Origin of the sequence: Novosphingobium resinovorum (genome assembly GCF_001742225.1) — a bacterium.
GTDB classification, from domain to species: Bacteria; Pseudomonadota; Alphaproteobacteria; order Sphingomonadales; family Sphingomonadaceae; genus Novosphingobium; species Novosphingobium resinovorum_A.
In genome coordinates this window covers 1,297,044-2,210,114 of record NZ_CP017075.1, presented here as the reverse complement: position 1 = coordinate 2,210,114, position 913,071 = coordinate 1,297,044, and the positions used below count along the sequence as shown (strand labels likewise).

The 913,071-nt window shown below is 65.6% G+C and carries 858 protein-coding genes, 11 tRNA genes, 1 other RNA gene, 4 pseudogenes and 4 riboswitches (2 of these 878 running past the window's edge); of the genes and pseudogenes, 474 read left to right on the top strand and 400 right to left on the bottom strand.

What is annotated here, in order from left to right:
- From BES08_RS10265 to BES08_RS10245, 5 genes are all read right to left on the bottom strand, one after another.
- On the bottom strand, positions 1-261 hold the beginning of the coding sequence (locus BES08_RS10265) for a nucleotidyltransferase family protein (protein WP_008832597.1). It extends 294 nt beyond the left edge of the window; 261 of the gene's 555 nt are visible here — the first part of the coding sequence; it begins with the start codon at positions 259-261; its stop codon lies off the left edge, out of view.
- A complete protein-coding gene (locus BES08_RS10260; protein WP_008832598.1) occupies positions 258-1,283 on the bottom strand; it encodes an XdhC family protein in 1,026 nt (341 codons plus the stop codon). The genes BES08_RS10265 and BES08_RS10260 overlap by 4 nt, the downstream gene beginning before the upstream one ends.
- Entirely contained in the window at positions 1,283-1,900 is a 618-nt protein-coding gene (locus BES08_RS10255) for a TetR/AcrR family transcriptional regulator (protein WP_008832599.1), read from the bottom strand. The genes BES08_RS10260 and BES08_RS10255 overlap by 1 nt, the downstream gene beginning before the upstream one ends.
- A 77-nt stretch (positions 1,901-1,977) precedes the next feature.
- On the bottom strand, positions 1,978-2,694 hold the full coding sequence (locus BES08_RS10250; protein WP_036526369.1) for a murein L,D-transpeptidase catalytic domain-containing protein: 717 nt from the start codon (positions 2,692-2,694) through the stop codon (positions 1,978-1,980).
- A gap of 129 nt (positions 2,695-2,823) precedes the next feature.
- Positions 2,824-4,068: a polyhydroxyalkanoate depolymerase gene (locus BES08_RS10245; RefSeq protein ID WP_036526367.1), complete on the bottom strand. Its 1,245-nt coding sequence runs from the start codon at positions 4,066-4,068 to the stop codon at positions 2,824-2,826.
- A gap of 256 nt (positions 4,069-4,324) precedes the next feature.
- Here BES08_RS10245 and BES08_RS10240 point away from each other — a divergent pair, with 256 nt between their 5' ends.
- From BES08_RS10240 to BES08_RS10175, 14 genes are all read left to right on the top strand, one after another.
- The gene (locus BES08_RS10240; protein ID WP_069709215.1) at positions 4,325-6,124 is read left to right on the top strand and encodes an ABC transporter transmembrane domain-containing protein; all 1,800 of its coding nucleotides are present in this window, start codon (positions 4,325-4,327) and stop codon (positions 6,122-6,124) included.
- A gap of 249 nt (positions 6,125-6,373) precedes the next feature.
- Positions 6,374-8,524, top strand: a complete 2,151-nt coding sequence (locus BES08_RS10235; RefSeq protein WP_069708217.1) for a M13 family metallopeptidase — start codon at positions 6,374-6,376, stop codon at positions 8,522-8,524.
- A gap of 220 nt (positions 8,525-8,744) precedes the next feature.
- Complete coding sequence (locus BES08_RS10230; RefSeq protein WP_008831597.1) at positions 8,745-9,557, top strand: undecaprenyl-diphosphate phosphatase; 813 nt, start codon at positions 8,745-8,747, stop codon at positions 9,555-9,557.
- A gap of 4 nt (positions 9,558-9,561) precedes the next feature.
- The gene (ppk2, locus tag BES08_RS10225) at positions 9,562-10,350 is read left to right on the top strand and encodes a polyphosphate kinase 2 (RefSeq protein WP_069708216.1); all 789 of its coding nucleotides are present in this window, start codon (positions 9,562-9,564) and stop codon (positions 10,348-10,350) included.
- Between the two features lie 156 nt (positions 10,351-10,506).
- Positions 10,507-10,674: a 50S ribosomal protein L33 gene (gene rpmG / locus BES08_RS10220; protein WP_008831595.1), complete on the top strand. Its 168-nt coding sequence runs from the start codon at positions 10,507-10,509 to the stop codon at positions 10,672-10,674.
- A 42-nt stretch (positions 10,675-10,716) separates the two neighbouring features.
- On the top strand, positions 10,717-11,373 hold the full coding sequence (locus BES08_RS10215; RefSeq protein WP_037520569.1) for a LolA family protein: 657 nt from the start codon (positions 10,717-10,719) through the stop codon (positions 11,371-11,373).
- Between the two features lie 601 nt (positions 11,374-11,974).
- Positions 11,975-12,763, top strand: coding sequence for an exodeoxyribonuclease III (gene xth, locus BES08_RS10210; RefSeq protein WP_008829120.1), 789 nt, complete (start codon positions 11,975-11,977; stop codon positions 12,761-12,763).
- Entirely contained in the window at positions 12,760-13,821 is a 1,062-nt protein-coding gene (ribA, locus tag BES08_RS10205; RefSeq protein WP_037518491.1) for a GTP cyclohydrolase II, read from the top strand. Before xth ends, ribA begins: the two co-directional genes overlap by 4 nt.
- Before the next feature lie 135 nt (positions 13,822-13,956).
- Positions 13,957-14,769: a bifunctional DNA-formamidopyrimidine glycosylase/DNA-(apurinic or apyrimidinic site) lyase gene (gene mutM / locus BES08_RS10200; protein WP_008829122.1), complete on the top strand. Its 813-nt coding sequence runs from the start codon at positions 13,957-13,959 to the stop codon at positions 14,767-14,769.
- Positions 14,770-14,985: 216 nt separating this feature from the next.
- Complete coding sequence (gene rpsT, locus BES08_RS10195) at positions 14,986-15,246, top strand: 30S ribosomal protein S20 (protein ID WP_008829123.1); 261 nt, start codon at positions 14,986-14,988, stop codon at positions 15,244-15,246.
- A gap of 592 nt (positions 15,247-15,838) precedes the next feature.
- Positions 15,839-17,275, top strand: coding sequence for a chromosomal replication initiator protein DnaA (gene dnaA, locus BES08_RS10190; protein ID WP_008829124.1), 1,437 nt, complete (start codon positions 15,839-15,841; stop codon positions 17,273-17,275).
- A 229-nt stretch (positions 17,276-17,504) separates the two neighbouring features.
- A complete protein-coding gene (locus BES08_RS10185) occupies positions 17,505-18,356 on the top strand; it encodes a GGDEF domain-containing protein (protein WP_008829125.1) in 852 nt (283 codons plus the stop codon).
- A gap of 61 nt (positions 18,357-18,417) precedes the next feature.
- On the top strand, positions 18,418-18,834 hold the full coding sequence (locus BES08_RS10180; protein WP_008829126.1) for a DUF983 domain-containing protein: 417 nt from the start codon (positions 18,418-18,420) through the stop codon (positions 18,832-18,834).
- Positions 18,831-19,622, top strand: coding sequence for a HesA/MoeB/ThiF family protein (locus BES08_RS10175; RefSeq protein WP_008829127.1), 792 nt, complete (start codon positions 18,831-18,833; stop codon positions 19,620-19,622). Before BES08_RS10180 ends, BES08_RS10175 begins: the two co-directional genes overlap by 4 nt.
- A 91-nt stretch (positions 19,623-19,713) precedes the next feature.
- Here the strand turns inward: BES08_RS10175 and BES08_RS10170 are convergent, their stop codons facing one another.
- Positions 19,714-20,415: an NAD-dependent deacylase gene (locus BES08_RS10170; protein WP_036526351.1), complete on the bottom strand. Its 702-nt coding sequence runs from the start codon at positions 20,413-20,415 to the stop codon at positions 19,714-19,716.
- Between the two features lie 93 nt (positions 20,416-20,508).
- On the opposite strand from BES08_RS10170, the gene dapB reads away from it, so the two are divergent.
- The 3 genes from dapB to BES08_RS10155 all read left to right on the top strand — a co-directional run bounded on the left by dapB (position 20,509) and on the right by BES08_RS10155 (position 22,364).
- On the top strand, positions 20,509-21,237 hold the full coding sequence (gene dapB / locus BES08_RS10165; protein WP_008829129.1) for a 4-hydroxy-tetrahydrodipicolinate reductase: 729 nt from the start codon (positions 20,509-20,511) through the stop codon (positions 21,235-21,237).
- A complete protein-coding gene (gene nth / locus BES08_RS10160) occupies positions 21,234-21,893 on the top strand; it encodes an endonuclease III (protein ID WP_008829130.1) in 660 nt (219 codons plus the stop codon). Before dapB ends, nth begins: the two co-directional genes overlap by 4 nt.
- An 81-nt stretch (positions 21,894-21,974) precedes the next feature.
- The gene (locus BES08_RS10155) at positions 21,975-22,364 is read left to right on the top strand and encodes a hypothetical protein (RefSeq protein WP_008829131.1); all 390 of its coding nucleotides are present in this window, start codon (positions 21,975-21,977) and stop codon (positions 22,362-22,364) included.
- 120 nt (positions 22,365-22,484) lie between these two features.
- On the opposite strand, the gene BES08_RS10150 is transcribed toward BES08_RS10155, so the two are convergent.
- Together BES08_RS10150 and dapE are read right to left on the bottom strand one after the other, a co-directional pair.
- Entirely contained in the window at positions 22,485-23,804 is a 1,320-nt protein-coding gene (locus tag BES08_RS10150) for a dicarboxylate/amino acid:cation symporter (RefSeq protein WP_008829132.1), read from the bottom strand.
- Between the two features lie 148 nt (positions 23,805-23,952).
- Entirely contained in the window at positions 23,953-25,110 is a 1,158-nt protein-coding gene (gene dapE, locus BES08_RS10145; RefSeq protein WP_008829133.1) for a succinyl-diaminopimelate desuccinylase, read from the bottom strand.
- A gap of 51 nt (positions 25,111-25,161) precedes the next feature.
- Here dapE and BES08_RS10140 point away from each other — a divergent pair, with 51 nt between their 5' ends.
- The 3 genes from BES08_RS10140 (at position 25,162) to BES08_RS10130 (ending at position 28,568) form a co-directional block, all read left to right on the top strand.
- Entirely contained in the window at positions 25,162-25,608 is a 447-nt protein-coding gene (locus tag BES08_RS10140) for a cupin domain-containing protein (protein WP_008829134.1), read from the top strand.
- Between the two features lie 93 nt (positions 25,609-25,701).
- Positions 25,702-26,097, top strand: coding sequence for a peptide-methionine (R)-S-oxide reductase MsrB (msrB, locus tag BES08_RS10135; RefSeq protein ID WP_008829135.1), 396 nt, complete (start codon positions 25,702-25,704; stop codon positions 26,095-26,097).
- A gap of 245 nt (positions 26,098-26,342) precedes the next feature.
- Entirely contained in the window at positions 26,343-28,568 is a 2,226-nt protein-coding gene (locus BES08_RS10130) for a PBP1A family penicillin-binding protein (protein WP_008829136.1), read from the top strand.
- A 220-nt stretch (positions 28,569-28,788) separates the two neighbouring features.
- Here BES08_RS10130 and BES08_RS10125 read toward each other — a convergent pair whose 3' ends face one another.
- The 3 genes from BES08_RS10125 to hflK form a co-directional block, all read right to left on the bottom strand.
- Positions 28,789-30,330 carry a Do family serine endopeptidase gene (locus BES08_RS10125; RefSeq protein WP_008829137.1) on the bottom strand — a complete coding sequence of 514 codons (1,542 nt, stop codon included), beginning with the start codon at positions 30,328-30,330 and terminating at the stop codon, positions 28,789-28,791.
- Between the two features lie 171 nt (positions 30,331-30,501).
- Entirely contained in the window at positions 30,502-31,356 is an 855-nt protein-coding gene (gene hflC / locus BES08_RS10120; RefSeq protein WP_037518486.1) for a protease modulator HflC, read from the bottom strand.
- A complete protein-coding gene (hflK, locus tag BES08_RS10115; RefSeq protein WP_008829139.1) occupies positions 31,353-32,513 on the bottom strand; it encodes a protease modulator HflK in 1,161 nt (386 codons plus the stop codon). The genes hflC and hflK overlap by 4 nt, the downstream gene beginning before the upstream one ends.
- Before the next feature lie 215 nt (positions 32,514-32,728).
- On the opposite strand from hflK, the gene BES08_RS10110 reads away from it, so the two are divergent.
- The 6 genes from BES08_RS10110 to BES08_RS10085 are packed head-to-tail and all read left to right on the top strand — an operon-like array spanning position 32,729 to position 40,900.
- Positions 32,729-33,733 carry an Mrp/NBP35 family ATP-binding protein gene (locus tag BES08_RS10110; protein WP_008829140.1) on the top strand — a complete coding sequence of 335 codons (1,005 nt, stop codon included), beginning with the start codon at positions 32,729-32,731 and terminating at the stop codon, positions 33,731-33,733.
- Positions 33,733-36,003 carry a xanthine dehydrogenase family protein molybdopterin-binding subunit gene (locus BES08_RS10105; RefSeq protein ID WP_069708215.1) on the top strand — a complete coding sequence of 757 codons (2,271 nt, stop codon included), beginning with the start codon at positions 33,733-33,735 and terminating at the stop codon, positions 36,001-36,003. Before BES08_RS10110 ends, BES08_RS10105 begins: the two co-directional genes overlap by 1 nt.
- Positions 36,000-37,031, top strand: coding sequence for a ferrochelatase (gene hemH / locus BES08_RS10100; RefSeq protein ID WP_008829258.1), 1,032 nt, complete (start codon positions 36,000-36,002; stop codon positions 37,029-37,031). Before BES08_RS10105 ends, hemH begins: the two co-directional genes overlap by 4 nt.
- A gap of 60 nt (positions 37,032-37,091) precedes the next feature.
- Positions 37,092-38,048 (top strand): helix-turn-helix domain-containing protein, encoded by a 957-nt coding sequence (locus BES08_RS10095; protein WP_008829257.1) that lies wholly within the window; start codon positions 37,092-37,094, stop codon positions 38,046-38,048.
- Between the two features lie 54 nt (positions 38,049-38,102).
- Positions 38,103-39,728, top strand: a complete 1,626-nt coding sequence (locus BES08_RS10090; protein WP_008829256.1) for an NAD(P)/FAD-dependent oxidoreductase — start codon at positions 38,103-38,105, stop codon at positions 39,726-39,728.
- Positions 39,725-40,900: a BaiN/RdsA family NAD(P)/FAD-dependent oxidoreductase gene (locus BES08_RS10085; protein ID WP_008829255.1), complete on the top strand. Its 1,176-nt coding sequence runs from the start codon at positions 39,725-39,727 to the stop codon at positions 40,898-40,900. The genes BES08_RS10090 and BES08_RS10085 overlap by 4 nt, the downstream gene beginning before the upstream one ends.
- 153 nt (positions 40,901-41,053) lie before the next feature.
- On the opposite strand, the gene BES08_RS10080 is transcribed toward BES08_RS10085, so the two are convergent.
- Both BES08_RS10080 and BES08_RS10075 read right to left on the bottom strand, forming a co-directional pair.
- Positions 41,054-42,124, bottom strand: a complete 1,071-nt coding sequence (locus BES08_RS10080; protein ID WP_008829254.1) for a LacI family DNA-binding transcriptional regulator — start codon at positions 42,122-42,124, stop codon at positions 41,054-41,056.
- A gap of 60 nt (positions 42,125-42,184) precedes the next feature.
- Positions 42,185-43,513, bottom strand: coding sequence for an MFS transporter (locus tag BES08_RS10075; protein ID WP_008829253.1), 1,329 nt, complete (start codon positions 43,511-43,513; stop codon positions 42,185-42,187).
- Positions 43,514-43,686: 173 nt separating this feature from the next.
- On the opposite strand from BES08_RS10075, the gene BES08_RS10070 reads away from it, so the two are divergent.
- The 3 genes from BES08_RS10070 to BES08_RS10060 all read left to right on the top strand — a co-directional run bounded on the left by BES08_RS10070 (position 43,687) and on the right by BES08_RS10060 (position 50,804).
- Positions 43,687-44,835 carry a glycoside hydrolase family 68 protein gene (locus BES08_RS10070; protein ID WP_069708214.1) on the top strand — a complete coding sequence of 383 codons (1,149 nt, stop codon included), beginning with the start codon at positions 43,687-43,689 and terminating at the stop codon, positions 44,833-44,835.
- Between the two features lie 16 nt (positions 44,836-44,851).
- Positions 44,852-45,754, top strand: a complete 903-nt coding sequence (locus BES08_RS10065; RefSeq protein ID WP_008829251.1) for an ROK family protein — start codon at positions 44,852-44,854, stop codon at positions 45,752-45,754.
- A gap of 316 nt (positions 45,755-46,070) precedes the next feature.
- Positions 46,071-50,804 carry an NAD-glutamate dehydrogenase gene (locus tag BES08_RS10060; RefSeq protein ID WP_008829250.1) on the top strand — a complete coding sequence of 1,578 codons (4,734 nt, stop codon included), beginning with the start codon at positions 46,071-46,073 and terminating at the stop codon, positions 50,802-50,804.
- Between the two features lie 55 nt (positions 50,805-50,859).
- On the opposite strand, the gene BES08_RS10055 is transcribed toward BES08_RS10060, so the two are convergent.
- On the bottom strand, positions 50,860-51,324 hold the full coding sequence (locus BES08_RS10055; RefSeq protein ID WP_008829249.1) for an Lrp/AsnC family transcriptional regulator: 465 nt from the start codon (positions 51,322-51,324) through the stop codon (positions 50,860-50,862).
- 106 nt (positions 51,325-51,430) lie between these two features.
- Here BES08_RS10055 and phhA point away from each other — a divergent pair, with 106 nt between their 5' ends.
- The 4 genes from phhA to maiA all read left to right on the top strand — a co-directional run bounded on the left by phhA (position 51,431) and on the right by maiA (position 54,685).
- Positions 51,431-52,285 (top strand): phenylalanine 4-monooxygenase, encoded by an 855-nt coding sequence (gene phhA, locus BES08_RS10050; protein WP_036526326.1) that lies wholly within the window; start codon positions 51,431-51,433, stop codon positions 52,283-52,285.
- Positions 52,282-53,382 (top strand): 4-hydroxyphenylpyruvate dioxygenase, encoded by a 1,101-nt coding sequence (hppD, locus tag BES08_RS10045; protein ID WP_008828271.1) that lies wholly within the window; start codon positions 52,282-52,284, stop codon positions 53,380-53,382. Before phhA ends, hppD begins: the two co-directional genes overlap by 4 nt.
- A gap of 77 nt (positions 53,383-53,459) precedes the next feature.
- Positions 53,460-54,014 (top strand): VOC family protein, encoded by a 555-nt coding sequence (locus BES08_RS10040; RefSeq protein ID WP_069708213.1) that lies wholly within the window; start codon positions 53,460-53,462, stop codon positions 54,012-54,014.
- Positions 54,015-54,019: 5 nt separating this feature from the next.
- Positions 54,020-54,685: a maleylacetoacetate isomerase gene (maiA, locus tag BES08_RS10035; protein ID WP_197524355.1), complete on the top strand. Its 666-nt coding sequence runs from the start codon at positions 54,020-54,022 to the stop codon at positions 54,683-54,685.
- Here the strand turns inward: maiA and BES08_RS10030 are convergent.
- The 6 genes from BES08_RS10030 to BES08_RS10005 form a co-directional block, all read right to left on the bottom strand.
- Complete coding sequence (locus tag BES08_RS10030) at positions 54,663-55,340, bottom strand: HAD family hydrolase (protein ID WP_008828274.1); 678 nt, start codon at positions 55,338-55,340, stop codon at positions 54,663-54,665. The genes maiA and BES08_RS10030 overlap by 23 nt on opposite strands.
- Before the next feature lie 102 nt (positions 55,341-55,442).
- Positions 55,443-56,696, bottom strand: a complete 1,254-nt coding sequence (locus BES08_RS10025) for an N-succinylarginine dihydrolase (protein WP_069708212.1) — start codon at positions 56,694-56,696, stop codon at positions 55,443-55,445.
- Positions 56,697-56,804: 108 nt separating this feature from the next.
- Positions 56,805-57,815, bottom strand: coding sequence for an arginine N-succinyltransferase (locus BES08_RS10020; RefSeq protein ID WP_008828276.1), 1,011 nt, complete (start codon positions 57,813-57,815; stop codon positions 56,805-56,807).
- Positions 57,812-59,017: a hydrolase gene (locus BES08_RS10015; RefSeq protein ID WP_069708211.1), complete on the bottom strand. Its 1,206-nt coding sequence runs from the start codon at positions 59,015-59,017 to the stop codon at positions 57,812-57,814. Before BES08_RS10015 ends, BES08_RS10020 begins: the two co-directional genes overlap by 4 nt.
- Entirely contained in the window at positions 59,014-60,435 is a 1,422-nt protein-coding gene (gene astD / locus BES08_RS10010; protein WP_069708210.1) for a succinylglutamate-semialdehyde dehydrogenase, read from the bottom strand. The genes BES08_RS10015 and astD overlap by 4 nt, the downstream gene beginning before the upstream one ends.
- Positions 60,432-61,454 carry a 2-oxoadipate dioxygenase/decarboxylase family protein gene (locus BES08_RS10005; RefSeq protein WP_008828279.1) on the bottom strand — a complete coding sequence of 341 codons (1,023 nt, stop codon included), beginning with the start codon at positions 61,452-61,454 and terminating at the stop codon, positions 60,432-60,434. The genes astD and BES08_RS10005 overlap by 4 nt, the downstream gene beginning before the upstream one ends.
- A 154-nt stretch (positions 61,455-61,608) precedes the next feature.
- Between BES08_RS10005 and BES08_RS10000 the strand changes: the two genes are divergently transcribed.
- A complete protein-coding gene (locus BES08_RS10000) occupies positions 61,609-62,673 on the top strand; it encodes an NAD(P)H-dependent flavin oxidoreductase (protein ID WP_008828280.1) in 1,065 nt (354 codons plus the stop codon).
- Positions 62,674-62,898: 225 nt separating this feature from the next.
- On the opposite strand, the gene BES08_RS09995 is transcribed toward BES08_RS10000, so the two are convergent.
- The 5 genes from BES08_RS09995 to zwf form a co-directional block, all read right to left on the bottom strand.
- Positions 62,899-65,709, bottom strand: coding sequence for a phosphoenolpyruvate carboxylase (locus BES08_RS09995; RefSeq protein ID WP_008828281.1), 2,811 nt, complete (start codon positions 65,707-65,709; stop codon positions 62,899-62,901).
- Entirely contained in the window at positions 65,709-66,335 is a 627-nt protein-coding gene (gene eda / locus BES08_RS09990) for a bifunctional 4-hydroxy-2-oxoglutarate aldolase/2-dehydro-3-deoxy-phosphogluconate aldolase (RefSeq protein WP_008828282.1), read from the bottom strand. Before eda ends, BES08_RS09995 begins: the two co-directional genes overlap by 1 nt.
- Positions 66,335-67,312 carry a glucokinase gene (glk, locus tag BES08_RS09985; protein ID WP_008828283.1) on the bottom strand — a complete coding sequence of 326 codons (978 nt, stop codon included), beginning with the start codon at positions 67,310-67,312 and terminating at the stop codon, positions 66,335-66,337. The genes eda and glk overlap by 1 nt, the downstream gene beginning before the upstream one ends.
- Positions 67,309-69,123 (bottom strand): phosphogluconate dehydratase, encoded by a 1,815-nt coding sequence (gene edd / locus BES08_RS09980; RefSeq protein WP_008828284.1) that lies wholly within the window; start codon positions 69,121-69,123, stop codon positions 67,309-67,311. Before edd ends, glk begins: the two co-directional genes overlap by 4 nt.
- Before the next feature lie 131 nt (positions 69,124-69,254).
- Positions 69,255-70,697: a glucose-6-phosphate dehydrogenase gene (zwf, locus tag BES08_RS09975; RefSeq protein WP_008828285.1), complete on the bottom strand. Its 1,443-nt coding sequence runs from the start codon at positions 70,695-70,697 to the stop codon at positions 69,255-69,257.
- Between the two features lie 313 nt (positions 70,698-71,010).
- On the opposite strand from zwf, the gene BES08_RS09970 reads away from it, so the two are divergent.
- Entirely contained in the window at positions 71,011-71,997 is a 987-nt protein-coding gene (locus BES08_RS09970; protein WP_008828286.1) for a sensor histidine kinase, read from the top strand.
- A gap of 114 nt (positions 71,998-72,111) precedes the next feature.
- On the opposite strand, the gene BES08_RS09965 is transcribed toward BES08_RS09970, so the two are convergent.
- Positions 72,112-73,530 (bottom strand): OprO/OprP family phosphate-selective porin, encoded by a 1,419-nt coding sequence (locus BES08_RS09965; protein WP_069708209.1) that lies wholly within the window; start codon positions 73,528-73,530, stop codon positions 72,112-72,114.
- A 466-nt stretch (positions 73,531-73,996) separates the two neighbouring features.
- Here BES08_RS09965 and BES08_RS09960 point away from each other — a divergent pair, with 466 nt between their 5' ends.
- Genes BES08_RS09960 through phoB form a run of 6 tightly spaced genes read left to right on the top strand, consistent with a single transcriptional unit; the run spans position 73,997 to position 79,506 of the window.
- The gene (locus tag BES08_RS09960) at positions 73,997-75,043 is read left to right on the top strand and encodes a substrate-binding domain-containing protein (protein ID WP_008828288.1); all 1,047 of its coding nucleotides are present in this window, start codon (positions 73,997-73,999) and stop codon (positions 75,041-75,043) included.
- A gap of 30 nt (positions 75,044-75,073) precedes the next feature.
- On the top strand, positions 75,074-76,447 hold the full coding sequence (pstC, locus tag BES08_RS09955) for a phosphate ABC transporter permease subunit PstC (protein WP_008828289.1): 1,374 nt from the start codon (positions 75,074-75,076) through the stop codon (positions 76,445-76,447).
- Positions 76,440-77,327, top strand: a complete 888-nt coding sequence (pstA, locus tag BES08_RS09950; protein ID WP_069708208.1) for a phosphate ABC transporter permease PstA — start codon at positions 76,440-76,442, stop codon at positions 77,325-77,327. Before pstC ends, pstA begins: the two co-directional genes overlap by 8 nt.
- 4 nt (positions 77,328-77,331) lie before the next feature.
- A complete protein-coding gene (gene pstB / locus BES08_RS09945) occupies positions 77,332-78,093 on the top strand; it encodes a phosphate ABC transporter ATP-binding protein PstB (RefSeq protein ID WP_008828291.1) in 762 nt (253 codons plus the stop codon).
- A 25-nt stretch (positions 78,094-78,118) separates the two neighbouring features.
- The gene (gene phoU, locus BES08_RS09940) at positions 78,119-78,820 is read left to right on the top strand and encodes a phosphate signaling complex protein PhoU (protein ID WP_008828292.1); all 702 of its coding nucleotides are present in this window, start codon (positions 78,119-78,121) and stop codon (positions 78,818-78,820) included.
- Entirely contained in the window at positions 78,817-79,506 is a 690-nt protein-coding gene (gene phoB, locus BES08_RS09935; protein ID WP_008828293.1) for a phosphate regulon transcriptional regulator PhoB, read from the top strand. The genes phoU and phoB overlap by 4 nt, the downstream gene beginning before the upstream one ends.
- A 172-nt stretch (positions 79,507-79,678) precedes the next feature.
- Here the strand turns inward: phoB and BES08_RS09930 are convergent, their stop codons facing one another.
- From BES08_RS09930 to BES08_RS09920, 3 genes are all read right to left on the bottom strand, one after another.
- Complete coding sequence (locus tag BES08_RS09930; RefSeq protein ID WP_069709213.1) at positions 79,679-80,254, bottom strand: TMEM165/GDT1 family protein; 576 nt, start codon at positions 80,252-80,254, stop codon at positions 79,679-79,681.
- Positions 80,255-80,260: 6 nt separating this feature from the next.
- A riboswitch (yybP-ykoY riboswitch) is annotated at positions 80,261-80,460 on the bottom strand.
- A 107-nt stretch (positions 80,461-80,567) separates the two neighbouring features.
- Positions 80,568-83,270 (bottom strand): TonB-dependent receptor domain-containing protein, encoded by a 2,703-nt coding sequence (locus tag BES08_RS09925; RefSeq protein WP_069708207.1) that lies wholly within the window; start codon positions 83,268-83,270, stop codon positions 80,568-80,570.
- Positions 83,271-83,361: 91 nt separating this feature from the next.
- Positions 83,362-84,975, bottom strand: coding sequence for a beta-helix domain-containing protein (locus tag BES08_RS09920; RefSeq protein ID WP_069708206.1), 1,614 nt, complete (start codon positions 84,973-84,975; stop codon positions 83,362-83,364).
- Between the two features lie 305 nt (positions 84,976-85,280).
- On the opposite strand from BES08_RS09920, the gene BES08_RS09915 reads away from it, so the two are divergent.
- The 8 genes from BES08_RS09915 (at position 85,281) to virB11 (ending at position 93,330) form a co-directional block, all read left to right on the top strand.
- On the top strand, positions 85,281-85,658 hold the full coding sequence (locus tag BES08_RS09915; RefSeq protein WP_008830130.1) for a hypothetical protein: 378 nt from the start codon (positions 85,281-85,283) through the stop codon (positions 85,656-85,658).
- A gap of 278 nt (positions 85,659-85,936) precedes the next feature.
- On the top strand, positions 85,937-86,281 hold the full coding sequence (locus BES08_RS09910) for a TrbC/VirB2 family type IV secretion system protein (protein ID WP_008831074.1): 345 nt from the start codon (positions 85,937-85,939) through the stop codon (positions 86,279-86,281).
- 18 nt (positions 86,282-86,299) lie between these two features.
- On the top strand, positions 86,300-86,581 hold the full coding sequence (locus tag BES08_RS09905; protein WP_008831075.1) for a VirB3 family type IV secretion system protein: 282 nt from the start codon (positions 86,300-86,302) through the stop codon (positions 86,579-86,581).
- A gap of 31 nt (positions 86,582-86,612) precedes the next feature.
- Positions 86,613-89,030, top strand: a complete 2,418-nt coding sequence (locus tag BES08_RS09900; protein ID WP_069708205.1) for a VirB4 family type IV secretion/conjugal transfer ATPase — start codon at positions 86,613-86,615, stop codon at positions 89,028-89,030.
- Positions 89,031-89,035: 5 nt separating this feature from the next.
- Positions 89,036-90,286, top strand: coding sequence for a TrbL/VirB6 family protein (locus BES08_RS09895; protein WP_008831077.1), 1,251 nt, complete (start codon positions 89,036-89,038; stop codon positions 90,284-90,286).
- Complete coding sequence (locus BES08_RS09890; protein WP_008831078.1) at positions 90,283-91,170, top strand: TrbG/VirB9 family P-type conjugative transfer protein; 888 nt, start codon at positions 90,283-90,285, stop codon at positions 91,168-91,170. The genes BES08_RS09895 and BES08_RS09890 overlap by 4 nt, the downstream gene beginning before the upstream one ends.
- A gap of 3 nt (positions 91,171-91,173) precedes the next feature.
- Complete coding sequence (locus BES08_RS09885) at positions 91,174-92,274, top strand: TrbI/VirB10 family protein (protein WP_069708204.1); 1,101 nt, start codon at positions 91,174-91,176, stop codon at positions 92,272-92,274.
- A gap of 6 nt (positions 92,275-92,280) precedes the next feature.
- Positions 92,281-93,330: a P-type DNA transfer ATPase VirB11 gene (gene virB11 / locus BES08_RS09880; RefSeq protein WP_008831080.1), complete on the top strand. Its 1,050-nt coding sequence runs from the start codon at positions 92,281-92,283 to the stop codon at positions 93,328-93,330.
- A gap of 144 nt (positions 93,331-93,474) precedes the next feature.
- Here virB11 and BES08_RS09875 read toward each other — a convergent pair whose 3' ends face one another.
- Together BES08_RS09875 and BES08_RS09870 are read right to left on the bottom strand one after the other, a co-directional pair.
- Positions 93,475-94,983 carry a Ppx/GppA phosphatase family protein gene (locus BES08_RS09875; protein WP_008831081.1) on the bottom strand — a complete coding sequence of 503 codons (1,509 nt, stop codon included), beginning with the start codon at positions 94,981-94,983 and terminating at the stop codon, positions 93,475-93,477.
- A 191-nt stretch (positions 94,984-95,174) separates the two neighbouring features.
- Positions 95,175-97,346, bottom strand: a complete 2,172-nt coding sequence (locus BES08_RS09870; protein ID WP_008831082.1) for an RNA degradosome polyphosphate kinase — start codon at positions 97,344-97,346, stop codon at positions 95,175-95,177.
- Positions 97,347-97,469: 123 nt separating this feature from the next.
- Between BES08_RS09870 and BES08_RS09865 the strand changes: the two genes are divergently transcribed.
- The 3 genes from BES08_RS09865 (at position 97,470) to BES08_RS09855 (ending at position 104,374) form a co-directional block, all read left to right on the top strand.
- A complete protein-coding gene (locus BES08_RS09865) occupies positions 97,470-100,838 on the top strand; it encodes a transglutaminase family protein (protein WP_008831083.1) in 3,369 nt (1,122 codons plus the stop codon).
- Between the two features lie 165 nt (positions 100,839-101,003).
- Positions 101,004-103,493, top strand: a complete 2,490-nt coding sequence (locus tag BES08_RS09860) for a circularly permuted type 2 ATP-grasp protein (protein WP_008831084.1) — start codon at positions 101,004-101,006, stop codon at positions 103,491-103,493.
- Positions 103,493-104,374 carry a transglutaminase family protein gene (locus tag BES08_RS09855; protein ID WP_008831085.1) on the top strand — a complete coding sequence of 294 codons (882 nt, stop codon included), beginning with the start codon at positions 103,493-103,495 and terminating at the stop codon, positions 104,372-104,374. The genes BES08_RS09860 and BES08_RS09855 overlap by 1 nt, the downstream gene beginning before the upstream one ends.
- A gap of 227 nt (positions 104,375-104,601) precedes the next feature.
- Here the strand turns inward: BES08_RS09855 and BES08_RS09850 are convergent, their stop codons facing one another.
- The 5 genes from BES08_RS09850 to ccmA all read right to left on the bottom strand — a co-directional run bounded on the left by BES08_RS09850 (position 104,602) and on the right by ccmA (position 108,624).
- Positions 104,602-105,048 (bottom strand): hypothetical protein, encoded by a 447-nt coding sequence (locus tag BES08_RS09850; protein ID WP_008831086.1) that lies wholly within the window; start codon positions 105,046-105,048, stop codon positions 104,602-104,604.
- A 456-nt stretch (positions 105,049-105,504) separates the two neighbouring features.
- The gene (locus tag BES08_RS09845) at positions 105,505-106,125 is read right to left on the bottom strand and encodes a carboxymuconolactone decarboxylase family protein (RefSeq protein ID WP_008831087.1); all 621 of its coding nucleotides are present in this window, start codon (positions 106,123-106,125) and stop codon (positions 105,505-105,507) included.
- A gap of 14 nt (positions 106,126-106,139) precedes the next feature.
- Entirely contained in the window at positions 106,140-107,267 is a 1,128-nt protein-coding gene (locus BES08_RS09840; RefSeq protein WP_008831088.1) for a sulfotransferase family protein, read from the bottom strand.
- Positions 107,268-107,389: 122 nt separating this feature from the next.
- A complete protein-coding gene (locus tag BES08_RS09835) occupies positions 107,390-108,034 on the bottom strand; it encodes a heme exporter protein CcmB (RefSeq protein ID WP_008831089.1) in 645 nt (214 codons plus the stop codon).
- Between the two features lie 8 nt (positions 108,035-108,042).
- Positions 108,043-108,624 (bottom strand): heme ABC exporter ATP-binding protein CcmA, encoded by a 582-nt coding sequence (gene ccmA / locus BES08_RS09830; RefSeq protein ID WP_008831090.1) that lies wholly within the window; start codon positions 108,622-108,624, stop codon positions 108,043-108,045.
- A 47-nt stretch (positions 108,625-108,671) separates the two neighbouring features.
- Between ccmA and BES08_RS09825 the strand changes: the two genes are divergently transcribed.
- Positions 108,672-108,962 carry a 4a-hydroxytetrahydrobiopterin dehydratase gene (locus tag BES08_RS09825; RefSeq protein ID WP_008831091.1) on the top strand — a complete coding sequence of 97 codons (291 nt, stop codon included), beginning with the start codon at positions 108,672-108,674 and terminating at the stop codon, positions 108,960-108,962.
- A 496-nt stretch (positions 108,963-109,458) separates the two neighbouring features.
- Positions 109,459-110,313: an OmpA family protein gene (locus BES08_RS09820; protein ID WP_008831092.1), complete on the top strand. Its 855-nt coding sequence runs from the start codon at positions 109,459-109,461 to the stop codon at positions 110,311-110,313.
- 43 nt (positions 110,314-110,356) lie between these two features.
- On the opposite strand, the gene BES08_RS09815 is transcribed toward BES08_RS09820, so the two are convergent.
- Entirely contained in the window at positions 110,357-110,974 is a 618-nt protein-coding gene (locus BES08_RS09815) for a DNA-3-methyladenine glycosylase family protein (protein ID WP_008831093.1), read from the bottom strand.
- Between the two features lie 108 nt (positions 110,975-111,082).
- On the opposite strand from BES08_RS09815, the gene BES08_RS09810 reads away from it, so the two are divergent.
- From BES08_RS09810 to BES08_RS09645, 34 genes are all read left to right on the top strand, one after another.
- Positions 111,083-111,400 carry a 2Fe-2S iron-sulfur cluster-binding protein gene (locus tag BES08_RS09810; protein ID WP_008831094.1) on the top strand — a complete coding sequence of 106 codons (318 nt, stop codon included), beginning with the start codon at positions 111,083-111,085 and terminating at the stop codon, positions 111,398-111,400.
- A 179-nt stretch (positions 111,401-111,579) separates the two neighbouring features.
- Positions 111,580-112,605, top strand: coding sequence for a cysteine synthase A (locus BES08_RS09805; RefSeq protein ID WP_051211523.1), 1,026 nt, complete (start codon positions 111,580-111,582; stop codon positions 112,603-112,605).
- 39 nt (positions 112,606-112,644) lie between these two features.
- A complete protein-coding gene (locus BES08_RS09800; RefSeq protein WP_008831096.1) occupies positions 112,645-113,028 on the top strand; it encodes a hypothetical protein in 384 nt (127 codons plus the stop codon).
- 25 nt (positions 113,029-113,053) lie between these two features.
- Positions 113,054-113,812 carry a Gldg family protein gene (locus tag BES08_RS09795; protein WP_036526272.1) on the top strand — a complete coding sequence of 253 codons (759 nt, stop codon included), beginning with the start codon at positions 113,054-113,056 and terminating at the stop codon, positions 113,810-113,812.
- A 354-nt stretch (positions 113,813-114,166) separates the two neighbouring features.
- Complete coding sequence (locus BES08_RS09790; protein ID WP_036526270.1) at positions 114,167-114,673, top strand: division/cell wall cluster transcriptional repressor MraZ; 507 nt, start codon at positions 114,167-114,169, stop codon at positions 114,671-114,673.
- Positions 114,670-115,686: a 16S rRNA (cytosine(1402)-N(4))-methyltransferase RsmH gene (gene rsmH, locus BES08_RS09785; protein ID WP_036526268.1), complete on the top strand. Its 1,017-nt coding sequence runs from the start codon at positions 114,670-114,672 to the stop codon at positions 115,684-115,686. The genes BES08_RS09790 and rsmH overlap by 4 nt, the downstream gene beginning before the upstream one ends.
- Positions 115,683-116,237 carry a hypothetical protein gene (locus tag BES08_RS09780; RefSeq protein ID WP_036526265.1) on the top strand — a complete coding sequence of 185 codons (555 nt, stop codon included), beginning with the start codon at positions 115,683-115,685 and terminating at the stop codon, positions 116,235-116,237. Before rsmH ends, BES08_RS09780 begins: the two co-directional genes overlap by 4 nt.
- Positions 116,234-118,009, top strand: coding sequence for a peptidoglycan D,D-transpeptidase FtsI family protein (locus tag BES08_RS09775; protein ID WP_036526263.1), 1,776 nt, complete (start codon positions 116,234-116,236; stop codon positions 118,007-118,009). The genes BES08_RS09780 and BES08_RS09775 overlap by 4 nt, the downstream gene beginning before the upstream one ends.
- Positions 118,006-119,466, top strand: coding sequence for a UDP-N-acetylmuramoyl-L-alanyl-D-glutamate--2,6-diaminopimelate ligase (locus BES08_RS09770; RefSeq protein WP_036526260.1), 1,461 nt, complete (start codon positions 118,006-118,008; stop codon positions 119,464-119,466). The genes BES08_RS09775 and BES08_RS09770 overlap by 4 nt, the downstream gene beginning before the upstream one ends.
- A 3-nt stretch (positions 119,467-119,469) precedes the next feature.
- Entirely contained in the window at positions 119,470-120,927 is a 1,458-nt protein-coding gene (locus BES08_RS09765; protein ID WP_036526258.1) for a UDP-N-acetylmuramoyl-tripeptide--D-alanyl-D-alanine ligase, read from the top strand.
- Between the two features lie 17 nt (positions 120,928-120,944).
- Positions 120,945-122,015, top strand: a complete 1,071-nt coding sequence (gene mraY, locus BES08_RS09760) for a phospho-N-acetylmuramoyl-pentapeptide-transferase (RefSeq protein ID WP_036526256.1) — start codon at positions 120,945-120,947, stop codon at positions 122,013-122,015.
- A gap of 13 nt (positions 122,016-122,028) precedes the next feature.
- A complete protein-coding gene (gene murD, locus BES08_RS09755) occupies positions 122,029-123,381 on the top strand; it encodes a UDP-N-acetylmuramoyl-L-alanine--D-glutamate ligase (protein WP_008830204.1) in 1,353 nt (450 codons plus the stop codon).
- Positions 123,381-124,571: an FtsW/RodA/SpoVE family cell cycle protein gene (locus BES08_RS09750; protein WP_008830203.1), complete on the top strand. Its 1,191-nt coding sequence runs from the start codon at positions 123,381-123,383 to the stop codon at positions 124,569-124,571. Before murD ends, BES08_RS09750 begins: the two co-directional genes overlap by 1 nt.
- Entirely contained in the window at positions 124,568-125,827 is a 1,260-nt protein-coding gene (murG, locus tag BES08_RS09745) for an undecaprenyldiphospho-muramoylpentapeptide beta-N-acetylglucosaminyltransferase (protein ID WP_036526255.1), read from the top strand. Before BES08_RS09750 ends, murG begins: the two co-directional genes overlap by 4 nt.
- Positions 125,824-127,245 (top strand): UDP-N-acetylmuramate--L-alanine ligase, encoded by a 1,422-nt coding sequence (gene murC, locus BES08_RS09740; RefSeq protein WP_036526254.1) that lies wholly within the window; start codon positions 125,824-125,826, stop codon positions 127,243-127,245. The genes murG and murC overlap by 4 nt, the downstream gene beginning before the upstream one ends.
- Entirely contained in the window at positions 127,242-128,141 is a 900-nt protein-coding gene (gene murB, locus BES08_RS09735; protein ID WP_008830200.1) for a UDP-N-acetylmuramate dehydrogenase, read from the top strand. Before murC ends, murB begins: the two co-directional genes overlap by 4 nt.
- The gene (locus BES08_RS09730) at positions 128,138-128,653 is read left to right on the top strand and encodes a DUF4262 domain-containing protein (RefSeq protein ID WP_008830199.1); all 516 of its coding nucleotides are present in this window, start codon (positions 128,138-128,140) and stop codon (positions 128,651-128,653) included. The genes murB and BES08_RS09730 overlap by 4 nt, the downstream gene beginning before the upstream one ends.
- Positions 128,650-129,594, top strand: coding sequence for a D-alanine--D-alanine ligase (locus BES08_RS09725; protein WP_036526253.1), 945 nt, complete (start codon positions 128,650-128,652; stop codon positions 129,592-129,594). Before BES08_RS09730 ends, BES08_RS09725 begins: the two co-directional genes overlap by 4 nt.
- Positions 129,591-130,544 (top strand): cell division protein FtsQ/DivIB, encoded by a 954-nt coding sequence (locus BES08_RS09720; protein ID WP_008830197.1) that lies wholly within the window; start codon positions 129,591-129,593, stop codon positions 130,542-130,544. The genes BES08_RS09725 and BES08_RS09720 overlap by 4 nt, the downstream gene beginning before the upstream one ends.
- Positions 130,544-131,824 carry a cell division protein FtsA gene (gene ftsA / locus BES08_RS09715; RefSeq protein ID WP_008830196.1) on the top strand — a complete coding sequence of 427 codons (1,281 nt, stop codon included), beginning with the start codon at positions 130,544-130,546 and terminating at the stop codon, positions 131,822-131,824. The genes BES08_RS09720 and ftsA overlap by 1 nt, the downstream gene beginning before the upstream one ends.
- A 179-nt stretch (positions 131,825-132,003) precedes the next feature.
- Entirely contained in the window at positions 132,004-133,539 is a 1,536-nt protein-coding gene (gene ftsZ / locus BES08_RS09710; protein WP_008830195.1) for a cell division protein FtsZ, read from the top strand.
- 254 nt (positions 133,540-133,793) lie between these two features.
- Positions 133,794-135,794 carry an SPOR domain-containing protein gene (locus tag BES08_RS09705; RefSeq protein WP_231957940.1) on the top strand — a complete coding sequence of 667 codons (2,001 nt, stop codon included), beginning with the start codon at positions 133,794-133,796 and terminating at the stop codon, positions 135,792-135,794.
- A 166-nt stretch (positions 135,795-135,960) separates the two neighbouring features.
- Entirely contained in the window at positions 135,961-136,479 is a 519-nt protein-coding gene (locus BES08_RS09700) for a type III secretion system chaperone family protein (RefSeq protein WP_008830193.1), read from the top strand.
- Between the two features lie 137 nt (positions 136,480-136,616).
- Positions 136,617-137,426, top strand: coding sequence for a pyrroline-5-carboxylate reductase (gene proC / locus BES08_RS09695; protein WP_008830192.1), 810 nt, complete (start codon positions 136,617-136,619; stop codon positions 137,424-137,426).
- A gap of 161 nt (positions 137,427-137,587) precedes the next feature.
- The gene (locus BES08_RS09690) at positions 137,588-138,334 is read left to right on the top strand and encodes a Bax inhibitor-1/YccA family protein (protein ID WP_008830191.1); all 747 of its coding nucleotides are present in this window, start codon (positions 137,588-137,590) and stop codon (positions 138,332-138,334) included.
- 163 nt (positions 138,335-138,497) lie between these two features.
- The gene (locus BES08_RS09685; RefSeq protein WP_156799823.1) at positions 138,498-139,268 is read left to right on the top strand and encodes a hypothetical protein; all 771 of its coding nucleotides are present in this window, start codon (positions 138,498-138,500) and stop codon (positions 139,266-139,268) included.
- Positions 139,269-139,387: 119 nt separating this feature from the next.
- A tRNA-Ala gene (locus BES08_RS09680) sits at positions 139,388-139,463 on the top strand.
- Between the two features lie 168 nt (positions 139,464-139,631).
- A complete protein-coding gene (gene obgE / locus BES08_RS09675) occupies positions 139,632-140,690 on the top strand; it encodes a GTPase ObgE (protein ID WP_008830189.1) in 1,059 nt (352 codons plus the stop codon).
- Between the two features lie 188 nt (positions 140,691-140,878).
- Positions 140,879-142,021: a glutamate 5-kinase gene (proB, locus tag BES08_RS09670; RefSeq protein ID WP_069708203.1), complete on the top strand. Its 1,143-nt coding sequence runs from the start codon at positions 140,879-140,881 to the stop codon at positions 142,019-142,021.
- Positions 142,018-142,956, top strand: a complete 939-nt coding sequence (locus tag BES08_RS09665; RefSeq protein ID WP_069708202.1) for an NAD-dependent epimerase/dehydratase family protein — start codon at positions 142,018-142,020, stop codon at positions 142,954-142,956. The genes proB and BES08_RS09665 overlap by 4 nt, the downstream gene beginning before the upstream one ends.
- A 16-nt stretch (positions 142,957-142,972) precedes the next feature.
- Entirely contained in the window at positions 142,973-143,959 is a 987-nt protein-coding gene (locus tag BES08_RS09660; RefSeq protein WP_069708201.1) for a bile acid:sodium symporter family protein, read from the top strand.
- Positions 143,960-144,124: 165 nt separating this feature from the next.
- Positions 144,125-145,297: a hypothetical protein gene (locus tag BES08_RS09655; RefSeq protein ID WP_069708200.1), complete on the top strand. Its 1,173-nt coding sequence runs from the start codon at positions 144,125-144,127 to the stop codon at positions 145,295-145,297.
- Between the two features lie 11 nt (positions 145,298-145,308).
- The gene (locus tag BES08_RS09650) at positions 145,309-146,499 is read left to right on the top strand and encodes a sulfotransferase family protein (protein WP_069708199.1); all 1,191 of its coding nucleotides are present in this window, start codon (positions 145,309-145,311) and stop codon (positions 146,497-146,499) included.
- A complete protein-coding gene (locus tag BES08_RS09645; RefSeq protein WP_069708198.1) occupies positions 146,496-147,512 on the top strand; it encodes an alcohol dehydrogenase catalytic domain-containing protein in 1,017 nt (338 codons plus the stop codon). The genes BES08_RS09650 and BES08_RS09645 overlap by 4 nt, the downstream gene beginning before the upstream one ends.
- A gap of 117 nt (positions 147,513-147,629) precedes the next feature.
- Here the strand turns inward: BES08_RS09645 and BES08_RS09640 are convergent, their stop codons facing one another.
- Positions 147,630-148,856 carry an MFS transporter gene (locus BES08_RS09640; RefSeq protein WP_069708197.1) on the bottom strand — a complete coding sequence of 409 codons (1,227 nt, stop codon included), beginning with the start codon at positions 148,854-148,856 and terminating at the stop codon, positions 147,630-147,632.
- A 205-nt stretch (positions 148,857-149,061) separates the two neighbouring features.
- On the opposite strand from BES08_RS09640, the gene BES08_RS09635 reads away from it, so the two are divergent.
- Genes BES08_RS09635 through BES08_RS09620 form a run of 4 tightly spaced genes read left to right on the top strand, consistent with a single transcriptional unit; the run spans position 149,062 to position 153,123 of the window.
- A complete protein-coding gene (locus BES08_RS09635) occupies positions 149,062-149,589 on the top strand; it encodes a Csu type fimbrial protein (RefSeq protein WP_008830181.1) in 528 nt (175 codons plus the stop codon).
- Positions 149,589-150,287, top strand: coding sequence for a fimbrial biogenesis chaperone (locus BES08_RS09630; protein ID WP_008830180.1), 699 nt, complete (start codon positions 149,589-149,591; stop codon positions 150,285-150,287). The genes BES08_RS09635 and BES08_RS09630 overlap by 1 nt, the downstream gene beginning before the upstream one ends.
- A gap of 17 nt (positions 150,288-150,304) precedes the next feature.
- The gene (locus BES08_RS09625) at positions 150,305-152,626 is read left to right on the top strand and encodes a fimbria/pilus outer membrane usher protein (RefSeq protein ID WP_069708196.1); all 2,322 of its coding nucleotides are present in this window, start codon (positions 150,305-150,307) and stop codon (positions 152,624-152,626) included.
- Between the two features lie 2 nt (positions 152,627-152,628).
- Complete coding sequence (locus BES08_RS09620; protein ID WP_069708195.1) at positions 152,629-153,123, top strand: Csu type fimbrial protein; 495 nt, start codon at positions 152,629-152,631, stop codon at positions 153,121-153,123.
- A gap of 157 nt (positions 153,124-153,280) precedes the next feature.
- Here BES08_RS09620 and BES08_RS09615 read toward each other — a convergent pair whose 3' ends face one another.
- The 4 genes from BES08_RS09615 to BES08_RS09600 all read right to left on the bottom strand — a co-directional run bounded on the left by BES08_RS09615 (position 153,281) and on the right by BES08_RS09600 (position 155,947).
- The gene (locus tag BES08_RS09615; protein WP_008830177.1) at positions 153,281-154,054 is read right to left on the bottom strand and encodes a sulfite exporter TauE/SafE family protein; all 774 of its coding nucleotides are present in this window, start codon (positions 154,052-154,054) and stop codon (positions 153,281-153,283) included.
- 169 nt (positions 154,055-154,223) lie between these two features.
- Positions 154,224-154,400 carry a YezD family protein gene (locus BES08_RS09610; RefSeq protein WP_008830176.1) on the bottom strand — a complete coding sequence of 59 codons (177 nt, stop codon included), beginning with the start codon at positions 154,398-154,400 and terminating at the stop codon, positions 154,224-154,226.
- 103 nt (positions 154,401-154,503) lie between these two features.
- Complete coding sequence (locus BES08_RS09605; protein ID WP_008830175.1) at positions 154,504-154,956, bottom strand: RrF2 family transcriptional regulator; 453 nt, start codon at positions 154,954-154,956, stop codon at positions 154,504-154,506.
- A 250-nt stretch (positions 154,957-155,206) separates the two neighbouring features.
- Positions 155,207-155,947, bottom strand: a complete 741-nt coding sequence (locus BES08_RS09600; RefSeq protein ID WP_069708194.1) for an energy transducer TonB — start codon at positions 155,945-155,947, stop codon at positions 155,207-155,209.
- A gap of 150 nt (positions 155,948-156,097) precedes the next feature.
- On the opposite strand from BES08_RS09600, the gene BES08_RS09595 reads away from it, so the two are divergent.
- The 4 genes from BES08_RS09595 to BES08_RS09580 all read left to right on the top strand — a co-directional run bounded on the left by BES08_RS09595 (position 156,098) and on the right by BES08_RS09580 (position 159,077).
- Positions 156,098-156,367, top strand: a complete 270-nt coding sequence (locus tag BES08_RS09595) for a GlsB/YeaQ/YmgE family stress response membrane protein (protein WP_008830173.1) — start codon at positions 156,098-156,100, stop codon at positions 156,365-156,367.
- A gap of 129 nt (positions 156,368-156,496) precedes the next feature.
- Complete coding sequence (locus BES08_RS09590) at positions 156,497-156,772, top strand: hypothetical protein (RefSeq protein ID WP_008830172.1); 276 nt, start codon at positions 156,497-156,499, stop codon at positions 156,770-156,772.
- Between the two features lie 256 nt (positions 156,773-157,028).
- Positions 157,029-157,631, top strand: a complete 603-nt coding sequence (locus tag BES08_RS09585) for a superoxide dismutase (protein ID WP_069709212.1) — start codon at positions 157,029-157,031, stop codon at positions 157,629-157,631.
- A gap of 267 nt (positions 157,632-157,898) precedes the next feature.
- Positions 157,899-159,077 carry an MFS transporter gene (locus BES08_RS09580; RefSeq protein WP_069708193.1) on the top strand — a complete coding sequence of 393 codons (1,179 nt, stop codon included), beginning with the start codon at positions 157,899-157,901 and terminating at the stop codon, positions 159,075-159,077.
- On the opposite strand, the gene BES08_RS09575 is transcribed toward BES08_RS09580, so the two are convergent.
- Positions 159,055-159,603, bottom strand: a complete 549-nt coding sequence (locus tag BES08_RS09575; protein WP_008830169.1) for a sigma-70 family RNA polymerase sigma factor — start codon at positions 159,601-159,603, stop codon at positions 159,055-159,057. The two genes, BES08_RS09580 and BES08_RS09575, sit on opposite strands and share 23 nt — an antisense overlap.
- Entirely contained in the window at positions 159,596-159,781 is a 186-nt protein-coding gene (locus tag BES08_RS32790; RefSeq protein WP_155986315.1) for a NepR family anti-sigma factor, read from the bottom strand. Before BES08_RS32790 ends, BES08_RS09575 begins: the two co-directional genes overlap by 8 nt.
- 272 nt (positions 159,782-160,053) lie before the next feature.
- Here BES08_RS32790 and BES08_RS09570 point away from each other — a divergent pair, with 272 nt between their 5' ends.
- Both BES08_RS09570 and BES08_RS09565 read left to right on the top strand, forming a co-directional pair.
- On the top strand, positions 160,054-161,736 hold the full coding sequence (locus tag BES08_RS09570; protein ID WP_069708192.1) for a CHASE domain-containing protein: 1,683 nt from the start codon (positions 160,054-160,056) through the stop codon (positions 161,734-161,736).
- A gap of 93 nt (positions 161,737-161,829) precedes the next feature.
- A complete protein-coding gene (locus BES08_RS09565; protein ID WP_008830167.1) occupies positions 161,830-162,177 on the top strand; it encodes a PilZ domain-containing protein in 348 nt (115 codons plus the stop codon).
- 137 nt (positions 162,178-162,314) lie between these two features.
- Here BES08_RS09565 and BES08_RS09560 read toward each other — a convergent pair whose 3' ends face one another.
- Both BES08_RS09560 and BES08_RS09555 read right to left on the bottom strand, forming a co-directional pair.
- A complete protein-coding gene (locus tag BES08_RS09560; RefSeq protein WP_036527215.1) occupies positions 162,315-163,397 on the bottom strand; it encodes a glycosyltransferase family 4 protein in 1,083 nt (360 codons plus the stop codon).
- Positions 163,394-164,299 (bottom strand): UDP-2,3-diacylglucosamine diphosphatase, encoded by a 906-nt coding sequence (locus tag BES08_RS09555; protein WP_008830165.1) that lies wholly within the window; start codon positions 164,297-164,299, stop codon positions 163,394-163,396. The genes BES08_RS09560 and BES08_RS09555 overlap by 4 nt, the downstream gene beginning before the upstream one ends.
- 275 nt (positions 164,300-164,574) lie before the next feature.
- On the opposite strand from BES08_RS09555, the gene BES08_RS09550 reads away from it, so the two are divergent.
- Complete coding sequence (locus BES08_RS09550; protein WP_008830164.1) at positions 164,575-165,249, top strand: response regulator transcription factor; 675 nt, start codon at positions 164,575-164,577, stop codon at positions 165,247-165,249.
- A gap of 145 nt (positions 165,250-165,394) precedes the next feature.
- Here the strand turns inward: BES08_RS09550 and BES08_RS09545 are convergent, their stop codons facing one another.
- Positions 165,395-166,003 carry an LON peptidase substrate-binding domain-containing protein gene (locus tag BES08_RS09545; protein ID WP_008830163.1) on the bottom strand — a complete coding sequence of 203 codons (609 nt, stop codon included), beginning with the start codon at positions 166,001-166,003 and terminating at the stop codon, positions 165,395-165,397.
- A gap of 5 nt (positions 166,004-166,008) precedes the next feature.
- Positions 166,009-166,911 (bottom strand): tetratricopeptide repeat protein, encoded by a 903-nt coding sequence (locus tag BES08_RS09540; protein ID WP_069708191.1) that lies wholly within the window; start codon positions 166,909-166,911, stop codon positions 166,009-166,011.
- 214 nt (positions 166,912-167,125) lie between these two features.
- On the opposite strand from BES08_RS09540, the gene BES08_RS09535 reads away from it, so the two are divergent.
- The 3 genes from BES08_RS09535 (at position 167,126) to BES08_RS09525 (ending at position 167,846) form a co-directional block, all read left to right on the top strand.
- Positions 167,126-167,200 (top strand) — tRNA-Gly (locus tag BES08_RS09535).
- A 111-nt stretch (positions 167,201-167,311) separates the two neighbouring features.
- Entirely contained in the window at positions 167,312-167,656 is a 345-nt protein-coding gene (locus tag BES08_RS09530) for a VanZ family protein (protein WP_008833224.1), read from the top strand.
- 115 nt (positions 167,657-167,771) lie between these two features.
- A tRNA-Gly gene (locus BES08_RS09525) sits at positions 167,772-167,846 on the top strand.
- A 128-nt stretch (positions 167,847-167,974) separates the two neighbouring features.
- Here the strand turns inward: BES08_RS09525 and BES08_RS09520 are convergent.
- A complete protein-coding gene (locus tag BES08_RS09520) occupies positions 167,975-169,321 on the bottom strand; it encodes a TldD/PmbA family protein (RefSeq protein WP_069708190.1) in 1,347 nt (448 codons plus the stop codon).
- Positions 169,322-169,404: 83 nt separating this feature from the next.
- Entirely contained in the window at positions 169,405-169,842 is a 438-nt protein-coding gene (locus BES08_RS09515) for a hypothetical protein (RefSeq protein WP_069708189.1), read from the bottom strand.
- Positions 169,843-170,041: 199 nt separating this feature from the next.
- Between BES08_RS09515 and lptB the strand changes: the two genes are divergently transcribed.
- The 3 genes from lptB to BES08_RS09500 all read left to right on the top strand — a co-directional run bounded on the left by lptB (position 170,042) and on the right by BES08_RS09500 (position 173,335).
- On the top strand, positions 170,042-170,827 hold the full coding sequence (gene lptB, locus BES08_RS09510; protein WP_036527225.1) for an LPS export ABC transporter ATP-binding protein: 786 nt from the start codon (positions 170,042-170,044) through the stop codon (positions 170,825-170,827).
- 131 nt (positions 170,828-170,958) lie between these two features.
- Positions 170,959-172,467: an RNA polymerase factor sigma-54 gene (rpoN, locus tag BES08_RS09505; protein WP_069708188.1), complete on the top strand. Its 1,509-nt coding sequence runs from the start codon at positions 170,959-170,961 to the stop codon at positions 172,465-172,467.
- A gap of 181 nt (positions 172,468-172,648) precedes the next feature.
- Positions 172,649-173,335 carry an energy transducer TonB gene (locus tag BES08_RS09500; protein ID WP_069708187.1) on the top strand — a complete coding sequence of 229 codons (687 nt, stop codon included), beginning with the start codon at positions 172,649-172,651 and terminating at the stop codon, positions 173,333-173,335.
- A gap of 299 nt (positions 173,336-173,634) precedes the next feature.
- On the opposite strand, the gene dinB is transcribed toward BES08_RS09500, so the two are convergent.
- Complete coding sequence (dinB, locus tag BES08_RS09495; RefSeq protein WP_069708186.1) at positions 173,635-174,762, bottom strand: DNA polymerase IV; 1,128 nt, start codon at positions 174,760-174,762, stop codon at positions 173,635-173,637.
- Positions 174,763-174,853: 91 nt separating this feature from the next.
- Between dinB and BES08_RS09490 the strand changes: the two genes are divergently transcribed.
- On the top strand, positions 174,854-176,119 hold the full coding sequence (locus tag BES08_RS09490; protein WP_231957939.1) for a multidrug effflux MFS transporter: 1,266 nt from the start codon (positions 174,854-174,856) through the stop codon (positions 176,117-176,119).
- 18 nt (positions 176,120-176,137) lie between these two features.
- On the opposite strand, the gene BES08_RS32785 is transcribed toward BES08_RS09490, so the two are convergent.
- The 6 genes from BES08_RS32785 to crtY all read right to left on the bottom strand — a co-directional run bounded on the left by BES08_RS32785 (position 176,138) and on the right by crtY (position 181,245).
- Positions 176,138-176,284 carry a lmo0937 family membrane protein gene (locus BES08_RS32785; RefSeq protein WP_008829807.1) on the bottom strand — a complete coding sequence of 49 codons (147 nt, stop codon included), beginning with the start codon at positions 176,282-176,284 and terminating at the stop codon, positions 176,138-176,140.
- Between the two features lie 180 nt (positions 176,285-176,464).
- Positions 176,465-177,418: a phytoene/squalene synthase family protein gene (locus BES08_RS09485; RefSeq protein WP_069708184.1), complete on the bottom strand. Its 954-nt coding sequence runs from the start codon at positions 177,416-177,418 to the stop codon at positions 176,465-176,467.
- 123 nt (positions 177,419-177,541) lie between these two features.
- Positions 177,542-178,135: an LOG family protein gene (locus BES08_RS09480; protein WP_008829805.1), complete on the bottom strand. Its 594-nt coding sequence runs from the start codon at positions 178,133-178,135 to the stop codon at positions 177,542-177,544.
- Position 178,136: 1 nt separating this feature from the next.
- Entirely contained in the window at positions 178,137-178,574 is a 438-nt protein-coding gene (locus tag BES08_RS09475; RefSeq protein ID WP_069708183.1) for a hypothetical protein, read from the bottom strand.
- The gene (locus tag BES08_RS09470) at positions 178,571-180,049 is read right to left on the bottom strand and encodes a phytoene desaturase (protein WP_069708182.1); all 1,479 of its coding nucleotides are present in this window, start codon (positions 180,047-180,049) and stop codon (positions 178,571-178,573) included. The genes BES08_RS09475 and BES08_RS09470 overlap by 4 nt, the downstream gene beginning before the upstream one ends.
- Entirely contained in the window at positions 180,046-181,245 is a 1,200-nt protein-coding gene (crtY, locus tag BES08_RS09465) for a lycopene beta-cyclase CrtY (protein WP_069708181.1), read from the bottom strand. The genes BES08_RS09470 and crtY overlap by 4 nt, the downstream gene beginning before the upstream one ends.
- A gap of 38 nt (positions 181,246-181,283) precedes the next feature.
- On the opposite strand from crtY, the gene BES08_RS09460 reads away from it, so the two are divergent.
- From BES08_RS09460 to BES08_RS09450, 3 genes are all read left to right on the top strand, one after another.
- Complete coding sequence (locus BES08_RS09460; protein ID WP_083274645.1) at positions 181,284-181,865, top strand: GNAT family N-acetyltransferase; 582 nt, start codon at positions 181,284-181,286, stop codon at positions 181,863-181,865.
- A 20-nt stretch (positions 181,866-181,885) separates the two neighbouring features.
- Positions 181,886-182,464, top strand: a complete 579-nt coding sequence (locus tag BES08_RS09455; protein ID WP_069709210.1) for a DUF2585 domain-containing protein — start codon at positions 181,886-181,888, stop codon at positions 182,462-182,464.
- A gap of 66 nt (positions 182,465-182,530) precedes the next feature.
- Positions 182,531-183,388: a MipA/OmpV family protein gene (locus tag BES08_RS09450; RefSeq protein WP_069708180.1), complete on the top strand. Its 858-nt coding sequence runs from the start codon at positions 182,531-182,533 to the stop codon at positions 183,386-183,388.
- Here BES08_RS09450 and BES08_RS09445 read toward each other — a convergent pair.
- The 3 genes from BES08_RS09445 to BES08_RS09435 all read right to left on the bottom strand — a co-directional run bounded on the left by BES08_RS09445 (position 183,376) and on the right by BES08_RS09435 (position 185,624).
- Positions 183,376-183,984 carry a uracil-DNA glycosylase family protein gene (locus BES08_RS09445; protein ID WP_008829798.1) on the bottom strand — a complete coding sequence of 203 codons (609 nt, stop codon included), beginning with the start codon at positions 183,982-183,984 and terminating at the stop codon, positions 183,376-183,378. The genes BES08_RS09450 and BES08_RS09445 overlap by 13 nt on opposite strands.
- A 46-nt stretch (positions 183,985-184,030) precedes the next feature.
- On the bottom strand, positions 184,031-184,900 hold the full coding sequence (locus BES08_RS09440; RefSeq protein WP_069708179.1) for a DUF1838 family protein: 870 nt from the start codon (positions 184,898-184,900) through the stop codon (positions 184,031-184,033).
- Positions 184,901-184,997: 97 nt separating this feature from the next.
- Complete coding sequence (locus BES08_RS09435; protein ID WP_069708178.1) at positions 184,998-185,624, bottom strand: SOS response-associated peptidase family protein; 627 nt, start codon at positions 185,622-185,624, stop codon at positions 184,998-185,000.
- Between the two features lie 43 nt (positions 185,625-185,667).
- Positions 185,668-185,778: riboswitch (TPP riboswitch) on the top strand.
- A gap of 63 nt (positions 185,779-185,841) precedes the next feature.
- On the opposite strand from BES08_RS09435, the gene thiC reads away from it, so the two are divergent.
- Complete coding sequence (gene thiC, locus BES08_RS09430; RefSeq protein ID WP_069708177.1) at positions 185,842-187,716, top strand: phosphomethylpyrimidine synthase ThiC; 1,875 nt, start codon at positions 185,842-185,844, stop codon at positions 187,714-187,716.
- A gap of 109 nt (positions 187,717-187,825) precedes the next feature.
- Here thiC and BES08_RS09425 read toward each other — a convergent pair whose 3' ends face one another.
- Positions 187,826-188,617, bottom strand: coding sequence for a response regulator (locus BES08_RS09425; protein WP_008832962.1), 792 nt, complete (start codon positions 188,615-188,617; stop codon positions 187,826-187,828).
- A gap of 457 nt (positions 188,618-189,074) precedes the next feature.
- Between BES08_RS09425 and BES08_RS09420 the strand changes: the two genes are divergently transcribed.
- The 3 genes from BES08_RS09420 (at position 189,075) to BES08_RS09410 (ending at position 190,516) form a co-directional block, all read left to right on the top strand.
- Positions 189,075-189,740 carry a sigma-70 family RNA polymerase sigma factor gene (locus BES08_RS09420; RefSeq protein ID WP_008832963.1) on the top strand — a complete coding sequence of 222 codons (666 nt, stop codon included), beginning with the start codon at positions 189,075-189,077 and terminating at the stop codon, positions 189,738-189,740.
- Positions 189,741-189,765: 25 nt separating this feature from the next.
- Positions 189,766-190,176: a response regulator gene (locus tag BES08_RS09415; RefSeq protein ID WP_036527291.1), complete on the top strand. Its 411-nt coding sequence runs from the start codon at positions 189,766-189,768 to the stop codon at positions 190,174-190,176.
- Between the two features lie 79 nt (positions 190,177-190,255).
- Entirely contained in the window at positions 190,256-190,516 is a 261-nt protein-coding gene (locus BES08_RS09410; RefSeq protein ID WP_069708176.1) for a hypothetical protein, read from the top strand.
- 207 nt (positions 190,517-190,723) lie between these two features.
- On the opposite strand, the gene BES08_RS09405 is transcribed toward BES08_RS09410, so the two are convergent.
- A complete protein-coding gene (locus BES08_RS09405; protein ID WP_069708175.1) occupies positions 190,724-191,188 on the bottom strand; it encodes a pyridoxamine 5'-phosphate oxidase family protein in 465 nt (154 codons plus the stop codon).
- A gap of 103 nt (positions 191,189-191,291) precedes the next feature.
- A complete protein-coding gene (locus tag BES08_RS09400; protein WP_008833645.1) occupies positions 191,292-191,774 on the bottom strand; it encodes a hemerythrin domain-containing protein in 483 nt (160 codons plus the stop codon).
- A gap of 116 nt (positions 191,775-191,890) precedes the next feature.
- Between BES08_RS09400 and BES08_RS09395 the strand changes: the two genes are divergently transcribed.
- Positions 191,891-192,898: a DNA topoisomerase IB gene (locus BES08_RS09395; protein ID WP_069708174.1), complete on the top strand. Its 1,008-nt coding sequence runs from the start codon at positions 191,891-191,893 to the stop codon at positions 192,896-192,898.
- Positions 192,899-193,023: 125 nt separating this feature from the next.
- On the opposite strand, the gene BES08_RS09390 is transcribed toward BES08_RS09395, so the two are convergent.
- The gene (locus BES08_RS09390) at positions 193,024-194,220 is read right to left on the bottom strand and encodes an MFS transporter (protein WP_069708173.1); all 1,197 of its coding nucleotides are present in this window, start codon (positions 194,218-194,220) and stop codon (positions 193,024-193,026) included.
- 259 nt (positions 194,221-194,479) lie between these two features.
- Between BES08_RS09390 and BES08_RS09385 the strand changes: the two genes are divergently transcribed.
- The 4 genes from BES08_RS09385 (at position 194,480) to BES08_RS09370 (ending at position 199,067) form a co-directional block, all read left to right on the top strand.
- On the top strand, positions 194,480-194,971 hold the full coding sequence (locus tag BES08_RS09385; RefSeq protein WP_008833648.1) for an asparaginase domain-containing protein: 492 nt from the start codon (positions 194,480-194,482) through the stop codon (positions 194,969-194,971).
- Between the two features lie 379 nt (positions 194,972-195,350).
- Positions 195,351-196,796, top strand: a complete 1,446-nt coding sequence (locus BES08_RS09380; RefSeq protein ID WP_083274749.1) for a sensor histidine kinase — start codon at positions 195,351-195,353, stop codon at positions 196,794-196,796.
- On the top strand, positions 196,786-197,256 hold the full coding sequence (locus BES08_RS09375; protein ID WP_008831436.1) for a response regulator: 471 nt from the start codon (positions 196,786-196,788) through the stop codon (positions 197,254-197,256). The genes BES08_RS09380 and BES08_RS09375 overlap by 11 nt, the downstream gene beginning before the upstream one ends.
- Before the next feature lie 35 nt (positions 197,257-197,291).
- Positions 197,292-199,067, top strand: coding sequence for a putative bifunctional diguanylate cyclase/phosphodiesterase (locus BES08_RS09370; protein WP_069708172.1), 1,776 nt, complete (start codon positions 197,292-197,294; stop codon positions 199,065-199,067).
- A gap of 3 nt (positions 199,068-199,070) precedes the next feature.
- Here BES08_RS09370 and BES08_RS09365 read toward each other — a convergent pair whose 3' ends face one another.
- From BES08_RS09365 to BES08_RS09350, 4 genes are read right to left on the bottom strand one after another with little or no spacing between them, the layout of a single operon-like run.
- The gene (locus tag BES08_RS09365) at positions 199,071-199,400 is read right to left on the bottom strand and encodes a type II toxin-antitoxin system RelE/ParE family toxin (protein WP_008831434.1); all 330 of its coding nucleotides are present in this window, start codon (positions 199,398-199,400) and stop codon (positions 199,071-199,073) included.
- Positions 199,397-199,621 carry a type II toxin-antitoxin system ParD family antitoxin gene (locus BES08_RS09360; RefSeq protein ID WP_008831433.1) on the bottom strand — a complete coding sequence of 75 codons (225 nt, stop codon included), beginning with the start codon at positions 199,619-199,621 and terminating at the stop codon, positions 199,397-199,399. The genes BES08_RS09365 and BES08_RS09360 overlap by 4 nt, the downstream gene beginning before the upstream one ends.
- 51 nt (positions 199,622-199,672) lie before the next feature.
- Positions 199,673-202,237, bottom strand: a complete 2,565-nt coding sequence (locus BES08_RS09355) for an HWE histidine kinase domain-containing protein (protein WP_008831432.1) — start codon at positions 202,235-202,237, stop codon at positions 199,673-199,675.
- Positions 202,230-202,796, bottom strand: coding sequence for a biliverdin-producing heme oxygenase (locus tag BES08_RS09350; RefSeq protein ID WP_036527240.1), 567 nt, complete (start codon positions 202,794-202,796; stop codon positions 202,230-202,232). The genes BES08_RS09355 and BES08_RS09350 overlap by 8 nt, the downstream gene beginning before the upstream one ends.
- A gap of 291 nt (positions 202,797-203,087) precedes the next feature.
- On the opposite strand from BES08_RS09350, the gene BES08_RS09345 reads away from it, so the two are divergent.
- The 4 genes from BES08_RS09345 (at position 203,088) to BES08_RS09330 (ending at position 208,589) form a co-directional block, all read left to right on the top strand.
- Complete coding sequence (locus tag BES08_RS09345) at positions 203,088-203,840, top strand: Crp/Fnr family transcriptional regulator (RefSeq protein ID WP_008831430.1); 753 nt, start codon at positions 203,088-203,090, stop codon at positions 203,838-203,840.
- Positions 203,841-203,991: 151 nt separating this feature from the next.
- Complete coding sequence (locus BES08_RS09340) at positions 203,992-206,451, top strand: PhoX family protein (RefSeq protein WP_069708171.1); 2,460 nt, start codon at positions 203,992-203,994, stop codon at positions 206,449-206,451.
- A 228-nt stretch (positions 206,452-206,679) separates the two neighbouring features.
- The gene (locus tag BES08_RS09335; protein WP_197524353.1) at positions 206,680-208,107 is read left to right on the top strand and encodes an aromatic ring-hydroxylating oxygenase subunit alpha; all 1,428 of its coding nucleotides are present in this window, start codon (positions 206,680-206,682) and stop codon (positions 208,105-208,107) included.
- A 77-nt stretch (positions 208,108-208,184) separates the two neighbouring features.
- The gene (locus BES08_RS09330) at positions 208,185-208,589 is read left to right on the top strand and encodes a hypothetical protein (protein ID WP_008830404.1); all 405 of its coding nucleotides are present in this window, start codon (positions 208,185-208,187) and stop codon (positions 208,587-208,589) included.
- Between the two features lie 6 nt (positions 208,590-208,595).
- On the opposite strand, the gene BES08_RS09325 is transcribed toward BES08_RS09330, so the two are convergent.
- From BES08_RS09325 to BES08_RS09320, 3 genes are all read right to left on the bottom strand, one after another.
- Complete coding sequence (locus tag BES08_RS09325) at positions 208,596-209,174, bottom strand: hypothetical protein (protein ID WP_231957937.1); 579 nt, start codon at positions 209,172-209,174, stop codon at positions 208,596-208,598.
- A gap of 342 nt (positions 209,175-209,516) precedes the next feature.
- The gene (locus tag BES08_RS31760) at positions 209,517-210,464 is read right to left on the bottom strand and encodes an SIR2 family protein (RefSeq protein WP_197524352.1); all 948 of its coding nucleotides are present in this window, start codon (positions 210,462-210,464) and stop codon (positions 209,517-209,519) included.
- Positions 210,465-210,896: 432 nt separating this feature from the next.
- On the bottom strand, positions 210,897-211,181 hold the full coding sequence (locus BES08_RS09320) for a hypothetical protein (RefSeq protein ID WP_036528601.1): 285 nt from the start codon (positions 211,179-211,181) through the stop codon (positions 210,897-210,899).
- A gap of 105 nt (positions 211,182-211,286) precedes the next feature.
- Between BES08_RS09320 and BES08_RS09315 the strand changes: the two genes are divergently transcribed.
- Positions 211,287-212,663 carry an IS701 family transposase gene (locus tag BES08_RS09315; protein WP_008833256.1) on the top strand — a complete coding sequence of 459 codons (1,377 nt, stop codon included), beginning with the start codon at positions 211,287-211,289 and terminating at the stop codon, positions 212,661-212,663.
- A gap of 49 nt (positions 212,664-212,712) precedes the next feature.
- Here the strand turns inward: BES08_RS09315 and BES08_RS09310 are convergent, their stop codons facing one another.
- Positions 212,713-213,534 (bottom strand): IS5 family transposase, encoded by an 822-nt coding sequence (locus BES08_RS09310; RefSeq protein WP_036526716.1) that lies wholly within the window; start codon positions 213,532-213,534, stop codon positions 212,713-212,715.
- A gap of 950 nt (positions 213,535-214,484) precedes the next feature.
- Between BES08_RS09310 and rpsL the strand changes: the two genes are divergently transcribed.
- From rpsL to tuf, 4 genes are all read left to right on the top strand, one after another.
- Entirely contained in the window at positions 214,485-214,856 is a 372-nt protein-coding gene (rpsL, locus tag BES08_RS09305; protein WP_007011879.1) for a 30S ribosomal protein S12, read from the top strand.
- Between the two features lie 185 nt (positions 214,857-215,041).
- On the top strand, positions 215,042-215,512 hold the full coding sequence (gene rpsG / locus BES08_RS09300; protein WP_008828242.1) for a 30S ribosomal protein S7: 471 nt from the start codon (positions 215,042-215,044) through the stop codon (positions 215,510-215,512).
- A gap of 117 nt (positions 215,513-215,629) precedes the next feature.
- On the top strand, positions 215,630-217,714 hold the full coding sequence (gene fusA, locus BES08_RS09295; RefSeq protein ID WP_008828241.1) for an elongation factor G: 2,085 nt from the start codon (positions 215,630-215,632) through the stop codon (positions 217,712-217,714).
- A 125-nt stretch (positions 217,715-217,839) separates the two neighbouring features.
- Entirely contained in the window at positions 217,840-219,030 is a 1,191-nt protein-coding gene (gene tuf, locus BES08_RS09290) for an elongation factor Tu (protein ID WP_008828240.1), read from the top strand.
- A 195-nt stretch (positions 219,031-219,225) separates the two neighbouring features.
- Here tuf and BES08_RS09285 read toward each other — a convergent pair whose 3' ends face one another.
- The gene (locus BES08_RS09285) at positions 219,226-219,726 is read right to left on the bottom strand and encodes a hypothetical protein (RefSeq protein WP_156799821.1); all 501 of its coding nucleotides are present in this window, start codon (positions 219,724-219,726) and stop codon (positions 219,226-219,228) included.
- A 213-nt stretch (positions 219,727-219,939) separates the two neighbouring features.
- On the opposite strand from BES08_RS09285, the gene rpsJ reads away from it, so the two are divergent.
- The 24 genes from rpsJ to BES08_RS09165 all read left to right on the top strand — a co-directional run bounded on the left by rpsJ (position 219,940) and on the right by BES08_RS09165 (position 234,065).
- Entirely contained in the window at positions 219,940-220,251 is a 312-nt protein-coding gene (rpsJ, locus tag BES08_RS09280) for a 30S ribosomal protein S10 (protein ID WP_007011873.1), read from the top strand.
- Between the two features lie 334 nt (positions 220,252-220,585).
- Complete coding sequence (rplC, locus tag BES08_RS09275; RefSeq protein ID WP_008828238.1) at positions 220,586-221,341, top strand: 50S ribosomal protein L3; 756 nt, start codon at positions 220,586-220,588, stop codon at positions 221,339-221,341.
- A 2-nt stretch (positions 221,342-221,343) separates the two neighbouring features.
- Positions 221,344-221,970 (top strand): 50S ribosomal protein L4, encoded by a 627-nt coding sequence (gene rplD, locus BES08_RS09270; RefSeq protein ID WP_008828237.1) that lies wholly within the window; start codon positions 221,344-221,346, stop codon positions 221,968-221,970.
- Positions 221,963-222,271, top strand: a complete 309-nt coding sequence (locus BES08_RS09265; protein ID WP_008828236.1) for a 50S ribosomal protein L23 — start codon at positions 221,963-221,965, stop codon at positions 222,269-222,271. Before rplD ends, BES08_RS09265 begins: the two co-directional genes overlap by 8 nt.
- 6 nt (positions 222,272-222,277) lie before the next feature.
- Entirely contained in the window at positions 222,278-223,114 is an 837-nt protein-coding gene (gene rplB, locus BES08_RS09260) for a 50S ribosomal protein L2 (protein WP_008828235.1), read from the top strand.
- Between the two features lie 6 nt (positions 223,115-223,120).
- Positions 223,121-223,402, top strand: coding sequence for a 30S ribosomal protein S19 (gene rpsS / locus BES08_RS09255; protein WP_008828234.1), 282 nt, complete (start codon positions 223,121-223,123; stop codon positions 223,400-223,402).
- Positions 223,399-223,776: a 50S ribosomal protein L22 gene (rplV, locus tag BES08_RS09250; RefSeq protein WP_008828233.1), complete on the top strand. Its 378-nt coding sequence runs from the start codon at positions 223,399-223,401 to the stop codon at positions 223,774-223,776. The genes rpsS and rplV overlap by 4 nt, the downstream gene beginning before the upstream one ends.
- A 3-nt stretch (positions 223,777-223,779) precedes the next feature.
- Positions 223,780-224,475, top strand: coding sequence for a 30S ribosomal protein S3 (gene rpsC, locus BES08_RS09245; RefSeq protein ID WP_008828232.1), 696 nt, complete (start codon positions 223,780-223,782; stop codon positions 224,473-224,475).
- Between the two features lie 21 nt (positions 224,476-224,496).
- The gene (rplP, locus tag BES08_RS09240) at positions 224,497-224,931 is read left to right on the top strand and encodes a 50S ribosomal protein L16 (protein WP_008828231.1); all 435 of its coding nucleotides are present in this window, start codon (positions 224,497-224,499) and stop codon (positions 224,929-224,931) included.
- Positions 224,931-225,134 carry a 50S ribosomal protein L29 gene (gene rpmC / locus BES08_RS09235; RefSeq protein ID WP_008828230.1) on the top strand — a complete coding sequence of 68 codons (204 nt, stop codon included), beginning with the start codon at positions 224,931-224,933 and terminating at the stop codon, positions 225,132-225,134. Before rplP ends, rpmC begins: the two co-directional genes overlap by 1 nt.
- 11 nt (positions 225,135-225,145) lie before the next feature.
- Entirely contained in the window at positions 225,146-225,415 is a 270-nt protein-coding gene (rpsQ, locus tag BES08_RS09230; protein ID WP_008828229.1) for a 30S ribosomal protein S17, read from the top strand.
- 195 nt (positions 225,416-225,610) lie between these two features.
- The gene (gene rplN / locus BES08_RS09225; protein ID WP_008828228.1) at positions 225,611-225,979 is read left to right on the top strand and encodes a 50S ribosomal protein L14; all 369 of its coding nucleotides are present in this window, start codon (positions 225,611-225,613) and stop codon (positions 225,977-225,979) included.
- Positions 225,979-226,296, top strand: coding sequence for a 50S ribosomal protein L24 (gene rplX, locus BES08_RS09220; protein WP_008828227.1), 318 nt, complete (start codon positions 225,979-225,981; stop codon positions 226,294-226,296). The genes rplN and rplX overlap by 1 nt, the downstream gene beginning before the upstream one ends.
- The gene (gene rplE / locus BES08_RS09215) at positions 226,289-226,870 is read left to right on the top strand and encodes a 50S ribosomal protein L5 (RefSeq protein ID WP_008828226.1); all 582 of its coding nucleotides are present in this window, start codon (positions 226,289-226,291) and stop codon (positions 226,868-226,870) included. The genes rplX and rplE overlap by 8 nt, the downstream gene beginning before the upstream one ends.
- Before the next feature lie 26 nt (positions 226,871-226,896).
- Positions 226,897-227,202, top strand: a complete 306-nt coding sequence (gene rpsN / locus BES08_RS09210) for a 30S ribosomal protein S14 (RefSeq protein WP_008828225.1) — start codon at positions 226,897-226,899, stop codon at positions 227,200-227,202.
- 12 nt (positions 227,203-227,214) lie between these two features.
- Positions 227,215-227,610 (top strand): 30S ribosomal protein S8, encoded by a 396-nt coding sequence (gene rpsH, locus BES08_RS09205; RefSeq protein ID WP_008828224.1) that lies wholly within the window; start codon positions 227,215-227,217, stop codon positions 227,608-227,610.
- Positions 227,610-228,143: a 50S ribosomal protein L6 gene (gene rplF, locus BES08_RS09200; protein WP_008828223.1), complete on the top strand. Its 534-nt coding sequence runs from the start codon at positions 227,610-227,612 to the stop codon at positions 228,141-228,143. Before rpsH ends, rplF begins: the two co-directional genes overlap by 1 nt.
- Complete coding sequence (gene rplR / locus BES08_RS09195; RefSeq protein WP_008828222.1) at positions 228,143-228,481, top strand: 50S ribosomal protein L18; 339 nt, start codon at positions 228,143-228,145, stop codon at positions 228,479-228,481. The genes rplF and rplR overlap by 1 nt, the downstream gene beginning before the upstream one ends.
- A gap of 2 nt (positions 228,482-228,483) precedes the next feature.
- A complete protein-coding gene (gene rpsE, locus BES08_RS09190) occupies positions 228,484-229,218 on the top strand; it encodes a 30S ribosomal protein S5 (RefSeq protein WP_008828221.1) in 735 nt (244 codons plus the stop codon).
- A gap of 5 nt (positions 229,219-229,223) precedes the next feature.
- Positions 229,224-229,400: a 50S ribosomal protein L30 gene (gene rpmD, locus BES08_RS09185; RefSeq protein WP_008828220.1), complete on the top strand. Its 177-nt coding sequence runs from the start codon at positions 229,224-229,226 to the stop codon at positions 229,398-229,400.
- Positions 229,401-229,690: 290 nt separating this feature from the next.
- A complete protein-coding gene (locus BES08_RS09180) occupies positions 229,691-230,890 on the top strand; it encodes an ankyrin repeat domain-containing protein (RefSeq protein ID WP_069708169.1) in 1,200 nt (399 codons plus the stop codon).
- 397 nt (positions 230,891-231,287) lie between these two features.
- Positions 231,288-231,767: a 50S ribosomal protein L15 gene (gene rplO, locus BES08_RS09175; protein ID WP_036527309.1), complete on the top strand. Its 480-nt coding sequence runs from the start codon at positions 231,288-231,290 to the stop codon at positions 231,765-231,767.
- A gap of 242 nt (positions 231,768-232,009) precedes the next feature.
- A complete protein-coding gene (secY, locus tag BES08_RS09170) occupies positions 232,010-233,377 on the top strand; it encodes a preprotein translocase subunit SecY (RefSeq protein ID WP_008831159.1) in 1,368 nt (455 codons plus the stop codon).
- A 40-nt stretch (positions 233,378-233,417) separates the two neighbouring features.
- Positions 233,418-234,065 (top strand): adenylate kinase, encoded by a 648-nt coding sequence (locus BES08_RS09165; RefSeq protein ID WP_008831160.1) that lies wholly within the window; start codon positions 233,418-233,420, stop codon positions 234,063-234,065.
- 42 nt (positions 234,066-234,107) lie between these two features.
- Here the strand turns inward: BES08_RS09165 and BES08_RS32780 are convergent, their stop codons facing one another.
- Entirely contained in the window at positions 234,108-234,272 is a 165-nt protein-coding gene (locus BES08_RS32780; protein WP_155986321.1) for a hypothetical protein, read from the bottom strand.
- Between BES08_RS32780 and BES08_RS09160 the strand changes: the two genes are divergently transcribed.
- The 11 genes from BES08_RS09160 (at position 234,271) to BES08_RS09110 (ending at position 245,317) form a co-directional block, all read left to right on the top strand.
- The gene (locus BES08_RS09160) at positions 234,271-234,933 is read left to right on the top strand and encodes an SRPBCC family protein (RefSeq protein WP_231957936.1); all 663 of its coding nucleotides are present in this window, start codon (positions 234,271-234,273) and stop codon (positions 234,931-234,933) included. The genes BES08_RS32780 and BES08_RS09160 overlap by 2 nt on opposite strands.
- A 351-nt stretch (positions 234,934-235,284) precedes the next feature.
- Entirely contained in the window at positions 235,285-235,653 is a 369-nt protein-coding gene (gene rpsM, locus BES08_RS09155) for a 30S ribosomal protein S13 (RefSeq protein WP_008831162.1), read from the top strand.
- 60 nt (positions 235,654-235,713) lie between these two features.
- Positions 235,714-236,103 carry a 30S ribosomal protein S11 gene (rpsK, locus tag BES08_RS09150; protein WP_008831163.1) on the top strand — a complete coding sequence of 130 codons (390 nt, stop codon included), beginning with the start codon at positions 235,714-235,716 and terminating at the stop codon, positions 236,101-236,103.
- A gap of 105 nt (positions 236,104-236,208) precedes the next feature.
- Positions 236,209-237,276: a DNA-directed RNA polymerase subunit alpha gene (locus BES08_RS09145; RefSeq protein ID WP_036527247.1), complete on the top strand. Its 1,068-nt coding sequence runs from the start codon at positions 236,209-236,211 to the stop codon at positions 237,274-237,276.
- Between the two features lie 127 nt (positions 237,277-237,403).
- Positions 237,404-237,820 carry a diacylglycerol kinase family protein gene (locus tag BES08_RS09140; RefSeq protein WP_069708167.1) on the top strand — a complete coding sequence of 139 codons (417 nt, stop codon included), beginning with the start codon at positions 237,404-237,406 and terminating at the stop codon, positions 237,818-237,820.
- A gap of 126 nt (positions 237,821-237,946) precedes the next feature.
- Entirely contained in the window at positions 237,947-238,369 is a 423-nt protein-coding gene (gene rplQ, locus BES08_RS09135; RefSeq protein WP_036527248.1) for a 50S ribosomal protein L17, read from the top strand.
- A gap of 205 nt (positions 238,370-238,574) precedes the next feature.
- The gene (locus tag BES08_RS09130; RefSeq protein ID WP_231958227.1) at positions 238,575-240,695 is read left to right on the top strand and encodes a prolyl oligopeptidase family serine peptidase; all 2,121 of its coding nucleotides are present in this window, start codon (positions 238,575-238,577) and stop codon (positions 240,693-240,695) included.
- Positions 240,696-240,782: 87 nt separating this feature from the next.
- Positions 240,783-241,361, top strand: a complete 579-nt coding sequence (locus tag BES08_RS09125) for a hypothetical protein (RefSeq protein ID WP_069708165.1) — start codon at positions 240,783-240,785, stop codon at positions 241,359-241,361.
- A 160-nt stretch (positions 241,362-241,521) separates the two neighbouring features.
- Positions 241,522-243,084 carry a class I adenylate-forming enzyme family protein gene (locus BES08_RS09120; RefSeq protein ID WP_069708164.1) on the top strand — a complete coding sequence of 521 codons (1,563 nt, stop codon included), beginning with the start codon at positions 241,522-241,524 and terminating at the stop codon, positions 243,082-243,084.
- A gap of 86 nt (positions 243,085-243,170) precedes the next feature.
- Positions 243,171-244,004 carry an IclR family transcriptional regulator gene (locus tag BES08_RS09115; RefSeq protein WP_008832939.1) on the top strand — a complete coding sequence of 278 codons (834 nt, stop codon included), beginning with the start codon at positions 243,171-243,173 and terminating at the stop codon, positions 244,002-244,004.
- Between the two features lie 263 nt (positions 244,005-244,267).
- Positions 244,268-245,317: a phosphotransferase family protein gene (locus BES08_RS09110; protein ID WP_231957935.1), complete on the top strand. Its 1,050-nt coding sequence runs from the start codon at positions 244,268-244,270 to the stop codon at positions 245,315-245,317.
- On the opposite strand, the gene BES08_RS09105 is transcribed toward BES08_RS09110, so the two are convergent.
- A complete protein-coding gene (locus BES08_RS09105; protein ID WP_008833602.1) occupies positions 245,314-245,937 on the bottom strand; it encodes a trimeric intracellular cation channel family protein in 624 nt (207 codons plus the stop codon). The two genes, BES08_RS09110 and BES08_RS09105, sit on opposite strands and share 4 nt — an antisense overlap.
- Before the next feature lie 87 nt (positions 245,938-246,024).
- Between BES08_RS09105 and BES08_RS09100 the strand changes: the two genes are divergently transcribed.
- Positions 246,025-247,326, top strand: coding sequence for a cytochrome P450 (locus tag BES08_RS09100; protein ID WP_231957934.1), 1,302 nt, complete (start codon positions 246,025-246,027; stop codon positions 247,324-247,326).
- 35 nt (positions 247,327-247,361) lie between these two features.
- Here BES08_RS09100 and BES08_RS09095 read toward each other — a convergent pair whose 3' ends face one another.
- The 12 genes from BES08_RS09095 to BES08_RS09040 all read right to left on the bottom strand — a co-directional run bounded on the left by BES08_RS09095 (position 247,362) and on the right by BES08_RS09040 (position 261,755).
- Positions 247,362-248,324, bottom strand: a complete 963-nt coding sequence (locus BES08_RS09095) for a quinone oxidoreductase family protein (RefSeq protein WP_069708161.1) — start codon at positions 248,322-248,324, stop codon at positions 247,362-247,364.
- Positions 248,325-248,408: 84 nt separating this feature from the next.
- Complete coding sequence (locus BES08_RS09090) at positions 248,409-249,152, bottom strand: TorF family putative porin (protein ID WP_083274642.1); 744 nt, start codon at positions 249,150-249,152, stop codon at positions 248,409-248,411.
- A 35-nt stretch (positions 249,153-249,187) separates the two neighbouring features.
- Positions 249,188-249,619 carry a hypothetical protein gene (locus BES08_RS09085; RefSeq protein WP_069708159.1) on the bottom strand — a complete coding sequence of 144 codons (432 nt, stop codon included), beginning with the start codon at positions 249,617-249,619 and terminating at the stop codon, positions 249,188-249,190.
- A 110-nt stretch (positions 249,620-249,729) separates the two neighbouring features.
- Positions 249,730-251,196, bottom strand: a complete 1,467-nt coding sequence (locus BES08_RS09080) for a DUF4403 family protein (protein WP_069708158.1) — start codon at positions 251,194-251,196, stop codon at positions 249,730-249,732.
- A 68-nt stretch (positions 251,197-251,264) separates the two neighbouring features.
- On the bottom strand, positions 251,265-251,609 hold the full coding sequence (locus tag BES08_RS09075; RefSeq protein WP_069709206.1) for an endonuclease domain-containing protein: 345 nt from the start codon (positions 251,607-251,609) through the stop codon (positions 251,265-251,267).
- Positions 251,610-251,820: 211 nt separating this feature from the next.
- A complete protein-coding gene (gene lpdA, locus BES08_RS09070) occupies positions 251,821-253,230 on the bottom strand; it encodes a dihydrolipoyl dehydrogenase (RefSeq protein WP_036527261.1) in 1,410 nt (469 codons plus the stop codon).
- 115 nt (positions 253,231-253,345) lie between these two features.
- Positions 253,346-254,578, bottom strand: a complete 1,233-nt coding sequence (odhB, locus tag BES08_RS09065) for a 2-oxoglutarate dehydrogenase complex dihydrolipoyllysine-residue succinyltransferase (RefSeq protein WP_069708157.1) — start codon at positions 254,576-254,578, stop codon at positions 253,346-253,348.
- An 8-nt stretch (positions 254,579-254,586) separates the two neighbouring features.
- Positions 254,587-257,436 (bottom strand): 2-oxoglutarate dehydrogenase E1 component, encoded by a 2,850-nt coding sequence (locus tag BES08_RS09060; protein WP_008832365.1) that lies wholly within the window; start codon positions 257,434-257,436, stop codon positions 254,587-254,589.
- A 197-nt stretch (positions 257,437-257,633) separates the two neighbouring features.
- On the bottom strand, positions 257,634-258,524 hold the full coding sequence (gene sucD, locus BES08_RS09055; protein ID WP_008832364.1) for a succinate--CoA ligase subunit alpha: 891 nt from the start codon (positions 258,522-258,524) through the stop codon (positions 257,634-257,636).
- A gap of 137 nt (positions 258,525-258,661) precedes the next feature.
- Complete coding sequence (gene mdh, locus BES08_RS09050; RefSeq protein WP_036527266.1) at positions 258,662-259,624, bottom strand: malate dehydrogenase; 963 nt, start codon at positions 259,622-259,624, stop codon at positions 258,662-258,664.
- A gap of 457 nt (positions 259,625-260,081) precedes the next feature.
- Positions 260,082-260,426: a hypothetical protein gene (locus BES08_RS09045; RefSeq protein WP_008832361.1), complete on the bottom strand. Its 345-nt coding sequence runs from the start codon at positions 260,424-260,426 to the stop codon at positions 260,082-260,084.
- 150 nt (positions 260,427-260,576) lie between these two features.
- Positions 260,577-261,755, bottom strand: coding sequence for a cell wall hydrolase (locus BES08_RS09040; RefSeq protein ID WP_309141569.1), 1,179 nt, complete (start codon positions 261,753-261,755; stop codon positions 260,577-260,579).
- 287 nt (positions 261,756-262,042) lie between these two features.
- Positions 262,043-262,234: riboswitch (cobalamin riboswitch) on the top strand.
- 106 nt (positions 262,235-262,340) lie between these two features.
- Between BES08_RS09040 and BES08_RS09035 the strand changes: the two genes are divergently transcribed.
- The 4 genes from BES08_RS09035 (at position 262,341) to BES08_RS09020 (ending at position 267,065) form a co-directional block, all read left to right on the top strand.
- Positions 262,341-264,203, top strand: a complete 1,863-nt coding sequence (locus tag BES08_RS09035; protein ID WP_069708155.1) for a TonB-dependent receptor plug domain-containing protein — start codon at positions 262,341-262,343, stop codon at positions 264,201-264,203.
- Between the two features lie 143 nt (positions 264,204-264,346).
- A complete protein-coding gene (locus tag BES08_RS09030; RefSeq protein ID WP_069708154.1) occupies positions 264,347-265,360 on the top strand; it encodes an ABC transporter substrate-binding protein in 1,014 nt (337 codons plus the stop codon).
- Positions 265,357-266,322: a FecCD family ABC transporter permease gene (locus BES08_RS09025; RefSeq protein WP_069708153.1), complete on the top strand. Its 966-nt coding sequence runs from the start codon at positions 265,357-265,359 to the stop codon at positions 266,320-266,322. The genes BES08_RS09030 and BES08_RS09025 overlap by 4 nt, the downstream gene beginning before the upstream one ends.
- A complete protein-coding gene (locus BES08_RS09020) occupies positions 266,319-267,065 on the top strand; it encodes an ABC transporter ATP-binding protein (protein ID WP_008833418.1) in 747 nt (248 codons plus the stop codon). Before BES08_RS09025 ends, BES08_RS09020 begins: the two co-directional genes overlap by 4 nt.
- Positions 267,066-267,068: 3 nt before the next feature.
- Here the strand turns inward: BES08_RS09020 and BES08_RS33600 are convergent, their stop codons facing one another.
- The 5 genes from BES08_RS33600 to BES08_RS09000 all read right to left on the bottom strand — a co-directional run bounded on the left by BES08_RS33600 (position 267,069) and on the right by BES08_RS09000 (position 269,957).
- Positions 267,069-267,227, bottom strand: a complete 159-nt coding sequence (locus tag BES08_RS33600; RefSeq protein WP_172705215.1) for a hypothetical protein — start codon at positions 267,225-267,227, stop codon at positions 267,069-267,071.
- Between the two features lie 49 nt (positions 267,228-267,276).
- Positions 267,277-267,864: a septal ring lytic transglycosylase RlpA family protein gene (locus BES08_RS09015; protein WP_069708152.1), complete on the bottom strand. Its 588-nt coding sequence runs from the start codon at positions 267,862-267,864 to the stop codon at positions 267,277-267,279.
- Positions 267,865-267,942: 78 nt separating this feature from the next.
- Positions 267,943-268,332, bottom strand: coding sequence for a hypothetical protein (locus tag BES08_RS09010; protein WP_069708151.1), 390 nt, complete (start codon positions 268,330-268,332; stop codon positions 267,943-267,945).
- A 110-nt stretch (positions 268,333-268,442) separates the two neighbouring features.
- Positions 268,443-268,850: a hypothetical protein gene (locus tag BES08_RS09005; RefSeq protein WP_069708150.1), complete on the bottom strand. Its 408-nt coding sequence runs from the start codon at positions 268,848-268,850 to the stop codon at positions 268,443-268,445.
- 120 nt (positions 268,851-268,970) lie between these two features.
- A complete protein-coding gene (locus tag BES08_RS09000) occupies positions 268,971-269,957 on the bottom strand; it encodes a hypothetical protein (RefSeq protein WP_197524351.1) in 987 nt (328 codons plus the stop codon).
- A 169-nt stretch (positions 269,958-270,126) separates the two neighbouring features.
- Between BES08_RS09000 and uvrA the strand changes: the two genes are divergently transcribed.
- The 3 genes from uvrA to BES08_RS08985 are packed head-to-tail and all read left to right on the top strand — an operon-like array spanning position 270,127 to position 273,738.
- The gene (gene uvrA / locus BES08_RS08995) at positions 270,127-273,030 is read left to right on the top strand and encodes an excinuclease ABC subunit UvrA (RefSeq protein WP_008832441.1); all 2,904 of its coding nucleotides are present in this window, start codon (positions 270,127-270,129) and stop codon (positions 273,028-273,030) included.
- 2 nt (positions 273,031-273,032) lie between these two features.
- Positions 273,033-273,587, top strand: a complete 555-nt coding sequence (locus BES08_RS08990) for a hypothetical protein (protein ID WP_069708148.1) — start codon at positions 273,033-273,035, stop codon at positions 273,585-273,587.
- Positions 273,556-273,738, top strand: coding sequence for a hypothetical protein (locus BES08_RS08985; protein WP_069708147.1), 183 nt, complete (start codon positions 273,556-273,558; stop codon positions 273,736-273,738). Before BES08_RS08990 ends, BES08_RS08985 begins: the two co-directional genes overlap by 32 nt.
- 121 nt (positions 273,739-273,859) lie before the next feature.
- Here the strand turns inward: BES08_RS08985 and BES08_RS31755 are convergent, their stop codons facing one another.
- On the bottom strand, positions 273,860-274,711 hold the full coding sequence (locus BES08_RS31755; RefSeq protein ID WP_083274640.1) for a RelA/SpoT domain-containing protein: 852 nt from the start codon (positions 274,709-274,711) through the stop codon (positions 273,860-273,862).
- Between the two features lie 60 nt (positions 274,712-274,771).
- Here BES08_RS31755 and BES08_RS31750 point away from each other — a divergent pair.
- A protein-coding gene (locus BES08_RS31750) for an IS5 family transposase (RefSeq protein WP_156799818.1) occupies positions 274,772-275,532 on the top strand; the annotation gives its coding sequence in 2 pieces (ribosomal slippage) (positions 274,772-275,105 and positions 275,105-275,532; 762 coding nt in all).
- 398 nt (positions 275,533-275,930) lie between these two features.
- Positions 275,931-277,211, top strand: coding sequence for a hypothetical protein (locus BES08_RS08975; protein ID WP_069708145.1), 1,281 nt, complete (start codon positions 275,931-275,933; stop codon positions 277,209-277,211).
- An 88-nt stretch (positions 277,212-277,299) separates the two neighbouring features.
- Here BES08_RS08975 and BES08_RS08970 read toward each other — a convergent pair whose 3' ends face one another.
- The 6 genes from BES08_RS08970 to BES08_RS08945 form a co-directional block, all read right to left on the bottom strand.
- Positions 277,300-277,764: a septal ring lytic transglycosylase RlpA family protein gene (locus BES08_RS08970; protein WP_036523491.1), complete on the bottom strand. Its 465-nt coding sequence runs from the start codon at positions 277,762-277,764 to the stop codon at positions 277,300-277,302.
- Between the two features lie 155 nt (positions 277,765-277,919).
- A complete protein-coding gene (locus tag BES08_RS08965; RefSeq protein WP_069708144.1) occupies positions 277,920-279,140 on the bottom strand; it encodes an argininosuccinate synthase in 1,221 nt (406 codons plus the stop codon).
- Positions 279,141-279,215: 75 nt separating this feature from the next.
- Positions 279,216-280,463, bottom strand: a complete 1,248-nt coding sequence (locus tag BES08_RS08960; RefSeq protein WP_069708143.1) for an SAM-dependent methyltransferase — start codon at positions 280,461-280,463, stop codon at positions 279,216-279,218.
- Between the two features lie 64 nt (positions 280,464-280,527).
- Entirely contained in the window at positions 280,528-281,265 is a 738-nt protein-coding gene (locus BES08_RS08955; RefSeq protein ID WP_069708142.1) for an SDR family oxidoreductase, read from the bottom strand.
- 289 nt (positions 281,266-281,554) lie between these two features.
- Positions 281,555-281,881, bottom strand: a complete 327-nt coding sequence (locus tag BES08_RS08950) for a glycine zipper 2TM domain-containing protein (RefSeq protein ID WP_008833099.1) — start codon at positions 281,879-281,881, stop codon at positions 281,555-281,557.
- A 232-nt stretch (positions 281,882-282,113) separates the two neighbouring features.
- Positions 282,114-282,536, bottom strand: a complete 423-nt coding sequence (locus tag BES08_RS08945; RefSeq protein WP_069708141.1) for a glycine zipper 2TM domain-containing protein — start codon at positions 282,534-282,536, stop codon at positions 282,114-282,116.
- 164 nt (positions 282,537-282,700) lie between these two features.
- Between BES08_RS08945 and BES08_RS08940 the strand changes: the two genes are divergently transcribed.
- Positions 282,701-283,543, top strand: coding sequence for a PhzF family protein (locus tag BES08_RS08940; protein WP_069708140.1), 843 nt, complete (start codon positions 282,701-282,703; stop codon positions 283,541-283,543).
- A gap of 129 nt (positions 283,544-283,672) precedes the next feature.
- On the opposite strand, the gene BES08_RS08935 is transcribed toward BES08_RS08940, so the two are convergent.
- The 3 genes from BES08_RS08935 to BES08_RS08925 all read right to left on the bottom strand — a co-directional run bounded on the left by BES08_RS08935 (position 283,673) and on the right by BES08_RS08925 (position 286,149).
- Positions 283,673-284,836 (bottom strand): FAS1-like dehydratase domain-containing protein, encoded by a 1,164-nt coding sequence (locus BES08_RS08935; protein ID WP_008833096.1) that lies wholly within the window; start codon positions 284,834-284,836, stop codon positions 283,673-283,675.
- Positions 284,837-284,844: 8 nt separating this feature from the next.
- Positions 284,845-285,360 carry a nitroreductase/quinone reductase family protein gene (locus tag BES08_RS08930; RefSeq protein WP_069708139.1) on the bottom strand — a complete coding sequence of 172 codons (516 nt, stop codon included), beginning with the start codon at positions 285,358-285,360 and terminating at the stop codon, positions 284,845-284,847.
- Positions 285,361-285,531: 171 nt separating this feature from the next.
- Entirely contained in the window at positions 285,532-286,149 is a 618-nt protein-coding gene (locus BES08_RS08925; RefSeq protein ID WP_008833094.1) for a TetR/AcrR family transcriptional regulator, read from the bottom strand.
- A 65-nt stretch (positions 286,150-286,214) separates the two neighbouring features.
- Between BES08_RS08925 and BES08_RS08920 the strand changes: the two genes are divergently transcribed.
- The 4 genes from BES08_RS08920 (at position 286,215) to BES08_RS08905 (ending at position 291,124) form a co-directional block, all read left to right on the top strand.
- Complete coding sequence (locus BES08_RS08920; RefSeq protein WP_069708138.1) at positions 286,215-287,669, top strand: efflux transporter outer membrane subunit; 1,455 nt, start codon at positions 286,215-286,217, stop codon at positions 287,667-287,669.
- Positions 287,662-288,801 (top strand): HlyD family secretion protein, encoded by a 1,140-nt coding sequence (locus BES08_RS08915; RefSeq protein WP_069708137.1) that lies wholly within the window; start codon positions 287,662-287,664, stop codon positions 288,799-288,801. Before BES08_RS08920 ends, BES08_RS08915 begins: the two co-directional genes overlap by 8 nt.
- Positions 288,801-290,351, top strand: coding sequence for a DHA2 family efflux MFS transporter permease subunit (locus BES08_RS08910; protein WP_008833090.1), 1,551 nt, complete (start codon positions 288,801-288,803; stop codon positions 290,349-290,351). The genes BES08_RS08915 and BES08_RS08910 overlap by 1 nt, the downstream gene beginning before the upstream one ends.
- Positions 290,352-290,518: 167 nt before the next feature.
- Complete coding sequence (locus BES08_RS08905) at positions 290,519-291,124, top strand: DUF938 domain-containing protein (protein WP_069708136.1); 606 nt, start codon at positions 290,519-290,521, stop codon at positions 291,122-291,124.
- Here BES08_RS08905 and BES08_RS08900 read toward each other — a convergent pair.
- Positions 291,111-292,436, bottom strand: coding sequence for an MATE family efflux transporter (locus tag BES08_RS08900; RefSeq protein WP_069708135.1), 1,326 nt, complete (start codon positions 292,434-292,436; stop codon positions 291,111-291,113). The two genes, BES08_RS08905 and BES08_RS08900, sit on opposite strands and share 14 nt — an antisense overlap.
- 537 nt (positions 292,437-292,973) lie before the next feature.
- On the opposite strand from BES08_RS08900, the gene BES08_RS08895 reads away from it, so the two are divergent.
- Positions 292,974-293,858: an alpha/beta fold hydrolase gene (locus BES08_RS08895; RefSeq protein WP_231957932.1), complete on the top strand. Its 885-nt coding sequence runs from the start codon at positions 292,974-292,976 to the stop codon at positions 293,856-293,858.
- A 4-nt stretch (positions 293,859-293,862) separates the two neighbouring features.
- Here BES08_RS08895 and BES08_RS08890 read toward each other — a convergent pair whose 3' ends face one another.
- On the bottom strand, positions 293,863-295,122 hold the full coding sequence (locus BES08_RS08890) for a cytochrome P450 (RefSeq protein WP_069708133.1): 1,260 nt from the start codon (positions 295,120-295,122) through the stop codon (positions 293,863-293,865).
- A gap of 14 nt (positions 295,123-295,136) precedes the next feature.
- On the bottom strand, positions 295,137-295,463 hold the full coding sequence (locus BES08_RS08885; RefSeq protein ID WP_069708132.1) for a 2Fe-2S iron-sulfur cluster-binding protein: 327 nt from the start codon (positions 295,461-295,463) through the stop codon (positions 295,137-295,139).
- Positions 295,464-295,587: 124 nt separating this feature from the next.
- Here BES08_RS08885 and BES08_RS08880 point away from each other — a divergent pair, with 124 nt between their 5' ends.
- The gene (locus BES08_RS08880) at positions 295,588-296,232 is read left to right on the top strand and encodes a TetR/AcrR family transcriptional regulator (RefSeq protein ID WP_197524350.1); all 645 of its coding nucleotides are present in this window, start codon (positions 295,588-295,590) and stop codon (positions 296,230-296,232) included.
- A gap of 124 nt (positions 296,233-296,356) precedes the next feature.
- Here BES08_RS08880 and BES08_RS08875 read toward each other — a convergent pair whose 3' ends face one another.
- From BES08_RS08875 to BES08_RS08870, 3 genes are all read right to left on the bottom strand, one after another.
- Positions 296,357-298,438: a putative bifunctional diguanylate cyclase/phosphodiesterase gene (locus tag BES08_RS08875; RefSeq protein WP_069708131.1), complete on the bottom strand. Its 2,082-nt coding sequence runs from the start codon at positions 298,436-298,438 to the stop codon at positions 296,357-296,359.
- A 384-nt stretch (positions 298,439-298,822) separates the two neighbouring features.
- Positions 298,823-298,993, bottom strand: a complete 171-nt coding sequence (locus BES08_RS33595) for a hypothetical protein (protein ID WP_008833082.1) — start codon at positions 298,991-298,993, stop codon at positions 298,823-298,825.
- 87 nt (positions 298,994-299,080) lie between these two features.
- On the bottom strand, positions 299,081-300,667 hold the full coding sequence (locus tag BES08_RS08870) for an isocitrate lyase (RefSeq protein ID WP_069708130.1): 1,587 nt from the start codon (positions 300,665-300,667) through the stop codon (positions 299,081-299,083).
- A gap of 295 nt (positions 300,668-300,962) precedes the next feature.
- Between BES08_RS08870 and BES08_RS08865 the strand changes: the two genes are divergently transcribed.
- Positions 300,963-302,360, top strand: coding sequence for a helix-turn-helix domain-containing protein (locus tag BES08_RS08865; protein WP_069708129.1), 1,398 nt, complete (start codon positions 300,963-300,965; stop codon positions 302,358-302,360).
- 133 nt (positions 302,361-302,493) lie between these two features.
- On the opposite strand, the gene BES08_RS08860 is transcribed toward BES08_RS08865, so the two are convergent.
- From BES08_RS08860 to BES08_RS08840, 5 genes are all read right to left on the bottom strand, one after another.
- Positions 302,494-303,810 (bottom strand): cytochrome P450, encoded by a 1,317-nt coding sequence (locus BES08_RS08860; protein ID WP_083274637.1) that lies wholly within the window; start codon positions 303,808-303,810, stop codon positions 302,494-302,496.
- The gene (locus BES08_RS08855; RefSeq protein WP_069708128.1) at positions 303,810-305,009 is read right to left on the bottom strand and encodes an amidohydrolase family protein; all 1,200 of its coding nucleotides are present in this window, start codon (positions 305,007-305,009) and stop codon (positions 303,810-303,812) included. The genes BES08_RS08860 and BES08_RS08855 overlap by 1 nt, the downstream gene beginning before the upstream one ends.
- 204 nt (positions 305,010-305,213) lie before the next feature.
- Positions 305,214-306,398 carry a thiolase family protein gene (locus tag BES08_RS08850; RefSeq protein WP_069708127.1) on the bottom strand — a complete coding sequence of 395 codons (1,185 nt, stop codon included), beginning with the start codon at positions 306,396-306,398 and terminating at the stop codon, positions 305,214-305,216.
- Positions 306,395-306,784: a Zn-ribbon domain-containing OB-fold protein gene (locus tag BES08_RS08845; protein WP_008831634.1), complete on the bottom strand. Its 390-nt coding sequence runs from the start codon at positions 306,782-306,784 to the stop codon at positions 306,395-306,397. Before BES08_RS08845 ends, BES08_RS08850 begins: the two co-directional genes overlap by 4 nt.
- Positions 306,784-307,992, bottom strand: a complete 1,209-nt coding sequence (locus BES08_RS08840; RefSeq protein WP_069708126.1) for a CaiB/BaiF CoA transferase family protein — start codon at positions 307,990-307,992, stop codon at positions 306,784-306,786. The genes BES08_RS08845 and BES08_RS08840 overlap by 1 nt, the downstream gene beginning before the upstream one ends.
- Positions 307,993-308,109: 117 nt before the next feature.
- Between BES08_RS08840 and BES08_RS08835 the strand changes: the two genes are divergently transcribed.
- The gene (locus BES08_RS08835; protein WP_069708125.1) at positions 308,110-309,180 is read left to right on the top strand and encodes a phosphotransferase; all 1,071 of its coding nucleotides are present in this window, start codon (positions 308,110-308,112) and stop codon (positions 309,178-309,180) included.
- A 108-nt stretch (positions 309,181-309,288) separates the two neighbouring features.
- On the opposite strand, the gene BES08_RS08830 is transcribed toward BES08_RS08835, so the two are convergent.
- The gene (locus tag BES08_RS08830; protein ID WP_069708124.1) at positions 309,289-311,853 is read right to left on the bottom strand and encodes a TonB-dependent receptor; all 2,565 of its coding nucleotides are present in this window, start codon (positions 311,851-311,853) and stop codon (positions 309,289-309,291) included.
- A gap of 337 nt (positions 311,854-312,190) precedes the next feature.
- The gene (locus BES08_RS08825) at positions 312,191-312,910 is read right to left on the bottom strand and encodes a dienelactone hydrolase family protein (RefSeq protein ID WP_231957931.1); all 720 of its coding nucleotides are present in this window, start codon (positions 312,908-312,910) and stop codon (positions 312,191-312,193) included.
- Between the two features lie 134 nt (positions 312,911-313,044).
- Here BES08_RS08825 and BES08_RS34480 point away from each other — a divergent pair, with 134 nt between their 5' ends.
- The 4 genes from BES08_RS34480 (at position 313,045) to BES08_RS08805 (ending at position 316,217) form a co-directional block, all read left to right on the top strand.
- Entirely contained in the window at positions 313,045-313,773 is a 729-nt protein-coding gene (locus BES08_RS34480) for a TonB family protein (RefSeq protein ID WP_083274636.1), read from the top strand.
- 91 nt (positions 313,774-313,864) lie between these two features.
- Entirely contained in the window at positions 313,865-314,911 is a 1,047-nt protein-coding gene (locus tag BES08_RS08815) for a mannose-1-phosphate guanylyltransferase (protein WP_069709202.1), read from the top strand.
- Positions 314,912-314,921: 10 nt separating this feature from the next.
- Positions 314,922-315,758 carry a class I mannose-6-phosphate isomerase gene (locus BES08_RS08810; RefSeq protein WP_069708122.1) on the top strand — a complete coding sequence of 279 codons (837 nt, stop codon included), beginning with the start codon at positions 314,922-314,924 and terminating at the stop codon, positions 315,756-315,758.
- An 18-nt stretch (positions 315,759-315,776) separates the two neighbouring features.
- Positions 315,777-316,217 (top strand): DUF2721 domain-containing protein, encoded by a 441-nt coding sequence (locus BES08_RS08805; RefSeq protein WP_008831255.1) that lies wholly within the window; start codon positions 315,777-315,779, stop codon positions 316,215-316,217.
- A 16-nt stretch (positions 316,218-316,233) separates the two neighbouring features.
- Here the strand turns inward: BES08_RS08805 and BES08_RS08800 are convergent, their stop codons facing one another.
- Entirely contained in the window at positions 316,234-317,610 is a 1,377-nt protein-coding gene (locus BES08_RS08800) for an IS701 family transposase (protein ID WP_008833256.1), read from the bottom strand.
- Positions 317,611-317,715: 105 nt separating this feature from the next.
- On the opposite strand from BES08_RS08800, the gene BES08_RS08795 reads away from it, so the two are divergent.
- Together BES08_RS08795 and BES08_RS08790 are read left to right on the top strand one after the other, a co-directional pair.
- A complete protein-coding gene (locus BES08_RS08795) occupies positions 317,716-318,000 on the top strand; it encodes a hypothetical protein (protein ID WP_036528601.1) in 285 nt (94 codons plus the stop codon).
- Positions 318,001-318,250: 250 nt separating this feature from the next.
- Entirely contained in the window at positions 318,251-319,504 is a 1,254-nt protein-coding gene (locus BES08_RS08790) for an MFS transporter (RefSeq protein ID WP_069708121.1), read from the top strand.
- Positions 319,505-319,557: 53 nt separating this feature from the next.
- On the opposite strand, the gene BES08_RS08785 is transcribed toward BES08_RS08790, so the two are convergent.
- Positions 319,558-321,318: a fatty acyl-AMP ligase gene (locus BES08_RS08785; protein WP_069708120.1), complete on the bottom strand. Its 1,761-nt coding sequence runs from the start codon at positions 321,316-321,318 to the stop codon at positions 319,558-319,560.
- A gap of 150 nt (positions 321,319-321,468) precedes the next feature.
- Here BES08_RS08785 and BES08_RS08780 point away from each other — a divergent pair, with 150 nt between their 5' ends.
- The 5 genes and pseudogenes from BES08_RS08780 to BES08_RS34620 form a co-directional block, all read left to right on the top strand.
- Positions 321,469-322,044: a regulatory protein RecX gene (locus BES08_RS08780; RefSeq protein ID WP_069708119.1), complete on the top strand. Its 576-nt coding sequence runs from the start codon at positions 321,469-321,471 to the stop codon at positions 322,042-322,044.
- Positions 322,045-322,536 (top strand): DUF192 domain-containing protein, encoded by a 492-nt coding sequence (locus BES08_RS08775; protein WP_036523565.1) that lies wholly within the window; start codon positions 322,045-322,047, stop codon positions 322,534-322,536.
- Positions 322,537-322,815: 279 nt separating this feature from the next.
- Positions 322,816-323,562 carry an SDR family oxidoreductase gene (locus BES08_RS08770; RefSeq protein ID WP_069708118.1) on the top strand — a complete coding sequence of 249 codons (747 nt, stop codon included), beginning with the start codon at positions 322,816-322,818 and terminating at the stop codon, positions 323,560-323,562.
- A 60-nt stretch (positions 323,563-323,622) separates the two neighbouring features.
- Complete coding sequence (locus BES08_RS08765; protein WP_008830824.1) at positions 323,623-324,030, top strand: NADH:ubiquinone oxidoreductase subunit NDUFA12; 408 nt, start codon at positions 323,623-323,625, stop codon at positions 324,028-324,030.
- Positions 324,031-324,154: 124 nt separating this feature from the next.
- Positions 324,155-324,454, top strand: a pseudogene (locus BES08_RS34620) (DUF2155 domain-containing protein); the annotation flags it as partial.
- A 35-nt stretch (positions 324,455-324,489) separates the two neighbouring features.
- On the opposite strand, the gene aat reads toward BES08_RS34620, so the two are convergent.
- On the bottom strand, positions 324,490-325,299 hold the full coding sequence (gene aat / locus BES08_RS08755) for a leucyl/phenylalanyl-tRNA--protein transferase (RefSeq protein ID WP_197524441.1): 810 nt from the start codon (positions 325,297-325,299) through the stop codon (positions 324,490-324,492).
- 113 nt (positions 325,300-325,412) lie between these two features.
- Here aat and BES08_RS08750 point away from each other — a divergent pair.
- From BES08_RS08750 to BES08_RS08710, 9 genes are all read left to right on the top strand, one after another.
- A tRNA-Trp gene (locus tag BES08_RS08750) sits at positions 325,413-325,488 on the top strand.
- A 248-nt stretch (positions 325,489-325,736) separates the two neighbouring features.
- The gene (locus tag BES08_RS08745; protein WP_008830821.1) at positions 325,737-327,272 is read left to right on the top strand and encodes a hypothetical protein; all 1,536 of its coding nucleotides are present in this window, start codon (positions 325,737-325,739) and stop codon (positions 327,270-327,272) included.
- A gap of 133 nt (positions 327,273-327,405) precedes the next feature.
- A complete protein-coding gene (gene secE, locus BES08_RS08740; protein WP_008830820.1) occupies positions 327,406-327,600 on the top strand; it encodes a preprotein translocase subunit SecE in 195 nt (64 codons plus the stop codon).
- Between the two features lie 28 nt (positions 327,601-327,628).
- Positions 327,629-328,165 (top strand): transcription termination/antitermination protein NusG, encoded by a 537-nt coding sequence (nusG, locus tag BES08_RS08735; RefSeq protein WP_008830819.1) that lies wholly within the window; start codon positions 327,629-327,631, stop codon positions 328,163-328,165.
- A 213-nt stretch (positions 328,166-328,378) separates the two neighbouring features.
- A complete protein-coding gene (locus tag BES08_RS08730) occupies positions 328,379-329,308 on the top strand; it encodes an acyltransferase family protein (RefSeq protein ID WP_069708116.1) in 930 nt (309 codons plus the stop codon).
- Positions 329,309-329,312: 4 nt separating this feature from the next.
- Positions 329,313-330,377, top strand: a complete 1,065-nt coding sequence (locus BES08_RS08725) for an acyltransferase family protein (RefSeq protein ID WP_008830817.1) — start codon at positions 329,313-329,315, stop codon at positions 330,375-330,377.
- Between the two features lie 169 nt (positions 330,378-330,546).
- Positions 330,547-330,978 carry a 50S ribosomal protein L11 gene (gene rplK / locus BES08_RS08720; protein WP_008830816.1) on the top strand — a complete coding sequence of 144 codons (432 nt, stop codon included), beginning with the start codon at positions 330,547-330,549 and terminating at the stop codon, positions 330,976-330,978.
- 4 nt (positions 330,979-330,982) lie between these two features.
- A complete protein-coding gene (gene rplA, locus BES08_RS08715; protein ID WP_008830815.1) occupies positions 330,983-331,681 on the top strand; it encodes a 50S ribosomal protein L1 in 699 nt (232 codons plus the stop codon).
- Positions 331,682-331,834: 153 nt separating this feature from the next.
- The gene (locus tag BES08_RS08710; RefSeq protein ID WP_008830814.1) at positions 331,835-332,683 is read left to right on the top strand and encodes a TauD/TfdA dioxygenase family protein; all 849 of its coding nucleotides are present in this window, start codon (positions 331,835-331,837) and stop codon (positions 332,681-332,683) included.
- Positions 332,684-332,865: 182 nt separating this feature from the next.
- Here the strand turns inward: BES08_RS08710 and BES08_RS08705 are convergent, their stop codons facing one another.
- The 4 genes from BES08_RS08705 to rimO form a co-directional block, all read right to left on the bottom strand.
- Complete coding sequence (locus tag BES08_RS08705) at positions 332,866-333,423, bottom strand: hypothetical protein (RefSeq protein WP_036523580.1); 558 nt, start codon at positions 333,421-333,423, stop codon at positions 332,866-332,868.
- A complete protein-coding gene (locus tag BES08_RS08700; protein WP_036523583.1) occupies positions 333,413-334,174 on the bottom strand; it encodes a competence/damage-inducible protein A in 762 nt (253 codons plus the stop codon). Before BES08_RS08700 ends, BES08_RS08705 begins: the two co-directional genes overlap by 11 nt.
- 244 nt (positions 334,175-334,418) lie before the next feature.
- Complete coding sequence (gene tenA, locus BES08_RS08695; protein WP_069708114.1) at positions 334,419-335,081, bottom strand: thiaminase II; 663 nt, start codon at positions 335,079-335,081, stop codon at positions 334,419-334,421.
- A 290-nt stretch (positions 335,082-335,371) separates the two neighbouring features.
- Entirely contained in the window at positions 335,372-336,751 is a 1,380-nt protein-coding gene (gene rimO / locus BES08_RS08690; protein ID WP_069708113.1) for a 30S ribosomal protein S12 methylthiotransferase RimO, read from the bottom strand.
- A gap of 131 nt (positions 336,752-336,882) precedes the next feature.
- Between rimO and BES08_RS08685 the strand changes: the two genes are divergently transcribed.
- Positions 336,883-337,275, top strand: coding sequence for a DUF1761 domain-containing protein (locus BES08_RS08685; protein WP_008833528.1), 393 nt, complete (start codon positions 336,883-336,885; stop codon positions 337,273-337,275).
- Positions 337,276-337,419: 144 nt separating this feature from the next.
- Here BES08_RS08685 and BES08_RS08680 read toward each other — a convergent pair whose 3' ends face one another.
- The 4 genes from BES08_RS08680 to serS form a co-directional block, all read right to left on the bottom strand.
- Positions 337,420-338,445 (bottom strand): potassium channel family protein, encoded by a 1,026-nt coding sequence (locus BES08_RS08680; protein WP_069708112.1) that lies wholly within the window; start codon positions 338,443-338,445, stop codon positions 337,420-337,422.
- On the bottom strand, positions 338,442-339,524 hold the full coding sequence (locus BES08_RS08675) for a LysM peptidoglycan-binding domain-containing M23 family metallopeptidase (protein WP_069708111.1): 1,083 nt from the start codon (positions 339,522-339,524) through the stop codon (positions 338,442-338,444). Before BES08_RS08675 ends, BES08_RS08680 begins: the two co-directional genes overlap by 4 nt.
- Positions 339,524-340,285 (bottom strand): 5'/3'-nucleotidase SurE, encoded by a 762-nt coding sequence (gene surE / locus BES08_RS08670; protein ID WP_008833525.1) that lies wholly within the window; start codon positions 340,283-340,285, stop codon positions 339,524-339,526. The genes BES08_RS08675 and surE overlap by 1 nt, the downstream gene beginning before the upstream one ends.
- Before the next feature lie 211 nt (positions 340,286-340,496).
- On the bottom strand, positions 340,497-341,777 hold the full coding sequence (serS, locus tag BES08_RS08665) for a serine--tRNA ligase (protein ID WP_069708110.1): 1,281 nt from the start codon (positions 341,775-341,777) through the stop codon (positions 340,497-340,499).
- A gap of 177 nt (positions 341,778-341,954) precedes the next feature.
- On the opposite strand from serS, the gene BES08_RS32770 reads away from it, so the two are divergent.
- Positions 341,955-342,158 carry a hypothetical protein gene (locus BES08_RS32770; RefSeq protein WP_156799816.1) on the top strand — a complete coding sequence of 68 codons (204 nt, stop codon included), beginning with the start codon at positions 341,955-341,957 and terminating at the stop codon, positions 342,156-342,158.
- Positions 342,159-342,217: 59 nt separating this feature from the next.
- Here BES08_RS32770 and BES08_RS08660 read toward each other — a convergent pair.
- Positions 342,218-342,292, bottom strand: a tRNA-Val gene (locus tag BES08_RS08660).
- 78 nt (positions 342,293-342,370) lie between these two features.
- Here BES08_RS08660 and BES08_RS08655 point away from each other — a divergent pair.
- A complete protein-coding gene (locus BES08_RS08655) occupies positions 342,371-342,700 on the top strand; it encodes a DUF3297 family protein (RefSeq protein ID WP_069708109.1) in 330 nt (109 codons plus the stop codon).
- A 67-nt stretch (positions 342,701-342,767) separates the two neighbouring features.
- Here BES08_RS08655 and BES08_RS08650 read toward each other — a convergent pair whose 3' ends face one another.
- Complete coding sequence (locus BES08_RS08650) at positions 342,768-343,421, bottom strand: CHAP domain-containing protein (protein ID WP_069708108.1); 654 nt, start codon at positions 343,419-343,421, stop codon at positions 342,768-342,770.
- A 109-nt stretch (positions 343,422-343,530) separates the two neighbouring features.
- Positions 343,531-343,719, bottom strand: coding sequence for a hypothetical protein (locus tag BES08_RS32765; protein WP_156799815.1), 189 nt, complete (start codon positions 343,717-343,719; stop codon positions 343,531-343,533).
- On the opposite strand from BES08_RS32765, the gene der reads away from it, so the two are divergent.
- A complete protein-coding gene (der, locus tag BES08_RS08645; RefSeq protein WP_008833521.1) occupies positions 343,718-345,097 on the top strand; it encodes a ribosome biogenesis GTPase Der in 1,380 nt (459 codons plus the stop codon). The genes BES08_RS32765 and der overlap by 2 nt on opposite strands.
- Positions 345,098-345,256: 159 nt before the next feature.
- Here the strand turns inward: der and BES08_RS08640 are convergent, their stop codons facing one another.
- The 5 genes from BES08_RS08640 to BES08_RS08620 all read right to left on the bottom strand — a co-directional run bounded on the left by BES08_RS08640 (position 345,257) and on the right by BES08_RS08620 (position 349,809).
- Positions 345,257-346,411, bottom strand: a complete 1,155-nt coding sequence (locus BES08_RS08640) for an AI-2E family transporter (protein WP_069708107.1) — start codon at positions 346,409-346,411, stop codon at positions 345,257-345,259.
- Between the two features lie 234 nt (positions 346,412-346,645).
- Positions 346,646-347,134, bottom strand: a complete 489-nt coding sequence (gene bfr, locus BES08_RS08635; RefSeq protein ID WP_069708106.1) for a bacterioferritin — start codon at positions 347,132-347,134, stop codon at positions 346,646-346,648.
- 72 nt (positions 347,135-347,206) lie between these two features.
- On the bottom strand, positions 347,207-347,401 hold the full coding sequence (locus tag BES08_RS08630) for a (2Fe-2S)-binding protein (protein ID WP_008829348.1): 195 nt from the start codon (positions 347,399-347,401) through the stop codon (positions 347,207-347,209).
- Positions 347,402-347,467: 66 nt separating this feature from the next.
- On the bottom strand, positions 347,468-348,763 hold the full coding sequence (locus BES08_RS08625; protein WP_083274635.1) for a DUF418 domain-containing protein: 1,296 nt from the start codon (positions 348,761-348,763) through the stop codon (positions 347,468-347,470).
- Positions 348,742-349,809 carry an SPOR domain-containing protein gene (locus BES08_RS08620; RefSeq protein ID WP_069708105.1) on the bottom strand — a complete coding sequence of 356 codons (1,068 nt, stop codon included), beginning with the start codon at positions 349,807-349,809 and terminating at the stop codon, positions 348,742-348,744. Before BES08_RS08620 ends, BES08_RS08625 begins: the two co-directional genes overlap by 22 nt.
- 218 nt (positions 349,810-350,027) lie before the next feature.
- Here BES08_RS08620 and BES08_RS08615 point away from each other — a divergent pair, with 218 nt between their 5' ends.
- Positions 350,028-350,747 (top strand): AAA family ATPase, encoded by a 720-nt coding sequence (locus BES08_RS08615; protein ID WP_069708104.1) that lies wholly within the window; start codon positions 350,028-350,030, stop codon positions 350,745-350,747.
- Between the two features lie 15 nt (positions 350,748-350,762).
- Entirely contained in the window at positions 350,763-352,043 is a 1,281-nt protein-coding gene (locus BES08_RS08610) for an SPOR domain-containing protein (protein WP_069708103.1), read from the top strand.
- A 129-nt stretch (positions 352,044-352,172) separates the two neighbouring features.
- On the opposite strand, the gene BES08_RS08605 is transcribed toward BES08_RS08610, so the two are convergent.
- Together BES08_RS08605 and BES08_RS08600 are read right to left on the bottom strand one after the other, a co-directional pair.
- Complete coding sequence (locus tag BES08_RS08605) at positions 352,173-353,426, bottom strand: dihydroorotase (RefSeq protein WP_069708102.1); 1,254 nt, start codon at positions 353,424-353,426, stop codon at positions 352,173-352,175.
- Complete coding sequence (locus tag BES08_RS08600; protein ID WP_036523605.1) at positions 353,423-354,403, bottom strand: aspartate carbamoyltransferase catalytic subunit; 981 nt, start codon at positions 354,401-354,403, stop codon at positions 353,423-353,425. Before BES08_RS08600 ends, BES08_RS08605 begins: the two co-directional genes overlap by 4 nt.
- Before the next feature lie 155 nt (positions 354,404-354,558).
- On the opposite strand from BES08_RS08600, the gene sppA reads away from it, so the two are divergent.
- Positions 354,559-356,457 (top strand): signal peptide peptidase SppA, encoded by a 1,899-nt coding sequence (gene sppA, locus BES08_RS08595; RefSeq protein ID WP_069709199.1) that lies wholly within the window; start codon positions 354,559-354,561, stop codon positions 356,455-356,457.
- Positions 356,458-356,661: 204 nt separating this feature from the next.
- On the opposite strand, the gene BES08_RS33590 is transcribed toward sppA, so the two are convergent.
- Positions 356,662-356,826 (bottom strand): hypothetical protein, encoded by a 165-nt coding sequence (locus tag BES08_RS33590; RefSeq protein ID WP_172705199.1) that lies wholly within the window; start codon positions 356,824-356,826, stop codon positions 356,662-356,664.
- A gap of 144 nt (positions 356,827-356,970) precedes the next feature.
- Between BES08_RS33590 and BES08_RS08590 the strand changes: the two genes are divergently transcribed.
- Together BES08_RS08590 and tig are read left to right on the top strand one after the other, a co-directional pair.
- Positions 356,971-357,055, top strand: a tRNA-Leu gene (locus BES08_RS08590).
- Between the two features lie 75 nt (positions 357,056-357,130).
- Positions 357,131-358,705: a trigger factor gene (gene tig, locus BES08_RS08585; protein WP_069708101.1), complete on the top strand. Its 1,575-nt coding sequence runs from the start codon at positions 357,131-357,133 to the stop codon at positions 358,703-358,705.
- A gap of 188 nt (positions 358,706-358,893) precedes the next feature.
- Here the strand turns inward: tig and BES08_RS08580 are convergent, their stop codons facing one another.
- The 3 genes from BES08_RS08580 to BES08_RS08570 all read right to left on the bottom strand — a co-directional run bounded on the left by BES08_RS08580 (position 358,894) and on the right by BES08_RS08570 (position 361,631).
- Positions 358,894-359,538, bottom strand: a complete 645-nt coding sequence (locus BES08_RS08580; protein WP_008833073.1) for a hypothetical protein — start codon at positions 359,536-359,538, stop codon at positions 358,894-358,896.
- A 143-nt stretch (positions 359,539-359,681) separates the two neighbouring features.
- Complete coding sequence (locus BES08_RS08575; protein WP_069708100.1) at positions 359,682-361,136, bottom strand: amidase; 1,455 nt, start codon at positions 361,134-361,136, stop codon at positions 359,682-359,684.
- Between the two features lie 129 nt (positions 361,137-361,265).
- On the bottom strand, positions 361,266-361,631 hold the full coding sequence (locus tag BES08_RS08570; RefSeq protein ID WP_069708099.1) for a hypothetical protein: 366 nt from the start codon (positions 361,629-361,631) through the stop codon (positions 361,266-361,268).
- A gap of 433 nt (positions 361,632-362,064) precedes the next feature.
- Between BES08_RS08570 and clpP the strand changes: the two genes are divergently transcribed.
- From clpP to BES08_RS08555, 3 genes are all read left to right on the top strand, one after another.
- Positions 362,065-362,733, top strand: a complete 669-nt coding sequence (gene clpP, locus BES08_RS08565) for an ATP-dependent Clp endopeptidase proteolytic subunit ClpP (RefSeq protein WP_008828343.1) — start codon at positions 362,065-362,067, stop codon at positions 362,731-362,733.
- A 120-nt stretch (positions 362,734-362,853) separates the two neighbouring features.
- Positions 362,854-364,116 carry an ATP-dependent Clp protease ATP-binding subunit ClpX gene (clpX, locus tag BES08_RS08560; protein WP_008828342.1) on the top strand — a complete coding sequence of 421 codons (1,263 nt, stop codon included), beginning with the start codon at positions 362,854-362,856 and terminating at the stop codon, positions 364,114-364,116.
- A 148-nt stretch (positions 364,117-364,264) separates the two neighbouring features.
- Positions 364,265-365,116 (top strand): VOC family protein, encoded by an 852-nt coding sequence (locus BES08_RS08555; protein ID WP_069709198.1) that lies wholly within the window; start codon positions 364,265-364,267, stop codon positions 365,114-365,116.
- Here the strand turns inward: BES08_RS08555 and BES08_RS08550 are convergent.
- Entirely contained in the window at positions 365,113-366,069 is a 957-nt protein-coding gene (locus tag BES08_RS08550; protein ID WP_069708098.1) for a cation diffusion facilitator family transporter, read from the bottom strand. The two genes, BES08_RS08555 and BES08_RS08550, sit on opposite strands and share 4 nt — an antisense overlap.
- Positions 366,070-366,425: 356 nt before the next feature.
- Between BES08_RS08550 and BES08_RS08545 the strand changes: the two genes are divergently transcribed.
- The gene (locus BES08_RS08545; protein ID WP_069708097.1) at positions 366,426-369,023 is read left to right on the top strand and encodes a TonB-dependent receptor; all 2,598 of its coding nucleotides are present in this window, start codon (positions 366,426-366,428) and stop codon (positions 369,021-369,023) included.
- Between the two features lie 412 nt (positions 369,024-369,435).
- On the opposite strand, the gene mtgA is transcribed toward BES08_RS08545, so the two are convergent.
- The gene (gene mtgA, locus BES08_RS08540; protein ID WP_069708096.1) at positions 369,436-370,101 is read right to left on the bottom strand and encodes a monofunctional biosynthetic peptidoglycan transglycosylase; all 666 of its coding nucleotides are present in this window, start codon (positions 370,099-370,101) and stop codon (positions 369,436-369,438) included.
- A 183-nt stretch (positions 370,102-370,284) separates the two neighbouring features.
- Here mtgA and BES08_RS08535 point away from each other — a divergent pair, with 183 nt between their 5' ends.
- The gene (locus BES08_RS08535; protein ID WP_069708095.1) at positions 370,285-371,517 is read left to right on the top strand and encodes an MFS transporter; all 1,233 of its coding nucleotides are present in this window, start codon (positions 370,285-370,287) and stop codon (positions 371,515-371,517) included.
- A gap of 67 nt (positions 371,518-371,584) precedes the next feature.
- Here the strand turns inward: BES08_RS08535 and rpoH are convergent, their stop codons facing one another.
- Entirely contained in the window at positions 371,585-372,490 is a 906-nt protein-coding gene (rpoH, locus tag BES08_RS08530) for an RNA polymerase sigma factor RpoH (protein ID WP_036523631.1), read from the bottom strand.
- Positions 372,491-372,579: 89 nt separating this feature from the next.
- A complete protein-coding gene (locus tag BES08_RS08525; protein ID WP_069708094.1) occupies positions 372,580-373,521 on the bottom strand; it encodes an RluA family pseudouridine synthase in 942 nt (313 codons plus the stop codon).
- 18 nt (positions 373,522-373,539) lie between these two features.
- Here BES08_RS08525 and BES08_RS08520 point away from each other — a divergent pair, with 18 nt between their 5' ends.
- The 4 genes from BES08_RS08520 to rnpB all read left to right on the top strand — a co-directional run bounded on the left by BES08_RS08520 (position 373,540) and on the right by rnpB (position 375,808).
- A complete protein-coding gene (locus BES08_RS08520; protein ID WP_037517688.1) occupies positions 373,540-373,932 on the top strand; it encodes a M67 family metallopeptidase in 393 nt (130 codons plus the stop codon).
- 38 nt (positions 373,933-373,970) lie between these two features.
- On the top strand, positions 373,971-374,612 hold the full coding sequence (locus BES08_RS08515; RefSeq protein WP_008828332.1) for a histidine phosphotransferase family protein: 642 nt from the start codon (positions 373,971-373,973) through the stop codon (positions 374,610-374,612).
- Between the two features lie 21 nt (positions 374,613-374,633).
- Positions 374,634-375,338 (top strand): N-acetylmuramoyl-L-alanine amidase, encoded by a 705-nt coding sequence (locus BES08_RS08510; protein ID WP_008828331.1) that lies wholly within the window; start codon positions 374,634-374,636, stop codon positions 375,336-375,338.
- A 9-nt stretch (positions 375,339-375,347) separates the two neighbouring features.
- Positions 375,348-375,808: RNase P RNA component class A (rnpB, locus tag BES08_RS08505), an RNA gene on the top strand.
- Between the two features lie 25 nt (positions 375,809-375,833).
- Here rnpB and BES08_RS08500 read toward each other — a convergent pair.
- Complete coding sequence (locus BES08_RS08500; protein ID WP_069708093.1) at positions 375,834-376,622, bottom strand: metallophosphoesterase; 789 nt, start codon at positions 376,620-376,622, stop codon at positions 375,834-375,836.
- A gap of 245 nt (positions 376,623-376,867) precedes the next feature.
- Between BES08_RS08500 and BES08_RS08495 the strand changes: the two genes are divergently transcribed.
- Positions 376,868-377,632, top strand: coding sequence for a TorF family putative porin (locus tag BES08_RS08495; RefSeq protein WP_008828329.1), 765 nt, complete (start codon positions 376,868-376,870; stop codon positions 377,630-377,632).
- Between the two features lie 53 nt (positions 377,633-377,685).
- On the opposite strand, the gene BES08_RS08490 is transcribed toward BES08_RS08495, so the two are convergent.
- The gene (locus tag BES08_RS08490; protein WP_231958207.1) at positions 377,686-378,441 is read right to left on the bottom strand and encodes an SIMPL domain-containing protein; all 756 of its coding nucleotides are present in this window, start codon (positions 378,439-378,441) and stop codon (positions 377,686-377,688) included.
- A gap of 95 nt (positions 378,442-378,536) precedes the next feature.
- Between BES08_RS08490 and BES08_RS08485 the strand changes: the two genes are divergently transcribed.
- From BES08_RS08485 to BES08_RS08460, 6 genes are all read left to right on the top strand, one after another.
- The gene (locus BES08_RS08485; RefSeq protein WP_008828327.1) at positions 378,537-378,968 is read left to right on the top strand and encodes a VOC family protein; all 432 of its coding nucleotides are present in this window, start codon (positions 378,537-378,539) and stop codon (positions 378,966-378,968) included.
- 101 nt (positions 378,969-379,069) lie between these two features.
- Positions 379,070-380,527, top strand: a complete 1,458-nt coding sequence (locus BES08_RS08480) for a glycosyl transferase family protein (protein WP_069708092.1) — start codon at positions 379,070-379,072, stop codon at positions 380,525-380,527.
- A gap of 239 nt (positions 380,528-380,766) precedes the next feature.
- Positions 380,767-381,609: a hypothetical protein gene (locus BES08_RS08475; protein ID WP_231958206.1), complete on the top strand. Its 843-nt coding sequence runs from the start codon at positions 380,767-380,769 to the stop codon at positions 381,607-381,609.
- Between the two features lie 46 nt (positions 381,610-381,655).
- Positions 381,656-382,570 carry a sulfite exporter TauE/SafE family protein gene (locus tag BES08_RS08470; protein WP_036523649.1) on the top strand — a complete coding sequence of 305 codons (915 nt, stop codon included), beginning with the start codon at positions 381,656-381,658 and terminating at the stop codon, positions 382,568-382,570.
- Positions 382,567-383,319, top strand: a complete 753-nt coding sequence (locus BES08_RS08465; RefSeq protein WP_008828323.1) for a TIGR02186 family protein — start codon at positions 382,567-382,569, stop codon at positions 383,317-383,319. The genes BES08_RS08470 and BES08_RS08465 overlap by 4 nt, the downstream gene beginning before the upstream one ends.
- Positions 383,320-383,410: 91 nt before the next feature.
- Entirely contained in the window at positions 383,411-385,072 is a 1,662-nt protein-coding gene (locus tag BES08_RS08460) for an ATP-binding protein (protein ID WP_069708090.1), read from the top strand.
- 1 nt (position 385,073) lies between these two features.
- Here the strand turns inward: BES08_RS08460 and BES08_RS08455 are convergent, their stop codons facing one another.
- From BES08_RS08455 to BES08_RS08445, 3 genes are all read right to left on the bottom strand, one after another.
- Positions 385,074-386,513: an MATE family efflux transporter gene (locus tag BES08_RS08455; protein ID WP_081798900.1), complete on the bottom strand. Its 1,440-nt coding sequence runs from the start codon at positions 386,511-386,513 to the stop codon at positions 385,074-385,076.
- The gene (locus BES08_RS08450; RefSeq protein ID WP_069708089.1) at positions 386,510-387,256 is read right to left on the bottom strand and encodes a 7-carboxy-7-deazaguanine synthase QueE; all 747 of its coding nucleotides are present in this window, start codon (positions 387,254-387,256) and stop codon (positions 386,510-386,512) included. Before BES08_RS08450 ends, BES08_RS08455 begins: the two co-directional genes overlap by 4 nt.
- A gap of 389 nt (positions 387,257-387,645) precedes the next feature.
- Entirely contained in the window at positions 387,646-390,336 is a 2,691-nt protein-coding gene (locus BES08_RS08445; RefSeq protein WP_069708088.1) for a valine--tRNA ligase, read from the bottom strand.
- A 160-nt stretch (positions 390,337-390,496) separates the two neighbouring features.
- On the opposite strand from BES08_RS08445, the gene BES08_RS08440 reads away from it, so the two are divergent.
- The 5 genes from BES08_RS08440 (at position 390,497) to BES08_RS08420 (ending at position 394,971) form a co-directional block, all read left to right on the top strand.
- Positions 390,497-391,612, top strand: coding sequence for an ABC transporter permease (locus BES08_RS08440; RefSeq protein ID WP_069708087.1), 1,116 nt, complete (start codon positions 390,497-390,499; stop codon positions 391,610-391,612).
- Positions 391,609-392,517, top strand: coding sequence for an ABC transporter ATP-binding protein (locus BES08_RS08435; protein WP_069708086.1), 909 nt, complete (start codon positions 391,609-391,611; stop codon positions 392,515-392,517). The genes BES08_RS08440 and BES08_RS08435 overlap by 4 nt, the downstream gene beginning before the upstream one ends.
- 11 nt (positions 392,518-392,528) lie before the next feature.
- On the top strand, positions 392,529-393,467 hold the full coding sequence (locus tag BES08_RS08430) for an MlaD family protein (protein ID WP_008832575.1): 939 nt from the start codon (positions 392,529-392,531) through the stop codon (positions 393,465-393,467).
- 11 nt (positions 393,468-393,478) lie between these two features.
- Complete coding sequence (locus BES08_RS08425; protein WP_036523664.1) at positions 393,479-394,087, top strand: ABC-type transport auxiliary lipoprotein family protein; 609 nt, start codon at positions 393,479-393,481, stop codon at positions 394,085-394,087.
- A gap of 335 nt (positions 394,088-394,422) precedes the next feature.
- On the top strand, positions 394,423-394,971 hold the full coding sequence (locus tag BES08_RS08420; RefSeq protein WP_069708085.1) for an outer membrane protein: 549 nt from the start codon (positions 394,423-394,425) through the stop codon (positions 394,969-394,971).
- Between the two features lie 84 nt (positions 394,972-395,055).
- Here BES08_RS08420 and BES08_RS08415 read toward each other — a convergent pair whose 3' ends face one another.
- Genes BES08_RS08415 through BES08_RS08385 form a run of 7 tightly spaced genes read right to left on the bottom strand, consistent with a single transcriptional unit; the run spans position 395,056 to position 398,973 of the window.
- Positions 395,056-395,763, bottom strand: a complete 708-nt coding sequence (locus tag BES08_RS08415; protein WP_069708084.1) for an ATP12 family chaperone protein — start codon at positions 395,761-395,763, stop codon at positions 395,056-395,058.
- Complete coding sequence (locus tag BES08_RS08410; protein ID WP_008832571.1) at positions 395,760-395,987, bottom strand: hypothetical protein; 228 nt, start codon at positions 395,985-395,987, stop codon at positions 395,760-395,762. The genes BES08_RS08415 and BES08_RS08410 overlap by 4 nt, the downstream gene beginning before the upstream one ends.
- Positions 395,984-396,634 carry an HAD-IA family hydrolase gene (locus BES08_RS08405; protein ID WP_008832570.1) on the bottom strand — a complete coding sequence of 217 codons (651 nt, stop codon included), beginning with the start codon at positions 396,632-396,634 and terminating at the stop codon, positions 395,984-395,986. Before BES08_RS08405 ends, BES08_RS08410 begins: the two co-directional genes overlap by 4 nt.
- On the bottom strand, positions 396,631-397,911 hold the full coding sequence (locus BES08_RS08400; RefSeq protein WP_069708083.1) for an RluA family pseudouridine synthase: 1,281 nt from the start codon (positions 397,909-397,911) through the stop codon (positions 396,631-396,633). Before BES08_RS08400 ends, BES08_RS08405 begins: the two co-directional genes overlap by 4 nt.
- Entirely contained in the window at positions 397,908-398,315 is a 408-nt protein-coding gene (gene crcB / locus BES08_RS08395; RefSeq protein WP_069708082.1) for a fluoride efflux transporter CrcB, read from the bottom strand. Before crcB ends, BES08_RS08400 begins: the two co-directional genes overlap by 4 nt.
- Before the next feature lie 41 nt (positions 398,316-398,356).
- Positions 398,357-398,743, bottom strand: coding sequence for a type II toxin-antitoxin system VapC family toxin (locus tag BES08_RS08390; RefSeq protein WP_069708081.1), 387 nt, complete (start codon positions 398,741-398,743; stop codon positions 398,357-398,359).
- On the bottom strand, positions 398,740-398,973 hold the full coding sequence (locus tag BES08_RS08385) for a type II toxin-antitoxin system Phd/YefM family antitoxin (RefSeq protein ID WP_008832566.1): 234 nt from the start codon (positions 398,971-398,973) through the stop codon (positions 398,740-398,742). The genes BES08_RS08390 and BES08_RS08385 overlap by 4 nt, the downstream gene beginning before the upstream one ends.
- A 223-nt stretch (positions 398,974-399,196) precedes the next feature.
- Here BES08_RS08385 and rpsU point away from each other — a divergent pair, with 223 nt between their 5' ends.
- The 8 genes from rpsU to gatB all read left to right on the top strand — a co-directional run bounded on the left by rpsU (position 399,197) and on the right by gatB (position 405,165).
- The gene (rpsU, locus tag BES08_RS08380; protein ID WP_008832565.1) at positions 399,197-399,403 is read left to right on the top strand and encodes a 30S ribosomal protein S21; all 207 of its coding nucleotides are present in this window, start codon (positions 399,197-399,199) and stop codon (positions 399,401-399,403) included.
- A 165-nt stretch (positions 399,404-399,568) separates the two neighbouring features.
- Positions 399,569-400,129, top strand: a complete 561-nt coding sequence (locus BES08_RS08375; RefSeq protein ID WP_069708080.1) for an FKBP-type peptidyl-prolyl cis-trans isomerase — start codon at positions 399,569-399,571, stop codon at positions 400,127-400,129.
- Positions 400,126-400,608 carry an FKBP-type peptidyl-prolyl cis-trans isomerase gene (locus BES08_RS08370; RefSeq protein WP_069708079.1) on the top strand — a complete coding sequence of 161 codons (483 nt, stop codon included), beginning with the start codon at positions 400,126-400,128 and terminating at the stop codon, positions 400,606-400,608. The genes BES08_RS08375 and BES08_RS08370 overlap by 4 nt, the downstream gene beginning before the upstream one ends.
- A gap of 229 nt (positions 400,609-400,837) precedes the next feature.
- The gene (gene gatC / locus BES08_RS08365; RefSeq protein WP_008832562.1) at positions 400,838-401,140 is read left to right on the top strand and encodes an Asp-tRNA(Asn)/Glu-tRNA(Gln) amidotransferase subunit GatC; all 303 of its coding nucleotides are present in this window, start codon (positions 400,838-400,840) and stop codon (positions 401,138-401,140) included.
- 134 nt (positions 401,141-401,274) lie between these two features.
- Positions 401,275-402,759, top strand: a complete 1,485-nt coding sequence (gatA, locus tag BES08_RS08360; protein WP_069708078.1) for an Asp-tRNA(Asn)/Glu-tRNA(Gln) amidotransferase subunit GatA — start codon at positions 401,275-401,277, stop codon at positions 402,757-402,759.
- A gap of 207 nt (positions 402,760-402,966) precedes the next feature.
- The gene (locus BES08_RS08355) at positions 402,967-403,254 is read left to right on the top strand and encodes an AbrB/MazE/SpoVT family DNA-binding domain-containing protein (protein ID WP_008832560.1); all 288 of its coding nucleotides are present in this window, start codon (positions 402,967-402,969) and stop codon (positions 403,252-403,254) included.
- 26 nt (positions 403,255-403,280) lie between these two features.
- Positions 403,281-403,661 (top strand): type II toxin-antitoxin system VapC family toxin, encoded by a 381-nt coding sequence (locus BES08_RS08350; protein WP_156799814.1) that lies wholly within the window; start codon positions 403,281-403,283, stop codon positions 403,659-403,661.
- A 1-nt stretch (position 403,662) separates the two neighbouring features.
- Entirely contained in the window at positions 403,663-405,165 is a 1,503-nt protein-coding gene (gene gatB / locus BES08_RS08345; RefSeq protein ID WP_069708076.1) for an Asp-tRNA(Asn)/Glu-tRNA(Gln) amidotransferase subunit GatB, read from the top strand.
- Positions 405,166-405,547: 382 nt separating this feature from the next.
- Here the strand turns inward: gatB and BES08_RS08340 are convergent, their stop codons facing one another.
- The 3 genes from BES08_RS08340 to BES08_RS08325 all read right to left on the bottom strand — a co-directional run bounded on the left by BES08_RS08340 (position 405,548) and on the right by BES08_RS08325 (position 409,503).
- Positions 405,548-405,853 (bottom strand): hypothetical protein, encoded by a 306-nt coding sequence (locus BES08_RS08340; RefSeq protein WP_036523690.1) that lies wholly within the window; start codon positions 405,851-405,853, stop codon positions 405,548-405,550.
- Positions 405,850-408,780 carry a M16 family metallopeptidase gene (locus tag BES08_RS08335; RefSeq protein WP_069708075.1) on the bottom strand — a complete coding sequence of 977 codons (2,931 nt, stop codon included), beginning with the start codon at positions 408,778-408,780 and terminating at the stop codon, positions 405,850-405,852. Before BES08_RS08335 ends, BES08_RS08340 begins: the two co-directional genes overlap by 4 nt.
- Positions 408,781-409,047: 267 nt before the next feature.
- Positions 409,048-409,503, bottom strand: a complete 456-nt coding sequence (locus tag BES08_RS08325) for a nuclear transport factor 2 family protein (RefSeq protein ID WP_069708073.1) — start codon at positions 409,501-409,503, stop codon at positions 409,048-409,050.
- A 272-nt stretch (positions 409,504-409,775) separates the two neighbouring features.
- On the opposite strand from BES08_RS08325, the gene clpB reads away from it, so the two are divergent.
- Positions 409,776-412,355, top strand: a complete 2,580-nt coding sequence (clpB, locus tag BES08_RS08320; RefSeq protein WP_069708072.1) for an ATP-dependent chaperone ClpB — start codon at positions 409,776-409,778, stop codon at positions 412,353-412,355.
- Between the two features lie 70 nt (positions 412,356-412,425).
- Here clpB and BES08_RS08315 read toward each other — a convergent pair whose 3' ends face one another.
- Together BES08_RS08315 and BES08_RS08310 are read right to left on the bottom strand one after the other, a co-directional pair.
- On the bottom strand, positions 412,426-415,407 hold the full coding sequence (locus BES08_RS08315; protein ID WP_231958204.1) for a TonB-dependent receptor domain-containing protein: 2,982 nt from the start codon (positions 415,405-415,407) through the stop codon (positions 412,426-412,428).
- A 281-nt stretch (positions 415,408-415,688) separates the two neighbouring features.
- Positions 415,689-418,742, bottom strand: coding sequence for a TonB-dependent receptor plug domain-containing protein (locus tag BES08_RS08310; RefSeq protein ID WP_069708070.1), 3,054 nt, complete (start codon positions 418,740-418,742; stop codon positions 415,689-415,691).
- A gap of 468 nt (positions 418,743-419,210) precedes the next feature.
- Between BES08_RS08310 and BES08_RS08305 the strand changes: the two genes are divergently transcribed.
- From BES08_RS08305 to BES08_RS08295, 3 genes are read left to right on the top strand one after another with little or no spacing between them, the layout of a single operon-like run.
- Positions 419,211-419,996, top strand: coding sequence for an SDR family oxidoreductase (locus BES08_RS08305; RefSeq protein ID WP_036523705.1), 786 nt, complete (start codon positions 419,211-419,213; stop codon positions 419,994-419,996).
- A gap of 6 nt (positions 419,997-420,002) precedes the next feature.
- Positions 420,003-420,653 (top strand): TetR family transcriptional regulator, encoded by a 651-nt coding sequence (locus BES08_RS08300; protein WP_008830337.1) that lies wholly within the window; start codon positions 420,003-420,005, stop codon positions 420,651-420,653.
- The gene (locus BES08_RS08295) at positions 420,653-420,916 is read left to right on the top strand and encodes a hypothetical protein (RefSeq protein WP_008830338.1); all 264 of its coding nucleotides are present in this window, start codon (positions 420,653-420,655) and stop codon (positions 420,914-420,916) included. Before BES08_RS08300 ends, BES08_RS08295 begins: the two co-directional genes overlap by 1 nt.
- Before the next feature lie 10 nt (positions 420,917-420,926).
- Here the strand turns inward: BES08_RS08295 and BES08_RS08290 are convergent, their stop codons facing one another.
- From BES08_RS08290 to BES08_RS08255, 8 genes are all read right to left on the bottom strand, one after another.
- On the bottom strand, positions 420,927-421,613 hold the full coding sequence (locus BES08_RS08290) for a pentapeptide repeat-containing protein (RefSeq protein WP_008830339.1): 687 nt from the start codon (positions 421,611-421,613) through the stop codon (positions 420,927-420,929).
- Between the two features lie 123 nt (positions 421,614-421,736).
- Positions 421,737-422,750, bottom strand: a complete 1,014-nt coding sequence (locus tag BES08_RS08285; RefSeq protein WP_008830340.1) for a type II secretion system F family protein — start codon at positions 422,748-422,750, stop codon at positions 421,737-421,739.
- A 10-nt stretch (positions 422,751-422,760) separates the two neighbouring features.
- Positions 422,761-423,732: a type II secretion system F family protein gene (locus BES08_RS08280; protein ID WP_008830341.1), complete on the bottom strand. Its 972-nt coding sequence runs from the start codon at positions 423,730-423,732 to the stop codon at positions 422,761-422,763.
- Between the two features lie 28 nt (positions 423,733-423,760).
- A complete protein-coding gene (locus tag BES08_RS08275) occupies positions 423,761-425,029 on the bottom strand; it encodes a P-loop NTPase family protein (protein WP_069708069.1) in 1,269 nt (422 codons plus the stop codon).
- 5 nt (positions 425,030-425,034) lie between these two features.
- A complete protein-coding gene (locus tag BES08_RS08270) occupies positions 425,035-425,673 on the bottom strand; it encodes a CpaD family pilus assembly protein (protein ID WP_069708068.1) in 639 nt (212 codons plus the stop codon).
- 18 nt (positions 425,674-425,691) lie between these two features.
- A complete protein-coding gene (locus BES08_RS08265) occupies positions 425,692-427,215 on the bottom strand; it encodes a type II and III secretion system protein family protein (RefSeq protein ID WP_197524439.1) in 1,524 nt (507 codons plus the stop codon).
- Between the two features lie 47 nt (positions 427,216-427,262).
- Positions 427,263-428,270 carry a Flp pilus assembly protein CpaB gene (cpaB, locus tag BES08_RS08260; protein WP_008830345.1) on the bottom strand — a complete coding sequence of 336 codons (1,008 nt, stop codon included), beginning with the start codon at positions 428,268-428,270 and terminating at the stop codon, positions 427,263-427,265.
- Between the two features lie 102 nt (positions 428,271-428,372).
- Positions 428,373-429,083 carry an A24 family peptidase gene (locus BES08_RS08255; protein WP_069709197.1) on the bottom strand — a complete coding sequence of 237 codons (711 nt, stop codon included), beginning with the start codon at positions 429,081-429,083 and terminating at the stop codon, positions 428,373-428,375.
- A 97-nt stretch (positions 429,084-429,180) separates the two neighbouring features.
- Here BES08_RS08255 and BES08_RS08250 point away from each other — a divergent pair, with 97 nt between their 5' ends.
- From BES08_RS08250 to BES08_RS08240, 3 genes are all read left to right on the top strand, one after another.
- On the top strand, positions 429,181-430,146 hold the full coding sequence (locus BES08_RS08250) for an alpha/beta hydrolase (protein WP_069708066.1): 966 nt from the start codon (positions 429,181-429,183) through the stop codon (positions 430,144-430,146).
- 5 nt (positions 430,147-430,151) lie between these two features.
- Positions 430,152-431,237: an NAD(P)/FAD-dependent oxidoreductase gene (locus tag BES08_RS08245; RefSeq protein ID WP_069708065.1), complete on the top strand. Its 1,086-nt coding sequence runs from the start codon at positions 430,152-430,154 to the stop codon at positions 431,235-431,237.
- An 83-nt stretch (positions 431,238-431,320) separates the two neighbouring features.
- A complete protein-coding gene (locus tag BES08_RS08240) occupies positions 431,321-431,503 on the top strand; it encodes a YegP family protein (protein ID WP_008830349.1) in 183 nt (60 codons plus the stop codon).
- A gap of 3 nt (positions 431,504-431,506) precedes the next feature.
- Here the strand turns inward: BES08_RS08240 and BES08_RS08235 are convergent, their stop codons facing one another.
- From BES08_RS08235 to ispH, 4 genes are all read right to left on the bottom strand, one after another.
- Entirely contained in the window at positions 431,507-432,610 is a 1,104-nt protein-coding gene (locus BES08_RS08235; RefSeq protein WP_197524438.1) for an FUSC family protein, read from the bottom strand.
- A 140-nt stretch (positions 432,611-432,750) separates the two neighbouring features.
- Entirely contained in the window at positions 432,751-433,185 is a 435-nt protein-coding gene (gene rnhA, locus BES08_RS08230) for a ribonuclease HI (protein ID WP_069708064.1), read from the bottom strand.
- Positions 433,182-434,168, bottom strand: a complete 987-nt coding sequence (gene thrB / locus BES08_RS08225; protein ID WP_069708063.1) for a homoserine kinase — start codon at positions 434,166-434,168, stop codon at positions 433,182-433,184. The genes rnhA and thrB overlap by 4 nt, the downstream gene beginning before the upstream one ends.
- Positions 434,169-434,171: 3 nt before the next feature.
- Positions 434,172-435,146: a 4-hydroxy-3-methylbut-2-enyl diphosphate reductase gene (ispH, locus tag BES08_RS08220; protein WP_069708062.1), complete on the bottom strand. Its 975-nt coding sequence runs from the start codon at positions 435,144-435,146 to the stop codon at positions 434,172-434,174.
- A gap of 68 nt (positions 435,147-435,214) precedes the next feature.
- On the opposite strand from ispH, the gene BES08_RS08215 reads away from it, so the two are divergent.
- Positions 435,215-435,874 (top strand): hypothetical protein, encoded by a 660-nt coding sequence (locus tag BES08_RS08215; RefSeq protein ID WP_008830354.1) that lies wholly within the window; start codon positions 435,215-435,217, stop codon positions 435,872-435,874.
- A 171-nt stretch (positions 435,875-436,045) separates the two neighbouring features.
- Here the strand turns inward: BES08_RS08215 and BES08_RS08210 are convergent, their stop codons facing one another.
- The 6 genes from BES08_RS08210 to BES08_RS08185 form a co-directional block, all read right to left on the bottom strand.
- Positions 436,046-436,810, bottom strand: a complete 765-nt coding sequence (locus BES08_RS08210; RefSeq protein WP_069708061.1) for a lysophospholipid acyltransferase family protein — start codon at positions 436,808-436,810, stop codon at positions 436,046-436,048.
- Positions 436,811-436,818: 8 nt separating this feature from the next.
- Positions 436,819-437,262: a Fur family transcriptional regulator gene (locus BES08_RS08205; RefSeq protein WP_008830356.1), complete on the bottom strand. Its 444-nt coding sequence runs from the start codon at positions 437,260-437,262 to the stop codon at positions 436,819-436,821.
- 191 nt (positions 437,263-437,453) lie between these two features.
- Complete coding sequence (locus tag BES08_RS08200) at positions 437,454-437,900, bottom strand: Ros/MucR family transcriptional regulator (protein ID WP_008830357.1); 447 nt, start codon at positions 437,898-437,900, stop codon at positions 437,454-437,456.
- A 167-nt stretch (positions 437,901-438,067) separates the two neighbouring features.
- Entirely contained in the window at positions 438,068-438,526 is a 459-nt protein-coding gene (locus BES08_RS08195) for a GNAT family N-acetyltransferase (RefSeq protein WP_069708060.1), read from the bottom strand.
- Positions 438,523-439,152 (bottom strand): tRNA (adenosine(37)-N6)-threonylcarbamoyltransferase complex dimerization subunit type 1 TsaB, encoded by a 630-nt coding sequence (gene tsaB / locus BES08_RS08190; RefSeq protein ID WP_008830359.1) that lies wholly within the window; start codon positions 439,150-439,152, stop codon positions 438,523-438,525. Before tsaB ends, BES08_RS08195 begins: the two co-directional genes overlap by 4 nt.
- Positions 439,153-439,186: 34 nt before the next feature.
- Positions 439,187-439,762 (bottom strand): NifU family protein, encoded by a 576-nt coding sequence (locus tag BES08_RS08185; RefSeq protein WP_036523735.1) that lies wholly within the window; start codon positions 439,760-439,762, stop codon positions 439,187-439,189.
- A 129-nt stretch (positions 439,763-439,891) separates the two neighbouring features.
- Here BES08_RS08185 and BES08_RS08180 point away from each other — a divergent pair, with 129 nt between their 5' ends.
- From BES08_RS08180 to BES08_RS08170, 3 genes are all read left to right on the top strand, one after another.
- Complete coding sequence (locus BES08_RS08180) at positions 439,892-442,843, top strand: M16 family metallopeptidase (RefSeq protein ID WP_069708059.1); 2,952 nt, start codon at positions 439,892-439,894, stop codon at positions 442,841-442,843.
- A 274-nt stretch (positions 442,844-443,117) separates the two neighbouring features.
- Positions 443,118-444,491, top strand: coding sequence for a class II 3-deoxy-7-phosphoheptulonate synthase (locus BES08_RS08175; protein ID WP_036523741.1), 1,374 nt, complete (start codon positions 443,118-443,120; stop codon positions 444,489-444,491).
- A 272-nt stretch (positions 444,492-444,763) separates the two neighbouring features.
- Entirely contained in the window at positions 444,764-446,656 is a 1,893-nt protein-coding gene (locus BES08_RS08170; protein ID WP_069708058.1) for a CocE/NonD family hydrolase, read from the top strand.
- A gap of 183 nt (positions 446,657-446,839) precedes the next feature.
- Here BES08_RS08170 and BES08_RS08165 read toward each other — a convergent pair whose 3' ends face one another.
- The 9 genes from BES08_RS08165 to BES08_RS08125 all read right to left on the bottom strand — a co-directional run bounded on the left by BES08_RS08165 (position 446,840) and on the right by BES08_RS08125 (position 457,087).
- Positions 446,840-448,591 carry a chloride channel protein gene (locus BES08_RS08165; protein WP_069708057.1) on the bottom strand — a complete coding sequence of 584 codons (1,752 nt, stop codon included), beginning with the start codon at positions 448,589-448,591 and terminating at the stop codon, positions 446,840-446,842.
- Between the two features lie 175 nt (positions 448,592-448,766).
- Complete coding sequence (locus BES08_RS08160; RefSeq protein WP_069709195.1) at positions 448,767-449,561, bottom strand: SDR family oxidoreductase; 795 nt, start codon at positions 449,559-449,561, stop codon at positions 448,767-448,769.
- Positions 449,562-449,697: 136 nt separating this feature from the next.
- Positions 449,698-450,141 carry an Rrf2 family transcriptional regulator gene (locus tag BES08_RS08155; protein ID WP_069708056.1) on the bottom strand — a complete coding sequence of 148 codons (444 nt, stop codon included), beginning with the start codon at positions 450,139-450,141 and terminating at the stop codon, positions 449,698-449,700.
- A 135-nt stretch (positions 450,142-450,276) separates the two neighbouring features.
- Positions 450,277-450,930: a YjbE family putative metal transport protein gene (locus BES08_RS08150; protein WP_008831171.1), complete on the bottom strand. Its 654-nt coding sequence runs from the start codon at positions 450,928-450,930 to the stop codon at positions 450,277-450,279.
- Entirely contained in the window at positions 450,927-451,997 is a 1,071-nt protein-coding gene (locus BES08_RS08145) for a D-alanine--D-alanine ligase family protein (protein ID WP_069708055.1), read from the bottom strand. The genes BES08_RS08150 and BES08_RS08145 overlap by 4 nt, the downstream gene beginning before the upstream one ends.
- Positions 451,990-453,063, bottom strand: coding sequence for an AbrB family protein (locus BES08_RS08140; RefSeq protein WP_069708054.1), 1,074 nt, complete (start codon positions 453,061-453,063; stop codon positions 451,990-451,992). Before BES08_RS08140 ends, BES08_RS08145 begins: the two co-directional genes overlap by 8 nt.
- Before the next feature lie 102 nt (positions 453,064-453,165).
- Positions 453,166-454,467, bottom strand: a complete 1,302-nt coding sequence (locus tag BES08_RS08135; RefSeq protein ID WP_069708053.1) for a CitMHS family transporter — start codon at positions 454,465-454,467, stop codon at positions 453,166-453,168.
- Between the two features lie 41 nt (positions 454,468-454,508).
- Entirely contained in the window at positions 454,509-455,993 is a 1,485-nt protein-coding gene (locus BES08_RS08130; RefSeq protein ID WP_069708052.1) for an OprO/OprP family phosphate-selective porin, read from the bottom strand.
- Entirely contained in the window at positions 455,990-457,087 is a 1,098-nt protein-coding gene (locus BES08_RS08125) for an ABC transporter substrate-binding protein (RefSeq protein WP_008831176.1), read from the bottom strand. Before BES08_RS08125 ends, BES08_RS08130 begins: the two co-directional genes overlap by 4 nt.
- A 96-nt stretch (positions 457,088-457,183) precedes the next feature.
- Between BES08_RS08125 and BES08_RS08120 the strand changes: the two genes are divergently transcribed.
- The 4 genes from BES08_RS08120 (at position 457,184) to BES08_RS08105 (ending at position 461,362) form a co-directional block, all read left to right on the top strand.
- Entirely contained in the window at positions 457,184-457,849 is a 666-nt protein-coding gene (locus tag BES08_RS08120) for a response regulator (RefSeq protein WP_008831177.1), read from the top strand.
- Positions 457,846-459,219 carry a sensor histidine kinase gene (locus BES08_RS08115; protein ID WP_008831178.1) on the top strand — a complete coding sequence of 458 codons (1,374 nt, stop codon included), beginning with the start codon at positions 457,846-457,848 and terminating at the stop codon, positions 459,217-459,219. The genes BES08_RS08120 and BES08_RS08115 overlap by 4 nt, the downstream gene beginning before the upstream one ends.
- Positions 459,220-459,323: 104 nt before the next feature.
- Positions 459,324-460,001, top strand: a complete 678-nt coding sequence (locus BES08_RS08110) for a response regulator transcription factor (protein WP_197524437.1) — start codon at positions 459,324-459,326, stop codon at positions 459,999-460,001.
- Positions 459,998-461,362 carry a sensor histidine kinase gene (locus BES08_RS08105; RefSeq protein ID WP_069708051.1) on the top strand — a complete coding sequence of 455 codons (1,365 nt, stop codon included), beginning with the start codon at positions 459,998-460,000 and terminating at the stop codon, positions 461,360-461,362. Before BES08_RS08110 ends, BES08_RS08105 begins: the two co-directional genes overlap by 4 nt.
- 305 nt (positions 461,363-461,667) lie before the next feature.
- Here BES08_RS08105 and BES08_RS08100 read toward each other — a convergent pair whose 3' ends face one another.
- From BES08_RS08100 to BES08_RS08075, 6 genes are all read right to left on the bottom strand, one after another.
- On the bottom strand, positions 461,668-464,163 hold the full coding sequence (locus BES08_RS08100; RefSeq protein ID WP_069708050.1) for a TonB-dependent receptor: 2,496 nt from the start codon (positions 464,161-464,163) through the stop codon (positions 461,668-461,670).
- Between the two features lie 198 nt (positions 464,164-464,361).
- Positions 464,362-465,384, bottom strand: a complete 1,023-nt coding sequence (locus BES08_RS08095) for a CorA family divalent cation transporter (RefSeq protein WP_083274630.1) — start codon at positions 465,382-465,384, stop codon at positions 464,362-464,364.
- A 75-nt stretch (positions 465,385-465,459) separates the two neighbouring features.
- A tRNA-Gln gene (locus tag BES08_RS08090) sits at positions 465,460-465,534 on the bottom strand.
- A gap of 101 nt (positions 465,535-465,635) precedes the next feature.
- Complete coding sequence (gene yghU / locus BES08_RS08085; protein ID WP_069708049.1) at positions 465,636-466,481, bottom strand: glutathione-dependent disulfide-bond oxidoreductase; 846 nt, start codon at positions 466,479-466,481, stop codon at positions 465,636-465,638.
- Between the two features lie 351 nt (positions 466,482-466,832).
- Positions 466,833-467,933 (bottom strand): branched-chain amino acid aminotransferase, encoded by a 1,101-nt coding sequence (locus tag BES08_RS08080; RefSeq protein ID WP_069708048.1) that lies wholly within the window; start codon positions 467,931-467,933, stop codon positions 466,833-466,835.
- 785 nt (positions 467,934-468,718) lie between these two features.
- Positions 468,719-469,330, bottom strand: coding sequence for a hypothetical protein (locus BES08_RS08075; RefSeq protein ID WP_008832512.1), 612 nt, complete (start codon positions 469,328-469,330; stop codon positions 468,719-468,721).
- Here BES08_RS08075 and BES08_RS08070 point away from each other — a divergent pair.
- The 8 genes from BES08_RS08070 (at position 469,329) to BES08_RS08035 (ending at position 474,947) form a co-directional block, all read left to right on the top strand.
- Positions 469,329-470,105, top strand: a complete 777-nt coding sequence (locus BES08_RS08070; RefSeq protein ID WP_069708047.1) for a TlyA family RNA methyltransferase — start codon at positions 469,329-469,331, stop codon at positions 470,103-470,105. The genes BES08_RS08075 and BES08_RS08070 overlap by 2 nt on opposite strands.
- Positions 470,106-470,194: 89 nt before the next feature.
- Positions 470,195-470,749, top strand: coding sequence for a TspO/MBR family protein (locus tag BES08_RS08065; RefSeq protein WP_069708046.1), 555 nt, complete (start codon positions 470,195-470,197; stop codon positions 470,747-470,749).
- Positions 470,750-470,790: 41 nt separating this feature from the next.
- Positions 470,791-471,042, top strand: coding sequence for an accessory factor UbiK family protein (locus BES08_RS08060; protein ID WP_008832515.1), 252 nt, complete (start codon positions 470,791-470,793; stop codon positions 471,040-471,042).
- Between the two features lie 79 nt (positions 471,043-471,121).
- On the top strand, positions 471,122-471,385 hold the full coding sequence (locus BES08_RS08055; RefSeq protein ID WP_069708045.1) for a hypothetical protein: 264 nt from the start codon (positions 471,122-471,124) through the stop codon (positions 471,383-471,385).
- Positions 471,386-471,412: 27 nt separating this feature from the next.
- The gene (recO, locus tag BES08_RS08050) at positions 471,413-472,018 is read left to right on the top strand and encodes a DNA repair protein RecO (RefSeq protein ID WP_069708044.1); all 606 of its coding nucleotides are present in this window, start codon (positions 471,413-471,415) and stop codon (positions 472,016-472,018) included.
- Between the two features lie 10 nt (positions 472,019-472,028).
- A complete protein-coding gene (gene leuB / locus BES08_RS08045) occupies positions 472,029-473,072 on the top strand; it encodes a 3-isopropylmalate dehydrogenase (protein ID WP_069708043.1) in 1,044 nt (347 codons plus the stop codon).
- Positions 473,073-473,130: 58 nt separating this feature from the next.
- Positions 473,131-474,327 (top strand): glycosyltransferase, encoded by a 1,197-nt coding sequence (locus tag BES08_RS08040; RefSeq protein ID WP_008832550.1) that lies wholly within the window; start codon positions 473,131-473,133, stop codon positions 474,325-474,327.
- Positions 474,312-474,947, top strand: a complete 636-nt coding sequence (locus BES08_RS08035; RefSeq protein WP_069709192.1) for a DUF2238 domain-containing protein — start codon at positions 474,312-474,314, stop codon at positions 474,945-474,947. The genes BES08_RS08040 and BES08_RS08035 overlap by 16 nt, the downstream gene beginning before the upstream one ends.
- On the opposite strand, the gene BES08_RS08030 is transcribed toward BES08_RS08035, so the two are convergent.
- Positions 474,934-476,214, bottom strand: coding sequence for a phospholipid carrier-dependent glycosyltransferase (locus BES08_RS08030; RefSeq protein WP_069708042.1), 1,281 nt, complete (start codon positions 476,212-476,214; stop codon positions 474,934-474,936). The genes BES08_RS08035 and BES08_RS08030 overlap by 14 nt on opposite strands.
- Before the next feature lie 208 nt (positions 476,215-476,422).
- On the opposite strand from BES08_RS08030, the gene BES08_RS08025 reads away from it, so the two are divergent.
- From BES08_RS08025 to BES08_RS08010, 4 genes are all read left to right on the top strand, one after another.
- A complete protein-coding gene (locus tag BES08_RS08025; RefSeq protein ID WP_008832554.1) occupies positions 476,423-477,631 on the top strand; it encodes a trans-sulfuration enzyme family protein in 1,209 nt (402 codons plus the stop codon).
- A gap of 74 nt (positions 477,632-477,705) precedes the next feature.
- Positions 477,706-477,780, top strand: a tRNA-Asn gene (locus BES08_RS08020).
- A gap of 86 nt (positions 477,781-477,866) precedes the next feature.
- Positions 477,867-478,265 carry a Co2+/Mg2+ efflux facilitator ApaG/CorD gene (gene apaG, locus BES08_RS08015; RefSeq protein WP_008831267.1) on the top strand — a complete coding sequence of 133 codons (399 nt, stop codon included), beginning with the start codon at positions 477,867-477,869 and terminating at the stop codon, positions 478,263-478,265.
- Between the two features lie 37 nt (positions 478,266-478,302).
- Positions 478,303-479,085 carry a LysR family transcriptional regulator gene (locus BES08_RS08010; protein ID WP_008831268.1) on the top strand — a complete coding sequence of 261 codons (783 nt, stop codon included), beginning with the start codon at positions 478,303-478,305 and terminating at the stop codon, positions 479,083-479,085.
- 148 nt (positions 479,086-479,233) lie between these two features.
- Here BES08_RS08010 and rlmN read toward each other — a convergent pair whose 3' ends face one another.
- Positions 479,234-480,562, bottom strand: a complete 1,329-nt coding sequence (rlmN, locus tag BES08_RS08005; RefSeq protein WP_069708041.1) for a 23S rRNA (adenine(2503)-C(2))-methyltransferase RlmN — start codon at positions 480,560-480,562, stop codon at positions 479,234-479,236.
- A gap of 290 nt (positions 480,563-480,852) precedes the next feature.
- Between rlmN and BES08_RS08000 the strand changes: the two genes are divergently transcribed.
- A complete protein-coding gene (locus BES08_RS08000) occupies positions 480,853-481,524 on the top strand; it encodes an outer membrane protein (protein ID WP_037520291.1) in 672 nt (223 codons plus the stop codon).
- A 53-nt stretch (positions 481,525-481,577) separates the two neighbouring features.
- On the opposite strand, the gene BES08_RS07995 is transcribed toward BES08_RS08000, so the two are convergent.
- The 5 genes from BES08_RS07995 to BES08_RS07975 are packed head-to-tail and all read right to left on the bottom strand — an operon-like array spanning position 481,578 to position 485,663.
- Positions 481,578-482,072, bottom strand: a complete 495-nt coding sequence (locus BES08_RS07995) for a hypothetical protein (RefSeq protein ID WP_069708040.1) — start codon at positions 482,070-482,072, stop codon at positions 481,578-481,580.
- Positions 482,073-482,849 (bottom strand): TSUP family transporter, encoded by a 777-nt coding sequence (locus tag BES08_RS07990; RefSeq protein ID WP_231958202.1) that lies wholly within the window; start codon positions 482,847-482,849, stop codon positions 482,073-482,075.
- Positions 482,846-483,325: a transcription elongation factor GreB gene (gene greB / locus BES08_RS07985; RefSeq protein ID WP_069708038.1), complete on the bottom strand. Its 480-nt coding sequence runs from the start codon at positions 483,323-483,325 to the stop codon at positions 482,846-482,848. Before greB ends, BES08_RS07990 begins: the two co-directional genes overlap by 4 nt.
- A gap of 30 nt (positions 483,326-483,355) precedes the next feature.
- Positions 483,356-483,652 (bottom strand): hypothetical protein, encoded by a 297-nt coding sequence (locus BES08_RS07980; RefSeq protein ID WP_008831274.1) that lies wholly within the window; start codon positions 483,650-483,652, stop codon positions 483,356-483,358.
- A 19-nt stretch (positions 483,653-483,671) separates the two neighbouring features.
- Positions 483,672-485,663, bottom strand: a complete 1,992-nt coding sequence (locus tag BES08_RS07975; protein ID WP_069708037.1) for a lytic transglycosylase domain-containing protein — start codon at positions 485,661-485,663, stop codon at positions 483,672-483,674.
- A gap of 100 nt (positions 485,664-485,763) precedes the next feature.
- Here BES08_RS07975 and dapA point away from each other — a divergent pair, with 100 nt between their 5' ends.
- Positions 485,764-486,645, top strand: coding sequence for a 4-hydroxy-tetrahydrodipicolinate synthase (gene dapA / locus BES08_RS07970; protein ID WP_008831276.1), 882 nt, complete (start codon positions 485,764-485,766; stop codon positions 486,643-486,645).
- A gap of 49 nt (positions 486,646-486,694) precedes the next feature.
- On the opposite strand, the gene BES08_RS07965 is transcribed toward dapA, so the two are convergent.
- Positions 486,695-488,647: an alpha/beta hydrolase family protein gene (locus BES08_RS07965; protein ID WP_069708036.1), complete on the bottom strand. Its 1,953-nt coding sequence runs from the start codon at positions 488,645-488,647 to the stop codon at positions 486,695-486,697.
- 225 nt (positions 488,648-488,872) lie between these two features.
- Here BES08_RS07965 and smpB point away from each other — a divergent pair, with 225 nt between their 5' ends.
- The 7 genes from smpB (at position 488,873) to BES08_RS07930 (ending at position 498,340) form a co-directional block, all read left to right on the top strand.
- Positions 488,873-489,355 carry an SsrA-binding protein SmpB gene (smpB, locus tag BES08_RS07960; RefSeq protein ID WP_008831278.1) on the top strand — a complete coding sequence of 161 codons (483 nt, stop codon included), beginning with the start codon at positions 488,873-488,875 and terminating at the stop codon, positions 489,353-489,355.
- A gap of 6 nt (positions 489,356-489,361) precedes the next feature.
- Positions 489,362-489,949, top strand: a complete 588-nt coding sequence (locus BES08_RS07955) for a DUF2062 domain-containing protein (protein WP_069708035.1) — start codon at positions 489,362-489,364, stop codon at positions 489,947-489,949.
- A gap of 13 nt (positions 489,950-489,962) precedes the next feature.
- Positions 489,963-492,398: a hybrid sensor histidine kinase/response regulator gene (locus BES08_RS07950; RefSeq protein WP_069708034.1), complete on the top strand. Its 2,436-nt coding sequence runs from the start codon at positions 489,963-489,965 to the stop codon at positions 492,396-492,398.
- A 122-nt stretch (positions 492,399-492,520) separates the two neighbouring features.
- Positions 492,521-493,591 (top strand): recombinase RecA, encoded by a 1,071-nt coding sequence (recA, locus tag BES08_RS07945; protein WP_008831281.1) that lies wholly within the window; start codon positions 492,521-492,523, stop codon positions 493,589-493,591.
- Positions 493,592-494,173: 582 nt separating this feature from the next.
- Positions 494,174-496,822, top strand: a complete 2,649-nt coding sequence (gene alaS / locus BES08_RS07940; protein ID WP_069708033.1) for an alanine--tRNA ligase — start codon at positions 494,174-494,176, stop codon at positions 496,820-496,822.
- Positions 496,819-497,301, top strand: a complete 483-nt coding sequence (locus BES08_RS07935; RefSeq protein WP_069708032.1) for a hypothetical protein — start codon at positions 496,819-496,821, stop codon at positions 497,299-497,301. The genes alaS and BES08_RS07935 overlap by 4 nt, the downstream gene beginning before the upstream one ends.
- Before the next feature lie 106 nt (positions 497,302-497,407).
- Complete coding sequence (locus tag BES08_RS07930) at positions 497,408-498,340, top strand: glutaminase (protein WP_069709191.1); 933 nt, start codon at positions 497,408-497,410, stop codon at positions 498,338-498,340.
- 109 nt (positions 498,341-498,449) lie between these two features.
- On the opposite strand, the gene BES08_RS07925 is transcribed toward BES08_RS07930, so the two are convergent.
- Positions 498,450-499,388 carry a DMT family transporter gene (locus BES08_RS07925; RefSeq protein WP_069708031.1) on the bottom strand — a complete coding sequence of 313 codons (939 nt, stop codon included), beginning with the start codon at positions 499,386-499,388 and terminating at the stop codon, positions 498,450-498,452.
- A gap of 113 nt (positions 499,389-499,501) precedes the next feature.
- On the opposite strand from BES08_RS07925, the gene BES08_RS07920 reads away from it, so the two are divergent.
- Positions 499,502-499,978, top strand: a complete 477-nt coding sequence (locus BES08_RS07920; RefSeq protein ID WP_008831287.1) for an Lrp/AsnC family transcriptional regulator — start codon at positions 499,502-499,504, stop codon at positions 499,976-499,978.
- Here BES08_RS07920 and BES08_RS07915 read toward each other — a convergent pair.
- Positions 499,975-501,753 (bottom strand): cation:proton antiporter domain-containing protein, encoded by a 1,779-nt coding sequence (locus BES08_RS07915; protein WP_069708030.1) that lies wholly within the window; start codon positions 501,751-501,753, stop codon positions 499,975-499,977. The two genes, BES08_RS07920 and BES08_RS07915, sit on opposite strands and share 4 nt — an antisense overlap.
- Positions 501,754-501,853: 100 nt before the next feature.
- On the opposite strand from BES08_RS07915, the gene BES08_RS07910 reads away from it, so the two are divergent.
- From BES08_RS07910 to ligA, 5 genes are all read left to right on the top strand, one after another.
- The gene (locus BES08_RS07910) at positions 501,854-502,648 is read left to right on the top strand and encodes an outer membrane protein assembly factor BamD (RefSeq protein ID WP_008831289.1); all 795 of its coding nucleotides are present in this window, start codon (positions 501,854-501,856) and stop codon (positions 502,646-502,648) included.
- 444 nt (positions 502,649-503,092) lie between these two features.
- Entirely contained in the window at positions 503,093-505,630 is a 2,538-nt protein-coding gene (locus BES08_RS07905; protein WP_069708029.1) for a TonB-dependent receptor, read from the top strand.
- Positions 505,631-505,889: 259 nt separating this feature from the next.
- Positions 505,890-506,042 (top strand): hypothetical protein, encoded by a 153-nt coding sequence (locus tag BES08_RS32760; RefSeq protein ID WP_156799812.1) that lies wholly within the window; start codon positions 505,890-505,892, stop codon positions 506,040-506,042.
- A 74-nt stretch (positions 506,043-506,116) separates the two neighbouring features.
- On the top strand, positions 506,117-507,781 hold the full coding sequence (recN, locus tag BES08_RS07900) for a DNA repair protein RecN (RefSeq protein ID WP_069708028.1): 1,665 nt from the start codon (positions 506,117-506,119) through the stop codon (positions 507,779-507,781).
- A gap of 45 nt (positions 507,782-507,826) precedes the next feature.
- Positions 507,827-509,962, top strand: a complete 2,136-nt coding sequence (gene ligA / locus BES08_RS07895) for an NAD-dependent DNA ligase LigA (protein WP_069708027.1) — start codon at positions 507,827-507,829, stop codon at positions 509,960-509,962.
- A gap of 114 nt (positions 509,963-510,076) precedes the next feature.
- On the opposite strand, the gene sciP is transcribed toward ligA, so the two are convergent.
- Positions 510,077-510,379 carry a CtrA inhibitor SciP gene (gene sciP / locus BES08_RS07890; protein WP_008831293.1) on the bottom strand — a complete coding sequence of 101 codons (303 nt, stop codon included), beginning with the start codon at positions 510,377-510,379 and terminating at the stop codon, positions 510,077-510,079.
- 231 nt (positions 510,380-510,610) lie between these two features.
- Here sciP and BES08_RS07885 point away from each other — a divergent pair, with 231 nt between their 5' ends.
- Positions 510,611-510,886: a hypothetical protein gene (locus tag BES08_RS07885; RefSeq protein WP_008831294.1), complete on the top strand. Its 276-nt coding sequence runs from the start codon at positions 510,611-510,613 to the stop codon at positions 510,884-510,886.
- A gap of 21 nt (positions 510,887-510,907) precedes the next feature.
- On the opposite strand, the gene BES08_RS07880 is transcribed toward BES08_RS07885, so the two are convergent.
- On the bottom strand, positions 510,908-511,810 hold the full coding sequence (locus tag BES08_RS07880) for a 50S ribosomal protein L11 methyltransferase (protein ID WP_069708026.1): 903 nt from the start codon (positions 511,808-511,810) through the stop codon (positions 510,908-510,910).
- Positions 511,807-512,703 (bottom strand): subclass B3 metallo-beta-lactamase, encoded by an 897-nt coding sequence (bla, locus tag BES08_RS07875; protein WP_069708025.1) that lies wholly within the window; start codon positions 512,701-512,703, stop codon positions 511,807-511,809. Before bla ends, BES08_RS07880 begins: the two co-directional genes overlap by 4 nt.
- A gap of 150 nt (positions 512,704-512,853) precedes the next feature.
- Between bla and sdhC the strand changes: the two genes are divergently transcribed.
- The 6 genes from sdhC (at position 512,854) to BES08_RS07845 (ending at position 518,536) form a co-directional block, all read left to right on the top strand.
- Positions 512,854-513,249, top strand: a complete 396-nt coding sequence (gene sdhC / locus BES08_RS07870) for a succinate dehydrogenase, cytochrome b556 subunit (protein ID WP_008831297.1) — start codon at positions 512,854-512,856, stop codon at positions 513,247-513,249.
- A 12-nt stretch (positions 513,250-513,261) separates the two neighbouring features.
- A complete protein-coding gene (gene sdhD / locus BES08_RS07865; RefSeq protein WP_008831298.1) occupies positions 513,262-513,648 on the top strand; it encodes a succinate dehydrogenase, hydrophobic membrane anchor protein in 387 nt (128 codons plus the stop codon).
- Positions 513,648-515,456 carry a succinate dehydrogenase flavoprotein subunit gene (gene sdhA, locus BES08_RS07860; protein WP_036523815.1) on the top strand — a complete coding sequence of 603 codons (1,809 nt, stop codon included), beginning with the start codon at positions 513,648-513,650 and terminating at the stop codon, positions 515,454-515,456. Before sdhD ends, sdhA begins: the two co-directional genes overlap by 1 nt.
- Positions 515,457-515,691: 235 nt before the next feature.
- Positions 515,692-516,279, top strand: coding sequence for an HdeD family acid-resistance protein (locus tag BES08_RS07855; RefSeq protein WP_008831300.1), 588 nt, complete (start codon positions 515,692-515,694; stop codon positions 516,277-516,279).
- A 56-nt stretch (positions 516,280-516,335) separates the two neighbouring features.
- The gene (locus tag BES08_RS07850) at positions 516,336-516,734 is read left to right on the top strand and encodes a BlaI/MecI/CopY family transcriptional regulator (protein ID WP_069708024.1); all 399 of its coding nucleotides are present in this window, start codon (positions 516,336-516,338) and stop codon (positions 516,732-516,734) included.
- Positions 516,731-518,536, top strand: a complete 1,806-nt coding sequence (locus BES08_RS07845) for a M56 family metallopeptidase (RefSeq protein WP_069708023.1) — start codon at positions 516,731-516,733, stop codon at positions 518,534-518,536. The genes BES08_RS07850 and BES08_RS07845 overlap by 4 nt, the downstream gene beginning before the upstream one ends.
- Before the next feature lie 49 nt (positions 518,537-518,585).
- Here BES08_RS07845 and BES08_RS07840 read toward each other — a convergent pair whose 3' ends face one another.
- Genes BES08_RS07840 through ypfJ form a run of 3 tightly spaced genes read right to left on the bottom strand, consistent with a single transcriptional unit; the run spans position 518,586 to position 520,948 of the window.
- The gene (locus BES08_RS07840; RefSeq protein ID WP_069708022.1) at positions 518,586-519,323 is read right to left on the bottom strand and encodes a Cif family virulence factor; all 738 of its coding nucleotides are present in this window, start codon (positions 519,321-519,323) and stop codon (positions 518,586-518,588) included.
- Between the two features lie 10 nt (positions 519,324-519,333).
- Entirely contained in the window at positions 519,334-520,062 is a 729-nt protein-coding gene (locus BES08_RS07835) for a hypothetical protein (protein ID WP_231958201.1), read from the bottom strand.
- Between the two features lie 10 nt (positions 520,063-520,072).
- Positions 520,073-520,948: a KPN_02809 family neutral zinc metallopeptidase gene (ypfJ, locus tag BES08_RS07830; protein WP_069708020.1), complete on the bottom strand. Its 876-nt coding sequence runs from the start codon at positions 520,946-520,948 to the stop codon at positions 520,073-520,075.
- A gap of 203 nt (positions 520,949-521,151) precedes the next feature.
- On the opposite strand from ypfJ, the gene BES08_RS07825 reads away from it, so the two are divergent.
- The 4 genes from BES08_RS07825 (at position 521,152) to BES08_RS07810 (ending at position 526,138) form a co-directional block, all read left to right on the top strand.
- Positions 521,152-522,702 carry a M28 family peptidase gene (locus BES08_RS07825; protein ID WP_083274629.1) on the top strand — a complete coding sequence of 517 codons (1,551 nt, stop codon included), beginning with the start codon at positions 521,152-521,154 and terminating at the stop codon, positions 522,700-522,702.
- Positions 522,703-522,817: 115 nt separating this feature from the next.
- Positions 522,818-524,275 (top strand): IMP dehydrogenase, encoded by a 1,458-nt coding sequence (gene guaB, locus BES08_RS07820; RefSeq protein WP_069708019.1) that lies wholly within the window; start codon positions 522,818-522,820, stop codon positions 524,273-524,275.
- Between the two features lie 141 nt (positions 524,276-524,416).
- The gene (locus tag BES08_RS07815; RefSeq protein ID WP_069708018.1) at positions 524,417-525,583 is read left to right on the top strand and encodes an RsmB/NOP family class I SAM-dependent RNA methyltransferase; all 1,167 of its coding nucleotides are present in this window, start codon (positions 524,417-524,419) and stop codon (positions 525,581-525,583) included.
- A gap of 12 nt (positions 525,584-525,595) precedes the next feature.
- Positions 525,596-526,138, top strand: coding sequence for a tetratricopeptide repeat protein (locus tag BES08_RS07810; protein WP_008831309.1), 543 nt, complete (start codon positions 525,596-525,598; stop codon positions 526,136-526,138).
- 180 nt (positions 526,139-526,318) lie between these two features.
- Here BES08_RS07810 and BES08_RS07805 read toward each other — a convergent pair whose 3' ends face one another.
- Positions 526,319-526,801, bottom strand: a complete 483-nt coding sequence (locus BES08_RS07805; protein WP_008831310.1) for an RNA pyrophosphohydrolase — start codon at positions 526,799-526,801, stop codon at positions 526,319-526,321.
- 252 nt (positions 526,802-527,053) lie between these two features.
- Between BES08_RS07805 and BES08_RS07800 the strand changes: the two genes are divergently transcribed.
- From BES08_RS07800 to BES08_RS07790, 3 genes are read left to right on the top strand one after another with little or no spacing between them, the layout of a single operon-like run.
- Positions 527,054-529,012 (top strand): 2-oxoacid:acceptor oxidoreductase subunit alpha, encoded by a 1,959-nt coding sequence (locus tag BES08_RS07800; RefSeq protein ID WP_069708017.1) that lies wholly within the window; start codon positions 527,054-527,056, stop codon positions 529,010-529,012.
- A 35-nt stretch (positions 529,013-529,047) separates the two neighbouring features.
- Entirely contained in the window at positions 529,048-530,061 is a 1,014-nt protein-coding gene (locus BES08_RS07795; RefSeq protein ID WP_069708016.1) for a 2-oxoacid:ferredoxin oxidoreductase subunit beta, read from the top strand.
- A 58-nt stretch (positions 530,062-530,119) separates the two neighbouring features.
- Positions 530,120-531,070 carry a metal-dependent hydrolase gene (locus BES08_RS07790; protein WP_008829724.1) on the top strand — a complete coding sequence of 317 codons (951 nt, stop codon included), beginning with the start codon at positions 530,120-530,122 and terminating at the stop codon, positions 531,068-531,070.
- Here the strand turns inward: BES08_RS07790 and BES08_RS07785 are convergent.
- Positions 531,027-531,716: a phosphatase PAP2 family protein gene (locus BES08_RS07785; RefSeq protein ID WP_231958200.1), complete on the bottom strand. Its 690-nt coding sequence runs from the start codon at positions 531,714-531,716 to the stop codon at positions 531,027-531,029. The two genes, BES08_RS07790 and BES08_RS07785, sit on opposite strands and share 44 nt — an antisense overlap.
- A 66-nt stretch (positions 531,717-531,782) precedes the next feature.
- Here BES08_RS07785 and BES08_RS07780 point away from each other — a divergent pair, with 66 nt between their 5' ends.
- Together BES08_RS07780 and BES08_RS07775 are read left to right on the top strand one after the other, a co-directional pair.
- Positions 531,783-533,150, top strand: coding sequence for a cryptochrome/photolyase family protein (locus BES08_RS07780; RefSeq protein ID WP_008829726.1), 1,368 nt, complete (start codon positions 531,783-531,785; stop codon positions 533,148-533,150).
- A 254-nt stretch (positions 533,151-533,404) separates the two neighbouring features.
- Positions 533,405-534,712, top strand: a complete 1,308-nt coding sequence (locus BES08_RS07775; RefSeq protein ID WP_036523825.1) for an SAM-dependent methyltransferase — start codon at positions 533,405-533,407, stop codon at positions 534,710-534,712.
- A 158-nt stretch (positions 534,713-534,870) separates the two neighbouring features.
- Here the strand turns inward: BES08_RS07775 and BES08_RS07770 are convergent, their stop codons facing one another.
- The 3 genes from BES08_RS07770 to purF form a co-directional block, all read right to left on the bottom strand.
- Positions 534,871-535,209, bottom strand: a complete 339-nt coding sequence (locus tag BES08_RS07770) for a PilZ domain-containing protein (RefSeq protein WP_008829728.1) — start codon at positions 535,207-535,209, stop codon at positions 534,871-534,873.
- Between the two features lie 77 nt (positions 535,210-535,286).
- Positions 535,287-535,997 carry an SDR family NAD(P)-dependent oxidoreductase gene (locus BES08_RS07765; RefSeq protein ID WP_069708015.1) on the bottom strand — a complete coding sequence of 237 codons (711 nt, stop codon included), beginning with the start codon at positions 535,995-535,997 and terminating at the stop codon, positions 535,287-535,289.
- Positions 535,994-537,439, bottom strand: coding sequence for an amidophosphoribosyltransferase (gene purF / locus BES08_RS07760; RefSeq protein WP_008829730.1), 1,446 nt, complete (start codon positions 537,437-537,439; stop codon positions 535,994-535,996). The genes BES08_RS07765 and purF overlap by 4 nt, the downstream gene beginning before the upstream one ends.
- 682 nt (positions 537,440-538,121) lie before the next feature.
- Here purF and BES08_RS07755 point away from each other — a divergent pair.
- The 5 genes and pseudogenes from BES08_RS07755 (at position 538,122) to BES08_RS07740 (ending at position 542,498) form a co-directional block, all read left to right on the top strand.
- Positions 538,122-539,363 (top strand): lipoprotein-releasing ABC transporter permease subunit, encoded by a 1,242-nt coding sequence (locus BES08_RS07755; RefSeq protein ID WP_069708014.1) that lies wholly within the window; start codon positions 538,122-538,124, stop codon positions 539,361-539,363.
- Positions 539,356-540,039: an ABC transporter ATP-binding protein gene (locus tag BES08_RS07750; RefSeq protein WP_008829732.1), complete on the top strand. Its 684-nt coding sequence runs from the start codon at positions 539,356-539,358 to the stop codon at positions 540,037-540,039. The genes BES08_RS07755 and BES08_RS07750 overlap by 8 nt, the downstream gene beginning before the upstream one ends.
- A 155-nt stretch (positions 540,040-540,194) precedes the next feature.
- A complete protein-coding gene (locus tag BES08_RS07745; protein ID WP_008829733.1) occupies positions 540,195-540,473 on the top strand; it encodes a hypothetical protein in 279 nt (92 codons plus the stop codon).
- Between the two features lie 9 nt (positions 540,474-540,482).
- Positions 540,483-540,971, top strand: a pseudogene (locus BES08_RS31735) (glutathione peroxidase); the annotation flags it as partial.
- 135 nt (positions 540,972-541,106) lie between these two features.
- Positions 541,107-542,498 carry a carboxylesterase/lipase family protein gene (locus BES08_RS07740; RefSeq protein WP_069709189.1) on the top strand — a complete coding sequence of 464 codons (1,392 nt, stop codon included), beginning with the start codon at positions 541,107-541,109 and terminating at the stop codon, positions 542,496-542,498.
- On the opposite strand, the gene BES08_RS07735 is transcribed toward BES08_RS07740, so the two are convergent.
- Complete coding sequence (locus BES08_RS07735) at positions 542,495-543,706, bottom strand: GGDEF domain-containing protein (RefSeq protein WP_069708013.1); 1,212 nt, start codon at positions 543,704-543,706, stop codon at positions 542,495-542,497. The two genes, BES08_RS07740 and BES08_RS07735, sit on opposite strands and share 4 nt — an antisense overlap.
- A 333-nt stretch (positions 543,707-544,039) precedes the next feature.
- Here BES08_RS07735 and dnaE point away from each other — a divergent pair, with 333 nt between their 5' ends.
- Positions 544,040-547,642 (top strand): DNA polymerase III subunit alpha, encoded by a 3,603-nt coding sequence (gene dnaE, locus BES08_RS07730; protein ID WP_069708012.1) that lies wholly within the window; start codon positions 544,040-544,042, stop codon positions 547,640-547,642.
- 40 nt (positions 547,643-547,682) lie between these two features.
- On the opposite strand, the gene BES08_RS07725 is transcribed toward dnaE, so the two are convergent.
- Together BES08_RS07725 and BES08_RS07720 are read right to left on the bottom strand one after the other, a co-directional pair.
- Entirely contained in the window at positions 547,683-547,952 is a 270-nt protein-coding gene (locus tag BES08_RS07725; RefSeq protein WP_069709188.1) for a hypothetical protein, read from the bottom strand.
- Between the two features lie 93 nt (positions 547,953-548,045).
- Complete coding sequence (locus BES08_RS07720; protein ID WP_069708011.1) at positions 548,046-549,116, bottom strand: PA0069 family radical SAM protein; 1,071 nt, start codon at positions 549,114-549,116, stop codon at positions 548,046-548,048.
- A gap of 98 nt (positions 549,117-549,214) precedes the next feature.
- Between BES08_RS07720 and BES08_RS07715 the strand changes: the two genes are divergently transcribed.
- Positions 549,215-549,796, top strand: a complete 582-nt coding sequence (locus tag BES08_RS07715) for a TetR/AcrR family transcriptional regulator (protein WP_008829740.1) — start codon at positions 549,215-549,217, stop codon at positions 549,794-549,796.
- Between the two features lie 154 nt (positions 549,797-549,950).
- Entirely contained in the window at positions 549,951-550,799 is an 849-nt protein-coding gene (locus BES08_RS07710; protein ID WP_069709187.1) for a TauD/TfdA dioxygenase family protein, read from the top strand.
- A gap of 204 nt (positions 550,800-551,003) precedes the next feature.
- Here BES08_RS07710 and BES08_RS07705 read toward each other — a convergent pair whose 3' ends face one another.
- Entirely contained in the window at positions 551,004-552,227 is a 1,224-nt protein-coding gene (locus BES08_RS07705) for an NADP-dependent isocitrate dehydrogenase (protein WP_008829742.1), read from the bottom strand.
- 156 nt (positions 552,228-552,383) lie between these two features.
- On the opposite strand from BES08_RS07705, the gene BES08_RS07700 reads away from it, so the two are divergent.
- The 6 genes from BES08_RS07700 to BES08_RS07675 all read left to right on the top strand — a co-directional run bounded on the left by BES08_RS07700 (position 552,384) and on the right by BES08_RS07675 (position 558,050).
- Positions 552,384-553,145: a crotonase/enoyl-CoA hydratase family protein gene (locus BES08_RS07700; protein WP_069708010.1), complete on the top strand. Its 762-nt coding sequence runs from the start codon at positions 552,384-552,386 to the stop codon at positions 553,143-553,145.
- A gap of 233 nt (positions 553,146-553,378) precedes the next feature.
- Positions 553,379-554,413, top strand: coding sequence for a glycosyltransferase family 61 protein (locus BES08_RS07695; RefSeq protein WP_069709186.1), 1,035 nt, complete (start codon positions 553,379-553,381; stop codon positions 554,411-554,413).
- Positions 554,406-554,960, top strand: coding sequence for a serine O-acetyltransferase (locus BES08_RS07690; RefSeq protein WP_083274627.1), 555 nt, complete (start codon positions 554,406-554,408; stop codon positions 554,958-554,960). The genes BES08_RS07695 and BES08_RS07690 overlap by 8 nt, the downstream gene beginning before the upstream one ends.
- On the top strand, positions 554,957-556,522 hold the full coding sequence (locus tag BES08_RS07685; RefSeq protein ID WP_069708009.1) for an AMP-binding protein: 1,566 nt from the start codon (positions 554,957-554,959) through the stop codon (positions 556,520-556,522). Before BES08_RS07690 ends, BES08_RS07685 begins: the two co-directional genes overlap by 4 nt.
- A gap of 11 nt (positions 556,523-556,533) precedes the next feature.
- Positions 556,534-556,770 (top strand): acyl carrier protein, encoded by a 237-nt coding sequence (locus tag BES08_RS07680; protein ID WP_008829747.1) that lies wholly within the window; start codon positions 556,534-556,536, stop codon positions 556,768-556,770.
- Complete coding sequence (locus BES08_RS07675) at positions 556,767-558,050, top strand: type III PLP-dependent enzyme domain-containing protein (protein WP_069708008.1); 1,284 nt, start codon at positions 556,767-556,769, stop codon at positions 558,048-558,050. The genes BES08_RS07680 and BES08_RS07675 overlap by 4 nt, the downstream gene beginning before the upstream one ends.
- Before the next feature lie 57 nt (positions 558,051-558,107).
- On the opposite strand, the gene BES08_RS07670 is transcribed toward BES08_RS07675, so the two are convergent.
- Positions 558,108-558,182: transfer RNA gene (locus BES08_RS07670), tRNA-Val, on the bottom strand.
- A gap of 132 nt (positions 558,183-558,314) precedes the next feature.
- Positions 558,315-558,689 (bottom strand): cell cycle two-component system response regulator CpdR, encoded by a 375-nt coding sequence (cpdR, locus tag BES08_RS07665; RefSeq protein WP_008829749.1) that lies wholly within the window; start codon positions 558,687-558,689, stop codon positions 558,315-558,317.
- A gap of 171 nt (positions 558,690-558,860) precedes the next feature.
- On the opposite strand from cpdR, the gene BES08_RS07660 reads away from it, so the two are divergent.
- The gene (locus tag BES08_RS07660) at positions 558,861-559,826 is read left to right on the top strand and encodes an N-formylglutamate amidohydrolase (RefSeq protein WP_083274746.1); all 966 of its coding nucleotides are present in this window, start codon (positions 558,861-558,863) and stop codon (positions 559,824-559,826) included.
- Between the two features lie 364 nt (positions 559,827-560,190).
- Here the strand turns inward: BES08_RS07660 and BES08_RS07655 are convergent, their stop codons facing one another.
- A complete protein-coding gene (locus tag BES08_RS07655) occupies positions 560,191-561,003 on the bottom strand; it encodes a SapC family protein (protein WP_008829751.1) in 813 nt (270 codons plus the stop codon).
- Between the two features lie 124 nt (positions 561,004-561,127).
- A complete protein-coding gene (locus tag BES08_RS07650; RefSeq protein ID WP_069708006.1) occupies positions 561,128-562,573 on the bottom strand; it encodes an FAD-binding oxidoreductase in 1,446 nt (481 codons plus the stop codon).
- Between the two features lie 153 nt (positions 562,574-562,726).
- Between BES08_RS07650 and BES08_RS07645 the strand changes: the two genes are divergently transcribed.
- Entirely contained in the window at positions 562,727-563,311 is a 585-nt protein-coding gene (locus BES08_RS07645; protein WP_036523835.1) for a hypothetical protein, read from the top strand.
- A gap of 176 nt (positions 563,312-563,487) precedes the next feature.
- On the top strand, positions 563,488-564,873 hold the full coding sequence (locus BES08_RS07640) for a DEAD/DEAH box helicase (RefSeq protein ID WP_069708005.1): 1,386 nt from the start codon (positions 563,488-563,490) through the stop codon (positions 564,871-564,873).
- 215 nt (positions 564,874-565,088) lie between these two features.
- On the opposite strand, the gene BES08_RS07635 is transcribed toward BES08_RS07640, so the two are convergent.
- Together BES08_RS07635 and msrA are read right to left on the bottom strand one after the other, a co-directional pair.
- A complete protein-coding gene (locus BES08_RS07635; protein ID WP_156799810.1) occupies positions 565,089-566,171 on the bottom strand; it encodes a choice-of-anchor A family protein in 1,083 nt (360 codons plus the stop codon).
- 277 nt (positions 566,172-566,448) lie between these two features.
- Positions 566,449-566,979 (bottom strand): peptide-methionine (S)-S-oxide reductase MsrA, encoded by a 531-nt coding sequence (gene msrA, locus BES08_RS07630; RefSeq protein ID WP_069709184.1) that lies wholly within the window; start codon positions 566,977-566,979, stop codon positions 566,449-566,451.
- 121 nt (positions 566,980-567,100) lie between these two features.
- On the opposite strand from msrA, the gene BES08_RS07625 reads away from it, so the two are divergent.
- The 4 genes from BES08_RS07625 (at position 567,101) to BES08_RS07610 (ending at position 569,526) form a co-directional block, all read left to right on the top strand.
- Positions 567,101-567,961 carry a class I SAM-dependent methyltransferase gene (locus tag BES08_RS07625; protein ID WP_069708004.1) on the top strand — a complete coding sequence of 287 codons (861 nt, stop codon included), beginning with the start codon at positions 567,101-567,103 and terminating at the stop codon, positions 567,959-567,961.
- Between the two features lie 48 nt (positions 567,962-568,009).
- A complete protein-coding gene (gene aguB, locus BES08_RS07620) occupies positions 568,010-568,891 on the top strand; it encodes an N-carbamoylputrescine amidase (protein ID WP_069708003.1) in 882 nt (293 codons plus the stop codon).
- Between the two features lie 33 nt (positions 568,892-568,924).
- A complete protein-coding gene (folK, locus tag BES08_RS07615) occupies positions 568,925-569,422 on the top strand; it encodes a 2-amino-4-hydroxy-6-hydroxymethyldihydropteridine diphosphokinase (RefSeq protein ID WP_069708002.1) in 498 nt (165 codons plus the stop codon).
- Positions 569,423-569,450: 28 nt separating this feature from the next.
- Positions 569,451-569,526: transfer RNA gene (locus tag BES08_RS07610), tRNA-Lys, on the top strand.
- Between the two features lie 130 nt (positions 569,527-569,656).
- On the opposite strand, the gene BES08_RS07605 is transcribed toward BES08_RS07610, so the two are convergent.
- Positions 569,657-571,096 carry an aromatic ring-hydroxylating oxygenase subunit alpha gene (locus tag BES08_RS07605; protein WP_008828428.1) on the bottom strand — a complete coding sequence of 480 codons (1,440 nt, stop codon included), beginning with the start codon at positions 571,094-571,096 and terminating at the stop codon, positions 569,657-569,659.
- Between the two features lie 251 nt (positions 571,097-571,347).
- On the bottom strand, positions 571,348-573,633 hold the full coding sequence (locus tag BES08_RS07600; RefSeq protein ID WP_231958199.1) for an ATP-dependent helicase: 2,286 nt from the start codon (positions 573,631-573,633) through the stop codon (positions 571,348-571,350).
- Positions 573,634-573,750: 117 nt separating this feature from the next.
- Here BES08_RS07600 and BES08_RS07595 point away from each other — a divergent pair, with 117 nt between their 5' ends.
- Complete coding sequence (locus BES08_RS07595) at positions 573,751-574,389, top strand: hypothetical protein (RefSeq protein ID WP_069708000.1); 639 nt, start codon at positions 573,751-573,753, stop codon at positions 574,387-574,389.
- 656 nt (positions 574,390-575,045) lie between these two features.
- Here BES08_RS07595 and rsmD read toward each other — a convergent pair.
- Together rsmD and BES08_RS07585 are read right to left on the bottom strand one after the other, a co-directional pair.
- Entirely contained in the window at positions 575,046-575,603 is a 558-nt protein-coding gene (rsmD, locus tag BES08_RS07590; protein ID WP_008833304.1) for a 16S rRNA (guanine(966)-N(2))-methyltransferase RsmD, read from the bottom strand.
- On the bottom strand, positions 575,600-577,060 hold the full coding sequence (locus BES08_RS07585) for a pseudouridine synthase (RefSeq protein WP_069707999.1): 1,461 nt from the start codon (positions 577,058-577,060) through the stop codon (positions 575,600-575,602). Before BES08_RS07585 ends, rsmD begins: the two co-directional genes overlap by 4 nt.
- A gap of 94 nt (positions 577,061-577,154) precedes the next feature.
- On the opposite strand from BES08_RS07585, the gene BES08_RS07580 reads away from it, so the two are divergent.
- Positions 577,155-578,465: an AmpG family muropeptide MFS transporter gene (locus BES08_RS07580; RefSeq protein ID WP_081798926.1), complete on the top strand. Its 1,311-nt coding sequence runs from the start codon at positions 577,155-577,157 to the stop codon at positions 578,463-578,465.
- Between the two features lie 97 nt (positions 578,466-578,562).
- Here the strand turns inward: BES08_RS07580 and BES08_RS07575 are convergent, their stop codons facing one another.
- The 4 genes from BES08_RS07575 to trpB form a co-directional block, all read right to left on the bottom strand.
- A complete protein-coding gene (locus tag BES08_RS07575) occupies positions 578,563-579,879 on the bottom strand; it encodes a bifunctional folylpolyglutamate synthase/dihydrofolate synthase (protein ID WP_008833301.1) in 1,317 nt (438 codons plus the stop codon).
- Between the two features lie 138 nt (positions 579,880-580,017).
- The gene (trpA, locus tag BES08_RS07570) at positions 580,018-580,794 is read right to left on the bottom strand and encodes a tryptophan synthase subunit alpha (RefSeq protein ID WP_008833300.1); all 777 of its coding nucleotides are present in this window, start codon (positions 580,792-580,794) and stop codon (positions 580,018-580,020) included.
- A complete protein-coding gene (locus BES08_RS07565; protein ID WP_008833299.1) occupies positions 580,794-581,045 on the bottom strand; it encodes a hypothetical protein in 252 nt (83 codons plus the stop codon). Before BES08_RS07565 ends, trpA begins: the two co-directional genes overlap by 1 nt.
- Positions 581,042-582,280: a tryptophan synthase subunit beta gene (gene trpB / locus BES08_RS07560; protein ID WP_008833298.1), complete on the bottom strand. Its 1,239-nt coding sequence runs from the start codon at positions 582,278-582,280 to the stop codon at positions 581,042-581,044. The genes BES08_RS07565 and trpB overlap by 4 nt, the downstream gene beginning before the upstream one ends.
- Positions 582,281-582,596: 316 nt before the next feature.
- On the opposite strand from trpB, the gene BES08_RS07555 reads away from it, so the two are divergent.
- Entirely contained in the window at positions 582,597-583,064 is a 468-nt protein-coding gene (locus BES08_RS07555) for an outer membrane beta-barrel protein (RefSeq protein ID WP_008833297.1), read from the top strand.
- 173 nt (positions 583,065-583,237) lie between these two features.
- Here the strand turns inward: BES08_RS07555 and BES08_RS07550 are convergent, their stop codons facing one another.
- On the bottom strand, positions 583,238-583,879 hold the full coding sequence (locus BES08_RS07550) for a phosphoribosylanthranilate isomerase (RefSeq protein WP_008833296.1): 642 nt from the start codon (positions 583,877-583,879) through the stop codon (positions 583,238-583,240).
- Positions 583,880-583,953: 74 nt separating this feature from the next.
- Between BES08_RS07550 and BES08_RS07545 the strand changes: the two genes are divergently transcribed.
- The gene (locus BES08_RS07545) at positions 583,954-584,352 is read left to right on the top strand and encodes a DUF4019 domain-containing protein (RefSeq protein ID WP_008833295.1); all 399 of its coding nucleotides are present in this window, start codon (positions 583,954-583,956) and stop codon (positions 584,350-584,352) included.
- Between the two features lie 7 nt (positions 584,353-584,359).
- On the opposite strand, the gene BES08_RS07540 is transcribed toward BES08_RS07545, so the two are convergent.
- From BES08_RS07540 to radC, 6 genes are all read right to left on the bottom strand, one after another.
- The gene (locus tag BES08_RS07540) at positions 584,360-585,115 is read right to left on the bottom strand and encodes an SIMPL domain-containing protein (protein ID WP_008833294.1); all 756 of its coding nucleotides are present in this window, start codon (positions 585,113-585,115) and stop codon (positions 584,360-584,362) included.
- A gap of 294 nt (positions 585,116-585,409) precedes the next feature.
- Complete coding sequence (gene pyrF / locus BES08_RS07535; RefSeq protein ID WP_008833293.1) at positions 585,410-586,087, bottom strand: orotidine-5'-phosphate decarboxylase; 678 nt, start codon at positions 586,085-586,087, stop codon at positions 585,410-585,412.
- Complete coding sequence (locus tag BES08_RS07530; RefSeq protein ID WP_008833292.1) at positions 586,084-586,422, bottom strand: LapA family protein; 339 nt, start codon at positions 586,420-586,422, stop codon at positions 586,084-586,086. Before BES08_RS07530 ends, pyrF begins: the two co-directional genes overlap by 4 nt.
- Positions 586,423-586,609: 187 nt before the next feature.
- Positions 586,610-587,920: an adenylosuccinate lyase gene (gene purB / locus BES08_RS07525; RefSeq protein WP_008833291.1), complete on the bottom strand. Its 1,311-nt coding sequence runs from the start codon at positions 587,918-587,920 to the stop codon at positions 586,610-586,612.
- 94 nt (positions 587,921-588,014) lie between these two features.
- Positions 588,015-588,764 (bottom strand): NRDE family protein, encoded by a 750-nt coding sequence (locus BES08_RS07520; protein WP_008833290.1) that lies wholly within the window; start codon positions 588,762-588,764, stop codon positions 588,015-588,017.
- A 4-nt stretch (positions 588,765-588,768) separates the two neighbouring features.
- Positions 588,769-589,506, bottom strand: coding sequence for a RadC family protein (gene radC / locus BES08_RS07515; protein ID WP_008833289.1), 738 nt, complete (start codon positions 589,504-589,506; stop codon positions 588,769-588,771).
- Between the two features lie 53 nt (positions 589,507-589,559).
- Between radC and BES08_RS07510 the strand changes: the two genes are divergently transcribed.
- The 8 genes from BES08_RS07510 (at position 589,560) to BES08_RS07475 (ending at position 596,449) form a co-directional block, all read left to right on the top strand.
- The gene (locus BES08_RS07510) at positions 589,560-592,826 is read left to right on the top strand and encodes an intermembrane phospholipid transport protein YdbH family protein (protein WP_008833288.1); all 3,267 of its coding nucleotides are present in this window, start codon (positions 589,560-589,562) and stop codon (positions 592,824-592,826) included.
- Between the two features lie 47 nt (positions 592,827-592,873).
- A complete protein-coding gene (locus BES08_RS31730) occupies positions 592,874-593,116 on the top strand; it encodes a YnbE family lipoprotein (RefSeq protein WP_051211603.1) in 243 nt (80 codons plus the stop codon).
- The gene (locus tag BES08_RS07500; protein WP_008833286.1) at positions 593,116-593,493 is read left to right on the top strand and encodes a YdbL family probable chaperone protein; all 378 of its coding nucleotides are present in this window, start codon (positions 593,116-593,118) and stop codon (positions 593,491-593,493) included. Before BES08_RS31730 ends, BES08_RS07500 begins: the two co-directional genes overlap by 1 nt.
- 349 nt (positions 593,494-593,842) lie before the next feature.
- Positions 593,843-594,163, top strand: coding sequence for an AtpZ/AtpI family protein (locus BES08_RS07495; protein ID WP_008833285.1), 321 nt, complete (start codon positions 593,843-593,845; stop codon positions 594,161-594,163).
- Positions 594,164-594,217: 54 nt separating this feature from the next.
- Complete coding sequence (locus BES08_RS07490) at positions 594,218-595,000, top strand: F0F1 ATP synthase subunit A (RefSeq protein WP_008833284.1); 783 nt, start codon at positions 594,218-594,220, stop codon at positions 594,998-595,000.
- A 48-nt stretch (positions 595,001-595,048) separates the two neighbouring features.
- Entirely contained in the window at positions 595,049-595,273 is a 225-nt protein-coding gene (locus tag BES08_RS07485; protein ID WP_008833283.1) for a F0F1 ATP synthase subunit C, read from the top strand.
- Positions 595,274-595,377: 104 nt separating this feature from the next.
- Positions 595,378-595,872, top strand: coding sequence for a F0F1 ATP synthase subunit B family protein (locus BES08_RS07480; protein ID WP_008833282.1), 495 nt, complete (start codon positions 595,378-595,380; stop codon positions 595,870-595,872).
- Positions 595,865-596,449 (top strand): F0F1 ATP synthase subunit B family protein, encoded by a 585-nt coding sequence (locus BES08_RS07475; protein ID WP_008833281.1) that lies wholly within the window; start codon positions 595,865-595,867, stop codon positions 596,447-596,449. Before BES08_RS07480 ends, BES08_RS07475 begins: the two co-directional genes overlap by 8 nt.
- A 184-nt stretch (positions 596,450-596,633) precedes the next feature.
- Here the strand turns inward: BES08_RS07475 and BES08_RS07470 are convergent, their stop codons facing one another.
- The 7 genes from BES08_RS07470 to BES08_RS07440 all read right to left on the bottom strand — a co-directional run bounded on the left by BES08_RS07470 (position 596,634) and on the right by BES08_RS07440 (position 603,859).
- On the bottom strand, positions 596,634-597,353 hold the full coding sequence (locus BES08_RS07470; RefSeq protein ID WP_051586711.1) for an alpha/beta family hydrolase: 720 nt from the start codon (positions 597,351-597,353) through the stop codon (positions 596,634-596,636).
- Between the two features lie 48 nt (positions 597,354-597,401).
- Positions 597,402-598,049 carry an inner membrane-spanning protein YciB gene (locus tag BES08_RS07465; RefSeq protein WP_008833279.1) on the bottom strand — a complete coding sequence of 216 codons (648 nt, stop codon included), beginning with the start codon at positions 598,047-598,049 and terminating at the stop codon, positions 597,402-597,404.
- Positions 598,049-599,002 carry a signal recognition particle-docking protein FtsY gene (gene ftsY, locus BES08_RS07460; protein WP_008833278.1) on the bottom strand — a complete coding sequence of 318 codons (954 nt, stop codon included), beginning with the start codon at positions 599,000-599,002 and terminating at the stop codon, positions 598,049-598,051. Before ftsY ends, BES08_RS07465 begins: the two co-directional genes overlap by 1 nt.
- Positions 598,999-600,177, bottom strand: a complete 1,179-nt coding sequence (locus BES08_RS07455; RefSeq protein WP_008833277.1) for a MiaB/RimO family radical SAM methylthiotransferase — start codon at positions 600,175-600,177, stop codon at positions 598,999-599,001. Before BES08_RS07455 ends, ftsY begins: the two co-directional genes overlap by 4 nt.
- Positions 600,174-601,004, bottom strand: a complete 831-nt coding sequence (dapF, locus tag BES08_RS07450) for a diaminopimelate epimerase (protein ID WP_008833276.1) — start codon at positions 601,002-601,004, stop codon at positions 600,174-600,176. The genes BES08_RS07455 and dapF overlap by 4 nt, the downstream gene beginning before the upstream one ends.
- A gap of 171 nt (positions 601,005-601,175) precedes the next feature.
- Positions 601,176-602,786 (bottom strand): putative bifunctional diguanylate cyclase/phosphodiesterase, encoded by a 1,611-nt coding sequence (locus BES08_RS07445; RefSeq protein ID WP_008833275.1) that lies wholly within the window; start codon positions 602,784-602,786, stop codon positions 601,176-601,178.
- A gap of 137 nt (positions 602,787-602,923) precedes the next feature.
- A complete protein-coding gene (locus BES08_RS07440; protein ID WP_008833274.1) occupies positions 602,924-603,859 on the bottom strand; it encodes an isopenicillin N synthase family dioxygenase in 936 nt (311 codons plus the stop codon).
- A gap of 98 nt (positions 603,860-603,957) precedes the next feature.
- Here BES08_RS07440 and BES08_RS07435 point away from each other — a divergent pair, with 98 nt between their 5' ends.
- The 3 genes from BES08_RS07435 (at position 603,958) to BES08_RS07425 (ending at position 605,042) form a co-directional block, all read left to right on the top strand.
- Positions 603,958-604,365 carry an EVE domain-containing protein gene (locus BES08_RS07435; RefSeq protein ID WP_051211604.1) on the top strand — a complete coding sequence of 136 codons (408 nt, stop codon included), beginning with the start codon at positions 603,958-603,960 and terminating at the stop codon, positions 604,363-604,365.
- A 120-nt stretch (positions 604,366-604,485) separates the two neighbouring features.
- Positions 604,486-604,668 (top strand): CsbD family protein, encoded by a 183-nt coding sequence (locus BES08_RS07430; protein WP_008833272.1) that lies wholly within the window; start codon positions 604,486-604,488, stop codon positions 604,666-604,668.
- Between the two features lie 164 nt (positions 604,669-604,832).
- The gene (locus BES08_RS07425) at positions 604,833-605,042 is read left to right on the top strand and encodes a hypothetical protein (RefSeq protein WP_231958197.1); all 210 of its coding nucleotides are present in this window, start codon (positions 604,833-604,835) and stop codon (positions 605,040-605,042) included.
- A 119-nt stretch (positions 605,043-605,161) separates the two neighbouring features.
- Here the strand turns inward: BES08_RS07425 and BES08_RS07420 are convergent, their stop codons facing one another.
- Positions 605,162-606,475 carry an MFS transporter gene (locus BES08_RS07420; RefSeq protein WP_008833270.1) on the bottom strand — a complete coding sequence of 438 codons (1,314 nt, stop codon included), beginning with the start codon at positions 606,473-606,475 and terminating at the stop codon, positions 605,162-605,164.
- A gap of 122 nt (positions 606,476-606,597) precedes the next feature.
- Between BES08_RS07420 and pgsA the strand changes: the two genes are divergently transcribed.
- Together pgsA and BES08_RS07410 are read left to right on the top strand one after the other, a co-directional pair.
- Positions 606,598-607,191, top strand: a complete 594-nt coding sequence (pgsA, locus tag BES08_RS07415; RefSeq protein WP_008833269.1) for a CDP-diacylglycerol--glycerol-3-phosphate 3-phosphatidyltransferase — start codon at positions 606,598-606,600, stop codon at positions 607,189-607,191.
- A 134-nt stretch (positions 607,192-607,325) separates the two neighbouring features.
- Entirely contained in the window at positions 607,326-608,489 is a 1,164-nt protein-coding gene (locus tag BES08_RS07410) for an MFS transporter (protein ID WP_008833268.1), read from the top strand.
- A 104-nt stretch (positions 608,490-608,593) separates the two neighbouring features.
- Here the strand turns inward: BES08_RS07410 and BES08_RS07405 are convergent, their stop codons facing one another.
- The 3 genes from BES08_RS07405 to BES08_RS07395 all read right to left on the bottom strand — a co-directional run bounded on the left by BES08_RS07405 (position 608,594) and on the right by BES08_RS07395 (position 611,272).
- Complete coding sequence (locus tag BES08_RS07405) at positions 608,594-609,490, bottom strand: hydrogen peroxide-inducible genes activator (protein WP_008833267.1); 897 nt, start codon at positions 609,488-609,490, stop codon at positions 608,594-608,596.
- A gap of 187 nt (positions 609,491-609,677) precedes the next feature.
- Complete coding sequence (gene rnd, locus BES08_RS07400) at positions 609,678-610,871, bottom strand: ribonuclease D (protein WP_008833266.1); 1,194 nt, start codon at positions 610,869-610,871, stop codon at positions 609,678-609,680.
- Positions 610,872-610,936: 65 nt separating this feature from the next.
- On the bottom strand, positions 610,937-611,272 hold the full coding sequence (locus BES08_RS07395; RefSeq protein WP_008833265.1) for a hypothetical protein: 336 nt from the start codon (positions 611,270-611,272) through the stop codon (positions 610,937-610,939).
- 270 nt (positions 611,273-611,542) lie between these two features.
- Between BES08_RS07395 and aspS the strand changes: the two genes are divergently transcribed.
- From aspS to mltG, 4 genes are all read left to right on the top strand, one after another.
- Entirely contained in the window at positions 611,543-613,351 is a 1,809-nt protein-coding gene (aspS, locus tag BES08_RS07390) for an aspartate--tRNA ligase (protein ID WP_069707998.1), read from the top strand.
- Between the two features lie 289 nt (positions 613,352-613,640).
- The gene (locus tag BES08_RS07385) at positions 613,641-613,877 is read left to right on the top strand and encodes an acyl carrier protein (protein ID WP_007679564.1); all 237 of its coding nucleotides are present in this window, start codon (positions 613,641-613,643) and stop codon (positions 613,875-613,877) included.
- Between the two features lie 179 nt (positions 613,878-614,056).
- The gene (gene fabF, locus BES08_RS07380; RefSeq protein WP_008833263.1) at positions 614,057-615,316 is read left to right on the top strand and encodes a beta-ketoacyl-ACP synthase II; all 1,260 of its coding nucleotides are present in this window, start codon (positions 614,057-614,059) and stop codon (positions 615,314-615,316) included.
- Positions 615,317-615,320: 4 nt separating this feature from the next.
- The gene (mltG, locus tag BES08_RS07375) at positions 615,321-616,295 is read left to right on the top strand and encodes an endolytic transglycosylase MltG (RefSeq protein WP_008833262.1); all 975 of its coding nucleotides are present in this window, start codon (positions 615,321-615,323) and stop codon (positions 616,293-616,295) included.
- Between the two features lies 1 nt (position 616,296).
- On the opposite strand, the gene BES08_RS07370 is transcribed toward mltG, so the two are convergent.
- On the bottom strand, positions 616,297-616,707 hold the full coding sequence (locus BES08_RS07370; protein WP_008833261.1) for a hypothetical protein: 411 nt from the start codon (positions 616,705-616,707) through the stop codon (positions 616,297-616,299).
- Between the two features lie 95 nt (positions 616,708-616,802).
- Here BES08_RS07370 and BES08_RS07365 point away from each other — a divergent pair, with 95 nt between their 5' ends.
- The 6 genes from BES08_RS07365 to BES08_RS07345 all read left to right on the top strand — a co-directional run bounded on the left by BES08_RS07365 (position 616,803) and on the right by BES08_RS07345 (position 619,681).
- Positions 616,803-617,366, top strand: a complete 564-nt coding sequence (locus tag BES08_RS07365; protein WP_081798907.1) for a 2'-5' RNA ligase family protein — start codon at positions 616,803-616,805, stop codon at positions 617,364-617,366.
- A 108-nt stretch (positions 617,367-617,474) separates the two neighbouring features.
- A tRNA-Met gene (locus tag BES08_RS07360) sits at positions 617,475-617,551 on the top strand.
- A 141-nt stretch (positions 617,552-617,692) separates the two neighbouring features.
- Entirely contained in the window at positions 617,693-618,916 is a 1,224-nt protein-coding gene (locus tag BES08_RS07355; RefSeq protein WP_069707997.1) for a tyrosine-type recombinase/integrase, read from the top strand.
- 24 nt (positions 618,917-618,940) lie between these two features.
- Positions 618,941-619,159, top strand: a complete 219-nt coding sequence (locus BES08_RS34680) for a helix-turn-helix transcriptional regulator (protein WP_083274626.1) — start codon at positions 618,941-618,943, stop codon at positions 619,157-619,159.
- Positions 619,156-619,395 carry a hypothetical protein gene (locus BES08_RS07350; protein WP_069707996.1) on the top strand — a complete coding sequence of 80 codons (240 nt, stop codon included), beginning with the start codon at positions 619,156-619,158 and terminating at the stop codon, positions 619,393-619,395. Before BES08_RS34680 ends, BES08_RS07350 begins: the two co-directional genes overlap by 4 nt.
- Positions 619,396-619,447: 52 nt before the next feature.
- A complete protein-coding gene (locus tag BES08_RS07345) occupies positions 619,448-619,681 on the top strand; it encodes a hypothetical protein (RefSeq protein WP_156799809.1) in 234 nt (77 codons plus the stop codon).
- A gap of 28 nt (positions 619,682-619,709) precedes the next feature.
- Here BES08_RS07345 and BES08_RS33585 read toward each other — a convergent pair whose 3' ends face one another.
- Together BES08_RS33585 and BES08_RS31720 are read right to left on the bottom strand one after the other, a co-directional pair.
- Complete coding sequence (locus BES08_RS33585) at positions 619,710-619,970, bottom strand: DUF6953 family protein (protein ID WP_069707994.1); 261 nt, start codon at positions 619,968-619,970, stop codon at positions 619,710-619,712.
- Positions 619,967-620,143 carry a YodC family protein gene (locus BES08_RS31720; RefSeq protein ID WP_083274625.1) on the bottom strand — a complete coding sequence of 59 codons (177 nt, stop codon included), beginning with the start codon at positions 620,141-620,143 and terminating at the stop codon, positions 619,967-619,969. Before BES08_RS31720 ends, BES08_RS33585 begins: the two co-directional genes overlap by 4 nt.
- A gap of 400 nt (positions 620,144-620,543) precedes the next feature.
- On the opposite strand from BES08_RS31720, the gene BES08_RS07335 reads away from it, so the two are divergent.
- The 18 genes from BES08_RS07335 to BES08_RS07250 all read left to right on the top strand — a co-directional run bounded on the left by BES08_RS07335 (position 620,544) and on the right by BES08_RS07250 (position 639,240).
- Positions 620,544-621,284 carry a DUF1441 family protein gene (locus BES08_RS07335; RefSeq protein ID WP_069707993.1) on the top strand — a complete coding sequence of 247 codons (741 nt, stop codon included), beginning with the start codon at positions 620,544-620,546 and terminating at the stop codon, positions 621,282-621,284.
- Positions 621,277-621,504, top strand: coding sequence for a hypothetical protein (locus BES08_RS07330; protein ID WP_069707992.1), 228 nt, complete (start codon positions 621,277-621,279; stop codon positions 621,502-621,504). The genes BES08_RS07335 and BES08_RS07330 overlap by 8 nt, the downstream gene beginning before the upstream one ends.
- Positions 621,501-623,696, top strand: coding sequence for a phage terminase large subunit family protein (locus BES08_RS07325; RefSeq protein ID WP_083274623.1), 2,196 nt, complete (start codon positions 621,501-621,503; stop codon positions 623,694-623,696). The genes BES08_RS07330 and BES08_RS07325 overlap by 4 nt, the downstream gene beginning before the upstream one ends.
- Positions 623,697-623,745: 49 nt before the next feature.
- On the top strand, positions 623,746-623,973 hold the full coding sequence (gene gpW, locus BES08_RS07320) for a gpW family head-tail joining protein (RefSeq protein WP_069707991.1): 228 nt from the start codon (positions 623,746-623,748) through the stop codon (positions 623,971-623,973).
- Positions 623,970-625,685 (top strand): phage portal protein, encoded by a 1,716-nt coding sequence (locus BES08_RS07315; RefSeq protein WP_069707990.1) that lies wholly within the window; start codon positions 623,970-623,972, stop codon positions 625,683-625,685. Before gpW ends, BES08_RS07315 begins: the two co-directional genes overlap by 4 nt.
- Positions 625,686-625,775: 90 nt before the next feature.
- Entirely contained in the window at positions 625,776-627,080 is a 1,305-nt protein-coding gene (locus BES08_RS07310; RefSeq protein WP_069707989.1) for a S49 family peptidase, read from the top strand.
- Positions 627,081-627,092: 12 nt separating this feature from the next.
- Positions 627,093-627,575 (top strand): hypothetical protein, encoded by a 483-nt coding sequence (locus BES08_RS07305; RefSeq protein ID WP_069707988.1) that lies wholly within the window; start codon positions 627,093-627,095, stop codon positions 627,573-627,575.
- Positions 627,576-627,610: 35 nt separating this feature from the next.
- The gene (locus BES08_RS07300) at positions 627,611-628,726 is read left to right on the top strand and encodes a major capsid protein (protein WP_069707987.1); all 1,116 of its coding nucleotides are present in this window, start codon (positions 627,611-627,613) and stop codon (positions 628,724-628,726) included.
- A gap of 58 nt (positions 628,727-628,784) precedes the next feature.
- A complete protein-coding gene (locus BES08_RS07295) occupies positions 628,785-629,090 on the top strand; it encodes a hypothetical protein (protein ID WP_069707986.1) in 306 nt (101 codons plus the stop codon).
- 7 nt (positions 629,091-629,097) lie between these two features.
- On the top strand, positions 629,098-629,463 hold the full coding sequence (locus tag BES08_RS07290) for a hypothetical protein (RefSeq protein WP_069707985.1): 366 nt from the start codon (positions 629,098-629,100) through the stop codon (positions 629,461-629,463).
- Positions 629,460-630,080: a hypothetical protein gene (locus tag BES08_RS07285; protein WP_069707984.1), complete on the top strand. Its 621-nt coding sequence runs from the start codon at positions 629,460-629,462 to the stop codon at positions 630,078-630,080. Before BES08_RS07290 ends, BES08_RS07285 begins: the two co-directional genes overlap by 4 nt.
- Positions 630,080-630,646: a hypothetical protein gene (locus BES08_RS07280; protein ID WP_069707983.1), complete on the top strand. Its 567-nt coding sequence runs from the start codon at positions 630,080-630,082 to the stop codon at positions 630,644-630,646. The genes BES08_RS07285 and BES08_RS07280 overlap by 1 nt, the downstream gene beginning before the upstream one ends.
- Before the next feature lie 708 nt (positions 630,647-631,354).
- A complete protein-coding gene (locus BES08_RS07275) occupies positions 631,355-632,125 on the top strand; it encodes a phage tail tube protein (RefSeq protein ID WP_069707982.1) in 771 nt (256 codons plus the stop codon).
- A 13-nt stretch (positions 632,126-632,138) separates the two neighbouring features.
- Complete coding sequence (locus BES08_RS07270) at positions 632,139-632,615, top strand: phage pre-tape measure protein (RefSeq protein WP_069707981.1); 477 nt, start codon at positions 632,139-632,141, stop codon at positions 632,613-632,615.
- A 23-nt stretch (positions 632,616-632,638) separates the two neighbouring features.
- Positions 632,639-632,857 (top strand): hypothetical protein, encoded by a 219-nt coding sequence (locus BES08_RS07265; protein ID WP_069707980.1) that lies wholly within the window; start codon positions 632,639-632,641, stop codon positions 632,855-632,857.
- Between the two features lie 4 nt (positions 632,858-632,861).
- Positions 632,862-637,058, top strand: coding sequence for a peptidoglycan DD-metalloendopeptidase family protein (locus BES08_RS07260; protein ID WP_069707979.1), 4,197 nt, complete (start codon positions 632,862-632,864; stop codon positions 637,056-637,058).
- Positions 637,058-638,434, top strand: coding sequence for a hypothetical protein (locus tag BES08_RS33580; RefSeq protein WP_069707978.1), 1,377 nt, complete (start codon positions 637,058-637,060; stop codon positions 638,432-638,434). Before BES08_RS07260 ends, BES08_RS33580 begins: the two co-directional genes overlap by 1 nt.
- Positions 638,431-639,240: a phage BR0599 family protein gene (locus BES08_RS07250; RefSeq protein WP_069707977.1), complete on the top strand. Its 810-nt coding sequence runs from the start codon at positions 638,431-638,433 to the stop codon at positions 639,238-639,240. The genes BES08_RS33580 and BES08_RS07250 overlap by 4 nt, the downstream gene beginning before the upstream one ends.
- 158 nt (positions 639,241-639,398) lie before the next feature.
- Here BES08_RS07250 and BES08_RS07245 read toward each other — a convergent pair whose 3' ends face one another.
- Positions 639,399-639,881 carry a J domain-containing protein gene (locus BES08_RS07245; protein ID WP_069707976.1) on the bottom strand — a complete coding sequence of 161 codons (483 nt, stop codon included), beginning with the start codon at positions 639,879-639,881 and terminating at the stop codon, positions 639,399-639,401.
- Between the two features lie 116 nt (positions 639,882-639,997).
- Between BES08_RS07245 and BES08_RS07240 the strand changes: the two genes are divergently transcribed.
- The 4 genes from BES08_RS07240 to BES08_RS07225 are packed head-to-tail and all read left to right on the top strand — an operon-like array spanning position 639,998 to position 643,831.
- Entirely contained in the window at positions 639,998-640,231 is a 234-nt protein-coding gene (locus BES08_RS07240) for a hypothetical protein (protein WP_069707975.1), read from the top strand.
- Positions 640,228-640,419 (top strand): hypothetical protein, encoded by a 192-nt coding sequence (locus BES08_RS07235; protein WP_069707974.1) that lies wholly within the window; start codon positions 640,228-640,230, stop codon positions 640,417-640,419. Before BES08_RS07240 ends, BES08_RS07235 begins: the two co-directional genes overlap by 4 nt.
- 1 nt (position 640,420) lies before the next feature.
- Positions 640,421-643,147 carry a phage tail protein gene (locus tag BES08_RS07230; RefSeq protein WP_069707973.1) on the top strand — a complete coding sequence of 909 codons (2,727 nt, stop codon included), beginning with the start codon at positions 640,421-640,423 and terminating at the stop codon, positions 643,145-643,147.
- 12 nt (positions 643,148-643,159) lie between these two features.
- A complete protein-coding gene (locus BES08_RS07225; RefSeq protein ID WP_069707972.1) occupies positions 643,160-643,831 on the top strand; it encodes a DUF2793 domain-containing protein in 672 nt (223 codons plus the stop codon).
- Positions 643,832-643,909: 78 nt separating this feature from the next.
- Here BES08_RS07225 and BES08_RS32755 read toward each other — a convergent pair whose 3' ends face one another.
- The 6 genes from BES08_RS32755 to BES08_RS07200 all read right to left on the bottom strand — a co-directional run bounded on the left by BES08_RS32755 (position 643,910) and on the right by BES08_RS07200 (position 646,804).
- Positions 643,910-644,167: a hypothetical protein gene (locus tag BES08_RS32755; protein WP_156799808.1), complete on the bottom strand. Its 258-nt coding sequence runs from the start codon at positions 644,165-644,167 to the stop codon at positions 643,910-643,912.
- Entirely contained in the window at positions 644,164-644,535 is a 372-nt protein-coding gene (locus BES08_RS07220; RefSeq protein WP_156799807.1) for a hypothetical protein, read from the bottom strand. The genes BES08_RS32755 and BES08_RS07220 overlap by 4 nt, the downstream gene beginning before the upstream one ends.
- Entirely contained in the window at positions 644,532-644,834 is a 303-nt protein-coding gene (locus tag BES08_RS07215; protein ID WP_069707970.1) for a hypothetical protein, read from the bottom strand. Before BES08_RS07215 ends, BES08_RS07220 begins: the two co-directional genes overlap by 4 nt.
- Before the next feature lie 58 nt (positions 644,835-644,892).
- Positions 644,893-645,132: an Acb2/Tad1 domain-containing protein gene (locus BES08_RS07210; protein WP_069707969.1), complete on the bottom strand. Its 240-nt coding sequence runs from the start codon at positions 645,130-645,132 to the stop codon at positions 644,893-644,895.
- A gap of 62 nt (positions 645,133-645,194) precedes the next feature.
- Positions 645,195-645,758: a hypothetical protein gene (locus tag BES08_RS07205; RefSeq protein WP_069707968.1), complete on the bottom strand. Its 564-nt coding sequence runs from the start codon at positions 645,756-645,758 to the stop codon at positions 645,195-645,197.
- Positions 645,755-646,804, bottom strand: a complete 1,050-nt coding sequence (locus BES08_RS07200) for a hypothetical protein (RefSeq protein WP_156799806.1) — start codon at positions 646,802-646,804, stop codon at positions 645,755-645,757. Before BES08_RS07200 ends, BES08_RS07205 begins: the two co-directional genes overlap by 4 nt.
- A 151-nt stretch (positions 646,805-646,955) precedes the next feature.
- Here BES08_RS07200 and BES08_RS07195 point away from each other — a divergent pair, with 151 nt between their 5' ends.
- From BES08_RS07195 to BES08_RS34675, 9 genes are read left to right on the top strand one after another with little or no spacing between them, the layout of a single operon-like run.
- Positions 646,956-647,324, top strand: a complete 369-nt coding sequence (locus tag BES08_RS07195; protein WP_069707966.1) for a hypothetical protein — start codon at positions 646,956-646,958, stop codon at positions 647,322-647,324.
- Between the two features lie 4 nt (positions 647,325-647,328).
- A complete protein-coding gene (locus tag BES08_RS07190) occupies positions 647,329-647,589 on the top strand; it encodes a DUF7940 domain-containing protein (protein ID WP_069707965.1) in 261 nt (86 codons plus the stop codon).
- Positions 647,576-648,172, top strand: coding sequence for a glycoside hydrolase family 108 protein (locus BES08_RS07185; protein WP_069707964.1), 597 nt, complete (start codon positions 647,576-647,578; stop codon positions 648,170-648,172). Before BES08_RS07190 ends, BES08_RS07185 begins: the two co-directional genes overlap by 14 nt.
- Before the next feature lie 47 nt (positions 648,173-648,219).
- Positions 648,220-648,504, top strand: a complete 285-nt coding sequence (locus BES08_RS07180) for a ubiquitination-like system serine protease family protein (RefSeq protein ID WP_231958196.1) — start codon at positions 648,220-648,222, stop codon at positions 648,502-648,504.
- Positions 648,504-648,932 carry a hypothetical protein gene (locus tag BES08_RS07175; RefSeq protein WP_156799805.1) on the top strand — a complete coding sequence of 143 codons (429 nt, stop codon included), beginning with the start codon at positions 648,504-648,506 and terminating at the stop codon, positions 648,930-648,932. The genes BES08_RS07180 and BES08_RS07175 overlap by 1 nt, the downstream gene beginning before the upstream one ends.
- On the top strand, positions 648,929-649,204 hold the full coding sequence (locus tag BES08_RS07170) for a hypothetical protein (RefSeq protein WP_069707961.1): 276 nt from the start codon (positions 648,929-648,931) through the stop codon (positions 649,202-649,204). The genes BES08_RS07175 and BES08_RS07170 overlap by 4 nt, the downstream gene beginning before the upstream one ends.
- Entirely contained in the window at positions 649,201-649,539 is a 339-nt protein-coding gene (locus tag BES08_RS07165) for a hypothetical protein (RefSeq protein WP_069707960.1), read from the top strand. Before BES08_RS07170 ends, BES08_RS07165 begins: the two co-directional genes overlap by 4 nt.
- Entirely contained in the window at positions 649,526-650,770 is a 1,245-nt protein-coding gene (locus tag BES08_RS07160; RefSeq protein ID WP_069707959.1) for a hypothetical protein, read from the top strand. Before BES08_RS07165 ends, BES08_RS07160 begins: the two co-directional genes overlap by 14 nt.
- A gap of 44 nt (positions 650,771-650,814) precedes the next feature.
- The gene (locus tag BES08_RS34675; protein ID WP_083274619.1) at positions 650,815-651,372 is read left to right on the top strand and encodes an HNH endonuclease; all 558 of its coding nucleotides are present in this window, start codon (positions 650,815-650,817) and stop codon (positions 651,370-651,372) included.
- Positions 651,373-651,635: 263 nt separating this feature from the next.
- Here the strand turns inward: BES08_RS34675 and BES08_RS07155 are convergent, their stop codons facing one another.
- The 20 genes and pseudogenes from BES08_RS07155 to BES08_RS07060 form a co-directional block, all read right to left on the bottom strand.
- The gene (locus BES08_RS07155) at positions 651,636-651,902 is read right to left on the bottom strand and encodes a hypothetical protein (RefSeq protein WP_069707958.1); all 267 of its coding nucleotides are present in this window, start codon (positions 651,900-651,902) and stop codon (positions 651,636-651,638) included.
- Between the two features lie 51 nt (positions 651,903-651,953).
- On the bottom strand, positions 651,954-652,334 hold the full coding sequence (locus BES08_RS31710) for a helix-turn-helix domain-containing protein (protein WP_083274618.1): 381 nt from the start codon (positions 652,332-652,334) through the stop codon (positions 651,954-651,956).
- 87 nt (positions 652,335-652,421) lie between these two features.
- Positions 652,422-653,084 carry an MT-A70 family methyltransferase gene (locus tag BES08_RS07145; protein WP_069707956.1) on the bottom strand — a complete coding sequence of 221 codons (663 nt, stop codon included), beginning with the start codon at positions 653,082-653,084 and terminating at the stop codon, positions 652,422-652,424.
- Positions 653,081-653,464, bottom strand: a complete 384-nt coding sequence (locus BES08_RS07140; protein WP_069707955.1) for a hypothetical protein — start codon at positions 653,462-653,464, stop codon at positions 653,081-653,083. Before BES08_RS07140 ends, BES08_RS07145 begins: the two co-directional genes overlap by 4 nt.
- A 2-nt stretch (positions 653,465-653,466) precedes the next feature.
- A complete protein-coding gene (locus tag BES08_RS07135) occupies positions 653,467-653,724 on the bottom strand; it encodes a DUF2312 domain-containing protein (RefSeq protein WP_069707954.1) in 258 nt (85 codons plus the stop codon).
- Positions 653,725-653,894: 170 nt separating this feature from the next.
- Positions 653,895-654,914, bottom strand: a complete 1,020-nt coding sequence (locus BES08_RS07130; protein WP_069707953.1) for a ribonucleotide-diphosphate reductase subunit beta — start codon at positions 654,912-654,914, stop codon at positions 653,895-653,897.
- Positions 654,915-654,926: 12 nt separating this feature from the next.
- A complete protein-coding gene (locus BES08_RS07125; protein ID WP_069707952.1) occupies positions 654,927-655,409 on the bottom strand; it encodes an RNA polymerase sigma factor in 483 nt (160 codons plus the stop codon).
- A 27-nt stretch (positions 655,410-655,436) separates the two neighbouring features.
- Complete coding sequence (locus BES08_RS07120; protein ID WP_156799803.1) at positions 655,437-656,117, bottom strand: deoxynucleotide monophosphate kinase family protein; 681 nt, start codon at positions 656,115-656,117, stop codon at positions 655,437-655,439.
- Positions 656,114-656,779, bottom strand: a complete 666-nt coding sequence (locus tag BES08_RS07115) for a 3'-5' exonuclease (protein ID WP_069707950.1) — start codon at positions 656,777-656,779, stop codon at positions 656,114-656,116. The genes BES08_RS07120 and BES08_RS07115 overlap by 4 nt, the downstream gene beginning before the upstream one ends.
- Positions 656,776-657,180, bottom strand: coding sequence for a hypothetical protein (locus BES08_RS07110; protein WP_156799802.1), 405 nt, complete (start codon positions 657,178-657,180; stop codon positions 656,776-656,778). Before BES08_RS07110 ends, BES08_RS07115 begins: the two co-directional genes overlap by 4 nt.
- Entirely contained in the window at positions 657,149-657,424 is a 276-nt protein-coding gene (locus BES08_RS07105) for a hypothetical protein (protein ID WP_069707948.1), read from the bottom strand. Before BES08_RS07105 ends, BES08_RS07110 begins: the two co-directional genes overlap by 32 nt.
- Complete coding sequence (locus BES08_RS07100) at positions 657,421-658,263, bottom strand: thymidylate synthase (protein ID WP_156799801.1); 843 nt, start codon at positions 658,261-658,263, stop codon at positions 657,421-657,423. Before BES08_RS07100 ends, BES08_RS07105 begins: the two co-directional genes overlap by 4 nt.
- Positions 658,264-658,991: 728 nt before the next feature.
- Positions 658,992-659,207 (bottom strand): annotated as a pseudogene (locus BES08_RS33920) (BRCT domain-containing protein); the annotation flags it as partial.
- Between the two features lie 422 nt (positions 659,208-659,629).
- Positions 659,630-660,199 (bottom strand): hypothetical protein, encoded by a 570-nt coding sequence (locus tag BES08_RS07090; RefSeq protein WP_069707945.1) that lies wholly within the window; start codon positions 660,197-660,199, stop codon positions 659,630-659,632.
- Positions 660,196-660,453, bottom strand: coding sequence for a hypothetical protein (locus tag BES08_RS07085; RefSeq protein WP_069707944.1), 258 nt, complete (start codon positions 660,451-660,453; stop codon positions 660,196-660,198). The genes BES08_RS07090 and BES08_RS07085 overlap by 4 nt, the downstream gene beginning before the upstream one ends.
- Positions 660,446-660,634, bottom strand: a complete 189-nt coding sequence (locus tag BES08_RS07080; protein WP_069707943.1) for a hypothetical protein — start codon at positions 660,632-660,634, stop codon at positions 660,446-660,448. Before BES08_RS07080 ends, BES08_RS07085 begins: the two co-directional genes overlap by 8 nt.
- On the bottom strand, positions 660,631-660,888 hold the full coding sequence (locus BES08_RS07075; protein ID WP_156799800.1) for a hypothetical protein: 258 nt from the start codon (positions 660,886-660,888) through the stop codon (positions 660,631-660,633). Before BES08_RS07075 ends, BES08_RS07080 begins: the two co-directional genes overlap by 4 nt.
- Positions 660,889-660,926: 38 nt before the next feature.
- Positions 660,927-661,232, bottom strand: coding sequence for a hypothetical protein (locus BES08_RS07070; RefSeq protein ID WP_069707941.1), 306 nt, complete (start codon positions 661,230-661,232; stop codon positions 660,927-660,929).
- A gap of 41 nt (positions 661,233-661,273) precedes the next feature.
- Positions 661,274-661,840 (bottom strand): nucleoside triphosphate pyrophosphohydrolase family protein, encoded by a 567-nt coding sequence (locus BES08_RS07065; RefSeq protein WP_197524434.1) that lies wholly within the window; start codon positions 661,838-661,840, stop codon positions 661,274-661,276.
- A gap of 2 nt (positions 661,841-661,842) precedes the next feature.
- Positions 661,843-662,022 carry a hypothetical protein gene (locus BES08_RS07060; RefSeq protein WP_069707939.1) on the bottom strand — a complete coding sequence of 60 codons (180 nt, stop codon included), beginning with the start codon at positions 662,020-662,022 and terminating at the stop codon, positions 661,843-661,845.
- Positions 662,023-662,361: 339 nt separating this feature from the next.
- Here BES08_RS07060 and BES08_RS07055 point away from each other — a divergent pair, with 339 nt between their 5' ends.
- On the top strand, positions 662,362-662,922 hold the full coding sequence (locus BES08_RS07055) for a hypothetical protein (RefSeq protein ID WP_069707938.1): 561 nt from the start codon (positions 662,362-662,364) through the stop codon (positions 662,920-662,922).
- A 196-nt stretch (positions 662,923-663,118) separates the two neighbouring features.
- Here BES08_RS07055 and BES08_RS07050 read toward each other — a convergent pair whose 3' ends face one another.
- The 10 genes from BES08_RS07050 to BES08_RS07010 all read right to left on the bottom strand — a co-directional run bounded on the left by BES08_RS07050 (position 663,119) and on the right by BES08_RS07010 (position 670,214).
- On the bottom strand, positions 663,119-663,349 hold the full coding sequence (locus BES08_RS07050; protein ID WP_069707937.1) for a hypothetical protein: 231 nt from the start codon (positions 663,347-663,349) through the stop codon (positions 663,119-663,121).
- Positions 663,350-664,234 carry a hypothetical protein gene (locus tag BES08_RS07045; protein ID WP_069707936.1) on the bottom strand — a complete coding sequence of 295 codons (885 nt, stop codon included), beginning with the start codon at positions 664,232-664,234 and terminating at the stop codon, positions 663,350-663,352.
- A 37-nt stretch (positions 664,235-664,271) separates the two neighbouring features.
- Positions 664,272-664,574: a hypothetical protein gene (locus BES08_RS33575; protein ID WP_197524433.1), complete on the bottom strand. Its 303-nt coding sequence runs from the start codon at positions 664,572-664,574 to the stop codon at positions 664,272-664,274.
- Positions 664,575-664,585: 11 nt separating this feature from the next.
- On the bottom strand, positions 664,586-664,903 hold the full coding sequence (locus tag BES08_RS32750) for a hypothetical protein (RefSeq protein WP_156799798.1): 318 nt from the start codon (positions 664,901-664,903) through the stop codon (positions 664,586-664,588).
- A 12-nt stretch (positions 664,904-664,915) separates the two neighbouring features.
- Positions 664,916-665,104: a hypothetical protein gene (locus BES08_RS07035; RefSeq protein ID WP_069707934.1), complete on the bottom strand. Its 189-nt coding sequence runs from the start codon at positions 665,102-665,104 to the stop codon at positions 664,916-664,918.
- A 245-nt stretch (positions 665,105-665,349) separates the two neighbouring features.
- On the bottom strand, positions 665,350-665,724 hold the full coding sequence (locus BES08_RS07030) for a hypothetical protein (RefSeq protein ID WP_069707933.1): 375 nt from the start codon (positions 665,722-665,724) through the stop codon (positions 665,350-665,352).
- Positions 665,725-665,726: 2 nt separating this feature from the next.
- The gene (locus BES08_RS34475; RefSeq protein ID WP_268957458.1) at positions 665,727-665,861 is read right to left on the bottom strand and encodes a hypothetical protein; all 135 of its coding nucleotides are present in this window, start codon (positions 665,859-665,861) and stop codon (positions 665,727-665,729) included.
- A 1,028-nt stretch (positions 665,862-666,889) separates the two neighbouring features.
- Entirely contained in the window at positions 666,890-667,345 is a 456-nt protein-coding gene (locus BES08_RS07020) for an NADAR family protein (protein ID WP_083274617.1), read from the bottom strand.
- Entirely contained in the window at positions 667,342-669,870 is a 2,529-nt protein-coding gene (locus BES08_RS07015; protein ID WP_069707931.1) for a VapE domain-containing protein, read from the bottom strand. The genes BES08_RS07020 and BES08_RS07015 overlap by 4 nt, the downstream gene beginning before the upstream one ends.
- A 38-nt stretch (positions 669,871-669,908) precedes the next feature.
- Positions 669,909-670,214 carry a hypothetical protein gene (locus BES08_RS07010; RefSeq protein WP_069707930.1) on the bottom strand — a complete coding sequence of 102 codons (306 nt, stop codon included), beginning with the start codon at positions 670,212-670,214 and terminating at the stop codon, positions 669,909-669,911.
- 173 nt (positions 670,215-670,387) lie between these two features.
- On the opposite strand from BES08_RS07010, the gene BES08_RS07005 reads away from it, so the two are divergent.
- The 16 genes from BES08_RS07005 to BES08_RS06930 all read left to right on the top strand — a co-directional run bounded on the left by BES08_RS07005 (position 670,388) and on the right by BES08_RS06930 (position 688,484).
- Positions 670,388-670,945 (top strand): hypothetical protein, encoded by a 558-nt coding sequence (locus BES08_RS07005; protein ID WP_069707929.1) that lies wholly within the window; start codon positions 670,388-670,390, stop codon positions 670,943-670,945.
- A gap of 112 nt (positions 670,946-671,057) precedes the next feature.
- Complete coding sequence (locus BES08_RS07000; protein WP_069707928.1) at positions 671,058-672,245, top strand: DUF2800 domain-containing protein; 1,188 nt, start codon at positions 671,058-671,060, stop codon at positions 672,243-672,245.
- Positions 672,246-672,282: 37 nt separating this feature from the next.
- Positions 672,283-673,002 carry an ssDNA-binding protein gene (locus BES08_RS06995; RefSeq protein ID WP_069707927.1) on the top strand — a complete coding sequence of 240 codons (720 nt, stop codon included), beginning with the start codon at positions 672,283-672,285 and terminating at the stop codon, positions 673,000-673,002.
- Positions 673,003-673,273: 271 nt separating this feature from the next.
- The gene (locus tag BES08_RS34670) at positions 673,274-673,465 is read left to right on the top strand and encodes an endonuclease domain-containing protein (protein ID WP_069707926.1); all 192 of its coding nucleotides are present in this window, start codon (positions 673,274-673,276) and stop codon (positions 673,463-673,465) included.
- Positions 673,462-675,213: a DNA cytosine methyltransferase gene (locus tag BES08_RS33570; protein WP_069707925.1), complete on the top strand. Its 1,752-nt coding sequence runs from the start codon at positions 673,462-673,464 to the stop codon at positions 675,211-675,213. The genes BES08_RS34670 and BES08_RS33570 overlap by 4 nt, the downstream gene beginning before the upstream one ends.
- Positions 675,210-677,279, top strand: coding sequence for a hypothetical protein (locus BES08_RS06980; RefSeq protein WP_069707924.1), 2,070 nt, complete (start codon positions 675,210-675,212; stop codon positions 677,277-677,279). Before BES08_RS33570 ends, BES08_RS06980 begins: the two co-directional genes overlap by 4 nt.
- A gap of 45 nt (positions 677,280-677,324) precedes the next feature.
- A complete protein-coding gene (locus tag BES08_RS06975; protein WP_069707923.1) occupies positions 677,325-677,636 on the top strand; it encodes a hypothetical protein in 312 nt (103 codons plus the stop codon).
- Positions 677,633-677,887, top strand: coding sequence for a hypothetical protein (locus BES08_RS06970; RefSeq protein WP_069707922.1), 255 nt, complete (start codon positions 677,633-677,635; stop codon positions 677,885-677,887). The genes BES08_RS06975 and BES08_RS06970 overlap by 4 nt, the downstream gene beginning before the upstream one ends.
- Entirely contained in the window at positions 677,884-678,618 is a 735-nt protein-coding gene (locus BES08_RS06965) for a hypothetical protein (RefSeq protein WP_069707921.1), read from the top strand. Before BES08_RS06970 ends, BES08_RS06965 begins: the two co-directional genes overlap by 4 nt.
- Positions 678,615-680,141: a DEAD/DEAH box helicase gene (locus BES08_RS06960; RefSeq protein ID WP_069707920.1), complete on the top strand. Its 1,527-nt coding sequence runs from the start codon at positions 678,615-678,617 to the stop codon at positions 680,139-680,141. Before BES08_RS06965 ends, BES08_RS06960 begins: the two co-directional genes overlap by 4 nt.
- Positions 680,138-680,551 carry a hypothetical protein gene (locus BES08_RS06955; RefSeq protein ID WP_069707919.1) on the top strand — a complete coding sequence of 138 codons (414 nt, stop codon included), beginning with the start codon at positions 680,138-680,140 and terminating at the stop codon, positions 680,549-680,551. Before BES08_RS06960 ends, BES08_RS06955 begins: the two co-directional genes overlap by 4 nt.
- A gap of 80 nt (positions 680,552-680,631) precedes the next feature.
- A complete protein-coding gene (locus BES08_RS06950) occupies positions 680,632-681,321 on the top strand; it encodes a helix-turn-helix domain-containing protein (protein WP_156799797.1) in 690 nt (229 codons plus the stop codon).
- A gap of 73 nt (positions 681,322-681,394) precedes the next feature.
- Complete coding sequence (locus tag BES08_RS06945; RefSeq protein ID WP_156799796.1) at positions 681,395-683,947, top strand: hypothetical protein; 2,553 nt, start codon at positions 681,395-681,397, stop codon at positions 683,945-683,947.
- Positions 683,948-684,223: 276 nt separating this feature from the next.
- Entirely contained in the window at positions 684,224-685,831 is a 1,608-nt protein-coding gene (locus BES08_RS06940) for a phospholipase D-like domain-containing protein (RefSeq protein ID WP_081798939.1), read from the top strand.
- 229 nt (positions 685,832-686,060) lie between these two features.
- Entirely contained in the window at positions 686,061-687,134 is a 1,074-nt protein-coding gene (locus tag BES08_RS06935) for a helix-turn-helix transcriptional regulator (RefSeq protein ID WP_036524256.1), read from the top strand.
- Positions 687,135-687,356: 222 nt separating this feature from the next.
- Complete coding sequence (locus BES08_RS06930; protein ID WP_051586745.1) at positions 687,357-688,484, top strand: tetratricopeptide repeat protein; 1,128 nt, start codon at positions 687,357-687,359, stop codon at positions 688,482-688,484.
- On the opposite strand, the gene BES08_RS06925 is transcribed toward BES08_RS06930, so the two are convergent.
- The 6 genes from BES08_RS06925 to BES08_RS06900 all read right to left on the bottom strand — a co-directional run bounded on the left by BES08_RS06925 (position 688,470) and on the right by BES08_RS06900 (position 697,112).
- Positions 688,470-689,846 carry an efflux transporter outer membrane subunit gene (locus BES08_RS06925; RefSeq protein WP_008829567.1) on the bottom strand — a complete coding sequence of 459 codons (1,377 nt, stop codon included), beginning with the start codon at positions 689,844-689,846 and terminating at the stop codon, positions 688,470-688,472. The two genes, BES08_RS06930 and BES08_RS06925, sit on opposite strands and share 15 nt — an antisense overlap.
- A 5-nt stretch (positions 689,847-689,851) precedes the next feature.
- Positions 689,852-691,801, bottom strand: coding sequence for a MacB family efflux pump subunit (locus tag BES08_RS06920; RefSeq protein WP_008829566.1), 1,950 nt, complete (start codon positions 691,799-691,801; stop codon positions 689,852-689,854).
- A gap of 8 nt (positions 691,802-691,809) precedes the next feature.
- The gene (locus tag BES08_RS06915; RefSeq protein WP_008829565.1) at positions 691,810-693,012 is read right to left on the bottom strand and encodes an efflux RND transporter periplasmic adaptor subunit; all 1,203 of its coding nucleotides are present in this window, start codon (positions 693,010-693,012) and stop codon (positions 691,810-691,812) included.
- Between the two features lie 120 nt (positions 693,013-693,132).
- On the bottom strand, positions 693,133-693,987 hold the full coding sequence (locus BES08_RS06910; RefSeq protein WP_008829564.1) for an SMP-30/gluconolactonase/LRE family protein: 855 nt from the start codon (positions 693,985-693,987) through the stop codon (positions 693,133-693,135).
- A gap of 155 nt (positions 693,988-694,142) precedes the next feature.
- On the bottom strand, positions 694,143-695,939 hold the full coding sequence (locus tag BES08_RS06905) for an IlvD/Edd family dehydratase (protein WP_008829563.1): 1,797 nt from the start codon (positions 695,937-695,939) through the stop codon (positions 694,143-694,145).
- A 21-nt stretch (positions 695,940-695,960) separates the two neighbouring features.
- Positions 695,961-697,112, bottom strand: coding sequence for an aldose epimerase family protein (locus BES08_RS06900; RefSeq protein ID WP_008829562.1), 1,152 nt, complete (start codon positions 697,110-697,112; stop codon positions 695,961-695,963).
- 156 nt (positions 697,113-697,268) lie between these two features.
- Between BES08_RS06900 and BES08_RS06895 the strand changes: the two genes are divergently transcribed.
- A complete protein-coding gene (locus tag BES08_RS06895) occupies positions 697,269-698,582 on the top strand; it encodes a sugar MFS transporter (RefSeq protein ID WP_036524260.1) in 1,314 nt (437 codons plus the stop codon).
- 257 nt (positions 698,583-698,839) lie between these two features.
- Here BES08_RS06895 and BES08_RS06890 read toward each other — a convergent pair whose 3' ends face one another.
- Entirely contained in the window at positions 698,840-699,595 is a 756-nt protein-coding gene (locus BES08_RS06890) for a FadR/GntR family transcriptional regulator (RefSeq protein ID WP_008829560.1), read from the bottom strand.
- Positions 699,596-699,706: 111 nt separating this feature from the next.
- On the opposite strand from BES08_RS06890, the gene BES08_RS06885 reads away from it, so the two are divergent.
- From BES08_RS06885 to BES08_RS06850, 8 genes are all read left to right on the top strand, one after another.
- Positions 699,707-701,236 carry an aldehyde dehydrogenase (NADP(+)) gene (locus tag BES08_RS06885; RefSeq protein WP_036524262.1) on the top strand — a complete coding sequence of 510 codons (1,530 nt, stop codon included), beginning with the start codon at positions 699,707-699,709 and terminating at the stop codon, positions 701,234-701,236.
- Positions 701,237-701,297: 61 nt separating this feature from the next.
- The gene (gene araD1 / locus BES08_RS06880; RefSeq protein ID WP_008830208.1) at positions 701,298-702,293 is read left to right on the top strand and encodes an AraD1 family protein; all 996 of its coding nucleotides are present in this window, start codon (positions 701,298-701,300) and stop codon (positions 702,291-702,293) included.
- A 3-nt stretch (positions 702,294-702,296) separates the two neighbouring features.
- Complete coding sequence (locus BES08_RS06875; protein ID WP_008830209.1) at positions 702,297-703,223, top strand: Gfo/Idh/MocA family protein; 927 nt, start codon at positions 702,297-702,299, stop codon at positions 703,221-703,223.
- A gap of 21 nt (positions 703,224-703,244) precedes the next feature.
- Entirely contained in the window at positions 703,245-704,822 is a 1,578-nt protein-coding gene (locus BES08_RS06870) for an alpha-N-arabinofuranosidase (RefSeq protein WP_008830210.1), read from the top strand.
- A complete protein-coding gene (locus BES08_RS06865; RefSeq protein WP_008830211.1) occupies positions 704,822-705,826 on the top strand; it encodes an arabinan endo-1,5-alpha-L-arabinosidase in 1,005 nt (334 codons plus the stop codon). Before BES08_RS06870 ends, BES08_RS06865 begins: the two co-directional genes overlap by 1 nt.
- 132 nt (positions 705,827-705,958) lie before the next feature.
- Entirely contained in the window at positions 705,959-707,380 is a 1,422-nt protein-coding gene (locus BES08_RS06860) for a glycoside hydrolase family 43 protein (RefSeq protein WP_036524822.1), read from the top strand.
- A 329-nt stretch (positions 707,381-707,709) separates the two neighbouring features.
- The gene (locus tag BES08_RS06855) at positions 707,710-710,550 is read left to right on the top strand and encodes a TonB-dependent receptor (RefSeq protein WP_008830213.1); all 2,841 of its coding nucleotides are present in this window, start codon (positions 707,710-707,712) and stop codon (positions 710,548-710,550) included.
- A 281-nt stretch (positions 710,551-710,831) separates the two neighbouring features.
- Positions 710,832-712,817 (top strand): MGH1-like glycoside hydrolase domain-containing protein, encoded by a 1,986-nt coding sequence (locus BES08_RS06850; RefSeq protein ID WP_231958193.1) that lies wholly within the window; start codon positions 710,832-710,834, stop codon positions 712,815-712,817.
- Positions 712,818-712,925: 108 nt separating this feature from the next.
- Here BES08_RS06850 and BES08_RS06845 read toward each other — a convergent pair whose 3' ends face one another.
- Both BES08_RS06845 and BES08_RS06840 read right to left on the bottom strand, forming a co-directional pair.
- Positions 712,926-713,699, bottom strand: a complete 774-nt coding sequence (locus BES08_RS06845) for an ABC transporter ATP-binding protein (protein WP_008832862.1) — start codon at positions 713,697-713,699, stop codon at positions 712,926-712,928.
- Entirely contained in the window at positions 713,693-714,694 is a 1,002-nt protein-coding gene (locus BES08_RS06840; protein ID WP_268957459.1) for a FecCD family ABC transporter permease, read from the bottom strand. The genes BES08_RS06845 and BES08_RS06840 overlap by 7 nt, the downstream gene beginning before the upstream one ends.
- 80 nt (positions 714,695-714,774) lie before the next feature.
- Here BES08_RS06840 and BES08_RS06835 point away from each other — a divergent pair, with 80 nt between their 5' ends.
- A complete protein-coding gene (locus BES08_RS06835; RefSeq protein WP_036524269.1) occupies positions 714,775-715,623 on the top strand; it encodes an ABC transporter substrate-binding protein in 849 nt (282 codons plus the stop codon).
- On the opposite strand, the gene bluB is transcribed toward BES08_RS06835, so the two are convergent.
- The 6 genes from bluB to BES08_RS06805 form a co-directional block, all read right to left on the bottom strand.
- A complete protein-coding gene (gene bluB, locus BES08_RS06830) occupies positions 715,610-716,251 on the bottom strand; it encodes a 5,6-dimethylbenzimidazole synthase (RefSeq protein WP_036524272.1) in 642 nt (213 codons plus the stop codon). The genes BES08_RS06835 and bluB overlap by 14 nt on opposite strands.
- A gap of 129 nt (positions 716,252-716,380) precedes the next feature.
- Complete coding sequence (cobO, locus tag BES08_RS06825) at positions 716,381-716,989, bottom strand: cob(I)yrinic acid a,c-diamide adenosyltransferase (protein WP_036524829.1); 609 nt, start codon at positions 716,987-716,989, stop codon at positions 716,381-716,383.
- A 2-nt stretch (positions 716,990-716,991) separates the two neighbouring features.
- Positions 716,992-720,813, bottom strand: coding sequence for a cobaltochelatase subunit CobN (cobN, locus tag BES08_RS06820; RefSeq protein WP_036524275.1), 3,822 nt, complete (start codon positions 720,811-720,813; stop codon positions 716,992-716,994).
- Between the two features lie 232 nt (positions 720,814-721,045).
- Positions 721,046-722,095: a cobalamin biosynthesis protein CobW gene (gene cobW, locus BES08_RS06815; protein WP_008830494.1), complete on the bottom strand. Its 1,050-nt coding sequence runs from the start codon at positions 722,093-722,095 to the stop codon at positions 721,046-721,048.
- Positions 722,096-722,279: 184 nt separating this feature from the next.
- Positions 722,280-722,521: riboswitch (cobalamin riboswitch) on the bottom strand.
- Positions 722,522-722,560: 39 nt separating this feature from the next.
- Positions 722,561-723,865, bottom strand: coding sequence for a fumarylacetoacetase (fahA, locus tag BES08_RS06810; protein WP_008830493.1), 1,305 nt, complete (start codon positions 723,863-723,865; stop codon positions 722,561-722,563).
- A gap of 147 nt (positions 723,866-724,012) precedes the next feature.
- Positions 724,013-725,314 (bottom strand): sensor histidine kinase, encoded by a 1,302-nt coding sequence (locus tag BES08_RS06805; protein WP_008830492.1) that lies wholly within the window; start codon positions 725,312-725,314, stop codon positions 724,013-724,015.
- Positions 725,315-725,600: 286 nt separating this feature from the next.
- Between BES08_RS06805 and BES08_RS06800 the strand changes: the two genes are divergently transcribed.
- Both BES08_RS06800 and BES08_RS06795 read left to right on the top strand, forming a co-directional pair.
- Entirely contained in the window at positions 725,601-726,236 is a 636-nt protein-coding gene (locus tag BES08_RS06800) for a Dabb family protein (protein ID WP_008830491.1), read from the top strand.
- Positions 726,237-726,252: 16 nt separating this feature from the next.
- Positions 726,253-726,555 carry a putative quinol monooxygenase gene (locus BES08_RS06795; RefSeq protein ID WP_008830490.1) on the top strand — a complete coding sequence of 101 codons (303 nt, stop codon included), beginning with the start codon at positions 726,253-726,255 and terminating at the stop codon, positions 726,553-726,555.
- Positions 726,556-726,662: 107 nt separating this feature from the next.
- Here BES08_RS06795 and BES08_RS06790 read toward each other — a convergent pair whose 3' ends face one another.
- Both BES08_RS06790 and BES08_RS06785 read right to left on the bottom strand, forming a co-directional pair.
- Positions 726,663-727,184, bottom strand: coding sequence for a DUF6438 domain-containing protein (locus BES08_RS06790; protein ID WP_069707916.1), 522 nt, complete (start codon positions 727,182-727,184; stop codon positions 726,663-726,665).
- Between the two features lie 10 nt (positions 727,185-727,194).
- Positions 727,195-730,398, bottom strand: a complete 3,204-nt coding sequence (locus BES08_RS06785) for an autotransporter outer membrane beta-barrel domain-containing protein (RefSeq protein ID WP_008830488.1) — start codon at positions 730,396-730,398, stop codon at positions 727,195-727,197.
- Between BES08_RS06785 and BES08_RS06780 the strand changes: the two genes are divergently transcribed.
- A complete protein-coding gene (locus BES08_RS06780) occupies positions 730,327-730,902 on the top strand; it encodes an endonuclease domain-containing protein (RefSeq protein ID WP_327195173.1) in 576 nt (191 codons plus the stop codon). The two genes, BES08_RS06785 and BES08_RS06780, sit on opposite strands and share 72 nt — an antisense overlap.
- Before the next feature lie 99 nt (positions 730,903-731,001).
- Here BES08_RS06780 and BES08_RS06775 read toward each other — a convergent pair whose 3' ends face one another.
- The 9 genes from BES08_RS06775 to BES08_RS06735 form a co-directional block, all read right to left on the bottom strand.
- Entirely contained in the window at positions 731,002-733,428 is a 2,427-nt protein-coding gene (locus tag BES08_RS06775; protein WP_008830486.1) for a TonB-dependent receptor, read from the bottom strand.
- 4 nt (positions 733,429-733,432) lie between these two features.
- Positions 733,433-734,359: a FecR family protein gene (locus BES08_RS06770; protein WP_036524832.1), complete on the bottom strand. Its 927-nt coding sequence runs from the start codon at positions 734,357-734,359 to the stop codon at positions 733,433-733,435.
- Between the two features lie 69 nt (positions 734,360-734,428).
- Positions 734,429-734,953, bottom strand: a complete 525-nt coding sequence (locus BES08_RS06765; protein WP_036524282.1) for an RNA polymerase sigma factor — start codon at positions 734,951-734,953, stop codon at positions 734,429-734,431.
- Positions 734,954-735,086: 133 nt separating this feature from the next.
- Positions 735,087-735,341 (bottom strand): RNA-binding protein, encoded by a 255-nt coding sequence (locus tag BES08_RS06760; protein ID WP_036524835.1) that lies wholly within the window; start codon positions 735,339-735,341, stop codon positions 735,087-735,089.
- Between the two features lie 60 nt (positions 735,342-735,401).
- Complete coding sequence (locus tag BES08_RS06755) at positions 735,402-736,805, bottom strand: UdgX family uracil-DNA binding protein (RefSeq protein ID WP_008830482.1); 1,404 nt, start codon at positions 736,803-736,805, stop codon at positions 735,402-735,404.
- Positions 736,802-738,043: a putative DNA modification/repair radical SAM protein gene (locus tag BES08_RS06750; RefSeq protein WP_036524284.1), complete on the bottom strand. Its 1,242-nt coding sequence runs from the start codon at positions 738,041-738,043 to the stop codon at positions 736,802-736,804. The genes BES08_RS06755 and BES08_RS06750 overlap by 4 nt, the downstream gene beginning before the upstream one ends.
- Positions 738,044-738,329: 286 nt before the next feature.
- Positions 738,330-740,819 carry an ATP-binding cassette domain-containing protein gene (locus BES08_RS06745; protein WP_008830480.1) on the bottom strand — a complete coding sequence of 830 codons (2,490 nt, stop codon included), beginning with the start codon at positions 740,817-740,819 and terminating at the stop codon, positions 738,330-738,332.
- The gene (locus BES08_RS06740) at positions 740,816-741,691 is read right to left on the bottom strand and encodes a branched-chain amino acid ABC transporter permease (protein ID WP_008830479.1); all 876 of its coding nucleotides are present in this window, start codon (positions 741,689-741,691) and stop codon (positions 740,816-740,818) included. Before BES08_RS06740 ends, BES08_RS06745 begins: the two co-directional genes overlap by 4 nt.
- A gap of 4 nt (positions 741,692-741,695) precedes the next feature.
- Positions 741,696-742,880, bottom strand: a complete 1,185-nt coding sequence (locus BES08_RS06735; RefSeq protein ID WP_069707915.1) for an ABC transporter substrate-binding protein — start codon at positions 742,878-742,880, stop codon at positions 741,696-741,698.
- Positions 742,881-743,113: 233 nt separating this feature from the next.
- Between BES08_RS06735 and BES08_RS06730 the strand changes: the two genes are divergently transcribed.
- The 5 genes from BES08_RS06730 (at position 743,114) to BES08_RS06710 (ending at position 750,664) form a co-directional block, all read left to right on the top strand.
- Positions 743,114-743,905: a GntR family transcriptional regulator gene (locus BES08_RS06730; RefSeq protein WP_008830477.1), complete on the top strand. Its 792-nt coding sequence runs from the start codon at positions 743,114-743,116 to the stop codon at positions 743,903-743,905.
- Positions 743,902-744,546 carry a flavin reductase family protein gene (locus BES08_RS06725; protein ID WP_008830476.1) on the top strand — a complete coding sequence of 215 codons (645 nt, stop codon included), beginning with the start codon at positions 743,902-743,904 and terminating at the stop codon, positions 744,544-744,546. Before BES08_RS06730 ends, BES08_RS06725 begins: the two co-directional genes overlap by 4 nt.
- Before the next feature lie 599 nt (positions 744,547-745,145).
- On the top strand, positions 745,146-748,436 hold the full coding sequence (locus BES08_RS06720) for a TonB-dependent receptor (RefSeq protein ID WP_231958191.1): 3,291 nt from the start codon (positions 745,146-745,148) through the stop codon (positions 748,434-748,436).
- 20 nt (positions 748,437-748,456) lie between these two features.
- Positions 748,457-749,827 (top strand): amidohydrolase, encoded by a 1,371-nt coding sequence (locus tag BES08_RS06715; RefSeq protein WP_231958190.1) that lies wholly within the window; start codon positions 748,457-748,459, stop codon positions 749,825-749,827.
- An 87-nt stretch (positions 749,828-749,914) separates the two neighbouring features.
- Complete coding sequence (locus BES08_RS06710; RefSeq protein ID WP_036524288.1) at positions 749,915-750,664, top strand: sulfite exporter TauE/SafE family protein; 750 nt, start codon at positions 749,915-749,917, stop codon at positions 750,662-750,664.
- A gap of 121 nt (positions 750,665-750,785) precedes the next feature.
- On the opposite strand, the gene BES08_RS06705 is transcribed toward BES08_RS06710, so the two are convergent.
- A complete protein-coding gene (locus BES08_RS06705) occupies positions 750,786-751,709 on the bottom strand; it encodes a cation efflux transmembrane domain-containing protein (protein WP_008829204.1) in 924 nt (307 codons plus the stop codon).
- Complete coding sequence (locus tag BES08_RS06700) at positions 751,706-752,269, bottom strand: transporter substrate-binding domain-containing protein (RefSeq protein ID WP_231958188.1); 564 nt, start codon at positions 752,267-752,269, stop codon at positions 751,706-751,708. Before BES08_RS06700 ends, BES08_RS06705 begins: the two co-directional genes overlap by 4 nt.
- Between BES08_RS06700 and BES08_RS06695 the strand changes: the two genes are divergently transcribed.
- Positions 752,263-753,069 carry a transporter gene (locus BES08_RS06695; protein ID WP_162177368.1) on the top strand — a complete coding sequence of 269 codons (807 nt, stop codon included), beginning with the start codon at positions 752,263-752,265 and terminating at the stop codon, positions 753,067-753,069. The two genes, BES08_RS06700 and BES08_RS06695, sit on opposite strands and share 7 nt — an antisense overlap.
- A 96-nt stretch (positions 753,070-753,165) precedes the next feature.
- On the top strand, positions 753,166-753,315 hold the full coding sequence (locus BES08_RS32745; protein WP_008829207.1) for a hypothetical protein: 150 nt from the start codon (positions 753,166-753,168) through the stop codon (positions 753,313-753,315).
- A 45-nt stretch (positions 753,316-753,360) separates the two neighbouring features.
- On the opposite strand, the gene BES08_RS06690 is transcribed toward BES08_RS32745, so the two are convergent.
- The 11 genes from BES08_RS06690 to BES08_RS06640 all read right to left on the bottom strand — a co-directional run bounded on the left by BES08_RS06690 (position 753,361) and on the right by BES08_RS06640 (position 766,249).
- On the bottom strand, positions 753,361-753,999 hold the full coding sequence (locus tag BES08_RS06690) for a glutathione S-transferase family protein (RefSeq protein WP_036524842.1): 639 nt from the start codon (positions 753,997-753,999) through the stop codon (positions 753,361-753,363).
- 404 nt (positions 754,000-754,403) lie between these two features.
- Positions 754,404-756,128 (bottom strand): FAD-dependent oxidoreductase, encoded by a 1,725-nt coding sequence (locus BES08_RS06685; RefSeq protein ID WP_008828083.1) that lies wholly within the window; start codon positions 756,126-756,128, stop codon positions 754,404-754,406.
- Positions 756,125-756,715 carry a gluconate 2-dehydrogenase subunit 3 family protein gene (locus tag BES08_RS06680; protein ID WP_008828082.1) on the bottom strand — a complete coding sequence of 197 codons (591 nt, stop codon included), beginning with the start codon at positions 756,713-756,715 and terminating at the stop codon, positions 756,125-756,127. The genes BES08_RS06685 and BES08_RS06680 overlap by 4 nt, the downstream gene beginning before the upstream one ends.
- 1 nt (position 756,716) lies before the next feature.
- Complete coding sequence (locus BES08_RS06675) at positions 756,717-757,619, bottom strand: 3-keto-disaccharide hydrolase (protein WP_008828081.1); 903 nt, start codon at positions 757,617-757,619, stop codon at positions 756,717-756,719.
- Positions 757,616-757,993: a c-type cytochrome gene (locus tag BES08_RS06670; protein WP_008828080.1), complete on the bottom strand. Its 378-nt coding sequence runs from the start codon at positions 757,991-757,993 to the stop codon at positions 757,616-757,618. Before BES08_RS06670 ends, BES08_RS06675 begins: the two co-directional genes overlap by 4 nt.
- 61 nt (positions 757,994-758,054) lie before the next feature.
- A complete protein-coding gene (locus BES08_RS06665) occupies positions 758,055-759,005 on the bottom strand; it encodes an MBL fold metallo-hydrolase (RefSeq protein WP_008828079.1) in 951 nt (316 codons plus the stop codon).
- A complete protein-coding gene (locus BES08_RS06660) occupies positions 759,005-760,111 on the bottom strand; it encodes an LLM class flavin-dependent oxidoreductase (RefSeq protein WP_069707912.1) in 1,107 nt (368 codons plus the stop codon). The genes BES08_RS06665 and BES08_RS06660 overlap by 1 nt, the downstream gene beginning before the upstream one ends.
- On the bottom strand, positions 760,108-760,617 hold the full coding sequence (locus tag BES08_RS06655) for a V4R domain-containing protein (RefSeq protein ID WP_051586748.1): 510 nt from the start codon (positions 760,615-760,617) through the stop codon (positions 760,108-760,110). Before BES08_RS06655 ends, BES08_RS06660 begins: the two co-directional genes overlap by 4 nt.
- Positions 760,614-762,032 carry an FAD-binding oxidoreductase gene (locus BES08_RS06650; protein WP_081798944.1) on the bottom strand — a complete coding sequence of 473 codons (1,419 nt, stop codon included), beginning with the start codon at positions 762,030-762,032 and terminating at the stop codon, positions 760,614-760,616. The genes BES08_RS06655 and BES08_RS06650 overlap by 4 nt, the downstream gene beginning before the upstream one ends.
- Positions 762,025-763,338, bottom strand: a complete 1,314-nt coding sequence (locus BES08_RS06645; RefSeq protein WP_008831203.1) for an MFS transporter — start codon at positions 763,336-763,338, stop codon at positions 762,025-762,027. The genes BES08_RS06650 and BES08_RS06645 overlap by 8 nt, the downstream gene beginning before the upstream one ends.
- 109 nt (positions 763,339-763,447) lie before the next feature.
- Complete coding sequence (locus BES08_RS06640; RefSeq protein ID WP_008831202.1) at positions 763,448-766,249, bottom strand: TonB-dependent receptor; 2,802 nt, start codon at positions 766,247-766,249, stop codon at positions 763,448-763,450.
- A 192-nt stretch (positions 766,250-766,441) separates the two neighbouring features.
- Between BES08_RS06640 and BES08_RS06635 the strand changes: the two genes are divergently transcribed.
- The 5 genes from BES08_RS06635 (at position 766,442) to BES08_RS06615 (ending at position 775,679) form a co-directional block, all read left to right on the top strand.
- Positions 766,442-767,143 carry a GntR family transcriptional regulator gene (locus BES08_RS06635; RefSeq protein WP_008831201.1) on the top strand — a complete coding sequence of 234 codons (702 nt, stop codon included), beginning with the start codon at positions 766,442-766,444 and terminating at the stop codon, positions 767,141-767,143.
- 50 nt (positions 767,144-767,193) lie between these two features.
- Entirely contained in the window at positions 767,194-767,970 is a 777-nt protein-coding gene (locus BES08_RS06630; protein WP_162177369.1) for an HpcH/HpaI aldolase family protein, read from the top strand.
- A 129-nt stretch (positions 767,971-768,099) separates the two neighbouring features.
- Complete coding sequence (locus tag BES08_RS06625) at positions 768,100-770,904, top strand: TonB-dependent receptor plug domain-containing protein (RefSeq protein WP_069709179.1); 2,805 nt, start codon at positions 768,100-768,102, stop codon at positions 770,902-770,904.
- A 71-nt stretch (positions 770,905-770,975) separates the two neighbouring features.
- Complete coding sequence (locus BES08_RS06620) at positions 770,976-773,429, top strand: arylsulfatase (protein WP_083274614.1); 2,454 nt, start codon at positions 770,976-770,978, stop codon at positions 773,427-773,429.
- Positions 773,430-773,915: 486 nt separating this feature from the next.
- Positions 773,916-775,679 (top strand): site-specific integrase, encoded by a 1,764-nt coding sequence (locus BES08_RS06615; RefSeq protein WP_156799795.1) that lies wholly within the window; start codon positions 773,916-773,918, stop codon positions 775,677-775,679.
- A 15-nt stretch (positions 775,680-775,694) separates the two neighbouring features.
- On the opposite strand, the gene BES08_RS06610 is transcribed toward BES08_RS06615, so the two are convergent.
- The 3 genes from BES08_RS06610 to BES08_RS06600 form a co-directional block, all read right to left on the bottom strand.
- Positions 775,695-775,874 carry a hypothetical protein gene (locus BES08_RS06610; protein WP_197524431.1) on the bottom strand — a complete coding sequence of 60 codons (180 nt, stop codon included), beginning with the start codon at positions 775,872-775,874 and terminating at the stop codon, positions 775,695-775,697.
- A gap of 377 nt (positions 775,875-776,251) precedes the next feature.
- The gene (locus BES08_RS06605; RefSeq protein ID WP_069709177.1) at positions 776,252-777,667 is read right to left on the bottom strand and encodes an argonaute/piwi family protein; all 1,416 of its coding nucleotides are present in this window, start codon (positions 777,665-777,667) and stop codon (positions 776,252-776,254) included.
- The gene (locus BES08_RS06600) at positions 777,664-779,538 is read right to left on the bottom strand and encodes an SIR2 family protein (RefSeq protein WP_197524430.1); all 1,875 of its coding nucleotides are present in this window, start codon (positions 779,536-779,538) and stop codon (positions 777,664-777,666) included. The genes BES08_RS06605 and BES08_RS06600 overlap by 4 nt, the downstream gene beginning before the upstream one ends.
- A 35-nt stretch (positions 779,539-779,573) precedes the next feature.
- On the opposite strand from BES08_RS06600, the gene BES08_RS06595 reads away from it, so the two are divergent.
- Complete coding sequence (locus BES08_RS06595; protein ID WP_069707908.1) at positions 779,574-779,813, top strand: hypothetical protein; 240 nt, start codon at positions 779,574-779,576, stop codon at positions 779,811-779,813.
- Positions 779,814-779,821: 8 nt separating this feature from the next.
- Here the strand turns inward: BES08_RS06595 and BES08_RS06590 are convergent, their stop codons facing one another.
- The 3 genes from BES08_RS06590 to BES08_RS31695 all read right to left on the bottom strand — a co-directional run bounded on the left by BES08_RS06590 (position 779,822) and on the right by BES08_RS31695 (position 784,363).
- Positions 779,822-781,726 (bottom strand): UvrD-helicase domain-containing protein, encoded by a 1,905-nt coding sequence (locus tag BES08_RS06590; protein WP_069707907.1) that lies wholly within the window; start codon positions 781,724-781,726, stop codon positions 779,822-779,824.
- A 2-nt stretch (positions 781,727-781,728) separates the two neighbouring features.
- On the bottom strand, positions 781,729-783,711 hold the full coding sequence (locus tag BES08_RS06585; RefSeq protein ID WP_231958186.1) for an ATP-dependent nuclease: 1,983 nt from the start codon (positions 783,709-783,711) through the stop codon (positions 781,729-781,731).
- A 196-nt stretch (positions 783,712-783,907) separates the two neighbouring features.
- Entirely contained in the window at positions 783,908-784,363 is a 456-nt protein-coding gene (locus BES08_RS31695; protein ID WP_083274613.1) for a hypothetical protein, read from the bottom strand.
- A 123-nt stretch (positions 784,364-784,486) separates the two neighbouring features.
- Here BES08_RS31695 and BES08_RS33910 point away from each other — a divergent pair, with 123 nt between their 5' ends.
- Positions 784,487-786,022, top strand: coding sequence for a gamma-glutamylcyclotransferase family protein (locus tag BES08_RS33910; protein ID WP_069709176.1), 1,536 nt, complete (start codon positions 784,487-784,489; stop codon positions 786,020-786,022).
- 267 nt (positions 786,023-786,289) lie between these two features.
- On the opposite strand, the gene BES08_RS31690 is transcribed toward BES08_RS33910, so the two are convergent.
- From BES08_RS31690 to BES08_RS06560, 5 genes are all read right to left on the bottom strand, one after another.
- The gene (locus tag BES08_RS31690) at positions 786,290-786,709 is read right to left on the bottom strand and encodes a GIY-YIG nuclease family protein (protein ID WP_083274612.1); all 420 of its coding nucleotides are present in this window, start codon (positions 786,707-786,709) and stop codon (positions 786,290-786,292) included.
- A 54-nt stretch (positions 786,710-786,763) separates the two neighbouring features.
- Positions 786,764-787,309 carry a hypothetical protein gene (locus BES08_RS06575; protein WP_069709175.1) on the bottom strand — a complete coding sequence of 182 codons (546 nt, stop codon included), beginning with the start codon at positions 787,307-787,309 and terminating at the stop codon, positions 786,764-786,766.
- A 78-nt stretch (positions 787,310-787,387) separates the two neighbouring features.
- Entirely contained in the window at positions 787,388-788,251 is an 864-nt protein-coding gene (locus BES08_RS06570) for a 3'-5' exonuclease family protein (RefSeq protein WP_069707905.1), read from the bottom strand.
- Positions 788,252-788,563: 312 nt separating this feature from the next.
- Entirely contained in the window at positions 788,564-789,223 is a 660-nt protein-coding gene (locus BES08_RS06565; protein ID WP_069707904.1) for a hypothetical protein, read from the bottom strand.
- A 46-nt stretch (positions 789,224-789,269) separates the two neighbouring features.
- Positions 789,270-789,920, bottom strand: coding sequence for a hypothetical protein (locus tag BES08_RS06560; RefSeq protein WP_069707903.1), 651 nt, complete (start codon positions 789,918-789,920; stop codon positions 789,270-789,272).
- 584 nt (positions 789,921-790,504) lie between these two features.
- On the opposite strand from BES08_RS06560, the gene BES08_RS06555 reads away from it, so the two are divergent.
- The 6 genes from BES08_RS06555 (at position 790,505) to BES08_RS06535 (ending at position 795,046) form a co-directional block, all read left to right on the top strand.
- Positions 790,505-790,855: a hypothetical protein gene (locus tag BES08_RS06555; protein WP_156799792.1), complete on the top strand. Its 351-nt coding sequence runs from the start codon at positions 790,505-790,507 to the stop codon at positions 790,853-790,855.
- A 9-nt stretch (positions 790,856-790,864) separates the two neighbouring features.
- The gene (locus BES08_RS06550; RefSeq protein WP_069707901.1) at positions 790,865-791,527 is read left to right on the top strand and encodes a hypothetical protein; all 663 of its coding nucleotides are present in this window, start codon (positions 790,865-790,867) and stop codon (positions 791,525-791,527) included.
- Between the two features lie 58 nt (positions 791,528-791,585).
- Positions 791,586-792,128 (top strand): AAA family ATPase, encoded by a 543-nt coding sequence (locus BES08_RS06545; RefSeq protein ID WP_069709174.1) that lies wholly within the window; start codon positions 791,586-791,588, stop codon positions 792,126-792,128.
- 80 nt (positions 792,129-792,208) lie between these two features.
- A complete protein-coding gene (locus tag BES08_RS32735) occupies positions 792,209-792,364 on the top strand; it encodes a hypothetical protein (RefSeq protein ID WP_156799791.1) in 156 nt (51 codons plus the stop codon).
- A gap of 218 nt (positions 792,365-792,582) precedes the next feature.
- Positions 792,583-793,248 (top strand): hypothetical protein, encoded by a 666-nt coding sequence (locus tag BES08_RS06540; RefSeq protein ID WP_069707900.1) that lies wholly within the window; start codon positions 792,583-792,585, stop codon positions 793,246-793,248.
- Positions 793,249-793,672: 424 nt separating this feature from the next.
- Entirely contained in the window at positions 793,673-795,046 is a 1,374-nt protein-coding gene (locus BES08_RS06535; protein ID WP_197524429.1) for a hypothetical protein, read from the top strand.
- Between the two features lie 448 nt (positions 795,047-795,494).
- On the opposite strand, the gene BES08_RS06530 is transcribed toward BES08_RS06535, so the two are convergent.
- Together BES08_RS06530 and BES08_RS06525 are read right to left on the bottom strand one after the other, a co-directional pair.
- Positions 795,495-796,145, bottom strand: a complete 651-nt coding sequence (locus BES08_RS06530) for a DUF4276 family protein (protein ID WP_069707898.1) — start codon at positions 796,143-796,145, stop codon at positions 795,495-795,497.
- Positions 796,142-797,242: an AAA family ATPase gene (locus tag BES08_RS06525; protein WP_069707897.1), complete on the bottom strand. Its 1,101-nt coding sequence runs from the start codon at positions 797,240-797,242 to the stop codon at positions 796,142-796,144. The genes BES08_RS06530 and BES08_RS06525 overlap by 4 nt, the downstream gene beginning before the upstream one ends.
- Positions 797,243-797,676: 434 nt before the next feature.
- Between BES08_RS06525 and BES08_RS06520 the strand changes: the two genes are divergently transcribed.
- On the top strand, positions 797,677-797,919 hold the full coding sequence (locus BES08_RS06520) for a RidA family protein (RefSeq protein ID WP_420873463.1): 243 nt from the start codon (positions 797,677-797,679) through the stop codon (positions 797,917-797,919).
- A gap of 28 nt (positions 797,920-797,947) precedes the next feature.
- Here the strand turns inward: BES08_RS06520 and BES08_RS06515 are convergent, their stop codons facing one another.
- Together BES08_RS06515 and copC are read right to left on the bottom strand one after the other, a co-directional pair.
- The gene (locus BES08_RS06515; protein ID WP_156799789.1) at positions 797,948-798,805 is read right to left on the bottom strand and encodes a CopD family protein; all 858 of its coding nucleotides are present in this window, start codon (positions 798,803-798,805) and stop codon (positions 797,948-797,950) included.
- Positions 798,806-798,809: 4 nt separating this feature from the next.
- Positions 798,810-799,187: a copper homeostasis periplasmic binding protein CopC gene (copC, locus tag BES08_RS06510; RefSeq protein WP_069707896.1), complete on the bottom strand. Its 378-nt coding sequence runs from the start codon at positions 799,185-799,187 to the stop codon at positions 798,810-798,812.
- A 172-nt stretch (positions 799,188-799,359) separates the two neighbouring features.
- Between copC and BES08_RS32725 the strand changes: the two genes are divergently transcribed.
- The 5 genes from BES08_RS32725 to BES08_RS06490 are packed head-to-tail and all read left to right on the top strand — an operon-like array spanning position 799,360 to position 803,411.
- Complete coding sequence (locus BES08_RS32725; RefSeq protein ID WP_156799788.1) at positions 799,360-799,623, top strand: hypothetical protein; 264 nt, start codon at positions 799,360-799,362, stop codon at positions 799,621-799,623.
- 11 nt (positions 799,624-799,634) lie between these two features.
- A complete protein-coding gene (locus BES08_RS06505) occupies positions 799,635-800,066 on the top strand; it encodes a periplasmic heavy metal sensor (RefSeq protein ID WP_069707895.1) in 432 nt (143 codons plus the stop codon).
- Positions 800,067-800,072: 6 nt separating this feature from the next.
- A complete protein-coding gene (locus BES08_RS06500; protein ID WP_231958183.1) occupies positions 800,073-800,645 on the top strand; it encodes an RNA polymerase sigma factor in 573 nt (190 codons plus the stop codon).
- Between the two features lie 31 nt (positions 800,646-800,676).
- Positions 800,677-802,452, top strand: a complete 1,776-nt coding sequence (locus BES08_RS06495; RefSeq protein WP_069709171.1) for a copper resistance system multicopper oxidase — start codon at positions 800,677-800,679, stop codon at positions 802,450-802,452.
- Positions 802,452-803,411 (top strand): copper resistance protein B, encoded by a 960-nt coding sequence (locus tag BES08_RS06490; RefSeq protein ID WP_083274610.1) that lies wholly within the window; start codon positions 802,452-802,454, stop codon positions 803,409-803,411. The genes BES08_RS06495 and BES08_RS06490 overlap by 1 nt, the downstream gene beginning before the upstream one ends.
- Positions 803,412-803,494: 83 nt before the next feature.
- Here BES08_RS06490 and BES08_RS06485 read toward each other — a convergent pair whose 3' ends face one another.
- The 12 genes from BES08_RS06485 to BES08_RS06430 form a co-directional block, all read right to left on the bottom strand.
- Positions 803,495-804,739, bottom strand: coding sequence for an FAD-dependent oxidoreductase (locus tag BES08_RS06485; protein WP_069707893.1), 1,245 nt, complete (start codon positions 804,737-804,739; stop codon positions 803,495-803,497).
- Positions 804,740-804,904: 165 nt separating this feature from the next.
- The gene (locus BES08_RS06480; RefSeq protein WP_083274609.1) at positions 804,905-805,630 is read right to left on the bottom strand and encodes a cupin domain-containing protein; all 726 of its coding nucleotides are present in this window, start codon (positions 805,628-805,630) and stop codon (positions 804,905-804,907) included.
- A 37-nt stretch (positions 805,631-805,667) separates the two neighbouring features.
- Positions 805,668-806,297 carry a hypothetical protein gene (locus tag BES08_RS06475; RefSeq protein WP_069707892.1) on the bottom strand — a complete coding sequence of 210 codons (630 nt, stop codon included), beginning with the start codon at positions 806,295-806,297 and terminating at the stop codon, positions 805,668-805,670.
- Positions 806,294-807,040 (bottom strand): HupE/UreJ family protein, encoded by a 747-nt coding sequence (locus BES08_RS06470; protein WP_069707891.1) that lies wholly within the window; start codon positions 807,038-807,040, stop codon positions 806,294-806,296. The genes BES08_RS06475 and BES08_RS06470 overlap by 4 nt, the downstream gene beginning before the upstream one ends.
- 60 nt (positions 807,041-807,100) lie before the next feature.
- Positions 807,101-807,478: a hypothetical protein gene (locus BES08_RS06465; RefSeq protein ID WP_069707890.1), complete on the bottom strand. Its 378-nt coding sequence runs from the start codon at positions 807,476-807,478 to the stop codon at positions 807,101-807,103.
- Positions 807,479-807,503: 25 nt separating this feature from the next.
- The gene (locus tag BES08_RS06460; RefSeq protein ID WP_069707889.1) at positions 807,504-808,244 is read right to left on the bottom strand and encodes a DUF4198 domain-containing protein; all 741 of its coding nucleotides are present in this window, start codon (positions 808,242-808,244) and stop codon (positions 807,504-807,506) included.
- A gap of 149 nt (positions 808,245-808,393) precedes the next feature.
- A complete protein-coding gene (locus BES08_RS06455) occupies positions 808,394-809,554 on the bottom strand; it encodes a M20 aminoacylase family protein (RefSeq protein ID WP_069707888.1) in 1,161 nt (386 codons plus the stop codon).
- Positions 809,555-809,562: 8 nt separating this feature from the next.
- Positions 809,563-810,057 carry an Lrp/AsnC family transcriptional regulator gene (locus BES08_RS06450; protein ID WP_069707887.1) on the bottom strand — a complete coding sequence of 165 codons (495 nt, stop codon included), beginning with the start codon at positions 810,055-810,057 and terminating at the stop codon, positions 809,563-809,565.
- A gap of 7 nt (positions 810,058-810,064) precedes the next feature.
- The gene (locus tag BES08_RS06445) at positions 810,065-811,474 is read right to left on the bottom strand and encodes an aspartate aminotransferase family protein (RefSeq protein ID WP_069707886.1); all 1,410 of its coding nucleotides are present in this window, start codon (positions 811,472-811,474) and stop codon (positions 810,065-810,067) included.
- A gap of 206 nt (positions 811,475-811,680) precedes the next feature.
- Positions 811,681-812,757 (bottom strand): tartrate dehydrogenase, encoded by a 1,077-nt coding sequence (locus BES08_RS06440; RefSeq protein WP_069707885.1) that lies wholly within the window; start codon positions 812,755-812,757, stop codon positions 811,681-811,683.
- A 29-nt stretch (positions 812,758-812,786) separates the two neighbouring features.
- Positions 812,787-814,250, bottom strand: coding sequence for an NAD-dependent succinate-semialdehyde dehydrogenase (locus tag BES08_RS06435; protein WP_069707884.1), 1,464 nt, complete (start codon positions 814,248-814,250; stop codon positions 812,787-812,789).
- 84 nt (positions 814,251-814,334) lie between these two features.
- Complete coding sequence (locus BES08_RS06430; RefSeq protein WP_069707883.1) at positions 814,335-815,192, bottom strand: GNAT family N-acetyltransferase; 858 nt, start codon at positions 815,190-815,192, stop codon at positions 814,335-814,337.
- Positions 815,193-815,388: 196 nt separating this feature from the next.
- On the opposite strand from BES08_RS06430, the gene BES08_RS06425 reads away from it, so the two are divergent.
- On the top strand, positions 815,389-816,864 hold the full coding sequence (locus BES08_RS06425) for an aldehyde dehydrogenase family protein (protein WP_083274742.1): 1,476 nt from the start codon (positions 815,389-815,391) through the stop codon (positions 816,862-816,864).
- A gap of 49 nt (positions 816,865-816,913) precedes the next feature.
- On the opposite strand, the gene BES08_RS06420 is transcribed toward BES08_RS06425, so the two are convergent.
- The 24 genes from BES08_RS06420 to BES08_RS06305 form a co-directional block, all read right to left on the bottom strand.
- On the bottom strand, positions 816,914-817,465 hold the full coding sequence (locus BES08_RS06420; RefSeq protein ID WP_069707881.1) for a cytochrome b: 552 nt from the start codon (positions 817,463-817,465) through the stop codon (positions 816,914-816,916).
- 122 nt (positions 817,466-817,587) lie between these two features.
- Positions 817,588-818,730 (bottom strand): NAD(P)/FAD-dependent oxidoreductase, encoded by a 1,143-nt coding sequence (locus tag BES08_RS06415; RefSeq protein WP_069707880.1) that lies wholly within the window; start codon positions 818,728-818,730, stop codon positions 817,588-817,590.
- On the bottom strand, positions 818,727-820,127 hold the full coding sequence (locus BES08_RS06410) for an FAD/NAD(P)-dependent oxidoreductase (RefSeq protein WP_156799787.1): 1,401 nt from the start codon (positions 820,125-820,127) through the stop codon (positions 818,727-818,729). Before BES08_RS06410 ends, BES08_RS06415 begins: the two co-directional genes overlap by 4 nt.
- Entirely contained in the window at positions 820,127-820,435 is a 309-nt protein-coding gene (locus tag BES08_RS06405) for a (2Fe-2S)-binding protein (protein WP_069707878.1), read from the bottom strand. Before BES08_RS06405 ends, BES08_RS06410 begins: the two co-directional genes overlap by 1 nt.
- Positions 820,432-822,255 carry an ABC transporter ATP-binding protein gene (locus BES08_RS06400; protein WP_069707877.1) on the bottom strand — a complete coding sequence of 608 codons (1,824 nt, stop codon included), beginning with the start codon at positions 822,253-822,255 and terminating at the stop codon, positions 820,432-820,434. Before BES08_RS06400 ends, BES08_RS06405 begins: the two co-directional genes overlap by 4 nt.
- Positions 822,252-823,082, bottom strand: coding sequence for an ABC transporter permease (locus tag BES08_RS06395; protein ID WP_069707876.1), 831 nt, complete (start codon positions 823,080-823,082; stop codon positions 822,252-822,254). Before BES08_RS06395 ends, BES08_RS06400 begins: the two co-directional genes overlap by 4 nt.
- Positions 823,079-824,074 carry an ABC transporter permease gene (locus BES08_RS06390; protein WP_420873465.1) on the bottom strand — a complete coding sequence of 332 codons (996 nt, stop codon included), beginning with the start codon at positions 824,072-824,074 and terminating at the stop codon, positions 823,079-823,081. The genes BES08_RS06395 and BES08_RS06390 overlap by 4 nt, the downstream gene beginning before the upstream one ends.
- On the bottom strand, positions 824,071-825,633 hold the full coding sequence (locus BES08_RS06385) for an ABC transporter substrate-binding protein (RefSeq protein WP_069707874.1): 1,563 nt from the start codon (positions 825,631-825,633) through the stop codon (positions 824,071-824,073). Before BES08_RS06385 ends, BES08_RS06390 begins: the two co-directional genes overlap by 4 nt.
- Complete coding sequence (locus tag BES08_RS06380; RefSeq protein ID WP_069707873.1) at positions 825,633-826,934, bottom strand: NAD(P)/FAD-dependent oxidoreductase; 1,302 nt, start codon at positions 826,932-826,934, stop codon at positions 825,633-825,635. The genes BES08_RS06385 and BES08_RS06380 overlap by 1 nt, the downstream gene beginning before the upstream one ends.
- Before the next feature lie 26 nt (positions 826,935-826,960).
- A complete protein-coding gene (locus BES08_RS06375; protein ID WP_069707872.1) occupies positions 826,961-827,626 on the bottom strand; it encodes a haloacid dehalogenase type II in 666 nt (221 codons plus the stop codon).
- Between the two features lie 234 nt (positions 827,627-827,860).
- A complete protein-coding gene (locus BES08_RS06370; RefSeq protein WP_069709169.1) occupies positions 827,861-828,787 on the bottom strand; it encodes a 2-hydroxyacid dehydrogenase in 927 nt (308 codons plus the stop codon).
- A gap of 99 nt (positions 828,788-828,886) precedes the next feature.
- Positions 828,887-831,052 carry a TonB-dependent siderophore receptor gene (locus BES08_RS06365; protein ID WP_069707871.1) on the bottom strand — a complete coding sequence of 722 codons (2,166 nt, stop codon included), beginning with the start codon at positions 831,050-831,052 and terminating at the stop codon, positions 828,887-828,889.
- A 247-nt stretch (positions 831,053-831,299) separates the two neighbouring features.
- Entirely contained in the window at positions 831,300-832,508 is a 1,209-nt protein-coding gene (locus BES08_RS06360) for an acetyltransferase domain-containing protein (protein ID WP_083274608.1), read from the bottom strand.
- 193 nt (positions 832,509-832,701) lie between these two features.
- The gene (locus BES08_RS06355; RefSeq protein ID WP_069707870.1) at positions 832,702-835,920 is read right to left on the bottom strand and encodes an efflux RND transporter permease subunit; all 3,219 of its coding nucleotides are present in this window, start codon (positions 835,918-835,920) and stop codon (positions 832,702-832,704) included.
- Positions 835,917-837,068, bottom strand: coding sequence for an efflux RND transporter periplasmic adaptor subunit (locus BES08_RS06350; RefSeq protein WP_069707869.1), 1,152 nt, complete (start codon positions 837,066-837,068; stop codon positions 835,917-835,919). The genes BES08_RS06355 and BES08_RS06350 overlap by 4 nt, the downstream gene beginning before the upstream one ends.
- Positions 837,065-838,333, bottom strand: coding sequence for a TolC family protein (locus tag BES08_RS06345; RefSeq protein WP_069707868.1), 1,269 nt, complete (start codon positions 838,331-838,333; stop codon positions 837,065-837,067). Before BES08_RS06345 ends, BES08_RS06350 begins: the two co-directional genes overlap by 4 nt.
- Positions 838,334-838,393: 60 nt before the next feature.
- Complete coding sequence (locus tag BES08_RS32720) at positions 838,394-838,870, bottom strand: hypothetical protein (RefSeq protein ID WP_197524428.1); 477 nt, start codon at positions 838,868-838,870, stop codon at positions 838,394-838,396.
- Between the two features lie 528 nt (positions 838,871-839,398).
- Positions 839,399-840,721 carry an NAD(P)/FAD-dependent oxidoreductase gene (locus BES08_RS06335; RefSeq protein WP_069707866.1) on the bottom strand — a complete coding sequence of 441 codons (1,323 nt, stop codon included), beginning with the start codon at positions 840,719-840,721 and terminating at the stop codon, positions 839,399-839,401.
- A gap of 105 nt (positions 840,722-840,826) precedes the next feature.
- Entirely contained in the window at positions 840,827-841,540 is a 714-nt protein-coding gene (locus BES08_RS06330) for a cupin domain-containing protein (RefSeq protein ID WP_083274741.1), read from the bottom strand.
- Between the two features lie 40 nt (positions 841,541-841,580).
- Entirely contained in the window at positions 841,581-842,777 is a 1,197-nt protein-coding gene (locus tag BES08_RS06325) for an acetyltransferase domain-containing protein (protein ID WP_069707865.1), read from the bottom strand.
- A 38-nt stretch (positions 842,778-842,815) separates the two neighbouring features.
- Positions 842,816-843,235 (bottom strand): RidA family protein, encoded by a 420-nt coding sequence (locus BES08_RS06320; RefSeq protein WP_069707864.1) that lies wholly within the window; start codon positions 843,233-843,235, stop codon positions 842,816-842,818.
- On the bottom strand, positions 843,232-844,317 hold the full coding sequence (locus tag BES08_RS06315; protein WP_197524456.1) for an alanine racemase: 1,086 nt from the start codon (positions 844,315-844,317) through the stop codon (positions 843,232-843,234). The genes BES08_RS06320 and BES08_RS06315 overlap by 4 nt, the downstream gene beginning before the upstream one ends.
- 201 nt (positions 844,318-844,518) lie before the next feature.
- A complete protein-coding gene (locus BES08_RS06310) occupies positions 844,519-846,054 on the bottom strand; it encodes an ABC transporter substrate-binding protein (protein WP_197524476.1) in 1,536 nt (511 codons plus the stop codon).
- A complete protein-coding gene (locus BES08_RS06305) occupies positions 846,051-847,490 on the bottom strand; it encodes an aldehyde dehydrogenase family protein (protein ID WP_069707862.1) in 1,440 nt (479 codons plus the stop codon). The genes BES08_RS06310 and BES08_RS06305 overlap by 4 nt, the downstream gene beginning before the upstream one ends.
- 137 nt (positions 847,491-847,627) lie before the next feature.
- Between BES08_RS06305 and BES08_RS06300 the strand changes: the two genes are divergently transcribed.
- From BES08_RS06300 to BES08_RS06295, 3 genes are all read left to right on the top strand, one after another.
- A complete protein-coding gene (locus BES08_RS06300) occupies positions 847,628-848,533 on the top strand; it encodes a LysR family transcriptional regulator (RefSeq protein ID WP_069707861.1) in 906 nt (301 codons plus the stop codon).
- A gap of 206 nt (positions 848,534-848,739) precedes the next feature.
- Entirely contained in the window at positions 848,740-848,946 is a 207-nt protein-coding gene (locus tag BES08_RS31685; protein WP_083274607.1) for a hypothetical protein, read from the top strand.
- Positions 848,947-849,002: 56 nt separating this feature from the next.
- Positions 849,003-849,269, top strand: coding sequence for a GlsB/YeaQ/YmgE family stress response membrane protein (locus BES08_RS06295; RefSeq protein WP_069707860.1), 267 nt, complete (start codon positions 849,003-849,005; stop codon positions 849,267-849,269).
- Between the two features lie 241 nt (positions 849,270-849,510).
- Here BES08_RS06295 and BES08_RS06290 read toward each other — a convergent pair whose 3' ends face one another.
- The 3 genes from BES08_RS06290 to BES08_RS32715 all read right to left on the bottom strand — a co-directional run bounded on the left by BES08_RS06290 (position 849,511) and on the right by BES08_RS32715 (position 851,141).
- On the bottom strand, positions 849,511-850,560 hold the full coding sequence (locus BES08_RS06290; protein WP_231958182.1) for an AI-2E family transporter: 1,050 nt from the start codon (positions 850,558-850,560) through the stop codon (positions 849,511-849,513).
- Positions 850,561-850,677: 117 nt separating this feature from the next.
- Positions 850,678-850,875 (bottom strand): hypothetical protein, encoded by a 198-nt coding sequence (locus BES08_RS06285; protein WP_069707858.1) that lies wholly within the window; start codon positions 850,873-850,875, stop codon positions 850,678-850,680.
- 5 nt (positions 850,876-850,880) lie between these two features.
- Complete coding sequence (locus tag BES08_RS32715) at positions 850,881-851,141, bottom strand: hypothetical protein (protein WP_156799784.1); 261 nt, start codon at positions 851,139-851,141, stop codon at positions 850,881-850,883.
- Between BES08_RS32715 and BES08_RS06280 the strand changes: the two genes are divergently transcribed.
- From BES08_RS06280 to BES08_RS06260, 5 genes are all read left to right on the top strand, one after another.
- Positions 851,134-851,973: a transglutaminase-like domain-containing protein gene (locus BES08_RS06280; protein WP_069707857.1), complete on the top strand. Its 840-nt coding sequence runs from the start codon at positions 851,134-851,136 to the stop codon at positions 851,971-851,973. The genes BES08_RS32715 and BES08_RS06280 overlap by 8 nt on opposite strands.
- Positions 851,974-852,853: 880 nt before the next feature.
- Positions 852,854-853,423: an RNA polymerase sigma factor gene (locus BES08_RS06275; RefSeq protein ID WP_069707856.1), complete on the top strand. Its 570-nt coding sequence runs from the start codon at positions 852,854-852,856 to the stop codon at positions 853,421-853,423.
- Positions 853,416-854,384, top strand: a complete 969-nt coding sequence (locus BES08_RS06270; protein ID WP_069707855.1) for a FecR family protein — start codon at positions 853,416-853,418, stop codon at positions 854,382-854,384. The genes BES08_RS06275 and BES08_RS06270 overlap by 8 nt, the downstream gene beginning before the upstream one ends.
- 109 nt (positions 854,385-854,493) lie before the next feature.
- Positions 854,494-857,079, top strand: coding sequence for a TonB-dependent receptor (locus BES08_RS06265; RefSeq protein ID WP_069707854.1), 2,586 nt, complete (start codon positions 854,494-854,496; stop codon positions 857,077-857,079).
- Positions 857,073-859,214: an Atxe2 family lasso peptide isopeptidase gene (locus BES08_RS06260; RefSeq protein ID WP_069707853.1), complete on the top strand. Its 2,142-nt coding sequence runs from the start codon at positions 857,073-857,075 to the stop codon at positions 859,212-859,214. Before BES08_RS06265 ends, BES08_RS06260 begins: the two co-directional genes overlap by 7 nt.
- A 14-nt stretch (positions 859,215-859,228) precedes the next feature.
- On the opposite strand, the gene BES08_RS06255 is transcribed toward BES08_RS06260, so the two are convergent.
- The 6 genes from BES08_RS06255 to BES08_RS06235 all read right to left on the bottom strand — a co-directional run bounded on the left by BES08_RS06255 (position 859,229) and on the right by BES08_RS06235 (position 864,121).
- Positions 859,229-860,998 carry an asparagine synthase-related protein gene (locus BES08_RS06255; protein ID WP_156799783.1) on the bottom strand — a complete coding sequence of 590 codons (1,770 nt, stop codon included), beginning with the start codon at positions 860,996-860,998 and terminating at the stop codon, positions 859,229-859,231.
- 10 nt (positions 860,999-861,008) lie between these two features.
- Positions 861,009-861,665: a lasso peptide biosynthesis B2 protein gene (locus BES08_RS06250; protein WP_069707851.1), complete on the bottom strand. Its 657-nt coding sequence runs from the start codon at positions 861,663-861,665 to the stop codon at positions 861,009-861,011.
- A gap of 96 nt (positions 861,666-861,761) precedes the next feature.
- Positions 861,762-861,890 carry a benenodin family lasso peptide gene (locus tag BES08_RS32710; protein ID WP_156799782.1) on the bottom strand — a complete coding sequence of 43 codons (129 nt, stop codon included), beginning with the start codon at positions 861,888-861,890 and terminating at the stop codon, positions 861,762-861,764.
- Between the two features lie 111 nt (positions 861,891-862,001).
- Positions 862,002-862,643, bottom strand: a complete 642-nt coding sequence (locus tag BES08_RS06245) for a GntR family transcriptional regulator (RefSeq protein WP_069707850.1) — start codon at positions 862,641-862,643, stop codon at positions 862,002-862,004.
- On the bottom strand, positions 862,643-863,296 hold the full coding sequence (locus BES08_RS06240) for an acyl-homoserine-lactone synthase (protein WP_069707849.1): 654 nt from the start codon (positions 863,294-863,296) through the stop codon (positions 862,643-862,645). Before BES08_RS06240 ends, BES08_RS06245 begins: the two co-directional genes overlap by 1 nt.
- A gap of 57 nt (positions 863,297-863,353) precedes the next feature.
- Positions 863,354-864,121 (bottom strand): helix-turn-helix transcriptional regulator, encoded by a 768-nt coding sequence (locus tag BES08_RS06235; RefSeq protein ID WP_197524427.1) that lies wholly within the window; start codon positions 864,119-864,121, stop codon positions 863,354-863,356.
- Between the two features lie 251 nt (positions 864,122-864,372).
- Here BES08_RS06235 and BES08_RS06230 point away from each other — a divergent pair, with 251 nt between their 5' ends.
- The 7 genes and pseudogenes from BES08_RS06230 to BES08_RS06200 all read left to right on the top strand — a co-directional run bounded on the left by BES08_RS06230 (position 864,373) and on the right by BES08_RS06200 (position 870,782).
- Positions 864,373-864,573: a transcriptional regulator domain-containing protein gene (locus BES08_RS06230; protein ID WP_069707847.1), complete on the top strand. Its 201-nt coding sequence runs from the start codon at positions 864,373-864,375 to the stop codon at positions 864,571-864,573.
- Positions 864,542-865,159 carry a DNA -binding domain-containing protein gene (locus BES08_RS06225; RefSeq protein WP_069707846.1) on the top strand — a complete coding sequence of 206 codons (618 nt, stop codon included), beginning with the start codon at positions 864,542-864,544 and terminating at the stop codon, positions 865,157-865,159. Before BES08_RS06230 ends, BES08_RS06225 begins: the two co-directional genes overlap by 32 nt.
- A gap of 874 nt (positions 865,160-866,033) precedes the next feature.
- Positions 866,034-866,933 (top strand): annotated as a pseudogene (locus BES08_RS33905) (ArdC family protein); the annotation flags it as partial.
- Between the two features lie 230 nt (positions 866,934-867,163).
- The gene (locus BES08_RS06215; RefSeq protein WP_083274605.1) at positions 867,164-867,616 is read left to right on the top strand and encodes a DUF2958 domain-containing protein; all 453 of its coding nucleotides are present in this window, start codon (positions 867,164-867,166) and stop codon (positions 867,614-867,616) included.
- Between the two features lie 148 nt (positions 867,617-867,764).
- Positions 867,765-869,954, top strand: coding sequence for a ParB/RepB/Spo0J family partition protein (locus BES08_RS33900; protein ID WP_069707844.1), 2,190 nt, complete (start codon positions 867,765-867,767; stop codon positions 869,952-869,954).
- A 195-nt stretch (positions 869,955-870,149) separates the two neighbouring features.
- A complete protein-coding gene (locus BES08_RS06205; RefSeq protein ID WP_069707843.1) occupies positions 870,150-870,359 on the top strand; it encodes a hypothetical protein in 210 nt (69 codons plus the stop codon).
- Positions 870,360-870,494: 135 nt separating this feature from the next.
- Positions 870,495-870,782 (top strand): hypothetical protein, encoded by a 288-nt coding sequence (locus BES08_RS06200; RefSeq protein ID WP_069707842.1) that lies wholly within the window; start codon positions 870,495-870,497, stop codon positions 870,780-870,782.
- 1,082 nt (positions 870,783-871,864) lie between these two features.
- Here the strand turns inward: BES08_RS06200 and BES08_RS06195 are convergent.
- Positions 871,865-872,500, bottom strand: a complete 636-nt coding sequence (locus BES08_RS06195) for an SOS response-associated peptidase (RefSeq protein ID WP_069709165.1) — start codon at positions 872,498-872,500, stop codon at positions 871,865-871,867.
- Between the two features lie 205 nt (positions 872,501-872,705).
- On the opposite strand from BES08_RS06195, the gene BES08_RS06190 reads away from it, so the two are divergent.
- Positions 872,706-873,536 carry an aldo/keto reductase gene (locus tag BES08_RS06190; RefSeq protein WP_083274603.1) on the top strand — a complete coding sequence of 277 codons (831 nt, stop codon included), beginning with the start codon at positions 872,706-872,708 and terminating at the stop codon, positions 873,534-873,536.
- A 21-nt stretch (positions 873,537-873,557) separates the two neighbouring features.
- Here the strand turns inward: BES08_RS06190 and BES08_RS06185 are convergent, their stop codons facing one another.
- The 6 genes from BES08_RS06185 to BES08_RS06160 all read right to left on the bottom strand — a co-directional run bounded on the left by BES08_RS06185 (position 873,558) and on the right by BES08_RS06160 (position 881,828).
- A complete protein-coding gene (locus BES08_RS06185) occupies positions 873,558-874,358 on the bottom strand; it encodes a S1/P1 nuclease (RefSeq protein ID WP_069707841.1) in 801 nt (266 codons plus the stop codon).
- Between the two features lie 66 nt (positions 874,359-874,424).
- The gene (locus BES08_RS06180) at positions 874,425-875,303 is read right to left on the bottom strand and encodes a 3'-5' exonuclease (protein WP_069707840.1); all 879 of its coding nucleotides are present in this window, start codon (positions 875,301-875,303) and stop codon (positions 874,425-874,427) included.
- 102 nt (positions 875,304-875,405) lie between these two features.
- Positions 875,406-878,666, bottom strand: coding sequence for an error-prone DNA polymerase (locus tag BES08_RS06175; RefSeq protein ID WP_069707839.1), 3,261 nt, complete (start codon positions 878,664-878,666; stop codon positions 875,406-875,408).
- Positions 878,666-880,483, bottom strand: coding sequence for a DUF6504 family protein (locus BES08_RS06170; RefSeq protein WP_338043852.1), 1,818 nt, complete (start codon positions 880,481-880,483; stop codon positions 878,666-878,668). Before BES08_RS06170 ends, BES08_RS06175 begins: the two co-directional genes overlap by 1 nt.
- Positions 880,401-881,177 (bottom strand): ImuA family protein, encoded by a 777-nt coding sequence (locus BES08_RS06165; RefSeq protein ID WP_083274602.1) that lies wholly within the window; start codon positions 881,175-881,177, stop codon positions 880,401-880,403. Before BES08_RS06165 ends, BES08_RS06170 begins: the two co-directional genes overlap by 83 nt.
- Before the next feature lie 399 nt (positions 881,178-881,576).
- On the bottom strand, positions 881,577-881,828 hold the full coding sequence (locus BES08_RS06160) for a hypothetical protein (protein WP_069707838.1): 252 nt from the start codon (positions 881,826-881,828) through the stop codon (positions 881,577-881,579).
- A gap of 249 nt (positions 881,829-882,077) precedes the next feature.
- On the opposite strand from BES08_RS06160, the gene BES08_RS06155 reads away from it, so the two are divergent.
- The 3 genes from BES08_RS06155 (at position 882,078) to BES08_RS31675 (ending at position 884,384) form a co-directional block, all read left to right on the top strand.
- Positions 882,078-882,353 carry an HU family DNA-binding protein gene (locus BES08_RS06155; RefSeq protein WP_036530793.1) on the top strand — a complete coding sequence of 92 codons (276 nt, stop codon included), beginning with the start codon at positions 882,078-882,080 and terminating at the stop codon, positions 882,351-882,353.
- Positions 882,354-882,435: 82 nt separating this feature from the next.
- Positions 882,436-882,906 carry an aminoglycoside 6'-N-acetyltransferase gene (gene aac(6'), locus BES08_RS06150; RefSeq protein WP_069707837.1) on the top strand — a complete coding sequence of 157 codons (471 nt, stop codon included), beginning with the start codon at positions 882,436-882,438 and terminating at the stop codon, positions 882,904-882,906.
- A gap of 371 nt (positions 882,907-883,277) precedes the next feature.
- Positions 883,278-884,384, top strand: coding sequence for a Ros/MucR family transcriptional regulator (locus BES08_RS31675; RefSeq protein ID WP_083274601.1), 1,107 nt, complete (start codon positions 883,278-883,280; stop codon positions 884,382-884,384).
- A gap of 238 nt (positions 884,385-884,622) precedes the next feature.
- On the opposite strand, the gene BES08_RS06145 is transcribed toward BES08_RS31675, so the two are convergent.
- From BES08_RS06145 to BES08_RS06135, 3 genes are all read right to left on the bottom strand, one after another.
- Positions 884,623-885,738 carry an AI-2E family transporter gene (locus tag BES08_RS06145; RefSeq protein ID WP_083274600.1) on the bottom strand — a complete coding sequence of 372 codons (1,116 nt, stop codon included), beginning with the start codon at positions 885,736-885,738 and terminating at the stop codon, positions 884,623-884,625.
- A 776-nt stretch (positions 885,739-886,514) separates the two neighbouring features.
- Positions 886,515-887,153, bottom strand: a complete 639-nt coding sequence (locus tag BES08_RS06140; RefSeq protein ID WP_069707835.1) for a glutathione S-transferase family protein — start codon at positions 887,151-887,153, stop codon at positions 886,515-886,517.
- 262 nt (positions 887,154-887,415) lie between these two features.
- Positions 887,416-888,081 carry a DUF1345 domain-containing protein gene (locus tag BES08_RS06135; RefSeq protein ID WP_069707834.1) on the bottom strand — a complete coding sequence of 222 codons (666 nt, stop codon included), beginning with the start codon at positions 888,079-888,081 and terminating at the stop codon, positions 887,416-887,418.
- 1,001 nt (positions 888,082-889,082) lie between these two features.
- On the opposite strand from BES08_RS06135, the gene BES08_RS06130 reads away from it, so the two are divergent.
- The 22 genes from BES08_RS06130 to BES08_RS06030 all read left to right on the top strand — a co-directional run.
- Complete coding sequence (locus tag BES08_RS06130) at positions 889,083-889,403, top strand: DUF736 domain-containing protein (protein ID WP_069707833.1); 321 nt, start codon at positions 889,083-889,085, stop codon at positions 889,401-889,403.
- Between the two features lie 321 nt (positions 889,404-889,724).
- Positions 889,725-889,955 (top strand): helix-turn-helix domain-containing protein, encoded by a 231-nt coding sequence (locus tag BES08_RS06125; RefSeq protein WP_069707832.1) that lies wholly within the window; start codon positions 889,725-889,727, stop codon positions 889,953-889,955.
- Positions 889,952-890,572 carry a S26 family signal peptidase gene (locus BES08_RS06120; RefSeq protein WP_069707831.1) on the top strand — a complete coding sequence of 207 codons (621 nt, stop codon included), beginning with the start codon at positions 889,952-889,954 and terminating at the stop codon, positions 890,570-890,572. Before BES08_RS06125 ends, BES08_RS06120 begins: the two co-directional genes overlap by 4 nt.
- Positions 890,569-891,699, top strand: a complete 1,131-nt coding sequence (locus BES08_RS34665) for a lytic transglycosylase domain-containing protein (protein ID WP_420873461.1) — start codon at positions 890,569-890,571, stop codon at positions 891,697-891,699. The genes BES08_RS06120 and BES08_RS34665 overlap by 4 nt, the downstream gene beginning before the upstream one ends.
- Before the next feature lie 247 nt (positions 891,700-891,946).
- Positions 891,947-892,360 (top strand): hypothetical protein, encoded by a 414-nt coding sequence (locus BES08_RS06110; RefSeq protein ID WP_231958181.1) that lies wholly within the window; start codon positions 891,947-891,949, stop codon positions 892,358-892,360.
- 619 nt (positions 892,361-892,979) lie between these two features.
- On the top strand, positions 892,980-895,022 hold the full coding sequence (gene rlxS, locus BES08_RS06105) for a relaxase/mobilization nuclease RlxS (protein ID WP_069707830.1): 2,043 nt from the start codon (positions 892,980-892,982) through the stop codon (positions 895,020-895,022).
- A 693-nt stretch (positions 895,023-895,715) separates the two neighbouring features.
- On the top strand, positions 895,716-897,920 hold the full coding sequence (locus tag BES08_RS06100) for a conjugal transfer protein TraG (RefSeq protein ID WP_083274598.1): 2,205 nt from the start codon (positions 895,716-895,718) through the stop codon (positions 897,918-897,920).
- Between the two features lie 2 nt (positions 897,921-897,922).
- Positions 897,923-898,318: a type II toxin-antitoxin system HicB family antitoxin gene (locus tag BES08_RS06095; RefSeq protein ID WP_069707829.1), complete on the top strand. Its 396-nt coding sequence runs from the start codon at positions 897,923-897,925 to the stop codon at positions 898,316-898,318.
- A gap of 110 nt (positions 898,319-898,428) precedes the next feature.
- The gene (gene trbB, locus BES08_RS06090) at positions 898,429-899,427 is read left to right on the top strand and encodes a P-type conjugative transfer ATPase TrbB (protein WP_069709160.1); all 999 of its coding nucleotides are present in this window, start codon (positions 898,429-898,431) and stop codon (positions 899,425-899,427) included.
- Positions 899,428-899,492: 65 nt separating this feature from the next.
- A complete protein-coding gene (locus BES08_RS06085; protein WP_083274736.1) occupies positions 899,493-899,807 on the top strand; it encodes a TrbC/VirB2 family type IV secretion system protein in 315 nt (104 codons plus the stop codon).
- The gene (locus tag BES08_RS06080) at positions 899,804-900,091 is read left to right on the top strand and encodes a VirB3 family type IV secretion system protein (RefSeq protein WP_069707828.1); all 288 of its coding nucleotides are present in this window, start codon (positions 899,804-899,806) and stop codon (positions 900,089-900,091) included. The genes BES08_RS06085 and BES08_RS06080 overlap by 4 nt, the downstream gene beginning before the upstream one ends.
- Positions 900,085-902,565, top strand: coding sequence for a conjugal transfer protein TrbE (gene trbE / locus BES08_RS06075; protein WP_069707827.1), 2,481 nt, complete (start codon positions 900,085-900,087; stop codon positions 902,563-902,565). Before BES08_RS06080 ends, trbE begins: the two co-directional genes overlap by 7 nt.
- Positions 902,565-903,326 carry a P-type conjugative transfer protein TrbJ gene (gene trbJ, locus BES08_RS06070; protein ID WP_069707826.1) on the top strand — a complete coding sequence of 254 codons (762 nt, stop codon included), beginning with the start codon at positions 902,565-902,567 and terminating at the stop codon, positions 903,324-903,326. The genes trbE and trbJ overlap by 1 nt, the downstream gene beginning before the upstream one ends.
- A gap of 252 nt (positions 903,327-903,578) precedes the next feature.
- On the top strand, positions 903,579-904,877 hold the full coding sequence (gene trbL, locus BES08_RS06065) for a P-type conjugative transfer protein TrbL (RefSeq protein ID WP_069707825.1): 1,299 nt from the start codon (positions 903,579-903,581) through the stop codon (positions 904,875-904,877).
- Between the two features lie 3 nt (positions 904,878-904,880).
- Entirely contained in the window at positions 904,881-905,696 is an 816-nt protein-coding gene (gene trbF / locus BES08_RS06060) for a conjugal transfer protein TrbF (RefSeq protein WP_069707824.1), read from the top strand.
- Entirely contained in the window at positions 905,693-906,556 is an 864-nt protein-coding gene (trbG, locus tag BES08_RS06055; protein WP_231958180.1) for a P-type conjugative transfer protein TrbG, read from the top strand. Before trbF ends, trbG begins: the two co-directional genes overlap by 4 nt.
- Positions 906,553-907,854: a TraB/TrbI/VirB10 family type IV secretion system protein gene (locus BES08_RS06050; protein WP_231958179.1), complete on the top strand. Its 1,302-nt coding sequence runs from the start codon at positions 906,553-906,555 to the stop codon at positions 907,852-907,854. Before trbG ends, BES08_RS06050 begins: the two co-directional genes overlap by 4 nt.
- A 1-nt stretch (position 907,855) precedes the next feature.
- Entirely contained in the window at positions 907,856-908,071 is a 216-nt protein-coding gene (locus BES08_RS06045; protein WP_069707822.1) for a DUF2274 domain-containing protein, read from the top strand.
- 99 nt (positions 908,072-908,170) lie between these two features.
- Positions 908,171-909,073, top strand: a complete 903-nt coding sequence (locus BES08_RS06040; protein ID WP_069707821.1) for a nucleotidyltransferase domain-containing protein — start codon at positions 908,171-908,173, stop codon at positions 909,071-909,073.
- A gap of 871 nt (positions 909,074-909,944) precedes the next feature.
- Positions 909,945-911,051 carry a Fic family protein gene (locus BES08_RS06035; protein ID WP_069707820.1) on the top strand — a complete coding sequence of 369 codons (1,107 nt, stop codon included), beginning with the start codon at positions 909,945-909,947 and terminating at the stop codon, positions 911,049-911,051.
- On the top strand, positions 911,048-911,314 hold the full coding sequence (locus BES08_RS32700; RefSeq protein WP_156799781.1) for a hypothetical protein: 267 nt from the start codon (positions 911,048-911,050) through the stop codon (positions 911,312-911,314). Before BES08_RS06035 ends, BES08_RS32700 begins: the two co-directional genes overlap by 4 nt.
- Positions 911,301-913,071, top strand: partial view of a DEAD/DEAH box helicase family protein gene (locus BES08_RS06030; RefSeq protein WP_069707819.1) — the start only. It continues 3,392 nt past the right edge of the window; 1,771 of the gene's 5,163 nt are visible here — the first part of the coding sequence; it begins with the start codon at positions 911,301-911,303; the stop codon falls past the right edge of the window. The genes BES08_RS32700 and BES08_RS06030 overlap by 14 nt, the downstream gene beginning before the upstream one ends.

Sequence of the window (913,071 nt, the reverse complement as noted above, 5' to 3'; positions counted from 1 at the left end):
TCCGGCCGCCGCGATGCCGGCCTTCAGTGTCTCGGACAAGGCATCGCTCTCCAGCCGCAGTGTCTCCACCGCAGGCGTGCCGGGCCATTCGCCCGTATCGAGCCCGGGCCGCGCGACGACGATCACTCGCTCGACAGGTGCGGCGCGGGCGATGCGGATCGCGTGATGGAGCAGGGGCTCGCCATCGAGCCGGGCGGAGAGCTTGTCGCTGCCGAATCGGGTCGAGCGCCCGGCTGCGAGCACCAGTGCGACCGCGCTCAAGCCCGTTCCCGCGCCGGGTTCAGCGCCTGCATGATTTCGGCGATGATGCCGGTGGCGACTTCCCAGGGCGACTTGCCCAGCCCGGGGACGCCCGGCGAAAGCTGCAGCCGCGCCAGTTCCTCCGCGCTCGCGCCTGCCGCTTCCAGCGCGCCGAGGCGTTGGGCCGCGCGCGATTTCGCGCCGATCATGCCGACATAGCCCGCTCCGCCGCGCAGTGCGGCAAGGCAGCCGCCGAGGTCGTGGTGATCCTCATGCGTGGCGCCGAGGTAGGCAGTCCAGCGATCGACCTTCAGGTGGGCGAGGGCGTCTGCAGGCTCTTCGCGCAAGTAACGCGAGACGGGGAAGGGCGGCGGCGCATGCGGGCCGCCGGGGCGCAGCAGGATCGTCTCGAACTGCGCCATCGCCCCGAGCTTCGCGGCGGCGAGCGCGCCGGGATCGCCGCCCGAGACGATCAGGCGGCGCGGCGGATCGTATCGGCGGGCGATGCGGAACGGGTCTTCGTGAAGCGCGAGCAACGGGCCGTGGTCCTCGCGCGCCTCTTGCGTTTCGCCGTCGCTCGCCCAGAGGCAGGTGCGGCGCTCGGCGGCGTGGTCCAGCAGCGCGGCGGCGGCGGGCGAATCCGGCGCGATCCGTTCCAGCAACACGTGCAGCGCGCCGCCGCAGCGCAGGCGAAGGTCGATCCAGGGGCTGCCCATGCCGTAATGCAACCGCTTCGGCTTGCCGTCGGCAAGCACTTGCGCGGCGTGGTTGGCGACGTCGCCCTCGATGCAGTCGCCCGAGAAATAGCCGGTCGCCGCCACGTGCCCGCCGGCCCCTGCCGCGAACAGCATCTGCGCACCGGGACCGCGCGGGGCGCTGCCCGCGACCTTGTAGAGTGTCGCCAGCGCCACCGGACGGCCTGCCGCGAGGGCCGCGCGCAAAGCGGGGCGCACGTCGTCGATCCAGCCGAACTCGGGCCAGTCCGCGTCCTCGATCATGCCGCTGAGGGCAGGGTTAAGGACAGGGTCTTCGGTCAGCGTCATCACGCGCGCGCCGCCTGGCGCTCCACAGTGTCGCCGATCAGCGGGGCGATGACCAGACGGTGCAGGATCGTCGCCACTTCCTCGGGGCTGCGGGTGGAGGCAGGCTTGTCCCCGCCCTGCGCCAGCCACCACGCAAGGATGTCGATGGTCGCGCCGGTGCCGTGAATGGTCCCGAGGTCAGAGGGCAGCCAAGGGTGGTGCGACTGAGCGCTTTTCGCAAGGCCCAGCGCCTGGCGGATGAACTCCTCACGTACGATGCCCGCTGCACCGCCGGTCAGCAGTGCTGACCACAGCATCGCGTGCTCGTGGACATGGCGGCAGACTTCCAGCGTCGATTCGTAGCTGTTGGCGGCGTAGAGAATCGGAATCGTGCGGCCGAGCAGATCCTCGATCTCGTGCGCGGCGACGTCGGCCAGCAGCGCTTCCTTGGTCGGATAATGTCGGAAGAAAGTGGCGTACCCGGTCCCGGCGCGGGCGCTGATCTCGCGGATCGTCAGTTGGTCGAACGGCTTGATTTCAAGCAGCGCCAGCAACGCCGAGGTCAGCGCCTGCCGCGAGCGGACCTGTCGTGCATCGGTGGGAGCCTCGCGCTTGAGGCCGGTCAGGCTGGTGTCCATGATACGATGCGTATCATTGCGACGGAGGCGTGTCTAACCGCAGGCGCCGTGAGACAGTCGCAACGCGGCGTTGAGATTCATCCTTCGCCGATGCGATCCGCGAACAGCAGGCGACCGCCGGAAAGGTGCCAGAGCGCTTCGTTGAAATCGTTGTCGCTCATGGCGAAGCAGCCCTCGCTGCGACCGAGCTTGCCCCACTTGTCGATCATCGAGGAGCCGACGTACCAAGCCGGATGCATGACGATCGCGCGCGGCAGCGCCATCGAATTGTCGTTGTCCAGACCCATCAGACGGATCGAGGTGCCGTACTTGCCCTTGTACCACTCGGCGGTGAGGTAGGCACCGCGCGAGGTCGCTTCCGAGCCGGGAACGTTGGAAAAGCTCTGCAGCCAGCCGCTGTGTGCCGGGTCGGAACCGCGCCCGTGCGCGACGAGGAACGAGCGCATCGTCCCGTTTTCCAGATTGGCGAAGTGGAGGCGCGGTTTCCACGAAGGCTGCGCAAAATCGACGATTCCGACCACGTCGGCGCGCCACAGATGATTGCGCACGCGCCCGGCCTGCTTCGACGCGACGTCGAGTACACGGCGCTCGTAAAGCGATAGTCCAGTGGGCGATGCGGGAACCGATGTCAGGCTGCTTGGAAAGGCACCGGCGAGCGGCGCAAGAGCCTCACCGGGCGCGGTCGAATCGGGAAGGACACCTTCGGAGGCGAAAGCCCGCGCGGGCAAAGCCAGACCGATGCCGGCGACAAGCCCGCCCTTCAGTATTTTCCTTCGACTATGTGCGCGATCCATAGTGGCGGTAATACCACAATCGGTCCCGGTGATCCACCATCTCGTCGCGCGATCGGCGCTGGGCGGGAGCGTTCCGCCGCAAAAAACGTTTGACGGGGCCGCGACTTAGGCGCGACCCCACCACAAAAATCAGGCAACCACCTTGAGCGCCTTGCGCTGGTGCTGGGCGATCCAGTCCTCCAGAACCGGGGCGATTCGCGTCCGCCACTTGCTGCCGTTGAAGATGCCGTAGTGGCCCACCTCGGCGGCGAGGTAGTACTTCTTGCGCTTCTCGGGCAGGTGGCTGGCAAGGTGCAGCGCGGCGCGGGTCTGGCCGATGCCGGAGATGTCGTCCCTCTCGCCCTCGATCGCCAGCAGCGCCGTGTCGCGGATGCCGGACAGGTCGATCCGCTCGCCGCGATGGACGAACTCGCCCTTGGGCAGCGAGTGGTTCTGGAACACGTGTTCGATCGTCTGCAGGTAGAATTCCGAGGTCATGTCGCAGACCGCGCGATATTCGTCGTAGAACGCCTTGGTGGCATCGGCGCTGTCACCGTCGCCCGCGACCATGTGCTTGAACATGCCGTAGTGGCTCATCATGTGGCTGCCGAGGTTCATCGCCATGAACCCGGCAAGCTGCAGGAAGCCCGGATAGACGCGGCGGCCGCCGCCCGGATAGGTCGCCGGAACTGTGGCGATGACGTTCTGCTGGAACCACGAAAGCGGCTGCTGCATCGCCACGTCATTGACGCTGGTGGGCGCCTCGCGCGTGTCGATCGGGCCGCCCATCATGGTGAGAGTGGCGGGACGGCAGGGGTGCTCCTTGGCGCCCATGATCGCGGCGGCGGCGTAGGCCGGAACCGAGGGCTGGCACACCGCGAGGACGTGGGTGCCGGGGCCGATGTGTTCGAGGAAAGAAATGACGTAATCGATGTAGTCGTCGAGATCGAAGCGCCCGGCGCTCATCGGCACCAGCTTCGCGTCGGCCCAGTCGGTGATGTAGACTTCGGCGCTTTCCACCATGCGCGCGACGGTGCCGCGCAGCAGGGTGGCATAGTGGCCGCTCATCGGTGCGACGATCAGGAGCTTGGGCGCGTCCTTGCCGAGTCCGGGATGCTCGAATCGAAGCAGGTTGCCGAACGGCTTGTGGAGCACGATCGATTCGGTGACCGGCTGGATCTTGCCGTCGACGGTCACGGTCTCGATGTCGAAGGAGGGCTTTCCGCGGGGGGAAGCGGCGTGCGCGAAGACGTCCAGTGCGGAGGCCATGACCGGGCCGAGACCCGAATAACCGAATGGAAGCGAGGGGTTGGTCAGCAGTTCGGCGCCAACCGACGCCCATGCGGCAGCGCTGCTCATCATGGCGCGCTGCAACTCGTAGGCATTGTAGAGCAAGTCGATTCTCCTGGCCGTTTCGGGGGCGAACGCGGCCTGTGTGCGGGGGTCTTACCTCATGATTAGGGAACTAGAGGTTACCGTTGCAACGCGGCAATTCCGATTTCAGGCAGGTGATCTTCGCAAGAGAGACACGTTTCGCCGCGAATCGGGCAGTATGTCCATGGCTACAAGGAAGCCTTTTCCTCCGCTTCGCTAGGCTGTAAGGCGCGGCGCCATGGATGGGACGCAAGGCAATGCCCCGGGGCAAGAGACCATGATCGAAGAGCCGAAGCGGCCCCGCCGCAGTCTCGGCCCGCTGCGCATGGTCTGGCGCGAGATGCTCAAGTATCCGGGCCGGATGGCCACGGCGGGCGGGGCGCTGATCACGACGGCGACCTCGACGCTGGCGATCCCTTATGGATTCCGGCAGATCATCGACAAGGGCTTCGCGCAAGGCGCCGACCCGAACGCGATCCGCTCGTGGTTCCTGATGCTGATGGGCGTGGTCGTGGTGCTGGCCGTTGCCACCGCGATCCGGTTCTACTCGGTCTCGTGGCTGGGCGAGCGCGTCGTCGGCGACATTCGCCTGCGCGTGCAGCGCCACCTGCTGACCTTGGCGCCGAGCTTCTTCGAGGAGAACAGCCCCAAGGAAATCTCCTCGCGCATGACCGCCGACACCGCGATCATCGAGCAGATCGTGGGCACCACCGTCTCGGTCGCGCTGCGTAACGCGATCATGGCGCTGGGCGGGGTGATCTATCTCTTCGCGCTGGAGCCGGGGCTGACGGCGTGGCTGGTCATCGCCATTCCGGTGGTGATCCTGCCGATCGCCGCTTTCGGTCGCAAGCTGCGCGCCGTCTCGCGATCCAGCCAGGACCGCGTGGCAGACATCGGCGCGCTGACTGCCGAAGTGCTGGGCGCATTGAAGGTCGTGCAGGCGTTCAACCAGGAAGGCCGCGAGCAGGGCCGCTTCGCCGCCGCTGTGGAGCGCACGTTCGATACCGGCCGTCACCGCATCATGATCCGCGCGATCATGACCGCGGTGATCATGTTCCTGATCTTCGGATCGATCACCATGATCATGTGGCGCGGCGCGATCGGCGTGGCCGAGGGCTCCATCACCGGCGGCACCATCGCCGCCTTCGTGGTAACGGCGGGCATCGTCGCAGGCGCGTTCGGCTCGCTCACCGAGGTCTACGGCGATCTCGTGCGCGGCGCGGGTGCGGCCAGCCGCCTCGCTGAACTGCTGAGCGAACATCCGACGATCGCCCCTCCGGCGCGCGCTCTGGTGCTGCCGAGCCCGGCGCGCGGCAAGCTGGCGTTCGAGCGCGTGACCTTCCGCTACCCCTCGCGGCCCGAACTTCCGGCGCTGCACGACTTCAATCTGACCATCGAGCCGGGCGAGACCGTCGCTATCGTCGGCCCCTCGGGCGCGGGCAAGTCGACGCTGTTCCAGCTGGCCGAGCGGTTCTACGATCCGCAGGGCGGCGCCATCAAGATCGACGGCGTGCCGCTCGCCTCCGCCGACCCGGCCGAGATTCGCGCGCGCATCGCTCTGGTCCCGCAGGAAGGCGTGCTGTTCGCCGCCTCCGCGCGTGACAATCTGCGCTACGGCAATTGGCACGCCGATGACGAGGCGATCTGGCAGGCGGCCCGCGCGGCCAACGCCGAAGGTTTCCTGCGCGCGCTGCCGCAAGGCCTCGACACGTTCCTCGGCGAAGACGGTGCGCGCCTTTCGGGCGGCCAGCGCCAGCGCATCGCCATCGCCCGCGCGCTGCTGCGCGACGCGCCGATCCTGCTGCTCGACGAAGCCACCAGCGCGCTCGACGCCGAGAGCGAGCGGCTGGTGCAGGACGCGGTCGAGACGCTGATGGCGCAGCGCACCACGCTGGTCATCGCTCACCGCCTCGCCACCGTGCGCAAGGCGGACCGTATCGTCGTGATGGATGGCGGCCGTATCGTCGAGCAGGGCACGCATGAAAGCCTGAGCGGGCAGGGCGGCCTCTATGCGCGGCTGGCCTCGCTACAGTTCGACGCTGTCGTCTCGGGGCAGCCGATCGCGCCGCTGGGCTGAGGCGCCCCTTTCGTCATTGCGAGCGCAGCGAAGCAATCCAGGGCAGCACTACGCCGCCCTGGATTGCTTCGCTGCGCTCGCAATGACGACGTGAGGGGAGCGTCCTCCCTGCCAGACAACGCGCGATTTACCTCCATCACTGCTGCTTTTTCACTGGCGTTGCGCGCGCGTGTAACTAAGTTACGCGCCATCGCCGGTCGTCCTGATCCGGCCGAAATATCCTGTCGCCCCCGTCCGAAAGGTCACGACATGCTTCGTTATGCCGGCAAGGCGCTCCTTGCGAGCGCCGCGCTTTCCGTTCTCGCCTTCTCCGCTCCCGTCTTCGCGCAGGACGCTGCGCCCGCAGCCAAGCCTGCGCTCGCGCCCTCGGCCGACTGGGGCAAGTTCGGCGTCCAGACCCAGTGGATCGACACTGGGGCCAAGCCGGGCGACGACTTCGACGCCTACGTCAACGGCGTGTGGAACAAGACGGCGGTGCTTCCCGCCGACCGCACCCGCTGGGGCTCGTTCATCGAACTGAGCGACCTTTCGGAAAACCGCGTCCATGGCATCCTCGACGATCTGCTTGCCGCCAACCCGGCGCCCGGCAGCGACGCGGCGCGTATCGCGGCGGCCTACAAGGCGTTCATGGACGTCGATGCAATCAACAAGGCGGGCCTCGCCCCGGCGCAGCCCTACCTCGCCGCGATCAAGGCGGCGAAGACCCCCACCGACATCGCCACGCTGTTCGGCAAGCCCGGCTATGCCTCGCCGATCGGCCTCTATGTCGGCGCCGACGACAAACAGAGCGACATCTACGCGCTCAATGCCAATATCTCCGGCATGGGCCTGCCCGACCGCGACTACTACCTGAAGACCGACGCACGCTCGATCGAACTGCGCGACAAGTACAAGGCCTACCTGACGTTCGTGCTCGGCAAGGCGGGCTACGCCGATGCCCCGGCCGCCGCCGCTTCGGTGCTGGCGTTGGAAACGCAGCTCGCCAAGGCCGACTGGGACCGTGCCGCCGCCCGCAACCCGGACCTCACCTACAACAAGGTGCCGCTCGCCGAATTCGAAGCAATGGGCTCGCCCGGCGTCGTCAAGGCGTTCCTGTCGGCCGTGGGCGCGGATAAGGCCAGCTACGTGCTGATCGGCGAGATGCCGCCGACGGCCGAGGAGTTCAAGGCCGCCGGGATCGACCCGACCAAGGCGGGCGACCAGTTCGGCCCCGGCATGCCGGCCGTCGTCAAGCTGATCGAGACCACCCCGATCGCCACCTGGCAGGCCTACCTCGCCGCGCACTTCCTGCGCGACAACGCCTCGGTCCTGCCCGGCGACATCGATACCGCCACCTTCGATTTCTACGGCAAGACCCTGAGCGGCCAGCCCGAGCAGCGCCCCCGCTGGAAGCGCGGCATCGCGGCGGTCGAGGGCATGGCGGGCGAACTCGTCGGCAAGCTCTACGCGGCGAAGTACTTCCCGCCCGCGCAGAAGGCGGCGATGGCCGACCTCGTCGCCAACTTGCGCAAGGCGATGGCCGCCAACCTCAAGGATCTCAAGTGGATGAGCCCGGTCACGCGGGTAAAGGCCGAGGAGAAGCTCGACGCCTTCACCCCCAAGATCGGCCAGCCGGACGTGTTCAAGACCTATGAGGGCCTGACCTTCTCGCCCACCGACCCGTTGGGCAACACCATGGCGGCGGGCAAGTGGCAGACCGCCTTCGACATGAACCGCATCGGCGGTCCGGTCGATCGCACTGAATGGGGCATGCTGCCGGAGACGGTGAACGCCTACTACAACCCAGCGATGAACGAGATCGTGTTCCCGGCGGCGATCCTGCAGCCGCCGTTCTTCAACCTCTCGGCCGACCCGGCGGTCAACTACGGCGGCATCGGCGCGGTCATCGGCCACGAGATGAGCCACGGCTTCGACGACCAGGGCGCCAAGTACGACGGCACCGGCAACTTGCGCGACTGGTGGACGCCGCAGGATCTCGCCGCGTTCCAGAAGCTGCAGGCGGCGCTGGCGGCGCAGTACGATGCCTTCTGCCCGTTCGACGACGGCAAGGATGGCAAGGCCTGCGTCAACGGCAAGCTGACGATGGGCGAGAACATCGGCGATCTCGGCGGCCTCAGTCTCGCCTACCGCGCCTACAAGCTCTCGCTGAACGGCAAGGAAGCGCCGGTGATCGACGGCGTCTCCGGCGACCAGCGCTTCTTCATGGGCTGGGCGCAGGTCTGGCGTTCGAAGGTGCGCGAGGCGCAGGCGCGCCAGTTCCTCGTCACCGACCCGCACTCGCCGCCGCAGTACCGGGTCAACGGCATCGTGCGCAACTTCGACGAATGGTACAAGGCGTTCGGCGTGAAGCCGGGCGACAAGCTGTACCTCGCGCCCAAGGACCGCGTGCGGATCTGGTAAGGCGGAAGAAGGCCGACCCCTCCCGCAAGCGGGAGGGGAGCAGGTGAAGTACGCCCTCCCGCTTGCGGGAGGGCAGGGAGGCTTGAGAGCGAAGCGAACTAGCCGGACGGGGTGGGCACCGCCGCGCAGCGCCACCCCAACCCGTCTTCCACCTCACATTTCTGCAATGCAGCACGTCCCCGGTTGACTTGCCCGCCCGGTGCGGCATGACCTCCAGCTTATGGACCTGACCCTAACCGCGATCCTCCTCGGCATTGTCGAGGGCCTCACCGAGTTCCTGCCCGTCTCCTCGACTGGCCATCTCATCCTTGCCACCCGCCTGTTCGGCTATGATTCGAGCCAGTGGGCGACCTTCAACATCGTCATCCAGCTGGGCGCGATCCTGGCCGTGATCGTGCAGTTCTGGCGCACGTTCTGGGCCGTGGGCATGGGGCTGCTCAAGCTCAACCCCACCTCGATCCGCTTCGTGCGCAACGTGCTGCTGGCCTTCATCCCTTCGGCGGTGCTGGGCCTGCTGTTCAACAATTATATCGAGGGCCTGTTGGGCGAGCCCGCGGTGGTCGCCTGGGCGCTCATCATCGGTGGCATCGCGATCCTCGGCATCGAGAAGGTCGCCAAGCCCGGCCCGCTTACCGGCGTTTCGGAACTGCCCGCAGTCAAGTGCATCGGCGTCGGTTTCGCGCAGTGCCTCGCCATGGTGCCGGGCGTCAGCCGCTCGGGCGCGACGATCATGGGCGCGCTGTCGATGGGGATCGAGCGCCGGACGGCGGCCGAGTTCAGCTTCTTCCTCGCCGTGCCCACCATGGTCGGTGCCACGACTCTGGAACTTCTCAAGCACCACAAGGAACTGATGGCGGGCGCGGGGCCAGTGGGCTGGAACGAGATCGCGGTCGGCTTCGTCGTCTCGTTCATCGTCGCGCTGGTGGTGATCAAGGCGTTCATGGCCTTCGTCAGCAAATCCGGCTTCGCACCCTTCGCGTGGTATCGTATCGTCGCCGGCGCACTGGCGCTGTTCCTGCTGTCGAGGATCTGAAGACATGAGCAAAGAGGAGAAACTCGGCCGCAAGGATTACGAGAAGCTCCTCGAGCCGATGGAGGAGGAACTCGTCGGCATGGCGCGCTGGGCGCAGAAGAAGGGCGCGCGCATCGTCATCCTGTTCGAAGGGCGCGATACGGCGGGCAAGGGCGGCGCGATCAAGGCCGTCTCCGGCCAGCTCAACCCCCGCCAGTGCCGCACCGTGGCGCTGGCCGCGCCGAGCGAGCGCGAGCAGGGCCAGTGGTACTTCCAGCGCTACGTCGATCACCTGCCGGCCAAGGGCGAGATCGTCCTGTTCGACCGCTCGTGGTACAACCGCGCCGGGGTCGAGAAGGTGATGGGCTATGCCACCGAGGACGAGGTCGATGCGTTCCTGCGCCACGCGCCCACCTTCGAGAAGATGCTGATCGACGACGATATCCTGCTGTTCAAATACTGGCTCTCCTGCGATCAGGACAAGCAGGAGGAGCGCCTGCACGAGCGGCTGGACGACCCGCTCAAGCGCTGGAAGCTGTCGCCGGTCGATATCGCCGCGCGCGACAAGTACGGCGAATATACCAAGGCGCGCGAGGCGATGCTCAAGGCCACGCATACCGATCATGCGCCGTGGACGCTGGTGGACTTCAACGACCAGCGGCTCGGCCGTCTGATCCTGATTCGCGATCTGCTGGCGCGGCTGCCCGATACGAAAGTGGAAGCGCCCGAACTCGACCTGCCGCCGCTCGATGCCGAACCGAAGCGCGAGAAATTCGGCGTCCTGGAGCCGATAAAGCCGTTTCCGCTCTCCTGAGCATCACGCGAATCGGTGCCGCGCCCTTGACTTTGCGAGGCCAATCCAGCAAGGGGCGCAACCTTGAAGGGCGGCGCCTCGGTGTCGCCCCTTTATAGTTTTTCGTAACGCCGGCCTGCCAGGGCGGCTGCAACTTAGAAAGTACAGGATACCGCCATGGCGAAGCCCGCAACCGTCAAGATCCGTCTTGTCTCGACCGCCGACACCGGCTTTTTCTACGTGACCAAGAAGAATCCGCGGAACACGACCGAGAAGTTCAGCTTCAAGAAGTACGATCCCGTCGTGCGCAAGCACGTCGAGTTCAAGGAAGCCAAGATCAAGTAAGGTTCACGGTCGGTTCAAGGCTGTGGACCCAACGGGAAAGCCATGAACCACGTGACAAAAACCTTTCGATCCTGTGTGAGCGCGGCCGCTTTGGCCGCGCTTTCCGTGTCCGCCGCTCTCGTCCCCGCGCAGGCTGTCGCAGCCGCGCCCGATGACGCGAAACAAGTCGAGCAGGCCGTCGCGGCCTTGCGCGGCATCGGCACGATGAAGGCGGACTTCGTCCAGACCGACCGCTCGGGCCAGACCGTCAGCGGCGTGCTGACGATGAAGAGCCCCGGCAAGATCCGCTTTCAGTACCAGCCGAGCGCCAAGATGCTGATCGTTGGCGACGGCAGGGCGCTGAACTTCATCGACTACGAAGTGCGTCAGGTGCAGCGCTGGCCGATCAAGAACAGCCCGCTCGGCGCGCTGCTCGATCCCAGCCGCGACGTCGCGAAGTTCGGCAAGCTGATCCAGACCGGCAATCCGGGCGTCGTCAGCATCGAGGTGCGCGATCGCTCGCACCCCGAGTACGGCGTGATCACCCTGATCTTCACGCGCAAGGCGTCGGCCCCGGGCGGGCTGGAACTGACCTACTGGGTCTCGCTCGATTCGCAGAACAAGCGCACCACCATCAGCCTGTCCAATCAGCGCTATGGCGTCCCGGTGACCGACAACGACTTCCGCTGGAACGACCCGCGCCCGCGCAATCGTCGTTAAGAGCGTCTGGAAAATGCCTGCAGGGCATTTTCCACTGCGGCACCGGCCCACGCCCCCACCCGGCCTCCCATCAAGTATACTTCCGTGGGAGGCCGGGTAGGGGCGTGGGCCGGTGCCGCAAAATCCGCTTTCGGCGGATTTCAAACCCAACCCCTGATCGTCGATGACGGAAGGCGTTTTATCGCCGAATGTGCGGCTCTAGCGACAAACGGCGACAGTTTTCTTAACTTCGTTCACTTGGCAGTCAGGAGCCACGCCCCATATAGGTCTTGTCGGAACGGTTGTGAGGCGGGTTTCCCCCCTGTTGCCCGCGCCTCCTGAGTGACCGCTCTGATACTAGCGTGACGAACGCTTACAGGAACCCTCGAGCCTCTGCCCCCGGCTCGAGGGTTTTCTGTTTTCTTGGGTCAGGATTGGCCCATGCCGGGCTGCGAACGGCACCGTTCTCGCTCCGGCCTGAGCCAATCCTGACCCAAGAAAAGCACACGCATCCTCCCCGGAACGGGGAGGGGGACCATCCGCAGGATGGTGGAGGGGCACCCTCGGTTTATGCGAGGTCGGGGACTGGCAATTCCCGCAGGCGATGCCTAAAGCCACGCGCATGAAGATCGCCACCTGGAACATCAACTCCGTCCGCCTGCGCATCGACCAGGTCGAACGTTTCCTCACCGAGCAGGCCCCCGACGTGCTGTGCCTGCAGGAGATCAAGGTGGCGGAGCCCCTGTTCCCCCACGAGATGTTCGAGCGCCTCGGCTACACCCACCGCGCCATCCACGGCCAGAAGGGCTATCACGGCGTCGCGACGGTCTCGAAAGTGCCGTTCCGCGACTTCTCGAAGCACGACTGGCAGGACAACGGCGAGGCCCGCCACATCGGCGTCGAACTGCTCGGCCCCGGGCAGGGCATGGTGCTGGAGAACGTCTACATCCCGGCAGGCGGCGACATCGCCGACCGGGAGGTGAATCCCAAGTTCGGCCAGAAGCTCGACTTCCTCGAACGCATGTCCCGCTGGGCCGACAAGATCGACCGTCCGACCCTGATCGTCGGCGACTTCAACATCGCCCCGCTCGAATCGGACGTCTACGATCACAAGGCGCTGCTCAAGGTCGTCAGCCACACACCCATCGAGGTCGAGACGCTGAAGCGCCTGCAGGACGCGGCGGGCTTCGATGATCTCGGCCGCCGCTTCATCCCGGCGCCGGAACGCAACTATTCCTGGTGGTCCTACCGCAGCTACTGGCGCCAGAAGGACCAGGGCCGCCGCCTCGATCACATGTGGGCCTCGCCCGACCTCGCCCCGCAGGCGCGCGGGCACCACTTCGTCGAGGAAACGCGCCGCTGGGACCAGCCGAGCGACCACATCCCGCTCGTCACCGAGTTCGAACTCTGAGCGAGGAGGTCGCCTCGACGCGCCGCGTGGCGCTGGCGCTCGACGCGCTGCGCCATGGCTGGCCGGTGCGGGTGGCCGGCGCGGTGCTGCTTCCCGCCGAGACGGCCTTCGCGCCCGGCGTCACCGCCCCGCGCATGCTGATTTCGGCCGCCCGCGCGGCGACGCTGAAGCTCGCCAACCAGCGCGAGGCCGCCGTGCCCGAAGCGCCGGTCCTGATTCGCGCCGCCGAGCCCTTCGACCTCGACACCGGGCGCGCGGTGGCCGATCCTGCGCTCGACCTCGCCTACCCGATGAAAGGTCCCTTCGCGGCCGAGCATATCGAGGATGGCAATGCGGCGCACACCGCGATGGAACTGGCGCGGCTTGCCGGTATCCTGCCCGCCTTCCTCGTCGCGCCGAATCAGGATGGCGAGGCGCAGGACGTTTCCAGTGCCGACCTCGCCGCGTGGAAAGACACCGCGCACCTCGCGATAGCCTCGCGAGCGAAGCTGCCCGTCGAGGCGGCGGAGAATGCCGAGATCGTCGCCTTCCGCGCGCTCGACGACTTGCGTGAGCACGTCGCGCTCGTCATCGGCACGCAGGACGGCGACCGGCCGCCGCTGGTGCGCCTCCATTCCGAATGCCTGACCGGCGACATTCTCGGCAGCCTCAAGTGCGACTGCGGGCCGCAACTGAACGCGGCGCTGCGGGCAATGTCGGCGGAGGCCGGAGAGGGGGGCTGGGGCGTGCTGCTGTACTTGCGGCAGGAGGGGCGCGGCATCGGCCTCGTCAACAAGCTGCGTGCCTATGCGCTGCAGGATGCGGGCTACGACACGGTGGACGCCAACAACCGTCTCGGTCTGCCGACCGAGGCGCGCGATTTCCCGGTGGCGGCGCGGATGCTGGACCTGCTGGGGGTGCGGGCGATCCGGCTGATGACCAACAACCCGGCCAAGGTCGCGGCGCTGAAAGGCGTCGGTGTCGAGGTAGTCGAGCGGGTGCCGCACCAGTTGCCGCCCAACCCGCACAACGCGCGCTATCTCGAAACCAAGCGCGACCGGACGGGGCATATTCTCTGACCCTTCGACAAGCTCAGGGTGAGCGAGTTTGCGCTATACTCCCAGTCCCGCTCAGGCTGAGCTTGTCGAAGCCCCATCGGCAAAGCGCCGCGTTCACGATTGGCGTCCGGCCTCAAGCACCCTATCTACGGTCCGATGCCTGAACTTCCTGAAGTCGAAACCACCGTGCGCGGCCTCGAGCGCTTCCTCGACGGTGAGCGAATCGCGCGCGTCACGCTCAACCGTGCGGACCTGCGCCGTCCGTTCCCGCCCGATCTGGTGCAGGTACTGACCGGCGCGCGGGTTACCGGTATGGGGCGGCGGGCCAAGTACGGGCTGATCCATACCGACCGCGAACAGACCATGGTGTTCCACCTCGGCATGTCTGGTCGCTGGCGGATCGAGCCGGAGACGCCTGACAAGCACGACCACCTCGTGCTGGAGACGGGCTCCGGTCACGTATTGGCGCTCAACGATGCGCGGCGCTTCGGTTCGGTCGATCTGGCTCCGACCGCGACGCTCGACGCCTGGGGCGCGTTCGCTTCGCTCGGGCCGGAGCCGCTGGGCGAGGGCCTGACTCCGGCGCATCTGCGCGCGGCCTTCGCGGGGCGAATCGCGCCGATCAAGCAGATGCTGCTCGACCAGACCATCGTGGCGGGGCTCGGCAACATCTACGTGTGCGAGGCGCTGTTCCGTGCCGGGATACGGCCGGACAAGGAGGCGGGGCGCGTCAGCCTGCCCGCGCTGGCCCGGCTGGTGCCCGCGATCAAGCAGGTGCTGGGCGAATCGATCGCGGCGGGCGGCTCGACCATCAAGGACTACGCGCAGCCGAACGGCGAACTCGGCTACTTCGCGGCGTCGTGGCAGGTCTATGGGCGTGAGGGCGATCCTTGCGGTTGCGGCGCGCCGGTCCTGCGCTTCGTGCAGGGCGGGCGGAGCACCTTCTGGTGCCGGCGCTGCCAGCGGTAGCGCCGCACCGGAATGTACTATGGCCGCGCGGCGTCTGAGCGTGGCCGCTTGCGGCCACGAACGCCAGAAACAGGCGGTTTCGCGCCGCCGCCTCGGCTTGACGGAACCCCGCCCGAACTGTAAGGGGCGCGCTTTCCGGCGAGTCCGTTCGCCGAATAGATTCGTTAGGCAATTGGGGCCGCTCACCGTGTTGGCCGCCCAGACAGAGGAATATCGATGGCCAATACGCCGCAAGCTCGCAAGCGCATCCGTCGCAACGATCGCCGTGCAGAGATCAACACCAACCGCGTGAGCCGCATCCGCACCTTCCTGAAGAAGGTCGAAGGCGCCCTGGCCGGTGGCGACAAGGACGCGGCTGTTGCCGCCCTCAAGGAAGCGCAGCCCGAGCTGGCTCGCGGCGTTGCACGCGGCGTGCTCCACAAGAACACCGCAGCGCGCAAGATGTCGCGTCTGACGAAGCGCGTCGCCGCTCTCTGATTCGAGCCACCCTCTCCGATTCGAGAGGGTGATTCGCCGACTGGGATAGGTTGCTAGCTACCTGTCTCAGGACGAAACAAGAACGGAGCCGGGGTCGCCTGACCTCGGCTCCGTTCTCGTTTTTGCGGCATCGCAACATGGGGCAAAGCAAAGCCCCGGAAACACTGCGATTCGGAGTGCTGCAATGCGCAACGCGCTGATTTTTAAGCGTATTACAGTTTGGCTACGGATTTTAGGCACTCCCACGTGAGTCAACCTTCATAATTTTTTTTATTTGGGGATCGCCGTCTTGCCTGCGCTGCAAACCGGTTCCTAAAAGGGTCCCCGGCCGTTGCGGAACGGGCCGGGGATACAGCGATTCACAGTGGAACAACCGCCGCGGACAAGCGTTCGCGGTGAGGGGAAGTTTTTACTTTGGATGCGCTGGTCGCTCTGTTTCGCGTCACCGGCGGGATCACGCCAACACACGCGAACAAGGGGGTTCGAAACGATGTCGAATACATCAGCAGGACACCCCTCGGTGAATCCCCCAGTGACCGCGATGGTCGAAGGTACGAACTTGAATAGGAAGTCGAAGGCGGTGCGAGTGGCGATGGAAGAGGATCAGGAAGCCGTAAACCTGGCGGCGGACTGGGCGGACATCAGCCAGGGCCTGCGCAAGGATCTTGGGCATCAGGCTCACAGCCAGTGGATCAAGCCGATCCAGCCGGGCAACTGGTGCAAGGAAACCGGTACGCTCGATCTGTATCTGCCGACGGAGTTCTCGGCGAACTGGGTCAACGACCGCTTTGCCGATCGTCTGTCGCTGGCATGGAAGATCGCGCGGCCCGACGTGCGTCACGTGCGCATCCTCGTGCATCCCGGCCGTCGCCAGCTGCCCGAACTGCGTCTGGGTGGCGGTGGTGGCCGTCCCGCCAGCGCACCGGCCAACGATTCGGCCGCCGGCGTCGCGGACCCGCTGTCGGTTGCGCTTGCAGGCGAATCGTTCGCCTCGCTCGGCCAGGGTCCTGCAGGCATCGACGCTTCGCAGACCTTCACCAGCTTCGTCACCGGCACCTCCAACGTGCTGGCCTGCAACGCCGCGCAGCGCATGGCCGCTACCGAGCAGCCGCAGTTCTCGCCGCTCTACCTCAAGGCCGCTACGGGTCAGGGCAAGACGCACCTTCTGCACGCGATCGGTCACGCCTATCTTGCAGCGCACCCCCATGCGCGAATCTTCTACTGCTCGGCCGAGCGTTTCATGGTCGAGTTCGTGCAGGCGCTGCGCCAGAACCAGATGATCGAATTCAAGTCGCGCCTGCGCGGCTTCGACCTGCTGCTGGTCGACGACATCCAGTTCATCATCGGCAAGGCATCGGCGCAGGAAGAACTGCTCTACACGATCGATGCGCTGCTGCAGGAAGGCAAGCGTCTGGTCTTCGCCGCCGACCGTGCGCCCCAGGCGCTCGACGGCGTCGAGCCGCGCCTGCTCTCGCGCCTGTCGATGGGCCTCGTTGCCGACATCCAGCCCGCCGACATCGAACTGCGCCGCTCGATCCTCGAGAATCGCCTCGGCCGCTTCGCCTCGGTCGAAGTGCCTGCCGACGTCATCGAGTTCCTGGCGCGGACCATCAATCGCAACGTGCGTGAACTGGTCGGCGGCCTCAACAAGCTGATCGCCTATGCGCAGCTGACCGGGCAGGCGGTTTCGCTCCAGCTCGCCGAAGAGCAGCTGACCGACATCCTCTCGGCCAACCGCCGCCGGATCACCATCGACGAGATCCAGCGCACGGTCTGCCAGTTCTACCGCATCGACCGCACCGAGATGAGCAGCAAGCGCCGCGCGCGCGCCGTCGTGCGCCCGCGTCAGGTGGCGATGTACCTCGCCAAGGTGCTGACGCCGCGTTCCTATCCGGAGATCGGCCGCAAGTTCGGTGGCCGCGATCACTCGACGGTGATCCATGCGGTGCGCCTGATCGAGGAATTGCGCACGCGCGATGCCGACATGGACGGCGACGTACGCTCGCTGCTGCGCCAGCTCGAAAGCTGAGGCTTGTCCCGGCGCCATGCCGGGATATGAACGCCTTTGCACGGACTTGTCCGCGCATTTGTCCACAGGGGCCGAGGACGTGTTCCTCGGCCTTTTCGTTTGGGCGCCGTCAAAGGTTAACCGCCCGTTTCATCACGTAATTTAACGTTTGCATAAGATTCGGCTCCGTAAGCGGGAGGCGGCGCAATCGCGTTTCATTCTCAGCTTCAGCAGAAGAGGCATTCCCCCCATGCGCTTCTACCAGGCCACGACTTTCCTGTTCCCCCGCAGTTATGAGCGGCGGCTTCTTTTCGTATGCTTCGGCGCCGTTCACGTGCCTCTGATCGCCTGCATCGTGCTGCAGGCGACGACCGGGCATTGGCAACTCGATACCCTGCTCACGCTCCTCGTCGCCACGTTGGTGGGCACGGGCCTGGGGCTTGCGGCAATTCATGCGCTGCTCGCCCCGATCGCGCAGGCGACGACGATGCTCCAGTCGATCCAGATGGGCGAGCGGATCCCGCTGATCCCGCAAGGCGCGGACGATCTCGTTGGCCGCCTGCTGACCGGGGTGACCACGGCTGCGCATGAAAACGCGGCGCGCATCGAGCGCCTTGTCGATGCGGCCGAGCGTGATCCGCTGACCGGCATCCGCAACCGCCGCGGGTTCCTTGATTCGGCCAAGCAGATACTGCGCGGGCGCTCCAATGCAGTGCTGGCGCTGATCGACATCGATCATTTCAAGCGCATCAACGACGAGTGCGGCCACGATGTCGGCGACCTCGTGCTCAAGGCGCTGGCCCGCCGCATCGAGGACCACGTGCGCCGCAGCGATGTCGCCGCGCGCTGGGGCGGCGAGGAATTCGCCGTGCTCCTGCCCGACACCACGCTCGACGAGGCGCGCCTCGTCATGGAGAGGCTGCGGGCGACGGTCGCGCTCGATACCAATCTGGGCGTCGAGGATCGCGCCGTGACGTTCTCCTGCGGGCTGGCGTCGGTGCGGGACTTCGCGCTGCTGGAAGATGCCACGAAGCATGCGGACGCGGCGCTCTATGCGGCCAAGCACGGCGGGCGCAACCGCGTCCACGTGCTCAGGCCCTGACCCTTTTGCCGCCGGCGCAATCTGCTTCACCGTCCTGCCCGTATGATGTAGGCGCTTGGACATGATTCCCGCCACGTTCTCGCAGGCCCTGCTTCGCGGCCTTCGCAGCCGTTGCCCGCGTTGCGGCGAGGGCAGTCTGTTTTACAAGTGGCTCAAGCCGCGCGAGCGTTGCCCGGTCTGCACCATGGACCTCACGCCGCAACGTGCGGACGACTTTCCGGCATACATCTCCATGATCGTCACCGGCCACCTGATGGCGCCGCTGATCATAGCGCTTTCGGTGGACTACGACCTGGGGCCAATGGCGATGTTCGCGATCCTGGTGCCGCTGGCCATCGCGATGATGATCGGCATGCTCCAGCCCGCCAAGGGCGGCGTCATCGCGGTGCAGTGGTGGTTCGGCATGCACGGGTTCGTGAAGGAGCGGCTTGTGGAAGCGGCCGTGCCTGAAGCGCCCGGAGACGAACAGGCGAAATGACGCTCACCGCCGATCGTCTCGGCCGCTTCGCGCGGCATATCGTCCTGCCCGAAGTCGGCGGGGCCGGACAGGTCGCGCTGAGCGAGGCGCATGTGGTGCTGGTCGGCTGCGGCGGGATTGGCAGTCCTGTCCTGCAGTATCTCGCCGCAGCCGGCATAGGCCGTCTCACGCTGGTCGATGATGACGTGGTCGACGTCAGCAACTTGCAGCGCCAGACGATTTATACGCCATCGGATATCGGCAGGCCCAAGGCGGAAGCGGCGGCCGAATGGGTGCGGCGTTTTGATCTTGGCCTGAAGGTCGATCCCGTCGTTGCGCGGCTGGGGGATGACAACACGCGTGACGTCCTTTCCGGCGCGGACCTCGTACTGGACGGCTGTGACAACTTCGCGACTCGGCTCCTCGTGTCAGATACGTGCGTAAAATTGGGCATTCCGTTGACGACGGCGGCGATCGGGCGGTTCCAGGGGCAGGTCGCGAACTTCGCAGGTCATTTGCCGGGGTACGCCTGCTACCGTTGTTTCGTGGGCGATGCCTTCGACGCGGTGGACTGCGATACCTGCGCCGCCGACGGCGTGCTCGGGGCGATGGTCGGCATGGTCGGCACCTTCGCGTCGATGCACGCGATGCGGGTGCTGCTGGCGGGACACACGGTGCTTGGGGAGCCTCAGTTCGGGACCTTGCATCTGATCGACGGGCTGGCACCGTCGATGCGGCCGCTCAGGATCGCCAAGGATCCGGCATGCCGGGGCTGTAATGCGCATGGGGCTTCGACAAGCTGTGCTTGACCCTTCGACAAGCTCAGGGTGAGCGGAGGTAGTGCAAGTTTCCCAATTCCGCTCAGGCTGAGCCTATCGAAGCCCCGTGCGGCAGGGCGCCTTACCGTGACAGAACCTCCTCCACCCACGCAGGCACCAGTGCGCTTGCCGGTCCATGCCGCGCCTCGTCGAACCATCCGGTGCCTTGCGAGGGTTCGAGATTGAGTTCCAGCGTCTCGACGCCCAGTTCCCGCGCGTTGCGCACGAAGCCCGCCGCCGGATAGACCGCGCCGGACGTCCCGATCGAGACGAACAGGTCCGCCTCTTCCAGCGCCGCGAATATCTCGTCCATGCGATAGGGCATTTCCCCGAACCATACGATGTCCGGCCGCAGCGCCGCTTCTCCGCATTCGGGGCAGGCGGGGCGGTCGATCAGTGGGCCGGTCCAGCGCGGGCGTTCGTCGCAGGCCATGCACCAGGCGTTCAGGTGCTCGCCGTGCATATGGAGCACGCGTTTCGCTCCGGCGCGTTCGTGCAGGTCGTCCACGTTTTGAGTGACGATCAGCAGGTCGCCTTCCCATTCCGCGTCCAGCTTTGCCAGCGCGCGGTGGGCAGCGTTGGGCTGCTTGGTCTGGATCGCTTCGCGGCGCATGTCGTAGAAGCGCAGGACGAGGTCGGGGTCGCGCGCGAAGGCCTCGGGCGTGGCGACGTCCTCGACGCGGTGCTGCTCCCAGAGACCGCCGCCGTCGCGGAAGGTGTCGATGCCGCTCTCGGCCGAAACGCCCGCGCCGGTGAGAATGACGATGTTGCGGATGCTGCTCATGGCTCACCTTAGCGTGCGCGCGGCGCTTGTCGAACCGGCGCGTTTGCGCCATGCGGCCGTGACAGGACTTTACGCCCGGACGGAGACAGCAGCGTGGCACGAATCGGAATCATCGGCAGCCAGGGGCGCATGGGGCAGGCGATCGCGGCCGCCATTGCCGATGCGGGCGAGGATCTGGCGGGCGGCGTCGACAAGGACGGTGACACCTCGGCCGTCGCAGCCAATGCCGACATCCTGATCGATTTCTCCAGTCCCTCGGCGCTCGAAGGCAACCTCGATGCCGCCATCGCCGCCAAGCTGCCGATCGTCATCGGCACCACCGGGCTGGAGGAGCGCCACCACTGGCTGATCGATTCGGCGGCCGAGCACATTCCCGTCCTGCAGACCGGCAACACCTCGCTCGGCGTCACGCTGCTCGCGCATCTGGTGCGCGAGGCGGCGACGCGGCTGGGAGAGGACTGGGACATAGAGATCGTCGAGACGCATCACCGCATGAAGGTGGACGCTCCCTCCGGCACCGCGCTGCTTCTGGGTGAGGCAGCCGCCGACGGACGCGGCGTCGGGCTGGCGAACAGCGCGGTACGTGGCCGCGACGGCATCACCGGCAAGCGCGAGGCGGGCACCATCGGTTTCGCGGCCCTGCGCGGCGGCACCGTCGCGGGCGACCACACCGTCCATTTTCTTGCCGACAACGAGCGTCTCTCGCTCTCGCACCTCGCCGAGAACCGGGGCATCTTCGCGCGTGGAGCGGTGAAGGCGGCGCAGTGGCTGCTGGCGCAGGGGCCGGGCCGCTACACGATGCCGCAGGTGCTGGGCCTTTGAAGAAGGCGGACGTCTTCGAGTTCTTCCGCCGTCTGGCGGAGGCCAATCCCTCGCCCGAGACGGAGCTGGAATTCGGCAACACCTATCAGTTGCTCGTCGCCGTCACGCTCTCGGCGCAGGCGACCGACGTGGGCGTCAACAAGGCGACGCGTGCGCTGTTCGAGTATGTGAAGACGCCGCAGCAGATGGTGGACCTCGGTGAAGAGGGGCTGAAGGAGCACATCAAGACCATCGGCCTGTTCAACACCAAGGCCAAGAACGTCATCGCCCTTTCGCAGATTCTGGTGGACCGGCACGGCGGCGAGGTTCCGGCGGATCGCGACGCCATGGTCGAGCTGCCCGGCGTCGGCCGCAAGACTGCCAACGTGGTGATGAACTGCGCCTTCGGGGCCGAGACCTTCGCGGTCGATACCCATATCTTCCGCGTCGGCAACCGCACGGGGCTCGCCAAGGGCAAGACGCCGCTGGCGGTGGAGAAGCAGCTCGAGAAGAAGGTGCCGCAGCCATTCCGGGTCGGCGCGCATCACTGGCTGATCCTTCACGGCCGCTACATCTGCAAGGCGCGCACGCCCGAGTGCTGGCGATGCCCTGAGGTGGACTTGTGCGCCTTCAAGGACAAGGTGCTCGACCGGGGTGCGAGGAAGGCTGCGGCCTGAGGCCTACGTCCTCTTGACGAAGGCGGCATTCGGGGAGCCAATGGGGCTTGCCGGACGTTCGCCCAGCGAGAGGATGAGCCGATGAGAACTCCCGTTGCCCTGCTGCTTGCCACCGTTGCCCTCGCCGCCTGTTCGCAGGAAGGTCCGGGTGAGACGCTGCCTCCCGAACCTGCCGCAGAGGCGACTGGGGCCGCCGTCGATTGCCTGTCGGTGACGCGTTTCAATACCACCCGCATTCGCGACGATCACACGATCGACTTCATCGGCGGTGCGGGCGGGCAAGTCTGGCGGGTGACGCTGCCCAACCGGTGCAGCGGGCTAAAGTCGGCGGGCACGTTTACGTATGAGACGTCGCTCTCGCAGCTGTGCCGACAGGACATCATCTATCCGCTGCAACAGATCGGCAACCAGTGGCAGCGCATGGGCGGCTGCGGCATGGGACCGTTCGTGCCGGTGAAGCTGGCGAAGTAGCGGGGCTTTTCGATCAGCGGATGACCGAGGGGGCTTCGACAAGCTCAGCCTGAGCGGGATTTAAAGACCTGCTCTCAAAACCGCTCAGGCTGAGCCTGTCGAAGCCCCCTCGGCCTATCCTTACCCCTCGTACTGCTCGGGATCGATGTTGAGCCCGCGCCGCCCGTCGGCGACGGTGTGCGAGGGTGAGTGCAGCACTTCCGCATCGGGGTCCATCAGCGGCTGCAGCATGCCTTCCGAGCGGGTGATCACCGCCGTCGCCACTGCGTTGCCCACCACGTTGGTGGCCGAGCGGCCCATGTCGAGGAAAGTGTCCACGCCCAGCAGCAGCGCGATGCCTTCGACCGGCAGGCCGAACTGCGTCAGCGTCGCGGCGATCACCACGAGGCTGGCGCGCGGCACGCCGGCGATGCCCTTGGAACTGACCATCAGCGTCAGCAGCATCAGGATCTGCGTCATAATCGGCACATGGATGCCGTAAGCTTGGGCGATGAACATCGACGCGAAGGTCATGTAGATCATCGAGCCGTCGAGGTTGAAGCTGTAGCCCAGCGGCAGGATGAAGCCCGAGATGCGGCGCGGCACGCCGAAGCGGTCGAGCTGCTCGAACAACTTGGGCAGGCTCGCTTCTGAGGAGGCAGTCGAGAACGAGAGCAGCAGCGGCTCGCGGATATAGCGGAACAGCGTGACCACGCGCTTGCCCAGGAACAGGCCGCCCGCGCAGAACAGCAGCACCCACAGGAGAGCCATCGCAAGGTAGAACTCGCTGACCAGCACACCGTAGGTCACGATGATGCCGAGGCCCTGCGTGCCGATGACGGCGGCGATCGCGCCGAACACCGCGAAGGGCGCAAAGCGCATGACGTAGCCGGTGATCTGCAGCATCAGTTCGGACAGCGCTTCGGTGGCGCGCACGATCGGCGCGCCGCGCTCCCCGATGGCGGTGAGGCCGACGCCGACGAAGACCGAGAAGACCAGGATCTGCAGGATGTTGTTCTCGGCCATCGCCGCCAATGGGCTGGCCGGGAAGATCTCGAGGATGAAGTGGCGCAGCGTCAGCTCGCCCATCTCGAGGTCCCCCACGTCGGCGCTGCTTTCGAGGCCGACACCGACGCCGGGCTGGAACAGGTTGACGAGGATCAGGCCGAGGCTGAGCGAGACGAGGCTGGCGGTGATGAACCAGCCCAGCGCCTTGCCGCCGATGCGGCCGAGCGCGGCGCTGTCGCCCATGCCCGCGATGCCGGTCACGATCGTCGCGAAGACCAGCGGCGCGAGGATCATCTTGATCAGCTTGAGGAACACGTCGGGCAGCAGCCGGAAATAATCGGCCCACTGCTTGAGGTGCGGATCGTCCGCCGGAAGGCTCGCGTGGAGCATGTAGCCCGCGGCGATGCCGAGGACCATGCCGATGAGAATGTAGAGCGTCAGGCGCCTGCCCATTGCGAACCCCTTGTTAATGGTGGCGTCGTGAAAGCGCCGGAGCCTATCAGTGTGGCCGGTGCGGTCAATGACGGGGGCGAGGTTTCACCCGGTTGCAAGACGCAGGGCCTTGCGTTTCGGCCCGCTCGCCTCCGAAACAAATCCCCCGTCAGCCCGCCAGAGCGGCCAGCGTCACCTGCTCGTAGATGCGGGCGAGGGCCTCGAGGTCGGCCACGGCCACGGCTTCGTCGCGCTTGTGCATCGTCGCGTTGCACAGACCGAACTCGATCACCGGCGAGAGATCCTTGAGGAACCGCGCGTCCGAAGTGCCGCCGCTGGTCGAGAGTTCGGGCTCTACCCCGGTCTCGGCGCGGATCGCTTCGGCCAGCATGGCGGAGAACGCGCCGGGCTGCGTCAGGAACGCCTCGCCCGAGATCACGGGGCGGGCGGTGCCGCCGTGCCGCTGCGCGATCTCGGCGACGCGCGCGGCAAGGCCCTCGCCGGTGTGCAGGTCGTTGAAACGGATCGAGATGCGCGCCGAAGCCTTCGCCGGGATCACGTTGGTGGCCGGGTTGCCGCAGGAAACGTCGGTGACTTCGAGGTTGCTCGCCTGGAACCAGTCGGTGCCCTCGTCGAGCACGATGGCGTCGAGTTCGGCGAGCATCGCCACCAGCTTGGTGATCGGATTGTCGGCGAGGTGCGGGTAGGCGACGTGGCCCTGCACGCCCTCGACTTCCAGCCAGATGTTGACGGAACCGCGACGGCCGACCTTCATCATGTCGCCGAGGCGGTTCACCGAGGTCGGCTCGCCGACGAGGCAAAGGTCGGGAATCTCGCCCTTTTCGCGCATCAGGTCGATGAGGGCGAGGGTGCCGAAGCGCGCCGGGCCTTCCTCGTCGCCGGTGATGATGAAGCTGACAGTGCCGGTTTCAGGCGGGATATGCGTGACGGCCGCGACCATGGCCGCGATCGAGCCCTTCATGTCCACGGCGCCGCGCCCGTACAGCAGTTCCTGCCCCTCGGGACCGCGCCTCTCGGGCAGGAACGGCGCGCTGGTCCAGCCTTCGCCCGGCGGCACCACGTCGAGGTGGCCGGCGAAGGCGAAGTGGCGCGAACCCTCGGGGCCGCGACGGATCGCGAAGAGATTCTCGACCGGGCCGTCCGGCGCTTCTCCCGCGATGAAGCGGGTGACCTCGAAGCCGAGCGGCGCCAGCTGGTTTTCCAGGCAGTCGAACACCATGCCGGTGGCCGGGGTAACGCTGGGGCAGGCGATCAGCGCCTCGGCGAGATCGGCGACGGTTGCGGCGAGAGGAGCGGTCTGGGACATAGGGGCAGCGCCATCGCATAATAGGCGCACCATGACCATAGGAGACCGTCCATGCCCCGGCTCGACATCGAGGCCATCCCGCAGGCCAACCGCACCGGCTATCCGGCGCCTTTCGACGCGGCGGTGGAGGGCCGCTGGTGGCGGCGCCTCGCTCCTGCCGGCGGACTGACGCAGATGGGCGCGAGCCATGTGGTGCTGAAGCCGGGCGCCTGGTCCAGCCAGCGCCACTGGCACGACGACGAGGACGAATTGCTGGTCATGCTCTCGGGCGAGGCGGTGCTGGTGGAAGACGGCGGGCGCACGCTGCTGCGCGCGGGCGACGTCTGCGCCTGGGCGAAAGGCGTGCGCGACGGGCACCACCTCGTGAACGAAAGCGAGGCCGACTGCACCTTCATCGCGATCAGTGCGGGCGATCCGAACGGCAGCGGCGCCTATTCGGACATCGACATGAAGTTCGACGGCGAGGGCTACTTCCACAAGGACGGCGCCCCGTACTGATTGGTCGTCGTCCCGGACCTGATCCGGGACGACGGACTCACTGGAATTTGGCCTCGTTCCGCCCCATATCGGCGCCAAAGGAGAGCCTCCCCGATGACCGACAAGATGCACCTCACCGACGAAGAATGGCGCGAGCGCCTGAGCCCAGAGCAGTACTATGTGCTGCGTCAGGCAGGCACCGAGCGGGCCTTCACCGGCAAATACGACGGCAACAAGCAGCAAGGGCTCTATACTTGCGCGGGCTGCGGTGCGCCGCTGTTCGAATCCGATGACAAGTTCAATTCGGGCTGCGGCTGGCCGAGCTACACCGCGCCGGTGGACGAAGCCGCGATCGACGAGCACCGCGATACCTCGCACGGGATGATCCGCACCGAAGTGACTTGTGCGAAGTGTGAAGGACACCTCGGCCACGTGTTCCCGGATGGCCCGGCGCCGACGGGGCTGCGGTACTGCATCAACAGCGCCTCGCTGGACTTCGAGCCGAAGTGATCGGTTCCTCCCCGAGCTAGTCTCGGGGAGGTGGCAGCGCGTCAGCGCTGACGGAGGGGGAAATGCCTCGCCTCTTCCCCTCCACCACCGCTTCGCGGCGGTCCCCCTCCCCGAGACAAGCTCGGGGAGGAAGTTCTTGCTCTGCCCTTTCCCCCGCACCCGTGTTCACCTCGGGTTACAAATCGCCATGCAAAGTGTAGGAGCGACCCGACACATCCGTCCTTATTGGGGTTTGCATCCTACCCATGGCCAAGAATTCCGGCCGCAGCCGCGCACCCCGCGGCGCATCGTCGCAAGCTGAAAGCAAGCCGCTCTGGCGCCGCATCCTGCGCGGCGTGTTCGTATGGGGCGGCGCGCTGGCGCTGCTCGGCGCGATCTTCCTGGGCACCGCCGTGTTCTTCACGATGCGCGAACTGCCCGACTATTCGGCGCTGAAGAGCAGCCAGAACGGCCAGATGATCGTCGTGCGCGCGCGCGACGGGCGCGAACTCGTCTCGCTCGGGCCGAGCTACGGCAAGTGGATGCCCTATGACGAGATCCCCGCGATCATGCGTGATGCCATCGTCTCGGTCGAGGATCGCCGCTTCCGCGAGCATCCCGGCGTCGATGTGATCGGTCTGGCCCGCGCGGTCTACATGTCGATCACCACCGACAGCCGCGCCAAGGCGACCTCGACGCTGACGCAGCAGCTGGCGCGCAACATCTTCCTCACCAACACCCGATCGTGGAACCGCAAGGCGCGAGAGATGGTGCTGGCGCTGGCGCTCGAGAGGAAGTTCACCAAGGACCAGATCCTCGAACTGTACCTCAACAAGGTCTACTTCGGCGGCGGCGCCTATGGCATTGACGCGGCGAGCCGCAAGTTCTTCGGCCACCCGGCCACCGAACTTTCGACCGCCGAATCGGCGATCATCGCCGGACTGGTGAAGGCTCCGTCGAACTACTCGCCGACCGCCGACGTCGAGGCTGCCAAGGGGCGCGGCAAGGTCGTGCTCGGCCTGATGGCGCGCGAAGGCGTGATCTCGCAGGCGGAGGCCGACAGCGTCGATTTCTCGGACGTGCAGGTCGCCAAGGAAAAAGGCCAGAACTCGGTCCGCTATTTCACCGACTGGGCGCTGCCGCAGCTCGACATGTTGCTCCCTGAGAACAACGAGCCGATCGAGGTGTGGACCACGCTCGACCCGGCGATGCAGGACGCGGCGACCAAGTCGATCGACGCCAACGTGCCCAAGGGGGCGCAGGGCGCGCTCGTCAGTCTCGACAAGGATGGCGCGGTGCTGGCGATGGTCGGGGGCACGGATTACGTGAACTCGAACTACAACCGCGCCACTTCGGCGCTGCGCCAGCCGGGTTCGTCGTGGAAGCTGTTCGTCTACCTTGCCGCGCTGGAGGCGGGCTACACCCCCGACGACCGCGTCGTGGACGAGCCGGTGACGATCCAGGGCTGGAGCCCGCAGAACGACGGCCGCAACTTCGCCGGCCAGATCGACGTGCGCACCGCCTTCGCCTATTCCAAGAACACCGTCGCCGCGCAGCTGGGCAACGAGGTCGGCTTCGGCACCGTCGCCAGCATGGCCAAGCGCTTCGGCATCACCACCAATATCAACACCAAGCCGGCGATGGTGCTGGGGACCTCCGAAGTGCGCGTGATCGACATGACACGCGCTTTCGCGGCGGTCTCGGCGGGCGGCACTTCGGTGGAGCCTTACGGCATCACCAAGGTCACCACGACTTCGGGCGAGCTGCTCTACGAGCACAAGTCGGTGCAGGGTCAGGTGCTGGTGCCGCATTACGTGGCGGCTGGCATTACCGACCTGCTGCAGACCGCCGTGGCGATCGGCACGGGCCGCGCCGCGCAGATCGGGCGGCCGGTGGCGGGCAAGACCGGCACCACCAGCTCGAACAAGGACGGCTGGTTCCTCGGCTTCTCCAGCGGCATCACCACCGGCGTGTGGATGGGCCGTGACGATGCCAAGCGGGTTGCGGGGCTCTCCGGCGGCCATGCTCCGGCGCGGGCGTTCTCGGACTATATGAAGGTCGCCGTCGCCAAGCGCCCGGTCGAGCAGTTCGACACCGAACTCAAGCTGCCCGAATGGCAGCTGGAGCCCGATGACGAGCAGATGCAGGGCAACCCTGACGACTATTATTACACCGACGAGAATGGCAACCTCGTCCACCCTGACGGCGCCACGCCGGACCAGCCGCCTTATGGAGGGGTTCCGAACGGGCAGGCGCCGAACGGCGGCGTGGTTCCGCCGGACTACGGGCCGCAGGGTGCGCAGGCCGGGCCGCCGCCCGCTGCGGGCAACGACTTCCTCGACCGCGCCACCGGGCGCGAGCGGGAAGATCCGGGCCTGCGTCCGGGGCAGGGCACCGGGGCCTATCCGGGGGCGCGTCCCACGCCGGTCCCGCGCGTGATGCCGACGCCGCGTCCTACGCCGACCCGGATACCCGGTACAACGCAGCCCTGACCGCCGCGTCGTTTCAAGCCAAACCGCGTCATCCCAGCGAAGGCTGGGACCGCTCGCCTATTACTGCCAACTATCGTTAGGGCGCCCTGCCGGTGGTTGGGTTTTACGCGGCCAGCGGTCCCAGCCTTCGCTGGGATGACGTTGGCCCATCTCCCACACACGAAAAGGCCCGCCGGATCGCTCCGGCGGGCCTTTTCCATTTACGCCTCGGCGCGTCGTGTCAGCGCAGGCGCACCGGCACGAAAGTCGCCTGCTGGCCACGCGGCTGGACGCGCAGGAGGAGGGCCGAGCGGCCTTCCGCCTTGGCGGCGTTGATCGCTGCGGTCAGGTCCGCTGCGGTCGTCACCGGACGGCCGTTGGCCTGCAGGATGATGAAGCCGCGCTGGAAGCCCTTCTGGCCCGCGTCCGAGTTCGGATCGACCGCGACGATGACCACGCCCTTGGTGCCGTCGGCCGCGCCGAGCTGGCGGGCGATGGTGGCCGTCAGCGGGGTCACGGTCAGGCCCAGCGAGTTCTCGATCACGCCCTTTTCCTGCTTCTGGGGCGGATTGTTGAACGCATCGCCGTCTTCGTCGCCATCGGGCGTGAAGGACTGCGAAAGCTCGTCCTCGCTCGGGCGCTTGGCGACCGTGGCGGTCAGCGTCTGGCGCTTGCCGCCGCGGATCACCTCGACCGGGATGCGTGCGCCCGGCTTGGTGTTGGCGACGATGTAGGACAGCGTCTGGTCCTTGGTGACTTCCTTGCCGTCGACCGTGACGACGACGTCGCCCGCCTGCATGCCGGACTTGGCCGCCGGACCGTCAGGCTCGACCATCTGGATGAACTCGCCCTTGTTGTGAGCGATGCCCAGCGAATCGGCGATGTCCTCGGTCACCGGCTGGATGCGCACGCCAAGATAGCCGCGCTCGATCGCCTCGCCCTTGATGAGCTTCTGGACGAGCGGGGCCGCGATCTCCGCCGGAATGGCGAAGCCGATGCCGACGCTGCCGCCCGTGGGCGAGAAGATCGCGTTGTTGATGCCGATCACCTGCCCGTTCATGTCGAACATGGGGCCGCCCGAGTTGCCCCGGTTGATCGCCGCGTCGGTCTGCAGGTAGCGGTCATAGGCGCCGCCGCTCTGGGTGGAGCGGTAGACGGCCGAGACGATGCCCGAGGTCACCGTGCCGCCGAGGCCGAACGGGTTGCCGATCGCGATGATCCAGTCGCCCACGCGCGCCTTGCGGCTGTCACCGAACTTGACGAACGGCAGGCTCTTGCCCGCGTCGATCTTGAGCACCGCAAGGTCGGATGCGGCGTCCTTGCCGATCAGCTTGGCGGGATACTCGGCGCCGTCGGGCATGGTGACGGTGATCGATTCGACCTGGCCCTTGCCCTCGGCGGTGATGACGTGATTGTTGGTCACGACATAGCCGTCCGCCGAGATGATGAAGCCCGAGCCGAGCGACTGGGCCTCACGCGTCTGGGGCGCGCCGTTACCGCCACCCTGTCCGCCGAACAGCCCCTCGAACGGAGTGCCCGCGAAGGGGTTGGCGCCGCCGCCCGCGACCTGCACCTTCTGGCGGGTCGAGATATTGACGACGGCGGGTTGCAGCTGCGCGGTGAGATCCGCGAAGCTGGCGGGGGCACCGGCACGCGGCACCACCTTCGAAATTTCGCTGGCCTCGTTCTGGGCCACCTGGGCACCTGCGGGGTAGCCGGTGACGAGCGATGCGGTAGCGCCTCCGATGAGGAGCGCTGTGGTCAGTCCATAGGCATATCGCACTGGCTTCACGTCCTTTGATTCCTCCGTTTCGGCGGCTTGCGCCAAGATCCGACTGGTAACCCCGAAGCGGTTTCACGCCCCGCGAGCTTAACCGGATTTGAATGATGCGGAAATCCGCCACTTTTACGAAGTTCCGGCCGCCAACTCCCGATGGGCAACGGCCGAAACCGCTCACGGCTCCCTGAAATGATTCAGATAGGCATTGTCCGGCGAGAGCAGGATGGTCTTGGCGCCGTTCGGGCTGCCGGGCGCGCCCTTGCCGAACGACACCGCGTAGCTCTGCATCGCGCGGTAGAAGTCGTAGAACTGCGCGTCCTTGCCGAAGCTGTCGGCGTAGATTTTCGCGGCCTGGGCCTCGGCTTCGGCGCGGATGATCTGCGCGTCGCGCTGGCCCTGCGCGGCGATCGTCTTAGCCTCTTCCTGGCGGCCCGCTTCCATGCGCACGAAGGCGGCGGCGAGCGCGCCCTCGGGCAGGTCGGCGCGCTTGATCCGCACGTCGACGACCTGCGCGCCGTATTCGGCGGCCTCACGGTCGAGCAGCTTGCGGATGTTCTCCATCGCCGCGCCGCGTTCGGCGGTGAGCAGCGACTGGAAGGTCCGCTTGCCCAGTTCCTGGCGCACGACCGAGGAGAGGATCGGTTCGAGCTGCTGCGTCACCCGCTCGCTGGTGCCGGCGGAGCGGACCATCTTGATCGGATCGACGATGCGGTAGCGGGCATAGGCGTCCACGTTCAGCCGCTGCTGGTCGGTGGAGAGCACCTGCTGTTGCTGCATGTCGACCGAAAGCAGGCGCTTGTCGATGCGGATCACCTGCTCGACCAGCGGGATGCGCCAGTGCACGCCCGCGCCGGTCTGCCCGTAGGCCGCGTTGGCGATATAGGGGTTGTAGACCCGCACCGGGCGGCCGGTCTGGACGACGACCGCCTGCTCGTCCTCGGGAACGACGATGGTGCTCATCATCAATCCGACGACGACGACGCCCGCCGCGATCCACGCGGCCTTGTAGTCATGCCACAGGTTCATCACTGACCTCCCGTGCTGGTCGGTACGCTGACCGAGGTGTCGGGAGCGGGTGCGGCACGGCGCTGCATCTCGGGCAGCGGCAGGACGGTGTTCACGCCCTTTTCGCCGACCACCGTGTCATTGTCGCGCAGGACGCGTTCCATCGTTTCGTAGTACATGCGGCGCTTGGTCACTTCGGGGGCGAGCCTGTATTCCTCGTAGACCTTGTCGAACGAGCTGGCATCGCCCTGGGCGCGGGCGATCACCTGCTGCGCCCAGGCGCGGGCTTCGGAGCGGTCGCGTTCGGCTTCCTGCTGGGCGACGTTGACGTTGTCGAACGCGCCCTTGGTCTTGGCCGGCGGATCGGCCTTCTTGATCTCGACGCCCTGGATGGCGATGCCCGAGCGGTAGAAGTCGAGGATGCGCTGCATGCGCTCGCCCACGTCCTGCTCGACTTGCGCACGGCCTGCACCGGACAGAGCCTGGCCCAGCGAGACTTGCGCGATCGAGGCGCGCATCGCGGCCTCGGCCACTTCCTGTACGGTGCCGTCTGGGTCGGCGAGGCGGAAGGTGTAGTCCTTCAGGCCCTTGATGTTCCAGCGCACGAGGTAGCTGAGATCGACCAGGCTCTTGTCGCTGGTGAGCATCAGCTTCTCGTTCTCGTTGTCGGGCACGGCCACGACCTGGAACGAGCTGACGTCGACGACCTTCACCTGCTCGATCGGCCAGGGGAGGGTCAGGCTCACGCCCGAATCGACGGTGCGCGAATACTGGCCGAGCGTGGTGACCACGCCCTGTTCCTTGGGGCCGAGCATGTGGACGCTGGAGAAACCGAGCACCACCAGCACGGCGGCGCCGATGCCGAGCGGCAGCCACGACTTGCCGTCCGGACGGCGCGGCAGGTTGGGGAAGCCGCCGGGGCCGCGCGGGCCGCCGCCTCCGCCACCGGGGCGCCGCTGGTCGCCGCGCCGAAAGATATCTTCGATGCTGGCCGAGCGGCGGGGCGGGGCGCCCTCTCCGCTGGGGAGCCAGGGATTGCGGGGGCCTTTGCGCTCGGGGGTTTCGGACTGCGGCTCGTCGGGCTGGCTGCCGGATGCGTCTGCGCCGTCGGACCCGTCGCCGTCTCCGCTACCGCCGCCGTCATTGCCGCCGCCGCCCCACGGGCTGTTGCGTCCCGTCATCTGGGAAATTCCCGTTCCGTCCCCCGGCACGCCGCCAGGCGTGTCTGCACCACCGATAGCTGTCATGAGGCTATCTATAAGAACCCCTCGGGCAAATAACAGTGCCTCTCTTGCCCTTTTTCCCCGCGTACGCCACCTGAGCGGCGAGCGCCGGGGTATCCCTCGGCCATGACGGACACGCCGGAAACGAACCGGCAATCTACTGGAGACGACGAGTGAGCAGCGCCGAAGGTCTTGGGGCAGGCACCGAAAGCGACGATCTCAAGGCGCTGCTTCGGCCCGATGCCGCAGCGCGTGTCCAGTCGCTGCGCGCGGCGGACGGCCGCGCGACGCTGGTTCTCGATGCGACCGGCCTCGATGCGGCGGCGCGGGCAGGACTGGAAGCGCATGTGCGCGATGCGCTTGGCGGCAAAGTCGCCGAAGTGCGCGTGGCGATGATGGCGGATAAAACTGAGCCCGCACCACCCAAGGGACCACGCATCATCGCGGTTGGATCGGGCAAGGGCGGCGTCGGCAAATCCACGCTTTCGGCCAATCTCGCGGTGGCGCTGGCCCGGATGGGACGGCGTGTTGGCCTCGTCGATGCGGACATCTACGGCCCCTCGCAGGCGCGTCTGCTCGGCACCGAGGGCCAGCGCGCCACGGCGCACGAAGGCAGGCTGGTCCCCGTCGAGAGCCGCTGGGGCGTCCCGGCGCTGTCGATGGCGCACCTCTCCAATGCCGGGCAGGCGATCGCCTGGCGCGGGCCGAAGATTTCCGGCGCGCTGCTCCAGCTGGTCGAGGGGCACTGGGAAGGCGCCGAAGTGCTCATCGTCGATCTGCCGCCCGGCACCGGCGACGTGCAACTCACCATGCTCCAGCGCTGCAAGCCTGCGGGCGCGGTGATCGTCTCCACCCCGCAGGACCTCGCGCTGATCGACGCGACCCGCGCGGTCGAACTGTTCGAGAAAGGCGGCGTCCCCGTCGTCGGCGTGGTCGAGAACATGGCGGGCTATGCCTGCCCCCACTGCGGCGAAGTCAGCGATCCCTTCGGCTGCGGCGGCGCGGAAGCCTCCGCGAAGGAGATGGACGTGCCCTTCCTCGGCCGCATCCCCCTCGACATCGCAATCCGGCGCGAGGCTGATGCGGGCACGCCCACCGCGGCCGGGACCGGCCCGCAAGCCGAAGCCTTCACCGGGCTCGCCGCGCAAGTCGCGGCCTGGCTGGACGCCAACCCCTGATGGCGGTGAGCCGCCGTAACGTGCTCATCGGAGCGCTGGCAGGCGGCGGGCTCGCGCTCGGCTACATGCTGCGCCCACGCAGCTATCCGCTGCCGCTGCAGCCGCGCGAGGGTGAATTCGCTTTCGATGCGTGGATCAGGATCGGTACGGACGGTGTCGTCACCGTTTCGGTCCCGCAAGTGGAGATGGGGCAGGGCGTCACCACGCTCATTCCGCAGATCGTCGCGCATGAACTCGGCGCGGACTGGCGGCAGGTCGCCGCCGAGCCAGCCCCCGTCAGTGCCCTTTACGCCAACCTCGCGCTGGCGGCGAAGTGGGCTCCGCTCTGGATGCCGCTGCTGCCCTCGCTGGCGGATGAACCGGACGACCTCCTGACCCGCCGCTGGGCCGAGAGCCACGTCTTCGACGTCACCGCTGACGGCACGGAAATCGCCGCCTACGAAGCCGGAGCCCGCGCCGCCGCCGCCTCTGCCCGCGCGATGCTGGCGCAGGCCGCCGCCGCCCGCTGGAGCGTCGCCTGGGAGGAGTGCGAGGTCGCGAACGGCTTCGTCACGCACGAAAACAAGAAGCTGCCTTTCGGCCCGCTGGCCTCCGAGGCTGCCCGCTTTTCCCCGCCCTCGACCCCGCCGCTGCGCCCCGAAGCCATGGCCGAGCGTCCCGGCGAATTCCCGCCCGGCGGGCGCCTCAGCTATCCGCGTCTCGACCTGCCCTCCAAGGTCGATGGCTCGTGGACTTTCGCAGGCGACGTGCGCCTGCCCGACATGGTCTTCGCCGCGATCCGTCACGGGCCGATCGGCAGGAAGACCTTCCTCTCCGACCTCGACGAGAGCGCGGCGAAGGACATGCTCGGCTTCCTGCGCACCGTCCGCAGCCCGGAAGGAGACGCCGCATGGGTCGCCGCCGTCGCCACCGACGGCTGGGCCGCCGAGCAGGCGCTGACCCGCATGGAACCGGGTTTCCGCGTCGCTGCCGGGGCTGAATCCGACGCCGTGGACACCGCGATGGACGAGGCGCTGCACAATGCCGACGCGCACCGCATCCATTCGGCGGGCGACATGGCGCTGGTGAAGGACCGCCTGCCGATCCAGCTCGGCTACGAAGTCTCTCCCGCAATCCACGTCACCATCGAAACCGCCGCTGCGACTGCGTGGCTCCACGACGGCAAGCTGGAACTCTGGGTCGGCACGCAGGCCCCGCAAGCCACGCGCGAGGCTGTCGCGGCGGCACTCGGCATGGCGGTGCGCGACGTCGTGCTCTACCCCGTCGCGATCGGCGGCAGCTTCGACCGCCGCCTTGAATTCGGCCATGCCGTGGAGGCCGCGCTGATCGCCAGGGAGGTGGGCAAGCCCGTCCAGCTCACCTGGTCCCGCCGTGAGGAATTCCGCGCCGGACTGCCCCGTGCGCCGGTCTCGGCGGTCATGGCCGCGCGTCCCGATACCGATGGCCAGATCGCCGGCTGGCGCGCGCGCATCACCGTACCCGCGACCGCGCGCGAGTTCGGCCGCCGCCTGCTGGGCGGCGCCGCGCCTTACGAAGCGCTGGAGTCGGTCGCGCTCGATGCCGATCCGATGGCGCTCGAAGGTGCAGTGCCGCCTTACGCCATTCCCAACTTCGCGATCGACCACGTTCCCGTGCGCGTCGACCTGCCCACCGCCCGGATGCGGGGCAATGCCCACGGCTGGACCGCCTTCTTCAACGAGAGCTTCGTCGATGAACTGGCCCACAAGGCCGGGCGCGAGCCCTTGTCCTATCGCATGGCAATGCTGGGCCACGACCCGCGCCTCGCCGCCTGCCTCCAGCGCGTCGCGGCGCTGGCGCAATGGGGCGGTGGCTCGGATGCCAGCGGGCAGGGGCTTGCCTGCCACGTGATAGGAAACGGCCGCATCGCCGTCATCGCCAGCGCCCGGCGCGAGGCCGAGGGCGTGCGCGTCGACCGCCTGAGCGCCGTCGCCGACGTGGGCCGCATCGTCAATCTCGACATCGCCCGCCAGCAGATCGAGGGCGGGCTGGTCTTCGGCCTCGGCCTCGCGCTCGGCTGCGCGGTGCGTTATGCAGGCGGGCGACCGGACAGCGAGAGCCTCGCCGCAATGGGCCTGCCGACGCTGGCCGACTGCCCCGCGATCGAGGTGGACTTCATCGAGAGCAAGGAAGACCCCGCCGATCCGGGCGAGCTGGGCGTCGCCGCCGTCGCCCCGGCCGTCGCCAACGCACTTTTCTCGGCGACGGGCCTGCGCCTGCGCCGCCTCCCCTTCTTTGCCGAGGACGTATGAAACCGCCTGAGCTTCCGCCAGAACACCCGTCCGTCGCGACCGGAGGCGTCGGCGTCCTTCTCGTCAACCTCGGCACGCCCGATGCGCCGACGCCCGATGCGGTGCGCCGCTACCTTGCCGAATTCCTCTCCGACCCGCGCGTGGTGGAGATCCCGGCGATCGCGTGGAAGCCGATCCTCCACGGCATCATCCTGCGCACCCGTCCGGCGAAGTCCGCCCATGCCTACAGCCAGGTCTGGACGCCCGAGGGTTCGCCGCTCGCCGCCATTACCGCCGCGCAGGCCCGCGCGCTTCAGGAGCGGCTGGGCGATACGGTCACCGTGGATTGGGCAATGCGCTACGGCAATCCCTCGCTCCCCTCGCGCCTGCAGGCGATGAAGGATGCAGGGATCGATCGTATCCTCGTTGCCTCGCTCTACCCGCAGTATTCGGGCGCGACGACGGCCTCGGTGATGGACAAGCTGGGCGACGCCCTGCGCGCCATGCGCTGGCAGCCCGCGCTGCGCACGCTGCCGCCCTACCACGACGATCCGGCCTATATCGCCGCGCTGGAGGAAGACGTCGTCGCGCATGTTTCCGCGCTCGATTTCACGCCCGAAGTGCTGCTGCTATCCTACCACGGCATGCCCGAGCGCACGCTGCACCTCGGCGATCCCTACCATTGCCACTGCCGCAAGACTTCGCGCCTGCTGACCGAGCGGCTGGCCCTGCGCCTGCCGGACCTGCGCGTCGAGACCAGCTTCCAGTCCCGCTTCGGCCGCGCCAAATGGCTCGAACCCGCGACCGAGACCGTGCTTGCGGCCGAGGCAAAGGCCGGCACCCGGCGCCTCGCCATCCTGGCCCCCGGCTTCTCGGCCGACTGCGTGGAAACGCTGGAGGAACTGGCGATCCGCGGCCGAGAGGTCTTCGAGGAAGCGGGCGGCGAGCGCCTTGCCGTCCTCCCCTGCCTCAACGCCCGCGAACCGGGCATGGCGATGCTCGAAGCCCTCGCGCGGCGCGAGTTGTCGGGCTGGGTTGCAGCAATTTAACTGTCGGTAGCGGCGCGTTTGTTCCAATTCTGTTCCCGTTCAGAGCGAAGGATTTGGATCATGCGCGCGGCGGACTATCTCCAGCCCGACTTTGCCTATGGCGGGCCGGAGAAATCGGCGTCCGGCGGCCCGGGCGTGGCGCTGTCGATCTACGCCAACCGCGCTCACTTGCGCGCAACCTTGCGCGAGGATGCCGACGCGGCCGGCATGCGCATCGTCGCTGCCGCACCCCTTGCCGACCTCGTTACCATGGGGGAAGGGCTGGCGCAGGCCCGCCTTGCCGACGTTGTGCTGGTCGATTGCCCGCAGGTCGATGCGGGGGTGCTGGCGGCGCTCGCTCGGCTGGACTTGCGCGCGGCAGGCGGCGCGACGCGGCTGATCGTCTCGACCGGGGTGGAGGCTCTGGACGATGTCTTCGCCTGCATGGACCAGTCCTCGCCCGTCTTGCTTGTCGATCCCGACCGCGCGGAGCGGGTACTGGCGCTGGGCCGCGTGCTGGCGACGATGCCCTCCGGACGTGTTCGCGAACTTTCCGACGACGACCGCCTGATGCTGCTGCGCCTGACCGAGCAGGTGGGCCAGATCGCGGGCCGTATCGATCGCCTTGATGCGGGCGGTATCCCCGCGCCGCTCCCCGCCGTCCCCGCCGCCGGTTTCTCGCCGGGTCAGCTTCCCGATGCGAGACTGGTCCGGCGGATCATCCGCCAGCGCCAATTGCGCGCGCGGTTCCTCGACAACGATCTCTTCGCCGATCCCGCCTGGGATATGCTGCTGGACCTCACCGCCTCGCGCCTCGAAGGCAAGCGGGTCTCGGTGACCTCGCTCTGCATCGCTTCCGGAGTGCCGCCGACCACGGCGCTGCGCTGGATCGGCCAGATGGTCGATGCGGGCCTTTTCGTGCGCCTCAGCGACGGCGCCGACAAGCGCCGCGCCTTCATCGACCTCAGCGAAAAGGCGCTGCAGGCCATGGCCCGCTATTTCACGGAGATCGCCCTCACGGCCCCGGCGCCGATCTGAGCGCCGCATACGCAGCCATGGCGTTCGGGCGCGCCAGCGTATAAAGGCGCGCGGATGCTTCGCCTCACCGACATTGCCCTGCCGCTCGACCATACGCCCGCCGACCTCGACGCGGCGGTCGTCCAGCGCCTCGCCATCACGTCTGCCGACCTCGAGCGCGTCACAGTGTTTCGCCGGGGCAACGACGCGCGGCGCAAGAATGCGATCAAGCTGGTCTATGCGCTCGACGTCACGGTGAAGGATGAAGCCGACGTGCTCGCCCGCTTCGCCGACGACCAGCATGTGCGGCTCACCCCGGACATTGCCTACAAGTTCCCCGTCCGCGCGCCCGAGGGCTGGGAAGGACCGCGCCCGGTCGTCATCGGCGCAGGCCCGTGCGGCCTTCTCGCCGCGCTGATCCTCGCGCAGATGGGCCTAAAGCCCATCATCATCGAGCGCGGCAAAGCGGTGCGCGAACGCACCAAGGACACCTGGGGCCTGTGGCGCCGCTCGGAACTGAACCCGGAAAGCAACGTGCAGTTCGGCGAGGGCGGGGCGGGCACGTTCTCCGACGGCAAGCTCTACAGCCGCATCAAGGACCCGCGCCATCTCGGCCGCAAGGTCCTGACCGAATTCGTCAAGGCCGGCGCGCCCGAGGACATCCTCACCGAAGCGCACCCGCACATCGGCACGTTCCGCCTCGTCACCATGGTCATGTCCATGCGCGAGACGATCGAGCAGCTCGGCGGCGAATACCGCTTCAGCACCCGCGTCGAGGATTTCGAGATCGAAGGACAGGGCGACGAACGCCGGCTCAAGGGCCTGCACCTCTCGACCGGCGAATACCTTCCCGCCGAGCACGTCATCATGGCTGTGGGCCACTCCGCGCGCGACACTTTCGAAGTGCTGCACAATCGCGGCGTCTCGATCGAGGCCAAGCCATTCTCCATCGGCGTGCGCATCGAACACCCGCAAAGCTGGGTGGACAAGGCGCGTTACGGGGCCTGCGCGGGCAACCCGATCCTCGGCGCGGCGGCCTATGCCATCTCGCACAAGGCGAAGAACGGGCGCACCGTCTATTCGTTCTGCATGTGCCCGGGCGGCCGCGTCGTCGCGGCGGCGAGCGAGGAGGGCGGCGTCGTCACCAACGGCATGAGCCAGTATTCGCGCGCAGAGTTCAACGCCAATTCCGGGCTGGTGGTGGACATCAGCCCCGAACGCGACTTCCCCGGCCATCCGCTCGCCGGGATCGCGCTGCAGCGCAAGTTCGAGAAGCTGGCCTACGTGGCGGGTGGATCGGACTATCGCGCGCCGGGCCAGAAAGTGGCGGATTTCATGGCGGGCCGCGCCTCGACCGAACTGGGTGAGGTCAACCCCAGCTACCAGCCTGGCATTCGCCTGACCGATCTGGCTGAGTGCCTGCCCGACTATGTGGTCGAGGCGATCCGCGAGGCGCTGCCGGTGTTCGGCCGCCAGGTGCCCGGTTACGATCATCCCGACGTCGTCATGACCGGGGTGGAAACGCGCTCCTCCTCGCCGGTCCGGATCGGTCGCGGCAAGGGCTGCCAGAGCCTCAACACGCGCGGCCTCTACCCGGCGGGTGAAGGCGCCGGCTATGCGGGCGGCATCCTCTCCGCCGCCGTCGACGGCATCCGCGTGGCCGAGGCGCTGGCGCTGGAACTGGTCGGTACGCCCGAATGATCGCGCATTACGATGCCATCGTTCTCGGCGCCGGGGCCGCCGGTCTGCTGTGCGCCGCCACCGCCGGGCAGCGCGGCCGCCGGGTGCTGCTGATCGACCACGCACCCGAGCCGGGTCGCAAGATCGTCATTTCCGGCGGCGGGCGGTGCAACTTCACCAACATCCACACCGCGCCCGACCGCTACCTGTCGAGCAACCCGCACTTCGCCAAGTCCGCGCTCAGCCGCTACACCGCCGCCGATTTCCTCGCGCTGGTCGAAAGCTACGACATCGCCTGGCACGAGAAGACGCTGGGCCAGCTGTTCTGCGACGGTTCGGCGAAGCAGATCGTCGCCATGCTGCTGGAGGAATGCGCCAAGGGCATGGTCGAACTCCGCTGCGGCGAGGCCGTGGGCGAGGTCGAGCATGCTGACGGCCTCTACCGCGTGCGCCACGGCGAGCAGTCATCGACTGCCCCCGCAATGGTGGTCGCCACCGGCGGACCGTCGATCCCCAAGATGGGCGCGAGCGGGTTCGCCTATGACCTCGCGCGCAAGTTCGGGCTCAAGGTGGTGCAGCCGCGTCCGGCACTGGTGCCGCTGACCCTGCCGGGCGACGAAGCGCTGTTCCGCGAACTCTCCGGCGTCTCAACCGAAATCGTGGCGCGATGCGGAAAGGCGGCGTTCCGCGAGGCGGCGCTGTTCACCCATCGCGGGCTGTCCGGTCCCGCCATCCTGCAGATTTCCAGCTACTGGAAGCGCGGAGACACCGTGACCGCGCAGTTCCTGCCCGACCGACCCGATGGCTGGCTACGCACGCTGAAGCGCGAGCGTCCGCGCCTCTCGTTCCGCAAGGCACTGGGTGACGGCCTGCCCGAGCGGCTGGCCGAAGCGCTGTGTGGGCGGCTCGGTCTCGAAGGCGAACTGGGCACCCTGACCGACAAGGCGCTGGGAAGCGCGGAAGCGCGGCTGGCGCGGTGGCCTTTCCTGCCCGATGGTTCGGAAGGTTTCGCCAAGGCGGAAGTCACCGCAGGCGGCATCGACACCGCCGAACTCTCGTCCAAGACCATGGAGGCGAAGCGCGCGCCGGGTCTCTACGCGATCGGCGAGGCAGTGGACGTCACCGGCTGGCTGGGCGGTTACAACTTCCAGTGGGCCTGGGCTAGCGCGCGGGCAGCGGGGCTGGCGCTTTAGCGCGCGATCTCGTTTAATCGAAATATGCGTAGTCATCCCCGCGCAGGCGGGGGCCCATCTGATGCCGGTGAAATAGGCTCTATTAGAAGATGGGTTCCCGCCTTCGCGGGAATGACCAAGATGTAATCCTGGCGATCACGCCCTGTTTCGTGGTCACGACCGCGTCGTATCGCGCGCAATGAGCGTCGGGGGCATGACCTTGCTGTGGCGCGTCTCGCCCTCGATCAGGGCGCGGATCTTCTCGACCATGACCTTGGCGCCCTGGCCGATCTCCTGCCGCACGGTGGTCAGCGGGGGGGAGGTCAGGCGAGCGAGCGGAAGGTCGTCGAAGCCCACGATCTGGACGTCGCCGGGTATCCTGCGGCCGCTTTCGTGCAGGACGTGCAGCGCCGACATGGCGATGAGGTCGGATGCGGTGACAATGCCGTCGAAGTCCGCTTCGGCGTCGGCGAGGGCGGCTTCGAGCTGCGGTCCCATCTCGGCGTCGGCGAGCTTGATGGGGACGTGCTTGATATGCAGGCCCGCAGCCTCTGCGGCCGCGCGCGCGCCGCGCAGGCGCATGGCGATCTCGATGCCTGCCGTATCGCCGAAGAAGGCGAGGCGCCGGGCGCCGCAGGCGATCAGGTGCTCGGCGGCGAGGCGGCCGCCCAGTTCGTTGTCGGTGCCGACGACGACGTGCTTCTGCCCTTCGCGGTGATTGCCCCAGGCGACGAGCGGGCGGTAATGCGAGACGACCTGATCGATCACGTCCGACTGGTCGGACTGGCCGATCAGCAGCACGCCGTCCACCATGCCCGAGCCGGTGATGCGCTCCAGCCAGTCGGTCGTCCCGTCCGGGATCGCGCGGCTGAGCATGAGGTCGTAGCCCGCCTCGGTCAGCTGGTCAGCAAGGTGGCCGAGCAGGGTCAGGAAGAACGGGTCGGAAATCTGCTGGCGCTTCTCATGCCCCAGCGGAATGACCACGCCGATGACGCCCGTGCGCCGCGAGCGCAGCTTGCTGGCCATCTGGTTGGGACGAAAGCCATATTGCCGGGCGAGGGCCTGGATCCGCTCACGAGTCTCGGCGTTGACGAGGGACTTGCCCGCCAGCGCGCGCGAAACCGTGCCTGCGGAAACGCCGGCCACGCGGGCCAGATCGGCAAGCGTGCGCACTTCCACATCAGGACCGGGTACATCCGGGCCAGACGCGTCCGTGCCGTCGTTCCCCACGTTGTTCTCTTCCATCCCTGCCGCCATGTTGCACAATGCCTTAGCACCCGGATTGGCGCGCCGGAAGTAACTTGTTCAGTTAGTTGCCAGTTTCGGCTCCGGCCTGCCTCCGGCCTCGACGAAGACGGTGGCAATTGCACCCGCCACCATCAGCAATCCGGCAAGTATCAGCGCATTGCGCGGGTCGTTGCCGAGAATGGGGCCGTAGATGAGCGGCATCGTCAGTGCCTCGATCAGCATGGGGATGACGATGAACAAGTTGAAAACCCCCATGTATATGCCGTTGCGCTGGGGAGGGATCGAATCGGCGAGGATTACGTAAGTATTGCCCATCATGCCCGCCCATCCGAAGCCGATGCCGATCATCAGCAGGCCGAGCAGCGGCAGTTCGCTGGTCGAGGGGATCACCAGCATCGACAGCCCCGATGCGGCGAGACAACCGACGTGCACCGATCGTGCGCCAAACCGGCTAACCACCGGGATCAGCCCGATCGCCGCGACGAAGGCGACCGAATTGTAGAGCGCGCCCAGTTGCTGCTCGGTCAGCACCGCCTCGCGGAAGCGGGCCGAATGGACGTCCCCGGTGCCGAACAGCGAGCGCGAGATGGCGAAGGCGATGTATTGCCAGTAGACCATCATCGCATACCACTGGCACAGCATGGCGAGCGCCAGCTGCCGCATCGGCCGCGGCATCTCGACCACGGCGTCGCGTACTTCACGCAAGGTGGCGGGCAGGGTAAGGGGAGAGGCGGCGATGCGCTCCTGCTCCTCGGGTGTGAGCGGAAGCTCGGGCACGCGGGTGATCGACCAGATCACCGTCGAGATCGACAGCACCGCGCCGATCACGAAGGCCATGCGCACGATCACGGGGATGCCGTTCGGTCCTAGCAGGTCGCGGTCCACGAACGTCGCCATGATCGAGGGCGCAAGGTAGGACAGGGTATGCGCCAGTCCGGTGAAGGCGCTCTGCACCATGAACCCGGTGGGCCGCTGGTGCGGTGCCAGTCGGTCGGCGACATAAGCGCGGTAAGGCTCCATCGTCACGTTGTTGCCGGCATCGAGCACCCAGAGCAGCCCCGCCGCCATCCACAGCGTGGAAGAATTGGGCATCGCCAGCAGGCTGAGCGAACACAGGATCGCCCCGATAAGAAAGTAAGGCGTGCGCCGTCCGAGGCGGGAGCGGGTACGGTCGCTCATCGCGCCGATCAGCGGCTGGATGATCAGGCCCGTCACCGGTCCCGCCAGCCACAGCAGCGGCATGCGCCCCTCGCTCGCGCCGAGGTAGCCGTAGATCGGCCCCATGTTCGCCTGCTGCAGGCCGAAGCTGAACTGCAGGCCGAAGAAACCCAGGTTCATCTCAACGATGCGGGGCAGCGACAGATGCGGCTTGAGGCCGAAGGGCATCCGCTTCTCCGAGTGCGACCGTTCCATGCCAGGCACCCCGGCAAGAACCCGTTGAATACCGGATGATATTCGTAAAGGCCAAGAAGAGATTGCACCACTTTCCCGCACTGCGAGCGCAATAATGGAGCAATTAACATTTGCAGATATTGCAAACGATTGTACATCAGCCGCCCATGAACCCTCACCCTGCGACGCTCGAGTCATATCCCACCTTGCAATGGACGGCTCGGGATCTCGCCCGGCTACGGGACATTTCAATCCCGCGCGCGCCCGTCTTCACGCCTTCCGACGTGCGCCGGATTGCCGGGAATCTCGACGTCTGGGACGCATGGCCGCTTGCCTCCATGCACGGAATTCCGGTGCGCTGGCGCGGCGGTGAACTGTGGTTCGCACTCGCCGCTCCGGCCTTCGATGATCCGGAGGAGCGGCACGGCGCCGCGCGGATTCATCACTTCCACCGGATCGACGGGCAGTTCCGCCATATTGGCGCGACTTTCGAGGAAGGGTTCACGCCCGGCAGCCGCGAATGGTCCGGTTCGGCGCTATTCGAGGACGGAGTCGTGACCTTCTACTTCACCGCCGCCGGAGAGCGGGGCGAGACGGAGCCGACCTTCCGTCAGCGCATCTTCGCCTGCACGACCGGGCTGGCCGAGACCGGCGACGCGGTCTTCACCGGCTGGTCCGATCCGGTCGAGCAGGTGATCCCCGCCAATATCGTCTACATGACTCGGCACGACGGCACGGGCGAACTCGGCGAGATCAAGGCGTTCCGCGATCCCGCGCCGTGGCGGGCCGAAGACGGCGTGGATCACCTCCTGTTCACCGCGTCATCGGCGCGGCATCTCGGGCTTCACAATGGCCTCATCGGCTGCGCGCGGCGCGGCGATGCCGATCCGGAAGGCGGCGTGTTCGAGAAGAGGCCGCCTCTGGTCGATGCCACGGGCGTCAACAACGAACTGGAGCGCCCGCATATCGTCGCGCATGGCGGGCGGCTCTATCTGTTCTGGTCGACGCAGGCGAAGGTCTTCGCGCCCGGTATCGACGCGCCGACCGGGCTCTATGGCGCGGTCGCGGACGGGTTCGCGGGGCCGTGGCGCCTGCTCAACGGCCATGGCCTCGTCTTCGCCAACCCGCAAGGCGAGCCGTTCCAGGCCTATAGCTGGTGGGTGCTGCCCGACCTTTCCGTGACCAGCTTCGTGGATTACTGGGGGATCGACGATGCCGCAGCGAAGCGCAAACCCGAAGGGCGCGCGCACTTCGGCGGAACCTTCGCCCCCTTCCTGCACTTGCGTCTGGAGGGCGACGTCGCCACGCTGAGGTGAAGGACGGAGAGCGATCATGCACAAGCTCGCGGGGATCGAACTGGGCGGCACCAAGACCGTAGTGGTCCTCGGCGCGCCGGGCCGCATCGACGAGCGGCTGGAATTTCCGACTACCGACCCGGCGGAGACGCTCGGCCGTGCGGTCGAGGCGATCGAGGGCTGGCGCGACGACAAGCCGGTGGACGCCGTCGGCATCGCCAGCTTCGGCCCGATCCGCGTCTCGCGCGAGGCGGCGGACTACGGCACCATGCTCGACACCCCCAAGCTGGGCTGGGCGGGGGCCGAAGTGCGCGCCAAGGTGGCCGAGGCGCTGGCCTGTCCGGTCGCGCTGGACACCGACGTCAACGGCGCCGCCATGGCCGAGCACCGCTTCGGTGCCGGGCAGGGCTGCGAAACCATGGTCTACCTCACCATCGGCACCGGCCTTGGCGGCGGCGTACTGGTCGGCGGGGTGCCGGCTCATGGCATGCTGCACCCCGAGATCGGCCACGTGCGCCTGCGCCGCGCCGCTGCGGATCGCTTCGAGGGTGCCTGCGCCTTTCACGGCGACTGCATCGAGGGCCTGTTGAGCGGCCCCGCGCTCGCCGCGCGGCTCGGCACGCACCCCTCGCGCGTCGATCCCGACAACCCGCTGTGGGAGCCGGTTGCGCACGATCTTGCCGAACTGCTGGCGATGCTGGTGCTGACCGTCTCGCCCCAGCGCATCGTCATCGGTGGCGGGGTCGCCGGTCGCCAGCCGCACCTGCTGCCGATGGCGGTGGCGCGCATGCCCGGCCTGCTCGGCGGCTACTTGCGTGACTGCACGCGCGAGCGGCTCGCGGGCATGGTGGTGCCGCCGCTGCTGGGCGACGACGCCGGGCCGATGGGCGCGCTGCTGCTGGCGGCGAAAGCGTTCGAAGGGCATGTCGTGGCGGCTTGAGGTCGCGCTGGCCTACTCCCGACCCCTCCCGCAAGCGGGAGGGGAGAAGAAGAGATCAGCCCTCCCGCGTGCGGGAGGGTTGGGAGGCTTGGCCCGAAGGGCCTAGCCGGACGGGGTGGGCATCGCGCAGCCTCACCAAAACGCCCGCGAACGAATATTGCGCGGTCAAGAAATCGTGTTACACCCGCCACCCATTGAAAAATCCTGCCATCACACGGATGCAGGATCAGTCCTATCGGCCTATATGGTCACAAAGCCGCAGTCCTGACGCGCAAGAAGCAGGCACGGCACACGTTGGAAGATCGCGGAGAAAGCAATGAGCGCAGGCGAACTGACCGTCCCCAAAAAGGCTTCGAAGAAGCGGGGGGCTCTCTCGCCCGCCGCCTTGCACAAGGCGCTTGCCGGAGAGGTCTGCGACGCGCTGCTTCCCGGCGATGATCCGGAAGGATCGTGGATCGACGAGGCCGTGCGCTTCCTGCTCGCCACCGCCGAAGTGCGCGAGGCGGGCGAGCCGGTCATCGACCTGACTTCCGCCAGTGAGGAGCGCCGCATCCTGCGCATCGCGCTGATCAACGACGACATGCCGTTCCTCGTCGACTCGGCCGCCGCCGTGCTGGCCGAGGCCGGGCTGGTGATCGATCGCCTCGCGCATCCGGTCGTGCCCGTGCGCCGCGACGACAAGGGCCGCCTGATCGACATTCCCGCCGACCCGGCCGAGGCGACCGGCCGCGAGTCGATGATCTACATCGAGACGCCGCGCGGCGATGCCCGCCAGCGCCGCGAACTGCTGCGTGCGCTCGAAAGCGCCATGGCCGACGTACGCGCCGCCGTCACCGACTGGCCGCAGATGGTCGAGGCGATGCGCGCCGATGCGGACCGGATCGAGGATACCGAGGGCGCCGAACTGCTGCGCTGGTTCGCCGGGACCATGCTGACCCAGCTCGGCCACGTCACGCGGGGCCGGGACGGCAGCCGCAAGCAGCGCCTCGGCATCTGCCGTCGCCGCCAGGAGGACGTGCTCTCCGACGCCAGCTACGACCGCGCTTTCGCGGCCTTCGACGAGGCGCTTGCCGCAGGCAAGGTCAGCGCGCCGCTGGTGGTCAAGGCCAACCGCATCGCCACCGTCCACCGCCGCGTGCCGATGGACCTGTTCCTCGTCCCCGTGATCGAGGACGGCAAGGTCGCCGCGCTGTCCGTCCACGCGGGCATCTGGACCAGCGCCGCGCTCGCCACCCCGCCCGACCGCGTGCCGCGCCTGCGCCGCCACCTCGCCGCCTTCGCCGAGCGGCTGGAGTTCGACCCCAAGGGCCACACCGGAAAAGCGCTCGCCCATGCGCTGACCAGCCTGCCGCATGACCTCGTGCTGGGGCTGGGCGAGGCCGACGTCGAGCGTCTGGCGATGACCATGACGGGCCTTGTCGACCGTCCGCGCCCGCGCCTGCTGCTGACGCGCTCGCCGCTGATGCGCCATCTCTTCGCCTTCGTGTGGCTGCCGCGCGACCTGCTTTCCACCCAGATGCAGCGCCGCATCCAGACCATGATCGAGGAGGCCGCGCAGGCCCCGACGCTCGACTGGAGCATGCAAGTCGAGGCGGGCAACCTCGCGATGCTGCGCTATACCCTCGATATTCGCGACGGCGTGCACGAGCCTTCCGAAGAGGAACTGGACCACAGCCTCCAGACCCTGCTGCGCGGCTGGACCGAGGCGGTCGAAGCGGCGCTGGCGACGATGCTGGAGCCGGGCCGCGCGGCCGCAGTCGCGGGCCGTTATGCCGAGGCGTTCCCGATCGGTTACCGCACCGATTTCGGCCCGCACGAAGCCGCGACCGACATCGCCGTGCTGCGCCGCATCGCGGTCGGCGAAGGCACCGAGGGTGAGGCCGCCGCGCACCGCGACGTGCGCTTCCACAAGCGCGAGGGCGATCCTGAAACCTGGGTCCACCTCAAGATCTACCAGTCCGAAGGCGGCTTGCCGCTGTCCGATGCGGTGCCTGCGCTGGAAAACTTCGGCTTCCGCGTCATCGCCGAAGTGCCCACCGCGCTGGAGAAGGGCAAGCTGGGCGTGATCCACGACTTCGTGCTCGAAACGCTCGACGGCCGTGCCCCGGCTGAAGTGCTGGATCAGGCCGCCTCGATCGAGGACGCGCTGCGCGCCGTGCTTAACGGTTCGGGCGAGAACGATGCGTTTAATCGCCTCGTCCCCGGCCTCGGGCTCGATAGCGGCGAGGCGAACTGGCTGCGTGCCTGGTATCGCTACTTGCGGCAGGCGGGAACGCATTTCGGTATCCCCACCGTGGTCGATGCGCTGCAGGGTGCGCCTGCCGTCACGACCGCGATCATCGCGCTGTTCCGCGCCCTCCACGACCCCGCGTTCGAGGGTGACCGGGCCGAGGCGCGCGCGCGATCTGAAGAGGCTATCCGGGTCGGGCTGGCGAACGTCAACGCGATCAACGACGACCGTTTGCTGCGCGCCTATCGCGACATCGTGCTGGCCATGCTGCGCACAAATGCCTTTGCCGCAGCAGGCGAGACGGCGCTGGCCTTCAAGTTCGATTCCGCCCTTGTCCCGGGCCTGCCCAAGCCGGTGCCATGGCGCGAGATATTCGTCTATTCGCGCCGGGTGGAGGGCATCCACTTGCGCGCGGGACCGGTGGCGCGCGGCGGCCTGCGCTGGTCCGACCGCCGCGACGACTTCCGCGTCGAGATCCTCGGCCTGATGAAGGCGCAGCGCGTCAAGAACGCGGTGATCGTGCCGACCGGGGCCAAGGGCGGGTTCTATCCCAAGCAGTTGCCCGACCCTTCGCGCGACCGCGCCGCATGGGCGGCCGAAGGTCAGGCGAGTTACGAGGTCTTCGTCGACACGCTGCTGTCGATCACCGACAACATCGTCGGCGACAAGGTGGTCCACCCCGAGGGGGTCGTGATCCGTGACGGCGAGGACCCGTATTTCGTCGTCGCCGCCGACAAGGGCACGGCCAAGTTCTCCGACGTCGCCAACGGCATCGCCGACCGCCGCGACTTCTGGCTTGACGATGCTTTCGCCAGCGGCGGCTCGAACGGCTACGACCACAAGGCGATGGGCATCACCGCCAAGGGCGCGTGGCTCTCGGTCCAGCGCCACTTCCTGGAAATGGGCGTGGACGTGCAGGTCGATCCGGTCCGCGTGATCGGCTGCGGCGACATGTCCGGCGACGTGTTCGGCAACGGCATGCTGCTGTCGAAGGCGCTCAAGCTGGTCGCGGCCTTCGACCACCGCCACATCTTCCTCGACCCCGAACCCGATCCGGCGAAGGCCTGGGCAGAGCGCCAGCGCCTGTTCGACCTGCCGGTGTCGAGCTGGAACGACTACGACAAGGCGCTGATCTCGAAGGGCGGCGGCGTCTTCCCGCGCAGCCTCAAGTCCATCCCGCTGAGCGAGGAAGTGCGCGCGGCGCTGGACATCTCGGCCACCGAGATCGACCCGGATTCGCTCATCACCGCAATCCTCTCGGCGCCGGTGGACCTGCTGTGGTTCGGCGGCATCGGTACTTACGTGAAGTCCTCGGCCGAAAACAATGTGCAGGTCGGCGATCCCACCAACGACGCCTTGCGCGTCAGCGGCAACGAGCTGCGCGTGAAGGTGATCGGCGAGGGCGCGAACCTCGGCGTCACGCAGACGGGCCGCATCGAGTTCGCATCGAAGGGCGGGCGCATCAACGCCGACTTCATCGACAACTCGGCGGGCGTCGACTGCTCGGACAACGAGGTCAACATCAAGATCGCGCTCGCCGCCGCCAAGCGCGCGGGTAAGCTGCCCGAAAAGAAGCGCGTCGAACTGCTGCGCGCGATGACCGACGAGGTCGCGGCACTGGTGCTGGAGGACAACCGCCTCCAGGCGCTCGCACTCTCCATCGCCGAGCGGGGCGGGGCGCAGGCGATCCCCTCGCACATCCGCCTGATCGAGACGATGGAGGAAAGCGGCCACCTCGATCGCAAGACCGAGGGGCTGGCCGACAACGATGTGCTTAGCCGCCGCGTGCAGGACGGGCGGGGCCTGACCCGGCCGGAATTGGCGGTGCTGCTCTCCAGCGGCAAGCTGCAGCTTCAGGCCGCGATCGAGGACAGCGCGCTGGCCGCCGATCCGGCGCTGACCGGGCTGCTGCTCGCGGCGTTCCCGCAGCCGATGCAGGACAAGTACGGCAAGTTCATCAAGGGCCACCGCCTCGCGAAGGAGATCATCGCGACCAAGCTGGCCAACCGCATCGTCAACCGCCTCGGCATCGTCACGCCGTTCGAACTGGCGGAAGAGGAGGGCGCGCACCTCTCGCAGGTCGCTGCCGCCTTCGCGCTGGCGGATGGCCTGTTCGGGTTGACCGCGCTGTGGGAGACGCTGGAAACCGCGCCCATGGCCGAGACGGCGCGCGTTGCGCTGTTCGATACCGTCGCCGTCGCGGTGCGGGGGCACATGGCCGACCTGCTGCGCGCGGGCGCGGGCCAGATCGCCCCTTCCGAACTTTCCGCAAGGCTGCAGAAGGGCATTGCGGCGCTCTCGACCGACACGGCGGAACTTCTCGGCGAGCGCATCGCCGCGCATTCGCGCAAGCTGCGTGACGGGCTGGTCGAACTCGGCGCGCCCGAGGATGTGGCGACCGAAGTGGCGCATCTGTTCGACCTCGACGGCGCGGTGGGGATCGCCTCGCTCTCGGCCGAGACGGGGATTGCGCCGCGCCGTCTCGTCACCGCCTTCACGCGGGTCGGTGCGGGGCTGGGCCTCGACTGGGCGCAGGCTTCGGCGGCGCTCATGAGCCCGTCGGACCCGTGGGAGCGCTTGCTGGTTGCGGGCCTCGCGCGCGATTTCCAGCAGATGCGGCTGGACTTCCTGCGCGGGCTTGCCCGGACCAAGGCGGGCAAGAGCGATCCGCTCGCCGCCACCGAGGAATGGGGCCGCCAGCACAAGAGCGCCATCGATGCCTTCCGGGGCATCGTCCACCGCGCGGAGAATGCGGTGGCGATCACGCCCGCGATGCTGGCGCAGATCGCCAGCCAGGCGCGGAACCTGCTGGGGCGGTGATTCCGCCCACCCCCAACCCCTCCCGCTTGCGGGAGGGGTTGGGGGTGGGCCTTTTCTATATTTCCACCGGAACCGCGCGGTCTTCCTTGATCGTCTCCAGCACGATGATCGACTTCACGTCGCGCACCCCCGGGATCCGCAGCAAGGTGCGCAGCGTGATCTGCGAGAGATGCTCCACGTTGCGCGCGATCACCCGGACCAGATAGTCCATGTCCCCGGTCACCGCATGGCAGGCGATCACGTAGGGATTGTCGGCGATCGCCTGCTCGAACCGGGCGATGTTCTCGTCCACATGGGCGACGAGGTTGATCAGCACGTAGGCTTCCAGCTCGAAGCCCAGCCGCCTCGGGTCGAGCACAGGTGCATAGCCCCGAATCACACCTTCATCCTCCAGCCGCTTGATGCGGCGGCTGACCGGCGTTGCGGAAAGCGCCACCCGCTCCGCCACTTGCGCCACCGGCATGCGCGCATCTTCCTGCAACGCCGCGATGATCCCGCGATCGAATTCGTCCAGTTGCACGGATCACCTCTCTAGGCTGGTTTTATTGGGTGATTCCACCAATAGCACGTCTCTATGCCCTCGCAATCGCACGGAACTGAAGCGGGGCCTCTGGTATTGTACTCCTATGAAGAAGCCGTCGACGATCACGTCAAACAGCGGCCTTCGGGGAGAGTACGACCGGGCCGCCGACGACTATACCGTCGCGCAGGACTGGCATGCCTATACCCCGGAGATGCATGCGCGCTGGCGCCGCCTCTACGCGCGCCAGTCCGCGCTGGTCCGCACCCATGCCTGTGCATCGTTCCGCGAGGGGCTGGCACGGCTGGACTGCGCCGAGGGCATCCCGCGCTTCGCCGACGCCAACCGCGTGCTTCAGGCGGCGACCGGCTGGCGGCTGGTGGCGGTGCCCGGCTTCATCCCCGATGCGGTGTTCTTCGACCACCTCGCGCACCGCCGCTTCCCGGTGACCCGCTGGCTGCGCGAGGAGCACGAGCTGGACTATCTCGCCGAGCCGGACGTGTTCCACGATTTCTTCGGCCACGTGCCGATGCTGCTCGATCCGACCATAGCCGATTTCCTGGAGCTTTACGGCAAGGCCGGGGCGCGGGCGATGGCGATGGGCGCGCTGGACATGCTGGCGCGCATCTACTGGTACACCATCGAGTTCGGACTGGTGCGGGAGGACGGCGCGCTGAAGGTCTTCGGCGCGGGGATCATCTCGTCGGCGGGCGAGACGCGCTTTTCGATCGAGGACCGCGAGGTGCTGCGGCTGCCGTTCGACCCGGTGCGGGTGATGCGCACCAGCTACATGATCGACAGCTTCCAGAAGACCTACTTCGTCCTCGAAAGCCTGCCGCAACTGATCGAGGCGCTCGTCAGCCTCGATTTCGGCCCCGTCTACGAAACCTGGCGGCACGAACCGCCGTTACCGGCAGGCGAAGCGTTGCCGGAAGAAACCCCGATAGGAGCACTCGCATGACCGACCTTTTCGACAATCCCATCGGTCTCGACGGGTTCGAGTTCGTGGAATTCTCCGCGCCGGACAAGGGCGTGCTGGAGCCGGTGTTCGAGGCCATGGGCTTCACCCGGATCGCGCGCCACCGCTCCAAGGATGTGGAACTGTGGCGGCAGGGCTCGATTAACTTCATCACCAATTACGAACCCGGCAGCCCCGCGTGGTTCTTCAGCCGCGAGCATGGCCCGTCCGCCTGCGGCATGGGCTTTCGCGTGCGCGATGCGCGCGCCGCCTATGCAGAATTGCTGGCACGCTCGGCCGAGCCGGTGCAGGTGGCGACCGGGCCGATGGAACTGCACCTGCCGGGCATTCGCGGCATCGGCAATTCGATCATCTACCTGATCGACCGCTACGAGCGCGGCGGGGACGGCGCGCTGTCGATCTACGACATCGACTTCGATTACCTGCCCGGCGTCGATCGCCACCCGGCGGGCGCGGGCTTCGCGGAGATCGATCACCTCACGCACAACGTCTACGGCGGGCGCATGGCCTACTGGGCGGATTACTACGAGAAGCTCTTCAATTTCCGCGAGATCCGCTACTTCGACATCAAGGGCGAATACACCGGCCTGACCAGCCGCGCGCTGACCGCGCCCGACGGCAAGATCCGTATCCCGCTCAACGAGGAAGCCGAAGGCGGGAAGGGCCAGATCGACGAATTCCTGCGCGCCTTCAACGGCGAGGGCATCCAGCACATCGCGCTGATCTGCGACGATCTTCTCGGCGCGTGGGACAAGCTCAAGGCGCTCGGCGTGCCGTTCATGACCGCGCCGCCCGAGACGTACTACGAGATGCTGGAGGAGCGCCTGCCCGGCCACGGCCAGCCAGTCGAGGCGCTGAAGATGCGCGGCATCCTGCTCGACGGTACGGTCGAAGGCGGCCAGCCCCGCCTCCTCCTGCAGATATTCGCCGAAGCGCGCGTCGGGCCGGTGTTCTTCGAGTTCATCGAGCGGCGCGGCGACGACGGTTTCGGCAATGGCAACTTCAAGGCGCTGTTCGAGAGCATGGAACGTGATCAGATCCGGCGCGGTGTGCTCAAGGTTAGCGAGCCGGCGGAGTGACATGACCCACCCCCTCTCGTCATTGCTTCGCTACGCTCGCAATGACGGGGCAAGGGGGAAAGATCGGGAGAGAACCTATGACCAATACCGCACCCACCCTCGGCGGCATCCATCACGTGGCTTACCGCTGCAAGGACGCCAAGCAGACCGTGGACTTCTACCGCGACGTACTCGGCATGGATTTCATGCTGGCGATCGCCGAGGACACGGTGCCCTCCACCGGCGCGCCCGATCCCTACATGCACGTCTTCCTCGACTGCGGCGGCGGCAATGTGCTGGCCTTCTTCGAACTGCCCAATGCGCCCGACATGGGCCGCGACGAGGCCACCCCCGCATGGGTCCAGCACATCGCCTTCAAGGTGGAGAGCGAGGGCGACCTCGTTTCCGCCAAGGCCCGCGCCGAGGCCGCCGGGCTGGAGGTGATCGGCCCGACCCACCATGGCGTGTTCAAGTCGATCTACTTCTTCGATCCCAACGGCCATCGCCTCGAACTCGCCTGGCAGTTCGGCACCGTGGACCAGATGGCGTTCCTGCGCGCCGTCGCCGACGACATGCTCGACGAATGGGCGCGCACTCGCAAGGCGCCGCGCCATGCGGCGTGGCTGCACGAGAAGATCGCGGCGGAAAGCTGAGTGCCATGCTGCGGCTCCACGGCTACTGGCGCAGTTCGACGAGCTACCGGGTCCGCCTTGCGCTGAACCTCAAGCGGCTCGATCATGAGAACGTGCCGGTGAACCTGCTGGCGGGAGAGCAGCGGGGTGAGGGTTATCGGGCGCTGAACCCTTTCGCGGGCGTGCCGGTGCTGGAAGCGGACGGTGCGGTGCGGGCGCAGTCGATGGCGATCCTCGAATGGCTGGACGAGCGCTATCCCGAACGCCCGCTCTTGCCGGAGGGCATCGAGGAGCGTTTCGCGGCGCGCGAACTGGCCTCGGCTATAGCCACCGAACTGCACGCACCGCTCAACCTGCCGGTGCTGCAGTACCTAAAGCACGACCTCGGCCATGCTCAGGCGGACGTGGACTTGTGGTACTGGCACTGGCTGGAGAAGACCCTGACCGGCGTGGAGGCGCGGCTGGCGCAGCGCGGCTCGGGCGATTTCCTGTTCGGCGCGCCGGGCTACTTCGAGTGCGTCGCCTTGCCGCAGCTCTACAATGCGCGGCGCTTCGCGTTCGACCTCTCGGGCTATCCGCGCCTCACGCGGATCGAGGCGGCGTGTCTGGAACTCCCGGAATTCCTGGCGGCGCACCCGGACCATCAGCCCGAAGCGAGCGGGACGACAATCAGCCCTCGACCGGCGCCATGAGCAATTCGCGCAGGGCGTCGAGGCTGGGCAGAACGGTCGCTCCGGCAGCCGTCATAGCCTCGGTCGCGGGCAGCAGATCGGGAACCATGACCGTGGCGATGCCCGCCGAGGTGGCGGACAGCACGCCCGCGTAGCTGTCCTCGATGGCAACGCAGTGCGCCGGATCGACGCCGAGGCGCTCGGCGGCCAGCAGGTAGGGTTCGGGGTGCGGCTTGGCCTGCGACACGTCGCTGCGGGTGACGATGACGTCGAAGTAGCCGAGCAGGCCCGCCTTCTCCAGTCGCGGCGGCACCAGTTCGCCCGCCGTCGATGTGCAGAGCGCCAGCGGGATGCCCGCCGCGAGGAAATGTTCGAGGATCGGCACCGCGCCGGGGCGCAGGTCGACGCCTTCGTCCAGCATGGCCATGAACAGCGCGTCCGCCTCTTCATAGAAGCGCGCCAGCGGGAACTCGGGGCCCAGGCGCTGGGCGAGCATGACCTCGTTGAGATCGCGGCTGACGCCCACCATCGTATCGAGAATCTCCTCCCCCAGCGGCCAGCCGATCGCCTGGGACGTCAGCGCATAGCTGCGATGGTGCGCGGCCTCGGTGGCGATGAGGGTGCCGTCCATGTCGAAGATGGCGGCGCGGATGGGATCGGGGAAGGACTTGGGCATAGTCTCAATATGTAGGCGCGGTGCGGCGGGGCTATTGCAAAAAACGGAACTTGGCGGAGGGTTTGTGCAAGTGAGGCCACCCCGTCCGGCTAGGCCTGAACCTTACCCCGCGAGTTCCTCCAGCCCCAGTTCCACGCACAGGGCCGAGCGTGCTTCCACGCAGGCGGCCCACAGCGCCGGGCTGGCGAGGTCCCCCACCGCGATGTGCTCGGGCCACAGCCTTGCGACCAGTGCCTCGATCCGGTCCAGCTTTTCCGGCGTCGCGATGAAGCGCGGGTCTACCGTCGCCGGGTCCGCCACCACCCGCAGGCGCAGGCAGGCGGGGCCGCCGCCGTTGGCCATGCTTTCGCGCAGGTCGTGGACGAAGAGGTGGCGGATCGGGCCGTTCCCGGCGACGTGCGCTTCCAGCCAGCGCCAGACCGAGGGCGTCTCGCGCGCCTCGCCGGGGAGCACCAGCGCGGCCTCTCCCGAGGGCAGCGTCACCAACTGGGCGTTGAACAGGTAGGAGGTGATCGCGTCCGCAAGGCTGACCTCGGCGGCGGGGACTTCGACGATCTCGATCTCCGGCAGCTTCGCACGCAGCTCCGCATAGAGCGCATCGCGGTCAGCGAAAGCGAGTTCGTGGGTGAACAGCACCCGCTCGTTGGCCACGGCGACGACATCGTTGTGGAACGCGCCCGCCGCGATCGCCTCGTCCGACTGGCGGGCGAAGACAGTGCGCGTCGGCGAGAGGCCGTGAATGCGCGCGACGGCTTCGCTTGCCTCGCGATGCTGGCGGGCGGGGTAGGGGCCTCCGGTCACGCCATAGACGAAGACTTCGATGCCCGGCGTGTCGTGGCCCGCGCACAGCCGCATGTGGTTGGCCGCGCCCTCGTCGCCGAAGGGCGCAGGGATCGGCGCGTGGACGGCGAAGTGCGCCTCGTTTGCGAAGGCGATCTGAAGTTGCGCCAGCGTTTCGCGCCATTCGTGGCTGCGGTGAGGCATCGTCACGAGGTTGGCGACGGTGAGGTGGCAGCGTCCGTCCGCCGTGTCTGCCGCGGGCGAGACAGTCGCCGCGTTCGCCGCCCACATCGAGGAGGCCGACAGGGAGTTGGCGCGCAGGACCGCGTCTGCGGCCTCGACCGTGGTGCCGAGCTGGTGCAGCCACACCTCGTCGGGGCGGCGCTGGGGGAGGAAGAAGCCCTGCGCCAGCCCGCGCTCGAGATTGGCGCGCATCTTCGCCAGCCCCTGCAGCGCGGCGGTGCGCGGGGCGGACACCTTGCCGAAGTTCTTCGTCGAGGCGAGGTTGCCCAGGCTCAGTCCTGCATAGTTGTGGCTGGGGCCGACGATGCCGTCGAAGTTGATCTCTGTGCGCATGGAATTGAGCCTAGCTGGATGGGGTTATTGCGCAAGGCCCACCCCGCTGCGACTAGCGCGCGAGACTTGGCAGCTTGCTGCCTAGCCGCAGCGGGGTGGGTTAGGCGTTCACGCCGGAGCGACCGTCACCGCATCGCCCACGCCGAGGCCAAGCAGCGCCGCCGCCGCCTCGTCCAGCGCGCCATCCTCGCTCACGCAGCCGAGGCAGGCACGGAATTCCGCCAGCCGCCCGGTCGCGATCAGGTGCGTCGGTTCGTCCTCCCGCACCGGGACCACCGCCGATACCGTCACCGTCTTCGCCTGTTTCACCGTGCGGATGCCATCGGTCTTCGCGATCATCGTCGGGCCGCCGTCGAAGATGTCGATGTAGTTCTGGAAGGCGAAGCCCTCGCTTTCCAGCATCCGCATGGCCGGGCGGCCGGAATAGTGCGGCTGGCCCATCACCTGCCGTGCGCCTTCGGAGAGCAGCGCAGTGTAGATCGGGTGCTTGGGCATCAGGTCGGCGATGAACTGGTTGCCGTGCTTGGCGTTGAACTCGTCGGCGTCGCGGAAACTCATGTCGAAGAAGCGGCCCGCGAGGCCGTCCCAGAACGGCGAGTTGCCCGCATCGTCGATGGCGCCGCGCAGCTCGGCCAAGGTCGTCTCGCCGAAACGCTCGCGGTGCATGGCGATGAACAGGTAGCGGCTGCGGGCCAGCAGCTTGCCGACACCCGCCGAACGCTCGGTAGCGTCGAGATAGAGCCCGCCGACTTCGCTCGCCCCGTCGAGGTCTGTGGACAGGGTCAGCATCTCGGCGCGGAAGGTGCGGTCGAGTTCCTTGGAATGCTGGGTGATGCGGCCGATGCGGTAGGAGTAGAACGGCAGTTCGGTGCCCACTTGCGAGAACGCCTGACAGGTGCCACGCACCTTCCCGGTTTCGGTGTCTTCGAGGATGAAGGCGAAGAGGTCGTTGGCGATTTCGCCGTCATCGCGGGCGAAGCATTTGGCGGCGCGTTCCAGCTTGCCTTTCAGCGTCGGCTTGTCGGGCGGCAGGTTGGTGAAGCCGCCGCCGGTGCCCTTGGCCATGCGGTAGAGCGCTTCGAGATCGCCCTCGCGCGCGGTGCGCAGCAGGAAGGTCATGCGTGTAGTGCTCCCCTGTCGAGACGGTGCAGGACGAGGGCCGTAAGGCGGGCGCGGGCGTCTAGCGAACTGGCGATCATGAACTCCTGCGGTGAATGGATCGAGCCCCCCAGCGCGCCCATCGTGTCGAGCACGGGAACGCCGCAGGCGGCGATGTTGTTGCCGTCGCACACGCCGCCGGTGTCCTGCCAGCGCATCGGCTGGCCCAAATCGGCGGCGGCCTTGCTGACGAGGCCGAACAGCGCCTCGGTCTTCGGCGTGATCGGCTTGGGCGGGCGCGAGACGTGGCCGTGGAGGTGGATATGGACGTCGTGCACCGCGCTGACCTCGGCGACGGCGGCCTCCAACAGCGCGCGGGCGACTTCCGCCAGTTCCGGTGAGCGGGGGCGCAAGTTGAAATGCAGGATCGCGAGGTCGGGCACAGTGTTGTTGGGCGCGCCGCCCTCGATCCGGGCAGGGTTGATGGTGAGGCCGTCACGAATGCCCGCCGCAAGCCGCAGCCCGAGGTCGCCGGCGGCGAGCACGGCATTGCGCCCGTCCTGCGGATTGCGCCCGGCATGGGCGGAAAGCCCGGTGACGACGGCGGCGTAATTGCCCGAACCCGGCCGCGCGCGGGCCATCGAGCCGTCGGGAAGGCCGGGCTCATAGGTCAGCGCGGCCAGCTTGACTTGCGCCAATTGTGCGATCAGCGCGGCGGAGGACAGCGAGCCGGTCTCCTCGTCGCTGTTGATGAGCACGTCGTAGCCCATCATCGGCGTACCCTGCTCGAAGGCGAGAAGTCCGGCGAGCATCAGCGACAGGCCGCCCTTCATGTCGGCGGTGCCGGGGCCGTTCAGGGTGTCCGCGTCGAGCCAGGTGCAGCTCTGGAACGGGTGCTCGCGGGCGTAGACGGTGTCCATGTGTCCGGTCAGGATCACCCGGTGGTCGGCCTCGGGGCGGACCGACAGGACGAGGTGGCGACCGTGGCCGACCTCGCGCAACTGGCCCTTGCCGTCGACTTTCTCGACCGGCGCGGGATCGACGAGGCGGACCTCGCCCGGCAGCGCGGCGAAGGCGTGGGCCAGCCGGTCGGCCATCGCCGCAAGGCCGTCCAGATTGCCCGTGCCGCTGTTGATCGCGGCCCAGTCCAGCGTCCGGTCGAGGATCGGCGCGTGCTCGATCGCTTCGAGCAGGTCCAGTTCCTCGCCCGACAGCGCGCTCATGGCCTGAGCTTGCCGTTCAGGGCGCCTGCGTTGCCCGAGGCGTCCGTCGCCTCGAAGCTGGCGACTGGGTAGGCGCAGTAATCGGCGGCATAGTAGGCGCTCGGCCGGTGGTTGCCGCTCTCGCCAAGCCCGCCGAAGGGCATCGAGCCCGCCGCGCCGGTGGTCGGGCGGTTGCGGTTGACCACGCCCGCGCGGCATTCGACGAGGAAGCGCTCCCACAGTGCGTCGTCGGCGCTTACGAGCCCGGCGGAGAGACCGAAGCGGGTGTTGTTCGCGGCTTCCATCGCGGCGTCGAAGTCCGGCACGCGGCTGACCTGCAGGACGGGGGCGAAGATTTCCTCGTCCGGCACGAACACGCCGGTCACGTCGAGCATGGCGGGGGTGACGAAGGCGGCGGAGCGGCCCTCGACCCCGGTGAAGGGGCGGATGACCTGCGCGCCGCGTGTCACGAGGCCGTCGAAGCGGGCCTTCGCGGCGGCGGCAGCAGCATCGGAGATCAGCGGGCCAATCCACGGCTCGGGCGTCTCGTTCCAGGCACCGATGACGATGCGGTCGGCGAGGGCCGCGACGGCCTCCACCAGCGCGGAGCCGAAGGCGGTGTCGGGCACGATCAGCCGCCGTGCGCAGGAGCAGCGCTGGCCGGTGGTGATGAAGGCCGATTGCACGACGACCGACGCGGCCTCGTCGACGTCGCCGTCCCAGGCCACCAAGGGATTGTTGCCGCCCAGTTCGAGGGCGAGGATCACGTCGGGCCGGTCGGCGAAGACGCGGCGGAAATGCGCGCCCGCGCCCGCCGAGCCGGTGAAGAGCAGCCCGTCGATCGCGCCCGCGACCAGCGCCTCGCCGGTTTCGCGCCCGCCCTGGATGCACTGGAAGACGTGGGGGTGATCGGCAAGGGCCTCGGCCCAGCACTCGGCCATCAGCGCGCCGGTGGCGGGCGTCATCTCGGAGGGCTTGAAGACCACCGTGTTGCCCGCGAGGAGGGCTGGCACGATGTGGCCATTGGGCAGGTGGCCGGGAAAGTTGAACGGACCGAGCACCGCCATCACGCCGTGGGGACGGTGACGCAGCACGGCCTGCCCGAACGGCATGTCGGTGCGCTTCTCGCCCGCGCGCTCAGCCTGCGCCGCGATCGAGATACCGACCTTGCCGATCATCGAGGCGACTTCGGTGCGGGTTTCCCAGAGCGGTTTGCCGGTTTCGCGCGCGATGGTCTCGGCGAGCGCGTCCTTGCGGACTTCAAGCGCGCTTCTGTAGCGTTCTGCCGCCTTTGTGCGGGTTTCCACAGGGAGTGAGCCCCAGTGAGCAAATGCCTTGCGCGCGCGAAGAAGCGCGGCCGAAACCACTTCGGAATCGGCAACTTCGCCTTCCCAGACAAGCGTGCCGTCAACCGGATCGAAGGATTTGAGGGTGGTCATGCCTGCTGCCTCGTCACCGCGAAGATTCCGGTCGCATTGCCACTGTCGAACGTGAGGTCGAGCAGGCCGGTTTCCGGGTCGATGTCGCGCGAAATGAACTCGTAGAACGACCCCGGAACTTCGCGGATGACCTCGCTGCCGTCGGGCAGGCGGAAGGGCCGGGCGACTTTGTCGGCCAGGATGGCGGTCTGCCGCACGCGGCCATTGCGGGAAATCTCGACGGCCGGTTTCAGCGGATAACCCTCTGATTTCAAAGACTCGGAATGAGCCTCGACGTCGGGGACGCGGGTGGTCGCATGGTTGAAAGCATTGCCCTCGGTGGCGATCCAGGCACCTTCCTTGCTATGCTCCAGCAGCGCTTCGTAATCCGCCAGCGTCGGGGCAGCGTGCTGCCGGTCGAAGGCACGCAAGGCCCCGCGCAGAATGGTCACCCCGTCCTCGATCGAACAGTCCCCATCGCGCGCGAGCACATCGAGTGCGGCCCACTCGGCCTCCCCCAAGGGATCGACGGAAGCGCCGAATATGGCGGCCGCGGCGGCCTGTGCGGTGTCGGGAAGCTGGTCGATGTGAAGTTCGGAGACGAAGAACTGCGGCACGGAGGCGGGCAGGTCGACCTGCACATAGGCGCGCCCGGTCATCGTCAGCGCGGGCAGGGGGTAGAGCCCGCGCACTTCATAACCCAGCGGAGCGAGGAAACGGCCGAATGCCTCATGTCCCGAGGGGAGCGCGCCGGTCGCACCGTCGATCGTGCGCAGGGCGCCGTGGTCGAAGACGATCGGTTCACCGGCGGCGCGCATCCGCTCGATATAGCGCGCGGCGGTCGGCACTCGCTCCAAAAGGTCGAGGAAAAGCACGGCGTTGAGCGCCATGGCCACTTGCGCGCGGCTGGCGCGCTCGGCCGATCCGGCCAGTTCCGGTGCGATCCGAAGCGTCTCCAGAGCGTCTTGCGCCTTGGCCTCACCGACAATCGGCCCGAGCAGGCGAGCGAGCGTTCCAAAGTCCGAAGATACAGGAATCATCGATCCCCCGTTGTTCATTTATTGCGTGTACGGGAAACATAGGAAAGCCATTTGCGGAAGTCCATGCCCCTGCGAAAGAAGCCTGCGAGGCAGCATCTTTGTGTTTTCACGGTAGGCGCTTAGAAGGCCATCAGGTCAATGGATGGAGCGGGTTATGGTGTTTCTCGAAAGGCTCGGCGTGAGCCTGCCCCTCATTCAGGCACCGATGGCTGGGACCAGCACTCCGCTGCTGGCGGCGGAAGTCTCGAACGCCGGGGCGCTCGGCTCGATCGGCGTCGGCGCGACGGATGCGGGCGGCGCGCGGGCCATGATCGGGGAACTGTGCGAGCGTACGGATCGCCCCTTCAACGTGAATCTGTTCGTCCATCGCACGCCAGTTGCCGACGCCGCATGCGAGGCGGCGTGGCTGGACTGGCTGCGCCCGCTTTTCGCCGAGTTGGGGGCCGAGCCGCCACAAGCTCTGCAATCGCCTTATACGAGCTTCGCGGACGATCCTGCGATGCTGGCGATGTTGCTGGAGACCCGGCCGCCGGTGGTGAGCTTTCATTTCGGCCTGCCCGCTGCCGATGCCATCGCCGCGTTGCGCGAGCGGGGCATCGTGATGCTGGCGACGGCGACGAATATCGATGAGGCGCGCGCCATCGCGGCAGCCGGGATTGACGCCGTGGTCGCGCAAGGAATCGAGGCGGGCGGTCATCGCGGTATGTTCGATCCCGGAGCGCCCGATCCCGGGCTCGGCACTATGGCGCTGACGCGGCTGCTGGTGCGCGAAGCCGGACTACCGGTGATTGCCGCGGGCGGCATCATGGACGGCGCCGGGATCGCCGCCGCGCTCGATCTCGGCGCGGTGGCGGCGCAACTCGGGACCGCCTTCATCGATTGCCCGGAATCGGCGGCGGACGAGGGCTATCGTGCAGCGCTCAAGGGGCCGGGTGCGTGGCACACGACACTGACGCCGCTGGTGTCGGGGCGCCCCGCGCGGGCGCTGGCGAACCGGTTTACGGCGCTCGCAGCAGAGGTGGGCGGGCGGCAGGTGCCGGACTATCCGATCACCTATCACGCCGGGAAAGCACTGAATGCTGCGGCCAAGGCGAAGGGCGAGTACGGGTTCGGAGCGCAGTGGGCCGGTCAGGGCGCACCGCTGGCGCGGACAATGCCCGCAGCCGAGATGGTCGCGGTTCTGATGGCGGAACTGAAAGCCGTGAGGACGCGGGGCTAGCCCGGACCCGCGATCTTTCACCCATTTCCCGTTACCCTGAACTCGTTTCAGGGTCCATTTCGCCGATAGCGCGGTAGCTGGATCAGCAAACCGACAGCGCGGCGTAAGCAGCGACGCTCCGGCACCAATTGCTCGATGGACCCTGAAACGAGTTCAGGGTGACGGGGGCGTTACAGGTGTGGGAGGGCGTGGTTCCGGCTCGGGAACCACGCCCTCAAATCCCCATCACCCGTGCGCGCCGAACTCGTTCGCCAGCGCGGTGGTGATCCGCAACGACAACGCATAGGACCGCGCGATCGGGTCGATGAAGTCCTTGTGGATCTGCGCATAGCCCGTCGCGCTGGAATCCGGGTAGTCGCTGGGGGCGTCCACCGCGAAGTCGCTGATCGAGGGGAAATGCACCGGGAAGGCGCGGCGCAGCTGGGCCAGGCCGTCCTCGACGCGCAGGGTGAAGAACATCTCCAGCACGTCGTCGCGGCTGATGTCGTTGGCGCGGCTGAACTGCGGGGTCATCACCGAGCGCAGGAACATGTGCTGGAACAGCGCGATGCGCAGCGCATGGAGCACGCCGAGCGAACGGCGCGTATGCTCGCGGTCGGCCTGCGGGGCCTCGTCCGGGACGAGATCGAGCAGGCGGTGCAGCTTCAGCGCATCGACACGCAGGCGCGAGGCAAGGCGGCGGTAGACCCCGGCACGGTCGTCCTTGGTCAGGTACTCGGCCAGCTTGAGGCAGGCGTCGGCGATGTTCTCCTCACCACCGCGATAGGGGCGGCTGGCCCAGTAGGCCGAGTTGAACAGCTCGCCATAAGCCGAGACGGTCTTGATCGAGGCCAGCGCATTGGCGGCGCGGGCAAGGCGCACGATCTGGCGGCCGCGTGCGGATTCGCGCAGGAGCCCGGCGATTTCCTCGCGGTTTCCGTCCGCCGCCGTGCCGATGCCGGCGATCACGTTCACCGGGTAACCCAGCTGCTGCAGGATCGCGTTATGCGGGATCGCGCGAATCTGGCGCAGGTTCATCGAGCGGTCGGAGGCAAGGTCAGACTGGCGGCGCGACTTGCGGCTGCCAGTATCGTTCAGCAGGCCGAGGCCGAACGCGGTGATCGCGCGGCTGTAGGTCGAGCTTTCCAGATGCTCATGCTGGACCGAGCGGATTGCGCGGTAGAAGTCGAGGCTGAGGTCGGTGCGGCGATAGAACAGGTCCGTCGGCACGTTGACGTCGGCATCCCACAGCGGGCGCTCGGCCATGCGGGTGAGGGTGGCCAGCGCCAGTTCGTCCGAGCCGAACCAGAGGTAGCCGTCGCCGCCTTGGAAGCTGACTTCGGGCTCCAGCCTGATCCCTGCACGCAGGAAGCGGCGGCGGGCCCAGGGCGACATCTGCCAGTCGAACCGGTCGTCGATGCTGGAGGGGTGGCAGCCGCGACCCATCGATTCGCCGCCGGTGTTGAAGATCAGCGCGCAGACGTCTGACAAGCCGTTGGCGGCCATGGCTTCCGACAGTCGGCCCTGCAGGCGTTCGATGGCTAGCGCGGCAGGCACCTGACCGACGAAGCGGCCTGCGTCGGAGAAGCCGGTCTGGATTGAGACGCGGCCACGCCGCCTTGCGTAGTCGCGGTAGGCGGGCTCGGCCAGCACCGCGTCGAGGAAGCGGCCGCCGTGTTCCAGCGCGGTTTCGGTCTCGAACAGCGGGGAGACGTCGACCTTCTCGTCGATCCCGAACATGCGCGCGAAATAGAGCGCGGCAAGCACGGTGGTCGGCTCCTCGCACTCGGCGACCAGCATGCGGATCGGCGCGTCGGCGTCGATGTGGCCGAGGATCTGCGCCATCGCGAGGAACTGGCGCACGGCGGTGCTGTTCTCGATCGCGAGCGCGGCGAAGTTGGACTTGAGCGGCTTCACTTCGGCCAGCAGCTCGCGCATGCGCACCAGCGCGGCCTGACTGGCAAGGCTGAGCTTGCCGTCCGGATCGATGCGGCGGCGGATCGCGTTCTGCAGCTGCGAGGCGTTCACGCGGAAGTGGATGCCGCCCATGCCGAGGCCGTCGGCGCGCATCGCGGCGGCGGTGACGAGGAGGGCGCGGGCCTGCTCCTGATCGGCGTGGCGGGCCTCGTCCTCAAGCCGGGTGATGATGGTTTCGAGGCTGACGATCTTGTCGGCGTGCTCGGCGGTGAGGCCGTTGGCGGCGGCGGACAGCGCCTCGGGATCGGTGAGATCCTGCCTGAACGCGGCCACGGCCTCTGCGGTGTGGGCGTGGGCGCGGGAGAGCTGCGCCGCGATTTCCGGTGCGGCCTGCTCCAGCGCCTCGGCGTAACCGGCCAGACGCTGGGCCTTTTCCTCCAGCCGGTAGCGGATCGAGGTGGACCACGAGATGTCGGTGCGGCCGTCCATGTCGTAGCCGACCCAGTGGGCGAAGCGCACCGGCATCGGGTTCAGGCCCTTCCAGCGCTTCGGCCAGCGGGCGGCGGCAAGGTCGAACAGGCGGGCGTTGATGCGATCACGCGCCTTCTGGCCGCGCGCCATCGCCGTCATGGCGGCTTCATGCTCGGAATCGAGCGTGATCGTGTCGCGCGCAGGCGAGGCGACGCAGACCGAGGCCACGCTGAAATCGCCGTTGGAGGCGGACGTGGTGACGGCTTCGGTCTGCGCGGCGGTCAGCAGAAAGGTCGGGTGCGCGGTGAAGACGACGTGCGCGGCCGGGCGCTGCCAACGCACGGCGAAGGCGGTGAAGTCGTCGTCATCGGCGGTCTTGGCGGCAAGGGCGTCGAGCGCCTTGTCGTTCTCCGCGATGGGCATGGTGCCGAGAATGCGGTCGAGCCGGGAAGCGCGGGCGCGCAGCCCCTCGCAGTCCATTTCGGAAACGAGCGCCTCGATGTCGTCGAGGGACATCTCGCCGTTTTCCAGTGCCCGCGACAGTTCCAGCCCAAGCTGGAACACCGGGTTGAACAGCGGCGTCACCGCCGTGAGCTTGTGCAGCTCCTTGAGGCGGGCGTCGAGAGCATCGACGGTGCCCAGCGCCAACTGGCCCGACCCGACCGCCATCAGCGGGCGAGGCCCGCTGCGAGGCGTGCTTCGGCCTCGATCTTGGCGACGTCCGGCTTGCCCTTGGGGACCATCCAGCTGCCACCGACGCAGATCACCGCGTCCAGCGCCAGCCATTCGGGCGCGTTCTGCGGAGTGACGCCGCCGGTCGGGCAGAACTTCGCGGCCATCAGCGGGGCGGAGATCGCCTTCAGCGCGGGCGGGCCGCCAGCTGCCATCGCCGGGAAGAACTTCAGGCGATCGAACCCGCATTCCAGCGCGAACATCACGTCGCTGGCGTTGGCGGTGCCGGGAAGGAAGGGGATCTTCGACTTGTAGGCGGCTTCGGCCAGATTCGGCGTCAGGCCGGGCGAGACGATGAATTCGGCGCCCGCGTCGATCGAACGCTTGAGGTCGTCAGGCGTCAGCACCGTACCCGCGCCGACGACGGCGCCGGGGACCTGCTTCATGATCTTGATCGCCTCGATCGCGCATTCGGTGCGCAGCGTCACCTCCAGCGCGGGCAGGCCACCGGCGACGAGCGCCTCGGCGATCGGCAGGGCGTGCTCGATGTCCTCGATGACCAAAACCGGGATCACCGGGGCGAGGCGCATGACCTTTTCGACGGCTTCGGATACGGTAGTCATTACTGGAGGTGCTCCCTTGCGAAGGCGGCCGCTGCGCCGAACAGGCCGGGCTGCGGATGAGTGATGAGCTTGACGGGCAGGGTGGCCATCAGGCCGGCGAAGCGGCCTTTGGCGCGGAACCGCTCGGCAAAGCCCGAGGTCTTGATGGTCTCGCGGATGCGGTAGCCAAGGCCACCGGCGATGACGACGCCGCTGGCGCCCTGCGCCAGCGCGCAGTCGCCCGCCGCCGCGCCGAGCGCGAGGCAGAAACGGTCCACGGCGGCGACGGCAAGGCTGTCCGTGCCTTCCGCGGCGGCGGTCCAGATCTGCACGTCGGTCAGTTCGTGGATCGCCTTGTGCTCCATCGCGGCCAGCGTCGCGTAGATATCGACGATGGCCGGGCCGGAGACGACGCGCTCCACCGAGACGCGGGTGTGGCGCTTGCGCAGGCGGGCGAGGATGGCGTCCTCGATCTGGTCGAGCGGGGCGTAGTCGGTGTGGCCGCCTTCGGTCGCCTGGACGTGGTAGCTGCCCTTCCCATCGCGGTAGAGGTGCGCCACGCCAAGGCCGGTGCCGGGGCCGAGGATGCTGAGCGTGCCCGATGCGGGCAGTGCCTCGTCCGGGCCGGTCAGATAGAGGAAGTCGCTCTCGTCCGCGCAGGCGACGGCGTGGGCGACGGCCGCGAAGTCGTTGATGATGGTCTGGCGCGTGGGGCCAAGCATCTCCTGGATCTTCGCGGGGCGCAGGATCCAGGGATTGTTGGTGAACTTGATGACCTCGTTGCCGACCGGGCCCGCCACCGACATGGCGACGGCATCGGGCAGGGTGCCGCCGTTCATGGCGCGGAACGCCTCCCACGCCAGCTGGAAGCTGCCGTGGTCCTTGGTGTGCAGGGTGGCGGGTTCGCCAAGCGTGATCCGGCCGTCATCGCCGATAGTGGCGATGGCGAAGCGGGCGTGAGTGCCGCCGATGTCGACGGCTACGATTTCCGTCGTCACAGCCCGGCAACCTCCAGCATCGACGAACCGCCGTGTTCGGCGCTCGACGCGTTGATGCGGAACATCGCGAAGAGTTCGCGGCCGGTGCCCATCGCGGGCGGCGGGGTCGGCGCGGGTTCGCGGCCCGAAAGGTCGGCGGTGGTGGAGATCGTGCCGTCCTCTGCCGAGAGACGCACGATATCGCCATCGCGCAGGTACGCCAGCGGGCCGCCTGCGAAGGCTTCCGGGGTGACGTGGATGGCGGCGGGCACCTTGCCCGAAGCGCCCGACATGCGCCCGTCCGTCACGAGCGCGACCTTGTGGCCGCGATCCTGCAGGACGCCCAGCGGCGGGGTCAGCTTGTGCAGCTCGGGCATGCCGTTGGCGCGCGGGCCCTGGAAGCGGACGACGACGATCACGTCCTTGTCCAGCTCACCGGCCTTGAACGCCTTCGCCACGCCTTCCTGATCGTCGAACACGCGGCACGGGGCCTCGATCGTCCAGCGTTCGGCATCGACCGCGCTGGTCTTGAAGGTGCCGCGGCCCAGGTTGCCGTCCACCAGACGCATGCCGCCATCGGGCAGGAACGGGTTGGAGACCGGGCGCAGCATCGTGTCGTCGCCGCTGACCGCCGGGGCGGGGGTCCAGCCGAGTTCGCCATCGACCATCACCGGCTCGTCCGCGTAAGCGCTCATGCCGCCTTCGGCCACGGTCAGGATGTCCCGGTGGGCGAGGCCGCTGTCGAGCAGCTCGCGGATCACCCAGGCCATGCCGCCCGCCGCGTGGAAGTGGTTCACGTCGCCCGAACCGTTGGGATAGGCGCGGGTGATGAGCGGGACCACGCCCGAAAGCTCGTCGAAGTCCTGCCAGTCGATCAGGATGCCGCCCGCGCGCGCCATGGCGGGCAGGTGGATCGCGTGATTGGTCGAGCCGCCGGTGGCGAGCAGACCGGCGATGGCGTTGACGATCGCCTTCTCGTCGACGACCTTGGCCATCGGGCGATAGTCCTCGCCCTTGCGGGTCATCGCCGCCAGACGGTGCGTGGCCGAGCGGGTCAGCGCGGTGCGCAGCGGGGTGTTCGGCGGCACGAACGCGGCGTTCGGCATGTGCAGGCCCATCATCTCCATCATCATCTGGTTGGAGTTGGCGGTGCCGTAGAAGGTGCAGGTGCCCGGCGAGTGATAGCTGGCGCTTTCGCTGGCGAGCAGTTCCTCGCGGCCGACCTTGCCTTCGGCGTAGAGCTGGCGGACCTTCTGCTTCTCCTTGTTGGAGATGCCGGTGGGCATCGGGCCGGACGGCACGAAGATCGCGGGCAGGTGGCCGAAGCGCAGCGCGCCGATGACGAGGCCGGGGACGATCTTGTCGCAGATGCCCAGCAGCGCCATGCCGTCGAACATCGCGTGGGACAGGGCGACGCCGGTGGACAGCGCGATGACGTCGCGGCTGAACAGCGACAGCTCCATGCCGTCGAAGCCCTGCGTTACGCCGTCGCACATGGCGGGCACGCCGCCCGCGACCTGGGCCGTGGCGCCCACTTCACGCGCGAACAGCTTCATCTGCTCGGGGTAGCGGCCATAAGGCTGATGCGCCGAGAGCATGTCGTTGTAGGCGGTGACGATGCCGAGGTTGACCGCCTTGTTCCCGGCGATCGTCGCCTTGTCCTCGCCCGAGGCGGCGAAGCCGTGCGCGAGGTTGGAGCACGAGAGGAAGCTGCGGTCGGAATGGCGGTCCGTCTCGCGGGCGATCATGTCGAGATAGCGCGCGCGGCTGTCCTTCGACCGTTCGATGATACGATCGGTGACGCGCGCGACCACCGGGTGGAGGTTGGTCATGGTCTACTCCTGGTCTTTCGCGACATCCGGCTTCTTCCCGCCCCGCATGTGCGCGGGACGGTAACCGGTGTCAATCGCTATATTCCGGCCCGTATGGGCCTGCTCAAGCAAACTTCGGTGCTGGCACGAGGTCACTCGTGCCAGGTTACTCCGTCACGTTCGGCGAGGGCGATCGCGGCGGACGGCCCCCAGCTTCCGGCAGTGTAAGTCTTGGGCTCCTGCGCCTGTTCCTCCCAGCCGGAGCGGATCGCGTCGATCCATTCCCATTGGGCTTCCACTTCGTCGCGGCGCACGAACAGGGTCTGGTCGCCTTCGATGAGGTCGAGCAGCAGGCGTTCGTAGGCGATGCGGCGCTGGTGGTCGGCGAAGGCGTCGGGGCGGGTGATCGCCAGCGGCACCGAGCGCAGGCCGTAGCCGTCGCGGTCCAGCCCGGGCACCTTGGCCATGAGCGAGAGGGTGATGTTCTCTTCCGGCTGGATGCCGATGACGAGGCGGTTGGGCACCGTCTTCGCGCCGCGACCGTGGAAGATCGAGTGCGGCACGTCGCGGAACTGCACGACGATCTCGGTCGTGCGCTTGGGCAGGCGCTTGCCGGTGCGCATGTAGAAGGGCACGCCCTGCCAGCGCCAGTTGTCGATGAAGCCCTTGATCGCGACGAAGGTTTCGGTGTTCGAATCCTTGCCGAGTTCTTCATCATAGCCGGGCACGGCCTTGCCGGTGATCGCGCCTGCGCGGTACTGGCCGGTGACGGTTTCCTCGGGCTTCACCTTGCGCAGCGAGTGAAGGACCTTGACCTTCTCGTTGCGGATCGAGGTGGCATTGTACGAAACCGGCGGCTCCATCGCCACGAGCGCGAGCAACTGGAGCATGTGGTTCTGCACCATGTCGCGCAGGGCGCCGCTGTCGTCGTAATAGGCGACGCGCGATTCGAGGCCCACGGTCTCGGCCACGGTGATCTGCACGTGGTCGATGTGCGCGGCGTTCCACAGCGGCTCGAACATCAGGTTGGCGAAGCGCAGCGCCAGGATGTTCTGCACCGTCTCCTTGCCGAGATAGTGGTCGATCCGGAAGATCCGGTCCTCGGGGAAGGCGCTGGCCACCGCGTCATTGATGACCTTGCTCGATGCGAGGTCCACCCCGAGCGGCTTTTCGAGCCCGATGCGCACGTTGCCGCTGGCAAGGCCGCTCTTCTCCAGACCGTGGATGGTCGGTTCGAACAGGCTGGGCGCAGTGGACAGGAAGATCGAAAGGCCCTGCTTCGGGGTGCCCACCTTCTCGGCCAGCGCGTGAAAGCTGTCGATGTCATTGGCGTCGAGCGGCTGGTAGCTCAGTCGGTTGAGGAACTGCGCCAGGCTGCCTCGGCGACCGGCGGGCAGGAACTGCTCCAGCGATTCGCGCGCGAAGTTGCGGAAGCCCTGGTCGTCCATGTCCGACCGGGCCGTGCCGATGATTTCGATGTCAGGACCCAGCAGGCCTTCCGCGTCGAGCGCGCAAAGCGAGGGGAGGAGCATCCTGCGTGAAAGATCGCCCGTGGCGCCGAAGAGGAGCAGGCGATCGGAAGTGAATTGCGTCACGGTACCCTTTCCACCGGACGACCGCGCTCCTCCTCGCAGCCGTTGATGATTGTTCTCAAGGCTGCACGGCGTCATGTCCACTTGTGGGCGGACCGCCATGCGGTTGCGCCATAACAAAGGCCGCCGCCGAGCGCTAGGGCGCTGAAGGCATGCAAGCACGTTTTCCAAACTCGCCGAGGGGCGAATGGACACGGAAATGTCATTTCCGGCGTTGGTGAATACGAATGTTGCAACAATAGTGTCTTGGAACCATGTCACGCGCGGATTTGAATCTTCGGCGCACACCCACCGCGACCTCAGGAGCATTACAGGCATGAGCATCGAGGGCGTCCACCTCCTCGAACATCTCCAGACCCCCGCGATGATGATCGTGCGGGGGCAGGTGCGCTTCGCCAACAGCGCGGCGAAGGCACTGCTGGGCGCCCATATCGTCGGGCAGGACGTGCGCATCGCCATTCGCGAGCCGCGCGCGGTCGCCGCGATTCTCAGCGACGAGGGCGGTTCGGCGCGGGTCAAGGGGCTGTCCACCGGCGGGTCGGTGTGGGAAGTCGACTGCAAGGTCGTCGGCCTCTACGAGCGGCTGGTCAGTCTCTATGACTTGTCGGAGCGGGTCAGCGTGGCCAAGTCCCACGCCGATTTCGTCGCCAATGCCAGCCACGAACTGCGTACCCCGCTCGCCAACGTCATCGGTTATTGCGAGACGCTGATGAACCCCAAGGCGGGCGGCGACGAGGGGCTGCGCAACCGGTTCCTCGGCACCATCCGCCACGAGGCGCAGCGGATGCAGGCGCTGATTTCGGACCTCATGTCGCTTTCGCGGATCGAGGCGGTGAAGCACGAGGCGCCTTCTGACACCGTCGATGTCGTCGCACTGGCGCATGAAGTGGCGGGCGAATTCAAGGGCACGATGGAAGTCCATGTCCGGGCCAACCAATCCGAAGCGGTCATCGCGGGCGATCGCGGCCAGCTTTCGCAGGTCCTGCGCAATCTCATCGACAATGCGCGCAAGTATGCGAAGCCCGAAGGCCCCGTGGAAGTGTCCGTGGAGGCCGCCAGCACCGGCTGGGTGCTCGTCACCGTGCGCGACGAGGGCGAGGGCATCGGCCCCGAACACCTGCCGCGCGTGACCGAGCGCTTCTACCGCGCCGATACCAGTCGCAGCCGCGCGGTGGGCGGAACCGGGCTGGGCCTGTCGATCGTCAAGCATATCGTCGAGCGCCACCGCGGCCGCTTCGACATCGAGAGCCGGCAGGGCATCGGCACCACCGCCTCGCTGATGCTGCCGCTCAAGGGAGAGTAAGATACGGCCGAGGGAGCTTCGACAAGCTCAGGATGAGCGGAGGCAGGGTAAACTTCCCAATTCCGCTCAGGCTGAGCTTGTCGAAGCCCCCTCGGCGCACAGCGTCACCCAGTCTCAGAAATCAAGCTCGAAGCGCGTGCCCACCACGTTGGCATCGTAGCTGCGCTCGCCCGAGGGCAGCGCCGCCGCTCCGTTATAGCGCATCAGCGCGTAATTGACGTTGAAGCGCAGGTACTGGATCGGCGACCACACCAGTGCGGCGATATAGCCGTTCTGCGTGCCGCCGCGAATGTCGCGGTCGTTGAGGTCCAGCCAGTCGTAGCGCAGCGCCACCTGGATCGAGCCGGGGCCGTCCTTGTCGAGCGGATGGGCAGGCGCGTTGGTCGTGAAGATGCCGCCCTTGTACCCGCGCGAATCGCCCTCGGTGAGGAAATAGCCGACTTCGCCGTAGGCCCCCTGGAAGCCCACGGTTGGCAGGCCCACGCGGTCGGCGGCGAGGTGGTAGTATTCCGCCGCGCCCCACCAGCGGCCGGAGATCGCCGCCATTTCCGCGCCGTACATCGTCTCGTCCTCGACATTCATCGCGGGCGTGCCGATCAGGCGGGTGTTGGTGCCGTGGGCATAGGGACGCTGCCGATAGCGGGTGCTTGCCTCGGCGAGACGCCCGAGCCGGCGCCAGTGCGCCGAGCCTGCCAGATGCAGCTGGATCTCGCCCAGCCTGGGCGCGAACACCAGCCGTCCATCGACCGAATAGCTGTTGTTCTCGTCCCCGCCGTTGACCCCGTCGCTGGAATTGGCGAGCGAACTCGGATCGTCGGTGAACACGCCCAACTGCGCGATCCACGGACCCTTGCCGTACTGCATGCCAAGGCCGAGGCGGCGCTCGAAGTTGAAGGCGTCGGTGAAGGCAGCCCGCTCCATGACGCTGCCCGAGGTGTCGCCGGTCAGTTCGTCGAGCGACCAGAACGCATTCTGGTTGCCAATCTGCACCTGCCACGGCCCGTTCCTGTACGTGATGAAGGTATCGACGAGGTCCACCGCGTTGTCGGAAAGCTCGAACTCCAGTTTGTACGAGAGATTGCGGGCCAGCGATCCCTCGCCGCCAAGCCTCAGGCGGCGCATCTCGCTGGAGAAACCCAGTCCCCGGTCGTCGAGTCCCCCGGGGACGGAAACGAATCCGGCATCGGCCTGGATGCGGCCCTTGACCTTGAAGGCCTTGCCGCCTTGCGTGAATTGCGGACTGCCCTTCCATGCGATTGCGGTTTCGTCGTCGGACTTCACAATCGGATCGGTCGTGGCGGCGAGAATGGGCGCCGAGGTGTTGGTCTGCCGTGTGGCGGGGTCCGTTGCTGCGGTCTGCACGTCCGGTGTCGAACCAAGTCGGCGTTCCAGGGCTTCGAGCCGAGCGCGAAGAGCCCGGACCTCGGCACGCAGCGCTTCGGCGTCCTCCCCGTTCGCGGGGTGTGCAAAGGCAGGCACGGCCATGGTTGTCATGACGAGGGCCATGGCGGTTCCGGCAGCAAATGTGCGCATCGGCGTCGGTTTCTCTCGCAAGGAATCGGGTGTCTTGCAGGTGGCCAGTATGTCCTCAAAATGACGGTTAAATGACATTTCCGAGACAGCTTCTCGCATTCCGCCGGCGGATGGGGCCGTTTTTGCGGCGTTACGGAAGGTTTCGGTGCGAGAACGTTGCAAAATAATGACAGGTGCTTGCGTCTTCGACCGATGCGCGCCCTGATGCGTCAGGGCGATTCGAAGGCGGCAAAGCGCTTTCATCGACGTGCTTGCCATCGGTTGCGCTCACTCGTAGACCCCGTTCAAGCGCATGTATCTGCAAGGTCGGGCAAAACCCGTCCGGGCATGGCGGGGAAACGGCCGCCTGGGCACCGTTGGGACGGGCAATTTTATCAGGCCGCGCAACGATGTCATCTTTTTGTCATGGAAGTGTCATTGAAGCCCAATAGGGGCGTCCCAGGATAGAAGCCCAAGGGGTTTATCAATGCGTACGACCAAGACTTTCATTTTCGCCGCCGTCTCGCTTGCCGCTCTCAGTGCTTGCGGTGGTTCGGGTGGTTCCTCGGCCGGTTCGCGCGATTTCGTGCGCGCCGTCGGTTCCTCGACCGTCTACCCGTTCGCCACTGCGGTTGCGGAAGGCTACGCCAAGGCTGCTGGCGTGAAGTCGCCGGTCATCGAATCGACCGGCACGGGCGCGGGCATGAAGCTGTTCTGCGCCGGCGTCGGCGCCCAGCACCCCGACATCGAGGACGCCTCGCGCCGGATGAAGAAGTCCGAGTACGAGGAATGCCAGAAGAACGGCGTCAAGGAGATCGTCGAGATCCAAGTGGGCATCGACGGTATCGCCTTCGCCGAATCGAAGAGCGGCCCCGGCTTCCAGCTGACCCCGACCGACATCTACAAGGCGCTGGCGGCCAACCCCTTCGGCAAGCCCAACACCGCCAAGACCTGGAAGGACGTCAATCCGTCGCTCCCCGCCGAGCCGATCCTCGTCTACGGCCCGCCCTCGACCTCCGGCACGCGTGACGCGCTCAAGGAACTGATCCTCGAGGCCGGTTGCAAGACCGATGCCGCCACCAAGGCGCTCAAGGACAGCGACAAGAACAAGTACGAGGCAGTCTGTCACGACATTCGCGAGGATGGCCCTTATGTGGACGCCGGCGAGAACGACAACCTGATCGTCCAGAAAATCTCGCAGAACCCCAAGGCCGTCGGCATCTTCGGCTACTCGTTCCTCGAAGAGAACCCGGACAGCCTGAAGGGTATCCCGATGTCGGGCGTGACGCCGACTTACGCGACGATCTCGGACTATTCCTACCCTGGTGCGCGTCCGCTCTACATCTACGTGAAGAAGCAGCACCTCGCGCCGATCAAGAGCCTGCAGGGCTACGTCGCCGAGTGGGTGAAGTCGTGGGGCCCCGATGGCCTGGCCCAGAAGAAGGGCATGGTCATTTCGCCGGACGACGTGCGCAAGAAAAGCGCCGACATCGTCGCGAACATGACCCCGCTCGACCCTGCCGAGCTGAAGTAAGCACTTGAGGAAAGGGCCGGGCGGCCAGACATGATACTCACCGGAGTTCTCCTGGCCGTCCTCGGCCTCGGCCTTGTCGGCTGGTTCGCCGCGCGCGGCCGGGCGCGGCTGCTCTATACCGGCCGGGGATCGATGCACTCGATGCCCGCCTATCACGGCTGGCATCTGGCGCTGTGGATCGTCGTCCCGGCGCTGGTCGCCTGGCTGGTATGGCAGGCGGTGATGCCCGGCCTCGTCCAAGGCGCGGTCTTCGCCACCCCCGCCGCGCATGGCCTGCCGACCGACCCGTTCCAGCTGGGCGCCATCGTCGCCGAGGCGCAGACCATCGCCTCCGATCCCAATGCCGTCGCCTTCAACCCGGAGGCGCAGGCGCTGGTCGAGCCGTTCCGGCAGGCGCAAGTGAAGTTCGGCCTGATCGGCGCGGTGATCGTGCTGATCGTCGCCTTTGCGGGCGGCGCCTTCGGCTTCACGCGCATCCGCCCGGATTTCAAGGCGCGCACCCACGTCGAGCGGCTGGTGCTGGGCGTGCTGCTGGCGGCTTCGCTGCTGGCGATCCTGACAACCTTCGGCATCGTCGCCTCGCTCGTGTTCGAGGCGGGCATGTTCTTCAAGGACGTGTCGCCGATCGCCTTCCTCACCGGCACCCACTGGTCGCCGGCGAGCACGATGGGCGACAACATCAACAACAACTTCGGCGCGGTGCCGCTGTTCTGGGGCACGATCTACATCGGCGCGATCATCGCCATGGTCGTCGCGATCCCGCTCGGCCTGATGAGCGCCATCTATCTGACCCAGTACGCCACGCGCGACGTGCGCAAGTGGGTGAAGCCGATGCTGGAGATTCTGGCGGGCATTCCCACCGTGGTCTACGGCTACTTCGCGGCGCTGACCGTCGCCCCGCTGATCCGCGACTTCGCCGCCTCGATCGGCATGCAGAACCCCTCCACCGAAAGCGCGCTGGCCGCAGGTCTGGTGATGGGCGTGATGATCATCCCCTTCGTCTCCTCGATGGCCGACGACGCGCTGGCCGCGGTGCCCCGCGCGATGAGCGACGGTTCGCTGGCCCTTGGCGCCACCCGCTCGGAGACGATCAAGAAGGTGCTGCTGCCCGCCGCGCTGCCCGGCATCGTCGCGGGCGTGATGCTGGCGATCAGCCGCGCCATCGGCGAGACGATGATCGTCGTCATGGCCGCCGGTGCCGCCGCCAACCTTTCGGCGAACCCGTTCGCCTCGATGACCACGGTGACCTACCAGATCGTCCAGATGCTGACCGGCGACCAGGAGTTCAACAGCCCCAAGACGCTGTCGGCCTTCGCGCTGGGCCTGGTGCTGTTCATCGTCACCCTCATCCTCAACATCGTCGCCCTGCGCGTCGTGAAGCGGTTCCGCGAAGCCTATGAGTAAGTCAGACTGGAATTCGCCCGAGGCGGTCCGCCGCCTCGCGAAGCGCCACGCCGCGGAGAAGCGGTTCAAGGTGATCGGCCTCGGCGCGATTGTCCTGAGCCTCGGTTTCCTGGCGCTGCTGCTCGTCATCATGCTAAAGAACGGCCTCGGCGGTCTCGACTGGGATTTCCTTTCGGGCTCGGACTCCACCGATGCCAGCGCGGCTGGCGTGTGGGGGGCGGCCAAGGGCTCGCTGCTCACCATGATGGTGACGCTGCTGCTCAGCTTCCCGATGGGCGTGCTCGCCGCGATCTATCTGGAAGAGTTCGCGCCCAAGAAGAAGTGGATCGAGTGGGTGGAGGTGTCGATCAACAACCTCGCCGCCGTGCCTTCGATCATCTTCGGCCTGCTGGGTCTGGCGGTGTTCATCAACACCTTCCAGATGCCGCGTTCGTCGCCGCTGGTCGGCGGTCTGACGCTGGCGCTGATGACCATGCCGGTCATCGTCATCTCGGGCCGTAACGCGATCAAGGCGGTCCCGCCCTCGATCCGCGAGGCCGCCTACGGCATCGGTGCGAGCAAGGTGCAGACGACGTTCCACCACGTCCTGCCGCTCGTGCTGCCGGGCATCCTGACCGGCACCATCATCGGCATGGCCCGCGCGCTGGGTGAAACCGCGCCGCTGCTGATGATCGGCATGCGCGCCTTCGTCGTCACCCCGCCCGACAGCCTGACCGCCCCGTCGAGCGTGCTGCCGATGCAGATTTTCCTGTGGTCCGACGAAATCGACAAGGCTTTCGTCCAGAACACTTCCGCCGCCATCATCGTGCTGCTGGTCTTCCTGCTCGCCATGAACGGCATCGCCATTTACCTTCGAAACAAATTCGAAGTCCGCTGGTAGAACCATGACCGAAGCCAAGATCACCGCCCGCAACGTCGACGTCTTCTACGGACAGAAGAAGGCGATCAACGACGTCTCGATCGACATCGACAACGGGATCGTCACTGCCTTCATCGGCCCCTCGGGCTGCGGCAAGTCGACGTTCCTGCGCACCCTCAACCGCATGAACGACACGATCGCCGGCGCCCGCGTCGACGGCCAGATCCTGCTGGACGGCGAGGACATCTATGCGTCCACCATGGACTCGGTCGCCCTGCGCGCCCGCGTCGGCATGGTGTTCCAGAAGCCGAACCCGTTCCCCAAGTCGATTTACGAGAACATCGCCTACGGCCCGCGCATCCACGGCCTCGCCAGCGCGAAGTCGGACATGGACCGCATCGTCGAGAACGCGCTGACCAAGGCGGGCCTCTGGGAAGAGGTCAAGGATCGCCTGACCGACGCCGGCACCGCGCTGTCGGGTGGCCAGCAGCAGCGCCTGTGCATCGCGCGCGCCATCGCCGTCAGCCCCGAAGTCATCCTCATGGACGAGCCGTGTTCCGCGCTCGACCCGATCGCCACCGCGCGCATCGAGGAACTGATCGACGAGCTGAAGGAGAGCTTCGCCATCGTCATCGTCACCCACTCGATGCAGCAGGCCGCGCGCGTGTCGCAGCGCACCGCCTTCTTCCACCTCGGCAGCATGGTGGAATACGGCGAGACCGACCAGATCTTCACCAATCCGCGCGAAACGCGCACCAAGGACTACATCACCGGCCGCTACGGCTGAGTGTTGGCATAAGCAGGGACACGCCATGGTAGACCATACCGTCAAGGCCTTCGACTCCGAGATCGGGCAGCTTCGCGGCCTCGTCGCCGAGATGGGCGGGCTCGCCGAAGTCGCCATCCGCGACGCCATCACCGCGCTCGTCCATCATGACGAGGAACTCGCCGCACAAGTCGTCGCCGCCGACGCCAAGCTGGATGCGCTGGAGGCCGAGGTGGACCGCCTCGCCGTGCGTACCATCGCGCTGCGTGCTCCCATGGCCGACGATCTGCGCGACGTCATCGCCGCGCTCAAGATCTCGGGCGTGATCGAGCGCATCGGCGACTATGCCAAGAATATCGCCAAGCGCGTCAATGCGCTGGAAGGCCGCACCAAGATCGACCCGGTAACGCTGGTCCCGGCCATGGCCGAGATCGCCGAGTCCATGGTGCGCGATGTATTGAACGCCTACGGCTCGCGCGATGCGCAGCTGGCGGTGGAGGTCATCAAGCGCGACCAGAAGCTGGACCAGTTCTACAACACGCTGTTCCGCTCGCTGCTGACGCACATGATGGAGAACCCCGCGACGATCACCAGCGCCGCGCAGCTTCTCTTCATCGCCCGCAACCTGGAGCGCATCGGCGACCATGCCACCAACGTGGCGGAGATGGTCTATTACGCCGCGACCGGCGAGTACTGCACGGAGCGTGACTCTTTGACGGATGATACCAGCTCGGGAATGCTGTCGTGAGCGCGGCCTCGATCCTCGTCGTCGAAGACGACGTCGCCCTCAGCGAACTGCTGACCTGGAACCTCTCGGCCGAAGGCTACGACGTGCGTTCCACGCCCGACGGTGAGGAAGCCCTCGTCATGGTGCGCGAGCAGACGCCCGATGCCATCGTGCTCGACTGGATGATCGAGCAGGTGCCCGGCATCGAGGTTTGCCGCCAGCTGCGCAAGGACAAGGAAACCGCCTCGGTCCCGATCATCATGCTCACCGCGCGCGGCGAGGAAGAGGACATGATCCGCGGCCTCAAGACCGGCGCTGACGACTATGTCACCAAGCCGTTCTCCCCGCGCGAACTGATGGCCCGCATCGAAGCGCTGCTGCGCCGCGCGCGGCCGTCGCTGGCGGGCAGCGTGCTGTCGTGGGGGGATATCGAACTCGACGCCACCAGCCACCGCGTGCGTCGCGGCGGCGAGGCGCTGCATCTGGGTCCGACCGAGTTCCGCCTGCTGCGCTATTTCATGGAACGTCCGAACCGCGTGGTCTCGCGCCAGCAGATCCTCGACGGCGTCTGGGGCATGGACTCGGATATCGACGAGCGCACGGTGGACGTTCACATCCGCCGCCTGCGCAAGGCGATCAACCGCGACGGCGAGACGGATCCGATCCGCACCGTGCGCGCGGCGGGCTATGCGATGGACGTGGCGTAAGGCCTGGGCTGAAGGGGCTTCGACAAGCTCAGCCTGAGCGGAATTGGGAGACTTACTCTACCTCCCGCTCACCCTGAGCTTGTCGAAGGGTCAGGCGCAGCCTGTCGAAGCCCCATCGGCATCAACCGACGCAATCATAAAGGGGCCGCCTTGCCGCGGCCCCTTTTGCGTTTCAGCCCAGCAGGCCCGCCGTCTGTGCGAGCAGCCACAGGCCGATCACCAGGAACAGCAGCGCCGCCACCGTACGCACGACGTTCAGCGGCACCTTCTTGATGAGGGCATTGCCGAGGAACACCGCCGGCACGTTGGCGATCATCATGCCGATGGTGGTGCCCATCATCACCGGCACCACGCTCTGGAAGCGGGCACCCAGCGCGATCGTGGCGATCTGGGTCTTGTCGCCCATCTCGACCAGGAAGAAGGCGATGGCGGTCGCCAGGAAGGGGCCAAAGCGGCTGGGCTTGGCTTCCTCGTCTTCGTCGAACTTGTCGGGGATCAGCGTCCAGCCAGCCATCAGGATGAAGCTGGCGGCGACGAGGTAGCGGAACCACTGCCCGTCGAGGAAGGCGGCCGCCTGCTCGCCCACGAGGGCGGCGAGGAAGTGGTTGGCGATCGTCGCCACGAAGATGCCCGCCACGATCGGCCAGGGCCGCTTGAAGCGCGTGGCGAGGACGATGGCGAGAAGCTGGGTCTTGTCGCCGATCTCGGCGAGGGCGACCACAGCGGTCGATGCGAGCAGGGCTTCCAAGGTCATGGTACTCCGGGCCGGGCGGAAACGAAACGCAACGACGCATTCGGAATCCGCCCGGCCGAGCGAAACCGCATGCGTCATTGGTCTCGCCCGGACGTTTGGAAACGTCCTCCTGCGCGCCATGGCCTCTCGACCAAGTGTGTTGACGGCAGGTCCCGCAAAATGCGCGGGCGGCTACTCCCCAGATGACGGACCCGCGCTTACCGATGTTCTGCCGTTTTGGGAAGCGCAAAAAGAAAGGCCCGGTCGCTGGGCGACCGGGCCATGAGGTTGCCGTCGGGAGGGCAGGTGCCTCCCCGGAAAAGACGGCTTAGAAAGTGATCGATGCCGAGAGCGAGAACATCCGGCCCACGTCGTAAGTGTTGTAGTTCACCCGCCCATCGTCGAACTGCTGGTATTCGAAGTGGCCGCGACCGGTAAGGTTGCGCCCTTCGGCCTTCAGTTCGATCTGCTTGTCGCCGATCATGATGCCCTGGCGGATCACCACGTCGATGGTGAAGCCGGGATACTCGAAGATGTCGGGCTGGTTCGAATTGGCAAGGCCGCGGCTGACCGCACGCTTGCTCGCGTAGTTGAGCAGGATCGTCTGCTGCGACAGGTTCTGCGTATCCTCAAGGCCGATCTGGACGTTGGCGATGTGCTCCGACTGGCCGGTCAGCGGCGCGCCGTCGCGGAAATAGTCGCTCGCCAGCGAGGCGCCGGTGCCCGCGCCGTAGACGCGTACCGTGTCACTGGCACCGACCTTCAGCTTCGACTTGGTGTAGGTGTAGTTGCCGATCAGGACGAGGCGGCGATCCGTGAAGAACTTGCCCATGCCATCGAGATACACGTACTTCTGCACTTCGGCCTCGGCACCGTAGAGGTCGGCCTTGGGGGCGTTGGCATACGAGGTGATGAACGCCTCAGGCCCGGTCAGGAACGATTCGATCGGTTTGTCGATCCGCTTCCAGAAGGCGCCGAACGCGAAACGCTGCTCCGGTGCGAAGTACCATTCGGCGCGGCCCTCCACGTTGGTCAGCTTGCTGTCGGTGAGGAACGGGTTGCCCTGGTAGGAGCGGTTGGTGTCCGGATCGAAGTACGGTTGATACAGCAGCTCGCGGAACTGCGGGCGCGCGATCGTCTTCGAGGCGTTCAGGCGAACCTGCATGCCGGGCTGGACTTCCCAGGTCAGCGTGCCGCCGGGCAGGAAGTATTCGTTCTTCAGCGCGGTCGGCTGGCTGGCGGTGCCACCGATCGGACGCAGGATGGTGGTTTCCTTTGCCCATTCCCAGCGCACGCCCGCATCGAACGACAGGGTATCGGTGAGCTGGCCGTCGATCTTGCCGTAATAGGCGTGGTTGAGCAGGCGCGAATCGAAGTTCGCCACGCTGGCTCCCGGCTCGCGCAGCTGCAGGCTGTAATCGACGCCGTTGTTGCCGAGGGCCCACATGCCCGGCTGGAGCAGGTAGTCGAGACGCAGCGTGCCGAAGCCGGAGATCAACTCGGGATCCCCGCTCGCAAAGATCGCGAACGAACGGCGCGAATTGGTGCGTGCGTTGAGCTGGTAGGCATAGCCGACCGTACCGGTCCATCCATCGAAGAAACGGTGCGAGACGTCGAGGCCCGCCGACCACACGTTCTCGTTCAGGCGCGAGAACGTGACGTTGGTGGGATCCTGGTTGCCGTTGCCGAGGCGGTTGACGAACATGTCGCCATAAGGATCTGCCGCCGCATTGGTGCGAAGGTACTGGGCCTCGATTTCGAAGGGCGCGAGGCGCTTCGAATTGGCATAACCCACACGCACGTCGATCGAGGTCTTGTCGTCCGGCTTGAACTCGCCGACCAGCTGCGTGTCGATGAGTTGGCGTTCATACCACGCGGTCGTCTGGTCCATGTAGTCGGCGGTGCGGTTGTTGTTGCGCTTGCCGATGCTCAGGCTGGAATGCTTGTCGGTGTCGTGGATATAGACGTTGGTCCAGCGGATCTGGTTCTCGTCCCATTCCAGGCCGACGGTGACGAGCGCGTTGGCGACGATGCGGTTGTCCGTGTTGACCGCATTGCCGTCTTCCCAGAGCTGTTCCGGGTTGGCGGTGGTGCCCTGCGCGCGCTGGCGCAGGATCGCCTTGGTCTGGGTCGAGTTGGAGTAACCGCCGGTGGCGATGACGCCCAATGTCGCGCCGCCCAGGTCGAACGACGTGCCGGCCGAAAGGCTCGCCGAGAAGTTCGGCTGGGTCTTGTCGATCCGCTGCAGCACCGCGTTACGGCTGGTGACGAGCGATCCGCCCAGTTCCTGCGCCTGCGTGCTGCCCGGGTTGATGACCGTACCGCTGTTGAAATAGTCCTGTAGCGCCGACGGGATCGAGCGGTTGCCGTTGTCGTAGCCCGTCCAGTCGGTCTTGCTGCCGTAATAGCCGTAGGAGAGCTTGTTGGTGCTCTCGGTGTCCCAGGTAACGCCGCCGCCGATCTGGAGGAAACTTTCGGTCGGGATCGCTTTGGTCGTCAGGTTGATGACGCCGCCGCCGAATTCCCCGGGGAAGTTCACCGAATAGCTCTTCTGCACCAGCGAGGATGCGACGATGCTGGTCGGGAACAGGTCGAGCGGGACCACGCGCTTGAGCGGCTCGGGGCTGGGCAGCGGCGAACCGTTGAGCAGCGCCAGCGAATAGCGGTCGCCGAGGCCGCGCACGTAGACGTAGCCGTTGCCGACCACCGAGAGGCCGGTGACGCGGCCGAGGGCGCCGGCGATGTCGCCTTCGCCGGTGCGGGCGATCTGCTCGCTCGACAGCACCGAGATGACCTGCGGCGCGGTGCGCTCGATGTTGCGGTTGCGCTGGCCGGTGACGATGATGGCGCCGCCCGGGATCGAGACGTCAGGCGCTTCCTCGCCACCGGACGCGTTTTCGTCGCCGATTGCCGGCGCTTCGGGGCTGGCGTTGCCAGTGGTGGTGGGTGCGCTCTCCTGAGCGGCGGCGATCGAAGGCGCCAGCATCGCGGTGGAGAGCAGCAGCAGCGAAATCAGCCGCGGCTTGGTCATTGGATGTCCCCCTGGAACAAGTATCGGATACGTAAGAAAGGGGCGGCCTGAATGGACCGCCCCCCCTTTCGTTATGCAGCGGGCGGTCGGATCAGGTGGTGGGCAGCGCCGTGCAGGCCTGGCCCGAGCCGAACGGCGCGGTAGCCGTGTCGCAGGTCCAGCCCTTGTACCAGACATCCGCGGCGTCCTTGACGGCGCCGATGTAGGTCACCTGGTCGAAGAACGAGGACAGCGCCTTGAGGCCGGTGTACCCGGCGACACCGCTTTCCGCCGAACCGTTGACGAAGGTGTTCGTTAGCGTCGAGGTGAAGGCGTCGTTGTTGAGGTTGCTGCCCGAACCGAAGACGGCAGCCGCCGAGGTCGCGTTGTACGAACCGCCGCCGATGTACTTGGGCGTGCCACAGGTCATGACCGTGCTGTACGCCTTGAGCGTGGCCGGGGTCGTGCCGGTGCCCTGAAGGCTGAGGCACTCGTTGTTCGGCGTATTGATGATGCCGTTGACCCAGGTGATGTCCGAGTTGCCGCGGATCAGCGTAGAAGCCTTGTCGCTGCCTTCGTTGTTCGAACTGGTCACCGGCTGGATCGCGGTGAAGTTGGCGACGATGGTCTTCTGGCGGGGGGTTTCCTCTTCCTTGCCGCCCGTGTCGATTTCCATCAGCGCGTCGCCCTGGCCGCTCTTCTGCAGCAGGAGCACGTACTGGAAGTAGCCTTCGAGGCCCGTGTCGATGTCGAGGCTGTCGTCGTCGGCGTTGACGGCGATGTAGTGCTTGAACTGCACCTTGCCGCCGAAGAACTCCATGCCGTCGTCCGAGCTGTTCACCGACTGGACGTAGTCCAGCGTGGTGCCGCTGCCGATGCCTTCGGTGGTCAGGGCCTGAAGTTCCTTGCCATCGCTCAGCAGGTAGCCCGAATAGCGGATCTGGACATACTTCATGATGCCGGCGTTGTACGTGTTGTCGATACCGCCGAAGACGGCCTTGGCAACAGCACCTTCGGTGTCGCGCTCGCACGTGTGCGATGCGAGCGAGGCATTGGTCGCGCCGTAGTTGCAGTCGGTCACGACGCCGCGGCCGAGCAGCACGATGCCGCCCCACTTGCCGTTCGTGGATTCACTGGCCGTGCCGACGACGTTCTCGCGCGCGGTGAAGATGATCGGCTTGTCGGCGGTGCCTTCGGCATTGATCTTGTTGCCGCGGTTGACCGCGATCCAGGCGGCCTCGGACGTGTTTTCGCCGTAAAGGATGACACCCGGATCGATGGTCAGGGTGACGTTGGTGTCGGCCGTGAGCGAGCGGCTGGCGCAGGTCGCGGTGGTGGTGGTGAAGGGAGCCGCAGCGGTCGGCGCCTTGAAACCGCCGTCGCAACCGACATCGACGCGGCCGTTGATGCGGTAGAGCACGCCGGCGAGCTTGGGCAGGCTGGTGCTCTTGTCGATCAGCGCGGGCAGGGTGCAGATGCGCCAGGTGCCCTCGGGTCCGGGGAGCACGCCGCCATTCGTGAGGCCGCCGGTAGCCGCGATGGTCGGGCAGCTGTCCGCAGCGACCACGGTGCCGGTGCCCGGCGTCGGGGTGGGTGCCGGCGTGGGGGTCGGATTCGGATTGACGACCACGCCGCCGTTGCCGGGCGAGGCGATGTCGTCGGCGCCGCAGCCGGCGAGAGCGAGAGCGCTGCAGCCCATGAGCAGCAGACCGGAAATTTTCTTCACGATGAATCCCCCGTGTTCAGGTCGAACAGATCGAACGGGGGCGATCACGATTCCGCCCCTCGCTGACCGAGGCGTCTAGGCTTCACGGGTGACGCTTTGTTGGCATTACGATGACAGTAATATGCACTTATACGACGGTAATACGACGTTGCGTATTAGCCGCAGTTAGCTGCGATTGAGTCGACTCAGGGTAAGGCGATCACAGGTTGATTGCATTTTTATGACACTAACGTCATTTTCTTGATGGGCAGCGGATTTGGGCGGACGATGGACGCATACCGACATAGTTCACGGGAGAAATCGCCATGTCCCTTACCGCCCTCGCCACCGCCGTCCTCCTGGGCCAGTCCGCGTTTTCACTCGCCGTGGAAACGCCCGCGCCGCCGCAGGCGCACGATGTCGCCTACACCGAGCTTGCTTCGGGGCGCACGCAGGAGGCCATCAGCAAGCTCGAAGCGGGCGGCGCGGCCAAATCCGATGATCCGGCCACGCTGATCAACCTGGGCGCCGCCTATGCCCGCGCCGGTGCGAGTGCCAAGGCCCTTTCCGCCTATCGCGCCGCCGTATCCACGCCGGTGCGCTACGATCTCGAACTGGCTGACGGCAGCTGGGTCGATTCCCGTTTCGCGGCGCGGCGCGCGCTCAGCGGCATGCTGGCGGCGAACCGGATGGCTTCGCGCTGAGGTCTTCTTTTCGATGGGGATGAGGGGCGTTCCGAGAGGGGCGCCCCTTTTCTGCGAGGCTTGCCCTGTCCAATTTTTCCCGAGTGCTTGATCCGCTCCCCTTCGAGGTCGCGGCAGCCACGACGGCGCGCATATAAACAAAGCCAAGCGCCGCGTGGATGCCTCTGAAATAAAACCGTCATCCGTTCATCATCTGCGACGAGATTTACGATCCGTTCGCAGCACTGTCGTCACACACCTGTCATCCTGCTAGCGCACTGCGCGCTCATACGGAGGGTATGGTGATTCGATACGCACATCTTCGCAGCCGTTTCGCGCGCTGCTTCTACGCAGTTTCAGCCGTGGTCGCGGCCCAGCTTTCGCCTTCGCTGGCCCATGCTCAGGCCGTTGCGGCCGATCCTGCCGGTTCCGGCCCCATCGTCGCGGCACTCGGCTGGCTGCAGGGCACGCTGCTCGGCAACGTGGCGACCGCGGTTGCCGTCATGGCGGTGGCGGCCGTCGGTTTCATGATGCTGACCGGCCGGATGAACTGGCGCTTCGGCGCGACCGTGATCATCGGCGTGTTCATCCTGTTCGGCGCGGGTGCGATCGTGACCGGCATCCAGTCGGCGGCAGTGGGCTGAGCCCATGAGCCCGATCCTATGACTTTGGCCCGCTATCCGGTTCACCGCGCGCTGACTCGCCCGCAGATGTTCGCGGGCGTGACTTACAGCTTTTTCATTATCAATTTCGCCGTGGTGACCGAGATATTCCTCATCACCAAGAGCTTCTGGACGCTGCCGGTCATGCTGGTGATCCACGGCATCGGCTATCTCGCGTGCCTGCGCGAGCCGCGGGTGTTCGATCTGTGGATCGCCAAGGTCAGCAAGTGCCCGCGCGTCGCCAATTGGCAGCGCTGGGGCTGCAACAGCTACGCGCCGTAAGCGACTGCGCGCGCGGGGGACGACAGTTTTTATGGCCAAGAGCTTCAAATCGCCGTTGAAGGGCTGGGGAGCCAAGGAAGTGCTCGCCGGCGACCGCCTGCCTTACGCCGGGCTCGTGGACGATAACGTCGTGCGCCTGCGCGACGGCTCGGTCATGCTCTCGCTCATGGTGCCCGGCCTCGCGTTCGAGACTGCCGACAGCGACGAACTCAACGCCCATGTCGCCACGCGCGAGGTGCTGCTGCGCTCATCGCTCGATGCGCGCTTCGTGCTCTATCACCACGTCATCCGCCGCCGCGTCGAGATCGAGATGGCGGCGCAGTTCGACGATCCGCTCGCCGCGCATATCGACGCGCGCTGGCGGGCGCGCACGGGTTCGGGCGCGCTGTTCGTCAACGACCAGTTCATTACCCTGGTGCGCCGTCCGGCGCGCGGCAAGGCGGGCTGGGCGGACAAGCTCAGCCGCTTCATGAGGAACAAGGGTTCGGAAAACGCCGAGGTCGATCCTGGCGACGTTCGAGCGCTCAAGGCCGCTGCATCGGCGATGGTCGCCTCGCTTGGCGCCTATGGAGCGCGCCTGCTGGGCGACTACGACGCGCCTGCGGGCCGCTGCTCGGAAGTGCTCGAACTGCTTTCCGCGCTCTACAACGGCGAGATGCGCCCGGTGCGTCGTCCCTCGGACGAGACCGACATCGGCCACATGCTGCCTTACCGCCGCGTGAGCTTCGGCATGGACGCGCTGGAACTGCGTGGCGCGACCGGCGGCACCTTCGGCTCGATCGTGAGCCTCAAGGACTACCCCGATTCGACTGCGCCGGGCCTCACCGACGCACTGCTGCGCCTGCCTTGCGAACTGGTGCTGACCGAAACATACGCTCCTGCCGACCGGCAGATCGCGCGCGAACGCATCGACCTCTCGATCCGCCGCCTGCGCAGCGCCGACGAGGAAGCCGTGGCCGAGCGCCGCGAAATGTCCGCCGCGCGCGATGCGCTGGGCACCGGCTCGGTCGGTTTCGGCGATCATCACCTCTCGGTTCTGGTCCGCGCCGATTCGCTCGATGCGCTGGACGAGGTTACCGCGATGTGTGCCGCCTCGCTGGCCGACGCGGGCGCCGTCGCGGTGCGCGAGGAAGTGAACCTCGAACCCGCGTTCTGGGGTCAGCTTCCCGGCAACGAGAGCTTCATCGTGCGCCGCGCGCTGATCTCCAGCGCCAACATGGCCTGCTTCGGCAGCCTGCACGGTTTCGCGATGGGACAGGCGAGCGGCAATCACTGGGGCGACGCGGTCACGCTGCTGTCCACCACCAGCGCTACGCCGTTCTTCTTCAACTTCCATCAGGGCGACCTCGGTAACTTCACCGTCATCGGTCCGTCGGGTTCGGGTAAAACGGTCGTCATGAACTTCCTCGCCGCGCAGGCGCAGAAGTTCGGCCCTCGCACCATCCTGTTCGACAAGGATCGCGGCGCCGAGGTGTTCCTGCGCGGCATCGGCGGCACCTACAGCCGCGTCGCGGCGGGTCATCCGACCGGCTTCAACCCGCTCGCGCTGCCTGACACCGCCCACAACCGCGCCTTCCTGCGCGACTGGCTCGGCGTTCTGCTCGCAGCCAAGGGACCGGAAGAACTCTCGACGATCGCCAGTGCGGTCGACGCGGCCTATCACAACGATCCGTCGCTGCGCCGCCTCTCGCACTTCCGCGAATTGCTGGCGGGCGCGCGCCGTCCGGAGCCGGGCGACCTCGCCTCGCGCCTCGACGCCTGGCTGCAGGGCGGCGAGCATGGCTGGCTGTTCGACAACCAGCACGACCGCCTCGACCTGAGCCAGCGCGTGCTCGGCTTCGACATGACCGCGCTGCTGGAAAGCCCGCGCCTGCGCACGCCGGTCATGATGTACCTGTTCCATCGCATCGACGAGCGCCTCGACGGCGAGCCGACGATGATCCTGATCGACGAGGGCTGGAAGGCGCTCGACGACGAGGTCTTCGCCGCGCGCATCCGCGACTGGCTCAAGACGCTGCGCAAGCGCAACGCGCTGGTCGGCTTCGCGACCCAGTCGGCGCGCGACGCGCTGGATTCGAAGATCGCCACCGCCCTTGTCGAGCAGACCGCGACGATGGTGTTCATGCCCAATTCGCGTGCGCGGGCCGAGGATTACTGCGAGGGCTTCGGCCTGTCACAGCACGAACTCGACGTCATCCGCACGCTGCCCGCGCATTCGCGCTGTTTCCTGATCCGCCAGTCGGATTCTTCGGTGGTGGTGCGCCTCGACCTTTCGGGCATGCCCGAGGTGCTCACCGTCCTGTCGGGCCGCGAGAGCACCGTGCGCAAGCTCGACACCCTGCGCGAACGCTACGGCGATGCGCCGGAAAGCTGGTATCCGGTGCTCACCGGCATGCAGTGGCCGGGGGAACTGGACGAAGACGCGCCCTGGACGGCGGCGGCGGAGTAAGCCTCATGGCGAACGCCTGCGAACAGCTCACCGAATACGCATCCGCCGGGGTCGCCCCTGCGCTGCGCGCGGTCGATTGCGTGGCGAACGAGATGGCGGCGGGCGCCTTCGGGCGGCTGTTCGGGGCAGGGGGCGCGATGGCCCCGGTGCTTACGATCGTCCTGACGCTCTACATCGCGTTCTTCGCGTTCTCGCTGCTGACCGGGCGTTCCAGCCTCGGCATCTCGGCGCTGAGCCCGCGCATGCTGCGGCTCGGCGTGGTGCTGACCTTCGCGACGAGCTGGGTTGCCTATCAGGGCGTCGTCTGGAACCTCGCGATCGGCGGGCCGGACTGGATCGCCGGCATGCTGATGGGCGCCAAGGGCTCGGCGACGCAGCTGTTCGGCGACCGCATCGACATCGTCTTCTCCGCGATCAACCAGATTTCCGAAGCGACCTCGCAAGGCGCGCAGGCGGCCAAGGAGGGCGGCGAAGCTGCTGGCGGAGCCGCAGGCGCGGCCATCGCCGCCAAGGGCGCGGGCGGGCTGTTCACGCCCGAAAGCGTCATGTGGATGGGCGCGCTGTTGCTGCTGCTCGGCACCGTGGGCGTGCTGCTCACGGCGCGCATCGCGCTGGCGGTGCTGCTCGCGCTCGGGCCGATCTTCGTGGTCATGGCGCTGTTCGGCGGCACGCGCGGCCTCACCGCGGGCTGGCTGCGCGGCGTCGTGCTGACCGCGATCACGCCGCTCTTCGTGGTGCTCGGCGGCGGTATCACGCTGGAACTGCTGGTGCCGATCATCTCGGGCCTGGTCGAAAGCGCCAATGCGGGCGAGATCGACGGGCGCGGTGCGATGGCGTTCTTCCTCGTCGCCTCGGTCCACGTCGCGCTGATGGTCATGGTGGTGAAGGTCGCCGCGACGATGGTGACCGGCTGGCAGGTCTTCGGCCTCGGCGCTTCCGAGCGTGATCGCGACGCGCCGCAGGGCCACGCCGCTGCTCCGGCCCCGGCCGCCGCGCCCGCATCCTCTGTATCCGCCTACCAGAGCCGCACCTCGACCGTATCTGCCGCTGCCGCGGCGGCGGCGGGTGCTTCGGTGACGGGTGGCGAGAGTGCAGCACGTTCAAGCGACCGGCGAACCGTGGTAACCCAAGTCGTGGGCGGGGGAATCGAACCTCTGCGTCAGGGCGATTCGGCCACGCGCGCCAAGGGGATCGGCAGCCGGTTCCGCAGTGCCTCGAACGACACCGGCAAGTTGCCGAAGGAGAAGACACGATGACCCGCGCAACGCTGCGCAAGACCGTCCTTGCGGGCAGCCTGATGGCGCTCGCGCTGGCGGCTCCCGCCCGGGCGGACGACCGCCTGCTCGCCCACGCCTACAGCGAGAGCGAAGTCGTGCGCATCGACGGCAAGGCCGGCGTGCAGGCGACCATCGCCTTCGGCGAGGGCGAGGCGATCGAGAACGTCGCGGTCGGCGATTCGCAGGCTTGGCAGATCACGCCGAACAAGCGCGCCGACCTGCTCTTCGTGAAGCCGCTCGAAGCCACCGCGCGCACCAACATGACGGTGGTGACCAACCGCCACACCTATTTCTTCGACCTCGTCGCCTCGACCAAGGCGAAGCCGCTCTACATGCTGCGCTTCACTTACAAGGATGAGCCCAAGCCGCAGGCCGCGCCTGCCGCCGCAGGGCTGGATGCATCCGAGGCCGGGCTGGCGCTGGGCGATCCTTCCGCCGTGCCCGCCGATCCGGCTGCGCTGAACTTCGCGTGGAAGCGCGTCGGGTCGGAAAAGCTGCTGCCCTCGCGCATCTATGACGACGGCCAGTCGACCTACCTGCTGTGGCCCGAACAGACTTCGGTTCCCGCGATCCTCGTAACCAACGAGAAGGGTGACGAAGGCCCGGTGAACTATGCGGTGCGGGGCGCGACGATCGTGATCGACGAAGTGCCGAACACGCTGATCCTGCGTTCGGGCAAGACCAAGGCGGAACTGGTGAACACGCTGCCGCTCGCCTCGCGTCCGGCCAAGCCCCTGAGCCAGCCTGCGCCGGTTGCACCAGCAGCGGTGCCGACTGTCGCGGCGAATTCACCTGCACCGCAAGCTGCGCCGACTGTCGCTCCCACTGCACCCGCCACTGCACCCACGTCACAGGGAAACTGATCCATGGCGCCGAATTCCTCGTCCAACTCGGCCTTTCCTGAGCGCTTTTCCGGCGATGCGGCTACCGACCCGCGTGAGGGCGAAGGTGCGCAGGTCATCGATCTGGCGACGCGCAACGTCCTGCCGCAAGTCACCCAGCGCAAGAAGGCCGACGGCCTCGGCCTTGCCGCCGGTGTGCTGATCGTGGCGGCGCTCGGCGGCCTGACGCTGTGGTCGATGGATTCGGCCCGCAACGGCACTGCCGACCTCAAGCCCGCCGCACCCGCGCCGCAGCCCGCAGCGCCCGTCGCCGTCCCCGCGGCCGTGGCGCCTGCCGTTCCGGCCCCGATGCCCGCGCCGCTCCCGGCCCCTGCGCCCGCACCGGTGCTGGCCGCCGCGCCGGGGACCGAGATCGCACCTCAGGCCAACCGCTTCGCCAGCCCGACCGTCGTGTTCGACGCGGGCACCGGCGCCGCCGTGCCCGTCGCGGGTGTTGCCGGAGAAGTCGCCAAGGCAGGCGGCGGGACCGCCAACGACGACTTCGCTGCGCGCATCGGCGGCCCCGGCTCGACCGCTTCGGCCGCACGCTCGTTCGATCCGGCCACCACGGTCACGCAGGGCACGCTGATCCCCGCCGTGCTGGAAACCGCGATCGACACCGACGTCCCCGGCTATGTGCGCGCCATCGTCTCGACCGACGTGCGCAGCTTCGACGGCAAGCGCGTGCTCGTCCCGCGCTCCTCGCGCCTGATCGGCCAGTACAAAAGCGGGCTGACGGCGGGCCAGAAGCGCGCCTACGTGATCTGGAGCCGCCTGATCCGTCCGGACGGCGTCTCGGTGAACCTCGGCTCGCCCGCGATCGCGTTCGGCGGCGAGACCGGCCTGCCGGGCAAGGTCAACACGCACTTCTTCGAACGCTTCGGCTCGGCCATGCTGCTCTCGGTAGTCGGCGGGCTGACGACGCTGGCGTCGAGCGGTTCCAACGTCGTCATCGGCGGCGGCACTTCGGCGGCCTCGGCGGCGGTGCAGAGCGGGTCGAGCATCGGCCCGACCATCCGCGTGCGCCAGGGCGAGCCGATCCGCGTGTTCACCGCCAAGGACCTGGACTTCAGCGCGGTTCAGTGAGCGATCATGGCCGAAGTCCTCACCTTGCAGCCTGCTGCTGCGCATGCGTCCGTGACTGTGGCGCCCATGGCTGACACGCCCATCCATGCGGAGCCGCGCAGCGTCTATCTCGACGCCTACCTCGCGCCGCTGCGCCCGTGGCTCGACAAGGAGACGGTGACCGAAATCCTCGTCAACCGCCCCGGCGAGATCTGGGTGGAAGACGCGGCGCTGTCCGGCATGCAGTGCATCGCGCTGCCGCAGATGGACAATCGCCTGCTGCAGCGTCTCGCCGAGCAGGTCGCGCGGATCAGCCACCAGGGCATCAACCGCGAGCATCCGCTGCTCTCGGCGACGCTTCCGGCTTATGGCGGGCACTCAGGCGCGCGTATCCAGCTGGTCGGGCCGCCCGCCACGCGCGCGAACTGGGCGCTGGCGATCCGTCGGCATCGATTGCTGGAACTGCCGCTCGATGCCTACGATCGCGGCCCGATCCCGCCGCATATCGAGGAACCCGCGCCCGACGCCATGCTGGAGCCGATCGCCTTCCTGCGCGACGCGATCCGGCGGCGTCGGACGATCCTGATCTCGGGCGGCACTTCGACCGGCAAGACCACGTTCCTCAATGCGATGCTGTCCGAAATCCCGGAGCATGAGCGCGTGGTGCTGGTCGAGGATACCGCCGAACTGCGCCTGCCGGGCGCGAACGGCGTCGGCCTCATCGCCGTGAAGGGCGAACTGGGCGAGGCCAAGGTCTCGGCCAACGACCTCCTGCAAGCGGCGCTGCGCCTGCGTCCCGACCGCATCGTGCTGGGCGAACTGCGCGGCACCGAGACGGTCAGCTTCCTGCGCGCCATCAACACGGGCCACCCGGGTTCGTTCTCGACCGTCCACGCGAACACTCCGCGCGGTGCGCTGGAGCAGATCGCGCTGATGTCGATGCAGACCGGTATCGGCCTGACCCGCGCGGAGACGCTGGAATATGCGTCCTCGGTGATCGACATCGTGGTGCAGCTCGACCGCAGCGGCGGCAAGCGCGGCATCTCGGCGATCGCGGAGAGCAAGACGCTGGTGTGATGCGCTTGTTGGGTTTCGTTGATGGGGCTTCGACAAGCTCAGGCTGAGCGGGTTTGAGAGCGGGTCTTTAAATCCCGCTCAGGCTGAGCCTGTTGAGGCCCCACCAACGCGCAACGAGGTTTCCGGATCAAGCCGGGATCAACATCACGCCTCGATCGCGGACCCTTGTGCGTCCTGCACCCGGCATCCCAGTCTTAGCCAGTCGGCCAGCGCTTTCAGGTCCTTGCCGTTGCCCGCGCCGTAGAGCGGCCGCACGGCGTCCTGCACGGTCAGCACCAGCGTGCCCTGCTCCACGGCCAGCGAGGTCGCGGCAAGACCGCCCGCAACGCCGCCGGTCAGGCGTCGGCACAGGCGCACCGCGAGGCCCCAGCCAATCGCGCGGCGCAAGTCCTCGTCGCTGGCCAGCTTGGTGAACTGCGGCGGCACCTCGGTCTCGCCGGAGTTCGCAAAGACGGTCATCGCCATCATGCCGCGCCCGCGCATGTCGAGGCCGATCCAGCGCTTGCGCAGGGCCCAGGTAAGCGCTTCCTCGGTGCGCATGTTCGGTTCGGTGCGCATCGCGGCGAGGGCGAGCAGGCTGGCGGCCTTGCGCAAGTCGGCGTCGGTCCGGGCCTGCGTGCAGGCGGGGGCGGTCCATTCGGCGATGCGCACGGCGTCGTCGGCGCTGACGCGGGCGGTCTGCGCGAAATCGGCGACGCTGGCCAGCATCGGGCTTTCCTGACGGATGCTCTCGGGAAGCTGCATGTGCAGCAGCCCTTCGCGCAGGCCCCAGGACGAGAAGATCAGGCGTGAGGGATGCAGTTGCCCGACCATCTGCGCCATCAGCGCGGCGGCGTCGGGCAGTGTGGCAAGGCGCGAGGCAGAGATGCGCGGATCGGGGTTCTCGAGCTTGCCCTTGGCGAACTGCCGGGCGAGATGCATCGCCTCGGACGGGGCGAGTTCGAAGCCATGCGGATCGTCCACCGGCCAGTCGAGCACGCGCATCGCCTGCAGCGCCAGCGCGCGCCACGAACCGCCGACGATGTAGAGCGGTATCCCGCGGCCGCCGTGGTGACCATTGACGCCCCAGCCCCGCGCGGAAAGGCCGTCGCGCACGGCAGCGGCGAACTTCTGCTGGCCCAGCGCGCGCAGGTCCGGCAGGCGCAAGGTGCCGAAGGGAAGGGTGATCCCGCCCGGAGCGATGCCGCCGGGAACCGCCGCGTCGATCTCCACCAGTTCGAGGCTGCCACCGCCGAGGTCGGCCGCGATGCCGCGCGCGCCCGGGAAGGCGGCGATGACGCCGGTGGCGCTGGCGCGGGCTTCCTCCTCGCCAGAAAGCAGGCGGGGAGAGAGACCGAAGCCGCGCACGGCCTCAAGGAATGCAGGTCCGTTGGAGGCATCGCGCGCGGCGGCGGTGGCGACGCATTCGACGTCGTCCACCCCCTGCAGCCGCAGCAGCGTGGCGAATCGCGCCAGCGCGGCGAGGGCCGTGCGCATCGACTTCTCGCCGATCGCGCCGGTGCGGCCGAGGTCCTTGCCGAGCCGGGCGTTGACCTTCTCGTTGAGCACGACGACCGGCGAACGCGGCGGCCCGTTGTAGACGACGAGGCGTACCGTGTTCGATCCGATGTCGATGATGGCGCGCCGGGCGCTGGACTGGCTGATGCCGATCATTCTGGTCAATACTTACCACAAGGGCCCAAGGTTGCGATGCGCTCTTTAGAGCGGCGCTGACGCAAGGTGAAGTGTGAGGGGTCACATTTGTCCCCTCTCTCGTCATCTTTGCGCGGGAATGTGAACCTGTCGTTCGTCATTGCGAGCGCGGCTTCGCTGCGCTCGCAATGACGAAGGGGCTGGGCATCGTGTCAGATGTTGCCACGCCTCAGCGACAGCTTCGGCACCTTTCGTCCACTGTCGAGTGCTGCGCCGCGTCCGGAAAGCGACGGGTTGGTCATGAAATAGCGGTGGAGATTGAAGGGGTTCTCCACTTCGCCGACGCGGTCGTAGGAACCGTCCGGCGCCAGATCCCAAGACTGTTCGGAGTCCAGCAGGTTCGCCAGCATGACCTGGTCGAGCACCTGGTCGTGCACCGTCTTATTGCGGATCGGCAGCAGCACTTCGACGCGGCGGTCGAGGTTGCGGCTCATGCCGTCGGCCGAGGTGATGAACAGCTTGGCGCGGCGGTTTGGCAGGTAGGCGCCGTTGGCGAAAGCCCAGATGCGCGCGTGTTCGAGGAAGCGGCCGATGATCGACTTGACCGCGATGTTCTCCGACAGGCCCGGCACGCCCGGACGCAGGCAGCAGATGCCGCGCACGACGAGGTCGATGTCCACGCCCGCCCGGCTGGCGGCATAGAGGCGGTCGATCAGGTCGGGGTCGGTCAGCGAGTTCAGCTTGGCCCAGATCGCCGCGGGCTTGCCGGCTTCGGCATTGGCGATCTCGGCGTCGATGCAGTCGTTGAGGGTCGAGCGCAGTGAGATCGGGGAGATCGAGAGCATTTCGAGGCTCTTGGGCTCGACGTAGCCGGTGATGAAGTTGAACAGGCGCACCACGTCGCGTCCCGCCGCCGGTTCGGCGGTGAAGTACGACAGGTCGGTATACACGCGCGCGGTGATCGGGTGGTAGTTGCCGGTGCCGAAGTGGCAGTAGGTCCGGTACGAACCGTTCTCGCGCCGCACCACCGCCGAAACCTTGGCGTGGGTCTTCCAGTCGACGAAGCCGTAGATCACCTGGACGCCCGCGCGTTCGAGCTGGCTGGCCCAGAGGAGGTTCTGTTCCTCGTCGAAGCGGGCTTTCAGTTCGACCACGGCGGTCACCGACTTGCCCTGCTCGGCCGCCTGGATCAGCGCCGAGATGATCGCCGACTGCTTGCCCGCGCGGTAGAGCGTCTGCTTGATCGCCACCACGTCCGGGTCGAGCGCGGCCTGGCGCAGGAAGTCGATGACGACCTCGAAGCTCTCGTAAGGATGCTGGACGACGATGTCCTTCTCGCGGATCGCCGCGAAGATGTCGCCGTCATGTTCCAGGATGCGCTCGGGGTAGCGCGGGGTGTAGGGCTCGAACTTCAGCTCGGGCCGGTCCTCGTCGCAGATCGCCGACAGGCCCGAGAAGCCGATGATGCCGTCGGTCTTCATGATGAGGGCCTTGTCGAGGCCCAGCTGCGTGCGCAGGATTTCCTCGGCGGCCGGGTCGAACTTGCCCTGCAGTTGCAGCACGATGACGAGGCCGCGGCGGCGGCGCTGGATCGCGGTGCGGAAGTAGCGCACGAGGTCCTCGGCGTCTTCCTCGACCTCGAGGTCGCTGTCGCGCAGGATGCGGAACACGCCGTGGCCGTTGAAGCGGAAGCCGGGGAACAGCTCCTCGGTGTTGCGGCAGATCAGGTCCTCGATCGAGATCCAGGATGCCTCGGCGCCCGGAATGCGCACGAAGCGCGGCAGCGGCGAGGGGATCAGCACCATCTCCATCACCGACGCCTCGTCCGCCTCGCGCGTCAGCGAGAACAGTACGCCGATGCCCTGGTTGGCGACGAAGGGGAAGGGGTGCGCCGGGTCGATCGCCTGCGGGGTGATCACCGGCATGACCTGTTCGATGAAGTATTCGCGCAGCCACTTCTCGCGCTCGCGGTCGAGCTTGTCATCCTCGCCGACGACGGTGATGCCTGCTTCGCCGAGCTGGGTCTTGAGGGTGGACCAGGTTTCCTGCTGGATTCGCTCCAGCTCCATCACTTTTTCGTGCGTGACCGCGATCGCCTGCGACGGGGTGAGGCCGTCCATCGAGATTTCCTCGATCTGGCGGCGCACCTGCGCGTGGAAGCCGGCGACGCGCACCATCAGGAACTCGTCGATGTTGTTGCCCGAGATCGACAGGAAGCGCAGCCGCTCCAGCAGCGGATAGTTCGGGTTGCAGGCCTCGGCCAGCACGCGCTCGTTGAAGGCGAGCCAGCTCAGTTCGCGGTTGAAGTAGCGCGAAGGCAGGGTGGCGAGGTCTTCGGTTTCCTCCACGTCCTGCGCGGGTTCGTTGGCGGTCAGCATGTCCATGGTATTCACGAGAAGCCCTTTCGCACGCAAGAATGACACAAGTGCGACGGTGTGGGGAAGGTTTTACGCCCACTGTTGAACAATCGTTGCAGTGCAGCATTGAATCGCGCACACTCCGTTTCGATGATCAAGGCAGCCCTGCACCATCTCACCCGCTACCGCTATTCGCGGCGCATCCGTCTCGGCCCCCAGGTCATCCGGCTTCGCCCGGCGCCGCACAGTCGGACGGAGGTGCCCAACTACTCGCTGAAGATCAGCCCGCCCGAGCATTTCCTGAACTGGCAGCAGGACCCGCACGGCAACTGGCTGGCGCGCGTGGTGTTTCCCGATCCGGTCGATCATTTCTCCATCGAGGTCGATTTGCTGGCGGAACTTGCCGTCATCAACCCGTTCGACTTCTTCGTGGAGCCGGAGGCGGAGGAATATCCCTTCGCTTATTCGGAAGGCATGAAAGCGGACCTTTCCGCCTATTTCGAGGTCGAGGAGCAGGGCCCGCTGTTCGAGGCGCTGGTCGCCCAGCATGCCGACTACGAAGGCCGCACGGTCGATTTCCTCGTCGACATCAACAGCCGCCTGCAGCAGCGCATCGACTACGTGATCCGCATGGAGCAGGGCGTGATGACGCCCGAGGAGACGCTGAAGGTCGGCATCGGATCGTGCCGCGATTCGGCGTGGCTACTGGTGCAGCTGCTGCGGCGCCTCGGCTTCGCGGCGCGGTTCGTGTCCGGCTATTCGATCCAGCTGGTCGCCGACGTGCTGCCCAAGGAAGGGCCGGTCGGCGTGCTGGAGGACGTCACTGACCTCCACGCCTGGGCCGAGGCTTATGTGCCCGGCGCGGGCTGGATCGCGCTCGACGCCACGTCCGGCATGTTCGCGGGCGAGGGGCACATTCCGCTTTGCGCCGCGCCGCATTACCGCTCCGCCACCCCGATCGAGGGCATGGCCGAGCCCGCCGAAGTCGATTTCGACTTCAAGATGAACGTCAGCCGCATCGCCGAAGCGGTGCGCATCACCAAGCCTTTCACCGACGAGCGCTGGGACGGCCTGCTGGCGCTGGGCGACAAGGTGGACGCGGACCTCACCGCCTGGGGCGTAAACCTGACGATGGGCGGCGAGCCGACCTTCATCGCCGCCACCGACTTCGAGGCGCCGGAGTGGAACAGCGCCGCGGTCGGCCCGACCAAGGCTGCCTATGCAGACAAGCTGATCCGCCTGCTGCGCGCGAAGTTCGCGCCGGGATCGCTGCTCCACCACGGGCAGGGCAAGTGGTATCCCGGAGAGACGCTGCCGCGCTGGGGCTACTCGATCTACTGGCGCAAGGACGGCGTGCCGATCTGGCATGACGACAGCCTGATCGCAGGGGAGAAGCCGCTGGAGAAGGGCGGCGATCCCGATCCGGTGCCCACCATCGACGTGCTCGCCGCCGCCAACCTGCTGGCCGGAGCGGCGCAGGGGCTGGGGCTGGAGCGCGGCTACGTCCAGCCGGTGTTCGAGGATCGCGGCGTCTGGATGCTGCGCGAGGACGAACTGCCGGTGAACACCACGCCGCTCGACCCTGCGATCGAGGACGAGGAACTGGCCCGCCGCTTCCGCCGCACGTATCGGCGAGGGGTGGAGCAGCCGGTCGGCGTCGTACTGCCGGTGCAGCGCTGGAACGCGAAGGATAAGTCCACGCCGCGCTGGAAGAGCGAATACTGGCGCGTGCGCAAGGGCGTGCTGACGGCGGTTCCGGGCGATTCCGCGCTGGGTTATCGCCTGCCGCTGGGCTCGCTGCCCTATGTGGCGCCGGCCGACTTTCCCTACATTCACCCGCGCGACACGGCAGAGCCGCGCCAACCCCTCGCCGATTTCCGTCTCCAGGCGATCGAGCGCGGCAATCAGGGGCGCGAGGTCGGCACGGCGCAGCGTTCCCAGGCGGTGCCCGAGCCGCACAGCTTTACCGGTCCGGCGGTCGATCAGGACATCATCGAGGGCGCCGTGCGCACGGCCGTCACGGTCGAGCCTCGCGGCGATTACCTGGCCGTGTTCATTCCCCCGGTTGAGGCGCTGGAGGACTACCTCGAACTCGTCGCCGCGATCGAGGCGGTGGCCGAGGTGCAGAAGCTGCCGATCCGGATCGAGGGCTATGCGCCGCCGCCGGACCCGCGCCTGATGGTGCTCAAGGTCACGCCCGATCCCGGCGTCATCGAAGTCAACATCCATCCTTCCGCCAGCTGGCGCGAGACGGTGGAGATCACCGAGACGCTCTACGACTGCGCGCGCGAGATCGGGTTGACCGCCGACAAGTTCATGGTCGACGGCCGCTCGATCGGCACCGGCGGCGGCAATCACATCGTGCTGGGCGGGCCGACCTTGCTCGACAGCCCGTTCATCCGCCGCCCGGACCTGCTCAAGAGCTTCGTCACCTACTGGCAGCGGCATCCCTCGCTCAGCTACCTGTTCTCCGGCCTGTTCATCGGCCCGACGAGCCAGGCGCCGCGCATCGACGAGGCGCGGCACGACGCGCTCTACGAGCTGGAAATCGCGCTCTCGCAGGTGCCCGGTCCGCACATGCAGCAGCCCGCGCCGTGGGTGGTGGACCGCCTGTTCCGCAACCTTCTGGTGGACGTGACCGGCAACACCCACCGCACCGAGATCTGCATCGACAAGCTGTTCTCGCCCGATGGCCCGACCGGCCGCCTCGGCCTCGTCGAGTTCCGGGGCTTCGAGATGCCGCCCGAGGGCCGCATGTCCTGCGCCCAGCAGCTGCTTCTGCGCGCGCTGACGGCGTGGTTCTGGCGCGAGCCGGTGGAAGGGCCGCTGGTGCGCTGGGGCACGCAGCTGCATGACCGCTTCATGCTCGGCCATTACGTCTGGGCCGATTTCCTCGACGTGCTGGATGACCTGCGCCGTGCGGGTTACGACTTCGACCCGTCGTGGTTCGAGGCGCAGCGCATGTTCCGCTTCCCGGTCCACGGCGAGGTCGAGGGCGGCGGCGTCAACCTCGAGATCAGCCACGCGCTCGAACCGTGGAACGTGCTGGGCGAAACCGGCGCGATCGGCGGCACCGTGCGCTACGTGGACAGCTCCACCGAGCGCCTGCAGGTCAAGGCGACAGGGCTTGTCGAAGGCCGTCACGTCATCACCTGCAACGGCCGCCGCGTGCCGCTGACCAAGGTGGCGCACGGCGAAGGCGTGGGCGGCGTGCGCTACAAGGCGTGGTGGCCGTCGGAGAGCATGCATCCGATGCTGCCGCCGCATGCGCCGCTGACCTTCGACATCTACGACTTGTGGAACGGCCGCTCGCTGGGTGGCTGCGTCTATCAGGTCGCGCATCCGGGCGGGCGCAGCTACGACACGGTGCCGGTCAACGACTACGAGGCCGAGGCCCGGCGCAAGGCGCGGTTCCAGGATCACGGCCACTCTCCGGGGCCGCTGCCGGTGCCTGCGGAGGAGCTGCCGAGTGAATTTCCCTACACTCTCGACCTCAGGCGGCCCTCGCGGCTAATGTAGGGGCATGTTCGAGGGGTGCAGCGCGCATAGATCATTCGTCGTCCCGGACTTGATCCGGGACCGCTGGCTGTCTTTAGGCAGGTGCCATCGGCAAGGCGCCTCGATGCCAAGCGGGTTGGTCACGGCCAGCGGTCCCGGATCAAGTCCGGGACGACGAGGTTTGCCATGGTGACCCGTCCTGCTTCCGGCCCCGATCTCGCCCCGACCGCGAGCTGGCTTGACGGCTATGCCGCCGAAGCCTCGCGCGGGGACCTGTTCGGCGATGCCAGCCGTCCGGTCGCCGACGTGTGGCGCAAGGTTGCGGCCGGGCTCGCCGCGGCGACCGATGGCGACCCTTCGGCGCTGCAGGACGCCACCGCGCGCCATGCCGCCGACCTCGGGCTCGCCTTCCGTCTGACCGGGGACGAGGACGAGCGCTCATGGCCGCTCAACGCGATGCCGCTGATCGTCGGCGCGCAGGAGTGGAGCCAGGTCGAACGCGGCCTGATCCAGCGCGCCGAGCTGATGGAAGCGATCGCCACCGACATCTATGGCGAGCAGAAGCTGGTGGCGGACGGCCATCTTCCCGCCGCCGTCGTCGCCGGCAGCCCGTTCTTCGCGCGGCGCATGATCGGGCGCACGCCTCATGAGGGCCGCTTCATCCACGTCTACGCCGCCGACCTCGCACGCGGGCCGCGTGGGCAGTGGCGGGTGCTGCAGGACCGGGTGCGCGTGGCCGGCGGGATCGGCTATGCGCTGGAGAACCGCCTCGCGATGTCGCGCGCGATCGGCAACCTGCTGGCCGATGCCCATGCGCGGCGCCTGTCGGAGTTCTTCTCGGGCATGGTAGAGGGCATGGCCGCCGCCTGCCGCCGCGAGAACCCGCGCATCGCGCTGATGACGCCCGGCCGCTTCAACCAGACTTATGCCGAGCAGGCGCACCTCGCCCGCTACCTCGGCCTGCCGCTGGTCGAGGGGCGCGACCTCACCGTGCTCGACGAAAAGCTCTACGTCGGGACCATTGCCGGGCCCAAGCGCGTGGACGCGGTGTGGCGCTGGATCGATACCACCGCGCTCGATCCGCTGTCGTTCGACGCGAAATCGCAGCTGGGCGTGCCCAACCTGTTCGGGGCGTGGGCGGGCGGCGGCGTCGAGATGGTCAACTGGCCGGGCGTCGAAGTACTCGAATCCGCAGCCTTCGCGGCCTTCATGCCGCGCCTGTGCCGCACCCTGCTGGGCGAGGCGCCGATCTTGCCCAACGTCGCGACATGGTGGTGCGGGCAGGCGGTGGAAAGCTCCACCGTTGCCGCGCGGCTTGAGGAACTGGCGCTGGTTCCCGCATTTGGGCAGCCGGTGGAGGCGCTGGCGAACCGCAATCCGATCGCCGGGGCCGGGCTCGACGGCAAGTCCCGCGTCGCGCTGATCGACGCGCTGTGGCGCCGCCCCATGGACTATTGCGGGCAGGAGATCGTCCACCTTTCCACCACGCCCGCGATCATCGACGGGCAGATCGTGCCGCGCCCCTTCACCGTCCGCGCCTTCGTAGCGCGCACGGCCGAGGGCGGCTGGACGGTCATGCCCGGCGGCTTCGCGCGCCTGTCTTCCAGCACCGCGCTGCCGACCTCGCTAATGGGCGACGGCGACTTGTCGGCGGACTTGTGGGTGGTGGACGACAAGCCCGCCGCCGCCCACCTCGGCAGCCGGGTGGCCGGAGAGCCGCCGATCTCGCGAGGGGGCGGCATCCTCGCCAGCCAGGCGGCGGACAACCTGTTCTGGTTCGGCCGCTACAACGAGCGCGCCGAGGCGATGGTGCGGGTGGTGCGCGCGATCCTCGCCAACCCGGCGGACAGCGACGGCAACGTCGATGCCGAAGGCGCCGCGCTGCCGCGCCTCGCCGCGCTCCTGGTCGAAGGCGGAGCGATCGAGGCGGCGACGGCGAAGCTCCCGATCGCGAAGATCTGCGCCCGCGCGCTTACCGAGACGCGGCTGGCCGGCGGCGTCGCCACGCTCATGCGCCGCCGCCAGCAGGTCGGCATGGCCCTGCGCGAGCGGTTCGCCCGCGATTTCTGGCGCATCGTCAGCCGCCCCATGCCCTCGATCAACGTCGAGCGCCCGCAGTCGATGCTGTCGAGCGCGCGCTGGCTGACCGAGCATTTCAGCGCCCTCGCGGGGCTGATCTCGGAGAACATGGTGCGCTCGGCCGCGTGGCGCTTTCTCGAGATCGGGCAGCGGCTGGAGCGCGCGCAGGCGATCTGCCGCACCGCGCGGCAATTGACGAAGGCGGGCGACGTCACATCGCTAGGCCTCCTGCTCGACTTGTGCGACAGCCAGATCATCTATCGCAGCCGCTACCTCACCGGGCCGTCGCTCAACCCCGTGCGCGATCTCGTGCTGCTCGACCCCGACAACCCGCGCGCGCTGGTGTTCCAGGTGGCGCAAGTCGTCGCGCACCTTTCGGCGCTGCCGTCCTCCCGCGACGACAATATCCCCGAGCCCCCCTTGCGCGCCGCCCGCGCGCTGCTGGGCGAACTGCAGGCGCTGCTGGCGACCGACATGACGCCCGAGCGGCTGGCGGCGATGGAAGCGCAGTTGCTGGCGCTGTCGGATGCGATCTCGCTGCGCTACTTCCTGCAGCTGGACAACGAGGACGCCGAACGCAGGACCCCGCTGCTCTGATGCGCTATTCCGTAAGCCATATCACCACGCTCAAGTACGCGCAGGCGGTCAGCATGGCGCAGTTCAACGTGCGTCTGAAGCCCGCCCCCTGGAACGGGCAAGTGGTGAGCGACTACAAGCTGACGCTCGATCCCTCGCCTGCGCAAGTGGTGGAGGGGCAGGGCGGCTACCACGTCAACGAGGCGCGCTTCGCGCTGCGCGAGGTGACTTCGCAGGTCCAGATCGAGAGCCGCTTCACGGTGGAAGTCGAGCCGCTGCCGTTCTTCGTCGAGGATGCCGCCGGGCCGGGTCTTGCCGAACTGCGCGAGCGGGCGATGAAGAAGCCCGACCTCTCCGATCTTGCGCCCGCGTCGTACATCTTCGCCTCGCCGATCGCGCAGCCGCAGCACGAAATCGGGCGGTGGGCGGGGTCGCTGCTCAATGAGGCGATGCCGGTGATGGAGGCCGGGCGGGCGCTGATGTCGGCGATCCACGGCGAATTCACCTTCGATGCGGACGCGACCGAGACCGACACGCCGCCGATCGAGGCGTTCAACCGGCGTCACGGGGTCTGCCAGGACTTCAGCCACATCATGATCATCGCCGCGCGCGCGCACGGCATCCCGGCGGCCTACGTCAGCGGCTACTTGCGCACGCTGCCGCCGCCGGGGCAGGAGCGGCTGGTCGGCGCCGACGCCATGCACGCCTGGGTCAACTTGTGGTGCGGCGAGGAACTGGGCTGGGTCGGTTTCGATCCCACCAACGACAAGCTGGCGGACACCGACCACATCTTCCTCGGCATGGGCCGCGACTATTCGGACGTGGCGCCGCTCGACGGCCGATTCCGGGGCGCGGGGACGCAGGCGATGTACGCTTCGGTGGATGTCGCGCCGCTGGATTGAGGTTTGGCCGCAAGGAAGGCCCACCCCCGGCCTCTCCCGCAAGCGGGAGGAGAACAAGGCCCCCTCCCGCTTGCGGGAGGGGCAGCGAGACTTGGCAGCTTGCTGCCTAGTCGCAGCGGGGTGGGCGCGGTCGCGCACCCATTCGCGCAAGAGTGAAGCCGGACCGCGTCAGCGCCTATCTAGCACGGGCCGACTTCACTCTTGCGCGAATGGGTCAGTGGCTGATTTCAGTGGCTGCGGCCGGGATTGGCGACGGGCTCGCCGGGAAAGATCCCCGCGATGGCGAGCGCCGCGCCGATCTTCGACAGCGTTTCGAGCATGTCGCCCACGCTCTCCTCGGTCACCACCAGGTCCAGCGTCTCGCGAGTCGCGGTGGGGCCGCGGTCGCGCAGCGAGGTGATCAGTTCGAGAATCACCGCCTCGTGCTCCGACACATGGCTGCAGCCCATCGGGCAGAACGCCAGCGTATCGAGTGCGTCGCGGTTGAGCAGCACCATGGCGCGGTGGAACGGCTGCAAGCCCCCGATCATGCGCCAGCGCGCGAAAGCCGGGGCGAGAAGCTGCGCCGGGCACCGCTTGTGGCCGATCGCGGTGACCCACGCCCGCATGGACCAGACGAGGAACCGGCAGCCTTCGTCGAGGCTGCTGAGCGGGCGGTCGACGTACTTGTACATGGCGGGTCTCCTTTTAGGGCTTGCACATGCGAATGATTATCATTAGCTAGTGTTGCGCGGCTTGCTCCTCTCGTCAAGCCTGCACCAAGCCCGGAGAAACGCTTGTCATGGGGCGTTTCTCCCATCCTGTGACCTTGGCCGGGGCGGCTCCTTGCCTTGCCCGCCCCGGCCGTCTTTTCTTCAGGGTCACGGAGACGGCGAAAGGCCGCCAATTTCGCCAACATCGGCCAAATGTCGGTCGGATTATCGCCCAAATGCCGTCATCCCAGCGAAGGCTGGGACCGATATCAGTCTTTAGGCGCGAACTGTCGTGAGAAGGATTCCCACGCCAAGTGGGCTGTTCACCGCCAGCGGTCCCAGCCTTCGCTGGGATGACGGTTCGATTATGCTCCGATTGTCCGCTGCTTATCCACAGGGGTTTCAACAGAATCGGCCACAGCGTCGCCCACCGCCGAATCAGCGGTAGTCGAAACCACCCTTCGGCTGGATCTTGAGCGAATTCTGCTGCAGCGCCGTCATCAGGTACGAGCCGACGAGCAGCGGGAACTCCAGCATCTGCTTCTCGTCCCAGCTTTTCGCCAGCGTCGCCCATGTCGAATCGCTCAGGCAGTGGTCGGCGACCAGTTCCTCCACGCCGCGCAGGACCGCCGATTCGTGCTCGGTCCAGCCGGGCGCGGCGGAGCCTTCCAGCACGCGCTCGATTTCCTCGGCCGTGACCCCGAAGGCCTTGCCGATATCGACGTGCTCGCTCCATTCGAAGGGCGCGCGGGCGAGCCAGGCAAGGCGCAGGACTGCCAGTTCACGATCGCGCCCGGGAATCGCGCCCTTCGCCAGTTCGATGCCGAGCACCATCTGGCCCTTGAACATTCCCGGATGGCGCAAGGTGATGAGGCTGACGTCGGGGAAGGGGCGGCTGTCGGGGATGGAGAACGCGGCGCGGATGACCTGCACTTGCTCCATGCCCTCGGGGGTGACGTCCTCCAGCCGCAGCGGCGCGTAGCGCGGGCCATTGGCGACGGTCTGCGCCATGCGCGCGTCGGCGTCGAAGTCGTACTTGCCGGTGATCGGTTCGGGCATTCGGGTTCCTCTTATCAAGCGGCCCACTGGTCCATGTGGTTCAGGTAATCGGCGAAGCGTGCGCGCACGGCCTGAGGGTCGAGGCCGAAGCGGGCGGGATCGGGCTTGGCCATGCGCTCGGCGGCGGTGTTGCTCTCCCACCATGTGGCCATGGCCTGCGCGAAGGCGGGCGAGACCGTCTCGCCCAGCCAGTCGTAAAGGCGGCGCACTTCGCCGAGCGGGTCGGCCTGCATGGCGCGGAAGTGGATGTCGAAGAAGCGATGGTCGTTGCCGGCCTCGCGAAAGGCGATGGCGCGGGTCATCGCCTCCGACCAGCACTGGACGTTGAGTTCGCCGATGTAGGCATGGTCGACATGGTCGGTGAACTTGCCGATGATCTCGGCATAGACGGTCGCGACCGAGAGCATCACGTCGGTCGGATCACGGTGCGTCATCACGAAACGCGCGTCGGGATAGGCAGCGTCGAGCGCATCCAGATAGAGCATGTGCGTCGGCGCCTTGAGGCGCCATGGCCGCGCGGGCTCACCCCACTGCAGGAGCCTCAGGGTACGCTTATGGTACGCGTAGGTGCCGCTGTGTGCCGTCTCCAGCAGCCACTGCGAGTAACTGGGCACCTGGGCGAAGGCCTGGAAGATCTGGCTGCGGAAATCGAGCGCCATGAGATCCTGGCACTCCATGGCCCCGTCGATCCCGGAAGGCGTACGGCTGCCGCCCTTGAGCGTCTCGTCTGCGGCGCTGGCCGTGGCGCCCCGGCGCGGGTCCGGTCCCTCGACCGTCGAAGGCGGCGGGCAGGGCCGCGAACTCTCCCAGACGCGCAGGTAACGCACCCCCGGATCGCTGGAGAGCAGGTAGGACAGCGCCGAGGAACCCGTGCGCGGCAGGCTGACCCCGAACAGGGGGCTGCGAATGTCCTCGTACTCGATCTCGGGGTGGCGGGCGTACCAATCCTCGATCATCAGTCGCTGGCGCAAGTGCAGCAGGATGCGGTCGCGCAGCGCATGTTCCCCGGTCGAGGTAAGCCGCGCCTCGGTGTTCAGCGCCAGGACCAGCCGTTCGAGGCCCTCGCGAAAACCGTCATCACCGAAATCGGCGAGCCCGGTCTGGCCTTGCGCGGCGGCCATCAACTCTGTGGCGGTTTCCATGGCGCTCTCCCCTCGGTGGGCCGATGTACTCGGCTCGGGGAGGCACTATGCGCGGGGTCGGAGAGAGCGCCAAACGCTGCGGCGATTTCGCCTCGTCGTCCCGGATCAAGTCCGGGACGACGTCAGCCGCGCGAGGCTCTGACCGCAGCTCCGCCTGCGAACGGCGCGATGGCGATCAGTACGAGGCTGGCTGCGGCAGTGAGGGCAAGGCCGCTCTCGCCGCCGGTGCCGAGGCTTCCCGCGCCGAAGATCAGCACCGGGATGGCCATCGGGATGACCAGAAGGCCCGAAAGCGCCGCGCCTCCGCGCAGGCCGGACGTCAGTGCCGCTACCGTCACGCCGAGCGCCGCAAGGCCGGGAGTTCCCGCCAGCAGGCCGATCTCGACGATGCGCAGGCTATGGCCGTCCAGCCCCAGCAGGGCAGCGGCGGGAAGGGCGGCGAGCATCAGCGGCGGCCCGAAGCTCAGCCAGTGGGCGAGCACGCGCACCGCGATCACCAGCTCCTCGGAGATGCCGCGCAAAGCCCACTGGTCGAACAGGCCCTGTTCGATATCGGGCTCGACCAGGCGGTCGAGCGGCAGGATCGCGGCGAGCAGCGCGGCGACCCAGATCACCCCGCCGCCTGTCTTCGCCAGCAGCGGTGCATCCGGCCCGACCGCGAAGGGGTAGAGCATCGACACCGAGAGGAAGAACAGCACCGGCAGCAGCGCCCCGCCACCGCGCCCGCCGAGGAGCAGCCGCGCAAGGTCGCGGCGCAGCAGCGCCATGACCCGGCTCACGCGGCGAACTCCGAGAGGTGGAGCGTGCGCAGGCCCGGCAGGCGGAACGGCTGGTGCGAGGCGATCACCGTGACGCCGCCGCTCGCGCAGTGCTCGGCGGTGATGGCCTCGGCGAGTTCGACGGCGTGCCCGTCGAGGCCGTTGAGTGGTTCGTCCAGCAGCCAGACTTTCGCGCCCTGGCCCAGCAGACGGGCGAAAGCGGCGCGTTTCTTCTGCCCGGTGGAGAGGTAGCGCACCGGCACGTCGAGCAGCGTGGTGAGGCCGAGGCGCTTGAGGTGAGCCTCTTCGCCAGCGCTATCAAGCTGTCGCCAAAAGCCGAGCGCGCGGCCCAGCGGCAGTGCCGGATCGAGGGCGGGGCGCTCGTCGAGCAGGCCGACGGCGCCGTCTACCGCGACGGTGCCTTCGAACGCGGGCGCCAGTCCGGCGAGAATGCGCAGCAGGCTCGACTTGCCGATACCGTTGTGGCCGGCGACCTGCATGGCCCCGCCTTTGCCAAGCGCGAGCGAAAGCCCGGCAAACAGCAACCTGTCGCCCCGACGGCACGCGAGATCGGTTGCGCTGACCACTGCCCCTTGCATGGGCGGGAGCCTTAGGGGAAACGCTGCGGGCTGCCAAGGAGACCGAAATGGCTATTGTTCGCCTCACCGACGCCCAGCGCGATGCCGCGCTCGCCGAATTGCCGCGCTGGAACTTGCGGGCCGACGGCCTCGCCATCGAAGCCGAGCTTAAATTCGGCGATTTCAACGAGGCGTTCGGCTTCATGACCCGCGTGGCGATCTATGCCGACAAGGCCGACCACCATCCGGAGTGGTTCAACGTCTATTCCACCGTGCGTGTCACGCTGACCACGCATGATGCCGATGGCCTCAGCGAAAGGGACGTGGCGATGGCGCGTTTCATCGACAGTATTGCCTGAAGTCGCGGGTGCCATCCGCCTCTCGTATCGGGCGGGTGGTCAGCAGTGCTGTCGATTTTACGGGGCATGTCTCGCGATGCTGCACTATTCGTGAAAATCCAAAAGGTTGCATCATGAAGAAAAAAATATAATGCTCGTGGGGATCGCTACTCGTTGAATCGACCTGCTAACCGGCGAAGCAATGCTGGCCAGATATAGTGATCGATAGTCCCGGAGCATGATCGGATGCTTGCCGGGACACAGTCTGCAACGGTTCGTCGCACGTTGCTCTCCCATTACCGGCCTCGCGCTGCTGTTGCGGCGCGCGTTCATCTGCCCGCAAGGTGAACCTGAACACGCAGAACATCCATGGTGATCAGGTGTCGCTCCGCCGCACATCTTACGAAGCTGAATGGACGGGTTCCGGCAACCCGAGGCGCTTTCAAGCGCTAGGTGGCCGGACGAGAAAAGCTGCGAACCCGCAGGCCCGATTGGTCGTGTTTGAAGGAGTAACGCAATGAGTGTCATTTCAAAGAGCCCCCGGTTCCTCCTGATGGCTGCCCTGCTGGGCGGCGCCGCGTCGGTCAGCGTTTCGGCGCAGGATTCCGATCTCGCGGTACAGGTTACCGATACCAGCCCCGAAATGGTCAAGGGGCCGGAAGTAAAGGGTATCATCTCCGCACGTAGCGGTGACCGCATGCAGGTCACCTCGGACGACGGCACCAAGACGGTCGTGACCATCAACGATGCCACCAAGATCAAGGCCAGCAGCGGCTTCCTGGGTCTGGGCGGCAGCCGCATCGCCGCGACTTCGCTGCTCAACGGCATTCCGGTCGAGGTCGAGACGCTGCAGGGCGGCGGCGGTCTGCTTGCCAGCAAGATCGATCTGAAGGGCAAGGACTTCAAGACCGCCAAGATGATCCACAACGGCACCGACCAGCGCTTCGCCTCGAACGAGGCGGCCACCGAAGGTCTGAAGGCCCGCATGGGTGACATCGACAAGTACAACATCAAGGGCACGACCAACGTGAACTTCGACACCGGCGTGTCCAAGCTGTCGCCGGAAGCGAAGGCGAACCTGTGTCAGGCTGCGACCCAGGCGGAAGGCATGGACAATGCCCTCCTGCTCGTCGTCGGCTACACCGATTCGACCGGTCCGGAGGAAGTGAACCAGGTGCTCAGCGAGAAGCGCGCCAGCGCAGTGGTCAATTATCTGCAGCAGGCCTGCCACTGGAAGCCCTATCGCATGCTGACGCCGACCGGCATGTCGATGGCCGATCCGGTCGCTGACAATTCGACCGAGGAAGGCAAGGCGCAGAACCGCCGCGTGGCCGTGAACATCATGGTCAGCAAGGCCGTCGACGGCATCTGATAAAGTTGGGGTGGGCGTCGCGCCCACCCCTTTCTTTACGGCGTCAAAGCGCCGGATTGTTGTAGCAGTGCCAGGTGAAGATCGCCGCCGCCCCGCGATGCGGGCGCCAGGCTTCGGCGAGTTCCCGCGTCTGTTTTTCGCTCGGCCGCTCCGGCAGGCCCAGCAGTTTCCCCAAGCCCACCTGCACCGCCAGATCGCCCGCCGGCCAGATGTCGGGGCGGCCTTCCGCGAAGAGCAGGTAGATTTCTGCCGACCAGCGGCCGATCCCCTTGATCTGCACGAGATGCGCGATCGCTTCCTCATCGTCGGCGGGAAGACTGTCGAAGTCGAGGCTACCCGCCACCACCAGTTCGCACAGCGAGCGCGCATAGCCCTGTTTCTGGCGCGACAGGCCGCAGCCGCGTAGGGCGTCGAACTCGGCCGCCAGCAACGCTTCGGGTGCCATCGTCTCGCCTAGCAGAGCCTCCAGCCGGTTCCATACCGAGGCGGCGGCGGCGACGCTCACCTGCTGGCCGACGATCGTACGCAGCAGCGTCGCATAGCCGGTCGCGCGGATGCGCGGTTCGGGGTAGCCTGCAATTGCGATCGCTCGCGCGATCGCGGGTTCTTTCCCGGCGATGGCGTCGAGGCCAAAGCGTAGTTCGTCTGCCGTCAAACCCATGATTTTCGCCACCTTGCAAAACGGGGTTGCAGCCTTTAGCAGCCTGCGGCAAGTCCGCATACAAAGACAATTACGATACAGGGTGTATCACAAGGGGAATCGAGAGCCATGCCGCAGATCATCGTCGTCAATCATGCTGGTGAAGAGAAGTCCGTAGACGCTGCCGAGGGTCGCACCCTGATGGAAGTGATCCGCGACGACGGCTTCGACGAACTGCTGGCGCTGTGCGGCGGCTGCTGCTCGTGCGCGACCTGCCATGTCTTCATCGACCCCGCCTTCGCCGACAAGCTGCCCGCGATGAGCGAAGACGAGAACGACCTTCTCGACAGCTCTGACCACCGCAACGAAACCTCGCGCCTGTCGTGCCAGGTGCCGGTTACCGCCGACCTTGAAGGTCTGCGCGTCACGATCGCTCCCGAAGACTGACGTTTTTCCGCGCTGGCGCACGGACGCGGCACCGGCCCTCACCCCCACCCGGCCTCCCATCAGAATACACTAGTGGGAGGCCGGGTGGGGGTGAGGGCCGGTGCCGCAGCTTTCGACGGATGTCGAAAGCGCACCGAAACAGATTGCACCTCGCGCCTTGGCTTCCTAACTGTCGCGCCATGACCGCGACTTTGGCCACTGCCCCGCAACCCCGTGCTTCCACGCTCGACCTGATCGGCAATACCCCGCTGGTGCTCCTCGAAGGCCCCAGCGAGGCCGCCGGGTGCGAGATCTGGGGCAAGTGCGAATTCGCCAACCCCGGCGCCTCGGTGAAGGACCGCGCGGCCCTCTGGATCGTGCGCGACGCCGAGGAGAAGGGCCTGCTCGAGCCGGGCGGCACGATCGTCGAGGGAACGGCAGGCAACACCGGCATCGGTCTGGCGCTCGTCGCCAACGCGCTGGGCTACAAGACCGTCATCGTCATGCCCGAGACTCAGTCTCGCGAGAAGATGGACACGCTGCGCGCGCTCGGCGCCGAACTTGTGCTGGTCCCCGCCGCGCCGTTCTCCAACCCCGGCCACTTCGTCCACACCTCGCGCCGTTTGGCCGAGGAGACCGAAGGCGCGATCTGGGCCAACCAATTCGACAACATCGCCAACCGCAAGGCGCACATCGAATCGACCGCGCCCGAAATCTGGGAGCAGATGGGCGGCCGGATCGACGGCTTCACTTGCGCGGCGGGCACCGGCGGTACCATCGCGGGCACCGGAATGGGCCTGAAGGCCTTCGACGAGAACATCGTCGTCGCCCTGACCGACCCGCACGGCGCGGCGCTCTACAACTACTACGCCAACGGCGAACTCAAGGCCGAGGGCAACTCCGTCGCTGAAGGCATCGGCCAGGGCCGCATCACCGCCAACCTCGAAGGCGCGCCGATCGACACCCAGTTCCGGATCTCGGACGAGGAGGGCCTCGAATGGGTCCGCCGCCTGCTGAGCGAGGAAGGGCTGTGCTTGGGGCTGTCGTCCGGCATCAACGTGGCGGGCGCGGTGGCGCTCGGCCGCAAGCTGGTCGAGGAAGGTCGCGAGGACCCGCGCGTCGCTACGATCCTGTGCGATACGGGTTTCCGCTACCTCTCTTCACTGTACAACGCCGAGTGGCTGGAAGCGAAGAATCTCCCCGTCTTCCCTTGGCTCGCGAGGTGATGTAAACCTGTCACACACGGCAGGAAATCGTCCGCCCATATGATCGAGTCGCATTCTATTCTGGAACCCTTGCAGACGGCGCAGCACTTCGCGCCGCCCTCCGCCCGCGAACTGAGATCGCAGGCCGTCTATCGGCTGCAGATCGGGCTTTTCGGCCTCTGCGCGATGCTGCTGATCGTCGGTCTCGCCAACGTGATTCGCGACCGTATCCGGCTCACCGATACGGTCGATCCGATCCAGCAGGTGGTCGCGGTCGATGCCAAGCCGACCAAGGCCGCCAGTGATCCGCTCGCGGACATCGGCGTGGTCCCGGCGGCCGATCCCAGCCCTACGCCGACGCCTGCCCAGAATCCGGGCGCCTCGACGTCCCCGACGCCGGGTATGGACATGACCGGCTCACCCTCGGCGCAGACCGCGCCCTGACTCGTCCTTTCGGGGTTTCGTGCTGATGTGGCGGCGTGCAGCATCCCTGTTCGCCGTGGCCCTGCTCACCGCATGCGGGCAGGGCGCTGCGCCTCGGTCGCAGGGCGAGGAGGTGATCGGCCTCTACTCCAGCCTGCCCATCGCGTGGAACGAGAGTGAGGACATCAAGGGTCTTCTTGCCGACGACGGCGCGCCGCACTGGGCGCTGGAGGTCCTGCGTGCGCAAGGCCGCGTGATTCCGCTCGATACGCTGGCCAATGCGCAAGGCGTGCTGCCGCTGCCCGAGAATGGCGTGCTGGTGCTCGCCCAGCCGCGTCCATTGACGGCGCACGAGAACGTCGCACTCGACGCCTGGGTGCGTGGGGGCGGGCGGGTGCTGCTGTTCGTGGACCCGATGCTCACCGTGCATTCCCGGTTCGGCCCCGGTGATCCCCGGCGGCCGCAGGACATCGCAATGCTCTCCCCGATCCTTGCGCGCTGGGGACTGGACCTGCAGTTCGACGACACGCAGGAGGCCGGAGAGCGGCTGGAAGGCGACATTCCCGTCAATCTTGCGGGGCGGTTCCAACCTTTGGGGAAATCCGGGGGTGGCTCGGGGAAAGCCGGGGATGCGGTTGCCGAGTGCCGAATCGAGGCGCGGGGATTGCTCGCCGACTGCGTCTCGGGGAAGGGGCGCATTCTTGCGCTGGCAGATGCGGCCGTGCTCGAAAATCCTGATGAATTGGCAGATTTGGCCGCCAGGCAGGCGCTTCTGGCCGATTTTCTGCATCGTCTCGCCAAGTAGCAACCCGCCGGGAATATTGGGGACGAACTCCCTGAAACCGGGGATGGCGCGGGATCAGCGCGGGAAAGATGGAATCTTTCTGATTCTCAACGATATTGTGCGATAGCCGGCGCTCCAGATTCATGAAACGTTCCGCCACGGTTCGCCGCAAGTCCCACATTTCGGCGCAAAAGTGCCCGTTCATCCCCATATTTCCCTTTAATCCCCGACATTCCCGATATAGAACCACTGTCAATCGGAAAGGCTGATTCCTGCCGTGCCCGTCTCGGGTCACGGAAACCGGCGCGCATGCGTCGCCGGGCGAGGGGGTCTTCATGTTCCGGGACGGCAACTTAGGGGCGATTTCGGACAGTCATGGCGGGGCAGCCATACATCTACAGCGGACCGGGCTTCTCGCTTCTGCGCGACAAGAACCGCTTCGTGCTGCCCAAGGAGCTTCGCTCTCCCGTACGGGATTCGAGCGGCAAGGACGTCCTGTGCCTTGCCAAGCACGCCGACTGGAAGTGCCTCGTCGGTTTCGGCCTCTCCCGCGTCGAGGATTTCGAAACTCAGCTCGATGCCGAGCAGGTGCGTGCAGACACCGCCGGCAAGCCCTTCAATCGCGATAGCCGCGCGATGCAGCTCTACAACTTCCAGCAGGTGCCCTTCGACGGCAGCGGCCGCTTCACCATGCCCGAGGCGCTCGCCGGTCTCGCCGCGGTGGGGGAGCAGCTGTTCTTCCAGGGCATCGGCCGCACCGGCATCCTGATCTGGAACCCCGAAGAACTCTACAAGCACGCCGAAGACCCCGCGTTCGAGGCCGCCATCGCCACCTGCCGCTCGCTGCAGGAAGCCGAAATCGCAAAGGCCAAGAAGTCGTGAGTGCCCCCGGAATTCCGCATATCCCCGTGCTCCTTGAGGAGGTGGTCGCCGCCCTGAACCCCCGGGGCGGCGACCTCATCGTCGATGCGACGCTGGGTGCCGGTGGCTATACTCGCCGCCTGCTCGACGAGGGCGCGACGGTGCATGCCTTCGACCGCGATCCCGATGCGATCGCCGCTGTGCAAAACAATCCGGGGAAATGGCCCGAACTCGCCAGCAATCCGCCGCGCCTCGTGTTGCACGCCCGCCGCTTCTCCGAAATGGTCGAAGGCCTTGGAGATGTGGGGGTCGACAAGGTTGACGGCGTGGTGATGGACATCGGCGTGTCCTCGATGCAGCTCGATCAGGCGGGGCGCGGGTTCGCGTTCGGTTCTGACGGCCCGCTCGACATGCGCATGAGCCAGGACGGCATGTCCGCCGCCGACTTCGTCAACGAAGCGGACGAGGCGCAGATCGCCGACGTGCTCTATCTCTACGGCGAGGAACGCCAGTCGCGCCGTCTGGCCCGTGCGATCGTGGCCGCGCGGCCGCTGGAGACGACCGGCGACCTCGCCCGCGTGGTGCGCAAGGCACTGGGCTACAATCCCGCCTACAAGGGCAGCAATGCGCCCAAGGACCCGGCGATCCGCACCTTCCAGGCGATCCGCATCCATGTGAACGGCGAACTGGACGAACTGGACGCGGCGCTAGAGGCTTCCGAGACGCTGCTGCAGGGCGGCGGGCGGCTGGCGGTGGTGACGTTCCACAGCCTCGAGGACCGCAAGGTGAAGCGCTTCCTGCGCGATGCCAGCAGCGCCGGTCAGTCCACCTCGCGCCATCTGCCGCAGACGGCCACCGCGCCCGCACCTTTCGAGAAGGTGTCGAAGGGCGTGCGTCCCGGCGAGGCGGAGCTGGAAGTGAACCCGCGCTCGCGCTCCGCCACGCTGCGTAGCGCCGTCCGTACAACTACCCCCCCCAGGAATCCAAGCTCACCCGAGCCTTATGGCACCCCCGGCCGAAGGAAAGTCGCATGAACCTTACCAGTGATCGGATCCGATCGATCGGCTGGGTCTCGGTCCTCGTTGTCTGCTTTGCGGGCACTGTGGGCCTGACGCTGCGCGTGAACGCGGTAAAGAGCCAGGTCCACGATACCGACAAGAAGATCGTCTGGGTCAAGCGCGACATCGACTTCCTCCAGACCGAGTTCCAGACCCGCTCCAACCAGCAGGCGCTGCGCGACCTCAACGATCTGGAATTCGGCTACAAGGCGCCCACCGCCGGCCAGTACATCGAGGGCGAGCGCCAGCTGGCCGCGCTTGGCGTGCCCGCGGGCCCGGGCGCGCCTGCGCCCATCCGCTACGCCAATGCCGAAGTGCAGGGTGGCGCTTCGGGCGATGGCTCGAAGGGTGAGGGCGGCTCGCTCCTCGCGATGGTTTCGCCGGTCGCGGGGGCGACGGCGGCTGCCATTACCGACAAGCCGAAGTCGGAAACCCGCGACCCGGAGCGCGAGGCGATCGCGCGTGACGCCGCCGCGCTCGGCAAGCGTCTGGCCCGCATCGAAGTGGCGGAGGCTGCCCAGCAGTGAACGCCCCGGCGTTTCCCCTCGGGACGATCCCCACTACCGTCTCGGTCGGCCGCCGCCGTCTGGTGAACGTGCGCCAGCGCTCGCTGCTCACGGCGAAGGCGCGCATGCTGTGGATCCTGGCCGTCTTCATGCTGGTGACGGTGCTGGCGCTGTTCCGCATCGTCTATCTCGGCTTCACCGGCGTCGGCCCGCGTCAGGGCGATCTGGCGGACATGCTGATCCCCGCGCGCGGCGACATCGTCGACCGCAACGGCGTGCCGCTGGCGCGCGACTTCCGCGTCTATTCGCTCTGGTACAACCCCAAGGCGATGACCGAGGGTTCGGCGCTGATCCACTCGCCGGAAGAGGTGACCGCGGGCCTGCTGCGCATCTTCCCCGACCTCGACCGCGACGAGATCCTCGCCAAGCTGCGGGCCGGAAAGCCTGCGTACTTGCGCAAGTCGCTGCTGCCCGAGGACGCGAACAAGGTTCACGCGCTGGGCGAACCGGCGCTGGAATTCCCGCTGGAGGCGACACGCTTCTACCCGCAGGGGTCGATGGCGGCGCACGTGCTCGGCTATGTCGACAGCTACGGCAAGGGCAAGGTCGGCATGGAGGAGGCCTTCAACGACCAGCTCATCAGCCACGAAGGCCGCACCGGCCACGCGACGTTGTCGATCGACTTCCGCGTGCAAAGCGCACTCGAGGACGAACTGGCCCGCGCGATGCAGCTCAGCGCTGCCAAGGGCGCGGCGGGCGTCGTGCTCGACGTGGACAGCGGCGAGATCCTCGCGCTGGCCTCGCTGCCCTCGTTCGATCCGAACCACGTGAAGCCGACCGACATGGTGATCTCCGCCGAGGAAGCCCGCAACGGCGACGTGCCGCACGGCTTCAACCGCGTGACCAACCAGGTCTACGAACTGGGCTCCACCTTCAAGCCGATCACCGTCGCCGCCGCGCTCGACGCGGGCGTGGTGACCGACCTTGGCAAGCAATGGCCCGCGACGCCACTGCACGTCGGCCGCTTCACCATCCATGACCTGCACAACTACGGCGCCTCGCTGAACGTGCCGGAGACGCTGATCCATTCGTCCAACACGGTGACCGCGCGCATCGCCGACGAACTGGGCGGCGTGCGGCTCAAGAAGACGATGGAAGCGCTGGGCATGAACCAGCGGCCTTACGTGGAACTGCCCGCGAAGGGCTTCCCGATCTGGCCGCGCGGCGAGTGGCCGCGCCTGCGCACGATGACCGTGGCTTATGGCCACGGCATCGCGGTGACGCCGCTGCATCTGGCCTCGGCTTATGCGGCGCTGGTCAACGGCGGCATCTGGCGTCCGGCCACGCTCAAGAAGCTGGCCCCTGCCGATGTGCCCGCCGGTCGCCGCGTGTTCACTGCCGCCACCAGCGCCCGCGTGCGCCAGCTGCTGCGCATGATCGTGCAGTACGGCACCGGCCGCAAGGCGGACGCTCCGGGCTTCCGCGTCGGCGGCAAGACGGGTTCGGCCGAGAAGCCGGGCGTGGGCGGCTATCGCCATCACTCGCTGATCGCGACGTTCGCCTCGGCCTTCCCGATGGACAAGCCGCGCTACGTCGTCATCGCCATGATGGACGAGCCGCAGGGCACTGCCGCCACCTCGTACCAGCGCACCGCCGCCTGGAACGCCGCCCCGGTGATTCAGCGCGTGGTCCCGCGCATCGGGCCTTTGCTGGGTGTCATGCCCGACGAAACCCGCGACATCGACACTACCGATCTGCGGCCTCTGGTGCCGCAGGGGAGCGACGGAGAATGAAGCTTTCAGGCCTTTGTGCTGCTGCCGGACTGCCTGCGATAGACGGCGACGCCAACGTCACCGGTTTCGCGATCGACAGCCGCAAGGTCGCGCCGGGCACCGTGTTCGGCGCATTTCGCGGCACCAAGTTCAATGGCGAGGACTTCATCACCGCCGCCGTCAAGGCGGGCGCGGTGGCGATCGTCGCGCATCCCGACGCCGTGGTCGAAGGCGCGATCCACTTCGCTGCCGAGGAACCGCGCCGCCTCTTCGCGCAGTTGGCCGCGCCGTTCTTCGCGCCGGTGCCCGAAACGCTGGTGGCGGTGACCGGCACCAACGGCAAGACCTCCACCGTCGAACTGACCCGCCAGCTGTGGCGCATGGCGGGCGAACGCGCCGCCTCGATCGGCACGCTGGGCGTGACGACAGGGGACGAAACCGTCTCCACCGGCCTGACCACGCCCGATATCGCGACATTCCTCGCCAACCTCTCGGGGCTGGCGCGCGAGGGTGTCACGCATGTCGCCTACGAAGCGTCGAGCCACGGGTTGTCGCAGTTCCGCATTGAGGGGCCGCGCGTGATGGCGGGCGCCTTCACCAACCTCAGTCGCGATCACCTCGATTATCATGCGACGATGGACGAGTACTTCGCCGCGAAGATGCGTCTGTTCGACGAAGTCGTGGTTGACGGCGGCACGGCGGTCGTCTGGGCCGACGACGTGTGGTCAGACAAGGCGATCGAACATGCGAAGGCGCGCGGCCTCACGCTATTCACCGTAGGCGAGAAGGGTGAAGCGATCCGCCTCGTCAAGCGCACGCCCACGAGCCTCGGCCAGACGCTGGAGATCGAATATGCGGGCAAGGTCCGCAAGATCGACCTGCCGCTGATCGGCGCCTATCAGGCCGCCAACTCGCTTGTCGCTGCAGGTCTGGTGATCGCCAGCGGCGGCGATGCCGACGCGACGTTCGATGCGATGAAGCGCCTCGTAACGGTACGCGGCCGGATCGAGCGGGCGGGCCTGAACACGAACGGCGCGCCGATCTACGTCGATTACGCGCATACGCCCGACGCGCTGGAAGCCGCCATCGCGGCGCTGCGGCCGCATGTGACGGGCAGGCTCATCGCCGTGTTCGGCGCGGGCGGCGATCGGGATCAGGGCAAGCGCCCGCAAATGGGCAAAGTGGCGAGCGCGGGGGCGGACCTCGCCATCGTCACCGACGACAATCCGCGCGGGGAAGACCCGGCGACCATCCGGGCGATGATCCTCGCCGGGATGGAAGCGGGTGCGCGGGAAGTGGGCGACAGGCGCGAGGCCATTGGTCTCGCCGTCGCCGAGGCCGGTGCGGGGGACGTCGTCCTCATCGCCGGCAAGGGGCACGAACAGGGGCAGATCATCGGCAGCGGCGACAGTGTGCGCGTCCTGCCATTCGACGACGTCACCGTGGCCAGGGAAATGGCCGGTTCACTGGGAAGGTAGGACATGAACGCCATCACCCGGATCCTCGACTGGCCCGCCGCGCCGCTGGAGGACAATCCGCTGGTCCTGTGGGACGCAGACGCCATCGCGCGCGCGGTGAAGGGGGAGGCGAGCACGGACTTCACCGTCTCCGGCGTCGAGATCGACAGCCGCGACGTCCAGCCCGGCGACTTGTTCTTCGCGCTCAAGGGCGAGGCGATGGACGGCCACCGCTTCGTCGAGGCCGCCTTCGCCAAGGGCGCGGCGGCCGTGGTGGTGGACCGCCCGGTCGATGGCCCGCATATCCTTGTCGAAGACACGATGGAGGCGCTCGAACGCCTCGGCGCGGCGGCCCGCCTGCGTGCGCGCGGCCCGATCATCGGCGTCACCGGCTCGGTCGGCAAGACGGGTGTGAAGGAGATGATCTTCGCCGCGCTCGACCGCTCCAGCCGGGGGGACGCGCACCGTTCGGTCAAGAGCTACAACAACCACGTCGGCGTCCCGCTCAGCCTTGCCCGCATGCCCAGCCGCGCACGCTACGGCATTTTCGAAATGGGCATGAACCACGCGGGCGAGATCGCCGCGCTGACCCGGCATGTTCGCCCGAACGTCGCGCTAATCACCACGATCGCCCCCGCGCACATCGAGATGCTGGGTTCCGAAGAGGCCATCGCCGACGCCAAGGCGGAAATCTTCGAGGGACTGGAAGAGGGCGGAACCGCCGTCATCCCCGCCGACAGCCCGCACTTCCTGCGCCTGCGCGATGCGGCGCTGGCACTGGGAGCCAAGGTCGTGTCGTTCGGCAAGGCGGCGGATGCGGACGTGCGGCTGCTCGACGCGGTGCCCGCGATCGGCGGCGGCTCGCTCGTCACCATCGACATGGGCGACCGGCGCGTGTGCTACACCGTCGCCGCGCCCGGGGAGCATCAGGCGATCAACTCGCTGGCCGTCATGGCTGCGGTACGTGCCGTTAAGGGCGACTTGGGTGCCGCTGGGGTCGCGCTTGCCGAGATGGGCGGGCTGGCCGGTCGCGGTGCACGGATGGAGATCGATGTTGAGGGCGGCAAGGCCCTGCTGATCGACGAAAGCTACAACGCGAACCCCGCCTCGATGCGCGCCACGCTGGCGCAGCTGGGCCGTACGCCCGCCAAGCGCCGGATCGCCGTTCTCGGCGCGATGAAGGAACTGGGCAGCCACGGTCCCGACTATCACGCCGGCCTCGCCGAACCGATCCGCGAGGCGGGTGTCGACTATGCGATTCTTGTCGGCGATGAGATGAGTGCTTTGGCGGTGGAACTGGGGAAATCCGGGGCTTCCGGCCTTGGCAAACCGGTGGCATTCGCCCATTGCGCAACTGTGCGGGAAGCTGTCGAAACCTTGCGCGCTTTCGGCCTCGAACGGGATGACGCCATCCTCGTCAAGGGCTCGAATTCGGTGGGTCTGGCGGCACTCGTGACGGCGCTAGGAAAGACGGAAGGGTAGGGGCGAAAGCCCGCAAGATGCTGTATCTCATCGCAGAATGGTTCCACTACGAGGGACTGTCCAACCTCTTCCGCTACCAGACGTTCCGTTCGGGCGCCGCCTTCATGACGGCGCTGGTGATCGGCCTGATCATCGGCCCCAAGTTCATCAACATGCTGCGAGTCCGTCAGGGCAAGGGCCAGCCGATCCGCGAGGACGGTCCGCAGAGCCACCTCGCCAAGCGCGGTACGCCCACGATGGGCGGCCTGATGATCCTTACCGCGCTGATCGGCTCGATGATCCTGTTCATGGACGTGACCAACCCGTTCGTCTGGGCCTGCGTGGCGGTGACGGTGGGCTTCGGCGCAATCGGCTTCCTTGACGACTACGACAAGGTGACCAAGCGCCACCACGCCGGATTGTCGAGCAAGATCAGGCTGTTGCTGGAATTCGTGGTGGCGGGCATCGCGTCCTACATCATCGTCAGCCAGCTGAATACGAACCTTTACGTGCCGTTCCTGTCGGGCCGCTACATTCCGCTCGGCCCGTTCTACTACGTCTTCGCCGCCGTGGTAATCGTGGGTGCGGGCAACGCGGTGAACCTGACCGACGGCCTCGACGGCCTCGCGACGATGCCAGTCATCATCGCGGCGGGCACGTTTGCGATCATCTGCTACCTCGCGGGCCGCGTCGACTACGCCACGTACCTCGGCATCCCGCATGTTCCGCGCGCGGGCGAACTGGCGATCTTCTGCGCCGGGATCATGGGGGCGGGCCTCGCCTTCCTGTGGTTCAACGCGCCGCCTGCCGCCGTGTTCATGGGCGACACCGGCAGCCTCGCCCTCGGCGGCGCTTTGGGGTGCATCGCGGTCGCCGCGCATCACGAGATCGTGCTGGCGGTGGTCGGCGGGCTGTTCGTGCTGGAGGCGGCCTCGGTCATCATCCAGGTCTTCTGGTTCAAGCGCACCGGCCGCCGCGTGTTCCGCATGGCGCCGATCCACCACCACTTCGAGCAGAAAGGCTGGAAGGAATCGACCGTCGTGATCCGCTTCTGGATCATCTCGATCGTCCTTGCGGTGCTGGGCCTCGCCACTCTGAAACTGCGTTGAGGAGGGCAGGCGCGTGATCGTCTCCCCCATCTTCGCCGGCAAGCGCTACGCGGTCCTCGGCCTTGCGCGTTCGGGCCTTACCGCCGTCGCAACGCTGGTGGAGAGCGGGGCGCACGTCATGGCCTGGGACAGCCGCGACGAGGCGCGCCAGCAGCTGTGCGAGTGGACCGACTGCGGCAAGGTGGAACTGGCCGACCCGGTCAGCGCCGACATTACCGGCTATGACGGCGTCGTCGTCTCGCCCGGCATTCCGCTGAACCGCCACCCCATCGCCGAAGCGGCCGAGCGTGCAGGCGTGCCGGTGATCGGCGATATCGAACTTTTCGCGCTGGCCCGCGCCAGCCTGCCCGCGCACCGCGTGGTCGGCATCACCGGCACCAACGGCAAGTCCACCACCACTTCGCTGGTCTGCCACCTGCTCGAAGTCGCGGGCGTTCCGGCGCGCGCGGGCGGCAACATCGGCGTGCCGGTGCTCGGCCCTGAGCCTTTGCCCGAGGGCGGCGTCTACGTGCTCGAACTGTCGAGCTACCAGATCGACATCACCCGCAGCCTCGACTGCGACGTGGCGGCGCTGCTCAACATCACCCCCGACCACCTCGACCGCTACGACGGGTTCGAGGCTTACGCCGCCTCCAAGGGGCGCCTCTTCTCCATGCAGGGGCGCGAGCGGCAGGCCGTGTTCGGTGTCGGCGACAAGGAGACGCGGTCGATCGCCCATATCGAGGCCGCGCGCCGCGCGCCCGGTCTGGTGCGCTTTGCGGACGGGGCCGACCTCGTCGAGATCCAGAAGGAATGGCCCTCGCTGCAGGGGCCGCACAACCTCCAGAACGCCGCCGTGGCCGTCGCCATCGTCGAGGCGCTGGGGGTGAAGAAGGCGCAGTGGCGCAAGGGCCTGCGCACCTTCAGCGGCCTCCCGCACCGCATGGAGCGCGTCGCGGTGGCGAACGGCGTCACCTACATCAACGATTCCAAGGCGACCAACCCGGCCTCCACCGCGCCCGCGATCGCGGCATTCCCGCCGGATCCGGAGCCGCGCATCCACTGGATTCTCGGCGGTCTGCCCAAGGGCGACAACCTCGACGAGTGCAAGCCGTTCTTCGGCAACATCGCCGCCGCCTATACCATCGGTGACGCGGGACCGCTCTTCGCGGAAATCCTCTCGCCCTACACGCAGGTCCATCGCAGCGAGATGATGGCCGAGGCGATCCGTCAGGCGATGGCCGCGGCCAAGCCCGGCGACGTCGTCATGCTGTCACCGGCCTGCGCCAGCTTCGACCAGTTCCGCGACTATGAGGCGCGGGGTGACGTGTTTCGCCAGATCGTCGAGGCGCTTTTGGCCGAAAACGCCAAAGGGGAGCAGGACTGATGGCCACCCTTGCGCAAGGCCCGAACGCGCAGCGCTACAACCGCAACCGTCGCAGCCAGATCGCGATCTGGTGGCAGGAGATCGACCGGCCTACGCTGGTCCTCGTGCTGATCCTGATGGCGATCGGCGCGGTCGCCGTGGCGGCGGGTTCGCCCGCGAGCGCCAAGCGTCTCTCGACTTCGGTGGAGAAGCTGCGTTCGCTGCACTTCTTCTACCTGCACATGCGCTGGCAGTTGCTGGGCCTTGCGGCGATGTTCTGGGCCTCCAGCCTGACCAAGGAGAGCGCCCGGCGCTTCGGCATCCTGCTCGGCGCGGCGATGCTGTTCGCGCTGGTGCTGGTGCCGATCGTCGGGTCCGAGGTGAACGGTGCCAAGCGCTGGCTGCGCTTCGGCATCTCGCTCCAGCCGTCGGAGTTCCTCAAGTGCGGCTGGCCGATCCTGCTGGCATGGATCGTCTCGTGGCGCGCGCGTGATCCGCAGATTCCGGTCGTCGGCATCTGCTTCGCGGTGATGGGCCTGCTCGGCGCGCTGCTGATGCTCCAGCCGGACTTCGGCTCGACGATGCTGTTTTCCGGCGCGTTTCTGGTGATGATCCTGCTGTCGGGCATCGACGTGAAGCGCATCGGGATGTTCGCGGGCGCAGGCATCGCGGGTCTTGTCCTGATGTATTTCACTTATGACAACGGCCGCAACCGCATCGACAACTTCCTGTTCGGCGGCTCGGCCTTCGATCAGGTGGACCTCGCCCAGCGCACGCTGCTCAACGGCGGGTGGACCGGGCTTGGCTTCTGGATGGGCACGCGCAAGATGGCGCTGCCCGAGGCGCATACCGACTACATCTTCTCCGTCATCGGCGAGGAATTCGGGTTGCTCGCCTGCATGGTCATCGTGATCCTCTACCTGGCGATCCTGACGCGGGTGATCCTGCGGCTGGTGGACGAGGAGGACCTGTTCACGGTGCTCGCCGCATCGGGCTTCGCCGCGCAGTTCGGCGGGCAGGCCTTCATCAACATCCTCGTCAACCTGCAGTTGTTCCCGTCCAAGGGCATGACCCTGCCGCTCATCAGCTATGGTGGTTCGTCCACCGTGGCGATGTGCCTCTCCATGGGCCTGCTGCTCGCGGTGACCCGGCGCAACCCGTTCATCCAGCGCGAGAAGTTCAGCCTGCGCGCCATCGGAGATATGTCATGAGTTCGGTTTCGCGCCACTACGTGCTTGCGGCCGGCGGCACTGGCGGACACCTGATCCCCGCCTTCGCGCTCGCCGCCGAACTGCACGCGCGCGGCCACCACGTCGCGCTGGTGACGGATCAACGCGGGGCCGCGATCCCCGGCAAGCCTGATTACCTCACCACCCACGTCCTGCCGCAGGGCCGCATCGCGGGGAAGAACCCGCTCGGCTGGCTCAAGGGCGCGAAGGGCGTGCTGGCCGGTCGCCGCATGGCGCTGCGCCTGTTCGAGAGCTTCGAGCCGACCGCCGTGGTCGGCTTCGGCGGTTATCCGGCGATGCCGACGATGCTGGCCGCGCGCGCCGCGAAGCTGCCGATCGTGCTGCATGAGCAGAACTCGGTGCTGGGCCGCGTGAACCGCTGGTTCGCCAAGAAGGTGGACGCCATCGCCACCTCGGCCGAGAAGACCGAGAAGCTGGATCCGGCGCTGGCCGGCAAGGTCACCGTCGTCGGCAACCCGGTGCGCGAGGATGTGCTGCGCCTGCGCGAGCAGCCGTACCCCGAATTCACCGAGGACAGCCTGTTCCGCATTCTCGTCACCGGCGGCAGTCAGGGCGCGCGGGTGCTCTCTGACGTCGTGCCCGAAGGTCTGGCGATGCTGCCCCCGGCGCTGCGTTCGCGCCTGCAGGTGATCCAGCAGGCCCGCGCCGAAGACATCGAGCGGGTGCGCGAACGCTACGCCGCGCACGGCATTCCGGCGGAACTGGCGACCTATTTCGAGAACATGGCCGAGCGCCTTGCAGGGGCGCACCTGTTCATCGGCCGCTCGGGCGCCTCGACGATCGCGGAACTGACCGCCGTGGGCCGTCCGGCGATCCTGATCCCGCTGCCCTATGCGATGGACGACCACCAGAGCGTCAACGCGCGCGAGATGGTCGCAGGCGGCGGCGCGCGGGTGATCCGCCAGCCTGCCGTCACCACCGAGAATCCCGACGCCTACAAGGGCGACAAGCGCAATGCGCTGCTCAGCGAACAGGCCGAGGTCCATCAGAAGATGGCCAAGGACTTGTGCCTGCAGATCCAGGCGATCGCCCAGCATCCCGAGACGCTGGCGAACGCCGCGCATGCCTCGTGGAACTGCGGCTATCCGAACGCCGCGCGCGATCTGGCCGACCTCGTCGAGAGCTTCGGCGCGGCGCCGATCATGGACGTCATTCGCATGGAGAAGGCCAGTGCAGCCAAGGGCGGCGAAGCACTGGCGATGGAGAATATGAAGTGAAGGGCGTCGGCACCGAAATCGGGACCATCCATTTCGTCGGGATCGGCGGCATCGGCATGTCGGGCATCGCCGAGGTCATGCACAACCTCGGCTACTCGGTGCAGGGCAGCGACATTGCCGAGGGCTATGTCGTCGAGGGCCTGCGCGCGCGCGGGATCAAGGTGATGATCGGCCACGCCGCCGAGAACGTCGAGGGCGCGGCGGTGGTCGTCACTTCGACGGCGGTGAAACGCGAGAATCCCGAGGTCGTCTACGCCCTTGAACACCGCATCCCGGTGGTGCGCCGCGCGGAAATGCTGGCCGAACTGATGCGGCTCAAGAACACCGTCGCGGTGGCGGGTACGCATGGCAAGACCACCACGACCTCGATGGTCGCGGCGCTGCTCGATGCGGGCGGCGTAGACCCGACGGTCATCAACGGCGGCATCATCAATTCCTACGGATCGAACGCGCGCCTCGGCGCGTCGGACTGGATGGTGGTCGAGGCCGACGAGAGCGACGGTTCGTTCCTGCGCCTCGACGGCACGATCGCGATCGTCACCAACATCGACCCCGAGCACCTCGATCACTACGGCTCGTTCGAGAGGATCAAGGAATCCTTCGTCGAATTCATCGAGAACGTGCCGTTCTACGGCGCGGCGATGCTGTGCATCGATCACCCCGAAGTGCAGGCGATCATCCCCAAGGTGCGCGACCGCCGCGTGGTGACGTACGGCTTCTCCGCCCAGGCCGACATTCGCGGCGAGAACGTGACGCCGATCCCCGGAGGCAACCGCTTCGACGTGGCGCTGCGCCAGCGTGACGGCAGCTTCCGCCGGATCGAGGGCATCGAACTGCCGATGCCGGGCCGCCACAACGTCCAGAACGCGCTCGCCGCCGTGGGCGTGGCGGTGGAGATGGGCTGCTCGGACGCCTGCATCCAGACCGGCTTCTCCAAGTTCGGCGGCGTGAAACGGCGTTTCACCAAGGTCGGTGAAGTGGAACTGGATGGCGGCAGCGTCACTGTGATCGACGACTACGGCCACCACCCGGTAGAAATCCGCGCCGTGCTCGCCGCCGCGCGCGAGGGCGTCCAAAACCGCGTCATCGCAGTGGTGCAGCCGCACCGCTTCACCCGCCTGCGCGACCACATGGAAGATTTCCAGGGCGCCTTCAATGACGCCGACGTGGTCTATGCCGCGCCGGTCTACGCGGCGGGCGAGCAGCCGATCGAGGGCGTGGACAGCGCGGAGATGGTCTCGGGCATGAAGGCGCGCGGGCATCGTTCGGCGCAGGTCATCGCGGGCGCGGACGCGCTGGCGGAGGTGCTGGCGGGCTCGATCCAGCCGGGCGACATGATCGTGTGCCTCGGCGCGGGCGATATCACCAAGTGGGCAGCCGGCCTTGCCGACAGCATTCGCGTGCGGAGGGCGGGGTGACACTCACGTTCGATCAGACGGCGGTTCGGGGCAAGCTGACGGCCAATGCGCCGCTGGCCCCGCTCGTCTGGTTCAAGGCGGGCGGCCATGCGCAGTGGCTGTTCGAGCCAAAGGATCTGGCCGACCTGCAGGATTTCCTGCGCGCTCTGGACCCGGCGGTGCCGCTGATGGCGCTGGGCCTCGGTTCCAACATGATCGTGCGCGACGGCGGCGTTCCGGGCGTGGTGATCCGGCTGGGCAAGGCCTTCGCCAAGGTCACCAAGGTGGATGACGTCACGCTCGACTGCGGCGGCGGTGCCTCGGGCATCCTCGTGTCCTCGACCGCGCGCGATGCAGGGATCGCGGGCGTGGAATTCCTGCGCTCGATCCCCGGCACCGTGGGCGGTTTCGTGCGGATGAACGGCGGCGCCTATGGCGGCGAGGTCAAGGACATCCTGATCGACTGCGACGTGGTGCTGCGCTCGGGCGAGCTGGTGACGCTGGGCAATGCCGATCTCGGCTATACCTACCGCCATTCCCAGCTGCCCGAGGGCGCGGTGGTCGTCTCCGCGCGCTTCAAGGGCCGTACCGGCGAGCCTGCCGCGATCCAGGCCGAGATGGACCGCATCTCCGCCGCGCGCGAGGCGTCGCAGCCGCTGCGTTCCAAGACCGGCGGCTCCACCTTCAAGAACCCCGAGGGCCACGCCGCGTGGAAGCTGGTGGACGAGGCTGGCTGCCGCGGTCTCACGCTGGGCGGCGCGCAAGTGAGCGAGAAGCACACCAACTTCCTCCTCAACACCGGCGAGGCCACCAGCGAGGACATCGAGAACCTCGGTGACGAAGTGCGCCGCCGGGTGAAGGACACCTCCGGCGTCGATCTCGAATGGGAAATCCAGCGCGTGGGGAAGCGGCCGTGAGAGACGACCGCCTCAGCCGCCACGAACAGCAGATCCTCGACAATATCGAGGAATTCGGCTGCCACATCACCGTCGTCACCCCGCCCGATGAACCGGATGAGGACGACGAGGATGAGGGCGAGGAACGCTTCGCCTATTCGGTCGGCTTTCGCACCAGTGTCAGCCAGCCCGAGGTGATCGTCTTCGGTTTCTCGACCGAACTCTCCGCCGCCGTCATCAACGGCTTGCTCGACATGTGCCGCGAGGGCTTCGAGATGGAGGACTGGAAGGTCGTCGATGGTCTCCTCAAGGGCCACCGCTGCGTGCTGCGCGAAGTCGAGCCGGAATGCCTGATCCCGCACTACTTCAACTCGGCGATGTGGTACGCCGAGCATGAGGGCGAGGAGATGTCCCGCGCGATGCAGATCGTCTGGCCGGGCGTCGACGACGGCCTCTTCCCCTGGGACAAGGGCTGCTCCGAAGCCGTCCGCGACCTGCAAACCCCGCTTTACCGAACGAGTCTGAATTCATGAGCCTGAATCCCCTCCATGTCGCAGTCCTGATGGGCGGTTGGTCGAGCGAACGCCCGGTCTCGCTGATGAGCGGCGAGGGCGTGGCCAAGGCTCTGGAATCGAAGGGCCACACCGTCACCCGCATCGACATGGACCGCGACGTTGCGCTGCGTCTGGCCGAGGCGAAGCCCGATGTCGTGTTCAACGCGCTCCACGGCGCGCCGGGCGAGGACGGCACAGTGCAGGGCATGATGGACCTGATGGGCCTGACTTACACGCATTCGGGCCTCGCGACTTCGGTGATCGCGATCGACAAGGAACTGACCAAGCAGGCGCTGGTCCCGCACGGCGTGCCGATGCCGGGTGGCCGCGTGGTCAAGTCCGCCGACATTCACGTGGCCGATCCGCTGCCGCGTCCTTATGTGCTCAAGCCCGTGAACGAGGGATCGTCGGTCGGCGTCGCCATCGTCACGGCTGAGGGCAACTACGGTAACCCCATCGCGCGCGACGTGACGGGGCCGTGGCAGGAATTCGCCGAACTGCTGGCCGAGCCCTACATCCGTGGACGCGAACTGACGACTGCCGTAATCGGCGACCGCGCCCTGCTGGTCACCGAACTCAAGCCCAAGTCGGGCTTCTACGACTTCGATTCCAAGTACACCGACGGCATGACCGAGCATGTCTGCCCGGCCGACATCCCCGACGAGATCACGCAGGCCTGCAAGGACATCGCCTTGCGCTCGCACCAGCTGCTGGGGTGCAAGGGCACCAGCCGTTCCGACTTCCGTTGGGATGATACGCAGGGGATCGAGGGGCTGTTCCTTCTCGAAGTGAATACCCAGCCGGGCATGACTCCCTTGAGCCTCGTGCCCGAGCAGGCGCGCGCCTGCGGCATGGACTATCCCGAACTCGTCGAGGCGATCATCGCCGAGGCGCTAAGCGACAAAGCAAAGGCCAAATGAGCCAGACCATCCGGCGCAAGGGCACCACCGCCCGCAAGGCCGCCGCGCAGGCAGGCGCGCAGCGCAAGGTGCGCGTGGCCAAGGCGCGGACCGGGTCGGCGCTCGATTCTGTCATGGCCTGGCTGCCGTTTTCCGAAGGGCAGCTGCACAAGATCTTCCTCGTCGCCATCCTCGGCGGCGCGGCGGCGCTCGTCTGCGTGGTCGCCAGCTTTGCCGGGCTGCCGGGGCTGGCCGGGCACCAGATGGCGCTGGTCGCGGGCCAGACCGGCTTCGAGGTGAAGCGGGTCGAGGTGCGCGGCGTCAAGAACATCAATGAACTCAAGGTCTACGAGAAGGCGCTGGCCGAACGCGACCGGGCGATGCCGCTGGTCGATATCGAGGCGCTGCGGCAGGATTTGCTGACGCTGTCGTGGGTCAAGGACGCGCGCGTCTCGCGCCAGCTGCCCGATACGCTCGTGATCGATATCGTCGAGCGCGAGCCGCATGCGGTGCTGCGCAAGGCCGATCGCTTCGTGCTGATCGACGAGACGGGCCATGAACTCGAAGCCATCAGTCGCAAGGATGCGGGCGGCAAGCTGATCGTCTCCGGCCCCGGCGCGGGTCAGCAGGTGATCGCGCTCGGGCACTTGCTGGAGGCCGCGCCCGCGATGAAGCCGCGCGTCGCCGAGGCGGAATGGATCGGCAATCGCCGCTGGAACCTGACGTTCCAGTCGGGGCAAGTGCTTGCGCTGCCCGAGGGAGATCGCGAGTCCGCCGGGGCGCTGGTTACCTTCGCGCGGCTCGACGGCACCAACCGCCTGCTCGGCGGCAAGGTCACCGCATTCGACATGCGCGCCAAGGACCGAATCTACATGCGCGTGCCGGAGCAGGACGGGCAGGAACTGGCCTTGAAGGCGGGCTCGGTTCCGCATACCGGCGCCACCGAAACGACGGCGGGGGAAGAACAGTAATGGCCAACCAGCGCATCACCCGCGTGTTCGGCGCGGTCAACATCGGCTCCTTCCGGATTTCCGCGATCGTCGCGGGTATCAACGAGGTCGGCGACATGGTCGTGCTCGGCTCGGGCCACCGCGCCAGCCAGGGCATCAAGCGCGGCTTCGTCACCGACATGGCCGCCGCGACCTATGCCGTGCGCGATGCCATCGACCGGGCCGAGAAGATGGCCGACACCGCCGTCCAGAAGGTCTGGATCGGCTGCTCGGGGGCAGGGCTCGCCAGCCGTATCGACCAGTTCGACGCCGAAATCGGCGGTCGCCGCATCGAGCAGGAGGATATCGACCAGCTGCTCATCTCCGCCAAGGACGTGATCCAGCCGGATGGCCGCATGGTGCTGCACGCGCAGCCCGCGCAGTACCGCCTCGACGGCGCGCACGGGGTGATCGACCCCAAGGGCCTGCACGCAGAACGCCTCGGCGTCGACATTCACATCATGCTGGCGGACGGCGCCCCGATCCGCAACCTGACCGAAGCGGTGCAATCCGCGCACTTAGAGGTGGAGGCCGTCGTCGGCTCGCCCATCGCGGCGGGGCAGGCGTGCCTCTCGCCCGAGGAGCGCGATCTTGGCGTCGCCCTCGTCGAGTTCGGCGGGGAGGTGACGAACGTGGCGATCTATGAGCAGGGCATGCTCAAGGACATGATGTCGATCCCGATGGGCTCGGCCGATATCACCGACGCCATCGCCTCGGCCTTCGGTATTCGCCGCTTCCAGGCGGAGCGGCTAAAATGCGTGAACGGCTCGGCCATCGCCAGCCCGCACGATCACCGCGAGATGATCCCGGTCAACGCGCCGGGCGAGGAGGGCACCGGCCCGATCGCCCGCCATGCCGACGACAAGAACCGCATCCCGCGCGCCGAATTGATCGGCGTCATCACCGGCCAGCTCGGCATGCTGATGGAAGAGGTGAACAAGGCGCTCAAGACGATGCGCTTCACCGGGCAGCGCGGCAAGCAGGTGGTCTTCACCGGCGGCGGCGCGGAACTGGTGGGCCTGGCCGACTATGCGCAGGCCGCGATCGGCAAGCCCGTGCGCATCGGCCGCGTGGCGCACCTCTCGGGGCTGGCGGAAGCGCATGTGAAGCCGGGCTTCTCGACGCTGGCGGGACTGGTGCTTTACGCGGCGGCCGACCCGCAGGACATCCGCTCGCTGGGGCGCAGCCACCAGAGCACGGTGCGGCTCGGCAAGCTGGGCATGGTCGGACGGGTCTATCAGGCTTTGCGCGAATACTTTTGACCGTTTCGAAGGCCTTGAAGACCAGCCGTGCAAACCGGACGACAAACGCGGTGGAAATGGCGGAATTGGCGGCTTTGGCTGTGGACAAAGGGTTATGGTCCTTTGCCTAGACGAATCGAAGCGTGCAATCAGAGTGGTCAAGGAATTTTCTTCGCGCGACGTGCCTGCAGGAGAGCGAAATGAGCATTAACATCGGACCGCCGGCTATCGAGGAGCTTCGTCCTCGCATTCTCGTCATCGGCGTCGGCGGTGCGGGCGGAAACGCGATCGCCAACATGATCGGCGCCCAGATCGAGGGCGTGGACTTCGTGGTGGCCAACACCGACGCACAAGCGCTGAACAACTCGATCGCGGAAACGCGCATCCAGCTCGGCCCAGAGATTACCCAGGGCCTCGGCGCCGGTGCGCGCCCCGAAGTGGGCCGTGCGGCGGCAGAGGAAACCCGTGAGGAGCTGGAGCGCCTGCTCGACGGCGTCCACATGGTCTTCATCGCGGCCGGCATGGGCGGCGGCACCGGCACGGGTGCGGCCCCGATCATCGCGCAGGCCGCGCGCGAGAAGGGCGTCCTGACCGTGGGCGTCGTCTCCAAGCCGTTCATGTTCGAAGGCACGCGCCGCATGCGCGCGGCCGACTCGGGCATCGAGGAACTGCAGAAGCACGTCGACACGCTGATCGTCATTCCCAACCAGAACCTGTTCCTGGTGGCGAAGGCGGAAACGACCTTCAAGGAAGCCTTCACGCTCGCCGACGAAGTGCTCCAGCAGGGCGTCCGCTCGATCACCGACCTGATGATCATGCCGGGCCTCATCAACCTCGACTTCGCGGACGTGCGTTCCGTGATGGGCGAGATGGGCAAGGCGATGATGGGCACCGGCGAGGGCGAAGGCCCCAACCGCGCGCTCGAAGCCGCCGAACGCGCCATCGCCAATCCGCTGCTCGACGGCGTGTCGATGCAGGGCGCGAAGGGCGTCATCATCTCGATCATCGGCGGCGACGACATGAAGCTGCTCGAAGTCGACGAGGCCGCGAACCACATCCGCGAGCTGGTCGATCCCGATGCGAACATCATCTGGGGTTCGGCGTTCAACCCGGACCTGCAGGGCAAGATCCGCGTCTCGGTCGTCGCCACCGGCATCGAGCAGACCACGGAAATGGCCGAAATCGCCTCGCGTCCGCTGAATCTCGGCGCTTCGCGCGGGATCGCGCGTCCGGCGCTGCACTCGCCGCCGCCGGCGCCGACCTATCAGGCGCCTGCTGCTCCGGCACCCGCTCCGGTCGCGCAGCAGCCGGCTCCTGCCCCGGCGCCCGCGCCGTTCGTTTCGCCTTCACAGGCGTTCGAACCGTCGGCGGAGCTGGAACTCGGCGCCGAGGACGAGGCTCAGTCAGCGCCTGCGTCCACTCCCGGCTTCGCGGGCCTTCGCGGCATCCAGAAAGAGCCGCTGGACCTCAGCTTCGAGGCTCCGGCCGAGCCGGCACCGGCCCCGCGGCGCGCGCAGGACGAACTGCTGCTCGACGGCGGCCAGGCGGCTCAGTCTCCGGCTCAGGCGCCCGCCGCGCCCCGCGCCAAACCGGCTGGCGGCGGCAGCACCCTGTTCGAGCGCATGACCAGCCTGTCGCGTCCGCGCCCGGGCGCCGAAGCGGCTTCCGGCGAGGATGACGGTGACGCCGGATCGATCAGCATCCCGCGCTTCCTCGGTCGTCAGAACAACCAGTAAGTGGTGAAAGGCGGGGCAGCAGTGCTCCCGCCTTTTTCTCCTTCGGGTCGCAACCTGTCGAAGGAAGCTCGTCCAGCGCGGGCGCGTTCGCTTGAAGTTCATCTGCGCCGGTCCATGGGCGCAGGCGCGCGCAATCGGTGCGTATGGAGTCGTGCGACATTCCGGCCTGTCGTGCGGCCGTCCGGTTCATGAAGTGTCGGCAGCCGTCGTGGGGAGGGCTGCCTGCAGGGTCGGGAATGACAGAGGACGTGCGGGTGAATCACTTGGTTTCGCGTTTGCTCGGCGGCGCAGCGCTGGTCGGCGCGCTCTCGGGTGCTCCGGCATTCGCGCAAGGCGCGCCCAGCGTTTCGCGGCCGGTGGTCCAGGCCGTGCCCGGCGAGGACAACAAGAAGCTCAGTGCCGCACTAGCCCGCCTCGGTCGCGATTCCCGCGACGTCGCCGCGCTGATCGACGCCGGCGATGCCGCCCGCGCGCTGCAGGACAGTGCGGCCGCCATCGGCTTCTACCGCCGCGCCGACGAAGTCAGCCCCGGCAACCCTCGGGTGCAGGCCGGGCTGGGCAGCGCCTTCGTCCATAACGGCGACCCGGTAAGCGCGATTCCCTATTTCGATGCGGCCGAGAAGGCGGGCGCCGGTGCTGCGCTGATCGCGGCGGATCGCGGTCTCGCCTACGACCTCGTTGGCGACAATGCCTTGGCGCAGCGTTACTACGCGGCGGCGATGACGAGCGCTTCGGGCGACAAGGCCGACGAACTGCGGCATCGTCTGGCAATCAGCCAGGCGATCGGCGGGGACGTCGATGCGGCCTATACGACGCTGCTGCCGCTGCTGAACAGGCAGGACAAGCCGGGCTGGCGGACGCGCGCGTTCACGCTTGCGATCGCAGGCGACGCAGACAAGGCGGTCGAGATCACCAACACGATCTTGCCCGGAAAGCTGGCGCAGAGCATTGCGCCGTACTTGCGTTACATGCCGCGCCTGACCAGGGCGCAGCAGGCGGCCGCAGCGGACCTCGGCCGGTTTCCGCGCGCCTCGGAGATCGGACGGGATGACGCCCGCATCGCGGCTTACGCACCGCCGCGCAGTTCGGCTGCCGGTGGAGGACTGATCCCCAAGGGCGAGCCGCTTGGCGGCACGAAGCTGGCCAAGGCGACAAAGACCTCGCGAACCCGCAGCGCGCGTACGGACACGGCGCAGGCGGCGCGGCAGCAGGGCCAGTCCACCCGTCCCACGAGTCTTGCGTCGGTCGATCCGGACCGGGTCGCGCCGCCCGAGCCGAAACCCGCGATCGAACGCGACACCGGCGAACTGCCCCCGGTCGGGCGCAGTGCCGAGCCTGCCAGGGTTGCGGCAGCGACGCCGGCGCCCGTTCCCGGATCGGCATCCGTTTCCACTCCGGCGGTCACGCCTTCCGCGGCGCCTGTGCGCACCGCTGCCCCCGCGCCCACCCAGGTTGCGCAGGCGACGGGGCCCTCCACGCCGCCGGCGCGGTCAACTGCTCCGGGCTTCGATCTCGGTCGTCTTCCCGCCTCGCAGGCGCCCGCTATGGGGGTCGCGCCTGCCAGCGCGCTGGCAGCGAAGACGCCGCCGGTATCCGCCCCGGCAAGCCCGCCGCCGGTTCCGGGACCGAACCAGCTTTCGCTTTCCGAGATATTCGCGGACATCGGCAAGCCGACCGTGGACGTGATGCCGACCTCGGGCGCCGTCGACATCCGGCTGATCACCCCTGCGGCGCCGCCACCCCCGCGTGTCCAGCTGCCGAAGGTCGAAGAGGCAAAACCGGCCGAGATAAAGCTGGCCGAGACAAAGCCGGTTGAAGCCAAGGCTGCCGAAGCCCCGGTCGCCGAAGTCAAGGAAGCCAGGGCGACCAAGGCCAAGACCGCCGCGGCCAAGGCTGCCGAGACTAAGGCGAAGGCCAAGGCGGACGCAGAAGCCAAGGCCAAGGCCGAAGCCGCGGAGAAGGCGAAGAAGCCCACGCATCCCAGCCGGATCTGGGTCCAGATCGGGGTCGGACGGGACAAGAGCGCCATCGCCTTCGACTGGCGGCGCTACACGCGTGACAGCGCCGCGCTGCTCAAGGGCCGCAGCCCCTACGTCAGCGAGATGGGGCGGACCAACCGCGTGCTGATCGGTCCTTTCGCTACGCAGAAGGCGGCCAGTGCTTTCCTTGCGGATGCCAGGAAGCAGGGCTTCGCCGACGCGCTGCCCTGGACCAGCCCGGCGGGTCAGGTCGTGGATCCGCTCTCCTCCAAGTAAATCTGCGGGTTTGTGGGGTTGGCGACGGCCTTGTGTTAACGCGTATTCACATTTATCCACACGCTGTGAACAGGCTTGTGCAGTTATGCGCAGGCGATGTCGGGCGGGTGGATTGTGCTCCCCCACCCACAGGCAGCATCCATGCACCCGTATTCTCGGAGGGCTGATGTCGCAGATTATGAGGACCGTTCAGGACGATATCGACCGGGACGAAGAGGCTGCCCCCGTGGAAATGCTCGCCTCGCTTTTCGAGGCGCGCGACTGGCCCTTCGAATATGCCGGTGAGGACGAAATCTCGGCCGAGATCAAGGGCGCCTGGGCGACGTACCAGTTGCAGGCGATCTGGCGTCCGGAAGACCGGGTGCTGCAACTCCTGTGCCTCCCCGACATCCGCGTGGCCGAGGCCAAGCGTTCCGCCGTGTTCGAGGCGCTGGCGCTCATCAACGAGCAGGTCTGGCTCGGACACTTCGACATGTGGTCGAACGGCGGCGTCGTGCTCTATCGCCATGGGCTGATGCTCGGGCCGGACGGGCTGCTCGGACCGGGGCAGGCGCAGATGGTGGTGGAGGCCGCGATCGAGGAGTGCGACCGCTTCTACCCGGTGTTCCAGTTCATCCTGTGGGGCGACAAGACGCCGTCCGAAGCGCTCGCGGCGGCCCTGGTGGACGCGGCCGGGGAAGCCTGACCGCTCGTCACTGCGGTTCGCAGCGTGGTTGGCTATGCCAGCCCGCTGGTCCCGCTGCGCATGGCACGCATGGCCCTTGTGGCCTGTGATCGGCTCGCCTAAGTCGCGGGCCGATCCAGTTTCAAGGGAATATGCGCATGGACCGGTTTCAGAACATCCTGCTCGTGGGCTGCGGCAACATGGCAGGGGCCATGCTGACGGGCTGGCTGGCGGGCGGCATTCCGGCCTCGCGCTTCACCGTCGTCGATCCGCACCGCGATAGCGTGCCTGAAGGTGTCGCGCTGCTGTCCGAACTGCCTGCGGAAGGCCGCTTCGATGCGGTGATGCTGGGGGTCAAGCCGCAGGGCCTCGACGCTGTCGCACCGGCAGTGGGCGCGCTCGTCGGACGTGAGACCGTGCTGTTCTCGATCCTCGCGGGCGTCGAATTCGACAGCCTTGCGGCGCGCTTCCCGCAGGCCGGCGCGCTGGTGCGGATCATGCCGAACCTGGCGGCCGCCATCGGCAAGTCGCCGATCGCACTCGACGCGCGCGGCCTCGACGAGACCGGCCGCGCGGCCGTGACTGCGCTGATGGAGCCGCTCGGCACGCCTGAGTGGCTGGCGGGCGAGCATCTGTTCGACGCGGTCACCGCGCTGGCCGGTTGCGGCCCGGCGTTCGTCTATCGCTTCATCGATTCCCTCGCCGCGGGCGCGGTGGCGCTCGGCCTGGATGCGGGCCAGTCGCAGCGGCTGGCGCTCGCGATGGTCGAAGGGGCGGCGCAGCTCGCCGGCGCTTCCGAGTTCTCGCCGGGCGAACTGGCGGACAAGGTCGCCAGCCCGGGCGGTTCGACCCGCGCGGGTATGAACGTGCTGGACGAGGGCGGCGCGCTGGCCGGCGTTGTGCTCGAAGCGATGACCGCCTCGCGCGATCGCAATGCCGAGATGGCAGCCGAGGCCCGGCGCGGCTGATCGTCGTGGTTTGAAGCCGGAGCCAAGAAGAAATAGGTCCGTTTTACACTTTGTCACAAATGGCGCGGGCCGGTTCTTCTTGAAACTTTCGCGTTCGAGCGCGATATTCCCTCCTGAGCGGGACCGCATTTGGCTGGCTTCTCCGCTAAAGGGAGTTTGAAATGGCGAATTGGAACGACCCCCAGCCCCGTCAGGGCTTCGGTGCGTCTCCGAGCCGTGACGGCAGCGATCTCGGTCGCACCGCCGGCCGGACCGCTTACGATGCGGGTCTGCGTCGGCACATGCTGTCGATCTACAACTACATGGCCTCGGGCGTGCTGCTTTCGGGCATCGTCGCGATGCTCTTCGCGCCTTACGCGATCGCTATGATGCAGTCGCCGATCAAGTGGCTGGTCATGCTGGCCCCGCTGGGCTTCGTCTTCGCGATCAGCGGCGGCGCGCAGCGGTTCAGCGAAGGCACGCTGAAGGTGCTCTACTGGGCGTTCGCGGCCGTGATGGGCGTATCGCTCTCGACGATCTTCGTGATCTACACGGCGACCTCGATCGCGACCACGTTCTTCGCGACGGCGGCGGCTTTCGCGGGCCTCAGCCTCTATGGTTACACCACGAAGAAGGACCTGTCGGGCTTCGGCACCTTCCTGATCATGGGCGTGGTCGGTATTTTGATCGCCTCGCTGGTGAACATCTTCGTGGGTTCGAGCGTGCTGCAGCTGGCGATTTCGATCCTCGGCGTGCTGATCTTCGCAGGGTTGACCGCCTATGATACGCAGATGCTCAAGAACCAGTACTATCACCTGCGCGGCACAGATTTCGTCGGCAAGGCCGTGATCCTCGGCGCGCTGAGCCTGTACCTGGACTTCATCAACATGTTCCAGTTCCTGCTGAGCTTCCTCGGCCAGCGGGACTAAGGGCGGCGGTTAATCGCAACCGGAATGGAGATAATTTTCCTCCGAAGCGATTAATCCACAGTGCAGTTTCACCTAAGCATGATGCCCGGTGCGTTTTATCGCACCGGGCATTTGCTTTATGACTCAGCGGGGTTAGACCGTTTGCCGCGATGGAGAACGATGCGTGTACCGAGGGCTTGAGATGATCGACAACGGGCAGGGGCGTCGTCGCCTTTCCTTGCTGGCGGGCTCGGCGGTGGCCGTCACGCTTGCCGCGCTGGCAGGCTGTGCGAAGCCGCCTCCGCCCCCGCCACCCCCGCCGCCGGTCGTGGTGATCCCGCCGATGCCGACGCCGCCGATGGGCGCGCCGCTCGAAATGCGGGTTCCGGCCAAGGCAGAGGATGGCACGCGCCAGACCGTGAATTACGGGATTTCCACGTCGCAGACGATCTGGAACTTCCGCTCGGCCTATAACGTGGCTGCGCTCAACTGCGTCGAGGTTCAGTTCACCCCGATCCTTGAGGGCTACAAGCGTTTCCTGAAGGTCTACGACAAGTCGCTCGACCGTGCGAGCAAGGAAATCGACGCGAGCTTCCGTACGCAGCATTCCGGCCGCGCCGCGATCGTCGCGCGCGAGACCTACCAGACGCAGGTCTACAACTTCTTCTCGCTGCCGCCGGTGGACTCCAGCTTCTGCCAGGCAGCGATGGAAGTGAGCGCCGAATTGAACACGGTGGAGCCGAGCCAGTTCGACAACTGGTCGTACACCGGCCTCGCCAAGCTGGAGGCGCCGTTCAAGGCGTTCTTCGATGCTTATGACCAGTACCGCGCCGATCTGGCCGCATGGCAATCGCGCTACGGATCGAACGGCCTCATCACCGTGCGTCCGAATGCGGAGCAGGTCATGGCCCAGCCCGTCGTCCAGCCGCAGGCGAGCGTGCCGCAAGCACAGTGACGTCGGCAGCGGGTGCGAGAATCTTCGCGCCCTCCCATTTTTGCTCTTCCGCGCGGGAGGCGTCTTCGCTAAGGGGACGCTCCCGAGCGCGGTGACGCAATCGGACTTGATACTGGAACGGGGCCGTAGCTCAGCTGGGAGAGCGCGTCGTTCGCAATGACGAGGTCAGGGGTTCGATCCCCCTCGGCTCCACCAGTATCGCACAATTCAGGCGTGTCCGGACGAACCGGGCATCACCCGGCCCGAGACACGGCCGGGTTTTTTGTTTATCTGCGGCCAGCGGCGTTCAGCGGAGGGAAAACCTCCGGCGACCGGGACCGGTCGCGAAGGGGCGCTTCATCAGCGCTGGAAGCGATAGGACCGATGCATTTTCTCGACCAGGCCAAGATCTACGTGCGTGCAGGCGGCGGTGGCCCCGGTGCGGTCAGCTTCCGGCGTGAGAAGTACGTCGAGTACGGCGGCCCCAACGGCGGCAACGGCGGCAAGGGCGGCGACATCATCTTCGAAGCCGTGCCCGGCCTCAACACGCTGATCGACTTCCGCTATACCCAGCACTTCAAGGCTCCGCGCGGCGGCCACGGCATGGGCCAGAACCGCAACGGCGCGGCAGGCAAGGACCTGGTCATCAAGGTGCCGATCGGCACCCAGGTCATCGCCGACGACGAAGGGCGCGACACCGTGCTGCTCGACCTCACGGAGCCGGGCCAGCGCGTCACCTTCATCGAAGGCGGCATGGGCGGGCGCGGGAACGCCAGCTACAAGACCAGCACCAACCGCGCTCCGCGCCAGCACCAGCCCGGCATGCCGCCGATCGAGCAGTGGGTGTGGCTGCGCCTCAAGCTGCTGGCGGACGTTGGCCTCGTCGGCATGCCCAACGCGGGCAAGTCCACCTTCATCAACGCGCTGTCGAACGCCAAGGCGAAGGTCGGCGACTACGCCTTCACCACCCTGCGTCCGCAGCTCGGCGTCGTCATGCACAAGCACCGCGAGTTCGTGCTGGCGGACATTCCCGGCCTGATCGCAGGCGCGGCGGACGGCGCGGGGATCGGCGATCGCTTCCTCGGCCACATCGAACGCTGCCGCGTGCTGGTCCACCTCATCGACATCTCCAACACCGATCCGGTGGAGGCGATGCAGGTCGTCGAGGAGGAACTGGAAGCCTACAGCGAACTGCTGGCCGACAAGCCCCGCCTGGTGGCGCTGAACAAGGTCGACCTGGTCGATGACGCACTGGCGGAGGAATACGCCAAGGAACTGCTCAAGGCCGGCGCGGACGAAGTGTTCCCGATTTCCGGCGCGACCGGCAAGGGCATGCCGCGCCTGCTCGACGCGGTGATCGACTACCTCCCCGCCGCCACCGTGACCGAACGTCCCACCGGCGAGCGCGAAGAGGCTGACGACACGCCCTGGTCGCCGATCTGACGGGTTGAAGGCCCACCCCCGACCCCTCCCGCAAGCGGGAGGGGAGAAGAGGGCTTTCGTCCTCTCGCTTACGGGAGGGCCGCGAGAGTTGCCGAGCCTCAGGCGAGGTTAGTTGCAGCGGGGTGGGCATCGCCGCCCAACCTTGCGCTTTCCTCAACTGCACCTTTCCCCTAGAGGCTGGCACGCCCATGCCTATTGCCCGACTCTCAGACCTCGCCGATTCCTCCCTCGCGCCGCGCCTTGTCATCAAGGTGGGTTCGGCGCTGCTCGTCGGGCCGGAGGGCGTCCGACGCGCATGGATCACGCAGCTGGTGGCCGAGATCGCCGAGGCGCGCGGGCGGGGGCAGGACGTGATCGTCGTCTCCTCGGGCGCGATCGCGCTGGGCGCGGCGACGCTGGGGCTGGAGAAGGGGGGGCGCGGCAGCCTCGCCGATGCGCAGGCCAGCGCCGCCGTCGGCCAGATCGCGCTTTCGGGCCTCTGGGCCGAGCTTCTGGGCGCGCATGGCATCACTGCCGCGCAGATGCTGCTGACGCTGGAGGATCTGGAGGACCGCCGCCGTTACCTCAACGTCACGGCCACGCTGACCCGCCTGCTCGATGCCGGCGCGGTGCCGGTCATCAACGAGAACGATTCGGTGGCGACCCAGGAAATCCGCTTCGGCGACAACGACCGCCTCGCCGCGCGCGTGGCGCAGGCCGCGCAGGCGAGTGCGGTGGTGCTGCTTTCCGATATCGACGGCCTCTACGATCGCCACCCCAAGCTGCCCGGTGCGAAGATGATCCCGGTGGTCGCGGGTGTCACCGCCGAGGTGCGGGCGATGGCCAGCACCGAATCGAATTCCGGCATGGGCTCGGGCGGCATGGTCTCCAAGCTGCAGGCGGCCGAGATCGCGGAGCTGGCGGGCATCTGCCTTGTCATCGGTAACGGCCAGCACGAACGCCCGGTGGCGCGCATCGTGGGCGCCAAGGATCGCGAGGGCATCGGCACCCTGTTCGTGCCCCGACGCAAGGCCGCCGCGCGCAAGGCGTGGCTGGGCGGCCGCTTGCGTCTCAAGGGTGAGATCGTGGTGGACGACGGTGCCGCAGCGGCACTCGGGCGCGGGTCCAGCCTGCTCGCCAAGGGCATCACGGCGGTCGAAGGCGTGTTCTCGCGCGGCGATCCCGTCGCCATCGTCGACGGCGCGGGCAAAGTGCTCGCCCATGGCCTTTCCGAATACGACGCCGCCGAATGCGCCGCCATCGTCGGCCTGCATTCGAGCGAGCAGGAACAGGTGCTCGGCTATTCGCCGCGCTCCGCTGTGGTCCACCGCGACCAGATGGTGTTGAAATGAACCGCCGCCGCAATCTCATCGACCGTCCGGTCATCGCGCTCACTGGCGCCACCGGCTTCGTCGGACTGGCCGTTCTGGAAGCGGCCATCGAGGCTGGCTTCGCCGTGCGCGCACTCACCCGCCGCAGCCAGCCCGAGCGCGAGCATGTCGACTGGGTCGGCGGCGAGCTGGGCAATCCCGCCTCGCTGGTCGAACTGGTGCGCGGGGCCGAGGCGGTGATCCACGTCGCGGGCGTCGTCAATGCGCCCGATGCGGCCGGGTTCGAGGCGGGCAACGTCACCGGCACCCTCAACCTCATCGAAGCGACCGTGGGCGAGGGCGTGCGGCGCTTCGTCCATGTCTCCTCGCTCTCCGCGCGCGAGCCGGAACTGTCGGCCTACGGCGCCTCCAAGGCGCGGGCCGAGAAGATCGTCATGGCCAGCCCGCTCGACTGGACCATCGTGCGCCCGCCCGCGATCTACGGCCCGCGCGACAAGGAGATGTTCGAGCTGTTCCGCGTGGCGCGCTGGGGCTTCATCCCGATGCCGAAGCAGGGCCGTGCCTCGATGATCCATGTCGACGACCTGGCGCGGCTGCTCGTCGCGCTGGAGCCGGGCGGGCTGTCGGTGACCGGCAAGGTCTTCGAGCCGGACGACGGCAAGCCGCAGGGGTGGGAGCATTTCGAACTCGGCCTCGCGATCGGCTGGGCGCTGGGCAAGCGGCCGCGCGTGATCGGGCTGTCTCCGGCGATGCTCCACCGGGCTGCGCGCATCGACAATTTTTTGCGCGGCCCCCGTGCAAAAATGACGCTCGACCGCGCCGCCTACATCAGCCATCCGGACTGGGTGGTCTCGCCCGAGGCCGCGCCGCCGGGCAAGCTCTGGCGTCCCCGCATCGAGACGCGCGAAGGGCTGAAGGCCACGGCGCAATGGTATCGTGAGCACAAGTGGCTCTGAAGAGGTAACGCCCCGCATGAACCGCCTGCTCGCCCGCCTGAACATCGACCCATTCCTGCTGATGCTGCTGGGCACGGTGGCGCTGGCGACGGTGCTGCCGGCGCAGGGCGTGTGGGCGCGGGTCGCGGGCGGCGTGGCGGATGCGGGCATCGCGCTGCTATTCTTCCTCCATGGCGCCAAGCTCTCGCGCGAGGCGATTCTCGACGGCGCCAAGGCGTGGAAGCTGCACCTGACCGTCGGCGCGACGACCTTCTTGCTGTTCCCGATCATCGGCCTTGGCGTGCGGGCGATCCCCGGTATCGAGCCCTCGCTGGCGACGGGCGTGCTGTTCCTGACACTGTTGCCCTCCACCGTGCAGTCCTCGATCGCCTTCACCGCGATCGCCGGGGGCAATGTCGCGGCGGCGGTGGTGAGCGCCTCGTTCTCCAACCTCGCGGGGATATTCATCACGCCGCTGCTGACGGCGCTGTTCATTACCGGCCGGAGCCATGGGTTCTCGACGGACCCGATCATCGACATCTCGGTGCAGTTGCTGCTGCCGTTCCTGGCGGGGCATTTCCTGCGCCCGTGGATCGGCGGCTTCGTCACCCGCAACAAGAAGGTGCTGGGCTACGTCGATCGCAGCTCGATCCTGCTGGTGGTCTACACCGCGTTCGGCGCGGCGGTGCTCGAAGGGCTGTGGCACAAGGTGACGGTGGGCGAACTGGCGCTGATTGCGGCGATTTCGCTGGGCGTGCTGGCGGTGGTGATGGTGGTGTCGAGCTTCGTTGGGAAGGCCATGGGCTTCTCGCGCGAGGATCGGATCGTGCTGCTGTTCTGCGGCTCGAAGAAGAGCCTCGCGACCGGCGTGCCGCTGGCGGGCGTGCTGTTCCCGGCGGCGCAGGTGGGTGCGATTATCCTGCCGCTGATGTTCTTCCACCAGATCCAGCTGATGGTCTGCGCCGTACTGGCGCGCCGGTTCGCGGCGGCGGAGGAAAAGGCGGCGTCGTCGTCCCAGACTTGATCCGGGACCGCTGCGCGTGACTGGCCCGCGTCGCTGGGCGCGCACCTGAAGACAGCCACCGGTCCCGGATCAAGTCCGGGACGACGCAGGAATTCGCCCGGGCGATGGGCAGCATCTCGTCAATCTAGATAGTGCATACTATCAAATTGGCAGGGAGAGCCTGCCATGCACATCGAACCTGCCATCCTGCCCTATCTCGCCGACCTCGAAGGCGCGGTCGCGAACCTTGCGGATACCTGGCGGCCTGACGATCCGGCCTACCGTGCCGACGTCTACCGCCAGACCATGGCGAGCCTGTCCTATTCCTACTTCATGTACTTCCACGCCGATGCCGAACATCCGGACTGGGCGCCGCTGTGGAACCCGGTCTACACGCTCCAGCCCAACCCGGACGACATCTACACGCAGTCGCCGATCCGAGGCGACCTGACCTACCGCGTTTCCGGCAACCGGGGGACATGCCGCATCCTGTCGTTCACCACGCAGGCCGCGCTGTCGGGCACGGTGGACGCCATGCCGCGCCCCAATGGCCACAACGAGTGCGACACCAACGACCTCGGCATCGCTCTGGGCGAGGACTTCTCCATCGTGTTCAGCGCCGAGCGGCCCGCCGGATACGAGGGTCACTGGGCACCGATCGACCGCTCCGCGCGCGGCATGTTCACCCGCTTTCGCATGTACGACTGGGAGCGCGAGGTGGACCCGGTGCTGTCGATCGAATGCCTCGACCCGGTGCCGCCCAAACCGCGCCTCGCGCCCGAGGAAATCCTGCGCCGCATCGGCGAGATGGCGAAGCTGCCGCGCCGCAAGACCGACCTCTACTACCCCATGCAGAACGGGGTGAAGGAGCGTGTCGGCTTCAACGTGTTCGAGCCGGTGCGCTATCCCGGCGCGCTGGTGAAGCAGACCTACTGGCCCGCCTGCTTCCAGCTGGAAGACGACGAGGCGCTGATCATCGAGACCGAGATTCCCGCCCGCGCGCCCTACTGGAACGTGCAGCTCAACGACCCGTACTTCAACGCGCTGGAATATGTGTACCGCCTCAGCAGCACGAATGGCGCGATGGCGCGGCTGTCGAGCGACGGGAAGTTCCGCGCCGTCATCGCGCTGACCGATCCGGGGGTGCCCAACTGGCTCGACCCCGCAGGCTACAACGAAGGCGGCATCTACGGTCGCTGGTACGATTGCGACAGCGAGCCGGTGCCCACGATCACCCGCGTCAGGCTGGCGGACCTGCGCTCCCATTTGCCCGAGGACACGCCCGTGGTCACCCCGGCCGAGCGCTCCGAGGAGATCCGCCGCCGCGTCGCCGCGTGCCAGCGGCGGCGGCGCTGGTGAGAGGCTGAGCGATGGACCTCGGCTACGATCCGCCCGAAACCTTCCGCCATGCGCTCGGCCAGTTGCACGATACCGTCATCGCCGAGACCGGCAGGGACGATTTCGGTACGGCCGACTACCTGCCGGGCCTCACCGTGCTGCTGCAGTCGATGGACTACGACCCGCGCTTTTCCGAACAGGGCAGGCGCGCTGCATGGGGCATGGTCGTCGGCGTGCTGCGCGGGCGGGTGCAGGCGGTCGCGGCGATGAAGGCGAACCCCGGCTTCGATGCGGCCCCGGTGCTGTCGCCGGTGGTCATCACCGGGGTGCCGCGCACCGGCACGACGGCGCTGCACCGGTTGCTTGCGGTCGATCTGCGCTTTCAGGGGCTGCAGACGTGGCTGCTCGACAGCCCGATGCCGCGCCCGCCGATGGCGCGCTGGGCGGAGTATCCGCAGTATCGCAAGACCCTCGCCGGGCTGGATGCGCAGTATGCGGCGCTGCCCGATGCCAGGGCCGCGCATTTCCGCGCTGCCGAGGAAGTCCACGAATGCTGCATGCTGCTGCGGCAGTCGTTCGTCTCGAACTTGTGGTCGTGCGGGTGGTCGGCGGCGACTTACGATGCGTGGTGGCAGTGCCAGAGCGAGGCGGCGGCCTATTCTCACTTCGCGCGGTGCGTCCGGCTGATCGGTATGAATGATCCCGACAAACGCTGGCTGCTCAAGAACCCCGGTCATATCGCGCATCTCGACCTGCTGCTGGCGGTGTTCCCCGACGCCCGCGTGATCCAGACTCACCGCGACCCGGGCAAGGCGGTGCCCAGCCTCGTCTCGCTGCTGATGAACATGAACGGGCTGATGGAGCCCGACCGCAAGCAGCAGCGCGCGGAAAACCTGCTGCGCCGCGAAGTCGCCAAGTGGGCCAATGCGGTGGAGAAGTGCGAGGCGGTGCGCGCGCGGTATCCGGGTCAGGTGCTCGATGTGGTCCACACCGATTTCCACGCCCGCCCGATGGAGACGGTGGAGGCGATCTATCGCTTCATCGGCATGGACATTCCCGAGGAAACCCGAGCCGCGTTGCACCGCCGGATCGAGGAGAAGCCCGAACTCAGCCACGGCGTCCACCGCTATTCCATCACCGACTACGGTATGACCGCCGATGAGGCGCGCGAGCCTTTCCGCGCTTACATAGAGCGCTACGACCTGCTGGAGACGCGGGCATGAAGGCGGCGATCTATCCCGGCAGCGGCCAGCCGATCGTGATCGAGACGATCGCCGACCCAAAGCCCGGCCCCGGCGACCTGCTGATCCGCGTGGACCGCTGCGGCATCTGCGGCACCGACCTTGCCATGACCAGGGGCGGCGCGTGGGACTTCGGCGCCGGTGTCCAGTTCGGGCACGAGTTCGCCGGAACCGTGGTCGAGGTCGGCCGCGGGGTCGAGGGCTGGAAGGTCGGCGATCCGCTGGCGGTGCTGCCCTCGGTCGCCTGCGGGGAGTGCGAGACCTGCCGCGCCCATGGCAACAATGTGCTGTGCCGCGAGAGCCCCGCGCGGGCCTCGGTCGGCTTCGCGCAATACGCCCGGATATCGGCTAGCGTCGCCACTCCGCTGCCGAAGACGCTTTCCATGGCTGACGGGGCGCTGATCGAACCCTTGGCGATCAGCCTTTACGGCACGCAGATGGCGCGAATACGGCCGGGCGAGCGGGTGCTGGTGCTCGGCGGCGGGACGGTGGCGCTCTATGCGATCTGGTGGGCGCGGCGGCTGGGAGCGGGGCGGGTGACCGCGATGTCGCGCTCGTCGCGGCGGCGGGACTTGTGCCTGCAGATGGGGGCGGACGCCTTCGTGGCCTTCGGGGACAACGAGGCGGGCGAAGTCGTCGAGGCGCTGGGCGGTGCACCGCAGGTGGTGCTGGAGGGCGTGGGCGCGCCGGGGATGCTTGGCCGCGCGGTCCAGCACGCTGCGCCGTTCGGGCGGATCGTCAGCCTGGGGTTCTGCACCGCGCCCGACCCGGTGATCCCGGCGATCGCGAGCTACAAGTGCGTGTCGATGCACTTCGCGGTCGGCTATTCCATGCGGGAGTTTCTTTTCATCGCCGACCTTCTGGGACGCGGCCATGTCCATGCCGATCCCAAGGCGATCGTCACCGACACCATCGCCTTGGAGCAGTTGCCTGCGATGTTCGAGACCCTGCGCGGCCCGAATGCGGAAACCAAGGTCCACGTGCGCTGCGATTAGGTCGTCGTCCCGGACTTGATCCGGGACCGCTGGCTGTCTTTAGGTAAGAGCTAGCTGCGCGCGCCCGCGAGGTGGGCTGTTCATGGTCAGCGGTCCCGGATCAAGTCCGGGACGACGTCAGGCCGGCACCGGTTCCCCCAACGCTTCCTCCACCTGCGGCCCCTTGCGCAGCATGAGCAGCAGCAGGGCGCCTGCGAATACCGACGTGCCCACGGTCACCAGGAACGTGTCGAAACTGCCGGTCCGCGCCAGCGTCCAGCTCAGCAGCGCTGCTCCCGAAGCGGCCGCCAGCGAGCACACCCCCGTCAGCAGCCCGAGCACGCTGGAATAGATTCGCGTCCGGAAGTGCCGCGCGACGAGGAAGGCGAGGATATCCCCTTCCGCCCCCACCGCGAAGCCGAGGCTGAAGATCGCCGCGGTCACCACTGCCGGCGCGTCCCAGTTGCTCGCCAGCACGAACAGCCCGAGCCCCGGCAGCGCCAGCATCACGAACGACACCACTTGCGGCGCGAAGCGGTCGAGCGCCACGCCGGTCACGAAGCGGCCCAGCAGCATCCCCACCGCCAGCGCGGTGAACATGATCGAGGCGCCTTCGCCGCTGATCCCCTGATCGAGCACCAGCATCTTGAGCTGCACGAGAATCAGCGTCAGTGGCAGGTTGCACAAGTACATCGCGCCGAACAGGATCCAGAACGCCCGCTCGCCGAAGATCTCGGGATAGTCGTCGCGCGCGCGGCGCTTGGGCGCGGTGACGAGGGCCGCATGCGCTCGTCCGCCGGGGATGAGCAGGAACACGACGATGCCGGTGAGCACCGTGAACAGCGCCAGCATCCGGTACGTCGCCGACCAGCCGTGCGCCTCGACGAACTCGTTGATGACCGGCCCGCCGATCGCGGCGAACAGGGCCGGGCCGCAGGCGACGATTGCAAGACCGAGGCCGCGCGCGTGCTCGATATGCTGGACGACGAGGCGCGTGTAGACCGTCGCGGTGGTCGTCACGCAAATGATGCTCTGGAAGATGAAGATCGCCAGATAGGCCTCGAACGAGCCGCCGATGAGGCTGAAGCCCAGCATCGTCAGCGGCATGGCGACGATCCCGATCAGCGCGGTCAGCTTGACCCCGAAGAGGTCGGCGAGGCGGCCGATGAAGGGCATCGACAGCGCCGTCAACATGCCGAGCATGCCGGTCATCGCGAACTGCGCCTTGGACCACCCGGCATCGGCGACGAGCGAGGGCGCGATCGCGCTGGTGACGGTGCCGATGATCGACATGCCCGTACCCATGCCCAGCGTCGCCGCCAGCAGCGGGCGCCACGCGGCACCGATTTCCGATAGATAGCGCAAGGTCAGGTCTCTCCGGGGCGATTTTCGTTATGCCCGCCAGCTTGCCACCTGACCGGCCGGGGCAAAAGCGCAGGACCGCCCCGCACGGGCTATTTCACGCCGGGGCAATCGGAAATCGCCGGAGCGTTTGGTTGCCGCGTTCCTAGGTGAACCACCGGGGAGGGCGTTGGAAGGCTGGGCAACCCTGACTTGGTAAACGATTGCCATGAGCAACGTTCACCATGCCCGCGGCGCTCGCCGCCTTCGCCCGCTTGCCGCAGGGTTCGCCCTTGCCGCAGGTATCGTCCTCGCGCCCCAGGCCGCGTCCGCCGCGACGGTGACCGACACCATCACGGTGACGGCCAACGTGCAGTCGGCCTGCGTCGTCGCCGCCAGCCCGCTGGCTTTCGGCAACTACAACCCGACGTCGTCCTCGAACGTCGACGCGACCACCACCGTCAACGTCACCTGCACGCAGGGCACCCCCTACAACGTCGGCCTCAATGCGGGCACGACGACCGGCGGCACGACTACCGTGCGCAAGCTCAATTCCTCCGGCCATACCCTCAACTACGCGCTCTATTCCGATTCCGGCCGCACCACGAACTGGGGCAACACCGTCAATACCGACACCGTCGCGGGCACCGCCGGGACTTCCGCCACCGCCTACACCGTCTACGGCCGCATCCCCGGCAGCCAGAACACCACGGCGGGCGCCTACACCGACTCGGTGACCGTCACGGTGACCTACTGATGACCTTTCGGCGCGCTCCGGTACTGCTGGCGGCCCTGTTTGTTGCCATGTGGGGCGGCTTTGCCGCCCCGGCGCGGGCGGGTTCGCTCAGCGTGATGCCGGTGCGCGTCGATGTACCTTCGGGCCGCCGCTTCTGCTCGCTGACGCTGGGCAACGATTCCGACCGCGCGGTGACCGTGCAGGTGCGCGGCTTCGCATGGAGCCGCGACGAGGGCGGTGCCGACATTCTCGATCCCGATACCGACTTCGTCGTCAATCCGCCGATCGCGACGATTGCGCCGCACGGCACGCGGCTGGTGCGCTGCAGCCTGCCCGCCGATACAGGGGCGCAGGCGGAAAGGCAGTGGCGCCTGATCGTCGACGAACTTCCCGACCCCACGCAGGCCCAGCCAGGCGTGGTGCAGACCTTGCTGCGCCTCTCGGTCCCGGTGTTCCGGGGCGCCGAGGGCGTGGCACCGCAGTTCACCGCCTCCACCTCGCCGCTGGGGCTGCGCCTTGCCAATACGGGCAGCGGCCACGCCCGGATCGTGGCGCTCACTCTGCAAGGGGCGAGCGAGACGGTAACGCTGGACAAGCCGTTCTATCTCCTTGCCGGAGGTGCGCAGCTGATCCCGGCCGAGCGCCTGCCGCGCGGTCTGTTCTCCATCCACGTGCGTGCCGAGGAGGGCGAGTATACCGTCGCCCTCCCTGCGCCGTGAGCTGATGGTCGCCTCCGGTGAAGCGCACCTCCCGCCGCCTTGCGGCAGCCCTTTCGGCTGCGCTTGCCCTGTCGCCTGCGATCGGCGTCGGAACTGCCTGCGCGCAGTCGGTGGCCGAGGCGGCGCCCATGCCGGTCGGCGTCGTCCTCAACGGGCAGGCGATCGCCGAGCCCGGCCTGCTCATCGTGCATGACGGCCACCTCCTTGCGCGGCGCAGCGACATCGAGAGCTGGGGCCTCGCCGCCCATTCCATGATCGCGTCCGAGACGCTGGGCGGCGAAAGCTACGTCGCGCTGGACCGCGTGAAGGGTCTTGTCGCGCGGCTCGACGCGGACGGGGCGACGCTGCTGGTCGATGCCGACGTCAGCCTGTTTCCGCGCTACACGTTCGATCCCGGCCGCCATGTCGTGCCGCTGGCGCAGACGATCCCGGCGCAGTTCCTCGATTACGACCTGACGCTGTCCGACTGGAACGGCCACGCGCGGCTTGGCGGTTTCGTCGATGCGGGCGTTTCCGGACCTTGGGGCGTCGCCGACTCCAGCTTTCTCGTCGACAGCGACCGGGGAGGCGTCGTGCGGCTGGATACCGCGCTGCGCCGGGACTTTCCCCAGCAGCGGATGCGGCTGGTGCTGGGCGACACCGTCGGCACCGGCGCGCCGTGGAGCCGTCCGGTGCGGTATGGCGGGGTGTTCCTCGGCACCGATTTCTCGCTCGATCCTCAGAGCATCAACTTCCCGCTGCCGGTGATCTCCGGGAGCGCGCTGACGGCTTCGACCGTTGAACTTATGGCGCAATCGTCGCGCCAGTCGATGGACGTCGGGCCGGGCGCCTTCGACCTCACCCTCCAGCCGCGCCTTACCGGGGCCGGGCAAGTGACGATGAGCGTGCGTGACCTTGCGGGCAATACCCGGCAGGTGACGCGCAGCTTCTACGCGAGCCCGAGCCTGCTGCGCCCCGGCCTCTCCGAATTCGCGATCGAGGCGGGCGCGCTGCGGAGGCGCTTCGGCTTCGACAGCTTCGCCTATGGCCCTCTGTTCGCGGCGGCCGGACTGCGGCGCGGGATCACCAATGCGCTGACCCTCGAAGGGCGCGTGGAGGTCAGCGGTCGCACGCGCATGGCGGGCCTTGGCGCGGCGATGGTGCTGGGCGCGGTGGGCGAGGTTTCGCTTGCAGGCGCGGTGTCGCAAGGGTCAGCGGGGACCGGGACGCTGGTGCGCGCGCAAATGCAGCGCGTCACGCCGGTCTATACCTTCACCGCCAGCTACGAACGCGCCGACGCGCAGTTCCGGCAGGTGGGCGAGGGCCGCTTCAACGGCGGCGGGCGCAGCGAACTGGCGGTCGCGGGAGGGCTTTCGCTCGGACGGATCGGCAGCCTCAATGCCAGCTATGCGCGGCTGACGCAGGGTATCGGCGGGGAAGGACAAACCCGCTACGATCTCGCCTCGGCCTACTACACGGCGAACCTGCGCGGCGGCTATCTCTCGGCGGGCGTGCAGTACACCGCCTATCGCGCGGGGCGGCGCGACGCGGGACTGTTCGGCTCGCTGACCATTCCGCTGGGACCGCGACGCAATGCTTCGGTGATCGCCGAGCCCGGCCGTGCGGCCGCGACTTTCACGCAGAACCTGCCCGACCGCAGCGGCTTCGGCGCGCGGGCGCTGGCCGGGCGCGATAGCGGCGCGGCATGGCTGGAGGGCGGGCTCGGCTATCGCAGCGGCGCGGGCGACATCCGCCTAGACGCGGCGCAGCGGCGTGGGCAGCAGGGCGTGCAGCTCAACGTGCGCGGCGGCCTGCTCAGGGTGGACGGAACGCTCGTCGCCAGCCAGCACATCGACGACGGCTTCGCGCTGGTCGACGTGGCCAGCGACGCCCCGGTCACCGTCACCGTCGAGAACCGCCCGCGTCCGACCAAGGCCGGGCGCGGGCGCGGCGTGATCGTCACCGGCCTCCAGCCTTATGCCGAGAACCACATCGGCATCGACGCCGCCGAAGTGCCGATCGCGGACGACCTCGACACCGCGCAGCAGGTCGTCGCGCCGGGCTGGCGGCAGGCGGTGCGGGTGCGCTTCGGCACCGTGGGCGGGCAGGGCGTGCGGCTGCGGGTGCTCGATACGCAGGGAATTCCGCTCCAGACCGGATCGAGCATCGCTTGGGCAGGCGGGGTGGGCGTCGTAGGCTACGACGGGGAAGTCTGGCTCGAAGGCTATCGCGGCGGTGCGGGCACGCTCAGCGTCTCGGGTGCGGGCGGGACGTGCCTGGCGCCGATCCCGGCGCTGGGCGAGGACGCGCGGCTTGCGGCAACGCCGGTCACTTGCGTGCGCGGGAACGAAAGGACGTGAAGATGCGGCTTGCCACTCGGTTCCTCGCGGCGCTGGGGGGACTGGCGTGCGGGCTCGCGCCCACTGCGGCGGCGGACGCGGCGGGGTGCCTCGTGTGCATCTGCTCGGTCTCGACCACCAATCTCAGCTTCGGGACGTACAACCCGGCCAATACCTCGCCGACCACGGCGACGGCGACGGTCACCGCCAACTGCATCTCGGTCAGCGTGCCGATGAACGCGACGGTCGATCTTGCGCTGAGTGCGGGCACGTCGGGCAACGCGGCGGCGCGGCAGATGGCGAACGGGGCCGCGCGGCTGAACTACAACATCTATCAGGACGCAGGCTACGCCACGGTCTGGGGGAACAACAGCAATGGCGGCTCCTCGCAGTCGATGCTGATCAACAACCTGCTGAATTTCAACGCGACCAAGATGGCCTATGGGCGGATTCCGGCGGGGCAGTACGCGAAGACGGGGGGCTATTCGGACCCGGTCGTGGTGACGTTCACGTTTTGACGTCAGGCCCAGCCCGTCCGGCTAGTTCGCTTCGCTCCCAAGCCTCCCGGCCCTCCCGCAGGCGGGAGGGCTGACGCGATTTTCCCCTCCCGCTTGCGGGAGGGGCAGCGAGACTTGGTCCGCAGGACCTAGTCGCAGCGGGGTGGGCAAGGCGTCCTCAGAAGATCGGCCACGACTTCCAGATGCTGAACACGCTGGTGGCGATCAGCACCACCGAGACGGCCGCGAGCAGCGTGCGCGGCTTGATGCGCTTGGCGAAGAGGGCGCCGAAGGGCGCAGCTACGACGCCGCCGATGATCAGGCCGACCGTCGCCACCGTGAAGGCCGAAAGCCCGATGGTGGAGATGAACGCGATCGAGATCGAGGTGGTCAGCAGGAATTCGGCGGTGTTGACGGTGCCGATCGTCTTGGCCGGTTCGCCGCCCTGCACCAGCAGGTTGGAGGTGACCACCGGACCCCAGCCGCCGCCGCCCGCCGCGTCGAGGAAGCCGCCCGCCAGCGCCAGAGGGGCGGTGTACTTGGGGTCCGCGAAGCTCGGCTTGCGCATGCGGATGGCGCGGAACATCAGGTAGATGCCGATGCCGGTGAGGTAGATCATGACGTAGGGCTTGGCCACCGAGGCGTCGATGCTCGACAGCAGGTAGGCACCGGCGACGCCGCCGATGATGCCGGTCGGCACCAGCCGCAGGAACAGGCCCCAGTTCACGTTGCGGTGCAGGATATGGCTGATGCCCGAGGTGCCGGTGGTGAACAGCTCGACCAGGTGGACGCTGGCCGAGGCCGCTGCCGGAGGAACACCGACCACGCTGACCAGCAGCGTCTGGGTGATCACTCCGAAGGCCATGCCGAGCGCGCCATCGACGATCTGCGCGGCGAAACCGATGGCGATGAAGGGAGCGATTTCGGCCAGTGTCGGCAGCGAATCGAGCATTCTTACTCCTCCTGGGGTGCAGGTTGGATCTGGTCGCGGCCTGTTGGCCCCATTTACTGGCCCATCTACTGGCTAGGCGAATGCCGCGCGGATGGGAACCGCGCGGATCAATCTCCAGGCAGAAGCCGCCCGGTCGTCCGGTGTGCTCGGCCTCTTCCGGTGACGTGGATCAGTGGTTGAAGCGGCGGCGCTCGGTGACGTCGACCTGCATCAGCTTGCCGTCGTGGACGGTCAGCTGGATCACGCCGAAGCGCAGGCGCTGCAGCGCCTCGATAACGTGCTGGACGCCTTCGTTGAGCAGCGGGTGTTCGGTTGCGGTCGCATCGGCGGGCTTGGCAATTCGCATGCGCATCTCCTCTCGCAGCGGGGGCGGATGCGGGCTTGGTATTCTCTATCGTAAAAGTTGACAATGGGGTCGCGGGAGAAGGTTTGCTTTCAGCCGCTAAAGCTCAGACGTCCTCGACCGCTTCCAGCCCTTCGGCGGCGGGCACAGGGTCGATCTTGTCCGACAGCCGCATCCCGTCGAGGAGGCCCGCCGTGGCGTCGCGGACCTGCAGCATCAGCGCGCGGGTGCGGCAGTCCTTTTCCTCGACGCAGTTCTTGCAGGTCTCGTGCGCGAAGCGGCTGGCGCAGGGCACCAGAGCCAGCGAGCCTCGCATCACGCGGATGAGATCGCCGTAGGTGATGTCGATCGGGGGCACGCCCAGCCAGTAACCGCCGTCCTTGCCGCGCTGCGAGGCGACGATGCCGTAGCGCGACAGTTCCGACAGGATGACGGTGAGAAACTTCGCCGGGATGTTCTGGGTCTCGGCGATGTCGGTCAGCGGGATCGGACCCTGGCCGTACTTGTCCGCGAGGTGCTGCATGGCCCGGATCGCATAGCGTGTTTTTTGCGAAAGCATCGGTGCAATTCTCGCGAGGACTTCGAAGGGGTGTCTTGGCTCCATTGGCGTGGGTGCGTCAAGCTGCGCCGTGTCGGATTACGGGGGTAACGCGCGGGGGAGGGGTTGGTGTCCCGATCTTGCCCACCCCTGCCCCCTCCCGCGAGCGGGAGGGGAATGAGAGCACTGCGCCTTGCCCTCCCGCTTATGGGAGGGCCGGGAGGCTTGCGAGCGCAGCGAACTAGCCGACGGGGTGGGCACCCCACCACTTTCAAGGCGTGTCCTCCGGCGGAAAATACCACCCGTGGGTCTCGACCATGATTGCAGCCACCGGCTCTCCCGCACGGTTACGCGAGGGCTTGAAACGGAACCGTTCAGTGATCAGCCGGCAGGTCGTCGCATCGAGGTCGGGGCGACCGCTTGAGGTGAGGATGCGGCAGTCGCTGACCCGCCCGTCCACGCCGATGCGGTACTGCAGCTTGAGTTCGCCGCCGCTTTTGGCTTCGCGCAGGTCCGGCGGCAGGTCGGAGAAATGCAGGCGTCCGCGGATCTGGCGCGGGCGGGTGAGGGTATCGTCGCCTTCGCCCGCGCCGTTGCCGCCGCCGCCGTCACCATCGCCGATCCCGCCCGCGCCCTGTCCGGGGCCGATCCGGTCCGAGGCGCCGCTTTGCGCGGCCGAACCGATACCGGCCTTCGGCGCGGTGACAATCGGTGGCGGCACGATCAGCGGGGGCAGCTTCGGCGGCGGGGCGACCACCTGCGTCGCCTTGTTGCGCAAGTTGGGAGGTGAGGGACGGCCCTTCGCGGCGGTGGAATCCGCCTTGGCCGGGATTTCCTTCGGCCGGGGTTTCTCCGGCTCCTCGCGCAGGGGAATGATCGCGGCGAGCGTCTCGCGGCGTTCCTGCGGTGTCATGCGCGCAGCAAGTCCCGCCATCATCGCCGCCAGCCCGCCCGCCACGATCAGCAGCGAGGCGAGGGCGGACGCCGCGCGGTTCCGGGCCGAAGTATACACGTCTCGCGCCTCCTTGCTGGCCAGAACCCGGCGGGCGCGCGGTTGGTTGCGGCAAAGTTCACGTTGCGACGAGGCGTTCGTATTGTTGCGGAACCTTGCGCGCTACTGCCCGTTATTAGGGTCAGCAAACTCAATTCGGAGACGGAAACCATGACCCTCCTTCTTATCCTCCTCGTCGGTGGCATCATCGGCTGGCTCGCTTCCATCCTGATGCGCACCGATGCGCAGCAGGGCATTTTCCTTAACATCGTCGTCGGCGTCGTCGGCGCGGTGATCGCCGGCTTCATCATCACCCCGCTCATCGGCGGTGCGCCGATCACCAGCGGTGCCTTCGACATCATGTCGCTGTTCGCCTCGTTCCTGGGCGCGGTCGTCCTGCTGGCGATCGTCAACCTCTTCCGTCGCGGCTCGGTTCGCTAAGAACCGCACGGTCCCGACGACCTCGAAGTGAGGCCCGCTTCGGCGGGCCTTGCGGCGGGAGGTGGCGCGTCCTCCCCTCGGCATCTTCAACGCGCCCGATACCATAAACAGGGAAAAGGATTCCTCGCCATGAAAGCCACTGCCACTTCGCGTCTTGCCATGATTGCCGTCGCTGCCGCTTCGCTGGGCCTTGCCGCCTGCAACAGCCCGCAGCAGGAAGCGACCGAGAAGGCGGCCGACGCCGTTGAGGCCCAGTCCGACGCCGCCGCCGACGCGATCGACGCGCAGGCCGATGCGACCACCGGAGCCGCCGAAGATGCGCTGGAAAACAAGGCCGACGCGGTCAAGAAGGCAGGCGACGCCAAGTCCGACGCGATGAAGGACGCTGCCGACAAGCAGAACTGACGAACCTGACGGCCGGATCACACGGCCGGTATGGGTTGGCTCGCCGGCGTTTGCTCCCCTTGCAGGACGACGGCGACCACGGGAGAGGATGGCGGCAACCCCGCCATCCTTTTTCGCATGAGAAATTCAAAATGCCGCGATTGCGCGCTTGAATTGTTGCGCTGCACGTCAGACATAGGCCGCGATCTTTTCTGCGCTTTTTCGGTTTCCCGCCGAAGTGCAGGCCAGCTTCAATAACCTGAAAAAGGACATGACCATGACCATCGCCCTCATGCCGCTGCCCTATGCGCAGGACGCGCTCGAACCGCACATCTCGAGCAAGACGCTGGAAATCCACCACGGCGCCCATCACAAGACTTACGTGGACAAGCTGAACGCCGCGATCGCCGGCACCGAGAACGAAGGCAAGTCGGTCGAAGAGATCGCCAAGTCGGCTTCCGGTCCGCTGTTCAACAACTCGGCCCAGACCTGGAACCACGGCTTCTACTGGCACTCGCTGTCGGGTGAGAAGACCGCGCCGAGCGAGAGCCTGGCCGCTGCCATCACCGCCGACTTCGGTTCGATCGACGCGCTGCTCGAAGCGCTCTCGAACGAGGCGGTGAACCACTTCTCGAACGGCTGGGCCTGGCTCGTCGTCGAAGGCGACAAGCTCAAGGTGATCTCGACCCACGACGCCGACAGCGCGCTCGTCAAGGACGTCGTGCCGCTCCTGACCGTCGACGTCTGGGAGCACGCCTACTACATCGACCAGATGAACAAGCGTCCGGCTTACGTGAAGGCGGTCCTCGAGAACATCCTCAACTGGAAGTTCGCTTCGGACAACTTCGACCGCGGCACCGCCTGGACCTACCCGGCGTAAGCCGAAGGCCAGACAGGCTTTTCAAGGCCCCCGCATCCGGCAAGGGATGCGGGGGTTTTGTTTTTTCGGGGTGCGGTTAGCCCACCCCGTCCGGCTAGGCAGCAAGCTGCCAAGCCTCCCGGCCCTCCCGCGAGCGGGAGGGCATGACGTTATTCTCCCCTCCCGCTCATCCTGAGCCTGCCGAAGGAGGGAGGGGTTGGGGGTGGGCCTTTCCTTAGTCCGCCGCACCTGCAACAAACCCGTCTTCCGACAAGGGGGACGGCTTCGATGAATCGCGCGTGGTTGACGCTGGCACTGGTCCTGTGCGGCACCATCATCGGCATGATGGGCGTCGATCTCGTCCTGCCCGCCGTGCCGCTGCTGCCCGAGGCGCTGGGCGGCGATCCGTCGCAGGCACAACTGGTGCTGGCAGCTTACGTCGGAGGCACCTGTATCGGCCTGCTCGGCTACGGCGCGCTGGGAGACCGGGTCGCGACATCGCGGCTGATCGTGGGCTCGCTGCTGGCGACCGCCGCCGTCTCTCTGGCCTGTGCGATGGCCCCGAATATCGAGGCGCTCATCGGGCTGCGCGCGCTGCAGGGCATGGTCGCGGCAGGTCCCGCCGTCTTTGCGCCGGGCATCGTCAAGGCCATGTTCGACGAGACCCGCGCGGTCCGGGCGATCGGCCTGCTGGGCAGCATCGAGGCGCTGGGGCCGGCCCTTGCCCCCGTGGCGGGCGCAGGGCTGCTGGCGCTCGGCGGCTGGTCGCTGAATTTCGAAGTCATGGCCGCCGGAGCCTTCGCGGCCGCGGTGTTGGTCATGCTCACCGGCGGCTTGCCGCAAGTGGGACGGCGCGGGCAGGGCAGCTTCATGGTGTTGCTGCGCGACCCGACGTTCCTGCGCTATGCGCTCAGCCAGGCGAGCGTGCTGGGCGGATTGCTGGTCTTCGTGTTCGGGATGCCCACCGTCTTCGTGCGCGTGCACGGCGGGACACTGGCGGACTTCATCACGATGCAGATGAGCGGCGTCGTCACCTTCATCATCGCCGCCAACACCGCCGCGCATTGGGGCGACAGGCTGGGCGCCGAGCGCGTCATCGCCTTCGGCACCGGTCTCTCCGCACTCGGAGCGGCAGGGCAGTTCGCCTACGCGCTCTCGGGCGGGACTTCGGCGCTGGTGATCACGGCGCTGTTCATCCCCGTCAACACCGGCCTCGGCCTGCGCGGTCCGGCGGGGTTCTTCCGCGCGATCCTGGCGAGCCGCGGCGACGATGCCCGCGCCAGCGCCCTGGTGATCCTGTGCATCCTGACCGCCGCAGCGCTGGGCACGAGCATCGTCTCGCCATGGATCGAGCGCGGCACCGTGCCGCTGACGGCAGCGGCGCTCGCGTTTCATCTGGCGGCGTTGGTATGTCTGGTCGCACTGCCGCCGTTGCGGCAGCCGGTCAGCCCGTCTTGCGCGCCTTGACCTCGACCTGCTGCGGCTGATCGCCGTCGAGCATCCGGGCAAGATCGGCGCGGGCACGGGCGACACGGCTCTTCATCGTGCCGATCGGGCAACCTGCGATCTCGGCCGCTTCCTCGTAGCTGAAGCCCGAGGCGCCGACGAGCAGCACCGCCTCGCGCCTTTCGGGGGCCAGCTTCTGCAGCGCGGCTTCCATGTCGTCGAGGTGAAGCGGGCCTTCCTGATCCGCTTCCATCACCAGCATCTTCTCGACCACGCCTTCGTCGAGGTCGGTCTGGCGGCGGGAGCGGCGCAGCTCGGACAGATAGTGGTTGCGCAGGATCGCGAAAGTCCAGGCGCGCATGTTGGTGCCGGCCTGATAGCGCTCGCGCGCGGTCCACGCCTTGATCGCGGCTTCCTGTACGAGATCGTCGGCAAAGTCCGGCCGTCCCGACAGGCCTCGGGCAAATGCGCGGAGATGGGGGAGGACGGAGAGCAGTTCCTTGCGGAAGCCTTCGTCCGCGGCGCTGGGCGCTATCCGGTCAGGCATCGCCGTCGTCGTCCAGCTTCTTAAGGAGATCCTTGAAGCTGTCCGGCAGCGGCTCTTCCACCACGGAGTTGTAGAGCTTCCTCAACCCCCCGGCCCAGCCGGGTTCTCCGTCTCGACGGACTTCGGGCGGCAAGCCGGGCACAGGGCCGGAGTCACCACGTCCATTGGGCTGATTCAACACGAACTCCCTTTCACCGAAAGCACACTTGCGGCGAGACCGGGGAGCGGTCAAGCCCGGCGCGCGGCCCAATGTCTTCGCGTGCAAGGCTGGCGGAAGGCGGGGCGCTGTCTCGGGCATCGTCCGGTCTGCAAGCCGAGCGGACGTCGTTTGCAGATGGAACAATCGATGCCGAGCATGGTTCCCCTCAGCGTAAAGTGTTGGCATAGCATGATGCTTGCGTTCATAAGTGATCGCAACGCGACGGAGTTTATGGTGCAGGACGTTGCCGGGTGATTGACCAGGCTCTGCTCGACAGGGTTCAGAAGCAGGCGTGGTTCCACAGGTATCCGCGCGGCTGGCCGTTCCTGCTGTTCCTCATCGCCAGCATGACCACGGCGGTCTCCGTCATGGCGATCGAGCGCGCGGACAAGCAGACGCGCGCGATCGAACTCGACCGTCAGCTCACCGAGATTTCCTCCGCCCTCCAGCGCCGCGTCACCGAGAACATAGCGCTGCTGCGCGCAGGCAGCGCGCTGTTCGCGACCCAGGACGTCGTTTCGCCCGAACAGTTCGCCGAATTCGCGCGCGACCTGCAAGGCGACGTTACGCTCTACGGCTCGCTCGGCATGGGCTGGGCGCCGCTGATCCCGGTGGACAAGCTGGCCGCTTTCGAGTTTGCGGTGCAGGGCGGCGGACGGCTGGACTTCAGCGTCGATCCGCGCCCCGAGCCCGGCCAGAACTATGCCGTTCCGGTCTATTACCTGGAGCCGCAATCGCCGGGCAACAAGCGCGCGCTGGCCTTCGACATGTACTCCGAGCCCGTGCGCCGACAGGCGATGGAGCGGGCCATGGCCCGGCGTGGCCCGGCGGCGACGGGTGTGGTCCACCTCGCGCAGGACGGCTTCCGCCACCCGGCGCGAGATCAGCAGACCGACGCGGCGTTCCTCATCTATATGCCGGTGACGCTGGAGAGAGGCGGGCGGCGGTGGGTCAAGGGCTTCGTCTATAGCCCGTTTCGCGCGCAGACTTTCCTCGGCTCGGCCAGTGAACTCTACCGCAACGACAGCATCGACATCGCCATCTACGACGACCACGTCGCGCCGGAGACATTGCTGGCGGAACAGCGCGGCGCCGACGGGCTGACCGGCCCCACCATAGAGCGACGCATCGACGTGGCGGGGCAGGCCTGGATCGTCGAGGTCGGCGACCGTCAGGCCAACGCGCTTTCGCCGCTCTCGCGCCTGACGCTGTTCTTCGGAGCGCTCGCCTCGCTGATGGTGATGGCGATCGGGCGGCTGATCACCAAGCGCGCCGCAGAAGACCGCGTCGTTCTGGAGTGGCTGACCAGCCAGGCCTCGATCCGTAATTCGCTGACGCGCGAGTTGAACCACCGCGTCAAGAACACGCTGGCGAACGTGCTGTCGATCGCAGCACTGACGCGGCGGCGCTCGAAAGGCATCGACGATTTCACCGAAAGCCTGACTGCGCGCATCCGGGCCCTGTCGGCCACCCACGACCTGCTCTCGCAGTCCGACTGGGGCCACGCGGCGCTGGGCGACATCGTACGCTCGGAACTGGCGCCCTACATGGAAGGTAACGAGAGCCACGTCGTCATGGCCGGGCCGGGGATCAAGCTGGCGCCCAACGATGCCATGTCGCTGGGTCTGGCCATCCACGAACTGGCGACCAATGCCGCCAAGTATGGCGCGCTCAGCACGATCGAGGGGCGCATTCACGTGCAATGGACGATGGCCTCGCCCGACCTCGCGGAGATTCACTGGCGCGAGGAAGGCGGCCCTCCGGTGGCCGAGCCGACCAAGCGCGGTTTCGGGCGCGATCTTATCGAGAAGATCGTGGCGCACGAACTAAAGTCGGAAGTGGATCTCAGGTTCGAGCCGGGCGGCGTGGAATGCCGGCTCAAGGTCCCGGTCCGCGCCTCGCGCGAATTCGTGCTTAGGAACGAGCGGCGCTAGCGTCGTTCTCCGGGCCGCACCAAGCGGGGCCATTATCGATTGCTTAAGCCGTGACGCAGTAATGCCCTCGCCAGATCATCGGGGGCAATTGCGATGGAAGCGCGTAACTGGAGCCGTCATATCGTCGAGAAGGACGTCGCCTGTCTCGTCGAAGGGGCGAGGGAACAGGTGTTCCTCTACGACCTTTCCATGGGCGGCTGTATGTTCGAGATGGCCTGCGACCGCGACATGCGCGAACGGTCGGCGACGCTCGATCTGCAGGGGCAGGGCATCGTCCAGGGACAGGTGGTATGGCAGGTCGGTCGCTGCATCGGCATGCGCTTCGAGGCATTGATCCCGCAAGCCGTCGTCCGGCGTCTGGGCTTCACGCCGCCGGTCGAGGATTTCCTCGGCCGCCCGGTACGTGAACCCAGCGGACACGCTCCCCAACCGCCGCTGTGATCGGGGTCTGGCCGGGCGCGATCCGGCTTGGACTGCCTGTACCTTGGTCCCATCGCGTAAGCACCTGACAGGCGGCGCATCTCAAACCTGACCCTGGCCTCCCGCCTTCGGAGATGACAAGGCACGGGGAGGGGACGCTAGGCCGCTGACCGAAGGCCGCGTTCGGCGCTGTCCAGCGCGCCCTCGATCGCGGCGAGGAACTGGTCGGTGGCGCGTTCCCACGAATAGAGCGAGCCCAGCGCGGCGGCGTCGGTCCGCTCCACCGTCAGTGCGCCCTCGACCGCGCGGGCGAGCGAGGTATCGACCGCGCCCGCCGCCCAGCCGACACGGTGGTCCACGCCCCGTCCGTCAGGCCCGAGGATGTCGATCGGCCCGGTCACCGGGTACGCTGCCACCGGAGTGCCGCAAGCCAGCGCCTCGATGACGACGAGGCCGAAGGTGTCGGTCAGGCTGGGAAACACGAAGCAGTCGGCGCTGCGATAGGCAGAGGCCAGCGCCTCGCCCGACAGTGCGCCGAGGAACAGCACGTGCGGATAGCGGCGGCGCAGGTTGTCGAGCGCAGGGCCGTCTCCGACCACCACTTTGCTGCCGGGCACGTCGAGGTCGAGGAAGGCCTCGAGGTTCTTCTCCGGCGCGACGCGGCCAACGTTGAGCAGGACAGGACCGGGCCGCATCGCCTTCAGCGCGGTCATCTCCGCAAGGCGCGGGCCGTCGGGGCGGAACAGGGCGTGGTCGATGCCCCGGCTCCACGCGCGGGTCGGGCCGATGCCGCGTTCTTCCAGTTCGGCGGCGAGGCTGCGGGTGGAGACCATGACCGCCTGACTCTGCGCATGGAAACGCTGCAGGATCGGCCAGAAGTACTCGGCGGAGAGCCCGGTGCGCACCGCGCAGTATTCAGGAAAACGCGTGTGGAAGGCCGAAGTGAAGGGCACCCCGCGCGCCAGGCACCAGCCGCGCGCGGCCCAGCCGATCGGGCCTTCGGTGGCGATGTGGACGATGTCCGGCGCCGCCTTGTCGAGCATCCGGCGTACGCCGAAGCGCGGCGCCATCGCCAGCCGGATCGAGGCATAGCCCGGCATCGGCATCGTCAGGAAGCGGTCGGGCGTGATCGTCTCGACCTCGTGCCCGCGGGCAGTGAGGTGTTCGACGGTCGAGGTGAGCGAGCGGACGACGCCGTTGACCTGCGGCAACCAGGCGTCGGTTGCCAGGGCCAGCTTCACGATACGGCCTCCGGGGTGGCTTCCTTGTCTGCGGCGTGCTCCTCGGCGGCCGTTTCGGCGATCGTGTGGCCGCCGGTTTCCTTGACCCAGTCGATCAGCGACATGTGGCCGGTGAAGTCTTCCGCCAGTGCGGTGCAGCTTTCGACCCAATCGCCGTCGTTGTAATACGTGATGCCGCCGAATTCGCGGATCTCGGCGCAGTGGATGTGGCCGCAGACGACGCCGTCGAACCCGCGCGAGGTGGCCTCGTTGGCGACGGCTTCCTCGTAGCTGCCGATGAACTGGACGGCGTTCTTGACCTTCTTCTTCATGTAGGCCGAGAGGGACCAGTACGGCATGTGAAAGCGGCGGCGCACGGCGTTGAACACGATGTTGGCGCGCAGCAGCATCGAGTAGGCCTGGTCGCCCAGGAACGCGAGCCACTTGTGGTAGAGCACGACGCCGTCGAAGGCATCGCCGTGCGTCACCAGCAGGCGGCGGCCGTCGACGGTGGTGTGGACGTATTCCAGCGCCAGTTCGACCCCGCCGAAGCTGAGGCCCGCATAGTCGCGCAGCATCTCGTCGTGGTTGCCGGCGATGAAGATCACGCGGGTGCCGCGGTGCGCCATCTTGAGGATGCGGCGCACGACTTCGTTGTGGGCGTCCGGCCAGTACCAGCCCTTGCGCAGCCGCCAGCCGTCGACAATGTCGCCGACGAGGTAGAGCGTCTCGCACTCGTGCGCCCGCAGGAAGTCGACCAGCATGTTCGCGTTGCAGCCGCGCGTGCCGAGGTGGATGTCCGAGATCCAGATCGTGCGGTACTTGCGCTTGGGCCGGAAGCCCTTGGGATCGGGAAGGTCGAGCCAAGCGGGAATCCCGCTGTTGTTGCCACGTCCGATGAAGTCTTCGATCTGCTCGCGCATGGTCGTTCGTCCCCAAATTCCCTGCGATTTCGGGGCCTATGACAGCAGGCGGTTGCGGCGGCGTGACGGTTGCGGGTCAATTCGATGACAAGTGCCAAGCGGCGTGTTGATAAGCGATATTTCCCGATTGTTTCCGTCGTCGGGGCCGGTTTTGCGAATTCATGACCGTGTCACCGATATGTCACCGGGTCGTCATACTCGGGAGGCAAAAGCCGCGCGTACAAAGGGTCCTGACCCTGGGGGCAGACTATCTCGAAAAGGCGGACAACGGGGCGATGCGGCGGATCGACATATTGCTGGCGAGCGAACTTTCGGGTGGGCTCGCGCCGTTTCGGCATGACCAGTTCGATGTCATGCTGCATCGCTGGACCGACTTTGCCGAGCTGCCGCTGATTGAGGGGGCCTTGTGGGTCTTCATCGACTGGGTGCTACCCGAGATGTCCGGCCTCGAACTGTGCCGCCGCCTGCGCGCGGACAGCCTGACCGCCCATGCCCATGTGACCATGGTGCTGGAGGAGGACAACCAGGAAGACCGCAAGCGTGCGCTGCGCATGGGCGCGGACGACTACATGGTCGGCCCGCTGACGCGCAATGCACTGCTGGACCGGGTGCTCGGCGCCAACCTCGGCGAGCAGGACAGCGCGGGCATACGCGTCGTCACGCAGGGCGAGCTGATGGTGGACGTCGCCGCGTTCCAGGCGCGTTTCCAGGGCAAGCCGATCTCGCTCATGCCCAACGAACTGCGCCTGCTGCGCTACTTCATCGAGCACCCCGGCCGGGTATTCAGCCGCACGCAGCTGATCTCGGCGCTCGGCAAGCAGGAGCCGCCGGTGGACGAACGCACGGTGGACGTGTGGATCGGCCGCCTGCGCCGGGCGCTAAAGGGCGTGGGTGCGGGTAACCCGCTGCGTACGGTGCGTTCGCTGGGGTATGTGTTCGATACGGTTTGAGGGGAAGAGCCTGTGATGGCTCTGCCCACCCCGTCCGGCTAGGTCGCTTCGCTCCCAAGCCTTCCGGCCCTCCCGCAAACGGGAGGGCTGCAGGTCGCTTCTCCCCTCCCGCTTGCGGGAGGGGTTGGGGGTGGGCCTCGCCGCCCTACTGCAACGTCGCCCCATCCTCGTCACCATCGCCCGCGCGGCCGAAGAACTGCATCAGCTGCACCAGCAACTCGCACCGCGCCGAGAGCCCCGAGGCTTCCAGCAGCGCCTGCTTGGCGGCCGGATCGAACGGCGCGATCTGCGAGACGCCGTTGATCAGCGACATGTCGTCGAGCCGCCCGACCTGCTCCCAGTCGACCACATAGCCCTGCGCCTGCGCGAACCGCTTCGCCTCGCGCTCGAAGCTGGCGCGCTCGATCGGGGCGAGCACTTCCTCGGGCTCTTCCAGCAGCTCCGCCTCGACCTGACGGAACGGCGTCGTCACGTCGAGTTCGCGCAACACGCGGAAGCGTTTCTCGCCGTCGAGAATGATGTTGAAGCGGCCGTCTTCCAGCGCCTCGACATCGCCGATGCGGCCCAGGCACCCCACCGCGAAGAGCGGGGCGCCCTCGAAGCCCTTCTGCGGCTGGATCATGCCGATCAGCCGGTCGCGTGCGAGGGCGTCGCTCACCATCGCGCGGTAGCGCGGCTCGAAGATGTGGAGCGGCAGTTGCAGCCCCGGATAGAGCACCGCGCCGGTCAGCGGGAAGATGGTGATCCGCGCCAACCGCGTCAGCCGAACAGGACGGTCGAGAGCTTGCGGCGCGTGGCCGAAACCCAGGGATCTTCCAGCCCGATCGCTTCGAAGATCTGCAGCAGCTTGGCCTTGGCCGCGCCCTCGTTCCATTCGCGGTCGGCGGCGATCATGCGCAGCAGCGTTTCGGCGGCGCCGTCGCGCTCACCGGCGGCGAAGGCGGCACCGGCGAAGGCGAACTGCGCTTCCATGTCGGCGGGGCGCTCGGCTGCGGCGGCGCGCAGGGCGGCCAGTTCGCTGTCCTCGGGCTTGTCCTTGGCGAGTGCCAGCACGCCGCGCGCGCGCTCCACATGCGGGTCGGTGGAGAGCGGTTCGCCCAGCGAATCGAGAACCTGCTCGCCTTCCTCGATCCGCCCGGCGGCGACGAAGGCGCGGACCAGGCCGCCGAGCACTTCGCCGTTGTCGGGCGCCATCTCGAGGATCTGCATGAAGATGCTGGCGGCGCGTTCGCCGTCACCCTCGGCCAGCGCTTCCTCGCCCATGGCGATCAGCGGGGCGAGGTCAGGCGCGGGCTCGGCGCCGCCCGGCTGTACCGGCAGCTTGGCGAGCAACTGATCGAGCATGCCCTTGAGCTGCGATTCGGTGCGGGCGCTGGTGAGGTCCGCCACCGGCTGGCCCTGGAAGATCGCGTAGACGGTCGGGATCGACTGCACGCGGAACTGCGCGGCGATGAACTGCTCCTCATCGACGTTGACCTTGGCGAGCATCACGCCCTTGTCGGCGTATTCGGCGGCGACCTTTTCCAGCACCGGGGTCAGCGCCTTGCAGGGGCCGCACCACTCGGCCCAGAAGTCCAGGATCACGAGCTGGGTCATCGAAGGTTCGGCGACCGCCTTGCGGAACCGGTCCACGGCCTTCTGCTCGTCGAGGTTGAGACCCATGCTGGCCAAGATTCGTGCTCCAATTACGAAAAATCAATTCCCTAGATTGGCCTTTCGCGCGCGTTTGTGAAGGGAGAATGCGCCAATTCGGCCCGTTTCCGAGGCTGTCGCAAAAACTTTGTCTTTTATGCTTGCCGACCTTTCGAACCGCTGCTAGTGGGCCGCCTCCACACCGGACGGGCCGCTTTCCAGCAGGCCTTTTCGAAACGCCAGAGCGGGCGTAGCTCAGTGGTAGAGCACAACCTTGCCAAGGTTGGGGTCGAGGGTTCGAATCCCTTCGCCCGCTCCAGTTTCCCTACATCGCAAAAATACCTCCCTGAAGGGACCCGCGGTGTTCTGCGCGTCCGGGATCGGGCAAGTTCAGTTTGAATTTGCTGCGCCGCACCACGATAGTGGTGTCATGCAGAACCTCTTCCGAATCCTGTTCTGGCTGGCGCTGGTCTTTGCCGTGACGATGGCCGTGCTGCCGCATCCGCCGCACTTTCCCGGTGAGCCCAGCGACAAGTTCCAGCACATGATGGCCTTTGCGACGCTCTCGGTGCTGGGCGTGCTCGGCTATCCGCGCGTGCCCAAGCTGGCAATCGCGGCAGGGCTGGTGCTGCTCGGCGCGGGAATCGAGGTGGTGCAGATGATCCCGGCGCTCCACCGCGATGCGGAACTGATGGACCTCGTCGCCGACACTTTCGCGATCCTCGTCATGCTCGGCGCGATCAGCCTTGCGTTGGGGCTGCGCAAGGCTCGGTAAAATGTGTGACGCATTTTTTGTGACGGGGGGCTCTTGCAGAGGTCGCGAACCGCTGCTAGTGGCCCCTCCACCCGGACGGAAGCGGTCTTCATCGCGCTGTCCGTCAAACGCCAGAGCGGGCGTAGCTCAGTGGTAGAGCACAACCTTGCCAAGGTTGGGGTCGAGGGTTCGAATCCCTTCGCCCGCTCCAGTTTGACCTTCCAGACATCGATGGTGCGGAGGCGTTATACGCCGCCGCTTGAGCCAAGCGCCCGTAATCCCAGCTTTCGCTGGGATGACGGGGTTTGTTTGAGGCGTTGATGCGTACCGGCGAGGGAATCAATCCCCCGCCATGGTCATCCCGTCCACGCGCAGCGTCGGCACGTTGATCGCGCGGTGCCATTCGAGGTCGTTCGCCGCCGTCAGCTGCGCGAACATGCGCAGCAGGTTGCCCGCCACGGTGAATTCCGCCACCGGCCCGGCCAGCTCGCCATCGACGATGCGGAAGCCCGCGGCGCCGCGGCTGTAGTCGCCGGTGACGCCGTTGACGCCCTGGCCGATCAGTTCGGTCACGTAGACCCCGTCCTTCACGTCCGCCATCAGTTCTTTGGGCGACAGCGTCCCCGCCGCGAGGTGGACGTTGCCGGTCGATACGCCCGGAGCGCCGCCGCCGTTGCGCGCGGCGTGGCCGGTCGGCGCAAGGTTCAACTGCCGCGCCGAGGCCGAATCGAGCAGCCAGCCGGTCAGGCGCCCGTCCTCGACAATATTGCGTGCCGAGGTGGCGAGGCCCTCGCCATCGAACGGGCGCGAGCGCAGGCCGCGCGGGGTGTGCGGATCGTCGGCGATCAGGATGCCGGGGGCGAAGATCTGTTCGCCCAGCTTTTCCAGCAGGAAGCTGGAGCGGCGCGTGATGGCGCTGCCGGTGATCGCGCCGAGCAGGTGGCCGACCAGCGAACTGGACACGCGCGGGTCGAAGATCACCGGCATGGCGCCGCTCTTGAGCTTGCCGGAGCCGAGCTTGGCGACGGTGCGCTCCCCGGCAAGGCGGCCGATTTCGGCGGGGGAGGGCAAGTCTGCATGGTGGTGCGTGCTGCGCCAGGCGTTGTCGCGCTGCTTGTCCGAGCCGTCGCCGCCGACGACCGAAGCGCTCAGCGAATGGCTGGTCGAGCCGTAGGCGCCAGAAAAGCCGTGGCTGGTGGCGAGCGCGAAGACGCCGTGCCCGAAGCTGGCGGTGCCGCCGTCGGAATTGGTGATGCCGGATACCGCGCGCGCGGCGTCCTCGGCCTCCAGTGCGGCTTCGCGCAGGGCCTCGGGGCTGGGTTCGTGCGCGTCGATCAGATCGAGGTCGGGCCAGGGGCCGCGCGTCAGCAGTTCATCGGGGGCGAGGCCGGCATAGGCGTCCTCGGGCGCGGCGCGGGCCATGTCGATGGCGCGGGCGGCCAGTTCGTCGAGCGCGGCGGGGGAGAGGTCGGACGAGCCGATGCTGGCCGAGCGCTTGCCCACGAAGACGCGCAGCGCGATGTGCTCACTTTCGGAGCGTTCAACGTCCTCCAGCTTGCCGAGACGGACCTGGATGCCTTCGGAGGAACTGGCGCCATAGACCGCGTCGGCGGTCTCGGCCCCGGCGCGGCGCGCGCGCTCCACGAGGTCAAGCGCGCGGTCCCTTGCCTGATCCGGACTGAGCATGACCTGTGAAACTCCCGATAAAAAGCCGAACTTGCGGCCTTGCCCTAGTCGCGGTGCAGGCGAAGGGCAAACGGGAGTTGCGATCAGGCGAAGAGGAGGGCCAGTCCCTTGAACAGTGCGGTGAGGGCGAAAGGCAGGCCGATCGCCAGAAGCCACAGCGCCAGCCGGTCACGTCGGTAGTAAGGCGCGAGGGCCGGGTCGTGCGCCTGTTCGTCGGTCAGCCCGTTCCAGCGCGCTTCGAAGCGGCGGCACGCCGGGATGATCGCGACGACGAGGATCACCAGCGCGAAGTACGGCAGCAGCGAGCCGCCATGCGCCTTGAGCGCGCCGATGGTAACGAAGATCTGCAGCGCCGTGTAGACCAGCAGCGCATAAGCGATGTGGTCGCTCATCTTGCGGCGCCAGTCTGCAATTGGCGAATCCGTCACCGGTCCGCCGTATGATCCCGAGTGCGACTGCTCGGGGTGGGAACTGGAACCTCGCACCGGCTGGTGCGCTGCATGGTCCGTCATCCTGTCCATAAGGGCGATTCTCCTCGACCTCTTGATGCTGAGTACATCACCGAAAGGCGTTCATGACAAGTTCAGTTCCAGATTCCGCAAGTGCGAAGGGCTCCGCAGTCCGATTTCCCCCGAGTCATGCACGAAACCTGCCAGTCGCGTCGCCTAAGCGGAAATGCCGTCTTGCGGGGGCGTGCCTGCCTGCGGTAAGTGCCCGGCGATGACGGCAGAATTTCAGCAGGATCACGGCCCCGCAGCCACCGACTCCGCACTTCTGGCGGAGCGTGGCGGGCTGGAGGTCATCTCAATCGCCAAGAGCTACGACAAGCGCGCAGTTCTCACCGACATTTCGCTTTCGGTCGCGAAGGGCGAAGTGCTGGGCCTGCTCGGGCCGAACGGCGCGGGCAAGACGACGTGCTTCTACTCGATCATGGGGCTGGTCCGGCCCGACTCCGGGCGTATCCTGATGGACGGCGTCGATGTGACCCGCCTGCCGATGTACCGCCGTGCGATCCTGGGTCTGGGCTATCTGCCGCAGGAAACCTCGATCTTCCGGGGCATGACGGTGGAACAGAACATCAGCGCGGTGCTCGAACTGAACGAGCCCGACCGCGATGTGCGGCAGGCCGAGCTTGACCGCCTGCTCGACGAATTCGGCCTGACCCGCCTGCGCACCAGCCCGGCGATGGCGCTCTCGGGCGGTGAACGCCGCCGCTGCGAAATTGCCCGCGCGCTGGCCGCCAAGCCCTCGATCATGCTGCTCGACGAGCCGTTCGCGGGCATCGACCCGCTTTCGATCTCGGACATCCGCGACCTCGTGCGCGATCTCAAGACGCGCGGCATCGGCGTGCTGATCACCGACCACAACGTGCGCGAGACCCTCGACATCGTCGACCGCGCCTGCATCATCTACGGCGGCCAGGTGCTCTTCGCCGGCAGCCCGGAAGCGCTGGTGGCGGACGAGAACGTGCGGCGCCTCTATCTGGGCGAAGGCTTCACGTTGTGATTCTTCGGCGTGCCGGGGCCAATCGTGGTGCAGGTGCTTCGACAAGCTCAGCACGAGCGGGGTTGGGGGTGGATTTCCTTTTCCCGCTCATCCTGAGCTTGTCGAAGGATCACAGCACGGACCTCTGATCGATGGCGCTGGGGCCGCGCCTCGATCTCAGGCAGAGCCAGTCGCTGGTCATGACGCCGCAGCTTCAGCAGGCGATCAAGCTGCTGGCGCTGTCCAACCTCGAGATCGAGACTTTCATCGGAGAGGCGCTCGACGCCAACCCGCTTCTTGACGTGGGCGCGCAGGCGCCTGCCGCCGAGACGGTGGAGGCACCCGCCGAGGCGCGCGTAACGGCGCTGGAGACGTCCGGCGTGGATCGCCTGATCGGCGAGGGCCGCGCTGCTGACGATCGCCCGCTCGACATCGATACCGGCGCTTTCGACCGTGACCGCGACACCGGCGACGGCGCCGTCCGCGACGAGACATGGGGCGCGGACCTGCGGCTCAGCGGAGCATCGGGCGGCGAGGAAGGCCCCGGCATCGACGAACGCGCGGCCCTCGGCGGCACGCTGGCCGAACACCTCGAAGCTCAAGTCGGCGCGGTCGCGCGCGATCCCTTCACCGAGGGCGTCGCGCGCTACATCATCGGCCAGCTCGACGAGGCGGGCTACCTGCCGGTGAGCCTGTCCGAACTTGCGGGCGACCTCGGCGTCGATCCCGGCGAGATGGAGGAAGGGCTGGCGCTGGTCCAGGCGCTCGACCCCACCGGCGTCGGTGCGCGCAGCCTGTCCGAATGCATCGCCCTGCAGGCGCGCGAGGCGGACCGCTACGACCCGCTCATGGCGAAGATGATCGAGAACCTCGATCTGCTGGCAAAGGGCGAACTGCCCCGGCTCAAGCGCATCTGCGGGGTGGACGACGAGGATTTCGCCGACATGCTGGCGGAACTGCGCAGCTACGATCCCAAGCCCGGCCTGCGCTTCGGCGGCGAGCCGAGCGGCGCGGTGACGCCCGATATTCTGGTGACGCCCCGTGCCGATAGCGGCTGGGACATCGCGCTCAACCAGGCGACCTTACCGCGCCTGATCGTCAATCGCGGCTACTACATCGAGCTGAAGGGCGAGTGCGACGACAAGGCTTCGCGCGCGTGGCTGTCGGACAAGCTGGCGGATGCGAACTGGCTGATCAAGGCGCTCGATCAGCGGCAGAAGACCATCCTCAAGGTCGCGGCCGAGCTTGTGAAGCAGCAGGACGGCTTCTTCCGCAATGGCGTCTCGCACCTCCGGCCGCTGACCCTGCGCGCGGTGGCGGAAGCGATCGGCATGCACGAATCGACCGTCAGCCGCGTGACCTCGAACAAGTTCCTCAACTGCCCGCGCGGGACTTACGAGCTGAAGTACTTCTTCAGTTCGGGCGTCGCCTCGGCGGACGGCGAGGGCGGGGCCTCGGCCGAGGCGGTCAAGGCGGCGATCCGCCAGCTCATCGATGCCGAGGATGCGAAGGCGATCCTGTCCGACGACGCGCTGGTGGATCTGCTGAAGGGCAAGGGCTTCGAACTCGCCCGGCGTACCGTCGCCAAATACCGCGAGGCGATCGGGCTCGGCAGTTCGGTGCAGCGTCGCCGCCAGAAGGCACTCGCAGGCGCGCGTTGATTTCGCGCGCTATTGCAATGCAGCGCATGCTAACCACGCTGATCATGTGGGCGCCCTGTTAAATACTTGGCATGTTTAGTAAAAAGTAATTTGCAAGAATTATGACTGTGTTATCTTCTCGCTGACCGGTGCCGTACCTGCGGTGAACGGCAGGATACGGGCCGCTGTTGAGGAGAAGCCCATGTCTTATGTCGACGGGAATTCCGGAAGTACACGCAAGGCTCTGACTGGTGGTGCCGTCGTCCTGATCCAGGGCGGTCTGGCACTGGCGCTGATCAACGGTTTCGCGGTGACCTTCTTCGAGAAGGAGAAGCCGCCGCACCTTGCCAGCGAGTTCTTCCCCACCAAGCCCGTCACCCCGGACCTGCCGCCACCTCCGACCGCAGAGCCGGACCAGAAGCTGGTGCGAGACACGCCGATCAGCGCGCCGCTGCCGCGCTTGGACATCACGCCCAAGGCCGCGATCACCGGCGTCACCGTCGATCCGATGCCGGTAAGCGGCGCCACCGAGTTCAGCAGCGACTTCGTGCTGCCCTCCACCGCGCCGAGCGAACCGGCGGCCCGTTTCACGCCCAAGGTCGCCCGGCCGCGTGGAAATGTCGCGGGCTGGGTCACCACTGCCGACTACCCGACCGCTGACATTCGCGCAGGGAATACCGGGACGGTGCGCTTCCGCCTCGCCATCGATGCCGATGGCCGCGTGTCGGCCTGCACGGTCACGCAGTCGAGCGGCTTTCCCGGCCTCGATGCGGCGACCTGCCGCAACGTCACGCGGCGCGCCCGCTTCGATGCGGCGAGCGATGCCACCGGCGGCAGGGCTGCAGGGACTTACGACGGGACCATCCGCCGGGTGATCCCGAACGACTGAAGCGCCCTTGGCGGCCTTCGGGTCGCCCGGCCGGGGTGTGGCTCGTTCCGCCAACCAGAGCCCGCTCCGGCCGTCAATTATGGCGGGAACTTGTGGGGCGGACGCGGGTTTAGTGATTGTGTCCCCGGTCAAGGGCGGTCTTCAGGGGCCGCCCTTCCATTTTTTGGGGCCGCTTATCCTCCCTGTCGCGCAGCGATGGGGAGGTGGCAGCCCGCAGGGCTGACGGAGGGGTTTCTCCCCCTCCACTCCTCGCTACGCGAGCGGTCCCCCTCCCCATTCCTTCGGAACAGGGAGGATTCCTACAACAGCGATAACTGCCCGTCCTTCGCGGGCCTCGCGTCTTCCTCGCGCTGCTCCAGCGCCGAAAGCGTCAGGCCCATCAGGCGGATCGGCTGGGGCAGGGGCAAGTGGTCCTCCAGCAAGGCATGGCCGATCGCCGAGAACTCCGCCTTGTCCGCCACGAAATGATGCAAAGAGCGGGCGCGGGTGAGGGTCTGGAAGTCGGCGTAGCGCAGCTTCATCGTCACCGTCCGGCCGCGCGCGCCGGAACGTTCGATGCGCTCCCATACCACGTCGACGATGTGGTCCATGGTTTCGCGCAGGGCCACCGGGTCCTCGATGTTCTCGAAGAAGGTGCGCTCGCCGCCTACCGACTTGCGCGGGCGATCGGCACGTACCTGGCGCAAGTCGACGCCCCGTGCGGCGCGGAACAGGTACTCGGCGAAGCTGCCGAAGTTGGCGCGCAGGAAGGCGAGGTCCTTGCCCGCAAGGTCGGCGCCGGTCTCGATGCCGAGGCGCGCCATCTTCTCCGCCCCGCGCGGGCCGACGCCGTGGAAGCGGCGCACCGGTAGCCCGGCGACGAACTGCGCGCCCTCGCCGGGGCGGATGACGCAGAGGCCATCGGGCTTGTTCTGGTCGCTGGCGAGCTTGGCGAGGAACTTGTTGTAGGACACCCCGGCACTGGCGGTCAGCTGTGTGTCGGCCTTGATCCGGCGGCGGATTTCCTGCGCGATGCGGGTGGCCGAGCCGATGCCCTTGAGGTCGGCGGTGACGTCGAGATAGGCCTCGTCGAGCGAGAGCGGTTCGACATGGGGGGTATAGTCGAGGAAGATCGCGCGGATCTGCTGGCTGACCTCGCGGTAGACCTCGAAGCGCGGCTTGCGGAACACGAGGTCCGGGCAAAGGCGAACGGCGCGGGCGGAGGGCATTGCCGAACGCACGCCGAACTTGCGCGCTTCGTAGCTCGCCGCCGCCACCACGCCCCGTCCGGACGAGCCGCCGACCGCTACGGGAAGCCCCCGGATCGAGGGATCGTCACGCTGCTCGACGCTGGCGTAGAAGGCGTCCATGTCGACGTGAATGATCTTGCGCAGGCCGTCGGCCTCGTCCTCTCCCGATCCGGGGCGATGATCGTCCTGCGAAAACATGTGATATCATATAGCGCTGTTCGGGCCGAATGCGCCATCCGGAGCGGGATTTCACTGGCCATCCAATGCCAAGTGCGGCATGCGCCAGCGCATGACCTCCCCCGCACCACGCTCCGACAAGTTCCCGATGGGGGAGCTCGAATTCGTCGTCATGATGGCCTCCTTCCAAGCCCTGCAGGCGCTGGCGATCGACGTCATGCTGCCGGCGCTCGGCGCGATTGGCACCGACCTGCACCTGGCCGACCCCAACCGGCGCCAGCTGATCGTCGGCGTGTTCCTGATCTGCTCGGGGCTCGGTTCGCTGTTTCCGGGGGCGCTGGCCGACCGTTTCGGGCGGCGTCCGGTGGTGCTGACGGCGATCACTTCCTACGTGCTGCTCTCCATGGTCTGCGCGGTTTCGGCCAGCTTCGAGTTGCTGCTGATCGCGCGCGGCATGATGGGCTTCGTGACCTCGGCGATGATCGTCATGCCGATGACCATCCTGCGCGACCGGTTCGAGGGCGACCGCATGGCGCGCAGCCAGTCGCTGATCGCGATGACCTTCATGGTGGTGCCGATGATCGCGCCGATGCTGGGGCAGACGGTGCTGCTGTTCGCGGGATGGCGCTGGATCTTCGGGATCATGGGCGGCCTTGCCGCCTGCGTCTTCGCCTGGGCGTGGACTCGCCTGCCGGAAACGCTGCACCCCGATTTCCGCCAGCCCGTGCGCTTCGGCGTGATCGCGGGGAACATGGGGCTGGCGCTGAAGGAGCGCGCGTCACTCGGCTATTTCCTGGGCGCGGCCTTCGTGCAGGCGGCGCTGTTCGGCTACATCAACAGCGCGCAGCAGCTGGTGGGCGAGCACTTCGGCGCGGGCACGATGTTCCCGGTGATCTTCGGCTGCATGGCGCTGGTGATGGCCTGCACCAACTTCGCCAACGCCCGCATCGTCGAGCGGTTCGGTGCGCGGCGCGTCTCGCACGCGGCCCTGCTGTGCTACATCGCGGTGGGCGCGCTTCATCTCGCGCTGGCGATGCGGGGCGAAGGGCTGTGGACCTTCCTGCCGCTGATGACGCTGTCGATGTGCATGCTCAGCTTCATCGGCTCGAACTTCCAGGCGATCTCGCTGCAGCCTTTCGCGCGGATCGCGGGGGCGGCGGCCTCGGTCATGGCGTTCGTGCGAATGGTGCTGGGGGCGACGCTGGGGTCGCTGATCGGACAGGCTTACGACGGCACCGCGCGGCCGATCATGGCGGCCATGGTGATCTGCGGGCTCATCGCGCTGGTACTGGTGCTCTATTCGGAGGGCGGACGGCTGTTCCGCCGGCTCAACCCGCCGGAGTATTACCGCAATGCGCCTCCGCCAGTCGGTCACTGACGGGGCGCACGCGCTTTTTTATACCCTGCGGCCGCGGAACAGCTGCACGAGACCCACGACGATGGCGATCACCAGCAGCACGTGGATCAGCGCGCTGGAAACATGGAACACGACGAAGCCGAGCAGCCAGAGCACGATGAGGATGGCGGCGATGGTGAATAGCATGGACGTAGCTCCCAACAGTTGTGTGCGTGGGTAACGCCGGGTCCTACGGATTTGTTTCCGGTCTATTGCTTAGAGGGTTTCACGTCGTCCCGGACTTGATCCGGGACCGCTGGCCATGAACGGTCCACCTCGCGGCGCGCGCAGCACTGTTCCGGCCTAAAGGTCGCCAGCGGTCCCGGATCAAGTCCGGGACGACGAAAGGCCTGCCAGTTCGCGGCGCGATGGCCGGGGTATCGGCGCGGGTACGGGCTCACGCTTCGCTTCGAAGAAAGCGCCGGCAATCAGGCGGAGCTTTTGCGGCATGCTCACCCTAGCGCGGTGATCCCATGCATGGGCGCCGAGCCGCTCCACCTCCCGCGCGATGCCGCCGTAGATGCCTGCCGCCGAGAGCACGGCCCAGCGCTGCCGGAACGCCAGCTTCGCCGCGCCGACGCGGGCGGAGGCCTCGTATTCGCGCGCCATCGCGCAGGCCCGCGCGACTTGCGGGACGAGGGCGTGGCGATAGTGCGGCTTGGTGATCTCGCCGGGGGGGATGTCGGCCTCCACCAGCCATTCGACCGGCAGGTAGCAGCGGCCGTTGGCGTCGTCCTCCCACACGTCGCGCACGATGTTGGCGAGCTGGAAGGCGATGCCGAGGTCGCAGGCGCGGTCGAGCGTGTCCTCGTCGTCGGCGGGCACGCCCATGACGGCGGCCATCATCACCCCCACCGCGCCCGCTACGTGGTAGCAGTAGCGCAGCATGTCGGTTTCGGAGCGCGGGCGCCATTCGGCGGCGTCGAGCGCGAAGCCGGCGAGCACGTCCTCGACCATGGCGGGGGTGATCGGCGTCTCGCGCATGAGCTGGCCGAGTGCGTCGAAGGCGGGCGAGCCGGTCGCCTCCCCGGCCATCGCCAGTTCGGTGAGGGTGCGGATCGTGGCGAGGCGCGATTCGGGGTCGAGCTTGCCGGGGGTGGACATACCGCCGTGATCCTGCTCGTCGGCGATGTCGTCGCAGGCGCGGCACCAGGCGTAGAGCAGCCAGACCCGCTCGCGCGTTTCGCGGTCGAACAGGCGGCTGGCGGCGGCGAAACTCTTCGAGCCGCGCCGGATGGACTCGTGGGCTTCGGCCACGAGGGCGGCACGGTTAAACGGCATTCCTGCTCCCCTCCCGCTTGCGGGAGGGGCTGGGGGTGGGCTTGGGTGCCACTGACTTGCGGGAAACAGGCCCACCCCCGGCCCCTCCCGCAAGCGGGAGGGGAGACAGGCAGGCCACGCTTTTCACAGCGTGTTCGGGTCCATGTTCACGATCGGCACGATCGGCTGGTGCGCATGCATCCGGTCGAGCAGTGGGGCCAGTTCGGTATCGGCCAGCAGGATACCCTGGTGCGCCGGGCGCACGAAGCCGACTTCGGCCATGTGGCGGTTGAACGCCAGCAGTCCGTCGTAGAATCCGAAGGCATTGAGCACGCCGACCGGCTTGTTGTGATAGCCCAGCTGCGCCCAGCTGACCGCCTCCCACAGCTCGTCCATGGTGCCGACGCCGCCGGGCAGGACGAGGAAGCCGTCGGACAGCTCGGTGAACTTGGCCTTGCGCTCGTGCATGGTCTTCACGATCGTCAGTTCGCAATCGTAGTTGGCGACTTCGCCGCCCTTGCCGTCCTTGCCGGTGAGCGCTTCGGGGATGACGCCGATGCACTCGCCGCCCGCCGCCAGCGCGGCGCCCGCGACGGCGCCCATGAGACCCAGACGACCGCCGCCGTAGACGACGCCGATGCCCTGCGTGGCAAGCGCGGTGCCGACGTCCGCGGCAAGCTGCACGTAGCGGGGATCGGCGGGAGTGGCGGAGCCGCAGTAGACGGCGAGACGCTTCATGTCAGTCAACTACCTTGATATTAACCAGCGCGCCCTCCGGAAGATCGCGCGTCTGCCGGGCGAGGTCACCCGTGATTTGGATGAGGCGGACGAAATCGATCCGCACCAGATGTTCGTGGGCATAGTCCCCGGCGACGAGCGCCTGCGGGGTGAGGCTGTAGACCTCGCCCGATGCGGGAGGCCCTAGCCGCTTTACCGCCGCATCGACAAGGGCGTCCGCGCGCCAGATCGCCTTCGTCTCGTCCAGGGCCATGTGCGCCTTGGCCTCCGCCTCGGTGCCGAGCGGGGTGACTTCGCCGAGATCGGGATCGACGTAATGGAACGCGCCCGCATCGTCGGTGACGAGCATGTGCCCCATCAGGCTGTGCGCGACGACCTCGGCGAAGTGCACGCCGGTCCAGCCCCATGCGGCATTGAGGGCGTGGACTTCCCGGCTCACCTGAGGTCTTCCAGCATAAGCTTGGCGGTGGCCTTGGCGCTGCCGACGACGCCGGGAATCCCCGCGCCCGGATGCGTGCCCGCGCCGACGAGGTAGAGGTTCTTCAGCTTGTCGTCGCGGTTGTGGCCGCGGAAGAAGGCGCTCTGCGTCAGGATCGGCGAGAGGCTGAAGGCATTGCCCTTCCACGCGCCGAGGTCCGCCTCGAAATCGGGCGGGGCGTAGTGGAAGCGGGTGACGATGCGGTCCTCGATGTCGGGGATCAGGCGGCGGCCGACTTCGCGGATCACGCGCTGTTCCAGCACCGGGCCGACTTCCGCCCAGTCGATCGGCAGCTTGCCCATGTGGGCGACGGGGACGAGCGCGTAGAAAGTGCTCTTGCCCGGCGGCGCCATCGAGGGATCGGTGACGGTCGGGTGATGGAGATAGATCGAGAAATCGCGCGGCAGCACGCCATGCTCGAAGATGTCGTCGAGCAGGCCCTTGTAGCGGGGGCCGAACAGGATCGTATGGTGCGGGATGCCGGGCCAGGTGCCCTCCAGCCCGAAGTGCACGACGAAAAGGCTGGGCGAGAAGCTCTTCTTGGTCAGGCTCCTGGCCATCTCCTTGCCGCGCACCGTGTCGCCGAGGAGGCTGGCGTACGTATGCATGAGGTCGCCGTTGGAAGCGACCGCGTCGAAGCGTTCGCGCCAGCCGCTCTCGCATTCCACTTCGGTGACCTGGTCGCCGATGGTGTGGACCTGCCGGACCTTGTCGCCGATGCGCAGCGTGCCGCCGAGCCGCTCGAACAGGTTCGCCATGCCCTGCGCCAGCTTGTTGGTGCCGCCCTTGGTCCACCACACGCCGCCGTCCTTTTCCAGCTTGTGGATCAGGGCGTAGATCGCGCTGGTGCTCATCGGGTTGCCGCCGACCAGCAGGGTGTGGAAGGACAGCGCCTGCCGCAGATGCTCGTCCTTCACGTAGTGCGAGACCATCGAGTAGACCGAGCGCCACGCCTGATAGCGCATCATCGCGGGCGCGGCCTTGATCATGCTGGAGAAGTCGAGGAACGCCTCGTGCCCCAGCTTGACGTAGCCTTCCTGCCAGACCCCGGCGGCGTAGCGTTCGAACTCCTCGTACCCGGCAAGGTCGCCGGGGGCGACGCGGGCGATCTCGCGGCGCAGGGAACCTTCGTCGTTCGAGTAGTCGAAAGTGACGCCATCGGTCCAGTTGAGGCGATAGAACGGCATGACCGGCATCAGCGTCACGTCGTCGGCGATGTCGTGGCCGGAGAGCTTCCACAACTCGCGCAGGCATTCGGGGTCGGTGACGACGGTGGGGCCGGCATCGAAAGTGAAGCCCTCGCGCTGCCAGGAGTAGGCGCGGCCGCCCACCTTGTCGCGCGCTTCGATCAGGGTGGTGGCGATGCCGCTGCTCTGGAGCCGGATCGCGAGGGCAAGGCCGCCGAAACCGGCGCCGATGACGCAGGCCTTCTTCACGATACGGCTCCCAGATCAGCCAGCGGACGCCCGCGTCCGGTCAGGCTGGCGAGCGCCGCGCCCACCGGCACCGGCGGCTTTCCGGCCAGCACCCGCGCCATGTCGAGCGGGGTCGAGCGGCCTGCGTAGAACCGTTCGATCAGCCCTTCGGGCAGCGTGTAGAAGCGCGCCAGCATGCGCCAGCGATCCGGGCCGTGTGCGGCGCCGAAGAGCATCCTGCTCAACATTCGATAGAAGCGCCCTTGGCGCCAGTGCTGTGCGGCCCTGTCATGACTGGTCCTCAATAGGGCGGACCCGGAGAGATTGTCGAGGCTGGTCAGGTAAAGCGCGAATCTTGTCGCATCGGGAATCGAGTAGGATGTCAGCGGATGGCACAAGGCGGCGCGGGTTCCGGCACGCGGCAGGGGGCTTCCGGCGCGCCAGAACGCCTCGAAATCCCCCTCGGCGATGACGGGAAGGACGCCGGTTTCCTCGTAGGCAACACTCTCGACCTGCCAGCCTTGCGCGCGGGCATAGTCGGCGATGCGGGTGCGCAGGGCCGGGAGGTCGAGGTCGGAGGTATCGGAATAGTACGTATCCTCGACGAAGACCTCGGTATCGGAGAAGGGCAGGCAGTAGACGAAGCGGTAGCCGTCGATCTGCGCGACGGTGGCATCCATCACCACCGGCCGCGCCAGCCCATGCGGCGAAGCGAGGCGCAGCGACAGCCCGACGAACTTCTGCCAGCCGCCTGCCATGTGCGGCAGGCCCCGGCTCCCCCGCGCGTCGATCACCGCCCCGGTGGCGAAGCGGCGACCATCGGACAGGGTGACGCTGGTGGCGTCGGCGTGCCCGACTTCGAAGCCGGTGACGATGGCGTCGGCGGGCAGCGCTGCGCGCACCGCCGCGTCGAGCTTTGTGCCCGTTGCGCTCCGGTAGGGTGTCGTTAGGTGCCGCCTGGTGCCGGGAAAACGCACCTCGTAATCGTCCCAACGGGCAACGACGATGGGGTCCAGCAGCGCCTCGCCGCCTTCGGGCAGGTCGCTGGCGAAGAAGGACCAGACGTGTTCCCCGCCAAGTCGTTGATCACGCTCGAATATCGCCACACGAAGGTCCGGTCGCCGCGCCGCGAAGGCAAGCGCGATCAGCCCGCCGGCAAGGCCGCCGCCGAGTATCGCGAGGTCACAGAACGCCGGATCGGCCGATTTTTGCTGCATCGCGGCGTTGTTTAGGCACTGCGAACGATTGCTGCAACTTGGCAGACCCCTCGCTTTACTGCATGTTCGTGACGATGACAGGGCAACTGACAGTTTGCGACGCCGCGTCGGGGGATGCGGCCGCAATAGCCGAGATTTACGCGCACTACGTGCTGGAAAGCACCGCGACGTTCGAGACCGAGCCACCTGACGAGGCGGAATCGGAACGGCGGATCTGTGAGCTTATCAAGGGCGGCTATCCCTTCCTCGTCATGCGCGACGATGACGGCAAGGTGCTCGGCTTCGGCTTTGCCCAGCGCTACGGCCCGCGTGCGGGCTATCGCTACAGCGTCGAGACGACGATCTACGTGTGCCAGGACAGCCTGAACCGCGGGATCGGCAGCGCGCTGCTTCAGGAACTGCTCACCGAGTGCGAGAAGCGCGGTTTCCGGCAGGCTTTTGCGGTGATCGCGGCCTCGGAACCGGCCTCGGTCGTGCTCCACGCGCGGGCGGGGTTCCTGCCGGTCGGTACGCTGACGGCGGCGGGCTGGAAGCACGGTCAGTGGATCGACGTGTTCCTCATGCAGCGCCGCCTCGGCGACGGCAACGAGACGCTGCCCGAAGGTGCCGCGGCATCCTGAACCTCGCGGGACGCTCGCCCCTGCTGCCGCATCGTCCGGCGGCGTGGCTGGCGCTTTGTCTTGGCCTTGCGCTGCTTTTGGTTGAGCTTGCGATGGGCCGCCCGGGCATCTGCCCTTGCGGCGTCGTCCGGTTCTGGGCGGGGGATGTGCAGTCGGACCAGAACAGCCAGCAGGTGGCTGACTGGTACAGTTTCAGCCACGTCATCCACGGGCTCATCTTCTACGGAATCGCGCGTGCGCTCTGGCGGTGGACTGCGCTGGGCCGCGTCCTGTCGCCGCGCTGGGCCTTGCCGCTGGCGGTGGCGTTCGAGGGAGGCTGGGAACTGCTGGAGAACTCGCCCCTGATCATCGATCGCTACCGTTCAGTCACGATCAGCTACGGTTACAGCGGCGACAGCGTGCTCAACTCGCTGAGCGACGTGGGGTGGATGGCGCTGGGTTTCATTGTCGCCGCGCGCCTTCCGGCCCGTGCCAGCGTGGCTCTGGCGCTTGTGTTCGAGGCGTTCACGCTGTTCATGATCCGGGACAACCTGACCCTCAACGTCCTGATGCTGGTGCACCCGATCGAGGCGGTGCGTGACTGGCAGTCGTCGGTCTGAAAGCCACGCGAGGCAACTGTTAGGTCCCGCAAAGCGTTGGTCTCTCAAGATCTTCAGGGGACCGTCATGAATTCACGCCTTGTCTTACGGATTTGCACGGCATCTGCCGCCCTTCTTTCGATGCCCGCCATCGCGCAGGAGGCGCCGCAGCAACAGCCGACCGAGAACGTTCTCGACGGTGATTACCTGACGGTCGGTGTCGGCGCCGTCTATGTGCCCAGCTATCGTGGCTCGGATGACTACATCCTCTCGCCGGTGCCGCTGGTGCGCGGCCATTTCAAGGGCGTGGACATCAATCCGCGCGTTGCGGGCGTGGCGCTGGACTTCATTCCCGACGACAAGGATTCGGGCATCGGCTTTTCGCTGGGGCCGGTCGTCACGGCCTCGTTCAATCGCAACCGGCGCGTGCGGGACGAGGTCGTGCGGGCGGCAGGCAAGCTCGATCCGGCGATCGAGGTCGGCGTCAGCGCGGGCGTGACCAAGTACCGCGTGCTGCACGACTACGATACGCTCACGCTGTCGAGCGACGTGAAGTGGGACGTGAACGGCGCCTACAAGGGCATGGTCTGGTCCCCCGCGATCAGCTACACGACGCCCCTGAGCCCGGCGGTCGTCACGGTGCTGGCGGTCAGCGCCCGCCGTGTCGATGACAAGTTCGCGCGCTACTATTACTCGGTGAATCCGGGGCAAAGCCTTGCGAGCGGGCTGCCGGTCTACAATGCCAAGGGCGGCTGGGACAGCGTCAACACCTCGCTGCTGATGGCTTATGACCTCTCCGGCGACGTGCGCGACGGTGGGCTTTCGGTGTTCGGAGTGGCGAACTATTCGCGCATGCTGAACGACGGCAAGGACACGCCGTTCACCTCGCTGCGGGGCAGTGCGAACCAGTGGGTCCTGGGCGCGGGCGTGGCCTATACGTTCTGATGCGGGGAGCCTTCGACGGCTTCGATCACCTTTCGGCGCAAGTCAGGCAGCACTTCCGCTTCGAACCACGGGTGCTTCGCCATCCACAGCCGGCTGCGCCACGCCGGATGCGGAAGGGGGAACAGTCCTTCCGGTGCCTCGCGCCACCGTCGCACCGTTTCGGTGAGGTTGGGCGCGAAGCCGCGCGGCAGGTAGCGTTTCTGGGCGTACTGCCCCACCAGCAGGGTCAGGCGCCGCTGCGGCAGTTCGGCCAGTAGCGGCGCGTGCCAGCGCGGGGCGCATTCGGGGCGAGGGGGCTTGTCGCCGCCGCTCGCCTTGCCCGGATAGCAGAAGCCGGAGGGCATCTGCGCGACTTTCGCGGTGTCGTAGAACATGGCCTTGTCGAGCCCCAGCCAGCCGCGCAGCCGGTCGCCGCTGTCGTCGTCCCAGCCTATGCCGCTGGCATGGACCTTGCTGCCTGGCGCCTGCCCGATGATGAGCAGGCGCGCGGAGGGGCTGGCCGCGACGAACGGGCGCGGCTCGAAGCCCAGCGCCGTCTCGCACAAGCGGCAGGCGCGGATTTCGCCGAGGAGGGCGTCGAGGGTCGCGGAGGCCATCTACCGCAGATGGCCACCTTCCTTGCCTGAGACAAGGCGTGTCCTGTTACCCCGCCTTGTCGAGAGCGGCGATGGGGTCCTTGGCGATCTGCGGATAATACGTCTCGAGCATGGCGTGCCAGTCCGCCGGAAGGTCCTCGAAGCGCTTCACCTTGCCGCCGTTGCCGAACAGATTGAGCGTACCGGGGCGATCGCCCATCCGCAGCCATTCTGGCCAGCTGCGCACGTCATTGGACTGCACTCGCGTGTCGACGTTGGTGACCGCCGGGTCCAGCACCAGCGCGCTCGGCGCGGACAGGGTGCTCACTTCGTTCAGATAGGACACCGAGCCGTCGGGGGCGGTCACCCGGGCGTGCGAGCGGTCGCGTACCGCGATCTCGCCGGTGCGCAAGGTGAAGGGCACGGCGGGGGTGTGGACGTGCTCGAAGCGGGGCGTACCCGGGACGTCGGGAATGTCGATCTCGTTGGTCGCCGAAACCCGCACGCGCGTGGGGATCGGACCGCGACCGCCGACTTTCACGGTCTCTCCCGTGATCGGGTTGCGGAGGTCGGTGAGGCGACGGCCGGTGTCGATATCGACGCGGAAGCTGATCTCCAGGTCGATCAGCTCGAAACTGCCGTCGGCGTTGTGCGTGATGCGCTGGATTGATCCGAGATTGATCGCATAGACCGGGATCAGGTCGCCGCCCGTCGCGGCCATGTACGGACCCTTGATCCACGAGAAGACGAGGCCGTCGTCCGTGCGATAGCGCAGCTTGCGATAGATCAGCGAGGCATCGGCCGCATTGGCGGGATCGAGCAGGCGCTTCTTCGGCGTTGCGGCCGCCGCCGGAAGCGAGGCTGCGGCAAGCGCGGTGGCGCCCAGTCCCAAGGCGGTTCGTCGGTTCAGTTTTGCTGCGTCGTTCTGCTCGATCATTTTACACTCCCCTTACTGCGATCGAGAAAGTTGATCGTTATCGGAGGAGCAACAAGCATGCGGCACGGGATTGGTCGCGTCTCGGATAGCGATGGGCTCAGCCCGCCACGCGCATCTCCATGAGGGACGAGGAGTAAGGCACGATGAGGCTCTTCGCGCGGTCCCAGGCGCCGCGCAGCCAAGTGTCCTGCACGGCCGGATCGGGTGGGAGGATCACCGGCATCGTCTCTCGCCCCTCTGCTCTCAGTGCCGCGTTCGCTTCGCAGGCGAGGAGGGCGAAGGAGGGAATCTCGCTGTCCTTCCATACCGCCGCCATGGCGAAGACCGGTTGGTCGGCGCAGGCGAACCAGCACTGGCGGCGCTTGCCATCCGTGGGCGAGGGGCGGCCCCACTCCATGAAGGCGGTGGCGGGCACCAGGCAGCGGAACTCGCTGTTGCGCAAGTTGCCGATCCAGAACGGGCTGTCGAGGTTGCGCACCGTCAGGATGCCGCGCTGCTCGTGCACCGAGGGCGGCGGCGGTACGCCCCAGAGGCGCGGGATCATCCGGCGCGGGGTGCGATAGTGGGGCCTCGGCCCGGCGATCGCCTCTCGCCCAGCCGTGATGACCGGCGCGAACTGCCCGGGCGCGACGTGGCCGCCGTCCCACGGGTCATTGCCGGATTCGGCCCCGAAGGAGCGCGCGACATGCGGCGCGGGCGCGTCGAGGCGATAGAGCATCGGCATGGGCTCAAGCCTCTAGACCCCGCCGATATGCGCGTCTATCACTGCGCCGTCCCCGGGGAGCCAGCAAGTGGCTGAGAGTTGTGGGTATGCTCCACAAGACCCGTCGAACCTGAACCCGTTAGTACGGGCGGAGGAAGTGGAGCGTCGGGTTTGAGCACGAATCAACACCCGCAGTCCGTCTCTTTTTCCGTCCCATGGAGAGAAAGAGAGGCAATCCATGGCAGACATCAATTCCAAGCTCGAGATCGGCGTGACCACCGGCGCCATCCGTGGATCGAGGAAGATCCACGTCGGCCCGCTGGGTGTGGCGATGCGCGAAATCCACCTCGAACCCGGCAGCGGCGAGGCCCCGGTGCGGGTCTACGACACCTCCGGCCCTTATACCGATCCCGATGTCACGATCGACATTTCGGCGGGCCTCGCCCCCAACCGGCGCGAATGGATCACGGCGCGCGGCGACGTGCAAGATTACGCCGCGCGCGAGGTGAAGCCCGAGGACAACGGCCTCAAGGGGCCTGACCGTTCGGCAGGGGTTCCGGCCTTCCCCAACGTCGTCAGGCGGCCCTTGCGCGCGAAGGCGGGCATGAACGTCAGCCAGATGCACTATGCCCGGCGCGGGATCATCACGCCGGAGATGGAATATGTGGCGGAGCGCGAGAACCTCGGCCGCGCGATGCTCAAGGAATACGTGCGCGACGGGCAGGCCAGAGATGGTGAAAGTTGGGGCGCATCGATCCCGGACTACGTGACGCCCGAGTTCGTGCGCGAGGAAGTCGCGCGCGGCCGCGCCATCATCCCCTCCAACATCAATCACCCCGAAAGCGAGCCGATGGCGATCGGGCGCAATTTCCTGGTCAAGATCAACGCCAATATCGGCAACTCTGCTGTCGCGTCGGACGTGGCGAACGAGGTCGACAAGATGGTCTGGTCGATCCGCTGGGGCGCCGACACCGTCATGGATCTTTCGACCGGGCGCAACATCCACGACACGCGCGAATGGATCATCCGAAACTCGCCCGTGCCCATCGGCACCGTGCCGATCTATCAGGCGCTGGAGAAAGTCGGCGGCATTGCCGAGGACCTGAACTGGGAAGTCTTCCGCGACACCCTGATCGAACAGGCCGAGCAGGGCGTCGATTACTTCACCATCCACGCCGGGGTTCGCCTGCCCTTCGTGCCGCTGGCGGCGAAGCGCGTCACCGGCATCGTCAGCCGCGGCGGCTCGATCATGGCCAAGTGGTGCCTGGCGCATCACAAGGAATCGTTCCTCTACGAACGCTTCGACGAAATCACCGAGATCATGAAGGCCTACGACGTCGCCTACTCGCTGGGCGATGGCCTGCGCCCCGGCTCGATCGCGGATGCCAACGACGAGGCGCAGTTCGCCGAACTCTACACGCTGGGTGAACTGACCAAGCGCGCCTGGGAGCAGGACGTGCAGGTCATGATCGAGGGGCCGGGCCATGTGCCGATGCACAAAGTCAAGGAGAACATGGAAAAGCAGCTGGCCGCCTGCGGCGAGGCGCCGTTCTATACCCTCGGTCCGCTCGTCACCGACATCGCTCCAGGCTACGACCACATCACCAGCGGCATCGGTGCGGCGATGATCGGCTGGTACGGCACGGCGATGCTCTGCTACGTGACGCCCAAGGAGCACCTCGGCTTGCCCGACCGCGATGACGTGAAAGTCGGCGTGGTTACTTACAAGCTGGCCGCCCATGCCGCCGATCTGGCGAAGGGCCACCCGGCGGCCAAGGTCCGCGACGATGCATTGTCCCGCGCCCGTTTCGAGTTCCGCTGGCGCGACCAGTTCAACCTGTCTCTCGATCCCGACACGGCGGAGCAGTACCACGACCAGACGCTGCCTGCGGAGGGCGCGAAGTCGGCGCATTTCTGCTCGATGTGCGGGCCGAAGTTCTGCTCGATGAAGATCAGCCAGGAAGTGCGCGAGTTCGCCGCGAAGCAGAACCAGCCGGTCGAAACCTTCGTCGCAGCCGAAGAGGCGGAGGCCGGCATGGCCGAGATGAGCAAGGTGTTCCGCGAAACCGGCAGCGAACTCTACATGGGTTCGGGGGGGCGCGAGCACGACTGAAACGATACGTGTCCGCCGTCATTCCCGCCCGGGCGGGAATGACGGCGTCGCATCGGAAGGCGCGCGCTACCGGCGGTCTACGAGCGATGTTCCCGGAGGCGCCGGGCCTTCAGGCCTGCGGGCGCGTCGAGTTGAAGAACAGCGCCTGGCTAATCGTTGCGCGCACGGTGGTTTCCTGGAACGGCTTGGTCACGAGGTAGGTCGGCTCCGGCCGCTCGCCGGTCAGCAGGCGTTCCGGGTAGGCGGTGATGAAGATCACCGGCACTTCGCCGAACTTGAGCAGGTCTTCCACCGCATCGATGCCCGAGCTGCCGTCGGCCAGCTGAATATCGGCAAGGACGAGGCCGGCGGGGTGCTTCTCGAAGATTTCGATCGCCTGCTTGTGCGTGGCGGCGGTGCCGACGACGGTATGGCCAAGGTCGGTCACCAGGCCTTCCAGCTGCATCGAGATCAGCGGCTCGTCCTCGATGATGAGGACGCGGGTTGCGCTTTCCCCTTCGATCTCTGCAATCGCCTGGGAAACCAGCGCATCGACTTCCTCGACCTCGAGGCCGAGGATCGTCGCGGTTTCCTCACGCGTGAATTCCTCCACCGAGGTCAGCAGCAGGGCCTGGCGGTGCGTCGGCGCGACGGCGGCGAGGCGCTCCTGCGCGGCCTGCTCGTGCCCGCCGCCGATGTCGCCCGCGGGTTCCTCGACATGGCCGGTCGACCAGATGCGGGTGAAGGCCTCATACAGCGCGGCGCGGCTGCGGGCGATGGCATCGCGCAGCGAGCGGTCGGCGAGGGCCGCTTCCAGCGTCGCGCGGACATAGGCGTCGCCCGAGTGCTGCGAGCCGGTGAGGGCGCGCGCGTAGCGGCGCAGGTAAGGCAGCTGGATCGCAATCTGATCAGAGACGGACATTCAAGTTCCTCAAGGCCTATGGGGGAAGTTGGCTTCCCGATTGCACGTCGATGGGCGCCCTTTGCGCCTGAAGGCCGGTGTCGTTTGTCTGACTCCGCCGGGCGTATAGGGCAACCGGAAAATTTTTTGCGGTGAGACGCTTTTTCGGGAACCAACGAAGGGGCGCTACGTTCCCACAATATCACCACTGGCTCCCCCACCCCCCCCGCAAACCGGTGGTGATCCGATCCCGGAGGCCCTCGCCCACTCAAGTGGACGGGGGCCTCAATTTTTATGGGCCATGATTGTTCCGCCGATCCTGCGGAAATACGGCAAAGTTTTTCGGGAAGTTTTTCGGTCTGGCGCTGATTTCTTTCGCTTCCGCAACGAAATGGGCGATTTCAGGACATTGCCGGGAACTATTTTCGCCGCACTGCCGTTAGCTATCCGACTGGTTTTCTCAGAGGAGGGTAACGCAATGTCGACTGTTGTCGAAGCAGGCGTCGAAGGGGTCCAGCCCGAAAAGGTCGCGCTCAGCGACCGTGATTTCCGCCGCGCGCTGGCAGAGGTAGCGCCGCACCTGCGTGCATTCGCGCGCGGTCTGTGCGGCTGCCGTGACCGCGCCGACGATCTGGCGCAGGAAGCCATGCTGCGGGCATGGGCGGCGCGTGAGCGCTATGCCGCCGGCACCAACTTCAAGGCATGGACCTTCACCATCCTGCGCAACCACTTCTATTCCGAGGCCCGCCGCGCCCGCTTCCATGGCGAGTACGACGAACTGGCCGCGGAACGCATCCTGCGCGCCGAAGCCAGCCAGGAAAGCGCCGTCGAACTGGCGGACGTCCTGCGCGCGCTGACCGCCATTCCCGAAACCTATCGCGAGGCCCTCGTGCTCGTAGCGGCCGGCAACCTCTCCTACGAGGAAATCGCCGATATCTGCGGTATCGCGCTTGGCACCGTTAAGAGCCGCATCTGCCGCGCCCGCGCGATGCTCTCCAAGATCATCGAATCCGGCCAGCTGCCGGACTTCCGCCACAACTTCGTGCTTGGCGGCGAGGCGATCGACGCCTTCTTCGGCGAACTGGTGAAGATCGCCAACGTCAATGCCGACACCGCTCGCCTCGCCCAGCGCGTGGCTGCCTGAACCGGGACAACGTACCTTGGATGCGATGGTGGCCAACTCCGGGAAAATCCTCATCGTCGAGGACGAGTTCCTGGTAGCGCTGCAACTGGAAGATATCCTTGCCGATGGCGGCCATGCCGTCGTCGGCACGGTTCCGGACATGGCATCGCTGGGGATGCTGGGTGATGTTCCTGATGTGGCGCTCGTCGATCTCAACTTGCGCGACGGGCTCACCGGCCCGGCCATCGCACGCGATCTCTCCGGCCGTTACGGCGTGCGGGTGATCTACGTCACCGCCAATCCCGGCCAGATCGACACCCCGGCGCCTACCGCGATCGGGGTCGTCCAGAAACCCTTTACACGACAGGCGATCCTCGCGGCGATCTCCTATGCCCTTGCCGGATGCCCCGACAGCGCCCGGCCACAGGAACTGGAGCCGCTGCAACTGCGCACCTGACGTTTCACGAGTAGGAGAGGGGCCGCAAGAGCCCGGGCCTGATGACAAACACAACAGGGCCTGAGAAGAAGGCGAGAGGATGAGCCAAGTCGTCCTGCAATGCCTGCAATACTATTGCGCCGCTGCGGGAACCGTGGCGGCGCTTATCGTATCGCTCGACCTCGGCCGCAAATGGACCGGCTGGGGCTTCGTCATTTTCGTCACCAGTTCGATCGCCCTGGTGGCCTGGGGATTCCTCGACGACAAGGCCGAGGGGATCGGGCTGCAGAACGTGGCGCTGTTCGCGATCAACTGCGTGGGCGTGTGGAGGTATTTGCTGCGGCGAAAAAGGCCCGGCTGACCCTTATCCTCCCTGTCGCGCAGCGATGGGGAGGTGGCGCCGACGAAGTCGGTGACGGAGGGGGTTTTGTATTCCCCAAGCCCCTCCACCACCCGCTGCGCGGGCGGTCCCCCTCCCCATCGCTGCGCGACAGGGAGGACAAGCGCGAAGGGCGTGGCGGCCTGAACCGCCACGCCCCCGCTGCTCAGGCATCGGTCCTAGAGGGTCTCAGACCGCGCCGAGCGCGTGCTCTCCGGCCTCGCCCTGCTTGATGGGCTTGCCGGTCAGGAGCTTGAAGGCGCCCTTGAGGCCCATTTCCGAAGTCCAGACTTCGGCGTCCTCGATCTCGAATCGCAGCATGACGACCGAAGCGTCGGCCTTGCCGCCGGGAAACCACGCCTCCACGGCGTTGTTCCAGTGCTTGTCGCGCACGGCCGGATCGGTTTCCTCGACCAGCGTACCGTCGATGCAGGCGAAAACCTCGTGCCCCCGCGTCATCACCTGACCCATCGCCTTGCCGCCGCCGCCGATGCGGTTGTCGCGCTTGGTGAAGAACCAGATCGCGTGATGGGCGTCCTTGTCGAGTTGTGCCGTCATCGGCTCGGCGTGGGCATGTCCGGCCTGAAGGCTCATCATGATGAACGGGCTGGTCTGGAACGCTTTCCAGAAATGCTCGCGGATGTCCTTGTCCATGGTCCTTCTCCGTTATGGTTGATCGAGAAGGCAACGCGCCGCCGGGGCCGGGCGTTCCCCCGCGTTCGCCGCAGGGGAGGCCCGAGCCGGCGTATTGCCGGCTTTATTCGCGCGCATCGCCGGGCAGTTCCTTTTCGGCCGTCGCCAGTTCCTTCGGCTTGCGCTTCTCGAACACTTCGGCGAGTTCCTTCTCGGTTTCGGCCGAGAGCTTTTCTGCCGCTTCGGGGAACATCTCCTCCTCTTCCTCGTCGATGTGGTGGAGGTAGCGGTGGCGCATTTCCTTGAACTTGGTCAGCCACGCGGACGAACTCATGTCGATCTCGAACAGTTCGCCGAGGAAGTCGTCGATTTCCTTGTGCTCGGACACCGAGTGGCGCGCCTCGTCGCGGAGGTCCGGGTTGCCCAGCATCGTCGCATAGAGCGATTCCTCCTCGGCGGCGGCGTGGGCCTGGAGTTCCTTACGCAAGGCTTCGAACAGGTCCTTGCGCTCGTCGCTGGCGCCCTGGGTTTCGCCCAGCTGTTCCAGCAACTTGCGGTGCTTGTCGTGGTCGGCCTTGAGATCGCGGAAGATGCGTGCGTCTGCCATGGGTGTCTCCTGTGGTTTGTCTTTGCAGGAAGGAACGGCGGGATCGCGTTCCGGTTTCCGACAACCCGTTTGCCCCTCGCGCGTTCTCGAAAGGGAGAGACAACGGACAAGACCCCATGCTGATGACGCGCCAGACGATTTCGCGCCTGAAATTCGCCGATGACGGCGCCCCCGGCATCACCCGCAGGCCGGTGCGCGGCAGCAAGTGGGCCTACTTCGACGCGGACGGAGCGCGGATAAAGGATCGCGCTGAGATCGACCGGCTCAACGCCATCGCCCTGCCGCCCGCCTACGAGCGGTGCTGGTTCTCCGCCGACCCCGAGGTACATCTGCTGGCGACCGGCTACGATGCGCGCGGGCGCAAGCAGTATCGCTATCATCCCGACTGGCGCCAGTCGCGCGAGACGATGAAGTTCGACCGCTGCGCCCTGTTCGGCGATGCGCTGCCGGTGCTGCGGGCGCGGGTGGACGCGGACATCGCTTCACGCAAGCTGACGCGCGAGCGGGCGATCGCCTCGGTCGTGGCGCTGCTCGATACCGGGGCGATCCGGGTGGGGAACGAGTGCTACGCCAAGGCCAACAAGAGCTTCGGGGCGACCACCCTGCGCAACCGGCACGCGAAGATAGAGCGCGGCGCGCTGATGCTGCGCTTCAAGGGCAAGTCGGGCAAGCTGCAGCAGATCACCTGCGACGATCCCGGCCTCGTGCGCTGTGTGCGCAAGATGCAGGACCTGCCCGGCCAGCACTTGTTCCAGTACGTCGACGAGGAGGGCGAGGCGATTCCCGTCCACAGCCACGACGTCAACGCATACCTTGCCGAGACGATGGGCGAGGGCTTCACCGCCAAGCACTTCCGGACATGGGCGGCGAGCACGATGGCCTTCGCGATGCTGGTCGGGAACCCCGGCCTGTCATTGCGGGCGATGCTGGACGAGGTTGCGCAGTGCCTCGGCAATACGCCCGCGATCGCGCGGAAGTCCTACGTCCACCCGGACGTGATCGCGGCGGCCAAGGGCGATCGGGGCGCACCCGAGGTGCCCGAAAGCCTGCCGCGCAAGACCCGCTGGATGAGCCGCGAGGAGCGCGGGTTGCTGGCGTTTCTCACTTCGTCGTTCCGGACCTGATCCGGGACCGGTGGCTGTCTTTAGGCGCGTCATGTCGCGGGGGCTTCGACAAGCTCAGGGTGAGCGGAGTTAGTGTAATGCCTCTCAAACCCGCTCAGGATGAGCTTGTCGAAGCCCCCGCAGTCTCAGCGCGACGACGTCCGGTAAGCCCCCAATGTTCCGATCAGCACCAGCACGCCGATGAGCGCCACTCCCGAGCAGGCGAGGGCGAGGTCGGAATTGCCGGTCGCGTCCACCATCCACCCGAACAGCGGCGGACCGAACGCGGCGCCGAGGCTGAACAGGCCAAGGATGGCGCCGTAGGTCGCTCCGTAGTTTTCCAGTGCGGCGTAGCGGCTGGTGAAATAGGCGAGCATGTCCACTTCCGCCCCGGCCGCGAGGCCGAGCAGCAGCGCGGCCGGGATCGCGGGGCCGTCGAGCCACAGGATCACGCAGGCGATCACCGGCGAAGTCAGGAACAGCACTGCCACGCGCGGGGCGTGGAAGCGGTCGAACAGCCAGCCGACGAAAGCGCGGGCGAAGACCACCGCGATGCCGATGAAGGCGGCCACTCCGGCGGCCTGCGCGGGCGGCACCCCCCGGTCCACCAGCATCGGCACGAGATGGACGATCAGAGCCGCGACGATGACGCCCAGCAGGAAGCCGATCAGGGCGATTTGCAGCGTCTTGCGGGTGATCTCGATGCTGCCGCGCTCGCGCTTGTCGGCGGCGACGCGCTCCCCGCGCCCGGTCAGGAGGCTGACGGGGATGCCGATCACGGCGATCACGATGGCGATGGCATGGAGGCCGGTGCGCCAGCCCTGCACCGCGATCACCGGGCCGAGCAAGGCGGGCGCGAGGATCGCCGCCATGCCGGAGCCCGTCAGCATCAGCCCCAATGCGAAGCCGCGCCCGGCATCGAAGCGCAGCGAGACGACGCGCGCCCAGATCGCCGGGGTCGTCCCGCAGCCCGCCAGAGAGACGAGCAGCCACAGGCCGTACCACTTGGTCAGCGACGGCCCGGTCTCGGCCAGCGCCACCAGGGCGAGCGGCGTGGCCAGATAGCTGGCGATGGCGATGGTGCGGTTGCCGAAGCGGTCGGCAAGGCGTCCCACGACAGGGGCGGAGAGGAAGATGCCCAGCTGCTGGAACGTCGCCGCGCCCGAGACTTCGGCGCGGGTCCAGCCGAACTCGGCCTGAAGCGGCGTGACGAACAGGCCCAGCGAGTAGAACCCGACGCCCATCATCCCCACCCCGATCGCCAGCGCGGCGGCAAGGACGGTCGGCCATCCGGCGGCCAGTTCGCTGCGGGCGGTAAGCGAGGGTGACGCAAGGGTGCTCATGGTCGCAGTGGTGCCATGGATCGGCGCGGTTGTGCAGATGCGAGATGGCGGGAGATCGCAGGGCGAATATCCGTGCGGCGTGTGCGGCGGGGGCTTCGACAGGCTCAGCCTGAGCGGAATTGATAGGGCATTACGCTACTCCCGCTCACCCTGAGCTTGTCGAAGGGTCAGGCACAGTCTCTCGAAGCCCCATCGGCAAAGCGCGCCCCTTACCTACGAAGGAATTGGAAACCCGCGCGTCCCGCAGTAAGGAACGCGCATGAACCAGGCACCCATTCTCGTCATCACCACCGGCGGCACCATCGACAAGCAGTACTTCGACGCGCTGAGCGAGTACCAGATCGTCGAGAGCGTGATCGGCAAGCTGCTGGCCACTGCCCGCGTGGCGCATCCGTTCCGCGTCGTCGAACTGCTGCGCAAGGACAGCCTCGAACTCACCGACGAGGACCGCGCGCTGATCGCCGCGACGGTCGCCGGGGCGCCGGAAAGCCATGTCGTCATCACCCATGGCACCGACACCATGACCGACACCGCCGCCGCGCTCGCCCATATCGAGGGCAAGACCGTCGTGATGTGCGGAGCCATGCAGCCCGCCCGTTTCGCCGAGAGCGACGCGGCATTCAACCTGGGCATGGCGTTCGGCTGCTGCCAATCGGCCGGCCCGGGCATCTGGATCACCATGAGCGGCACCGTGTTCGACGCGCTGAAGGTCCGCAAGGACCGCGAGGCAGGCAAGTTCGTCGCGCGCTGAGGGCAGTTCTTGGGTATTTGACGTCGTCATTCCCGCGAAGGCGGGAACCCATCTCCTGACGTTTCGTGTTGCACTGGCATCAGATGGGTCCCCGCTTTCGCGGGGATGACGAAAGTGCTGCGCGCGGCCCCGAGCGCATGGACAGCGGCCGCTCTCACACAAATTTAACCACTGCAATCGTTGCGACAGGCCGGGTCTAGGGACAGCTCCCTAGGTCTGGCTTCGCAGGTCGATAACCGCCCCGGTGTACCCCTCGTCGGGTACGGGGGCCGCAGCGCGGTTTCCGGCGCTCCACCCGGAGGCCGTGGCTGCAACGAAGTTCAAGCTCGTTCGGCATCACGTCTCCCGCAGGACAGGACACGCGATGCTGGCGACGCCGATGACGACAACCGACATCCACGCGCCGCTGGTCCATGCCCCGATCGCCGCGCTGATCGTCGATGCGGCGGGCGTGGTCGCCTTCGGCAATGCCGCTGCCGCCTCGCTGCTGGCCGAGCCCGATGCCGAGGCGCTGCGCAACAGCCTGTTCTTCATGTGGTTCGCCGAAGACGATGCCGAGACGCTGCGGCAGATGTTCGAGGTCTTCTTCAAGGTTTCGATGGAGACGCGCGGCACCTGGTCGCGCCAGATGGTGCTGCACGGCGCCGACGGTTCGCGCCCGACCGTCACGATGACCCTTGCGCCCGTCGCGGGCGAGGAGGGCGACCGCGCGGTCGTCTACTTGCGCAACATGACGCGCGAGATCACCGCCGAGCGCCGCTTCACCCAGATGTTCGAAAGCATGCCGCTGGGCGTGGTGGTGGTGGACGGCAAGGGCCGGATCGCGCAGGCCAACGCCATGCTCGCGGTCCAGTTCGGATGGAAGGTGGAGCAGATGATCGGCCAGCCGATCGACATGCTGCTGCCCGAGCGATACCGCGCAAGGCACGGCGAGCAGATCGCCGGATACGCGGCCGCCCCCAAGTCGCGCCTCATGGGCGGCGACCGCGACGTCACCGCGCTGCACCGCCACGGGCGCGAGTTTCCCGTCGAGATCGCGCTCACCAAATTCGAGAGCAGCGCCCAGCCGCTCTACATGGCGATCGTCAGCGACATTTCGCACCGCAAGCGCTCCGAACGCGCGCTGCAGCAGACCAATGCGCAGCTGGAGGAGTTCACCTATGTCGCCAGCCACGACTTGCGCTCGCCGCTGCGGGGTATCGCCGACCTGGTAAGCTGGATCCGCGAAGACCTCGAAGGCACCGAACTGCCCGAGGACGTGGTGCACAACTTCGACCGCATCGCCCAGCGCATCGAGCGCTCCGAGCAGATGATCGACGACCTGCTGGCTTACGCCCGCGCCGGGGTGCGCGATTCCCGCATGCACCGCATCGATCCGCACGAACTGGTCGAGGAAGCGCTGGAACTTACGGCAATCCCCGAGGGGTTCGAGGTCGATGTCGACGTGCAGGGCACCGACATCGTCGCTCCGCGTGCGCCGCTTTCCACTTCGCTGCGCAACCTGCTGTCCAACGCGGTCAAGCACCACGGCGGCAAGGAAGGCCACATCCGCATCGCCGTGCGCGAGGAGGGGCGCTTCACCGTCTTCACGGTGGAGGACGACGGGCAGGGCATCCCGCCCGGCAACGAGGACCGCATCTTCAAGCTGTTCCACCGCGCCTCGCCGGGGACCGACGGCGACGGGGTGGGGCTCGCCTTCACGCGCCGCATGATCAACGCCCACGGGGGCATGGTGACCGTCCAGGGCCGGGGTCCCCTCGGCGGCGCCAGGTTCGAAGTCCACTGGCCCCGCATACTTCTGCGAGAGAACGAAGATGATGATTGATCTGGTCGCACCCCGATCCGCACCAAAGAAAACTGCCAACTACAACGACGTGACCGTGCTGCTGGTGGATGACGACGACGTCGCGCGCGAAGGCGTGCTGCGCTCATTCCGCAAATACGAGGTGCCCTGCCGCACCGTCACGGCGGGTGACGGCGGGGAAGCGTTGGCGATCCTCACCGGCCGCCATCCGGACAAGCAGATAGAAACGCCGGTGATCGTGCTGCTGGACCTCAACATGCCGGGCATGGACGGTTTCCAGTTCCTCGACGCCCTGCGCGCCGACCCGGACCTGCGCCGCACGGTGGTCTTCGTACTCTCCACTTCGGCCCGCGATCAGGACCGCAGCCGTGCCTACGACGGGCACGTCGCGGGCTACATGGTCAAGTCCGCCGTCGGTCCGCAGTTCGCTCGCCTCGCCGATTTCATCGGCAAGTATGCCCGCACGCAGGAGCTGCCCTGACGGCGCCCCCCCTCACGCAAGGATTCCTTCCTCCCATGGACCACCTGCACAACGGTACTCAGGATATTCACGCGCTGATCGTCGATGACGACGACGTCGACCGGGAGAAATTGCTGCGCCTGCTGCGCCGCGTTCCCCGCAACATCACCGTGGCGCAGGCCGCCTCGCAGGCCGAGGCGCTGGGCATGATCCGCGATCCGCAGGCGCATTTCGACATCGTCTTCCTCGACTTCGGCCTGAAGGACGGCGACGGGCGCGACCTGCTGCCCGAGATCCGCGCCGAGATCGACCCCGACGTGCCGATCATCGCCGTCACCGGCCATACCGACGAGCAGATCGCGGCGGACTCGATCAAGTCGGGCATGACCGAGTTCCTGTCCAAGCGCTCGCTCTCTCCCGAGCGGGTCGCGGCGTCGGTCGAGGAGGGGATCGCCTGGCGCAAGTACCGGCAGGACATGCGCCGCGCGGAAGAGGAACTGACGCACCGCTCGCTCCACGATCCGCTGACCGACCTGCCCAACCGCACGCTGTTCGCCGACCGGCTCTCGCAGGCCTGCGCGCGGGCGCGGCGCAGCGGCGATCCGTTCGCGGTGATGATGATCGACCTCGACCGCTTCAAGGAGATCAACGACAGCCTCGGCCATGCGGCGGGCGATGCGGTGCTGATCACGCTGGGCCGCCGGATGCGCGAGCACTTGCGCGAGGTGGACACGATCGCCCGCCTCGGCGGGGACGAGTTCGCGGTCCTGCTGCAGAACGTCGATGGCGACGAGTCCGCGCTGGCCGTCGCCACCAAGCTGACCGAGCTGATCGAGCAGCCGATCGTCCACGACGGGCGGTTGCTCTACGTCGGCGCCTCGATGGGCATCTCGCTGTGCCCGCAACTGGGCTATTCGCCCGAGGGGTTGGTGGAGGCCGCCGACGAGGCGATGTACGAGGCCAAGCGTGGGGCCAAGCGCAGCACCGAAAAGGCGGTGATCGCGCGCGGCGAACAGCGCCGCACGGTGCGCGCCGACGAGCGCACAATGCTCCACGATATCGAGGACGCCATGGGCGCGCGAGCCTTCAACTGGCACTGGCAGCCCAAGGTGGACATGCGTTCGGGGCAGGTTCTCGGCTTCGAGGCGCTGGTGCGCTGGACTCACCCGGACAACGGCCCGGTCGCGGCCGACGCGCTGATCGAGACGGTCGAGCAGTCGCACCTCCTGGAAGACTTCACGTACCTGACGCTCGATACCGTGCTGGGCCAATACGCGCGGCTGGAGCCGGGGCTGGACGGCGCCGGTATCTCGATCAACGTCTCGGCGCGGATGCTGGAGCGGCCGGGCTTCGTCGGTCACGTCGTTGAGGCCATCCGCACGCACGGGGTCGATCCCGCGCATGTCGTGCTCGAACTGACCGAGACCGCGCTGATCGCTCACCCCTCGCAGGCCAAGCGGGTGATCGAGCAGTTGCAGGACCACGGCGTTTCGCTCTCGATCGACGATTTCGGCGCGGGGTTCACCTCGTTCGGCTACTTGCGCGAGTTCGCGGTGCGCGAGATCAAGATCGACCGCTCCTACATCGCGCGCTTTACCGAAAGCCGGTTCGACCAGTCGCTGGTGACTTCGCTGGTGGTGCTGTGCGACTGCCTCGGCATTCCGCTGGTGGCCGAGGGGGTGGAGAACCCGGAGACGCAGGCGATGCTGGTGGCGATGGGCTGCACTTGCGGCCAGGGCTACGGCATCTGCCGCCCGATGCCTTACGAGGACGTGCGCGGCTGGGTCGACGGCTGGAATGCCACGCATGGGGAGCAGCGGATGCGGGCGTGAGGGCTACTCGTCAGCCTCCGGAGCCAGCTGCTGGGGAATATCTCGCCGGGCATCGAGCACGCGCCAGACGTCGATGTGGTCGGGCTGTTCGATATAGAACACGATCTGCGGGAAGTTCCGCAGGCGGCGATGACGCAGCCCGGGCACGTCGAGTTCATGGGCATAGCGTGGTGAGCCGATGCCCGGGTGCTCGCCGATGGTGCGATAGGCCGCCTGCAGCGCGTCGATGAAATCGAGCACAACCGGGGCCCCCGCATCGCGCATGTAGTGATCGATGGTGTCCCGGACGTCGAGATGAGCCCGTTCGCGCGGGACTACGGGCTTGGCGGTCATTCCGAGTGGCGGACCCGGCTTCTCAAATCCTGAAAGTAGGCATCGTCCGCCGTTGCACCTGGAGCGGATCGGGCACCGTCAAGCAGCAGGTCGCGCAAGGACTGGCGGTCCTGTTCCTTGCGGATCAGGTCACGCACATACTCGCTGCTGCTGTCGTAGCCGCCGCCGGAAACCTGCCGATCGACGAACTGCTTGAGCGGTTCCGTAAGCGAGATGTTCATCGTGGTCATCCCGTAAAATCTACGCCCATGGCAGAGTTTGGCAAGGGGCTCCTACCGCCCCTTGATCACCCGCCCGATCGCCGAGCGCACGTCGCGTTCGCCGTAGGGTTTGGTCACTACCGGAACGCTCTTGAACGCGCCGGACTGCAGCGAGCGTTCGCCGTAGCCGCTGGCGAAGATGAAGGGGATCGCCCGCGCTTCCAGTTCGTGGGCCACCGCCTCGCTGGTATCCTTGCCGAGGTTCACGTCGAGCATCGCGAAGCTCACGTCGGAGCCTTCGAGAATGCCGAGCGCGGCGTTGACGGAGCCGGCGATGCGGCAGTCGGTGAAGCCGAAGCCGCGCAGCACGTCTTCCGCCTCCATGGCAATGATCACGTTGTCCTCGACGATCAGCGCCGCGCCGGAGCCCAGTTCCTTGGTGAACTCGGCGGGTTGCGGAGGCTCGCTCACCGGCTCGCGCAGGACCGCGCCGGGGGTCTCGAAGCCGGAGATATGGTCGGAGGGGATCAGGAACAGCGCGTGCAACCCGTCCACCGGGTAGATCACCGAGGCCGAGCCGCCCAGTTCGTGCGGAATCGTGCGCTCGATGATGGTCGAGCCGAAGCCGCGCCGGGTGGGTTCCCGGACTGGCGGACCGCCTTCCTCGCGCCAGTCGATCTCCAGTGCGCCGTCGTCGCTGCGGTTCAGCGTCACGGTGACTTGCCCGTGCGAATCCGACAGCGCGCCGTACTTGCACGAATTGGTCATCAGTTCATGGATCACCAGCGCCAGCGTGGTGAAGGCGGCGGGGGCGATCAGCGCGTCCGGCCCATCGATCACCACCCGGTCCAGCGAGTGGCTGGCATAGGCGTCGGTCTCGGTGCGGATCAGGTCGTAGAGCGAGGAGGGCGACCAGTCCTTGCGCGTCACCTGATCGTGCGCGCGGGCGAGGGCATGGATGCGGCTGCCGACGATCTCGGCGAATTCGTCGATCGTGCGCGCGCCTTCCTTGCTCTGGGCGACGAGGCCCCGGATCAGGTTGAGGATGTTGCGCACGCGGTGGTTCAGTTCCGCGATCAGCATGTCCTGCTGCTGGCTGGCCTGCTCGCGCTCGACGTTGGCGGCGTCCGACAGGCGCAGCACGACTTCGAGCAGGGTGATGCGCAGCGCTTCGGCGGAGGAGACTTCCTCGTCGGTCCAGGGACGCGAATAGCCGCGCCGTTCCTCGCGCCAGATCTCGAAGCTCTTGCGCGGGGTCAGGCGCGCGCCGTTGGGGCCGAGTTCGATGGCCTTTTCGGGGTTGCCGGCCCACTTCACCTCACGCACCGCCTCGCCCCGGAACAGCACGATGTAGTCGCGCGGGGAACGGCTGACCGGCAGGGCCAGCAGGCCCGATGCCTTGTCCGCCCATTCCGCCGCAGGCGGGTAGACCGCGGAAATGTTGTCCGATGCCCAGACCGTGCTGGCTCCGGCGGTGTTGAGGAACCGCGCGAGGGTGGCGAACTGCGTCTGATCGGGCACCGCACCGTGGCCGATGAAGCGGCCGTCCACCCAGCCGACGACGCCGTCGAAGGGGATCACCTGCCGGATCGAATCGGTGAAGTCGTCGAAGGCTTCCAGCAGCGATCCGCCGCCGGCGACGCGGGCCATGATCTCGTCGTGGAGGCGCATCGATTCCGCGCGCTTCTCGGTCGAGAAATCGGTCTCCTTCTGCTCCAGCAGGTAGGAGAAGAATTCGCCGAACAGCTCGCTCGCGGTGCGTACCGAATAGGACAGCGTCAGCGGCGAATAGTGGTGGCAGGCCATCAACCCCCACAGCTTGCCGCGCCGCATGATCGAGACCGACATCGACGCCTTCACGCCCATGTTGCGCAAGTATTCGATGTGGATCGGCGACACCGCGCGCAGGCCCGACATCGACAGGTCGAGAGGATCGCCGTTGGGATTGGTCGCGGGGATGATCGGCACCGTCGGGTCGTCGACGTCGCTGATGATGCGCAGCAGGTTGCGGGTGTAGAGCTTGCGCGCCTGCGCCGGAATGTCGGACGAGGGGAAGTGCTGGCCCTTGAAGCTGTCGACCATGCCGTTCAGGCTCTCGGCGATGACTTCGCCCGCGCCGTCGCCCTCGAAGCGGTAGACCATCACCCGGTCGAAGCCGGTGAGGCCGCGCAGATGGCGCGCGGCGCTGGAGCACAATTGCTCGATGGAGGGCGACTGGCGGAGCCGCTCGATCATCGGGCGCACGTAGGAAACGAAGTCGCGGCGCTTGCCGCCTTCGTGGGGCTCGATCTCCAGGATGAAGGAGCGGCCGGAATTGTGCACGGCGACGTCGAAGACGCGGCCGTCGCCGATCAGGTCCACCTCGAACATGCGCTCGACGGTGCCCGCGCTGCCGAGGATCTGCAGGCGCGTGCGGATGTCGTGCAGGGCTTCCTGCGACAGGAACTCGGTGGCGGAAAGGCCGACGAGATCGCGTGCGTCGCGGCCGAACAGGTCGGTGCAGTTCACCGAGACGTGGTTGATGATCCAGTCGCTGGAGAACGACAGCAGCCAGCCGAAGCTCTGGATGCGGCCGATGATGTGGATCGGCTCGAGGTCGCAGGTGGACAGGTCTACCTGGTGCATCGCGTCAGCCATCGACACGCGCCGCGAGGCCGGCACTGGCGGCGAATGCGCGCGAGAACGTCTCGAACGCGGCGAGGGCGGCGGTGCGCAGCGCCTCCGCCTGATCGGGCGCATACGCGCGGGTCCGCAGGACCGGGACAAGCGCCTTCCACGCGTCGTGGCCGCGCCCGTCGCTCATGTAGGCAGAGCGGAAGCCCTTCGACTCGCCCCAGTAGCCGCGCTGGCGAATGACCACGAGGCCAAGGCGCGAGCCGGAGACGACATAGGCGATGCCTGCCTCGCCGCCTGCCGCATCGAGCCCGGCAGGCGTCTCGATAGAGGGCACGGCATCGACGCCGAGAGCATCGAGATCGGCGCGCAGCATGGCCGGATAGTCCGGGCATTCGAGGCCGAGTTCGCTCTCCAGAAAGGCGCGGAAGGCGGGGAACATCGGCTCCAGCCCGGCGGCGTGCGCGGCAAGGAAGCGCCCGAGCCCGTCGCGGGTCATCAGGTCCAGCGCGCCGAAGGATGCGTCCAGCCGCTCGTGAGAGGGGCCGGTCGCTTCGCGCAGCACGGTCAGCATGTCGGGCATTACGGGCGATCCGAGGGCGTCTTGCATGATTATCCGAATAAGGCCGCGAGGGCCGTTTGCAAGCGGACCGACAAGGCACGCCTGGGTCCGGGAACAGATGATCCCGGATAATGTTCCTGAGTAACACATAGCATCTCTGAAACGGACGGTCTGTTCACTTATGACCGCATCCTGGAACCGTAGGCCCTTGGCTGGGTTGTCGTTTCCGGACGGCGCAGGATTGCGACCCTTTGCGTCGGCCCTTCCGGTCGTCACGCCCATGCGTCACGCCGAGCCGCCCAAGGAGCACAAATGAGCACGATCCCGCAGACAAGCCCGGTTTCCGCCGCCGCGATCGCCGGCAGCGACCTGCTCACGGCGCTGCGGCAGGACGACTTCGCGCTGATCGAGCCTAAGCTGGGCGAGTGCCGGTTGAAGTCGGGCGAAATCATCTACCAGCCCGGCGACAGCGTCGATTACTGTTATTTTCCGACCGGCGGCGCGATGTGTTCCTACTTCGTCGAGATGGAGGACGGCACGGCGGTCGAAACCATCCTCGTGGGCCGCGAAGGGGCGCTGGGCGGGATCGTCAGCCACGGCTCGCTCCCGGCCTATGCGCGGGCCAACGTGCTGCACGACGGGGTGTTCCTGCGCATCGCCTCGCGAGATATCGAGGCGGCCAAGGAGCGCTCGCCCGCGATTGCGCATCTTTTCGCACGCTATGCCGATTGCGTGATGGCGCAGGTGTTCCAGTCGATCGCCTGCAATGCCGTCCACACGATCGAGCAGCGCGCGGCGAAGTGGCTCTCGGCGGCCGTCGACCGGATCGGGCGCAACGACGTGACGATGACGCAGGAGCAGCTCGCCTCGATGATGGGCATCGGCCGCAGCTATGCCAGCCGGGTGCTGCAGCGTTTCAAGCGCGACGGCATGGTGCGCACCCGTCGCGGCGGCATCGAGGTGCTCGACCGCGAAGGGCTGAAGAACCGTGCCTGCGCCTGCAACGATCAGGTCGAAGGGCATTTCCGCCGCGTGCTCGGGGACGTCTATCCCAAGGAGGGATAAGGCCCGCGCGACGGGCCGCTTTGGGCCGTCGTCGCAATATGGTCAGAATAACGACATCGATTTGCCATCGAACCTGCACTTTCGCGTCATGAATGGCCCCTAGCACTCGCCCCTGCGACCAATAAGCGCGACCAATAAGGGGGCAATAACCATGACCGAGATGAATCCGGTCACCGCGTATACGGACGGTGACGTCGATACCAATGACACCACGCAGCGCTCGCTGGAGAGCATGGCCGCGGAGCGTTACTCGCGCCGCAACGCCATGTTCCGCGGCGCCGGTGCGACCACGATGGCCTTCATGGGCACCAGCCTTCTTTCCGCATGCGGTGACGACGGCCAGGGCGGCACCATCGGCGGCGCCGTCTCCGTCTCGGCGGGCAGCAGCGTTGCCACCAGCGCGGGCCGCGTCGTCACGCTGACCGGCACCGTCTCTGGCAACGGCCAGGATGCCGGCTGGACGCAGCGCACCGGTCCCGCAGTCGCTCTGAGCGGCGGCGGTGCCACCGTGAGCTTCATCGCCCCGGCCGTCGCGGCCGCCACCGACCTCGTCTTCCAGTTCAGCGCCAAGCCGCTGATCGGCGAGGCGGTGACCGCCACCACCACCGTGCGCGTTTCGCCTGCGGTTCTCGGTTTCAGCGCCGTCGCCCATTCGCTGGCCGACGTGGTCGTGGTTCCCGAGGGCTACTCGGTCACCGTCATGGGACGGCTGGGCGATCCGATCGTGGCCGGAACGGCTGCCTACAAGAACGACGGTTCGGACGCCGACTTCGACAAGCGCATCGGCGACCACGGCGACGCGCTGCACTTCTTCGGCCTGTCTGCCGCCAACAAGCCGGACCGCAACATCTCGACGCGCGGCCTGATGGTCCAGAACCACGAGAACATCTCGGAGCAGTACCTCCACCCGAACGGCCCGACCCCGGCGCCGCGCCCGCTGGCCGAAGCGATCAAGGAGATCGAGTGCCACGGCGTCTCGGTCACCGAGTACATCGACAACGGCAGCCGCAAGTGGAGCCTGGTACAGGGCGGCGCGCTCAACCGCCGCATCACCCCCAACACGCCGATGGCGTTCAGCGGCCCGGCGGCGGGCTCGCCGTTCCTGGTCACCGCCTACGGCAAGGACGGCAAGATCGGACGCGGCACCATCAACAACTGCGCCAACGGCGTCACCGGCTGGAACACCTACCTCACCTGCGAGGAGAACTACGCCGGCTACTTCCGCCGCGACGCTTCGGACGATGCAGCGCGCACGGTGGCCGAGATCGATTCGCTGAAGCGCAACGGCATCACCAGCCGCTCCGGCAACAACGACTGGTCGACCGCTTCCGCCACCGACGATCGCATCACCCGCTGGAACGCCACGATCAAGGGCGCCACTGCGGCCGACGACTTCCGCTACGAGCCGAACCAGTTCGGCTGGGTGGTCGAGATCGATCCCTACGATCCCAAGTCGACCCCGCGCAAGCGCACCGCGCTCGGCCGTTTCGGCCATGAAGGCGCCTTCGTGCGCGCGGTGGCCGGGCAGAAGCCGGCGTTCTACATGGGCGACGATTCGCGCGGCGAGTACCTCTACAAGTTCGTCTCCGCCGCGACCTGGGTGGAAGCCGATGCCGACGCCGCCGACCGTCTCGCGATCGGCGACAAGTACATGGACACCGGCACGCTCTACGTCGCCCGGTTCAATGCCGACGGCACCGGCACCTGGATGCCGCTGGTCTACAGCCCGACTTTCCCGAAGCGTGCCGCGAGCGGTTCCTATCGGGAGTACACGTTCACCAGCCAGGCCGACATCTGCGTCAACACCCGCTTCGCCGCCGACGCGCTGGGGGCGACGCCGATGGACCGTCCGGAGTGGACGGCGGGCAACCCCGCCACCGGCGAAATCTACCTGACGCTGACCAACTCGAACAATTCGTTCCGTCCGGTCACCGGCACCAACGCCGCCAACCCGCGCTCGTACAACGACCCCAAGGGGCCGTCGAACTCGGCGCAGACCGGCAACCCGAACGGCCATATCGTGCGTCTTCGCGAAGACGGCGACACCACCAGCGCCACGACGTTCAAGTGGGACATCTACCTGTTCGGCGCCGACGCGACCGATGCCAATCCCACCAACGTCAACATCTCGGGCCTCACTACCGCCAACGACTTCTCCAGCCCGGACGGCGCCTGGTTCTCGCGCGCCAGCAACCCGGCGGGGCAGATCAACCCGCTGCTGTGGATCGAGACCGACGACGGCGCGCTGACCGACCGCACCAACTGCATGCTGCTCGCCGCGATCCCCGGTCACGTCGGTGACGGCGGTGCCTACACGGTGAACAACGCGGGCAACACGCAGAACACCTTTGTCGGCGCCAAGGCGACCGCGGCCAACCTGCGCCGCTTCCTCGTCGGGCCGAGCCAGTGCGAAATCACCGGCATCGACTCGACGCCGGACGGCCGCACGCTGTTCGTCGGCATCCAGCATCCGGGCGAAAGCGGCTCGGTGACGGCGCCGGGCAGCAACTGGCCCGATACCCAGAGCAACGCCTCGGCCGCCAAGACGGTGCGTCCGCGCTCGTCGATCGTCGCGATCACCCGGAACGACGGCGGCGTGATCGGTCTCTGATCGAGGCTCCTTCGGGAGAATGCCCTAAGGGAAAATGCAGGGGAGGGGGCGCCGATGAGCGCCTCCTCCCTTGGCGTTTGTGGGCACGCCATCGCCCCGGCGTTGCGCGCATGGCCCTCTGGAAACCGGCGGAGGCTTGTCCTAGTAGACAGTGGTGTTGAATAATGGCGTGCCCGGCCACCGCGTCCCCGCCGCGAAAGGACGGGCCGGACGCCAAGGGAGACGACCATGAACAAGCCAGAGGCTTTCGAGCCCTCGCGCCTGACCGCCGCCGATATGGACGCCGAAGTGCTCGCCACTTACCCGACCGAGGCGTTTCTCTCGAAGGACTACCTCGCGGCGGAGAAGACGCTGCTGTGGCCCAAGGTCTGGCAGATGGTCGAGCGCGAGAGCGACCTGCCGAACCCCGGCGACTGGCTGACTTACGACGTCGCCGACGAATCCGTGATCGTGCTGCGCAAGGACGACGGTTCGCTGAAGGCCTTCCACAACGTCTGCCCGCACCGGGGACGCCAGCTCGTCTCTGTGCCGGACATGCTGCCGGGAAAGGTCCATGATGTCCGGGGCTCGAACCGGCGCAACTTCATCTGCGGCTTCCACGGCTGGACCTTCGATCTGGAGGGCCAGAACACCTACATCCTCGACCCGCAGGACTGGCAGAACAAGCTGACGGCAGAGATGACCTGCCTGTCGGAAGTCCAGGTCGATACCTGGGGCGGCTACATCTACATCACGATGGACCCCGACGCCGTGCCACTGGCCGAGTGGATGGGCCGTGCGGGAGAAATCCTCTCGCACTTCCAGCTGGAGAAGATGCACTACAAGTGGCGCCAGTGGGCGATCTACGACTGCAACTGGAAGACCGCGATCGAGGCGTTCCTCGAACCCTACCACGTCGCGGGCACGCATACGCAGCTGCTGGCCTATGGCGATTACTACGCGCTGAGCCGCCAGTACGGGCTGCACTCGGTCTCCAGCTACGACACGCGCGATGCCAAGTTCGAGATGAGCGAGAGCGCCGGCACCACCCGCGCCGGCAAGGGCGACGACCCGCGCGTTTCCACCTACGAGCTGATCCGCGAGAACTACGAGACGGTGAACTACTCCGCCTCCACCGAGACGCTGGTGAACGCCGCCGCTCGCCTCCAGATCGAGCTTCCGGAGGACGCCACCCCGCAGGAATGCATCGCCCACTGGCTGAAATCCGCCAAGGCCGCCGACGCCGCGCGCGGAGTGATCTGGCCCGAGGTTCCGCCCGAGATCAAGAAGGAAGGCGGCCTCGCCTGGGGCCTGTTCCCCAACCAGAACATCCTCCACGGCGAGACCTTCGCGCTGTGCTACCGCGTGCGCCCCTACAAGGACGATCCGGACAAGTGCGTGTTCGAAAGCTACGCCCTCGAACGCTTCCCGGAAGGGGAGGCGCCGCAGACCGAGTGGACCTATGCCGACCCCATCGGCGAGAACTGGGGATCGGTGCTGGCGCAGGACTTCTCCAACATGCAGTTCGTGCAGAAGGGCATGAAGTCCAGCGGCTTTCGCGGACCCTTGCCCAACCCGCACCAGGAGCAGAAGGTCATCAACCTCCACCGCAACCTGGCGAACTTCATGGGCGGGCGAGGGGCTCCGACCAAGCTGGACGTCTGGCCCCGGAACTGAGCTACATACTCGGGAGTTTTACGAGGGTTAACGGGCGCGCCGTCCATTTTTGACGCGCCTCCTCGAAAGGCTCGTCCATGAACACGAAGATTCTCGCCCTGGCCCTTGCCGGCTCCACCGTGGCGCTCAGCGCCTGCGCCACGGACGGCTATGGCGGCGGCTATGGCTACAGCTCGGTCGGCTGGGGCACGCCTTATGCCTATGACGGCTATTACGACGGGTACTACGGCCCGATCCACGACGGCTACTGGGGCAGCGACGACTACTTCTACTACCGCAACAACGACCGCGACCACCGCTACCGCCGGGGCGACCGCAACCACATCATGCGCGCGCCCCCGCAGGGCCAGCACAACTACCAGCCGTTCCGGGGCGAGATGCGCCCGCAGCAGGGCATGAAGATGCCGATGTGGCGGGGCGGCGGCGATCATGATGGCGGCGGGCGCGGCGACGGCCGCCGACCGGGCCGCGGCCACCGCTGAGGCGGCTCAGCCGTCCTCTTCCCGCGTGCGCCGCGCCTCGATGGTCCGGCGCAGCTGCTCCAGCTTGGCGTCGATCACCGCGCGCGTCTCCGCCACGGTGGGCATCTGCGCCTCGATGTCGCGCCGCACCCGCTCGTAGAGCGCCGAGCCCGGCCGCGCGTCCTGCGTAGGCGGCGCTGCATAGCGCTCCGGCATGCGCTGGCGCAGCAGGAACAGCATGAGCGCGGTGTCGTGGCGGGTATAAGTGGCGACCACCTTGCCCTGGCTCGCCACCGGGCGTTCCTCGCCCAGGATCGCGCGTTCGAGCGCGCAGTCCTGCAGCCGCAGCATGCCCCGGTCGACCGCCTTGTCCCACGCGGCCGAGAACCCTTCGGCGCCCTTCATCAGCCGCAGCTTGTAGAGCGCCTCGAGGCTCGCCCCGATCGCGCGGGCCGCCTGCGTGACGATCCCGCTGGCGGCGAGCGCGGCGATGAACATGCGCTGCCGATCGGGCGTGATCGAGTTGCGGCGCGGACGGCTGTGCAGATAGGGCGCGAAGCCGAGCAGCGGATCGTCCGCCTCGGGCAAGTCCTCGAAGAAGGCCATGGCCGAAGTGCGCCGCGAAGGCCGCACCGACCGGCACCCCACACGTTCCTCCCCGAGCTTGTCTCGGGGAGGGGGACCGCCGACGCAGTCGGTGGTCGAGGGGCCCATGGTTTTGGAGGGAGCGCGAGATCGCCCGGCCTCACCGCCGGGCGCGGGATCGTCAGAAGGTTTCACGCGAAGCCGCGAAGCCGCAAAGGATTTGCCGCCGCGCCGGCGCTCGGGATGTGCCGGGGGCGTGGAGGATCGGTCCGTCATAAGGCGTGGAACTCCATGGGGTGTTGGAGTGGATGCCCCTCATGGCGGACCTATGTATCGCGGGCCGGGGTGTGTAGGAAAGTGGTTTCACCAGTTGGAGAACGTTAAAATGTCCTCTTTGAGTACCAGCTCAGTATTTCCACCAAGCTGACTATCCCAAAACTCTACGCGGGCATCTTCAAATCCGGCGCCTAACCACTCTATGACCCTTACTTTTTTAGATTTTCGACGTTGATTAATTATCTGATTGAGATGAATGTCATTTCCAGAATATCCAAAAAGTACGATTTCATCAGACTCGTCGATTGCGATTTTAAGAAATTCCCAATATATTTTTAATATTTCTGAGGAATCTATAATGGACCTCTTATGAACGGCGTGTGTTAAAACGATGTGGCGGCCAACATTTTTTAGTCCTGAGGAAGACCTTCTTAGCGACGACCTTTTGAGTTTAGTGATTTTTGACTTGTCCGGACTTGAAAATAATGGGCATCCGTGAAGGTGCAAATACCAACTACCTTGCTCTGATTTCCTAAATAAATTGGATTTGTCGAATTTCTCGTTCAAAAATCCATCACGTAAAGCGCCTGATTTTGTCAGTATCTCGGCTTGCTCGAATGCCGACGATAGTAATCCGTCATAATTTAGTGTCGCTACATGAGACTCTGTCTTTCTGATGAAGGACGTTAAGTTATCGCAAAAGTTCTGTGGTAACGAGTATGGGGTGCCACTTGAGGTTTCGGCATTAAAGATGTGCCGGGCAACCTCAAAGGCGAAACGGTGGACTGCGTCAGGGAATGCTTGCCCTTGGCTCGATAGCCAATGTCCTGGGTGATTAGGTCTGATGCGCAGTAATTTCTCGCAAGCGCTAACTGTCTCTTGGAGTTGCCCAAGCTGTTCCTCAGAGACCGGCCTGTCAGCTTCCTCCGGAAGGCAGCTTCGAATCAGCTGCTTTTGATCGTAGGAAATTATATCTCCATCCCAAACTTTTGACATGGCAGAATAAAGGCTAAAAACTTCAGGGGCCAGTGCCATGCCAAGCCCGTTCCCGAATATAAGTAGCTTCCTCATATCCCGTGAGACTGCTCTAACCAGCTTGCAATAGTTCGAGATAGAGACTCGACTGCTACTGATGCTGTATTAGATATTTTTCCGTATACTTTCTTTTGGACTGTGTCGAAAATCTTATAATCATAGTTCGGCGCGCTTTTCCGGAAAGCCTCGCGTAAAATAAAGCATCCTATGCTTGCGCGACCTGCATCCATAGAAGGCGTTTGAGGAGTCCAAAAATGGTAGACGCTCATGCCGCTAGCGCTCTCCACCATAAAGGTTGGGCAAACCCTTATCCCTAACGCGCCATTTGCTAATCGCAGCACAGAGTCTTTATCAAACTCCGAAATCTTCTTAGTTTTTCCAAACTTTTTGTAAAATGCTTCGTATGCTAAGCTCGACTTTGTACGTTTTTGGTCAGGTCCAGGTCCAGAAGATGCTGTTTTCAGCAACGTGGTCGAGTGCTTGATCGAGGGGCAAGACGCATCCGCCCATATCATCGATATTTTCCCATTTTCGCTGGTGTGACCAGTAGCCGAGCCTGACTTCGTCACGCGTGCCGACAGGCTTGAGGCGGGCGATCGGTGCCTCGGTTGCCAGCAGATAGAGATGGTAAGCGCCTTTGTTCTCATACCATCCGACGCCGCCGCCGTTGGCCGCGTCGAACGTTTCGATGCGCAGAATGATTTCCTCGTCTTTCATGGTGCATCCATTGCCGCCGTCAGGTCACAGCATATCCGAGTCACCTCACCGCATGGCAACAGCCTAAGCGTTGCAACGTGCTTCAGTCAGGACTCGAAGCATGGGATGTTGGACCAGAACAAGGCCGTGATCGGCGATCCCGTCCCCCAGATCCTGCGCCAATGGCTGCAGGCATGGCGTCCCTGCTTTACGGCTCCCAGTTGGGAGCATGTACTTGTTCTTGTGATGGGGGGCGTGCTGGCCACGGGCAAACGGACCGTCACGTCTTGCCTGCGCGTGACCGGCCGGGGCGATGCTGCCAACTTTGCAACCTATCACCAGATCCTCAACCGCGCCCGCTGGAGCTCCCGTGCCGTTGCCAGGCGTTTACTGGGCATTGTGGTCGAACGGCTCGTGCCCGATGGTCCTGTGGTCATCGGTATGGACGACACCATTGAGCGGCGATGGGGGCGCCGGATCACCGCACGGGGTATCTACCGCGACCCGGTCCGCTCCAGTCACGGCCATTTCGTCAAAGCTAGCGGACTGCGCTGGCTCAGTTTTATGGTGCTCACCCCGGTGTCATGGACCCGCCTGATCAAAGCGCTGCCAGTCTTGACGTTGCTCGCTCCTTCGGAACGATCGAACCGTCAACGCGGCTGTCGTCATAAATTGCTGACGGACTGGGCGCGGCAGGGCGCGCTACAGCTGTCTCGCTGGCTGCCGGGTCGGCGGATCATCTTCATTGGCGACAGCAGCTTTGCTGTCCACGAACTGGCACATGCAATTGTCCGCCGGGCCACACTCATCAGCCGACTGCGGCTCGATGCCAACTTGTTTGCACAGCCTGCGGGGCGAACGGCACGCACGATGGGGCGCCCCGCACAGAAAGGGCGAGCATTACCAAAACTCAAGACCCTGCTCGCCAACCCGGCGACACGCTGGACCAGCATTCTCGTCTCTGCCTGGTATGGCCATGCGGGCGGCAAGACGCTCGAGATCACATCTGACATCGCCCTATGGTACAGGCCCGGCACCCCGGTCTTGCCGGTCCGCTGGGTCCTGGTTCGCGATCCTGACGGAAAGCGCGACCCGCAGGCCTTCTTCAGTACCGACATCACCCTCGAGCCCGCCGAGATGATCGCCCTCTACGTCCGCCGATGGCAGATCGAGGTCACCTTTGCAGAAACCCGCGCTCACCTTGGTGTCGAAACACAGCGCCAGTGGACCGACAAAGCCATAGCGCGAACCACGCCGGCGCTGCTGGGTCTCTACAGCCTAATATCGCTATGGGCCTGCGATCTGTTGACCATTAAAAGCACCCCTTATTCCGCCGCCTGGTATCGAAAAACCAACCTGACATTCAGTGACGCCATCGGAGCTGTCCGTCTCCAACTCTGGGTCGGCGACATTAATCAACACTCCCCGCCGCACCCAGAACCGAACTATATTCCCACAACCCGCCTAAAACGTATGGCTCAGGCACTATGCTTCGCTACCTGATCGTACAAAGTCGAGCTAAGTGTCTGATTCAAAATTGCGGGCGTGGCAATCAGGGCCTTGCGATGCGGCGAGCATATAGCTGGATGGATGCGATAAAGAGCCAAGCTGTGGCGGACGCGATGGTTTCCTCGAAGTCCTTTGCCAGACGCCGGTTGCGGCTCAGCCATGCGAACGTTCTTTCGACGACCCATCGTCGCGGCAAGACCTCGAAGCCCTTGGCAGTATCGGACCGTTTGATGATTTCGACGGTCCACTTTCCGATCCGGCGCAGGGCCTCCCTGAGCTTGTTTCCGGCATAGCCGCCGTCTGCAAACACGTGACGCAGCCAGGGGAAGCGCCTGACGATTTCTCCAAGGACCAGCGGTGCCCCGTCCCGGTCCTGAATGTCGGCGGCGTGCACAACGGCATGGACAAGATTTCCATCGGTGTCGGTCAGGATGTGCCGTTTGCGTCCTTTGATCTTCTTCGCTGCATCGTAACCGCACAGGCCACCGCTTTCGGTCGTCTTGACCGACTGGCTGTCGATCACGCCAGCGCTGGGAGAAGCCTCTCGCCCATCAGCTTCTCGGGCCATCATCAACAAGGTGTGGTTTATCGTCAGCCACAGCCCGTTGTCTCGCCACAAGTAGAACCAATGCCGCACGCTCGACACCGGCGGAAAGCAAGGCGGCAGCATCCGCCATGGCAGGCCTCCGCGCAGTAGGTACAGAATTGCCTCGACGATGCGTCGTAATGGCCATTTGCGGGGCCGTCCGACACGAGACGCAGGTGGAAGCAATGGCTCCAGCAGCGCCCACTCGGCATCCGTCAAATCGCTTGGCAAAGCTAGCCCTCTTCGCGCATGAAGGGCGCGAGTGGTATCGGTCCACATCGTTGAATCCATGGTAGTTTTTGGCGAAACCCATGAATCAATGACAGGCCAAAGCGTCAAGCTAACCTGCTGATACCACTCAACTTATTTTCTGATCAGGCTCTAATTTATTATAAATAACTTCATCGGGGCGTGAGGCGCTATTGAGAATATACTCAATTTCGTCGGACGATTTGCCTTTGATGTGTGCGCGCACCGAAGTCTCAAGATTTCGGTAGAAATTATACCCGCCGCTTTGCTGGAGCCTTCTGTTGACTTCAACAAACTGCTTTGCTGTGTCCAAAGCGTAAATCTTGATGAAGCTATTTAGTGAAAGTGTTAACAGCGGCTTTTGGTGTAGCATTAGTGGCATCCGGCTGCGGCAGAGGCTGTGCGAAGACTAGCTCTAAGTGAATGCCCTATGTAGCTGTTAAGGCAAGCTGTGTCCCGGCGTCTTCAAGATAATTCTGGAAATCTTAAGCTCATGGGTTCCCTTGACCCCATCCCCCCAATCCCCTAAAGGCGCGCATCCCTCGCGGGCTTGCTCGCGGTGGATATACAGAGCTGAACATTGCCGTTCCGGCGCGTTTCTCGCAGCTTTTCCGTGGCTTTCGGGCCTCGGGCAAGCGGTGAAGCACGGATCGCTCCTTTCATCCGAATCGGGTGAGGGCGCATCCCTCGGGCGGGCGGCAAAGTAATCCGGCAGCGCTCATCGGCGGCCGGGTGGAGTGTTTTTCGGCTCACGGGTGCGGCCTTCCTCGTTGAACGAGGGAGCAGGGCAAACCGATGGCGGTCCCAGCCTTCGCTGGGATGACGGCTTCGCGTTTTCCTCCTGCATCGCGTGATCGTCTACTCTTCTCCCGTCATCGCAGTTGTGGCCCTCCCGGCCCGGTGACCACCGGGGTGCGACGGGTCGATACCGATGGTTTCGGTGTCGATCCATCGCACTCCCATTTGAAAGAAGAGTATAGATGCCCACTATCAACCAGCTGGTCCGCAAGGGCCGCGAACCGCAGAAGGCCAAGTCCAAGGTTCCTGCGATGGAGCAGAACCCGCAGAAGCGCGGCGTCTGCACCCGCGTCTACACGACCACCCCGAAGAAGCCGAACTCGGCACTTCGCAAGGTCGCCAAGGTGCGTCTGACCAACAGCCGCGAAGTCATCTCGTACATCCCGGGTGAAGGCCACAACCTGCAGGAGCACTCGGTCGTGCTCATCCGCGGCGGCCGCGTCCGCGATCTTCCCGGCGTTCGCTACCACATCCTGCGCGGCGTGCTCGACACCCAGGGCGTCAAGGATCGCAAGCAGAGCCGCTCGAAGTACGGCGCCAAGCGTCCGAAGTAAGCCACTCACAAGGCTCGCGGCGGGGCACCCGTCATCCCGGCGCAGGCTGGGACCGCTGGCAGCCTAGAAGCGGCCTTGAAGTACTAACACTTACCGAGCGCCCAGTGAGGCCAGCGGTCCCGGATCAAGTCCGGGATGACGGCTGAAGACCTCCGCTACGCTCCGGACCATTTGGAGTTTAAAAAATGTCACGTCGTCGTCGTCCCGAGAAGCGGGAAATCCTGCCTGATCCCAAGTTCGGGGATCTCATCCTGTCCAAGTTCATGAACAACCTCATGTACGACGGCAAGAAGTCGGTCGCCGAAGCGATCGTCTACGGTGCCATGGAAACCATGGAAACCCGCGCCAAGTCGGACCCGATCCAGCTGTTCCACGACGCCCTCAACAACGTCGCGCCGCAGATCGAAGTGCGTTCGCGCCGCGTCGGTGGTGCGACCTACCAGGTCCCCGTCGAGGTTCGTCCCGAGCGTGCGCAGGCTCTCGCCATCCGCTGGCTGATCACCGCCGCGCGCAACCGTCCCGAGACCACCATGTCGGCACGCCTCTCGGGCGAGCTGCTGGACGCCTCGAACAACCGCGGCAACGCGGTCAAGAAGCGCGAAGACACGCACCGCATGGCGGACGCGAACCGCGCCTTCTCGCACTACCGCTGGTAATGTGCTGAGTGTGCGCCCGGATGAGTTGGTCATTCGGGCGTCACACTTTTATTTCAGGGGGCAAGGGTCTATCTGAAGGCCGCTCTCGCTCCCGAAACCCTCGCTAAGGATTCTCCCATGGCACGCAGCCATCCGCTGAATATGTACCGTAACATCGGTATCATGGCGCACATCGACGCTGGCAAGACCACGACGACCGAGCGCATCCTCTACTACACCGGCAAGTCCTACAAGATCGGCGAAGTCCACGACGGCGCTGCGACCATGGACTGGATGGAGCAGGAGCAGGAACGCGGCATCACGATCACCTCGGCTGCCACCACCTGCTTCTGGACCGCAGAGGGCCAGGAATACCGCATCAACATCATCGACACCCCGGGTCACGTCGACTTCACCATCGAAGTCGAACGCTCGCTGCGCGTGCTCGACGGTGCGGTGGCATGCTTCGACGGCGTTGCCGGCGTGGAGCCGCAGTCGGAAACCGTATGGCGCCAGGCCGACAAGTACGGCGTACCGCGTATGTGCTTCATCAATAAGCTGGACCGTACCGGCGCGAACTTCAAGTATTGCGTCCAGTCGATCATCGATCGTCTTGGTGCTACTCCGGCCGTGCTTTACATTCCTATTGGTTTGGAAGCCGACCTTAAGGGTCTCGTTGACTTGGTGCACAACCGCGCGATCGTCTGGAAAGACGAGTCGCTTGGTGCCGAATTCTTCTACGAAGAGATTCCGGCCGAGCTGGCTGACGAAGCCGCCGAGTACCGCATGAAGCTCATCGAACTCGCCGTCGAGCAGGACGACGAGGCGATGGAAGCGTATCTCGAAGGCAACGAGCCCGACGTCGCGACGCTCAAGAAGCTGATCCGCAAGGGTACGCTGGGCCATGCGTTCGTGCCGGTCGTCTGCGGTTCGGCGTTCAAGAACAAGGGCGTTCAGCCCCTGCTCGACGCCGTCGTCGATTACCTGCCTTCGCCGCTCGACATCGAAGACGTCCAGGGCGTCAAGGTCGATAGCGACGAGCCTGACAGCCGCCCGCCGGCCGACGACGCGCCGTTCTCGGCTCTCGCGTTCAAGGTCATGAACGACCCGTTCGTGGGCTCGCTCACCTTCGCTCGCATCTATTCGGGTACGCTCTCGAAGGGCACGTACCTGAACTCGGTGAAGCAGAAGAAGGAAAAGGTCGGCCGTATCCTCGAGATGCACGCCAACGAGCGTAAGGACATCGACGAGGCCTTTGCGGGCGACATCGTTGCTCTTGCCGGCATGAAGGAAACCACCACGGGCGACACGCTCTGCGCCGAACGCGCGCCGATCGTTCTCGAACGTATGGAATTCCCCGAGCCGGTCATCGAGCTGTCGGTGGAGCCCAAGACCAAGGCCGACCAGGAGAAGATGGGCATCGCGCTCAACCGTCTCTCGGCCGAGGATCCCTCGTTCCGCGTCTCGACCGACCACGAGTCGGGCCAGACCATCATCAAGGGCATGGGCGAACTTCACCTGGACATCATCGTCGACCGTATGCGTCGCGAGTTCAAGGTCGAGGCGAACGTCGGTGCGCCGCAGGTGGCTTACCGCGAATACCTCGGCAAGGCTGTCGATGTGGACTACACCCACAAGAAGCAGTCGGGCGGTACGGGTCAGTTCGGCCGCGTGAAGGTCAAGGTCACGCCGGGCGAGCGCGGTGCGGGCATCACCTTCAAGGACGAGATCAAGGGCGGTAACATTCCGAAGGAATATATCCCCGCGATCGAAAAGGGCATGCGCGAAACCGCTGCCTCGGGCTCGCTGGTCGGCTTCCCGATCATCGACTTCGAAATCGTCCTTTACGACGGTTCGTACCACGACGTCGACTCGAGCGCGCTGGCGTTCGAAATCGCCGGTCGCGGTGCCATGCGTGAAGTCGCCCAGAAGGCCGGCATCAAGCTGCTCGAGCCGATCATGAAGGTCGAGGTCGTGACCCCGGAAGAGTTCATGGGCGACGTCATCGGCGACCTCAACTCGCGTCGTGGCCAGATCCAGGGCACCGACAGCCGTGGTAACGCACAGGTCGTGGAGGCGAACACGCCGCTCGCGAACATGTTCGGCTACGTGAACTCGCTGCGCTCCTTCACCCAGGGCCGCGCGAACTACTCGATGATCTTCTCCCACTATGACGAAGTCCCGGCGAACGTCGCGGCTGAAGTCAAGGAGAAGCTCGCCTAAGGGCGGGCGGGATCAAGCATACTCTTGCCTGACGGCAGGATTGGTTATAGGGGCGGCGCCTGCATCCGCGGGCTCCGCTCCGATACCCCGCAGATTCGAAATCAAGACGAAAGAAGGTTTGAAAGATGGCCAAGGCTAAATTTGAGCGGAACAAGCCGCACTGCAACATCGGCACCATCGGTCACGTCGATCACGGCAAGACCACGCTGACCGCCGCGATCACCAAGGTGATGGCTGAAGCGTTCGGCGGCACCGCCGTTGACTTCGCGAACATCGACAAGGCCCCCGAAGAGCGCGAGCGCGGCATCACCATCTCGACCGCGCACGTCGAGTACGAGACCGACGCCCGCCACTACGCGCACGTCGACTGCCCGGGTCACGCTGACTACGTCAAGAACATGATCACCGGTGCCGCCCAGATGGACGGCGCGATCCTCGTCGTGAACGCTGCTGACGGCCCGATGCCGCAGACCCGCGAGCACATCCTGCTCGCTCGCCAGGTCGGCGTGCCGCAGCTCGTCGTGTACATGAACAAGGTCGACCAGGTCGACGACGAAGAACTGCTTGAGCTGGTCGAACTCGAAGTTCGCGAACTGCTCTCGTCGTACGACTTCGACGGCGACAACATCCCCGTCGTCAAGGGTTCGGCTCTGGCCGCTCTCGAAGGCCGCGACGACAACATCGGCAAGGAATCGATCCTTGAGCTGATGAAGGCCGTCGACGACTTCATCCCGCAGCCGCCCCGCCCGACCGACAAGCCCTTCCTGATGCCCGTCGAAGACGTGTTCTCGATCTCGGGCCGTGGTACGGTTGTGACCGGCCGCGTCGAGACCGGCATCGTCAAGGTTGGTGAGGAAGTCGAAGTCGTCGGCATCCGCAACACCCAGAAGACCACCGTCACCGGCGTCGAAATGTTCCGCAAGCTGCTCGACCAGGGTGAAGCCGGCGACAACATCGGTGCACTGGTTCGCGGTCTGAAGCGTGAAGACGTCGAGCGCGGCCAGGTTCTGGCCAAGCCGGGCACCGTGACCCCGCACACCGAGTTCTCGGCAGAAGTCTACGTTCTGTCGAAGGACGAAGGCGGTCGTCACACCCCGTTCTTCGCGAACTACCGTCCGCAGTTCTACTTCCGCACCACCGACGTGACCGGCGAAGTGATCCTCCCCGAGGGCACCGAGATGGTCATGCCGGGCGACAACGTCTCGCTGTCGGTCAAGCTGATCGCTCCGATCGCCATGGACGAAGGTCTGCGCTTCGCAATCCGCGAAGGCGGCCGTACCGTCGGCTCGGGCGTCGTTGCCTCGATCACGAAGTAATTCGTCGATCGGCCAACAACGGCTGAAAGTGATTGGCCCGGCGTCTCGAAAGAGACGCCGGGCTTTTCGCATTTATGGTGCGCATCGTCTCGTCATTGCGAGCGCAGCGAAGCAATCCAGGGCGGTGCAGCACTGCCCTGGATTGCTTCGCTGCGCTCGCAATGACGGAAGGGGAGGGCGTTCAGACGGTGCGGCTCAGGGCTGCCGCAGTTCGCCCTGTGCGATCTTCCACGCATCCGACCCCTTGGGCGCCTCGGGAATGGACTTCAGGTCGATGTAATAGACGGGCTCCGGCACTTTGCCGAACGGTATGGTGATGCACGGGCCGAGGCAGCCCGGGAGGTTCCACAGGTCCGGCGGATGCAGCGCCCCTGTGCGCGTGCTCTCGTCGACGGATTTCGATGCGGGAACCCGCTCGCTGGAGCCGTCGCCGCCGTGGGAGCAGACGACGATCGTGCCGTCGTTGCCTCCATTGCTGGCGCGGGCTGCGTCGCGGCAGGCATCGTCTATCGGGCCGCCCCTTGGGTCGGGTATGTCGACGTGGGCCGTGAGAACGTCGGTGTCGTCGAGATCGATGGGAATTTCGCTTCCGGTGGGGCCGTAGGCAGAGCCTGCGGCGGCAGCGGGCGCGGAAGCAAGGCAAGCGAGGGTCAGCGCGGCAAGCACGCTGGAAATTGTCGTGGTAGTGGAGGGCATTGGCAGCGGCTTCTGTTAGGCGTCGCGATGCCAACCTAGGGAGTGCATCGGGCGCAGGGAAGGGCCGATGCGACGAACCGCGCTTCGTGCCGCCGAAAACCTGCCGATCCGCGTAAAATCAGGGCTTGCCCGACTCGCACTTGGCGTGTAGGGGCGCGGTTCGAATTTGACGGGACCTCGTGTCCTATGGCTCTTTCTCATCGGTAGTAGGTAATGGAAGCTCAGAACATCCGTATCCGCCTGAAGGCGTTTGACCATCGCGTGCTCGACCAGGCTACTGGCGAAATCGCTGACACGGCCCGCCGCACCGGCGCTCTGATTCGTGGCCCCATTCCGCTGCCGACCAAGATCGAGAAGTTCACGGTCAACCGTGGTCCGCACATCGACAAGAAGTCGCGTGAGCAGTTCGAAGTCCGCACCTACAAGCGTCTGCTTGATATCGTGCAGCCGAACGCCGCTACCGTCGACGCTCTGATGAAGCTGGACCTCGCGGCCGGCGTGAACGTCGAGATCAAGCTGGCCTGAAGCCGGTTTAATGGGGTGATCTGAAAAGGTCGCCCCGATGGTCCTTTCCGATCGGACCCTAACTAGATCGAGGACTATCTTGTCGGCTTCGCTAGCCGGCTTTGCGGGGAGAAACCCGCAGAGACAGCGCCCTGAGGGAAAAGCCCGAAGGGACACAAGGGATACCTCCGGCGACGCCTTCGGGTTTCGTTCGGGAATGCGTCCCCCGTCTCGCTTCCGTCAGTCCTTCGGGGCTTGCAGGGAGCACCTGACCCGGACGGGGTTCGTATCACACACAGGGTTGGACATGCGTGCGGGGGATGGTCCTGCGTACGCCTCTGTAAGGAGTAAGGTCATGCGTACCGGCGTGATCGCAAAGAAAGTCGGGATGACCCGCCTGTTCCAGGAGGACGGTCGCCACGTGCCCGTCACTGTCCTGGCGCTGGAGGATTGCCAGGTCGTCTCAGTCCGTACCGAAGAACGTGACGGCTACGTCGCCGTTCAGCTCGGTGCCGGCGAAGCGAAGCAGAAGAACGTTGCCAAGCCGCAGCGCGAACACTTCGCCAAGGCTCAGGTTCCCCTCAAGATGCGCGTCGCGGAATTCCGCGTCGCCGACGACGCCCTCCTCGAGGTTGGCGCGACGATTGCGGCTTCGCACTTCGTCCCGGGCCAGCTCGTCGACGTGGGCGGCCACACCCAGGGTAAGGGCTTCCAGGGCGCTATGAAGCGCTGGGGCTTCGGCGGTATGCGCGCCACCCACGGTGTGTCGATCTCGCACCGTGCGCACGGTTCGACGGGTAACCGTCAGGATCCGGGCAAGGTGTTCAAGAACAAGAAGATGGCCGGCCACATGGGCGACCGTCAGCGCACCCAGCAGAACCTCGAAGTCGTCCGCGTGGACGATGAGCGCGGCCTGATCTTCGTCAAGGGCTCGGTCCCGGGCGCGAAGAACTCGTGGCTGACCGTTGCGGACGCCGTCAAGGTCGACCGTCACGGCGAGGCTCCGTACCCCGCCGGCATCAAGTCGGTTGGCAACACCAACGACACGGCCGCTGCCGACACGCCTGCTGAAACCGCGGCGCCCGAAGCGACCGAAGGCCAGGAGGGCTAATCATGAAGGTTCAGGTCCTCAACATCGACGGTTCGACCGCCAACGGCGACATCGAGCTTTCGGACGACGTGTTCGGCCTCGAGCCGCGCGCGGACATCCTGCACCGCGTCGTCACCTGGCAGCTCGAGAACCGTCGCGGCATCGCCCGCGCGACCCGCGAGCGTTCGGAAGTCGCGCGCACCGGCAAGAAGTTCGGCAACCAGAAGGGTGGTGGTACCGCTCGTCACGGCGACCGCGCTGCTCCGGTGTTCATCGGCGGTGGTAAGGCTCACGGTGCCCGTCGCCGCGAGTTCAACATCTCGCTCAACAAGAAGATCCGTGCGCTCGGTCTGAAGATGGCCCTCTCGGCCAAGGCTCAGAACGGCCTCGTGATCGTCGACTCGCTCGACGTTGCCGACGCCAAGACCAAGGCTCTGGCCGGTCAGCTCGCCAAGGCGAACTTCGGCAAGAAGGTTCTCGTCATGGACGGCGATCAGGTCAACGAGGGCTTCGCCCTGGCGGCCCGCAACATCGTCGGCGTGAACGTTCTCCCGGCTGTCGGCGCGAACGTCTACGACATCCTGAAGCATGATACGCTGGTGCTGACGCGCGCCGCTGTCGAGAAGCTGGAGGCGCGTTTCAATGGCTAAGTCCGTCGACATTCGTCACTATGACGTGATCGTCGCCCCGCACATCACCGAGAAGTCGACCCTGCTTTCCGAGCAGAACGCAGTCGTCTTCAAGGTGGCCGACAAGGCGACCAAGCCCGAGATCAAGGCTGCCGTCGAGGCAATCTTCGATGTCAAGGTGACCGGCGTGAACACGCTCGTCGTCAAGGGCAAGACCAAGCGCTGGCGCGGTAAGGCTTACCGTCGCAGCGACGTGAAGAAGGCGATCGTCACGCTGGCCGAAGGCCAGTCGATTGACATCACCGAAGGCGCGCGGGGTTAATTTCCGATGGCACTCAAGCATTATAACCCGACCAGCCCCGCACGCCGCGGCCTGGTCCTCGTCGACAAGTCGTCGCTCTGGAAGGGCAAGCCCCTCAAGGCGCTGACCGAAGGCAAGAGCAAGACCGGCGGCCGCAACAACAAGGGTCACGTGACCTCGCGCGGCATCGCTGGCGGTCACAAGCAGAAGTACCGCTTCATCGACTTCAAGCGTCGCAAGTGGGACATGGAAGCCACCGTGGAGCGGATCGAGTACGATCCCAACCGCACCGCGTTCATCGCGCTGGTGAAGTACACGGACGGCGAACTGACCTACATCATCGCGCCGCAGCGTCTGGCAGTCGGTGACGTCATCGTCGCCGGCGAGAAGACCGACGTGAAGCCGGGCAACGCCATGCTTCTGTCGCAGATGCCGGTCGGCACGATCTGCCACAACGTCGAGATGAAGCCCGAGAAGGGCGGCCAGATCGCACGTTCGGCAGGGACCTATGTCCAGGTCGTCGGTCGTGACCGCGGCATGGTCATCGTCCGCCTGAACTCGGGCGAGCAGCGCTACCTGCGCGGCGATTGCATGGGCACGGTTGGCGCGGTCTCGAACCCCGACAACTCGAACCAGACCCTCGCCAAGGCCGGTCGCGGTCGCTGGCTGGGCCGTCGTCCGCTTACCCGCGGCGTCGCCAAGAACCCGGTCGACCACCCGCACGGTGGTGGTGAAGGCCGTACCTCGGGTGGTCGTCACCCGGTTACGCCTTGGGGCAAGCCGACCAAGGGTGCCCGCACCCGCAACAACAAGCAGACGGACAAGCTCATCATCCGTTCGCGTCACGCCAAGAAGAAGAGGTAAGTCACGATGGCACGTTCCGTCTGGAAAGGCCCCTTCGTCGACCTCTACCTTCTCAAGAAGGCCGAAGTCGCGCAGGATGCCGGCAGCCGCGCTGGTCCGATCAAGACCTGGTCGCGTCGCTCCACCATTCTCCCGCAGTTCGTTGGTCTCACCTTCCAGGTGTACAACGGGCACAAGTTCATTCCCGTTGCGGTCAACGAGGACATGGTCGGTCACAAGCTGGGTGAGTTCGCTCCCACCCGCTCGTTCCCCGGCCACGCCGCCGACAAGAAGGGCAAGCGCAAGTGAGCAAGCAAGCAGCACCCCGCCGCGTAGGTGACAAGGAAGCTCTTGCGGTCAACACGAACATTCGTGGTTCGGCCCAGAAGCTCAACCTTGTCGCTGCCCTGATCCGCGGCATGCGCGCGGAAGACGCGATGAACGTCCTGGCCTTCTCCAAGAAGGCCATGGCGGTCGACGCCCGCAAGGTTCTCGCCTCGGCGATCGCCAACGCGGAAAACAACCACAACCTCGACGTCGACGCTCTCGTCGTCGCCGAGGCGTCGGTCGGCAAGTCGGTGACCATGAAGCGTTTCCACGCTCGTGGTCGCGGCAAGTCCACGCGCATCCTGAAGCCGTTTTCGCGCCTGCGGATCGTCGTTCGCGAAGTCGAGGAGGCCTGATCCATGGGTCATAAGAGCAATCCGATCGGTCTGCGCCTGCAGATCAACCGTACCTGGGACAGCCGTTGGTTCGCCGAAGGCCGGGACTACGGCAAGCTGCTTGAGGAAGACCTCAAGATCCGCAAGTTCATCATCGAGACCCTGCCGCAGGCTGCGATCTCGAAGGTGGTGATCGAGCGTCCGGCCAAGCTGTGCCGCATCTCGATCTTCGCTGCCCGTCCCGGTGTCATCATCGGCAAGAAGGGCGCGGACATCGAGAAGCTGCGCAAGCAGCTGGCCGCGATGACCTCGAGCGAAGTGAAGCTGAACATCGTCGAAATCCGCAAGCCGGAAGTCGATGCCAAGCTGATCGCCCAGGGTATCGCCGACCAGCTGATCCGCCGCGTGGCGTTCCGCCGTGCGATGAAGCGCGCGATGCAGTCCGCCATGCGTCTGGGTGCCGAAGGCATCAAGATCATGTGCGGTGGCCGTCTCGGCGGCGCTGAAATCGCCCGTCTGGAGCAGTACCGCGAAGGTCGCGTTCCGCTTCACACGCTGCGTGCGAACATCGACTATGCCGCTGCCGAGGCGCTGACCGCCTACGGTATCATCGGCATCAAGGTGTGGGTCTTCAAGGGCGAGATCCTTGGTCACGACCCGATGGCGCAGGATCGACTGATGATGGAGGCTCAGACCTCCGGCGTCCGTCCGGCCCGCTGAGTCTAGGATAGAGTTAGCACCATGCTGCAACCGAAAAAGACCAAGTTCCGCAAGGCCTTCAAGGGCCGGATCAAGGGCGACGCCAAGGGTGGCACCGACCTGAACTTCGGTTCCTACGGCCTCAAGGCCATGGAGCCCGAGCGGATCACCGCCCGCCAGATCGAAGCGGCCCGCCGCGCGATCACGCGTCACCTCAAGCGCCAGGGTCGTCTCTGGATCCGCGTCTTCCCGGACGTGCCGGTTTCGAAGAAGCCTGCCGAAGTCCGTCAGGGTAAGGGCAAGGGTTCGGTCGAATACTGGGCGGCCCGCGTCAAGCCCGGCCGTATCCTGTTCGAAGTGGACGGTGTTGCCGGCCAGCTCGCCGCCGAGGCTTTCAGCCGCGCCGCGATGAAGCTGCCGATCAAGACCAAGGTCGTCGCCCGCCTCGGTGACACCTCGCACCTGGGAGGCGAATAATGGCCAAGACCGAAGATCTTCGCGCCAAGACCGACGACCAGCTCACCGCTGACCTCGTCGATCTCAAGCGCGAGCAGTTCAACCTGCGTTTCCAGGCTGCTACGAGCCAGCTCGAAGCCCCGGCACGCATCAAGGAAGTCCGTCGCGACATCGCCCGCATCAAGACGCTCCAGGCTGAGCGTTCCGCCGCGGCGAAGGCGTAAGGAGAAACACGATGCCCAAGCGTATTCTTAGCGGGACTATCGTCTCCGACAAGACGGACAAGACCGTGACCGTGCTCGTCGAGCGCAAGGTGAAGCACCCCCTCTACGGGAAGATCATCCGCCGCTCGAAGAAGTACCACGCCCACGACGAGGACAACGCCTTCAAGACCGGCGAGAAAGTCCGGATCGAGGAGACGGCGCCTTACTCGAAGACCAAGACCTGGAAGGTTCTTGACCGTCTTCAGGCGAGCAAGGGTACGGCACTCGAAGCCGAGGTTTGATCCTCCGCTGAGATCGAAGCCGGGGCTGCAAAGTCCCGGCTTTGGCCTTACCTGACACAAGTGTTGACCTTCGCGGGTGAATGCGGCAAAGGGCCGCCTTCGCCCGCGCAGGGCGACTCGGGCCTCTTCGGGGGCCTGTCTTTTTAGGAACTGCCGGACTGGTTCCGGCAAGCCAGATGAGAAGGACTCGGATCGATGATCCAGATGCAATCCAATCTCGACGTGGCGGACAACAGCGGCGCGAAGCGCGTCCAGTGCATCAAGGTACTGGGTGGCTCCAAGCGTCGTTTCGCCGGCGTCGGCGACATCATCGTGGTGTCGATCAAGGAGGCGCAGCCCCGCGCTCGCGTCAAGAAGGGCGACGTTCACCGTGCTGTGATCGTGCGCACCCGCAAGGACGTGCGCCGCACGGACGGCAGCGTGATCCGCTTCGACAGCAATGCTGCCGTGCTGATCAACAAGAACGAGGAGCCGATCGGCACCCGTATCTTCGGCCCCGTGGTGCGCGAACTGCGCGGCCGTGGCTTCATGAAGATCATCTCGCTCGCGCCGGAGGTGCTGTAATGGCCGCCGCTAAGATCAAGAAGGGTGACTCCGTCGTCGTCCTGTCCGGCAAGGACAAGGGCCGCACCGGCACCGTGCTGCAGGTTCAGCCCAAGGACGGCAAGGTTGTCGTCGAAGGCGTGAACGTTGCCACCAAGCACCGCAAGCCCACCCAGCAGAACCCGCAGGGCGGCATCGACCGCGTTCCCGCGCCGATGCACATCAGCAAGGTCGCTGTTGCGGACAAGGACGGCAAGCCGACCCGCGTTCGCTTCGAAATCAAGGACGGCGTCAAGGTCCGCGTGGCCGTGAAGTCCGGGGAGACGATCGATGGCTGAGCAGTACACTCCGCGTCTGCGCACTAAGTTCGACGCTGAAATCGCGAAGGCGATGACCGAGAAGTTCGGTTACAAGAACGTGATGGAAATCCCGAAGATCGAGAAGATCACGCTCAACATGGGCGTCGGTGAAGCCAGCCAGGACAAGAAGAAGGTCCAGACTGCCGCTGCCGAGATGGAACTCATCGCCGGTCAGAAGCCCGTCATCACCAAGGCCCGCAAGTCGATCGCACAGTTCAAGCTGCGCGAAGGCATGCCGATCGGCTGCAAGGTGACGCTCCGCCGCGAGCGCATGTACGAGTTCCTGGATCGTCTCGTCACGATCGCGATGCCCCGCATCCGCGACTTCCGTGGCCTGAACCCCAAGTCGTTCGACGGCCGTGGCAACTACGCCATGGGCCTGAAGGAGCAGATCATCTTCCCGGAGATCAGCTACGACAAGATCGACAAGGTTCGTGGCATGGACATCATCGTGACCACCACCGCGAAGACCGACGACGAAGCGCGCGAGCTGCTGCGTCTGTTCGGTTTCCCGTTCCCGGCTGAAGAGTCGGAACAGCAGGAGGCGGCGTGAGCCGCTGAGGAAGAGAGCTTAAGTCCATGGCGAAACTGAGTTCCGTGAACAAGAATGAGCGTCGCAAGAAGCTCGTCAAGAAGTATGCAGGCAAGTACGAGCGCCTCAAGGCGGTCGCTGACGATCAGTCGCTCGATGAAACCGAGCGTCTCATTGCTCGCCTGAAGCTGGCCGAGATCCCGCGCAACGCAAACCCCACCCGGGTTCGCAACCGTTGCGCCACGACCGGCCGTCCGCGCGGTTATTACCGCAAGTTCGGCCTGTGCCGCGTCGAGCTGCGTGATCTTGCCAACAAGGGCATGATCCCCGGCGTGACCAAGTCGAGCTGGTAAGGGTTAGAAGCAATGGCATTGACCGATCCCCTGGGTGATATGCTCACCCGCATCCGCAACGGCCAGCAGGCGAAGAAGGACTCCGTCCTCTCGCCGGCCTCGAAGCTGCGTGCGCGCGTCCTGGAAGTTCTCCAGCGTGAAGGCTACATCCGTGGCTTCTCCGACGACGCCACCGGCGCCCACCCGCAGCTGCGCATCGAGCTGAAGTACTTCGAAGGCGAAGCCGCCATCAAGCACATCGCTCGTGTCTCCAAGCCCGGCCGCCGCGTCTACTCGGGTTCCAAGGAACTCCCGGTCGTTCGCAACGGTCTCGGCATCACCATCGTCTCGACGCCGCGTGGCGTGCTCTCGGATGCCGAAGCACGTGCACAGAACGTCGGCGGCGAAGTGCTGGCGGAGGTGTTCTAATGAGCCGCATCGGTAAGAAGCCGGTGGCCGTTCCCAACGGCGTCACCGCCAACATCGACAACGGTGTTCTCTCGGTAAAGGGCCCCAAGGGCACCCTGACCCTGGGTCTGTCGGACCTCGTCACCTACTCGGTGGACGACGGTGCGATCGCCGTGCAGCCCATCGGCCAGTCGAAGCAGTCGCGCAGCCACTGGGGCCTTCAGCGCACCCTCGTGTCGAACCTGATCGAAGGCGTCACCAACGGCTTCACCAAGATCCTCGACATCAAGGGCGTCGGCTACCGTGCCGCTTCGCAGGGCAAGACCCTGAAGCTGCAGCTCGGCTACTCGCACGACGTCGACATCGCCGTGCCGGAAGGCATTGAGGTCAAGACCCCGGATAACACCACGGTCGAAATCTCGGGCATCGACAAGCAGAAGGTCGGCCAGCTTGCGGCCGAAATTCGCCGCTGGCGCAAGCCTGAGCCCTACAAGGGCAAGGGTATCGCCTACCGCGGTGAGTACATCTTCCGCAAGGAAGGGAAGAAGAAGTAATGGCAAAGCTGTCTCTCTTCGATCGCCGCGCGCGCCGCGTTCGCACCGCGCTCAAGGCCCGTTCGGGTGGTCGTCCCCGTCTGTCGGTGCACCGCACCGGCCGTCACATCTATGCGCAGATCATCGACGATGCGCAGGGCCACACCGTCGCTGCAGCCAACACGCTGGGCGCCAAGGGCACCGACCTCGACGCCGCGACCCGCGTTGGCAAGGAACTCGCCGAGGCCGCCAAGAAGGCGGGTGTTACCTCGGTCGTGTTCGACCGCGGTGGCTTCCTGTATCACGGCCGCGTCAAGGCGCTTGCCGAAGCCGCCCGTGAAGGCGGGCTGGAGTTCTGATCATGGCTGACGAAAACAACAACACGCAGCCGGTTTCGGCTGAAGCACCCCAGGGCGGCGCGCCGTTCGAGGGTAACCGCGAAGGCGGCCGTGGTCGTGGCGGCCGTGGCCGTGGCGGCAACGATCGCGGTGGTGAGCGCGGTGGCCGTGGCGGCCGTCGTGACGACCGTCGCGGCAACCGCAACGCCGACGAGGAGCAGGGTGAAGAGCTGATCGAAAAGCTCGTTCACATCAACCGCGTCTCCAAGACCGTCAAGGGCGGTAAGCGCTTCGGCTTCGCCGCGCTCGTCGTCGTCGGTGACGGCAAGGGCCGCGTGGGCTTCGGTCACTCGAAGGCCCGCGAAGTTCCCGAGGCGATCACCAAGGCGACTGCCTCGGCCAAGAAGAAGATGATCCGCGTCGCGCTGAAGGAGGGTCGTACCCTCCATCACGACGGCAAGGGCCACTTCGGCGCCGGCAAGGTGAACGTGCGTACGGCTCCGGCCGGTACGGGCATCATCGCCGGTGGTCCGATGCGCGCCGTGTTCGAGAGCCTGGGCGTCGCTGACGTCGTCACCAAGTCGGTGGGCACCTCGAACCCGTACAACATGATCCGCGCCACCTTCGACGCGCTGACCACGCAGACTTCGCCGAAGTCGGTGGCCCAGCGTCGTGGCAAGAAGATCGCCGACCTGCTTGGTCGCGGTGGTGCTACCGAGGTAGAGGCCGAGGCCGCTGCCGAAGCCATCGTGGAGTAAGCATCATGGCGAAGATCAAGATCCAGCAGATCGGTTCGCCGATCCGTCGCCCCGAGAGCCAGAAGAAGATCCTCATCGGTCTCGGCCTCGGCAAGATGCACCGTATCGTGGAGCGCGAAGACACCGCCGAAGTGCGCGGTGCCATCGCCAAGCTGCCGCACATGGTGAAGATCGTCGACTGAACCTTCACAGGTTCACGTTGAACGAGACAGAAGGGCCTCGGTGGAAACACCGGGGCCTTTTTGCGTGGGTGGCCGGCCCTTCGACAAGCTCAGGGTGACCCTTCGACAGGCTCAGGGAGAGCGGGGCTAAGTGCAAACCTCCCAATTCCGCTCAGGCTGAGCTTGTCGAAGCCCCAGGGGCATGGTGGGCCTTCCCGCAAGTAATGCTCTTCCAACAGCGCGCGGCTATGCTATTCGCGCCAGCTTCATCGGCGCCGTGAGGCGCCACGGATTCCAATCGGGGACAGGTCTTGATCGGCAAGCGGCTTCTGACGGCCACCATCCTGTGCATGGGCGCGCTGACGACGGCCGCGTGCTCGGACGACGCGCCCAAGGGGAATCTCGGTGTCGAGGGCGCCTCGGTAACCCAATGCGGCGACCTGCGTGCGGATACCGCGTTCCTGGACAAGCTGCGCAAGGGTGACCGCTCGCTGCGCCGCAAGCTGAAGGACGGCAGCGCCAACGCCGTGGCCGAAGCGCACAAGGCGCTCGACATGGGCGACTTTCGCCTGATCGCAGCGACCACGCCGACCGGCATCTCCACCGAGGCTTACGGCGTACAGTGCCGCATGCTCGGCGGCCTTTCGCCATGGACCGTGCGCGCGGTGGCCTTCGTGCCGGAGGGCAAGGTCGAGGGCGGGCAGCAGAAGCCCGACGATACCGTCACCGGCTTTGGTCGCCGCTACAACGCCGCGATGCTGGCCGATTCGCGCTATCCTTATGCCGACGTCTGCCGTGCGGTCGACAAGGCCGGGCCGGCGCCGACGATGCCGGACAATCCCGATGCCGGGATCGAACAGCCCTACGGTTTCGCCGAACTGGGCGTCGCGCGCATGGAGCACGGGCTCGGCGCGGCGGCGCGGCGCGGCTCGATCCGGGATATCGGCATCCTGCTGGAGCGCGATCCCAAGGGCATCGACAAGCCCGATCTGTTCGGCCTCACCCCGCTCGCCTGGGCGGTCGCCTACCATCGCTGGCCTGCGGCGCAGGCGCTGCTGCGGGCCAAGGCCGACCCGATCGGCGGGACGTGCCAGACCACCATCGACCGCCAGTCGCCGTTGCAGATCGCGCGCGTGATGCGCTGGTACGGTGTCATCCGCGCGATGCGGCCGCTGGTGACCGAAGAGCAGTTCGCCAGCCTGCGCCAGAAGCCGCGCTGGGATGACGCCAGCCTCGTCGAGTTCAACCATGCGCTCACCGAACTCAAGGAGCGTTACGATACGCAGCTGAAAGCCAAGCCGTTCGGCCGCTACGACCTGAACTTCCAGGTGGACGAGCAGGGCAACACGACAGAGTGCAAGATGGATCCGGCATCCGTCTCGCCCGCGTTCGACAAGGAACTGTGCGGGCTGGCGGTGGAGATCGTGCGCTGGGCGCCTGCGCGCGACGCCTTCGGTACACGGGTGCCGGAGAGCGCGAAGTTGCTGGTGGGCTTCGGCGGCGGCAGCTGAGGCATGTCCTACATGCCGTGATTCATGCGATAGAGGATCGGTGAGGGCGCGCGCTGTCGCCTTCCCCCCTTTTTCCGTCATCCCCGTGAAGGCGGGGACCCATCTGATGTCTTCGCAACAGGCAATGTCAGGAGATGGGTTCCCGCCTGCACGGGAAAGACAGTTATGATGATGAAGATAGCTTCTGAAGCGGAGAAGGGCGTACGCGAAAGGTCACAGGGAATGGGCGCAAGTCATTCACTGTAAAGGAACAATCTCGGGGTTTCACAGGCTCTTCTGTGTAAACCGGGATGTGGGATGACCCGCTCTTCCCGAATCCGGGGTGACAAGCGCGCCCTCATCCGCTAGGGGCGCCGCTTCCTATCAGCGCGACTCAAAGCGAAAGCGAGTGCAGAACATGAAACTGAATGACATCCGTGACAACGCCGGCGCCCGTCACCGCCGCATGCGCGTCGGCCGTGGTATCGGCTCGGGCAAGGGCAAGACCTCGGGTCGCGGCCAGAAGGGTGCCAAGGCACGCTCGGGCGTTTCGATCAACGGCTTCGAGGGTGGCCAGATGCCGCTCCACATGCGCCTGCCGAAGCGCGGCTTCTCGAACAAGAAGTTCGCCAAGGACTTCGCGGAAGTGAACCTGGGCCTCGTCCAGAAGTTCATCGACGCCGGCAAGCTGGACATCACCGGCGTGGTCGATCACGCGGCGCTCAAGGCCGTCGGCCTGGCCCGTGGCGGCAAGGACGGCGTGCGTCTCCTCGCCAAGGGTGAATTGACCTCGAAGGTCACCTTCAACGTTGCTGGCGCTTCGGCCGGTGCCGTTGCCGCGGTCGAAAAGGCCGGCGGTTCGGTGATCGTTCCCGCCAAGGAAGAGGCTGCGGCCTGATTTCCGGCGCGACACGCTAAGGCATAAGGAGAGGGCGGGCGCCGGGCGCTTCGCCCTCTCTTGCTGTAAGGTGTCGACAAATGTGATGCGCGGGCGGCACACTGGAGCCGATTCGTGCGGGACGGGTCTTCCCGACATCGTTCCAATGTCTATATGGCCAGTTTCCTTCCCGGGTTCGACAAGGCAGGCATGAGCCGCTAAGGGCGAGTCCGATCAGATTCTTCGAGGCTTTTTAGAACGTCATGGCTTCACGCGCCGACAACATCGCCAGCACGCTCAGCCTGGCCAATTTCTCCAAGGCCACCGAGCTGAAGAACCGTATCTGGTTCACCATCGGCGCGCTCATCGTGTTCCGCTTTTTGAGCTTCGTGCCGCTGCCGGGTGTGAACCCGGTCGCGCTGCGCGATCTCTATCTGCAGACGCAGGGCGGCATCCTTGACCTGTTCAACACGTTCTCGGGCGGTTCGCTTTCGCGCATGAGCCTGATCGCGCTCGGCGTGATGCCGTACATCACCGCCTCGATCGTGGTGCAGTTGGCCGCCTCTCTCCACCCGGCGCTCGTCGCGCTGAAGAAGGAAGGCGAAGCCGGACGCAAGAAGCTCAACCAGTACACGCGCTACGGCACCGTGCTGCTGTGCATCGTGCAGGGCTACGCGATCGCCACCGGTCTTGAGGCGCTGTCGACCTCGCGCGGTCTTGGCGCCGTGGTCGATCCGGGCATCCCGTTCCGCGTCGGCGCGGTGATCTCGCTGATCGGCGGCACCATGTTCCTGCTGTGGCTGGGTGAGCAGATCACCTCGCGCGGGATCGGCAACGGCGTTTCGCTCATCATCATGGCGGGTATCGTCGCGCAGATGCCGACTTTCGCCAGCAACCTGGGCTCGGCCTACTCGGCGGGCGACACCGGTTCGATCCTTATCATCGCGCTGATCGCGCTGGTGGTGGCGATGATCCTGATGATCTGCTTCATGGAACGCGCCACGCGCCGCCTGCTGATCCAGTATCCCAAGCGCGCCACGCAGCGCGGCATGATGCAGGCCGACCGCAGCCACCTGCCGCTCAAGCTCAACACCGCCGGCGTGATCCCGCCGATCTTCGCCAGTTCGCTGCTGCTGCTGCCGCTGACGATCAGCCAGTTCGCCGGCAAGTCGCTGACGCCGGATTCGACGATGGGCAAGATCGTGGTCTCGCTCAACCAGTACTTGGGCCACGGCAAGCCGCTCTACATGCTGCTCTACGCAGCGGGCATCATTTTCTTCTGCTTCTTCTACACTGCAGTCGTCTTCAATCCGGAAGAGACCTCCGACAACCTGAAGAAGAACGGCGGCTTCATCCCGGGTATCCGTCCGGGCAAGAACACCGCAGTCTATCTCGACTACGTCCTGACGCGCATCACCGTGATCGGTGCGGCCTACTTGGTCATCGTCTGCACGGTGCCTGAGTACTTCCTGTCGATGACGGGCTTGCCGCTGCTGTTCATGGGTGGCACGAGTCTGCTGATCGTCGTCAACGTGACCGTGGATACGATCACGCAGATTCAGTCGCACCTGCTGGCGCACCAGTACGGCGACCTCATCAAGAAGGCCAAGCTGAAGGGCCGCATGCGCTGAGGCGCGTGCCGATAACGTAAAACCGAGGGGGATTCAGGGCGTGAACATTATCCTGCTGGGACCGCCGGGGGCGGGCAAGGGAACCCAGGCGCAGCGTCTCGTCGACAAGCATGGCATGCGCCAGTTGTCGACCGGCGACATGCTGCGCGCCGCAGTCAAGGCGGGGACGCCGACCGGGCTCGAAGCCAAGGCGGTCATGGAGCGTGGCGAGCTGGTGTCGGACGCGATCGTCTCGGCGCTGATCGGGGACGAACTCGACGCGATGGGCGTGGATACCGGCGCCATCTTCGACGGCTATCCGCGCACCGAAGCGCAGGCGGAATCGCTTGACGGCATTCTGGAAGCGCGCGGCCGCAAGCTCGATCACGTGATCGAACTGGAAGTGAACGAGGACGCGCTGGTCGAGCGCATCACCGGCCGCTTCACCTGCGCCACTTGCGGCAAGGGCTACCACGACACCTTCGAGAAGCCTAAGGTCGAAGGCACTTGCGACAAGTGCGGCGGGCACGAGTTCAAGCGGCGTCCCGACGACAATGCCGAGACCGTGCGCACCCGCATGGCCGAGTACCGCGCCAAGACCGCGCCGATCCTGCCCGTCTACGAAGCGCGCGGCATCGTCGCCAAAGTCGACGGCATGGCTGACATGGACGAGGTGACGGCGGCGATCGAGGCGATCCTCGCGGGCTGATCCTGCTCCAGAGTGAACCGAACAATGAAACCCGGAAGTGCCTCAGGTCGCTTCCGGGTTTTTCATTTTGTCGTCGAAGTGCGCGGCAGGGATGACGGGCTTCATGCGATCTGGCATGGACGGTTTCGCGACATTGACGGGGCCTTCACGGCCGGGCAGGGGCAGCTTTATGAAGTCTTTCGCATTTGCGCTGGCGGCGGCCGGCATGGCGCTCGTTCCTTCGGCGGCAAGCGCGAGCGTCGCGCAAGTCGAGGCCAATGGCTTCGTCGTGCGCCATGTCGCGCAAGTTTCGGCGACGCCCGAGGAAACCTGGGCTGTGCTGGTGAAGCCGTCGGTCTGGTGGGACTCCGATCACACTTGGTCCGGCGATGCCGCGAACCTCACGCTCGATGCGCGGGCGGGCGGCTGCTTCTGCGAAGTGCTGCCCAACGAAAGCTCGCCCAAGGCAACGCCGCGCGGCAGCGTCGAGCACATGCGGGTGATCTACGTGGAGCGCGGCCGCGCCCTGCGCATGAGCGGGGCGCTCGGCCCGCTGCAGTCGGACGCGGCGATCGGCACGCTGACCGTGCAACTGAAGCCGGACGGGAAGGGCGGTACGCAGGTCCTGCTCGAATACGTCGTGGGCGGCTTCACCCGCACCCCGTTCGAGAAACTGGCGCCGGCGGTCGATGGCATGCTCGGCGGACAGCTCCAGCGCCTGACGGAGAAGCTCGGCGGCGCCTTCGCGGCGGCCTTCCCGAAGATCGAGACGGACGTTGCCGACCGGCCTGCCGAGGAGCCTGCAGCGGCGGATCCTGCGGCCGGGCTCGACATCGTGCCGCTTTCGAGCAAGCCGACGACCAGTGATGGGCCGCTCGTCGGACGCTAGGTCCGATGCGTGCGGTGCCGCCATGGGACAGGGCCGGGTGCTACGCACTTTGACTGGCCTCGCGATTTGCGTTAAACAGTCCTCACAGGCGCGACATCCGCCCCGTCGATCAGGCGGAGGGCGGCGCCCGGTCGATGCCGCAGGCGTTGACGCGGAACGTTGACTCTGCGCGCGAATCGTTTTAAGCGCCCCCTTCACTCGTCAGTAAACGGCAGTCCGGAAGGCCCATACCGCGTGTCCAAAGCACCCGCGTGTAACCGCCAACCGGGCCTTTTGCCATTTCACTTCCCCGAGTGTTTTCGCGATGAGATGGAGGTGCGCGCTCGCACCTCTGTGGAGCAGGAGAATTAAGTGGCTCGTATTGCAGGGGTAAATCTCCCCACCAACAAGCGCGTTATCATCGCGCTGACGTATATCCACGGCATCGGCCGTACCAAGGCTCTCGAGATCGCCGACAAGCTCGGTATCGATCACACTCGCCGTATCCAGGATCTCTCGGACGCCGAAGTGCTCCAGATCCGTGAGACCATCGACGCCGACCACACGGTCGAGGGTGACCTTCGTCGCGAGACCGCGATGAACATCAAGCGCCTGATGGACCTCGCCTGCTACCGCGGCCTGCGTCACCGCAAGGGTCTGCCGGTTCGTGGCCAGCGCACGCACACCAATGCGCGCACCCGCAAGGGCAAGGCCAAGCCGATCGCCGGCAAGAAGAAGTAAGCCGAGGGAGCCGTTAAGGCTTTCGGTTTCCCGCAGCGATAATTCGACAGGATATACGATATGGCACGCGAACCTCAGCGCATTAAGCGCCGCGAGCGCAAGAACATCACGAGCGGCATCGCCCACGTGAATGCTAGCTTCAACAACACCATGGTGACCATCACCGACGCCCAGGGCAACGCGATTTCGTGGTCTTCGGCCGGCATGATGGGCTTCAAGGGCAGCCGCAAGTCGACCCCGTACGCCGCTCAGGTGGCTGCGGACGACGCCGGCAAGAAGGCCGCCGAGCACGGCGTCCGTACCCTCGAAGTCGAAGTCAAGGGCCCGGGTTCGGGCCGCGAGAGCGCCCTGCGCGCCCTGGCTGCCGTGGGCTTCACGATTACCTCGATCCGCGACGTCACGCCGATTCCGCATAACGGCGTGCGTCCCTCGAAGCGCCGCCGCGTCTGATCGAGCTAATGCGGGCGGTGACCGGTCACCGCCCGTCTTCGGAACGTCCCGGGCCTCTCCACCAGGCCTTCGGGACGCAACCGCCATCACTCCCAGGGGAAGTCCATGACTGTCAACATCAAGAACTGGCAGGAACTCAAGAAGCCGAACAGCCTTGAGATCAAGCCGGGACCAGACCCCAAGCTGAAGGCGACCTTCGTCGCCGAACCTCTCGAGCGCGGCTTCGGCCTGACGCTCGGCAACGCGCTGCGTCGCGTGCTGCTCTCTTCCCTCCAGGGCGCGGCGATCACCTCGATCAAGATCGAGAACGTGCTCCACGAATTCTCGTCGCTCGCAGGCGTGCGTGAAGACGTCACGGACATCGTCCTGAACGTCAAGCAGATCGCGCTCAAGATGCAGGGCGATGGTCCGAAGCGCCTCCAGCTTTCGGCAACCGGTCCGGCCGCTGTCACCGCCGGCGACATCGCCGTCACCGGTGACATCGAGGTCATGAACAAGGATCTCGTGATCTGCCACCTCGACGATGGTGCGACGCTCAACATGGAGCTGACCGCCGACTCGGGCAAGGGTTACGTTCCCGCCGTGTCGAACCGTCCGGTCGACGCGCCGATCGGCCTGATCCCGGTCGACTCGCTCTACTCGCCGGTTCGGCAGGTGAGCTACAAGGTCGAGAACGCCCGCATCGGCCAGGAGCTGGACTTCGACAAGCTCAACCTGACGGTCGAGACCGACGGCACCGTGACCCCTGAAGATGCCGTGGCTTATGCTGCACGCATTCTGCAGGACCAGCTGGCGCTGTTCGTCCACTTCGAGGACATCGCCCCGGTTGGCGCCTCGCCGATGATCGGTGTGGCTGTCGGCGGCGCGGCGGCTTCGGAAGAGAGCGACACCAACCAGCTCAACCGCTACCTTCTCAAGAAGGTGGACGAGCTGGAACTGTCGGTCCGTTCGGCCAACTGCCTCAAGAACGACAACATCATCTACATCGGCGATCTGGTCCAGAAGACCGAAGCCGAGATGCTGCGCACGCCGAACTTCGGCCGCAAGTCGCTCAACGAGATCAAGGAAGTGCTTTCCTCGATGGGTCTGCGCCTCGGCATGGACATCCCGGGCTGGCCGCCCGAGAACATCGAAGAGATGGCCAAGAAGCTCGAGCAGGAACTGCTCGGCTGATTGGACCTTCGGGTTTCGAAATGAAGAGGGCCTCGCGGGTGACTGCGGGGCCTTTTTCTTTGGGGTACGATCTCCCGCATCGAACCTTTGTGCGTCATCCCCGCGATAATGCCCTACGTTTGACGGCATGATCGAATCGCCCAACGCATTGAAATCTGCAAGCCGCTTCACCATCGCGGCGCGGCTCAGGAGCTTCATCTTCGCATGGCGCGGCCTGCGCTGGCTGGTTTACAACGAGCACAATGCGCGGGTGCACCTGGCGGCGTCGATTGTCACGATGGGGGCAGGGCTGTTCCTGAATGTCTCCGCAAACGACTGGCGCTGGCTGTTGCTGGCGATAGGGCTGGTCTGGCTGGCCGAAGCCTTCAACACCGCCATCGAGCAGATGTGCGACCGGGTCGAACCGAACTTCGATCCGGTCATCGGCCGGATCAAGGACATCTGTGCCGGAGCGGTGCTGATGGCATCGATCGTGGCCGCAGGTATCGGACTTCTGACGCTTGGCCCGCCGGTTTGGGCGATGCTCGACGGCATCCGCCCTTGACTCCCGCCCCGTTTTCGTATTGAGGGCGCGCTTCACAAATACGTGAACAGGCTTTGGGCGATGGTCTAACCGCATCGCCCGGCAGGCAGTACCTTGAACGGCTGCCTGACGAACGGAGTAAAGAATATGCGTCACAAGATGGGCGGCCGCAAGCTGCAGCGCAAGTCCGGCCACCGCGCGGCCCTGCTGCGCAACCTGGCCGCAGCGCTGATCAAGCACGAGCAGATCCAGACCACTACGCCGAAGGCGAAGGAACTGCGTCCCTACATCGAGAAGCTGATCACGCTCGCGAAGAAGGGCGGCCTTTCGAACCGTCGTCTCGCGCACGCGCGCATTCTCGACGAAGCGCAGGAAAAGAAGCTGTTCGAAGTCCTCGCCGAGCGTTTTGCCGGTCGCGAGGGTGGCTACACCCGCATCATCAAGGCCGGCTACCGCGCTTCGGACGCCGCTCCGATCGCGATTATCGAACTGGTCGACCGCGACGTCGATGCCAAGGGCCAGGACTCCGGTCCGGTGCACACCGACGCCGAGGAATTCGCCGAGGCGTAAGCCACTCGGCGTCCCTGACGGGATAGAGAAGCGGTCGCGGACTTCGGTTCGCGGCCGCTTTTTCATGCGAGCTTTCCCCGGAACGCCGATGTGCTAGACAGCATGCTCAAAAGCAGGGTCGGGAGGATGTGTGAAGACTAGCGGTCTGCAGGTGCTGGCGGCGCTCTTGCTGTCGGGGGCGGCGACGCCCATCTGGGCAGGGCCTATGTCCGACATCAGCTATCCACAGACCCGCCGCGACACTGTCGTAGAGACCCAGTTCGGCGAGGCCATCGCCGATCCCTATCGCTGGCTCGAGGATGACGTACGACATTCCTCCGAAGTCGCCGACTGGGTGAGCCGTGAGAACGCCGTCACCGAAGACTATCTGACCGCACTCCCCCAGCGCGCGCAGTTCCAGCGCCGCATCCGCGCCTTCATGGATTACGAGCGCTTCGGCATCCCGGTGAAGGCGGGCGGCAGCTACTTCTACACCCGTAACACCGGCCTGCAGAACCAGGCGCAGTTGTTCGTACGCAAGGGGCTGGACGGCAAGCCGCGCCTGCTGCTCGATCCCAACGCCTGGGCGAAGGACGGGGCGACGGCGCTCGATTCCTGGGAGCCCTCGCAGAAGGGGCGCTATCTGCTGTATAGCGTTCAGGACGGCGGCAGCGACTGGCGCATCCTGCGCGTGATCGACGTCAAGACCGGCGAGCCGCTGCAGGACGAGGTGCGCTGGGCCAAGTTCACGGGCCTCTCATGGGTGGGCGAGGAAGGTTTCCTCTATTCGCGCTTCCCGGAGCCGAAGGAGGGGGCGGCGTTCCAGTCGCTGAACTACAATCAGGCCGTGTATTTCCACCGCATCGGCACGGCTCAGGACGCGGACGAACTGGTCTATGCGACGCCCGACGCGCCCGACCGGGGGCATGTGGCGGACGTGACGCAGGACGGGCGCCTGGCGCTCATCACCAGCCACGTCGGCACCGATGCGCGCTACGAAGTGCGGGTGATCGATCTCGACAAGCGCAAGCGCGACGGATGGAAGGCAGTGCCGCTCGTCTCCGGTTTCACCAATGACTGGAAGCTGGTCGAAGGTGCCGGGCGCAAGCTGTGGTACGTGACCAACCGGAACGCGCCGCGCTATCGGCTCGTCGGCATTGATCTCGATGCACCCAAGGCCGAGTGGACCGAGATCGTCGCTGAGCGTGAGGATATTCTGGAGCGCGCCGGGATCGTCGGGGACCGGCTCGTCCTCAACTACATGCGCGATGCGGCGAGCCATGCGGAAATCCTGGCGCTCGACGGCAGTGTCGGCAAGACGCTGTCGCTGAACGGCATCGGCACCGCTTCGGGCTTTCGCGGGAGGCCGGGCGATCCGGAGACGTTCTACGCCTTCACCAGCTTCAACTGCCCGGCATCTATCTACCGGATGGATCTGGCGACCGGGGTGACGACGCCCTTCGCGACGCCGAAGATGTGCTACGATCCGGGTGCCTACGTGGTCGAGCAGCGCTTCTTCACGTCGAAGGACGGCACCCGCGTACCGATGTTCATCGTGCGCAGCCGCGTGGTGGCCAAGGCGAAGCAGCCGGTGCCGACGCTGCTCTATGGATATGGTGGCTTCGACGTTTCGCTGACCCCCGGCTTCTCGGCGACGCGCATGGCGTGGCTGGAGGCGGGCGGGGCCTTCGCGCTGGCGAACCTGCGCGGCGGCGGCGAGTACGGGCGCGAGTGGCACGATGCGGGGCGGCGGCAGAACAAGCAGAACGTCTTCGACGACTTCATCGCGGCGGGCGAGTTCCTCGTGAACGAGGGCATCGCGAAGAAGGACGGCCTTGCCATTCAGGGCGGCTCGAACGGTGGCCTGCTGGTGGGTGCGGTGGTCAACCAGCGGCCGGACCTGTTCGCGGCGGCGGTCGCGCAAGTGGGCGTCATGGACATGCTGCGCTTCGACCGCTTCACGGCCGGGCGTTACTGGACCGACGACTATGGGAGGCCGGACCGGGAAGACGACTTCAAGGTCCTGCGCGCCTATTCGCCCTACCACAACATTCGCGAGGGTGCGCAGTATCCGGCGATCCTGGTTACTACGGCGGACACCGACGACCGCGTGGTGCCCGGGCACTCGTTCAAGTACACGGCGGCGCTGCAGCACGCGAACCTCGGGGCCAGGCCGCGTCTCATCCGCATCGAGACCCGCGCCGGACACGGCTCAGGAAAGCCCACGGACAAGGCGATCGAGGAGGGTGCGGACATCCTTGCCTTCGTCGCGCAGTGGACGGGGCTGCGCCTTTCGGCCGAAGCCAGTGTCGCTCAGGCCGGAGAGCCGACCGCCGCGACGCCGTGAAGCGGTTCATGCATAGGACAGCATGAGCGGCGTACGTTCCGTGACTTGGGCGGCGCGGACCGTGCGCGCCGGATAGGGTTTCTCCCGATGAAGATGTTGCGTTCGCGTGCCGCCGTATCCCTTGCCGCGCTCGCGGTGCTTTGCGTCACCGCCACGCCGGTTCTCGCACACGGCCGGGACGAGTGGAGGGGCCATCGCCACTATCGCGGCGGCGGCATCGATGGCGGGGACCTTCTGGCCGGGCTGCTGGTCGTCGGCGGGGTTGCCGCGATCGCTTCTGCCGTCAGCAAGAACAGCGCCGACAAGCGTGGCGGCGAGCACGCGCCCTATCGCTATCCGGGCGGCCCGGAAGCGGGGGACGATGCGGACTATGGCGCGCCGCCGGCTGACAATGGCGATACCGCGCCATATCCGGGCGGCCCGGTGAGCGGCCGCGACTATTCGGACGAGCCTGCCGGGGCCGGATCGCTGGGCGGCGCGGTCGACGCCTGTTCTGCGGAACTCGAGCGCGGTGACAAGCGCGTCGAATCGGTGGACTCGGTGCGGCGCATGGGCGAGCGCTACAGCGTCGAGGGGCGCCTGCAGGACGGCCGCCCGTTTGCCTGCAGCGTCGATGGCTCGGGGCACATTCGCTCGGTGGCCGTCGATGGGCATGGCATGATCTGAGCCGAAACGCCCGCGCGGTATCGACGCGCGCGGGCGTTGCGCTTCAGACAGTTTTCCGGAATATCGACTCCTGATTTGAAATGGCGAACTGCTTGAGCGGTTGCCAGTGGTCGTGCCCGGCGCCCTTCGTGTCGGCACGGCCGAGAGGAGAGCCGGGAACGTGAACACCGAGGCCGCCGCCCACACCGTTGCAGACCTTCCGGGGGATGCACAGACGTTCCCCAGCCTCATTCGGGCTGTCGCTGCCGCCTATGGCGATGCCGTCGCGGTGACGCTGGAGGAAGGCGAGGAGACGGTGGCCTGCGTCACTTATCGCGAGCTTGAGGCGCGTTCGGCCATGCTGGCGCGCGGGTTGCTGGCGCGCGGGATCGGCAAGGGGGCGCGGGTCGGCTTCATTCACGGCAACGGACCGGAATTCGCGGTGATGCTGGCGGCGGTGAGCAGGATCGGCGCCGTCGCAGTGCCGGTCAGCACGATGATCCGCGCCAACGAACTGGTCCGCGTGCTGCGCCAGTCGGATGTGCAGGGGCTCATCCTCCAGCGCACGATGCTGGGCAAGGACTATGCCGAGCGCGTGCTGGAGGCGCTCCCCGAACTGGACGGGCAGGAGAGCGGCGCGCTGCGGCTTGGCAGGGCGCCGTACTTGCGCTGGATCGCCTCGGACGGAGAGGGATTGCCTCCCAGCATCACACCGCTCGACTGGCTGGCCGGGGCCGCCGCGACGGTAGGCGAAGACCTGCTGCGCGAGGTCGAATCCGAAGTCCATCCGACCGACCAGATGGTCGAGATCTACACCTCCGGCTCGATGGCGCTGCCCAAGGGCGTGCGCCATGCCCATGGCCCCGTCTGCTTCCGCAGCCATACGATGCGCGAGATGATGGGGCATGTGCCCGGGAAGCGCGTGGCCTGCATCCTGCCGATGTTCTGGGTCGGCGGCATGATGATGTACCTCGTGCCGGGGCTGGAAGCGGGGGCGACCGTCGTGTGCACCGAGCGCACGCTTTCCAACAGCCGCTTCGCGATGGGCTCGGTGCTGGCGGAGGAAGATCTTGCGGCCATGCGCGGACCGAAGCCATGGTGGGGCCTCGGCATGAGCGAGACGCTGGGGCCGTACTCGTGGGGCGATGACTTCCGCGCGCCGGGGCGGCCGGTCTGTGCACCGATGGACCATTTCGGGCCGGGCTACGAAATCCGTATCGCAGATGCCGAAAACCGCCCGGTCGCGGCGGGCGAGGCGGGGGAGATGCAGGTGCGCGGCTATCCCGTCGCCAGCGGCCTCCACAAGATCGAGCGGGCGGAGCACTACACACCCGACGGTTACTATCGCACCGGCGACATGTGCGTGATGGAGGACCGTCCGGAAGGACGCCGGGTGCATTTCGTCGGGCGCGGGGGGGACATGATCAAGGTGTCCGGTTCCAACGTCTCCCCGGCCGAAGTGGAGATGGAACTGCAGTCGCTGGACGGAGTGCACACCGCTTACGTGGTCGGCCTGCCGGACCGCGAGCGCGGCGCGCTGCTGGTCGCGGCGGTGATCGCGCGCGACGGGCTGGAACTCGATTTCGCCGTGATCGAGGCGGAATTGCGTCGGCGTCTCTCCAGCTACAAGGTGCCGCGTGCCTATGTTCCGCTGGAACGCGAAGAGATACCGCTCCTCCATTCCAACAAGGTGGCCCGGCGCGAGTTGGCGCGGATGATGGAGGACCGGCTCGGGCGCGGCTGAAGTTCGCTTTAATGAACAGGCGTGCCTATTGACGAACCGTGCCGATTGCCAATAGGCCCGAACGGTTCGAAATATCGAAAGCAGCCATGTCGCGTTCCTCTCCCGGTGTCGCCCGCGTCGCGGCCATCCTCAACTTCATCGCCGACCATCCCGGGCAGGCGTTCGCTCTGACCGATCTGGTGCGGGCATTGAAGTTGAGCCGCGCGACCTGCCATGCGCTGCTGACCGGCCTCGTCGATGTCGGCTACCTCTATCGCACGACCGACAAGACTTACGTGCTCGGCCCCGCGCTGGCGGCGATCGGGCGCACGGCGGCGGCGCATTTTTCGCCGCTGCAGGTCGCGCAGCCCGAGATGCGCAGCCTGGCCGACGAATTCGACGTGGTCTGCGGGGCCTACTTCCTCGAAGGCGACGTGATCCATCTGCGGGAACGCGCGGCCTCACTCAGCCATATCGGCTATCCGGTGCCGCTGGGCACGCGCATGCCGCTGCGCTGGATTCAGGCGATGACCTTCTTCGCCCGTTCCGCGCGGGACGCCGATGCATGGGTATCTCGGGCCGATCCGCCGCTCGGTGAGGAGAATCTCGGCCAGTTCCGCGCAGGGCTCGAGTTCGTGCGCGCGCACGGCTACCTCGCGCTATTGCGCCGTCCAGGCAGCGAAGAGGAACTCGGCGTGCGCTCGGGCACCGAGGACCCGCCGGTGGTGCCGCTCGTCGAGGTCGACGGGCAGCGGGTCTATCCGCTCGTGGCGCTGATGGCGCCGATCTACGACAGCCGCAACCGGGTGGTGATGGCGCTGGTCATGGCCGGCTTCCACGGCGCCATGAACGGCACGGCGCTGTCCGAGGCCGGTGCCCGCCTGGCCCATGCTTGCGAGCGCATCTCCGGCTTCCTGGCCGGCGGCGGCGAGAGCGACTGACTTCGCGGTAACGGGCTTGCCCCGGGACCGCTGGCTGTGAACGGCCCGCCTGTCGCTTCGATGCCTTCCGCATGAACTGCAGCTAAAGACCGCCACCGGTCCCGGATCGAATCCGGGGCGACGGCAATCCCGCCCGGGCGAGGCGCGCCTTGCTTGACCGCGCGCGCTTGCCAGCATATCAATTATCGCGAAAATAAATTCGCGATACCGAACCATCGATATGCGCTATCGAAATTCAGGCATCGCCGGGTGGGAGAGAGCCTGTGTCTGACGTGATCGTTGCCCCCGAAACGCGGGATCTTGCCGAACTGGCCGGGCGCCTCGAACATTGGCTCGGCGGTTGCTTGCCGCGCGCCATCGGCATCGCCGTCACCGATCTCGCCTATCCGCGCGGTGCCGGGCAGAGCCATGAGACGGTGCTGTTCGATGCACACTGGACCGAGGGTGGGCAGCCGCGCACGCAAGGCTGCGTGGTCCGGATCAAGCCGCGCACCTTTACCGTCTTCCCGGACAACCTGTTCGACGAGCAGCACGCGATCATGAAGCTGCTGTCGGACGAAGGACTTGTCCGCGTTGCCAGGCCGCTGTGGTTCGAGGAGGACCCGTCGATCCTCGGCAATCCGTTCTTCGTGATGGAGAAGAAGCAGGGCCGCGTGCCCGTGTCGATCCCGCCTTATGGGCGCGAGGGCTGGCTGCACGACGCTGCGCCACAGCAGCGGCGCAGCGTGTGGCGCAGCGCGGTCGAGCAGCTCGCGGCGATCCAGCGCGTGCCGGTGACGAGCGCGGGGTTCCTCGGCGGCAAGGGGGCGGCGGCGCGGGGGTTGGCGCAGGAGTGGGACAAGTACCAGCGCTTCACCGCCTGGCTTGAGGAGACCGCGCCGCAGCCGGTGCTGCGCGATGCGCTGGCAAGGCTAGAGAGCGCATGGCCTGCCCACGATCCCGAGGGGATCGTCTGGGGCGACGCGCGCATCGGCAACATGATGTTCGACGACGACTTCCGGGTCGTCGCGGTGATGGACTGGGAACAGCCCTCGCTCGGCGGCGCGCTGCACGATCTCGCCTGGTTCTGCACCTTGTCCGAGACGATGCACGGCCGCAATTCGACGTACGGCGCGTATCTCGAAGGCATGGGCACGCGGGAGGAGACGATCGCGCTGTGGGAGGAGATCAGCGGCAAGTCTGCGATGGGCCTCGAATGGTACGAGGATTTCACTCACTTCAAGATGACGTGCACCGGCGTGCGCCTCGGCCAGTTGCGGGGCACCGCCATGATGGATGAAGCGGCGATGCGGCGGCGGTTGAAGGTGGCCTAATCATCCTCGCCCGGATGGAGCGGCAGGCCCAGCGACCAATGGATCGCCGCGCCGCGTAGCCCGAAGCCGGCGATCACGGCGATCGCCCAGGTCATCGCCGGGGACAGGCCCGCGGCGATGCCTGCTGCAGCGACCCCGGAGGCGAGCGCGGCTGCCGTCACGTAAAGTTCGGGCCGCATCAGGATCGAGGGCTGGCCCGCCAGCACGTCGCGCACGATGCCGCCAATGCAGCCGGTGATCACCCCCATCAGCATCGCGGGGACCGGCGGGACGCCCCAATGCAGCGCCTTGATCGTGCCGAACACGGCATAGACCGCGAGACCCAGCGCGTCGGCCCACTCCAGGATATGCCCGCGCCACCAGCGGACCGGCGTGAACCACGCGAGCAGCGCTACGGCGAGACACACCGGCGCCACCAGCGGGTCGTGGACCCAGAACACCGGCGCCCCGATGAGCAGGTCGCGCAGGGAACCGCCGCCGACCCCGGTGATCAGCGCGAAGAAGGCCACGGTCACGAAAGTCTGGCGCAGCTGCGCGGCGGCGAGGGCACCCGTCAGCGCGAAGACCGCGATGCCGACAAGGTCGAGCGCAGGGGGCAGGGCGGGGGAAGGCGGGATCATGCCCCGGCTCCTAGCACGCAGTGCGCCGCTTGACCCAATCGGATTTTACGATACACAAAGGATCATAAAAGTATGGGAGCGAGATGCGTGTCCTACGAGAAGGCCGACTGGTACACCGACATTGCGCTGGTGGACGATCCGCATGCCTACTTCGACTATCTGCGTGCGCAGGGACCTGTCGTGCGGCTCCCGCATCGCGGCGCGGTGGCCGTCGTGGGTTATGAGGAGGTCGTCCAGGTGTCGCTCGACACCGAACATTTCTCGGAGATCAACGGCGTCACCGGCGGCATGGTCGACCTGCCGTTCGTGCCGGAGGGCGACGATATCGGCGACGAGCTGGAGGCCCATCGCAGCAAGATCGCCTTCGCCGACCAGATAGTCTGCGAACAGGGCACGCGCCACGCGAACTTGCGCTCGATTCTCTCGCGCCTGTTCACGCCCAGCCGGCTGAAGCAGTTGCAGCCCCGGCTTGCGGCCACGGCGGAGGGGCTGATCGACGAGTTCCACGGCGACGGGCAGGTCGATATCGTGCGCCAGTACGGCGGGCCTTACGGCGCGCTGGTGATCTCCGACCTGCTGGGCTTGTCCGAGGCCACGCGCGCTCGTTTTCGCAAGTTGCTGGAAGGGGCGATCCCCGTGCCGATGGATGCCACGCACGAGGAGATGATGAAGAACCCGCTGGTCCCGGTGGGCAAGGAACTGTTTGGCCTCATCGCGCGGCGACGGATTGCCGGTCATCCGCTGATGCGGCCTTTTCGCACCTTGCTGGCGCGGGAGGACATTCTGGGGGAACTGGCGAAGGCCACGTATCCGGATGGCTCGAAGCCTTCGCTCGTCGACGTGACGGGGCTGGCGGCGTTCCTGTTCGGCGCGGGGCAGGACACCACCAACCGCCTTCTGGCGAACGGTTTCAAGGTGATCACCACACGCCCCGACATCCAGACCGAACTGCGCCGCGATCCCGCTCGCATTCCCGACTTCGTCGAAGAACTGCTGCGCTACGACGGCTCGGTGAAGAGCGCGGGGCGGCTCTGCCGCAAGACCACGACGCTGGGCGGGGTCGAGATCAAGGCGGGCACGCCGATCCTCATGAGCCACATGGCCGCCAACCGCGATCCGGCGCGCTTTCCCGATCCTTCACGGTTCGATATGGACCGGCCCCGGATCAAGGAGCACCTTGCCTTCGGACGCGGCGCGCATACCTGCATCGGCGCGCCGCTGGCCCGGCGCGAGGTGGCGGTCAGCATAGAGCGGTTGCTCGCACGCATGGGCGAGATCCGGCTGTCGGAGGAACACCACGGCCCCGAGAGCGCGCGCCGGTTCGATTATGAGCCGACGTATGTGCTGCGCGCTCTGAAGTCGCTGCACCTCGAATTCGATCCGCTGTGACCATTCCTCCCCGAGCTTGTCTCGGGGAGGATAGGCTAAATCCGCATCACCACACGGCCGAACGGATGCCCCTCGGCAACGAAGCGGTGCGCCGCCACGGCTTCGGCGAGGCCGAATTCCCGCTCGATCGGCATCGCCAGTTCGCCTGCGTGGACTTTCGCCAACAGGTCCGCCAGCAGGGCGTGGACGCGCGGGGTGTGCATGTCGCGGCCGAAGGAGATGCCGGTGACCTGCATCGCCTTGCGGATCAGTTCGAAGAACCCGAAGCTGGGCAACGTCCCTTCCGCCGCGCCGACCACCGCATAGCGGCCGTGGCCGCGCAGCGCCTCTACCAGAGCATCCTTGCCCGCCCCGCCGGCAAGATCCAGCGCAAGGTCGATGCCCTTGCGCGCGGTGATCTCCTTGCACCGCGCGGCGATGTCCTCCCGCCGATAGTCGATGCCGTGCGTCAGGCCGAAAGGTTCCACCCGGGCAAGGCGTTCAGGGCTGGAGGCCGTGCCGATCACCGTAGCGCCCGCCTGCGAGGCGAGTTGCACGGTGGCGAGGCCCACTCCGCCCGCCGCGCCCTGGACCAGCACCGTCTCGCCTGCGACCAGTCCGCCGTAGGTGAACAGCGCATCGTAGGCTGTCCCGAAGGCGATCGGCACCACCGCCGCGAGGGCAAGGTCCATCCCCTCGGGCACCGGATAGGCGTAAGTTTCGGGCACCGCGAAGAGTTCGGCATGGCTGCCGCTCCAGTTGAAGCCGACCACCCGGTCTCCGACGGCGAAGCGCGTCACTTCCGCGCCCACCGCCGCCACCGTTCCCGCCGCCTGGTAACCGGGGACGAAAGGCGTGTGCGCAGGCGGCGTGTGGATTCGGTTGAGCAGGTCGCCGCCCTCGATCGAGATGACGTTGACCCGGATGAGGACGGTTCGCGGGCCGACTTCCGGATCCGGCTGCTCCCCGAAGTGCATGACCTCGGGGCCGCCGTTCTCGTTGTACCAGACTGCCTTCATCGCGCTCTCCCGTGCGTTTGTCGTCGCCTAGTGCCAGCCCGGCGCCCTGCCGCGCATCTGGTCAATCGGAGAGGGCGTGCAGGTTCATGGCGTGAAGCGCAAGTAAGCCATCACGCGCGAACCGTAATGCCGATCGGTCCAGCGCGAGAGCGGATCGACCTCGTCCTTCCCGATCGAAGTGCCGGAATAGCGCAGCCCCGCAGCGAAGTTGGCGTCCGTGTACTCGGCGCCGACATGGTGGTCGAGGTAGTCGCCGCCCGGTCGCAGGCGGGCCGCGCGCGGATCGCCGTTGGAGGAACCGCTGGTGTGGCCGACACCGCCGTAGAGCGTCACCGGCGTGCCCGGTATGCTGGCCGAAAGCTGCGCGTCGAGGGTGAGGTTGCTGCCGCCGATGGCATCCTGCGAGGGCGCGAACGCGGCGCTCAGAACCAGCTGCGCCGGGCCGAGCGTGCGCGCGATCTCGCCGGTCAGCTCGGCATAGCTGGTGCCCGCGCGGCCGACGAAGACATTGCCACGCACCCCGGCGGACAGGTCCCACCCCCCGCTGCGCAAAGCGTAGCGCGGCGCCAGGGTCAGACCGATATCCGCGCCGCCGTGCCGTGCGCTGCCGCGCAAGGTCACGGCATCGAGGTCTATTCCGAGATCGTAGGTGACCGGCACCGAGGCAGAGACGCCGAGCGCGGCCTTGCCGTCGCTTCCGCTCAGGCCCCGTTCGCGGTGATCGGTTTCGGCCTCGAAGGATACGGTGGAACCTGCCGATTGCGCGTTGGCATCAGCAAAGACGAGGCCGCCGCATACCGCGACGGCCATACCGAGAAAATATCGCATCCGATTGATCTAGCAATCTTTCCTGGCAGTGTCCGTCAGTTCGCGGCGAAGTGATGCGCGGCGTCGATAGCAGCGAGGGCGTGCTCGCGGTCGGCGCTCGCCGCTTCGGCTAGGTGTGCGGTGATGGCGGGGGTCTTGTCATCGACGAGCCGGGCCAGTTGGGCGTCGCGGCTACGGCAGTCGCCGGGCAACTGGCGGGTGAAGGTCTCCTTGCCGGGCAGCGCTGCGGTCAGGGCGTGTCCGCCGTCGGCGATGACGCGTTCGACCGAGACGCTTGCGGTCATCACGCAGCGCTGCGTGCTCTGGCGTGCGGGCGGGGCAATGCCGATGGTGCGCATGCTGGTCTCGACGCGGGCGCGGTAGTCGACGCTGTAAGTGCTGCCGCGGTGATCGACGGAGACGCTGTGTACGGGCGCGGCGGTGGCGGCGAGAGCGCCAATGAAACCGAAAGCGGCGAGCAGGCTCATGTTTCCTCCCAAGACGTGCCTAAATATTAGGCAATAATGCACAATCCTTGTGCAAATGGAGGTAGGTGGCAAATGCTGCCGGCTTGTTGCCGAACCGTGATGATGTCTGTTCAGCGTGTCACGGTGATCGACGCCGTGCCGTCCGCCCAGACCGGCAGGTATAGGCCGCGCCCCGCTGCCTGGATGCGGCCAGTGCGGGTGCGGGTTACCTCGGCACGGATGACGAGGTCGCCTTCGCGCTTGTCCTCGATCGCGCGGCCGATCTTGCCGAGGAGCTTGCCGTAATCCTTCTCGAAATTCTGGGCCAGCGCGCCCGCGATCGTCGCGCTCATGCCCGGCGTGTTGGCGAGGCGCAGGATCAGGTCGCCGCCGCGCATGTCGGTGGTGCCGCTGACCTCGAAATCCTCGAAGCCGATCCGGCGCGAATCCTCGGCATTGACGGGCACGCCGGTCATCCAGACGGTGCCTTTGGTTGCACCGAGCTTGCCCGCCTCGTCACGCGCGGTGAAGTCGAGGCCGACGGCGATGCGTCCGCCGGTGGTGCCGTAGATCGTGGCCTTGCGGAAATCGGTACGCACCGGACCGACGCCGGGTACGGTGAAGGGGCGTGTGGAGCGCTTGCGCAGCGCCTTCATCAGCACCGGTTCGAGTTCATGGTAATCGGCGACGACCGGGATGAAGAAGGCGAGGCGTCCGGCCTGTGCTTGCAACGGCTTGACCGGCGGCAGCGGGGTCGGCGCGGGATCTTCGGGACGCCGACCGACGAAGGTTTCGGTCACCGCCTTCACGCCGAGGCGCAGCAGCATACGTTTGCCGTCGAGTTCGTAGCCGCCGTACTGCAGTTCGGTGGGTTTCACGCGCATCCACACCGGCGGGTTCTCGCGGTTGAGCGACAGGGTGGTGAAGGCCGAATTCCACGCCTGCTCTACCTGGCGGCGCAGTTGCAGGCGGCCGAGCTGGCCGGGCAGTTCACGCTCCAGCTTGGCTATCACCGGGGCCAGCTTGCGGTCGGCCTTTTCGGTGAAGTCGATGCGCTGGCCGAGAAATTCCGCATGCGGGGAGTTGGTCCAGTCATAGCGGATGTCCACGGTCCCGCGCGGCGTCCAGTCGTCGGCGAGGGTGATGCGCACGGTGGCTTCCGCCACGGCGTCGGCGGTTGCGGTCTCGCGCTTGAGCATGCCGCCGATGTCCTCGGCGCGCAGGACGGCGTGGAGCGGCATCGTCAGGCGGATTTCCTTGCCGCGCCCGGCGAAAGTCATCGGGCCGCGGGTCACGTCCCCGACGATCCGGCACTTGAGCGCCGGGGTCTTGAGGGTGGTGATGCCGAGATCGACCTGCTTCGACTTCACGCAAGTCTGGCCGGGCTTGTCGATGGTCCAGAGGGTGCGGGGTATCTCCCGGTCGAGCGCGGCGGCGAGTTCGGTGAGGTCCGCCGTGACCGGGACGGTGATGAGCGACGCCTGCGGTTCGATCCGGACTTCGTCGTGGGCGCGCGGCGGAGGCTGGAAGCGTTCGCGCTTGCAGGCGGTGAGTGCGAGGGTGCCCGCCAGAACCGGCAGGATAATGCGCAAGGTCATGCGTGGAACGCCCCGTGGAACCATAGTCGCGGTGAAATTCGCGAGCGGCTGGCGGGTTCCAATTCAGGTTATCGTTGGCAGGTGCTTACGAGTGCGGCGACGGCGGTTTCAGGTGTGCGCAGCACCTCGCGGGCGGGGATGCGGATGATGGCGATGCCGTGTTCGCACAGCCAGGCGCCGCGATGGAGGTCGTGCTCGGGGTTCTCGCCCATGTCGTGAACCGCGCCGTCGATTTCGATGCCGGTCTTTGCGGAGGGGCAGTAGAAGTCGAGCACGTAGGGGCCGATCGAATGCTGGCGGCGGAACTTCAGGCCCATGGGAGAGCGGCGCAAGTGTTGCCAGAGGATTACCTCGGGCGGGGTCATGGTGCGGCGGAGTTTGCGCGCGCGACGGATCGTCTGGATTGGCGGCATGCTGTCCCCCTCCACCACCGACTGCGTCGGCGGTCCCCCTCCCCATTGCTTCGCAACAGGGAGGATAGGAAGTTAGAATGCCTTAATCCTCCCTGTCCCGCAGGGATGGGGAGGGGGACCGCCCGCGCAGCGGGTGGTGGAGGGGGCCCAAGCGCAAACGAAAAAGGCCGGCGCTTTCGCACCGGCCCCTTCGCTCAGCCTGACGGCGCGATCACATGTGGATCGGCTTGCCCGTCACGGCCATCGCCGCTTCCTTGATCGCTTCCGAGTGGGTCGGGTGCGCGTGGCAGGTGTAGGCGATGTCTTCCGAGGTCGCGCCGAATTCCATGGCCTGCGCGGCTTGTGCGATCATCGTGCCCGCCACCGAGGCGATGCACCACACGCCGAGCACGCGGTCGGTCTCGGCATCGGCGATGACCTTCACGAAGCCGTCGGGCTCGTGGTTGGTCTTGGCGCGCGAGTTCGCCAGCATCGGGAACTTGCCGACCTTGATCGCACCGCGCTCCTTGGCGGCTTCCTCGGTCAGGCCCACGCCCGCGATCTCGGGCTGGGTGTAGACCACGCCGGGGATGACGTCGTGGTTCACGATGCCGGTCAGGCCCGCGATGTTCTCGGCGACGGCGATACCTTCGTCCTCGGCCTTGTGCGCGAGCATCGGGCCGGGGATCACGTCGCCGATCGCCCAGACGCCGTCCACCTTGGTGGCGAAGTCGTGGTCGGTCTCGATCTGCGCGCGGGCGTTCAGCTCAAGGCCGATGTTGCCGAGGCCGAGGCCCTCGGTGTTCGGACGACGGCCGATCGAGACGAGGACGACGTCGGCCTCGATCACTTCGGCGTCACCACCCTTGGCGGGCTCGACGGTGACCTTGGCGCTCTTGCCCCCATTCACTTCGGCCACGGTCACGCCGGTGACCTTGGTGCCGAGCTTGAGGGCCATGCCCTGCTTCTTGAAGATCTTGGCGGCTTCCTTACGGACGTCGCCATCCATGCCGGGGAGCAGCTGGTCGAGGAATTCGACCACGGTGACTTCCGCGCCGAGACGACGCCACACCGAGCCCAGTTCCAGACCGATCACGCCGCCGCCGATGACGACCATCTTCTTCGGCACCGAAGCCAGTTCCAGCGCGCCGGTGGAGTCAACCACCACGCCGCCTTCGTTGTCGATCTCAACGCCCGGGAGCGGGGTGACCGACGAGCCGGTGGCGATGACGATGTTCTTGGCGGTCACGGTCTTGCCCGCGACCTCGACGCTGTGCGCGTCCTTGAACTGGGCGTAGCCCTTCAGCCAGTCGACCTTGTTCTTCTTGAAGAGGAACTCGATGCCGCCGGTCAGGCCCTTGATCGCGTCGAGGCGCTGGCCCTGCATGGTGGGCAGGTCGAGTTCGGGGGTGACCTTGATGCCCATCGCGGCCATCGCGCCGCCCTTGGCCGCCTCGAAGTATTCCGAAGCGTGGAGCAGGGCCTTCGAGGGGATGCAGCCGACGTTGAGGCAGGTGCCGCCCAGCGTCTCGCGCCCTTCGGCGCAGGCGGTCTTCAGGCCCAGCTGCGCTGCGCGGATCGCCGCGACATAACCGCCGGGGCCGGCACCGATGACAAGGACGTCGTAGTCGTAATCAGCCATTGTAGGCCTCCTCACGCTCGTGCTTCGCACAATCAGTCACGAGCGGTAATAATCGTTTCAGCGCAAGTGAAAACCCCGCCCGACCAGAGTTCGGGGCGGGCGGGGCTTGTCAGTCTCAGAGGTCGATCAGCAGACGGGTGGGGTCTTCGATCGCTTCCTTGATGGTCTTGAGCGCGGTGACCGCCTCGCGGCCGTCGATCAGGCGGTGATCGTAGGACAGCGCGATGTACATCATCGGGCGGATCACGATCTCACCGTTGCGGACGACTGCACGGTCCTCGATGCGGTGGAGGCCCAGCACCGCCGACTGCGGCGGATTGATGATCGGGGTGGACATGAGGCCACCGAACACGCCGCCGTTCGAGATGGTGAAGGTGCCGCCGGCCATGTCGGCCATGGTCAGCGTGCCTTCCTTGGCCTTCTTGCCGAAGTTCGCGATGGCCTTCTCGATGCCGGCGAACCCCAGCTTGTCGCAGTCCTTGACGACCGGGACGACGAGGCCGTTCGGGGCCGAGACCGCGATCGAGATGTCGACGTAGTCGTGGTAGACGATCTGGTCGCCGTCGATCTGCGCGTTGACCGCCGGGATGTCCTTCAGCGCCAGGACCGAAGCCTTGGCGAAGAACGACATGAAGCCCAGTTTGATGCCGTGCTTCTTCTGGAACACGTCCTTGTACTTCTCACGCGCCTCGATGACGGCGGACATGTCGACGTCGTTGAAGGTGGTGAGGAGGGCGGCGTTGTCCTGCGCGGACTTGAGGCGCTTGGCGATCGTCTGGCGCAGGCGCGTCATCTTCACGCGCTCTTCGCCGCGCGCGGCGGGAGCGGCAGCAGCAGCCGGGACCGACGCGGCAGGCGCCGAGGCTGCGGGCTTGTTCTTGGCGGCTTCGAGGACGTCGTCCTTGGTGATGCGGCCGTCCTTGCCGGTGCCCTTGATCGACGCGGGGTCGATACCGTGCTCCAGGATCGCGCGGCGCACGGCCGGCGAGAGGACCGATGCACCGGCCGAGGCTTCGTCAGCCGCAGGAGCGGCTGCGGGAGCCGGGGTGGGAGCAGGGGCCGAGGCGGCGGGAGCCGCAGCGGCGGGCTTGGCGGCTGCGGGAGCGCCTGCGCCTTCTTCGATCGTGGCGATCAGCGCGCCGACGACGACGGTGTCGCCTTCGGCCACGAGCTGCTGGCCCATGGTGCCCGCGTGGGGCGCCATGACGTCGATCGCGACCTTGTCGGTCTCGAGGCTGGCGATGGGCTCGTCAGCGGCAACGGCTTCGCCGGGCTGCTTCAGCCACTGGCCGATGGTGGCTTCGGCGACGGATTCCCCAAGGACGGGGACCTTGACTTCGGTGGTCATGATTTATCTCAAGCCTTCTGCTTGCGACGGAGTTCGGAACGGACGGAAAGGTGCAGCGCGTCGGCGACCAGCGCCGCCTGTTCGGCGGTGTGGCGCTTGGCGAGGCCGGTGGCCGGGGAGGCCGAGGCCGAGCGACCCGCATAGCGCGGACGCGGAGCCTTGACGCCCGCCTCGACGGCGGCGGCTTCGACCAGCGGCTCGACGAAGAACCAGGAGCCGTTGTTCTTCGGCTCTTCCTGGCACCAGACGATCTCTTCGAGGTTCGGCATCTTCGACAGACGCTTGGCCAGCGGTTCGCCCGGGAAGGGGTAGAGCTGCTCGATGCGGATGATCTGGGTGTCGTCGATCTCGGCGGCATCGCGCGCTTCGAGCAGGTCGTAGAAGACCTTGCCCGAACACAGCACGACCTTCTTGGTCGCCTCGTCAGCCGAACCCTTGGGGTCGGAGAGGATGCGCTTGAAGTCGCCTTCGAGGAACTCCTTCGCCGAGGACTTCGCCAGCGGGTGGCGGAGCAGCGACTTGGGGGTCATGATGACGAGCGGCTTGCGGAACGGACGGCGCATCTGGCGGCGAAGAACGTGGAAGTAGTTCGCCGGGCTGGTGATGTTGCAGACCTGGATGTTATCCTGCGCGCAGAGCTGCAGGTAACGCTCCAGACGGGCCGAGGAGTGCTCGGGTCCCTGGCCTTCGTAACCGTGCGGCAGCAGCATCACCAGGCCGTTCGCGCGCAGCCACTTGGACTCCGCCGATGCGACGTACTGGTCGATAATGATCTGCGCGCCGTTGGCGAAGTCACCGAACTGCGCTTCCCACAGCACCAGCGTCTTCGGATCGGCGCTGGCGAAGCCATACTCGAAGCCGAGCACGCCGTATTCCGACAGCGTCGAATCCAGCACCTCGAAGCGGCCATGCGGCAGCGTGGTGAGGGGCACGTACTTGCGCTCGTCGGTCTGGTCGGTCCACACCGCGTGGCGCTGCGAGAACGTACCGCGGCCGCAGTCCTGGCCCGACAGGCGAACGCCGTAGCCTTCCGAGACGAGGCTGCCGAAGGCGAGTGCCTCCGCCGTTGCCCAGTCGAAGCCTTCGCCCGACTTGAACATCTCTTCCTTGGCGGCGAGCACGCGGGCGAGCGTCTTGTGGACGGTGAGGTCCGCAGGAACGGTCGTCAGGGTACGGCCCAGGCTTTCGAACAGCTTGGGCTCGACCTTGGTGTCGACGTTGCGGCGCGCGGTCTCGGGGTCGGCGGGCTTGTGGAAGCCGCTCCACTGACCGGAGAACCAGTCGGCCTGGTTCGCCTTGTAGGTCTTGGCCGCCTCGAACTGCTCTTCGAGATGCTCGGTGAACGCGGCCTCGGTCTGCGTCAGGAACGCATCGTCGATGACGCCTTCCGACTTCAGCTTGTCGGAATAGATCTTCGACACCGGCGGGTGCTGGCGGATCTTCTGATACATCAGCGGCTGGGTGAAGCCCGGCTCGTCGCCCTCGTTGTGGCCGAAGCGGCGGTAGCACCACATGTCGATCACGATGTCGCGTCCGAAGGTCTGGCGGTAGTCGATCGCCAGCTTGCAGGCGAACGTCACGGCCGCCGGATCGTCGCCGTTGACGTGCAGGATCGGCGCCTGGACGCCCTTGGCGACGTCCGAGGGATACGGCGAGTTGCGCGCGAACTGCGGGCTCGTCGTGAAGCCGATCTGGTTGTTGATGATGAAGTGGACGCAGCCGCCGGTGTTGTAGCCCTTCACGCCCGAGAGGCCGAAGCACTCCCAGATGATGCCTTGGCCCGCGAAGGCCGCGTCACCGTGGATGAGGACCGGCAGCACCTGCTTGTGCTTGGCGTTCGGGCCGACGTCGTCGCCGATGTCGTCCGCGATCTGCTGGTAGGCGCGGACCTTGCCGAGCACGACCGGATCGACGGTTTCGAGGTGCGAGGGGTTCGGCATCAGGCTCATGTGAACCTTGGTGCCGTCGAACTCGCGGTCCGTCGAAGTGCCGAGGTGGTACTTCACGTCGCCCGAGCCGCCCACGTCCTCGGGGTTCGCGGTCCCCCCTGAGAATTCGTGGAAGATCACCTTGTAGGGCTTGGCCATCACGTTCGCGAGAACGTTCAGGCGGCCGCGGTGGGCCATGCCGTAGACGATTTCCTTCACGCCGAGCTGGCCGCCGTACTTGATCACCGCCTCGAGGGCAGGGATCATCGACTCGCCGCCATCCAGGCCGAAGCGCTTGGTGCCGACGTACTTCTTGCCGAGGAACTTCTCGTACTGCTCGCCGCGCACGACGGCCGCGAGGATCGCCTTCTTGCCTTCCGGCGTGAACTCGATTTCCTTGTTCGCGCCTTCCATCCGGTCCTGGAGGAAGCGGCGCTCCTCCGTGTCCGAGATGTGCATGTATTCGAGGCCGACCTTGCCGCAGTAGTTGGCACGCAGGATCTGCACGATCTCGCGCACGGTCGTCCACTCGAGGCCGAGCGCGCCGCCGACGTAGACCTTGCGGTCTTGCGCGGCGCCCGCGAAGCCGTGGTATTCCGGCGTCAGGTCGGCAGGCAGCTTGCGCTGGTTGAGGCCGAGCGGGTCGAGGTCCGCCGCGAGGTGACCGCGCACGCGATAGGTGCGGATCAGCATCATCGCGCGGATTGCATCGGCCGCCGCTTCGTCTATGCGGGACTGGTCGATCGGGGCGCCGCCTTTCGCGGCCGCCTTCTTGATCTCGGCCTTCAGGACGGTGGGATCAAGTCCCTGCGTCCAGTCGTCCTCGGCATCGCCGCCGACGAGGGGCCAGTTGCCGCGCTGCCAGCTGGGACCGGCCTGAACTTCGTCCAGTGCCGCGTCCGGGGTGAAATCGAAACTCTCGTCGCCCATAGGAATCACCTATCGCCACGCCCGGACAGGGTTGTCCGACGTTTTCAGTTTGGCGGGCTGACGGATTTTTCCGGGGAGGGAGGGCCGCTAGTCCGCTAGGTACTCACGCCGGGACCGGATGCCCCTTGCGCGTCATGGTAAGCGCTCCGGGGCGGCGCGGTTTCCGAAGAAAACGCCGCCCCGTTGCACCTATAGTGTCAGGCGAAAGCCTTGATGGCTTCCACCAGCGTCTCGCCGAGCAGCGAGGGGCTGGCCGAAACCTTGATGCCGGCTTCTTCCATCGCCGCGATCTTTTCCTCGGCGCCGCCCTGGCCGCCCGAGACGATCGCACCGGCGTGGCCCATGCGGCGGCCCGGAGGGGCCGTACGACCGGCGATGAAGCCCGCCATCGGCTTGCGACGGCCGCGCTTGGCTTCGTCCTTGAGGAACTGCGCGGCTTCTTCTTCGGCCGAGCCGCCGATTTCGCCGATCATGATGATCGACTTGGTGGCTTCGTCAGCGAGGAAGAGTTCGAGCATGTCGATGAAGTTGGTGCCGTTGACCGGGTCGCCGCCAATGCCGACAGCCGTGGTCTGGCCGAGGCCTGCCGCAGTGGTCTGGAACACGGCTTCATAGGTCAGCGTACCCGAGCGCGAGACGACGCCGACCGAACCCTGCGAGAAGATGCTGCCGGGCATGATGCCGATCTTGCACTCGTTGGGGGTCAGGACGCCGGGGCAGTTCGGGCCGATCAGGCGCGACTTCGAGCCGGTGAGGGCGCGCTTCACGGGCACCATGTCGAGAACGGGGATGCCCTCGGTGATGCAGATGATCAGTTCGATCTCGGCGTCGATCGCCTCGAGGATCGCGTCGGCGGCGCCGAACGGCGGCACGTAGACGCACGAGGCGTTGGCGCCGGTGGCAGCCTTGGCTTCGTGGACCGAGTTGTACTGGGGCAGACCGATGTGGGTCTGGCCGCCCTTGCCGGGGGTCACGCCCGCGACCATCTGCGTGCCGTAGTCGAGCGCAGCCTGGGTGTGGAAGCTGCCGGTCGCGCCGGTCATGCCCTGGGTGATGACCTTGGTGTTCTTGTTAACGAGGATCGACATCGGTTTTCCTGTTCCTGATCGTGGAAGCAGCCGGATTGGGCCGGGGAGGTTCCAAGAAACTATTTTGCCCCCGCGCTACCCATCATTGTGAGAGTATCAACAATGAGGGGCAGTCGCGGGGGCGGTATTCAAAAAACTCAGGCGAGGGTGCCGTCGATGCCCTTGCAGGCGACCAGCAGTTCCTTGACCGCGTCGACCGAGACCTGGAGGTTGCCCTTGGCTTCCTCGTCCAGTTCGATCTCGACGACTTCCTCGACGCCGTTCGCGCCGATGATTGCGGGCACGCCGACGTAGAGGCCGTCAACGCCGTACTGGCCATCGACATAGGCCGCGACGGGCAGGATGCGCTTCTGGTCGCCCAGGTAGGCTTCGGCCATGGCGATGCCCGAGGCGGCCGGTGCGTAGAACGCCGAGCCGGTCTTCAGCAGGCCGACGATCTCGCCGCCGCCCGAACGGGTGCGCTGCACGATCGCGTCGATCTTTTCCTGCGTGGTGCGGCCCATCTTGATGAGGTCCGGAACCGGGATGCCATTGACGGTCGAGTACTGCACGACCGGGACCATGGTGTCGCCGTGGCCGCCGAGCACGAAGGTGTTCACGTCGCGGATCGAGACGCCGAATTCCCAGGCCAGGAAGGTCGAGAAGCGGGCCGAGTCCAGAACGCCGGCCATGCCGACGACCTTGTTGTGCGGCAGACCCGAGAATTCGCGCAGCGCCCAGACCATCGCGTCGAGCGGGTTGGTGATGCAGATGACGAAAGCGTCGGGTGCGTTGGCGGCGATGCCTTCGCCGACCGACTTCATCACCTTGAGGTTGATGCCGAGCAGGTCGTCGCGGCTCATGCCGGGCTTGCGGGCGACACCGGCGGTGACGATGATGACGTCGGCGCCGGCAATGTCGGCATAGTCGTTGGTGCCGGTGATCTTGGCGTCGAAGCCTTCGACCGGACCACACTGCGAGAGATCGAGAGCCTTGCCCTGCGGGAGACCTTCAGCGACGTCGAACAGGACGATGTCGCCCAGTTCCTTCTGCGCCGCGAGGTGCGCCAGCGTACCGCCGATGTTGCCGGCGCCGATAAGGGCAATCTTCTTACGAGCCATGATCCGTTCGTGTCCTTCCCGAGGGCGGGATTTCTCGGACTTCAAGGCGGCCTGCGCTAATCCCGCAAATGGCAGGTGCCGGTGTTTGCGAGGGCGGCCCTACGCCCCTTGGAAGACCATTGCAACCGGCAAAGGGGTCTTTGCATCAGCTTTTATCTGATAATAGTTCGCAATTGCAATAAAGGGGGTGAAATGGCGGAAAGTCGCCTGTTTGTTCACCTGTCGGCAATGTTGCGAAAGGGTTTAGCGGCGCTGGGGATGGTATCGAACGGGGATATGGCGAGCGCAAGTCGCTTTGGGTGCGACTCGTCGAAACTCTCATCCTCCCTGTCGCGAAGCGATGGGGAGGGGGACCGCCGACGTAGTCGGTGGTGGAGGGGGATTGCAACCCACCCCTCCGTCAGTCGCTTCGCGACTGCCGCCTCCCCATCGCTTCGCGACAGGGAGGATTAGGCGTTCAACTCGCGAGGCGCTTGGCCAGAGCGGCGGCCATGCGGCGGTCGAGGTGGCGGCATATGCTCAGCCAGCGGGCGCGTGCGGCGGTGTCGCCGCGTTCATGGGCGGCCTCGGCCTCGACGCGGGCCTGTTCGGCGGCGGAGAGGCCGTGGCGTGCGAAATGCATGAGGGCTTCGGCAATGCCGGCGTCGATCTCGGCGGCAGGCTTGCTCTCGATGGAGCGCAGGCTAGGGCGCGGGAGAAGGGGGCCGTTGTCGTTGACCGCGCCCAGCGGCGCGCCGGTGCAGAGCACTCCGGCAATGGCCGGCATCGTCCCGTTCATGGCGGCGGCGAAGCGGATGGTCATGGGCGGATAGTCTCTCTTCTTGGTGGGTGTCGACGGATCAACCCTCTACCCCGGCAGCGATGAACCCATCATGCAGGGACGTGGTTTCTCAAGTCTTGACGATACCACCTAGGGACATTCCCCGGGTGCCTCCGTTGCAATCGATTATCTTCAATTTGCGGGCTGGGTGATCCAGCGGCCGGAGTTTGCGTACTCGGCCTTGATGCCCTGCGAACCCGGCAGATTCCGGGCGGTATAGAGCGAATCCCCGCCGCGCTGCTGCACTTCGCTGGAATAGGCGGGGCTGGGCTGGATGGGCATGGTCGGGCTGGTTGCCTGCGCGACCGGCTCTGCCTTCACGGGCTGGGCCGTGCCGAATGCGCGCTGGACGGCGAGCGGGTCGAGCGCCGCTGCTGCAGCGGCGGCATCGGCGCTGTCGTCATGGCGATGCGGAGCGGCCATCGGCTCGCCGCCGAGGTAGGCGAAGCGGAACGTCGCCGCGCTGCCCGCCGCGCCGCGCAGCGCGTAGAAGCGGTGCGCGCCGATGGTGGAAAGGTACTGCAGGCTCGGCGCCCAGTAGGGGTGCACCTGGACAGTATGATAATGCGTGGCGAGGCCGATCGGCGTGTAGACGTAGCCTGCCAGCGCCTGGCGCGCGACGTTTTCGGCGCGGTCCCAGAACATGCGCTGCGGGCGACGGGCGAGCGAGCCGTCGCAGGTGAACGAGAACTGGCAGCCTGTCGAACGTTCCGACCCCTCGTAGACGACGCCGCAGACGGTCTTGGGATAAGCCGGGTGGGCCATGCGGTTGAGCACGACCTGCGCCACCGCGCGCTGGCCCGCATCGGGCTCGCTCGCGGCTTCGTAGTAGATCGCGGCAGTCATGCACTGCAGCGCGCGGGTGCGGTCGACGCCGGAGTTGTCGATGTAGATCGGCCGCGCGGTAGCCAGCGGGCCGGAGACGCTGTCGTCGGCGTCGGAGCGGATGCCTTCGCCGACCTGAAGCGGGGCCTTCTCGGCTTCGAGGTAATAGAAGGCCGAACCGGGGAAGCTGGCGCCTGCCTGCTCGAACGGCATGGGCAGTGCTTCGGCGCCTTGCGAGGCGGCGTCGGCGATGGCGAAGCTGTCCCAGCCTTCCGGCGCGGCGAAGGCGGGAAGGGCGACGGCGGCGAGCGCGGTCACGGCGAAAGTCCAGCGGCGGCGCAGGACGACCGGGCGGTGGCCGACACCGCGGGCGCGGCGCGGATAGCGGCCGACGAAATCGCGCGGGCGTTCGAACGGAGCGCCTTGCGAATCCATCACCGGCGCCGGGGCGGCGTCTGGTCCGGGAATGGAAGGGGCAGGGCTCACTCGGTTCCTTTCGGCCGCAATTCGGCAGCACCGGCCTAGCCTGTGCCCGGTGCGCGCGCATCCGGGCATTCCGGGCCGTCCCGTTGCGGTACAGCCACGCTCTGTACGCTTAAGGGCTTAAGATTTGGCTGCGCCTCGTCGTCCCGGACTTGATCCGGGACCGCTGGCCGTGAACGGCCGCCCTTGCGGCGTGGCGCCTTGCCCATGGCTCGCGCCTAAAGACCGCCACCGGCCCCGGATCGAGTCCGGGACGACGAATGCTTGCCAACCCCTGTATGCCGCACTATCCGCGCGGTTACGTCATGGGTTGCCCGCAAGGGCCTAAGAGGGAAGCCGGGTGCGAATACCGGCGCTGCCCCCGCAACTGTGACCGGGGAGGCCGCCTCCACCATGCCACTGGCCCGTATGAGGGCCGGGAAGGCGGATGGCGCGACTGACGATCCGGGAGCCAGGAGACCTGCCCGAGACGGTCGTTCCGCAGCCGGACGGGGTTCTTCCGGGTGCAGCGAGTGTGACGCGCCATGAGGAAGGCGCGCATGCCTCCGCCGTGAACGGCACAAGCACGTTCAAAGGTTCGGAGGACATATGAAGTATCTGTTTTTGCTCGGCACCGCGCTTGCCGTGAGCACCCCCGCGATGGCGCAGGACGCGGTTGCGATCGGCGAGCAAATGGCGGCGGGCGACCGTGCGATGGCGCGCACCGACATCACCGTCACCGCGACCCGTGAGCCGACGCCGATCACCCAGGTCGGCCAGTCCGTCAGCGTCGTCACCCGCGACCAGATCGAGCGCACGCAAGCGACCACCGCCACTGACGTGCTTGCCCGCATCCCCGGCATCTCGACCGTGCAGTCGGGCGGTTTCGGCCAGCCCGCGAGCGTCTTCGTGCGCGGCGCCGAGAACGCGCAGTCGCTGGTGCTGATCGACGGTGTGCGCATCAACGATCCCGGCGACGTCGGCGGCGGCTTCGACTTCGGCGCGCTGCCGATCGGCCAGTTCGACCGTGTCGAGGTCGTGCGCGGTTCCTCGGGCGTGCTGTGGGGCAGCCGCGCGGTGGGCGGCGTCATCAACTTCATCACCGCCCGCCCGACCGAGCAGTGGACCGCGCGCGGCCAAGCCGAGTATGGCTGGCGCGACCGCAAGCAGGCGAGTGTCTCGGCGGCGGGTCTCGTCGGCCCGGTCGGGCTGACGCTGGGCGGCAACTGGCTCAAGGGCGACGGCTTCTCGGCCTTCAACGAGCGCCGCGGCGCCACCGAGAAGGACGGCTTCGAGAGCAAGAGCGCCAATGCCCGCGCCTCGATCGAGTTCGCGCCGGGCCTCTCGGCCGATGCGGGCGGGTTCTACACCAAGGCGAACTACGACTACGACAACACCGGTGCCGATGCCCTCAACGTCGGGATGAAGCGCGATACGCTGGGCTATGCGAACCTGCGCTATGCGGGCCTCGACGGAAGGCTGAACGCGCGCGTCGGCTATGGCATCAACGACACGCGCCGCATCTCCGATGACGCGGTGTTCGGCCCCTACACCACCAACGGCCGCACCGAGCGCTTCGAGGGCCAGGTCAGCTTCGCACCCATAGAGGAGGCCAGCGTGCTGGTCGGCGGCGAGACCGAGAAGCAGAAGTTCGACGACAATTACGGCTCGAAGGATTCGACCACCATCGACAGCTTGTTCGGCAACCTGACGCTGCGTCCGTTCGCCGGCCTGACGCTGAACGGCGGCCTGCGCTACGACGACAACTCGGACTTCGGCGACCGCACGACCTTCGCCGCCAACGGCGCCTGGGTGATCGGCGGCGGTGACAGCGCCCCGGTCCTGCGGGCCAGCTACGGCGAGGGCTTCAAGGCGCCGTCGCTCTACCAGCTCTACACCAACGCGGGCTTCCGCGCGCTCGATCCCGAAACGTCGAAGAGCTGGGATGTGGGGCTGGAGCAGCCTTTCGCCGAAGGGACCGGCCGCTTCACGGTGACCTACTTCGATCGCAAGACGAAGAACCTGATCGACTACGACCTTGCGAACTTCAATTACTACAATGTCGGCCGGTCGCGGGCGCAGGGTGTGGAACTGGGGATGCAGGTGACCGACTGGCAGGGCTTCGACGTGAACCTCGCCTATACCTACCTCGACGCCGTCAACGAGGACACCGGCGCGCAGCTCGCGCGTCGTCCGAAGAGCAACCTCTACGCCAGCATCGACAAGGCGTGGGCGGTCGGCCTGAAGCTGGGCGCGGACCTGCGCGTCGGCGGCGGGCGCTACGACGATACCGCGAACGCGCAGTACGTCGGCGGCAACGTAGTCGTGGGCCTGCGCGGCGCCTTCGCGGTGACGCACAATGTCGAGGTCTATGGCCGCGTCGAGAACCTGTTCGACGAGCATTACGAAGTGGTGCGCACGTACGGCACGCCGGGGCGCTCGGCCTATGCCGGCATCCGCGTGAAGATGTGAGCGAAAGGGCGGTTCCCGGCAGGCGTCGTCCCGGACTTGTTCCGGGACCGCTGGCCGTGGACCGCCCTCCTCGCGATATTTCCCTGACCCCTCGTCATTGCGAGCGCAGCGAAGCAATCCAGGGGCGCGTAAACCGCGCTGGATTGCTTCGCTGCGCTCGCAATGACGAGGGAGGGGGAGCGCAAGCGGGCTTCGGGTGGCTTGCCGTTACCCCGCTGCTCCTGACGCTCGCCGCCTGCCAACCCTGGTCGGACCCGCCGGTCGAGGGATCGGTGCGGCCGCGCATCGTTTCGCTCAACCCCTGCACCGATGCGGTGCTGGCGGAGGTGACGTCGCCGGGGCAACTGCTGGCGATCTCCCACTACAGCCACGATCCCTCGGCCAGTTCGATGGATCTCGCCCGCGCCGCGCAGTTCGCCGAAGTGTCGGATGCGGTGGAGGATGTCGTCGCGCTGGAACCCGATGTCGTGGTGGCGAGCAGCTACACGCCGCCGGCCACCGCGCAGGCCCTGCGCGACATGGGGCTGGAGGTCGTGCTCGAGCCGCTTCCCGCCGACCTTCCCGAAGCGCTCGCGCAAGTGCGGCGGCTGGCGAAGCTGGCGGGCAATCGTTCGGAAGGGGAGGAACTGGCCGGGCGGATGGAGGCTGCCGTCGCCCGTGCCAAGCCGCCGACCGGCGTGCGGCCGGTGCAGGCGCTGCTGTGGGAATCCGGGGGCATCGTCGCAGGCGACCACACGCTGATCGCCGATCTCATGCGCCGCGCCGGCTTCGCCAACGCCGCTGCCGCGCGCGGGCTTGCCCAGGCCGATTACCTGCCGCTGGAACGCGTGGTGGCCGATCCGCCGCGCGTGGTCTTCACCGTGGGTTCGCCCGCCGGCGAGGAGGACCGGATGCTGCGTCATCCCGCTCTCGCCAAAGTCCGGGGCATGATCCGCGCGCCGCTCGACCGTTCGTTGATCTGGTGCGGCGGGCCGACCGTGCCCAAGGCACTGGCGCGGTTCGCGCAAGTGCGGCGATCTCTCGATAACCCCAGGTCCCGAGGTCATCTCGGGCCCTTCGACAAGCTCAGGGTGAGCGGGGATGAGGGGAATCGCACAAGCTCCGCTCATGCTGAGCTTGTCGAAGCACCCGGCACAACGGCAGACCTTCATCCATGAACTGCCGCCTGATTCCGATCCTCGTCGTCCTGCTCGCGCTCGCCGTGCCGCTGTCGCTGCTGGCGGGGCGAGTGTGGATCGATCCCTTTGCGTCCGACACGCACAATGCCTCGGTTATCCTGCTGTACTTGCGCCTGCCGCGCGCGTTGCTGGCGCTGATCGTCGGCGCCGGACTTGGCGGGGCGGGGGCGGCGATGCAGGGCTACTTGCGCAATCCGCTCGCCGATCCGGGCCTGTTCGGCATCGCGCCGGGCGCGGCGCTGGGTGCAGTGCTGAGCTTCTGGACCGGCTATGCCGCGTCGGTCTGGCTGCTGCCGGTCTTCGCTCTCGTCGGCGCGGGCGGGGCGATGGCGCTGCTGGCGTTGATCGCGGGGCGTGAGGCGGGCGTCGCACTGTTCACGATGGCGGGGCTGATGATCTCCAGCCTGGCGGGGGCGCTGACGAGCCTTGCGATCAGCCTTTCGCCCACGCCGTTCGCGATGAGCGAGATCGTGACCTGGCTGATGGGCGCGCTGGCCGACCGTTCGTGGCGCGAGGTCGTCATTGCCGGGCCGTTGACGCTGCTGGGACTCGGCGTACTGCTGGCGGCCGGGCGGGGGCTCGACGCGCTCACACTGGGCGAGGCGGCGGCCCGTTCGCTGGGCTTCGAGCCGAGGCGGCAACAGGCGCTGATGATCGCGGGCGTGGGCCTGACGGTGGGCGCGGCGGTTGCGGTGGCGGGTGTGATCGGCTTCGTCGGACTGATGGTGCCGCATCTCGTCCGGCCGCTGACCGACCGGCGGCCGTCCTCGCTGCTGGTGCCGAGCGCGCTGGCGGGGGCACTCCTGCTGCTCGTTGCCGATGCCGGCTGCCGCGTCCTCCCGCTTGCGGGCGGAGAGTTGCGGCTGGGGATTGCGCTGGCTCTGATCGGAGCGCCGTTCTTCCTTGCGCTGCTGCTGCGCATGCGGCGGGGGCTGGCATGACCGGGACGCTGAACACGGTGGGGCTCGGCATCGCGGGACGGCTGCGCGACCTGACGATGACCATCCATGCGGGGGAAGTCACTGCGATCTGCGGACCGAACGGCGCGGGCAAGTCGACGCTGCTGTCCTGCCTGGCGGGACTGGTGGAGCCCGATACCGGCGTTGCCGCGCTGGGCGGGCGAGTGATGCATGCGGTGCCGCCGCGGGAACGCGCGCAGTGCATCGGCTATCTTCCGCAAAGCCCCGAAGTGGCGTGGGACGTCACGGTCGAAGTGCTGGTCGGGCTCGGCCGCCTGCCCTGGCAGGATACAGGTACGGGCGGTGGGCGGACCGCGATCGATGCCGCGATCGCGACGATGGACCTCGAGGCATTCCGAAAACGGCCCGTCTCGCAGTTGTCGGGAGGTGAGCGGGCGAGGGCGCTGATGGCGCGGGTGCTGGCGACTGGCCCGGCCTGGCTGCTGGCGGACGAGCCGCTGGCCAATCTCGATCTCGGCCATGCGCTCGCATTGATGGGGCGCCTGCGCGAGCAAGGCCGCCAGGGCCGCGGCGTGGTGCTGGTCCTGCACGACCTGGCAACCGCGATGAACTACGCCGATCGCGTCATGGTGCTGCACGAGGGAAGGATCGCTGCTGACGGAGAGCCCGGCCACGCCTTGTCCGAAGACGTCATCCGGAACGTTTGGGGCTGTCCGGCCCGCTGGTTGGGCGAACCGGGAGCGCGTGCGCTTTCGCTGGGGTGAGCGTCAGCTTTCGACGAAGTGGCCCTTCGACCAGATGCGCATGGGCTCTTCGCGCTTTTCCGCCTCGCGCTGGTGCATCTCGCGCTGGCGGTCGAACAGCAGCGATCCCGTGCCACGGGCGAAACGGCTGCGACGGAACGGAATTTCGGCGCCTGAAGTCATCATCTCTCTCCTTTGGAGAGATAACGCGCAGCGCTTGCGTCCGGTTCCCTCAGCGCGTGCCGACGCCGCGCGCGAACTGTTCCTGCAGATTGGACAGCGTGCGGGCCGGGACCGGGGCGAGCGACCTGGCGGTCTTGCCCTTGCGCAGCGCGGCGCGGTCCTTCTCGTCGGGCTCGATGGCGCGGACCCGCACCGCCGCCTTGCCCTGCGTGCGGATGCCCAGCTCCTCCGCTGCGCCGCGCGAAAGGTCGATGATGCGCGCGCTCTCGCCATACGGGCCGCGGTCGTTGATACGCACGATGATGCGCCTGCCGGTGTCGAGCGAGGTGACTTCCACATAAGCGGGCAGGGGCAGCGTCTTGTGCGCGGCGGTGATCCAGCCGGGGCGGAAGCGTTCTCCGTTGGCCACCTGGTTGCCGCTTTCCGAACCATACCACGTCGCATAGCCGAGCATGTCGTAGCCGGGCTGCGCGGCGGGAGTATAGGTTACGCCGCGCACCTTGTAGGGAGGGCCGATGCGGACGGGCACGTCGCTGACGGGGCGGTACTTCACCCCGCCGCCGCATGCCGCGAGCATGGCGACGAGGGACAGAACGGCAATGTTCCGTAAGGGGGCGCTGCGGATGAGGCCGGGCATGGCGGGCAGACTAGCCCCCGAGCGTCCGTGCTCCAATGCGGGCGATGCGGCTATCCACAAGCGAGACCGGCACCGGTCCTACCTTGTGCAATGGTCGTAATACCCCGCCCGGCAGGCCGCGACGTCCTGACGCCATTCGCGCATGTCCCGCTCGTAGCGGCGACGCTCCTCGGCGTAATCTGCGCGGGCGTCATCGTAGTCGCGACGATCGGCGGCGTAGCCTTCGTCCTCGACATCCCGCCGCCCGCGCGCCGAATCGTAATCGCGCCAGCCTTGCGCATACCCGGCATCGCGCTGGCGCACATAGTCCAGCTGATCGCGGTTCATGCGGCGGATCGTCGCGGCATCACGGGCGATCGCTTCTGGTGTCATGGTCGGATCGCGCGGATCGTCGGCAAGCACCGGCGCAGCCATGCCCACAACCAGCGACAGCGCCACCACGCGCCCGAACAGCTTTGCAGCCCCCATTATTCAATTCCCCTGAGCCTGATCGGCGCACCCGATGGGCGCTATCTGCCAGCAGGCTTGGGGGCTTGCAAAGGACTTGCGACAAGCGGTTCGTCGCGTGGCGAGGGCGCTCAGCTGCCGCCGGAGCCGGGCGCCTGCGGGTCGGCGGGGCATTTCACGGCATTGCCGTTCCAGCAAGCCGGGTTCCTGACCTCCCACTGCTTGCGGTCGGTGCGATAGTCCTGCTCGGCGGCATCGTGGCGATCGAGCGTGGCGTCGTAGGCGGCGGCATCGCGGGCGGTCTTCATGTCGTTGAGGGCGACGGCGGCGTCATGTTGGGAGCGGCTGGCTTCGTTGCGCGCAAGCTGTTCCTGTGCAGCGGCGGCCTGCTCGGCATTGAGCATCCGGCGCTTTGCTTCCGGATCGCCCGCTTCGGGTGCGCTGGCAGCGGGCCGCTCAGTCGTGTCCTGCGCGGAAGCGAAGTGCGGCACGGCAAAGGCGATCACCGCCGCAGCGGCAAGTTTCGGGATATGGCGCATGGCTTTCTCCTGATCTGGCAAGCCGCCATGGAAGCGGCTTCGGTTAGTCGGAAGAAACGTGCGCGAAAGGGCAGGGTTTCCGGCTTGTCGCCCGGATGCCCCGCCCCGTCGTCTTCAGCCTTAAGGCCGCCTGCCGATGTAGTGTCCGACGTAGCGTGATCCGTCACTATCGCGTGAGAACTCGAACACGATGGCCAGTTCGGCGCGGTTAGGCCCAAAGTTGCGTCCAAGGAAGGTGCCGCGAAAACCGTTGACCTGATCGACCAGCGTGCCGCTCCAGCTATTGGTCGCGCGGTCGAATCTGCCTTCCGCCGCCAGCAGGCCGATCTGGACTTGCGTTCTGTCCTCGATGATCGACAGCGGGATCGATCCGAATATGAACGTGCTCGACGGCGTATAGGACCAGTAGACCTCCCGATCGTTGCCGGGAATGTTCGAGAGTTCGAGTTTCCTGGTGCCAGGAATGCCGCCGTAGAGCGTCACGCCGCCGGTATAGCCGAGGGAGTCGGGGAGCGGATCGCTCGGCGAGGACGGGCTGCCCATCAACGCCACGCGGTATTGATAAGCGGGATGCGCAGTGCCGTCCGTATCGGTGATGGTCCGAGCGGCGCGCCACATGGTGAGTGCCGTATACCGGGGCTGGGCAGGCAGTCCCAGGGACGTCAGCAGCAACTGGTTGGCCCGCTGATCTTTTTCATAAAGGGCATAAGTCAGACCCTGCACCCGATCCTGCGCGGTGAAGCTGACGGTCGCGCCATCGTGCAGAAGGTCCAGGCGTTCGGGCTCATGGGTGTAGTTGAACGCGGCGCCGTGTGTCTCGTCGATGAGAGCGCCCGAGACGAAAAACAGCTTGTCCGCTTCCGCGGTCTGGCTCGGGTCGATGATGACGTTCGCGAGATAGGCGAGGTTCGAGTTCAGCGCGAAGTCGGCGGAGTAATCGGTCACGACGTAGCTCGGCGTCGGCGTTGGAGCCGGGGTGGGGGCAGGCGTCGGTGCCGGTGTCGGCGCAGGCGTGGGTGTCGAGCCGCCGCCCGAACCGGAGTCGCCACCTCCGCACGCGGTAAGCGCCAGCACGCTTGCCGCGAGAGCAAGATTCAGAAATCGCAATGGTATTCCCCCGTAGTCGCAGCGGGAACTAGACACCTCGTGAAGCGGCGCGCAAGTGGGCGCGGAGATGTCCACAAGACTTGCCTTGTGCGCCCCGCACCCCATCTACGGCAAAACCCGCGATGCGCCCCCTTGAAGCGCGCGAACAAATCTGGAACACGTGCCTCCCATGAGTCTCACCCACATCACCGTGCGCGGCGCGCGCGAGCACAACCTCAAGGGCTTCGACATTGCGCTCCCGCGTGAGAAGCTGATCGTCATCACCGGGCTGTCGGGCTCGGGCAAGTCGAGCCTCGCCTTCGACACGATCTATGCGGAGGGGCAGCGCCGCTATGTCGAGAGTCTCTCGGCCTATGCGCGCCAGTTCCTCGAGATGATGCAGAAGCCGAACGTCGAGCATATCGACGGCCTCTCGCCCGCCATCTCGATCGAGCAGAAGACCACCAGCCGCAATCCGCGTTCGACGGTGGCGACGGTGACCGAGATCTGGGACTACATGCGCCTGCTGTGGGCGCGCGTGGGCATTCCCTATTCCCCCGCCACCGGCCTGCCGATCGAGGCGCAGACGGTCTCTAACATGGTCGACCGGGTGATGGCGCTGCCGGAAGGCACGCGCCTCTACCTGCTCGCCCCCGTGGTGCGCGGCCGCAAGGGCGAATACCGCAAGGAACTCGCCGAGTGGCAGAAGGCGGGTTACACCCGCGTGCGCATCGACGGTGAGTTCTACGCCATCGAGGACGCGCCTGCGCTCGATAAGAAGTACAAGCATGACATCGAGGTCGTGGTGGACCGCATTGCGGTGAAGGAGGGCATCCAGACCCGCCTTGCCGACAGCTTCGAGCAGGCCCTCAAGCTGGCCGAAGGGCTGGCCTATGCCGACATGGCCGACGGCAACGTCCCCGGCCGCGAGGAAGAGGAGCAGGGCAAGAACCTGAAAGGCGCCGGCCTCCCCGCCAACCGCATCGTCTTCTCGGAAAAGTTCGCCTGCCCCGTCAGCGGCTTCACCATCGAGGAGATCGAGCCGCGCCTGTTCTCGTTCAATGCCCCGCAAGGCGCCTGCCCGGCCTGCGATGGCCTTGGCGAGAAGCTGCTGTTCGACCCGCAGCTGGTCGTGCCGAACGAGCACCTGACGCTCAAGCAGGGCGCGATCGTGCCCTGGGCCAAGTCCAACCCGCCCAGCCCCTACTACATGCAGGTGCTCTCCAGCCTGGCCGCGCACTTCGGCTTCAACCTGACGACGCCGTGGGACGAACTGCCCGGCGAGATCAAGCTGGTGATCCTCTACGGCACCGGCGGCAAGGCCGTGCCGCTCACCTTCAAGGACGGGCGCAAGGAATACACCGTCAACAAGGCGTTCGAAGGCGTCATTGGCAACCTCAACCGCCGCATGCTGCAGACCGACAGCGCCTTCATGCGCGAGGAACTGAGCAAGTATCAGACCGCGCAGCCCTGCGAGACCTGCGACGGCAAGCGCCTCAAGCCCGAGGCCCTCTCGGTCAAGATCGCCGGCAGCGACATCGCTGACGCCGCGCGCCTCTCGGTGGCGGACGGTTTCGCGTGGTTCGGGCAGCTGGAAGGCAAGCTCACCAACCAGCAGCAGCAGATCGCCAAGGCCATCCTCAAGGAGATCAACGAGCGGCTCGGCTTCCTCAACAACGTCGGGCTCGACTACCTCAACCTCGACCGCACCTCGGGCACGCTGTCGGGCGGCGAGAGCCAGCGCATCCGCCTCGCCAGCCAGATCGGCTCGGGCCTCTCGGGCGTGCTCTACGTGCTCGACGAGCCCAGCATCGGCCTGCACCAGCGCGACAACGACATGCTGCTCGAAACCCTCAAGCGCCTGCGCGACCTCGGCAATACCGTGATTGTGGTGGAGCATGACGAGGACGCCATCCGCACCGCCGACTACCTCGTCGATCTCGGCCCCGGCGCGGGCGTCCACGGCGGGCAGGTGGTCGCCGAGGGCACGCTCAAGCAGGTGCTCAAGAGCAAGGACAGCCTCACCGCCCAGTACCTCAACGGCACCCGCCGGATCGAGGTGCCGAAGGAACGCCGCAAGGGCAACGGCCACTTCGTCACCGTCGAGAACGCCCGGGCCAACAACCTGACCGGGGTGACCGCGAAGTTCCCGCTCGGCACATTCTGCTGCGTGACCGGCGTGTCCGGCTCGGGCAAAAGCTCGCTCACCATCGACACGCTGCAGGCCGGCGCCTCCCGCCAGCTCAACGGCGCGCGGGTGATCGCGGGCGCACACGACAAGATCACCGGCCTCGAAAAGTGCGACAAGGTGATCGAGATCGACCAGTCCCCGATCGGCCGCACCCCGCGCTCCAACCCCGCGACCTACACCGGCGCCTTCACCCAGATCCGCGACTGGTTCGCCGGCCTCCCCGAATCCGAAGCGCGCGGCTACAAGCCCGGCCGCTTCAGCTTCAACGTCAAGGGCGGGCGCTGCGAAGCCTGCCAGGGCGACGGCCTCATCAAGATCGAGATGCACTTCCTCCCCGACGTCTACGTGACGTGCGAGGAATGCCACGGCAAACGCTACAACCGCGAAACGCTGGAAGTGAAGTTCAAGGGCATGTCCATCGCCGACGTGCTCGACATGACGATCGAGGACGCCGAAGAATTCTTCAAGGCCGTCCCCCCCATCCGCGACAAGATGCACATGCTGAACGAGGTGGGCCTCGGCTACGTCAAGGTCGGCCAACAGGCGACGACCCTGTCCGGCGGCGAGGCGCAGCGCGTGAAACTGGCCAAGGAACTCGCCCGCCGCTCCACCGGCCAGACGCTCTACATCCTCGACGAACCCACCACCGGCCTCCACTTCGAAGACGTGCGCAAACTCCTCGAAGTGCTGCACCGACTGGTCGACCAGGGCAACTCGGTGGTCGTGATCGAACACAACCTCGACGTCATCAAGACCGCCGACTGGATCATCGACATGGGGCCGGAGGGAGGCGTCCGCGGCGGCCAGATCGTCGCCGAAGGCACGCCCGAAGAGGTGGTGAAGGTCAAAGGCAGCTTCACCGGAAGCTACCTCAAGCCCCTGCTGGGAAGCTGGGCGAAGTAGGGATGCACGGCTGGCGCGCGCAGTTCGAGAACGCCCTGCGTGTCCTCGCGCGCATCAGCCGGGCGATGGACGAAGCCGGCCACCGCCCGCCGATCCTCGTCGGCGGCGCGGCGGTCGAAATCTATACCGGCGGGCAAGTCACCACCGGCGATTTCGACTTGTCCTGCGGGCGGCAGGATCTGCTCGAAGAACAGTTGGTCCGCTTCGGATTCCAGCGGCCCACCGGCGCCGGCAAGGCCACGCGCGGCTGGGTCCACCCCGAACTCGGCCTCGGCTTCGAAGTCGTCTCCGACACCCTGCTCGACGGCATGGCCGACCGCGCCATGGTCCGCATCCTCGAACTCGACGCTGACGGTGACGTCGCCATCATCGCGCCCGAAGACATCATCGCCGACCGCATGGGCCAGTACGCCTCGGGTAGCGCCCCCGACATGCTCGGACAGGCGAGGGCGCTCTACGGCCTTTGCGAAGACCTCGACTTGGCCTATATGGAACGGCGGATTTCAGAGGAAACGGCTGGCGGCCATGGCCTTCAAGACCTTGCAGACGAAGCGTGAGCCACTGACGCTCGAAACGCTGGCGCAAAGCATCGCCCGCCGCCGCGCCGCTGCGCCCGAAATCGTCGTCCCCCGCAACGAAGGCAAACGCCGGACCGCGTCCAAGCAGGCACTGCTGGAAGCGATCGCCGAAACCGGCACCAAGTGGTGACCCATTCCTCCCCGTTCCGGGGAGGGGAACCATCCGAAGGATGGTGGAGGGGCACAGGCAATTCAGGCGAAGGGGGAGAGAGAAGGCAAAAATGCGAGGGCCATCGCCCTCGCGCTCCCTTTCAAAATTGAACGGCACCGTCAAGAAGGCTCACGAAGTCAGTTGTGTCTGCAAAATAATTTCTAAATGTCACTCTGACATTTTCGAAAGTATCTGCTCGGACTAAAACAACATCTGCCTTATTTTGAAGTTCGTCTTCTAGTTCGTTGTATCTTTGGATTGCGCGAAATACATTGCTGTAGGAATACACTTCGAGGTTGCTTGCATTTTCTTCATTTTCTGGAACATATGGAAACACAAGAATATTATTCTTGCGAAAATCGATGTCCACGACTTTGGTATTTACGCGCCTAAATAGATCGATTATTCGTGTTTCTATTTCGCAGAAATGAAATCTATCAATAAGATTTTCGAGCGGAATATCCGGATAGCAGGATGTGCTGCCTTCATAGCGCCGTGCTAAAAGCTCGCTCGCTAATCTGAACTGCTCTATCAGAATTTCATTGCCTTGGCCAAATTTAGGTTTGTCGTGAGTTAGGAGGCCGGCAACTTCAACTGCAGTAGACCAAGCATGTTGGATGATAGTTCGGAATTGTATTTCTACATTCAAACCATTCCAGGTTTTTCCGCCCTCAGATCGAACATCATATTCATATACTTCGTGAATGCCACGGTATCCATCAGGCTTAGGGTGAGTAAGGTAGTTCCATCTTCCCTCCTGTCCTGCTCCTCTTCGCTTGTGCTTAAAGCGTGCTTTATGAAAGTGAGCGCGGAAATCTAATAGCTCTTCGACCGTAGGAAAGATGATACGACATCCGGCGATATCGTGCATTCGCGATAACTGCATGTCCGGAAATCGACGCAATTTGTTCTCGATTGTTGGGCGGCGTTTGAGCCTAGGGCGCAAACTCATAAATCGGGTTGAGTTGTCGGCCTTGGCGTGATTCAGGCGGCCTTCGGAAACGGAGGGCGTATGACGCGGTGGCGATATGAACTGACGGACAAGGAATGGCTCATCCTCAAGCCGTTGCTGCCCAACAAGCCGCGTGGAGTGCGCCGCGTCGATGACCGCCGGGTGCTGAACGGGATACTTTGGCGTTTCCGTTCTGGTGCTCCGTGGGCAGAGGTCCCGGAACGCTATGGTCCGTCGACGACCTGCTACAACCGGTTCATCCGCTGGCGAAAGGCTGGAGTGTGGGACCGATTGTTGGCGGCGGTTTCCGCCGGTTTCAACGGCGAGTTGGTGATGATCGATTCCACTTGCATGCGCGTCCACCAGCACGGTGCGACGGGCAAAAAGGGGGATCCAGCGATCATGGCATGGGACGTTCCCGGGGCGGCCTTACGACCAAACTCCACGCTCTTGTCGACGCTGATGGACGTCCTGTCGGACTGCGACTGACGGGTGGCCAGGTCCATGATGCATGCGAAGCTGAAGCGCTGATCGAGGCCATTCCCGAGGGTGCCACCCTGCTCGGTGATAAGGGCTATGACAGCACGGCCATTCGCGAGGCGGCCGCGGCCAGAAACATCTGGGCCAACATTCCCAACCGCTCCAACCGTAAGCAGCGCTTCGGCTTCTCGTCATGGCTCTACCGCCAGCGTAATCTCGTCGAGCGCTTCTTCAATCGGATCAAGCAGTTCCGGGGCATCGCCACCCGATATGACAAGGATGCTGCCAACTATCTCGCGGCCATCAAGCTCATATGCGTCAGGCTGTGGTGCAATGCGTAATGAGTCCACGCCCTAGTTCCCACAACAGCATCTGAGTTTCGAGTTCTGTCGCGTAAGTTAGCTTGAAATGTATTAAGAATATAAGCGTGCGATGCCCGCCAGTTCTCAATTGCTTCGATATCTTCTTCGCTAGAATTACCAGAACCTATGGCATTTCCAGCCCGATTGACACGATTTTTTGAAAACTTGAGAGAAACCCAGCTGACCATTTTTGCCCTAAGTATGTAATTATGAGATCAATGATAGGCTAGATGCTTGTAAGTCGTAAAGCCGTTTTAAGTGAGTTTCTTTCCCTTTCCTACACTCCCCCACATACGATAACTAATCCGTCCCCCACGACGCGCCTGTCCGGGCTGCGTCGTGGCCTTTCGTGGCTTTCCTCTTGCGCGAGGTGGACGATGACGGACTTTTCCAGCAGCTTCGGTGTCGACGGTGGGGCGGGGGATCGGCCTGTGCCTCTCGACCCTGTGCCCCTCCACCATCCTCCCTTCGACAAGCTCAGGGTGAGCGGAGATGGTCCCCCTCCCCCGCAGGGGGAGGAACAGGGTGCGCCTCGGTTCGGGCGGGGGTGGGTTCCCGCCTCGCGCGACATTGGTATTCCGGGCGAGCAGGCGGGCGCTTCGTCGGCCTCGGGCGCGACGGAAAGGGTCCGGGAGCGCGAGGGCGATGGCCCTCGCATTTTCTCTTCTCCTTCTCCCTATGTCTCGCACACGGCGTGGGACGCCGACCGCAAGGTGCGGTTCCTCGACCAACTCTCGCAGAAGGGCGACGTGCGGGCCGCGTGTGCTTTCGTGGGGATGAGCCGGACTTCGGCTTATCTGCTGCGGCGGCGCGATGCGGTGTTTGCGGATGCGTGGACGGCGGCTCTGGTGCTGGCGCGGCGGCATGTCGAGGAGGTGCTGGCGACGCGGGCGCTCGACGGGGTGGATGAGGCGGTGTGGTTCCGGGGGGAGCTGGTCGGGGTGCGGCGGCGGTATGACTCGCGGTTGTTGCTGGCGCATCTGGCGCGGCTCGATGTGGCGGGGGAGGGGCATGAGGCTCTGGCCGAGCGGTTCGACGAGGTGCTGGCGCTCGTCGCCGGGGAGGCGCCTTGTGTGGATGTGCCGGGGATGGAGGAGGGCGCGGCGTTGCCTCCGGAGCGGGCGGACTATGTCGCGGCGGCGGGGGAGGCGCGGTTCGGCGATGCGCGGGAGGCGTGGCTCGACGCGGTGGATGCGATCGATGCCGCGGCCGGGTACGTGCAGCCGCTGGACGATGAGGAGGCGGCAGCCGGGGACGCGGGGGAGGCGCCGGACTATCCGGAGGCGCCGGTGCGCGGGCCTTTCCTGCGCGAGAGCGGCGCGCAGTGGGATCGCTGGCAGGCGCGCGCTTTCGCCCGGGTGGACGGGGCGCTCTCGGGCGGGGAGGGCGCGGCGCCGATGGAGTACAAGTCGCTCGGGGGCGGGGCCGGAGTTAGCGCTCTGGACTGTGTAAACCGTGTAAACCTGCTCGCGCCTCGTCGATGGGGAAGCACGGTTCGGCAAAAGTGCATGGGGTCCGGGAACGGTTGTCCCGCTGCGCTGTTATCGAGTGTGAAGGCCGGCGCGGCGCTTCCCCCACCCCCTCCCAGCTGCGCCGGCCGACCTTTTTCCTTCAGATCAGGCGGCGGTGCTATCCACCCTTCGACAAGCTCAGGGTGAGCGGGGATTGTGATGGATGCTATCAATTCCGCTCAGGCTGAGTGCTGAGCCTGTCGAAGCATCGAAGCCCCCGCAGAAAAACCCAGCCTCAGTTGCCGAGGACGGCCAGTTCGACCTTGCCGCTGCCCATGCGGGTGATGCCGAGTTCGTCGGCGGCGGCGTCGGACAGGTCGATCACGCGGTTGCCGTGGAAGGGGCCGCGATCGTTGATGGTGACGACGACGACTTCGCCATTGGCTGGATTGGTGACCTGCACTTGCGTGCCGAAGGGCAGGGTGCGGTGCGCGGCGGTCAGTCCGTCGGGCGCGTAGCGTTCGCCGCTGGCGGTGCGGGCGCCCTTGAGGTGGCGGCCGTAGAAGCTGGCGATGCCGCCCGCGATGGGGGTGACCTGGATGTCGTCGTCTTCGGGCGCGGTGAGGACGGCGGGAACTTCTGCGGCGGCGACGGCGTTGACGCCAGCGACAGGAGCAAGAACGAGAGCTTGCGAAGCTACCGGGGCTTCGGCCTGAGCGGGGCCTGCGAAGGGCAGGACGACGGCAGCGCACAGCGCCATCAGGCTTACGGCTCGAACTTGCAAAACTTACCCCGCTTCGTCGTTGACGATGGCGGGAGTCCTACCTGTGCGGTTCCCCGAAGGCCATATAGGCAAAAGCGGCCCGTCGCGCTTTGGCAACGGGCCGCCGGACTCTGTTAACCTAGGGGCAATGTTTACTTGGCGTCACGCTGGGCCAGCAGGCGCAGGCGAAGGGCGTTGAGCTTGATGAAGCCCGCCGCATCCTTCTGGTCGTAGGCGCCGGCATCGTCCTCGAACGTGACGTGGCGTTCGGAGTAGAGCGAGTCGGCGCTCTTGCGGCCGACGACCGAGGCACAGCCCTTGTAGAGCTTGAGGCGCACGGTGCCGTTGACGCGGGCCTGGCTGTGGTCGATCGCGGCCTGCAGCATCTCGCGCTCAGGGGCGAACCAGAAGCCGTTGTAGATGAGCTCCGCGTACTTCGGCATCAGCTCGTCCTTGAGGTGAGCGGCGCCGCGGTCGAGCGTGATCTGCTCGATGCCGCGATGGGCGCGGGCGTAGATCTCGCCGCCCGGCGTCTCGTACATGCCGCGCGACTTCATGCCGACGAAGCGGTTCTCGACGAGGTCGAGGCGGCCGATGCCGTGCTTGCGGCCCAGCTCGTTCAGCTGGGTGAGGAGGGTGGCCGGGCTCATCGCCACGCCGTTGAGGGCGACGCCGTCACCCTTCTCGAAGTCGATGGTGATGTATTCGGGCGCATCCGGCGCGTCTTCCGGGTTGACGGTGCGCGAGTAGACGTAGTCAGGAGTCTCTTCCCACGGATCTTCCAGCACCTTGCCCTCGGACGAGGTGTGCAGGAGGTTGGCGTCGGTCGAGAAGGGGCTTTCGCCGCGCTTGTCCTTGGGGACGGGGATCTGGTGCTGCTCGGCCCACTGGATGAGGGCGGTGCGGCTGGTCAGGTCCCACTCGCGCCAGGGGGCGATGACCTTGATGTTCGGGTCGAGCGCATAGGCCGAGAGTTCGAAGCGGACCTGGTCGTTGCCCTTGCCGGTGGCGCCGTGCGCGACGGCATCGGCGCCGGTCTCGTGGGCGATCTCGATCAGGCGCTTGGAGATCAGCGGGCGGGCGATCGAGGTGCCGAGGAGATAGTCGCCTTCGTAGCGGGCATTGGCGCGCATCATCGGGAACACGAAGTCGCGCACGAATTCCTCGCGCAGGTCGTCGATGTAGATGTTCTCGTCCGGCAGGCCCATCAGCTTGGCCTTGGCACGGGCGGGTTCGAGTTCCTCACCCTGGCCGAGGTCGGCGGTGAAGGTCACCACCTCGCAGTTGTAGGTGACCTGGAGCCACTTGAGGATGACGCTGGTGTCGAGGCCGCCGGAGTAGGCGAGGACGACCTTCTTGATGCTGTCGGACATGGGCACGGGCTTTCGCGGCATGAGCGGTGGAAGTTTGGGCGCGCGGCTAGCAGGTGCGCCCAAACTTCGCAACGTTTACGCGCCCAGCAGCACTTTCTCTCCTTCCGTGATGTAGTCGCGGGTGAGGGGCAGGGCGTGGCGCGAACGGGTGTACTGGATCTGGTAGTTGCACATGCCGCCGCTCTCGAAGGCGGCGGTCGCGCCGGAGAGGTAGAAGATCCACATGCGGTAGAAGCGCTCGTCATGCAGCTTGACGATGGCCTCCTTGTTGGCGACGCAGCGCTTGTACCATTCGCGCAGGGTCTTGGCGTAGTGGAGGCGCAGGTTCTCCACGTCGGTGGCGATCAGGCGGACCTTTTCGCTGGCCTCCACCGTCTCGCTCAGCGCCGGGATGTAGCCGCCGGGGAAGATGTACTTGCGGGTGAAGGCGTCGGTCGAGCCGGGCCCGCCCATGCGGCCGATGGTGTGCATCAGCATCACGCCCTCGTCGTCCAGCATCGTCGCGCAGTCGCGGAAGAAGCGGTCGAACTGGGCCTGGCCGACGTGCTCGAACATGCCGACCGAGACGATCCGCTCGAACTTGTCGCCGCGCGCGGCGAGGTCGCGGTAGTCGATCAACTCGAAGTCGATGCGGCCCGAGACGCCCGCTTCCACGGCGCGCTGGCGGGCCAGCACCAGCTGTTCCTCGGAGAGCGTGATGCCCTTGACCGAAACGTCGAAGTGTTTGGCGAGATAGATCGCCATGCCGCCCCAGCCGCAGCCGATGTCGAGCACTTTCTGGCCCGGCTCGATCGCCAGCTTGGCGGCGATGTGGGCGAGCTTGGCGGTCTGCGCCTGCTCCAGCGTGATGTCGTCGCTGGGCCAGTAGGCGCAGGAATACTGCATGTGCTCGATGTCGAGGAACAGGTTGTAGAGGTCGTTGCCCACGTCGTAGTGGTGGGCGATGTTCTTCTTGGCGCTGGCGGCGCGGTTGATGCCGTCGACGAGAGTGACGACCTTGCCGACCACCTTCTTGAGCGGGGTATGCTCCTTCAGTTCGCCGCCCTTGTCCCACCGCGCGTTGGCGCGCAGCAGGTAGACGAGGTCCATGATGTCGCCCTGCTCGACTTCGAGCTGACCGTCCATGAAGGCTTCGGCGGCGCCCAGGCGCGGATCGCGCAGGATGCGGCGTTCGGCGCCCTTGTCGGTCAGGCGGATGCGGACGTGGGGAAAGCCTTCTGCGGGGGTTCCAAAGCGACGGAGGGAGCCGTCGGGGCGGGCCAGTTCGAGCACGCCCTGTCGGACGCCGCGCTCGAGGAAGCGGTCAAGTATGCCGAGTGCCATCAGGGGTTTGTGCGGGGGTAATTACCCGCATGCAAGGGGGCTTGTGTTGATAAATGCACAATCCTTACTCCCGCGCCAGAAACAGCACATCACGTTCCTGGGCCAGCAGGTGCTGTCCGGAATCGACGTAGAGCGTCTGGCCGCTGTCGAGCCAGCCTCCGGCAAGGAACAGGGCTGCCCCCGCTACGTCTTCGGGCGTCGCACGGCGACCCAGCAGGTTCATGCGGTGGGAGATTTCGGCTTCCGCCTCGTTCTGGTCGTGGCTGGCGAGGATGGCGCCCGGCGCGATGCCGTAGACGCGGTCTTCCTCTGCCCGCCGGGCCATGGAAAGCATCGGGATCGTCGCGGAAAGCGCGTGCTTGCTCATGGTGTAGGAGAAGAAATCCGGATTCGGATTGAGCAGCTTCTGGTCGGTAACGTGGATCAGGCGTCTGCCGACGGAGGTGCGGGCATGGGCAAGGAACGTCTGTCCCAGCCGGGCGGGAGTGGCCGCATTCACCCGCATCGCGGCGGTGAAGATATCCGGTTCCAGCGTTTCGGCGGTGTCGAGGTCGAAGACGCCCGCGCAGTTCACCAGCACCCGCCAATCGTTCAGACGGGCAGCCAGTGCCTCGACCATGGCAGGGCCTTCATCCCAGTCGTCGAGGTCGCACGAGACGATCTCGGCGCTGGGCAGGCTCGCCGCGAGCGCTTCGGCCTGCGCCCGCGACCGGCCGTAGTGGATCACGACATGCCAGCCTGCCGCTCCGAAGGCGCGGGCGATGGTCGCGCCGATCCGCTTGGCGCCGCCGGTCACTAGCATGGCGGGGCGGCTCACTGCGCGGCCTCACAAGGTGACACATCAGGTTTACACGGTTTACACTGTCCTGAAGAGAAACTCCCGCCTCTCCGAAGGGGGCTTTCCGTAGCGAGGACAGACGAGCCGGTCATGAATGCAAGTCGCTGAAACATGGCGGCATTGGAGCATAGCCAGCCGCTGTAGGAAAGCCGGGATGCACCGATCGCACCGGCGGAGGGCCACGGCACGGACAAAGCAAAAGGCGCGCCGCCTTTCGGACGACGCGCCTTTCGCAAGGGACCGGGGATAAGGATCAGCGGCAGCGCGGACGGTCGCCGCCACGGTCGATCTCGCGACCCAGGACGGCGCCGCCGGCAGCGCCGAGCAAGGTGCCGACAGTGCGGTCACCGCGGGTGTCGATCGCACGACCGGCAAGGGCGCCGGCAACGCCGCCGATCAGCAGGCCGGTGGTGCCGTTCGACTTCTTGCAGTAGTAGCGGCCGTTGTTGCCGCGCCAGTACTTGACGCCGCGGTCGTTGTGGTAACGACGGTGATCGCGCGCTTCTGCCGGAGCGGTGAAAGCGACGGTCGCCGGAATGGTGAGCGCCATCATAGTGGCGGCGAGAATGGTCTTACGCATGATATGTGCCCTCATCGTAGCGTGGGAATGATCTGGTAACGCGGCTTTTCGTTCATTGATCCACAACGTCAGATGAACGAACGGCCGCTGCTGGAAATCCGTGACGAACTGCGCTGGTACAGCGATGAAGCGAGGGAAATGTTTCTTTCGGAAACAAAAATACCACCTCAACGCGAAAGCGCGCGGCCTTTTTGGACCGCGCGCTTCTCGTCTCAGGGCCTGAAATCTCAGTTCAGCGGCACTGGATGTCGCCCTTGTCGATCTCGCGCCCCAGCGCTCCGCCGAGGACGCCGCCCAGGATCGTGCCGATGGTCTTGTCACCACGGCCGGCGATCTGGTTCCCCGCCAGCGCGCCAACGCCGGCGCCGATGATCAGGCCGGTCGTGCCGTTGTCGCGCTTGCAATAGTAGCGTCCGTCATTGCCGCGCCAGACACGGTCGTTGCGGGTAAGGCGGCGCGGTTCACGATACCGGCCGCGCGAATCGTACATGTCACGGCGGTCGTAGCGATCGTGACGGTCATTGCGGTAGTACCGGTCATGGTCACGGCGACCGTGCGCGGGCGCCCAGGGCGGCGGGTCGCCAAGCACCGGCGCGACGGGCAGGGCAGTGATGGTGGCGGCGAACGCAGCCATCGCCAGCAGGGACTTCTTCATGGTTCAAACTCCTGCGAAAATTCCTGTTCGAGAACCCGATCGGTCTGGACCCGCACTTCGCAACGCGCGATGAACCGCCGGGCAGGTCGGGAGCGCAAGGGACAAGATGGACCCGGACTGCGACGAAACGTTCAAAAGTGCAATTAGCTCCGGAAAGGTATGCCATGTTTCTCGATCTCGTCGACGTCTTCGGCTCCGGCCCGCTCAGTGGCAATCCGCTGGCGGTCGTGCATGGGGGTGAGGGGATGAGCGACGCGCAGATGCTGCGGCTGACGCAGTGGCTGGGCTATTCGGAGACGACCTTTCTCCTGCCGCCGACCGACCCGGGGGCCGATTACCGGGTGCGTATATTCTACCCGGCGGGCGAACTGCCCTTCGCCGGGCACCCGACGCTGGGTAGTGCCCATGCGTGGCTCGCCGCCGGAGGAAAGGCGAAGGAGGACGGATGCGTGGTGCAGGAATGTGGCATAGGTCTCGTGGAGGTGCGCCGGGATGGCGAGCGGCTGGCGTTCCGCGCGCCGCCGCTGATCCGGTCGGGGCCGCTCGATGCCGAGGACCGCGCGGAAACGCTTCGCCTCACCGGGACAGACGAGGCGCAAGTCGTCGCCGCGGTCCATGCCGCCAACGGGCCGGGCTGGAAGCTGCTGCACCTTGCTTCGGCGGAGGCGGTGCTGGCGGCTGAGCCCGTCTCGCGTGCGCCGAAGGGGACCGACGTGGCGCTGCTGGGCCCGTGCGCTCCGGGTGGTGCGGCGCAGTTCGAGTTGCGGGCGTTCTTTGCCGATCCGGCAGGCAAGATGGTCGAGGACCCGGTGACCGGCAGTCTCAACGCGGCGGTGGCGCAGTACCTTTTCGCGAGCGGTCAGGCCGAGGGCAACTATGTCGCCGCGCAGGGCCGCAAGGTCGGGGCGGACGGGCTGGTCTATTGCTCCCAGGATGAGAGCGGCGACGTCTGGATCGCCGGGCGCGTGGAGACCGTAGCGACGGGCGGGGCGTTGTTCCCGGCGTAACAGGTTTGTGCTGCGTATGGCACTCTCCCCACCCCGCTCATGCTGAGCTTGTCGAAGGCCCCGAGGCGAAGCGCCAGGCCCGATGCTTCGACAAGCTCAGCATGAGCGGTGTGGGGGGAGTGTGGTCATTCAGCCCGTCTTCTTCGGCAGGGCGACCTCCGCGCTGCCCGTGCACATTGTCGTGCCCTTCTGGTTCTTCATCAGGTGCTTGACGTGGATGAGATGGCGGCCGTCTGCGTCCACCGACTTCTCGGTGACCTCGGCGGTCTGGATCGTCACGTCGCCGGTCAGCGCAGGGCCGCGGTAGTTGGCGACTGAGTGCACCACCATGCCGTGCTGCCCCGCCCAGCCCGAAAGGTAGTCGGTCACCCACGAGCCCATCGAGGCGCCGTAGCCGTAGCCGCGCGGCATGCCGATGCGCCGGGCATACTTGGCGAACAGGTGCCCGCGCGAGGGGCCGTAATAGGCGCCGTCGGTGAGGAACGGGTTCACCTTGAGCATGTCGGGGTCGTTCTCGTACCCGGCCATCTCGCGCGTGAAGCCGAGGCCTTCGAGGTCCTGCTTGCGCAAGTCGAGCGTGCCCCAGGTGTTGACGATATAGGCGCGCCACTCGGTCGCGAAGCTGGCGATGGAGTGGGGGCCGAAGACGCGCTCCGGCAACTGGTCGCCGACCGCGACGTCGTCCCACCAGCGTTCCTTGTTGCCGAGGTCATGGAGCATGCGGACCCAGGCGAAGCGGCGCTCCTCCATCTCCTCCAGCGCTTCGTCGGTCCATTCGGGCTCCTCGAAGTCGTCGGTCTTGACGTTGTCGCCGCCCGCCGCCGCGCGGTAGCGGATCGAGGTGGAGCGCTGGCGGGCGATCTCCTCGCCCTTCTGGTTGGAGTAGTTGTTGTCGCCGCGCTGGAAGCAGGTGGGGCCGAAGCCGGTCTGCTTGACCGTGTAGTCGAACGGTATGCGGGTGTTGGTGATCACGTCGCCCGGCTCGATGCGCGGGCCGTAGAACCACCACTCGTCGCCGCCGAACAGGAGGTGCGAGTTTGCGATCTTGCCGACGCAGGCGGGCGCGGCGCCGTGGCCGTCGTCCGTCGCGATGGCGAAGCTCTGCGGCGCGACGAGGCGGCCCCATACGCTCGCCTCGGCATGACCGGGATCGAAGTGGGCGAGGTTGGGGTAATGCATCGCATGGACCCAGCGGCGGATGTCGTTGGGTGCGATGGCCTCACGCAAGGGCGAGAAGTCCATCGTCTTGCCGAGATGGTTGTCGATGTCGGAACAGTCGAAGTCGTCGCTCATGTTTTCTCTCAGAATTGCCTGATGCCGGTGGCGTCTTCGGCCTTGAACACGGGGACCGGTTCGATGGCCTTGAGCATGACCAGCGGGATCACGCGGTCGGTCGATTGCTGGTAGGTCGCGTAAAAGGGGTGGCAGTCGGTCACGAAGGCCCAGACCTTGTCGCGCTCGACCCCTTCGGGTTCGCGCCAGGTGGCGCGGAAGGCTTGCGTGGCGATCTGGAAGTCGACCGTCTCGGCCTCGCGGATGTTGAGATACCAGGCAGGGTGATGGTCGGCGCCGCCCTTGGAGGCGCAGATCACGACCTCGCCGCCGATGTCGGCATAGCAAAGCGGCGTGATGAAGACCTTGCCGCTCTTGCGGCCGACGTACTTGACGAGGCAGTGGGTGGCGAAGGAGCGGCCGCCGACGGGCGTGATGTCCATGATGTGCCCCTGCGCGCCGCCCGAGGACAAGTACATGTCGCGGTGCTCGACCACCCAGTCCTTGCGCGTGTCGCGGATCGCGGCCGACGTGTCGTCGCTCATGGGCTTCTCCTCTCCTCCCGAGCTGAGAGGATGGGGGAGGGGAGAGCCTTGCGTCCAACCCCGAATGGGGGCGCCGGGCAGTAATCGCCGGGGCGGTTGGAGTCTGTTTGGAAAATGCCAGCGGGCATTTTCACCGGTGCCGTAAAATCCGCGTGCGGCGGATTTTCAAACTTACGCCGCGTCCTTCTCCGGCGGCCAGACGCTGTGCGAGAGCAGGTTGTCGACGAAGGCCTCGTGCTGGGCCTGCCCGACGGGGTCGGGGCGCAGCAGCACGTCGGTGCGATAGCCCGTAACCGCAGACATCGTGAGCTGTGTCAACTGCTGCGCTTCATCGACATCGAAGCGCGTGGCGAAGAAGTCTGCGATGGCGCAGCGCAGCTTGACCGGGCCGCGCGTGTAGAAGGTCTCCTTGATCTCGGGAAACCGCTCACCCTCGCTCACCACCAGGCGGTAGAGCATGACCGAATTGTCGCGCAGCAGGCAGTCGATGAAGCGCAGGCACGCGCGGCGCAGCGCCGGGACCGAGAAGGTCTGCCCGGTCAGCACGTCTTCCACGTCGCGCGCGAACGCCTCGACGTGAAGGTCGACGACGGCGGTGAACAGCTCTTCCTTCGAGGCGAAGTGCGCCCACAAGGTCGCCTTCGATCCGCCCACGGTATCGGCGATCGCGGACATCGTCGTCTCGGCGTAACCTTGTTCGAGGAACATGCCCGAGGCGACCTGCACGATCTCCGCGCGTTTGCGGGCCTTGTTCGCCTCGCGCTTTGAAATTCCGGTCTTTTCCATCATGGTGTACTCTCTAGTACAGTTTTTTATTGACAGAAACAAGCCGGCAAACGATTTGGACCGTACCGATGAGTACAAAATTCTCCCCCCGAGTCGCGACGGCCGCGCTGCTGATCGCCTCCAGTTCGCTCGCCGGGTGCGGTGCGCCCGACCTTGGGCCACGTCCCGAGCTGCGCCCGCCGTCGACCCTCGACAGCGCCGCCTCGATCCAGGGCACCGCTGCCGAATGGCCGCAGGAGCGCTGGTGGACCGCTTACGGCGATCCCCAGCTCGACGGTCTGGTGGATGAGGCGATCAAGGGTTCGCCCGACGTCGCCACCGCGCTGGCCCGCATCCGCCAGGCGCAGGGCGCGCTAGAATCCTCGCGTGCCGCGCTGCTGCCCAGCATCGGCGGGCAGGGCTCGGCCTCGGTCGAGAAGCAGAGCTACAACAACGGCACTCCGGTCGCCGCGCTGCCCAAGGGCTGGAAGGACTATGGCATGCTTGCCCTGTCCGCCAACCTCAACCTAGACATCTGGGGCAAGAACCGCGCACTGCTTGCGGCCGCGACTTCGGCTGCCGAGGCCGCCGTCGCCGACGAGCGGCAGGCCGAACTGGTGCTCGCCTCGGAAGTCGTGTCGTCCTACTTCGACCTCGGCCGCCTGCTCGAACGCCAGAAGGTGCTCGACGAGACGCTGGCCGCGCGCGAAGGTTCGGCCAAGCTGGTCGGCCAGCGCGTGACGCAGGGCCTCGACAACCAGAGCCCGCTGCGCCAGTCCAACGCCGAAGCCGCCCGCGCGCGCATCGACGTCGCCGCCAACCGCGAGCAGATCGAGAAGCGCCGCCACGCGCTCGCCGCGCTGCTCGGCGCCGGTCCCGATCGCACCCTGACGCTCACCCCCCCGTCCATCGCGACCATCGCCGCGACGCCGGTGCCGGCCGATGCGGGCATCGCGCTCGCCGGTCGTCGCCCCGACATCGTCATGTCGCGCAAGCTGGTGCAAGCGGCCGACAAGGGCGTCGAGTATGCGAAGAAGTCGTTCCTTCCCGACATCTCGCTGAGCGGCCTCATCGGCCTCAGCTCGCTGGGCATCTCGCACTTGTTCGACGGCGGTTCGGACTATGGCAGCGCGGGTGCGGCGGTGAGCCTGCCGATCTTCCAGGGCGGCGCGCTTTCGGGTCGCTATCGCCTGGCACGCGGCGGCTACGACACGATGGTCGCCAGCTACAACAAGTCGGTGATCGGTGCGCTGCAGGAAGTCGCCGACGCGCTTTCCACCCGCACTTCGGCCGGTGAGCAGGAGCGCCACGCGCTCGAAGCCCGGACCGAGGCGAACGCCGCCTATGGCCTCGCGCTCCAGCGCTACAAGGGCGGTCTGAGCACGTATATCGACGTGCTCAGCGCCGAAACCACCGCGCTCGACACCCGCCTCGGCGCGGTCGACGCCCATTTCGCCACGCTCGCCAGCGAAGTCGCGCTCAAGCGCGCCCTGGGCGGCGGTTATGCAGACGCTTCAGCCAAGAAGGCCACCCCCGATGAGTGACGAAACCCCCAACGACGCCGGTTCGAGCACCGTCGTGGACAAGAGCAAGCGCAAGAACCTTCTGCTCGGCCTTGGCGGCGCAGTCGTCGTGATCGGCGGGCTTTGGTTCCTCTACGCGGAGTTCATCGGCAGCCGCACGGTCTCGACCGACAATGCCTATGTCGCCGGTGAGAACGCGCAGGTCACCCCGCTGACTTCGGGCCGCGTGGTCGAGGTGCTCGTCACCGACACCCAGCCGGTGCGCAAGGGCCAGCTGCTGTTCCGCATCGAGGACTCCGACCAGAAGATCGCGGTCCAGCAGGCCGAAGCCAACCTTGCGATGATGCAGCGCCGCTACGGCCAGTCGATCGCCAACAACGCGGCGCTGGGCGCCGCCGCCGGGGCGAGCGACGCGCAGATCAACACCGCGCGCGCCGGGCTCGCCTCCGCGCAGGCGACGCTGACCAAGACCCAGGAAGACTACAAGCGCCGTGCGGCCCTTTCGGGCACCGGCGCGGTGTCCAATGAGGAACTGACGACCGCGCGCCAGGCGCTGGACTCGGCAAAGGCATCCTACCAGCAGGCCCAGGCGGCCGTCGCGCAGGCGCAGGAAAACGCCCGCAGCGCCCGCCGCCAGGAAGAGGCCGCCGTCGCGCTCACCAAGGGCACGACCCTGCAGACCGCGCCGGAGATCCTGCAGGCGCAGGCCCAGCTGGAGCAGGCGAAGCTCGACCTCGAACGCACCATCGTGCGCGCGCCGATCGACGGCGTCGTGTCCCGGCGCAGCATCCAGGTCGGCCAGCGCATCCAGAGCGGGCAGGCGGCGATGACCGTCGTGCCGGTGGGTGAACTCTACGTCGACGCGAACTTCAAGGAAGACCAGCTCGGCAAGGTCCGCTCGGGCCAGAAGGCTACGCTGACTTCCGACTTCTACGGCGGCAAGGTCGAATACCACGGCAAGGTCGTCGGCTTCTCGGGCGGCACCGGCGCGGCGTTCTCGCTGATCCCGGCGCAGAACGCGACCGGCAACTGGATCAAGGTGGTGCAGCGCCTGCCGGTGCGCATCCAGCTCGATCCCAAGGAGCTGAAGGAGCATCCGCTGCGCATCGGCCTGTCGATGGAAGCCGAGATCGACCTGACGGACAACGACTGATGGCCGGCGGCGCTCCGGCTGCAGCGGCGCAGGAAGGCGGACCACCGCTGACCGGCGCCAAGCTGATCCTGGCGGGCTTCGTGCTCGCCATGGCCAACTTCATCGTCGTGCTCGACACCACGATCGCCAACGTTTCGGTGCCGCACATCGCGGGCGGCCTTGCCGTCTCGGTGTCGAGCGGCACCTGGGTCATCACGTCCTACGCGGTCGCCGAGGCGATCTGCGTGCCGTTGACGGGCTGGCTCGCCAACCGCTTCGGCGCCTTGCGGGTGTTCATGTTCTCGCTGGTCGGCTTCGGGATATTCTCGACGCTGTGCGGGCTTTCGGGGACGCTTTCGGCACTGGTCATCTTCCGTCTCGGGCAGGGCTTCTGCGGCGGGCCGCTGATGCCGCTGACGCAGACGCTGATGCTGAAGATCTTCCCCAAGGAGATGCAGCCCAAGGCGATGGCGATGTGGGCGATGACGGTCGTGACCGCGCCGATCGCCGGTCCGATCCTGGGCGGATACATCTCCGACAACTGGTCGTGGGAGTGGATCTTCTTCATCAACGTGCCGATCGTGGCGCTGATCTTCTTCGGCGTGGCGGTGCTGCTGCGTGGACAGGAAACGCCGACCCAGAAGCTGCCGATCGACAAGATCGGGCTGGCGCTGATGGTGATCTTCATCGGCGCGTTCCAGATGATGCTCGACCTCGGGCGGGACGAGGACTGGTTCTCGTCCACCAAGATCGTCGCGCTGGCGTGCATCGCGGGCGTGTTCTTCATCGCCTTCCTGATATGGGAGCTGACCGAGGAACACCCGATCGTGAACCTCAGCGTGTTCCGCTATCGAGGGTTCTCTGCGTCCACGGCCTCGCTGACGATTGCTTTCGGTACGTACTTCGCCTCGATCGTGGTCATCCCGCAGTGGCTTCAGACCTCGATGGGTTATACCGCCACGGAGGCGGGGCGGGCGATGGCCTTCTCGGGCGTATTGGCGGTGGTCGCATCGCCCTTCGTGCCAGCGCTGATGAAGCGGTTCGACCCGCGCCTGCTGGTGTTTATCGGCGTCTCGTGGATCGGTGTCTGCGCGCTGATGCGCATGACATGGTCTACCGACATCACGTTCTGGACGATTGCCATCCCGCAGCTGCTGCAGGGTGTCGGCGTCTCGCTGATGATCGTGCCGCTCACCACCATCAGCCTCAGTTCGGTGCAGCCGCACGAGACCGCCTCGGCCGCCGGTATCGCCAACTTCGGGCGAACCCTGGCAGGCGCGGTGGCGACGGCGATCATCACCACCGTGTGGAGCGACATGTCGCGCTCGCGCAGTGCCGACCTGTCGGGCGTGCTCAACGGGGCGGACGCGACCTCGCAGGCGCTCCAGCAGCAGGGCTTCAGTGCCGAGCAGGCGCGCGTGGCGATCGCGCAGATGGTCGAGAATCAGGGCACCGCGGTGGCCACGGGTGAGCTGTTCGTGATCAGCGCCATCGCCCTGTTCCTTGCCGCGATGACCATCTGGCTGGCTCCGCGCCCGCCCAAGAACGTGAAGCCCGCCGCAGGGCACTGAGTTACCAGACAGCCGGTGTCGCCGCCCCCGAAACAGGCGGCACCGGCGCGTCGGCCGGACCGAAAGCACAGACAGCCCCCCAGTCCCCCCGCTTTCCGTCCGGCCGACGCACCCTTCGGGCGCAGGTCGCTCTTGCCGAACCGGGGCGGCGATCCCATTGCAAGGCAATGGAAAACGACGCCCGCCGAGAGGCTCCCGCCACTGCCCGCAACCGTGACCCGATCCTGTCGGTCCTGCGCGACGTGCTGCCGGTATCCGGCCATGTGCTGGAGATCGCCAGCGGCACCGGCGAGCATGCCATCCACTTCGCCGCCGCCTTGCCCGACCTCGTCTGGCAGCCGACCGATCCCGACGACAACGCCCGCGCCTCGATCGCGGCGTGGGGGGAGCAGGCGGAGCTCGCAAACTTGCGCGCGCCGCTGGAACTGGACGCGGCCTCGCATGAATGGCCGATCACGGAGGCACAGGCGGTCGTCTGCATCAACATGATCCACATCAGCCCCTGGACCGCGACCGAGGGCCTCATGGCCGGCGCCGCGCGGGTGCTGGAATCGGGCTACCCGCTGGTGCTGTACGGCCCCTATCGGCGAGAGGGGCTGACGCTCGAGCCCAGCAATGCGGCCTTCGACGAGGACCTCAAACGGCGCAATCCGGAATGGGGCCTGCGCAGCGTGGAAACCGTGCGCGCCTGCGCTCTGGACAATGGCCTGGCGTTCGACAGTGTCGTCGAGATGCCCGCCAACAACCTGATGCTGGTCTTCAGGAAGCGCTGAAACTGCGCCGGATCAGGCGCGGCAGGACCAGCGCCTGGCCCACCGCGCGGCCGCCGAACAACACTGCGAAAGCCGCCCAGAGCCCATGATTGCCGAGCGGCTGGAGCGTCCATAGCAGGACGAGGTAGGCCGCCATCGCCGCCGCCATCGTTCCCAGCATCGCCCGGGTCCAACCGGCGCCGACGAACACCCCGTCGAACACGAAGGACGACACGCCTAGCACCGGCAATAGTGCCAGCCAAGGCGCATACTGCGCGGTCGCGGCAACTACGGCAGGGTCGGTGCTGAACGCCGCCGCGAGCCGGGCGCCCGCCAGCGCGTAAAGCGCCGCGACGGCAAGCCCGGTCACGCCGCCCCATACCAGAGCGGAGCGCACGGCGGCGGTGAAACGCGCTCGCGACTGTGCGCCGAGCGCCTCGCCGCAGAGCACTTGCGCGCCGCTCTCGAACCCGTCGAGTAGGAGTGTCGCTAGCATGAAGATCTGGAACAGCACGCCGTTGGCAGCCAGCGTGACTGGCCCGGCGCGCGCACCGACGCGGGCGAACAGCAGGATCGAGCCGGTCAGCAGCAGGGTGCGCACGAACAGGTCGCGGTTGAGCGCGAAGAGCCGCGCGAGTTCGCTCCGTGCCCACGTCCCCTTGCGGCCGAGGGCCGCCAGCGCATCGCGCGCCGCGCCCTCGCGCACGACGATCGCGGCCAGCAGGAGGAATTTGAGGGCTTCGGAACTCACCGTCGCCGTCGCTACCCCGGCCACGCCCCAGCGCACGACGAGCACCAGCAGCAGGTCGAGGGCGATGTGGACGAGGTTCGCGATGATCTCGACCACCAGGACATGGCGAACCTTGCGTTGTCCGATCAGCCAGCCCACCAGCACGCAGTTCGCCAGCCACACCGGCCCCGCCCAGTAGCGCACCGCGACGTAGCTGCGGGCCGCCTCGCGCACCGGCCCCTCGGCGCCCAGCACGTCGAGGCCCAGCGGGATCGCGAGCGGCATGGCCGTGAGCAGCACCGCGCCGATGCCGAGCGCCACCGCCATCGCGCGTGCCAGCGTCTCGCCCGCGTCGCCGTCACCGCGTCCGCTACTTTGCGCGGTCAGCGCGACGGTGCTGGTGCGCAGGAAATTGAAGACGTTGAGCAGGCCCAGCATGAACTTGGCCCCCAGTTCGACCGCGCCTTGCGCGGGGGCGTCGCCGAGCCGTCCTATCGCCCACATGTCGGCAAGGCCGAACAGAGCGGTGGCCACGTTGGTCAGCATTGCGGGCAGGGCGATGGCCCAGAGCTGGCGGGCGGGAGAGGGCGGGGAGACGGTCACGGAACCAGGATCTAGCCAAGCGCACCCGCAGGGGCAAACGAACCGAAGAATCGCCGCTGCGATCAGGACATATTGTCCCACCTTCGCGAATCACTCGAGGAGCAGGATCGGCGGTTTTCCTAAGGACACGGCATGTTGCAGTGCGATACCCGGCTGAAGGTACAAGGAAAGCGCACGCAATGAGGGCTTGCCAAACCCGCGTAAATCAGGGAGATTGTTGAAAGTTGGTGGATCAGGCAGCTTCTGCTGCATATGCGAAGAAATCGGCGCGCCGGAGTGATTTCTCATCCCCGGCGCGCTCTCTCCCAACACCGGTAAGGTTACATGAACCTTTCACCGACCACATTGCACAAGAATCCGGCTTTGGCAAAGCGGGAAATGCATTTCATGCTGCGCAGCATGCAATTTTTCCTTCGCCCATTTCCCGCGCGTTTCTGCGGTGTTGCATGTCCTGCGCTGTCATCCCGGCGATGATTGCGGGGTGCCTGTTGCGCATCGTCTCCTGCGATGATCCGATGGGGATCGAAGGAGAGAGGCATGACCCGAATGGGCACCGACACCGGCAAATTCGAGCAGAGTACCGGCCCGGCCATCTATCTTGATTCGCTCGAGTCGCAGGCGAGGCGGGTCCAAACTCCGTGCGGCGACGGGACGATGGCATGGCGAATCTGGGGCGAAGGGGCGCCGATTGTCCTTGCACATGGCGCGCAAGGGTCCTGGACGCACTGGGTCCGCAACATAGAGCGACTGTCTCGCCACCGGCGGCTGATCGTGCCCGACCTGCCGGGCCACGGGGATTCGGCCATGCCCGCGAGCAACGACCATGCAGGCATCTCGGCCGCGCTTGCCCGGGGATTGTCTGCGATCCTCGGCGCGGAAAAGATGCCTGCCGATTTGTGCGGCTTCTCGTTCGGCGGCGTCGCGCTGGCGCATCTGGCGGCGCTGCATCCGGGCACGGCGCGCAGGCTGGTGATCGTCGGCTGCGGCGGGCTGGGAACGCCGATGGGTCACCCGCGCCTCGGCCGGATCAGCGGTCTGGTTGGGGAGGAGCGCCGCGCCGCTCTCAAGGCCAATCTGCTCGGGCTGATGCTCCATCACCCCGAGAGCGCCGACGACCTTGCGATTCACATGCTGCTGCCGACTGCCAAGGCTGCGCGGCTTCATGCACCGCCGCTGGTGCTTCCCGACAGACTGGTCAAAGTGCTTCCGGAGGTCCGCGTCGCTGTAGACGCGATCTGGGGCGCGTTCGACCTGCCGCATCCCGACCCGGCCACGCAGGAGGCGGCGCTGCGTACCGTCCAGCCCGACGCCGAGTTCCGCGTCGTCGAGGACGCCGGGCACTGGGCGATGTACGAGCGCCCCCAAGCGTTCGAGGCGGCCTTGCTGGATATTCTCGCAAGGCCGCCTCGCAAGGTGGGCTGACGGGCTACCAGACCAGCGGCAGGTGCTCCGGCCCGATGACGCCGCCGGGGCGGTACTCGATCCGCGTGCCCGGCTTCACCGAGAATGCCGGGATGCGCTTCAGCCATTCCTGCAGCGCGATCTTCACTTCCAGCCGGGCGAGGTGTGCGCCCATGCAACTGTGGACGCCTACGGTGAAGGCCAGGATCGTCTTGCGCGGGCGGTCGAAGTCCACCTCCTTGGGGTTCGGGAACACTTCGGGGTCGAAGTTGCAGGCGGGCAGGACAAAGGTGACGCGGTCCCCCTTCTTCATCTGCACGCCGCGCATCTCGTAGTCCTTGTCGAGGACCCGACCCGAGAACGTCACCGACCAGCGGCGCAGCAGTTCTTCGACGATCTTGTCGATGTCCTGCGGGCGGCTGTGGATTTCCGCGAGCTTGTCCGGATTCTCGGCAAGGTAGAGCCAGATATTGTTCAGCGTCGCGAACACGGTGTCGAGCCCGGCGATGAACAGGAAGCAGGCGAAGCCGAAGATCTCCTTGTCCGAGAGCGGCACGCCGTCCGGCGCGGAGTGGGCGATGCGGCTGACGACGCCGTCGTCGGGATTCGCCTTCTTGTCCTCGATCGCCTGGCGCAGATAGGCGGTGATCTTGCCCATCGTCTCGCCCATCACCGCGCGGTCGTTCGAATGGAGGAGTTTCATCGCCCAGTCCACGAACTCGTCGCGCATGTCCTGTGGCAGGCCCATGATGTCGAGGAACACCGTGACCGGCAGCGGGCGGCCGTAGTCCTCGGTGAACTCGCAAGTCCCTCCGGCGGCGACTTTCGCCTCGATCTCGTCGATCAACCCGTTGGCGCGCTGGCGGATCTGTTCCTCCAGCTTGAGCACGCCCTGCGGGCTGAACACCGGATCGACGATGTTGCGGTACTTGCGGTGATGCGGCGGGTCGATCTCGATCGGGATGAAGTAGAAATAGTCGTCCGGATCGCGCGGGAAGGGCGTGGCGCCCTCGTTCGAGAAGATGTCCGGGTGGCGCAGGCCGAACAGCGCGTCCTCATGCTTGATGAGGTGCCACATGTTCCCCATCGGGCTGACGTCGTAGTAGATGGGCGGCTGCTTTTCATGCAGCGCGGCCATGAAGTCGTGCGGGTTCGCAAGGAAGTCCGGCCCGACGGTGAGGCCCGACTGGCGGATCAGTTCGGGCGGAACGTGGGCGGGCACCTGGTCCATCCCGACATTGCGCGGGAAGCTGGGGGGCACGGGATTGGCGGCGTCGATAGGCATGTCGTCCTCTCCCTTCAGAACTGCGTTTCGGGCAGATGGATGATCAGCCCGTCCAGCGCGGAGGTGATCTCGATCTGGCATGAGAGGCGGCTGGCCGGTCGCAGTTCGGTGGCTACCGCTTCGAGCAGTTCGGCCTCGGTGTCGGACGAGGGACCGCCCACCGTATCGACCCAGTCCTCGTCCACGTAGCAATGGCAGGTCGCGCACGAGAGGCCGCCGCCGCATTCGCCGACGATGCCCTCGATGCCGTTGTACAGCGCCCCGCGCATGACATTCTCGCCAAGCGGTATGTCAACGCGCGTCTGGTGTCCGTCGTGATCGACGTAAGTGATCTGCGGCATGGTTTCCTCTCTCGTTGTCCTGTGAGAACATTGTTCTCATTCTTGTACGCGCTTGAGGGCGGCCAAGTCAATCGCATCGACGCAGGACTGGACCGGGGCCCCACGCGGGCGTAGCGCTTCAAGGATGACGACCGCCTATCCGCCGCTGTTCACCGCGCCCGAAGCACCCGAGGGCGACCGCGCGTTGCTGCTCATCCGTGCCGCCTACGACCTGCTCGACGAATCGGGGCTGGAGGGCCTGACGATCCGCGCGGTGCTGGCGCGGGCAGGGTTGGCGCGGCGGGCGTTCTATGAACGGTTCCAGGGCAAGGACGACCTCGTGCTGGCGGTGTTCGACAGCTCGCTGCGGACGGCGGCACTGCAGTTCCGAGACATTACTGCGCGCTGCGAGGGGCCGGTGGAGGCGCTGCGGGCGATCGTGACGGGAATCGTGGTCGGCCAGCTCGGGCAGGACCGGTTGGGCGCGAACCGGCGCGGGGCGGCGCTCAGCCGCGAGCACTTGCGGCTCGCCCAGACGCGGCAGGGGGAATTGAACTCGGCGCTGGAGCCGCTGCTCGACCTGATCGCCGGGCATGTCGCGGACGGCATCGCCGTCGGGGCCTTCCGGCGGGCCGATCCGCAACTGCAGGCACGGCTGGTCTACAACCTCGTATCGACCACCGTGCATACGGTGCTGCTGGCGGAGGAGGAGGGTATTCCCGACCGCACCGGGCGCGAGGAACTGGCTGGCGAATTGTGGCAGTTCTGCCGCCGGGCCTTGGCGGCGTGAGGTTCACCCAACCTTCGTCATTGCGAGCGTAGCGAAGCAATCCAGGGCGGCGTTCAACTGCCCTGGATTGCTTCGCTACGCTCGCAATGACGAAATGTGGGAGACGAAGGGCGGCGGGATTACCTTAATTGGTCATCGCCGGCATCGCCTTGCCGAACAGATAGCCCTGTCCCTGCGTGCAGCCTTCGTCGCGCAGGTATTCGCGCTCCATGTCGCTCTCGATCCCCTCGGCGGTGACGATCAGGCCGAGACTGCGGCCGAGCCCGATCACGGCGCGGATGACAGCGCGTGAATTGGCTTCATGGTGCAGGTTCAGGATGAACGACTTGTCGATCTTGATCTTGGTGAAGGGGTAGTTGAGCAGGTAGCTCAGCGAAGAGTAGCCGGTTCCGAAATCGTCGAGCGAGATGCCGATGCCGAAGGCGCGCAAGTTGCGGATGATCGCTGAAGGACGCGGGCCTTTCTCCATCAGCACCGCCTCGGTGATCTCCAGTTCCAGACGCTCGGCGGCGAGGCCGGAGGTGGAGAGAGCGTTGATCACCGTGCTCAGCAGGTTGCCGTTGCGGAACTGCAGCGGCGAGACGTTGACCGCGACCTTGACGTGGTCTGGCCATTGCATCGCTGCGCTGCAGGCGCTGCCGAGCACGAAGCGGCCGATCTGGTCGATCAGGCCGATCTCCTCGGCGAGCGGCACGAAGACGTCGGGCGGCACCGCGCCGCGCTCGGGATGGTTCCAGCGCAGCAGCGCTTCGTAGCATTCGACCTGCCCGCTCTGGAGATCGACGATCGGCTGGTAGTGCACTGCCAGCCCGCCCTCGCGCACGGCGGCGCGCAAGTCGATCTCGAGGCGGTTCTTCTCCTGCGCGGCGGCGTCCATCCCGGCTTCGAAGCTGCGGCAGGTTCCGCGCCGCTCGCCCTTGGCAGCGTAGAGCGCAAGGTCGGCGTAGCGCAGCAGCGTCTCGGGATCGCGGGTATCGTAAGGCGCGGAGGCGAAGCCGATCGTTGCGCCGATGTGGATCATGTGGCCCTGCACGAAGAAGGGCTCGGACAGGGTGGTGATGATCGACTTGGCCACCAGTTCCGCCTGCGTCAGACTCGAGCGGCGGAAGATCAGCGCGAATTCGTCGCCGCCGATGCGGCACAGCAGGGCCTCGGGCGGGATCAGCTCGCGCATGCGCCGCGCCGCTTCGGTCAGGACGATGTCGCCGAAGTGGTGGCCGTAGGTGTCGTTGACCGGCTTGAAATGATCGAGGTCGATCATCGCCAGCGTTGCCGTTTCCTGCGGGCCGGCGTTCGTCAGCAAGTCGTTGAGCTGGGCGCGGCAATGGGCGCGGTTGGCGAGGCCGGTCAGTTCGTCGTGGCGTGCCATGTGCGCCATGCGCTGCTCGATGCGGCGTCGTTCGGTGACGTCGAAGATCGAGACGATGGTGCCGGAAAAGCCCTCGAGGTCGGAGACGCGCGTGGCGATCACGGTCTCGATCGCGGTGCCGTCGCGCCGCAGCATCTTCCAGCTGTCGCCGGTATCGGCGCGGTCGGTGACGAGCAATTCCGCAGCGTGGGCGCGCGAAGTCTCGGGGAACAGATCACCGGCCGGGAGGTCCGCCATTTCGCGCGGGGTGTAGCCGAACAGGGCGCAGGCGGCCTCGTTGGCGGTGCGGATGCAGCCGCTTTCGGGGTCGTAGACGAACATCGCCAGCGGATTGCGTTCGAACAGCAGGCGGAAGGCGTCTTCCTTCTGCTTGAGGTCGGTGATGTCCACGCGCACGCCGATCGAGCCGCCGCTTTCGAGGCGGCGTTCCTCGATCATGATGCAGCGGCCGTTCGACAGCCACTGCTCGTGGCGGTGCGAAGGCTGGCGCAGCAGTGCGAGGCGGCTGGCGAGCCATTCCTCCTCGCGCCCGGCCGCTTCGGGGTAGTCGCCCCGCGCGATGCCGATGCGCAGCGCGTCGCCCAGCTTGGCGCCGGGCACCAGCAGGTCGGCCGACTTCTCGTAGATCTGGGCGTACTGCTCGTTCCAGAGGATGTAGCGATCCTCCTCGTCAAGGAAGACGATGCCTTGCGGAATTGCCTCGATCACCTCGCGCAGCCGCGTCTCGGCGAGCGAGGCCGCCTGAAGCGCGGTGTCGAGCGAAGGCAGGTCTCCGCGCTCCGCGATGGCGAGCGCGAGTTCCTCGCCGGTTACGTCCTGTTTAAGCCCCAAATACAACGCAGATCCCCATCTGGTTTGGAGCAGGCTATGAGGCAGGTGGTTAATTTTCTGCCCTATGGCGACAAAGGTATGACGAAGCGGGGCGCGCAATTTCAAGGGTCTGGAGCATGAACTTTTGGTAACCGCGGGGCGCCGATCGCCCGGAATTCGGGCAGTCGGCTAACGCTGGAAGCGAACCTTCGCACTTCGTTGCATCCTTGATTCCGGTGACGTCGCAAGGCGCAGGTTAGGCCGATATGATTGACGCAAGCTGACCGGGCGCCTTCGCAGTTGCGCGAAGACGGCCGTTCATGTCCCCCCTCTTCGCTCCAATGCAAATGGCCCGCCGCACACGGGTGCGACGGGCCAAGCTTTCCTCCCCAGGAAAACTCTTGAGCTGCCTCAGCGGCGGATCGCGCTGCCGAGACGGTGATAGAGGTTGGAGTACTTGGACGAGATCGGATCGTCCTCGTGTGCCTTGAGATAGAAGACGACGGCTTCCTGAAGAAGCTTGAAGTCCTCGTTCGAGAGCACCGCGCGAGCGCGGGTCGGTTCTGCGGTCATGGTGGTCATGCTATGTCCTTTCCTTGCTTGCTTATCGGGTTGCTTCCCCAAGTTGCCGGGGGACCGTCCCCCGGCTTCCTCCAAGTGTGGTGCGGCTCAGGCCGCGAACTGGTTCATCGTGTTGTGCGCGCCGCCGGCCTTCAGGGCGGCTTCACCCGCGAAGTATTCCTTGTGGTCGTCGCCGAGGTCGGAGCCGGCCATGTTTTGGTGCTTCACGCAGGCGATACCCTGGCGGATCTCCTCGCGCTGCACGCCCTTCACGTAGCCGAGCATCCCGGCATCACCGAAGTATTCCTTCGCCAGATTGTCGGTCGACAGCGCGGCGGTGTGGTACGTCGGCAGGGTGATGAGGTGGTGGAAGATGCCCGCCTCGCGCGCCGCGTCCTTCTGGAAGGTGCGGATGCGCTCGTCGGCCTCTGCCGCCAGCTCGGTGGCGTCGTAGTCGATGCTCATCAGGCGCGCCCGGTCGAAGGCCGAGACGTCCTTGCCCGCCGCCTGCCAGGCATCGAAGACCTGCTGGCGGAAGTTGAGCGTCCAATTGAAGCTGGGCGAGTTGTTGTAGACCAGCTTGGCGTTTGGGATCACCTCGCGGATGCGGCTGACCATTCCGCCGATCTGGCCGATGTGCGGCTTCTCGGTCTCGATCCACAGCAGGTCCGCGCCGTTCTGCAGGGCGTGGATGCTGTCGAGCACGCAGCGGTCCTCGCCGGTTCCCGAACGGAACTGGTAGAGGTTGCTGGGCAGGCGCTTGGGGCGAAGCAGCTTGCCGTCACGGCTGATCAGGACGTCGCCGTGGCCCACCGTCTCGACTTCCTCGCAATCGAGGAAGGCGTTGTACTGGTCGCCGATGTCGCCCGCTTCACGGGTGAAGGCGATCTGCTTGGTGAGGCCGGCGCCGAGCGAGTCGGTGCGCGCCACGATCAGGCCCTCATCGACGCCCAGTTCCATGAAGGCGTAGCGGACCGCGCGGATCTTCGCGATGAAGTCCTCGTGCGGGACGGTGACCTTGCCGTCCTGGTGGCCGCACTGCTTTTCGTCCGAGACCTGGTTCTCGATCTGGATGCAGCAGGCGCCCGCCTCGATGAACTTCTTGGCGAGGAGGTAAGTCGCCTCCGCGTTGCCGAAGCCCGCGTCGATGTCGGCGACGATCGGCACAACGTGCGTTTCGTAGGCGTCGATGGCGTGCTCGATGCGCTTGGCCTCGACTTCGTCGCCGCCCTCGCGGGCCTTGTCGAGATCGCGGAACAGGCCGCCCAGCTCACGCGCGTCAGCCTGGCGCAGGAAGGTGTACAGTTCCTCGATCAGCGCCGGAACCGACGTCTTCTCGTGCATCGACTGGTCGGGCAGCGGGCCGAACTCGCTGCGCAGCGCCGCGACCATCCAGCCCGAGAGGTACAGGTAGCGCCCCTTGGTGGTGCCGAAGTGCTTCTTGATGGAGATCATCTTCTGCTGGCCGATGAACCCGTGCCAGCAGCCCAGCGACTGCGTGTAGTTGGCGGGGTCGAGATCGTAGGCCGCCATGTCCTCGCGCATGATGCGCGCGGTGTAGCGGGCGATGTCGAGGCCGGTCTGGAAGCGGTTCTGCAGGCGCATGCGGGCGACCGATTCGGCCTCGATCCCGTTCCAGTGGGTCTCGGTGCCGATCGTATTACCGGCTTCGATGATCTTGCTCTGGTAGGTCACGCTTCAGTTCCTCTTCGCGGATGCGATTGCTTTCGATGGAGCCGAGGTAGTCGCGATGACGGCGCGGCGGAATGCCTTGCGAGGTGCTGTTGTCAAACTTTACAGATGTTCCTTGTAAAGTTGTGTGGTAGTTACAAAACGGTTGTAAAGGCCACCCGTCATCCCAGCGAAGGCTGGGACCGCTGGCCTGTTACGACCAACTATCGTCCGGGCGCTCTTCCGAGGGTTGGGCTTTGCGCGGCCAGCGGTCCCAGCCTTCGCTGGGATGACGGGCGCGTGTTGGATAGGGAGTGCAATGGCAGAGAATCGTCCCCTGTACCTCGGCCCGCGCCTGCGCCGTCTGCGCCGTGAACTCGGCCTGACGCAGCTGGCGATGGCCGATGATCTGGAGATCTCGCCCAGCTACGTCGCCCTGCTGGAGCGCAACCAGCGGCCGGTTACCGCTGATATGCTGCTGCGCCTCGCGAAGACGTACCGCCTCGACATCGCCGACATCGCCGGCGACGACGGGGAGGACTACGCGCGCCGCCTGACCGATGTGCTGCGCGACCCGATCTTTGCCGACATCGACCTGCCCAAGCTGGAAGTCGCCGACCTTGCCACCAGCTTTCCCGGCGTCTCCGAAGCGCTGCTCCGGCTACATCAGGCCTACACCCGCGAGGCGCAGGCGCTGGCCGAGCAGCGCGCCGCCGGGCCGATGGCGGACGAGAACGAGCCCGTGCGCGAAGCGCAGCGCTTCCTCGCCGCCAACCGCAACTACTTCCACGCGCTCGACACCCGCGCCGAGGAACTGGCGGGCGAGATCGAAAAAGCGGGCGGGGCGACCGAGTGGCTCGCCGCCAAGGCCGTGCGCGTGCGTTTCCTGCCGCCTGACGTGCTCATGGATTCGCTGCGCCGCTTCGACCGGCACAACCAGCAATTGCTGATCGCCGACACGCTCGACCATGCCAGCCGCGCGTTCCAGGTCGCCACGCACATCGCCCACACCGCGCTGCGATCCGAGATCAAGCAGACGATCCGGGCCGACAGCTTCTCCAGCCGCACCACCGCGACGCTGCTGCTGCGCGCGCTGGCGGGCTATGCGGCGGCGGCAATCGTCATGCCTTATGGCCGCTTCGCCCGCGCGGCGGACCAGCGGCGCTATGACATCGATGCCCTGTGCGCTCTGTTCGGCGCCAGTTTCGAGCAGGTGGCCCACCGTCTCACCACGCTGCAGAGGCCGGGGGAGGAGCGCGTCGGCTTCTTCTTCATCCGCGTGGACGAGGCGGGCAATGTCTCCAAGCGGCTCGACGGCGCGGGCTTCCCCTTCGCCGCGCACGGCGGCGGGTGCCCCTTGTGGAGCGTGCATCAGGTGTTTCGCCGTCCGGGCGAGATCGTGCCGCAATGGCTCGAGCTGCCGGGCGGGGAGCGCTTCTTCTCGATCGCGCGCACGGTGACTGGCGGGGCGGCAGGTTACGGCGGTGCGCGGGTCGTGCGCGCGGTGGCGCTCGCCTGCGCGGCGGAGCAGGCGGGGCGGCTGGTCTATGCGGGCGGTACGGACCCGACGAGCGCGCCGACGACGCCGATCGGCGTCACCTGCCGTCTGTGTCAGCGTGCGGAATGCACCGCCCGCTCCGTCCCGCCGATCGGGCGCGACGTGCTGGCGGACGACTACCGCCGTGCCGCGCAGCCCTATACGTTCGCGGAGAGTTGAAACCTTTTCCCGTCATCCCAGCGAAAGCTGGGACCGCTGGCCTGTTACGGCCAACTATCGTTCAAACGCCCTGCCGAGGGGTGGGCTTTACGCGGCCAGCGCTCCCAGCCTTCGCTGGGATGACGGGGTAAGGTTACCGCAGCAACACCGGCAGCCCGGACACGCCCTGTTGCTCCAGCCCGCCAGTCATGAACGGCGCGCGCGCTTCGGGATCGAGCCGCAGGTTCGGGAAGTGGTCGAGCAGCGCGTTGATGCCGCGATTGATCTCCACCCGCGCCACGTTCATGCCGAGGCATCGGTGCGTACCGAACCCGAAGGCAAGGTTGGTCTTCTTCGGCCGGAACAGGTCGTATTCGTCGGGCCGCTCCCAGCGCGCAGGATCGCGGTTGGCCGGGCCGAGGCCGAGTTCCAGCACTGCGCCCTTGGGGATCGCGTGGCCGTAAAGCTCGGTATCCTCCATCACCATGCGGTAGAAGTAAGGCGCGGTCGGATACCAGCGCAGGCTTTCCTCCACCGCATCGTCCACCAGCGAGCGGTCGGCGCGGACCGCCGCCAGTTGCTCGGGATGGGTGAGCAGGGCGTAGAGCGCGATGCCCATCTGCCGCCACGAGGTGCCGCCGCCCGCGACCATCACCAGCTTGACGTGCGCCATGATCTCGCGGTCGGTGAGGGCACGCGGTTCCTCGCCCGGCATCAGCAGCTTCATCGTGATGAGGAAGCTGACGAGATCGTCCTTCGGCTCCTGACGGCGGCGCGCGATCAGGCCCAGCACGGTGCTCTCGACGATCTTCGCGTTGGCCTGCCGCTGCTCCATCGTCACCGTCCGGCTCGAACTGGTGGAGTTGAGGTAGGCGTGACGGAAACGCAGCGCCTCGTCGCCGTCGAGGCCGATGGCGGTGGTGATCGTGTAGACCGGGATCCGCGCGCAGTAGTCGAGGTTGAGGTCGGCGCGATCACCCCGGCCCATGCGGGCGATCAGGCGTTCGATGATGGTGTCGATGGTGTGCTCGCGCCACCAGCCCATCGCCTCGGGCATGTTGAAGCGCGGCTGGATGGTGCGGCGATAGGCGCGGTGGACCGGCGGGTCCATTTCGAGGATGCCCATCGTCTTCTCGCCCGCCGGGTTGTCGTGGCCTTGCACCGAGTTGGAGAACACCGCGGCATTGCGCAGCGCGGCTTCCACCGCCTCGAACGACAGCACCGTCCAGTGCGGACGTCCGGCCGCCCGCGCATGGCGCTCGTGCAGCGGCAGGCCGAGCAGTTCGCGCAGGCGACCTTTCAGCACCGGGCCTTCATCGCGCAGCGCGTGAATGCGCGGCATGATTTCCGCCACTTCCACAAGGTTGCCGATCGCCTCTGCCTCGCGGCGCACGTCGTAGAGTTCCTCGTAGAGCGGGTCGTCGGCGGTGAGGACATCGTCGTTCTCGGGCGCGGTGGGGGTGTCCAGCATCAGGCGATCCCCAGCAGCTTGCAGGCGTTGTCGTGGATGATCGCGCGCACGTCCGCCTCGGGCACGCCTTCGAAGTCGCGCAGGATGACCTCGCGCGATTTGGGGAAGGTCGTCTCCGAGTGCGGATAGTCCGAGGACCACATGATGTTGCGCGCGCCCGGGAGGTCGCGGTTGAGGATGCCGGTGCGGTCCTGGATGAACGAGCCGTAGACGTTGCGGTCCATGTAGTAGCTGGGGGGATGCTTGAGCTGGCTCTCGGTCCAGAAGCGCTGCCGTTCCCAGGTGCGGGTGATGTATTCGGTGTACCACGCGAACCAGCCCACGCCGCTCTCCATGCTGCCGATGCGCAAGTCCGGGAAGCGGTCGAAGATGCAGTTGAAGATGAAGATGCCGATCGGTTCGGCCATCGCCATCTTGCTCATCGGCATGTCGGGCAGGAAGAACTCCTTCTGCCCGAAGCGCGGCACCCGCGCGCCGAGGTGGAAGGTGATGACGAGGCCGTGGTCGCACACGGTCTTCCACAGCGCGTCGAACGCCGGGTCGGAATATTGCAGCGCGCCCTTGCTGTCGCCGGTCAGCGCCGAGACCTGGCCATCCTTCATCGCGGCGATGCCGGACGAGGTCTTCCAGGCGTCGGGGTTCTGCGGGAAGGCGGGCAGGTTGATGGCGCGAAAGCCCTTCTTCGCGAGCCGGGTGACGTGCGCGCAAGTCTCGTCGATGTCGCGCATCGGCACGTAACCGACGGGATATAGCCGGTCAGGCGCCACCGAGGCGAAGTCCATCACCCAGTTCTGGTACGCCTCGTAGCTGGCGACGTAGAGTTCGTTGTCGAACGAGCCCAGCGGCCCGCCGCCGAACAGCAGCGCGGCATCCATGCCATCGGCGTCCATGTCGGCGAGGCGGGTGGCGGGCTCCCATACCGTGCGCTGGTCTGCAAGGCGGCCCTTCATCTTGAAGTTCTTGCCCTCGCGACCGGCCTGGTTGTTGATCATCATGAAGGGGCGGCGATTGCCCTCGAAGCAGATGTAGTCCCCGTCCTCGGCGTGCTCGATGAAGGGCGCGCGGTCCTTGAGGTGGGCGGGGAGGTAGTCCTTCCACATGTCGTGCGGCGGATCGATGTGCGCGTCGGCGTCGAAGATCGGGCCGTACTGCCAATCGGTGGCCGCATTCGTGCGGATCGCGGGATCTGCTTCGCTCATGTCCGGTTCCTCTCGTCCCGATCTATTATTCTAAATTGCGAATTGATTATCGCATTAGTGAATGAGTCGGTCAAGCAGAGAGCAGACGCCACCGCCCGGGCGTATGCTCCCTTGCTTCGTCATTGCGAGCGCAGCGAAGCAATCCAGCGCAACATCACCCCGCCCTGGATTGCTTCGCTGCGCTCGCAATGACGATAAGGTGGGTCAATCCCGCCGCAGGATCATCGCGCCGTAGCCATAGCCGCCGTTGGAGACGATGCAGGTCCGCGCGTCCCGCACCTGCCGTCCGCCGCCGCGGCCCCAGAGCTGGACGGTAGCCTCATGGATGTGGCCGTAGCCGTGGAACCTCCCGGCGGAGAGCTGGCCGCCGCCGGTGTTGAGCGGCAGTTCGCCGTCCAGCGCGATCCGCTGCCCGCCCTCGGTAAAGCGGCAGGCCTCTCCCTTCGGCACGAGGCCGAGCGCCTCCAGCCACATCCACACGTGGATCGAGAACCCGTCGTAGATCTGCGCGCAGTCCATATCGGCGGGCGTGAGGTCGGTGCGCTCCCACAGCATCGCTCCGGCGCGGTGGGCGGCGGGTAGTTCGGTGAAGTCGCCCTCGTGGCGGCCAACCCACAGCCCGCCCACCGCCATGCCCATTGCCTCGATATGGAGCGGCGGATTGCGCAAGTCCTTCGCCGCATCCCGGTGCGACAGGACGATCGCGGTCGAGCCGTCGATATGGCTGTCGCAGTCGAACAGCCTCAGCGGCGAGGAGATCACCCGCGCCGCAAGATAATCGTCGAGGGTGAGCGGCTTGCGGTAGATCGCATTGGGATTGTGCGCGGCGTTGGCGCGGTTGTTGACGGCGATGGCGCCCAGTTGCGCCTCGTCGGCGCCGTACTTGTCGAAATAGGCCTGCGCATAGAGCGCGAAAGTGTTGATCGGCGAAAGCGCGTTGTAGGGCACGGTCCAGGCGTTGTTGCCGTCCACCCTGTCACGCGCGCCGGACATCAGCGTGGATGCGCGCGACACCAGCCGTGCCTGCGCCTGCGCGACGCTGCGGAACACCACGACATGACGGGCGAGGCCGCAGGCGATCGCGGTCACCGCGTTGAAGATCGGCGCCATGTGGCTGAACCCCTCGGCGGAGGCGAGAATCCAGCGTGGCTCGATGCCGAGCACGGCGGCCGCTTCGGAGGGGCTGACGGGCGCGATCCCCCCGCCTTCGCTGCTCTTGCCGGGATATGTGGCGATGCCGTCGATGTCCGAGGGAGAGAGCCCCGCGTCGGCAATGGCGGCGAGGCAGGAGTCGGCGGTCAGCTGCAGCGCGGTGCGGGGGGAGGGACGGCCGACCTCGGACTGCGCGGCGCCGGTGATGCACACCTGCTTTTCGGGGAGAAGGGTCATTCCCTGTCCTCCCGGAACATTGGCAGCCAGACATCGTCGTGGTGCTCGAACTCGACCGTCAGCGGCATGCCGATGCGCACCTCTTTCCCAAGGACATTGGTGAAGACGTAAAGCTGTGCCTGCTCCGCCAGCTCGACGACGCCGAACACGAAGGGCACGTCCAGCCCCGGCACCCACGCCTCATGGTTCACCGTGTAGCTGGCGAGGCGGCCCTTGCCGGAAACCGGCGCGGGGGCGACGGCCTCGCTGCCGCAACCCGAGCAGCGCGGGAAGGGCGGGTGCTGGTAGGTTCCGCATTGTCCGCAGCGCTGGATGCGCAAGCGCCCGTCCGCTCCGCAAGTCCAGTAGAAGGCGGTTTCCGGCTCCAGCTTCGGCAGCTTGCGCATCAGAACACCACACCCTGCACCTTGAGGTCGATGATCTCGTCCTCGGAGTAGCCCAGGCTCTCAAGCACCGCGTCGCTGTCGGCACCGAGGTCGGGCGAGCGGGTGGAGGACAGCGGCATGCCGTCGAAGACCATCGGCAGGCCGATCATCGGGATCTGCGTGCCGTCGCTGTAGTCCACGCGCTTGAGGTAGCCGTTAGCCTGCGCCTGCGGATCGTCCTTCATTTCGCCGACGTCCTGCACGACGTCCCACTGGCCCGACTGGCGCGAGAGGATCACCTTCCATTCGGCGAGCGTCTTGCCGGCGAACAGCGCCTTCACTTCGGCATAGCAGGCATCGATGTTCGCCTTGCGTGCGGCGGCGTCGGCGAAGCGGGGGTCGGCGGCGAGGTCGGGCCGTCCGGCGGCTTCGCAGAAGGGCGCCCAGTACTTGTCCGCCTGCAGCATGCAGAGCGCGAGGAAACGCCCATCGGCCGTGCGGTAGTTGCTGACGAGCACGTTGTTGGGCTTGTCGGCGGGCGGCTTGGGGAACTTCTGCACCCCGTCCGCCGTCGCCTGGCAGACGTAGCGCTGCATCGACCACAGGGCGGTGCCCAGCAGCGAGACGTCCACAGCCGAAGCCTCGCCGGTCAGCGCCCGCTTGGCGATGGCGGCGCAGATCGCGCCCGAGAGCATCGCGCCCGATATCGTATCGCCGAATGCCGGTCCCGGCGGACCTACCGGATGCGGCGCCTCGGGCTCGGTCAGCGAGGACGAGATGCCCCCGCGCGCCCAGAAGGTGATGGCATCGTAGCCGCCTTTCTCATGGTCGGGGCCATTGGGGCCGAGCGCGCTGCCGCTGGCGTATATAAGGCCGGGATACTCCGCCCGGATCGTCTCCTCGTCGATCCGCATCGCCCGCCGCGCCGGAGGCAGCAGATTGGTGAGGAACACGTCGGCGTCCTTCAGCAACCGATCCAGCACCGCGCGCCCGGCCTCCTGCTTGAGATCGAGCGTCACCGAGCGCTTGCCCCGGTTGTAGCTCTCCCACGAATAGTCGATTTTCCCGCCGCCAAGACCGCCGATCGAAAGCCCCCGCAGCGGATCGCCGGTCGGCGGCTCGATCTTGATCACGTCGGCGCCAAGGTCCGCCAGCATCCCGCCGCAAGCCGGCACGAAGGCCCACATCGCGACTTCCACGACCTTGATGCCTTCCAGCGGCTTGCCCATCGGCCTCTCCCGTTCTGTTACCATCGCTTGACCGATGAAATTCTATATTGCGAAGGATGGACCGAAATGGCGAATTAGGTCAAGCCGAACGGACATATATCGGGAAAGGGAAAAGGCATGTCTCAAGTCCTCGAAAGGCCGCGCCCGGCGCAGCCGCAAGTCACGGTTCCGGCGACGCTGGAACAGGCGCTCGATCCGCAGTGGCTGGCGGGAGCGCTGGGCAAAATCGCGGCCGGGCGCGCCATCGCGCAGGTCGAAGAGGTGGAGGTGATCCGCACCGTCGCCACCAAAGTGCGCTTCGCGGTGACCTTCGAAGACGGTCAGCGGCTGGGCTTCTGCCTCAAGGGCCTGCTCGACGTGGACGCGATGACCGCGCGCGGCGGGCCGACCTGCGTGCTCGAATCGGACTTCTACAACAAGGTCGCGCCCGTGATCGCCGTGCGCGTGCCCGATTGCGTCGCCACCGTGATCGACCGCGAGGCGCATCAGGCCGTGACGATCATGCGCGACCTCATCGCCGATGGCGCGCGGTTCTGCTCGGCGCTCGATCCGTTCACGGCGGACGATGCGCTAGAGAGCCTGCGGCAGTTGTCGTTGCTCCATGCGCGAAGCGATTTCCTCGATGGCGCCGACTGGATTCGGCCGCGCGCCGCGGAACTGGCGAAGATGAGCTATGTCACGCCGGAGGCCCTGCAGGACCTGCTCGACGGACCGCGCGGCGACAACCTATCGCCCCGCGTGCGCAGCGCCGCCAATCTTGCGGCGGCGATCAGGGAACTCGCCGCGCGCGACGGCGGGCGGCCGCAGTTCATGATCCATGGCGACGCCCATGCGGGCAACGTCTTCCGTACGCCCGAGGGCATGGGCGTGATCGACTGGCAACTGCTCCAGCGCGGGGGCTGGGCGCTCGACGTGGCCTATCACCTGAACGCGGTGCTGCCGACCGAAGTGGCCGAGGTCGAGGAGCGCCGCCTGCTGGGCGAGTACCTCTCGATGATGCGCGGGCACGGGATGGACATGCCGTCCGAAGCGGACGCCTGGATGCAGTACCGCGAAGGCGTGACCTACGGCTATTACCTATGGTCGATCACCCGCCGCGTCGATCCGCCGATCATTGTCCAGTTCGTCGATCGGCTCGGCAAGGCGGTGATGCGGCACGACAGCTTCGGGCTGCTGGGCGCCGCCTAGCTTCCCATGAAAAGGGCCACGCCGGTGACGGCGTGGCCCAAGGTCCGGCCGCGAGGGCCGTAACGAAACCCCGCGCACTCGGCGGCGCGGGGTTCGTGTCGTGCAAGATCAGCGCCCGAAGGCGTACTTGAGGCGCACCCCGTACATGCGCGGCGGGCCGTACATGAAGTCGCCGATACCCGAAGAATCGTAGCCGCCGCCCGACGTGGTGCGATAGTGCTTGTTCGTCACATTCTGCGCGAAGACGACCACGTCGAAGCCCGAGCCGCCCACGTCGGTGATGCCGGCATTGAGGTTCAGCAGGCTGTAGCCGGGGATCTGCAGGTTCCCATCGACGAACTGCTTGGCCGTATACGTGAAGACCGCCCCGAAGTTCAGCTCACCGACGTTGTCGCCCAGCGGAACCGAGTAATCGCCCGAGAGCGTCAGCTTGTGCTTGGGCGAGTAGGTCAGCGGACCTCCGATCCGCCCGCGCGGGATGATCTGCAGGAAGGGGCTGTCCGCCGAGAGCGTGGGCGTGATGAGGTCCTTGAGCTTGGTGTCGAGATAGGCATATCCCGCCGAGAGCCGCAGCCCCTGGAACGGGGTCACGCCTGCATCCACCTCGACGCCTCTGATGACGGATTTACCCGCGTTGATGATCGCCGAGCCGCCGACCAATCCGCTTTCGGGCTTGGGAATGAGCGCGCCGAATACCTGCTGGTTCGAGAAATCGTTCCAGAACCCGGCGACGTTGAGATAGCCGGGCAGGGCTCCGCGGAATGTCAGCTTGGCGCCGACCTCGTAGGCATCGACTTTCTCGGGAAGGGCGGTCTCCAGCCCCGGATTGGTGAAGTTCACCGTACCCTGGCGATAGCCGCGCGCGTACTTGGCATAGATCAGGGTATCGGGCGTCGGCTTGAAGTCGAGGTCGATCAGCCACGTCGGCTTGTTCGACTTGACGGTGATCCGCGTGCCGCATGCCGTCAGGTCGCCGCCGTTGGCGATCAGATTGACGGTCGCATGGTTCAGGTTGTCGTTGCACACCCAGTTCGAAAGCACGTAGCCGACACTGGGCACGCTGGCGAACACGCGGCGATTGCTTTCGGAATAGCCCGCGATCTTGTCGAACGTCCAGCGCCCGCCAAGGGTCAGTGCCAGCTGGTCCGTGAAGCGATAGGTGCCTTGCGCGAAGACGCCGTGGTTGTCGAACGCCAGTTGCGTGCGCGATTCCGAGATGATGGTGCCCGGGATCGGGGCGCTGTCGGACAGTGGCAGGCCGCCCGAGCAGTTCAGGACCCCCGGATCAACGCAGTTGCCGTAGATTCCGGTACGTTGCTGGTTGTAGCCGAGCGGCCGGCTGAATTCGAGATAGCCGCCGACCACGAAGTTGAACTTGCCGTCGGCCGAGCGCCCCTGGATCTGCAGTTCCTCGGTGGTGGTGGATTCTGCGGCCGCATCGTGGCCGGGCTGGGTGCCGAGCTGGATGTAGTCGAACGGCTGGCCGATCTGCGGGCCTCTGCGCGCCGCGTAATAACGGGTGATCGCCGTGTCCGGCACCGTGAAGTTGTCGCTGTAGAGCTGGAACTGGCTCTGCTCGCGGTATTCGCCGTAACTGACGATGTTCTTGATCGTGATCGTGTCGCTGGCTTGCCAGGTCGTCGTGTTGATCGCCTGCCAGGTGCGCAGGAACATGCGCGGGTCGGGATCGCTCACATCGACGTCGAGAGGGCCGTCGCCGCGCGCGGTCTGACGGGCGATCTGGTCGCAGGCGGCCAGCGAGGTGTAGTAGCGGCTGATGCTGTACTTGCTGCCGTTCGGGTTGATGGGGGAGATCGTCGCCGGGTTGATCTGACGCGGATCGCCGGGGTTGGAATCGCAGAACTCGTAGTGCGAAGCATAGCCGTTGGTGTCCGAACGGCTGTAGTGGAAGATCGTGTAGTTCTCGAGGTTCGGGGTCAGGTCCGCAACGACGCTGAGACGGCCGTAGAAGTAATTGACGTCGTTGAAGTCCTTCGGGCCGACGCCGGAATGGTTTTTCATATAGCCGTCGCGCTCGTTGCGGTCGATCGCGACGCGGACCTTGAAGGTATCGGCCAGCGGTGCGTTGAACATCGCCTGGACGCGCTTCTGGTCGTAGTTGCCGTAAGTCCCCTCGATCGAGGCTTCGAGCAGGTCGGTGGGCTTGGCCGGCACCAGCAGCACGGCGCCGCCGGTGGTGTTGCGGCCCTGCAGGGTGCCTTGCGGGCCTTTCAGCACCTGCACGTTCTGGAGGTCGGTGAAAGCGCCCGCGCCCACGGTGTTGCCGCCTGCCGTGCCACCCTGCGCGCGCACGCCCACGACGTCGGCGAAGTATACGCCCACGGTCGGCGCGGTCGAGGCGTCCTGGTTGAAGCCGCGGATGGAGAACGTCGATTTCTCAGGCCCGTAACGCGTGTTGACCGAGAGCGAAGGGGTGAAGACCGCAAGGTCGGAGGCGACCGCGATGTTGCGCTTCTGGATCTGGTCGCCGCTGAACACGGTGATCGAGATCGGCACGTCCTGCAGGCGTTCTTCGGTACGACGGGCGGTGACGATGATCTCGTCCGGGTTGATGCCCTGCGCCATTAGCGGCGTCGCCGTCAGCCCCGCAAAGGCGATTGCCGGGACCGCAACGCTGCTGGTGAGCCGGCTCCTGAAATTCCTTGCACTCATGATTTCTCCTCTCCTCCGGAAACATTGTTCTCGTTATCGGCAGACGGTTCTGCGGGACGGCCGGCTGTTGCCGGTCCGCGCGGGAGTTTGGGGATAATCGAAATGGGGAAGCGTCCGGATCCGGCATGGCCGGCCAGCGATCGACGCCCCCGTCAGCGCCTGTTCTCTCTCCCTGGTGCCGATGCCCGGCAGACCTTCTTGCTTGAGGGAAACATTACGAATCCCTCGTCTGTTTGCAAGGATAACTGTGAGACATTCAGTTCACAATTGGGAATTATACATCGAAAATACGAATTAATCCGAGAGCGTGGCGCAATTGTAACACCTGTTCAGCAAATCATGCCGAAAGGATCACTTCGAGCAGGGCGAGAGTGCCGCTCCAGGCAATTCGATGTGCCGCCGCGTCATATTCTATCCCCTCGGCGATACCGTCGTGATCGGGGTCGGTGAAGGCGTGGCGGGCGCGTGCGAACTCGGTCGCGGAGTAGTTCGCACCGGCCAGATCGAGTTCTGCGCGCACCGCATCGAAGTCGGCGCGCGGCACGTAAGGGTCGCGGCCGCCGGTCCAGATGGCTATGTGCGGCGTGACAGTGCCGGGCGCAGCCGGTGCATGCGTGGCGAGGAGGCCATGAAAGCTCGAAACCGCCCGGACCGGTGCGCCGCTGCGGGCGAGTTCGAGGACGCACTTGCCGCCGAAGCAATAGCCCACCGCTGCGACCCGCTCGGGATCGACGCCGGGCAGGGCGCACACCGCCTCGAACCAGGCGACGACGCGTGCGCGCAGGACTTCGGGCCGTTCCATCAGGTCTGCGAAGTGCCGGCCCGCCGCCTGCGGAGTCGAGATGTCGGCGCCGCGCGCGTACATGCTGGCAGCGACCGCGACGTAGCCGGCCTTGGCAACCGCCTGCACCGCCGCTTCGAAGCTGAGGCCAGGGCCAGTGGCTCCCGGGATCATCAGCACCGCCGCATGGGGGCCGTCGCTTTGCGGCCGGGCCACGAAACCTTCCAGTGCGATCCCTTCGTGGTTGCAGGCAACCGGTTCGAATCTGTCGTCCATCGCCATGGCTGCTCCTCATTATCGCATATGTGAATGATGTGTCGCAGAAAGGAATGATCGGTGGCCCGGGCCTTGTCAAAGCCGGACCTTGTCAAAGGTTGCGCCGGCTTGCACGCCCGTGCGATCACCGGGCGATGATGCGCAGCGGATATCGGCAGGAGCACAAACCGCGCTGGAAGATCGCGGCGGTCGTGCTGCTGATCCACGTCGTCGTGATTGCCGGGCTGGTGCGGGCGTTCACCCCGGACCTCGCCGCGCAAGTGGCGCGATCGGTGACGCGGGCCTTCACGATTGCGGCCGAACCTCCGCCGCCGCCCGCGCCTGTCCCCTCTTCCGCACCGAGCAGCGCAGCCCCGCGCGAAGAGGGCGCAGCCGCGGCTGCGGGTCGCAAAGCGGACCCGCGCCCGGTCCCGGCGCCCAGGACGCCCGTGGTCGTCCGCCCCGCGCAAGCTCCTCCGGTGGCGGGCAAAGGCGCGGAAAACGCTGCCGGAGCCACCGCGCAGGGCGAGGGCACGGGGGCGTCGGGCTTCGGTTCGGGCACCGGCGCGGGCGCAGGCGGGGATGGCACCGGCGGCGGCGGCGCATCGCCGACGGTGAAGGTGGCGGGAGACATCAATTCGGCGAAGGACTACCCCCGCGCCACCCGGGACTTGCGGGTCGGGGCATCGGTGACCATCGACCTCAGGGTAGGAACCGATGGCCGCGTCGCCGCCTGCCGGATCGTGCAGCCCAGCCCGGACCCGGAGGCGGACCGCATTACCTGCGACCTCGCGATGCGCCGTTTTCGCTTTCGCCCGGCAAAAGATACTGGCGGAAAAACAGTAGAAGCGATTTATCGCTGGCGTCAGCGCTGGTTTTATTGACGTAATATACACGCGCGACGTTGCATTGCAGCATTGGGCGGCTATGACCATCGAACTGGTATCCGTCAGCGGACGAGCGAAACTTTACCCTATGTCGATCCTTGTTCCCGTCATTCTCTGCGGAGGCAGCGGCACGCGCCTGTGGCCGCGCAGCCGGGCCGCGATGCCCAAGCCGTTCCTGCCGCTGGTCGGCGACAGCACCCTGTTCGAAGCGGCGCTGGCCCGTTGTCCCGGCTCGGGAGGCTTCGCGGCCCCGGTCGTGGTGACCGGCCACAAGCACCTCGCCCACGTCGAGGCGCAACTCGGCGTGGTCGAGGGGGCGCAGGTCATCGTCGAGCCTTCGGCGCGCAACACCGCCGCCGCCATTGCGCTCGCCGCCTGCCGCCTGCCCGAGGACGCGGTGATGCTGGTCTGTCCGAGCGATCACCACATCGGCAATACCGAGGCTTTCGCGGTCGCCGCAGCCGCTGCGGCGGGGTTGGCGCAGCAGGGCTGGCTGGTGTCCTTCGGCATCGAGGCGACGGCGCCCGAAACCGGCTTCGGCTACCTCAAGCGCGGCGAGGCAATTCCCGAGCACGGCGGTTTCCGCACCGCGCAGTTCGTCGAGAAGCCGGATCTGGAGCGCGCCAAGGCGTTCCTTGCCGAAGGGATCTACGCCTGGAACGGCGGAATCTTCGCGTTCCGGGTGAAGGACTTCCTCGCCGAACTGACCGCGCACCGCCCGGACGTCGCCACCAGCGTCGCGGATGCGGTGGCGAAGGGCGCCGAGGACGGCCAGCGCTTCCATCCCGATGCGGCGACCTTTGCCGAAGTGCCCAGCGTCTCGGTCGACTACGCGGTGATGGAGAACACCACCCGCGCGGCGATGGTGCCCGCCGACATGGACTGGTCGGACATCGGCAACTGGCAGGCGCTGCACGAGGCGCTGGAAAGCGATGAGCACGGCAATTCGGTGCGCGGTTCGGGCACGGTCGAGATGGTCGACTGCCGCGGCGTGCTGGTCGACAGCGACGGCCCGCGCGTCTCTGTGATCGGGCTGGAGGACGTGATCGTCGTCGTCGATGGCGATGACATCATGATCACTACGGTTGCCGGCGTGCAGAAGGTGGGCAATCTTTCCGGCGCCAGGAATCAGTGAGTATTCGCCGATGACCAACGCCCGCGCTTCCTCCTCGCTGCCGATCCGACAGGTCGAGAAGCCCTGGGGCCTGGACGTCCTGCCTGCGCCGTTCGAGGCGCCCGAGGGCCAGCGCATCGGCGAAATCTGGTTCGAGCCGCCCGCCGCTCTGCCCGAGCTTCTGGTCAAGTACATCTTCGCCAGCGAGGCGCTGTCGGTGCAGGTCCACCCTTCGGACGCGCAGACGCTGGCCAAGGGCATCGGGCGGCAGGGCAAGGAGGAATGCTGGCTGATCGTCGCTGCCGAGCCGGGCGGCAAGCTGGGCATCGGCTTCGACCGGGAGATCGGCGAGGACGCGATGCGCGCCGCCGCGCTCGACGGGTCGATCGAACACCTGATGACCTGGCACGAGGTCGCGCCGGGCGATTTCTTCTATATCCCGGCCAACACCGTCCATGCCATCGGCGCGGGCGTCAGCCTGATCGAGGTGCAGCAGAACAGCGACATTACCTATCGCCTCTACGACTACGGCCGCCCGCGCGAGCTGCATCTGGAGGACGGGATGGCGGTATCGCACGGCGAGCCGTACTCGCGTGAACAATGGTTCAAGCACGTGCCGCTGGACGGTTCGCAGGTGCTGGTCGATGGCCCGCTCTTCGTGCTGGACCAGGTCGCGGGCGTGCCGTCGCAGGAGATCGCAATGCGCTATCCCGATGCACTGCTGGTGATCCCGCGCGAGGGCGCGGTCGAAGTCGCCGGCGAGTCCATCGCGCCCGGCAGCTGTGCGCTGGCGATGAGCCTCGCCGACGTGCGATTTGCGGAAAACGGCGTTTGCCTGCTGACGAGGCCCTGTAAAATCGCGTCCTGACGGTGCATGAAGGGGAACATGATCGTCCAGACCATCCAGTTGGCACTGACGCCGGTGTTCGTGCTCGTGGCCATCGGCAATATCCTCAACATCCTCTCGACGCGGCTCGGGCGCGTGGTCGATCGCGCGCGGCTCCTGCAGGAGCGGCACGGCACCACGCAGGGCATGGAGCACGACATCGTCGTCAGCGAATTGCGGCTGGTGAACCGGCGCATGACGCTGATCACCCAGGCGGTGCGCTTCATGGTGCTCTCGGCGCTGGCGATCGGCGTGACGGTGGCGGTGCTGTTCCTGTCCGGCCTTGGCGGGATGGACTGGCATGCGGCGGCGGCGGTGACCTTCCTTGCGGCGATCGTGCTGCTGCTCGTCGCGCTCGTGCTTTTCCTGCGCGAAACGCAGGTGGCGGCCGACGCGCTGCGCATTCCCAGCGACTATCTGGAACTTCATCGCCACATCTGAGCTCGACTTTGTACGATCAGGTAGCGAAGCATAGTGCCTGAGCCATACGTTTTAGGCGGGTTGTGGGAATATAGTTCGGTTCTGGGTGCGGCGGGGAGTGTTGATTAATGTCGCCGACCCAGAGTTGGAGACGGACAGCTCCGATGGCGTCACTGAATGTCAGGTTGGTTTTTCGATACCAGGCGGCGGAATAAGGGGTGCTTTTAATGGTCAACAGATCGCAGGCCCATAGCGATATTAGGCTGTAGAGACCCAGCAGCGCCGGCGTGGTTCGCGCTATGGCTTTGTCGGTCCACTGGCGCTGTGTTTCGACACCAAGGTGAGCGCGGGTTTCTGCAAAGGTGACCTCGATCTGCCATCGGCGGACGTAGAGGGCGATCATCTCGGCGGGCTCGAGGGTGATGTCGGTACTGAAGAAGGCCTGCGGGTCGCGCTTTCCGTCAGGATCGCGAACCAGGACCCAGCGGACCGGCAAGACCGGGGTGCCGGGCCTGTACCATAGGGCGATGTCAGATGTGATCTCGAGCGTCTTGCCGCCCGCATGGCCATACCAGGCAGAGACGAGAATGCTGGTCCAGCGTGTCGCCGGGTTGGCGAGCAGGGTCTTGAGTTTTGGTAATGCTCGCCCTTTCTGTGCGGGGCGCCCCATCGTGCGTGCCGTTCGCCCCGCAGGCTGTGCAAACAAGTTGGCATCGAGCCGCAGTCGGCTGATGAGTGTGGCCCGGCGGACAATTGCATGTGCCAGTTCGTGGACAGCAAAGCTGCTGTCGCCAATGAAGATGATCCGCCGACCCGGCAGCCAGCGAGACAGCTGTAGCGCGCCCTGCCGCGCCCAGTCCGTCAGCAATTTATGACGACAGCCGCGTTGACGGTTCGATCGTTCCGAAGGAGCGAGCAACGTCAAGACTGGCAGCGCTTTGATCAGGCGGGTCCATGACACCGGGGTGAGCACCATAAAACTGAGCCAGCGCAGTCCGCTAGCTTTGACGAAATGGCCGTGACTGGAGCGGACCGGGTCGCGGTAGATACCCCGTGCGGTGATCCGGCGCCCCCATCGCCGCTCAATGGTGTCGTCCATACCGATGACCACAGGACCATCGGGCACGAGCCGTTCGACCACAATGCCCAGTAAACGCCTGGCAACGGCACGGGAGCTCCAGCGGGCGCGGTTGAGGATCTGGTGATAGGTTGCAAAGTTGGCAGCATCGCCCCGGCCGGTCACGCGCAGGCAAGACGTGACGGTCCGTTTGCCCGTGGCCAGCACGCCCCCCATCACAAGAACAAGTACATGCTCCCAACTGGGAGCCGTAAAGCAGGGACGCCATGCCTGCAGCCATTGGCGCAGGATCTGGGGGACGGGATCGCCGATCACGGCCTTGTTCTGGTCCAACATCCCATGCTTCGAGTCCTGACTGAAGCACGTTGCAACGCTTAGGCTGTTGCCATGCGGTGAGGTGACTCGGATATGCTGTGACCTGACGGCGGCAATGGATGCACCATGAAAGACGAGGAAATCATTCTGCGCATCGAAACGTTCGACGCGGCCAACGGCGGCGGCGTCGGATGGTATGAGAACAAAGGCGCTTACCATCTCTATCTGCTGGCAACCGAGGCACCGATCGCCCGCCTCAAGCCTGTCGGCACGCGTGACGAAGTCAGGCTCGGCTACTGGTCACACCAGCGAAAATGGGAAAATATCGATGATATGGGCGGATGCGTCTTGCCCCTCGATCAAGCACTCGACCACGTTGCTGAAAACAGCATCTTCTGGACCTGGACCTGACCAAAAACGTACAAAGTCGAGCTGAGAATCCGTTTGGAAATTCGCCGCAGGCGAATTTCGCGGCACCGGCCCACGCCTCCAACCGGCCTCCCACGGAAGTATACTTGATGGGAGGCCGGTTGGAGGCGTGGGCCGGTGCCGCTAAGAAAATGCCCTCTTGGGCATTTTCCAAACAGACTCTGAAACGCTATCGCCGCCGCGATTGGAGTTCACGCGCTTTGCCCTAGTCTCTCCGGCGGGAGAGACAATCATGGGCGACGGCAGGGCACTACAGGAATGGAAGCGCGGCTGGCCGGTGGTCGCCGCGGCGATGGCGGGGTTCTCGTTCTTCTCGGTGCTGATCTCGGCGACCGGGCTGTTCATCGAGCCGCTGGAACGGGCTTTCGGGTGGGACCGAGCGACGCTGTCGATGGGACCGGCGATCGCGACCGCAGTGACGGCGCTCCTGTCGCCGTTCTACGGTGCACTGATCGACCGCTTCGGCTCGCGGCGGCTGGGACTGCCGGGGGTCGTCGTGACGATGGCGGGAACCTGCATGTTCGCCTTCGCGAGCGGATCGAAGCTGCAGTGGGTGGTGATGTGGATCGCCTTCGGGCTGATCCTGACGTCCATCAAGTCGACGATCTGGACGACGGCGGTAGCAGGAACGTTCGACAAGGGCAGGGGCCTTGCGCTCGGCCTTGCCGTGACCGGCCCGGCCATCGCGCAGACGCTGGTGCCGCCGCTCGGCAACTTCCTGATCGAGAGTTTCGGCTGGCGCGCCGCCTATGTGTGGTTCGGGCTCGGCTGGGGCGGGGTGACGCTGCTGGTATGCTGGCTGTTCCTACGCGATGCCCACGATCGGCGGCCGAAAGCGGACGGGGCCGCGCGCGCCGTGCTGCCGGGCCTGCACAAGCGTGAGGCACTGCGAAGCCGGGCCTTGCTTCAGGTGGCGGTGTCGTCCTTCGTGGTGATGGCGATGACCATCGGGCTGGGCATCCACCTTTTTCCGATCCTCACCGAAGCGGGCGTTGCGCGCAGCGAGGCGGCGTGGCTGCTGTCGCTGGGCGGCATCGCCGGGATCGTCGGCAAGCTGGTGACCGGGGCGCTGCTCGACCGGTTCAGGCCGAACTGGACCGGCAGCCTGACGATGGGGGTGACGGCGGTGACGTTCGTGGTGCTGATCCGCTTCCTCGATTCGATGCCCGCGCTGATCGCGGCGCTCGTCATCAACGGCTATGCGGCGGGCTCCAAGACGCAGATCACCGCGTTCCTGACCGCCGGATATGCGGGGATGCGCAATTTCGGGATGATCTACGGCGTCATGTCGGCGCTGGTGGCGCTGGCTTCCGGGCTTGGCCCGTGGATCGCAGGGAAGGTCTACGATACCTCGGGCGGGTACGAGCCGTTCCTCTGGGCGGGTGCGGTCGGCTGCGTACTGGGCGGCGCGCTGCTGCTGGCGCTGCCGCCGATGCCGAAATGGGATCAGGCAGAGGCTGAGTCCTCCCCTGAACGCAGACAATAAAAAAACGGGGCGCCTTCCGACGCCCCGCCTTCTGTTCCATTGTACCGGAACGATCAGGCCGCCAGCTTGAACGGCTCGATCTCGCCCGAAAGGTACAGCTTCTTGGCCTTTGCGCGGCTGAGCTTGCCCGAGCTGGTGCGCGGCAGGCTCTTGGGCGGCACCAGTTCGACCACGCAGTTCATGCCGGTGATCGAGCGCACCTTGTCACGGATCAGGTCGCGCAGTTCGACGCGCTTGACCGGATCGGAGACGCGGCAGTGGACGAGCACGGCGGGGGCTTCCTCGCCGTTGTCCGTCTCCACAGAGAACGCCGCGATGTCGCCGTGGTTGAAGCCGGGAAGCTGCTCCACGGCCCACTCGATGTCCTGCGGCCAGTGGTTCTTGCCGTTGATGATGATCATGTCCTTGGCGCGGCCGACGATGAACAGGTAGCCGTCCGTCATGTAGCCCATGTCGCCGGTGTCCAGCCATCCGTCGACGAGGCACGCGGCGGTCGCCTCGGGGTCGCGGAAGTAGGAATGCATCACCGACGTGCCGCGGCACCAGACCTTGCCGATCTTGTGGTCGCCCAGCGTGTCGCCGTTTTCGCCGCGGATCACCACTTCCATGTCGCGCACGGCCTTGCCGCAGTTGACGATGGCGCGGTAGCGGGCCGGGCGGTTGAGATCGCGCGGCGCGCCCGAGAGGCGCTCCTCCTCGACCAGTTCGACGCGGATGCCTTCGCCCGGCGGCATGACGGTGACCGCCAGCGTCGCTTCGGCCAGGCCGTAGCTGGGCAGGAACGCGGATGCCTTGAAGCCCGCATCGGCGAAGGCGTTGACGAAGCTCTGCATCACGTCTGGGCGGATCATGTCCGCGCCGTTACCGGCGATGCGCCAGCGCGACAGGTCGAAGCGATCGCTGACCGGGCTCTGGCTGGAGATGCGACGTGCGCAGATGTCGTAGCCGAACGTCGGCGAATAGGACGCCGAAGTGCCCTTGTTGCGGGTGATGAGGTCCAGCCATGCCAGCGGGCGACGCGCGAAATCCTCGGTCTTGAGGTAATCGGCGGAGACCTGGTTGGCGATCAGCGACAGGAAGCAGCCGACGAGGCCCATGTCGTGATACCACGGCAGCCACGAGATGCAGCGGTCGCTGTCCTGGAACTGCATGCCGTGCGCGTGGCTGGCAAGGTTCGACAACAGCGAGCGGTGAGTCACCGCGACGCCGTGCGGGAAGCGGGTGGAGCCCGAGGAATACTGCAGGTAGCAGATATCGTCCGGATCGGCCTTGGGCAGCGCGACTTCGGGCGCATCTTTCGCAGCGAAATCGGCCCAGGTGGCATGGGCACAGCCCTGACGCTCGGCCGCAGCGGCGGTCATCGTGGCGATCTCGTCCGGACCGATCAGCAGGATCGGGTCGGAGCTGGAGAGCTGCACGGCCAGCTGGTCGATGTAGTTGTCCTTGCCGCCGAAGCTGGTGGGCAGCGGCAGCGGCACCGGCCAGGCGCCCGCGTAGACCGCGCCGCAGAACAGCGCCGCGAAGTCCACGCCGGTTTCGGCGATGAGGGCGATGCGATCGTCCTTCTTCACGCCGCGCGCGATCAGCGCATAAGCGACCTTGAGCGCGTCTTCACGCAGCTCCGAGAAGGGGTAGACGCGCGTGAGCGTGCCGCGCGGATCGTGGAAATTGAACCCGCGTTTGCCTGTGGCGGCATAGTCCAGGGCGTCGCCGAAGGTGGCGAAATCGGCGAAAATGCGCGGCAGCGCATCCTCGTTGGGGGTGGAGATAAGTGCCTGCCCCGTATTCGGCACCAGTTCGATGGTGTCGGCCATATGATCTAACCCGTTGTAGTTATACCGTTACTCTCGCGAGACCGGCGCTTCTATCCGGTCCAATCTGAACCGGAGGTAGCTGTGTTGCGTCCCAGTACGGTCTCACGCACTCTCCCCAATCCAAGCCGACTGTGGCACGAATAGGGCAGCATGTCGGACAAGCGTCGCAATCCACAGCGTGGACCACACCCACTCGACCCATCCCGTCTGGAGGAACTGGCGCTGGCCTATGTCGCGCGTTTCGCCACGACGCAAGCCAAGTTGCGCGGTTATCTGCAGCGCAAACTGAGGGAGCGGGGCTGGTCGGAAGAGGCCCAGTCGGAAGGAGGGGGCCCCGATGTGGAGGCGCTGGTCGAGCGCTATGCACAGAAGGGCTACGTCGACGATGCCTCGTGGGCGCGGATGAAGGCGGGCAGCCTGCTGCGGCGTGGCTATGGCGCGCGCCGGGTGGGCGAGGCGCTGGGGCAGGCAGGCGTGGACGAAACCCTGCGCGCCGAGGCGCGGCCCGGCATTGCCGAGCAGCGCCGCGCGGCGCTGGTGCTTGCGCGGCGGCGCCGATTCGGTCCTTTCGCCGTTCAGGTTGCGGAAGACCCCAAGGTGCAAGATCGGCAACTCGCCGCGATGCTGCGCGCCGGGCACCCGCTCGACATCGCGCGCCGGATCGTCGAGAGCGAGGACGCCGACGCGCTCGAGGAATGGTGCGAGTCGGAATTCGGAGACTATTGAATGCGCCTTACCCGCTCCACGCTTGCCGTTTCGCTGCTGCTGGCCTTCGCCGCGTGCTCGCAAGGGGGGCAGGAGGCCACGGCCAAGGCGTCACAGGCACAAGCTGCGGTGCATCCGATTTCCGGGCTGCCGGTCAAGGACCTCAAGGTGAAGTCGGCGAACGGCACCCACGCGTTCCGGGTGGAGGTCGCCTCGACGTTCAAGGAGCAGGAGCACGGGTTGATGTTCCGCTCCGAGATGGGCGCGGACGAGGGCATGATCTTCCCGAACAAGCCGCCGCGCCGCTCCGCTTTCTGGATGCGCAATACGGTGATTCCGCTCGACATCATCTTCATCGGCACCGACCACCGCATCCTCAACATCGCGGCGAATGCGGTGCCTTATGATGAGACGCCGCTGCCTTCGGATGGCATCGCTGCGGGCGTGCTGGAACTGAACGGCGGCCGCGCGGCGCAGCTCGGCATCAAGGCGGGCGACAAGGTCAGCTGGTAAAGGGTCAGCTGGTAAGCGGGCGTCATCCCGGACTTGCTCCGGGACCGCTGGCAGTGAACCGCCCTCTTCGCGGCGAGGCTGCGCGTGACCCTTCGACAAGCTCAGGGTGAGCGGGGTTCGTGTAACGATCGTTGAACAGCAGCCTTTTAAGACTGGCCTTTCAAATCCGCTCAGACTGAGCCTGTCGAAGTCCCCACGGCAGGGTGCTGCCCAATAGGCGAGGTGCCGCCCGCGTCCCGTCTGCCCTAGCTTCCCTCCCGAACGACACGGGAGAGACGGATGGGTTCGCTGACGGGAAAGACGGCGCTGGTGACCGGCGGTTCGCGCGGGATCGGCCGGGAGGTGGCGCTGAGGCTCGCGGCGGACGGCGCGCGGGTCTGCATCAACTACAACAACAATGCGGCCGCTGCCGAAGAGGTCGTCTCGGCGATCCGCGATGCCGGGGGCGACGCCTTCGCCCTGCAGGCCGACGTCGGTTCGGCCGAGGCCATCGCGGCGATGTTCGCGGCCTTCGATAAAGAGGCGGACGGCCTCGACATCCTCGTCAACAACGCGGGCATCGGCGAGATGGCGACGATCGCCGAGACGGACGAGGCGCTCTACGACGCGATGATGCGGGTGAACGCCAAGGGGCCGTTCTTCGTCACGCAGGCGGCGCTGTCCCGGCTGCGGGACGGTGGGCGGATCGTGAACCTTTCGTCCATGGTGGCGCGTGCGGCTTATGCCTCGTGCGTCGCCTATGCCATGAGCAAGGCGGCAGTGGAGCATTTCACCCGCTCGCTGGCGCAGGAGCTGGGCGCGCGCGGTATCACCGTCAACGCGGTGGCGCCGGGCGCGACGATCACGGATTTCGCGCCCGCGCTGTTCAACGATCCGGCGACGGTGGACTATCTCGCCTCGGTCGCGGCGCTCGGGCGGGTGGGGCAGCCGGGCGACGTCGCGCGGGTGATCGGCTTCCTGTGCGGCCCGGACGGCGCATGGGTGACGGGTCAGGTGATCGAGGCGAGCGGCGGGATGCATTTGTAGCACCCGAAGGTGCCTCTTCGCGCTTGCGTTGGGGGGCGCTTCGGGGCTAGTGCGCGGCACATGGGAATCCTGTCCAAGATCTTCACCTGGTGGGACGGCGCCACCATCGGCACCTCGCTCTGGAGCTCGCGCAATGGCGAGCATGTCGGCACCGACGCGCAGGGGAACAAGTACTATCGTTCCAAGAACGCGAAGGTGAAGACCACCGAGGGTTGGGATCGCCGCTGGGTGATCTACGCCGGCGCCAACGACGCCAGCAACGTCCCCGCCGAATGGCACGGCTGGCTGCACCACTCGTACGATGGCGTGCCCGAAAGCCATCTGCCCGCGCCGCGCATCTGGGAAGTGGACTACACCCCCAACGCCACCGGCACCGCGACCGCGTATCGCCCGCAGGGCGCGCTGGAGCGTGGCGGCCGCCGCGCTGCCGCCACCGGCGACTACGAAGCCTGGTCGCCGGAAGCCTGAGGGCTCACGCGTGATTCGCTGGAGGGCTTTGACAGCACTCTCGTTGCTGTCGGTCCTGACGGCCTGCGGTGGTGAGCCTGCGCCCGAGGCGCAGGACACCAGCGTCCCGGATGCCATCGCCGGAATGCAGGCCGGGCCTGCACAGGCCGCGAAAGGCCAGCAGATCGGCACGCCCAACAAGGACCGCGTGGTCACGCTGGGCGTCCTCAACAAGCGCAACAACCTGACGCAGGACCTGGTGATGAAGCCGGGCGAATCGCGCCGCCTCGGCAATCTCGTCGTGAAGGTCGCCACCTGCGAGAAGACGCTGCCCTGGGAAAAGCCGCAGGAAGAGGGCGCCTTCGTCCAGGTCTTCGTCGAACAGCGCCGCACGACCGAGGAAAAGCTGGCGTGGAACAAGGTGTTCTCCGGCTGGCTGTTCAAGAACAACCCCGGCGCCAACGTGGTCGAGCACCCGGTCTACGACGTCTGGGTCAAGAGCTGCGCGATGAGCTTCCCGGGCGAAGAAGCCAGTCCGCAGGACGACGCGTCGCCGAGCAGGGCTTCGAACGCCTCGGGCAGTGAGAGCACTCCGGCCCCTGCCGCGTCGCCGAGCGCTTCTCCGACGGCGGCCGATCCCGAGCCGGTCGAGGAACCCGCTGTCGAGCAATAGCCCGACTGGGCTGCCTGCAGCAGCGACAAATATTTTTTCTGCGGCATCTCCACCGCGCCCAGCGAGGCGAGGTGCGAGGTCATGAACTGGCAGTCGAGCAGGGTGATGCCGCCCCGTCGCAGCGCCGCCACCAGCCAGCACAGCGCTACCTTCGACGAATCGCTGACGCGCGAGAACATCGATTCGCCGCAGAACACACGGTCGAAGCCGACGCCGTAGAGCCCGCCGACCAGTTCGCCATCGCGCCAGACCTCGATCGAATGTGCGTGGCCGAGGAAATGCAGGTTCTCGTAGCTGGCCTGGATGCGGTGGCTGATCCAGCTGTCTCCCCCGTCATCATTGGCATCCCCGTCGCGCGCCTGTCTCGGCGCTGCGCATTCGTCCATGACTTGCGAGAAGGCGCGGTTGCAGGTGACCTCGAACTTCCCGCGCTTGAGGGTGCGCGCGAGCGATGAGGATACGCGAAGCCCATCGAGCGGCAGGATCGCGCGCAGGCGCGGCTCGATCCAGAAGATCTCCGGATCGTCGCGCGCGTCGGACATGGGAAATATCCCGCTGCGATAGGCGAGCATCAGGAGTTCGGGCTCGATGATCGGATTTGAGCGGGGCGCGTGCACGAAAGCGTCCTAGCAGATGGGGATAACGAGCGCGAATCGACATATTCGCTCCGCCGGTCCACAATCGCCGCTTGCCATCGCGCAAGTCCTTCATTAGAGGCCCCCGAGCCCGCAGGAGTGTAGCTCAGTTGGTAGAGCATCGGTCTCCAAAACCGAGGGCCGTGGGTTCGAGTCCCTCCACTCCTGCCAGCATCTTCCCAAGATCGCGATAATCTTCCCTTCGGGGAGATCCGGATGCGGGGCGCCGAAGTGTGCCTTGCACGATGGTGCTTCGACAAGCTCAGCATGAGCGGAAACGGGAAGACGGCTTCTTCATTCCGCTCATGCTGAGCTTGTCGAAGCACCATCGTCGGGTCACGACGTTCAATTGCGGGCCAAGTTGCTTTACGAGAGCCCGTTCGCCGATTCGGGCTACTAGCGGGAAGACACAGTCGTACATGCACGCCAGCGCGCATCCTGACGCCGTGGAGGCCGAAGCGGCCACCTCCAACTCCGGCACCGACACTTACAAGCGTACGCGCCACGAAGCCTTGTGGATGGGCATCGTCCTGTCGCTGCTGGCGATGCTCCCCGCGATCGTCGCCTGGGCGCCGCAGATGACCGACTATCCCTCGCACCTCGCCGGGTTCAAGGTCATGCTCGATCACGGGCACGACCCGTTCCTGACGCGCTATTTCCTGTTCAAGTGGGAATGGACCGGCAACCTCGGCGCCGAACTGCTGATGGTGCCGCTGACGAAGATCATGGGGCTGGAAGCTGCGGGCCGCTTCATCGTCGCGGCCATTCCGTTCCTGACCGGCATGGCGATCATGGCGGTGGAATGGAGTCTCAGGAAGCGCATCGGTGTTGGCGCGATCCTGGCCTTCGCGATGATCTGGTCGCCCTCGTTCCTGATGGGCTTCCTCAACTATTCGCTGTCGATTGCCTTCGCGCTGTTCGTGCTGGCGGGCTGGGTGCGGCTGGAGAACTGGCGCTGGCGCTGGGCGGTGATGATCCCGGCCAGCTTCGTGGTGTGGCTGTGTCACGTCTCGGGCTGGGGCGTGATGGGCGTGCTGATCTTCGGCTATGAATGGTCGAAGCGTGCAAGCTGGCGCGACTGGCGGCCGTTCCTCAGGCCCTGGCCGCTGATCTTCCCGCTGCTGCCGATGCTGCTTGGCGTGGGTTCGAACTCCAAGGTGTCCTACGGGCGCTTCGGCGTGCTCGAATACAAGTGGCAGATCCTCTACCGCGCGATGCGCAGCTACGACATGACCTTCGACATCGCCAGCCTGTGCGTGGTGGTGGCGGTGATCGTGGCGGCGCTGGCGATCCGCCGCTTCGACGGGCGCGTCGGCTGGGCGGCGTTGATCCTGCTGATCCTGACGCTGGTGGTGCCGCGCCAGATCTTCGGCGGCGACTATGCCGACTATCGCCTGAGCACCGCCGCGCTGCTGGTCGCGTGCCTCGCGATCGACTGGCCGGTGCCGCGCTGGGGCCTCGCGCTGGCGGGGCTGCTGTTCACCGCGCGCATCGCCGTCACCACGGTGGTCTGGTATGAGGATGCGCAGACCGCGCGCCAGCTCGTCACCGCGCTCGATTACGTTCCCGAAGGCTCGCGCGTGGCGACGGCGATCGCGATTCCGCGCCGCCAGTGGTTCTTCGGCCCGTTCGAGCACTTCGGCAGTTACGCCGTGGTTCGCCGCAGTTCGATGGAGAATTCCAACTTCGCGTTGCCCGACGTCCACATGCTTTCCATGCGAGAGACGCGCTACCGTTTCAACGACCCGACCCAGCGTATTCTCTACAGCGACAGCCAGCGGATCGACTTGCGCAAGTTCAAGCCCGCGCGCCATGCCGACTACCTCTGGTACATCGGCACGAAGGCGCCGGTGGCGATCCCGGACGGGGCGCGGATCGTCTTCGCGACGCCCAACTCGTTCCTTGCACGCCTGCCGGACTCGGTGGACCTTGCAAATCCGGACAGTGGAAGCTAAATCCCCGTTTCCTCCCGACAGGCGGACTTCATCAGCCCCTCCCGGCCTCGGCCGGGGTGGCGATGGCCCCTAGGCGGAAGAATCGCAGAATTTTCCGTGACCAAAGCGGCATAGCTAAGAGAGCGACGTTAAGATGGCCAAGATCACCCCCGGCGAATTCATGCGCCAGGTTCAGGCGGAAACGCGCAAGATCCACTGGCCTTCGCGCCAGGAGACGGTCACGACCGCGATCTTCGTCGGCCTGATGACGGTGCTGCTGGCGGTGTTCTTCCTGGGCATCGACGCGCTGTTCGGCTGGGTCGTCAGCGCTCTGCTGAACGCCCTTTGATCGCCAGAATACAGGACTGAGAGAACACATGGCCCGCTGGTACATCATCCACGCCTACTCCGGCTTCGAGAGCAAGGTTAAGGAAGCCATCATCACCGAGGCCGAGCGCATCGGTCTTTCGCAGCTCGTCGAGGACGTGCAGGTTCCTTCGGAAACCGTCACCGAAGTGAAGCGCGGCAAGAAGGTCCAGACCGAGCGCAAGACGATGCCCGGCTACGTCCTCGCCAAGCTGACGCTGAACGACGACGTCTACCACCTCATCAAGAACACCCCGAAGGTCACCGGCTTCCTGGGTGCCAACAACAAGCCGCAGGCGATCAGCGAGAGCGAGGCCTCGCGCTACTTCGGCGCCGCCGAAGCCGCTGCCGCCGCGCCGCGCAAGACCGTCTCGATCGATTACGAGATCGGCGATTCGGTCAAGGTGCTCGACGGCCCGTTCGCGAGCTTCAACGGCATCGTCGAGGAACTCGACTTCGAGAAGAGCCGCGTCAAGGTGGCGGTCTCGATCTTCGGCCGCGCCACCCCGGTGGAGCTGGAATTCGAGCACGTCGAACTCAGCAAGTAAGGCGCGGGCGGGGGGCTCCCCGGATCCTTCGACACGCTCGCAGATGAGCGGTGTTGGGGTAAGGGGCGCTCTCAGTCCCGCTCATGCTGAGCGTGTCGAAGCACCATGGCCCTCGGTGGCCGGTGCAGGATAACGCAGACGCCCCGCCCGAGTGCGGGGCGTTTCGCGTTTCGGGAAACGGCGAATTAACCACTCCGGGTGCATGGATGCCCCATGCACAGGGGGCGCCTCGACGGACTGGATGGCTTGCGCGGGATCGCCGCGCTGTGCGTGTTCCTCTCGCACGTCTTTCCCGGATACCCGACCAGCGCCTATCTCGCGGTCGATTTCTTCTTCATGCTCAGCGGCTATGTCATGGCGCGCAGCTACGAGCAGCGGCTCGCGGCGGGCGGCGGGCGCGCCTTCATGCTGGCGCGCGTTCGCCGCCTGTGTCCGACGATCCTGCTGTCCGGCCTTTTCGCGCTTCCCTGGCTGCTGAGCCAGCCGGACACGAGCGCGACTTTCGTGCTGGTCTGCCTTGCGCTGCCCTTGCTCATCAACTTCCCGGCGTGGTCGATCGGCGCGGAGCTTTTCGCCAACCTCGTCCACGCGCTCGGCCTAGCGCGGCTCGGTACGCCGCGGCTGGCGCTGCTCGGCACGGTGTCGTTCGCGGCACTGGTGGTTACCGCCTGGGGGCATGGCCTCGATTTCGTGCCCGGCCGGGCGGTCTGGTGGGCGATCGGCCTGCGCGCACTGGTGCCCTACATCGCGGGCATCGTCCTCCATCGGCTGTGGCGGGACCAGCCGCCTTTCGCGCCCAGTGCTTCGCTCACTTTCGCGGCGATGCCCGTCGCCCTTGCGCTCGCCACCCTGTTTCCGGCCACGCGCGGCTGGGCAGACCTGGCGTTCATGGCGCTGATCTGCCCGCTGTTGATCGCCGGAGGGCTGCGCCGCGGGCAGGGTAGCCGCCTCGCGCAAGTGGCAGGCGCCTTTTCGTTCCCGCTCTACGCTGCGCATGCCCCTGCGATTCTGACGCTGCAGGCATTCGGCCTCGGCTGGCCATGGCGCCTTGCCGCCGGGCTTGCGGCCGGCGCGCTCGTCATGATCGTGATGGAGCGCATGCACACTCACTCGACCGGCGCACCGGTTCTGAAAGCTGCGTGAAGACATGACCACGGAACCCGTCCCAGCGAAATCCGGCACGCGGCTTACGGCGCTCGACGGCTTGCGGGGCATCGCCGCTGCCGGGGTCGCGTTCCTCTACCACCCGCTGCTGGAACTGGACCCGGCGGTCATGGCCAAGGCGCCCGCGCCGATCGTCTGGCTGCGCGACTGGGGCTGGAGCTTCGTCGATCTGTTCTTCCTGATCTCGGGCTTCATCTTCGCCCATGTCTATTTGCGTGAGCGGCGGCTCGACCGCGCGGGCCTTGCGGACTTCGCGGTCGCGCGCATCGCCCGGCTCTATCCGCTGCATCTGCTGACTTTCGCGATCTGCGTCGTGCTGTTCCTCGGCGCGCCGGAGAACACCTGGTATGCCTTCTTCGCGCACCTGTTCATGATGCAGGCTTTCGTCGAGCCGCTGGGCCACACCTTCAACGGGCCGAGCTGGTCGATCTCGGTCGAGCTGGCCTGCTACACCCTGTTTGCGCTGGGTGCGGTCAGCGGCGAGCGGACGCTGCGCTGGGTAACGGCGGCGGCGATCCTTGTGCCGGTCGGCTATCTCGTATTCTTCGCCAGCGCAGGCGGCCCGTGGATCGCCGACTGCATTCCGCGCGGCCCCTTGGGCTTCTTCCTCGGGCAAGTGCTGTGGCGCTGCCGGGAGCGGATCGCGTGCGTTCCCGCTATTGTGCTGGTCGCGCTCATGGCGACGGGCCTGCTGCTCGAAATGGGCCGCTTTTCGCCCTTACTGCCGCTGTGCCTGCTCGCATGGCCCGCCGCGCTGTGCCTGTCGCTGCGCATTCCGGCATTGGCGAGCCGTCCGCTGCTGTGGCTTGGGGATCGCAGCTATTCGATCTACCTCGTCCACTTCCCGCTGCTTCTCGTCTGCATCCCCACGATCGAGAGCACCACCAGCGGCTTGACGGCGAGCGCCATGCTGCTGGCCTTCGCAGCCGTGGTGCTGGTGCTTGGCGACTTGGCCTATCGCCGCCTCGAAGTGCCTTCGCGCCGCGCGATTCGCGGGCTATGGCAGCGCCGCCGCAAAGTTGTGGCGCAAGGCGCGGTTGCCGCCTGAAACGGGCTCTTTCCTTTCCTGCGCTTTTCCTATAGGGGCGCCCCCTTCGGACATGGCCTTGCCGTGCCCGATTCCCTGCGGGAGGGGCGCTGATCACACGGCGCCCCGCCAAAACCGCTAGACATGAGCCTCGGGAAACCGGGGCGACAGTGTGAAAAGGAGCGGCCCCATGGCCAAGAAGATTACCGGTTACATCAAGCTGCAGGTTCCTGCAGGCAAGGCCAACCCGTCGCCGCCGATCGGTCCGGCTCTGGGTCAGCGCGGCGTGAACATCATGGAATTCTGCAAGGCGTTCAATGCCGCCACGCAGGAACTCGAGAACGGCATGCCGATCCCGACCATCATCACCGTTTACGCCGACCGCAGCTTCACCTTCGTCACGAAGACGCCGCCTGCCACCTTCCTCATCAAGAAGGCCGCCGGTCTGAAGTCGGGCTCGAAGGAGCCGGGCAAGATTTCCGCCGGTAAGATCGCGCGTTCGAAGCTGTCCGAGATCGCCCAGGTCAAGATGGCCGACCTCAATGCCAACGACATCGAGGCCGCAACGAAGATCATCGAAGGTTCCGCTCGCGCGATGGGCCTCGAAGTGGTGGAGGGCTGAGCCCATGAAGCAGACCAAGAACCAGAAGGCTCTCGCAGCCAAGCTCGGCGACAACATGAAGCTCTACGGCGTTGACGAAGCGCTGCAGACCCTGCGTGACGTCAAGGCCACCAAGTTCGACGAGACCATCGAAGTCGCGATGAACCTGGGCGTCGATCCCCGCCACGCCGACCAGATGGTCCGCGGCATGGTCTCGCTGCCCGCAGGCACCGGCAAGACCGTTCGCGTCGCCGTGTTCGCCAAGGGTGACAAGGCTGCCGAGGCTCTCGCCGCCGGTGCCGACAAGGTTGGCGCCGAAGACCTCATGGAAGACATGCAGGCCGGCAACCTCGACTACGACCGCGTCATCGCCACCCCGGACATGATGGGCGTCGTCGGCCGTCTCGGCAAGCTGCTGGGCCCCAAGGGCCTGATGCCGAACCCGAAGCTGGGCACCGTCACCCCGAACGTGACGCAGGCCGTGAAGGACGCCAAGGGCGGCCAGATCGAGTTCCGCGTCGAGAAGCAGGGCATCATCCACGCCGGCATCGGCAAGATGTCGTTCTCGGATGCCGACCTGAAGACCAACTTCTCGGCTTTCGTGGACGCCATCGTCAAGGCGAAGCCCTCGGGCGCCAAGGGCAAATACGTCCGCAAGATCTCGCTCTCGTCCTCGATGGGCCCGGGCCTCAAGATCGACACCACCGAGATCGCCGGCGCCTGATTTCAGCGCTGACGTAAACGGACTTGAAGGGCCGGGAGGGAAACCTCCCGGCCCTTTTCGTTTGTGCGATATCTGTGCCGTTTACGCTCGCCGCGATCGGGTGTATTGGCGTGCTGTACACATGTTCAGCATAACGCCGGGAGAGACGGCCAGATGGCTATCCGTTTCGAAGACATCAAGGAATTCATCGGTTCGCGCGTGCTCTGGGACGACCGCGCCGACTTGTTCACGCCCGAGGCAGCCGCAGCGATTCGCGCCAAGGTGGAGGAGCGCACCGTTGTGGTGTTCCCGCAGGCGAACCTAACCGACCAGGAGCAACTCGCCATCACCGAGGCGATGGGCGAGAAGATCCGCCTGACCGCGCGCAACAACGTGCAGAACAACGACCAGGACGTCTACCAGGTCACGCTGGACGAGAAGATCAATCCGCAGCCCGAATACGTGCTGGGCACTTTCTTCTGGCACATGGACGGCATCACCGTGGACATGCCGCCGCCCTTCGCGACGCTGCTGTCCTGCCGCATCGCGCCCGACAAGGGCGGCGAGACCGAGTTCGCCAGCACGTATGCCGCTTACGAGGGCCTTCCCGAAGAGGAGAAGCAGGCGCTCGAGGGGCTGAAAGCGGTGCATTCGGTGCGCGCGAGCCTCTCGCCGATCGCCGACGCCATCCCGGAAAAGCACCGCGAGAAGGTGCTCGGCATTGGCCTGATCAAGGAGCATCCGCTGGTGTGGACGCACGAGTCGGGGCGCAAGTCGATGGTCATCGGCACCACGGCGGACCACATCGTCGGCATGGAAGTCCCGGCGGGCCGCGCCATGCTGATCCGCCTGCAGGAATGGGCGGCGCAGCCCGCGTTCTCGCTGCGCCACAAGTGGACCAAGGGCGACTTCGTGATCTGGGACAACACCGGCGCGATGCACCGGGCGATCCCCTACGACAAATCGACCGGGCGCATGATGCACCGCACCTCGATTGCCGGGACCGAGGCGGTCGCGGCGTAACGTTACGTCGTCCCGGACTTGATCCGGGACCGCTGGCGGTGAACGGCTCCATAGAGCCGCGTGGGATGCGGGGGCTTCGACAAGCTCAGCCTGAGCGGGATTGATAGGGCATTACACTAACTCCGCTCACCCTGAGCTTGTCGAAGGGTCGCAGCTGAGCTTGTCGAAGCCCCCGCCGACGATCAGCGCAGGTTGGCCGCCGTGTAGCACTCGACAAGGTAAGCCAGCGGGCGTCCGTCGGGCAGGACCAGCATTGCCTGATGCGTCGAGATCGTGTCCGCCGGGCAATTCTCCGCCGGTCCCGCCACAGTCGCGAGCGGACGCCGCTTGAACCCGAGCGGGGCGACGACTTTGCCGAACGGCGTATTCGTCACGCGCAGAGCCTCGTTCATCGCGGGCGTCAGCCGTGCCGGGACGTACCAGTTCCACGCGACCGAAAGCACCGTGCCGCCGCAGCTCAGGCGCACATTGCGCAAGGCGAAAGTCTCGCCGTCCGCAAGCCTGAGATGCTCGCGCATCGCTGCGGGAGGAGCCTCGCCGCCGGTGGCCAGCGTCTGCGCGGTGATCCGCGGATCGGTGACGCCGCGCATGCCGCACCATTCCTCCAGCGCCAGGGTTGCGCTGTCGTGGCGGCGCAGGACCGTCTCGAACTGTTCCAGCGTGGCGGCGGGCATTGCAGGCGAAGTTGCGGAAGCCATCACGGCCATGATCGCAGCAGGCGCCGCAAGCTCAAATGCCACCGGGCACCGCCGGGCGGCCCATCGCCGCCAGTCCTTCGACGAGCGCGCGGGTGCAGGCGGCGAGATCCTCGGCGCTGACCGAACGGATCACGAAATTCGCGCCGGTGCGCCCTTCGCCCCAGAACGGGTAGGAGCCGATCTGGCAGGTCTCGAACGTCTTTTCGGTTTCGCGCAGCAGTTCGGCCACTTCGCTTTCACCCACCCAGCACCCGACCGTCTCGGACAGCAACGGCGCGCCGCCCTCAAGCTGGCCGGAGAGCGCGTCGAGCATCCCTGCGGTGATGCTGGGCACGCCGGCCATGATGAACACGTTGCCGCAGCGGATACCCGGCGCGCCGGTGTAGCGATTGGGGATCAGGCTGGCACCGTCCGGCGTGCGCGCCATCCGTAGGCGTGCCTCGGTCAGGCCGCCGCGCGTTGTGTAGTATTCTTCCAGGATCGCGCGGGCTTCGGGATGGACGATGACCGGCACGCCCAGCGCCTCGGCGATGGCGTCCACGGTGATGTCGTCATGCGTGGGGCCGATGCCGCCGGTGGTGAAGCAGTAGTCGTTGCGCGCGCGCAGGGTGTTCACCGCCTCGACGATGGATGGCGTCTCGTCGGCGACGACGCGCACTTCCTTCAGGCGGATACCCTGGATCTGCAGCCAGGTGGCGACCTGGGCGATGTTCTTGTCGTGCGTGCGGCCCGAGAGGATTTCGTCGCCGATGACGACGAGGGCGGCGGTGAAGATTCGCTGCTGGGAAGCCATGGCGGTATCGCTAGGGCAAATGGGCGCGCGGGGCTAGGGGGCTCGCAAATCTGCTCGCGGGTGCAAAAAGAAAGGGCCGGTCCGAAGACCAGCCCTGTAGAAGTTTTGGGAGAGGATGCCTGAAAGGCGAGTTCCTTATGTTCGGAATCCCGCTTTGCTGCAAATGCGAAAAGATTGAGCAAAGTTGCAAGGAATGCAACTTGAAGCGTGTACGTGGGAAACCGTGGTTTTGTGCGGTTGCACGTCAGATCGGCCAGATTGCGCGATGATAGGCGGAATCCCAGAACATCCATTCGAAGCGCGTTGCATTGCGGAACGCGGTGACCATGGCCGCGCGCGTCGCGGCCGTGGCGTTTTGAGCGGCTTCATCGACAAGGGCGCGGACCCGGTCGGTCGCTTCGCCGAACGCGGGCGCGGCGTACGTGTCGATCCAGGCGGCATAGGGATTGGGCGAGGCGGCGCGCGGCTTCACGTCGCAGCCGACCTCCCAGTAGACCCAGAAGCACGGGAGGATGCCCGCGATCAGTTCCTCGTAGCTGCGCGTTGCGGCCAGTGCGGACAGGTAGCTGGTGTAGCCGAGGCATGCGGGCGTCGGCTCGCTGGCCGCCGCGATCTCGGCGGTGACGCCGAACTGGGCGAAGAATGCCTGGTGCAACGCTTCCTCGACCTGCACGGCGACTTTGGCTCCGTCGGAGAATTCGAGGCGGCCGCTCGCGGTCGGTGCGCGCGCCGCGGCGAGAGCGAGGGCGCGGGAATACTCGGCGAGGTAGAGGCTGTCCTGCACGATGTAATGCCGGAAACTTTCGGGCGCGAGCGTTCCGGCGGCCAGTTCGTTCAGGAAGGGGTGATCGAGGATCGCCCGGCGCAGCGGTGCGACGTCTTCCCAGACCGTTTGGCAAAAGCTCATGCGCGAAGTTCCCTCGGATGCGAAAGTCGGGCGCGCTTAAAGCAGGATCAATTGCGAATGACCATCTTCGTCGCTGCGATCGCAATGACGAAAGTGCCGGGGGACCATGCCTCGCGGCGCGGAACGCAGGCAAAAAGAAAGGGCCGGTCCGAAGACCAGCCCTGTAGAAGTTTTGGGAGAGGATGCCTGAAAGGCACCCCCCATATGCTTTCGGAGGGTGATTCCCGCAAACGCGAAAACCATTACATAAGTTGCATGTCTTGCAACGATCGCCCTCTGTGCGCTGAGCGTCAACTTTGTAAAACGGCCCCATAGAGGTCGTGCTCGTCCGCATCTTCGACGAGAACTTCAACGATATCACCGACTTGCAGCCCACCAGCGTCGCGCAGGAAGACGTTTCCGTCGATCTCTGGCGCGTCCGCCTGCGAGCGGCCGGTTGCACCGACGTCACCGTCTTCGTCCGCTTCGCCCACTTCGTCGATGATGACGGGCAGCACGCGGCCGACCTTGGCGGCGAGCTTCGCGGCGCTGATCGCGGCGGTCTTTTCCATGATCCGCTGGTAGCGCTCTTCCTTGACCTCTTCCGGCACCGGATCGGGCAGGTGGTTCGCCGAGGCACCCTCGACCGGTTCGAAGCGGAAGGCGCCGACGCGGTCGAGCTGCGCTTCGTCGAGCCAGTCGAGCAGGTACTGGAAGTCCGCCTCGGTCTCGCCGGGGAAGCCGACGACAAAGCTGGAGCGGATCGCGATGTCCGGGCAGATCTCGCGCCACTTGTGGATGCGGTCGAGCACCTTGGCCTCGTTCGCCGGGCGCTTCATCGCCTTGAGCACCGACGGCGCCGCGTGCTGGAACGGGATGTCGAGGTAGGGCGTGATCAGCCCTTCGGCCATCAGCGGGATGACGTTGTCGACGTGCGGGTAGGGGTAGACGTAGTGCAGGCGCACCCACGGCTTGCGGCCCTGTCCGTCCTTCAGACCGCCGAGTTCGCGGGCAAGGTCGGTCATGTGGGTGCGGACCGCGTGGTCCTTCCACATGCGTTCCTCGTGGCGAACGTCGACGCCGTAGGCCGAAGTGTCCTGGCTGATGACGAGCAGTTCGCGCGTCCCGGCCTGCACGAGCTTCTCCGCCTCGCGCAGCACCGCGTCGATGCGGCGGCTTGCCAGCTTGCCGCGCAAGCTGGGGATGATGCAGAACGAGCAGGCGTGGTTGCAGCCCTCGGAGATCTTGAGGTAGCCGTAGTGGCGCGGCGTCAGCTTCACGCCGGCGTCGTCGTAGGCCTGCGGGATCAGGTCGAGGTAGGGCGAGAGTTCGGGCGGGGCCGCCTCGTGCACCGCCTCGACGACCGCCTCGTACTGATGCGCGCCGGTCACCGCGAGGACTTGCGGGAACTTGGCGCGGATCGCCTCGGCCTCGTTGCCCATGCAGCCGGTCACGATCACGCGGCCGTTCTCGGCGATCGCCTCGCCGATGGCGGCAAGGCTTTCTTCCTTGGCGGAGTCGAGGAAGCCGCAGGTGTTGACGAGCACGACGTCGGCACCGGAATAGTCCGGGCTCATGTCGTAGCCGTCCGCGCGCAGGCGGGTGAGGATGCGCTCTGAATCGACGAGCGCTTTCGGGCAGCCGAGGCTGACCATGCCGACTTTCGGCGGGGAGGGGAGTTCGATAGCCATGGGATTGGCGCGCCCGATACCCGCAAATGACGTCCGAGTCACGAAAAACGAATTTTGCGGGTGATTCGCAAAACTTGCACAAGTGCACGGAGCCTGCAAGACAGGGCGCCGCACTTAGGGAAGGATTGGAAATGGGTCCGGTGAACTGGCTGGCGGTCGTGCTGGCCGCAGCGCTCGCGGTAGCGGCGGGCGTCGTGTGGAACACCGTGCTGTTCCGTGACGGACGCCAGATCGTCCCCGGCAGTTCCGAACGTGCGGGCGGTTACATCACCATGGCCGTGGTGTTCCTCATCAGCGCGGCGATGCTGGGGCATGCGCTTGCCCGGATCGGCGCCGAGACGCTGGCGGCGAAGCCTTGGCTCTACTTCATGCAGAGCGGCGGACTGGCGATCGCCTTCGTGATGCCTGCGGTGTGGCTGACGCACTCACGCAGCCGCACCGAACCGGCGCGGCGGGTGATCGACTGCGCGTTCTGGCTGGTCGCCTACCTGGCGATGGGGCTGGTGTTCTGGGTATTCGGGTAAGGTTGCTGCAAACACTGTAGTCATCCCAGCGCAGGCTGGGACCGCTGGCGGCTGTGCGCCCAACCCTCGTCAAAGCGCCCTCACGCTACGCAGGTTTTTTGCGGCTAGCGGTCCCAGCCTGCGCTGGGATGACGAGAATGGCCCTCAAGGCGTGACCGCGATCTCCACGATCACATCACCCGGTTCCAGCACTTTCGCGCCGGGCTCCCAGAAGCCGATGCACTGCTCGCCGCGATAGATGCGCACGCCCTTGCCGGTGGCCAGTTGATCGAGCGACTTGCCCACTTCCTCCGGCCGGACAGGCCGTTCGACCAGCTGCACCCGCCCGTCCACGGACGCGAGGTCGGACATGTACTCGGCGATGTGCTGCCCCTCCGCCGAGCCCGCCAGCAGCAGGCCGGTGAAGCGCACGGGATTGATGACGTTGTCCGCACCCGCCTGCCGCGCCAGCAGTTCGTTGTCGTCGGCGCGCACCACCACGGTGATCGGCACGCCGGGGGCGAGGTGGCGCGCGGTCAGCACGATCAGGATCGAGGTGTCATCGCGCCCCGCCGAGACGAGGATCGTGCGCGCAGCGTCGATCCTCACGGCGGCCAGCGTCTCGTCGCGGGTGGCATCGCCTTCGAGCACGTTGCAGCCCTGCTGCTCGGCATGGCGTAGCCGTCCCGCGGACGGATCGACGACGACGATGCAGGCCGGGTCGGTGCCGCGCGCGATCAGTTCCTGTACCGCCTGCGAGCCGCTGACGCCGAAGCCCAGCACGACGACATGGTCGGACAGGCGTTCCTGAATGCGCTTCATGCGCCAGCTCTCCCAGCTATGCTTGATGAAGTAATTGTAGGCGGTGCCCACGAAGATGAAGATCACCGCGAAGCGGATCGGCGTGACGATCACCGCCTCGATCAACCGCGACTTGTCGCTGACCGGCGCGATGTCGCCGAAACCGGTAGTGGTGATCGAGATCATGGTGAAATAGAACACGTCGAGGAAGCTGACGGTCCCGTCGTGCGTGTCCTTCAGGCCGTCGCGGTCGATCCAGTGGAGCAGCACCACAAGCATCACCAGCGCGAAGGCGCCGCCCAGCCTGAGGCCAAGGTCCGCCCATACCGGCAGGTCGACCGCGCGCTTGAGCGGTTTCGCCAGCTTGGGAGGCAGTTTCGGCTTCTTCACGGAGCCTTGGGCAACTGGCCCAGCGGATCGACGGGCTGGCCGTCCTGGCGCACTTCGAAGTGCAGTTCGCTGCCCTTGGCGCGCCCGGTGTCACCGACCAGGCCCACGCGTTCCCCGGCGGCGACTTTCGCGCCTTCCTTCACCGTGACGCGGCTGAGGAAGCCGTAGGCGGTGAACCAGCCGCCGCCGTGGTCGAGCACGACGAGGTTGCCGAACTGGTTCTTCTCTGCCCCCGCGAACTTGACGGTTCCGGCAGCGGCCGCACGGACCATCGTGCCCTTGGCGGCGGGAATGTCGATGCCGTCGTGGTAGTCGGAGCCCGTCGTGTACCCGCGCCGCACGGTGCCGGTCAGCGGCCACGCGAACCGCGCGGAGCGAGGTGCCGGGGCCGCAACCACCGGCTTGGGTGCGGGCACGATGGTCTTCGCGGCACCCTTGGGTGGTTCGATCAGCGTCGGGATCAGCAGGTTCTGGCCCGGCTTCACCGGTGCGGCCGGATCGAGGCTGTTGGCGAGCGCGATCTGCTCCCACGGAACGGCGGTGTCCATCGAGATGGAGAAGCCGGTTTCCCCCGCCTTGACCAGATGGCGGCCGGTGCGCGGAATCCGCAGCTTCTGGCCGACGCGCACGTCATAGGGCGGCTGCAGGCCGTTGGCTTCGGCGATGAGGATGCGGGGCACCTTGGCGCGCGCGGCGATACCGCCGAGCGTTTCGCCGGTGGCGACGAGGTGTTCGGTCTCATACTCGGGCGCACCTGCGGCGGCCGGGGTGCGAGCCTCGATCACGCGGGCGGCGGTGGCGACCTTCTTCGCGGCAGGCGCTGCGGTGTCGGCAGCGCGGGCTACTTGCGCGGCTTTGCCGTCACGCGGGATTGCCAGCTTCTGGCCGACGCGGACCACGTAAGGTTCCTTGAGCGCGTTGGCCTTGACGATGGCGCTGGTCGAAACGCCCGCGCGGTTGGCGATGCCGTTCAGGGTTTCGCCGGACGCGACGACGTGGACCGTCTCTTCCTCTTTGGGAGCGGCGGCATAAGCGGGCGTGCTCGCAAGGGCGGCAGCGAGGAAGAGGGCGCGCTTCATCAGGCGAAACGCTCCGCCAGCGCCTGCATCGAGGCGTCGTGCGTAAGGTCGAGGTGCAGCGGCGTCACCGCAATGTAGCCCTCCGAGATCGCCTCGAGGTCGGTGTTGTGGCCCAGCGTGTGCTCGATGCCGTGGAGGCCGAACCAGTAATACGGGAAACCACGCGGATCGCGGCCCTCGACGACCGATCCGCGCGCGTAGTCGTGGAAGCCCTGACGCACGACGCGGATGCCCTTGATCGCATCGGCGGGCAGCGCCGGGAAGTTGACGTTGACCAGCGTGCGCGGCGCGAACGGCTGATCGAGCAGCGGGCGCAGCACTTTGGCGCCCCATGCCTCGGCGGCGGCGAAGTCCACGCCGTCGCCCATGTCTTCGCGCGAGGGGACCTGGCTGAGCGCGATCGAACGGATGCCCGCCAGCGCGCCTTCCAGCGCGGCCGAGACGGTGCCCGAATACGTCACGTCATCGCCGAGGTTGGCGCCGCGATTGACGCCCGAGAGGATCAGGTCGGGCGGTCCGGGCAGCGCCTTGCGCAGGCCCATCGTCACCGAATCGGTCGGCGTGCCGGTCACCGAGAAGCGCTTTTCCGCGTGCTGGCGCATCCGCACCGGGCGAGTGAGCGTCAGCGAGTGCCCCGCGCCGGACTGTTCCTCGCTCGGCGCGCAGATCCAGATGTCGTCGGAAAGCTGCGCGGCGATCTTCTCCAGCACATAGAGGCCGGGGGCGTTGATGCCGTCGTCATTGGTGAGGAGAATGCGCATATTCATGCCTTTAACCATAGTTGCGCAAGGGAGGCTACGCGAACCCGTTGCGGCACCGTATTTTCTTTCGTCATCGCGAGGGCCGCAGGTCCGTGGCGATCCAGGGCGGAATCGAGCTGCCCTGGATTGCTTCGCTATGCTCGCAATGACGAGGAAGGGTGGGACGAGGAAGGGTGGGACGAGGAAGGGTGGGACGAGGAAGGGTGGTCGCTCAGACCAGCGCTTCCAGCTTCTCGATCCCGCCCATCCACGGCTTGAGCACCTCGGGCACCAGAACCGAGCCGTCCTCCTGCTGATAGTTCTCCAGAACCGCGACCAGCGTGCGGCCGACCGCGAGGCCCGAGCCGTTGAGCGTGTGCACGAACTCGGTCTTCTTCGAGCCTTCCGGCTTGTAGCGCGCGTTCATGCGGCGGGCCTGATAGTCGCCGCAGTTCGAGATCGAACTGATCTCGCGATAAGCGGCCTGACCCGGCAGCCAGACTTCGAGGTCGAAGGTCTTTCGTGCGGTGGCGCCCATGTCGCCCGCGCAGAGCAGTACCTTGCGGTAGGGCAGGCCGAGTGCTTCGAGAATGCCCTCGGCGGCCTTGACCATACGCTCGTGCTCCGCCTCGCTCTCTTCCGGCTTGGCGATGGTGACGAGTTCGACCTTCTCGAACTGGTGCTGGCGGATGAACCCGCGCGTGTCACGCCCGGCCGCGCCCGCTTCCGAACGGAAGCAGGGGGTGAGGGCGGTCATGCGCAGGGGCAGTGTCTCGGGATTCAGGATTTCGCCCGAGACCGCGTTGGTCAGCGAGACTTCGGCCGTCGGGATCAGCCAGCGGCCGTCCGTCGTCCTGAACAGATCCTCGGAGAACTTGGGCAACTGTCCGGTGCCGTAGACGGCCTCGTCCTTGACCAGCAGCGGCACGGCGCATTCCATGTAGCCGTTGGTCGCCGTCTGCGTGTCGAGCATGAACTGCGCGAGCGCGCGGTGCAGGCGCGCCATCTGGCCCTTGAGGAAGGTGAAGCGCGCGCCCGACAGCTTCGCGCCCGTCTCGAAATCGAGGCCGAGTGCGGGGCCGAGGTCGGCATGTTCCCTGGGCGTGAAGGCGAATTCGCGCGGCGTGCCCCAGCGCGAGACTTCGACGTTCTGCGATTCGTCCTCGCCGTCCGGCACTTCGGCGACGGGAATGTTGGGCAGGCCCGCCAGCGCGTCCTGCAACTGCGCGGAAAGTGCCTTCTCCTCGGCTTCGAGCGCGGGGAGGGTATCCTTGAGCGTCGCGACTTCGGCCTTGAGCGCCTCGGCCGTGGCGGTGTCGCCCGAACCCATGGCCTTGCCGATCGCCTTGGAGGCTTCGTTGCGGCGGTTCTGCCCCTCCTGCATGCGTGTCGCGACGGCGCGGCGCTGCTCGTCGAGGGCGACGAGGCTGGCGGCAACGGGCGCTACGCCCCGGCGAGCGAGGCCGGCGTCGAAGGCTTCGGGATTTTCGCGGATCTGGCGGATGTCGTGCATAGTGCCGCTGCCTATGCCGCGCGGGCGTTGCGCCCGCAAGACGCCGCGCCGGTTTATGACGCCGATCGGCCGTTGAAACGTGCTTATGGCCCGACATTGCAATCGGCAACAACGCGGCAAGGGGATCGTTGCACCGGTGACAGCCGCCGCAGGGCTGTCGGACCCGGAGTGCGTGAATTGCTCGAAGAAGACCCGAACGATCCGATGAACGAACGCCACGCCTCGCCCGGCACGCGCAAGGGCGTGCGAAAGATCGTCTGGATGGCGGCGGGGCTTGCCGTGATGTTCGTGATCGCGGCGGGAATCGCCGCCACCCCGATCGGTGTCCTGCAGCGTCCCGGTGCCGATCCGGGCGCCGTGCAGAAGGCACCGGCCGACTAGGACGCAAGATCAGTTTCAGGAAGATCGTCGGAGGCGAAGTCACCATCCTTGGAGAAGGATGGTGGGCGCGACAGGGATTGAACCTGTGACCCCACCCGTGTGAAGGGTGTGCTCTACCGCTGAGCTACGCGCCCGCTCCGTTAGCGGAAGCGCGCCTTTAGACAGGCCGGATCGAATTGACAAGCGGGGAATGCAAGATAAATCGCTGCGACATGACTGAAGATAACACCACGCCCGAATCCGCCCCCGTCGCCTCCGGTACGCCCAATGCCGGTTCCGACGTGCCGCCCGATCACCTCGCGATCAATCCGCGCAGCCCCTTCTTCGATCAGGACAAGCTGCAGCGCGGCGTCGGCATCCGCTTCAAGGGCACCGTGCGCACCAATGTCGAGGAATATTCCATTTCCGAAGGCTGGGTACGCGTGCAGGCGGGCAAGACGCTCGACCGCAAGGGCAATCCGCTTACCGTCAAGCTGATGGGGCCGGTCGAGGCATGGTACGAAGACCTCGGAGAGAACCCGCCGATCGCCAAGAAGGACTGAAATCCCGTAACGAAAAAGCGTGCCGTCGCAGAGGCGAGGGCGCGCTTTTCCCGGGGGGATGAGAGGGTTAGAAGTTTCCGGCGATGATGTCGCCGATGGGGTCGCTGCGGCGGCCCTTTTTCTTTGCCGGACTGCCATCGCGGGCAAAGGCAAGGCGAACTTCGCCGCGATCGGGCTCTGCATCCCTGAACTTCGTGCCGGGCTTGGCGTTGTAGATGAATCCCGAGACCGGCCAGTGCGTGTTGCCCAGATTGCGCGAGGGGCCGTACCAGATGCGCACCTCGCTCCAGTCGTTGTTCGGCGAGACGTCGAGCGCGGTGACGTTGCGCTCGATCTCGCCCGGCACCGACCAGTTGGCGTGGCTGAGCAGCACTGTGCGCGCATCGACTATGCGGCTGACGGTGGCGACGTGGCCGAGCTTCGAATTGTTGAACGGCTTGATCGCCATTACCGCGCCCACGCGCGGCGATCCGCCGGTGGCGTAGCGGCCCTTGGCCTGACCCCACCAGGTCCACGCATCGCCATAGAGCTGGATGCCCGAAGTGGTGCGCGCATAAGGCACGCATTCGAGGTGGCCGGGGGTATTGGGCACGCTCACGGCCGAGCCCGCGCCGCCGTCGCGCGCGCCGTCCGCGTCGATGACGGTCGCGGCCATGGCGGTTGCGGGAAGCACGCTCGCCAGAGCCAGCGCTGCAACGGTGATGTGTCGAAAAGCCCTCATGAACGCCGTTTTGCCCTCGGAACATTGCCATGCGTCTTCCGGGGTTGGTTAACGACGAGCGGCCGAAAGGTTCCGGTCGAGTTGCTCAAATCGGCTCGAACATTGAACATCAATCGATTGCATCGACGTTAACGCGGATTTTCGCCCTTTTCCTGATGCCTTTGTAAATGCAGGCAATCGGCGGGCTTTTCGCGAAGTGGCCGGGGCTGACGCCGACGCGTCCTGCTCTTGGCAGGGCAGCGCGAATCACCGCAAAGCTTGCTAAATTCGCCGGAAATCCCCAAGCGGTGGGAATCATGCTTCCCCAAGTTATCATCATAGGCCGACCCAACGTCGGCAAGTCCACGCTGTTCAACCGACTCGTCGGCAAGAAGCTGGCGCTGGTCGACGACCAGCCCGGCGTCACGCGCGACCGTCGTTTCGGCGATGCCGAGCTTATCGGCCTGAAATTCCAGATCGTCGACACCGCCGGCTGGGAGGACGACGAGGCCGAGACGCTGCCGGGCCGTATGCGCAAGCAGACCGAGGCCGCGCTGGCGACCGCGGATGTCGCGCTGTTCGTGGTCGATGCGCGCGCGGGGCTCACCCCGCTCGACGAGGAGATCGGCAACTGGCTGCGCGCCTCGCCGGTGCCGGTGATCCTGCTTGCCAACAAGGCCGAGGGCCGCGCGGGCGAGGGCGGGCTGCTGGAAGCCTATTCGCTGGGCCTCGGCGATCCGATCGGTGTCTCCGCCGAACACGGCGAAGGCATGGCGGACCTGTTCGAGGCGCTGTTGCCGCACCTCGATCCGCTGCAGCCGCCCGAAGACGAATTCCCCGAGGAAGAGGACGAGGAAGCGCGCCTGCTCGCGCCGCTCAAGCTGGCGATCGTCGGCCGTCCGAACGCGGGCAAGTCCACGCTCATCAACAAGCTGCTGGGCGAAGACCGCCTGCTCACCGGGCCGGAGGCGGGGATCACCCGCGATTCGATCACCATCCACTGGAACTGGACGGACCCCAAGACGCAGGACACGCGTGAGGTTCACCTGATCGACACGGCCGGCATGCGCAAGCGCGCCAACGTGGTCGAGAAGCTGGAGCGCATGGCCGTGGCCGACGCGCGCCATGCGATCGATTTCGCCGAAGTCGTCGTGTTGCTCCTCGACGCCACGCGCGGGCTGGAGCACCAGGACCTGACGATCGCCTCCAAGGTGCTGGAGGAGGGCCGCGCGCTGATGATCGCGATCAACAAGTGGGACGTGGCCGAGGATGCCTCGGGCCTGTTCAACGGCATTCGCGCCGCGCTGGATGATGGACTGGCGCAGGTTCGCGGTCTGCCGCTGCTGGCGGTCTCTGCGCGCACCGGCAAGGGGCTGGACGAGATGATCGCCGCGGCCTTCTCCATCCGCGAGGCGTGGAGCAAGCGCGTGCCGACTTCGGCGCTCAACCGCTGGTTCGACGATGCGCTGGGCGCCAACCCGCCGCCGGCGCCGGGCGGCAAGCGCATCAAGCTGCGCTACATCACCCAGGCGAAGACCCGCCCGCCGGGCTTCGTGGTCTTCGGCACGCGCCTCGACCTGCTGCCGGAGAGCTACAAGCGCTATCTCATCAACGGGATGCGGCGTGAACTGGGCTTCGAATCGGTGCCGATCCGCCTGAACTTGCGCAGCGCGAAGAACCCGTTCAAGAAGGACTGAGGGCAAGGCCGGGGTATGAACTCCGGCCTTGTCGTTTCCGTCGTCCCGGACTTGATCCGGGACCGCTGGCCATGAGCGGCCCACGTCGCTGCGTGCGCCTGCGGCCTATCGCCTCAAGATGTGCCAGCGGTCCCGGATCAAGTCCGGGACGACGGGGCGTCATGAAGGATGCGCCACCGCTTCCTCTACCGCCTTGGCCGCACCCGCTTCGGTCTGCACCGGGATCGGCGAGCCTTCCGCCACAGCGGCTTTGGCTTCGCGCCGGTCGCGATGCTGGTTCCACACCGCGATGAACAGGGCGGCGATGACCGGGCCGATGATGAAGCCGTTGAGGCCGAACAGTTCCAGCCCCGAAAGCGTCGCGATCAGCACCACGAAGTCGGGCAGGCGGGTGTCGCGGCCGACGAGGATCGGGCGCAGCACGTTATCGACCATGCCGATGATGAACACGCCGCAGAACACCACGATGCCGCCGTGCACAGTGTTGCCGGAAGCGAAGAGGTAGATCGCGGCGGGCACCCAGATGATGCCGGTCCCGACGGCCGGCAGCAGCGAAAAGAACCCCATCAGCACGCCCCAGATCACCGCGCCCTCAATGCCCAGCACCGAGAACAGCAGACCGCCGAGCAGCCCTTGCACCACCGCGACGACCACGGTGCCGCGCATCGTCGCGCGCACCACGAGCAGGAAGTTCTGGATCAGCGAATCGCGCGTGTCGGCGTGGAGCGGCATGCTGGTGCGCACCATCTCGCCGTAGCGGTCGCCGTCACGCAGCAGGAAGTAGCTGAGGTAGAGCATCACGCCCAGCGCCGCCACGAAGCTCAGCGCACCCTGACCGACCGAGAGCACCCGGCCTGCGACGGTCTGCAAACCGCTGGTGATGCTGGAGCCGAACTGGCGGCGGATCGTCTCGAAATCGTTGAGGCCGAATTCGGCGACCATGCTGCGCACGCGGTGCGGCAGAGCGCCCTGGACCTGCTGGACGATGCGGCCGAAGTCGATCTGGCCGGTGGTGATCTTCTGGTAGAGGACCGTCGCCTCGTTGACGATGCTGATGCCAAGCAGGATCGTCGGCACCACGAACAGTGCGATCAGGCCGAACAGAACGATCGAGGCGGCAAGGTTCTTGCGCCCGTTCAGCCGTTCGGCGAGCTTCGCGGTCATCGGCTGGAACATGATCGCGGCGACCACGCCCCACAAGACAGCGCCGAAATACGGGGCGAGCAGATAGGCCCCGGCCAAGGAAATAAGCACTACGAGGACGGCGAAGCCGACATCCTCGGTCTGTAACCCACGCTTTTCGTCAGATCCCATTACCACCCCTTACAACGCAAAACCGCCGCTGCCATCCGATAAACGACGGCAGCGGCGGCGGTTCCCGTTAGGGTCTGTCGGTAAATCCGCCGCAGGCGGATTTTGCGGTACCGGCCCCAAATGCGAGCATCCGGCCCACCCGACCTCCCACGAGCGTACCATAGATGGGAGGTCGGGTGGGGGCGTGGGCCGGTGCCGCATGAGAATGCCCCGCAGGGCATTCTCACAAGCAAATCAGGATTCCGATTCGCCGGCCGGCTTGCTCTGGAGCTGGCAGTAGTTCTGGATGCCCATGCGGGCGATCATGTCGAACTGCTTTTCGAGGAAATCGACGTGCTCTTCCTCGCTTTCGAGGATGCGGGCGAAGATCTCGCGGCTGACGAAGTCGCGCACGGTCTCGCAGTGGGCGATGGCTTCCTTGAGCATCGGGATCGCGTCGTATTCGAGCGCGAGGTCGGCCTTGAGGATTTCCTCGACCGTTTCGCCCACGCGCAGCTTGCCCAGGTTCTGGAAGTTGGGGAGGCCGTCGAGATAGAGGATGCGATCGGCTAGCACGTCGGCGTGCTTCATTTCGTCGATCGATTCGTGGCGCTCGTACTCGGCGAGCTTCTTGATGCCCCAGTTGTGCAGCATGCGGTAATGCAGCCAGTACTGGTTGATTGCGGTGAGCTCGTTGAACAGCGCCTTGTTCAGAAACTCGATAACCTTGAGGTCGCCCTTCATCGCGCGGAAACTCCTATTCTGGAGCCGCGGCCTATATCCGGCAATGTCGAGTCGGGCAAGTCAGGTCATGAATTACGCGGCGGCAGCTATTCCCATTCCGGCGGACGAAACTTCGTCGGCGATGATGTCTTCGGCTTCGTCCAGGCACTGGCGGCACTGCGGGGTGCGGCCGAGCGAGCCGTAGATCGCTTCGGCATTGCCACGCACACGGCGGGCTGCGCAGCGAAGTTCGGTCTCTCGGATGGCATTGCAGATGCACACGTACATGAGCGAATCCTTGTGTTCTTCGCTCAATATATGCGAGTGCGAATGGATCGCAATAGCGAAAATGCATCACGCCATACGATTGTTCAGCGGCTTATTGTTCAAAAGGCGGTGCTCCACGAGCGACCGCCAGAGCCATTCGAGCGGCCCGCGCCGGAAATGCCGCAGCCAGACCGGGCTCCACGCCAGCATCAGCGCCCAGCCGCCCAGCACGAACAGCCATTGCCGCGCGGGCGGGACCTGACCGTAGAGCCCGAGGCCCCAGCCGTAGAACACGAAAGTCATGAGGAGGCTGGTGGCGATGTAGTTGCTGAACGCCATGCGTCCGGCGGCGATCAGGCGGCGGCCGAGCCACGTCGGCGCGATTCGGGGTGCGGCGAGCACCAGCAGCCCGGCATAGCCGACGCCGCCCAGTACGTGTGGCATGGCGAGCCCCCATACGAGCGCGGCCTGCATGGCGACGGCCGGGAAATGGCGCGGCCAGGCCCAGCCGAGGAACATTAGGGTCAGGGCCATCCCCGCGAACGTGCAGGCGAGCGAGACTTCGATCAGGCGCTTGCGGCGCAATGTTCCATCGAACAAGCCGGCCCGATAGAGCGCCATGCCGATCAGCATCAGCGGCAGCGTTTCGGAGAACGAGCCCGATATCATCTGGATCTGCCAGAAGGGGCGTTCGATCAACTTGACCCGCAGGAGGTCGAGCCAGCCAAGCCGGGCCTCGTGCACTTCCTGCGCTGCCCAGTCGTACATCGGCTGCAGTCGGGCCGCGAGCAGGCGCAGTTGCTCCGTCGTGGCGACGTGGTCGCGCACGGCGTGTTCGGCGTCGATGGCGGTGGCGGCGTCGAACATCCCCCAGATGTGCCAGGCGTAGTAGAGAGCAAGGGCGATCCACAGCAGCATCCGGTCGCTGAGCGGGCGCATCAGCAGCGCCGCGATGCCGCAGGCGGCGTAGAGGAACAGGATGTCGCCCCACCACAGCAGCAGGTAATGCGCGATCCCCAGCAGCAGCAGCCAGCCGAGCCGTCGCAGCTGGATCTGGTCGCCGTCGCGCCCAGCCGCCTCCGCGCGTTCGTGGAACAGCACCAGCCCGGCGCCGAACAGCAGCGTGAACAGCGCCCGCATCTTGCCCTCGAAGAACAGGAAGCTGAACGCCCATGCGGCCTCGTCCAGCGGGCTGACGGGATGGAGGAGCGTCGGCGTCGTCGTGCCGATCATCGGCCCGGCGAACCCGGCGATATTGATCGCCAGGATGCCGAGCACGGCGACGCCGCGGATCAGGTCAAGCGTTTCCAGCCGCGCCGGGGCAGCGGCGGGCGCATCCTCTTCGGCGAGGTCGGAGAGGGTCAGTCCCTGCTCGCCAGACACCCGAAGCCACCGGCGGTCAGGCGGGCACAGGCAGCGTCGGCCTCGGCCTTCGAGGCGAAGCCGGTGGCCTGCAGCTTCGTCAGCCGTCCTGCGGGCACCAGCGCGCGCGGATGACCGGCAAGTTCGGGGCGGCCCTTGATCTTGCCCCACAGCGCCTCGGCATTGCCGGGCACGCCGAAAGCGCCGAGCTGGACGCGCCACGGGCCGGAGGCTGCGGGTTTTGGTGCTGGGGGCTTGGGGGCAGGTGCCGGTTGCGGCCCAAGTGGCTTGACCGGCGCGGGCTTGATTGGCGCAGGAGCGGCGCTGCGGGGCAGGGTATCGCTCGTTCCGGCGGCGCGGGCGGCTTCGGTGACGGCGCGCTTCGCCTCGGTCACCTCTGGCGCGCGGACCGGCTCGGCCATGGCGAGGCGGGTGCCGAGTTCGGCCGAGGCGCTCTGGCGCTGGAGGTTCGCCTGCGTTTCGGCCGCGATCTTCTGGGCGAGGACGACGCTCTTCTGACGGTCCGCCAGGGGGATGTTGCGGTCCATCTGCTCCAGCGCGCTCTTGGCCTGCGGGAGCCCGGCGGCCTGCGCGAGACTGGCCAGCGCATAGGCGCGCACCCAGTCCTTGGGCACGAGGTCGCCGTTGAAGTGCGCGACGCCGAGAATGTATTGCGCGCGCGGATCGCCGCGAGCGGCCGAGTTCTGGATATAGGGCAGGGCGCGCTGGCGCTCGCCGCGCTGGAACAGCAGGAGGCCGTAGGCGTCGGCGGCCTGCACATGGCCCTTGGCGGCGGCCTTGCCGTAAAGATCCTCGGCGCGGGTCAGGTCGAGCGGTTCGCCGCGTCCCAGCTTGTAGGCCTGCGCCAGGTTGAACTGCGCGTCGGGGTCGCCCTGGTTGGCGAGCGGCTGCCAGATGCGCACGGCGTCGTCGTAATTGCCGCTGGACCACGCATCGACGCCGTCCTTTACACTGGTTCCAGCCATGTCGGCGGCGAGTCCCGCGCTCCATGCGGGCACGGCGAGCGCCACCATGGCGGCGGTGAGTATCGGGAGAATCTTGCTCACGTCGTCGGTGTTCCGCTACTGCCCCGTAGAAGGTCCAGGATCCCCATGAACCACGGATTGTGGTAAGCTAAAAGCGTTAACGTGGGGTGCACTCTGAATCGTCACACTTGCGCCGGTGAACGCCCGGTTTCGCCCCTCTAAGCAATTAACCGTAAATTAGGAACGATCTGGCACTCCCATCGGCAGGGCACGGCGCCCGCCGTATAGGGGAATCGGTTTTGCGCGTTTTGGCTTTGGCATCGCAGAAGGGCGGATCGGGCAAGACGACGCTGTCCGGCCATCTTGCCGTGCAGGCGCAGCGCGCCGGAGCCGGTCCGGTCGTGCTGATCGACATCGACCCGCAAGGCTCGCTTTCCGACTGGTGGAACGAGCGCGAGGCGGAGATGCCGGCCTTCGCGCAGACTACTGTGGCGCGCCTTGCCGCAGATCTTCAGGTGCTGCGCCAGCAGGGTTTCAAGCTGGCGGTGATCGATACGCCGCCCGCAATTACCCTCGCGATCCAGAGCGTCATCGCCGTCGCCGAACTCATCGTCATCCCGACCCGCCCCAGCCCGCATGACTTGCGCGCGGTGGGCGCCACCGTCGACTTGTGCGAGCGGTCGGGCAAACCGCTGGTCTTCGTCGTCAACGGCGCCACGCCCAAGGCGCGCATCACCGCCGAGGCCGCCGTCGCGCTCTCGCAGCATGGCACCGTGGCGCCGGTCACCGTGCACCAGCGCACCGATTTCGCGGCCTCGATGATCGACGGCCGCACCGTCATGGAGATCGACCCGAACGGTCGCTCCTCCGCCGAGATGGCCGCCTTGTGGGCCTATGTCGCCGACCGTCTCGAAAAGAATTTCCGCCGCACGATCTTCGCCGCGCCTGCTGTCGGACAGCCGGTGCAGGGAGGCGTGCTGCGTCCGGTGGGCGGTTTCGGCCGCCGTGTTCCGGCCTGATTTGGGGTAGATGCCATGAAGAACCGCCACAGCAACAGCGCCCGTAACGCAGGCTTCACCTTGTGCTCGGCCATGGTCGCGGCGCTGCTCGCGGGCTGCGCGGGTGGGCCGCACGGTGTCGCCAGCGCGGGTGACACGCGCGTGGCCGAGGGGCAGGTCGCCGGAGTGGACGAGGGGGCCCTTTCCAAGGTGGAGGCGCGTGTCGCCAAGTCACCGCGCGACATGGGTGCCCGCTCGGCATTGGCGCAGGGCTACCTTGCCGCCGGTCGCTTCAATTCAGCCGCGACGACCTTCGAGGACGCGCTGGCGCTGGGCGACCGCAGCCCGCGCACGGGGCTCAGCCTCGCGCTCGCCTACATCGGTTCGGGCCGCAAGGCCGAGGCGCTCGACGTGCTGCAGCGCTTTGCCAACAAGCTCCCGGCGAGCGACTACGGCCTCGCCGTGGCGCTGGCGGGCCAGCCTGCGCAGGGCGTCGAGGTGCTTTCGCAGGCCGTGCGCGGCGGCGAAAACAACGCCAAGACGCGTCAGAACCTTGCCTATGCTTATGCCCTCGACGGCCGCTGGGCCGAGGCGCGGGTGATCGCGTCGCAGGATGTCTCGGGCGATGAACTCGAAGCGCGCCTGCAGGATTGGGGCGCGAAGGCGAGCCCCGAACAGGGCCGCGCACGCGTCGCAGGCCTGCTGGGCACGCCGCTGCGCCTCGATCCGGGCCAGCCGACGGCGCTGGCACTGAACGGTATCGATCATACCCCGCGCGTGATGATGGCTGCGGCCGAGCCGGTTGAGCCTGTCGCCGAACTTCCCGCAACCGAAGAGGCCGCGCCTGCTCCGGTCTTTGCCGAAGCACCTGCGCCGGTCGCTCCGGCGTTCGCGGACGAGGCGCCGCGCCGCTCGATCGAGCGCGCTTTCGACGGCAGCCTCGCGCGCATGCAGAAGCCGCAGGTGAAGAAGGCGGCGGCGAAGGCCGCTCCGGTTAAACAGGCCGTGACTGGCCAGTCGGGGAGCCATCTGGTGCAGCTCGGCTCGTTCAGCACGATGGACGGCGCCAAGCGGGCCTGGGCGATCTTCCAGAAGCGCGACCCCTCTCTGCGTAGCCATGCGCTGCGGATCACCGAGGCCGACGTCAACGGGCGTCGCTATTACCGCGTCGCCGCCGAAGGTTTCGCGCGCGGCGTGGCGCAGTCGATGTGCTCGACCGTCAAGGGACGCGGCGGCGAATGCCTCGCCTATGAGGACGGCCGTTCGCTGCCGGGCGCGGTCGCCGCGCGTGGCAGGCCGATGCTGGCGAGCCGCTGATCACATGACGTCGTCCTGGACTTGATCCGGGACCGCTGGCCGTGAACAGCCCACCTCGCGGCGCGCGCAGCAAAGTCGCACCTAAAGACAGCCACCGGTCCCGGATCAAGTCCAGGACGACGGCGGGTCTTAGCCGCCGATCTTCTTCATTCGCACCGCGACGCCGCCCTTGAACAGCGCGAGGACGCGGCCCTGCACCGGCTGGCGGTCGAACGGGGTATTGCCCGCGGCCGCCGCCATCTTGTCCGAATTGACGATCCACGGCCGCTCGGGATCGAGCACGGCGATGTCGGCTTCGGCGCCGACCGCCAAGCTGCCTGCGTTCACGCCCAGCAGCTTCGCCGGGTTGGCGGCGATCAGTTCAAAAGCGCGGGCCATGTCGATCACGCCGTCGCGCACGAGGCTCATCGTCAGCGGCAGCAGCGTCTCCGCGCCCGCCATGCCGGGGGCCGAATCGCTGAACGGCAGGCGCTTGTCCTCGGGGCCGCGCGGATCGTGGCCCGAGGCGATCACATCGATGGTGCCGTCGGCGATGGCGCCGACCACCGCCTTGCGATCCGCCTCGCAGCGCAGCGCGGGCGAGAGGTGGGTGAAAGTGCGGAACGCCCCGATCGAAAGGTCGGAGAGCATGAAGTAGGCCGGGCTGACACCCGCCGTGACCCTAGCCCCGCGCGCCTTTGCCGCGCGCACCAGTTCCAGCCCGGCGGCGGTCGTGACGTTGCGGAAGTGGATCGCGGCATTCGCCATATCGGCCAGCGCGATGTCGCGGGCGATCGCGAGAGCCTCTGCCTGCGCAGGTGCGCTGGGGAGGCCGAGGCGGGTCGCCATCTCGCCCGCCGTGGCGACAGCATTGCCGACGATCCCGGCGTCCTCGGCATGGGCGATGACGACCATGCCCAGCATCCCGGTGTACTGCAGCAAGCGCAGCATCGTGCCCGAATCGCCGATCCAGCGCCGCCCGGTGCAGACCGCGCGCGCACCGGCATCGCGCATCATCGCGATCTCGGCGAGCGCCTTGCCCTCCAGCCCCTGCGTCGCGGCGGCGAGCGGGTGGACCCAGAAGTCCGGCTTGCCCGATTGCGCCGCGAACCGCACTCGCGCCGATACGTCGAGCGGTGGGTTCTGGTCGGGCATGAGCGCGGCGCGAGTGATGCCGCCGAAGTGGAACGCGGGCTTGTCGATCGCGAAGACGCCGATGTCGACGAGGCCCGGCGCCACGATCTGGCCCCGCGCGTCATGCACGGTGTCGCCGTCCTGCGGGGCGACGTCCGCGCCGATCGCGGTGATGAACCCGCCTTCGCAGCGCACCGCGCCGGTCTGGATCGAGCCGTCGGCCAGCAGCACGCGGCCATTGGTGACGGTAAGGGGTGCGTGAAGGCTCATGCCCAGCCCTCCATCTTGCGGCCTTTTCGGGTGAGGACATCGAGGCAGGCCATGCGGATCGCCACGCCCATTTCCACCTGCGTGGTGATCATCGAGCGCTCCACATGGTCGGCGACGTTGCTGTCGATCTCGACGCCGCGATTCATCGGGCCGGGGTGCATGACCAGCGCGTTCGATTCGGCCAGTTCCAGCCGGTCGAGCGTCAGCCCGTAGAGGTGGCGGTATTCGCGCGGGGAGGGGATGAACTGGCCTTCCATGCGCTCCATCTGCAGGCGCAGCATCATGACGACGTCCGCGCCCTTCAGAGCCGCGTCGAAGTCGTGGAACACCGTCACGCCCATCTGCTCGATATCGGCGGGCATCAGTGCAGGCGGCGCGCAGACCCGCACGTCGGCGCCCAGCGAGGCGAGGCACAGGATGTTCGAGCGCGCCACGCGGCTGTGCAGGATGTCGCCGCAGATCGTTACGCGCAGCCCGTTGAACGCGCGCTTGGCCTGCCGGATCGTCAGCGCATCGAGCAGCGCCTGCGTCGGGTGCTCGTGCTGGCCGTCACCGGCGTTGAGCACCGGGCAGTCCACCTTGTCGGCGATCAACTGCACCGCGCCCGAGGAGGCATGGCGGATGACGATGGCGTCGGCGCGCATGGCGTTGAGCGTCATCGCCGTGTCGATCAGCGTCTCGCCCTTCTTCACGCTGGAGGTGGCGACCGCCATGTTCACGACGTCGGCGCCGAGGCGCTTGCCCGCGATCTCGAAGCTCAGGAGTGTGCGCGTCGAGTTCTCGAAGAAGGCGTTGATAATGGTCATGCCGGACAGCAGCTCGACCCGCTTCTGCGCGCCCCGGTTCATTTCGACCCACTGTTCCGCCTCGTCGAGCAGGAACCAGATCTGGTGCGGGGCAAGGCCCGCAATGCCCGTGAGGCCGCGATGCGGAAAGGCGAGAGCGCCTGCCGGATAGGTGTATTCTGGAGGTGTCATTAAAGACCACGCCATAGGCGGGGAGCCGGGGGTGAGCAAGGGCGATCCAGCCATTCCTCCCCCGATGCGAAAAGGAATGGAACCGCTTTGGTGCCCGCCCCTTTCCCATTCCGCACCGCAGCAGGTAAGGCTGCATGCGAAAGGCAGGTCGTTACATGAGATTCGCGCGCAAGGTCTGGAAGTTGCTGGTCGCCGTGAAGGATGCGCTGGCGCTGCTGTTCCTGCTGGCTTTCTTCGGGGTGATCTACGCCGCGCTCTCGGCGCGGCCGGTCGGCGGCAAGGTGGAGAACGGGGCTCTGCTGCTCGAACTCGACGGCACCGTGGTCGAGGAGAAGAGCAAGGTCGACCCGCTCCAGCTGCTGACGTCCGGCGGCGAGCAGGTCCACGAATTCCAGGCCCGCGACGTCGAGCGGGCGCTGCGGCTGGCGGCGAGCGACAAGCGGATCAAGGCGGTCGTCCTCGACCTCTCGCGCTTCATGGGTGGGCGCTATGTCCACCTGCATGATATCGGCGCGGCCATCGACGAAGTGCGCAAGGCGGGCAAGCCGGTGCTGACTTTCGCCAATCTCTATGCCGATGACGGCGTGCAGCTGGCGGCCCACGCCAGCGAGGCCTGGGTCGACCCGATGGGCGGCGCCTTCGTGGCGGGCCCGGGCGGCAACCTGCAGTTCTACAAGGGCCTTTTCGACAAGTACGGGGTCAACGCGCATGTCTACCGCGTCGGCACCTATAAGTCGGCGGTCGAGCCCTACATGCGCACCGACCTCTCGCCCGAGGCGCGCGAGGACTTCAAGCTGATCCTCGATTCGCAGTGGAACGCCCTGCGTGCCGAGATCGCCAAGGCGCGGCCCAGGGCGCAGCTCGATCGCATGGTCGCGGACCCGGTCGGCTGGAACAAGGCCCACGGCAACGACATGGCCGAGGCCGCGAAGGCGGCGGGCCTGATCGACCGCATCGGCGACCAGACCGAGTTCGAGGCCCGCGTCGAGAAGCTGGTGGGCGAAACCACGATCGGCCATTCGGACAAGGACGCGCCGGACTACGCGCATACCGGGCTGGCGACCTGGCTGGCGGCGAACCCGGTGAAGGGGGAGGGCGCCAAGATCGGCGTCGTCACCATCGCCGGAGAGATCGTCGACGGTGAGGCTGGTCCCGGCACGGCGGGCGGCGACCGCATTGCCGCGCTGCTCGACGAGAACCGCGAAGAGGGCATGAAGGCGCTGGTTGTGCGGATCGATTCGCCGGGAGGCTCGGTCATGGCGTCGGAGCGTATCCGCCGCGCGATCCAGCGCTGGCGCGATGCCAAGATCCCGGTCGTGGTGTCGATGGGCTCAATGGCAGCGAGCGGCGGCTACTGGGTCTCCACGCCCGGCCAGCGCGTGTTCGCGGAACCCGCGACGATCACCGGCTCGATCGGCGTCTTCGCCTTCGTGCCCAGCTTCGAGAAGACGCTGGCGGACTTCGGCGTGACCAGCGACGGGGTGCGCTCCACGCCGCTGGCCGGGCAGCCGGATATTCTCGGTGGCTTCACGCCTGAGGTCGAAGCCATGCTTCAGGGCTCGGTGGAGAGCATCTACGGCAAGTTCCTCGGCATCGTCGGCAAGGCGCGCGGCAAGACGCCGCAGCAGGTCGACGCGATCGCTCAGGGCCGCGTGTGGCCGGGTGCGGACGGGCAGCGGCTCGGCCTCGTCGACCAGATGGGCGGGCTGGACGATGCGCTCGCCTATGCCGCGAAGCTGGGCGGCGTGGGCAACGGCAAGTGGCAGGCAGTCTATCTGGAGGAACCGGAGGATTCGTTCAGCGCCTTCGTGCAGAGCATGACGTCCGGTTCGCAGGAGCAGGCGGCAGCCTACGACTTCGCCGGGCTGGTGGCGCAGCGCCAGCGGCTGCAGATGGCGCAGGCGGTGGCGCGGCTCGACGGTGTGCTGGGCGCGCAGGGCGTGCAGGCATACTGCCTCGCCTGCGCGGCCGGGCCGGACTATCGCGCGGTGGCAAAGCCGGCGGGCGAGGGTTCGACCGTGGCGATGCTCGCGCGGCTGGCGGGATGGAAGTAGGCTGACAGGGCGGCGCGCGGCCCTTCGACAAGCTCAGGGCGAGCGGGGTCGAGGTAGTTCGCTTTCCTCTCCCCGCTCATGCTGAGCCTGTCGAAGCACGAGCGGAAGCACCCGCCCATCGTCATTGCGAGCGAAGCGAAGCAATCCAGGGCCATATAAACCGCCCTGGATTGCTTCGCTTCGCTCGCAATGACGAGATGAGGGTCAATCCGGCGGCGGCAGTTCCACCGGCGCCTCATCGGGCTGGTCGAAGTCCGGCCCTTGCGGCGGTGTCTCATCCGGACCGCCGGGAACGCCGGGGTCGTTTCCGGGCGTCGGGATTTCCGCAGGCGTGTCGCCGGGGCTGTAGACGGGTGGCTGGGTGGCCATGGTGATCTCGCTCCTCTCGCCCCCTCGCACACATAACCCAGCGTGGCGGCGATCCGTTCCGTGACACCATAGCGACTCGTCGCACTTGCCCTTTTCTCCGGCTGCCATTAATGGCCCGTCCCTTGAGTTTCAGGCTACACTCATGCGGGCGTGGCGGAATTGGTAGACGCGCTGGTTTTAGGTACCAGTATCGAAAGATGTGGGGGTTCGAGTCCCTTCGCCCGCACCAATCCGCCGCCTGTGCGAGGGAATGCCGCGTAATGCTGGCCGAGAGGCCCTTTGGATTGCACAGGAAGGCATCGAAATGCAGATCGTCGAAACGACCAACGAAGGCCTGAAGCGCGCCTATACGGTCACCATCCCCGCCGCCACCATCACCTCCAAGGTCGAGGGTGAGGTCAAGAAGATCGCCCCGCAGGTGCGCATGCCCGGCTTCCGCGCCGGCAAGGTTCCCGCGAACCTCGTCAAGAAACTGCACGGCCCGGCGATCCACCAGGAAGCGCTGAACACCTCGATCCGTGAAGCCATGGACAAGCTGGTGGCCGACAACGCCCTGCGCCCGGCGATGAACCCCGACGTCAAGCTGACCGACGGCTACGAAGAGGGCAAGGACGCCGAGCTGACCGTCAGCCTCGAAATCCTGCCGACCATCGCGGCGCCCTCGCTCGACGGCCTGAAGCTCGACAAGCTGACCGTGCCCGTCTCGGATGAAGCCGTGACCGAAGCGGTCGCGAACATCGCCAAGCAGCAGCAGCGCTTCGAGACCAAGGACGGCGAGGCCGCCGAGGGCGATCAGGTCATCATCGACTTCACCGGCAAGCTCGACGGCGTCGAGTTCGACGGCGGCAAGGCCGAGAAGGCCCCGCTGGTGATCGGCGCCGATCGCTTCATCCCGGGCTTCGAAGAACAGCTCAAGGGCATCAAGGCCGGTGACGAGCGCACCATCACCGTGACCTTCCCCGAGGACTACCCGGCCGAGAACCTCGCCGGCAAGGAAACCACCTTCGACATCGTCGCGCACGAAGTGAAGGCGCCTGCCGAATCGAAGCTCGACGACGACTTCGCCAAGGAACTGGGCCTCGAGAGCCTGGAGCAGCTCACCGGCCTGCTGCGCGGCCAGCTGGAGCAGGAAACTGCCGGCCTGACCCGCACCGCCATGAAGCGCTCGCTGCTCGACCAGCTGGCCGCCGGCCATGACTTCGACGTGCCGCCGACCATGGTGGAAGCCGAATTTTCGCAGATCTGGCAGCAGCTGATCCAGGAAGCGCAGAACGAGGAAGACCCGGCCGCCGCGCTCGAAGAGATCGAAGCCGAGAAGGACGACTACCGCAAGATCGCCGAGCGCCGCGTGCGTCTGGGCCTGCTCCTTTCGGAAATCGGCCAGGCCAACGGCGTCGAAGTGACCAGCCAAGAAATGGGCATGCTGATGCAGCAGGCTGCGCAGCAGTACCGCCCCGAAGATCGCCAGCGCTTCTTCGAATACGTCCAGCAGGACCCGATGATGGCCGCCCAGCTGCGCGCTCCGCTCTATGAGGACAAGGTCGTCGACTTCCTCATCGAGACGGCCGAAGTCACCGAGCGCGAAGTGACCCGCGACGAGCTGCAGGCCGCGATCGAAGCCGACGCCGACGGCGAGAAGCCCGCTGCCGAGGCGAAGCCGAAGAAGGCTCCGGCCAAGAAGGCTGCCAAGAAGGACGAAGCGGAAGCCGCTCCGGCCCCCGAGGCAGAAGCGGAAGCTGCCGCCGAGGAAAAGCCGAAGAAGGCTCCGGCCAAGAAGGCTGCCGCCAAGAAGGACGACGCTGAAGAGGCTCCGGCCGACGAAGCCAAGCCCGCCAAGAAGGCGCCGGCTAAGAAGAAGGCCGCTGCCAAGGAGGACTGATCCCTCCCTTGCGGTTCGACCGATAACCAAAAAGCCCCGGTGCAGCGATGCACCGGGGCTTTTTGTGTTTGGACGCGGGGCCTTCGACAAGCTCAGGCTGAGCGGGATCGAGGGCAAACAGGCGAAGGAAAACCCAAACCCCGCTCAGGCTGAGCTTGTCGAAGCCCACCCGCGGCTTTGGGCCATTCTCAATCCCCGATCTTCCCGAACGGCACCAGCTTGCGCGCCAGTTCCGCCGCCGCCTTGCCGTTGTTCGCCCGCAGCGAGGGCAGGACCGAGAGCGCCGCGCGCTTCATCAGGGCATCGAGGGGAGTCGCCGCCTGCCCGGTCGCGGCGGCTTCGGCCCAGCGCCTTGCCTGTGCGATGTCGCTCGGGTCGTTGCGGATCTGCAGCAGCGCGGCGAGGCCGGGGTAGAACGCCCGGTCGCCGCCGAGCGCAACGGCCTTCGCCAGCGCCGTCTCCCCTGCCGAGACCCGCGCGCCCAGCGCCGTGCGCGCCAGAAACCCGCCGAGTTCATCCACCGCGCCAAGATGCCATCCGGCGATCACGATCTGCGCCTCCGGATCGCGCGGATTGGCCGCCGCCAGCTTCTGGAACACGTCGAGCGAGGCCCGCACGTCCGAGCGGCTGCGGGTCAGCTTGCCGCGATAGCCGATGGCGATGGCCCGCTGCAGCGTCGCCTCATGATCGTTCGGCCGCGCGGCGAGGATGCGATCCGAAGCGGTGATCGCCTGCGCGACCAGCTTGAGCGCCTGCGGTTTGGTGGCAGTCTGGAAAGCGGCGGTCGTGAGCAGTTCGCGGGGCGTGTCGGCCAATGCCGCAGCCGGAGCCATGGAAACGATTGCACTGAGGGCTAGCAACGAAGTTCGGTACACAGGGTCTCCTGCGAGGCTGGAACTGGGCAAGATGGCCGAGAGCGAGGGCGCCCGCCAGTCCCTATCGTCGCGGCGCGCATCCCGATCGTCCCGTTTTCGGTCTATTGCGCCCAGTTGCGCAAGGCTGGAGCGGTCAGTGTGGCACTGCGCGACCGTTCGTAGCCGGCGCCGATGCGCAGCACTTTGGCATCGTCCCATTTCCCGGCCATGAACGAAATTCCCACCGGCAATCCCTCGACCGTGCCCATCGGCACCGAGAGATGCGGATAGCCTGCGATGGCTGCCAGCGATCCGGCACCGACGTCGACGAAATTGTCGCCGAGCACCGGGTCGATCGGCCAGGCCGGGCTGGTGGTGGGAGCAACTAGGACATCGACGTCGTACTTCCTCAGAAGCGCGTCGATCCCCTCGGTCCCCGCGAGGCGCTGGGCATCGGCGCGGGCCTTGGCGTAGGCGGCGGGATCGGTGGTCGTCAGCGCCTTCTCGAAAGTCTGTTGCCCGTACCAGCGCAGTTCTTCCGCGGCGTGTGCCTTGTTGAAGGCGATCAGCCCGGCAAGGTCGCGCGCGGGTGCCGGGCGGGGCAGGTCGCCTAGGTAGGCGTCGATGCCCAGCCGGAACTCGTGCAGCATGATCGTGAATTCGGCCTCACCGAGCCGCTCGTCGGGCTCGAAATCGATCTCCACCACTTGCGCCCCGGCGCGCTTCATGTCGGCGAGCGCGGCATCGAACAGCACGGTGAGCGCCGACATGTGTCCGGCCTGACGGCGCAGCACGCCTACGCGCACGGCCTTCAGGCTGACCCTGCCCAAACCGACGGTGAAGTCCGGCTTGTGCCGGTCGGCATCGGCGGTGGCCGGATCGGCGGGGTCGCTTCCGGCCATTGCGTTGAGCAGCAGCGCGGCGTCGGCGACGCTGGTGGTCATCGGCCCGGCGGTATCCTGGCTCGAACTGATCGGCACCACGTAGGTGCGGCTGACCAGCCCGACGGTCGGCTTGAATCCGACGAGCCCCATCACCGAGGCGGGGCAGGTGATCGAGCCGTCGGTCTCGGTGCCGATCGCCGCCCACGCCATGCCCGCCGCCACCGCCGCGCCGCTGCCCGAGGACGAGCCGCAGGGGCTGCGGTCGAGCGCGTAAGGGTTCTTCGTTTGCCCGCCCACCGCGCTCCAACCGCTGGAGGAGTGCTCGCCGCGAAAGTTCGCCCATTCGGAGAGGTTAGTCTTGCCCAGGATGACCGCGCCCGCCTTGCGCAGCTTCGCCACCAGCGGTGCGTCGCGTCCCGTGGCGTTGTCCTTCAGCGCGAGGCTGCCCGCGGTCGTGGGCATGTCGCGCGTCTCGATGTTGTCCTTCACCAGCAACGCGCGCCCGGCGAGCGGGCCTTTGCCCTTGATGGCCAGCGATTCCGACGGGGCCACGGCGACGACCGCATGGATCGCCGCGCCGCTGTCGTCTATCGCCTCGATCCGCTTGAGGTAGGTTTCCGGCGTCTCCTGCGCGGCGACGGGAAGCGGAGACGCGGCGAGAAGGCCGAGGGCGAGGATGAAGGGGCGGTTCACGTAAAAGGCTCCGGCGGGGTGGAGCGCAGCACGATGGCCGAAGCGGCGTCGCGGTGCCAGCGCCCATTGCGGGTTTTTCGATGCGGGCGACCGGGGGGGCGGGATGACGGCAATGGGTGGTTTGCGGACTTACGTGGGCGCGCCCTTGCCGGTGCATCTAACCTCTTTGAACTGACTGTTATCCCTATCGAACACCACAGAAATGTCGCCACATTTCGGGTCGAAAATCCACGGCAGCTTTTGCCAATCTTCCAGCCAAAACCGCTCTCCGGCATTAATCAACGGCACTCCATCAGCAACGCAGCGGACACGCGATGAACGGGCGAGGTCATCTTTCATCCTATCACAGACCTGATTAGCCTTCTGGGCAAGCAGGTCAGGAAGAATGAAAACAGCCACGATGTCATTGTCGGGGCCCTGACTATAATATTTCGCATAGTCAGCAATTGGGTGAGCGTCGTGGGGAAGAACTACGGCTTCATCAATTGCCGCCATGTATTTGGCTTGAGGTGATAGAGGGCTGCCACATCCCACGAGAAGCCCAATAGACACCACTGCTGAAAAAGACCGCATACGGCATCTTGAGCACGAATGCTCATGTCCACAATGGGGCGCTTCCGGAAAGTCCGCTTTCCTACATCCTACGCCGTCCCATACACTGCGCCGCATGCCCCATCCGACCGCCCAAAACCGCACAAGGTTACACCGCAAGGTGACACTTCCCCTCACAAGGTGACACTTCCCGGCCCAAGGTGACACCTTCTCCCTCTGGACAGTGTAAACCGTGTAAACCTGCGTCACCTTGTGGACCTCGGGTAGCGCCTCCAGCGGCTTCTCCCCCGTCCATTCACGCCTGATAGGTTAACCCCCTTGAACATCGCGCATTGCCACGCGACATAGGCGAGGCAAAATCGCAAAGAGGACTCCCATGCTCGACCTGTTCGGCGCTTCGAACGCCCAAGGAAAGTTCACCACCGATCCCGTGACGGGCGCACTCGTGCCGATGGTCGTCGAGCAGACCAGCCGCGGCGAACGTTCGTTCGACATCTACTCGCGCCTGCTGCGTGAGCGCATCGTGTTCATCACCGGCCAGGTGGAAGACCACATGGCCTCGCTCATCGTCGCGCAGCTGCTGTTCCTGGAATCGGAAAACCCGACCAAGGACATCTCGATGTACATCAACTCGCCGGGCGGCGTGGTGACGGCCGGCATGGCGATCCACGACACCATGCAGTACATCAAGCCGCGCGTCTCGACCGTGTGCATCGGCCAGGCCGCCTCGATGGGCAGCTTCCTGCTCGCCGCAGGGGAACCGGGCATGCGCATTGCGCTGCCGAACGCGCGCATCATGGTCCACCAGCCCTCGGGCGGTGCGCAGGGCATGGCCAGCGACATCGAGATCCAGGCGCGCGAAATCCTGCGCATGCGCCGCCGCCTGAACGATCTCTACGTGAAGTACACCGGCAAGTCGCTCGACGAGATCGAGAAGGCGATGGACCGCGACACGTTCCTCGAAGCTGACGAAGCGCTGGCATTCGGCCTCGTCGACAAGGTCTTCGAGACCCGCCCCGACGGCGACAAGCCGGCGGAAGCGTAACGTCCTGAAGCGGGACCGGCGCCTTCAGTCTCCGTCAAGCATTTGGCGGTAGGATTGCAAAGCCGGTCCCGGGCAGGCTAGAGTGAGCGAGTCGCCTCGGTTGGAGGCTAAAGACGGAAAATGACGAAATTGAGCGGATCTGACGCGAAAAGCACCCTATACTGCAGCTTCTGCGGTAAGTCGCAGCATGAAGTGCGCAAGCTGATCGCGGGCCCAACGGTGTTCATCTGCGATGAATGTGTCGAGCTTTGCAACGACATCATCCGCGAAGAAACCAAGGCGGGCATTGCCGGTCGCAAGGAAGGCGAGATCGTCTCCCCGCGCGACATCTGCGAGATGCTGAACGACTACGTGATCGGCCAGGAACGCGCTAAGCGCGTCCTGTCGGTGGCTGTCCACAACCACTACAAGCGCCTCAAGCACAGCGGCAAGCAGGGCGACGTCGAGCTGTCGAAGTCTAACATCCTGCTGGTCGGGCCGACCGGTTCGGGCAAGACGCTGCTCGCGCAGACGCTCGCGCGCACCTTCGACGTGCCGTTCACGATGGCCGACGCCACCACGCTGACCGAAGCCGGCTACGTGGGCGAGGACGTGGAGAACATCATCCTCAAGCTGCTGCAGGCGTCCGACTACAACGTCGAGAAGGCGCAGCAGGGCATCGTCTACATCGACGAGATCGACAAGATCAGCCGCAAGGCCGAGAACCCGTCGATCACGCGCGACGTTTCCGGTGAGGGTGTGCAGCAGGCGCTGCTCAAGCTGATGGAAGGCACCACCGCCTCGGTTCCGCCGCAGGGTGGTCGCAAGCATCCGCAGCAGGAATTCCTGCAGGTGGACACGACCAACATCCTGTTCATCTGCGGCGGCGCTTTCGCGGGCCTCGACAAGATCATTGCCGACCGCCTGCAGAAGCGTTCGATCGGCTTCGGCGCGCATGTCGCCGATCCGGACAAGCGCCGCGTGGGCGAACTGCTCCAGAAGGCGGAGCCGGAAGATCTCCTCAAGTTCGGCCTGATCCCTGAATTCGTCGGCCGCCTGCCGGTGATCGCGACCCTCAACGACCTCGACATCGAGGCGCTGGTCAAGATCCTCAAGGAACCGAAGAACGCGCTGATCAAGCAGTATGCGCGCCTGTTCGAGCTGGAAGACGTGGAGCTGACCTTCACCGACGACGCGCTCGAAGCGATCGCCAAGAAGGCGATCGAGCGCAAGACCGGCGCGCGCGGCCTGCGCTCGATCGTGGAAGGGCTGCTGCTCGACACCATGTTCGACCTGCCGACCGAGCGCGACATCGCCGAAGTCGTCGTCGACAAGGACGTGGTCGAGGGCCGCAAGGAACCCGTCCGCGTGCTCAAGGGTGACAAGGCGGAAGCTGCGGCTTAAGAGCGCAACTGACCGATCATGAAAACGCCGTCCGCCGCAAGGTGGGCGGCCTTTTTCGTTGGGGGCGATATCGCCGGGACGCGTGGCGCGCGGCTTGGCAATGCTCGCAGGTGCCCGCACTCTGCCGGAAAAGGCAGGGGAGAGGTTCATGGCTGCGCGTATTCCGGTTTCGCGGATAATCCACACGATCCACGCGGTCAGCGACATCCATGCCGCCCGCGCGCTCTATCAGGATGCGCTGGGCGGGCTGGTCTTTGCCGAGAACTACTTCCCCGCCGAGGACCGCGACGCCGCGCTGCTCTACGTCACCGATCACATGGTGGAGCCGATGGCGCCGCGTCATGCGGAGGACCTGACCAAGCCCTTCGCGCGCCAGTTCGCACGGATCGGGCAGGCGTTCCACTCGTTCGAAATCAAGGTCGCCGACGGCGAGGCCGCCAGCGCCGCCTTCCGTGAAGCGGGCTGCACCGTCGCCGCCGATTACGGCGTGTTCTTCTTCGTTAAGCCCGAATCGACCGGCGGCGTCCTACTGGAAGTGTGCGAACTGCCGATGCCCAACGATCCGTGGGAGCGGGGCAACTGGAACCCAGCCGTTGGGGCAGGGCATCACTGCACCGTCACCGCCCTCGACCACATCGCCTGCGTCACCGCCGATATCGAGACGGCGCTGCGCTTCTTCACAGAGGTCGTCGACGGCGAAGTGCTGGAGGATGCCCGGACCGAACTGCCCCAACCCGCCCGCCGGGTCCTGCTGCAAGTGGGCGACACGCGGGTCGCTTTCGTGCAGCCGGATGACCTTGCGGGCGGCCCGCTCGGTGCCTTCCTGAAAGCCGCGCAGAACGGCATCTATGCGCTCGTCTGGAAGGTCGCCGATGCAGGCGGGGCGAAAGCGCATTTCGCTGACAAGCTGAAGCTGCGCCTGACCACGCAGGGCTGCATAAGCCCGGGCTTCGCGATTCAGCCCGAGGACTTCCTCGGCGCCCGGCACGAGTTCGTCTAGACGACCGCCTCGCTCTCGAGCGCGCAGGGGCTGTGGCCGTCGGTCTCGATCTGGATGGTCGGGTGGCCGATGCCGAACGCGTGCTCGAGGTCATGGGCAAGCGCATGGAGGAAGCCGTCGCCCGGTTGTCCGCCGGGCATGACGAGGTGCGCGGTAAGGGCGGTCTCGGTCGTGCTCATCGGCCAGATGTGGAGGTCGTGGACCCGCTCAACCCCCGGGCGCGCTTCGAGGAAGGCGCGCACGCGCACGCCGTCGATGCCTTCGGGCACGCCCAGCATCCCCATCCGCAGCGAATCGCGCAGCAGGCCCCAGCTCGACCAGGCGATGACCACGGTGATGACCAGCGAAGTCACCGGATCGAGGATCGCCCAGCCGGTCCAGGTGATCAGCAGCCCCGCGATCACCACGCCGACCGACACCAGCGCATCGGCCATGAGGTGCACGAAGGCGGCCCGCAGGTTCAGGTCGGACTTCGAGCCCTTGGCGAAGAGCAGTGCGGAGAGGCCGTTCACCGCGATGCCTATCCCTGCGACGATCATCATCGTGGTGCCACCCACCGGCTCGGGATCGGCGAGGCGACGCACTGTCTCGACCAGGATCGCGCCGATCGCGACCCACAGCAGCGCCGCGTTGGCGATCGCGGCGAGGATCGAGGAACTCTTGAGCCCGTAAGTGAAACGCTCGGAAGGCGGGCGGGCCGACAGCACCGCCGCTGCCCAGGCGAGCGCCAACGACAGCACGTCCGACAAGTTGTGCCCCGCATCCGCCAACAGCGCCATGGAGCCGCTGACGAAGCCAGCGACGACCTCGGCGATGACGAAAATCAGGTTCAGCGATACAGCGATGGCGAAGGCGCGGCCGGGATTTGCCGGCGCCGCATGCGTGTGATGATGCCCGTGGCCATGATTATGCCCATGCCCATGATGATGCCCGTGATGATGACCTGCGCTCATGGCCGACGAGTGGCACGAGCGCCCGGTCGGCATCAAGCGATGACGTAACATCACGGCCGTGTTACGTTTTTGCAGTGTTGCAGGCGCAGCAGTACTTTCCCTTTCCAGTGACATTTATGCCGCAGTGCAATATCGCACGCGCACCATAAACTACTGAAATATTTTTGTTTTTCTGCAATAAATTGTGTTGTGTTACGCTTGTGTCACAAAATTTCGCGTTTGCGCACGCATTTGAGTCCCCACCGTCAGAAAGTTGTCATATCCCGCTGCTCTTAGCAGCCGCAGCAAATGCGGCGGGGCTGAAGCGTTCGTCGCACATTGTGACCACTCTAGTCTGACAAGATCAGGGGCATAAAATGAAACTCACCTCCCTCCTCTCCTCGGCGACCAGCACGATCGCCGTTGGCGCCGCCTTCCTCGCGGTTCCCGCTTTTGCGCAGTCGACCGGTTCGGCCGACTTCGACGGCGACACCATCATCGTGACCGGCGGCCGCGTGAACCAGACCATTGGCGTGCGCACGCCCGACTCGCCCAAGGCGAAGGTAGAGATCGGCCAGGAACTGATCAGCGCGCAGCGCGCCGGCCAGTCGGTCAACGAAATCATCAACATGGTGCCGGGCGTCAGCTTCACCAACAACGACCCCTGGGGTTCGTCGGGTGGTTCGTTCACGATCCGCGGCTTCGATTCGACCCGCATCTCGCAGACCTTCGACGGTATCCCGCTCAACGACTCGGGTAACTATGCGATCTATTCGAACCAGCAGGTCGATGCCGAGCTGATCGAGCGCGTCAACGTCAACCTGGGTTCGACCGACGTGGACAGCCCGACGCCTGCGGCGGTCGGCGGCACCGTCAACATCAACACCAAGGTTCCTGACGACCAGTTCGGCGTCATGACCAGCATGTCCTACGGCGATATCGCCGCGAAGGGTTCGGGCGGCGAAGACCGTTCGTTCCAGCGCTTTTTCGCCAAGGTCGAGACCGGCGAGTTCACCTCGATCGGCACCAAGGCCTGGTTCTCGGGTTCGTATGCACGCAATGGCGCCACTTTCGCCAACTACGGCAAGGTCGAGAAGAAACAGTTCAACGCCAAGATCTATCAGCCGATCGGTGTGGACGGCGACTTCATCTCGATCGCCGGTCACTATAACGTGAACCGCAACAACTTCGGCGGCTCGCCGCTGAGCGCGCAGGCGATCACGCTCGACAAGTCCGAGCGCTTCTACGACGTTGCCGGCGGCATTCCCTGCACCACCGGTCCCAACAGCGACACGCCGGGCTACACGGGCGCTTTCCCCGACGCGCCCAACGGCTGCGGTTCGTCGTTCGAGCGTCGCTACAATCCGTCGAACACCGGCAACATCCGCCTGAACTCGCTGTTCCACCTGACCGACAAGCTGACCTTCTCGGTCGACGCGGCCTACCAGACCGTCAAGGCCAACGGCGGCGGCACCAGCGTCGGGATCGAAGGCTACAACTCGCAGGGCTACACCGGCGTGTTCTTCGGTTCGGAGCCCACCCTGAGCAGCAGCCGCGCAGCCTACTACTACTACGGCAACGTCGACCTCAACGGTGACGGCGTGACCGGTTCGGGCGATGCGGTTCGCATCCTCACCCCGAGCCAGACCAACACCCGCCGTTTCATCGCGATCGCCAACCTTGCCTACGAGATGGACGAGAATAACAGCGTCCGCCTGTCGTACAGCTTCGACCGCGCGCGCCACCGCCAGACCGGCCCGGGCGGCTTCCTGAAGACCAACGGCGAACCGTTCGACGTCTTCCCGATCAACGACCCGATCCTGGACGAGTACGGCAACCGTATCGACAAGCGTGACCGCCTGTCCTACGCGACGCTGAACCAGGTCTCGGGCGAATATCGCGGCAAGTTCTTCGACGAAGCGCTGACCGTCCTGCTGGGCGTGCGTGCACCGTTCTTCAGCCGCGAGCTGAACCAGAACTGCGTGACCACCGACGCCAGCGGCAATGTGAACTGCGTAGGCGCCAGCGAAGTGCCCGCCTACCTCGCCGCCAATCCGAGTGCGGTCGGTCCGCTGAAGCGCACCGTCAGGTACGACAAGGTCCTGCCGAACGTCGGCGCCGTGTTCAAGCTGACCCCGGAACTGAGCCTGGCGGGCAGCTACGCGAAGAACATTTCTTCGCCGAGCACCGACGCGCTCTACGGTACGTTCTTCTACGCTCCGAACGATCCGCTCGCGCGTCGTAACCCGGAAACCTCGGACAGCTTCGACCTTAGCCTGCGCTACAGCACGCCCGTGGTCCAGGCATCGATCGTGGGCTGGTACTCGAAGTACAAAAACCGCATCGTGACCGCGACCGACATCGACGGCAACTCGACCGACACCAACCTCGGCCCGGTCAAGAAGTACGGTGTGGATGCCAGCCTCGGGATCAATCCGATCCAGCCGCTGTCGCTTTATGCCTTCGCGTCGTACATCAAGTCGGAAATCCAGAACGACATCCTGGTGGGCAGTTGCTCGGCAACCAGCGACATCGCTCTCGACAACCTGTGCTACGTTCAGGACGGCAACGCCTACCTGCGCACCAGCGGCAAGCGTGAGCGCGGTGCTCCCGAATGGCTGGTCGGCGGCCGTGCGGAACTCACCCTCGGTGATTTCCAGATTGGCGCACAGGCCAAGTATACCGGCGACCGCTTCCTGAACGATATCAACGGTGATCGTTTCACCCGTCCGAACGGTACGACCGGTTACTCGGGTGCGAAGTTCAAGAGCTACACTGTGGTTGACATGAACGTGCGATACAAGCTGCAGAGCCTCGGCCTCGCCAACAGCGAGGTCCAGCTCAACGTGACGAACCTGTTCGACAAGTTCTACGTCGGCTCGTTCAGCGGCGCGGTCGCGCAGTCGGCCAGCTCGGCCTTCGTGAACTTCGGTTCGCCGCGCGCCGTCAGCGCCACCCTCGTGATGGGCTTCTGATCCATCACGATCCGGTAAGGGAAAAAGAGAGGGGAGGGACCGCAAGATTCCTCCCCTTTTTCTTTGCCGGTCCGGCACGTTTTTTCTTGCCCGGAGTAGGGCGAGGTTCAGGTGCGATCCGTTTTCCTACATCGGCGAGCGGGCGTAGAACGCTTACATGAAAACTCGCCTGTCGATTTCCCACATGCGCGCGATGAAACGCGATTGTCGCAAGTTCGAGTTCTGCTCTGGCGCAGTGCCTAGCTGCGGGCAAGGTGACGCCTTCTCGGGACAAGATGACGCTTCACCCTTGCAAGGTGACAGATTACCGCCCCAAGGAGACGCCTTCCCCGCTGGACAGTGTAAACCGTGTAAACCTGTCACCCTGCAGGGAACCGCCCGGCAGGTGAGCGTCGATGCGGTAGGGATGGCCCTATTCGTAGACACAGGCGTCGTAGCCGCCGCGCTTCACGGTGCCGATGCGCGCGGCGATCGTATTGCCGTAGCGCCGCGTGAAACCGGCGGGGCTCTTGACCGAGCGGGTCTTGGGGCTGGGCAGGGCAGCGGCCATGCGCCCTGCCTCGGCGGGAGAGAGACTGGCGGCAGACTTGCCGAAGTAGCGCTGCGCCCCGGCCTCGACGCCGTAGGTGCCGATGCCGGTCTCGGCGACGTTGAGGTAAACCTCCATGATCCGGCGCTTGTCCCACAGGTTCTCGATCAGGAAGGTGAACCAGACCTCGAAGCCCTTGCGTAAGTAGCGGGTCCAGCCTTCGCCCTGCCACAGGAACACGTTCTTCGCGGTCTGCTGGCTGATCGTCGAGCCGCCCCGGATACGACCTCCCCGGGCATTGCGCTCCATGGCCTTTTCGATGGCCTGCGTGTCGAAGCCGTTATGCGTGCAGAACTTACCATCCTCGGCGGCGACCACAGCGGCGACCATGTTGCGGTCGATCCGGCTGAGCGGCACCCAGTCCTTGGTGATGCCGTTGCCGTCTACCAGCATCGTCACCGTCACCGGCGGCGGCACAAAGCGGTAGAGCACCGTCAGGCCCACGCTGATCGCAATGAACCACACGATGATCTTGGCAAGGAGACGCATGGACGCAGGAAGCCTCTGAAACGGTCGGGAAGCTTCTCTCTAGTCGAAATGCCCGGCATTGCGCCAGCACCGGCGCGCGCTACGCCCGGCCGATACATGTATTCGTAATATCGACGTTTCATTTGCAGTATGGACAATACTCCCGGATACATCCTCGCATAAGAGGAACGGGAGAACAGACGCATGGCGGCATCCTTCGGCTTGGGGTGGAGGCAGGTCGCGGTCGGCTTCATGCTGTTGGCGGCGACGGGTATGGTGGCGGCGACGTACTCGATCGTCGCGGTGCCGCTGGCGCGCGAGTTCCGGCCGAGTCGCACTGTGCTAATGCTGGCGATGACGGTGATGTCGGGCACCAGCGCGGTACTGGCGCCGCTGCTGGGGACGCTGATGGACCGCTTTCCGTTGCGCCGCCTGATGGTGACGGGCGGGCTGTGCCTGGGGGCGGGCTACGTGGCGATTTCCCTCGCGGCCTCCTTCACGCAAGTACTGGTGATCTTCGCCGTGCTGATCGCGCCCGCCAACGTACTCATGGGGCCGGTGGCGATCACCGTGCTGCTCTCGCGCTGGTTCGCGCAGAAACGGGGGAGGGCGGTCGGTATCGCCATTGCCGGGATTTCGGCAGGCGGCTTCGTGTTTCCGCTCATCATCTCCGGTCTGATGGCGGCGTTCGAGTGGCGACTTGCCTTGCGGGCCTTGGCCGTCGTGCTGCTGCTCTGGACGATCCCGATGGCAATGCTGGTGGTGGACCGGCCATCCGACAAGCGCCTCAATCCCGACGGCGCGGACGAACCGCCGCTGCAGGCGCGGGAAGAACTGGCGAGGAACCCGATCTCCGCGCGGGAAATCCTGACCGACCCGGCTTTCTGGATGATCGCCCTGACCGTCTCGATCGTGACAGCGGGCCTGAAAGGCATGATCACGAACTTGGCGCCGCTCGCCATCGATACCGGGGCGACGGCGGCGCAAGCGGCACCGCTGATCTCGATATATTCCGCGTGCGGGTTCATCGCGAAGCTGAACTTCGCGGCGCTTTCCGACAAGGTCGGGCCGAAAGTGCTGATGTTCTGCGGCCTTGGCGGATTCGCGGCGGGGATGGTCTGCCTGACGCAGGCGGAAGCAGGCTATGGCGTGATCGCGCTGGGGGTGGCGATTACGGGGCTGTTCGGCGGACTGATGGTTCCGGCCGAAAGCTACCTCGCCCCGCGCATCTTCGGTCAGCGCGGCGTCGGGCGAGCGATGGGGATGCTCTCCGGCGCGATCCTTTTGGCGATGCTGGCGACGCCGCCGCTCTACGGACTGATGTACGACGTGACGGGAAGCTACACCGGCATGTTCTGGATATTCGCAGCTGCTGCAGTGGCGGCGCTGTTCTGGGTTCCGATGCTGCGGCTGCATCCGCGCGAGCAGGCGGCGTGAGGGCAAAGAAAAACCGGGCCATCCTTCGCGGACGGCCCGGCCTCTCGTTATGCCTGGTTGCTCCGGATCAGGCCGGGAGCAGGCGCTTCTCACCGGCGATGCGGTTCATCGCCTTCTGCAGCTTCTCGAAGGCGCGCACCTCGATCTGGCGCACGCGCTCGCGGCTGACCGAGTAGACCTGGCTCAATTCCTCCAGAGTCTTGGGATCGTCGGTCAGGCGGCGCTCCGTCAGGATGTCGCGCTCGCGCTCGTTGAGCGAACCCATGGCCTCGATCAGCATGTCGTGGCGCACCGAGGCTTCCTCGGCGTCCGCGACGGTCTCGTCCTGCAGCGGGCGGTCATCCTGCAGGATGTCCATCCACTGGCCTTCGCCTTCTTCACGCAGCGAGACGTTGAGCGAGGCATCGCCGCCCATCATCATGCGGCGGTTCATGTTGACCACCTCGGTCTGCGAGACGCCCAGCGTCGTCGCGATCTTGGCGACGTCGTCGGGGTGCAGGTCGGTGTCCTCGTAGGCGTCGAGGTTCTTCTTCATGCGGCGCAGGTTGAAGAACAGCTTCTTCTGCGCGGCGGTGGTGCCCATCTTCACGAGGCTCCACGAACGCAGGATGTATTCCTGGATCGAAGCCTTGATCCACCACATCGCATAAGTCGCGAGGCGGAAGCCGCGTTCGGGCTCGAACTTCTTGACGCCCTGCATCAGGCCGATGTTCCCTTCGGAAATCAGCTCGGACACGGGGAGGCCGTAGCCGCGATAGCCCATGGCGATCTTGGAAACGAGTCGCAGGTGGCTGGTGACGAGCTGCGCTGCAGCTTCCGGATCCTGATGCTCCGAATAGCGCTTCGCCAGCATGTATTCCTGCTCAGGAGCCAGGATCGGGAACTTGCGGATCTCCGACAGGTAGCGGTTGAGGCTTTGCTCACCGCCCAGGGCCGGGACACTCGGCAGGTTTCGATTATTGCTCACGATCATCCGTCCTTTCTAGGTCGGTCACGGTCTAGGACCCTTCATAGGCGTCTTAGCTTGTGACCACCTCTATACGTTAGCATGGATTTGCGATTTCAGTGTCGCAGTTCGTCGATCAGTGTCCGCATGTCGTCGGGCAGCGAGCTGGCGAAATGGACCCTTTCTTGTGAAACGGGGTGAACGAACCCGAGTTCCGCAGCGTGGAGCGCTTGGCGGGAAAAACCGAGTCGGGAGAGAATCGGTCGAAGCGGAGAAGGAGTTCGCCCATAGACAGGGTCTCCCAATAGCGCATGACCGATTGACGCCATGTGAACACGGACCTGATGCGTTCGTCCCGTTTCCAGCCTGCATTCGACGAGAGTGGCGCCGCGCAGCGCCTCCAGCGTGCGGAAATGCGTGATCGCGTGCTTGCCGCGCCCGTCCTCCACCAGCGCCATCTTCTTGCGATCATGCGACGAGCGGGCGATCGCGCCGCGCACGGTTCCGGCTACCGGCACCGGCCTGCCGCCGACGACGGCGTGATAGGCGCGTTCGATCGAGTGATCGGCGAACTGCACGGCCAGCCCTTCGTGCGCCTTGTCGGTCTTGGCGACGACGAGCAGCCCCGAAGTGTCCTTGTCGATGCGGTGGACGATACCGGGGCGCGCTACGCCGCCGATGCCGGACAACTGGCCCCGGCAGTGGTGGAGCAGGGCGTTCACCAGCGTTCCGTCGAGATTGCCCGCGGCCGGGTGGACGACGAGTCCGGCGGGCTTGTCCACGATGATCAGGTGTTCGTCCTCGTAAACCACGACAAGGGGAATGTCCTGCGGCACCGCCTCTGCGGGCGTAGCCTCGGGCACGTCGATGGCAAACGGTGTTCCGGCATCCACTTTCAGCGAGGCCTGTGCCACGGGCTTTCCGGCGAGCGAGACGCGGCCTTCACCCATCAGCGCCTTGATGCGTTCGCGCGACAGGCCGCTGACTTCGGCCAGGGCCTTGTCGATCCGGCCGCCACTGGCGACTTCGCCTTCGATGATGTTTGTAAGCGCCCCCATTGCGCGTAGGATTTGGGGATGATCGTCGAACTGACAAGTGGTGTTCTTGCAACATTGCATGAAGATGCTCGCAGGGCTGCTCCCGAAGAATGCTGCGGACTGTTGCTGGGGCGCGGTCAACGGATAGACGAAGCGCGGGCTGCGGCGAATCTGGCGGAAAACCGCCATGTTCACTTCGAGATCGACCCCGTTGTGCTGCTGGCGGCGCACAAGGAGGTGCGGGCGGGTGGGCCGGAAGTGATCGGCTACTATCACTCTCATCCTACGGGGATTTGCGTGCCTTCGGCGACCGATCGGCAACATTCCACCGGGGATTCGCGCATCTGGGCGATCATCGCGGAGAGCGAGGTTGCTTTCTGGCGCGATAACGCCAATGGATTCGAGGCCCTGCCGTTCCGCGTCGTCGAATAGGGGGCCGCGTCAGAAGTACGAAAGAGCAGTCCAAGCCCATGACCACGAGTTCGATCGAACTTGCCAGCCTCCTGTGTTCGCGCCTTTGCCATGACATGCTCAGCCCGGTCGGCGCGCTGACCAATGGCCTTGAACTGCTCGCGGACGAGAAAGACCCGGAGATGCGCCAGCGCTGCTTCGAACTTCTTGACCAGAGCGCGAGGATTTCCACCGACAAGCTCAAGTTCTTCCGCCTGGCCTTCGGTGCGGCGGGCGGCTTCGGCGAGATGGTGGCGGTGAGCGAGGCCAAGGTTCTCGTCGATGCGCTGGTGGCGAACAATCCGCGCGTCACGCTGGCCTGGGCACTGCCGAGCGATTCGCTGCCGAAGGCGGCGATCAAAACGCTGCTCAACTTCGCACTGATTGGTCTCGAGGCACTGCCGCGCGGCGGTACGCTGGAAATCGCGGCCGAGTATCGCGACAATCACAGCGAACTGGTGGTGCGTGCTGCCGGTCCGCGTATCGCTTTCGACCGTTCGGTCGGCGCCGCGCTTGAAGGCGCTCTGCCGGAAGGTGAGCTTTCGAGCCGTACCGCGCCTGCGGCGATGTTGCGCCAGTTGGCCGTGGAATTGAAGGGCAAGCTTCAGTTTGCGCTGGCGGACGATGCGCTGGTGCTTGGCGCGATGCTGCCAAGGGCCTGACGGGAAGGAGGCGCGACGAAGATGAACCGTTGGCTCGTCAATCGCACCGTCGCCTCCCCCAACTGGAACGAGCGCAAGCTGCCGATCACTATGGTCGTGCTGCACTATACCGGCATGAAGTCGGCCGAGGAGGCGCTGGAGCGGATGTGCGATCCGGCCGCCGAAGTCTCTGCCCACTATATGATCGACGAGGAGGGGATGATCACCTCACTCGTTCCTGAGGACAAGCGGGCCTGGCACGCGGGCCGTTCCTACTGGCGCGGTGAGACAGACGTGAATTCGGCCAGTATCGGCATCGAACTGGTCAATCCCGGACATGAATGGGGCTATCGTCCGTTTCCCGAACCGCAGATGGACGCGTTGCTGCCGCTGCTGGCGGATATCATGGACCGGCACGACATTCCCCGGGCCAACGTGGTCGCGCACTCCGATATCGCGCCTGCCCGCAAGCAGGACCCGGGCGAATACTTCGACTGGAACCGCCTTGGCGAACTCGGCCTTGCGCTGGAGATTCCCCAGGCGAAGATGAACCTGTTCTACGACAACCCCGGCGCCTTTTATCTGGCGCTGGAGCGGTTCGGCTACGACATCACCGACGGGCGGGCCGCCGTCACCGCGTTTCAGCGCCGCTGGCGGCCGATCTTCATGGATGGCGAGATCGATGGAGAAATCGGCGGCATCCTGTTCGAACTCCTGTTGGAACGCGATACCGGCCGTGCTAGGTGACCGCCCGCGCCGGGGAGCCGGGCAGCCGCGGGGTCGCCAAGGAAACTTGGATGACCGCGAGGAAAGTCCGGGCTCCACGAAACAAGGGTGGCAGGTAACGCCTGCCGGGCGAGGGCGGTTTTCAGACCGTCCGAAGCCTAGGGAAAGTGCCACAGAGAGCAAACCGCCGATGTTTTCCTCGGAAAGCAGGTAAGGGTGAAAGGGTGCGGTAAGAGCGCACCGCGCTGCCGGTAACGGTAAGCGGCTTGGTAAACCCCACCCGGAGCAAGACCGAATAGGGGCTGCGCGCCGGCGTCTCGCGAAAGCGGGGGAGATCGGCGGGTTCGTTTCGAACCCAGGCAGCCCGGGTTGGTCGCTTGAGCGAGGCAGCGATGTCTCGCCTAGAGGAATGGCTGCCGCCGCGGCGTAAGGTCCCTCTCTTTGGGAGACCACGTCAGGAACAGAACCCGGCTTACAGGCTCCCCGGCGCATTCAGGGCCTTGAAATTCCGGCTATTCAGGCCGCTTCGCTGCAGCCGGCGGCATTGTCGCTCGCGGTCAGGAACCAGCGGTCGGTTCCTTGCAGGCCGAGGGCAGTCAGCGTGCCGTGAAGGAATGCGCCGGTGTCGATGCCGATGCGGTTGCCGCGCTCGTCCGGTTCAGGCGTGATCGTATGCCCATGCACCACGAACGCCCCGAAATCGCCGCGATGGCTCAGGAAAGGCTCGCGAATCCAGCGGCAGTCGCGGCCGAGCTGGTGTTCGAGCGGTGTATCGGGGCGGACACCTGCATGGACGAACACGTAGTCTCCTACGCGGTGCATCTTCTTGAAGCTGTCGAGGAAGTCGAAGTCGTCCTGCGGAATCGCCTCGTTCATCAGGCGCTGCATCTCTTCGGCATCGGCTGCGAGCAGTGTGTCCTTGTCGATACCGTAGGACAGGATCGTCTCCAGCCCGCCGAACTTGAGGAAACCGCGCATGGCCTCGGCATCCTTGCTGGCAACCAGCAGCATTTCCTCGTGATTGCCCTGGATGAACTCCACCTCACGCTCGCGGCCCCACTGGCGCGCGCGGGCTACGACCCCGGCACTGTCGTCGCCCCGATCAATTAGGTCACCCAGGAGAACGACGGTCGTATGCGCACGTCCGCGCGCCGCATCATCCTGCTCGATCGTGTGGATGAGATGCTCGAAAAGATCGGCACGGCCATGGATATCGCCCACGGCGTAAACCCGTTCACCGGAAGGGATCCAAGGGGCTCGCCGTTGGTCGGCCCGGCCCATGAGCTTTCGTATCGTGTTCAGCATTTATTGCGCTGCAGTATAAACTGCCCCGCTCCCCCGCACAACCCGTAGGAAACACCAGAGGGTGCAGTGGCAAAAAATCCACACATCGTTTCTTGAATGTTGCTGTATTGAAATTTTTCTTGTGCGTCTTCTAGCTGCAGTGCAGCAATATTGTGCCGTCGCAAGGGAGATCCGGAACGAGACTCCATGCAGCGGACGCAGGTGGGACGAGGCATCAAAGACAATAAATTTGTGAGGGAAACACCATGCTCTTGTCCGTCCGCGGCGTTGTCGCCGCCTCTCTCCTTGCGGGCACTGCGCTTTCCGCAACTCCGGCATTTGCGCAGGACGCCGAGGCGCCCAAGGAAATCACCATCACCGGCAGCGCGGCTCTGACCAGCGACTACCGCTTCCGCGGCGTCTCGCAGTCGGCCGGCGACATTGCGATCCAGGGCGGCATCACCGTTTCGCACGCCAGCGGCTTCTACATCGCAACCTGGGGCTCTTCGATCGACCTGGGCTCCACTTACGGCAGCACCGAACTCGACATCTTCGGCGGCTGGACCGGCGAAGTGACGCCTGGCCTGACGCTCGATGCGGGTCTGCTCTACTACGCCTATCCGAACGGCCACGTCGGCACCGCGGAGTTCTTCGAGCCCTATGCCTCGGTCTCCGGTCAGGTCGGCCCGGCCAAGGTGAAGGTCGGCGCCAACTACGCCTGGAAGCAGACGGCACTGCCGAACTTCGCGGGCACGGCCAAGCATGACAATCTCTACGTCTATTCCAACGTCGATATCGGTATTCCGAACACGCCGCTGACGGTCTCGGGTCACCTCGGCTACACCGACGGCGCGCTGGCTCCGTGCTACTACTGCAACGCCGACAAGACCGGCATCGACTGGTCGATCGGCGCTTCGGCGACCGTTTACGGCCCGCTTTCGGTGAGCCTGTCCTACGTCGGCGTCAGCGGTCCGAGCATCGACAGCTATACCGACGACACTGTGGTCGCGACGCTCACCGCAGCGTTCTGATCGTCAACGCATAGCAGGACGAAGCCCGTCCGGAACGATCCGGACGGGCTTCCTCATTTCAGGTAGAAGTCGATCGTCGTGACGACGCGCACCTTCTTGTAAGGCGTGTCGGACTGTCCCCAGCTACCGCCCGAATCGCCGTCCCGCGCCTCGATCGAAAAGTAGCCTTGAGCGGCATTCTTGATCGCGCCGACTTCGGCGCCGCTGTCCTTGGCGAACTGTTCGGCGGCCGAGCGCGCATCCCGGGTCGCGGCGGCGACCATCTCCGGCTTGATGCCGTTGAGCCGGGTGAAGGTATACGCCATGCCCGAACCTTCCTCGAGCATCACGCCGCGCCGCACGAGGTCGAACTGGCGGCGCACGGCATTCTGCGCGCGCTTTATGTCAGTGGTGCGCAGGCTCACCCGCTGGCGCACGGTGAAACTGACGACGCCATTGTCCTTGGTCTGGTTGACGTTGACGCCGGTTGGCTGGAGCGCCTCGGCCGGGAATCCGAGTTCGCGGAAGAATGCGCGGATCTGGACGGTGTCGCGGTCCACGCTCGCCTGTGCGGTGGCAAGATCGGGTGCGGTCGCGGAATAGCTGATGGTCCAGGTGGCGAGATCGGCGGTGACGTCACGTTCGGCGAGGCCCTTGACGGTGACCGCACGGTCCGCGCGCTGCGCCCGCTTGATGCCGTCACCCAATGCGAAGCCGCCGATGACGATGCCCACCGCCAGGATCGTGGCGCTCGCCAGCCATCGACCGGTTATACCTCCGAGGCGGGCAATGCCCTTGTGCTGACTTTCGGCGGAACTATCTTCGCTCATCGCTCTCTCCCTGATCGTCGCCGCGTCATGCAGGCTGGCGGCTGTATGTGCGATGAATTGTTCCACAGTGTCGATGAAATGAAGAAAGCCATCCCATGACCCGCTACCTTCACACCATGATCCGCGTGACCGATCCGGATGAGACGATCCGCTTCTTCGAACTCGTCGGGCTCAAGGAAACGCGCCGGTTCTCCAGCGAACAAGGTCGTTTCACGCTGATCTATCTTGCCGCGCCGGGGCAGGAAGAGGCAGAGGTCGAACTGACCTACAACTGGCCTGCAGAGGATGGATCGGCTGAGGCTTACCCCGGCGGTCGCAATTTCGGTCACCTCGCGTTTCAGGTGTCCGATATCTACGAGACCTGCCAGCGGTTGCAGGACGGCGGCGTGACCATCAACCGCCCGCCGCGCGATGGCCACATGGCCTTCGTGCGCACGCCGGACGGCATTTCCATCGAACTGCTGCAGGATGGTCATCTCGAACCTGCCGAGCCGTGGGCGAGCATGCCCAACGTCGGATCCTGGTAAGTATCGTCAAGACGCCGTTAACTTTCTGAAACGGCGTGCCTTCGCGTTTGCGAAGAGAGCGTCCCTGCCGATAATCTGCGCCCAGTGGTCGATCGTAGGGGATGATCGACCACTGGCCGTGGCTGGGGGACGAAGTGCGGGGATCGCAGGCGCTCATTGATATCGTCGCCCATGTGCAGGCGTTCGAGCAGGAATTGCTGCTGTTCGTGGCATTCTGGCTTGTCCTTGGCGCCTTGGACGAATTCATGATCGACGCGTTGTGGATCGGACTTCGGTTGACGGGACGCTCGCCGGATTCGCGCATCACGCAGGCAGAAGCCACCGCACCGCTCTCCGGACGCGCCGCCGTGTTGATCGCTGCCTGGCAGGAAGCAGAAGTAATTGGGCACACGGTTCGCCATGCGCTGGCCAATTGGCGGCAGGACGAGTTCACACTGTACCTCGGCTGCTATTGCAACGATCCGGACACGATCGCGGCGGTCGCCGCTGCGGCAGGCGGTGACTTGCGGGTTCGTACGGTGATAGGCGACTGCCCAGGGCCGACTACCAAGGCGGATTGCCTCAATCGAATTTACGCCGCGCTCTGCGCTGACGAGCTTCGCTATGGCTGGCGCTATCGATCCGTCGTGCTCCACGACGCGGAGGACATGGTGCATCCGGCGGAACTCGCCGTGATCGACCGGGCGCTGCGCCGGGCAGACTTCGCGCAGCTTCCCGTGCGCCCCGAACTGCAGCCAGCCTCGCCATGGATCGCGGCGCACTATGCCGATGAGTTCGCCGAGTCGCACGGCAAGGCCATGGTCGTTCGCGATGCGCTGGGAGCAGCGATGCCGGCGGCAGGCGTAGCGTGTGGTTTTTCGCGCGATATGATCGCGCGCATTGCGCTTCGTCGCGGTCGCGACGGCGGCCCGTTCGCGGCCGAGTGCCTTACCGAAGACTACGAGCTCGGGCTGCTGGTGCAGCGGGAAGGCGGAACTTCGCGCTTCTTGAGGGTTCGTGACGAGACTGGCGGATTGGTCGCGACGCGGGCCTACTTCCCATCAAAGCTCGCCGACGCTGTGCGTCAGAAATCGCGGTGGATTCACGGGATTTCGTTCCAGGGGTGGGACCGGCTTGGTTGGGGCAGCGGAGTTATCGACCAGTGGATGGCACTTAGGGACCGGCGTGGCCCGCTCACGGCTCTGATCCTCGCGTGCGGTTATGGGTTGCTGCTGATCGAGGCGGCATTGAAACTGGCCGAACGTGAAGGACTCGTACAAGGCACGGAGCTTTCGCCTTTGCTGCAGGCGCTGTTGGCCATCTGCCTGGCGAGTTTCGTCTGGCGAAGCGGTTTGCGGTGCTTCTTCACCGCAAGCGAATACGGGCTGGTCGAGGGGCTTGGCGCGATTCCGCGTATCGTCGTTGCCAATGCAATCGCCATTCTGGCGGGCCGCCGCGCGCTCTTCAGCTATGTGATGACCTTGAGGGGAAATCCCGTACGTTGGGAGAAGACCGAGCACGTAGGGCACCCGACACTGCTTGAGTTGGCGCCGACCCGTTCAAGGCTGGCTGCGTCGTGAGCGGCGGAGCGATTTCACGCGGGCATCCACTTCTGGCCCTGCTGGCCTTGTTGGGGGGCTGGGTTGGAGGGCGCGCTGCGACATGGGAACCGCTGGTCTCAAAGGCCGCGCCAGCCGTCGTTGCGGGTAGTGAAGTCGGCTTAGGGCTCCAGTCCCTTCCGAGCTATGCCGGCGATGATCCTAGAGCCTATGACATTGCGCCCGATTTTGGCGTTGGCCGGCCTGCGGTGCGTTATGTCATGACCTATTCCGCGCCGGCCGCGCCTGCGGTGTCGTCCGGCATTTCCGCTCTGTCGATCATGCCGCACTTGCGCGAGGACTTTGGCGCCTTGCAGCCCTTGCCGCGTTTCTACGCACCCGACGTGCCCGGGACGGTCGCCGCACCTCAGCCGACCGGGCTGCCGATCGTGCCTTGGCGGCCGCGCCGCTGGTCGATGGACGCATGGGCGCTGATGCGACGGGACAGTTCCGGTGCTCCAGCTTCGCCTGGGGCGATTCCCGGGATTTACGGCGCTAGTCAGGCGGGCGGAGTGCTGCGCTACCGGCTGGCATTGGCCAGTAGGCATCGGCCGACGGTCTACTTGCGAAGCACCTCGACGACCGGGCAAATCCGAGAAACCACGGCGGCAGTTGGTTTGTCGGCCCGGCCGATCACTGCGTTGCCTGTCGTCGCGGCGCTGGAGGGGCGGATGACCGACCAGATGGGGCAGCGCCGGATACAGGGCGCAGCGATGGCGATCACCGAATTGCCGCTATTCCCGCTGCTCGCCGGCTTCCGAGGAGAGGCCTACGCGCAGGCAGGATATGTCGCCGGGCGCTACGCGACAATGTTCGCTGACGGTCAGTTCCGCGCGGATCGGGGATTGCTGACTGTGCGGGCAGCGGACGTGCGGATCGGTGGAGGGCTTTGGGGCGGAGCGCAGAAGGGCGCGGCGCGGCTCGATGCGGGACCGACCGCCTCGGTTGCGATGCCGCTCGGGCGCGGCATCGATGGGCGGGTCGCGGTGGACTGGCGCTTCCGCCTTGCCGGTGACGCCGTGCCCGGCTCCGGCCCCGCCCTCACGCTATCCGCAGGATTCTGAAACGCGCCTTTTCCGCGACGCCATGCTGCGGTAGCGAGTGGGGGCAATGGACGTCTACCTCCCCATCGCCAACCTTTCGGTCAACGGCCTCATCATCGTCGCGCTGGGGGCGCTGACCGGCGTGCTGTCGGGCATGTTCGGCGTGGGCGGCGGGTTCCTGACGACGCCGTTGATGATCTTCTACGGTATCCCGCCTACGGTCGCTGCAGCATCGGCAGCCAGCCAGGTGACCGGCGCCAGCGTCTCGGGCGTCTTCGCGCATACCCGGCGGGGCGGCGTGGATTACCAGATGGGCGCGGTCATGGTAGCCGGCGGCATCATGGGCACCGGGCTCGGCTCGCTGTTGTTCAACCTGCTCGAGCAGTTGGGCCAGATCGATACGGTCATCAACATCCTCTACGTCGTGCTGCTCGGCTCGATCGGCGGCTTGATGGCCAAGGAGAGTATCCAGTCGATCCGCGCCGAGCGGACCGGGATTCCCATCGCCGCCAGGAAGCGCCGCCATCACCCGATGGTCGCCAGCCTGCCGATGCGCTGGCGGTTCTACCGCTCGGGCCTCTACATCTCGCCGCTGGCGCCGCTGCTGCTGGGGATCGGGACCGGCATCCTGACCATGCTGATGGGCATCGGCGGCGGCTTCGTGCTGGTCCCGGCGATGCTCTATATTCTCGGCATGAGCGCCAATGTCGTCGTCGGCACCTCACTGTTCCAGATCCTCTTCGTGACGATGGCGACGACGATGATGCACGCGCTGACCACTCACGCCGTCGATATCGTGCTGGCCTCGCTGCTGCTGCTGGGCTCGGTGTCGGGCGCTCAGGTCGGCGCGCAGTTCGCGCAGAAGGCCAGCCCGGTGAAACTGCGCCTTATCCTCGCCGTCATCGTGCTGCTGGTCGCCGGGCGCATGGCGCTGGGCCTCGGCTATCGGCCTGACGAGATCTACACGGTTGCGCCGCTGTGAGGGTGTGGCTCGCACTGCTGGCGCTTGTCGCGCTGACCGGTGCGCGCGACCCGATCCTCGTACCCGAAGTCTCGCAGCACGAAGTCGATCTGCAACAGGGCTTCACCGGCACCGAACTGCTGCTCTTCGGCGCTGTGTTGACGCCCGAGGGCTCGCGCGCGGCGCAGGACTACGACATCGTCGTCGTGCTCAAGGGGCCGACCCAGTCCATCGTCCTGCGCGAAAAGCAGAAGGTCGCGGGCGTCTGGATCAACGCCGCCAGCACCGAACTGCGCAGCGCGCCGAGTTACTACGCCATCGCCTCGAGCCGGCCGATCGCTGACATCGTCGACGACAAGACGGCGGCGATCTATGAGCTTGGGCTCAAGTGGCTTCAGCTGTCGCCGATCGGCGCGATCGATCCCGACGAACAGGCGCGTTTCTCCTCGGGGCTGGTCGATCTCAACCGCCGGATCGGGCTCTACCGCGAGGAGGAGGGCGGCGTCACGGTCAAGGAGCAGGTGCTTTACCAGGCCCGGATCGAACTGCCCTCGCGCGTGCCGACGGGCATCTATACCGCAGAAACTTTCGCCATTTCCAAGGGCCGGGTAGTCGCGTCGGCGAGCAGCCAGGTCGAGGTGCGCAAGCTCGGTATCGAGCGCGCCATCGCCAATTTCGCGGAGGATTACGGCTTCGCTTATGGCCTGCTGGCGGTATTCGTTTCGGTGGCGATGGGCTGGCTGGCCGGGCGTCTTTTCGCGCTGATCTGATATACGATGCCGTTTTTAGGCGGAAATTAACCTCGTCGCTGGTAGCCACCGCAATCGGTTGCCATACAAATGCGATGGGTTGACGAAGCGGATGCATCTCGACGGTCTCGACAGATTTCAAGACCCCCGGACCGATGCGGAGCCGGCCGTCGCGCCTGGGCTCGAGCCGATCGGCGTCGTCCTCGACGTGAGCGGCGCGGGCAGCCGCATCGCCTTCGATCTCGAGCGCCTGAACGAGATAACCGCCGCGGATGATCCCTCGGTGGCGATGTCCGGGCAGGTGAGCAGCCAGGTCAAGATTCGCGTCGGCACCGGCTGGCTGCTGGCCAGCGTCCGTAACCAGAAGCAGGACGGCCGCGTGGCGGGCGTGTTGTCCGAAGTCGATTTTCTCGGCGAGGGTCTAGAGGAGCGCCATACCGGCCGCATCCACGGGTTCCGGCGGGGCGTCACGCGCTTCCCGATCCCGGGCGCGCTGGTCTACCCGGCGACCAGCGACGACCTTCGGCAGATCTACGCCAGCGACGGACGCTCGGCGATCCAGGTCGGCAACGTCTATCCCACCCGCGACATTCGCGCGGGGCTTTACGTCGATGCGCTGCTGGGCAAGCACTTCGCGCTGCTCGGCTCGACCGGCACCGGCAAGTCGACCAGCGCCGCGCTGATCCTCCACCGCATCTGCGAGCATGCGCCCGAAGGCCATATCATCATGGTCGATCCGCACGGCGAATATGCGGCAGCGTTCCGCGATACCGGCGTGATCCTCGACGTCTCGAACCTGCAGATGCCCTACTGGCTGATGAACTTCGAGGAGCACTGCGAGATTCTGCTGACCTCTCGCGGAGACGAGCGCCAGCTTGACGCCGAAATCCTCGGCAAGGCGCTGCTGGAGGCGCGCTCGAAGAATCGGCTGGCCGAGCAGATGGGCAAGATCACGGTGGATTCGCCGATTCCCTACCTGCTGTCGGACCTCGGCAATATCCTGAACAACGCGATGGGCAAGCTTGACAAGGGCCATACCAGCGCGCCGTACCTGCGCATCCGCAACAAGCTGGACGAGATGAAGTCCGACCCGCGCTATCAGTTCATGTTCTCCGGCATGCTGGTGGGCGACGTGATGGCGGACTTCATTTCCAAGCTGTTCCGCCTGCCGTCGCGCGGGCGGCCGATTTCGATCATCGACGTTTCCGGCGTGCCGACGGAGATCACCTCCACCGTCGTCGCGGTGCTCAGCCGCATGGTCTTCGACTTCGCCGTCTGGGCGCGCGAGGAGGAGACGCGGCCGATCCTGCTCGTCTGCGAGGAAGCGCATCGCTACGTTCCGAACGAGCGGAATGCCGACGGTTCCTCGGTGGGCCGCATCCTCTCGCGCATCGCCAAGGAGGGGCGCAAGTACGGCATTTCGCTGGGCCTCATCACGCAGCGGCCGTCCGATCTGGCCGAGGGCGTGCTGTCGCAGTGCGGCACGATCATCTCGATGCGCCTGAACAACGAGCGCGACCAGGCCTTCGTGCGCGCCGCCATGCCCGAGGGTGCACGCGGGTTCCTCGATTCGATCCCGGCGCTGCGCAACCGCGAGTGCATCGTCTGCGGCGAGGGCGTGGCGATCCCGATGCGCGTTTCGTTCGACGACCTCGAGGAGAACAAACGGCCGGCTTCGGCGGACCCATCGTTCACGCAGCTGTGGAACCGCAGCGGCGGCGAGGAGGAGATGGTCCTGCGTACCGTCCAGCGCTGGAGGGCGCAGGGGCGTTGAGCTAGCCCTTGAAGGCCCTGCGCCACCGGCCTGTGCTGTAGTAGGCCAGCGTCAGGATCACCGTCAGCGATGACCCAACCGGATAGGCCCACCATACCGCCTCGCTGCCGATGAACGGGCGGGCCAGCGCATAGAAGCCGAGGCGCCCCGGATAGAGACCGAGGAACAGCAGTACCAGCGGCGCTACCACGGCGCCGTACGCGCGCATCGTGCCGGTCAGGATCATGGTGATCGACACGATCACGAACGAGGCGGTGCAGACCACCTGGATATGCTCGGCGATGGGCAGGGCGGGGCTCTGGCCGCCGAGGAACAGTGCCAGCAGCGGTCGGTCGAATCCGACGATCAGCGCGGCCACGGCGGTCGACATGACGAGGTTGGTGCCCATGCCGGTCAGCGTCACCTTGCTGACGCGGCCATGGTCCCCGGCGCCCAGCGACTGCGCGACCATCGCGCTGACGGCCGAGCCGATCGCGAAGGCGGGCATCTGCAGGTAGTTCCACAGTTGCAGCGAAGCGCCGTAGGCGGCCGCCGCGTCCAGCCCCTCGCGGTTGACGAGGCTCACCATGATGAGGCCTGCCGAGGACACGATCAGCATCTGCGCGCCCATCGGCAGACCCTTGGCCAGCACATAGCGAAGGTCCTCTCCGCGCGGGGTGAGATAGCCGAGTTCGGGGCCGCGCAGGCGCAGCGGCAGGTCCTTGCGGTAGATCACCCAGATCTGCAGCACCATGCCTGCGGTGTTGGCGATGGCGGTGGCGATGGCCGACCCTGCGACGCCCAAGGTCGGCAGCGGGCCGACACCGATGATCAGCAGCGGGTTGAACACGATGTCCAGCACCACCGCCAGGATCATGGCGTAGAGCGGCGTCTTGGAATCGCCGACGCCGCGCATGCCCATCGAGACGATCATGTTCACGCTCGCCAGCGGGATCGTCACGAAGATCACCTGCAGGTAAGCGAGCGCATCGGCGCGGCTGGCGGCCGGTGTGCCGAGCTTGTCGAGCAGTGCTCCCGCACCGAACCAGCCGATCACGCCGGTCGCGATCGAGATCAGGATGCAGAAGCCGACGCCGGTGCCGAACGTGCGCCGCGCCGCGACGATGTCACGCGCGCCGAAATGCTGGCCCACGCGCACCGTCGTCGCCATGCCGAAGCCGAAGACGGCGGCGAAGACGAGGAACATCACGATGTTGGCGTTGGCCGTCGCCGCCAGCGCGCTCTCGCCCAGCAGGCGGCCCACCCAGATCGCGTTGACCGAACCGTTCAGCGTCTGCAGCACGTTGGACAGCAGCATCGGGATCGAGAAGAACAGCAGCGTCTTCAGGATCGGGCCTTTGGTGAGATCGCCGCGCATCGCCGGGCGCGCGGGCGCTTCGACCTGCGGAGTGTCGGCGGTCGAGCTGTCCTCGCACAGCGGGATGGGCGATGCTTCGTTCATGTGCCTCTCGTGTCGCCCCAAAGATGGATGTGCAAGCGGTCCGTGAACCGCAAGCCATGCTGCGAGCAGAAATCCGCCAGCCAGCCCGACCGTTCCCGGATGACATCGCTGGAGCGGCCTTCGGGCATCAGGAACAGGCGGGCGCCGGGGATGGCGTAAGTCTGTTGCAGGGCCATGACTTCGTCGAGGTCGTCGCGGGTGGCGACCACGAACTTGAAGAAGGCTCGCGGTTCGGCGGCCCAGGCGGCGAGGCGTTCGGGCAGCAGCGCGAGGGTATCGGGGTTGCCGCTGTGCGCCAGCTTGGGGCTGACGTTGTACTGGTCGATCCGCGCGTCGAGCGCGGGGTGCGGCGCGACGGTGGAGTTCGTCTCGACCTCGACGTGCATGCCGGGGCGGATTTCGTCGAGCGCCTTGACCATGCGGGCGAGCGCGGCGCCCTGCAGCAACGGCTCACCGCCGGTGATGACGAGGCGGTCGGGCACGAGGTCGGCCACGGCCTGCGCGAGGTCGGCTTCCTCCATCGTCACCTGATTCTCGCGCCGCTCGAAGGCGAGGTCGTCGCGGTGGAAGCGGTTGTCGCCGGTGAAGCGCCAGGTGTAGGCGGTGTCGCACCACTGGCACGCGAGGTTGCAGCGCGAGAGGCGCACGAAGGTGCTCGGTCGGCCCATCGAGGGGCCTTCGCCCTGCAGCGAGGCGAAGATTTCCGGCTGGCCGGGGGTGGTGGTGGCTAGGGTCAGGGTCATGGTTTCAGTGTCGTAAGGTGACGCAGGTTTACACGGTTTACACGGTCCAGAGGGAAAAGGTGTCACCTTGGGCCGATTTGGCGGTGAAAGTGTCACCTTGTGGGCGAAACCTGTCACCTTGCGGTGAAAAAGTGTCACCTTGCAGCACGAGAAGTGTCACCTTGCGCGACGTGCATGTGTAACCTTGGGGAGAAGCGGACATGGCGCGATCATGGCAGAGGCCGCCGCTGTAGGACAGCGCATCCTCCCCGGTACGGGGAGGGGGACCACCCGCAGGGTGGTGGAGGGGCACAGGCGGCTTACGTGACGCCTGCCTGCAGACATCACGCGAACCGAGGGTGCCCCTCCACCATGCTTCGCATGGTCCCCCTCCCCCGATGGGGGAGGATTCAGCCCAGCCGCGCCAGTGCCGCCGCCAGACGCTCTGCCTCGGCCGAGTGCGCGGCGTGGTCGGCGCGGGCCTTCTCGACCGCCTCGGGCTTGGCCTTCTGCGCGAAGGCCGGGTTGTCGAGGCGCTTGCCCAGCGAATCCCGCTCCTTGATCGAGGCGGCGTGGGCCTTTTCCAGACGGGCCTTCTCGGCGGCGATGTCGATCACGCCTTCGAGCGGGATCGCCAGCATCGCGTCGCCTGCGCCCACCTGCATCGCCGCACCGGCAGGCGCCGCTTCGAAGCGGATGCCGTCGAGGCGGGCGAGGCGGTCCACCACCGCCGGGTTGCGCTCGATCACGGCGCGGGTCGCGTCAGAAGGATCGGCGAGGTACGCGGTCAGGCGCGCGCCGGGCGAGATGCCCAGCTCGGCCTTGGCGCCGCGCAGGTTGCCGACCAGCGCGATCAGCCATTCGACCTCGGCCTTGGCTTCGGCGTCCACCGCAGCCTCGGGCGCAGGCCATGCGGCGACGATCAGTTCGGCCTCGCGGGTGCCGGTCTTGCTCCACAGCTCCTCGGTGACGAAGGGCATGAAGGGGTGCAGCATGACGAGGATCTGGTCGAGCACCCAGCCGGCGACGGCCTTCGTCTCCTCGTCGAACGAACCCTTGATGAGTTCGATGTACCAGTCGCAGAACTGGTTCCAGACGAAGTGGTAGATCGCGTTGGCGGCGGCGTCGAAGCGCAGGTCGGCCATCGCCTTGTCGAGCGCGGCGACGGTTTCCACGACTTCACCGATGATCCAGCGGTTGACCGCCGAGGTCGCCTTCGGCGCGGCTACCGAAGTGCTGCCGACGATGCCGTTGGACTGGCAGAAGCGCGCGGCGTTCCACAGCTTGGTGGCGAAGTTGCGATAGCCCTCGACGCGCTTCTCATCCATCTTCACGTCGCGGCCCTGGCTTTCCATGGCGGTCATGAAGAAGCGCAGCGCGTCGGCGCCGTACTGGTCGATGAGGCCCAGCGGATCGACGACGTTGCCCTTGGACTTGGACATCTTCTGCCCGTCGGCTGCGCGCACGAGGCCATGGAGGTAGAGCCGCTTCCACGGCACTTCCTTCATGAAGTGGATGCCCTGCATCGCCATGCGCGCATCCCAGAAGAACAGGATGTCGAAGCCCGAGACGAGCAGGTCATTGGGGTAGTGCTTCTTGAGCAGCGCCGAATCCTGATCGGGCCAGCCCAGCGTCGCGAATGGCCACAGCGCCGAGGAGAACCACGTGTCGAGCACGTCGTTGTCGCGGGTCAGCGCCTTGTTGCCGGCGAGGGCCTGTGCCTCTTCCTCGGTCTCGGCGACGAAGATCTCGCCGTCTTCGGAGTACCACGCGGGGATGCGGTGACCCCACCACAGCTGGCGGCTGACGCACCACGGTTGGATGTTCTCCATCCAGTTGAAGAAGGTCTTCTCCCACGACTTCGGGACGATCTCGATCGAGCCGTTGCGCACCGCTTCCATCGGCGGAATGGCGAGGGTGGCGGCATCGACGTACCACTGGTCGGTCAGCCAAGGCTCGATCACCACGCCGCCGCGGTCGCCGTAGGGCGTAGCGATGGTGCGCGGCTCGGCGTCGTGCTCGACTTCGTTGCCTTCCTTGTCCTTGGTGACGTGCGGGATCAGGAGGCCCAGTTCCTTCATCGCTTCGACCACGGCGGCGCGGGCGTCGAAGCGGTCCATGCCGAGGAAGTGGTGCGGGATCAGGCCGTCCGCCGTCTGGCAGACCTTCGCCTCGGCATCGAGCATGTTGAGCATGTCGCGCGCTTCGATCCCGGCGCGCTTGCCGACTTCGAAGTCGTTGAAGTCATGCCCCGGGGTGATCTTCACCGCGCCCGAGCCCAGTTCCGGGTCGGCGTGCTCGTCCGCGACGATGGGGATCTCGCGGCCGGTGATCGGCAGGGTGACGGTGGCCCCGCGCTCCAGCAGCGGCTTGTAGCGCTCGTCGGCGGGGTTCACCGCGACCGCCATGTCGGCCAGCATCGTCTCGGGGCGCGTGGTGGCGACCTCGATATGGCCCGAACCGTCCGAGAGCGGATAGTTGAAGTGCCAGAAGTGGCCCTGGATCTCGCGCGTCTCGACCTCAAGGTCGCTGATCGCGGTCTTGAGCTTGGGGTCCCAGTTCACCAGCCGCTTGTCGCGGTAGATCAGGCCCTGCTTGTGCAGGTCGACGAAGACCTTGACCACGGCCTTGGTGAAGTGCGGGTCCATGGTGAACTGCTCGCGGCTCCAGTCCATCGAGCAGCCGAGGCGGCGCAGCTGGCCGGTGATAGTGCCGCCGCTTTCGGCCTTCCATTCCCAGACCTTCTCGATGAAGGCTTCGCGCGTGTAGTTGGTGCGCTTGTCCTGGCGCTGTTCCATCTGGCGTTCGACCACCATCTGCGTGGCGATGCCCGCATGGTCGGTGCCGACCACCCACAGCGCGTCCTTGCCGCGCAGGCGCTCGTAACGGATCACCACGTCCTGCAGCGTGTTGTCGAGCGCGTGGCCGATGTGCAGCGAGCCCGTCACGTTCGGCGGCGGATTGACGATGGTGAAGGGCGCGGCGTCGGGGCGCTCGGGGCGGAACAGGTTGTTCTGTTCCCAGTGGGCGTACCACTTGGCCTCGATCCCGGCGGGGTCGAAAGTCTTGTCGAGAGCGGGTTCGGAAACGATTTCGGTCATGGCTGGGGCCATGCCAAAGCGACGGTTTTGGCGCAAGGTCGCATTGCCACGCGATTGCCGCATTCGCGTGCGAACCCTTCGCAGAAATCGAACTGACACATCTCGTCGCCACCATGGAACATCTTGCCGGTCCATGGTTTTTCCCCCAAAGCGAGCGAACATGCGGGAATGGGCTGAATTCACCCTGTCGGAAAACGACCAAGGCGCCGACCATGTCCTGGCGCTGAAGGGACCGCTTTGCGTCCATTCGCTGGGCAATCTCGACGCCAAGCTGCATGGCCTGAGCGGGAATTTCACCCGCGTGGACATGTCCGGCGTCACCGATATCGACACCACTGGCGCATGGCTGGTCACGCACTATGCCAACCAGCGCGGGCTGGAGATCACCGGAGAGAACGAGCAGGCGCGCCGCCTCTTCGCCGCCATTGGCAACATGCACGAGCATGAGGCCGAGCCGGAACCCAAGCTGTCCTTCATCACCCGCCAGTTGGACGAACTCGGCGATCTGATGGCGAACTGGGGGCGGGGCATCGTCAAAGTGCTCGACTTCCTGGGCGAACTGATCCTCGCCCTCGGCGCGGTGATACGCCGCCCGTCGAAGCTGCGCGGCACGGCGCTGGTGTTCCACATGCAGTATGTGGGCATCAACTCGCTGTGGATCATCGGGCTGATGAGCTTCCTCATCGGCATCGTCATCGCGCAGCAGGGCGCGGTGCAGCTCGCGCAGTTCGGCGCGGAGTTCTATACGATCAACCTGACCGGCCGCCTGTCGATGCGCGAACTGGGCATCCTGATGACCTCGATCATGGTCGCGGGTCGTTCGGGATCGGCCTTCGCCGCGCAGATCGGCACGATGAAGCTGACCGAAGAAGTGGACGCGATGCGCACCATCGGCGTTTCGCCGGTGCAGGCGCTGGTGGTGCCGCGCGTGCTCGCCTCGATGCTGATGATGCCGCTGCTGGGCTTTTACAGCTCGGTCCTTGCGATCATCGGCGGCGCGACGATCGGCGGCCTTGCGCTCGACATTCCGTTCTGGACTTTCCTGCAGCGCACGCAGGAAGTGGTGCCGATCACCGACGTCTACATCGGCCTCATCAAGGCGCCGGTCTTCGCGCTGATCGTGGCGCTCGCGGGGTGCTACCAGGGCATGCAGGTGACCGCCAACGCCGAGGAAGTCGGCGCGCGCACGACGCAGGCGGTGGTCACCGCGATCTTCACGGTGATCGTGCTCGACGCCTTCTTCGCCATCTTCTTCACGAAAATCGGTTGGGCATGACGGACCTCTCGGACGATTATCAGGGCGAGTACCCGATCCTCGTCGAAGGGCTGCGCAGCGCCTTCGGTGAGCACGTGATCCACGAGGACCTCGACCTCAAGGTCCGCAAGGGCGAGATCCTGGGCGTCGTCGGCGGTTCGGGCACCGGCAAGTCGGTGCTGATGCGCTCGATCATCGGGCTGCAGCAGCCGGCCGAGGGCAGCATCACCGTGCTCGGCCACAAGATGGGCGAGGCGACCGAGGACGAGGATATCGACTTGCGCTCGCGCTGGGGTGTGCTGTTCCAGGGCGGCGCGCTGTTCTCGACCCTGACCGTGGGCGAGAACGTCGAAGTCCCGCTCAAGCAGTTCTTTCCCGAGATCACCGACAGCTTGCGGGCCGAGATCGCCCGCTTCAAGGTGCGCCTTTCGGGGCTCCCGGAAAACGCCGCGTTCAAGTTCCCGAGCGAGCTTTCGGGCGGCATGAAGAAGCGCGCCGGGCTTGCCCGTGCGCTCGCGCTCGATCCCGAACTGCTGTTCCTCGACGAGCCGACCGCGGGCCTCGACCCGATCGGCGCTGCCGCCTTCGACAGCCTGACGCGCGAGCTGAAGGAAACGCTGGGGCTCACCGTCTTCCTCATCACCCACGATCTCGACACGCTCTACGCCATCTGCGACCGCGTGGCGGTGCTGGCCGACAAGAAGGTCATCGCGGTGGGGACGATCCCGGAACTGCTGGCGCTCGACCATCCGTGGATTCAGGAATACTTCAACGGCCCGCGTGGTCGTGCGGCGCTTGCCGCGAAGGACGATCCGCCGATGTCCGAACAGGCATTGCCGGAACACATGAAATCGGAACATGGGGCCGCCGAGGCGGTTCAAGCTAGTTCGCCGTCCGACACGGACAGCAAGAAGTCGGAGGCATAGGGGCGCAGGCGATGGAAACCAAAGCCAATCACGTCTGGGTCGGAGTCGTCACGCTCGTCCTGCTGGCGGCGCTCGCGGCGTTCGTCATCTGGATCGCGCGGCTCAACGAAGGCGCCCAGAACGAATACGACATCTTCTTCAAGCAGTCGGTCGACGGCTTGGCCAAGGGGTCGGAAGTCGGCTATGCGGGCGTGCCTTCGGGGCAGGTCACGCAGATCGAGCTGTGGCCGCAGGATCCCAGCTTCGTGCGCGTGCGCGTCAAGGTCGATGAGAAGGTGCCGATCACCGTGGGCACCACCGCGACCATCCAGGGCAGCTTCACCGGCGTTTCCGACATCCAGCTGGAAGGCGCCGTCAAGGGCGCGCCGCTGCTGACCGAGCCGGGGCCGGAAGGTGTGCCGGTCATCCCGACCAAGCGCGGCGGCTTCGGTGAGCTGCTGACCAACGCGCCGCTGCTGATGGAACGCCTCGCCACGCTGACCGAGAACCTCAACCAGCTGATGAGCGCGGAAAACCGCAAGTCGATCACCGGCATCCTCGCCAATACCGACAAGATGACCAAGGACCTGTCGCAGGCGACACCACAGCTGCGCGCGACGATGAGCGAACTGCAGGGCTCCCTGCAGCAGGCGACGCGCACCCTCGCCGCGTTTGAAGGCGTGGCGCACAAGGCTGACAACCTGCTGGGCGACGAGGGCAGTTCGCTGGCCGACCAGCTGCGCAAGACGCTGGCTTCGGCGCAGAAGTCGATGGACCAGCTCGACAAGACGATGGCTCACGCGCAACCCGCCCTGGATCAGGTGTCCGAGCAGACCCTGCCCGCCGCCGAGAGCGCGATCCGCGATCTGCGCGCCACCAGCAAGGCGCTGCGCAGCCTGACCGAGAAGATCGACGAGCAGGGCGCCGGAGCGCTGCTCAAGGGGCAGAAACTGCCCGACTATAAGCCGTGAGGGGTATCGCGATGAACCGCCACTATACGAAAAGGCTGGCTTGCGGGCTGCTCGCAGCTGTCGCCGCTTTCTCCGTCGCCGGCTGCGTCAGCCTCGGCAGCGATCCGCCGGACGACCTGTTGAAGTTGACCCCGCAGGAAAGCGCCCCTGTAGGCACCACCACCACCGGGACGCTCAGCGACGCCATTGTCGTGCTCGACCCGGAGGCCGATCGCGGCCTCGACGTGTTGCGCGTGCCGGTGACGGTCAATGCATCCAGCGTCGCCTATCTCAAGGAAGCGCTGTGGGTGGAAAAACCGACGCGCCAGTTCCGCTCCCTGCTGGCGGAAACACTGCGCGCCCGCACCGGCCAGCTGGTGGTCGAGGGCGGCGACTTCGAGGTCACCGGCAAGACGCTCATCGGCGGCCGCCTGCTGCAGATGGGTTATGACGCGCAGCGCAGCGCCGTCGTGGTACGCTTCGATGCGGTGCGCTCGGAGCGCGGCGGCGGCCCGCTGCAGACGAAGCGCTTCGAGGCCGTGGTGAACGGCGTGGAGGCCAAGGCCAAGCCGGTGGGCGCAGCGCTCAACCAGGCGGCGAACGACGTCGCGCGGCAGGTGGCGGACTGGGTCAAGGGTTGACCGCCTCGCTGCGTGGAGCGCAGGCGGAGTTTCGCCAAGGGCCAGGATTAATTTAAAAAGTCCATGGGAAGCGCCTTCGCGATATAAAAGAGACGAACGTAAAAAGTTTTCGTTCGCATATCGCGCTTAAATCACGGCAAACGAATGAATTGACGGGAAACGGTTGAAAATACCGTTTCTCGACATTTGTTTCTGTTGCTTGCCGGCAACAGTGACGCTTTGATGACAATCCAGAAACAACTCTTTGGTTTGACGGCAATTTCGCTCCCGCTAAGGGGCGCCTCCCTGCTGCCGGTAACGGTGCGGGTGCGACAAGAATATTGCAGGAGCATACCATGAAGAAGTTCGTCCCGGTGGCCGTTGCCGCCGCGCTGTTCGCCGTTCCGGCCGCCGCCCAGGCACAGGCTTTCGTGCAGGTGGAAACCGGTCTCGACTCGATCTCGGTCGGTGGCGAATCGGACGAAGGCGTCACCTACGGCATCAGCGCCGGCTACGACATTCCCCTGTCGAACGGCCTGTTCGTCGGCATCCAGGGCACTGCCGCCGACAGCACCACCAAGGAATGCGCGTCGGCCGGTGCCGAGCGTCTCTGCATCAAGACCGGCCGCGATCTCGCCGCTGTCGTGCGCCTCGGCACCCAGGTCGGTGAGCGCAGCAAGATTTACGTGCTCGGCGGCTACACCAACGCCCGCCTGCGCGTGACTTACACCGATGGTGTCGACAGCTACGGTGAAGGCGCCAATGGCGACGGCTTCCGTCTCGGCGCAGGCGCTCAGTACGACTTGTCGGACCGCCTTTTCGTTAAGGCCGAGTACCGTTACTCGAACTACGAAAGCGATTTCAGCCGCCACAACGCGCTCGTCGCGCTGGGCGCCAAGTTCTGATCTCAGGACATGGGGCGGGCGCCGTAGGCGTCCGCTCTTGCCAAAAGACCCGCCCGGCTCTCGCCGCGGCGGGTCTTTTCCGTTTCAGCGGGAGAGTGTGGCCAGTGCGATCGCCAGCCTGAACGCCTCGAACCGGGCGGCGCGGCGTTCGGTGGCTTCCCAGTCCTCGCCCCAGAGTTCGACCTGCCAGTCGGCCTCCAGTTCGGCGGCCTTCCACAAGGCTTCGGCATCGGCGCCGGGACGGATCGCCTCCAGCGCGATGACCAGCGAGGCGGAGAGGCTCGACAGCATCTTGAGCGCGGCCAGTTCGAAATCGCTGCAGGCGTCCAGTTCGCTGCGCAGACACGCCAGCGTCGGTCCCGGCTGCGGCTTGTGGATGATGCCGGAGATGCGTGTGAAAGTGACGCCAAGCCGCGCCTCTGCGGATGAGAGCACGGGTTCCCACATTTCCATCTGCCGCTTGTAGAGCGCCTCGTCCGGGTCGGCGCGGTAGCACAGGGTGTCGGTCTCGGCGTAAGGCAGCAGTTCGGCGATGACGGTGCCGCGCGCGGGCGCGACGGCGTCGATCGCGAAGTCGGCAAGGTCGCGGTAGTGGAAGGTCGCGGTGTCGATCTCCTCGCCCTGTCTGGCCCATTCGGCGGCCAGCGCCTGCGCCAGCGCCTGCGTCGGCACGACTTGCGGGCGACCGCCTGCGGTGCGGATTGGGCGGCCGTCGAGGACCGCGCGCCAGCCCGAGTCTTCTGGGCCGTTTTCGGTCTGCTCGGCGGTCGCTTCCTTGTAGAAACGCTTCATTTGGGTGTGCGCCACTTTCTGATGAGAATCGCGGGCAGGACGAAGGCGTCGATCAGCCCGTTGGCGAGGAGGAGGTAGGCGACCCATGCCGGTGCGCCGGGAAAGATACGGCCTTGCGTCATCAGCAGGCCGAGCACGACGAAAGCGACACCGGCGATGCGCACGATATTGATGATCGCGAAGCGCAGCGCTGCGGGATCGCGATCGGGTTTCGGCTGGCTCACCTGAGCAAGTGCTCCAGCAACTGCGCCGGGGTCTCGGCGACCATTTCGGCGCCCGCTTCGGACAGTTCGCGCGGGTGGTGATAGCCCCAATCCACGCCGACCGCGCGGACTTGCGCGGACGTCGCCATCTGCATGTCGTAGGCCGTGTCGCCGATCATCACGGCTTCCGACGCCTGCGCGCCCGCTTCGAACAAAGCCTCTTCCAGCATCGCGGGGTGGGGCTTGGAGGGATGACGGTCGGCGGTCTGGAGCGTCACGAAGAGGTCGGCGATGCCGTTCGCCTCAAGGCAGAAGCCGAGGCCGCGATCCGACATGCCGGTGGCGACGCCCAGCGTCCAGCCATTCGCATGAAGGGCGCGCAAGGTGTCCTCGATCCCCGGGAACAGCGGCTGGGCGACACGGCCCTGTTCGCGCGCGGTGCGGAACGAGAGCTTGTAGGCCTCGGCCATGGCGTGTTGCTGCTCGGCGTCCGAATCGGGCAGCAACTGGCGGATCGCCTGAGGCAGCGAAAGCCCGACCGCACGCCGGATGCTCCCGCGCGTCGGTGAAGGCAGCGAGAAGGCGGCGAAGGCCGCCTCCATCGCCTCGCAGATCGGCGCCTGCCCATCGACGAGGGTGCCGTCGCAGTCGAAGACCGCCAGTTTCACCGGGACCTGCCTCGCGGCGCGCCGCCGGGCTTGGGGCCGGAGCGCGCTGCGCCCGTGCGCGGACCGGAAGGCTTGCCACCGGGACGTGCGGGCTTGCCGCCCGGCTTCCCGAACGACTTGCCCGCAGGCTTTCCGGGCGCCTTTCCGCCGGGCTTGCTGCCGGGCTTGCTCAGCCGCGTCTGGCCCGAGCCGGGGCCATCGCTGCGCTTGCGGCGCTCGCCCCGGCGTTCCTTGCGGTATTCCTTGGCGTGCTGCTTGGCGGCCTTCTTCTGGTCTTCCTTGGTGAACTCGGCCGGAGCCTCGATCTCGGTGTCGCCTTCCGATTCGACGAAGCCCAGCTGCTCCAGCGAATTGGCGAAGTGCTCAGGGAGAGGGGCGGTGACGTCCAGCGGGGCGCCGTCCGGGTGCTCGATCAAGAGGCGGCGTGCGTGGAGGTGCATCTTGCGGCTGATCGATCCGGTCAGGAATGCCTCCTGGCCGCCGTATTTGCCGTCGCCGACGATCGGGTGGCCGATCGCCGCCATGTGGACGCGCAGCTGGTGGGTGCGGCCGGTCAGCGGGTGAAGCTCGACCCAGGCGGCGCGGTTGCCGGCGCGGTCGATCACGCGGTAGCGGGTGCGGGCGGTCTGGCCTTCCTTCTCGTCCACGTGCATCTTCTCGCCGCCGGTGCCCGGCTGCTTGGCGAGCGGCAGTTCGATCATGCCGTCGTTGATGCTCGGCACGCCGACCACCAGCGCCCAGTAGATCTTCTTGGCGGTGCGGCCGGAGAACCGCTTCGAGAAGAACGCCGCGCTGCCCGGGGTGCGGGCGATCAGCAGGACGCCCGAGGTGTCCTTGTCGAGTCGGTGGACGAGGCGCGGGCGCGGGCCTTTCTCGACATAGGCGTCGAGCAGGCCGTCGACGTGCTCCTTCATGCCCGAGCCGCCCTGCGTGGCGAGGCCCGGCGGCTTGTTGAGCACGATCGCGGCGCGGTCCTGCGTCAGCACCATCGAATCGGCGAGTTCGATCTCCGCCTCGGTCAATTCGCGGCGCGGGCGTTCGCCGCTCGCCGAAGCCTTCTGCTCGCCGCCGGGCGGCACGCGCAGGGTCTGGCCCGCTTCCAGCCGGGTGTCGACGTCGGCGCGCTTGCCGTCGACGCGAATCTGGCCGGTGCGCGCCCAGCGCGAGACCATCGCGAAGCCCACCTTGGGCAAGTGCCGCTTGAACCAGCGGTCGAGGCGGACGCCGTCGTCATCCTGACCGACGGTGAATTGGCGGACGATATCGATATTGCTCATGCCACGCTCCGCATAACAAAAAGGCCGAGGAACAGGCCGCCGAATCCGGCGAGCAGTGACAGGGCGGTATAAAAGGCAGCGGTGGCGATCTCGCCCCGCTGGATCAAGGTGGCGAAATCGAGGCTCATCGACGAGAACGTCGTGAAGCCGCCGAGCACGCCCACGGTGACGAACAGGCGGGTGCCTTCGCCGGTATTGCCATGACGGGCGAACCAGCCGGTCACCAGTCCCATCAGCAGGCTTCCCACGACATTGACGGTCAGCGTGCCATAAGGAAAGACGCCCGCGCGCACCGGGCCGAGCGCAGCGGTCCAGCCGCGCCCGACGAGGAAGCGCAGCCACGAGCCGAACGCGCCGCCGAGGGCCACATAAAGAGAGGCCAGTATAAAGGAAGATTGGGGCATGGCGCCGCCTTAGCCGCGAATCGCCGGAATTCCAATCCGCCCTACCAGAGCCGCTGCACTGCAAATCCGTCGAACAGCGCTTCGTAGGAAATGAGCACCATGTCTTCGGCCTGCGCCTGTGCAATCAGCAGGCGGTCGAACGGGTCCTTGTGAGCGATGTTCATCTGCCCGGCGAGGCGGGCATGCGTGATGCTGATCGCCAGTTCGTCGAACCCTTGCGCCGCGATGATGCTTTCGAAATCCCGCGCGAGCACGGCCGCGCCGTCCAGCTTGCCGATCCGGTGCTTGGTGGCGATCTCCATCGCGGAAGCCGCGCTGATGGCTACAGTGTTGGTGGTATCGGCGATCGCCTCGCGGGCGCGAACCGACAGATGATCGTCGCCCGCCAGCCACCAGATCAGTGTGTGCGTGTCGAGCAGCAGCCTCAATCGAGGTTCCAGGCGCCGAGTTCATCAGCGGGAAGTGGCTCGAAGAAGGCATCGTCCACGCTGATCGCGCCCTTGAGCGCGCCGAACTTGCGTTCGCCGATCGGATTTATCGGGACCAGACGCACGGCAGGAACGTTGCCGCGTGCGATCACCACTTCTTCGCCCGCCAGCACGCTGACGATCAGGCGGGATAGGTTGGTCTTGGCCTCGTGGACGGAAACCTGAGTCATCGTGATGCTCCTTAGCCAGATATATAGCTAAGGAGATGCATTGCGGCAAGCTGCAGGCTTTGCGGGTGATTGGTCTTGTCTTCGAGCCGTCACTTTGCTAACGGGCCGCTCAATCAGCTGCCTCCGAGTCCGGCGGCGGCCTTTTATTGGCTCTAGATTCGCAGCACGCCGCGCCGAACCGGATGCGTGGCGGCTTCGTCTGTTTTGTGAGGTGTTTCGGTTTATGCAGATTCTCGTCCGCGACAACAACGTCGATCAGGCTCTTCGTGCGCTCAAGAAGAAGCTGCAGCGTGAAGGCGTGTATCGTGAGATGAAGCTGCGCCGTCACTTCGAGAAGCCGTCGGAAAAGCGCGCTCGCGAAAAGGCTGCCGCCGTTCGCCGCGCTCGCAAGCTTGAGCGCAAGCGCGCCGAGCGCGACGGCTCGAAGTAAGAGCTTTCCTGCGCTTTTGCGCAGGGCATCTTTAAATCTGGATCAGCGGCTTGAATGCCGCGCCGGGTTGAGCCATGAGGGCGCGGAATCACCATTCCGCGCCCTTGGTGCATCTGCAAGGGATGCCAGCCCGGGCGCTTCAAAAGAATACGAGGGCCACAGACGATGACAGAGATCACCCGCGTTGCGCTGCAGCCGATCGAAAAGGGCGCTGTTTCCAAGATCTGGATCGGTGTCGTCGCGATCGCTCTGGCCTCGGCCGGTGTGGCCTATGCCGCGCTGCCGCCCGCGCCCACCGTCAAGACGCTGACCGCCGGCACCGGCGCCCCGCCGACGATGGAAGACGTCGTGCTCATCAATTACAAGGGCATGTTGACCGACGGCAAGGTGTTCGACGAGAACAAGAACTACCCCAACCCTGTCGCGCAGTTCGTGCCCGGCTTCTCCAAGGCGCTGATGAAGATGCAGCGCGGCGGCAAGTACGACGTCACGATCCCCGCCGAGCTGGCCTACGGCGCCAACCCGCCCGCCGGTTCGCCGATCCCCGCGAACGCCGACCTCAAGTTCGAAGTCGAGCTGATCGACTACAAGAGCCTTGCCGAAATCCGCCAGCAGCAGCAGATCCTGCAGCAGCTTCAGCAGATGCAGGGCGGCGCTGGTGCTCCGGGTGCCCCGGGCGCGATGCCTCCGGGTGCGGCTGCTCCGGCTCCGGTTCCGGCGCAGTGAAGTCAGCGATCGCGGCGCTGCTCCTCGTGGCAGCGCCCTCGGCGGTGTTCGCCCAAGCTGCCGTTCCGGCGGCGACGCCTGCGGCTCCGCAGGTAAAGGTCGAGGCGATCAAGGCCGGGACCGGCGGCAAGCCGCCCGAGCATGGCTATGTGCTCATCAACTACAAGGGCATGCTGCAGGACGGCACCGTGTTCGACCAGAACGAGCAGATGCCGATGGCGCTGGACGAAGTCGTCCCCGGCTTTGCGCAAGGGTTGCTCCAGATGGAGCGTGGCGGGCGTTATCGCCTGACCATTCCGCCCGAACTGGGCTACGGTCCCGAAGCATCCGGCCCGATCCCGGCGAATTCCACGCTGGTCTTCGAGATCGACCTGCTCGACTTCAAGACGCCTGAGGAAATCCAGGCGATGATGGCGCAGATGCAGGCTCAGGCCCAGGCGGCCCAGCAGCAGGGCGAGGCGGCCAAGCCCGCGCAGTAAATACGTCGTCCCGGACTTGATCCGGGACCGGTGGCTGTCTTTAGGCGCGGCCTTGCAGCGCGCGCGGTCAGGTGGGCTGTTCACGGTCTGCGGTCCCGGAGCAAGTCCGGGACGACGCACGCTTGAAGCCGCGTCGCCCCGCTGCTAGCGCACCGCTATCGAATTTCCGCCCGCCGTGCTTCCATGCGCGGCGGGCTCAACCGTAAAAAGGCCAAGGGACAAAAAAGCCATGTCGGTCGATACCGCAACCGTGGCGAAGATCGCCAGTCTCGCGCGCATCAAGGTGAGCGAGCAGGAACTCGAGGCCATGGTGCCCGAACTGAACGGCATCCTCGCTTGGGTGGAGCAACTCGGACAGGTCGACACCGACGGTGTCGAGCCGATGACCGCCGTGATCCCCAATACCCTGCGCCTGCGCGACGACGTGATCGACGCCGACCCGCTGACCGGCGGCGACAAGCGCGACGCGGTGCTGGCCAATGCGCCCGCCGCGCAGCACGGCTTCTTCGGCGTGCCCAAGGTGATCGAGTAAGCCTTTGGATTATCCCGATCCTTCGACAAGCTCGCAGATGAGCGGAGTTGGGGGAGAGAGACTTTGAATCTATCCCCGCTCATGCTGAGCTTGTCGAAGCAAGCACGGGCAGCACACAAAATCTGGAATGCAGCATGACTGACATTACCGACCTTGGCGTAGCCGCCATCCGCGACGGCGTCGCCGCCGGAACTTTCTCCGCCGTCGAAGTGGCCGAGGCGTTCAACGCCAACGTCGCGGCGGCGCAGGACGCGCTGAACGCCTTCATCGTCGCCACCCCCGATCACGCGATCGCCGCCGCGAAGACCATCGACGCCAAGCGCGCCGCCGGCGAAGCGCTCGGTCCCATGGGCGGCGTGCCCATCGGCATGAAGGACCTGTTCACCACCAACGGCGTGCAGACCACCGCCGCCAGCCACATCCTCGAAGGTTTCGTGCCGCAGTACGAATCGACCGTCTCGCAGAAGCTGTGGGATGCGGGCGCGGGCCTGCTGGGCAAGCTCAACCTCGACCAGTTCGCGATGGGCTCTTCGAACGAGAGCAGCCATTTCGGCTCGGTCGTGTCGCCCTGGCGCCGGCCTGGCAGCAATGCGCCGCTGACGGCGGGCGGCTCCTCGGGCGGTTCCTCGGCGGCGATCGCGGCGCGGCTCGTGCCTGCCGCCACCGGCACAGACACCGGCGGCTCGATCCGCCAGCCCGCCGCCTACACCGGCACCACCGGCATCAAGCCGACTTACGGGCGCTGTTCGCGCTGGGGCGTGGTGGCCTATGCCAGCTCGCTCGACCAGGCGGGCGCCATGGCGCGCGACGTGACCGACTGCGCGATCCTGCTGGAAAGCATGGCCGGGTTCGACCCCAAGGACGCGACCAGCCTGAATCTGCCGGTGCCGGACTGGACCGCCGCTCTGTCGGGCGACCTCAAGGGCAAGAAGGTCGGCATCCCGAAGGAATACCGCGTCGAGGGCATGCCCGCCGAGATCGAGGCGATCTGGGAGCAGGGCATCGCCTGGCTCAAGGACGCGGGCGCCGAAGTGGTCGAAGTCTCGCTGCCGCACACGCAGTACGCGCTGGCGACCTACTACATCATCGCGCCTGCCGAAGCCTCGTCCAACCTCGCGCGCTATGACGGCGTGCGTTACGGCCTGCGCGACCTGCCCGACGGTGCGGGACTGCAGGACATGTACGCCGCCACCCGCGCCGACGGTTTCGGGGCCGAGGTCAAGCGCCGCATCCTGATCGGCACTTACGTGCTGTCGGCGGGCTTCTACGACGCCTATTATACCAAGGCGCAGAAGGTGCGTGCGCTGATCTCGCAGGACTTCACGAAGGCGTTCGAGCAGGTCGACGTCCTCCTGACCCCGACCGCGCCGAGCGCCGCCTTTGCCCTTGGCGAAAGCAACGAAGACCCGATCGCGATGTACCTCAACGACGTGTTCACGGTCCCGGCGTCGCTGGCGGGCCTGCCTGCCATGTCGGTGCCGGCCGGCCTCGACGCGCAGGGGCTGCCGCTGGGTCTCCAGATCATCGGCCGCCCGCTCGATGAGCAGGGCGTGCTGAACGCAGGGCTGGCCATCGAAGGCCGCGCGGCGTTTGCGGCGAAGCCGGAGAAGTGGTGGTAAGCTGGTTCGAACTGGTCGTCTCAGTCATTGAAGGGCTGGGCGACCTGTTCGCGCGGCCCTCGCGCGAAAAGGCCGCGCGGCGGCGTGAGGCGCCTGCGAAGGCGGACGCGCCGCCCCGCTCGCGCCATGGGTTCCTACGTCCGAAACGGAGGCATCGGCCCAGTCGCTGCGTTGACGGTAATGCGGGCGAGAGGTAATACTTCCGCCGTGAAGTTCGAGTCCAACATGACGGTCAAGGGCCAGGTTACGGTGCCCAAGGACATCCGCGATGCGCTGGGCCTCAAGCCCGGTCAGGCGGTGGCCTTCGAGTTGGACGGCGACGGCAATGCCCGCATCATCCGTGCCGACGATCCGGCGCGGATCGAAGCGCGCAAGGAAGCATTTCTGGGCCGCCTGCACGAAACGCGAGCGAAATTTGCGGGCAAGGCGCTGGATCCGGACATGGACGGGCTCGAATACCAGCGCATGATGCGCGGCGACGGGCCGGAAGTGTGATCTTCGATTCGAATGTCGTCATCGACATGCTCGGCAACCGCGCTCCCGACTATTTCCACCAGCGGATCGCCGATCTGGGCGCGGCAAGCGACCTGTTCGTCAACGAGATCATCTTCGCCGAGATTTCCGGCAATTATGCCTCCGCGCAGGACGTTGCAGACCTGCTGAACGGCTTCGGGCTGAATACGGCGCGGCTTTCTCTGGCCGATTGCCACCGGGCCGGAACGGCATACAGGCAATACCGGCGCAACGGCGGCGTCCGCACCAGCATCCTGTCCGATTTCCTGATCGGCGCGCAGGCGGCGAACCGGGGCTGGCCTATTGTCACGCGGGACCGTAAGGGGTTCGCGACGTATTTTCCCGAGGTCGACTTGATCGACCCGTACATCGACACAAGTAAGGCTTGAGATGTCCACTTCCACCTATCGCATCCAGGGCGCCACCGGGGACTGGGAGGTCGTGATCGGCCTCGAAGTCCATGCGCAGGTCACGTCCAATTCCAAGCTGTTCTCCGGCTCGGCGACGGCGTTCGGCGCGGAGCCGAACACGCAGGTCTCGCTGATCGACGCGGCGATGCCGGGCATGCTGCCCGTACCAAACGGTGAGTGCATCCGTCAGGCGGTGCGCACCGGCATGGCGATCGACGCGCAAATCAACAAGTGGTCGCGCTTCGATCGCAAGAACTACTTCTATGCCGATCTTCCGCAGGGCTACCAGATCAGCCAGCTCTACCACCCGCTCGTCGGCGAAGGCTCGCTGACGATCGAGGCGGACGAGAAGGCGGGTATCCCCGAGGACAAGGTCATCGGCATCGAGCGCATCCACGTCGAGCAGGATGCGGGCAAGCTGATGCACGATCAGCACCCGACGATGTCCTATGTGGACCTCAACCGTTCGGGCGTGGCGCTGATGGAGATCGTCAGCCGCCCGGACATGCGCTCGCCCGCCGAGGCCGGCGCCTATGTCGCCAAGCTGCGCACGATCCTGCGCTATGTCGGCTCGTGCGACGGCAACATGGATCAGGGCTCGATGCGCTGCGACGTCAACGTCTCGGTCCGCAAGCCCGGCGACGAGTTCGGCACCCGTACCGAGACCAAGAACGTCAACTCGGTGCGCTTCGTCATGCAGACGATCGAGCACGAGGCGAACCGCCAGGTCGACGTGATCGAGGGCGGCGGCAAGATCGTGCAGGAAACCCGTCTGTTCGACCCGAACAGCGGCACCACCCGCTCGATGCGCTCGAAGGAAGACGCGCACGACTATCGCTACTTCCCCGATCCCGACCTGCTGCCGCTGGAACTGGACGATGCGTTCCTGGAGGCGTGCCGCGCCTCGCTGCCCGAACTGCCGGACGCCAAGCGCGCGCGCTACGAAGGCGAACTGGGGCTGTCGGCCTACAACGCCGCGGTGCTGACCACCGACGTCGACACGTTCCAGTGGTTCGAGGCGCTGCTGGCCGAGACCGCTTCGGCGCAGGGCAAGGCGCCTGCCGAAGTCGCCAAGCAGGCGGCGAACTGGCTGATCTCGGAGTTCTTCGGCGCGCTCAACAAGCTGGGCAAGAGTCTCGAGGATTCGCCGGTCAGCCATGCGCAGGCCGCCGAACTGCTGGCGCTGGTCGGCAAGGGTACGATCTCCGGCTCGATCGCCAAGCAGGTGCTTGAGATCATGCTCGAGACCGGCGACGGCGCGGGCGTCATCGTCGAGCGCGAGGGGCTGAAGCAGGAATCGGACACCGGCGCCATCGAGGCCAAGGTGGACGAGATCCTCGCCGCCAACGCCGACAAGGTCGCGCAGTACCGCGAGGGCAAGGTGGCGCTGTTCGGCTTCTTCGTCGGCCAGACGATGAAGGCGATGCAGGGCAAGGCCAACCCGCAGGTCGTCAACGAGATCTTGAAGGCGAAGCTCGGCTGACGCTTAACAAGCCTCACGAAAAAGCCGCCGTGCCGTTTCTTCGGTCCGGCGGCTTTTTTGTGTCCGCTGTGCAACTCTTGTTGTCCCGGGAAGGGACTGTTCGCAATAATCCGCTTGTATTCGCAATTCCCGGTGCTATCGATTGCGCGAAGACCGGGGGGGTCTTTCCAACAATTTCGCGCTGGCGTGCCCAAGGGGCATCGTCCGCGCATTCGGCGACGCGGGGCATCTGGCTCCGTGCGCTGCACGAGCTCACCTGGGGGGGTGAGGGGGCCCGGCATTGCGCCACAGTGGAGCGCGCGGTGTCGGGCCTTTGCAGTTTTCCGGAAGTATTCGCACGCAATGACGAGGGGAAAGTAGGGGACGAGTGTGGTGTGATGGCTCAGCCCGCGCGCCGCGTTCCCGTCAGTTCCATCGCGCCGAACATCCCGGCCTTTACCGTCCCCGTCAGCGCATCGCCCTCGACCGTCGCGGAACAGTCGAGGTCCATCGGCATCGGCAGGGTCATCTTCATCGACCACGTCAGGGTCTGCCCGGCAATGCGGCCGTTGGTCACGTCCATGCTGCCAAGGTCGCCGGTGATGTTCCCGGAGAAGCTGTCGCCTGCTCCGGGCTCGATGGTGAGGACGCCCTTCTGGCGGCCCAGCGGGGTATTGGTGACGCAGTCGTACGTGCCGGCAACGGTCATTCGGAAGCTCCTTCGCTCTCGTTCTCGCCCGCGACGCTGGGTGCGGGGCGGACCTCCACGGGCAAACCCAGGGCCTTGAGCTGCGGTTCCACGATCTTGCGGTCGCCGACGATCACCCAGGTCAAGTCGGCGGGCTGCAGATACTGCGCCGCCGCGCCGCCGATCCGCTTCGCGTCGATGCCGCGATAGGTCTGCGCGAGCTTCACATAGTAATCTTCAGGCCGTCCCAGCCGGTCGTTCTTGACGATGGCGGCGAGCACTTGCGCATTCGTCTCGAAGTCGTTGGGCAAGCTGCGGATCGCGCCGTCGGTGACGCGCTGGTACTCCTCGGCCGAAATCGGCTGCTTCGTCGGCAGGGCGCTCATGTCGGCGATGATGGCGCGGATCGAATCGCCCGTGCGGTCGGCCTGCACGGGCGCCATGACCTGCATCGTCACCGGCCCCGTCGCTTGGCTGATGCCCGAGCGTACGCCGTAGCTCCAGCCCTTTTCCTCGCGAATGTCGAGGTTCAGGCGCGAAAGGAAGCCGTTGCCGACGACGTCGTTCGCCAGCATCAGCGATTCCTCGTTCGGCGTGCGGCCGGTCAGCGGCAGCACCCGCCCGGCGAGGATCACCGACTGCGGCGAGTTCGGCCGGTCGATCAGCACTACGCGCGATGCGGGTGCGGGCGTCGCGGTGTCGAGCGATTTCACCGGCTTGGGTGCGGCCGGGGCCTTCCAGCCGCCGAACGCCTTTTCCAGCAGCGGCTTGAGCTGCTCCATGGTCACGTCGCCGACCACGGTGATCCGCGCGAGGTCGGGGCGCAGCCACTTGGCATGGGCGGCGCGCAGCGCCTCGGGCGTGAGGGCGGCGAGCGCGGTATCGCTGCCGAGGCCGTCGCCGGGCTGGGCATAAGGATGAGTGCCGAAGAGTTCGCCGCTCATCGTACGCGAGGCCAGCGCGCTTGGCGTCGATTGAGCCTGCGCCAGTTCGGCCTGCGCCTGTCCGCGCGCGCGATCGAAGTCGGCCTGCGCGAAAGCCGGATGCAGCAGCACGTCGGAGGCCAGCGCCAGCGAGGGCGCGAGGTTGTCGCTGAGCGCACTCAGCGTCAGGCTGCTGGTGTCGAGGCTGGCACCGGTGCCGATCGAGGCGCCGAGGCGCTCCTGTTCCTCGGCGATCTGGGTGGCGTTGCGGGTCTTGGTGCCTTCCTCGAGCATGCCGAGCATCAGCCCCTGCGTGCCCGGCGTGTCGAGCGCATCGGCCGCGTACCCGGCGTCGAAGTCGATCGACAGGACCAGCTTGGGCACCGTGGTCCGCCGCGCCAGCGTGACGGGGATGCCGTTCGAGAGCGTGGTGCGCTCGATCGCCGGGAAGGCGAGGGCGCTGACCGGTGCGACCGGCGGCGCACTGCGCCTGGGCGCGGGGGCGAGCTTTGGGGCTTTGGCGGCCTTGCCTGCCGCTGCGGGCGGGTTGGCGGCTTCGTCACCCCAGCCGCCCATCTTCGCGCCGTCCTCGGTGCGTGCACCCGGCACCACCGCGATCTTATAGACCGGGCGGCCGAGCCACCTGGACATCGCGGTGCGCACGGCGTCGGGCGTCAGCGCGGCGATGGCCTGCAGGTCCGCCTTGTACTTGGCCGGATCGTTCGAATAGACTTGCCCTTCGGCGAGGGTCGCGCCCTTGCCGGAGAAGCCGCCGACCTGCTCCAGCCCGCCGATCTCGCTCGACAGGATGGAGGTGACAGCGCGGCGCACTTCGTCCTCGCTCGGCCCCTTGGCGACGAAATCGGCGATGACTTTGTCGAGCGCGGCTTCGGCCTTGGCGCGCTGGACGCCGGGCTTCACGTCCATCGAGGCGTCGAGGAAGCTGGCCTGCTCGAACGTCTGGGCAGAGGCGGTGACGGAGACGGCAAGCTGCTGCCCGCGCACCAGTTCGTTGTCCAGCCGTGAGCTGGCGAGGCCGCCGAGGATGTGCATGCCGATGCGCAGGGCGGCGGCGTCCGCATCGTTGAGCCCGGGGCCGCTCCAGTCGCGGCTGAGGCGCACGGTCGGCACCTGATCGGTCAGGTCGCGCGAGATCGGCGCGGACAGGGTGACCGGCCCGGCCGCGACGGGGGCGACTTCAGGCCCCTTCGGGATCGCGCCGAACCACTTCTCGACCTTGGGCTTCGCGGTCGCCGCGTCGATGTCGCCCGAGAGGACGAGGACGACGTTGTTGGGGCCGTAATGGTCGGTGAACCACTTGCGCACGTCGGTCAGGCTGGCGGCGTCTAGGTCGGCCATCGAGCCGATCGTCGAGTGGTGATAGGGGTGGCCGACCGGGAACAGGCCCTCGGCCACCGCATATTCGGCGAGGCCGTAGGGCTGGTTGTCGCCCTGCCGCTTCTCGTTCTGGACGACGCCGCGCTGCTTGTTGAGCTTGTCCTGCGTGACGGCGGGGAGCAGCGCCCCCATGCGGTCGCTCTCCATGAACAGCGCAAGGTCGAGCGCGCCGGTCGGCACCGTCTCGATGTAGTTGGTGCGATCGTACCAGGTGGAGCCGTTGGTCGAGGTGGACCCGGCCGCTTCCAGCGGAATGTCGAAGTTGGGCACGTTGGATGAGCCGCCGAAGAACAGGTGCTCGTACAAGTGCGCGAAGCCGGTCTTGCCGCGCGGCTCGTTCTTGGAGCCGACCTTGTAGTAGAGCGTGACGCCCACGATCGGCGCCTTGCGGTCGGTGTGGACGATGGTGGTGAGGCCGTTGGCGAGGACGAACTTGTCGTAGGGGATGTCGACTTTGGCGACCAGTTCCTGCGGCGATGCGGCGGCGGGCCGAGGCGGTGCGGCCTCCGGTGCAGGCGGCGCCGTCGGCGTGCTGGCGACAGGCCTGCCGGAGGGGGCGGCAGCGCAGGCGGAGAGGAGAAGGGCGGCGGCGAGAGCGCTCAGGCTCGACGTGGATACGGATCGCATGAGCGGGAGGTTAGCAGCTTGTTTCGGCGTGGCCAGCGGCAAACTTTACGCGCACTTCCGGCTTTCGTGCATGCAGTGGGGGCTTCGACAAGCTCAGCCTGAGCGGGAATTGGAAAACTGCTTTGAAAACCTGTCCGAGCTAATTGAGCAGGAACAGGAGACCCGCTCTCAAATCCGCTCAGGCTGAGCCTGTCGAAGCCCCATCAGCCACCCACTGCCCGAAGACCGCCAGCGATCCCGGAGCAAGTCACCGGCGACGAAGGTGCTTTACCCCCGCTTGAAGATCTGCCCCGAATCGAACAGCGAGATCCGCCACTCGCCATCGGCATCGCGGCGGCATTCCATCTTCACGTCGGCGACCGCGAGCGGGTCGCAGTACTTGTCGAAAGGCCCGTCGCCCAGCGCCGCGAAGAACACCAGCAGGTAGCCGACTTTCGCATGGTCCTCGCCCTCGAAACCGACCCGCAGCGAGGTGATGATGTGGCGCATGGTCATGAGGCCGGCGCCCGCCTTCATGGTCTCGGCGCGGCCCTTGTAGAACGCCTCGACCGCCGCCAGCCCCTCGCGCCACTGGCCGCCGACGTTGTAGCGCACATCTTCGGCGAGGCAGTCGGTCTCGCGCATCTTCAGGCCGTTGTGGATGTCGAGTTCGTCGCCCCACTCGTAGATCACCTGCTTGATCGCGAGGACGTCTGCCGCCTGCTGGGGTGTGAATTTCGCCATTGAGCCTCTTCCCGTGGGGTTATCGCGCGAAGGCTAGGGCAGGGCTTCGGGCGGGGCTAGGTCGGCGGGTGCTTTACCGCCCCGGCGAAACGCCCTCTGGCAAATCGGCAACGGGCACCCATCTTTGCCTCGGCAGCCGGCTCCGGCCTGCTCCTGTTGCGCCCGATCAACGACTTCGGGCATTTCACCGACTAAGGAAAAATTCGGGCGCCCAGCCCTTGTGTTGCATATAAGCAACACCATATGAGCGGGATCAGGAGGCACATTCCACAATGAATCTCGAAAAGTTCACTGACCGCGCAAAGGGGTTTCTCCAGGCCGCGCAGACCGTCGCGATCCGCCTGAACCACCAGCGCATCGCGCCCGAGCATATCCTCAAGGCCCTGCTCGACGATCCCGAAGGCATGGCCGCCGGGCTCATCAAGCGCGCCGGTGGCAACGCGGTGTTCGCGACGCAGGAACTCGACAAGGCGCTGGCGAAAATCCCCGCCGTTTCGGGCAGCGGCGCGGCCGGTTCGCCGGGTCTGGACAACGATGCCGTCCGTGTCCTCGACGCCGCCGAGCAGGCTGCGACCAAGGCGGGCGACAGCTTCGTCACCGTCGAGCGGCTGCTGCTGGGCCTGGTGCTGGCGACGACCACGGCGGCGGGCCAGGCGCTCAAGGCGGGCAATGTCACGGCGCAGGCACTCGAAGCCGCGATCACGGAGCTGCGCGGCGGCCGCACCGCCGACAGCGCGGGCGCGGAGAACGCCTACGATGCGATGAAGAAGTACGCCCGCGATCTCACGCAGGCGGCGAAGGACGGCAAGCTCGACCCGGTCATCGGCCGCGACGAGGAGATCCGCCGCACTATCCAGATCCTCGCGCGGCGCACCAAGAACAACCCCGTGCTGATCGGTGACCCAGGCGTCGGCAAGACCGCCATCGCCGAAGGGCTCGCGCTCCGCATCGCCAATGGCGACGTGCCCGACAGCCTCAAGGACCGCAGCCTGATGTCGCTCGACATGGGCTCGCTGATCGCGGGCGCCAAGTACCGCGGCGAGTTCGAGGAGCGCCTGAAGGCCGTGCTCGACGAGGTGAAGGGCGCTGACGGCCAGATCATCCTGTTCATCGACGAGATGCACACGCTGATCGGCGCGGGCGCCTCCGAAGGCTCGATGGACGCGGGCAACCTGCTCAAGCCCGCGCTGGCACGCGGCGAACTGCACTGCATCGGCGCGACCACGCTCGACGAATACCAGAAGTACGTCGAGAAGGACGCCGCGCTGCAGCGCCGCTTCCAGCCCGTGTTCGTGGGCGAGCCGACGGTCGAGGACACGATCTCGATCCTGCGCGGGCTCAAGGAAAAGTACGAGCTGCACCATGGCGTGCGGATCACCGACGGCGCGATCGTGGCGGCGGCGACGCTGTCCAACCGCTACATCACCAACCGCTTCCTGCCCGACAAGGCGATCGACCTCATGGACGAGGCCGCCAGCCGCATCCGCATGGAAGTGGAAAGCAAGCCCGAGGAGATCGAGAAGCTCGACCGCCGCATTGTCCAGCTCAAGATCGAGGAAATGGCGCTCGGCAAGGAGAGCGATTCCGCGTCGAAGGACCGGCTTGCCGCGCTGCGCGTGGAACTCAGCAACCTCGAACAGCAGTCGAGCGAACTGACCACCCGCTGGCAGAACGAGCGCGACAAGATCGCGGCGGAAGGCAAGCTCAAGGAACAGCTCGACGCCGCGCGCATCGAACTCGAGCAGGCGCAGCGCGGCGGCGACTACGCCAAAGCGGGCGAGCTGTCCTACAGCACCATCCCCGCGCTGGAGGCGAAGCTGGCGGAGGCGCAGGCCACCGCCGGGAACGCCTTGCTGCGCGAGGAAGTGACCGAGGACGACATCGCCGGCGTCGTCAGCCGCTGGACCGGGGTTCCGGTCGACCGCATGCTGGAAGGCGAGCGCGAGAAGCTCCTCAAGATGGAGCAGATCATCGGCGGCCGCGTGATCGGCCAGACCGATGCCGTCGCCGCCGTCTCCAAGGCGGTGCGGCGCGCGCGCGCGGGCCTGCAGGACCCGAACCGGCCGCTCGGCTCGTTCCTGTTCCTCGGCCCCACGGGCGTCGGCAAGACCGAGTTGACCAAGGCGCTGGCGGGCTTCCTGTTCGACGACGACACCGCGATGGTGCGCATCGACATGTCGGAGTTCATGGAGAAGCACGCGGTCGCCCGCCTGATCGGCGCGCCTCCGGGCTATGTCGGCTACGAGGAAGGCGGCGTGCTGACCGAGGCGGTGCGGCGGCGGCCTTATCAGGTCGTGCTGTTCGACGAGGTCGAGAAGGCGCATTCCGACGTCTTCAACGTGCTGCTGCAGGTGCTCGATGACGGGCGCCTGACCGACGGGCAGGGCCGCGTGGTGGACTTCACCAACACGCTCATCATCCTGACCAGCAACCTCGGCAGCCAGTACCTTGCCGGGCTTGACGAGGGCGTGGACGTCTCCACCGTGGAGCCGCAGGTGATGGAAGTGGTGCGCGGGCATTTCCGGCCCGAGTTCCTCAACCGTCTCGACGAGATCGTGCTGTTCCACCGGCTGGGCCAGGAGCACATGGCGCCGATCGTCGATATCCAGGTGGCCCGCGTGCAGAAGCTGCTCAAGGACCGCAAGATCGTGCTCGACCTGTCGGACGCGGCGAAGCGGTGGCTGGGGCGGGTGGGTTACGACCCGGTCTACGGCGCCCGGCCATTGAAGCGCGCGGTGCAGCGGTACTTGCAGGACCCGCTGGCGGAGAAGCTCCTGGCAGGCGAGGTGCCGGATGGATCGCACGTCCGGATCGAGGACGGCGACGGCGCGCTGGCGATACGCGTGGAATAAGTCACTGAAAAAGGAAGGGCGGGATCTTGCGATCCCGCCCTTTTTACATGAGCTGCGATTGGAAGTTCCGTTACCGGGCGCCGCCGAACAGGTCAGCCAGCTTCACCTTGGCGCCCATGAAGAAGTAACGACCGATCGCGCTGACCGGCGTGTTCAACGAGGCGAAGTCCGGCTTCTGGTCGAACAGGTTGTTGATGCCGCCGTAGATCGTGAATTCGTCACCCACATCATACGTGAAGCTCAGGTCGTGCGAGAAGCGCTCCTTGATCTTCATGTATTCCGGCGCGACGACGTCCGGGTTGTTGGCGACCGTCTGGCGATCGTACCGGTACATCTTCGAGTAGTAGTTGATCTGCCAGTCGAGGCTGAACGGTCCCTTGGCCCAGGTGATGTCGGTGGTGACCTGGAACTTGGGCGCGATGTTGCCCGCGACGTAGGCGTTGTTGACGGGATCCGCACCGGGGATGGGAATCTCCGTCAGGCGGTGCAGATAGTTGCCCACCACGCGCGCGCCGAACACGCCGTACTTGTCGGTCGGCACCGTGTAGTTGACCTGAAAGTCGAGGCCCGAGGTGTGCATGTTCGCGACGTTGAGCGGCCCGACCAGGAAGCTGGTGATGTACCCTGCATTCTGGCCGCCGTTCTGGCGCGTGATGGTGGAGCAGTACTGGTTGTCGAGCGATGCCTGATCGACGCACAGGTCGGCCACGGTCTGCGCATCGACAGTGGTGATCGCGTTCTTGATGCGGATATCGTACCAGTCGGCAGTGATTGTCAGGCGCGGGATGAACGAGGGCTGGAGCACCACGCCCGCCGTCCAGGTCTTCGCGGTTTCCTCACGCAGGTCGGGATTGCCGCCCGAAAAGCCGGGGATGTTGCTGCCGCGCGTGTCGTTGTAGTTCGCGGGATCGGCAACGCCGAGACCGCTGAGCAGGGCCTGACAATTGGTGACGCGGTACTGGGTGCCGTTCTGCAGGTAGTCGCTGCCGCACGGATCGTCGATGAACTCGTAAGTCTGCGACTGCTGGCCGTACAACTCACCGATGTTCGGTGCGCGCACGGCCTTCGAGTACGTGCCGCGGAACGTGATGTCGCGCGCCGGGGCCCATTCGCCGCCGACCTTCCAGGCATTGGTCGAACCGATGCTGGAATAGTCCGAATAACGGAATGCGCCGTTCAGGCCGAGGCGCTTGGCGAACGGCATGTCGGCCAGAATCGGCACGTCGACTTCGCCGAATGCCTCCCACACGTCGAACTGGCCCTGAGTGTTGCCCAGCGAGTTGGTGAAGGTGAGGCCCTGCGCTGCCAGTTCGTCGGCAACGAAGCTGCTCTTTTCCTTGCGGTATTCGCCGCCGACCGCGAAGCCGATGGCGCCGCCGGGCAGTTCGAACAGGCCCTCGGTATTGCCGGTGAGCGAGCCGCTGACGACATGCTGGGTCAGCGTGGTGCGATCCACCGTATCGGCCATGATCCAGTCGAGCGCGGCGCGATTGCTCGCGTTGTTCTCACCGAACAGGTTAAGCGGCATGCAGTCGCCGGACGAGAAGGTCGTCGGCGGAATGATGCTGCGCGTGCCATAGTCGCCGAAGGGCTGGTTCGGCGTCCAGGTCGGGTCCAGGTTGACCCGGCAGGTGGCGCCGCCGTTCCCATCGCTCACCGCATCGATCGCCGCCAGGTAGCGGTCGGTGATCATGTTGTTGGTGTAGTGCGAGCGCACCTTCGTCTGGCCGTAAACGTAGCTGACGTCGTAGGACAGGTTCGGGCTGATCTCGCCCCGGGCGCCGATCACGCCGCGCAGGGTCTTGCGGGTGATATCCTCACCGCGGCGGCCGAAGTCGAAGTTGTCGCGGTTGACCAGGACGCCGCCGTTGGCGGGATCGATGGCGGCGCGCACGGCATCCGGGATGTACGGGTTGTCTTCGGGGATGAAGAGGTAATAGTCCCAGGTCGGCTGCGCGAGCGAGAAGGAGCGGCTGCGCGCGTACTTGCCTTCGGCATAGAGCTTGAAGGCGTCGCTGAAGTCGAAGTGGAACAGGCCGCTGACGACGTCGCGGTTGATCTCGGGCAGCAGGTCGTTGCCGTAAAGCGAGGTGAGGGTGCCCGAACCGCCCTGCTGGTAGAAGTTGGGAACGAACACGCCCGGGTCGTACCGCTGGCCCAAACCACCCACGAAGTCCGGTGCGAAATCGAAATCGACGTCGATCGCGCCCGCCGGGGACGTGTCGTTGTAGCGCACGCCCTTGAGCGGAATGTAGTCCGGGATGCCGTCATTGTTCTGGCTGCCCGTCTCGGTGTCGTCGGCGTTGAGGTAGAAGCCGGTGCGGTTTTCTCCGTCGAGATATTTGCGGCGGTGCGAGCTGAGGCGATCTTCCTCGGCGTGTTCCCAGGCCACCGCGAAGTTGCCGCGACCATCGGCGAAGTTATGGCCCGCTGTGAGCGAGATCAGCCGCTGGCCGGCATCGCCGTACTTCGAGATACCGGTCTGGACGCGGCCGGTGACGCCCTCGAAATCCTTCTTCTGGATGAAATTGACGACGCCCGAGACGCCGTCCGCACCGTAGATCGCGGAAGCGCCGCCGGTGAGCACTTCGACGCGTTCGAGCAGATCGCTCGGGATCGTGTTGATGTCCACGGCCTGCGTGCCGTCGACCGATGCGACCTGGCGGCGGCCGTCGATCAGGACCAGCGTGCGCTGATAGCCGAGGTTGCGCAGATCGAGCAGATTGAGGCCGGTGAAGCCGATCGCGGCGCGATCACCGGAGTTGTTGTAGGAACTGAGCGAAGCCTGCAGCGCCGGGATCGTCTTGAGATAATCGGTGACGTTGGTGGTGCCGGCGTCGGTCAGGTCCTTGGAGGTCACGACCGTGACCGGATTGGCCGTATCAAGGCCGGGCCGGGCGATGCGCGTGCCGGTCACGATGATGGAATCGGCGGTGTCGCTGCTCTCGGCAGCCTGCGTGCTGTCCTGCGCGCGCGCCGGTGCGGCGGCCACAGCGGCGATCGCCGGAATCGCGGCGACGCCAAGAAGCAGGGCGCTTCTAGCGGTTTTCATCATAAGTCCCCTTGTTGCCCATGCGTTGCCCATGCGGAGCTGGAAGTCCGCGACCCGGCCGGAAATCCGGGTAATGAGATCATCCTGCAGGTCCTGTTCGCGACTGCAACAAGGATGTGCCGCAAATGTGCAACATTTCCGCCCTCAGTTGTAACATTACAACATATTGCGATGAAACGGTTTTCGCCAGGGATGAGGCGTTTGAGGTGCGGGCATGCAAAAAGGGCGGCCTCTTGCGAGACCGCCCTTCCTGTAGATTTCCATGCGGAACGCAGGAGACTTTAGAAGTCGACCTTCGCACCGATACGGATGTAGCGGCCGATAAGGTTCGGGCCTGCAAACGCCGGGTTGTAGTTCGAGATACCGTAAGCAGCGTTCGGATCGAACGGCGCCTTGATGTCGAACACGTTCAGGAAGTTCGCGTAGATCGAAAGGTTGTCGTTGACCTTCTGGTTGATCGACAGGTCAAAGTTCCAGATGTCCTTCGACTTGCACATCACTGGCGTACCGCCGTAGGCGGGCGTGGTGCCGATTGCAGGCGACGTGTCCTGGTAGTGAACCGAGCTAGTGCAGGTGCCGCGCTCGCCGCCGGCGTCGAGCTGGTCGCTCAGAACGCCCTTGGTGTAGTACGCGGTCAGCGTCACCGAGGTGTTCTTGTAAGCCAGGGTGTTCTGCCAAGTACCGCGCAACTTGGGAGCGCCCGAGCACGAAGTGATGTTGCAGGGGCTCAGAGTGCCCTCATAACGGTACGAGACACCGTCTGGATCGACCAGCTTGTACTTCATCGTGTACGAAGCGTCGAGCTGGCTGATGAAGGTCAGATCATCGGTCAGATCGTAGCTGGCGTTGATGCCGAAGTCGATGCCGCTAACGGTCTGCGAGCTGGCGTTGATGAAAGAGCTCTGCAGGAACCCGAGCAGCGGAAGCGCGTTCGGCTTTTCCTGATCGATCGAACCCGGGATGGCGACGGCACCCGGCGTGGTGATGACGCCATTGTTCAGGTAGTACTCATCTTCATACACCTTGGTGCTGGGCAGACCAATGATGAGATCCTTGGTCTTGATGTGCCAGAAATCGACGCTGAACGAAACGTTGCGGATCGGCTCGAAGACGACACCGGCGGTGAACGAGGTCGATTTCTCCGGCTTCAGCTGCGGGTTGCCCGCAGTGGTGAGGCCGACGCTGTAGGTCCCGCGCGGCACGTAGCTGTTCAGATCACCGTTGTCGTTCCGGTGCGCATTACAGAAGTCGATATATACGCCGCAGTCGATCGTCTTGTTGACGTAGCCGGTGGTCGGCAGACCGAAGGCTTCGTTGAACGACGGGATGCGGAAGCCCTTCGAGAAGGTGCCGCGCAGCACGAGTTCGTCAACCGGCTTGAACTTGATGCCGATCTTCGGCGAGAAGTTCTGCTGGCCGGTCGAATACTTGTCGTAACGACCCGAAGCGGTCAGTTCGAGTTGGTCGATAACCGGGGCGGAGAGTTCGAAGAACGCCGACTTGACGTTACGCGAACCTTCCGCACCGACGGCGTTGATCGTGTAGTAGCGATCATACGGCGAAGCGTCGTTGGCCGGGTTGGCCGAAGGCGCGTTGATCGATTCCTTGCGGTAGGCGACGCCGACGGCTGCCTGCAGCGGCCCACCGGGCAGTTCGAACAGGTCCTTGGCGAGGGTGCCCTGCACCTGCCACAGCTTCGAGACCGACGTGGTCACGCTCTGCGGGGCGACGTAGTTCCACACATCCTGCGAGTTCGCTAGCGGGTCGGCGAAGTTGAAGCCGCCGGTCGCCGCCAGGTTCATGATGCGCTGCGGAATCAGGTAGTTATCCTGATAACGCTTGAGGCGAACTTCCGAAGCCGTGAAGTTCGCGCTGTAACGCCAGTCGTTGCCAAACGAGCCATCGATGCCGGCGACGCCGCGGAGCGAGCGGGTGCGGGTCTCGTCGGTGCGGGTGAACGGCGACGACAGCAGCATCTGCGCGCGCTGGCCGCTGGCCGCATAAGGGTTGTACGGGTTGAGCGTGCCGTTGGTGGCGTCGCAGCCGGTGCCCAGGCCGCTGACGGTGCCGACGCCTGCAGCGCAGACGTAAGCCGGAAGCAACACGTTGTAGAGGGCCGGAACTTGACCGCTCGGCGAAGCCGCGGGGCGGCCGTTGAATGCAGCCGGAGCCAGCGTCGCCAGAGTGTTGGTCTGGTAGTAAGTGCCCATTGCGTAAAACTGCGCGCGGTCACCCAGATTGACGGTTGCGCGGCCGGTGAAGCCATAGCGTTCAATGTCCGGCTGAAGCATTCGGTAGTTGTACTGGGTATCGACTTCGCATGCGCCCGAAAGCGGGGCCGAGGTCGAGGCGCCGATGTTCGGGTTTAGCGGGAACTGGCCGCAGCCCAGTGAGGGGTTGAGGTAGCTGAAACGGCCGTTGCCGGTGGTTCCGTCGGCAGCGACGGGGCGAACGAGCGGAATGCCCGGCGTGCCGAACATGCCGTTGAACGCGCCCGTCTCCGGCGTGTAGCCGTTGAGGTTGCCGTTGTTCATGCAGGTCTGGGCGCCTGGGCTGTTCGGATTTTCGCTTACGCCGCAGATGCCGGTGAGGTCGAGCGAGTTGTTCGGATAACCGCGCTGGCGGGCTAGCAGAGCATCGTTCTTCTGGTATTCGCCCGAGACGTAAACATTGAAGCCCTGCTCGGCGAGATCGCCGTAGCCCACGGTCAGGTCGATGCGCTGCTCGCCCGAGTCCCCACGATCCGAGACGCCCAGCGAACCATTCGCGTGGATGCCCTGGACTTCCTTCTTGGTGATGATGTTGACCACGCCCGCGATAGCGTCGGCGCCGTAGGTCGACGAAGCGCCGTCCTTGAGGACTTCGATGCGCTCGATGATCGCGTTGGGGATTGTGTTGAGATCGACGAAGTTGCGCTGGCCGTCATCCGCAAGCGGGTACGGAGCGAGGCGCAGGCCATCGACGATCGAAAGGGTGTTCTGCACGGTCAGGCCGCGCAGCGCCGGGGCGTTGGCGCCGGCCGCGAAGTTCGAACCGTTGTTCCAGCCGCTGGCGATCGTACCCGCGCCGTTGGCGCTGAGGCGCTGGAGAGCTTCGGACGCGGTGTTGATGCCGCGCTTTTGCAGGCTGTCCGACGACAGCACGGTGACCGGCGAAGCGGTTTCCTTGTCGGTCTGGCGCAGGATCGAGCCGGTGACGACAATGGTGTTCGCATCATCGACGGCATCGGCCGCTTGCGGAACTGCGTTCTGCGCGTGTGCGGTGCCGCACAGCAATGCGCAAGCCGTAAGGCTTGTCGCGCCGCGCAGTGCGGCCTTCTGGATCGTGGTTTTCACTTTTGTGTCCCTTGTTGCTTCGTTCAGCAGGCGAATGCGTGACCAAGTTCGCCTGATGACCCGTTGCCGGCTTTCGGATGCGCGCACGCATCGTGATGCCATGTGAAATGTTGTTGCGCCGGAGGGATCGCCTTTCAACGGAATTTGCCAAGTTGGGAGAAATGGGTTGGCGATTGTGGCAATGACGCAACAGCCATGCGCGATGAACCGTGGCCGTTCTGCAACCGCGCAAGGATTCCAGCCGATTAGTTGGAACAATAGACCTGTTGCATATAGGCATTGTCCACAGAGTTTCTTGCGCACGCCATCGCCCCGGTGAAATCCTGTTGCGTTGCTGCAAATCGATCTTGCGCAATGGATTGACCGGCCCTCTCGAGGCATTTAACCGATTGATTAAATCGCCTCGGACAAAATCGATGGTCTGCTTCGCCGGATCGGCATAGGGCGCGACAGGAAAAGGAAATCGGCATGAAACTCGACAACTCCATGGCCGCAGTGGTCACCGGCGCGGCTTCCGGACTTGGCGCGGCGACGGCGCGGGCGCTCGCGGCGCAGGGCGTGAAGGTCGCGATCTTCGACCTCAATGCCGAAGCTGGCGAAGCGCTTGCAGCCGAGATCGGCGGCGTGTTCTGCGCGGTCAACGTGACCGACGAGGACAGCGTGATCGCCGGATTCGCGAAAGCACGCGCGGCGCATGGGCAGGAGCGGGTGCTGGTCAATTGCGCAGGCATCGCGCCGGCCGCCAAGACCGTCGGCAAGAATCGCGAGACGGGCGAGCCCAGGTCGCACGACATGGCGCTGTTTGAGAAGGCGATCGCGATCAACCTCGTGGGCACCTTCCGCTGCATCAGCAAGTCGGCGGCGGGCATGGCGACGCTGGAGCCGCTCGACGCGGCCGGTTCGCGTGGGGCCATCGTCAACACCGCGAGCGTCGCGGCGCAGGACGGCCAGATCGGGCAGGCCGCCTATGCCGCGTCGAAGGGCGGGGTACTGGCGATGACGCTGCCGGTCGCGCGCGATCTCATGAGCGAGGGCATTCGCGTCAACACGATCCTGCCGGGCATTTTCGAGACGCCGATGATGGCGGGAATGCCGCAGGGCGTGCAGGATGCGCTGGCGGCGATGGTGCCGTTCCCCAAGCGCCTCGGCAAGGCGGAAGAGTACGCGAAGCTGGCGTTGTTCATGCTGGAGCACGACTATCTCAACGGCGAATCGATCCGTCTCGACGGTGCGATCCGCATGGGGCCGAAGTAAGCGCCGATGAAGGAACGTCCCGTCTCCCTGACCGCCGGCGCCGTGGAAGTCGCGCCTCCGGGCGCGCGTGCGATGCTGCTCGACACGGCGAGTGCGATCATGCGCGACGGCGACGTGATCGACATCTCGCTTTCCGAACTGAGCCTCCGCTCCGGGTTGAACTCGGCGCTGGTGAAGTACTACTTCGGCAACAAGGCGGGGCTGCTCAAGGCGCTGCTCGACCGTGACTGGGAGGCGATCGTCGTCAGCGTCGACGCGCTCGTCGCCAAGGACGGGTGGGAGCCGGAGGCCAAGCTGCGGCGGCACTTGTGGAAGGTGGTCGATACCTTCTACGAAGTGCCGTATCTCAATCGCCTGACCATGCGCATGGTGCGCGAGAGCGACGATACCGAGGCGCGGCGCATCGCCAATTGCTACCTCTCGCCGATCTACCGCGCTTACGAGCAGTTGATCGGCGACGGCGTGCGGGCAGGGGTGTTCCGCGAGATCGACCCGCAGTTGTTCTACTTCACGGTGACGGGGGCGGTGGACCGCTTCTTCTCGGCGCGGCTGGTGCTCAAGCACTGTTTCGACCAGGACAGCCTGACCGAGGAACTGCGGGACCGTTACCGCGAGCATACGATCGACATCATCATGGCAGGCATCCTCGCGCACTGATGGCCCGCAAGAAGAAGCGTTATCTCACCGCGACGATGGCGGACGGCTACGTCAAGACCATCGGGCCGACGACCGATCCTTTCACGCATTACTGGCGCGTGGTGGCCGAGTTGCAGAACGGCAGGACCGAGGTGTTCTGGGGGCACGCCCGCTCGCTGGCGGAGGCGAAGAAGAAGCGCCTTCCGCTGGACGAGGCGGCGAAGATGCGCGGGTGGAAGGGGTTCGCCTTCGAGATCGCGGAACTGGTAGAGACGGACGGCTGAAACGCCGCCGTCAGCGCACCTTCAGTCCCACTTCGCCCAGCAACAGGGCAGCCTGATCGCGTGAGATCGTCGCGCCGCGGAAGCGCCGCGCATCGCCGAGGGTCACGCCGCCCAGATCGGCGCCGCGCAAGTCTGCACCCTCGAAGCGCGCGCCGTCCACTTGCGCATCGCGCAGGCTGCAGCCTTCGAAAGTGGTCATCCGGAAATCCACCTTGCGCAGGTCGGCCTGTGAGAAGTCGATGCGCTGCAGGGTCGTCTTGCGGAACGACAGGCCGGGCAGCTTCGCACCGACGAGCAGGGTTTCGTCGAAATGGACTTCCAGCGCCTTGAGATCGGACATGTCGGCGCCCGTCAGCTTGCTGCGGGAAAAGCGGGTTCCCTGCAGCATGGCGCGCCGCAGCGCAGAATTGTTGAAGTCGCAGGCGGTGAATGCCGCGTCGCTGAGGTCGCAGCCGATGAAGTCTGCGAAGGCGCCCCGGCACGAGCGCCAGCGGGTCTGCTCCAGTTTCGCGCCGGACAGTTTCGCATGGCGCAGGCTGCACTGTTCGAAGGTCCAGGCGGACAAGTCGAGACCCGACAGGTCCGCCTCATCCAGATCGCAGTTCGTGATGTGCCAGGGACTGCCGACAAGCGCTTCGACATCGCGCCGTTCCAGCTTGCGATCGCGAACTGTCTGCGCGGCGAAAAGGTCATCCATGGCTGGCAAGTAACCGCAACGACCGGCAGAGACCAGAGGTGCGGGAGAACTTCGCGCGCTGCGCCGACAGTACCGGGAGCGCGAGGGTGCTGACCCTCGCGTCCACCCTTATTCTTCTGGCCTTTATCCCGCCTTGCCTGGACCCGTCCCCGAGAACGCATCGCCGATCGAGCACGCCGCCGGGCCGAGGATGACGACGAACAGCGTCGGCAGGATGAACAGGATCAGCGGCACGGTCATGATCGCGGGCAGGCGCGCCGCCTTTTCCTCGGCGCGCATCATGCGTTCGTTGCGGAATTCGGCCGAGAGCACGCGTAGCGCAGAGGCCAGCGGGGTGCCGTAGCGTTCGGTCTGCACCATCGTCGTCACCACGCCCTTCACCGCGTCGAGGTTGACGCGGTAGGCGAGGTTCTCGAACGCGGCGCGGCGTTCGGTGAGGAACGAGAGTTCGATCGAGGTCATCGAGAACTCGTCGCCCAGTTCCGGGTAGGCGCGGCCCAGTTCGCGTGAGACGCGCTCGAAGGCGGCGTCCACGGTCAGGCCCGCTTCGGCGCAGATGACGAGCAGGTCGAGCGCGTCGGGCAGGCCCTTGCGGATCGCGTCGGTGCGCTTGGACACGAGGTTCTGGATGTAGATGTCCGGGCCTTTGTATCCGGCTAACACCATCGCGGCGAAGGCCATGAACTTCTTGAAGTCCGACCACTGCGGAAAATAATCGATCCCGTAAATCACCAGCGCGGCGAAACCGCCCAGCACGATCGGCGCGACGAGGCGGGCGAGGACGACCGCGACGGCCCATTCCTTGTTGCGGATGCCGGCCTGCGCCAGCTTCTGCTGGATGGTCTTGATCTGGCTGTCCTGCAGCATCCGCGCCTTGCCGAGGAACGCACCCATCTTGTCGGTGGTGTCGTTGCGGCGGATCAGGCTCTGGCGCTTGCGGGCGGTGGTGATGATGCCCGCCTTGAGATGCTCGCGCCGGGCGTTCAGCGCCTTGACGCGCTTTTGCATCGGGTCGCGGATGGTAATCGCGGTGTAGATCGCGAAGAGCACCGCGGCGGCCGCGACGATGGTGAGCAGTGTCCCGACGTAAGTGACGTCGAAGCCGAGGAGGGTGGGACCGGCGGGTTGTTCGAGCATGTGCTGGTCCTCAGATCTCGAAGCTGACCATCTTGGCCATGATGAAGGCACCGATGCCCATCCAGATGGCGCCGCCGATGCCGGCGACCATCAGGCGCTCGTCGATGAAGAACTGGCCGATGTACTGGGGGCTGATCCACCAGATCATGAAGAAGACGATGAACGGCAGCGAGCCGACGATGTAGGCCGAAGCCTTGGATTCCGAACTCATCGCACGGATCTTGAGCTTCATCTGCGCGCGCTTGCGCAGCACGTCCGACAGGTTCGCCAGCGTCTCCGCCAGGTTGCCGCCGGTCTCGCGCTGGATGGCGAGGGTGATGCAGAAGAAGTTGAATTCGGGCATGTTCAGGCGGTCGGCGGTTTCCTGGAGGGCATCCTCCATGGTCTTGCCGACTTTCATGCGGTCGGTGATCAGCTTGAATTCCTCGGCGACGGGGCCGGGGATTTCCTGCGAGACGATGGTGAGCGTCTCCGAGACCGGCAGGCCCGAGCGCAGGCCGCGCACGAGCAGGTCGATGGCGTCGGCGAACTTGACGGTGAAGGCGTTGGAGCGGCGCTTGATGAAGTGGCTGACGACCATGTGCGGCAACCCTGCGCCGATGAAGACGCCGAAGGCGAGGGCAAGGAACAGCGCGCCCGTCTTCATCAGGATCAGCAGCGTTATCACCGCGCCGAGGCCGATCGAGCCGTAGAGATACTGCTGCAAGGTCCAGGGCAGGCCAGAACGGTGCAGACGCAGCGCCAGCGCCTCCGCGCGCGAGGCGGAGCCGGCGATCTGGTGGATCCTCGGCTTGCGGGCGGCAACGGCGCGGCGCATCTGCGCCTCCAGCCGGTCGCTGGCGTTGTTCGAGTGGCGGAAGCGCACCGACTTCAGGCGCCGGGTCGATTCCTTCTTGGGGTTTGGCCCCGAAAGAAGCGCCCAGACGAGCAGCGCGAAGCCCGTGAGCCCCGTCGTCACCATGATGACCTGAAGGAAGTTCATATCCTGTCGAACCTTGCGAACATGCGCCTTACGAGGACGCGGGAGCCTTCTTCTTCGCCTTGGGCATCATCGCCTTGAGGTCGAACTTCCCGAGCAGCGAGGGCTTGGCGGCGGCGCCGTCGTCCTCGGCGATATCGGCGATGTCGCGGGCAAGGTCGCGCAGCACGGCGCCGGCCTTGGTGGCACGGTTGGCGTCGGCGAAGGTCTGACCCAGCTTTGCGGCCATCGATGCGGCCTTGAGGTCATAGGGGATCGAGACGTCGATCCTGGTCTCGATCGAGGCTTCGAAGTCGGCCTTGCTGATCTCTGCCATCGCCGTCTGCACTTTGTTGGCGACGATGATCACGCGGGTCTGCGGCGCATTGGCCTTGAACCACGAGAGCAGGCGGATGGTGTCGCGCGCCGAGGCCAGTGTCATCTCCGTCACCAGCACCGCGACGCCGAGGTCGGCGACGAGCTGGGGGAAGTTGATCAGCATGTTGCGCGGCATGTCCACCACGGTCATCTCGAACGCGGCGCGGAGTTCCTCCTCGAGCTGTACGAAGGCGGAGCCGTCGGTCAGCAGCGGTGCGTTGATCGGCGCTTCGGCCGAGAGGATCGCGAGGTTGTCGTTCGCGCGGATCATCGCGCGCTCGATGAACAGGCCGTCGATGCGGCTGGGGTTCTCGATCGCGTCGGTCAGGCCGCGGCCCGGCTCCAGATCGAGGCAAAGCGCGCCGGTGCCGAAGTGGATGTCGAGGTCGAGCAGCGCGGTCGGCAGCTTGTGGTCGGTGCTGAACAGCCACGCCAGCGACGTCGCCAGCGTCGATGCGCCGACACCCCCGCGCGTGCCGATCACGGCGGTCGAGATATGCCGCTTGCCCGCCGCGACGTCATGCGTGCGCGGGGTCGAGAATACCGACTGCGCCTGGGCCAGTGCGTCGCGCACGGCGGCGGACTGCAGGGGCTTGAGCAGGTAGTCGTGGATACCGCTGGCGATGAGGTCGCGGTAGAGGCGTACGTCGTTGACCTGGCCCACCGCGACGACGACCGTGCCCGGCTCGCAGACTTCGGCGAGGGCGTTGATGTCGCTCAGCGGGTCGCCGCTCTCCGAAAGATCGACGAGCAGGATGTTCGGGCTGGCCGAGATCGACAGCGACTGCACGGCATTGCGCAGGCCGCCCTTGTGGCACTTCTCCGGCTGCCAGCCCATCTCGATGGCGATGGGGCGTAATACGTCGAGCGAGGCCTCGTCGCACAGGAATGCGGCGAACTGGTCGCGGCCGCCGGGGCCGCCCGTCTTCCAGGGAGCGTTCATGGCCATCAGTTGCCCTTGCTGCCGGTCGCGGAGACCGAGTTGCCCTTGCCGGTCGGCGCGGCGGCGCGATAGGCGTCGATCGCCTTGTTCGACGTCATTACCGTGGTCGATCCGGTGTCGGTCTGGCCGTGGATCAGGTCTTCCGGATTGGCGACCATAGCGGCGAGATTCGAGTTCACCGAGCAACCGTAGTTGGTCGAAGTGGCGTTGCCCGGGTTGAAGTCGCTCTTGGCCGACCAGTCCGGGCAGCCCGGGACATAGGCCTTCGCGCGGCTGATCGTGACGCGGGTGGTGCCTGCGGGCACGGTGCCGCTCGGGGTGGTGGCTTCGTCGAGGACGAGCCCATAGTGCTCCGCCACTGCCGCGATGGCGCTGCGGGTGGCGGTGCTCATGCTCGGATCGTCGACCGAGATGCGGTCGCCGTACTTGAGGCCCATGGCCTCGAACCAGCCGGCAAGGCGGCCTTGCTCGCCATAGGCGAGGCCCGCGCCGCTGCTGGTCACGTCGATGCGGTAGTCGGACTTTTCGACCACCGGCTGGTGGACCGAATAGACCGAGCGGTTGTCCGGCACGCCGCCGCAAGCGGCCAGCGAGAGGCCGAAGCCGAAGGCGATGGCGGTACGGGCGAGAGTAGCTTTGCGCATGGTGATCCCCTTTCTCGCTTAGAAGCTGAAGCCGGGCTTGGCGGAGTCGTCGGCGGCGGTGCGCTTGGTCTTTTTGTCCTTCGACGGGACAGGGGTAGCCGCGCCGATGCCCGGACCCGTGGCTCCAGACGGAGTCTTCGTCGCTTCCGGACGCTTTTCGCCGCTGGCGCCGTCGCTATCCATGTTGCCCAGGATGCGCTGCAGTTCGTTGGGCGACTTGAAGCCGTCGGTCGGCAGCGCGATCTGCGAGGCCGAATTCATCGGGTTCACCAGATAGGGGGTGACGATGATGACCAGTTCGGTCTCGCCGCGCTTGTACCCGGTCGAACGGAACAGCGAGCCCAGGATCGGCAGGTCGCCTGCGCCCGGCATCTTCTGGATGGAGTTGGCGGTATTGTTGCTCAGCAGTCCGGCGATCATGAAGCTCTGGCCCGAGCCGAGTTCCACCGTGGTTTCGGTGCGGCGCACGGTGAGGGCCGGGATCGAATAGCCGTTGAGCGTCACCGCGCCTTCGCTCGAAAGTTCCGAGACTTCCGGCCGCACGCGCATCGAGATACGGCCGTTGGCCAGCACCGTGGGCGTGTAGCTGAGGCTGACACCGTACTTCTTGTACTCGATCGAGGTCGCGCCGAGGCCCTGGCTCAGGGGAATCGGGAACTCGCCGCCGGCCAGGAAGTCCGCCGTCTCGCCCGAGAGGGTGGTAAGATTGGGCTGCGCCAGCGTGCTGACGAGGCCGACCGTCTCGCCCGCGTCGAGCGCGCCGAGGATGTTGACCCCCAGCAGCTTGCCGGTGAGGCCGAGGGTAGTGCCGGTGGCGAGCCCGGCAATTGCCGAGCCATTGCTCGGCGGAGTCAGATTGCCGACGCCGAGTGGTCCGCCGGGAACGTACTGCTCGCTGACGGCATTGCCCTGACCCACGCCGATCTTGAAGCCATTGGTCTGGTCGACCGTAGCAAGGCGGACACCGAGGCTTTTTACCAGCGAGCGGCTGACTTCAGCGATGCGCACCTGCAGGTTGACCTGCAGCGGCGTGGCGATGCGCAGGCGGCTGATGACGTTGGCTTCCTTGCCCGCGTAAGCCGTGACGAGGCGTTCGGCCTCGGCGGCGTCTTCGGGGTTCTTGATCGTGCCGGTCAGCAGGAAGGTGCTGGAGCCCATCGTCGAGACGCCGATGTTGGCGTCCGGTATCGCGAGGCGCAGCATCGAATCGACGCTGTCGAGGTTCGATCCCACGCGCACCGTGCCCGACCACACCACCGCGCCCGCCGCATTGCTGGCGTAGACCGTGGTGGTGCCGCCGGCCTTGCCGAACACGTAGAACTGCTTCGACGACTTGACCTGCACGTCCGCGACCGCATCGTTGGCGACGAAGACGTCGGCCATCGAACCGGGAACGTTGACGAGCTGGCCGCTGCCGATCGACAGGCTGACGTCCTGCGCGGGGTGGACGACCGAGGCCGTCTGCGCCTGCGCCGGGGCGGCGGTCATGGGGGCCAGCATGGTGGCGGCGATCAGTGCGGACTTGAGAAGACGCTGCTTCATCGAATTGCCCTCAAAGGGTGACGGACGGTGCGTGGACGCGGTCATCGTTACTTGCCCACCGGCTCGACGGTGGTGTCCTTGCCGCGGGTCACGCGGACCACGGGGCCGACATGGACCGGCGCTGCGGCAACCTGCGGAGCGGCGCCGACGGCGGGAGCGGGGGCCGGAGCGCCGCCGCCCTGTGCCGGGCGGCTGGAACGCTGGAAGCGCGAGACGTCGGCGCCGGTGACGTAGGTGGTGGCGCCGTCCATCGGGCGGTTCATGGCCTGGCTCATGAACTTCTCTTCCTGCTCGCGGGTCGCACCCTCGGGCAGCTTGACGTCGCCGCTGGCGAGAATACGGTCGAATTCGCCCTGGTTATCGGCGATCGCGCGCAGCGACAGGCTGAGCGTGCCTATGGTCTGCGCGACGGCAACCTTCTCGGCGATGCGCGGGGTCACTTCGAGGGTGACGGTGCGGAAGCCCTGCACGACCGTCTTGCCGTCCTCCACCGTGCTAGCGGTCGCCTGGTCCGTCGCGAGGACGCGCAGGTTACGCAGGATCGTCTCGGCGGTACGCAGCGAGTCGCCTTCGCCCTTCACGTCCTGCGTGAGGACGAGGTCGATGCGGTCGCCCGGGAAGACGAAGCCGCCGACGCCGGTGTCGGCCGAGACCGAGATGGTGACGGCGCGCATGCCCGGTCCGAGCGCGGCGGCTAGGAACCCGCGGTCGCCCGGCGCGACGAGCGCTCCTTGCGTCAGCGGCTGGCCGGCGGTGATCGGAAAGCGCACGACGGTGCCGAGCAGCTTGGTCATGTCGGCCTTGCCATCGACGTAATAGGCGTCCTGGACGAGGTTGTCCGGCCAGCTCTGGAACGAGACCGAATCGGCGGTGATGATCGTGCCCACCGGCAGCGCGCGCTGGGCGACCAGCACTTTGGGGCCATTCTGGTCGGCGGCCGGAACGGCTCCGGCCTGCGGCGCGCCCCCGCCTGCGAACATCGTCCTCGCAGCAAATGCGGTGAAGGCTGCGACGAGCAGCGCAACCGCGAGCAGCACCACTTTCTTCCTGTCCATGGCTTGGAAAGCCCCTTAGCAAAATCCCCGAACTGTTCGGACTTATGAGGTAAATTGGTTAAGAACGGGTTCACCCCGTTGCTTGCGTAAACCGCGTTAGCTTCAGCCTGCGATTCCGGCGGAATGCGCGGCGCTGAGCGTCTGCGAACCCATCACCCACAGCGATGCGGCGGCGATGGCGATGCCGTAGGGCACCTCGATTCGCGACTTCTGGCGGCGCATGATGTGGCGCATCCCGAAGAGGAACAGGCCCAGCACCACGATCGCGGCGAGGGGGATCGCCCAGAGGCCCGGCAAGACCCCGGCGACGGCCTCCATGGTTGCGGGCTCCACCACCGGGCGATGCGTCGCGATGGCGAAGACGATGGCGCCCGCGCACCACACCCAGGCGAAGGCGACGAGCCCGGCGAGGGCGTCGCGCACCATCTCCTTGCGCCCCGGTTGCATGTTGAATGCGGCCATTGCCAGCGAGGCGCCGCCGCCCAGCACCGCCATCAGCACGACCAGTTGCAGGAACGCGGCAGGCGAGAACCACAGCGCCAGCGCGGTCAGCAGCTTGACGTCGCCGCCGCCCATCTGGCCGATGGCGAAAAGCACGCAGGCCACCGCGAACGTCGCCGCCGCCAGCCCGATCTGCACGCCGATGTCGAAAGGGCCGAGCCCTATCGCCAGCCACCACAGCGGCGCGGCGACCGCGATGCCCAGGTTGAGCCAGTTGTCGATGTGCCGCGCGCGCAAGTCGGTGAACGCCGCGACGAGCAGCGCCGTTGCCAATGCGGCCAGCAGTGCGTAGGAAAATACAGCGCCCGTCATGCTTTTCATCCTATCGGATCGAGAGCGCTCTACCTCGGCAACCGCTACCAAATAGTAACCACGACACATCGATCACGAACCGGGGCTTTCCATCATAGTGACCTCCGCCGTCGAAAGTCTCGTCAAGTCCCCCGCGCGCCGGGCGATTCCCGCCGAAGCCCGCGAATCGCGCTGGGCCTTGCCCGATGGCCACCTGCTGCGCCGGATCGACTGGCAGGGCGGCGGGCGCGGCTCGATCCTGTTCATGCCCGGGCGCGGCGACGCTTACGAGAAATGGCTGGAAACCCTCGACGGCTGGCACCGCGAGGGCTGGAACGTTACTTCGGCCGACTGGCGCGGCCAGGCGGGTTCGGGCCGCCTCGGCCGCGATGCGGCAACGGGCCACGTGCCCGACTTCGCGCTCTGGGTGAAGGATTACGCCGCGCTCTATGCCGACTGGGCCGCCTCGACGCCGGGACCGCACATTGCCATTGCGCATTCGATGGGCGGGCAGATCGTGCTGCGCGCGGTGGCCGAAGGCGTCGTGCGGCCCGACGCGCTGGTGCTCTCCGCACCGATGCTGGGCATTCATCCGACGTGGATTCCGGCAGGCGTGCTGCACCGGGTCGCACGGGGCATCGTGCGGCTCGGCGATCCGCGCCGCCCGGCATGGAAAGGCGGCGAGAAGCCCGGCGCCCAACCCAAGGCCCGCAGCCTGCTGCTCACTCACGACGAGAGCCGCTACGACGACGAGGACTGGTGGCGCCGCAAGCGCCCGGTCATCGGCATGGGCGCGGCCAGCTGGGGCTGGATCGAGCGCGCGCTCGCCTCGATCCGCTCGCTGGAGCGGCCCGGCGTGCTGGAGGCGGTCGAGGTGCCGGTGCTGCTGCTGGGCACCAGTATCGACGGCCTCGTCTCCTGGCGCGCGATCCGCCGTGCCGCCGGGCGCTTGCCGCATGGCGAACTCGTCGCCTTCGGGTCCGAGTGCCGCCACGAAATCCTGCGCGAAGTCGATCCGGTGCGCACTCGTGCGCTCGATGCCATCAGGGACTTTCTCGATCGCCGTGCCCCCGCTAGGGGCTGACCGCGATGGAAGCAGCGTTCGATATCGTCGTCGTCGGGGCCGGCATGGCCGGGGCATCTCTGGCCGCGGCCATCGGCACGCGCGCAAGGGTGCTCATGCTGGAAGCCGAGGAGCGGCCGGGCTATCACGCCACTGGCCGTTCCGCCGCCTTCTGGACCGAGAGTTACGGCGGTCCCGGGGTCCAGCCGCTGACTACCGCGTCCGGGCCGACCTTGCGCGAACTCGGCGTCCTGACCCCGCGCGGCGCGCTGACGCTCGGCCGGGCCGGGCAGGAGCGTGACGTCGAACTCTTCGCCGAACGCTACCGCACGGCAGGGGTGGAAATGCACCTGCCGAGCCGTGCGGAGATCGTCGCCCGCGTGCCCGGCCTGTGCCCCGAATGGACTTGCGGTGCACTGGAGCCGAGCACGTGCGACATCGACGTGGCCTCTCTTCATCAGCACTACCTTGCTGCGGCACGCCGCGCAGGTGTCGAGTTATGGTGCCGCGCCGGACTGACGGCGGCGCAGCGCAACGCCGATGGCTGGGCGCTGACGCTCGCGGACGGGCGGCAGGTGCAGGCGGGCGTGCTGGTGAACGCGGCCGGAGCCTGGGCGGACGGCGTGGCAAGGCTGGCGGGCATCTCCCCGCTCGGCATCGCGCCCTATCGCCGCACGATCGCGCAAGTCGCCGTCGCCGCCGATGTGCCTGACGACCTGCCGCTGGTCCTCGACGTGGCGGAGACGTTCTACTTCAAGCCCGAGAGTGGCCGCCTCTGGCTCAGCCCGCATGACGAGACGCCGAGTGCGCCGTGCGACGCCGCGCCCGAGGAGATCGACGTGGCTCTCGCGGTCGACCGCTTCGAACACGTCGTCGACTGGGCAGTCGAGCGGGTGGAGCATCGCTGGGCGGGCCTGCGCTCCTTCGCGCCGGATCGCCTGCCGGTCTACGGCTTCGCGCCGGACGAGCCTGCGTTCTTCTGGTTCGCCGGGCAGGGCGGGTTTGGCATCCAGACTGCGCCCGCCGCCGCCGATCTGGGCGCGCGGCTACTGATGGGAGAGGCGCCGGGCGAGGTCGATCCGGCTCCGTTCGCGCCGGGTCGCTTCGGCTGAGTTCGACCTTCGCGGCGCTTGCGTCCATGCGCGCAAATTGCTCATCTGCGGCTGGGAAATGACACCCGCATGGAGAGTCGCAAATGGCCCATCGTTTCGAAATCCGGAAGAACAAGGCCGGAGAGTTCGTCGCCTACTTCTGCTACAATTCCGAGACCATGTTCTGGACCGAAGGCTATTCCAGCAAGGCCAGCGCGAAAAGCGCGATCGAATCGCTCAAGAAGAACGGGCCCGGCGCCGAAGTGGTTGATACGACCACCGACTGAGCATCATTCCGCGTTCGGGGCGTCCGGGGAGCCTTGCGGCACCTTGCGCCCCGGCGCGACGAAGTGCCAGGCGAGCAGCACCGGTTCCAGTACTGCCATGCCGACGAACACGCTCAGCAGGCGCTGCGCAGCGGGGCCGGCAGCGGCATGCTCGTAGCTGTCGGGCACCAGCACGACCAGCACCGCCAGCGTGAACTGCAGGCCAAGGTAAGTGACCTTGGGCAGACCGTTCTCGATATGACGGCCGATGACGATGCCGAGGCCGGTGCCGGCGATGAGCACCGGTGCGCTTCCTTGCGCCAGAAGCAGCACGACCAGCGCCAGCCCGCCACCTGCGATACACCCGAGCGCGCGCTGGAACAGCCGCCGGGATACGGGGACGAAGCCGCTGGCGCCGATCCCGGCGACCGGCACGATCATCACTGCCATGATCGTCACTGCTGCCTGCGGTAGCTCGGGCAGGTCGAACAGCGCGTGGAGCAGGGGCAGCATCGCGATCGCAAGCCCCGCCTGCGAGGCATGGCGCGCCGCGTGAGGGTGCCAGCGCATCCGTTCCGGCGGGGCCTTGCGATCCATCCACCAGCGCTTGCCCGTCAATGCGCCCGCAGCGAGGCTTACCAGCGTGCAGGCGACGGTGCCCGCGACGACTTCCAGCAGGCGCGTCTGGGCGAAGTGGATAGTGTCGAGGTCCGGCCGCTCGATCTTGTCGAACAGGATCATCTCGAAGGTCAGGCCGAACAGCAGCCAGGCGTAAGCGCGCCGCGCCGTCAACATCCCGTAGAGACCGATCGCGCCGACCAGTTCGGCTGCGATCATCGCCAAAGGCAGCGAGCGCGCGGCATAAGGCACCACCAGCAGTGCAAGGCCCGAGCCTATCGCCGTGCCGACGATCCGCATCACCCCGCGCACAAGCGTCTCCGCCACGTCGCTCTTGAGCAGGACGAAGGCGCTGAAAGCCGCCCATGACACCATCTCCGCGCCGATGGCACGGGCGATGACGATCGCCAGCAATACGGAGGCGACGCAGGCCCACTCGTCCGCCATACGCGGGCCGGGGGTGACGAGCGCGCGGATTTCGGTCTTCAGGATCGGGGGAAGAGAGAGCATCGCGGTGACCTTAGAAAACCCACCCCGCTGCGACTAGGCGATAAATCGCCAAATCTCGCGACCCTCCCGCAAGCGGGAGGGCAAGTTCATGTCTCCCCTCCCGCAAGCGGAATGGGCCGGGGATGGGCCTTCGCTTTGCGTTAAGCCGCCGCCTTCGCCGCGTCGCTCGCCAGCTTGTCCACGCGCTCGTTCTCGGCATGGCCGCTGTGGCCGCGCACCCATTGCCATTCGACCTTGTGGCGACCGGCGGCCTCGATCAGATCGTGCCACAAGTCGGCATTGCGGACCGGCTGCTTGCTGGCGTTGACCCAGCCCTTCTTCTTCCAGCCGTGGACCCACTTGGTGATGCCGTCGATGACGTACTTGCTGTCGGTGAAGAGGGTGACGTCGCAAGGCTCGATCAGGGCGCTCAGGCCCTTGATCGCGGCCGTCATCTCCATGCGGTTGTTGGTGGTGTCGGGCTCGCCGCCCGACATCTCCTTCTCGTGCGGACCCATGCGCAGCAGCACGCCCCAGCCGCCAGGGCCGGGATTGCCCTTGCAGGCGCCGTCGGTGAAGATCTCGACCTGCTTCATGCGAATACTCCCGCATTTTCCGGGTTCGCGTAGAAATCCAGACGCCGGGCGAAGGCCATCGGGTCCTTGGGCGTCACGAGCGCATCGGCAGGCGTATTGAGCCAGTCGTAGGCTCGTGTCGCCAGGAAACGCATCGCCGCGCCGCGCGCGAGCAAGGGCAGCGCCGCGCACTCGACCTCGCTGAGCGGGCGCACCGCGGCATAGCCCTCGAGCAGAGCGCGGGAGAGCGCCGGGTCGAACCGGGCACCGTCGGAACTGAAGCACCATGCCGCGTGTGTCACCGCGACATCGTAAGCGAACAGGTCGGTGCAGGCGAAGTAGAAGTCGATGAGTCCTGTAACCTTGTCGCCGAGCATCAGGACGTTGTCGGGAAACAGGTCGGCATGGATCACGCCGCGCGGCAGATCGGCGGGCCATTCGGCGGCCAGCAGCGCCAGTTCGCGCTCGACGATTCGGCCAAGTTCAGGGTGGATCGATTCGAGCGCCTCGCGCCCGCAATCCTTGAGCAGTTGCTGCCAGGCCGGGAGCGCCAGCGAGTTCTCGCGCGATGCGGGGAAGTCAGCCGCCGCCAGATGGATCTGCGCGAGCGCTCCGCCGACCGCACGGGCTTGCTCGGGCGTCGGCTCGGAGACCGAGACGCCGGGCAGGAACTCGATCAGCGCGAGCGCCTTGTCGCCCTCGGGCGTGCGGTGCAGGCGGTGGCTGGCGCCCTCGCAGTCGTGCATGGTGCGGGCGACGGGCGCGCCGTGCGCGGCGAGGTGATCGAGCAGGTCGAGGAAGAACGGCAGGTCCGCGATCTCGGTGCGGCTCTCGAACATCGTCAGGATGAAGCGGCGCGCGGTTCCGGCCTGCTCGGTCTCGATCAGCCAGTTGCTGTTCGAGACGCCTTCGGCGATGCCCTTGGCGGACGTCAGCGTGCCAACTTCGAATGCCGCGATGATCCCGGCCATCTCTTCGGCGCCAAGCCTTGTGTAGACTGCCATGGTTCAGCGGGCCAGCTGGCGGGGGAGCTTGAAGGTCATGTGCTCGCGTTCGGTCACGATTTCCTCTGCCGCGACGGTGCGCAGCTCCTTGATGCGGGCGATCACTTCGTTGACCAGTTCCTCGGGAGCGGAAGCCCCTGCGGTGAGGCCGACGGTGGCGATGCCTTCCAGCCATACCGGATCGATCTCGGCCGCGCGCTGGATCATGTGCGCAGGCGTGCCGCAACGCTCGGCGACTTCGACGAGGCGCAGCGAGTTGCTGCTCTTGGGCGAGCCGATCACGATCACCAGTTCGCACTGCGGCGCGATCTGCTTGACCGCCGCCTGCCGGTTGGAGGTGGCGTAGCAGATGTCCTCGGCCTTGGGCGCGACGACCTGCGGGAAGCGCGCCTCGATGGCCTTGATGATGGCGTGGGTGTCGTCCACCGACAGCGTCGTCTGCGAGAGGTAGGAAAGCTCGGTGCCGGGCGCGAATTCCAGCGCGGCGACGTCCTCGACCGTTTCCACCAGCGTCATGTTGCCCTCGGGGACCTGCCCGAAAGTGCCGATGACCTCGGGGTGCCCGGCGTGGCCGATGAACAGGATGTGGCGCCCGGCCTCGATCTGGCGCTCGGCCTGGCGGTGGACCTTGCTGACCAGCGGGCAGGTGGCGTCGAGCCATTCCAGCCCGCGCGCACTGGCGGCTGCGGGGACCGCCTTGGGCACGCCGTGGGCGCTGAAGATCACCGGCACGCCGTCCGGGACTTCGTCCAGTTCCTCGACGAAGACGGCGCCCTTGGCCTTCAGGCTGTCCACCACGAACTTGTTATGGACGATCTCGTGGCGCACGTAGACGGGCGCGCCGTAAAGCTCGATCGCACGCTCGACGATCTCGATGGCGCGGTCTACCCCGGCGCAGAAGCCGCGCGGGGCGGCGATCAGGAGGCGGATCGGGCTGTCGGCGGCACTCGCCGTCGTGGACTGAAAGGGCGCGTTCATGTTCGTCCCCCTAGCGCTTTGCCGCGCGCCTCGCTAGGGCAAGCGCACGCCATTCGAGGAAGTTCACGATGAATGCACGCCGCCTGACCGCTACTGTCCTGTGCTCCGCCGCCGCGATGACCGCGCTGAGCGGGTGCAAGACCAAGGGCGAGATCGTGGTCGATCAGGGCGTCGGCATCACCGCCGTGCGCTCGAAGTGCCCGGCGGTCGGCATTCCCGACTACACCGGCGACATCACCACCTTCCGTGGACCGGCAAAGACTGCCGACGCGATCGACGTCACTGCCTCGATGACCCAGGTGCGTGCGCAGTGCGACGAAGCCGTGGGCGAGAAGGTGACTTCGACGGTGACGTTCCAGGTGCTCGGCCGCCGCAGCGACACGGCCGGGGCGCGTCAGGTGACGCTGCCGTTCTTCGTGAGCGTGCTGCAGGGCGGCACTTCCGTGATCTCCAAGCGCGTGGGCAACGTGACGCTCAGCTTCGCGGATGGGCAGGCCCGTGCGCAGGCGAACGTGAGCACCAACGCCTTCATCGATCGCGCCGCCGCGACGCTGCCCGACGAGATTCGCGACCGCATCACCCGCAAGCGCAAGGCCGGCGACACCGACGCTGCCGTCGATCCGCTGTCCGAGCCCGAGGTCAAGGCTGCGGTCGCCCGCGCTTCGTTCGAGGTGCTGGTCGGCTTCCAGCTCGACGAAGGCCAGCTGGCTTACAACGCCACGCGTTGAGGGTGTGGCTGGGGCGTGTGAGCCTCGCCTTCTTCCGCGTGATGCTTCCGATTGAAAGTTTGCCGTCATCCCCGCGAAGGCGGGGACCCAACTGACGCCCGTTCGACAGGCACCATCAGGAGATGGGTTCCCGCTTTCGCGGGAATGACGACGATATAATCGAAGCTGGGGTCAGAACCCCGTTCGCGCCGCTTCGATAGCTGTTCGAGCGGCCGCCGCCATGCGCTTGCGGTCGGCGCGATCCTCGGGCGAGAGCGGCGGCAGGAAGTGAAGCGTCAGGTCCACCGGCCGCCAGCGCGCCAGAATGGCGAGAGCATTATCGAGCCCCGGTTCCTCGCCCACCCAGGCCACCGTGCGGGTTTCCGCACCGTAGTCGAGCCACACCGGCTGCACCGGAATATCCGAATCGCCCTCGATCGCGGAAAGCAGCGAGGACTTGAATGCCAGCGTGCCGGTTCCGTCCGAAGTCGTGCCTTCGGGGAAGATCGTCAGTGCGCCGGTATCGCTCAGCGCGGCGCGAACCTGCTCGATTTGAGCGGAGACGCTGCGGCGTTCGTGCCGGGCGACGAAGACGGTGTCGTTCATTTCGCACAGCCAGCGCAGCGGGCCGATCTGCGCGAGGCCGTCATGCGCGACGAAGGCGCTGCCGGTGCGCCCGGCGATGGCGAGGATATCCAGCCAGCTGACGTGATTGGCGAGGAAGAAGGTGCGCCGGGCCGGACGGGCGCCGCGAACCTGCACGCGAAGGCCCGCGATGGCGCCAACACCGCGCAGGAACCGGCGCGGGACCGGGTTGCGCGCGGTGAACGGTGCGAAAATGTAATAAAGCGCCACGCTCGCCACCAGCAATGCCAGCATGGCGGCAAGGCGCAGCGCGATCAGCGGCCAGCCCCAGGCCGCGATACGGCGGTCGGCGAGGGGCATGGTCGTGGTCATGGTATCGCTTAGCGGCGCGGAGTGGTCTCGCCGTCCTCGCGGTCGAGGCGGACGCCGTAGAGTTCCATGCGATGATCGACGAGGCGGTAGCCCAGGCGCTCGGCGATCTGGCGCTGCAGGGCTTCCAGTTCGGGATCGACGAATTCGATGACCTGGCCGCTCTCGACGTCGATCATGTGATCGTGGTGCGCCTCGGGCGCGGCTTCATAGCGGGCGCGGCCGTCGCCGAAGTCGTGGCGATCGAGAATGCCTGCCTCTTCGAACAGGCGCACGGTGCGGTAGACCGTGGCGATCGAGATGCCGGGGTCGATCGCGGTCGCACGTTCGTGCAGCTTTTCGACGTCGGGGTGGTCGGTGCTTTCCGATAGGACCTTGGCGATCACGCGACGCTGTTCGGTGATGCGCAGGCCACGCTCGGCGCAGAGGGCTTCGATGTCGATGGGTTGGTTCACGGTGGACCTGTAAGTAAAGAAGAAGGCGCACCGCCTAGATAAGGCGATGCGCCTGCAATCACAACCGAGTTGGACGGTCGGTTACCGGACCCTGGCAATCGATCGCACCCTTTGTCCCCGGAAAATCGAATTTCCGTAACGTGAGTGCGGGTGCGTCGGAGGTCAGGCCTCGGGCGACCGCCCAAGAAGGATCAGGCTGCGGCGGTCTTGGGCTTGCGACCGCGGCGCGCGTTCGACTTGCGGCCCAGGCCGATCTTCTTCGCCAGTTCGCGGCGCTTCTCGGCATAGTTGGGGGCGACCATCGGGTAATCGGCGGGCAGGTTCCAGCGCGCGCGGTAGTCTTCCGGGGTCATGTTGTAGTGCGTCATGAGGTGGCGCTTGAGCATCTTGAGCTTCTTGCCGTCTTCAAGGCACACGATGTAATCGGGCTTGACCGAGGCGCGGATCGAAACGGCAGGCTCGGGCTTCTCTTCCTCGACCACGGGGGCGCCGCCGAGGCCGGCGAGGGCACCGTAGACGTTGGTGATGAGAGTGGGAAGATCTTCGACCGAGACGCTGTTGTTGCTGACGTGCGCGGCGACGATGTCCGACGCGAGCGTGATCAGCGTCTCGTTCAGGTCGGTCTGGATGGTTTCCATTTCTACTACGTCCTTTGGTGCGACCAAGTTATTCAGGCGGCAAACCTTTGCAGGTCTGCCTGTGCGACGCAATGAACGATTTTCACGACGAGTGCAAGTTCGATTCAAAGTTGCACGTGACTTGCATTAATCGATTCATGAATGAAAAGGGCCACTTCGACCCTATTTCAACCGATGTCGCAGGCAAATGTAACAGCGTCGAGCCGCTGACCGCTTGGAGTGCGATAGTATTCGCGTCTTTCGCCAATCGGGTAAAAGCCGAAATTTCTGTAAAGTGTTTCGGCGGGATTACCTCTTCTCATTTCGAGAAGCAGCCGATGCGCGCCGCGACTGATAGCGCCGATGCGAAGGTTTTGGAGAAGTGCGCGCCCAAGTCCTTGTCCGCGACTTTCGGGGGTTACCGCAAGGAGCAGAAGTTCTTCTTCTTCAAATCCGGTGCGCGACAAGAAAAAACCCGCGGCCGATTCGGTCTCGTCCGGTATGTGACCTTGCGCACACAAGACTTCGTAATGGCAGTTCCCGAACTTCAGCGCGTCCTCGACTTGGCGGCGATTCCACGCTTCGCCGTAGACCGGGTCGAACGATGCGGTCATGATCGCCATGATCCGGTCGATATCGTCGATCATGCCGCCCCCGCAGGCAACTTGGCATCGGGGCCGCGTCCGTAGAGCGGATGAGTTTCCGTCAGCAGCGCCGTCTCGGGCAGGAGCAGAAAAGCGCGCGCGTCGGGAAGCAGGGGCAATGCCCGCCCGGAGCCTCGCGCCGCGATCAATGCCTGCGCCTGGCTGCCGACGACGAGTTCTTCGGTCACCGAAGTGGCGGCGGCATCGGGGCGCAGCGAGGCGAGGGCGTGTGTGCCGGTGCCGTCGGCGGCGAAGCTCTCGACGAACCATTCGCCGTGCCCGCCCGAGGTGGCGACGGCAAGCGGCCGGTTCCCTTCGCTGCCGCGGGCCATGGCTGCGATGAGGGCCAGTGTGGGATAGCCGACCGTGTGCGCTCCCCAAGCCAGCGCCAGCGCGCGAGCGGCGGCGAGGCCGACGCGTACGCCGGTGAAGCTGCCGGGGCCGAGCGCGACGGCGATGCGGTTCGCGCGGCCCTTGCCGGGCAAGGCGGCGATCATCGGCACCAACGCTTCGGCATGGCCGCGCCCAAGCAGGCGATATTCACCCGCGACGAGGGTATCGCCCGAGAAGAGCGCGACCGAACAGGCGTCGGTCGCGCTGTCGATCACCAGGGTGGAGGCGGCCGTCACGCGAATATCCCGCGCCGCGTCGTCATCGCGCCGTTCAGGCCGCGCGGACTTCGCTGACTTCGGGGACGTAATGCTTGAGCAGGCTTTCGATGCCATGCTTGAGCGTCGCCGATGAGGACGGACAGCCCGAGCAGGCGCCCTGCATCGAGAGGTAGACGACGCCTTCGCGGAAACCGCGGTAAATGATGTCGCCGCCATCGTTGGCGACGGCCGGGCGCACGCGGCTTTCGATCAGGTCCTTGATCTGGGCGACGATGTCGGCGTCGGCCGGGTCGTCGCCATAATCCTCGTCCTCGGCCGGCACCGAGAAACCGCTGGCGTCGCCGCCGGTGAACAGAGGGGCTTCCGAAACGAAATGGTCGAGCAGGATCGCGACCACCTGCGGGCGCAGCGAGGGCCACTCGACGCCGGGCGCCGCCGTAACCGCGATGAAGCTGCCGCCGAAGAACACGCTGACCACGTCACCGAGGTCGAACAGCGCCTGTGCCAGCGGCGAGGTTTCCGCATCCTCGGGCGAAAGGAATTCGCGCGTGCCCGAAGTCATGACCTGCCGGCCGGGCAGGAACTTGAGCGTCGAGGGATTGGGCGTTGCTTCGGTTTCTATGAACATGGTGATTGCGATTTAGGTGAAGTGTCGGGAGGGTCAAGGGTACAAGGGCCATGAAAGCGGCGAAACGAGCGCCGAAATGACGGCGCTATTCACTGGCCCTTAAGGAGAGGCCTCCCTATACCTTGCGTAATGACGACCTCCCCGCGCGCCGCTCGCTCGCTCGCCTGCCTGCTTCTCCTTGCCCAGGCTCCGATTCCGCTCCTGTTGGTGCCGGAGGCGCAGGCGCAAACCGCGCAGCCTCAGTCGGTGCCCGATACTGCGCCGATCGTGGCCCCCTCGGTCGGCCAGGCCGATCCGTGGCTCTATCGCGGCAGCGACATTCCGCATGATCCGGAATGGCACTTCGGCGAACTGCCCAATGGCATCAAGTATGCGGTGCGCAAGAACGGGGTGCCGCCGGGCCAGGTCTCGATCCGCATCCGCGTCGATGCCGGTTCGCTCTACGAGACCGATGGCGAGCGCGGCTATGCGCATTTGCTGGAGCACATGCTGTTCCGCCAGTCGAAGTACATCCCCGAGGGCACCGCGATCGCCGCGTTCCAGCGCCTCGGGGCGACTTTCGGCAGCGATACCAATGCGGTGACTTCCACTACGCAGACCGTGTTCAAGCTCGACCTGCCCAATGCCACGCCGACTTCGCTGGACGAGACGTTCAAGCTGATGAGCGGCATGGTCACCGCGCCGACGCTCTCGGCCTCGAACCTCAAGCAGGACCTGCCGATCGTGCTGTCCGAAATGCGCGAGCGGGGCGGTGCCTCCAAGCGTGTGTCCGACGCGATGCAGAAGGTGCTCTATGCCGGGCAGCCGCTGGCCAACCGGGAGCCGATCGGCACGCTCGAATCGCTGACTTCGGCGACGCCGCAAAGTGTGCGGGCGTTCTATTCGCGCTGGTATCGCCCGGACAACGTGGCGGTGATCGTCGCCGGTGACGTCGATCCTGCGATGCTGGAAAGCTACGTCAAGAAGTGGTTCACCGACTGGAAGGTGCCCGGTCCCAAGGCTGTGGCCCCCAGCTTTGGCGATCCCGAGGCACCTGCGGGCGCCGATCCGAAGAATCCGGTGGGCGAGACTCGCGTGCTGGTCGAACCCGACCTGCCGCCCTCGCTGATGTACGCGGTGCTGCGCCCGTGGCGGCAGGTTATCGACAACATTCCCTACAACCAGGGCCTGATGACCGATGCGCTGGCTCAGGCGATCATCAATCGCCGCCTTGAATCCAAGGCGCGGGCAGGGGGCAGCTTCCTGTCGGCCTCGGTCAATCAGGACGATGTCGCGCGCTCAGCCGACGCGACGTTCGTGTCGGTGACGCCGCTGGGTGATGACTGGCAGGCCAGCCTTCGCGACGTGCGCGCGGTGATCGCCGATGCACTCACCCGTGCGCCGACGCAGGCGGAGATCGACCGCGAGGCGGCCGAGATGGAAGTCGCTTTCCAGGTCCCGGTCGAGCAGCAGCGCATCCTGCCCGGCAGCAAGATCGCCGACGACCTCGTCAACGCGCTCGACATCCGCGAGACGGTGGCCGCGCCGCAGGACGTGCTGGACATCTTCCGCAAGTCGAAGCCGTTGTTCACCCCGCAGGCAGTACTGGAGCACACCCGCAAGCTGTTCACCGGCAACGTCACCCGCGCCCTGTTCACCGTGCAGAAGGACGGCGCCGCCACCGACAAGGCGCTGCAGCTTGCGCTCTCCGAGCCGGTCAAGGCGGACGCCAGCGTGCGCGCGGCGCTCAAGCCGATCTCGTTCGAAAAGCTGCCCGCGATCGGTGCGGCCAAGAAGGCCGTCAGCGACGTACCGACCGGCCTCCTCGAAATCGAGGAACTGACTTTTGCCAACGGCGTGAAGGCGATGCTGTGGCCGGTGGTCGAGGAGCCGGGCCGCGTCATGGTCAAGGCGCGCTTCGGCGGCGGCTACCGCTCGATCGACCCGAAGGACGCAGCTTACATCACGCTGGGTAACTATGCGCTGGTCGGCTCGGGCCTTGCCACTTTGGGGCAGGACGATCTCGATCGCATCTCCACCGGCCGCAAGATGGGCTTCGACTTCGAGGTGCAGGACGCCTCGTTCCAGCTCTCCGCAGAGACGCGCCCGTCCGACCTTGCCGATCAGCTCTACCTGTTCGCGGCCAAGCTGGACCTGCCCAAGTGGGACGTCGCGCCCTTCACCCGCGCCAAGGCCGCGGCGGCGATCCAGTACGCCACGTTCAACACCTCGCCGCAGGGCGTGCTGAACCGCGACCTGCAGTTCTACCAGCGCGGTCAGGACAAGCGCTTCGCCACCCCCACGCCCGACCAGATCGAGGCGACGACGGCGGACGGCTTCAAGCGCGTCTGGAGCAAGGCGCTCAAGGAAGGCCCCGTCGAAGTCCAGATCTTCGGCGACTTCGACAAGGCCGCCGCCATCGCCGCGCTGGAGAAGACCTTCGGCGCGCTCAAGTCGCGCCAGCCCGCGCCGGTCAGCGCGGTGCAGGCGAAGATCGACGTGCCGCAGCCGTCGGACAAGCCGATCGAGTTGATCCACCACGGCGACCCGGATCAGGCGGCGGCGGTGGTTTCCTGGCCGACCGGCGGCGGTGTCATGGGCATCCGCGAATCGCGCCAGCTGGAAATCCTCACGCAGCTGTTCACCAACCGCCTGATGAACGCGGTGCGTGAGAAGCTGGGCGTGTCCTATGCGCCTTACGTCTACTCGCAGTGGCCGGTGGACCTCGCCGCAGGCGGCTCGATCACGGCGGTGGCGCAGGTCGATCCCAAGTCGGTGCCGGTGTTCTTCCAGACCGCCGACGAGATCGCGCAGGACCTCATCGCCAACCCTCCCACGGCGGACGAACTGGCGCTCGTCACCGAGCCGCTGCGCCAGCAGGTGACCCGCGCGGCGTCGAGCACCTCGTTCTTCATGAGCCAGCTCGAAGGCGCGACGACCGATCCCACCCGCATCGGCACCGTGCGTTCGGTGCTGAGCGACTATACGGTGACCACCCCGCAGGCGATGCAGGCGCTGGCGGCGCGGTATCTCGGCCGTGACCATTCGTGGCGGCTTGAGGTCATGCCCGAGGGCAAGGAAGGCGGCGTGGCGGGGAAGTAACTCTTCCCTCGTCATTGCGTGCGCAGCGAAGCAATTCAGGGCGGTCTAGGATGCCCTGGATTGCTTCGTCAGCTTCGTTTCCTCGCAATGACGAAGTTGGGGGGGAGGGGGCGGGTAGTCCATCACGCAACCGATCACCATGATCGCCAAACCCGGCTTTGCAAAAATTGCCGACAAGCGCTAAAGGCCGCGCCTTGCTTGCGCTGCCCGGGAGGACCTGCAGCGCTTGGAAAAGCCCACACAATCAGGTGACGGGCCAGAGGAGTACGATACAGTGGCTACCAACTGGACACCGGAGAGCTGGAAGACGCAAGAGGCGCGCCACCTCCCGGTTTATGGCGATCAGGCGAAACTCAGCGAGGTCGAGGCCACGCTTGCGAAGTTTCCGCCGCTCGTCTTTGCCGGTGAAGCCCGTGCTCTGAAGGCCGACCTTGCCGAAGTCGCCGCCGGTCGCGGTTTCCTGCTCCAGGGCGGTGACTGCGCCGAGAGCTTCGCCGAATTCAGCGCCGACAACATCCGCGACAGCTTCCGCGTGCTGCTGCAGATGGCGGTGGTGCTGACCTTCGCCAGCAAGCAGCCGGTGGTGAAGCTGGGCCGCATGGCCGGCCAGTTCGCCAAGCCGCGCTCGGCCCCGACCGAGATGGTCGGCGGCGTCGAGATGCCCAGCTACTTCGGCGACATCATCAACGGCATTGAAGGCAACGCCGAGGCGCGCCGCAACGATCCCGAGCGCATGCTGCGCGCTTACGGCCAGTCGTCCTCGACGCTGAACCTGCTGCGCGCCTTCGCGCACGGCGGCTATGCCAACTTGCGCCAGGTCCACCAGTGGACGCTCGACCACATCGGCCGCAGCCCCTGGGGCGAGAAGTTCTCGCAGATGGCCGATCGCATCGGCGAAGCGCTCGACTTCATGGCGGCTTGCGGTGTCGAACCCAGCTCGGTCCCGCAGCTTCAGGGCACCGACTTCTACACCAGCCACGAAGCGCTGCTGCTCCCTTACGAGCAGGCGCTGACCCGCCGCGATTCGCTGACGGGCGACTGGTACGACTGCTCGGCGCACATGCTGTGGATCGGCGACCGCACCCGCTTCGAGGGCTCGGCCCACGTCGAATACCTGCGCGGCGTCGGTAACCCGATCGGAATGAAGTGCGGTCCGTCGCTTGAGCCGGACGCGCTGCTGCGGATGCTCGACACGCTGAACCCGGGCCGCGAGCCGGGCCGCATGACGCTCATCAGCCGCTACGGCCACGACAAGGTCGAAGCCGGCCTGCCCAAGCTGGTGCGCGCGGTGAAGCGCGAAGGTCATCCGGTGGTGTGGTCCTGCGACCCGATGCACGGCAACGTCATCAAGTCGGACAGCGGCTTCAAGACCCGTCCGTTCGACCGCATCCTCGCCGAAGTGCGCGGCTTCTTCGCGGTCCACCGCGCGGAAGGCACGCATGCAGGCGGAATCCATATCGAGATGACCGGGCAGGACGTGACCGAGTGCACCGGCGGCGCCATCGCCATCACCGACGAGGCGCTGAAGGACCGCTACCACACGCACTGCGATCCGCGTCTGAACGGTGCGCAGTCGATCGAACTGGCGTTCGAGATGGCGGACCTGCTGAACCTTGAGGCTACTCAGGGGCAGAAGCAGGCGGCTTGAAGTTGAAGGGGAAGGCAGGGGTTTACCACCCCTGCACCCCGTGAAATGGCTTCGGTGTGCGCGCAGTTATGGCCCACACCGAAGCCCAAACTTCGTCATTGCGAGCGAAGCGAAGCACCCCAGGGCCGTGTAGTGCTGCCCTGGGTTGCTTCGCTTCGCTCGCAATGACGGATTGGGGAAGCGATGCCGATATACGGGGCCTGCGGAACGTAAACCCCTGCGTCTCTCTTCCCGTCTTGACCCCAGGAAATGCACGGTCCACCCATGCGACCATGACAAAGCATTTCCGCCCCCTCGGCTATACTGCCGCCGCCGTCGCGGCCCTCGCTCTTGCCTCGTCGCTTTCCGCGCAGGCGCCCACCGACACCATGATGAACGAGCAGGTGAAGTCGTACGACTGGGTTCGCCCTCAGGCGGACTACGTGCGCAAGACGGTGATGATCCCGATGCGTGACGGGACCAAGCTGTTCACCGTCATCATCTACCGCAAGGGCACGCAGGACGGCCCGATCCTGCTCAGCCGCACGCCGTACAATGCGGACAAGATGAGCAGCCGCAACCGCAGCCAGAAGATCGAGGAAATCCTGCCCGTCGCCGACGCCGAATTCGTCAACGACGGTTACATCCGCGTCTATCAGGACGTGCGCGGGCTGGACGGGTCGGAGGGCGACTACGTCATGAACCGGCCTTTGCGCGGGCCGCTCAACAAGACGAAGGTCGATCACGCCACCGACGCCTACGACACGATCGACTGGCTGGTGAAGAACGTGAAGGAAAGCAACGGCAAGGTCGGCATCACCGGCTCGTCGTATCTGGGCTTCACCTCGCTGATGGCGCTGATCGATCCGCACCCGGCGCTCAAGGCGGCCGTGCCGCAGAGCCCGATGGTCGATGGCTGGATGGGCGACGACTGGTTCCACAACGGCGCCTTCCGCATGTTCGGCTTCGATTACGACCTCGGCCAGACGGTGAAGAAAGGCGGCGGCGACGTTCCGCGCGGCGGCGGTGACGATTACACCGCCTACCTCGAAGGCGGCTCGGCGATGGACTATGCCAAGGCCTATGGGCTGCTCGACCTGCCGGTAGTGCGCAAGGTGCTGGAGCACCCGAGCTACGACGCATGGTGGCAGGGGCAGGCGGTCGACAAGCTGCTTGGCGCGCGCAAGCTGACGGTGCCGACGATGCTGGTGGTCGGCCAGTGGGACCAGGAGGACAGCTACGGCGCTCCGGCGGTCTATCAGGCGCTGAAGGCGGGCGGCAACGACAACGTCAGCCTCGTCATTGGTCCGTGGCGGCACTCTCAGGTGAACTACGAGGCGCGCGAACTTGGCCCGCTGAAGTGGGAGGGTGACACCGGCCTGCAGTTTCGCACGCAGTACATGAAGCCGTTCTTCGACTGTCACCTCAAGACGAACGCGCCCGCGTGCGATACGCCGCCGGTGCTGACGTACGCGACGGGCGAGAACAAGTGGGAGGTGTCGCAGGCATGGCCGGCGGGCGCCTATACGCCGCTCTACCTCGGCGCGAATTCCTCACTGTCGTGGACCAAGGGCGCGTCGGGTTCCGACAGCTACGTCTCCGACCCGGCCAAGCCCGTGCCGATGCTGCCGCGCCCCGTCCACATGAAGGGTGATGAGTGGAAGACCTGGCTGGTGCAGGACCAGCGCTTCGCTGACGGCCGTACCGACGTGCTCAGCTACCAGACCGGCGTGCTCGACAAGCCGGTCCACATCAAGGGCGCACCCAAGGTGGACTTGCGCGCGGCGACGTCCGGGCAGGACAGCGACTATGTCGTCAAGCTGATCGACGTCTACCCGCAGGAGAACACCGCCGATCCGAAGATGGCGGGCTACCAGCTGGGCATCGGCATCGAGATCTTCCGTGGCCGCTACGTCGGCGGTTTCGACAAGCCGCAGGCGCTGGAACCGGGCAAGGTCTACGACTTCAAGTGGGCACTGCCCAACGTCGATCATGTGTTCCTGCCGGGGCACAAGATCATGGTGCAGGTCCAGTCCAGCCTGTTCCCGCTCTACGATCGCAATCCGCAGAGCTGGGTGCCCTCGATCATGGACGCCAAGCCCAAGGACTACGTGAAGGCGACCGAGACGGTGCACTTCGGCGGCGATCAGGCCAGCGCGGTGTGGCTGCCGGTGGCTCAGGACTGATCTGAAAGGGACACCTCCTGCCAGCGGGAGGTGTCTCTCCAATTCAAAATTACGTTGTCACCCCCGCGAAGGCGGGGGCCCAGCTGATGACCGTGCAACATGCGATGTCATCAGTTGGGTTCCCGCCTTCGCGGGAATGACGAGGTAGGAAGACGACGGACCGGCCGGGCGCACCGCGCGCCCTCAATTCTCCCCGAACAGCTCCCGCTGCGAGGCTTCGATTTCCTCGAAGTAGCGCCGCCTCGCATGCCGTTCGGTCACCACGCCGACGACGTTGCCGACGCCGTCCACCACCGCCAGTTCGTCCGCCACGGCAAGGTCGAAGGCTTTCAGCATCGCCCGGATGTCCGTGACCGGCGATAGGGTGTTCGCCTGCAGCGTCGCCAGCGTGCCCACTTGTGTATCGGGCGCCAGTTCGGGATTGTACGCCGAAGCCGTCGCCACGATCCCGGCGTAGTGCCCCTCGTCATCGAGCAGGATCGCCTTGCTCGTCGAACCCAGCGGCACTTGCGCGCGGAAGTCTGCGACCGAGAGGCTGGCCGCTGCGCTCTTCCAGTCCTTGCGCATGATGCGCCCGGCCGTCAGCGCCAGCATCCAGCCGATATCGCGCGGGGACCGGATGATCGAGCCGCGCACGTGCAGGCGCCAGGTGGAGAACGAATAGCCGAAGGTCTCGCGGGTCAGCGCGCTCGACACCAGCGAGGCGGTCAGCACAACGCCCATCAGCGCGAAGTCGTGGGTGGTCTCCAGCATCAGCATGGCGAGCGTCATCGGGCCGCCCACCACCGAGACCGCGAGCGCCGACATGCCGACCAGCGCTGCGTCGTTGATGTCGAGCGCGATACCAGCCATCGATGCGAGCGCGGCGAAGATCAGCCCGACCAGCGAGCCGATGAACAGCGAGGCGAAGAACAGGCCGCCGCGAAATCCGAAGGCGATCGAGATCGCGGAGGCCAGCACCTTGAGCACCAGCACGGTGACGAGGAACTGCAGCGCCGGTTGCATCGCGATGTTAAGGTGCATCGCCCCGTGCCCGGCGGAAAGCGTCTGCGGGGTCACCATGGCGAGCGGCATCAGCAGGAATCCGCCGATCACCGGCTTCCAGCGTGCGATGCGACCGCTTACGCCCTGCATCTTCTGCTCCGCGAACGTGACGAGGCGCATCATCGCGATGCCCACCAGCGCGCAGGCGAGGCCCAGGATCGTGTAGATGAAGTAGTCGCCGGTAGTCAGTGTCCGGTCGGCGGCGGTGGCGATGAGGTAGGGCTCCACCCCCAGCGCCCGCGTCACGAAGGCGGCACCCAGCGCGGCAGCCACGACCGGAGCGATCGCGGCGGGCGTATATGTTCCGATGACGATTTCGAAGGCGTAGAACGCGCCCGCCAGCGGCGCTCCGAACGCGGCGCCGACCGCTGCGCCCGCGCCCGCGCCGACAAGGGTGCGCATGTCCGAGCGGCGCAGCTTGAACCACTGCCCCAGCACCGAGGCGACGCCGCCGCCCATCTGCGCATAAGCCGCCTCCAGCCCCACCGATGCACCCGCGCCGTTGGAGAGGATCGTCTGGACCGAGATCACCAGGTTGTCGACGAAGGGAATGCGGCCGCTGTGCAGCGCGTTGGCCTCGACGACGTCGATCGGGGCGCGGCGGCGGGCTTTCAGGAAATGCGTCATTGCCACCAGCACCAGCCCGCCCAGCGGCAGCGCCAGCAGCCGCCACCAGTTGCGGATCTCGCCGAGCGCACTCAGCCGGTTGTCGCCGATGCCGTAGAGCAGTCGCTGGATGCCGTGGGCGATGAAGCCCTGCAGGTTCGTTAGCCAGCCCGCCGCCAGCCCGGCGACGAGGGCCAGCACGATGAAGGCCATTTCGCTCGACCGCAGCCGCTGGCGCTGCCGGATGGCCAGGGCCTTGAGAGCGTGAATCCCCATGCGTCGCATCGGGCCGATTGGGCCGGGCAGGGAGGGGGAGTCAAGCGGAAGTAAGATGGGAAAAGACCCACCCCCAGCCCCTCCCGCAGGCGGGAGGGGAGAAACAGCGCCACGCTCTCCCGCCCGCGGGAGGGCCGGAAGGCTTGGGAGCGCAGCGACCTAGCCGTACGGGGTGGGTGTTCGCTTACTTCGGCGGCATGCGGATCGCGCCGTCGAGGCGGATGCATTGGCCGTTGAAATAGATGTTGCGCACCAGTTCGAGCACCAGCGAGCCGAACTCCTCCGGATTGCCGAGACGGCGCGGGAAGGGCACCGCCTTGCCGAGGTTCTCGTACACTTCGGGCGCATGTTCCTTGACGCGCAGCATTGGCGGCGTCGCGAAAGTGCCCGGCATGATCGCGTTGACGCGGATGCCGAGGTCCATGAGGTCGCGCGCCATCGGCAGGACCATCGCGTTCACCGCGCCCTTGCCGCCGCCGTAGGCGACCTGACCGATCTGTCCGTCCTCTGCGGCGGCCGAGGAGGTGAGGATGATCGTGCCGCGTTCGCCGTCCTCGTTCAGGGTTTCCGCCGTTGCCATGCCCAGCGCCGCGATCGAGGCGACGCGGTAGGAGGCGGTGAAGATTCCTTCGGCCGACTTGGCGATCTGCTCGGTCGGCGTGCGCTTGTAGCCGCCGGTCTTCTTGTCGAACGAGACGGTCTTGCCGCCGCCCGCGACGATTGCGCAGTGGACGACGATGCGCTCCTGCCCATGGGCCTCGCGCGCCTTGGCGAAGCCGGCCTCGACGCTCTCCTCGCTGGTGATGTCGACGTTGCAGAACACGCCGCCGATTTCCGCCGCGAAGGCTTCGCCCGCTTCCTCGCTGATGTCGAAGATGGCGACCTTGACGCCTGCATCGGCCAGCGCCTTCGCACTCGCCCGGCCAAGGCCCGAGGCGCCGCCGGTGACCACGGCGGCAAGGGTGTTGTCGATCTTCATGTTCATCTCCCCGAATCGTATCGAGGGTCTGGCTAGCGCAGCCCGCTCCGCCGTGTCGCGGCGCCGATGCTAACCCGGTGCAAGTATCGCTCGGGCGTCCCCGCGGTTCTGGCGCCCAGGCCCTCGGACGGCGTCGTCAGAGCGCCTGATCGGTCGGGGCGAAAGCGCGGAAAATACGCCGCAGATCGTCACGGCGGGTCAGTGCATCGGCCAGTGTGTAACGGTCAAGCACGTCGAGGAAGGCGCGCGTCGCCTCGTTGAAGACGCGCGGCAGGGTGCAGGCGGTGCGCACTATGCAGTTTGTACAGTCGACCAGCTGGAAGCCGGTTTCGGTATGACGTACGACCTCGCCGACGGTGATCTCGTTCGCCTGGCGGCCCAGCCTTAGCCCGCCGCCACGACCGCGCACGGTTTCGAGAAACCCGGCCTGGCCAAGATCCTGCACCACTTTCATCAGGTGGTTGCGTGAAATGTCGTAAGTCTGCGCGATCTCGGCGATAGAGGAGAGGTCCCCTTCGTCCCGCGCACCGACATGCAGCAGGACGCGCACGGCATAGTCGGTGTAACGGGTCAGTTGCACGCAGGCGTTCCGAAGCTGGTCATCGGATACTCATGCCGTGCAAGTGCAGTGCGATGCAACCCGTGCCGATACAATGTCTCATCGCGGGGCGGTCGGACGGCAGGCGGTTCGCCGCCTGCCGTCCGCATCTATCGTTCAGAACAGGGCAATGATTCCGCGCGAAGGATCGACGAGGCCCTCCCAGATCATCTTGCCCGCGACCCACAGGATCACCAGCAGGCCGACGTAGGCGAGCCAGCGATAGGTCTCGATGACGCGCGCCAGAACGTTGGCGGCGATGCCCATCAGCGCGACCGAGAGGATCAGGCCGACCGCGAGGATGCCGGGGTGGTCGCGCGCGGCGCCCGCGACGGCCAGCACATTGTCGATGCTCATGCTGACGTCGGCGACGGCGACGGCCCATGCCGCGCCGGCGAAACTGCGCGGGGCGACCTTGGCGATGGTCGAGTCGGGTTCGTCGTCGCTGCGGTCCTCGCGCAGTTCGCGCCACATCTTCCATGCCACCCAGATCAGCAGCAGGCCGCCCGCGAAGACGAGCCCGACGATCTGCATCAACTGGCTGACCACGAGCGCGAAAGCGACGCGCAGCACCAGAGCGGCGATCACGCCGATCATGATGACCTTGCGGCGCATCGCGGCCGGAAGCCCGGCGGCGAGCGCGCCGACGACGATCGCGTTGTCGGCGGCCAGCATGATGTCGATCAGCACCACCTGCCCGAAGGCGGACAGCGCAGCCGGTGAGCCGATGTTGGAGAAGTCGGCAACAATGTGCTGCCAAAGGTCAGTCATGCGATATTGTCCCTGTTGGTCCACGCGCCGCGGATGGCTGCGACGAGGAGGTCTGCGTAGCGCCAGCCTATGGCGGCGGCGGCGATTGTGGAAAGGCTGTCCTCATGGTCGCGGCCAGGTCGGCCCGCGCCGGTGAGGTTGGGTTTGATGTTGACGTCGAACAACAGGTAGTCGCCGGTCGCGTCCTGGCGGCAGTCGATCCGCATCGGGGTGCGGATTCCGATGATCGCGGCGGCCCGTTCGCAGGCGGCGGTGACCGCGACGATGGCCGGGTCAGCGCATTCCTCGCCCGTCATCGCCGCGCTGTTGGTGCTGACGGGGACGTCGCCGTTGTAGGGCGCGACGTCGTCATGCTGGTCGAATCGGCGGACCGGGGGCAGGGCGAAGGGCTTGCTCTCGCCTTCGCGTGCGGCTGCGGGCATGACCGTGATGGTGATTTCCTGACCCGGCAGGAACTGCTCGATCATGATCGCGGTGCCGAACTTGCCGCCTGCGACGATGGCGCGGGTGGCTGCAATCATCTCTTCAACGCTGCGCGCGACGCTGACGCCCTGACTGCCGCGACCGCGCAGGGGCTTCACCACCAGCGGGAGGTGCCCGGCGAAGGCGGCAAGCTGTGCCTCGATATCGGGCGCGGCGCCGTCGACCACCCAGGAACCGGCGACGGGCAGGCCCTCGGCGGCGAGGCGGGCGTTGGTGGCGGCTTTGTCGTCCACCTCTTGCATGGTGCGCGGATCGGCGCTGACCACCCATGCGCGGCGGCTGGCGGCTTCGATCGGGTGGCCGTCGAACACGACGGTGTTGGCCCAGAGCAGCGTCGCGCCTGCTGCCAGCGCGGCGTCGATGCCGTCGGGCGTGTCGGGCCAGACCCAGTCGAACACCGATGTGGGATCGGGATCGGCCACCGGCGTCACCAGCGTGCAGCCGACCGAGCGCAGCGCGACGCCCATGTCGGCGCCGCTGTCAGAATAGCCGCCGGGCTTGGCGTCCTTGCGCTGGCCGTCGATCACCGGCGGTTCGATCGCCTGGTAGAGGATGGCGATCTGTTCGCGGAAGGGATCAGGCATCTGGCGACCTCATGAACGTGAACGCGGCGGGCGCGCCGATGATGACCAGCACCACGCGGACGAGGTGGTGGACGACCACGAAGCTTGCCTCCAGTGCGAGGCTGAGGGCCACCATGCTCATTTCCGCCACGCCGCCGGGCGAGTAGGCCAGCGTCAGCAGCGCCGGGTCCAGTCCGGTAGCCCAGCCGATGCCGAATGCCCAGACGAAGGTTATGACCAAGAGGATCGCGGTCGATCCCGCCGCCAGCATCAGCGTGCGCAGCAGCGTCGGCAGGTCCAGCCCTACGAAACGGCAGCCGATCGTCGCGCCGAGGCCGACCTGCGCGGCGGCGATGGCCCATGCCGGGATGTGGAAGTCGCTGAGGCCCGTCAGGTGGACGGCGGCGCTGACGAACAGCGGCCCCATCAGGTGCCACGCGGGGAGTTTCAGCGCGCGGCCGATCACGCTGCCGACGATCATGCAGCCTAGCGCCCATGGCAGCAAGGTCCAGTCGGCCACGCCCGAAACCTGGGGAGGAAGCGGGGCGTGGCCGGTCTCCGCCTCGAACAGGCGGATGAGGAAGGGGAGGATGAAGACGACGAGGAAGATCCGCGCGCCGTGTATCAGGCCGATCGTGCGCTCGTCCGCGCCGCGCTCGGAGCCGAGGACGACCATCTCGGCGATGCCTCCCGGCATTCCGGCGAAGTAGGCGGTGGGCGGGTCGAACTTTGCGATCTTGCGGAAATAGAAGACGCAGGCGATGGCGGCGCTGGTCAGGAACAGCGGTAGCAGTGCGATCGGCACGATCCACTGCGCCGCCTGCGCGGCTATGCCGGGGTGGAACGCACTGCCCAGCACGACGCCGAGCACGGCCGACATCGGCCTGCGGGTGGCGGAATTCGCGGCGATCGGCAGGCGCGCGATGCTGCCCGCCGCGCACGCGGTCATCGATCCCAGCACCCACGGCAGCGGGGCATGGATCGACCAGAAGAAGGCGCCGCCGCACGCGCCGACGGCGAGTGCGGCGATGAAGCGCAGGATGACGCCCAGCGTCCCCGCGTCACCGATGATCCCCCGCACCGTCATTGCGAGCCCCGCAGGGGCGCGGCAATCCAGCGCGGCATGAGGCCGCCCTGGATTGCTTCGCTATGCTCGCAATGACGAAGGGGAGAGATCATCATGCGGCATTCACCCCACGAACGGGAAGGCCAGCACCGCCATGCCCACCACGGTCATGACGAGGCAGCACAGCGCCGCCGGGACCAGCGTGAACTTCTGGTGGTCCGCCAGATCCACGCCGGCAAGGCTCACCAGCAGGTAGGTCGAGGGCACCAGCGGGCTGAGCAGGTGGACCGGCTGGCCCATCAGCGAGGCGCGGGCGATCGCCATCGGCTCGACGCCGTAGTGCGCACCGGCTTCGGCCAGGATCGGCAGCATGCCGAAGTAGAAGGCGTCGTTCGAGATGAAGAACGTGCCCGGCAGGCTGATGAGGGCGGTGATCGGCGCCATGTAGGGGCCGAGGACCGGCGGGATCAGCCCGACGACTTCCTTGCTCATCGCCTCGACCATGCCGGTGCCTGAGAGGATGCCAGTGAAGATGCCCGCCGCGAAGATCAGCGAGACGACCGAGAGGACGTTGCCCGCATGCGCGCTGATGCGCTCCTTTTGCGACTTGGTGTCCGGGTAGTTGGCGATCATCGAGATGGCGAAGGCCAGCATCATCAGGATCGGCAGCGGCAGCACGCCCCAGACCAGCAGCACCAGCAGCGCGATGACGAGCGCGCCGTTGAACCAGATCATCTTCGGGCGGCGCGCCTCGGGCCACTGCGAGACGGCGAGGTCGCTCGCCTCCAGCGCGGCGAGGTTCTCCACCTTGCCGATGCGGCGGCGCTCCTTGCGGCCGAAGTAGATGGCAAGGCCGATCAGGAACGCGAGGCCCGCGATCATGCCGGGAATCAGCGGCAGGAACAGCGCGGCGGGATCGAGCTTCAGGGCGCTGGCGGCGCGCGCCGTCGGCCCGCCCCACGGCGTCAGGTTCATCACGCCGCTCGTCACCATCAGCAGGCAGACAAGGTAGAGGCGGTTCATGTCGTAGCGCTTGTAGAGCGGCAGCATGGCGGCCATCGTGATGATGTAGGTGGTCGACCCGTCGCCATCGAGGCTGACGAGCGCGCACAGGACGACCGAGCCGATCAGGATCAGCATCGGGTCGCCATGGACCAGCCGGATCAGCTTGCCGACCAGCGGGTCGAACAGGCCGGTGTCGGTCATCGTGCTGAAGAACAGGATCGCGAACAGCAGCATGACGCCGGTTGGCGCAAGGTTCTTGACGCCGTCGATCATCATGTCGCCCAGCCCGGCGTGGAAGCCGGCGAGAAGCGCGAACGTGGTGGGCACGACGCTCAGCGCGACCAGCGGGGTCATCCGCTTGGTCATGATGAGCGTCATGAAGGTGGCCACCATCAGGAAGCCGATAAGGGCGAGACTCATTGTTGGTCCCCGGTTCTGGTCATGGTTTGAAAGGGAAAGGCTTAGAAGGTGACGCCGACGCGCGCGGTGAGCGTCTCGCCGTCATCCTTGCCGGTGTAGATCCCGGCGGTGTTCTCGGTGTTCCAGTGGATCGCGTTGACCTGGAAGCGCACGAAGCTGTTGAGATACCAGTTCGCGCCCAGCGTCGCCGCCCAGCCCTGAGCAGGCGTGGCGATGTCCTTGAATTCCAGGTTCTCGTAGCGCGCGGTCAACTCGATCGCGCCCGGGCCGCCGTCGAAGACGGGGCGCAGCACCTTGGGCTGGCCGAAGCTGCCGAGGCGCGGGTTGTAGGGCGGCAGGTCGCCGGTGATGAAGAAGCCGCCCGAGACGCTCCATGCCTGCGTGACGAAGTCCGGGCGTCCGTTGTCGAGCCGGGCGTGGCGTTCGCCTGCCTCGGCCATGACCCACAGCGGGCCGGTGTAGCCGCCGAGTTCCGCGCCGTAGCCGGTGGTGCCGGTGCCGCCGATGATGTCGCCGGTCGACAGCCGCAGCGCGCCGTTGAAGCGGCCGCCGATCACGGTGTTGCGGCCCAGCGTGTTCTTGCCCGGCTGGAGGTGCTCGTCGAAGCCCCAGATGCCGAGGTGGAGCACCTGACGCGGGCTCTTGATCGGGTTCCAGTGCGCGCGGGCGATCACGGTGCGGTTGTCCGAGGTGGACTGGTCGCCGTCGATGCGGTCGCCGGTGACGGTGAGCGAGGCGTGGCCGGTCTTCCAGAACAGGCGCGGCATGATGCCGAGGCCATAGAAGGCGCGCTGCGGGATGATCGCGGTGGCGACCACGGTGCGCTCGGCGAACGGGGTGGAGTCCGAACCGGTCGAGCCTTCGAAGCTGCGGTCGTTGAACAAGTGGCCGACGCGCACGTCGTAGTCGAGGCCGGGCGCGATCTTGTTCTTCCAGCCGATGAAGGCGGTGACGACGTCGACCGCGTTCTCGGAGAAGTCGCTTTCGAACTGGTAGAACAAGTGGCTGCCGACGGTGCCCTCAAGGCCCATGCGCAGCGCGCGCATGCCGGTGGTCGTCAGGTTGCGGCCGTCGTACTTGGAGCCACGGGTGGTGCTGACGTCGGTGATGATGCGGCCGCGCGGCTTGAAGCTGAAGGTGCCGTCGCCCGAGTGGAATACCGGCAGGCCCTGGCCCCATTCGGTCGTCACGTCCGTCGCGGCGACGGCGGTGGCGCGCACGCGCTCGATGTCGCGCTCGGCGGGGCCGGGGGGAAGAAGCTGGGCCGCATAGGGCTGGGTCGAGAGGATGGTCGGCGCGGCCTGCTCGGGTTCGGCGGCAGCGACTACGGGAGCGCTTTGCTGCGGCGCTGCTGCAGCGGTGCGGGTGGCTTCCAGCGCATCGACGCGCTGGCGCAGCGAGGCGATCTCGGCGGCCTGCGCGCGCACCAGATCGGCGAGTTCGTCGCGCGTCGGCGCTTGCGCCAGCGCGGGGTTGGCAACTGCCAGTGCAAGGAATGCTGCACTGGCCATCAGAGTACGGGTCATGGTTTTTGTTCTCTCCCTGTGACCAGAGCGGCGTTCCATTCGCGCAGGAATCGCTGCCGGGTCAGGTGATCCAGATTGACGAGAAGTTGAGGGCCGACGCGCACTACGCGCGTCTGCTGCGTAGGCAGGCGGCGGGCGGGTACGTCGGTGCGCACCGGCCACAGACTGTGCCGGGCAAGCTGGGCCTGCCCGGCGCGCGAAAGAAGGAAATCGAGGAACAGCTTCGCCGCCGCCGGATGGCGCGCGTCCCGTCCGATGAAGGCGATGCGCGAAGTGACGAGCGTGTAGTCCTTGGGGAACACCACACCCAGCTGCGGACTGCGGCGCGCCTGCTCCAGCGCGTAGGAGCCGATGACATTGTACGCGATCGCCAGCTTGCCGGAGGCGACGCCCGCCAGCATCGGCTGGGTGCTGATTTCCAGAACGGGGCGCGTCGCGCCGATCGCCTCGACCAGCGAGCGGGTGTCGCGCGTCGCGAGGAAGTCCTGCGAGAGATAGAGATAGCCGGTGTTGGAGCGGGCCGCATCGAACGTCGCGACCTTGCCGGTGAATTCGACGCGGCGGCGGCGGAGCAATTCCTCGAGTGCCTGATGCGTGCGCGGGGCCTGTGCGTCCGATATGATCCTGCGGTTGTAGACGAAGCCGATCGGCTCGGCGGTGACGCCGTAGCCCATGTTCTTCCACACCGCCGTTTCGGGCAGGGCGGGCTTCTCGGGGCTGGCGTACTGCTGCGCGTAGCCGTCGTTGATGAGCTTGATCTGCTGGTCCATCGCCGAGGACCACACGATGTCGGCCGAATACTGGCGGCTGCGCGTCTCGCGGGTGTAGCGCTGGTACATCTCGGTCGAGCCGATGTCGGCGTAGTAGACCGCGATGCCGGGGAAGAGCCGTTTGAACTCCGCCACCACCGGCACCATCTCGGCGCGGTCGGCATTGGCGTAGATGCGTACCTTGCCGTCGGCGCGGGCGTCGGCGATCAGCGTGTCGTAGCTGCGCGGATAACCGGAGGGGCGCTGCGGCGCCTCGGGCTTCTGCGCGGCTGCGGGTCCGGCCAGAAGGACCGCTAGTGCCAGAACAGGGGTGAAAGAACGCATTGTCGACTCCTCTCGCTTTCCGCCTCTATGTTCGGATAAGCAGCGCTCGATGATGTACGTTTTCAACCTGTCACTGACCTTTCATGGATTTCGATCGTGAGAATCCTCATCGTTGAAGACGACGCGGCACTGGCACGGGGCATCCTTTCGCTGCTGCGCGCGGCGGGACACGCGGTCGATCACGTGGCGGGCGGGGAGGAAGCGCTGTCGGTTTCGGCGACCGAGCCGTATTCGCTGGTGATCCTCGACGTCGGCCTGCCCGACATCGACGGGTTCCAGGTGCTCGCTCGCCTGCGCGCGCGGGGCGACCAGTCGCAGGTGCTGATGCTGACCGCGCGTGACGGCCTCGACGACCGGGTGCGCGGCCTCGACCTCGGCGCCGACGATTACTTGCGCAAACCCTTCGAGGTGGAGGAACTGGAGGCCCGCGTGCGTGCGCTGGGCCGCCGCCGGGGCGGCGACGCCGCGCCCGAGATCGCCATCGGGGCGATGACGGTGAACCGCTCTACCGGCCGCGTCGAGGTGGCGGGGCGCCTGATCGAACTGCGCCGCCGCGAATGGGCGGTGCTGGAGGCTCTGGCGGCGCGGGCGGGCCAGATCGTCAACCGCGAGACCTTGCAAGCCGAGGTCTTCGGCTTCGACGATCCGGTCGGTTCCAACGCGCTGGAGGTCAACGTCACCCGCCTACGCAGCAAACTCGCACCCGACGGCCCAGCGATCCGCACCGTGCGCGGGGTGGGTTACATGCTCGACCGGTCATGAGCGGCGGTGCGGGCAGAGCCATTTCCCTGCGCTTCCGCCTTCTGCTGGCGATGTTCGGGCCGCTGGCGGCGCTGGCGCTGGTGCTGGGACTGCTCGGCTGGGTACTGATTTCCGACGTCGTGCGCCGCACCAACGACCGCGTGCTCGGCGGTGCGCTGGGCGCCATCGCCGAGACCGTGCAGGTTGAGCGCGGCGAGGTTACTCTCGACCTGCCGCCCGCCGCTTTCGGCATGCTGGAGAACTCCGAGCGCGACAACGTCTACTACCGGATCGCCGTGGGCAATACGTTGCTCACCGGCTACGCGGATCTGCCCGCGCCCGACATTTCCGTGCTCTCCGTCGATGAGCCGCGCTTCCGTTTCGCGCAGTTTCGCGGCCAGCGCATCCGCATAGCCGAGATCCGCCGCAACCTGCCGCGGATCGATGCGCCGGTCGTGGTGCAGGTGGCCGAGACGCTGCAGAACCGTAATTCCCTGCGCGACAAGCTGATGATCGCGCTGCTGATCGGCGAGTGCGTGCTGGTCGGCATCGTGCTCCTGCTGATCCGCCCCGCGCTCGGGTGGAGCCTGCGGCCACTCTCGGACCTGCGCGGCGTGATCGAGGCGCGTGATACCCGCGCCGCACCCGATCTCTCGCCGCTGCGCACCGGACCGTTGCCGACCGAACTGCGCCCGCTGTCGCGCTCGTTCGACCGGCTTCTGGCGCGGCTTGACGATGCCACCACCGGCATGCGCCGCTTCACCGCCGATGCTTCGCACCAGATGCGTACGCCGCTCTCGGTGCTCAAGGTGCAGGTCGCGCTGGCGCGGCGCGGCTCGGGCGAGGCGCTGCACGAGATCGAGGAGGCGACCGACCGCCTCGAACGCCTGCTGACGCAGCTCCTCACGCTTGCCCGTGCCGACGAGGCGGGGGTGCTGCCGCCTGACCACGAGATCGATCTCAAGGAACTGAGCCAGCACGTGATCTCCCGCCGCATCCGGCAGGCGATCGAGGCGGACGTCGAATTGCTACTCGAGGCCGGAGACGGGCCTTACCGCATCCACGGACATCGCACGCTGGTGTTCGAGATGCTGTCCAACCTCGTCGACAACGCGATCCGCTACAATCGCCCCGGTGGCATGGCGCAGATCGAACTGAGCGCGGAAGCGGGTGTGGTCCGGCTCGCGGTGGTCGATACCGGCCCCGGCATTCCGGCCGAACTGCGCGAGATGGCGATGTCGCGCTTCGCCCGGCTGCAGGGCGAGCGCGGGCCGCCCGGCAGCGGCCTCGGCCTGGCCATCGTCAAGTCCACCGCCGAGCGCATGGGCGCACAGCTCGAACTCGGCGATGCGAAGCCGGGCCTGCGGGTGACGGTGACTTTCACGGTTTGACGATCGCTGCCATCTCGCTGGTGGTCATGCGGAAATCCGGGCACTATGATGGGGCAATTCACCCTCGCGCTTTCATGGAGCGCAATTTCACGGGGCACGTCCGCATGAGCCTGCAGATCCTCCTGGTCGAGGACGATTCCCACCTTCGTCGCCAGCTTACCGAGCAACTCGGGCATTTCGAGCACGAGGTGCAGCCGGTCGGGGACGGGCAGGAAGCGCTGTCGCTGCTGGGCAGACGGCCCTTCGACGCGGTTGTGCTCGACTGGATGCTGCCGACGATGGACGGCGTCACGCTGCTGCGGGAGATGCGCGGGCAGGGCATGACCATGCCGGTGCTGATGCTGACCGCGCTTGGCCAGACGCTCGACAAGGTCGAGGGGCTGGAGGCGGGTGCCGACGACTACGTGGTAAAGCCGGTCGATCCGCTCGAACTGAACGCGCGGCTCAATGCCCTCGTGCGGGCGCGGCGGACGACCGAGCAGCCCAGTGATACGATTGCTGCGGGCGATATCGTGATCAGCCCCTCGCGCCTCATGGTCTGGCGCGGCGGGCAGCCGCTGGCGCTTTCGCAGACCGAGTTCCGGCTACTGCTGGCCCTCGCACGCGATGCCGGCGAAGTGGTGACGCGGCCCATGCTGATCGAGCGGATCTGGGGGCAGGACTTCGAGACCACGACCAACATCGTCGATGCCCATATACGCCAGTTGCGCGTCAAGCTGTTGCAGCACGGTGACGATCCGATCGCCACCGTGCGCGGCATGGGGTACGTGCTGCGGGCATGAGGCCGCTCCCCCGATCCCTGCGCGGCCTCACCGTGGTGTTCCTCGCGCTGTTCCTGACGGTGACGGCGCTGGCGGGGTTCGGAACCTTCTTCGCGACCGCCTCGATGGTGCGGGTGCTGGTGGATGAGCGCATCGAGTCGGAGAGCGAGACGCTGGTGCCGAGGGGGACCACTCCGAACCGTGCGGAACTGAGCCAACATATCATGGAGATGGCGCGGCAGCGCGATACCGGCGACCTCGGCGTGCTGCTGAGCGATGCGCACGGGAACCCCATCGTCGGCAATGTCCGGCTGAACCGGGAACTGCCGCTGGGTTACTCCACGCTCGGACGGCAGGACCGGATCGCGGGGCTCAGCGCGGGCCGCGTGCTGATCCGCGAGATCGGCGGCGGCATGCGCCTTGCCATCTTCGCCGAGACGGAGCCGGTCGACAACTATTTCGCCGCGCGCCGCCGGATCTACTTCGCCGGGTTCGGCGCCATCGTGCTGGTGGTGCTGTGGGGACTGCTGGCATTCCGGCGCCTGGTCGGCAAGCGCATCGACGCGGTGCGCCACACGGCGGAATCGATCATCGAGGGCGACCTTGCCCAGCGCGTCCCGATGCCCGGCGACGGCGGCGAGTTCGACCAGCAAGCGGGTGCCTTCAACCGCATGCTCGACCGCATCGGCCAGCTTATGGGCGAAATCCGCAACGTCTCCAACGACATATCGCACGAGATGCGCACCCCGTTGGCGCGGCTGCGCAACGAACTGGCGCTGCTGGAACAGAGCGCCGCCGCCGAGCCCGTGCGAGATCGCGTGGCGATGGCGCGCATGCAGGCCGACGAACTGCTCGGCATGTTCGCCGCGATGCTGCGGATCGCCGAGATCGAGGACGGCTCGCGCCGCGCCGGTTTCCGGCCGCTCGACATGGGCGAACTGGCGGCCGAGATCGTCGAGATGGTGCAGCCCGTCGCGCAGGAGCGCGGCCAGCGCGTGCTGATGGAACGCGCCGACGAGGCAAAGCTGGTCGGCGACCGGCAGCTTCTGTCGCAGCTTCTGGTCAACATGCTGGAGAACGCGGTTCGGCATACCCCTTCGGGCACGCGGATCAGGGTTTCGGTCGCGCGCGAGGCGCAGGCGGTGGTGCTTGTCGTCACCGACGATGGCCCGGGTATCCCCGCAAGCCAGCGCGAGCATGTGATGCGCCGGTTCGGACGGGTCGAGCGGTCGGGCCAGAATGGTGGGCATTATGGTGGGCAGGGCGGTGGCCATGGCCTGGGTCTGCCGCTGATGGAAGCGATCGTGCGCCTCCACCGGGGAACGTTGGCGCTTGAGGATGCCGGGCCGGGGCTGCGCATCGTGGCGCGGTTGCCGGTTTGAAGCACCGTCGTCATCCCAGCAAAGGCTGGGACCTCATGCCGACAAAACCCAACTGTCGACAGGTCGTCTGAACGACAGCGAAGGGTAACACGCCAGCGGTCCCAGCCTTCGTTGGGATGACGGGCTATATCTCGTGGCTCTCTGCAAACGCAAAAAGACCGGCGTAACGCGGGGGATGCGTCACGCCGGTCCAGTAGCAGATCGCGCGGGAGGCGGTTTGAGCGCCTTTCCCATCGTGAAAGGGCAGGCACTCGCCCGCGCGATCCGCAGTGTCCCCCCGGCCCGCGAAAGCCGGGGGAATTCGCTTAGAACGCGACGCTGGCGTCGATGCCGAAAGTGCGCGGCGCGTTGAAGTTGCCGTAGTCGCCCAGCACGTTGGAAATGCTACCGACGGTGACGTTGGTGGTCGGGGCGCCGGGCAGGCTGTTCGACGGGTCACGGCGGAACACGTACTGCTCGTTGAAGAGGTTGCGGCCCCACACGCCCAGCGTCAGCTTGTGGTCACCCACGCCGATGTCGGCGAGCGAGATCCGGCCGTTGAAGATGAGCGAGGCGTCGTTCTTGGTGGCGAACTGGTCGAAGGCCTGCGTCGCCTGCGAGTAGTTGCCGTCGATGTGGAACTTGATCTTGGTGTCCTGCGCACCGATCGGCAGCACGTAGTCGATCGAGCCGCTGGCCGCATTGCGCGGGGTGAACACGATGTAAAACTGCTGGTAGACGCTGGTGGAACGGCCCGCGGTATCCGCCGCGGTGATGAGCACCGGCGGGATCTTGGTATAGGTGTAGGCGTACGATGCGTTCAGCGTCAGGCCGTCGATCGGCTCCAGCGTCAGGTCCGCCTCGATGCCGCGGATCTTGGTGATGCCGGGAGCATTGATGGTGACGAGGTTGTTGAAGCTGCTCGAACCCACGAACTGGATCGAGCTGATGTCGACCTGGCTGTTCTTGCGGTCCATGATGTAGCCTGCCAGGTTGAAGCGGGCGCGGTGATCCCAGAAGTCCGACTTCAGGCCCACTTCGTAGGACTTCACGTCCTCCGGATTGAACGACTGGTAGTTGGACGTGCGCGAGCTGGCGCCGCCGGCGCGGTAGCCGGTGGCGTACTTGGCATAGACGTGCATGTCGTCGGTCACGTCGTAAGCCACCGTCGCCATCGGGTTGAAGCGGTTCCAGGTCGCATCGAGCGGCTTGTAGCCGACGCTCGCGGCGGGCGGGTTGGTGTCGTAGTTGACGTTGCGCGAGAAGTGCAGGACGCCCTTCTTCTCGTCATGCGTGTAGCGGCCGCCGACGGTGACGTGCAGCTTGTCGGTGGCGTTGTAGGTCAGCTGGCCGTAGGCAGCGTAGCTCTTGGACCACACTTCCGAGGCGCGGTCGATCGAGCGGCAGCCGACGTCCGAACCGAACCCGCCCGAACCGGTGCACGAATTCAGGATGGTGTAGACCGGCTGGCCGGCGGCATTGAGGTACACGCCGTTCGAGTTCGGCGTCGCCGCATCGTCGCTGACGTGCTCATTGAAGTAGAACAGACCCGCAACGTAGTCGATCTTGCCGAAGGTGCCCACGGCCTGCAGTTCCTGGCTGAACTGGCGCTGGCGCAGGTCGGCAAGGCTGTAGCGGCTGAAGGCGCACGGAGCGGTCTGGGTGCAGGCCGAGGTCAGGCTGACCAGCGGCGGACGGTGCGCGCCGCCCGAGTTGTCCCACTGCGTCGCGTCGACGCCGCGCCATGCGGTGATCGAGCGGATTTCGATCTCGGGGGAGGCTTCCCACTTCAGGGTGTTGGTGAAGCCGTGGGTCTTGTCGACGCTGACCTGCTGCGGCACGCCGATGTCGGCGGTCTTCATGCGGGTGTCGCCGTTGACGACGACGCCCGGCATCAGCGGCTTAACCGTGCCGGTGATGGTGGTGTAGTCGGTGCCGGGCAGCTTGCAGGCGGCGTTCGCGGCCTGAGTGCCGGCGACGCAGCCGTTGGGGTTGTAGTTCAGCAGCTGGCTGTAGAACGGCGTGTTCTCATCGCGCGCGACGTCGTAGGAGAAGTCGTTGGTGATGGTGCTGGTCGGCTGCCAGCGCACGGCCACGCGGCCGCCCTTGCGGTGGTACTGGTTGAAGCCGGCCTGGCCTTCGAGCGGGTTCTTGGTGGTCGGGTCCTGGTGCTGCAGCACGCCGTCGAGCTTGACCGAGAAGCCTGCGAACTTGGGCAGGTCGACGTGGATCGCGCTGTTGTACGAACCGTAGTTGCCCAAGCCGCCTTCGATGCGGCCGCCGAACTCGCCGGTGGGGGCCTTCGAGACGATGCTGAGCGCGCCGCCTTCGGTGTTGCGGCCGAACAGGGTGCCCTGCGGGCCCTTGAGCACTTCGACGCGCTCGACGTCGAACAGCGCGGCGTTGAGGCCGTGCTGGCGGCCCATGTAGACGCCGTCGACGTAGATGCCGACGCCCTGTTCACGCGCGGGCTGGTTGGCGTCGAGCGGCACGATGCCGCGAATGCCGATGGTCAGCGCGCTCTGGCGGGCTTCGAAGGTGGCGATGCGCAGCGACGGCACGGCGCCGTCGGCGAGATCGTAAAGGCTCTGGACGTGGCGATCCTTCAGCGCGGCCTGGTTGACCACGTTGATCGAGATCGGGGTTTCCTGAAGATTGGTCTCACGCTTGGTCGCGGTGACGACGATGTCGCCAAGACCCGAATCCGCTGCTGCGTCCGCCGCCGTGTCGGCTGCAGGAGCATCGGCCCAGGCGTTCGAAGCGCTCATGCTGGCGAGGATCGAGCCGGCGAGCAGCGTCGCGCGGACAACCTTATTCATCATGTTGAATTTCCACCCTTTTTTGGCAGAATTTGTCTGCCTCGGGGCGGCTAATATGGCTGCATCACGACAGTTGTATGGAAGTTCGATGACACTGGAGTCGCGCGACCTTCATCTTCGCCTCATCTTCTAGGCAAGTGATTGAAAGGTAGTTGTATTCCGTCACCGCAACATTTCGAAAAAATCTCACGTTCCTGCAACCTAGCGGAAGAATCCCTTGCTCCTGAGGAACAGGTAAGTCGCCAGAGCGGTGCCCGCAGCGATCCCGGTGGCGACGAGGGTGCCGTGCGCTCCGCTGAAGGGAAGGCCCCCGGTGTTCATGCCGAACAGCCCGGTTACCAGCGTGGCGGGCAGCATCAGCGCAGTCATGACCGATAGCAGGTAGAGGTTCTGGTTGGTGCGTTGGTCCTGCTGCAGGTCGAGTTCGTCACGCAGCAGCCGCAACTGCCCTTGCACGGCGAGGGCGTCGGCATCGAGGCCCTGCAGTCGCTGCGACAGTTTCTCGACCGTGGGCTGCAGCGTCTCGGGCAGTTCGTCATCCTGCTCCAGCCGCCGGAACACGCGCTGGGCACCGTCGAGCATGCGATGGATCTGCGCAAGGCGGCGGCGGATGTCGAGGAGGTTGCGGCTGGTCGGCGGGTGGTGGCCTTCGAGGAAGGCGTCCTCGGCGGCCTGCATGTCGGCGGACAGGTTGCGGATGACCATGTCGATGTTTTGCGCCAGCGCGCCCACCAGCAGGTCGAGCGCGGCGGCCGCCCCGGTCACCCGCGCGCCGCCGCCGACACGCTGCATGACGATGTCGGCGGCGCCCAGCGGATGGCGCCGGGCGGTGACGATCAGCCCGCCCAGGATCGCCACGCGCAGCGCGCCGACCCGAGCGGTGGCGCGCACGTCGAAGTCGCGTTCGAAATCGTGGAGGATACAGCACACCGCGCCGCTCTCGACGAGGGCGCGCTGGTGCGAATCGGACGACAGCAGGAGTTCGCGCGCGGCCATCGGGAACAGCGCCGGCTGTTCGATCCATGCCCGGGTGCCATGGTCGGCAAGGTTGAGGTGCAGCCAGCGGAACCGTCCCTCCGGCGCGGGGCCGCAGGGCGCGGGTTCGTGGCTGCCGTCGGGTGCGAAGTCGAGGCCCCAGATCAGCCCGGGCGCAGCCGCTCCCGCCGCGCCGAGCGCAGCGCTGAAATCCAGTGCAGGTCTGGCGGTCGGCTTGGCCGTAAGCATCTCACGCGAACGAGGAGAGTGCCTGCGCCTATAGCACAGGCGCGCGATGGATCGAGGCGGGTCTGGGAGAAAAACTGGCTGGGGCGGCAGGATTCGAACCTGCGAATGCCGGTACCAAAAACCGGTGCCTTACCACTTGGCGACGCCCCAGCGGATCGGACGCGTGCAGCGCCGACGATCGGGAGAGGCGCGCTTAGCGTGTTGTCCCGGCGCTGGGAAGAGGTTTTTCCCCAGCGCCGGGCACATCATTCTCAGGTGTTCAGCACCGCGTCGATGTCGGCGGCGCTGTGGCGCTCGGGCACGAAGCCTTCGCCCTTGCGGTTGACGATGCGGCCACGGCGCACCGGCTCGCGGGCGCCCAACTCCTCGCCCCAGCGCATGAGGTTCTCATAGCTCGGCACGTCGAGGAAGGTCGCCGCGTCGCCATAGGCGTCGCCGCGCACGAAGCCGCCGAACCAGCCGTAGGCGGCGATGTCGGCGATGGTGTACTCGTCACCCGCCAGATAGCGCGTTTCGCCGAGGCGCTTGTCAGCGACGTCGAGGATGCGCTTGGCCTCCATCGCGTAGCGGTCGATCGGGTATTGGTACTTTTCCGGCGCATAGGCGTAGAAGTGGCCGAAGCCGCCGCCCAGCATCGGCGCGCTGCCCATCTGCCACATCAGCCAGTTCATGCATTCGGTGCGGCCGGGGCCGGAGGTTGGCATGAAGGCGCCGAACTTCTCGGCGAGGTGGAACAGGATCGAGCCCGATTCGAACACGCGCACCGGCTCCGGGCCGGACAGGTCGAGAAGGGCGGGGATCTTGGAGTTCGGGTTGATCGACACGAAGCCCGAGGAGAACTGGTCGCTGTCCGAGATCGAGATCAGCCAGGCGTCGTATTCGGCTTCGTAGCCCGCCGCGAGGAGTTCCTCGAGCATGATCGTCACCTTCTGTCCGTTCGGGGTGCCGAGCGAATGGAGCTGGAAGGGGTGCTGGCCGCGCGGCAGTTCGCGTTCGAAGCGGGCGCCGGCGGTCGGGCGGTTGATGCCGGCGAACTCACCGCCGTTGGGCTGGTCCCAGGTCCAGACCTTGGGCGGGGTGTAGGTGAGATCGGCCATGCGGGAACGCTCCTTGGGAGATGGAAGACGGCGCACAGGTAGGTTCGCGCAGGAGCGCCGACAAGGCGGGAAGCGGTTATATAAGCGCTTCGTCCGGATGTTCGATGAAGGGCGCGGATCGACGCGGCGCCAATTTGCAGTCATCCCGGGCTTGATCCGGGATCGGTGCCTGTCTTTAGGCGCGAGGTTCGGCGGGGGCTTCGCCAAGCTCAGCCTGAGCGGGATTGGGCGCTTGGCGCAACCTCCGCCCACCCTGAGCTTGTCGAAGTGCCACGTCTGGCGAAGAGGTGGGCTGCTCATGGCCAGGGGTCCCGGATCAAGTCCGGGACGACGCCATCCTCAATGCCAGCTTCAGCCGATCTTGCGGATCCAGCTGTGAGTGTCCGGCGCTTCGCCGCGCTGGATCGATACGAGGCGGTTCTTCAGCTTGCCGGTCAACTGGCCGGGGCCGCCGGTGCCGATGGTGAAATCTCCATCGCGGCCCGAGACCTTGCCGACCGAGGTGACGACCGCAGCGGTGCCGCAGGCGAACGTCTCGATCAGCTTGCCCGAAGCAGCATCCGCGCGCCACTGGTCGAGGCTGTAGCGGCCTTCCGTCACCGTCAGGCCCTCTTCGCGGGCGAGTTGCAGCAGGCTGTCACGGGTGATGCCGGGCAGGATGGTGCCGGTCAGTTCAGGAGTCAGCAGGGTGCCGTCGTCGAACGCGAAGTAGAGGTTCATGCCACCCAGTTCCTCGATCCACTTGTGCTCGGCGGCGTCGAGGAAGACGACCTGGTCATGGCCGCGCGCGATCGCTTCGGCCTGCGGCACGAGGCTGGCGGCATAGTTGCCGCCGCACTTGGCTGCGCCGGTGCCGCCGGGGGCGGCGCGGGTATAGTCCGAAACCCAGATCGACACGGCAGGCGCGCCCGACTTGAAGTAGTTGCCCGCCGGGCTGGCGATGACGATGAACTTGTACTGCTTGGCCGGGCGCACGCCGAGGAACGCCTCGGTCGCGATCATGAACGGGCGCAGGTAGAGCGACGCGCCTTCGCCCTCGGGAATCCAGGCGCGGTCGATCTGCACCAGCTTCTCGATGGCTTCGACGAACACGCTTTCGGGCAGCGCGGGCATGGCGAGACGCTCGGCCGACATGTTGAAGCGCGCGGCATTGGCTTCGGGGCGGAACAGCGCGATGGCGCCGTCGGCCTGCTTGTAGGCCTTGAGGCCCTCGAAGATTTCCTGCGCATAGTGCAGCACCGCCGCCGCCGGATCGAGCGGGATCGGCTGGCGAGGGCCGATTACCGCGTCATGCCAGCCCTGACCTTCAGTCCACTCGATCGTCACCATATGGTCGGTGAAATTGGTGCCGAAGCCGGGGTTCGCCAGCACGGCCGCGCGCGTCTCGGCGCTGGCGGGGGCGGGGTGGGCAAGGGTGGTGAAAGTCAGGCCGGCATCGGCGAGAGTCGCCATCGAACGTATCCTCAAGTCTGCAACAGAATTGCGCCGTTGAACGAAAATTTCTCAGAATGCAACCCGGAAGCAATATTGCTACTCTAGCATTCAGTCTTAGCACGATGGCCCGGGGAGGCAAATCATCGAAGAATACCCCTCCGTCAGCGACTTCGCCGCTGCCACCTCCCCATCGCTTCGCGACAGGGAGGATCAAGCCCATCCTCCCTGTCGCGAAGCGATGGGGAGGGGAACCGCCGACGCAGTCGGTGGTGGAGGGGCGTACAAATGAGAAGGGCCGCACCGGCTTGCCGGTACGGCCCTTCGCATGGTCAGCGGCCGGGAAGTGCCGCCAGCGAAGCCTTTATCGCTTGTTTATCAGCGATAATGCCTCGCGACGGAAATTGCCGACCTCTCTGCTGAACCATGAGACATCGGATCACCTCCTTTCGCGCTGTTTAGCCATAGTGCGCCGCTTTCGCGGCTGGGACTTCGGCTGCTTCCCGGGCGCGTATCCCGAAAGGCCGTCGTCTTGAGTGAAATCTGGTACATCCCGCAGCGCACAACAAGTCTTGAAAACTAATTTTTTGCGGTCATGATCTTCGCTTCCGGCCAGTTATCCCCAGCCGCGCGGTGATTTGAAATCGCTGCTTTTGGGGGCTCTGGAGTGCGGCCTGAAATCGCCCTTTTTGATGTTGCGCGCGGCTTGGCTCCGTTCGACAAGCTCAGCCTGAGCGGGATTCAAAAGTGACCTTTCAATCCCGCTCAGGCTGAGCTTGTCGAAGCCCCGTCGTTAAGGCGCTCCCTCAGCGGCAATCCTCGATCACACGCGAGATTTCGGTCCAGCTCGGCAGGTAGAGCGTGGGCTCCCCAGTCACTGATACGGCGAAGCGGCCGCGACTGAACGCCATGGCGTCGAGCGCCGAATCGCGGGCGGGCAGGGTGACGACCACGCCGCGCGGCGTGGCGGTGCCGGTCAGCGCGCGTGCGCCGGTGGAACTGGTGATCGACATGCCCACCGCTCCTGCCCGGGGCGCTGCGGCGCGCAGGAGGGTGACGGTGCGCGCGGTGTCGCACTGGACGATGAACTGGCCGTTCCCGAACGTCGCGCCCGAGGCGCTGCCGTTGCCCGCGTAGCTCCAGCTGCCCGGCGTCTGCGGTGCATCGCGCCAGTCGGCGGCCATTGGCGAGGGCGGCGGGGCGGTCGGAGTCGCCGGGCGGGGCTGCGGTGCATGCGTGGCGCCGGGCCGCGGGGCGGGCGTGCTCGGCGGCGGCGGTACGCATCCCGACAAAGCCGCCGTTGCAGCGAGACCGGTAAGAAGCAGGGCGGAAAGAGGGGTGGCGCGGCTGCGCGGATTTGCCTTCATGCCCGTGGTATGGAATGAGGCGCCGCCCATCTCAAGTGCATACCATCCCATGACCGACACGCCTCGCCCCCGTTCCCCTGACAAGAAACCTGCCAAAGTGCGGGTCGACCAGCTGCTGGTCGATCGCGGGCTGGCGGAGAGCCGTACCCGCGCGCAGGCGCTGGTGCTGGCGGGCCTCGTGTTCTCGGGCGAGACCAAGATCGCCAAGCCGGGCCAGTCGGTGAAGGACGACGCAGCCATCGAGGTGCGCGGCCGCGACCATCCCTGGGTCTCGCGCGGGGGGATCAAGCTGGCCCACGCGATCGAACATTTCGGGCTCGATCCGAAGGGTGCGGTCGCCATGGACATCGGCAGTTCGACCGGCGGCTTTACCGACGTTCTGCTCACCAATGGCGCGGAGCGGGTGTTCGCGGTCGATTCGGGCACCAACCAGCTCGCGTGGAAACTGCGCACCGATCCGCGCGTCACCGTGCTGGAGCAGACCAGCGCCCGCATCCTCACCCCGGAGCAGATCGACGCGCCGTGCGACTGGGTGGTGTGCGACGCCAGCTTCATCGGCCTCGCCAAAGTGCTCGAAGTGCCGCTCCGCCTCGCCGCGCCGCGCTGCCGGGTAGTCGCGCTGATCAAGCCGCAGTTCGAGGTCGGGCGCGGCGAAGTGGGCAAGGGCGGCGTGGTCCGCGACCCGGCTCTCCACGCCCGCGTGTGTGAGGAAGTGCGCGAATGGCTGGAGGGCGACGGCTGGGAGATCCAGGGCATCGTCGAAAGCCCGATCAAGGGTCCTGAAGGAAACGTGGAGTTTCTCGTTTCGGCACACCGGGGTCACTGACTGTTCGCTAACGATTGCGCAGCGGCCCGCCGCGTACCACAAACCGCGCCATTCTTGGGTAAATTCCTGATTCGGGACCTTTTGCGCGCATGAACCTGTTAGCTTCCCCCGGCCAGTTGCGCGCCAGCCTGATGCGCTGGCTGCTGGTATGCGTTCCCGTCGTGCTGCTGCTGGGGTTCCTCTCCGGACAAATGGCGGGAAGCGGGCCGGGCAATTCATGGTTCGACGCATTGGTGAAGCCCGCCGTCTATCCGCCGCCGGTGACTTTCGCGATCGTGTGGTCGGTGCTCTACGTGATGATGGGAGTGGCGCTGGCGATGGTGCTCGCGGCGCGCGGCGCGCGTGGACGCGGGATCGCGGTGCTGGCCTTCGCGGTGCAGTTCGTGCTGAACCTGGCGTGGTCGCCGGTGTTCTTCGGCATGCACCGGATGAGCGCGGCGCTGGTGCTGATCGCGGCGATCCTGCTGGCGGCGGTGGTGACGATGATACTCTTCGCCCGCGTGCGCACCGTAGCGTCGGCGCTGCTGCTGCCTTACGTATTGTGGCTGGTCTTCGCGACTTATCTCAACTTCGCGTTCCTGCAGGCCAACCCGGGCATGGACGGCGTGCAGCGTTCGAGCGCAGTGGAGCGGTTCGACATCTGATACCCCTTGCGCCTTGCCTTCGCGCGCTCCATTTAGGGCCCATGCAAAGCGAAAACCCCTTCGTCGCCGACTTCGCCAAGATGTTGAACAGTGCCGCCGGCACTCTTGCGGGCATGGGCCGCGAGGCGCGCGATTCCGCGCGTGAGCGCGTGAAGGAGTTCATGGGTGACATGGACTTCGTCAGCCGCGAGGAATTCGACGCGGTCAAGGAACTCGCCGCCACCGCGCGTGCAGAGACGGAATCGCTCAAGGCGCGGCTCGACGCGCTCGAGGCCAAGCTGGGCGCCAACTGATCAGCTTGCGTTATGTGCGCCGGGAACGTTTCTCGCGCACGCAGGGTTGAACATCGCGATAGCCCATGAAAGGCACGCGATGTTCACGCAGCTCAATCCTACCATTCCGCTTCACGTCGTCGGCAAGGACGATGGCTATGCCATCGGCATGATCGACTACGGGCAGGAGCATAATCTGATCTGGGTCACCGCTCTCGACGGTTCGGGCGAGATCTGGTGTGCGCCCAACCAGACCGTCCGCCTCGGTCGCAACTGGACGATGGGGCGTGTGGAAAACCCCCTCATCACCAAGGACAAGCAGGCCGAGCACGCGCGCGCCGAGGTCGAGGAAATTTGCAACTGACGCATTGAACCGGCAGAGGAAGGCGCGATGCACTTTCGCGCCCCCGCCCTTGTCTGCGCCGCCCTGCCGCACGGCGAGAACGCCGTCATTGCGCGCCTGCTGACCGCCGACCACGGCCTCGTCGCCGCCTTCGTCGCCGGGGGCAGGGGGCGCGAACTGCGGCCGGTCCTGATTCCCGGCAACACCGTCGAGGCGGACGTCCGCTCGAAGTCCGACACCCAGCTTCCCTTCGCCCGCCTTGAACTGCTCCAGAGCCGCGCGCCCTGGATCACCGAGCCGCTGCCCGCCGCCGCGATCGGCTGGGTCACCGCGCTCGCGGCCTCGGTCCTGCCCGAGCGCCAGCCGTTTCCCGCTCTCTATGATGCGCTCTCGGGCGTGCTGGAGGCGATCTGCGTCGCGCCGTCCGCGCGCGGCTGGGCGCTGGGGCTGCTGCGCTATGAAGTGCTGACATTGCGCGAACTGGGCTACGGCGCGCGAATTGCGCGCCCGCCGGAGCACGATTGGCCCGCGCTGCTGGCCACCTTCGATGCCGTTGGTCGAGAATTGGCCCGCTACCCGCTTGCCGATCGCAGAAGAGACGTTATGGCGGCGCGCGTCCTGCTGCGCGAGCGGCTGGCTCGGATCGAGGCTTGAGGAAACGACTATGCGCATCGCTGTATTTGCCGGAGACGGGATCGGTCCCGAAGTGACTGCCGAGGCAGTCCGCGTGCTCGAAGCGCTGCAGATCGACGGTCTTGAGCTGGTCGAGGGCGACGTCGGCGGCGCGGCCTATCGCAAGCACGGCCACCCGCTGCCCGCCGCGACGCTCGAGATCGCGCGGTCTTCCGACGCGATCCTGTTCGGCGCAGTGGGCGACTTTTCGCTCGACCACCTGGAGCGTGCGCTACGCCCTGAACAGGCGGTGCTGGGCCTGCGCAAGGAACTGGGCTTGTTCGCCAACCTGCGCCCCGCCACGGTGTTCAAGGGCCTCGAAGACCTCTCCACCCTGCGCCCGGAAGTCGCCGGCAAGATCGACCTGCTGATCGTGCGCGAACTCAACGGCGACGTGTACTTCGGCGAGAAGGGCACCCGCACGCTGGAAGACGGCCGCCGTCAGGGCTGGGACATGATGTCCTATGCCGAGGACGAAGTGCGCCGCATCGCCCACGCTGGCTTCAAGGCCGCGCAGGGGCGCTGCGGCAAGCTGTGCTCGGTGGACAAGGCCAACGTGCTGGAAACCTCGCAGCTGTGGCGCGACGTGGTGATCGAGGTTTCGGCCGAATATCCTGACGTCGAACTGACGCACATGTACGTCGACAACGCGGCGATGCAGCTGGTGAAGAACCCCGGCGCCTTCGATGTGATCGTCACCGGCAACCTGTTCGGCGACATCCTGAGCGATCAGGCCAGCATGTGCGTCGGCTCGATCGGCCTGCTCGCATCGGCCAGTCTCGCGGAAGGCACCTTCGGCCTTTACGAGCCGATCCACGGTTCCGCCCCCGACATCGCGGGCAAGGGCCTGGCGAACCCGATGGCGACGATCCTGTCGGCCGCCATGCTGCTGCGCCACTCCTTCGGTCTCGAAGCCGAAGCCGCCCGCATCGAAGCCGCCGTTGCCGCCGCGCTCGCGGACGGCATCAAGGGCGGCGACCTCGGCGGCTCGGCCGGCACGAAGGAAATCGGTGACGCGGTGCTCGCGCGCCTGTAAAGGTTGCGCCGCTACGCAATAATCGTTTCTTGACGTTTACAACCTAAAAACAGGGCGCATGAACATTTCCACGACCGATCTCGCGCAGGCTTCCGAAGCCGCCGTTCGCGCAGTTTCGCCGCAGGCGAAGCCGCTGGAACTGGCGGTGGTCCTGCCGACCTACAACGAGCGCAAGAACATCGCGACGATGATCGAGCGACTCGACAAGGCGCTCGCCGGAATCGCGTGGGAAGCCATCTACGTCGACGACAACAGCCCCGACGGCACCTCGGACGAGGCGCGCCGCCTGTCGCTGTCCGATCCGCGCGTGCGCTGCATCCAGCGCATCGGCCGCCGCGGCCTCGCCAGCGCCGCGATCGAGGGGATGTGCTCCACCGCCGCCCCCGTGGTCGCGGTGATGGACGCCGACCACCAGCACGATCCCGCGCTGCTGCCGGGCATGCTCAAGGCCGTCGCCTCGGGCGAGTACGACCTCGCCTATGCCTCTCGCTTCGCCGAGGGCGCCAGCACCGAGGCATGGGGCCGCCCCGACCGCGTCAAGGCATCAGGCTTCGCCAACCGCATCGCCAACAAGGTGACCGGAGTGGAGCTGACCGACCCGATGAGCGGCTTCTTCATGCTGCGCACCCAGACCCTGCGCGCCGACGCGCACCGCTTGTCGGGCGTCGGCTTCAAGATCCTGCTCGACATCCTGGCGACGGTGGACACCCCGCTGCGCGTCAAAGAATTCCCCCTCAACTTCGCCGCGCGAGCAGAAGGCGAAAGCAAGCTGGACCAGACCGTCGTGTTCGAATTCCTCGTGGGCCTTTACGACAAATGGCTGGGCCGGATCATCCCGACCCGTTTCGCGCTGTTCGGCACCGTGGGCGCCATGGGCGTGGTGGTGCAGTTGGCGGTGCTGTGGACGATGCTCCACGTCGTCTTCGGCGAGCGTTTCGTCTACGGCAACTGGTCCGAGAGCACGACCTTCAACATTGCGAACACGATCGCCGCGCTGGTGGCGATGACGTTCAATTTCGTGCTCAACAACGAACTGACTTATTCGGACAAGCGCCTGCGCGGCTTCGCACCGCTGATGCGCGGCTGGGCGCAGTTCGCGCTGACCTGCTCGCTGGGCCTGCTCACCAACATCGGTTCGGCCGCCGTGCTCAAGACCATTGGCATCCACGACGTGCTGGCGGTGATCACCGGCGTGCTGCTGGCCTCGGTGTTCAACTTCGCGCTCTCGTCGAAGTTCGTCTGGGGCAAGTACTGAGCCCGAACCGCACGCAAGCGGTTCTGCTGGGGCTGACGGCGCTATGGGCGCTCGTCAGCCTCATTGATTCGCCGTACCCGAGCCTCGCACCGCTGCAGAACCTGCCGACGCTGGTGATCGTCGCGGGGTTGTGGCTGGCGCTGCGGCGCTGGCCGATGCCGACGAGCGCTGTAGCCTGCGCCTGCCTGTTCCTGTGGCTGCACACGCTGGGCGGTCGCTACATCTATTCCTTCGTTCCCTATGAGGACTGGGCGAGGGCGCTCGGCCTGCCGTCGCCCGCTGCGACGCTGGGATTGCAACGCAATTCGTGGGACCGGCTCGTCCATTTCAGCTTCGGGGCCTGCTGGGTCCATCCCATCTCGGCCTGGCTGGCACGGCACCGCAAGCTCTCGCTTTCACTGGCGACTTACATCGCGGTCGAGTTCGTGCTGGCGGGCAGCGCGATCTATGAAATCTTCGAGTGGCTGTTGACCGTGTTCATGGCCGGGCCCGACGCGCTTGCCTACAACGGGCAGCAGGGCGATCCGTGGGACCCGCAAAAGGACATGGCGCTCGCCGGGATAGGCGCGGTGGCGGCGGCAGGGTTCCTGCGGCTGCGCACGCGGCTTACCGCCAGCTAGGCAGCCACATCCACAGGTTGTAGGCGTCCTTGAAGGGCAGCGGCCAGCCCGAGATGATCGGGTAGAACACCACGAACAGCGCCAGCGACAGGCCGAAGACCCACCGCGCCACCAGTCGCCAGCGGTCGCGCCGGTCCCACAAGGCGTCGAGGCCGAGCGCCAGCAGCGCCATCAGGAACGCGCCGGGCAGCAGGTAGTGGTAGTAGAACTGCACCGGCTTGCCGTTCACCGCCCACATGCCCACGCACACGAAATAGAGCACCGCGAAGAACAGCACGTCCCGGCGGCCGCGGAAGAGGGCGGCCCACACACTCCAGAAGAACGCGAGGAGGCCCGCGATCATCGCCATCGGATTGCCGATCATCACCACGCCGCGGTGCGCGCCGTCGACGTTCTGGAACAGATACCAGATGCCCCGCCAGTCGACGATCCACTGATACCAGTACGTCTTGTAGGGGTGCGGCTTCTTCACGCTATCCTGCAGGCGTACCATCAGTTCGTGCTGCTGGACGAAGCCCCAGGGCGAGAGGGTATGGTGCGGGTAGAACATCGCCGGGATGAACGTCGCCCAGTAGACGGCGATTGGAAGCAGGCCGAGCCACAGCGCGGCCTCGATCAGGCTCACGCCCTTGATCGGCCCGGCCCCGCGTTTGCCGATGAAGACCGGCCCGGTATCCGCGATACGCATCGCCAGGAAGGCGAGGCCCGGCATCGCCAGCGCCGGAGCGCCGCTCCACTTCGCGCCCAGCGACAGGCCGAGGGCCAGACCGCTCAGGATCAGGTGCAGGCGCGCGATGCCGGTGCGCTTCGCGCGCCAGGCGGCGGCGAACTGCCACAGGCCCACCATGCACATGCCTGCGGCGATCATGTCGAGCATGGCGATGCGGCTTTGCACGAACCACATGAAGTTGGTGGCCAGCAGCGCCGTCGCCAGCACCGCCGCGCGGCGCAGCTGCGTCACGTGCCAGACCAGCCGCGCAAAGGCGAACAGGCCGAGTCCGCCGAACAGTGCCGGGCCGAGGCGCCACGCCAGCGGCTTGTCGCCCAGCAGGTGGATGAAGCCGGCGATCACTTCCTTGGCGAACAGCGGATGTTCGCGGTTGGCGGGGATCAGCTCCAGCAGCTTGAGCGCGGCGGGGACGTAGTGAACCTCGTCGAAGTAGTAGCGCGAGGGGATCGTCAGCCGCCACAGCACCAGCGCCTCGAACGCCGCGACGATGAGAAGGCACCAGCCGAGCGGATCGCGATTTTGACGGGAGAGTGGCATCGGATGCGCGGATAAAGAGGGGCGCGGGTTTCGGCAAGCGCTTGAGCGGTTCGCCCCTCCCCGTCCGGCTAAGCCGCTTCGCGGCCAAGCCTACCGCCCATCCCGCATGCGGGAGGGGTAGCGAGACTTGGCAGTTTGCTGCCTCGTCGCAGCGGGGTGGGCCCAGCGCGCTTGCACAGACTCGCGCGCGCCCTTAGAGGCTTGCGCCATGAAACGCACCACCGGACAGGACCGCAGCCAGACCCAGAGCTGGCGCCCCGCAACCCGCGCCATCCGCGGAGGCACCTGGCGCTCGGAAATGGGCGAGACCAGCGAGGCGCTGTTCCTGACGTCGGGCTACAGCTACGACGATGCCGCCACGGTCGCCGCCCGCTTCCAGGGCGACGAGGAAGGCATGACCTACTCGCGCCTGCAGAACCCGACGGTGGCGATGCTGGAGGAGCGCATTGCTCTCCTCGAAGGCGCCGAGGCGTGCCGCACCCAGGCCACCGGCATGGCGGCGATGACCGCCGCGCTGCTGTGCCAGCTTTCGGCGGGCGACCACATGGTGAGCGCGCGCGCCGCCTTCGGTTCGTGCCGCTGGCTGGGTGATCACCTGCTGCCGCGCTTCGGCGTCGAGGTGACGCTGGTGGACGCCGGTGACACCGCGCAGTGGGAAGCGGCGATCCGCCCGAACACCAAGGTCTTCTTCTTCGAGACCCCCGCGAACCCGACCATGGGCGTCGCCGACCTCGCCGCTATCGCCGAGATCGCCAAGGCGCACGGCATCACCACGGTCGTCGACAACGCCTTCTGTTCGCCCGCTCTCCAGCGGCCGATGGAGTTCGGCATCGATGTCGTCGCCTACTCCGCGACCAAGCTGATGGACGGGCAGGGGCGTGTGCTCGCGGGCGCCGTCTGCGGTTCCGAACAGTTCATCAACGACGTGCTGCTGCCGTTCCAGCGCAACACCGGGCCGAACCTCTCGCCCTTCAACGCCTGGGTCGTGCTCAAGGGCCTTGAGACGCTGGACCTGCGCGCCAAGAAGCAGAGCGAGAACGCGCTGGCTCTCGGCAAGTTCATGGAAGATCGCGTGCCCACGATCCTGCACCCCTGGCTCGACAGCCACCCGGCGCAGGCGCTGGCGATGAAGCAGATGGACGCCTGCGGGCCGATCTTCTCCTTCGTGCTCGACGGCGGCCGCGAACAGGCACACGGGTTGCTCGATGCGCTCAAGCTCATCGACATCTCGAACAATATCGGCGACTCGCGTTCGCTGATGTGCCACCCGGCCTCGACCACGCACCACAACATGGGGCCGGAAGGCCGCGAGGCGATGGGCATCGGCGAAGGCATGCTGCGCATCAATGTCGGCCTTGAGGACATCGAAGACCTCAAGGAAGACATGGATCAGGCTTTGAAGGCCATCGGCCTTTAAAGTAGCGCCGACGCGGTCGCGTTGAAGAGCGACTGCCAGTTTAGCCTGCCAGCCCCCCGACGCTGGCAGGCCGTTCCCCGATAGCTCAGCGGTAGAGCATTCGACTGTTAATCGAATGGCCGTAGGTTCGAATCCTACTCGGGGAGCCAAAGTCCGATAGCGGAGCAGATTGCCGGAACCTGCTCACTTCTACACGGTTGTAGCCTGAAAGAATCGTGGTTAGGTTGCCCGTGTCATGAAGGAACTGTTCCAGCACTCCGCGATCACCGACGGCCTCACCGTGCGTGTGGCCGTCAATTTCCTGCCCGAGCAATCGCGTATCGAGGCGGGTAAATGGTTCTGGGTGTATCACATCCGGATCGAGAACGAGACCGACCACACGCTGCAACTGATGACCCGTCACTGGCGCATCACCGATGCCAACGGCAAAGTCGATGTGGTCGAGGGTGAGGGCGTCGTCGGGGAACAGCCGTTGCTCGAACCGGGCCGGAGTCACGACTACGTCTCGGGATGCCCGCTTTCGACGCCGCAGGGTTCGATGGAGGGGTATTACACCTTCCGCCGCGATGACGGCACCGAATTCCGCGCCAGCATCCCCTTCTTCCCGCTTGCTGCGCCCGCGACCGCAGGCTGATATTGCCCCGCGCGACTGTGGCGCTTAGGGAAGCGTCATGAAGCGCACGCACCTGCCCCTCAACGCCCTGCGCGTCTTCGACGCAGCGGCGCGCCATCTCTCCTTCACCCGCGCCGCCGACGAACTGGCGGTGACTCCCGCCGCCGTCGGCCAGCAGATCCGCGCGCTGGAAGACCTGCTCGGCGTGGTGCTGTTCCGCCGCACCAGCAAGGGGCTGGAACTGACCGAAGAGGCGGGCGCCGGCCTTGCCGCGCTGCGCAGCGGGTTCCTCCATTTCGAGGACGCCGTGCAGGCTATGCAGGCGGGGCAGTCGAGCCACGTCTACACCATCGCCTGCCCGCGCGAGTTCTTCGCCGCCTGGCTGGCACCGCGCCTTGCCGCATTTCGCGCTGCTAATCCGCAAGTGCGATACGTGCTGGTCGATGGCGAGATGACGGATTTCACAGAAGCTAACCTCGACCTCGCGGTGCGCTGGACGGATGGGCCGGGCGACCTTGAGGGCGTGGCGCTCGGTAGCGCCGAATGGGTCGAAGTGGGCTCGGGCGACTGGATCGGCTGGCCGGGCGACCCCGAGCCGGACGGTGAGGGAGAAGAGGCCAAGCCGCCGGTCGTGGTGAGCGATGCCGGGCAGGCGATCGCCGCCGCGCTGGCCGGGATCGGCCGTGCGCGCATTCCGGCGCTGCTTGCGGCGGGCGTCGCCGGGCGCGATGCGGCTGTGGGTGAGCCAACGCCGAGCCGTCGTGGCTATTGGCTGGTCGCGCCGACGCCGCAGTGGCGGCAGAAGAAAGTCAAGGAACTCGTCGCGGCGCTGACGGAGTGAGTTGCCCACCCCGTCCGACTAACTCGCTGCGCTCGTAAGTCTCCCGGCCCTCCCGCCAGCGGGAGGGCAAAACAGACCTCTCATTCCCCTCCCGCTGGCGGGAGGGGGCAGGGGTGGGCTTTCATCATTCATCAGCGGTGGGCTTCCCTCAGCCCAGCAGCGCCGCTTCCTTCTCCGCCAGCAGGCGGTCGATCTCGGCGCGGCTCTTCTTTTCCGCTGCCGTCTTGAGCTGGCCGCAGGCCGCATCGATGTCGCGTCCGCGCGGGGTGCGCACCGGCGCGGAAATGCCGCCCTGGAACACGATCTCGGAGAACGAACGGATGCGCTCGGGCGTCGAGCATTCGTAAGGTGCGCCGGGCCAGGGGTTGAACGGGATCAGGTTCACCTTGGCGGGCAGCTTGTAGTGCTTGAGCAGGCGGACCAGTTCGCGCGCGTCGTCGTCGCTGTCGTTCTTGTCCTTGAGCATCACGTACTCGAAGGTGATGCGCCGGGCGTTGGAGGCGCGCGGATAGTCGGCGCAGGCCTGCAGCAGCTGCTCGATGCCGTACTTCTTGTTCACCGGCACGATCTCGTCGCGCACTTCCTTGGTCACCGCATGGAGCGAGACGGCAAGGTTCACGCCGATCTCCTCACCGCAGCGTTCCATCTGCGGGATCACGCCCGAGGTGGAGAGGGTGATGCGGCGCTTCGACAAGGCGAGGCCGTCACCGTCCATCACCAGCTTGAGCGCATCGCGCACGTTGTCGAAGTTGTAGAGCGGCTCGCCCATGCCCATCATCACGATGTTGGTCAGCAGGCGGCCGCTGGGGTGGTAGCCGCCTTCCTCGTCATCGTCGTCACCGATGTCGTCCATCAATGCGGCGAGGCGGCGACTGTCTTCGGCGTTCTTGGGCCACTCACTGAGCGAATCGCGCGCCAACATGACCTGGCCGACGATCTCGCCCACGGTCAGGTTGCGCACGAGGCGCATGGTGCCGGTGTGGCAGAAGCGGCAGTTGAGCGTGCAGCCGACCTGCGAGGAGACGCAGAGCGTCCCGCGATCGGCGTCGGGGATGAACACCATCTCGAAGTCGTGCGCGTCCGCCGTGCGTAGCAGCCACTTGCGGGTGCCGTCGCTGGAGTGCTGCGCCTCGACGATCTCCGGGCGGCCGATGACGAAGCGCTCCGCCAGCCAGGGACGCATGGTCTTGGCGATGTCGGTCATCGCCTCGAACTCGGTCACGCCGCGGTGGTAGAGCCAGTGATAGACCTGCTTGGCGCGCAGCTTGGCGGCCTTCACGTCCAGCCCGGCGCCTTCGAACAGTTCGGCGATGCGCTTCTTGGGAAGGCCGATGAGGTCGATGCGCCCGTCTTCGCGCGGGGTCACGCCGTCCACCAGGGAGGGACGCGCCACGGTCATCGGGTCGACGTTGCCCGGGATCGGCGTGAGGCCGGCGGCGGTCGAGACCGCTGCGGTGGAGATGTGCTGCTCTGACATGATCGGCGGGCATATAGTGCATATCGCCCCGAAACGGAAGATGCCCGCCCGCGCGAGCCTGCGCGAACGGCGAGCGCTTTGTCAGGTTCCCGTCACACATCGCGCCAGATACTCCATCCATCGACGCAGTGTTGCCGAAAAACATCAACGTTTTCGTTGTGTTAGGTTCAGGAAACTCCGGGCGGTCCATCCGCTTTTGACCAGTCCAAGGCGGGGCGACCCGCTTGCTGGAAGCCCGATGGGCAAGCGGGAACAGCCCGCCTCACGGGATCGTTTTTGGAGTACCGTTTATGAAGAAGATCCTTGTTTGTCTTGCCGCAGGAACCGCGATGGCCTCGGCCGCTCCGGCTTTCGCGCAGAATGTCGCGCCGGTCGATCCGTTCTCGCAGTTCCACGTCGAGGCGCTGGGCGGCTACGACGCCACCAAGGCGGGGAGCAGCGTTGACGACGACGTCAACGAGGACAACAACAAGACGGTCGACGGGTTCACCTACGGCGTCGGCGCGGGCTACGACTTCCGCGCGGGCAACCTGGTGGTCGGCCCCGAGGCGGAAGTGACCTGGTCCACCGCCAAAACCCGCTTCAACGACGGCGAGTTCGAGGGCTTCGGCCTCGGCAACGTCAAGGCGAACCGTGATCTCTACGTCGGCGCGCGCGTCGGTTACGTGATCAGCCCGAAGACGATGCTCTATGCCAAAGGTGGCTACACGAACGCCAAGTTCGACGTGCGCAGCACCTTCGGCACGGTCGACACCAATCGCGACATCGATGCCGACGGCTGGCGCATCGGTGCGGGCGTCGAGCAGGCGGTGACGAACAACGTCTTCGCCAAGATCGAGTATCGCTACTCGAACTACAGCAAGGGCGAGATCGACTACACGAACGAGATCCCCGACAGCCAGCGCTTCAACCTCGACCTCGACCGTCACCAGGTCATGGCGGGCGTGGGCGTGCGCTTCTAAGGTTTCACGACCTCATGGCGAGGGAAGGGCGGGGCCGTGGCTCCGCCCTTCTTCTATCTGAGCCGGGCGCAGCCGATCAGCGCGGCGTCCATGGCGGAAGCGGCCCCGGGCAGGACATACGTATCGCCGAAAGGCAGCCCCCGGTCGTCGCGCGCGCCGATGGTCATCGTGCGGGCAGAGCGCATGGCGGCGCTGATCGCGGCGTTGTCGGCATCGCTGCGCGGCCATGCGTCGCCGCCGCCGCCGGTCAGTTGCAGGCGCCTGTCACCGATGCGAAGGGTGATCACCGCATTCTGCGCGAGCTTGCGCGACAGCCGGAAATGCACCTGCCCCCGCGCTCCGCGCCTCGGCCACGTGCCGATCGCCGCGTAAGGCTGGTAGTCACGCCGCTTTGCGCTCGGCTCGGCCTTGGCGATGGCGTAGCAGCGCGGGACGAGCGGATCGCGAAAGGCGCCCCAGGTCCCGTAGAGGCCGAGGCTCTCGCGGGCGTGTGCCGAGGGGGCGAGCGCAAGGCATGACAGGGACAGGAGAGCCGCGAAGCGAAGCATTCAGAACAAGCTCCACAGCGGGTTCTTCGGGTCGGAGAGCAGCTTCACCGTCAGTGCGAAGGACATGACGACGAGCAGCGGCCGCACGCCCTTGCCGCCGTAGCGGATCGCGAGGCGCGCGCCGACCTGGTTGCCCGCGACGTTCGCCGCCGCCATGCCCGCGCCCAGTAGCCACAGCACCTTGCCGCCCGCGATCATCGCCAGCAGCCCGGCGACGTTGGTGGACAGGTTCAGGAACTTGGTATTGGCGATCGCGCGAACGAGGCCAAGTCCGCCCAGCGCCACCAGCGCCGTCGTCAGGAACGAGCCGGTGCCGGGGCCGAAGAAGCCGTCGTAGAAACCGATGCCGCTGGTGATCAGCGTCAGCCCCACGCGGCCGACGCGGGCGTGGCGATCGACCTCGCTCATCGGCGGGGCGAGCAGGAAGTAGAGCCCCATCGCGATCAGCAGCACCGGCACGAAGGCGGCGAGGAACTTGGGATCGACGAACTGCACCGCAGTTCCGCCCGCTACCGAGCCGACGAAGGCGCCGAGCGCCGGAAAGGCGAAGGCCTTGAGGTCGACATGCCCGGCGCGGTGGAAGGTCAGGAAGGCGGAGGACGTGCCGATGGTGCTCTGCAGCTTGTTGGTCGCCAGCGCAGAGACGGGCGGTATGCCCGCTGCCATCAGCGCCGGGATCGTCAGCAGCCCGCCGCCGCCCGCCAGCGCGTCGACCCCGCCCGCAAGAAAGGCGATGGCGATGAGGAAGCCGATCGCTTCGACGCTCAACTCCATCATGGGTAGCTCACCGCCATGATCTCCCACTCCTTCTCGCCGGACGGGAGGCGCACGATGCGCAAGTCGCCCACGCCTGCGCCGCGCAGGGCGCGGGCGATCGGGGCGCTCCAGCCGATGCGGCCGGTGGAGGCGTCCTGTTCGTCGTCGCCGACGATGGTGATGGTCAGGCGCTCGTCGTCCTCGTCGGCGAGTTCGACGGTGGCGCCGAAGAAGACTTTGCCGCGCTCGGTCTGGTCGGCCGGATCGACGACCCGCAGCACCTTCATGCGGCGGGCGAGGAAGGCCAGTTCGCGGTCGATCTCGCGCATGCGCTTGCGGCCATAGAGGTAGTCGCCGTTCTCGGAGCGGTCGCCGTTGCCCGCCGCCCACGATACGATCTCCACGATCTCCGGGCGCTCCTTGCCGAGCAGGTGGTCGTAGCGGGCGCGCAAGGCGGCCATGCCAGTGGGAGAGATGGGAGGACCGGCGGGTTTCATGTCGCCGCTGATAGGGCGAGTGCGGCTCGATTAGAAGCGGCGTTTGCGCGTCATCAACCACGCCAGCGCGCAGGTGCCGACGAGCGGGCCGATCCAGTCGATCCACTGGTCCAGCTTGGGCCAGACGCGCAAATCGAACGGCCCCCACCACGGCATGTTCGCGCGCAGGCCGTGGCCGAACTGCTCGATCCAGCGATACTCCGCCTGCGCCGCCTCGCGCCCGATGAAATAGGCGCTGGCGAGTGCCGCGCCGGTCCACCAGTTGCCGGTCAGGCGGGCGACGAGGACCTGCACCGCCAGCGCCAGCAGCAGATGTTCGAGGTACATCACCGGGCGGGCGCAGCGATCAGCCCGGCGCGCGCTTGCCCGGCATCAGTCGCGAGAGCTTGTTCGCGCCGTTGTAGTCCGATTTCTCCGGATACATCGTCTCGTAGACCACGGCGTTCTCCAGCACGCGCTGGACGTAGTTCTTGGTCTCGTAGATCGGGATCTGCTCCAGCCAGTCGAGCCACTCCACGGAGCCGGTGCGCGGATCGCCGTTGGCGCGCAGCCACTTGTTCACGTTGCCGGGGCCGGCGTTGTAGGCGGCAATGGCCAGCGGAAGCGCACCGCCAAAGTAGTCCTTCACGCGGCGGAAGTAGGCGTCGCCCAGCAGGATGTTGTAGCTGGGATCGCTGATCAGCGCGCCTTCGTCATAGGCGAGGCTCATCTTGCCCGCCTGCTCGCGCGCGGTGCCGGGCATCAGCTGCATCAACCCGCGTGCGCCCGCGTGGCTGAGCGCGTTCTGGGCGAACTGGCTCTCCTGCCGGGCTAGGGCGTGGACCATCGTCCAGTCGGTGCCCTGGGGGGTGGGCACCAGCGGGAACGAAATCTTGCCGAACTGGTCGAACCCGCCCGCATGCGCGCTCTGGCCCATGATGACGGCGAGGTCGCGGCGGCCGATCTCACGCGCCAGATCGGCGACGAGCACGTAGTCCTCGGCGGTCTGCGCCTGGTTGGATATCTCGCGGTAGAACTGCACGCCGGTGCGCCAGTCGGCGTCGCGGGCTACGTCGCGCACCGCCCGCGTGATCGGCAGCGAGGCGAACGAGGTGCGCTGGGCCATGCTCGGCACCGCGCTCGGCCGGGTGTCGAGGTTGGGGATCGGGCGGCTCAGCCGTTCGAGCGAAAGCTGGCCGTAGAAGTACTGCGGATACTGCGCCGCCATCTCGAAGTAGCGGTTGGCGCCCGCCGTGTCGCCGCCCATCGCGGCGGCGCGGCCAGCCCAGTAGAAGCCCTTGGAGCGCGTGCCCGGCGTCTGCGCGGCGGCGCCGTAGCGGTAGAACAGCGGTGCGGCCTGACGCGGGCTGGAGAGGCTGCACAATGCCTTGGTCCCGCCCAGCCACATCAGCGTGGTGTAGTCGTCGCGCACCCGGAAGGACTGGCGGCTGACGTCGGTGCCGGGGGCGAAGGCGTCGTCGATCGAGGTGGCGATGCGCACCGCGCTCGATGCGTCGGCGGCTTTCGCGGCGGTGAGCAGTTCGCGCACCCACTGCTCGGGCTGGGCTACCGGGCGCGATAGCGGCGGGCGATTGGCGAGCAGGCTCACCGCACCGGCGCTGTTGCCCGAACGGCGCGCCTGCACCGCGCGGTTGTAGATATAGCCGGGGTCGGACGCGATGCCGGAGGGCAGGCTCATCCCCAGCGTACCGGGGGCGGAGCCTTGCAGCAGCGTCAGGCGCTCCATGAACTCGGAGCGGCGCGCGGCGGAGACGAAGGAAATCTGCCGCTCGGCCTGCGCGGTTTCGCCCTGCCACAGCAGCGCATCCATGCGCGCGTCGTGATCGGCGGCGGTGAACTGGCCTCGATAAAGGCCGAGGAGGGTGGCCTCGTCCGAATCGATCAGCGCTCCCATGCGCCAGGCGGCGACGGCATTGGTCGCGGCATCGGCGCGGCGCATCGTCGAGAGCGCCACGGCATAACGGCCCGCCGCGCGGCTGCCGATCGGGGCGAAGCGGTCGAAGTAGCCGATCACCGCCTGGGCCGAGGGCGATTCGGTCAGCAGCGCCTTTTCGGCATAGCCCCTGATCTTGTCCTGCTGCGGATAGCCCGGATAGGTCAGCAGGAACGAGGTATAGGCGGCGAAGCCCATGCGGTCGTTGGCGCTCAGCAGCTTCCACTGGTCGATCGACTGGTGGACGTTCATGTCGTGCGTCTGCATCGACTGCGCCCTTGCCGCATCCCATTCGCGGCCGTCCGGCGTCCCGTAGGGCGACGTTGACTGGGCGAGTGCGGGAACGGCAAAAACGGTGAAAGAAATGCTCAGCAGCAGGTGGGGGGCGCGCAACATGCTGGACATTTTCTCAAGAGGCTCCTTATCAGGCGCTGAACGTGACGTTCGGCAAGCGGGGTTGTTCCCCGGCTGAGCGATCATTGAGCATCGCTAAGAGGTAAAGTCCATGTTCTCCGGCTCGATTCCCGCGCTTGTCACACCGTTTCGCGACGGGGCGTTCGACGAACAGGCTTTCCGCCGCCTCGTCGACTGGCAGATCGAATCGGGCTCCTCCGCGCTCGTCCCCTGCGGCACCACCGGCGAGAACTCGACGCTGTCGAACGCCGAGCACCACCGCGTCATCGAAGTCTGCATCGAGCAGGCGGCGGGCCGCGTGCCGATCATCGCCGGATGCGGCAGCAACGACACGATGAACGCGCTGCTGCACATGAACTTCTCGAAGAAGTGCGGCGCGGCCGCCGCGCTGCTGGTCGCGCCTTACTACAACCGCCCGAGCCAGGCGGGCCTGCTGGCGCACTTCAGCTACCTTGCCGAGAACAACGACTTGCCGATCGTGCTCTACAACGTGCCCGGCCGCACCGTCACTGACCTGTTGCCCGAGACGGTCTGCGAACTCGCCCGCCGCTTCCCCGGCCGCTTCATCGCCATCAAGGACGCCAGCGGCGACCTCAGCCGCGTGACCGACCACCGCATGGGCATCGGCAAGGACTTCGTGCAGCTTTGCGGCGATGACGAACTGGCCCTGCCGTTCAATGCGGCGGGCGGCGTCGGCTGCATTTCGGTGACCGCCAACGTCGCGCCCGCGCTCTGCGCCGAGTTCCAGGCCGCCTGCGCCGCCAATGATCTGGAGAAGGCGCGCGAGTTGAACGACCGCCTCTACCCGCTGCACTACGCCATGTTCGAGGACAGCTCGCCGGGGCCGTGCAAGTACGCGCTGGCGCAAGTCCACGACTGGATCGAAAACGAACTGCGCCTGCCGCTCGTCACGTGCGGCGAAGCGGCGATGAAGTCCGTGGACGAGGCCTTGGTCCACGCCGGGCTGGTGTAAGGCTTCCGCGGGGCCCCGGCACAAGTCTGGGGCGCCGCGCCTTTTCGCCTCACTCCGCTGGATTGTGCTGCTGAACGAAGCGCATCGCCGCTGCCAGCATCTGCTTGCGGGTCTCCTCGCGCGAGAGCCAGTGGTCCTCGCCTGCCAGCGTGACCAGTTCGTAGGGCTTACCGGCATCCTTCAGCGCATCGGCCATGACCAGGCTCTGGCGGTAGGGGACGACCGTATCGTCCTTGCCGTGGATCAGCAGCACAGGCGCATCGGCCCGTGCGGCGAAGCGGCGCGGCGATGCGGCGTCGAAGCCCTTGCGGTCGCCGAGTTGCTCGACCAGTGAACGGCCCAGCATCTTGGACCCCCCGCTTTCGCGAAGATCGGTGTCGTACATCAGCTTGATGTCGGCGACGCCCGCCACCGAGACCGCGCACTTGTAGAGCCCCTGCTGGATCGTCACCCCGGCCAGTGCGGCATAGCCGCCGTAGCTCGCGCCGACGATGCAGGCCCGCTTCGGATCGACGATGCCGCGCCCGGCCAGTTCGGCGAGGCCGTCTGAAATATCGGTCTGCATCTTGCGGCCCCACTCGCCGTCACCGGCATGGCGAAAGGCGTCTCCGCGTCCGGTCGAGCCCCGGAAGTTGGGCTGGAACACTGCATACCCGCGCGAGGCGAAAGCCTGCGCCCACCAGTCGAACGCAGGCTTGTCGTAGGCGGCCGGGCCGCCGTGGGGCAGCACGACGAGCGGCAGTCCCTTGGCCTCGCGTCCCGGTGGCAGCGTGAGGATGCCGTCCATCTCCAGCCCGTCCTGCGCCTTGTAGTCGATGGCCGAGATCGGTCCGACCTGCTCGGGAGCGATGCTTGGCCTTTCGTCGCCGACCGGATCGGCCCGGCGCTGCGCGACGTCGACGAGATACCAGGTGCCGCTGTCCTGGTTGCCGCTGGTGCGCAGCAGGACCTTGGAGAAGCCCGGCGTCCAGTCGATCAGGTCAACCTGCCTGCCCGCGAAGGCTTTGAAGATGCGGGTGATGGCGTGCTGCTGCACAGGATCGTCCATGACCGTGCGCGGCACTTCCTCCATCGTGCGGTAGCCGATGAGGATGCCGGTGGTGCGGTCTACGAAAAGGCGATCGATGGCGATGCCGGGCAGATACTCCTGAGGCGTTCCCCCGGCGAGGGGCACTTCGAACCAATGCTGGACGCCGTCCTTGTCCTCGATCTGGTAGATCACGCTCGCCCCGCCGCGCCCGAAGGCGACGAGGCTGACGTCGCCGGTCGGGTCGACGCCGCGCACCAGTTCCTTTCCGCGCAGCGTGTCGATCGTCCACAGGCCGCTTTCCTCCGCGATGTCGAGCGTGACCGAGACCGTGCCCGAGGCATCGACGAGCCAGTCGCGATAATGGTTTTCCGAGGCAGGAGGAGCGACCACGCGCGGTTTGTTGGTGGCGATGTCGACGGCGTAGAGCGTCGTGCGCCCGTGCTTCCAACTCGGCTCGCCACGGGTGGTGGTGTCGAGTGCGATGCCGCCGAAGAAACCTACCGTGCGCCCGCCGATGGTGCGCAGGCCATAGCGGCCGCGCGTGGCATTCACGATCGCGCGGTTCTTGCCGAAGACCAGCCCGGTCTCGTTCCCCGCCTTGAGCGGGATCAGGACGGTGCCGTTCATCTCCACCTTGTCTGCGGTGAAGCCGAACAGCGGCACGGTGGCACTGTTGGTGAGGAGCAGGGTGTCGGCATCGGCCCAGTCGATCCGCCGTATCTTGTTGGTGCCGCTGGCGGCGTTGAAGCGAACCTTGCCGTCCCGGGTGACCACCAGGATCCGGCGTTCGCCCTGGGACTGGGCGACGCTGGCGATGGAACCGCCGTCAGGCGAGAGGGCGGCATCCTCCACGCGCGGCAGTTCCCCATAGGCATCGAGCGGTGGCGGCTCGACCGTCGCCGCCGAAGCTGCCGGCAGCACTTGCAGGAACAGAAGGGCGGTCGGAACGGCCGCCCGCAGGACTGTGCGCATATGAGAAATTCCCCCGAATTTGCACGCGATATTCCCGCAATTCCGGGCGTTTGCAACGCAAGGTTGATCCGGAAGGCGATGACAATCCGTTAACACCGCCGTTCATTCGCGAGCGCGGCTGTCCATCCGGTTCGGCCGCTTCGTGGCGCGTGGAGGATTTCTCGCGCTGAACCGGATCAAAGGGGCGTTTTCTTTTCGCCGTCTTGTCCCTACATGCGGCTGATCATGGCACGCCCTCAAAACTCCGTATTCGACAAGTTCAAGACCGTTGCGGAAAACCGCAAGGCACGGTTCGACTATTATATCGAGGACAAGTTCGAGGCCGGCATCGCGCTCACCGGCACCGAAGTGAAGTCGCTCCGTTTCGGCGAGGGTTCGATCGCTGAATCCTTCGCCGAGATTCGCGGCGGCGAATGCTGGCTGGTCAACGCCAACGTGCCTGAATTCAGCCACGGCAACCGCTTCAACCACACGCCCAAGCGCCCCCGCAAGCTGCTGCTGCACGAACGGGAAATCTCCCGTCTGCAGGGCGCGGTGGAGCGCAAGGGCATGACGCTCGTGCCGCTGTCGATCTACTTCAACAGCCGGGGCCGCGCGAAAGTCGAACTGGCGCTCGCCAAGGGCAAGAACGCCGCCGACAAGCGCCAGACGATCAAGGACCGCGACTGGAAGCGCGACCAGGCCCGCATCATGCGCGACCACGGCTGAGCCGGGATGAGCGCAATCCTCCACCGCATGTCCGTGTGGCTGCACCGGCAGATGCCCACTCACGCCCAGCTTGAGGGGAATCGCTTCACCGCGCCTTTCGCAAGGCGGCAGGAACTGTTCCGCTTTACCCGCCGCTCGGTCCCGCGCGGCATGGCAGTGGGCATGTTCATCGGCATCTTCGCGCTGATTCCGGGCGTACAGATCGTCGGCGCGGCGCTGATGTGCGTGCCGTTTCGCGGCAACATCCCGCTCGCGGCGGCGGTGACCTTCATCTCCAATCCGTTCACGACGCTGCTGATCATCCTCCCGCTCGCGGTCGCGATCGGCAACAGCTTCGGCTATCACGCCGACATCGCCACGGTGAACGCGATGGTTCGTGAGGGCGCGGGTTTCCAGCAGTGGTGGCACTGGCTGCTTTCCGATACCGCACCCGCCGTGGTGATCGGCCTGTTCATCCAGTCGGTCATCGCCGCTTTCGTCAGCTATTTCCTGACCTTGTGGTTCTGGCGCTGGTGGATCGGCCACAAGCACCGCGCTCGCCGCCTGCGGCCGAAACGGGATCGCATCGAAACCCCGACGGAAACCCCCGCATGAATGAAGTCTCTGCATGAACTCTGGCATACCGCGCCCCGGACTGCGCACTGACGTCCTCGTCGTCGTCGGAGCCCTGCTTCTGAGCGCCGTGCTGATCTGGACCGTCTCGGGCGACGTGCTGCTGATGGCGACGTTCCTTGCCGCGATCCTCGTGTTCGGTGCAGGCGCATGGGCGCTTGCCCGCCGCCGCGCGCCGGCCGCCGAGGTCGAGTTCGCCCAGCCCGACTGGTCGGTCACCGTCGCCGGGATCGAGCGCGCCGACATGGCGATCGCCGTCACCGACCGTGCCGGGCGCCTGACTTGCGCCAATTCCTGTTTCGAGAACTGGTTCGGCCCCGCTGCCGCGCCGCCCAGCCTGCCGGTTCTGCCGATCTCGCTCGAACGCCTCGCCGAAGCCACTCGTCGCGCCTGGCGCGACGGTCACGGCACGGCCGAGATCGCCAACGAGGACGGCGTCCACTGGCGCGCAGACGTGCGCCGCACCGGCAGGGGCGACGATTTCCTCGTCTGGCGCATCGGCGCCATCGGCTCCAGCGACCCGGTCGGCGAACTCGTCGCGCAGCTTGATGGCAAGCTGGGACGCGGCCTTTCCAAGGCGGGCATCGCCGCCGCGCTGGTCGATCCCGACGGCACTATCCGCGCCGCGAGCGCCGGTTTCGCCCTGCGCGCCACCGGTGATGCCCATGCCGACATGACCGGCGCCGACTTCGTCGCGCTGCTCGGCCAGGAGGAGGGCGAGCGGATCGGCTGGGCGCGTGATGGCGGGCGCGGCGGCGCGCTGGTGCTCTATCACGTCCCCGTCACCGACCCTGACCGTACCGACGAGGCCGACCCCAACACGACCCCGTCGCTGATGCTCGTGGTCGAGGCCTCGCAGGGCATCGGCACCGGAGGCGGCGGCACCGGCTCCGCGCCGCATCTGGAGGCACTTCTCAGCCAGCTCCCGCTTGGCCTCGCCATGGCCGACCGCGACGGACGCCTCCTCTTCGCCAACCCGGCCTTCATGCGCGCGGCCGGCCACGAAGGGCAGGAGCCGCCGACCTACCCGACCGACCTCGTCGTCAAGGATGACAAGCGCGCGCTGTCCGAAGCGATCCGTCGCTTCGCGCAAGGCCCGGCTGCGGCGGGAGACCTCGCGATACGCCTTACCAGTCAGCCGGATGATCCCGTCTCGCTCAGCCTCGCGGGCGTGCGCGGCCTTGGCGATGCCGCCGTGTTGCTCGGGCTTACCGATACCTCTGAGGAAATGCGCCTCAAGCGTCAGGTCGCACAGGCCACCAAGATGCAGGCGGTGGGCCAGCTTGCGGGCGGCGTCGCGCACGATTTCAACAACGTGCTCACCGCCATTCTCGGCACCTGCGACCTCATGCTGATGCGCCATACGCCGGGCGATTCGGACTATGACGACATCCAGCAGATCCGCGCCAACTCCAACCGCGCCGCCTCGCTGACCCGCCAGTTGCTCGCCTTCTCGCGCCAGCAGACGCTCCGGCCCGAGGTAATCCAGGTGCCCGACGTCGTCGCCGACGTCTCGCAGATGCTGCGCCGCCTGATCGGCGAGAAAATCCAGCTTGCCGTCACCCACGACCGCGATCTCGGCCCCGTCCGCGCCGACCCGACGCAGCTCGAGCAGGTCATCGTCAACTTGTGCGTCAACGCCCGCGACGCCATGCAATCGCGCGGCGACGGTGCGGGCAAGCTGACGCTCGCGACCCGCCGCATCACCACCACCGACGTGCGCGCGATGCGGTCCGAGATCATCCCGGCGGGCGAGTACACCGCGCTCATCGTCGAGGATACCGGCGGCGGCATCCCGCCCGAAATCCTCGGCAAGATCTTCGAGCCGTTCTTCACCACCAAGGAGCAGGGCAAGGGCACCGGCCTCGGCCTCTCGACCGTCTACGGCATCGTCAAGCAGTCGGGCGGCTTCATCTTTGCCGAGACCGACGTGGGCCAAAATGGCAAAGGCGGCGGCACGCGCTTCACCGTCTATCTCCCGGTCCACCATGCGACCCCCGGCAGTCTCCCTGAAAAGGCGATCGTCGCCCCCACCCCGCCGCCGACGCAGTGGGCGGGCGGCGGCTCGATCCTGCTGGTCGAGGATGAGGACCCGGTGCGCATCGTCGCCGAACGCGCGCTCACCCGGCAGGGCTACCAGGTCACCTGCGCGCGCGACGGTGAAGAGGGCCTCGAACTGGTGGAGGAGGGCGGCCAGTTCGACCTCGTCGTCTCCGACGTCGTCATGCCCACGCTCGACGGTCCAGCCATGGCGCGCGAGATTCGCCGCTTCGCGCCCGACCTGCCGGTGCTGTTCATGTCGGGCTATGCGGAGGAGCAGCTGCGCAAGCAGATCGGCATCCCCAACGCCTGGTTCATGCCCAAGCCGTTCTCGGTCCAGCAGCTCTCCGAAAAAGTCGGGGAAGTTCTGGCGCAGACCGCCAAGGGCTGATTCCCGCGTTAAAAAACGGAAATCTGCCGAAGTTCCTATCTTGTTCTGGTGGAACGAAGCGAGTACAGGTCGCTTCGTGACGTTGACCTTTCCGGTCAGCTAGGTAGCAGGAGGTAAGTAATATGGCCGCTCAGCTCAAGCTGATCCAGGAAGGCAAGGAAAAGGACTCCATGGACCGTCAGAAGGCGCTCGAAGCCGCGCTCGCACAGATCGACAAGGCGTTCGGCAAGGGCTCCGCGATGAAGCTGGGCTCGAAGGAGACCATGCAGGTCGAAGCGATCTCCACCGGCTCGCTCGGTCTGGATATCGCACTTGGCGTCGGCGGCCTGCCGCGCGGCCGCGTGATCGAGATCTACGGTCCGGAAAGCTCGGGCAAGACCACGCTCGCGCTGCACTGCATCGCCGAAGCGCAGAAGACCGGCGGCACCGCCGCCTTCATCGACGCCGAACACGCGCTCGACCCGGTCTATGCCAAGAAGCTGGGCGTCAACATCGACGAACTGATCGTCTCGCAGCCCGACACCGGTGAGCAGGCGCTGGAGATCGTCGACACGCTGGTGCGCTCGAACGCGATCGACGTGCTGGTGGTCGACTCGGTCGCCGCCCTCGTCCCCCGCGCCGAAATCGAAGGCGAGATGGGCGACAGCCACGTCGGCCTCCAGGCTCGCCTGATGAGCCAGTCGCTGCGCAAGCTGACCGGTTCGATCAGCCGCTCGCGCTGCATGGTGATCTTCATCAACCAGCTGCGCATGAAGATCGGCGTCATGTACGGCAACCCGGAAACGACCACGGGCGGCAATGCGCTCAAGTTCTACGCCTCGGTCCGTCTCGACATTCGCCGCACCGGCGCGATCAAGGACCGCGACGAAGTCGTCGGCAACGCTACCCGCGTCAAGATCGTCAAGAACAAGGTCGCCCCGCCGTTCAAGCAGGTCGAATTCGACATCATGTACGGCGAAGGCGTCTCCAAGATCGGCGAAATCCTCGACCTCGGCGTCAAGGCCGGCCTCGTCGAGAAGTCGGGCGCGTGGTTCAGCTACGATTCGATCCGCATCGGGCAGGGGCGTGAAAACGCCAAGACCTACCTCAAGACCAACCCCGAAGTCTGCGACCGCCTCGAAAAGGCGATCCGCACCAAGACCGACGGTCTGGCGGAGGAAATGATGGTCGGACCTTCCGAGGACGACGCCTGATCCGATAACGAACCCCGGCAGGAATGTCGGGGTTTTTTGTTTCGGGAAGAGATTGAAGTATGAATGCGAGGGTTAACACCCTCGCGCTCCCGGGACTGTCGGCCTTGTGCCTTGCAGTTGCCTTGGCTCTGCGGATTAGAGGTGGGACAGGGCCAGGATGGTACCGGCTACTGTCACGGCGGCGCCGATGCTCAGTTGGATGGGATTGGTCAGGCGCCGCAAGGGCAGGGCGAGGGATTGTTCGATCTTGGTCATCCTCTGAATATACGACTGAAGCGCTTGCAGTGCTCACGCAGAGAATCGTTCACAGTCATGCGCTTTCTGCGGCGAAGCCGCTTTTCATGTCGAAATGGCCCGCGGCAGCATGATCCACGAAGGCAATGCGCACCCGGCGCTGCTGCACGCACGACGACGACAGGTAACGGGGGTGCAGGGGGCTATGCTCCCCTGCTTTGTCTTCCCTTCTTCCGTAACCGACCCGCCACTATGGTGCAAAAACCGGCGTATCATCGCAATTCCCGACCAGTCTGACCGCAGACTCCCGCTTGCCGCCGCGCGCGGTGTCCATTATCGGCGCAAATCATGCAGACTACGAACGACATCCGCCGGTCCTTCCTCGACTACTTCGCCAGCAATGGTCATGAGGCCGTGCAGTCCGCGCCGCTCGTTCCTTACAACGATCCGACGCTGATGTTCGTCAATGCGGGCATGGTGCCGTTCAAGAACGTCTTCACCGGCCTCGAAACCCGCGCCACGCCGCGCGCCACGTCGTCGCAGAAGTGCGTGCGCGCGGGCGGCAAGCACAACGATCTCGATAACGTCGGCTACACCGCGCGTCATCACACGTTCTTCGAGATGCTCGGCAATTTCTCGTTCGGCGATTACTTCAAGGAGCAGGCGATCACCCATGCGTGGACGCTGCTGACGAAGGAGTGGGGCCTGCCGGTCGAGAAGCTGCTGGTCACCGTCTATCATACGGACGACGAAGCCTTCGACTTGTGGAAGAAGATCGCCGGTCTGCCCGAGCAGAAGATCATCCGCATCCCCACGAAGGACAACTTCTGGGCGATGGGCGACGAAGGCCCGTGCGGTCCGTGCTCGGAAATCTTCTTCGACCATGGCGACCACATCTGGGGCGGCCCTCCGGGATCGCCGGAAGAGGATGGCGACCGCTTCATCGAGATCTGGAACCTCGTGTTCATGCAGTTCGAGCAGTCTGCGGGCGAGATCGTCGGCAACCTGCCCAAGCCCTCGATCGACACCGGCATGGGTCTGGAGCGTATCTCCGCCGTCATGCAGGGCGTCCACGACAACTACGACATCGACACCTTCAAGGCGCTGATCGCCGCGTCGGAAAGCCTGACCGGCGTTCCCGCCGAGGGTGACACTCGCGCCAGCCACCGCGTGATCGCCGACCACTTGCGCTCGACCAGCTTCCTGCTGGCCGATGGCGTGCTGCCTTCGAACGAGGGCCGCGGCTATGTCCTGCGCCGCATCATGCGCCGCGCCATGCGCCATGCGCACCTGCTGGGCGCGCGCGATCCGCTGATGCACCGCCTGGTGCCCGCGCTGGTCGCCGAGATGGGCCAGGCCTATCCCGAACTCGGCCGCGCGCAGCCGCTGATCGAAGAGACGCTGGAGCGCGAGGAAGTACAGTTCCGCCGCACCCTGTCGCACGGCATCAAGCTGCTCGACGAGGCGACTGCCGGCATGGGCGAGGGCGGCGAACTTCCGGGCGAAACCGCGTTCAAGCTCTACGACACTTTCGGCTTCCCCTATGACCTGACCGAAGACGCCCTGCGTTCGCGCGGCATCGCCGTCGACAAGGCGGGCTTCGATGCCGCCATGGCGCAGCAGAAGGCCGCCGCGCGCGCTGCGTGGAAGGGCTCGGGCCAGGCCGCAGACAGCGAAGTGTGGTTCGACATCGCCGAGCGCGAAGGCGCCAGCGAGTTCACCGGCTACACCTCGACCACCGGCGAAGGCCAGGTCGTGGCGCTGGTGAAGGACGGCAAGGAAGTCCAGTCGGCGAGCGCGGGCGACGCGGTCGTCGTGCTCACCAACCAGACCCCGTTCTACGGCGAATCGGGTGGTCAGGAAGGCGATCGCGGCTCGATCTCCGGCGCGAACGGCCTCAAGATCACCGTGATCGACACCGCCAAGCCGCTCGGCCGCCTGCACGCGATGAGCGGCACGGTCGAGGCGGGCACGATCAAGGTCGGTGATGCCGTTGCCATGGCGGTCGATGTCGAGCGCCGCGATGCCGTGCGCGCGAACCACTCGGCGACGCACCTGCTGCATGCGGCGCTGCGCGGCCGTCTGGGCGATCACGTCACGCAGAAGGGCTCGCTCGTCGCGGCCGATCGCCTGCGTTTCGACTTCTCGCACCCCAAGGCGCTGACCGAAGAGGACATCGCCGCGATCGAGGCCGAGGTTAACGCCGAAGTCCGCGCCAACGAGCAGGTGCTAACCCGCCTGATGACGCCTGACGATGCCATCGAGGCAGGCGCCATGGCGCTGTTCGGCGAGAAGTACGGCGACGAAGTCCGCGTGCTCTCGATGGGCCGCCATTCCGGCGATCGCACCTATTCGGTCGAGCTTTGCGGCGGCACCCACGTGCGCGCCACCGGCGACATCGGCGTGTTCCGCATCGTATCGGAAAGCGCGGTGTCCTCGGGTGTGCGCCGTATCGAGGCGATGACCGGCGAGGGCGCGCGCCAGTGGCTGGTCGGCCGCGAGGATGCGCTCAAGAACGCCGCCAGCTTGCTGCGCACGACGCCGGAGGACGTGGAAGCCCGCGTCGCCGCGCTGCTCGACGAACGCCGCAAGCTGGAGCGCGAACTGGCCGAGGCGAAGAAGGCGCTGGCTCTTGGCGGCGGCGGCGCGAAGGCCGAGGCGGCCGATGAGGACGTGAACGGCGTCAAGTTCTCCGGGCAGGTGCTCGAAGGGCTCGACCCGAAGGAACTGCGCGGGCTGCTCGATCAGGCCAAGCAGCGCCTCGGTTCGGGCGTGGCGGCGATCGTCGCGGTGAACGAGGGCAAGGCGAGCATCGCCGCTGCCGTCACTGAAGACCTCACCGGCACCGTCAGCGCCGTGGAACTCGTGCGCAAGGGCGTCGAGGCGCTTGGCGGCAAGGGCGGCGGCGGCCGCGCCGACATGGCGCAGGGCGGCGGTCCCGACGGTGACAAGGCGGCGGACGCCATCGCGGCGGTGAAGGCGGCGCTGGCGGGGTGATCCTGAAGGAGGGCGCCCGCAAGACTCTGGCCTTTGCAGGCTGCGGGTTCTGGCTGGCGTCCTCGTTCATGCCTTTCTTCGGTGGCTTGGCGAAGCATCAGGTTCAGTGTCGCGGGCGGAGCTTCACCGGCGATTTCGACGACTGCTTCAACGATTACATCCCGCTTCTGGAGCTTTCGGCGCCGTTGTTCGTACTGGCGGGGCTCTATATCTTCATGCGTCTGGCTTTTGCGATATGGTCGCCGGAGCCGGGCAATCGCCGGATGCGGTGGCGTCTTGCCCCGAAAGACTACCATACCGGATATGCCGCGCTGGCGGTCATGGGCGGCCTTTGGGCATTCTGGAGGGCTGCACTCTATCCGCTCGATGGTGTGACGGCGCCGTTCATGGGATTCTGGCTGGGTTTCGCCATCTGGTTCCTCGCCGGAGCATGGTGCGCATGGCAGGCCGGGGCGGACGAGGCGTCGTCCCGGACTTGATCCGGGACCGGTGGCGGGCTTTAGGTGAGGCCGGGCTGCGCGCGCGGCAAGGTGGGTCGTTCACGGCCAACGGTCCCGGGTCAAGCCCGGGATGACGGGAGATGACATGGAGCCGATTGCCCGGATCGTCGCCGATATCGCCGCGGAAATGCGCGGCATTGCCGAGCGCGGCACCGTCGCCTTCTATATTCCGCCGCTCGCGTCGGTTCCGGCCGACAAGTTCGGCATCGCCGTGGTAATGGCCGACGGCACGGTTCACGCTGCAGGCGATGCGGACGAGGCGTTCTCGATCCAGTCGATCTCCAAGGTCTTCGCGCTGACGCTGGCGCTGGGCGCGGTGGGGGACCAGTTGTGGAACCGGGTGGGCCGCGAGCCTTCGGGGTCGGCGTTCAACTCCATCGTGCAGCTGGAAACCGAGCACGGGATCCCGCGCAATCCCTTCATCAACGCCGGGGCTATCGTGGTGTGCGATGTGCTCCTTGGCCGGTTGCAGCCGCGCGAGGCGATCGGGCAGATGCTGCGTTTCGTGCGCGAACTGGCGGGCGACGACGATACGATCCACATAGACGAGACGGTCGCCCGCGCCGAGCAGGAGACCGGCTTTCGCAACATGGCGCTGGCCAATTACATGCGCGCCTTCGGGAACATCCATGGCGACGTGGAACTGGTGCTGGGCACCTATTTCCACTTCTGCGCGCTGGCGATGAGCTGTCGGCAGTTGGCAATGGCGGGGCGCTTCCTGATGGGGGACGGGCGTGTGGAGGGGCACCGGGTGGTCACTGCACGGCGGGCGCGGCGCATCAATGCGCTGATGATGTCCTGCGGGCATTACGACAATTCGGGCGACTTCGCCTATCGCATCGGCCTGCCGGGCAAGTCGGGGGTCGGGGGCGGCATCTTGTCGGTGGCTCCGGGGATCGCCAGCATCGCGGTGTGGTCGCCGGGGCTGAACGAGGCGGGCAACTCGCACCTCGGGCAACTGGCGCTGGAACAGCTTGTCCACCGCACGGGATGGTCGGTGTTCGAGCCGAGGGGATAGGCGCCAAGCCAGACCCTTAGACAAGCTGAGGGCGAGCGGACGTTATTGTGAGAACCTCTCAAATCCGCTCAGGCTGAGCTTGTCGAAGCCCCGGCTGCGCATGCAGCGGTTAATGCCTCCGATGCGCCGAAAGGCAGGTGACCACGCTCGCCACTACCAGCGCGAAGGCCGCCAGTTCCATCGGCGTCGGCAGGCGGCCTTCCCATGCGAAGCCGTAGATCAGCGCGAACAGCGTTTCGAACAGGATCATCTGGCCGACGAGGGTGAGTGGCAGCAGGCGGCTCATCCGGTTCCACAGCGCATTGCCGAGAATCGAGGCCAGGAGCGCGACGACGACGCAGACGGCCGCGAAAGTCAGCCATTCGGGGGCCGGGCGGCGCCAGTCCTCCAGCACGAGCGAGACGGGGAGGAGGAGCAGGGCCTGCGCTCCGGTGACGAGGCCGGTCAGCAGGTTCCACTCATGGACTGAGACTTTGGTACGCACGAGGCAGCGGGCATTGCCAATCGCAAACGTGGTCCACGAGGCGAGGGCACCGATGGCGCAGGCGAGGCCGGTCAGTTGCGCAGTCGTCGATCCGGAGGCGGGCGAGGCCAGCGACTGCCAGCCGATGCAGACCGCTCCTCCGGCGCAGAGCAGCAGCGAGGGCGCGAGGCGGCGCAGCGGTACGGCACCATGGTCGCGGCTGCCCACGATGGTCACCGCTACGGGCAGGAAGCCGATCACCAGCGAGCTCATCGCGACCCCGCCCGATTGCACGGCGCTGGCGAGGAACACGAAGTAGGCGGTGTTGCCGAGCAGGGCGAGCCAGGCAAGGCTCCACCACTCGCGGCGGGTCAGCGCGGCGAAGACCTGGCGGCGGCGGGGCGCGATCAGCAATGCCGACGCGGCTCCGTAGCACAAGTAGCGGCCGATGCTCAGCTGGAGGGGGGAGAAGCTGCCCGCCAGTTCGGGGGCGAGGAACACGAGGCCCCACAAGGCACCCGCGCCGATGCCGCAGAGCACGCCGGTCAGGCGGTTGTCAGTGGGGGTTGCCGTGCCTGTGGTCATCGTGTGGTAGCTTTATGTGCCGCTGAGTGCCGTTATGTGCCGTGAGCGAATATCACCTGGACAGCGGGTTGTGCGCTCTTGATTTGGCCGCGAAACGCAACAAAAACTCGCATATGCCCAAGAAGACCGCCCCGCTCGACGCCTTCGACCGTGAAATCCTGCGAATCCTGCAGCGTGACAACAAGACGCCGCAGCGCGCGATCGGGGAAGCGGTGAACCTCTCGGCGGCGGCGGTGCAGCGGCGAATCGCGGCGATGGAGCAGTCGGGTACGATCGCCGCCAACGTCGCGCTGGTCGATCCGGCGGCGCTCTCGCTGACGGTCACCGCGATCGTCGAGGTGTTCCTGCGGGACGAGCGCACCGCCAGTATCGATCGCGCCAAGGCGCTGTTCCGCGAGACGCCGGAAGTGCAGCAGTGCTACTATACGACCGGTGGTACCAGCTTCGTTCTGGTGGTCGTCACTACGGACATGAGCGCCTATGAAGTGCTGACACGGCGGTTGTTTTCCGACCACGAATGGGTGGCTAGCTTCCGCACGCTGGTCGCCCTCGACCGGGTCAAGAGCGGCGCGGAAGTGGTTGTTCCCTAAGCTCTTTCCGCCTCACGCAGCTGGCCGGATTTCAGCGAGGGCTTCTCCGAAAGGCCGCCGCGTTCCATGATCATCTCGCGGAATTCGTCGCGCTTTTCGTGGATCGAGGCGATGATCGGCCCCATCGCGACGCCGGTTTCGACCAGCGCTGCCTCGGAAAGCTGCAGCGAACTTTCCAGCGTTTCGGGCACGGCATAGCTCGCTCCGGCGCGGTAGAGCTGGGCGGCGTGGTCGGCGTCGCGGGCGCGGGCGAGAATCGGCAGGTCGGGGAACTGCAGGCGCAACTTGCGCACGATGCGCTGGGCGGTGACGGGCTCGTCCATGGTGAGGATCACCGCCGCCGCGTCCGCCGCGCCGAGCCGCACCAGGGCGTCGCCGCGACCCGCGTTACCGAAGGCGACGGTGTAGCCGAGGCGCCGGCCGTGGGCGACGAGGTCGGCGTCGCTGTCGATCGCGAGATAGGGCCGCCCGTGCCGGGTCAGCATGTCGGCAACGAGGTGGCCGACGCGGCCGAAACCGACGATCAGCGTGCGCGGGCGGGTGGCGTCGTCGGCGGGACGGTGCGGCGTTTCGGCGCCGTCCACGCGCTTGCCCATGACCTTGCCGGCCATCGCCAGGAGCGGGGTCACCGTCAGGCCGAGCGCGGTGACGATCTGCCAGAACTGCGCCGTGCCGGGCTGGATCAACTGGGCGGTGCTGGCCGCGGTCAGCACGATCAGCGTAGTCTCCGAAGGGCTCGACATGAGGATGCCCGCTTCGGTCGCAGTGCCGCGCCGGGCGCCCATCACCCGCAGCATCACGCCGGTCACCACCGATTTGAGCACGATGACCACTACTGTTGCGATCAGGATCGAGGCGAGGTTTTCCCAGACGACATAGAGGTCGATGCTCATGCCGATGGTGATCAGGAAGACGCCGAGGGCGAGGCCCTTGAACGGTTCGGTGATCTGCTCGACCTCGGAATGGTACTCGGTCTCGGCGATCAACAGCCCGGCGACGAGGGCGCCGACTATGGGGGAAAGCCCGGCGGCGGCGGTCGCCAGCGAGGCGACGATCACCACCAGCAAACTCGCGGCGAGGAACAGTTCGGGGCTCTTGGTGCGAGCGGCCTGCGCGAACAGTGGCGGCAGCAGGTAGCGGCCGAAGATCAGCAGGCCGCCGACCACCACGGTGCCCCATAACAGGGTGTTGAGCAGGTCGCTGACACCGTCCCCGGTGTGCGGGCCGAGCGCGCCGAGCAGGAAGATGATGGGGACGAGGGCGATGTCCTCGAACAGCAGCATCGCCAGTGCGGCCTTGCCGACCGGCGTGGTCGTCTCGGTGATCTTGAGCACCAGTGCGGTGGACGACAGCGCGAGGGCGAGACCCAGCGCCATGGCGCCGGAAAAGCTCTGGCCGATCGCCGCAAGGATGAAGGTCAGCGAGGCGGCGATGACGATCAGTTCGAGCGAGCCCAGCCCGAAGACCATGCGCCGCATCTCCCACAGGCGGGCGAAGGACAGCTCCAGACCGATCGAGAACAGCAGTAGGATGATGCCGAATTCGGCGAAGATATCCAGCCCGTCCGGGTCGGTGATGGTGATGTAATGCAGCCAGCGATGGTCGAACACATGGCGGCCGAGCCCGAACGGACCGACCAGCAGGCCGACGAGAATGAAGCCGATGACGGGCGTGATGCGGAACCGGTTGAACACCGGGATGACGATGCCTGCCGCGCCCAGGATCACCAGGGCGTCGGACATCATCGGGGAATAGAGATCGCTGCTGCCTGCCATGCGGGAAGCCTAGAGGTTGTAGCGGCTTGCGACAATTGCGCTGTCCACTCTTGCGCAACTTCACTTGGCGTTCAGCGAAGCGCTGGTTATAGACCCGTCCATGTTCGCACGCTCGTCGCTCAAGACCGCCATCCTCGCCGCCGCTACCGGGGCGATCGTTCTCACTGCCGGTTGCGGGGGACGGGCGAAGAATCGCGATACCGCCTACGTCGCGCGCGACGTCGATACGCTCTACGCTGCGGCTCAGCAGCGCCTGGAAACCGGGCGCACCAAGCAGGCCGCCGCGCTGTTCGACGAAGTCGAGCGCCAGCACCCCTATTCGCCCTGGGCACGCCGCGCCCAGTTGATGAGCGCGTTCAGCTATTACGCCGCGCGTGACTACAACAAGGCGATCCAGTCGGCGCAGCGCTTCCTGTCGATCCACCCGGGCAACAAGGACGCGCCTTACGCCTACTACCTGATCTCGATCTGCTATTATGAGCAGATCAGCGACGTCACCCGTGACCAGAAGACCACGCAGCAGGCCAAGCAAGCATTGACCGACGTGATGCGCCGTTACCCCGGCACAACGTATGCGCGCGACGCCAAGCTCAAGATCGACCTCGTCGACGATCACCTCGCGGGCAAGGAAATGACCATCGGTCGCTCTTACGAGCGCAGCGGCAAGTGGCTGGCGGCGACGCTGCGCTTCCGCAATGTGGTCGATAACTTCCAGACCACCAGCCACACGCCCGAGGCGCTCTATCGCCTCGTCGAGGGCTACCTCTCGATGGGCGTTCCCGAAGAGGCGCAGAAAGCGGCTGCGGTGCTGGAGCACAACTACCCGAACAGCGACTGGTACGGCCGCGCCTACAAGCTGATGGAAAAGCACGCGCCGCAGAACGTCGCGGCCTGATCTTCGCCCCTCTTTCCGGGCTTGCTCGGGGGAGGGAGGCTCAAGTCATCCATTTATCTTTCTCAAGCGGCCCGCCTCCCCGGCGCGGCCGCTTTTTCGCGTGTGTTTGTCGTGGGGGGACACGCCGCCGCGATGCCTCGCCTCGTCGCTGCGCAGTTTCGCTTTAGCGCCTGATAGCTGAAGTCTATTGTCCACCAATTAAGTTGAGATTAGAAAAGCTCAACAAGAGGCGAAACGGCCTGGAGGGCAAATCACATGAGGGCGACGCGGTGCGGCCGCAGGCATTCCATGATCCCTTCCGGCCGGACCTGCAAGCGGCGCATTCGACCACGAAGCGCCGCTTGCAAGCCTCGAGCCATACCTGCCGGCCCTGAAGGGGGCAGGCCGACCAGGTGCACACCGGATCGCCGGATGCATTCAATTCCCTGACAGAGGATTTGAATAATGACTTCGTTCGTCCGCCGGACTCTTCTGGCAACCACCGTACTCGCCTCGGCGACGATCGGCTTCTCTGCGGCGCATGCCGAGGATACCGCTCCCGCCGCCGCAACCACGACCGCTGCCGCAGATGAGCAGGACAACCCCACTTCGGTCGGCACCGGCGCGCGCGATCGCGGCGCCGACATCGTCGTCACCGCGCGGCGTCGCCAGGAATCGAGCCAGGAAGTGCCGCTCGCAATCTCGGTCGTTGGCGGTGAGCACATCGATTCGACCGGCTCGTTCAACGTCGGCCGCCTGCAGCAGCTGACGCCGACGCTTCAGTATTACTCATCGAACCCGCGCAACACCGCCGTCAACATTCGTGGCCTCGGCGTTCCGTTCGGGCTGACCAACGACGGCATCGAGCAGGGCGTCGGCATCTACGTCGACGACGTCTACAACTCGCGCGTGGCCTCGGCGACGTTCGACTTCCTCGACGTGGCGCAGGTCGAAGTGCTGCGCGGCCCGCAGGGCACGCTCTACGGCAAGAACACCACGGCAGGCGCGATCAACATCACGACCAACCAGCCGACCTTCGACTTCGAGGGCAAGGCCGAGGTCTCGATCGGCAATTACAACTTCAAGCAGGCCAAGGCGGCGATTTCCGGCCCGCTGACCGACAATCTGGCGGCACGCATCGCGGTGTCCTCCACCAGCCGCAAGGGCACGATCTACAACGTCACCACCGGCGAGCACATCCAGAGCCAGGACAACCTCGGCCTGCGCGGCCAGTTGCTGTGGAAGCCGACCGATACCATCGACGTGACCCTCGCGGGCGACTTCAGCAACCAGGACGCCAATTGCTGCGGCTCGGTCTACGTCCGCACCGGCGCCACCCAGCGAGCCATCAACCGGCAGTTCGCCGCGCTCGCTGCCGCGCAGGGCTATGCACCGCCGAGCCTGAATGCGTTCGACCGCCTGACCGATCTCGACACCGACCTGCGCGCCAAGAACAAGATCGGCGGCGCTTCGCTGCGTGTGAAGTGGGAACTGGGCGAGGGCACGCTGACCTCGATCACCGCCTGGCGCTTCTGGGACTGGGATCCCTCGAACGACCGCGATTTCACCGGCCTGCCGATCGTCGCGCTGTCGCAGAATCCGTCGCAGCAGGACCAGTACACGCAGGAACTGCGCTACAACTACAGCAGCGACAAGATCGACTTCGTCGTCGGGGCTTTCGGCTTCTATCAGCGCATCGACACGCAGGGCACCGAGGCGCAAGGCGCGGCCGCGAGCCGCTGGAGCATCAATCCGGGCAGCGTCGCCGCCGTTCCGCCGGGCTCCTCAGGCTGCGGGCCGAGCGCGTCGAACCAGCTCGCCTGCGATCCCACCGTGCTTGACGGCCTCGTCGCCTACAACACGCAGTACCTCAAGAACACCAGCGCCGCGCTCTACGGCCAGCTGAGCTGGCACATCACGCCGGAGCTGACCCTGCAGCCCGGCGTTCGCCTCAACTACGACAAGAAGGAAGGCTACTACCAGCGCCGCGTGTTCGACGGGCAGGGCAACGAACTGCTGCTCGGCCTGCCCAGCTACACCGCGCGGCAGAGCGCGCAGCTGGCGATCTATACGCCGCAGGAAATCTCGCCGACGTTCAGCGACTGGAACTTCAGCTACGACTTCACCGCCAGCTACAAGGTAGCGCCGGACGTGCTGCTCTATGCGACCTATGCGAAGTCGTTCAAGTCGGGCGGCATCAACCAGAACGGAGTTCCGGTGGACGGCAGCAACAACCCGATCCTGGCGACCGCGACGGTCAAGCCCGAGTCGGTCCACCATTACGAAGCGGGCATCAAGACCCAGTTCTGGGACCGCAAGGCGACGCTCAACGTCTCGATCTTCCGCACCGATATCGCCAACTACCAGGCTAACGTGAACAACGGCCAGTACGGCGTGCTGCGCGGCTATCTCGCCAATGCGGGCGCGGTTCGTTCGCAGGGTGTCGAGGCGGACTTCTCGGTCCGTCCGAGCGAGCGGTTCAACGCCTACGTCAACGGCGCCTATACCGACGCGACCTATCGCAAGTTCACCGACGCGCCGTGCCCGCCGGAGCTTTCGGGCGGCACCACTGTCACGTCGACCACGACCGTCAGTCCTGCGGGCACGCCGGGCGGCATCAGCCCCGAGAACTGCGATATCTCGGGTCAGCGCCTGCCGGGCGTCTCGAAGTTCTCGTTCTCGTTCGGTGCCGAGGTCAACGCCCCGGCCAAGCTGCTCGGCAAGGAGGGTGAGGTCTACTTCGGCTATGACGGCTCAGTCCGGTCGAACTTCTCGTCAAACCCTTCGCCCTCGGCCTACACCTGGATCGATGGCTATAGCCTGCACAACTTCCGCGCAGGTTTCCGAACCGAGAGCGGGTTCGACGTCTACGGCTGGGTCCGCAATGCCTTCGACCAGAACTATTTCGAGCAGCTGATGGTTGGGCCGGGCAACACCGGCCTGATCGCCGGTCTGCCGGGCGATCCGCGCACCTGGGGTTTCACGATCAAGTCCGCCTTCTGAGAATCACCCGTCGACCCCGTGCCCCCGCGCCGCTCGAGCAGCGCGGGGGCCTATTTATTTCGTCCAGCTGGGAACTTTTTGCGACGGGCTGATCTGAAAAACCGCTTAAATCGATTGCACTGTGAACCTTAAGTAATTTCTCAAATCCGATGATTATCCTTATGGTGGTTTTTACCAACTAAGGTGAGCCTACGTAGAGGGAACCCGGAGAAAGCCGGATGAACCGACAGGCTGGGGATGGGTCGCATAATCAATGGATATGAAGCACGATTTTCCGTTTGAGCCCGATATCCGCGTGGAGGCTCTCCAGCCGAGATCGTGGCGGCCTGAACTCGTCGCTATCGTTGCCATCTTCATTACCGTGTGGGCCGCGCTCCTCGTCCATTACCTGAGCGACAGTACCGGCTGGTAAGCCGGACTTGTGCTCAACCTGAGTGCGAAGCGGGGTGACGGGCGTTCGCGCATCCGCTAGAACGCTTCGCGAACATGCTTAGCCAGCTTTCCATTCGCAACATCGTGCTGATCGAGGCGCTCGACCTCGATTTCGCTCGTGGCCTCGGCGTCCTCACCGGTGAAACCGGTGCGGGCAAGTCCATCCTGCTCGATGCGCTGGGTCTCGTGCTCGGCAATCGAGCGGATAGTGGACTTGTGCGCGGGGGAGAGGACCGGGCCAGCGTTACCGCCAGCTTCGATGCGTCGGCGTTGCCCGCTTCGGTGCTGGCGATGATCGACGACGCCGGGTTCGAGCTTGAACCGGGCGAGCCGCTCATCCTCAAGCGCCAGCTCAAGGCGGACGGCGGTTCGAAGGCGTTCCTCAACGACCAGAGCGTCGGCGTCGCCCTGCTGCGCGAGATCGCGCCCGCGCTGGTGGAAATCCACGGCCAGCACGACGATCGCGGTCTCGTCAACGCACGCGGCCACCGCGCGCTGCTCGATCGTTTCGCAGGCGGCGAGGTCGCCGGCGTCGAGGCGGCGTGGAAGGACTGGCGCGGCGCGCAGGATGCATTGGACCTTGCACGCGAACGCGTCGCCCGCGCCGCCGAGGATCAGGACCTGCTGCTCGCGCATCTCGCCGAACTGACCACGCTCGCCCCCGTCGAGGGGGAGGAGGACGAACTCGCCGGTGCCCGCGCGCAGATGCAGAAGGGCGAAAAGCTGGCCGACGATCTTTCGGCCCTGCAGCACTTGTGGACCGGCTCGGACTCGGCGCTCGCGCAATTGCGCACCGCTTCGCGCCGCCTCGACCGCATCGCCGGAGAGCACGAACTGCTGGAGGAAGCGCTGGCCGCGCTCGACCGCGCCGTGATCGAGGCGAGCGAGGCCGAGGACAAGCTCGACAAGGCGGCCGAAGCGCTCGCCTTCGACCCGGCCGAACTCGACCGCATCGAGACGCGCCTGTTCGACTTGCGCGCGGTTGCCCGCAAGCAGGGCTGCCAGGTCGATGACCTGCCCGCGAAGATGACCGAGATGCGCGCCGCGCTCGACGACATCGAAGGCGGTAACGAGCATATCGTCGAACTGGAAAAAGCGGCGCAGAAGGCCGCGCTGGCCTATCGCGAGAAGGCGGGCGCGCTCCACGATTTGCGGCGTGCGGCGGCGAAAAAGCTCGACGCAGCCGTAGCGACGGAACTGGCGCCGCTCAAGCTGGATGCCGCGAGGTTCCAGACCTCGGTGGTGCGTCTTCCCGAGGAGCGCTGGGGCGCTTCGGGCATGGACGCGGTGGAATTCCTCATCAGCACCAACCCCGGCTCGGACTTCGCGCCGCTCGGCAAGATCGCCAGCGGCGGCGAATTGTCGCGCTTCATCCTCGCGCTCAAGGTCGCGCTGGCCGAGGAGGGCGGTGCGGCGACGGTGATCTTCGACGAGATCGACCGCGGCGTCGGCGGTGCAGTGGCCGACGCCATCGGCGAACGCCTCTCGCGCCTTGCGTCCAGCGGGCAGCTGCTGGCGGTGACGCACTCGCCCCAGGTCGCGGCGCGGGGGGACAAGCATTACATGATTGCCAAGTCCAGCCAGGGCACTGTCACACGCACCTCGGTGACGCCGCTTTCGGATGCTGAACGCAAGGAGGAGATCGCCCGCATGCTCTCCGGCGCGCAAGTGACCGACGAGGCGCGCGCGCAGGCGGACAGGCTGCTGGTGCGGGTGTAAGCAGCAGACTGGTCCCGGCCCGCGCAACGTTGCATAGCGCAAATCATGACTGCCGATTCCCCGAACGAAGCCGAAGCCGCCAACGAACTCATGCGGCTTGCGCGCCAGATCAACCGCGCCAACCGCCTCTACCACGCCGAGGATGCGCCGGAGATCACCGACGCCGATTACGACGCGCTGGTGCGGCGTAATGCGGAGCTGGAAGCAGCGTTCCCGCATCTTACGAGACCCGATTCGCCCAGTTGCAAGGTCGGTCACGAAGTCGCTGCCTCACCGCTCGGCAAAGTGACGCACGAGGTTCGCATGATGAGCCTCGACAATGCCTTCACCGACGAGGAAGTCGGGGAGTTCCTGACGCGCGTGCGGCGGTTCCTGTCACTTGCCGCCGAGGAACCACTGGTGATGACGGCGGAGGACAAGATCGACGGCCTCTCCTGCTCGCTGCGCTATGAGCACGGCAAACTGGTGCGCGCCGCCACGCGCGGGGACGGGCAGGTGGGCGAGGACGTTACCGCCAACGTCGCGCATATCGCCGACGTCGTGCAGGAACTCGAAGGCGAGGACATTCCCGAGGTCTTCGAGGTGCGCGGCGAAGTCTACATGGAAAAGGGGGCGTTCCTCGCCCTTAACACCCAGTTGATGGATGAGGCGCGCGCGCTGGCCGACAGCAAGGGCGAGGCGTTCGACGACAGCAAGGTCCGGCAGTTCGCCAACCCGCGTAATGCGGCTGCCGGCTCGCTGCGCCAGAAGGATGCCAGCGTCACCGCGAGGCGCCCTTTGCGCTTCTGGGCGCACGGTTGGGGCGCCGCCAGCCATGTGCCCGGCGCGAGCCAGCACGAGGTCATCCGTCGGATTGAAAGCTGGGGCCTGCCGGTCTCGCCGCAATTCCGCCAGTGTCACTCGCTCGAAGAAATGCTGGCCGCCTACCGCGCCATTCGTGATGGCCGCGCCGCGCTGCCGTTCGAGATCGACGGGGTGGTCTACAAGGTGGACCGGCTCGACTGGCAGCAGCGGCTGGGCTTCGTCGCCAAGGCGCCGCGCTGGGGCATGGCGCACAAGTTCCCCGCGGAGCGAGCGGAGACCACGCTCGAATCGATCGATATCCAGGTCGGGCGCACCGGCAAGCTGACGCCGGTGGGACGCCTCAAGCCGGTGCTGGTGGGCGGCGTGACGGTCACCAACGTGACGCTCCACAACCGCGACGAAATTGCCCGCCTCGGCGTGCGCCCCGGTGACCGGGTGGTGCTCCAGCGCGCGGGCGACGTCATCCCGCAGGTGGTGGACAACCTCTCTCGCGAGGAGGAGCGCGCCGCTTACGTGTTCCCGGATCATTGCCCGCAGTGCCAGTCCGAGGCGGTCGCGGCCGAGGGTGAAGTCGATGTGCGCTGCACTGGCGGGCTGATTTGCCCGGCGCAGCGGACCGAGCGCCTCAAGCACTTCGTCAGCCGCGCCGCACTCGACATCGAGGGGTTGGGCGAAAAGACCATCGACGAATTTTTCGCGCAGGGCTGGCTCGAAAGCCCGGCCGACATCTTCCGCCTGCGCAAGCGCCGCGAGGAAATCCTGGCCCTCGAAGGGTGGAAGGACAAGTCTGTGGACAACCTGTTGGCGGCTGTGGAAAGCAAGCGCAGCCCCGACGCCGCCCGGCTCCTGTTCGGCCTCGGCATCCGCCACGTCGGGGCCGTGACCGCGCGCGATCTCCTCAAGCGCTTCACGACGCTTCCCGAATTGCGTGCTCTCGCCGAGCAGGCGCAGGTCAAGCAGGTCGAGGACGAAGTGAAGGCAGCAAGCGACGCCTATGCCGAATTGATCTCCATCGACGGCGTCGGCCCGGTGGTGGTCGAGGCGCTGGGAGACTTCTTCCACGAGGAGCACAACCGTGCTGTCTGGGACGACCTGTTGAGCGAGGTGTCGCCGCCGCCTTACGTCGTCGAGACTAAGGAAAGCGAAGTCTCGGGCAAGACCGTGGTATTTACCGGCAAGCTGGAGACGATGAGCCGCGACGAAGCCAAGGCACAGGCCGAGCGGCTGGGCGCCAAGGCTGCGGGATCGGTATCGCCAAAGACGGACATTCTGGTCGCGGGACCGGGGGCGGGCTCGAAATTGAAGAAGGCGGCCGAGTTGGGGATTCGGGTGCTCAGCGAAGAAGAATGGGCCGAGATCGTTCGCGCGGCGGGATAAGGTAAAGCAAAGCCCTCCCGCGAGCGGGAGGGCCGGAAGGCTGGCCCCGAAGGGCTGGCCGGAATGCTTCTCAGCTACGCGCGACGTGCAGGGGGATACCGCAGCGCGATAGGCTCAACTGTAACGGCCGCGGCGCTCGTGCACCTGACGGTAATGCTGGACGCGCGTGGCGCGCAGACCAGCCATTCCTTCGCGTTCGATCGAGCGCTGCCAGGAGGCAAGCTCTTCGAGCGTAAGATCGTAGCGCTCGCACGCTTCCGCGATGGTCAGCAGTCCACCGCTGACTGCGGCGACCACTTCCGCCTTTCTGCGAACCACCCAGCGTGAAGTGTTGGGCGGCGGCAAGCTGTCTATGCTCATCGGTTCGCCGAGCGGACCGGTTATGACCGTCGGACGGTCGTTCTTAACGTCTTCCATGGTTGGCCTCGTGAAATCTGGCTGCCAACCCCCTGTCGATGTCTATTCTGCGTATTAAACCTTAACTTGAGGCAATCGCGGTTGGTTAATTGATATTTACGATGTTTTACATATTCTCGGGGAAAAATTCATAAAAATGCAATCGATACAGCCGCCAAATCTTTACCGACCGTTTACCAGTGTTAATTACCTTTACCTCCAGACCAGATCCATTGCTCAAGAGAGGTAAACGTGCAGAGCCGCCGCAAGCTGTCGACGCATGCTTCCGCCGTGGCGCGGCACGTGACTTCGGACGGCTGCCAGTTCGTGATCGAGCGGGCAGGCGTGGCTGCGGGACAGTGCTTCAGCTTCGTGGTGGACGATTATCCGCCGGTGCGCGGCACCGTGCGCTGGGTGGTCAAGGACCGCATCGGCTTCGCCTTCGACCGGCCGATCTCACGCGACGCACAGGCCGCGATGCTGCGACGCAGCCGCGTGGTTCAGGGGCTGGAACTGCTTCTGGTGTGAGATGGCGCGGTCAGGGGCGCGTTAACGCCCCCGCTTGCGCATCCACAGGATCGACCAGTCGCCGTTGACCATGCGCGCGGCGAGGCGCAGGCCCGCCTTGCGGCAGGCGGCGCGCACGGCGGCTTCCTGCGTTTCCAGCAGGCCCGCCAGCAGCAGGTGCCCGCCCGGAACCAGCGCCTTGCCGAAATCGGGGGCGAGGTGGACCAGCGGCCCGGCGAGGATGTTGGCGAGGATCAGGTCATAAGGCCCGCGGGCCTCCAGCACCGGATGGGCCATGCCGTCCGCCACCGTCATCACCAGTTCGCCGCGTCGGGCGCCCATGCTCACGCCGTTGGCCCCGGCATTGTCCTCGACCACATTGACGCAGACGGCATCGATGTCGCTCGCGATCGCCAGCGTGCGCGGCCAGAGCGAGAGTGCGGCGAAAGCAAGCAGGCCGGTGCCGGTGCCGATGTCGGCGCAATTGCGCACGACGAGCCCCTGCGCCTTCATATGGGTCAGCATCGCCAGGCACCCGGCGGTAGTGGCGTGATGGCCAGTGCCGAAGGCCTGGCTGGCGGGGATCGCGAAGTCGAAGACGCCGGGCTCGTCCACCGCCGGGTGATCGGGGGTGTGCACGTGGAAGCGGCCCGCGCGGATCGGTTCCAGCCCTTCCTGGCTGGCGACGAGCCAGTCGGTTTCAGGCAGTTCCTCGGCGATCAGCTTGGGTTTCGTGTCTGCAAACAGCGCCGTGATCGCGACGTTGTCGGCCTTGCTGGGCTTGCGATCGAGCCAGGCTTCGAGAACCCAGTCCTCGGGTTGGTCCTCGGCGACTTCGCGGCCGGAGAGAACGATCTCGTGATCCCAGTCCCAGGCGTCTTCATGCGCGACGAGAGCTGCCTCGATGACGGGGCGGGCGGCGAAGACGGTGACTTTCCAGCTCACTTGGCATTTTCCTTGGCAAGACGCTGGGCAAGGCGCCCCTCCGCGAATTTCGCATAAGCGGGGCAGGCGTTCTTGTCCGCGAGCGGCTTCGTTCCAGCGAAGCGCTCCATCATGTCGCTCTGGCCGGGATGCGGGGTGAGCAAGACGTCGCAGGGCAGGGCGGCCATCACCGGCAGGCCCTTGCGGATCGCCGCGACGCGCGCCGGGTGGTCGGTGAAACGGTAGCCGTCCGACGAGATCGTCGACGAGCTGTCAGCATAGGCAATCTTGCGGCACCCGGCCTCGGGCGCGCAGGAAGTCCAGGTCCAGCTTGTCGAGCCGGGCGCGTGAACCGGCGTCGCATGGGCGGTCAGGACAAGATTGCCGACAGTGACGGTGTCTCCGTTCTTCAGCACGCGATCGACGCGAACCGGGGCCATAGGGTCGAGACCGTTGAATTGCGGGTCGTCGGCGCTCGGCTTGCCGCTGGCGAGAGCCGCTTTCTGCGCGGGCAGGGCTGCAACTTTTGCACCCGTTGCCTGCTGCAGTGCGGCAAGGGCGCCGACATGGTCGAAGTGCTCGTGACTGGCGACGATCCAGCGCACGTCTCTGGGATTGAACCCGGCGCGCCGGATGTTCGCCAGCACCAGCGGGGCAGCCTTGGTCACGCCGGCGTCCACCAGCACATGTCCCTTGTCGCCCGTCACCAGGATCGCGGAAATGCCGCAGGTTCCCACGTACCAGGTATTCGCGAAGATGCGCGCAGGGGGAGCGGGGTCCGCCCATTCCTCCTTGCCCTCGCATGCCTTGGCGAGCGTCGCAGGCGTTACCGCTCCTTGCTCTGCGGCGCGGGCCACGAAGGGAGAAATGGCCGTCAGGGCAGCCAGCGCGATAGCCAGGGAGGTGCGACTCATGCGCGATGCTTTACGGCGCGCCTGTAAGATAGGCCAGTCCACCACGCAGATGTTGCGCCGCAGAACTTGCACCGTCCCTCGATTTGTCTAAGGGGGCTTGCAATAGGGCAGTTCATGACACTGCCGCAGGCAAGGGGATTCGTAAGCGCCATGGCAAACGCCGGGACCAAGAACCGTCCGCTCTCGCCGCACCTCCAGATCTGGAAGTGGGGCCCGCACATGTTCGTGTCGATCCTCCACCGCGTCACCGGCGATGGCATGGCATTCGCCGGCCTCGCTGTGCTGCTGTGGTGGCTGGGCGCGCTCGCCGGAGGCCCGGCCTCCTACGCGACGTTTGCGTGGGCGATGACGACGCCGATCGGCTATCTGGTGCTCGTGGGCATCTCGTGGGCCTTCTTCAGCCACATGGCGAGCGGCATCCGCCACTTCTTCCTCGACGTCGGCGCCGGCTTCGAACTGCAGGCGAACCGCCTGTGGTCGATCCTGTGCCCGGTCCTGGGTGTCGTTCTCACCGCCGCCTTCTGGGCGCTCCTGCTGCTTCGCTGAGGGTAACGAACAATGGGTAACGGAACCTCAATCGGCCGCGTGCGCGGCCTCGGCTCGGCAAAGGGCGGCGTCCACCACTGGCTGCTGCAGCGCTTCACCGCGATCGGCAACCTGATCTCGGTGCTGTTCCTGATCGTCTCGCTGGTGCTGCTGCCGGACTATTCCTACGGCACCATCGTCGAATGGATCGCACGTCCGGTCCCGGCCGTGATGATGATCCTGCTGGTCGTCACGACCTTCTGGCACGCACGCCTCGGCCTGCAAGTGCTGGTCGAGGACTACCTGCACGACCACGCCAACAAGTTCGCCGCCATCGCCGCGCTGAACCTTGCCGCTTGCGGCGGGATCGCGTTCGGCGTGTTCTGCATCGTCCGTATCGCGCTGGGAGCACACGCCTGATGTCCGCGCCTGCCTACAAGATCATCGACCACACCTACGACACCGTCGTCGTCGGCGCCGGCGGCTCGGGCCTGCGCGCCACGATGGGCTCGGCCGAAGCCGGCCTGAAGACCGCGTGCATCACCAAGGTGTTCCCCACACGAAGCCACACCGTTGCGGCGCAGGGCGGCATTGCCGCCAGCCTCAAGAACAACACGCCGGACCACTGGACCTGGCACATGTACGACACCGTCAAGGGGTCGGACTGGCTGGGCGACCAGGACGCCATCGAATACATGGTGCGCGAAGCTCCCGCAGCCGTGTACGAGCTGGAGCACGCAGGCGTGCCCTTCAGCCGCAACGCCGACGGCACGATCTACCAGCGTCCGTTCGGCGGCCACATGCAGAACATGGGCGAAGGCCCGCCGGTGCAGCGCACTTGCGCCGCCGCCGACCGTACCGGCCACGCCATGCTCCACGCGCTGTACCAGCAGTCGCTGAAGTACGACGCGGACTTCTTCATCGAATACTTCGCGATCGACCTCATCATGGACGGCGGCAAGTGCGTCGGCGTGATCGCGCTGTGCATGGATGACGGCACGATCCACCGCTTCCGCTCGCAGGCCGTCGTGCTCGCGACCGGCGGCTACGGTCGTTCGTATTTCACCGCGACGTCTGCCCACACCTGCACCGGCGACGGTGGCGGCATGGTGCTGCGCGCCGGCCTGCCCCTGCAGGACATGGAGTTCGTCCAGTTCCACCCGACCGGCATCTACGGCGCCGGCGTTCTCATCACCGAGGGCGCACGCGGCGAAGGCGGCTACCTGACGAACTCCGAAGGCGAGCGCTTCATGGAGCGTTACGCGCCTTCGGCGAAGGACCTTGCCAGCCGTGACGTCGTCTCGCGCTCGATGGCGATGGAAATCCGCGAAGGCCGGGGCGTCGGTCCGCACAAGGACCATATCTACCTGCACCTCGATCACATCGATCCCAAGGTGCTGGGCGAGCGTCTGCCGGGCATCACCGAGAGCGGCAAGATCTTCGCGGGCGTGGACCTTACCCGCCAGCCGCTGCCGGTCGTCCCGACCGTGCACTACAACATGGGCGGCATCCCGTGCGACTATAACGGCCGCGTGATGACCATCGGCCCCGACGGCGATCCCGAAACCGTGGTTCCGGGCCTGTTCGCGGTGGGTGAGGCGGCTTGCGTCTCGGTTCACGGCGCCAACCGTCTGGGCTCGAACTCGCTGATCGACCTCGTGGTGTTCGGCCGCGCGACCGGCCTGTACCTCAAGGAAAACCTGACGCCGAACGGCACGCAGGCGGAACTGCCCAAGGATTCGGCCGATCTGGCGCTCACCCGCCTCGACCACTTCCGCAATGCCAACGGCTCGTCCTCGACCGCGGAAATCCGCACCGAGATGCAGCGCACCATGTCGCTCCACGCGGCGGTGTTCCGCACCGACGAACTGATGGTCGAGGGCAAGGAAAAGCTCGCCGCGACCTATCAGAAGATGAACGACATCAAGGTTACCGACCGCGGCCTGATCTGGAATTCGGACCTGGTGGAGACGCTGGAGCTGGACAACCTGATCTCGCAGGCCACCGTGACCCTGCACGGCGCGCAGAACCGCAAGGAAAGCCGCGGCGCGCATGCGCACGAGGACTTCCCGAACCGCGACGACGTGAACTGGATGAAGCACACCGCGACCTGGTTCGACGGCTGGGGCGGCAAGGGCGGCGACGTTCGCATCGACTATCGCCCGGTGCACGAATTCACGCTGACCGACGACGTCGAGTACATCAAGCCCAAGGCCCGCGTGTACTGATATCGGCTGAGGTTGAAAACGAGAGGAGGGCGGCGCAGCGGCAAGGCTGCGCCGCCCTTTTTCGTTTCACCCCCAGCCCCTCCCGCAAGCGGGAGGGGAGAAAGTGCGAGAATGCCCCTCCCGCAAGCGGGAGGGGAGCGAGACTTGGGCCGCAGGCCCTAGTCGCAGCGGGGTGGGCGTACCGGCGCGCAACCCTTCGCCCTGCCGTGCATTGCAGCGGGTGAAAGGAACCCCCATGCAACGCACCGACGTCGATCCCCTGCTCGAGCCCAACGTGCACCGCGACCCGCTCGTGCGCGAGATGGAGCGCGCGCCCGGCAGCACCTGGGGCTGGGTCATGGCCTATGGCGTGCTGCTGATCCTTGCCGCGTTGATCGTGCTGCTCAATCCGCTGGTGGCGGGCGTGGCGACCGGGCTGATCCTCGGCGTAATCCTCATCGTCGCAGGCGTGGCAGCCGTTGCGGCGGGCTGGACCTCGCTGTCGAGTCGCGCGCGGTGGACGGAGATCCTGCTCGGCGTTCTCGCGCTGCTGGCGGGCATCTTCGCCGTGGCAGACCCGGTTGCGGGCGCGCTGTCGCTGGTCATCGCCATCGGGCTATGGCTGGTCGTCTCCGGCGTGTTCCAGATCGCCTTCGCGCTCAAGGCCCGCCACGACAAGGGCTGGCGCCTGCTACTCGGCGTGCTCGACGTGGTGCTGGGGATGGTGCTGCTGTTTTCGAGTGCGGCGACGGGCCTCGCTTTCCTCGCTATCATCGTCGCGATCAGCCTGACGGTGCGTGCGGTTTTCCTGATCCAGCTGGCCCTGCTCCTCAAGCGCAGCTGAGTTGACATTCACCCACCGTTCATGTTTACAGACGTAGTCGATTACGTGTGTAGACGATGGAGAGATGGGTGTCCGAGTCCCCTGAACAGCCCGACCGCATTTCCGAAGCCGAGCATGCGGTGATGGAGGCGCTGTGGCAGCGCTCCCCGCTCACCGCCCAGGAAGTCTGTGAGGAAGTCTGCGGACCGCGCGGCTGGAGCCTCGCCACGGTCAAGACGCTGCTGTCGCGCCTCGTCGCCAAGCAGGCGGTCGAGACCGAGCCTGACGGCAAGCGCTTCCTTTACTCGCCCCGCATCGCGCGTACAGTCTATGTCGGTGCGGAAAGCCGCCGCTTGGTAGATCGCCTGTTCGGCGGCCGCGCGGCGCCGCTTTTCGCGCATTTGGCTGAGAGCGAACAACTCAGCGACGACGACATTGCCGAGATTGAAGCCCTGCTGAAGGAGCTGAAGTCATGACCGAGTGGCTTACCGATACGCTTCTGGCGACCGGCGTGCTGATGGCGCTGGTGCTGCTCGTCCGCCGCCCCGTCGCGCGCTGGTTCGGTCCGGGCGCGGCTTATGCGCTCTGGGCGCTGCCGATGATACGGTTGGTGCTGCCTCCACTGGCGCTGCCCCGCTTCATGGAGCATGGCTTACTGTCCAATCTTCGCTTCGGTGTAGAGCCGATCACGGCGTCTGCCGCAGGGTTTCAGGCTGCGACGCCGGTCGAGACGGTGCTGCTGCCAGCAGCCGGCCCGGTTGCGGAAGGCGCTGCCGCGCTGCCCGCCGCTGAGGTGCTGACGGCCGCTTCGATCGAGCCGGGGCTGCTGGCACAAGTGCCGTGGGCGACAGTTGCCCTGGCCGTGTGGCTCGGCGGTGCGGCGCTGTTCCTCGTTTGGCGGACGGTGACTTACCGCTGGATGCGCCGCGATCTGCTTGATGGCGCGCGCGTGGTTGCTCGATCCGACACCGTGCGGATCGTCGAAACGCCCGCGATCACCGCGCCGCTCGCCTTCGGGGTATTCGACAAGGTCGTCGCTCTGCCGCAGGGATTTCTGGCGGAGGCTGACTCCGAAACCTCCGACTTCGCCATCGCGCACGAGATGGAGCATCACGCGGGCAGCGACCTGCTGGCGCTGATCGCGATGCAGCCTCTCTTCGCGCTGCACTGGTTCAATCCGATCGGCTGGGCCGGTTGGCGCGCGGTGAGGGCTGATCAGGAGGCCTTCTGCGACGCCCGGGTCATGGCTGGCCGGACCCGTGCCGAGCGCGCCCGCTACGGCCGCCTGATCGCTTCGATGGCTGGGGGGACGCGGCTCGGCCTTGCCGCGCCGATGGCCGGCCCGCTCTCGGGAGAGAAGCCGATAATCCAGCGTCTGAAGGCACTGGCGGCGGCCGACGTCAGCCCGACGCGGCGCGTGCTCGCCCGCAGCCTGTTCGCGCTGGCCGTCGTCGCGGTGCCTGCTACGGCGACGGTCAGCTATGCCGCGATGGACGAGGCGGAAGCCGATCCCGTCTCCGCGCCGGAAGCAGTCCCGCAGGCGCAACATTCGCGGGTGCCGCACGCTCCGCAGCCGCCGGTGCCGCCTGAGGCTCCTGAAACACTGGCTGAGGCCGAACTGCCGGAGCCCCCAGAAGCGCCGGAGCCGCCCGAAATGCCGGAAGTCGATGTGGCTGAAGGTATCGCGCCGCCGGTGCCGCCGGTTCCTCCCGTACCTCCGGCTCCCCCCGCCGCCCCCTCCGCTCTCGCCGCACCGGCGCCTCGTCCGATGCCGAACGCCCGAGTCACGATGCGCAAGACGATGACGGTCGACGATGTTCGCCAGATGCACGACCGCTTGCGCAGCGCGGCGGATGCCCAGCGCAGCGTGGCCGATGCACAGCGCCGTTCGACGGAAGCACAGCGCATGGCCGCAGAAGCCTTGGCGCGCGCGCCCAAGGTGGAGGAATCGGTCTCGGCCGATGGCAAGCGGCATACCATTCGCATCGTGCAAAAGGACGGCTCGCGCGTTTCGACTCGGACCATGGTGCTCGACGAGAATTGCCCCGCCGACAGCCGCCGCCGCGAGGCGAGCCGCGAAAGCAACGGGTCTAGTGCATCGGTGGTCATCTGCACCGGCGAGCCCAGGGCCGCGAAATTCGCGGCAGTGAATGCCTTGCGCAGCGCCCGCGCCTCGATCGCGGCAGACCGTGCGCTGGATGCGAAGGTCCGCTCGGAAATCCTCGCCGACCTCGACGGAGAGATCGCCGACGCCCATCGCGAGGCGAACGCTAACTGACGCTCATAATGCGGGAGGCCGGCAGCCGGGGGCTGCCGGCTTTCTTACGTCAAGCCGGTCGCAGCTTCGCCGAGGTGATGTGCCAGCCTTGCGAAATACCCATGCCGCGGTTGATCTGGCGCAGATCATAACTGCCGGTGAATCGCTGACGTCGGCCGTCGTCGAGTTCTGCATCGACCGTTACCGGGACGGTGACGTAGATCGACCCGGCGCCGCCCTCGACGTCTGACACCTTGCCGATATCCACGTGAACGCGGCGGGAATGGGCGTAGCCGTCGCTGAAAGCCTGCAGGGTCTGGCCGCCGGGCCCGCCGTCCGGTCCCCACAGGGTCCATGCCGAGGCATAATCGCGCGCGTTGATTGCGGCGTAGTAGCGCTTCACCATGTCGGCGGCGGCTTCCTTGCCGATGGGATCTATTCCGCCGCATTCAGGAGTTTTTGCCGCATCCTCACCGAGAATGGCGCATCCGCGGGCCACTTCGTTGCGGATCATCGCGCAGGAGTTTGCGGCGTTGCACGGCGGGCGCGTCGCGGGAGAGACGGCAATGCACTGCGCGACCAGCTTGCGCGCTGCCGCCTCCCCGATTTCGGACGAGCAGGCGATCGGTCCGGCATCGGCGGCAGGGGAGGAGGGTGCGCTTTGTGGCAGCGCTTCGATAGGGGCCGCGCTCAACGTTTCAGGAGCGGGTGAGGAAGGCGCCTCGCCCGTCGCCGTGGCAGTCGGCTCGCCGCCGCATGCGGACAGCAGCAGCACGAGCGCGCTTGCCGCAGGAAGTGCCCGAAGCATCAAGCAGCCGTCAGTTCTTGGGAGAAGGCTGGCGGGCGTCGGGCTCGGTCTTGAAGGCGAGATCCCGGTCTGACTTCGCGTCGGCTTTGGCCTCGGACTTCGCCTTCTTCTTCGCGTCCTTTTCCTGCTCCATCGCCTTGAGTTCGTTCACGCGGGCCTGGACGACGCTGGCGGGGGCGGGGGATGCGGGATAGCGGCAACCCTTGGCCGAGCCGACGCCCTTGAGGAAACCGCGGCGCGTCAGGCCCGCCTGGATCGCCGCATTGACCTTGCGGTCCTGCGCGTTGGCGCCCGAGACTTCGCGGATCAGGCCGCGAAACGGGATGAACGAGGCGACCACCCACTTGCCCACGCGCCCGGCGCTGATGCGGTCGCGCTCTTCGGCGGGGAGGTCGATGTCGGGGCCGAGGACTTCGTCGAGCTGCTGGATCGCCCCGGCGATCTGGCGGCATTTTGACAGGCCGTGCAGCGTGTAGGGCTCCGCCGTGGCATTGACGAGGAGGGGGGGGATTTCCCCGTCGCGCCCCACGTTGAGGTCGGTCATCGGCGTCTTCGCCACGTCCACCGCATCGGGATCACGCGAGGTGATCGGCTTTTCATCTTGCCTGGCTGCTGCCGGAGCAGCCAGTGTGCCTGCGCTCAGGCTCGCAACGACGATCGCACCCAGCCACTTGCGGCTCATGTCCCTGTTCTCCTGTCCCCGGCGCGCGGTCGCCGATCCGCCACCGGGTCCGCTCACGCCTGTGATGTCATCCTGTTGAAGAGAACGTGTCACATGCGTCCTCGTTCCCGGTTTCGAGGCCGCGCTTGAGCCAGCGCATGCGCTCGGCGCTGGAGCCGTGGGTGAAACTCTCCGGCGTCACCGCCTGTCCGGCGTTCTTCATCAGCGTGTCGTCGCCGATCGCGCTGGCGGCGGTCAGACCTTCCTCCATGTCGCCTGGCTCGATGCGGTCGCGGTTCCTGGCGGCCCAGACGCCCGCGTAGCAGTCTGCCTGCAGTTCCATCTTCACCTGCAGGGCGTTCTCCTGCCGGGGGTTCTGCTGCTGCGCCTTGCGGACCTGCTGGTCGAGGCCGGTGAGGTGCTGGACATGGTGCCCGTACTCATGCGCCATCACATAATAGCGCGCGAAGTCGCCCCGGGCGCCGAGTTGCTTGTCCATCTGGTCGTAGAAGCTGACGTCGATATAGATGCCCTGATCGGCGGGGCAGTAGAACGGCCCCATTGCGCTGCTCGCCGCGCCGCAGCCGCTGCGGGTGCCGCCGGTGTAGAAGTGCAGCATCGGCTGCTCGAAGGGCACGTTGGCCTTCTGGAACAGCGGCTGCCAGGTCTTGTCGAGCGAGGACAGCGCATTGCACGATTCGCGCGAGTAGGCATTTTGCGTGCAGATCTCTGTCGCGCTGCGCGAGCCGCCCACCGGTTGCTGCGCGGTGGTCGGCGTCTGCTGCTGCACGTTCTCCAGCGTGCCGAGCATTTGTCCCGGGTCCACGCCGAAGACTAGGGCGCCGATCAGCACGATGATCAGGCCGCCGCAGCCCAGCTTGCCGCCGCCGAGGGAAAAGCCGCCGCCGCGGCTGCCGCCTTCGGTGACCTTGATGTTGTCGGGGTCGAAATCGTCCAGCCGCATGGGTGCCGTATCCTCTTTTCGCCGTTGCCGGGCAGCGTCTCGCGTGCAGATCAATTCGCAGAACTCGGGGGTGTTCCGCAAGTCTCCCGAGTGTTGCGCGGCTGCGTCATTATCGCCGGATGAAGCGGGAAATGTTGCAACTGCACGCGATTGGAGGAAATTTTACAACCGTGCTCGAAAATGTGTCGTATAGGTGCAGCGCAATGAAGTCGGGCATCCGGGCAGTGGGACGTGCAGCAGGGAAAAGTGCGTGGAGGACGGCAGCGTTCTTCGCGCTTTTCGCCGTAGGAGTTCCCATCGGCGTCGTTGCCGCCAGCGTCAGCCGCGCCGACCGCGAGATCGAGGACCGGCTGCGCGCGCATATCCAGATCCTCGCCAGCGACGATTTCGATGGCCGTGAACCCGGCACCGATGGCGAGGCGAAGACGCTGCGCTACCTTGCCAAGCAGTGGTTCGACATCGGCCTTGTCTCGGGCACAAATGATCCGGGCAATGAGTGGTTTGCGCCGGTTACTGTCGTCGCTCACGAACCGTCGAGCGGTTCCGCCCGCTTCCTGCGCAAGGGCTTCCGCGCCACCATCGCGCCAAGCGACGTGCTGGTCTTCACCTCTGGCAAGCGTTCGCTGGTGCGCAATGCGCCGCTGCTCTTCGTCGGCCGCGCGCGCAGCCAGGACTTCACGCGCAACGAACTGGCCGGCCGCATCGCCGTAGTGCTCGACGGGAATACGCCCGACAGTGCGCGCCAGAACGAACTGCTCGCGCTGGGCGCCTCGGCCGTGCTGACCGTGCTCGACGGCGAGCGCACGCTGGACGAGGTAGCGGCCCGGCGTCGGCGTTCGGGCTACGCGCTCTCGGACGAAGCGCTGGGCGGCGACCTTGAGGCGTTCATCGGCCGCGCGACGATGGAAACCCTGCTCAAGGGCACCGCGCATACTTTCGATGATCTGGAGCAGGCGGCGGGTAAGGATGATTTCGCGCCCATCGTGCTGGACGTCACCGCCTCGCTGGAAGCCGCGACGGACGAGACGACGATCCGAACGCATAACCTGATCGGCAAGCTGCCGGGGCGCAGCAAGCAGGCGGGCGCGGTGCTGTTCGTGGCTCATTGGGACCATTTCGGAGAATGCGGCGAGCCTCCCGCCGAGGACGTCATCTGCAACGGTGCGGTGGACAACGCCAGCGGCGTCGCAGCGCTGACCGAAGTGGCGCGCCGTCTGTCGCGCAGCCCGCAGATGGACCGCGACGTCTATTTCCTCGCCACCACAGCGGAGGAACTCGGGCTGCTGGGCGCGCACGCCTTTGCCGAGAGCCCACCGCTGCCGCTGGAGCGGATCGTCGCGGCCTTCAACATCGATTCGGTCGCCATCGCGCCGCGCAAGACGCCCTTCGCCATCGTCGGACGGGGCATGACCGGGCTCGACAAGGACATCGCCAAGGTCGCCAAGGCGGAAGGCTTCAAGCTGCGCGAGAACAACGACGCCAATGAATATGTGAAACGGCAGGATGGCTGGGCCTTGCTGCAGCACGACATTCCCGCCGTCATGGTGACGACGTCCTATGGCGACATCGAGCGGATGCGTGCCTTCTTCGACGGCGACTATCACCGGCCGAGCGACGACCTGTCCCACCCGATCGAGCTTGGCGGGGCCAGCGACGACGTGAAGATGCTGACTGCGCTGGGCCGCTGGTTCGCCGATACGCGCAAGGTGCCGGTCACGCCCATGGTGGCAAAGGCGCCGGTCTCGGCGAAATAGCCGGACCTGTCGCACCAGAAACCCGAAAAACATGGGATTCGCCCCCTAGCCCAAACCGCCCCCTTTGATTACATGAGCCGCCACGATTCTCCCCTCGAAGGCATTGGTGGCGCACATGGATATCCAGCTCGGACTCACTTTCGACGACGTACTCCTGCGTCCCGCCAAGTCCGACATCGTGCCGACCCAGGCCGATACCCGCTCCATGCTGACCCGCACCATCGGGCTGAACATCCCCGTGATCTCCTCCGCCATGGACACCGTGACCGAGGCGCAGATGGCGATCGTCATGGCGCAGATGGGCGGGATCGGCGTGCTGCACCGCAACTTGTCGATCGAGGAGCAGGTTGCCGCCGTCCGCCAGGTCAAGCGCTTCGAGAGCGGCATGGTCGTCAATCCCATCACCATCGGCCCCGATGCCACGCTGGGCGAGGCGCAGGCGCTGATGACCGCGAACCGCATCAGCGGCATCCCGGTGGTCGAGGCGTCGGGCAAGCTCGTCGGCATCCTCACCAACCGCGACGTGCGTTTTGCCGCCAACGCCGCGCAGCCGGTGCGCGAACTGATGACGCATGAGAACCTCGCAACCGTTAAGGTCGGCGTCGATCAGGACGAGGCGCGCCGCCTGCTGCACGCCCGCCGCATCGAGAAGCTGCTTGTCGTCGATGAGGGCTTCCACTGCGTCGGCCTCATCACCGTCAAGGACATCGAGAAGGCGGTCCTGTTTCCCGAGGCCACCAAGGACGAGGCAGGCCGCCTGCGCGTCGCCGCCGCCACCACCGTGGGCGACAAGGGCTTCGCGCGCACCGAGGCGCTGCTGGCGGCCGAGTGCGACGTCGTCGTCATCGACACCGCGCATGGCCACAACCGCGACGTCGCTCTGGCGGTCGAGCGGGTGAAGAAGCTGTCGAATTCGGCGCAGGTCATCGCCGGCAACATCGCCACCGCCGAAGCCGCCAAGGCGCTGATCGACGCGGGCGCCGACTGCGTGAAGGTCGGCATCGGCCCGGGCTCGATCTGCACCACGCGCATCGTCGCAGGGGTAGGCGTGCCGCAGCTCACCGCCGTGATGGAAGCCGCCGAGGAAGCCGAGAAGGCGGGCGTGCCGGTCATCGCCGACGGCGGCCTGCGCACTTCGGGTGACGCCGCCAAGGCGCTGGCCGCCGGTGCCTCGACGATCATGGTCGGCTCGATGCTCGCAGGCACCGAGGAAGCGCCGGGCGAGACGTTCCTGTACCAGGGCCGCGCCTACAAGTCGTACCGCGGCATGGGCTCGGTCGGCGCGATGGGCCGCGGCTCGGCGGACCGCTACTTCCAGGGCGACATCAAGGACCAGATGAAGCTGGTGCCCGAGGGCATCGAAGGCCAGGTCGCGTTCAAGGGCGCCGCCAAGGACGTCATCCACCAGCTGGTGGGCGGCATCAAGGCGGCGATGGGCTACACCGGCTCGGCGACGATCGAGGACTTGCGCAAGAACTCCAAGTTCATCCGCATCACCAATGCGGGCCTGCGCGAGAGCCACGTCCACGACGTGACGATCACCCGCGAGGCACCGAACTATCCGACGCGCTGAGGCAGCTAACCCCCTCCCGCAAGCGGGAGGGGTAGCGAGACTTGGGCCGCAGGCCCTTAGTCGCAGCGGGGTGGGCACTGACGCCGACCTCGCGTTCTCATGCGCCCACCCTCGGCCTCTCCTGCAGGCGGGAGGGGTGAATTGACCCCCGCAGCCCGCATTCAGGCAGCCATTGAGGTGCTCGATCTCGTCATCGAGGCCGCGCGGTCCAACGGCGCGCCTGCCGACCGCCTGATTTCCGAGTGGTTCCGGGCCCGCCGCTGGGCAGGCAGCGGAGACCGCCGAGCGGTACGTGAACTCGCCTACCGCGCCATCCGCGCCTGCGGGGAAATCCCCGCGACCGGCCGGGCCGCGATGCTGCGCGTCGCGGATACCGACCCGCAACTCGCCGCACTGTTCGACGGATCGCGCCACGCGCCCGCACCGATCGACGCCGCTGAGCCGATGGCTGAGGCCGGTGTCGCTCCGGCATGGTTGATGCAGCGCCTCGCCGACAGCGGCGTCGAACATCCTGAAGCCCTGCTGGACCGCGCGCCGCTCGACATCCGCGTCAACACGCTCAAGTCCGGCAGTCTCGACCTCCCCGAAGGCGGGGAGAAGACCGTCGCCGCGCACGGCTGGCGCTACCCGCCCGAGACGAAGATCGAGCAGTCGCCCGCTTACCTCGAAGGCATGATTGAGGTGCAGGATGCGGGCTCGCAACTCACCTGCGAGGTCGTGGCCGCGCGGCCGGGCGAGACGGTGATCGATTTGTGTGCCGGGGCAGGGGGCAAGACCCTCGCGCTCGCCGCCGCGATGGAGAACGCCGGGCGGCTCGTCGCCTGCGATGCCGACCGCGCGCGCCTGCAACGCCTGCCGCCCCGCGCCGAGCGGGCCGGGGCGACCGGGATCGAGACTTTGCTCCTCGACGCCAACCGCGAGATGCAGGCGCTTGAGCCTTTCGTCGGCGCGGCCGATGCGGTGCTCGTCGATGCGCCGTGCTCGGGTACCGGCACCTGGCGCCGCAACCCGGAAGCGCGCTGGCGCCTGACCGACAAGCAGCTTGAACGCTACGTGGCGATCCAGTCACGCCTGCTCGACATCGCGGCGACGCTGGTGAAGCCGGGCGGGCGGCTGGTCTTCGTGACCTGCTCGCTGCTCGACGCGGAAGGCGCGGATCAGGCCGAAGGTTTCTTGACCCGCCATCCCGACTGGCGCGCCGAACTGCCTGTTTTGCCCGCCGGAACCCCGCGCGGCGCCGGCCTGCGTCTCTCTCCCTCGCGCGATGGAACCGACGGGTTTTTCGTCGCGCGCTTCGTCAGGCTGTGATAGCGTCACGTCATGATGAGGACGAAAACCTCGGCCAAGGACCTGCTGATGCGTTATACGCCCGTTGCCGTTGCCCTTTCCCTGCTAGCCGCCACGTCCTCCAGCGTCCTTCTGTCGCAACCGCCCGAGCAACTCGATCCGCGCGCCAGCATGCTGCTGAGCGAGGGCCGCGCTGCCGCTGCGGCGGGCAACATTGACGGGGCGATCGACGCCTATGAATCGGCGCTGACGGTCGAGCCCGGCAGCGTGACCGTGCTGCTGTCGCTGGCCGACGCCACGCGCCGTCAAGGCATGCAGGGCAAGGCGCTGCATTACTACCGTGTCGCGCTGACCAGCGATCCGCGCAACGTCACGGCGCTTGCCGGCGAGGGCATGGCGCTGGCCGAAAAGGGCGCAACCGAGAAGGCCAACCGCAATCTCGCGCGGCTCCAGACCCTGTGCGGCAAGGACTGCGCAGAGGCGCAGTCGCTGGCAGGCGCGATCGCCAAGGGGCCGACGCCGCGCATGGTCACCGCCGATGCGGTCACGCCGAAGACGGCGGTTTCGGAAAACTGAAGCGCGGCGCTATCTGCGCGGGGGCTTCGACAGGCTCAGCCTGAGCGGGTTTGCCGCCCCCGTCGTCCCGGACTTGATCCGGGACCGGTGGCAGTCTTTAGGTGTGAGCGTGTTGCTCGCGCAGCAAGATCGGTGGTTCACGGCCACCGGTCCCGGATCAAGTCCGGGACGACGTAAGCCTCAGATCAGCGTCTTGAACTCTTCCAGAACAGCACGATAGACACGCTTCTTGAAAGGCACGATGAGGTCCGGCAGCAATGCCGCCTCGACCCATTTCCAGTCGCAGAACTCGGCTGGCTTGTGCGCATTCAGGTCGATGTCGGCATCGCTTCCTTCGAACCGGGCGAGGAACCAATGCTGGCGCTGCCCCCGATATTTGCCCTTCCACAGCTTGCCGACAAGTTCAGGCGGCAGGTCGTAGAGCAGTTCCTCGCGGGTCTGCGACAGCAGCTTGACATGCTTCCTGGTGACGCCGGTTTCCTCGTGCAGTTCGCGAAAGGCGGCTTCCTTAAGGTCTTCGCCGTCGTCGACGCCGCCTTGCGGCATCTGCCACCAGTCGCCTTCACGCGTGTCGATGCGCTTGCCGACGAAGACCTTACCGTCGGCGTTGACGAGCATGACCCCGACGCAGGGGCGATAGGGCAGGGACGAGAAATCGTTCATCGAGATAGGCGAATCCGAATTGAAGGGGAGGGGCTCTCTACGCGATTCGACAGGAATTGCACCCATGTCTGCCTCATGGCCACAGGATGGCGGAACCACCGGCGCTTGACTAGCCCGCATTGAGGTCCACACTCCTCCGATGCTGACAAACCGGAAGTTTGTTCGCTCAAGAGAAAACTAATTTGTCATTGGGAACCTGAGTCCGCAGCCTCGACGCAGAAACCGGCGCGGACCGGCAGCAGAGGATAGACCATGGCGACACTGGCCGGAGAGCACGATACCGACGCGTCCGCTGTCGAGACATCGCCCGTAGAAGCGGTCGTCGTTCGCTTCGCGGGCGACTCGGGTGACGGGATGCAGTTGACCGGCGGCCAGTTCACGCTGTCCACGGCGCTTGCCGGCAATGACCTTGCCACATTCCCGGACTTTCCCGCCGAGATCCGCGCGCCGCAGGGCACGCTGTTCGGAGTCTCCGCCTTCCAGATCAATTTCGGCTCGCAGGAGATTACCACCGCAGGCGATGCGCCGGACGTTCTGGTGGCGATGAACCCGGCGGCGCTGAAGGTGAACGTCGGCGCGCTCAAGCCCGGCGGCCTCGTGATCGCCGACACCGGCGAGTTCAACAAGCGCAACCTCGAAAAGGCGAAGTACGCAGAAAACCCGCTGGAGGACGGCAGCCTCGCGAAGTGGGACGTGCTGGCCTTCGACATCTCGGCGCTGACACTGGAGGCGGTGAAGCCTTTCGGGCTTGGCAACAAGGAGGCGCTGCGCTGCAAGAACATGTGGACGCTGGGCCTGGCGCTGTGGATGTTCGACCGCGACCGCCGCCCGCTGGTCGACTGGCTCCATGCCAAGTTCGCGAAGGCGCCGGTGCTGGCCGAGGCGAACATCGCCGCGCTCAATGCCGGGCACGCCTATGGCGAGACGGCGGAACTCACCGGCCCGCTGCGCAAGCTGCACATCGATCCGGTGCCGACCGAGCCGGGCCTCTACCGCACGGTGACCGGAGCGGAGGCGATCTCGCTCGGGCTGGTGGCGGGAGCGCAGCTGGCCGGGCTGGAGATGTTCTTCGGCGGCTATCCGATCACGCCCGCTTCGGCAGTGCTGCACCATCTGGTGAAGATGAAGGAGTTCGGCGTCACCACATTCCAGGCCGAGGACGAGATCGCGGCCATCTGCGCGGCGATCGGCGCGTCCTATGCCGGGCATTTGGGGGTTACGTCCTCATCGGGGCCGGGCATCGCGCTCAAGGGGGAGGCGATGGGGCTGGCGATCATGACCGAACTGCCGCTGGTCATCGTCAATTCGCAGCGGGGAGGGCCGTCCACCGGGCTGCCGACCAAGACCGAGCAATCGGATCTCTATCAGGCGGTCTACGGCCGCAACGGCGATGCCCCGCTGCCGGTGATCGCCGCGCGCTCGCCTGCCGATGCCTTCGAATGCGCGATCGAGGCCTGCCGCATCGCCACGCAGTTCATGACGCCGGTGATCCTGCTGACCGACGGCTACATCGCCAATGCCTCCGAGCCGTGGAAGGTGCCTGATCCCGGCGGCTTCACCCCGTTCCCGGTGGAATTCCTGACCGAGACCAACAACCCGGAAGGCAAGCCCCTGCCCTTCAGGCGCGACCGGCGCGGAGTGCGCCCGTGGATCAGGCCGGGGACGCCGGGGCTGATGCACCGCATCGGCGGCATCGAGAAGGCCGTGGATACCGGCAATATCGACTATGCCCCCGACGTCCATCAGGCCCAGACCGACGCACGCAAGGCCAAGGTGGAGGCCGTCGCGGACGCCGTGCCGCCGCAGGAGGTGGCGCTCGGGGCGGCGTCGGGAAAGCTGGCGGTGGTCGGCTGGGGATCCACCTTCGGGCCGATCCATCAGGCGGTGCGCCGGGCGCGGCGCAAGGGGCTGGACGTCAGCCACATTCATGTCCGCCACATCTGGCCGCTGCCCCGGAACCTCGGCGAGATGCTGGCCGGATTCGAGCAGGTCGTGGTGCCGGAAATGAACACCGGGCAGTTCAAGACGGTCCTGCGCGACCACTTTCTGGTCGATGCGGTGCCGCTCTCCAAGACCAGCGGCCAGCCCTTCGCCATCGCCGAGATCGAGGCCGCCATCGCGACCTTCTTCGATGCGGTCCCCGGCAACGAGGGCGGCGAAGTCTCGGTCAACGAGACGCAGCTTCCGGCACCGGAAATCGAAAAGCCCTGAGCGCTTAGGCCCAATTCGTCAGGATAGATCTCATCATGAACGACATGACCCCGATCCAGACCACGCTGAAGGACTGGGAAACCGACCAGGAAGTACGCTGGTGCCCCGGCTGCGGCGACTATGCGATTCTCAAGGCGGTGCAGCGCACCCTGCCGATGGTCGGTGCGGACCCGAAGAACACCGTGTTCGTATCGGGCATCGGCTGCTCCAGCCGCTTCCCGTATTACGTCGAGAGCTATGGCTTCCACACCATCCACGGCCGCGCCCCGGCCGTCGCGACGGGGATCAAGCTGGCCAATCCCGAACTCGACGTGTGGATCGTCACCGGTGACGGGGACGGCATGTCGATCGGCGGCAATCACACGATGCACGTCCTGCGCCGCAACCTCGACTGCCAGATCCTGCTGTTCAACAACGAGATCTACGGGCTGACCAAGGGGCAGTACTCGCCGACGAGCCGGGTGGGAACGCCGTCGCCGACCTCGCCGATCGGCTCGGTGGATCGTCCGGCGAGCCCCTGCGCCTTCGCGCTGGGGGCCGGCGCAAGGTTCGTGGCGCGCGGCTACGACGTGTCCAGGGACCTGCCGGACGTTCTCAAGGCCGCCTATGCGCACAAGGGCGCGGCGTTCCTTGAAATCTTCCAGAACTGCATCGTCTATAACAAGGATCGCTTCGACGACTTCACGGCCAAGGCCGTCGCATCGGATATGCAGATCATCTGCCAGGACGGCGAACCGCTTTTGTTCGCAAAGAAAACCAAAGGGTTGTCACTCGATCTTGAGACCCTTTCGCTAAAAGTCGTCGATGTGGGCGATGGCGACTGGCGGGCGGCGGGGGTCGCGGTTCACAATGTGCGCAACCGGGGCCTCGCGCATATGCTGGTGGAGATGCCTTTCGGTCCGTTCCCGATGGCGCTGGGGGTGATCTACGACGATCCCGCACCGACGTTCGAAAGCGCCGTCGTCGCCGAGCGGGCGAGCCTTACAGCGGGCAAGAGCGCGGACCTCGGCAAGCTGCTGGGCAAGGGGCAGACCTGGACGGTGGAGTGAGGCTTGTAATGTCGCATCGCAAACCCGATAAGGTTCGCGATGCAATTACCTGCCATTCATGGATAATCTGACGCACAGCCTGGTCGGCTGGACGCTCGCCGAAACCGGGCTCAAGCACCGGACACGCAAGGGGCTGGCGGCCTGCGTACTCGCGGCGAACATGCCGGATATCGACGTATTCTTCGGCAGGGCTTCCTGGGCACCGCTGGCGATGCACCGGGGTTTCACGCATGGGCTGGTCGGCGGGGTGCTGCTGATGCCGCCGCTGCTGGCGGGACTGCTCTGGCTGCTCGACCGCTGGCAGGCGTCTCGCGGTACCACCTTCCGCAGCGGATTGCCGATGCGGTTCGGATGGCTGCTGGCGCTGTGCTATCTCGGCGCGCTGACCCATCCGCTGCTCGACCTGCAGAACACTTATGCGGTGCAGCTGCTTTCCCCGGCCAGCGGGCGCTGGTTCCACACCGACGGGCTGTTCATCGTCTCGCCCTGGTTGCTGGCAATGATGGGCGCGGGGCTTTGGCTGGCGCGCCGTTGGAAGTCGCCGAAGCCCGCCGTCGGGGCGCTGGCGGGCGTGATCGGCTTCATTGCGCTCAACATCGGGATTTCCGCCATGGCATGGTGTGCGCCGCGGCAGAAGGACTCGGCCTTCAATCCCGACCGGATATTCGCCTCGCCCGAGCCTGTGCTGTTCTGGCGGCGCGACATGATCTGGCGGCAGGAGGGGCGCATCTCCTACGGCCGTTACGATCCGCTCCGTGATCCGGTGGGGCTGGTGTCCGCCGAGCCGTCGATAGCCGACAACATGGCCGACCCGCTGGCGCGCAAGGCCGCCTTCGCCACGCCGGAGGTCGTCAAGTTCCTCGCGTGGTCCCAGCTGCCGATGGCGCGGATCGAGCGGCAGGGGTGCAGCGCCGTGGTGACTTTCGGCGACGCGCGGTTCACGGGGCCGCGTCTCAGCCGCAACTTCAATGTTTCGGCGAGGGTTCCGGTGGACTGTCCAAGTCGCTGATCGCTTCGGCAGCAAGCTGCGCGGGGCGCTGGAACAGGGCGCAGGCGAGGAAAGCCCAGCCGGCACCGCCCAGCCATCCGGCGATCGCGTCGCTCGGCCAGTGGACGCCGAGCCAGACGCGGCTCCAGGCGATTGCAAGGGTGCCGACGATCGCTGCGCCGACCAGCGTGCGGTGCACCGACGAACGGTTGCTCATCGCCGCAAAGGCCAGTGCCATAGCGATATAGACGACCGCCGCGTTGAAGCTGTGCCCGCTCGGAAAGCTGTTGCCGCCCGCTTCGGTGAGGTGGGGGACGATCTCGGGGCGCGCCCGCCCGACCAGCGCCTTGAGGCCGCTGTTGACCAGCCATCCGCTCATCACGGTCAGCGCGAAGAGGGCAGCGTCGCGCCGCTGGCGCAGGAACAGCAGCGCTGCGACCGCGCCTATGGCAAATAGGTTGCGCAAGAACACGCCGCCGAGTGCCGTCACGTCGCGCACGGCTTCGAGCAGTCCCTTCGGGCCGAGCGGTTGCATAGTGTCGCCACGCCAGAACAGCAGGCCCGCCCGATCAAGGGCATCGGCATTGCCGCCGTGAACCGCGATCGCAATCGCGGCGACGCCCAGCCAGCACAAGGCGGCGGCAGGGATCAGGACTCTTCGGTTCATGGGCCGGTGCATCGAATGTGTCATCGCGCTAGGGAACGCCGGTTATCGAAGGACGTTGCCCCGCTCATGAGTTCTCCTGTCATCGTCTGGCTGCGGCGCGACCTGCGCCTTTCCGATCAACCTGCCATCGCCGAGGCCGCGCGCAAGGGGCCGGTGATACCTGTCTACATCCTCGACGACGAGACGCCCAGGCATCGCGCCATGGGCGGCGCCTCGCGCTGGTGGCTGCACCATTCGCTCGAGAGTCTTGGCGCGGCCTTGCAGGAGAAGGGCTCGCGGTTGATCCTGCGGCGGGGCCGGAGCGACGAGGTGCTGGCAAAGCTCGCCGAGGAAACCGGCGCGCAGGAGGTCCACGCGCTGCATCACTACGAACCGTGGTGGCGCAATGCCGAAAAGGCGGTGGGCAAGGTGCTGACGCTTTGCCTGCACCACGGCAACTACCTCGCCCCGCCGGGCTCGGTGACGACCGGCTCGGGCGGGCTCTACAAGATCTACACGCCGTTCTGGCGCGCCCTGCGCGAGCGGATGCCGCCGCATGATCCGCAGCGGCGGCCGCAGACGATTGCTGTGCCGTCGAAGTGGCCGGAGTCGGATACGCTGCCCGACTGGAAACTACTCCCCACCACGCCCGACTGGGCGGGCGGCATGCGCGCGATGTGGGAACCGGGAGAGAAGGGCGCGCGCAAGCGGCTGCACGCCTTCGTCGAGGAAGCCTCTGCCTATGAGGGGCAGCGTAACCTGCCGGGTGTGGAGGGCACCTCCATGCTCTCGCCGCACCTGCACTTCGGGGAGATCTCGCCCGCGCAGGTCTGGCATGCGGTGGCGGACGCGGGAGGATCGGTCGCGACGTTCCTCGGCGAGATCGGCTGGCGTGACTATGCGCAGAACGTGATCTTGCAGTATCCCGACTACGGCGGCCGCTACGCGCGCGATCCCTTCGGCGCGTTCCCCTGGCGCACCAGCACGCGCGATCTGGAGGCGTGGCAGCAGGGGCGCACCGGCTATCCCATCGTCGATGCCGGGATGCGGCAGTTGTGGCACACCGGCTGGATGCACAACCGCGTGCGGATGATCGCGGCGAGTTTCCTCGTGAAGCATCTCCTCATCGACTGGCGCGCGGGCGAGCAGTGGTTCTGGGACACGCTGGTCGATGCGGACTACGGCAGCAATGCGGTGAACTGGCAGTGGACCGCCGGATCAGGGGTGGACGCCAACATGTTCGTGCGGATCATGGCCCCGCTCACGCAGTCGGAGAAGTTCGACGCGGCAGGCTATATCCGCGAATGGGTGCCGGAGCTGGCGGACCTGTCCGACGCGGATATCCACGATCCGCCCTCGGGCAAGCGGCCGAAGGGCTACCCGGACCGGTTGATCGAGCATCGCGACGCGCGTGAGCGGGCGCTGTCGGCGTGGCAGCAGGCGAAGGGTAGCTGAAGCGATGTCGTCCCGGACTCGATCCGGGACCGGTGGCTGTCTTTAGGCGCGCGCCTCGTCTCTGGGGCTTCGACAAGCTCAGCCTGAGCGGAATTTAAAAATCTGCTTGGAATACCGCTCAGGCTGAGCTTGTCCAAGCCCCCTAGGCGCAAACCGTCACCGGTTCCGAATCAAGTCCGGGACGACGTTCTTGGGCAATCGGCTTCGCATCTTGAGCAATTGCCCAGGCGCAAAATCGAGTCCATCATCGCGCCATGAACGCACAGGCGCCGGGCAGAGGTGGGGAACTTGTGGGGGGAGGACGCGCGATCGGCGTCGGCTCCCAGTTGCTGGCGCGGCTGTGGTCGGGCGGGGTGCACCGGATTCTCGACCGCATTGATCGCGGGCTGGAGCGCGGTTCGATCATGGCGACGCTGCCCGGCGGTCAGACCCGGCTGCTCGGCGGTCGTCAATCCGGTTTCGACGCCGTGGTGGAGATCACCAGCTGGCGCGCGCTGCTGCGGCTGGCGACGGCGGGCTCGGTCGGCTGGTATCAGGCCTGGGACCTTGGCGAGTGGGACAGCCCGGACCCGGTGCCGCTCTTCGCGCTGTTCATGGACAATGCCATGGCGCTGGGAGACACCGGCCGTGCGCATGGCCCGTGGCGGCTGCTCACCCGCGCGCTCCATGCGCTTCATCGCAACACGCGCAAGGGCTCGCTGAAGAACATCCACGCGCACTACGACCTCGGCAACGACTTCTATGGGCAGTGGCTGGGCGAAACGATGCTCTATTCCAGTGCGCTCTATTCCGAAGTCGTGTCGGGGCCGAACCCTTATGCCCAGTTCGTGACAGAGCTGGACGTCGCGCAGTCGGCCAAGGCGGGCGCCATCGTCGAGCGGCTGGAGCTGGAACCGGGCGACCGGGTGCTGGAGATCGGCTGCGGCTGGGGTACGCTGGCGGCCTTCGTCGCCAGCCATGCCGAGGTGCATGTCGATGCGATCAGCCTCTCTGACCAGCAGCTTGCCTATGCGCGCGAGCGCTGGACGTTCGAGCGAAGCGACGGGCGCGGCAGCGTCGATTTCCGCAAGCAGGACTATCGCGACGTTATCGGCCAGTACGATGCGATCATGTCGGTGGAGATGGTCGAGGCTGTCGGGCAGGCTTATTGGCCGGAGTTCCTCGACTGCATCGCGCGCAATCTGAAGCCGGGCGGGCTGGCGGCGCTGCAACTGATCTCGATGCCTGATGCGATCTTCGAAGGTTATGCCCGCAGCGCCGACTTCATCCAGACCTTCATCTTTCCCGGCGGCATGCTGATACGCGAGAGCGAGTTCCGCGCGTTGGCCGAGGAGAGGGGGCTGGTCTGGGAAGATCGCGTCGGTTTCGGGGCGGACTATGCGCGCACCTTGCGCGAATGGCGGGCGAACTTCGATCTCGCGGTGGAGGAAGGGCGTTTGCCCTCGGGTTTCGACGAGCGATTCGTGCGGCTCTGGCGGTTTTATCTGATGTACTGCGAGGGAGGATTCCTCGGCGGAGGGATCGATGTGGCGCAAGTGACGCTGGTAAAGGCGATGGGTTGAGGGGCGACCGTCGAGATCAAAAGCCCGTCATCCCAGCGAAGGCTGGGACCGTTATGACCATGATGTGTGCCATCGGGACGGCGCTGCTGATTTCAGCAGAGCCTCGCCGAAATCTCCAAATATGCCGAGAGCGATCCCAGCCTTCGCTGGGATGACGGTTAGCGCCGATCGCGGTTCCAGCGCGTCATGACCGCATCCAGTTCGTGCGGCTCCAACAACTGCTCGAAAGCGCAGCCGACAAGCCCGTTGTCCCACCATACCACTTTTGCTGGAAGCGCCTCTTCCCTGCCGGGCAGCGTCAGCCAGCACATCGTACGCGGCGCGATGTGGCTCATCGCCGTCGCCGAGAAGCCCGAGAGCGACAAGTCGCGCACCGCCGTCTGGAAACTTTTGGACCCGGAGGGGCGCAGCGTGGCAGGGATCGAAATGCGGTTGCGATGCGCGCTGCGATCTTCCTGCGCGGCGGCGGCGTAGCGTTCCTGCTGGGTGTGATCCATGGGCGACCTCGCGCAAATTACGACGTGTCTACAACGCCAATTTGCCCGATGTGTCCCAGTTTGGGGTTACGATCCGGTTATTGCGGCTGGTTAACGGTTTCCCGGTGGCCCGTCGCGAAACTCTCTCCGAGCAGCGTCGTGAGGCGGTCCGCCACGACTTCGGGCGGCTTGACCGAGGCTGGTGCCTCGCCCGGATAGGCCCGCGCGCGCATGGCGGTGCGGGTGGCGCCGGGGTTGACGATGGCGACGCGAATGTTCGAGGTCTTGGCGGTTTCCTGCGCGTAGCAGTCCAGCAGCACTTCGAACGCGGCCTTGGTGGCGCCGTAGGCACCCCAGTAGGCGCGCGGTGCCTGCGCGACGGTGGTGGTCAGGCCGACCACGCGCGCGTTCGGGCTCTTCTTCAGCAGCGGATCGAAGTTCGCGATCAGCGCCTGCGTCGAGAGGACGTTGGTGGTCAGCGCCTTGTTGAAGGCGCGCTGGTCGATGTCGGCGACGCTGGTGAGTTCGGGCAGAATCGCCGCATTGATTACCAGCACGTCGAGCCGGCCCCAGCGGTCCTGCACGGCACTGGCAAGGCGGGCGATGCCGTCGGGCTCGACCAGATCGACCGGCGCGATCGTGGCCGATCCGCCCGCCTCGTAGATGCGCTCCTCGACGCGTTCGAGCGCCTTGGTATCGCGCCCGGTCAGGACGACATGCGCGCCCTCAGCGGCCAGCGCGACGGCAGTGGCTTCGCCGATACCCCGGCTGGCGCCGGTGACGAGTGCGACCTGATCCTTAAAGGTCACGCTGCATCGAGTTCCGGGAAGCGGTCCGAGAAGTCGGTCAGCTTGGTCGGGTATTCGCCCGAGAAGCAGGCGTCGCAGAACTGCGGGCAGCTCTTCTTGCGCTCCGATTCGCCGACGGCGCGGTAGAGGCCGTCGATCGAGACGAAGGCCAGGCTGTCGGCCTTGATGAAATCGGCCATCGCCTCGGTGTCCATCGTCGCGGCGAGCAGCTTGGAGCGCTCGGGCGTATCGACGCCGTAGAAGCATGAGTGCTCGGTCGGCGGGCTGGCGATGCGCATGTGCACTTCGGCGGCACCCGCATCGCGCATCATCTCGACGATCTTCTTCGAGGTCGTGCCGCGCACGATCGAATCGTCGATGAGGATGATGCGCTTGCCTTCGACGACGGCGCGGTTGGCGTTGTGTTTGCGCTTCACGTCGGCATGGCGGGCGGCGTCACCGGGCTGGATGAAGGTGCGGCCCACGTAGTGCGAGCGGATGATGCCCAGCTCGAACGGGATGCCCGATTCCTGCGCATAGCCGATCGCGGCAGGGACGCCGCTGTCGGGCACCGGGATCACCACGTCGGCGTCGGCGAAGGATTCCTTGGCCAGTTCGACCCCGATCTGCTTGCGCACCTGGTAGACCGAAAGGCCGTCCATGACCGAGTCGGGGCGCGAGAAATAGACGTGCTCGAAGATGCACGGGCGCGGCGAGGGATTGCCGAAGGGGCGATGGCTGGAGATCGTGCCCTTGTGATCGACCTGCACCATCTCGCCCGGCTCGATCGTGCGCACGAAGTCGGCGCCGACGATGTCGAGCGCGACGGTTTCGGAGGCGAAGACGATGGCGTCGCCGATGCGGCCCATCACCAGCGGGCGGATGCCCAGCGGATCGCGGCAGGCGATCATGCCCTCGGTGGTCATGCAGATCAGCGAGTAGGCGCCTTCCACCATGCGCAGGGCATCGACGAAGCGATCGACGAGCGTGGGATAGCGGCTGGTGGCGACCAGGTGGATGATGACTTCGGTGTCCGAGGTCGACTGGAAGATCGAGCCCTTGGAAACCAGATCGCGCTTGAGCGTCATCGCGTTGGAGATATTGCCGTTGTGGGCGATCGAGAAGCCGCCGTCGGCAAGGTCGGCAAACAGCGGCTGGACGTTGCGAAGCCCCGAGCCGCCGGTGGTGGCGTAGCGCACGTGACCCGAGGCCATCGAGCCGGGCAGGGTGTCCACTTCCTTCTGGCGGAACACTTGCGCCACGTGGCCGATGCCGCGGTGCGAGTGGAACTCCGCGCCGGAGAAGCTGGTGATGCCCACCGCCTCCTGCCCGCGATGCTGGAGCGAATGGAGTCCGGCTGCAGTGATGGCCGCAGCTTCCTTTGCCCCGATAACGCCGAAAATACCGCACTCTTCGCGCAGTTTGTCCCCGTCGACATCAAGGAAGGGGTGAGTCATGTTCATGGTATTTTTCCAGCCCGACTGGCGCGTCCAAACGCGACGCGCATTTGGCTGCGATCGCGTCGAAAAGCAAGGGGGAAGGGACGGGCCGTTGAGGGCGGTGGTTCCTGCGCCCGTTTGGTGACGGGAAGATGACGGGTTTGGGTGGGAAGTTGCTGCTTCAGAAACAGACCGTCATCCCAGCGAAGGCTGGGACCGTTGTGACCATGATGAGCCCTATCGGCAGGGCAGTGCGAACTTTATCCCGGCCTCGCCGAGAAGCAGCATGATGACGAGAGCGGTCCCAGCCTTCGCTGGGATGACGATGATGTTTGGACGACGACTTTGAGGCGCTTCCAGACAGTCCACTTTCCTACAGTACCCGCAATCCCATACCATGTGTTCATGGCCAGCCCGTTCACTCCCGGCAGCACAAGTTTACACCACAAGGTGACACCTCCACCCCACAAGGTGACACATCGCATTCGTAAGGTCACACCGGTCACCACGCGCCACGCTCAAAACCCACGCAAATCCGCTCTTCACCGGCGATCAAGGATCATCGGTTCACCCATCAGACAGTGTAAACCCTGCAGACCTCCCGCATTCGCACGACCCCCTCGGGAACCATCCGCGCCCCCGCAGCTTGCCAGCACCGCCCGCGCATCCTAATGCCTCTTCACCTTTTCAAGACGGACCTCCTCGCTTGATCCTATCCCCCTTCGAATGGACGATCGCCAAGCGCTACATGCTGCCCGGAAAGGGCGAGCGCTTCATCGCCCTCGTCGCCGGCATCAGCCTCGTCGCGGTCATGCTCGGCGTTGCCGCGCTGGTCATCGTCATGAGCGTGATGAACGGTTTCCGCGCCGAGCTGTTCGACAAGATCGTCAACCTCAACGGCCATGCCATCATCCAGGCTTACGGCGGCCGCCTCGACAACTGGCAGAGCGTCCTTGAGGACGTGCGGGGGACGCCCGGCGTCACCCGCGCCTCGCCGCTGATCGAGCAGCCGCTGCTGGCCAGCTTCAACGGCCGGGTCGAGGCGATCCTGGTACGCGGCAACACCGGTGAGGACATCAACCGCCTCGCCGACAAGGTGAAGGCGGGCAATCTCCCCGAACTCAGGACCGGGTCCGACAACGTCGCGATCGGCAAGCAACTGGCGCAGAACCTCGGCGCGCAAGTGGGCGACGTGATCACCATCATCAACCCGGCGGGCCGCTCGACGCCCTTCGGCACGGTGCCGCGCCAGATCGCCTACCGCATAGCCGCGATCTTCGAGATCGGCGTCTACGACTACGACAACGCCTTCGTGGTCATGCCGATGAAGGACGCGCAGACGCTGCTGCTGACCGGCGACCAGATCGGCATGATCGAGGTCACCACCAACAACCCCGACCGGGTGGGCGAGATCCTCGCGCCGCTGACGCGCCAGCTCTCGGGCCGCGCCGTGGTCACCGACTGGCGGACCATCAACGCCTCCTTGTTCGAGGCACTGGCGGTGGAGCGGGTGGCGATGTTCGTGATCCTCTCGATCATCGTGCTGGTGGCGGTGTTCAACATCCTCTCCTCGCTCATCATGCTGGTGCGCGCCAAGACCCGCGACATCGCGATCCTGCGCACGATGGGGGCGACGCGGCACTCGCTGCTCAAGGTCTTCGTCACCGCCGGCTTCTGCATCGGCGCGATGGGCACAGTGGCGGGCGTGATCATCGGCTTCATTTTCCTCTATTTCCGCCAGCCGATCGTGCATCTGGTGGAGATCCTGACGGGCCAGAACCTGTGGGACCCCTCGATCCGCTTCCTGACCGAGCTGCCCGCGCGCTCCGACCCGGTGGAGATCGCCACGATCTGCATCATGGCGCTGGTGTTCAGCTTCCTTGCCACGCTCTACCCCGCCTACAAGGCGGCGAGCACCGATCCCGTGCAGGTGCTGCGCTATGAATGATATCGTTGACCCTGTCGTCCGCCTGACCGACGTGACCCGCAGCTTCGAGCAGGGCGGGGTGAAGATCGACGTCCTGCGCGGCGTGAACCTCGAAGTCCGCCCCGGCGAGATCGTCGCGCTGCTCGGTCCCTCGGGGTCGGGCAAGTCGACGATGCTGCAGGCGATCGGCCTGCTCGAAGGCGGCTTCGGCGGCAAGATCGAGATCGCCGGGATCGACGCCAGCAAGCTGGGCAAGGACCAGCGCGCGGCGGTGCGTCGCGATCACATCGGTTTCGTCTATCAGTTCCACCATCTGCTGCCCGACTTCAACGCGATCGAGAACGTCGTGCTGCCCCAGCTGATCACCGGAAAGCCGCGTACCGAGTGCGATGCGCGAGCGACCGAACTGCTCACTGCGCTGGGCCTCGGCGCAAGGCTGGAGCATCGTCCGAGCAAGCTCTCGGGCGGCGAGCAGCAGCGCGTCGCCGTGGCCCGCGCGCTGGCCAACCGCCCGCACATGGTGCTGGCCGACGAACCCACCGGCAATCTCGACGAGGCGACGGCGGACAAGGTCTTCGCCCAGTTCCTCGCGCTGGTGCGCGGAGAGGGCAGCGCCGCGCTCGTCGCCACGCACAACGAGCGGCTGGCGGCGGCGATGGACCGGGTGGTGCGACTGCATGACGGGGTGCTGACCTGAGCGGCGCAAGCGCAGTTCTCTCATGCCCCTCCCGCTGACGGGAGGGGCAGGGGTGGGCAATCTCAGGTTCCTGATTCTTCGCCGGAACCGCCGTTGAACTCGCGGTTTTCCTTTCCCACATTGCTTAATCCAGGCGATAAGAAAGGAACCCGCCAATGAGCGACATCCCGTCCACTATCGCAGCCGGCAGCACTCCGCCTCGGAGCTTCGGCTGGGACGACACGGCCGAACTGCACAAGTGCGAGGACGGCGGCGGGCTGTTCCACAACTTCAAGACGATCCGCCGCGGCACCGTGGCGGAACTGGTCGCCTTCGTGATGGGACTGCCCGAGGCGAAGCAGGACGACTATGCGATCGAGAAGGACGGCGATCACACGATGCGCATCGGTGAGATCCGCCATTTGTCCCGCCGCGCCGACTTTCCGGCTTCCTGAGCGCCATTGGTGAGTAAAGACCCCCGAACCATCGCGGATTTCACCGCGACCCTTCCCAACGGCGAGACGACCAGTCTTGCCGATCGGCTGGGCAGGGTGGTGCTGGTGGTCAACACCGCCAGCAAGTGCGGCTTCACTCCGCAGTACAAGGGGCTGGAGGAACTCTGGCGCAAGTACCGCGAACAGGGGTTCGAGATCATCGCCTTCCCCTGCAACCAGTTCGGCGGGCAGGAACCCGGCGATGCCGCCGAGATCGCGGCGTTCTGCGAGGTGAACTTCGGCCTCTCGTTTCCGCTGATGGGCAAGGTCGAGGTCAACGGGCCGGACACTGTGCCGCTCTACGACTGGCTCAAGGCCGAGGCGCCTGGGCTGCTCGGCTCCAAATCGATCAAGTGGAACTTCACCAAGTTCCTCATCGACCGCGAAGGCAAGGTCGTGCGCCGTTTCGCCCCGACCGACAAGCCCGCTGCGCTCGACAAGGAGATATCTAAGTTGCTGTCGTCGTCCGGACTTGATCCGGGACCGGTGGCGGTCTTTAGTCTGGAGCGTGCGCCGAACGCCCTGTCGAAAGGTGGGTTGTTCACGGCCAGCGGTCCCGGATCAGGTCCGGGACGACGACGTCAGGAGACCTTCTTGAAAGCCCCCACTTTTCTATCGGCCATCATTCTTGCTGCCACCGCCTGTTCACCGGTAGCCATCGCCGACCCGGTTGCCGTGACGCGCAGCGGAGAAGTCCGGGGTGAGGCGAACAAGGGCGTGGTCAGTTGGAAGGGCATTCCCTTCGCCGCGCCGCCGGTGGGTGACCTGCGCTGGCGCGCGCCGCAGCCGGTCGCGGCATGGGCCGGTGTGCGTCCGGCGACTGCCTACGGCCACGACTGCATGCAGAAGCCGTTTCCCAGCGACGCCGCACCGCTCGGCACGCCGCCCGCCGAGGATTGCCTCTACCTCAACGTCTGGAAGCCGGAGGGCGCGAAGGCGAAGCTGCCGGTGGTGTTCTGGATCTACGGCGGCGGCTTCCTGAACGGTGGTGCTTCTCCGCCGACCTATTCAGGCGCGGAACTGGCGCGCAAGGGCGTGATGGTGGTGAGTTTCAACTACCGCGTTGGCCGTTTCGGCACTTTCGCTCACCCGCAACTGACCAAGGCCGATGCCGACGGCGGGCTACTGGGCAACTACGGCACGCTCGATCAGGTCGCCGCGCTCAAGTGGGTGCATCAGAACATCGCGGCTTTCGGCGGCGATCCCGCGAACGTCACGATTATCGGCGAGAGCGCGGGCGGCATGTCGGTGCACATGCTGATGACTTCGCCGCTGACGCAAGGTCTGTTCGCCCGGGCGGTCGTCATGTCCGGCGGAGACGGCACTGCACTCGGAGCGGGCGGTCTGGCCGAGGCGGAGAAGACCGGCACGGCTTTCGCCGCCACCAAGGGCATCGCGGCCGACGATCCGCAGGCGCTGGCAAAATTGCGCGCGCTCCCGGCGGAGCAGGTGGTCGATGGTCTGAATCTCGAGGCCCTGTTCGCAGCGAAACGCCCGGCGTTCTCCTCGCCTTTCGTCTATGGTCGCATCGCGGTCGATGTGGCGAAGGCCTATACCGAAGGTAAATTCACGAAGGTGCCGGTGATGATCGGGGCGACCAGCGCCGACATGGGCGGCCCGGACGGTTTCATGATCAAGGGTGCCCGCGACGTGGCGCGAACGCTGTCGCAGGCAGGCGCCCCGGTCTACGCCTATCGGTTTTCCTACGTGGCATCCTCGGTGGGCAAGCCAGGGGCAGGACACGCCAGCGACATTCCTTTCTTCTTCGATACACAGACGATCAAGTATGGCGATGTCACGACGGCTCGCGACGATGCGATGGGCGGCACGATCAGTGATGCGCTCGTCGCCTTTGCCACCAGCGGCGATCCCAGTGGCGGCAAGCGGCCGGTCTGGCCGCGCTACGATCCGGCCAGTGACATCATCATGGACTTCGCCGCCGACGGCGAAGCGCGCGTCGGCCACGATCCGTTGACGGCGCGCTAAGCCGAAGCGCGGCGCTCGGCGGCAACTGCCCGCAAGTCGATCGGAGGCGGGGCCGCGCGCTGGCCAGGCGTTGCCAATACCGTGCGATTGCGCCCGAGGTGCTTGGCCAGGTAAAGCGCTTCGTCAGCCGCGGTGAAGCGCGCAGAGTGATCGTCGCCGGGTTCCATCATCGCCACGCCAACGCTGATCGTGCAGCGCCGCGATTCGCTTCCGCTGACATGGCTGCGTGCCTCGAAGGCGATGCGCACGGCTTCGGCGCGGGTCATGACCGCCTCGGGCGTGCGCGCCTGGATGATGGCCGCGAACTCCTCGCCGCCCACGCGAAAAACGTTTCCGGCACCCAGCGTCTCGCGCGCCACCATCGCCGCGCCGACGATCACGATGTCGCCAAAGCCGTGGCCGAGTTCGTCGTTGATCGCCTTGAAACGGTCGATGTCGAGCAGCGCAACGGCGACGCAGTCTTCGCCGCGCGGCGACCGGGCCAGCGCCTCGATGCGATCGTCGAGGGCGCGGCGATTGCCGATCCCGGTCAGTGGGTCGATGGAGGCCAGGCGATAGTGCTGTGCTGCCAGTTGCTCACGCCCCAGCGCGGTCAGGAACACGCCAAGCAGCAGGCCCTGCAATACGATCAGGAAGTTGAACAGCGCGATCGACCAGACCTGCGTTTCCTTCGGTCCGAACGGCGCGGGCAGCGAGAGCGAGAAGGGCGTGCGCAGCAGTTCGAACACGCAGAACACCGCGAAGATCCAGTACAGCGTCGTCGCCGATTGCAACTGCGGCTGGCGCATCCGCATGAATTCGCGCGCGGCCAGACCGTCGAACAGCGCGAAGAGCAGGACGCGCGGCATCATGCGCAGCTCTGCCATGGCATCGTCCGCACCGATGGTCGCCGAGAAAAGCAGCACCGCCACGCAGGGCAGCAGCATCAGCAGCGGCCGGGGCTTGCGTCCCGCCGTCACCCGCGCCGCCAGCCAGGCGGAGCCGTAAACCAGCGTCAACGCGAACCAGCCCAGCCTCAGGCCAAGCGGGCCGGGCAATATTTCCGGATAAGTCAGAAGGACACCGGCCGGCACTGCGATCCCGAACGGTGCGAACTGCCAGCGCCGCTGCACCGGGCGACCGTCCTTGAACCACGACAGCAGGATGGCAATGCACATGATTGCGCCGAGTGCCGTGCTGCACGCGGCGATCGTGGTGATATCAGGCATCGGCGGCGTCAGCGATGCCTTCGAAGCGGATGCGACAGATGAGTCATCGGCAGGTCCGTTCCGAAGGTCGAATCACGTCCGGCCTCTCCGGACGTCCACATATGCACCTAACGCAATGTCGTTAACGCTTCGTGTTGGCGCGGCGCAAGAGGCTGGCGTTGCAAATCGTTGCTCGAACGGGACTTTCACGGGAGAATGGCTGCTCGCTCGAACGTTTCGGGCCGTGGGATGAAGGCCGCTTCATCGTCCAGGGTTAACCATGTCCCGATGTATCCCCTGCCTTGTCACGCGATGGCCTTGATCGGGCCGGGGGGCAGTGCATAGATTTGCCGGATGCCGCATGCTCCCTTCGTACCGCTCCGCATCTTCTCCAGCTTCACCATGCTGGACGGCGCGATCGACCCGAAGGCGATCGCCAAGCTGGCCAAGGAGCGCAAGTTCCCCGCCGCGGGGCTATGCGACCGTAACGGGCTCTATGCCGCGCCGATCTTCGCAGGGGCGGCGAAGGGCGCGGGTGTGCAGCCGATCGTCGGCACTTTCCTCGCGGTTGCCCGTCCGGGTGCCGCCAAGCAGGGACAGGAGCGCGCGATCGACTGGCTTGCCCTGTTCGCGCAGAACGAGGCGGGCTGGCTAAACTTGTGCGATCACGTCAGCCGCGCCCACCTTGGGCGCCCGCTGGAACTGGACCCGCACGTCGAGCTGGAATCGCTGCGCGGCCATACCGACGGACTGATCTGCCTGACCGGCGGCAATGAGGGCGCGCTGGCGCGCCTTTTCGCGGCGGGCCGTCACGAACAGGCGGAGAGCTACTGCGACACGCTGCAGTCCCTGTTCGGCGACCGCCTCTATGTCGAGATCACCCGCACCGGCGAGCCCGAGGAGGACGAGAGCGAGGAAGACCTGATCGCGCTCGCCTACAACCGCGACATCCCGCTTGTCGGCACCAATCCGGCGCAGTTCTCCGACCGCAGCTTCCACGCCGCGCACGACGCGTTGCTGTGCATCGCCAACTCGACGCAAGTGGACGCCGCCGATCGCCCGCGCTCCTCGTCCGAGCGCTGGGTGAAGCCCGCCGCCGAGATGGCGGAGCTGTTCGCCGATCTGCCCGAGGCGCTGGCGAACACCCTCGTCGTCGCGCAGCGCTGCGCCTACGTGCCGCCGCGCCGCAAGCCGCTATTGCCCAGCCTTGCCGGTGACCGCGAAGGCGAGGCGCGCATGCTCGCCGACGATTCGCGCCGTGGCCTTGCCGCCCGTCTGGCGCCCTACTGGCCCGAGGTGACCGAGCAGGAACTGGACGAGGCAATGGCCCTCACCGGTGACGAACGCCGCGCCGCCTATGAAATCCTGCGTGAGAAGGGCGTCACCGAGGACTTCCTGGAATATGCCGAGCGCCTCGATTTCGAGGTCAATATCATCGTCGGCATGGGCTTCCCCGGCTACTTCCTGATCGTCGCCGACTTCATCAAGTGGGCGGGCGACAACGGTATTCCGGTGGGGCCGGGGCGCGGTTCGGGCGCGGGCTCGCTGGTCGCCTGGGCGCTGACCATCACCGGCCTCGACCCGCTGAAGCTGGGCCTGCTGTTCGAACGCTTCCTCAACCCGGAACGCGTCTCGATGCCCGACTTCGACATCGACTTCTGCGAAACGCGGCGCGGCGAAGTGATCCGCTACGTCCAGAAGAAGTACGGGCATGACCACGTCGCGCAGATCATTACCTTCGGTAAGATGAAGGCCCGCGCGGTGCTGCGCGACTGCGGCCGTATCCTGCAGATGGGGTATGGCCGCGTCGATTCGCTGTGCAAGATGGTCCCGAACCACCCGACCGATCCCTGGACGCTGACCGAGACGATCCAGGGCCGCAAGGCGCACGGCGTGACCAAGGATCCGCCGGTCGCGGAGTTCAAGCGCGAGTACGACAACGACCGCGAAGTGCGCCGTCTGGTCGATCTGGCGGTGCAGCTGGAAGGCCTGCCGCGCAACTCCTCGACTCACGCGGCGGGCGTCGTGATCGGCGACCGTCCGCTGGCGCAGCTGGTGCCGCTTTACCGTGATCCGCGCTCCGACATGCCGGTGACCCAGTTCGACATGAAATATGTCGAGGACACCGGCCTGGTGAAGTTCGACTTCCTTGGCCTCAAGACGCTGTCGGTGCTGCGCAAGGCCTGCGACCTGCTCGAGAGGCGCGGGATCACCATCAATCTCTCGACCCTCGCGTGGGACGATCCGGGCGTCTACGAACTGCTCAAGCGCGGCGACACCGTGGGCGTGTTCCAGCTGGAATCGGAAGGCATGCGCCGCACACTGGCAGCAGTGAAGCCGACCAACTTCGGCGACATCATCGCGCTCGTCTCGCTTTATCGTCCGGGTCCGATGGACAACATCCCGCTGTTCGGCCAGCGCAAGAACGGCCTCGCGCCGATCGAGTATCCGCACGACAAGCTGGCGGGCATCCTCGGCGAAACGTATGGCATCTTCGTCTATCAGGAGCAGGTCATGCAGGCCGCGCAGATCCTGGCAGGCTACTCGCTGGGTGACGCCGACCTTCTGCGCCGCGCGATGGGCAAGAAGGTCCAGGCTGAGATGGACAAGCAGCGCCAGCGCTTCGTTGACGGCTGCAAGGAAGTCTCGGGGATCGAGGCGGCCAAGGCCAACGAACTGTTCGACTTGATCGACAAGTTCGCCGGCTACGGCTTCAACAAGTCGCACGCCGCCGCCTACGCGCTGCTGGCATACCACACCGCCTGGTTCAAGGCGCATTACCCGCACGAATTCTATGCCGCCGCGATGTGCTTCGACATGCACCAATCGGAAAAGCTGGCGATCTTCGTCGATGACGCACGCCGTAACGGCATCGAACTCGCCGCGCCTGACATCAACAAGTCCGAAGCCGAGTTCATCGTCGAGGAAACGGCGGAAAGCCATGCCGTGCGCTATGCGTTGGCGGGCATCCGCAACGTCGGTGAAAAGGCGATGGACGCCATCGTCGCCGAGCGTGAGGCGAATGGACCTTTCGTCGATCTCGACGATGTGTTCCGCCGGGCACCTGCAGGTTCGATGAACCGTCGTCAGCTTGAAAGCCTTGCCGCTGCGGGGGCTTTCGATGCGCTGGAGCCCAATCGTGCTAAGGTTCTCGCCAACGCCGATACCTTGCTGGCCGAAGCGGATCGTTCCTCGCGCGAGCGCAATTCGACACAGGGTGGCCTCTTTGGCGGCGAGGATCACGTCGAGCAGGGGCTACGCCTCGTCGAAGCGGACAAGTGGGACCGTGCCGACCAGATGGCCAAGGAGCGCGAGACCTTCGGTTTCTACTTCGCCGCGCATCCGGTGGAAGCGTATCGCGCGGTAGCATCGGCAAACGGTGCTCGGACCTACTCTAGTCTCATGGCAGGCGGAGGCGGCGGTGGCCGCACCGGCGCGGTGATGGCGGCGATGGTCGAGAACGTCCAGAAGCGAAAGACCCGCAAGGGCAAGGACTTCGTGATGGCCGATTTCTCGGATTCGTCAGGCAATTTCTCGGCCTCGTGCTTCGAGGAGAGCCTGGTCGAGAATTTCGTGAAGTGGGCCAAGGAAGGCGCCTGCATCCTGCTCAACGTCGAACTGGACTCGCCGAGCCCGGACGAACCCCCGCGCATCACCGTGCGGGGTGGCAAGCCGCTGAACGAAGTGAAGGCCGATGCGCGCATGGTCCTCAAGCTCGACATCGATCGGGTCGAGGCGGTGCAGGAACTGGCTCTGCTGATGCGTCCCGGGGAGCGCGGTGCGGGTGAAGTGATCGCGACGCTGCACCTCGGCGACGGGCGGACGCAAAAAGTCCGGCTTGGCCGCGACTTCGCGCTCGACGGTGAATTTGCCGAGCACCTTCAGAGCGTGGAAGGGATCACCAACGTTTCGCTGACCGCCAAGCGCGGGCCGGAGCGGGTGGCGATGGCGGCGTGACATGGCGGCAGCCCCCGGCGCGGGGCTGCCTTCGCCGAGGTCACTTGTCGGTCTTGACCGCATCCTGAGCGGCATCGCCGACCTTGGTGGCGGCATTGCCCACATCGTTGGCGGCTTCTGCGATCGCGTTGTCCTTGGCGGTCTCGCTGTTCTGGCTGAACAGGTAGATGCCGCCGATGATGGCGACGAGCAGCACGAGGGCCATGACGATGCCGGTGCCGCCGCCCGTGGTCCGGGTTTCGCGGATGATGGTGGTGTGACCCGGTGCCGCAGTCGTCGGCTGTTCGGTGGTGACGGTTTCTTCTGCCATTATGAACTCCTGTCCCTTGAGGCTTTCTGGCAGGAGCAACGCGCGGTTTTCAGCGAAGTTGCCTGAAACGCGGGCCAAGGGCGGATCGGCCTGTCAAAGCAGCGAGAGTTGCCCGTCCAGCGAGGGGCGGCGAAACTGCGTGCAGTCGAGCGCGACGTGCGGGGTGTTCATACCCAGCCGGGAGGCCGCGACGCGGAACCGGCGACGAAACAGGTCGGCCCAGACGCCTTGCGGCTTCATGCGGGTTACGAAATTCGGATCATTGTCCCGCCCGCCCCGGATCGAGCGGATTGTCGCCATAACCTTGCCCGCACGCTCCGGGAAATGCGCCTCGAGCCATTCACGGAACAGCGGCGCGACTTCGTGCGGCAGGCGGATCACGATCCATGAGGCCGAGCGAATGCCCCGCGCGGCGGCGTCCTCGAGAATGCTTTCCATGAAGCTGTCGGTGATCGAGGGAATGACCGGCGCGATCGAGACATGGGCCGGAACCCCGGCTTCGGCCAGTCGCCCCAGCGCGGCCATGCGCTTGGCAGGAGAGGCGGCGCGGGGTTCCAGTTTCTGCGACAGCACCGGGTCGAGGCTGGTCACCGATATACCGACATGGATGAGATTGCGCGTGGCCAGTTTCTCAAGAAGGTCGAGGTCGCGCAGCACGCGGTCGGACTTGGTGGTGATCGTCACCGGATGGCCCACGTCTAGGCAGAGTTCCAGAACCTCGCGCGTGATGCGATAGCGCGTCTCGATCGGCTGGTATGGGTCGGTATTGGTGCCCATTGCGATCGGTGCGGGATTGTAGCCAGGCTTTGCCAGCGTCTCACGCAGCAGCTTCGCGGCTATGGGTTTGGCGAACAGCTTCGTTTCGAAATCGAGGCCGGGCGACAAGTCATGGAAAGCGTGTGTGGGGCGGGCGAAGCAGTAGATACAGCCATGTTCGCAGCCCCGGTAGGCGTTCACCGACCGGTCGAACGGAACGTCGGGCGACTTGTTGAACGAGAGGATCGAGCGCGGGTGTTCTTCCGTCACCGTCGTGGCGGGATTGCGGGACGGGCCATCCACCGTCTCCATCGCATCGAGCCAGTCGCCGTCCGCTTCGCGCGCAGACAGGTTGAAGCGCGTGCTTGCTGCGCCGCTGACCGCTCCTCTGCCCTTGATCGTTTCCATGCAAGACATGTGAACAAAATAAGAACAAAAGTCAATCTGCCCCTGACAGGTTGATCTTGCTGCGCTGCACCCTTAGGCGGGCACGAAAGGGGAATTTCATGGCAGGCGCAGCGCGCAGGGTCGGAGCCGAAACGTCAGCGACACGGGCGCTTATCGTCGAGGCTACCAATCAGTTGATCCGCGACGAAGGCTACGCCTCCGTCAGCACGCGGCGCGTGGCTGCGCGGGCGGGGCTCAAGCCCTCGCTGGTGCATTACTATTTCCCGACCACAGACGATCTGCTGGTCGAAGTTTCGCGCCAGGGCGCCGCGCAGAGCGACCGCATGATCGAGGAAGCGCTGGCCTCCGATGATCCGCTGCGGGCGCTGTGGGGTTTCTTCATCGACACCAGCCGAGTGGCAATGGCGCTGGAATTCATGGCGCTCGCAAACCACCGTCCGGCCGTGCGCGAATACATGGCGCAGCACAGTGAGGAGATGCGCGCCCGGCAGGTCGAGATTCTCAAGCACATGCTTGGTGACAGGCTGGACCGGCTCGACGGTTTCGATGCCGCCGGGTTCAGCGTGGTCCTTGCGGGCATCGGCCGCGCGGTGGTGATGGAGCAGGGGCTTGGCGTGAAGACCGGCCATGCCGAAGCGATCCGCATCGTCGAAGGCTGGCTGGACAAGCTGGCGGCCTGATACACCCGTCTGGATACGGGCCGAACACATAACGCGCGGGCGCTGATTCGCCTTGCGCTTGGCGCGGTGCGCGCAAGCCTGCTTGATTCTCCCGGATGCGGGACGAAGAACGTGATAACAGCGTTCTCATACGGCATCCTTGGGAGACATGACCATGACGGTCGCCACCACGACGACTCAGTTGAAGACTGAGCATATCAAGCCTCAGATCGGCAGCCGCATCCTCAACTCGAAGGAAGAACTGCTTTCCGGCGAACTCGCCGCGCAGCTTCGCGAGGAACTGGAAGCGCGCGGTATTCTGGTATTCCCGCAAGTGGGCTTCGACGACGCGGAGCAGATCGCCTTCACCAAGACGCTCGGCGAATATGCGCCCGAGGGTCCGGACGGTGGCCCGAGCAAGATCACGCTCGACGTGAAGGAAAATCCGGCCAGCGCCGAGTATCTCAAGGGCTCGCTCTACTGGCACATCGACGGCACCCGCAACGAAGTGCCGATCCTCGCCTCGCTGCTGTCGTGCAAGGTGCCGAGCCCGAAGGGCACGGGCAACACCGGGTTCTCGAATACTTATGCCGCCTACGACGCGCTGTCGGACGAGGACAAGGCGTACTACGACGACTTGCGCGTGCTCCATGGACCCTGGGCCTCGCTGTTCTACTACGAGCCGGAGCCGAGCCTCGCGAAGCTCAAGATCATGCAGGGCATCGGCGAGAAGGTGCTGCCGCTGGTGTGGAAGCACGCCTCGGGGCGCAAGTCGCTGGTGCTGGGCTGCACCTGCCATCACGTGCAGGGCGTCGACCACCTGGAGAGCGCGCGGATCATCCATGGCCTGCGCGAATGGGCGACGGGGCCGGAGTTCACCTATAGCCACGAATGGTCGGTGGGCGATCTCGTAATCTGGGACAACACCGGCACCATGCACCGCGCCGAAGCCTACGATCCGAACTGCGGGCGGATGATGCACCGCACCAAGCTGGAGGGCGAGGAGCCCTGGGCGGTGGAGTAGCGCTGAACGATTTCTCCCCGCGCGTGTCTCGGGGAGGGGGACCGCCGCCGTAGCAGGTGGTGGAGGGGGAGCGTTCGAACAATTCCCCCTCCGTCAGCCCTGACGGGCTGCCACCTCCCCGAGACAAGCTCGGGGAGGAACAAAAGAAAAAGCCCGCCCCCTCGTCTGAGGGGGCGGGCCTTTTTCATTCAACCGACCGAAGGATCAGGCCCAGGTGGCCATTTCGGTCTCGAGGTTCTCGACGATAGCCTCGAAGAACTGCTCGGTGGTCATCCAGCTCTGGTCCGGACCGATCAGCAGCGCGAGATCCTTGGTCATCTTGCCGCTCTCGACGGTTTCGATGCAGATGCGCTCGACGGTCTCGGCGAACTTCACGACGTCCGGCGTACCGTCGAACTTGCCGCGATAGGCAAGGCCGCGGGTCCAGGCGAAGATCGACGCGATCGGGTTCGTCGAGGTCGCCTTGCCCTGCTGGTGCTGGCGGTAGTGACGGGTCACGGTGCCGTGCGCGGCTTCGGCCTCGACGGTCTTGCCGTCGGGCGAGAGCAGAACCGAGGTCATCAGGCCCAGCGAGCCGAAGCCCTGCGCGACGGTGTCCGACTGGACGTCGCCGTCGTAGTTCTTGCAGGCCCAGACGAACTTGCCCGACCACTTGAGCGCCGAGGCGACCATGTCGTCGATCAGGCGGTGCTCGTAGATGATGCCGGCGGCGGCGAACTTCTCGGCGAAGCCTTCCTTGTCGAACACTTCCTGGAACAGATCCTTGAAGCGGCCGTCATAAGCCTTGAGGATCGTGTTCTTGGTCGACAGGTAGACCGGCCAGCCCAGGTTGAGGCCGTAGTTGAACGAGGCGCGCGCGAAGTCGCGGATCGATTCGTCGAGGTTGTACATCGCCATGGCGACGCCCGGAGCCGGGAAGTCGAACACGTCGAGGTCGATCTTGTCGCCGTTCTCGCCGTCCCACACCAGGCGCAGCTTGCCGGCGCCGGGGATCAGGGTGTCGGTGGCCTTGTACTGGTCGCCGAAAGCGTGACGGCCGACGACGATCGGGTCGGTCCAGCCCGGAACCAGGCGGGGCACGTTCGAGATCACGATGGGCTCGCGGAAGACGACGCCGCCGAGGATGTTGCGGATGGTGCCGTTGGGCGACTTCCACATCTTCTTGAGGCTGAATTCCTCGACGCGGGCTTCGTCGGGGGTGATGGTGGCGCACTTGACGGCGACGCCGAATTCCTTGGTCGCGTTGGCGGCGTCGATGGTGATCTGGTCACCGGTCTCGTCGCGCTTCTCGACCGAGAGGTCATAGTACTTGAGGTCGATGTCGAGGTAGGGGAGGATCAGACGCTCGCGGATCCACTGCCAGATGATGCGGGTCATTTCATCGCCGTCCATTTCGACGACGGGGTTCACAACCTTGATCTTTGCCATTCTAAAGGGACTCCCCTGGGGTGAGAATTGCGGCAGTCTCTAGGCACGGCTGCGCCCCATGGCAAGGCCGAGACTGGGGTGTGACAGCACCGACAGCGGCTTTGCAGGCCGGGTTCGTCCCCGTGCCTGTCACTAAGTGCAGGAGAGGAGGGCAGGATGAGCGAGGAAGTGTTGCTGGCCGAGTGCGATGGCGTGCTGGAGGTCACCATCAACCGGCCCGAGCAGCGCAATGCGATGACAAAGGTGGCGGCGGCGGGAATCGCGGCGGCGATGGACCGGCTCGAATCGGCGGATCACCTGCGCTGCGCGATCCTGACGGGCGCGGGTGGCAGCTTCTGCGCAGGCATGGACCTCAAGGGTTTCCTGAACGGCGAACTGCCGGTGGATGAGCGCGGCGGCTTCGGCGGCATCTGCACGTGGACCCCCGGCAAGCCGATCATCGCGGCGGTCGATGGGCCGGCGCTGGCAGGCGGCTTCGAACTGGCACTTGCATGCGATCTCATCGTCGCGAACAAAAATGCACGCTTCGGCATTCCCGAGGTCAAGCGTGGGCTGGTCGCGGCGGGAGGCGGTCTGGTGCAACTCCCGCGCCTGTTGCCCCGCGCCCTGGCGATGGAACTGGCACTGACCGGCGAGCCGATCGGAGCCGAGAGGGCGCTCGAACTGGGCCTCATCAACCGCGTCACCGACGGCCCGGCGGTCGAGGTCGCGCGTGAACTGGCGCGGGCGATCGCGGCGAACGGTCCGCTTGCGCTGGCGGCATCCAAGGGGATCGTGCGCGATTCATGGCTGTGGCCGATTGATCGGATCAACGAACACCAGACGCCTTATGTGGAGCATGTCTTCACGTCCGAGGACGCGAGGGAGGGCGCGCGTGCCTTCGCGGAGAAGCGCACACCGGTCTGGAAAGGCCGATAAGCGCGGTGCGCCGGTCTCATCGTCGGCGGCTGGGCAATTCTACTAGGGCCTTTGCCTAAGGGATACTCCGTTCCGGTCGCCTCGGATACGCAGAGGGCGGGTCGTGTGGAAGTATTTGCGGGAGAATATCGCAAATATTGAACAGGACCCGACAGTGATCGATGCACGCCGTTTCAATGCCATGATCCGCGAATTGCGCATGGGTTGCCGTTGAAGCCGGAAGGTCGGTGATCATGCGCCCCTCCATTCGTCCGACCCTGCAGGGATTGTCGCGCCTCTTCGGCCGCAAGCCCGACGACATCGTGGTGCGCGCCAGCGATCGGTGGGAGGTCGCACCGGGCGGCGCGGTCTACGTGAAGCCGGCGCTGATGCTCTCCAACCAGATCGAGCGCATCCGGGGGGCCGAATTCGCCACGGTGGCCGAGGTTGTCCGCGACTTTCGCGGCGGCTTCGACGTGCCGCAGAACCCGACGATGGGTTACGCCTTCCGCAAGGCGCTGGTGCTGGACGGCGTGCTCTACGCCGGTGCGGCGACGCGCCACCTGAGGCCGCGCGCGGGTCGCCGGCCGCTGGGCATGGTGCGGCGCGTGGCAGGGCGATCGGCCTTCTACGAAAGCTGGGTCGGCAATCGGTGGTTCGGTAACTGGCTGAGCGACGACTGCCTGACCTACCGCTTGGCCGAAGGCGCAGGCGTGCCGATGGCGACGCTGCCTGCGAAGGGGCATCAGCCCGACTATGAGCGCAGGCTCGGCATGGCGGCGACGCGGGCAGGGGCGGTGCTGTTCGACGAACTCGTGGTGTTCGACGACGTGCCGCACAACGATCACAAGCGGCGCCGGGCGGACGATCTGCGGCGGCGGCTCGTCGGTCACGATCGGAGCGGGCATTGCGGGGTCTTCCTCCTGCGTGGCACGACCGGCGACCGGCGGGTGCTCGGCAACGAGCGGCAGGTTGCGGAGCATCTGGCGGCGCGGCACGGCTTTCGCGTGCTCGACCCTTCGAACGCGACGCTGGAGGAGATCGTCGATGCCTGCGCGGGCGCACAGGTGGTCGCGGGGGTCGAGGGAAGTCATCTTGTTCATGGGCTGGTGATGATGCCGGCCAAGGCACGGGCGCTGGTGATCCAGCCTCCTTCGCGAGCGGTGGTGGCGCTCAAGTTGCTGACCGACCGGCAGGGTCAGGACTATTCGGTGGTAGTGGGTACGGGAGGCGACGATGTTTTTTACGCGGATACCGACGAAATCGATAGAACGCTCGATCTTGCCTGACACCGCCGCGCACGGCGAGCGCGCGCGGCGTCCCTCGGCCTGGCAGACGATGCGCGAGGATTATCGGCGGCACGGCAGTTCGGTCACCAACGGGGCGTTCATCTCGCTGTGCGTTTATCGCTTCGGCCGATGGGGGCTGCAGCGGCGCAGCGCTTTGGGCCGCAAGCTGGCTTCGAAGGTCTATGGCTTCATGAACCTGTTCGTGGCCAACATCACCAAGATCTGGATTCCGCCGCAGGTCACGATCGGCGACGCATTCCATATCGTCAACAACGAGGGGTCGCTCTCGATCCACCCCGAGGCGGTCATCGGCGACCGGCTGGGGGTGATGCACAACGTCACCATCGGCACCAACATGAAGCGGGGCGTGCCGACGATCGGCGACGACGTCTTCATCGGTACGAATTCGACGGTGCTGGGCAACATCCGCATCGGCGACCGGGTGCGCATCGGCGCCAACACGGCTGTGTCGACCGACGTGCCTTCGGACTCGGTCTGCGTTGGCTCGCCTGCCCGGATTTATCCTCGCCTGGGGCCGCTCCTGTGAGCCGCGCCGTCCGCACCGTCTTCGATCTGTTCGCGCACAACCTGCCCGAACACGCGGCCAAGACGTTCCTCGTCGATCCCGACCGCAGCTGGACTTACGCCGAGGTCGCCGCCGAAGTGGGCCGCGTCTGCGCCTTCCTCGCGGCGAGCGATCTGCAGCCCGGCGACCGCGTGGTCGTGCAGGTTCGCAAGGGCATGCGCGAGGTGGCGGCGATGCTGGCGGTGAGCCGGATCGGCTGCGTTTTCGTCAACGTCAACACCGTCTGGGCCGGCGAGCAACTCCACTACGTCATCGAGGACAGCGGCGCGCGCGGGGCGATCCTCGAAGGCGGAGCGGCGGCCGCGCTGCCCGGAGGCCATGCGCTGGCGGTGCTGGTCGCGGGCGGGGCGCCCGCCGCAGGCATGCAACTCTGGGACGATCTGCCCGCAGCCGAGCCCGAAGTGCCGATCTCGCGCGATGACGGCGACCTTGCGGCGATCATCTACACGTCCGGCTCGACCGGGCGGCCCAAGGGGGTGATGCTCACGCACGCGAACATCGTCAGCGGCGCGCGTTCGGTCACCGCCTATCTCGAACTGCGGGGCGATGACAGGCTGCTCAGCGTGCTGCCCTACAGCTTCGACTACGGCTTCAACCAGCTCACTACCATGATGCTCGTCGGCGGCACGGTGGTCCACCAGCCCGTCGCGATGGCGACCGAGATCGTGCGCGTCATCCGCGAGCAGCGAGTGACCGGCTTCGCGGCGGTGCCTCCGCTCTGGATCCAGTTCATCCGCCTGCTCGACGCCTCGGGCGAGGTGCTGCCTTCGCTGCGGCTCGTCACCAATTCGGGCGGCAAGATCCCGCTGAACATCCTCGAGCGGATGCCTGCGCTGCTGCCGGATACGCGCATCTATCTCATGTACGGTCTCACGGAGGCGTTCCGCTCCACCTACCTGCCTCCCGAGAAGTTCGCCGCCAAGATGGGCGCGATCGGCCGCGCGGTGCCGGAGAACGAAGTCTACGTCATCCGTGAAGGTATCGGCATCGCCGGACCGGGAGAGCAGGGCGAACTCGTCCACCGCGGCGCCTTCGTCAGCCAGGGCTACTGGAACCGCCCGGACGCCACGGCCGAGAAGATCAGGCCCTGTCCCGAACTCGCCGCGCTGATCGGCGAGGAGCCGGTGGTCTACAGCGGCGACATCGTGCGCGTGGACGAGGACGGTGACTTGTGGTTCGTCTCGCGCCGCGATGCCCTGATCAAGAGCAGCGGCTTCCGCATCAGCCCCGACGAGGTCGAGGACATCGTCCACCGCAGCGGCATGGCCGCCGACGTGGTCGTCTTCGGTGTCGCCGACGACCTGCTCGGCCAGAGCGTCCAGGTCGCCGCCACGCTCGCCCCCGGCGCCACGCGCGAGGGGCTGCTGGCCTACTGCCGCAAGGTCATGCCTGCCTACATGGTGCCGCGCGCGATCCATGTCTGGAACGCGCCGATGCCGCGTACCGCCAGCGGCAAACTGGCCCGGCCGGAGGTGGTACGCCTGAGCACCCCGGGCGCCGAACGTCCGCAACTTTCGATCTAGGAGCAATGCACATGGCCCTCACCACCGACAGGATCATCCAGAACCTTCAGGCGATCTCCGGCTACGACGGGGTCGTCGATCCCGACACCTGCCTGTTCTCGTCCGGCATGCTCGATTCGATCGCGATGATCTCCCTCATTGCCTTCGTCGAGCAGGAGGCCGGGATCGAGATTCGCGCCGACGAGGTAACGCTGGAGAACTTCGACACGCCCGCGCGCATCACCCGCTTCGCTGGCGAACGGGTATGAACGCGGCGGATCGCGACACCTGGCTGGCGGCGGCGGCCGAGCAGTTCGGCACTCCGTCCTTCGTGTACTTCACCGAGGCCATCGCCGAGAGGATCGCCGCGCTCCGCCATGCCCTCGACGACCAGCTGGCGCTCAGCTTCGCGGTCAAGTGCAACCCCAACCCGGCACTGCTGAAATGGATGGTCGGGCGGGTCGACCTGCTTGACGTCTCGTCCATCGGCGAATTCCGGCTGGCGCTGCAGGCCGGGTGGGACCCGGCACTCGTGAGCTTCACCGGCCCCGGCAAGCGCGAATTCGAGATTCGCGAGGCAGTCCTCGGCGGGGTCGGCCTGCTGGTGCTCGAATCCTTGCGCGAAGCTGGAATTGCGGACGAGGTTGCCCGCGCCGCAGGCCGTGTCCAGCGGGTGCTGCTGCGGATCGCGCCCGATTCCGTCCCGCGCGGCTTCGGCGACCAGATGGCCGGGCGCCCGAGCCCGTTCGGCATTGACCTGCCCGATGCCCGCGAGGCGCTGGAGCAGATCGTCGCAATGCCAGGCCTGCGCCTTGCCGGGCTGCACATCTATTCCGGCACCCAGTGCCTGAAGCCCGACGCCATCGTCGAGAACTACCGGGGCTTCCTCTCGATCTTCGCCGACTTGTGCGAGGCTGTGGACCTCGCACCCGATAGCCTCGTCCTCGGCTCGGGGCTGGGCGTGGCGTACCACGAGGGAGACACGCCGCTGCCGCTGGAGGCCGTGGCCTCCGCGATCCTGCCCGACATTGCGAGCTTCCGCGCGGACCCGCGCTTCGCCCACACCCGGCTAAAGCTGGAACTGGGCCGCTATCTCGTGGCCGAGGCGGGCTATTTCCTCGTACGGGTGGTTTCGCTCAAGCAGTCGCGGGGCGTGTCCATCGCAATCTGCGACGGCGGCATGAACAACCACCTGCCTGCCTCCGGGCATTTCGGCATGGTGATTCGCCGCAACTACAAGATGCACCGTGTCGGCGGCGGAGCGGAGACGGGCACCTACGACGTGACCGGGCCGCTGTGCACCTCGATCGACCGGCTGGCGGGCGGGGTGGTGCTGCCGACGCTGAGCGAAGGCGACGTGATCGCGGTCCACAACAGCGGTGCCTATGGCCTGACGGCCAGCCCCATCCACTTCATCGGCCATGCGCCTCCGGCGGAACTGATGGTGGTCGATGGGGCGCTGCACGACGTCTCGCGCTTCTTCGAGACGACGACGGCGTGGCCGGGCGTGCCGTCTCCGGAAGGGCAGGGCGCTCTCGCTACGGCCTGAAGATTCGCGGCTAAAGAAAAACCCCGCCTGGTCGCAAGACCGGCGGGGTTTCTGGAATGGTGGGCGTAGCAAGGATTGAACTTGCGACCCCTACGATGTCAACATAGTGCTCTACCACTGAGCTATACGCCCATTCCATTCATGGTTTCCTGCGGCGAACCGTAGGTCTCCATTAGAGCGCTCCGGCGAGTGTCCCCGCCGGAGGACTGGCCCTCTAGCTGCGCTTCTTTTGGCTGGCAAGGGCCTTGTGAGAAAAAATTTCGCTCAGAGCGTGGCGTGCTCGGCAAGGCCGAAGACGCGCTGCACTTCCATCACGATATCGCGCAGGTGGAAGGGCTTCGAGAGCACCTTGGCCTGGGGCGCCTCGCGGCTGGCACGCAGGGTCACGGCGGCGAATCCGGTGATGAACATCACCTTGGTCGAGGGCGAAATCTCGGCGCACCTTTGCGCAAGCTCGATCCCGTCCATTTCGGGCATGACGATATCAGACAGCAACAGGTCGAAATCGTCGTTCTTCAGATGGGGGATCGCCTCGGTCCCGCGATCGACCGCGACCACGCTGTAGCCCGCGTTCTGCAGCGCGCGGGCCAGGTAGGTGCGCATTGCGTCGTCGTCTTCGGCGAGGAGGATGCGGATCATCGCAGGTGTCCAGTCTTGTGCGTTGTGTTCTGGCATCGGCTTCGCCGTGCGTCTGTCCGTAGGCATACAGGGTAAGCGTTTATATTTCTTGTCCCTATTCGGAGGTGACCGGTATCGGGACGCTTTGACAGGACGGTATGAAACGCACAGCTTGAAGGGATGAGCGGGGCATTGGGTGAGAACGATTCGCAAGCCGGGTGGCAAGGTGTGGGCCAGGGTACGGGCGGCGGCCGAATTCCCGGCGCTCCCGGTGTTCCGGCGTTCTTTCTCGCCGAGGTCAACCCTTCCGCGATCCCGGTCCTGATCGCGGCGCCGCATGGCGGGCGTCATTATCCCCGGGCACTTCTCGCCGATTTTCGCCATGGTCCGACGGCGGCGCTCAAGCTCGAGGACCGTTATGTCGACCTCATGGCGCGCGGCATTGCCGAGGCCACGGGCGCGAGCCTGATCGTGGCCAACGCACCGCGCGCGATGATCGACCTCAACCGTGCGCCGGACGACATCGACTGGGAGATGTTCCAGCGCGAGGCTCGGCCATCGGAGGGTGTTCCCACGGCAAGTCGGCGTGTTCGGGGTGGGCTGGGCCTCATTCCCCGGCGCCTCCCCGTGCAGGGCGATCTGTGGCGGCGGCGGCTGGGAGCGGCCGATCTTGCCGAGCGGCTCGCCGGAGTGCACGAACCCTACCACGCAGCGATCGCCAAGGCGCTGTCGACGCTGCGCGAGCGGTGGGGTGCGGCCTTGCTGATCGATCTGCACTCGATGCCGCCGCTGCCGTCGCGGCCCGGCGTCGCCAGCGCGCAAGTCGTGATTGGCGACCGCTTCGGGGCGAGCAGTCATGGCAGCGTCGTCGCTTCCGCCTTCGCCCATTTCGCCCAAGTCGGGCGCGAGGCGGCGCACAATCGTCCTTACGCCGGTGGTTATGTGCTGGAACGGCATGGCGATCCGCGCGGCGGCATTCACGCGCTGCAGATCGAGGTGGATCGCAGCCGCTATCTCGATTCGGCGCTGGTCGAACCGTCCGAGCAGATGGTGGGGATGATCGAGGATCTGGCGGGGCTGGTGCGCCGTCTGGGCAGCGTCGTTGCGGAACTTGGGCGTGACGCGGGCGCGCAGGACTGGTCGCTGGCGGCGGAGTAGAGCGTGATTTCGTTTGACTGAAACACCGTTCGCCATACCCGCGAAGTCGGGCAGCCATCGATTATAACGCTAGAGCCGATCACGCGTTAGTCAGCGAGTAATTCCTTGAGGGCATTAAAAAACCACCTCGTGCGATGCACGAGGTGGCCAAGGTTCAGGGAGGAGGTGCACAATGTGCACCAACCCGAACGGGCCATGAGGGTAGCGCCGGCCGGGCAAGACCTACATAGGCCGACCCGATCCGACATTCAAGCGATTCGTGAAGCAGGACGCATAAGAAATGTCCAGCGAACTATCCGTAACGCTAATCGAATGGAGCGGGACTGTGACAAAAGTGTCATAACGCCCGCTCCACGAAGGTGAATCAGGCGTTCACGTCATCCGCGACGCCGTCCGCGACCGGTGCGGCGGGCGGCGTGAAGTTCGGCACCTTGCCCTGCGATGCCTGGCGGCCGAAGATGTCGCGGACAAGTTCCAGCGAGAACAGGTGCGCGTAGATCAGGCCGAGCAGGCCGTTCTGGTTCCACTGGCGCAGGACGTCGCCGCGCACTTCGCGCAGCTTGTTCTCGTCGACCATCTGGAAGCCGCGGTAGTTGAAGGGCTGGGCCGCGCCCACGTCGATGTTCAGTTCGCCGTCCATGAGCAGCTTGTGCTTCTCGAGTTCGGCCATGAACTGCGCTGTCTTGTTGCCCGCGATCTCGAAGTTCTCGCAGAACTTGAGCATGTTGGTGGTGGTGTCGGTCGGCTGGCCTTCGTCGTCGAACAGGCGCTCGCCTTCCTCGATCTCGCCGACGAGGTCGCTGGACGGGTCGACGCAGAGCGAAAGCTCGTCTGAATCCGGGCGCAGCTTGGCCAGCATGAAGGGGTAGCGGCGCACGTAGGCGGGGATGTAGACGGGGGTGTTCACCGTGCCGTCTTCATCGACGAACACGTTGGTGCCTTCGTTCATGCCCATCAGCACCAGCGGAATCGGGTTCTCGCCTGCGGTGAAGATGATCGGGAAGTTGCGCTGGGCCTGCGGGAATTCCTCGACCGTCAGCGGCACCGAGTTGATGCCGGCCAGCCAGGTGGCCTTGTCGGTCGAACGGGTCTTCCAGTTGGCGTGCTGCTGCGAGTTGAGCGGGATGAGGTCCTTGTAGAACAAGGGCAGTGCAGGATTCTGAGGCACGCTGGCCATGGGTACTCTCCGCGAGGGGTGGTCAGTCTTTGGAAGGGCGTGGCTTTAGAGGCTGCGGGGCGGCCGCGCAAGCGCGAGACCTCCCCATATCCGGCGATTCGGTGCAGGATGTTTCGTTGCCGCGTCAGACGAGCTTGCCGGGGTTGAGCAGCCCCCGGGGGTCGAGCGCCTGCTTGACCGCGCGCAGCATCGACAGCGCCACCGGATCGCCCAGCCGGGCCAGTTCGTCGCGCTTGAGCTGGCCGATCCCGTGCTCGGCCGAGATCGAGCCGCCCCATTGCGTCACGAGATCGTGGACCCTGCGGCTGATCGCCTTGCCCTCGGTCGCGTTCCAGGCGCGCGCGTCGGCGGCTCCCGGGGCGATGACGTGGTAGTGCACGTTGCCGTCGCCGAGGTGGCCGAAGGCGATCGCCTCGGTGCCGGGGAACTCGGCTTCCAGCATCGGCGCGGTCGTCTCCACGAAGGCGGGCATCGCCTCCACCGGCACCGAGATGTCGTGCTGCACCGCCGGACCGCGTGCGCGCTCGGCGGGGGGGACGGTCTCGCGGATGAGCCAGAACGCCTCGGCCTGCGACTCGCTGGCGGATAGGGCGGCGTCTTCGACAAGATCCTTCTCGAAGGCTTCGGCCATCATCGCCTCGCAGCGGTCGCGCAAGCTGTCCGCCTGGGCCCGATCGGCGACGACTTCGATCAGCACGTGCCACGCATGGCGCCCCTCCAGCGGGGGGCGGGCGGTGGGGAGGTGTTCGACGACGGCGTCGATGCTGGCCTGCGGCATGACCTCGAAGCCTTCGAGCGCCTCGCCCTCCATCGCGTCGCAGTGAAGCAGCAGCGTCCGGGCAGCGGGCAGGGAGGAGACCCCCGCCCAGATCACCACCCGCTCGGCAACGGCGGGCAACAGGCGCAGGGTCGCGGCGGTGACGATGCCGAGCGTGCCTTCCGATCCGATCAGCAACTGCTTGAGGTCGAAGCCCCGGTTGTCCTTCTTGAGGGGGGTGAGTTGGGAGAAGACCTGTCCGTCGGCGAGCACCGCCTCCAGCCCCAGCACCAGGGCGCGCATCGATCCGTGGCGCAGCACCTGCGAGCCGCCCGCGTTGGTGGAGATCAGCCCGCCCACCGTCGCCGAGCCCTTGCCGCCCAGCGTCAGCGGAAAGCGCAGATCCTGCGCCTCGGCGCTTTCGTGGAGCGTCTGGAGAATCACGCCCGCCTCGCATGTCGCGCGGCCCGATTCGGTGTCGATCTCGCGAATCGCGTTCATGCGGCGCAGCGAAAGGAGCAGCGCGGTGCCGCTCTCGTCGGGCGTGGCGCCGCCGGACATGCCGGAATTGCCGCCCTGGGGCACGATCGGCACGCCATGTTCGGCGCAGAGGCGTACCAGAGCGGACACCTCCTCGACATTGGCAGGAGAGGCGAGGGCGCAGGCCCGGCCGGTAAACCGTCCGCGCCAGTCGGTAAGCCAGGGCGCCACGAGTTCAGGATCGGTCGTCAGGCCGCGCGGGCCGAGCAGGGCGGCGGCTTCCTTCAGAAAGCCGGCGGGTGCGGTGTCGTTCATCCTGGCGATATGGCACATGCTGCATGGGGTTTCATCACCGACGCGCGATAATTGCGAAGGCGGTTCGGGCGCTCGGTGGCGGACAAGTTAAGCGTCGGTTCAAGCTCTTGCCGTAAGGCGGACATGTCGGCATCGCTATGCGGCGTCGATTCCGGGGATACGAAAGACGACATGAGTTTTGCCTCCGCACTGCTGTATCCGTTCCTCCTGCTGCTCCCGGCGGCAGGGGGCGGCGACGGCGTGCCGCGCCCGGAAGATGCGGGCGTGGAGCCTGCCGAGGTGTCGCTCTGGCCCCCGATAGAAGCCGGCGTGCTGGCCGCCGATGCGCCGTTCGCGATCAGCCTGCTGCCCGAGGTCGCGCCGCAGGATGCCTGGCAGGTCCGCATCGAGCAGCGCATGACGATCCGAATCTCGCCGCCGCGCGCGTCGGTGCCGATGCCAGACATGTTCTTCGGCATGCCGACCGATGGCGGGGTGGAGTTCGCCGAGCGCAAGATGGGCAATTGCCTGCCCGCTTCCGGCATCGTCAGCGTGCGCCCCGATCGCGGCAACCGGTTGCTGCTGTTCATGCGCGACCGCCGGGTGGTCAGCGCCGAACTCGCCCGGTCCTGCCGTGCGCGCGATTTCTACTCCGGCTTCCTGATCGAGCGTAACGAGGACGGGCGGGTCTGCGTGGATCGCGACACGCTGCTGTCGCGCAGCGGAATGAGCTGCACCTTGACCCGCATAAGGCAGTTGGTGGAGCAGGATCGCTAACGGGCATTCGGTCCGTATCGGAAGAACTGGCGCTCCCTAGCGGATTTCCTTGACTTTCCCGCCTTTTTCCGCAAATGGCCCGCTGTCGCGCGGCATGTGTCGCGGGCGGCGCATTGGCCCGCCCCGGCTTCGTTCCGCAGCTTTACTTGAAATTTTTCCGGAAAAACCAAACGCCTATGAGCTTTGCCGATCTCGGCCTGTCTGACGAATTGCTGCAAGCGGTGGAGGCTGCGGGCTATACCGAGCCGACTCCGATCCAGGCACAGACGATCCCCCCGGTCCTGATGATGAAGGATCTGATCGGCATCGCCCAGACCGGCACCGGCAAGACCGCTGCCTTCGTGCTGCCGATGATCGACATCCTCGGCCATGGTCGCCGCCGCGCGCTGATGCCGCGCTCGCTGATCCTCGAACCCACGCGCGAACTCGCCGCGCAGGTGGCCGAGAACTTCGAGAAATACGGCAAGAACCACGACCTCAAGATGGCGCTGCTGATCGGCGGCGTGCAGATGGGCGACCAGCTCAAGGCGCTGTCCGCCGGTGTCGACGTGCTGATCGCCACGCCGGGTCGTCTGATGGACCTGTTCGAGCGTGGCAAGATCATGCTCACCGGCTGCGAACTGCTCGTCATCGACGAAGCCGACCGCATGCTCGACATGGGTTTCATTCCGGACATCGAGACGATCTGCTCGAAGTTGCCGGCGAATCGCCAGACGCTGCTGTTCTCGGCGACGATGCCGCCGGTCATCAAGAAGCTGGCCGACCGCTTCCTGACGAACCCCAAGTACGTCGAAGTGGCACGTCCCGCCTCGACCAACCTCAACATCGTCCAGCACAAGGTCATGGTGCCCGCGCGCAAGAAGCGCGAGGCCCTGCGCCAGATACTGCGATCGGACAACGTCACGTCCGCGATCGTCTTCGCCAACCGCAAGACCACGGTGCGCGAACTGGCCAAGAGCCTGAAGCAGCACGGCTTCTCCGCCGGCGAGATTCACGGCGACATGGACCAGCCCGCGCGCAACGCGGAGCTGGAGCGTTTCAAGGCGGGTGAGGTCAGCATCCTGTGCGCGTCCGACGTCGCCGCGCGCGGTCTCGACGTGAAGGGCGTCAGCCACGTCTTCAACTTCGACACGCCCTGGCACCCGGACGACTATGTCCACCGCATCGGCCGCACCGGTCGTGGCGGCGCGACCGGCCGTGCCTTCACGTTCGTCGCTCCCGAGGATGCCGAGGCGATCGGCAATGTCGAGAAGCTGACGGGCGGCCCGATCCCGCTCTACCAGCTGGACGGTGAAGTCGAGAGCGAGGCCGTTGAGGCGAAACCCGCCCGCGCCGCAAGGCCCGCTCGCGAGGCGAAGCCTGCGCGCGAAGCCAAGCCCGTGCGCGAGGAGAAGCCGAAGCGGGAAGCTCGCCCGGAGCCCCGTGCCGAGCGCGCTCCGCGCCGCGAGCCGAAGGCGGAAGAACCGCGCCGCAGCCGTCGCCGCGACCCTGTCGAGACGCACGACGACGGCAGCTGGAACGGTCCGGTGCCGAACTTCCTGGGTGTTTCCGCGCTGAACTGAGGCGCGGCTTCCGGGCAAAGAAAAAGGCAGGGGAAACTCTGCCTTTCTCTTTTGGATGTTGGTCCTGCTTGTTTGATCGCCGTCATTCCCGCGAAGGCGGGAACCCATCTCCTGACGGTGCCTGTTCATTCGGCATAAGATGGGTCCCCGCCTTCGCGGGGATGACCCCCTGTTTTATCCAGACAAGATCAAAACTGTAGCGCCCCGTAGTGGCCTCAGGCAGCGCTGGCGCGGCGGCGGCGCCAGTACATGAGTCCGCCCACCGCTGCGGCGAGCATGCCCAGCATGCCCGGCTCGGGCACTTCGGTGCCGCCCGAGGACGAGGAAGACGACGATCCCTCGGTCGGCGTGCCGGGGTCGGTCGGGGTCGGCGTGTAGTTGCCGGTGTAGGTGCCGACGTGCATCTCGCCGTTCTGCACGAGGCTGCCGAACACAGCTGAGCCCTGGATGTAGTTTCCGGTCGTCGCGGCCGCCCCGGGTGCCAGCACCGAGCCGCCCCATGCCGTGGTCAGCGACAGGTCCTTGGCTTCGTAGAAATTCCAGACCACGTGTTCGCCGAGGTTCTGGGTGCCGCCCAGGAAGTTGTCGTTGAGCGTGATCGACCCGCCCGAGACGTTGACGATGGCGGTGTCCGCGCCGTTGAGGTTGAACTGGATCTCGCCGATCTTGTCGAGGTCGGCGGCCGAGATGTTGAACACCGCGACGCCGTTCGCACCGGGCTGCGCGTCGAAGGTGCCGCGATTGCCGCTGATCGATAACTGGCTGTTCGCCGTCTGGGTGCTCATGTCGTGGCTGAGGCCGGTCATCGAGGTCTCGATGAGGCTCGCCTGCTGCGTCAGGTTCTGGCTGAACGACGGATCACCCGAGGCGAGGCCCGAAGTCACGGTGTTGTTGTTGACGTTGGTGTTGCTGATCGAACCGCCCACCAGCACCGTCTGCGCCGCGCCGTTGAGGTTGAGGCCGCTGTTGACGTTGCCGCCGACCACCGCTCCCGAACCGTTGTTGAGGTTCTTCGCGCCGCCGTTGACGTCGCCCACGACCGTGAGGCCGGGGGTGCCGGTGCTCGACGCCGGAATGGCCTGGATCTGGTAGTTCGACGAATTGCCGTTGAGGTCGCCGCCGACGAACGTGCGCCCCTCGACTTCCGAGGACGAGGTGAGATCGCCCAGCACCACGAGGTTCCAGGTCTTCAGGACGTCTATCCCTGCGATCATGCCGGAATCGGCGAGGAGCGGGGTGGCTGAAAGGGCGGCAGCCATGGCGGCCAGCGAAAGCGAAACGGTACGGATGGAAGCCACGGCGTGTGTCCCGAAATGGCGTGAGTGACGACCGGGACCAGTATATTTACTTGGGGTTTTGGAAAGCACGGGTTTTGCACTGTCCCTCGGTGGAACAGGGGAGGGCGATTACTCGCGAATTTACCAAATTTGAAGAATTAGCGTCTGGTTGTTTATTTGTGAGGTCCACCCCCAAGCCAGAGGCCCACCCCCAACCCCTCCCGCAAGCGGGAGGGGAGCAGGCCGGCGCTTCATTCTCCCCTCCCGCTTGCGGGAGGGGCCGGGGGCGGGCCTCAGTTCAGGCCTTCACCTTGTTCTGGAAGCTCTTGCGCAGCTTCATCAGTTTGGGCGGGATCACTGCGAGGCAGTACGGATTGCGCTGGCCTTCGCCGTCCCAGTACTCCTGGTGGTAATCCTCGGCCGGATACCAGGGGGCTGGGCCTTCGATCGTGGTGACCGCCTTCTCGCCCGAATGCTCCGCGTCCCAGCGGGCGATCGCGGCAGGAGCCTCTGCGGCCTGCGCATCGTCCAGCGGGAAGATCGCCGAGCGGTACTGCGTGCCGATGTCGTTGCCCTGGCGGTTCAGCTGCGTCGGATCGTGCGTGCCGAGGAACACGTCGAGCATTTCGGCATAGGAGATCACCGCAGGGTCGTACGTGACCTTGATCGCCTCCGCATGCCCGGTCTCGCCCGAGCAGACTGCCTTGTAGGTGGGGTTCTCCACCGCGCCGCCGATATAGCCGCTTTCCACGGTGCTTACGCCCACAACGTCGCGGAATACCGCTTCGGTGCACCAGAAGCACCCGCCAGCTACGATTGCCGTTTCCATCTTCGTCACATGTCCTCAAGTCGAAAGGATTGGCAGGTAGATAGGTACGCGGTGTCCGCTTGTCATTGGCCTGTTGTCGGCTAGTCTCGGCGCCGCTTCAAATCCACGTGGAGAGAACCCGATGCGCCGCGCCCTGCTGACCCTGTCCTCGCTTCTCGGCCTCGTCGCCGCTCCGCTCTCCGTCCAGGCTGCCGAGAAGAAAGCCCCGGTCGAAGCCTGCAAGGGCTGCGAGGCGCTGCTCGAACTCGCCGCCGCCAGCCCGCTGCGCAAGGACGACCGTGCCCGCGACGCCGCGCGCCATCCGGTCGAGACGCTGTCGTTCTTCCGCGTCGGCCCGCAGATGAAGGTCGGCGAATATGCGCCGGGCGGCGAGTGGTACTCGCGCTTCCTCGGCCTTTACCTCGGCCAGCAGGGGCATCTGGTGGGGCTCTACTTCGACCCCACCAGCGGCGCGTTCAAGGCGGACAGGCAGGACGGCATTCGCAAGGCCGCCGCCCAGTACCCTGCCGATGTCGCCAAGTTCACCGGCATGTCGGCGGACAAGTTCTCCGCCTATACCCTCGACGCCGTGCCGGAAGCCGAGAAGGGCACCTTCGACGTCATCGTCATCCCGCGCATGATGCACAACCTGTTCAACTGGAACATCGCCGACAGCGAGATCAAGGCGATGCGCGGGTTGCTCAAGCCCGGCGGCCTCGTCGGTATCGAGCAGCACCGCGCCAAGGCCGACGCGCCTTATTCCTACACGGACGGTTCGAAGGGCTACCTGCGCGAGGCGGACGTGATCCGCTTCATGGAAGTGAACGGCTTCGACCTCGTCGGCAAGTCGGAGATCAGCGCCAACCCCAAGGATACCGCGAACTGGCCCGACGGCGTCTGGACGCTGCCGCCGACTTATGCGCTCAAGGACCAGGACAAGGCGAAGTACCAGGCCATCGGCGAGAGCGACCGCATGACCCTGCTGTTTCGCAAGCGTGACTGATACGGCCAACTCTGGACTTCATGCGGTCCAGTCCATAACTGAGGCCGCATGACCCGCCAGATCCCCTCCCGTCAGCTGACTGTCGCCGCCCTGCAACTCGCCCTCGGTTCCGTCGACGAGGCCGAGAACATCGCCGCCGTCTCCGCATTGGTGGAGGAAGCGGCCGGGAAGGGCGCGCAGGTCGTGCTGCCGCCTGAACTGTTCTCCGGCCCCTATTTCTGCAAGACCGAGGACGAGGCGCTGTTCGCGCTCGCCCGCCCGACGCTGGAGCATCCCTCGGTCATCGCCATGAAGGCGCTGGCGGCAAAGCTGAAGGTCGCGATCCCGACCAGCTTCTTCGAGCGTGACGGGCATCACTATTACAACACCCTCGCCATGATCGGCGCCGACGGCGAGATCATGGGCACGTACCGCAAGAGCCACATCCCTGACGGTCCGGGCTACGAGGAAAAGTACTACTTCCGCCCTGGCAACGACGGTTTCAAGGTCTGGGACCTGTTCGGAACCCGCATCGGCGTGGGCGTGTGCTGGGACCAGTGGTATCCCGAATGCGCGCGCGTCATGGCGTTGATGGGCGCGGAACTGCTGTTCTACCCCACCGCGATCGGCTCGGAGCCTTACGACGCCACGCTCGACACCAGCCGCATGTGGCGCCGAGCGATGGTGGGGCATTCGGTGTCCAACTGCATGCCGGTGATCGCCGCCAACCGCATCGGCGCCGAAACCGAGTGCGGCAGCGCGCAGACGTTCTACGGCCATTCGTTCATCACCGACGAATGGGGCGACTTTATCGCCGAATTCGGGCGCGAGGAAACCGGCGTCCTCGTTTCAACGCTGGACCTCGACCGCGCGGCGACGCATCGTGCGGGCATGGGCTTCTTCCGCGATCGGCGGCCGCAGCTTTATACGCGCGTTGCCCAGGATATCTGAGCGCCGCACATCTGATCGAAGAGGGGGGCGTCAATGGGCAAGCATCGCTATCTTGTGGCGCTGGGGTCCAACATGCGCCACCACCGCCACGGGTGCCCGCGCAAGGTGCTGGGCGCCGCGCTGAAGGCGCTCGACCATGGCAAGCTGGAACTGCTCGCGGCCTCTCCGGTGATCGAGAGTGCGCCGCTCGGCCCCTCGCGCCGCCGCTATGCCAATGCCGTGGCGCTGGTGCGCTCTAAGCGCGAGCCGGACGAACTTCTCCACAAGCTGCAGAAGATCGAGCACAAGTTCGGCCGCCGCCGCATGGGCAAGCCCTGGAGCGCGCGGGTGCTCGACCTCGACATCGTGCTGTGGAACGGCGGTGCGTACGGCGCCGACGACCTCGTGATTCCCCATCCGGCCTTTCGCGAGCGGCGCTTCGTGCTTGACCCGGCGGCGAAGATCGCAGGTCGCTGGCGCGATCCCTTGACGGGCTTCAGCATCGGACAGTTGCGTGCCCGCTTGACCAAGCCGCGCATGGCCCCTAGGTGACCCCGACCGTCACGGTATGCTTCAGTGGGGGCCCGTAGCTCAGTAGGTAGAGCAGCTGACTTTTAATCAGCGGGTCACAGGTTCGAATCCTGTCGGGCTCACCATCTTTCGCGCATCGTGACATGAAAAAGGCCCCGCAGGTTCCGCCTGCGGGGCCTTTTTGCGTTCCCGCACCCGTCATCCCCGCCTTCGCGGGGATGACCAGGGGTATTTGAAGCAAGCGGTGCTCTGGTATCAGAACCCCAGGTCCTCGATCTTCCCGTCGAAGTTGCCGCCCAGCTTGTTGTTCGCCGCCGCCAGCTTCTCGCCCGGCACGCCGGCGAGGTAGCCGTCGATGATGCGCTGGTAATTGCTGATCAGCCCCTCGACCTGGCTGGAGAGGCGCATGAACTCGAAGCCCGAGGCGTGCAGGCCCTTCTGCTGGAGCGGGATGTTGGAGTAGTCCTGCCGGGGGATCGGCGGGAAGTCCTGGCTGTCGAATGGAAGCACGATGGGTTCCATGACCGGCTCGGGCTCCTGTCCTTCGGGGAAGAAGGTCAGTGACCACAGTTCGAAGAAACAGCTTTCCGGCCCCAGCGGGCGAATGCGGTAGGCCGACATCGAACTGAAGTAAGGCAGCAGGAAATAGTTCGGGAACAGGAACTCGACGGCGTTGATCGGGTCCGACTGCGACACCGCGATGAGGTCGGGAATCGGTTCGCCGCGTTCCTTCAACTGGGCCGAGACCTGGTGCATGACCATGCCCAGCCACATCATCATGGCCTGGCTCTTGTCCTCGGGCAGCCCCTGCGTCGCGTGCTGGAGCGATCTGGCGATCTCCACTTCCTTCTCGTGGAGCATGCCGGCCATGCCTTCGCTGAGCAGTTCCATGTTCTTGATCTGCGCGGCGATGTTTTCCTCGAGGGTCAGCGCGGGGTCGGCCAGCATAGGCGCGCGGCTGGGATTGTCGGCCATCGCGTACATCGAATTGTACATGGTCGGCACCGCGTGTTGCAGCTGCGGGTGCGTCTGCATGACGTGGTAGCCTTCCATGAAGGCTTCCATCGCGATCTTCCAGTTTGCCGGGAGCACGGTGCCGTAGCACCACTCCGCGCGCAGCTTGTGCAGGTTGTGTGCTTCCAGCCGCTCCGCCAACGGGCCGATGCTCTCGCGAACGGAGGGCGCGTCGTCATCGTGGTTGATCCATACGCAGCCGCCGAAGACTTCGGCGCGGCAGGGGATGAGGTTGATGTCGTCCTCGTCCAGCTGGCGCTCGGAGAACAGGTGCTTGCCGTAGACCATGGTGTTCTCGCCATCCATGTTCCAGCGCCAGCCGTGGAAGGGACAGACGAAGCCCGATTTCGCGCAGTTGCCATGCGCCGTCGCGTGCGAGGAGCCCAGTGGTGATCCGCCCGCGAAGGGTACGCCGCGGTGGCGGCAGGCGTTGTTGAAGGCCTTCACGCCGGTCCTGGTGCGCACGATGATGACCGATCTGCCGACGTTCTCGTACTCGATCCAGTCGCCGACCTCGGGAATCTGCTCCTCGCGGCAGGCCATCTGCCAGACGTTGGGCCACAAGTGGTCCAGCTCGGCCTGGTAGAATTCGGGGTCGTAGTAGCGCTTGACCGGGATGCGTTCGGGATCGTCGATCGGGAACGGCACCGGCCGCAGGCCGCCGTCTGCTGATTTGAGCACTTCCCAATACCTCTCGCTGTTACTCTCGTTCGTATTGAACCAGTGTATAGCGTGAGGAGCGGGAGGCAATCACCACCCGGCTGACGGTAATCGCGGGCGCGGTAATTGGAGGCGATCGAGAGGGCGAGGGGGCTTCGACAAGCTCAGCCTGAGCGGAATTTAAAGACCTGATCTCGATACCGCTCAGGCTGAGCTTGTCGAAGCCCCCGCCGATAGCGCGCACCTGCAAGCCGTCCGCGACGACGAATCCGTCACGCCGGCTTCACGAAGCTGTCGAGCACGCGCTTGTTGCCCGCCTGCTCGAATTCGATCTCCAGCTTGTTGCCTTCCTGCGCCATCACCGCGCCGTAGCCGAACTTCTCATGGAAGACGCGCGCGCCCACGGCGATGTCGGAGCGCGGCTTGGCGGCGAAGCTGGCGGCGGAGCGGGTGCTTTCGACCACGCGCTTGGGGCTGGCGTCGTATTCCTTGGCGGCAGCGCGCTGCCAGCCGGGGCCGCGCGTGACGATCCGCGAGGGTTGCATCCGCGCCACGTCGGCGAAGGGATCGGCGTGCTCCGACCACTGCGCCCGCCACAGCGAGGCGCCGCCCGACAGCGTCGTCTCGGAGTCGACATGCTCCTCAGGCAGTTCGGCGATGAAGCGCGAGGGGATCGAACTGGTCCACTGGCCGTAGATGCGCCGGTTGGCCGCATGCAGGATCGTGCACTTCTTCTTCGCCCGCGTGATCGCGACGTAGGCGAGCCGGCGCTCCTCCTCCAGACTGGCGAGGCCGCCTTCGTCGAGCGAGCGCTGCGAGGGGAACACGCCTTCCTCCCAGCCGGGCAGGAACACGTTGTCGAATTCCAGCCCCTTGGCGCCGTGCATGGTCATGATCGTGACCTTCTCCTCCTCGGCCGCGTTCTCGTTGTCCATGACGAGGCTGACGTGTTCGAGGAAGTCGCCGAGGCTGTCGTATTCCTCCATCGCGCGCGCAAGTTCGACGAGGTTCTCAAGCCGCCCGTTGGCCTCGGCGGTCTTCTCCGCCTGCAGCGCGTCGGTGTAGCCGCATTCGTCGAGCACGGTGCGCAAGAGGTCGGCGGGGCCTTCGGTGGCGGACAAGTCGCGCCAGCGCGCGAAGTCGCGCATCAGCGCGAGGAAGGTGTTGCGCGCGCGGGCGGGAAGTTCGTCGGTGTCGGCGATCTCGATCGCGGCGTTCGACAGCGGAATGCCGCGATTTCGCGCCAGCCGGTGCAGCGCCTCCAGCGCCTTGGCGCCGAGGCCGCGCTTGGGGGCGTTGTAGATGCGCTCGAACGCGAGGTCGTCGGCCGGCTGGGCGATCACGCGCAAGTATGCCAGCGCGTCGCGGATCTCCGCGCGTTCGTAGAAGCGGAAGCCGCCGACGATGCGATACTTCATGCCGATGGAGATGAATCGGTCCTCGAATTCGCGCGTCTGGTACTGCGCGCGCACGAGGATGGCGATCTGGTCGAGCGGGGCGCCCTGACGCTCCAGCCGCTCGATCTCGTCACCGACGCGGCGGGCTTCCTCCGGCCCGTCCCAGACGCCGACGACCTGCACCTTGTCGCCCGCGTGGCGCTCGGTCCACAGGGTTTTGCCTAGGCGCTGGGTGTTCTCGTCGATCAGGCCCGATGCGGCGGCGAGGATCTGCGGCGTGGAGCGGTAGTTCTGCTCCAGCTTGATGACCTTGGCGCCGGGGAAGTCCTTCTCGAAGCGCAGGATGTTGGCCACTTCGGCGCCGCGCCAGGAATAGATCGACTGGTCGTCGTCGCCGACCACGCAGATGTTCTGGCGGCCCTGCGCGATCAGGCGTAGCCACAAGTACTGGACCTGGTTGGTGTCCTGATATTCGTCCACCATGACGTACTTGAAGCGGTTTTGGTATTGCTCGAGCACATCGCGGTGGGTGCGCAGGATGTTGAGCATGTGCAGCAGCAGGTCGCCGAAATCGCAGGCGTTCACCGCCTTCAGCCGGTCCTGATAGAGCTTGTAGAACTTCTGGCCCTTGCCGTTGGCGTAGCTTTCGTTCTCTCCGGCGTCGAGGTCCTGCGGGTTCAGGCCGCGGTTCTTCCAGCGATCGATGCAGCCCGCCAGCTGGCGCGCGGGCCAGCGCTTCTCGTCCAGCCCCTCGGCCTGGATCAGCTGCTTGAGCAGGCGCAGCTGGTCGTCGGTGTCGATGATCGTGAAGTTGCTCTGCAGGCCCACCAGCTCGGCGTGGCGGCGCAGCATCTTGGCGGCGACGGCGTGGAAGGTGCCGAGCCAGGGCATGCCCTCCACCGCCGGGCCGATCAGGTGGCCGACCCGCTCGCGCATCTCCCGCGCGGCCTTGTTGGTGAAGGTGACGCACAGGATCTCGCTCGGCCAGGCAAGGCGACTGTGCACGAGATGGGCGAGGCGGCGGGTGAGCGCCGCCGTCTTGCCGGTGCCCGCGCCCGCGAGCATCAGCACGGGGCCTTCGGTCGTCAGCACGGCCTCGCGCTGGGGATCGTTGAGGCCGTCGATCAGCGGATCAGAGGAGGGAGCTTGCAGGTTGTTCACCGTGAACAACTAGGGAACGGCATGGCCCGGTGCAAGCCCGGTTCGTCGCAGCGGAGGAACAATTGCCGGTGCGCTTCGTCGTTCGATCACAACGAAGACATAAACGGAGAGTGAGAAATGCGTAAAGTTCTGCTCGCCGGCTCTGCTGCCCTCAGCCTGTTGGTGGTCCCCGCCGCCATCCATGCCCAGAGCGACCCTGCCGCCCCCGCCACTTCCGAAATGCCCGCCGCGCCGCCATCTGCTCCGGCTCCGGCCATGGCGCCTCCCGCCGCCTCCAGCGCCGCGCCGACGCTCACGCCCGAGCAACAGGCCACGTACGACAGCTGGACCCCGGCGCAGAAGTCCGACTACGAAAGCTGGCCGAACGACTACAAGGTCTATTACTGGACGCTGAGCATGGATCAGCAAAAGGGCTATTGGGCGCTGACGGCCGACCAGCGCGGCCAGATCTACAAGATGACACCCGAACAGCGGCAGATGGCCTGGAATTCGGTGCTGCAGCAGCTCAAGGGCGAGACGCCTGCGACGCCTCCGGGGCAGGCCAACCCTCCGGGACCGGGCGTGCCGACCGAAGGCGTCCCCGATCCGCAAGCCGCGAACCAGGCCGCGCGCCCGGCGATGCCTGCGGATGAGAACTATCAGGGCGGTCCGTACAAGGGCGCGCTGACCCCGCCGCCTGCGACCGCGATGGACAAGACTTATCCGGTCTGCAGCAAGACGGTGACCGATGGCTGCCGCAATCGCGGCGGGAAGTAGGACGTGTAAATTCCTTCCCGGGACAAGCTCGGGGAGGGATTTGCAAACAAAGCCCGTCATCCCACAAATCCCGTCATCCCAGCGAAAGCTGGGACCGCTGGCCTGTTACGGCCAATTATCGTCAGGACGCCCTGCCAAGGGTTGGGCTTTACACGACCAGCGGTCCCAGCCTTCGCTGGGATTACGGGGTTGTGCGTGCAGTTAGCGCACGCAGAAACGCCCGCTGGCGAGTGCAGGCATTACGCCGGGGAATTCAACGCAACCGAAGTGAACATCGGGTCGGCGTCGGGAGCGTCCTCACCGGGACGCGGTGTTTTGTTTTCCGTGAAGCTCTGGCGAGCGGCCGGGTAACTCACGGTGCAGCCCGGCTCGACCTGTATTCCATCGGAAAGTCCCATGTGGCCATCGTTAGGGTTCGCAGCGTTATCGGCCGAAGGCTATCCGGGATGGCCGTCCCAAGTCCTGCCGTGTGTCGCAGGAACGTATGGACGGCGTTTCCGGTAGCGCAGAGACAGTCCGGGTCTTCGATGGACGCGTGGTTTGCGTAGCTACGGCTGAAACCGCATCCCGGCCCACGACGCCGACCCGATACACCGAAAGCGGCTTGTACATCACCGCTCGGATGTTGGGGTATATATCCTATTTGGTTATAAATGTCAAGATGTACGGCGCAGGAGGTGCAGCCTGGCCTTGCCGACATCACGCGTGGCGTCGGCTTCGAAGCCCTTGATCGCCACGCTTTCACCCTTACCGGTTTCGAGGCTCACCCAAGTGCCTTCGCCGATCCAGCCGAGCCGCGCCAGCTTGTCCACCGCCACCTGACCCGCGCCGGTATCGTAAGGCGGGTCGAGCAGCACGAGGTCGAGCGGCTCCTTTGCGGTCCCCAGCGACATCACCGAGGAGGCGCGCACGTCGCTGCGCGGCTGCGCCTGCAGGTTGGCGATGTTCTTGCGAATCGCCCGGATCGCGCCTGCATCCTGATCGACGAACAGGCAGTGCGCCGCCCCGCGCGACAGGGCTTCGAGCCCCAGCGCGCCCGAGCCGGCGAAAAGATCCGCCACCTTCAGCCCCTCGAAATCGCCGAGGCGGCTGACCAGCATCGAGAACAGCGTCTCGCGCGTGCGATCGGCGGTAGGGCGGGTGGTGTCGCCCTCGGGTGCGGCCAGCTTGCGGCCGCGCCATTCTCCCGCGATGATGCGCAGGTTTCCGCTCATGCCTGCGTTCTCGAAGGATTCTGGCTCGGCAGGCTCTTACGGAAGTTTTCGAGGTCGCGCTGCGAAACCTCGCCCGCCATGCCCTTGGGCATGTCGCCGAGGCGGAAGGGGCCGTAGGCGGTGCGCAGCAGGCGGCTGACCTGCAGGCCGAGCGCTTCGAGCACGCGGCGCACTTCGCGGTTCTTGCCTTCGGTCAGCGTCATCTCGATCCACTGGTTGCGACCGGTGCGGCGCTCCATGTTGGCGTCGATCTTGCCGTAGATCACGCCGTCGACCTCGATGCCTTCCATCAGTTGTTCGAGCTGTTCTTGCGTGATGTCGCCAAAAGTACGCGCGCGGTAGGTGCGCGGCACGCCGGTGGCGGGCAGTTCGAGCTGGCGCTTGAACTCGCCGTCGTTGGTCAGCAGCAGCAGGCCCTCGGTGTTGAGATCGAGGCGGCCGATCGGCATCACGCGGCCGGTGCCTTCGGGCAGGGCGTTGCGCAGCGCGGTGTAGATCGTCGGGCGGCCCGCCGGATCGCGCTCGGCGGTGATGAGGCCCGACGGCTTGTGGAACAGGAACAGGCGCGTGCCTTCGGCTTCCGCGATCGGATTGCCGTCCACCGCGACACCGCGCAAGGATGTGAGCACGGTCGAGGGCGTTTCGATCACCACGTCGTCCAGCGTGACGCGGCCTTCGATGATCAGGCGCTCGACCTCGCGGCGGCTGGCGACGCCGGCGCGGGCGAGCAGCTTGGCGACGCGCTCGCCTTCGCGGGCAGGCAGCGAGGGGTCCTTGGGCGTCGGCGCGGCGGCGCGCGGGGCGGCGCCGGGCTTGAGGTTGGGACGCGGGCCGGTCGGGCGGGCAGGGCGTGGGCCGCGATCCGAGCCGAATGCGCGATCGTCGCGGCGCGGACGATAGCCGCGTTCGCCGTCGCGGGAATCGGAGCGGGCGCCATCACGTGCAGGTCCGCTGCGATAGGTCGCATCGCGCGATCCGCCGCCTTGCGCACGCTCTGAACGCGGCGCGCCGTCGCGCCCCGGACCACTGCGGTAGGAACCGCCACGCGGGGTATCCTCACGCGGACGATCGCCACGCGGGGCGCCGGTACGGGCGCCATCGCGGGCAGCGGCATCGCGCGGACCAGCATCGCGGGAGGCGCCGTCACGCCCACCGTCTCTGGAGCCACGGCGCGGGAATTCATTGCGGAAGTCCTCGCGGCTGCCGATACGGGGGGCTTCACGGCGCCCGCGTCCGCCGCGCGGAGCGTCGCCGCGGGGCGCGTCGTGACCGTCATCGCGGCCGGTGCGGCCACGTGCACTGCCGCTTCCGGCGTTGTAGCGGGGGCCGCCATCACGCGATGCACCGCCTCGCGAAGAGCCGCCACGCGGACCCGCGCCGAAAGAGGAACCGGAATCGCGGCCACGGCCGGAGCCGCCTGATCTGCCGCCTGAAGACTTGCTGGGAGGTTTGGACATGCGTGGCCCATACCTGTTGATCGCCGCTTCATCCAGCCTTCCCTTACGGATCGCCGCCGCTAAGTTGGCGGCAACCGCAAATGAGGAGACCGGCGTGGACGCCGATACCATCGCAGAGCGTCGCAGCGTCGGGGATTCGATCAAGCCCTATTTCGAGCGGGAGTCGCTCGCCTCGTTCATGCTCGGCCTGTCCTCGGGCTTTCCTTATGCGATGATCGGCGCGACGCTGACCACGCGCCTGGCGCAGGACGGGATCGACAAGAAGACCGTTACCGCCTTCACGCTGGCGTTCCTGGTCTACAATCTCAAGGTGTTCTGGGCCTGGATCGTCGACGGCGTGCACCTGCCGGTCCTGCACCGCATGGGGCAGCGCGTCTCGTGGATGCTGGTCTGCGGGGTTGCCGTGATTGCGGCGGTGCTCAACCTCGCGCTGGTCGATCCGGCGGCGGACATCGGCGCGACCGTGCTCGCCGCCGTGCTGGTGGGCGTGGCGGGCGCCAGCTTCGACATCGTCATCGACGCCTACCGCATCGAGACGCTCAAGCCCTACCAGCTCGGCACCGGGTCGGGCATGAGCCAGTACGGCTGGCGCATCGGCTCGGCGGGGGCGGGCGCGCTCGCGCTGGTGCTTTCGGCGCGCTACGGCTGGGGCGTGGGCTATGCGGCATGCGCCGTCTTCGCGCTGCCCGCCATGCTCACCGCACTGGTGCTGGGCGAGCCGGAGCGCCGCAAGGTGGTGGTCGAGAAGAAGGGGCTGGCCGAAGTCTGGTCCTCGATCGCCGGGCCGTTCGGGGAGTTCTTCCGCCGCAACGGCGCGTTTCTCGTGCTGCTGTTCATCCTCGTCCACAAGATCGGCGACACGCTGGCGAACCTGACCTTCCGCCTGCTGTTCGACGACCTCGGCTTCAGCAACGACGAGATCGCGATCTATGACATCGGCCTGGGTTTCTGGGCCTACATGATCGGCGTGTTCATCGGCGGCGTCGCTTATGCGCGCATGGGCCTCAAGCGTTCGGTGATGCTCTCGCTGGTGCTGATGGGTGTGTCGAACCTCAGCTTCGCGGCGCTGGCTGCGGCCGGGCACAGCAACTGGGGCATGGCGGGCGCCATCGGCTTCGAGAACATCGCCTCGGGCTACGGCGGCGTCGTGGTGATCGCCTATTTCTCGGCGCTGTGCGACTTGCGCTACACGGCGGCGCAGTATGCGCTGATCTCGGCCGGAGCGAGCGTCGTCGGGCGGCTCGCCACCGGCACGACGGCGGGCGCGCTGATCGAGGCCATGGGCTACGTGAACTTCTACCTGCTCACCACGGTGGCGTCGCTGCCCGGCATCGCGCTGTTCTGGTGGCTGAGCCGGACAGGGCTCGTCGATCAGGCGCTGGGGTCTGCGGGCGAGGTAGAGTAACAGCAGAAGGCCCACCCCCAACCCCTCCCGCAAGCGGGAGGGGAGCGAGACTTGGCGATTTATCGCCTAGTCGCAGCGGGATGGGATCGCCTTCGCCTCAATCCGGCACTTCGCCGTTGTCCCGCAACACCGCGCCCGCAAGGTAGAGCGAACCCGCGATCAGCACGGCGCGTGGGGCCAGCTTTTCCAGATCGCGCAGCGCCGTCGCCACATCCGGCGCGGAGGACGTCGGCAGCGACCAGCCCGCGAACGCCTCGGGCGGGTGGCAGTCATGCCCCGGCACCGGCACCAGCGTCACGCTTTCGACGAGGCGGTGGAGCGGATCGAGCAGCGCGGCGGGGTCCTTGCCCGCGATCATGCCGAGGATCAGATGCGGCGCCTGCCCCCGTTCGCGCAGGAATGCTTCCAGCGCCAGCCCCGCGTCGCGGTTGTGCCCGCCGTCGAGCCAGACCGGCGTGCCGGGGACGAGCGCGGTCAGCGGCCCGTCGCCCAGCAGTTGCATCCGCGCGGGCCAGCGCGCGGCGCGGATGCCCTCGGCGAAGGCGTGAGGATCAATCTTCAGCACATCCTGCGCGCGCAGCATGGCGACGGCGAGGGCGGCGTTGTCCGCCTGGTGCGCGCCGGGCATCTCGGGCAGGGGGAGGGTCAAAGAGCCGTGGCGGTCCTCGAACCAGATGGCGTCGCGGGTGACCTGCGCCTTCCACTCGGCATCGCGCGACTGCAGCGGTACGTCCTCTGAAGCGGCGAGGGATTGCAGGAACGCGGCGACTTCGTGCGGGTAGTTCTGCGTCACCAGCGGCACGTGCGGACGGCGGATGCCCGCCTTCTCGAAGGCGATGCGGGTGAGCGGCTCGGCGGGCGTGCCGTCCTCGGGGGCGAGGAGGAAGCGTTCGTGGTCGATGCCCAGCGTCGCCATGCCGCAGACCAGCGGTGCGGGCAGCACGTTGGTCGCGTCGAACCGGCCGCCGAGGCCGACCTCGATCACGCAGACGTCCGCCGGATGGCGCGCGAAGGCGAGGAAGCTGGCGGCGATCGTCGTCTCGAAGAAGCTGACTTCGAGATCGTGCGCCGCGTCCAGCACTTCGGCCAGCAGGCTGGCGAGTTCGTCGTCGCCGACCAGTTCGCCCGCGATGCGGATGCGTTCGTTGTAGCGCACCAGATGCGGGCTGGTGATCGCGTGGACCTTGTACCCCTGCGCCTCCAGGATCGCGCGCAGGAAGGCGCAGGTCGACCCCTTGCCGTTGGTGCCCGCGACGTGGAACGCGGGCGCGATGCGCAAGTGCGGATCGCCGAGGCGCGCCAGCAGTGTGCGGATCGCCTCAAGCCCGATGCGGCCTTGCGGCAGCGACAGCGCGGCAAGGCGATCGAGCTGGGCCTGTACGGCGGGGGAGTCCGACACGGCGAAGTCTTTCATGGTGTCCTCGACGGCGCCTTGCGCGTGGGGGCTTCGAGAGGCTGTGTCCGACCCTGTGACAAGCTCCGGGTGAGCGGAAGTGGCGTAAGCCTCCAACACCGCTCAGGCTGAGCTTGTCGAAGCCCCATCGGCTTGGCTCTATCGAGCGGAATGCACCGCCTCGGCGAGCGATGCGGTATAGTCCTGCAGCGGCCCGGGCGCGGCATCGCCATGCTGCTTGACGATATCGATGAAGGCCGAGCCGACGACCACGCCGTCCGCGACCTTCGCAATCGCCGCCGCCTGTTCGGGCGTGCGGACGCCGAAGCCGACCGCAACGGGAATGTCGGTGGCGGCCTTGAGCTTCGCCACCGCGTCCTCGATCGAGCCTTGCGCCGCCTGCTGCATGCCGGTGATGCCCGCGACCGAGACGTAGTAGAGAAAGCCCGAGGAGCCCTCCAGCACCTTGGGCAGGCGCGCGGCGTCGGTGGTCGGGGTGGCGAGGCGGATCAGCGACACGCCTTTTTCACGCAGCGCCGGGCCGAGGGCGGCGTCTTCCTCGCTGGGGATGTCGACGCAGATCACGCCGTCGACGCCGGCCTTGGCACATTCCTCGGCAAACCACTCGGGGCCGCGGATGGTCATCGGGTTGGCGTAGCCCATCAGCACCAGCGGCACGTTGGGGTGACGCTGCCGGAACTCGGCGGCGATGCGAAAGATGTCGGCCGTGCGCGTGCCCTTGGCGAGGCTGCGCAAGTTGGCTTCCTGGATCGCCGGACCGTCCGCCATCGGATCGGTGAAGGGCATGCCCAGCTCGATCACGTCGGCGCCGCCCGCGACGAGCGCGTCGAGGTTCGATGCGGTGTCGCCGTCGCCCCCGGTGATGAAGCAGACGAGCGCGGGGCCTTTGGCGAAAGCGGTTTCGAAGCGGGTCATCAGGAGAACAGCGTCTTTCCGGAATAGCGGAGAATGGCGGCGGTCAGGCCGACGAAAACGGCGAGGTAGGCGAGGCTGACGGCGATGTCGCTCCAGCTTCCTCGAAAGGCGAAGGCCCAGTAATAGCCCGCGCCCGAAAGGTCGAAGGAGCGCACCCGGACGAGGTCGGCGAGGACCTTGATTGCCGGGAACACCGCCATCCAGAGCACGGCGGCGTCGATCAGCGACCGTTGCCACCCGCCCTTTTTCAAAGCTCGACCCCCAGCGCCTCGGCGACGGTGAAGATGTCCTTGTCGCCGCGCCCGGAGACGTTGACGACGAGCAGCTTGTCCGCGTCCAGCTGAGCCGTCAGCTGCGGCAGTGCAGCGAGGGCGTGGGCGCTTTCGAGCGCCGGGATGATGCCCTCCAGCGCGCAGCACAGCTGGAACGCTTCAAGCGCCTCGGTGTCGGTGATCGGCACGTACTTCACGCGGCCCGCCTCGTGCAGCCACGAATGTTCGGGGCCAAGGCCGGGATAGTCCAGACCGGCGCTGATCGAATGGGCCTCGGTGATCTGGCCGTCCTCGTCCTGCAGCAGGTAGGTCTTGTTGCCGTGGAGGATGCCCGGACGCCCGCCCATCAGCGAGGCGGCATGCTGGCCGCTCTCGATGCCGTGACCGGCGGCCTCGATGCCGACCATCGCCACGTCCGCGTCGTCGAGGAAGGGGTGGAACATGCCGATCGCATTCGATCCGCCGCCCACGGCCGCCACCAGCATGTCGGGCAGGCGGCCTTCGGCTTCGAGAATCTGCTCGCGCGTTTCGGTGCCGATCACGCTCTGGAAGTCGCGGACGAGTTCCGGGTACGGGTGCGGACCTGCGGCGGTGCCGATGATGTAGAAGGTGTCGTGGACGTTGGCGACCCAGTGGCGCAGCGCCTCGTTCATCGCGTCCTTGAGCGTTTCCGCGCCGCTGGTGACCGGCACCACTTCGGCGCCGAGCAGCTTCATGCGGAACACGTTGGGCGCCTGACGCTCGACGTCCTTGGCGCCCATGAAGATCGTGCAGGACAGGCCGAAGCGCGCCGCGACGGTGGCGGTGGCGACGCCGTGCTGGCCCGCGCCGGTCTCGGCGATGATCTTGGTCTTGCCCATGCGCATGGCGAGCAGAACCTGGCCGATGCAGTTGTTGATCTTGTGCGCGCCGGTGTGGTTCAGATCCTCGCGCTTGAAGTAGATCTTCGGGCCTTTGCCCTCGGGCGCGAGCTTTCGGAAATGCTCGGTGATGCGCGGCGCCGGATAGAGCGGGCTGGGGCGGCCGACGAAATTCTTGAGCAGATCGTCGAACTCGGCCTGGAACGCCGGGTCCAGCTTCGCGGCACGGTATTCCTTTTCCAGGTCGAGGATCAGCGGCATCAGCGTCTCGGCGACGTAGCGTCCGCCGAACTGGCCGAAGTGACCCGACTCATCGGGGTACGAACGAAGCGAATTGGGGCTCTGAACGGTCATGATCCGGCGCTTGGCAGACCCCCCCGCGCTTGTCCAGACGCCTTGAGGAGAGGGGCCATGTTTGCCCCGGGAACGCCGGAAAACCATGGGTGCCTACAGGGGCTTGGTGATCGCCTGGCGGACATTCAATTGCAAACAATGCAACTGAAAATCGGCAAAAGCACCTAACCGGCATAAACTGCAGTTTTGTGACGTTTTGAACGATTCCAAGAATTTACCGTTCATCTGACTGAAAGGTGACGGGGTCCAGCGGCGGGGCTCCCGACGATAACCCCGATGAGGGTCGGGATCGCAGGAATACTTGGAGTTATATAATATGCGTATTGCACTTGTTTCGCTCGCCGCGGTTGCTGCCGTGGCCGCTGCCACTCCCGCCCTGGCCAACGAGGCTCGCGTCGAAGCACGCGGCGGTGTGATCTGGGACGGTAGCAACAGCGACGCAGTTGCAGGTGTCGCCGCCGGCTACGACTACGACCTGGGCGACAAGCTCTTCGTGGGTGTGCAGGGTTCGGCCGACAAGATCCTGACCGACAACACCCGCGTTTCGTGGGGCGCTGGCGGCCGCATCGGCGTGCAGCCGATCCCGGGCACCAAGGTCTACGCGCTGGCCGACTGGGAATCGAAGAACTGCAAGTACTGCAACAGTGCCGTGGGCGTCGGTGGCGGCGTCCAGCAGGACATGGGCTCGCGCTACTACGTGAAGGCCGAATACCAGCACCTGCTGGTCGGCGACAACACCCCCGACGCCGACCGCGGCCTCGTGGGCGTGGGCGTCAAGTTCTGATCCCACGGATCTGATCGCTGCGAAAGCAGTGTAAGCCAGGAAAGGGGCGGTCCGACGGGCCGCCCCTTTCTTCGTCTGGCCTTCGTCATTGCGAGCGTAGCGAAGCAATCCAGAGCAATCTTGTTGAGTCGCCCTGGATTGCTTCGCTACGCTCGCAATGACGAAAGGTTGGGTCAGGCCGATCGAACCGCCGCGCAGAAGGCGGCAATGCGCGCCTCGTCCTTCACGCCCGGCGCGCTCTCCACGCCCGAGGAGGTATCGACCAGCGGCGCTCCTGTCAGCCGGATGGCCTCGGCGACGTTCGCCGGGTCGAGGCCCCCCGCGAGGCCCCATGCCAGCGGTCCCTTCCAATTCGCGACAAGGCCCCAGTCGAAGCTGAGGCCCATGCCGCCGGGCAGGGCGCCCTTGGGCGTCTTGGCGTCGAAGAGGACAACATCGGCGGCGCCCGCGTAGGCGTTCGCGCGGGTGACGTCGTCGGAGGTGGCGACGGACAATGCCTTCCATACGGGGATGCCGAAGCGGGCACGCAGCTGCGCGGCGCGTTCGGCCGTCTCGGACCCGTGGAGTTGCAGCGCGTCGAGCTTCGCCGCGCCCACGGCCTCGCCGAGCAGCGCGTCGTCGGCGTCCACGAACAGACCGACGCGGCCGATTCGGTCCGCCGCGCGCGCCGAAAGCTGCGCCGCCTGCACCGGGCTCACCGCGCGCGGGCTCTTGGCGAAGAACACCAGGCCGATGTGCGCGGCGCGGGCGCGGATGGCCGCTTCCAGCGAAGCGGCGGTGCTGATACCGCAAATCTTGATTGCCGCTGTTGGCATATGCGCGCCTTGCCCTAAGCTGCGGTCCTGCATGAAATGAAGGACGTGAAGTGAATCGGTTGGGCCGCTATCTAATGCCATTCCTCGCAGCGGCAATGCTCGGCGGTTGCAGCGTGAAGGAGTCGATCCAGCAAGCCGACGCAGAAGTGGTCCGTTTCCACCAGGCGCTGGACGCAGGCCGCTCGCAGGCGATCTGGGATGCGACCGGGCCGGACATGCGCAAGGCCACCACACAGAAGCAGTTCGTCGCCCTGCTCGACGCGGTCCATCGCAAGCTGGGCAACGTGAAGTCGAGCAAGCAGGTCGGCTGGAACCGCAACGCCAGCACCATCGGCAGCTTCACCACGACAACCAACGAAACCGTGTTCGAACGCGGTAGTGGAACCGAGCAATTCGTGTTCCGAAAAAGTGAAGCCGACAAGCTCGCGCTCGTCGGCTATCACATTCAATCGAACGAGATGATGGTCAATTGATGGTCGATCACGGCGCCAGTTCGAACTGCACCGTCACATTGACGTTCATCTCCAACTCGCCCGCAGCGACCGGCGGCGGCGCGGCGGCGGCGACCATGTCACGGGCCTCCTTGCGCACGAACATCACCGGCTGCGGCGAATAACCGCCGCTCTCGCTGATCGAGACGATGCGCGCGACCCGCAGGCCCGATGCCTTGGCATAGAGTTCGGCGCGGGCACGGGCGGACTTCATCGCCTCGACACGCGCCTCGTCCATCGCCGCCTCGGGCTGCGAGAGCATGAAGTTCGGGCCGTTGACCTGGTTCGCACCGGCGGTGACGAGCGCGTCGATCACCTTGCCCATGTCCTGCAACTTGCGCTGGCGGACCGAGACCGAATTGCTCGCACGGTAACCGACGATGCGCTGCTGGCCGTCGTCCTCGTAAGAGCCATCGGGCAGGCGCTTGGGCTGGGCGTAGACCGGATTGACGTTGAGGTTGCTGGTCTGGACATCCTTGTCGGCGATCCCGGCCCGCTTGAGCGCGGCGATCACCTTGGTCATCTGCGCCGAGTTGGCCGAAAGCGCCTCGCTGGCAGTCGTGCCCTGCGTGGTCACACCGGCGCTGTAGTTCGCCATGTCGGGCTCGCGCGTGGACGAACCTTCGGCGGTGACGGTGAGCATCGTGTGCCCGGCCTCGATGGCGGGAGCAGGGGCCTGCTGGGCGAAGGCGGTAGGGGCGGATGCTGCCATAGCCGTGGCGGCGAGCAGGCTCAGGGTCTTCATAATGGGGTCGCACTCCCGGGGGTTGTTCGGTGGACAACGATCTGGACGGAGCGAGGTTGCGAAGGGCTGAACGGTGAAGTGTGCGAATGTTAAGGTGAGCAGAGGAGGAAGCAGGGGTTTACCACCCCTGCACCCCGTGACCCGTCGAGGTCGGGCGCGCAGCATCGTACGGCAATGAGGCTGTGTTGGAAGACCAATAGCCTGCGGCGCAATGTGGACGCGACGCTGCTGCGCGCACAACGATGACAGTAAAGGGGTCTGGGGCGATGGCCCCAGAATCCTCTTTTTCCGTTCTTAAAGAGTAGCCTCGATAGCCTTCGCCGCTGCGAGGGGATCCTCCGCGCGGCTGATTGGCCGTCCGATCACGAGCACGCTGGCGCCTGCATCGCGGGCTTCGCGCGGGGTGACGGTGCGCTTCTGGTCGCCGACTTTGCCGTCTGCCGGGCGCAGGCCGGGGACGACAAAGTAGCCGTCCTTCCACTGCTTGTGCACCGCGCCGACTTCGTGGCCCGAGCAGACGATGCCGTCGAGGCCCGCCGAGTGAGCGAGGTCGGCGAGGCGCAGGGCCTGGTCGTAGGGGTTGGCGTTCACGCCGATGGCGGAGAGGTCGTCTCCGTCGAGGCTGGTGAGCACGGTGACGGCGACGACCTTGCAGTTTTCACCGGCGGCGGCCTTGGCGTCTTCCATCATGGCGCGGCCACCGGCGGCGTGAATGGTGACGATCGAGGGTTGCAGCACGTGGATCGCCTGCATCGCGCCAGCGACGGTGTTGGGAATGTCGTGCAGCTTCAGGTCGAGGAAGATGGGGAGGCCCACCTTGTGCAGTTCATGGACGCCGTGGTGGCCGTGGGCGCAAAAGAATTCGAGGCCCAGCTTGATCCCGCCGATATGGCCCGAGACCTTGCGCGCCAGCGCTTCTGCGGCGTCGAGGCGAGGGAGGTCGAGGGCGAGGTAGACGGGATTGCGGTTCATGACTTCTCGATTTCCGACGGGGTTTCGATTGGGGTGACGAGCACGGCTTCGTGCGCTTCGGCGAGCGAGGGCATCGAGGTGGCGCGCAGCGAGTTCTCGAGGCTGGCGATGCGGCGGTTGAGCCGCCAGCGCACGGCGCGCAGGTAAGCCCACACCGGCAGCATGCCCAGCCCGAAGAAGAGCAGCGCGACGACGCCGACCGGCCATTCGAAGTGGAAGTAGTTGCCGTCTGCCAGAGGCCAGAAGTTTACCGGCACTTTGGTCCAGTTCATCGCGATGAATGCGACGAGCACGGCGGTGAGCACGACCCATGCGATGGTGCGGATGACCTGCATTGTTCCTCCTGCTTTCCCGGCGATGCTAGGCGTGAATTTTCCGCAAGGGAAGGGATTCCGCCGTCGTCCCGGACTTGATCCGGGACCGCTGGCCGAGAACAACATTGCTCTCGGCCAGGCGCCTTATCGACAGCGCGCATCTAAAGACAGCCAGCGGTCCCGGATCAAGTCCGGGACGACGATCGGCTCAGCCGAACACGCGGGCGAAGATCGTGTCGACGTGCTTGAAGTGGTAGTCGAGGTTGAACTTGTCCTCGATCACTTCGGCCGGAAGGGCGGCAGCGACTTCGGGGTCAGCCTTGAGCAGTTCGAGCAGCGAGAGCTGGCCGTCCGATTCCCACACCTTCATCGCGTTGCGCTGGACGAGGCGGTAGCTCTCGTCGCGGGTCAGGCCCGCCTGCGTCAGCGCCAGCAGCACGCGCTGCGAGTGGACCAGGCCGCCCATGCGGTCGAGGTTCTTCTGCATGCGCGCAGGATAGATCAGCAGCTTGTCGATCACACCAGTCAGGCGCGCCAGAGCGAAGTCGAGGGTGATCGTCGCGTCGGGGCCGATGAAGCGCTCGACCGAGGAGTGCGAGATGTCGCGCTCGTGCCACAGCGCCACGTTCTCCATGGCGGGGACGACGGCCGAACGCACCACGCGTGCGAGGCCGGTGAGGTTCTCGGTGAGCACGGGGTTGCGCTTGTGCGGCATCGCCGACGAGCCCTTCTGGCCGGGCGAGAAGTATTCCTCGGCCTCCAGGACTTCGGTGCGCTGCAGGTGGCGGACCTCGACGGCAAGGCGCTCGATCGAGCTGGCGATGACGCCCAGCACGGCGAAGAACATCGCGTGACGGTCGCGCGGGATGACCTGCGTGGAGACCGGCTCGATCCCGAGGCCCAGCTGGTCGGCGACGTACCGTTCCACGGCCGGGTCGGTATTGGCGAAAGTGCCGACCGCGCCCGAGATCGCGCAGGTCGCGATTTCCTCACGCGCGAAGACGAGGCGCATGCGGCACCGGGCGAACTCGGCATAGGCTTCGGCGAGCTTGAGGCCGAAGGTGACGGGCTCGGCGTGGATGCCGTGGCTGCGGCCGATGGTGGGGGTGTACTTGTGCTCCTCGGCGCGGCGCTTGATCGCGGCGAGCAGGGCGTCGAGGTCGGCGAGCAGGATGTCGGCGGCCTTGACCAGTTGCACGTTCAGCGTGGTGTCGAGCACGTCGGAACTGGTCATGCCCTGGTGCATGAAGCGCGCCTCGGGGCCGACCTGCTGCGCCACCCAGTCGAGGAAGGCGATGACGTCGTGCTTGGTCACGGCTTCGATCGCGTCGATCGCGGCGACGTCGATCTTCGGGCTGGTCGCCCACCAGTCCCACAGCGCCTTGCCGGCGGAGGCGGGGACGGTGCCCATCTCGCCCATCTTGACGGCAGCATGGGCCTCGATCTCGAACCAGATGCGATAGCGGGCTTCGGGTTCCCAGATCGCGGTCATCGCGGGGCGGGCGTAGCGGGGGACCATGTTCGACTCCTTGCAGCTGACGCGGGTAGCGGCCAATTCGTGCCGGTGCCGCTAGGCGGCGCGGGCGCGAAAGGCAAGGCGCTTGCGCGGCGATCTACCGGCTTCCGATGCCGGGCCAGGCGAAGTCGATCCGGACGTCGCCGGTGCGGGCACCGTCGGCATCGAAGCTGCGCTCGGCGATCGCGCCCCGGCCTGCGCGGTCGATCATGATCACCGTGCTGCACCGCGTACCGTAAGTCGCATCGCGGATGAAAACCGGCGCGAAGCGCGGTTCGGGGCCGAGTTCGGGGCGTGCGGGCGCCGGTGCGGGTGTCTCGTCGCGCAGCGCGTCGAGGAGCGGCGCGGGATCGGACGATCCATTTTCCAGCCACCGTTCGATCGCTTCCCCCACCTGCAGCGTCTTGGGCCAGGGCACGTCGAAACCGCCGTTCGACAGCCCATGGATTCCCGGAGACAGCGGCCGCGCCTCGACCTGCGGGTGATTGGTGAGGAACGAGGCCTCGCCCGTATCGGCCAGGATCAGGTTGAACGGATTCATCTGCGCCATCGCGTCGGTCAGCGTGTCCGGGAGCGCGCCCTCCAGCAGATCCGTTACCAGCTTCCCGCGCGAGGGACGGCCGGGCTGCGAGCCTTCCGGCACGCGGTAGTTCGTGACGAGGGCGAAGCGGCCTTCTTCGGTGACGCCCAGCCAGGTGCCGCCGCCGGTGAGGTCGGTCCCGGCGATGATGCCGTCCGGCCTGTGCGCGAGCGGCGCGGCGGGACGGGCATGGAACTCGTCGCGGTTGCCCGCCACGACGAGGAGCCAGTTGGGATGGGCATCCCAGGCGACGGCCGCGACGCACATGGTGTCAGATCAGTCCCTTGGCACGCAGTGACATGTGGCCCTCGCGTCCGATCACCACGTGGTCGTGGACGGAGACGCCGAGCAGGCGACCGGCCTCGGCGATGCGGTTGGTGATGTCGATGTCCGCCCGGCTCGGCTGCGGCGAGCCCGAAGGGTGATTGTGGACGAGGATCAGCGCCGTGGCGCCAAGGTCGAGCGCGCGGCGGATCACCTCGCGCGGGTGGATCGCGGCCTCGTCGATCGAGCCTTCGCCGACGAGGTCGTCGAGGATCAGCATGTTGCGGGCATTGAGGTAGAGGACGCGGACGCGCTCGACCGTCAGGTGCGCCATATCGATCGTCAGGTAGTCGATGAGCGCGTGCCACGAGGACAGCACCGGTGCCTCGCGCACTTTCTGGCGGGCCATGCGGGTGGCGGCGACGGTGACCACGCGCAGCGCCGCGGCGGTGGCCTCGCCCATGCCGGGGTGGGCGGCGAGGGCGCGCGGCTCGGCCTGCAGCACCCCTGCGAGCGAGCCGAAGCGATGGATCAGGCTGCGCGCGAGCGGCTTCATGTCGCGGCGCGGAACGGCCTGCATCAGCAGGAGTTCAATGACCTCATGATCCGCCAGAGCCTCCGCCCCGCCATCGAGCAACCGCTTGCGCAACCGTGCGCGGTGGCCGCTCGAATCATTGGCAAAATCGCCGCGCGCCTCCCTGAGGGGGAGGGGGCGTTCATCGAAGAGGGGAGGTTGTCCGTCCATGCTGCGTACAAACAATTGCCTTTCCCGTCCGCCCGGCGCAAGTGAACGATCGGATGTCGCAAGAGATCGACCAGACCCCGGACACCGACGAGGCCGCTACCGGGGGCCTTTCTTCGCGTGGGCGCTTTCGGAGCGGCCACAGTTGGCGCAGGCGCTGGGGCGCTCCCGTGCTTGTGGTGGGCGGCCTGCTGGCGGCGGCGCTGGGTGCTGCCTGGCTATCGCGCGAGGAGATCGCGGCGAACCTCATCGAGCGCGAACTCGATTCGCTGGGCCTCGATGCCCGCTACGAGATCGTGCGGATCGGACCCTCGGAGCAGGTGATTCGGAACCTCGTCATCGGCGATCCGGCGCGGCCGGACCTGACGGTGCAGGAACTGCGGGTGGCGACGCGCCTTTCCTGGGGACTTCCCGGTATCGGCCGGATCACCGTGGTGAAGCCGCGCCTCTACGGTTCGTGGCGCGGCGGCAAGGCCAGCTTCGGCAGTCTCGACAAGGCGCTGTTCAGCGGCAAGGGCGGGCCGTTCGAGATGCCCGACCTCGACCTTGCGGTTGTCGACGGGCGCGCCCTGATCGACAGCGACCACGGCCGCATCGGCGTCAAGCTGGCGGGTGAAGGCGAATTGCGCGGCGGGTTCTCCGGCGAACTGGCGGCCTTGTCGCCCGCGCTCACCGGCGGCGGCTGCTCGACCGGGCGCGCGACGATTTACGGCAAGTTGACGACTTCGGCCGCGAAGCCGCGATTCGAGGGGCCGGTGCGGCTGGACAGCCTGTCGTGCCCATCGCAGGATCTGCGACTGGCCAAGGCCGGTGTGCAACTGGACGTGACGCTCGACGAAGCGCTCGACGGGGCTTCGGGCAAGCTCGGCCTTTCCGCCGGAGCCGCGCGCTTCGGGGTTCAAAAGCTGGCTGGAGCGAGCGGCTCGGGGCGGTTCACCTATCGCGGCAACGCCTTGAGCGCGACGTACCGGGTTACCGGGCGCGGACTCGACACGCCGCAGGCGCGGATGCGCGAAGTCACCCTCGAAGGGCGCGCGCGCTCCACCGGCGGCATCGCGCGATTCGATGTGGACGCGGACCTCACCGGCAGGGAACTGGCGCTTGGCAATACCGTGGACCGCGCACTGCTCTCAGCGCAGCAGGCGGCCGCCGGAACCCTCGGCGCGCCGATCACGGCGCAAGTGCGGCAGGCGCTCGGCCGCGAGATGCGTGGCAGTACGATCAATGCGGGCCTCCTCGTGCGCAATTCGCGCGAGGGCCTCAGCGTCGTCGTCACGCGCGGGTCGCTGAAGGGCGGCAGCGGCGAGTCGGTGCTGTCGCTTTCGCGCGTGCAGGCGATGTTCGGCCGCAAGGGCGGCGTGCCGAGGGTGAACGGCAACTTCACGACCGGCGGGCGAGGGCTGCCGCAGGCGTGGGGGCGGATGGAGAGCGGCGACGACGGCCACCTCGCCATGCGCGCGACGATGACGGATTACCGCGCCGGATCGGCGATGGTCGGCGTGCCGAGGCTGTCGCTGGAGCAGGCGCCAGACGGCGCGCTCTCCTTCAACGGGCAGGTCGTCCTCAGCGGCGATCTTCCGGGCGGCAACACGCGCAACCTGCAGCTTCCGGTCGATGGCCGATGGGGCGCGGACGGCAGGCTCGCCGTGTGGCGCCGCTGCACCGACGTCGCGTTCGATGCCCTGAGCTTCTCCAACCTGACCATCGACAAGCGCAAGCTCACCCTGTGCCCGGCGCGCGGCGGGGCGATCGTGGAAGGGCGCCCCGACAACCTGCTGCTCGCGGCAGGCATGACCGCGCTCGACTTGTCCGGGCACCTTGGCGAGACGCCGATCCGGATCGCCAGCGGGCCGCTCGGCTTCGCGATGGGCGGGGGCAGGCCCGGTGTCCTCAAGGCCAGCGCCATCAACGTGGCGCTTGGCCCGGCGGACACCGCATCGCACTTCCTCGTCAGCCATCTCGACGGGCAGATCGGCAAGGACATCGCGGGCACCTTCGATCAGGCCGACATCAGCCTTGCCGCCGTACCGCTGGACATGCGGCAGGCTGCGGGCCGCTGGCGCTATGCCAGCGGCGTGGCCTCGATCGAGGGCGCACAGTTCACGCTGGTGGACCGCCAACAGGTGGCACGCTTCCAGCCGATGGTGGCGCGCGACGCGACGCTGCAACTGGCCGACAACCGCATCACCGCGCAGGCCCTGCTCCGCGAGCCGAGCAGCGACCGGGCGGTCGTCCGCGCCGACATCGTCCACGATCTGTCGAGGGCCGACGGTCATGCGAATCTCGCCGTCGAGGGGATTGTCTTCGACGACAAGCTGCAGCCCGACGCGCTCTCGCGGCTGGTGCTGGGCGTAGTGTCCGACCTCAAGGGCGTCGTGCGCGGCACCGGGCGGATCGACTGGAACCCGAAGAGCGTGACCAGCCGTGGCCGCTTCTCCACTGACGGCGTCGATTTCGCAGCCGCTTTCGGTCCGCTACGGGGGCTGTCGGGCGAGGTGGTGTTCACCGACCTCCTCGGCATGGTTACCGCGCCGAATCAGAACGTACGCATCGCCTCCATGAACCCGGGCATCGAGGTGACCGACGGCACGCTCTCCTACGAGATACGCCCCGGCTACAACCTCATCGTCCACGGCGGAAAGTGGCCGTTCATGGACGGTACGCTGACCCTCGACCCGGCGAAGATGCAGATCGGGGCGGCGGAAACACGCTACTACACGCTGCGCGTCACGGGCCTCGACGCGGCGGACTTCGTGCAGCATCTCGAACTCACCAACATCAACGCCAGCGGCATATTCGACGGCGAGCTTCCGCTCATCTTCGACGAAAACGGCGGCCGGATCGAAAACGGCTTCCTTCGCTCGCGCGATCCCGGCGGCAACGTCTCCTACGTCGGCGCGCTGACGTACAAGGACTTGTCGGCCATGGGCAATTACGCCTTCGACGCGCTCAAGTCGGTGAACTACAAGAAGATGGAGATCGGGCTGGGCGGTTCGCTCTCGGGCGATATCGTCACGAAGATCAGCTTCGACGGGCTCAGCCAGGGGCAGGGCGCCAGCAAGAACTTCATCACCAAGCAGATCGCGAAGCTGCCGCTCCGCTTCATCGTCAACATCAAGGCGCCGTTCTTCAGCCTGTTCGGCTCGATGCGTTCGCTCTACGATCCGACGTACGTGACGGACCCGAGGGTGCTCGGCCTGCTCAATACGGACGGGACGCGCTCGACCACCGCGCCCGATGCGACGCTCAATCTGGCGCCCCCCAAACCGACTTCGGCTCCATCCGGCGCTATTCAGCCTCCAGTCAGCGAGAAAAAGCCATGATGCCCTCGGAATTGACCGGAAGCCCTCCGGCTGCGACAAGCCCGGTGATGATCGACGGGTATTCGACAGAGCAGCAGGTGGGCACACGGTCCGGCAGGCGCGCCGTTCGCGCCGCAATGATGGCCGCGACGGTGATGGCGGTCGCTTTCGGTCTCGGAGGCTGCATTCAGGTTGCAGCCCCCGACAAGCCGATCGTGATCGAACTCAACATCAACATCCGGCAGGAAGTCGTCTACCGCCTAGCCGCCGACGCGGCCAAGACGGTGGACGAGAACAAGGGCATTTTCTGATGACGAGCATTCGTTTCATTGCCGCCGCAGCTGTAACGGTTCTCGCCGTCGCCGGTGCGTCCACGGCTTATGCGCAGCGCTCGCCGGAATACGTCGCTGCGCGCGCGGCCGGGCAGGTCGGCGAGCAGCGCGACGGCTATCTCGGCGTGATCAGCGGCGGCGGGGACATCTCCGCCATGGTCCGCGACATCAACAACAAGCGCCGCTCGGTCTACACCACCGCCGCCCAGGGCAAGAGCACCATCGAGGAATACGCCTTCACCACCGGCTGCAAGCTGATCCGCGACACCAAGCCCGGCGAGAAGTACCAGGGCCTCGACGGTTCGTGGAAGACGCGCGGCGCCGGTGCGCCGGAATTGGACCCGCGCTGCCCGTGACATTGATATCCATGAGGCGGTGAAAACGGGGCGCGGCCAAAAGTACTAGGTCACAGGCGTTCAACACTTTCGTCACCGCACTGACGAATCAAGAAAAGGCCGGAGGCGGGCACGCTTTTCCGGCCTTTTTCGCGTCCATTCCGGCTGCATCGCCATTGCGGTATTGGGTGGATCGCCGCAGTTCTACTTCATCCGTGTCGCATCTTCGCCCCGTGTCCTGTCAACAACAGGCGCTGAGGAGCCGCCGCCCCGGTTGACTCGGGATAAGCCCCACCCTAAGGGGCCGGTGCTCTTGGCGGGCAGCCGTCGTTTGTGTCTAACGTTCCTGTCATCGTGAGGAGGACGTGACATGACCGACGAGCAACCTGCACGAGACCCTGTTGGCGAGGATGCGCGCATCGATTCGCTCGACGAAAGGCTGAAGGCCCTTCGCGAGCGGGAAGAGGAACGCAACCGACCGAAGGCCGGCGCGGAAACCGATGCGAGCTATCGCATGGGCAACCGGGTGCTTTCGGAATTGCTGGGAGGTGTCGCGGGCGGTCTGTTCCTGGGATGGCTCATCGGCCATTTCAGCGGATATATGGCCTTGAGTCTGATGGTGATGCTGTTCGTGGGAATTGGTATTGCCTTCAGGAACATACTAAGGATTACGAACCAGCGTCCTGACTGACCCGCGAATTGGGGAGTGGGGCGCTGTAGTTCAATAGGCGACAGGGGTAATCGCGTGGCAGCCGAAGCGAAGCTCGATCCGATGCACCAGTTCCAGCTTGAAAAGCTGGCGGGCGCGGACTGGAACATTGCCGGTTACAATATCGCCTTCACCAACAGTGCGCTGTGGATGGCCATCGCCACCCTCGCGCTGATCGTGTTCGTTGCGGGCGGCATGAAGCGTCAACTGGTGCCCGGTCGCTGGCAGATGGCGGTGGAAACCTTCACCGGTTTCATCGACGGCATGCTCGCCGCGAACGTCGGCAAGAACGGTAAGAAGTACGTTCCGTACATCTTCTCGCTGTTCATGTTCATCCTTTTCGCGAACTTCCTCGGCCTGATGCCGCTGGGCGTGCTGGGCGTTCACGCCTTCACCTTCACCAGCCACTTCTCGGCCACGGGCGTTCTTGCGGTGCTGTCGTTCTCGATTGTGCTGATCGTCGGCTTCGCCAAGCACAAGCTGCACTTCTTCTCGCTTTTCGTGCCGCACGGTACGCCGGCGCTGATGATCCCGATCATCTTCGTGGTCGAGCTGATCTCGTTCCTGGTGCGCCCGTTCAGCCTCGGCCTGCGACTGTTCGTCGCGATGATGGCCGGACACGTGCTGCTCGAAGTGCTCTCCAGCTTCGTGATCTCGGGCGGCAACAACGGCCCGATCATGTTCGCGATCGCCGGCATTCCCAGCTTCGTGCTGATGGTCGGCATCTGCGCGCTGGAACTGCTGGTCGCCGGCATCCAGGCTTACGTCTTCGCTCTTCTCACCTGCGTCTATCTCAACGACGCCGAGAACCTTCACTGATCATCTTTTTTCGCCTCACTTGCGGGCACACCAAAGGGAGTTTTTGATATGGACGCAGAAGCTGCAAAGCTGCTCGGAGCCGGTTTCGCTGCAATCGGCGCCGGCCTCGCCTCGATCGGCGTGGGCAACGTTTTCGCCAAGTTCCTCGAAGGCGCGCTGCGCAACCCGGGCGCCGCTGACGCCCAGCAGGGTCGCCTGTTCATCGGCTTCGCCGGTGCAGAGCTTCTCGGCCTGCTTTCGTTCGTCATTGCCGCGCTGCTGATCTTCGCCTGATCGCTCGCGTTTGACCGGATTTCCGGCCGCCCTGACCCTTTGGTGAGGCGGCCGGGATTTCCGGCAAGATTTTTTCCGGCTTCCTTCGAGACAGGGCTGAACCCATGCCTCAGATCGCTCAGCTAGGCGAGTTCTACTCCAGCCAGATCTTCTGGCTGTTGATCTTCTTCGGTATCACCTTCTTCGTCGTTGGACGGGGCATGGTGCCGAAGGTGATGGACACCGTCGCCAGCCGTGACAACCAGATCGCCGCCGACCTCAAGGCAGCCGAAGCCGCTCGTGCCCAGGCCGATGCCGAAGAGGCCTCCTGGCGCACCCGCGAGAACGCCAACCGCGCTTCGGCGCAGGGCACCATCGCCGACGCCCGCGCCAAGGCCGCAGCCGCTGCCGAGCAGCGCCTCGCCGTTGCCCAGGCATCGATCGACGCCACCCTAGCCGGTGCGGAAACCCGCATCGCCGAGGCGCGCCGTGCCGCTGCCGACGATATCGAGACCGTGGCCGCCGAGGCGACCCGCGACATCGTCAGCCGCATCGCCGGCCTGTCGCTGGGCGACGACGTCGTGCGCGGCGCCGTGAAGGAGAACCTGGTCCATGGCTGACGCCAACGCCGCCGTCGAGCACGGCCTCGACCATGAAGCCGCCGAAGTGACGGGTGCCGAAGGTACGCACGCTTCGACCGAGCATCACGCCGAACCGCTGTTCCTCGGCTTCGCGCCGCCGGTCGCGGTCGTCAGCAGCTCGATGATCGTGCTGCTCGCGATCCTGGCCTGGAAAGGCGTGCCGAAGATGATCGGCAAGGGTCTCGACGGCAAGATCGCCGAGATCAAGGCCCAACTCGCCGAAGCCAAGTCGCTGCGCGCCGAAGCGGAAGTCCTTCGTTCGGAATACGCGAGCAAGATCGCGAACGCCGAGAAGGACGCCGCCGCGATGCTCGACCATGCCCGTCACGAAGCCGAGGCGATCGTCGCCAAGGCCGAGGCGGACACCACCGAGACCATCGCCCGCCGCGAGAAGATGGCGCAGGACAAGATTACCGCAGCCGAGTTCGCTGCCGTGACCCAGCTGCGCAATCAGGCTGCCGCTGCCGCCGCCGCTGCCGCGAAGGGCCTGATCGCCGCGAACCATTCCGCCGCCGCCGACAAGGCGCTGGTGGACCAGGCGATCGCCGGGATCTGATTTTCCGCACCTTTGCGGGTGGGATCAAGAAGCCTCCGTCCTTGGGCGGAGGCTTTTTTTGTGCGCGCCTGCATTACAACAAGGTGTCACTATGTGCATTCGCGGTCCGCTCATGGCCTGAGCGGCTGCCGACAGTATCGTGGCCGTACCTTTGTAGGAAAGACGCAGGTTTTCGGGAACACCCTCATGTCTGTTCGGACTGCATCTCCAAGAAACCGGAAACCGCCGCCCACGCGCGGCTGAACTCGGAGGATCGTAGTCGGTCGCAGTCATGACCGCAGGCGAGCGATACCACGCGCGCGCTCGGGGGCAGGTGGCGTCGGAAGTCGGACGGGTCGGCGCCATAGTCGTCGGCATCGCCCTGGACGATCAGCAGCGGCTTGGTGACGGCAGGCAGGTGCGCCGTCCGGTAGGCTTGTGGCTGGCGCTCCGGATGCCGGAACGGGTACGCGAAGCAGACGATGCGGGCGATTGCGCGATGATCGGCGACACTGGTGGCCGAGATGCCGCCTGCAGAATGTGTCACGATGCAGGCGGCATGATCACCCATCGCATCCAGCATTCGTCGCAATTGCCGCGCGTCGTTGGCAGACCGGCCGTGGAGGAATGTGTAGAGGTGGTCGTAGCGGTGCTGATCCAGCACCACCAGCACGAGCCGCAGCAGCATGCGTAGCATGCGGCGCGGCGCGGTGTCGCGGTCCCGCCAGCACAGTCGGGGCCATCTGGCGACGATGCGCGCACCGATGTCCTCGTAAGACCGGGTATAGTCGGATACGAACCAGTGCACCTTGAACCCTTGTGCTTCCAGCATCAGCAGGATGCGTTGGATATCGCCCGAATCGCGGGTCTTGTCGGTGCGGCCCACGACGATGATCGTGCGGGCAGGCGGGGTGATGTGATGCATGCGCCCTCTGCGCGCGGACGGCCTGATGTCGCGGACGGTAGGTCGAGTTCAATCGTGCGGCGGGTTCTCGACCAGTTCTTCCTTCGCGCTTTCGCCCATGCCGTGCTTCAGCACCATCGGCAGCTGCGAGAACGTGAACAGGAACGAAAGCACCGTGAAGCCCCAGAGCTTGGCCTGCAGCCACGTGTCGAAGCTGACGGTATAGACCAGCACCGTGTTCAGCACCGCCAGCACCAGGAAGAACCACGCCCAGTTGCGCGACAGGATCATCCAGCCGGCGTCGTCCAGCCCCTCGAAGGCGGCCTGCAGCAGGTACTTGAGCATCGCCTTGCCGCGCCACAGCCCGAAGAACAGCACGGCCGAGAACATCAGGTAGACGGCGGTGGGCTTGAGCTGGATGAAGATCGCATTGCGGAACACCACCGTCAGCGCGCCGAAGCCGAGGATCAGCACCGTCGTCAGCCACAGCATCGGCGAGACATGGCCGAGCCGCCACTTCGACACGACCAGCGCCGCCACGGTCGCGACCATGAAGGCGATCGTGCCCTTGATGACGGCGGTGACGGTGGCGATCGAATTGCCGTCGCCCTCGGGCGAGAAGTGCCGGTAGGCGAGGAAGAACACCAGCAGCGGCCCGAAATCGACGACGAGGTTCAGCCAGCTGGATTTGGGCTTCTTGGCAGCATCGGCGCTCATCACGCGATCCCCGCGATGACCCGCGCGAGCAGGTCGGGGTTGAAGGGGCGCAAGTCGTCGATCTTTTCGCCGACGCCGATGGCATGGATCGGCAACCCGTACTGCTCCGCCGCCGCGACGAGGACACCGCCGCGCGCGGTGCCGTCGAGCTTGGTCATGATGAGCCCGGAAACGCCAGCCACTTCCTTGAATATCTCGATCTGCGAGAGCGCGTTCTGGCCGTTGGTGGCGTCCAGCACCAGCACCACGTCATGCGGCGCGGCGGGGTTCAGGCGGCCGAGGACGCGGCGGATCTTGGCCAGTTCGTCCATCAGTTCGCGCTTGTTCTGGAGGCGCCCGGCGGTGTCGACGATCAGCGCGTCGATGCCCTGCTCGGTCGCGGCCTTGAGGCCGTCGAACACGATCGAGGCGGGGTCGCCGCCCTCGGGACCGGTTACGATCGGGATCGAGAGGCGCTCCGCCCAGACCTTGAGCTGGCCGATCGCGGCGGCGCGGAAGGTGTCTCCGGCTGCCAGCATGACCGAATAGTCCTGCTCCTGGAACAGGTGCGCCAGCTTGGCGATCGTGGTGGTCTTGCCCGAGCCGTTGACGCCGATCACGAGGATCACCTGCGGGCGCGGGAAGGCGACGATGTCGAGCGGCTTGGCGACCGGGCGCAGGATTTCGGCGATCTCGCGCGCGACGACTTCCATGATGGCGCGTTCATCCGCGTCGCGCTCGAAGCGCTCCTCGGCCAGCCGGTCACGGATGCGGGCGGCGGCGCGGGGGCCGAGGTCGGACATGATGAGCGCGTCTTCCAGCGCATCGAGCTGCGCCGAGGTCAGACGGGTGCCGCCGCCAAGGCCCGCGAGGTTGCCCGCGAGGCGCTGCGAGGTCTGGCGAAAGCCTCCGAAGAGACGGTCGGACCAGTCGCTTGATGCCCCCTCGTTTTGCTGGGGGTCAGGGGTACTCATGCTTCCAGCATTCCTTCGACAATTCGGGTCGGGGTCACTTCCACCAGCGCGCCGGGCGGCGTGCCGGGGGGAACCCGGACGGGCGCGAAGTCGGCCGCGTGGCCGCTCCCGCCCCTTTCGGCGAGCACCCATAGCGGCAAGCCCAGATGCGCGGCAAGCCACGATGCGCGGGTTTCCGCGACCTTTGCGCGCAACTGCGCGGCGCGGGCGCGGATCGTCGCATGCTCCACCTGCGGCATGCGCGCGGCGGGGGTGCCGGGGCGCTGCGAGTAGGGGAAAACGTGGCCGTGGACGACACCCAGCGCCTCGATGATCGACAGGTTGGCGGCGTGCGCCTCGTCGTCCTCGGTGGGGAAACCGGCGATGAGATCGGCACCGATGGCGATCTCCGGGCGGCGAGCGCGCAGGGCTGCAACGAGGTTCACCGCGTCGGCGCGCGAGTGGCGGCGCTTCATGCGCTTGAGGATCAGGTCGTGGCCGTGCTGCAGCGAGAGGTGCACATGGGGCATGACCCGCGCCTCGGAGGCGAGGAGGTCGAACAGCAGGTCGTCCACTTCGGCGCCGTCGATCGAGGAGAGGCGCAAGCGCGGCAGGCCGGGGAAGCGGGTAAGGATCGCTTCTGCCAGCGTACCGAGGCGCGGCTCTCCGGGCAGGTCGTCGCCCCATGAGGTGAGATCGACGCCGGTGAGGATCACTTCCTGTACGCCTGCGTCGAGGTGGCGGGCCACGTCGTCCAGCACTTGCGTGACGGTGCGCGAGCGGCTCGGGCCTCGGCCTTGCGGGATGACGCAGAAGGTGCAGGCGTGGTCGCAGCCGTTCTGTACCTGCACGAAGGCGCGGGTGTGGGCGCGGGTTTCCGGCGCTCGCGTGGCGAGCGGCACGTTCCAGGCGCGCGGGTCGAGCTTGGCGGTGTTGGCGATGAGGCCGTCCACCTCGGGCATCGCCGCTAGCGCCTCGCGCTCGACTTCGGCCGCGCAGCCGGTGACGAGGAGGCGCGCGTCGGGACGGGCCTTGCGGGCGCGACGGATGGCCTGGCGGGTCTGGCGCACGGCTTCCGCCGTGACCGCGCAGGAGTTGATGACGACGAGGTCGTCCGCCTCACCCAGCATCCCGCGCAGGGTCTCGCTCTCGGCGAGGTTCAGGCGGCAGCCGAGCGAATGGACCTCGACGGTCAAATGGCGATCCTGATGTGCGCTCCGAAATCGGCGGCGTCGAACGAACCGCGGAAGGCTTCGGTCGCGGGGCCGGTCATGACGATCTCGTTGTCCTCGCGCCACTCGATCACCAGCGGGCCGCCGGGCAGCGTCACGGTGACGCGGCGGTCGACGAGGCCGCGCTTCATCGCGCCGATCGCGGTGGCGCAGGCGCCGGTGCCGCAGGCGCGCGTGAGGCCCGCGCCGCGCTCCCACACGCGCAGGGTGATCGCGTCTCGCGCGGTGATGCCAGCTACGTTGACGTTGATGCGCTCGGGGAACAGCGGGTCGGTCTCGATCATCGGGCCGATGCGGGCCATGTCGATCGCGTAGGGATCGGCGACGAAAAAGATGACGTGCGGGTTGCCGACGTTGACCGCGATCGGGTTCACCAGTTCCTCCCACGCGACGGGCATGGCGTGAGTGTCCATGGCGTAGGCGAGGGGGATCGCGTTCCAGTCGAAGCGCGGCTTGCCCATCTGGACGCTGATGCCGCCATCGGTGGGCGTGGAGATGACGAGCCCGCCGAGCGTCTCGATCCGGGCGGGTTCACCGTGCAGCAGGCCGACCGCGCGCGTGGCGTTGCCGCAAGCCTCGACCTCGCTGCCGTCGGCGTTGAAGATGCGCATGCGGAAATCGGCGTCCATCGAGGGTTCGAGGACGATGAGCTGGTCGCAGCCGATCCCGGTGTGGCGGTCCGCCAGCGCCGAGGCGAAGGCGGCGTCCACCGGGGGCAGCGCGTGCACGCGGCCGTCGAGCACGATGAAGTCGTTGCCCAGGCCGTGCATCTTGGTGAAGTCGATCCGCATGCGCGCGATTTAGGTGGTGCGGGGGGGAAGGTCAATTTCCCCTGCCGTTTTCGTCGTCCCGGACTTGATCCGGGACCGGTGGCTGTCTTTAGGCGGATGCGGTCGGCGAGACGCCTTGCCGAGAGCAAGGTCGCTCAAGGCAAGCGGTCCCGGATCAGGTCCGGGACGACGTCAGGCGCGCTTCACTTCCGGTGTATCATCCGGGGCGACTTCGGTCTTGGGTTCCTCACCCAGCCATTCGCCGAGTTCGGCCGCGGGGCGGGGGCGGCCGTACAGATAGCCCTGGCCGGTGATCCCGCCGTACTGGCGCAAGTGGTCGAGCACGGCCTGCGTCTCGATCCCCTCGGCCGTTACCGGCATGTGCAGCCCTTCGCCCAGCGTCGCCACGGCGCGGACGATGGCGGCGCTGTCCTCGTCGTCGAGCATGCTGGAGACGAAGCTGCGGTCGATCTTGATGCGGTCGAACGGCAGCTGCTTGAGCTGCCCGATCGAGCTGTAGCCGGTGCCGAAATCGTCGAGGCTGATGCGGATGCCCTGGTTCTTGAGGCTGGTCACCAGCGTGCGTACCTGGCCCAGGTTCTGGTGGAGGCAGCTTTCGGTGATCTCGATCTCCAGCCGCTGCGGCGGGAAGTTGGCCTCCACCAGCATGCGCAGGAGTTTCTGGGCGAACCACGGGTCGCGCAGCTGGATGGGCGAGATGTTGACCGCCAGCGTCAGCTTCGGGTCCCACAGTTTCGCGTCTTCCAGCGCCTGTGCGATCACGCTGCGCGAGAGTTCGGTGATCGCGCCGATCTCTTCGGCGACGGGGATGAAGATGTCAGGCGCGACGATGCCGAACTGCGGCGAATCCCAACGTGCCAGCATCTCGAATCCGGTGAGTTCGCCGGTCTCCAGATCCACCTGCTGTTCGTAGAACGGTACGAATTCGCCGCGCGGAATGCCTTGGCGGATGCCTGCCTCTAGGTCGGCGCGGAAACGCATCTCGTGCGCCATCTGCGGCTCGAACCACGAGAACTGGTTCCGGCCCTGTCGCTTGGCGTGGTACATCGCGACGTCGGCCATCTCCAGCAGCGCGGGCGAGGACGTGGTGCGTGATTCGGCGCGGGCGAGGCCGATCGAGGCGGTGACGTCGATCGTCGCGTTGCTGATGCGCGAGCCCTCGGCGATGGCCTGGACCAGCGCGGCGGCGATGCTGTCGACGGTTTCGCTGTGACGGGGCTCGAACGGAACGGCTACGGCGAATTCGTCGCCGCCGATGCGGCCGACGATGGTGCCTTCTGGAAGCGCGGCGGTGATGCGGCGGGCGCATTCCACCAGCAGGCGGTCGCCGGTGGCGTGGCCGTTGTAGTCGTTGACCTGTTTGAAGTTGTCGAGATCGATCATCAGCACTGCCACGGCCCGCCCGGCCGTCGCGCTGCGATCGATCAGCGCGTCGACGCTCAGGTTGAAGCTGCGGCGGTTGTGGAAGCCGGTGAGCGAATCGGTTTCGGCTAGACGCCGCGCTTCACGCTCGGCGGCGCGGCGCAGCATGATCTCGTCGCACAGTTCGCGGTAGCGGCTCCAGCCGAAGATGATGATCGCGATGTTGAGCAGGAAGGCGTTGAGCAGGAAATGGTCCGGCCCCGGCCCCTGTCCGGCGAGCGAATTGACGACCGCCGGGCCGATTTCGCTGCCGGTGGCGACGAAAAGAATGATCGCCGCGGTAACGATGCCGAAAGCGACGATGTCGACCTCGCTGCCTTCCGTGTCACGCCGGGAGGAAAGGATACTTGCTGCGTGCACGAAATGGCCCCTCCAAGGGCGTGGCTTGTAAGCCGTTGGAGCTACGCAGTTCCTCTGAAATATCAGTTAACGAAAAAGCCCCGGCCTGCATCAGCGGGCCGGGGCTTGGGCTATTACAGAGTTTTAATCGGCGCCGTTCACATCTTCAGACCGATCTCGCGCAGGCGCTCCTGCAGGTAGTCGTCGGCGGTGATCGAGACCGGGTAGCGGTCCGGGTTCTCGTCGCTCACGCACTCGGGCAGGGTGACGAAGCGGAAGTCGCTGCGCAGGTGGAGGAAGAACGGCATCGAGTAGCGGCTGTGCCCGGCACGCGCGCCCTCGGGGTTGCGGACGCGGTGCGTGGTCGAGGGCAGCACGTGGTTGGTCAGGCGCTGCAGCATGTCGCCGATGTTGACGACGATGGCGCCTTCGGGCGGCGCGACCGAGAGCCAGCGACCGTCCTTGCTCAGCAGTTCGAGGCCCGCTTCCTGTGCGCCGAGCAGCAGGGTGATGAGGTTGATGTCCTCATGCGCGCCGGCACGGATGGCGCCTCCGGATTCAGCGGAAACCGGCGGGTAGTGCAGCAGGCGCATCACCGAGTTGCCGTCCTCGATCCCTGCGTCGAACCAACCCGCATCGAGGCCGAGGTCGACGGCGATCGCTGAGAGCACCTTGGCGCCGGCCTCGTCGAACTGGGCGTAGAGTTCGCGGAAGGTCTCTTCGAAGCCTTCAACCTCGGTCGGCCAGATGTTCGGCGGCATCGAGGCGGCGAGCGGCGAATCGGCGGGAACGTCGCGGCCGACGTGCCAGAATTCCTTGAGGTCCTTCTCTTTGGCGCCCTTGGCGACTTCGGTGCGGAACGGCGTATAGCCGCGCGCGCCGCCCTGGCCGGGGATGAAGTATTTCTGCTTGGTCTCGACCGGGAGGGCGAAGAATTCCTCGGTCCTGGCCCAGGCCTGGTCGATCAGCGACTGGTCGATACCGTGGTCGCGGATCATCGCGAAGCCGAAGGTGCGGAAGCTCTCGCCGATGCGCGCGGGCAGGTCGGCGCTGTCGGCCACGAGGCTGAGGACGGGGATTTGTGCGAGGTCCATGGTAGTGCAATCCGTAACGAGTCGGTATGCCGCCCCTTTAGGCGCCCCGGCCGTCACAGTCTAATTCGGGCCGGAAATTTACGATGGAAGGTGCGGGCATGGCATACTGGCTGATGAAGTCTGAACCCGATGCTTACGGCTGGAACGATCTTGTGAAGGAAGGCGAGGGCACATGGGACGGCGTGCGCAACCACCGCGCCGCCAACAACCTGCGCGCCATGGAAGTGGGAGACGAGGTGTTCTTCTACCACTCCAACATCGGCAAGGAGATCGTCGGCATCGCTACGGTGAGCAAGGCCGGGATCACCGATCCCAGCGATTCCGAGGGCAAGTGGGCGGCGGTCAAGGTGAAGCCGGTGCGCAAGCTGAAGCGGCCGGTGACACTCGCGCAAGTGAAGGGCGATCCCAAGCTGGCGGAGATGGAACTGGTGAAGTTCTCGCGCCTGTCGGTGGGTGTGGTGACGCCGCAGGAGTGGGACTATGTGCTGGGGCTGGCAGGGGAGTGACGACATATCGCCGCTAAGGCACGCCTCGGCGCAGGCGTACGAAACTTAGCGGCGGAGCAGCGTGTTCTCTTCACGTGACGGCAGCGAGATGTTTCGCCGCCGAGCTAAGGAGATACCGCCGTGGGTGAACTCAAGGACACCGTGAAGGGCCTGGGCAACGAGATTGCCGGTAACGTCAAGCAGGCCGCAGGCAAGGCGCGCAACGACCCGGCCCAGCAGGCAGAAGGCAAGGCCCAGGAAAAGAAGGGCGAGCTTCAGCAGGGCATCGGCAAGGTCAAGGGCGCGCTCGGCGACCGGGTCTGACCTAACCTCTTCCTGACGGAAACCAGCGAGAGGGCTGCCTTAGGGCGGCCCTTTTTCTTTGGGTTTCCGATGCTTGCAAGAACGAATCGTCCCGTTTCGGGAAGGGTTCGCCAAGCGCTTTGCGCAATGGTAAACAAATCGTTAATGCGTGACTTATGCGAAGCATGACACGTCGCGCACTCGTCCTCACGCAGGAGTCGGCCGGGCACTGGTTCCGCCGCTCACTGCCGCCCCACGTCTTCACCGAATCGCTTGAGGAGGAAGACGAAGATGTGGAGGCCGCGCGCAAATGGCGCCTCAGCGGCGGCGACTGGCGGGGGTTTCTGACCGCCTACTGCGCGAGTTTCGTGGCGATCACCCTGTTCATCGCCTGATACGGCGAGACGTCGCCATTTACCTGTAGCGTAATTGCGAGCGTAGCGAAGCAATCCAGAGCGGCTGGACACTGCCCTGGATTGCTTCGCTACGCTCGCAATTACGAAAAATGTGCGCCTCAACCCACGCTGGGGCACTTCTCGGCGCGGAACAGCAGGTATCCCAGCCAGGCCGAGGCGACGCAGCACAGCGAGACGACCAGAAGCTGCTGCGCCACCGCAACGCCCATCAGCGTCATTACACCGGTCGCCAGCGAACCGACGACCATCGCGCCCGAATTGACGATGTTGTTTGCGGCAATCGTGCGCGCGGTCTGCGACTTGGGCACGAAGGTGGTGAGGAAGGCGTAAAGCGGCACCACGAACATACCGCCGCAGATGGCGATGCCCAGCAAGGTCAGCATCAGCGGGATCGCCAGCGGCTGCACGACGAAGATGCCCACGTCCATCAGCGTTCCCGTTCCGCTATGCGGCGGCCAGATGCGGCAGACCTGCTGGAAGGCGACGAGGAACACGCCCATGCCGATCACCGAGATCGGCGACCAGCGCGCGGAAACGGTGCCCTTGAGCAGCGCATTGATCGCCATCGACCCGATTGCGACGCCGACCGAGAAGATCACGAGGAACAGGCTGGCCACTTCCTTGCTGGCCATCAGCATGTTCTTGGCGAGCGGCGGGAACTGCACGAACAGCACGGTGCCGATCGCCCAGAAGAAGCTGATCGCGCAGATGGCAAGGAACACGCGGCGGTCCTGCATCGTGGTGCGCACGAGGCGCACGGAAGCGCGGATGACGTGGTAGTCGAGCGGCTCGATTTTGCCCAGCGGCGGGGCGGAGGGGACCTGTCGTCCGGCGAACCAGCCGATGACGGCGACGACGATCACGCCGATCGCGGCGGCGTCGACGCTGATCCAGCCTGCGACGATCGTGCCGGCGAGTACGGCGATGTACGTACCTGCTTCGACCAGCCCGGTGCCGGAGAGGACTTCGCCGTCCTTCAGGTGCTGCGGCAGGATCGCGTACTTGATCGGTCCGAAGAAGGTCGAGTGAACGCCCATCGCGAACAGCGCCAGCAGCATCAGCGGGATGGCCACGGCGTCGAGCGCCTGCCCCTGCCACGCAAGGGCAAGGCCCGCGCCGCCGACCAGCATGATGCCGATCTCGCAGGCCTTGATGATGCGAATCAGCTTCGCCTTGTCGCGCATGTCGGCCAGCTGTCCGGCCAGCGCCGAGAGCAGGAAGAAGGGGATGATGAAGATCGCCGAGGCCATCGCGCTGAACCGCGCCTCCTGGCCTTCCGAGTGGTACACCTCGTAGACGACGAAGAGCACCATCGCGTTCTTGAACAGGTTGTCGTTGAACGCGCCCAGAAGCTGGGTGACGAAAAGGGGGAGAAAACGTCGCGCCCGGATGAGTTGGGTCGTCGTGGTCATGATCTAAGTATGCCGCCGGCCTTGCTCATTGGTCGTCGGGACACTTAATGGCATGGGGCGGGGGCACAAGCCCTGTTCACCACTTTATTCCCGTAGCGATTGCGGGCTATGGCATTCCCATCATGCTGACTCTGCCGAACATCCTGACGCTTTCACGCATCGTCGCCCTTCCGTTGCTGGCCTTCCTGCTCTGGTGGCCCAGATGGGAATTCGGGTACGGACTGGCTTTCGGGCTTTACTGCCTGATGGGACTCACCGACTATTTCGACGGCTATCTTGCTCGTTCGAGCGGGACGGTGTCGAAGCTGGGCGTATTCCTCGACCCTATCGCCGACAAGATCATGGTGGCGACGGTGATTCTGGTGCTGACCGCGCAAGGCATCCTGCGTGGGCCTTTCGTGGGCGACATGCACGTGATCGCGGGCCTCGTCATCCTCGTGCGTGAGATCGCCGTGTCGGGCCTGCGTGAGTTTCTTGGGGGGCTGCAGGTTTCGGTGCCGGTCAGTCGCCTTGCGAAGTGGAAGACGACGTTCCAGCTGATCTGCCTGGGGGCGCTGATCCTTGGCGTGGCGATGCCGTGGTGGAATCTCGACCTCGGCGCGCTGGTAATCAACGTGCCGCATACCGTGGGCCTGACGACGCTGTGGGCGGCCGCCGCACTGACGGTGGTGACGGGCTGGGACTACCTGCGGGTCGGCCTCAAGCACATGGACTGAACCCCTTGCGTTTGCGGTGCGGGCAAGCGGACTTGCGTTCCCCGCACTTGGTCTGACGCGGCTCGAGGGCCATTTGCGCTTGGAGCGGGGGCTACAGCACGAAGGATTTCACCATTACCGTCGCGTCCAGCACCATGTCGGCGTCCAGTGCCGTCGGCGGCCCCAGTCGCCCGGTCGTCTTCTCGCTGGCCGTCGCTGCCGGGCTGACCGTCGCCAACATCTACTACAACCAGCCGATGATCGGGCTGATGGAGCGCGACCTTGCGGGTGCGGCGGCGACTTACGTGCCGACCGCGACGCAGCTCGGTTACGCCTTCGGCCTCGTCGTGTTGGTGCCGCTTGGCGATCTGGTGGAGCGGCGGAGGCTGATCGTGCTGCAATGCCTGGCGCTGACCGCCGCGCTGGCACTCGTCGCCGTCGCGCCGAGTGCCGGGCTGGTGCTGGCCGCATCGCTGCTGGTCGGGCTGCTCGCTTCGGTTGCGCAGCAGATCGTGCCGTTCGCGGCGAATCTCGCCCCTGACGAGAAGCGTGGCGCAATCGTCGGCACGGTGATGGCCGGTCTCCTGTGCGGTATCCTGCTCAGCCGTACGCTGGCGGGCTTCGTTGCCGGAACGCTCGGGTGGCGGGAGATGTTCTGGCTCGCGGTTCCACTGGCGCTTTTGACCGCACTGCTCATGGCGTTCCAGCTTCCGCGCAGTCGTCCGCAAGACACCGGACTCGGCTATGTCGGCCTGCTGCGCTCGCTCTGGAGTCTGTGGCGCGAATTTCCCGCGCTGCGGCTGGCGACTTATACCCAGTGCTGCCAGTTCGGCGTCTTCAGCGTGTTCTGGACCATTCTTGCCCTGCGCCTGCAGGAGCACTTCGACCTTGGGCCGGAAGCTGCGGGACTGTTCGGTATCGTCGGTGCCGCGGGCGTGCTCGCAGCACCGGTCGCAGGACGACTCGCCGACCGTCGCGGTCCGCATCCCGCCATCGTGCTGGGCACGGTGATGACGCTGGCGGCGTGGCTGATCTTCGGTTTCTGGCATTCGATCGCCGGGCTGATCGTGGGCGTGCTTGTGCTCGACGTGGCGGTGCAGCTCAGCCAGATCTCCAACCAGAGCATCATCTACGCGCTGCGGCCTGAGGCGCGCTCACGCATCAACACCGTCTACATGGCGATGATGTTTCTGGCCGGGGCGGCCAGTTCGGGCGCGGCGACGGCGGCATGGCACGAGTGGGGCTGGAGCGGGGTCTCGGCGCTCGGGATCGGCATTTCGGTGCTCGGCGTGGCGCTGCAGGTGCTGCGGCGGCGCTAGGACGCCGGGGCTTCGACAAGCTCAGCCTGAGCGGGGTTCAAGGACTGGCTCTCAATACCGCTCAGGCTGAGCTTGTCGAAGCCCCCTCAGGCTACAAAGCCAGGTCAACCAGCCCGCAACTCGTCCGCCAGCATCCGGAATTCCTCTGCACGCGGGGAATTCTTGCGCCACACCAGCGTGATCTCGCGATTCGCGTTGGGCGAGATCAGCGGCCGGGCGACGACGTTGGTTCCATTGAGAATCCCTGCGTCGAGCGCCATTTCCGGCAGCATCGTCAGGCCCAGCCCGTTGTCGACCATTTGCACCAGCGTATGCAGCGAGGTGCCGATCATCGTCGCGCTGGCCCGCAGTTCGGGCCGGTTGCAGGCGGCGAGGGCATGGTCCTTGAGGCAGTGCCCGTCCTCGAGCAGGAGCAGGCGGTTCTCGTCGATCACGTCGGGGCTGACTTCGGCGGGCGGATCGCGCGGATCGTCGCGGGGGAAGGCGACGAAGAAGGCGTCGAGTTCGATCGTCTCCTTCTCCACCTCGCCGGTCGCATAGGGCAGGGCGAGCAGCACGCAGTCGGCGCGGCCATGGTGGAGCGATTCCATCGCCGCCTGGCTCGGTTCCTCGCGCAGGAAGAGCTTGAGATTCGGGCGTTCGCGGCGCAGGCGTGGCAGCATCCGGGGCAGCAGGAACGGCGCGATCGTCGGGATCACGCTCATGCGCACTTCGCCCGAGAGCGGCTTGCCGCTGGACTGGACGAGTTCGGACAGTTCCTCCGTCTCGCGCAGGATGCGGTGGGCCTTCTCGACCACGGCATTGCCCAGCGGCGTGAAGCGGACGGCGCGCTTGGTGCGCTCCACGAGGACTACGCCAAGCAGCGTTTCCAGATCGCGCAGACCCGCCGACAGTGTCGATTGCGACACGAAGCAGGCATCGGCGGCACGGCCGAAATGGCCGTGCTCGTGGAGCGAGACGAGATACTGGAGCTGCTTGAGCGTCGGTTGGTAGACGGTCATGTGGTGGCTATTGCACGGTGGGAGCGGTTCGCCAAGCGGCGTTGTGCAATGCGGAAGAAGGAGGAAGGGAGCCCACCCCCGGCCCCTCCCGCAAGCGGGAGGGGCGGAAAAATCGCAGCGTTGCCCCTCCCGCAAGCGGGAGGGGAGCGAGACTTGGTCCGGAGGACCTAGTCGCAGCGGGGTGGGCTTATTCGGCCACCGTATCGTCGACGACGTCTTCCACGCGCGTCATCTTGAGCTTGCCGTTCTCCACCGCGAAGGCGAGCTTGCCCTCGACGAGATCGAGCGCATCGCGGCCGAACACGTCGTAGCGCCAGCCCTGCAGCAGGCTGAGGTTCTTGCGAACGCCCGCCGCGAGCAGTTCCAGTTCGTCGCTGCGCGCCAGCAGGCGGGCCGCGGCATCGATTTCACGGGCACGGATCTTGAGCAGCAGCTTGAGCAGGTCGGCGACCAGCGAGCCTTCCTTGCCGAGCGGCGCGCCGCGCGGGGCGCGGGCGGGCATCTCGTCGTCGGTCAGCGGCTCCGCCTTGGCGATGGCGGTCATCAGGCGGCGGCCGATTTCATTGTCCTTCCAGCCTTGCGAGAGGCCGCGCACTTTGGCGAGGTCGGCCTGGCTCTTGGGCGGGTGACTGGCGATGTCGGCCAGCGTCTCGTCACGGGCGATGCGGCCGCGCGGGATGTTCTTGCCCTGCGCTTCCAGTTCTCGCCATTCGGCGATCGCGCGCAGGCGGCCAAGCACTTGCGGGTTGCGGCCCGGCGCCTTGATCCGGTGCCAGGCTTCCTTGGGGTCGTTCCGGTAGTTTTCCGGATCGGCCAGCTTTTCCATCTCCTGGTCCAGCCAGGCACCGCGCCCGGTCTTGATCAGGCGCTTGAGGATTTTGGGGAAGATCTTGGAAAGATGCGTGACGTCGCCGATCGCGTATTCGATCTGGCGGTCGGTTAGCGGGCGGCGCGACCAGTCTGTGAAGCGGGCGCCCTTGTCGATCGTCAGGCCCTGCCACGATTCGACGAGGTTGGAATAGCCGATCTGCTCGGACTGGCTGATCGCCATCATCGCGATCTGGGTGTCGAAGATCGGGTGCGGGGTGCGGCCGGTGAAGTTGAAGATGATCTCCACGTCCTGACCGCCCGCGTGGAAGACCTTGAGGACGTCCTCGTTCTGCGTCAGCAGATCCAGCAGCGGAGTCATGTCGAGGCCGTCCGCCAGCGGGTCGATCGCGGCAGCTTCCTCGGTATTGGCGATCTGCACGAGGCAGAGTTCGGGCCAATAGGTGTTCTCGCGCATGAACTCCGTGTCGACGCTCACGAAATCGGACTTCGCGAGACGCTCGCACAGGGCGGCAAGATCTTCGGTTTTCGTTATCAGCGGGTGAATTTTCATTGAACGAGGGCGTTACGCCTAACCGCGCGGGGGATCAACGCCCCGTGTTACCGTTTTGTCGCAGTTTATTTCCGACCGAGGAGCCGCTGCCACAGGCTGGGCTTTTTGACGTCGGCCAGTTCGGCGATGCTCTCGGCCGTCACGAAGCGGCGGCGCAACTGCGATCCGGTGGTGTGACCATAGGGGAGGGGAAGGTACAGGCCCTCGGGTTCATATCCCGGGTCCGCTTCCGGATCGGCGAGTTCGCGCAAGTCGAGCATGGCCGGAAATTCGGCCTCGACCGAAGCGCTCGCAGGCGCGGAAACCGGTGCGTCGGCCCATTCCTGGTACTGCGCCGCTTTCTCTTCGTCGGTCGGGTGGAAGATGGTTTCGTCCAGCTTGCCGTCAGCAAACATCTGCATTTCCCGGTTTTTTGGTGTGGCGACCCGTGCGCGGGAGCATAATCGCCAAATGGTTTATTTGGAGTTACCGCCGTCATCCCGGCGCAGGCCGGCACCGCTGGCGATGAACAGCCCACCTTGCATCGAGGCTCCCGGCCAATGCCTGAAGACCGCAAGCGTTCCCGGCCTGCGCCGGGATGACGGGGATTTTACGCGAATCCCCATCTGGCAATCGCTGCGGCACTCCTTTAGTGGGGCCGCAACTATTCCATTCGACCAAAAGAGCCCGTCATGACCCATCCCTACCGCTCCCACACCTGCGGCGCCCTGAGCGCGGCTGAGGTCGGCCAGACCGTCCGCCTCTCGGGCTGGGTCCATCGCAAGCGTGACCATGGCGGCGTGCTGTTCGTCGACCTGCGCGATCATTACGGCATCACCCAGGTCGTGACCGACAGCGACAGCCCGGCGCTCGCCGTACTCGATTCGCTGCGCGCGGAAAGCGTCGTGACGATCGAGGGCACCGTGAAGGCGCGCACCGAAGGCACCGTGAACCCCAACCTCGCCACCGGCGAGATCGAGGTCTATGCCCGCGTCGCCACCGTGCTGGGCAAGGCCGAGGAACTGCCGATGCCGGTCGCCGGCGAGCAGGAGTACCCGGAGGACATCCGCCTCAAGTACCGCTTCCTCGACCTGCGCCGTGAGACGCTGCACGCCAACATCGTCAAGCGCACGCAGATCATCCGCGACATGCGCCGCCGCATGGAAGACACCGGTTTCACCGAATATTCGACGCCGATCCTGACCGCTTCCAGCCCCGAAGGCGCACGCGACTTCCTGGTGCCCAGCCGCATCCACGCCGGAAAGTTTTACGCGCTGCCGCAGGCACCGCAGCAGTACAAGCAGCTGCTGATGGTCGCGGGGTTCGACCGCTACTTCCAGATCGCACCCTGCTTCCGCGACGAGGACCCGCGCGCCGACCGTCTGCCGGGCGAATTCTACCAGCTCGACCTCGAAATGAGCTTCGTCACCCAGGAAGAAGTCTGGGAAACGATGGAGCCGGTGCTGCGCGCCACCTTCGCCGAGTTCGCGGGCGACAAGCCGGTCACCCCGGCCGGTGAGTTCCGTCGCATCCCGCACGCGCAGGCGATGCTGGACTACGGTTCGGACAAGCCGGACTTGCGCAACCCGCTGCTGATCAAGGACGTGACGGAGCACTTCGTCGACTCGGGCTTCGGCATTTTCGCGGGCATCGTCGCCAATGGCGGCACGATCCGTGCGATCCCGGCTCCGGGCGCAGGCGCGGGCAGCCGCAAGTTCTTCGACGACATGAACGTCTGGGCACGCGGCGAGGGCTATTCGGGCCTCGGCTACATCAACATCAAGGACGGCGTCCCCGGCGGTCCGATCGCCAAGAACCACGGCGAGGAAAAGACCGCCGCGCTGATCGCCGCGCTCGGCCTTGGCCCGAACGACGGCGTGTTCTTCGCCGCGGGCAAGGAAGAGCAGGCCGCCAAGCTGGCGGGCCTCGCGCGCACCCGCGTTGGCGAGCAGCTGGGCCTGATCGACAAGGACCGCTTCGAGCTGTGCTGGATCGTCGATTTCCCGTTCTACGAATGGGACGAGGACAACAAGAAGGTCGACTTCGCGCACAACCCGTTCTCGATGCCGCAGGGCGGGATGGACGCGTTGCAGAACCAGGATCCGCTGACGATCAAGGCCTACCAGTATGACCTCGTCTGCAACGGCTTCGAGATCGCTTCGGGTTCGATCCGCAACCAGTCGCCCGAGCTGATGGTCAAGGCCTTCGAGATGACCGGCCTGACGCAAGCGGACGTGGAGGATCGCTTTGGCGGCCTCTACCGCGCGTTCCAGTACGGCGCGCCGCCGCATGGCGGCATGGCCGCCGGTGTGGATCGCATCGTGATGCTGCTGTGCGGCGCGCAGAACCTGCGCGAGATCACGCTGTTCCCGATGAACCAGCGCGCCGAGGACCTCCTCATGAACGCGCCGAGCCACGCCGAGCCCAAGCAGCTGCGCGAACTGCACTTGCGCGTGGTGGAGCCGGTCAAGCAGGCTGCGCCCGCCAAGTCGGCGGAGTAAAACCCATTCCTCCCCGAACTTGTCTCGGGGAGCGGGACCGCCTCCGCCGGCGGTGGTGGAGGGGAAGAGGTGAGGCATTCCCCCTCCGTCAGCGCTGACGCGCTGCCACCTCCCCAAGGCAAGCTCGGGGAGGAGCCTTGGCCGCAAGGGCGCTTTCTGCCGTCAACCGTGGATAACGCGAGGCTCATCAGCGATCACTGCCGCCCCAAGGCTCTTGCCAGCGCGCCGCCCAGTCTTTAGGGCGACTAGCGTAATTCAAACCCGCCTATTTTCGAAGGGGTCTATACAAATGAGCGATACCGCCGATCGGGTTAAGAAGATCGTCGTCGAGCACCTCGGCGTTGAAGCCGAGAAGGTCACCGAGGACGCCAGCTTCATCGACGATCTGGGCGCCGACTCGCTCGACATCGTCGAGCTGGTCATGGCGTTCGAGGAAGAATTCGGCGTCGAGATTCCGGACGATGCCGCCGAGAAGATCAGCACCGTCTCCGATGCCATCAAGTACATCGAAGAGAACAAGGGTTAATCCCTTCGGTCTGATTTCGGGCCTGCATTTCGGCGCTCCGCTCGTGAGGGGTGGGGCGTGAATGCAACACCGGATTGAAATCGGCAGGCTCGCCCTTTAAGGGGGCGGGCCTGTCGCCGTTTTCGGGCCGTCGGTTTCCCGACGACCGGATGCGGCCATTTGAGATTTTCGGAGAGCATATGCGTCGTGTCGTCGTAACCGGACTTGGTCTCGTCACCCCCCTGGGCGCTGACGTGGAGACCGTTTGGGCCAACATCCTCGCGAGCAAGTCGGGCGCAGGTCCGATCACCAAGTTCGACACGACGGGCCAGAAGTGCCTGATCGCGTGCGAAGTGAAGCCCGCCGATCACGAATACGGCTTCGACGCCGGCAAGCGCGTCGATCACAAGATCCAGCGCCAAGTCGATCCCTTCATCGTCTTCGGCATCGACGCTGCAGGCCAGGCGCTCGAGGACGCGGGCCTGACCGACATGAGCGAGGAAGACAAGCTCATGGCCGGCTGCTCGATCGGTTCGGGCATCGGCGGCCTGCCGGGCATCGAAAGCGAATCGCTGGTGCTGGCTGACAAAGGCCCCGGCCGCGTCTCGCCGCACTTCGTCCATGGCCGCCTCATCAACCTGATCTCGGGCCAGGTCTCGATCAAGTACGGCCTCAAGGGTCCGAACCACGCGGTCGTCACCGCCTGCTCGACCGGCGCGCACTCGATCGGCGACGCCGCGCGTATGATCAAGGACGGCGACGCCGACATCATGCTGGCGGGCGGCGCCGAATCGACCGTCTGTCCGATCGGCATCGCCGGTTTCGCGCAGGCCCGTGCGCTCAACTGCAGCTACAACGACCGCCCCGAACAGGCGAGCCGCCCCTACGACAAGGACCGCGACGGCTTCGTCATGGGTGAAGGCGCCGGTGTCCTCGTCCTGGAAGAGTACGAGCACGCCAAGGCGCGCGGCGCAAAGATCTACTGCGAAGTGATCGGCTACGGCCTGTCGGGCGACGCCTACCACGTCACCGCCCCGCACCCGGACGGCGACGGCGCCTACCGCTCGATGCAGATGGCGCTGAAGAAGGCCGGCATGACGCCTGCCGACATCGACTACATCAACGCCCACGGCACCTCGACCATGGCCGACACCATCGAACTGGGCGCCGTGCGCCGCCTGTTCGGCGACGCCATCGGCAATGTCTCGATGAGCTCGACCAAGTCGGCCATCGGCCACCTTCTGGGCGGCGCGGGTGCGGTCGAATCGATCTTCTGCATCCTTGCGCTGCGCGACCAGATCGTGCCGCCGACCCTCAACCTCGACAACCCGGACGAGGGCTGCGAGGGCGTCGACCTCGTGCCGCACGTCGCCCGCAAGCGCGAAGTGCGCGCCGTGCTCAACAACAGCTTCGGGTTCGGCGGTACCAACGCCAGCCTCGTGATGCGCAAGATCGACTAAACTCATGATCTCCCGGCGCGGATGCGGCCTGGCGGCAGTCGTCGCCGTACTCTTCGTCGGGAGCCTCTGGGCCTTCTTCGGCGGCTGGTACGGCTCCGGCCCGCTGGAAGAAGACAAGCACTTCGTCGTCCCCACCGGCGCCAGCCTTGGGGACGTTGCGGACAGGCTGGAAAAGCAGGGCGTGATCGCCTCCGCTTCCGGCTTCAAGCTGCGCGCCCGCGTGTTCGGAGGCGGCAGCGGCATCAAGGCGGGCGAGTTCGCCATTCCCGCGCACGCCAGCCCCTCGGCCGTGCTGGCGATCATCTCCAGCGACGAGATCATCCGCCGCTTCGTGACGATCCCCGAAGGCATGCCCTCGGTGATGGTCTACGATCGCCTCAAGGCGCAGACGGCGCTGACCGGCGACGTTTCGGTGCCGGAAGAGGGCTCGATCCTCCCCGACACCTACAACTTCGAGAACGGCGAACCGCGCGAGGAACTGGTGCGGCGCATGCAGGCGGCGATGAGCCGCACGCTCAAGGAACTCTGGGCGAACCGCGCCAAGGGCCTCGTCGTAAAGACGCCGGAGCAGGCGATCGTCCTCGCCTCGATCGTCGAGAAGGAAACCGGCAAGCCCTCCGAACGGCGCATGGTGGCAGGGCTCTACTCGAACCGACTGCGGACCGGCATGCTGCTTCAGGCCGACCCGACGATCATCTACCCCATCACCAAGGGCAAGCGCCTCGGCCGCCGCATCCTCCAGTCGGAAATCCAGGCGGTCAACGGCTACAACACCTACACGATGGTCGGACTGCCCAAGGGGCCGATCACCAACCCCAGCCGCGAATCGATCGCGGCGGTGCTGAACCCGGCCAAGACCGACGCGCTCTACATGGTTGCGGACGGCACCGGCGGCCACGCCTTCGCAGGCACTCTGGCCGAGCACAACCGCAATGTCGCCAAGTGGTTTGCCATCCGCCGCGAGCGCGGCGAGCTGTAATCTAGCTCAGCGTCCCGTCCTTCGCCTTCGCCCGCGCATAGAGCAGCGAGGCGAGGGCGATGGCGAAGATCACGGCGGGGAAAACCGCCGTCGACCACCCCTTGGCTGCGATCATCCCGAAGCCGAGGAAACTCCAGCCGAACTGCACCACCACGCCCGCCAACGACGCGGCGAAGAACACCCAGGCGATCTCGCGGCGCATCAGCAGCAGGATCGCGCCCAGCGTGCCGCCCCAGACCGCCACGGCATAAGCGGCCCACGCCCATGCGGGCATCGAGCCGAACGCCTGTGCGGTGACCGGGTCCGTCTTCGCGACATCGTCGAGATCGGCGTTGACCTGCATCAGATAAGCGGCATCGCCGATCAGGTTCCAGATCAGGATCAGTATCGAGATCACGCGGAACGTTCGCATCTGCTTCCCCCTTCATGCACTCCCGGCGCGAACTTTGCCCTGCGCAGTTCTTTCTGGCAATCGGGGCGGATTCGGGAGGGCAGCGGAGTTTCACGATGACCGAACAATCGCCTGACTGGCCCGCCAAAAACTGGGTCGCGACCGGCCCGCGCAAGGCGGGCGCGCCTTTGCTCGTCACTGCGGAACTGCCGTCCGACGTGCTGGGCTGGGCGGATGCCCTCAGGCGTGCGCATTACCCGCCCGAGCGTAATCGCCTGCGCGCCCATGTGACGCTGTTCCATGCGCTGCCGCCATCGGTCGAAGAGGAACTGATCGACCTTCTGAGCGACCTCGCCCGTGCCGCGCCGCCTCCAGCGCGGATCGAGGGGCTGATGAAGCTGGGCACTGGCACGGCTCTTTCCATCGAAAGCCTGGAAATGGTGGCGCTCCACGCGGAGATCGCCGAGCGCATGCACGGCCTGCTCACCCAGCAGGACGCACAGCCGCTACGCCTTCACGTGACGATCCAGAACAAGGTGACGGCGCAGGCGGCGAGGGCGCTGCAGGCGGAACTGGCGCCGCAGTTGCAACCGCGCAAGTTCCGCTTTCGCGGCTTCGGACTCTATGCCTGGGAAGACGGTCTGTGGCGTCCGATCCGGCTGATATCTTTTCGTGGTTGAAGGTGCTTTTTCGGTGTTGACCGATGCGAACCTTGCCCCTAGAGGACGCGGCCTGCCCCGCAGCAACGGGGCACCAGATCGAGCCGCTCATCACAGCGGCCTTGGTATGGCGGAGTAGCTCAGTCGGTTAGAGCAGCGGAATCATAATCCGCGTGTCGGGGGTTCGAGTCCCTCCTCCGCTACCACCACCATTTCCCCAGAGTTCCAGAGGGGGAAGGAAGCTCAGAAAACTGCGGTTTCCGGTTTCCCATGCGTACCATGAAGACCATTGCATCGCCGCAAGATGTGGTCATATCGTTGGTATCACGACCTGGGACCGTGACCACATGCCGATTTCTGACACTACCTGCCGCAATGCGAAGCCGCGCGACAAGGCTTACAAACTGACGGATTCCGAGGGTTTGCACCTTCTGGTACAGACTAATGGATCGCGGCTGTGGCGGTTGGCCTACCGATTCGATGGCAAGCAGAAGACGCTTTCGCTCGGCCCATACCCCTCTGTATCTCTCGCCAAGGCGCGGGAACTGCGACAGGAGGCGCGCACCCAGCTGCACCTCGGCCATGACCCGGCGGAAGTCCGGAAGCAGGAGGTCGTAGAGTCTTCCCAGACATTCCATAGCGTATCCAGGGAATGGTTGGGGCTGTGGCAGGTGGGCAAAGACGCCGCCCATATCCTGCGCGTCGAGAACCGTCTGAAAAAGGACGTGTACCCAATCTTTGGTAATCGGCACGTGGCCGGCATCCGGGCTCCCGAAATCCTCGAGATGCTCCGCAAGGTGGAGGACCGAGGCGCGCTGGATATCGCGCGGCGACTGCGTCAGACCTGTGATCAAATCTTCCGGTATGCAAAGGCGTCCGGACTGGTCGAGAACAACCCTGCATCTGCCGACTTGCTGGAAGCCATGAAGCCGAAGGCAAAGGTCACGCACATGCCGTCGCTTGCTGACGACGAGTTGCCGGAATTCCTGCAGCGTCTCGATCGGTACGACGGTGACGTTCTGACCAAGGATGCAATCTGGTTCACCCTGCTCACCTGGGTGCGCACTTCCGAAACGCGGTTTGCCGAGTGGTCTGAGATCGAAGGGCTCGGCGGTGAGGCACCGCTGTGGCGCATCCCAGCACCGCGGATGAAGATGGGCCGTGAACACCTCGTCCCGCTCTCAGCGGCGGCCGCTGACGTCCTGTCACGCCTTCCGCGATCCTCTCGGTACATCTTCCCCGGACTCAAAGGCAAAGCGATGTCAGAGAACACTATGCTCTACGGCATCTACAGAATGGGGTATCACAGTCGGGCAACGATCCATGGCTTCCGAGGCACCGCATCAACGATCGCCAACGAGGCCGGTTGGAACAAGGACTGGGTGGAGCGCCAGCTTGCCCACGTGGAAGAGAACAAGATTCGCGGTGCCTACAACTCTGCCGAGTGGCTGCCCGGCCGCCGGGATATGATGAATTGGTGGGCGAAGCTGCTTGCGACTAGGCGATCACAGGCTGTCGATGACAGTCTTCAGAGCGCCGTGGAAGACGAGTTCAGCCAGCTCCTCGGTTGACAGTCACGCAAAAGTTGAATATCCATGGTGCCCATGGGACAGCAACTCGAATTTTGGCGCCTCCAGCGCGTTTGCGAAGTGACCGGACTCTCAAAGTCAGAGATCTATCGCAGAGTCGATGAGCAACGGTTTCCAGCGCCGCGGAAGTATCCCGGCTCGTCGATGAATTTCTGGCCTTCCAATGTCGTCCAGAACTGGCAGATGTCGGTACTCGGAGACGGTTTCGAGGAGTTGCTGGGATGAGCATTATCGAGCGCGCCGCTAGGGAACTGGCGAAGAAGCAAAGCGGGTCGGACGATTGGGACGCTTTGGACGCTGAGTTGCAGCGGGAACTAAAGGACGAGGTTCGAGCGGTCCTGCAAGCTGTGCGGGAGCCCAGCGACGCAATGAAGCAGGTAGCCGTGAGTTTTGGGCAGGCAGTCTATCCAGAAGATTTCTGGGTTGAGATGATCGACGCGGCCCTCGCAGAGCCCAATTGACCGATCGACCAAACGACTGTTAATCACTCCGGCCATGGGAAAGATACTCCCCGTGGCCGGTTTGCTGTTGGTTGCCTTCGTGGCGATCGTTTTGTTGAGTCCCCGCGGCAGCGGGGTCAGCGACAAATGCCGACAGGCTGTATCGACCGGGAGCGTTGATGGCTGGCGCTACATTCAGACTCTATGCACCGATGCGGAGCAGCAATCGCTGTTGACCGAGTTTCGCGGCCGCGGGCTGTCTACGGAAGATATTGAGCGCAGTCGTCGGGAAGCTGGAAAGAGGTGAGTCCGGGAGGCTCGCCCTCCCGGTTAGATCACGACTGCATCCGACCAGGCAGATGATAGTCTTGGCGCGTACACCACTGTTTTGACGATCGTTCGTAGACGAGGTCAGGCGTGATCTTAAGGAATGCTTGCAGGACCGGCTTACCGACGCAGAGGTTTCCGCTGTCGTCGTAATATGCCAGCTTCTCGTCATCGCGGGTCAATAGTTCACTCGCTGCCTGAAATTGGGATAACACACCCTCACTTTCGACAGTCGATTTCATCCATTCAGCCGCTTCGCGAGGCGTCATTTCTTCTCAGGCTCTGAATAAGTTTGGATCGAATCCTTATCCACGTGCTTCATTTCCATTTTTGAACCGGCGAACCATACAACGCGAATGGTGGTGCTGCCTGTCACCGCATCAACGGTCATCTTCGGCCCGCCCGATTTCAATTGAACTACATCACCCTTCTTAAAAGCCATAGTGCTTACTCCCTGATGTCCACTTAGCATGGCGATTATCGGATGGTCCGCAATGGGGGGCACTGAATATGTGTCCCATTTTTACACATGATGCTGCGACGCCGCAATCCGGAGGCAAGACGTAATCAGACGCAACCGAAGCTCACCAGACACCTTATGATTGACCAATCAACTATAACGTGACATGCAAACTCCGAACAGGAGGTTGTAGTGGTCCACGTTGGTTGCACCGGAAAAGCGCAGTATCTGACGTGGGATGAGGCTGATCGCATGCTGAAGCACAGCCGTCACCGTCGTGCTCGGGATAAGCGCGAGGGCCGCATGATCGTGTATCGCTGTCGCCTCTGTCACCACTGGCATGTCGGCAACAACACGTTCCACCGGACGGCTCGCTAACACCGTGGACGAATTCGAAAGCCTCGTCGCCGAGCCGCGCCGAAAGCGCGGTCGCCCATCCAATGCGGAACTGGCTGCTCGCCGTGAATCTGCGACCAGTGAACTGAACCATCAAGCAGAACTGCGGAAAGCGGCCCAAGGTCACCAGTCGCTGGGACTCGATCAGTTCGGCGACCCGGTGCCGCAAAACTTCCTCGCGCGCCTGATGCGGATGGACCCCCAGACCGTCAACCAGCGCCTGGCGAAGTGTCGGCCGGCTGCGATCGTCGGCACCCGCAAGGTCTACTACTTCCACGAGGCGATTCATTATCTCGTGAAGCCGAAGATGACGGCCGAGGAATTTGCCCGGACGCTCAACAAGGCAGACCTGCCGCCGGAGATCAATAAGTCCTTCTGGGACAGCCAGCGCAGCCGCGTGAAGTACAAGATCGAAGCCCAGGAAGCCTGGGAAACGGAAGACGTGATGCAGGCACTGGGGGAGGTCTCGATGATCTTCAACGACAGCCTCGTCTCCGTGGTCGAGGAGATGCGTGACCGCGCGAAACTGACCGACGAGCAGACGGAAATCCTGTCAGCCGCGATCGACGAGTTTCGCAGCGAAGTTCGGGAAAAGCTGATCGATCTTCCCAAGCAGAAGTTCACTGGGTCGATGTTCGCCAAGCCGATGTTCGGCATCGCCGAGCAGCCTGACGGCGACCCGGACATTCCGGCGTGGGATGAGGACGACGGGGATTTCGATGACTGAAGCCACCGTTCAAGTCGCACCTTTTGGCTTCGTCGAGTACGCAGTCCAGATTGGTGAGGCACCGGCGTATATCCCGGCGGACCACTACCTCGCACTTGCCGGACAGCAAATCGTCGCCGCTGGTCCGTGGCCACCGACGATTGATCTCGCGAGATTCAAGCTCACGAGACTTTACGTGCCAGCTGCGTTCTACGCGGAAATTCGGCAGAGTTTCGCATGAGCGCGCCCGCCCGCCGGATGCTCGTCAAGGACCGGCCCGCCAGTTACCGGTCGCTCGAAGAACTGATCGCCGCCGCCACTGAAGCGGTCGCGCCGCCGGAGCGCATCACCGTTACCGAGGCGGCGAAAAAGTACGTCCGGATCAAGGAGAAGAATTACTCCGGCCTCTGGTCCGAGGACAAAACGCCGTATCTCGTCGAGCCGCAGAACGTGCTCACCAGCCTGGCCTACCAGGGGATGGTATTTGTCGGCCCGGCGCGTACCGGCAAGTCGCAGATGTGGCTGAACTGGATGTCGCATTCGGCGATCTGCGACCCGGCAGACATGATGCTGGTCCAGATGTCGCAGGGCCGTGCGCGCGAGTTCTCCCAGTCGGATTTGCGCAAGCACTTCCGCAATTCTGCCGATGTCCGAGCAAAGCTGGTGCCCGGTCGTGTCAACGACAACGTCTTCGACAAGACCTTCATCTCCGGCATGCGCGTCACGATCGTCCATCCGTCGATCAACGAATTCTCCGGTAAGACGGTCGGTCGCAACTGGGCGATGGACTACGACCGCCTGCCGCTCAGCATCGACGGCGAAGGCGACGCCTGGACGCTGCTGTCGAAACGCGGCGAGACGCTGGGCCGATACGCCATGACCGTGGTGGAGTCGTCACCGGGCTTCGACGTCAACGATGCCCGGTGGATTCCTAGTTCGCCGCACGAGGCACCGCCGTGCGAAGGTATCCTGTCCCTGTACAACATGGGCGACCGCCGCCGCCGCTACTGGTCGTGCCCTCATTGCGGACAGAAGTTCGAGCCGGACTTCAAGTTGTTCGATTACCCGGCGTCCGCAGATCCGCATGACGCTGCTGAGCAGGTGGTCATGGTATGCCCGGGCAACGGATGCCGCCTTGTCCCCGATCTCAAGCACGACCTCGAGCACGACGGCCGCTGGCTTCGGGAAGGGGAGATCTGGCTCGAGGACGGCTCAGTGGTCGGGCAGCCGCGCCGGTCGGACATTGCGTCGTTCTGGCTGAAAGGCCCCTCGGCGGCATTCAACACGTGGCAGAAGCTGGTGCTGAACTACCTCAACGCCAAGTCCGATTTCGAGCGAACCGGCAGCGAAGAGAAATTGCGCGCCGTGACCAACACCTCGTTCGGCCTGCCTTATACGCCCAAGTCGATTGAGGCTGGGCGCCTGCCGGACGAACTGAAAAAACGCGCCCGGGCCTACAACTACCGCGGCGAGGTGCCGGAAGGTGTTCGGTTCCTAGTCACCACGGTCGACGTCCAGAAGGACAGTTTTGTCGTCCACACGTTCGGGATCGCTCCGGTCACAATGGTAGGCGGCGCCCAGTCCATGGACGTCTACCACGTCGACATGTGGAAGATCACCAAGTCGCGCCGCATCGATGCTGACGGTCACCCGCTGAAACTGGACCCGGCGTCGTTCAAGGAAGACTGGCACGTTCTCATCGACCAGGTCATTGAGCGTGAATACCCGCTCGGCGACGGGTCGGGGCGTTTCATGAAGGCGAAGCTGGTGGCCTGCGACTCTGGCGGCGCGGCATCCGCAGCAGCTGTTCGGCTGAACAAGGCGCTCGACGGCCCGGTGGTTTCCGTGACGTCCAACGCTTACGATTTCTGGCGCTACCTCCGTCTGCATGATCCAGAGCAGCGGAACTACCACATGAAGTTCCATCTGCTGAAGGGTGAGCCCAGTCGGCAGGACAACATGATCCGCGTCGATTACCCCGATTCGCAGCAGAAGGACAAATGGGCGATCGCTCGCGGCGACGTGCCGGTCTGGAAGATCAATTCCAACGTCGCCAAGGACCAAGTCTCGAACATGCTCGGGCGCACTGAGCCGGGCGGCCAGTTTCACTTCCCGGAATGGTTCGACGTCGAGACCGGTGAACTGGAAAACATCGACTGGCTCTACACGCAGCTGACGGCTGAAATCCGACTGCAGTCCGGCTGGGAGAACCGCAGCCGCCGCCGCAATGAAGCATTCGACTTGGCTGCGTACTGCGTCGCATTCCTGCGGATGAAAGACATCAAGATTGATCGTCTCGACTGGTCGCAGCCGCCGTCGTGGGCGGCCGAGTGGGACGTCAACGATCATGTGTTCGATGCGCAGGGTGCCCGGGGCACCAAGCCTGCTTCGGAGAGCACTTCGCTTGAGCAGCTGGGTAGCTTGCTGGGTTGATTGACACCATAACATTGTCGCATCAACTAGTGCGTGATAATTCGCGTTCATGCCGACGCTTGCTGAACGACTTGTAGAAGCTGAGACCGCTTATCACTCGTTGATGACCGGCACGCTCGCCCGCGTCTACGTTGATCAGAACGGCGAGCGTGTCGAATACGTCGCAGCGAACGCGAGCAAGCTGCAGGGTTACATTCGTGACCTGAAGCAGCAGATCGCTGACCAGGCGACCGGTTGTCAGACCTACAATGGCCCCCTCAGGCCGTTCTTCCTGTGAGCGACGAGTTCACCGATCTGCTGGCCCGAGAGGTCGCAGCGCCGCCTGCCAAGGCTCTGGTCCCTGCCGTGGCAGGCGGCGAAGTGGCTCTCGGTGCCTTCGAAGGCGCTGACCGCTTCAACAGCACCATCGCGCTGTGGGACTCGCCGCTGAAGTCGGCTGACCTGGAAATCTTGCCCGAGAAGACGACGGTTGATGGTCGCGCCCGTGACATGCTGCGCAATGACGCATTCGTCCAAGGCGGTGCCAATCTCCACAAGGACAACATCGTCGGCAGTCACTACCTGCTGAACTGCCGCCCGGCGACCCGGGTGCTGCTCGGCAAGGACGACGACCTCTGGGAAGAAGAGTTCCAGGAAGAAGTCGAGGCCAAGTGGGAACTCTACTCGGACTCTCCTGAGAACTGGATCGACGCCGCCCGGACGAATAATTTCACGTCGCTGGTCCGCATGGCAGTCGGCATCCATCTGATGGGCGGCGAAGTGCTAGCCGCTGCCGAATGGACCACGGACGACGGCTCGCCTTACAGCACCGCGATCCAGATGGTCGACCTCGACCGCCTGTCCGATCCGAAGGACATGACTGGCTGGCGCTGGATTCAGTCGCCCGACCAGCGCGCCGGTGTGCGGTACAATCGCCGCGGTGCGCCGGTGTCGTACTTCGTCCGATCGGCCCATCCGAACGATTACGGACCGGTCGATTTCGCGCCTCCCAAATGGGACGAGATCGACCGCACCAAGCCGTGGGGCCGCCTGCAGATGATCCACCTGTTCGAGCAGGTGCGTCCGGAGCAGACACGCGGCATCACCGAGATGGCTGCAGCCCTCAAGGCGATGAAGATCACGCACACGTGGCGCGACATCACCGTGCAGCACGCCGTCACCCAGGCGATGTATGCTGCGGCGATCACGTCCGAACTGCCAACTGCCGACATCCTCCAACGCATGGGCGGCGATTCCCCGGAAGCCGCGCAGGCAGCCATTGCGGCGTATGCGCAGGGCTACATGGGTGCCGTGGGGCAGTACGTCGGGAAGGGCGGTATCGCCATCGACGGCGTCAAGGTGCCGCGCCTGTTCCCCGGCGAGAAGTTCGAACTGAAGTCGGCAGCCGGTAACGGTCCGCTGGGCAGCCAGTTTGAGCAGTCTCTGCTGCGCTACATGGCTGCAGCAATCGGCGTGTCCTACGAGCAGCTGAGCCGCGACTACACCAACACGAACTACTCGTCTGCCCGCGCCTCCATGGCCGAGACCTGGAAGTTCATGCAGGCGCGCAAGAAGCTGATCGCCGATCGCTTCGCCACGATCATCTTCCGCCTCTGGCTGGAGGAAGCGATCAACGCAGGCGACATCGAGTCCGCCAAGCGCTTCCGGATCTACAATCCCCCGCGCCCGGGCCAGCGCTACGGCCGTCTGAACAGCAACTTCGACGCACTGTCGCGGTGTGACTGGGTTGGCGCATCGCGCGGCCAGATCGACGAACTCAAGGAAACGCAGGCCGCGGTGCTCCGCATCAACAATGGCCTGTCGACCGCCGAGGACGAACTGGCCCGTCTCGGGAAGGACTGGCGCAAGGTTTACCGCCAACTCAAGCGCGAAATGGCGCTGCGCGAGGCGCTGGGGCTCCAGTTCATGGCGACCGATCCCGCGACGATGGCTGCGATGAACGCGCTGTCGGCGACGCCCAGCGACGAAGGAGACAGCCCCCGTGGATAAGCAGGTTGAAGGCTGGGGTGGCACCAAGCTGCCCACCAAGGATGACATCGAAGGTTGGGGTGGCGACATCTCGGCAGAAGGGTTCGGCGGATGAGTAACCCGCTGCTCGCCCAGTTCGCCGATCAGCCGGTGATGATCGCGCCCGACATGCTCGGGCAGGTCAAGGCGCACCTGGCTGCCGGTATGGCACACCCCGATTTCCAGAAGCTGATGGGCGAACCCATGGCTGCCGCCGATGACGGCTTCTGGCCCGAAACCGGTTCGTGGATGGCGCACTATCGCCCGTACTCCGTCGTCAACGGGATTCTCCAAATCCCCGTGCGCGGAATCATGCTCAACGAGTTCCCGTTCGCGACTAGCTGGGCGACTGGCTACGAGTACATCTGGCGTGCGTTCGAGCGTGGCCTGGCAGACGGCACCGTTCGCGGCATTGCGCTGATGATCAACTCGCCCGGTGGCCTCGTTTCGGGCAACCAGACTCTCGTTGACAAGATGTATGCGCGCCGCGGCGAAAAGCCGATCCGCACCATCGTCACCGGCGGCGCCTACTCGGCGGCCTACAACATTGCCGCCACCGGCGAAATCTGGGTCTGCCGTGAAGGCGGTGTCGGGTCGATCGGCGTAATGACCACGCACATCGACTGGTCGGCCTACAACGAGCGCGTCGGCCTCGATTACACCTTCATCTTCGCTGGCAAGCACAAGGTCGATGGCAACCCCGAAGAACCGCTGTCGGCTGACGCGAAGGCGCGCATCCAGTCGCGTATCGACGAACTCTACAAGATCTTCGTGTCCTCCGTGGCACGAGGCCGAGACATGGACGAACGCGACGTTCGGGACACCGAAGCGCTGACGTTCACCGCCTCGGAGGCAACGTCAAACGGTCTCGCCGATCACATCGGCAGCCCGGAGGACGCCATGTCCGCATTCGCGGATTCCCTGGACGAACCGTCCGACAACAATGGAGACGAAGAGATGACCACTCCGGTCGAGACGGTCGACAAGGCCGTCCACGAACAGGCGGTTGCCGACGCTCGCGCCGCTGGCGCTGCCGAAGGTTCCGCCGCCGAGCGCACCCGCATCACCGCGATTCTGGGTTGCGAGAACGCCGCAGATCGTCCCGCTGCCGCACTGGCCGCTGCGATCGACACCGACCTTTCGGTCGAGCAGGCGAACACCTTCCTGGGCAAGCTCGGCAAGGAAACTGCCGCCGCCCCGGCACCGACCGGTCAGCAGCAGCCCGGCACCTTCGCTGACGCGATGCAGACCGGCAACCCTGAGGTCGGCGCGAGCCCGGCCAACCCCGACACCGCGAACGACGACAGTGCCGACAGCGTGCTCGCCCTCGGCGCGGCGCTCGGTCTGCAGGGCTTCACCAAGCCCTCGGCCAAGTAAGGAGAACGACCCATGGCTTCCTCCACCATCAACACCTCGTACCAGAACGCGGGTGTCCGCGGCGTCCCCGACTTCCAGGTCATGGACACCTACATCGACAGCAATCTCGTTGCGGGCGCCGAACCGGCGATCCAGCAGCCCAAGCGCATCCTGCTCGGCGACTCGCTCAATCTGGCGCAGTTCACCGTGGTCGGTATCAGCGGCGGCAAGCTGGTTCCGGCAACCTGGAACGCCACTGTCGCCAACGGCGTCAAGCCGATCGGCGTCCTCGTCTATGCGGCGGTCTCGGGCGCGAACAACACCACCATCTACGGTGAAGTGTTCCTGACCGGCTGCTTCAACGTCGGCGAGAACGACGCCGGCGCCGACAGCCCGCTCGTCTGGGATGCGTCGTTCGACACCCTCGCCAAGAAGACCCAGTGGGCCGGCCTGCCGCACTTCAACGGCAACCCGAACCTCCTGTTCCGCAGCCGCCTGCAGCGCGACGCCTCGTAATCGGCGACCGGCTCCACTAGAAGGAATTCTGAAAGATGACCATCTACTCTCCCGCTCCCAACGCGCCGTATCAGCCGTGGAGCACTCACAAGCTGCTGGGCGTGTTCCGCGACATGCGCCCGGAGACCTGGTATTTCGGCCAGTTCTTCACCGGCGGCCAGATGCGCTCCACCGATGAGTGGATCGACTTCGAGAAGCTGCCGATCCGCAGCCGGTCGCTCGCGCCCTTCGTGCGCCCGATGGGTCGCGGCAAGGGTGCCCTGAAGGACCGCGTGCAGGGTTTCCGCTTCAAGCCGGCGAACATCGTCGCCGAAGACGCGGTCGATCCGTTCCGCCCGCTGTCGTTCGCCCCCGGCATCGACGTGTCCGCGCTGCACATGAACCTCAACAACATCTCGCCGATGCAGCGCAAGGAGCTGATCAAGGCGCAGATGGTGCAGGAGTTCCAGCAGCAGGTCATGCGTACCTGGGAATGGATGAAGGCCCGCGCCATCATCGACGGCAAGGTCACCTGCAACTACCTGGATGGCACCTCGGTCGAAGTCGATTTCCAGCGCGACACCGATCACACCGAAGTCCTCACCTCCGGCAACTACTGGGGTGACTCCGGCGTGTCGCTGCTGGATCACGTCCAGCGGATCAACGACACCATGGTCAACGCCGAGTTCGGCGGCGCCCTCCAGCGCATCACCATGGGCGGCTCGGTGGCGTCGATCGTGCGCCAGGACAACGAGATCCTGGATCACATGGACCTCAACGTGAAGGGTGGTGTCCACGTGATCGACCGTTCGATCGCGTCGGCCGACAAGGTCTATAAGTTCGGCGAGCTGTTCATCGGCGGCGCGTCGGGCCAGACCGTCGAACTGTGGGTGAACAACGAGGAGTACACGGACGCCGCTGGCAACCGTGCACGCTACCTCGGCGACAACGAGATCGTCGCCACCGGTTCGCCCACCTCGATCAACGGCTGGGAATGCTTCGGCATGATTGTCGACGAGGACGCGCAGTACCAGGCGCTGCCGCTGTTCCCGAAGGACTTCAAGACCGGTGAGCGCACCAAGGTCGAGAACATCTCGGTGGAATCGGCACCGCTGTTCGTGCCGATCAACCCGAACGCCACCTACAAGGCGACCGTGAAGGCTCCGGCCTAAACTTCAACCCGGAACGGCAGGTGAGTTGCGCCTGCCGTTTCAACTTAAAGGTGCTTTTATGGGAACTTCCCGAAGCAATACTGGTGCTCGCAAGGCCGTCGAGAAGGTCTCGCCGAGCCAGCTCGAACGTCCCGAAATCGAAGCCGAAGACGACATCGATCCCGTGTTCGCTCTGTTCAAGGTCACCTACGGCGACGGCAGGACTGCCCCGTCGAAGTCGATCTTCACTCCCTTCTCGGAGACCGAACGAAATGAGCTGCTGGATCTCAAGGCCGTCCGCGAACTCACCGCCGACGAAGCGAAGCTGTTCACCCCCACCGCCGCTGCCTCGACGGCTCCGGCCGGTTCCGACGTGATCGAGTAACACGGCAATGGGCGGCATCCGCGACATCAAGCGTGCTGCCCGGCAGCGCCTGCACACTGCTTTGGCGGTGCGGGCGTTCTACATTCCTGTGACGGGGGCTTCACCGGTCCCCGTCACGGTTCGCATTCATACCAAGTTCGATGCGCTCGGCGACCCGCAGATGATGCAGCGTGCCGACATCGAACCTCAGATCGTATTCCAGGCTTCCCAGCTTCCCGTGAACGGGCTGCGCAACAAAGCAGTCGTGTCGGTCGAGGCAGGTGAGGCGTACCACATTGAAGCCGCCGACCCCGTGGACGATGCCGGCTTCATCACCGCCCGGGTCACCAAGTTGCCCGTCGCGCAGACCACTGGCCTCCCGGTTCCGGCATGAAGTTCGGCAACGAGATCTACGTGGTCGCGCTTGATGGCATCCCGGACACCCGTAGCATTGAGGCAATTCCGGAGCGCATTCGGCGCAACGCGGTCAGGGCCGTCAACTACGCCGCTGGTCGATCGCGCACCCGTACTGCCAAGGAGATGCGAGACCAGGTCAACTTTCCGGCGTCGTATCTGCGCGGCGATGACTCCCGGTTGGCGCTTCGCACGGCCAAGGGTTTCGGCGACGAGGCGTCGATCACCGGGCGGTTTCGTCCGACCAGTCTTGCGCGCTTCGCGACGCGCGGGCGACCGTCGAAACCGGGTGTGACGTTCGAGGTGACTCCGGGCAAAGCGACGCGCAGCAAACGGATGTTCCTCATTCGACTACCGGCAGGTCGCTCCGGTGTGGACACCAAGTCGAACATGGGCGTCGCGATCCGCCTGAAGCCCGGTGAGACGATCGACAACAAGAAGGTCACGCTGCAGCAGATGGGCAAGACAGGGCTCTACCTGCTGTTCGGCCCTTCCGTAAACCAGGTGTTCCGCAGCGTGGCGGGCAGCGACATCCCCAACATCGAGACTGACCTGCAGCGCGAGTTCTCGCGACTGATGGGCACGGAAGGACTCTGATGCCGACCTATACCGAGCCGTTCAAACTGCGGCTGCAAAAAGCACTGTCCGCATGCCTGGCCGAGATCACCCCGGCGAACGGCTTCGTGTCGGACCTTTCGGCGTTTGATCCCGGCGACGGGGTGTTCACGCCGCGCGTCTACCGCGGCCGCGCGTGGTTCGGCGACAATGACCCGCTGCCGATGGTATCGACCCTGGAAGGCGTTGACCCGGCGAGCGAAGTGGCCGAGCCCCCGGCATCGGAGCCGACGTCGGAGTATGACTACGACCTTCTCATTCAGGGCTGGGTGACCGACGACCCGGCGAACCCGACCGACACGGCATACGTCCTGCTGGCTGACGTTCGCCAGAAGCTGGCAGCCGAGGCAAAGCGCCGCCTACCACACGACCGCACGGAGCCGGACATCTTTGGCCTCAAGGCTGCTGGTTCGAGTGCCAGCGAGGTGACCAAGCTGCGGTTCGGCTCGGGCGTCGTGCGGCCGGCTGACGAGTTGTCCAGCACTGCGTGGTTCTGGCTTTCGATCACCGTCCGGATCGTCGAGAACGCCAGCAAGCCATACGACTGAGCGAATCCGTTGGCTAATCGAAGAAATGCGGCGCGTGACGCAGCCATTGCTGCCGGCGAAAAGCAGTTTATGCCGGACTTGCCATGTAGGAACGGTCATTTTTCACCGCGCTTCGTAAGTACATACAAATGCGTAGAGTGCGATCTTGCCAAACATAAACGGCGCAGAGATGAAGTTCCTGCGTTCCGAGCGCGCGCCGCAGAGCGACATAAAACTTGGCGACAAAATAACATTGAATACGCCAAAGAGGCGTCTCGGGAGTGGTATAAGGATAATAAGCCAAGGTCTGCTGAAAAAGCGGCCATCTGGAAACGAGAAAATCGACCCATAGTCAACGCTATTAGGCGCCGCTACTACGCAAATTCTCCTGTGCCCGCCGCGACGACAAAGGCTCGAATGAAGCGTGTCCGCCATGCAACCCCACCATGGGCGGACATGGATGCTATCCGTGAGATATATGCAGGTTGCCCGGGCGGAATGCAGGTGGATCACCGCGTTCCCCTGAAAGGAGTGAACGAGCACGGCGAGCACATCATCTGCGGCTTGCACGTCGCGGAAAACCTACAATACCTCACCGCCCGGGAAAACGCTTTAAAATCGAACCATTGGCCGTGGCCGACCGCCGCCGCATCCGAGAGTGCACCATAACCTTCCGAATGCCTCTAGAATCACGTATTGCGTGAGAAACATGCAAAAGGTGAAAATGAGATGGCAAAGAACTATACCCTTGGACGAGGGAAGGTCTACTTCTCGGCCTTCCGACCCAATACCCAGATCCCGGCAGGATTCAGATATTTAGGCAACACGCCCGAGTTCAACCTGACGATCGACAACGAGACGCTGGACCACTACTCGTCCGACGAGGGTATCCGCCAGAAGGATCGCTCGATCATCCTCGAGACGACCGCAACCGGGTCGCTCACTGCCGACGATATCAGCCTCGAAAACCTCGCGCTGTTCTTCTTCGGCCATACCTCGACGTTGGTCCAGACGGCCGCTACCGCGCAGACCGAGACGATCACCGACGTCAAGCCGGGCCTGATGTACCAGCTGGGCCGGACGACCCTCAATCCCACCGGTGTGCGTTCGATCAGCAACGTTACCGTCGAAGTCGGCGCGACCACCTACGTGGTGAACGAAGACTACACGGTCGACCTGGAACTCGGTCTCATCACCGTTCTCGAAGGCGGCGATATCGTTGCCGATGCCGACCTGGAAGTCACCTTCGACCGTGCTGCGCGCAGCCGCACCCAGGTCATTTCCGGCGACCAGCAGGTGGAAGGCGCCATCCTCTACGTCTCGGCGAACCCCGAAGGCGCGAAGATGGACTACCTGCTCCCCTACGTGAAGCTCGGCCCGAACGGCGACTTCGCGCTCAAGTCGGACGAGTGGCAGCAGCTGTCGCTCAACATCGAGATCCTGAAGCCCGACGACGGCCGCGAGCGCATCTACGTCGATGGCCGTCCGTTCTCCGCATAAGGGATAGGTAGCGATGGGACTGCGTAACCTATCCTTTGCTCCGGCCACGGTCGAGGTCCCCGGCGGTGAATCTTTCACCGTCCGGGGCCTCAGTCCGGACAAGGTGATCACCCTCTACAACCGCCACACTGGGCAGCTTTCGGCGCTCTGGGATTCGCGGGAAAACATCACCGAAGTGCAGGATCTTATCGTCAGCCTGCTTTCCGATGCTCCCGATATCATGGCCGAACTGATCGCCATCGCATCGGGAAGCAAGGTCACCGACGACTTTGTCGAACCCGACACCGAGGTCAATCCGCTCGGTCTCACGGACTACGAGCGCGACGTCGAGGCTGCCCGATCGCTACCGCTTCCGGTCCAGATGGAAGCGCTGCTCAAGATCGGCGAGCTGACCTTCTCGTCGAGCATGCCGCCGGGAAAATTCCTCGCCGTGGTGATCAAACTGGCCGGCAAAGCCACGGCGGCCTTCAGCCAGTCAGCGAAAAGCTGACCCTGGAGAAGTGGGTCTGGGAGATGCGGCGCAAGGTCAGCCTGCTGCTCTCCCAGGGACACTCCGATGCCGGTGAATATCCGCTGGGCTTCCTCGGTGACGAGGCCGCGCTGGTGGTCGAGCGACAGAACGCTCTGATCGCCACCGAAGCCGTCACCATCCAAGCCGCCGCCGCGTCGATCATGTCGAAGAAGGGCGGCGACCATTTCAAGAAACTGCTCAAGCAGATGACGGAGAACTGACACCATGGCAACCGGGCGGCAGACCGACGTTTCGCTCGTCATCCGGGCCAGGGATGAAGGCACCAAGGCCGTCAAGGCGTTTGAGTCCGCGCTTTCCGATCTGCTGTCGACCCAGAAGCAGGTTGCATCGGGGTCGACGAACACCGCGTCGGGCATCACGCAGACGATCAGCGCACTGGCCGGGCTCGACAAGGCGTACAGCCAGATCTCCGGCAGCATCAACCGTGGTGCCGATGCATTTGAGCGTCAGTTGACCTCGCTGGCGAGTAACCAGGCACAGCTTCGCGCTTTGACCCGGCAGCTGGAAGCGGCCCGCGCAGCGCAGAGCAAGATGGACTCCTTCGTCGGCCCGCCGACCCGGGAAGCCATGTCCAGGTATCAGGGCGTTGCCGCCGAGGTGAAGAACCTTGAGGCACAGTACCGCAGCCTTGAGCGTGAAGTGTCCCGACAGGATGCCGGGTTCCAGCGCAGCGCGTCTGACCTTGCACAACTGGAGCGGCAGACCCGACTGGTTGGCGCCGTCACAACGTTCGCAAAGCAGGAATCCGAACAGTACACCCGGTCGCTGGACCGCCAGAATGCCGCGGCAGAGAAGGCTGCAGCACTGCAGGCGTCTATTGCGCGAAGCACCAACGCGACGTCGGGCAAGTCGGCCGAAGACTCGGCAAGCGTGTTCACCCGTGCCGGGTTGACCGACACCGAGCGCGCGATCGCGGCAGTCGAAAAGGAAACCGCTGCCCGAGAACGCGCTGCTCAGGCTGAGCGCGAGTATGCGCAGGCGGTCGAGATGTCGCAGGCCGCCCAGCGCGCTCGCGCTCGCATCGAAGGAAACGGTGGCAGTGCAGGCCGCGCAGGTGAAACCGCACTGGCCGATATGCTGCGGCAAGAAGAAGCTGCGGCGCAGGCTGCTGCGGATGCCGAGGCCGAACTGGTCGACGCCACCGCACGGCTGCGATCGGAACTCAATCCACTAGCGGCCATCCAGGACAAGCTGAACCGCGAACTGGCCGAAGCCCAGAAGCTGTATGATCGCGGGAAGATCAGCGCCACGGAACTGGCGCAGGCTCAGACGCTGCTGCGGAAGCGCGCCGACGATGCTGCACAGTCGTTGGGGCAGCAGAACGTCGGCGGCGGCAAACCGACGCTGTTCGGCCTGAAGCCTTACGAGATGCAGAACCTGTCGTTCCAGTTGAACGACATAGTGACGCAGCTTGCGTCCGGCACCTCGCTGACCCAGACGCTGGCGCAGCAGGGTGGTCAGATCATCCAGATCTTCCCCCGGGCCGGCAGCATGATCGTTGCTGCGCTCGGGAACCCCGCAGTGCTGGCAGCCGCAGCAGCGATCGGCGCCGTGGTGATCGGCCTCAAGGAAGCTGGCGACGAGGCCGAACGGCTTCGCGGTTTCTTGGGCCAACTGGCGGCATCGGCAGATGGTAACTCGTATGGCGCTGGTGCGCTGAACGACGCTGCCGAGGCGCTGGATCGATACGGTTTGTCGGCGGAAGACGCCGTAGCTGCCGTGCGAAAGTTCGTCCGCGAGGGTGTCGACCAATCTCGCATCGAGCAGTTCGGCGAAGCAGCGTCCAATCTCTCCGACGTGATGGGTGTCGATCTGAAGGACGCCGTCAACGAGGTGGCCGATGCGTTCACCGGCGGATACGAGGCCGTCAAGCGGCTCGACGATTCCTACGACTTCCTGACCGCCGCACAGCGCGACCATATCCGCACGCTGTTCGAAGAAGGGCGCGCAGCAGAAGGGCGCAACGAAGCACTCGATATTTTCTCGGCGCGCCAGGAAGACGCGGCCCAGAAGATGCGCGGCCCATGGGCGAGTGCGATGCGGGAACTCTCCGCAGCCTGGCAAGAATTCAAGGAACTGGTCGGCGACACCCAGTGGATTCGCGATGCCGGTTCCGGATTGGCTGGCCTCGGCCGGGACGCTGCTGCGGCCCTGCGGCAGCTTCGCGGTGCGGCCAGTGAGGCCGACGTCACCAAGCAACTGAAGACGACCCGCGACATTATTGCCGGGATTCAGGGCGACCTGAAAGACGCCAGTGCGCTTACCCGTGGCGGATTGCAGGCAAACCTCAAGGTCTTTCAGGACCAGGAAGCCTCGCTTGTCCGGCAGCTGGACACCCTGAAGAAGCAGAACACGGAGTCCGGGAAGCAGGGCGACACGATCGCCCGTCAGTCCCAGTTGTCGCAGAAGCAGACAGGCGACCTTCAGCGCGCCACTGCGGCCGCGAAGGAATCCAAGTCGGTCGCCGAGGCCGAAACGGAAGCCCGTCGCAAGGCGACCGAGTTTGTCGAGAAGGAATTCAAACTCGCCGACGAGGCGACCAAGCAGGCGTATATCGCGCAGGAGGTCGCACGCGCTCGCGAGGCGACCCAGAAGCGCATTTCCGACCAGGCTAAGAAGGAGGCCGACGAACGAAAGCGGGCCGCCGACGAAGCCAAGCGTCTCGCGCAGCAGACCCAGTTCATCGACCCGGTCAGCGGCCGCGTATCATCCGGATACGGCCAGCGAACCGCACCGAAGGCCGGCGCATCGACGTTCCACCGCGGTGTTGATTTCGCCGTGCCGACCGGGACGCAGGTCAAGGCCCCCGCCAAGGGCGTGGTGGTCGAAACCGGCTACGACTCCAAGCTGGGCAAGTTCGTCTACATCGACCACGGCAACAACACCGTCTCGAAGTTCGGCCACCTGTCCGACAATGCCATCGTGTCGCGCGGCCAGATCGTAGAGCAGGGACAGACGATCGGGCGGTCGGGCAACACCGGCAACAGCACCGGCGCGCACCTGCATTACCAGGTCGAGGTCAACGGGAAGGCGGTCGACCCGCAGAAGGGTATCTTCGTCGAGGATGGCCTGGGTCGCTTCAAGACCGACCTCGCGGATGCCGTAGCCGACTACGACAAGGTCGTCGAAAAGCAGCAGGAATTCCTGGATGGGCTCGACCGGGCGAACGCTGCCCGTGAACTCGAGACCACGCAGTTGCGCGACCAGTCCACGCTGACCGGCGACGCGCTGTTGGCGGCCCAGCGTCAGGCCGACATTGAAACGCAGATCGCCAAGGTGCGGGACGATGCGTCGAAGGCTGGTATCGCCGCCGACGATCCGGCGCTGGAACTGCGCATCCAGAAGCTGCGCGAGGTAACCGGGGCCTACTTCGATGCGGCAAACGCTCGCCAGTCGTTCGAGAACCAGCGTCAGAGCGTCGATCAGCCCGTGCAGGATCTCAGCGCGTTGCGGGATAGCCTGCAGCAGCGCATCCAATACTTCGAGGAAACCGGGCAGCGCGGCCTCGCGCAGCAGCTCATGCCGCAGTTGGACATGGTCAACTCCAAGCTGTTGGAGGCGATCAGCAACGCGCAGACGTTCTACTCGTCACTCGCCGGTAACCCGGAAGCGATGGCCGCCCTTGGTTTGACGCAGACGCAGGTCGATACGATCCGCCTCGGTCTAGATGCGTCGGCAGCGGCCGGGCAGAACCTCGGCTACATCATGGGCATCTCCGGGCAGCAGATCGCCCAGGCATTCGCCAGCAACGCCACCGACGCCCTCGACAGCTTCGCCCAGTCGATCGCCAGCGGGGCCAATGCGTTTCAGGCGCTCGGCACGGCATTCCTGCAGTTCGCAGCCCAGTTCCTGCGGCAGATTGCCACCATGATCCTGCAGCAGATCATCTTCAACGCTATCGCCGGGGCAATCGGTGGCGCGGCTGGAGGTGCTTCCGGCGGTGGGGCCACCGGGAGCACCGGTGCCTTCGCCGGTGTGCGCGCACATGACGGTGGCGTGATCGGCAGCGGCTCGCTGGTGCAGACCGACGCCGGGGTGCAAGAGATTTTGAACGTTGTTCGCAACTGGCGCACCGGTTCGGGGCCACGTGCGGTCAACCCATCGTGGTTCTCCGGCGCGACCCGGTATCACACCGGCGGTATCATCGGCCTCGCGCCCAATGAGGTGCCGGTCATCGCCGAAGAAGGCGAGGAGATGCTGACCCGCGACGACCCGCGCCACGTGTTGAACGGCGGCGCGACACCGTCAGGCGGCAGCGGTACGAACATCAAGAACATTGTCGTGTTCGACCCGGCGGCAGCCTTCGCGGAAGCGCTCAACACCAAGCGTGGTGAAAAGGCGCTGCTGACCTGGGTGAAGAACAACCCGACTGCCTTCAACGCTGCAATGGGTGGCCGCTGATGCCCGATTATCCGACCACTGCGCGCCTCTGGCCGTACCAGCCCAACTGGGACGACGGTGTCGATGTTCAGGTGGAATACCGCACGGACATCTTCACGGCGCGTTCCGGCCGGGAACAACGGCGGGCACTGCGCAGCGCACCGCGCCGACAGATCACCTACTCGGTTGCCCTTGATGGTGAGACACGGCAGCGGTTCGTTCGCGATATCCGGACGTGGCAGGGGCGACCGATGTTGCTGCCCGACCCTTTGCGGAGTGCTCGGATTTCGGCATTCGTCCCGGCAGACTCCGACGTCTTCACGCTTCCCGCTATTCCCCACTGGTTGGGCGTCGGCACCGAACTTCTGATCGCCGGGTCACTGCGTCGCACCGTGACCGCTGTCGATGCGGATCTGGCAGCCGTGACGGTCGACGACCATTTCGCCGACGTCCTTGCCGTGGGGACGAGGGTGCAGCCCCTGCTGCGCGGCATCCTCGGCGGCTCCATCTCGGCAGCGCACCCGGTGAGCCGAGTCGCCACCGCGCGGTTGGTGTTTGCGGTCGAGCCGGGCACCGAACCAGCACCGGCGGAAGGTGGGCCGGGCGTCTATATCCACGAGGGCAGGGAGGTCTTCGCCAAACGGCCCAACTGGGTTGATGGAGTAGGGGAAGCCTTCGAGTGGCCGGTGGAACAGGTCGATTACGGCCATGGGCGGGTATCCACTTTTCAGCCGATCGAAATGGGATGGCTGACGCAGACCGCGACGTATCTGAACGTCGGCCCCACCGAGCAGACGGAGATGGAGTCCTTCTATCACCGAATGCGCGGCCGCCGCGGCGAGTTCCTGATGCCAACCTGGACCGACGACATCACGGTTGTCGGGGACGCAGCAGAAGGTTCACCGACATTGCTGGTGACCGGGCTCGATGACGGCGAAACGGGCGCGATCATGATCCGGCTGCGCAGCGGCCGTGTCCTGACGCGGCAAGTGACAGCAACGGCCGGTGGGCAGATCACGGTGAACCGCACTTGGTTGGAAGCCTTCACGGCCGCCGACGTCGCGATGGTGTGCCGGTTGGAGGTTGCCCGGTTCTCGTCCGACGCTCTGACATTCGAGTGGCCGACCACTGTTGCGGCGCAGGTCAAAATCGGCTTCCGGACGCTGGAGCCCCTGCCGGCCGAGAATCCTGTCGAGCCCCTGGACGACCTTTCGCAGTACCTGCTGGAGACGTCATGGGGCGACTACCTCGACCCGCTCGACGATCTCGATTGGGCCGTCAACGTGCGCTATCCGGCGATCCAGTTCGAGGCGTTGCCGTGGAACATGGTGCACGAGGACGTGCTGGACTCGTTCGACTACTTCATCAATTTCACGATCCCGGAGAGCATGGAATGACGTTCGGCGCCTACGAGGAAAGCCGGTCGCTTGGCGAACCTGACGCCCTTTATCGGTTCTCGATCGGCGACACGGTCTACAGCTACACGGATGCCGAGGAAGAGATCACCGTCGATGACGTGGTCTACCTGCCAATCCCGATTGACCGCGGCTCCGTGAACACGTCTGGCACGCTCGATAAGTCCTCGCTTGCCGTCCGGGTGCCGCAGGACAACCCGGTTGCCGACCTGTTCCGCGTCTTCCCGCCATCCGAGGTGGTCGGGCTGGTGATCTTCCAGGGGCACGCGCCTGACGGTGACCTAGAATACCTCGCCATCTGGGCAGGCCGGGTGCTCTCCAGCAAGTGGGAGGACTCCGAAGCGATCCTCGATTGTGAGCCGATCAGCACTTCGATGCGTCGGGCAGGGCTGCGGGTTCGCGACCAGTATCAGTGCATGCACGCGCTGTACGGCCCCAGCTGCCGGGTTTCGCGCCCGGCGTTCACCGTGGCAGCCACTGCGCTCGGCAAGGCGGCAGGCTGGGTTTCATTCGGACCCGGGTGGAACGGCCCGATCGCTGCGGACCGGTTTGCCAACGGCATTATCCAGTGGGGGACCGACCAGAGACAGATCATCAAGGTTTCGGGCAATCAGGTGAAGGTGGCTGGCAGCCTGGCTTCGCTGGAACCGGGTGCGACCGTCACCCTGTCGCGGGGCTGCAACCACAACTCGGAGCACTGCAACGAGTTCGGGAACATCCTGAATTTCGGCGGCTGCAAGTGGATTCCAAAGAAGAACCCGGTGGGCTTTGTGAACAACTTCTACTGAGGTGGGATACCCCGGCGGCCGGGGTGGGCGGCGCGCTCACGTTCTGCAGGGAGAGTGTTTGCGAGGCTTCCACTCGCTGCGGCATGTCGCCCGGTTGCCCGAGCCGCCTCTGTAGAACTGGACGTGCCAGATCTCCCCTTTTGCCCCCGCATCCTACATCAGCGGGAATCGGTGGGCAAGCGTCTAATCCCAGCATAGGCAGGCGGCGTGAACCACGTCTCATCCACTTCATACCCGTAGAGATCGACATGGGCGATGGCACCCTTGACCCGCTCCATGCGCTGCTCGTTGACCGTGATATTACGCTTCATCTGGTCGATGCGCTGCTCGACCGTCGTCTTCAGGATGTCGCGGTGCTCGACGCTGCCACCGGCCAGTGCCTGCTCGAAAGCCTGGACGACCAGTTGCACGGTGATCGCGAATTCGTTGTCGGTCTCTTCGCCGTCGAAGCCGGTCTCGTCGTAGCGCGCGCGCCGCGCCGGGTCGCTCAGCACGTCGTAGGCATGCCGCACCTTCGCGAAGGCTTCCCGGTCGCCGTCACCGACATCCGGGTGATGCCGTTTCGCGCCGGCCTTGGCGGCCGACTTGATGTCTTCGAGCGACGCGGTTTCATCGACGCCGAGGTCTTCGTAGAGGCTCATGACTGGGTGTCCCTTTCGACCACCACGGCTACCACTCACAACCCAAAAGTCAACCAAAGATTGAATATCAACTTCAACGACTCATAAAATCACCTATGTCGTGATAAGTCCGGCGAATGGTTGCCGCCTGGATCATCGCCACACTGGTCGCGATTGCGATTCAGATCATCAGCTACGTGCTGATGCCGAAGCCCAAGGCGCCGAAGCCTGAAGCCGTGAAGGAACTCGAAGAGCCGGTCGCCGAAGCCGGGATCGAGCGTCCCGTCATCTTCGGAACCATGATGATCCAGTCGCCCAACTGCCTTTGGTACGGGGACAAATACATGCACACCTACAAGGTGAAGGCATGACGCGCGTGGTGGTCAGCGACCTGCGCACGGCAGGCTACTGCGTCGACGGCGCCGAACTCTGGTTCAAGGCCCACGACCTCAACTTCCGAGACTTCATCAAGCACGGCCTGGACGTCGAAGTCGTCCGCCCGATCGGCGACCCCTTTTCCCAGCGCGTGATTGCCATCGCCGAAGAACGCGAGGGCTGACATGGGCGGCGGCAAAAGCGGCAAGATGGAGGTCACGGACTATTACCTCTCCACCCATTATCGGGTCTGCCATGGTCCCACCGACGCACTGCTCGGGATTTACGTCGGCGAAAAGGTCGCGTGGGAAGGCGAGGCCACTTCCGGCCAGGCGATCGCCATCAGTCGCCCGGATCTCTTCGGCGGCAACAAGAAGGAAGGCGGGGTCGCAGGGACTGCCGTGTACCTGCCGGGTCATGACGATCAGGTCATGCCGGAAGAACTGGCGAACCGCCTCGGGCTGACGTCTGCCACGTGCCCAGCATACCGCGGCATGTCGTCCGTTTTCTTCGTCGGTCGGCAGACGGCGCTAGAGTCTCCCGGCGGCATCACCGGCAGCGTGGTCTCCAAGCTCGGGTACGGTGCGCGCGGCTTCATGTGGGTGTCGAACAACCCATACCTGAAGTCGATCTGGATGAAGATGCGACGGCGACCGCGTGGCCTCGACGCGGCGCTGGCCATGATCCCGCAGGCATCGCTTTCGCTGACGACTGACGGGAACATCGTCACCGTCAACGGTGTCGCTGACACCGTCGTGCAGAACACGCTGACGACGATCAACGGGCACACCATCAACCTCAATGGTCGCACCATCACGATCGATGGGGTTGCGATCACCGTTGTCCTCGACCCCGATTTCACCGTGACCGTGGGAGACGTGACCTATGAGATGGGTGACGGCGTCACGAAGGCGGGCAATTACACGGTCGCGACGCCGAGCAGCTATGTGGCCGGCGGGGTCACGATTGCAAATCTTGCGGTCACTCTCGGCACCAGACTGCTCGACGCCAATCCGGCGCACATCATCTACGAGTGTCTGACGAACACCGACTGGGGGCAGGGCGGTGCGCCGAGCGGCATCAATGTCGCCTCGTTCGATGCTGCGGCGCTGACGCTGTACAACGAAGGCTTCGGCATGTCCCTGAAGTGGACGAAGCAAGCCAAGATCGAAGATTTCGTCTCGGAGATCCTGGACCACATTCAGGCGACACTTTTCGTCAATCCGCGGGATGGCCTGATGACCATCAAGCTGATCCGCGGCGACTACGACATCAACGATCTCCCGCTGCTGACGCCCGACAACTGCAGGGTGATCTCGTTCTCGCGCAAGGCTTGGGGAGAGACTGCAAACGAAATCGTCGTCACCTGGACGAACCCGGAGAACGAACAGGAAGAGACTGTCGCTGCCCAGAACAACGCGAACATCGCGGTGCAGGGCGGCATCATCTCCGACAGTCGGAACTACTATGGAGTCCGCAGCCAGCAACTAGCCCAGCAGCTCGCCTATCGCGATCTGGCCACGGCATCGGCGCCGATCGCACTCTACGATATCGAGGTAGATCGATCGGCGTGGGACTTCGTCCCCGGTGGATGTGTCAGGCTGCATTACCCCCAGTACGGAATCGACGACGTCGTTCTACGCATCAGCGACATCGATTACGGCAAGCCCGGCACTCCGGCGATCAAGATCAGCACGATGGAGGATATCTTCGCGCTGGATTCCGCCGACTACGACCTCGGTGACGACACCCAGTGGGAAGATCCTGCGAACGATCCGGCGGCGGCCGCCTACGCGCGTGTAATTACAGTGCCAGCGTTCTTTGCATCCCGGCAGGTCGGCCTCAGTGCCGCCGAGTATCCTTCGGTTTATGCAGCGGCACTGGTCAGCCACAGCAACGATGACACCACGTCCTACGACCTCTACGGCATCGGCACGCTGCCAAACGGTGAAGTGGTCGCCGATCTCATCGGTAACCGGGCGACCATTGGTCACGCGATCCTCCCGTATGCACTGGTCGCCGAGGGGGCGACCATTCTCGAGACTTTCGGCGTGACGGTTGGTGGCCCGGGACCGCTGCCGGGTGGCTTCGTCATCATCGGAAACGTGGCGGAAGGCGGCCATGAGATTGCGCTGATCGACGCCTACGACGATGCGACGGGGTGGACGCTGAAGCGCGGCGTGCTCGACACCGTTCCCAGGCCGTGGCCGGATGGCACGGTCGCTTGGTTCGTGTCGATAGAGTCAGACTTCCTCATCGACAGCACCGTCTTCTCGGACGGCGAGACGGCCCGTTTCCGCGTGTCGCCCTACACCTCGCGCGGCGCGCTTCCGCTCGAAGAGTCGCCGATCATCGCGGCTGCCATGAGCGGGCGGCCCCACCTCCCGAGCCGCCCGGCGAACGTGTTGGTGGCAGGCACCGCTTTCGGTGCAGTTGATCTTTCCGGATCAGTGCCTGCCACTGTATCGGTGACCTGGGCGAACCGGAACCGTCGTCTTGAGGACTCGCAGGTGCTCGGCTGGACTGATGGTGACGTCATTCCCGAAGACGGCCAAACGACCACTGTCAAACTCTACTCGACTGCCGGTGACGTGCTGGCGACGCACAGTGGCCTGACAGGCACGTCGTTCAGCATCCCAGCGGCGTCGTGGGGCGATGAACTAGTCGCAGACGTCGAAGTGTCGTCCGAGCGTGATGGCCTCATCTCGCTGCAGGCGAACCGCGTCCGTGTGAAGATCCGCCCCGGCGGCTGGGGTGACGACTGGGGCGAGGAGTGGGGCGGCGGCGGTAGCAACGACGAGCCGATCGGTGAACCCGAATTGCCGACGCCGGAAGACCCCGATCCGGGCTCCAGCTTCCCCGGCCTTCCGGCTTGGAAACGCGACATCCTGAACGAACAAGACCCGATCTAAAGGACGAACACTATGGCTTCCCACACTTTTCCCGGCATCGGATTGGTCGGTGGACGCTCGGCCGGCGAGGACGGTTGGGCTGCCGAAATGAACCAGAACCTGTTGTTGACATCGGCGCTCGGCCAGCTTTCGGCGAAGTCGCGGGTCACCGCACTTCCGGGGAGTCCGACCAACGGTGACATCTACATCGTGCCGAGCGGCGCCTCGACCAACCCCAACCAGGTTGCGATCCGCGACAGTGGGGCGTGGACGTATTTCGTCCCGTTCGCCGGGTTGCGCGCATGGGTAGCTGACGAGGGAGTGTTCTACGTCTGGGATGGCGCGGCGTGGATCATCGTGCCCGGCCGCGTGGAGGTCGCCGGATCGTTCGCTGGAACGGTGTCGAGCGAAGCTGTCGTGCTGCGTTACGTCTTCACGCGGACCGTTTCGTTCAAGGACGAGTTCGCTGGCAGCCAGGCGCGAGCGGGGGCGGCGGCCACTGGGTCCACTGCGTTCACGATTCTGCGCGGCGGATCGGCCATCGGGACACTGACGTTTTCTGCGGCCGGAACTACCGGGGTCTTCGTCAGCACCGGGACCGGTGTGGTTACGTTCGCTGCCGGTGACGTGCTGACCGTTCGAGGCCCATCTGGTGCTGACGCGACACTGGCCGACTTGGCGATCACGTTCCTCGGTTTGGGGTAGGTTGCCGGGACGCAGGGTTCTCGGTATAACGAGTGAAGCACGACACTGAGGCCCCCGCTGCTGCAACGGCGGGGGCTTTCATTTGTACCGGGCAGGTGAGTTAAAGCTGGCCTCGGCGACCCAGCCACGCCGATGCACGAAATCGATATGACCGGCGTAGACGTCATCATGCTGCTGCTCGGTCATGCGCTCTCCGGGACAGTCGGTGGGCAAGCTGCCTTCCGCGCCGCCGCAGCGGGTGCAGACGAAGAGAGCACCGTGACAAAGGTGGCAGCCAAGGCATTCTTTTCGGGTGCAGCGCGCCCGGTGGTGACCGGGGAAGGGGATGATGGTCATCGTCCGAACTCCCGGTGGTGCGCGACCAGGCAGGCGCGCGAGATGGCGCTGGCATCATTGCAGCCGAACACGACCGCGTCCGGGTCGTTGGTGCCAACCTGGCAGCCGATCGTCAAACCGCCGTTGATATGCTCCAACACGTAATCGAAGCGCTCGCCCGTGTCGCACAGCGGCAGCAACGTCAGAGCAGCGTCGACCGACTCGGTGTAGCGCGGAGCTTCTTCCAGGTCGTAGCGCCACCCTTTGACGCCCCACTGCTTCTCATTCACCCAACGCCAGATACGATCGTCGATCTCACGGCTCGGTGCATCGGCGGTACGCAGCGCCTCGGCAATCTGCGTGGAGGTGGCATTCCAGGGCAAACTCACTGCACGTACTCCGCAGGGTTTCCGTTGAGCGCGACGCATGCGCCGTCCCACGCTGCCTGCCACAGCTTGGCGGTATGACTGCTGCAGGAATAGCTGCGACCCTTCGGCGGGTTCCGGTACTTCGGCACCACCTTGTCGGCGATCTCGGTGCAGCGCTTGACGAGAGATTTCGCTGGCGCAGGTTCGACCGCAAGATTGTAGTTCGAACATAGCGTGTTCGCGCAGCAACGCTTGGCATTCTTGGTGTAGGGCGCTCTCCGCAGAACAGTATCCTTATCGCACAGAGGACACTTCATCATCCAAACCTCCTGATTTCATCCTCGCCCCGGCGACCGAAGCCGCCGGAGTCCGGGGAAATCAGGAGAAGGGGATGACCTTCCGCTCCGGCTGGGCAACCGCCCGGACCGCGTGCATGAATGCGTCTTCGCCATGCGTGGCAGCCAGTGCGACCTGACGCTGGTCGACGCCGGGGATCGCCTTCAAGTGGTCGATCATCCCATTGAACCGCGCCTCCAGTTCCTTTGCGGCATTCATCGCGTCGATCTCGGTCTGCGACAAATCCCGGTAACCGGTGATCTTCTTGTGTTGGTTATCCATTGACTTACTTCTCCTGATTTCATCCTCGCCCCGGCGACCGAAGCCGCCGGAGTCCGGGGAAATCAGTCGATCTTCACGCCGTCGTCGCGGTGCGTGCGGAAGGCTTCATCGGCGTGGCCGGAAACCACGATAGCCTCGTACTTCTCGAAGAAGCCCGGCGTCGGTTTGCCCAGCAGGCTGTAGAACATCACGCCGGGGAAGGTGCCGATCTCGGTCTTGTAGCTGCGCACCATGTCGATCTTGCGCGTCTGCGCGACCTGGAAGTCATTGCGGCCGGCTTCGATGAGGTCGATCACACGGCGGTAGCCGGACTGGTCGAGCGACGGGTTCTGCTCGGTGATCCACTGAATGGTCGCCTGGCTACCGTCCGACCCGTAACGGGATTCGTTCGCCTTGGTGATCACATCGGCCACGGCGGTCGCCTGCAGCTTGGTGACGCCCAGTGCTTCGCGCAGCTTCGGGGCGTACTGGCCGAGGACGTTCTGGCTGTCGGTGTGCGCTGCGATGATCGCAGCTTCACGGCGGACGGCGGTGTTGTTGGCGCCGATAAAACCACCGAGCAGCATGAGGACGACGGCGGCAAACGCCGAGAGCGTGGAAAGTAGGATGACGGTGCTACGGGTCACGGGTTCACTCCATTACGATGAAAAATGTAGGCGGCGCCCGCCGACGCGGCGGTTCCGAGGATGAGGGCGAGTACCAGCACCCAGGCGCTCGGCTTCACGTCGTCCTTCAGATATTCGAAGTCGGACATAGGCCGGCGGACGTAGTGGGCGCGGGCATTGCGGGCGATGATGTCGATGGTGCGGACGGGGTCGAGCGATCGGCTTTCGAGCAGATCCTGGCGCAGAGACACGTTGACGATGTCCAGCTTGGACCAGGAGAACACCTCGACCCAGTCAATGGTCGGGTAGTGCTTGGCACCGACGACCACGATGATGTCGTTCTTCTTGCCGCCGAGCCACTTGGATCGCAGGGCCTCGGCAAATCGCTTCGGCTGGTCCGAGATTACAATGACGAAGTTCACCTGCTTCTCAGCACCCAGCGTGCGCAGCGACAGCGCGAGATTGCGGTTCCAGAGTGCAGCATCACGGGGCGCGCCGATGACGCGATCCGAGAACTGGTAGTCGTAGAAGCCTGGGTATTCGGGCAGTGTGCCCTTGAAGTCGCCGATGACGTGGAACAGGCTATCCGGCGCGCCCTTCACGTAATTGGTGTAGCCGTGCGGCACTGCGACCGGGTCGCCGGTTTGGACGTGTGACCAGCGCGCGGGCTCCGACAATCCCTGACGATCCACCCGGGCGATAGTGAAGCCGCCGACCGTCGAACCGACATCCCAGTCCACGTCGTAGGAATGGTCGTAGCAGGTGCTGCAATGCTCGCTGCATGACCGGGTTTTACCTGAGCCGGAGCACGTGGTGTAGCAGTTGCACCGATAGCTGTGGGAGCAGGAGACCTCGTTGCGGGCCTTGCCAGTGACGTAACCGTTCAACGTTTCCGTGTCGGCCGTCAACGAATACGTGCTGATGCCCCAGACGACACCCACTACGATAACGCCGATCAGCAACTGACCGGCAGCCTCCAGCCAGGTGATTGTCTGGTGCAGGAATACCCGGACCCCGATGGCGATCAGCACCATCGGCAGCGTCAAAAGCAGCAATGTCGGATTCACAGAAACCTCCGTTGAGGGGTGGCGCGTGAATCCCATGACGAGAGAGAAGAGTCAACCAAAAGGTGATATTCAACCTCATGACCTTCGTAACTCTCGCGACTCGTGATATTTCGCGGTCAAACGCCAAATCAACGAACAACGGAGAACTGACATGGCGATCAAGACCACTGCGAACCTGCGCCTTCCCCTTGCCACTCTCGGCGACTCGGCCTTCAAGCGCTCGTTCAAGGCTGCAATGGCGCTGATCGATGCCGCTGTCGGCCGCGTTCTGACCGGCAGCAAGACGCACGATTTCGCGAGCATTCTCGTCGGTGCTCAGGCAACCACCACGGTTACCGTCCCGGACGCGGCATTGGGTGACTTCGTCACTGGCGTTTCACTCGGCGTAGATGCTGCAGGGCTGCGCCTGTCAGGTTACGTATCAGCGGTGAATACGGTGACGGTTGTCGCTCGCAACGACACCGGTGGCGCGGTGGACCTCGCCAGCACCACGCTGCGCGTCCTCGTCCGCAAGGCGTAATCCGATGCGCTTCAAGCTGTTCGACGACTGGAAGAAGGTGCTTGTCACCTCCTGGTCGAACCGCATCACGGCGCTGAACGCGGTGCTGCTGGCGATCCTCACTGCATGGCCGGACGCCCTGGTCGACATCTGGACCTGGCTCCCGGCCGCCCTGCAGGCGCAGGTGCCGCAGCACATCGCGCTCGCGCTCCCCCTCGTACTCAGCGGACTGTCCATGTGGGCTCGCGTGGTCGTCCAGGAGAAGCTGGAAAATGGCGGCAAGTAAGAAGGCGTTCGCACGCATCGGCACGGCGGCCCTGTCGCTCATCGCAGGCGTCATCGCGGTTGAGGGTGGATGGGTGAATCACCCGAACGATCCCGGCGGTGAGACCAACATGGGCATCACGAAGGTGGTCGCCGTGCAGAACGGCTATACCGGCCCGATGAAGGCGCTTCCGCGTAGCGTCGCAGAGAGCATCTATTACGACCGCTACCTCGTCGAGCCCGGTTACGCTCCGCTGATCGACGTTGACGCCGCGGTTACCGAGGAACTGTTCGACACCACGGTCAATATGGGGCCGGCCCGCCCGTCGCGCTGGTTCCAGCTGGCAATCAATACGCAGTGTGGCACTCACCTGGTCGTTGACGGCAAAGTCGGCCCCGGCACCCGGAAGGCATTCACCGACTGCCAGAAGACCCGCGGTGCCTCGAAGCTCTGCGTGTCCATGCTCGACAGCCTGGATGCCCAGCAGCGCGCGGAATACGACCGCCTGGTCCGGGTGAACTCGAGCCTGAAGGTCTTCTATCGGGGTTGGATCAACCATCGGGTCGGGAACGTCGACCGCGCCAAGTGTAAGGTGGCAGCCTGATGGGCGCGGTATCCGAAATTCTGCGGTCGGTAGAAGGCGGCGGCCTCATGTTCTGGTGCCCGGGCTGCGACGGTGCCCACATGGTCACTGTCGGCGAGGGTCCGGGGCCGCGCTGGGGGTACAACGGGAATGCGAACCGGCCGACGTTCACCCCGTCGATTCTCGTGACGTACAACGGTGCTGACGCTGGTGCTGACCGAGGCGATGGGCACCTCGCACCGGCGGCAGTCTGCCACTCGTTCGTCACCGATGGCCGCATCCAGTTTCTGGGTGACTGCACTCACCATCTTGCCGGCCTGACGGTCGATATTCCTGCATGGGAGTCCGCCTGATGTTTCCCTCGCTCAGCGCCATCAAGTGGCAGATCATCACCGGCGCGGCGGGTCTCGCTCTGCTTGGCGTCGGGGGCGCCTGGGTCGCCGCCCAGTTCGAGAACCGGAGCCTCGCGAAACGGAACGGCGAACTCACCGACCTGGTAGACAACCCGAAGACCGGGCTGCGCGTCGTACTCGCCTCGGAGCGGGCCAACCGGGCGACCGTTGAAGCCGGGCTTGAGCGTCAGAATGCTGCGCTCAGCGGTCAGGCTGCCGACACCGCCGCGCGACTGGCATCCACGTCCGCCGCACTGGCCGCCGCGCAACAGCGCACCCGTGCTGCTGAGAAGCAAGTTGCCGTGCTGATGGCGACCCCGATCAAAGGCAACACCGCCGCCGAGCGTTTCGCGGACGTGGATGCCCTCATCCTGGAGGATCTGCAGTGAAGCCGATCGCCATTTTCATTCCGCTTGCTCTGGCTGCCTGCACCACGGCTCCCGCGCCGCCGGAGACTGTGCGAACCGTCGAGGTGAAAGTCCCCGTCCGACAGGCGTGCGTGCCGACAACCCTTGGTGGGGCGCCGGATTACCCTGACGATGATGCAGCGCTGCGGAAGGCCCCCGATGCGGCCGCGCGGTACAAGCTGCTCTACGCCGGACGGAAGCTGCGCATCCCGCGTGAACAGGAACTCGAGACCGTGGTGGCAGGCTGCAAGTGAGCGAAGACCCGAGCGTGGCCTATCAAGCCCTCAACTTGGCGAGACAGAACGCCCGCGACATCGAGAAGCACGAGGACATCTGCGCCGAGCGTTACCAAGGCATCCATGACGCGATCGATGAGATCAAAGGGGTGCTCTGGAAGGCCGGCGGCGGCGCGTTCACCGTGATCCTCGGAGTCCTAGGCTTCCTGCTCGTCCAGCAGCTGAATGCCAATGGAAAGCTGCACGACGAGAACCAGTCCGAAATCCGTCGCCTTCAACAGCAGTTGAACGACGAGCGCGCGAACCGTGTCATCCAGGTGACGCCCCAGAAGGAAGTCTATGTCGACAATTGATGAACGGCTTCGCGAATGGGCGACCCCTCGACAGCGCGAGTTCATTGACGCGATAGACCTACACGGTTCTTGCCGGGCTGCCGAGCGCGCGCTGAACGTCAGTTACGGCCTTATTGCGCGGTCGATGCGGGGGTTGAAAAAACTCGCTGCTGCGAAAGGTTATAGTCCGGAGCACGCGCTGACCCATGTCATTCCTGACCCTTACGTCGCAAAGGGCCATAGCACCTACTATGACCGCGAAGGGAAGCCGACACAGCAGTGGGTGAAAACCAAGCTGGATGACGCAGCCTACCAGGCGATGCTGCGTGAAGCTGTCGATGCTTACATAAGCGAAACGGTTCAGCCGATTTACCCCGCACCCCCGATGCCCGGCAGAGGCACCGACATCATCCCTTGGATAAACATTGGCGACGGCCATCTCGGTATGTTGGCCCATGAAGCTGAAACAGGTGCCAATTTCGACCTCAAGATCGCTGAACGCGAACTGTGCGCGGCGATATCCATAGCCGTGGATGACATGGGTGAACACGATCGCATCGTCATCCAGGACATGGGTGACATGACGCACTACGAGAACTTCTCTGCGACCACGGAGCACAGTGGTCATGCACTTGACTACGACACGCGCTTTCCGAAGATGATTCGGGTGTACAGCCGGGTCATGCGCTTCATTGTAGAGAAAGTGCTTGAGAAGGCCAATACCGTTGACGTTATCGTCAATCAGGGGAACCACAGCCGCACGAATGACATCTGGATGGCGGAAATACTACGAGTCGCATACGGTCACACTGGTCGCGTCAACGTTCTCGACAACGACAGCGTCTTCATTGGATATCGAATGGGCAACACCTTCGTGATGTGCCACCATTCCGATAAATGCCGCCCCGCCAAGCTGGCTCACGTTATGGCGACCGATTTTGCAGTCGATTGGGGCGAGGCGCGCCACCGGTACATCGACATCGGTCATATCCACCACAACATGGTGCTGAAAGAGCATCCCGGCGTCGTGGTCGAATCCTTCAACCAACTCGCTGAGAAAGACAAGTACGCCGCAGAAGGCGGATGGCGTAGCCGACAATGCCTGACCATCATTCACCGCAGTCGAACCTATGGGGAAGTGGGGCGACAGATCCTTCCGATTGAGCGTGTCCGTGACGTAATCGTTGCTGCCGCTGCGCTGGAGGGGCGAACGATAGAACTTGCTCGGCCCCGAAGAGCGTACGCGGTGTGACGACGAAGATTTGCACTAAATGCCGCATATCCAAGCCGATCCAGATGTTCGGCAAAAAGCGGTCAGCTAAGAGCGGCATTCACCCATGGTGCCGGCCCTGCAACGTTGAAGCAGCCCGTCTTAAAACTCCCGAAGCCAAGGCGAAGAAGGCGTCGTATGATCGCCGATACGTGGCTGAAAACAGGGACCGAATTCAGCTGCGCGAGCAAGACTCATACGCTCGGAAGCGGTCAGTCCGGATCGCCCAAGTGGCTGACTGGGCGAAGAGAAATCCTGCCGCCAGGCGGGCTATCATACGCAATTACAAGGCGCGGCGCCGGTCCCAAACTGAGGGTGGCTGCACGGCGGCTCAGCTTCGAGAGTGGCTTGAAATTCAGACATTTACGTGCGTCTGGTGCGCTGCTGACTGCTCGGATGATTACCATGTGGACCACGTTGTCCCATTGGCCCGTGGCGGCGAACATGCTCTCTACAATCTTGCGATTGCATGCCCGGTTTGCAATCAGCGGAAAAGTGTCAAAGACCCAATGAGGTTTGCACTGGAACTCCAGCACGAGCGCGCAGTTCGCTCCTTCCTCATCGGTGTTGCACTGGCCGCGTAACTGTTCCGCAAACGTTCTGTTTGCGGTATCCGCTCTGCATGGGTGGACCGAAGCGCTTCGATACGATCTTCGATTATGGGAGTTGGGCGTGTGACTTGAAGGTCACGTGTCGATGTGGTCACTCAGCTGTTATCGACCCGAAGGCTGTAGTGAAATCCTGCATCGACCGTAGACTCGGCTTCCGTATGACCGACGTCAGGAAGCGCCTTCGCTGCACCCGGTGTGGTGGTCGGCGCGTAGAATGTTCCCCGTCGCCACGGAAATCATGAGGCCACTGCGCCGAGCAGCGTGATGCCGAACTGCGCGCAGAAGCCAGTCTCCACGCCGTCGAACTGACCCTTTTCCGTGATGCGGCGGATCACTGACCCGAAGATCGGGGCATTGCCCGACTGGTGCATGAACTCGATCAGTTCAGCAGCATGACGGCGACCAGTTGCGCAGTCAGTCGAGTAGTCACCGGTACGTTCCGGTGCCCAGAGGTCGCCTTCCGCGACAAAAGACAGACCCGCGAACTGCTTAAAATCGAACATTGTATTCCCCTTTCCGATCCCGAATGTCAGAGCCGACACAAGTATTGAGCGTCAACAAATATGATTAATAAATTCAATAGCTTCCGAAGTAATTGAGAAACCCAGCCCTCGAAGTGTCTGGATTGTTTCTGTCGAAGGCAGTTTCTTCCGAATCCTGCAAATTCGAACGTGAACTCCGTTGCCCCGACGCTCTGCTTCACCGTGACCGGGAAGACCTTCCGCCAGCTGTTCCATCGACACGACACGACCGCCGGCCTTGAACAGCGTTGCGAGAATCCAAGCCTCGCCTGGGGTGAGGTTCAGCGCGAGTCGCAGCCGGGCTTCCAATGCGGCGTCACCTCCGAAAAGAAGGCCGCGCAGGCGGGTAACCTCACTGCGAAGTTCCACGATCTCCTCATCACGGCGGATGTCTTGCAAAATAGCATGTTCCATGTTTGTTCTCTTTTGCCATGAATCGTCGGTCTAGGAAATATCCTATGGTGAAGCAGGCGAATCTTTTCTCGGCGTAGGAAATTTCCTTCAGCCAACCAGTGCCTCGAACTCGTCGCCGAGCAGGTCGTCGAAGTTCGTGGTGCCAAACTTGGTCGTCTCGTTTCCCCACGTGTCCCAACCGAGTCGCTGTTGGCGCGCAAAAAGTTCGAGGTATGGGCCGGCGGCAAGGCGTTCACACCGATCGTACTGGTCGTCAGGCTTGCGGCTGTGCTCGCGGCGGGGAGCAAAGATCACGTGCTCGTCGCTCTCGAAAAGCTGCCGGACGCCAGCGTCGAGGCGTGACGGCTTACCCTTCGTGAAGATCAGCGTGTATTCGGTCTGCTTACGGACCCATTTGCCCATGCTGATCGGGCGCACTTTTGGATCATGCTTACCGACCTTCACCCAGACGAAACCGTCGCTTTTGAACGCGAAGCCCCAATCCCGACCGAGTTGGATCGCTTGGTCTAGATGGCTGCCGATTACCCACATCATGAGAACGCAGTCCTTGGCCGCCACCTCTGCGACGGGCAGCGCGGCCATCTCTTCGATCGTCATGGTGGGGTATGGTTCATCTTCCGTCCGGTGAGGGGCTGCCCCTTTCCCCGAGAAGTTGACCCACGACCAGGCAGGGTCGGCCATGATGAAGCCGTAGCCATTCCGCCGCAGCCCATCGAAGGCACCGCCGCTGATTCGTGCGACCTGAGTCATCCGAGCAAGTCTCCGAAATCGTCGTCGGCGCCCGGGGCAACAGCGTCCTCGAAGGAGTCCGAATCGTCGGCGTCCGGCTCCGTGAAAACTGCTGCCATGGCAGCGCGACGGCGGGCGTTGTGCTCGCCGGTCTCGCGCAGCGCTGCTTGGTAGCGCCGCTCTAGGTCGCGCTCCTCGCGTTCGAACCCGATGAGGGCGGCACGCAGCGCATCTACCGGGTCGCCGTGGGTGTTACCCAAGTGGTGGAAGGACGGGTGGCTGTTGTCGAACGGGTAGATTCCGGCGCCCCACTCCCCATCCGGAAGACGGTCTAGCGCAATGCGGCCGCGCTGCAGGGATACGGCCCGCAGCAAATCTTCAAGGGGAGTAACGGCAGCCATGATCAGATCATTCCCAGGGCAGCCATGTAGGTCTCGGTGAGCATTTCCTGCTCGCGGCGATCGTCGGGCTTGATCTTCCGGAGCCGAACGATGTTGCGCATGATCTTGACGTCGTAGCCGACAGCCTTGGCCTCGTTGTAGACGTCCTTGATGTCGTCCGAGACACCCTTCTTCTCTTCTTCCAAGCGCTCGACGCGCTCGATCAGCAGGCGCAGACGGTCGTCGCTATCCTCGCCGCCATTGTGTCCGATAGTGCTCATTGCGAATCCCTTTTGGCGAGTCCAATCACGTATGGGTTGATTTTAATCATGCGTCAATGGACGATCATTCCTAGAAAAAATAAACATGCGATGATGTGGCATCTTTGCTTTTAGGCTACGAAAACAGCGAAAATCTGCCACTTTGCGAGCGGTGATCCTTTAACGGAATCTCAACTCAGGATTTTCGTAAGCTCAGTATTTTCCGATTCACGGGTCAACCTGCGCGTGTCGAACCGGTCCCACACGTCGTTCCAGTTGCCGGTCGTGGCGGCCTTGGAATACTCGGTCGCACGGGCTTCGAAGAAGTTCGCATGCTCCACGCCGTTGAGCAGGGCAGAGAGCCAGGGCAAAGGATGATCTTCAATGAGATAGATCGGCGCCAGCCCCAGTTGTTTCAGGCGCCAGTCAGCGATGAACCGGATATACCGCTTGATATCGGTCGGCGTCATACCCTCGACCGGCCCCATCTCGAAGGCCAGGTCGACGAAAGCGTCTTCGAGACGGACGGTCGTCTGACACTGGTCGGCGATGTCGTCCTTCACGGCCTTGGTAAGACAGCCGCGCTCCTTCACGAAGGTGTGGAACAGCTTGATGATGCCCTCGCAATGCAGCGATTCGTCGCGCACCGACCATGAGACAATCTGGCCCATGCCCTTCATCTTGTTGAAGCGCGGGAAGTTCATGAGCATCGCGAAGCTGGCGAACAGCTGCAACCCCTCGGTGAAGCCGCCGAACATCGCGAGAGTGCGCGCAATATCCTCGTCGTTATCGACGCCGAAGGTCTGCAGGTAGTCGTGCTTGTCCTTGAGCGCTGCGTATTCGAGGAACGCGCCATATTCGCTCTCGGGCATGCCGATGGTGTCGAGCAGATGGGAATAGGCCGCGATATGCACCGTCTCCATGTTGGAGAACGAGGTAAGCATCATCTTGATTTCGGTCGGCTTGAAGACCCGCGCGTACTTCTCGTGGTAGCAGTCCTGCACCTCGACGTCGGCCTGCGTGAAGAAGCGGAAAATCTGGGTGAGCAGGTTGCGCTCTTGGTCAGTGATCTTGTGCGCCCAGTCCTTACAGTCTTCGCCGAGTGGCACTTCCTCCGGCAGCCAGTGGACCTGCTGCTGGATCTTCCAGTAGTCATAGGCCCACGGATATTCGAACGGCTTGTACGTTTTGCGAGCTTCGAGAAGGGGCATGCTGACTCCGAATTATGCGAAATGGGTGAGCCGCAACCGCGCCAGCTTCAGGGCTGCGGAAACGGACTGAATGCTGACGGCGCCACGCTCGGCGATTTCGGAAACGGTAAGGTCGTTCATCACACCGAGCACGGCAGCGCGCTGCGCGGGACCGAGCGTCACCGCCCGCTGTCGCAACTGGTCGAGGAGCACTGCGGCCTCCTGCGGCGCTGGGGCAGCGCGTTGATCGTCTTCCTCGGCCCACGAGACATGGTCGCTTCCGGCACCACGCTTGACGCGGTTCGCTTCGCGCAGAAGATGTGCAAACACGCGGCGTGCGACACCGGTCAGCCAGGCAAGGACGTTGTCGGTCGTGCGGTTCGACCATGCGCGCCACGCCTGCAAGAACGTCTCCTGCAGCACATCCTCTGCCTCCAAGGGCGTCTGCGCACATCGGCGGCGGATGTAGTGGGCAAGACGTGCCCTGTAGCTGCGGTAGGCATGGTCGAAAGTCACAGAATCACCTTTTAGTTGATGCCGTGCTCACAGCAACGCGGCGATGGCGCGCTGCAGATCTTCCACAGTGCCGGTGTTCCAGATTTCGGGCATCTGGATGAGGTCGAGCTGCCCTTCACTGGCGTGCGCGCCGCCGGTCACCGCAAACCCCGGACGCACGATCCGCCGGGATTCCCCGTCTGCCGCCTCGACCGCTTCGAACTCGTTGGGGAAGCGCATATCGTCGATCACGACATGGATACCGTCAGCACGGGACAGGTCTGCCTCGTCGATCGCGATCATCACCCAGAGATTGGTGTGAATTTTCTCCCGGCCCCACTCGGTGCCGAGCGTCTGCTGCAACCGGCGCGACGTGACACCGGGCACCACGGTCGCACGACCCCATTCGACCAGGCTGTCGATGATCTCGCCCTGGGTCAGCGTGACAGCACCCGGCACCGGTCCCATCGCCTGCAGCATGGCGACCGCATACTCTGGCAGAAACTCGCCAAGGTCGCCAATCGGCACTTCCTTGAGGTCGCCATCCACGTACCGGTCGATGACAATGCCGCTGACGCCGCAACACCGCAGTAGAGCGCGTGTCATTCGCTTAAGCGGCCCGGCAAACTTTACGAGGTCGTAGCCATGGTCGACCAGATACTGGGCGGCGGTGGATTTCCCCGAGCCCATGGCGGGGGAGCAAAGGGCGATGAGGCGTCCGCGGGTCATGCTGCAAGGAGTCCTTCGATGCGGCCGGCGATCTCTGCGTTGCGCTCGGCCTTGGAGATGGTGTCGTCAGTGGCCGGTTTGGCCCGGTGACTGGCTTCGTAGAAGCGGAACAGCTCGCCGGATTCCGCCAGCAGTTCACGCGGCGCGAGCAGCCGCCGGTAGGACTCGTTGACTACACGAGCCTGATGGCGGGCATCGTCGAGCGCATAGTGCTGCACGCCTTGGAACGGGATGCTGGGCCACCCGGCCGCCTCGTAGATGGTCCGGGTGTCGCGCGGCGCTCGGTGACCCCACGGAACGGTCTGTCCGGCGGCGCGGTAGACGGCGGCCAGGATCGCCTCGTCGAAATGGGGCCCGTGCGACCAGAGGCCGAGGTCGGTTCCTGCGTGGTCTTCCAGCCACCCGGCGAACTGGGCGAGTCCTATTGCCATCGGCACCTGGCTCTCAAGCAGAAGGGCGACGGTGTCCTCTGGCTGGTCGTCCCAGAACTTCACGGTTTCCGGTTCGCGGATTAGACCGTGACGCGCGCCGCCGCTCACATTGACGTAGAACTCGGCACCGAGCGTCCCGGCGAGCGGGTCGAACACGACCGCGCCGATGCTGCGAATATCGGACCCGGGCGTGACACCCCAGGTCTCGAGGTCGAACATGATATGGGTCATCCCAACAACTCCTCGAAATCGTCGCCGAGCAGGTCGGCAAAATCATCATCTGGCTGCGGCGCTGACACCCGCGCACCACACAACCCGCGTTCCAGCATTTCCGCGCCGCCCGGCACTTCGATCCCCGACTGCAGGAAGGCTGCCTGGATCGCCTCGACCACGGTCTTCCCGGTCGCCAGCCCCCGGTCGAAGAACATCCATCCGCCCATGTCGGTGCGCTTCGGCTGGACGGCGCGGCACTGGTACTTCCGACCGCTGCGCTCGATCGCGTCAAACGCCAGACCGTGCTGCCCGCAGAGACGGTGGAATTGCTTCCATTCCGGCAGTTGCCGGGCGGCATCGATGTTGGGATCGGGGCGCCAGAACATCTCAGCGCTCAGCGTTATTGGCGCGCCGCGCATATTCGGCCTCCAGTGAGCGGCGCAGCGCGGTCGAACCAAACGTCATCATGCGTCGAAGGCGGGTTTCCTCGTCGGGCCGACCATGGGTGACGTAGCGACGGCGGATCGCCTTGAACGAGCGATACGGCATCCGGTTGAACAGCTCATCGACCGCGACCTTCTTGGCGACAACGTCAGCCACCAGCTGGTCGTCCTTCGCGTCCCAGGCAATGCGGGAATAGAAGATGGGGAGAGGGGTGTTCATGCCGACACCTCGGCCTTGATCGACGGGTGCGGGTTGTAGTCGTCGAGGGTGATGTCGATCGGGGATAGGTCACCGGGGACCGGTCCCCACCACCCCTTTTCGTTCAGACAGCGCGCGATATTAAGCGTCGGAAACGCCCGAGGCTCGCGGCTCAGTTGCTCTCGCGCCTGGTCGACGTGGTTGCCGTAGAGATGAACATCGCCGAAGGTGTGGACGAACTCGCCGACCTTTAGTCCGACTTCCCGCGCAATGAGGTGCGTCAGCAGCGCGTAGGAGGCGATGTTGAACGGCACGCCGAGGAACACGTCTGCAGACCGCTGATAAAGCTGGCAGGACAGTTTCCCGTTCGCGACGAAGAACTGGAACAGGCAGTGGCACGGCGGCAGTGCCATGTCGTCTATCTCAGCCGGGTTCCAAGCGGTGACGATGTGGCGGCGTCCGTAGGGATCGCGCTTCAGGCCGTCGATGACGTTGGCGATCTGGTCGATGCACACCGCGTCCCAGGTATCCATCTTGATGCCGATCCACGACCGCCACTGCTTCCCATAGACCGGGCCGAGGTTGCCGTCCTCATCCGCCCACTCATCCCAGATGGTAACGCCGTGGTCGTGGAGGAACTTGACGTTCGTGTCGCCGCGCAGGAACCACAGCAACTCGACGACGATCGCCTTCCAGTGGACTCGCTTGGTCGTCAGCAGCGGGAAACCCTGCGACAAATCGAAGCGGATCTGTCGGCCAAACAGCCCATAGGTGACGCCGTTACGACCTTCACGCTTCTCGCCGTTTTCGAGGCAATCGCGCAGCAGGTCGAGATACTGGTTTTCGGGATGAACGCTCATGCTGCTGCTCCCGAGACCGGACGCCACCGGGCCACGTGTGCCCAGTTACGATTACCCGCCGGACCTTCAGTGGTCGTGGGATTGGTGACGTACTGCACTTCGACACGCGTATCGTCAGGCACGGGGCAGGGGGTGCCGGGCTGATGGTCAACCCATTCGCCGATGCGGTAGGCGCGGCGGAACTCATGCGCGCCCGGTTTGGTGGACCTCCCGTTGCGATGAATTCCGGGGTACGGCTGGCTGCCGTCAACCTTCCGCCATTCATAGGGTACGCCGCCTGGCGCATCGAAGTCGAGGCCGTTCACCCATGGACCAAAAGCCCACAGCGCGGCCTTGGAGCGGTAACCGATGATAGTTCGCACAGTCTCACGCGACCAATCCCACCCCCAAGAGCGGTCTCGAGTCGCGGTCTGCCCATCGTCGAACAGCACTTCGCCGCCGTCCCAGTCAGCCGGGTGATCTTTGCCGCCCGCCCAGGGAATGAAACCGCGCGACAGAGCTTTATACACCCAATGGTCGGCGGACAGGCGGATATCAGCGATGCTGCTGTTCCAGCGAACGCTCGAAGCCAGCCACACGGTGTCATTATACCATGAGCCCTCGAACGAGACTTCGCCGCCGGCCCACTGCAGCTCGTCGTCCGCTTGGAGCCATGCCGGACACTCGCCGTTCACCGGAATCGGCGCACCCCATTCACGTTGCTGCTTCCACGGCATCCGAACAACCGACACGACCAGCAGCCAAGTCTCCTCGTCGATCACGTCGATCCCGAGTTCGGCGGCCTTTTTCAGCTTCGATCCGGCGCCCGGGCCAGCGACTACCAGGTTGGTCCTGCTATGCACCGATCCGGAAACCTTCGCACCCAGGCACTCGGCCTGCGCCTTCGCGGCTTCACGGCTCATGCGTTCGAGGTGCCCGGTGAACACGATCGTCATTCCGGCGATTCCTGCCCCGACAAGCGTCTTTAGGAGGCGGGTCTGACGTTCCGCTGCGCGACGTGCTTCGACGAGGTCGTTGTTCGACTTCAGCAGTTCGTCCCGGCGGCGGCGCAGCGCGGTGAGTTCGTTCATGATCGACAGGAGACTGTCGTCAGTGATCGCCAGCTTGGCGCGGGGGCCGTCTGCCTGAATTTCTTCGACGATCGCATGCGGCCGGGCATCATCGACACCAACCGTGCCGCCGATGAAGAAGCCTTCCTGCTTGCGGCTGACCTTGAAGCCCTCGAACCTCAGGAACGCGGCGATGCTTTCGGCCAAGCGGGTCTTCCCGCTACCTTGGCCGCCGGTGAGAGTCAGGTGGATGTCACCGAATACGCGAGCCGCAGCCTCGGTCGGGCGGGGGTAGATAACCTTGACGTCGTTCGGGATCACGGCACCATCTCCCCGGTCAGTTCGGTGTAGCGCGCGCGGAACATCGTGGTCGCCATGGCCGGGGACCAGCACTCGATCGGCACGTTCGCCGGTGTACCCTTGACGTTCCAGAGTTCGGGCGGCTGGGCCATGATCTCGTCGGCTTCCCGCAGCAGCACGGCATTGTCGGCGATCTTCACCGACTCCGGCAACTCGGGTGCCAGGCCGAACTTCTCGGCGACAGCGAGCCACACGCGATGCTCGATTTCCGCGTAACCGGCCAGATACGGCTTGAGCGGCCGGATCACGTCGGCGACGTAGGCTTCCGTGGCATCGTGCAGCAGGCCGGCCAGTGCATCCTCACGGGGGACGACCATGGACACCAGAACCGAATGCTCGGCGACGCTATAGAAGCCCCGGCAGTGACCGTTGAACCGACACAGCTTGCCCAGAGCAGCCGCGATGTCCTCGATGAAGACTTCGTCGGCGCGTGGATCGATCGGGAAGAACCTGCGCCCCGAATGCGTCTGCATCCAGTTGCCCACGCGATCCTCACCGGCGACACGGTTGTCGTACACCTCGGTCATGCGCGCTTCTCCGATTCCGCCAGCATGGCGTCTGCGATGTCGAATGCGTCCTTCGCCACATCGACCGGCTGGCGGCCGATCACGGGGATCACGGACAGGGCGGCGATCGCGAACCGGTCACGGCGCTTCCTGGCGACGCGCTTTTCGAGCGTGGCGAGGGTGGTTTCCCGATGATCACGCAGACGAGCGGCGTGCGGATCTCGGATATCGCCGCCGAATGCGGCGCGACCGACGACCAGATTGACTTCAGACATGGAAGAATCCTCCGAGCCACAGCGTCAGGGCTTCCCCGATGACGCCGCAGAATGCGTAGGTGGCGACCCGGCGACACTGCATCGCGTCGAGCCGGATCATGCGGGGGCCGACGATCAGCCTGCCGAACAGCAGCAGGCCGACCGCGAACCACAGGATCATTGAGACCTGGTAGATGGTCACTGGGTCGCCTCGCAGATCGGCTTACCGGTCGCACGGAGGCGCGGCGTAATGGCGAACCCGGCACGGTAACTGCCCGGAACCACGACGACGTAGTCGCAACCCTCGACGGGATCGCGCCAGACGACCACAGACCCACGTCCCAGATCAGACGACGAGGTGACGACCACGCCATCAGCCGGCTGCTCGGCAACCTCGGTGTCAGCGGCGGCGGGCTGACTACCGCACCCGATGAGCATGGCCGGGGTTACCAGCACGGAGACGGCAGCCAGCAGTTGCAGTGCGCGGCGACCGGTCACGGCCGGTAACCCCGGAGTGCTGCGCGGCGCTGCTGCCGGGTTTCCGTGCCCGCCGGGACGGGGGCTGGAACGCGATACAGCCGCGGCATCTTCCGGCGACGGGGCATCGGGAAGCGATCGAGGATGGTCGCGATCTTCATCTGGGCTGCCAGACGGGCGCCGCTCATCACGATCCACCCTTTGGTCGGGTGCAGGGTGGCATAGCCGCCGTCTTCGAACGGCACGGTGACCTGAGGCTTGGGCTCGTAGTCAGGATGGGCGCGCGCGCGACGGCGCTGCAGGGTACGCGGAAAACTGCTCATGATGGTCCTACTTTCAACTAAAAGTTGATGCTATGGGCGCGTTAAAACCGCTTCCCGTTTGCCGCACGCCGGTTCTCGGGCTTGTGGTCGGCCCGCTCGCGGTTAAACGAAATCTTCTGGTCGATGATCTGCCAGAGGTTATCGACCTCATGGACGTAGGCAACCGCGAAGACCATCACCAGCGAGGCCAGCAGCGCAATGCGATACTCCTCAGTGCGGCCCTTCCGGTAGTGCTCCATCGCTGTGCTGACGCAGTTTACAGCGTCCATGAGGCTAACGTTCGTCTGGGTCAGCAGGTCGCCGACCATGCGGTCAAAATCGAACGACTGCGCGACCGTGAGAACGCCGTGCAGCCGCTCCTCGGCACCGATCATGTCCAGCAGCCGGATCGCCGTGTCGGCGAGTTCGACATTGAACATCGGGTGCTGCGGCAGCTTGTCGTCCGGGATTCCGCGCATCTGGCCTTCGTGGGCTTCGGCCAGCTCCGACACGACGAGCATCATCAGCTCGGGCCGGTTCCGGGTTACCAGGATGCAGTCGCCGGTATTCAGGTCCGACCACCAACCGGCATCGACGTTGCCCAGGTGGATCTTCCTCGCACGTTCCAAGATCATGTTTCGAACCACTTCAAGATGGCGGTGACCTGGGCGGCCTTCCGCATGTAGAGATCCCGCATCCACTGCGGGGCGGCGTCCCAGTGCTTCTTCCCGTCTGCGGTGAATATGGCGTAGGCCAGCTGCTGGTCGTCCGGGATGCGAGCACTCACCGGCGGAAGAACCGGCGCCACCATGGCACCGAGATCATCGGTGGCGGACCCTCACAGTAGACGGGGCGGTCGGGCTGCCAGTACCGAGTGCCACAGGTGGAACACTTCGACGGCTTTCCGGCCCATTTGTGCGGGGTGAACATGGCTTCCGATTTCCTCGGGTGGTGTAGAATCACGCTATAGTTGAAACATTGCACCGTCAACTGATTCGTGATTTTGGTCTCCGGAGTCCCCGGCGCCGCTGTTCCGGAGTCCGCGAGGGGGTATCTCCGGAGTCCGCGACGCCTCCGATTTCCTCGGGTGGGGTCTTCCGATTTCCCTGAGTGGGGGTTACCGTGCCGCCGGTTCAACGGGGTGATGGGTATGCGGCTGATTTTGATCGGGTTTCTACTGGCTGGCGCCGTCGCGGTCGCGCCCCTGGCCGCCAAGGAACGCGCGCCCCGGGTGACGGTGGAGGATGACTCCCTTTCGCCGCTTGTGATCGTGTCCACCGCACCAACCGGCCGCGCAAAGGGGCATATCCCCAACGGTGAAGGGGACATTTGGCTACAGGCTGGAATCGATCGGGGAACCGGGCGCACCGTCTACCGGGTGACTGCGTCAATCGGCTATTGGGGGCAGTGGGGCTTTTACCGCGCCGCGAATTATTCGGTGCCTGGCAGCACGCCCGGGACGGCGGCGCTCGATACCGTCAACCGGTCCACGCTGGCATGCATGGCGCCTGCAGGCTGCAAACACGTTGAAACGGTCGCCTTTACCGTATCGCCGGAATTGCTCGACCAGGTTGCCGCATCGGGTGCGCCGTGGCGGTTCCGGTTCATGGGTTCAGCCGGTCCGAAGTGGGAGGAAACACTTTCTCCGGCTGAAGTCCGGACGCTGCTAGACGCGGTTGCCGCGCGCACGAAAAAACCGGCCGCGGAATAATTCGACGGCCGGTCTATAGGGTGACGACGGGGAAGGGGTGCGGATCAGCGGCCGATGAATATCGAACCCCCTACAACCGCCGCGACAATCCAGAATTTCAGGTTATGCCGTGCGAGGGATTTTCGGGCGGCCGCTCGCCCTGTCTTTGTGGAGCTGGCGACGCTACAGACGACGACTAGGCCGATTAGGGCGATCATCAACGCCCCTCCAGTGGCACAATCTGATAATCCTCAAACCCGCCAACGTCTCGCATCTGTTGCAAAGCGGCTTCAGCGGTCGCGCGGTTTTTCCATTTCCGCGCCTGCCATCGCGTATCCCCGCGCGCATCCGGATCATATAGGACGTTATCAATCGACAACCCCGCGCGCCTGATTGCGGTGACGTAATAGGCCCGATCGAACGCGGCCGGCTTGGCTATGGCGAACATTCAACGGGCCTCCGGAAACATATCGGGGGTGAAGGGGCAGCGATAGAACCGCGCCGCGATGATACCGGCGGACGCTTCCCATGCGGTCCGGGTTTCCGTGTCCAATTCGGCAAGCGCCAATTCCAGGACAGTCAGAGTCTCCGCATGATGGGCGACGTACCGGGCGGCCGCGTCGCTATCGGCATCGATCCAGGCTGCCAGTTTTTCGGCGCGCTTTTCCCGGACGGCTGACTCGAATTTCTGCCAGTCGCACCACTTGTCTACATATTCGTAACTGGACTCGTCGACCGCATAGCAACACGTTTCATCGGGGTTTTCAGCCTCCCGCGACGCGATCGCCGCGCAAAGGATTGTGCCCATTTCGTTATGGTCGAATTCGGCAAATTCCTTGCCCTGCCATTCGTCGACGTCGTCCGGGTAAAACGAAATGAACCCCGATCGGCTGCTATGCCGTTCGGCAATCACGGCTGCCAGTTTCTCCAAATCCAGCGACCGATAAAGGGACTCCATCGCGGCAAGCGGCACGGTGGCGTAAACCCTATCTGTCCGGAAATTATATTCGCGCGGCGAGTCCATGGACTCAAAGGTGAACGTACCCGCCGGAGTTTCCAGGTTTTCGGTTGCCCATTGGTCAAATGCCGCCACGTAATCGGCCGCCATGCTGCGATGCGCGCCGCCGTAGTCCATGCAATCGAACAAGATTTTCTGATAGTCGGCTGCCGAAAGTCGCAGCTCCTCCGGTTGGTAGGTTTCCGGATAATATTCGGCGGACTCCTCCTTTTCGGCGGAATTCTCCGCTTCCATGGTTTCCGCGTGATCCAGTGCCCCGGACAGGCTCGAGCAATAGAAGCCGGGGAAAAACGGTAAATTGACGACTACGTTCATGGTTGAAACTCCCGAATAAGTTGAAACGGCGGCCGCGTTAAGCGCCGCGGATGCGAATGATTTTGGTGTAAACTTTGGCCGTGTCGAACGTATCGGCCGGCAAGGTTTCCAGCTCCTCGGCACCGGGGTGCCGGAATGTTATCGGCACCAGGGCGACCAGAGTCGGCACGTCATCATGACCATTGCGCCCCATCAGCGACACGGCCGCCGCAACATGCTTGCGCACGTCGCGCGGGCCGATGAACCTGTGGTTCAAATCACGGGTGTCGCCTTCCCAAAGGAATGCGCCGGTTGCCCCATCGGGCGCACTGCACTGGATAGCTTTGGCTGCAAATCGCATGTTGATACTCCTCACATTCCGATAGCGTGAGGAACCGGCCAAGCACCGGTGCAGCACCGCGAACTGTTCCGGCTGCCGGGGCGATCAGTTTGGGCGAAATTGACCCACTGATTCAGACAGAGGTGCCAGCGATACGCATACTCGCGTGCGGCTGCTTCTTCTTCAGTCATCCCGTCGTAAATGCGGACGCATAGACGCGCCATGGTGTCGCACCCCGGCAGCCGGTGAACTGTGCCGATATATTGCCGCACTAGTTCCAGCGCACTGGTTGCGCGCTCAACGGTGGCCGGGTCTCGGGTTGCGGCGCGAATGGATTCAATCAACGTCATAGCGTGACTCCATCACTCGAAAGTTGAAACGATAGGCGCAATTCGGGCGCATTCGTCGGTTTCCAGCCTCCACCGTTCACCGGCAAACTGGATAGGGAAAGGCGCGTCGCTGCAGCCAATCCCGACATATCGGGGCATGCCGCAACCGGCTGCCATGATGGCGGCAATCGCCAGCAACCCGGCTATCCCTTCGCGGATCATCGGCGATTCCTTTTCGCTTGGCAGTCGCAGCAAACCCCGTTGCGCGTGTACCGTTCGCCGGGGTGACCGGCCTTGCAGGGCGCTCCCGCATAGCGGGGCTTTCCGGCTTCCCGTGCCGCGTGCCGTTCGGCGTTGCGTGGGCGGGGCATATCAGCGCCTCCAATCCCGAAACGTCTCCAGCGCCGTAACGCCAGCGACCGCGCCGACCAGAAACATGGTGACAGCGTTTGCCCAATCAGCACACGTCATTCGCCCGCCTCCCGAACATATTCCGCAAGGGTTTGGGCGACTGCCTCGACCGTCATGGTCGGATCATCGGTGAACGGGTTGTACCCGATGCGCGCTTCATATTCGGCTGCCAGCACGTCGCGCCATTCATCGGTTGCGCGGCCTTCCCCGTCGCAGTGTTGCCGGTTGTCCAGAGGGACAATGATGAACCGTTCGTTCTCGGGAAACTCCCTTTGCGTGGCATCGGGGTAATCCACGTAAACGCCCATGGACGGGGAGATTTGCCAGAACGGGCAAGCCTCATTGCGCCATGACTCGTCTATCCAGTGGGCGGGGATGACGGGAAGGCTGGCGGCCGGATAGTCCGGGAACTCGCGTTGAAAGCGATCCATGCTCAGCGCTCCACGACGCAAGTGGTGCCGGGGCGGCGCGCATCGCGGCAATCTTCTGCCGTCAGATTGTAGTCATCAACGTAGACGTTTCCGTCTGACGTGATGCGCTCAAGCCGATACGTGGTCTGAGGCGCCACGCTACAGGCTGCAGTGATCAAGGTTGCGACTATCAGGGCCAAGGTATGCATTGCGAATCACTCCGTTGTTGAAAATCACTCTAAGGGTGCGGAGTGACTTTGCAAAGGGGTTTTTCAACTAAAGGTTGAATGTGAGGTCTACGGGGTTTCCCGTAACGGGCTCGACCAGGGCGCGCTATCGCGCTTGCTATGCATCGGTAATCCCGACGCTAACCGACTGGCAGCTGGCGCCCCGTGCTACCTTTCCCATGCGTTCCCATACGGTCCAGCCTTCCCAGGGCTTCCCATGCGTACCGGAGGCGCCGCTACCCGGCCACCTTCTGCCCCGCGCCCATCTTCCCATGTGGACCATGCGTTCCCATGCGTACCGGAGGCAGGCTTAGGGCCTTCCCTTTCCCATGCGTTCCCAGCGCTTCCCATGCGTACCGGCTACCCGGTGAGTTCGAGTCCCTCTTCGCACGGTTGCCTAGTCGCGCCCCTTTCCCATGGCTTCCCATGGCTTCCCATGTCGCTCCGGGTCCCTCCTACCCTGTGACCGCGTCGGTGCGTGGCGCTGAGCCGCCTTTTCTGACACAGTTCAAACTACCCCATGGGACCGATGCCGAAAATCAACCCTAGACCCGGATGGCTGTGACAGCCCAAGATCGTGTCACAAGGGCTGTCACACCCTGTAACCCGCAGAAATCCGCCGTTTGTGACAACTGTGACAACTGTGACAGCTTTTCTATAGAGAGTCGTTCGGTAGAGGGGGTAAATCAGTGACTCCGGCAGCCTCACGGCAGCCCGTGGAAGGGCGGTGTCGCGCGAGAAGTTATAGGAATCCCTGTCACGCTGTCACTCTTGTCACAACCGCAGGAAAACAGCGGCTTTTGCCACTGTGACAGGGTGTGACAGCCTGCGCCGAAAACCGCGAAAAAGGCCCGTTTAAGGTGATATCGCTCGGGTTGCGTGGCAAAAGGCCAGTTTTTTCTGAGGTTTGATTTTGGCTTTTCTGCGGTCTGAGAGGTCGAATTGAAACCTCGGAAAAACTACCCCAGAAGTGCGGCGAACTCGCAATCGCGGTTTTTCGTTCGGATCGCCATCAACATCCGACCGAGAGTGTTCGCGCCCGTTCCACCGTAAACACCCCAGAACCGATCGCCCCAGGTGTTACCTTCCTCAAGCAGCATCTCACCGGTTGCGTCGAGTGCGTCAGCAAGATGTGATCCAGCGGCGAACTTCTGCTCAAGGAGGTGGCGCATCACCTCGACTTTCACAGCTACCCAGTCGCGACGCACACCAAGTCGGCGGCCGGCAGTTCTCGCCATCGCCGGGTTCGGCATCATACGCACGATTGCCCGTTTGGCGGGTTCAACCGACTTTGCTGCTTGATAGGCGTGTTCTACCGTGGGGTAGATGATGTGATCGAGCGAGACTGCTGCCGGCCAAAAGTTGGAGAGGAAGCGGTGCGCACCGGTGAATGAGGTGACGCACCCTCCCATCATGTTGCTGCGCCGATGCCGATCTCTTTCGCCAGGCCACCTTCACGTTCGAAAGCCCGCTGCTGACCGTACTTGCCGAAGCGGGGGCGACGGGTGCTTTCCTTCCAGCCCGGAACCATACGCATGGAGCGACCGAGCGCCGCCGGCCACATCCCGGTATATTGGGCTTCTTCGCGACCCAGGCACTCGCACCAGATTTGCAGCAGACACGTCTCGTTTCGGTAGACCGGCTGGCCGTGCTCATCGAGATCGTCTTCGATGTTGCCGTTCACGATCGGCTTGCTCAGCCATTCTTCAATGCGACCGGCCATCGCGTCCTCGGTGCTTTCCACGCGCCGCGATTCTTGCAGTCTCTCGGCAGTCTCGCGAGCCTCGGCGTCAGCAAGGTACAGGGGCAGGGTGCCCTTCGGCTGCTCGGACCGCATCTTACGGTAGATATGCAGGGCCTCGGCCCAGAGCTGGTCGATGTTATCGGTCAACCGCTCCGTGTCGATCTCAGCTTCAAGGTCGCACCTAACAGGCAGAAAGCGGCGACCACCGGTGGAGTCCTTCAGGTAGACGTCGTCATTGGTCGATCCGATCAAGATGGCCTGACGATGGTACTCCTGCGCGCGCTTGGCGTAAGCTAGGCGAACCTTGTCGCTGCGGCGGCTGATGAACGCCTTCACATGGCGGACGTCGGCCTTGGTGAAGCCGCCCAACTCGTTCAATTCCACGATCCAGGCGCCCTGCAGCGTTTCTACGACCGCTTTCGTGTCGGTGACGTCGCAATCCAGTTCGGCGAACCAGTCCTTGGCGAGAACCGAGATGAAGGTCGACTTGCGCTTGCCCTGCATGCCTTCGAGGATGACGGCAGTGTCGAACTTGCAGCCGGGCTCAAAGACGCGCGCGACTGCGGCGACCATCATGATCCGAGCGACGGTGCGATGGTAAATGTCATCGGGCGCGCCGAGGTAGTCCACGAACAACGTCTCGACCCGCTTCTGGCGATCCCATTTCAGGTTCGAAAGGTACTCGCGGACGGGGTGGAAGCAATTCTTCCGACCGACGATGTCGATAGCCGCACGAAGGTCGCGATCCGGCACCTTGATGCCGTAGCCTCCCTGCGTTTTCGGGGCCTCAATGACCGCGCGAATCGCGTTGTCCTTATCCTCGGTCCACCAGTCGCCGTTGACCTTGTCGCGCATCACCCATGAGGCACCTTCAAGCTGAAGCGTCGGCTTGGCGGCGTTGGCACGGGAGCGCTTGCTGCCCGGCTTGCCACGCTGCACGATTTCTTGGGTGAATTCGTTGAACGCAGCCACCCCGCGGGTGCGAGCGTCGTTTTCGACAATCAGCCGGAGGTTGTGGAGGTTCGCCGTGACCTTGCCGTCTTCGTTAATCGCGAAAAGCGACGTCCATGACAGTTTGGTTTCTTCTTCGCTCAGCGATCCACCGTCCCAGTCGTCGTTATTCGCGGCCGCTGGAGCAGGGGTGCCGACGAGATCGTCAAAACCCTCGCCATCGTCCGCTGCCACCGTGTCGGCACCGAGATCATCGTCCAGATCATCGAATTCGTCAGCGAGCGACCGGGCGCGAGCGTCCTGTGCCCACTGTCGCACAGTGCCCATGGTGACCGGCTGCCGCCGATTGCGACCGAAACCACGCCACCGGCGAAGGTTCGCACGGCGGAAGTCCTTGTCGACCTTCAATGAGCGTCCGGAATACTTGGCCCACAGGTCGAAACCTTCATCCGAGCCACCGAACTGATGGTGCAGCGCCTGGCCGATCATGATCCACTGGTCGCGATCGTCCCAGTAGCTGACGGGCAGCACTTCGAGGTCACCTTCCAACTGCCCGGGCTTGAAGTCCAGGGGCTCACGGGCCTCGAAGGCATAGGTGGCAGTCTCGGCAGCGCCGAGCGATTCGACGACATCGGCGGAAATTGTCGGACCGCAACCAAACGCTAGCGCATCAAGATCGAACTCACGTTCCCAGCGATATGGCATCCGCGAATCGGGGTGGATCGAAGGCGGCATCGCAACCTGACGACTGGTGCCGAACAGGTCGATTTCCCAATCGTAGGACCAGACTTCCTTCTGACGCTGCGTGTCGAAGCGGCGATGTTTCCCCTCGGAAACGGCCAGTTTCTTGCCGAAGAACGGGCGGTCGGCGATGAAGTAGAGGTGTCGCGACTCGCCGCCCGAACCCGAGATGACGCTGGGGAGTTCGACCGGGTCGATCCCCGGGAACAGCTTCCCAAACGCTTCCCACGCTTCGTCCGCCAGATCCGGAATGCGGATGTCCAGATCGATGACGTAGAGGTAGCCGCCTTCGACAGCAGACGGTTCGCCCAGGCGCACGCCAAGGTTTGCTCCCCGGAAATGCGAGCGACGCAGCGTTTCGGCGTCGGCCACCGGGGCGTCCTGCCACTCGTCACCACCGGCGGGAGCCTTCGAACGGGCCTTCAGCCAATGCAGCGCAAAGCCGGCGTCAACCAGCGGCCCGATCGCCGCGAGAGTATTGGTATCGTGATCAGACGAAGTCATGAGCCGCCTAAATTCCAGAGCCCGGAAGGGCGGTCACATCAATCTGCGTAAACGTAGCGATTGAAGTCCTGGATCGTCGGCGGCTCACGCCCCACAGCAGCCAGCGCGGCAACATTGTCGGACGTGTTCGCGAGGTTGCAGAGTGCCTTCGCACTGCCGGGTGCCAGCTTACTGGCGCGCAGCCACTTGTAGACGCCTTCGCTGCTGCGCTCGATGTCGCGGCACAGCTTGCGGACGTCCAGCGCGCCGCGTGCGGTCAAGTGGCCGGGGAAGATCTGAACCAGATGCAGATACAGCGGGCTGTCGGTCCACAGGCCACGCCCGGCCGGGATGTCGTTCGTCATGTCGGGGGAACTCCGGTCTATTTGCGGCGACCTTATGACTGGCGACCCTGAAAATCAACTGTACGTGGTCACAATCACTAAAAGGTTGAAACTGTCATGAGGCTGTGGCTATATCACTGCGACTCGGCGGCACGGTCGCCGGGACGAACTTCAGCGAAGAAGGACCACCCCAAATGAGCACCCCTGCTGCCGCGCCGCTGACCATCGACGCGCTCTTTTCCTCCATCATCGCGCTGACTGCGGCGCTGAACCGTACCGCCGATAACCAGGAGCGCCTGATTGCCGGTCAGCAGGCCGCAATCGAGAAGATCGAAGGCGCGAAGACCACCACGACCCGCGCTCGCAAGCCCAAGGACGATGCTCCGGCGGCGACCACCACCGCGACCGAAAAGGCCCCCGAAGTCGAAGCGGTGAAGTCGTTCCTGCCCGACATCAAGACCGGTGACGGTGACGCGCTCAAGGCCCATATCCAGCCATGGCTCGGCGCCGTGGCGAAGGGCACCCCGGAAGCTGCCGAGCGTGTCGGTTTCCTCAAGGCGATCGCCGAGCACTTCGGTGTCGAGGCGAAGTTCGGCCCGCTCGCGGAAGGTGATGACCGCCTGAAGCAGACCCTGTTCTACTTCGAACGCAAGAAGGCCGGTAAGCCGGTCGACTTCAAGGTCGATTACGACTTCGACGGCGATCCCGAGCAGGAAGCCGAGGCACCGGCTGGCGACGACGACTTCGGCTGATCAGCCCCCGGCGACCGGGCGGCTTCGTGCCGCCCGGCGTTCCGGTGGACCGTGGGAGGTCCCGCCCCCCTCCCCCTACCTTCCACGGTCTTCCCGAACGACGGAGCCAACTGTGATCCCTGACGACATCCCGGCACACTCGGAACACGGGCCATCGTCGGCAGAGGGGTGGTTTAACTGCGCTGACTACATCAATGCCAACCGCGGACTCCCGGACGACCAGTCATGGGAAGCCGCCGAAGGAACGTTCGCGCACATCATCTCGGACGAATGTCTGTCGGACGGCACTGACGCAGATAGTTACATCGGTCGCACGGAAACCGTAGGTCGTTGGGACTTCACCTGGACCGAAGACGACGCAATGCTCTTGCAGCACGGCATCGACTGGCTGCGATCGAACCCCGGCTCGTTCTACAGCGAGCAGCGCGTTGAGATCACGCAATGGGTAGGTCTGGACAGCCACGGGAGGCGCCAGTTTGGCACGCTCGACCGGGCTGTGATCACCGACGAGTTCTGCATCATCTCTGACCTGAAGTGGGGAAGGGGAGTTCCGGTCCGGCCGGAGCGCAACAAGCAGTTGATGCTGTACGCGCTGGCATTCTACGAGGCGTACAAGCCGGAAATTCGAGACTTTGTCATCCACATTGATCAGCCCCGCCACATGGGCGGCGGCGGTCGCTGGGAATGCACACTCGACGATCTCCTAGCCTTCGGCGAAGAAGTCCGCCGCGCAGCAGACGCGACCCGGCAGCCCAACCCGCCGCGAACGGCAACCGAGAAGGGTTGCATGTGGTGTCGCCGGAAGAATGCGCCCGGCGGCTGTGGCACCTTGGATGAGTACGTGCTGCGCCTGCTGCAAATGGAGTTCGACGACTTGGATGCGCCCGCATTGACCCTGCCGACCGGCTTGACGCCCGAGCGCCGCCGCACGCTGTTCGACCACCGCAAGATGATCGAGACCTGGCTGGAGCGGAACGACGCCGAACTGTTCGAGCGTGGCTTGGCGGGTGATCCGACCGGCGGCCTGAAGATCATTGAAGGTCGCAAGGACGCCGACCGCTGGGAAGATGAAAAGGGTGCGGCTCAGATTGCCGTGACTGGCGTTTTGCGTGAGAATTGTTTCACTCAAAAGTTGATTTCACCAACTCAGGTGAGTAAGAGAGTCCATCCGGACAGCTTCGATTGGCTTCTCATCGAACCGCACATCAAGCGCGGCAAGAGGAAGCTGACGTTGGTGCCCGAGGAAGACGACCGGCCGGCAGTCACCTCTGCCGCCGAGTTCGAGGATCTGGATGACTGATCCTCTTTGGTAACTGGGCAACTGGAGCAACTGGAAAATGAGCACCGAGGAAAAGAAGGACGACGGCCGCACAGTCATGCTGAAAGGCGTGCCGATCTCGTTCACGGATTCCCTGAAAGACGCCAAGCCGACCGTGAAGGATGGGGTGCCCAAGCATGGGTGTAACATCCTCATCGTCGCCGGTTCGCCCAACGAGGCTGCGAACAAGGCAAAGATCATGTCTGCAATGCGGGCTGCGTGCCGCATGGAGTTCGGCGACGAGCGGGAAGACTTCTTCAAGGTCATCTCCGAGGACGATCCGAAGCGCGTCGCATACCGGAAGGGTGAGCGCTTCAAGAACAGCGAGACCCAGGAAGTCTACAAGGGTTACGCAGGCAACATGGTCGTCGCAGGCTACGGCCCCGGCGGCAGCAAGAACCCCCGTCGCCCGAAGCTGTTCAACCGCCGCCGCAAGCAGCTCGACGAGATCAACCCGGCGACCGAAAAGCCATTCTTCACGCTCAACGATGTCCCGGAAATCTTCTACTCCGGCTGTCTGAGCGACGTAAAGGTGTCGTTCTACGCGACCTCGCACAAGGACCAGGGCGGCAACGGCCTGTTCTGCACCATCGAAGCGATCCGCAGCCACGAAGAAGGTGAGCGCATGGCCGGCGGCTCCGTCCAGACCAGCGCCGACGAATTCGACGACCTGGACGATGACGACGACATCGGCGGTGCTTCGACCACCACGGCAGCAGCCGACGACGACTTCGGCTGATCAGCGGCGAAACACCGGGTGGCTTCGGCTGCCCGGTGAATCAACTAATAGGTGATTTTTGTTGCGCAAAGTGTGTCCGATCTGCCAGTTGCGGAAGCCGCTTGAGGCGTTTCATCGCCAAGCTAGCGGTAAGTTCGGGCGTCATTCGTACTGCGCTACCTGCGCTTGTGCGAAACAGCGGGCTTCGCGCACGAGAAACTATTCGGCTGAGCAAAAACGACGTTGGCAGCTGCGCACGCGATACAATTTGAGCCCTGCCCAAGTCGCCGAGATGACCGAGCGTCAGGGAAACAAGTGTAAGATTTGCCGGGTCGAGCTGACCAAGTTCCATATCGACCACTGCCACAAGACCAACAAAGTCCGCGGACTGCTCTGTCATCGGTGCAATATTCGGCTTGCCGCCCTGGATGACGCTGAGTGGCACGCGAGCGCCCTGCAGTATCTCAAGGATGCTGCGGCATGATCCGCTTCGGTTCGGTGTGCAGCGGAATAGAGGCTGCCAGCGTAGCGTGGCATCCGCTGGGATGGCGCGCGGCATGGTTCGCGGAGGTCGATCGTGCCGCCAGCGAAGTGCTCGCCCACCGTTTTCCGGATGTGCCCAACTACGGCGACATGACCCTGCTGGCGGGGATGGTGCGTCGCCGTGAAATAGAGGCACCCGATGTACTGGTCGGCGGAACTCCGTGCCAAAGTTTCAGTGTCGCAGGCTTGCGTGGAGGTCTTCAGGATGCCCGCGGCCAGCTCACCATCGCATTCATTGATCTCGCCAACGCAATCGATGAAATCCGCATCCCAGATCGCATGCCTCCGGTCATCGTGGTTTGGGAAAATGTTCCGGGAATCCTGACACATGCAGACAATCCACTCGGCTGCTTTCTTGCCGGGCTTGCCGGCGATGACGAAGCTCTTGAGCCTGGCCCACGACCTGACGACGGACGGTCCGCTGCCTACTGGACATGGGATAAAAAAGCCCGTCACCACCGTGCGAAGTGGCCGAACTCAGGTGCTGCTTGTGGACCCCAGAGGGCAGTCGCGTGGCGCATCCTCAATGCCGAATTCTTCGGACTGGCCCAACGACGCCGTCGTGTGTTCGCTGTCGCAAGTGCTCGTCCGGGATTCGATCCCACAGGGGTACTTCTTGAGTTCGAAGGCGTGCGCCGGGATACTGCGCCGCGCCGAGAAGCGGGGGAAGGACTTACCCATCCCGTTGCTCCTTGCCTTACGAGCAGTGGCAGGGGAGTCGAGCGAACCGGAGACACCCGCGGTCAAGACGCCGTCGTCGCTGTCATCGACGACGGCGGGCGAGTTCGAGGCGCTGCTGGGGTAGGCTTCGCCATCCCAACATGGTGGGATGGGCGAGATGTGTCCCAGACGCTCGACGCTGTGCTGCACAAGGGGCAGACCATGCCCGAGAAGAACCGCTTCCCGGCGGTTCTGCAGCCGATCGCGTTCAGCACCAAGGATTACGGCGGTGACGCAGCGTCGGAGAAAGATCCGACGCTGCGTTCGATGGGGCACTCAGGTTCGCACGCGAACGGCGGCGGGCAGATCGGCGTCGCCTATGCTTTCCAACCTCGCATTGCGCGCAACGGCCGCGGGGACATGGGGGATTGCGTCAACGCGCTGACCGCGCAGGCTGGTGAAACGGGCAAGGGCGACGCAGCGCCCTGCGTCGCCTACGAAGTTACGCCGTTCGACACGACCCAGATCACCAGCCCCGGCAACTACAGCAACCCGCAGCCGGGTGACCCGTGCCACCCGCTCGCCGCCGGCGCTCATCCCCCGGCAGTGTGCGTCACGGGGACCGTGACGCACACTCTCAAGGCCGAAGGCTTCGACGCTTCGGAGGACGGCACCGGGCGCGGGCAACCGATTGTCGTTCACGGAACACAAGACCCTTGCGTCGGAGAGATCGCCTTCGCGCTCGGTCGCAACAATGGCGGGGAGAATGTCATTCTCCCCGCCACCAGAATGGCCGTCCGTCGCCTGATGCCGGTTGAGTGTGAACGCCTGCAGGGATTCCCGGACGGATGGACTGACGTGCCCGCTGGCAAGTCGCGCAAACCTGCCGCTGACGGTCCTCGCTACAAGCAGCTCGGGAACTCGATGGCGACGAACGTGATGGCCTGGATCGGCCGCCGCATCGCCGCGCAGCTTGGCAGCAACGGCGGCCCGCCGCTCGACGACGAATTCGAGGCGCTGCTGGGATGAGCTTCTTCGATCCCGCCCGCACACTGATCGTCGACACCGAATGCGTGGCGAACTTCTGGTCGATCGGTTTCCGCCGAGTCAGCGACGCCAAGACGCTCATCATCGAGCATTCCGAGCGGCGTCCGATGACCGAGGCGCAGCAACTGCGCATCCGTAATCTGATCATGAACAACACTATCGTGACGTACAACGGCATCGGGTACGACATGATCATGATCTTCCTGGCGGCGGCCGGGGCGTCGAACGCCGAACTCAAGGCGGCAAACGACAAGATCATCGTCGGCGGCATGAAATACTGGCACGCCCGCGACCTGCTGGGCGTCGAGGTTCCGCGCGACTGCTTCCTACGGAAAGACGGCAGCCAGACCGAAGGGCTTCACCACTTCGACCTGATGGAGCCGCAGCCCAACGCTCGTGCGTCGCTCAAGACGCTGCAGGGACGCTTGCACGGCCGGAAGATGCAGGAAGTCGAGTGGGTGGACCGTCCGTTCACCTACGAGGAAATGGACCAGACGCTCGCCTACATGGGGAACGACCTCGAGGCGACGCACAACGTCTTCGACGCACTGATCGAGCCGCTGGCGCTCCGGGACACGTTCAGCCGGGAATACGGCATCAACCTGATGTCGAAATCCGACGCCCAGATGGGCGAGGCGATCATCAAGCGGCGCGTCGAGCAGGAGACCGGTGAAAAGGTCTTCAAGGTCGAGACGCCACCGGGCACCACGTTCAAGTTCAAGGCGCCGGAGTACCTTCAGTTTGAGCCTGGCAGCGAGCTGTCGGCCATCTTCGAGCGGGTCAAGCAGACCGACTTCATGGTCCTGCCGAATGGCAAGGTCGAACTGCCGGAGTGGCTGTCGGATCGCACCATCGACATCGGCGTGTCCAAGTATCAGATGGGCATCGGCGGCCTTCACTCGACCGAGAAGAACCGCTCCGTCCACGCGGACGACGAGTTCGCCTTGGTCGACTTCGACGTGGCGTCCTACTATCCTCGTATCATCATCAATTCGGGTCTGTACCCGAAGGCCCTCGGTCCTGCATTCCTCAAAGTTTTCAGCGCAATCGCCGATGAACGCCTGGGCGCAAAACAGCGTATCAAGGCGATCGACGAGGAGCTGAAGTCCAGCACCAGTCTCACGGCTCCCGCGCTGAATGCCGAGCGCGCCCGCGTCAGGGCGGTCGAAGCCGGACTGAAGATTGCACTGAACGGCACGTTCGGGAAGTTGGGCAGCCCATACTCGGTGCTCTACGCACCTCATCTGCTGATCACCACGACGCTGACCGGCCAGTTCGCCCTGCTGATGCTGATCCAGCGCGCAGAGGCGATGGGCATCTCAATCGTCTCGGCGAACACGGACGGTGTCGTCATGCGGATTCCACGCAGCATGATCGGTCCTATCAAGCGCGACCGGGTCACCGAAGGTGCGGTCAAGAATCTCATCGAGCAGTGGGAGGTCGACACCGGCTTCGTCATGGAAGCCACGCCGTACCGGTCGATCTTCAACCGTTCGGTCAACGACTACATCGCCATCAAGGAAGACGGTGCGGTCAAGTGGAAGGGTGTCGTCGCAAACCCTTGGCGCTCGGGGGATGGGTTCAAGCCGGACCTGCGCGGCCAGCTGATGAAGAACCCCCAGATGCCGATCATCGCGAATGCCGTGGTCGACCACATCACCAAGGGGACGCCGCTCGAAGAGACGATCCGTAGCGGCACCGACGTGCGCGACTTCATCACCGTGGTGAACGTGCAGGGCGGGGGCACCTGGCGCGGGGAATTTTTGGGAAAGGTCGTCCGTTATTACTGGGCGCACGGCGGCGAGGAGATCCTGCGTGCCAAGCCGCATGAGCGGACCGGCAACTTCGCGAAGGTCTCCAAGACGGATGGCTGCCGGCCGTTGATGGAACTCACCGGCGAGTTCCCGCCGGACGTCGATTACGAGACGTACATCCAGGCTGCCCGTGAAGTCCTGATGGATATCGGGTTCAACGAGCGCCCGCCAGCAGTAAAGCCGCTGCGGGTCTACAAATACAACGCGATCGGTTGGTTCGCGGTCGCGGCATGAAATTTAAATCAATCATTAAATGAAAATCAATCACGAGGTGTGCACATGCTAACTTACGCCGAAGCGCAGTTCTGCGGTATTCATAAAGCACCGTATTCAGCGTTTACGCATGGGCACGACTTCTGGGTGCGCGTCACTTGGAAGGATGCCGGTGATTTCCGGCTATGGCGCGATACTCTTGATGATGAGATCGCTGGCTTGGACCACGCGGATTTGAACGAACTCCTCGGCGACAAAGCAACGAACGAAGGTGTTGCCGCGTACCTCGGGGCCATTCTCGGAGCGGTTACGGTTGAGGTTTGGCGTTTCGACCGCGGTCGCCGTTTTGGCGCGATCTGGCAGAGAGACGGTCAGTGAACATTTACGTCCACCGTTTCACTTCGAAATGCCCAAGCAATGGCGCGCTGATTTCTTACAAGCTGGAAATTCGATCAAACGACGTGATCATGGTCGAAGAAATCATCACGGCCTGTGCTGTCGAAAGCACATATCACGAGTCCCTGGCAGATATTCTTTATGCGCGCTTCGGCGGGCAACAGTCGATGATCGCATTCCACCACGGCGTCTGCATTCAGACCTTTCGTCCGAGCCACACCGATTTCCAATGATCCATTTCCACGGCGGCCCGATCACCCCTGACCCGTGCGCAATCAAAGCATGGAAGGGCCGGCATGCCTTCATCAGTTACGCGCACTCGAGTCAGATCGGGCTCGCCGCCGAGATCTGTCAAACGTTTGCGCTCGACAATGGGGCGTTTTCATTTTGGAAAGCTAAAAAGGCTGTCGACTGGCCCGGCTATTATCGCTGGGTCTCGAACTGGCGACGCCATCCAGGATTCGATTTCGCGGTTGTCCCGGACGTTATCGAAGGCAGCGAGGCGGATAATGATCTGCTCGCCAACGAGTGGCCTTTCGAGCGTCACGAAGCCGCTGTCGTATGGCACATCAACGAATCCGTCGATCGGCTTATTCGTCTCGCCAACGAGTGGCCGAGAGTCGCGATTGGTTCTAGCGGCGAGTTCGACGTGTCACGTCCTCGCGCGTTTCTTGCCCGCATGAGGGCGGTGCTGCCGACCATCATAGACGCCGATGGTTACCCAATATGCAAGTTGCATGGCTTGCGAATGCTAAATCCCGCGCTTTTCTCACTGCTGCCGTTGGCGTCAGCTGACAGCACCAATGTGGCCCGTAATATCGGCATTGATAGCGCGTGGCGCGGCACATATCAGCCGCAAAGTAAGGAAACCCGTGCAGCGGTCCTAGTTGAGCGGATCGAGGCGATGAATTCGATCGGCGCATTGCCCGATCTAGTCGAAGACTTCGAACGGCTGCTCGGATGACCTACCTCCCTCCGCGCGACGCATTCTACGCCAGCATTGCCGCAGGCACCTGGCCGGATATCAGCCCGTTCACCCCGGTCCCGCTTAACCCGGGATTGTTCGACCCGGGCCTGCACTGGTGGCAGTTCGATCTGCTCGAACAGGTCGCCGCGTTGATGCGGGCCGGGTATCGCCGCGTCCTGCTACAATGCCCGACCGGCGGCGGTAAAACCGTCATGGCGTTGAGTGCGCTGCTGTCCGCCCGGCGGCAGGATCTGCTGGCGATGTTCCTCGTGCATCGCAAGGAGCTGCTGAAGCAGACCGGGCAACGGTTCACCAGTGCGGCGCTCGACCATAGTTTCGTCGCAGCCGGGTTCCCGTATGACCCGGCTGCCGGGCTGTTGCTCGGCGGCGTCCAGACGCTGGTGAAGCGGCTCGATAGCATGCTGCCGCCGGTACTGGTCATCGTCGACGAGTGCCACCATGCCGTCTCCAACACCTACGCCGAGATCCTGGAACGCTGGCCCGATGCGTTCATCCTTGGCCTGACAGCTACCCCGGAACGCCTCGATGGCAGGGGGCTCAACGAGCACTTCGACGTGATGGTGCTTGGCCCGCCGCCGCGGTGGCTGATCGATAACGGCTACCTGTCCGACTACGACTATTACGCGCCGGAGATTCCGGACTTCGCGGGGATCGATCCCGACCGCAATCGGGAAGCTGCGGCCAATGTGCTGCGTGAGCCGCGGCTGATTGGCAGCGTGGTCGACCATTATCTGCAACTGGGTCGCGGCGAGCAGGGCATCGTGTTCGCCCAGAACCGGGCACACAGTCGCGACCTCGAAGCCGCGTTTCTGGACCGCGGCATCCGGGCGATGCACGTGGACGGCGACACCCCGCAGGACCGCCGGGACTATTTCGACGACGCCTTCCGCGATGGCTACATTCGCATCGGTCTCAACGTTGGACTCTTCGGGGAAGGATATGACGTCCCCGGGATCAGTTACCTCGGAATCGACGCGGCCACCAAGTCGCTGGTGAACTTCCTCCAGTGGTGCGGTCGTGTGTTGCGGTTCGTCCCGGGCAAGCGGGCGGTGATCTGTGATCATGCCGGCAACGCGCTACCGCCGCTGCTCGGCGGCCGGGGGTTGGGGCTGCCGGACGACGATCGTGACTGGTCGATGCTGGGTAGGGGTGCCGGGAAGCCGGTGACCGAGAAGGACTGGACCACCATCACGCAGTGCATGGAGTGCTTCAGGATTTACCCATCCGCCGCGCCCTGCTGCCCAGGCTGTGCCGCGAACCGACCCGCGCAGCCGCGCATGACCCGGCAGCAGGAGGGGCAACTGCGGAAGCTGGAGCGCGAAATGCTGCAGCAACAGTTGATCCAGCGCCGGAAGCAAGAAGAAGCCGAAGTCCGCACCTTCGACGAAATGGTCTCTCTGGCGCTTGCACGCGGACACAAGAAGCCGGTCGGGTGGGCGCGTATTCAATGCCGTCTTCGTCGCATTCCGATCGTAAGTAAAAAGGGCTACCTCCGATGAGTGAATTCGATGATCTTCTCGGAAAAGGGCGTAGCGAACACGCTATTTTAAATGATGCACTGATCGGCATCACAGCGCTCAAAGACACTTTTGCTTATCGCCAGAACACGGGTCAGGCGTGGCAAGGACGATCTGTAGATGTCTCTCCGGGAGAATACATAAAAGTCTTGCCGGGCATGAAAATCCTAGAGGCTGCGCGGCCAATTGACTTCGGCTTGGAAGGTGCCGGGGATATCGTCGGGCATCGGCGAGGGCGTGCTTTTCAGGTGGAGACGAAGACTTTAACCGGGCGCCAAAGACAAATGCAAAAGAACTTCGAACGCATTTGGGTTCAGAGAGGTGGAATCTACATTTTGGCCCGCGACCCAGACGAGGCGGTTGAGAAGATAAGAGTGATTAACTCAAATTGATTCAACCAACGCTTGACATTAGAATGGAGTCGCTCCTATTTATTCAACCGTAAGTTGAACTTCCCCCAACAGGACAACAGATGCTCACCACCCCTGCCACCTCTCGGAAGCGCCCTCGTGACGTCAGCCTCGGAATGAGGCTCGAGCAGGCTGCAGATCTGCACCCGCACTGCCCGCCCAAGCACCAAGGCCGGCAGGTATGGGTTGCGGAGCAGATGTCTCGTAAGGGGCATAAGGTTAGCAATGAGACTGTCCGCAAATGGTTCGAAGGTGAAGCCAAGCCGCGCCCTGAAAAGGGTGCCGTGCTAGCTGAGGTCATGGGCGTCGATCCTGCCTGGCTCCAACTGGGCATCGACACCGGGATGACGACCCGCGACCGCAAGGTTCGCAACGCCATGGCGAGCGGCGCGGTCAACATGGTCGCAGGCATCATCCAAATGGATGGTGGGGCGCCGGCGTTTCCCGACACAGCTGATACCCGTGCCGAGCGTGAGCACATTGATCTCTACGCAATCATCAAGGGCGCGAACTATGCGCTCCATGTAGCCACCGGTGAGAAGGCGGGCGACCAGGTCGGCTTCTCGGTGCCGAGCGCTCTTGGTGAAAACGTCATCGTCTTAGTGCTTGTTCGCCACGGGCTGCATTTCTCGCTTTTCGAGGCGACTCCCGATATCATCGAACTCAATAGCGAAATGAAGGGCGGCAGCTTTGAAGTGCATGCTGACGCGGCCGCACTGCGGCAGATTACTGGGTTCACCGAAAGGCTGTAACACCGCAACGTTGAGAGATCACGTATAAGGTGATACTCCGAAGGCTGTTTGGTCAGCCCTCGGAGCCTTGCGCGTGCCCACTGCAGCGGAATTCAAAAACAAGGTCAGCAAGTCTGTCACCAACATGGATCGTTGGGACGGGATGGTGAATGGTGGTGCTACCGCTGTTATCCAAACTGATAACGGACCTGTCCCGTCGTGGGCAAAATTTCTCGCTGATTTCGAAGCTCAAGGCGGTAACATGTCCGCGATTGGAGCCACAGTCAGCACCACCGTGCAACGCGACGCCTTCTGGGCGACCGAAGTGAACCGCACCAAGCTGGTGTACGTCAACAACAACAACGGCTCTGCGACAGATCCCGCGAACGGTGTTTATGAATACGTGGACGGTACTCCGAGGTTCGCTCAGGGGTTTTATAATGGCATCACAGAAATTGTCCAACCCCTTGTTACGCAAGCCCAAGCTGCGGCTACGACCGCAAGTGCGCAGTCTACCAATCTGTCCAACGCCACCTTCGCCAAATATTTCGTATTCCCCGGCTTCGTGCGCTCGGATAATGGCCGCATCGACACGACGACGACCCCTGGCGTCTACGTCAACACGGGCTACCTTGATCTCGACGAGATCAACATTGCAGAAATCAACCTGCAAGGTGGCACCGGAGCCTATTCGATTGCCTACTACACCAGCGCCTTCGCGCTGATCTCTGGTGCGGCAGCAGCCAGCAACGATGCTTACGTCAGTACCATTCCGGCGATCCCATCGAACGCGGCGTGGGTTGCGCTGTCGGCTCGCGCCACACAAGGCTCTCAGCGCCTTGTAGTCGCGGTGAAGCCCGCGAAGTTCCTCGATGGACAGCCCGACGCGGGGCTTCTGGGCAATGGAAACCTGTTCACCCTTCTGCGTTCGCCGGGGTATTACAACAACGCATCCCCGCCCGTTCTGGTGGCCGATCCGAACTGGATCAACTCGGACCCCATCAAGGTAACTCCAGGCTATCAGTTCAGCTACGACGCCTATGCTTCCACGACCGTTTCCGTCTTTCGCTACACCGATGCGTCGGGGGCGTATGCGGGCAGGGTTCTGGGCACAAATGCCAATGCCCGCAACACGATTAGCGCCATCGTACCGGGGGCTGCGGCATACACAGGATCGATTTCCGGAACGACGCTCACGGTTACTGCGGTTGCATCGGGCACACTTTCGGTTGGCTCGGTAGTCGGCGGCGCATCCGCTGGAACCATCATCACGGCGCTGGGCACCGGAACTGGCGGCACCGGCACTTATACCGTCAACAATTCGCAGACGCTGGCTAGCGGCGCACTGACGCAGCCTGCCGCGCAGTTCGTACAAAAGTCCGCAGGAAACCCCGGCGCACTGGGTGCTGCGGCGACCTCCGCGACTATGCCGAACACGATCAAGTACGGTCCTGCGGCATCAACCGGACTGGCCGCTCCGTCTACTTTGGAAATCGCAGTTGGTGATAACCTATCCACCTACATGACCGCGAATGGCTTCGTCACGACGGCGGGCACCACACCAAACAGCCAAGTTACTTGGAAGCGCACCGTCGCACCCTTGGCCATGCGCCCCGCGAACCAAGGCAAGCGTTACATCGCGTATAGCGCTCGCGGCTCAAGCAGCATGAATATTATCACTGCCTTCGACGGCGCCGGAGCCATCGTGGATTCAGTGCCGGGGTCGGGGTCATTTGCGCAGTTCAATGGCCTTTTTGAGGTGCCGGATGTCGCAGTGTCGGTCCATCTTTGTCGCGCGACGGACTATCCCGCAACCTTTCGCTATCTGATCGACGTTCCCCCTAGCGGGACACCCGTTGCGACCCCTGCGCAGGTCGGGGCCACCTATGGTGATAGCCGTTCATCAACCGACTATCCGTTTATCGCAACCATCGGGGCCGAGGTGACGGGGTGCGCAATCACTCTTTGTGGCCGATCGGGGCATACCGCCCAGCAACTCGCTAGCGACGCCGATCTTGCGCTCTTGTTCGCCATGAACCCGGTGCCGCGTTTCATCACCGTCCTGCTCGGTGGTAACGACACCGGGGCGGCGGGCACAATTGGCACCTTCAGTGCGACGAGCCGCAATGCCCTTGCTGGCGAGCCGGTGCTCAATCCGGCGACCGATCGCATCCCGCTTGCCACGGCTACGCCTGGGAGCGGCTTCCTGCGCATCCAGTATTACGACCTGATCTATCGCAAGATCATTGCGCAGTTCAATAACTGGCGCGCGAGGGCAAACCTTACGGGGTCGGAGACTGAAGAAGAGAAGAACGCCAAGATGGACGCGGTGGTGAAGCCGCTCATTATTCCACTGGCAGATATCCCCCAGTTGCGCGCGGCTGGAGAGGCAAACTACGCCGATTACAGCGACCCGGCTAGCTGGGCTCGCAAGCGCTATGGCACCATGGAGGCGGCGAGCATCAACGGGCTAGACCCCATCGATCTGCCGGGCATCTTCCCGTTCGACATGTCGCTTGAAGTGCCGTGGTCCACTCCCACGGACAAGACCAACAACCGCGGGACCCGGTACTACGACGCACTTCACCCGAACAGGCAGCAATGGAAAGAGCAATGGTTCGTCATCAAGGCAAGGCGCTTGTCGTGATGCCAACACCATCACCCACCTTTTTTCAACGACCACGTCCCAAGGCGTAACACGACCACTTTCCCATTCATTCCCAGCGGTTTGAGGTCACACCGTTGTCACGATTCTGAGAAACCGCAGTTTTCTGCGTGCTAGTGGTAGTCTCCTCCGCTACCATCCTTCCCGGATCCCACCTACATTTCGATACCCGCATGTGACCCCTCCGCAAGGCATGGGTTTACATGTGCTTGCCTCCCCCCCTACCACGTCTGGGCGGGGTGAGATCGAGGTATGTGAATGGCCCTTGTGCGGCGATGGCAGGTGGCGCTGCTGGGAATGACCGGCCTTGGAGCCGCAGCTTTCGGATTGATTCGCGCCAATAGGCTTCCGCGTCGCCGGGCTTCTTCCGACATTTCGCCTCCCGCCAGGGGCGAGACGACGCTTTCGCGCGTGGCGCAGGAGCGGGCGGCGCGGCACCCGGGACTGTCCGGAGTGCATCTTGTGCCCGATGCGGTCGATGCCTTTGCGGCGCGCCTGCTGCTGGTCAAGGCGGCCGAGCGTACGATCGACTTGCAGTATTACATCTGGCACGGCGACCGCACCGGAACCCTGCTGCTGGAAGCCGTGCATGAGGCGGCGCAGCGCGGGGTACGGGTGCGGCTGCTGCTCGACGACAACGGCATCGCCGGGCTCGACGGCGTGCTGGCCGCGCTCAATGCCCACCGCAACATCGAGGTGCGCCTCTTCAACCCCTTCCGGATACGCTACCCCAAGGCGATCGGTTTCCTTGTCGACTTCGGGCGCCTCAACCGGCGGATGCACAACAAGAGCTTTACCGTCGATGGCGCGGTCACTATCGTGGGCGGGCGCAACATCGGCGATGAGTACTTCGGCGCGGGCGACGGCGCCCTGTTCGCGGACCTCGACGTCGTCGCGATCGGCCCGGTCGCCCGTGAGGTGGAGGCGGACTTCGAGCGTTACTGGACGAGCGAATCGGCCTATCCGGCGCGGCAGATCCTGCCGATCCTGGGCCGCCGCAAGCGTGCTAAGCTGCGATCGCGCGCCTCGGTGGTGGAGAGCGATGCCTCGGCCCGCCGCTATGTCGAGCGTCTGCGCAGCCTGCCGCTGGTGCAGGATGTGGTCGAAGGCTCGCTCACATTCGAATGGGCCGAGGTGCGGATGATCAGCGACGATCCGGCCAAAGTCGTGCGCGACATCGAATATCGCAACCTGCTGGCCGGCAAGCTCGACGGGGCTATCGGGCGACCGCAGCGAGAGATGACGATAGTGTCGGGCTACTTCGTGCCGGGCGAGCAGGGCACACGTCAGCTTGCCGATTATGCCCGCTCTGGGGTCAAGGTGACGGTCCTCACCAACGGCTATTCCGCGACCGACGTGGCGTTGGTCCATGCCGGGTATGCGCCCTGGCGCAAGCGGTTGCTGCGCGCGGGTGTGCGCCTGTTCGAGACGGCGGCAGAAGTGCGCGGCGTGCCGTCGAAGAAGCAGCGCCGGCAGGGCAATCGTCTCGGCATCGGCAGCCGCCTGCGGCCGACCGGCAGCGGTTCGTTCGCGGCGCTGCGCTCGGGCGCGGCGACGATCCACGCCAAGACGATCACCGCCGACAGGGAGCGGCTGTTCGTCGGCTCGTTCAATTTCGATCCGCGTTCGCTCAGGCTCAATACCGAACTGGGTTTCGTGATCTACAGCGCCGCCCTGGCCGGGCAGGTGGCCGACGCGTTCGAGACCATCGTTCCGGATGCGGCGTACGAAGTTACGCTGGACGCACAGGACCGATTGCACTGGACCAGCGAACAGCGCAGCGCCGCGCGTGAGCCGGGGCTGGGCCTGTTCGACAGCCTCCTGATCGGGTTCGCCTCGCGCCTGCCGATCAGTTGGCTGCTGTGATCAGGGGCAACTCCACATAGCCCATCCGTGCGGACAGAGCTTCGGGGATACTAGGATCTGGCCGCGCGTTGCCCAGGCCATGGTGGGATCGCACGTGGTTCATGAGCCTATCCCATGGAAATGTGGAGAAATTCACCCTCTGAAAATCATGGAGGACGGGGTCCGTGCTCGACAAGTCAGGCGCGGCGCGCAATCTGGATGTATTGCACAGGGGTAACCGGGGGGCGCCATGTCGTTCGGAATAGAGGAAATTTACGAGGCCGCCTTCGATCGAACGCGGTTTCCTGAACTGATCGAACGGCTGGGGGCGGCGATGGGAGCGCAGGCCGGTTTTATCGGCTGGAGCGACCCGGACCGGCAGGTCGGATTCCAGTTCCAGTTCGGCAACGACCCGGTCTGGCTTGGCCGCTACGTCGAGACTTATGCGGCGCTGGACGTGCTGCTACCGCATCTCCACGCCATTCCCGAAGGCGAATGCCGCCCGGCCTGGGACCTGATGCAGACGCCGGAAGTGCGCGAGAGCCGGTTCTACCGCGAGTACCTGGCGCCACAGGGGATCGTCGACAACCTGGCGGTGAACCTCATCAAGCGGCCGGGCATCATCGCCAGTCTCGCCCTGCTGCGCCGTGAGCCGGCCGGGCGTTATACGAAGCTGGAATGTGCCAGGCTGGCGGCGCTGGTGCCCCATCTGCGGCGTGCGATTTATATCCAGAGCCATCTCGTGCGGGCGCAGGAGCATGCCGCCGCCGACCGCGCCTTTGCGGGAAGCGCCGGGAGTTCGGTACTGTTGCTCAGCGCCGAGCACGTTCTGCTGGAAGCAGCCCCGGCGCTCATCCCCCTGCTGCACCTGCGCATCGGCGAGCCGATCGGCGAGGGCGTGCTAGGCAACGCGATCGCACGGGCGATCACGCAAGGTGAGCCGGTCGCGGTCGAGGTGGTGCCGGGGGAGGACGCGTCGCCGGTTCGCGTGCTGCTCGAATCGCGGCGGCTGGACACGTCCCGCTTCGGTGACCTTGCGGACGGGCCGGCGGCGTCGTTCGCGGTGCACGTGACGCGCGTGGATCTGCCGCGCGCCATCGCCTTCGACGCCATCGGCAGCCTCTACGGCCTTACTACCACGGAACTGCGGGTGCTGAAGGATGCGGTAGATACCGGCGATCTCACCGCGATCGGTGACCGGCAGGGCATGGCGAGGGCTACTGCGCGCACGCACCTCCATCGCATCTACGAGAAGACGGGGACGCGCAGTTTTGCCGGACTTTCCAGTCTTGTGCACCGTTTCGGGACGATTTCTTCGGGCTGAAAAGATGCAGGGCCTAAACAGATGGTGGATGCGGGGCCGGGGGTTAGCGCCTAAGCATTTGGCGGAGGGCATCAGGGGGTGTCCGAAAGCGAAATGGTGGGTTCCATGATGAACGTGCCGTCGATGCGAGCCGGTTCGAGTGGGGGCACTGGGGCTGGTTCCGAGACCGGGTCCGCGTGGCCGGGAGAGTCTTCTCCGCGCTATTTTTCCGATGATCCCGCCGTGGCTGCGGCTCGCCGGTTCGAGGCGTTCGAAGGCGTGCTGATGGCGGCGGCGCTGCTTGCGGCGGCAGGCATGTTCATGGCGGCGGCAAGCAATACTTATTCGATCACGGGTAGTGCCTCGGCAGCGACGGGCGTTTCTTCCGAATTGCCGTCGGACCCGACCATCGGCGGGCGGTTGCTGGTGGCACAGGATCTCGTCGCGGACCGAGAGACGGCGGGGCTGGAGCGGGCGATCGGGCTGCTCGAGGGAGTGACGGCCCAGGCGCCCGGGTTCGCGCCGGGCCATGCCGGCCTTGCCGAAGCGCTGATTCTCTCGCGCGAGTTCGGCGGCAGGAACGACGCCGATGCATTTCGGCAGGCGCGGGAAGCGGCATCGGCGGCGGTGCGGCTCGATCCCGACCTCGCTTCGGGCCATCGCCTGCTGGGCTTCATCGCCTATTGGCGAGACCACGATTTCGCGCAGGCGCAGAGGCGTTTCGCCCGCGCGCTCGCACTCGATCCAGACGATGTGCTGTCGCACTTCTGGTACGGCAATATCCTCAGCGACCATGGCGATCATGGAGCGGCGCTGGCGCAACTGGAGCGCGCGGCGGTACTGGAGCCCGGCTCCCTGCCGATCCGTACCGACCTGGCCTGGGCGCGGTGGTCGGCGGGACAGGACGCGATCGGTGTCGCGACGCTGAAAGACATCGCTGCGTCTCATCCCGAGTTTCCGGTCGCGCAGGACTGCCTGGCGGTGATCGCGCTAGTCGATGGCGACCACGCGGGTTACGTCCGCCACTTCACCCGGTTCGCCCGTTCGCGTGCGGATGCGCGGTTGCTGGCGAAGGCTGGCGAGTTGACCCATGCGGGGCAGGGACGGCTGCTTGACGTGGTCTACGAACAGGCGCTGGCGGATGTAGCGGATGGATCGCGCAGCCGGGCGTGGCCGGTGCTCGTCGCGTCGCTGCGGGGAGAGCGGGCATCGGTGGTCAGCCTCCTGCAGGCGGCCGATCGGGCGAACGAGGCCTGGGGCGACGCGGCGTTGATCCCGCGGATTCGCGCCGCATGGAAAGGCGATCCCGAAGTTGCCGCGATGATCGACCGGCGCGTGAGCGCGAACGCGGTGCGGCTAGCTTCCCGTTGAGGGGACCTGCCCACCGAGGGCCTGATAGACCTGCACTTGCGCGACCAGCCGGTTGTAGCGGTTCTGGATGAGGCTGCTACGCGCGCTGCGGGCACGCTCCTGCGCGTCGAGCCAGGAGCGCAGGGGGATGAGCCCTGCGCGGTACTGCCGCTCGTACAGGGCCTCGGCGTCGACGGCGGCATCGAAGTTCTGCGCCGCGAACTGAGCCTGCCGGATGTACTGGTCGCGCGCCGAGAGCGAGACCTGCGTGTCGCGCAGGGCATCGTAGAACGTCTGGCGGAAGTCCTGCACGGCGATGTCGTAGTCGGCACGCGCGACGCCGGTGGCGAGGCGCACCTTGGCCGGGTTCAGCTCCGCCAGCGATAGCGCGCCGCCGAGGCTCGCGACCGGGTTGGTGAAGAACTTGAGCAGCGAGGAACTGGCCGTGCCGAGCGCGCCGGTCAGGCTGAAGCTGGGGTAATAGCTCGCGACCGTTGCGTCACTCGTCGCCAGCGTGGAGCGCAGGCGCAGTTCGGCGGCGGCAAGGTCCGGGCGGTTGGCGAGCAGGGAAGCAGGGACGCCTGCAGCGACGGCGGGGAGGTCGGCCTGGGGTAGCGCCTGAGGTTCCTGTCCATCGTAATCCTGCCGGGCGAGCAGGGCGGCGATCGTCTTGAGCGCTTCGACGCGGGCCTGCACCAGCTGCGTTTGCGAGGACTCCTGCGACGCGACGGTCTGCTGCGCGTCGCGCAGTTCGAGGCGGGAGACGGCGCCCGCATCGTATTGTCGCTGCACCAGTTCCAGCGCCCGGCGTACATAGGCAAGGCTCTGTTCACCCAGCGCGATCTGCTCGTTGGCATAGGCGAGCTGCCACCATGCCTGAACCGTGGTGCTGACGAGTGCGAGGCGGGTTTCGGCAAGGTCCTGCGCGGTGGCCTGCGCTTCCCAGCGGGCAGCGTCGGCCTGCGCATCGAGGCGGCCGAACAGGTCGATCTCCCACGACGCGCCGAGCGAGGCGGAACTGCTCTTGCTCCACGCCGAGCCGCCTTCCAGCGCCTTGGACGCGTCGGATGAGGCATTGGCCGACAGGCTTGGCAACAATGCCTGCCGTGCGAGGTCCGACGATAGCTTCGCGCGCTTGAGGCGTAGCCCGGCGGCGGCGAGGTCGGCATTGTCGGCAAGGACCCGGTCGACAAGGGCGGTCAACGCGGCATCGTCGAACTCGTTCCACCACGGTGCGCCGACCTTCTGCGGCGCGCCAAGCACGCCCGCATCCCAGTTCGCGGCGACCGGCACGGCGGGCGCGGCATAGTGCGAGCGGACCACGCCGCCGCAGCCTGCGGTCAGCGGCAACAGGGCCAGCGCGGCAAGGAGGTGAGGGCGCATCGTCGTCAGTCTCTCGAAAGGGCGTCGACCGGGTCGAGCCGGGCCGCTCGGCGCGCGGGCAGGAAGCCGAACACGACGCCGATGAGGGTGGAACAGGCGAAGGCGGCGACGATCGACGTGGTCGAATAGGCCATCGCAAAGTCGGAGGCGAAGTAGGAGAACACCACGCCCAGCGCCAGCGACAGGCCGACGCCGATCACGCCGCCAATCAGGCAGACGAGGATCGCCTCGATCAGGAACTGCTGGAGGATGTCGGACTGGCGCGCGCCCACCGCCATGCGCACGCCGATTTCGGCGGTGCGTTCGGTGACAGAGACCAGCATGATGTTCATCACCCCGATGCCGCCGACGACCAGCGAGATCACCGCGATCGCGGCGACGAGGAGGGTCATCGTCTGCGTGGCGCTGGTGATCGTGGCGCGGATGTCGTCGGAGTTGCTGATGAAGAAATCGACGGTGCCGTGCCGCTGGGTCAGCAACTGCGTCACGGCATCTTGCGCCGCCGAGGTCGAGACATTGTCGCTGATGCGCACGGTGATGCTGGAGACGTAGCTCTGGCCCAGCATCCGGCTCATCGCGGTGGTGTAGGGGACATAGGCGGTCAGGCTGTCGCTGCCGCCGAAGCCCTGCTGCTGGGTGCCGACGATCCCGACGATACGCACGGGAACCTTGCCGAGCAGCACGACCTTGCCGAGCGGGTCCTCGCCATCGGGGAACAGGGTCTTCTGCGTGTTCTCGTCGATCACCGCGTCCTGCGCCAGTTCGCGCACCGCCTGCGTATCGAACAGGCTGCCGGAATTGAGCGTCAGGCCGCGCACGCGGAAGTAGTCGGCGCCGACGCCGCTGACTTGCGCGGTGGCTGCGACGTTGCGGTAGCGTGCGGTCACGCTGGTGGAGACGCTGGGCGTCACGCTGTCGATGTAGGAGAGCTGGCCGAGCGCCTCCGCGTCGCTGTCCTTGAGCGTCTGGATCTTGCCCGATCGCATGTCGCCGAAGCTCTTGCCGGGGTAGACGGTGAGCGTGCTGGTCCCGAGCCCGGATATGTCGGAGAGGATCTTGGCCTGCGACCCGTTGCCCAGCGCCACCACCGAGACCACCGAGGCGATGCCGATGATGATGCCCAGCATCGTCAGGAAGGTGCGCAGCTTGTGCGCCGACATGGCGAGCACGGCCATGCGGAACGCCTCGCGGAAGCGGTCGGCAAGCTGGCCGAAGCCGCTGGCGCCGGTCGGCGGTGGGGCGAGGGCAGGCGCGGTCTTGGGTTCGGAGGTGCGGCGATCGTCGATGATTGCGCCGTCGCGGATTTCGATGATGCGCTCGGCGTGCTCCGCGACGTGCATGTCGTGCGTGACGATGATGACCGTGTGGCCTTCGGCGTGAAGTTCGCCGAGGATCGCCATGACTTCGACGCCGCTGGCGGAATCGAGCGCGCCGGTGGGTTCGTCGGCGAAGATCACCTCGCCGCCGTTCATCAGCGCGCGCGCGATCGAGACGCGCTGCTGCTGGCCGCCCGAAAGCTGGCCCGGCCGGTGCCCGGTCCGCTCGCCGAGGCCGAGACGGGACAGGATCTGCGCTGCGCGCGACGCGCGTTCGCCGCGCGGCTTGCCCGCGTAGATCGCCGGAACCTCGACGTTGCCGAGCGCCGAGAGGTCGGTCAGCAGGTGATAGCGCTGGAAGATGAAGCCGAAGTGCTCGCGGCGCAGCGCGGCCAGTTCGTCGGGCTCCAGTTTTGCGGTGTCGCGGCCGTTGACCCGGTACGATCCCGAGGTCGCCCGGTCGAGGCAGCCCAGGATGTTCATCAGGGTGGACTTGCCCGAACCGGACTGGCCGACGATGGCGACCATCTCGCCGGCCTCGATGGTCAGGTCGATGTCCTTGAGCGCCGCGAAGACGCCGTCACCCGAAGGATACTCGCGCCGGACGTGCGAGAGCGAGAGGAGCGGGGCGGGTTCCATCACCCGCCTCAGAAGCCCGGCGGCCCCATGCGGCGGCGACCGCTCGTTCCGCTATCGGCCTTGGCCTCGCCGATGACGACGTTCTCGCCTTCCTTGAGGCCCGACAGGACCTCGACGTTGACGTTGTTGTTGAGGCCGATCCTGACCTTGCGGCTCTCGATTGTCCCGTCTTCTGTCTTCACGCGGACGGCATAGGTGCCATCCTTGCCCTTCGCGCCGAGCGCGGTGGCCGGGATCGTCAGCGCATTGGCGCGGCGGTCGAGGACGATGGTGACCTTGGCGGTCATCAGCGCGCGCAGGCGGTTGTCCTCGTTGGGCACCTCGAACAGCGCGTTGTAATAGATCGCGGTGCTGGAGGACGAACTGCTCGACGAGGAACTGCTGGAACTGGAGCTGACTTCATCGACGATAGATTCCGGCGCCGGTTCGATCATGCGCAGTTTGGCCTCGTAGCGCTTGTCGGGATCGCCGAGGATGGTGAAGTAGACCGGCAGGTCGGGCTTCACGTTGATGACGTCGGCTTCCGAGACCTCGGCCTTGATCGTCATCACGTCCAGCTTGGCAAGGATCACGATAGTCGGCGCCGACTGGTTGGCGTTGACGGTCTGGCCCTGCTTGGTGACGACGGCGACGACGACGCCGTCCATCGGCGCGGTGATCTTGGTGTAGCCCAGCTGCACTTCGGCGGTGTTGACGCTGACGCTGGCGGCGCGGATCTGCGCTTGCAGGGCGTCGTAGCTGGCCTGGGCGGACTGCAGTTCCTGCCGTGCCGTCTCGAAGTCCTGCTGCGATGTCGCCTCGCCGGCGCCAAGCATCTTCTGGCGGTTGAAGGCAAGCTGCGTGCGCGCCAGCGTGGCCTTTGCCGATGCGGCCTGCGCCTGCATGTTGGCAAGGTCGGCGCGGGCGGTCTCCAGGCTGTTGGTCTGGGTGCGCGGATCGATCAGGCCGATGAGGTCGCCCTTGTGGACCACGTCGCCGATCTCGAAGTTCAGTTCGTCGAGACGGCCGGACACCTGCGCGCCGACGCTGACGAGTTCCTTCGGCTCCAGCGTGCCCGTCGCCTCGACGGTGCGTTCGAGCGCCCCGCGCGCGACCTTTACGGTCGCGACGTCAGGCTCGGCCGGAGCGGCGAGGAACAGCTTCCAGACAAGAAGGAGAACGCACGCGCCGAGTACGACGCCGCCGATCACGATGCGACGAGTGGTGAACATGCTGCTTCGTATGGCCGCTGGAAGGCAGCTTGTAAGCAGGGATTTTGGTAGCAATGTGTAACGGTTGCGCCCATCCCTGCGACAAAGCGCGACTGTGCCGGAGCCGACCGGTCCGGCCGGTCAGCCCTGATAGATACCTGAGGGCGTACCCATCACGCCCGCATCGACCTCGTAGAGCGCGCCGTCGAATTCCGATTCCGGCAGGCCCGTTGCCGCAGAAGTCACGAACATGCGGTCGAGGTTCTCCCCGGCAAAGGCGATGTTGGTGATGCGCCTGGCGGGCAGCTCGATCGAGCGGTCGCGGGTGCCGTCGGGCGCGAAGCGGCTGATACGGCCGCCGTCCCAGTGGGCAACCCAGAGGAACCCTTCCGCATCGGTGGTCATGCCGTCGGGATAGCCGTCGTCCTCGGAGAAGCGGATGAATTCCTGCCGATCACGGGCGCCGCTTGCGTCGAGGGCGAAGCGGTAGATCGTACGGCGTCCGGAATCCGTGTGGTAGAGCCAGTTTCCGCAAGGCGAGAACGCCGGGCCGTTGGTCACGGTGTAGCCGGTGTCGATGACCTGCCAGTCGCCCTGCGGCGACAGGCGGTAGAACGAGCCGGAGACTTCCTCCTCGGCCATGTCCATGGTGCCGCACCAGATGGCGCCGTGGCGGTCGGCCTTGCCGTCGTTCATGCGGTTGCCGGGCAGGTGCGGCTCGGGGTTGGAGCGCTCGCCGATGGTCAGCGGATCGAGGGTGATCGCGGCGACGCCGTCGCGGAAACCACCGAGGAAGCCGCCGGAAGCACGCGGAGCCACCCAGCCGAGCGGCGCGGGCATGTCCCAGCGTTCAATGGCGCCGGTGGCCAGCGTCAGCCGGTTGAGGGCGGGGGCGAGGATATCTACCCAGTAGAACGCGCCATCTCGCTCGCACCAGAGCGCGCCTTCGCCGAGGGTGTCGCGCACGTCGCGCTCGATCTTGCGCCAGAGGGTCATTCGCAGTCTCTCCCGGTCGGGGGTGAAGGAGGCCCACCCCGCTGCGACTAGGTCCTGCGGACCAAGTCTCACTGCCCCTCCCGCAAGCGGGAGGGGTATCTTCATGTCTTCCCTCCCGCTTGCGGGAGGGGTTGGGGGCGGGCCTCTTCGCGGCCTCAGTGGTTGTCGCGCGGCAGGCCCATGGTCTGGGCGATGCGCTGGTACTTTTCCGCGCCCTCGAGGATTGCGCCGGTATCCATCTGCCCCACGAGGGCGCGCTGGATTTCCTGCCACGGCGTCTGCGAGGCGGGGTACTGGTAGCCGCCTGCGGCCTCCATCTCGGCACGGCGCGTCGCCATCTCCTCGTCGGAGATCAGCACGTCCACTTTGCCTGCCTTGAGGTCCATGCGCACCCGGTCGCCGGTCCGGAGCAGCGCGAGGCCGCCCATCGCCGCCGCTTCCGGCGAGGCGTTGAGGATCGACGGGCTCCCCGAAGTGCCCGACTGGCGGCCGTCGCCGATGCAGGGCAGGGCGCTGACGCCCTCGGTGATGAGGTAGGCGGGCGGGCGCATGTTCACGACTTCAGCCGCGCCGGGGTAACCGATCGGCCCCGCGCCGCGCATGAACATCAGCGTCTCGGGGGTGATGCCGACCGAGGGATCGTCGATGCGGTGGTGGTAGTCCTCGGGACCGTCGAACACCACGGCGGGGCCTTCGAAGGCGTCCGGGTCTTCGGGGTTCGAGAGGTAGCGGTCGCGGAACTCCTTGGAGATCACGCTGGTCTTCATGATCGCCGCGTCGAACAGGTTGCCCGACAGGACGAGGAAGCCCGCTTCCTCGACCAGCGGATCGTCGAAGGTCTTGATGACCTTGGCGTCCTCGATCGTGGCGTCACGGCAGTTGTCGCCGATGGTCTTGCCGTTGACGGTGAGGGCGCTCTCCTGGATCAGTCCCTGGCCGATCAACTGCGCGACGACGGCGGGGACGCCGCCCGCGTGGTAGTAGTCCTCGCCCAGATACTCACCGGCGGGCTGCAGGTTCACCAGCAGCGGGATCTTGTGGCCAAGGCGCTCCCAGTCCTTGAGCGGCAGGTCCACGCCGACGTGGCGGGCGAGGGCTGCCAGGTGGATCGGCGCGTTGGTCGAACCGCCGATCGCGGCGTTGACGACGATCGCGTTGTGGAAGGCGTCGAGGGTCAGGATGTCCGAGGGCTTGAGGTCCTCGCGCACCATGTCGACGATGCGCTTGCCGGTGTGGTAGGCGCATTCCTGGCGGTCGCGGTAAGGCGCGGGGATCGCCGCCGAGCCGGGCAGCATCATGCCCAGCGCCTCGGCCAGCGAGTTCATCGTCGTCGCCGTGCCCATCGTGTTGCAGTAGCCGGTCGAGGGCGCCGAGGAGGCGACGAGCTTGATGAAGCCGTCCGCGTCCAGTTCGCCCGCCGCCATCATCTGACGGCCCTTCCAGACGATCGTGCCCGAACCGGTGCGCTCGCCTTTGTGCCAGCCGTTGAGCATCGGGCCGACCGACAACGCAATGGCGGGGATATTGACGGTCGCGGCGGCCATGAGCATCGCCGGGGTCGTCTTGTCGCAGCCGGTGGTCAGCACCACGCCGTCGAGCGGGTAGCCGTAGAGCGCCTCGACGAGGCCAAGGTACGACAGGTTTCGGTCGAGCCCGGCGGTGGGCCGCTTGCCGGTTTCCTGGATCGGGTGGACCGGGAATTCCAGAGCGATGCCGCCCATCTCGCGGATGCCTTCGCGGATGCGCTCGGCCAGCACGAGGTGGTGGCGATTGCACGGGCTAAGGTCGCTGCCCGACTGGGCGATGCCGATGATCGGCTTGCCCGAACGCAGTTCTTCAAGGCTGAGGCCGAAGTTCAGATATCGCTCCAGGTAGAGCGAGGTCATGTCGATGTTGTCGGGATTGTCGAACCAGGCGCGCGAGCGCAGCTTGGGAGCAGGGGTTTCGGTCATGGTTGTTTTCTTTGGTCCGGTTCAGCGCGGAGAAGTGGTGACGCGGTAGATCATGACATGCCGGTACGGCTTGCCGGGATCGACGCGGGTGCTCGGGAAGTTGGCGTGGTTGGGGCTGTCGGGGAACTTCTGCGGTTCCAGCGCGATGCCGTCGCCCATGCGGTAGAGGTGGCCCTGCTTGCCGATGAAGGTGCCGTCGAGGAAGTTGCCGGAGTAGAACTGGACGCCAGGCTCGGTCGTCAGCAGTTCCAGCACGCGGCCCGAGACGGGGTCTTCTAGGCGGGCGGCGAGTTCGGGGGTCTTGGTCTGGCCCTTGTCGAGCGCGAAGTTGTGATCGAAGCCGCGCCCGTAGACGATCTGCTGGTCGTTGCCGTCGCGCAGGCCCACGGCGACCGGCTTGCCGTTGCGGAAGTCGAACGGCGTGCCCTCGACGGCGCGCAGTTCGCCGGTCGGGATCAGCTTTTCGTTGACGGGAGTGTACTTGCTCGCCGGGAGGGTGAGCACGTTGGTCATCGCATCGCGCTCCGACCCTTCGCCCGCCATATTGAAGATGGCGTGGTTGGTCATGTTGAGCACGGTCGGCTTGTCGGTCGTCGCGTCGAAGACGATCTGCAGGTTGCCGGATTCGTCGAGCGAATAGGTGACCTTCGCCTTCACGGTGCCGGGGTAGCCGGAATCGCCGTCAGGGCTGACCAGCGAGAACACCGCCGTCGCCACCTTGCCCGACTTCACCGATTCGAGCTTCCAGTTCTGCACATCGAAGCCCTTGCCGCCGCCGTGGAGCGACTGGCCGTGGTCGTTGCCGGGAAGCTGGTAGGTCTTGCCATCGAGCGTGAACTTGCCGTCGGCGATGCGGTTGCCGTAGCGGCCGATGGTTGCGCCCCAGAAGTTCGGGCGCGTCTCGAAGTCGGAGAGCTTGTCGTAGGCGACGAGGACGTCGGCGGTCTTGCCGTCGCGATCGGGCGCATTCAGCTTCCACAGCGTCGCGCCGAAGGTCAGGATCGTGGCGGAAACGCCGTTACCTGCCGTCAGCGTCACCGCGGTGACTTCGCTGCCGTTCGACAGCTTGCCCGCGCTCGCCTGCGTCGCTTCGGTGGCCAGCGCGGCATTGGCGCCGAATGCCAGTGCCAGAACCGACGCTGCCGTCGTGATGGCCTTGACCGGATTCCTCATTCCCTTAGCTCCCGCATTTCGGTGAGATTTCGATTCTTGTACGAAGACGCGCCCCATTGACGACGCCGCTTCGCGCATATAGTCCGACAAATAGAAAGAGCGCAAGCCGGTTCACGGTACAAGTGGTCGTCCGGCGTCGCTATCGAGAGGAATGTCATGCCCCCAGTGGTCTCATCCACCGACGCCCCGGTGCTGCACGCCCAGCCCGCAGGCGTGCGCTACGGTCCCGCGCTTACGCTGCTCGCCAGCCTGTTCTTCATGTGGGGCTTCATCACCGTCATCAACAATACGCTGCTGCCGCACCTGCGCAGCGTATTCGAGCTGAGCTACACCCAGACGACACTGATCGAATCGGTATGGTTCATCGCCTACTTCGTGGCCTCGATCCCGTCAGCCAAGCTGATCGAGCGGATCGGCTATCAGAAGTCGCTCGTCGCGGGCCTGCTCATCATGGCTGCAGGCGCATGCGGCATGATGCTGGCAGCGAGCATCCCGTCCTACGGCGTCACGCTCGTCATGCTGTTCGTCATCGCCAGCGGCATCACCCTACTGCAGGTGGCCGCGAACCCCTACGTCGCTGTCGTCGGCAAACCGGAGACCGCGTCCTCGCGCCTCAATCTGGTGCAGGCGCTGAACTCGGCGGGCACGATGCTGGCGCCGCTCTTCGGGGCCTACCTGATCCTCGGTCGTTCCAAGGGTGGCACGGCGACCGCCGGGACCGTCCTGACCGAAGCCGAGCGCATGGCGGACGCCCACTCGGTGATCCTGCCTTACGCGCTCGTCGCCGTGGTGCTGGTGATCCTCGCGGTCATCATCGCCAAGTTCCCGCTGCCCGCTATGGGTTCGGCCGACTCGCGCGCCGCCAAGGAGGAGCGCAAGCACCTCTCGCTCTGGAACCACCGCAACCTGGTGTTCGGCGTGCCCGCGATCTTCATCTATCTGATCGCGGAAATCGGCGTCGCCAACCTCTTCGTGAACTTCGTCAGCCAGCCTGACATCGCCAACCTGACGCATGAGCAGGCCGGCAAGTACCTGTCGTTCCTGTGGGGCGGCATGATGGTCGGTCGCTTCGCCGGGTCGCTGGTCATGCAGCGCTTCGACGCGGGCAAGGTGCTGGCATTCTTCTCGATCGGGGCCTTCGCGGTGATGATGGTGACGGTGTTCGCCCACGGCGAAGTGGCGATGTGGTCGCTGATCCTCGTCGGCCTGTTCCACTCGATCATGTTCCCGACCATCTTCACCCTCGGCATCAAGGGCCTCGGCCCGCTGACCGAGGAAGGTTCCGGCCTGCTCGTCATGGCGATCGCAGGTGGCGCTCTGGTCGTGGTGCAGGGCTGGCTGGCCGACAACTACGGCCTGCAGACCTCGTTCCTGCTGACGGCGGCTTGCGAACTCTACGTGCTGTTTTACGCCCTGTGGGGCAGCAAGCCGACCAACGCGGTGCCGCCGCCGGAAGCGACTTTCGAATAACGCTTCAGGCACGCAAAAAAGCCCCGGCGAGAGATCGTCGGGGCTTTTTTTGTTTAAGAAGCAAGAGGAAGTCGCAGGGGTTTACCACCCCTGCACCCCGTGGACTTGGCGACGAGGTGCGCGCAGCAGTCTCGGTGCTCTATTGCGCCGCAGGCTATTCAGTCTCCCGGCTCACCCTCGTGGATGAGGAGGCGGCGCGCGTGACCTCGACGATATACGGGGTGCAGGGGTGGTAAACCCCTGCGAATTCCCCTTGTTCAATCTTCCATCGAGCTACGCGTATCTTCCAGAGCCAGATCCACCAGCACGTTCATCGCCTCCGCAGCAGCAGCAGCATCCCCTGCGGCGATCGCGTCGTAGACCTTGACGTGATCCGGGATCGGATTGCGCGGCAGGGCGCGGGCGCGTTGCTTGAACTGCGTGGTCCAGTTCACTGCCGCGCCGATCGAGGCGCTGAGGGTCAGAAGCGCGTCGTTGCGCGTCGCCTGAAGGATGGCCTTGTGAAAGTCGCGGTCAGCGGCGCGTCCGGCCTCGGTGGTGAGGGTATGGCGGCGCATGGCGGTGAGGGCGTCCTTCATCGCTTTCAGGTCGGCCTTATCTCGGCGTTGGGCGGCGAGGCGGGCAGCGGCGGGTTCGACGATGGCGCGCAGTTCGAACAGGCTGCGGACGAATTCGATGTCGGGCTCGCCTGCGAAGGCCCAGCCGAGCACTTCGGGGTCGAGCAGGTTCCAGCGATCACGCGGGAGGACGCGCGTGCCGGCCTTGGGGCGGCTCGCGACGAGGCCCTTGGCGGTGAGCACCTGGATCGCCTCGCGGTAGGCGCTCCGGGAGACCTGCAGTTCCTCGGCGAAGGCGACTTCGCCCGACAGAATGTCGCCGGGAGCATATTTGCCTGACAAGATGGCGGTGCCGAGCTTGTGTGCAATGGCTCCGTGCAGTCTGCGGCCGGGGCCTCGGGCTTCCTCGCCCTGTTTGATGTTTTCGTCGGCGGTCGTCAAATCGGCATCTGGCACAGGTATGGGCTCCTCCGGGAGCGAAACTAACAGCGGTTTGCACGAGAAGGAACGACAAACATTGCGTTTCGCTCGCACAGGAAATATGTCGGAGTAAATAGGGAGTGCCCAATGACTGAATTTCGTTCCATCGTCGCCGCTACCGGTGAGCCTCAGGGTGAGCCGCTCGCCATCAGCACCACCGCTGATGTGGCCGCTGCCTGCGCCGCCGCGGCTGCTGCGTTCGACACCTACCGCGCCACCGATCGCGAGACGCGCGCTGCGTTTCTCGAGCGAATCGCTGACGAGATCATGGCGATCGGTGAGCCGCTGATCGAAGCCTACATCGCCGAGAGCGGCCTGCCGCGCGGTCGCGGCGAGGGTGAGCGTGGTCGTACCTGTGGTCAGCTGCGCCTGTTCGCCGACGTCGTGCGCAAAGGCCAGTGGCAGCAGCTTCGTATCGATCCCGCGCTGCCCGACCGCGCGCCGCTGCCGCGTCCGGACCTGCGCTTGCGCATGATCCCGGTCGGTCCGGTCGCAGTGTTCGGCGCCTCGAACTTCCCGCTCGCGTTCTCGACGGCGGGTGGTGACACCGCTTCGGCGCTGGCGGCGGGCTGCCCGGTCGTCGTCAAGGGCCACCCGGCGCACCCGGTCACCGGCGCGCTGATCGCTGCCGCCATCACCAAGGCGGTGAAGGATGCGGGTCTGCCCGAGGGCGTGTTCCAGCACCTCGTCGGTCCCTCGAACGAACTGGGCGCGGCGCTCGTGCAGCACCCGGCGATCATGGCGGTCGGCTTCACCGGTTCGCGTGGCGGCGGTCTTGCTCTCGCCAGGCTCGCGCAGGCGCGCGAAGTGCCGATCCCGGTCTATGCCGAAATGTCGAGCATCAACCCCGTCCTGCTGCTTCCCGAGGCGCTCAAGGCGCGCGGCGAAGTGCTCGGCGCGGCTTTCGTCGGCTCGCTGACGATGGGTGCAGGCCAGTTCTGCACCAATCCCGGCCTGATCCTTGCCGTCGAGGGCGAGGGGCTGGATGCCTTCGTAACCGCCGCCACCACCGGCGTGTCGGAAGCCAAGCCGCAGACCATGCTGACCACCGGCATCGCCGCAGCGTACGCCAAGGGCGTCGCTGCGCTCCAAGCTCTTCCCGGCGTCGAAACGCTGGCCAAGGGCGAAGAGGGCAGCGTCACCACCGGCGGCGCGATCCTGTTCCAGACCTCGGCCGCGCAGTTCCTTGCGGACAAGGCGGCGGGCGACGAAGTGTTCGGCGCCTCCTCGATCGTCGTGCGCTGCAAGGACGAAGCCGAGCTGCTGACCGTACTCGAAGGCCTTGAAGGCCAGCTGACCGCAACCCTCCACATGGACGATGCCGACGAGGGCGCCGCCGCCCGCGTCCTGCCGGTGCTGGAGCGCAAGGTCGGCCGCATCCTCGTCAACGGCTGGCCCACCGGCGTCGAAGTGTGCCACGCGATGGTCCACGGCGGCCCGTTCCCCTCGACTTCCGACCCGCGCACCACGTCGGTCGGCAGCATGGCGATCGACCGCTACCTGCGTCCGGTCAGCTACCAGAACTTTGCGCAGGGGCTGCTTCCGGCCGAACTGCGTGACGATGCCTTCGGTGACGGCGCCCCGCGCCTGATCGATGGCACTCTGACCCTCAACTGATCTGATCCAACCATCCGGGCGGCGCGCTCTCAAGAAGCGCGCCGCCTTTGGGAGAGTACCCATGACTTATCTTCGCCTGCTCCAGCACCTGAGCGCCGAGGGCGTTCGTTCCGTCATTCTCGCCGACGGTGATGCCGCGCATTTCCTACCGGGCATCGCCTCGGTGCGTGAACTCGCGCTTGGCGCGATCGCTGCGGGCCAGACGCTTGCCGAGGCCGCCAAGGATGCCGGGCAGGGCGAAGCCGTCGATATCGCCGCCGAGTTCGCGGCGGGCCGCCTGCTCGCGCCGATCGACCACGAGGACGGCGCACACCTGCTGCTCGCGGGCACTGGCCTGACGCACCTCGGCTCGGCCGAGGGTCGCGACAAGATGCATAAGGCGGCCGCTTCCGAGGAGAAGCCGACCGACTCCATGCGCATGTTCCTGGAAGGCCTCGAAGGCGGCAAGCCCGCGCCGGGCGAAGTCGGCCAGCAGCCGGAATGGTTCTACAAGGGCGACGGCTCGCAGCTCGTCGGCCCGACCGACGACCTCGAAATGCCTGCCTTCGCCAAGGACGGCGGCGAGGAGCCCGAACTCGCAGGCATCTACCTGATCGGCGAGGACGGCACTGCCTACCGCCTCGGCCTCGCGCTTGCCAACGAGTATTCGGACCACGTTACCGAGCGTCACAACTACCTGTGGCTGGCCCACTCGAAGCTGCGTCAGGCCGCGCTCGGCCCAGAGCTGCTGCTCGGCACGCCGCCCTCGCATATCGAGGGCACCAGCAAGGTCATCCGGGGTGGCGAGACGATCTGGGAAAAGCCCTTCCTCTCGGGCGAGGGTAACATGTCGCATACGTTCGCGAACCTTGAGCATCACCACTTCAAGTACGACCTGTTCCGCCGCGCGGGCGACGTGCATGTCCACTTTTTCGGCACCGCGACGCTTTCGTTCAGCGACGGCGTGCAGACGCAGGAAGGCGACGTGTTCGAGATTTCGGCCGCACCTTTCACGCTGCCGGTCGCCAACAGGCTGGTCCGCGTTCCCGAGCGCGCCTTCGCGGTGAAGGCGCTCTGATCGATGGACCCGATCCGCATTGCGGTGGTGGGCGTGGGCAAGATCGCCCGCGACCAGCACCTTCCCGCCATCGCCGGGAACAAGGCGTTCAGCCTCGCCGCCACCGTCAGCCCGCGTGATCCGGGCGTCGAGGGCGTGCCCCACGCGAAGAGCCTCGACGAACTGATCGCGAATGGTCCGGCGATCGATGCGGTGGCGCTCTGCACGCCGCCGCAGGTCCGCTATGACCTTGCCGTGCAGGCGCTGTCGAAGGGCATGCACGTGTTCCTCGAAAAGCCGCCGGGCGCGACGCTGTCCGAAGTCGTGGCGCTGGAAAGCCGCGCCGAGAAGGTCGGCGCGACGCTGTTCGCCTCGTGGCACTCGCGCTTTGCGGCGGGCGTGGCCCCGGCGCGCGCGTGGCTGTCCGACCGCAAGATCGAGAAGGTTTCGATCGTGTGGCGCGAGGACGTGCGCGTGTGGCATCCGGGCCAGGCCTGGATCTGGGAGCCGGGCGGCCTTGGCGTGTTCGATCCGGGCATCAATGCGCTTTCGATCGTCACGCACATCCTGCCGCGCCCGATGTTCCTGCAGGGTGCGACGCTGGAGATCCCGGCCAACCGTGCCGCGCCGATCGCCGCCGACATCGAGTTCCGCGACACCGCTGGCGCGCCGATCCACATGGACCTCGACTGGCGGCAGACCGGCCCGCAGTCGTGGGACATCGTCGTAGAGACGGACGAAGGAACCCTCAAGCTGTCGAACGGCGGCGCGGTGCTGACGCTTCCGAGCGGCACCGAGCATGCCGAAGACATGGAATATCCGGGCCTCTACGCGCGCTTCGCCAGCCTCATCCGGGGTGGCCGCAGCGACGTGGACGTGGCGCCGCTGCGACTCGTCGCCGACGCATTCCTGCGCGGCCACCGCAAGCTGGTGGACGAATTCCACGATTGATTCCCTAGGGAGGGGACTGAAATGACTAAGTTCTTCCGCCGCACGTCGCTCGCCATGCTGATGGCAGCGACGGTGCTTTCCGCGCCCCTGAGCCAGACGGCTTCGGCCGATACGGGTGGCCAGCCCACCACCGCCACGATCGAGGGCGGCAAGCCCGGCCCGGTCTACAACAAGGACGTCTTCACCCAGTTCGCCGAGCATCTGGGCGAGGGCATCTATGGCGGCCTGTGGGTCGGCAAAGGCAGCAAGATCCCCAATACCAACGGCTTCCGCAACGACGTCGTCAAGGCGCTGAAGGACTTGTCGGTTCCGGTGATCCGCTGGCCCGGCGGCTGCTTCGCCGACGAATACAACTGGCGTGAAGGCATCGGCCCACAGGCCAAGCGCCCGGTCAAGATCAACACCCACTGGGGCGGCGTGACCGAGCCAAACGCGGTCGGCACGCACGAGTTCTTCGAGCTGATCCGACAGGTCGGCGCCGAGGCCTATGTCGCGGGCAACGTCGGCAACGGCACTCCGCGCGAAATGGCCGAATGGGTCGAATACATGACCTCGCCCGCCGGTTCGCTGGCGGATGAGCGCGCCAAGAACGGCCACAAGGAACCGTGGAAGGTCAAGTACTTCGGCGTCGGAAACGAGCTGTGGGGCTGCGGCGGCAACATGCGCCCCGAGTTCGCGGCGGACGAGACGCGCCGCTATGCCACCTTCATCAAGCCGCCCGCCGGGACCAAGATCCTGAAGGTCGCGGCCGGCGCCAACGTCGACGACTACAACTGGACCGAGACGATGATGCGCGTCGCGGCGAACCAGCTCGACGGCGTCTCGCTGCACTATTACGTCCACCCCGCCGGTGGCTGGCCGCCGCGTGCGCCTGCAGTGAACTTCGACGAGTACGGCTGGGCCGATGCGCTGAACGGCGCGCGGCACATGGACGAACTGATCACCAAGCACTCGGCGATCATGGACAAGTACGATCCCGAGAAGCGCATCTTCCTCGCGGTTGACGAGTGGGGTTCGTGGTATGCGCAGGACGAGGGGACGCACCCCGGATTCCTGAGGCAGCAGAACACCTTGCGTGATGCGCTGATCGCCTCTGTGCACCTCGACATCTTTGCGAAGCACGCCGACCGTGTGCGCATGACCGCCATCGCGCAGATGGTGAACGTGCTCCAGGCGATGATCTTCACGCAGGGCAGCAAGATGGTGCTGACCCCCACCTACCACGTCTTCGAGATGTACAAGCCCTGGCAGGACGCCACCGTGCTGCCGCTCGAGATCAAGTCGCCGTGGTATTCCAAGGACGAATTCACCATGCCTGCGGTCAGCGGCTCGGCGGTGAAGGCGAAGGACGGCAAGGTGCATGTCGCGCTGTCGAACCTCGATCCGAACCAGTCGAACACGGTGACGATCAAGCTCGACGGCGTTAGCGCAACGGCGGTTTCCGGCCGTATTCTGACGGGCTCGGCGATCAATTCGCACAACACCTTCGACGCGCCTGACGTCGTCAAGCCCGCCGCCTTCACCGGGGCGAGCGTGCAGGGCGGCCAGATGGTCGTGACGCTGCCGGCGAAGTCGGTGGTGGTGCTGGAACTGCAGTGATGAAGGCGGCCTTCCTCGGTCTCGCGGCGCTGGCTCTTGCCAGTTCCGCGAGCGCCCAGCAGGTCGGCGAGAAGGGTGCCGGGACGCTGAATTCGCAGCTTTCCGGCGACCTTGTCGTGCATGATCCGGTCATCATCCGCGAGGGGGACACGTATTACGTGTTCAGCACCGTGGGCAAGTATATCGGCATCAAGACCTCGACCGACCTGAAGGTGTGGAAGGATGCCGGTTCGGTGTTCTCCGAAATACCGGCGTGGGCGAAAGATGCTGTTCCCGGAACCGAAGGTATCTGGGCGCCGGATATTTCGTATGTGAACGGCGAATACCGACTGTACTATTCGGTCTCGACCTTCGGCTCCAACCGTTCGGCGATCGGTCTCGCGACCAGCAAGACGCTGGGGCCGAAGGCGAAATGGCAGGATCATGGCCTCGTCGTCATGTCCACGAAGGACGATGACTTCAACGCCATCGATCCCAACTTCGTCGTCGATGCGCAGGGGCGCCAGTGGCTGTCGCTCGGTAGTTTCTGGAGCGGTCTCAAGCTGTTCCCGCTCGATGCGAAGACCGGCAAGGTCGTGCCCGGCACCGAACCGTACTCCATCGCCCGCCGCCGCGCGCCTGCGGGAGCGGCGGCGCCGGTAGAGGCGCCGTTCATCATTCCGCACGGCGGCTGGTACTTCCTGATCGCGTCCTACGACTATTGCTGCAAGGGCGTGAACTCGACGTATTACACCGTCGTCGGTCGCTCGAAAAAGATCACCGGCCCTTATCTCGGCCGTGACGGCAGTTCGATGATGGAGGGCGAGGGGACCATCCTGCTGCGCTCCGACCTGAAGGAAAAGCAGCGTTTCCGCGGGCCCGGCCATGCCGGAGCCTTCACTAACAAGGACGGCACGACCTACCTCGTCTACCACGCCTACGACAAGGAAGCCGACGGCCGCCCCACGCTGCGCATCGCGCCGCTGCGGTGGGACGCGGACGGCTGGCCCGTCGCCGAGTACTGAACACCCACCTGACGGCGCCCCGGTTTCGGCCCTGAACCAAGGCCGGGGCGTCCTTTTTCAAGGTGGCACCCAACGGGGGCCTAACGGCACCTAACACGACCATAACGTACCAGAACCGCCGGAGAGGCCATGATGAACTTCCCCCTGTCGCGTCGCAACTTCGCCACTGCTGCATCGCTGCTTCCGATCGCTTGCACCGCGCCGGGCAAGAGCGTGATCGGCACCTCGCAGACCCCTGATGTCCCCGGTGCGATCAACCCGCTGGTGAAGCGCCGGGCCGACGCACAGGTGTTCCTGCACGAGGACGGCTGGTACTACATGACCGGCTCTGTGCCCGAGTACGACCGCCTCGTGCTGCGCCGTTCGAAGACCCTCGCCGGGCTCACCGATGCCGAGGAGCGGGTGTTGTGGCACCACGAATCGAGCGGGCCGATGTCGGGCTTCCTGTGGGCGCCCGAACTGCACCTGATCGCCGGCAAGTGGGTGATGTACTTCGCTGCCGGCCCCAGCGGCGGCGGCGAGGACGTGTTCCGCATCCGCACGTATGCAGTGGTCTGCGACGGGCCGGACCCGATGACCGGGGGCTGGTCGGTGCTGGGCGAATTCAAGGCGCCGTGGGACAGCTTCAACCTCGATTCCACCAGCTTCGTCCACCGGGGCGTGCGCTACTTCGCGTGGGCGCAGCGCGAGCCGGGGATCGAGACCAATTCCAACCTCTACATCGCGCCGATGAAGGACGCGCTGACCCTGTCCGCGCCCGCAGCGCGCCTGACGGTGCCGACGCTCGACTGGGAAGTGCGCGGCTACAAGGTCGCCGAGGCACCGGCCGTCATCGTCAAGAACGGCCGCCTGTTCATGAGCTATTCGGCCAGTGCCACCGATGCGCGCTATTGCCTGGGGCTGCTGTCGATCGGCGAGACCGACAACCTGATGGACCCGCGCGCCTGGACCAAGTCGCCGGAGCCGGTCTTCGTCACCTGCCGTGAAACCTCTGTCTACGGCCCCGGCCACAACAGCTTCACCACGGACGAGCAGGGCCGCGACATCCTCGTCTACCACGGCCGCGACTACGAGAAGATCGAGGGCGACCCACTGTTCAACCCCGATCGTCACACCCGCATTCAGCGCCTCTATTTCGACGGCAACGGCAATCCGGATTTCGGCGTGCCGGTGGGCAATGGTGCGCTGCCGGAGCGCTTCATCCCCGCCGTGCGCCGCACCGTGCGGCTGGCTGCCGAGGGCGCGCGCCTTTCGGTGAGCGATGCCTCGTTGCCGCAGACGCAGTTCCGCTCGGTCGAGGCGGGCGAGGGCACCGTGCAACTGGTGCCGATCCTCAAGCCGGACCATTGCCTTGTCGCCGGGGGCGACGGCTCGGTATCTCTCGTGCCGCTCTCTGCGACCGAGGCGGCCCGTTTCCGCCGCGAGGTCGGCCCGGCGAGCGGCACCGTGCGCTTCGCCTCGTCCGCGTTCGAGGGCAGGGCGCTCGCCCATGCCGGGGACCGGGTGGTGCTGGCCGACGCCTATGACGCCAGCGTGGCTTGGCTGGCGGATTGAGCCTGCCGTCGTCCCGGACTTGATCCGGGACCGGTGGCGGTCTTTAGGAGGACGCTGGCCCGGAAGCACCCTGCTGGGAGGTGGGCTGTTCACGGCCAGCGGTCCCGGATCAACTCCGGGACGATGGCGTTTAATTGTCTGATTTAATCGCACGTCGATGCCCGGGAATGCGCCCGCTAAAGCGACAAGTGCGCTCCATATGCCACATCTCTGCATCCTTTTTGTCGGAGCAATGCATTTTCCTCTTGCGTCTAAATAGTCCGACTAATAATCAGGCGGCACACAGTTTCGGGGCATGGTATCGGCCAGCCCCCTTGGGAGGGTTGATCATGGCGTTCAAGCCATTCGCATTTTGCACCGCATCCGTTCTCGCTCTCGGCTTCGCCTCCGTCGCGCAGGCTCAGGACGCTGCTCCGCAGGGCACCGCGCCTCAGGCCGCTGCAGATGATGCCAGCGCCGAAGACATCATCGTCACCGGCGTGCGCGCGTCCATCGTCGGTGCCATCAACAGCCGCAAGGACAATGTCCAGATCGTCGACTCGATCGTCGCCGAGGACGTGGGCAAGCTGCCCGACAACAATGTGGTCGAGGCGCTGCAGCGCGTCACCGGCATTCAGGTCACCGACCGTGCCGGCGGTGAAGCCGCGACGATCACCATCCGCGGCCTGACCGATCCGCTGACCACGCTGAACGGCCGCAACATCTTCACGGCGGCGGGCACCTCGTTCGCGCTGCAGGACATCTCGGCCAACCTCGTCAAGAAGATCGACGTCTACAAGACCCGCTCGGCCGACCAGATCGAGACCGGCCTTGCCGGGCAGATCGACGTACAGACGCGCCGTCCGCTCGACTTCGACGGCTTCACCATCTCGGGCCTTGCGCGCGGCATCTATTCGGAGCTGGCCGACAAGGCCAACCCCAACGTCGCGTTGCTCGTGGCGGACAAGTGGGACACCGGCATCGGCGAGATCGGCTTCCTCGTGAACGCCAGCTACACCCGCGCCGAATATCGCAACCAGAACCTGCAGGCGGGCGCCATGGTGCCGTTCGCCACCGAGACCCCGCCTGCAGGTTCCGGCCTGACCCCGCTGGAGCGAATCTTCCCGGGTGACCGCAACCAGAACTGGACGCCTGGACTCGACGCGGGCCTGCCGATCGCGCCCGGCTCGACGCTGAACATCAACGGTGTCGAGACGCCGTACTACCTGTCGCGCGACGCGGTGATCGCCTCCGACCTCTACGGCAAGCGCACGCGCCCGTCGGTCAACGCCGCGCTGCAGTGGGCGCCGAACGATCGCTCGGTCTACACCGCCGAAGTGTTCTACACCGGCTTCCGGGGCAAGACCTTCAACAGCCTGAACTTCAGCTTCGTCGACTGGTGGGGCAACCTGCCCGCTGACGTCGCCAACAGCTTCGAGCTGTATGACGGCACCAACATCATCAAGTCGCGTCAGGCCGGTGCGGTCGCAGGCTTCAACAGCGGCGACTATTCGACCAACAAGACCGACAGCTATGTCTACGCCTTCAACGCCAAGTGGGACGTGGCCGATCGCGGCAAGATCACGGCCGACGTCGCCTATCAGGACAGCAAGAACGAGACCTCGTTCTTCGCCATCCGTACCGATCGCGCGCCGCTCGACATCGACGTGGACTTCAACGCCGGTGGCGGCCTGCCTTCGTACAGCTTCGGCAATCCGGGCGTCCTGACCGACGCTTCGGCGTGGACCGTGGGCAACCTGTTCGACAGCGGCACGAAGAACAAGGGCAGCGCGCTGACCGTGATGCTCGACGGCGAGTACGAGTGGGACGAAGGCTTCTTGCGCCGCATCAAGGCGGGCTTCCGCTACGACGACCGCAAGGCCGACAGCTACGTGCGTGACCAGGGCGCGGGCGGCCTGCCGGGCGTGACGCTCGACCAGTTCGGGCAGGGTACGCCGTTCACCAACAGCGGCTTCTTCGACGGCCGCGCCGACATTCCGACCAGCTGGGTCCTCGCCGATCCGCGCACCATGGACAAGGATGCGGTCCGCACCCTGTACCGGGCGGTCAACCCGGGGCTGCTGCTGTCCGACCAGCTGAGCTTCGGCCACGTCTTCGGCATCGGCGAGATCAATACCGCCGCCTACCTCATGGCGGACGGCGAGATCGAACTGTTCGGCCGCCCGCTGCAGCTGCAGGCCGGTGTGCGCTATGTGCAGATCGATACCGACTACGAATACTTCGATCGCGGCAACGGCTTCGCCCGCACCGGGGTTTCGACCGGCTCGGCCAAGTGGCTGCCCTCGTTCACCGCGCGCTACGGCATCACTGACAACCTGCGCATCCGTTTCAACTACGGCGAGACGCTGCGCCGTCCGGCCTTCGGCGATCTCAACCCCAACGTCACGCTGACGGGCGACTTGTCGCGCATCGGCTTCGGCACCGGCAGCGCGGGCAACGCCAACCTGACCGCGACCCATTCGAAGAACTTCGACCTTGCGATCGAATGGTACTTCGAGCGCAACAGCGCGATCTACGCGACGGCCTTCCGCCGCGAGATCAACGGGCTGGTCGTGCCGCTCACGGGCCGCGAGATCATCCCGGACAACTACCTGCCGCGTAACGAGACCTACACCGAGACGTTCAACATCACCCGTCCGGTCAATGCCTCCGACGGCGTGCTGAAGGGCGTGGAACTGGGCCTGACCTACTTCCCGACCTATCTGCCCGGCCCGCTCAACGGCCTCGGCTTCACCGGCAGCGCCACGATCCTCGACTCCGAGCAGACGATCCCGGTCGTCAACACCCAGGGCGAGATCACCGGCTCCACCAAGTCGGCGTTCTTCGGCGTGTCGAAGCTGTCGTACAACGCGACGCTGGCCTACGACAACGGCCCGATCGGTGCCCGCCTGTCGTACATCTGGCGCAAGGGCTTCCTCCAGAGCAACGAGGGCCGCTCCTTCGCGAACCCGATCGGCTTCTGGCGCGCGCCTGAAAAGAGCCTCGACCTGCAGCTGACGTGGAACGTCAACGACGATATCGGCGTGACCTTCGACGCAGTTAACCTCACCAAGGCGAAGCAGCAGAACTACTACAAGTTCGGCGACGTCGGTAACGCGCAGCAGTTCAACTCCAGCACGCTGCTGATCGACCGCACTTTCGCGGTGGGCGTGCGCTTCAAGTTCGACTGATACGGCGAGGCACGCTGCGGGAACGCCATTCCTCGCAGCGTGCCCCGCTCAGGGCGGCCGGGACGGGTCGGAGTTCCTTCCTCTCCCAACACCCGATACGGACCGGCCGCCCTTCCGATTGCTTCAACGTGCCGTCCCGGACAGGTTCCGGGACCGGTGCTGTCGGCGGGGGCTTCGACAAGCTCAGCCTGAGCGGGTTTGAGAACAGGTCTTTAAATCCCGCTCAGGCTGAGCTTGTCGAAGCCCCCTCAGCTTGGGCCGTTCACGGAAGGACCGTTGACGTGCACAAGAAACTGGCCCTCGCGGCGCTGCCCTTCATGGCGCTGCTTGCCGCTGCCGCCAGCCCGCCGATGGACCATGAGGCCATCGCCGAGGCCCGCTACGGCAATGACGCGGCGTGGTACGAGGGGCGGATTCCCTTCTTCGAATCCTCGGACGCGAAGATCGACGCGGTCTACTACTACCGCTGGGGCCTGTTCCGTGCGCACCAGCGCGATCTGGGCACGCAGGGCTACATCACCACCGAGTTCGCCGACGACGTCGACTGGCAGCGCGAACCTTACGCCAGCCTCAACGACGCGAGCGGCTTCCACATCGCCGAAGGCCGCTGGCTGAACGACCGGCGCTTCACCGACGACTACATCAACTTCATGTACGAGGGCGGCAACGACCGCCACTTCACCGACCACATGGCGGACTCGGTATGGGGCCGCTACCTGGTGGACGGCGACCGCGAGGCATTGCTCGCGCACCTGAAGACGATGCGCCACGTCTACCGCCTGTGGGACGAGAAGTTCGACTTCGACAAGGGCCTGTATTTCGTCGAGCCGCTGCTGGACGCGACCGAGTACACGGTGTCCTCGATCGACGCCTCGGGCGGCAAGGACGGCTTTAGGGGCGGTGATGCGTTCCGGCCTTCGGTCAACGCCTACATGTTCGCCAATGCCCGCGCCTTGTCGCGCATGGCGCAGATGGCGGGCGACGCGGCGATGGCGAAGGAATATGCCGCCCGCGCCGAGGCCTTGAAGGCGCGTGTGCTGGCGGACTTGTGGAACCCGAAGCTGCAGCATTTCACCGACCGCCACCAGATTACCAACGAACACGTCAAATACTGGGAGCCGATCCGCAATCGCGAACTCGTTGGCTACCTGCCGTGGATGTTCGATCTCGTCCCCGACGATGCGAAATATGCTGCAGCATGGGCGCACCTGACCGATCCGGGATCGCTGGCGGGCAAGGCCGGGATGCGCACCGTCGAGAAGACTTACGAATACTACATGCGCCAGTACCGCTACCTCGGCCCGGACCCCGAGTGCCAGTGGAACGGCCCGATCTGGCCCTACCAGACGACGCAGGTGCTGACCGCGATGGCCAATCTGCTCGACCATTACGAGGCGCACGGTCCCATTTCCCGCGCCGACTGGATGGCGATGCTGCGCCAGTATACGGCGCTGCATTATCAGGGCGACAAGCTCGATCTGGAAGAAGACTACGACCCGGAGACCGGCAAGCCGATCGTCGGGCTGGACCGCAGCCACCACTACTTCCACTCGGGCTACATCGACCTGATCCTGACCGGCCTCGTCGGCATCCGCCCGCGCAGCGACGATGTGCTGGAGGTCAATCCGTTGCAGGAGGGCCTCGACTGGTTCCGCATCGAGCGGGTGCCGTACCACGGGCACGAAGTCTCGGTGACATGGGACGCGAAGGGCACACGCTATGGCAAGGGCCTCGCCGTCATGGTGGACGGGGTCGAAGTCGCCCGCCGCGCCGACCTCGGCCGGATCGAGGTGCCCGTTACGCGCAAGGCCAACGCGCCGATCGTGCGTGAGGAAAACCTTGCGGTGCAGCTCGTGCGCAGCGGTTTCCCCAAGGCCAGCGCCTCGTCCGGCACCGATGCGGAGAAGCTGCACGATGCGGTCGATGGCCGCGCGTGGTTCTACCCGGAACTGCCGAATGGCTGGGACTCGGACGCCTCTGGCAAGCCGCAGTGGTATGCGCTGGACTTCGGCAAGACGGTTTCGCTGGGCGGCGCCGAGCTGGCGTTCTTCGCCGATGCTGCACGTTTTGCTGCACCGCGCAGGGTCAGCGTCGAGGTCTGGCGCGAGGGCCGCTGGCAACAGGTCGGCGCGCCGGTGAAGCCGCTTGCCAACGGGGTGACGCGGGTGACGTGGCCTGCGGTCGAGACCGGGAAGTTGCGCGTGTCGATGACGCCAGCGAAGGGCCGCGCAATCCGTCTGGCGGAGGTGAAGGCGTTCGCGCGATAGGCCCCAAGTTTCGTCATTGCGAGCGTAGCGAAGCAATCCAGGGCAGTTGAGCGCCGCCCTGGATTGCTTCGCTACGCTCGCAATGACGAGGGGGGCTGGGGAGGTGGTTCACACCCGCTCCAGCGGCACCACCATCGCCGAGCCGCCGCCGAACTCGATCCGCCCGGTCACGCCGTAGACCTCGCGCAGCCGGTCGCTCGTCAAGACCTCCTGCGGCGTGCCTTGTGCCACCAGCATGCCGCGATCCACCAGCAGCAGCCGCTTGCAGTAGCGCGCCGCCATCGTCAGGTCGTGCAGCACCGTCACCACCAGCGCGCCCGAATTCGCCTCGGCGGCAAGCAGTTCCATCACGTCGATCTGATGCCCCGGATCGAGCGCGGCGAGCGGCTCGTCCGCGACCAGTCCCGGCGCGCCCACCGCCAGCGCCCGCGCCAGCATCACCCGCGCGCGCTCGCCGCCCGAAAGTTCGGTGGCGGTGCGCCCGGCAAGGTGCAGCACGTCTGCCCGCTCCATGGCGGCATGAACGGCGGCAAGGTCGTCCGCGCCCAGCCGCGACATCGGGCCGAGCCCGGGCAGGCGGCCCAGCGCCACCAGTCGCTCGACGCTGAGCGGCCAGTGCAGCGCCTGCCCCTGCGGCAGGTAGCTGACCAGCCGTGCCAGCGCCTTCGGCGTCATCCGCGCGATGTCGTGCCCGTCGATCTCGACCGCGCCCCGCGTCGCCGGGATCAGCCCGAGCAGCGCGCGCACCAGCGTCGACTTGCCCGCGCCGTTGGGGCCGATGATCCCGGTCAGTTCGCCGGGGCGCAGCGTGGCGCTGATCCCGTGCAGCACCGCGCGGTCGCGCAGGTCCACGGAGAGGCCATTGAGGGTCACGGTCACCACAGGCGGCGCTCCTTCAGCAGATGGACGAGGAAGACGGGGACGCCGAGGAACGCCGTCACCACGCCCAGCTTCAGTTCGCCCGCGGTCGGGATCAGCCGTACCAGAATGTCGGCGCCGGTCAGCAGCACCGCGCCGCCGAGGAACGAGGGCAGTAGCACCGCCGAGGGGCTGCGGTCGGTCAGCGGGCGCACCAGATGCGGCACGATCAGCCCGACGAAGCCGACCGAGCCCGACACCGCCACGGCGCCGCCGACGCCGATGGCGACGCCCAGCAGCAGCCGCGCGCGCGTGCGCGTCAGGTCCACGCCGAGCGAGCGCGCTCCGTCCTCGCCCAGCGACAGCGCGTCGAGCGCGCGCCCGTCCCACAGCAGCAGCGCCGCGCCGACGACGATGCAGGGCAGGGCGATCCAGACGTGGTCCATCGCCCGGTTCTCGATCGAGCCGAGCAGCCAGGCCATGATCTCCATCGCCGCGAAAGGATTGGGCGAGAGGTTGAGCGCAAGGCTGATCCCCGCGCCCGCCAGCGTCGAGACGGCGATGCCCGCAAGGATCAGCGCCAGCGGCCCCTCGGCGCGGCCCGCGAGCACGAACAGCAGCGCGAGGCTCGCCAGCGCGGCGAGGATCGCAAGCAGCGGCAGCACGGCGGGGCTGTAATCGCCGATGCCGAAGTAGATCGCCGCGACCGCGCCCAGCGCCGCCGAGTTCGACGCACCGAGCACTGAAGGCTCCGCCAGCGGATTGCGCAAGTACCCCTGAAGCGCGGCTCCCGCGAGGCCCAGCATCCCGCCGACCATCAGCGCCACCAGCGTGCGCGGCAGGCGCAGTTCCAGCAGGATCGCCCGGACCACCGGATCGCCATGGCCGAGCGCCGCATCGAGCAGCCGCCCGGTCGGGATCGGCACTGCGCCCAGCATGAGCGAGGCGATTCCCGCCAGTGCGATGCCTAGCAGGAGAAGGGGAATCAGCGCCCGGTTACGAGCGCGCAGGACGGGAATTTCGGGCACGAGCACCTCTGGCTGGATCGGCTCCCCGTCACGCTTGTGTCCCGGGGTCGTGTTGCTATGGAAACGCGCATATGGCGTTCTTGACTACTCTTCGTTCGGCTTCGGTAGCTTTGCTCGGACTGGCTGCGGTCTGCGGCGTTTCCGCGTCGTCTCCCCCTGTATCGGGGCGGGCTGTAGCGGCTCCGAAGCGGATCGTCTCGCTGAACTTGTGCGCGGATCAACTGGTGCTGGCGCTGGCCGACCGCGACCAGATCGCCGGGCTCACCCGCTATGCCGCCGATCCCGCCATGTCGGCCGAGGCGGCACGGGCCAAGGGCCTGCCGATCCTGCGCGGCGCGGCCGAGGAGATCATGGCGACAAACCCCGACCTCGTCGTCGGCATGCCCGCCCGGCGCAACCCCGCGATCAAGGCGCTCAAGACGCGTTATCCCGCCGTCGATCTCAAGTCCGCCGATGGCTACGACGCGATCCTCACGTCGATCCGCAAGGTGGCGCTGGCAGTCGGCCATCCCGAGCGCGGCGAGGCGCTGATCGTGGGCATGGAGCGCGACCTTGCGCATATCCCGCGCGCGCGGAAGGGTGTGGTCGCCGCCTACTGGCAGCGGCGCGGTTATCTCACCGGCACCGGCACGCTGATCGACGACCTGATGACCCGCGTGGGCGTGACCAACCTTGCGGGCAAGCTGGGCAAGCCCGCGCTCTCGCAGATGGGGATCGAGGAGCTGGCGGCCGCGCGTCCCGACGTGATCGTGGTCGATGCCGCGACCGACAAGGTGGTCGATCAGGGCACCGCGATGATGCACCACCCGGTGCTGGACGGCATTCCGCGCGTCGCCATTCCGCAGGCCTGGACGGTCTGCGGCGGGCCCGCCTACGTCAAGGCGGCGCGCGCGCTGGCGAAAGGCGTCAACGCTCGCTGACATGCGCGTGTCCGTCGAGCCGGGCCTGCCAGCCCTTGCGTTCGAGTTCGGGTACGTCGTCCGGCTCCTCGGGATAGCCGAGGCAGAGCAGGGCGACGAAGCGCCAGGACGGCGGCGTCTCCAGCAGGTCGGTGACCGTTTCCGGTTTGACGATCGACACCCAGCCGAGGCCGAGCCCTTGCGCCCGCGCGGCGAGCCACAGCGTGTGGATCGCCATGACCACCGACCACTCGCGCGTCTGCGGCATCGTCGCCGCGCCAAGACCCATGCCGATGGTGGTCGCCTCGTCGCAGAACACCGCGATGACTTCGGGGGCGTGGTCGAGGGCGTGGAGTTTCAGCGCCGAGTAGGCTGCGTGGCGCTCGCCCTCGTAGGCGGTGTCGCCCGCGCGGGAGACTTCAGCATCGGCATGCGCGGCGAGGACTTCGCGCAAGGCGGGAGAGCGCACGCGCACGAAGCGCCAGGGCTGCGAATTGCCGACCGAGGGCGCCAGTTGCGCGGTGCCGAGCAGGTCGGCGACTAGACTCTCGTCCAACGGATCCTGCCGGAAATGCCGCACATCGCGCCGCCATGCGAGCAGGGCGGCGAGGTCTTCGCGGAAGCGAGGGGAGAAGGTGGGAGCGGTCACTTTACGTCGTCCCGGACTTGATCCGGGACCGCTGGCCGTGACCAGCCCATCTCACCGCGCGCGCCGCGAACGTGCGCCTAAAGACAGCCACCGGTCCCGGATCAAGTCCGGGACGACGAGAGGCGTGCATCAGAACTCGATCCCCGTCTGCGCCTTCACGCCCTGCTCGCGGAAGGGGTGCTTCACCAGCGTCATTTCCGTCACGAGATCGGCCGTGTCGATCAGCCCCTGCGGCGCATTGCGTCCGGTCACGACGACGTGCTTCATCTCCGCACGCGCGGTCAGCACCTCAAGCACTTCCTCAAGCGGCAGGTAGTCATAGCGCAGCACGATGTTCAGCTCGTCCGCCAGCACCATGTCGTAGGCCGGATCGGCGACCATGCGCTTCACCTCGTCCCACGCCTCGCGGGCGAGGGCGATGTCGCGGGCGCGGTCCTGGGTGTTCCAGGTGAAGCCTTCGCCCATCGCCTTGAACTCGACGTTGTCCGGGAAGGCATCGAAGACGGCCTTCTCGCCGGTGGTCATCGCGCCCTTCACGAACTGGACGACGCCCACCTTCCTGCCATGCCCGATCATGCGCACCACCATGCCGAGCGCGGCCGTGGTCTTGCCCTTGCCCTTGCCGGTGTTGACGATCAGCAGGCCCTTTTCCACGGTCTTGCCCGCCATGATGCGGTCATGCGCGGCCTGCTTCTTCTTCATCTTCTCGGCGTGCTGTTCGTCGGTGCGTTCGGCCATCATCATGCTCCTGAGACTTGGGCGAGCAGCAGGCCCGCGCTGTTCGATCGGGGTTTCCAGAGGCCGCGCTCCAGCGCCTCGGCCAGCCGCGCGGCGGTTTCGCGAAGCGCGGCGGGGTTGGCCTGCGCCATGAAGTCACGCACCGCCTCATCCTCGATGAAGGCGGCGTGGACGGCGTCGAAGTGGTGGTCCTTCACCGCGCTGGTCGTCGCGGCGAAGGCGAAGAGGTAGTCCACCGAGGCGGCGATCTCGAACGCGCCCTTGTAGCCGTGGCGCATGACGCCCGCGATCCATTTGGGATTGGTCACGCGGCCCCTTACGATGCGGCCGATTTCGTCCGCCAGCGTGCGGATGACCGGGCGTTCGGGGCGCGAGTGATCGTTGTGGTAGCTGACCGGCGCGCGGCCCTTCAGGTGCTCGACCGCAGCGGCGATGCCGCCCTCGAACTGGTAGTAATCGTCGCTGTCGAGCAGGTCGTGCTCGCGGTTGTCCTGGTTCTGGACCACCGCGTCGGCCTGCGTCAGCCGGGCTGCGTAGAGATCGCGCTCGGCATCGCCCTCGACACCCGCGCCATAGGCGTAGCTGCCCCAGTCGAGGTAGACGTTCGCGAGGTCGGCGCGGTCATGCCACAGCTTCTCGTCGATCATCGCCTGCAGACCGGCGCCGTAGGCCCCCGGTTTCGAGCCGAACACGCGGGCTCCGGCGCGGCGGGCGGCGACGGTTTCGTCCTGCCCTTCAGCGGCGAGCATCGCGGTTTCGGCGCGGTGGCGGGCGGCGGCGGGGTTGTCTTCGGCGCTTTCCTCCAGCGCCATGACGGCGCGGGCGGCGCTGTCGATGAGGTCCATCTGCTCGGGAAAGGCGTCGCGAAAGAAGCCCGAGACGCGCAAGGTCACGTCCACGCGCGGGCGGCCCAGTTCGGCGAGCGTCATCATCTCGAACCCGGTGACGCGGCCCGAGGTCCACTCCCAGCGCGGGCGCACGCCCATCAGCGCGAGGGCCTGCGCGATGTCGTCGCCGCCGGTGCGCATGTTGGCGGTGCCCCATGCGGAGAGCGCGATGGCCCTTGGGTATTCGCCCTCGCGCTGGAGGTAGTCCTCCACCAGCAACTCTGCGGAGCGCTGGCCGAGATCCCAGGCGACGGCGGTGGGCACCGCGCGGGTATCGACCGAGTAGAAGTTGCGCCCGGTGGGCAGCACGTCCGGGCGGCCGCGCGTGGGGGCGCCAGAGGGTCCGGGCAGGACGAAGCGGCCGTCGAGCCCTGCGAGCAGGGCGGCGCTTTCAGCGGGGCCGCAGGCGTCCACGCGCGGGGCGAGGTCGGCGGCGATGGCGTGGAGGACGGCGGCGGTGCGCGGCAGGTCGTCGTCCCGGACTTGATCCGGGACCGCTGGCAAAACTTGGGGCGGGACCTTGCCGGGCGCGCCGATGAGTAGGCTGTTCACGGCCAGCGGTCCCGGATCAAGTCCGGGACGACGGGATACCCATTCCGCCGCCAGCAGTTCCAGCCGCTCGACTGTATCACCCAGCGTGCGCCAGGGCTCGTCCGATACCGCCGCCAGCGCCTCCGGCCTCGGGCCATCCCAGCGGTCCGCCATGCGGCAGTCGAGCGGGTCGAACCCCAGCGCGAAATCCTCGGCCATCGCCCGCAGCAGCGAGGCTTGCCCCGGCCCGTCATACCCGCGCGGCGTTCTCGCCAGCGCCACCAACAGGTCACGCCGCAAGCGGCCCTCCGGCGATTGCCCGAAGACATGCAGCCCGTCGCGGATCTGCAGTTCCTTGAGTTCACACAGATAGTTGTCGATCGCCGACAGCGCATCGTCGCCGTCACCCTCGGCTCCGGCGTCCTTGTCCAGCCCCTGCGAGCGGGCCAGGTCGATGATGTCGCGCCGCAGCCGCTCCAGACGGCGCGGGTCCATCCCGGCGGCGAGGTAGTATTCGTCCACCAGCGCTTCGAGGTGCTTGAGCGGCCCGTAGCTTTCGGCGCGGGTGAGGGGCGGGGGCAGGTGGTCGACGATCACCGCGCCGATGCGGCGCTTGGCCTGCGTGCCCTCGCCGGGGTCGTTGACGATGAAGGGGTAGAGCTGCGGCAGCGGCCCGGCGCAGATCTCGGGGAAGCACTCGGCCGAGAGCGAGATCGCCTTGCCGGGCAGCCATTCGAGATTGCCGTGCTTGCCCACATGCACCAGCGCTTGCGCGCCGAACCGCCGCCCCAGCCAGACGTGGAAGGCGAGGTAGGCGTGCGGCGGCGGCAGCGCCGGGTCGTGGTAGGTTTCCTTGGCGTCGATGTTGTACCCCCGCGCCGGTTGCACGGCGACGCAGACATTGCCGAAGCGGTGGACTGCCAGCCGGAACGCGCCGTCCTTCACGAAGGGATCGGCAGAGGGCGCACCCCAGCGCTCCAGCATCTTCTTGCGTGCGCTTTCGGGCACTCCGGCGAAGGCGGCTTCGTAGTCGGCCAGCGGCAGCGAAATCTCGCCGGGTCGATCCAGTGATGTGAGGTCGTTGGTCACCCCGCCGGTCATCAGCCGCATCAGCGCCTGCCCGTCCTCGGGCGCGCCGCCGGTATCGTATCCGGCGGCACGAAGGCTGGAGAGGATCGAGGCCGCGCTGGCGGGCGTGTCGAGGCCGACGCCATTGCCGATCCGCCCGTCGCGGTTGGGATAGTTGGCGAGCACCAGCGCCACCTTGCGCTGCGCGGGCACGGTACGGCGCAGGCTCGCCCAGTTGGCGGCGAGGTCTGCTACGAAGGCCACGCGATCGGGCGCGACGCGGGGGACGACGATGCCGCACTTCGTCACTTCGTCGAAGCGTTCGGCGGCCTTGAAGGCGACGGCGCGGGTGAACAGGCGGCCGTCGAGTTCGGGAAGCGCCACGTTCATCGCCAGATCGCGCGGGCCGAGGCCGCGTGCGGCGGCCTGCCAGTCCGCTTCCTCGACACCCGCGAAAGCGACCTGCAGGATCGGGCAGTCGGCGCGTTCGAGAACCCCGCCGACGCGCGGCTCGCCCGAGGACGAGGAGGCGAAGCTGGTGGCATTGACGATCACGTCGGGCGCGATCTCGGCCATCAGGCCGCCGAGCCAGTCGATGGCGAAAGGCTCTCGCAGCGCGCGGACATGGACGGCGGCGACGTTGAACCCGCGCATTTGCAATGCGGCGACCATCGCGTCCACGGCGTCGAGCGTGCCCGCGATCATCAGCGCGCGGTAGAATACCAGCAGCACGACAGGGGCGTCGGGGCGCCATGATGCGCGCAAGTCGGCCAAGCTCGGCCGATCCACGCCTTGCAGGTAGAGCCCGGCGTCGGCCACCGGCACCGGATCGTCCGGCTGGCCGCAGTCCGCGCCGATCAGCCTTGCGGCGGTGCGCAGGAACGACAGGGCATTGGCGCTGCCGCCCTGCCGCAGGTAGTCGCGGAGGTGCTCGACCGTCTCGGCGGGGAGGGTGGAGGCGACCGTCAGCGTCGGATCATCCTCACGCCCGTCGGCGATGGCGGCGAAGGCGATGCCCTTCTCGCGGGCGATCAGCGCGATTTCGTCGATGCCGTAGGGCCAGTAGCTCTTGCCGCCGAGCAGCACCACGCAGACGAATTTTGCGTGGGCGATCACCTTCTCGACGTAAAGGTCGACCGAATACGGGTGCCGCAACTGCAGCAGGTTGGCGAGGCGGACGCTCGGCGCGCCCTCCGGCAGCCCTGCCGCCGCTTTGGCGAAGCAGGCGAGTTCGCTGTCCGCCACCGTCAGGATGACGACGTCGCCCGGCGGCTGGTCGAGGTCGATCGCCTCCTCGCCGTTGGAGATCGTGCCCGGGGTGGCGGAAAGCAGGTGCATCAGGCGGCGCTCGCCGGGCTGACGGCAGTGCGAACCGCCCTGGATTGCTTCACCCGCTGCGCGGGTTCGCAATGACGGAGGAGGGGGGGAAGCCGCAGATCTTCGTTCAACGCCGGTTCGCCTCCCCACCGCTCGTCATTGCGAGCGCAGCGAAGCAATCCAGGGCGGTTTGCGCGGCTCTGGATTGCCGCGCTACGCTCGCAATGACGAAGGTTGGGGTACATGGTTGTGCTTACGCCGGGACCGAACCTAGCACACCCGCCAGCGCGGCTTCGATGGCCGCGCGGTCCAGCCCCTTCTGGCCGATCACCACCAACTGCGTGCGGCGGGGCTCTTCGGCCTTCCAGGCGCGGTCGAAGAAGTGCTGGATGCGCGGGCCGACGCCCTGCAGGACGAGGCGGCTGGGCTTGCCCGCCAGCGCGACCATGCCCTTCACGCGCAGCACGTCGTGCGCGGCGATCTGTTCCTTCAGGCCTACCAGCAGCGCGTCGATATCGGCCACTTCGCCGCCGTTCAGGATGAAGGTGTCGAAGTCGTCATGGTCGTGATCGTCGTCGAGGCCGTCGATATGCGACTTGCGGCTGTCGAGGTCGTCCTCGGCCGCCGCGACGATGCCGAGCAGCGCGGCGATGTCGACCGCGCCGTGGTCCGCGCGCACGATCTTGACGCCGGGGCGCGTCTCGGCGGCGACGGTCTTCTCGACTTCGGCCAGCACGGCCGCATCGACGAGGTCGGTCTTGTTGAGCACCACCATGTCGGCGCAGCCCAACTGTTCCTCGAACAGTTCCTCGAGCGGGCTGTCGTGGTCGAGGTTGGGATCGGCGGCGCGGGCGGCGGCAAGTGCCTCTTCGTCCGTAGCGAAGCGACCGGCGGCGACGGCATCGGCGTCGATCAGGGCGATCACGCCGTCCACTGTCGCGCGGGTGCGGATGTCCGGCCACTGGAAGGCCTTGACCAGTGGCTTGGGCAGCGCGAGGCCCGACGTCTCGATGATGATGTGGTCGGGCGGGGTCTCGCGGTCGAGCAGCTTCTGCATCGTCGGCAGGAAGTCGTCGGCCACGGTGCAGCAGATACAGCCGTTGGCGAGTTCAAGGATATCGTCCTCGGGGCAGGCCTCGTCATTGCAGCCCTTGACCAGTTCGCTGTCGACGCCGACGTCGCCGAACTCGTTGATGACGAGGGCGAGGCGGCGGCCCTTGGCGTTCTGCAAAAGGTGGCGGATCAGCGTGGTCTTGCCCGCGCCGAGGAAGCCGGTGATGACGGTGGTGGGTACTTTGCTCAAGGGTCTCACTCCCGCGCCGGCGACTTCTCGCGGCGGGGCGTACCGGCGCTTTCGCGCCGGCGCGGGGCAGGGGCGACGGACAGGCGCGAAGACGCCCGGCGACCTGCTCCGCCGCGGCCCCGGGCCGCATGCGTGTCGTCGCTCAGACGGTGAACCGTGCCGCGGCCATCCCCTGGACCAAGGCAAGAGCGACCAGACGCCGGCAGGTCTCCTGGCTCGCGGGTCACAGCTTGATGCACGGCCTTCCCGAAGCCTCGCATGTCGCAGCGTCCGGCCTCAGTGGCTGCCCGTCCCGCTGGGGACAGGCGATGTGCATCGCGCTCGCCGCTTACAGTTGCAGGGACAGCTGCGGATTCGAACGGCGAACCGTTCCCACCGCCTTCCCTTTTAAGCCCCTTGCGGGGCACCGGCGCGATCTTGTTCCCGGCGGATACCGGGAGGCAGGGGTGGGCGCAAGTGTTGGTTTCAGCGTGCCGGAAGGATGCGGGCGCGGCATTCTCCGAAACCGATGGAAACGAAGCCGTCAGCGGCGGCGGTGGCGGTGATGGAGATTTCGTCGCCGTCCTCCAGGAACGTGCGGGTCTCGCCACTGGCCAAGGTGAGGGGCGACTTGCCGCCCTGCGACAATTCCATGAGGCTGCCGAAACCCTCTCGCTCGGGAGCGGAAATCGTGCCGGTGCCGAGCAGGTCGCCGGGCGTCAGGTTGCAGCCGTTGGATGCATGGTGCGCGACCATCTGGTTCACCGTCCAGTACATGTTGGTCGCCGGGCCGTGGCTGAGGCGATGGGGCGGAAGCCCGGCCTTGCGCATGGCCTGCGTGGTCAGGTGGACCTGCAGCATGACGCCCAGCGCGCCGTGGGCCTGATCATCCGCGTCAGACAGATAGGGCAGGGGCTGCGGGTCGCCTTCCGGTCGGGGCGGCTGGGCCGCGCGGAAGGGCGCGAGGGCTTCGGGCGTGACGACCCATGGCGAAATCGTCGAGTGGAAGTTCTTCGACAGGAACGGGCCGAGCGGCTGGTATTCCCACCCCTGCACATCGCGCGCGGACCAGTCGTTGAGCAGGCAAAAACCGGCGATATGCTGCGCAGCATCGGTGATCGGCACGGGCTCGCCGAGGTCGTTGCCGCTGCCGATCCAGACGCCCATCTCCAGTTCGTAGTCGAGCCTTGCAGTCGGCGCGAAGATCGGCGCATCGGCCTCGGGCGGCTTGCGCTGGCCGGTGGGTCGCACGACCGGTACGCCCGAGGGACGGATCGAGGACGCGCGGCCGTGATAGCCGATCGGCACGTGCTTGTAGTTGGGCAGCAGCGGGTTGTCCGGGCGGAACTGGCGGCCGATGTTGTTGGCGTGATGGATACCGACATAGAAGTCGGTGTAGTCGCCGATGCGCGTGGGCAGGTGCAGCATGCAGGCTTCGACCGGGTGCAGCATGGGCTCGATGACCGGCCGCCTGGCTTCGTCGCAGAGCAGGTCGGAGAGGGCATGGCGCAGGGCGCGGCGGTCTTGCGCGGGAATGGCCAGCAGGCGGGCCATGCTGGCGTCGCTGCAGATTTCTGTGAGGTTCAGCGGGATGAGTCGTGCCGCCGCCAGCGCGCCGAGGTCGAGGATCCGGTCGCCGATTGCCACGCCGATCCGAGTTCCCGGCGTTTCAGCCATCGAGAACACACCGAAGGCCAGGTTCTGGACCGGGAAATCGCGGTGGCCGTCGGCGCTTTCGACCCAGCTTTTGCGCGCAGGGTCATGGGTTTCGTCGATGGTCCACCAGTTCACAGGTCGCTCTCCATATTCTCTCGTCGTCCCGGACTTGATCCGGGACCGCTGGCCTTGAACAGTCCACCTTTCGATGAGCGCAGACCAGCAAGGTCGCATCTAAAGACCGCCAGCGGTCCCGGATCAAGTCCGGGACGACGATCTTCGTCAACCCATCGGCGGCTGGGGCACGTCCAGGCGCGCGATCAGGCCGCCTTCGGGCGCGGCGGCGAAGGAGAGCTGGCCGTCGAAGCGCGCCATCAGCCGGTGCGCGGTCGGGATGCCGAGGCCGAAGCCCTTGGTGTCCCGCGCCCGCGCCGCGTCGAGGCGGAAGAACGGGTCGAGGATCGCCTCGAAATAGGCGGAAGGGATGCCCGGCCCGGAATCGGCGATCTCGATGCGCCAGTGCCCTTCGTGGCGGATCACCGCGACCTGAGCCTCGCCGCCGAACTGGATGGCGTTCTCCACCAGCGCCGCCAGCGCCAGTTCCACCGGCTCGCGGAAGGTCCGGGCGAGGGTGGGGACGGAGGCGTCGAAGCGGGCGCGCGTCCCGTAAGGATGCAGCACGTGCGCAACCACTTCGGTGAGGTCCAGCGTCTCGGGCTCGGCGTCGAGATGCTGCGCGCGCAGGAAGCGCTGCAGCGAGGCGAGCAGGGCCTCCATCTCGTCCACGCTTGCAAGGATCACCCCGCCCAGTTCGGCATCGTCGATGAGTTCCGCCGCGACCTTCTGGCGCGAGAGCGGCGTGCGCAAGTCGTGGCTGATCGCCTCGAACGACCTGGCCTGATCCTGCAGCAGCCGCGCGATGCGCTCCTGCATGAGGTTCATGGAGTGTGCGAGCTGGCGCAAGTCCGGGGTGCCACCCTCGGCGATGACCACTTGCCGGCCCCGACCGATGGCGTCGGCGGCATCGCTCATGCGGCGCAGCGGGCGGGTCAGCACGTGCAGCGCGGCGAGGCCGATGGCGAGAAAGGCCACCGTCGTCGCAAGCGTCAGCACCGTCGCCCGCAGTGCTACCGGCCACATCGCGTTGATATCGCGCGAGCGGAAGTTGAGCCAGTGCCCGTCCGTCAGCCGGATCGCGCCGACGAGATCGCACTTGCCTCCCGGCGGTCCCTGCATGGCCAGCCGCAGCGAGCGCCCACCGAGCGAAGGCTCCCACTCGATGATGCGCCGCTCGATGCGGATAAGGGATTCGTCGGTCGTGGCGGTCGCCACGCTGGGCGCATTGCCGACGGCGGCGGCGAGGTGGCGCGTGCTCATGGTCGGCGCGGTCAGGCGCGGATCGGCGGAGTGGATGCGGTCGCTGACGACGAGCAGTTCGCCAATGCGGCGGGCGTGGTCCTCGTTCAGCGTCTGCCGGTCGATCGACTGGTAGAACACGAGGCTGGCAGCCAGTTGCAGCACGCCGAGCAGCATGAACACCAGTGCGACATAGACCGCGAAACGCGGCGCGAAGGGACGGGCCACCTCTTGATCCTCTCCTGCAGCATACCGCCCGGCCGCACGGTGCCGATATGCCTCTGCGGATTTTGCACACACCCGCCCGGCTCCCGCGTCAACTGGAGGAGGAGGTGTAGCAATGATTTGATACGCAATCGGACGGATGCGCAACGGTTGCCCGGAGGTAAGGAGCGCTTTTTGGCACCTGTTTTATCTGACAGGCATGGCCTGAAACCCGCCGCGCTAGTCTCTCTCCCGCAGCGCCGAGTCCCCGCGAACCAATCGCGGCGCGGGCGCGATAGGGGAGAGACCGATGATCCGTCACGTCGTGATGCTCAAGTTCAAGAAGGATGCCGATCCGGCCAAGATCGACCTCTTCATCGAGGAGGTGAAGAAATTGTCGCATCTCAACCGCGAGGTGCGTGACTACAGCCATGGCAAAGTCGTCCACACGCGCTTCCACTCGGGCGATTTCGACTTCGCCAACTGCTGCGACATCGACACTTACGAGGCCATGGAGCGCTACATGTCGCACTGGTCGCACTTGCGGATGACGCCGTTCCTGCCGGACATCCTCGAGAACATGATCTCGTTCGACTGGGAGATCGACTACCACGGACCCGAATTCGACGAGACGCTGGCCGCCGAGGAAGCCGAGCGCGAGAAGGCGCGCGTGCTCAGGGTGCACGAGGACCCGGCCAAGGCCTACGTCCCCGAAGTGCGCGGCCAGACGCGTGAGCGCGCGCGCGAGATGTGCGCGGCCGCCGGTGTCACGCTGTCGGAGGACGAGGAGGAGATCATCGGCTCGGTCTGGGCACCGAACCGGATCATGTTCGTCACTCCCGATGCCGGGACGGAAGTGCCGAAGGGCTCCGAAATCCGCATCGGCATCACCGGCGACTGGCTGACCGGCCCCGCCGTCCCCGGCGGCGATGCCCCCGCCTGGTAACGAGAGGAAGCCTCAAATGATCATTCTTGCCGGACACCTGAAGACCGCTCCCGAGCTCGTCGAAGACCTTGCCGCGACCTTGCGCGGGCTGGTCGAGCCGACGCTGAAGGAGGACGGGTGCCTCAACTACCACTTCGCCATCTATGATCCGGCAGCCGGGACGGTGCTGGTCTTCGAACGCTGGCGTGACGAGGCTGCACTGGCCACGCACCTTGCGCAACCGGCGGTGACGGCCGTGCTCGGCGGCTGGGCCGAACGCATCGACGTTTCCGGTGTGCGCAAGTTCGACGCCTCGAACGAGCGGGGCTTCATGGACTGACGGGGCGTCCCCTCGCTTCGTCATTGCGAGCGCAGCGAAGCAATCCAGAGCGGCGTAGTGCTGCCCTGGATTGCTTCGCTGCGCTCGCAATGACGAGTGAGAAGACCTCAGCCCCGGCTGTCGCCCGGCCAGGTCTTCTGCGCGGCCCATTCCTCGACGCCGAGGCGGCCGAGTTGCTGTTCAACCGTGCGTGCCATCGCAGAGCCTTCCGGCGAACGGCAGCCCATGTTGTACGTGAGCGCGGTGCGGCGGCTGTCCGCGCCGATCCACTCGATGGTCACGCTCGACATGTCGGTGGCGGCCTCGGTACAGGCGTGGGCACGCTCCTCGCCGGTCTGCGGACGCATCGGCGCGAGGGCGCGGCGCACGTCCTCGTACGTCGCGCGGCCGACCGAATGGGCGCGCTGGCCCAGCACGGCGGTATGCCGCTCGCCGGTGAAGTCCACGCGTCCGGCGGGCGTCACGGCCACCTTGTACACCGGGCAGAACCCGAAGCACGGACCGCGCGATATGCGCAATTCCTCCCCCGCCGGAGCGGGGGAGGAGGCGGCGCCGGGCCGCACGCGGGGGGCGCAGCTTAACAGCAGCCCGGCGCCCAGTACGATGCCGCAGAGGAGTGGTCCACGCATCGTCCTGTCCTTACCAGCCAATGGTCACGGAGCCGCGCAGCGCGAGATCGACCCGGCCGTGGCGATCCTCGGCCGAGAGTTCGCCGCCCATCGTGAAGCCCGAGGAGCCGCCGATCGCACGCAGGCGCGCGAACCAGCCGCTCGTCGCGCCGTCGCCTTCCAGCGTGAAGTTGTCCCCGCCCTCGAAGTGCGCGGTGGTCGAGCCGATGCCGCCATTGACGATCTCGCGCCAGCCGCCCTCGGTTTCCATGCGGAACCAGTTCTCGTCCCGTGCCTTCATGCCGAGGAAGTCGATGCCCACGGTCATGCTCGGGTTCACCGCCAGTTCGTCGCTGGTGCGCGAGGCGACGGTGAGGTTCAGCTTCTCGCCGCCGGTCTCGGAGTAGCCGTCTTCCTTCAGGCGGACGTAGTCGACCGTCACGCCCGGACGGAAGAAGAAGAACTGCGAGCCGCCCTCGATCGCCGCGCCGCCCGCGAAAGTGACGAACTTGCCGTCCCACTTGGCGTCCATGGTGCGGCGCACGGTTTCCGAACCGATGGCGCCGTAGAAGTTGCGCTCGCCGTCGAACTTGGCCGTGCCGACCGAGCCGCGTGCAAAGGCGCTGACCGGGCCGAACTTGGCGCGCCAGTGCGCCGCCAGTTCGAATGCGTCCGAGTTCACGTCGGTCAGTGCGCCGTTCTTGTGGTTGTTGTTGAGGTAGGCGACGGTGCCGCCGAACTTGCCGAGGCCGGTGCGGTACTCGGCGGTCGCCGACCATGCATAGCCATTCAGCTTGTAGGCGGCGGTGTTGCCGGCCTTCCGGTCGCTGCCCCATATCGCCATGTTGAGCGTGGTGGAGAAGCGGCCGCTCGCGGTGATCGGTCCCTGCGGGTCCTGCATCTGGCGGGCGAGGGCGCGGGTGCCCAGGCTGATGCCCTCGAAGCCGCCGCCCGCGTGGTCGGGCAGCATCTGGCCCACGGCCGAACGGAAAGCATCGCCGTTGGTCAGGCCGAGGAAGACCTGCTCGATCTTGTCGTCCTTGGCCAGCTGCTTGAACACCGCGTCATAAGCGGCCGCGCCCGAGCGGTTGAGGCCAAGTTCGCTGACCGTGCGGCGCGAGACGTCGACGACGATGGTGTTGGCCGCCGCGTCCTTGTCCAGTTCCGCCTTGAACATGAAGGGAACGAGGTCGGTGTTGGTGGCCAGCTTGTCGCGGCCGGTCAGGCTGCCTGCGGTCAGGACCTGGTAGGAGCCCTCGGCGGTCGAGACGTCGGCCAGGCGGATAGCCAGCTTGGAGCCTTCCGCGAAGGTGGCGTTACCCGATACGGTGTAGGACGAACCGGCACCCGCCGTCTTGTCGAGCGTGACGAGGACCATGCCGGTGCTGCCTACGTCGAGCGAGGCCATCGAGGCGGGCTTCCTGACGTCGAGCAGACCGCCCGACACCTTGACCGCCAGCTGCGAGGAATTGGTAAAGGAGCCGGAGAAGTACGCCGTGCCCGAGATGTTCAGCACGTCCGCGCCGCCGCCGAAGTCCATCGCGCCGTTGAAACCGCTGGTGCCCGCCAGCGAGACGGTGTCGGTGCCCGCTCCGAAGGTCACGTTGCCAGTCTGCACCGCGTCGCCCGAGAGGTTCAGCGTATTGTTGCCCGCACCGAAGGCGACGTTGCCGGTGAGAGTGCCGTCGGCAAGGTCGAGCGTATCGTTGCCGCCCGCGAACCACACGTCGCCGACGATGGCGGGCGCGGTCACGCCGGACGCCACCTGCGTCTGTTTGACGGTGACGTCGCCGGTCGCGGCGCGCAAGTCGATGGCGATGTTGCGCGCGCCGTCCTTGGCGCCGGTGGCCGAGATGGTGCCTGCGTTCTCGATCAGGTTCAGGGTGCCGCTGGCGTCGACGATGGCCGTGGCCGAGCCCTTTTCGCCCGCGACCGCCTTGATCGTGCCGCTGTTGCGGATGGTCGGCAGGTTGCCGCCCGCGTCGACGCGCACGGCAGTCGCCAGCGCATTGTCGGCATTGCCCGATGCTGCGGCGATGTTGCCGGTGTTCTGCAGCAGCGGCGTCGTCGCGCCGGCGCCGATGCGAAGGGCCGTGGCGCTGGCACCGTTGGCATTGGCGACGACCGAGCCGGAGACGCCGATGCCGTTGGCAATCGTCACCGCGCCGCCGCGTCCGCCGATGACGAGGCCGTTGGCGGCCACGCCGGAGTAGAGGCCCTGGCCCTCGACCGACCCTTCGATGATCAGCCCGAATTTGCTGCCGGTATTGGCGACAGGGCCGATGGTGACGGCGTGATCGGTCGCGCCCACCTGCATGGCGGCGGCGCTGCCGTAGGAGACGACCTTGGCGGTGCCTTCCTTGCTGTCGTCGATGCCGTCGCCATCGGAGTCCGGCTTCGCGGGGTCGGCCTTAGGCGCGGCGGCGAGGATGATCCCGCCGGTCACGTTGCCCTCGACGATCAGCGCCGAGCCGCCCTGCAGCAGGTCGTCGGCGTCGAGCTTCGACGGATCTGCGGGCGGGGTGGTGTAGCGATAGCCGGTGGCGGCTACCGTGCCCTGCACGACCATCGCGCCGTTGACGTCGCCTGCGAAGCGCGCGCCGATCGCGTCCTTGCCCTGCGCCGAGACGGTGCCCGCAAGGCGCACGTTGCCGTCGATACCCTGCGCCGAAACGCCGATGGTGCGGTCGCCGACGATGGTGGTGGAGCCATCATGTGTGAAGGTGCCGGTCAGCTTGCCGCCAAGCTGGATACCCGCCGAATCGTTGCCCTCGACAACGATCTTGCCGTTCTGGGTGAGCTTGCCGGTGTGGTCGCCCTGGGTGCGGATGCCGACGCGGTTCGATCCCAGCGCGAAGGGACCGTCGAGGTCGCCGTCCTTGTCGGTGTCGGTCGGCGTGTAGGTTTCATCGACGGTGATCGTGCCGGTGTTGGTGATGTCACCGCTGGCGCCTGCGACCGAATTGATGCCGACTGCGCCGTCGGCATTGGTGATGGTGATGTTGCCCGCGTTGGTGACCGCGTGGTTGCTGTCCTGCGTGACTGCGGTGCCAGAGGTCAGGACGACCGAGCCTTCGGCGGTGATGTTGATGGCATCCGCCGCGCCGCTCTTGATGGTCGAGGTGCGGATGGGGGCGGTGAGCTTGGTCTTGACGTCTTCGGCATGCGCGGCGGTCGCGAAGGCGAGCACGGCGGTGGTGGCAAGCAGGGTCCTGGCGGTAAGCTGGGAAGGCATCTTCGTCCCTTTAAGGTCTGTAGTCTGACCCTTGAGACGGAGGCGCCGGGAGGCAGCCTTGGAAAAAAGTTCCGGCTTGCCGACATTTCATTTCGTGCCGTTGGGTTTCGGCGCGAAATTCGGCGGATGGCGGGGGTTGGACTTCGGGATACGGGCAGAGCGCGTTTGCTACGCGGACAGGCTACCGCAGCAGAGTGGCGGTTGTGGCGATATATTTCCCGCTCGGCGCTGGGCGCAAAATTCAGCAGGCAGATGCCGGTGGGGCCATACTTCGCCGACTTTCTGTGTCGTGAGTTATCGCTTGTTGTGGAGCTTGATGGGTACTCTCACGGGCTTCGCTTGGACTACGATGCTGCGCGGGATCGGTGGATGGCGGAGCAGGGCTATCGGGTGCTGCGCTTTTCCAACGAAGCGGTGTTCGGTCAGCTTGACGGGGTGCTTACCGTGATCCGCATGGAGATCGAGGCGCTGCGCTCTCGCCCACCCCCTCCGGCTAGGCGATAAATCGCCAAGCCTTCCGACCCTCCCGCAAGCGGGAGGGTGAACCCGTCTTTCCCCCCTCCCGCTTGCGGGAGGGGCCGGGGGGTGGGCCTTCCTTCTTTCCTAAAACCGCGCGTCCAGCCCGACCCGAACCGTACGCGGCCGCAGCGGCGTCGTCTGGTCCCGCCCGGTCCCGAACGGCGTCCCGAGTGAGAAGCGATTACCGCGCGAATTCGTGATGTTGCTGAGCGTCAGCGTCACACCGTAACGCTCGGTCCCGACCCGCAGGTCAGCACCACTGTCGAGGTAATCCCCCTGCGGATCACCCAGTTCCGGGCCGATACCGAGGCGCGACTTGCCGACATAGCTGGCCCAGCCATTGGCGGTCAGCCGCAGATTTTCGCCGATCTCGCGGTTCCAGCCGAGGCTCATCCGGCCGGAGAACTGCGCGATGTTCGGCACCTGCATCGACCGGGCAAGCGTCGCGTCGAGCAGGCTGGTCGGAGACAAGTTGCTGGCCGCCATCGACCGCGCGACAAGCCCGAGCAGTTCTACGGGCGGCTGATCGACCTTGCTCTGGTTCCACGTCGCGCCGGCCTCGAGCCTCAGGCCTTGCAACAGCTCGACGCCGCCCGTCACGCTGGCCGACCATACACGGCCGTCGCCGATATTGGCTGTACTCGGCAGGCCCGAGTTGTCGATGAAGTCGGCCTGGATGTCCTGCCAGCGGGTGTAGGAGACGCTGGCGGAAAGATCGAAGGGGCTGACGCCGGGCTGGCCGTGCTTCACCCCGAATTCGAACGTGCGCGTCCGGTCGCTCTGGAAGCGGCGCACGAAGTCGCTCTCGATGGCGAAGCCGCCGGGACGGAAGCCCTCCTGATAGCGCATGTAGAGGTTAGTGGCCGCCATCACTTCGGCGTTGAGCGCCAGCGAGGGCAGCACTGTGGTGGTCGTCCGGTCCGCCGTGACCTGTGCACGGGCCTGCGCCATCGCGAACGACACCGCTGGCAGGATATCCTCGCCCGATCCGCCGAGCCGCGAATGGGTCAGGCGCCCGCCTGCGGTGGCGGTAAGACCGGGACGGATGCGCAGGCTGGCTTCGGCGTAGAGCGTGAACTCGTCGATGGTGTTGCGCACGCCGGTGGCGGCGGTGGTCGTCACGAAGTTCTCGAAACTGCGCGTGAGCACCGTGCGGTTGTGGGTATAGCTGGCGCCGACCAGCCACCCGAAGCCATGCGTCTCGGGCTGCCAGATCCGCGTCTCGTGCGCGATCATGCGCGTGCGGTTCCCTTGCGAGAACAGGCGCGGCGCGTCCGGATCGACCGTGGCGTCGTAGCGCTCTTCCAGATGCTGGCGCACCGCCCCGGTGGTCGAGCGCACGCGCACCTCGCCGATGCGGCCGGAGATCACCAGCTGGCCCATCAGGTAGTCGGCGTCCGAACCCTCGCGCACTTGCGCACCACTGGTCAGCGGCGGGCGGGCATTGCGTCCCGCATACTGGCTGTCGCGCGCATCCGTGGACTGGCCGAGGCCGATCAGATCGACCGTCCAGTCTGGCGCGACCTCCGCGCGAAGCCCGGCGCGGCCGCCGAGGATGCGCGTACGGTTGACGTCCTTGCGGCCGAGCAGCGGCTTGTCGATATAGCCGCCCAGCGTCGCCGCGTCGAAGTTGGCGCGCAGGGCCACCGAGTTGCCGAGCGGCAGGTTGACCATCGCCGCGGCATCGCCGCCAGGCGCGCCGCTCTGGGTCAGCGATCCGCCGACCGAAATCGCGCCTTCGGTCTCGCCGACAACCGGGGAATTGGGCACGAGGCGGATGATGCCGCCCAGAGATCCGGCACCGTAGAGCGTGCCCTGCGGCCCCTCCAGCACTTCCACCCGCGCCATGTCGGAGAGGCGCAAGTCCGGGTCCGGCGCATTGTAGCTGAGCCTGAGGTCGCCAAGGTACTGCCCCACCGTCGCCTGCGTCGGCCCGGTGAAACTGGAATCGGCGATGCCCCGGATGAACAGCTTGTTGCGCCCGCTGCCAAGGTGCGTGGATGTGACGGTGGCGACGCGCTGGGTGATCTTCTCGGTGCCGCCGATACCCCCTGCCTCCAGCGATTCCCCGTCGAGGATGGTCACCTGTCCGGGCAGTTGTCCGAGGGTGAGGTCGCGCTTGGAGGCCACCACCACGATAGGATCGGCCGCTTCGGTCTCGACAGCAACCGGCGCTGCTGCGGGGGGAGGGGAAGAACCCCGGACGGTTGTTCTTGCCGCGGCGCTTGCCTCGATGCGCCAGGCGCCGGGCGCGACGGCGATGGCCCGGCCGCCCGCCTTGCGCGCGAGCAGGCGCACCGCCTCGGCCGCACCCATCCGTCCGCGCATCGCGGGGACCATGCGGGATGCCACTGAGGGATCGGACACGACGATGCTGGAGCGGGTCTGGCGGGCCAGATCGATCGCGACCTGTCCTGCCGATCCGGCGCGCGTATCGACCGCCATCTCCTGCGCGAAGGCGGTAGCGGGCATGGCCATTGCGGCCGCCACGATACAGATGGCGCCGCGCATCGCCTCAGTGCGAGCCGATCACCCAGCGTCCGTTTTCGGACCGTACCGACAGTCCCAGCAGCGGCCCTATGGAGCCCGGATCCTTGCGCAGCGGCGCCACCAGGATCGAGCCGGAAACCGCGCCCGACCCGCCGGATGCCGCGACATACTCGATGCCGGTGGCTCGCTTGAGCTGCGCGGCGACGTCATCCAGCGTGGCACCTTCGAAGGTCAACCGACCCTCGCGCCATTCGCCGACTTGCTCGACGGGAAGGCGGGCAAGTGTGTATTCACTCGTCCCAGCCGGGCGGCGCAGGACTTCGCCGGGCGATACGCGCACGTCGGCGCCATCCGGATCGAACTGCACGGCGCCTTCGGAGACCGCGACACTCAGCCCCTGTGCATCGCGGCGCACGTCGAAGACGGTGCCGATATCGACCAGCCGTTCTTCGCCCACGGCGACCTCGAAGGGGTGCGCGGCATCGTGGCGCACGGTGAACAGCGCCTGCCCGTGTTCGAGCCGGGCATAACGCTTGTCCTTGCGGTCGAACTCGACGGCGGTGCCGCCCGCGAGTTCGATGCGGGTATCGGCGTCGAGCGTGACCCGGCGGGTCTCGCCCAGTGTCGTCTCGACGGTGTAGAGATCGCGCTGCTGGCCCTGGAAGGCCCAGAACCCGGCCACGACGGCGAGGCTCGCGGCGATCGCGCTTGCCAGCCAGGGACGGCGGCGGCGCGGCGGTTCGGCGGACGAGGCGTCGTCGTTGGCCGGAGCGGAGGCGGCGACGAGTTCGGCTGCATCGGCCACCGAGGCCGCGATGTCGTCATAGGCGCGCGCGTGCGCCGGATCGGCCTCCAGCCAGAGGGTGAACGTTTCCCAGTCGGTGAACGCGGGGTCACCGGCTCGCACAGCCCAGCCGAGCGCTTCGTCCCGGATCACATCTTTATTCGCCATGTCGTTCGCCATCGGGCGCTCCTTCACCGGCGATGACGGAGCCGATCGGCTGCAGCCTCATCGCAGGCTTCATTTCGAGCGTTCCTTCCATTCCGCGAGCGCCCGGTAGGCGACGCGCAGGTCGCTTTCGACGGTGCTGAGGCTCAGGCCCATTTCGCTCGCCACGACTTTCTGCGGCGTGCCTTCTATGCGGTGGCGGCGGAAGATCGTCGCCACCCGCGCGCCCAGGCCGTCAAGCAGGGCAAGAACGCTGGCGGCTTCCTGCGCGGCGGCGAGGCGGCGTTCGGCGGAAGGCTCGGCGGAAACGCCCGGCGGATCGCCCGCATTCACCTCGGTCCAGTCGCGAGCGCGCGCGTCCGCCTGCCGGGTCGAACGGAAACGGTCGATCATCAGCAGGTCGGCGGTGCGGAACAGATAGGACAGCGGTGATGCAACCGGACCGGGACGGCTGGCGCCGATCTTGAGCCAGACCTCCTGAACGAGGTCCTCAGCCGCATCCCCCGCGCCGCGCGCGCGCATAAAACGCAGCAGCTTCTCCCGATGTTCGAGAAAAGCCGCTTCAAGGCCGGCTGTGGGGGAAGTTTCTGCGGTCACGAAGAAGGGGCGCGAAGTCTGGGGCTACTCTTGGTCGGGCAGCCTGATAGACGTTCGCACGCCTTCGGGGAAGTACCGTCGTCCCGACATCGACCGCGGTGCCGGGACGAGGAAAGATCAGGTCGAGAGAATTTCAGTTCACTGCGCGAATATGATGCCCCGGCTCGATCGCTGCCGGGGGAGCTGCTTCCAGCATGTGGTCATGTTCGGCGAAGATCCGTTCGATTTCGCTGCGCTTGTCGAAGATCATGCGGGCCACACCCGAAGTCATCCCGCCTTCGTCCCCGACCCGGCCCAATACGCCGGCAAGGTCTTCGAGCGTCGCGCGCTCAGGGCTGCTGTGGAGTCCGCCCTTGGTATCGCGGTAGGCAGTGCATTCGCTGGCCATGACCATTCCCCTTCAATGTTTGCCGTCCTGTTGAACGCGCGGAGGCCTTCGGAGTTGCACTCAGCCGACTCCACTCGCCGCAAGCAACTGCGCGAGACCGGCAAGATCTTCAGCGAAGCGCCCCTGTTCGCGCTCCCGGCTCTCACCGTCGAGACGAAGCAGGTAACTGGGGTGCGCGGTGAGCCAGACACGTGTGCCGTCGGGCAGGTAAAGTGCCCGGCCACGTTCGCGTCCGATCGCCGGGGTGCGCCCCAGCAAGCCGCGCGCGCTGCTCGCGCCAAGGGCCAGCACGACTTTCGGCTTTACCAGCGCGCGTTCGTTGTCGAGCCACCAGCGGCACATATCTATCTCGCCCGCCGTAGGGGCCTGGTGCAATCGCCGCTTGCCGCGCGGGGCGAACTTGAAGTGCTTGACCGCGTTGGTGACGTAAGCCGCCGTCCGGTCCACGCCTGCCTCGCCGAGCGCGCGGTCGAGCAATTGCCCGGCTGGCCCGATGAAGGGGCGATTTTCGCGCTCCTCGGTATCGCCGGGCTGTTCGCCGACGATCATGAGGTCGGCGGTCTGCGGCCCTTCGCCCATGACGGCGCGCGTGCCGTTGCACCCGATCGGACAGCGGCGGCATTGTACGATACCTTCGGCGATGGCCTGCAGGCTGAAGGGCGCGGCTTCCTGCTCGAAAAGATCGGCACCGCTGGCGATCATCGCAGCCTCGCGCTTGTGCGCCCCCGCGATGAGATCGGGAATCTGGCGAGCTTCGGGCAGGTTCTTCCAGTACCGGCGCGGCATCTCCTTGAGCATCATGCCGACCTTGAGCCGCGCCGGATTGAAGATCGAGCGATAGTAGCCGAGCCACAGGTCCTCGGTCGCGTCTTCAGCCGGCGCGTCCGCACGCGATGCGGGCGGGCCTTCCAGCAATACTTCCCCGTCCCAGTGCAGGGAAAGGCGGGGCGTCAGGATCGACCAGCGCTGGCTGGCGAAGCGGTTGACGAAGAAGTCGGCGTTGGCGCGCTCGATCCGGTGTTCGGGCTCGAACCAGGCGACGAAGCGTTCGATCCCGTCTTCGTCGGCCACGCTGCGGAAACGGACGAAAGCGCGCATCTTGTGAATGTCCCGCCGGACCTGCTTCGCCATGCGCTCCAGCGCTGCGACGTCGCGATCGGCGGCATCCTCGAGCAGGCGAGGCCGGTCCTGCAGCCGCCAGAGCACGCGATAGAGCAGCCCCAGCCGCGCGGCGTCGCAGTGCAGGACGACGCTTCCGGCAAGGTCGAGAAAAGCCCGGCTCGCCCGCACCTGACGCAAGGGTTCCGTAGACTGGGGCGACGACGGTGCGGCGAAAAGATCCGCCGAACCGTCCGCATCGCCCCAGGCCGTCGCCTCGGGCGCTATGCCGCGCGCGACCAGCCGCCGGGCCTCGTCGCGCCAGGCCTCGAAGTCGTCGGGCTGCCCGATGGCCGCGGCGATCATGCGAACAATTCCATCTGCTGCGCCGGTGGAGCAAGGCGCGCTCGCAGGTCCGCGCGGTCGAGGAGCAGGGTGGGGCGCCAGTCGTCGGTGACGATGAAAGGCCGCAGCTTCTTCACCGAGATGCTGAGCCGCGCGAGATCCTCCAGCCGGATCGATCGATGCCGCCGCGCGGCGAGGATCGCATCGACCGCCTTCACGCCAAGCCCCGGCACCCGCAACATCGCTTCACGCGGGGCGCGGTTCAGATCGACCGGGAACCGGTCCCGGAACTTGAGCGCCCAGGCGAGCTTGGGGTCGATGTCGAGCGGCAGCATGCCGTCATCCTCGGTCGCCTGTTGCACGTCCTGCGGCGCGAAACCGTAAAAGCGCATCAACCAGTCGGACTGATAGAGCCGATGCTCCCGCATCAGCGGCGGGCGCCTCAGAGGCAATACGGCGCTGGCCTCGGGGATCGGACTGAAGGCGGAATAGTACACGCGCTTGAGGGCAAAGCGGTCGTAGAGCGTACTGGCCTTTCCCACGATCTGGGCATCGCTGGCGCCGTCCGCGCCGACGATCATCTGGGTCGATTGCCCGGCGGGGGCAAATATGGGCGCTTTGCGAAAACGCTTTCGAGCATCATGCGCCTCGGTTATCGCGCCCGAAAGCCTGCCCATGGCACCTTCTATGGTGGCCGCGTTCTTGTCCGGCGCAAGGCGAGACAATCCCGCATCGGTAGGCAGTTCGACGTTGATCGAGACCCGGTCCGCCCACAGTCCCGCCTGCGCCACCAGTTCGGGGTCCGCCTCCGGAATTGTCTTTAAATGGATGTATCCACGAAAATCGTGCTCTTCCCGCAGGATACGTGCGACCTCTATCAATTGTTCCATCGTATGGCTGGAAGACTTCACGATCCCGGAGGAGAGAAACAGCCCCTCGATATAGTTGCGGCGATAAAACGAAAGCGTGAGATCTACCACTTCCTGCGGCGTGAAACGCGCGCGGCGCACGTTCGAGCTCTTGCGGTTGATGCAGTAATGGCAATCGAAGATGCAGTGGTTCGTCAGCAGCAACTTCAGCAGCGAAATGCACCGCCCGTCCGGGGCATAGGCATGGCAAATGCCCATGCCCTCCGTCGAGCCCAGCCCGCGTCCGTCACGACTGTTTCTTTTCGCGGTACCGGACGACGCGCAGGAGGCATCATACTTGGCGGCATCGGCAAGAATTTCGAGACGGTCCATGATGGAGGAACGAGACATATGTTCCTTATATGTTCCAATCAAATCCTTTGCAAGTCGGCCGATGGTGAGTCGTCATATCCGTTTAATCCGGATTGGTACGATCGCGTCGGCGACCCAGATTGGGGGTGCTGCCGATGGGTCAGCAATGCTAACCCCCTGTCAAACGGCAGCGGTCGCGGCGATCGGTGTCCCGGTCGTCGCGACCTTTTGATCTGCGTGGGCAGCTTCTATTTTCCGGATGCATTTGCCGCCGAGCTGGCAGGTCGGTCACCATGGAGCCAGCCGTGTCCGTCCGGAGCTCGGTTCAGCCGCCGAAGTACAGGTTATCGAGGCTGTCGTCCGCGGCGATCTGCGCCGATGCTCCCGCCGCTGCGACATGGCCGCCGCGCAGCACATAGGCGCGGCTGGACAGGTTGAGCGCCAGATCGGCCATCTGATCGACGATCATTATCGCCATGCCTTCGTCGCGAAGCTGCCGAAGCTGTTCGAACAAGTCCGACGTCATCTGCGGCGACAGCCCCAGCGAAGGTTCGTCGAGCAGGAGCAGGCGCGGCTGGGCCATCAGGGCGCGGCCGATGGCCAGCATTTGCTGTTCTCCGCCCGACAGCAGCCCGGCCTGCCGGTCCAGCATGGTGGCAAGAGGGGGAAAGCGCTCCAGTATCGCCGACATGCGTGCCGCCGCATTCTCACGGCGGGTATAGCCGCCGAGCCGCAGGTTGTCGTGGACCGACAGTTCGGGGAAAACCTGCCGTCCTTCCGGAACCAGTACCAGCCCCTGGCGTACGCGGGCGCGGCTGTCCTGCGCACCGATCTGCGTGCCTTCGAGCCGGAGATGGCCCGAACGCGGCGCCATCAGTCCGGAAAGGATGCGCATCAGCGTGGATTTGCCCGCGCCGTTCGCGCCCAGCAGGGCGACGGCTTCGCCGGGGCGGACTTCGATGTCGATGCCGTGCAGCACATCGACTGCGCCATAACCCGCGTGGATCGCGTAGGCGCCAAGGCAGGGCTCTCCGCCTTTGGGAACGGCCGGGGCCTGTCCGCCGATCCGTCTTTCGCCCAGATAGGCTTCGCGCACGAGAGGGTCGGCCTGGATCTCGGCCGGTGTGCCTTGTGCGATCAATGCGCCGGTGCGCAGCACGGCAACCTGATCCGACACGCTCATCACCAGCGCCATGTCGTGCTCGACCAGCCCGACGCCGATCCCGGCTGCGGCGATCTGGCGCAGTAGGTCGCCCAGCACGCGTTTTTCCGCTTGCGAGAGTCCGGCGGCGGGTTCGTCGAGCAACAGGGTGTCGGGATCGGTCGCCAGCGCGCGGGCGATCTCGACAAGTCGCCGGTCGACATGCGCCAGCACACCCGCGATCGTCGATGGTGCGCCCTCGAAGCCGCAGGCCAGCAGCAGGGCGCGCGCATGCCGCACATCCGTGCCGGTCCGGTCGAGCGCCTTGCCGTGCAGCGCGCCAAGGCGGCCCTTGCGCATGGCGAGCAGGACGTTGTCTTCCACGCTCATGCTGTCGAACAGGGCCGAGGTCTGGTAAGTGCGGGCCACGCCCGCCCTTGCGGACAGCCAGGGTCTGCCGGGCGCGAGCAAAGTGTCTGCAATCCTGCGTTCGCCGGTGTCCGAGCGGTAAAATCCGCTCAGGATGTTGATGACGGTCGATTTTCCGGCGCCGTTGGGGCCTATCAGCGCCGTCACGGTCGCTGCAGGGATGGCGATATCGAGGTCGGTGATCGCCCGCACGCCGCCGAAACTGATCCCCAGCCCCTGTGCCGAAAGGGCGGCGCGCGGGCGAGCAGGCAGCAGAGCGGCGATGGTGGCGGCCTCGTCGGCGCGGTCGCCGGTCGGGGTCGCTGGCAGGCGCAGCATCCCGGCGATGCCGCCGGGGGCCAGCCATAGCACGATCAGCACCAGCGCGGCGTAGGCAAGGACGCGGTACGCTTCGAAGGAAGAGAGCAGTTCGGGCAGCAGGCCTATGACGATCGCGCCCAGCACCGGTCCGGGGCGCGATCCGGTGCCCCCGATCACCACCGTCAGCACCAGCAGGATCGAGAAGTTGAGGCCGAAGGACTGCGGCGTCACGAAACTGTTGAGCGGTGCGGAAAGGCCGCCCGCCAGCGCGCAGCACCCGGCGGATACCATGAAGGCGACGATGCGCGTGCGCGTGGGGGATATGCCAATGGACGCAGCGGCATTCTCCGAATCCCGCACGGCGCGCATGGCCTGTCCCCAGCCGTTGGCGGACAGCACATGATAGGCCGTCATCACCAGCGCTGCGACGATGATCGCCGCGATCGCCATCGCCCGGTCGCCCAGCACGATCCCCGCCAGCGAGAGGGGCGGTATCTGCAGGATGCCGCTCTGGCCGCCGGTCAGGCCTTCGGCTTCAACCAACGTCTGTTCGACCACCAGACCGAAGGCGATGGTCACCATGGCCAGATACGGGCCTTTGACGCGCAGTGCAGGCAGAGCCAGCAGGCCGCCCACGCCGATCGCGACCACGACGCCGAGCGGCCAGGCCAGCCAGAACGGCAACCAGCCGTGCGACGTGCAGATCGCCACGGCATAAGCGCTGATCGCGTAGAAAGCGGCGTGGCCGAAACTGAACTGGCCGCTCAGGCCGATCAGCACGTTCAGCCCGATACCGGCAATGGCCAGGAGCGCGATCTGGCCGATGACGAAAGCATAATAGCCATTGAGCAGCAATGCCCCGGCCACGCCGCCCAGCAGGCATAGGCCCCAGAGCGAGAGCGCCGCTTTCCGATGGAGGGCGGGATTAACGGAGAGAGCGGTCATACCTTGCGCACCTTTGCTCGGCCAAGCAGCCCGTCGGGGCGCACGGCAAGGACGATGATGACCAGCATGAAGGTCACGATCTGGGTATAGCCCGAGCCGACCCCGAGCGTGACGAGCGCCTCCACCAGCCCGAATAGCAGGGCGGCGGCAACGATGCCCCAGGCGCTGCCGAGCCCGCCCAGAATGGCGACGGCGAAAGCCTTGAGGCCCAGCACCACGCCCATGCCGCTTTCGACATGGGTGAGCGGCGCCACCAGCATGCCGGCGATGCCCGCAAGGGCAGAGGAAAGCGCAAAGGCGGCGGCGATCACCCGGCCTACGGGAATGCCCATTATCGCGGCGGCATCGCGGTTCTGGGCCACGGCCAGCATGGCGGTGCCGTGCAGGGTGCGGCGGCGGAACAGGTCTATGCCCGCCGCCAGCGCCAGCATCACCACCGGGATCAGCAGATGCAACGGATAGATGCCGAGATCCATGCCGCCAACCCGCAACGAAGTCTGCGCCAGCGGCGAGACGAGCGATCGCGGCTCCGCGCCGAACACCAGCATCATCCCGTTGTCGCAGACGAGGCCGAGCGCCACCGTCGCCATCAACCAGGCGTCGGACTTGCGGCCCAGGAACGGACGGATCGCCGCGCGCTCCACGACCAGGCCGTAGATGCCGCAGGCAAGGATCGTCACGCCTACCGCGATGGGCACCGGCCATCCGGCCTCAGTCATCATCCAGAGCAGCACCGCGCCCAGCATCGCGCTGGAGCCTTGCGCGAAATTGACGGCACCGCAGACCGACGCGGTGATGTGGAAGCCCAAGGCGATCAGTCCGTAGATCGAACCGAGCGCAAGGCCGGTGAGGAGGGCGGGCAGGATGTCCATGTCCTCAGGCAGCCTTCGACGGCAGCGGCACGATGCGGCCCTGATCGAATTCGGCCCAGACGTAATCGCGCTCGTCCAGGGCGTCCTGACCATGTGCGAACGGTGCGTCATAGGTCTTGATCAAGCCCTCATAGCGCCCAATCCGGGTGAAGCCGCGCCGCACCGCTTCGCCGTCCAGCGATCCTGCGGTGCGGATGGCCAGAGCGGCCAGATGCATGGCATCATAGGCATTGGCGACACCGACGGCGGGGGTCACGTCCTGCGGCCCCCTGATGTCCGGGTACTTCGCCTCGAGCGCGGCAAGAACGCGGGTCTTCACCGGGGTGTCCGCGCCGAAAAAGCTGTATGTCTGCACGAATTTCACCCTGTTCGCGTGAGGGCCTGCCAGCTCGGAAAAGCGCCCCCCTGCAGGTCCCCAGTGAGAGACGATCGGCACGTCCCAGCCCATCTGGTCCAGCGACTTCACGACCTGCGCCGACGGACCGACCGTCGCCACCATCAGCAGGCAATCCGCTCCGGCAGCGCGCAACCGGCCCAGTTGCGGCGTGACATCGACGTCCGAGTGCTCGAACTTCTCCGAGCCCGCCAAAGGCAGCGCAGCGGCGGCGAGGGCGGCTTTCAAGCCTTTTTCGTTGGACTGTCCCCATGGATTGTTCAGCAGGATCAGGCCCGGCTTGCGCATGCCGTAATTGCGCTGTGCGAAAGCGACCATCGCCTTGTCGACCAGTTCGTCCACGGCCGAGACGCGGAACACGTAATTGGGATCGGTGCCGTTATGCGTGATCACCGTTCCTGCCGCCCAAGGCACTACGAAGGGCACGCGCGCGGCGGTGGCGATCGGCACGATCGCGCGGGCCACTGGCGTATCCAGCCCACCGAACAGAACCGCCACGCCTTCCTTGTACAGCAATTCGCGCGCGGCGATCACGCCCTTGCCGGGATTGCTCTCGTCGTCGCGGCGGATGAGTTCGAGCTTGCGGCCAAGCAAGCCGCCGCCTGCATTGATCTCGTCGATGGCAATGCTCAGCCCTCGCGAGATCGCTTCGCTGGACTTGGCCGACTGGGCGGTGAGGGCGGTGATCAGGCCGACACCGATCCGGTCGCTGCTACGCGCGCATCCGGAGAGAGCCGTCGCCGCGCCGCCAATCATGCCGGCGAGGATGGTACGCCTGGGAACGAGAATCGCCATGGTCCGCCTTCATTGAGGTTCGCAATCTGGCTATCATTCTTGCGCAACAATTCAACACAAAAATCGTCAACGATTTATATATCAAATCGTCCATGATTGTACTTGCCATAATCGTTGATTCTGGTGCAAAGCGAATCCGGCGCATCCATCGTGTGTTTTGAGAGTGGAGTGTCGGTGAGGGGTGGGGCGTTGTCGCGGTGTTGCGGCTGCGTGGTGAAAGGCGGTTTTGGATCATGAAGCAGAGTGTCGACATGTCGGACGAAGGTGCCAGTGCCGTTTCTCCCAAGGCTGCAGCCGGCCGCCGTGCGCGCAAGGCAGAGGCTGCGCCTGATCTGGTCGCGCCGGCAGTGAGCCATGGCGGGGATGTGGAGCAGCATATCTACCAGACCGTGTTCGACAGCGTGCTCAACCAGCGGCTGACGCCCGGGACCAAACTGCCGGAGCCGGCGCTCTGTGAGTTGTTCGGGGTTTCGCGGGCGGTTATTCGCAAGGTTTTACAAAGGCTTGAGCATGAGCGTATCGTTGAGCTAAGGCCCAACAAGGGCGCCGTCATCGCCGCGCCTACACCTGAGGAGACGCGGCAGATCTTCGAAGCGCGGCGCGCACTGGAAGTCTCCATCGTCGAGATCGCGGCGCGGCGGCATACGGCGAAGGATCTTGCCGACTTGCGCAAACTGCTGGCGCATGAGCACGAGGTTACGCACAATCCCTATCAGCCCGCCTGGGCGGCGTGTGCGCGCGAGTTCCACTTGCGCATCGCGGCGGTGGCGGGGAACCCGATCCTGACCGCCTACCTGACCGAGTTGATGACGCGGTGCTCGCTGATCGTCGCGCTGTACCAGCCGACCGGGAATGCCGCCTGCGAGCACGCCGAGCATGGGCGCATCGTCGACTACATGGAGAAGGGCGACGTCGCCTCGGCCCGGGCAGAGATGGGTCGCCATTTGCGCGCGCTGGAGGACAATATCAGCCTCGATCGCGGGTCTTCGACGCAGAGCCTTGCCCAGATGTTGAACCTGGGATGAGTACGCCCCCGCCCGCCACGCACGTCGATTTCGATGCGATCGGCGCCTATCAGCGCTACAAGCTGATGGCGAGCCTGATCGTGCCGCGGCCGATCGCGCTGGTCACCACCGTCAATCCGGGCGGCGTGGTCAATGCCGCGCCCTTCAGCATGTTCGCGATGCTGGGCGAAGACCCGCCGTTGGTGATGATATCGATCAACCGGCTGCAGGACGGCGCGCTCAAGGATACCGCTGCCAACATTCTGGAATCGCAGGAATTCGTCGTCCACATGGCGGACGAGGAGATTGCCGCGCAGATGCACGATTGCGGCACTTCGCTGCCGCCCGAGCAGAGCGAGCTGGACCTTGTCGGCTTCCATTCGGTGCCGTCCACCGGCGTCCTGCCGCCGCGTATCGTCGAGGCGCCGATCGCCTTCGAATGCCGGCTGTGGGAGACGATCGAGACTGAGAGCCGGTATATCTTCCTAGGGAAAATCCTGCACCTGCATGCGCGTGAGGGACTGGTCGATACCGAACTCTGGCGGGTGAACCTGAAGGACTATTTCCCGGTCGGCCGCTTCGGCGCCAGCTTCTACACCCGCACGCGGGACCGCTTTGCCTTGCAGGGCGAGGCGCGGGAAACCGCCATCGATCGGATCTGATCGGGCGTTCGGGCGGTTCGAAGCAAACAGGAAGATCGGGCACGCAGAGACGCGGAGGCCCCGCTTTCAATTTCACGGTGCGTTTTCCTCGACGCTGAAATGAGGAAAGAGCCTGCGGCGCCAATCGGCACCTCTGCGCCTCTGCGTGAACCATTCTCTTCACGGCGCCTCGATGGGCACTCAAGCGGCACCCAGGCGGCACTCAATGGCACCTAGCGGGGGTCTAGCGGGGGTCTAGCGGGGGTTCTGGCGGCACCCGGAAGTGCGCAAGCGCGCTCCGGAAGGGCGGCCTGATGGTGGCAGATAGACCCTAAGCCAGCCGCTTGATCGTGAACGATTCGATTCCACGGAACCCAAAAATCGCCTTGTGATTTCGGCACCGGCGGCTTTGCCGTTGCTGCATCGCAACAGAAACTCGCAGAAAATCAACGTTCGCGAAAAATTGTTAGATCGTTGACGATTTAATCTTGGATCATCGACGAAAATCGCCTTATGACATGAGTCGCAACGAGCGATCGGGTCGCCGGGTGCGGCAAGGGCAAGAGCCCGCCGCACCGCATTCCGGTCGTGATCTCGACACAGCCATGGGGGTGACGATCATGCGTAACGCGAAGCTGACTGCCAGATTTTCTCTCGGTCTTTCTCTGGGTGCGATGGGGATCGCGCTTGCGGTGCCGACCGCGATCCACGCGCAGATCATTACAGGCGCGATCAACGGCCGCCTGACCGATCCCGACGGCAATCCCGTCGGCGGCGTGCCGGTCACCGTGGTCCACGTTCCCTCGGGCACGACGACCACCGCCACCACCAGCGCCGACGGCGTCTATGCCGTGCGCAACCTGCGCCCCGGCGGGCCGTACCACGTCACCGCGACGTCGCCGGAGCTGGGCACCAAGTCGGTGGACGTACCCGCGATCAACACCGGCGACGCCTTCCAGCTCAACTTCGCGCTGGGCGAAGTCACCGAGATCGTCGTCAGCGGCAAATCGTTCGAGGGCGGGGACCTGAAGACCGGACCCAGCTCCAACTTCTCCGCGCAGAAGATCGAGGCCGCGCCGTCGATCAGCCGCGATCTCAAGGATCTGGCGCGGATGAACCCCTTCGTGGCGGTCGATCCCAGCAACAGCGATGCGCTGGTTTGCGGCGGCGCCAACAACCGCACCAATTCGCTGACCATCGACGGGGTGCGCCAGAACGACGATTTCGGGTTGCAGGCCAACGGCTATCCCACGCAGCGCTCGCCGATCTCGATCGACGTGGTCGAGACGCTGGGCGTGGAACTGGCGCCTTATGACGTGAACTACGGCGCGTTCGGCGGTTGCACCCTGAATGCCACCACCAAGTCGGGCGGCAACAGCTTCCACGGTCAGGTCTTCTACGAATATACCGGCGATGCGCTGCAGGGCGGCCGCTTCGGCTACACCGATTTCCAGGACGGATCGAAGCAGGACCGCCGCCTGACCGGTAAGTTCTCCGAAAAGACCTTCGGCGCGACGCTGACTGGCCCGATCATCAAGGACACGCTGTTCTTCACGCTGAACTACGAGAAGTTCGAGCGTTCGGAGCCGTCGCTGGTCGGCCCTTCGGGTTCGGACTTCGCCAATCAGGTGCCCGGCGTCAGCGTGGCACAGGCCAACGAAGTGCGCCAGATCCTGAAGGACCGCTACGGCTACGACCCGCTCGGCTACGAGGCGACCAAGCTGCCTTCGCGCGACGAGAAGTTCTTCGGCAAGCTGGACTGGAACATCGCGCCGGGCCACCGCGCCACGGTTTCGTACCAGCGCACGCGCGGCTCCTCGATCTCGGCCAACGGCAACACGCTGACCGGGTCGAGCACGTCGCTGGGGCTGCTGTCGCAGTGGGTGGAGCGGCAGAACAACCTCGACGTCTACAAGGCGCAGGTGTTCTCCGACTGGACCGACAATTTCAGCACCGAAATCAGCGCGTCCTACAAGAAGATGGACAACCCGGGCTTCCCGCTGGCGGGCAACGATTTCGCGCAGTTCCGCGTATACCTGAACGGGACGACGACCGGCCCGAGCGTCTATGCGGGCACCAATGCCTCGTATCAGGCGAATGAGCTGACGACCTATCTGCAGCAGTACCGCGCCAAGGCGACCTATACCGCCGGATCGCACCGCATCACCGCCGGGTACGAGCGCGAGGCGCTGAAGATCTGGGATCTGTTCGTGCAGAACGCCAACGGCTCCTACGTGTTTAACTCGCTGGACGATCTGCGCGCGGGCAATGCCTCCTCGGTCAGCTATGCCAATGCGGGCAGCAACCAGAAGGCGGATGCGGGCTTCACGCTGCACACCACGACCAACACGCTCTACCTGCAGGACGAATGGGCGGTGCTGCCCGAACTGACGATCAAGGCGGGCCTGCGTTACGACTTCTTCGAGCAGTCCGACCGGCCGGACGAAAACCCGGTGGTGATGGCGCGCTACGGGATTTCCAATACCGAGAACCTCGACGGCAAGCACCTGCTGCAGCCGCGTTTCGGGTTCAACTGGAAGCCCGACCCGACGCTGACGGTCTATGGCGGCGTCGGCCTGTTCGGCGGCGGCTCGCCCACGGTGTGGACGGCGAACACCTTCTACAACACCGGGCAGATGTTGGGCAACGTAACCTGCAGCCGGAGTGCCACGGCGAGCGCGGCGTGCCTTGCGGGGCTGAGCAACGTGGACGGGTTCAACGTCAACCCGGCGCTGCAGGCGGCCAATACCGCCAGCGCGGCGCGCGGGCAGGGGCTCATCAATGCGCTGGACAAGAACTTCAAGCCGCAGTCGACGTGGAAGATGTCGATCGGGGCGCAGAAGGAGTTCGATCTGGGCGCGTTCGGCAACGGCTGGCGCGTGGCGGGTGAGTTCATCCACTCCGAAGTGCAGAACGCGGTGGCGTGGTACGAATTGTACGCAGGCGCCAATCGCGGGCCGGATGCGCCGGACGGGCGACCGACGTATCTGCCGGGGCGCGAGAACCGTAACGATATTCTCGTGACCAACACCAAGCAGGGCTATGCCAACCAGCTAGGTCTGGCGCTGGCGAAGACCTGGCGTGAAGGGCCGCTGGACGGGCTGGAGGCGATGTTCTCGCACACCTACATCCGTTCGAAGGACGTCAATCCCGGTATCACCACGGTGGCTGCGTCGAACTACAGCGGGGTGGCGACTTCGGACCCGAACGATCCGGCGCTGGCGACCTCGAACTATGAGTTCCGCCATCTGTCGAAGCTGTCGGTCAGCTATTCGCATGCCTTCTTCGGCGACAACCGCACGCGCCTGACGCTGTTCGGGCAGAGGCGCTCGGGGCAGGTGTTCAGCTATACTTTCGATGTGGGCGCCAACGCCAACATGGCGGCCGACATGCTGGTGGGCGAGAACGGCGCGCTGGCGACGCGCAACCGCCAGCTGCTCTATGTGCCGCAGACGAGCGGCGGGCAGGTGACGGCGGGCAGCGATGCGATCGTGACGTATGCGCCGGGCTTTGACATCGCTGCGTTCAATGCTTTCCTGAAGCAGAACGGGCTGCTCAAGTATGCGGGCAAGATCGCGCCGCGCAACGCCTTCACCGCGCCGGCGCTGACGACGATCGACATGCGGATCAGCCAGGAGATTCCGGGCTTCTTCCCCGACGGGGCGAAGGCGGAGATCTATCTCGACGTCGAGAACCTGGGCAATCTCATCAACCGCAAGTGGGGCGTGCTGCAGCAGATCCCGTCGCCCTATGTCTCGGCGAACGTGGTGGCGCGCAATTGCCAGATCGCCGGGGCTTGCCCGACGCAGGGCAACTTCTACCAGTACGACAGCTTCGTCGGCCGCGCGGCGACCAGCTTCAACACGCAGTCGGTCTGGCAGATGAAGATCGGCGCGCGGTTCAAGTTCTAAGGCTTAGGGAAGGGACGACGATGATGGATCGCAATGACATGCAGCTTTCCCGCCGGGGTATCCTTGCCGCCGCCCTGGTGGCGGGGGCGGCCGGGGTCGCGGCTCCGGCACTGGCGGCGAAAATGAAGCCGGCCGGGGCGAAGGGCGCCGAGGCGAAGGGCGCGAGCTTCCTGCTGCGCGGCGTGACGCTGGAGACCGGCTACCGGCGCGAGGGCGGCGAGGTTATCGGCACCGAGACGGCGAAAGCCTCGGTGCTGGTGCGGGGCGGGAAGATCGCCGCGATCCTCCCCGCCGATGCGCCTGCGCCGATGGGCGTGGCGGTGCGCGATGCGAAGGGCATGCTGCTGCTGCCCTCGTTCCGCGACATGCACATCCACCTCGACAAGACCTTCTACGGCGGCCCGTGGGTGCCCCCGCGCAAGCGGACCGAGGGCATTCGCGGGCAGATCAAGCTGGAGCAGACGCTGTTGCCGCAGCTCCTCCCCACGCTGGAGGAGCGCGCGGGCAAGCTGGTCGATCTGCTGCAGTCCAACGGCACCACGTTCGCGCGCAGCCAGTGCAACGTCGATCCGGTGGTGGGGACCAAGCACGTCGAACTGCTCAAGCACGCGCTCGACAGCCGCGCCGACGGGTTCGGGCATGAGATCGTGGCGTTCCCGCAGCACGGCTTTGTCAGCGCCGACCTGATCCCGACGATGCGCGCGGCGATGGCGGCGGGGGCGACGCATGTGGGCGGCATCGATCCCACCGCGCTCGACGGCGGGATGGAGAAGTCGGTCGATGCGATGATGCAGGTCGCGCTCGACATGGACAAGGGCGTGGACATCCACCTGCACGAGCCCGGCGCCAGCGGCATCGCCGCGATCCGCCGCATCGCCGACACGGTGGAGCGCGAACCCGAACTGCGCGGCAAGGTGACGCTCAGCCACGCGTTCTCGATGATGTCGCTGCCCGCGCCCGAGATGGAGGACCTGGCCGCGCGCCTCGCCGCGCTGGACATGTCGGTGGCGTCCACGCTGCCGTTCGGCACGCGGATGATGCCGATCCCGATCCTGCTGGACAAGGGCGTCAAGGTCTACACCGGCACCGACAGCGTCGAGGATCACTGGTCGGTCTTCGGCAGCGGCGACGTACTGGAGAAGGCCAAGCTGGCGTGCCAGCTCTATGGCTGGAGCGACGAGTACACCATCTCGCAATCGCTGAAGATCGCCACCGGCGGCCCGACCCCGCTGGATGCCGCGGGCAAGCAGGTCTGGCCCAAGGCAGGCGACGCCGCCGACATGGTGCTGGTCCCGGCCGCCTGCTCGGCCGAGGCGGTGGCGCGCCAGTCGCCGCGCAAGGCGGTGTTCCACGCGGGCAACCTGGTGTCGGGCGCGCTGGACGCGGCCTGAAAATCGCGCGGCCTTCGTCCCGGGTGAAGCCGCCGCCCGGCATCATCCGGATTGTGCCGCGTTCCGGAGCGCGGCATATCCGCGCTCGTGAACACAGATCTTCTCCTGATCGCGGCAGGTGTGCTGGCCGGCGCCATGAATGCGCTGGCCGGCGGCGGGTCCTTCGTCTCGTTGCCGGCGCTGATGGCGGTCGGACTGTCTCCCGTGGCGGCGAATGCCTCCAGCAGTCTGGCGCTTTACCCCGGCGGCGCCGTCAGCACCTGGGTCTATCGCGAGGGGCTGGTGCCGATCGCGGCGGTCCCGCTGCGCTGGATGGCGGCGGTGTCGGCTGCAGGCGGCCTTGCAGGCGGCATCCTGCTGCTGGCGACGCCGCAGGCGCTGTTCGTTCAGGCTCTGCCCTGGCTGCTACTGCTGGCGAGCCTTGCGCTCGCCTTCGGGCGCGGAATTACCGCAAGAGTTCACGGATGGAGCGGGGCGAGCGGCCCCGCGATCCTTGGCGGCCAGTTGGTTCTGGGTATCTACGGAGGGTATTTCGGCGGGGCTGTAGGCATCATGATGATGGCATTCTGGAGCCTTGCGACGCGGGAGGAACTCAAGCGGCTTCAGGGCCTGCGGACTTTGCTGGTCACCGCTGCGAACACCGCAGCGGTGATCCTGTTCGCTCTGGCGGGCGCGGTCGGTTGGCGCGAAGTGGCCATCCTTGCCCCCTCCGCGATGGTCGGCGGCTATCTGGGCGCACTGCTGGGCATTCGGTTGTCGCCGGCGCTGGTGCGAGCGGCCACTCTGGCCCTTGCGTTCTTCGTGACCGCCGCGTTCTTCATCAAGGCGTATGGCTGATACGCCCATGGCGGCGATAAGCGGGCGTGACGAAACTGCTGGTGAAGCCTGCCGTCCGGCCATCGCCCTGAAACGCCCTTGCGAGCGCAGCCGAGCCATGCCCGGCTGACCGCCCACCTCTTCACGGTTCCTCGGCGGGCGGGACAAAGCCGACCTGGGCAAGGCGCCAGGATCGATCGGCCTTTCCAGGCCAGTAGTGCCGGGGGTGTCGCTTTTCGCCGGGCGGATGGACGCCGTGGATTTCGGCCCGGACCAGGCGGCCGGTTTCCCGCAGCCGGATGGTCGCTTCCGGAAATTCGTCCTGAAGGCGTTGTTCCAGTTCGAGCGCGTCACCCGAGAGTTTCGGGCTGGAGAGCGCGCGGGGAGCGCCGTCGATCAGTTCTGCGGTGGAAGATCGCAAGGCTTTGACGCCGTCGCTGATGACGTCGAGCGATATGATCGCGGCGGCCAGGGAGTCCGCCCACCACCAGCCCAGGCCAAGACCGATGATCCCTCCGAGACCTGCCGCGCCCGTCAGCCAGTTCGCCTTGTTCATCAGGGCATCGGTGTGCAGGAGCTTGTCGTTGAGCTTCTCGGCCAGCGGCAGTTCCCTGCGGCCGATGAGCATCGGGGGCACGAGCGAATAGATCTGCGCCGCGATCATGAGCCAGCCCAGCCAGAAGTCGTGGCCAAGCAGCACGATCGATCCGACGCTGGCGTGTTCCTGCGTCGCCAGCGCGACAGCGGCATTGTAGAGGAGCAGCAGGCCCACTGCCGTCAATGCGACGGCGGCAACGAAGAATCCCAGGCCGTTGACCCGTTCGAAGCCGAAGGGAAATTTTCGCGATCGCCTGCCGTTCAGTTCCATGTGCGCCGCGATCAGAAACATGATCGGCGGCACCACGCCCAGGGTGTCCTCCACCCACGCGGTCTTCATCGTCTGGCTCTGGCCGAGGACCAGCCCCATCACGGCGATGATGGTCGCCGTCCAGAACAGGTTCCAGTACTCCAGCCTGATGGCGGCGTGCATGGCCGGGCGCAGTTCGTCGGGGAGGCTGTTGCTCATTGCGCCCTCGCTTCCGCCGAGACCGCGCGCGAGGCGCGCTCGACCAGCATGATCCACCGATTTTCGCCGTTGCGCATCACCGCCTTCAGTTCCAGCGGTGCCGCAGATCCTGGCAGCGTTTGCACGGCCGGGCCGAACGTCACGTCGGTTTTCCAGGCACTGTCCCGGGCGAAGGCGCCGACGACGAGATCGATCTTGCCTGCTTCCAGATCGCCGAACAATCGGTCCCCCGTGGCTTCGTGTATTCGGGCGCGGGCGTGCGCTCGACGTTCCACTTCGGCAACGAGCCGCCTTGCGTCCGGACTTTCGGGAGTTCCGGATACCAGCCCGACATCGAAGCGCCTTGTCTCTTCGATGCGGGTCGATGTGTGTGCGGGGTCACGCGGCAGCCCGTCGCAGCCCGCAACCAGCATCATCATCCCGACGACGGCCCCTTTCATGGTCCCTGACCCTTTTTCCTGCATGGTCGGAGGAACGAGCAGGCCGCCGTGTTGTTTCGCTTCGAGCCAAGAATGGACACGATAGGGAAATGATGCGGAAACCCGGGCTGCTGATGCCATTGCTGCTTGTGCTACCCGGTCCGGCGCTGGCCCAGGATCAGGGAGACGGTGCGGCAAGGCTGCGCGAACTGTGCACCGAACGTCCCGGCCTCACGACTGCGGCCTGTACCGTCGATCCGGGGCATTTCCAGATCGAACTCGGCGTTGCGGAGTGGGAGCGCAACACGGACGGCGAGGGCAGGGAGACGACGCTGGGACTGGCGCAGACCCAGGTGCGTTACGGCCTTGCGGCGACGACAGAGCTTCAGGTCGGCTGGACGGCCTTCACGTGGATGGCGCGCAAGGATTACGGTGGCGGCGTTTCTGAGCGCTCGAGCGGTATCGGCGACGTGACGATCGGCCTGAAGCAGAACCTGCGCCATCCGCAGGAAAAGGCGAACGGCGTCGCTGCAGGGCTTCTTGCCTATGCCACGCTTCCAACCGCGACGAACGGCGTGGGTGACGGCGACTGGAGCGCCGGATTGATCGTGCCGCTGAGCTACAAGTTCAGCGATACGGTCGCATTCGCCCTTTCCCCCAGCATCGAGGCGGCTACCGACGAGGACCGATCGGGACGGCATCTGGCTTATGGGGCGGCAGCGGGCTTCCAGTTCACGATTGCCGAGAACCTGCGGATCGCGCCGGAACTGGAACTCACCCGCGACCGCGACCCGCAAGGCAGCACGACGATGACCAGTGCGGCGCTTTCGCTGGCATGGCGCACGGACGATCTCACCCAGCTGGATTTCCAGACGACGATGGGCCTAAATGCCGATACGCCCGACGTGCGCGTCGGCCTTGGCATCAGTCGCAAGTTCTAGCTGTTTGCCGGCGCGGTGTCCGCCGTGCTCCGCGCAATCGAGAAGGGGGCACGGTGCCGGGCGGAGAAAGCCCGGCGCCCGAACAGATCGGCGGCCATGCCGACACCCATCCGCTACGCAGACTATATCGCCAAGCTGGGGCTGTTTCCGCGTTCGCCGGGTTTCAAGGCCTTGCGATCCACGCGCCCGTCTTTGCAGGCCTTCCGGCTTGAGCCCATTGGCGCGGGCCACCCGGCGAACGAGTGATGGAGCCCGTTTCCGGAATCGGCCTCCTGACGTCGGATGCCGCTTTCAGACAAAGCGATAAGGGCCGCCACGTTCGAGCGCGGCCTGATAGGCCGGTCGTTGATGAACCTTGTCGAGCCAGGCGATCGTCGCTGGGCGTCCGCGCTCGAGACCGCCGCGATCGCGGGCAGCTTCGAGCGGGAAGCTCATCATGATGTCGGCCGCGGTGAACGTATTGCCCGCGAACCAGGGGCGGAACGCCAGTTCATGCTCGACGAAATCGAGGTGGACGTCGATCATCGGTTGCAGCTTCTTCTGCGCGGCCTTGCCCAGCAGCGGGATCCGGCCAAGTACCAGATTGACCAGCAGCGGCGGCATCAGCGATCCTTCGGCATAATGCAGGAAGTGGCGATAGAGCAGCGCCGCATCCTCGCCATAAGGCTTGCCCAGCCGCCCGTCGGCCTTGCCGGTGAGGTATTCGACGATGGCCCCGGTTTCGGCCAGGATACGTTCGGTGCCGAAATGATCGCGATCGACGATCACCGGCGACTTGCCGAGCGGGTGGATGCGGCGCAGTTCGGGGGGCGCCAGCATCGTTTTCGGATCGCGTTCGTAGCGCTTGACCTCGTAGGGCAGGGACAGCTCTTCCAGCAGCCACAGGACGCGCTGCGAACGCGAGTTCTCCAGATGGTGGACGACGATCATCGGTGCATGGTTCTCCGCTGCTGCGCTTATCATGCCAACGGCCGGTGCGCGGCAAAGTTGCGGCCGCGATTCCCGCCGAGGCAGCGCCGTCATGCCAATCCGGACGCTGTGCGCATCTGGCGCCAGACCGCCGAGCATTCCTTTCGCGCCCTCAAGTCGCCAAAGAGTAATCGCCAGCTAAGACCATGTCGCGCAAACTCGGCCTCGGACGATATCCATCGACCACGACGGCGAAGACGTTTTCACACAGCCTGGGATCGGTACCTGATAAGGCATGGCGTCGGTGATGAGTTTGCTGTTTCAAGTTGGCCAAAGGCTGGCGGGGAAACCAGACCTAAGCTTTCGGGCGGCCTTGGACGTAAGCTGCACAGCAAAAATTCCGCCCGAACACATTGAAACAATAGCTAGATTTTCCCTTGCCTGATCTCGTCCACCGCATATGCGGCAGCCCGCGCGGTCATCGCCATGTAGGTGAGCGAAGGGTTCTGCCAGGCGCTTGACGCCATGGCCGAGCCATCGGTCACGAATACATTTTCGACCGCGTGCATCTGGTTGAAGCCGTTGAGCATCGAGGTGGCCGGATCGCCGCCCATGCGCACACCGCCCATCTCGTGGATGGCGCCCTTGATCGCATAACCCTCGCCGGGACGGGAGACGACGGTGGCGCCGAAGCCCTCGGCCATCTCGACGCTTTGCGCGATGGCGTCGTCCAGCAGCCTGCGCTCGTTGGCGCCGAAGCGCAGGGCGACGCGGATTTGCGCGATACCGTCCTTGTCGCGAGCCGCGGGGTCCAGCGTCAGGCGGTTTTCGGCATCGGGCAAAGTCTCGGCGAACAGGTTGAAGCGCAGGCGCCAGTCGCCGCGCTGGCGGGCCTTGCGCTTGAGGTCGTCACCGATGCCCGCGCCGAAAGCCCCCGCTTCCCAGTTGGCACGCGCGGCGTCGAGCTGGATGCCGTAGCCGCGCAGGAACGCGGGCGAGGTGTCGCCTCCGACGTTGCGGAAACGCGGGATGAAATGGTTGGTCGGCCGGAAGCCCGTGTAGTTGCGGTCCTGATAGCCCGGCACATGCGCGACGACCTGCACGCCCGAGGCATGGTCCATGATGTAGCGGCCCAGCACGTCGCTGGTATTGCCAAGGCCGGTGGGGAACGCCTCGCTGGTGGATTGCAACAGCAGCGCGGTGCTGTTGAAGCTCGATGCGCACAGGAAGATCGTGCGCCCGGTCACCGTCGTGGTCGCGCCGGTAGCGGTATTGCGCACGCGCACGCCGCTGGCGCGCCGGGTTGCGGGATCGTGTTCGATCGACACGACGCGGCTGTCGGTCAGCACCGTCAGCAGCCCGGTCGCCTGCGCGGCGGGGAGCGTGGAACTCTGCGTGCTGAAATAGGCCCCGAAGGAACAGCCGCGCGCGCACAGGTTACGGTACTGGCAGTTCGAGCGGCCTTCGTCCGGCTTTGCCTCGGTCATGTTGGCGAGGCGGCTGGGAATGAACTTGCGACCGGGATAGTGCGCCTCCATCCATTCCTTGAATTTCTGCTCGACGTGGTTGAGCGCCATCGGCGGCTGGAACTGGCCGTCGGGCAGATGGGCGATCCCCTCGGTGCTGCCCGAGACGCCGATGAAGTTTTCGACATGGTCGTACCAGGGTGCAAGGTCGGCGTAGCGGATCGGCCAGTCGGTGCCATGGCCGTCCAGCTTGTTGGCGGTGAAGTCGAGGTCGCTCATGCGGAAGCACTTGCGGCCCCAAACCAGCGAGCGGCCACCCATCACATAGGCGCGGGTCCAGTTGAACGGTGCGTCCTGCGGCGTCTGGTAGGGATGATCCTCCGGTGCCACGAAGAAGCCCGGCGCCTCGGTCAGCGGGTAGAGCGAGGAGGCACCGTTGAGGTTGGCGTTGCTCATGCCATAGCCGGCGAGGCCCTCATGAGTGGCGGCGGGATCGCGCTGGGCGCGGTAGTCGAACTCCCAGGGCGCCAGCGTTTCGGTTGCATAATCGGTGCCGTGCTCGACCATGCGGCCGCGCTCGATCATCGCGACCTTGAGGCCGCGCTGGGTCAGCTCCTTGGCCGCCCAGCCACCGGTGATGCCCGAGCCGATCACGATCGCATCGAAGTCCTTCGAGATACTCATTGGCCAAGCACCGTTTCGTTGCAGTAGTTTCGCCAGTCGGCGGCAAGCTCGATATCGGGCGCATAGCCGCCGGGCACCAGTTCGAAGCGCAGATCCTGCGAGCCACCGGCTTCGGATGTATAGAAGCCCCAGACCGTGATAGCCTTGAGCAGCCGGTAGGTTGCTCCATCGGCATCGTCCGCGCTGGTGGCGGGCACGCGGCAATCCTTGCGGCCCAGCATCGAGGCGGCGTCCACTTGTGCAAGGACGGTGTGCCGCACGGGCGCGGGGGCCGCCGCGAAGGGCCGGCCCGCAGCCGTGTCGAGCACCCGCTCCAGCCCGTCGATCGAGGTGCGCAAGGCGGCGATCTGCGCTTCGTCGCTGGCGCGCACGGCAATACGGTCGATGAAGGCGGGCACGCCGGCGGCCAGGGCCCCGGGGGTATCCGTGGCCGGGATGATGGTGTCGCAAAAGGCGGACAGGAACCGCATCTGCGGCGCCGTCAGCGCGCTTGCCGCAGGCGCCGGTGCAGCCCATGCCGCCCGCGCACCGCTCAGCGAAAGCGAGGCGGCGAACAGGCCCGAGACGAGGAACAGCCGACGGTCCATGTTACTTCGCGTCCTTGGGCAGTTCGCGGATCGCGATGTTGCGCCAGCGCAGCACGTCGCCCGGCCGCCAGCGCTGCCAGCCGCCATGGACCTGCAGCGCGATCGGTCCCGCCACCATGCCGCCGACCGCATGGTTGGCGGTGTCGGTGGTGTCGCTCACTTGCGTGCCGTTGATCCATACGGTGACATGAGGCACGTCGCCGGCGACGCGGATGCGGACGTGGTTCCATTGCTCCCGCTTCCAGAAGTCGGGAACCGGCTCGATCGGCGGATGCGCATAGTCGGGCTGCGGTTTCGCCGCCGCCTGCGCGGGATCGAGCTTGGGCGAGGTCGCCGGGACGTCACCCACCTGGACGCCGCCTTCACCGATGAAACTGCCCAGGTTCAACCCCGGCCCGGCCGTGTAGGCGCGGTCGCTCGAAACGTAGTCGAGCGTTACCTGATAGCCTGCACCTTCTTCGGTGGTGCGGAAGAATACGCCGCTGTCAGCACTCCAGTCCGGCTTGAAGTCGAAGGAGAGTTCGAAATTGCGGTACTTGCGATCGGTGACCAACTGGCCGCCCTGGCCCGGGGCGCTCTGCATGCCCATGAGGACGCCCTGACGCACCTCGAAGACGGGCGCGGTGCCGTGGCGGGATGTCTTGCTGACGTGCCATCCGGCGAGGTCACGGCCGTTGAAAATTGGCGTGAAGCCCTCGGGAATGGCGACCGGCAGCGGCGGTGCCTTGGCTTTGCCGTAGTCCGGCACCGGCGGCAATCCGGGCGCGAGCGCGCGGAACGGCAAGGTGAGACCCGGCGATATCTCGCGCATCTCGACCCCGTCCTTATCGGGAGCGGCGAGCGCCGGCATGGCTGCTAGGGTAGCATGGCCGACCAGCAGGGTGGCGATCCGGCGCACGGTCACTTGAGCCCCAGCAGGTAGTCCGCAAGCGCGGCGGCCGCCTTGGGGTCGGAGGTCCCGGCATAGGCCATCTTGGTCCCCGGCACGACGGTGCGCGGCTTGGCGAGGAAGGCCATCAGCGTCTTGCGATCCCACACCAGGTCCGACTGCTTCATCGCCGGCGAGTAGGCATAGCCCGGCAGCGTCCCGGCCTTGCGGCCGCCAACGCGCCAAAGGGTCGGGCCGATGGCGGAAGGAGCCTTGTCGGTGGTCTTGTGGCAGACCTTGCACATGGCGAACTGCGGCGGCGGGGCGCTTTGCGCCGATGCTGCGCTCGGCAGCAAGGTGGCGCCTGCGGCTACGACGGCCGCGCGAAGGAGAGTTCTCGTATAAGTCATGGAAGCTCCGTTTCTGTTCTTGCGGCCCGTCCGGCAGGCCATGGCCCACCCGGTTCGAGGTCTATGGGTAGTCGCGTGCAAGGGCGACCCGGCTGCACTGCGCGGCCACTTTCAAGGCCCGTTGCACCGTCGCCTGGCCCGTCACGAAGGGAGAGGTCGCCCCTTTCCGCTCCGCGGCGATCTTCGCGAACGTATCGTCGAACACCGGATGGTTGGACAGCCAGACGTCCGCGCCCCGCTGGCGCGCAAGCCCCGCGAACCGCTCGGCCGAGGCGGCCATGCCCGCGTACTGCTCGCGCGTCCGGGTATTGAACGCGGTGCCGCCCCACAGCGCGGCGACATGGCGCTCAGCCCCGTCGTGGACGGGGAACAGCAGCGACAGCGTGCCGGGCGTGTGGCCGGGCGTTTCGATCAGACTGATTACCGTCCTGCCCAGGGCCAGGTCCATCGCCCCATCGACAACGATGTCGCGGCGAGGTTTGGGATCGGTCCAGCGGGTGGTCTGCGCGATCACGTCCCAGTCCTTGCGGCTCGCCACAACCCGCGCGCCGTAAGTGTCCTGCAGGTAGCGCGCGCCGCCGTAGTGATCACCATGGCCATGAGTGACGACGACATAGCGGATCGTCGCCGGATCGAGGCCGAGCGCCTTGAGCCCATCGACGATCTCGGGACCGACCGAGTAATCGAACAGAGCGTCGATCAGGATGAGGCCCTCGTCGGTCTTGAGCGCCCATGCGGAAACGCCCTGCTGACCGACGTAATAGAGATCGTCGAACGCCTTTGCCGGGGGCGAGTACCAGCTCGCCCGATCGGCCACGTTCTCCGCCGGCGGGTGGACGACATCGACGGGGCAGAGCACTTCGTAAAGTGCGCGGAGGTCTTTGCCCGCCACCGCTTCGGCGCTGCGCATCTTCGGGTCAGGAGCCGAGGCCGGTGCCGGCGCGGCGCCAATTGCCGTTGCCATCATCGCGGCGACCAGGGCCACGCCACCGATCAAGGCTTGCTTGCGCATCAGGCCGCTTCCACGGCCAGGACATCCTCGCGCAAGCCCATCTCGACCAGCAGCGGCAGGACGTTCTCGCAGAAGTAAGGCAACTCCTCGCGGTAGTTCACGAACGACAGCGCGATGGCTGAGAAGCCGGCCTGCGATATCTCGGCCATCTGCCGTGCGATCGTCCCAGGCGAGCCTACCAGCGGGAAACTGCCGGCCCCGCCGGCGAAACGCTGGCGGTAGAGACGATAGCTTTCGTCATCGTGCGAGCCGGAGAATTTCTGCTTTGAACTCATATGCTGCTCGACCGCATCGTGGTCGGCGTTGGTGAGGGCATAGTCCTCGTAATAGGCCTCGGCCTCAGCGTCGGTGGGGCGGCACACCACGTGGCAAACGGTGCTCACGCCGACCTCGCGCCCGGCAGCGGCGGCGCGCGTGGCGATGTCGGCGATGTGGCGCTTGCCTTCCTCGATCGTGGTGAAGGTCGTGAACAGCTGGTCGCAGGCATTGGCGGCGAAGTCGCGGCCCGGCGGGCTGAAGGCGGCGTTCATCGTCACCGGGCGCGGCCGTTGCAGGGCGACGGGGCGAGTGATCGCCTGCTTCAGCTTGTAGAAGCGGCCGTCGAAGTCGATGGGACCATCGGCGGCGTAGAGCTTCTCGATCACATCCAGCCATTCGGCGGCGCGGGCATAGCCGTCGTCGTCCAGCGTCATGCCAAACATGCCGAACTCGCTCGGATTCCAGCCGCACACGATGTTGAGACCGGCGCGCCCGTGCGAGACGTGGTCGATCGTGGCCAGCGCCTTGGCCGCGAACAGCGGGTGGACGAGCGGCACGTGCACGGTGCTGAACAGCGCGATGCGGCTGGTCGCAGCCGCAAGCGCCGAGGCCCAGGTCAGCGTCTCGAACGACCATTCGCGCGCACGGGTGGCACCGCCGAAACCCTGCCAGCGGGCGATCGGCAGCAGAAAGTCGAGGCCTGCCTCGTCGGCGGTCCGTGCCGCGGCGAGGCAGTCGTCCCAGGCGGCGGTCCAGCGTTCGGGCACGGTGGTCAGGGACAAGCCGCCGTCGGCGTTGCTGGCAAAGGTGCCGAGCTTGAGGCGGTTGGGGCCGAGCATCGGATTCATGCATTATGCTCCATTGGAATGGCGAAGTGGCAGGTGGTGCCGCCGTGCTGCGCGGCGCACCGGGTTTCGGTGGCGGTGACGGGCGAGCCGCTCATGATCGTGCCGACGGCCGAGAGCATCCCGGTCATCGCCGTGCACACAGGCTGCGCCGCGCCGGTCAAGGGGGCCGCGAAGGGGCTGTCCTCGACGGTGACGCGGATGGCGTCCGCTTCGTGGGCTATGGTCCAAAGGCCCCAGCCCAGGTCCGGCGCGGTCTGAGCCACCACCTCGACCAGCGGGCGGCTGGCGGTCTTGTTGTAGGTGCCGGCCGATCGCCCGCCGAAGTCCAGCACGGAGGCGTGGAGCGCCGCCAGCATCTCGGCCTGCGCACCGGGCGACAGGCGCATGATTGCACCCATGAGCGCGTCGGGCCGGATCAGCATGTAGCGGATTGCGCCGTCGACCACCTGGCCGGGCACCGCGCTCCAGTCGAGCCGATCGCGGAAGGGAGGGATAGTCGCGCTCATCCCAGGATGCGCCCACGCCCGAGGATGCCGCGAGGATCGAGCGCCTGCTTGATCGCGCTCATCGTCGCCAGTTCGTCGGGCGTGCGCGTGCGCGAGAGCACCTTGCGCTTCTTGAGGCCGATGCCGTGCTCCGCTGAAACCGAGCCTCCCAAGTCGGAGACGACGCCGTAGACGAAGGCCTCGACGGCTTCGACCGTCTCCGCCGTCGCACCCGGCACGTCGGCGATGAGGTGGATGTTCCCGTCACCGAGGTGGCCGTAGACCAGCGCCAGCGAGCCGGGATGGCGCGCCTCCAGGCCTTGGGTGATGCGGCTCGCAGCTTCGGCCAGGTCGCTGACCGCGAAGCTGATGTCGAAGGCGATCATGTTGGGAATGAGGCGCGGGAATTCACCCGGCGCATCGCGCACCGCCCAGAAATCCAGCGCGGCGCGTTCTGACATCGCGACCGCCGCGTCCTCCAGCACTTCCTCTTCGAACATGCGGGCGAGGAAGGCCTCGAACTGCTCGCCCTGCGCCTCTGGATCGGCGCCGTCCGTTTCCAGCAGGACATAGAAGCCGTGGCTCCCCGCCAAAGGACGGCGCAGTTCGGGGAAGTTGCCCAGCACATAGTCGTAGTAGCTCGGCCACATCACCTCGAACGCCGATACCCCGCCGGCGAGTTCGGACTGCGCACGCCGCAGCAGCGTGGTGACGGCCTTGAAGTCGTCCAGTCCGCACCACGCGGTTGAAACCCCCAACGGGCGAGGACGCAGACGCAGGACTACGCGGGTGATGATACCCAGCGTGCCCTCGCTGCCGATCAGCAGGTTCTTGAGATCGTAGCCGCTGTTGTTCTTGAGCATCTTGTGCAGGCCGCTGATCACGCGGCCATCGGCGAGCACCGCCTCGACGCCGAGCACGAGGTCGCGGGTCATGCCGTACTTGATCACGCGGTTGCCGCCCGCATTGGTCGCCAGCACGCCGCCGATGGTGCAGCTTCCCCGCGCGCCGAGGTCGAGCGGGAAGAAGTAGCCCGCCGCCAGCGCGGCTTCCTGAACGCTCTGCAGCACGCAGCCTGCCTGGACGGTCATCGTCGCCGAGACCGCATCGACCTCCTCGATCGCCTTCATGCGCTCCAGGCTGACGGCGATCTCGCCATCGAGCGCGCTGGCACCGCCGGCAAGGCCCGTAAGTCCGCCCTGCACGGTCACCGGCTGCCCGGCGGCGTGGCAGATCGCCATGGCCTGCGAGAGTTCTTCGGTCGAGCGGGGGCGGATCAGGGCGAGGACATCGCCCGAGGGAATACCGCTCCAGTCGGCGAAGCGGCGCCCGTCTGCTTCTTGTGCGAGCGTGACGATGTCGGGGCCAAGTGCGGCGAGCAGGCGCTCGACGACGTCGGTGGTGGTGGTGGTGGAAAGGGCGGTGGTGTCAGTCATGGGCGGGTGCTCGCGTCAGGAACGAAAGAACTATCGCGGCGAGCAGCATGGTCGCGGCGAAGACGTACATCGGGATATCGAAGGCGCCGGTGGCAGTCTTGATCCAGCCGACGAGATAGGGCGAAAGGAAGCCGGGAATGTTGCCCAGCGCCGAAATCAGCGCGATAGCGGCGGCGGCAGCGGTGCCGGTGAACATCGCCGTCGGCAGGTTCCAGAACACCGGCAGCGAACCCATCGTACCCGCCATCGCCAGCGAGCAGCACAGCATCGCCAGCGGCATGCTGACGAGCGCCGCCGGGCTCACGGCCCAGCCGAAAGCCGAGACCAGCGCCAATGCGATCAACAGCGGGCCGACGTTGCGCAAGCTCGACACCCGCGAAGCGAGGGTGAGCATGGTGGCCGCCCCGACCAGCCAGGGGATGGTGCTGAGCACGCCGATCATCAGCGGGCTGGCGATGCCGGCGCTCTGGATGATGGTGGGCAGCCAGAACACGAAGCCGAAGAACGAAGTGCCGTAGCAGCCGTAGACGAGGCTGAGCGCGAGGACCCGGCCGTTGGTCATGACCGAGGACAGCGGGGCATGGCCAGTTGCGGGGCCAGCTGCGGGGCCATCCTGCGCGACGATGGCGGCCAGGCGGTCGCGCTCTGCGGGGGTGAGCCACAGCGCGCTGGCAGGTCCGGCGTCGAGGCGCTTCATGCAGGCGATGCCCAGCAGCACTGCCGGCGTACCTTCGATGATGAACAGCCATTGCCAGCCGGGCAGTCCGCCGAAATCATGCAGCGTCTCCAGGATCAGGCCGGAGACCGGTCCGACGACGACGCCCGCCACCGCGATCGCGGTCATGAAGATCGCCGTCATGCGGGTGCGCCGCGCGGCCGGGAACCACAAGGTGAGATAGAAGATCACACCCGGGAAGAACCCGGCCTCGGCCACGCCGATCAGGAAGCGCAAGATGTAGAAGCTGGCGGGCGTGCGCACGAACAGCATCGCGATCGACAGCAGGCCCCAGGTGATCATGATCCGCCCCAGCCACATCGGCGCGCCGAATTTTCTCAGCGCGATGTTGCTGGGCACTTCGAACAGCACGTAGCCGATGAAGAACGTGCCCGCGCCGATGCCGTAGACCAGCTCGCTGAACCCCAGGTCCTTGAGCATGGTGAGCTTGGCGAAGCCGACGTTCATGCGGTCCACCTGGGCGATCAGGTAGCAGACGAACAGAAACGGCAGCAGGCGGCGCGCGACCTTGGCGAACAGGGCGGCGTCGCCATCCCCCGCCAAAGTGGACGCTGGGGCGGGCATATCCATGGGTGTGGCTCGTTCCATCTCGTAAAACTGTCACCGATTAAAGGCGTCTGGGGTCATGGAAGCGAGGGTCCGGCCGGTCATGGCCGACCGGACCCTCGCGGCTGGGAGCTTAGAACTTGAAGCGGACGCCCACCTTGCCGGCGCGGCCGATCGCATCGTAATATGCGAAGTTGGTAGCGCCCACGCCGTAGACGGGAACCAGCGGCGGGTCCTTGTCCAGCAGGTTGTTGATCACCGCGAAGATTTCCACGTTGCCCAGGTCGCTGTCCAGCAGCTTGTACTGTGCCGAGAGGTTCACGTAGAGCCGGCTCGGCACGGAATTGTCGTTGATATCGACGCCTTCGACATAGGTGTTGTCGTACTTGCTGGCGCTGATGAAGCGGCCCTGCAACTGCATCCCGAAGCGACCGACATCGTAACCCAGGTTGGTGTTGACGATCCAGCTCGGCACGCTGGCGACGGTGTTCACCACCTGCCCGTCGAGGCGAGTGGTGACGCGGCCGTCGCTGGTGGTCGACTTGATCGTGTAGGTCGCGAAGGCGCGCAGGCTAATGGTGCCGGGCAGCGAGGAAATCTCGTCCAGCGGCTGGCGGTAGCTGAACTCGACATCCACGCCCCGGTTCTTCAGGCTGGCGACGTTGATGTACTTGTTCGTCACCGAGGTCACCACGTCGCTGCTATTGCGCACGATCTGGCTGCACAGCACGGTTTCGCCCGTCTGGCAGCGATCGAGGATCGACTGGAAAGCCAGCGTCGAGATCGCATCGTTGATCTTGATGTCGAAGTAATCGACCGCAAGGCGCAGGTGCGTGCCCGGCGTCAGGACGATGCCGGCGGTCAGCGTATCGGCCTTCTCCGGCTTGAGCGCTGTGTTGCCCGACGTGATCGTGGGCATGAAGTAGCTGCCGCCGGTCTTGGGATCGCGCAGCGTGTTCTGGCCGAACACCGAGGTGCTGAACAGTTCGGTGATGTTGGGCGCGCGGATATCACGCGAGCGCGTGGCGCGAAGGCGCAGGAAGTCGTTCACGGCCCAATCGAGGCCCGCCTTCCACGTCGCGACGCTGCCCGAGGTGCTGTAGTCGGTGTAACGCACGGCGCCGGTCACATCGAGGCGCTGGGCGAAAGCCCAGTCCTTGATCAGCGGCACGTTGACTTCGCCGTAGAATTCCTTGGCGTTGTACGATCCGTGCAGCGGCTTGGGGTTGGCATAGTCCCACAGCGAGGCCTGGGACGCCGTATCGGAATCGGCGTTCACCTGCTCCTTGCGGTACTCGGCACCCAGCGCCACCTGGAGCGGCCCGGCGGGCAGTTCCAGAACCTTGCCCTGGATGTTGAAGGCGGCGGCGTTCTGCACGGTCTTCTGGCGCAGCCAGGCGGTGCCGGTGAAGTAGTCGGTCGAGGCCGGATTGAAATTGCCGACGCCGAACGGGTTGAACGCCAGGCAGGACGTGCCCGGGTTGGTCAGCGCAATGCGGCATACGGCCTTGCCGGTCGCCGGGTCGATCACCGAATCGAGCGCCTGGCTGAACAGGGCGGACTGGCGCAGGCCGTGGATTTGCGATTCGTACTTGGTCTCGCCGTATTCGTACGAGGCTTCATAGGTCCAGTCGGAGCCGATCTTGCCTTCGGCACCCAGGACGGTGCGGAAAGTGCGGGTGGATAGTTCGGTCGTGACCTGACCGATATCGCCGCTCCAGCGCCCGAAGCTGACCGACGACAGGTTGTTCGCCACCATCGCATCGCGGACCGCCTGAGGCAGGAAGGCGTTGTCGACCGCGATCTTCAGGTTGCCGTAGTTGTAGGCGTTGGCGCTCTGGCCGTTCACCTGGCTGTCCGAATAGGACACGTCGGCGAACAGGCGTAGTGAATCGGTGGCGTCGAAGGCCACCCGGCCGTAGCCGATCTTGCGCTCCATCTTCGGCAGCAGGTCGAAGCCACGGTAGAAGTAGCTGGCGCCGTCGCCCCCGATCATCAGCTGGCTGCCGGCCAGTTGGCCAACGGTGAAAGGCGTGGGCGTGCCGTCGGCGGCGAACTGCACGAGGCGCGAATCGCTGGTGCCGGTGAGCGAGCCCCAGGTCAGGCCCGAAGTGATCAGGCCGCCGTCGGTCTGGCGCGAATCGTGGACGTTGTTGGTGATCACGCGGGTCGGCGTGCCGTTGCCCGGAGTCGGGTTTACGACGAGGCCGGGCTGGCGGCGGCCCCAGTCGCGGGTGAACTGGTCGCCCGCACCTTCGTTGTCGTAGTATTCGCCGGCGGCCATGATGTGCAGGCGATCGTCGAGCAGCGAGCCGCCGACGAGCAGCGCGGCGCGGTATTCGTTGGCGTCGTTCTTCTGCGACTGACCGTACTGGATATCGCCCTGGATCCCCGTGAAGTCCTTCTTCAGGATCAGGTTGACCACGCCGGCCACGGCATCCGACCCGTAGCTGGCCGAAGCGCCGCCGGTCACCACTTCCGTGCGATCGATCAGGATCGAGGGAATATTGTTGAGATCGACCTGGCCGGTGCCGGCGGACGGCACGAAGCGCTTGCCATCGACCAGCAGCAACGTGCGTGAACTGCCCAGGCCGCGCAGATCGACGAAGTTGGAGCCCGCGATCTGCGAGCGGTTCGACGATCCCTGCGGCGTCTGCGCCGGGCGGAACGAAGGCAGTTCGTTGAGCGCATCGGCGACGTTCGATTGGCCGCGCTGGTTCATATAGTCGGCGCCGAGCACGGTGACCGGAGTGGGTGCGCTGGAGCCGTCGCGGGCGATGCGCGAGCCGGTGACGACGATGTCGCCAGCGGGCGCCTCGGCGATCTCGGGGTTCGGCGCGGACGCTTCCTGCGCCAGCGCAGGTGTGGCTGCGGCCAGTGTGAGTGCAAGAGCGCTGGCTCCGAGCCAGCGGTTATGTGCGATCCCTGTATGCATTGGAAACTTCCCTCATCGTTTCGAATACTGATTGGCATAACAGAATATGGATTTGGGTGGCCGTCAAGGGCGTATTTCGCAATTATTCCGCCGAAAACACCAAAATTGAGCATTTTTGCATGGACAAGCCGCTTATGAACCGTATTCTGTTTTTCACTTGCTAGGCAGCGTGTCTTGAAAGAGAATACCGATATGACAGTGCATCAGCTCGATCGTGGGGCGCGCGGAACGCCCGCTTACATGGAGGTGCTCGCCCGCATTCAGCGCGGCGACGTGGGGCCGGGGGACAAGCTGGTCGATACCGCGCTGGCCACGGAACTGGGCGTGTCGCGTATGCCCGTGCGCGAGGCGCTGCTGCGGCTGGTCCATGAAGGATACCTCGTCGGCACCACGCGCGGCTTCATGCTGCCTGAATTGTCCCAGAAGGACATCGCCGACATCTTCGAGATCCGTAAGATGCTCGAACCGCGCGCTGCGGCGGCTGCCGCATACAATCTTGACGCGCAGGCCGTGGCCGATCTCGAAGCGGCCTATCGCATGGCCTGCGACGCGGTGGAGCAGGATGAGCCGCTCGCCCTGATGCAGGCCAACACGCGCTTTCGTCAGGCTTGGCTCAACGCCGTGCCTAACCCCCGCCTGGCCGCGACGATCGGCCGCTTCGTCGACCACGTCCAGACCGTGCGGATCGGCACGCTCCACGACAAGGAAACGCAGATGGTGGTGATCGCGCTGCTGACCGACCTGCTGGAAGGCTTCCGCGTCCGCAATTCCATCGCCGTCTACGATTCGATGACCCGCTTCGTCGATGTCGCGCAGGGGCGCTTCTTCGCACTGATGGAGAAGACGCGGGCCGATTTCGACAACAAGGACATTGTCTCGGGCGGAGCTCTCTGAATTCGCCTCCAGCCGGACCCCATTCAAGCCGGATCTATTCAAGGATGTACATGACCACCCTCAATCCAGTGCTCGCCAATGCGAGCGACATGCGCGCGGCTCTCAAGGGCGGGGGCATGATCACATCGTGGTTCGCGATGGGTTCGGTGCCGCTGATCGAGATCGGCGCGATGGACTATTTCGACGCTGCCATCATCGATCTCCAGCATGGCCTGTGGGATCGCATGACCTCGCACCTCGCCGTGAGCGTGCTGGGCCCCAAGCCGGCGATCATGCGGGTGGCTGCCAACACCATGCCGGCGATCGGCGAAGCGCTCGACAGCGGCGCCGAGGGCGTGTTGGTGCCGTTGGTCGAAACGGCCGAGCAGGCCCGCGCAGCGGTGGCTGCAGCCACGTTCCCGAAGGACGGCATCCGTTCGGGCGGCGGCGTGCGCCCGCTTGCGGAAGGCTTCACCCGCTATCACAAGCGCAGCATCAATCCGCTGATCGGGGTGATGATCGAGACTTCCGCCGGCGTCGACAATGCGGCCGAGATCGCGGCGGTCGACGGGGTCGATTTCGTCTTCATCGGGACCGGCGACCTGGCGCTGTCGCTCGGCTGCTTCCCGCAGATCGACGAGCGCCACGAGCAGGCATGCCAGAGCGTATTCGAAGCCTGCAAGCGTGCCGGTACGCCGTGCGGTATCTTCACCACCACTGCCGAAGCCGCCGCAGCGCGGATCGAACAGGGCTACGCCATGACCGTAGCCGCGAACGACGTCGACATTCTCCTGCACGGGTTCGCGCAGGCCGGTCAGGCCGCGCGCAAGGTCGCCGCGCACGCCTGACCGGGAAGGCCCGACGCTCCGGCGTCGGGCTTATATAGTTCAATGCTGAAATAAAACGGGGGCGGAGCTCAAGGTGCCAGCGCGAGGCAAGGCGCGCATTCATCTCTTGGACAAATGGGGGGAAACATCATGCTTTCCAAATTGCATCTGAGGTACGACGTTCTGAGCTGCACGGCCAGTTTCGCTGCGTTGTCGGTCGCTCTGGCCAGTCCTGCGACGGCGCAGGTTGCAGTGCCGGTGGGGGCACAGTCCGCTGCAACCGATGCCGAAAGCCCGGCGCCTGCCGGCGATATCGTCGTAACCGGCACCCGCATCGCCCGCGATGGTGCATCTTCTCCCACGCCGCTCACCGTACTGGGCGGCGACTACCTCGCTGCCCGGGCGACCAGCAATGTCGCCGATGCGCTCAATGAACTGCCTTCGTTCCGCGCCACCACCTCGTCGGCCAGCACCAGCTCCACCGCGACGCAGGCCGGTACGAACTTCCTCGATCTGCGCGGCCTTGGAAGCAACCGCACGCTGCTGCTCGTCGACGGCAAGCGCCACGTGTCCACCGCGATCACCGGCCAGGTCGATATCAACATGATCCCGACGCTTCTGATCGACCGGGTGGAGGTCGTCACCGGCGGCGCTTCGGCGGTCTATGGTTCGGATGCGGTCGCGGGCGTGGTCAACCTCATCTACAAGAAGAACTTCACGGGTCTGGAAGGCGATGCGCAGTACGATGTGGCGCAAGTGGGCGATGCGCAAGGCTATCGCTTCGCGCTGCATGGCGGCACCGCCTTCCTGGAGGACCGTCTTCACGTCTCCGGCGCGGTCGAGGTGTTCCACAACGACGGTATCGGCAGCATGTATACGCGTGACTGGGGGCGGCGCGAATACGGCATCCTGACCAATCCCGCGCGCGCCACCAATGGCCTGCCGGTGCGCATCATCTCGGACCATGTCCGCACTTCGACGATGACGCCTTACGGTCTCGTCACCTCGGGTCTGACCTACGGCGACCTGACCGGCACCACCGACGTCCGCCGGATCCAGTTCGCGGCCGATGGGACCCCGGTGCCCTTCAATCAGGGCACGCTGGCCGGTTCGCAGTATATGATCGGCGGCGACGGCGCTGGCCAGGGCTTCCTCAGCGACTTCTCGCTCGCACCGCGCATCTCGCGCCAGTTGGCCAGCGGCGACATCCACTATGACGCTGGCGACGGGCTGGAGTTCGGCACCGCGTTCTACTACGCCCGTTCGCGCGCGTCGGGACAGGCGATCGCGCCATTCGACTTCGGCACGCTGACGATCCAGCGCGACAATGCATACCTGCCCGCGGCGCTTACGGCGGCGATGGACGCCAAGGGCCTGACCAAGCTCGCCTTCGGGCGCCTGTCGCTCGACGTCGGGCCGAACACGTCCGACAACACCACACAAACCTACCGCTCGGTCACCGACGCCAAGGGCCGCATCGGCGCCTGGAAGTGGGACGCCTACTATCAGTACGGCAAGACCGACTATGTCGGCCGCTTCAACGGCGTGCGCAACAATGCACGCTACCTGGCCGCCATAGATTCGGTCATCGACCCCGCCACCGGCAAGGCGGTGTGCCGATCGACCCTGACGGCGCCGGGCAACGGCTGCATCGCCTACAACCCGTTCGGCGATACCAATTCGACCGCCGCCAAGGAATACGTGACGGGCGACCAGTACTATCACCTCGTCACCCAGCAGCACGTCGCGGCGGTGAACTTCACCGGCCCCGTCGCGGAACTGTGGGCCGGCCCGCTGGCCGCATCGCTCGGCGCCGAATACCGCCACGAACAAGCTAGCGCCACCGCCGATGCTGCTTCGATCGCCGGCGCCTATGCGGCCGGCAACTACAAGCCGATCGACGGTCGCTACAGCGTCAGGGAGGCGTACCTCGAAATGGAGCTGCCGGTCGTGCGCGACCTGCCGTTTGCCAAGGCGATCGACCTCAACGGCGCGGTCCGCTACGCCGACTATTCGACCAGTGGCGGCTACGTGACCTGGAAGCTGGGCGGCACCTGGGATATCGGGTCGGGCCTGATGGTGCGCGCCACCCGATCGCGAGACATTCGCGCGCCCAACATCTCCGAACTCTACGCCTCGTCCGTTACACGCATCACCAGCGTGACCGACCCGCAGAACGGCAATGCCTCGATCTTCATTCCCACGCTGACCTCGGGCAGCACCGCGCTCAAGCCGGAGAAAGCCAACACCTTCACCGCCGGCGTCACTTACGCGCCGACCTGGATCAATGGCGTCCAGCTTTCGGTCGACTACTACGACATCAAGATAAACGACGCCATCACCAGCCTGACGGCGCAGAACATCGTCGATCGCTGCTATGCCGGCGACCAGAGCCTGTGCGGCCTGGTGGTTCGTTCGGGTGGTACGATCTCGCAGATCAACATCAACCAGATCAACCTCGCCTCGTTCGCCACCGCCGGCGTCGATTTCGAGCTGTCGTATTCGACCGATCTGCTGGGCGGCCGGTTCTCCTGGCGCAACCTGCTGACGTACGTGGACAAGTTCGAACAGAGCAATGGCGCGGTCGTCACCAACCTTGCCAACCAGTTCAACGGCGCGGGCGTAGCGCGCTGGACCGGCAACTCGACCATCGCCTACCAGCACGGCCGCGTCGGTGGCTCGCTGGTCGGGCGCTTCGTGGGGGCGGGCAAGTACGACAACCTCTTCGTCGAGGGCGTCGATATCAACGACAATACCGTGTCCTCGCGGTTCTACCTCAGCCTCAACTTGCGCTACGACCTGACGGATGACGGTTCGGTGCAGATCTACGGCGTCGTCAACAACCTGCTGGACACCGATCCCTCGATCGCGCCGCAGACGACGACGGTAACCAATGTTGCCTACTTCGACGAAGTGGGCCGCGCCTTCCGGGTCGGCGCGAAGTTCAAGTTCTGACCTGACGGGGGCGCCGTGCCGCGGCAGGCGCGGTGCCCCACCGGACGAGACAACAAGGAGTGAAGGCAGGCATGTTTGGCAACGGATCTCTGCGCAAGGCACTCGCGCGATCGAGTGCGATCCTGACTGTAAGCTGCGGCATTGTCGCCGCGGCCTGTGCCCAGACCAACGTACCCGGGGCACCCGCGTCGAACATCCAGACCAGCACGCCTGACGGCCGCTCGCGCGAAGTGTTGCCGATCGTCGACAGCCCGTTTCGCGGCGTTACCGGGACCACCGTTGCCGAATCGCGTCCCGACTGGCCGGTGCCCGTCGTCGCACCGGCCGGGGCGCCCAATGTCCTGCTGATCATGACCGACGACGTCGGCTTCGCGGCGACCTCCGCGTTCGGCGGCGCCATTCCCACGCCCAATCTCGATCGCCTCGCCAAGCGGGGCGTGCGGTACAACAACTTCCACACCACCGGCATGTGCTCGCCCACCCGCGCGGCGCTGCTGACCGGGCGCAACAGCCATGCGGTGGGCAGCGGCGCGGTGACCGACGTGGCGTCGGGCTATCCGGGCTACAGTTCCATCATCCCGCGCAGCGCCGCTTCGATCGGTGAAGTGCTGCGCGACAACGGCTACAACACCGCCTTCTTCGGCAAGCACCACAACATTCCCTCGTGGGAATCCTCGCTGTCAGGCCCGTTCGACCACTGGCCTACCGGGCTGGGCTTCGACTATTTCTACGGGTTCGTGATCGGGGATACCAACCAGTGGAACCCGCGCCTCTATCGCAATACCCTCTCGGTCGACGCACCGGCGCTGCCGCAGGGCCAGACGCTGGATTTCTCGCTGGCCGATGACGCGATCCACTGGATCCACCAGCAGAAGGCGACTGGCCCGGACCGTCCGTTCTTCGCCTACTTCGCGCCCGGCAGTGCCCATGCGCCGCACCAGGCCCCGCCCGAATGGATCGCCCGCTTCAAGGGCCGGTTCGACAGGGGCTGGGATTCGCTGCGCGAAGAGAACTTCCAGCGCCAGAAGCGCGAAGGGGTGATCCCGGCCAATGCCACGCTGACCCCGCGCCCGGCCGAAATCCCGGCGTGGTCCTCGCTTACCCCCGTGCAGAAGCGGGTCTATGCCCGCTACATGGAAGTGTTCGCGGCGATGATCGCCTATCAGGACGCGCAGGTCGGCCGCATCCTCGACGAACTCGACCGCATGGGCCAGTCCGACAACACCATGGTCCTCTACCTCGTGGGCGACAACGGCCCCAGCGGCGAGGGCGCACCGGCCGGGACGCTCAATCAGGTCCAGCACATGAGCCATGATTTCGAGCAGAGCGCCGAGGAAGTGGCCGGGGTGATCGACACAATGGGCGGGCCGGACACCATCGAGCTATATCCCGCCGGGTGGGGCTGGGCGATGGGCACGCCGTTCCGCTACATGAAGCAGTTGTCCTCGCACCTCGGCGCCATCCGCAACGGCATGGTCGTGTCGTGGCCGGGGCACCTGAACGATACCAGGACAGTGCGCACGCAGTTCGCTCATGTGACCGACATCTTCCCGACCATCCTCGAAGCCGTGCGCCTGCCGGTCCCTCGCCAGGTCAACGGCATCGATCAACAGCCGGTCGACGGTGTGAGCCTCGACTACACCTTCACCCATCCCCGCGCGCCCGAGCAGCACAAGGTCCAGTACTTCGAGATGTTCGGCAACCGCGCGATCTACGCCGACGGCTGGATGGCGAACACCACCCCGCGCCGGATGCCCTGGGAAATGGGCAATCCCGGCGGCAACCCCTACACCGACTACAAATGGGAACTCTACGATCTCGCCAGGGACTTTAGCCAGTCCCGCGACCTGGCCACCGCCAATCCCGCCAAGCTGGCGCAGATGCAGGCGTTGTGGCTGGAGGAGGCGCGGCGCAACCACGTGCTGCCGCTCGACGACAACCTCGCGAAGTCGCGGCTCGGCGCCTCGCATGCCCACTATGCCTCGGGGCGCACCTCGTTTGCGTACTGGGGCGGGAACTTGAGCATCAGCGAGAACCAGGCGCCCAGCTTCCGCAGCCGTGCATTCACCATCTCCGCCGACGTGACGCTCGACGTCGAGCGCGCCACCGCGCCGATCCTGGCGCGCGGCAGCCGCTTTGGCGGTTGGGCGTTCTATCTGCGCGACGGCGTGCCCGTTGTGCGTCAGGCCTATACGCAGCGCCCGCAGGATCAGGCCGAGATCGTCGGCAAGATCGCCCTTGGTCGTGGCGCTTCGAACATCGGGTTCGCATTCACTCCGGACGGAGCCGGCAAAGCGGGCGGTACGATGTGCATGACCGTGAATGGTGCCGAGGCAGGGTGCGGCCATCTCGATTATGCCGACGTCAAGGATGCGGGCCAGGGCGAGACTATGGACATCGGCATCGACACCGGTGCGCCTGTATCCACGGACTATGCGGCCAATGGTCCGTTTCCGGGCGCAATCCACAAGGTGCAAATCGAGCTTACAGGCAAGTCGGAAGCCGAAAAAGACAAGAAATTATAGTAATTTAATTCTCAGTAGAACCTTATAGGCGCACTGGGCCACTGCTCGGTGGCAATCGCCAGCCTGGCAAGGCAGGAGCCGTTCTCATGATTTCGTGAACGGCTGCTTCTTGGCTCGCAAATGACTCGAAATTTGAGACAATTGGGAGCGGTACGAGCTGCTGCGAGACGTTAGAAATTGGTCGGGGAGACAGGACTCATCCCGGACCTATTTTATAAGCTACTGAGATATCCTGCCTTTTAACGGTTCCGGCGGTTTGCTGTGCACATAAGTGTCGCACTTGACCGTCGCATCCGGAGGCGGATCGTGATCAAAATCGCTTACACCTACCGACGCGCCGGCGGCCGCTACCAGTACCGCCGGAAATTGTATTTGCGCAAAATAGGCCTTCTTCACATAACATGGTCGTTACGGACCTCTGAATGGTCCGTAGCCCGGCTTCGGGCAGCAGCGGCGACTGCAGCCCTCGACAGGCTTATGCAGGCAATGAAGCACGAAGCCTTTATCGGTGTTCGCTCCGCATCCGAAGTGAAGGATGTTATCAAGGGCATCATCGACCTCACGCTGGGTATCGCCACGCAGGGATATTTCGATCCGACCACACCCGCGGATCATGTGGACGCGGGTTGCCTCGTCAACGCGGACTTCCACGATCTCGCGGCCCGGCACGGCGGGATGGCGATCATGGACGAGGCCGACGAGACGCGGCTGCGCGACGATGGGCGGGACGACGCGCATATCGACCATCTCCGGCGGCTCATTCGCTCGACCGGCGGCAACCTCGTCCTCAACGACGCCAGCGTCCAAATGCGGCTCGAGCATCTGGGGATGAAATCGCTGCAATCGACCGTTGAGCAGGACCGGCTGCTCATGCACCGTGCGATCAGCGAGGGGCAGCGACGCGCCATGCATTTCAATGACCCGCGCGTGATCGCATCCGGCGATCCGCTCGATTACCTCATGACCCATGGCGGCGCCCTGACCGCGCAGGTCCAGGTTCCCGTCCCGCCGACACGGGAAACGGTACGCGAGACGCCGATGGCGGATCCGGCGCCGGAGGTGGTTGCGACCGAAGCCAAGATCATGTCGCCGCTGTTGAGCGGCCTTATCGACCCGATCATCGATGACATCGTGAAAAAGGGTGGCTGGACGGAGGGCGTCGGTGAGGATGCCCGACGTTTGATGAAACAGTTCGTCTGGATGATCGGCGACAAGCCTTGTCTCGATTACACTCAGCAGGACGTCGCGACGTTCCGCAAGGCCCTGTGGGACATGCCGAAAACGGTCAGGGTCCAAAGCGTCTGGCACGTTCCCTACGCCAGCGCCGTCAAGAAGTTTCCGAAACTGACGGAGGCGAACACGCGGGCGAACAAAACCCTGAACAAGGATTTGAGCTATATGTCGACCTTCGCCAAGGAAATGGCGGCTGTCGGGCATTGGCCGAAGGATTTCATCAACCCCCTTGGGTTGGCCGCGACCGTCACCCGCCAGCAGAAGAGCTCGGGGCGCGTTCCCTGGAAGCCCATTCACCTCGAGACGATGTTCAATTCGCCAATCTACCATGGCAATCTCGGCACGCGCCGCAGGCTAACGGCTGGGTGCTATATCCATCAGGACGCTGCGTATTGGATGCCGCTGCTCGGGGCATATCAGCTTGGCCGGCGGGACGAGCACACCGGTCACCACGTCAGCGATTTCGTGTTCGATACCGCGATCCCGCATATGCTGATCTATCCGAATGAACTTCGGAGCCTGAAAACGGAAGACTCGGCGCGCGTTCTTCCTATCCACCCCCGCCTCCTTGATCTGGGCCTCCAGGAATTTGTGGAGGCTGCAGGAGCCAGAGGTGAAAAGCTGCTGTTCCCCGAACTCTGGATGAACGATGTAAAAAAGGGCGGTGACCAATATTACGCTATCGGCTGGAAAAAGCTGATCGACTGGCTCCGTCAACAGCCCGGGATCGTTATTCCGTGCACACCTGCCGGCAAGGAGGCCGATTTCCATTCGGTCCGAAGCACCGGCCTTAGCCAGCTCGATCGTGCCGACATCAACCAAAACATCGTTAAGGACATTGCCGGGCACAGTCGAGAAGGAACCACCGCCCGCAGCTATCAGAAACTGCTGGAATCCGGCGGCCTGGATGACGTGCTGCAGGAGCGCCTGAAAGTGCTGACGCGACTGCCTGACTATGCGGCCGGCGTCGTGCGACACAAATTGAGCGTGCTCGTGATGAAGGCGCGTACGCGCTGATCGCAGGCGGGGCGCTCAGCCGAAAGTGCGCGCCACCTCGGCATGGCGCTCCGCAATCTCACGCATCGAAAACGTCGCCCCAGCCTGCGCTGCGATCTCGGGCCAATCGGCAAGTCCGGCGCGCACGTTGTCGATGATCGCTGCGATGGCACGGTCGGACAGGCCGTGCCTTCGTCCCAGTGCCATCAAGTGCACGGCTGTGGCCTGCGCGAACATGGGTCATTTAAGCGGCTTTGGTCCGATCCCTTTGCCTCCCACTGGCCAGAGAAGACCAGCCGACCAACATTGGGACTTTTCGGAATGTCGGCTTCGGAGCGGCTCATTGTAGTAAGCCGCCGTTCCCGGCTGCAGTCAGTGAGCACTTGTCAGAGGCGAGCGCAGGGACCTTTGCGACATTCGGCTTCGGAACGCTAAAGCGTCGATCTTTAACGCAAAAAAATTTAACAAGCGTCCGATCCGTCGCCGGAAACATTTGAGCAAGTCGGCTCGCACAGGCGAGAGCCAAGTTTGTCTTAGTTCAAACACCAAAATGTCCAAGAATTTGGCTTTGACGAAAGGGGATTTACGTCCATTCACATGAAAAATCGGAACTGGTAAGTGCCCTTGCCGAGCCCCGGCATCCGCTTGATCACCTGTGCTAAGGTCTTTGCGTAGCTCATCGTCACCGGAAGTGGATCATAGAGCCCGTCATTGTTCCAGTTCATTTTCGACAGCGCCAGGGCCGCCTTCGCGGTATCGTCCCATGTTCCATGCCCGGCATGTCGGACCAGTCGCAACGGTCGCGGTGTACCTTTGCCACCTTGAAAATAGGGGCGGCGCCCGAAACCATCGACTGCCCCGTGCATCCAGAGCAAAGCGTCTTTGCCGCTGAGCCCGAGCAAGGTTCCGCGTTTCACCGGATACCCATCCGCTTGTGATATCTCCGGATCGTTACGGTCCTGTTCCCATCGCACGCCCTGCCAGCCATTGTCCTCGACGATCTGGATGAGATCGACCGACTCGATATGTTTCAGCGCTTCGAAGCAGCCTTCTATTTCGGCTTCCTTGAACTCGGTCGATTTGTGGATCATCACACGTGTCGGCAGTCTGCCGCCATGGCGCCGGCGATAAAGGTCCAGCGAACGGGTGATGACCCGAAACATCTCGGTATGCGAGAGAAACGGGTTCTCCCGCTGTACGTTCACATCGCCGGTGTCATAGGCGATGAATTCCAGTCCAGCACCGTCGGCGTCGAAGACCTGGCTGCAACAGGTTACGAAGCGGGCAAGCTCCGATTCTGCGGGCCGGAGCGCATAGGAGATACCAATATAGGCAGTGTCCGGCTCCACATCGGCCAGTTTCCAAGGAACGCCGCCAGCCTTGGCGTAGAGCGCCAGGCCGATCCGCCACATGACGCTGGCCCGGCATCGATAGGATAGTGCGCTGTCTTCGCGCACAATCTGAATGGGCAGCTGCCGCGCGGCGGTGAAGGCTTTGAGCTGGTGATGCAGATCGAAATCATCGGCTCCGTAGAAGCCGGGAGACCAGCGTTCAGGAAGATAAATGAACAGCACGTCAAAATCCGCGCGGTTGGCGTCGAGCAACTGGATTGAACGGATGAGCCGTTCGGCAAGCAGCAGACCCGATGCAGGGCAATCCTTCAACTCTCCGTCCAGTTGGGCATCGAGTTCCCGCCGACAATGGCTTGCAGCTGGTGCGAGGTGCGTCTGGAAGACGCTGTTGAAACTGGCCCAGTCCGGAAGATAGTCGGTTCGCTCCTGCGGTCTCGCAGGCTGGTTGAGTTCCCTTAGGAACTCGAAGAGACGCTGCGATTCCCCGGAAGGCGCAAGCGTCGCCACGCGGATGGGGGACGGGGTGAACATGCTCGAATAGGGTCCGAAACGGGCCAGTCCCCGCAGAGGATGGATGTCTCGATCGCTCGGCCGGTCCGGATGGAACAGCAGATTGGGCTCCGGCAGCCGGACATAATGTTGCAGCTGGCTGGTCATGGCTTGGCTGCCCATGAGAAAGCCGACTGGCGATCGACATCGAAGGCGGCGTCCAGCCCATCGCCGATCGCAAGGGCACGCAGATTTTGGCCAGCGAATCTGCGCGACCAATAATTGATCAGTTTGTCGAGCATTTGATTATAGCGGCGTGCGGTCCGCTCCCGCGCGAAATCGGCCGTGATTGCTTTGGTCTCCTCGCTGCCGCCATCAAAAACGATCCTGGGCTCCAGCAGCAGCCAGAGCTGATCGCTGGCCCAGTCCAATCGCAGGCCGATACCTTCACGCCAGGTGATATCACGCTTGCGGGGGACGCTGCCGACGATCGGGCCGCCGATCACATCGCGCAGATCCTGCCAGGCTGGGTCGCCGGGCATTCGCGGCGCCAATATATCGGCGGAGCCTCTGGCGCGAGCCTCCATGTCATGGGTCCGCGCAATGGCGGCGACAAGCGCCCGGCGCAGCAATCCCCGCTCCTGTGAATCATAGCGCAGACGGCGATCCTCGAAGGTGGCGATGCCGAACTCTGTAATGCTAAAAGGGGCGAAGACCCGCCGGAACTCATCATCACTCCCGAAGCCGAGGACTCCCGCGCGCGTCCGGGCAACGATGATCTTCCCTTCGGCTGCTTCGACGGCTTCGCGCACATCCTTGCCGCCGCCGATCTCGCAGACGATCTTACGGCAATTCACCGGACGCGTCACACGCACTGCGTTCATGCGCAGGACCGGCCAGGATTTTTTGCCCAAAGGTGTGGGAGCAACTGAGAAGCGTCGCCGCTCTTGGCCTTCCGCTCGAAGGAGGGATGTGTCGATACCCGGCAACAGTCGCAGCAGATCGATCATCGCCTCGTCGAAATTCTCAATCCGGACAATCCCGGCTTCAAGGCCGGCGGCTCTGGCTCTCCTAATCAACTGGCTGACCCGCTCGAACGGCGCCGCCTCGCCGCGATGCATCCAGAACAGACCGTTGGGATAGGCGCCGGGTTCGCCAACCGCCTCTTCCAGCGCATCCATTACAGAGGAGTCGCGGCCACTATAGCCGGCAACGATAAGACCGAAGCGACGGCACGCATCGACGAGCTGTCTGCGGAATTGTGCATCTTGATGGCGCAACTCCTCGCTCGTATTCTTCAGGCGCCGCGACCGGAAATCGCCGTGCAGCTTGATCTCGATGGGCCATTGCTGCTCGGAAATGAACTCTCCCGCGAGAAGCGTTCCGTCGAGCGATGCCATGTTCAATGCCGCCGTCGTATCGAAGGTGCGCGCGCAGGCATCGGCGAGAAGATGGTCGAAATTGGTCGTCCACACGATGTTGCAATGAGTGGCGCGAAGAAGAGCGGCCAGCGCCAGATGCCCCTGGGTCGGCTTCATCCCCCGGATCATATGGTCGATATAAGTCCGCCTGTCCTGTTCTTGCGGGTAGGTGGCCTCGAACAGCGCCGAATATTCGTCGGGCGCGCCAGGTTGGGGCAACGTATCGGATTCGGCCAGAAAAGCATCGAGGGTTGCGAGTATTGCCGGTGAAGAAAGATCGGCGACGGACTGAGGAGAGACCTTGCGCTGGGTGATGTACAGTTCCCGTTTGAACCGGCAGATCATATCCCAGGCTGTCAGGATCCCGGCAGACGCTGAAACACCAGCACCCAGGAGCCACATCAACTTCGCCGACCGCATCGAAAAGCGCCGCGCGAAATCATCCATCGCTATTTCGATACTATCATCGTACTCACTCATCTGTGCGATGATTAACCGGTCGCTGGATGTACGCCAGAGGGTTTTCTCGCTCTCTGGCGTAAAACCGGGGGAACGCTCATTGCATCGCGATTTTGTTCGATCTATGTTCTTGCCTTGCGAATTGGCGCAAGAGAGCATGAACGGCATCTCCTGGATGGCCGAGCGGAGGGTCGATGACCGCGATTATCTATCTGTCGCCAACGGCCGACATCCCTGCCGAGCGCCATGTGGCCGTGGTCGTGCATCGCGGCATTGGCGGCATGGAGCAGGGCTACTTCTTTGACAGTGCCAAAGGCGATACCGGCGGCTCGGCAGGCTTCGACTGGCGCATGTCCGAAGCGATCGAGCGGGCCAAGCGTTTCGCGGCAGAGCAAGGTATCGACAAGGTCATCGTTCGCGCGGCGCGTGCCTGAAGCTTTGGTCAGGCAATCTGGTGGGTCTGGATGCCTGCTGACCGGAGCAAATTGTAAAGCGTAGCGATCTTGCTTCGATTGCCCCGGTGCGCCGTGTAGGTGAACAGGACGCGCTGCTTGGCGCGCGTGAAGGCGACGAAAAATCCCGCCGTGGCCTCGATCTGGTCCTTGTCGAAACTCCACCATGCCCCATCGTCGAGCCCGACGAAGATCACGCTGTGATACTCGAGACCCTTGCTCTTGTGGATCGTCATCAAGGGAATGGCGTGGAGCCCTTCATAGGCATCGAGCGCTGTTTCCCAGTCCACGCCGTTGCCAGCGGATATGTGCAGATGCTCCGCCGCTGCGTCGATCACCTTGTCCAGCCATCCGCCCTGCCGGTAGGCGGGGTAAGCCGCGACGATGCGGTCGCGCCCTATCCAGTTTATGATCCCGTCGATCGTGGATCGGACGTTTGGCTTGCCGACGGGAGGACTGGTGTGCGCCGCAAGCAAATCGAGTGCGAAACGATCGAGATCACTGGCAAGACGCGCCTGAGCTGCCTCATCATCCGGCGCGATGCCCCGCAAAATACCGAGCCTGCCCTGGCATAAAGTCCAGTACCGACCGCTGGCCTGACACACCGCAAGCCGCAGGATGGCGACGAGCAGTTCGGAAACTTCCTCGGCGAGCAGTTCCTGAAGCATGACGTGCCCGACCATCCGGGCCTCGTTGCGAAGCGGAATCCCCCGGGCTGCGAAGGCCGGTTCTAGTACGGCCGCATAGTCTCCCGCTTTCTGCCGGACGAGCAGAACGAAATCGCGAGGCGAAAGATCATGGCTTTTCATCTCTGCCGCGACAAAGGCGGCGAGGTGCGTCGCTTCGGCTTGCACCGACGAGAAGTCCCAGATCGCACAGCTTTCGCCGGTGATCGAGCCAGCCGCCATGGCAACGGGCTTGGCCGACTTCGTGTCAAGCGCCTGTGCCAGCACATGCTGGATGCGCACCAGGTCGGGGGAGGAACGGTAATTGTTGTAGAGGGGCGTTCGCGTCGCGCCGAAATCGGCTTCGAAGGCCGCGAACGGCGCATCCATCGCCATGGCCCAGCGCATGATCTGCTGCTTGTTGTCGCCGACCGCCGTGATGACGGTGGCTGTGCCCATGAAGATGGTCTGAACCAGATCATATTGGATCTGGGTCGTGTCCTGAAACTCGTCCATGAACAGATGCGAGTAGGTCAGCCGCAAGGCGTCGCGCGCCATCGGATTGACGCGAAGCAGCAGTTCGGCGAGCCGACCGATCATCGGGAAGGAAAGGTGGCTCGTGGCCGAGCCGTGCAGGGACGATTGCCAATATTGGTCGGCCGCCCATTGTCCTGGTGTGGGATTGCGCCAACCGGCGACCGGCAGACGTGATCCGACGAGATGCCGCCGTTCGAAGGATTTGACGGCGATAGCCTGAAGATCGGCATAAGTGCCGATACTGGCAGGCGGTGAACCGAGTTGATTCTGGAGAAAGTCGCGAAAATCTCGCTCGCCGGGGAAGACGATTTCATAATCGGGCGTGGGCCGCCAGTGCGTCGGGAGGGCCTGACCAAAGCGATCGATCAAGCCCTTGGCGAAAGCGTCGAATGTCATGGAATCGAGGCGACCTGCATGATCGCGATGGCAGCGCTGGGCGACCCGTGCCGTTAGATTGACGGCGGCATCGCGCTTGAAGCTGATCGCCAGGATGCGGCGCGGGCGAGGCGCGGTGCCGGTCTGGAGCAGATAGGCGGCCCGCTGCGCCAGCAGTTCGGTCTTGCCGGCACCGGGGCCGGCGATGACGGAGCGATTTTCGCTGGATCGCACGACATTGAGCGCGTTCGCTTCGAGTGCGGCGACGCCGATAGGCTGCCATTGATCGGGGCGAACGCGCCGAGACAGGACCGCCATAGTCAGTCCCGCCGCAGCGATTTGGCGACATGCTCGAGCAGCGCCTTGAGCACCGGCGGCATGCTGGCGATCAGCTCCTTCCGCTTGATATGAACCAGGGCGGCCAAGTGGGTCGCCGGCTTGCTCTGCGTCAGAAAGTGGTAGCGATAGGCCGGGAAAAAATCCTCATAACCCGCATAGGGCCCGGTCCAGACAGTCAGGCCCGGGCCGGCCGTGCCCAGCACCGCCTCGGCAGCTTTGTCGTTTGCCATCCGTGGCCCGCCACCTGCCGGGATCACCGCCTCATAGGCCGCAGGAAAGGCTTTGAGCATCGCCATGTCGAGGTCGAGCGGCGATGAGAAATAGACGCCGTATTTCTGCAGGAAATTCAGCCATCCCGGAAGATGCTGGACCTCCGACCATTCATGCATCTTAGCGAATTCAGCATCTGAGAGCATCCCATTGGTCGTTTCGAGCAGTTTGCTCTTTTGCTCGCCCCGTTCGATCAGTTTTTCTATCGCCGTCTTGATTCGGCCGAAGCCGCCGCCCTTGCGGCCAAGGTCGAGGTCGAGCAGGGTTGCATAAGGAATACCGAGTTGGGTGAGCAGCCGCCAGAAATGCTGTACATGACGACCGCCCAGCGGCACGATCGCGACGAAGGCCGGATCGACCAGCAGATCGAGCGCTTCGGCCAGCTTGGGCAGCACGATGCGTTCCGAATCTCCTTCGACGAGAACCACAAAACGCGCGAAATAGAGTTCGGGATAGGCGAGCAGCGCGCCGCGGACGAACTTGGTTTCCTCGCTCGCGCCTTTGGGCAGCTTGATGGATTTGACCGACGATATGCGCGTTTTCGGTTCACAGCGGCAATAGCGCACTTCGCGGGGATCGACCCGGCTCAGCACCGCCGGGGAATGGCTGGTGATGAGCGCCTGCGCTCCGCTATCTTCCGTCAGGGAGCGGATCTGCCGGACAATCCGCGCCAAGAAGTAAGGCGAGAGATGGTTTTCCGGTTCTTCCAGTGCAAACAACGTCAGGGCCGGGATGCGCATCGTGTCATCACGGAACCCGTCGACCGTTCCAGCGACCACGGCGCGTTCGAGGTCGAAGACCGCTGCCGCGAGCGCGAAGTAGAACAGCGATTGCTGCCCGTCGCTGAGCGCGTCGAGCCCACGTTCGTGGCCATCCGGTCCCTGTTCGAAGACGACCGCAATCCGGCTTACCACCTCCTCGAAGCGCCGGCTGACCAGGCTGAGTCGCGGCTTGGTATCGACCACATCATCGTGAAGCCCCGCCCAGCGTTCCTGCAGGGCCTTACCGATCGAGGCGATCGCGGCTTCGCCCTCGAAGGCTTCAGTCAGTGTGTCGCTCGCCTCGGTGACCGCTTCCTCTGTGTCGGACGACCATTCGATCGCGCGGAGCAAGCGCGCCGCCAGCGCTCCTGCTGTTGCCCGGATCTGTGCCGCCGCGTCGCGGCTTGCGGGTGTGTAATAGAGCTGGATCAAACCCCGATCGGCCGCCGATACCGGATGGCGCTTGTCGGCGGGCGGGTCGGCGTCAAGCGTCTCGACCCAGAACAACTCCTGTGACACTTCGCCTTCGACCGTGCCGTCATCTTCCCATCGGGCTTCAAGGCGAAGCCGGCAGACCGGGTCATCGCCCGCCCGCGCAATATGCATGCGTCGGAAGGCAGGCGCGATGGTCTCCGGCGTCGCGGTGCCATCGCTCAGTTCCGGCAGGCCGATCAGCACGTCGATGAAGAGGTTCTTGGGGTCCCGATCATCGGGATCATCCTCGGCGCCAAGATGAAAGTCAGAGCGCTGCACTGTGCGCTGTGTGCGGGTGACGCCGAATAGCTTGGACAAGGCTTGCAGCAGCGCGGTCTTGCCCGAGGCATTGGGACCAACCACGGCGGTAATATCTGCCGCGATATCAATCACAAGCGGATCAGGGCCGAAGCAGCGGAAACCCGAGACGGTGACAGTATCAACCAGCAAACGAGACATCCTCTTAGTTTCATCGCAACGCACCAATGTAGAGCGTGCAGTTGAAAGGGCTATGACTTCCAGCTCAAGTGGCGGCAATCGACAATTTCCGAACCGCGACGAAGGGGCGGGAGTCCAAAAGGAAACGTAGGCAGCTATGGCTCACCGTCGGGAGCCATAGGCAGCGATGTTATCCGCGTTGAAAAACAACGAGGTTTCACGGGGCAGCTTGCTGCTGCTTTTTTGCGACCATCAGCCGGCAAGCAAGCTCTCTTTCCCCCCAGCGTGTAGAGAAGGCTTCTGAAACTTCGAACCAACTTCCATCACTACCGGCGCCGTGATGCACACCCATGCACGAGCATTGGCATTCATGCCCCTGGGCATTCTGGCAAGAGGGTGAGCAGATCTCTTGTTCGCGAAATGGCTGGATGACATAAATGCGACCGTATTTTATTAGAGCGCGGTTCACGAAATCGTTGAACCAAGCTTTCGGTATTTCCCAGAATTTTCGCGACGCGATCCAGATCGGGGTGGTGCGGCGCATGTTCTGCAGCCATCGCCGGTTGTCCTGGTCAAACGGCAAACGGACACGGAGAAGTTCCCCTTTCCCGGTGCGCCTCAGGATGACGGGGATATCCTCCTGATTCCAGATGGCTTGGATTGATCGTTCCATTTGCGATACATATAGCAGTTTTGATTGCCTGCGCGAATGCTAGAAGTGATGAAATTGGATGAATTTCTGTGCTTGCGCACACACACGTAGATGGTGCAGCCACAGCACTACAAAGGGCAGACCATGCTGAAAGCTACCGAAGCGGAAATTGAAACTGTCCGGGAATATTTTGAGTGGCAGGCGCCTGATCTTCAGGTCGTGTTCCTTCAGAAGGTCTATTCCGAAGCCGTCCTGAACACCCGCCATGACGTGTGGGACATTCATACCAACAAAGACCGCTGGTGGGTTATCACGGGCGGCACGAACCTCTACTCCCAGGCGCAGTTTCCTAACATGGATCTCGCGCTCACCTTCCATATTGGTCTGATGCTCCGCATTCCTCGAACCGAGGAACAGCAGGAAAATGACCTTCGCGTCCTGCCGTTCAAGCCGGTGCTCGAGAAGATGGAGGATGTCGGCGCCGCGATGACACAAGCGCACAATCTTGCGGATTATCAGGCCGTCGGCGTGCGGTGTCGCGAAACCTTGCTTGCGTTAATTGGGGCTGCGCAGGACGCCGCGGTCTGGACCGATGCACCACCGCAACGCGCAAATTTCCGCGCGTGGACCGACATCATCTTTAACGATCTTCTGCCGAGCGAGTCGAATAAGGAACGTCGGGGCGCGATCAAGCAGATGCTCGAATCCGCCTGGACCTTCACCAACTGGCTGACTCACGCCAAGTCCGCGACATGGCTCGACGCGGACATGGCGCACGCGTTGACGCAGCAGGCTGTGCAAATGGCAATGACGCAGATCCTGCGCGCGCTGCGCGGTGTCCCCGAGGCGTGCCCGCAATGCGGGTCACCATACTTGGAACCCGAGCATGGCGAGAATAGCTCCGCACCCGGCGTCTTGTGGGAGCGGCCGGCTTGTACCGAGTGCGACTGGACCGGCCGGCCCGTCCCGGTCCTCGACACCGAGGCCGGACGGCCGATCATCATGCGGGAAGGCGAGCAGACCCACGAGCATAGCATCATGACCGTGCCGTTGCGCATGATCGCGAAGCCTGGCGATCCAGTGGTTGCGCCGCTGCAGGATATGGAGACCGGGCCACCAGAGCATGTCGTATATTTCGCTTACGGATCCAACATGTCGACCGTCCGACTGCGCGAGCGGATGCCAAGCTGCGAGCCGCTCGGCATTGCGACCCTCCCGGGCCATGCTCTGCGATTCCACAAACGCAGCAAGGACAAGTCGGGCAAGTGCAACGCGTTCGCCACGAATGACGACCAGAGCGTGGTGGGTGTCCTGTTCAGCTTCGATCCCGCCGAGCGCGCGAGGCTCGACCGGGCCGAGGGAGTCGGCAACGGCTATGAGCATGCGACCGTCACAGTCATCAACGACGAAGGCCGGCGCCGCAAGGTGCTGACTTATCTTGCCAGCCCGGACGCGATTGACGACGCTCTCAAGCCCTATGGCTGGTACAAGGACTTCGTGCTGTCCGGATGCGCCGAGCACGGGCTCCCGGCTGACTATATCGCGGCCTACGTCCAAGCTGTCGAGGCGACGGCAGACGCCGACACGGTGCGCGATGCGAGAGAACGGGCGAAGCTCGGTGCCGCCGTCTCATCGGGGTCCGGGCCGCATGGCCTTCCGGTAGCAACGCCTTCGGACTGACGGAGGACGGACGTGGTTTCCAGCACTGCGCTTGTCGTTCGACCCGCCACGAACGCCCTTCACCCCAGCGCCTCGCGACCAGGCAGCTTTGACTGAGACTTTATTCATCGCAACTATCGGCGCAACCACAGGACATAGGCAGGCGATGGTGGGCGGCACAATTTGGAAACGATATGCCCTGTGGCTAGCGTAAAGCAGACCGACCGCATCTCGGGACGAGAAACCGGCGGTTGTACGACGACAAAGGGTCGAGAATTGCGGTCTGCGCTAAGCCGGTTCATTTCGTTTCCGGCACAACATCACGGAAGCAGGATCGTATGTCATCCCAGCCAATGTGCCATCCCCGATGCGGCCGACTATCTCATCAATAATATGCAGTGGCACCATGAACCATTCGCGCGGGCGGACCAGCTTGCCAAAGCGGTCGGGTATTTTGGCATCGAATCGCACGCTGTCGAGGACGCGGTGGATCAGCGCTTCCAGGCGTGGACGGTTGATGTCGTATAACTTGTATGTGGCAACCACATCCACGCCCGCAAGGAGATACGTGGCGTCATCGGCAGCCCCCGCTATGCGGGCCTCAACTGAGCTGCCGGTGATGCCGATCTTGTGGATCAGCTCGCGATGCGCGGCGATGGTCGGGTGGGTCGACCTGCTGCGTAGGACGTAGAGTGTGCCTGTCGCCAGGTGGCGCTTCGCCGGCGGTCAAGCATGCTACCCTCATGACCGCCGGTGACAGGATCAGCCCGCCGCGCGGGCCAGAAACTCCTCGCGCGGGATCGCATTTGCGAGGGGCTGGCCGGCCGGTACGATGATCGAACCCGGAAGCTCGACGTCGCGTCCGTCCTCCGCCGCCTCGCGCCAGCGCCGCATGGCACGCTCGGTGCCGCGGCGGATCTTGCTCGCGGGCGGCAGCGCACCTGCGGTCAGCAGGTGGTGCGGGCCGATGAACCAGCGATGGCGGATGCTTAGCAGTTCGACGGGCGCATCGTCGCTGGCAGCATAGAGGCGCAGGTTCGGCGCCCATTCCACCATCGGCGCCTGACGTACGACCATCGACACGCCGATGGGGCCGCCCGAGATCGACCGATCGAAATCGACGTGGATCACATCACGTCCCATCTCTTCGGCGATGCCGGCAAGATGGATCGCCTCGATCATGTCGCGCTTGCCGCCAGACGCGAACGCTACTGTATGTTGCATCGGCGCAAACCAAGGATAGCGCATGATGTCGCGTAGCGCCAAGGTCCAGGCTTGCATGGTCTGTGCGGCTTGTTGAACGCTCATATTGATCTCCTTGCGCAGGCCATCGGCCTGCTCGTTGTTTTTCCGCCCCTTTCTGCAGAGGCACATTCTTTGCTGGTTTCAGTCGGCCAGGTGCGGCGCGAGCGCTGCGAGCTTGTCGGCCTCACGCGCGAAGGCATCGCGCAGGGCGTGCTCGCCGTGCTCGATCCAGGTGGACGCGTAATGTCGGTGTCCGAGATGGTCGGCGACGAACTTCGACAGGCGACGGGTGCCTTCGAGCATGGATGCGCCAGCACCGCCGAGGTGCTTCCATGCCATCAGGATGGCTGTGAGTGTTAAGCAGTCGCCCTCTGCAACCGACTTCACATCGCTCCATTTGCCACGCGTCATGAGCCTTGAAACGAGGTCAGGCCGGCAGGTCAGCTTGCACGGAATATTCAGTTTGGCGGCCACTTCGGCCATATGCGGCCTCGCCGCACCACCGGAGATTTCAGACATCAGGTCGATGTGTCCGGAGCGGCTCCGTTGCCAAGGCGACAACAGACCAGACAAGCTGTCCGGCATCGTCAGCCCGGCGGCCATCGCCGCCAGCATGATCGGTGGCATATCAGCGGCGAAACCGCCCCATGTAACTAGCCTTGCCGGGCCGAGTTGCTGCATATCGGTCAGGAAAGCGGCGATGATCTGGCCCTCATCCTGCTCCGGTCGACCACGCGTCTCCATGCGTTCCGGCACCAGCCCATCCGAAGTGTCGCGAAGGATAAGCCAACTCATCGCCGTGATGCGTTGGCACGGCCAGCGAGGGTGGACGCGTGGATCCTCTCGTGCGTCACGCGGGTGCAGCGCGACCTTGTCGTCGTCAGTAAACCGCTCGGCGGCCAGGTAGCGGTCGTGAACGTCGAGATCGTATTCGCTTTCGGTATCGAGCACGACGAAGGGCAACCGCGCGTCGGCGACGCGCGGCGGGAATGAGTCGATGAACATGAATACCTCGATGGTGCGGGTCAGCGGACCCGTGGTGGGAAGATGGTCGGTGGGGGGAGCAGTCTTTCGATCAGCGGTCCAGATCGCGAAGCGCCGATTGAGCGGGATGCTGACAATCGTCGACGTCCCCGAAACCTTGGACCCAGCGTCGCCATCCCGCGATCGCCTCCTCGATTAGCAGTGCCGTAGTCTTGGCTGGCGGTGGCAGCAGATGGATCAGCGGCGTCGACGTGCATCAGCCATCTGGACGTCCGGGTCCCCGGGACGACATGGCGCATCGTACCGGGAGCATTGAAAATCGTCGGTCGAAGGTTAGCCGTCGTCGGAAATCGGCATCGTCGCGCGCCATGTCTCCAACGCATGCACTGCCTGCGCTGCGACGGGATCCACATCGAAGTCGGAAAATTGCCTCGCCCAAGCCAGCCAGCCCGCAACGGCTTCGCCGATCAATTGCGGCATCGCGATCGCGGCATCCGGCAGCAGCGACAAGGGCACCGTCGAGTGACAATCCGCAACCTGCACACCGGCATCGCAGATGCAGGGCACAGGCATCGCGCGGGCCTGGCGCAGATACCAAGTGTCGGCTGCCGGAAGTTCTCGCCAGCGTCCGGCAGTATCGCCCGCCGCCGCCAACAGGACAGGATGCCGTTCCGGATCGGCGAGCGCCGCCAAACGCCGGGATGCCGGCCACCATTTGTCCCAGGTGATGATCGCGGCCTGTTCGTCTATCCTGGCGTCCAGCCAGTCCAGCAGATCGGTGGCCGTATCGCCCGGCTGGAGATACGTGGCATCGGCTTCGATGCTGAAGCCGCCGACGTCATCTGGCCTAACCAACAGCAGACCGATGCCGGCAACTATCCTGCTGTCCGGGCGGTGGAGCATGCCGAAGCAGCATCCCGCGGTCCGCAAGCTAATGGCGATGCTATGGGGCGCGAAGCCCCGGTCCTGAATCGAGAGATCGATCAATTCCATGGTAATATCCTTTGATAGGGCTGCGCCCGCAGGCGCGGCGGGCGTGTCAACCAGCGATGGGAGTGAGATTGCGCTCATGCGCGCGGGTGGAGGCGCGATCGGTATCGCGCAGCCAATGGACCAGGTGGCGGTGCAGGACCCTTGCCAGTTCGCGCCCCAGCCGGCTCTTGCGTTCGATCGCGGCGACGGTCATGCGCCACGTCGCGATCGCGTCGATCTCGGCATCCACGATAATCTGGTCCATGTCGCCCTTGACCCAGGCCGCGAAGCGCTCGGCTGCCGGCGTCGAGCCGCAGGCGATCTCGGCATAGGCGCAGGCTTTCTGCAGAGAGATGAAACCCGTCATATCCTGGACCTGCAGGCGGATAATGGGCTGGCTGCCTCTCCCTGCGAGGTTGCGGATACCCGAAGAATAGGCAGCATCCGGCAACTGGCTCAGCGCTTTGACGACCCGTTTGGGCCAATAGGTCGAAAGGGTTGCTTGATCGTCGCCGGTTCGCTCGTCGATCCACGCCAGAAGCTCTTGCGGGGGGTGATGGGGGCGCAAGATGAAGGTTGAAAGGTCAAAGCTGACCTTTCTGGCCACGACTTTCACGGTCAGCGCAGCAGCGCCGACCGCAATGTCGCCATCAGCTGTCGAATGACCGGCATTGATGGTGACAGGCGTAAATGCGGTGATTGTATGCGATGGAAGCATGGACGTCTTCTCCGAGGGCGCACGACCTCATGCCGCCTTGAGTGACGGTGTGGTGATCATGTGCATGGCTGGATTGCCTGTGGGACCGGCTGGTGAGTGAAGGCTGGAAGCAGCGCAGGCTTGCGCCTGTTCTTTTTTCCTTCTCCCAAAACCTTCAATTTCACTGCCGTTCAGCAAACCCGCTAGCGGCGCCTTTTCCATGCTGCCGACAGGCTAAGGGCGCTCGATCCGAATTCGTTCGCTATCCGTTAATCTGCTGATTATAGGCTGTCGGTTGCACGGGAAGCGGTTCCCGAGCCAGGGCGTGGAAACCCTGTCACTGAAAGCCGGTCGAAAGACCGATCTGGTCGAAGAGCTCTTTGGCCGGGTGGCGGACGCGTATGTCCAAGCCACCCGCTAAAGGCGTTCGCGCCTGTTTCAGTTGCAGGTTTCCAACACCCGGCTCCAGGGGCCGGCATCCCGTTTCAACGGGATGCCGCCGGCTGGGCGTCATCCGCCGACAAGGGGACGGCCATGGCGTTTGGCTTTGCGAGGGATAGGCGATTGGATAGCCAATCATGGTCGGCCGGAAGGCTGACAAGGCAATGATCGTCCGCACGGTTCCGTTCGTTCCGAACTTCATTCTCGGCGGCATATATCTTTTCGTGCCAGGGCTGATCCTCACCCTGTTCCTGAACAGTGAGCCGCCCGGCGCCATCCTCGTCGCGCTTACGGCGCTTGCAGCGCTCATCAGGCCGCAGGCTAGTCCGATGCTCTTCTGCGTACTGTGTTCACTCAGGACGGTGCCATTTCTCATTGCAGGTGCGATCGCCGTCGGAATGCGGATTGGCCTTGCCCAGCACGGGTTGCCCGCGCTGGTCTTCTTCATCGCCATCGGCGCCGTGGCGCACGGGCGCATCCACTTCCTCCGCGCAAGCGGCCAGATTGACATCTAGGAGACCGACATGCTGCATATTCTCGCGCTGGCGCTTGCCACCGCGCCCGCCATCACCGCTGCCGAAGTCGGCGTGACCCGCGCCGCGTCTGTGACGGAACATAACAAGCCTGCCACCTTCGAATTGGCAGGTTTCCGGCTCGGCATGAGCGAAGCCGAGGTGGAAGGGGTCATGAAGTCGCGCGGCCTCAAGGTCAGGCGCGCGATCCGCGTCACCGGGTTTGAGGATCAGGTTCGGGGTCTCATCCGCGCGCGTGACGGCCGTGCGCCCGAGAAGGGGCAATCCGTGCTGGGCGAAGCCGAGTTCGACGACATGAAGGGCGGTCGAATCCTCCTGAAGCTGCTGGCTTGGCCCGACGCCGCTCGGATATCTACCATCACCTATCTCCCCCCGCGCGGAATGGATGCGCAGGAATGGCGCAGGCTCCTGTTCGAGAAATATGGGCCGGCCGCGGATAGCGGGGGTTCGATTGACAGTGAGGGGTTGCATGGCCGATGGTGCGGGCTCGCTTCGTGCTCGGGCGCTTTCACTGCATTTACGCTGTCGGCCGATGTCAGCCAGAACGGAGGCTCAATCCATCTCAAGCAGCCGGACGGAACGAACAGCCGCCGCGCCAAATTGATTGAAGCTGAGGGAGCGCGTCGCCAATCGCGGCAAGATCCTGCCTTCTGACCAGAACCGCGCCGAGGCGGCGGGTTCAGTCGGCGGAGTAAATAAACGGAAGGCCCCCTTGGCTGAGCACCTTCACGTAATAACCGGCGGGCCTGGATCAGGCAAAACCAGCTTGATCCAGGCCCTGAGTTCACAGGGTTTCCGGCATATGCCTGAAGCCGGACGAGCGATCATTCGGGACCAGGCAGAGATAGGCGGTGGCGCACTGCCTTGGGCAGATCGAGAGGCTTTTGCCGCCTTAATGCTGAACTGGGAGATGCGCTCTTATAATGAGGCGTTGGGCAGTCGCGATCCGGTCATATTCGATCGCGGCATTCCTGACGTCATTGGATATCTGCAACTAAGCGGATTGCCGGTGCCCGAACCGTTCTGGTGTGCGGTGAAGCAGCGGCGTTATGCGACGAAAGTTTTCATTACGCCGCCCTGGCCAGAAATCTTCGAGCAGGATGAAGAGCGCAAGCAGACGCTCGACGAGGCCGTGGCGACATACCATACCATGATAGACGTGTATTCCGGCCTCGGTTACAATCTGGTCGAGATTCCGCGGGTGCCTGTCGTCGAGCGCACACATTTCATCATCGATCGAATCTGTGAACAGTGATTCTGATCGGGTGCCCGACAGTGTTACAAAGCCGATTTGCTTATTGCGCCGGAGGGTAGCAACGCGGGGAAAGCGCGACAATGGCCCTAAAATTGGTCGCGTGCATCTTTTCTGCTGCAGCACTCTACCCGGATTTGGTAAAAAATCCTAAGAGGGAAAGGATGAGCCGCATCAGCGCCATCCTCAGCTTTTTCCCAGTCGGCATCACCGGCGGGATGAGTGCGGCGCATGACTGATCTCATCCGTCAAATCGTAGGACTGCTCCTGCAAGCGCTGCGGTCGATGTGCATCAGCCTGTTTGTCTTGCTGCTATCGATCATAGCCACGCATCGTCGGCCTCGCAGCAGGACGGACATGCGACGACACGCGTTCGTCAATCATCCGCCGTCCGCCTGGGCGGTGCCGTGAAGCCTCGTTGATCCGAACTCGACGTAGATCAACGAGGAAAGTTACCATGAACATGAATGAAAGCCAGCGCGGACTGGCAAGCGATGCTGCGTGCGCAGCACACGAGGGTGATGCAATGAATCCGCACGAAGCGGTCCATCATTGCGATGACGACCCGGCGGCGCCGTCGTTTACGATGGAGGCCAGTGCAATCCTGCTTCGTGCCGCGGAGCGGTGTGGCGAAGATCTCGCGCAGACCGCGCACGATGTTCGTTGCCTGCAAGCGGCCCGTGGAGGCAACGGCGCGACCAGTCAGACGGCCGCCCTCCATCTGGCGCACCATCGGCTGAAGGCTGTGGACCTGCAGAAAGCCCACGGGATGATTGAGAAGAATATCGCTCAGACAGAGGCTGCTCTGGCGCCTCTTGTGGCGCAAGCGCTCGAGAAGATGCTGGATCTCGAAGTCTATCGGGCAGATCTGGAGCGCTGCGAGATCGCGCTCGAACGGCGCGAGAACAACCGGTCGGTGTACAACGAGTTTCGCATTCTCGAACAGGCGCGGAGCGTCGTGGGAAGGCTGGCGCGGCTCGGCGTGCAGGAAGGCCATTGGTCCACCGTCACACGCCGCACGCTCGAGAAGATTGCGGCGATGATCTTGGCGGACAATGAAGCTGCGGGGTTTGGCTCGCCCGACAATCCGCGGATGGACTGGAAGCGTAACGAGGCCGAGTAATGGCGTCGGGAGGAGCGACTGTGTCGATCCAATGGACGCGGCGCAGCCGCTTCTCCCGCGTTAGCGCTTGGCGGCGTGAGCCGACAACCCCCTCGTCCGCAAGGCCGATCCATCGCTCCACCGGAGCGCAAATACAAAATCGGTGCCTGCACCATTTTGTAGGTATTGCGCCTCTTTCCCCGCTTTTCCATGCAAGCGACAAAAAAGGGGCATTTTTGTCGCGGGTGATTTTTGCTGGGTAATTGTCATCTTCTCTGACCGAACAGCGATTGTTCTGTGTCGGAATTTGCCTGGCATTTCATACTTCAGGATCACCATGCGTCAGCGTCTATGACCGTCTTCGTCAATACTTGGTGACGAAACCCTCCGATTAATCCGCTGCTGTCAGAAAGGAATATTTTCAATGTCAGATGAAGATGACAACATGGCCGTTCTTGTCGCCGGTGTAATGGCTGAAATCCTCGGCCTACGGCTGAGCGGTCGCGATCTGCTCGAGGAGCTTTCGCGCAGGATCGACGAAGGCAACAGAACCGCCAAGGACATCTTGCAAAATCCATGGAACACTTCTGAGCCTGCCGCACGGGCGGTCCCACGGATCCAAACCAAGCTCAATAACCTTCGTGGCATTCTTTCAGAAGTAGGGCCGGCATTCCTTGCGGCGTGGCTGGAGGAGAAGCAACTCAGTGATCAGCTCGACTTCCATCGACTGCGTGAACGAGGCAGGGCTGGCGCTGCCAGCGAGGATACACCAGCAGGACCGTTGGAGGTCGGGTATCAGCGAATTGTCGACATTCTCATAAAACACGCAGGCGTCACCAGCCGTGATGGCGAACGCGTATCGATCGACACCGTCGTTCGCGCCGGCCGCCTTATCAAGCGGCAGGCGGAAGTTCGTTGGTGTGACGAAATCGTATCATGGGAGGAACTGTCGCAGGCTCGGTTGCTCCTGCACGTATGTGTATTGCATGGCTGGTCCGCCGAGACGGGCGAACTTCGTGATTTCGATACGTCCGGCGTCCTATGGCACCATGACGCGGAGCAGGACACATGGCGCACCGAAATCGCCCCCAATCCTAATTTTAATTCGAGCACCTATCGGACAACTCTGCCTGTTGCGGTGAAGATCGATCCGCCCGGCATGCCCCGCGATTGGACGCCGGAAAGCAAGGCAGAGATGCACCCGGTCTTGTGGGACGCTCTTCCGCAGGACAGATTCTATCGCTCGTTCGTTCGCGAGTTGCAGGATGGTGAGAACCTCGCTTTCAACTGGTCCGGCGATTCGGGGGCCACGGTGCCGCGCTACCCGTCGCTGGAAGCGATGATCCGGTTTGATGGGCGCTTCAAGGCCGAGTTCCAGAGAGCGGAGAGGCGTTTCAGGGTGCTGGACGGATATCGCGCGGAGCAGGAGGACCTGACGCTCGAGGATCTGGCTCGGTCTCGCCACAAGAAAGCGCAGGAACTGCTGGAATTCTGCTATCCGGTCGCAAGCACCGTACTTTTCGACACCGACGCATGGGATAGCTGGCGGCCTTGGGGCACCCTGATGGCCGCCCTGAGAGGCTATCTTGAATGTTCGCCCGACGATCACGGCGCACCAGGCAGCCTCGTTTTCGCCTGGGCATACTTCCTCAAAGGGCGCCTAGCGGAAGCAGAGGAGAATCTTCCGCTTTTCGTGCGTGAGGCACTGTTTGACTGGATGCTGCTGCCGGTACCCTCGACGCGGACGCCGGCGGTACGAATTCTAATCCCGCGGAACAGCCTGAAGGCACCGACGGAATCGACAGAATCGGAGGTCTGAAACGAGGACCAAAATCGAGACTCTTGACCGTCGCACATAGCCGTCGCACAGTGGAGTTGCCACACTGGCTAAACCTGCAGGATACCTCGGTTTTTTGCTGATAAGGAAGTTGGTCGGGGAGACATGGAGCCTGCCGTCCGATCAAGCAATTGAATTACATAAATATATTGGATCACATTCTGTGTCAAAACCAAAGATTGCAACCAATTTTGGTTGGGTTGCAGCGACATAAAATGGTGCAGCTTGACAATGGGGCAGGGCGTTGTTTGCAGATGATGAGTTGGTATTTTGGTTGTGGATAACCTACAATTCGCTCTCTTTCATCGCCCCTTCATTCGACCACTTTGGCCGATTGCAGTGTGTCAGCTTTCGGTTTTGTGAGCATGAAAGCGGCTCCCCCAATTGCGACTGCATCTCCGACCCGCGACGATATCTACAGTCCAATCTCCTAAAGCGGGTTCAGTGCGTCCAGCTTACTGAGCCAACCATGAAAATGGGGACATGCGGCACGGATTGCGTCGAGACCAATCGTCGAGGCAATGAGCGGACCGTGGACGGTCTTCTGATAGCCCGCCATCGCGGCCATGATCCGCTTCGACGGCGCAGTATGGACGCTGTCGTTGATGTCTTCGGGCGCGTTGATCATCCGAGCATGGCGGAGCGGCGCCAGCACGTCGTCGTTATCAGTCCATTCGGCAAACGCGTCGATGTCGGTGAGCAGAAGCGCTTCAAATTCGTGGAGAACGATGTTCGGTATGAAATTGAGGTGACCAATCGCATCAGCAAAATGCTGTTCTATGTGAACCACTCTTGCTAGGTTTGTACCGTGACACGCTATACTAGCTTGTCCTGGGAAATCTTTAGGTAAAGCGTAAAAATCGAACAAAGTCGTGATGAAGGCGCCTGCATCTTGTTTGCACAATTTATCGATCTGCGGCTTCACCTTTGAATAAGTCGTGAGACCGCCTTTGTGTCCACGGCTCGTGCTTACAATGATCGGAGTGAGATAGATGCCGCGCGCGGCATAGGGCTGCACCATCAACTCGTTGATAAAGGCTTCTTCCGTTTGGCCTTCGACCAATACATAAACGCGCGTCATAAACCTGGACGCCCGCCAAGGATGTTTTTCTTCCAAAGGTCGCCGAGACTGTATTCCTCCATCCATTCTGACAACTTCTGAGGGTCAGGACGTGCGAAGGTCGATGCCCCAGCGCGCTTGTCAACGACAATAAGGTCTTCGAGGTCGAACTCGTTGACCAGCTCGACGGACTGGGTCGAAATAATCAGCTGGTTCTCGATCGCAGCCGACTTCATGAGCCCACCAAGTATCGTCACCGCAAAAGGATGGAGGCCAAGTTCCGGCTCGTCGATCAAGATCGCAGCCGGCATTAGCTCCTGAGGTTGAAGAAGTACGGTCGCGAGACACATAAAGCGGAGAGTGCCGTCGGATAGCGCGCTTGCTGTGAAGGGCACATCCTTTCCCAGCTCTGTCCACTCGAGTTGGATCTTCTCGGTATTAAATGGGCTTGGGCGAAGAAGGAAGTCACCAAAGAACGGAGCGACTAGCCGAATAGTCTTAATGATCCGGCCGTAATGCTCGGGATACGTTGTCCAGAGAAGAAGCAAGAAACCGGCAAGGTTTGATGCGTCATCGCGCAAAAACAGGTTGTCGCCGACATTATGAAGTTGTTTCACTAGGGCTGTGCTGCTGGTGTCATGAAAATGATAGACACGCCAGCTCCGCATGGCTGGCACGACATGTTCCCAAATCAGACCGTGCGCGCCGCGATCAGCGAATTTCGTTTCGAAGTGTCCTGATCCCGGGTGCCAATCCCCCTTCATATTCCACCAAAGTGCCTCGCGCGAAAACATGAGGCGGTTGTCGGCGGTCGGTTGTAGGTTAAAGAGGTAGCCGTTATTCCCGAAATAGAGTTCACCATCGACAGATCGTGTCAACTTGCGGCCATAATGCAGCATCGCGTCCGGCCCCCCCGCTTGCCCCACATAGTTCTGCAGATTGCGATTGAGGATGTTTTGGATCATCCGGAAGAAGCCGATGAAGTTCGACTTTCCGGCTCCATTGGCGCCAATAAGCACATTGAGGCTTCCCATCCGAAGCTCGACGCTCTCAATGGATTTGTAGCCCTTTACAACAATCTTGGAGATTTGTTTCCAACTGGTGACTGGCTTGACCATCGTGCAACCCTAGAATCTGGTATCTGCAGAACTTGCGGTTTAACGCACGGAAAGGCGCTTGGGCGGCCTCACCCAGACTGAGAGCAGTAAGGCGATACAAAAGATCGATGTGACGCTAGGACGAATGGGGATTCTTTGTGCCTCATGATCGCCGACTTAGCGGCAGTTCCCCAGTTAACAAAGGCGATTGTTCGCGCTGGCCATGCCCCCCTTGAACGCCAGCTATCCACCCCTCTGCGCCGGTAGCGAGCCTGGTCGAAAAGGGACAGCGGACGGTCGCGTCCCGGGCCGCTCGGATCGGGCTCGGAGCGTCTTGGATGGGCGCGTTGCCGCTCTTCGGTACCCGCATCGACCAAGGCCTACGCATAAAGCGAGGCCGTGATCCATGGCGATACATTGTACCTTTTTGGTTAGATCGGGGCGCCCGGGAGAGGGTGACCGAATGGACCAAGGCTGCTGGCCGAGATCGATGGGCGCCTCGTGCTGGCCGGCAGCAGCAAGGACCACCTGCTTCGGTATCGATCTGGCTGGCGGACATCGGCGACTTTGCCGAGATGAACGCGGTGTGGGACGCCTGGAACGCCGGCCATCTCGCGCTAGGGCGTGGCACCGGCGAGTCCAGCCTGGCCAGAGCGGAATACAAAGTCGAGATTATCATGATCGCTGCGCGTGCCTGACAGCACGTGGCCGATCCCCACGGCGGTCTCACCCGCCGTGGGGATCGAGCAGCCCGGCAAAACCCACCAGCGCGACGATCCCGAGCGCGCAGGCCGTTTCCAGCATCAGCGACACGATCAGGCGGCAGCGGGCATCGGAAAATCCGTCTTCCATTTCTGGCACGAGCTTCCAGCGGTTGCCTGCAGCAAAGCCGAGCATTGCGAGGAACAGCGCGAATTTGAAGCCGATCAGCACGGGCCAGGCACCTCCGGGCAACTGCCCGCCGCTGATGAGCCATGCACTGGCAGTTCCGGTCACGAACAGCGTCGCCACGATCGCTGTCCCGGTCCGCGCGAAACCGGCGAGGCTGCGGATCACGTTGGCATCGCAATTGCGAGCGGATACCGTCGTCGTCAGGAAGCGGGCGAGTGCACCCAGCCAGAGCGCTCCGGCGCTAAGGTGCAGGATGTCGCTTGCCTGAAGCAGGTGGCCGGGTGCACCTTCGCCGGCGCTGGCGTGCCCCGCGAATGCCGCGCTGGCCAGAGCCGGCAGCGCGGCGATGGTCAGCAGCAGCGGTTGCGGCCGAACCAGCAACAGAAAGCCAAGCGCCACCAGCAGCGCTGCCCGTACCGTCAGCAGCGACCCCAGCGGCGTGGAGCCGAGAACGATCGTCACCGTATCGGAATCGAGCTTGCCGATCGACAGCGCGGCCATCGTCGCCACGTTGGCAAGCGCCCACCAGATCGACGTGAGCAGGGAGCCGGCCGTTACAGCACCGAGCACTGCGCGTTCGCGCGCCGACAGGCGCGGCCGCCGTTCTGCCAGCGCATGGAAGGGCAGCCCCGCAGTCAGCAGCAGGAGGCCGTAACTGACGATGCGCGCGGCGGCGAGGCTGCCCTGTTCCATCGGGTCAGCGCACTGTGAAGCCGTAGCTGCCTTCGATGCGGTGTTGGTCTGCGGCGACCGCGTGCCAGGTAAGAACGTAAGTCCCGCTTGGGAGCGGGCGGGGAAGCGTGGCACTGAGCGTCTTGCCCTTGGCCCTGGCCGCAATCCCCTTGATCGGCATCGGTTTGTGGCCGGTCATGCCCGGCATGCCGGTCATCACGAGATCGATTCCCGAAAGCGGCGCGACGAGATCCTCGGAGAAGTTGAGGGTGATCGACGTGGGCTTGGTGACCGTTGCCTTGTCGGTAGGGTTTGCGCTCAGCAACTTGGGATGGGCAAAGGCGGTCGAGGGCAGGGCGGTCAGTGTCAGGCATACGGTAGCGGCAAGGGCAGCAAGGCGCATCGCGGTAACTCCACTTCGAGACGGACAAACGAGCTTGTCCGGACTTGCATGAGGTCATACGCAGCGAAGCGGCCCATCCCTCTCGCACATGAAATTTTTTCCAGGGGTGAGGGTAAAAGAGCGTGGTTGCGTATTCGCATCGTGGGCATGATTGCCTGGAAGGAGCAGAGGCTTGGACAATCTTGATCGTATTTTCGCGCAAGTGCGCGACGAGCCGATGCCCGCAGGCCTTGGCGAAATCGATGGCGGGGTCATGGCGGGGCTGGCTTCAGGGCGCGAGCGATTGGCCGCCCGGCGGACATTGATGCTGGCTTGTATCGTCGCCGGAGGCGTGGGCCTCTGGGGAGGACTTTCCGGGCCTTCGCCTGTACATGCCGATGATGGATCGTTGCTGGGAGTGCCCGCCGCTGCGCCGTCGCATCTGCTCGGTTCGTGAGGGATTTCGGCATGCATCGCTATGCAGTCGCTGCGCTGATGGCATTCCTCGTCGCGTTGGCGGCGCTCTGGGTGGGGCAGCGGGTGCGCGTTGGTGCGCCTGCAGAAACGCGCATCCATTCCATCATGCACCGGGAACTCGATCTCGACGCCGCTCAGGAGGCCCGGGTCGATGTGCTGGAGCGCAATTTCGCGCAGCGCCGCATGCGGCTGGAAGGCGAACTGAAGGCAGCCAATGCCAGCCTGGCGAGCGCGATCAGCCGTGATCATGCCTATGGTCCGAATGTGGAGAAGGCGGTGGACCAGTCGCACGTGGCGATGGGAGAACTCCAGAAGGCCACGCTGCAGCATGTTTTCGCGATGCGCGACGTGCTGCGTGCCGACCAGACGGCCCGTTTCGACAAGGCGGTGGCCGAAGCGCTGACTTCTCCGACTGCAGATTGAATTGGCGTGCCTGGAAACGCACCGGATCATCTGCGGAAGGAAGAGGAGAAAGCCCTTTCCGCGGCGCTGGCCGGGCGGCAGGCGGGTTACGACGCCTTGATGCGCGCCCATAGGGACGCTGTGTATCGGTTCGTGCGCGGGTACACCGGTAACGAAGTGGAGGCCCTGGATGTCACTCAGGACAGCTTCGTCGCCGCATTCCTGGCGCTGCACCGTTATGATCCCGCGCGTCCGTTCAGGGCCTGGATCCTGCGCATCGCCCGCAACAAATGTCACGACTGGGCGCGCAGGCGAGCAGTGCGAAGGTTGTTTGCCTTCGCACTGCCGCTCGAAGAGGCCAACGACATCCCGGACGAAGCACAAGGGCCGGAAGCCGCGTTCGCCTCTCACCATGAAGTCGCGCACATTCACTCCGCGATCGCTGCGTTGCCCGCGATGTTGAAGGAGCCTTTGTTGCTGTGCGCGATCGAAGGGCTGTCGCAGGAAGAGGCCGGAGCGATCCTCGGCATCAGCCGCAAGGCAGTGGAGACCCGTATATACAGGGCACGTCAGAAATTGTCGCATCTCATTGAGGGATAGGCGAACGCAGCGCGTATAGAAGCACATGTCAATGTTAGAACTCGCCGCCCGACGCCTCATCGCACGTCGTAGATTCCTCGAGATCGGCGGAATGCTGGCCGGAAGTGCGGGCATGGCAGGGCTGTTCCCGGCATGGGCGCGCAGCGGTACGTCGGGGATCATGCATGCCAGTGCGGGTTCGGGCGTGTTGTCGGGTGATGCCATCGCCCTGCAGATCGGGCAGAGCCACTTCGGCACCGGGGGGCGCTCGGGTCATGCAGTGACCGTCAACGGCACGCTGCCCGCCCCGTTACTGCGTTTGCGCGAAGGGCAGACTGTGCGCATCGCTGTCACCAACACCTTGCGCGAACAGAGTTCTATCCACTGGCACGGGCTGCTGGTGCCCTTCCAGATGGACGGTGTGCCTGGCGTCAGCTTTCCCGGCATCGATCCGGGCGAGACTTTCACCTACGAGTTTCCGCTGACCCACTCGGGTACATTCTGGTATCATTCGCATTCCGGTATGCAGGAAGCCGAGGGCTTGTTCGGTCCGATCGTCATCGACCCCGCCGGACCTGACCCGCTCGCCTGCGAGCGCGAACATGTGCTGGTCCTCAGTGACTGGAGTCCGATCCACCCGCACGAACAGATGCGCCGCCTCAAGATGATGAGCGGATACTTCAATCGCCAGAAACAGACGCTGGCAGGATTGATGGCCGGAAAGGACCAGTCGCTGCAAGATCGACTGGCCTGGGGGCAGATGCGAATGGACGCGACCGACATCTCGGACGTGACGGGATCGACCTACAGCTTCCTGGTCAACGGCCACGGTACGGCGGAGAACTGGACCGGTCTGTTCGCGCCGGGCGAGCGGGTGCGGCTGCGCGTCATCAACGCCTCGTCGATGACGAACTTCAACTTCCGCATACCGGGGCTGCCGCTGCGCGTGGTGGCGGCGGACGGCAATCCGGTGCAACCGGTCGAAACCGACGAAGTGCAGATCGCCATTGCCGAGACCTACGACTTCATTGTCGAGCCGGGCGCGGAGAAGAGCTACGCCGTCATCGCCGAAGCACTTGACCGTTCAGGGCAAGTCCGCGCGACGCTGGCGCAGAGCATGGGCCTTGCCGCGCCGGTGCCGCCAATTCGCAAACGCCCGCTGCTGACGATGCGCGACATGGGGATGGACATGTCAGGCATGGATATGGGCGAGGGCGGCGAGATCGATCTGTCAAAGCCCGCCAACGACAGCATGTCGGGGCATTCGATGAAAATGCGCGATGCTTCGGTCGCTCCTGGCGTGAAGATGGGGCCGGGCGTCGCCACGCTCTCGCCGATGCCAGTAGACCGACTGGCGGATCGCCCGACCGGACTGGAGGACGCGGATCACCGGGTGCTGACGTATGCGGACCTGCGTTCGCGTGATCCCAACCCCGATCCGCGCGTGCCGACGCGCGAGGTGGAAGTTCACCTCACCGCCAACATGGAACGCTATATGTGGTCGATGGATGGCACCGCAATGTCCGAGAATCCGGCGCCGATCCCGTTCCGGCTGGGCGAGCGGGTGCGCGTGACGCTGATCAACGACACGATGATGCCGCATCCGATCCACCTGCACGGGCATTTCTTCGAATTGGTGCAGGGCGAACCCGGTCACCGTGCGCGCAAGCATACCGTCAACGTCTTGCCGGGTGGCAAGGCCGCGTTCGACCTCACCGCCGACGGCGAGGGCGACTGGGCCTTCCACTGCCACATGCTGCTGCACATGCATGCTGGAATGATGCGCGTGGTCACCGTGCGGCGGGACGTGGCGGAGGGGCAGGGCTGATGGCGCACTGCTCTGTCTCTCTGCCGCTGCTTTCCGCGTTGCTGCTGGTCGGCCTGCCGATTCCTGCCGGGGCGCAGGACCATGCGGGCATGGATCATACCCAGATGGACCATTCAGGGATGGACCATGACATGTCCGGCATGGACATGCCCGGTCAGGACGCAGCCCCGGCGATGGACCATTCGGCGCACGCCACGCCCGATGCGACCGTGGCCGATCAGCCGGGCGACGCGCCCGCGCCCCCAGTGCCGGTCGACCATCCCGCCGACCGCTTCTTCGCTCCCGATCGCATGGCGGCTTCGCGCAAGGCGATGATCGGGGAAATGACCTTTTCCACGTTCGCACTGCAGGTCGATCGGCTGGAGTATCGCTCCGCCAACGGCAAGGACGGTTTCGGCTGGGAAGGACAGGCATGGTACGGCGGCGATATCGACCGTGTGGTTCTCGCCAGCGAGGGCGAGGGCAAGCTGGGCGAGCGAGCCGAACGCATCGAACTGGCTGCCTACTGGCGTCATGCGCTCGACCCCTGGTTCAACCTGCAATTGGGCGTGCGCCATGATTTTCGTCCCGATCCGCAGCGCACTTACGCGCTGGTCGGCATCGAGGGACTGGCGCCCTACTGGTTCGACGTGACCGGCCAGATCCTTGCGTCCGAGAAGGGCGACGTCCATGCACGCGGCAAGGCGGGTTACCAGCAGCGCATCACCCAGTCGCTTGTGGTCGAGCCTGAAGCCGAAGTTGATTTCGCGTTTCAGGACGTGTCCGCGCTGAACGTGGGATCCGGCTTCGAGCGCCTCGAACTCGGCGCGCGCCTTCGGTACGATCGCAACCGTTCGCTGGCACCTTACGTGGGTGTCCACTGGGAGCGCAAGCTGGCCGGCACTGCTCGGCTGGCGCGTGTTTCGGGCGATGATGTGTCCGGCATATCCGCCGTCTTCGGCATGCGGGCGATGTTCTAGGACTTTGCAGCAACCGCCCGAAAATGAACAAGGCCGCCTTTGGCTAAAAAGGCGGCCTTGCACGTGCTGTAACGGGAACCGTCTCAGGAGCGGTTGCTCATTGCCTCCATCATCCTGGCGATCTTGGCGACCGAACTCCGTGTCGCGTCGAGATAGGCGGTTTCCTTTTCATTCCCGTAGTCACCTTGCGACCACTCCTGCACGATCATCCCGTCGCGGCGTGGCACCGTGTACACATTCTGGGAATCGTAGCTGATGGCGTAGTCCACTTCAGGTTGTGGAATGAGGCGCGCCGTCTGACCGCGGACCGGCACCATCGAATTGTCTCCAAGGAGGGCCTTCGCCGCGTAGCCGGTCGAATGTATTATCGTCCTTTCCGGCAGTTCCTGGAACTGTCTGTGGTTCTCGAACTCGCGGATAACGATCTCCCCGCCCCGAGCCAGAAACTCGTTTAACAGCGCGCTTGCGTGGGCGGGAATATTGAACATCATCGTGTTCATGCGGCGCACATATGGCACCGGGAAAGGATGCTGATCCTGCGTTAGGTCCTGCATCGCCGACATCAGGTCGGGCGTGTGCTCTTCTTCGAGATGCGGATATTCCGGCTCGTTCGGATAAGGCGCATGGGTGTAGAGCGATGATCCCTGTGCGAAGGGTGTGTCCGACATCTTGTAGGTGTCTACCCATTCGACGGGAGTGCCGGGCAGGCCGAGCATGGAATTGTACTGATAGTACGAGTAGCGCGCCCAGTCCTCCCACATCTTGCGAAATTGCGGCGTCGCGTGCTCGAGGGCCACGATGCGGGCACTTGGTGAGTACACTCCGGTGGCGCGGAACGAGCGCACGTGGGGGATCATGTCTCTGGTATAGATTTTGACCTTCAGGCCCGCGCGCTGAGCGACGACGGCTGTGGTCAATCCGATCGCGCCGGCGCCGATTACGGCGACCTCACGTGCACCGGTGGATTGCGCCAACATCGTCGCGTGCCTTCCAGCACCCCAGCTCAGCGACCAACCGCTACCGCCGTGGCCATAGCTGTGAACGATGGCCTTGCTGCCCATCCTTTCGATCTCGATACGAGGGCCTTGGGGACGGAACGGGCGCAGGCACGCTTCCAGAGATATCATCCGGTCCATGGAGGCGCGGATGGGTGCCAGCGATGCGCGCTGGCGAACTTTCGGCCCTGGCACCGTCGCCGGGTTGATCGGAATAGGGGCTGGCGCAGCGGCACGTGTGGGAATGGGGGCGACGATGGCCGCAGCGGCAGCGACCCCGCTGCCCTTCAGAAAATTACGTCGCAAAAGTCTGCTTGTCGTAAGCTCATCCATGCGCTTTCCCCTTGGTGTCTTTAACCGAGGGAAACGGTATCTCCATTATTCGGCATTTAACCCTGAAGACAGCCGCCTTGCAGTACTTAAAGCGCACGCCCAATGCTTCTGCGGCGCCATCCCCACGAGGGACGACGCCGCAGAAATTCCAGGTTTGCAAGACGATCAGCCCGCTCGGTAGATCGCGAAGAGCTTGGCCACGTCTTCGCGGCTGTCCCACGCACAGTGCGATCCGCGCTCGGCAAGGATCGTCGCGCCGGTCTGGAAGGTCTGCTCCAACCCGGCGTCCTCCAGCGTCACCGAGCCTTCGACGAGGTGCATGATCTCGTAATGGCCATAGGCGAAGCCGTGGCGGCGATAGGCGGTGGAGGCCCAGGTGCCGCAGACGAACCGGCCTTCGTCGACGCGGTAGTCGTTAAAGTTGCGGCATTCCGGCGCGGGGCCGATCAGCACCTCGGGCGCGGGCTTGTTCGAGGGAACGTAAGCCGGGTCCTTGCTGATCGCGGTGATGCCCGCATCGGAGGGTGCGCTTTCGGGATAGCGCATGTAAACCGCCAGCGTCTCCGCCGCAGCGGTCCACGCGAAGCTAGTGCCGTGAGCGATGACGGCCGCGGCGCCCCTGGTCAGCACCACATCGCCAAGCGTCAGTTCGCCTTCGAGAACGAGCACGAACTCGTCACTGGCGATGGCTTCGATCGAACCAGAGGCGGCATCGAGCGCGATCAGGCCGACCGGACCTTCCACGCCGTTCTCGTAAAGCGCGGCGCGGCTGGAAAGGTAGTCCCCGCGCGCGGCGACCTTGCCTTGCGAAGCTTCGGCAAAATCGCGCAGGTCCACGAAGGATGGTTTGCGATCGAGGGCATAACGGTCGATCTGGGCTAAGCCGGTCACGGGAAAACTCCAATGTTTAAGATGCGGGGGAACCGGCTCATTCAGCCGGTTCGAACAGGTCCTGATAGAAGCCCGAGGTCTTCAGCTTGATCGTCACCGGCGTCTCGCCGCCGTTGCGCCAGTACCAGCCGTGCGTGCCTTCGAAGGGCGCGGTGAACGAACCCTTGGCGCCGCTCATGTCCTTCTGCTTCCAGTAGGAGGTGAACTCGCCGTCCTTGCCGCCCTTGGGCTCGCCGTGCATGTCCATGCGGATCGGGCCGGTGGAGGACCACTCGAAGATCAGGTGATCGCCCTTGACCATGTGCGCCTTGATCTCGACGCCGGAGTGAGGCGGCAGGGTCAGCGTCTTCTCGTCGCTGCGCAGGGCCTGACGGGCTTCGATGTTGAGCTTGCTCTGATCGGGCACGGCGAGGGTGCTGGTGGCCTTGGCCGCCGCCGCCACTTCGGGGCTGTCGGTTTCATCCGCCTCGGCGCCGCCCGCCATGCGGGTGAGGCCCAGCGCCTTGCCGACGCCGGTGGGATCGATGCCCCATTCGGCAGGCAGGACGAAGAGCGTCAGTATTGCTGCCGCCGCGATGCCAGCCCACAAGGTGGCCTTGCCGAGTGCGGCGGGAGAAGCCTGATAAGGCGTGCCGGGCGTCCCGGCGGGGTAGGTTGCGCTCGTCATGCGGTCTGCTCCGAGAAGAAGCCGGCGATCTGGTAGCCGGTGAGGATGAAGCCCGCGCACATCAGGACCGCGTTTGCGATCAGGGCACTGCGCGAGAAGCTGGAACTGCGGCGCCAAAGCGTCATCAGGATAAGAATAATGCTGAGTGCGATGACCTGGCCCATCTCCACCCCGACATTGAAGCTGACGAGGTTGGCGAATAGCCCGTCGCGTGAGGCGATGAGATCCTGAAGCTTGGTGGCAAGGCCGAAGCCGTGGAAGAAGCCGAAGATGAGTACGGCCGCCTTCTGGTTGGGCTGGAAGCCCAGCAGGGTCGGGAACGCACCGAGGTTGTCGAGCGCCTTGTAGACCACTGAAAGGCCGATGATGGCATCGATCACGAAGGGATTGGCGTGGATGTTGAACATCACGCCGGCCAGCAGGGTGGTGCTATGGCCGATCGCGAAGAGCGTGACGTAAGCCCAGATGTCCTTGAGGCGATAGAGGAAGAAGATCACCCCGAACAGGAACAGCAGGTGATCGTACCCCGTTACCATGTGTTTGGCGCCGAGGTAGATGTAAGGGATGATGTTTATGCCGGGATTGGCCTGGATGAACGCCTTGTCGCTCTCCGCCACGCCGTGCGCCATAGCATCACCGGCGAAAAGGGTCAAGGACGCGAGGAGGGCCGTCAGGCCGCCCGCCGGACGCAGCCGGGACAGCCAAGATCCATCCGGCCGCGCCCCACGCAATGGGTCGGTCATGTCGTCAGCCTTGATTGGGCGGACCCGCGTGCGCTTTGGCAACGCGCGGGTCCGGGGTCATCACTTGATGATGAAGGTGGTGCCGTAGCGGGCGCCGCTGGCCTTGTTGACCACCTGTACGCCGACGTTGCTGCCGGCGGCGATCTTCAGGCCCTTGGCGAAGAACTGGTTGCCCTTTCCAGCGGCGAGGGGAACGTCGGTCTTCTTGCCCTTGGCGGTGATGCTGAGCTTGGCGGTCATGCTGGACGCGGCAACCGGCTCGTCTTCGTCGATCAGGTAGAGTGAGACACCGGTGGGGCCGCGCACCAGCTCGAACAGCGTCTCGCCGTTCATCTGGACGACGCCGCCGTGCTGCGGCTTGGTAAGGCCGTGGGCGTCGGCGGACGCGGAAAGGCCAAGTGCCGAGAGGCCGAGGAGGAGAGCGAGGGTCTTCTTCATGAACGGTACTCCGTTGGGGCAGGGCTTATTCGGGCTTGTGAGGCAGCACGAACGACAGCGTGGCGGTGTGTTCGATCTGCTTGTAGAGCTTGGGCTGGTCGGTCGGCCCGTCGTAGACGGCGCGGATCACGTTGAGGCCCTGGTTGCGCACCGGCATCGTCAGGGTGCCGTCGGCGCCGGTCATCTGCTCCTTGGCGTCAGGATCGTTGATCATGTCGTTGATCATGCGCGCGCCCGCGATCGGCTTGCCCATGTAGAGTACCTGATACTTGAGCGGCGAGCCTAGCATAGCCGGGATCTCGCCTACGGGAATGATCTGCAGCGTCTGGTCAGGCAGGGCGGCGAGCGGCTTGGTCAGCGGGCCCTGGATCGAGACCGCGTACTTGACGTTCTTGGTGGAAACCGTGGCGTTGGGCATTTCCTCCAGCGTCTTCTTCTCGAACTCGCCATCGCCCACGCGCGACCACACGCCGTAGGGCAGGACCGCTGCGGCGACCGTCGGCTGAGCATCGGTGTCGACGACCACGGCCGGGCCAAAGGCTCGGGCGCTGGCGGCGATGGGCTGGTAGTCCGCGTCGTAGGCCTTGATCTTTTCCATCATAGGCAGGCGCTTGACGGTTTCCAGATCGTCGGCGCCGATGCCGTAGACGATGACGAGCTGCTTGGCGCGCTGCTCGAACCAGATGCCGTGCGCGTCGGCAGCGGCGGTCGGCAGGATCATGCCGGCAGCCGCAACTGCGACGAGGGGAGCAAGCTTAAGGCGCATGGGTCGTCTCCATCATGTGGCTGAAATTCATCGAATTGACACGGATCAGGCTATGTTCTGGCTCCGGCGTTTTGTGTTGCAGTTGCGTTGTTGGCGGCAGATTCGTGCGAAAATCGGGTCGCGACAGAATTCGTGGTATTGCCGCGGAATCACGCCTTTTCATCCGCACCCAGCAACGCTTCGACGAGTGCAACGTGGAGGCGCAGACCGGTGGCTAGAATGTCGTCGTTGAAGTCATATCCCGGATTGTGCAGTGGCGGTGAACCGGGGCCGCAGCCTTGCCCCAGCCACAGGTAGGCGCCCTTGCAGGCGTGCAGCATGAAGGCGAAGTCTTCCGAGGTGAACGCAGGTTCCGAGGCAAGTTGTGCGGTAGCGACCCCAGCGGCGATCTGCAGTGCCTCGGCGGCGGCGTCGGCATCGTTGATCGTAGCGGGGTAGTAGCGGTCGTAGTCGATCGCCGAGGTGAGGCCGAAAGACGCGGCAACGCCGTGCGTCATCTCCCGCAAACGCGCCTCGATGGTATCCTGTACCGCCGGATCGAAAGTGCGCACGGTGCCCACGATGGTCACCTCTGCGGGCAGCACATTATGCGCATGGCCGGCGTGGATTTGCGTCACCGACAGCACCGCCGAGGACATCGCCGGGATGCACCGCGCAACGATGCTGTTGAGCTGGGTAACCAGCGTGGATGCGGCGAGGATCGCGTCGGGCGTGTTGTGGGGAATCGCGGCGTGGCCGCCCTTGCCGGTCAGTACGATCTCGAACTTGTCGGCCGCGCCCATGATCGGGCCGGGGCGGGTGGCGACGGTGCCAGCGGGCAGGTCGGGCCAGTTGTGCAGCGCGAACACGCGGTCGCACGGGAAGCGCTCGAACAGCCCCTCGGCCACCATCTCGCGCGCGCCGCCAAGGCCTTCCTCGGCGGGTTGGAAGATGAAGTTGACGGTGCCGTCGAAAGCCTTCGTGCGGGCCAGGTGCTGCGCCGCGCCCAGCAGCATGGCGACGTGCCCGTCATGCCCGCAGCCGTGGAACACGCCGTGCGTGCAACTGGCGTAGGGAAGGCCCGTTTGTTCGTGGATCGACAGCGCGTCCATGTCGGCGCGCAGGCCGATGGCGCGAGGCGAAGTGCCGTTCTTCAGCACGCCGACGAGGCCGGTGCCGCCGATGCCTTCGTGGACTTCAAGCCCGATCGCGCGCAGTTCGCGGGCGATGGCGGCGGCGGTGCGCTTCTCCTCGAAGCCGAGTTCGGGGTGTGCGTGAATGTCCCGGCGAAACGCGATCAGGCCGGGAAGGAGGTCGTCGATGGTCGTCATGTCAGCCTTCAGTGTTGCTCGCCGAACAGCTTCTGGATCGGGTAATGCTGCTTGATGAAGGGCGACTTGATGACGACATAGCTGAAGTATTTCTCGATGCCGTAGTCACCCTCGAGCATGGCCTCGACGATCTGCTGGTAATGGGCGACGCCGCGCGCCACGAATTTCAGGAGGTAGTCGTAGCCGCCGCTGACCAGATGGCATTCGACGATCTCGTCGATCTTGCGGATCTTCGTCTCGAAGCGTGAGAAGTCTCCTGAACGGTGCTCGGTCAGGGTCACTTCGGTGAACACCGTCAGCATCTCGCCCAGCTTGTCGAGGTTGATCTGGGCGCTGTAGCCGCCGATGAACCCGGCCTTTTCAAGCCGTTTCACCCGCGTCAGGCAGGGACTGGGCGACAGGCCGACCGCGTCGGCCAGCTCGACATTGGTCATGCGGCCCGAACGCTGGAGCTGGGCCAGAATCTTGAGGTCGATGCGGTCGAGCTTGAGGCCCAGTGTCATGTCTGTCTTATCCCTGTTGCGACCCGATCGCTTTACGGATGTCGGATTCCTCAAGGAGGCCATCCAGCGTCTTCCGTATGCGCGCGAATATCATTTCCATCTCATCATCAGAGCAACACAGCGCCGGCGCAAGGCCAATGATGTTGTCCGCGAATGCTCGGAATATGACGCCATTTCCGTAACCTGCGGCAAACAGGCGGTCGGCGAGTTTCAGTTCGGGGGCGAACCGCGCCTTGCTGGCCTTGTCTGCAACGAGTTCGATCGCGCCGAGCATTCCTCGCCCGCGCGTATCGCCCACCAGTGGGTGGTCGGAAAGGGCGGCAAGGCCCGTCTCGAACTTTGCGCTTACGCTCTGCCCGTTGGCGAGGATGCCGCCGTCGAGGTAGAGGCGAAGCACTTCCAGCCCGATCGCGGCGCTGACCGGGTGACCGGAATAGGTAAGCCCATGGCCGATCGCGAGGTCGGGCGAAGCGCCGTCGGCGATGCCATGATAGACCTTGTCCGACATCATCAGCGCGCCCATCGGCGCGTAACCGGCGGTCAGGCCCTTGGCGAGCGTCATCAGGTCGGGGCTGACGCCTTCCGCCTCGCAGGCGAACAGGGGCCCGGTGCGGCCGAAGCCGGTGATGACCTCGTCGGCCACGAACAGGATGCCAAGGTCAGTGCAACAATCGCGCATAGCCTTGAGCCAGCCCTTGGGCGGCACGACCACGCCGCCCGAACCCTGGATCGGCTCGCAGAAGAAAGCAGCGACGTTCTCGTTGCCAAGCTGCGCAACCTTGGTCTTCAGGTGGCCGACCGACTGTGCGATCAGTTCGGCATCATCCGCCGCATCGCTGCGATAGCCGTACGGCGAGGGGATATGGTGCTGCCACTTGAGCGGCACGTCGAAATTGCGATGGAAGTTCGCCAGCGCGGTCAGGCCCGAGCCGGTGGTGCTCGATCCGTGATAGCCGCGCTCCAGCGCGATGAACTGCTTGCGCGAAGGCTGGCCCACCGCGTTCCAGTAATGCGTGATGTAGCGGATCGCGCTGTCCACCGCGTCCGACCCGCCCAGCGTGAAGAACACGTGGTTCAGGCCCTCGGGCGTCAGCGACACCAGTTTTTCGGCCAGCCGGATCGCCGGTTCGCTGCCGAAGTGGAAGTAGCCGGTGGCGTAAGGCAGGCGGCGCATCTGCTCGACGGCGGCCTCCACTATGCTTTCCTGGCCGTAGCCGACGTTGACGCACCACAGCCCCGCGAAGGCGTCCAGCACGCGGTTACCGTCAATGTCGGTCAGCCACATGCCATCGCCGCTCTGCAGGATCGTGGCGCCGCGGCTCTCGTGGGCGCGGAAGGAGGTGACGGGGTGGATGAGGTGGTCCCGGTCCATCTCCAGAAGGGAGCGGTTCGATATCGGCTGCGCGGGAGAGGCCATGAGATCAGGGGCTCGTTTCTCGTTGTTGATGGCATTAGCCTACGCAGCCAGGCTGACAGAAAGCGCCGACTTTGACTGTTTGCGAACGGGAGCATGCATGAATTGGGACAGACCGCAGCACAAAATGCCGCAACGAAAGACCGCGCGTACCCGGAGGGGCACGCGCGGTCTTTAGTCTTCGGGAAGTAGGTGGTGACGGGACCGAATCAGCTCAGCGCGTCGGCCACGGCCTTACCGCAGGTTACCGTGTCGGCCTCGCCCTTCAGGTCTGCCGTGCGCAGCTTGGGATCGGCGAGGACCGTCTCGATCGCGCGCATGATCGCCTTGCCCGCCTCCACTTCGCCCAAGTGCTCCAGCATCATCGAGGCGGACCAGATCTGGCCGATCGGGTTGGCGATGCCCTTGCCTGCGATGTCCGGCGCCGAACCGTGGACCGGCTCGAACAGCGAAGGGCCGGTTCGGTCCGGGTTGATGTTGCCCGAAGGCGCGACGCCGATCGTGCCGGTGCAGGCCGGGCCGAGGTCGGAGAGAATGTCCCCGAACAGGTTGGAGGCGACGACGACGTCGAAGCGGTCCGGATTCATCACGAACTGCGCGGTCAGGATGTCGATGTGGTACTTGTCGGTGCGGACTTCGGGATAGGCTTTCGCCATTTCCTCGACCCGCTCGTCCCAGAACGGCATGGTGATGGCGATGCCGTTGGACTTGGTGGCCGAGGTGAGGTGGCGGGCGTCGCGGCTCTGCGCAAGGTCGAAGGCGTAACGCAGCACGCGGTCGACGCCGTGGCGGCTCATCACCGTTTCCTGGATCACGATCTCGCGCTTGGTGCCCGGATACATGCGCCCGCCGACCGAACTGTATTCGCCCTCGGTGTTCTCGCGCACGATCCACATATCGATGCTGCCGGGGCCGCGCCCGGCGAGCGGGGAGGGTACACCCGGCATCAGGCGTGCCGGGCGCAGGTTGACGTACTGGTCGTACTCGCGGCGGAACTGCAACAGCGATCCCCACAGCGAGATATGATCGGGCACGGTATCGGGCCAGCCCACCGCGCCGAAGAAGATCGCATCGGGCGAACCGATGCGGGCCTTCCAGTCGTCAGGCATCATCTGCCCGTGCTTGGCATAGTAATCGCAGCAGGCGAAATCGTGCCACTGCTGCTCGATGGTGAAGCCATAGAGGCTGGCGGCCTTTTCCAGCACGCGGATGCCCTCGGGCATGACTTCGGTGCCGATACCGTCGCCGGGAATGACGGAGATAGTGTAGTTGCGGGGTGCGGTCATGAGATCAGTTTCCTGTCAGAGCCTGAGGGTCAAAGCTTGAGGCCGGCGATGTGGAAGGCCTTGGTTTCGAGATACTCCTCCAGCCCCGCGCGTCCGCCCTCGCGGCCAAGGCCCGATTGCTTGGCGCCGCCAAAGGGGGCCATCTCCATCGCAATCGAGCCGGTGTTGAGCGCGACCATGCCCGCCTCCAGCCTCTCGGCGACGCGGAAGGCGCGGTGCAGGTTTTCGGTGTAGAAGTAGCTGGCGAGGCCGTATTCGGTAGCGTTGGCCATGGCGATCGCCTCGTCCTCGGAGCCGAAGCGGAACAGCGGCGCGACGGGGCCGAAGGTTTCCTCGTTTGCCAGCAGCATGTCGTGGGTTGCACCGGTTAGCACTACCGGAGCGATGAACCGGTCGAAAGGCATGGGGCTGTGGCCACTGGCGTACAGGGTCGCGCCCCTGCTCAGGGCATCATCGATATGTCCTTCAACTTTTTGTGCTGCGACGCGGTTGATAAGCGGGCCCATCGTGACGCCCGCGTACGCCCCCGGTCCAACCGTCAGTCTCGTGACTTCCTTGGCCAAGCGTGCTGCGAACTCGTCATAAACCGCGTCCTGCACAAGAATGCGGTTGGCGCACACGCAGGTCTGACCCGAGTTGCGGAACTTGCTGACCATCGTGCTTTGCACGGCAATGTCGAGGTCGGCGTCGTCGAACACGATCAGCGGAGCATTGCCGCCCAGCTCCATGCTGGTGCGCTTGACGGTGTCGGCGCACTGGCGCAGCAGCAGGCTGCCGACGCGGGTGGAGCCGGTGAACGAAAGCTTTCGTACCACCGGACTGCCCGTGATCGCGCCGCCGATCGCTTCGGGGCGGCCGGTCAGGACGTTGATCGTGCCCTTGGGGAAGCCCGCCTGCTCGGCAAGGCGGGCGAGCGCGAGTGCGGTAAAGGGCGTGAGGTCAGAAGGCTTGACTATCACTGGGCACCCGGCAGCAAGTGCGGGCGCGCACTTGCGGGTTATCATCGCCGCGGGGAAGTTCCACGGCGTGATCGCGGCGGCGACACCAATCGGCTCCTTCATCACGAAGATGCGGCGGTTGGCCTCGGGCGCCAGCACGTCATGGCCGGAGGCGCGGCGGCCTTCTTCGGCGAACCACTTGATGAAGGTTGCGGCGTATCGGATTTCGCCTTCGGACTCGGCCAGCGGCTTGCCCTGTTCGGCGGTCATGATCCGGGCGAGGTCGCCCACGTTCGCCAGCACCAGCGCATGCCAACGTTCGAGGATTGCCGCGCGGGCGCCCGCTGTTAGTGCGCGCCATGGGGCGAAGGCGGCATCCGCAGCGGCGATGGCGCGTTCGGTATCGGCGGCGGTGCAGTCCGGTACGAGGCCGATTGCGGCACCTGTTGCGGGATCGTCCACCTCGATGGCTGCGCCGTTTTCGGCGGGCACCCATTCGCCGCAGATGAAGGCGGACTGGCGGAACAGATCAGGGTTCTTCAGATCGTGGATCATGGCGTCAGGCCCATTTCCTCAGGGTGAATCCGGGGGAGCCCGGAGGTGATCCGGGCGGCGTTAGAGTCAGCGCAGGAATTCAGTTCAGCCCAGCGCCTGGCTGATGATCGCGAAGGGGCTGCTCGCCGTGCCAGACTTGGGCGGCGTGCCCCTGCACATGCGCGTCACCCGGCCGACACAGGGCAGGCCAAGGTCGTCGAGCCAGCCTGCCAGGCCGGAGTCATCGGGAATGTCGAGACGGCAGAACATGCCGGCGTTGGAACCCAGCCAGTGCGAGATCAGCGCCTTCGCCCCGCCGATATCCGGCGCCACAACCGGCCCGATCGAGTACCCGCGCCCGAAACGGCGAAAGAAGGCATAGCCTGCCTGCTCGCCATCGCGGTTGAGCACGACGCCGTGGGCATATTCGCACAGGTAGCTGATGATATGGGCGCGATCGATGCCGGTCGCCTCACGGTCGAGCTTGACGATATCGGGCCACTCGCCCACTTTCAGCGGCGCGACGCGCTCGTTGGGGATCAGTTCGGGGATGGGCACGGAGAACGCCGCGCCCTGATGCTGGTAGATCGAGCCGAAGGCCTCGAAGCCAAGGCTTCTGTATAGGTTTAGGCCCTCATTGGTGGCGTTCAGGATCAGGCTGCGGTCGCCTAGCCTCTCGATCGCGGCTTCCATCAACTGGCGCCCCACGCCCATGCCCTGCGCCGCGCCGGAGACGATGACCATGCCGATCGTCGCGTGATCGTCACCCTGCGGCCACCACATCGTCGTGCCTACCACGCCGTCGTCGCTCGTGGCGATGATGCCGTCGCCCATCTCCAGCATGCGCGCCCAGTCGCGTTCCCGGTGCGGCCACTGTTGCTCGCGCGACAGGCCGTGGGCGAGCGGAAGGTCGTCCGGCGTCAAGGCGCGTATCTGGATCGACTTCTTCACCCGTGTTGCCATCGTCTAATCTCCACTTCGGCTGACGCCTCCTCAAGCGGGGAGGGGGGATCATGACCGGGATGTAGAATCGTCCGTCTGGAATAAGGTGCCGCCTTCCGATTTATTTCGGAAGAATATGGCGGAGGTGCCGGGCCTGGGACGATAAATGCCGCCGCTGCGCTCCTAGTTGATGCACATAGCAACGAAGGAGCGCGCGATGAGCAGCTTTGATCCTGACACGATCGGCATAGAGGTCCAGAACAACTTCATCGGCGGCCGCCGCGCGCTGGGTCAGGGCACGCCGATGGAAGTGCGCCGCCCCTCCGACGCGCGCGTCTATGCCGCGCTCGACAGTGCTTCGGCCGGGCAGGTCGAGGCGGCGGTAGAAGATGCTGCGCGTGCCTACAGGACCAGCGGCTGGGCCGCCACCGACCCGCGTGCGCGCATGAAAGTGATGCGCCGCTGGGCCGATCTCATCGAGACGGACATGGCGCTGCTGGCCCCGCTCGAAGCGCTGGGATCGACCCGTACCATCGCCGAAGTGCTGGCCTGGGACGTGAGCTATACCGCAGAAACCCTGCGCTTCTTCGCCGAATTCGCGGACAAGGCCGGGGGCGAGGTGATCGCCACCACGCCCGACAAGCTTGGCATGACGATCACTGAGCCTTACGGCGTCGTGGCCGCTATCGCGCCGTGGAACCTGCCGCTGGTGATGGCGGCGTGGAAGATCGCCCCGGCCATCGCGGCGGGCAATTCGGTGGTGCTCAAGCCGTCGGAAATGACGCCCTTCAGCATCGTGCGCATCGCCGAACTCGCCATTGAGGCGGGACTTCCGGCGGGCGTGTTCAACGTGGTGCAGGGCGATGGGCTGAGCGTCGGCGATCCGCTGTGCCGTCATCCGCTGGTGTCCAAGGTCAGCTTCACCGGATCGACCCGCACTGGCATCGCGATCATGGAAGCCTGCGCGCAGACCGGTCCCAAGCCGGTGACGCTGGAACTGGGCGGCAAGAGCCCGCAGATCGTCTTCGCCGATGCCAACGACATCGCCGCCACCGCCGCCACCGTGGCGCGCGCGATCACGCTCAACAGCGGGCAGGTCTGCGTCGCGGGATCGCGTCTGCTGGTGCAGGACAAGGTCGCGAACGAGGTGGTCGACCGGATCAAAGCCGCCGTCGAGGCGCACACGCAGGGCCAGACCTGGAGCGCGGCGACGACGATCGGGCCGATCATTTCGGAAAAGCAGCTAGGCCAGATCGACGGCATCGTCTCGCGCGCGATCGCGGCCGGGGGCGAGGCCCTGACCGGCGGCAGCCGCGCCGCCGCGCCGCAGGAGGGCAGCTACTATGCGCCTACCATCCTGACCGGACTGGGTCAGGACGCCGAAGCGGTGCGCGGCGAAATCTTCGGCCCGGTTCTGACCGTCCAGACCTTCGCCGACGAGGAAGAGGCTTATGCGCTGGCCAACGACAGCCCGTACGGCCTTGCCGCCGGCGTCCACACCGGCGACCTCAATCGCGCCCTGCGCGCTACGCGGGCGCTGGAGGCGGGCACCGTCTGGGTGAACCGCTACGGCCGCAGCAACGACTTCATGCTGCCGACCGGCGGCTTCAAGCAGTCCGGCATCGGCAAGGATCTGGGGCGCGAGGCCTACATGGCGAGCCTGAAGACCAAGGCGGCGCTGATCCAGTTGTGATCGGCGCTTTCCTGCCTTTGCCTTGAAATCGCGTACCTCATGATCGGGATCAGCCCTGCGGTGTCCCGATCATGCGGCGAAGCAGCCCGTCACGCAGCACTGCGGTGTGTACCACGGCCATCACCACATGCCCCGTGACCAGCACGGCAAAGCCCCATGCGAGCGGAGCGTGCAGGAGATCGGCCATCCCGGTCAGCCATTCGATCCTGTGCCCGGCCCCTGGGACAAGCCGCAGTCCCCACAAATCGAAGCCCTTGCCGTTCGCGTAAGTCCGCGCAAGCGCAAGCCCGGGCACGATGAAGAGCAGCAGGTAGATCATCACATGAACGATGCGTGCCGATGTGCCGGGCACGCCATGATCGACCGGACGCTGGCAGCGGTTCCTGAAAGCCCACATCGCACGCGGAACGACCAGCGCGAGAAGCAGCGCGCCTGCGGCGCGATGGGAAGGTCCCAGCAACGACACGGTCTTCATGACGGCGCTGTCGCCGAACACCCTCCACCCCGACGCGACCATGAATTGCCAGCCGATGAGGCAGGCCATGGTCCAGTGGAACACCCGAGTGACAAAGCCATAGGCGAGGGGCGTGTCGCGACGCATGATAGTCCTACTCAAGCGCAACCGGGGCTTCGCGCGGATGGCCGGCGGGGCCACCGCCAAAGGCCGATCATCCGCACTTCGGGTTCAATGCGGCGCGTATCGCCGGAGCATCGGCCGCGGTGTCATTCCGAAGCCGCAGCGAAGCGGTCGATCCTGTAGGGCGACAGGTCGATGTCGGTGCTGCCGGTGGCGATCAGTTCGGCCATCGTCTCGCCCACGCCCGGGCCCAGCTGAAAGCCCGCACCGCAGAAGCCGAAGGCGTAGAACAGGCCGTCTACGCCGGCGCTCGGGCCCATCACCGGCTGGTCGTCGGGCAGGTAGCTTTCGATGCCGCTCCAGGTGCGGATGATCGCGAGGTTCCTGACCGCCGGGATCAGACGCTGGATCTGCTGCCACTGGCCGATGCAGTTCTCCGGCTTCACGTAGACGCGGTAGTCTTCGGGGTAGGTCTGGTTCTGCGTGCTGCCGCCGATCACCAGATTCCCGCGCCCGACCTGCCGGAAATAGACCGACTCGAACGTCTCGGGCGTGGAAACTCCCACCGAAGGTCCGATCGCGTAAGGCAGCGGTTCGGTGACGCACATGTTAGGCCCGCGCGAGGTCAGCGGCACCGTCTCGCCGAAGCCTTCCACGAAGGCCTTGGCCCATGCGCCAGCGGTCACGAGCAGCACCGGCGCGCGGAATTCGCGGCCGTCGGCGGCGACGACGTGGAATTCGTTGCCGTCGCGCAGGGCGGTGGTGGCCTTGCAGTTCTCGTGGATTACGGCGCCGAGCTTCACCGCCGCGCGCGCGAAGGCGGGGCCGGTCAGGCGCGGGTTCGCGTGGCCGCACTGCGCCGAAAGCGAGGCCGCCAGGACGTCGGGGCCCATCCACGGGAAGCGGTCGCGCAGCACGTTGCCGCTGAGCATCTCCAGATCGAGGTCGTAGTGCGCGGCGTCGGCGGCATAGGCCTCCATCCGCTCGGCGGCATCGGGCCGGTCGCGATAGGCGACGCGCATGTGGCCGCGCTGCAGGTACTCGATGTCGGTGCCGAGCAGCTCGCGCGCCTGCCGCCAGATCGCGATCGAGCGGTTGGCGAGCGGGAGCTGGTACAGTGGCCGCCCCTGCCTGCGCACGTTGCCGAAGTTGGTGCCGCTGGCCTGCCGCCCGACGAGGTCGGTTTCCAGCAGCGTCACCGACTGGCCGCGCTGGTGCAGGAACAGCGCGCTGGCGCAGCCCATGATGCCGCCGCCGATGATGAGGACGTCCGAACGTGCGGCGCTCATGCTCCGGTCTCCTGCGGCGCGCAGGGGATGCCCGCAGTGCCCGCGACGAGCGGTTTGACCGGCGCGGCGCCGCGCAGGCGCCCGACCGTCTCGATGGGCACGCGCGCTTCGGCGGCGATCACTTCGGCGGCGGCGAGGCCGCAATAGCGACCCTGGCACCGGCCCATGCCGACCCGGCTGAGCGCCTTGGCGCGGTTGGCTTCGCGCGCGCCGCCTTCGTTGACGACGGCGCGCAGTTCGCCCGCTGTGACGCTTTCGCAGCGGCAGACGACCGCGTCGTCGGGCAGGGCGGCGGCCTGTTCGACCGGCCATGGAAAGGCCTGCGCCAATCCCGCCGCGAAGCGCGCGTATCCGGCGATGGCCTTGCGCAGACCGCTCTGCTCGCCGCCGGAGACAGAATGCCCCAGATCGGCCAGCGCGGTGAGGGCGGCAAGCCGCCCGCTCGCTTCGGCGGACCGTGCACCGAGAATGCGCGCACCGTCGCCGCCAAGGTACACCCCCGGCATCGAGGAGCGGCCTTCGCCGTCGCGCAGCGGCAGCCACTGGCGCACGGCGGGATCGAAAGCGAACTCGCAGCGGGCAAGGTCGGCAAGCTGGGTCTCGGGCCGCAGGTGATGGCCCATGCCTACCGCGTTGCAGGCAAAGCGGCGCTGCGATCCATCGGCCATGCGCACGACGATGCCGTCCACGCCGTCCTGCGCATCGCCGGTGATTGCGACCGGGGTGACGCCGTGATGCACCGCCACGCCCGCCCGCTTGAGCGCGCGGGTCAGGATCACGCCGTTCCACAGCACGCCGGGCTGAGACAGCAGCCTGGGCAGCGCCGGGATGCGGGCCGCGAAGGGCGCGGTATCGAGCACGGCGACGACGTTCGCGCCGGCCTTCGCATATTGCGAGGCAACGAGGTAGAGCAGCGGCCCGGAGCCGAGGAATACCACTTCGCTGCCGATCGCGCAGGCCTGTGCCTTGAGCGCGATCTGCGCGGCGCCGAGGCTGTAAGTGCCCGCGCGGTTCCAGCCCTTGACCGGCATGACGCGGTCGGTCGCGCCGGTGCACAGGATCAGCGCATCGTAGGGTTCCGAACGGTGCTGCCCTTCGCCATCGAGCGTCCAGACATGCCCGTCCGCGATGTGCCAGACCAGCGTTTCGGGGCGATAGTCGATCTGCGCGGCGAGGCCGTCGAAGGTCTCGTGGATCGCCCGTGCCCGCGCGGCCTCGGTGCCGTAAAGCGCTTCGTGCGAACGGGTGAAGTTGTCCGGCTGGCGGCGGTATATTTGCCCGCCTGCGCGGCGGCCTTCGTCGATGACGATGGGGCGCAGGCCCGCTTCGACCAGCGCCTGCGCGGCGCGCACGCCTGCGGGGCCCGCGCCGACAACGATCACGCGATGCCCGGTCATTAAGGGATTGTGGCCCATGTCGCCTCCGGCTCGCGGGTGTTCAGTTTCAGGCCCTCTATCGCAACGGTCGAGCAGGCGCGCAGCTTCGTACCGTCCTCGGTCCAGACCCAGCAGTCCTGGCACGCAGCCATCAGACAGAAGCCCGAGCGGGCGCCGTCGCCGAATTCGGACTGGCGCAGGCGGCCTCCGTTGGTCAGTACCGCCACCATCAGCGTATCGCCCTCCAGCGCCTCCACCAGCATGCCATCTAGCGTGAAGGTGAGGGTCGGCCGATCACGCTCGGCGAGGCGGTGGAAGCGCGCGGTCATGCCACTGCCTCGGGCTGGCGTTGGCCGAGGGTGAGCGCGACTTCGTCCAGATGGCACAGCACGGCATTGCCGCCGGACAGGACCTGCCGGGGCGGGTAGTGCGTATCGCAGCGTCCGGCCACGCGCTGGCCGCAGCGCGGCAGGAAGCGGCAGAGCGCGGCGGTGTCGGCATCGGGCCGGATCGCGGGAAGCGCGGGCGCGGCGCCCAGTTCGGGCAGCCAGCCCGGATACATCTGCGGCACCGAGCCGATCAGCATGTCGGTATAGGGGTGATAGGGCTGTTTCTCGAAGGCGCTGCGCGGTCCCTGATCGGCGACATCGCCGAGGTAGAGCACCATCACATCGTCGCAGATCGCGCGCACGGTCGAGATGTCGTGGCTGATGAAGATCATGGCGATACCCAGATCGCGGCGCAGTTCGGCCAGCAGGTCGAGGATCGCCGCCCCGACGACGGTGTCGAGCGCGGAGGTCACCTCGTCGCACAGGATCACCTCGGGATCGGCGGCCAGCGCGCGGGCGAGGTTGACGCGTTGCTTCTGCCCGCCCGAAAGCTCGGTGCAGCGGCGATCGGCGATCGAGCGCGGCAGCTTGATCCGGTCTAGCAGTTGGCCGACGCGCTCGTCCGCCTCGGCCCCGTTTAGGCGGTGATAGAAGGCCAGCGGGCGCCTGAGGATCTGGCCCACGGTATGCGCGGGATTCAACGCCACGTCGGCGTTCTGGAACACGATCTGGATGCGGCAGAACACTTCCTTGGATCGCTGGTCCAGCCCGGCGGGCAGCGCGCCGCCGTCGAGCAGCACTTCGCCGCGCGCCGGGGGCAGCAGCCCGGCGATGACGCGGGCAAGGGTGGACTTGCCCGAACCGGACTCACCGATGACGCCGAGGATCTCGCCGCGCTGTAGGGTCAGCGACACGTCGCGCAGGACGGGGATCGCGGGGTTTCCGGCGCGGTCGACGCGGCCGTATCCGGCGGTGAGGCCGCGCACTTCGAGGAGCGGTGTGGGCGTCGGCCGCGCGCAGTCTTCGCCATGTACCGCAGGGTGCGCGGCGGCCATCAGGGTGCGGGTGTAATCATCGGCCGGATCGTCGAGGATCTGGCGGATCGGGCCGTTCTCGCGTACCTGTCCCTTGTTCAGCACCACCACCCGGTCCGCCATCTGGGCGACGACGGCAAGGTCGTGGCTGACGTAGACCGCCGTGGTGCCGAGATCGCGCACCACGTTGCGGAAGGCTTGCAGCACGCCGATCTGGGTCGTCACGTCGAGCGCGGTGGTCGGCTCGTCGAGGATCACCAGTTCGGGATCGGTGATGAGCGCCATCGCCGCCATCAGGCGCTGGAGTTGTCCGCCCGAAAGCTGGTGGGCATAGCGATCGCCGATGGAGTCGGGCGAGGGCAGGCCGAGCGCGCGGAACAGCCCGATCGCTTTGGCCTGCGCTACCGCGCGCGTGGTCAGGCCGTGGGCGAGCACCGGCTCGATGACCTGATCCATGATCGTGCGCGAGGGATTGAAGGCTGACGCGGCGCTCTGCGCGACGTAGCTGATGCGGTTGCCGCGCAGGGTGCGCAGCTGCGGTTCGGCCAGCGAAGTGAGCTCCGCATCGCCGACGCGGATGGTGCCGCCGCTGATCCAGGCGCCGGGGCGCACATGGCCCAGTAGCGAGAGCGCGATGGTGGTCTTGCCCGAACCGGATTCGCCGATCAGCGCCAGCACCTGCCCGCGAGGGACCGCGAAGCTGACATCGTCGACGATGACGATTTCCTGCCCCTCGGGATTGCGGGCGCTGATCTGGAGGTTGGAAACGGTGACGTGAGCGGTCATGCGCGGCCTCCGGCTTTGGGCAGGGCGTCGATCAGCAGGTTCACCCCCACCGTCAGCGTGGCGATGGCGAGCGCGGGCATCAGAATCGCGGGCGCGCCGTCGGCGATGCCGGAGATGTTCTCGCGCACCAGCGAGCCAAGGTCGGCATCAGGCGGCTGCACGCCGAGGCCGAGGAAGCTCAGAGCCGAAAGCAGCAGCACGATGAACACGAAGCGCAGCCCGAAATCGGCGAGCAGCGGGTGGATCATGTTCGGCAGGATTTCGCGAAAGGCGATGTACATGGGGCCTTCGCCGCGCGCGCGGGCGACCGTCACGTAATCCATCTGGTTGATGTTGACCGCCAGCGAACGGGCGATGCGGTAGTTGCCCGGCACATAAGTTAGCCCGGCGATCAGCAGTAGCAGGCCCAGCGAGGAACCGAAGGCGGCGACCATCACCAGCGCCAGGATCTTGGAAGGAATCGAGATCACCGTGTCCATGAAGCGCGACAGCGCCTCATCCAGCCAGCGCTTGCCGACCGCCGCCATCAGCGCGAGGCTGGTGCCCACGGTGCATGCGAGCAGCGCGGCAGCGGCGCCGAGGCCCACAGTATAGCGGCCTGCCGAAAGCAGGCGGCTCAGCACGTCGCGGCCAAGGTAGTCGCTGCCCAGCAGGAACCGGCTCGACACACCGCTGAACACGTTTTGGTCGACGAAAGCGCCGATCGGATAGGGCGCCACAAGGGGACCGAACAGCGCCACGACGATCCACAGTGCGACCACAGTGAGGCCCAGCTTGCCCGAGAACGGCAGACGGCGGATCAGGCGCATCGGTTTCAGCGTGCTCATGCGTTTCGCAGCCTCGGGTTGGCGAGGATCGCGGTCACGTCCGCGATCAGCATCAGGAGAAGGTAGACCGTGCAGAAGATCATCGCGCAGGCCTGCAGCAGCGGCATGTCCCGGCTGGTCACGGCGTTGACCATCAGGCTGGCAAGGCCGGGGTAGTTGAAGATCGTCTCGACGATGATGGCCCCGCCCAAAAGGTAGGACAGGCTGAGCGCACAGGCGTTGACGATCGGGCCGATGGCGTTGGGCAGGACGTGGCCGATGACGATGCGGCTGGGCTTCACGCCCTTGAGCAGCGCCATTTCCACGTAGGGCCGATCGAGCTGGTCGATCACGGCGGCGCGGGTCATGCGCGCCATCTGGGCGACGACGACGACGCACAGCGAACCGATCGGCATGGCGAGGTTCAGCAGGATCTCACCCCAACCCGCGTCCTTGGGCAGCAGCGCGATCGAGGGCAGCCAACGCAGCTTCACCGAGAACACCAGCACCGCCAGCGTCGCGACGAGAAACTCGGGTAGCGCCACCATGCCCAGCGTCGCGAGGTTGAGCGCGCGGTCCAGCCTTCCGCCCCGGTTCACCGCGCAGGCGATGCCGATCGTCAGCGCCAGCGGCACGGCGACGAGCGTGGTCAGCGCGGCCAGCAGCAGCGAGTTGGGCAGGCGCTCGCCGATGAGGTCCGCCACCGGCATGTTGCCGACCAGCGAGGTGCCCGCATCTCCCCCGGCAAGGGCCGCCAGCCACGTGCCGAAGCGCACGTAGGCGGGGCGATCGAGGCCCATTTCATGGCGCAGCGCCTCGACTTGCGCGGGTGTCGCGCTCTGGCCCAGCGCTTCCTGCGCGGCATCGCCGGGAAGGAGGGCGCTAATGGTGAAGACGATCAGCGAGACGAGCAGCAGCGTCAGCACCGCCACGCCGATGCGCCCGGCGATCATGCGCAGCAGCTTCGCGCGCGCCTTGCTGCGATCAGGAGAAAGGGAAGCCATCGCGATCAGTCCTCCCACCACAGATGCTCGGCGAAACCGTAGCCCATGAAGCCGCCCAGCGGCACTGGATACCAGCCCTTGAGCCGCCGGTCGTAGCCATCGAGCAGGCTGATGAAGACGGGGATGCTTACCCCGCAATGGTCACGCACCAGCCCCTGCATCTCGCCGTAGAGTTGCTTGCGCCGAGCGTCATCGCCTTCGGAGCGGGCTTCGAGCAGCAGGCCGTCAAACTTCGGGTTCTTCCAGCCGCTCTCGTTCCAGTCGGCGTCCGACTTGTAGAACAGGCTGAAGGTCAGGTCCGCCGTGGGGCGCGGGTTGGTATTGCCGAAGCCGAGCGGGTGCTTCATCCAGTGGGTGGACCAGTAACCGTCTGCGGGCACCCGGTTGACCGCCACGTTGAGCCCCACGCGCGCGCTGTATTCCTGCACGATCGACGCCATGTCCACCGATCCTTCGGCGGCGGGCGAGGCGAAGATCGGCAGGCGCGTCTGGCCGATGCCGGACCGCTGGAAGTGCCACCGCGCCTTGTCCAGATCCATCACCGTCTGCGGCAGATCCTTGCGGAAATAGGGGTGGAACGGCGGGATCGGATGATCGTTGGCGATCGTCGCATAGTTGCGGAACAGCGCCCGCTTGATGAGCTGACGGTCCATCAGGTACTTCATGCCCAGCACGAAGTGGATGTTGGACGTGGGCAGCTGGTCCTGCCGCATGATGAGGTTGGTGTAGAGCGCCGAGGGCGTCTCGCGCACGATGTGCCGGCGCGATGCGGCGATCCGCCGGGTGGAGCGCGGGTTGACCGCCAGCACCATGTGCACGTCGCCCGAAAGCAGCGCGTTGACGCGGCTGACTTCGTCGGGAATGCCGATGATCTCGATCTCGTCGAGATGCGGCTTGCCCGGCTTCCAGTAATCGGCATTGCGCTTGCCGACCGTGCGCACGCCCGGGGTGAAGGCGGCGAGGCGGTAAGGGCCGGTGCCGTTGCCGCTGGTAAAGCGCTTCTCGCCGTTCGGCACGATCGCGAAGTGCGACTGAGCGAGCATCACCGGAAGGTCCGCGTTGGGCCCCGAAAGTTCCAGCACCACGCCGAGCGGACCGTCGGCGCGGATGCTCTCGAATTGCTCGGCGATGGCGGCGAGCTTCGATCCGGTGGCCGGATCCTTGTGGCGCCGCAGCGAATAGACGACGTCCGCCGAGGTCAGGCTCTTGCCGTCGTGGAAGATCACGCCCTTGCGCAGTGCGATGTGCCATACGCGCTGGTCGGTGCTGGTCAGGCTCTGCGCCAGCGAGGGGATCGCGCGCTGCGCACGGTCCAGCTCGGTCAGGCAGTTGTAGAGCATGAAATGGCGCACATAGTCGCTGGAGAGCGAGCCCTTGGCCGGATCGAGCGTGTCGGCGGTTGACAGCGACATGCAGGCGGCCCGGATGCTGCCGCCGGGCCGGGGCCTTGCGGTCTGGGCGGCATCGCTCCCCTCGGGCAGGAGGATGCCGCCCGCCGTCGCGACGAACCCGGCGCCAAGCGCGGTGCCGAGCAGGCCGCGACGGGATAAGGAGAGGTGCTCGCTCATCAGTGCAGGATGTCCTGTAACTTGTACCAGAGGCCGACGGCGGGCAGGAACCAGGGTTTGCCGAGGTGGCCGGGGATGGCGGGCCAGTCGAGATGCTCCCACGGGTTCGCGGCGATATCCCCGTCCATGTAGCGGACCATCTGCTGGCCCATCATCACCGACATCTGCACGCCGTGGCCGCTGTAGCCCATGGCGTAGAATAATCCCCGTCGGTCGTCGGCGCGCTCGCCCGCGCGGGGCAGGCGGTCGGCGGTGAGATCGACCATGCCGCCCCACACGTGATCGACGCGCACGCCCGCCAGTTCGGGGAACATGCGGCGCATGGCATCGATCAGGATCGCGCCGCTCTTCACGTCGGATTTCGCGTCCGAGATGGCGAAGCGGGCGCGCCCGCCGAAGATCAGGCGGTTGTCGGGGGCAAGCCGGAAGAAATTGCCGATGACCCGGCTCGTCACGTAGTTGCGGCCATTCGGGAACAGCCGGGCGATCAGCGCGGGGTCGAGCGGCTCGGTGGCGATGATGAAGCTGCCCACCGCGACGAGGCGGCGCTGGAACCACTTGAAGGGCTTCTGTATAGGCGCCCCGCCGGTCGCTACCAACACTTGCGACGCGGTAAGGGCGCCGCGCGGCGTCGTCAGCGTCCAGCGTCCGTCGCTGCCGCGCATGAGGCCGGTGACGGCGGCATTCTCGTGGATGCGCGCGCCCTTGGCAGCTGCGGCCTCAGCCAGTCCGATGCCGAAGCGGCCGGGGTGGAGCTGGGCGCTGGTGGTCTGCAGCAGGCCACCGTAGAATTTGTCGGAGCCGACTTCGCCCGCGATGCGCTCCGGCGCGATTAGTTCGACGTTGGGGTCCACTTCGGCCTTGAGCAGTTCGTAGGCCCTGGCGATCTTGTCGAAATGCTCGGGTTTGGCGGCGAGTTTCAGGCGGCCGCAGCGGCGGAAACCGCAGTCGATGCCGTGAGCCTGCACCAGCGCCTCGACCCGGTCCACCGCCTCGACATGGGCGCGGTAGAACGCCTGCGCGGTCTCGCGCCCCAGCGAGGCGACGAGGGCGCCGTAGTCCTGGTGGGTGCCGTTGTTGCACTGGCCGCCGTTGCGCCCTGAAGCCTCGCCGATGACCTGTCCGGCCTCCAGCACTGCAACTGACGCGCCCTTGTCGCGCAGCGCCAGCGCGGCCGAGAGGCCGGTGAAACCGCCGCCGATGACCGCCACGTCGACATGGCCTTCCGGTCCGCCTTCCGCCGCGCCGGTGAAGGCAGGAGCAGAAGCGAGCCAGTAGGACTGCGGACTGGGCTGGTGCATCGGCGGGCGTCCTTGCGTGCGAGAGATCAGAGGCCGACGACGGCGGGCAAGCAGCCGATGTGCGGGATCTCGATGTCGCGGTAGAACGGGCTCGACGGCTCATGGCCACGGCCGACGAACACCTGGCAGCCGAAGCGCAGGTCCTTGGCGGTGTTGTGGTCGTAGCGGAAGCTGGAGGAGACGTGCATCATCTCTTCCGGGCCGCAGCCGAGCTGGTCGAACATGTATTCGAACGCCTGCATGCGCGGCTTGTAGGCCTGCGCCATCTCGGCGGTGTAGACAGCGTGGAACGGTGCGCCCAGCTTGTCGACGTTCGACTGGATCTGCGAATTGCTGGCGTTCGAGAGGATCACCAGCGGGATCTTGTCACCGATCGGCGAAAGGCCACCGGGAACGTCGGCGTGCGGGCCCCAGGTCGGCACAGCTTCGTAGACGGCGGTGGGGAAGGCGACGTCGAAGGGGATGCCCCACTTCTTGCAGGTCCGCTCCACCGAGTTGGCGATCACGTCCTGATAGGGCTGCCAGTTGCCCAGCACTTCGTCGAGGCGGTAGCGCGCCCAGTCGACGAGGAAGTCGTCCATCTTCTCGGCGGGGATCAGGTCCTTGAAGAACTCGCGCGCCATGTCGGACATGTGGAAGCGCGTCAGCGTGCCGTAGCAGTCGAAGCTGATGTATTTGGGGCGGAAGGTCATCCAAGTTTTCCCTTTGTGAACGGTCGGCTGGAAGGGCCGGATTTGACGGGATGATTACCGCACGTAGGCGGCGGAAGTTTGCCCCGATATGTAGGGGGCGGGCGGAGGATCACATGTCATTTCCACCATCTTTCGGCATAGCGTGCTGTGCCGTCCAGCGATGCCTCGGCCGCATATATTGCTGCGCAGCATACCGAGTTTGGCGACATGGCGGCAGCATTATGTTTCGCGTCTTCAGTATCCCGCTTCGCGCCGGACCAGGCCATCAGGTGCCTCGCCGTCTCGGTGCCGTCGGATATTGGCGATAATTGCCCGGGCAGCGCCGACAGGCTCGGTAACACTGGCAATATGCGGCGTCACCAGGATGTTTGGATTGGTCCAGAACGGGTGGCCCGGCGACAGCGGCTCTGGATCGACGACATCGAGGATCGCTTGCGAAATCCGGCCTGCCTCGATTGCCGACAGCAAATCGTGCTCCACTAGGTGGCGGCCCCTGCCGACATTGAGCAGCGAGGCACCTTGGGGCAGTTTTTCGAACAGGCTGTGGCATAAAATGCCGTGCGTGTCGGGCGTGAGCGGAAGGAGGCAAACCAGGATATCAGTCGCCCCCAGCATCGCATCGAGACCGTCACTACCGTAGTAGTGCGTTACGCCATCGATCGAGCGTGGGCTTCGGCTCCATGCAGCTAGCTGAAAGTCGTAAGGGCGAAGAGCCGCCAGGACGGCTCGTCCAAGTTCGCCCGCGCCCAGCACGCCGACGCGCCGCTGTGTGGCGGCAAGCACGGGGCGCTCGCGCCATTCGCCGCGTTTCTGTGCGGCGCTGTACGCGATGAAGTCGCGATGGAGTGCAAGCACGGCCCCGCTGGCGTACTCGACCATGCCGGCAATGAGATTGCGTTCCACCAGCCGGACGAGCGCGACCTGTGAGGGGATAAGCGCGAGATCGAACTGATCGACGCCCGCTCCTGTCGAGAACAGCAGTTCGAGGCTGGAATAACGTCGAGCCATGTCAGCCGGCGGTGTCCAGGTGGCGAGGTAGCGTACGTCGGCCGGATCGATGTCATCGTCGCGATCGTGGAACGCGATTTCCGGCGCTTCCGCCGCGAATACCGCCCGCATTGCGGCTGCACGCTCGGGCATGCCGAGAAACTGAAAGGTCATGTCCATTGCTCCAAAAGAGCCGGCGTGGGAGCGCTGGAGCTCCCACGCCGTAACCTGGTCGCCGGGGTCGATGGCGGACAGGATGGGTCAGGTTGATCCCTAGAAGCGATAGTTCGCGCGAACCGAGAAGCTGCGCGGCGCGCCGGGATAAGTCCAGAGCGCCGAGTAGGAGTTTGCAAACCAGCGCTTGTTGAACAGGTTGTCGATGTTGCCGCTGACGGTGATCTTATCGGTGAGGTCGACCGAGCCGATCACGCGGACCAGCGTTGCGGAAGGCAGGTAATAGTCCGTTGCCGTCTCGCCGAGGCGCTTGTCGATATACTGGACGCCAGCGCCGATGGTGGCCTTGTGATCGTCGCCGATCATGAAGTCCTTGGTCAGCATGGCATTGCCGCTATGCTTGGGAATGCCGATCAGGGGATCGCCAGGCAGGATCGGCTTGGCGAAGTCCGGGTCGCTGAATTCGGCGGTCCAGAACGCGTCGGTATAGGCGTAGGCCACCATGAGGTTGAACCCGAAAGGCAGCTGGGCATTGAGGTCGAACTCTACGCCGCGGCTCTTGGCCGATCCCACCGCGATGACGTAGCCCGAATTGGCTGGATCCGCGGTCAGGATGTTGGTCTTCTTCATGTTGAACAACGCCACGCTGGCGGTGATCTTCTTATCCGGCGAGATATACTTCGCGCCCACTTCGTATGACTTCGAGGTCTCCGGCTGGAAAGTGTCGCCTTGCACGCTGGCGCCATTGTTGGGGCGGAAGCCCTGACCGTAGGTGCCGTAGAACGAAAGCGTGTCGGTCGGCTGCAGCACCACGCCGCCCTGGGGACTGAACTTGGTGACAGTCTGCGTCAGGAGCACGCCGGTGTTGCGCTTGAGGAAGTGCTGGCGGAACTCGTCGTAGCGACCGCCCGCGCGGATCTTCAGCCATGAAGTGAGGTCGACCTGATCGTAGAAGTAGGTGCCCCAGGCGTAGTCCTGCTCCAACTGGTCGTAGACGAGCGAAGCGCTGGCGTTGACCGAAGGATAGGCACCGTAGACCGGGTTCAACACGTCGATCGCGTTGATCGCTGCATTGGACTGCCCGGTGTAGGCGGCCGGACGGAAGCGCGTCTGAAGCTGGTCGAGTTTGAAATAGTCGTAGTCGGCGCCGACCACCAGCGTGTTCGCGAGACCCGCCACGTCGAAGTGTCCGGTCAGTTCAGCGCGAGCGATGAAGTTCTCGGACTTGAAGTTGTGATAGCGCCGCTGGCGCGACAGAAGCGTGCCGGCGGTGGCGCCGGACTGCAGGAATGGCTGACGGCCGGCGACCAGTTCGGGCACTTCGCCGATACCACGCAGGTGCGTGGTGCGGTAGGAAACGCCTGCCAGCATGCTCCAGTTGTCGTTGAAATCATGCTGCAGCTGGAGTTGATGCCCCAGATTGTCAGCCTTCATCGGGCCATCGCCGGGCTCGCCCAGGTAACGGGAGGCGGGCAGGCGGGTGAAATCGTTGTTGAAGATCGGAATGCCGCGATCGAACGGCACCTTGAGTGACGCGAACTCCAGTTCGTAGGAGACTGTCGTTGAATCTCCCAGCTTTGCGAGGATCGACGGGGTGATGAAGATTTTCTCGGAATGGACTGTGTCGCGATAGCTGTCGGAGTTTTCGTATGCGCCATTGAGCCGCACGGCCAGATTATCAGACAGCGGCGTCGTGTAATCGGCATCGACGCGGTAGTTGTTCCAGCTTCCGGCTTGGACCTGGACATTCCCCTTGGCGGTGAATTCAGGTTTTTTCGTCACGATGTTGACGGTGCCGCCCGGCTCGCCGCGACCGAACATTGCCGACGTCGACCCCTTAAGGACATCGATGCGTTCGACGCTCGATGCGTCTCGCGGGCCGGAGAAGCCGCGCGCGTTGAAGCCGTTGACAAGGAAGCCGGTCGGCACGTTGTTCGCGTCGCCCGCAAAGCCGCGGATCGCGTACCCGTCCCACAGACCACCGAAGTTGTTCAGGTGGGCCACGCCGCTCACAAGATCAAGTGCCGTGTCAAGGCGGGTAAGGCCCAGACCCTGCAGCTTCGCACCGTCGATCGACTGGATGTTCTGCGGAATGTCCTGGACCGGCATGTCGCCGATGTAGGCCTGGCGCAGCCCGGTTACGACGATGTCTTGCGCTTTGTTATCTTCCACGGCGGATTGGGCGTAAGCCGAAGTCGCGATGACGGTCGAAAGAATGGATGCGCCTGCGACCAGAGTGCTTCGAATGATAGACCGCTTATGCATGAATGGCCCCCTATGAGTAGGAACTGATTGTATTTTTGTTCCTGGTGCAATCGGCGCATCTTTTCTGTCGAGCTTTGCCCGGAGATGCTTTCCGAATGTTTCCCTGCGTCATTTATTAGGCGGTTATATCTGCGCCTTGTGGGGTTCAGGCTATGCTGTGTGGCGAGCATATATTTTCGAAGATGGCTCGCCACACGGTGGAATGTAGTGAAAGAGACGCGTTAAGCGCGTGATCTGCCGGAGTGTCTCAGAGGTACTTGAGCCACCAGATGTCCTTGCGCTGCTGCTTCAAGCGGGCGAACCAGCGGGTCGGCAGGTAGAGGGGAACGATCAGCAATGCGACCCAGATCCAGACTGTCGATACGTTGTCGACGCCGAACACTGTTCCCTTGGTTGGACCGTAGACGGCAAGCGCAATCAGATAGAGCGCCTTCAGGACGTAAAGGTGCAGCAGGTAGTAGAACATTGGCGCGCCGCCGAGCATGGCGAGGCGCGGCATCGTCCAGTGCTGCTGGAATTTCTCGAAAAGAGCCAGCATCAGCGCGCCGAATCCGAGCGTTGGCATCAGGAACAGCAGTGAGGGCGGGTACTTGGTGAGCGCGAGGAAGCTCATCACCGTGCGCAGCGGCGTCTCGGCGTGAAACCAGGGCTTGTCACCGTAGACGTTTGCGAAGCGCAGCAATACGAAGCCTGCCAGCAATCCTGCTCCTAGCAGTGCCATCCGGCGAACCCGCGCGGCAGGGTCTGCCTGCTTTCCGAACCACGGACCCATTGCGTAGCCTAGCAGGATGACGCCGATCCACGGCAGCACCGGATAGGTGGTCTTGGCAATCATGCCGCCGCCAAGCTCGATGATAGCGCGTTGGTGAAGCACTGCCCAGGTGGCGAACCATGGCGAGTCGGGCGTAAGCACGATGCCGTCGAGCAGGTTATGCAGACACACGATGGCAAGGCCCACGCCGATCTGGATGCCGCGCGGCAAGTGGATCAGCGCCGCCAGAGCGATCATGCAAATGCCAATGGCCCAGATAACCTGCAGCCAGAAGGTGCTCGGCGGGAACTTGGCGGTCCAGGCGAACCCGACGAAAGTGAGTTCGAGGAAGATCAGAAACAGGCCTCGCTTGATTAGGAACGAGGAAACCTCGGCCTTGCTCCGCGATTGCCCGTAGAGCCAGGCGGAGAGGCCGGTCAGGGCTATGAATGCAGGCGCACAGAACGTCGAGAGCAGGCGTGTGAAGAACAGCGCCGGGTCCGCCGTATGTGCGTCCACCGGGTCTGTCACCTGCATGTGGAGGAACCACGTCTCGCGGACATGATCGACAAGCATGAAAAGCATGACCAGACCGCGCAGCGCATCGATGGCGATGAGACGGGTGCGGGCAGCCGCCTTGTCCGTAAACGTATTCTGCGTGGCAGGTTCGCGCCACTCGACGCTGACTGTAGTCTGCGACCCCATCTTGCCCTCCTGAGCATATATTCCGAATGACAGGCTATGCCTTTACGCAATCATCGGCTGCCAAATCGCGACCAAATCGACATGAAACTCGCAAGCGCATGAGCCTCCGGCAGCACAATCTGCCGGTCCGCTGATCCTCACCTGCGATTGGCATGGTCGGCATCCGTGATGGGCCGACCATGCCTTGCGTCAGTTACGGGACTTGCGGGATGCTACGCGCGTGCTGCGCCCTGCGTGTTGCCAGCGCGGTGATCGCCGGAAGCACGAGCAGGGTCAGGATCGTGCAGGTGATGAGCCCGCCGATGACGACGGTGGCGAGCGGACGCTGGACTTCCGCTCCGGTTCCCGTTGCCAGAGCCATTGGCACGAATCCGAGACTTGCGACGAGCGCGGTCATCAAAACAGGTCTCACCCGCTCCATAGCGCCGCTGACGATGGCCTCATCTGGCGCGAGGCCGTCGTCGGCCCGTTTGCGGATCGCGCTCATCATCACCAGACCGTTGAGAACGGCGACCCCGGAGAGGGCAATGAACCCCACTGCCGCCGTGATCGAGAACGGAATGCCGCGCAGGAGGAGGGCGAAGACGCCGCCCGCCAGAGCCATCGGCACCGCGCTGAACACGATAGCTGCGCGGCCCAGGCCACCTAGCGCCATGAAGAGCAATGCGAAGATCGCGGCGAAGCAGACCGGAACCACCAGCAGCAGGCGCAAGCGTGCCGATTGCAGGCTTTCAAAGGTTCCGCCCCACTCCGTGTACATGCCCGAAGGCAATGCCAGAGCGCCCATTGCGTCCTGCGCTTCGGAGACGAAGCCACCGAGATCGCGGCCACGCACATTCGCTTGCACCACGACCATGCGCTTGCCGTTCTCTCGGCTGATCTGGTTCAGCCCTTGGGTGTAGCTGAAGCGCGCCACTTCGCGCAGCGGCACGGAGCGGGCGATCTGCCCTTCGCCGCCGGGCAGCATGACCGGGATGGCGCCCAGCGTTTCCAGATCGTCGCGCTGGGCGTCGGGAAGGCGCACGACGACCGCGAAGCGCCGGTCTCCTTCGAACAGCAGGCCCGCCTCGCGGCCTCCGAGCGCGGCCGCGACCGTATTTGCCACTTCGTCCACCGACAGCCCGTAGCGGGCCGCCGCCTGGCGATCGATCTTCACGTCGAAGGTCGGCGCGCCCGAAGTCTGTTCCGCGCTCACGTCGGCCGCTCCCGGAATCTTGCGCAAGACCGCTGCGATCCTGCGGGCCTGCTCGCTCATGGCGTCGAGGTCGTCGCCGTAGAGCTTGACGGCCACGTCGGCGCGCACGCCGGCGATCAGCTCGTTGAAGCGCATCTGGATAGGCTGCTGAATCTCGACCCGGTTGCCGATGAGCGGCTTCATCCGCTCCTCGATGCGGCGCAGGATGTCGTCCTTGCTCCTGACCTCGTCCGGCCATTCGTCTTCCGGCTTGGGGATGACATACGTGTCCGATGCGTTCGGCGGCATCGGGTCAGTGCCGAGGTCGGCGTTGCCGTTCTTGGAGAAGACCAGCGCCACCTCGGGCAGCGTCTTGAGCGCATCCTCGATCGCCAGCTGCATCTGCGTGGACTGATCGATGGAGGCGGACGGCACGCGGAAGTTGGTGACAGTGATGTCCTTCTCGTCGAGCTGCGGCATGAACTCCTCGCCGAGCATACCGAACGCCAGGACTGCTGCAGCGAACACGCCGACACCTGCAAAGACGAAGGGCAGCGGACGGGCCACAGCTTTTGTCAGAACCGGATGATACTTCTCCTTGAACCAGCGGATCGGCTTTACTTCGGTCTCGGAGACCTTGCCGGTGATGACCAGCGCGATCATGGCTGGCACGAACGTGAGCGACAGCACGAACGCGGACGCGAGCGCGATCATCAGGGTGATCGCCATCGGAGCGAAAGTCTTGCCCTCGACGCCCTGGAACGTCAGCAGCGGCACGAAGACGAGGAAGATGATGAGCTGGCCGTAGACAGTGGGGCGGATCATTTCACGCGCGGCGAGATTGGTCTCCTCCATGCGTTCCGACCTTGTAAGCAGACGTCCCTCATGCTCCTGCCGCTCGGCAAGACGGCGCAGCGCGTTCTCGACGATGATGACGGCGCCGTCGACGATCAGGCCGAAGTCGAGCGCGCCCAGGCTCATGAGGTTGCCCGAGACGCCAAGGCCGTTCATGCCGCTGGCGGTCATCAGCATGGTGATCGGGATCACCGCCGCCGTGATCAATGCTGCGCGGATGTTGCCGAGCAGCAGGAACAACACGACGATGACCAGCAGAGCGCCTTCGATCAGGTTCTTCTCGACCGTCGCGATCGTGGCGTTGACCAGCTTCGAGCGATTGTAGACCGGCTCGGCAAACACGTCCGGCGGCAAGGACTTGTTGATCTGGATGAGCTTTTCGGCGGCGCTGTTCGCGACGATGCGGCTGTTCTCGCCGGTGAGCATCAGCACGGTGGAGATCACCGCCTCGGAGCCCATGCGGCTGCCGGAACCCGTGCGGACGGCGCCGCCGATGACGACCTGGCCGATATCCTTCACCCGGACCGGCACCCCCGCGCGAGTGGCCACCACGGCTTCCTGGATGTCGTCGACCGACTTCAGGCGCGCGTCGGCGCGAACCAGGAAGCTTTCTCCGGCTCGGCGCACGTAGTTCGATCCGGCGGAGAGATTGGCCCGTTCAAGTGCATCTGCCAGCTGCGTGAACGAAATGCCGTACGACGCCAGCGCGGCGAGGTTGGGTTCGACCAGGTACTGCTTGACGTAGCCGCCGTTGGAATCGACGCCCGCGACGCCGGGCACGTTGCGCATCTGCGGACGAATGATCCAGTCCTGTACCGTGCGCAGATAGGCAGCCTTGGCGAGCTCGGTGGTCAGGCGTTCGCCCTCGGGCGTGAGATAGCTTCCGTCCGATTGCCAGCCGGGCTGATTGTCCGTGGCCTTGATCCCCTTGCCGTCCGGATGGCGGAAAGCGATCGAATAGAAGAAGATCTCGCCAAGTCCCGTACTGAGCGGAGAGAGCGCGGGCTGAACCCCGCCCGGCAGGCTGTCCTTTGCCTGTGTGAGGCGCTCGGTTACCTGCTGACGCGCGAAGTAGATGTCGGTGGCGTCGGTGAAGACGGCGGTGACCTGGCTGAACCCGTTGCGCGAGATCGAGCGCGTCATTGTGAGCCCGGGGATGCCTGCCAGTGCCGTCTCGACCGGGTAGGTCACCTGCTTTTCCATGTCGACCGGTCCGTAGGCGGGCGCGAAGGTGCTGATCTGGACCTGGCGGTTGGTGACGTCCGGGACGGCGTCGATCGGCAGCTTCGTGATCTGCCACAGGCCGAAGCCCGCGACCATCAGGGTCAGGAAGGCGACGAGCCATCGCCCCCTGATCGAGAGGGAGAGGATCCGGGAGATCATTCGGCCGTCTCCTTCTCCAGCTCTGCCTTGAGAAGGAAGGCGTTGCTGGTGGCGATCCGCGTCCCGGCCTTGAGCCCAGAGACGATCGAGACGAGGCCGCCGCTGCGGCTGCCTACCTGCACGGCCTGCGCCCTGAACCCCTTGGGCGTGCGAACGAACACGACGGTGCGGGCACCGGTCGTCTGTACCGCGTCCTGAGGAACCATCACGCCGCCGCGCACGGCGCCGCCGCTTGCGAAAATGCGAGCCTGCAGCATTTGTCCGGGAGCGAGACCGGAGGCGCCGGTCGCTTCGATGATGACGGTCGCGCCGCGGCTCTGCGGGTCGACGACGCCCGTGGAAGAGCGTACCCGGCCCTCGATCGTCCGGCCTTCGCCGACGAGCAGTTCCACTCTGTCACCGGGGCGCACCCGTGCCGCTTCGGCGGCGGGAACGCTGGCGGTGATCTGCAGGCTGCGGGGATCGGCGACGCGGAACAGTTCGGTTTCGGCGGCCACGAACTGCCCCAGGTTTGCGGAAGCCATCGTCAGACGGCCGGAAACAGGACTGGCGACCATGACCGATCGTCCGTCGCGCGCGATGCGGGCGGCGCCTGCTGCTGCACTCGCCCGCATGGCGTCGGCACGCGCGACTGCAAGGTTCGCCTGCGCCGTCTCGAAGTCGGCACGCGGACTCACGCCCTGGTCCAGGAGCTTGCGCTCGCGGTCCAGTTGCCGGCTTGCCAGTGTCACGCGGGCAGCGGCTGCGGACTGGTCCGCCGCGATGGAGGACGCATCGCGGCTCTCCACCAGAGCGAGCGTTTCGCCAGCCTTCACCGGATCGCCGATCCGCTTGAAGATGCGCGTGACGGTCCCCGGTGCACGGGCCGTCAGCACGGCTTCCGCGTCCGGTGTCGCCTCGACGCTTGCCGAGGCGGGTATCGCTGCGTCGAGTTCACCCGAGGCAGCAGGCGCAATTGCGATCTGCGACAGCTTGATCCCCGCGTCGGAAATCTCGACATGATCGGGGATGGCTGCGGGGGCGGTCTCGGCGGCATCGTTTTCGGCGGAGCCGGCAGGCTGGGTCAGGCGGGCGGCACTGAAGCCTACACCGGCGGCGATGAGCAGGGCGAGCGCCGCGCCGGCATAAAGAGGGGTCTTGTCGTTCATTGGACCGGTTCTCCGGTAATCGTGGTGCCCTCGAGACGGGCGAGACGGGCACGAGATTCAAGACGGGCGGCAGCGGCGTCGAGAATGACACCGCGCGCGACGCCGACCTCGTGTCGTGCAGCGAGCAGTTCGAGCAGCGGCGACTTGCCTGCCTCATAGGCGATGCGGGCAAGACGGTAGGCTTCCTCTGCGGTTCGCAGTGTGCGATCGGCAGCGGCGATCCGGGCGTCGGCGGCTTCGTTGAGCGCGAGCGAAGCTGCTATCTCGGCTTTCACATTGAGGAGCATGCCCGCATTGCGGGCCTCTGCCGCGCGCAAGTCGGCTTCGGCGGCATTCACGTTCCCGCGATTGCGATCGAACAGCGGCAGGGGCACGCTGACCCCCGCGATTAAGGCATTTGCCTTGTCGATTTCGAGGCGGCGCACGCCGACCGACACCGTGACGTCCGGGTTCGCCTGTCGCCGTGCTGCCGAAACCCGCTGTCTTGCCGCTTCGCGCTCTGCCTGCGCAGCAACGTACGGTGCGGTTTCCAGGGGGTCGATCGGCCCATAACCGGTCCTGGCCTCGAACCTTGGAAGAAGCGGTTCGGCCAGGCTGGTGAACCCGGCGTCGTCGCCTGCAAGCGCAGCCAGCCGGGCGTAGGCGCCCACGCGCTCCGCCTTTGCGGCATCGACCAGCGAACGCAGCGCATTGACTTCGGTTTCGACCTGAAGTGCGCGCAGACGTGCCTCCTTGCCGGCCTGTACGAGGGCCTGCACGGCGCGCATGTCACCGCTGGCCTCGTCGACTTCCTCTTCCGCCAGTTCGATGCGGCGGTCGGCGATCTCGGCAGCTCCGTAGGCCATCGCCAGATCATAGGCATAGGCGAGGCGAGCCTCCCGGGTCCGGGCCTGCGCCGCGGCAACGCCGGCCGTGCCTGCGGCGATGCGTGACGCGCGCTTGCCGCCGATCTCGATTGCCTGGTTAAGCTGCAGCGTATTCTCGGATCGATCGAACCCGCGATAAGGCGTCTGTCCTGCCACGTTCTCGGTCATCACCGATACTGTAGGGTTCGGACGGGCGTGAGCCTGCAGGGCAAGACCCTCGGCGCGGTGTATCTCCGCGTCCAGCTCAACCTGGCGAGGTGCTTCACGGGTATCTAGGTAAAGCTGGGCGAAGGGCGGAGCGGTCTGAGCTTGGGCACTGGACGCCGCCAGTGCCCAGCCGATGCTCGCGACAGCGGGCAACGCCTTGCGCAGGCGTCGCGAGCCGATCGGATCGGACATGGGGGAACTCCCTCGGATAGCTGATGTGACGAAGCGCGCACCGCTAACGGCGCATTCGCGTCAGAATCGAGGAGGGCGCAGCAGTCCTTCGGGTGAAATCCCGGACAATGAGAAACTGCGTCCGGAGAACCAGTCGCTTGCCGCTTCGTGGAAGAGGATTGCAACCGAGAAGTTCGGAACGAGTCCAGCCAGTCCGTGGATCATCGCATGCGTCAGCGCGTGCAAATCTATAGTACGCGAGCCTTGGTCCGCAGTGCCAAGTTCAGCAGGGGGATGATCCTCGTCGGCATCGCCGTGATGATGGTGCCCGTGACCAGTCGGCGCCGCATCGGCAGCGAGATCGTCATGATCGAGAAGCGAGGCGTGCCAGTTTGACAGCGCCATTACATTCGCAAGTGCCAGCAGAGCGAGGACAAGCCCGGCGAGGAGTGAGATCCTCGTCAATCCGGTATGCCGATTCTGATGCACGCGCACGCCCATGGCTGCGGGGATAACTGCATTAGGCGGCGCAAACAATCGCGTGATTGACGCATTCACGGCATATTATGCCACGTGTCGGCTCCAGAAGATCGAACGAACGGCTTGCGATCGCCTCCACCCCCGGACGGTTGCAAGTCGACGGGTGACGCGCACCGAGCTTTCTCGGCAAGCGGATCAGGGGTGCTGCCAGGACGGTGTCCGCGCGGCATCTGTGTTCGGTTTCGAAGCAGGATTCGCAGGCGCTTATCGATGCCTTCGAGGGGAGGAGCCATTTCTGGTCAGAAGCTCAGCGAGAGATAGGATCGCTGCGGATCTTCGTTGCAGGCGCTGCCGATCTTTCTAAATGGCTGGTCAGTGCGAGCGGCGTCCCATTACGTGTGGTCTCGGAGCATTCCGACGACCGGCCCCTGTCGCGCCGCGAAGTCGTGGAGCATGCCAGGACCTGCCCCGCCGTGTACCGCGATTGGCCGACCGGTGATGGACGTCGCACGGAAAACCGCACGAGCGTAATCACGAACTTTGTGCAGCGCCCGCATCCCAGGCGATCCGATGTGCGCCTCCAGGGTGCTGCCTTCCGGTCAGGCACTATAGGGAACCGACCTTGACCTTCGAGCCATCTACGAGCCGTGCAAGCCGGAAATGGCTCGCATCGACGCTCGGCATGTCGCCCGTCACGAGCTGCGCCGAGAGAAAACCTATGCCCGGCCCCAACCCGAAGCCGTGGCCGGAGCAACCTGCCGCGAGATGAAGACCGGAAATCGCATCAATGGCTGAGACGACTGGCACCGCGTCAGGTGTACAATCGACATAGGCGCCCCAGGAGTGGTCGATCTCGATCCCTGAAAGTTCGGGAAAAGTTCCAACGACATTGGCCATGATAGCTTTGACCAAACGGCGATTGGGAGCGGGGTCGAGGATCCTGCTGCGTGTGAACAGACCGGGATCCCCGCTGAACAGCGCGGAAAGGGATTCAGGGCCGGACAGGAAGGACCCGCTGAGGCCGACCTGGACGGCTTTCAGTCGCTGGATGAACTGCGGCATGAACTCACGGGAAAAGCGCAGGCCTTGCGGCGTCACCTCGAGTGTCACGCGGCCGCTGATCGCCATCGTGTAGCTGCCGTCGAGCCGTCGCGTCATCGCCAAGTCGGGGCAGTAGATGACCTCACCGACATTCACAGTTGGCTTCGTGCGCAGCGCGGTCTGACGCACGCTCGCCTGCGGAAAGACGATGCCGTGGCGACGCAGGAAAGTCGACGCCCAGGCCCCAGCGGCGCAGAGGACTGCATCGGCACGGATCAATCCCCTTTCGGTGTGGATGCCGGTGATCCGTCCACTGGTAATGTCCAGCGCCTGAGCGGCACAGGCCTGGTGGATTGTTGCGCCGAGCGCGCGAGCGCCCTCGGCAAGGACTGGTGCCGCTAGGGCGGGCTCGGCTTTTCCGTCTGCAACTGAGTGGAGGCCGCCCACCCATTTGCGCCGGGTCTCGGGGATGCGCTCTGCGGCCTGCGATGCATTCAGCATGTGGGTCTCGATGCCAAATTCGCGGGCCACCGGTTTCCAGGCTTCCCACGATGCCAGCATCGCGGCATCGTCCGTCGTGTAGACGAGCCCGGTACGGCGGAAACCGAGGTCCTTGCCGATTTCGCCGGCCAGACTATCCCACAAATGCATGGAGAGGAGCGAGAGCGGCATTTCACGCGGATCACGGTTCTGCTGACGGCACCAGCCCCACGTCCGGCTTGACTGTTCGCAGGCAATGTGCCCCTTTTCCAGCAAGGCGACGGAGAGGCCGCGCTTTGAGAGATAATACGCCGCCGCGGTCCCGACGATACCTCCGCCGACGACTACGACATCGACTGCCTCGGGAAGCGCCGCGTCGCTGATGACCTTCTGAACGACTGGTGACATTCGGTGCAGACCTGATTGATGCGGTTGGGAACTAGGCAAGGCCATGCCTGTCGGAGAATAGTTTCGGGAAGCGATAACTGCACGTCACGGACCACGGTCCGGGTGTCATGTGGCAGGACGGTATTGTGCGTAAATCTTCGCGACGAACTCGTGGCTCTCCCAGCTGACACTTGCGCCCTGCTCGATGATGTACGTGTCGCCTTTGCGGAAGGTTGCCCTGGCACCGTTCTCGTCGACGAACGTCACCTCGCCTGCCAGCAGGTGCATGAGTTCGCTATGCTCGAAATATATGGGGAGACGCTGATAAGGCGTAGAATCCCAGGTACCGCATTGAAATTCACCGCTGGCCGACCGGAACACGTTGTGCGACCGGCAGGCCGGGCGTTCGCCCAGCAGCACTTCATCCGCCGGCGTACCGGACTGCTTCCTGGGCGCATTGTTGTCGATGGTATGAATTCCGGGTCTGCCGGCGGCAGCCTGAAGATAGCGCATGCCGATTACAATTGCGCCCTCCGGTGCGCGCCAGCGGAAGGTCGTGCCGCGAGCGATGACCGCACTAGTCCCTTGTGCGATGGCGGCACTGCGGTTGTCGTCCGCGATTTCAAGCAACCCGGTGCATGCGAAAAGCCAGCAGTCTCCCCGATTTTCCTGGCACTCGCCGGCATCCTTCACGCACGAGAGGAAGATTTCGCAAGGTCCGGCCCGGACCGGTAGCATCCGTGCCCCGGGCCCGAAGGGATCCGGGCCCGGTGCCAGATCAGTTGTTCTGGCCAAAGCGCCCAGATCGATGAACGTGGAGCAGCGTGTTTCGGTCGTCATGGTCATCATCCTGCAGGAGCGATCGGATATCGGGCGGTCCTCAGAGATATTTCAGCCACCAGATGTCCTTGCGGCACTTCTTGAGGTTCGAGAACCAGCGGGTCGGGAAGTAGAGCGGCACGATTAGCCCCAGATACCAGGCCCACACCCAAGGCAGCGTATCGACCCCGAAGACCTCTCCGTGATTGGTGCCGTAAATCGCACGTGCCATCAGGTAGATGATGCGCAGCAGATAAAGGTGGAAGAGATAGAAGAACATTGGCGCGCCGCCCATCACCGAGAGCCAGCGTGTGATGCTAGCGTCATTGGCTCGCTCGAACACCGCGAGCAAGATGAGGCCGATGCCCAGTGTCGGCAGGAGGAAGAGCAGGGACGGTGGATATTTTGTGAGCGCGAGGAAGCTCATTACCGTCCGAATCGGCTCGCCCGGAACAACGAACCACGGGGAATCGCCGTAGACGTTGAGCGTGCGAAGGACGAAGAAGAGACCAATCATGCAAGCACCGGTGATGCGCAGGAGGTTGCGCCGCTGTTCTGCCGTACGGTCGGAGAACCAGGCGCCGACGGACCAGCCGAGGCAGATGACCCCCACCCAAGGCAGAACCGGATAGTTGAACTTGATCATCACGCCAGCGAGTTCCATCTGGGAACGCTCGTGGATGATCGCCCAGGGGACGAACATCGGGTGATCGGCTGGGAATGTGATCGGGTCCAGAAGATTGTGCCCGCACACGATTAAGAGGCCCAGAACCAGGATCGCCCGCGCAGGAAGATGGATGAGGGCCGCCAAGATGACCATGCACAGGCCGATCGCCCAGATGACCTGAAGGAATACGAAGTGGGGAAGGAGCTCGGCACGCCAGGAAAAGTTGACCAGCGTCAGCTCAAGCAGCACCAGAAAGGCACCGCGTCGAAGCAGGAAGTCACTGGTCTGCGCGAGCGTGTGCCGCCGACTGAAGAGATAGGCGGAGAGGCCGGTGAGCGCGACGAAAATTGGCGCGCAGAGCGTGCTGGTGATCCGGGTGAAAAACAGGGCGGGCATCACCGTGCGCGCATCGACCGGATCGCCCACCGGCACCCAGAGGAACCAGGTCTCCCGGATGTGGTCGAGCAGCATAATGATCATTACCAGCCCGCGCAGCGCATCTATGCTTTCGAGCCGTTTTCCGGGCGCAGCTCCGAAGGAGGCTTCCGGTCGCGTTGTATTGCCTGTGGCTCTGTCTGCGAGTGTCGCCATGTTCGTCTCCGGTCGAAGATCGTTCTCGGAAATGGGGTTCAGGCGTCCGTGGTGGCGAGTGTCGCCACGGCGTCCACCTCCACCAGCAAGCCGTAATGGAGTTCGGGCACAGGCACGACGGTCCGCGCAGGCTTCGCCTCGCCGATCATATCTGCATAGATGCGGTTGAACTCGGGCCAGTTTTCGACGCCGACAATATAGGCCGTCACGCGACACAAATCCCCCGGCTTGCCGCCCGCTGTTTCCAGGATTGCAAGCATATTGGCGATGGCTTGCCGAACCTGTGTCTCGAAGCTCGTGTCGGCAAGCGGATTGCCGTCAGCCCTGATCGGGAGCTGGCCCGAGATGTAGAGTGTATCTTTCGATCTGACGGCTTGTGAATAGTGTCCGGCCGGTCTCGGAGCGGCTTCGGTCAGGACCGGCTTAATCCCGCTATGATTATCGCCTGGGTTGCTCATGACCACCCTCCGAAGCGCGGCCATTCGCCCTCGACGACACTCGATGTGCCGCGCACGACATGATACCTGTCGTGCTGCGCGGCCGTGGCACAAGCGTGATTGGGGAGTATCCTCACCCGGTCTCCGATCCTCAGGTCCGGCAATTGTCCGCCAGAGCTCGGGCGAACCATGATGATGCCATGCTCCTGATTGGCATCGGCCACGATGAGATCGTCATAAGGCACGCCGGAACCGTCGCAGACGATGCCATAGCCCTGATTGACCGCTTGTCTGGACGTTCCGCGGTCTTGCGACATCGCCATCCAGCCGGCATCGATCAGGATCCATCCCTTTTCGTGCTGATGGCCGATTACGGTCGCAAGGACAGAAAGAGCAATATCGTCGACGTGGCAAATGCCGATTCCTGCCATGACGAGATCAAAGAACACAAAGACGCCAGCGCGCACCTCGGTTACGCCAGTGAGGTCCAGAGCGTTGTGGGCGGTCGGCGTGGAGCCGACGCTGACCACGGGGCAGGGCAGCCCGGCGCCGCGCAGGATGGTGGCCGCGTCGACAACGCTGCGCCGTTCTTCCTCGGCGCAGGCCTGCAGGGCTTCGATGCCCTTCGCCGCGTAGCTGCCGCCGGCATGGGTCAGGACGCCGCGAAGCTCCGCACCATCGGCGAGGACGCGCCCGATACTGACCAGCCGGTCCGCGTCATTCGGCAAAACGCCCGAACGATGTCCGTCGCAGTCGATCTCGATGAAGGCCGGTATGGAATGGCCTGCAGCGCGTGAGGCGGCGGCAACGGCTTCGGCCTGTTCAACGGTGTCGAGAACGATCGCGAGGTCGATGCCCTTTGCTCGCAAATCCAGCACCTTTGCCAGCTTCGACGGAGCGATCCCGACGGCGTAAATAAGGTCGGTGACGCCGGCTGCGGCAAACAGTTCGGCTTCCTTGAGCGTCGAAACTGTCGCTGGGCCCTGCGGTGTCGTCATCGTTCGCCGGGCGACCTCAACCGACTTGCCAGTCTTCAGATGGGGGCGCAGGCAAACGCCATGAGAGGCGAGACGGCTGCGAAGGCGGGTGACGTTGCGCGCCATACGATCTGTGTCGAGCACAAGGCATGGTGTGTCCAGATCCTCAAGGCACCGGGCTGCATTCGCTTTGGCGTCTCTCCCCAATGTATCTATCTCACTCACCGGCATGACCTCGTTGCTGATTGTGGGGAGAATTCTGCTCTGCAGAGATGTGTTTAGCAATTAATGATACCTGCATTATTGGTTAAGTTTAGCATTAATGATTTACCCTTCCCACCACACGTGCTCGGCGAAAGTGTACCCCATGAAACCGCCGAGGGGCACGGGATGGAGGCCCTTCAACCGCCGATCGTGGCCGTCGAGAAGACTCATGAAGACTGGGATGATGCTGCCGCAAGACTGGCGCACCATTGCCTGCATCTCGCCGTAGAGTTGCTTGCGTCGCTGGAGGTCCGGTTCGCCGCGTGCCTCCATGAGGAGGCTGTCGAACCTTGGGGCTTTCCAACCCGACTCGTTCCAGGTCGCATCGGTCTTGTAGAAGAGACTGAAGATCATGTCGGCGGTCGGACGCGGGTTGCTGTTCCCGAAGCCGAGCGGATGCTTCATCCAGTGCGTCGACCAGTAGCCATCGGCAGGCATGCGATTTACCGCAAGATTAAGGCCGATCCTCGAGCCATATTCCTGCAGTACGGATGCCATGTCGATGGAGCCTTCGGCGGCGGGAGAGGCGTAGATGGGGAGGCGTGTGACGCCGACGCCCGAGCGACGGAAATGCCATCTGGCCCTGTCCAGATCGAGCTGCGTCTGCGGCAGGTCCTTGCGGAAGTAGATGTGTGAAGGCGGTATCGGATGATCGTTCGCGATGGTGGCATAGTTGCGAAAGAGCGCCCGATTTATGAGCGGACGATCGATGAGACACTTCAATGCCGCCGTGAAGTGCGGATTGGACACCGGAAGGCGGTCCTGACGTACGATGAGGTTGGTGTACAGACCTGACTTGGTCTCCACCAGCCCATGCCGGGGCGAGGTCAGGATGCGCCGCGTCGACCTGGGGTTCACCGCGTTGATCAGGTGGACGTCACCTGAGAGCAGGGCATTCACCCGGCTAACTTCGTCGGGGATGCCGATCAGCTCGATCTCGTCGAGATACGGCTTGCCAGGTTTCCAGAAGTTGGCATTGCGCCGGACTTTCGTTCGGATGCCGGGTGTGAATTCGACCAGTTTGAAAGGACCGGTTCCATTGGCCGTCCTGAAGTTCCTCTGCCCGTTGGCAACGATGAGGAAGTGAGATTGGGCGAGGATGGCCGGGAGGTCGGCATTTGGTCCCGTGAGGCGGATCAGAAGCTCCAGAGGCCCTGTGGCTCTCACCTCGGCGAACTGGTCGGCGATGTCCGCCATTTTCGATCCCGTTCGCGGATCCTTGTGCCGCAGCAGCGAGTAGACGACATCGGCTGCGCTCAGGCTCTTCCCGTTGTGGAATGTGACGCCCTTGCGGAGCCTGATATGCCAGTTCTTCTGATCGCGACTGACGATGATCTCGGCCAGAGCGGGACGCGGATAAAGTGCACGGTCGAGTTCCGTCAATCCGCTGTAGAGCATGAAATGGCGGACATAGTCGGTGTTTAGCGCGCCCTTTGCAGGATCGAGCGTGTCCAGCGTGGAAGTGGACGTGCTGGCGACGCGTATACCGCCGCCCGTGCGTGGACGCGACACACCCATTGCGTTGGCGGGAAGCAGAAGACCGCTCGCACCGGCAAGACCGCCAATCAGCGCGCGGCGGCTGAGATCGGGGCCGCTCACTCTGGATAGTACCCCAGGATGGCCTTTGTCTCGAGATACTCCTCCACCCCGAAGACACCGTATTCCCGTCCATTGCCGGACTGACGATAGCCACCAAAGGCCGCGAATCCGTCCCATGTCGGGTGGTTGATGTGGACTTGCCCGGCCCTTATGCGCGAGCCCACTCGGCGCGCACGATCAAGATCAGACGACTGGACATGGGAACCGAGCCCGTAGACCGTGTCGTTGGCGATGCTGACGGCCTGGTCCTCGTCGCTGTATGGGATGAGGCACAGCACGGGCCCGAATATCTCTTCCTGCGCGATGCGCATGTCGCTGTGAACCGCAGAGAAGATCGTGGGCCTCACGAAGAACCCCCGGTCCAGCCCTTCGGGGCGACCAGGCCCCCCGCACACCACCTTCGCCCCTTCGGCGATGCCGATGTCGATCATCTCCTCAACCTTGGTGAACTGATTGGCGTTGGCGACGGGGCCAAGGACCGTCGCCTCGAGTTCCGGCAGTCCGACAATCATCTTGGCGGCGGCCGAGGCCGCTAGCTGTTCGGCCTCGGCGAGGCGAGCCTGAGGTACCAGCATTCGGGTAGGTGCGCTGCAGGACTGGCCGACGTTGCGGAACGCAGCCGTCACACCCAGCGGCACCACTGTCGCGAAGTCGGCATCGTCCAGCAGGATATTGGGGGACTTGCCGCCGAGTTCCTGCGTGACACGCTTGACTGTGGGAGCGGCCGCCTGTGCAACGAGAACGCCCGCGCGCGTCGATCCGGTGATCGAGACCATGTCGATGTCGGGATGGGCGGAGATTGCGGTGCCGACCTCTGCTCCCGTGCCCGTTACCATATTGAATACCCCCGGCGGCGTTCCGGCATCGTGCATGATCTGAGCGAAGAGCTGGGCGCTAAGCGGCGACAGTTCGCTCGGCTTGAGCACGATCGTGCAACCTGCCGCGATGGCTGGGGCAACCTTGGCCGTGATCTGATAGAGCGGCCAGTTCCAGGGTGTGATCAGTCCGCAGACACCAATGGCCTCCCGAGCGATGGCCGTCGAACCCTGCCTGCGCAGGAACGGATAGGTCTTCAGCACCGCGATTGCGGTGCGCACATGGGCAATGCCGAAGGGTACCTGCGATGTTCGGGCAAAGCTGATCGCCGAACCCATTTCCTGACGGATCGCCTGTGCGAGATCTTCGAATCTCTCCCCGAGCAGGGCGCAGATGCGCTCGAGTAGCTCGCTGCGTTCCCCAGGCGCAGTGACCGAGAATGTTGGGAAGGCCGCGCGGGCTGCCTCGACGGCGCTGTCGACGTCGGCGGAGCTGGCTGCAGCGACGGAGCCTATGACCCGCTCGGAAGCCGGATCGATAAGCGCGATGGGCGCCAGATTTCCCGTCGGCTGTCTCCATTCGCCGCCAATGTAGAGTTGGTCGAAGCGCCGCATCATCATGCTCGAACCCTTTCGGTGGTAATCGATGGGCAGGGCTCCATGCCGTCCGGCGACCCCGTTGCCCGCACGTTGAGGATATGCCAAACCATGAATATCACAATTAATCTTGGCTATATGTTGGATTAAGGCTGAACCTAATGATCTCGACCGACGACTTGGCTTTCTTTCAGGTTATTACGTGCGCACCCTCGCTTGCGGAGGCAGCCCGCCGTCTTAACGTGACGCCGCCTGCGGTGACGCAGCGCCTGCGTTCACTGGAGACGAGAGTGGGGGTCAAGCTGGTTGATCGCACGTCGCGAGGTCTCAGTCTGACGGACGAAGGCGAACTTATCGCGTCCGAGGGGGCCATGATCATGAACGCGATGGAAGACTTGTCCGAACGCTTGGCAAGTCGGACGACGCAAGTGCGAGGTCACCTTCGCGTAGCCGCCCCTTATGGCTTCGGTCGCCAATCCGTCGCCCCGGCGGTCGAGGAGTTTGCGCAGGCGCATCCTGGCACGTCGGTCACACTCGAGCTGTCCGACAGTCCGATCAGGCAAATGTCGGAGAGCTGGGATATTATTGTGCATATCGGAAGCCTTCCGGAAAGTGACCGGCTCGTCACCACGCTCGCGCCCAACAAACGTCTCCTGTGCGCCTCTCCCAGCTATCTGCAGAGCGCTCCTCCCATACTGAAGCCCGATGAGTTGGCGGCGCATCGCTGCCTGGCGCTGCGCGAGAATAACGAGGACGTGACGCTATGGCGCTTCTCCCACGCTCGTCACGGCAAGACGACAGTCCGCATCAAGCCCAGTATGTCCAGCAATGACGGAGAGGTCATCCGGGATTGGGGGCTCGCCGGGCTCGGCCTCATCGTGCGTAGCGAATGGGACGTGGCAGGCGACCTGGCTGCAGGCAGGCTTCAACTGGTGCTTCCGGGCTGGTCGCTTCCTTGCGCCGACGTCGTGGCACTGCTTCACGCACGCCATGGGCGCAGCGGGCGGGCGGATGCATTCCTGCGCATATTGAGAGCGCGACTTTCACCCCCGCCATGGCGGAGGTGATGCTGGGATGAAGATCGCCTTGCGCTCGGTCTTAAGGTCAGCTCCAATCCACAGGAGCCTGCGCCACGTCGTAAATACTGACCAGTCGCTGGTGGACGCCGAACACCGAGCAAGGGTGGAACTGCGGGTGAGAAGTGAACCCAATTTTGCACTCCGCGGAACATTTGGGTCATCTTCCGCTTCTTTTGCCAGCGAAGGAGACGGCTATGATCGGAAAAATTATCGGCGCTATCGCTGGCCAGCGTGTTTCGCGTGATGTCGGCGGCGTAGGTGGCACTGGTGGAGCTTTGCTGGGCGTTGGCGCCGCCACAGTCCTGCGCCGCCTCGGGCCAGTGGGCATGGTGGCGGCCGCGGCAGGTGGATATGCGCTGAAAAAGCACCTCGAGAAGCGCGAAATCAGACGGCTTCGCTGACAGTTGCCCGGTATTTGCCGCAGACAAGGACAAACATAACTTAATCGGAGACGCACATGGGTTGGATTATCGCACTTATCGTCGGCGGCATCGCAGGATGGCTGGCGAGCATGGTGATGAAGCGTGATGCCTCGATGGGCATTTTCCTCAATATTGTCGTGGGCTGCGTCGGCTCGATCATTGGTAATGCCCTTTCGGGGCCGCTGCTTGGCATCCGGGGCAGCGTTCAGGAATTTTCGCTGACCGGCCTCATCATCGCTTTCGTCGGCGCAGTGATCCTGCTCGCGATCGTGAATTTCTTCCAGCGTAGCCGCGCCCGGTAATCCGCTCGAAGTCTGCGTTCAAGCGCCGCCCCCGGTCCCCGGCGGGCGGCGTTTTGTATTGCCATTTCGGCGCCATCGATCCGTGCAGCACCCGCGAAAGGCCGCAAACGCGGCGGCACGCTGCGGCGATCTTCTGCGGCGCTGCCTGTTTCATGCGCCCGTTCGCCTGCCTCGATAAAGCCGTGTCCGAGGGGACCGCGCCTTGACCCGTCAATCTTGGCTCAAAGCGCGATGACACGCCTCAGATTTCGACATCCTTGCCGAGCAGCGTCTTCACATAAATCCGCTTCACGACCACGAATACGGCAATGGTCAGCGGCGCGGCCAGCAAAACGCCAATGAAACCGAACAGGGTTCCGGCGGCAACGACCGTGAATAAAAGGACGGCAGGGGGGACATCTACCGCTTGCTTCTGGATCATGGGTTGCAGGAAATTACCCTGAAGCTGCTGTACCACAAGGAAGAGAACTACCGTCCACAGAGCCGTCGCAGGAGACTGGGTGAACGCCAGAAGCACTGCCGGTACGCCGGAAATCACAGGCCCGATCATCGGAACGACATCGAGCAGCCCGGCGATGACCCCGAGCCCAGCAGCGGAAGGCACGCCCAACGCAGCAAGTCCGGCCGTGGTCAGCGATGCGACAACGATCGAGGATACCACCTGGCCCTTCATCCAGCCATTTAGACCCTTACCGACATCACCGAGAGCCTCATTCACAACATCGAGGCCCTTGTTCGGCACAAGGTGCAGAAAGCCATGGCGATAGACCGCGGGATCAGCGGATAAAAAGACGGCCGCGAAGATCACCAGCACAAGGTTGGTCAAGCCATTGCCCAGAGCGAGCATGTACGTCCCGATCTTCGATGTGAGACCCGAAAAACTGTCCTTGCCGTGTTCGAGCACACCGTTGGCGGCGTCGCCAAGGCCCATGCGCTGCAGGAACGCTTGCAGCTGATCGATGCCGCCTGGCAGGTTCTGCCGAATGATATCGAACTCGCTGGTGAGCTGCGCGCCGAAAAGAACGAGCGCGCCGACAAAGGCGCCGAGCAGCAGGACGACGGCAATCCCAAGCGACCAGCCCCGGCCAATCGGCAGGACCGAGCACAGAGCCCGCGCTATCGCATCGAATACGACGGCAAGAACCACTGCGCCGAAAACCATCATGAGAAAGCTGGACAGGCGCACCAGCAGCAGGGCGACCGCAACAATCGCAACGACCATTACAGCCGCCGCAGCAACCCGGCTGAGCGTCCAGTACCGTGCTTGCGTATCCGTGTTCAAAGGTTCCAACGCTCTATCCCCTATTCCCGCCGAAGCCTGATTGTATCAAGATCGCCGTGTCCCAACGCGAAAAGGGCCGGCAGCCAGTATTGGTCGCCGGCCCTTTCCGCGGACATTTGCGGCGGTTTACTTATCGCCGATCACTGCGCCTGCGGTACCGCCGACGATAGCGCCCTCGGTGGTGCCAAGTCCGGTGGCGCTGCCGACAACGGCTCCGCCAGCACCGCCGATCAGACCGCCCTTGGTCGCGCCATGTGAACACCCGCCCAAAGTCGCACCTGCTGCAAGGATCAGCGCCAAGCCACCGGTCGTCTTGATTTTCATGAATATCACTCCTGTTGGTTTGCGGCTTGAGCGAGCGGTGGCTCGAATGGTTCCTTGCAAAAACCGCCTGCAATCGTGCGGTTGGCGCAGTCGGTTCTCGGGAACGGCGCCTGGAACGGCGTTTTTGGAGGCGACACCCAACGTACAATCGAAGAGGAGCTTGCTGCTGACATGAAACCAATTTGGATGATCGCGTATTGAAGCAGCAAGACCGGCAAATCGCAGATTTGACCGCCTGAAACTCCCGAGAGGTCAAAGATGCTCATTCCTGCCGGGTACCAGTTTGCCTTCGAGGCTTGTGCGCCCACGCCGTTGGTCCTGATGCTGAGTGTGAGACCGGAGCGTTCTGGCGACCTGGCTGCCCCGCACCGGATCACCAACGACCGATGTGTCCCCTCGCACGACTACCGTGATGCGTTCGGCAACATCTGCACGCGAATGACGCTGCCTGAAGGGATTTCGACGATTTCTTGCGATTTCACCATCGCTGATACCGGTCGGCCGGATCTCCAAAGCCCGCAAGCCATTCAGCACGATGTGAAAGACCTGCCCAATGAGGTTCTCATTTATCTGCTGGGTAGCCGCTATTGCGAGACCGATATGCTGGGCAACATTGCGTGGGGGCTGTTCGGGCATATCGCCCCCGGTTGGCAGCGCGTTCAGGCTATCGTCGACTTCGTCCATGGTCATCTGACATATGGCTATCAGTATGCCAGGGCGACCCGTACCGCATACGAGGCCTATTCAGAGCGGGTAGGGGTATGCCGCGATTTCGCCCACCTCGCTGTCGCTCTATGCCGCGCCATGAATATCCCCGCCCGCTACTGCAGCGGCTATCTCGGCGACATTGGCATCCCGCCAGTAGATGTTGCAATGGACTTCCATGCCTGGTTTGAAGTGTATCTTGGTGGCAGATGGCACAGCTTCGACGCACGCCACCGTGTCCCCCGGATCGGCCGTATCCTTTTGGCATGTGGCCGTGATGCGGCTGATACTGCACTGACAACGGCCTTCGGGTCGGTTCGCCTCGCCAGCTTTCAGGTTCACACAAGTGAAGTCCAGATGGCCCCCGCTGCGCCGATGCCGATCGCAGCGTGAATTCGCTCAAGTTCTCGGCATCGCCTCGACACGATCGGGCATATCATCTTCGCGATAGGCGGTAATATCGCGATAAGCGGTAATCATCGACGCAAGGCGATCGACAACGTTGCGTGTGCCGTCGTCCCACCCAGAACGCGCCGACCATCGACGCCGTTTCCCATCGCTACTGAGGACGTACGGCGAGAGCCGTGCCGTCTGCTTGCCCGTTAGCCGTTCACAACCTGGTAGAGGTGGTTCGAGGGCGAGCTGCGGTAAAGGCCAGAGCGGTCGGTTCATCGCCATCATTAAGGCGCAGGTCGATCACCTGCCAGTGGCAATGAAGGCGGTGCGCTCAATGCACGGTCTGACACTGTCGATCTGCAGGCTTAGCAGGGCCGATTAGGCCTCCACGCTTTTTTCAGGACCTTGGAAAATTACCAATTCCGCTCCGGCTGAACGGGCCCTTTTCCGCGCGTTGGCAAATAGCCTTTCGAGAAAGGCAGGTTCATCAAGGTAATGGAGTTTGTCGTATCAGGGGTGTGGACGACTTCTGACGCTCAGCGGTCGGCGCCACATGCGCATGCAGCGGGCGATATGTGCGCGTCGGTGAAGATACGATTGCGGGAGAAGGAATTTTGCCTTGCGCAATGCAGCACCTGCAGCATAGATTTGTGACGCATCGCGTGAGACGTGATGCCGAGGCGTGAGAACCTCGCAAGAATTGCTGCAGGTTTCACCATTGCCGGGTGGCCGTCGCGCATGTCCAGGTCGCTCGCGGCTAAAGGCGGCGGCGCGCGTCTCTTGCGTGTTCTCAACACCCGGCTTTGGCCGGCTTCGCTTCGATCATCGAGGAGAGCCGGACAATGTTCATTGCGCCGTCCAGTTTGTCATTTCTACCATGAGTGCGCGCTTCAACCGGCTGACCCGGCCGCTTGCGGAAGATGCGCCGCTGCCGCCAGATCACGACCGTCGTCCGACCCACCGCGGGCTTGAAGAAATGTACCGCAGCCAGAAGCGCGGCCTCCTGCGTTTTGTCGCCCGTAAAGGTCGCCGCGAAGACGCGGAAGACGTTGTCCAGCAGGTCTTCGTGCGTGTTGCGGGCACCATCGATCCTTCCGGCATCGCCGCCCCGGGCGAATATTTGCGCCAGGCGGCCTCGAACGTCCTTCGTGATCACGCGCGGGCGATCCAGCGCCGCGGAGGTGAAGGCCATGTGCCGATCGAGGATGCCCTCGTCGCGGGCAGCGACCCGATTGCCATGCTCGAAGCCCGCGATCGCCTCGCGCGGCTGGAGGAGGCGGTCCTGCGCCTCAAGCCGCTGGCGAGACAGATTTTCCTCGCCCGGCGCCTCGATGGCTATACATATGCCGAAATCGCGCAGCAGACCGGTCTCAGCGTGCGCGGGGTGGAGAAACAGATGAACCGTGCGCTCAAGCTGCTGAACCGGCACCTGCTATGCGATGACTGACCCGTCAATGGGCAGGTATCCGGCCAGAATAATCGACGAGGCGGTGGAATGGCAGCTCAGGCTCGAGACGCCCACGCAGGAAATCGAACTGGAATTTGCGCGCTGGCTCGCTGCCGACCCCCGTCATGAAGCAGCGTTCGGCGCGGTCTGCGAGAACTGGGCGGATTCCGAAATCGTCGTCGAGAGACCGACGGGACGGGACCGCAAGCTGGCGAGGGCGCCGTTCTACCTGCGCCGGTCCACTTACGTGGCGGCGGGGACTTGTCTGGCCATCCTCGTGGCAGCAGGCCTCGTAGTTGCAGTCGCCGCAATCAACCAGAGCGAGGTGATTTCTTCGGCAAGGGCTGCCACGTTCGAGACACGGATCGGCGAAATCCGCACTTTCGCGCTCGCCGACGGAACCGAGGTGACGCTCGATACAGATTCGATGCTCAGGACGGTCGCGGGCAGCCCCCGGCGCGTCGAGCTGCTGCGGGGCCGTGCACGCTTTGCGCCCGCGCACTCCCAGCATGCTTTCACCGTCATGACCGGTCGGGGAAACGTACGGTCGAATACTGGCCCGTTCGACGTCAGTCTGATCGCTGGCCGCCCTCGCGTATCGACCATCGAGGGGCACACGGAACTCGAGATCGCAGGTTCAGCCGGCGGTCCGGTCATCCTCGCAAGAAATGAGCAGCGCGAGCTCGGACCGGGCGGCAGGGTGGAAAAGGTCGCCGCAGGGCAATTGCTTTGGGCCGAAGGCATGCTCGTGTTCGATGCGACGCCGCTCGGTGAGGCGGTGACTGCGATGAACCGCTACAACCGCACGCATATCGAGGCGCCGTCATCGGCTGCCGCGCACAGGGTGACCGGCGCGTTCTCGGCTCGCCAACCCGATGCATTCGCGATGGCGGTTGCTGCGCTTTTCTCGCTCGACGTCACGCGGACGGACGACGGAACCCTTGTGCTGCGCCGACGCTAGGCGGGGTAAAAAAACGCGCCGTCAGCGAAATAATCTGGCGTGTGTTTCAGCTCTTCGGCGTCTCCCCCAACAACTGGCCTGATAATCGGTCCAGGGGGGAAAACATATCATGCCTTCGCACAGAATTACGCTCCTCCAGTGTCTGGAGGGGGTGGCGGCGCTCGCCATCGCCACTGCGGCCGCAAATGCCCATGCCCAGACCCGCTCTGCGGTGCGCGGGGAAAACACCGCACCTTACGTCGAGATCGATCTGCCCGGGCAACCCTTGCAGGAATCCGTGAAAGCCCTCGCGGTCGCAACCCAGACCAACATCCTGGGAGACGCAGGCGTCCTCGCAGGCCGGGAGGCACCCGCCCTGCGAGGACGATACACCCTCGAACAGGCGCTGGCCCGCCTGCTCGAGGGGACGGGGCTGTCCGCAATGCCGCTCGGGCGGAATGGGACCGAGGGGTTCGCTATCCGGCGGGCCGATTATGCCGGTAGCGCTGCCGATGATGTTGGCATCACCGTGACAGGCAGCCGGATTCGTGGCGGGGAACCCTCATCCCTTGTCATCGCCCTGGACCGCCAGAGCATCGAGGATACCGGGCAGTTCAGCATGACCGATGTCGCCCATTCCATCCCGCAGAGTTTCGGAGGGGGGACCAACCCCGGTATCGGCTTCAACGTGCCGACGGCGAGCGGCGTCGATGCCGGCGGTTCCTCGAGCGTCAACCTGCGGGGGCTGGGAAGCGAGGCGACCCTGACTCTGCTCAACGGGCATCGCGCCGCCTACAGTGGAACCCGGCAGGGCATCGACATCTCGACGATCCCTCTGGGCATGGTCGAGAAGATCGAAGTCATGCCCGACGGTGCCTCCGCTCTTTACGGCTCCGATGCCGTGGCGGGCGTGGTCAACGTCATCCTGCGCCGCCACTTCGACGGGCTGGAGACCCGCGCGCAGATCGGTGGAACAACCCAAGGCGGCGGTTTTCGCCAGCAGTACGGGGCTGTCGGCGGTGCCGGATGGGGCACCGGCGGCCTGGTCGCCGGGTACGAATTCATGAGCGACAGCGGCATCATGTCCGATCAGCGCGACTACACCGCGATTCACCCAGGCCTGACACTTGCTGCGAAACAGCGGCGCCATGCCGTGGTGGTCAATGGTCACCAGGCGCTTGGCGAAAACCTGACGTTCGCCCTCGACGCATTGTTCAACAAGCGCTGGTACGAGACGGTGAACCCGACCAACGCGGCTGGCGACCTCGATATCTCACGCTCGGAACGCCGGATGACGAGCCGCTCGATCACGCTCGCACCGTCCCTGACACTCGATGTCGGACCATGGCAGGCGAGTCTTTCGGGCGTCTATGGCAGCGAGCGGATGTGGCTGACCGGGGATTACTTCTCGGGCCAGACCCTCACCACCACCCAGGTCGTGTGCTACTGCAATTCGCTCTACTCGATCGAGGCGAACGGCGACGGACCCTTGTTCGCGTTGCCGGGCGGACTGGCGCGCGGCGCGATCGGCGGCGGATACCGCGTGAACCACTTCAGCGCGCAGCAGGCCAATGCCTCCAACACCTCCGGTTCGCAGGGCAGCTACTATGCCTTCGGCGAACTCGACCTTCCTCTCGCGGGGCCGGACCTCGACCTTTGGGGCGTGCGGCGCCTGACCCTGACGGGCGCAGTGCGCTACGAGCGGTATCCCGGTATCGCTTCGGTGGCCACGCCCCGGCTGGGTCTCATTTACGAGCCTGTCAGCGACCTCACGCTCAAGGCCAGCTGGGGGCGCACGTTCCGCGCACCGTCGCTGTATCAGCTGCTGCAGGTGAATTCCGCGAGCCTCTACCGCGCCGCGAGCCTGGGCGGTGCCACGGGTACGGCGCTCTACATGTCCGGAGGCAACCGCGACCTCAAGCCGGAGCGAGCGCGGACCTGGACCACGAGCCTGCAATACAAGCCGGGCCAGCTGCCCGGTCTTGATCTGCAGGTCAGCTATTTCTCGGTGCACTACATCAACCGCATCGTCACGCCGATCGCCTATTCCTCGCAGTCGCTGAGCAACCCGATCTATGCCGACTTCGTACTGCGTGATCCCGGCGCGCGAGCCGTCAGCGATGCAGTCGCCTCCAGCGCCTATTTCGACAACTATTCCGGCGCGGCGTACAATCCCGCCACCGTCGGGGCGATCGTCGACAACACTTACGCGAATGTCGGGCGCCAAGAGGTCAAGGGCGTCGATGTTCTCGCCCGCTACCGCCGCGACTTCGGTGACCTTGGCACTCTTTCCTTCATGCTCAACGCGGCGTGGCTGGACAGCCGGCAGCAGCTCACGCCCGGTTCGGCGGTCACGGAACTTGCCGGCACGATCTTCAATCCGCCGCACTGGCGGGGCCGGGGAAGCGTGACCTGGAGCCTCGGGACCACCATGTTCAACACCACCGTGAGCCGCATTGGTGCGGTTACCGATGCGCGCTACGCGGCCAGAGCCAGGGTCGAGGGCATGACCACCATCGATCTCACCGCGCGGCACGGTTTCACCGATGACAGCGGACCTCTCGCCGGCCTGTCGCTGACGCTTACCGTCCAGAACCTGTTCAACGCGAGCCTGGACACGATTGCCGCGCCCAACTACTACGATACCGCCTACGACATGACCAACTACTCGGCGCTCGGCCGCTACATCGGCGTCGGAGTGACCAAGGCATGGTGATCAGGGCCAGGAAAGGCTTTGCCGCCGTTCTGGCGCTTGTCGGCGCTTGGCCCACTGTGGTCGCGGCGCGCTGCGACGACGTGGTCCCGCCGGCGGCGGCGCCGGTCGCCAAGAAGCGGATGGTGGCCGCCGACGACATCCTGCGCCTGCGCGATATCGGCCAGCCCGATGGATCGATGTACAACCAGCCCAGTCCGCTCGCCGTGTCGCCCGATGGCCGCTCGCTCGCGTTCGTGATCAATCGCGCGGACCCTGAAACCAACACCTATTGCCGGGCGCTTGCGATTGTCGCGCTCGGCGGACCCTGGGCGCCGCGCGTCATCGATCGCGGCGGCGAGATCATCAACTACCCGCTGATGGGACGCGGGATGACCATCGACGCCGGTTTTCCCCAGGTGATCACGCCGGCCTGGTCTCCCGACGGCAGGTGGATCGCGTACCTGCGGCGCGACAACGGGCGCACGCAGGTATGGCGCGCCCGGGCAGACGGCGGCGGCGCGCAGATGGTGACCCATCTCGATAACGACGCTGAAGCCGTCGCATGGAGCGGTGAGACCAGCCGCATCGTGTTCGCGGCGAACCCCGGGATGCCGGGCGAGCGCGAGGCACTGGAGCGTGAAGGCCGGCAGGGCTGGCTTTACGATGCGCGATTTTCGCCGATGATCGGTTCGCGGCCGATGCCCGCCGTGCTACCGCGTACAATATTCTCGATCGCGCCCGATGGCAGCGACATGCGACCCGCCGAAGGGAGTGAGCGCCTGATCCCGCTTAGCCCCCGCAGCGGCGGCTCGGTATTGGCCATGGCACAATCCGGCGATGGGAGATCGGTGTCGACCCGTAATCGTGCCGGGGCCGGCATCCTGACCCTTGAAGTCGTGGTCGCGGAGCGCGATGGCCGGGAAACCGTCTGCCGGCACGAGGCCTGCTCCGGCCGCGTCACCGGCGCATGGTGGATGCCGGGCAGCCGGGACGTCGTGTTCCTGCGGCGGGAAGGATGGGCGAAAGGGGAAATGGGCCTCTACCGCTGGACACCGGGTTCCGCGCGGCCACCCGTCAGGGTTCTGCAGACCCGCGATGTCCTGCTCGGCTGCGTGATGGCGCCCGAAGGGCTCGTTTGCACGCGCGAGAATGCGACGCGGCCCAGATACGTTGCTTTGGTCGATCCCCGTACAGGGTCGGGCCGCCCGATCTTCGATCCCAATCCCGAATTCGCATCGATCGAACTGGGCAAGGTCGAGCGGCTGACATGGAAGAACGACCGCGGCATCGAGGGCAGGGGCGATCTCGTGCTTCCGCCGGGTTACCAGCCGGGCAAACCGCTTGCCACCGTCATCGTGACCTACCGGTCCAACGGCTTCCTGAGAGGAGGAACGGGCGACGAGTACCCGATCCATCCCCTCGCGGCGAAAGGCTTTGCGGTGCTCAGCCTGGAGAACCTCGCATCGGTGGAAGGCGAACGGCCCGGCCTTTCCGACAAGCAGCTTTTCAAGGAAGGGCAGAAGGACTGGGCGGAACGGCGCAGCCAGCTCTCGTCGCAGGAGACCGCCGCCAGGCTGCTCATTGCCCGCGGGATCGCCGATCCCGCCCGCATCGGCATATCGGGCCTCAGCAACGGCGCGTCGTCGGTGCGCTTTGCCCTGATCAATTCGACGATGTTCGCGGCGGCCTCGGCGAGCACGTGCTGCGTCGACGAGCAGGGCGTGACGACATATGCCGGCATCGCCGTCGCCAACGATTTCACCAGCACGGGATACCCGGCGCCTGGCGAGGATCCGGGCGACTTCTGGAAGCCCTACTCGTTCGTGGAAAATGCCGCTCGGATGGACAAGCCGCTCCTCCTGCAGGTTTCCGACGAGGAAATGCTGCTGGCCCTGCCGACAATGACCGCGCTGCAAGCGGCGCGCAAGCCGGTCGAAATGATCGTGTTTCCGAACGAGCACCACATGAAATGGCAGCCGATCCACCGCGCGGCGATCTACGAGCGCAACATCGACTGGTTCGCATTCTGGCTCCAGGGCCGTGTCGATCCCGATCCGGCCAAGCGTGAACAGTACCGTCGATGGACGCTGATGCGCGATGGTCCCATTCCATCGCCTTATGTCCGCCCGCCCGGCGAAACCAAGGTTCCCGGGTAAATGAGCGCATCCGGTCAGGAGCGTGACCATGGTCGTGCCCATGATCGTGCCCAGGCCTCGCAGTCTACGAAATGGAGCACCCGCTGGAAGGTCTCGGACATGAGCGGGCGCGGATCGCCGAGAACGTGGATGAGCGCATCGCGATCGATGATCCTCTCCGAGACGAGAAGGCCGCCCAGCAGCATATCGCGGATGCCTCGTCGGTGAGTCTCGAAGATCTCGGCTGCGAAGCTGTTGGGCGAGCCTTTCGATCGCCGGGTCACGATGTCGAGCGGAAGCATGTCCGCAAAGGCGCGTCTGGCGATCGCCCGGTTGCGTCCGTTCTCGAGCCATAGCCAGCTTGGCACCCGCAGGCATGTCTCGACGACCGGCTGGGACAGCAAGGGTGATACCGTGGGCCTGCCCTGTCGGGGATCAAGGCTTTCGATATGACCCTGGCCGATCGTGATGAGCCGGATATGCCCGGCCGATCCCGGCAATGCGCCTTGCGGGCAACGCAGCCAGGGGTGGATGTTTTCGCGAGGAATTCCTTCGCATGCGTCGGAGGAGAGCAGCGACAGGTCGAGATGTGGTCGCAGCGCCGGTTTGCCAAGCCAGGCTCGGCGAACGGCATCGACCGCGACCTGCCGCATGCTCGCAGGTGCATGGCTGCTGATCTCGCGCACCGTATCCAGAAAACCTGTTCCGGGGCCCGACGTGAGCAGGCGGTCGGCGGCCGGCGCGGAGGATTTCAGCGAACAGAACACGTTGTCGCCCCCGCTGCCATCGACAATCGCCGTCGCTCCGGCCTGATCCGCCGCCAGCGCGGCAAGCCGGAAGCTTTCCTGCCGGAACAGGCGGACACTCGGACGCGGCAGACCGTCGGCGGGCGACGCGTGAATGTCGATCCGATCCACCTCCCGCCGCATTTCCGCTAAAGGGATCGAGTGCCAGCCTGCCACGCGGCGGGCATGGTGTCGCTCATCGCCGGCGGCATCGCGCGTGACCAGGTTGAGCGCGCCAACGTCGCTGGTCGTTTGCCGCAGGGCGGCGGCGAGGATCGACGAATCGAGCCCCCCGGAAAGGAGGAGCAGGGCCTTTTCGAACCCCGACGCGAGAGCGCGCACGCTTTGCAGCACCGCGCCGCGTACCGCCGCAGCGGCTTCGTCGCGGCCGGATATGCGCTGGTCCGCCCCCACGAACATCCAGGGCGACCACAGCATGGTAGCCGCTGCGACCGGCTGGGCCAAAGGTACCGTATGGCCTCCGGGCAGTTCGCCCACTCCCGCCAGACAGGTATCGAACCGGCGAAACTCGCCGGTGGCGAGCAGCAGGCGAACCTGCTGCCAGTCGATGCTCGCACGCCAGAGCCCGGTCGCGCGCAGCAGGTCGAGATCGGATGCGAAGATGATGAAATCGGCTGTCTCGATGCGATAGCAAGGCAGATCGCCCAGAGGGGCGCGGGTGATGGTGAGGGCACCATCCGCGCCTCGAAGAAGCGCGACCCATCCGCCCCAGCACCGTTCGACGAGATGCCGCGCGCCGCTGCCCGGCATGGCCTCGAGGTGCGAGGCGGGCCGCATCGTCGCGCGATCGAACAGCCGGCCGATGACGAGACCGCTGCCGCGCAGTTCGACCGGGGGCAGTCCCGATACCGCGACGATGGCGGAGCCGAGATCGTAATGCCGGATACCGGACCCTGCATGCAGGGCCTTGTCGAGCAGTGCCTGTGCCTGTGTCCTTGCCAGCGCAGAATGTCCGGCTGCGCCTCGCAGCGCGACCACGAGGTAGCGGGCGGCGGTCACGGGCACGACCTCACAGGACGAGGATGGGCGTGTAGGCAAGGGCGGTATCGACCCTCTCGTTGACGAGACTGGATCCGCTTCTCACCCAGGCGTGGGCGGCGAAGGGGCGCAACTGGACGCCAATGACGAGCTCGACATTGATGCCGCGCGCCATTGCCATCCCGGCGAGCGTGATCGCGCGGGGCAGGCATTGATCGTGCGAACGCATTAGCCGCGCGGTGCGCTCGAAGTCGTGCGCAAGGTGCTCGAGCTTGGATGGCGGCCGGGCGACGCACGATGGCAACCGGGCCTTTCGCTTCCTCAGCTCGTGCAGCAGCCGGGCAAGACCTCCGCGCCGAAGCGCTCGCCGGGCCAGTGCCAGTCTCGTGAGGGCACCGAGGACGGCACGCAGCGATGGCTTTGCGGGTTCGCCGTCGAGAAGGCTCCGGGAGGGTCTGTTGTGATCGGCGCAGGGCCGGGGATACAGATCGCCAGGGACTTCTTCGACAAGGCCCAGCCGAACGAGCACGTCGGATGGCGCGATGTCCGTTGTCCCTGCCGCCAGGGCGCGAAACCGCGCCTCGACGCTGTCATGAAGGCAAAAGTAGCGATCGGCCTCGACATCGAGGAAGACGAGACGATCGTCGATATCGCAGTAGGTGAGATTGCTGCGCAGCGCGTAGCCCATGACCGGTCCTTTCCCGCAGAAATCGGCAGGAATTGCAAAAAGGAGGGCGCGGCGTTTCGAAGTCGCTGCCGCGAACGCCGCGCCCTCCCGTGCGGCTCAGTCGTCGCTGAGGCCGGCGCTCTGGCCACCGAAGGTCTCGTCGCGCGGGTTGAGTTCCGTGCCGAGCGTTTCGGTGCTCACCTTGCCGAGGTCGATGACTTCGGCGGTTTCACGATCATGGGTCATGATCTGCTCCTGTAATCGCCGCGGGATTGCGGCACCAAGGAGGGTAGGAAGCGGCGCGGCATATCCGAACTTTATACGGATCGGATTCGCCGAATGTTGACGGCGGGGCTCTCATTCGCGGCGATAGACGGCGCGCACGATGGCCCCGGCGACGCGTTCGCGGCGGCGGTGATAGCGCCCGATGGCCCGTGCGAGACCGCGCCGGTCGTCGGCTTCGATCGCATCGATCCACGTATCGAATTCCGCGTCATCCGCGCCCAGGACGTCACCTTCGACGCCGCGGACGACGTGGAGCCGGGCATTGAGGCGGTCTACCGCGCCTGCATGCTCGCAGTTGCCCGAGCGCTGGGCCAACACGGCGAAGAATCGTCCCGTCGCTTGCGCGGTTGTTTGCGCAGGTGCTTCGCCGTCGGCCGACTTGCCATTCGCATTTATCGATTCGGCGAAGGGTATTGCTGCCGCGCCCGCAGGCCAGTGCGTCACGCAGAGCCGCAGGAGCTGCTCGGACCAGCGATAAAGGTCATGAAGGAGCGGTTCGTCGAGCGGCGGCAGGTGAAAGCCGCCGCCTTGACGCGCTTCGACCAGGCCTTCCCCGGTGAGCCGGTTGAGGGCGTCGCGCACGGGCGTGATGCTGCTCGCGAACTGGCCGGCGATCGCGCCGGGATCGAGGCGGTCGCCCGGACGCCACGCGGCGTCCAGTATCTGGCCGCGCAGCGCTTCGAGCACCCGCTCGGCTGTGGCACCCGGGTTCATCAATGAAGCCTGGCGCCGGCACCGGAGTGCTGCATGGCGCGCGGATGCTGCGCCGCGTCCTGCGCGCCAATGCCCGCCTCGCGCAGCAGTCTGGGCGTGTCCGCATCGATCTCGATCCGCAGCGCCGCCATGCGCTTGTTCGAGATCGTATGTACGTCGCCGAGCGGAGCACACCGCCATCCGAAGGCATGGATCTTGGCGCACCATGCCGCGTCGGCGACCGCGGTGTAGGCGGTTATCCCTTCCGCCAGCGCATGATCGGCCAGCCTCGCCACCAGGGTGTCACGCGCCGCCCGGCGCTCGGCGGTGGTGAGCGTGCGTTCGATGCAGAAGCGGGTGATCTCGCGGATCGTGGGCGAGTGCGGCACCGCGCCGCTGCACAGCTGCGGGTAAAGGCCCCCCAGGATATGCTCGCGTGTCGTCGGCAGCAGCCGCGCCGAGGCCATGTGCCTGCCCTTGCCGTCGGTCAGCACCAGATACTGGGCATGCGCGTTGTCGAACTGGTCGATCTCGTAGCAGCCTGCGATGACGGGCACGTCCCACTTCAGCAGGTCGACGAAGACGGATTTGCGCGCTTCGAACATGGCGGACAGGATCTGGTCCGAGCCTGCGATGAAAGCGGAGCGGGCGGTGAGGACATGGCAGCACAGCATCGAGGTAACTCCCTGATCGTGAACCGGATCAGGGTGCTCGAAAGACGGTGCCCGCCGCTATTCCCTGAACGGGGAATAGAACTGCGGCAGGATCTGGGCGAGGGTCAGGGTCCCGTCGAACAGTGCCCGGGACACCAGCAATGTCCGCTTGTTCACTTCCAGTTTCTCGAAGCAGTTGTTGACGTGCTTGGCCGGCGTCTCCTCGCTCGTGCCCATGAGCATGGCCATCTCGCGGTTGGTCTTGCCCAGCGCGACGAGGTGCGTGACCTCGCGTTCGCGCTGCGTCAGCCTTGCGCTTGGCGGCCGCATGCGTTGCCCGCGCGGCGTGCACAGTCGCCGGGCGGCGGCAAAGGCGGCCTCGCCGATCGCGTGCGCCATGATCTTGGTGAGGTCGGTGATCTCGCGCCGCGGCGGATTGATGAAGGTGACCGATCCACCGGTCTCACCGTGGATCGTCACCGGAATCGTGAAGCCGTCGGCGATGCCGTAATGGGCGGCAAGCGTCATGAAGGCATGGTCGGCATGCGAGAGATCGATGCGCTCGGCCAGTTCGCTCCAGACGAACCCCTCGTTGATCAGGTGACTGAGGCGGTGGACCGGATCGAGCGTGTAGAGGTGATGCCGGTCGTAGTGCTCGACCCACGCCGGCGGATAATTGTTGAGGCGAATGGCGCGCATCCGCCGCGCTGGGCCATCGACATGGTGAGTGATGGCGTAGTGGGTGAAGCCCATCTGGGTCGTGGCGATCGCAACGTTCCCGGCCAGCAGTTCGAGGCTGCGGGCGGCGTGGATGGCGCGCAGGGAGTCCACGAGCGCCAGTATCATGTGATGCATCACGGGGCAGCCTTGCCAACGCCGGGGATGTCTCTTGCCATCCGCCTTCCGGCGAAAGCCCTTCCTGGAATACTGTGCCCCGCGATCAGGTTCTCAAGCTGTTCTTGGGAGCCGGTTGTCGTAATACTGTCATATCATGGCAAGTACGCCTCGCAAAAGGACCGACTTTTCAATCGTTCTCGATTTGGCGATGAAAATTTTGTAATCCCGGGGGCGTCGTCCGGGCCGGCTTTCCTGAAGACATGAGCGACGAAGGGGCGGACGGTCTGCCCGACTGGCGCGACGCTGACGCGTACAAGAGCCTGCTGGCCATCGACCGGGCAGGGCTGATGTGGGAATGGCTGCGGCGCGATCCAGGGTACGCCGAATGGTATCTCGAGGCATCGCGCGCGACGACCGGCACGCAGCCCGATGCGTCGGCCTGGGGGGCTCACTTTCGCTGAAGATCCCGTCCGCGACGCCCGTTCGGCGCGGATCCTGTGGCATGCGTCCCTCGATCCGGGCATTCTGGACGTCGATGTCGAACCCGCCGACCCTGCCCACCCAGAAAGCCTGATTGTTGCCCGGCTGGCGCCATGGCTGACGTGTGTACCCGGCCGCGTTGCCGGTGAGCACGCGGTACTTTCGAACGGCGATCACCGGATCCGTCTCGATGTGCTGAGCGGCAACTTGTCCGGCCAGGAGGCGGTTATGCTCAGTTTCCGGATTTCGGGGATCGCCGGAGCCGAGCGCCGGCTCGTGCCCTTGCGCCAGCTCGTCTCGCTCCATCGCCATGGCCGGTTCGGACGATCCCTGTTTCCGGCAGAGCCGCGCATGAAACGCTGGCTCACCACCTTGCGCGTCCACGATGCCATCGTCTCGGGCGCGAGCCACCAGGATATCGGCATCGCTTTCTACGGCACCGAGCGTGTCGCGAGCGGGTGGGATACCGGCAGCGATTCGCTGCGATCGCGCGTAAGGCGGCTTGCCTCCGAAGCCGCGCGCATGACAGCGGGCGGATGGCGGCGTCTGATGCGCGGTGGTGGCTGAGCGGCCGCAGAACGCTGACGGGTCGCCGATCATTGTCTGGGCGTTCGTCTACGAGAGCCGATCAGGGCCACTGGACTTGCAGGTCCGGATCCGGTGTCAGGCATGCATCCGCCAGGCTGCGAGCATCGATCGTTCGCTGCCGGGCGGTATTCGTGACCGGGGCGGGCAGGGGCGGGCGCCTCGCGCCTGCGGCGCGACCGCGCTCTAGACCGACCGCGGCGGGCGTGGCCGCCCTCATCGCCGCGGTCAGGGTCCCGGGCCCGGCTTTGCCGGTCCCGGCCTGATGGTGACGATCGCATGGCGCGTGCGGGCGGGCCCTTGCGTCCTGCGGACCAGGCCGCCCGGAAGCGGACGCGCGCGGCCGGGAGCCGCGCACGGCGTTTGTGTGAGCCTCTCCCGGGCGAAGCGCGGGTGGGCTTGCCTCCCGTCTGGGACCGCTGCCGCCGCCTGCAAGCCGGTCCCTTCGGGCCGGCTCCTCCACTGACGTTACGGCCCTGGCCGCTTCGGGTCCGCTTGCGCGTCCCCGCGCGGCTGGCGGGTGCAGGCGCCGGGCGAAAGCGGTCCCTGTCGGTCGTCCGGGCCGCCCACCCCCGCTCCGCCGGGGAGGCCAATGCCGGTTTTGGGCAGCGCAAGGAGGTGAGACATGCGCAGCATTTCGACGGTCGGGCCACCCGAGGGGTCAATCGAGAGGCAAAACGAGAGGCCAACCGAGAGGCCGGAGGTCAGGCAGGATACCGGTAAGCCAGACAGGGAGGGACAGGGCGGCACTGGCGCTGGAACCGGGCGCAACGGGCGCTCGCGGGGCAGGACATCGCGCCGCTGCGATGCCGGTACCGTTGCCGGTGCCGGTACCGTTGCCGGTGCCGGTACCGGTGTGGCGGCGGCCTCGCGGGCCTCGCTCTACGACGAGGTGACGCAGACGATCATCGGCGAGCTTGAACGTGGGCGTTTCCCATGGGTCCAGCCGTGGCGCAGCGCCGCTGACAGCCCGTCGTTCGCGCCGGGCCTTCCCGCCAATGCCCTTACCAAGCGGCGCTATTCGGGGGTGAATATCCTCATTTTGTGGGGCGCGGCCATCGAACACGGCTGGACCTCGCATGGCTGGCTCACCTTCCGTCAGGCGCTCGAGGCAGGGGGCAACGTGCGCAAGGGCGAGCGCGGCACCACCGTCGTCTATGCCGACCGTTTCGTGCCCGAAGCCGAGAAGGCCCGCGCCCGCGACTCGGGGGAGGATGCGCGCTCCGTGCCGTTCCTCAAGCGCTTCACCCTGTTCAACGTGGGGCAGTGCGAAGGCTTGTCCGACGATCTCCTGCCCGAGCCGGTGGCGCTGGGCGAGCGCGAGATCGTACCGGTCGCCGAAAGCCTGATAGCGGCGAGCGGCATCGATTTTCGCATCGGCGGGGACAAGGCCTATTACGCGCCGGGCGCCGACTTCGTCGCCGTCCCCCCGCAGCAGGCATTCCACGATCAGATCAATTTTTACCGGACGTGCCTCCACGAATTGACCCACGCGACCGGCCATGCCTCGCGGCTGGGTCGCAATCTCGCCAATGCCTTCGGATCGAAGGACTACGCGCGGGAGGAACTCATCGCCGAAATGGGTTCGGCCTTCCTGTGCGCCGCGCTCGGCATCGTGCCCACCGTGCGCCACGCCGACTATCTGGGCGCATGGCTCGATGTCCTTCGCGAGGACAACCGCGCGATCTTCCGCGCCGCCAGCTGGGCGAGCAAGGCTTCCGACTGGCTCCTCGCCCGCCACTGCGCGGCGCAGAAAGAAGGCGAGCCTTGCCGCGACGATGGTACGCACGGCGCGGATCATCGCGGCGAGCATCGCTGCGACATGGATCATCGCGCCGGGGGGCTCGGCGATGGATACGCGGCCACAAAGCAAGGGGCGAGACCCGCTAAGGTGTCCGCGCCCACCCCGGGTCCCGACCGGCCGCATCCGGACATGGCGCGCGCGGACTACAGCCGCCGACCCCGCGAAAGCGGGAGGGCGGCGGCATGAGCTGGCTGTCCCCCATCGCCCGCGTGCTGCTCGCCGCGAACTACCGCGATGCCGCGCACGATCCCCGGCTCGATGCGTTCCCGCTCGTTCGCCTGTTCAACCCGCAGGGCGCCGCCGCGTGGCTGGGTTTCAAAATGCACGAGGACGAGGGCATCCTCAACGGCCTTGCCGATCTGGGTTTCGGTGACCCGGAACCCGGCCTGTTCAGCCTGCGCGAGATCGAGGCGGTCGACCTGCCGCCAAGACGGATGCCGGGTCGGCGGATCAAACTCGGCCCCGCGTTCACCACCCGGCACCGGCTTTCGGTCTGGACCGAGGCAGCGCGCGCGCCCGTTCCGGTTCCTGAGGCCGCGGCGCTTCCGGGCGGTCCCGTCAGCGACGACGTCAGCGAAGACGACAGCGAAACCTCGGGGGCCCTCAGACTTCTGTTCCGGGATCGCGGACCCTGACCTGACCGGTCAGGCGATCCACCGCGAACAGATGCGACCGGGCCATCCGGCCCATTCCACCCGCTCCGCAAGTACGCGCCGCATCGAAGAAATCAGCCGTGCCCCGGACCCGGATCAAGACCCAAGCGAGCAAAGGAAGGAAGACATCATGAAACTGAAGTTCATTCCACTCGACCGGCTTGCCGTCAGCAAGGCCAACATGCGTCATGGCCGCAAGGCCCCCGACGTTTCCGACATCCTGCCTACCGTGCGCATGCGCGGTGTCCTCCAGCCGATCCTCGTGCGCGAAAGCGCCGAGGCGGGCATGTTCGAAATCGTCGCGGGTCGTCGCCGCTTCCATGCCGCGCGAATCGTCGCCGCCGAGCGTGAGGCGTCGCTGGAGGGCGCGCGCGGGGATGCCCTAGCTGCGGCGCAAGACGACAATACCGCATCCGGCGCGGCATTGAACCCGGCAGCGGACGCAGCCATGGCGCCGGGCACGGACCTGCCCGTCTGCACCGAACCCGCCTTCGCCGAACCGGCCTGCGCCCAATTAGCCTGCGCCGGTATCGCCTGCGCCATCCTCGACGAGGCCGACGATGCCGCCGCCATCGAGGCCTCGCTCATCGAGAACATCGCCCGGCTCGATCCCGACGAGGTAACCCGCTGGGAGTGCTTCACCCGGCTGGTCCGGGAAGGACGCAGCCCCGAGCAGATCGGCCAGACCTTCGGACTGCCCGACCTCGCCGTGCGCCGTGTCCTCGCGCTCGGCAACCTGCTGCCGCGCATCCGCGACCTCTATCGCCGCGATGAAATCGACGCGCTGACCGTGAGGCATCTGACGCTCGCCTCCAAGAGCCAGCAGAAGGCATGGCTGGCGCTGATGGACGATGCCGAGGCGTGGGTGCCGCGCGGGCACCAGCTCAAGAACTGGCTGTTCGGAGGGCAGTCGATCCCGGTCGGCCATGCCCTGTTCGATGTCGAGGGCAGCGGGCTTGCCATCATCGCCGACCTGTTCGGCGAAGCCCCGCTCATCGCCGAAGTCGAAGCCTTCTGGGCCTTGCAGAACGCGGCGATCGAGGCGCGCCGCCAGCAGTACATCGAGGCGGGATGGCCCGATGCGATCATCGTCGCGGCCAGCGAGCACTTCCACAGCTGGGAATACGAGAAGGCGGCCAAGCGCAAGGGCGGGCGCGTCTACATCGACGTGCGCGCCAATGGCGAAGTCATCGTCCACGAAGGATACCTGACCCGCAAGGAGGCCGCGCGGCTGGCCAGGCAGGCGGAAGCCAAATCCAGCGGCGAATCGGATGAGGGCGCAGCCGCGAGCCTGCGTCCCGAACTCACGGCAGTGACGCGCAACTACATCGACCTGCACCGCCATGCCGCGACGCGCGCCGCCTTGCTGGACAGTTCCGGCGTGGCCCTGCGCCTCTTCGTGGCCCATGCCCTGTGCGGATCGCCCCTCTGGCGGGTCAGCGCCGAACCGCAGACGGCGAAGAACGAGGGCGTGCACGAGAGCGTGACCGAAAGCCGGGGCGAGGCGGTGTTCGACGCGCGCCGCCGCGCCGTGCTGTCGCTTCTCGGGTGCGACGGCGAGGATACGACGGTGGTCGGAGGCACCGGCTGGGCGTCGCCGGGCCGTGATCTGACTACGATCTTCGCGCGCCTCATGGCCCTGCCGGACCCTGACGTGCTGGAGGTCGTCGCCGTCGCGATGGGCGAAACGCTGGCAGCGGGAAGCCGCGCGGTCGAGATCGCCGGGGCGGAGATCGGCCTCTCCATGACCGACTGGTGGCAGGCCGACGATGCGTTCTTCGAAGGGTTGCGCGACCGCGAGGTGCTTCTCGCCATGCTCGCCGAAGTGGCGGGAAGCGATATCGCCAAGGCCAACGAGCGCGAGAAGGGCAAGGCGCTCAAGACCATCATCCGCGATCATCTGGCCGGGAACAACGGGCGGGTGCGGCGCGGCAACTGGGTGCCGCGCTGGATGGCCGTCCCGCCCGCCGACTACACCGCGCGGGGGGTCTATGCCGCCGCGATGCCGCGCGGCGCGGATGCGAAGCTGAACGGATTGGATGATCCGGCCAGACGGGCGGACGGCGGCGGCCCCGCCCCCGAGGGCTCGCAGGGTGACGATGCCGCGCAGGAGGGCAGCGGCGGTGCCGAAGGGGAGCGCGATATCAGCGAGGACGGCATCATGCGGAACCGTGATGCGGACGGTCCCGCCGTCAGCACCGGGGATCACGAAGCCGACGACTCGCGCGGTCCTGCCGATGGGCAGGTGGATGCGGCCATGGCGGGGGGACAAATCGGGCCGGGCGGTCCCGATGCGGACGACCCACGCCTCGCGGCGTGACGATACTTGCCGGGGCGGCACCTGCCGCCCCGGTGCCATCCGAATGCCACAGGTCTTTGCGAAAGGCGCAAAAAACCTCGCCTCGCCGTCCCCGGCGCCGTAACGGCGCCGGGGACGGCGAGGCGCCCTGGCACCGCGCGCCATTGCTGCCGCTGCCGCCAGCTGGCATGACGGCGGGCAGGGGTAACATTGACCATGACCATTCTTCACGACGTCGAGAAGCTCGTCGCGCGGCTCGCGCCAGCGCCGGTGTGCGACGATTGCCTGACCCAAACGCTGGGTCTTTCTCCCTTGCATCACGCCGACTTCGCGGCGCGCGAACTGGCGGGCGTGAACGGTTTCGAGCGCCTGAAGGACACGTGCGGCCTGTGCGGAGAGACGCGGGCCGTCACGGTACGGCGCTGAGGTGCGACGCTAGAGTTGCATATGCACGAGAGGCTTCAAGGTCTCTGCTCGCGGCTGCGGCCTGTATCCGGTTTGCCGGCTTGGACATCGCCGCGCCGATGCTAGACAGGGGATGGGACATCCGGGGGGACCCTGATGAAATTCGGACTGTTCGTTGCGGCGAGCACTGCAATTCTTGCGGCACCGCTGCCGGTGGCTGCCCAGGCGGCGAAGACTGACCGGGTCTACGCCGGTTGCATGGCCGCAGATGCATTTTGGGGCAAGTGCTACCATAGCAAGCTGGTCGAACTTGTCGTCAAACCGTTCGTCATGGACCCGCAGAGCTACCAGATGTCGAATCACTACATCCGGTCCCAGACGGCCCTCAACGCGCAGTTCCTCGCCTACCTGACCTCGAAGGGCATCGAGACCTACGGTCTTTGATGCAAGGCGTTCGAGACCCGGCAAAAGGTCGAGGAATGGGAGCAGTCGATGGCGGATGTCGCGGTCGGCCATACGGGCCTGCAGTCGGTGCTGATCACCGACTGGGAATCCAAGGCGCCCGACGTGGAACAGTGACGCGCATCGGCGCCGCCAGCCGGAAACACGGGCCGAAGGGCAATTTCCGGCTAGGTCGTCCAGACCGGTCGATGACTTGCCGGCGAGATGCAGAGCGTCGCCGCCCCGGGACCGCAGGGCCTGCGGCGCGTACGGGGCCCGGCGGCCTGAGGCGTGAGCATCGGCAAGAGCTTTCCTGGCTGCTTGGCGATGCCGCTCCTGATGGGCTGATGATCGACCCGGCACACCGCAAAGTGCACCGCACCCGCCGCCAGCCTGGTCAAAAAGGTGTTCGGCCCCAAGGTATCGGCCGAAGTCGCGGCCGCCCGGCGTCGGATGATCCTTGCGCCGAGGCGCCTGCGCATGCCGGAGCCACGCTAATCGTGCCGGTTACAGTCCCACGTTCAGCAGCAGACCTGTCCCGTTGTATTTTCCCGCTTGGTAATCGCTGGTGGCCTCGCCGATCTCCTCGCGTCACCCTCGTCGTGCGCTTATCTGCGCCCGGGTAAACTGATTTCGCTGCGGCCATGCATTGAGCTGGGCTTGGCATTACATTAAGCCCACATCATGGCCTGATGCCGCGCCCATCCGTTATCAGGTCCATAAATCGGCGCATTCCAGGCAGGCGGCCAATCTGCCGCCGGGATGTTCCATACATGTCTTCGAAACGCGCGCGCCACCGCATGGTTGTTTTGTACGCTCCGCGCAGTTGCTTTCTCTCCCATCGCTACGCTGGCGAAAAACGTGGCCTTAGCTTTTTAAAGATCCAGCTATTAGACCTTGTCTGGCTGCTTTGAGGTTTTTGGGTCCTTTAACGCCAAATCAAAAAACTTTTTGGCTGCTGCATCCAATAGCTTTCAATCACTGACGCGCGCGCGTGCAGGGAAGACCAGTGCCGCCGCGCGCGCCCCGGGGAAAAGCCGTTGTCGGAAGCGTTGTGGCGAGTGCCAGAAGGACCAGGGGGCGGCTCATAACAAAGTAGGCGAGCCAGGGGCGTGCTGTCGGCCCTTCGCCCACGGTTCCGCCGTGGCGTCCATCGTCAATTCGCCGTCCCATACCCGGCACAGTGCGAATGCATTTTCAGGCGTGCCGAGCAGCCAAGTGTTCCAGTCTTGTCGCCGAAGGATAGTGGGCATCCGGTCGTGGACCTCGCCCATGAATTCGCAGCTGTCGACCATTACCATCGAATAGGCGTTGCCCCACTCGCTCGTGGGTCGCCAGATGCCAGCTACCGCAAAGGGTTCATCGCCGGGCACCGCGTACCAGGTTCGCGTCATGCGGCCTCTTTCGCCTTGTGCCTCAGCCCAGGCGCCGACCGGGATCAGGCACCGCCGGTTCATGAAACTGTCGCGCCAGAACGGCGTGGCCAGCTTGTCCTCGCGGGCATTGTTGACGGTTCGCGGTTTGATCGGAAGACCGGTGCGCGCGCTTTTCTGGGCTCGAGGAAAGCCCCAGGACATTGCCTGGACCTGCCCGGCCGTGACGACGAGACCGGGGTAGCCAGGGTAAATCTCCTCGGCGAGGTTTGGCGCTGGTCCGCCCTGCGCACTGAACATCCCGGCGATGGCACTCGTCGGTGTGGTCAGGCGGTACAAGTTGCAAATGGGCTCAATCCTCTCGCTATGGAGAATAACCCTCGATCGTCTCGTTGCAACCTGTGGTCTGCAGGTGGCTGGCAAGGGCAAAGGCCTGCCTGCGTGGGCGTTACGCAAGCCGGCCTTACTCGGACTGCAGGCCAGCTTGCGGCAGGCGGGTTCATCATCATGGCGTGCTTGCGAACCGGTGCCGTCCTTGGGTGTTCATAATGCCATGAAGACAGTTTCATTTGCTGACGGAACAAGGGTCCCTGTCCTTGGCCAGGGGACGTGGATGATGGGCGAACAGGCAGATCAGCGGCAGCAGGAGATCGCTGCTTTGCAAGCGGGCCTTGATCTTGGCCTGCGGCTGATCGACACGGCCGAGATGTATGCGGATGGTGAAGCCGAGCGTCTAGTTGGCGAAGCCATCGCGGGCCGCCGGGACGAGGTGTTCCTGGTGAGCAAGGCCTATCCGCAGAACGCATCGCGCGCACGCCTGCGGCAGGCCTGTGAAGCGAGCTGCCAGCGGCTGCGTACGGACCATCTGGATCTTTACCTGCTTCATTGGCGCGGGAGCGTTCCGTTGGCGGAGACCGTCGAGGCCATGGAGGGACTTGTCGCATCGGGGCTGATTGCGCGCTGGGGCGTAAGCAACCTCGACACCGACGACATGGTAGAGCTGCAGGAGGTCGGAGGCCCTGCCTGCATGACCAACCAGATTCTCTATAATCTTGCCCGGCGAGGACCGGAGTTCGATTTGATCCCGTGGCTTGGCCGGCGTTCAATCCCGGTCATGGCTTACAGCCCGGTCGAGCAGGGGCGCCTGCTTGGACACAAGGTGCTGGGGCGGATCGCGTCCGAGCGCGGCGTTTCCGCGGCACAGGTTGCGCTGGCATGGCTGCTGCGCCGTCCCGGAGTCATCGCGATACCCAAAGCAGCGTCGCTCGCGCATGTGCGCGACAACCGCGCCGCCATGGACCTCGAACTCACCGAAGACGCGATTGCCCTCCTCGAGCGCCACTTCCCGCCGCCAACCAGGCGCCGACCTCTCGAGATGCTCTGATCGGCCGGGCAGCCAGTAGTCTCAACGCTTGGCAGCGCTCGTCGCAGGCTGTGCCGCCTCGAACACCCAGTTCAGGTAAGCCGCTATGCGCACGCCGCCGCGTTTGAGGCGTTCATCGACCTCAGCCCGGTGCTGGTACGCATAGTCCCAGGACAATGCCGGGTCGGTCGGATAGATCGTCTTGCGCAGGGCGATGCTCTCACGAATCCATACGGCGGGATCGCGCTCGTTCCAGGCAATCACGTCCTCGGGCTTGATCGAGCGCGACAGCCAGGCCGTGTATTCGGAGTAGGAAAGCGAGCGCTGCTCGATCAATCCGGAATCCCAGACCGAGTGGAGGTTGGTCGGCTTGCCGAACCAGGTGACCGAAACCGCATTGCCGCCGCGATCATTGCCGGCTCCATCGTGAAGCGGCTGGTGCAGATCGCCGATGATGTGGACGATGAAGCGCAGCGCAAGCCGCTTGTCTTCAAGCGGCGCCCTCGGATCTCGCAGCGTGGCGGTGAAGCGTGCAAGCGCCGTCATCGCGTCGCCTTCTGCCGGGGCATCGGATGCCTTGTACTCATCACCCTTCACGGTGACGTAGTGCCAGGGGCTGGCCTGCTTCTGCCAGAAGGTGTCGGGATTGGATTTCATGTCGTCAGGCCAGGTCGCTGCCTCGGCAAGGTCTTCGGTGCCGAGCAGCATCCGGACATTCGCGCGGGCGAGGCCGCTCAGGTTCTCGTCGGCGATGGCACCTGTGATGCGGTGCCCGATCGGCCCCCAGGCATGGGCAGGCGTGGCGACGGCGAGCGAAAGGGTGAGCAGGATCAGTTTGCGCATGAGCGTTTCATAGAGCAGTAGGCGAGCCTTGAAACCCCATTCGCCAATGGTTCGGTCACGCTGCCCTTATCGATATCGTTCGCAAGCAGATTGGGGATGGAATGCCGGCTCGCCGTGACCGGTATAGATGTCCGCCAGTAGCCACGATCGCTCGGCGTCCATGTCTTCCTCGGGAATGGTTTTCCACCAGAAGCGCATCGCCGGGTCCCAGCGATAGCCGCGTGCCTTGAGGGCATCCTTGCTCTCGAATGGAGCATCCACTGCGTTCACGCGAAAGCTCGGCCGCTGCGACTGGGCCAGAAGCTTGGCCATGATGGTTTCACCATCAGGCGCGGTGTGGCCAAGGAGGTAGATCAGCGCGAGGATGTCGTTCTCGGCGCGGTGCCCCTCGAAGAACCATCCGCACTGCGAAACCAGGTATCCCAGGGCCTTCCCGTCGAAGCCGAGTTCCAGCCAGTCGACCTCCGACATCGAACAGGCCCAGGCGCGCCCTGCGATTGTCGGAAGCCGCCGATCGACGAAAGGCCGGTCGAAGGCGGCGTTGTGTGCGACGATGAGATCGGCGGATGCCAGAATGTCGGTAGCTTCCGCCTCGTCGATCGCCTGACCCGCGAGGGCCTCGTCGGACAGGCCGGTGAGACGGGTGATCCTGGGATCAAGTGGCTGCTGCGGATCCTCGCGCCAGAGCCGGGGTGTGCCGACCTGCACAATCCGGCCGAGCTCATCGAAGCGAAAGCGCTGGACGGCAAGTTCGATGATCTTGTCGGTTTCCCGGTCGAGACCTGTTGTTTCGACGTCGAGGGCGAGACCAATGCGTGACTTCCCGTGCGGCGGTCCTGCATATAGCCGGTTCACTGGAAGCAGGCGCCGAAGCACCCGAAAGTCCGGATGGGCTTCGAGAGCGCGGGCAGCTTCGGACAAGGCATTTGAAGCGAAAGACGTCATCGCCAGCCTGATAGTCGCGGCGCGCTGCCGGGGAAAGCGTGCGCAGGGCAGGGCCGAGAAAATGACGCGCCCGATCTGCCCGGGCGAAACGTGAATGGTCGATCAGTGAAAATCGTGACTGCGGATCGGCACGAGATCATCGGGATCCTTGCCCGGCCCGTAGCCTGGCGAGCCCAGCGTCCTGCCGCGAGGCCAGGATGGATCGCGTGGATCGGGACCGCCGCCGTTACTGGCGCCGTCACCGCGTCCTGGCGTCACGGTAAAGTCGCTGTGGGCAATCGAGCGGAGCATGTCGTCGTGGTTGATGATGCGGTCGCAAATCACGTGGATGATCTCGCCTTCCTTCTGCAGGCGGCCGCGCATTGCGATCATCGAGGCGGACATGATCTGCCGGCGGTAGATCTCGAACTTGTTCGGCCACAGGATGCCGTTGGCGATGCCGGTCTCGTCCTCGATCGTCACGAACAGCACGCCCTTGGCCGATCCGGGCCGCTGGCGTACGAGGATTACCCCGGCAACCTCTATGTTGCGACCATCGCGGATCGCGCCAAGATCGGCGCAGCGCACGATGCGCATGGCATCGAGCTGCGAGCGCAGGAACTGGAGCGGGTGGCCGCGAAGCGACATCTGGAGCGAGCGATAATCCTCGACGACTTCGCGGCCCTCGCTCATCGCCCGCAAGGTCACGTCCTGTTCTACGCTCTCCGGCCTGAAACGCGCTTCGCGCTCGTCGGCCGCCGCGAAGAGCGGGAGCGGCGCGTCCCCTAGACCTTTCACCTTCCAAAGGCCCTGCCGGCGATCTTGTGCGATGCTGGAAAAGGCATCGGCCTCGGCAAGCCGCTCGATCGCCGCGCGCGGTACCCCGGCGCGGCGCCACACCTCCTCGATGGTTCCGAACCGGGCAGGGCCGCGTGCGGCGACGATCGCGGCGGCATGGACGTTGGCGAGGCCCCGCACCTGGCGAAAACCCAGTCGGACCGCGAGGTATTTGCCGCGGCCAGATTCGAGCGAACAGTCCCAGTGGCTGTGGTTGATCGAGACAGGACGCACCTCGACGCCGTGCGCCCTCGCATCGCGCACGATCTGCGCGGGCGCATAGAAACCCATCGGCTGCGCGTTGAGCAGGGCGGCGCAGAACACGTCGGGATGATGGTGCTTCATCCAGCAACTGGCATAAGCGATCTTGGCGAAGGAGGCGGCATGGCTCTCGGGAAAGCCATAGGAGCCAAAGCCCTCGATCTGCTTGAAGGTGCGTTCGGCAAAGTCTTTGGGGTAGCCGCGCGCGACCATGCCGCCGACGAGCTTGTCGTAGAAGTGGCTGACGCCTCCGGTCAGCTTGAAAGTCGCCATGGCGCGGCGCAGCTGGTCGGCTTCGACCGGCGTAAAGCCGGCGCCGACGATCGCAACCTTCATTGCCTGCTCCTGGAACAGCGGCACGCCGAGTGTCTTTTCCAGCACCGCGCGCAGTTCGGCCTTCGGATACTCGGGGGTCTCCTTGCCTTCGCGCCGCCGCAGGTAGGGATGTACCATGTCGCCCTGGATGGGACCCGGCCGCACGATCGCGACTTCGATGACGAGATCGTAGAACTTGTCGGGCTTGATGCGTGGCAGCATCGACATCTGCGCGCGGCTCTCGATCTGGAACACGCCCAATGTGTCGGCCTTCTGGATCATCGCGTAGACGTCCGGGTCGTCGTCCTGCAGGTCGGCCATGCCGACCCGGATGCCCTTGTGCGTTTCGAGCAGGTTGAAAGCGCGGTTCATGCAGCCGAGCATGCCCAGGCCCAGCACGTCGACCTTCATGAACTTGAGGGCATCGATGTCGTCCTTGTCCCACTCGATGATCTGGCGATCCTCCATGCGCGCCGGCTCGATCGGCACGAGATCGTTGAGCCGGTCCTGCGTCAGCACGAAGCCGCCAGGGTGCTGCGACAAGTGGCGCGGCGTGCCGATTAGCTGACGCGACAATTCCAGCGTCAGGCGCAGGCGATGATCATCGGCATTGAGGTTGAGGCTCTCGATCTGCTCGTCGCCGATCCCGTCCATCGACCAGCCCCAGACAAGCCCGGTCAGCATCTTGGTCAGGTCGCGCGGCAAGCCCAGCGCCTTGCCGACTTCGGCGACCGCGCCTCGCGTGCGGTAGCGGGTGACGACCGCGGTCAGCGCCGAGCGGTGGCGCCCGTAGGTCTCGTAGATCCACTGGATGATCTCCTCGCGCCGCTCGTGCTCGAAATCGACGTCGATGTCGGGCGGCTCCTTGCGCTCGCCCGAGACGAAGCGCTCGAACAGCAGTTCGTGTTTGATCGGATCGATCGAGGTGATGCCCAGCATGAAGCATACGCAGCTGTTGGCCGCCGAGCCGCGCCCCTGGCACAGGATGCCGCGACGCCGGCTCTCGGCGACGATCGCATGGACGGTCAGGAAATAGGGCGCATAGCCGAGCTGCTCGATCAGCCGCAGTTCGTGATCGATCTGCTTGCGGTAGGCCTCGCCCAGCCCTTGCGGAAACATGCGCGCCGCCGCTTCCTCGGTTAGGGCGGCCAGTGCCTGCTGCGCGGTGCGGCCGGCCATCACCTCCTCGTAGGGATACTGGTACTGGATTTCGCCCAGATCGAAACGGCACTGCGCGGCGATGTCGGCGCTGGCCTGGATGGCATCAGGGAAGGCGGCGAAGCGGCGCTCCATTTCCTGCGGCGACTTGAGGTTGCGGTCCATGAACCTCTCGCGCCTGAAGCCCAGGGCATCGATCGTCGTCTTCTCGCGGATGGCGGTCATTACGTCCTGCAGCGGGCGCAGTTCGGGTTGATGGTAAAGCACGTCGCCAGTCGCGACGCAGCGATTGCCGGCCTTGCGGGCGAGGGCATCGAGACCGTGAAGCCGGCTCTGGTCGCCCGGCCGGCGGCGCAGCGATAAAGCACAGTACCCGCGATCGCCGAAGGCGGCGCGCAGGTCCTGGAGGTGGGCAGCGGTCCGTGCGTCCGGCATATCCGGAAGCAGGATAGCGACCAGCCCTTGGCAACTCTCGGCTATGTCATTCCATGTAAGGATGCACTTGCCCTTGCCGCCGCGGCCCTTGCCCAGCGAAAGCAGGCGCGTAAGACGCGACCAGGCAGGGCGATCGGTAGGGTAGAGCAGCATCGCGCGGCCATCGGCCAGTTCGATGCGCGAGCCCGCGATCATGCGTACGCCCGTCTCCTTCTGCCCGGCCCATCCGCGCACGATCCCGGCCACCGTGTTATGATCGGCAAGGCCAAGCGCAGTGTGGCCAAACGTGGCGGCTGCTGTGAACAGTTCCTCGGGCGCCGAAGCACCGCGCAGGAACGAGAAGTGGCTGGTGACCTGCAGTTCGACGTAGGTCGCCATCAGCCGAACACACCATGGAGATACCAGGTGAGATCGCCGGTCGGTGCATCGACGCCGTCTCCGCGCCGGAATAGCCAAAAGCGATCTCCGCCTCCAGTCTCGACCATGAAATAGTCACGAACGGCCCACATTTCGCGGGAGCAGCGCCACCATTCGCCATGGATGCGCTCAGGGCCTTCGCCAGCCGACACCCGGTATGGCCTGCCGCGCCACGAGAAGCGACGCGGAGGATGATCGGGTAGCAGGGCGACCACGTTGGTGAGCAGTTCAGGCCGATGCAGCAGGCGAACCGGCCGGCGCCAGGCAGGCCAGCCGGCTGTCGTCGCAAGCGGCGGCATTCGGCGAACCGCGCGCTCAGGCACGTCGCTCTCGATCGCGCTGACCCGGAACAGCGCCTCTTCGCCAGCCCGGCCCGCCAGTTGGTCGACGAGCGGCGCGACATCAGGCGTGTGCTGGGTGTCCAGGAGGCCACTCCCGAGCGCGACCGGCTGCAGGTCCTCGACGCGCGGCGCGGCAAGCTTCATCACCTCGATGCCAAGCCCGGGGTCGATCCGCTCGACACGCATGGCGAACATGCGTGCGAGATGCTTAGCATCTCGGGTGGCGCGCGCGGTGCCCACGGCGATGCGCTGATCGATCCCGTCCACCCGCTGGCAAGTCAGCACTGCGGTGCGCAAGCCCAGCCGGCGGCCTTGCAGATCGTGCACGAGGTCGGTGAGAAGATCGCCGATTACATGGTTGATGGCCTCGGCGGTGACGATTGGTTCGAGCAGCCGGCGCTCGGCGCGAGGCTCCTCGAACGCAGTCACCGGAACGATCGGCTCGGCAACAAGGCCTCGCGCCTGGTCGAGCCGCTCGACGGCCTTCAGCCCAAGCCTCTTGGCTAGGGGGCCGCGCGGCATTGCATAGAGGTCGCCGATGCTTTCCAGGCCGAAACGGCCTGCCGTTGCCAGAGTGTCGCCGGCCAGGCGCAGGGCGGCCAAGGGCAGGTCGGCGATTGCCTGCGCCTCGCTGCGTGGAGGCAGGATAATCACGGTGTGGCCTGCGAAACGGGCAAGCGCATGCGCGGCGCCCGGCGTTGCGGCAATGGCGATGCGCGCGGTAAAGCCCAGGCGATCCAAAAAACGCAGAACCCGGCGACAGAAGCGATCCTCGCCGCCGAACAGATGCGTGGTCCCGGTGAGATCGAGCCAGAGGCCATCGGCATCGCAGGCACTTGCGGTTGGTGTCCAGTGCCGGACGGCGTGAAGCGCCAGCCGGTCGAGCCAGGCCGCGTCTGCAGTTCGGTCCGCGCCGCGCACGTCGAGGTCGCTTAGGAGTGCGCGTGCGTGGGCGGCGGCCATGCCGGGACGCAGTCCAAGGTCGAGCGCGACCGGGCAGGCGGCGGTCACGACGTCGCGTTGCCCGCTGCGCGTGATGAGGACCAGGGGCCTGGCCCGGAGATATGACTCGCGATGCGCCGCGTGCACCGGCCACGGCCTGCCGGCCGGTCCACCGTCGTCACAAGCCATGGCCCTGAAGGGATGATCGGCGGTTTCGCTGCGCCGCCCCATCTCGCGCATCGTCGGTCGCTGATGAGCCGGCAATGCGTCGATATCGGCCTGCGCCGAGGCGAGGCCAAGCGCACCTTGCGCCCAGCGTGCGCCGGGTCGCCATCCGCCGCCGCGCGGCACCGAGCAGGCACCGGGGTCGTCGTCAATGGCTTGCGAAAAGCGCGGGACCAGCGCGGCCGCGTCAAGCGGCGCGGATGGACGCTCCAACCGGCGTAGTCGCTCGATCGGCAACTGCGGCAGGTAGAGCGAGGCAACCCTGGTCATCGCAGGCCTCGACAAGAAGGGAAAAGGGATTGCCGCCGCGCTGGCGGACAAGTTCGATCGTCCATTGCCCTCGGCCGATGCCCGCATGGGGTAGCGCGGTGGAAGGCGCCGCTGCGATGCTCCAGCGCGTCATTGCAGCGGAGGGCTGAGCCAGCGGGCTGCGCTCGCGCGAACGATGCCGCCGGTAGAGAAGCATCGGGGTTCGCCCGTCGGACGCAGCCAGCTGCAGGCGCCGGGTAGCGGTCTGGTCGGCGGCTTTGACCTCGGCGATGACGCAGGCCAGCGATCCGTCGCGCAAAGCATCTTCGGCCAGTGCAAGGACTTCGGAGTCCTTCCTGCCCTGGGCATAAAGCACCTTGCCAGGGCCGAGCCCGACCTGTTCGAGGCCCGGAGCATACAGGTCGAAGCGGCTAAGCGCCCACAGCACGGTCATGCCCTGGACGGCAGCAAAGCGCGCGGCGAGCCCCGCGGCAAACAGGGTGGCGGCAGCATCGTCGCTCCAGCTGGCGCTGGCGCCGGCGATCTCGTGAAGCGCAGCGCCATCGAGGCCGCCGCTGGCTAGGCGTGTGTCGATTTGCGGCAGGCCGAACGGCAGCACCGGGCCGCGCGCTGCCTGCACCTGCGCGATCTGGGCGCGTAGTGCGGCAAGGTGCTCGGAAGGCAGCCGGGAGGGAAGGGCGGTTTGCAGGATCATTGGTCAACAGCGACTCATTTGTTCGCTATATGTTCTATTCTGACTGCCGCTGCGTCAAGGCGTCGGCCTATGCGAACAAGGCGAGTTGCTCGCTAAGCAACGGGCTGAAAAAGAGAAAGAATTTTCCGGACAACCGCTATGCTCAGTAGTGCCCTCAAGGAAGGGAAGGCGCTCGGGGGCTGTTGATGGGCGCGTTCGCTCGCGATTCCCACTGGTTCGTGAGACGCGGCGATATAAGACAGAGCGTGCTCACCGGCTAAGCGCCAGCCCCCCGTGTCCGGCACTCACAAGCTGCTCAGCCACAACCACATGAATTAAAGCACAGTCGATCTTGACGTCCCGCGCCTTAGCTTGCCCGCAACACGCGCGCAGCGGGCGGATTGCGGCTGCACTATAGGATCAAGCCTGTGTCCGCGTGGGCTCTGCAAATCCGCTGGGCCGCGCGACTTTCTGCTTTTCTGCTGCCCGCCGATCAGTGTAGCGCTTGTAAGCGTACCCGCCTGCAACTGCGGTGATGAGGCCGAGAGGGCCGAGGCGGCGTAGCACCATCGGCGCTGCAAAGCCGAGCAAAGTTCCTCCAGTGCCGCTCACCCCCTGGACGTGCTTTGCGGCCTTGTTTCCTGCGATTGCGCCGATGACCTTGCCAAACATGGGAATCCTCCTTGTGTGCGTTATGCAAGAGACCGGGCCGGGAATGGTTCCGCGCGCGATGTTATCCGGGTAATTCGGGCACCGGATGCGTTTCACATATCCACAGGCTGTGGACAAAGCGGCCTTAAGGCGCGTTCAGCGTGAGTATGCGACTTTGAACGCGGTTTCGGCTGTTCCATGGTGGAAGGCCGTGAAGCTCGAAAGCAACGTAGCTTTGCGAACCATAGACATCGACAGGACGAACTTCTCATGAACAACAGCGATCTCGCCGACGCCATCGCCAACGATCACGGCATTACCAAAGCCGACGCCCGCAAGATTGTCGACGCCGTCTTCGAGGCTATCGGCAGCGCGGCGGCCAAGGGTGAGGAGGTCTCGCTCAACGGCTTTGGCAAGTTCAAGGTTAAGGACAGCCCTGAGCGTGAAGGCCGCAACCCCGCAACCGGCGAGGCAATGACCATCAAGGCTTCGAAGAAGCTGACCTTCACGGTCGCCAAGGCGGTCAAGGACAAGCTCAACGGCTGATGCAATACGGTGGCGGCATCACGCTATTGCCGGCGCCGCCACCATGCATAATTTCCCTGACCAGTTTCCGAGGCCGAGCGGCATGATCGTACGGATAACAGTGGGCAGCAACGCTGATCTTCTTGAATGGTCGGCTCTGCGCACGTCGCTCTGGCCAGATGGCTCGGAAGCGGAGCATCACGAAGACCTGGTTCAGCTAATGGCGGAGCCACAGCCTTTCATTGGCTTTCTGGCGCGCGATCAGCGCGGCGCGCTTGTCGGATTTGCGGAAGCCGCGCTGCGTGTCGATTATGTCAACGGCTGCGAAACTTCACCGGTCGCGTTCCTTGAGGGGCTATACGTCGTGGAAGAATGCCGGCGGCAAGGCATCGGGCGCGGCTTGGTGGACGCCGTGGAAGCTTGGGCTCGCAGCATGGGCTGCGCTGAACTCGCCTCGGATGCCATGTTGGACAACACCGTGTCGCATGCGATGCACGCTGCGCTGAAATTCGAGGAAACCGAGCGAGTGGTGTATTTTCGCAAAGTTCTGACGTCGATGCCTCTGTTAAGCTGACTACTTCAGACGCAGCTTCGGACGTCCACTGGACCTTCTCCGCCGCTTGTTTACTGCGCTATCAACAGGCCGCGCATCTCTAGGGTATACAGTGCAGATGGGGCATTGATGCGGATCGGCCGCCGCCTCGTCCGAGCAGACCTTAAAAGCAAGCAAGCCGGTCCGTGCCAATTCGACGATAGGAATATCTGCTGGCCAATCGCTTCATAGGACCACGCGCTGTTGACGCATTATTGTAGTCGGGCGTACCTCGGATCGACGTGTTCGCTCCTTTTATCCTTGAAAAGGCCTGTAATCGCGTCGATCCATGATAAATTGCCATAAAGGCAATAGCACAACGTCGTCGTTATAAATCCGAGAGGGGCAAATCGATGCCTGACACCGAACCGACTTCCGATATTGCAGCACTGACCGTTCAACTTCTGAGCGCATATCTCGCCAACAACACGGTCAGTGCCGACGATCTTGCCGGCCTCATTCGCTCGACACGGGCCGCTCTGGTTGAAGGCAGCGCCCCTGAACAAGCAGAACCCGAAGCACCCACCTACTTGCCCGCGGTTTCAGTGCGTAAGAGCCTGGCGTCGGCAGATCACATTCTCAGCCTCATCGACGGCAAACCTTACAAAACGCTCAAGCGTCACCTGGCGAGCAACGGCCTCACCCCGGAACAATACCGTGAGCGCTACAACCTGTCTGCGACCTACCCCATGGTCGCACCGTCTTTCGCGGCGCGGCGCCGCGAGATCGCCGAACAGATCGGATTGGGTAATCGCAAGGCGGCTGCTGGCGGTTCGGCTACGTCAAGCCCAGCTTCCGGCGACGTAAGCGCAGAACTGAGCCCATCAACTGAACCCGCATCCGCACCGGTAAAGCCCAAGCCCGCTGCAAAGACAAAGTCCGCGGCAACGCCGAAACCAAAACAGCGCAAAGCTGCGTCCAAAGCTGATGCGCACCATACACCCGCTTCTTCGGTCGCCGCCCCGTCTTCCGAGCCCGTAAAGGTGGCAGCGAAGGCTGCGGCGGAGCCTGCTCCGGTAATGCCAAAGCGGCGCAACGTAAGAAAGGCTGGCAAAGCTCTCCCGGATTCCCCGTCTTCTGGGGCTGAAACGGGAGCTGTCCCAGCGGTCGAGATGGCTCCCGGCACTGCTGAGCCGGAGACCGCCGAGCCCAAGGTCGAAACCGCTGCTGCTGCCTCTGTCGAAACGACGACGGCAGAAGAGGCTGCGACCGGCCCCAAGATGCGGAGGAAGCAGCCGGTAAAGCGTATGGCACGGACACCTGAGCCGGCGAGAGAGTCTGCTGCCTCAATTCCAGTGGTGGAAGAAACTGCCGAAGTGGTCGAAAAGCCGAAGCGCCGGCGCAAGCTCGGCTTATTCGGGAACGAGGCCGCTGAGGCAACCACTGCGGTTGAAACGACGGTACCCGCTGTCGCGGCGGCTAAACCGCGTCGTAACCGTCAGGCCACTAAGGCCAAGTAAAGCTGTCGGACCCGCCACTCTGCCGCGACAGGCGGCAGAGTGGGATGGACAGGTTGGACGGCCCTGCCATACTTCTCCACACTGCTGGCGATATAATGGTAGTTCCGGATTGCTTGCTGTTGCTGCGGAAACGCGGATCCACTCTGTCGCCATGACGCGCTTTTAGCTCTGACAGAGCCGGTCAATTGCGGCCAGATTTGAGCGCGATTGCCTATACGGGCATTCCCACATGGCGATACTACGACACTTCGCCACCTGGATGCAGCGACGTTGGCCCCATCCATTGCCGCCATACCAGTATCAGCGACGCCATGATTACCGGGCCAACGAAAAGCCCGACGAGACCAAGCTCGGCTAGCCCGCCGAATGCGCCGATGATTGCGAGCAGGAAAGGCAGTTCAACGGCACTGCCGATGACGGCCGGTTGCACGACATTGTCTCCCAGCGTCATCACGCTCACTCCGAACCCGAACAGCAAGCCTCCGGCCAGAACATGGTTGGTCCCTAGCAGGATTAGACTCGCCAAACCGAATGCCGCCCATGCCCCGAACGGCACCAACGCGAGCGCAATCGTGAATGTCGCAAATAGCAATGGCTGCGGGACGCCGGCCACTGCGTAGGCGATCCCCAAGACGCCGCCTTCAAGGACGGAGACCAGCACGGTGCCGTTCACAGTTGCTCGAACCGCCGCGATCATCTGCTCAAGGAAGTTGCCGCCGAACGATCCGAACATGCGGATCGATACTTTGCGCGCCTGCTCGCCAATCAGCGGCCCTCGCGAAAGCAAGGAGGCCAAAGCGAGCAATGTGATCAGGAACAATCCCGATTCCCGCGCCACTTCGCCCCCGATTGATCGGGTCCATGTAAGGATCGACCCAGCGCTCAACGAGCCGAGGAGAGTATCCGCAGCCTTGGGGTTACCAATATGCTGCCCCCAGTACAGCGCGGCACGGTCACCGAATACCGGCAGTGATGGAAGCCAGGTCGGCATCGCAAGCCCGGTTTGCTGGACCTGCTGGACCCAGTGCATTGCCGCCTGGCTTTCCTGCACAAGCGTCACGGCCGCCAGTGACAACGGGCCAATGACGAACAGCGCTGTGACGATTGCGAAGCTTACTGCAAGAAGGCCCGGCCGACTCGGGAAGCGATGAAGCGCGCGGCGGTAAAGTGGCCATTCTGCTATGGCGATCACGGCGGCCCAGGCTAGCGGCGTAAGGAACTCAAGCGCCATCCAGATCGCCAGAACGATGACCACCGCTGTCAGCCATAGCTGACGCGCCTGTACTCTGGACGGTTCGATCTCCATCGCGGTCGTATCTGGTGTAAGCGGCTCCCCTGAAATTGGCTCGCTCATGAGGTTGTCTCCTCGCCGCAGGAATCGCGGATCATAAAAGATGTCGCTTCGGCGGCGGTCGATATGCCGCCCGACCAGTTCAAGCGTACCGCCTTACTAGCGCACTTCCCGAAAAAGGCGGTTCTCGAGCGGATAATACAGGTTAATCAAATTCGCCTAGATAACCGCGAATGGAATGTCGGTGAAATCGCGGGTGTGTTAGCGCGCGCTGCATCAGCAGCGGTTCAGGGCCGCGCCCGGTCACCTTGGAAAAACCTGTATCGAATCTCACCCTGTCGATACCCCGCCGGACGTCGCGGGTAGCGCCATCGTAAAAGTTCACGAGCCCGGTTCCTTGAAATGCGGGGGCGGGTACTTACGAAAGGAGCTGTTCCAGGCGCATTCCCGGATTCCGAACGGCTCAGGCAGTACAGTCCAAGGCTCATAAAGCGCGGCACTGCCCGCCATGCAGCACCAATGCCGGACCCGCCGCCGCTGACAATTGTGCTGTTCCCGTCCATGACGAGATTCCTTAATCGGGCATTCCGGAACGCTCCGGAGAAGGACGTAACGTCCCTTGGCACAACGTCGCTGTTGCGCGATCGTTGCATGAGTGGAAAATCCAGCCGCCCGCTTGGTGGTATGCCGAAAAATGCCAGTTACAGTCTGTCCATCCCGCGAACCCTGCCAGTTCTTTCAACGGCGACGCCAGTCAGTTGAAGACTGCGTGCCGCCTGGAATGGCTTGCCGTACCTGGCATTCTGCCGCCGATCCAAAAACCGAACCTTCCGCGTCTTTCAAGAAACAGGAACAGTGAAACCTGGGTCGGCCTTGGCCATGGCGTTAATGAACGCGGGTCTTTGCGATATCCGCTTCAGGTACTCCCGGATATGCGGATAAGGCTCAAGATCGCGCGGGGCGAACATCCGCATCGTCGTCAGCGGAAACACCGAGATGATGTCGGCACCTGTAAACGAGTCGCCTGCTAGGTAGGGCACGTCTGCAAGGCGGTTTTCGATCTGATCATAAGCCCGATCGAGGCGCGCACGCAGTGCCTTTAATACCCGCACATCCGCGTCTTCCAACTGGTTCGCGATCATGTCGACCATCGCTGCTGGCATCAGGGAGCCGTTCGCGAAATGAAACCAGAAGAGATAATCGGAATAACCAGCAGCTCCCGGGCGAACTTTAAGGCGGCCCTCGCCATATGTCTCGATGATGTACTCGATGATGGCGCCGGATTCGCCGAGCTGCAGTTCGCCGTCGCTGATGATCGGAGCTGTGCCAAATGGAGTTAGCGCGCGATATTCGGCGGGCGCCAGTCCGGTCTCCGGGTCGCGCTTGTAAAGCTTTAGCTCATATGGAACTTCCAGTTCCTCGCACAGCCAAATGATCCGGTCAGACTGAGAGATGCCGAGATGGTGTATGACGATCATCCATTTGTCCTTTTTATTGGCAGTTCGCCATCCGGTCCGAGATCGTTTCACAGGAGACCTCCGAGCGAAAAGCCGTGCTGGGGCGTGTCAGTTCCTAAGTCTCTCTCGTTTGACGCAGGGGCCCATCGCCTGCATCAGGACCGCCGGGTGCCTGAGCCTTTCGAAGGCCGGTGGAATCCGAACGACCGGCATTGCCACCCACGCCCCGATCGCGCCGTGCCAGGCCGGACGATCGCATAGCGTTGCGTCGCGTACGGTTCGCTCAATTTCCAGCCCCTCCCAGCACGTTGATCGTGAATGCCAGCACCCCCAGGTTAAACACGAAAGCTGCAAGGCAATGTAGGGTGGCGACACGCCTCACACCGGTCGTGGTCATAGCCACGTCGGAGGTCTGGAAGGTCATGCCCAGCGTGAAGCTGAAGTAGACGAAATCCCAATAGGCCGGCTCCTCGGTGCCGGGAAAGTCGAAACCGCGCGCGTCATCGTCGCCCTGACCGTCGCCATCGGTGTCGGCTCTCACATAGAAGATGTGTGCATAGTGAAGCGCGTAGGCCATGTTCGAGAACATCCACGCCAGCGCCAGCGTCGCGATTACCAAAGCCATTGCCATAGCGCGGGGACCGCCCTTGTCCTGAAGCTCGGAAAAGACCGCGACCAGCACGACCAGCGATACCGCCCCGATGATCGCGAGGAGCAAGGTACGATTCGCATCATTACGCTCGGCGGCGAGGCGCATCTGATTCGGCTCGGCGCGCGCGAGAAGAGGCCAGATCGAAACGAGGAACACACCGGTAGCCACGTCGAATCCTGCCATCATAGCATGACGCCAGCCCAGGAATGGATACAGCATTGGAATGCTGACACACAGGATCGCTGCAAACGCGAGGAAGCGTACCGGCGCAAGGCGCCTGCCAAGGTCGAGAGTCACGGCTGGGACTATAGCCAGCAACGGCGTCTGGTCGCAGGGAATATCTCTCGTCGATGGCGGTTTGATCCTGGCTACTTTCCAAGTGTCGTTTTGGCGCAGGCGCGATAGGTCTAGACCTGTTTATAAATAACGGTTTTATGACATAATTTGGCGATGCGACCCGTCCAATGGAATGGGTCTTAAGGACAAGGTACGCCGCGAGAGCGCAGGGTCCACGCCGTGCGAGTAGTAATACCAAGACGAAAGCTTTCCAGCCGCGCGCGAAAGCATCTTGTGCCGCTGGAGCAGTTTCCGACATCCAAGGTGCGCTCCGTCGAAATCGGCCGACCCGGCGCTTGACAACGACTTGGAACTCGCGCCGCCCCAGCGAGGCGGAATGGAAAGCTACATGTCGGCGCGTGCGATGAAGCTCCTACGCTACCCGGAGGTTCAGCCTGGCGGGGCGGCGACTGATCACGTCCCGCCGCCCGATTCGGTCGTCCGCCTGTCGCCGGCTCGTCCGAAATCCGGGCGCGTGCGGGCTTTGGGCGATGCCGTGTGCCGCCGCTGTGCAGGCACCGCCGCGCCCTCCCGGACGCGGCGCCCGCCGAGCTGCGGCGCGCGCGATGGTGCCGGCCTTGGCGGATAGTGATCCCGACCGGGAACGATGATGTTCGTGCAGGCGGCTCGAAGCACCTCTCGCCCCTGCGCCGTGCTTCTGTGCCGACCGATTGGCGGCTGATCGTATCTCCCCGGAGAAGCAGGTGCGAACGCATTCCCGGCTGGAAAGGGCATCGACCTGGAACGGTCGCGGCCCGGCAAAACCATCGCGCTGCGACTGATTTCCCCGCCCTTGCAGGGCTCCTCGCGGACAGTGCGCTTCGCGCACCCAAATCAGCCTTGGCGCTCCGGTCCTGCGCTGGCGCTTCGGCCTGGCGGTTAGCCGGTCCGCTGTCCCGTTCCTGACGGCGTGCCCATCGCCCGGAACTGGTCCGGTGCGAGCTTCGACAGGAGTAAGGACTATGCCCGCAATCGGATACGTCAGCCGCGACGGCAAGAGCTTCAAGGGTCAGCTTCGTACCCTCACGATCCGCACCGAGATCGAGATTTCGCCCAATCCGCGCAAGACCAGCGAGAACCATCCCGACTACCGGGTCACCTCGGGCGGCGTCGAGGTCGGCGCGGGATGGCTGCGCCGCTCGGAAGCCTCGGGCAACGACTACGTGTCGCTCAGCCTGGCGGCGCCCGAGTTCGGACCCCGGCGCCTTTACGCCAACCTGGGGCGCGCCGCCGGCCAGGACGACGAGGATGCCTACGCGATCATTTGGAACCCGGCCGACTAAGGCCGCGGTCCGCGCCCGGCACCCGCCGCAACGGCGGGTGCCGGGTCGGCTCTCTGCTCCAATGGGCCTGACGCCAGCCAAGGCGGAGCGAGAGCATCGGTCACCAAGCCCCCGGTCCGCAACGCTTTGTCCCAAGAGGCCCTGCTCAAAGACGTTCTGGTCCGGAACGGGTCGGCACCGACAGCGATGCGCCCGTTCCCGATTCGCCCCCGGTCGAAATCGCCTGCATACGTTTTCGACCGTGCCTATTGGCGGCAATAGCGGACAGATCAGGGGCCGTCCGGGGCAGCATTGTGCTGCTCCGGCCGGGAACCCCAGATCATGAACTACTCCGACGCAACCGCCCGCGCGCGGGCCGCCAAGCGCGGTTCTCCCTTCCTGAACACCGATCAGGCGGCAGCCTATCTCCAGATCTCCGCGCGGCTCCTTAGGCGCAAGCGCCGCGACGGGACCGGGCCAACCTATCGGTATCACTCGCGTCTGATCCAGTATCACATCGACGACCTCGATGCCTGGAGCGCAGAGCAGGTTCGCCGGGATCCGTGCGCATGAGCAGGCACCGGACCTCGCGCGGCGATGCGCCGCTTCTCGCCTGGGGCGATGCCCTGCGCGGCGAGCGCCAGGCCAAGGCAAGGCGCCGCCGCAGGCTGATGCAATCGGGCGGTGCGCTGGCAATTCTGTGCGCGCTCCTTGCCACGACGATCGTGGTTGCCCCCACGCCGCGGCTTGTGTGGAACTCCAGTCGCAGCGCCCCGCTCGGGTTATATCTAGTGTCTCCGGGACAACCGGTGCGCCGCGGAGACTTCGCGGTGGCGCACATGCCGGAAGAGTGGCGCTGGCTCGCTGCCGAACGCGGATATCTGCCCGAACGCGTACCGCTGGTTAAGCGCGTCGCCGCTGTCTCGGGCCAGACGGTCTGTGCAGCCGCGAACCGCATTATCATCGATGGCAGGCAGGTCGCCGAACGCCGCGCGGTCGACAGCCGCCATCGTCCGATGCCGTGGTGGAACGGCTGCCGGATCCTTGGTCAGCGGCAGGTCTTCCTTCTGATGGCCGAACATCCCCAATCGTTCGACGGTCGCTATTTCGGGGTGACTGAAAGCACCGAGATCATCGGTCAGGTGCAGCACGTGCGGCTGCGATCGGCTTGGCGCGGGCCGGCACGATGAGCGCGCGATCGCGGCGGCTTTCGCGCACCGCAGTCTCGCCCGACGCGGGAGGCAGGCGGGCGGCCCCGAAGCGACCGACGCCGCGCAGATCGATCCGATTGATTGGTCTGAGAAGCGCCAGATGGGCCGTATCTTCGCTGAGCGTGCTCGCTCTGGCGGGGGCGGCGGCCCTTCCGCCGCGCCCGGACAATCCGTATCTCGCTCCTCGCCAGCCTGTCGAAAACGCGGCCGACGCCCGCGGCTGGAATGGCGCCTCAGGGAATGTCGGTACGGCCCCCTGGCAGCCGATGATCGACGAGGCATCGCATCGTTTCGGTATTCCGGTCGAATGGATAGAGAGGGTCATGCTCGCGGAAAGTGCAGGCCAGACGGTTCAGGCCGGCAGGCCGAGCCGCAGCGTCAAAGGCGCGATCGGCCTCATGCAACTGATGCCGGGAACCTGGCACGAGATTCGTGCACGGCTCGACCTCGGGCACGATCCGGACGATCCGCGCGATAACATCCTGGCCGGCACCTTCTACCTGCGCATGCTCCATGAGCGGTTCGGATATCCCGGCCTGTTCGCCGCGTACAACGCCGGTCCCGCACGCTACGAACGCTACCTTGCCGGCACGCCGCTTCCGGTCGAAACGATCGCTTATCTCGGGCGGGTCACCGGGACACCTCACGCCCCGGGGACCGGGCGGCCGGGGGTTCCGGCGCTCGGATATCCGTCATCCGTCGCGCTCGATCCACCGAGTGGAAGGGGCCTCTTCGCAGCATGGGCCCGGGGCGGCGATGCTGCTCATACAGCGCTGGTGGACCGCGATGACCCCGCGATGGCCGATACATCGCAAGGACTATTCGCTGGCAGGGATGCCGCGGTTGCGGGCAGTCCGGCCACAGCGGCGACTACCGCGACAGGTCCAGCAAGCAGCGCTGCAGCGCCGCCGCGTGCGTGCCATATGCCGCAAGTTCCGGGCATGGGCTCGGGCTGGAGGCTGCCGTCGCAAGGCAATCCCGGCACCGGGCCAGATGCCGGAACGAATGCCGGGGCCCGCGAAGGAGGGCAGGACCAGGACAGCTATCGGCCCGCCGTCGGTGCCGCCGCTACCGGGCTGTTCGCGGTTCGCAAGGCTGCGCAGTGAAGAGGGGGTTTCTTCGAGGTTACGCGAGGCCGAGAGGGGGTAATGCTCGTCTGTCTCTTCCCAGTGTGATGGGCGACGGGCCGCCTATCAAGGCCCGCGGGTACCCCCCAATTTGCTGCGCAAATCGGTTCCCCCCACGGCCGCTGCGCGGCGCGGAGCCAGGGCTCCGCGGCCCTGACAGGCGGCCCGTCGCCCATCCCCGAGAACATGTTCCCAGACCCGGGAACGCGAACTCGGAGATATTGCCATGGATATCGTCAACACCGCCCGCACCGCTGCTTTCGAATGCTCTGCTCCGCAGCCCCTGGATGTCTACGCCGCTCTCATCGCAGGCCTCGAACGCGAGTTCGGACGGGGGGCCGGAGAAGCCCTGGCGCAGCGCTTCATCGAGGCCGAAGAGACCGACTTCCTGTGGGAGGCGCGCCGCTGCGAACGGTGGCTGGGCGGCTTTGCCCCCGGATATGGCAACGATGGCGAGGGCGGAGATGAACGCGAGGATGGCGCCGAACTCGAACGGATCGCGGTCATGGGCAAGCTTGGGCAGCGCTGGTTCGCCGCCACACTCATCGTCGATGGCGAAGGGTGCGCACGAGGTCTCATCGCCCGGCGCGACTTCTCCCGCAGCGATCGCGCCCGCAGGGCCTGGTCACGGGCGCGATGAACCGAGGCCTCGTCGGATCGCAGCAGATCCGGCGAGGCTCCTGCGGCCCGTTGGAGGCGGGGGTAATGCCCCCAACGCCCGGCCCTGTACGAGCAGCGTTCTGCCCCGATCGTACCAGCGGATCGTATTCATGGGGAGTGGTGCAGTGGTGCGCGCGGGACTGCACGCATTTTGCCACTTCGCCGCATCTGAATACGAGGCCGAAGCAGGAGCCGGATGGAGGAGAAGGTGGGCAAGGCTTGCTTCGAGGGCACCGTCGTTGCCTGAAACGGGCCGGGCCGGGACTGCGGAAACTTCGGACAGGCAATCTAGCCGGAACTGCTGGGGAGCGGCAGGTAAGAGGAGCGGGCAGGAGGGACAGAGGGGCGGAGGGCAAGATAAAGGCAGAATCTCGCGATCCTGCTATCTATCTGTCTGCACATCGTTTTTTCGGGAGACAGTCGAGAATTTCGCGAGATTGCAGGGAGATAGGGCGCGCGGCGGCGACCTTGGCATGCCGCGCTTCTCCTCAGCCGCACCCGCCACCGTTCTGGACTGCCGTACGCCGGTGCTCGCCTCCTCCTTGGCAGCCGCGAACGCGCGCCCGGTGCCGTCCCCTTCCCGACAGAAAGACTGAGCGATGGGCGATGACGATGATTTCAATCCGTTCCTCGGGCGGCAGGGAGGGGCCGGGCGGCCTCGCTCTTTCGTAGGCCAGGTCATCGTAGCCGGGGGGCTCCAGACCGGTCGTCGCAACGGTGTCTCGGCTTCCAGGACGGGCTCCGGCCGCGGCGCGCGCACCCGGCGTTTCGACGGCAGCCGCATTGGGCGGGGTGCGGTCGCCGGGCGGCTCCTCGCATCGCGGCGTGCCGGGGATCCGCTTCGCGCCCGGCGCGTGGTGGTGAAGACCAGCCTCACACGGCTGTCCGGGAAGGGACTGGGCGCGGCGCGCGCGCACCTCAGCTACATCCAGCGCGACGGCGTGACCCGAGAGGGCGATCCGGGCGACCTCTACTCGGCGCGCGGCGACCGCGTGGATGGGCGGGAATTTCTCGAGCGAAGCTGTCCCGATCGCCACCAGTTCCGCTTCATCGTGTCGGCCGAGGACGGGGATCGCTACGAGGATCTGAAACCCCTTGTGCGCAGGCTCATGGCACAGGTCGAGCGTGACCTCGAAACCGATCTCGACTGGGTGGCGGTCGATCATTTCAACACCGGTCACCCGCACACCCATATCGTGGTTCGCGGCGTCGATGATCGCGGGCGCAATCTGGTGATCGCTCCGGAGTACCTCAAGCATGGCATCCGGGCCCGCGCGGTGGAGGTTGTCACGCGCGATCTCGGCGTCAGGCTCGATAGCGAAATCGAGGCAAGGTTGCGTCATGAAGTCACCCAGGAGCGGTTGACTCCGCTCGATCGCGGACTGATCGCGCGAATGGGCGCGGACCGCATCGTCGCACCCTCAGCGCGAAAGCCCGAGATCGCCGCCCTCGAGGCGGGACGGCTGCAGACACTGGAGCGCATGGAACTGGCGGCGCCATCGGGCGCGGGCAGCTGGCAGCTTGCGGAAGGGATCGAACAGACCTTGCGCGAGATGGGCGAGCGGGGCGACATCATCCGCACGATGCAGCGTGCGCTTGGCGCGGCCAGGCTCGACCGCGCGGAGGTGTGCATCCACGGCCCTGACCTCGAGGTTGCGCCGAACCTTGCACACGGCCGCGAAGGCGGCGCGGTAATCGGCCCGCTGGTGGGAAGGGTTGTCGCGCGCGGCCTCGCCGACGAGCATCGCGACAGGCACTACCTCGTGCTCGACGGCGTCGATGGACGCTCGCACTATTTCGATATCGGCAGGGGGGATGCGGTAGCAGCCCTCCCGGCAGGCGCAATTGTTCGCGCCTCGCGCCGTGAGCTCGAAATTCGCGCGGTCGATCGCACGGTCGCCGGCGTCGCGGCAGCGAGCGGCGGGCGCTACTCGGCCCATCTGCACCTGACGCATGACCCCGCGACCGGGACTGCGTTCGCGGAAACCCATGTGCGGCGGCTGGAGGCCCTGCGCCGCGCCGGTGTCCCGCTGACACGCGAGGACGATGGCACCTGGCATATCCGTCCGGATCATCTGGCCCATGTCGAGGCGCATGAGATAGCCCAGCTGCGCCAGCGCCCCATGACCATCGACGTCCTCGCGACAGGCCCGCTGGTTGCGCTGTCCCGGGCCGACGCCGCAACCTGGCTCGACCGCGAACTTGTCGAAGGGGGGCAATCTCCCATTCGCGATGCGGGCTTCGGACATGAACTGCGGGGCGCTTTGCGCGATCGGCGCGACTGGCTCCTGACCCGCGATCTCGCGGTGCGAGAGAAAGACGGCGTGCGCCTGCGGCCCGGCGCACTTGAGACCCTGCGGCGCCGGGAACTCATCCGCATTGGCGGCGAACTGGGGGTCGAGCTCGCGAAGCCCTTCGTGGAAGCGCGTAACGGCGACCGCGTGGAAGGCAAGCTGACGCGGCGCATCGACGCAATATCCGGGCCCTATGCAGTCCTTGAAAAGAGCCATGAATTCACGCTGGTCCCATGGCGCCCGGTGCTCGAAAAACAGATGGGCCAACAGGCTGGCGGGATCATGCGCGCGGCAGGGATCAGCTGGCAGTTCGGTAGAGGCCGGCAGGGTCCCGAGATCGGATTCTAGAACCTAGCCTCCACCGCGAGGCGATCGTCAGCATCGGCCGTGATCGGGTTTCCGCTGGACCCGCAGCTTCGCAGTGAACAGACCCGCAGCCGCTGAAGGAGGGGCTGCTTTTGCAAGGCAGCGCTCTTGTGCGTTCATGGCCCCGGTCGCGTGGACCTGAGCCGCTTTTTCACGTCGCCGATCGGGCATGGCTAATCGAGCATGTAGGGGTGGCCGCGGGTAACGTGGTCGCGCGTTACGGCACGCCGCCGGATGCGATCCTAGTTCCGGGCGGTCCATCCGGCAGTTTTTGGTCGCGCTGCCTTGCATGTCGCGATGCGTAATTTCGGCCGGGTGACCCGCGAAGTCATCGGACTTGCTATCGCCATGTGCACTGATCGAGCGATGTAACGTGCGGTCGCCGGCTGAGGGCAGGAAAACGACCGGCGCGGCTGGCTACGCTCGTCCTCCCGCCATCCATAACGCCTCGATCATCATTGCCACCATCTGACCAGTGCCCCTTCGCCTTGCGATGGTCGCTCCTTTCGCCTCGAACCTTCGCGCCGCAATGCTCCCAAGCGAGGGGTGCGGAGCGATTGGCCGCGAAACGGTACGCTGTGGCCGCGCAACGGGTCTGTCGCCTGTCATCGGAAAGCGGGAGTCTGCCTCGCAACCCGCCGGGTCGTTTCGACCGGGGCTCGAAAGGTTCACACCATGACACCCACCAAGCTTCTCGTTGGCCAGTTCCTGGTCGTCCTGGCGATCATCCTCGCCGGCGTCTGGTTCGCGACGCAATGGGTTGCCGCCTCACTCGCCTACCAGAGCGAACTGGGTGCGCCATGGTTTCGGCTTGGCGATATGCCGATCTACCATCCCTGGCTTCTTTTCGTGTGGTGGTTCGAGTTCGAGGCCTACGCGCCTCGCGTTTTCGATGAGGCGGGGTCGATTGCGGCCGCCAGTGGCCTCGTCGGCTGCGCGGCGGCGGTGTTCGGTTCGGTCTGGCGCGCGCGCCAACGCGGAGACGTCACCACTTATGGTTCGGCGCGGTGGGCACAGCGCGGCGATCTGCGGCGCGCCGGTCTCCTGTCCGATCAGGGCGTGTTCCTTGGCAGGGTGGGGTCTAGGTATTTGCGCCACGATGGTCCCGAGCACATCATGGCTTTTGCGCCGACGCGATCTGGCAAGGGCGTGGGCCTTGTGGTTCCTTCGCTGCTGGGTTGGACCGGGTCGGCCATCGTCCACGACATCAAGGGCGAGAACTGGAAGCTGACGGCGGGGTGGCGCTCGCGCTTTTCTCATTGCCTGCTGTTCAATCCCACTGATCCGCGCTCGGCGCGCTATAATCCGCTGCTCGAAGTCCGGCGCGGCATCGACGAGGTGCGCGACGTCCAGAATATCGCCGACATCCTCGTCGATCCCGAAGGCGCGCTCGAACGGCGCGGCCACTGGGAAAAGACCGGTCACGCCCTGCTGGTCGGCGCCATCCTTCATGTCCTCTATGCCCAGGCAGACAAGACACTGGCGGGCGTAGCCCGGCTGCTCTCCGATCCGAGCCGCCCGTTCGAGGCGACCCTTCGCGCGATGATGGCGACCAACCATCTGGGAACCGAGGCGGACCCGTGTGTCCATCCCGTCGTTGCTGCCGCGGCGCGCGAGGTCCTCAACAAGTCGGTCAACGAGCGCTCCGGCGTGCTCTCGACGGCGATGTCGTTCCTGTCCCTCTATCGCGACCCCACCGTATCGGCGGTGACTGGCGCTTCGGACTGGCGTATCGCGGATATCGTGGCGGGCCCCAATCCCGTTTCGCTCTACCTGGTGGTCCCGCCCTCGGATATCAGCCGCACCAAGCCGCTGATTCGCCTGATCCTGAACCAGATCGGACGCCGGCTTACCGAGGATCTTCCCGAACCCGATCCGGCCCGGCGGCCGGATCGCCATCGCCTGCTGATGATGCTCGATGAGTTTCCAGCGCTCGGACGTCTCGATTTCTTCGAGACGAGCCTTGCCTTCCTCGCAGGCTACGGGGTGCGCGCGTTCCTGATCGCGCAAAGCCTCAACCAGATCGAGAAGGCCTACGGAGATCACAACTCCATTCTCGACAACTGCCACGTCCGTGTCGCCTTCGCGACCAACGACGAACGAACCGCGAAGCGCATTTCCGACGCATTGGGCACCGCGACCGAACAGCGCGCCATGCGGAACTACGCGGGCCATCGTCTGGCACCCTGGTTGGCTCACGTCATGGTGAGCCGGCAGGAGACGGCCCGCGCGCTGCTCACGCCCGGTGAAGTCATGCAGCTTCCGGCGAACGACGAAATCGTCATGCTGTCGGGAGCGCCTCCGGTTCGCGCTACCAAGCTGCGCTACTACCGCGACCCGACCTTTGCCGGATGCGTGCTTGCGCCCCCCGCGCTCGCAGCGAGCGGATACCAGGATCTTCCGCCGCCGCGCGGCAACGACTGGACGGGCCGGCTCAGCGGGACCGATGGTCGGCTGGCCGCGGTATCGGCCGATGATGCCGAAGAGGGCGACGCGAACGGGCACGGCACCGACAAGGATTTGACCGCCCGGATTGGCGCGGGCGGAGGGGCAGAGTGCTCAGCGAAGCCGGCGATCGGTGGCACGCATGCCGTCAGCGCACCTGGCCATAGCGGCGCTCAGAAGGAGACGGCCACCGCAAACACCGGCGCTGTGGATCGTGCGGTCACGCCTGACCAGGAACTGCCCGCACCGCCGATAGCGGCGGCTCCCGAACGCGACGGGCCGGGGACCGAGGAGGACGAAGGCGATCTGGCGGCGGAACGGCGCCAGATCGTGCGGATCGAACAGCAGCGCAATGCGCAGACGCAAGTGGTGCGCGTCGCATACGCCCTCGACGTCTCCGACGGGCGGGCAGAAGAACTCGAGCTGGGGTTCTGAGCGTGGTGCGCAAGGTCCGCCATCAGCTGTTCCTTCCCGAACCGGTTGCCGAACGTCTGGCGCAGGCAGCCGAGCGACGCGGCGTGACGCGTTCGGCGCTGCTCGCCCGCGCCGTGACCATGATGCTGGAGCAGGGCGGCCAGCTGGAAATCGACCAGCAGTTCACGATGCGGCTCGATGGGCTGGGGAGGCAGCTGGATCGGCTTACGCGCGACAGCCACATCGAACTGGAGACCCTCGCGGTCTTCATTCGCTACGTGCTGATGGTTCTGGCGCCGCTAAGCGAGCATGACCACGCCGGAAAGCTGGCCGGCAGTGCGCGGTTCGAGGCCTTCGTTTCGCAGGTCGGTCGCCGCGTGAAGTCGGGCGATCGCACGCTTGACGGAAGCCGTCCATGAACCGGCCGGAAGACTATCGGGCTGACGCTCCGGGTCGCGCTAACGCTCAGCGGCGCGACGAGGCGGCCGGGCCGTCGGTGCAGGATCTTACCGAGGCGCGCAAGCGCGCCATGCTGCAGACCGCGTTCGGTCCCGCGATCGCACAGGCACTCGCCGATCCGCGCGTGATCGAGATCATGGTCAATCCGGACGGCGTCCTGCGGGTCGACCGCTTGGGCGATGGGCGCGTCGATACCCTGGTGCGGATCGAGCCCGACCAGGCCGAGCGCATCATCAGGCTGGTCGCCAGCCATGCCCGCAGCGAGGCTCATGCCGCGCGGCCGATCATTTCTGCCGAACTGCCGGCACACGGGGCAGGTGGCGGCGAACGATTCGAAGGGGTGCTGCCGCCCATCGCGCTCGGCCCGTGCTTCGCGATCCGAAAGCCTGCCGCCCGAATCTATACGCTGGGCGACTACGTGGCCGACGGGATCATGACACGTGAAGCAGCGGAAATGCTGCGCAGCATGGTTGCCGGACGCAGCAACATCCTTGTCGTCGGCGGGACCAGTTCGGGCAAGACGACACTTGCCAATGCCCTGCTCGCCGAGCTCGCCGACCGCGACGAGCGTGTGGTGTTGATCGAGGATACCCGCGAGCTGCGCAGTCCGGTCGCGGACACCGTAGCGCTGCGCACGCGCTCCGGCTTCGTCACGGTGGGCGATCTGGTGCGCTCGACGATGCGCCTCAGGCCCGATCGCATCATCGTCGGCGAAGTGCGCGGGCCGGAAGCCCTCGAAATGCTTAAGGCGTGGAACACCGGTCATCCGGGCGGCATCGCGACCATCCACGCCAACAGCGCAGGCGCTGCGCTGCACCGCCTGGAAAACCTTGTGCAGGAAGCCGTGGCGACGGTGCCCCGCCGGCTGATCGCGGAAGCGATCGACGCGGTGGTCTTCATCACAGGCCGAGGCCTCGACCGCAGGCTCGCGGCGATCGCCAGGGTCGACGGGATCGAGGCTGCGAGTGGGGAATACCGCCTCGTTCCGCTTCTCGGCCCCGGCCATGCGCCTGCGCCCACACCCTTTTCCACTTCCGTTTCAACCCCCGACCCAACTGAGGAGAAGTGATTATGAAATCTGTGTCCGTATTTACGCCAGCAGCCCCGATCGCCGCCAAGCCCATCAAGGCACGCATGCTTGCCGCACGCCTGGTTGCAGCATTGGGAGCCATGGGCACGGCGATCCTTGCTCATCCGGCATGGGCATCGGGTTCGGGAATGCCCTGGGAGGAGCCGCTCGAACAGGTGCTAGAGTCGGTACAGGGCCCGGTCGCCAAGATCGTCGCGGTGATCATCATTATCGTCACCGGCCTGACCCTGGCGTTCGGCGATACCGGCGGCGGCTTCAGGCGGCTCATCCAGATCGTGTTCGGCCTCTCGATCGCCTTTGCCGCGTCGAGCTTCTTCCTGTCCTTCTTCAGCTTCGGCGGCGGAGCGCTGGTCGGGTGAGCGGCGCCGCATCGCCGGTGACCGGCGGACATGTCGAGGGCTTCGAGGTTCTCATCCATGCAAGCCTGGGAGCGCCGATCCTGCTCGGCGGCGCTCCTCGCGGGATCGCCATCGTCAACGGCACGCTGGCGGCGGCGGTCGGTCTCGGCCTGCAGCAATGGCTGGTCGGCCTGCTGATCTGGGCGGCGGGGCACAGCCTCGCCGTCCTCGCGGCCCGGCGCGATCCCGATTTCGCGCCCGTTCTCATCCGCCATCTGCGCCAGAAAGGATATCTCGCATGCTAAACCTTGCCGAGTACCGCAAGCGGGCAGGGGGGCTGGGGGATCACCTGCCGTGGGCGGCGCTGGTCGCACCCGGCGTGGCACTGAACAAGGACGGCAGCTTCCTCAGGGTCCTGGCGTTCCGTGGCCCCGATCTGGAATCCGCGACCGAGGCCGAACTCGTCTCCATCTGCGCACGCGCGAACAACGTGCTGCGCAGGTTCAGTTCGGGCTGGGCGCTCTTCTTCGAAGCTCAGCGGCGGGAGGCGGCGGCCTATCCCGAGGATGTCTTTCCGGATGCGGCGAGCTGGCTCGTCGAGCGCGAACGGCGGGCCGCATTTCTCGCGCAGGGCGCACATTACGAAAGCGCCTATTATCTCACCCTGACCTGGTTGCCGCCGGCTGACAGGCAGGAGGCGGCCGGCCGGCGACTGGTCGAGCGTCCCGAAGCGGCGAGCGGACGGGACTGGCGAGCCGATCTGTCAGGCTTCGTCGCCCAGACCGACCGCGCGTTCGATCTGTTCGAGGGCTTCATGCCGGAAGTTCGCCCGCTCGCGAGCGGCGACCTGCTTACCTACTTGCATGGGACGATCTCGCAGCATCGCCATCCTGTCGCGGTTCCTGACACCCCGATGTATCTCGACGGGCTGCTCGTCGACACGCCGCTCGTCGGCGGTCTCGAGCCCAGGCTGGGCGATCTTCATCTGCGCACGATCTCTGTGCTGGGCTTTCCCAATGTCAGCCGTCCCGGCATCCTCGATGCGCTCAATCATCAGGATTTCGCATATCGGTGGGTCACGCGTTTCGTGGCTCTGGACAAGGCCGAGGCGACCGGGGTGCTGACCTCGCTGCGCCGGCAGTGGTTCAACAAGCGCAAGTCGCTGACCGCGCTGCTGCGCGAGGTGATGTACAACACGCCGACGCCGCTGCTCGACAGCGATGCCGACAACAAGGTGATCGACGCCGATCTCGCCTTGCAGGCGCTCGGCGGCGATCACGTGGCCTTCGGCTACCTCACCACGACGATCACCGTTAGCGACCCGAACCGTGATGCGGCCGAAACCAAGCTGCGCCAGGTCGAGCGCGTGCTCGGTGGTCTCGGCTTCACGACGATCTGCGAGAGGGTCAACGCCGTGGAGGCGTGGCTCTCGTCGCTTCCGGGCCATGTCTACGCCAACGTCCGTCAGCCTCTGGTCCATACGCTGAACCTGGCGCATCTCATGCCGCTGTCGGCGGTCTGGGCGGGGCCCCATCGCAATGGCCATCTGGACGGATCTCCTTTGCTGCACGCCCGGACGCACGGCTCGACGCCGTTCCGGCTCTCGACCCACGTGGGCGATGTCGGACACATGCTCGTCGCCGGGCCGACCGGCGCAGGAAAGTCGGTCCTGCTGGCGATGATGGTGATGCAGTTTCGCCGCTATGCCCGCAGCCAGGTCTATATCTTCGACAAGGGCTTCTCGGCGCGCGCAGCGGTCCTTGCCTGCGGCGGTGCTCACCATGCCCTGGGGCTGGGCGGAGACGATGCCGCCGCAATCGCGTTTCAGCCCCTGCGCGGCATTTACGATCCTGCCGACCGGGCATGGGCCGCGGAATGGGTCGCGGGCTTGCTCGCGCAGGAGAACGTCGTGCTCGATCCTGACGTGAAGGATCAGATATGGTCGGCGCTCACCAGTCTGGCCCGTGCTCCCGCGCGCGAGCGTACCCTGACCGGCCTCACGCTGCTGCTGCAGTCGAACGCGCTGCGCACCGCGCTCGCGCCCTATACGATCGAGGGCCCTTACGGCCGTCTGCTCGATGCGGCCGAGAACAACCTGCACCTTGCCGATATCCAGTGCTTCGAGACCGAGGCCCTGATGGGGCACGGCCAAGTGATCGCGCCCGTGCTCACCTATCTGTTCCACCGGCTCGATGCGCGCTTCGATGGCCGGCCGACATTGCTGGTGCTCGACGAGGCCTGGATCTTCCTCGACCACCCGCTGTTCGCCGCCCGCATCCGCGAATGGCTGAAGGTGCTGCGCAAGCGCAACGTATCGGTGATCTTCGCGACCCAAAGCCTTGCCGACATAGCCGGTTCGTCGATCGCGCCCGCCATCCTGGAAAGCTGCCCGCAGCGCATCCTGCTTCCCAACGACCGGGCCATCGAACCGCAGAGCCGGGAAACCTACGAGCGCTTCGGCCTGAATGCACGGCAGATCGAGCTGATCAGCCGCGCGACGCCCAAGCGGGACTACTACCTGCAGTCCGCGCGCGGCAACCGTCTGTTCGACCTCGACCTTGGCGAGATCGCGCTGGCGCTGTGCGGTGCATCGGACACCGCGGCCCAGGCGCGGATCGACCGGCTGCTGGCAGAGGAGGGCGGGACAGACGGGTTTCTCGCCCGCTTCCTGGCAGGCGCCGACCTTGCGTGGGCCGCAGAGCTCGCGGCCGGGTTCGAACCTCCACCGCATGATCCCGACCCGGCGCAGACCCTTCCCCTCGACCTAGGAGACTTGTGATGAAGTTGCCATCCTCACCCCGCGCATTGTCCCGCCCCTTGCGCCATCTGGCCGCACCAGTCCTGCTCGCCGCCGGCATTCTGGCGTCCGCCTGCCTCCTGCCGGGAGAACCGGCGAGGGCGCTGGTGGTCTACGACCCCACGAACTACGCGCAGAACGTCCTGACCGCGGCGCGCTCGCTCGAGCAGATCACCAACCAGATCAAGGCCCTGCAGAACCAGGCGACGAGCCTTGCCAATCAGGCCAAAAACCTCACCACGGTGGACTTCCCTGAACTCGATGCGCTGACGCGCACGCTCGGCAAGATCGAGAGCCTGATGGGTCAGGCGGCGTCGATCGACTTCAAGGTCTCGAACCTCGAGACGCAGTATGCGGCCCTCTATCCCGAAGCGTTCAATTCGTCGCTCAAGCTCGACCAGCAGGTGACAGCGGCACGCTCGCGCCTGGATGCCCAGGTCGCGGCCTATCGCCAGACGATGCTGGTGCAGGCGCAGATCGTCGAGAATGTCGAAGGTGACCGCGAAACCCTCACGAGCCTGACGAACCGCAGCCAGTTGGCGCAGGGTTCGCTCCAGGCCGCGCAAGTCAGCAACCAGCTGCTTGCCCTCATCGCCAAACAGCAGCTGCAGATCCAGCAGCTCCTTGCGGCGCAGTTCCGCTCGCAGGCCATCGACAATGCCGGCAGCGCGCAGGCGGCATCGGTGTCGCAGGGCACGACCGCGAAATTCCTGGGTTCCGGGTCGGCCTACACGGCGCAGTAGGCTCAAGGCCCGGCGCCCCGATCTGAGCCTTCGAACCTCCTTCCTTCTGGGGTCGGCGGCGGCCTTCGGGGTACAGGGCTCGATCCGAGCGGTGACGGTATCCCCTGCCGGTCACCGCGTCGCGGGGCGCGCGGCTTCATCCTCGGCGCGCGTCCCGCGGCACCTTCCATGCAAACTCGCGCCGACCCGCGCCGCGATGGCCCGGTTGCCCCCCCATCGGCTGACACCTGCGACAGGAGATTTCTCGTGGCGATGAACGATCTCAACGTGATCGACCAGTTCATGACGTCGTTCCTGACATACATCGACAGCGGCTTCGGGCTTCTGAGCGGGGATGTCCACTTCCTGACCAGCACACTGATCGCGATCGATGTCACCATCGCCGGCCTGTTCTGGACGATGGGCGGCGAAGACAATGTGCTGGGCCGCTTCATCCGCAAGATCCTGTTCGTGGGCGCTTTCGCCTGGATACTGAACAGCTTCTCCAGCCTTTCCGAAATTATCTATCGTTCCTTCGCACAGGCCGGACTGACCGCAGGCGGCGGAACGCTTACTACCGACGATCTGCTGCGACCCGGCCGGCTCGCCGGAACCGGGTTCACCGCTGCATGGCCCATGCTGGAGCAGGTCTCCAAGATGCTGGGCTTCACCAGCTTCTTCGACAATTTCCTGACGATCATCGTGCTGCTCGTCGCTTGGCTGCTCGTGATCCTCGCGTTCTTCATCCTCGCCGTCCAGGTCTTCGTCTGCATCATCGAGTTCAAGCTGGTGAGCCTTGCAGGGTTCATGCTCGTGCCCTTCGCCTTGTGGAACCGCACCAGTTTCCTTGCCGAACGTGTGCTCGGCCATGTCGTGAGTTCGGGCATCAAGATCATGGTCCTGGCCGTCATCGTCGGCATCGGCGCCAATTTCTTCGACGAGTTTACCAGCGCGCTGCAGGGGCAGGAGCCGGATATCGCGCAGGCAATGAGCCTGGTGCTGGCGAGCCTCGCGCTGCTTGGCCTGGGGCTGTTCGCTCCCTCGGTTGCCAGCGGCCTTGCCGCAGGGGCCCCGCAGCTCGGTGCCGGCGCCGTTGCTGGAACCGCCCTGGGAGCGGGCGGGGCCGCGATGCTGGCCGGGGGCGCGGTTGCCGGCGCTGCGCGGGTCGCGGCTGCCACGACCATGGGCGGCATTCGTGCGGGCACGTCGATGGGCGCAGCCGCTGGAACGTCCTATTCGCTCGGCCAGCAGCAAGCCGGATCGAAGAGCCTGTCGGCGGGAATGGGCGGCGTCGCGCAGGCCGCCGGCAATGCCGCGAAGGCGAAGGCCTCGAAGATGGCGGGAATTGCCGACGCGGCAGAGCGCGGGCGTCAGTCCGGGCAGGCCGCCTTCGAAGGTGCCTCCGCTGCCCGGGCATCGCAGCCGGCGGGGCCATCGGCGCCTGGATGGGCCCGCTCGCTGCAGGCGCAGCAGACCGCGCGCCATCACCGCCAGCTTGCTGTGCACGCCATCCAGCAGGGCGACCGGGGAGGCGCCGCCGTCACTCCCGACATCAGCGAAAGGAACGATTGAACCATGCATTTCAAACGCAGTGTCCCCAGGTACGGGCAGACAATGCCTGCCGAGACGCCCTACCAGCGAGCCGGCCAGGTCTGGGATCGGCGCATTGGGTCGGCGCGCGCGCAGGCACGCAACTGGCGGCTGATGGCTTTTGGCGCCCTTGCTCTGTCCGGTGTGATGGCAAGCGGCCTGCTGTGGCTGTCCATGCAGAGCCGGGTCGTCCCCTACGTGGTCGCGGTGGATGAGATCGGCGAGGCGAGGGCGGTCAGCGAAGCGGAACGCAGCTACCGCCCGACCGACCCGCAGATCGCCTGGGCGCTGTCGCGGTTTATCGTCCACGTAAGGGGAGCATCGCTCGACCCGGTCATCACCCGCGCCGCCTGGCTGGAGGCATACGATTTCGCGACCGAACGCGGCGGCCGCTTCCTTAACGAATATGCCCGCAATTCAGGCGCGCTGACCCGGATCGGTGAGCGGACCGTCTCTGTCCAGGTGACGAGCGTCGTCAGGGCGTCCGACAAGAGCTTCCAGGTCAAATGGCGCGAGGATGCCTTCGTGCGCGGCAGTCCTGAAAGCACGACGCGCTGGACCGCCATTCTCACCCTCGTCGAACGCACGCCCAAGGACATCGAGACGCTGCGCAAGAACCCCCTTGGTATCTACGTCGACGCCATCGACTGGAGCCGCGAAATGGATGGCCAGACAGAACGCCCGGGAGGTCGCCCGATCGCGCCGACGCCCGCGGGCAGCCAGTTCGCAGTTCCGCCCCCGGTCTCTGACGAACGGGCTGGTCCTCAGGATTCCAATTCAAATGCGGAGGTGTTGCCATGATGTTTCCGGTCCAATCGTATCGCGTGCTTGGCGCCGTGATGTTCATCGCCAGTGCCACGCTTCCCTCGCCGGCAGGTGCTGCTGCCAGCGCATCATTGACGGCATTCCAGGGTCCAGCGGCAGCTGGACAGGAACGCAGCGCGATCGTCGAGCCCAGCAGGTCAGCGTATGTGAATGCGCGCCAGGTGTACCTGTGGTCGGACGGCGCGATCTATCACGCCTACGCCCAGCCGGGCATGATCACTGACATCGTACTCCAGGCGGGCGAGAACCTGATTGCCGTTGCCGCAGGTGACACGGCTCGCTGGATCATCGGGGACACGACCAGTGGCAATGGCGACGCGCGCAGCACTCACGTGCTTGTTAAGCCGTTCAGTGCGGGGCTTTCGACCAACCTGGTGATCACGACCGATCGGCGGACCTACCATCTCCAACTGACGAGCCGGACCGGTGCCGGCATGGCCGCGCTAGCGTGGAACTATCCGCTCGACGAACTGCTGGCGATGAAACGGGCGCAGGACGCGGAAAAGGCAGCGCGGCCGGTTGCGGCCGGGTTGCCGCTTGAAAATCTCTATTTCGGATACACGATAACCGGCGCGGCACCGGCATGGCGACCGCTGCGGGCATTCGATGACGGGCGGCAGACCTTCATCGAGTTTCCGGCATCTATCGGTGTCGGGGAAGCCCCGCCGCTCTTCCTCGTCGGCAGCGATGGTTCCGCCGAACTGGTGAATTACCGGATGCAGGGACGCTTTTACGTCGTCGATCGCATCTTCAGCGTCGCCGAACTGCGCTTCGGCGCACGCAAGCAGCAGGTCGTACGCATCACGCGAGGTCCGGTGCGGAAGGGACGCTCATGAGCGAAACCGATCACGACGCAGTACCCGGCGCCATCATCGCACCGGCCCGCGTGCATGCACCTGGCATGGACGGAGATATCCGAGGCTCCGGCAGCGACGCACTTGACGCGAGGACGACCGAAAGGGCCCGCTCCTCAGCGGAGAAGGTCGCGCCGGAATCCATTGCGATCCGGGCTTCGCCTCCCAGTGCTATCCGGTTCCGCAAGGAAGTGATTATCGGCCTCAGCGGGCTGAGCATCGCGATCCTGATGGGCGTAGCCTGGCTCGCTCTGCGCTCCCATGTACCAGCGCAGTTGCCGCCCGAAAGCGACTTGTCGCGGCCGCTACCCAAGCCGGCGAACGACACGCTCGCGGACTTGCCCAAGGGTTACGGCGATGCGCCGAAGCTCGGGCCGGCGTTGCCCGGCGATCTGGGGCGCCCGATCCTCAATGCAAAAAATAGCGAGGCTGATCGGGCGCGCGAGGCCGCAGCCGCCGCAGCCAAGGCTGAGCAAGAGCAGAGGTTGGCGGAAACAAGGGCAGCCAGGCAGTCCGGGCTGATGGCCACTACCCGTAGCGCAGCGACGGTGGCTGCAGATGCGATACGACCGGCTAGCGCGCACGATAGTACCGGGGAGGGCGGGCAGAACGCCGGTGCGTCTGGCGCGCCAGAGGCTCAGGACCGCAAGAGCCAATTTATCGAGAACACCCAGGCCCGCAGTGATGTGAACCCGCACGTTCTGACATCTTCGCGTGCCAACATGCTGGTCGCGGGCAGCGTCATCAGCGCCAGCCTGATCACAGGAGTCAATTCGGACACGCCGGGCATGGTCGTCGCACAGGTGACGCAGAACGTTTACGACAGCGCGACGGGCACGGTCGTGCTGATCCCTCAGGGCGCAAGACTGCTCGGCAAGTACGACAGCATGGTCGCCTATGGCCAGCAGCGCGCGCTGGTGGTCTGGCAGCGATTGATGATGCCGGATGGTACCTCGATGCGTCTCGAGAATATGCCGGCGACAGACGCTGCCGGCAATGCAGGGCTCACGGGCCGGGTGAACAACCACACCGGACGTCTGATTGGCGGCGTCGCACTCGCGACGCTTCTGGGCGTCGGGACCGAACTCTCTATTTCCGGGGAGGGTGAGCTCGTTCGCGCTCTGCGAGAATCCGCACAGTCGAATACCGCCCGGGCAGGCGATCAGATCACCCAGCGTAACCTCGATGTTCAGCCCACCATTACCATCCGACCGGGCGCACCCGTACGTCTTGTCGTGCGTCAGGATCTGGTGCTGAGGCCTTGGATGAGGGAGAATTGAAATGACGACGATTAAGCTTCCGCAACTGCCCGATCGGACCCCCATCAGGCTTGCCGTGACTGTAATGCCGGATCTGCATCAACTGCTGAACGATTATGCAGCGCATTATGCTGCCGTCTACGGCAGGGAGGTCTCCGTCGCCGAAATGGTGCCGGCGATCCTGAGCAGCTATCTGGAGAGCGACCGTGCCTTTCTGAGCAGTCTCAAGCGGACCTGACAGTGTCAGCTTATAGGGGTTCTGCTCACCAGACCGCCTGCAAACGTAAAATGAGCGCTTGCCCTAAGCTACCGAATTGGCAAGAATCTTCGCGTGCCCATGGATATTGATCACCTGCCGTCGATCCAGCAACGAGAGCTGGCGCGAGCGTCGCAACTTCTGATGGAGGAATTCTCCATCGCGACGTCGCGCGCCACACAGCCGTGGAAGAAGAATGGCAAGGTCCTCAAGATAATCCTGTTTGGTAGCTATGCCCGCGGTGATTGGGTCGATGAGCCGCAAAACGGTTATCAATCCGACTTTGATCTTCTCGTCATCGTAAGTCACGCAGACCTAACCGACATCGCCGACTACTGGTATGTGGCGGAAGATAAGATACTTCGTGATCCGATGATCGGACGCCAAGTGAACATCATTGTTCATACCTTGGAAGAAGTAAACCGGGGGCTAACCCGCGGAGAGTACTTTTGGGTCGATATTGCGCGCGATGGCGTTGCTCTTTATGAGCTTCCGGGCGTTGCACTTGCCGCGCCCCAGCCGCTTACTTCAGAAGACGCTTTTCAAATGGCGAGCGCCTACCTCGCAGATTGGTTGCCAAGCGTTGATCGCGCAATGACGACGGCTGCGGATCAGATGAAAAGAGGCAAAGAAGATTTAGGTTGGCGCAAGGAGGCTGCATTCACACTACATCAGGCTGCCGAGCGAGCGTACATTTGCTATCTCTTGGTTCGCAGCCATTATGTTCCTCGATCGCATAACCTTAAGTTTTTACGTTCACTCGCCGAGGACCAAGAGCCGACGCTGATTGACGCTTGGCCGAGGGCAACTAAGTTGGACCGACGCCGCTTCGAACTTGCTAAGCGTGCTTATGTCGAGGCCAGGTACTCGACAAGTTACGGCGTAAGTATTGAGGATTTGCAAGCTATTCGCACCGCAACGGTTAACCTGCGTAATAGCGTTGCGAAGGCATCTACGAAATGGATAGATAGCTTGAGCGTCTAATCAAGCGTGATTGCCTGAGAGGCAAATGGGACCTTCTGCTCGGTCCGGTTTGGAGAAACGATGGCAGCATAGTGGACGTTCGAGCCACGATGCGCGATGGCGGCTTTGCGTCCCCGTAGCGGACGTTCAACGCCAACGGACATTCTTCCGAAAGCGGACGGTCACCCGCGCTGCTGGCCGGACGCTACAGCGCGTTACGGAAAGCGCGCGTCCGTCCAGCAGCGCTACTGTCGGAACCTACACCACGCCTTGGGACGTGACCACCTCAGGCGATTGAGCTTTGCTTGGGCGAAGGCCACGTGACGTTGCTTTTCAGGGGACCACGCATTCCACCCCCTGTTCCTGCTCTACCTCGATCTTCGCCGTTTCCGTTTCATGTTGCGGTAATAGCCAGCCCCGTGCGTAGACCATCGCGTCATAGGCCTCATACAACGCTGTTAGAATGCGCTCTGCCTGTTCGATGCGCCGCTCCCCGATTTTCTGTTTTCGCCAAGTAGCAAAGGTCGGCGGCTCTGAAAACCGCTGTGGCACTAATCAGGGGGCGTTACATAGAACGGGCACAGATATACGGTAGCGCCCCAACCTGAAGGGAAACCTCCAAAATGAGGCTTCACTTCACTGCATCAATCCGACAGGGTTTGCCGAATGGTGCCCGACCAGGAACGCCCTTCCGATGCGGCGCTGGGAAGTCGGCCATACCAACACCTGTCGTTCTCCGCCCTTCGAGCAGGTCGTCGAAGCCGCTGACAACGGTGCGCCCAAGGCTTCCTAAAGCCTCCCCTAATGGAAGCCAGTGATTGCCTGTAAAAATGCATTTCCTAACGATCGAATATCGTGCAATTGTGATCGATAAAGGGCGGGGTAATCAATCGTGCGGTGGAACTGGCAACTAACAAACTGGCCGAATTTTGCCTATGATGCCGCACGCCTGCGGCCTTTAGAAGACCGCTTTCTCAAAGGTGCAGGCGTGGCCGTGGGCGCCATGATGCATCTGCCGGAAAGCGACCGCAACGGCCTTACCATCTCGCTTATCGCGCAAGAAGCAGTCGATAGCTCAGCCATCGAAGGCGAGATCCTCGACCGCGCCAGCGTGCAATCCTCGATCGCGAATCATCTGGGCATTGCCGCCGAACAGCGTCGTGCCAATGCCGCCGAAGCCGGCATCGCTGAAATGATGGCTGACCTTTATCGCGGCTATCGCGCCCCGCTCACCGATGACGCGCTATTTCAGTGGCATGCCATGCTAATGAACGGGCGGCGCGATCTGGTCGACATTGGCCGTTATCGTCGCCACGAAGATGCGATGCAGATCGTTTCGGGTGCGCTGCACGCGCCCAAAGTGCATTTCGAGGCACCGCCATCAGCGATAGTGCCTGACCAAATGCGCGCCTTCGTTCGCTGGTTCAACACCAGCGGCCCCGATGGCGCGCAGCCGGTCAGCGTGTTGGCGCGGGCAGGTATCGCGCATCTCTGGTTTGAATCGATCCACCCGTTCGAGGATGGTAACGGCAGGATCGGTCGCGCTGTTGCCGAGAAGGCGCTAGGGCAATGGCTCGACGCCCCGGCGATTACGGCACTCGCTGAAATGATCCAGCGCGCGCGAAAAGCCTATTACCAGCAGCTCCAGCACGCAAGTCAATCGAACCAGATCGACGAATGGCTGACCTGGTTCGCCGAAATCGCATTGGCAGCCCAGCAGCGCACGATCGAGCGCGTCGAGTTCCTAATAGCCAAATCCCATTTGCTCGAACGCCTGCGCGGCAAGATGAACCCACGCCAAGAAAAGGCGCTCCTGCGCATGTTCGCCGAAGGAGTGGATGGGTTCAAAGGAGGCCTCAGCGCTGCCAACTACCGCACGATCACGGACGCGGCTTCAGCCACCACCACGCGCGACCTGACCGATCTGGTACAGATTGGTGCGCTAAGGAAACATGGCGAACTCAAGCACACCCGCTATTTTCTGGAGCTACCGGCATGACCCCGGTGCAAAGCTTCTTCATAGACATCGATTATGACCCGGAATGCCAGCGTCGGTATGTGGCCGAGACCAAATTTCCGGGCCTGATCTCAAATGGTACTGATCCTTGGCGCTTCGTAAGCCGATTGCTTGATCTACAAATCTGGCCCGAGCCCAAAGGTTTGGATATATCTGGACTGGCGTCAGCCGACCATATCGAACTATTAATCGCCGTAGTTAAAATTTTCGGCAGGATGCGCAGGGGTAGTCGTGAATATTTTTGAACTCGATCGCGCATTAGTTGATCGCTACGCTTCGTTCGCCCGCTCTTTCTCCACTATCAAGGCGCCAGAAATCGATCAGCAGATCCGTGCTGTTTACGATGAAAAGAAGTTCTGGCCCGACCCACTCGTAACGATCAATCCCCGTTACGAACCCGGCAAATCGATTGACGAGTTGGCATCAGAGGGTGTGATTGAGCCTGAGCTCGTCCCGATATTCGCCGCCGGGCCCAACCGCATGCCAATCAGGCTACATCGGCATCAGCAACGTGCGGTTGCAAAAGCCCGCAATTCCGAGAGTTTTGTCGTCACGACTGGCACCGGCTCCGGCAAATCGCTCTGCTTTTTCGTACCCATCGTCGATGCCATAATCCGCGCAAAGAAGGCTGGCGAAGAGCCGCGCACAAGAGCGATCATCATCTACCCGATGAATGCCTTGGCAAATTCGCAACTCGGTGAGATCCGAAAATTCGTTGATGAGGCGGTGGCTTCCGGGTTGTCGGCCCATTTGAAACCCACGGTCGCCCGCTATACCGGTCAGGAGACTGAGGAAGAACGTCAACAGATCTCGCGTGACAAGCCGGACATCTTGCTGACCAACTTTATGATGCTCGAGCTACTCATGACGCGGCAGGCACAGCTTGATCAGGCCGTGATTGCCAACGCCCAAGGTCTCGACTTCCTGGTCCTTGACGAGCTGCACACCTATCGCGGTCGTCAGGGTGCCGACGTTGCCATGCTGGTTCGCCGCGTAAAGCAACGCCTCACCCCGTCAAAGGATCTAATTTGCATCGGCACATCGGCTACGATGTCAAGCTCGGCCGATGAATTGGACAGAGCAAAGGCCGTAGCCGAAGTCGCGACAACGCTCTTTGGACAACCGATCTCTCAATTCGGTGGGGTAATCGACGAAGACCTGGACCGAGCAACGTCCTATGCGATCAAGGCGGAGACCCTCATCGCACCACTGCGCCAAGCGGTGCTTCACCCTCTGCCGACTGCCCTATCAAATGCCGAACTCGAAACCCATCCGCTCGCCTGTTGGATCGAGACGCAGGTCGGGATCGAAGAAGGGGAAAAGCGTCGACGGCGGTCGCCGATGACGATGCTGAAGGCTGCCGAGGGCCTCAGCGCCCAAATCGGACTGCCTGTCCCCGACTGTGAGCGAGCAATTGCCGCCATGCTTGCCATGATGGGTAAGCGGGAAGACGAACGCGGCGGCACATCGGACCGTGCATTTCTGGCATTCAAATTGCACCGTTTCATTTCCGGTGCAGGCAAAGCCTATGCAACGCTTGAGCCTGCAGAGTGGCGACGGGTCAGCCTCGAAGGGCAAAAGTTTTTGCCCGAGGATGAGAACGCACGACTGTACCCTCTCTACTTCTGCCGAGAATGCGGCCAAGAACATCACAGCGTTTCGATTGCGAGCGTCGACGGCGAAAGGCGCGTCATTGCGCGCCCCATCGATGAGCCGACCAAGGATGAAACCGAGCCTGATGGCACTGAAACCGGCTATCTGGTGCCTGTGGTCAACCGTGACTTCAAATTCAGCGGTGCCACCGAAGATTACCCCGATGAATGGCAAGAGCAAACGGCATCTGGCGTGCTCCGGCTCAAATCCAACCATCGAAACAAGCACGAGGGGCGGCTTGTCCATGTCAGACCTGACGGTAGCTTTGGCGACGACGGCGTTCCGGCCTGGTTCTTCTCGGGCCAGTACCGCTTTTGTCCTGAATGTGGGTATCAGCCTGCGCCACAGG

Coding starts and splice junctions, on each gene's coding strand:
- BES08_RS09325 (WP_231957937.1), bottom strand. CDS start 209,174: ATGGCCTTCTTCGAGGACTTGCCCGAGGCGGACGATCCGCTGCTCGGC.
- rsmD (WP_008833304.1), bottom strand. CDS start 575,603: ATGAGCGGAAACCTGCGCATCATCGCGGGAGAATGGCGCGGCCGCAAG.
- BES08_RS06160 (WP_069707838.1), bottom strand. CDS start 881,828: ATGTTTGGCAAGGTCATCGGCGCAATCGCAGGAAACAAGGCCGCAAAG.
- BES08_RS06905 (WP_008829563.1), bottom strand. CDS start 695,939: ATGACCGAAACCCCTGCTCCCAAGCTGCGCTCGCGCGCCTGGTTCGAC.
- BES08_RS07745 (WP_008829733.1), top strand. CDS start 540,195: ATGAGCGACATCCCGTCCACTATCGCAGCCGGCAGCACTCCGCCTCGG.
- BES08_RS08245 (WP_069708065.1), top strand. CDS start 430,152: ATGGAAGCAGCGTTCGATATCGTCGTCGTCGGGGCCGGCATGGCCGGG.
- BES08_RS07260 (WP_069707979.1), top strand. CDS start 632,862: ATGGCAACCGGGCGGCAGACCGACGTTTCGCTCGTCATCCGGGCCAGG.
- BES08_RS08650 (WP_069708108.1), bottom strand. CDS start 343,421: ATGAGGGCTTTTCGACACATCACCGTTGCAGCGCTGGCTCTGGCGAGC.
- crtY (WP_069708181.1), bottom strand. CDS start 181,245: ATGCAGCAAAAATCGGCCGATCCGGCGTTCTGTGACCTCGCGATACTC.
- BES08_RS07030 (WP_069707933.1), bottom strand. CDS start 665,724: ATGGATCGCTTTCAACGCGAGTTCCCGGACTATCCGGCCGCCAGCCTT.
- BES08_RS06200 (WP_069707842.1), top strand. CDS start 870,495: ATGAAATTCGGACTGTTCGTTGCGGCGAGCACTGCAATTCTTGCGGCA.
- BES08_RS10065 (WP_008829251.1), top strand. CDS start 44,852: ATGCACAAGCTCGCGGGGATCGAACTGGGCGGCACCAAGACCGTAGTG.
- BES08_RS34680 (WP_083274626.1), top strand. CDS start 618,941: ATGGTGCCCATGGGACAGCAACTCGAATTTTGGCGCCTCCAGCGCGTT.
- BES08_RS09145 (WP_036527247.1), top strand. CDS start 236,209: ATGACTGTCAACATCAAGAACTGGCAGGAACTCAAGAAGCCGAACAGC.
- BES08_RS07710 (WP_069709187.1), top strand. CDS start 549,951: ATGACGGTCGCCACCACGACGACTCAGTTGAAGACTGAGCATATCAAG.
- trbL (WP_069707825.1), top strand. CDS start 903,579: ATGAACGATCTCAACGTGATCGACCAGTTCATGACGTCGTTCCTGACA.
- trbB (WP_069709160.1), top strand. CDS start 898,429: ATGCTGCAGACCGCGTTCGGTCCCGCGATCGCACAGGCACTCGCCGAT.
- dapF (WP_008833276.1), bottom strand. CDS start 601,004: ATGCGGATCGACTTCACCAAGATGCACGGCCTGGGCAACGACTTCATC.
- BES08_RS07850 (WP_069708024.1), top strand. CDS start 516,336: ATGGAGAGATGGGTGTCCGAGTCCCCTGAACAGCCCGACCGCATTTCC.
- BES08_RS08675 (WP_069708111.1), bottom strand. CDS start 339,524: ATGAAGCGCGCCCTCTTCCTCGCTGCCGCCCTTGCGAGCACGCCCGCT.
- BES08_RS09380 (WP_083274749.1), top strand. CDS start 195,351: ATGACGACAACCGACATCCACGCGCCGCTGGTCCATGCCCCGATCGCC.
- BES08_RS07965 (WP_069708036.1), bottom strand. CDS start 488,647: ATGCGCACAGTCCTGCGGGCGGCCGTTCCGACCGCCCTTCTGTTCCTG.
- sdhA (WP_036523815.1), top strand. CDS start 513,648: ATGTCCGCGCCTGCCTACAAGATCATCGACCACACCTACGACACCGTC.
- BES08_RS08075 (WP_008832512.1), bottom strand. CDS start 469,330: ATGGGATGGTATGCACTTGAGATGGGCGGCGCCTCATTCCATACCACG.
- BES08_RS08700 (WP_036523583.1), bottom strand. CDS start 334,174: ATGGCTTCCCAGCAGCGAATCTTCACCGCCGCCCTCGTCGTCATCGGC.
- BES08_RS06725 (WP_008830476.1), top strand. CDS start 743,902: ATGAGTACGCCCCCGCCCGCCACGCACGTCGATTTCGATGCGATCGGC.
- BES08_RS10085 (WP_008829255.1), top strand. CDS start 39,725: ATGATCGCGCATTACGATGCCATCGTTCTCGGCGCCGGGGCCGCCGGT.
- BES08_RS08325 (WP_069708073.1), bottom strand. CDS start 409,503: ATGGCGAAATTCACACCCCAGCAGGCGGCAGACGTCCTCGCGATCAAG.
- BES08_RS08275 (WP_069708069.1), bottom strand. CDS start 425,029: ATGAACGCTCCCTGGAAGACGGGCGGCCCCGGCGGCCGCGACCAGTTC.
- BES08_RS06295 (WP_069707860.1), top strand. CDS start 849,003: ATGGGTTGGATTATCGCACTTATCGTCGGCGGCATCGCAGGATGGCTG.
- BES08_RS08945 (WP_069708141.1), bottom strand. CDS start 282,536: ATGAAGAAGTCCCTGCTGGCGATGGCTGCGTTCGCCGCCACCATCACT.
- BES08_RS08170 (WP_069708058.1), top strand. CDS start 444,764: ATGACAAAGCATTTCCGCCCCCTCGGCTATACTGCCGCCGCCGTCGCG.
- BES08_RS09085 (WP_069708159.1), bottom strand. CDS start 249,619: ATGAGCCTGCTCGCCGCTTTCGGTTTCATTGGCGCTCTCGCCGCCACC.
- BES08_RS06700 (WP_231958188.1), bottom strand. CDS start 752,269: ATGGCATCAGCAGCCCGGGTTTCCGCATCATTTCCCTATCGTGTCCAT.
- BES08_RS32785 (WP_008829807.1), bottom strand. CDS start 176,284: ATGCTATTCACCATCGCCGCCATCCTCATCGTGCTCTGGCTGCTCGGC.
- BES08_RS08385 (WP_008832566.1), bottom strand. CDS start 398,973: ATGACTCAGGTTTCCGTCCACGAGGCCAAGACCAACCTATCCCGCCTG.
- BES08_RS08480 (WP_069708092.1), top strand. CDS start 379,070: ATGATCGACCACTGGCCGTGGCTGGGGGACGAAGTGCGGGGATCGCAG.
- BES08_RS06185 (WP_069707841.1), bottom strand. CDS start 874,358: ATGCGCAAACTGATCCTGCTCACCCTTTCGCTCGCCGTCGCCACGCCT.
- BES08_RS08060 (WP_008832515.1), top strand. CDS start 470,791: ATGCAAAGCGAAAACCCCTTCGTCGCCGACTTCGCCAAGATGTTGAAC.
- leuB (WP_069708043.1), top strand. CDS start 472,029: ATGCGCATCGCTGTATTTGCCGGAGACGGGATCGGTCCCGAAGTGACT.
- BES08_RS09060 (WP_008832365.1), bottom strand. CDS start 257,436: ATGGGCGACGAGAGTTTCGATTTCACCCCGGACGCGGCACTGGACGAA.
- BES08_RS09045 (WP_008832361.1), bottom strand. CDS start 260,426: ATGACCATCCGCTTCGCCGCCGCCATGAACGGGACGATGCCGGCCATT.
- BES08_RS09995 (WP_008828281.1), bottom strand. CDS start 65,709: ATGGCGGTCGGGTCGGGCCAGTTGGCGCTGGGCACCGTCGATGCTCTC.
- BES08_RS07280 (WP_069707983.1), top strand. CDS start 630,080: ATGCCGACCTATACCGAGCCGTTCAAACTGCGGCTGCAAAAAGCACTG.
- BES08_RS07625 (WP_069708004.1), top strand. CDS start 567,101: ATGCGCCGCGCCCTGCTGACCCTGTCCTCGCTTCTCGGCCTCGTCGCC.
- ispH (WP_069708062.1), bottom strand. CDS start 435,146: ATGAACGCGCCCTTTCAGTCCACGACGGCGAGTGCCGCCGACAGCCCG.
- rpsS (WP_008828234.1), top strand. CDS start 223,121: ATGGCACGTTCCGTCTGGAAAGGCCCCTTCGTCGACCTCTACCTTCTC.
- BES08_RS06235 (WP_197524427.1), bottom strand. CDS start 864,121: ATGATACTGGCGCTCGTGGACTCCCTGCGCGCCATCCACGCCGCCCGC.
- BES08_RS10150 (WP_008829132.1), bottom strand. CDS start 23,804: ATGGGCAGGCGCCTGACGCTCTACATTCTCATCGGCATGGTCCTCGGC.
- odhB (WP_069708157.1), bottom strand. CDS start 254,578: ATGACCACCGAAGTCAAGGTCCCCGTCCTTGGGGAATCCGTCGCCGAA.
- BES08_RS06110 (WP_231958181.1), top strand. CDS start 891,947: ATGGATATCGTCAACACCGCCCGCACCGCTGCTTTCGAATGCTCTGCT.
- BES08_RS07520 (WP_008833290.1), bottom strand. CDS start 588,764: ATGTGCGTCGCGGCCGTCGCCTGGGATGCCCATCCCAACTGGCTCCTC.
- BES08_RS09370 (WP_069708172.1), top strand. CDS start 197,292: ATGGACCACCTGCACAACGGTACTCAGGATATTCACGCGCTGATCGTC.
- recO (WP_069708044.1), top strand. CDS start 471,413: ATGCACTTTCGCGCCCCCGCCCTTGTCTGCGCCGCCCTGCCGCACGGC.
- BES08_RS08055 (WP_069708045.1), top strand. CDS start 471,122: ATGTTCACGCAGCTCAATCCTACCATTCCGCTTCACGTCGTCGGCAAG.
- BES08_RS09815 (WP_008831093.1), bottom strand. CDS start 110,974: ATGGGTTTGACGGCAGACGAACTACGCTTTGGCCTCGACGCCATCGCC.
- BES08_RS31710 (WP_083274618.1), bottom strand. CDS start 652,334: ATGGAACATGCTATTTTGCAAGACATCCGCCGTGATGAGGAGATCGTG.
- BES08_RS06925 (WP_008829567.1), bottom strand. CDS start 689,846: ATGCGCCCTCACCTCCTTGCCGCGCTGGCCCTGTTGCCGCTGACCGCA.
- ypfJ (WP_069708020.1), bottom strand. CDS start 520,948: ATGCGGCTGGACGATTTCGACCCCGACAACATCAAGGTCACCGAAGGC.
- BES08_RS06190 (WP_083274603.1), top strand. CDS start 872,706: ATGAAGACAGTTTCATTTGCTGACGGAACAAGGGTCCCTGTCCTTGGC.
- BES08_RS07425 (WP_231958197.1), top strand. CDS start 604,833: ATGACACGTCGCGCACTCGTCCTCACGCAGGAGTCGGCCGGGCACTGG.
- BES08_RS08800 (WP_008833256.1), bottom strand. CDS start 317,610: ATGTTGGACCAGAACAAGGCCGTGATCGGCGATCCCGTCCCCCAGATC.
- BES08_RS09080 (WP_069708158.1), bottom strand. CDS start 251,196: ATGACCTTGCGCATTATCCTGCCGGTTCTGGCGGGCACCCTCGCACTC.
- BES08_RS06975 (WP_069707923.1), top strand. CDS start 677,325: ATGCTAACTTACGCCGAAGCGCAGTTCTGCGGTATTCATAAAGCACCG.
- cpdR (WP_008829749.1), bottom strand. CDS start 558,689: ATGATCCGCATCCTCCTCGCCGAAGACGACGACGCAATGCGCACCTAC.
- BES08_RS08795 (WP_036528601.1), top strand. CDS start 317,716: ATGAAAGACGAGGAAATCATTCTGCGCATCGAAACGTTCGACGCGGCC.
- BES08_RS06740 (WP_008830479.1), bottom strand. CDS start 741,691: ATGGACATCCTGCCCGCCCTCCTCACCGGCCTTGCGCTCGGTTCGATC.
- rpmG (WP_008831595.1), top strand. CDS start 10,507: ATGGCGAAGCCCGCAACCGTCAAGATCCGTCTTGTCTCGACCGCCGAC.
- BES08_RS08010 (WP_008831268.1), top strand. CDS start 478,303: ATGAAGCGCACGCACCTGCCCCTCAACGCCCTGCGCGTCTTCGACGCA.
- BES08_RS07955 (WP_069708035.1), top strand. CDS start 489,362: ATGAGCGCAATCCTCCACCGCATGTCCGTGTGGCTGCACCGGCAGATG.
- BES08_RS07950 (WP_069708034.1), top strand. CDS start 489,963: ATGAACTCTGGCATACCGCGCCCCGGACTGCGCACTGACGTCCTCGTC.
- BES08_RS06900 (WP_008829562.1), bottom strand. CDS start 697,112: ATGAGGAATCCGGTCAAGGCCATCACGACGGCAGCGTCGGTTCTGGCA.
- lptB (WP_036527225.1), top strand. CDS start 170,042: ATGACGGCAGAATTTCAGCAGGATCACGGCCCCGCAGCCACCGACTCC.
- BES08_RS09565 (WP_008830167.1), top strand. CDS start 161,830: ATGGAAGCGCGTAACTGGAGCCGTCATATCGTCGAGAAGGACGTCGCC.
- BES08_RS06450 (WP_069707887.1), bottom strand. CDS start 810,057: ATGACACTGGGCCTCAAGCTCGACCGCATCGACCTCAAGATTCTGGCC.
- lpdA (WP_036527261.1), bottom strand. CDS start 253,230: ATGGCTGATTACGACTACGACGTCCTTGTCATCGGTGCCGGCCCCGGC.
- BES08_RS08845 (WP_008831634.1), bottom strand. CDS start 306,784: ATGCGCAAGCTGCCGAAGCTGGAGCCGGAAACCGCCTTCTACTGGACT.
- rpsU (WP_008832565.1), top strand. CDS start 399,197: ATGCAGATTCTCGTCCGCGACAACAACGTCGATCAGGCTCTTCGTGCG.
- BES08_RS06315 (WP_197524456.1), bottom strand. CDS start 844,317: ATGGCGCGCAACGTCACCCGCCTTCGCAGCCGTCTCGCCTCTCATGGC.
- rpsL (WP_007011879.1), top strand. CDS start 214,485: ATGCCCACTATCAACCAGCTGGTCCGCAAGGGCCGCGAACCGCAGAAG.
- BES08_RS06540 (WP_069707900.1), top strand. CDS start 792,583: ATGAACATGAATGAAAGCCAGCGCGGACTGGCAAGCGATGCTGCGTGC.
- BES08_RS09690 (WP_008830191.1), top strand. CDS start 137,588: ATGGCGAATTGGAACGACCCCCAGCCCCGTCAGGGCTTCGGTGCGTCT.
- BES08_RS06425 (WP_083274742.1), top strand. CDS start 815,389: ATGAGCAGCTTTGATCCTGACACGATCGGCATAGAGGTCCAGAACAAC.
- BES08_RS06300 (WP_069707861.1), top strand. CDS start 847,628: ATGATCTCGACCGACGACTTGGCTTTCTTTCAGGTTATTACGTGCGCA.
- BES08_RS09355 (WP_008831432.1), bottom strand. CDS start 202,237: ATGGCTGACGCGATGCACCAGGTAGACCTGTCCACCTGCGACCTCGAG.
- BES08_RS08485 (WP_008828327.1), top strand. CDS start 378,537: ATGACCCGCTACCTTCACACCATGATCCGCGTGACCGATCCGGATGAG.
- BES08_RS08140 (WP_069708054.1), bottom strand. CDS start 453,063: ATGACGGTGCGGGGGATCATCGGTGACGCGGGGACGCTGGGCGTCATC.
- BES08_RS09400 (WP_008833645.1), bottom strand. CDS start 191,774: ATGGCAGACGCACGCATCTTCCGCGATCTCAAGGCCGACCACGACAAG.
- BES08_RS07290 (WP_069707985.1), top strand. CDS start 629,098: ATGGGCGGCATCCGCGACATCAAGCGTGCTGCCCGGCAGCGCCTGCAC.
- BES08_RS08830 (WP_069708124.1), bottom strand. CDS start 311,853: ATGAGTGCAAGGAATTTCAGGAGCCGGCTCACCAGCAGCGTTGCGGTC.
- BES08_RS09665 (WP_069708202.1), top strand. CDS start 142,018: ATGAACCGCCGCCGCAATCTCATCGACCGTCCGGTCATCGCGCTCACT.
- BES08_RS07975 (WP_069708037.1), bottom strand. CDS start 485,663: ATGTCCAGCATGTTGCGCGCCCCCCACCTGCTGCTGAGCATTTCTTTC.
- hflK (WP_008829139.1), bottom strand. CDS start 32,513: ATGACGGGACGCAACAGCCCGTGGGGCGGCGGCGGCAATGACGGCGGC.
- BES08_RS09035 (WP_069708155.1), top strand. CDS start 262,341: ATGAAGTATCTGTTTTTGCTCGGCACCGCGCTTGCCGTGAGCACCCCC.
- thrB (WP_069708063.1), bottom strand. CDS start 434,168: ATGGCAGTCTACACAAGGCTTGGCGCCGAAGAGATGGCCGGGATCATC.
- murG (WP_036526255.1), top strand. CDS start 124,568: ATGAGTTCGGTTTCGCGCCACTACGTGCTTGCGGCCGGCGGCACTGGC.
- der (WP_008833521.1), top strand. CDS start 343,718: ATGCTTCCCCAAGTTATCATCATAGGCCGACCCAACGTCGGCAAGTCC.
- BES08_RS06920 (WP_008829566.1), bottom strand. CDS start 691,801: ATGGAACCCGCCCCGCTCCTCTCGCTCTCGCACGTCCGGCGCGAGTAT.
- BES08_RS07285 (WP_069707984.1), top strand. CDS start 629,460: ATGAAGTTCGGCAACGAGATCTACGTGGTCGCGCTTGATGGCATCCCG.
- BES08_RS10060 (WP_008829250.1), top strand. CDS start 46,071: ATGAGCGCAGGCGAACTGACCGTCCCCAAAAAGGCTTCGAAGAAGCGG.
- BES08_RS08110 (WP_197524437.1), top strand. CDS start 459,324: ATGAGCCTGCAGATCCTCCTGGTCGAGGACGATTCCCACCTTCGTCGC.
- BES08_RS08450 (WP_069708089.1), bottom strand. CDS start 387,256: ATGACCCTGACCCTAGCCACCACCACCCCCGGCCAGCCGGAAATCTTC.
- BES08_RS08840 (WP_069708126.1), bottom strand. CDS start 307,992: ATGGGCAAGCCGCTGGAAGGCATCAAGGTCGTGGAAGTCGCGATGTGG.
- BES08_RS09005 (WP_069708150.1), bottom strand. CDS start 268,850: ATGCGCCATATCCCGAAACTTGCCGCTGCGGCGGTGATCGCCTTTGCC.
- rpsK (WP_008831163.1), top strand. CDS start 235,714: ATGGCACGCGAACCTCAGCGCATTAAGCGCCGCGAGCGCAAGAACATC.
- rplK (WP_008830816.1), top strand. CDS start 330,547: ATGGCCAAGAAGATTACCGGTTACATCAAGCTGCAGGTTCCTGCAGGC.
- trbG (WP_231958180.1), top strand. CDS start 905,693: ATGATGTTTCCGGTCCAATCGTATCGCGTGCTTGGCGCCGTGATGTTC.
- BES08_RS07550 (WP_008833296.1), bottom strand. CDS start 583,879: ATGCCAACAGCGGCAATCAAGATTTGCGGTATCAGCACCGCCGCTTCG.
- BES08_RS09315 (WP_008833256.1), top strand. CDS start 211,287: ATGTTGGACCAGAACAAGGCCGTGATCGGCGATCCCGTCCCCCAGATC.
- BES08_RS08985 (WP_069708147.1), top strand. CDS start 273,556: ATGGCCTTCAAGACCTTGCAGACGAAGCGTGAGCCACTGACGCTCGAA.
- BES08_RS06625 (WP_069709179.1), top strand. CDS start 768,100: ATGCTTTCCAAATTGCATCTGAGGTACGACGTTCTGAGCTGCACGGCC.
- BES08_RS08180 (WP_069708059.1), top strand. CDS start 439,892: ATGACGACCTCCCCGCGCGCCGCTCGCTCGCTCGCCTGCCTGCTTCTC.
- cobN (WP_036524275.1), bottom strand. CDS start 720,813: ATGCACCTGCTTTCCGCCACCCCGGGCACGATCTCCAACGGCGAGGAG.
- BES08_RS08070 (WP_069708047.1), top strand. CDS start 469,329: ATGACCGACACGCCTCGCCCCCGTTCCCCTGACAAGAAACCTGCCAAA.
- BES08_RS06265 (WP_069707854.1), top strand. CDS start 854,494: ATGCCTTCGCACAGAATTACGCTCCTCCAGTGTCTGGAGGGGGTGGCG.
- secE (WP_008830820.1), top strand. CDS start 327,406: ATGGCCAAGATCACCCCCGGCGAATTCATGCGCCAGGTTCAGGCGGAA.
- BES08_RS08905 (WP_069708136.1), top strand. CDS start 290,519: ATGGAAAACGACGCCCGCCGAGAGGCTCCCGCCACTGCCCGCAACCGT.
- rpmD (WP_008828220.1), top strand. CDS start 229,224: ATGGCGAAGATCAAGATCCAGCAGATCGGTTCGCCGATCCGTCGCCCC.
- BES08_RS09605 (WP_008830175.1), bottom strand. CDS start 154,956: ATGCTTTCGCAAAAAACACGCTATGCGATCCGGGCCATGCAGCACCTC.
- BES08_RS08835 (WP_069708125.1), top strand. CDS start 308,110: ATGTCTCAAGTCCTCGAAAGGCCGCGCCCGGCGCAGCCGCAAGTCACG.
- BES08_RS09435 (WP_069708178.1), bottom strand. CDS start 185,624: ATGCCGATGCTCTATCGCCTCGACGCGCCCGCGCCGCATGTCGCGCGC.
- BES08_RS09530 (WP_008833224.1), top strand. CDS start 167,312: ATGCAGAACCTCTTCCGAATCCTGTTCTGGCTGGCGCTGGTCTTTGCC.
- recA (WP_008831281.1), top strand. CDS start 492,521: ATGGCCGCTCAGCTCAAGCTGATCCAGGAAGGCAAGGAAAAGGACTCC.
- alaS (WP_069708033.1), top strand. CDS start 494,174: ATGCAGACTACGAACGACATCCGCCGGTCCTTCCTCGACTACTTCGCC.
- BES08_RS09550 (WP_008830164.1), top strand. CDS start 164,575: ATGCGGCGGATCGACATATTGCTGGCGAGCGAACTTTCGGGTGGGCTC.
- BES08_RS06695 (WP_162177368.1), top strand. CDS start 752,263: ATGCCATTGCTGCTTGTGCTACCCGGTCCGGCGCTGGCCCAGGATCAG.
- smpB (WP_008831278.1), top strand. CDS start 488,873: ATGGCACGCCCTCAAAACTCCGTATTCGACAAGTTCAAGACCGTTGCG.
- sdhC (WP_008831297.1), top strand. CDS start 512,854: ATGGCAAACGCCGGGACCAAGAACCGTCCGCTCTCGCCGCACCTCCAG.
- BES08_RS07495 (WP_008833285.1), top strand. CDS start 593,843: ATGACCGACGAGCAACCTGCACGAGACCCTGTTGGCGAGGATGCGCGC.
- BES08_RS10255 (WP_008832599.1), bottom strand. CDS start 1,900: ATGGACACCAGCCTGACCGGCCTCAAGCGCGAGGCTCCCACCGATGCA.
- pstA (WP_069708208.1), top strand. CDS start 76,440: ATGAGTAAGTCAGACTGGAATTCGCCCGAGGCGGTCCGCCGCCTCGCG.
- BES08_RS34480 (WP_083274636.1), top strand. CDS start 313,045: ATGATGCGCAGCGGATATCGGCAGGAGCACAAACCGCGCTGGAAGATC.
- BES08_RS06950 (WP_156799797.1), top strand. CDS start 680,632: ATGCTCACCACCCCTGCCACCTCTCGGAAGCGCCCTCGTGACGTCAGC.
- BES08_RS06940 (WP_081798939.1), top strand. CDS start 684,224: ATGGCCCTTGTGCGGCGATGGCAGGTGGCGCTGCTGGGAATGACCGGC.
- BES08_RS06690 (WP_036524842.1), bottom strand. CDS start 753,999: ATGATCGTCGTCCACCATCTGGAGAACTCGCGTTCGCAGCGCGTCCTG.
- BES08_RS07650 (WP_069708006.1), bottom strand. CDS start 562,573: ATGTGCCATATCGCCAGGATGAACGACACCGCACCCGCCGGCTTTCTG.
- gatA (WP_069708078.1), top strand. CDS start 401,275: ATGACTGACATTACCGACCTTGGCGTAGCCGCCATCCGCGACGGCGTC.
- BES08_RS07085 (WP_069707944.1), bottom strand. CDS start 660,453: ATGTCTGAAGTCAATCTGGTCGTCGGTCGCGCCGCATTCGGCGGCGAT.
- BES08_RS07175 (WP_156799805.1), top strand. CDS start 648,504: ATGTTTCCCTCGCTCAGCGCCATCAAGTGGCAGATCATCACCGGCGCG.
- phhA (WP_036526326.1), top strand. CDS start 51,431: ATGAAGAAGCCGTCGACGATCACGTCAAACAGCGGCCTTCGGGGAGAG.
- BES08_RS33585 (WP_069707994.1), bottom strand. CDS start 619,970: ATGACGCCTCGCGAAGCGGCTGAATGGATGAAATCGACTGTCGAAAGT.
- BES08_RS06935 (WP_036524256.1), top strand. CDS start 686,061: ATGTCGTTCGGAATAGAGGAAATTTACGAGGCCGCCTTCGATCGAACG.
- guaB (WP_069708019.1), top strand. CDS start 522,818: ATGGATATCCAGCTCGGACTCACTTTCGACGACGTACTCCTGCGTCCC.
- BES08_RS06720 (WP_231958191.1), top strand. CDS start 745,146: ATGCGTAACGCGAAGCTGACTGCCAGATTTTCTCTCGGTCTTTCTCTG.
- BES08_RS10105 (WP_069708215.1), top strand. CDS start 33,733: ATGGCGGTGAGCCGCCGTAACGTGCTCATCGGAGCGCTGGCAGGCGGC.
- BES08_RS06530 (WP_069707898.1), bottom strand. CDS start 796,145: ATGACGCGCGTTTATGTATTGGTCGAAGGCCAAACGGAAGAAGCCTTT.
- BES08_RS09840 (WP_008831088.1), bottom strand. CDS start 107,267: ATGGAAACCGCCACAGAGTTGATGGCCGCCGCGCAAGGCCAGACCGGG.
- trpB (WP_008833298.1), bottom strand. CDS start 582,280: ATGACCGTTCAGAGCCCCAATTCGCTTCGTTCGTACCCCGATGAGTCG.
- sdhD (WP_008831298.1), top strand. CDS start 513,262: ATGGGTAACGGAACCTCAATCGGCCGCGTGCGCGGCCTCGGCTCGGCA.
- BES08_RS08975 (WP_069708145.1), top strand. CDS start 275,931: ATGACGGACTTTTCCAGCAGCTTCGGTGTCGACGGTGGGGCGGGGGAT.
- BES08_RS09750 (WP_008830203.1), top strand. CDS start 123,381: ATGGCCACCCTTGCGCAAGGCCCGAACGCGCAGCGCTACAACCGCAAC.
- BES08_RS07250 (WP_069707977.1), top strand. CDS start 638,431: ATGACGTTCGGCGCCTACGAGGAAAGCCGGTCGCTTGGCGAACCTGAC.
- BES08_RS06330 (WP_083274741.1), bottom strand. CDS start 841,540: ATGACGACCGAAACACGCTGCTCCACGTTCATCGATCTGGGCGCTTTG.
- BES08_RS09855 (WP_008831085.1), top strand. CDS start 103,493: ATGCGCTATTCCGTAAGCCATATCACCACGCTCAAGTACGCGCAGGCG.
- BES08_RS06490 (WP_083274610.1), top strand. CDS start 802,452: ATGGCGCACTGCTCTGTCTCTCTGCCGCTGCTTTCCGCGTTGCTGCTG.
- edd (WP_008828284.1), bottom strand. CDS start 69,123: ATGACCAACCTCCACCCGGTGGTCGCGCGCGTCACCGATCGTATCATC.
- BES08_RS10025 (WP_069708212.1), bottom strand. CDS start 56,696: ATGCGCACAGAGATCAACTTCGACGGCATCGTCGGCCCCAGCCACAAC.
- rpmC (WP_008828230.1), top strand. CDS start 224,931: ATGGCCAAGACCGAAGATCTTCGCGCCAAGACCGACGACCAGCTCACC.
- BES08_RS06785 (WP_008830488.1), bottom strand. CDS start 730,398: ATGCCTTCCCAGCTTACCGCCAGGACCCTGCTTGCCACCACCGCCGTG.
- rnd (WP_008833266.1), bottom strand. CDS start 610,871: ATGAAAATTCACCCGCTGATAACGAAAACCGAAGATCTTGCCGCCCTG.
- dinB (WP_069708186.1), bottom strand. CDS start 174,762: ATGTTTTCGCAGGACGATCATCGCCCCGGATCGGGAGAGGACGAGGCC.
- rplO (WP_036527309.1), top strand. CDS start 231,288: ATGAAACTGAATGACATCCGTGACAACGCCGGCGCCCGTCACCGCCGC.
- BES08_RS06430 (WP_069707883.1), bottom strand. CDS start 815,192: ATGGCAACACGGGTGAAGAAGTCGATCCAGATACGCGCCTTGACGCCG.
- BES08_RS08640 (WP_069708107.1), bottom strand. CDS start 346,411: ATGGGATCTGACGAAAAGCGTGGGTTACAGACCGAGGATGTCGGCTTC.
- BES08_RS09865 (WP_008831083.1), top strand. CDS start 97,470: ATGATCAAGGCAGCCCTGCACCATCTCACCCGCTACCGCTATTCGCGG.
- BES08_RS06335 (WP_069707866.1), bottom strand. CDS start 840,721: ATGTCACCAGTCGTTCAGAAGGTCATCAGCGACGCGGCGCTTCCCGAG.
- BES08_RS06755 (WP_008830482.1), bottom strand. CDS start 736,805: ATGATCGCCGCGGCCATCGGGCAGCCCGACGACTTCGAGGCCTGGCGC.
- BES08_RS09660 (WP_069708201.1), top strand. CDS start 142,973: ATGAACCGCCTGCTCGCCCGCCTGAACATCGACCCATTCCTGCTGATG.
- tenA (WP_069708114.1), bottom strand. CDS start 335,081: ATGAGCTTTTGCCAAACGGTCTGGGAAGACGTCGCACCGCTGCGCCGG.
- BES08_RS08990 (WP_069708148.1), top strand. CDS start 273,033: ATGCACGGCTGGCGCGCGCAGTTCGAGAACGCCCTGCGTGTCCTCGCG.
- BES08_RS08335 (WP_069708075.1), bottom strand. CDS start 408,780: ATGCGATCCGTATCCACGTCGAGCCTGAGCGCTCTCGCCGCCGCCCTT.
- BES08_RS07055 (WP_069707938.1), top strand. CDS start 662,362: ATGCGGCTGATTTTGATCGGGTTTCTACTGGCTGGCGCCGTCGCGGTC.
- BES08_RS08525 (WP_069708094.1), bottom strand. CDS start 373,521: ATGGGGGCGCTTACAAACATCATCGAAGGCGAAGTCGCCAGTGGCGGC.
- BES08_RS08600 (WP_036523605.1), bottom strand. CDS start 354,403: ATGACACCTCCAGAATACACCTATCCGGCAGGCGCTCTCGCCTTTCCG.
- BES08_RS06435 (WP_069707884.1), bottom strand. CDS start 814,250: ATGATCCACGATCTGAAGAACCCTGATCTGTTCCGCCAGTCCGCCTTC.
- BES08_RS07440 (WP_008833274.1), bottom strand. CDS start 603,859: ATGGACCTCGCACAAATCCCCGTCCTCAGCCTCGTGGCCGACAGCGCC.
- BES08_RS09725 (WP_036526253.1), top strand. CDS start 128,650: ATGAGCCTGAATCCCCTCCATGTCGCAGTCCTGATGGGCGGTTGGTCG.
- BES08_RS06270 (WP_069707855.1), top strand. CDS start 853,416: ATGACTGACCCGTCAATGGGCAGGTATCCGGCCAGAATAATCGACGAG.
- tig (WP_069708101.1), top strand. CDS start 357,131: ATGCAGATCGTCGAAACGACCAACGAAGGCCTGAAGCGCGCCTATACG.
- BES08_RS09010 (WP_069708151.1), bottom strand. CDS start 268,332: ATGGGGGCTGCAAAGCTGTTCGGGCGCGTGGTGGCGCTGTCGCTGGTT.
- pgsA (WP_008833269.1), top strand. CDS start 606,598: ATGCTGACTCTGCCGAACATCCTGACGCTTTCACGCATCGTCGCCCTT.
- BES08_RS06615 (WP_156799795.1), top strand. CDS start 773,916: ATGAAGCACGAAGCCTTTATCGGTGTTCGCTCCGCATCCGAAGTGAAG.
- mdh (WP_036527266.1), bottom strand. CDS start 259,624: ATGGCTCGTAAGAAGATTGCCCTTATCGGCGCCGGCAACATCGGCGGT.
- BES08_RS07295 (WP_069707986.1), top strand. CDS start 628,785: ATGGGAACTTCCCGAAGCAATACTGGTGCTCGCAAGGCCGTCGAGAAG.
- BES08_RS09335 (WP_197524353.1), top strand. CDS start 206,680: ATGAACAAGCCAGAGGCTTTCGAGCCCTCGCGCCTGACCGCCGCCGAT.
- BES08_RS07825 (WP_083274629.1), top strand. CDS start 521,152: ATGAAGTCGGGCATCCGGGCAGTGGGACGTGCAGCAGGGAAAAGTGCG.
- BES08_RS08420 (WP_069708085.1), top strand. CDS start 394,423: ATGAAGAAGTTCGTCCCGGTGGCCGTTGCCGCCGCGCTGTTCGCCGTT.
- BES08_RS06895 (WP_036524260.1), top strand. CDS start 697,269: ATGCCCCCAGTGGTCTCATCCACCGACGCCCCGGTGCTGCACGCCCAG.
- BES08_RS07595 (WP_069708000.1), top strand. CDS start 573,751: ATGCGTAAAGTTCTGCTCGCCGGCTCTGCTGCCCTCAGCCTGTTGGTG.
- tuf (WP_008828240.1), top strand. CDS start 217,840: ATGGCCAAGGCTAAATTTGAGCGGAACAAGCCGCACTGCAACATCGGC.
- BES08_RS06865 (WP_008830211.1), top strand. CDS start 704,822: ATGAAGGCGGCCTTCCTCGGTCTCGCGGCGCTGGCTCTTGCCAGTTCC.
- mtgA (WP_069708096.1), bottom strand. CDS start 370,101: ATGCGTCTCCTTGCCAAGATCATCGTGTGGTTCATTGCGATCAGCGTG.
- BES08_RS06715 (WP_231958190.1), top strand. CDS start 748,457: ATGATGGATCGCAATGACATGCAGCTTTCCCGCCGGGGTATCCTTGCC.
- BES08_RS08160 (WP_069709195.1), bottom strand. CDS start 449,561: ATGAAGATCGACAACACCCTTGCCGCCGTGGTCACCGGCGGCGCCTCG.
- purF (WP_008829730.1), bottom strand. CDS start 537,439: ATGAACATGACTCACCCCTTCCTTGATGTCGACGGGGACAAACTGCGC.
- rplE (WP_008828226.1), top strand. CDS start 226,289: ATGGCTGAGCAGTACACTCCGCGTCTGCGCACTAAGTTCGACGCTGAA.
- BES08_RS06325 (WP_069707865.1), bottom strand. CDS start 842,777: ATGGCGACACTCGCAGACAGAGCCACAGGCAATACAACGCGACCGGAA.
- BES08_RS08605 (WP_069708102.1), bottom strand. CDS start 353,426: ATGAGCCTTCACGCACCCCTTACCGTCACCAATGGCCGCGTGCTGCTG.
- BES08_RS09440 (WP_069708179.1), bottom strand. CDS start 184,900: ATGATCGAGCAGAACGACGCAGCAAAACTGAACCGACGAACCGCCTTG.
- BES08_RS07905 (WP_069708029.1), top strand. CDS start 503,093: ATGACTTCGTTCGTCCGCCGGACTCTTCTGGCAACCACCGTACTCGCC.
- BES08_RS07790 (WP_008829724.1), top strand. CDS start 530,120: ATGGATAATCTGACGCACAGCCTGGTCGGCTGGACGCTCGCCGAAACC.
- BES08_RS06630 (WP_162177369.1), top strand. CDS start 767,194: ATGACCACCCTCAATCCAGTGCTCGCCAATGCGAGCGACATGCGCGCG.
- BES08_RS10170 (WP_036526351.1), bottom strand. CDS start 20,415: ATGAGCAGCATCCGCAACATCGTCATTCTCACCGGCGCGGGCGTTTCG.
- BES08_RS06835 (WP_036524269.1), top strand. CDS start 714,775: ATGGCGTTCTTGACTACTCTTCGTTCGGCTTCGGTAGCTTTGCTCGGA.
- BES08_RS07715 (WP_008829740.1), top strand. CDS start 549,215: ATGGCAGGCGCAGCGCGCAGGGTCGGAGCCGAAACGTCAGCGACACGG.
- BES08_RS08580 (WP_008833073.1), bottom strand. CDS start 359,538: ATGGCTCCGGCTGCGGCATTGGCCGACACGCCCCGCGAACTGCTCACG.
- BES08_RS08810 (WP_069708122.1), top strand. CDS start 314,922: ATGACCAACGCCCGCGCTTCCTCCTCGCTGCCGATCCGACAGGTCGAG.
- BES08_RS06885 (WP_036524262.1), top strand. CDS start 699,707: ATGACTGAATTTCGTTCCATCGTCGCCGCTACCGGTGAGCCTCAGGGT.
- BES08_RS07990 (WP_231958202.1), bottom strand. CDS start 482,849: ATGATGGAGTTGAGCGTCGAAGCGATCGGCTTCCTCATCGCCATCGCC.
- BES08_RS09845 (WP_008831087.1), bottom strand. CDS start 106,125: ATGCCCGAACCGATCACCGGCAAGTACGACTTCGACGCCGACGCGCGC.
- BES08_RS32765 (WP_156799815.1), bottom strand. CDS start 343,719: ATGATTCCCACCGCTTGGGGATTTCCGGCGAATTTAGCAAGCTTTGCG.
- BES08_RS08860 (WP_083274637.1), bottom strand. CDS start 303,810: ATGCTGGACACCCCCACCGCGCCCGAGAACGACGATGTCCTCACCGCC.
- BES08_RS07775 (WP_036523825.1), top strand. CDS start 533,405: ATGAACGCACAGGCGCCGGGCAGAGGTGGGGAACTTGTGGGGGGAGGA.
- BES08_RS08890 (WP_069708133.1), bottom strand. CDS start 295,122: ATGCCTATCGACGCCGCCAATCCCGTGCCCCCCAGCTTCCCGCGCAAT.
- BES08_RS08655 (WP_069708109.1), top strand. CDS start 342,371: ATGACTGAAGATAACACCACGCCCGAATCCGCCCCCGTCGCCTCCGGT.
- BES08_RS07470 (WP_051586711.1), bottom strand. CDS start 597,353: ATGCATCACATCACCCCGCCTGCCCGCACGATCATCGTCGTGGGCCGC.
- rplP (WP_008828231.1), top strand. CDS start 224,497: ATGCTGCAACCGAAAAAGACCAAGTTCCGCAAGGCCTTCAAGGGCCGG.
- BES08_RS06380 (WP_069707873.1), bottom strand. CDS start 826,934: ATGCACCAGCCCAGTCCGCAGTCCTACTGGCTCGCTTCTGCTCCTGCC.
- BES08_RS08415 (WP_069708084.1), bottom strand. CDS start 395,763: ATGAAGCGTTTCTACAAGGAAGCGACCGCCGAGCAGACCGAAAACGGC.
- BES08_RS06660 (WP_069707912.1), bottom strand. CDS start 760,111: ATGAATCCGATGCTCGGCCCCAACCGCCTCAAGCTCGGCACCTTTGCC.
- BES08_RS08130 (WP_069708052.1), bottom strand. CDS start 455,993: ATGACCCGTACTCTGATGGCCAGTGCAGCATTCCTTGCACTGGCAGTT.
- BES08_RS08150 (WP_008831171.1), bottom strand. CDS start 450,930: ATGACTGACCTTTGGCAGCACATTGTTGCCGACTTCTCCAACATCGGC.
- aspS (WP_069707998.1), top strand. CDS start 611,543: ATGACCCATCCCTACCGCTCCCACACCTGCGGCGCCCTGAGCGCGGCT.
- BES08_RS06050 (WP_231958179.1), top strand. CDS start 906,553: ATGAGCGAAACCGATCACGACGCAGTACCCGGCGCCATCATCGCACCG.
- BES08_RS06860 (WP_036524822.1), top strand. CDS start 705,959: ATGAACTTCCCCCTGTCGCGTCGCAACTTCGCCACTGCTGCATCGCTG.
- BES08_RS09960 (WP_008828288.1), top strand. CDS start 73,997: ATGCGTACGACCAAGACTTTCATTTTCGCCGCCGTCTCGCTTGCCGCT.
- BES08_RS06680 (WP_008828082.1), bottom strand. CDS start 756,715: ATGGACCGTCGGCTGTTCCTCGTCTCGGGCCTGTTCGCCGCCTCGCTT.
- BES08_RS07655 (WP_008829751.1), bottom strand. CDS start 561,003: ATGGCCAGCGTGCCTCAGAATCCTGCACTGCCCTTGTTCTACAAGGAC.
- BES08_RS06685 (WP_008828083.1), bottom strand. CDS start 756,128: ATGAGTATCTCGAAGGACTTCGATGCGATCGTGATCGGCTCGGGCATC.
- BES08_RS07060 (WP_069707939.1), bottom strand. CDS start 662,022: ATGGTGGCGCCGGTTCTTCCGCCGGTGAGTGCTCGCATCCCGGACGAC.
- BES08_RS07555 (WP_008833297.1), top strand. CDS start 582,597: ATGCGTATTGCACTTGTTTCGCTCGCCGCGGTTGCTGCCGTGGCCGCT.
- BES08_RS32710 (WP_156799782.1), bottom strand. CDS start 861,890: ATGACCCATGATCGTGAAACCGCCGAAGTCATCGACCTCGGCAAGGTG.
- trbF (WP_069707824.1), top strand. CDS start 904,881: ATGCATTTCAAACGCAGTGTCCCCAGGTACGGGCAGACAATGCCTGCC.
- BES08_RS06570 (WP_069707905.1), bottom strand. CDS start 788,251: ATGTTCATCGACTCATTCCCGCCGCGCGTCGCCGACGCGCGGTTGCCC.
- BES08_RS07035 (WP_069707934.1), bottom strand. CDS start 665,104: ATGATCCGCGAAGGGATAGCCGGGTTGCTGGCGATTGCCGCCATCATG.
- BES08_RS07500 (WP_008833286.1), top strand. CDS start 593,116: ATGACGAGCATTCGTTTCATTGCCGCCGCAGCTGTAACGGTTCTCGCC.
- BES08_RS06505 (WP_069707895.1), top strand. CDS start 799,635: ATGCATCGCTATGCAGTCGCTGCGCTGATGGCATTCCTCGTCGCGTTG.
- BES08_RS08865 (WP_069708129.1), top strand. CDS start 300,963: ATGGCAGAGAATCGTCCCCTGTACCTCGGCCCGCGCCTGCGCCGTCTG.
- ccmA (WP_008831090.1), bottom strand. CDS start 108,624: ATGCAAGGGGCAGTGGTCAGCGCAACCGATCTCGCGTGCCGTCGGGGC.
- BES08_RS09160 (WP_231957936.1), top strand. CDS start 234,271: ATGGCGCTCGTTCCTTCGGCGGCAAGCGCGAGCGTCGCGCAAGTCGAG.
- proC (WP_008830192.1), top strand. CDS start 136,617: ATGGACCGGTTTCAGAACATCCTGCTCGTGGGCTGCGGCAACATGGCA.
- BES08_RS06370 (WP_069709169.1), bottom strand. CDS start 828,787: ATGACCTTTCAGTTTCTCGGCATGCCCGAGCGTGCAGCCGCAATGCGG.
- BES08_RS09850 (WP_008831086.1), bottom strand. CDS start 105,048: ATGTACAAGTACGTCGACCGCCCGCTCAGCAGCCTCGACGAAGGCTGC.
- BES08_RS08285 (WP_008830340.1), bottom strand. CDS start 422,750: ATGCTCGAACAACCCGCCGGTCCCACCCTCCTCGGCTTCGACGTCACT.
- dapE (WP_008829133.1), bottom strand. CDS start 25,110: ATGTCCCAGACCGCTCCTCTCGCCGCAACCGTCGCCGATCTCGCCGAG.
- BES08_RS07395 (WP_008833265.1), bottom strand. CDS start 611,272: ATGCAGATGTTTGCTGACGGCAAGCTGGACGAAACCATCTTCCACCCG.
- BES08_RS06960 (WP_069707920.1), top strand. CDS start 678,615: ATGACCTACCTCCCTCCGCGCGACGCATTCTACGCCAGCATTGCCGCA.
- BES08_RS06100 (WP_083274598.1), top strand. CDS start 895,716: ATGACACCCACCAAGCTTCTCGTTGGCCAGTTCCTGGTCGTCCTGGCG.
- BES08_RS09420 (WP_008832963.1), top strand. CDS start 189,075: ATGTCGACTGTTGTCGAAGCAGGCGTCGAAGGGGTCCAGCCCGAAAAG.
- rplX (WP_008828227.1), top strand. CDS start 225,979: ATGGCCGCCGCTAAGATCAAGAAGGGTGACTCCGTCGTCGTCCTGTCC.
- BES08_RS06360 (WP_083274608.1), bottom strand. CDS start 832,508: ATGGGGTCGCAGACTACAGTCAGCGTCGAGTGGCGCGAACCTGCCACG.
- BES08_RS07405 (WP_008833267.1), bottom strand. CDS start 609,490: ATGACCGTCTACCAACCGACGCTCAAGCAGCTCCAGTATCTCGTCTCG.
- BES08_RS06635 (WP_008831201.1), top strand. CDS start 766,442: ATGACAGTGCATCAGCTCGATCGTGGGGCGCGCGGAACGCCCGCTTAC.
- BES08_RS06585 (WP_231958186.1), bottom strand. CDS start 783,711: ATGTCTCGTTTGCTGGTTGATACTGTCACCGTCTCGGGTTTCCGCTGC.
- BES08_RS06445 (WP_069707886.1), bottom strand. CDS start 811,474: ATGGCCTCTCCCGCGCAGCCGATATCGAACCGCTCCCTTCTGGAGATG.
- BES08_RS06250 (WP_069707851.1), bottom strand. CDS start 861,665: ATGGGCTACGCGCTGCGCAGCAATCTCACCTACTGCGATATCGACGAT.
- BES08_RS09090 (WP_083274642.1), bottom strand. CDS start 249,152: ATGCGATATTTTCTCGGTATGGCCGTCGCGGTATGCGGCGGCCTCGTC.
- BES08_RS08885 (WP_069708132.1), bottom strand. CDS start 295,463: ATGCCGCAGATCACTTACGTCGATCACGACGGACACCAGACGCGCGTT.
- BES08_RS09115 (WP_008832939.1), top strand. CDS start 243,171: ATGTCGCGTTCCTCTCCCGGTGTCGCCCGCGTCGCGGCCATCCTCAAC.
- BES08_RS09900 (WP_069708205.1), top strand. CDS start 86,613: ATGGCCAAGAGCTTCAAATCGCCGTTGAAGGGCTGGGGAGCCAAGGAA.
- BES08_RS07300 (WP_069707987.1), top strand. CDS start 627,611: ATGACCATCTACTCTCCCGCTCCCAACGCGCCGTATCAGCCGTGGAGC.
- BES08_RS06565 (WP_069707904.1), bottom strand. CDS start 789,223: ATGGAATTGATCGATCTCTCGATTCAGGACCGGGGCTTCGCGCCCCAT.
- BES08_RS09445 (WP_008829798.1), bottom strand. CDS start 183,984: ATGGCCTCCGCGACCCTCGACGCCCTCCTCGGCGAAATCCGCGCCTGC.
- BES08_RS08550 (WP_069708098.1), bottom strand. CDS start 366,069: ATGAGCGCAGGTCATCATCACGGGCATCATCATGGGCATGGGCATAAT.
- BES08_RS32780 (WP_155986321.1), bottom strand. CDS start 234,272: ATGCCGGCCGCCGCCAGCGCAAATGCGAAAGACTTCATAAAGCTGCCC.
- BES08_RS06475 (WP_069707892.1), bottom strand. CDS start 806,297: ATGACGAGCGCAACCTACCCCGCCGGGACGCCCGGCACGCCTTATCAG.
- BES08_RS09360 (WP_008831433.1), bottom strand. CDS start 199,621: ATGAACATCTCGCTTACGGAACCGCTCAAGCAGTTCGTCGATCGGCAG.
- BES08_RS08955 (WP_069708142.1), bottom strand. CDS start 281,265: ATGCTAGTGACCGGCGGCGCCAAGCGGATCGGCGCGACCATCGCCCGC.
- BES08_RS06400 (WP_069707877.1), bottom strand. CDS start 822,255: ATGACCGCTCACGTCACCGTTTCCAACCTCCAGATCAGCGCCCGCAAT.
- BES08_RS07585 (WP_069707999.1), bottom strand. CDS start 577,060: ATGTCCAAACCTCCCAGCAAGTCTTCAGGCGGCAGATCAGGCGGCTCC.
- BES08_RS09765 (WP_036526258.1), top strand. CDS start 119,470: ATGAACGCCATCACCCGGATCCTCGACTGGCCCGCCGCGCCGCTGGAG.
- BES08_RS06760 (WP_036524835.1), bottom strand. CDS start 735,341: ATGGCCAGCGAATGCACTGCCTACCGCGATACCAAGGGCGGACTCCAC.
- BES08_RS31760 (WP_197524352.1), bottom strand. CDS start 210,464: ATGGCACTGGCCCCTGAAGTTTTTAGCCTTTATTCTGCCATGTCAAAA.
- msrB (WP_008829135.1), top strand. CDS start 25,702: ATGACCGACAAGATGCACCTCACCGACGAAGAATGGCGCGAGCGCCTG.
- cobO (WP_036524829.1), bottom strand. CDS start 716,989: ATGGCCGAACGCACCGACGAACAGCACGCCGAGAAGATGAAGAAGAAG.
- fusA (WP_008828241.1), top strand. CDS start 215,630: ATGGCACGCAGCCATCCGCTGAATATGTACCGTAACATCGGTATCATG.
- BES08_RS08555 (WP_069709198.1), top strand. CDS start 364,265: ATGGCTGCGCGTATTCCGGTTTCGCGGATAATCCACACGATCCACGCG.
- BES08_RS08915 (WP_069708137.1), top strand. CDS start 287,662: ATGAGTGACGAAACCCCCAACGACGCCGGTTCGAGCACCGTCGTGGAC.
- BES08_RS10235 (WP_069708217.1), top strand. CDS start 6,374: ATGCTTCGTTATGCCGGCAAGGCGCTCCTTGCGAGCGCCGCGCTTTCC.
- pstB (WP_008828291.1), top strand. CDS start 77,332: ATGACCGAAGCCAAGATCACCGCCCGCAACGTCGACGTCTTCTACGGA.
- BES08_RS06995 (WP_069707927.1), top strand. CDS start 672,283: ATGAGCACCGAGGAAAAGAAGGACGACGGCCGCACAGTCATGCTGAAA.
- BES08_RS08210 (WP_069708061.1), bottom strand. CDS start 436,810: ATGACCACGACCATGCCCCTCGCCGACCGCCGTATCGCGGCCTGGGGC.
- BES08_RS07045 (WP_069707936.1), bottom strand. CDS start 664,234: ATGAACGTAGTCGTCAATTTACCGTTTTTCCCCGGCTTCTATTGCTCG.
- BES08_RS06420 (WP_069707881.1), bottom strand. CDS start 817,465: ATGCGTCGCGACACGCCCCTCGCCTATGGCTTTGTCACTCGGGTGTTC.
- BES08_RS06800 (WP_008830491.1), top strand. CDS start 725,601: ATGATCCGTCACGTCGTGATGCTCAAGTTCAAGAAGGATGCCGATCCG.
- BES08_RS06655 (WP_051586748.1), bottom strand. CDS start 760,617: ATGAGCGCGACTATCCCTCCCTTCCGCGATCGGCTCGACTGGAGCGCG.
- BES08_RS07215 (WP_069707970.1), bottom strand. CDS start 644,834: ATGATGAAGTGTCCTCTGTGCGATAAGGATACTGTTCTGCGGAGAGCG.
- xth (WP_008829120.1), top strand. CDS start 11,975: ATGAAGATCGCCACCTGGAACATCAACTCCGTCCGCCTGCGCATCGAC.
- ppk2 (WP_069708216.1), top strand. CDS start 9,562: ATGAGCAAAGAGGAGAAACTCGGCCGCAAGGATTACGAGAAGCTCCTC.
- BES08_RS31755 (WP_083274640.1), bottom strand. CDS start 274,711: ATGAGTTTGCGCCCTAGGCTCAAACGCCGCCCAACAATCGAGAACAAA.
- BES08_RS07475 (WP_008833281.1), top strand. CDS start 595,865: ATGGCTGACGCCAACGCCGCCGTCGAGCACGGCCTCGACCATGAAGCC.
- BES08_RS06140 (WP_069707835.1), bottom strand. CDS start 887,153: ATGATCGTCATACACCATCTCGGCATCTCTCAGTCTGACCGGATCATT.
- BES08_RS09890 (WP_008831078.1), top strand. CDS start 90,283: ATGACCCGCGCAACGCTGCGCAAGACCGTCCTTGCGGGCAGCCTGATG.
- BES08_RS09490 (WP_231957939.1), top strand. CDS start 174,854: ATGACCTCCCCCGCACCACGCTCCGACAAGTTCCCGATGGGGGAGCTC.
- BES08_RS07545 (WP_008833295.1), top strand. CDS start 583,954: ATGCCATTCCTCGCAGCGGCAATGCTCGGCGGTTGCAGCGTGAAGGAG.
- BES08_RS07980 (WP_008831274.1), bottom strand. CDS start 483,652: ATGTACCTCGAACATCTGCTGCTGGCGCTGGCGGTGCAGGTCCTCGTC.
- BES08_RS33595 (WP_008833082.1), bottom strand. CDS start 298,993: ATGACCACCATGACCGCAGAACCGACCCGCGCTCGCGCGGTGCTCTCG.
- recN (WP_069708028.1), top strand. CDS start 506,117: ATGCTTAGCCAGCTTTCCATTCGCAACATCGTGCTGATCGAGGCGCTC.
- BES08_RS06965 (WP_069707921.1), top strand. CDS start 677,884: ATGATCCATTTCCACGGCGGCCCGATCACCCCTGACCCGTGCGCAATC.
- maiA (WP_197524355.1), top strand. CDS start 54,020: ATGCTGCGGCTCCACGGCTACTGGCGCAGTTCGACGAGCTACCGGGTC.
- BES08_RS08520 (WP_037517688.1), top strand. CDS start 373,540: ATGATCGTCGAACTGACAAGTGGTGTTCTTGCAACATTGCATGAAGAT.
- BES08_RS08545 (WP_069708097.1), top strand. CDS start 366,426: ATGAAACTCACCTCCCTCCTCTCCTCGGCGACCAGCACGATCGCCGTT.
- BES08_RS07435 (WP_051211604.1), top strand. CDS start 603,958: ATGGCATACTGGCTGATGAAGTCTGAACCCGATGCTTACGGCTGGAAC.
- astD (WP_069708210.1), bottom strand. CDS start 60,435: ATGACCACCCTCAAATCCTTCGATCCGGTTGACGGCACGCTTGTCTGG.
- BES08_RS08855 (WP_069708128.1), bottom strand. CDS start 305,009: ATGAGCGAAGCAGATCCCGCGATCCGCACGAATGCGGCCACCGATTGG.
- BES08_RS10155 (WP_008829131.1), top strand. CDS start 21,975: ATGAGAACTCCCGTTGCCCTGCTGCTTGCCACCGTTGCCCTCGCCGCC.
- BES08_RS10030 (WP_008828274.1), bottom strand. CDS start 55,340: ATGCCCAAGTCCTTCCCCGATCCCATCCGCGCCGCCATCTTCGACATG.
- BES08_RS09555 (WP_008830165.1), bottom strand. CDS start 164,299: ATGCGCGAGCAGATCGAAGACTTCATCGGACGTGGCAACAACAGCGGG.
- BES08_RS06605 (WP_069709177.1), bottom strand. CDS start 777,667: ATGACCAGCCAGCTGCAACATTATGTCCGGCTGCCGGAGCCCAATCTG.
- BES08_RS06205 (WP_069707843.1), top strand. CDS start 870,150: ATGACCATTCTTCACGACGTCGAGAAGCTCGTCGCGCGGCTCGCGCCA.
- BES08_RS07410 (WP_008833268.1), top strand. CDS start 607,326: ATGTCGGCGTCCAGTGCCGTCGGCGGCCCCAGTCGCCCGGTCGTCTTC.
- serS (WP_069708110.1), bottom strand. CDS start 341,777: ATGCACGACATCCGCCAGATCCGCGAAAATCCCGAAGCCTTCGACGCC.
- BES08_RS08785 (WP_069708120.1), bottom strand. CDS start 321,318: ATGGCCGACACCATCGAACTGGTGCCGAATACGGGGCAGGCACTTATC.
- BES08_RS09375 (WP_008831436.1), top strand. CDS start 196,786: ATGATGATTGATCTGGTCGCACCCCGATCCGCACCAAAGAAAACTGCC.
- BES08_RS09720 (WP_008830197.1), top strand. CDS start 129,591: ATGAGCCAGACCATCCGGCGCAAGGGCACCACCGCCCGCAAGGCCGCC.
- BES08_RS07675 (WP_069708008.1), top strand. CDS start 556,767: ATGAACGCGGCGGATCGCGACACCTGGCTGGCGGCGGCGGCCGAGCAG.
- BES08_RS07795 (WP_069708016.1), top strand. CDS start 529,048: ATGAACGACATGACCCCGATCCAGACCACGCTGAAGGACTGGGAAACC.
- virB11 (WP_008831080.1), top strand. CDS start 92,281: ATGGCCGAAGTCCTCACCTTGCAGCCTGCTGCTGCGCATGCGTCCGTG.
- BES08_RS06640 (WP_008831202.1), bottom strand. CDS start 766,249: ATGCATACAGGGATCGCACATAACCGCTGGCTCGGAGCCAGCGCTCTT.
- BES08_RS09130 (WP_231958227.1), top strand. CDS start 238,575: ATGTCCGACATCAGCTATCCACAGACCCGCCGCGACACTGTCGTAGAG.
- BES08_RS06085 (WP_083274736.1), top strand. CDS start 899,493: ATGCTTGCCGCACGCCTGGTTGCAGCATTGGGAGCCATGGGCACGGCG.
- BES08_RS09810 (WP_008831094.1), top strand. CDS start 111,083: ATGCCGCAGATCATCGTCGTCAATCATGCTGGTGAAGAGAAGTCCGTA.
- BES08_RS09590 (WP_008830172.1), top strand. CDS start 156,497: ATGAAAGCCACTGCCACTTCGCGTCTTGCCATGATTGCCGTCGCTGCC.
- BES08_RS08125 (WP_008831176.1), bottom strand. CDS start 457,087: ATGCGTTCTTTCACCCCTGTTCTGGCACTAGCGGTCCTTCTGGCCGGA.
- BES08_RS07930 (WP_069709191.1), top strand. CDS start 497,408: ATGGAGCCGATTGCCCGGATCGTCGCCGATATCGCCGCGGAAATGCGC.
- BES08_RS06470 (WP_069707891.1), bottom strand. CDS start 807,040: ATGACCGACCCATTGCGTGGGGCGCGGCCGGATGGATCTTGGCTGTCC.
- BES08_RS07235 (WP_069707974.1), top strand. CDS start 640,228: ATGACGCGCGTGGTGGTCAGCGACCTGCGCACGGCAGGCTACTGCGTC.
- BES08_RS10215 (WP_037520569.1), top strand. CDS start 10,717: ATGAACCACGTGACAAAAACCTTTCGATCCTGTGTGAGCGCGGCCGCT.
- BES08_RS06855 (WP_008830213.1), top strand. CDS start 707,710: ATGGCGTTCAAGCCATTCGCATTTTGCACCGCATCCGTTCTCGCTCTC.
- BES08_RS10090 (WP_008829256.1), top strand. CDS start 38,103: ATGCTTCGCCTCACCGACATTGCCCTGCCGCTCGACCATACGCCCGCC.
- BES08_RS33570 (WP_069707925.1), top strand. CDS start 673,462: ATGATCCGCTTCGGTTCGGTGTGCAGCGGAATAGAGGCTGCCAGCGTA.
- BES08_RS08920 (WP_069708138.1), top strand. CDS start 286,215: ATGAGTACAAAATTCTCCCCCCGAGTCGCGACGGCCGCGCTGCTGATC.
- BES08_RS31730 (WP_051211603.1), top strand. CDS start 592,874: ATGATCGACGGGTATTCGACAGAGCAGCAGGTGGGCACACGGTCCGGC.
- BES08_RS09320 (WP_036528601.1), bottom strand. CDS start 211,181: ATGAAAGACGAGGAAATCATTCTGCGCATCGAAACGTTCGACGCGGCC.
- BES08_RS10185 (WP_008829125.1), top strand. CDS start 17,505: ATGCGCTTCTACCAGGCCACGACTTTCCTGTTCCCCCGCAGTTATGAG.
- BES08_RS09015 (WP_069708152.1), bottom strand. CDS start 267,864: ATGCCCGGCCTCATCCGCAGCGCCCCCTTACGGAACATTGCCGTTCTG.
- BES08_RS08825 (WP_231957931.1), bottom strand. CDS start 312,910: ATGGACGACAGATTCGAACCGGTTGCCTGCAACCACGAAGGGATCGCA.
- BES08_RS08475 (WP_231958206.1), top strand. CDS start 380,767: ATGACCTATTCCGCGCCGGCCGCGCCTGCGGTGTCGTCCGGCATTTCC.
- BES08_RS33580 (WP_069707978.1), top strand. CDS start 637,058: ATGCCCGATTATCCGACCACTGCGCGCCTCTGGCCGTACCAGCCCAAC.
- BES08_RS09615 (WP_008830177.1), bottom strand. CDS start 154,054: ATGCTCGATTCGCTGCCGACACTGGCCGAAATCGCTCCCTTCATCGCC.
- BES08_RS06870 (WP_008830210.1), top strand. CDS start 703,245: ATGACTAAGTTCTTCCGCCGCACGTCGCTCGCCATGCTGATGGCAGCG.
- BES08_RS10005 (WP_008828279.1), bottom strand. CDS start 61,454: ATGATTCCTGTATCTTCGGACTTTGGAACGCTCGCTCGCCTGCTCGGG.
- BES08_RS31720 (WP_083274625.1), bottom strand. CDS start 620,143: ATGGCTTTTAAGAAGGGTGATGTAGTTCAATTGAAATCGGGCGGGCCG.
- BES08_RS08805 (WP_008831255.1), top strand. CDS start 315,777: ATGATCGTCCAGACCATCCAGTTGGCACTGACGCCGGTGTTCGTGCTC.
- BES08_RS07010 (WP_069707930.1), bottom strand. CDS start 670,214: ATGACGAACGACATCCCGGCCGGGCGTGGCCTGTGGACCGACAGCCCG.
- cpaB (WP_008830345.1), bottom strand. CDS start 428,270: ATGGACAGGAAGAAAGTGGTGCTGCTCGCGGTTGCGCTGCTCGTCGCA.
- aguB (WP_069708003.1), top strand. CDS start 568,010: ATGACCCGCCAGATCCCCTCCCGTCAGCTGACTGTCGCCGCCCTGCAA.
- BES08_RS06040 (WP_069707821.1), top strand. CDS start 908,171: ATGGATATTGATCACCTGCCGTCGATCCAGCAACGAGAGCTGGCGCGA.
- BES08_RS08040 (WP_008832550.1), top strand. CDS start 473,131: ATGAACATTTCCACGACCGATCTCGCGCAGGCTTCCGAAGCCGCCGTT.
- BES08_RS33575 (WP_197524433.1), bottom strand. CDS start 664,574: ATGCGATTTGCAGCCAAAGCTATCCAGTGCAGTGCGCCCGATGGGGCA.
- BES08_RS09870 (WP_008831082.1), bottom strand. CDS start 97,346: ATGGACATGCTGACCGCCAACGAACCCGCGCAGGACGTGGAGGAAACC.
- BES08_RS06165 (WP_083274602.1), bottom strand. CDS start 881,177: ATGATCCTGCAAACCGCCCTTCCCTCCCGGCTGCCTTCCGAGCACCTT.
- BES08_RS07140 (WP_069707955.1), bottom strand. CDS start 653,464: ATGGCTGCCGTTACTCCCCTTGAAGATTTGCTGCGGGCCGTATCCCTG.
- ftsY (WP_008833278.1), bottom strand. CDS start 599,002: ATGAGTACCCCTGACCCCCAGCAAAACGAGGGGGCATCAAGCGACTGG.
- BES08_RS31695 (WP_083274613.1), bottom strand. CDS start 784,363: ATGGAACGATCAATCCAAGCCATCTGGAATCAGGAGGATATCCCCGTC.
- BES08_RS08400 (WP_069708083.1), bottom strand. CDS start 397,911: ATGAGCAATATCGATATCGTCCGCCAATTCACCGTCGGTCAGGATGAC.
- rpoH (WP_036523631.1), bottom strand. CDS start 372,490: ATGATCGTGAGCAATAATCGAAACCTGCCGAGTGTCCCGGCCCTGGGC.
- rpsG (WP_008828242.1), top strand. CDS start 215,042: ATGTCACGTCGTCGTCGTCCCGAGAAGCGGGAAATCCTGCCTGATCCC.
- BES08_RS09265 (WP_008828236.1), top strand. CDS start 221,963: ATGGCTAAGTCCGTCGACATTCGTCACTATGACGTGATCGTCGCCCCG.
- BES08_RS07230 (WP_069707973.1), top strand. CDS start 640,421: ATGGGCGGCGGCAAAAGCGGCAAGATGGAGGTCACGGACTATTACCTC.
- BES08_RS06650 (WP_081798944.1), bottom strand. CDS start 762,032: ATGACTGACACCACCGCCCTTTCCACCACCACCACCACCGACGTCGTC.
- BES08_RS07800 (WP_069708017.1), top strand. CDS start 527,054: ATGGCGACACTGGCCGGAGAGCACGATACCGACGCGTCCGCTGTCGAG.
- yghU (WP_069708049.1), bottom strand. CDS start 466,481: ATGGCCGATCTCACCTACACCCCGCCCAAGGTCTGGACCTGGGACCAG.
- BES08_RS09580 (WP_069708193.1), top strand. CDS start 157,899: ATGAATCGCGCGTGGTTGACGCTGGCACTGGTCCTGTGCGGCACCATC.
- BES08_RS10230 (WP_008831597.1), top strand. CDS start 8,745: ATGGACCTGACCCTAACCGCGATCCTCCTCGGCATTGTCGAGGGCCTC.
- BES08_RS06525 (WP_069707897.1), bottom strand. CDS start 797,242: ATGGTCAAGCCAGTCACCAGTTGGAAACAAATCTCCAAGATTGTTGTA.
- BES08_RS09485 (WP_069708184.1), bottom strand. CDS start 177,418: ATGCCGTTTAACCGTGCCGCCCTCGTGGCCGAAGCCCACGAGTCCATC.
- BES08_RS06285 (WP_069707858.1), bottom strand. CDS start 850,875: ATGAAAATCAAGACGACCGGTGGCTTGGCGCTGATCCTTGCAGCAGGT.
- BES08_RS06795 (WP_008830490.1), top strand. CDS start 726,253: ATGATCATTCTTGCCGGACACCTGAAGACCGCTCCCGAGCTCGTCGAA.
- BES08_RS06590 (WP_069707907.1), bottom strand. CDS start 781,726: ATGGCGGTCCTGTCTCGGCGCGTTCGCCCCGATCAATGGCAGCCTATC.
- BES08_RS07130 (WP_069707953.1), bottom strand. CDS start 654,914: ATGCCCCTTCTCGAAGCTCGCAAAACGTACAAGCCGTTCGAATATCCG.
- BES08_RS32750 (WP_156799798.1), bottom strand. CDS start 664,903: ATGACGTTGATTGAATCCATTCGCGCCGCAACCCGAGACCCGGCCACC.
- BES08_RS09390 (WP_069708173.1), bottom strand. CDS start 194,220: ATGAGCACCCTTGCGTCACCCTCGCTTACCGCCCGCAGCGAACTGGCC.
- BES08_RS06415 (WP_069707880.1), bottom strand. CDS start 818,730: ATGAGCGCCGCACGTTCGGACGTCCTCATCATCGGCGGCGGCATCATG.
- BES08_RS09645 (WP_069708198.1), top strand. CDS start 146,496: ATGAAGGCGGCGATCTATCCCGGCAGCGGCCAGCCGATCGTGATCGAG.
- BES08_RS07015 (WP_069707931.1), bottom strand. CDS start 669,870: ATGACTTCGTCTGATCACGATACCAATACTCTCGCGGCGATCGGGCCG.
- BES08_RS06045 (WP_069707822.1), top strand. CDS start 907,856: ATGACGACGATTAAGCTTCCGCAACTGCCCGATCGGACCCCCATCAGG.
- BES08_RS07645 (WP_036523835.1), top strand. CDS start 562,727: ATGAGTTTTGCCTCCGCACTGCTGTATCCGTTCCTCCTGCTGCTCCCG.
- BES08_RS33910 (WP_069709176.1), top strand. CDS start 784,487: ATGCTGAAAGCTACCGAAGCGGAAATTGAAACTGTCCGGGAATATTTT.
- BES08_RS10240 (WP_069709215.1), top strand. CDS start 4,325: ATGATCGAAGAGCCGAAGCGGCCCCGCCGCAGTCTCGGCCCGCTGCGC.
- BES08_RS10180 (WP_008829126.1), top strand. CDS start 18,418: ATGATTCCCGCCACGTTCTCGCAGGCCCTGCTTCGCGGCCTTCGCAGC.
- trbE (WP_069707827.1), top strand. CDS start 900,085: ATGCTAAACCTTGCCGAGTACCGCAAGCGGGCAGGGGGGCTGGGGGAT.
- BES08_RS09575 (WP_008830169.1), bottom strand. CDS start 159,603: ATGCCTGACCGGATAGCGCCCAGCGCCGCGGACGAAGGCTTCCGCAAG.
- BES08_RS06215 (WP_083274605.1), top strand. CDS start 867,164: ATGAGCTGGCTGTCCCCCATCGCCCGCGTGCTGCTCGCCGCGAACTAC.
- mraY (WP_036526256.1), top strand. CDS start 120,945: ATGCTGTATCTCATCGCAGAATGGTTCCACTACGAGGGACTGTCCAAC.
- BES08_RS07155 (WP_069707958.1), bottom strand. CDS start 651,902: ATGTTCGATTTTAAGCAGTTCGCGGGTCTGTCTTTTGTCGCGGAAGGC.
- BES08_RS06120 (WP_069707831.1), top strand. CDS start 889,952: ATGAGCAGGCACCGGACCTCGCGCGGCGATGCGCCGCTTCTCGCCTGG.
- BES08_RS08105 (WP_069708051.1), top strand. CDS start 459,998: ATGAGGCCGCTCCCCCGATCCCTGCGCGGCCTCACCGTGGTGTTCCTC.
- BES08_RS06495 (WP_069709171.1), top strand. CDS start 800,677: ATGTTAGAACTCGCCGCCCGACGCCTCATCGCACGTCGTAGATTCCTC.
- BES08_RS09655 (WP_069708200.1), top strand. CDS start 144,125: ATGCACATCGAACCTGCCATCCTGCCCTATCTCGCCGACCTCGAAGGC.
- greB (WP_069708038.1), bottom strand. CDS start 483,325: ATGAAACCCGCCGGTCCTCCCATCTCTCCCACTGGCATGGCCGCCTTG.
- BES08_RS09140 (WP_069708167.1), top strand. CDS start 237,404: ATGATCGAATCGCCCAACGCATTGAAATCTGCAAGCCGCTTCACCATC.
- phoU (WP_008828292.1), top strand. CDS start 78,119: ATGGTAGACCATACCGTCAAGGCCTTCGACTCCGAGATCGGGCAGCTT.
- BES08_RS09820 (WP_008831092.1), top strand. CDS start 109,459: ATGAGTGTCATTTCAAAGAGCCCCCGGTTCCTCCTGATGGCTGCCCTG.
- rplC (WP_008828238.1), top strand. CDS start 220,586: ATGCGTACCGGCGTGATCGCAAAGAAAGTCGGGATGACCCGCCTGTTC.
- BES08_RS09410 (WP_069708176.1), top strand. CDS start 190,256: ATGAGCCAAGTCGTCCTGCAATGCCTGCAATACTATTGCGCCGCTGCG.
- BES08_RS09540 (WP_069708191.1), bottom strand. CDS start 166,911: ATGGGTCTCAACCTCGACGAGCAGAAGGCCGTGGACCGGTTCCGCAAG.
- BES08_RS09595 (WP_008830173.1), top strand. CDS start 156,098: ATGACCCTCCTTCTTATCCTCCTCGTCGGTGGCATCATCGGCTGGCTC.
- gpW (WP_069707991.1), top strand. CDS start 623,746: ATGCCGACGCTTGCTGAACGACTTGTAGAAGCTGAGACCGCTTATCAC.
- BES08_RS07805 (WP_008831310.1), bottom strand. CDS start 526,801: ATGAACGATTTCTCGTCCCTGCCCTATCGCCCCTGCGTCGGGGTCATG.
- BES08_RS07225 (WP_069707972.1), top strand. CDS start 643,160: ATGGCTTCCCACACTTTTCCCGGCATCGGATTGGTCGGTGGACGCTCG.
- BES08_RS08030 (WP_069708042.1), bottom strand. CDS start 476,214: ATGCCACTCTCCCGTCAAAATCGCGATCCGCTCGGCTGGTGCCTTCTC.
- ftsZ (WP_008830195.1), top strand. CDS start 132,004: ATGAGCATTAACATCGGACCGCCGGCTATCGAGGAGCTTCGTCCTCGC.
- BES08_RS06230 (WP_069707847.1), top strand. CDS start 864,373: ATGAGCGACGAAGGGGCGGACGGTCTGCCCGACTGGCGCGACGCTGAC.
- BES08_RS07115 (WP_069707950.1), bottom strand. CDS start 656,779: ATGACCCATATCATGTTCGACCTCGAGACCTGGGGTGTCACGCCCGGG.
- BES08_RS08265 (WP_197524439.1), bottom strand. CDS start 427,215: ATGAAGCAGCGTCTTCTCAAGTCCGCACTGATCGCCGCCACCATGCTG.
- ligA (WP_069708027.1), top strand. CDS start 507,827: ATGACTGCCGATTCCCCGAACGAAGCCGAAGCCGCCAACGAACTCATG.
- BES08_RS06465 (WP_069707890.1), bottom strand. CDS start 807,478: ATGAAGAAGACCCTCGCTCTCCTCCTCGGCCTCTCGGCACTTGGCCTT.
- rpsJ (WP_007011873.1), top strand. CDS start 219,940: ATGGAAGCTCAGAACATCCGTATCCGCCTGAAGGCGTTTGACCATCGC.
- BES08_RS08745 (WP_008830821.1), top strand. CDS start 325,737: ATGCACGCCAGCGCGCATCCTGACGCCGTGGAGGCCGAAGCGGCCACC.
- BES08_RS09835 (WP_008831089.1), bottom strand. CDS start 108,034: ATGGCGCTGCTGCGCCGCGACCTTGCGCGGCTGCTCCTCGGCGGGCGC.
- thiC (WP_069708177.1), top strand. CDS start 185,842: ATGGCAGACATCAATTCCAAGCTCGAGATCGGCGTGACCACCGGCGCC.
- BES08_RS07700 (WP_069708010.1), top strand. CDS start 552,384: ATGAGCGAGGAAGTGTTGCTGGCCGAGTGCGATGGCGTGCTGGAGGTC.
- rpoN (WP_069708188.1), top strand. CDS start 170,959: ATGGCGCTGGGGCCGCGCCTCGATCTCAGGCAGAGCCAGTCGCTGGTC.
- pstC (WP_008828289.1), top strand. CDS start 75,074: ATGATACTCACCGGAGTTCTCCTGGCCGTCCTCGGCCTCGGCCTTGTC.
- BES08_RS08765 (WP_008830824.1), top strand. CDS start 323,623: ATGGGAATCCTGTCCAAGATCTTCACCTGGTGGGACGGCGCCACCATC.
- dnaE (WP_069708012.1), top strand. CDS start 544,040: ATGCCGCATGCTCCCTTCGTACCGCTCCGCATCTTCTCCAGCTTCACC.
- BES08_RS07840 (WP_069708022.1), bottom strand. CDS start 519,323: ATGCTTCGGGCACTTCCTGCGGCAAGCGCGCTCGTGCTGCTGCTGTCC.
- BES08_RS10250 (WP_036526369.1), bottom strand. CDS start 2,694: ATGGATCGCGCACATAGTCGAAGGAAAATACTGAAGGGCGGGCTTGTC.
- rlxS (WP_069707830.1), top strand. CDS start 892,980: ATGGGCGATGACGATGATTTCAATCCGTTCCTCGGGCGGCAGGGAGGG.
- BES08_RS09310 (WP_036526716.1), bottom strand. CDS start 213,534: ATGTGGACCGATACCACTCGCGCCCTTCATGCGCGAAGAGGGCTAGCT.
- BES08_RS07540 (WP_008833294.1), bottom strand. CDS start 585,115: ATGAAGACCCTGAGCCTGCTCGCCGCCACGGCTATGGCAGCATCCGCC.
- mutM (WP_008829122.1), top strand. CDS start 13,957: ATGCCTGAACTTCCTGAAGTCGAAACCACCGTGCGCGGCCTCGAGCGC.
- BES08_RS06125 (WP_069707832.1), top strand. CDS start 889,725: ATGAACTACTCCGACGCAACCGCCCGCGCGCGGGCCGCCAAGCGCGGT.
- dapA (WP_008831276.1), top strand. CDS start 485,764: ATGTTCTCCGGCTCGATTCCCGCGCTTGTCACACCGTTTCGCGACGGG.
- BES08_RS07185 (WP_069707964.1), top strand. CDS start 647,576: ATGGCGGCAAGTAAGAAGGCGTTCGCACGCATCGGCACGGCGGCCCTG.
- BES08_RS09350 (WP_036527240.1), bottom strand. CDS start 202,796: ATGCCCGACATGCTGACCGTGCTGCGCGAAGCGACCGGCCCCTCTCAC.
- BES08_RS08430 (WP_008832575.1), top strand. CDS start 392,529: ATGGAAACCAAAGCCAATCACGTCTGGGTCGGAGTCGTCACGCTCGTC.
- BES08_RS34665 (WP_420873461.1), top strand. CDS start 890,569: ATGAGCGCGCGATCGCGGCGGCTTTCGCGCACCGCAGTCTCGCCCGAC.
- BES08_RS06240 (WP_069707849.1), bottom strand. CDS start 863,296: ATGCTGTGCTGCCATGTCCTCACCGCCCGCTCCGCTTTCATCGCAGGC.
- BES08_RS07420 (WP_008833270.1), bottom strand. CDS start 606,475: ATGACCACGACGACCCAACTCATCCGGGCGCGACGTTTTCTCCCCCTT.
- crcB (WP_069708082.1), bottom strand. CDS start 398,315: ATGCCCCAATCTTCCTTTATACTGGCCTCTCTTTATGTGGCCCTCGGC.
- BES08_RS09795 (WP_036526272.1), top strand. CDS start 113,054: ATGTGGCGGCGTGCAGCATCCCTGTTCGCCGTGGCCCTGCTCACCGCA.
- BES08_RS07370 (WP_008833261.1), bottom strand. CDS start 616,707: ATGCGAACGTTCCGCGTGATCTCGATACTGATCCTGATCTGGAACCTG.
- BES08_RS07180 (WP_231958196.1), top strand. CDS start 648,220: ATGTTCTGGTGCCCGGGCTGCGACGGTGCCCACATGGTCACTGTCGGC.
- BES08_RS08270 (WP_069708068.1), bottom strand. CDS start 425,673: ATGCGCAAAGCTACTCTCGCCCGTACCGCCATCGCCTTCGGCTTCGGC.
- BES08_RS06730 (WP_008830477.1), top strand. CDS start 743,114: ATGAAGCAGAGTGTCGACATGTCGGACGAAGGTGCCAGTGCCGTTTCT.
- copC (WP_069707896.1), bottom strand. CDS start 799,187: ATGCGCCTTGCTGCCCTTGCCGCTACCGTATGCCTGACACTGACCGCC.
- rimO (WP_069708113.1), bottom strand. CDS start 336,751: ATGGCTATCGAACTCCCCTCCCCGCCGAAAGTCGGCATGGTCAGCCTC.
- BES08_RS09875 (WP_008831081.1), bottom strand. CDS start 94,983: ATGATCGGCATCAGCCAGTCCAGCGCCCGGCGCGCCATCATCGACATC.
- BES08_RS06305 (WP_069707862.1), bottom strand. CDS start 847,490: ATGATGATGCGGCGCTTCGACCAACTCTACATTGGCGGCGAATGGAGA.
- BES08_RS09285 (WP_156799821.1), bottom strand. CDS start 219,726: ATGCCCTCCACTACCACGACAATTTCCAGCGTGCTTGCCGCGCTGACC.
- BES08_RS07680 (WP_008829747.1), top strand. CDS start 556,534: ATGGCCCTCACCACCGACAGGATCATCCAGAACCTTCAGGCGATCTCC.
- BES08_RS31685 (WP_083274607.1), top strand. CDS start 848,740: ATGATCGGAAAAATTATCGGCGCTATCGCTGGCCAGCGTGTTTCGCGT.
- BES08_RS08145 (WP_069708055.1), bottom strand. CDS start 451,997: ATGCCTGATCCCTTCCGCGAACAGATCGCCATCCTCTACCAGGCGATC.
- BES08_RS06395 (WP_069707876.1), bottom strand. CDS start 823,082: ATGAGCACGCTGAAACCGATGCGCCTGATCCGCCGTCTGCCGTTCTCG.
- BES08_RS07750 (WP_008829732.1), top strand. CDS start 539,356: ATGAATGATATCGTTGACCCTGTCGTCCGCCTGACCGACGTGACCCGC.
- BES08_RS07090 (WP_069707945.1), bottom strand. CDS start 660,199: ATGACCGAGGTGTACGACAACCGTGTCGCCGGTGAGGATCGCGTGGGC.
- BES08_RS08115 (WP_008831178.1), top strand. CDS start 457,846: ATGAGCGGCGGTGCGGGCAGAGCCATTTCCCTGCGCTTCCGCCTTCTG.
- BES08_RS09585 (WP_069709212.1), top strand. CDS start 157,029: ATGACCATCGCCCTCATGCCGCTGCCCTATGCGCAGGACGCGCTCGAA.
- BES08_RS06355 (WP_069707870.1), bottom strand. CDS start 835,920: ATGATCTCCCGGATCCTCTCCCTCTCGATCAGGGGGCGATGGCTCGTC.
- rplA (WP_008830815.1), top strand. CDS start 330,983: ATGAAGCAGACCAAGAACCAGAAGGCTCTCGCAGCCAAGCTCGGCGAC.
- BES08_RS08770 (WP_069708118.1), top strand. CDS start 322,816: ATGGGTTCGCTGACGGGAAAGACGGCGCTGGTGACCGGCGGTTCGCGC.
- bla (WP_069708025.1), bottom strand. CDS start 512,703: ATGAGTCGCACCTCCCTGGCTATCGCGCTGGCTGCCCTGACGGCCATT.
- BES08_RS07265 (WP_069707980.1), top strand. CDS start 632,639: ATGCGGCGCAAGGTCAGCCTGCTGCTCTCCCAGGGACACTCCGATGCC.
- BES08_RS06170 (WP_338043852.1), bottom strand. CDS start 880,483: ATGACCAGGGTTGCCTCGCTCTACCTGCCGCAGTTGCCGATCGAGCGA.
- uvrA (WP_008832441.1), top strand. CDS start 270,127: ATGAGTCTCACCCACATCACCGTGCGCGGCGCGCGCGAGCACAACCTC.
- pyrF (WP_008833293.1), bottom strand. CDS start 586,087: ATGAACCGCAATCCCGTCTACCTCGCCCTCGACCTCCCTCGCCTCGAC.
- BES08_RS06595 (WP_069707908.1), top strand. CDS start 779,574: ATGACCGCGATTATCTATCTGTCGCCAACGGCCGACATCCCTGCCGAG.
- BES08_RS08235 (WP_197524438.1), bottom strand. CDS start 432,610: ATGCTCTCTCTTCCCCCGATCCTGAAGACCGAAATCCGCGCGCTCGTC.
- BES08_RS08080 (WP_069708048.1), bottom strand. CDS start 467,933: ATGGCGACTCTCGCCGATGCCGGCCTGACTTTCACCACCCTTGCCCAC.
- BES08_RS09635 (WP_008830181.1), top strand. CDS start 149,062: ATGAGCAACGTTCACCATGCCCGCGGCGCTCGCCGCCTTCGCCCGCTT.
- BES08_RS09860 (WP_008831084.1), top strand. CDS start 101,004: ATGGTGACCCGTCCTGCTTCCGGCCCCGATCTCGCCCCGACCGCGAGC.
- BES08_RS08445 (WP_069708088.1), bottom strand. CDS start 390,336: ATGACCGAAATCGTTTCCGAACCCGCTCTCGACAAGACTTTCGACCCC.
- BES08_RS08500 (WP_069708093.1), bottom strand. CDS start 376,622: ATGCTGAACACGATACGAAAGCTCATGGGCCGGGCCGACCAACGGCGA.
- sciP (WP_008831293.1), bottom strand. CDS start 510,379: ATGGAAGACGTTAAGAACGACCGTCCGACGGTCATAACCGGTCCGCTC.
- BES08_RS09970 (WP_008828286.1), top strand. CDS start 71,011: ATGAGCATCGAGGGCGTCCACCTCCTCGAACATCTCCAGACCCCCGCG.
- BES08_RS08950 (WP_008833099.1), bottom strand. CDS start 281,881: ATGCGTAAGACCATTCTCGCCGCCACTATGATGGCGCTCACCATTCCG.
- BES08_RS10140 (WP_008829134.1), top strand. CDS start 25,162: ATGCCCCGGCTCGACATCGAGGCCATCCCGCAGGCCAACCGCACCGGC.
- BES08_RS09425 (WP_008832962.1), bottom strand. CDS start 188,617: ATGTCCGTCTCTGATCAGATTGCGATCCAGCTGCCTTACCTGCGCCGC.
- BES08_RS08460 (WP_069708090.1), top strand. CDS start 383,411: ATGCATCTCGACGGTCTCGACAGATTTCAAGACCCCCGGACCGATGCG.
- BES08_RS10175 (WP_008829127.1), top strand. CDS start 18,831: ATGACGCTCACCGCCGATCGTCTCGGCCGCTTCGCGCGGCATATCGTC.
- BES08_RS07695 (WP_069709186.1), top strand. CDS start 553,379: ATGCGCCCCTCCATTCGTCCGACCCTGCAGGGATTGTCGCGCCTCTTC.
- BES08_RS06155 (WP_036530793.1), top strand. CDS start 882,078: ATGAACAACAGCGATCTCGCCGACGCCATCGCCAACGATCACGGCATT.
- BES08_RS32700 (WP_156799781.1), top strand. CDS start 911,048: ATGACCCCGGTGCAAAGCTTCTTCATAGACATCGATTATGACCCGGAA.
- BES08_RS07195 (WP_069707966.1), top strand. CDS start 646,956: ATGGCGATCAAGACCACTGCGAACCTGCGCCTTCCCCTTGCCACTCTC.
- BES08_RS07350 (WP_069707996.1), top strand. CDS start 619,156: ATGAGCATTATCGAGCGCGCCGCTAGGGAACTGGCGAAGAAGCAAAGC.
- BES08_RS09330 (WP_008830404.1), top strand. CDS start 208,185: ATGAACACGAAGATTCTCGCCCTGGCCCTTGCCGGCTCCACCGTGGCG.
- BES08_RS07385 (WP_007679564.1), top strand. CDS start 613,641: ATGAGCGATACCGCCGATCGGGTTAAGAAGATCGTCGTCGAGCACCTC.
- BES08_RS06260 (WP_069707853.1), top strand. CDS start 857,073: ATGGTGATCAGGGCCAGGAAAGGCTTTGCCGCCGTTCTGGCGCTTGTC.
- BES08_RS08435 (WP_069708086.1), top strand. CDS start 391,609: ATGACGGACCTCTCGGACGATTATCAGGGCGAGTACCCGATCCTCGTC.
- BES08_RS08935 (WP_008833096.1), bottom strand. CDS start 284,836: ATGAGCGACGACTTCGACTGTTCCGACATCGACAACCATCTCGGCAAG.
- BES08_RS10095 (WP_008829257.1), top strand. CDS start 37,092: ATGCGCGCGGCGGACTATCTCCAGCCCGACTTTGCCTATGGCGGGCCG.
- BES08_RS32715 (WP_156799784.1), bottom strand. CDS start 851,141: ATGAGCATCTTTGACCTCTCGGGAGTTTCAGGCGGTCAAATCTGCGAT.
- BES08_RS07240 (WP_069707975.1), top strand. CDS start 639,998: ATGGTTGCCGCCTGGATCATCGCCACACTGGTCGCGATTGCGATTCAG.
- clpX (WP_008828342.1), top strand. CDS start 362,854: ATGACGAAATTGAGCGGATCTGACGCGAAAAGCACCCTATACTGCAGC.
- obgE (WP_008830189.1), top strand. CDS start 139,632: ATGCATTTTCTCGACCAGGCCAAGATCTACGTGCGTGCAGGCGGCGGT.
- BES08_RS08195 (WP_069708060.1), bottom strand. CDS start 438,526: ATGATCGACGATATCGACCGGATCATGGCGATCATGACCGCATCGTTC.
- BES08_RS08610 (WP_069708103.1), top strand. CDS start 350,763: ATGAAGAACCGCCACAGCAACAGCGCCCGTAACGCAGGCTTCACCTTG.
- rplN (WP_008828228.1), top strand. CDS start 225,611: ATGATCCAGATGCAATCCAATCTCGACGTGGCGGACAACAGCGGCGCG.
- BES08_RS09340 (WP_069708171.1), top strand. CDS start 203,992: ATGACCGAGATGAATCCGGTCACCGCGTATACGGACGGTGACGTCGAT.
- BES08_RS09700 (WP_008830193.1), top strand. CDS start 135,961: ATGTCGCAGATTATGAGGACCGTTCAGGACGATATCGACCGGGACGAA.
- BES08_RS32760 (WP_156799812.1), top strand. CDS start 505,890: ATGAAGCACGATTTTCCGTTTGAGCCCGATATCCGCGTGGAGGCTCTC.
- BES08_RS06365 (WP_069707871.1), bottom strand. CDS start 831,052: ATGCATAAGCGGTCTATCATTCGAAGCACTCTGGTCGCAGGCGCATCC.
- BES08_RS07705 (WP_008829742.1), bottom strand. CDS start 552,227: ATGGCAAAGATCAAGGTTGTGAACCCCGTCGTCGAAATGGACGGCGAT.
- BES08_RS06770 (WP_036524832.1), bottom strand. CDS start 734,359: ATGGCGAATAAAGATGTGATCCGGGACGAAGCGCTCGGCTGGGCTGTG.
- BES08_RS07810 (WP_008831309.1), top strand. CDS start 525,596: ATGATGAGGACGAAAACCTCGGCCAAGGACCTGCTGATGCGTTATACG.
- BES08_RS09020 (WP_008833418.1), top strand. CDS start 266,319: ATGACCGGGACGCTGAACACGGTGGGGCTCGGCATCGCGGGACGGCTG.
- rpsT (WP_008829123.1), top strand. CDS start 14,986: ATGGCCAATACGCCGCAAGCTCGCAAGCGCATCCGTCGCAACGATCGC.
- BES08_RS07920 (WP_008831287.1), top strand. CDS start 499,502: ATGCCCAAGAAGACCGCCCCGCTCGACGCCTTCGACCGTGAAATCCTG.
- rpsE (WP_008828221.1), top strand. CDS start 228,484: ATGGCTGACGAAAACAACAACACGCAGCCGGTTTCGGCTGAAGCACCC.
- BES08_RS07485 (WP_008833283.1), top strand. CDS start 595,049: ATGGACGCAGAAGCTGCAAAGCTGCTCGGAGCCGGTTTCGCTGCAATC.
- BES08_RS09075 (WP_069709206.1), bottom strand. CDS start 251,609: ATGCCGCCAATCCAGACGATCCGTCGCGCGCGCAAACTCCGCCGCACC.
- BES08_RS07105 (WP_069707948.1), bottom strand. CDS start 657,424: ATGAACACCCCTCTCCCCATCTTCTATTCCCGCATTGCCTGGGACGCG.
- araD1 (WP_008830208.1), top strand. CDS start 701,298: ATGACTTATCTTCGCCTGCTCCAGCACCTGAGCGCCGAGGGCGTTCGT.
- BES08_RS10080 (WP_008829254.1), bottom strand. CDS start 42,124: ATGGAAGAGAACAACGTGGGGAACGACGGCACGGACGCGTCTGGCCCG.
- BES08_RS10260 (WP_008832598.1), bottom strand. CDS start 1,283: ATGACGCTGACCGAAGACCCTGTCCTTAACCCTGCCCTCAGCGGCATG.
- rplF (WP_008828223.1), top strand. CDS start 227,610: ATGAGCCGCATCGGTAAGAAGCCGGTGGCCGTTCCCAACGGCGTCACC.
- BES08_RS08185 (WP_036523735.1), bottom strand. CDS start 439,762: ATGTTCATAGAAACCGAAGCAACGCCCAATCCCTCGACGCTCAAGTTC.
- BES08_RS07210 (WP_069707969.1), bottom strand. CDS start 645,132: ATGGATAACCAACACAAGAAGATCACCGGTTACCGGGATTTGTCGCAG.
- nusG (WP_008830819.1), top strand. CDS start 327,629: ATGGCCCGCTGGTACATCATCCACGCCTACTCCGGCTTCGAGAGCAAG.
- clpB (WP_069708072.1), top strand. CDS start 409,776: ATGAATCTCGAAAAGTTCACTGACCGCGCAAAGGGGTTTCTCCAGGCC.
- BES08_RS08780 (WP_069708119.1), top strand. CDS start 321,469: ATGTCGGACAAGCGTCGCAATCCACAGCGTGGACCACACCCACTCGAC.
- BES08_RS09125 (WP_069708165.1), top strand. CDS start 240,783: ATGAAGATGTTGCGTTCGCGTGCCGCCGTATCCCTTGCCGCGCTCGCG.
- rnhA (WP_069708064.1), bottom strand. CDS start 433,185: ATGAAGCAGGTCGAGATCTTCACCGACGGCGCCTGCAAGGGCAATCCC.
- BES08_RS07725 (WP_069709188.1), bottom strand. CDS start 547,952: ATGGCAGAAGAAACCGTCACCACCGAACAGCCGACGACTGCGGCACCG.
- BES08_RS06345 (WP_069707868.1), bottom strand. CDS start 838,333: ATGTCCGATCCGATCGGCTCGCGACGCCTGCGCAAGGCGTTGCCCGCT.
- BES08_RS34670 (WP_069707926.1), top strand. CDS start 673,274: ATGACCGAGCGTCAGGGAAACAAGTGTAAGATTTGCCGGGTCGAGCTG.
- BES08_RS07020 (WP_083274617.1), bottom strand. CDS start 667,345: ATGATGGGAGGGTGCGTCACCTCATTCACCGGTGCGCACCGCTTCCTC.
- BES08_RS33590 (WP_172705199.1), bottom strand. CDS start 356,826: ATGGCCACCCAGCCACCCGTCTACAGCCCCGGCGACACGCCTGCGGAA.
- BES08_RS06670 (WP_008828080.1), bottom strand. CDS start 757,993: ATGACTTATACGAGAACTCTCCTTCGCGCGGCCGTCGTAGCCGCAGGC.
- BES08_RS09620 (WP_069708195.1), top strand. CDS start 152,629: ATGCGGCTTGCCACTCGGTTCCTCGCGGCGCTGGGGGGACTGGCGTGC.
- BES08_RS06575 (WP_069709175.1), bottom strand. CDS start 787,309: ATGAGCGTTCAACAAGCCGCACAGACCATGCAAGCCTGGACCTTGGCG.
- BES08_RS06410 (WP_156799787.1), bottom strand. CDS start 820,127: ATGACCGGGCATCGCGTGATCGTTGTCGGCGCGGGCCCCGCAGGCGTG.
- BES08_RS06875 (WP_008830209.1), top strand. CDS start 702,297: ATGGACCCGATCCGCATTGCGGTGGTGGGCGTGGGCAAGATCGCCCGC.
- dnaA (WP_008829124.1), top strand. CDS start 15,839: ATGGAAGAGGATCAGGAAGCCGTAAACCTGGCGGCGGACTGGGCGGAC.
- BES08_RS08850 (WP_069708127.1), bottom strand. CDS start 306,398: ATGACCCTTCTCCCCGAAAAGCAGGTGTGCATCACCGGCGCCGCGCAG.
- BES08_RS10070 (WP_069708214.1), top strand. CDS start 43,687: ATGAACCCTCACCCTGCGACGCTCGAGTCATATCCCACCTTGCAATGG.
- BES08_RS08165 (WP_069708057.1), bottom strand. CDS start 448,591: ATGCGACGCATGGGGATTCACGCTCTCAAGGCCCTGGCCATCCGGCAG.
- BES08_RS07325 (WP_083274623.1), top strand. CDS start 621,501: ATGAGCGCGCCCGCCCGCCGGATGCTCGTCAAGGACCGGCCCGCCAGT.
- clpP (WP_008828343.1), top strand. CDS start 362,065: ATGCTCGACCTGTTCGGCGCTTCGAACGCCCAAGGAAAGTTCACCACC.
- BES08_RS34675 (WP_083274619.1), top strand. CDS start 650,815: ATGTTCGGCAAAAAGCGGTCAGCTAAGAGCGGCATTCACCCATGGTGC.
- BES08_RS08510 (WP_008828331.1), top strand. CDS start 374,634: ATGAACCGTTGGCTCGTCAATCGCACCGTCGCCTCCCCCAACTGGAAC.
- BES08_RS08925 (WP_008833094.1), bottom strand. CDS start 286,149: ATGATGGAAAAGACCGGAATTTCAAAGCGCGAGGCGAACAAGGCCCGC.
- BES08_RS07995 (WP_069708040.1), bottom strand. CDS start 482,072: ATGCTTCGCTTCGCGGCTCTCCTGTCCCTGTCATGCCTTGCGCTCGCC.
- BES08_RS07845 (WP_069708023.1), top strand. CDS start 516,731: ATGACCGAGTGGCTTACCGATACGCTTCTGGCGACCGGCGTGCTGATG.
- BES08_RS08315 (WP_231958204.1), bottom strand. CDS start 415,407: ATGAAAACCGCTAGAAGCGCCCTGCTTCTTGGCGTCGCCGCGATTCCG.
- surE (WP_008833525.1), bottom strand. CDS start 340,285: ATGCGCATTCTCCTCACCAATGACGACGGCATCAACGCCCCCGGCCTC.
- BES08_RS09415 (WP_036527291.1), top strand. CDS start 189,766: ATGGTGGCCAACTCCGGGAAAATCCTCATCGTCGAGGACGAGTTCCTG.
- BES08_RS07135 (WP_069707954.1), bottom strand. CDS start 653,724: ATGAGCACTATCGGACACAATGGCGGCGAGGATAGCGACGACCGTCTG.
- BES08_RS08730 (WP_069708116.1), top strand. CDS start 328,379: ATGCACAGGGGGCGCCTCGACGGACTGGATGGCTTGCGCGGGATCGCC.
- BES08_RS08065 (WP_069708046.1), top strand. CDS start 470,195: ATGAACCTGTTAGCTTCCCCCGGCCAGTTGCGCGCCAGCCTGATGCGC.
- BES08_RS06980 (WP_069707924.1), top strand. CDS start 675,210: ATGAGCTTCTTCGATCCCGCCCGCACACTGATCGTCGACACCGAATGC.
- BES08_RS07100 (WP_156799801.1), bottom strand. CDS start 658,263: ATGAGCGTTCATCCCGAAAACCAGTATCTCGACCTGCTGCGCGATTGC.
- BES08_RS08240 (WP_008830349.1), top strand. CDS start 431,321: ATGGCCCATCGTTTCGAAATCCGGAAGAACAAGGCCGGAGAGTTCGTC.
- BES08_RS08495 (WP_008828329.1), top strand. CDS start 376,868: ATGCTCTTGTCCGTCCGCGGCGTTGTCGCCGCCTCTCTCCTTGCGGGC.
- BES08_RS09520 (WP_069708190.1), bottom strand. CDS start 169,321: ATGCTCAGTCCGGATCAGGCAAGGGACCGCGCGCTTGACCTCGTGGAG.
- BES08_RS08535 (WP_069708095.1), top strand. CDS start 370,285: ATGGCGGCATCCTTCGGCTTGGGGTGGAGGCAGGTCGCGGTCGGCTTC.
- BES08_RS07070 (WP_069707941.1), bottom strand. CDS start 661,232: ATGAGCAGTTTTCCGCGTACCCTGCAGCGCCGTCGCGCGCGCGCCCAT.
- apaG (WP_008831267.1), top strand. CDS start 477,867: ATGAAGGAACTGTTCCAGCACTCCGCGATCACCGACGGCCTCACCGTG.
- BES08_RS06620 (WP_083274614.1), top strand. CDS start 770,976: ATGTTTGGCAACGGATCTCTGCGCAAGGCACTCGCGCGATCGAGTGCG.
- BES08_RS06600 (WP_197524430.1), bottom strand. CDS start 779,538: ATGCTCTCTTGCGCCAATTCGCAAGGCAAGAACATAGATCGAACAAAA.
- BES08_RS08965 (WP_069708144.1), bottom strand. CDS start 279,140: ATGTCCGACAGCATCAAGAAGGTCGTCCTCGCCTACTCCGGCGGCCTC.
- hppD (WP_008828271.1), top strand. CDS start 52,282: ATGACCGACCTTTTCGACAATCCCATCGGTCTCGACGGGTTCGAGTTC.
- BES08_RS07160 (WP_069707959.1), top strand. CDS start 649,526: ATGTCGACAATTGATGAACGGCTTCGCGAATGGGCGACCCCTCGACAG.
- BES08_RS32745 (WP_008829207.1), top strand. CDS start 753,166: ATGCCGACACCCATCCGCTACGCAGACTATATCGCCAAGCTGGGGCTG.
- BES08_RS08895 (WP_231957932.1), top strand. CDS start 292,974: ATGACCCGAATGGGCACCGACACCGGCAAATTCGAGCAGAGTACCGGC.
- BES08_RS07050 (WP_069707937.1), bottom strand. CDS start 663,349: ATGTTCGCCATAGCCAAGCCGGCCGCGTTCGATCGGGCCTATTACGTC.
- BES08_RS09915 (WP_008830130.1), top strand. CDS start 85,281: ATGTCCCTTACCGCCCTCGCCACCGCCGTCCTCCTGGGCCAGTCCGCG.
- BES08_RS09405 (WP_069708175.1), bottom strand. CDS start 191,188: ATGGACAAGGACATCCGCGAGCATTTCTGGAAAGCGTTCCAGACCAGC.
- BES08_RS06180 (WP_069707840.1), bottom strand. CDS start 875,303: ATGACGTCTTTCGCTTCAAATGCCTTGTCCGAAGCTGCCCGCGCTCTC.
- BES08_RS09385 (WP_008833648.1), top strand. CDS start 194,480: ATGAACCAGGCACCCATTCTCGTCATCACCACCGGCGGCACCATCGAC.
- rpsQ (WP_008828229.1), top strand. CDS start 225,146: ATGCCCAAGCGTATTCTTAGCGGGACTATCGTCTCCGACAAGACGGAC.
- BES08_RS08470 (WP_036523649.1), top strand. CDS start 381,656: ATGGACGTCTACCTCCCCATCGCCAACCTTTCGGTCAACGGCCTCATC.
- BES08_RS09650 (WP_069708199.1), top strand. CDS start 145,309: ATGGACCTCGGCTACGATCCGCCCGAAACCTTCCGCCATGCGCTCGGC.
- BES08_RS08490 (WP_231958207.1), bottom strand. CDS start 378,441: ATGAGCGAAGATAGTTCCGCCGAAAGTCAGCACAAGGGCATTGCCCGC.
- BES08_RS06790 (WP_069707916.1), bottom strand. CDS start 727,184: ATGCGTGGACCACTCCTCTGCGGCATCGTACTGGGCGCCGGGCTGCTG.
- BES08_RS07910 (WP_008831289.1), top strand. CDS start 501,854: ATGTTCGCACGCTCGTCGCTCAAGACCGCCATCCTCGCCGCCGCTACC.
- BES08_RS07005 (WP_069707929.1), top strand. CDS start 670,388: ATGAGCACCCCTGCTGCCGCGCCGCTGACCATCGACGCGCTCTTTTCC.
- BES08_RS07530 (WP_008833292.1), bottom strand. CDS start 586,422: ATGCAGGTCATCCGCACCATCGCATGGGTCGTGCTCACCGCCGTGCTC.
- BES08_RS09610 (WP_008830176.1), bottom strand. CDS start 154,400: ATGCGAATTGCCAAGCCCGCCGATGCGACCGCAACCGAACACCCGCTG.
- BES08_RS06275 (WP_069707856.1), top strand. CDS start 852,854: ATGAGTGCGCGCTTCAACCGGCTGACCCGGCCGCTTGCGGAAGATGCG.
- BES08_RS08630 (WP_008829348.1), bottom strand. CDS start 347,401: ATGTACGTGTGCATCTGCAATGCCATCCGAGAGACCGAACTTCGCTGC.
- BES08_RS09895 (WP_008831077.1), top strand. CDS start 89,036: ATGGCGAACGCCTGCGAACAGCTCACCGAATACGCATCCGCCGGGGTC.
- BES08_RS06145 (WP_083274600.1), bottom strand. CDS start 885,738: ATGAGCGAGCCAATTTCAGGGGAGCCGCTTACACCAGATACGACCGCG.
- BES08_RS08135 (WP_069708053.1), bottom strand. CDS start 454,467: ATGAGTCTCGCCCTTATCGGCTTCCTGATGGTGGCCACCTTCATGACG.
- msrA (WP_069709184.1), bottom strand. CDS start 566,979: ATGGAAACGGCAATCGTAGCTGGCGGGTGCTTCTGGTGCACCGAAGCG.
- BES08_RS10000 (WP_008828280.1), top strand. CDS start 61,609: ATGGTGTTTCTCGAAAGGCTCGGCGTGAGCCTGCCCCTCATTCAGGCA.
- BES08_RS08910 (WP_008833090.1), top strand. CDS start 288,801: ATGGCCGGCGGCGCTCCGGCTGCAGCGGCGCAGGAAGGCGGACCACCG.
- BES08_RS08375 (WP_069708080.1), top strand. CDS start 399,569: ATGACAGAGATCACCCGCGTTGCGCTGCAGCCGATCGAAAAGGGCGCT.
- BES08_RS08970 (WP_036523491.1), bottom strand. CDS start 277,764: ATGGCGCTGTGCGCTGCCGTCGTCCTGCCCTTCGCAGGCCCCGCTCAG.
- rplB (WP_008828235.1), top strand. CDS start 222,278: ATGGCACTCAAGCATTATAACCCGACCAGCCCCGCACGCCGCGGCCTG.
- BES08_RS06515 (WP_156799789.1), bottom strand. CDS start 798,805: ATGGAACAGGGCAGCCTCGCCGCCGCGCGCATCGTCAGTTACGGCCTC.
- BES08_RS10020 (WP_008828276.1), bottom strand. CDS start 57,815: ATGACCTTCCTGCTGCGCACCGCGCGCGAGGGCGATCTCGAAGCGCTC.
- BES08_RS08940 (WP_069708140.1), top strand. CDS start 282,701: ATGTTTCTCGATCTCGTCGACGTCTTCGGCTCCGGCCCGCTCAGTGGC.
- BES08_RS06440 (WP_069707885.1), bottom strand. CDS start 812,757: ATGACCGCACCCCGCAACTACACTATCTCCGTCATTCCCGGCGACGGT.
- BES08_RS07510 (WP_008833288.1), top strand. CDS start 589,560: ATGTCGCAAGAGATCGACCAGACCCCGGACACCGACGAGGCCGCTACC.
- BES08_RS06405 (WP_069707878.1), bottom strand. CDS start 820,435: ATGACCGCGCGCTTCCACCGCCTCGCCGAGCGTGATCGGCCGACCCTC.
- BES08_RS08815 (WP_069709202.1), top strand. CDS start 313,865: ATGTCGATCCTTGTTCCCGTCATTCTCTGCGGAGGCAGCGGCACGCGC.
- BES08_RS06780 (WP_327195173.1), top strand. CDS start 730,327: ATGCGCGGCGGTCGCGAAGGCGAGCACGGCGGTGGTGGCAAGCAGGGT.
- BES08_RS07305 (WP_069707988.1), top strand. CDS start 627,093: ATGGCTTCCTCCACCATCAACACCTCGTACCAGAACGCGGGTGTCCGC.
- BES08_RS08300 (WP_008830337.1), top strand. CDS start 420,003: ATGAAGGAACGTCCCGTCTCCCTGACCGCCGGCGCCGTGGAAGTCGCG.
- eda (WP_008828282.1), bottom strand. CDS start 66,335: ATGACTACCGTATCCGAAGCCGTCGAAAAGGTCATGCGCCTCGCCCCG.
- BES08_RS07110 (WP_156799802.1), bottom strand. CDS start 657,180: ATGCGCGGCGCGCCAATAACGCTGAGCGCTGAGATGTTCTGGCGCCCC.
- BES08_RS33600 (WP_172705215.1), bottom strand. CDS start 267,227: ATGACTTCAGGCGCCGAAATTCCGTTCCGTCGCAGCCGTTTCGCCCGT.
- BES08_RS09925 (WP_069708207.1), bottom strand. CDS start 83,270: ATGACCAAGCCGCGGCTGATTTCGCTGCTGCTGCTCTCCACCGCGATG.
- BES08_RS06550 (WP_069707901.1), top strand. CDS start 790,865: ATGCTGCATATTCTCGCGCTGGCGCTTGCCACCGCGCCCGCCATCACC.
- ftsA (WP_008830196.1), top strand. CDS start 130,544: ATGGCCAACCAGCGCATCACCCGCGTGTTCGGCGCGGTCAACATCGGC.
- BES08_RS07575 (WP_008833301.1), bottom strand. CDS start 579,879: ATGAAAGACTTCGCCGTGTCGGACTCCCCCGCCGTACAGGCCCAGCTC.
- BES08_RS09905 (WP_008831075.1), top strand. CDS start 86,300: ATGACTTTGGCCCGCTATCCGGTTCACCGCGCGCTGACTCGCCCGCAG.
- BES08_RS06665 (WP_008828079.1), bottom strand. CDS start 759,005: ATGCGCAAGCAAGCCTTGATCGGTGGCGTGGCCCTGGTCGCCGCGATG.
- BES08_RS06280 (WP_069707857.1), top strand. CDS start 851,134: ATGCTCATTCCTGCCGGGTACCAGTTTGCCTTCGAGGCTTGTGCGCCC.
- rplR (WP_008828222.1), top strand. CDS start 228,143: ATGGCAAAGCTGTCTCTCTTCGATCGCCGCGCGCGCCGCGTTCGCACC.
- BES08_RS07145 (WP_069707956.1), bottom strand. CDS start 653,084: ATGACTCAGGTCGCACGAATCAGCGGCGGTGCCTTCGATGGGCTGCGG.
- BES08_RS31675 (WP_083274601.1), top strand. CDS start 883,278: ATGCCTGACACCGAACCGACTTCCGATATTGCAGCACTGACCGTTCAA.
- folK (WP_069708002.1), top strand. CDS start 568,925: ATGGGCAAGCATCGCTATCTTGTGGCGCTGGGGTCCAACATGCGCCAC.
- trbJ (WP_069707826.1), top strand. CDS start 902,565: ATGAAGTTGCCATCCTCACCCCGCGCATTGTCCCGCCCCTTGCGCCAT.
- BES08_RS07120 (WP_156799803.1), bottom strand. CDS start 656,117: ATGACCCGCGGACGCCTCATCGCCCTTTGCTCCCCCGCCATGGGCTCG.
- BES08_RS09500 (WP_069708187.1), top strand. CDS start 172,649: ATGTCTTATGTCGACGGGAATTCCGGAAGTACACGCAAGGCTCTGACT.
- rplD (WP_008828237.1), top strand. CDS start 221,344: ATGAAGGTTCAGGTCCTCAACATCGACGGTTCGACCGCCAACGGCGAC.
- BES08_RS09630 (WP_008830180.1), top strand. CDS start 149,589: ATGACCTTTCGGCGCGCTCCGGTACTGCTGGCGGCCCTGTTTGTTGCC.
- BES08_RS07465 (WP_008833279.1), bottom strand. CDS start 598,049: ATGAGCGCCGATGCTGCCAAGAAGCCCAAATCCAGCTGGCTGAACCTC.
- BES08_RS07785 (WP_231958200.1), bottom strand. CDS start 531,716: ATGAACCGAAGAGTCCTGATCCCTGCCGCCGCCTTGTGCTGGCTGGGC.
- BES08_RS09515 (WP_069708189.1), bottom strand. CDS start 169,842: ATGGACAGGATGACGGACCATGCAGCGCACCAGCCGGTGCGAGGTTCC.
- BES08_RS32755 (WP_156799808.1), bottom strand. CDS start 644,167: ATGACCATCATCCCCTTCCCCGGTCACCACCGGGCGCGCTGCACCCGA.
- BES08_RS08100 (WP_069708050.1), bottom strand. CDS start 464,163: ATGATGAATAAGGTTGTCCGCGCGACGCTGCTCGCCGGCTCGATCCTC.
- BES08_RS09095 (WP_069708161.1), bottom strand. CDS start 248,324: ATGAAGGCAGTCTGGTACAACGAGAACGGCGGCCCCGAGGTCATGCAC.
- secY (WP_008831159.1), top strand. CDS start 232,010: ATGGCTTCACGCGCCGACAACATCGCCAGCACGCTCAGCCTGGCCAAT.
- BES08_RS07310 (WP_069707989.1), top strand. CDS start 625,776: ATGAGTAACCCGCTGCTCGCCCAGTTCGCCGATCAGCCGGTGATGATC.
- BES08_RS09965 (WP_069708209.1), bottom strand. CDS start 73,530: ATGCGCACATTTGCTGCCGGAACCGCCATGGCCCTCGTCATGACAACC.
- BES08_RS07270 (WP_069707981.1), top strand. CDS start 632,139: ATGGGACTGCGTAACCTATCCTTTGCTCCGGCCACGGTCGAGGTCCCC.
- BES08_RS06460 (WP_069707889.1), bottom strand. CDS start 808,244: ATGCGCCTTAAGCTTGCTCCCCTCGTCGCAGTTGCGGCTGCCGGCATG.
- BES08_RS07355 (WP_069707997.1), top strand. CDS start 617,693: ATGCCGATTTCTGACACTACCTGCCGCAATGCGAAGCCGCGCGACAAG.
- BES08_RS09805 (WP_051211523.1), top strand. CDS start 111,580: ATGACCGCGACTTTGGCCACTGCCCCGCAACCCCGTGCTTCCACGCTC.
- BES08_RS08710 (WP_008830814.1), top strand. CDS start 331,835: ATGGCTATCCGTTTCGAAGACATCAAGGAATTCATCGGTTCGCGCGTG.
- BES08_RS06735 (WP_069707915.1), bottom strand. CDS start 742,880: ATGGCGATTCTCGTTCCCAGGCGTACCATCCTCGCCGGCATGATTGGC.
- BES08_RS06705 (WP_008829204.1), bottom strand. CDS start 751,709: ATGAGCAACAGCCTCCCCGACGAACTGCGCCCGGCCATGCACGCCGCC.
- BES08_RS06555 (WP_156799792.1), top strand. CDS start 790,505: ATGATCGTCCGCACGGTTCCGTTCGTTCCGAACTTCATTCTCGGCGGC.
- rplQ (WP_036527248.1), top strand. CDS start 237,947: ATGCGTCACAAGATGGGCGGCCGCAAGCTGCAGCGCAAGTCCGGCCAC.
- BES08_RS08455 (WP_081798900.1), bottom strand. CDS start 386,513: ATGAACGAAGCATCGCCCATCCCGCTGTGCGAGGACAGCTCGACCGCC.
- BES08_RS08880 (WP_197524350.1), top strand. CDS start 295,588: ATGACGACCGCCTATCCGCCGCTGTTCACCGCGCCCGAAGCACCCGAG.
- BES08_RS08960 (WP_069708143.1), bottom strand. CDS start 280,463: ATGGCACTCGGCATACTTGACCGCTTCCTCGAGCGCGGCGTCCGACAG.
- BES08_RS07915 (WP_069708030.1), bottom strand. CDS start 501,753: ATGGCAGGCAGCAGCGATCTCTATTCCCCGATGATGTCCGACGCCCTG.
- BES08_RS08200 (WP_008830357.1), bottom strand. CDS start 437,900: ATGGAAACCATCCAGACCGACCTGAACGAGACGCTGATCACGCTCGCG.
- BES08_RS07480 (WP_008833282.1), top strand. CDS start 595,378: ATGCCTCAGATCGCTCAGCTAGGCGAGTTCTACTCCAGCCAGATCTTC.
- BES08_RS09910 (WP_008831074.1), top strand. CDS start 85,937: ATGGTGATTCGATACGCACATCTTCGCAGCCGTTTCGCGCGCTGCTTC.
- BES08_RS08280 (WP_008830341.1), bottom strand. CDS start 423,732: ATGAACTTCCTTCAGGTCATCATGGTGACGACGGGGCTCACGGGCTTC.
- BES08_RS09780 (WP_036526265.1), top strand. CDS start 115,683: ATGAACCTTACCAGTGATCGGATCCGATCGATCGGCTGGGTCTCGGTC.
- sppA (WP_069709199.1), top strand. CDS start 354,559: ATGAGATTCGCGCGCAAGGTCTGGAAGTTGCTGGTCGCCGTGAAGGAT.
- BES08_RS09395 (WP_069708174.1), top strand. CDS start 191,891: ATGCTGATGACGCGCCAGACGATTTCGCGCCTGAAATTCGCCGATGAC.
- BES08_RS09450 (WP_069708180.1), top strand. CDS start 182,531: ATGAATTCACGCCTTGTCTTACGGATTTGCACGGCATCTGCCGCCCTT.
- BES08_RS08095 (WP_083274630.1), bottom strand. CDS start 465,384: ATGCTTACGGCCAAGCCGACCGCCAGACCTGCACTGGATTTCAGCGCT.
- BES08_RS06455 (WP_069707888.1), bottom strand. CDS start 809,554: ATGACGACCATCGACGACCTCCTTCCCGGCCTGATCGCGTTTCGCCGG.
- rpsC (WP_008828232.1), top strand. CDS start 223,780: ATGGGTCATAAGAGCAATCCGATCGGTCTGCGCCTGCAGATCAACCGT.
- rlmN (WP_069708041.1), bottom strand. CDS start 480,562: ATGTCAGAGCAGCACATCTCCACCGCAGCGGTCTCGACCGCCGCCGGC.
- BES08_RS08440 (WP_069708087.1), top strand. CDS start 390,497: ATGCGGGAATGGGCTGAATTCACCCTGTCGGAAAACGACCAAGGCGCC.
- BES08_RS06350 (WP_069707869.1), bottom strand. CDS start 837,068: ATGAACGACAAGACCCCTCTTTATGCCGGCGCGGCGCTCGCCCTGCTC.
- BES08_RS09365 (WP_008831434.1), bottom strand. CDS start 199,400: ATGACCGCCAAGCCCGTAGTCCCGCGCGAACGGGCTCATCTCGACGTC.
- BES08_RS06535 (WP_197524429.1), top strand. CDS start 793,673: ATGGCCGTTCTTGTCGCCGGTGTAATGGCTGAAATCCTCGGCCTACGG.
- BES08_RS08215 (WP_008830354.1), top strand. CDS start 435,215: ATGAATGCACGCCGCCTGACCGCTACTGTCCTGTGCTCCGCCGCCGCG.
- BES08_RS08515 (WP_008828332.1), top strand. CDS start 373,971: ATGACCACGAGTTCGATCGAACTTGCCAGCCTCCTGTGTTCGCGCCTT.
- BES08_RS08025 (WP_008832554.1), top strand. CDS start 476,423: ATGAAACGCACCACCGGACAGGACCGCAGCCAGACCCAGAGCTGGCGC.
- purB (WP_008833291.1), bottom strand. CDS start 587,920: ATGGTCCCCCGCTACGCCCGCCCCGCGATGACCGCGATCTGGGAACCC.
- BES08_RS08305 (WP_036523705.1), top strand. CDS start 419,211: ATGAAACTCGACAACTCCATGGCCGCAGTGGTCACCGGCGCGGCTTCC.
- BES08_RS06915 (WP_008829565.1), bottom strand. CDS start 693,012: ATGTTCACCACTCGTCGCATCGTGATCGGCGGCGTCGTACTCGGCGCG.
- BES08_RS07245 (WP_069707976.1), bottom strand. CDS start 639,881: ATGAGCCTCTACGAAGACCTCGGCGTCGATGAAACCGCGTCGCTCGAA.
- BES08_RS07925 (WP_069708031.1), bottom strand. CDS start 499,388: ATGACCACAGGCACGGCAACCCCCACTGACAACCGCCTGACCGGCGTG.
- BES08_RS08295 (WP_008830338.1), top strand. CDS start 420,653: ATGGCCCGCAAGAAGAAGCGTTATCTCACCGCGACGATGGCGGACGGC.
- BES08_RS06955 (WP_069707919.1), top strand. CDS start 680,138: ATGAGTGAATTCGATGATCTTCTCGGAAAAGGGCGTAGCGAACACGCT.
- trpA (WP_008833300.1), bottom strand. CDS start 580,794: ATGACCCGCTTCGAAACCGCTTTCGCCAAAGGCCCCGCGCTCGTCTGC.
- BES08_RS08000 (WP_037520291.1), top strand. CDS start 480,853: ATGAAGAAGATCCTTGTTTGTCTTGCCGCAGGAACCGCGATGGCCTCG.
- BES08_RS09480 (WP_008829805.1), bottom strand. CDS start 178,135: ATGAAGCGTCTCGCCGTCTACTGCGGCTCCGCCACTCCCGCCGATCCC.
- BES08_RS06320 (WP_069707864.1), bottom strand. CDS start 843,235: ATGAGCAACCCAGGCGATAATCATAGCGGGATTAAGCCGGTCCTGACC.
- BES08_RS10015 (WP_069708211.1), bottom strand. CDS start 59,017: ATGAGCGCGCTGTCGGGCGAGGAACTGGACCTGCTCGAAGCGATCGAG.
- fabF (WP_008833263.1), top strand. CDS start 614,057: ATGCGTCGTGTCGTCGTAACCGGACTTGGTCTCGTCACCCCCCTGGGC.
- BES08_RS08725 (WP_008830817.1), top strand. CDS start 329,313: ATGACCACGGAACCCGTCCCAGCGAAATCCGGCACGCGGCTTACGGCG.
- BES08_RS06175 (WP_069707839.1), bottom strand. CDS start 878,666: ATGGCGACCTACGTCGAACTGCAGGTCACCAGCCACTTCTCGTTCCTG.
- BES08_RS07365 (WP_081798907.1), top strand. CDS start 616,803: ATGACCGAACAATCGCCTGACTGGCCCGCCAAAAACTGGGTCGCGACC.
- BES08_RS06910 (WP_008829564.1), bottom strand. CDS start 693,987: ATGACCCTCTGGCGCAAGATCGAGCGCGACGTGCGCGACACCCTCGGC.
- BES08_RS08255 (WP_069709197.1), bottom strand. CDS start 429,083: ATGACGGGCGCTGTATTTTCCTACGCACTGCTGGCCGCATTGGCAACG.
- proB (WP_069708203.1), top strand. CDS start 140,879: ATGCCTATTGCCCGACTCTCAGACCTCGCCGATTCCTCCCTCGCGCCG.
- BES08_RS06485 (WP_069707893.1), bottom strand. CDS start 804,739: ATGGATGAGCTTACGACAAGCAGACTTTTGCGACGTAATTTTCTGAAG.
- BES08_RS06225 (WP_069707846.1), top strand. CDS start 864,542: ATGCGTCGGCCTGGGGGGCTCACTTTCGCTGAAGATCCCGTCCGCGAC.
- BES08_RS08290 (WP_008830339.1), bottom strand. CDS start 421,613: ATGGATGACCTTTTCGCCGCGCAGACAGTTCGCGATCGCAAGCTGGAA.
- rpsH (WP_008828224.1), top strand. CDS start 227,215: ATGGCATTGACCGATCCCCTGGGTGATATGCTCACCCGCATCCGCAAC.
- mltG (WP_008833262.1), top strand. CDS start 615,321: ATGATCTCCCGGCGCGGATGCGGCCTGGCGGCAGTCGTCGCCGTACTC.
- hemH (WP_008829258.1), top strand. CDS start 36,000: ATGAAACCGCCTGAGCTTCCGCCAGAACACCCGTCCGTCGCGACCGGA.
- gatB (WP_069708076.1), top strand. CDS start 403,663: ATGTCCACTTCCACCTATCGCATCCAGGGCGCCACCGGGGACTGGGAG.
- BES08_RS06375 (WP_069707872.1), bottom strand. CDS start 827,626: ATGACCTTCCGCCCCAAATACATCAGCTTCGACTGCTACGGCACGCTG.
- BES08_RS07770 (WP_008829728.1), bottom strand. CDS start 535,209: ATGGATCACACCCAGCAGGAACGCTACGCCGCCGCCGCGCAGGAAGAT.
- BES08_RS09345 (WP_008831430.1), top strand. CDS start 203,088: ATGAGCACGATCCCGCAGACAAGCCCGGTTTCCGCCGCCGCGATCGCC.
- BES08_RS08790 (WP_069708121.1), top strand. CDS start 318,251: ATGGGCGACGGCAGGGCACTACAGGAATGGAAGCGCGGCTGGCCGGTG.
- BES08_RS10040 (WP_069708213.1), top strand. CDS start 53,460: ATGACCAATACCGCACCCACCCTCGGCGGCATCCATCACGTGGCTTAC.
- BES08_RS10130 (WP_008829136.1), top strand. CDS start 26,343: ATGGCCAAGAATTCCGGCCGCAGCCGCGCACCCCGCGGCGCATCGTCG.
- radC (WP_008833289.1), bottom strand. CDS start 589,506: ATGGACGGACAACCTCCCCTCTTCGATGAACGCCCCCTCCCCCTCAGG.
- BES08_RS08570 (WP_069708099.1), bottom strand. CDS start 361,631: ATGGCGGCAATTGATGAAGCCGTAGTTCTTCCCCACGACGCTCACCCA.
- BES08_RS10075 (WP_008829253.1), bottom strand. CDS start 43,513: ATGCCCTTCGGCCTCAAGCCGCATCTGTCGCTGCCCCGCATCGTTGAG.
- BES08_RS07855 (WP_008831300.1), top strand. CDS start 515,692: ATGCAACGCACCGACGTCGATCCCCTGCTCGAGCCCAACGTGCACCGC.
- BES08_RS33900 (WP_069707844.1), top strand. CDS start 867,765: ATGAAACTGAAGTTCATTCCACTCGACCGGCTTGCCGTCAGCAAGGCC.
- BES08_RS08340 (WP_036523690.1), bottom strand. CDS start 405,853: ATGACCGTTGCCGGCACGTACGACTGCGTCACCAATACCCCGCTGGGC.
- sucD (WP_008832364.1), bottom strand. CDS start 258,524: ATGTCGATCCTCGTTAACAAGAACACCAAGGTCATCACCCAGGGCATG.
- BES08_RS32735 (WP_156799791.1), top strand. CDS start 792,209: ATGGCCCTAAAATTGGTCGCGTGCATCTTTTCTGCTGCAGCACTCTAC.
- BES08_RS07190 (WP_069707965.1), top strand. CDS start 647,329: ATGCGCTTCAAGCTGTTCGACGACTGGAAGAAGGTGCTTGTCACCTCC.
- BES08_RS06245 (WP_069707850.1), bottom strand. CDS start 862,643: ATGAACCCGGGTGCCACAGCCGAGCGGGTGCTCGAAGCGCTGCGCGGC.
- BES08_RS07720 (WP_069708011.1), bottom strand. CDS start 549,116: ATGGAAACGATCAAGGGCAGAGGAGCGGTCAGCGGCGCAGCAAGCACG.
- BES08_RS08350 (WP_156799814.1), top strand. CDS start 403,281: ATGCTCGGCAACCGCGCTCCCGACTATTTCCACCAGCGGATCGCCGAT.
- BES08_RS06775 (WP_008830486.1), bottom strand. CDS start 733,428: ATGCGCGGCGCCATCTGTATCGTGGCGGCCGCAATGGCCATGCCCGCT.
- BES08_RS07735 (WP_069708013.1), bottom strand. CDS start 543,706: ATGCCTGATATCACCACGATCGCCGCGTGCAGCACGGCACTCGGCGCA.
- BES08_RS07640 (WP_069708005.1), top strand. CDS start 563,488: ATGAGCTTTGCCGATCTCGGCCTGTCTGACGAATTGCTGCAAGCGGTG.
- BES08_RS06385 (WP_069707874.1), bottom strand. CDS start 825,633: ATGAGCGAGCACCTCTCCTTATCCCGTCGCGGCCTGCTCGGCACCGCG.
- BES08_RS08425 (WP_036523664.1), top strand. CDS start 393,479: ATGAACCGCCACTATACGAAAAGGCTGGCTTGCGGGCTGCTCGCAGCT.
- bfr (WP_069708106.1), bottom strand. CDS start 347,134: ATGAAGGGCGACCTCAAGGTTATCGAGTTTCTGAACAAGGCGCTGTTC.
- rpsN (WP_008828225.1), top strand. CDS start 226,897: ATGGCGAAACTGAGTTCCGTGAACAAGAATGAGCGTCGCAAGAAGCTC.
- BES08_RS06560 (WP_069707903.1), bottom strand. CDS start 789,920: ATGCTTCCATCGCATACAATCACCGCATTTACGCCTGTCACCATCAAT.
- BES08_RS07275 (WP_069707982.1), top strand. CDS start 631,355: ATGGCAAAGAACTATACCCTTGGACGAGGGAAGGTCTACTTCTCGGCC.
- gatC (WP_008832562.1), top strand. CDS start 400,838: ATGTCGGTCGATACCGCAACCGTGGCGAAGATCGCCAGTCTCGCGCGC.
- BES08_RS09825 (WP_008831091.1), top strand. CDS start 108,672: ATGGCTATTGTTCGCCTCACCGACGCCCAGCGCGATGCCGCGCTCGCC.
- BES08_RS06130 (WP_069707833.1), top strand. CDS start 889,083: ATGCCCGCAATCGGATACGTCAGCCGCGACGGCAAGAGCTTCAAGGGT.
- BES08_RS09770 (WP_036526260.1), top strand. CDS start 118,006: ATGAAGCTTTCAGGCCTTTGTGCTGCTGCCGGACTGCCTGCGATAGAC.
- BES08_RS06750 (WP_036524284.1), bottom strand. CDS start 738,043: ATGTCTCGTTCCTCCATCATGGACCGTCTCGAAATTCTTGCCGATGCC.
- BES08_RS09025 (WP_069708153.1), top strand. CDS start 265,357: ATGAACTGCCGCCTGATTCCGATCCTCGTCGTCCTGCTCGCGCTCGCC.
- BES08_RS09885 (WP_069708204.1), top strand. CDS start 91,174: ATGGCGCCGAATTCCTCGTCCAACTCGGCCTTTCCTGAGCGCTTTTCC.
- BES08_RS09790 (WP_036526270.1), top strand. CDS start 114,167: ATGGCGGGGCAGCCATACATCTACAGCGGACCGGGCTTCTCGCTTCTG.
- BES08_RS07780 (WP_008829726.1), top strand. CDS start 531,783: ATGAGTTCTCCTGTCATCGTCTGGCTGCGGCGCGACCTGCGCCTTTCC.
- BES08_RS06745 (WP_008830480.1), bottom strand. CDS start 740,819: ATGACCGCTCTCTCCGTTAATCCCGCCCTCCATCGGAAAGCGGCGCTC.
- BES08_RS08775 (WP_036523565.1), top strand. CDS start 322,045: ATGCGCCTTACCCGCTCCACGCTTGCCGTTTCGCTGCTGCTGGCCTTC.
- BES08_RS08930 (WP_069708139.1), bottom strand. CDS start 285,360: ATGAGCGACGACACGTCGGCCGCGATCCGCGACACGCGCAAGGACTGG.
- BES08_RS06645 (WP_008831203.1), bottom strand. CDS start 763,338: ATGGATATGCCCGCCCCAGCGTCCACTTTGGCGGGGGATGGCGACGCC.
- BES08_RS07330 (WP_069707992.1), top strand. CDS start 621,277: ATGACTGAAGCCACCGTTCAAGTCGCACCTTTTGGCTTCGTCGAGTAC.
- BES08_RS09105 (WP_008833602.1), bottom strand. CDS start 245,937: ATGATCCCGCCTTCCCCCGCCCTGCCCCCTGCGCTCGACCTTGTCGGC.
- BES08_RS09800 (WP_008831096.1), top strand. CDS start 112,645: ATGATCGAGTCGCATTCTATTCTGGAACCCTTGCAGACGGCGCAGCAC.
- BES08_RS08685 (WP_008833528.1), top strand. CDS start 336,883: ATGGGTCCGGTGAACTGGCTGGCGGTCGTGCTGGCCGCAGCGCTCGCG.